Annotated in this window: 720 protein-coding genes, 9 tRNA genes, 1 other RNA gene, 9 pseudogenes, 9 riboswitches and 2 other annotated features (1 of these 750 cut by a window edge); of the genes and pseudogenes, 169 read left to right on the plus strand and 570 right to left on the minus strand. The window is 49.2% G+C overall.

The genetic code is table 11. From position 1 onward, the window contains the following. Positions 1–1,234, minus strand: the 5' portion of a protein-coding gene (locus ACLB09_RS08320) for a DHA2 family efflux MFS transporter permease subunit (RefSeq protein ID WP_410769339.1). It extends 221 nt beyond the left edge of the window; the window shows 1,234 of its 1,455 coding nt (coding positions 1–1,234); it begins with the start codon at positions 1,232–1,234; the stop codon falls past the left edge of the window. Positions 1,235–1,277: 43 nt separating this feature from the next. Next, entirely contained in the window at positions 1,278–1,736 is a 459-nt protein-coding gene (locus tag ACLB09_RS08325) for a MarR family winged helix-turn-helix transcriptional regulator (RefSeq protein WP_410769340.1), read from the minus strand. 288 nt (positions 1,737–2,024) lie between these two features. On the opposite strand from ACLB09_RS08325, the gene ACLB09_RS08330 reads away from it, so the two are divergent. From ACLB09_RS08330 to ACLB09_RS08340, 3 genes are all read left to right on the plus strand, one after another. Further along, the gene (locus tag ACLB09_RS08330) at positions 2,025–3,275 is read left to right on the plus strand and encodes a methyl-accepting chemotaxis protein (protein WP_410769341.1); all 1,251 of its coding nucleotides are present in this window, start codon (positions 2,025–2,027) and stop codon (positions 3,273–3,275) included. Positions 3,276–3,392: 117 nt separating this feature from the next. Further along, positions 3,393–4,277 carry a sigma-70 family RNA polymerase sigma factor gene (locus tag ACLB09_RS08335; RefSeq protein WP_410769342.1) on the plus strand — a complete coding sequence of 295 codons (885 nt, stop codon included), beginning with the start codon at positions 3,393–3,395 and terminating at the stop codon, positions 4,275–4,277. 112 nt (positions 4,278–4,389) lie between these two features. Continuing rightward, the gene (locus ACLB09_RS08340) at positions 4,390–4,842 is read left to right on the plus strand and encodes a carboxymuconolactone decarboxylase family protein (RefSeq protein ID WP_410769343.1); all 453 of its coding nucleotides are present in this window, start codon (positions 4,390–4,392) and stop codon (positions 4,840–4,842) included. 104 nt (positions 4,843–4,946) lie between these two features. On the opposite strand, the gene ACLB09_RS08345 is transcribed toward ACLB09_RS08340, so the two are convergent. The 7 genes from ACLB09_RS08345 to ACLB09_RS08375 all read right to left on the minus strand — a co-directional run bounded on the left by ACLB09_RS08345 (position 4,947) and on the right by ACLB09_RS08375 (position 17,920). After that, entirely contained in the window at positions 4,947–7,136 is a 2,190-nt protein-coding gene (locus ACLB09_RS08345) for an alpha-galactosidase (RefSeq protein ID WP_410769344.1), read from the minus strand. A 126-nt stretch (positions 7,137–7,262) separates the two neighbouring features. After that, positions 7,263–7,874: a GGDEF domain-containing protein gene (locus ACLB09_RS08350; protein WP_410769345.1), complete on the minus strand. Its 612-nt coding sequence runs from the start codon at positions 7,872–7,874 to the stop codon at positions 7,263–7,265. 19 nt (positions 7,875–7,893) lie between these two features. Next, on the minus strand, positions 7,894–11,037 hold the full coding sequence (locus ACLB09_RS08355) for a hybrid sensor histidine kinase/response regulator (protein ID WP_410769346.1): 3,144 nt from the start codon (positions 11,035–11,037) through the stop codon (positions 7,894–7,896). A 30-nt stretch (positions 11,038–11,067) separates the two neighbouring features. Beyond that, positions 11,068–11,724, minus strand: coding sequence for a sortase (locus tag ACLB09_RS08360; RefSeq protein ID WP_410769347.1), 657 nt, complete (start codon positions 11,722–11,724; stop codon positions 11,068–11,070). 149 nt (positions 11,725–11,873) lie between these two features. Then, positions 11,874–15,602, minus strand: coding sequence for a collagen binding domain-containing protein (locus tag ACLB09_RS08365; RefSeq protein WP_410769348.1), 3,729 nt, complete (start codon positions 15,600–15,602; stop codon positions 11,874–11,876). A 209-nt stretch (positions 15,603–15,811) separates the two neighbouring features. Next, positions 15,812–16,981 (minus strand): response regulator, encoded by a 1,170-nt coding sequence (locus ACLB09_RS08370; RefSeq protein WP_410769349.1) that lies wholly within the window; start codon positions 16,979–16,981, stop codon positions 15,812–15,814. Between the two features lie 129 nt (positions 16,982–17,110). Then, entirely contained in the window at positions 17,111–17,920 is an 810-nt protein-coding gene (locus tag ACLB09_RS08375; protein WP_410769350.1) for a transglutaminase-like domain-containing protein, read from the minus strand. 11 nt (positions 17,921–17,931) lie between these two features. Continuing rightward, positions 17,932–18,011: riboswitch (cyclic di-GMP riboswitch) on the minus strand. A gap of 198 nt (positions 18,012–18,209) precedes the next feature. Then, a riboswitch (cyclic di-GMP riboswitch) is annotated at positions 18,210–18,298 on the plus strand. A gap of 86 nt (positions 18,299–18,384) precedes the next feature. Further along, positions 18,385–18,472, plus strand: a riboswitch (cyclic di-GMP riboswitch). 90 nt (positions 18,473–18,562) lie between these two features. On the opposite strand from ACLB09_RS08375, the gene ACLB09_RS08380 reads away from it, so the two are divergent. Then, positions 18,563–19,216, plus strand: a complete 654-nt coding sequence (locus ACLB09_RS08380; protein ID WP_410769351.1) for an anthrax toxin lethal factor-related metalloendopeptidase — start codon at positions 18,563–18,565, stop codon at positions 19,214–19,216. Positions 19,217–19,271: 55 nt separating this feature from the next. Here the strand turns inward: ACLB09_RS08380 and ACLB09_RS08385 are convergent, their stop codons facing one another. The 4 genes from ACLB09_RS08385 to fabF form a co-directional block, all read right to left on the minus strand. Beyond that, positions 19,272–25,019: a MucBP domain-containing protein gene (locus tag ACLB09_RS08385; RefSeq protein ID WP_410769352.1), complete on the minus strand. Its 5,748-nt coding sequence runs from the start codon at positions 25,017–25,019 to the stop codon at positions 19,272–19,274. A gap of 151 nt (positions 25,020–25,170) precedes the next feature. Beyond that, a riboswitch (cyclic di-GMP riboswitch) is annotated at positions 25,171–25,261 on the minus strand. 325 nt (positions 25,262–25,586) lie between these two features. Then, complete coding sequence (locus tag ACLB09_RS08390; RefSeq protein ID WP_410769353.1) at positions 25,587–28,187, minus strand: LuxR C-terminal-related transcriptional regulator; 2,601 nt, start codon at positions 28,185–28,187, stop codon at positions 25,587–25,589. A 172-nt stretch (positions 28,188–28,359) separates the two neighbouring features. After that, on the minus strand, positions 28,360–29,454 hold the full coding sequence (locus ACLB09_RS08395; protein WP_410769354.1) for a DUF4349 domain-containing protein: 1,095 nt from the start codon (positions 29,452–29,454) through the stop codon (positions 28,360–28,362). 99 nt (positions 29,455–29,553) lie between these two features. Further along, positions 29,554–30,792, minus strand: a complete 1,239-nt coding sequence (fabF, locus tag ACLB09_RS08400) for a beta-ketoacyl-ACP synthase II (protein ID WP_410769355.1) — start codon at positions 30,790–30,792, stop codon at positions 29,554–29,556. 166 nt (positions 30,793–30,958) lie between these two features. Between fabF and ACLB09_RS08405 the strand changes: the two genes are divergently transcribed. After that, positions 30,959–31,804, plus strand: a complete 846-nt coding sequence (locus ACLB09_RS08405) for a helix-turn-helix transcriptional regulator (protein ID WP_410769356.1) — start codon at positions 30,959–30,961, stop codon at positions 31,802–31,804. A gap of 79 nt (positions 31,805–31,883) precedes the next feature. Here the strand turns inward: ACLB09_RS08405 and ACLB09_RS08410 are convergent, their stop codons facing one another. From ACLB09_RS08410 to ACLB09_RS08580, 35 genes are all read right to left on the minus strand, one after another. Continuing rightward, positions 31,884–32,432 (minus strand): GNAT family N-acetyltransferase, encoded by a 549-nt coding sequence (locus tag ACLB09_RS08410; RefSeq protein ID WP_410769357.1) that lies wholly within the window; start codon positions 32,430–32,432, stop codon positions 31,884–31,886. A gap of 27 nt (positions 32,433–32,459) precedes the next feature. Further along, positions 32,460–33,395: a cysteine synthase A gene (gene cysK, locus ACLB09_RS08415; RefSeq protein ID WP_410769358.1), complete on the minus strand. Its 936-nt coding sequence runs from the start codon at positions 33,393–33,395 to the stop codon at positions 32,460–32,462. A 133-nt stretch (positions 33,396–33,528) separates the two neighbouring features. After that, positions 33,529–34,623 carry a GNAT family N-acetyltransferase gene (locus tag ACLB09_RS08420; RefSeq protein ID WP_410769359.1) on the minus strand — a complete coding sequence of 365 codons (1,095 nt, stop codon included), beginning with the start codon at positions 34,621–34,623 and terminating at the stop codon, positions 33,529–33,531. A gap of 20 nt (positions 34,624–34,643) precedes the next feature. After that, a complete protein-coding gene (locus tag ACLB09_RS08425) occupies positions 34,644–35,510 on the minus strand; it encodes a P-loop NTPase family protein (RefSeq protein WP_410769360.1) in 867 nt (288 codons plus the stop codon). Between the two features lie 19 nt (positions 35,511–35,529). Next, positions 35,530–35,871 (minus strand): hypothetical protein, encoded by a 342-nt coding sequence (locus tag ACLB09_RS08430; RefSeq protein WP_410769361.1) that lies wholly within the window; start codon positions 35,869–35,871, stop codon positions 35,530–35,532. Between the two features lie 80 nt (positions 35,872–35,951). Continuing rightward, a complete protein-coding gene (locus ACLB09_RS08435; protein WP_410769362.1) occupies positions 35,952–36,566 on the minus strand; it encodes an NUDIX hydrolase in 615 nt (204 codons plus the stop codon). 85 nt (positions 36,567–36,651) lie between these two features. Continuing rightward, complete coding sequence (gene yqeK, locus ACLB09_RS08440) at positions 36,652–37,773, minus strand: bis(5'-nucleosyl)-tetraphosphatase (symmetrical) YqeK (RefSeq protein WP_410769363.1); 1,122 nt, start codon at positions 37,771–37,773, stop codon at positions 36,652–36,654. 22 nt (positions 37,774–37,795) lie between these two features. Next, positions 37,796–38,602, minus strand: coding sequence for a class I SAM-dependent methyltransferase (locus ACLB09_RS08445; protein ID WP_410769364.1), 807 nt, complete (start codon positions 38,600–38,602; stop codon positions 37,796–37,798). Positions 38,603–38,623: 21 nt separating this feature from the next. After that, a complete protein-coding gene (locus ACLB09_RS08450; RefSeq protein WP_410769365.1) occupies positions 38,624–39,205 on the minus strand; it encodes a DJ-1/PfpI family protein in 582 nt (193 codons plus the stop codon). A gap of 132 nt (positions 39,206–39,337) precedes the next feature. Further along, positions 39,338–39,898, minus strand: a complete 561-nt coding sequence (locus ACLB09_RS08455; protein WP_410769366.1) for a GNAT family N-acetyltransferase — start codon at positions 39,896–39,898, stop codon at positions 39,338–39,340. Between the two features lie 64 nt (positions 39,899–39,962). Then, positions 39,963–40,475: a GNAT family N-acetyltransferase gene (locus ACLB09_RS08460; RefSeq protein WP_410769367.1), complete on the minus strand. Its 513-nt coding sequence runs from the start codon at positions 40,473–40,475 to the stop codon at positions 39,963–39,965. A 72-nt stretch (positions 40,476–40,547) separates the two neighbouring features. Beyond that, a complete protein-coding gene (locus ACLB09_RS08465; RefSeq protein WP_410769368.1) occupies positions 40,548–41,069 on the minus strand; it encodes a GNAT family N-acetyltransferase in 522 nt (173 codons plus the stop codon). A gap of 67 nt (positions 41,070–41,136) precedes the next feature. Beyond that, a complete protein-coding gene (locus tag ACLB09_RS08470) occupies positions 41,137–41,478 on the minus strand; it encodes a hypothetical protein (RefSeq protein WP_410769369.1) in 342 nt (113 codons plus the stop codon). 237 nt (positions 41,479–41,715) lie between these two features. After that, positions 41,716–42,390 (minus strand): HAD family hydrolase, encoded by a 675-nt coding sequence (locus ACLB09_RS08475; protein ID WP_410769370.1) that lies wholly within the window; start codon positions 42,388–42,390, stop codon positions 41,716–41,718. A 12-nt stretch (positions 42,391–42,402) separates the two neighbouring features. After that, positions 42,403–42,921, minus strand: coding sequence for a hypothetical protein (locus ACLB09_RS08480; protein WP_410769371.1), 519 nt, complete (start codon positions 42,919–42,921; stop codon positions 42,403–42,405). Between the two features lie 37 nt (positions 42,922–42,958). Next, positions 42,959–43,429: a DinB family protein gene (locus tag ACLB09_RS08485; protein WP_410769372.1), complete on the minus strand. Its 471-nt coding sequence runs from the start codon at positions 43,427–43,429 to the stop codon at positions 42,959–42,961. 12 nt (positions 43,430–43,441) lie between these two features. Next, positions 43,442–43,969 (minus strand): YfiT family bacillithiol transferase, encoded by a 528-nt coding sequence (locus ACLB09_RS08490; protein WP_410769373.1) that lies wholly within the window; start codon positions 43,967–43,969, stop codon positions 43,442–43,444. Positions 43,970–44,074: 105 nt separating this feature from the next. Then, on the minus strand, positions 44,075–44,848 hold the full coding sequence (locus ACLB09_RS08495) for a class I SAM-dependent methyltransferase (protein WP_410769374.1): 774 nt from the start codon (positions 44,846–44,848) through the stop codon (positions 44,075–44,077). A gap of 53 nt (positions 44,849–44,901) precedes the next feature. Next, entirely contained in the window at positions 44,902–45,387 is a 486-nt protein-coding gene (locus ACLB09_RS08500; RefSeq protein ID WP_410769375.1) for a hypothetical protein, read from the minus strand. Positions 45,388–45,391: 4 nt separating this feature from the next. Beyond that, positions 45,392–46,087, minus strand: coding sequence for a class I SAM-dependent methyltransferase (locus tag ACLB09_RS08505; protein WP_410769377.1), 696 nt, complete (start codon positions 46,085–46,087; stop codon positions 45,392–45,394). A 36-nt stretch (positions 46,088–46,123) separates the two neighbouring features. Continuing rightward, positions 46,124–46,648 (minus strand): DinB family protein, encoded by a 525-nt coding sequence (locus ACLB09_RS08510; RefSeq protein ID WP_410769378.1) that lies wholly within the window; start codon positions 46,646–46,648, stop codon positions 46,124–46,126. A gap of 292 nt (positions 46,649–46,940) precedes the next feature. Continuing rightward, entirely contained in the window at positions 46,941–47,660 is a 720-nt protein-coding gene (locus ACLB09_RS08515) for a class I SAM-dependent methyltransferase (protein WP_410769379.1), read from the minus strand. Between the two features lie 227 nt (positions 47,661–47,887). Beyond that, complete coding sequence (gene murI / locus ACLB09_RS08520; RefSeq protein WP_410769380.1) at positions 47,888–48,670, minus strand: glutamate racemase; 783 nt, start codon at positions 48,668–48,670, stop codon at positions 47,888–47,890. A gap of 117 nt (positions 48,671–48,787) precedes the next feature. Continuing rightward, positions 48,788–49,372 carry a DJ-1/PfpI family protein gene (locus tag ACLB09_RS08525; protein WP_410769381.1) on the minus strand — a complete coding sequence of 195 codons (585 nt, stop codon included), beginning with the start codon at positions 49,370–49,372 and terminating at the stop codon, positions 48,788–48,790. Between the two features lie 24 nt (positions 49,373–49,396). Next, entirely contained in the window at positions 49,397–49,591 is a 195-nt protein-coding gene (locus ACLB09_RS08530; protein ID WP_410769382.1) for a hypothetical protein, read from the minus strand. A 159-nt stretch (positions 49,592–49,750) separates the two neighbouring features. Further along, on the minus strand, positions 49,751–50,284 hold the full coding sequence (locus tag ACLB09_RS08535) for a GNAT family N-acetyltransferase (RefSeq protein WP_410769384.1): 534 nt from the start codon (positions 50,282–50,284) through the stop codon (positions 49,751–49,753). 37 nt (positions 50,285–50,321) lie between these two features. Then, on the minus strand, positions 50,322–50,894 hold the full coding sequence (locus ACLB09_RS08540; protein ID WP_410769385.1) for a GNAT family N-acetyltransferase: 573 nt from the start codon (positions 50,892–50,894) through the stop codon (positions 50,322–50,324). A gap of 28 nt (positions 50,895–50,922) precedes the next feature. Continuing rightward, positions 50,923–51,714 carry a lipid II flippase Amj family protein gene (locus tag ACLB09_RS08545; protein WP_410769386.1) on the minus strand — a complete coding sequence of 264 codons (792 nt, stop codon included), beginning with the start codon at positions 51,712–51,714 and terminating at the stop codon, positions 50,923–50,925. Positions 51,715–51,773: 59 nt separating this feature from the next. Beyond that, positions 51,774–52,568 (minus strand): hypothetical protein, encoded by a 795-nt coding sequence (locus ACLB09_RS08550; RefSeq protein WP_410769388.1) that lies wholly within the window; start codon positions 52,566–52,568, stop codon positions 51,774–51,776. Positions 52,569–52,595: 27 nt separating this feature from the next. Next, positions 52,596–52,901 carry a DUF5316 domain-containing protein gene (locus tag ACLB09_RS08555; RefSeq protein WP_410769389.1) on the minus strand — a complete coding sequence of 102 codons (306 nt, stop codon included), beginning with the start codon at positions 52,899–52,901 and terminating at the stop codon, positions 52,596–52,598. Between the two features lie 203 nt (positions 52,902–53,104). After that, positions 53,105–55,210 (minus strand): alpha/beta hydrolase fold domain-containing protein, encoded by a 2,106-nt coding sequence (locus ACLB09_RS08560; RefSeq protein WP_410769390.1) that lies wholly within the window; start codon positions 55,208–55,210, stop codon positions 53,105–53,107. Between the two features lie 226 nt (positions 55,211–55,436). After that, positions 55,437–56,084, minus strand: a complete 648-nt coding sequence (locus ACLB09_RS08565) for a pentapeptide repeat-containing protein (RefSeq protein ID WP_410769391.1) — start codon at positions 56,082–56,084, stop codon at positions 55,437–55,439. Positions 56,085–56,136: 52 nt separating this feature from the next. Beyond that, positions 56,137–58,335, minus strand: coding sequence for a DEAD/DEAH box helicase (locus tag ACLB09_RS08570; protein ID WP_410769392.1), 2,199 nt, complete (start codon positions 58,333–58,335; stop codon positions 56,137–56,139). Continuing rightward, entirely contained in the window at positions 58,332–59,672 is a 1,341-nt protein-coding gene (locus ACLB09_RS08575) for an ATP-binding protein (protein WP_410769393.1), read from the minus strand. The genes ACLB09_RS08570 and ACLB09_RS08575 overlap by 4 nt, the downstream gene beginning before the upstream one ends. A gap of 10 nt (positions 59,673–59,682) precedes the next feature. Further along, the gene (locus ACLB09_RS08580) at positions 59,683–61,485 is read right to left on the minus strand and encodes a TerB N-terminal domain-containing protein (protein ID WP_410769394.1); all 1,803 of its coding nucleotides are present in this window, start codon (positions 61,483–61,485) and stop codon (positions 59,683–59,685) included. 124 nt (positions 61,486–61,609) lie between these two features. Here ACLB09_RS08580 and ACLB09_RS08585 point away from each other — a divergent pair, with 124 nt between their 5' ends. Continuing rightward, entirely contained in the window at positions 61,610–62,314 is a 705-nt protein-coding gene (locus tag ACLB09_RS08585; RefSeq protein WP_410769396.1) for a M50 family metallopeptidase, read from the plus strand. A gap of 513 nt (positions 62,315–62,827) precedes the next feature. On the opposite strand, the gene ACLB09_RS08590 is transcribed toward ACLB09_RS08585, so the two are convergent. The 29 genes and pseudogenes from ACLB09_RS08590 to ACLB09_RS08730 form a co-directional block, all read right to left on the minus strand. After that, positions 62,828–63,412, minus strand: coding sequence for an AAA family ATPase (locus ACLB09_RS08590; protein ID WP_410769397.1), 585 nt, complete (start codon positions 63,410–63,412; stop codon positions 62,828–62,830). A 36-nt stretch (positions 63,413–63,448) separates the two neighbouring features. Then, positions 63,449–64,402, minus strand: a complete 954-nt coding sequence (locus ACLB09_RS08595; RefSeq protein ID WP_410769398.1) for a peptidase U32 family protein — start codon at positions 64,400–64,402, stop codon at positions 63,449–63,451. 63 nt (positions 64,403–64,465) lie between these two features. After that, positions 64,466–65,326, minus strand: a complete 861-nt coding sequence (locus tag ACLB09_RS08600) for a hypothetical protein (protein ID WP_410769399.1) — start codon at positions 65,324–65,326, stop codon at positions 64,466–64,468. Between the two features lie 231 nt (positions 65,327–65,557). Further along, a complete protein-coding gene (locus tag ACLB09_RS08605; protein WP_410769400.1) occupies positions 65,558–65,890 on the minus strand; it encodes a YobA family protein in 333 nt (110 codons plus the stop codon). 67 nt (positions 65,891–65,957) lie between these two features. Next, positions 65,958–66,605 carry a nucleoside/nucleotide kinase family protein gene (locus ACLB09_RS08610; protein ID WP_410769401.1) on the minus strand — a complete coding sequence of 216 codons (648 nt, stop codon included), beginning with the start codon at positions 66,603–66,605 and terminating at the stop codon, positions 65,958–65,960. 71 nt (positions 66,606–66,676) lie between these two features. Continuing rightward, on the minus strand, positions 66,677–67,150 hold the full coding sequence (locus tag ACLB09_RS08615; protein ID WP_410769403.1) for a GNAT family N-acetyltransferase: 474 nt from the start codon (positions 67,148–67,150) through the stop codon (positions 66,677–66,679). A gap of 4 nt (positions 67,151–67,154) precedes the next feature. Continuing rightward, positions 67,155–67,790, minus strand: a complete 636-nt coding sequence (locus ACLB09_RS08620) for a class I SAM-dependent methyltransferase (protein ID WP_410769404.1) — start codon at positions 67,788–67,790, stop codon at positions 67,155–67,157. Positions 67,791–67,876: 86 nt separating this feature from the next. Beyond that, a complete protein-coding gene (locus ACLB09_RS08625) occupies positions 67,877–68,077 on the minus strand; it encodes a DUF4177 domain-containing protein (RefSeq protein WP_410769405.1) in 201 nt (66 codons plus the stop codon). A 38-nt stretch (positions 68,078–68,115) separates the two neighbouring features. Then, a complete protein-coding gene (locus tag ACLB09_RS08630) occupies positions 68,116–68,700 on the minus strand; it encodes a histidine phosphatase family protein (protein WP_410770059.1) in 585 nt (194 codons plus the stop codon). Between the two features lie 9 nt (positions 68,701–68,709). Then, a pseudogene (locus ACLB09_RS08635) lies at positions 68,710–69,144 on the minus strand (GNAT family N-acetyltransferase); the annotation flags it as partial. 138 nt (positions 69,145–69,282) lie between these two features. Continuing rightward, positions 69,283–69,612 (minus strand): DUF4180 domain-containing protein, encoded by a 330-nt coding sequence (locus tag ACLB09_RS08640; RefSeq protein WP_410770060.1) that lies wholly within the window; start codon positions 69,610–69,612, stop codon positions 69,283–69,285. A gap of 55 nt (positions 69,613–69,667) precedes the next feature. After that, a complete protein-coding gene (locus ACLB09_RS08645; protein WP_410769406.1) occupies positions 69,668–70,195 on the minus strand; it encodes a GNAT family N-acetyltransferase in 528 nt (175 codons plus the stop codon). Positions 70,196–70,230: 35 nt separating this feature from the next. Next, the gene (locus ACLB09_RS08650; protein WP_410769407.1) at positions 70,231–70,506 is read right to left on the minus strand and encodes a dienelactone hydrolase family protein; all 276 of its coding nucleotides are present in this window, start codon (positions 70,504–70,506) and stop codon (positions 70,231–70,233) included. 37 nt (positions 70,507–70,543) lie between these two features. Then, a complete protein-coding gene (locus ACLB09_RS08655) occupies positions 70,544–70,753 on the minus strand; it encodes a hypothetical protein (protein ID WP_410769408.1) in 210 nt (69 codons plus the stop codon). A 297-nt stretch (positions 70,754–71,050) separates the two neighbouring features. Then, entirely contained in the window at positions 71,051–71,527 is a 477-nt protein-coding gene (locus tag ACLB09_RS08660) for a GNAT family N-acetyltransferase (RefSeq protein WP_410769409.1), read from the minus strand. Then, positions 71,524–72,018, minus strand: coding sequence for a GNAT family N-acetyltransferase (locus ACLB09_RS08665; protein WP_410769410.1), 495 nt, complete (start codon positions 72,016–72,018; stop codon positions 71,524–71,526). The genes ACLB09_RS08660 and ACLB09_RS08665 overlap by 4 nt, the downstream gene beginning before the upstream one ends. Before the next feature lie 194 nt (positions 72,019–72,212). After that, positions 72,213–72,383, minus strand: coding sequence for a hypothetical protein (locus ACLB09_RS08670; protein WP_410769411.1), 171 nt, complete (start codon positions 72,381–72,383; stop codon positions 72,213–72,215). A gap of 304 nt (positions 72,384–72,687) precedes the next feature. Next, positions 72,688–73,191 (minus strand): GNAT family N-acetyltransferase, encoded by a 504-nt coding sequence (locus ACLB09_RS08675; protein ID WP_410769412.1) that lies wholly within the window; start codon positions 73,189–73,191, stop codon positions 72,688–72,690. 20 nt (positions 73,192–73,211) lie between these two features. Then, positions 73,212–73,670: a GNAT family N-acetyltransferase gene (locus ACLB09_RS08680; RefSeq protein ID WP_410769413.1), complete on the minus strand. Its 459-nt coding sequence runs from the start codon at positions 73,668–73,670 to the stop codon at positions 73,212–73,214. 21 nt (positions 73,671–73,691) lie between these two features. Beyond that, positions 73,692–74,186, minus strand: coding sequence for a hypothetical protein (locus ACLB09_RS08685; RefSeq protein ID WP_410769414.1), 495 nt, complete (start codon positions 74,184–74,186; stop codon positions 73,692–73,694). Between the two features lie 64 nt (positions 74,187–74,250). Then, positions 74,251–74,868 (minus strand): hypothetical protein, encoded by a 618-nt coding sequence (locus tag ACLB09_RS08690; RefSeq protein ID WP_410769415.1) that lies wholly within the window; start codon positions 74,866–74,868, stop codon positions 74,251–74,253. 28 nt (positions 74,869–74,896) lie between these two features. After that, entirely contained in the window at positions 74,897–75,208 is a 312-nt protein-coding gene (locus ACLB09_RS08695; protein WP_410769416.1) for a hypothetical protein, read from the minus strand. Between the two features lie 525 nt (positions 75,209–75,733). Then, positions 75,734–76,258, minus strand: coding sequence for a YfiT family bacillithiol transferase (locus ACLB09_RS08700; protein WP_410769417.1), 525 nt, complete (start codon positions 76,256–76,258; stop codon positions 75,734–75,736). 47 nt (positions 76,259–76,305) lie between these two features. Beyond that, positions 76,306–76,788 carry a GNAT family N-acetyltransferase gene (locus ACLB09_RS08705; RefSeq protein ID WP_410769418.1) on the minus strand — a complete coding sequence of 161 codons (483 nt, stop codon included), beginning with the start codon at positions 76,786–76,788 and terminating at the stop codon, positions 76,306–76,308. A gap of 26 nt (positions 76,789–76,814) precedes the next feature. Next, complete coding sequence (locus ACLB09_RS08710) at positions 76,815–77,237, minus strand: DUF6843 domain-containing protein (RefSeq protein ID WP_410769419.1); 423 nt, start codon at positions 77,235–77,237, stop codon at positions 76,815–76,817. 169 nt (positions 77,238–77,406) lie between these two features. Then, positions 77,407–77,544, minus strand: a pseudogene (locus ACLB09_RS08715) (ATP-binding protein); the annotation flags it as partial. Between the two features lie 145 nt (positions 77,545–77,689). After that, on the minus strand, positions 77,690–78,331 hold the full coding sequence (locus tag ACLB09_RS08720; RefSeq protein WP_410769420.1) for a FusB/FusC family EF-G-binding protein: 642 nt from the start codon (positions 78,329–78,331) through the stop codon (positions 77,690–77,692). A gap of 274 nt (positions 78,332–78,605) precedes the next feature. Beyond that, positions 78,606–79,130, minus strand: a complete 525-nt coding sequence (locus ACLB09_RS08725; RefSeq protein WP_410769421.1) for a GNAT family N-acetyltransferase — start codon at positions 79,128–79,130, stop codon at positions 78,606–78,608. A gap of 14 nt (positions 79,131–79,144) precedes the next feature. Continuing rightward, on the minus strand, positions 79,145–79,900 hold the full coding sequence (locus tag ACLB09_RS08730) for a hypothetical protein (protein WP_410769422.1): 756 nt from the start codon (positions 79,898–79,900) through the stop codon (positions 79,145–79,147). Positions 79,901–80,029: 129 nt separating this feature from the next. Between ACLB09_RS08730 and ACLB09_RS08735 the strand changes: the two genes are divergently transcribed. The 3 genes and pseudogenes from ACLB09_RS08735 (at position 80,030) to ACLB09_RS08745 (ending at position 81,470) form a co-directional block, all read left to right on the plus strand. Further along, the gene (locus ACLB09_RS08735) at positions 80,030–80,437 is read left to right on the plus strand and encodes a MerR family transcriptional regulator (protein WP_410769423.1); all 408 of its coding nucleotides are present in this window, start codon (positions 80,030–80,032) and stop codon (positions 80,435–80,437) included. 255 nt (positions 80,438–80,692) lie between these two features. Further along, positions 80,693–80,959: pseudogene (locus ACLB09_RS08740) on the plus strand (alpha/beta hydrolase fold domain-containing protein); the annotation flags it as partial. Next, a complete protein-coding gene (locus ACLB09_RS08745; protein WP_410769424.1) occupies positions 80,898–81,470 on the plus strand; it encodes an alpha/beta hydrolase fold domain-containing protein in 573 nt (190 codons plus the stop codon). The pseudogene ACLB09_RS08740 and the gene ACLB09_RS08745, both read left to right, overlap by 62 nt. A 245-nt stretch (positions 81,471–81,715) precedes the next feature. Here the strand turns inward: ACLB09_RS08745 and ACLB09_RS08750 are convergent, their stop codons facing one another. The 4 genes from ACLB09_RS08750 to ACLB09_RS08765 form a co-directional block, all read right to left on the minus strand. Beyond that, entirely contained in the window at positions 81,716–82,096 is a 381-nt protein-coding gene (locus ACLB09_RS08750) for a hypothetical protein (RefSeq protein WP_410769425.1), read from the minus strand. A gap of 66 nt (positions 82,097–82,162) precedes the next feature. Further along, positions 82,163–82,666 (minus strand): metallophosphoesterase family protein, encoded by a 504-nt coding sequence (locus ACLB09_RS08755; RefSeq protein WP_410769426.1) that lies wholly within the window; start codon positions 82,664–82,666, stop codon positions 82,163–82,165. A 134-nt stretch (positions 82,667–82,800) separates the two neighbouring features. Then, positions 82,801–83,049, minus strand: coding sequence for an NUDIX domain-containing protein (locus ACLB09_RS08760; RefSeq protein WP_410769427.1), 249 nt, complete (start codon positions 83,047–83,049; stop codon positions 82,801–82,803). 23 nt (positions 83,050–83,072) lie between these two features. Then, a complete protein-coding gene (locus tag ACLB09_RS08765) occupies positions 83,073–83,555 on the minus strand; it encodes a tetratricopeptide repeat protein (protein WP_410770061.1) in 483 nt (160 codons plus the stop codon). Between the two features lie 107 nt (positions 83,556–83,662). Between ACLB09_RS08765 and ACLB09_RS08770 the strand changes: the two genes are divergently transcribed. Next, the gene (locus tag ACLB09_RS08770; protein WP_410769428.1) at positions 83,663–83,944 is read left to right on the plus strand and encodes a toxin-antitoxin system YwqK family antitoxin; all 282 of its coding nucleotides are present in this window, start codon (positions 83,663–83,665) and stop codon (positions 83,942–83,944) included. A gap of 36 nt (positions 83,945–83,980) precedes the next feature. Here ACLB09_RS08770 and ACLB09_RS08775 read toward each other — a convergent pair whose 3' ends face one another. The 12 genes from ACLB09_RS08775 to ACLB09_RS08830 form a co-directional block, all read right to left on the minus strand. After that, complete coding sequence (locus tag ACLB09_RS08775; RefSeq protein WP_410769429.1) at positions 83,981–84,415, minus strand: VOC family protein; 435 nt, start codon at positions 84,413–84,415, stop codon at positions 83,981–83,983. Between the two features lie 46 nt (positions 84,416–84,461). After that, positions 84,462–85,487 (minus strand): serine hydrolase domain-containing protein, encoded by a 1,026-nt coding sequence (locus ACLB09_RS08780; protein WP_410769430.1) that lies wholly within the window; start codon positions 85,485–85,487, stop codon positions 84,462–84,464. Positions 85,488–85,526: 39 nt separating this feature from the next. Continuing rightward, positions 85,527–85,961, minus strand: a complete 435-nt coding sequence (locus tag ACLB09_RS08785; protein WP_410769431.1) for a GNAT family N-acetyltransferase — start codon at positions 85,959–85,961, stop codon at positions 85,527–85,529. 58 nt (positions 85,962–86,019) lie between these two features. Next, positions 86,020–86,490 carry a DinB family protein gene (locus ACLB09_RS08790; RefSeq protein WP_410769432.1) on the minus strand — a complete coding sequence of 157 codons (471 nt, stop codon included), beginning with the start codon at positions 86,488–86,490 and terminating at the stop codon, positions 86,020–86,022. A gap of 155 nt (positions 86,491–86,645) precedes the next feature. Beyond that, positions 86,646–87,203 carry an NUDIX hydrolase gene (locus tag ACLB09_RS08795; protein WP_410769433.1) on the minus strand — a complete coding sequence of 186 codons (558 nt, stop codon included), beginning with the start codon at positions 87,201–87,203 and terminating at the stop codon, positions 86,646–86,648. A 111-nt stretch (positions 87,204–87,314) separates the two neighbouring features. After that, the gene (locus ACLB09_RS08800) at positions 87,315–87,746 is read right to left on the minus strand and encodes a hypothetical protein (protein ID WP_410769435.1); all 432 of its coding nucleotides are present in this window, start codon (positions 87,744–87,746) and stop codon (positions 87,315–87,317) included. Between the two features lie 444 nt (positions 87,747–88,190). Beyond that, complete coding sequence (locus tag ACLB09_RS08805; protein WP_410769436.1) at positions 88,191–88,670, minus strand: DinB family protein; 480 nt, start codon at positions 88,668–88,670, stop codon at positions 88,191–88,193. 208 nt (positions 88,671–88,878) lie between these two features. Further along, entirely contained in the window at positions 88,879–89,307 is a 429-nt protein-coding gene (locus tag ACLB09_RS08810; protein ID WP_410769437.1) for a hypothetical protein, read from the minus strand. A gap of 205 nt (positions 89,308–89,512) precedes the next feature. Further along, complete coding sequence (locus tag ACLB09_RS08815; protein ID WP_410769438.1) at positions 89,513–90,361, minus strand: GNAT family N-acetyltransferase; 849 nt, start codon at positions 90,359–90,361, stop codon at positions 89,513–89,515. A 68-nt stretch (positions 90,362–90,429) separates the two neighbouring features. Next, positions 90,430–90,882 carry a GNAT family N-acetyltransferase gene (locus tag ACLB09_RS08820; protein WP_410769439.1) on the minus strand — a complete coding sequence of 151 codons (453 nt, stop codon included), beginning with the start codon at positions 90,880–90,882 and terminating at the stop codon, positions 90,430–90,432. 265 nt (positions 90,883–91,147) lie between these two features. After that, positions 91,148–91,675, minus strand: a complete 528-nt coding sequence (locus tag ACLB09_RS08825) for a hypothetical protein (protein ID WP_410769441.1) — start codon at positions 91,673–91,675, stop codon at positions 91,148–91,150. Between the two features lie 216 nt (positions 91,676–91,891). Beyond that, complete coding sequence (locus ACLB09_RS08830) at positions 91,892–92,221, minus strand: hypothetical protein (protein WP_410769442.1); 330 nt, start codon at positions 92,219–92,221, stop codon at positions 91,892–91,894. 734 nt (positions 92,222–92,955) lie between these two features. On the opposite strand from ACLB09_RS08830, the gene ACLB09_RS08835 reads away from it, so the two are divergent. Further along, positions 92,956–93,897, plus strand: coding sequence for a TraB/GumN family protein (locus ACLB09_RS08835; protein ID WP_410769443.1), 942 nt, complete (start codon positions 92,956–92,958; stop codon positions 93,895–93,897). 319 nt (positions 93,898–94,216) lie between these two features. On the opposite strand, the gene ACLB09_RS08840 is transcribed toward ACLB09_RS08835, so the two are convergent. Beyond that, positions 94,217–94,690 (minus strand): phosphotransferase, encoded by a 474-nt coding sequence (locus ACLB09_RS08840; protein ID WP_410769444.1) that lies wholly within the window; start codon positions 94,688–94,690, stop codon positions 94,217–94,219. Beyond that, positions 94,650–94,799, minus strand: coding sequence for a hypothetical protein (locus ACLB09_RS08845; protein ID WP_410770078.1), 150 nt, complete (start codon positions 94,797–94,799; stop codon positions 94,650–94,652). Before ACLB09_RS08845 ends, ACLB09_RS08840 begins: the two co-directional genes overlap by 41 nt. A gap of 261 nt (positions 94,800–95,060) precedes the next feature. Between ACLB09_RS08845 and ACLB09_RS08850 the strand changes: the two genes are divergently transcribed. Beyond that, the gene (locus tag ACLB09_RS08850) at positions 95,061–95,435 is read left to right on the plus strand and encodes a hypothetical protein (RefSeq protein WP_410769445.1); all 375 of its coding nucleotides are present in this window, start codon (positions 95,061–95,063) and stop codon (positions 95,433–95,435) included. A gap of 159 nt (positions 95,436–95,594) precedes the next feature. Here the strand turns inward: ACLB09_RS08850 and helD are convergent, their stop codons facing one another. The 11 genes and pseudogenes from helD to ACLB09_RS08905 all read right to left on the minus strand — a co-directional run bounded on the left by helD (position 95,595) and on the right by ACLB09_RS08905 (position 105,621). Continuing rightward, entirely contained in the window at positions 95,595–97,943 is a 2,349-nt protein-coding gene (helD, locus tag ACLB09_RS08855) for an RNA polymerase recycling motor HelD (RefSeq protein ID WP_410769446.1), read from the minus strand. A gap of 205 nt (positions 97,944–98,148) precedes the next feature. After that, positions 98,149–98,583, minus strand: a complete 435-nt coding sequence (locus ACLB09_RS08860; protein WP_410769447.1) for a hypothetical protein — start codon at positions 98,581–98,583, stop codon at positions 98,149–98,151. A gap of 368 nt (positions 98,584–98,951) precedes the next feature. Next, the gene (locus ACLB09_RS08865; RefSeq protein ID WP_410769448.1) at positions 98,952–99,731 is read right to left on the minus strand and encodes an alpha/beta fold hydrolase; all 780 of its coding nucleotides are present in this window, start codon (positions 99,729–99,731) and stop codon (positions 98,952–98,954) included. A 1-nt stretch (position 99,732) separates the two neighbouring features. Beyond that, positions 99,733–100,512 (minus strand): alpha/beta fold hydrolase, encoded by a 780-nt coding sequence (locus ACLB09_RS08870; protein ID WP_410769449.1) that lies wholly within the window; start codon positions 100,510–100,512, stop codon positions 99,733–99,735. Between the two features lie 88 nt (positions 100,513–100,600). Then, positions 100,601–101,038: a GNAT family N-acetyltransferase gene (locus tag ACLB09_RS08875; protein WP_410769451.1), complete on the minus strand. Its 438-nt coding sequence runs from the start codon at positions 101,036–101,038 to the stop codon at positions 100,601–100,603. 118 nt (positions 101,039–101,156) lie between these two features. Further along, entirely contained in the window at positions 101,157–102,074 is a 918-nt protein-coding gene (locus ACLB09_RS08880) for an AraC family transcriptional regulator (protein WP_410769452.1), read from the minus strand. Positions 102,075–102,266: 192 nt separating this feature from the next. Further along, positions 102,267–102,797: a hypothetical protein gene (locus ACLB09_RS08885; RefSeq protein ID WP_410769454.1), complete on the minus strand. Its 531-nt coding sequence runs from the start codon at positions 102,795–102,797 to the stop codon at positions 102,267–102,269. A gap of 326 nt (positions 102,798–103,123) precedes the next feature. Next, positions 103,124–103,768 carry a pyridoxamine 5'-phosphate oxidase family protein gene (locus ACLB09_RS08890; RefSeq protein ID WP_410770062.1) on the minus strand — a complete coding sequence of 215 codons (645 nt, stop codon included), beginning with the start codon at positions 103,766–103,768 and terminating at the stop codon, positions 103,124–103,126. A gap of 10 nt (positions 103,769–103,778) precedes the next feature. Then, a pseudogene (locus tag ACLB09_RS08895) lies at positions 103,779–103,988 on the minus strand (hypothetical protein); the annotation flags it as partial. A 183-nt stretch (positions 103,989–104,171) separates the two neighbouring features. Continuing rightward, on the minus strand, positions 104,172–104,315 hold the full coding sequence (locus ACLB09_RS08900) for a hypothetical protein (protein ID WP_410769455.1): 144 nt from the start codon (positions 104,313–104,315) through the stop codon (positions 104,172–104,174). Positions 104,316–104,499: 184 nt separating this feature from the next. Continuing rightward, positions 104,500–105,621 (minus strand): glycosyltransferase family 4 protein, encoded by a 1,122-nt coding sequence (locus ACLB09_RS08905; protein ID WP_410769456.1) that lies wholly within the window; start codon positions 105,619–105,621, stop codon positions 104,500–104,502. A 218-nt stretch (positions 105,622–105,839) separates the two neighbouring features. Between ACLB09_RS08905 and ACLB09_RS08910 the strand changes: the two genes are divergently transcribed. Continuing rightward, entirely contained in the window at positions 105,840–106,220 is a 381-nt protein-coding gene (locus ACLB09_RS08910) for a YmaF family protein (protein ID WP_410769457.1), read from the plus strand. Between the two features lie 26 nt (positions 106,221–106,246). Here ACLB09_RS08910 and ACLB09_RS08915 read toward each other — a convergent pair whose 3' ends face one another. The 20 genes and pseudogenes from ACLB09_RS08915 to ACLB09_RS09010 form a co-directional block, all read right to left on the minus strand. Beyond that, positions 106,247–106,816, minus strand: a complete 570-nt coding sequence (locus tag ACLB09_RS08915) for a GNAT family N-acetyltransferase (RefSeq protein WP_410769458.1) — start codon at positions 106,814–106,816, stop codon at positions 106,247–106,249. A gap of 145 nt (positions 106,817–106,961) precedes the next feature. After that, a complete protein-coding gene (locus ACLB09_RS08920) occupies positions 106,962–107,447 on the minus strand; it encodes a hypothetical protein (RefSeq protein WP_410769459.1) in 486 nt (161 codons plus the stop codon). 126 nt (positions 107,448–107,573) lie between these two features. Next, positions 107,574–107,777, minus strand: a complete 204-nt coding sequence (locus ACLB09_RS08925; RefSeq protein ID WP_410770063.1) for a zinc ribbon domain-containing protein — start codon at positions 107,775–107,777, stop codon at positions 107,574–107,576. A 260-nt stretch (positions 107,778–108,037) separates the two neighbouring features. After that, on the minus strand, positions 108,038–108,502 hold the full coding sequence (locus ACLB09_RS08930) for a hypothetical protein (protein ID WP_410769461.1): 465 nt from the start codon (positions 108,500–108,502) through the stop codon (positions 108,038–108,040). Between the two features lie 29 nt (positions 108,503–108,531). Beyond that, positions 108,532–110,466, minus strand: a complete 1,935-nt coding sequence (locus ACLB09_RS08935; protein WP_410769462.1) for an ABC transporter permease — start codon at positions 110,464–110,466, stop codon at positions 108,532–108,534. Continuing rightward, positions 110,441–111,211: an ABC transporter ATP-binding protein gene (locus ACLB09_RS08940; RefSeq protein WP_410769463.1), complete on the minus strand. Its 771-nt coding sequence runs from the start codon at positions 111,209–111,211 to the stop codon at positions 110,441–110,443. The genes ACLB09_RS08935 and ACLB09_RS08940 overlap by 26 nt, the downstream gene beginning before the upstream one ends. Before the next feature lie 380 nt (positions 111,212–111,591). Further along, positions 111,592–112,599 carry a sensor histidine kinase gene (locus ACLB09_RS08945; protein ID WP_410769464.1) on the minus strand — a complete coding sequence of 336 codons (1,008 nt, stop codon included), beginning with the start codon at positions 112,597–112,599 and terminating at the stop codon, positions 111,592–111,594. Continuing rightward, entirely contained in the window at positions 112,596–113,300 is a 705-nt protein-coding gene (locus ACLB09_RS08950; RefSeq protein WP_410769465.1) for a response regulator transcription factor, read from the minus strand. The genes ACLB09_RS08945 and ACLB09_RS08950 overlap by 4 nt, the downstream gene beginning before the upstream one ends. A 64-nt stretch (positions 113,301–113,364) precedes the next feature. Beyond that, positions 113,365–113,718 carry a VOC family protein gene (locus tag ACLB09_RS08955; protein ID WP_410769466.1) on the minus strand — a complete coding sequence of 118 codons (354 nt, stop codon included), beginning with the start codon at positions 113,716–113,718 and terminating at the stop codon, positions 113,365–113,367. A 32-nt stretch (positions 113,719–113,750) separates the two neighbouring features. After that, complete coding sequence (locus ACLB09_RS08960) at positions 113,751–114,200, minus strand: Imm6 family immunity protein (protein WP_410769467.1); 450 nt, start codon at positions 114,198–114,200, stop codon at positions 113,751–113,753. Positions 114,201–114,223: 23 nt separating this feature from the next. Continuing rightward, positions 114,224–114,619: a DUF6508 domain-containing protein gene (locus tag ACLB09_RS08965; RefSeq protein WP_410769468.1), complete on the minus strand. Its 396-nt coding sequence runs from the start codon at positions 114,617–114,619 to the stop codon at positions 114,224–114,226. 85 nt (positions 114,620–114,704) lie between these two features. Continuing rightward, positions 114,705–115,244 carry a histidine phosphatase family protein gene (locus tag ACLB09_RS08970; protein ID WP_410769469.1) on the minus strand — a complete coding sequence of 180 codons (540 nt, stop codon included), beginning with the start codon at positions 115,242–115,244 and terminating at the stop codon, positions 114,705–114,707. A gap of 49 nt (positions 115,245–115,293) precedes the next feature. After that, positions 115,294–115,914, minus strand: coding sequence for a hypothetical protein (locus ACLB09_RS08975; RefSeq protein WP_410769470.1), 621 nt, complete (start codon positions 115,912–115,914; stop codon positions 115,294–115,296). 133 nt (positions 115,915–116,047) lie between these two features. Next, positions 116,048–116,292 (minus strand): annotated as a pseudogene (locus ACLB09_RS08980) (macrolide family glycosyltransferase); the annotation flags it as partial. Positions 116,293–116,328: 36 nt separating this feature from the next. Continuing rightward, complete coding sequence (locus ACLB09_RS08985; protein WP_410769471.1) at positions 116,329–116,763, minus strand: GNAT family N-acetyltransferase; 435 nt, start codon at positions 116,761–116,763, stop codon at positions 116,329–116,331. 115 nt (positions 116,764–116,878) lie between these two features. Beyond that, entirely contained in the window at positions 116,879–117,268 is a 390-nt protein-coding gene (locus ACLB09_RS08990; RefSeq protein WP_410769472.1) for a hypothetical protein, read from the minus strand. Positions 117,269–117,602: 334 nt separating this feature from the next. Then, entirely contained in the window at positions 117,603–118,112 is a 510-nt protein-coding gene (locus tag ACLB09_RS08995) for a P-loop NTPase family protein (protein ID WP_410769473.1), read from the minus strand. 233 nt (positions 118,113–118,345) lie between these two features. Continuing rightward, positions 118,346–119,077, minus strand: a complete 732-nt coding sequence (locus tag ACLB09_RS09000; protein ID WP_410769474.1) for a creatininase family protein — start codon at positions 119,075–119,077, stop codon at positions 118,346–118,348. A 435-nt stretch (positions 119,078–119,512) separates the two neighbouring features. After that, positions 119,513–120,067: a DJ-1/PfpI family protein gene (locus ACLB09_RS09005; RefSeq protein ID WP_410769475.1), complete on the minus strand. Its 555-nt coding sequence runs from the start codon at positions 120,065–120,067 to the stop codon at positions 119,513–119,515. 507 nt (positions 120,068–120,574) lie between these two features. Continuing rightward, positions 120,575–120,892, minus strand: a complete 318-nt coding sequence (locus ACLB09_RS09010; RefSeq protein WP_410769476.1) for a hypothetical protein — start codon at positions 120,890–120,892, stop codon at positions 120,575–120,577. A gap of 595 nt (positions 120,893–121,487) precedes the next feature. On the opposite strand from ACLB09_RS09010, the gene ACLB09_RS09015 reads away from it, so the two are divergent. From ACLB09_RS09015 to ACLB09_RS09030, 4 genes are all read left to right on the plus strand, one after another. Continuing rightward, entirely contained in the window at positions 121,488–122,009 is a 522-nt protein-coding gene (locus ACLB09_RS09015; protein WP_410770064.1) for a MauE/DoxX family redox-associated membrane protein, read from the plus strand. Positions 122,010–122,020: 11 nt separating this feature from the next. Beyond that, positions 122,021–122,575, plus strand: a complete 555-nt coding sequence (locus ACLB09_RS09020) for a thioredoxin family protein (protein ID WP_410769477.1) — start codon at positions 122,021–122,023, stop codon at positions 122,573–122,575. Positions 122,576–122,815: 240 nt separating this feature from the next. Beyond that, complete coding sequence (locus ACLB09_RS09025; RefSeq protein WP_410769479.1) at positions 122,816–124,654, plus strand: ABC transporter ATP-binding protein; 1,839 nt, start codon at positions 122,816–122,818, stop codon at positions 124,652–124,654. After that, a complete protein-coding gene (locus tag ACLB09_RS09030; protein ID WP_410769480.1) occupies positions 124,639–126,000 on the plus strand; it encodes an ABC transporter substrate-binding protein in 1,362 nt (453 codons plus the stop codon). The genes ACLB09_RS09025 and ACLB09_RS09030 overlap by 16 nt, the downstream gene beginning before the upstream one ends. A 31-nt stretch (positions 126,001–126,031) precedes the next feature. Here the strand turns inward: ACLB09_RS09030 and ACLB09_RS09035 are convergent, their stop codons facing one another. The 22 genes from ACLB09_RS09035 to ACLB09_RS09140 all read right to left on the minus strand — a co-directional run bounded on the left by ACLB09_RS09035 (position 126,032) and on the right by ACLB09_RS09140 (position 146,065). Next, positions 126,032–126,673: a CPBP family intramembrane glutamic endopeptidase gene (locus ACLB09_RS09035; RefSeq protein ID WP_410769481.1), complete on the minus strand. Its 642-nt coding sequence runs from the start codon at positions 126,671–126,673 to the stop codon at positions 126,032–126,034. Between the two features lie 17 nt (positions 126,674–126,690). Continuing rightward, complete coding sequence (locus ACLB09_RS09040; protein ID WP_410769482.1) at positions 126,691–127,068, minus strand: class I SAM-dependent methyltransferase; 378 nt, start codon at positions 127,066–127,068, stop codon at positions 126,691–126,693. Between the two features lie 510 nt (positions 127,069–127,578). Continuing rightward, on the minus strand, positions 127,579–128,013 hold the full coding sequence (locus ACLB09_RS09045) for a GNAT family N-acetyltransferase (RefSeq protein ID WP_410769483.1): 435 nt from the start codon (positions 128,011–128,013) through the stop codon (positions 127,579–127,581). A gap of 198 nt (positions 128,014–128,211) precedes the next feature. Further along, positions 128,212–129,036: an alpha/beta hydrolase gene (locus ACLB09_RS09050; protein WP_410769484.1), complete on the minus strand. Its 825-nt coding sequence runs from the start codon at positions 129,034–129,036 to the stop codon at positions 128,212–128,214. A 46-nt stretch (positions 129,037–129,082) separates the two neighbouring features. After that, complete coding sequence (locus ACLB09_RS09055) at positions 129,083–129,499, minus strand: GNAT family N-acetyltransferase (RefSeq protein WP_410769485.1); 417 nt, start codon at positions 129,497–129,499, stop codon at positions 129,083–129,085. Between the two features lie 236 nt (positions 129,500–129,735). Further along, positions 129,736–130,239, minus strand: coding sequence for a hypothetical protein (locus ACLB09_RS09060; RefSeq protein WP_410769486.1), 504 nt, complete (start codon positions 130,237–130,239; stop codon positions 129,736–129,738). Positions 130,240–130,533: 294 nt separating this feature from the next. Further along, positions 130,534–132,177, minus strand: a complete 1,644-nt coding sequence (locus ACLB09_RS09065) for a hypothetical protein (protein ID WP_410769487.1) — start codon at positions 132,175–132,177, stop codon at positions 130,534–130,536. Positions 132,178–132,473: 296 nt separating this feature from the next. Beyond that, positions 132,474–132,830, minus strand: a complete 357-nt coding sequence (locus ACLB09_RS09070; RefSeq protein WP_410769488.1) for a hypothetical protein — start codon at positions 132,828–132,830, stop codon at positions 132,474–132,476. A 234-nt stretch (positions 132,831–133,064) separates the two neighbouring features. Beyond that, positions 133,065–133,850, minus strand: a complete 786-nt coding sequence (locus ACLB09_RS09075) for a YdcF family protein (protein WP_410769490.1) — start codon at positions 133,848–133,850, stop codon at positions 133,065–133,067. Positions 133,851–135,077: 1,227 nt separating this feature from the next. Then, positions 135,078–135,566, minus strand: a complete 489-nt coding sequence (locus ACLB09_RS09080) for a GNAT family N-acetyltransferase (protein WP_410769491.1) — start codon at positions 135,564–135,566, stop codon at positions 135,078–135,080. Positions 135,567–135,729: 163 nt separating this feature from the next. After that, entirely contained in the window at positions 135,730–136,230 is a 501-nt protein-coding gene (locus tag ACLB09_RS09085) for a hypothetical protein (RefSeq protein WP_410769492.1), read from the minus strand. 23 nt (positions 136,231–136,253) lie between these two features. Further along, the gene (locus ACLB09_RS09090) at positions 136,254–136,859 is read right to left on the minus strand and encodes a nucleotidyltransferase domain-containing protein (RefSeq protein WP_410769493.1); all 606 of its coding nucleotides are present in this window, start codon (positions 136,857–136,859) and stop codon (positions 136,254–136,256) included. A 198-nt stretch (positions 136,860–137,057) separates the two neighbouring features. Then, entirely contained in the window at positions 137,058–137,933 is an 876-nt protein-coding gene (locus tag ACLB09_RS09095; RefSeq protein ID WP_410769494.1) for an alpha/beta hydrolase fold domain-containing protein, read from the minus strand. A 201-nt stretch (positions 137,934–138,134) separates the two neighbouring features. Then, the gene (locus ACLB09_RS09100) at positions 138,135–138,956 is read right to left on the minus strand and encodes a hypothetical protein (protein WP_410769495.1); all 822 of its coding nucleotides are present in this window, start codon (positions 138,954–138,956) and stop codon (positions 138,135–138,137) included. A 231-nt stretch (positions 138,957–139,187) separates the two neighbouring features. Further along, positions 139,188–139,637, minus strand: a complete 450-nt coding sequence (locus ACLB09_RS09105; protein WP_410769496.1) for a hypothetical protein — start codon at positions 139,635–139,637, stop codon at positions 139,188–139,190. Between the two features lie 220 nt (positions 139,638–139,857). Continuing rightward, positions 139,858–140,388 carry a P-loop nucleotide/nucleoside kinase family protein gene (locus tag ACLB09_RS09110; RefSeq protein ID WP_410769497.1) on the minus strand — a complete coding sequence of 177 codons (531 nt, stop codon included), beginning with the start codon at positions 140,386–140,388 and terminating at the stop codon, positions 139,858–139,860. Positions 140,389–140,627: 239 nt separating this feature from the next. Continuing rightward, entirely contained in the window at positions 140,628–141,104 is a 477-nt protein-coding gene (locus tag ACLB09_RS09115; RefSeq protein ID WP_410769498.1) for a hypothetical protein, read from the minus strand. Between the two features lie 214 nt (positions 141,105–141,318). Next, the gene (locus tag ACLB09_RS09120; RefSeq protein ID WP_410769499.1) at positions 141,319–142,254 is read right to left on the minus strand and encodes an aminoglycoside phosphotransferase family protein; all 936 of its coding nucleotides are present in this window, start codon (positions 142,252–142,254) and stop codon (positions 141,319–141,321) included. Positions 142,255–142,486: 232 nt separating this feature from the next. Then, the gene (locus tag ACLB09_RS09125) at positions 142,487–142,954 is read right to left on the minus strand and encodes a DinB family protein (RefSeq protein WP_410769500.1); all 468 of its coding nucleotides are present in this window, start codon (positions 142,952–142,954) and stop codon (positions 142,487–142,489) included. Between the two features lie 413 nt (positions 142,955–143,367). Further along, the gene (locus ACLB09_RS09130; RefSeq protein WP_410769501.1) at positions 143,368–144,189 is read right to left on the minus strand and encodes a DUF2785 domain-containing protein; all 822 of its coding nucleotides are present in this window, start codon (positions 144,187–144,189) and stop codon (positions 143,368–143,370) included. A 659-nt stretch (positions 144,190–144,848) separates the two neighbouring features. Further along, on the minus strand, positions 144,849–145,313 hold the full coding sequence (locus ACLB09_RS09135; protein WP_410769502.1) for a DinB family protein: 465 nt from the start codon (positions 145,311–145,313) through the stop codon (positions 144,849–144,851). Positions 145,314–145,663: 350 nt separating this feature from the next. Next, the gene (locus tag ACLB09_RS09140) at positions 145,664–146,065 is read right to left on the minus strand and encodes a hypothetical protein (RefSeq protein WP_410769503.1); all 402 of its coding nucleotides are present in this window, start codon (positions 146,063–146,065) and stop codon (positions 145,664–145,666) included. Positions 146,066–146,429: 364 nt separating this feature from the next. On the opposite strand from ACLB09_RS09140, the gene ACLB09_RS09145 reads away from it, so the two are divergent. Beyond that, the gene (locus ACLB09_RS09145; RefSeq protein WP_410769504.1) at positions 146,430–146,873 is read left to right on the plus strand and encodes a very short patch repair endonuclease; all 444 of its coding nucleotides are present in this window, start codon (positions 146,430–146,432) and stop codon (positions 146,871–146,873) included. A gap of 197 nt (positions 146,874–147,070) precedes the next feature. On the opposite strand, the gene ACLB09_RS09150 is transcribed toward ACLB09_RS09145, so the two are convergent. The 8 genes from ACLB09_RS09150 to ACLB09_RS09185 all read right to left on the minus strand — a co-directional run bounded on the left by ACLB09_RS09150 (position 147,071) and on the right by ACLB09_RS09185 (position 153,355). Then, positions 147,071–147,610, minus strand: a complete 540-nt coding sequence (locus ACLB09_RS09150; protein ID WP_410769505.1) for a ribonuclease FAU-1 family protein — start codon at positions 147,608–147,610, stop codon at positions 147,071–147,073. A gap of 211 nt (positions 147,611–147,821) precedes the next feature. Beyond that, positions 147,822–148,277, minus strand: a complete 456-nt coding sequence (locus ACLB09_RS09155; protein ID WP_410769506.1) for an NUDIX domain-containing protein — start codon at positions 148,275–148,277, stop codon at positions 147,822–147,824. 212 nt (positions 148,278–148,489) lie between these two features. Then, positions 148,490–149,413: a hypothetical protein gene (locus ACLB09_RS09160; RefSeq protein ID WP_410769508.1), complete on the minus strand. Its 924-nt coding sequence runs from the start codon at positions 149,411–149,413 to the stop codon at positions 148,490–148,492. A gap of 205 nt (positions 149,414–149,618) precedes the next feature. Continuing rightward, positions 149,619–150,056, minus strand: a complete 438-nt coding sequence (locus ACLB09_RS09165) for a hypothetical protein (RefSeq protein ID WP_410769510.1) — start codon at positions 150,054–150,056, stop codon at positions 149,619–149,621. 219 nt (positions 150,057–150,275) lie between these two features. Next, a complete protein-coding gene (locus tag ACLB09_RS09170) occupies positions 150,276–151,205 on the minus strand; it encodes a hypothetical protein (RefSeq protein WP_410769511.1) in 930 nt (309 codons plus the stop codon). 12 nt (positions 151,206–151,217) lie between these two features. Beyond that, positions 151,218–151,946 (minus strand): hypothetical protein, encoded by a 729-nt coding sequence (locus ACLB09_RS09175; protein WP_334073140.1) that lies wholly within the window; start codon positions 151,944–151,946, stop codon positions 151,218–151,220. A 303-nt stretch (positions 151,947–152,249) separates the two neighbouring features. Continuing rightward, positions 152,250–152,894 carry a hypothetical protein gene (locus ACLB09_RS09180; RefSeq protein ID WP_410769512.1) on the minus strand — a complete coding sequence of 215 codons (645 nt, stop codon included), beginning with the start codon at positions 152,892–152,894 and terminating at the stop codon, positions 152,250–152,252. Between the two features lie 188 nt (positions 152,895–153,082). After that, the gene (locus ACLB09_RS09185; protein WP_410769514.1) at positions 153,083–153,355 is read right to left on the minus strand and encodes a DUF6809 family protein; all 273 of its coding nucleotides are present in this window, start codon (positions 153,353–153,355) and stop codon (positions 153,083–153,085) included. A 107-nt stretch (positions 153,356–153,462) separates the two neighbouring features. On the opposite strand from ACLB09_RS09185, the gene ACLB09_RS09190 reads away from it, so the two are divergent. After that, positions 153,463–153,681, plus strand: a complete 219-nt coding sequence (locus ACLB09_RS09190) for a helix-turn-helix domain-containing protein (RefSeq protein ID WP_036714644.1) — start codon at positions 153,463–153,465, stop codon at positions 153,679–153,681. Between the two features lie 444 nt (positions 153,682–154,125). Here ACLB09_RS09190 and comI read toward each other — a convergent pair whose 3' ends face one another. The 5 genes from comI to ACLB09_RS09215 all read right to left on the minus strand — a co-directional run bounded on the left by comI (position 154,126) and on the right by ACLB09_RS09215 (position 159,826). After that, the gene (gene comI, locus ACLB09_RS09195; protein ID WP_019639195.1) at positions 154,126–154,221 is read right to left on the minus strand and encodes a competence inhibitor ComI; all 96 of its coding nucleotides are present in this window, start codon (positions 154,219–154,221) and stop codon (positions 154,126–154,128) included. A gap of 325 nt (positions 154,222–154,546) precedes the next feature. Continuing rightward, positions 154,547–155,083 (minus strand): hypothetical protein, encoded by a 537-nt coding sequence (locus ACLB09_RS09200; protein WP_410769515.1) that lies wholly within the window; start codon positions 155,081–155,083, stop codon positions 154,547–154,549. Between the two features lie 240 nt (positions 155,084–155,323). Beyond that, positions 155,324–155,749, minus strand: a complete 426-nt coding sequence (locus ACLB09_RS09205; protein WP_410769516.1) for a hypothetical protein — start codon at positions 155,747–155,749, stop codon at positions 155,324–155,326. A gap of 136 nt (positions 155,750–155,885) precedes the next feature. After that, the gene (gene xerA, locus ACLB09_RS09210; RefSeq protein ID WP_410769517.1) at positions 155,886–157,010 is read right to left on the minus strand and encodes a site-specific tyrosine recombinase/integron integrase; all 1,125 of its coding nucleotides are present in this window, start codon (positions 157,008–157,010) and stop codon (positions 155,886–155,888) included. 188 nt (positions 157,011–157,198) lie between these two features. Beyond that, entirely contained in the window at positions 157,199–159,826 is a 2,628-nt protein-coding gene (locus tag ACLB09_RS09215) for an adenosylcobalamin-dependent ribonucleoside-diphosphate reductase (RefSeq protein WP_410769518.1), read from the minus strand. Positions 159,827–160,763: 937 nt separating this feature from the next. On the opposite strand from ACLB09_RS09215, the gene ACLB09_RS09220 reads away from it, so the two are divergent. The 3 genes from ACLB09_RS09220 (at position 160,764) to ACLB09_RS09230 (ending at position 164,650) form a co-directional block, all read left to right on the plus strand. Further along, complete coding sequence (locus tag ACLB09_RS09220; protein ID WP_410769519.1) at positions 160,764–162,545, plus strand: DEAD/DEAH box helicase; 1,782 nt, start codon at positions 160,764–160,766, stop codon at positions 162,543–162,545. Next, positions 162,542–163,480, plus strand: coding sequence for a YqhG family protein (locus ACLB09_RS09225; RefSeq protein WP_410769520.1), 939 nt, complete (start codon positions 162,542–162,544; stop codon positions 163,478–163,480). The genes ACLB09_RS09220 and ACLB09_RS09225 overlap by 4 nt, the downstream gene beginning before the upstream one ends. 180 nt (positions 163,481–163,660) lie before the next feature. Then, positions 163,661–164,650: a hypothetical protein gene (locus ACLB09_RS09230; RefSeq protein ID WP_410769521.1), complete on the plus strand. Its 990-nt coding sequence runs from the start codon at positions 163,661–163,663 to the stop codon at positions 164,648–164,650. Between the two features lie 37 nt (positions 164,651–164,687). Here the strand turns inward: ACLB09_RS09230 and ACLB09_RS09235 are convergent, their stop codons facing one another. Beyond that, positions 164,688–164,912, minus strand: coding sequence for a YqzE family protein (locus ACLB09_RS09235; RefSeq protein ID WP_410769522.1), 225 nt, complete (start codon positions 164,910–164,912; stop codon positions 164,688–164,690). Positions 164,913–165,079: 167 nt separating this feature from the next. Between ACLB09_RS09235 and ACLB09_RS09240 the strand changes: the two genes are divergently transcribed. Further along, the gene (locus tag ACLB09_RS09240; protein ID WP_410769524.1) at positions 165,080–165,784 is read left to right on the plus strand and encodes an N-acetylmuramoyl-L-alanine amidase family protein; all 705 of its coding nucleotides are present in this window, start codon (positions 165,080–165,082) and stop codon (positions 165,782–165,784) included. Here ACLB09_RS09240 and ACLB09_RS09245 read toward each other — a convergent pair. The 5 genes from ACLB09_RS09245 to ACLB09_RS09265 all read right to left on the minus strand — a co-directional run bounded on the left by ACLB09_RS09245 (position 165,771) and on the right by ACLB09_RS09265 (position 169,307). Beyond that, entirely contained in the window at positions 165,771–166,643 is an 873-nt protein-coding gene (locus tag ACLB09_RS09245; protein ID WP_410769526.1) for a divergent polysaccharide deacetylase family protein, read from the minus strand. The genes ACLB09_RS09240 and ACLB09_RS09245 overlap by 14 nt on opposite strands. Positions 166,644–166,680: 37 nt before the next feature. Then, the gene (locus ACLB09_RS09250) at positions 166,681–167,217 is read right to left on the minus strand and encodes a putative ABC transporter permease (protein ID WP_410769527.1); all 537 of its coding nucleotides are present in this window, start codon (positions 167,215–167,217) and stop codon (positions 166,681–166,683) included. Positions 167,218–167,550: 333 nt separating this feature from the next. Beyond that, the gene (locus ACLB09_RS09255; protein WP_410769528.1) at positions 167,551–168,351 is read right to left on the minus strand and encodes a CPBP family intramembrane glutamic endopeptidase; all 801 of its coding nucleotides are present in this window, start codon (positions 168,349–168,351) and stop codon (positions 167,551–167,553) included. A gap of 160 nt (positions 168,352–168,511) precedes the next feature. Then, positions 168,512–168,596: transfer RNA gene (locus tag ACLB09_RS09260), tRNA-Leu, on the minus strand. A gap of 114 nt (positions 168,597–168,710) precedes the next feature. Further along, complete coding sequence (locus tag ACLB09_RS09265; protein ID WP_410769529.1) at positions 168,711–169,307, minus strand: TetR/AcrR family transcriptional regulator; 597 nt, start codon at positions 169,305–169,307, stop codon at positions 168,711–168,713. Between the two features lie 105 nt (positions 169,308–169,412). Between ACLB09_RS09265 and ACLB09_RS09270 the strand changes: the two genes are divergently transcribed. Further along, positions 169,413–170,426 (plus strand): alpha/beta fold hydrolase, encoded by a 1,014-nt coding sequence (locus ACLB09_RS09270; protein ID WP_410769530.1) that lies wholly within the window; start codon positions 169,413–169,415, stop codon positions 170,424–170,426. 136 nt (positions 170,427–170,562) lie between these two features. Here the strand turns inward: ACLB09_RS09270 and ACLB09_RS09275 are convergent, their stop codons facing one another. After that, positions 170,563–172,371 carry a response regulator gene (locus ACLB09_RS09275; RefSeq protein WP_410769531.1) on the minus strand — a complete coding sequence of 603 codons (1,809 nt, stop codon included), beginning with the start codon at positions 172,369–172,371 and terminating at the stop codon, positions 170,563–170,565. A gap of 196 nt (positions 172,372–172,567) precedes the next feature. On the opposite strand from ACLB09_RS09275, the gene ACLB09_RS09280 reads away from it, so the two are divergent. The 3 genes from ACLB09_RS09280 to ACLB09_RS09290 are packed head-to-tail and all read left to right on the plus strand — an operon-like array spanning position 172,568 to position 175,163. Then, the gene (locus ACLB09_RS09280; RefSeq protein WP_410769532.1) at positions 172,568–173,497 is read left to right on the plus strand and encodes an ABC transporter ATP-binding protein; all 930 of its coding nucleotides are present in this window, start codon (positions 172,568–172,570) and stop codon (positions 173,495–173,497) included. Beyond that, complete coding sequence (locus ACLB09_RS09285; protein WP_410769534.1) at positions 173,478–174,413, plus strand: ABC transporter permease; 936 nt, start codon at positions 173,478–173,480, stop codon at positions 174,411–174,413. The genes ACLB09_RS09280 and ACLB09_RS09285 overlap by 20 nt, the downstream gene beginning before the upstream one ends. Before the next feature lie 42 nt (positions 174,414–174,455). Beyond that, on the plus strand, positions 174,456–175,163 hold the full coding sequence (locus ACLB09_RS09290) for a DUF4097 family beta strand repeat-containing protein (RefSeq protein ID WP_410769535.1): 708 nt from the start codon (positions 174,456–174,458) through the stop codon (positions 175,161–175,163). Positions 175,164–175,312: 149 nt separating this feature from the next. Here the strand turns inward: ACLB09_RS09290 and ACLB09_RS09295 are convergent, their stop codons facing one another. The 11 genes from ACLB09_RS09295 to ACLB09_RS09345 all read right to left on the minus strand — a co-directional run bounded on the left by ACLB09_RS09295 (position 175,313) and on the right by ACLB09_RS09345 (position 188,187). Next, on the minus strand, positions 175,313–176,458 hold the full coding sequence (locus tag ACLB09_RS09295) for a homocitrate synthase/isopropylmalate synthase family protein (RefSeq protein WP_410769537.1): 1,146 nt from the start codon (positions 176,456–176,458) through the stop codon (positions 175,313–175,315). Continuing rightward, a complete protein-coding gene (locus ACLB09_RS09300; RefSeq protein ID WP_410769538.1) occupies positions 176,455–177,210 on the minus strand; it encodes a HesA/MoeB/ThiF family protein in 756 nt (251 codons plus the stop codon). Before ACLB09_RS09300 ends, ACLB09_RS09295 begins: the two co-directional genes overlap by 4 nt. Positions 177,211–177,287: 77 nt before the next feature. Next, a complete protein-coding gene (locus ACLB09_RS09305; protein WP_410769539.1) occupies positions 177,288–177,830 on the minus strand; it encodes a DUF269 domain-containing protein in 543 nt (180 codons plus the stop codon). Further along, a complete protein-coding gene (gene nifX, locus ACLB09_RS09310) occupies positions 177,808–178,221 on the minus strand; it encodes a nitrogen fixation protein NifX (protein WP_410769540.1) in 414 nt (137 codons plus the stop codon). Before nifX ends, ACLB09_RS09305 begins: the two co-directional genes overlap by 23 nt. Further along, positions 178,199–179,524: a nitrogenase iron-molybdenum cofactor biosynthesis protein NifN gene (gene nifN, locus ACLB09_RS09315; RefSeq protein ID WP_410769541.1), complete on the minus strand. Its 1,326-nt coding sequence runs from the start codon at positions 179,522–179,524 to the stop codon at positions 178,199–178,201. The genes nifX and nifN overlap by 23 nt, the downstream gene beginning before the upstream one ends. Continuing rightward, the gene (nifE, locus tag ACLB09_RS09320; RefSeq protein ID WP_410769542.1) at positions 179,514–180,881 is read right to left on the minus strand and encodes a nitrogenase iron-molybdenum cofactor biosynthesis protein NifE; all 1,368 of its coding nucleotides are present in this window, start codon (positions 180,879–180,881) and stop codon (positions 179,514–179,516) included. Before nifE ends, nifN begins: the two co-directional genes overlap by 11 nt. A gap of 47 nt (positions 180,882–180,928) precedes the next feature. Next, a complete protein-coding gene (gene nifK / locus ACLB09_RS09325) occupies positions 180,929–182,464 on the minus strand; it encodes a nitrogenase molybdenum-iron protein subunit beta (RefSeq protein WP_410769543.1) in 1,536 nt (511 codons plus the stop codon). Beyond that, positions 182,461–183,909, minus strand: coding sequence for a nitrogenase molybdenum-iron protein alpha chain (gene nifD / locus ACLB09_RS09330; RefSeq protein ID WP_410769544.1), 1,449 nt, complete (start codon positions 183,907–183,909; stop codon positions 182,461–182,463). The genes nifK and nifD overlap by 4 nt, the downstream gene beginning before the upstream one ends. Positions 183,910–183,968: 59 nt before the next feature. Then, on the minus strand, positions 183,969–184,841 hold the full coding sequence (gene nifH, locus ACLB09_RS09335) for a nitrogenase iron protein (RefSeq protein WP_410769545.1): 873 nt from the start codon (positions 184,839–184,841) through the stop codon (positions 183,969–183,971). Continuing rightward, positions 184,838–186,238, minus strand: a complete 1,401-nt coding sequence (gene nifB / locus ACLB09_RS09340) for a nitrogenase cofactor biosynthesis protein NifB (protein WP_410769546.1) — start codon at positions 186,236–186,238, stop codon at positions 184,838–184,840. The genes nifH and nifB overlap by 4 nt, the downstream gene beginning before the upstream one ends. A gap of 329 nt (positions 186,239–186,567) precedes the next feature. Then, entirely contained in the window at positions 186,568–188,187 is a 1,620-nt protein-coding gene (locus tag ACLB09_RS09345; RefSeq protein WP_410769547.1) for a glycoside hydrolase family 5 protein, read from the minus strand. A gap of 194 nt (positions 188,188–188,381) precedes the next feature. On the opposite strand from ACLB09_RS09345, the gene ACLB09_RS09350 reads away from it, so the two are divergent. The 3 genes from ACLB09_RS09350 (at position 188,382) to ACLB09_RS09360 (ending at position 190,216) form a co-directional block, all read left to right on the plus strand. Further along, positions 188,382–188,963 (plus strand): PadR family transcriptional regulator, encoded by a 582-nt coding sequence (locus ACLB09_RS09350; protein WP_410769548.1) that lies wholly within the window; start codon positions 188,382–188,384, stop codon positions 188,961–188,963. Next, complete coding sequence (locus ACLB09_RS09355) at positions 188,956–189,744, plus strand: EFR1 family ferrodoxin (protein ID WP_410769549.1); 789 nt, start codon at positions 188,956–188,958, stop codon at positions 189,742–189,744. Before ACLB09_RS09350 ends, ACLB09_RS09355 begins: the two co-directional genes overlap by 8 nt. Before the next feature lie 97 nt (positions 189,745–189,841). Further along, on the plus strand, positions 189,842–190,216 hold the full coding sequence (locus ACLB09_RS09360) for a hypothetical protein (protein ID WP_410769550.1): 375 nt from the start codon (positions 189,842–189,844) through the stop codon (positions 190,214–190,216). Positions 190,217–190,295: 79 nt separating this feature from the next. On the opposite strand, the gene ACLB09_RS09365 is transcribed toward ACLB09_RS09360, so the two are convergent. The 9 genes from ACLB09_RS09365 to ACLB09_RS09405 form a co-directional block, all read right to left on the minus strand. Next, positions 190,296–190,380: transfer RNA gene (locus ACLB09_RS09365), tRNA-Leu, on the minus strand. A 115-nt stretch (positions 190,381–190,495) separates the two neighbouring features. After that, complete coding sequence (locus tag ACLB09_RS09370) at positions 190,496–191,410, minus strand: sugar kinase (protein ID WP_410770065.1); 915 nt, start codon at positions 191,408–191,410, stop codon at positions 190,496–190,498. Between the two features lie 96 nt (positions 191,411–191,506). Then, the gene (locus tag ACLB09_RS09375) at positions 191,507–192,469 is read right to left on the minus strand and encodes a pectinesterase family protein (RefSeq protein WP_410769551.1); all 963 of its coding nucleotides are present in this window, start codon (positions 192,467–192,469) and stop codon (positions 191,507–191,509) included. 22 nt (positions 192,470–192,491) lie between these two features. Next, on the minus strand, positions 192,492–193,838 hold the full coding sequence (locus tag ACLB09_RS09380) for a glycoside hydrolase family 28 protein (RefSeq protein WP_410769552.1): 1,347 nt from the start codon (positions 193,836–193,838) through the stop codon (positions 192,492–192,494). 12 nt (positions 193,839–193,850) lie between these two features. Continuing rightward, entirely contained in the window at positions 193,851–194,948 is a 1,098-nt protein-coding gene (locus ACLB09_RS09385) for a glycoside hydrolase family 88/105 protein (RefSeq protein ID WP_410769553.1), read from the minus strand. Positions 194,949–194,997: 49 nt separating this feature from the next. Then, the gene (locus tag ACLB09_RS09390; protein ID WP_410769554.1) at positions 194,998–195,873 is read right to left on the minus strand and encodes a carbohydrate ABC transporter permease; all 876 of its coding nucleotides are present in this window, start codon (positions 195,871–195,873) and stop codon (positions 194,998–195,000) included. 18 nt (positions 195,874–195,891) lie between these two features. After that, positions 195,892–196,860 carry an ABC transporter permease gene (locus tag ACLB09_RS09395; protein ID WP_410769555.1) on the minus strand — a complete coding sequence of 323 codons (969 nt, stop codon included), beginning with the start codon at positions 196,858–196,860 and terminating at the stop codon, positions 195,892–195,894. A gap of 118 nt (positions 196,861–196,978) precedes the next feature. Then, entirely contained in the window at positions 196,979–198,526 is a 1,548-nt protein-coding gene (locus ACLB09_RS09400) for an extracellular solute-binding protein (RefSeq protein ID WP_410769556.1), read from the minus strand. A gap of 221 nt (positions 198,527–198,747) precedes the next feature. Continuing rightward, a complete protein-coding gene (locus ACLB09_RS09405) occupies positions 198,748–200,262 on the minus strand; it encodes an extracellular solute-binding protein (RefSeq protein WP_410769557.1) in 1,515 nt (504 codons plus the stop codon). A 217-nt stretch (positions 200,263–200,479) separates the two neighbouring features. On the opposite strand from ACLB09_RS09405, the gene ACLB09_RS09410 reads away from it, so the two are divergent. The 4 genes from ACLB09_RS09410 (at position 200,480) to uxaC (ending at position 207,475) form a co-directional block, all read left to right on the plus strand. Further along, positions 200,480–202,831 carry a helix-turn-helix domain-containing protein gene (locus tag ACLB09_RS09410; protein WP_410769558.1) on the plus strand — a complete coding sequence of 784 codons (2,352 nt, stop codon included), beginning with the start codon at positions 200,480–200,482 and terminating at the stop codon, positions 202,829–202,831. 319 nt (positions 202,832–203,150) lie between these two features. Continuing rightward, a complete protein-coding gene (locus ACLB09_RS09415) occupies positions 203,151–204,563 on the plus strand; it encodes a tagaturonate reductase (RefSeq protein ID WP_410769559.1) in 1,413 nt (470 codons plus the stop codon). A gap of 11 nt (positions 204,564–204,574) precedes the next feature. After that, on the plus strand, positions 204,575–206,062 hold the full coding sequence (locus ACLB09_RS09420) for a UxaA family hydrolase (RefSeq protein ID WP_410769560.1): 1,488 nt from the start codon (positions 204,575–204,577) through the stop codon (positions 206,060–206,062). 12 nt (positions 206,063–206,074) lie between these two features. Beyond that, complete coding sequence (gene uxaC, locus ACLB09_RS09425) at positions 206,075–207,475, plus strand: glucuronate isomerase (RefSeq protein WP_410769561.1); 1,401 nt, start codon at positions 206,075–206,077, stop codon at positions 207,473–207,475. An 87-nt stretch (positions 207,476–207,562) separates the two neighbouring features. On the opposite strand, the gene ACLB09_RS09430 is transcribed toward uxaC, so the two are convergent. Together ACLB09_RS09430 and ACLB09_RS09435 are read right to left on the minus strand one after the other, a co-directional pair. Then, positions 207,563–208,588, minus strand: coding sequence for an L-rhamnose/proton symporter RhaT (locus ACLB09_RS09430; protein ID WP_410769562.1), 1,026 nt, complete (start codon positions 208,586–208,588; stop codon positions 207,563–207,565). Between the two features lie 202 nt (positions 208,589–208,790). Continuing rightward, on the minus strand, positions 208,791–209,186 hold the full coding sequence (locus tag ACLB09_RS09435) for a hypothetical protein (protein ID WP_410769563.1): 396 nt from the start codon (positions 209,184–209,186) through the stop codon (positions 208,791–208,793). A 174-nt stretch (positions 209,187–209,360) separates the two neighbouring features. On the opposite strand from ACLB09_RS09435, the gene ACLB09_RS09440 reads away from it, so the two are divergent. Both ACLB09_RS09440 and ACLB09_RS09445 read left to right on the plus strand, forming a co-directional pair. Next, positions 209,361–209,576 (plus strand): type II toxin-antitoxin system HicA family toxin, encoded by a 216-nt coding sequence (locus ACLB09_RS09440; protein WP_410769564.1) that lies wholly within the window; start codon positions 209,361–209,363, stop codon positions 209,574–209,576. 52 nt (positions 209,577–209,628) lie between these two features. Continuing rightward, positions 209,629–210,051: a type II toxin-antitoxin system HicB family antitoxin gene (locus ACLB09_RS09445; RefSeq protein WP_410769565.1), complete on the plus strand. Its 423-nt coding sequence runs from the start codon at positions 209,629–209,631 to the stop codon at positions 210,049–210,051. An 84-nt stretch (positions 210,052–210,135) separates the two neighbouring features. Here the strand turns inward: ACLB09_RS09445 and ACLB09_RS09450 are convergent, their stop codons facing one another. The 37 genes from ACLB09_RS09450 to ACLB09_RS09630 all read right to left on the minus strand — a co-directional run bounded on the left by ACLB09_RS09450 (position 210,136) and on the right by ACLB09_RS09630 (position 237,312). Next, positions 210,136–210,831, minus strand: a complete 696-nt coding sequence (locus tag ACLB09_RS09450) for a glycoside hydrolase family 73 protein (RefSeq protein ID WP_410769566.1) — start codon at positions 210,829–210,831, stop codon at positions 210,136–210,138. Further along, a complete protein-coding gene (locus ACLB09_RS09455) occupies positions 210,818–211,096 on the minus strand; it encodes a phage holin family protein (RefSeq protein WP_410769567.1) in 279 nt (92 codons plus the stop codon). The genes ACLB09_RS09450 and ACLB09_RS09455 overlap by 14 nt, the downstream gene beginning before the upstream one ends. Before the next feature lie 2 nt (positions 211,097–211,098). Continuing rightward, entirely contained in the window at positions 211,099–211,368 is a 270-nt protein-coding gene (locus ACLB09_RS09460) for a hypothetical protein (protein ID WP_410769568.1), read from the minus strand. 157 nt (positions 211,369–211,525) lie between these two features. Next, a complete protein-coding gene (locus tag ACLB09_RS09465; protein WP_410769569.1) occupies positions 211,526–212,542 on the minus strand; it encodes a phage tail protein in 1,017 nt (338 codons plus the stop codon). Between the two features lie 2 nt (positions 212,543–212,544). After that, positions 212,545–212,826 carry a ketopantoate hydroxymethyltransferase gene (locus ACLB09_RS09470; protein WP_410769570.1) on the minus strand — a complete coding sequence of 94 codons (282 nt, stop codon included), beginning with the start codon at positions 212,824–212,826 and terminating at the stop codon, positions 212,545–212,547. Next, entirely contained in the window at positions 212,823–213,407 is a 585-nt protein-coding gene (locus ACLB09_RS09475; RefSeq protein ID WP_410769571.1) for a putative phage tail protein, read from the minus strand. Before ACLB09_RS09475 ends, ACLB09_RS09470 begins: the two co-directional genes overlap by 4 nt. Continuing rightward, positions 213,400–214,479, minus strand: coding sequence for a baseplate J/gp47 family protein (locus ACLB09_RS09480; protein WP_410769572.1), 1,080 nt, complete (start codon positions 214,477–214,479; stop codon positions 213,400–213,402). The genes ACLB09_RS09475 and ACLB09_RS09480 overlap by 8 nt, the downstream gene beginning before the upstream one ends. Continuing rightward, positions 214,472–214,867 carry a DUF2634 domain-containing protein gene (locus tag ACLB09_RS09485; RefSeq protein ID WP_410769573.1) on the minus strand — a complete coding sequence of 132 codons (396 nt, stop codon included), beginning with the start codon at positions 214,865–214,867 and terminating at the stop codon, positions 214,472–214,474. The genes ACLB09_RS09480 and ACLB09_RS09485 overlap by 8 nt, the downstream gene beginning before the upstream one ends. Then, positions 214,864–215,205, minus strand: coding sequence for a DUF2577 domain-containing protein (locus ACLB09_RS09490; protein ID WP_410769574.1), 342 nt, complete (start codon positions 215,203–215,205; stop codon positions 214,864–214,866). Before ACLB09_RS09490 ends, ACLB09_RS09485 begins: the two co-directional genes overlap by 4 nt. Further along, positions 215,206–216,165, minus strand: a complete 960-nt coding sequence (locus ACLB09_RS09495; RefSeq protein ID WP_410769575.1) for an XkdQ/YqbQ family protein — start codon at positions 216,163–216,165, stop codon at positions 215,206–215,208. It lies immediately after the preceding gene. A 10-nt stretch (positions 216,166–216,175) separates the two neighbouring features. After that, positions 216,176–216,856, minus strand: coding sequence for a LysM peptidoglycan-binding domain-containing protein (locus ACLB09_RS09500; protein WP_410769576.1), 681 nt, complete (start codon positions 216,854–216,856; stop codon positions 216,176–216,178). Continuing rightward, positions 216,853–218,802 carry a tape measure protein gene (locus tag ACLB09_RS09505; RefSeq protein WP_410769577.1) on the minus strand — a complete coding sequence of 650 codons (1,950 nt, stop codon included), beginning with the start codon at positions 218,800–218,802 and terminating at the stop codon, positions 216,853–216,855. The genes ACLB09_RS09500 and ACLB09_RS09505 overlap by 4 nt, the downstream gene beginning before the upstream one ends. A gap of 63 nt (positions 218,803–218,865) precedes the next feature. Beyond that, positions 218,866–219,375, minus strand: coding sequence for a hypothetical protein (locus tag ACLB09_RS09510; RefSeq protein ID WP_410769578.1), 510 nt, complete (start codon positions 219,373–219,375; stop codon positions 218,866–218,868). A gap of 231 nt (positions 219,376–219,606) precedes the next feature. Continuing rightward, positions 219,607–220,026: a phage tail assembly chaperone gene (locus tag ACLB09_RS09515; RefSeq protein ID WP_410769579.1), complete on the minus strand. Its 420-nt coding sequence runs from the start codon at positions 220,024–220,026 to the stop codon at positions 219,607–219,609. Positions 220,027–220,057: 31 nt separating this feature from the next. After that, a complete protein-coding gene (locus tag ACLB09_RS09520; RefSeq protein ID WP_410769580.1) occupies positions 220,058–220,522 on the minus strand; it encodes a phage tail tube protein in 465 nt (154 codons plus the stop codon). A 2-nt stretch (positions 220,523–220,524) separates the two neighbouring features. After that, on the minus strand, positions 220,525–221,841 hold the full coding sequence (locus tag ACLB09_RS09525; protein WP_410769581.1) for a phage tail sheath family protein: 1,317 nt from the start codon (positions 221,839–221,841) through the stop codon (positions 220,525–220,527). 1 nt (position 221,842) lies between these two features. After that, entirely contained in the window at positions 221,843–222,025 is a 183-nt protein-coding gene (locus ACLB09_RS09530) for a hypothetical protein (RefSeq protein WP_410769582.1), read from the minus strand. Next, the gene (locus ACLB09_RS09535) at positions 222,000–222,455 is read right to left on the minus strand and encodes a phage tail terminator family protein (protein WP_410769583.1); all 456 of its coding nucleotides are present in this window, start codon (positions 222,453–222,455) and stop codon (positions 222,000–222,002) included. Before ACLB09_RS09535 ends, ACLB09_RS09530 begins: the two co-directional genes overlap by 26 nt. 4 nt (positions 222,456–222,459) lie before the next feature. Next, positions 222,460–222,882, minus strand: a complete 423-nt coding sequence (locus tag ACLB09_RS09540) for an HK97 gp10 family phage protein (protein ID WP_410769584.1) — start codon at positions 222,880–222,882, stop codon at positions 222,460–222,462. Then, a complete protein-coding gene (locus ACLB09_RS09545) occupies positions 222,882–223,265 on the minus strand; it encodes an ABC transporter ATP-binding protein (protein WP_410769585.1) in 384 nt (127 codons plus the stop codon). Before ACLB09_RS09545 ends, ACLB09_RS09540 begins: the two co-directional genes overlap by 1 nt. After that, positions 223,262–223,627: a hypothetical protein gene (locus ACLB09_RS09550; RefSeq protein ID WP_410769586.1), complete on the minus strand. Its 366-nt coding sequence runs from the start codon at positions 223,625–223,627 to the stop codon at positions 223,262–223,264. Before ACLB09_RS09550 ends, ACLB09_RS09545 begins: the two co-directional genes overlap by 4 nt. Before the next feature lie 30 nt (positions 223,628–223,657). Then, a complete protein-coding gene (locus tag ACLB09_RS09555) occupies positions 223,658–223,924 on the minus strand; it encodes a hypothetical protein (RefSeq protein WP_410769587.1) in 267 nt (88 codons plus the stop codon). 2 nt (positions 223,925–223,926) lie between these two features. Beyond that, positions 223,927–224,844 (minus strand): hypothetical protein, encoded by a 918-nt coding sequence (locus tag ACLB09_RS09560; protein WP_410769588.1) that lies wholly within the window; start codon positions 224,842–224,844, stop codon positions 223,927–223,929. Between the two features lie 24 nt (positions 224,845–224,868). Next, entirely contained in the window at positions 224,869–225,444 is a 576-nt protein-coding gene (locus tag ACLB09_RS09565) for a phage scaffolding protein (RefSeq protein WP_410769589.1), read from the minus strand. A 111-nt stretch (positions 225,445–225,555) separates the two neighbouring features. Beyond that, positions 225,556–225,822, minus strand: coding sequence for a hypothetical protein (locus ACLB09_RS09570; protein WP_410769590.1), 267 nt, complete (start codon positions 225,820–225,822; stop codon positions 225,556–225,558). Between the two features lie 58 nt (positions 225,823–225,880). After that, positions 225,881–226,084: a hypothetical protein gene (locus ACLB09_RS09575; protein WP_410769591.1), complete on the minus strand. Its 204-nt coding sequence runs from the start codon at positions 226,082–226,084 to the stop codon at positions 225,881–225,883. Further along, on the minus strand, positions 226,084–227,853 hold the full coding sequence (locus ACLB09_RS09580) for a minor capsid protein (RefSeq protein WP_410769592.1): 1,770 nt from the start codon (positions 227,851–227,853) through the stop codon (positions 226,084–226,086). Before ACLB09_RS09580 ends, ACLB09_RS09575 begins: the two co-directional genes overlap by 1 nt. Then, positions 227,850–229,295, minus strand: a complete 1,446-nt coding sequence (locus ACLB09_RS09585) for a phage portal protein (RefSeq protein ID WP_410769593.1) — start codon at positions 229,293–229,295, stop codon at positions 227,850–227,852. The genes ACLB09_RS09580 and ACLB09_RS09585 overlap by 4 nt, the downstream gene beginning before the upstream one ends. A gap of 9 nt (positions 229,296–229,304) precedes the next feature. Further along, positions 229,305–230,549, minus strand: a complete 1,245-nt coding sequence (locus ACLB09_RS09590; RefSeq protein ID WP_410769594.1) for a PBSX family phage terminase large subunit — start codon at positions 230,547–230,549, stop codon at positions 229,305–229,307. Beyond that, positions 230,546–231,049, minus strand: coding sequence for a terminase small subunit (locus tag ACLB09_RS09595; RefSeq protein ID WP_410769595.1), 504 nt, complete (start codon positions 231,047–231,049; stop codon positions 230,546–230,548). Before ACLB09_RS09595 ends, ACLB09_RS09590 begins: the two co-directional genes overlap by 4 nt. 58 nt (positions 231,050–231,107) lie before the next feature. Continuing rightward, positions 231,108–231,938 carry a hypothetical protein gene (locus ACLB09_RS09600; protein WP_410769596.1) on the minus strand — a complete coding sequence of 277 codons (831 nt, stop codon included), beginning with the start codon at positions 231,936–231,938 and terminating at the stop codon, positions 231,108–231,110. A 137-nt stretch (positions 231,939–232,075) separates the two neighbouring features. After that, positions 232,076–232,148: transfer RNA gene (locus ACLB09_RS09605), tRNA-Pro, on the minus strand. Between the two features lie 185 nt (positions 232,149–232,333). Next, positions 232,334–232,939, minus strand: a complete 606-nt coding sequence (locus ACLB09_RS09610) for a sigma-70 RNA polymerase sigma factor region 4 domain-containing protein (protein ID WP_410769597.1) — start codon at positions 232,937–232,939, stop codon at positions 232,334–232,336. Between the two features lie 105 nt (positions 232,940–233,044). Then, positions 233,045–234,421 (minus strand): SNF2-related protein, encoded by a 1,377-nt coding sequence (locus ACLB09_RS09615; protein ID WP_410769598.1) that lies wholly within the window; start codon positions 234,419–234,421, stop codon positions 233,045–233,047. Continuing rightward, positions 234,418–234,699 (minus strand): VRR-NUC domain-containing protein, encoded by a 282-nt coding sequence (locus ACLB09_RS09620; RefSeq protein WP_410769599.1) that lies wholly within the window; start codon positions 234,697–234,699, stop codon positions 234,418–234,420. The genes ACLB09_RS09615 and ACLB09_RS09620 overlap by 4 nt, the downstream gene beginning before the upstream one ends. A gap of 108 nt (positions 234,700–234,807) precedes the next feature. After that, positions 234,808–234,963 (minus strand): hypothetical protein, encoded by a 156-nt coding sequence (locus ACLB09_RS09625; RefSeq protein WP_410769600.1) that lies wholly within the window; start codon positions 234,961–234,963, stop codon positions 234,808–234,810. Continuing rightward, positions 234,964–237,312, minus strand: a complete 2,349-nt coding sequence (locus ACLB09_RS09630) for a virulence-associated E family protein (RefSeq protein ID WP_410769601.1) — start codon at positions 237,310–237,312, stop codon at positions 234,964–234,966. It lies immediately after the preceding gene. A gap of 104 nt (positions 237,313–237,416) precedes the next feature. Between ACLB09_RS09630 and ACLB09_RS09635 the strand changes: the two genes are divergently transcribed. Then, a complete protein-coding gene (locus ACLB09_RS09635) occupies positions 237,417–238,262 on the plus strand; it encodes a hypothetical protein (protein WP_410769602.1) in 846 nt (281 codons plus the stop codon). A gap of 2 nt (positions 238,263–238,264) precedes the next feature. On the opposite strand, the gene ACLB09_RS09640 is transcribed toward ACLB09_RS09635, so the two are convergent. From ACLB09_RS09640 to ACLB09_RS09685, 10 genes are all read right to left on the minus strand, one after another. Then, complete coding sequence (locus tag ACLB09_RS09640; protein WP_410769603.1) at positions 238,265–240,208, minus strand: DNA polymerase; 1,944 nt, start codon at positions 240,206–240,208, stop codon at positions 238,265–238,267. After that, positions 240,205–240,573 (minus strand): nucleoside triphosphate pyrophosphohydrolase family protein, encoded by a 369-nt coding sequence (locus ACLB09_RS09645; protein ID WP_410769604.1) that lies wholly within the window; start codon positions 240,571–240,573, stop codon positions 240,205–240,207. Before ACLB09_RS09645 ends, ACLB09_RS09640 begins: the two co-directional genes overlap by 4 nt. An 86-nt stretch (positions 240,574–240,659) precedes the next feature. After that, positions 240,660–241,265 carry a DUF2815 family protein gene (locus ACLB09_RS09650; RefSeq protein ID WP_410769605.1) on the minus strand — a complete coding sequence of 202 codons (606 nt, stop codon included), beginning with the start codon at positions 241,263–241,265 and terminating at the stop codon, positions 240,660–240,662. 2 nt (positions 241,266–241,267) lie between these two features. Beyond that, complete coding sequence (locus ACLB09_RS09655) at positions 241,268–242,479, minus strand: DUF2800 domain-containing protein (protein ID WP_410769606.1); 1,212 nt, start codon at positions 242,477–242,479, stop codon at positions 241,268–241,270. After that, positions 242,476–242,880 (minus strand): hypothetical protein, encoded by a 405-nt coding sequence (locus ACLB09_RS09660; protein WP_410769607.1) that lies wholly within the window; start codon positions 242,878–242,880, stop codon positions 242,476–242,478. The genes ACLB09_RS09655 and ACLB09_RS09660 overlap by 4 nt, the downstream gene beginning before the upstream one ends. 29 nt (positions 242,881–242,909) lie before the next feature. After that, positions 242,910–243,164, minus strand: a complete 255-nt coding sequence (locus tag ACLB09_RS09665; RefSeq protein ID WP_410769608.1) for an AbrB/MazE/SpoVT family DNA-binding domain-containing protein — start codon at positions 243,162–243,164, stop codon at positions 242,910–242,912. A 17-nt stretch (positions 243,165–243,181) separates the two neighbouring features. Then, complete coding sequence (locus ACLB09_RS09670; RefSeq protein WP_410769609.1) at positions 243,182–243,889, minus strand: hypothetical protein; 708 nt, start codon at positions 243,887–243,889, stop codon at positions 243,182–243,184. Positions 243,890–243,959: 70 nt separating this feature from the next. Continuing rightward, positions 243,960–244,127: a hypothetical protein gene (locus ACLB09_RS09675; RefSeq protein WP_410769610.1), complete on the minus strand. Its 168-nt coding sequence runs from the start codon at positions 244,125–244,127 to the stop codon at positions 243,960–243,962. Positions 244,128–244,164: 37 nt separating this feature from the next. Beyond that, positions 244,165–244,362, minus strand: coding sequence for a hypothetical protein (locus ACLB09_RS09680; protein WP_410769611.1), 198 nt, complete (start codon positions 244,360–244,362; stop codon positions 244,165–244,167). 58 nt (positions 244,363–244,420) lie between these two features. Next, positions 244,421–244,651 carry a hypothetical protein gene (locus ACLB09_RS09685; protein WP_410769612.1) on the minus strand — a complete coding sequence of 77 codons (231 nt, stop codon included), beginning with the start codon at positions 244,649–244,651 and terminating at the stop codon, positions 244,421–244,423. A 193-nt stretch (positions 244,652–244,844) separates the two neighbouring features. Here ACLB09_RS09685 and ACLB09_RS09690 point away from each other — a divergent pair, with 193 nt between their 5' ends. Continuing rightward, positions 244,845–245,321, plus strand: coding sequence for a ferritin-like domain-containing protein (locus tag ACLB09_RS09690; RefSeq protein ID WP_410769613.1), 477 nt, complete (start codon positions 244,845–244,847; stop codon positions 245,319–245,321). A gap of 329 nt (positions 245,322–245,650) precedes the next feature. Here the strand turns inward: ACLB09_RS09690 and ACLB09_RS09695 are convergent, their stop codons facing one another. Both ACLB09_RS09695 and ACLB09_RS09700 read right to left on the minus strand, forming a co-directional pair. Further along, positions 245,651–245,845, minus strand: a complete 195-nt coding sequence (locus tag ACLB09_RS09695; protein WP_410769614.1) for a hypothetical protein — start codon at positions 245,843–245,845, stop codon at positions 245,651–245,653. 308 nt (positions 245,846–246,153) lie between these two features. After that, entirely contained in the window at positions 246,154–246,396 is a 243-nt protein-coding gene (locus ACLB09_RS09700) for a hypothetical protein (protein WP_410769615.1), read from the minus strand. A 172-nt stretch (positions 246,397–246,568) separates the two neighbouring features. On the opposite strand from ACLB09_RS09700, the gene ACLB09_RS09705 reads away from it, so the two are divergent. From ACLB09_RS09705 to ACLB09_RS09715, 3 genes are all read left to right on the plus strand, one after another. Further along, positions 246,569–247,225 carry a helix-turn-helix domain-containing protein gene (locus tag ACLB09_RS09705; RefSeq protein WP_410769616.1) on the plus strand — a complete coding sequence of 219 codons (657 nt, stop codon included), beginning with the start codon at positions 246,569–246,571 and terminating at the stop codon, positions 247,223–247,225. A gap of 16 nt (positions 247,226–247,241) precedes the next feature. Next, positions 247,242–247,709 carry an ImmA/IrrE family metallo-endopeptidase gene (locus ACLB09_RS09710; protein WP_410769617.1) on the plus strand — a complete coding sequence of 156 codons (468 nt, stop codon included), beginning with the start codon at positions 247,242–247,244 and terminating at the stop codon, positions 247,707–247,709. A 92-nt stretch (positions 247,710–247,801) separates the two neighbouring features. Then, positions 247,802–249,079, plus strand: coding sequence for a tyrosine-type recombinase/integrase (locus ACLB09_RS09715; RefSeq protein ID WP_410769618.1), 1,278 nt, complete (start codon positions 247,802–247,804; stop codon positions 249,077–249,079). Positions 249,080–249,211: 132 nt separating this feature from the next. Here ACLB09_RS09715 and ACLB09_RS09720 read toward each other — a convergent pair whose 3' ends face one another. The 17 genes from ACLB09_RS09720 to ACLB09_RS09800 form a co-directional block, all read right to left on the minus strand. Continuing rightward, complete coding sequence (locus tag ACLB09_RS09720; protein WP_410769619.1) at positions 249,212–249,769, minus strand: aldo/keto reductase; 558 nt, start codon at positions 249,767–249,769, stop codon at positions 249,212–249,214. Positions 249,770–249,834: 65 nt separating this feature from the next. Further along, positions 249,835–250,218 (minus strand): MerR family transcriptional regulator, encoded by a 384-nt coding sequence (locus tag ACLB09_RS09725; RefSeq protein WP_410769620.1) that lies wholly within the window; start codon positions 250,216–250,218, stop codon positions 249,835–249,837. Between the two features lie 185 nt (positions 250,219–250,403). Beyond that, positions 250,404–251,543 (minus strand): amidohydrolase family protein, encoded by a 1,140-nt coding sequence (locus ACLB09_RS09730; RefSeq protein ID WP_410769621.1) that lies wholly within the window; start codon positions 251,541–251,543, stop codon positions 250,404–250,406. Beyond that, positions 251,533–252,603, minus strand: a complete 1,071-nt coding sequence (locus tag ACLB09_RS09735; RefSeq protein ID WP_410769622.1) for a pyridoxal-phosphate-dependent aminotransferase family protein — start codon at positions 252,601–252,603, stop codon at positions 251,533–251,535. The genes ACLB09_RS09730 and ACLB09_RS09735 overlap by 11 nt, the downstream gene beginning before the upstream one ends. Then, the gene (locus ACLB09_RS09740) at positions 252,600–253,376 is read right to left on the minus strand and encodes an ABC transporter ATP-binding protein (protein WP_410769623.1); all 777 of its coding nucleotides are present in this window, start codon (positions 253,374–253,376) and stop codon (positions 252,600–252,602) included. The genes ACLB09_RS09735 and ACLB09_RS09740 overlap by 4 nt, the downstream gene beginning before the upstream one ends. Continuing rightward, complete coding sequence (locus ACLB09_RS09745; RefSeq protein ID WP_410769624.1) at positions 253,367–254,131, minus strand: ABC transporter ATP-binding protein; 765 nt, start codon at positions 254,129–254,131, stop codon at positions 253,367–253,369. The genes ACLB09_RS09740 and ACLB09_RS09745 overlap by 10 nt, the downstream gene beginning before the upstream one ends. Next, entirely contained in the window at positions 254,131–254,997 is an 867-nt protein-coding gene (locus tag ACLB09_RS09750) for an ABC transporter permease (RefSeq protein ID WP_410769625.1), read from the minus strand. The genes ACLB09_RS09745 and ACLB09_RS09750 overlap by 1 nt, the downstream gene beginning before the upstream one ends. Then, a complete protein-coding gene (locus tag ACLB09_RS09755) occupies positions 254,994–255,989 on the minus strand; it encodes an ABC transporter permease (RefSeq protein ID WP_410769626.1) in 996 nt (331 codons plus the stop codon). The genes ACLB09_RS09750 and ACLB09_RS09755 overlap by 4 nt, the downstream gene beginning before the upstream one ends. Further along, positions 255,986–257,596: an ABC transporter substrate-binding protein gene (locus tag ACLB09_RS09760; RefSeq protein ID WP_410769627.1), complete on the minus strand. Its 1,611-nt coding sequence runs from the start codon at positions 257,594–257,596 to the stop codon at positions 255,986–255,988. Before ACLB09_RS09760 ends, ACLB09_RS09755 begins: the two co-directional genes overlap by 4 nt. A 266-nt stretch (positions 257,597–257,862) precedes the next feature. Continuing rightward, positions 257,863–259,629, minus strand: coding sequence for a glycoside hydrolase family 2 protein (locus ACLB09_RS09765; RefSeq protein WP_410769628.1), 1,767 nt, complete (start codon positions 259,627–259,629; stop codon positions 257,863–257,865). A gap of 17 nt (positions 259,630–259,646) precedes the next feature. After that, entirely contained in the window at positions 259,647–261,659 is a 2,013-nt protein-coding gene (locus ACLB09_RS09770) for an alpha-L-arabinofuranosidase C-terminal domain-containing protein (RefSeq protein WP_410769629.1), read from the minus strand. 26 nt (positions 261,660–261,685) lie between these two features. After that, positions 261,686–262,582: a carbohydrate ABC transporter permease gene (locus ACLB09_RS09775; RefSeq protein WP_410769630.1), complete on the minus strand. Its 897-nt coding sequence runs from the start codon at positions 262,580–262,582 to the stop codon at positions 261,686–261,688. An 18-nt stretch (positions 262,583–262,600) separates the two neighbouring features. Then, on the minus strand, positions 262,601–263,560 hold the full coding sequence (locus ACLB09_RS09780; protein WP_410769631.1) for an ABC transporter permease: 960 nt from the start codon (positions 263,558–263,560) through the stop codon (positions 262,601–262,603). 33 nt (positions 263,561–263,593) lie between these two features. Beyond that, a complete protein-coding gene (locus tag ACLB09_RS09785) occupies positions 263,594–265,180 on the minus strand; it encodes an extracellular solute-binding protein (protein ID WP_410769632.1) in 1,587 nt (528 codons plus the stop codon). Positions 265,181–265,302: 122 nt separating this feature from the next. Next, complete coding sequence (locus ACLB09_RS09790) at positions 265,303–266,910, minus strand: response regulator transcription factor (RefSeq protein WP_410769633.1); 1,608 nt, start codon at positions 266,908–266,910, stop codon at positions 265,303–265,305. Positions 266,911–266,913: 3 nt separating this feature from the next. Beyond that, the gene (locus tag ACLB09_RS09795) at positions 266,914–268,707 is read right to left on the minus strand and encodes a sensor histidine kinase (protein WP_410769634.1); all 1,794 of its coding nucleotides are present in this window, start codon (positions 268,705–268,707) and stop codon (positions 266,914–266,916) included. A 71-nt stretch (positions 268,708–268,778) separates the two neighbouring features. Further along, positions 268,779–269,657 (minus strand): AraC family transcriptional regulator, encoded by an 879-nt coding sequence (locus tag ACLB09_RS09800; RefSeq protein WP_410769635.1) that lies wholly within the window; start codon positions 269,655–269,657, stop codon positions 268,779–268,781. Between the two features lie 103 nt (positions 269,658–269,760). On the opposite strand from ACLB09_RS09800, the gene ACLB09_RS09805 reads away from it, so the two are divergent. Beyond that, the gene (locus ACLB09_RS09805) at positions 269,761–271,299 is read left to right on the plus strand and encodes a sulfatase family protein (RefSeq protein ID WP_410769636.1); all 1,539 of its coding nucleotides are present in this window, start codon (positions 269,761–269,763) and stop codon (positions 271,297–271,299) included. A gap of 96 nt (positions 271,300–271,395) precedes the next feature. On the opposite strand, the gene ACLB09_RS09810 is transcribed toward ACLB09_RS09805, so the two are convergent. Together ACLB09_RS09810 and ACLB09_RS09815 are read right to left on the minus strand one after the other, a co-directional pair. Then, positions 271,396–271,929, minus strand: coding sequence for a chromate transporter (locus ACLB09_RS09810; protein ID WP_410769637.1), 534 nt, complete (start codon positions 271,927–271,929; stop codon positions 271,396–271,398). Positions 271,930–271,943: 14 nt separating this feature from the next. Beyond that, entirely contained in the window at positions 271,944–272,579 is a 636-nt protein-coding gene (locus ACLB09_RS09815) for a chromate transporter (protein WP_211021115.1), read from the minus strand. Positions 272,580–272,854: 275 nt separating this feature from the next. Here ACLB09_RS09815 and ACLB09_RS09820 point away from each other — a divergent pair, with 275 nt between their 5' ends. Next, complete coding sequence (locus ACLB09_RS09820; RefSeq protein ID WP_410769638.1) at positions 272,855–274,045, plus strand: ROK family protein; 1,191 nt, start codon at positions 272,855–272,857, stop codon at positions 274,043–274,045. Positions 274,046–274,173: 128 nt separating this feature from the next. Continuing rightward, entirely contained in the window at positions 274,174–275,202 is a 1,029-nt protein-coding gene (locus ACLB09_RS09825) for a LacI family DNA-binding transcriptional regulator (protein ID WP_410769639.1), read from the plus strand. A gap of 32 nt (positions 275,203–275,234) precedes the next feature. Here the strand turns inward: ACLB09_RS09825 and ACLB09_RS25820 are convergent, their stop codons facing one another. The 3 genes and pseudogenes from ACLB09_RS25820 to ACLB09_RS09835 all read right to left on the minus strand — a co-directional run bounded on the left by ACLB09_RS25820 (position 275,235) and on the right by ACLB09_RS09835 (position 279,142). Continuing rightward, positions 275,235–277,358, minus strand: coding sequence for a carbohydrate binding domain-containing protein (locus ACLB09_RS25820; protein WP_461728999.1), 2,124 nt, complete (start codon positions 277,356–277,358; stop codon positions 275,235–275,237). A gap of 72 nt (positions 277,359–277,430) precedes the next feature. Beyond that, a pseudogene (locus ACLB09_RS25825) lies at positions 277,431–278,606 on the minus strand (alpha-amylase family glycosyl hydrolase); the annotation flags it as partial. Between the two features lie 448 nt (positions 278,607–279,054). After that, positions 279,055–279,142: transfer RNA gene (locus ACLB09_RS09835), tRNA-Leu, on the minus strand. Positions 279,143–279,323: 181 nt separating this feature from the next. Here ACLB09_RS09835 and ACLB09_RS09840 point away from each other — a divergent pair. Further along, the gene (locus tag ACLB09_RS09840; protein ID WP_410769641.1) at positions 279,324–279,722 is read left to right on the plus strand and encodes a hypothetical protein; all 399 of its coding nucleotides are present in this window, start codon (positions 279,324–279,326) and stop codon (positions 279,720–279,722) included. Between the two features lie 107 nt (positions 279,723–279,829). On the opposite strand, the gene ACLB09_RS09845 is transcribed toward ACLB09_RS09840, so the two are convergent. From ACLB09_RS09845 to ACLB09_RS09860, 4 genes are all read right to left on the minus strand, one after another. Beyond that, complete coding sequence (locus ACLB09_RS09845; protein ID WP_410769642.1) at positions 279,830–280,174, minus strand: carboxymuconolactone decarboxylase family protein; 345 nt, start codon at positions 280,172–280,174, stop codon at positions 279,830–279,832. Positions 280,175–280,247: 73 nt separating this feature from the next. After that, positions 280,248–280,463, minus strand: coding sequence for a hypothetical protein (locus ACLB09_RS09850; RefSeq protein WP_410769643.1), 216 nt, complete (start codon positions 280,461–280,463; stop codon positions 280,248–280,250). Between the two features lie 207 nt (positions 280,464–280,670). Beyond that, positions 280,671–281,003 (minus strand): hypothetical protein, encoded by a 333-nt coding sequence (locus ACLB09_RS09855; RefSeq protein ID WP_410769644.1) that lies wholly within the window; start codon positions 281,001–281,003, stop codon positions 280,671–280,673. A gap of 102 nt (positions 281,004–281,105) precedes the next feature. Further along, positions 281,106–281,678, minus strand: coding sequence for a xanthine phosphoribosyltransferase (locus ACLB09_RS09860; RefSeq protein ID WP_410769645.1), 573 nt, complete (start codon positions 281,676–281,678; stop codon positions 281,106–281,108). A 104-nt stretch (positions 281,679–281,782) separates the two neighbouring features. Here ACLB09_RS09860 and ACLB09_RS09865 point away from each other — a divergent pair, with 104 nt between their 5' ends. Beyond that, the gene (locus ACLB09_RS09865) at positions 281,783–282,823 is read left to right on the plus strand and encodes a YkvI family membrane protein (RefSeq protein ID WP_410769646.1); all 1,041 of its coding nucleotides are present in this window, start codon (positions 281,783–281,785) and stop codon (positions 282,821–282,823) included. Between the two features lie 20 nt (positions 282,824–282,843). Here ACLB09_RS09865 and ACLB09_RS09870 read toward each other — a convergent pair whose 3' ends face one another. From ACLB09_RS09870 to ACLB09_RS09880, 3 genes are read right to left on the minus strand one after another with little or no spacing between them, the layout of a single operon-like run. After that, positions 282,844–286,068: an AAA family ATPase gene (locus tag ACLB09_RS09870; RefSeq protein ID WP_410769647.1), complete on the minus strand. Its 3,225-nt coding sequence runs from the start codon at positions 286,066–286,068 to the stop codon at positions 282,844–282,846. Then, a complete protein-coding gene (locus ACLB09_RS09875; protein ID WP_410769648.1) occupies positions 286,065–287,384 on the minus strand; it encodes a metallophosphoesterase family protein in 1,320 nt (439 codons plus the stop codon). The genes ACLB09_RS09870 and ACLB09_RS09875 overlap by 4 nt, the downstream gene beginning before the upstream one ends. A 13-nt stretch (positions 287,385–287,397) precedes the next feature. Next, the gene (locus tag ACLB09_RS09880; RefSeq protein WP_410769649.1) at positions 287,398–288,522 is read right to left on the minus strand and encodes a glycosyltransferase family 4 protein; all 1,125 of its coding nucleotides are present in this window, start codon (positions 288,520–288,522) and stop codon (positions 287,398–287,400) included. A gap of 172 nt (positions 288,523–288,694) precedes the next feature. Between ACLB09_RS09880 and ACLB09_RS09885 the strand changes: the two genes are divergently transcribed. Beyond that, positions 288,695–290,101: an RsmB/NOP family class I SAM-dependent RNA methyltransferase gene (locus ACLB09_RS09885; protein WP_410769650.1), complete on the plus strand. Its 1,407-nt coding sequence runs from the start codon at positions 288,695–288,697 to the stop codon at positions 290,099–290,101. 133 nt (positions 290,102–290,234) lie between these two features. Here the strand turns inward: ACLB09_RS09885 and ACLB09_RS09890 are convergent, their stop codons facing one another. Then, a complete protein-coding gene (locus ACLB09_RS09890; protein ID WP_410769651.1) occupies positions 290,235–291,473 on the minus strand; it encodes a copper amine oxidase N-terminal domain-containing protein in 1,239 nt (412 codons plus the stop codon). A 245-nt stretch (positions 291,474–291,718) separates the two neighbouring features. Between ACLB09_RS09890 and ACLB09_RS09895 the strand changes: the two genes are divergently transcribed. Beyond that, complete coding sequence (locus ACLB09_RS09895) at positions 291,719–291,814, plus strand: YjcZ family sporulation protein (RefSeq protein WP_410769652.1); 96 nt, start codon at positions 291,719–291,721, stop codon at positions 291,812–291,814. A 55-nt stretch (positions 291,815–291,869) separates the two neighbouring features. Here ACLB09_RS09895 and ACLB09_RS09900 read toward each other — a convergent pair whose 3' ends face one another. The 6 genes from ACLB09_RS09900 to ACLB09_RS09925 form a co-directional block, all read right to left on the minus strand. Further along, positions 291,870–292,682: a Cof-type HAD-IIB family hydrolase gene (locus tag ACLB09_RS09900; protein WP_410769653.1), complete on the minus strand. Its 813-nt coding sequence runs from the start codon at positions 292,680–292,682 to the stop codon at positions 291,870–291,872. 19 nt (positions 292,683–292,701) lie between these two features. Next, positions 292,702–293,466 carry a pseudouridine synthase gene (locus ACLB09_RS09905; protein ID WP_410769654.1) on the minus strand — a complete coding sequence of 255 codons (765 nt, stop codon included), beginning with the start codon at positions 293,464–293,466 and terminating at the stop codon, positions 292,702–292,704. A 3-nt stretch (positions 293,467–293,469) separates the two neighbouring features. Then, a complete protein-coding gene (locus ACLB09_RS09910; RefSeq protein WP_410769655.1) occupies positions 293,470–295,029 on the minus strand; it encodes an RsmB/NOP family class I SAM-dependent RNA methyltransferase in 1,560 nt (519 codons plus the stop codon). A 151-nt stretch (positions 295,030–295,180) separates the two neighbouring features. Then, positions 295,181–295,654, minus strand: a complete 474-nt coding sequence (locus tag ACLB09_RS09915; protein ID WP_410769656.1) for a DUF309 domain-containing protein — start codon at positions 295,652–295,654, stop codon at positions 295,181–295,183. Then, the gene (locus ACLB09_RS09920; RefSeq protein WP_114496249.1) at positions 295,644–296,459 is read right to left on the minus strand and encodes a GTP pyrophosphokinase; all 816 of its coding nucleotides are present in this window, start codon (positions 296,457–296,459) and stop codon (positions 295,644–295,646) included. Before ACLB09_RS09920 ends, ACLB09_RS09915 begins: the two co-directional genes overlap by 11 nt. Before the next feature lie 28 nt (positions 296,460–296,487). Then, entirely contained in the window at positions 296,488–297,582 is a 1,095-nt protein-coding gene (locus ACLB09_RS09925; RefSeq protein ID WP_410769657.1) for a quinone-dependent dihydroorotate dehydrogenase, read from the minus strand. 181 nt (positions 297,583–297,763) lie between these two features. Here ACLB09_RS09925 and ACLB09_RS09930 point away from each other — a divergent pair, with 181 nt between their 5' ends. Next, entirely contained in the window at positions 297,764–297,901 is a 138-nt protein-coding gene (locus ACLB09_RS09930; RefSeq protein WP_410769658.1) for a hypothetical protein, read from the plus strand. On the opposite strand, the gene ACLB09_RS09935 is transcribed toward ACLB09_RS09930, so the two are convergent. The 3 genes from ACLB09_RS09935 to ACLB09_RS09945 form a co-directional block, all read right to left on the minus strand. After that, positions 297,898–299,352: a L,D-transpeptidase family protein gene (locus ACLB09_RS09935; protein WP_410769659.1), complete on the minus strand. Its 1,455-nt coding sequence runs from the start codon at positions 299,350–299,352 to the stop codon at positions 297,898–297,900. The genes ACLB09_RS09930 and ACLB09_RS09935 overlap by 4 nt on opposite strands. A 194-nt stretch (positions 299,353–299,546) precedes the next feature. Further along, the gene (locus ACLB09_RS09940) at positions 299,547–299,789 is read right to left on the minus strand and encodes a ferredoxin (protein ID WP_410769660.1); all 243 of its coding nucleotides are present in this window, start codon (positions 299,787–299,789) and stop codon (positions 299,547–299,549) included. A gap of 120 nt (positions 299,790–299,909) precedes the next feature. After that, positions 299,910–301,229 (minus strand): DNA polymerase IV, encoded by a 1,320-nt coding sequence (locus ACLB09_RS09945; RefSeq protein WP_410769661.1) that lies wholly within the window; start codon positions 301,227–301,229, stop codon positions 299,910–299,912. A 226-nt stretch (positions 301,230–301,455) separates the two neighbouring features. On the opposite strand from ACLB09_RS09945, the gene cimA reads away from it, so the two are divergent. Continuing rightward, positions 301,456–303,075: a citramalate synthase gene (gene cimA, locus ACLB09_RS09950; protein ID WP_410769662.1), complete on the plus strand. Its 1,620-nt coding sequence runs from the start codon at positions 301,456–301,458 to the stop codon at positions 303,073–303,075. Positions 303,076–303,145: 70 nt separating this feature from the next. Here the strand turns inward: cimA and ACLB09_RS09955 are convergent, their stop codons facing one another. Beyond that, complete coding sequence (locus ACLB09_RS09955; RefSeq protein WP_410769663.1) at positions 303,146–303,736, minus strand: TlpA family protein disulfide reductase; 591 nt, start codon at positions 303,734–303,736, stop codon at positions 303,146–303,148. 111 nt (positions 303,737–303,847) lie between these two features. On the opposite strand from ACLB09_RS09955, the gene ACLB09_RS09960 reads away from it, so the two are divergent. Next, positions 303,848–304,354 (plus strand): M67 family metallopeptidase, encoded by a 507-nt coding sequence (locus tag ACLB09_RS09960; protein ID WP_410769664.1) that lies wholly within the window; start codon positions 303,848–303,850, stop codon positions 304,352–304,354. Here ACLB09_RS09960 and ACLB09_RS09965 read toward each other — a convergent pair. The 3 genes from ACLB09_RS09965 to ACLB09_RS09975 are packed head-to-tail and all read right to left on the minus strand — an operon-like array spanning position 304,341 to position 307,661. Then, positions 304,341–305,075 carry an exonuclease domain-containing protein gene (locus ACLB09_RS09965; protein WP_410770066.1) on the minus strand — a complete coding sequence of 245 codons (735 nt, stop codon included), beginning with the start codon at positions 305,073–305,075 and terminating at the stop codon, positions 304,341–304,343. The two genes, ACLB09_RS09960 and ACLB09_RS09965, sit on opposite strands and share 14 nt — an antisense overlap. After that, positions 305,072–306,169 carry a DUF294 nucleotidyltransferase-like domain-containing protein gene (locus ACLB09_RS09970; protein WP_410769665.1) on the minus strand — a complete coding sequence of 366 codons (1,098 nt, stop codon included), beginning with the start codon at positions 306,167–306,169 and terminating at the stop codon, positions 305,072–305,074. Before ACLB09_RS09970 ends, ACLB09_RS09965 begins: the two co-directional genes overlap by 4 nt. A gap of 49 nt (positions 306,170–306,218) precedes the next feature. Next, complete coding sequence (locus ACLB09_RS09975; protein ID WP_410769666.1) at positions 306,219–307,661, minus strand: ammonium transporter; 1,443 nt, start codon at positions 307,659–307,661, stop codon at positions 306,219–306,221. Between the two features lie 295 nt (positions 307,662–307,956). Between ACLB09_RS09975 and ACLB09_RS09980 the strand changes: the two genes are divergently transcribed. Next, positions 307,957–308,418 carry a MerR family transcriptional regulator gene (locus ACLB09_RS09980; protein ID WP_410769667.1) on the plus strand — a complete coding sequence of 154 codons (462 nt, stop codon included), beginning with the start codon at positions 307,957–307,959 and terminating at the stop codon, positions 308,416–308,418. Positions 308,419–308,466: 48 nt separating this feature from the next. Next, positions 308,467–309,147 carry a zinc metallopeptidase gene (locus ACLB09_RS09985; protein ID WP_410769668.1) on the plus strand — a complete coding sequence of 227 codons (681 nt, stop codon included), beginning with the start codon at positions 308,467–308,469 and terminating at the stop codon, positions 309,145–309,147. Between the two features lie 91 nt (positions 309,148–309,238). Here the strand turns inward: ACLB09_RS09985 and ACLB09_RS09990 are convergent, their stop codons facing one another. Further along, positions 309,239–310,150, minus strand: a complete 912-nt coding sequence (locus ACLB09_RS09990; protein WP_410769669.1) for a LysR family transcriptional regulator — start codon at positions 310,148–310,150, stop codon at positions 309,239–309,241. A gap of 140 nt (positions 310,151–310,290) precedes the next feature. Further along, positions 310,291–310,905, minus strand: a complete 615-nt coding sequence (locus ACLB09_RS09995; protein WP_410769670.1) for a rhomboid family intramembrane serine protease — start codon at positions 310,903–310,905, stop codon at positions 310,291–310,293. A 109-nt stretch (positions 310,906–311,014) separates the two neighbouring features. On the opposite strand from ACLB09_RS09995, the gene tpx reads away from it, so the two are divergent. Continuing rightward, positions 311,015–311,536, plus strand: coding sequence for a thiol peroxidase (gene tpx / locus ACLB09_RS10000; protein WP_410769671.1), 522 nt, complete (start codon positions 311,015–311,017; stop codon positions 311,534–311,536). 124 nt (positions 311,537–311,660) lie between these two features. On the opposite strand, the gene ACLB09_RS10005 is transcribed toward tpx, so the two are convergent. The 3 genes from ACLB09_RS10005 to ACLB09_RS10015 form a co-directional block, all read right to left on the minus strand. Then, a complete protein-coding gene (locus ACLB09_RS10005) occupies positions 311,661–312,053 on the minus strand; it encodes a DUF1499 domain-containing protein (RefSeq protein WP_410769672.1) in 393 nt (130 codons plus the stop codon). Between the two features lie 172 nt (positions 312,054–312,225). Next, a non-coding RNA gene (ssrS, locus tag ACLB09_RS10010) (6S RNA) lies at positions 312,226–312,416 on the minus strand. Positions 312,417–312,490: 74 nt separating this feature from the next. Further along, complete coding sequence (locus tag ACLB09_RS10015; RefSeq protein ID WP_410769673.1) at positions 312,491–313,279, minus strand: YesL family protein; 789 nt, start codon at positions 313,277–313,279, stop codon at positions 312,491–312,493. A 179-nt stretch (positions 313,280–313,458) separates the two neighbouring features. On the opposite strand from ACLB09_RS10015, the gene ACLB09_RS10020 reads away from it, so the two are divergent. Next, positions 313,459–313,560: a sporulation protein YjcZ gene (locus ACLB09_RS10020; RefSeq protein WP_410769674.1), complete on the plus strand. Its 102-nt coding sequence runs from the start codon at positions 313,459–313,461 to the stop codon at positions 313,558–313,560. 68 nt (positions 313,561–313,628) lie between these two features. Here ACLB09_RS10020 and ACLB09_RS10025 read toward each other — a convergent pair whose 3' ends face one another. Continuing rightward, complete coding sequence (locus ACLB09_RS10025; protein ID WP_410769675.1) at positions 313,629–315,218, minus strand: DEAD/DEAH box helicase; 1,590 nt, start codon at positions 315,216–315,218, stop codon at positions 313,629–313,631. A 263-nt stretch (positions 315,219–315,481) separates the two neighbouring features. On the opposite strand from ACLB09_RS10025, the gene ACLB09_RS10030 reads away from it, so the two are divergent. From ACLB09_RS10030 to ACLB09_RS10045, 4 genes are all read left to right on the plus strand, one after another. Next, the gene (locus ACLB09_RS10030; protein WP_410769676.1) at positions 315,482–316,303 is read left to right on the plus strand and encodes a YitT family protein; all 822 of its coding nucleotides are present in this window, start codon (positions 315,482–315,484) and stop codon (positions 316,301–316,303) included. A gap of 175 nt (positions 316,304–316,478) precedes the next feature. Then, positions 316,479–316,679: a hypothetical protein gene (locus tag ACLB09_RS10035; RefSeq protein ID WP_181873087.1), complete on the plus strand. Its 201-nt coding sequence runs from the start codon at positions 316,479–316,481 to the stop codon at positions 316,677–316,679. 230 nt (positions 316,680–316,909) lie between these two features. Then, positions 316,910–318,094 carry a putative glycoside hydrolase gene (locus tag ACLB09_RS10040; RefSeq protein WP_410769677.1) on the plus strand — a complete coding sequence of 395 codons (1,185 nt, stop codon included), beginning with the start codon at positions 316,910–316,912 and terminating at the stop codon, positions 318,092–318,094. Positions 318,095–318,202: 108 nt separating this feature from the next. Beyond that, positions 318,203–319,582 carry an MATE family efflux transporter gene (locus ACLB09_RS10045; RefSeq protein WP_410769678.1) on the plus strand — a complete coding sequence of 460 codons (1,380 nt, stop codon included), beginning with the start codon at positions 318,203–318,205 and terminating at the stop codon, positions 319,580–319,582. Between the two features lie 292 nt (positions 319,583–319,874). Here ACLB09_RS10045 and pfkA read toward each other — a convergent pair whose 3' ends face one another. The 3 genes from pfkA to ACLB09_RS10060 all read right to left on the minus strand — a co-directional run bounded on the left by pfkA (position 319,875) and on the right by ACLB09_RS10060 (position 322,366). Further along, positions 319,875–320,846 (minus strand): 6-phosphofructokinase, encoded by a 972-nt coding sequence (gene pfkA, locus ACLB09_RS10050; RefSeq protein ID WP_114496271.1) that lies wholly within the window; start codon positions 320,844–320,846, stop codon positions 319,875–319,877. Positions 320,847–320,867: 21 nt separating this feature from the next. Then, positions 320,868–321,893 carry a tetraprenyl-beta-curcumene synthase family protein gene (locus ACLB09_RS10055; protein WP_410770067.1) on the minus strand — a complete coding sequence of 342 codons (1,026 nt, stop codon included), beginning with the start codon at positions 321,891–321,893 and terminating at the stop codon, positions 320,868–320,870. Between the two features lie 146 nt (positions 321,894–322,039). Continuing rightward, a complete protein-coding gene (locus tag ACLB09_RS10060; protein WP_410769679.1) occupies positions 322,040–322,366 on the minus strand; it encodes a hypothetical protein in 327 nt (108 codons plus the stop codon). 210 nt (positions 322,367–322,576) lie between these two features. Here ACLB09_RS10060 and ACLB09_RS10065 point away from each other — a divergent pair, with 210 nt between their 5' ends. Continuing rightward, on the plus strand, positions 322,577–323,824 hold the full coding sequence (locus tag ACLB09_RS10065) for an MFS transporter (RefSeq protein ID WP_410769680.1): 1,248 nt from the start codon (positions 322,577–322,579) through the stop codon (positions 323,822–323,824). 437 nt (positions 323,825–324,261) lie between these two features. Here the strand turns inward: ACLB09_RS10065 and ACLB09_RS10070 are convergent, their stop codons facing one another. The 10 genes from ACLB09_RS10070 to ACLB09_RS10115 form a co-directional block, all read right to left on the minus strand. Then, entirely contained in the window at positions 324,262–326,337 is a 2,076-nt protein-coding gene (locus ACLB09_RS10070; RefSeq protein WP_410769681.1) for a beta-galactosidase, read from the minus strand. Between the two features lie 14 nt (positions 326,338–326,351). After that, positions 326,352–327,503 carry a glycoside hydrolase family 53 protein gene (locus ACLB09_RS10075; protein WP_410769682.1) on the minus strand — a complete coding sequence of 384 codons (1,152 nt, stop codon included), beginning with the start codon at positions 327,501–327,503 and terminating at the stop codon, positions 326,352–326,354. A gap of 20 nt (positions 327,504–327,523) precedes the next feature. Then, positions 327,524–328,369 carry a sugar ABC transporter permease gene (locus ACLB09_RS10080; protein WP_410769683.1) on the minus strand — a complete coding sequence of 282 codons (846 nt, stop codon included), beginning with the start codon at positions 328,367–328,369 and terminating at the stop codon, positions 327,524–327,526. 4 nt (positions 328,370–328,373) lie between these two features. Then, on the minus strand, positions 328,374–329,576 hold the full coding sequence (locus tag ACLB09_RS10085; protein ID WP_410769684.1) for a carbohydrate ABC transporter permease: 1,203 nt from the start codon (positions 329,574–329,576) through the stop codon (positions 328,374–328,376). Positions 329,577–329,785: 209 nt separating this feature from the next. Continuing rightward, positions 329,786–331,120: an extracellular solute-binding protein gene (locus tag ACLB09_RS10090; protein ID WP_410769685.1), complete on the minus strand. Its 1,335-nt coding sequence runs from the start codon at positions 331,118–331,120 to the stop codon at positions 329,786–329,788. Positions 331,121–331,318: 198 nt separating this feature from the next. After that, positions 331,319–332,311 carry a LacI family DNA-binding transcriptional regulator gene (locus ACLB09_RS10095; RefSeq protein ID WP_410769686.1) on the minus strand — a complete coding sequence of 331 codons (993 nt, stop codon included), beginning with the start codon at positions 332,309–332,311 and terminating at the stop codon, positions 331,319–331,321. A gap of 554 nt (positions 332,312–332,865) precedes the next feature. Further along, complete coding sequence (locus tag ACLB09_RS10100; RefSeq protein ID WP_410769687.1) at positions 332,866–333,768, minus strand: prenyltransferase/squalene oxidase repeat-containing protein; 903 nt, start codon at positions 333,766–333,768, stop codon at positions 332,866–332,868. Between the two features lie 22 nt (positions 333,769–333,790). Beyond that, positions 333,791–334,879 (minus strand): DNA glycosylase AlkZ-like family protein, encoded by a 1,089-nt coding sequence (locus ACLB09_RS10105; RefSeq protein WP_410769688.1) that lies wholly within the window; start codon positions 334,877–334,879, stop codon positions 333,791–333,793. Between the two features lie 12 nt (positions 334,880–334,891). Next, positions 334,892–335,845 carry a helix-turn-helix transcriptional regulator gene (locus tag ACLB09_RS10110; protein ID WP_410769689.1) on the minus strand — a complete coding sequence of 318 codons (954 nt, stop codon included), beginning with the start codon at positions 335,843–335,845 and terminating at the stop codon, positions 334,892–334,894. Positions 335,846–336,443: 598 nt separating this feature from the next. Continuing rightward, entirely contained in the window at positions 336,444–336,641 is a 198-nt protein-coding gene (locus ACLB09_RS10115; RefSeq protein ID WP_018750471.1) for a cold shock domain-containing protein, read from the minus strand. Between the two features lie 232 nt (positions 336,642–336,873). Here ACLB09_RS10115 and ACLB09_RS10120 point away from each other — a divergent pair, with 232 nt between their 5' ends. The 7 genes from ACLB09_RS10120 (at position 336,874) to ACLB09_RS10150 (ending at position 346,519) form a co-directional block, all read left to right on the plus strand. Continuing rightward, positions 336,874–337,107 (plus strand): hypothetical protein, encoded by a 234-nt coding sequence (locus ACLB09_RS10120; RefSeq protein ID WP_410769690.1) that lies wholly within the window; start codon positions 336,874–336,876, stop codon positions 337,105–337,107. 487 nt (positions 337,108–337,594) lie between these two features. Further along, on the plus strand, positions 337,595–339,385 hold the full coding sequence (gene pepF, locus ACLB09_RS10125; RefSeq protein ID WP_410769691.1) for an oligoendopeptidase F: 1,791 nt from the start codon (positions 337,595–337,597) through the stop codon (positions 339,383–339,385). A 78-nt stretch (positions 339,386–339,463) separates the two neighbouring features. After that, positions 339,464–339,790, plus strand: a complete 327-nt coding sequence (locus ACLB09_RS10130; protein ID WP_410769692.1) for a LapA family protein — start codon at positions 339,464–339,466, stop codon at positions 339,788–339,790. A 32-nt stretch (positions 339,791–339,822) separates the two neighbouring features. Further along, the gene (locus tag ACLB09_RS10135; RefSeq protein ID WP_410769693.1) at positions 339,823–340,860 is read left to right on the plus strand and encodes a M42 family metallopeptidase; all 1,038 of its coding nucleotides are present in this window, start codon (positions 339,823–339,825) and stop codon (positions 340,858–340,860) included. Beyond that, the gene (locus ACLB09_RS10140; RefSeq protein ID WP_410769694.1) at positions 340,847–341,644 is read left to right on the plus strand and encodes a hypothetical protein; all 798 of its coding nucleotides are present in this window, start codon (positions 340,847–340,849) and stop codon (positions 341,642–341,644) included. The genes ACLB09_RS10135 and ACLB09_RS10140 overlap by 14 nt, the downstream gene beginning before the upstream one ends. A 171-nt stretch (positions 341,645–341,815) precedes the next feature. Beyond that, entirely contained in the window at positions 341,816–342,295 is a 480-nt protein-coding gene (locus ACLB09_RS10145; RefSeq protein ID WP_410769695.1) for a MarR family winged helix-turn-helix transcriptional regulator, read from the plus strand. A gap of 9 nt (positions 342,296–342,304) precedes the next feature. Further along, entirely contained in the window at positions 342,305–346,519 is a 4,215-nt protein-coding gene (locus ACLB09_RS10150; protein WP_410769696.1) for an acyl-CoA dehydratase activase-related protein, read from the plus strand. A gap of 130 nt (positions 346,520–346,649) precedes the next feature. On the opposite strand, the gene ACLB09_RS10155 is transcribed toward ACLB09_RS10150, so the two are convergent. The 7 genes from ACLB09_RS10155 to hemE form a co-directional block, all read right to left on the minus strand. Further along, on the minus strand, positions 346,650–348,635 hold the full coding sequence (locus tag ACLB09_RS10155) for an ABC-F family ATP-binding cassette domain-containing protein (RefSeq protein ID WP_410769697.1): 1,986 nt from the start codon (positions 348,633–348,635) through the stop codon (positions 346,650–346,652). Positions 348,636–348,681: 46 nt separating this feature from the next. Then, positions 348,682–349,521 (minus strand): DUF92 domain-containing protein, encoded by an 840-nt coding sequence (locus ACLB09_RS10160; protein ID WP_410769698.1) that lies wholly within the window; start codon positions 349,519–349,521, stop codon positions 348,682–348,684. Continuing rightward, positions 349,518–350,162, minus strand: a complete 645-nt coding sequence (locus ACLB09_RS10165; RefSeq protein ID WP_410769699.1) for a fumarylacetoacetate hydrolase family protein — start codon at positions 350,160–350,162, stop codon at positions 349,518–349,520. The genes ACLB09_RS10160 and ACLB09_RS10165 overlap by 4 nt, the downstream gene beginning before the upstream one ends. Before the next feature lie 46 nt (positions 350,163–350,208). Continuing rightward, positions 350,209–350,943, minus strand: coding sequence for a glycerophosphodiester phosphodiesterase (locus ACLB09_RS10170; RefSeq protein ID WP_410769700.1), 735 nt, complete (start codon positions 350,941–350,943; stop codon positions 350,209–350,211). 32 nt (positions 350,944–350,975) lie between these two features. Then, positions 350,976–352,367, minus strand: coding sequence for a CapA family protein (locus ACLB09_RS10175; RefSeq protein ID WP_410769701.1), 1,392 nt, complete (start codon positions 352,365–352,367; stop codon positions 350,976–350,978). A gap of 172 nt (positions 352,368–352,539) precedes the next feature. Next, on the minus strand, positions 352,540–353,481 hold the full coding sequence (gene hemH, locus ACLB09_RS10180) for a ferrochelatase (protein ID WP_410769702.1): 942 nt from the start codon (positions 353,479–353,481) through the stop codon (positions 352,540–352,542). 26 nt (positions 353,482–353,507) lie between these two features. Further along, entirely contained in the window at positions 353,508–354,575 is a 1,068-nt protein-coding gene (gene hemE, locus ACLB09_RS10185; protein WP_410769703.1) for a uroporphyrinogen decarboxylase, read from the minus strand. Between the two features lie 187 nt (positions 354,576–354,762). On the opposite strand from hemE, the gene ACLB09_RS10190 reads away from it, so the two are divergent. Next, positions 354,763–355,974: an MFS transporter gene (locus tag ACLB09_RS10190; RefSeq protein ID WP_410769704.1), complete on the plus strand. Its 1,212-nt coding sequence runs from the start codon at positions 354,763–354,765 to the stop codon at positions 355,972–355,974. Between the two features lie 1,283 nt (positions 355,975–357,257). On the opposite strand, the gene ACLB09_RS10195 is transcribed toward ACLB09_RS10190, so the two are convergent. Continuing rightward, positions 357,258–357,884, minus strand: a complete 627-nt coding sequence (locus tag ACLB09_RS10195; protein WP_410769705.1) for an O-methyltransferase — start codon at positions 357,882–357,884, stop codon at positions 357,258–357,260. Positions 357,885–358,080: 196 nt separating this feature from the next. On the opposite strand from ACLB09_RS10195, the gene ACLB09_RS10200 reads away from it, so the two are divergent. From ACLB09_RS10200 to ACLB09_RS10215, 4 genes are all read left to right on the plus strand, one after another. Further along, positions 358,081–359,235, plus strand: a complete 1,155-nt coding sequence (locus ACLB09_RS10200; RefSeq protein WP_410769706.1) for a THUMP domain-containing class I SAM-dependent RNA methyltransferase — start codon at positions 358,081–358,083, stop codon at positions 359,233–359,235. A 52-nt stretch (positions 359,236–359,287) separates the two neighbouring features. Further along, positions 359,288–361,300: an LTA synthase family protein gene (locus ACLB09_RS10205; protein ID WP_410769707.1), complete on the plus strand. Its 2,013-nt coding sequence runs from the start codon at positions 359,288–359,290 to the stop codon at positions 361,298–361,300. A 174-nt stretch (positions 361,301–361,474) separates the two neighbouring features. Beyond that, positions 361,475–361,777, plus strand: a complete 303-nt coding sequence (locus tag ACLB09_RS10210; RefSeq protein WP_410769708.1) for a putative quinol monooxygenase — start codon at positions 361,475–361,477, stop codon at positions 361,775–361,777. Between the two features lie 3 nt (positions 361,778–361,780). Next, entirely contained in the window at positions 361,781–362,449 is a 669-nt protein-coding gene (locus ACLB09_RS10215; RefSeq protein ID WP_410769709.1) for a YdeI/OmpD-associated family protein, read from the plus strand. Positions 362,450–362,528: 79 nt separating this feature from the next. On the opposite strand, the gene ACLB09_RS10220 is transcribed toward ACLB09_RS10215, so the two are convergent. The 5 genes from ACLB09_RS10220 to ACLB09_RS10240 form a co-directional block, all read right to left on the minus strand. Beyond that, entirely contained in the window at positions 362,529–362,762 is a 234-nt protein-coding gene (locus ACLB09_RS10220; protein WP_114496305.1) for a YuzB family protein, read from the minus strand. 27 nt (positions 362,763–362,789) lie between these two features. Beyond that, positions 362,790–363,092 carry a HesB/IscA family protein gene (locus ACLB09_RS10225; protein WP_410769710.1) on the minus strand — a complete coding sequence of 101 codons (303 nt, stop codon included), beginning with the start codon at positions 363,090–363,092 and terminating at the stop codon, positions 362,790–362,792. 136 nt (positions 363,093–363,228) lie between these two features. Then, a complete protein-coding gene (locus ACLB09_RS10230; RefSeq protein ID WP_410769711.1) occupies positions 363,229–363,483 on the minus strand; it encodes a hypothetical protein in 255 nt (84 codons plus the stop codon). A 703-nt stretch (positions 363,484–364,186) separates the two neighbouring features. Then, positions 364,187–365,161, minus strand: a complete 975-nt coding sequence (locus ACLB09_RS10235; RefSeq protein ID WP_410769712.1) for a M14 family metallopeptidase — start codon at positions 365,159–365,161, stop codon at positions 364,187–364,189. A 40-nt stretch (positions 365,162–365,201) separates the two neighbouring features. After that, a complete protein-coding gene (locus ACLB09_RS10240) occupies positions 365,202–365,837 on the minus strand; it encodes a TraX family protein (protein ID WP_410769713.1) in 636 nt (211 codons plus the stop codon). A 100-nt stretch (positions 365,838–365,937) separates the two neighbouring features. On the opposite strand from ACLB09_RS10240, the gene ACLB09_RS10245 reads away from it, so the two are divergent. Continuing rightward, the gene (locus tag ACLB09_RS10245) at positions 365,938–366,849 is read left to right on the plus strand and encodes a diacylglycerol/lipid kinase family protein (protein WP_410769714.1); all 912 of its coding nucleotides are present in this window, start codon (positions 365,938–365,940) and stop codon (positions 366,847–366,849) included. Positions 366,850–366,906: 57 nt separating this feature from the next. Here the strand turns inward: ACLB09_RS10245 and racE are convergent, their stop codons facing one another. From racE to ACLB09_RS10280, 7 genes are all read right to left on the minus strand, one after another. Continuing rightward, positions 366,907–367,725, minus strand: a complete 819-nt coding sequence (gene racE / locus ACLB09_RS10250) for a glutamate racemase (protein ID WP_410769715.1) — start codon at positions 367,723–367,725, stop codon at positions 366,907–366,909. A gap of 184 nt (positions 367,726–367,909) precedes the next feature. Further along, entirely contained in the window at positions 367,910–368,368 is a 459-nt protein-coding gene (locus ACLB09_RS10255) for a YtxH domain-containing protein (protein ID WP_410769716.1), read from the minus strand. A gap of 154 nt (positions 368,369–368,522) precedes the next feature. After that, on the minus strand, positions 368,523–368,951 hold the full coding sequence (locus ACLB09_RS10260; protein ID WP_410769717.1) for a DUF86 domain-containing protein: 429 nt from the start codon (positions 368,949–368,951) through the stop codon (positions 368,523–368,525). Between the two features lie 20 nt (positions 368,952–368,971). Beyond that, entirely contained in the window at positions 368,972–369,259 is a 288-nt protein-coding gene (locus tag ACLB09_RS10265) for a Dabb family protein (protein ID WP_410769718.1), read from the minus strand. A 219-nt stretch (positions 369,260–369,478) separates the two neighbouring features. Beyond that, entirely contained in the window at positions 369,479–370,786 is a 1,308-nt protein-coding gene (locus tag ACLB09_RS10270; protein WP_410769719.1) for a 6-phospho-beta-glucosidase, read from the minus strand. Next, positions 370,786–371,775 carry an N-acetylglucosamine kinase gene (locus ACLB09_RS10275; protein WP_410769720.1) on the minus strand — a complete coding sequence of 330 codons (990 nt, stop codon included), beginning with the start codon at positions 371,773–371,775 and terminating at the stop codon, positions 370,786–370,788. The genes ACLB09_RS10270 and ACLB09_RS10275 overlap by 1 nt, the downstream gene beginning before the upstream one ends. 75 nt (positions 371,776–371,850) lie before the next feature. Beyond that, complete coding sequence (locus ACLB09_RS10280; protein WP_410769721.1) at positions 371,851–372,762, minus strand: AraC family transcriptional regulator; 912 nt, start codon at positions 372,760–372,762, stop codon at positions 371,851–371,853. Between the two features lie 244 nt (positions 372,763–373,006). Here ACLB09_RS10280 and ACLB09_RS10285 point away from each other — a divergent pair, with 244 nt between their 5' ends. The 3 genes from ACLB09_RS10285 (at position 373,007) to ACLB09_RS10295 (ending at position 373,576) form a co-directional block, all read left to right on the plus strand. After that, positions 373,007–373,315, plus strand: a complete 309-nt coding sequence (locus ACLB09_RS10285) for a hypothetical protein (RefSeq protein WP_410769722.1) — start codon at positions 373,007–373,009, stop codon at positions 373,313–373,315. 99 nt (positions 373,316–373,414) lie between these two features. Continuing rightward, positions 373,415–373,490 (plus strand) — tRNA-Ala (locus ACLB09_RS10290). Between the two features lie 13 nt (positions 373,491–373,503). Then, positions 373,504–373,576, plus strand: a tRNA-Lys gene (locus ACLB09_RS10295). A gap of 133 nt (positions 373,577–373,709) precedes the next feature. Here the strand turns inward: ACLB09_RS10295 and ACLB09_RS10300 are convergent. Beyond that, entirely contained in the window at positions 373,710–374,693 is a 984-nt protein-coding gene (locus ACLB09_RS10300; RefSeq protein WP_410769723.1) for a glycoside hydrolase family 43 protein, read from the minus strand. Positions 374,694–374,922: 229 nt separating this feature from the next. On the opposite strand from ACLB09_RS10300, the pseudogene ACLB09_RS10305 reads away from it, so the two are divergent. Further along, a pseudogene (locus tag ACLB09_RS10305) lies at positions 374,923–375,264 on the plus strand (O-methyltransferase); the annotation flags it as partial. Between the two features lie 236 nt (positions 375,265–375,500). After that, entirely contained in the window at positions 375,501–376,571 is a 1,071-nt protein-coding gene (locus ACLB09_RS10310) for a winged helix DNA-binding domain-containing protein (RefSeq protein WP_410769724.1), read from the plus strand. A 23-nt stretch (positions 376,572–376,594) separates the two neighbouring features. Here the strand turns inward: ACLB09_RS10310 and pfkB are convergent, their stop codons facing one another. Further along, positions 376,595–377,509, minus strand: a complete 915-nt coding sequence (gene pfkB / locus ACLB09_RS10315; protein ID WP_410769725.1) for a 1-phosphofructokinase — start codon at positions 377,507–377,509, stop codon at positions 376,595–376,597. A gap of 265 nt (positions 377,510–377,774) precedes the next feature. Between pfkB and fabV the strand changes: the two genes are divergently transcribed. Both fabV and ACLB09_RS10325 read left to right on the plus strand, forming a co-directional pair. Next, positions 377,775–378,965, plus strand: coding sequence for an enoyl-ACP reductase FabV (fabV, locus tag ACLB09_RS10320; RefSeq protein ID WP_410769726.1), 1,191 nt, complete (start codon positions 377,775–377,777; stop codon positions 378,963–378,965). 598 nt (positions 378,966–379,563) lie between these two features. Then, complete coding sequence (locus tag ACLB09_RS10325) at positions 379,564–381,627, plus strand: HelD family protein (RefSeq protein ID WP_410769727.1); 2,064 nt, start codon at positions 379,564–379,566, stop codon at positions 381,625–381,627. A gap of 60 nt (positions 381,628–381,687) precedes the next feature. On the opposite strand, the gene ACLB09_RS10330 is transcribed toward ACLB09_RS10325, so the two are convergent. The 6 genes from ACLB09_RS10330 to ACLB09_RS10355 all read right to left on the minus strand — a co-directional run bounded on the left by ACLB09_RS10330 (position 381,688) and on the right by ACLB09_RS10355 (position 388,600). Continuing rightward, positions 381,688–382,671 carry a helix-turn-helix transcriptional regulator gene (locus ACLB09_RS10330; RefSeq protein WP_410769728.1) on the minus strand — a complete coding sequence of 328 codons (984 nt, stop codon included), beginning with the start codon at positions 382,669–382,671 and terminating at the stop codon, positions 381,688–381,690. A gap of 67 nt (positions 382,672–382,738) precedes the next feature. Next, positions 382,739–383,236: a DinB family protein gene (locus tag ACLB09_RS10335; protein ID WP_410769729.1), complete on the minus strand. Its 498-nt coding sequence runs from the start codon at positions 383,234–383,236 to the stop codon at positions 382,739–382,741. A 101-nt stretch (positions 383,237–383,337) separates the two neighbouring features. Further along, positions 383,338–385,311, minus strand: coding sequence for a stalk domain-containing protein (locus ACLB09_RS10340; RefSeq protein ID WP_410769730.1), 1,974 nt, complete (start codon positions 385,309–385,311; stop codon positions 383,338–383,340). A 161-nt stretch (positions 385,312–385,472) separates the two neighbouring features. Continuing rightward, on the minus strand, positions 385,473–386,822 hold the full coding sequence (locus tag ACLB09_RS10345) for a lytic polysaccharide monooxygenase (RefSeq protein WP_410769731.1): 1,350 nt from the start codon (positions 386,820–386,822) through the stop codon (positions 385,473–385,475). 661 nt (positions 386,823–387,483) lie between these two features. After that, positions 387,484–388,320, minus strand: a complete 837-nt coding sequence (locus ACLB09_RS10350; protein ID WP_410769732.1) for a patatin-like phospholipase family protein — start codon at positions 388,318–388,320, stop codon at positions 387,484–387,486. Between the two features lie 157 nt (positions 388,321–388,477). Further along, positions 388,478–388,600, minus strand: a complete 123-nt coding sequence (locus ACLB09_RS10355; protein WP_410769733.1) for a YjcZ family sporulation protein — start codon at positions 388,598–388,600, stop codon at positions 388,478–388,480. Positions 388,601–388,826: 226 nt separating this feature from the next. On the opposite strand from ACLB09_RS10355, the gene ACLB09_RS10360 reads away from it, so the two are divergent. Then, positions 388,827–389,015 (plus strand): hypothetical protein, encoded by a 189-nt coding sequence (locus tag ACLB09_RS10360; RefSeq protein WP_410769734.1) that lies wholly within the window; start codon positions 388,827–388,829, stop codon positions 389,013–389,015. A gap of 56 nt (positions 389,016–389,071) precedes the next feature. On the opposite strand, the gene ACLB09_RS10365 is transcribed toward ACLB09_RS10360, so the two are convergent. Both ACLB09_RS10365 and ACLB09_RS10370 read right to left on the minus strand, forming a co-directional pair. Further along, complete coding sequence (locus ACLB09_RS10365; protein ID WP_410769735.1) at positions 389,072–389,713, minus strand: DedA family protein; 642 nt, start codon at positions 389,711–389,713, stop codon at positions 389,072–389,074. 132 nt (positions 389,714–389,845) lie between these two features. After that, entirely contained in the window at positions 389,846–390,385 is a 540-nt protein-coding gene (locus ACLB09_RS10370; RefSeq protein WP_410769736.1) for a PadR family transcriptional regulator, read from the minus strand. A 200-nt stretch (positions 390,386–390,585) separates the two neighbouring features. On the opposite strand from ACLB09_RS10370, the gene baiCD reads away from it, so the two are divergent. Next, positions 390,586–392,511, plus strand: a complete 1,926-nt coding sequence (gene baiCD, locus ACLB09_RS10375; RefSeq protein ID WP_410769737.1) for a bile acid Fe-S flavoenzyme BaiCD — start codon at positions 390,586–390,588, stop codon at positions 392,509–392,511. An 80-nt stretch (positions 392,512–392,591) separates the two neighbouring features. Here baiCD and pstB (ACLB09_RS10380) read toward each other — a convergent pair whose 3' ends face one another. From pstB (ACLB09_RS10380) to nrdR, 6 genes are all read right to left on the minus strand, one after another. Continuing rightward, positions 392,592–393,350 carry a phosphate ABC transporter ATP-binding protein PstB gene (gene pstB, locus ACLB09_RS10380; protein WP_410769738.1) on the minus strand — a complete coding sequence of 253 codons (759 nt, stop codon included), beginning with the start codon at positions 393,348–393,350 and terminating at the stop codon, positions 392,592–392,594. A 10-nt stretch (positions 393,351–393,360) separates the two neighbouring features. Continuing rightward, the gene (pstA, locus tag ACLB09_RS10385) at positions 393,361–394,248 is read right to left on the minus strand and encodes a phosphate ABC transporter permease PstA (RefSeq protein WP_410769739.1); all 888 of its coding nucleotides are present in this window, start codon (positions 394,246–394,248) and stop codon (positions 393,361–393,363) included. Beyond that, complete coding sequence (gene pstC, locus ACLB09_RS10390; protein ID WP_410769740.1) at positions 394,245–395,147, minus strand: phosphate ABC transporter permease subunit PstC; 903 nt, start codon at positions 395,145–395,147, stop codon at positions 394,245–394,247. Before pstC ends, pstA begins: the two co-directional genes overlap by 4 nt. A 76-nt stretch (positions 395,148–395,223) precedes the next feature. Further along, entirely contained in the window at positions 395,224–396,165 is a 942-nt protein-coding gene (locus ACLB09_RS10395; RefSeq protein WP_410769741.1) for a phosphate ABC transporter substrate-binding protein, read from the minus strand. A gap of 217 nt (positions 396,166–396,382) precedes the next feature. Then, complete coding sequence (locus tag ACLB09_RS10400) at positions 396,383–396,571, minus strand: hypothetical protein (protein WP_410769742.1); 189 nt, start codon at positions 396,569–396,571, stop codon at positions 396,383–396,385. 42 nt (positions 396,572–396,613) lie between these two features. Then, entirely contained in the window at positions 396,614–397,084 is a 471-nt protein-coding gene (gene nrdR / locus ACLB09_RS10405) for a transcriptional regulator NrdR (protein WP_410769743.1), read from the minus strand. 132 nt (positions 397,085–397,216) lie between these two features. Between nrdR and ACLB09_RS10410 the strand changes: the two genes are divergently transcribed. Then, positions 397,217–397,441: a small, acid-soluble spore protein, alpha/beta type gene (locus ACLB09_RS10410; protein ID WP_410769744.1), complete on the plus strand. Its 225-nt coding sequence runs from the start codon at positions 397,217–397,219 to the stop codon at positions 397,439–397,441. Between the two features lie 87 nt (positions 397,442–397,528). On the opposite strand, the gene ACLB09_RS10415 is transcribed toward ACLB09_RS10410, so the two are convergent. From ACLB09_RS10415 to ACLB09_RS10460, 10 genes are all read right to left on the minus strand, one after another. Continuing rightward, entirely contained in the window at positions 397,529–398,092 is a 564-nt protein-coding gene (locus tag ACLB09_RS10415) for a lytic transglycosylase domain-containing protein (protein WP_410769745.1), read from the minus strand. Next, positions 398,089–398,685 carry a dephospho-CoA kinase gene (gene coaE / locus ACLB09_RS10420; RefSeq protein WP_410769746.1) on the minus strand — a complete coding sequence of 199 codons (597 nt, stop codon included), beginning with the start codon at positions 398,683–398,685 and terminating at the stop codon, positions 398,089–398,091. Before coaE ends, ACLB09_RS10415 begins: the two co-directional genes overlap by 4 nt. Continuing rightward, on the minus strand, positions 398,682–399,680 hold the full coding sequence (gene mutM / locus ACLB09_RS10425) for a DNA-formamidopyrimidine glycosylase (protein ID WP_410769747.1): 999 nt from the start codon (positions 399,678–399,680) through the stop codon (positions 398,682–398,684). The genes coaE and mutM overlap by 4 nt, the downstream gene beginning before the upstream one ends. Before the next feature lie 32 nt (positions 399,681–399,712). After that, positions 399,713–402,370 (minus strand): DNA polymerase I, encoded by a 2,658-nt coding sequence (polA, locus tag ACLB09_RS10430; RefSeq protein ID WP_410769748.1) that lies wholly within the window; start codon positions 402,368–402,370, stop codon positions 399,713–399,715. 199 nt (positions 402,371–402,569) lie between these two features. Continuing rightward, the gene (gene phoU / locus ACLB09_RS10435; RefSeq protein WP_410769749.1) at positions 402,570–403,229 is read right to left on the minus strand and encodes a phosphate signaling complex protein PhoU; all 660 of its coding nucleotides are present in this window, start codon (positions 403,227–403,229) and stop codon (positions 402,570–402,572) included. 21 nt (positions 403,230–403,250) lie between these two features. After that, positions 403,251–404,006, minus strand: coding sequence for a phosphate ABC transporter ATP-binding protein PstB (pstB, locus tag ACLB09_RS10440; protein WP_410769750.1), 756 nt, complete (start codon positions 404,004–404,006; stop codon positions 403,251–403,253). Positions 404,007–404,162: 156 nt separating this feature from the next. After that, the gene (locus ACLB09_RS10445; RefSeq protein WP_410769751.1) at positions 404,163–405,266 is read right to left on the minus strand and encodes a methyl-accepting chemotaxis protein; all 1,104 of its coding nucleotides are present in this window, start codon (positions 405,264–405,266) and stop codon (positions 404,163–404,165) included. Positions 405,267–405,388: 122 nt separating this feature from the next. Continuing rightward, entirely contained in the window at positions 405,389–406,114 is a 726-nt protein-coding gene (locus ACLB09_RS10450) for a response regulator transcription factor (protein ID WP_410769752.1), read from the minus strand. 140 nt (positions 406,115–406,254) lie between these two features. Next, on the minus strand, positions 406,255–408,057 hold the full coding sequence (gene pnpS, locus ACLB09_RS10455) for a two-component system histidine kinase PnpS (protein ID WP_410769753.1): 1,803 nt from the start codon (positions 408,055–408,057) through the stop codon (positions 406,255–406,257). A gap of 2 nt (positions 408,058–408,059) precedes the next feature. Beyond that, entirely contained in the window at positions 408,060–409,616 is a 1,557-nt protein-coding gene (locus tag ACLB09_RS10460; RefSeq protein ID WP_410769754.1) for a fumarate hydratase, read from the minus strand. A 117-nt stretch (positions 409,617–409,733) separates the two neighbouring features. Between ACLB09_RS10460 and yfbR the strand changes: the two genes are divergently transcribed. Next, a complete protein-coding gene (gene yfbR / locus ACLB09_RS10465) occupies positions 409,734–410,351 on the plus strand; it encodes a 5'-deoxynucleotidase (RefSeq protein ID WP_410769755.1) in 618 nt (205 codons plus the stop codon). An 872-nt stretch (positions 410,352–411,223) separates the two neighbouring features. Here the strand turns inward: yfbR and ACLB09_RS10470 are convergent. Together ACLB09_RS10470 and ACLB09_RS10475 are read right to left on the minus strand one after the other, a co-directional pair. Beyond that, the gene (locus ACLB09_RS10470; RefSeq protein ID WP_410769756.1) at positions 411,224–412,093 is read right to left on the minus strand and encodes an SDR family oxidoreductase; all 870 of its coding nucleotides are present in this window, start codon (positions 412,091–412,093) and stop codon (positions 411,224–411,226) included. Between the two features lie 212 nt (positions 412,094–412,305). Beyond that, positions 412,306–413,187: a glycosyltransferase family 2 protein gene (locus ACLB09_RS10475; RefSeq protein WP_410769757.1), complete on the minus strand. Its 882-nt coding sequence runs from the start codon at positions 413,185–413,187 to the stop codon at positions 412,306–412,308. Between the two features lie 177 nt (positions 413,188–413,364). Here ACLB09_RS10475 and ACLB09_RS10480 point away from each other — a divergent pair, with 177 nt between their 5' ends. Then, positions 413,365–413,703 (plus strand): helix-turn-helix domain-containing protein, encoded by a 339-nt coding sequence (locus ACLB09_RS10480; protein ID WP_114497930.1) that lies wholly within the window; start codon positions 413,365–413,367, stop codon positions 413,701–413,703. Positions 413,704–413,765: 62 nt separating this feature from the next. Here the strand turns inward: ACLB09_RS10480 and ACLB09_RS10485 are convergent, their stop codons facing one another. The 4 genes from ACLB09_RS10485 to ACLB09_RS10500 form a co-directional block, all read right to left on the minus strand. Next, the gene (locus ACLB09_RS10485) at positions 413,766–414,191 is read right to left on the minus strand and encodes a hypothetical protein (RefSeq protein WP_410769758.1); all 426 of its coding nucleotides are present in this window, start codon (positions 414,189–414,191) and stop codon (positions 413,766–413,768) included. 133 nt (positions 414,192–414,324) lie between these two features. Further along, positions 414,325–415,266 carry a malate dehydrogenase gene (gene mdh, locus ACLB09_RS10490; protein ID WP_410769759.1) on the minus strand — a complete coding sequence of 314 codons (942 nt, stop codon included), beginning with the start codon at positions 415,264–415,266 and terminating at the stop codon, positions 414,325–414,327. A 14-nt stretch (positions 415,267–415,280) separates the two neighbouring features. Next, entirely contained in the window at positions 415,281–416,576 is a 1,296-nt protein-coding gene (gene icd / locus ACLB09_RS10495; RefSeq protein ID WP_410769760.1) for an NADP-dependent isocitrate dehydrogenase, read from the minus strand. 103 nt (positions 416,577–416,679) lie between these two features. Next, positions 416,680–417,792, minus strand: a complete 1,113-nt coding sequence (locus ACLB09_RS10500; protein WP_410769761.1) for a citrate/2-methylcitrate synthase — start codon at positions 417,790–417,792, stop codon at positions 416,680–416,682. Between the two features lie 389 nt (positions 417,793–418,181). Here ACLB09_RS10500 and ytvI point away from each other — a divergent pair, with 389 nt between their 5' ends. Further along, entirely contained in the window at positions 418,182–419,300 is a 1,119-nt protein-coding gene (gene ytvI / locus ACLB09_RS10505; RefSeq protein WP_410769762.1) for a sporulation integral membrane protein YtvI, read from the plus strand. 39 nt (positions 419,301–419,339) lie between these two features. On the opposite strand, the gene argS is transcribed toward ytvI, so the two are convergent. The 9 genes from argS to ACLB09_RS10550 form a co-directional block, all read right to left on the minus strand. Next, complete coding sequence (gene argS / locus ACLB09_RS10510; protein ID WP_410769763.1) at positions 419,340–421,082, minus strand: arginine--tRNA ligase; 1,743 nt, start codon at positions 421,080–421,082, stop codon at positions 419,340–419,342. Between the two features lie 48 nt (positions 421,083–421,130). Beyond that, positions 421,131–421,368 (minus strand) — a binding site (T-box leader). Positions 421,369–421,423: 55 nt separating this feature from the next. Continuing rightward, positions 421,424–421,816, minus strand: a complete 393-nt coding sequence (locus ACLB09_RS10515; protein ID WP_410769764.1) for an FxsA family protein — start codon at positions 421,814–421,816, stop codon at positions 421,424–421,426. Between the two features lie 90 nt (positions 421,817–421,906). Then, entirely contained in the window at positions 421,907–422,329 is a 423-nt protein-coding gene (locus tag ACLB09_RS10520) for an acyl-CoA thioesterase (RefSeq protein ID WP_410769765.1), read from the minus strand. Between the two features lie 131 nt (positions 422,330–422,460). Next, entirely contained in the window at positions 422,461–423,882 is a 1,422-nt protein-coding gene (gene pyk / locus ACLB09_RS10525) for a pyruvate kinase (protein ID WP_410769766.1), read from the minus strand. Between the two features lie 110 nt (positions 423,883–423,992). Continuing rightward, positions 423,993–425,015, minus strand: coding sequence for an acetyl-CoA carboxylase carboxyltransferase subunit alpha (locus ACLB09_RS10530; RefSeq protein ID WP_410769767.1), 1,023 nt, complete (start codon positions 425,013–425,015; stop codon positions 423,993–423,995). Continuing rightward, positions 425,005–425,910: an acetyl-CoA carboxylase, carboxyltransferase subunit beta gene (accD, locus tag ACLB09_RS10535; protein ID WP_410769768.1), complete on the minus strand. Its 906-nt coding sequence runs from the start codon at positions 425,908–425,910 to the stop codon at positions 425,005–425,007. The genes ACLB09_RS10530 and accD overlap by 11 nt, the downstream gene beginning before the upstream one ends. 87 nt (positions 425,911–425,997) lie before the next feature. Beyond that, positions 425,998–426,186: a glutamate decarboxylase gene (locus tag ACLB09_RS10540; RefSeq protein ID WP_410769769.1), complete on the minus strand. Its 189-nt coding sequence runs from the start codon at positions 426,184–426,186 to the stop codon at positions 425,998–426,000. Between the two features lie 173 nt (positions 426,187–426,359). After that, the gene (locus ACLB09_RS10545; protein ID WP_410769770.1) at positions 426,360–426,848 is read right to left on the minus strand and encodes a phosphatidylglycerophosphatase A family protein; all 489 of its coding nucleotides are present in this window, start codon (positions 426,846–426,848) and stop codon (positions 426,360–426,362) included. A gap of 649 nt (positions 426,849–427,497) precedes the next feature. Further along, the gene (locus tag ACLB09_RS10550; RefSeq protein WP_410769771.1) at positions 427,498–431,226 is read right to left on the minus strand and encodes a DNA polymerase III subunit alpha; all 3,729 of its coding nucleotides are present in this window, start codon (positions 431,224–431,226) and stop codon (positions 427,498–427,500) included. A gap of 129 nt (positions 431,227–431,355) precedes the next feature. On the opposite strand from ACLB09_RS10550, the gene ACLB09_RS10555 reads away from it, so the two are divergent. The 3 genes from ACLB09_RS10555 to ACLB09_RS10565 all read left to right on the plus strand — a co-directional run bounded on the left by ACLB09_RS10555 (position 431,356) and on the right by ACLB09_RS10565 (position 432,649). Then, complete coding sequence (locus tag ACLB09_RS10555) at positions 431,356–431,685, plus strand: YtrH family sporulation protein (protein ID WP_410769772.1); 330 nt, start codon at positions 431,356–431,358, stop codon at positions 431,683–431,685. After that, positions 431,682–432,188 (plus strand): hypothetical protein, encoded by a 507-nt coding sequence (locus tag ACLB09_RS10560; protein WP_410769773.1) that lies wholly within the window; start codon positions 431,682–431,684, stop codon positions 432,186–432,188. Before ACLB09_RS10555 ends, ACLB09_RS10560 begins: the two co-directional genes overlap by 4 nt. 146 nt (positions 432,189–432,334) lie before the next feature. Next, positions 432,335–432,649 (plus strand): YtpI family protein, encoded by a 315-nt coding sequence (locus ACLB09_RS10565; protein WP_410769774.1) that lies wholly within the window; start codon positions 432,335–432,337, stop codon positions 432,647–432,649. Here the strand turns inward: ACLB09_RS10565 and ACLB09_RS10570 are convergent. After that, positions 432,646–433,983, minus strand: a complete 1,338-nt coding sequence (locus ACLB09_RS10570) for a DRTGG domain-containing protein (protein WP_410769775.1) — start codon at positions 433,981–433,983, stop codon at positions 432,646–432,648. The two genes, ACLB09_RS10565 and ACLB09_RS10570, sit on opposite strands and share 4 nt — an antisense overlap. A 1,097-nt stretch (positions 433,984–435,080) precedes the next feature. On the opposite strand from ACLB09_RS10570, the gene ACLB09_RS10575 reads away from it, so the two are divergent. Genes ACLB09_RS10575 through ACLB09_RS10585 form a run of 3 tightly spaced genes read left to right on the plus strand, consistent with a single transcriptional unit; the run spans position 435,081 to position 435,957 of the window. After that, entirely contained in the window at positions 435,081–435,320 is a 240-nt protein-coding gene (locus tag ACLB09_RS10575) for a DUF2249 domain-containing protein (RefSeq protein ID WP_410769776.1), read from the plus strand. A gap of 23 nt (positions 435,321–435,343) precedes the next feature. After that, the gene (locus tag ACLB09_RS10580) at positions 435,344–435,706 is read left to right on the plus strand and encodes a hypothetical protein (protein ID WP_410769777.1); all 363 of its coding nucleotides are present in this window, start codon (positions 435,344–435,346) and stop codon (positions 435,704–435,706) included. Then, positions 435,703–435,957: a DUF2249 domain-containing protein gene (locus tag ACLB09_RS10585; protein ID WP_410769778.1), complete on the plus strand. Its 255-nt coding sequence runs from the start codon at positions 435,703–435,705 to the stop codon at positions 435,955–435,957. The genes ACLB09_RS10580 and ACLB09_RS10585 overlap by 4 nt, the downstream gene beginning before the upstream one ends. 62 nt (positions 435,958–436,019) lie before the next feature. Here ACLB09_RS10585 and ACLB09_RS10590 read toward each other — a convergent pair whose 3' ends face one another. After that, positions 436,020–437,138 (minus strand): TIGR04053 family radical SAM/SPASM domain-containing protein, encoded by a 1,119-nt coding sequence (locus tag ACLB09_RS10590; RefSeq protein ID WP_410769779.1) that lies wholly within the window; start codon positions 437,136–437,138, stop codon positions 436,020–436,022. Beyond that, positions 437,135–438,571, minus strand: coding sequence for a protoporphyrinogen oxidase (gene hemG, locus ACLB09_RS10595; protein ID WP_410769780.1), 1,437 nt, complete (start codon positions 438,569–438,571; stop codon positions 437,135–437,137). The genes ACLB09_RS10590 and hemG overlap by 4 nt, the downstream gene beginning before the upstream one ends. Before the next feature lie 132 nt (positions 438,572–438,703). Here hemG and ilvB (ACLB09_RS10600) point away from each other — a divergent pair, with 132 nt between their 5' ends. After that, positions 438,704–440,395, plus strand: a complete 1,692-nt coding sequence (gene ilvB / locus ACLB09_RS10600) for a biosynthetic-type acetolactate synthase large subunit (RefSeq protein WP_410769781.1) — start codon at positions 438,704–438,706, stop codon at positions 440,393–440,395. Between the two features lie 93 nt (positions 440,396–440,488). On the opposite strand, the gene ACLB09_RS10605 is transcribed toward ilvB (ACLB09_RS10600), so the two are convergent. The 3 genes from ACLB09_RS10605 to ACLB09_RS10615 all read right to left on the minus strand — a co-directional run bounded on the left by ACLB09_RS10605 (position 440,489) and on the right by ACLB09_RS10615 (position 442,412). Continuing rightward, complete coding sequence (locus tag ACLB09_RS10605) at positions 440,489–440,782, minus strand: hypothetical protein (RefSeq protein WP_410769782.1); 294 nt, start codon at positions 440,780–440,782, stop codon at positions 440,489–440,491. Positions 440,783–440,864: 82 nt separating this feature from the next. Beyond that, positions 440,865–441,209, minus strand: a complete 345-nt coding sequence (locus tag ACLB09_RS10610) for a YlbF/YmcA family competence regulator (protein WP_410769783.1) — start codon at positions 441,207–441,209, stop codon at positions 440,865–440,867. Between the two features lie 39 nt (positions 441,210–441,248). Further along, positions 441,249–442,412, minus strand: coding sequence for a DUF445 family protein (locus ACLB09_RS10615; RefSeq protein ID WP_410769784.1), 1,164 nt, complete (start codon positions 442,410–442,412; stop codon positions 441,249–441,251). Positions 442,413–442,640: 228 nt separating this feature from the next. On the opposite strand from ACLB09_RS10615, the gene ACLB09_RS10620 reads away from it, so the two are divergent. The 6 genes from ACLB09_RS10620 to ACLB09_RS10645 are packed head-to-tail and all read left to right on the plus strand — an operon-like array spanning position 442,641 to position 449,378. Next, positions 442,641–444,008 (plus strand): YheC/YheD family endospore coat-associated protein, encoded by a 1,368-nt coding sequence (locus tag ACLB09_RS10620; protein ID WP_410769785.1) that lies wholly within the window; start codon positions 442,641–442,643, stop codon positions 444,006–444,008. Between the two features lie 11 nt (positions 444,009–444,019). Continuing rightward, a complete protein-coding gene (locus tag ACLB09_RS10625) occupies positions 444,020–445,132 on the plus strand; it encodes a YheC/YheD family endospore coat-associated protein (RefSeq protein ID WP_410769786.1) in 1,113 nt (370 codons plus the stop codon). A 36-nt stretch (positions 445,133–445,168) separates the two neighbouring features. Beyond that, a complete protein-coding gene (locus ACLB09_RS10630; protein ID WP_410769787.1) occupies positions 445,169–446,542 on the plus strand; it encodes a YheC/YheD family endospore coat-associated protein in 1,374 nt (457 codons plus the stop codon). Then, positions 446,542–447,657, plus strand: coding sequence for a YheC/YheD family endospore coat-associated protein (locus ACLB09_RS10635; protein WP_410769788.1), 1,116 nt, complete (start codon positions 446,542–446,544; stop codon positions 447,655–447,657). The genes ACLB09_RS10630 and ACLB09_RS10635 overlap by 1 nt, the downstream gene beginning before the upstream one ends. 23 nt (positions 447,658–447,680) lie before the next feature. Then, complete coding sequence (locus ACLB09_RS10640; RefSeq protein ID WP_410769789.1) at positions 447,681–448,205, plus strand: GNAT family N-acetyltransferase; 525 nt, start codon at positions 447,681–447,683, stop codon at positions 448,203–448,205. 6 nt (positions 448,206–448,211) lie between these two features. Further along, the gene (locus tag ACLB09_RS10645; RefSeq protein WP_410769790.1) at positions 448,212–449,378 is read left to right on the plus strand and encodes a YheC/YheD family endospore coat-associated protein; all 1,167 of its coding nucleotides are present in this window, start codon (positions 448,212–448,214) and stop codon (positions 449,376–449,378) included. Positions 449,379–449,409: 31 nt separating this feature from the next. Here ACLB09_RS10645 and ACLB09_RS10650 read toward each other — a convergent pair whose 3' ends face one another. Continuing rightward, the gene (locus ACLB09_RS10650) at positions 449,410–450,108 is read right to left on the minus strand and encodes an HAD family hydrolase (RefSeq protein ID WP_410769791.1); all 699 of its coding nucleotides are present in this window, start codon (positions 450,106–450,108) and stop codon (positions 449,410–449,412) included. Positions 450,109–450,268: 160 nt separating this feature from the next. Here ACLB09_RS10650 and ACLB09_RS10655 point away from each other — a divergent pair, with 160 nt between their 5' ends. Next, positions 450,269–450,817, plus strand: coding sequence for a 5' nucleotidase, NT5C type (locus tag ACLB09_RS10655; RefSeq protein ID WP_410769792.1), 549 nt, complete (start codon positions 450,269–450,271; stop codon positions 450,815–450,817). A 19-nt stretch (positions 450,818–450,836) separates the two neighbouring features. Here the strand turns inward: ACLB09_RS10655 and ACLB09_RS10660 are convergent, their stop codons facing one another. From ACLB09_RS10660 to ACLB09_RS10715, 12 genes are all read right to left on the minus strand, one after another. Then, positions 450,837–452,663: an APC family permease gene (locus ACLB09_RS10660; protein ID WP_410769793.1), complete on the minus strand. Its 1,827-nt coding sequence runs from the start codon at positions 452,661–452,663 to the stop codon at positions 450,837–450,839. 238 nt (positions 452,664–452,901) lie between these two features. After that, a riboswitch (cyclic di-AMP (ydaO/yuaA leader) is annotated at positions 452,902–453,092 on the minus strand. A gap of 250 nt (positions 453,093–453,342) precedes the next feature. Further along, positions 453,343–454,158 carry a pyridoxine/pyridoxal/pyridoxamine kinase gene (gene pdxK / locus ACLB09_RS10665; RefSeq protein ID WP_410769794.1) on the minus strand — a complete coding sequence of 272 codons (816 nt, stop codon included), beginning with the start codon at positions 454,156–454,158 and terminating at the stop codon, positions 453,343–453,345. Between the two features lie 116 nt (positions 454,159–454,274). Continuing rightward, the gene (locus tag ACLB09_RS10670; protein ID WP_410769795.1) at positions 454,275–454,817 is read right to left on the minus strand and encodes an acyl-CoA-like ligand-binding transcription factor; all 543 of its coding nucleotides are present in this window, start codon (positions 454,815–454,817) and stop codon (positions 454,275–454,277) included. Between the two features lie 123 nt (positions 454,818–454,940). Next, positions 454,941–457,304: a PEP/pyruvate-binding domain-containing protein gene (locus tag ACLB09_RS10675; RefSeq protein ID WP_410769796.1), complete on the minus strand. Its 2,364-nt coding sequence runs from the start codon at positions 457,302–457,304 to the stop codon at positions 454,941–454,943. Positions 457,305–457,516: 212 nt separating this feature from the next. Then, a complete protein-coding gene (locus ACLB09_RS10680) occupies positions 457,517–457,720 on the minus strand; it encodes a hypothetical protein (RefSeq protein WP_410769797.1) in 204 nt (67 codons plus the stop codon). A gap of 59 nt (positions 457,721–457,779) precedes the next feature. Further along, positions 457,780–458,349, minus strand: coding sequence for a manganese catalase family protein (locus tag ACLB09_RS10685; RefSeq protein WP_114497993.1), 570 nt, complete (start codon positions 458,347–458,349; stop codon positions 457,780–457,782). Positions 458,350–458,397: 48 nt separating this feature from the next. Next, positions 458,398–458,673: a spore coat protein CotJB gene (locus ACLB09_RS10690; protein WP_410769798.1), complete on the minus strand. Its 276-nt coding sequence runs from the start codon at positions 458,671–458,673 to the stop codon at positions 458,398–458,400. Positions 458,674–458,677: 4 nt separating this feature from the next. Next, a complete protein-coding gene (locus tag ACLB09_RS10695; protein ID WP_410769799.1) occupies positions 458,678–458,896 on the minus strand; it encodes a spore coat associated protein CotJA in 219 nt (72 codons plus the stop codon). Positions 458,897–459,080: 184 nt separating this feature from the next. After that, on the minus strand, positions 459,081–460,454 hold the full coding sequence (locus tag ACLB09_RS10700; RefSeq protein WP_410769800.1) for a hemolysin family protein: 1,374 nt from the start codon (positions 460,452–460,454) through the stop codon (positions 459,081–459,083). Between the two features lie 18 nt (positions 460,455–460,472). After that, entirely contained in the window at positions 460,473–461,609 is a 1,137-nt protein-coding gene (yfkAB, locus tag ACLB09_RS10705; protein ID WP_410769801.1) for a radical SAM/CxCxxxxC motif protein YfkAB, read from the minus strand. An 87-nt stretch (positions 461,610–461,696) separates the two neighbouring features. After that, a complete protein-coding gene (locus ACLB09_RS10710; RefSeq protein ID WP_410769802.1) occupies positions 461,697–462,806 on the minus strand; it encodes an HD-GYP domain-containing protein in 1,110 nt (369 codons plus the stop codon). A 104-nt stretch (positions 462,807–462,910) separates the two neighbouring features. Then, positions 462,911–464,347: a bifunctional metallophosphatase/5'-nucleotidase gene (locus ACLB09_RS10715; protein WP_410769803.1), complete on the minus strand. Its 1,437-nt coding sequence runs from the start codon at positions 464,345–464,347 to the stop codon at positions 462,911–462,913. Between the two features lie 151 nt (positions 464,348–464,498). Between ACLB09_RS10715 and ACLB09_RS10720 the strand changes: the two genes are divergently transcribed. The 3 genes from ACLB09_RS10720 (at position 464,499) to ACLB09_RS10730 (ending at position 466,766) form a co-directional block, all read left to right on the plus strand. Then, entirely contained in the window at positions 464,499–465,233 is a 735-nt protein-coding gene (locus tag ACLB09_RS10720; protein WP_410769804.1) for a molybdenum cofactor biosynthesis protein, read from the plus strand. Between the two features lie 92 nt (positions 465,234–465,325). Further along, positions 465,326–466,372: an HD-GYP domain-containing protein gene (locus tag ACLB09_RS10725; protein ID WP_410769805.1), complete on the plus strand. Its 1,047-nt coding sequence runs from the start codon at positions 465,326–465,328 to the stop codon at positions 466,370–466,372. A 190-nt stretch (positions 466,373–466,562) separates the two neighbouring features. Next, the gene (locus ACLB09_RS10730) at positions 466,563–466,766 is read left to right on the plus strand and encodes a hypothetical protein (protein WP_410769806.1); all 204 of its coding nucleotides are present in this window, start codon (positions 466,563–466,565) and stop codon (positions 466,764–466,766) included. Between the two features lie 88 nt (positions 466,767–466,854). Here the strand turns inward: ACLB09_RS10730 and sufB are convergent, their stop codons facing one another. From sufB to ACLB09_RS10760, 6 genes are all read right to left on the minus strand, one after another. Next, entirely contained in the window at positions 466,855–468,252 is a 1,398-nt protein-coding gene (gene sufB, locus ACLB09_RS10735; RefSeq protein WP_410769807.1) for a Fe-S cluster assembly protein SufB, read from the minus strand. 21 nt (positions 468,253–468,273) lie between these two features. Continuing rightward, a complete protein-coding gene (sufU, locus tag ACLB09_RS10740) occupies positions 468,274–468,696 on the minus strand; it encodes a Fe-S cluster assembly sulfur transfer protein SufU (RefSeq protein WP_410769808.1) in 423 nt (140 codons plus the stop codon). Beyond that, positions 468,696–469,910 carry a cysteine desulfurase gene (locus ACLB09_RS10745; RefSeq protein ID WP_410769809.1) on the minus strand — a complete coding sequence of 405 codons (1,215 nt, stop codon included), beginning with the start codon at positions 469,908–469,910 and terminating at the stop codon, positions 468,696–468,698. The genes sufU and ACLB09_RS10745 overlap by 1 nt, the downstream gene beginning before the upstream one ends. After that, positions 469,907–471,208, minus strand: coding sequence for a Fe-S cluster assembly protein SufD (gene sufD, locus ACLB09_RS10750; protein ID WP_410769810.1), 1,302 nt, complete (start codon positions 471,206–471,208; stop codon positions 469,907–469,909). The genes ACLB09_RS10745 and sufD overlap by 4 nt, the downstream gene beginning before the upstream one ends. A 19-nt stretch (positions 471,209–471,227) precedes the next feature. Then, complete coding sequence (gene sufC, locus ACLB09_RS10755; protein WP_410769811.1) at positions 471,228–472,010, minus strand: Fe-S cluster assembly ATPase SufC; 783 nt, start codon at positions 472,008–472,010, stop codon at positions 471,228–471,230. Positions 472,011–472,291: 281 nt separating this feature from the next. After that, complete coding sequence (locus ACLB09_RS10760; protein WP_410769812.1) at positions 472,292–472,765, minus strand: Dps family protein; 474 nt, start codon at positions 472,763–472,765, stop codon at positions 472,292–472,294. Positions 472,766–473,074: 309 nt separating this feature from the next. Between ACLB09_RS10760 and ACLB09_RS10765 the strand changes: the two genes are divergently transcribed. Then, positions 473,075–473,641 (plus strand): hypothetical protein, encoded by a 567-nt coding sequence (locus ACLB09_RS10765; RefSeq protein WP_410769813.1) that lies wholly within the window; start codon positions 473,075–473,077, stop codon positions 473,639–473,641. Between the two features lie 78 nt (positions 473,642–473,719). Here ACLB09_RS10765 and ACLB09_RS10770 read toward each other — a convergent pair whose 3' ends face one another. Continuing rightward, positions 473,720–474,097 carry a DUF423 domain-containing protein gene (locus ACLB09_RS10770; RefSeq protein WP_410769814.1) on the minus strand — a complete coding sequence of 126 codons (378 nt, stop codon included), beginning with the start codon at positions 474,095–474,097 and terminating at the stop codon, positions 473,720–473,722. Between the two features lie 235 nt (positions 474,098–474,332). Here ACLB09_RS10770 and ACLB09_RS10775 point away from each other — a divergent pair, with 235 nt between their 5' ends. From ACLB09_RS10775 to ACLB09_RS10785, 3 genes are all read left to right on the plus strand, one after another. Beyond that, a complete protein-coding gene (locus ACLB09_RS10775; protein ID WP_410769815.1) occupies positions 474,333–474,746 on the plus strand; it encodes a hypothetical protein in 414 nt (137 codons plus the stop codon). A gap of 218 nt (positions 474,747–474,964) precedes the next feature. Further along, positions 474,965–475,822, plus strand: a complete 858-nt coding sequence (locus tag ACLB09_RS10780) for a DegV family protein (RefSeq protein ID WP_410769816.1) — start codon at positions 474,965–474,967, stop codon at positions 475,820–475,822. Between the two features lie 38 nt (positions 475,823–475,860). Beyond that, entirely contained in the window at positions 475,861–476,715 is an 855-nt protein-coding gene (locus ACLB09_RS10785) for a DegV family protein (RefSeq protein ID WP_410769817.1), read from the plus strand. A 218-nt stretch (positions 476,716–476,933) separates the two neighbouring features. Here ACLB09_RS10785 and ACLB09_RS10790 read toward each other — a convergent pair whose 3' ends face one another. The 11 genes and pseudogenes from ACLB09_RS10790 to ACLB09_RS10840 all read right to left on the minus strand — a co-directional run bounded on the left by ACLB09_RS10790 (position 476,934) and on the right by ACLB09_RS10840 (position 490,302). Beyond that, positions 476,934–477,431: an AAA family ATPase gene (locus ACLB09_RS10790; protein ID WP_410769818.1), complete on the minus strand. Its 498-nt coding sequence runs from the start codon at positions 477,429–477,431 to the stop codon at positions 476,934–476,936. 213 nt (positions 477,432–477,644) lie between these two features. Then, positions 477,645–477,863: pseudogene (locus tag ACLB09_RS10795) on the minus strand (NAD(P)H:quinone oxidoreductase, type IV); the annotation flags it as partial. 258 nt (positions 477,864–478,121) lie between these two features. Beyond that, complete coding sequence (locus tag ACLB09_RS10800) at positions 478,122–480,932, minus strand: PAS domain S-box protein (protein WP_410769819.1); 2,811 nt, start codon at positions 480,930–480,932, stop codon at positions 478,122–478,124. 163 nt (positions 480,933–481,095) lie between these two features. Next, entirely contained in the window at positions 481,096–481,794 is a 699-nt protein-coding gene (narI, locus tag ACLB09_RS10805) for a respiratory nitrate reductase subunit gamma (RefSeq protein WP_410769820.1), read from the minus strand. A 19-nt stretch (positions 481,795–481,813) separates the two neighbouring features. Next, a complete protein-coding gene (gene narJ / locus ACLB09_RS10810) occupies positions 481,814–482,467 on the minus strand; it encodes a nitrate reductase molybdenum cofactor assembly chaperone (protein WP_410769821.1) in 654 nt (217 codons plus the stop codon). A 2-nt stretch (positions 482,468–482,469) separates the two neighbouring features. Continuing rightward, positions 482,470–483,969, minus strand: coding sequence for a nitrate reductase subunit beta (gene narH, locus ACLB09_RS10815; protein ID WP_410769822.1), 1,500 nt, complete (start codon positions 483,967–483,969; stop codon positions 482,470–482,472). Next, positions 483,959–487,642 carry a nitrate reductase subunit alpha gene (locus ACLB09_RS10820; RefSeq protein ID WP_410769823.1) on the minus strand — a complete coding sequence of 1,228 codons (3,684 nt, stop codon included), beginning with the start codon at positions 487,640–487,642 and terminating at the stop codon, positions 483,959–483,961. Before ACLB09_RS10820 ends, narH begins: the two co-directional genes overlap by 11 nt. Further along, on the minus strand, positions 487,639–487,962 hold the full coding sequence (locus ACLB09_RS10825) for a hypothetical protein (protein ID WP_410769824.1): 324 nt from the start codon (positions 487,960–487,962) through the stop codon (positions 487,639–487,641). Before ACLB09_RS10825 ends, ACLB09_RS10820 begins: the two co-directional genes overlap by 4 nt. A 3-nt stretch (positions 487,963–487,965) precedes the next feature. Next, positions 487,966–488,298: a hypothetical protein gene (locus tag ACLB09_RS10830; RefSeq protein WP_410769825.1), complete on the minus strand. Its 333-nt coding sequence runs from the start codon at positions 488,296–488,298 to the stop codon at positions 487,966–487,968. Further along, complete coding sequence (locus ACLB09_RS10835) at positions 488,285–488,728, minus strand: hypothetical protein (RefSeq protein WP_410769826.1); 444 nt, start codon at positions 488,726–488,728, stop codon at positions 488,285–488,287. Before ACLB09_RS10835 ends, ACLB09_RS10830 begins: the two co-directional genes overlap by 14 nt. 23 nt (positions 488,729–488,751) lie before the next feature. Next, positions 488,752–490,302: a nitrate/nitrite transporter gene (locus tag ACLB09_RS10840; protein ID WP_410769827.1), complete on the minus strand. Its 1,551-nt coding sequence runs from the start codon at positions 490,300–490,302 to the stop codon at positions 488,752–488,754. A 257-nt stretch (positions 490,303–490,559) separates the two neighbouring features. Here ACLB09_RS10840 and yhbH point away from each other — a divergent pair, with 257 nt between their 5' ends. The 3 genes from yhbH (at position 490,560) to ACLB09_RS10855 (ending at position 494,311) form a co-directional block, all read left to right on the plus strand. Next, a complete protein-coding gene (gene yhbH, locus ACLB09_RS10845) occupies positions 490,560–491,726 on the plus strand; it encodes a sporulation protein YhbH (protein ID WP_410769828.1) in 1,167 nt (388 codons plus the stop codon). Then, positions 491,723–493,171, plus strand: a complete 1,449-nt coding sequence (locus tag ACLB09_RS10850) for a SpoVR family protein (protein WP_410769829.1) — start codon at positions 491,723–491,725, stop codon at positions 493,169–493,171. The genes yhbH and ACLB09_RS10850 overlap by 4 nt, the downstream gene beginning before the upstream one ends. 165 nt (positions 493,172–493,336) lie before the next feature. Then, on the plus strand, positions 493,337–494,311 hold the full coding sequence (locus ACLB09_RS10855) for an aldo/keto reductase (RefSeq protein WP_410769830.1): 975 nt from the start codon (positions 493,337–493,339) through the stop codon (positions 494,309–494,311). 1,062 nt (positions 494,312–495,373) lie between these two features. On the opposite strand, the gene wrbA is transcribed toward ACLB09_RS10855, so the two are convergent. Continuing rightward, positions 495,374–495,988: an NAD(P)H:quinone oxidoreductase gene (wrbA, locus tag ACLB09_RS10860; RefSeq protein ID WP_410769831.1), complete on the minus strand. Its 615-nt coding sequence runs from the start codon at positions 495,986–495,988 to the stop codon at positions 495,374–495,376. A 243-nt stretch (positions 495,989–496,231) separates the two neighbouring features. After that, positions 496,232–498,127 carry a PrkA family serine protein kinase gene (locus tag ACLB09_RS10865; protein WP_410769832.1) on the minus strand — a complete coding sequence of 632 codons (1,896 nt, stop codon included), beginning with the start codon at positions 498,125–498,127 and terminating at the stop codon, positions 496,232–496,234. A gap of 248 nt (positions 498,128–498,375) precedes the next feature. Between ACLB09_RS10865 and ACLB09_RS10870 the strand changes: the two genes are divergently transcribed. After that, positions 498,376–499,131: a DUF2161 family putative PD-(D/E)XK-type phosphodiesterase gene (locus ACLB09_RS10870; RefSeq protein WP_410769833.1), complete on the plus strand. Its 756-nt coding sequence runs from the start codon at positions 498,376–498,378 to the stop codon at positions 499,129–499,131. Positions 499,132–499,149: 18 nt separating this feature from the next. On the opposite strand, the gene ACLB09_RS10875 is transcribed toward ACLB09_RS10870, so the two are convergent. Continuing rightward, on the minus strand, positions 499,150–499,659 hold the full coding sequence (locus ACLB09_RS10875; protein ID WP_410769834.1) for a hypothetical protein: 510 nt from the start codon (positions 499,657–499,659) through the stop codon (positions 499,150–499,152). A 173-nt stretch (positions 499,660–499,832) separates the two neighbouring features. Between ACLB09_RS10875 and ACLB09_RS10880 the strand changes: the two genes are divergently transcribed. Further along, positions 499,833–500,237 carry a hypothetical protein gene (locus tag ACLB09_RS10880; protein WP_410769835.1) on the plus strand — a complete coding sequence of 135 codons (405 nt, stop codon included), beginning with the start codon at positions 499,833–499,835 and terminating at the stop codon, positions 500,235–500,237. Next, the gene (locus ACLB09_RS10885; protein WP_410769836.1) at positions 500,234–501,301 is read left to right on the plus strand and encodes a phosphodiester glycosidase family protein; all 1,068 of its coding nucleotides are present in this window, start codon (positions 500,234–500,236) and stop codon (positions 501,299–501,301) included. Before ACLB09_RS10880 ends, ACLB09_RS10885 begins: the two co-directional genes overlap by 4 nt. 319 nt (positions 501,302–501,620) lie before the next feature. Here the strand turns inward: ACLB09_RS10885 and ACLB09_RS10890 are convergent, their stop codons facing one another. From ACLB09_RS10890 to ACLB09_RS10930, 9 genes are all read right to left on the minus strand, one after another. Then, on the minus strand, positions 501,621–501,866 hold the full coding sequence (locus ACLB09_RS10890) for an AbrB/MazE/SpoVT family DNA-binding domain-containing protein (RefSeq protein ID WP_410769837.1): 246 nt from the start codon (positions 501,864–501,866) through the stop codon (positions 501,621–501,623). Positions 501,867–501,964: 98 nt separating this feature from the next. Continuing rightward, the gene (locus ACLB09_RS10895) at positions 501,965–502,534 is read right to left on the minus strand and encodes a maltose acetyltransferase domain-containing protein (RefSeq protein WP_410769838.1); all 570 of its coding nucleotides are present in this window, start codon (positions 502,532–502,534) and stop codon (positions 501,965–501,967) included. A gap of 42 nt (positions 502,535–502,576) precedes the next feature. Next, positions 502,577–503,041 carry a tRNA (uridine(34)/cytosine(34)/5-carboxymethylaminomethyluridine(34)-2'-O)-methyltransferase TrmL gene (gene trmL / locus ACLB09_RS10900; RefSeq protein ID WP_410769839.1) on the minus strand — a complete coding sequence of 155 codons (465 nt, stop codon included), beginning with the start codon at positions 503,039–503,041 and terminating at the stop codon, positions 502,577–502,579. A 162-nt stretch (positions 503,042–503,203) separates the two neighbouring features. Then, positions 503,204–504,292, minus strand: a complete 1,089-nt coding sequence (gene serC, locus ACLB09_RS10905; RefSeq protein WP_410769840.1) for a 3-phosphoserine/phosphohydroxythreonine transaminase — start codon at positions 504,290–504,292, stop codon at positions 503,204–503,206. A 158-nt stretch (positions 504,293–504,450) separates the two neighbouring features. After that, on the minus strand, positions 504,451–505,335 hold the full coding sequence (locus ACLB09_RS10910) for a hypothetical protein (RefSeq protein ID WP_410769841.1): 885 nt from the start codon (positions 505,333–505,335) through the stop codon (positions 504,451–504,453). Between the two features lie 29 nt (positions 505,336–505,364). Continuing rightward, positions 505,365–508,091, minus strand: coding sequence for a GH36-type glycosyl hydrolase domain-containing protein (locus ACLB09_RS10915; protein WP_410769842.1), 2,727 nt, complete (start codon positions 508,089–508,091; stop codon positions 505,365–505,367). A 118-nt stretch (positions 508,092–508,209) separates the two neighbouring features. Next, positions 508,210–509,046, minus strand: coding sequence for a carbohydrate ABC transporter permease (locus ACLB09_RS10920; RefSeq protein ID WP_410769843.1), 837 nt, complete (start codon positions 509,044–509,046; stop codon positions 508,210–508,212). 2 nt (positions 509,047–509,048) lie between these two features. After that, on the minus strand, positions 509,049–509,942 hold the full coding sequence (locus ACLB09_RS10925) for a carbohydrate ABC transporter permease (RefSeq protein ID WP_410769844.1): 894 nt from the start codon (positions 509,940–509,942) through the stop codon (positions 509,049–509,051). Positions 509,943–510,036: 94 nt separating this feature from the next. Beyond that, positions 510,037–511,401 (minus strand): ABC transporter substrate-binding protein, encoded by a 1,365-nt coding sequence (locus tag ACLB09_RS10930; protein ID WP_410769845.1) that lies wholly within the window; start codon positions 511,399–511,401, stop codon positions 510,037–510,039. A gap of 404 nt (positions 511,402–511,805) precedes the next feature. Between ACLB09_RS10930 and ACLB09_RS10935 the strand changes: the two genes are divergently transcribed. Further along, positions 511,806–512,831, plus strand: a complete 1,026-nt coding sequence (locus tag ACLB09_RS10935; RefSeq protein WP_410770068.1) for a LacI family DNA-binding transcriptional regulator — start codon at positions 511,806–511,808, stop codon at positions 512,829–512,831. Between the two features lie 106 nt (positions 512,832–512,937). On the opposite strand, the gene glnA is transcribed toward ACLB09_RS10935, so the two are convergent. The 18 genes from glnA to metA form a co-directional block, all read right to left on the minus strand. Further along, positions 512,938–514,362, minus strand: a complete 1,425-nt coding sequence (gene glnA, locus ACLB09_RS10940) for a type I glutamate--ammonia ligase (protein WP_410769846.1) — start codon at positions 514,360–514,362, stop codon at positions 512,938–512,940. Positions 514,363–514,609: 247 nt separating this feature from the next. Continuing rightward, positions 514,610–515,650, minus strand: a complete 1,041-nt coding sequence (aroF, locus tag ACLB09_RS10945; RefSeq protein ID WP_410769847.1) for a 3-deoxy-7-phosphoheptulonate synthase — start codon at positions 515,648–515,650, stop codon at positions 514,610–514,612. Positions 515,651–516,131: 481 nt separating this feature from the next. Beyond that, positions 516,132–516,908, minus strand: a complete 777-nt coding sequence (locus ACLB09_RS10950; protein ID WP_410769848.1) for a CAP domain-containing protein — start codon at positions 516,906–516,908, stop codon at positions 516,132–516,134. A gap of 193 nt (positions 516,909–517,101) precedes the next feature. After that, entirely contained in the window at positions 517,102–518,076 is a 975-nt protein-coding gene (locus ACLB09_RS10955; protein ID WP_410769849.1) for a 4-hydroxy-3-methylbut-2-enyl diphosphate reductase, read from the minus strand. A gap of 62 nt (positions 518,077–518,138) precedes the next feature. Continuing rightward, the gene (locus ACLB09_RS10960; RefSeq protein WP_410769850.1) at positions 518,139–519,596 is read right to left on the minus strand and encodes a sensor histidine kinase; all 1,458 of its coding nucleotides are present in this window, start codon (positions 519,594–519,596) and stop codon (positions 518,139–518,141) included. A gap of 2 nt (positions 519,597–519,598) precedes the next feature. Then, positions 519,599–520,288 carry a response regulator transcription factor gene (locus ACLB09_RS10965; RefSeq protein ID WP_410769851.1) on the minus strand — a complete coding sequence of 230 codons (690 nt, stop codon included), beginning with the start codon at positions 520,286–520,288 and terminating at the stop codon, positions 519,599–519,601. A 320-nt stretch (positions 520,289–520,608) separates the two neighbouring features. Further along, positions 520,609–522,261: a S1C family serine protease gene (locus ACLB09_RS10970; protein WP_410769852.1), complete on the minus strand. Its 1,653-nt coding sequence runs from the start codon at positions 522,259–522,261 to the stop codon at positions 520,609–520,611. Between the two features lie 161 nt (positions 522,262–522,422). After that, positions 522,423–523,082 (minus strand): response regulator, encoded by a 660-nt coding sequence (locus ACLB09_RS10975; RefSeq protein WP_410769853.1) that lies wholly within the window; start codon positions 523,080–523,082, stop codon positions 522,423–522,425. Beyond that, the gene (locus ACLB09_RS10980; protein WP_410769854.1) at positions 523,079–524,122 is read right to left on the minus strand and encodes a sensor histidine kinase; all 1,044 of its coding nucleotides are present in this window, start codon (positions 524,120–524,122) and stop codon (positions 523,079–523,081) included. Before ACLB09_RS10980 ends, ACLB09_RS10975 begins: the two co-directional genes overlap by 4 nt. A 4-nt stretch (positions 524,123–524,126) precedes the next feature. Beyond that, positions 524,127–525,080 carry a cell wall-active antibiotics response protein LiaF gene (liaF, locus tag ACLB09_RS10985; protein WP_410769855.1) on the minus strand — a complete coding sequence of 318 codons (954 nt, stop codon included), beginning with the start codon at positions 525,078–525,080 and terminating at the stop codon, positions 524,127–524,129. Positions 525,081–525,451: 371 nt separating this feature from the next. Beyond that, positions 525,452–525,613 (minus strand): hypothetical protein, encoded by a 162-nt coding sequence (locus ACLB09_RS10990; protein WP_410769856.1) that lies wholly within the window; start codon positions 525,611–525,613, stop codon positions 525,452–525,454. Positions 525,614–525,724: 111 nt separating this feature from the next. Further along, a complete protein-coding gene (locus tag ACLB09_RS10995; protein WP_410769857.1) occupies positions 525,725–526,423 on the minus strand; it encodes a 3D domain-containing protein in 699 nt (232 codons plus the stop codon). A 91-nt stretch (positions 526,424–526,514) separates the two neighbouring features. Further along, entirely contained in the window at positions 526,515–528,452 is a 1,938-nt protein-coding gene (gene thrS / locus ACLB09_RS11000) for a threonine--tRNA ligase (RefSeq protein WP_410769858.1), read from the minus strand. 368 nt (positions 528,453–528,820) lie between these two features. After that, positions 528,821–529,732: a putative sporulation protein YtxC gene (locus ACLB09_RS11005; protein WP_410769859.1), complete on the minus strand. Its 912-nt coding sequence runs from the start codon at positions 529,730–529,732 to the stop codon at positions 528,821–528,823. Between the two features lie 231 nt (positions 529,733–529,963). Then, positions 529,964–531,100: a cyclic dehypoxanthinyl futalosine synthase gene (mqnC, locus tag ACLB09_RS11010; protein WP_410769860.1), complete on the minus strand. Its 1,137-nt coding sequence runs from the start codon at positions 531,098–531,100 to the stop codon at positions 529,964–529,966. Positions 531,101–531,233: 133 nt separating this feature from the next. Further along, entirely contained in the window at positions 531,234–532,391 is a 1,158-nt protein-coding gene (locus ACLB09_RS11015) for a trans-sulfuration enzyme family protein (protein ID WP_410769861.1), read from the minus strand. After that, a complete protein-coding gene (locus tag ACLB09_RS11020; protein WP_410769862.1) occupies positions 532,384–533,571 on the minus strand; it encodes a PLP-dependent transferase in 1,188 nt (395 codons plus the stop codon). The genes ACLB09_RS11015 and ACLB09_RS11020 overlap by 8 nt, the downstream gene beginning before the upstream one ends. A gap of 18 nt (positions 533,572–533,589) precedes the next feature. Then, complete coding sequence (gene metA / locus ACLB09_RS11025; protein ID WP_410769863.1) at positions 533,590–534,525, minus strand: homoserine O-acetyltransferase MetA; 936 nt, start codon at positions 534,523–534,525, stop codon at positions 533,590–533,592. A gap of 118 nt (positions 534,526–534,643) precedes the next feature. Continuing rightward, positions 534,644–534,772, minus strand: a riboswitch (SAM riboswitch). Between the two features lie 421 nt (positions 534,773–535,193). Between metA and corA the strand changes: the two genes are divergently transcribed. Continuing rightward, positions 535,194–536,129: a magnesium/cobalt transporter CorA gene (corA, locus tag ACLB09_RS11030; protein WP_410769864.1), complete on the plus strand. Its 936-nt coding sequence runs from the start codon at positions 535,194–535,196 to the stop codon at positions 536,127–536,129. A gap of 119 nt (positions 536,130–536,248) precedes the next feature. On the opposite strand, the gene ACLB09_RS11035 is transcribed toward corA, so the two are convergent. Then, entirely contained in the window at positions 536,249–537,259 is a 1,011-nt protein-coding gene (locus ACLB09_RS11035) for an HRDC domain-containing protein (RefSeq protein WP_410769865.1), read from the minus strand. 225 nt (positions 537,260–537,484) lie between these two features. Here ACLB09_RS11035 and ACLB09_RS11040 point away from each other — a divergent pair, with 225 nt between their 5' ends. Continuing rightward, the gene (locus ACLB09_RS11040) at positions 537,485–537,787 is read left to right on the plus strand and encodes a DUF3055 domain-containing protein (protein WP_410769866.1); all 303 of its coding nucleotides are present in this window, start codon (positions 537,485–537,487) and stop codon (positions 537,785–537,787) included. Positions 537,788–537,824: 37 nt separating this feature from the next. Here ACLB09_RS11040 and modB read toward each other — a convergent pair whose 3' ends face one another. Together modB and modA are read right to left on the minus strand one after the other, a co-directional pair. Next, positions 537,825–538,493: a molybdate ABC transporter permease subunit gene (gene modB / locus ACLB09_RS11045; protein ID WP_410769867.1), complete on the minus strand. Its 669-nt coding sequence runs from the start codon at positions 538,491–538,493 to the stop codon at positions 537,825–537,827. Positions 538,494–538,501: 8 nt separating this feature from the next. After that, positions 538,502–539,353 (minus strand): molybdate ABC transporter substrate-binding protein, encoded by an 852-nt coding sequence (gene modA / locus ACLB09_RS11050; RefSeq protein WP_410769868.1) that lies wholly within the window; start codon positions 539,351–539,353, stop codon positions 538,502–538,504. A 119-nt stretch (positions 539,354–539,472) separates the two neighbouring features. On the opposite strand from modA, the gene ACLB09_RS11055 reads away from it, so the two are divergent. Further along, positions 539,473–540,495, plus strand: a complete 1,023-nt coding sequence (locus ACLB09_RS11055; protein WP_410769869.1) for a substrate-binding domain-containing protein — start codon at positions 539,473–539,475, stop codon at positions 540,493–540,495. A gap of 99 nt (positions 540,496–540,594) precedes the next feature. Here ACLB09_RS11055 and ACLB09_RS11060 read toward each other — a convergent pair whose 3' ends face one another. The 9 genes from ACLB09_RS11060 to ACLB09_RS11100 form a co-directional block, all read right to left on the minus strand. Then, positions 540,595–541,491, minus strand: coding sequence for a 5'-3' exonuclease (locus ACLB09_RS11060; RefSeq protein WP_410769870.1), 897 nt, complete (start codon positions 541,489–541,491; stop codon positions 540,595–540,597). 52 nt (positions 541,492–541,543) lie between these two features. Further along, positions 541,544–541,909, minus strand: a complete 366-nt coding sequence (locus ACLB09_RS11065; protein WP_410769871.1) for an arsenate reductase family protein — start codon at positions 541,907–541,909, stop codon at positions 541,544–541,546. Then, positions 541,909–542,889: an RluA family pseudouridine synthase gene (locus ACLB09_RS11070; RefSeq protein WP_410769872.1), complete on the minus strand. Its 981-nt coding sequence runs from the start codon at positions 542,887–542,889 to the stop codon at positions 541,909–541,911. Before ACLB09_RS11070 ends, ACLB09_RS11065 begins: the two co-directional genes overlap by 1 nt. Continuing rightward, entirely contained in the window at positions 542,886–543,455 is a 570-nt protein-coding gene (locus ACLB09_RS11075; RefSeq protein ID WP_410769873.1) for a cob(I)yrinic acid a,c-diamide adenosyltransferase, read from the minus strand. The genes ACLB09_RS11070 and ACLB09_RS11075 overlap by 4 nt, the downstream gene beginning before the upstream one ends. 104 nt (positions 543,456–543,559) lie before the next feature. Then, positions 543,560–543,751: an aspartyl-phosphate phosphatase Spo0E family protein gene (locus ACLB09_RS11080; RefSeq protein ID WP_410770069.1), complete on the minus strand. Its 192-nt coding sequence runs from the start codon at positions 543,749–543,751 to the stop codon at positions 543,560–543,562. A gap of 207 nt (positions 543,752–543,958) precedes the next feature. Further along, complete coding sequence (locus ACLB09_RS11085) at positions 543,959–545,170, minus strand: aminotransferase class I/II-fold pyridoxal phosphate-dependent enzyme (protein ID WP_410769874.1); 1,212 nt, start codon at positions 545,168–545,170, stop codon at positions 543,959–543,961. A 13-nt stretch (positions 545,171–545,183) separates the two neighbouring features. Next, a complete protein-coding gene (locus ACLB09_RS11090; protein ID WP_410769875.1) occupies positions 545,184–545,684 on the minus strand; it encodes an Lrp/AsnC family transcriptional regulator in 501 nt (166 codons plus the stop codon). Positions 545,685–545,858: 174 nt separating this feature from the next. Further along, a complete protein-coding gene (locus tag ACLB09_RS11095; RefSeq protein WP_410769876.1) occupies positions 545,859–546,251 on the minus strand; it encodes a spore coat protein in 393 nt (130 codons plus the stop codon). A 36-nt stretch (positions 546,252–546,287) separates the two neighbouring features. Further along, entirely contained in the window at positions 546,288–546,521 is a 234-nt protein-coding gene (locus ACLB09_RS11100; RefSeq protein WP_410769877.1) for a hypothetical protein, read from the minus strand. Between the two features lie 138 nt (positions 546,522–546,659). Between ACLB09_RS11100 and ACLB09_RS11105 the strand changes: the two genes are divergently transcribed. Then, entirely contained in the window at positions 546,660–547,880 is a 1,221-nt protein-coding gene (locus tag ACLB09_RS11105; protein ID WP_410769878.1) for an NAD(P)/FAD-dependent oxidoreductase, read from the plus strand. 81 nt (positions 547,881–547,961) lie between these two features. Here the strand turns inward: ACLB09_RS11105 and ACLB09_RS11110 are convergent, their stop codons facing one another. The 4 genes from ACLB09_RS11110 to ACLB09_RS11125 all read right to left on the minus strand — a co-directional run bounded on the left by ACLB09_RS11110 (position 547,962) and on the right by ACLB09_RS11125 (position 552,786). Then, positions 547,962–549,173 carry an MFS transporter gene (locus tag ACLB09_RS11110; protein ID WP_410769879.1) on the minus strand — a complete coding sequence of 404 codons (1,212 nt, stop codon included), beginning with the start codon at positions 549,171–549,173 and terminating at the stop codon, positions 547,962–547,964. A gap of 143 nt (positions 549,174–549,316) precedes the next feature. After that, positions 549,317–549,841, minus strand: a complete 525-nt coding sequence (locus ACLB09_RS11115) for a hypothetical protein (RefSeq protein ID WP_410769880.1) — start codon at positions 549,839–549,841, stop codon at positions 549,317–549,319. 148 nt (positions 549,842–549,989) lie between these two features. Then, complete coding sequence (locus tag ACLB09_RS11120; protein ID WP_410769881.1) at positions 549,990–550,406, minus strand: DUF350 domain-containing protein; 417 nt, start codon at positions 550,404–550,406, stop codon at positions 549,990–549,992. Between the two features lie 16 nt (positions 550,407–550,422). Then, positions 550,423–552,786 carry an endonuclease MutS2 gene (locus ACLB09_RS11125; protein WP_410769882.1) on the minus strand — a complete coding sequence of 788 codons (2,364 nt, stop codon included), beginning with the start codon at positions 552,784–552,786 and terminating at the stop codon, positions 550,423–550,425. Between the two features lie 153 nt (positions 552,787–552,939). On the opposite strand from ACLB09_RS11125, the gene ACLB09_RS11130 reads away from it, so the two are divergent. Both ACLB09_RS11130 and ACLB09_RS11135 read left to right on the plus strand, forming a co-directional pair. Then, a complete protein-coding gene (locus tag ACLB09_RS11130) occupies positions 552,940–553,290 on the plus strand; it encodes a phage holin family protein (RefSeq protein ID WP_410769883.1) in 351 nt (116 codons plus the stop codon). Positions 553,291–553,479: 189 nt separating this feature from the next. After that, complete coding sequence (locus ACLB09_RS11135) at positions 553,480–553,854, plus strand: cupredoxin domain-containing protein (protein WP_410769884.1); 375 nt, start codon at positions 553,480–553,482, stop codon at positions 553,852–553,854. 73 nt (positions 553,855–553,927) lie between these two features. Here ACLB09_RS11135 and zapA read toward each other — a convergent pair whose 3' ends face one another. The 3 genes from zapA to pheS all read right to left on the minus strand — a co-directional run bounded on the left by zapA (position 553,928) and on the right by pheS (position 559,100). Then, positions 553,928–555,475, minus strand: coding sequence for a cell division protein ZapA (gene zapA, locus ACLB09_RS11140; protein ID WP_410769885.1), 1,548 nt, complete (start codon positions 555,473–555,475; stop codon positions 553,928–553,930). A 113-nt stretch (positions 555,476–555,588) separates the two neighbouring features. Continuing rightward, entirely contained in the window at positions 555,589–558,039 is a 2,451-nt protein-coding gene (gene pheT / locus ACLB09_RS11145; RefSeq protein ID WP_410769886.1) for a phenylalanine--tRNA ligase subunit beta, read from the minus strand. Between the two features lie 26 nt (positions 558,040–558,065). Next, a complete protein-coding gene (pheS, locus tag ACLB09_RS11150; RefSeq protein ID WP_410769887.1) occupies positions 558,066–559,100 on the minus strand; it encodes a phenylalanine--tRNA ligase subunit alpha in 1,035 nt (344 codons plus the stop codon). 67 nt (positions 559,101–559,167) lie between these two features. Beyond that, positions 559,168–559,456: a binding site (T-box leader), on the minus strand. 243 nt (positions 559,457–559,699) lie between these two features. Here pheS and ACLB09_RS11155 point away from each other — a divergent pair. Beyond that, positions 559,700–559,906, plus strand: a complete 207-nt coding sequence (locus ACLB09_RS11155; protein ID WP_410769888.1) for a YwbE family protein — start codon at positions 559,700–559,702, stop codon at positions 559,904–559,906. 106 nt (positions 559,907–560,012) lie between these two features. Here the strand turns inward: ACLB09_RS11155 and ACLB09_RS11160 are convergent, their stop codons facing one another. From ACLB09_RS11160 to ACLB09_RS11180, 5 genes are all read right to left on the minus strand, one after another. After that, a complete protein-coding gene (locus ACLB09_RS11160) occupies positions 560,013–561,035 on the minus strand; it encodes a YsnF/AvaK domain-containing protein (protein ID WP_410769889.1) in 1,023 nt (340 codons plus the stop codon). Between the two features lie 128 nt (positions 561,036–561,163). Then, positions 561,164–561,237: transfer RNA gene (locus tag ACLB09_RS11165), tRNA-Gly, on the minus strand. A gap of 17 nt (positions 561,238–561,254) precedes the next feature. After that, a tRNA-Pro gene (locus ACLB09_RS11170) sits at positions 561,255–561,331 on the minus strand. 98 nt (positions 561,332–561,429) lie between these two features. After that, complete coding sequence (locus ACLB09_RS11175) at positions 561,430–563,553, minus strand: putative bifunctional diguanylate cyclase/phosphodiesterase (RefSeq protein WP_410769890.1); 2,124 nt, start codon at positions 563,551–563,553, stop codon at positions 561,430–561,432. A 214-nt stretch (positions 563,554–563,767) separates the two neighbouring features. Beyond that, positions 563,768–564,727: an aldolase catalytic domain-containing protein gene (locus ACLB09_RS11180; RefSeq protein ID WP_410769891.1), complete on the minus strand. Its 960-nt coding sequence runs from the start codon at positions 564,725–564,727 to the stop codon at positions 563,768–563,770. 190 nt (positions 564,728–564,917) lie between these two features. Here ACLB09_RS11180 and ACLB09_RS11185 point away from each other — a divergent pair, with 190 nt between their 5' ends. From ACLB09_RS11185 to ACLB09_RS11195, 3 genes are read left to right on the plus strand one after another with little or no spacing between them, the layout of a single operon-like run. Next, positions 564,918–565,160: a FeoA family protein gene (locus ACLB09_RS11185; protein WP_410769892.1), complete on the plus strand. Its 243-nt coding sequence runs from the start codon at positions 564,918–564,920 to the stop codon at positions 565,158–565,160. Beyond that, positions 565,157–567,181, plus strand: a complete 2,025-nt coding sequence (gene feoB, locus ACLB09_RS11190; protein ID WP_410769893.1) for a ferrous iron transport protein B — start codon at positions 565,157–565,159, stop codon at positions 567,179–567,181. Before ACLB09_RS11185 ends, feoB begins: the two co-directional genes overlap by 4 nt. Before the next feature lie 56 nt (positions 567,182–567,237). Further along, the gene (locus ACLB09_RS11195; RefSeq protein WP_410769894.1) at positions 567,238–567,405 is read left to right on the plus strand and encodes a FeoB-associated Cys-rich membrane protein; all 168 of its coding nucleotides are present in this window, start codon (positions 567,238–567,240) and stop codon (positions 567,403–567,405) included. Between the two features lie 77 nt (positions 567,406–567,482). On the opposite strand, the gene ACLB09_RS11200 is transcribed toward ACLB09_RS11195, so the two are convergent. From ACLB09_RS11200 to ilvB (ACLB09_RS11240), 9 genes are all read right to left on the minus strand, one after another. Next, positions 567,483–568,592, minus strand: coding sequence for an ATP-binding protein (locus ACLB09_RS11200; RefSeq protein WP_410769895.1), 1,110 nt, complete (start codon positions 568,590–568,592; stop codon positions 567,483–567,485). 300 nt (positions 568,593–568,892) lie between these two features. After that, positions 568,893–569,315: a hypothetical protein gene (locus ACLB09_RS11205; RefSeq protein WP_410769896.1), complete on the minus strand. Its 423-nt coding sequence runs from the start codon at positions 569,313–569,315 to the stop codon at positions 568,893–568,895. 248 nt (positions 569,316–569,563) lie between these two features. Then, positions 569,564–570,103: a peroxiredoxin gene (locus ACLB09_RS11210; RefSeq protein ID WP_410769897.1), complete on the minus strand. Its 540-nt coding sequence runs from the start codon at positions 570,101–570,103 to the stop codon at positions 569,564–569,566. A gap of 193 nt (positions 570,104–570,296) precedes the next feature. Further along, complete coding sequence (gene leuB / locus ACLB09_RS11215) at positions 570,297–571,376, minus strand: 3-isopropylmalate dehydrogenase (protein WP_410769898.1); 1,080 nt, start codon at positions 571,374–571,376, stop codon at positions 570,297–570,299. A 205-nt stretch (positions 571,377–571,581) separates the two neighbouring features. After that, entirely contained in the window at positions 571,582–572,694 is a 1,113-nt protein-coding gene (locus tag ACLB09_RS11220; RefSeq protein WP_410769899.1) for a glycerol dehydrogenase, read from the minus strand. A 178-nt stretch (positions 572,695–572,872) separates the two neighbouring features. Further along, on the minus strand, positions 572,873–574,411 hold the full coding sequence (locus tag ACLB09_RS11225) for a 2-isopropylmalate synthase (RefSeq protein WP_410769900.1): 1,539 nt from the start codon (positions 574,409–574,411) through the stop codon (positions 572,873–572,875). A 186-nt stretch (positions 574,412–574,597) separates the two neighbouring features. Then, positions 574,598–575,590, minus strand: coding sequence for a ketol-acid reductoisomerase (ilvC, locus tag ACLB09_RS11230; RefSeq protein ID WP_410769901.1), 993 nt, complete (start codon positions 575,588–575,590; stop codon positions 574,598–574,600). A 191-nt stretch (positions 575,591–575,781) separates the two neighbouring features. Beyond that, on the minus strand, positions 575,782–576,267 hold the full coding sequence (gene ilvN / locus ACLB09_RS11235; protein WP_114496389.1) for an acetolactate synthase small subunit: 486 nt from the start codon (positions 576,265–576,267) through the stop codon (positions 575,782–575,784). Continuing rightward, positions 576,264–578,012 carry a biosynthetic-type acetolactate synthase large subunit gene (gene ilvB / locus ACLB09_RS11240; protein WP_410769902.1) on the minus strand — a complete coding sequence of 583 codons (1,749 nt, stop codon included), beginning with the start codon at positions 578,010–578,012 and terminating at the stop codon, positions 576,264–576,266. The genes ilvN and ilvB (ACLB09_RS11240) overlap by 4 nt, the downstream gene beginning before the upstream one ends. Before the next feature lie 650 nt (positions 578,013–578,662). Between ilvB (ACLB09_RS11240) and ACLB09_RS11245 the strand changes: the two genes are divergently transcribed. After that, a complete protein-coding gene (locus ACLB09_RS11245; RefSeq protein WP_410769903.1) occupies positions 578,663–579,118 on the plus strand; it encodes a GNAT family N-acetyltransferase in 456 nt (151 codons plus the stop codon). A 4-nt stretch (positions 579,119–579,122) separates the two neighbouring features. On the opposite strand, the gene ACLB09_RS11250 is transcribed toward ACLB09_RS11245, so the two are convergent. From ACLB09_RS11250 to ACLB09_RS11290, 9 genes are all read right to left on the minus strand, one after another. Beyond that, positions 579,123–579,419, minus strand: a complete 297-nt coding sequence (locus ACLB09_RS11250) for a hypothetical protein (protein ID WP_410769904.1) — start codon at positions 579,417–579,419, stop codon at positions 579,123–579,125. Positions 579,420–579,676: 257 nt separating this feature from the next. After that, a complete protein-coding gene (locus tag ACLB09_RS11255; protein ID WP_410769905.1) occupies positions 579,677–580,636 on the minus strand; it encodes an ABC transporter permease in 960 nt (319 codons plus the stop codon). 1 nt (position 580,637) lies between these two features. Then, entirely contained in the window at positions 580,638–581,711 is a 1,074-nt protein-coding gene (locus ACLB09_RS11260) for an ABC transporter permease (protein ID WP_410769906.1), read from the minus strand. Beyond that, positions 581,704–583,242, minus strand: a complete 1,539-nt coding sequence (locus ACLB09_RS11265) for an ABC transporter ATP-binding protein (protein ID WP_410769907.1) — start codon at positions 583,240–583,242, stop codon at positions 581,704–581,706. The genes ACLB09_RS11260 and ACLB09_RS11265 overlap by 8 nt, the downstream gene beginning before the upstream one ends. 123 nt (positions 583,243–583,365) lie before the next feature. Beyond that, positions 583,366–584,451, minus strand: a complete 1,086-nt coding sequence (locus tag ACLB09_RS11270; protein WP_410770070.1) for a BMP family lipoprotein — start codon at positions 584,449–584,451, stop codon at positions 583,366–583,368. A 419-nt stretch (positions 584,452–584,870) separates the two neighbouring features. Continuing rightward, positions 584,871–585,230, minus strand: coding sequence for a 50S ribosomal protein L20 (gene rplT, locus ACLB09_RS11275; RefSeq protein ID WP_108464861.1), 360 nt, complete (start codon positions 585,228–585,230; stop codon positions 584,871–584,873). Positions 585,231–585,264: 34 nt separating this feature from the next. Beyond that, positions 585,265–585,465 carry a 50S ribosomal protein L35 gene (gene rpmI / locus ACLB09_RS11280; RefSeq protein WP_044477582.1) on the minus strand — a complete coding sequence of 67 codons (201 nt, stop codon included), beginning with the start codon at positions 585,463–585,465 and terminating at the stop codon, positions 585,265–585,267. A gap of 74 nt (positions 585,466–585,539) precedes the next feature. After that, positions 585,540–586,034 (minus strand): translation initiation factor IF-3, encoded by a 495-nt coding sequence (infC, locus tag ACLB09_RS11285; RefSeq protein ID WP_410769908.1) that lies wholly within the window; start codon positions 586,032–586,034, stop codon positions 585,540–585,542. 658 nt (positions 586,035–586,692) lie between these two features. Further along, the gene (locus ACLB09_RS11290; protein ID WP_410769909.1) at positions 586,693–587,925 is read right to left on the minus strand and encodes a glycosyltransferase family 2 protein; all 1,233 of its coding nucleotides are present in this window, start codon (positions 587,923–587,925) and stop codon (positions 586,693–586,695) included. Positions 587,926–588,539: 614 nt separating this feature from the next. Between ACLB09_RS11290 and ACLB09_RS11295 the strand changes: the two genes are divergently transcribed. Together ACLB09_RS11295 and ACLB09_RS11300 are read left to right on the plus strand one after the other, a co-directional pair. Then, positions 588,540–589,067: a phosphatase PAP2 family protein gene (locus tag ACLB09_RS11295; protein ID WP_410769910.1), complete on the plus strand. Its 528-nt coding sequence runs from the start codon at positions 588,540–588,542 to the stop codon at positions 589,065–589,067. Positions 589,068–589,118: 51 nt separating this feature from the next. Beyond that, positions 589,119–590,255 (plus strand): MGDG synthase family glycosyltransferase, encoded by a 1,137-nt coding sequence (locus ACLB09_RS11300; RefSeq protein WP_410769911.1) that lies wholly within the window; start codon positions 589,119–589,121, stop codon positions 590,253–590,255. A gap of 68 nt (positions 590,256–590,323) precedes the next feature. On the opposite strand, the gene trmB is transcribed toward ACLB09_RS11300, so the two are convergent. Continuing rightward, the gene (gene trmB / locus ACLB09_RS11305; RefSeq protein WP_410769912.1) at positions 590,324–591,031 is read right to left on the minus strand and encodes a tRNA (guanosine(46)-N7)-methyltransferase TrmB; all 708 of its coding nucleotides are present in this window, start codon (positions 591,029–591,031) and stop codon (positions 590,324–590,326) included. A 398-nt stretch (positions 591,032–591,429) separates the two neighbouring features. Here trmB and mnmL point away from each other — a divergent pair, with 398 nt between their 5' ends. Genes mnmL through ACLB09_RS11320 form a run of 3 tightly spaced genes read left to right on the plus strand, consistent with a single transcriptional unit; the run spans position 591,430 to position 593,952 of the window. Then, entirely contained in the window at positions 591,430–592,380 is a 951-nt protein-coding gene (mnmL, locus tag ACLB09_RS11310) for a tRNA modification radical SAM protein MnmL/YtqA (protein WP_410769913.1), read from the plus strand. A 1-nt stretch (position 592,381) separates the two neighbouring features. Continuing rightward, complete coding sequence (gene mnmM / locus ACLB09_RS11315) at positions 592,382–592,963, plus strand: tRNA 5-(aminomethyl)-2-thiouridylate-methyltransferase MnmM (protein WP_410769914.1); 582 nt, start codon at positions 592,382–592,384, stop codon at positions 592,961–592,963. A 56-nt stretch (positions 592,964–593,019) separates the two neighbouring features. Continuing rightward, the gene (locus ACLB09_RS11320; RefSeq protein WP_410769915.1) at positions 593,020–593,952 is read left to right on the plus strand and encodes an alpha/beta fold hydrolase; all 933 of its coding nucleotides are present in this window, start codon (positions 593,020–593,022) and stop codon (positions 593,950–593,952) included. 118 nt (positions 593,953–594,070) lie between these two features. Here the strand turns inward: ACLB09_RS11320 and ACLB09_RS11325 are convergent, their stop codons facing one another. The 4 genes from ACLB09_RS11325 to recQ all read right to left on the minus strand — a co-directional run bounded on the left by ACLB09_RS11325 (position 594,071) and on the right by recQ (position 603,633). Continuing rightward, positions 594,071–599,569 (minus strand): HAMP domain-containing protein, encoded by a 5,499-nt coding sequence (locus ACLB09_RS11325; RefSeq protein WP_410769916.1) that lies wholly within the window; start codon positions 599,567–599,569, stop codon positions 594,071–594,073. Between the two features lie 184 nt (positions 599,570–599,753). Beyond that, positions 599,754–599,876: a YjcZ family sporulation protein gene (locus ACLB09_RS11330; RefSeq protein ID WP_410769917.1), complete on the minus strand. Its 123-nt coding sequence runs from the start codon at positions 599,874–599,876 to the stop codon at positions 599,754–599,756. Between the two features lie 110 nt (positions 599,877–599,986). Beyond that, positions 599,987–601,777 (minus strand): B12-binding domain-containing radical SAM protein, encoded by a 1,791-nt coding sequence (locus ACLB09_RS11335; protein WP_410769918.1) that lies wholly within the window; start codon positions 601,775–601,777, stop codon positions 599,987–599,989. An 11-nt stretch (positions 601,778–601,788) separates the two neighbouring features. Next, the gene (recQ, locus tag ACLB09_RS11340; protein ID WP_410769919.1) at positions 601,789–603,633 is read right to left on the minus strand and encodes a DNA helicase RecQ; all 1,845 of its coding nucleotides are present in this window, start codon (positions 603,631–603,633) and stop codon (positions 601,789–601,791) included. A 212-nt stretch (positions 603,634–603,845) separates the two neighbouring features. Here recQ and ACLB09_RS11345 point away from each other — a divergent pair, with 212 nt between their 5' ends. From ACLB09_RS11345 to ACLB09_RS11370, 6 genes are all read left to right on the plus strand, one after another. Continuing rightward, on the plus strand, positions 603,846–605,516 hold the full coding sequence (locus ACLB09_RS11345) for a spore germination protein (RefSeq protein WP_410769920.1): 1,671 nt from the start codon (positions 603,846–603,848) through the stop codon (positions 605,514–605,516). Beyond that, positions 605,464–606,561, plus strand: a complete 1,098-nt coding sequence (locus ACLB09_RS11350) for a GerAB/ArcD/ProY family transporter (protein WP_410769921.1) — start codon at positions 605,464–605,466, stop codon at positions 606,559–606,561. Before ACLB09_RS11345 ends, ACLB09_RS11350 begins: the two co-directional genes overlap by 53 nt. Beyond that, positions 606,554–607,771, plus strand: coding sequence for a Ger(x)C family spore germination protein (locus ACLB09_RS11355; RefSeq protein WP_410769922.1), 1,218 nt, complete (start codon positions 606,554–606,556; stop codon positions 607,769–607,771). The genes ACLB09_RS11350 and ACLB09_RS11355 overlap by 8 nt, the downstream gene beginning before the upstream one ends. 10 nt (positions 607,772–607,781) lie before the next feature. Beyond that, on the plus strand, positions 607,782–607,967 hold the full coding sequence (locus ACLB09_RS11360) for a CLC_0170 family protein (RefSeq protein WP_410769923.1): 186 nt from the start codon (positions 607,782–607,784) through the stop codon (positions 607,965–607,967). A 78-nt stretch (positions 607,968–608,045) separates the two neighbouring features. Beyond that, complete coding sequence (gene rlmD / locus ACLB09_RS11365; RefSeq protein WP_410769924.1) at positions 608,046–609,539, plus strand: 23S rRNA (uracil(1939)-C(5))-methyltransferase RlmD; 1,494 nt, start codon at positions 608,046–608,048, stop codon at positions 609,537–609,539. Between the two features lie 23 nt (positions 609,540–609,562). After that, a complete protein-coding gene (locus ACLB09_RS11370) occupies positions 609,563–610,141 on the plus strand; it encodes a DUF4256 domain-containing protein (protein ID WP_410770071.1) in 579 nt (192 codons plus the stop codon). A gap of 71 nt (positions 610,142–610,212) precedes the next feature. On the opposite strand, the gene ACLB09_RS11375 is transcribed toward ACLB09_RS11370, so the two are convergent. After that, positions 610,213–610,794 (minus strand): TetR/AcrR family transcriptional regulator, encoded by a 582-nt coding sequence (locus tag ACLB09_RS11375; protein WP_410769925.1) that lies wholly within the window; start codon positions 610,792–610,794, stop codon positions 610,213–610,215. A gap of 203 nt (positions 610,795–610,997) precedes the next feature. Here ACLB09_RS11375 and ACLB09_RS11380 point away from each other — a divergent pair, with 203 nt between their 5' ends. The 5 genes from ACLB09_RS11380 (at position 610,998) to ACLB09_RS11400 (ending at position 614,475) form a co-directional block, all read left to right on the plus strand. After that, positions 610,998–612,212, plus strand: coding sequence for an MFS transporter (locus ACLB09_RS11380; protein ID WP_410769926.1), 1,215 nt, complete (start codon positions 610,998–611,000; stop codon positions 612,210–612,212). 296 nt (positions 612,213–612,508) lie between these two features. Further along, positions 612,509–612,835, plus strand: a complete 327-nt coding sequence (locus tag ACLB09_RS11385) for an AraC family ligand binding domain-containing protein (protein WP_410769927.1) — start codon at positions 612,509–612,511, stop codon at positions 612,833–612,835. Between the two features lie 185 nt (positions 612,836–613,020). After that, positions 613,021–613,329, plus strand: a complete 309-nt coding sequence (locus ACLB09_RS11390) for a helix-turn-helix domain-containing protein (protein WP_410769928.1) — start codon at positions 613,021–613,023, stop codon at positions 613,327–613,329. Continuing rightward, positions 613,295–613,681, plus strand: a complete 387-nt coding sequence (locus ACLB09_RS11395; RefSeq protein WP_410770072.1) for an iron chaperone — start codon at positions 613,295–613,297, stop codon at positions 613,679–613,681. Before ACLB09_RS11390 ends, ACLB09_RS11395 begins: the two co-directional genes overlap by 35 nt. 38 nt (positions 613,682–613,719) lie before the next feature. Then, on the plus strand, positions 613,720–614,475 hold the full coding sequence (locus ACLB09_RS11400; RefSeq protein WP_410769929.1) for an arylamine N-acetyltransferase family protein: 756 nt from the start codon (positions 613,720–613,722) through the stop codon (positions 614,473–614,475). A 23-nt stretch (positions 614,476–614,498) separates the two neighbouring features. Here ACLB09_RS11400 and ACLB09_RS11405 read toward each other — a convergent pair whose 3' ends face one another. Further along, entirely contained in the window at positions 614,499–615,281 is a 783-nt protein-coding gene (locus tag ACLB09_RS11405) for a class I SAM-dependent methyltransferase (RefSeq protein WP_410769930.1), read from the minus strand. Positions 615,282–615,917: 636 nt separating this feature from the next. Between ACLB09_RS11405 and ACLB09_RS11410 the strand changes: the two genes are divergently transcribed. Beyond that, the gene (locus tag ACLB09_RS11410; protein ID WP_410769931.1) at positions 615,918–616,502 is read left to right on the plus strand and encodes an LOG family protein; all 585 of its coding nucleotides are present in this window, start codon (positions 615,918–615,920) and stop codon (positions 616,500–616,502) included. 252 nt (positions 616,503–616,754) lie between these two features. Next, positions 616,755–617,606, plus strand: a complete 852-nt coding sequence (gene erm / locus ACLB09_RS11415; protein ID WP_410769932.1) for a 23S ribosomal RNA methyltransferase Erm — start codon at positions 616,755–616,757, stop codon at positions 617,604–617,606. A 42-nt stretch (positions 617,607–617,648) separates the two neighbouring features. On the opposite strand, the gene sdaAA is transcribed toward erm, so the two are convergent. From sdaAA to ACLB09_RS11445, 6 genes are all read right to left on the minus strand, one after another. Next, on the minus strand, positions 617,649–618,530 hold the full coding sequence (gene sdaAA, locus ACLB09_RS11420; RefSeq protein ID WP_410769933.1) for an L-serine ammonia-lyase, iron-sulfur-dependent, subunit alpha: 882 nt from the start codon (positions 618,528–618,530) through the stop codon (positions 617,649–617,651). A gap of 60 nt (positions 618,531–618,590) precedes the next feature. Further along, the gene (gene sdaAB, locus ACLB09_RS11425; RefSeq protein WP_410769934.1) at positions 618,591–619,256 is read right to left on the minus strand and encodes an L-serine ammonia-lyase, iron-sulfur-dependent subunit beta; all 666 of its coding nucleotides are present in this window, start codon (positions 619,254–619,256) and stop codon (positions 618,591–618,593) included. A 184-nt stretch (positions 619,257–619,440) separates the two neighbouring features. Then, a riboswitch (glycine riboswitch) is annotated at positions 619,441–619,552 on the minus strand. An 83-nt stretch (positions 619,553–619,635) separates the two neighbouring features. After that, positions 619,636–620,625: an ABC transporter ATP-binding protein gene (locus ACLB09_RS11430; RefSeq protein WP_410769935.1), complete on the minus strand. Its 990-nt coding sequence runs from the start codon at positions 620,623–620,625 to the stop codon at positions 619,636–619,638. Between the two features lie 12 nt (positions 620,626–620,637). After that, entirely contained in the window at positions 620,638–621,438 is an 801-nt protein-coding gene (locus ACLB09_RS11435; protein ID WP_410769936.1) for an ABC transporter permease, read from the minus strand. Then, on the minus strand, positions 621,435–622,211 hold the full coding sequence (locus tag ACLB09_RS11440; RefSeq protein WP_410769937.1) for an ABC transporter permease: 777 nt from the start codon (positions 622,209–622,211) through the stop codon (positions 621,435–621,437). Before ACLB09_RS11440 ends, ACLB09_RS11435 begins: the two co-directional genes overlap by 4 nt. Positions 622,212–622,392: 181 nt before the next feature. After that, complete coding sequence (locus tag ACLB09_RS11445; protein ID WP_410769938.1) at positions 622,393–624,120, minus strand: cellulase family glycosylhydrolase; 1,728 nt, start codon at positions 624,118–624,120, stop codon at positions 622,393–622,395. Positions 624,121–624,398: 278 nt separating this feature from the next. Here ACLB09_RS11445 and ACLB09_RS11450 point away from each other — a divergent pair, with 278 nt between their 5' ends. The 6 genes from ACLB09_RS11450 to speD all read left to right on the plus strand — a co-directional run bounded on the left by ACLB09_RS11450 (position 624,399) and on the right by speD (position 633,014). Beyond that, a complete protein-coding gene (locus ACLB09_RS11450) occupies positions 624,399–624,743 on the plus strand; it encodes a DUF805 domain-containing protein (RefSeq protein WP_410769939.1) in 345 nt (114 codons plus the stop codon). Between the two features lie 176 nt (positions 624,744–624,919). Beyond that, positions 624,920–625,318 carry a large conductance mechanosensitive channel protein MscL gene (gene mscL, locus ACLB09_RS11455; protein ID WP_410769940.1) on the plus strand — a complete coding sequence of 133 codons (399 nt, stop codon included), beginning with the start codon at positions 624,920–624,922 and terminating at the stop codon, positions 625,316–625,318. 301 nt (positions 625,319–625,619) lie between these two features. Next, the gene (locus ACLB09_RS11460; protein ID WP_410769941.1) at positions 625,620–628,355 is read left to right on the plus strand and encodes a glycoside hydrolase family 9 protein; all 2,736 of its coding nucleotides are present in this window, start codon (positions 625,620–625,622) and stop codon (positions 628,353–628,355) included. Positions 628,356–628,522: 167 nt separating this feature from the next. Then, complete coding sequence (locus ACLB09_RS11465; protein ID WP_410770073.1) at positions 628,523–631,444, plus strand: glycoside hydrolase family 48 protein; 2,922 nt, start codon at positions 628,523–628,525, stop codon at positions 631,442–631,444. 278 nt (positions 631,445–631,722) lie between these two features. After that, positions 631,723–632,073: a DUF2087 domain-containing protein gene (locus tag ACLB09_RS11470; protein ID WP_410769942.1), complete on the plus strand. Its 351-nt coding sequence runs from the start codon at positions 631,723–631,725 to the stop codon at positions 632,071–632,073. Positions 632,074–632,207: 134 nt separating this feature from the next. Continuing rightward, a complete protein-coding gene (gene speD / locus ACLB09_RS11475; RefSeq protein WP_410769943.1) occupies positions 632,208–633,014 on the plus strand; it encodes an adenosylmethionine decarboxylase in 807 nt (268 codons plus the stop codon). A gap of 49 nt (positions 633,015–633,063) precedes the next feature. Here speD and rpmG read toward each other — a convergent pair whose 3' ends face one another. Both rpmG and ACLB09_RS11485 read right to left on the minus strand, forming a co-directional pair. Then, entirely contained in the window at positions 633,064–633,213 is a 150-nt protein-coding gene (rpmG, locus tag ACLB09_RS11480) for a 50S ribosomal protein L33 (RefSeq protein WP_059046469.1), read from the minus strand. 44 nt (positions 633,214–633,257) lie between these two features. Continuing rightward, positions 633,258–634,475, minus strand: a complete 1,218-nt coding sequence (locus ACLB09_RS11485; RefSeq protein WP_410770074.1) for a GTP-binding protein — start codon at positions 634,473–634,475, stop codon at positions 633,258–633,260. A 206-nt stretch (positions 634,476–634,681) separates the two neighbouring features. On the opposite strand from ACLB09_RS11485, the gene ACLB09_RS11490 reads away from it, so the two are divergent. Further along, positions 634,682–635,743, plus strand: coding sequence for a permease (locus tag ACLB09_RS11490; RefSeq protein ID WP_410769944.1), 1,062 nt, complete (start codon positions 634,682–634,684; stop codon positions 635,741–635,743). A 10-nt stretch (positions 635,744–635,753) separates the two neighbouring features. Continuing rightward, complete coding sequence (locus ACLB09_RS11495; protein ID WP_410769945.1) at positions 635,754–636,665, plus strand: TIGR03943 family putative permease subunit; 912 nt, start codon at positions 635,754–635,756, stop codon at positions 636,663–636,665. A 30-nt stretch (positions 636,666–636,695) separates the two neighbouring features. Here ACLB09_RS11495 and ACLB09_RS11500 read toward each other — a convergent pair whose 3' ends face one another. Next, positions 636,696–637,106, minus strand: coding sequence for a NusG domain II-containing protein (locus ACLB09_RS11500; protein ID WP_410769946.1), 411 nt, complete (start codon positions 637,104–637,106; stop codon positions 636,696–636,698). A 201-nt stretch (positions 637,107–637,307) separates the two neighbouring features. On the opposite strand from ACLB09_RS11500, the gene ACLB09_RS11505 reads away from it, so the two are divergent. Continuing rightward, on the plus strand, positions 637,308–637,796 hold the full coding sequence (locus tag ACLB09_RS11505) for a flavodoxin domain-containing protein (RefSeq protein ID WP_410769947.1): 489 nt from the start codon (positions 637,308–637,310) through the stop codon (positions 637,794–637,796). 63 nt (positions 637,797–637,859) lie between these two features. Here ACLB09_RS11505 and ACLB09_RS11510 read toward each other — a convergent pair whose 3' ends face one another. Beyond that, on the minus strand, positions 637,860–638,882 hold the full coding sequence (locus tag ACLB09_RS11510; RefSeq protein WP_410769948.1) for an ABC transporter substrate-binding protein: 1,023 nt from the start codon (positions 638,880–638,882) through the stop codon (positions 637,860–637,862). A gap of 148 nt (positions 638,883–639,030) precedes the next feature. Next, positions 639,031–640,545, minus strand: a complete 1,515-nt coding sequence (locus ACLB09_RS11515) for a copper amine oxidase N-terminal domain-containing protein (RefSeq protein WP_410769949.1) — start codon at positions 640,543–640,545, stop codon at positions 639,031–639,033. A 176-nt stretch (positions 640,546–640,721) separates the two neighbouring features. Next, positions 640,722–640,765: riboswitch (PreQ1 riboswitch) on the plus strand. A gap of 131 nt (positions 640,766–640,896) precedes the next feature. Between ACLB09_RS11515 and queC the strand changes: the two are divergent. The 5 genes and pseudogenes from queC to ACLB09_RS11540 form a co-directional block, all read left to right on the plus strand. After that, positions 640,897–641,559 (plus strand): annotated as a pseudogene (queC, locus tag ACLB09_RS11520) (7-cyano-7-deazaguanine synthase QueC); the annotation flags it as partial. Positions 641,560–641,633: 74 nt separating this feature from the next. After that, positions 641,634–642,131: a 6-carboxytetrahydropterin synthase QueD gene (queD, locus tag ACLB09_RS11525; RefSeq protein ID WP_410769950.1), complete on the plus strand. Its 498-nt coding sequence runs from the start codon at positions 641,634–641,636 to the stop codon at positions 642,129–642,131. Then, positions 642,124–642,924: a 7-carboxy-7-deazaguanine synthase QueE gene (queE, locus tag ACLB09_RS11530; RefSeq protein ID WP_410769951.1), complete on the plus strand. Its 801-nt coding sequence runs from the start codon at positions 642,124–642,126 to the stop codon at positions 642,922–642,924. The genes queD and queE overlap by 8 nt, the downstream gene beginning before the upstream one ends. Before the next feature lie 656 nt (positions 642,925–643,580). After that, positions 643,581–644,078 carry a preQ(1) synthase gene (gene queF, locus ACLB09_RS11535; RefSeq protein ID WP_410769952.1) on the plus strand — a complete coding sequence of 166 codons (498 nt, stop codon included), beginning with the start codon at positions 643,581–643,583 and terminating at the stop codon, positions 644,076–644,078. 73 nt (positions 644,079–644,151) lie between these two features. After that, the gene (locus ACLB09_RS11540) at positions 644,152–645,120 is read left to right on the plus strand and encodes a 2-hydroxyacid dehydrogenase (RefSeq protein ID WP_410769953.1); all 969 of its coding nucleotides are present in this window, start codon (positions 644,152–644,154) and stop codon (positions 645,118–645,120) included. A gap of 111 nt (positions 645,121–645,231) precedes the next feature. Here ACLB09_RS11540 and ACLB09_RS11545 read toward each other — a convergent pair whose 3' ends face one another. The 3 genes from ACLB09_RS11545 to ACLB09_RS11555 all read right to left on the minus strand — a co-directional run bounded on the left by ACLB09_RS11545 (position 645,232) and on the right by ACLB09_RS11555 (position 647,670). After that, entirely contained in the window at positions 645,232–645,477 is a 246-nt protein-coding gene (locus tag ACLB09_RS11545; RefSeq protein ID WP_410769954.1) for a hypothetical protein, read from the minus strand. 81 nt (positions 645,478–645,558) lie between these two features. Next, positions 645,559–646,137, minus strand: coding sequence for a PadR family transcriptional regulator (locus ACLB09_RS11550; protein WP_410769955.1), 579 nt, complete (start codon positions 646,135–646,137; stop codon positions 645,559–645,561). Between the two features lie 12 nt (positions 646,138–646,149). Next, positions 646,150–647,670 (minus strand): MDR family MFS transporter, encoded by a 1,521-nt coding sequence (locus ACLB09_RS11555; protein WP_410769956.1) that lies wholly within the window; start codon positions 647,668–647,670, stop codon positions 646,150–646,152. 241 nt (positions 647,671–647,911) lie between these two features. Here ACLB09_RS11555 and ACLB09_RS11560 point away from each other — a divergent pair, with 241 nt between their 5' ends. Further along, positions 647,912–648,997 (plus strand): M24 family metallopeptidase, encoded by a 1,086-nt coding sequence (locus tag ACLB09_RS11560; RefSeq protein WP_410769957.1) that lies wholly within the window; start codon positions 647,912–647,914, stop codon positions 648,995–648,997. 67 nt (positions 648,998–649,064) lie between these two features. Here the strand turns inward: ACLB09_RS11560 and ACLB09_RS11565 are convergent, their stop codons facing one another. After that, complete coding sequence (locus tag ACLB09_RS11565; RefSeq protein WP_410769958.1) at positions 649,065–649,766, minus strand: queuosine precursor transporter; 702 nt, start codon at positions 649,764–649,766, stop codon at positions 649,065–649,067. Positions 649,767–650,041: 275 nt separating this feature from the next. On the opposite strand from ACLB09_RS11565, the gene ACLB09_RS11570 reads away from it, so the two are divergent. Beyond that, positions 650,042–651,733, plus strand: a complete 1,692-nt coding sequence (locus ACLB09_RS11570) for a methyl-accepting chemotaxis protein (RefSeq protein WP_410769959.1) — start codon at positions 650,042–650,044, stop codon at positions 651,731–651,733. Positions 651,734–651,833: 100 nt separating this feature from the next. On the opposite strand, the gene ACLB09_RS11575 is transcribed toward ACLB09_RS11570, so the two are convergent. From ACLB09_RS11575 to ACLB09_RS11670, 20 genes are all read right to left on the minus strand, one after another. Continuing rightward, positions 651,834–653,444: a cobyric acid synthase gene (locus ACLB09_RS11575; RefSeq protein WP_410769960.1), complete on the minus strand. Its 1,611-nt coding sequence runs from the start codon at positions 653,442–653,444 to the stop codon at positions 651,834–651,836. 775 nt (positions 653,445–654,219) lie between these two features. Beyond that, positions 654,220–655,029, minus strand: coding sequence for an adenosylcobinamide-GDP ribazoletransferase (gene cobS, locus ACLB09_RS11580; protein ID WP_410769961.1), 810 nt, complete (start codon positions 655,027–655,029; stop codon positions 654,220–654,222). After that, the gene (locus tag ACLB09_RS11585) at positions 655,026–655,742 is read right to left on the minus strand and encodes a bifunctional adenosylcobinamide kinase/adenosylcobinamide-phosphate guanylyltransferase (RefSeq protein ID WP_410769962.1); all 717 of its coding nucleotides are present in this window, start codon (positions 655,740–655,742) and stop codon (positions 655,026–655,028) included. Before ACLB09_RS11585 ends, cobS begins: the two co-directional genes overlap by 4 nt. Then, on the minus strand, positions 655,739–656,839 hold the full coding sequence (gene cobT, locus ACLB09_RS11590) for a nicotinate-nucleotide--dimethylbenzimidazole phosphoribosyltransferase (protein ID WP_410769963.1): 1,101 nt from the start codon (positions 656,837–656,839) through the stop codon (positions 655,739–655,741). The genes ACLB09_RS11585 and cobT overlap by 4 nt, the downstream gene beginning before the upstream one ends. Before the next feature lie 96 nt (positions 656,840–656,935). Continuing rightward, the gene (locus ACLB09_RS11595) at positions 656,936–657,730 is read right to left on the minus strand and encodes an ABC transporter ATP-binding protein (RefSeq protein WP_410769964.1); all 795 of its coding nucleotides are present in this window, start codon (positions 657,728–657,730) and stop codon (positions 656,936–656,938) included. Then, positions 657,727–658,773 (minus strand): FecCD family ABC transporter permease, encoded by a 1,047-nt coding sequence (locus tag ACLB09_RS11600; protein WP_410769965.1) that lies wholly within the window; start codon positions 658,771–658,773, stop codon positions 657,727–657,729. Before ACLB09_RS11600 ends, ACLB09_RS11595 begins: the two co-directional genes overlap by 4 nt. Next, the gene (locus ACLB09_RS11605) at positions 658,770–659,780 is read right to left on the minus strand and encodes an ABC transporter substrate-binding protein (RefSeq protein ID WP_410769966.1); all 1,011 of its coding nucleotides are present in this window, start codon (positions 659,778–659,780) and stop codon (positions 658,770–658,772) included. The genes ACLB09_RS11600 and ACLB09_RS11605 overlap by 4 nt, the downstream gene beginning before the upstream one ends. 187 nt (positions 659,781–659,967) lie before the next feature. After that, positions 659,968–660,171, minus strand: a riboswitch (cobalamin riboswitch). A gap of 101 nt (positions 660,172–660,272) precedes the next feature. Then, a complete protein-coding gene (locus tag ACLB09_RS11610) occupies positions 660,273–661,862 on the minus strand; it encodes a methyl-accepting chemotaxis protein (RefSeq protein WP_410769967.1) in 1,590 nt (529 codons plus the stop codon). A 164-nt stretch (positions 661,863–662,026) separates the two neighbouring features. Continuing rightward, the gene (locus tag ACLB09_RS11615; RefSeq protein WP_410769968.1) at positions 662,027–662,806 is read right to left on the minus strand and encodes a TRM11 family SAM-dependent methyltransferase; all 780 of its coding nucleotides are present in this window, start codon (positions 662,804–662,806) and stop codon (positions 662,027–662,029) included. Positions 662,807–663,136: 330 nt separating this feature from the next. After that, on the minus strand, positions 663,137–663,898 hold the full coding sequence (locus ACLB09_RS11620; protein ID WP_410769969.1) for a TIGR03915 family putative DNA repair protein: 762 nt from the start codon (positions 663,896–663,898) through the stop codon (positions 663,137–663,139). After that, positions 663,886–665,202 carry a putative DNA modification/repair radical SAM protein gene (locus tag ACLB09_RS11625; RefSeq protein WP_410769970.1) on the minus strand — a complete coding sequence of 439 codons (1,317 nt, stop codon included), beginning with the start codon at positions 665,200–665,202 and terminating at the stop codon, positions 663,886–663,888. Before ACLB09_RS11625 ends, ACLB09_RS11620 begins: the two co-directional genes overlap by 13 nt. A 196-nt stretch (positions 665,203–665,398) precedes the next feature. Beyond that, entirely contained in the window at positions 665,399–666,178 is a 780-nt protein-coding gene (locus ACLB09_RS11630) for an ABC transporter permease (RefSeq protein ID WP_410769971.1), read from the minus strand. 11 nt (positions 666,179–666,189) lie between these two features. Then, on the minus strand, positions 666,190–666,993 hold the full coding sequence (locus tag ACLB09_RS11635) for an ABC transporter ATP-binding protein (protein WP_410769972.1): 804 nt from the start codon (positions 666,991–666,993) through the stop codon (positions 666,190–666,192). Between the two features lie 12 nt (positions 666,994–667,005). After that, the gene (locus tag ACLB09_RS11640) at positions 667,006–668,079 is read right to left on the minus strand and encodes an ABC transporter substrate-binding protein (protein ID WP_410769973.1); all 1,074 of its coding nucleotides are present in this window, start codon (positions 668,077–668,079) and stop codon (positions 667,006–667,008) included. A 22-nt stretch (positions 668,080–668,101) separates the two neighbouring features. Next, complete coding sequence (locus ACLB09_RS11645) at positions 668,102–669,559, minus strand: aryl-sulfate sulfotransferase (protein WP_410769974.1); 1,458 nt, start codon at positions 669,557–669,559, stop codon at positions 668,102–668,104. Between the two features lie 17 nt (positions 669,560–669,576). Continuing rightward, positions 669,577–670,125, minus strand: coding sequence for a MarR family winged helix-turn-helix transcriptional regulator (locus tag ACLB09_RS11650; protein WP_410769975.1), 549 nt, complete (start codon positions 670,123–670,125; stop codon positions 669,577–669,579). Positions 670,126–670,797: 672 nt separating this feature from the next. Beyond that, positions 670,798–671,397 (minus strand): histidine phosphatase family protein, encoded by a 600-nt coding sequence (locus ACLB09_RS11655; protein ID WP_410769976.1) that lies wholly within the window; start codon positions 671,395–671,397, stop codon positions 670,798–670,800. Between the two features lie 13 nt (positions 671,398–671,410). Next, entirely contained in the window at positions 671,411–672,364 is a 954-nt protein-coding gene (cbiB, locus tag ACLB09_RS11660; protein WP_410769977.1) for an adenosylcobinamide-phosphate synthase CbiB, read from the minus strand. Positions 672,365–672,378: 14 nt separating this feature from the next. Continuing rightward, positions 672,379–673,107, minus strand: a complete 729-nt coding sequence (locus ACLB09_RS11665) for an adenosylcobinamide amidohydrolase (protein WP_410769978.1) — start codon at positions 673,105–673,107, stop codon at positions 672,379–672,381. Next, positions 673,104–674,204: a pyridoxal phosphate-dependent aminotransferase gene (locus tag ACLB09_RS11670; RefSeq protein ID WP_410769979.1), complete on the minus strand. Its 1,101-nt coding sequence runs from the start codon at positions 674,202–674,204 to the stop codon at positions 673,104–673,106. Before ACLB09_RS11670 ends, ACLB09_RS11665 begins: the two co-directional genes overlap by 4 nt. A gap of 163 nt (positions 674,205–674,367) precedes the next feature. Between ACLB09_RS11670 and ACLB09_RS11675 the strand changes: the two genes are divergently transcribed. Together ACLB09_RS11675 and ACLB09_RS11680 are read left to right on the plus strand one after the other, a co-directional pair. After that, entirely contained in the window at positions 674,368–674,850 is a 483-nt protein-coding gene (locus ACLB09_RS11675) for a GNAT family N-acetyltransferase (protein ID WP_410769980.1), read from the plus strand. A gap of 227 nt (positions 674,851–675,077) precedes the next feature. Then, complete coding sequence (locus ACLB09_RS11680) at positions 675,078–676,082, plus strand: lipoate--protein ligase (protein ID WP_410769981.1); 1,005 nt, start codon at positions 675,078–675,080, stop codon at positions 676,080–676,082. Between the two features lie 76 nt (positions 676,083–676,158). Here the strand turns inward: ACLB09_RS11680 and ACLB09_RS11685 are convergent, their stop codons facing one another. The 6 genes from ACLB09_RS11685 to ACLB09_RS11710 all read right to left on the minus strand — a co-directional run bounded on the left by ACLB09_RS11685 (position 676,159) and on the right by ACLB09_RS11710 (position 682,440). Further along, positions 676,159–677,214, minus strand: a complete 1,056-nt coding sequence (locus ACLB09_RS11685; RefSeq protein WP_410769982.1) for a tellurite resistance/C4-dicarboxylate transporter family protein — start codon at positions 677,212–677,214, stop codon at positions 676,159–676,161. Positions 677,215–677,467: 253 nt separating this feature from the next. Further along, positions 677,468–678,442 carry an ABC transporter ATP-binding protein gene (locus ACLB09_RS11690; protein WP_410769983.1) on the minus strand — a complete coding sequence of 325 codons (975 nt, stop codon included), beginning with the start codon at positions 678,440–678,442 and terminating at the stop codon, positions 677,468–677,470. A gap of 3 nt (positions 678,443–678,445) precedes the next feature. Then, complete coding sequence (locus ACLB09_RS11695; RefSeq protein WP_410769984.1) at positions 678,446–679,204, minus strand: ABC transporter permease; 759 nt, start codon at positions 679,202–679,204, stop codon at positions 678,446–678,448. Positions 679,205–679,224: 20 nt separating this feature from the next. Then, positions 679,225–680,034 (minus strand): ABC transporter permease, encoded by an 810-nt coding sequence (locus ACLB09_RS11700; protein WP_410769985.1) that lies wholly within the window; start codon positions 680,032–680,034, stop codon positions 679,225–679,227. Continuing rightward, on the minus strand, positions 680,031–681,233 hold the full coding sequence (locus tag ACLB09_RS11705) for a serine hydrolase domain-containing protein (RefSeq protein ID WP_410769986.1): 1,203 nt from the start codon (positions 681,231–681,233) through the stop codon (positions 680,031–680,033). Before ACLB09_RS11705 ends, ACLB09_RS11700 begins: the two co-directional genes overlap by 4 nt. A 37-nt stretch (positions 681,234–681,270) precedes the next feature. Then, positions 681,271–682,440 (minus strand): serine hydrolase domain-containing protein, encoded by a 1,170-nt coding sequence (locus ACLB09_RS11710; protein WP_410769987.1) that lies wholly within the window; start codon positions 682,438–682,440, stop codon positions 681,271–681,273. 213 nt (positions 682,441–682,653) lie between these two features. Here ACLB09_RS11710 and ACLB09_RS11715 point away from each other — a divergent pair, with 213 nt between their 5' ends. After that, complete coding sequence (locus ACLB09_RS11715; RefSeq protein ID WP_410769988.1) at positions 682,654–683,457, plus strand: Cof-type HAD-IIB family hydrolase; 804 nt, start codon at positions 682,654–682,656, stop codon at positions 683,455–683,457. Positions 683,458–683,509: 52 nt separating this feature from the next. Here ACLB09_RS11715 and ACLB09_RS11720 read toward each other — a convergent pair whose 3' ends face one another. Continuing rightward, positions 683,510–684,316 carry an MBL fold metallo-hydrolase gene (locus ACLB09_RS11720; protein ID WP_410769989.1) on the minus strand — a complete coding sequence of 269 codons (807 nt, stop codon included), beginning with the start codon at positions 684,314–684,316 and terminating at the stop codon, positions 683,510–683,512. Between the two features lie 114 nt (positions 684,317–684,430). Continuing rightward, entirely contained in the window at positions 684,431–685,495 is a 1,065-nt protein-coding gene (locus tag ACLB09_RS11725) for a sulfate/molybdate ABC transporter ATP-binding protein (RefSeq protein ID WP_410769990.1), read from the minus strand. 217 nt (positions 685,496–685,712) lie between these two features. Between ACLB09_RS11725 and ACLB09_RS11730 the strand changes: the two genes are divergently transcribed. Continuing rightward, a complete protein-coding gene (locus tag ACLB09_RS11730; RefSeq protein ID WP_410769991.1) occupies positions 685,713–686,114 on the plus strand; it encodes a secondary thiamine-phosphate synthase enzyme YjbQ in 402 nt (133 codons plus the stop codon). Positions 686,115–686,297: 183 nt separating this feature from the next. Here ACLB09_RS11730 and ACLB09_RS11735 read toward each other — a convergent pair whose 3' ends face one another. From ACLB09_RS11735 to ACLB09_RS11745, 3 genes are all read right to left on the minus strand, one after another. Continuing rightward, a complete protein-coding gene (locus tag ACLB09_RS11735; protein WP_410769992.1) occupies positions 686,298–686,894 on the minus strand; it encodes a TetR/AcrR family transcriptional regulator in 597 nt (198 codons plus the stop codon). A 5-nt stretch (positions 686,895–686,899) separates the two neighbouring features. Beyond that, entirely contained in the window at positions 686,900–687,532 is a 633-nt protein-coding gene (locus ACLB09_RS11740) for a YigZ family protein (protein WP_410769993.1), read from the minus strand. A gap of 97 nt (positions 687,533–687,629) precedes the next feature. After that, positions 687,630–688,985, minus strand: a complete 1,356-nt coding sequence (locus ACLB09_RS11745) for a glucose-6-phosphate isomerase (RefSeq protein WP_410769994.1) — start codon at positions 688,983–688,985, stop codon at positions 687,630–687,632. 181 nt (positions 688,986–689,166) lie between these two features. On the opposite strand from ACLB09_RS11745, the gene ACLB09_RS11750 reads away from it, so the two are divergent. Beyond that, a complete protein-coding gene (locus tag ACLB09_RS11750) occupies positions 689,167–690,081 on the plus strand; it encodes an NAD(P)-dependent oxidoreductase (RefSeq protein WP_410769995.1) in 915 nt (304 codons plus the stop codon). A gap of 304 nt (positions 690,082–690,385) precedes the next feature. On the opposite strand, the gene ppnP is transcribed toward ACLB09_RS11750, so the two are convergent. The 17 genes from ppnP to ACLB09_RS11835 all read right to left on the minus strand — a co-directional run bounded on the left by ppnP (position 690,386) and on the right by ACLB09_RS11835 (position 714,859). After that, positions 690,386–690,715 (minus strand): pyrimidine/purine nucleoside phosphorylase, encoded by a 330-nt coding sequence (ppnP, locus tag ACLB09_RS11755; protein WP_410769996.1) that lies wholly within the window; start codon positions 690,713–690,715, stop codon positions 690,386–690,388. Positions 690,716–690,749: 34 nt separating this feature from the next. Beyond that, positions 690,750–692,774, minus strand: coding sequence for a transketolase (gene tkt / locus ACLB09_RS11760; RefSeq protein WP_410769997.1), 2,025 nt, complete (start codon positions 692,772–692,774; stop codon positions 690,750–690,752). Between the two features lie 157 nt (positions 692,775–692,931). Next, positions 692,932–694,137 carry a response regulator gene (locus tag ACLB09_RS11765; RefSeq protein WP_410769998.1) on the minus strand — a complete coding sequence of 402 codons (1,206 nt, stop codon included), beginning with the start codon at positions 694,135–694,137 and terminating at the stop codon, positions 692,932–692,934. Between the two features lie 2 nt (positions 694,138–694,139). After that, positions 694,140–695,897 (minus strand): sensor histidine kinase, encoded by a 1,758-nt coding sequence (locus ACLB09_RS11770; protein WP_410769999.1) that lies wholly within the window; start codon positions 695,895–695,897, stop codon positions 694,140–694,142. A gap of 79 nt (positions 695,898–695,976) precedes the next feature. Next, positions 695,977–696,801: a carbohydrate ABC transporter permease gene (locus tag ACLB09_RS11775; protein WP_410770000.1), complete on the minus strand. Its 825-nt coding sequence runs from the start codon at positions 696,799–696,801 to the stop codon at positions 695,977–695,979. A gap of 15 nt (positions 696,802–696,816) precedes the next feature. Continuing rightward, positions 696,817–697,707, minus strand: coding sequence for a carbohydrate ABC transporter permease (locus tag ACLB09_RS11780; protein ID WP_410770001.1), 891 nt, complete (start codon positions 697,705–697,707; stop codon positions 696,817–696,819). Between the two features lie 84 nt (positions 697,708–697,791). Then, entirely contained in the window at positions 697,792–699,141 is a 1,350-nt protein-coding gene (locus tag ACLB09_RS11785; RefSeq protein ID WP_410770002.1) for an extracellular solute-binding protein, read from the minus strand. A 492-nt stretch (positions 699,142–699,633) separates the two neighbouring features. Further along, the gene (locus ACLB09_RS11790) at positions 699,634–702,708 is read right to left on the minus strand and encodes a VWA domain-containing protein (RefSeq protein ID WP_410770003.1); all 3,075 of its coding nucleotides are present in this window, start codon (positions 702,706–702,708) and stop codon (positions 699,634–699,636) included. After that, entirely contained in the window at positions 702,692–704,680 is a 1,989-nt protein-coding gene (locus tag ACLB09_RS11795) for a vWA domain-containing protein (RefSeq protein ID WP_410770004.1), read from the minus strand. Before ACLB09_RS11795 ends, ACLB09_RS11790 begins: the two co-directional genes overlap by 17 nt. 57 nt (positions 704,681–704,737) lie before the next feature. Then, positions 704,738–705,667: a DUF58 domain-containing protein gene (locus ACLB09_RS11800; protein ID WP_410770005.1), complete on the minus strand. Its 930-nt coding sequence runs from the start codon at positions 705,665–705,667 to the stop codon at positions 704,738–704,740. Continuing rightward, positions 705,664–706,653, minus strand: a complete 990-nt coding sequence (locus ACLB09_RS11805) for an AAA family ATPase (RefSeq protein ID WP_410770006.1) — start codon at positions 706,651–706,653, stop codon at positions 705,664–705,666. The genes ACLB09_RS11800 and ACLB09_RS11805 overlap by 4 nt, the downstream gene beginning before the upstream one ends. A gap of 26 nt (positions 706,654–706,679) precedes the next feature. Next, positions 706,680–708,380 carry a coiled-coil domain-containing protein gene (locus ACLB09_RS11810; protein ID WP_410770007.1) on the minus strand — a complete coding sequence of 567 codons (1,701 nt, stop codon included), beginning with the start codon at positions 708,378–708,380 and terminating at the stop codon, positions 706,680–706,682. Positions 708,381–708,430: 50 nt separating this feature from the next. Beyond that, the gene (locus ACLB09_RS11815) at positions 708,431–709,369 is read right to left on the minus strand and encodes an ABC transporter permease (protein ID WP_410770008.1); all 939 of its coding nucleotides are present in this window, start codon (positions 709,367–709,369) and stop codon (positions 708,431–708,433) included. Then, the gene (locus tag ACLB09_RS11820) at positions 709,353–710,294 is read right to left on the minus strand and encodes an ABC transporter ATP-binding protein (protein ID WP_410770009.1); all 942 of its coding nucleotides are present in this window, start codon (positions 710,292–710,294) and stop codon (positions 709,353–709,355) included. The genes ACLB09_RS11815 and ACLB09_RS11820 overlap by 17 nt, the downstream gene beginning before the upstream one ends. Beyond that, positions 710,291–712,663: a DUF7408 domain-containing protein gene (locus ACLB09_RS11825; protein ID WP_410770010.1), complete on the minus strand. Its 2,373-nt coding sequence runs from the start codon at positions 712,661–712,663 to the stop codon at positions 710,291–710,293. The genes ACLB09_RS11820 and ACLB09_RS11825 overlap by 4 nt, the downstream gene beginning before the upstream one ends. Before the next feature lie 148 nt (positions 712,664–712,811). Then, positions 712,812–713,711, minus strand: coding sequence for a formyltetrahydrofolate deformylase (gene purU, locus ACLB09_RS11830; protein ID WP_410770011.1), 900 nt, complete (start codon positions 713,709–713,711; stop codon positions 712,812–712,814). Between the two features lie 35 nt (positions 713,712–713,746). After that, positions 713,747–714,859 carry a deoxyribonuclease IV gene (locus ACLB09_RS11835; protein WP_410770012.1) on the minus strand — a complete coding sequence of 371 codons (1,113 nt, stop codon included), beginning with the start codon at positions 714,857–714,859 and terminating at the stop codon, positions 713,747–713,749. A 221-nt stretch (positions 714,860–715,080) separates the two neighbouring features. Between ACLB09_RS11835 and ACLB09_RS11840 the strand changes: the two genes are divergently transcribed. Further along, a complete protein-coding gene (locus ACLB09_RS11840; RefSeq protein WP_410770013.1) occupies positions 715,081–715,551 on the plus strand; it encodes a DUF2621 domain-containing protein in 471 nt (156 codons plus the stop codon). A gap of 117 nt (positions 715,552–715,668) precedes the next feature. Next, entirely contained in the window at positions 715,669–716,592 is a 924-nt protein-coding gene (locus tag ACLB09_RS11845; RefSeq protein ID WP_410770014.1) for a TIGR01777 family oxidoreductase, read from the plus strand. 69 nt (positions 716,593–716,661) lie between these two features. Here the strand turns inward: ACLB09_RS11845 and ACLB09_RS11850 are convergent, their stop codons facing one another. From ACLB09_RS11850 to ACLB09_RS11920, 15 genes are all read right to left on the minus strand, one after another. Next, on the minus strand, positions 716,662–717,696 hold the full coding sequence (locus ACLB09_RS11850; RefSeq protein ID WP_410770015.1) for a FecCD family ABC transporter permease: 1,035 nt from the start codon (positions 717,694–717,696) through the stop codon (positions 716,662–716,664). Beyond that, the gene (locus tag ACLB09_RS11855; RefSeq protein ID WP_410770016.1) at positions 717,693–718,730 is read right to left on the minus strand and encodes a FecCD family ABC transporter permease; all 1,038 of its coding nucleotides are present in this window, start codon (positions 718,728–718,730) and stop codon (positions 717,693–717,695) included. The genes ACLB09_RS11850 and ACLB09_RS11855 overlap by 4 nt, the downstream gene beginning before the upstream one ends. 144 nt (positions 718,731–718,874) lie before the next feature. Next, positions 718,875–720,437, minus strand: coding sequence for a DUF6382 domain-containing protein (locus ACLB09_RS11860; RefSeq protein WP_410770017.1), 1,563 nt, complete (start codon positions 720,435–720,437; stop codon positions 718,875–718,877). Between the two features lie 21 nt (positions 720,438–720,458). Beyond that, positions 720,459–720,989: an A24 family peptidase gene (locus ACLB09_RS11865; RefSeq protein WP_410770018.1), complete on the minus strand. Its 531-nt coding sequence runs from the start codon at positions 720,987–720,989 to the stop codon at positions 720,459–720,461. A 32-nt stretch (positions 720,990–721,021) separates the two neighbouring features. Further along, positions 721,022–722,062, minus strand: a complete 1,041-nt coding sequence (locus ACLB09_RS11870) for a pilus assembly protein (protein ID WP_410770019.1) — start codon at positions 722,060–722,062, stop codon at positions 721,022–721,024. Continuing rightward, on the minus strand, positions 722,031–724,256 hold the full coding sequence (locus ACLB09_RS11875; protein WP_410770020.1) for a TadE/TadG family type IV pilus assembly protein: 2,226 nt from the start codon (positions 724,254–724,256) through the stop codon (positions 722,031–722,033). The genes ACLB09_RS11870 and ACLB09_RS11875 overlap by 32 nt, the downstream gene beginning before the upstream one ends. Positions 724,257–724,296: 40 nt before the next feature. After that, on the minus strand, positions 724,297–724,953 hold the full coding sequence (locus ACLB09_RS11880; RefSeq protein WP_410770021.1) for a TadE/TadG family type IV pilus assembly protein: 657 nt from the start codon (positions 724,951–724,953) through the stop codon (positions 724,297–724,299). Beyond that, positions 724,950–725,144 carry a Flp1 family type IVb pilin gene (locus ACLB09_RS11885; protein WP_410770022.1) on the minus strand — a complete coding sequence of 65 codons (195 nt, stop codon included), beginning with the start codon at positions 725,142–725,144 and terminating at the stop codon, positions 724,950–724,952. The genes ACLB09_RS11880 and ACLB09_RS11885 overlap by 4 nt, the downstream gene beginning before the upstream one ends. Before the next feature lie 42 nt (positions 725,145–725,186). Beyond that, entirely contained in the window at positions 725,187–726,059 is an 873-nt protein-coding gene (locus ACLB09_RS11890) for a type II secretion system F family protein (protein WP_410770075.1), read from the minus strand. A gap of 47 nt (positions 726,060–726,106) precedes the next feature. Further along, a complete protein-coding gene (locus tag ACLB09_RS11895; RefSeq protein WP_410770076.1) occupies positions 726,107–726,907 on the minus strand; it encodes a type II secretion system F family protein in 801 nt (266 codons plus the stop codon). 2 nt (positions 726,908–726,909) lie between these two features. Then, the gene (locus ACLB09_RS11900) at positions 726,910–728,157 is read right to left on the minus strand and encodes a CpaF family protein (protein WP_410770023.1); all 1,248 of its coding nucleotides are present in this window, start codon (positions 728,155–728,157) and stop codon (positions 726,910–726,912) included. Continuing rightward, complete coding sequence (locus ACLB09_RS11905) at positions 728,154–729,314, minus strand: P-loop NTPase family protein (RefSeq protein WP_410770024.1); 1,161 nt, start codon at positions 729,312–729,314, stop codon at positions 728,154–728,156. The genes ACLB09_RS11900 and ACLB09_RS11905 overlap by 4 nt, the downstream gene beginning before the upstream one ends. Before the next feature lie 159 nt (positions 729,315–729,473). Beyond that, entirely contained in the window at positions 729,474–729,893 is a 420-nt protein-coding gene (locus ACLB09_RS11910) for a thiol-disulfide oxidoreductase DCC family protein (RefSeq protein ID WP_410770025.1), read from the minus strand. Positions 729,894–729,975: 82 nt separating this feature from the next. Next, positions 729,976–730,251, minus strand: coding sequence for a hypothetical protein (locus ACLB09_RS11915; protein WP_410770026.1), 276 nt, complete (start codon positions 730,249–730,251; stop codon positions 729,976–729,978). A 182-nt stretch (positions 730,252–730,433) separates the two neighbouring features. Beyond that, positions 730,434–730,856: an organic hydroperoxide resistance protein gene (locus ACLB09_RS11920; protein ID WP_410770027.1), complete on the minus strand. Its 423-nt coding sequence runs from the start codon at positions 730,854–730,856 to the stop codon at positions 730,434–730,436. Positions 730,857–731,059: 203 nt separating this feature from the next. On the opposite strand from ACLB09_RS11920, the gene ACLB09_RS11925 reads away from it, so the two are divergent. Further along, positions 731,060–732,406, plus strand: a complete 1,347-nt coding sequence (locus ACLB09_RS11925) for an Nramp family divalent metal transporter (RefSeq protein ID WP_410770028.1) — start codon at positions 731,060–731,062, stop codon at positions 732,404–732,406. Positions 732,407–732,468: 62 nt separating this feature from the next. Here ACLB09_RS11925 and ACLB09_RS11930 read toward each other — a convergent pair whose 3' ends face one another. The 6 genes from ACLB09_RS11930 to ACLB09_RS11955 all read right to left on the minus strand — a co-directional run bounded on the left by ACLB09_RS11930 (position 732,469) and on the right by ACLB09_RS11955 (position 737,832). After that, on the minus strand, positions 732,469–733,476 hold the full coding sequence (locus ACLB09_RS11930; RefSeq protein ID WP_410770029.1) for a prolipoprotein diacylglyceryl transferase: 1,008 nt from the start codon (positions 733,474–733,476) through the stop codon (positions 732,469–732,471). Between the two features lie 12 nt (positions 733,477–733,488). Beyond that, positions 733,489–734,697 carry an ABC transporter permease gene (locus tag ACLB09_RS11935; RefSeq protein ID WP_410770030.1) on the minus strand — a complete coding sequence of 403 codons (1,209 nt, stop codon included), beginning with the start codon at positions 734,695–734,697 and terminating at the stop codon, positions 733,489–733,491. After that, positions 734,694–735,389 carry an ABC transporter ATP-binding protein gene (locus tag ACLB09_RS11940; RefSeq protein WP_410770031.1) on the minus strand — a complete coding sequence of 232 codons (696 nt, stop codon included), beginning with the start codon at positions 735,387–735,389 and terminating at the stop codon, positions 734,694–734,696. The genes ACLB09_RS11935 and ACLB09_RS11940 overlap by 4 nt, the downstream gene beginning before the upstream one ends. 73 nt (positions 735,390–735,462) lie before the next feature. After that, positions 735,463–737,175 carry an alkaline phosphatase gene (locus ACLB09_RS11945; RefSeq protein ID WP_410770032.1) on the minus strand — a complete coding sequence of 571 codons (1,713 nt, stop codon included), beginning with the start codon at positions 737,173–737,175 and terminating at the stop codon, positions 735,463–735,465. A 193-nt stretch (positions 737,176–737,368) separates the two neighbouring features. Next, positions 737,369–737,451 (minus strand) — tRNA-Leu (locus tag ACLB09_RS11950). Positions 737,452–737,514: 63 nt separating this feature from the next. Next, the gene (locus ACLB09_RS11955; protein WP_410770077.1) at positions 737,515–737,832 is read right to left on the minus strand and encodes a helix-turn-helix domain-containing protein; all 318 of its coding nucleotides are present in this window, start codon (positions 737,830–737,832) and stop codon (positions 737,515–737,517) included. Between the two features lie 251 nt (positions 737,833–738,083). Here ACLB09_RS11955 and ACLB09_RS11960 point away from each other — a divergent pair, with 251 nt between their 5' ends. Next, complete coding sequence (locus ACLB09_RS11960) at positions 738,084–738,719, plus strand: PAS domain-containing protein (protein WP_410770033.1); 636 nt, start codon at positions 738,084–738,086, stop codon at positions 738,717–738,719. Here the strand turns inward: ACLB09_RS11960 and ACLB09_RS11965 are convergent. Continuing rightward, positions 738,716–739,447 (minus strand): AzlC family ABC transporter permease, encoded by a 732-nt coding sequence (locus tag ACLB09_RS11965; protein WP_410770034.1) that lies wholly within the window; start codon positions 739,445–739,447, stop codon positions 738,716–738,718. The genes ACLB09_RS11960 and ACLB09_RS11965 overlap by 4 nt on opposite strands. 17 nt (positions 739,448–739,464) lie before the next feature. After that, entirely contained in the window at positions 739,465–739,782 is a 318-nt protein-coding gene (locus ACLB09_RS11970; RefSeq protein ID WP_410770035.1) for an AzlD domain-containing protein, read from the minus strand. 188 nt (positions 739,783–739,970) lie between these two features. Between ACLB09_RS11970 and ACLB09_RS11975 the strand changes: the two genes are divergently transcribed. Further along, positions 739,971–740,828, plus strand: coding sequence for a Cof-type HAD-IIB family hydrolase (locus tag ACLB09_RS11975; RefSeq protein WP_410770036.1), 858 nt, complete (start codon positions 739,971–739,973; stop codon positions 740,826–740,828). 48 nt (positions 740,829–740,876) lie between these two features. Here ACLB09_RS11975 and ACLB09_RS11980 read toward each other — a convergent pair whose 3' ends face one another. From ACLB09_RS11980 to ACLB09_RS12005, 6 genes are all read right to left on the minus strand, one after another. Next, the gene (locus ACLB09_RS11980; RefSeq protein WP_410770037.1) at positions 740,877–742,430 is read right to left on the minus strand and encodes an alpha/beta hydrolase; all 1,554 of its coding nucleotides are present in this window, start codon (positions 742,428–742,430) and stop codon (positions 740,877–740,879) included. Positions 742,431–742,461: 31 nt separating this feature from the next. Continuing rightward, entirely contained in the window at positions 742,462–743,484 is a 1,023-nt protein-coding gene (locus ACLB09_RS11985; protein WP_410770038.1) for a FecCD family ABC transporter permease, read from the minus strand. Further along, positions 743,477–744,484 (minus strand): FecCD family ABC transporter permease, encoded by a 1,008-nt coding sequence (locus tag ACLB09_RS11990; protein ID WP_410770039.1) that lies wholly within the window; start codon positions 744,482–744,484, stop codon positions 743,477–743,479. Before ACLB09_RS11990 ends, ACLB09_RS11985 begins: the two co-directional genes overlap by 8 nt. Before the next feature lie 22 nt (positions 744,485–744,506). Next, positions 744,507–745,538, minus strand: a complete 1,032-nt coding sequence (locus ACLB09_RS11995; RefSeq protein WP_410770040.1) for an ABC transporter substrate-binding protein — start codon at positions 745,536–745,538, stop codon at positions 744,507–744,509. A 109-nt stretch (positions 745,539–745,647) separates the two neighbouring features. After that, a complete protein-coding gene (locus tag ACLB09_RS12000) occupies positions 745,648–747,456 on the minus strand; it encodes a helix-turn-helix domain-containing protein (protein WP_410770041.1) in 1,809 nt (602 codons plus the stop codon). Positions 747,457–747,775: 319 nt separating this feature from the next. Further along, a partial coding sequence (locus tag ACLB09_RS12005) for an IS3 family transposase (protein ID WP_410770042.1) occupies positions 747,776–747,981 on the minus strand: 206 nt, incomplete at its 5' end.

Genomic DNA, 747,981 nt, shown 5'->3' on the forward strand with positions numbered 1-747,981 from the left:
CCGTAACCCGGCTTTTGGTCTGGGACGACATGATCGACACCAGCAGGGCTGTCCCAAGCGCTCCGGCGATCGTCCGCAGCGTATTGGACATGGCCGTGCCGTGAGCGTTCAGCCTTGCCGGAAGCTGGTTCAGACCGGCGGTTTGAATCGGCATCATCAGCATGGACATCCCGAACATCCGGGCGGTATATATGAAGATCAGATGAGTGTAAGTCGTACTGTCCGTTAGCTTGCTGAACTCCCAAGTCGTTACGATCGTAATGGCTAGTCCAATGACGGCCAGCCATCGGGCTCCGACTTTGTCAAAGATGATTCCCGTAATCGGCGACATGATCCCCATCAGAATCGCACCCGGCATAAGAAGAAGTCCAGATTCAAGAGGAGAAAAGCCGCGGATCGTCTGCAGGTAGATCGGAAGCAAAATCATGGCTGCATACATCGCCATCGTAACCACAACATTAATGATCGTTGTCAGGGAAAACATGTTGTACTTAAACACCCGAAATTCCAGCATCGGATGCTTGCTCGTCAACTGACGCCAGAGGAACAAGGCTAATGCGGCTACGCCAACGATCAGGCTGACGACAACCTCGGTCGCCCCCCATCCTTCACTTCCTGCTTCACTGAATCCGTAGAGGACTCCGCCAAAGCCGAGAGTCGACATTACAATGGACAGATAGTCAAGTTTAGGACGGGATACTTCGGTTACATTTTTCATAAAGATGAATCCTAAAATAATCGAAAGTACGGAAAACGGCAAAACGATCCAGAACAGCATATTCCAAGGATGATGCTCTATAATCCAACCGGATAATGTAGGACCTACCGCTGGAGCGAAAATCATTGCGATTCCCATCGTCCCCATTGCTTGGCCGCGTTTTTCTATCGGGAAGATGGTCAGGAACACCACGGTCATGAGCGGCATAAGCACCCCGGCTCCTGCTGCCTGTATCAGGCGTCCGATCAAAACCATTCCGAAACTGGAGCCGATACCGCAGACGAGCGTGCCTATGGCAAACAACGTAGTGGCCGCGATAAACAACTTTCGGGTTGAGAAGCGCTCCATGAGATAGGCGCTAACCGGAATTAAAACGCCGTTTACGAGCATAAATCCGGTAACCAGCCATTGAATGGTCGTTTCCGTAACGTTTAAGTCTATCATCATGTGTGGCAATGCCACGTTCATCAGGGTTTGGTTCAAGATCGAAACGAACGCCCCGATAAGAAGCGCCATAACGATTGGCCACCTTTTGAAGGAGACCGTTGCAGTATTTGATCTATTGTTGTTCACTCTGGTTTCCTTCTCTCACTTTAATGATTATATCTATAATTTTTTTATGAGTCTCCAGCATTTGAAAAATCTCTTCCTCAGGCAGTTCGAGTACCCTTGAAATGGATTCGGTATATTTTAAGTCTGTCTGGTGCTCAACCTCCCTTCCTTTCGCGGTAAGATGCAGCGTGATGGATCTGCGGTCGCTGACAAGCCGTCTTCGTTCCACCAATTCCGCTTTGACAAGGCGGTCGATCACCCCGCTTACCGTACTGTTTCCTAGCCGCATGGATTCCGCTAGTTCGCTCATGGCGATCCCCGGCTGCCTCAGTATCGTCTTGAGGGCCATATACTGGATACCGGTTATTCCAATACTGTCAGCCTGAAGTGACAACAATTGGTACGAAGCCTTTTTGATCTCCCGAAATGACTCCACGATTTCATGTATCAATTCTTTCTGATCCAAGCTCGTTCATCCTTTTGATTAAATTTTCTTATTTTACTTGTTTAATATTTCGTACACGAAATAATAACGTACGTTTTATATAACTATGTTTAATCCGGATTGTCAAGCCGTTTATTTGGGATCTGTAGGTAATCTCACCAATCCTAATCAGGCATATTCATTTTTTTACATAGTAAGCAAAATTCAGCATTATTCTTGTTTCTCCGCATTTTTTGTCCTATCCCCTTTGCCTTACCGATGTTATAATGATGGTATAAATATCCTATATACAAGGAGGGCATCATACCTATGTCATGGTTCAACAGACTTCCTTTAGCCAAGAAAATCCCTGCCGCCTGCTATCTTGTGGCCGCGCTTTTTGCGATTCCCGCACTCATTGTGTTCACGATTGTCGGTAAATTGCTTATAGGGATTGTTCTGATCGTAGTCTTGGGAGCGCTTACTTACCCTCTCACCAAGTATTTGCAGGGCGCTCTGACAGGGTCTTTTGACGACATCACCAATGCTTCCGCAAAAATTGCCAAAGGGGACTTTACCAGCCGAATCATGGAATCCGGAGGCATGGAGGATTTAAACCGTTCCTTCAACAGCATGGTTGACAAGCTCCGGAAAATCTTGCAGGAAACATCGGAAATAACCCGCAAAGTTATGGATTCCAGCCGAAGCATTTCTGACCGGAACCAGGAACTCATCAACGTCATGACCCAGGTAGGCCACTCCTCCAATGAGCTTGCTCTTGGTGCCAATGAGATTTCCGAAGACGTTAGCGGCATGAAGGATTCGATCGGCGAGATCGAGAACAAAGTAAGCAACTATACCGATTCTACACGGGAGATGAACAGCCGTTCCCGCGAAATGCTTAGTCTGGTTGAAAAGGGCCGGGACTCCGTATCCATGCAGGCAGACGGGATGCGGCGGAATATCGAAGCTACCGGAAAAGTGGCCGAATCGATAGAGGCTCTTGCAAAAAATGCACGCGGCATCACCAAGATTACAGCAACGATTTCCGAAATCGCCGAGCAAACCAATTTATTGTCATTAAACGCTTCCATCGAAGCGGCCCGTGCCGGTGAACATGGCGCCGGATTTGCCGTAGTCGCCCAGGAAGTGCGCAAACTGGCCGAGGAATCGACTTCGTCGACGAAGGAAGTTTTCAATCTTGTCCGCAGCATTGAACAAGACGTCAAGCTCGCCGGACAAAATATAAAGATTAATGAGGAAGTCGTAAACCAGCAAAATGCGATGATTCGCGAAGCGGAGCATATTTTCGAGCAAATCGTGCAGAGCGTTCAGTATATTACGGAACAGATTTCCGCCTTTTCCAAAGAAAGCGAGTCCATGTTGGAAAGCGCCCATAACATCTCTTCGTCCATCCAGAACATTTCCGCGATTACCCAACAATCCGCGGCCGGTACGGAACAGGTTTCCGCATCCATGAATGAACAAATTATTTCGATTCAAGCTATGGCTGATGAAACCGAAGCCATGAAAAATGCGGTGTTCCAACTGCATAAAACGATACATATTTTCAAGTTTTAATTGCGCCGAAAGAGCCTTGTCCTGATTCCGCAGGACAAGGCTCTTTTGCATTTGATATATTAGATAACAGACTGGATAATTCGTAACCTGTGAATCCAATGAAGGGGGTTCGTCGGAGTGACTACCGATTTGGAACAATATTACCACGAAAACAAGTTGCACCTGACCGCCCTGTCCTACCGTCTGACAGGATCGTGGGCCGAAGCCGAGGATATCGTTCAGGAGACGTTTTTGGCTCTGTTCGAAAACGCTCCCGGGCTCGAACACATCCGTAACCCCGGACCTTACTTTAGACGGGCGGTTGTAAACCGCAGTTTGAATGCTCTACAATCACCCAGATTATCGCGCGAAACTTATTTCGGTACTTGGCTTCCCGAGCCCGTTTTTCAATCGGCACCGAATGACGAAGCGGAACCTGTGCTCAGGGAGGAACAAATCTCTTATGCTTTTATGGCCATGCTTGAACATCTCTCTCCCGATGAAAGGACCGTTTTTGTGCTGAGAGAGTCATTTGGCGTGGAATATTATGAAATTGCGGCTATGCTGGGCAAAACCGAAGCTTCATGCCGCAAGCTGTTAAGCCGTGCCCGCCAGAAATTGAGACCGCAACAGACGGAGTTGCCTCAGAAGGATCATGCTGTCTCCGGCTGGGTCAGCGCCTTCCTGAAGGCTGCACGAACCGGGGATTTTGCTCCCCTGCTGAATTTGTTCCGCGAAGATGCCGTCATGTGGAGCGATGGCGGTGGCAAAGTCCGCTCGGCTATTAATCCGATCATCACCAGAAACCGGATCATCGCCTTCTGGTCCGGAATTACGAAAAAAGGCTCCATGGAAGGTGATTTGGTGCCTAGCTTGATTAACGGTCAAGAAGGGCTTGTCTTATTCCGGAACGGGATCGCTGTGAAAGTAATTCTTGTTGATGAAGATCACACAGGTCTTATTCGGAATGTCTATCTGATAACCAATCCGGACAAGCTCGTTCATGTGCCGGTACTGAGATGACTTTGCTTATTAATCCTTAATAACCTATTTTTGCGGCTTCGGTCACAAAATTCATCCTTCACCTGTCTATATATTTGGAAACAAGAAAAAATCCATGGTGGAGGAATGAATCATGAAAATGAGATTGAACCATTACAGCGCAAACCCGGAAGTGTACCGTGCGATGAGCCAACTGGAGCGCCATGTCCGTGAAAGCGGACTGGACCAGGTCATTTACGAGTTGATCAAAATCCGGGCTTCGCAAATCAACGGCTGCGCCTTTTGTCTTGATATGCATACGAATGAGCTGCGCAAGCTGGGTGAATCGGAGCAAAGAATCGCTCTGGTGAGCGTGTGGAGAGAATCACCGTGCTATACGGATAAGGAAAAGGCGGTACTGGAGTTGACGGAAGCCGTGACCTTGATTTCCAAAGAAGGAGTACCGGCGGAATTGTTTAATCGGATATTAACGTTTTTCAGCGAAAAAGAAACAGTGGATCTTATTTTCGCCATCAATTTGATTAACAGCTGGAACCGGATCGCCATTTCGACCGGGATGTTTCCCGGTTGTATGGACAAAGCCTGATAAGTCCGAGTTTTCTACTCCTGAAAATAAGAGCCCAGGGCGGTTGCCCCGGGCTCTTTCAGTTATGATTGATGAACCTTAGAACTATTAGAACTATGAACCGTTTAAACAGCCTTCAACCGTACCCACATGCTCGCAAAATCGCCGCGAAGCGAAGATACCGGCATTCCCAGGGTCATTAAGCGGTCACCGCCATAGATCTCGCCGCTCGTCTCCAGACGATAGTCCTTTTCAGGATCAAGTCCTTCCATTTTCACATTGCGGAGCGGGGCGTTCGGTTCCGCCAACACCTTGAAGTAAAACAGCAGCGCATCATTCTTGTCCGGACTGACAAACATCCAGGAAGTTTCATTGCCCTCAAATGGACTTAGAAGCCGGAACATTTCGCCCTGCTGAACCAAACCGCGATTCTCCTTGTAAGCGTTGACTTGCTGTTTGACGATCTCCTGTTCACCTTCGGTAAATTTGGTCAAATCCAGTTCGTACCCGAAATTCCCGGACATGGCGACATCGCCCCGGAATGACAGCGGGGTTGTCCGTTCCACTTGATGGTTCGGTACCGCCGACACATGCGCGCCCATCGTAGATACAGGATAAACGAGACTAGTTCCATACTGGATTTTCAGCCGTTCTACTGCATCGGTATCATCGCTCGTCCAGGTTTGCGGCATGTAATACAGCATCCCCGGATCAAACCGGCCGCCGCCGCCCGAACAGCTCTCGAACAAGATGTGCGGAAATTCGCCCGTAAGACTCTCCAACAATTCGTACAGACCAAGAATGTACCGGTGCGCGATTTCCTTCTGCCGTTCTCCCGGGATCCGTGCCGAACCGATTTCCGTCATGTTCCGGTTCATATCCCATTTCACATAGGAGATCGGAACCGTTCTGAAAATATCGCTTAAGCGCTCATATAAATAAGCCCTCACATCCGCTCTCGACATGTCAAGAACCAGTTGGTCTCTCGCCTCCGTCCGGCGGCGGTCCGGGACATGCAGACACCAGTCCGGATGACTGCGGTACAGATCGCTGTCCGGCGATACCATCTCCGGCTCGACCCAGAGACCGAACTGCAGCCCGGTTGCCTTCACCCTGCGCGCCAGATCCTCCAATCCGCCCGGCAGCTTGCGGCGGTCCTCAAACCAGTCTCCCAATGAGCTGTCGTCACGGTCGCGCCGTCCGAACCAGCCGTCATCCAGCACAAATAGTTCAATACCCAGCTCGCTGCCTGCTTTGGCAATAGCTTCGATTTTGTCCGCATTGAAATCGAAATAGGTAGCTTCCCAATTGTTCACTAAAATCGGACGCTCCCGATCCCGGTGTTGCCCCCGGCATAAACGGGTCCGGTACAGGCGATGGTAGGACCGGGACATACCGCCAAGCCCTTCATTCGAGTAGACCAGCACCACTTCCGGCGTCTGGAAAACCTCTCCCGGCTCCAAATGCCATGAGAAATCGAAGGGATTCAAGCCGATCTGCAGCCGGGTCATGCCGAACTGCTCAACCTCGGCTTCAGCGGTAAAGTTGCCGCTGTATACCAGACTCAAACCGTAAACTTCGCCCTGGCGTTCGTTCGCATCCGGGCGAAGCAAGGCGATAAAAGGATTTTGCTGGTGCGAGCTGGAGCCTCTACGGCTGCCGATGCCAGTAACTCCTGGAGCGAGTCTTCTTCTCTGAATATGACGTTCCCTGGCCCAGGCTCCCGACAAATACAAGGCATCGTAATTGGAATCGGCAAAATCCATAGAAGCGCTTAATGCACGTTCCAACTCCACCGGTTCCTTACCGCCGTTCAGGAATCGGGCCGATCTGGTGATGGCGTCGAAATCCGCAAACACCGTATAACTCAATATGACCGTCAATCCGGATATCTCGTCGAAGAGTTCCAGTTCCAGCGTTTCGGCTTCTCCCTCCTGCTCCGCATACACGGCCGGTAGCCCGCTCAACTCCGGTTTCCCTGGTGTGATTTTATGAGATTTATATACAAGTTCGGTTGCCCGCGTACCGTTAGCCAGCTTCACTTGATAAGCAGGACTGCGGAAATCGCTCGTTCCATATTGCGGATATTCCTGAGGCAGCGTGTCTAGTGAGATGGTTTTGTCATCAGAAAGCGGGTTTGGGCAAAATGAAGACCGCTCCTGCAATGTCAGCATTCCGGCCAAGTTGCTTCCTTGTCTTAGTTTGGGACCGTAATACACATGAGCGGCATATCCACGAACCAATTGAATGATGTAGCTGGAATTTTGAGATTGCAAATGGAACAGGTGATTATTTTCATCGAAAAAGATAGGCATGATAATCCTCCCGAAATGTTCTGAATAGTGGAATGATATCCTTCATTCTACTATGTTATCCAGAAGGAGTAACGATAATAAAGTGATTTTCTATATGGACTTTTGTGTGGTTATCTCGCCATATATTCAGCTCGCGGAATCATGTTTCCGGAAGACGTGATACCCGTTTTTGCCCAACCGCTTGGCATGATACATCGCGCTGTCGGCCTCCTCCATCATATGCGCCCGGTCCGCCTTGCACCCTTCGCACATGCTGATACCGATGCTTCCCGTTATGGATATGTCCCGATCCTGGATATAGTAAGGCCTGCTGATCTTTTTCAAAATCAACCCGGCCAAAATTTCTACCTGGTTCGGATCGCAATTTTTCATGATAAACAAAAATTCGTCCCCGCCCATGCGAAAGGCGAGCTGGTTTTTGTTCGTAATCTGTTTTAAATCCCGGCTTACTTCCTTAAGAAGTTCGTCACCGGCCGCATGACCGTAAGTGTCGTTGATTACCTTGAACCCGTCCAGATCCAAACTCAGCAGGGCAAGTTGGTCTTTAACCCGGTTCTGCGACCAGAACCGCTCTAACGCGACCCGGTTCATCAATCCGGTCACGGGATCGCGGTATACTAATTCTCTTAGAGCATTTCTTTCGGCGCGCAATGAACGGACATAGAGTGCTCCAACCAGGAATCCAACCAGGCAAATGCCATATATAAAGTAGTGCAAATTCGGTGCTGACATACTCATTTTTCATCACCAACCATAACTAATGTTGTTTATCATGCTGCTCTTTCCCCGCCCATTTGGGAATTCTGAAAGACACGGTCGTCCCTTGGCCCGGAATGCTGCTAATCTGCAATCCTTGACCGTAAGTTTGCTTAAGCCTCCGGTCCGTGTTGATCAGGCCTACTCCGCGGGACAGAGGTTCCTTTGATGAAAGCAGCCGCTCCAGCTTCTCCTTCCCGATGCCCACTCCGTCATCTTGGACCATTACGATCCACTCTTCCGCTCGATTGGAAATGATAATCTTAACCGTGCCGCCGCTGGATCTTGGAAAAATGCCGTGCCTTACCGCATTTTCGACCAGGGGCTGGAGCGAAAGCGGAGGAATTTCAGCGGTAATCGAGTCGGGGATCTCCCAGGAAATGCTCAATCTGTCGCCGAATCTTTCTTTTTCAATATACAGATAGGAACGCGTCAACTCCAACTCCTGTTCCAACGGAATCAAGCGCTGCAAATTTCTTGGATCGAAGCTCATTCTCAGGTAGGTTCCGAATTCCTCCAGCAACCCCGTCATTCGAGCAGGATCGCTGTCGCTTAAGGATGCGATCGAATTTAATGTATTGAATAAGAAATGGGGCCGAATTTGCGCTTGAAGCCATGCCGCCTCCATGCGCAATCGTTCGCCGACCGTATGCCGAAGATGGATCAATGCATGGACCCTGGCTTTGAGGTCAAGCGGCCCTACCGGTTTAGCCACATAATCGTTGGCCCCGGCGGAAAAACCGGCATATACGTCCTCTGGACGGCTTCTTGCCGTCAACAGCAGAACCGGAAGATCCGTAATCCCAAACTGGGTCCGAATGGTTCGAGTCAACTCGTATCCGGACATTTGCGGCATCATGACATCTGCAATGACCAGATCCCATTCCTCCCGTTCCAGCCATTTCAATGCTTCCGTTCCGCTCATAGCGTTAGAAATATCGAACTGATCCGGGGATAGAATATTGCTTATTATTTTCAAGTTAATAGGATCGTCATCAACCACCAGTATTCGCGGTTTAACGGAATGGTCCGAATGGTCCTCTTCCATCCGCAGCGATTTCTCGGCATCCGGGATTTCGTAATCCGCGGGGGCAGTTGCGGATGCGATTTGCGGTATTTCGACATATCCATAGTCTTCCCGCCCTTGCTCCTGGTTTGCTGAATGTTCGGCAATGTCAAGGGTGAAGATGAATTCCGACCCTTGCCCCGGGGAGGAAACTACCTCCAACGTTCCGCGATGAAGTTCCACCAGTTGCTTGCTGATGCTTAGTCCCAGACCAATCCCCCCCGCCCCTTTCAATCCGCTCTCTCCCTGTTCATAGGGCAGGAAAATCCGACGCCGTGTTTCCTCGTCCATTCCTATGCCAGAATCCTTGACAGAGATCGAAGCCACACCGTCCCGGACTTCGGCTTCCACTGCGATGATTCCATTTTCCGTATATTTTATCGCATTATGCAGCAGATTGAATATAATTTGGACGAGTCTGTTTTCATCGGCGATCACCCTTGGAAAAGATTTCGGCACATTCATAGCAAGCTCCACGGGTTTTCCTTCCGTTAAATAGCGAAGCATATCGAATACCCCGACAACCACGCCCTGAAGGTCTACGCTCCGTTTGTTCAAAAGGATGTCCCGTTCGCGAAGCAGGGTAGCATCCAGCAGATCATTAAGCAACAGGGACATCCTTTGCCCTACGGTTACGATAAGCTGCAAATTCCCGCGGCTGGACTCCTGCAATCCCTTCTTTTCATTTTCCAGTACGGTCTGGGCCATATTCATCATGGCGTGCAACGGATTCTTAAGTTCGTGGGACGTGTTCGCCAAAAAATCATCCTTCAGCTTGTCCGCTTTTCGAAGCTGATCCGCCATCCTTTGGGAAGAGAGCGTGATCTGGGAAAATCGGATAAACCAAAAAGAAGCAAGGCCAAGAAACGTAATAATGAGATCAAAGGGGTAATAAGGCATATCCGGCCAAAATCTAGATTTGAAGACACCGCTTATCAACATGTTGCTCGAAAGGGCAACCACCGATAAAAGAATGAAAATTGCGGTTTTTTCGCCCCGACGAATAATTTCAAGCACAAGGACCGGAACCATGAAGGCCGCACATAACATAATCACCAAAAGCAAATAGCGGCAGAGGATGATTTGCTGAACAGGCAGGCTGATAGCCAGCAGAGTGTTAACCGAGCAAAGGACCGTGAACACGGCGATGCCCCTGTTGAAGCTCCGGCTGCCAAGCAATGATTTCGTGCAGAGAATCAATAAAGCCGGGAGTGCGGAATAGACCCCTATTTTTATTTTTGTCGTCCAGTCGAAGTCAAAAGGAAACCAGACCAGCAGCAGTTTATCGTCGTCGACCAGTATCGAAATGATGGCGAAAAATAGGGTTGCGGCAAAATAGGCGAGTTCCTTGCCCCGATGTCCCAGAAAAAAAAGAATGCAGGCATATAAAACATGCAGCAACAGGACCACGCAAACGATAATCTGCATCGCTTCCGAAAAGGAGACCTCGCGGGTTACGGCTTCGGCCGTACCAAACTTGATTGATTGCGTAATTCCCCCTGTGCTATGCATTTGGTAATTGGACACATGGATAACGATATCGGTTACACCTGAATCGGACTTGAACAGAACGGTGTAAGGAATGTTCATGGCCCGATTCTGCCCGGGCGAATCGCCTGGTTCTCCGGTCGACTTCCTCATTTCACCATTCAAATAAATTTTGGAAGAGGTCTGCACATTTTGAACGCGAAGTCCTAACAGAGAATCGTTGTTCCCGGTAAGAACCCGAATCCGGTACGTTCCGTAGCCATATCCCGAATCACTGCCCAACTGCTTGTTCCATTTCCCCGGAACCTGTATCCACGTTTTTCCCGGTTCCTTCGCCAGATCCGATCCGTCTTTTACGTCCGGATCCAAAAAAAGGTTAGGGTAAAATTCCCACTCTCCGTTTAAATCGATCACTTGCTTGTCATTGAATTTCCAATTCCGTAAATCAATAACTCCATGTTGGGCTTTCGGATGAGCAGGAATCGCTCGAAATTGATACCAGAGCACCCTCAGGCTCAGGAGAATGACCAAAAACAGGCACAAATATAGCAATAGCTTTCTCTTCGATACAATGTTATTTGAATTGGACAACCGGACTCTATCCTCTCTAGGCTTTCAAATTCAAGATTCCAGCTTCGCTTGAACAATGAGCCGATGGGTTGATTTATTTAACGGATGGCAGGTGATCAAGGTGAGTATTCTATCGCTGCCGTTCCCGTCCAGGACTGACACATCGGTTGGTTCGACAATAAACTTTTTATACACCTTATATATGTAGTCACCCGATTTTGTCCTTATGGTGATCTTATCGTCAATCTCCACTTCATTCAAGCGGTTAAACAGTCTTCCGTCGGTGCGGGCCCTATGAGCTGCAATCACCGCATTGCCGGCATTTCCAAGTTTCGTTGTTTCCGTCATATGCACGGCCGCATGCTTCATGTTAGCTTTAGTTGCTCCTTCCAGCACGGGGAGCTTCAAGTCGATCGCATCCACTTCGATCGTCGCGATCGCGGCATCCTCATCGCCGGATTCCTCTACCGGCAAGACGGGGACCTCCTCACCGGACGCAGTCTCTTCTTCAAGCAGACGGGACACTTCGGCATAACCGTCATCGATTTCAAGGCTCGTACTTTCTGCAATCACGGCAGCCAATCCGTTGTTAGCTTCCCTAAGCAGCCTGGACTCTTCCCGGTCGGCCTGCCATTCCTGCCATCCCGGCGCGATCAGGACCACCAGGCCTGCGAAGATAAGCAAATACGACCACCATTTCCGCATCATTTCTTTCGCCTCCACCATTATCAAATCAGTACCGATTTCAATCCGACAAGTATAAACGATCCAACTCTACAAATTCTCGACTTTCTTAAACGTCAAAAAAAGAACGTTTCTCCGGAAATCTTCATCCTGAGAAACGCCCTATCTCAATTCTAATTTCTTCTAATACGCTTTATTCTTAACAGCAATCCCAGTGCGATCAGCGCCGCTCCGGACAGTTGTATCGGCAGAGCGCTTGATTCTCCGGTCTTTGGCAGTACCTTTACTCCATGACCGTCCTTTTCATCCTTATCGGACGGTTTATCTCCGCGGGTCCCGCCCAACGGATTTCCATCCTCGTCCAGATTGACATCTTCCGGCTGGTCATTATCCGAAGTCGGTTGCTCGCCCTCTGTTCCATCCCCGGGAAGAGGTTCATCCGGACTTTCAAGCACTTCGTCATCCTTCGGCACATCCGGCGGATTTACCGGATTCCCCGGGGTTCCCGGATTTTCCGGATTACCTGGCATTCCTGGGTTACCTGGGTTACCTGGGTTACCAGGATTACCGGGGTTACCTGGATTACCCGGCGTTTCAGGTTTTTTCTCATTCTCCACGGTAACGGTGAGCGTATCTTCCGTTGGAACGATACTCGAATCAAGAGTAACAGAGATTTCCGACCGAGTTGCGGCATATCCCGCAGGCGCCTGGGTCTCCTGCAAGATGTAATCACCATACGGCAATCCCGCAAACAAGGCAATGCCCGCTTTATCCGTCGTCAACGTCAAAGGCGCTCTCAATTTATCCGCATCCTGCAGAACAAAAGTTGCTCCTTCTAACGTTTTGGCGGGATCCAGTTTGTCGACCTTCACGATTCTCAATTGACCGATCGGTACTACCGGATCTCTTTCTTTTGCGTTCTCCACCGTAACCCGAAGTACTCCTCCGCTTTGCTGAACGTCGCTGTCTATGGTGATCTGGCGTCCAGCCGAATCTAGCACATAACCTTCAGGCGCTTCGGTCTCAAACAAGGTATAGGTATCGTAAAGCAATTTAGTAAACGTGATCTTGCCGTCGGCTCCCGTTACTTTTTCACCAAGCGTCTCGCCCTTGCTATTGATAAGCTTGAACTTGGCGCCGGACAGTTTAAGATCATGATTCTCTTTGTCCAGCTTGGTAATTTCCAACGATCCGCGTACCCCCGAGCCCGTACCCGAACCCGAAGAGATGCGGATTTCGATCGATTTTTCGGTTTCCCGGGCCCCGACCGTTACTCCTTCACCCTCGAAGCTCACTTCATTGGTAATTTTTTCCCGATCGACGGATACCGCGATCTCCGAATCATATTGGAGAATGTAGGCGGTGTCGATGACCGGAGGAAGCTCGACTTCAAAGCTCTCGCTTCCCGTCTCCGCATCGGTGAGGATCGTTAGCTTGTAATCCTTGCCTTGCTCCAAAAGCTCATCCGCCGATACGTTGCCGGAAGCATCTACCTTAGCTTTGTAAAGCTTGAATGAATCCGGTATCAGAATCTGGTTAGGGCTAGGCGTGTCCACGATTTTGCTTCGTTCCACATAAGACTGGCCTTCGTTGATTTTGATACTCCAGTGAATCTTGTCCCCGTCTCTGGATCCGTCTTTGCTGACATAAACCTCTCCGCGCGGAACGGTTACGCTTTTCTCCCAATTCCACTTTTTGCCGTCCGTCCCGGTCAGGTTCGCCTTATTTGCAATAACATCGGAGACCAGGGTCTTATCCAGCTTCGTCTTGAAGGTGATCCAGTATGGAGACGTGATGTCTCCCAGATCAATGCGCAGTTCATTGCCGACATAGCTGATCTTACCTTCATCAAGCGTCAGCTCCGCATCTGGATCCGGAGTTCCGTCCGGCTTGACGGTAATTGGGTAAACTTTCACGGTCCCGTCAATCAAAGTTTGACCGTCCTGGAGCAAATCCGTAATCACCGCGCCTTTAACCGGGTTGCTATTGTAATTGGCGATAATATCCCAAGTCAATTCTTTTACGCGCGGGTCGTATTTTCCGTTTTTGGCCCCGTTATTGTTGGTATAATCGTTAGGTTTAAACTCAGCCCCGAGTTCCACCCGGCTGCCGGGAACCTTTTCGACCCATTCCAGCTTCGCTACATTTTTGTAAAGCGATTTTTCCGGCGTAAATTTCGTCGTGTAAGTAATCGTATAGACATCGTCAAAAGTGCCGGTAATGCTGAGCTTAAATCCTTTGTCAGGTTCGGTATCGTCCAAATGATACGGCAAAACCGGGTCCCCGGACGAAACCACCTTCAAACTTGCCGGAATCAAGGTTAAGCCTCCGCCGGAAAACACATCCTCGATCACCAGATTGCTCATGGACCATTGATCTTTGTTGACGACGATTTTCCAACTGACTTCCTTGGAGCTGTAGTCGATGGCTTCCCTTGTTTTAACGCCGATGCCGCTTTTGAAGGTATGGGTCGCCGAACCTCCGTTTTCTTTGCCGTTCTGTACCGAATATACCGCATTGGTCACCGAAGTGTCTTTATAGACCCGCCCGGTGGCTTTTGTCTTGTATTCGATATTGTAAGCGGCTTGTATGTCGGATTTAAACTGCAGATCGAACCCGTTTTTGCCGCCTTCCGCAAAATCCGAAACCGGTGTAACCTCATAGGCGTTCTCGTCCAGCTCAGAACCATCCAGGTTTAAAACTTTTACAGGTCCGTCCAAGACTAAAAAGTTTCCGAAACGGTCTTCGATTTTGGCGTCGGTCTTGGCGATTTTCTTTTCCCCGTAATTGTATTTGATGCGCCACGATACCGACTGGTTAACCGCGTCGTAGGATCCGCCGATCGTTTCCTTCGTCAGCAACGGCTCTCTATGAATGGTTACCGTCTTGCTGGCTTCCGCGTTCTGCTGATTGTCGCTCTTCAATTCGGCCTGGTTGGTGAAGGCGGTTTCCTCTTCGTCCGTTACCAGCGTCGTATATTGAATGCGATAGGCCGACTTCAGCCCGGTTTCGTTGAACTGAATGCGGAATGTGGAACTGTCGCTGTCGACATCGATTTGATAGTTCCCCTCGGCCGGAGTTACTTCCGCTCCCCGATCCGGTTCCCGGTCCACATTCACATTCAGCTTGTAGACCTTGATGGATGCAGGGTCAAGGGTGAGCCCCTCCGGAATCCGGTCCGACACGACAGGCCGGTCGAGTTTGGCCAATACCGTATTTACGTCCAGACTCCAGTTGATTTTTTGGGCTTTGTCCGCGATTCCTTGCTTCGTCAGCAGTTCCCCGTCTTTCGGCGTGAACAACACCTTTGCAACTTGAGTTCCGCCCCGGACTGGAAAATAAATCGGCACTTCCACGCTGCCCTTGATCGTATCCTTACTGAACTCCGTATGAATCTCCATCATTCCCCGCACTTCGGAGTTATCGACATTAGCATTGAATTCCACGATCACATGACCGTCCGTCTTCACCGTAAACTTCCCGATACTACTGCCGTCATCGATGATTAACGGGCTTGTAAAATCGTTGTAGATCACGAATTCCCGGGGAATGTCAAACTCGAAGGTATCCCCTGCTTGATAACCGTGTCCGTTTTCCAAAGCCCATTCGTATTCAATGCTGACCGCGTCGCCGAAATTGGACATTTCGTTTCTGTCCGGATTGTAAACCGCGTCGATGACGGTTGAGTTTTGGTCCCGGAGGGTTACCTTGGTCAGAATAATATCCTGATTCAGCGCCTTCAGCGCAAAGGGACCATACGTATCCTCGGTAACGCTCGCAGCTTGTCCGGCCGTTTCGGAAGATGGCTCCGAATCAGCGCTTGCCGCAGCCGTTCCCGCTCCAATAACGCTCTGGATCAGAAGAATCCAGACCAACGCTACTGCGATCATTTTTTTCTTCATTGCTATAATTTCCCACCCTCTTCTTTGTTTTTCTGGATCGTATCGGCCGGGATTTTCATATGAATCTTCTCCCTTTTCCCTTCCGACAATATCCGCATTCCTACTTATTTATAATAATTCTTAAAACTCGACAAATTCTCTACAACACTGCTGCGGAAAATAAAAGAGGCACCCCTCAAGGCGCCCCATATCTTATCATCGTATGCTATTTACAACGAGCCGGGCTGGGCCTGCAAGCCTATTGTCGGCACACCTTTTTTCCAGTCTTCATACCAATCGGAAACAGGGGCTGACGGTGTCACATTCAGCTCTTCTCCTAATGCGTTTACCAGAGCGTTATAAAGCGTCTCTACCATAGCCGGATTATTCAGCGAGGCGTAAATGTTCATCTGCGCAAAATAAGCCGCCTCCTCATCGGGATACAACACGCACAGTTGCTGGTAGCTGTAAATGGCCTTCTCCCAAAGCTCCTGATCGCGATACCACTCCGCTATGACATACGACGTTTCAAGCCAAAGATTTTTGAGGCGCTGGCGTTCACTCTCGGCCCACCAATAATCATATTCCTGCAAATAATCTCCCGTGTACATTTGCATGACGTCTATGTAGTGTTCGATTGAGTCCTCCGAGACGGGCGGCAGCTCGCTCACCTTCGTCTCCCATTCATCGGTGTCCAGCAAAATTTGATCCAGGCTCATCATATATCCTTCGGTAGTATTGACGATTTGAATACGGCTGCCGAAAGGCTTTAACGTTTTCCGGATATGATAAACAGCGGTGTATAACTGCGAATATGCCTTGTCTTGCTCGTATTCCGGCCAGAACATTTCCGTTAAGGTCGACTTGCGAACCAATTGGCCCCGGTGTTGCAAAAGATACAAAAACAGCTCCTGTGCTCTCGTAGTCCGCCACTGCAACAGGCTTTGCCGCCCCTCCTTCATTTCGGCACTGACCTGCCGGAACAAGTTTATACGAGTGTACTCCAATTCATTTCCGGCGGCTTCGCCCGGCCGGGTATCCAGGCTCGCCTTGATCCGGTTCATCGTTTTCTCCAGCCGTTCCGCCTGGATTGGTTTTAAAATATAATCAAGAGCGTTCAGTTCGAACGCCTTGACCGCATATTCATCATAAGCCGTCACAAACACGACCTGGATATCCGGCTTTTGTTCCAGAATTTGCTCGGCTAATTCGATGCCGTTCAACTCGGGCAAGTTAATATCCAAAAACACGATATCGGCTTGCCGCGAAATGATCCCCCGTATTCCCTCCAGCGGGTCGGTATATTTACCTACAATATCTATATCCATGGCAAGCTTCGCCAGTTGTCGCTCCAAATAGTCCAAAGCCAGCCGTTCATCATCCACAAGGATTACTTTCATAGACTAGACTCCCCAATATTTTGAATTCCAAATTAATTCTACCTGATTAAAAGAATAGCATATTTGGCAAAAACAAAGAAGCCTGAGGCTAACTAGCCCCAGGCTTCCTTTTAGATAAAAACAACTCTCTTAATAGTATTTGTCGGTTTTATATTTGGCTGTATCCTTCAACATTTGAAAAGAAGTCGTGGTTCCTTTCCAGCCGGCGTCGACCGTAGTATCGATCGTTACCCATTCGCCGTCGATGAGCACTTCGTTCCAGGCATGATAAGTTTCCACATAATCCGTAGTTCCCATAACCAGCTTAGCCGGAATGTCGGAGCTGCGCAACATGGCGGCAAACAAAGCCGAATAACCGTAACAGATGTCTTTTTTTGTGGTCAAGGTACGATCAATTTGCGGCAAATAATCCGACGTTGCGCTGAAAGCCAATCCGTTGTCGTATTGGATATGACCGATGATATATTCATAGATGGCCTGAACCTTTTCCTTGTCGGTTGTTGCATTTTTGGTCAAATTCTTGGCCTGAGCTACAGCCAGGCTCGAAGGGCTCCATTTCACGTTTTGAACGGAATTCAAATATACCTTGTCGGGATCGGTCATGTTCAGGGAAAATTCGGCCTTGTGGACAACCCGGTAGGTAGTTCCCTTGACTTGCTCCAACAGACTGACGTTGTAATCCCCATTTCCCATTTGCAAAGGAAAGACTTCGTTCCGGACCCCTGCCTGCAAATTGTAGGAGTATTTACTATCCCCTTTTGCGACCAGCAGCTTCGTCTTGATACCGGACTTTGCTTCATAATTAAGGATAATGATGCCTTCGGAGAGGCGGTCGGTCTTAAGCCACTCCATCTTCTCGGCGGCATTTACCCCGGAACTTTCAGGCCAAAAAAACAGCACGCTGATAACCATGGCATAGAGCAGCATCTTTCTCATCATATAAAACTCCTTTCGGTAGCTGGCTGCCATCATCGCGGAAGGCCCTGTAGCTTTGCGTCCCTGCCTTTCGACAGGTTTGCCGTTATCGTTTAAAGTTTTATAGGACTTGTCGCCCCTGAAAAACTATAAATCTAGCTGTATAGTATCACATTTTGTCCCAAACGCAACAGTCCCAAACCGTTTGCCTCAAAACGCGACATACTTCGCGAAACAATGCTTGACTAACTAGTCTATTAGACTTATTCTAATGATAGCTAGATTCATATATTTACCTAATTTCATACTTCTTGATTGATAAGGGCAAACCCATCGAAAGATGGGGACGCAAAACTACAGGGGTTAAGGCGGAAGATTCCGCTAGACCAGCCAGTTGCCGATTTAAGGGGCTCAACTTTATGTTGACTACAACCTTCTTATTCGGTAAGAAGGTTTTTTGTTTTCGTAAACCAATTTCATAATTTTCATGTTGATAAAGGCAAATCCATCGAAAGATGGGGACGCAAAGCTATAGGGGCTACCACGGACAATCCGTAACGCCAGCCAGTTGCCGATATGGAAGCCAAACCGGAATACGCGTTATTTCGTTTCTTCCTGATTCGGTTAGTATGCATCAATCGTTGATGCAATTTGGGAGGAACTGAAATGAAACGTATTTTTTATTTGGCTATTGCTATTATTTTCACTATGAATCTAGCAGCGATTCCTGCCTTTGCAGAATCCAACAACAGTCTGGTAGACGAGATTGTAGTATTGCCGCAAGGCGATTACAGCAAGGCTGAAGCCGATAAAATGATGAATCGTCTGGCGCTAATCCCCTCCTCCCTGTTGCAAGGATTGAAAAACAACGGAGTCAAGATCAAACTGGTCAACGGCAAAATTACGGATGAACCGGAATTCGCTCAATACAAAGGCGTTACGCCTAGAGGCTGGGAAAACACAGGACTTACATGGGATGATGTTCCGGGCGTCAGCTCCAATGTCGTTATCGCAAGAATCGGATACAGCAACAAAGGCAAAGGACACAACGGTCAGAACCTGGAGCTCCATGAAACATTCCATGCGATTGACCGGATCGTTCTGAACAACGTAAGCTCCTCCTCCGATTTCATTGAGGTCTGGAAGCAAGAAGCGAACAACGATTATGAAGGTGACGGCTATGTGTCGGTGTATTCGACCGAGTATTTTGCGGAAACCGCAACACTGTACTTCTATAGTGACAAAACACGGAACCACCTGAAAGAGGACATGCCTTTAACCTATGAATTTTTGGACAAGCTGTTCTCGAGTGCCCAATAAATAAAAGACTCCCTTCCGGTTAAAGTTTCTAACCGAAAGAGAGCCTTTTTAGTTGTTAAGGATAGACACGGTTAGGAAGTACTTCTTCCCAAACTTCTACTTCAGATTCTTCTTCTCTGGAGTAGTCATGATGATTCGTGGCTTCAAGGATGTCGTAGTAATACCACTTACCGTAGACATTATCCGGCCACATCTTGGCATCCTCATGAATTCCGTCCTTATCGACTTTTCTGTTCAGCACGCTGTTGATGAACGCGGCGGCTTCAGCCCGAGTAATGTATTGATTCGGTTTGAAGGTTCCGTCCGTGTAGCCTTTGATCCAGCCTTTATTGGCTGCGGAGGCAATATACTTTTCTGCCCAGTGTCCTGTAATGTCCGTGAAACTATCGTTTACCCGCTCATCAAGCTTGTCAAAACGGGAAGCGATCGCCGCGAACTCGGCTCTGGTAATATATTGTCCGGGTTTAAAGGTACCGTCTGGATACCCGGTAATGACTCCGGCATTCTCCATCGTGGATATATGCTTGTTGGACCAACGCGTAGCCCCTACGTCGGAGAAGGAATTGCCGGTTTTCAGGTATTCGGAACGGCTTTCATCATCCAGCAACCGGTAGAAAATCGCGGCTACTTCTTCGCGGGTAATGTTGTTGAGCGGCTTCACCGAGCCGTCTGGATACCCGTTAATATAGTCGTAGTGATTCTCCATTTCAAGGGTTGGCGGAACGGCTGGCAGCGGCGGCAAGGCCGGCAGCGGAGTTACGGTCGATCCGCTCGAGGTGTTAGAACCTCCGGATCCACCCGGGTTGGACGAATTTCTAGTGTAGTAGAAAATATACTCTTGGCCTGCCTGCGTTGTAAACGTGTAGGCGTCGGTCGATTTCACCGGAGTGTAGCCGGAGATCGATACGGCCGTCAGAGTTTTCGTCTCGCCTGGTTTGCCTGTAAATACGCTTGGACTTGCAAGCTGCTCGTTCGTTCCGTTCAACAAATACTTGACGGTGAGTTGCTGATCGGCTGGTGCGTTTTTCGTGTAGTAGAACACATAATTTTGGTTCGGTTCGTCGCTATAATGATAGTCGTAACTTGGAATTTCAGGAGTATAACCCGGAACGTTTTTCGCATTCAACGTAAATTGGGTTCCTGCTTTCCCTTCGATGACTTCCTGTGAAGCAATTTCCCCATTTGTCTCTCTATCGAGATACGAAATAGTGAGCTGCACCACGTCACCAGAAGGCTCGCCAAGGTTATAGTAAATCGTAAATTCCTGCTCCAAGTCAAGGGTTAGCGTATAGTTATACGTTAACTCTTCCGGCATATAAACCGCATCAGCTACGGAAATCGGACCTGCTTTCAGCAGAATTGTTTCACCGACTTTTCCACTGGCCAGAGTTGGTTCCATAAGCGGCAGATTGGATTCCTTGTCTACATGATGAACGAGAACCGTCCGTTCCAAGCCTGTAACGTCTTGCGTGTAGTTGAAAGTGAATACGTCATGAAGCGGCTCGTTTTTGAATGTATACGGAACGCTGTAATCGTGTGGTTTATAAACCGCACCAGTTACCGAATCCGTGTAATCATTCGCGGTGAGCGTGATCTCTTCACCCACTTTACCCGCATGCTCGGTCGGATCTAACAAATCATTGCCCGTAATCAAATCAACATATCTTACGGTCAAGGTTCTGTTGTTATCAGGCTCGTTAGCCTTGTAGTAGAACACATGCGGTGCATTTTCAACGCCCAACGTGTAGCTGTAAGTAGGTTCTAGCGGGGTGTAGCCCGTGATATCCTTCGCTTTCAGCACGATCGTTTGACCTGTAACACCATTGGATGTTGTCGGATCGGAAAGTTCTTTATCCGTTCCTTCTTCCAGGTACTGCACTTCTACGCTTTGCTCGTCGGCTGTGTAGTAGAAAGTGTACTCAGGATTCTCGGCACCCAACGTGTACTCCCTCGTAGGTTCACCTACCACGGTATAGCCTGGGAACTCCTTGGCTTCCAGTGTCAGCTTCTCACCGGTTTTACCCGTTTGAGTTTCAGTATCCAGCACTTCATTTGTGCCTTCCACCACATGCTTCACGACCACGCTTTGTTCATTTGCCGTGTAGTAGAAAGTTTGTTCCGGATTCTCGGCACCCAACGTGTACTCCCTCGTAGGTTCGCCTACCACGGTGTACCCTGGGAACTCCTTGGCTTCCAGTGTCAGCTTCTCACCGGTTTTACCCGTTTGAGTTTCAGTATCCAGCACTTCATTTGTGCCTTCCACCACATGCTTCACGACCACGCTTTGTTCATTTGCCGTGTAGTAGAAAGTTTGTTCCGGATTCTCGGCACCCAACGTGTACTCCCTCGTAGGTTCGCCTACCACGGTGTACCCTGGGAACTCCTTGGCTTCCAGTGTCAGCTTCTCACCGGTTTTACCCGTTTGAGTTTCAGTATCCAGCACTTCATTTGTGCCTTCCACCACATGCTTCACGACCACGCTTTGTTCATTTGCCGTGTAGTAGAAAGTGTACTCGTTGTTGCCCTCGGCTTTAATCGTATAGTTGTCAGTGGCTTTCTCCGGCGTATAACCCGGAGCGTTCGCCGCTGTCAGTTCGATCGTTTCGCCGGTCAGGCCTTTCACTATCGTGCTTGGAGCAACTTCATCCGTTGTACCTTTCTTCAGGTACTTCACCGTTACGTTTTGTTCGCTGGCGGTGTAGTAGAAGATGTACTCGTTGTTGCCCTCGGCTTTAATCGTATAGTTGTCAGTGGCTTTCTCTGGGGTGTATCCCGGAGCATTCGCCGCTGTCAGTTCGATTGTTTCGCCAGTCAGGCCTTTCACTGTCGTGCTTGGAGCAACTTCATCCGTTGTACCTTTTTTCAGGTACTTTACCGTTACGTTTTGCTCGCTGGCGGTGTAGTAGAAGATATACTCGTTGTTGCCCTCGGCTTTAATCGTATAGTTGTCAGTGGCTTTCTCTGGGGTGTAGCCCGGAGCGTTCGCCGCTGTCAGTTCGATCGTTTCGCCGGTCAGACCTTTCACCGTCGTGCTTGGAGCAACTTCATCCGTTGTACCTTTTTTCAGGTACTTCACCGTTACGTTTTGTTCGCTGGCGGTGTAGTAGAAGATGTACTCGTTGTTGCCTTCGGCTTTAATCGTATAGTTGTCAGTGGCTTTCTCAGGCGTATAACCTGGTGCGTTCGCCGCTGTCAGTTCGATTGTTTCGCCAGTCAAGCCTTTCACTGTCGTGCTCGGAGCAACTTCATCGCTCGTACCTTTCTTCAGGTACTTCACCGTTACGTTTTGTTCGCTGGCGGTATAGTAGAAGATGTACTCGTTGTTGCCCTCGGCTTTAATCGTATAGTTGTCAGTGGCTTTCTCTGGGGTGTAGCCCGGAGCATTCGCCGCTGTCAGTTCGATCGTTTCGCCGGTCAGGCCTTTCACTATCGTGCTTGGAGCAACTTCATCCGTTGTACCTTTCTTCAGGTACTTCACCGTTACGTTTTGTTCGCTGGCGGTGTAGTAGAAGATGTACTCGTTGTTGCCCTCGGCTTTAATCGTATAGTTGTCAGTGGCTTTCTCTGGGGTGTAGCCCGGAGCATTCGCCGCTGTCAGTTCGATCGTTTCGCCGGTCAGGCCTTTCACTGTCGTGCTCGGAGCAACTTCATCCGTTGTACCTTTCTTCAGGTACTTCACCGTTACGTTTTGCTCGTTGGCGGTATAGTAGAAGATGTACTCGTTGTTGCCCTCGGCTTTAATCGTATAGTTGTCAGTGGCTTTCTCTGGGGTGTAGCCCGGAGCGTTCGCCGCTGTCAGTTCGATCGTTTCGCCAGTCAGACCTTTCACTGTCGTACTTGGAGCAACTTCATCCGTTGTACCTTTCTTCAGGTACTTCACCGTTACGTTTTGTTCGCTGGCGGTGTAGTAGAAGATGTACTCGTTGTTGCCCTCGGCTTTAATCGTATAGTTGTCAGTGGCTTTTTCTGGGGTGTAGCCCGGAGCATTCGCCGCTGTCAGTTCGATTGTTTCGCCAGTCAGGCCTTTCACTGTCGTGCTCGGAGCAACTTCATCCGTTGTACCTTTCTTCAGGTACTTCACCGTTACGTTTTGCTCGTTGGCGGTGTAGTAGAACGTATGGACCTGATTTGGTTCAGATGTAAACGTATAGACAACTTTTTCGGGTGCTACTACAGTATAGCCGTCTATCTTTTCAGCATTCAGCTCTACTTTCGAACCAGGCAGCCCTTTTTTCTCTGTCTGATTCAAAAGTGGTTTACCGGATTTATCAAGATATTTAACGGTTACTGTTTGTTCAACTGCTTTCGCATATCCAAACCATATAGTCGGATTGGGATTCGAAACAGTTAATATAACACTTCTTGGACTCTCACCTACTTTAAGCTGGTTCCCTAAAACTTCTTTTGCAGGAACCAAGTACGGACCGTAGCCTAAAGGCAGAGAATCTTTACCATTTTGATCTTTGTACTTCTCGCTATAAAGTTGTTGTGCTAACTCAGGACTGCTTACCTCAACACCGTTAGCGTTTACCGGCTTGCCTTGAGCATTAACTTGATAGCCCTTTATGAGGATGGAACCATTACCGATCTTATCCTTAGGAATAGGGAACTCCTTTGTAATAGGATTATTTTTAATATCCGTGTAATCTAAGGTAGTTTTCCCGTTCATCGGATACTCGACATTTGAAACCGGGTTTTTGGATTGATCTAGTTTTACTTTATAAGTAAGTGTTGCGGTATTGCCTTCGACGATATTACCTGCATCCCAGGAAATCGTTTCAGCTTGCTCATTCCAGGTATAAGTTCCTTGTGAAACTGAAATGCTCCCTGGAACCAGATCGAACATGGATCCCATCGGATCAGTTACAACAGCTGATTTCGCCGCATAAGCAATTTCACCGACCATGGCATTAAAAATTTGATTCAGATCTTCAGTTTTAGCGGAGTAATAACCTTCACTTTGGATATTTTTTAGGATTTTTTCCTCATTCCCATTTTGGGGAACCTCTAGTCCGACAGAGAAGATCTTATATCCAGTATCCTTAGCGATCTTTGCTTGAGAGATAGTAGCGATACTATGGTCATAAACTTTATACTTATAGTAACCACTAAAAATCCCAGTTCTAATCCACTTAAAACTGTAATTAATTGTGTAGTCGGATCCATTGCCGACCCGGCCACCAAATTCTGTGATAGCAAATTGGTGTGAGTTATCTGGCCAGTTGTAATCTATAGCATCCACTGCTTCATAGCTATAGGTTGGCTCACCGTCACTTAACAAAACAATATACTTGTTTTCAGCCGAGCTTTCCCCTAGAAGTTCTTGGGCGGCTCTCAAACCAGCTTGAATATTAGTACCTTGATTAGAAGCTGAAATCCCGTTAATAGCGGTTATCAAGCTGCTTTTGCTAGTGAAGCTCTTAAACCCATCCGAGACATCTTTATCAGCGCCTTTGTCAAAGGTAACTAGTGCGATCCGAGGATTAGTTCCCTCAAGAAGGAGATGATTCACAAAGGACTTTGCAGCATCCTTCGCTTTAGTCATCCGGGTCCCATCCATACTTCCGGAACGGTCAATAACTAGCACCACATCCGTTGTGGACTTACGGTTCTTACCGTCGACCGTAAGGTTGATCTCCCATTCCCCGAAATTCCCTGTCGGTTTGGCCTTCTTATCCAGGTTGGTAGCTCCAGGATTAGGCCAGGAGATATTCCCCGCACCAGCTCCATAAACAGGCAGTGCCCCAACTAAAAGTGAAAACAAACATAACCACGATACTACAATCTTTAACCCGCGTTTCATAGGTTCCTCCTCATTTTTTCATGGAATTCCTCCCTTTCAAGCACTAGTATTCTACCCTCCTCACTGTGGGGCATCTATATCTCACGGAACAAAATCCGCTGAGAACACAGGAAAATAAAAAACCGGCTACATAGACAATGTAATTACATTGTTATGCAGCCGGACGGTCATTAATCCCAAAAGAATTATTAGACTCCAAGGCTTTGCGACCTAATCTTTCGATTAGTGTGCCGAATATTCTATTAATAGTCATAAAGTCCCGGTTCTAGCAAATTCAAATTATGTAGATTAAATAATCCTATGATATTTTCAATATATTTCAAAAAAAAATGCTTGTCAACTTATTACAGTGATAAAAATGTCACAGACAAAACCCGACTAATTATCGACACGTTTCGCATCGATAGTTCAAAATGACCTTCTTATTTCACGATGACAAACCTTATAATTAACGTTCTATCAGTTTGATATTTGTATTATATTGGAATCAACCTAATTTTGCCTACTATCTAAAGTTAGTATTCACATAATTTCCAAATAAGGAAGTCAAGACCTTTCGGGATTAACCTACTCATTTTGTCCATTCTCCAACTCCTGGGTCTTTATTAAAGCTTGTACCCTGGATCCTACACCTAGTTTGCTATATATCCGATTTAAATACACTTTGATAGTTCCCAGCGTAAGCCCTAGCTCGTCCGCGATCCCTTGGTTTGTTGCTCCCCGGTGAAGCAAAGCAATAACCTGCTGTTCTTTTGGCGTAAGTCCGAACCGGGCAGCAAGGTCGCTTGACTCCATACTCGTTTTTGGTGCCAAAGCGGCTTTTTCCAGTAAACCCGAAGCATAGACCGTCCAAGATTCCTCACCGGTTCCGGCAAGGTTGCCGGCCGAATCCAGACCATATTTGATCAGTTTAATCAACCATTCGCCCTCATCCAAAAAAGTACGGCAATACCGGAACGGTTCTCCCATCCTTAAGGCTTGCTGGAGCAACACGGCTGCGCTCATCGGCCCGCTGCGTCCTAACTCCGCCTTGGCTTGCAACACAATGGAAGAGATGGCCAAATTCACGATTCCCGCCTCTTCCGCCTGGACCCGCAACGCTGTCAACAGGACCAAAGCTTGTTCATACGATTTCCGAGCAATTAAGAGCCGTGCCAGTGTCAATATTTCCAAAGAGTGATCCAGGGTAACGCGCTGATTCATCGAGATTTTCAATTCCTGCAAAATAGCTTCGGCCTCGTCAAAATTTCCTTCTTCCAAATCGAGGTAAGCCAAAAATACGCGCAGCGGTCTAAGCCATGATGCCTGGCTATTCTCCGCTTCCAGGATGGATTGAATCGTTTCCTGCACGATGGCCCGCGCGGCAAGCGGTTGATCTTCGCTTAATTTTAGCTTGGCTAGAGTAAGCCTGTAAGGAATTAACAGACCCGGTACTTCTCGATAACGGTTCCCGGCGATTACGCGATTCAGCCAATGCGCGCAAGCCTCTAGCTCCCCCCATTCGTAAAAGCCCTCCGCCAGTGACTGAACTACGTATTGGCAAATCAGAGAATCTCCCCAGCCATGCTGCTCCAGGATCGATACGATTTTCATGCCGATTGCCTTCGTCGTATCTGTGATGACGCCCTTTAACCCGAACGAAGTATTCCGCACAAACGGTTCTCTGAGATTATAATTGAAGTTGAAAAATACGGGATCCTCCGGAAGCCGGTCTTGAATACTATCCGCGAAGGCGAACCAATCCTCAAACTGTCCGGATGAGAAAGCCAGATTGGCTTTTACGAAAAATAAACCGCTCACCGATTCCAGCTTGGTTTCATCATCAGACAAACGATGAAGTCTTGATTCGCATTGATCTAATATAGTACCCGCATTAATAAAATCACCCGTTGCGGAGTGAACAAAAGCCTGCAAAAGCAGCAATCGGAACGGCAATTCGAAGTAACCCGGAAATTGTTTAAACCAGCTCAATAGGGTACCGAAATCTCCCTGGCTTATCACATCCCCCACATGGCGATTCAGGAAGTCGGAAGCCAATTCATAATCCTCGCCCAGTAGGGCATAGTCGATCGCTTCTTCCATCCAGCCTTCTTGAGCATAGGCAATACTGGCTTGAATATGAAGAGTCCTCCATTGGTCCGGCATTTGTTGTTGCAATGCCGACACCAGATACTCCGCAAATAAATGATGATACCTGTACCATCCTCCATGGGTATCCAACGGAATCAGGAACAACCCTTTATCTTTAATAAGCTCAAGTTTGATCCCGCTATCTTCCTGTCCCGTTATCATGCTGCAAATCGTCCCGTTAAGCCGCTTCAATATTGATGTCTGCAGTAAAAACTGCTGAAGCTCTTGATCCAGGCCCGCCATGACCTCATGAAACAGATAATCGGCCAAATGCCGTTGATTGCCCCGGATTTGCACGGAGTCCGATAAATTGTCTTTACCGCCCTGTTGCATGGATAACAGCGCCAGTTGCAACCCGGCTACCCATCCTTCGGTACGTTGCACCAACTTCTCCACCGAGCTCGCGATTAGCGGATAGCCAAGTAAATTTTCGCATAATTGTGCAGCTGAGGCCTTATCGAAGGCCAATTCCCGCGGCCCTATGGTCTGCACGTCTCCGTTCATTTTCCATCTCGCCATTCCGCTAAAGGGGAGTTCAGTTCTAGAGGCTATATATATACAAACCGATTCCGGCAAATTATCAATAAATAAATTCAAATACTCGTGGACTTCCCCTTTATGGATCAGATGGTAGTCATCCAAAACGATGGCCAGCGGATGATCCTCGTGATCCAGTTCATTTAGCAACTGATCCAAAAAAGAAGACATGGCCCCTTCCGAAAACTCGCTCAGGAGCGGCAACGTTCGTTCCTCCATCCCCGGTTGCGTATGTTGAGCGAGCGAATACACCACATACCGCCAAAATCTTCGGTGATCGTTCTCCCGCTCATCCAAGGTCAGCCAAGACACGGGTCTTGGCTCATGGAGCGTACATTCGAACAGTGCCGTCGTCTTTCCGCTGCCCGCAGGGGCAACTATCGAAATCAGGCGCCGTCTGCTCCCCGTTCCTTTAGATAATTCCCATAATGATCTATTGACATAGTGGCTGCGAAACGTAGGCGGCAGCAATTTAGTTTTGAGAATACCAGGCCGTTGCATAGCAGCACCTCCAGTGTCATGCCTATAATCTCAAACGACCGTTATCACGGGACCGTTTTGTACTTTTCCTAATTGATTTCGCTTTTTGAGCGGGAGATTCCTCTTTCATTAGCAAAAAGAAAACCGGAAAACAAGGCTTTAACGCCTTTTTTCCGGTTTCCGGTTCAGGACCTTATTTCTGATCCTCATCCTCTTGTTCGGTTGCAGCAGGCGATGTTGCCTGATCCGGGATCTCCTTAATAGGAGCAGATGCTTCCCGTTCGGCCGAACGCGCTGCGTTCCAGTCCGCAAAGCGGTTCCGTTTCTGTCTTCTCCGGCGTAGCGGCCAGACAACCGCCGCAATAACCGCGCCGATCGCAATCAATGGCAATGCACCGGACAAAACGACCACGAACCATTGCAGCACTAATGAGATCACATCGATACTTCCCGTAAGCGCGTCTTGAGCCCGCTTATATAAAGGCGGCTTTTCTTCGTTTAATTTCACGATAGAATTTTCAACCGGCTGATACAAACGGATTTCAATCGTGGAAAACGAAACATTGTTGTTTATATAGCGCATCCGGCCCTTGATCTGCTCAATCTCGGTCTGAATCCGTTCCAGTTCGTTCACGAATTCGACCAATTGCGAGGTTTGCGTGGCCTCATCCACAAATTTGAGATATCTGGCTTCCATAGCCTGCTTCACTTTAAGGCGCGATTCCAGGTCCACGTATTCTTCGGAAACGTCCTGTCCCTGAATGCTCTGCTGTATCGTCTCCGGTTTCAATTGTTCCAGCCGGTCCAGAAAAGATGAGAATCCGGCTGCCGGTATTTTGAGAATGAATGTGCCGCCGCGCTCATGCTGGGATTGATTCTCCGAAAATTCGACAATATATCCGCCTGTTAGCGTGACCAAATTACGGATTTCCGACTGTGCCTTCCCGTAATCTTTTACTTTCATGGCAACATTGGCACGGTAGATCAGCTTTTTGTTGAGTCCTGCGGCTGAGTCCGAACCCTGGAAACCCGAGGAAGCCCGGTCCGACTCGGCAGCGGATTCGGTTGACGGAAGGTTCGCATTTGCTCCAGCCCCGGACTCTGCCGCAGGTGCCTCTAACTCAGAGCTCATATCCGCTTTATCTTCGGACATGGCGGTATTGGCTGCGGAAGAGCTTTTATAGCTTCCGGAATCCGCGCTATTCATATTGCCGGCGCTGCCGCAGCCCCCCAGAAGCAGAGATAATGACAAGCAGAGCAAAAGTGCATAAAATCCACATTTTTTCATTTGAATCGCCCCCTGGTTCTTATCTATATTAGTTGCTTTAGAACTCATGACGTTTCCAGAGGCTGGAAAGTTGCGGGGCGATTCTTAATTTCTATGCTTTTATGCTCGGTACCGCCGTAACAGAATGGCGGCATTATGACCGCCGAACCCGAACGAGTTGGACAGGCCGACGCTTATGGAAGCTTCCCTGGGACGATTCGGGACATAGTCAAGGTCGCACTCGGGGTCCGGATGATCTAGGTTTATCGTTGGCGGAATGATGCCTTCGTTCATAGTTTGCAGCAACGCGATCGCTTCAACGCCTCCGGCGGCGCCGAACATGTGGCCGGTCATCGATTTGTTGGCCGTTACGGGAACCCGATAGGCCATCTCGCCGAACAGTCTTTTGAGCGCTTTCGTTTCCGCCAGATCTCCTACATGGGTGCCCGTCGCATGGGCGCTAACCACATCGACTTCATCCGGGGATATTCCCGCCGATTTCAGGGCGCGCTTCATCGCCAAGAAGGCGCCTTCTCCTTCCGGATGCGACGCCACAACATGATAGGCATCCGAACTTGCGCCATAACCGATCACTTCGCCATAGATCGCGGCCCCTCTACGCAGGGCATGTTCCAACGATTCCAGCACGAGGATGCCGGCGCCTTCGGCCATTACAAAGCCGTCACGGTCCGCATCGAACGGACGGCTGGCCCGCTCCGGATCCTCGTTACGCTTCGATAGCGCCGTTGCGTTTCCGAAGCTGGCGAGCGACAACGGGTGTATTGCCGCCTCCGTCCCTCCGGCGATCATCACATCGGCCTCCCCGCTCCGGATTAAACGAAATGCTTCGCCAATCGCGGTATTGCCGATCGAACATGCGGTCACCGGGGACATCGTCGGCCCCATCGCTCCAAAGCGGATGCTGATTTGCGCCGCCGCCATATTGGATATCATCATCGGCACCAGGCTAGGGCTGACCCGCCCGGGCCCGCGGCTTTGGTATGCCTCCATGTTATCCGTCAACGTTTGAATCCCGCCGATGCCGGTGCCGACATAGACGCCAAACCGCTCCCGATCGATGGTCGCCGGATCAAGACAGGCTTGCTTCATGGCTTGCTCTGCCGCGTATAGGCCATACTGGACGAAACGGTCCATCTTCCGCGCTTCCTTGCGTCCAAACAGGGCTTCAGGGTCGAATTCCGAAACCTGCCCCGCGATTTTTGTTCCGAAATCGGAAACATCGAACCTGTCGATCACGCTAATCCCTGATTTACCTTCTTTAAGCTTACTCCAAAACGCCCCGACCTCATTGCCGAGCGGCGAAACGATTCCCATCCCCGTAACGACGACTCTTTCCATAACAAAACCTCCTTCGATTCCATCCGGCCTTGTAATTGCCGTCTTTGTCCCTATTGTATCTCTTCTTTATCCTATTACAAGTTTTTAGTTATCCTAGTATAATGTATAATACAATAACAACTAATATCCGAAACCGTAACGATTATCTATGAATGGAGGCCAAGTGATGCAGACCGATCCCCGGCTTAAGGCTCTCTCCGAATTTTTAAGAATCCAACGTTCCAAACTGCATCCGACGACAGTCGGATTGCCCGCCGGTTCGCGCCGCCGGACGCCAGGGTTGCGGCGTGAGGAAGTCGCCCAATTGGCCGGCGTGAGCACAACGTGGTATACATGGCTGGAGCAGGGTCGTGACATCAAGGTATCCGCTTCGGTGCTGGATGCCATTTCAGGCGCACTTCGTCTTAATGGCGATGAGCGTAAATACTTGTTCGATCTGGCGCTGGAGAACGGCTTTCATCCGGAGCTGGCCGATGAGAAAGAAGCCGTAATCAGCCCGTCGCTTCATAAAATCCTGGAGGAGCTGAAGTACTGCCCCACCCTGATCTCAGATCGCCATTGCCATATCGTCGGCTGGAATCCGGCGGCCTCTCATGTGTTTCTGAATTTTCAGCAAATCCCCGAGCGTGATCGCAACCTGATTTCCTTATTATTCAGCAAAAAGGAGCTGCGCAGCCTAGCGGTGAATTGGGCCCATTTCGTCAAAGGATTTTTGTCCATCTTCCGAGCCTATTACGGTCAATATGTCGCGGATCCCTGGTACTCGGAGTTTATAGGATACATGTCCGCCAATTATCCCGATTTTACGGAACTCTGGAATCAAAGCGAGGTAAGCGCCGCACCGGAAGTCATGATCGAATTTCGCCACGCCAAAGCCGGAAAAATGCTGTTCAATCTATCCTCACTACAGGTACAGGGAGAGGCCGATTTGCGTCTAAGCATTTACACCCCTGCGCCGCAGACGGCCACCGAGACGAAGCTTAGGAAACTGCTCGAAGGCCATGAAGAGTAGTGCATCCTAATGTCCGGCCCCCTATCCCTTTGCAAAATAAAAAAGTGCGGCACCGTATTCATGGGTGCCGCACTTTTGATTAATTCGCCATCTCCCGGTACTCTTCCGCCAGAATGCTCATGAGGATCACATCGTGATACTTGCCTTGCTTAAATATCTTTTGCCGGGCCCTGCCTTCTTCCTTGAAGCCGCAGCTAAGATAACAGCGATAAGCACGCTCGTTGAAACCGTAAACCTCCAGCTCAAGCCGGTTCAGATTCAAGGTTTCGAAGGCAAAGCGTTGAAGCAGGCCGATCGCTTCCTGTCCGTAACCTTGGCCCAGCATCTCTTTGCGCCCGATCACGATGCCGAGGATGGCGGAACGGTTTTTCCAGTTAAGGCGATGAAGATCGATTTGGCCAATGTAGTCCAAGGTATCCTTTTCCGCGATAATAAAGCCTTGCGTATCCGTATTCCCCTCAACCATACTTTTCAAAAATGATTCCGTATTATGGTGGGTTTGCGGAAACATGAAAATTTCGCTTAAAGTGCCGACAATTTCTTCATCATTAACCCAGCTTCGGATGTGCGGCAAATCCTCCATCCGGTATTCACGCAATGTGATCCGCTTTCCTGTGATATGCGGCATAGTTTCACCTTCCCTATAACATAGTTCCTATTCTTCCGGGAACAAAGGCGTAGACAAGTATCGCTCCCCGGTATCCGGCAACAGAACGACGATGTTCTTCCCTACATTCTCTGGCCGCTTAGCTAGTTGAACGGCGGCATAGGCAGCGGCTCCGGAAGAAATCCCCACCAATAGCCCCTCTGTTCTTGCCAACAGGCGGGATGTACTAAAGGCGTCTTCATCCTTGACCGGGAAAATTTCATCAACGACCGCAGCATCGAAATTCCGCGGTACAAAGCCTGCGCCAATCCCCTGGATTTTATGAACGCCGCGTTTGCCTCCCGAAAGAACAGGCGATTCATGAGGCTCTACCGCCACGATTTGCACCGAAGGATTTCTCTCCTTCAGGACCGCCCCCACTCCGGAGATGGTGCCGCCGGTTCCGACCCCGGCCACGAAAATATCCACGTTTCCGTTCATGTCTCTCCAAATTTCTTCAGCGGTCGTAACTTTATGTACAGCCGGATTGGCCGGATTCTCAAACTGCTGGGGAATGAAGGAATTCGGCGTCTCCGCAGCCAATTCTTCGGCCTTGCGAATCGCGCCTCCCATGCCTTCGGCCGCTGGGGTCAGCACGAGCTCCGCACCCAATGCCACAAGCAGCTTACGCCGTTCGATCGTAAAGCTCTCCGGTAACGTGATTATGAGCCGGTAGCCCAGAGCCGCAGCCGCAAAAGCCAGCCCTACCCCGGTATTTCCGCTAGTTGGCTCAATAATGACCGAGCCGGGCTTCAGCAACCCTTTGGCTTCGGCATCCTTGATCATGGCATAGCCGATCCGATCTTTTACGCTGCCCGCAGGATTGAAATATTCCAGTTTGGCCACAAGTTTGGAATGCGCTCCCGTTGCCGCCGCAAAATTGTTGAGTTCCAGCATCGGAGTATTCCCGATTAGATCCGTTAGATTTTTCGCAATATTACCCAAGACAAATCCCTCGCTTTAATGAATTCCGACACTTTTGGTCGGCTTCTTCCACTGTATCACCGTCTGCACCGGAAGTAAAACGTATGATAACCGGGCACGGAAGCACCGGTATTATCAAAGGCCATCGCCATAATCACCCAAAAAATGCCGGCGGATATTGCAATTCGCCCCGGATCCGGCTTAATTCACCTGACTGCAGTTCACGGACCATGAATACCTCCGGCGGAACATCAAATTGATGAAGCTCCAGACCGTATTGACCTGCCGGGACAAAACCGAAATTCGGATAATACGCAGGGTGCCCGATCAGCAAGATGAGTCCATGGCCCCCTTGCTTCGCCCGGGAGATTCCTTCCCGCATCAACTGACCCCCGACCCCTTGCCGCTGCGCTGCCGGCTTGACGGCCAATGGAGCTAACACCAACACGTCATACGTTTCCGTTTCGTTCCGGACTTGCGCTTTGCTCAGCAATATATGGCCGAGTATCTCCGCGCTTCCTTGTTTCTCCGCAACCAGCGATAATTCAGGGATAAACCCGGCAGATTTCCGTATTCTGTCCACTAATTCCGCCTCATCCCGCCGCCCTTCAAAAGCGGAAACGAGCAGATCATCCACCGCTTTGTAATCTCCTTCGGCTTCCGTACGTATGTTCAATGACATGTCTCTTGCCCCCTTCCATAAAAACAATAATTCCCCGTCCGTCCGGTGTTCCCAAGCCAGCATTTGTTGATAAGGATCCCCTTCCAGATTAAGCAGCCTGGCAAAAGCCGGTTCGGTTTTGAGTCCGCTTTGTTTTAGCGAAATAATCTCCAGCTTAAAAGGTTCTCCGTACAGCTTGAGCATCCTCGCCTCCACCAACATATGCCGGTAGCCGTTCTGCTGCCGGGTTGGCATGGGTTGCCCGAACAATTCCACGGGCCATCCCTCGAAGATAAAATTGGCTTTGATCCTCTCGAGCCCCTCAACCAAGCGGCGCACAACCTTAAATTCCGGAAAATGCCCGAAGTGGAAGTTTACCTGCTCTTCAAATAACGCAAAATCATGAACCTCGCAAATGATATCCAAATCGCTCCCGGGCACCTGGATATCGAGGGGAACCGTCCCGACCAAAATCGGATCATAGTCCTTCAAAATCTCAAAAATCGAATGCTTATGCAATAGCTCATACACTTCCGTCTGCAGCCTAGTTCTGACCGCCGGAACATTGCAGTTGACTTCCTTCATCATAAGTCTATAACACCTGCCGATCATATATCGCAGATTTCCTTGGACACTACGAGCGATTCGAGAATATCTCTTAATTCCGCCTTGCTTTTGACCGGATCATACGCCGTATTGTTTAAAATTATTTTGCGGAGTCGCAACGACTCGAGTAATTCGAGCGTGAATTCCCTTTTATATCTCAATATTTCGATAGTTCCTTCCAATCCCGTCAAGCCGCGGTTTTTCCCAAATCCCTGGCCGGTATAATACTCGATGAAACCTTCACACCATTCGCGCGGTCTCTCATCAACCGCTTTCCGGAAACTCCGGTCCACGGCCTGTTGATCGATATAGATCACGACGGGATCGAGCTTGAGAATACTTTCCTCCAACCGTCTGACATACTGCCGGATATCTTGTTTCGGGACATCATATTTAATCAGGCCTACGGTAAGCGGATTTTGCAAAAAACAACACTCGAAAATATCCATCGTGTGCCGTCCCTCGGCCTCTTGCCCATATTCGCGCCATTTTTCCGTAAGGACTTCCGCGTGTCGGTCAAACGGAAGTTCATAAACATCATGTTGAAACATCTGACCCGCCAACAAATCGGGAAAATCAGCCCCGGCTTCTTCTCGCAGCTTGCGATACGGAATGAAGTAGCGGTCCCCGCGCCGTACCGAACTCTTTTCCAATAATGAAGACAAATCCTCCTGTTCCGTCAACAGCTGCCGGAATTCCTCGGATTCATAACAAGCCACGCCGTCATAATCCGCAGGATGTTCCAGATTCCCTTCCAAGTAAAGCCTGGTCTCCTGCCCCAATTCGGTCAATATTTCACGGGTCCATTGGGCATGCGTCGATTTGCCTGAACCGGGCAGGCCTTCGATCATCACTAATTTGCAAGTCATGTTGATAATTCCCTTTCATTCATAAAAAATTGGCGTACACGATCATTCCAAGAAAAGGTATCACCCAGATCAATGGAATCAGGTTCCAAAGCACCGCGGCTCTCCATTTCTTCTTGGCGAAAAAGAACCAGCCGAAACATAGGGCCAGTAAAAAACCGCCGGGATAAGCTTGAATGTAATAATACAAAATATTCAATCCGATGTTATTCTCCGATCCCGGGCTGTCAAACATCATGGCGGAGATACCCAATACGACGAGCCACACTGCCGAGAAAATCAAATAAAAAACCTGTGTAACAATCAGAAAGGCAAGTGTCTTCGGGGAACTGTCCTTTGGGGAACCGTCCTTAAGTGAAATCATCTTAAATGCTCCTTTATTCATAGATAAAAAGGAAACTGCCCATCCACGTTAATCCGGGAAGAACACTCATTTTCCCGGCTCTAATCCAGCCAAACCTCATGCTGGACATCCCTTGCCTTGAACAGCCACTGAATTTGTTTGAGCGTATTTCGTTCCGTGGAAAGCGGCGGTAATTCATCTTCGCCAAAATATCTCGCCTGAAGGGTTTCCATGCCCGCTTGCAGTTGTCCACCGGTTACTTCGCAAAGAATAAACATCTTGTAGACATGCCATGCCTCCGGAGGATGATCATGAAATTTCTTGTCCAAGACGCCAAGGAGTCTGACCGGACGCACTTCCAGTCCGGCTTCTTCCTTAACTTCCTTGGCTGCTACTTCTTTAGGCGACAGCCCGATATCGGCCCAGCCGCCCGGCAAGGCCCAGGCACCGTCCAACCGTTCACGGACGAGCAGTAGTTTGTCACCCTCGAACACGACGCCGCGGACATCCGCCTTCGGTGTTGCATAGCCGGTCTCGGACGCGAACAACGCCCGCACTTGTTCCCCCTCCACACCGGTATACTGGCTCATGATTTCCACGCTCAGATCCCGAAGCATTTCAAAACGTTCAATATCATAGATGTCCTTGGAATAAGCCAGTCCGGCTTGACTGATCGCCTGAATCTGCTTGGCCCATTCCAGCCATTTTAACTGCATTGCCAACTCCCCTTTCCGTCGCTTAAGTTAGTCTTATTGCCAGGAAGCCATCCTTCTTGTCGTCCGATGAATAAGAGTTGTCCCCTCAGGCTCTGACATACAGAATGTAATCGGTCACGGGAGGCGTCAATTGCTCCATCCGCAATCCGGAGGCGATTTGACCGCGATGATAACTTCCATGTAGCGTAATATGCGTCAAAATATCGATAATTGCAGTCGTGTACGGCATCCCTTTAATGCTCCGGTAAGATATAACCTTATACAAATCCTCATCCTTAATCTTAGTAAAATAGGATGCGAATCCTCCGGCGTTTTCCGTGGCCAAACGCTCGCACTGCTCGAGGCTCACGGTCTCGTCCGTCCACAGTTCTACCGCAGCCGTTCCTCCGGCTTCGTTCAGCCGGGACAGCCAAATCGCTTCGGCCGCCAAAATATGAGCAAACATTCGCAGCGTAGCCTGAGGCACACTTTGTTCCATTTGCAGCTGATGAATAATCTCCCGGTTAGCCCAGGCCATATGATCAAACATCCTAAGCAGATGCTGCTTCATGGGGCCGGCTTCTTGCTGTACTTGTTTCAGCAGCTCCTCCCTGGCGGTAATCAGCCAGGAATGAACGAGTTTCATTTGATCCCGCTGGCTATATACATGATCCAAATAAACGTATACCGCCTCATTGAGACGGCGGCCGTCGACAAGGCTTCGAATCTCGCTTAAATAGGGCTGATCTCCAGGCAGTTCCCAGGAAACCTTATCGGCGATGAACACCACTTTATCAAACAAAGTAGCCTGAGATCTAAGCGTGGTATGGCATTCGATTGCAGTCAAAATCTCTTCATCGTCGATGTTAAACAACTGCTTTGCCATAGCCCGCGACAATTTCTGATGCAGGATTCGAGCATATGAAACTTCCTCATCCAGGATTTCAATGCCGGCGTCTCTGGCTGCTTGGATCATTTGACTGACTGGAATGACATTGCTGATATCATGAAGAAGCGCAGCTTGTTCCGCTTTTAGCGGATCCGCGCCGTAGAGCCGGGCAATGCGTACGGCCTGGCTGGTCACCTTCAGCGTGTGATCCCACGTCTCGCTGTCCTGGTGAAGTTTGAAGAAAGTGCTGACATCCTGAAGCAGACTTCCTGTAAGACTGAACCCGACCGCATATTTTTCCAGTCCGGTTTCATTCGAGAACTTTTCCGTATCTTCCATAGTATCTACTCCTGTTCCGAAATCAGTTTTTTCTGGCGATAATCAACAGATGCTCCGTAGCCTCCCTGTATTGGGGAGCTTCGCTGGTTTCGCTGGCGGCTTGCACAAGATGATCGTAAACCTGCCGATCTTCATGAAAGAGCCGGGTCACTTCTGCGCTCATTCCCGCCAGGAAACTCTCCGCTCCGGCATAGGAGATGATGTCAAAACCGCCTTGCTTTACTTCCTCCAGCGCGATTCCCGGAATCGTAAAATAGCATTCGGTAAAACCTTCATTCTCATCTAACTGCTGCTCTTGCAAATACTTATAAATATTTTCGGCATCCCGGTAGGAATCGCTGAATTCCGTCACGCCGGCCTTTAAGCAACCCCATGAATTAATATAGGAAAATATGGCGGTTCCGCCCGGCTTCAAAACCCGCGAGGCATGAGCGATAATACCGTGACGATCCTGCGCATCCGGCACGTGATATAAGGGACCCAGAACGAGCACCCCGTCGTAGGTTTCACTTTCCAGAACACGCAAATTTCTCGCATCCTCGCATATGTAGGCTTCCGCCTGCAATCCAAGCTCAGTGATCCGGCTTTCCGCCAAAACAAGTTCCTGTGCGGACAGGTCGAACAGAGTTACCTGATACCCTTGCTGCAGAAGCTCAATCGAGTATCTTCCCGGCCCGGAGCCGATATCGCAAATATGTCCCGAGTCGGGCAAATACCTGTCCATTAACCGTAAGGTTGACAGCCACTCCACCGTACTATAAGGATTATTCAACCGATTCCATTCCTGCTCCGCATGGTTATCGTAATAACTTTTGACGACTAGACTCATTGCGCTCCGCTCCTTTATTCTTTAATATTCGACAATCCCTTCCATGTCATAAGGATAGTCGATCTGCTTTTTGACCTCCGAGACCGCTTCCTCCCCGGCGAACATATTCACTAGATATAAGGCCAGATCAATGGACGTAGAAACGCCTCCAGCCGTAATGAGATTCCCATCTTTAACGACCCGCTTCCGAATGACTTCTTTGCAGTAGGGTTCAAGCAAATCATATGCACCGGGATGCGTCGTCGCTTTCTTGTCTTTCAACAGTCCCGCGGCTCCCAGCAGTAAGGAACCTGTACAAACAGAAACGATATAACGGCAAGTTTCGGCTTTACGGAGCCAGGAAATAAACGACTCATCGAACCTTAATTGCCTTGTTCCCATCCCGCCGGGAACAAATACGAGATCATACTGTGATAAATTCGGATTCACAAGGTCTACTTTGATCGTCAGACCAAGTTCATCCCTGACTTCTTCACCGGGTCCGCAAAAGTCCCAGGCGACCCCTTTGGAGGATTCAAACCCGTTAAGCCGATAAATCACATCATAAAAGCCGATCAAGTCCAAAAAAGTTAGGCCGTTAAAAACAACAAAGGCAATTTTCAATTCTCGTCACCCCTTCGGCTCCATAAGATATTTCAATTTCTGATTACAGAACAACCCGGCCCGACAATACGTTGTCGCTTCAGGCCGGGTGCATGTTGTCTAATTCTGCTCAAATTTCAATTGCGCGCCAGATTACGACGGACTTAGCAGCAAGCCCATGCCGATTACGTCCACGTAGCTTCCATCCTGCAGTTTGATTTGTTTTCGCAAAAGGCTTTCCTGGACAAATCCCAATTTACGATATAATTGTATGGCCTTGCTGTTGTTTGCAAACACCTCGAGGCTGATTTTTTCTAGCTTGTGATGCTTAACAGCCCAGTCAATAAGAGCTTGAAGCAATGCTTTTCCGATGCCGCCCCCTTGATAATCGCTGCGAACGCTCATTCCGAAATAGCCGGTATGGGCAATTCTTCGTTTTTGTCCGCTATGAAAATCAAGGAGTCCGACTACCTTCCCTTGCTCTTCAGCCAGCAAGATGAGACTGCTCTCCTTGTTCAGCGTTTCTTCAATCCATTCGCGCTCCATTTCAACGGTCATGTCGAATTCCTCAGGAACGGTTAGTAAGAAGGATTCCGATGATATAATTTCTCGGTTATAGGCAAGAATTCTGTCGGCATCATTCCCAACCGCGGTTCTGATCTCAATGATTTGGTTATATTTGTCTACAATCCTGATCGGTTCAAACCAGCCCATACTCATCTTCCTTTCAGCGGAATTTGGATAGCGCTATTTCCTCCGATTAGCTTTCAAATCTAGTTTATGCCCCGGTCACGGTAAAGCGTTGGGATACAATTCCGTGCTCTCCGGAAAGTCCGTCGATCGTAACCGTAGTCCTTTCCTCAATAAAGCTAATATTCAAGTTCGCGTAAAGCTTCTTCCAAAATCCGACAGCTGCTAAATTGTTTTCCAACTGCTCTACATGATAGGTTCCGGGATGCAATTGAAACACTTGGCCTACCGCTTCGGATGCCAAGTTTTTCCCTCTGAACTTTTTCAACAAAAAGAGCTCCTGGATTGAATAGTCTTCTTCATTTGGCGTATACGGCGGCGAACATATCAGTATGAATCCCGCAATTTGTTCGTCGGCTCGGATCAAATACGGAACCAACGCCTGTTTTTCCAAATATAAGTGAGTATTGCCCAAATCAAATTTCCCGTCTTCCCTTACATCTTCACCCGTATAAGACGATAGTTCGTACAAATACAAATTATATAAATTGAAAAAGAGTTCTTTCTCACTCACGGATATTTCGGATAGTTGGAGATTCATATATTTTCCTTCTTTCAATAGATGTTTATCAAAGACGATATCGTTTATCGCGAATGAACTCAAGGAATTTTTTTATACACCGATATCATCCAAGCATTTCAGCGCTAAAAATTCGATCTTCCGATCCTCCACTTTGCTCGGAAAGCAATCTCCTCTTCTAAACCCGGCCCGCTCATATACTTTGATCGCTCGTTCATTAAAAGCAGCTACGACCAGTTGAAAGGATGTAGTGGCATACTTTACGCTTAGAAATCCCATGGCCTCAATTAGAAAGCTCTGTCCAATCCCTTTACCGGTAAGATCAGGTCTCAGTCCAAGTCCGATATCCAGGCAATCGCTTTGTTCATAAATACCGGCAGGATAACCTCCTGGGACTCGTGCCGAGTTTCCGCTGCATATATAACCGATGACTTCATTATTCCGCTGCGGGTCGACTCCCAAAAAATACTCCCCGTTCATCAGTTCGTTAATACACTCGTCGCTATCATCCATGCTGTAAATCGAATAGGTTCCTTCGTATGTCCAGCGGGCTAGGACAGCCGCCTGGTCCCGTGTCATCGGCTCGAAACTGATCGATAAATGAATTTTATTCATTCGCTAAACCTCCAAATCTACCCGGTCATTAATGGAAACTGGAGAAAATCCTCTCCTACGACTCCCGTCAAGGACGGTTAAGCAGAGACAGAATGCATACAACCGAAAAAATAATCACCAAACCTAAGAGAAACGCAAGGATATAACCTTTCAAAAGCACGCCGAACTTCGTCTTTTCCTTAGTTATCACGACGTACCGGGAAATCCAGGCTATAGCCATGGCAACCAGCGACAACAATGACGAGAACCTGAGCAATTTGAACAGGTACTGCCTTAATGGAAGCTGGATCCATTCCGTAACTCCAGAACCATCGTATTTCACCGCGGTCGTATCCTTAAAAAACAATAATCCTATTAACAAACCGATTAGAAAACTGTATATCCCCGTCTTTACGATGATCTTCTCCAAGGTGCCACCCCCGCTTCCTATTAAAGAACGATGATGCAAGAAAATGAAAATGCAACTCCCCAGTGTTAACGTTTTCTTTATTATATGGGGTTAAGCCGGGGATGAATAGCTTATCAAAGCTAGTATTCAGATTTTTTATAATATTTCTTTGATGGATAAACGAAAGCGGCCTGCCTCAGATTTCCCTCTCAGGCCAGGCCGCATCTTTGGTTTAACCGCCGATCCGTTGTTGCCAAATCACAGTATCCCGTCTAATTCTTCCAAGGATTCTACGGTTAAATCGGGTCTTATTTCATGCTCCCAGATCATCTTGTTTCGATTTAACCAACATGCCGTTATCCCTTCCCTCATTGCCCCCAATACATCCGATGACGAATCCCCGATATGAATAATACGGCTTGAATCCACTTGATAATGATTGATCAAATGCTTAAACATCGCATTCTGTTCATCGTTCTTGTACGATCTGTACTGTTCCGAGGTCAATAGGCGAATTCCATAGTCCCTATAGAACGGCGGCACCATAGCATCGTCCGCATCGCTTACAATACAAACCTCATACTTTTCCGTAATGCGGTTCAGAAAGGCCTCCGTATCCTCATAGAACTCCGATAGTGCATGTTGGCGGAATAAATGCCGGTTCGCTTCCACGCAATCATAGGAAATCTCTTTCGCAGAAAATATGTCGGCAAAACTGTGTTCGTATACTTTTGCTGTCAAAGTAAACTCTTCAAGCTTAGAAAACTGCTCCTTATACTTAAAGAAACCTTCCAATAGCAAACCGCCGTATTCATCGGCCAATTTATCGGTATATGTATTTAGCAAAATCGGCTTCCAGATATGAGGTCTTCTTGCGTCAATATTCACCAACGTTTGGAACAGATCGAGGCTAACGACTTCAAATGATCTCATGGAATATCCCCCTTAAGTGAGGTCGGAATCGATTTTGCTTCTCAGATAAGCCTCGTGAAGCCCCATTTTGTAAAATTCAAGCTTCTCTCCCGTAGCTCCTTGAACCCGGTCAATGACTTGGCCCAGATGATAACCGGCATGCTCGAGAAGATGATATAGCTGATGAATATGCTCTTCATTCAATGCCAGCTCCCCCTGAATATACCGGTTCATGAGGATACTCCACGCTCTCAATTGTTCTTCAAAAGCCTGTATCAGTTGTTGGGATGTAACCGGCTCGCTTGGAAAATATTCCTGAAATCCTTGCTTTAATTCCGGATCGGATTCCGATAATCTCAAGCAGTTTCTGGCGATGTGCTCGCACATATGCATGGTGATTCCCCCGATCGTATTGCTGCCCGGGTAATTTTCGGACCATAACGCTTCTTGCGAAAGCCCTTGAAGGGACTCTTTTAATTTTAAAAAGTACATGTCGTTCATCCGATGCAACGAAATCTTCAAAAAAACCTTCTCAAAAAATGCGGTCTCCATGCATCTCCATCCCTTCCCTTTTGAAGCTTATTCACCTTTACCCGACCCAATCTGCAGTCTCATAGCCTCGTGAACTTAAAATATGATTACAATAGCCGATATGATGCTGGATATGCCGGATCTGCATTAAAACAACGTCGGCCTTGGTAAACTTGTCGTAAACCGCGCACGGGTCCACTAAGGACGCCCCTCCCAGTCGCATGAAAAATGTCTCGGACTTTACTTTCATCTCATCTATATAACCAGTAAGCTCATGCTTCGTTGGATAGTCTAGGCCTTTCTTATCGAAATCCGGGGTAATATCTTTGTTGAAATCAGGTACGTGAAATTCTTCACCTTCCTCTCTAAACCAAAAAGCAATGCCGGTGATTGCATGTAAAATATGCTTCCAGTAATCCAATTCCGGATCCACCCATACTTCCTCCGGCCCTAATTCAACTAATTGATTCAGCATTTGAAGCGCCGGTTCAAGGTGTCTTTGCAAGACGGCAACCATTTGGCAACTCATCTGATTTCCTCCTCATCTAAAATCAATATTTTTTATAAATGACTCTATTTGTGCTATATGATGCCGATCATGCCATACAAACCGTTGAAGCGCTGCATCCAATGAGATCCTCCCAAGTACCTGGGTATGTATGTTCCTTTGAAAATCCTCAGGGCGCATAGCTTGGAGCAAGACCAAAAAACGATCATGAAGGGTTTCAATGAGCAAAAGCGAGTTTTCGACCGGTACGTCTTTATAATCGCTTAGTTCCGCCCATAAATCTTCGCGGAAGGTACTCGACATCGGTTCATCTTCGGTCAAGCCGCGCTTAAATCTTAAGTAGGCATTCATATCATTATCGGCCAAGTGATGGACGATTTGTTTGACGGTCCAGCCGCCTTCGCGGTAGGGAGTGCAAAGCCCGGATGGCTCAAGATTACTTACCAGATTCCGCAGTGTGGGGGCCATACTTGAAAGTTCTGCGATGAGGTTGTTCCGTTCTTCGTCTGACGGGTTATTGACGGGTTCGAATTTTCTCAGAGGAAAACGTAATGAATTCATTGGCAGGCCAACTCCTCATAGATAGGATTAAATAACAAAACACCCCTGCCCTAATTGACATTCGTGTGTCTTAGGCAGAGGTGTTTGTCGGTTTATTCTTTTCTACTACTTTTCTGCAACTACAATAAAGCTCTTGGGAATTCCCGCATCGAATACCTCGGAGGATAAATTAGGCAGTTCCTTCAATTCTTTGACCGTTAATCCCGAGCCGGCAATCGAAGTGATTACTTCGCCAAGAGTCCAGTATCTTTGATAAACTTTCATGGGCACGCCGTCATCGGAATATTTTGAATAGGCAACCTCACGTTCAACCACGGCGTCATCAAAATAGTTACCCGTAACCTTATGTTTTCTGATATTCGCGGTTGTGCCACGGGAAGAAATCAACTTGGTGGATACAGGATGGAAATCCTGCAAAACAAAGCGCCCTCCCGGTTTCAAAAGCGCAGCGACAACCTGAAAAAGCGGATTCAGGTCCAGAAAATAATGGAGCACGCCTTTCTCCATGAACACCAAATCATATTCGGCACTCAGCTCATGAGAAGGTAGCTGTAGGACATCGGATACAACATACCGGATTTCCGCCTGTGCGGCATGAGACAGTTCCTCCGCATACCGGGCGTTATCGGCGGAGAAGTCCACAACCGTAACTTTCGCCCCTAGCAAAGCTAAGGCAACAGCTTTCATGCCATTCGAGCCAAGTAAATTCATGACTTTCTTTTCGGCAACATCTCCAAAATAATCATAAATCTCGCCGATCTTCTTTTGCGGGTTTTGTTGCAGTTTGTGCGCAGCTTCCCCGGGGAAGCCGAATCGCTTAACCCATGCTTCAAAGGCACCTGTATTCCATGCTTCCTGATTCTTCTCGTTAGACTCCATTGATGCCCTCCATTTTGCTAGTAAAAGATGTGTCGGAAATGCAGCTCCTAATATTATGGCCTATATTGTTCTTCCATGGTCACCAGCGTATCCCCGGCAAAGCGGAGATTGAACAATCTTTCCTCTAATTCCGAAGATACAAATTCATTATAATCCACCGCTCTTGAGGTAGCACCATCCAATACATAAAGTAAGCAGTCTTTCTCTAATTTCACTTTTTCCAGTTCGTTCGTTTCATTGCGAATATAGAATCCGTTGCTTAATGATCCCGTCTCGGGGACGCCATCTTCCTTTGCTGCCTTCTCCGCTTCCTCATCCGAGAACCATTCCGCGTAATCCAGGACCAAGTAATATTGCCCTTCCTCGCTTACCAACTGCTTTATAAAGGCAAGTTTCTTAGTGATTGGCGACTCTTCGGATGTGTTGGATACAGCCGGGTTACTCTTATCGTCTTGCAATTTCGAGTACAGAAATACATTCCCCAGCAATGAGATTACGAATAAAAATATAATAACATAATTGAACCACCGTTTTTTCAACCTTTCACACTCCTTTCCACCAAACGCCGGTACATTCCGGCACAATGGTTAGTTGTTTCTCTTTAATCTTGTCACCCAACTCATCGCCGAAAAAATCGCGGCATAACTGTTCCGCTTGTTCCGCCGAATCAAATTCATAGTCGGTTCTTATAGCTTTATGTTTGAATCCGTACTGCCGTTCAAGTGCCTCGTAGTAATTCATTAAGAATTCGGGACCCGATGGTTCCGTATTGCCGGTTCCCAAAGTTTCCAGGATGATGACGGTTCCGCCGGGTCTCAAAATTCTGAATATTTCCGTCATGACTTGAGATAAATTTTGCTCCCATGCCTCATGATTGCTACTGCCTACATAGCAAATACTCCACCCGGCCATGATAATGTCCATACTTTGGTTTTGAAGGGGAATCTGCCTCAAATCGGCTACGCAGGTCTTCCAGTTGGTTAATCCCATCCGATCCAGCTTGCTTGCGGTAACCTTCAACATATCTGCCGCAAAATCAACGGCCACGATGCTTTGAGTTCGGGAAGCAACCATGGTTGTCAATCTCCCTGTCCCTGCCCCGAGATCGGCAACATCCTTATTACTAAAATCAACAATCTCCGCCAGCGTGGCAGGAATATTGTAACTATAATCCTCTTTGGATACGAGCAGATCGTAAGGCGTTGATATGTATCCATAAATATCGTCGTTTCTTAGCATGGCAATTGCTCCCTTTCTCCTAATGCGGATCTATGATTACTTTGATCTCTTTTTAATGAGTCGGATCTGGCCCCGATGATTGATTTCATCTTCAAAAACATGAAACCACATAAAATACCGATTCGCTTGTTTCCCGTGCCAGAATTCTTCCTCATGATATAACCAGTCATCGTTTATAGATTTAAACAATTCAAAGGTCCGGTTCCTGACCGTATCCAGCTTCTCCAAATAGTAATTCAGATCATTGCCTTTAATTTTGTCCCGGCCTTCGGCGCCAAGGTTTAACGCAGCCCCCCATTCCGCCATCTCTTCATCGTTTAAACCCCGATTCTCAAAAGTACCTACTTGATAGGCGTATTCAACAGCGGCAAAATGCATTAATAAAGCGCCAATAGAGTTGCTCCCGGCATCCAGCAAAAAGTCCAACTGATCTACACCTAAATTTTCAACGGACTTAATGGTCGTGTACCTAGCGTAATTCATCATGGATAACAGACGGCCAACTTGTGGCGAGTATCCGGGGATGTCGGTGATCAAATAAATATGGTCCATATTCAGCATATTATTTCCTCCAGATTGATTTAGATAATTAGTTGAATAATTAACTGGATTTCATACAGCTAATTTCATCGATTATAAGCTAAATGGCTAATTAACCGGATTTTCTACAGCTAATTTAGCCCTTTACCACTACATTGGTTAAAATCGGCCGAAATAACTGGAGGTTTTCCAGTTATTTGTCTATGAGGCCTGAGTTTACGAAATTAACTGGAGGTTTTCCAGTTAATTTCCTCCAGGTAACAGGCACGCTCGACAGATGGAGTCAGGAAAATCCCCTTCGCTCCGCCAAAGCCTACTCCACCTTCTTTCTCCACAGACTCGCCCATAAAAAGGACTTGCCGTAGGCGTTGCTCCCTTTATCGCAATCCTTCATAGGACGAATTTCGACCAGTTCAAAGTAGGGCGACAACAAATGTTCGAGATTTTCCTTACTATAAGCTGCTCCACCCTGCATGCTTAACACTTTATAAATGCTGGAATCGCTCTTTTCCGCTGCCCCGCCTTGATCTTCAAAGCCGGGTGCAAAACAAACCAGACCAAAATGACCGCCCGGCTTTAGCTTCTCATTGACCAATTCGATATATTGAAACCTTCTGTGAGGAAGAAGATGATGCAGCAAGCCGGAATCATAAATCAAGTCATAAGCCCCGTCCGCCAGATCCAAGCTGAATACATCTTGAACCATAAAAGTAATCTCCAAATCCTTTTCGCTGGCGCGTTCTTTCCCCCACTTAATTGCATTTGCTGAAAGATCCACCGCATCTACCTTGCAGCCTTGTTCCGCCATGTAAATGGCATTTCTACCCGGACCGGTTCCCAGCTCCAGTACATTCCCTGCCGTAACCATACTTCTTTCAAAATAGGAAACAAGATTTTCATCCGGCACATCGACAAAAAAGGGAATCTCTCTTTCCCTGTCCTCATAAAACTCGTCCCACCATTGTTCTTCGGAACGAAATAGCCGGTCAAGCAAATCAAGCAATTCATGGTTGCTCTTAATGGGTCTCTCCATACTTTCCACCCTTTTCGATTGACTTTTATGTATAAAAAATGACCCTACCTGAGATTACGGTTGTCTTAGGCTGGGTCATTTATGGTCTTAGCAGGTGCTATGAGATTGGATTCCAAAACATTTTGCAGATCCTAATATTAAACCATGTACCCTGCTTTTTAGATATAACATTTAACATATTGCCGGAATTTTTGAGCAGTCCCATATATTCAGCTTCAGCTCCACATTCAGGAGAAATCATCTTCTTTTCTAAACAAGCGGAGTGCTATCTCCATCTTTTGCAAGTATTCATCAGAGTTGCTTGAACAAAGAAATTTGATGTCATTCTGTCCTTGTCCATCGGATAAATGGTTATCTCTTAATACTTGAGATAGCCGGTTTATCGTTCCTTCTCGTCCATCGACGATTTGAATGTGCTTCGGCAAAAGATCCTCTAACATGTTTTTGTAAAATGGATAGTGCGTGCAGCCCAACACAACGGTACCATATTCATCGAGTTGAAATCTATTCAGCTTCTCGGCGAAATATGGGCGCAGGATCTCAGGATCAAAGTTTAGCGCTTCGCAATACTGCACCAATTCGGGCAGGGGCATTGAATCGACGATATTCATATTATCCACGCTTGTAACGAGATCCCGATATTTGGATTGACTCAGGGTCAATGGAGTGGCAAAAACCAGCACTCTTTTCCCAGTTGCCCGATTCATCTCCACGGCCGGCTTTACGGCCGGTTCCATGCCGATGATCGGGATATTATAGGAACTTCTAAGTTCCGCTACGGTCAAACTTGTCGCTGTATTGCAAGCAATAACGATGGCTTTAATGTCTTCTCTCATGATCGCCTCGATAGAATGACGGATATATTTCTTCACATCCTCTTTGGGCTTAGTTCCATAAGGGACATGCAGCGTATCGGCATAAAACAAAAAATCTTCCCTGGGCAGCTCTTTCAGAGCTGCTGACAGAACGGTCAATCCGCCTAGTCCGGAATCAAAAATGGCGATTCTCATTGCTTTCACCCACCTGTACTTGTTGTTCACACTGCTTAGATGATTATACATCGTGACAAACTAAGGGGGATAGCCCAATGAAAGAGGAGCTCACGTTATGAGTCTTTTTTCATAAAGTCATCTGTCCATAATATCCTTATATAATTGCTCTCTTTCCTCCGCCTTGTCATGATAAATTCCCAAAAAATCAAATACTTCAAAAGAAAAATCCACGAAGGCACGGCCTTTCGCGGTAATGATATGTCTATCCTTAACGACCCGCTGATCCATATAATTTTCCCGGGGAAACGGATCGTCGGCATTCAGTTTCTCGATTCTTTCAACCGAGCAAGAAGTGGTAAACTTGCATGAATTTAAAATGCCCGCTCGTCCCAAATATTGCGGACCGTTACATATAGCTGCCAGCATTTTCTGTTCCTGATCCAATTTGATTAACAGTTCGGTCAATTCCGGCAGTTGATTTCGAATCGGGCCGCCGGGGATTAGAAGACCTTCAATATCATCAAGCTCCATGGCTTCATGAATGGTCAAATGAGGCAGATAAAGCAATCCCGATTCACTTACGACCGCACCTTCATTATATCCCACGGACAGAACTTCTCTATTTCCTGCATTTCTGATTTTATGTAAGGCTAAGGTAATCTCAAAATCAGCAAAATCTTCGGATATAAAACAAAGTATTTTCCCCACAATGGATTCCACCCTGCTATTTCGAATTAAAGGCTTCTATTTCTTTGTACAGCTTATTAAACGACTCTCCTTTATTAAATCGATCAATCCCGATTTTTCTACAATACGGTACCATCGGTTAACTTCATTATTCGCCGCTTCATAATTTTGCATTAATCGTGTCGGTTCATAAAAAGCACTTCTACTGTTAAGTTCAGCAAGATTATCTGCCATGGATTTTTCATCTGGCATATATCGGTAGTCCACTAATGTTGCTAATCCTTCGTCAAACCAAACCGGAACCCGATCCTTATTCTTTATTCTCTTCCTCAACTCGGCATGCATCAGCTAATGGGCGATTACGTCATCGTTAAATCCGCGAGGACCGACAACAAATCGTAGACTTTGATGTTAACCGATGTCGCTAAACTCTTGCGCTAAAATGGAATACAAAAACGAATCATGAAACCTTTCCTTGCTCCATCTATGCTCTCTTAAATGGCCTTCCTTTAACATGCCGATCTTCTCCATAACTTTGGCTGATCCAACATTTTCCGGTCGACAAGTAGCATATATTCGATGCAAATTAAGCTCGTTAAAACCAAAACTCAGCATTCTTTTCGCGGCTTCTGATGCATAACCTTGTCCCCAGTAATTTTTATGGAAGCAATAGCCGAGTTCCCCGTTAATGCCATCTGTGTGAATGCCGCAACCGCCAATCAAAGATTGGGATGACTTCAAGATTACCGCAAGTTCGTAACCGGTTCTCGGTTGTTGTTGCTGCATCAAGTGTACATCCTTCATATATTGTTTAGTCTCGTCAAAGGAGTTCGGTCCCCAGAGCATGTGCTTGACCACGTCATCATCTGATGAATATTGATGGACCTGCTCCCAATCTTCCGGAGTAAAATCTCTAAGGATTAGCCGGTTGGTTTCGAGATACATAGTTATCCTCCATTAGCAAATGATTGTAATTTTTTTACTAATAAAGCTCATTTGGAAATTCTCTTCTAAGAATGGAATACAGCTTTTGGTTTTTATATTCATTTCTTATTTTGAGTTGTTCTCTAATTAAACCTTCAAATGTCATCCCTAGGTTCTGCATCACTTTTTCGGATCCTATATTTGCTTCATTACATCTTGCTTCAATTCTATTAAGTCCCAGTTCCATAAAGCCATACTTTATCAGTGCTTTACTTGCCTCCGTCGCGATCCCCTTGTTCCAACAGGCTCTTGAAACCGCATAACCAATCTCTGCACGATCATGATCCTCGTCAAATCCGAACAAACATATTCTGCCTATCACCTTATTGGCGGCCTTGTCTACAATTGCCCAGTTGAATGAATGTCTGGTCTCGAAATGATAATTCAATGAATCTAGGAATGCTTTCGTATCATCGATCGAGTCATGATAATCCCAGCGGACATGCTCCGTGAGCAAAGGATCACTCGCAAAATCGAAAAAATCTTCGGCATCCGAACGTTCCAATTTCCTTAGCAAGAGTCTGCTTGTTTCAAATACCGGCTTTGCTGAAAATAAAAGATCTGTATTCACTATTTCCCTCTTTTCTTAGACCGGGTGATTAAAGAAGTTTGATGACGAAAGATATAAAGTACGCCGCAGGTAACAGCAAAACCTGTGCCAATAAAGTACCCATCAACCTTGATCCCATTAACAGAACATAAATCTTGCCCAGCTGATCCCGGTACAGCTTGTTGTTGATCGCGCGATCCGTGATTAATCCTACTTGAGGATCTATGAAAATCGTTAACAATATCGTGGCAATACCATTGATCAAGCCCGAGGATTGGGATGCAGTCGTACTTAACTCGGGTACCAGATGGGCCGCATACAAAGAAGATAACACTCCGACGGTATAAATGGCTGTTACGAATATATTCAAAATAATAAATCTTTTGGAGATTCCCAATACTTTAAATTGGCTTAGCCGGAATGATGGTTTTCTGAGGTAATGCCGCGTATTTTTTAGTTGTCCGATTGTCACGCTGGATATAAGCCGCGGCAATGAACCCGCCACTTCAAGTTTGGATATGACTCTCTCCCACAAAATCACAAAAGTCGGGAACAGAAAAATGGCAATAAGCGTCCCCACAGAGGATGCAATTATTATGATTCTTAAATAACCTAAAACATTAAACGTCGGGTCCGTCTTGGCGAAATCGATAAACTTAGCCGTCATTGGCGCTTGAATCAGATTAGCCGTTCTCGAGACAAGCACAATAATTCCCGTTAAGGACAGGGCAACTGCGATTTTGTTGATTTTTACTCCGGCAAACCGGAGTGAGTACGACAGGGTCTCGGCAGTATGTATGATCAAGGTCAAAACAAATATAGAAATTAAGTAATTCGTCATTATTTAGTGGTCTCCAATGAATGCTCGAATTTTACGTTTGCGTTCGTTATGCTTATAGTCTAAGTCCAAATAATCGGGTTTCCCGTTTGCGAGGAAGCCTCAAACAGCTTTCGCAGCACTCCGGCGGAAGGAATATCTGAGCTTTTAAGTTCCCTCGTAACAACTTGAAGCGAGCTTGGATAATAAAGTTCTTCGACTCCCCAAATCTTTTTCCTGAAGGGGTGATCACTCTCATGTACCATTCCCGTCTCGGCGTCACGAAACCGCACACGGATATGTTCCCGGCCAGCACTCTCATCGTGAGTAACCTCCTGAGTGAAAGCTACCGACCGAAACAGTTCACTGTTATCCCCGTGGATGATGCAGAATCCCTGTTCATTTAACCGGTAAGTAAGTTGTCCTCCGGAAGCGTAGAACCAACTGTCTTCACCCGCCAGCGCCTTCTTGTATTCTTCCAGAGATTCAGGCTCCACCAGAAATGTCCCCTGAAGTTCACGAATCCTGGACTCCAGAATATCCAGTTCCTTCAACGCCTTATCCGCCAGATTCCCAGGTAGCGGTTCCCCCCCAATCGAGCTTAACAGCGGAAAATAGCCGATGCCGAGCCGATCCATGGCTCCATAAAAAAAGTTCCCTCCAGCGGTATTGGCGACCCGATCATAATAAAAATAAAAGTCCTCATGTTCACAAGCCTGTTCCCGCCAACGCATGAAGAGCCGGTAGGTTTCATCGTCCGCGGAGTCCGACAATTCGATCCCCTCTTCCGTCCATTCCAGCAACCCGGAATCAAAGGGAGGGGGCTTTATTTTTCCTTCTTTTACGCAATTGCATACCACATATGCATCAAGTCCCATGTACGCTCCTCTTTCTGCATGTCAGTTTCATTTCGATATCAAATACAATACTATTGCGGTTGCCAACCAGGGCAGGCCAAAGATAAAGAATAATGAAGAATACTTGCTTCTAAACTTCTTATCTCCCTCTGTTTCAATACTTTCATTCGCTCTTGTTCTATCCCCGCTAATAAAAGCACCGGAAAGTAATCCCGCTAACAACCAGGAAACCGCCCCGGCTCCGCCGGTTATTTTTATTGCCGTTTCTCCATTACTTAAAAGACTTGTAAATATTGCTGCAATGATACATGTAACTATTCCAATAAATAAAGTTCTCATTAACAAAGATCTCATATTCAATTACTCCTTTCCGCTGTCAACCGGTGAGCCGAATATTTCTACGGATGATAGATTAACTTATTGAAAAAAGCCCAAGCCTAGATTGCTCTTATCTTGGGCTTGGGCTTATCGTGGTCTGAGCTTCTTCCATGATTATACATCTGATCCCGCAAACGCGATAGATTGAGTTCTGAATATGACTAGTCGCTTTGCGCCTGTCAATCCGTCAGGTAAATATCGCCGAAGGCATTGATGTCCTTAGCCGTGCCGATTCCGCTGTTGATTTCCAGCCATCCCTTGCGTCCATCCCCGTCATTGTCGTTTACCAGCAATGAAAATTTTAATTTCATTCCGGGCTTCACCCTGGTGGTATCTAAAATCAGTTCGTTCCAAGGTATAGCAATTTCATAGACCGTTTTATGATCCTTACGACGGATGGCAAGCTCGGTCTCAAAGAAGTCTTCTATATTAAAACCTTCGGGTGTTAACCAGCGCCATTTGCTCAATTGTCCTTCATTGTCCATGGCCATGCCCAATTCATGGTATTCGGGCGGGTTGCCTCCATCCGCATTCGCTATGCCAATCGCGAACTGTATCCCATCCCCGTTCCAGATCCCGCTACCGCGTGACGGTTGGACATGCTTATCGTCGGTAACTTCCAAAGCAAGATACAAATTGGCGGAATCCCAGGTTAAAAAACCTGTCGCACTGGTATCGTCTTCCCCATTCCAATCCTTCATTTTAACGTCTTCCAGATCGAAGCGGGCGAAATCTTTCCATTCCTTCAGCTCCCCATCAATAAGGATATTGCTTTGGGTCTTGTTAATTTGCAGCGCATGAAGCAAGTCCTCGCTTATATGCAGCAATTTACCTGAAGCGTCATATCCTCGTACCCTTCGCTCTCCGCTAGCCAATTCAGGAATTATGATAACGGTACTTTTCCCAGGCTCCAATTGATCCACATCGGTGGTGAAGGCCCCCTGAGTCCCATGCTCCGCTTCGTAATTAACTTGAAGGGAACCGTTGAAATTATGCTTGGATTGGTTCGTAATGGTTATGTTAGTCATTATTTTTTGATCCGACGCATCAAAATACGTTTCAAAGTTCACTTTCAGAGGATTCAAAACTTTGACATTGATCACGAATCCAGTAGCCGAAGCAGCACGGTCATCCGGGTCCATACTGACGAAAATCGTATAATTTCCGGGTTCCAAACCTGCAGGAACTTGGAGGTAAATATTTTGGCTTTCTTCGCTATCAACCAGCGACCAATCCACCGGAGCGATGAGATGGAGTTCCCCTTCACCTGAACTAGGGATATAGTCGTTTGGCAATTTAAGCTCGACAAGATCACCGGAAGCAGCAGAAAGTCCCGCGTTCTCCGGGAGTCCCTCTGTCTTGGGACTATTTATCACATTCCACAAGAAATGCGTGATCGTCTCAACGACATCATCGATGAATCTTTCGTTTTTATAATCATGTCCGGCGCCATCCATCGTAAATAGGTTATGATAAATTCCATGTTGTTCCAAGGTGTCGTTTAAATCCAGGCTTTGCCGATAGGGTATCATCGCATCGGTTGTTCCATGAATAATCAGGACGGGAGGCAGGTTTTCATGAACGCTATTCTCCAGCAGCCCGCCGTAAATATCCACGATGGCAAATACCGGTTTAACGAGAGAAGGATCGCTCCGCAGATATTCGTTGGCAAAATTCATCGCCAAATAGCCTCCGGCGGAGTCCCCGCCGATCACGATCTTTTCGGAATCCAGCCCATAAGCGGCCGCGTTGTCATGGATCCAGCCGATCACATCGGATATATCCTCGTATGCATCGGAAAGGGTTAGCGCAAAGTTATCGAACGGGTCGGTTTTCAAGCGGTAATTCATTGACAATACAACGTACCCTCGTTTTGCCAGCTTCATGGATATGTCCGCCGCATCCTCCTTGCTCCCTTCCTTGTATCCTCCTCCATGAATGAAAATAAAGACCGGCCTCAGGTTGTTGTTATCGCCTGCCGGCTCATACAAATCCAGTTCCAGCGGTTCTTCGTTCTCCGACTCGTTTTTCTTGTTCGCATAAACGATACCGCTCTTCGTACTTACATCGAATACAGGAGACAAATACCTGACTTCACGCTGCTCGTGGCTTAAGATGATCTTCATTGGAACGTCATTATTTCCGTTCGAATTGCTGGCAATGTTTGGTTGCTTCGAATTCGCTTCAGAAATATCCAGATTCTCTTCTACCTGTCGATTTATGAACAGCCCGACTCCCAAAACAAGCAATAAACCCAGAAGAACATAAACCGGCCACCGTTTCACTCTAATTCCCCCATAAGAAATGAATTTTCCAATTATAAAAAATTTAAATCCATTTTATGGTCCCGGACCGGTATAAACAATAATGCATTCCATCGTTTTTTGAGTGTAATCATACGCAATACGCAAAATAAATAACACCGGGAAATCCCGGTGTTAAAATAATGATGCGAGTTTCTTTAATATGCCGGGCCAAAATTATATTCCCTGCCCGACCTGTATCTCTCTGCTATTCCTTTACCTTCAGTCCCAGCAGCTTGGCAAACCCGATCGCCTGCTGAGGCGATACCGTGCATCCGGGTAGTGCTTGTATTGGGATATCCACCCGCTCATAGGTGCAAGTGCTGATATCCATGCCTTTTAACGAGGTGTCGTTGAAGTCGGCCTCATTTAAATCGCATTCCTGAAGCTCGACATCCTTAAACTTGCAACCGTAAAAGTTAACATTCTGCATGGAACAGCCGGTAAATCTCACCTGCTTCAGGGAAGCCTCCACCAGATCGCTCAAATTCATCAAACAGTTTTCGAACGTCACGAATCCCAGATTGGCTTTGGACAGATTTACCCCGGTCAATTTGCAATCCTTAAAATGTACGCGATGAATGATCCCCTTTGGCAACACCGCATTGGACAGATCGCAGTTTTCCAGCACCGTGTCCGTCATGTCCATTCGATCGAATGTGGTGTGGGCGAAGGAGCAGCCCCGAAGAAGTACTTTGGACATGATGCATTTATCCAGGACCCCATGTTCAAAATGGGCACCGTTCATTAAACTGTTGACCAGTTCATGATCCTCATCCTCCAGCAAATCTTCCAAATATGCCTCGCCTAAATTTGCCGGAAGCTGAGGTAAAATCATTTTCGTTTTTGTCGCCATCCTTATCACCTGCTACTTGTTAATGAAAAACTCTATTATAGATCGTTTGTCCTTACGATTCCGCCTGCTTTGCCAGCACCTCTGCCAGGCCCTTTACATCCAGCCCGTCCACGGCAAAAACGCGCCGAACCAGATCCGGCGGCACAAACTCGTCATACTTGCCCAGGTACGGAGCTTCAGCGGCATCGAGCAGCAATTCTGCATCTGAAATCTCAGACAGCTCTGCTCGAATTGCTGCCAACAGTTCCTCCGCTCCCGTTCTTCCGGCAACGACCATGTAATACGGCTCCATCGGAACGACTTGCCGTATTCCCATCGGCTCCTTCAGGTTATGCTTCAGCAGGCGCTCCAGCGTACGGAACTGCTTGCTACCGCCCCAAGGCAAAATAAACACGGCATCGCCGCCCGCCGGAATTACCGTGCTGCCCAGCAGCCCGCTTTCCCGGGCGAGTCTACGCGCCCGTTCCAGGCGATTGACCGCACCGGGCGCCAGGTACGGGTATAGTGTCTGTTCCGCCAGCACCTGGCGCATTTTTTGCATCACCCGGGTATGGACATCGCCGCCGGCTCCAAGCCAAAGCGTATCCACCTTGCCTCTGGAGGATTTCACGTATACCGCTTTATGCTTATTGTCCACTTCCTCCACTTTCCAAAGCTTGCCGGCCAGCGTGAAGCAGTAGCCCGGCGGCGGTACGGTGGTGATGCTCCCGATTTCCTCGGAGCCGTCATACACCACATGCTCTTCATCGTCCTTAAACACCGCATAGAAACGGAAGTTATTCACTACCTTCTCCCCGCCGAGTCCGATGATCAGCGTGCCTTCCTCCGTCTGTTGGACGTGATCGGTCTGCAGCAAATATTGCAGCAGCTGCTTATACTCGTCCGGCTCAATCCCGCGAAAAGTTGGCAGCGTCAGCACCGCCCTTGCCAGATCGGCAGGCTCTGCCTCGCCGATGCTCTTGAGCGTGCTCATGGTCTGATGGTAGAGCACGCCGACCGGCTTCTTGCGCAGATCCAGCGGCTCCACCCAGCGCTCGCGGACGTACAGCTCGATGACCGCGATGGCCCGCAGCAGCGTCCACGGCATCCGCGCGGGCAGCTGCGCTTCCTCGTCCTCTTCCTCAGAGACGAGGAACATCATCTCCGACGCCTGGTCTCCCCGGCGTCCGGAGCGACCGAGCCGTTGCACAAAGCTGGAGCAGCTGTACGGCGCCCCGAGCTGGATGACCCGCTCCAGCTCGCCGAGGTCGATGCCGAGCTCCAGCGTCACCGTCGCTGCGGCTACCGCGGGTCCGGGGCCGGAGCGCAGCGCGGCTTCGGTCTCCTCCCGCAGCATCGCGGAAATGCTTCCGTGATGCACATGGAACACATCCCGCTCCTCCCGCTTCGCGGCGATCCGGCGCATTTCCAGGGTGGTCAATTCCGCGTCGGAGCGGCTGTTGGTGAAGACGAGCGCTTTTTTCCGGTGCGTGTGGTCGTATATGAAGTTGTGGTAATTCTGCTTGGCAAGCTCGAGATGCTCGGCCTCCCGTTCATTCCGGGCATCCGGAAACGAGAAGTGCTCCACCGACAGCTTCAGCTTCCGCCCGCCGTGCGGCGACACGACCTCGACGGGCTGCGGTGTGCCGGCCCCAAGCCATCGTGCCGCGGTGTCGTAATCGCTGAGCGTTGCCGACAGCCCGATCCTTCTTGGCGAACAGGACGCCATCCGCTCCAGCCTGGTGAGCTGGCTCAGCACCTGAATGCCCCGGTCCGCCCCCATAAAAGCGTGTACCTCGTCGATCATGATGTACCGCAGATCATGGAACAGGGCCGGAATCGCATTCGGCCGGTTCATCAGCAGCCCCTCCAGCGACTCCGGCGTAATCTGCAGAACGCCGCAGGGGCGCTGCATAAGCTTGGTCTTTTCAGCTTGCGAGACATCGCCATGCCAGTGCCAGACCGGCACTTCCCCTTCCCGAAGCAGTTCGGTAATCCGTTCGAACTGATCATTGATCAGCGCTTTCAGCGGCCCGATGTACAGGATGCCGACGGATTCGGAAGGCCGGTTATACAACTCCGTGAGTGCCGGAAAGAAAGCCGCCTCCGTCTTCCCCGATGCGGTGCCGGATGCGATCAGCAGGTGATGCGGCGTGTCGAACAGCACCCGGCAGGCTTCAACTTGAGCCTCGCGCAGGGCGTCCCATTTTTTGCGGTACATGTATTCCTGAATGAACGGCGCCAGCCGGGAAAACGGATTTGTCCCGCTCATAGCTCAAACTCCGCCAGGAAGTCGTCCAGTTCGTCAGCGCCCTCGCTTTTCTTGGCCGCGCCCTGGGCCGCATATTGCTGTTCACGCTCGCCCAGCAACTCGTCGAACGTGAGCTCCTCGTGCTGTTGCAGCATATGCAGCACATCCATGAAATCCCGCACGACCTCCCGGGTCGTGAGCAGTTCCGCGGCGCCAAGCCGTCCGACCGCCGCCTGCATAAAGGCAATTAGCTGTTCATCGCGCAGCCGCGGCTCATACCCGGCATGCATCGCGTGAATGTCCCGCAGCTTTTGCAGCAGGATCAGGATCTCCTCATGCGACAGCATGTCCAGCCTCAGGATCGGCGAGGTGTACGTCCGCCGCGTTCCGCTGCTATAACGCCCGTCCATGAGCCGCGTACGCAGGGCATCATAACTGAACAACCCGCGGCGCTCATCCTCCACAAACTGCGGCGTGCCGCCGAGATAGATGCCCAGGTACTGGGCTTTTCCCTGCATCGTATCGTTAAACATCGTCAGCAGCTTCTCGTAATTGCTTTGGCGGGAAATGCTGTTCGTAATTTTGTACAGGTTCACTCCCTCATCAATAAAGAGCAGAAGACCCTTATACCCGATCCGCACCGAGAACTCCGCCCATAGTTTCATATAGTCGTACCAGTTGTCGTCATCAATGATCACGCCGACCCCGAGCTCTTGGCGCGCTTCCGTTTTGGTGCCGAACTCCCCGCGCAGCCAGCGCAGCGCCGCCGCTTTCCGGTCATCGTCCCCAAGCTTATACCCCGACCAATAGGCAGCCAATACCTTGGCAAAATCAAACCCGTGCACCAGATTCTGCATTTCATTAGTGACCGCATAAATGCGGAGCTCCACTGCCTCATGCAGCCCCGGATCGCCGGGCCGCAGGCCGGTGGCCTGCATCTGTTCCTGCTGGAGGGCGGCAATCCATTTTTGCAGCATCGGCTCCAAGGCGCCTCCATCCGGTCTCGTCCGGGAGGATAGATGCATCATCAGTTCCCGGTACGTGGCCAGCCCTTGTCCCTTCGTTCCGACCAGGCGCCGCTCCGGCGACAAATCGGCATCCGCCACCACGAACTCGCGATCCATCGCATAATTGCGGATCATCTGCAGCAAGAAGCTTTTGCCGCTCCCGTACCGTCCGGTAATCAGCCGAAAAGCCGCTCCGCCTTCACCGATATTGTCCATATCCTGCAGAATCGAAGCGACCTCCGGTTTTCGTCCGACCGCGATATGCTCAAGTCCGACCCGCGGCACCACCCCGGCCGTCAAGGAATTCACCAACGCCGTGGTGAGCCGCTTCGGAATTTGCATCTGTTTCATCGTTATCACCTCATAGATCTTTATTGCCAATATGAGCGCAATGCATCATATTGCGGAGCTCTGTCTCGTATTCCTCCGTTATCCGATCTCCATCGATCAGCAAATCTCCGATCCATTCCATCGCCAGCTCGTTGATTTCATCTAGTAGTAGTTCCGGCATCGAGCCGGCCTGCTCGGCAATGCCGTAACGTACGTCGATGCTCTGATCTTCAACAATAGCATCCAGCATGGCCAGGTGAGCCCCGGATAACCGGTTTAACATCTCTTGCCACTCTTCCGCTAACTCGAGCTCACTCCGCTGTTCATTCTCATCGCCAGTGTTCTCCTTAATCTCGAACACCGGCTCAGAAGTGAATTTCTGTTCTGTAACGTTTGGAGTAATTACGAACTCCTCCTGCTTCGCGAATTCTTCGGGATCCGGAAACGCATCAGGTTCTTTGAACTCTTCCGCTACCGAATGCGCCAGCGGTTCTTCCTCAAACACTCGCCATCCCCGCTCAAAGTCCATTTCTGCCTGCTGAGGCTCATCCCTATTCTGATGCCGGGCTCTCTTTTGGCCTGATGATGAACCAGCAGGATGCCCGGACGGCTTTCGCTCAATCGCCACAAGCGGCAGGTCCTCGGTCAAAAGCATGTCCCGTACTTCATCAGACTCCTGCTGCAATTTACGCAGTTTGGCCGAGTTGATCTTGACCACGGGGATGTGTGCCTTGGCTTCTTCCTCCTGACGCTGATCAAATTCCTTTTGCAAAAAACGGGAAACAAGCTGCTCCACTTCCTGCTCTATGCTGATTCCCCGCAGTTTTCCTTTAAAGCCCGTCAGTTCCCGAAGCTTGTTCTCCGTATATCTGACCAATTGAGTCAAATAAGCACGGAAGGGAGGATGTTCGCTAATCGGCAGAACGGATACGGGAACTCCGTGTCCGTAGACTTCATGATCGTATACGGCGCTGCGAAACAGAAACCGGGTAACCTTTTTCTCAGGCGGCTTAAAACGCTCAATGAGTTTATTGCCCTTGGTTTTTGCCAAATACCCGTCAACCAGCGCGATTACTTTCGGGACGTAATTTCGCATTTCTTTTCGTCCTTGATCGCTGTAATAACGGCTCTTCTCTACTTCGTAATCGATAAGCGGCAACACCATTTCCCAGGTCAGCTCCAACGGTTCGGCCGAGAATCTGCGTCCCCATTCCAGTTCCTTCAGCACGTTGGACAGACTTCGCGGAAGCTTTACCAGCGGTTCTGCAGGCGGCATGTCCAGCCCGAACACCGTTCCAAGGTCATACATCCATTCCCGCACATACAGATCCAGCTTCGGGTACCGCTTCCGATATGCCTTCCAAACCCGGTCCATCAGTTCAAGCCCTTGTGCCGGGTCATCCCAGCCTATGCCGTGAATCAACTCATACAGGTACACGAACAGATAAGACAAATCCGTCTCGGGGTAACGTCCGAAGCGAACTTCTCCGCGCCAGTACAGATACCATCTCAATTGTCCGGGCTGCATTTGGTCATAGGTCGGCCAATAGGTTTGAAAAGGAACAAATTCAGCGCTTTCCACGCTCTTCCCTTCCAGTTCCCGCGCTGTCTGCACAAACTGCTGCTCCTTCGAGACGTAGCGAAAATCCTGCCGCCAATCCAGATTGCGCTCCAAGCTATCGCTCTCCGGTACAACGACCTTACTTACGGGTTCGGTCCCCGGCCGATCCGGTAGCCCAAGCTCAATTTCCGCAAATGTAAGCTGTCGATCCCTTACCGCGCGCTGTCTGTTATTTTCTATATAAATGTCGTGTTTGTCCGTTCTATCGTTCATCTTCCGTAAACCTCCATCACGACACCATTATACCATCAAAGCGAAAATTTGTTCGCTTTTTGAATACATTTTTGATCTCCTTTATAATGGAACTAGTAGATTTTTTGTCTGAAAGGGATACATTATGAATAAATGGCTTAAGGCCTTCCTGTTTATCATCGGGGCAGCGATATTGACGAGACTGATTCCGTTCTCCAACTGGTTTCGCATGCTCGATACTATGATTCATGAGCTCGGCCATGCCGTTGTGACGCTTCTGGTGTCCGGCCGCGTGCTCCGCATTGAACTGAATCCGGACCACAGCGGTGTCACCTATTCCTTGCTAATCTCGGACTGGAGCCAGATTGTAGTTTCGCTGGCCGGATATATAACGGCTTCATTGTTTGCGATTGCCCTGTTTTACGGCTATTACAGGCAAAAACAAGCAATCGGCCTTGTCATCATCAGTGTGCTGGCATTAATGACTATTGTCTTTTTTGTACGGTCGGGCTACGGCCTCTGGTGGCTAATCATCTTCGTTGCCGTGAATATGGCGTTTTATTTCTTCGGCGGGTGGGTTAGGAACTTCTATTATTTACTGCTGGCTTTTCTTTGTCTGGAGGAATCGTTGATGGGTCCGGTCACGCTGTTGTTGCGATCCTTAACCGCTCCGGCTCAAGCCGGGGATGCCGCAAACCTGGCAAATCTAACGATGGTCCCTGCATTGGTCTGGTCGTTGCTGTTTCTCGGCATCTCCCTGTTATGCGCCATGTCATCGCTGCAACTTTATTGGAAAAACGGGAAGCGGGAGAACCTGAAGAGTAAACAGCAGCATCTGAATCTCAGATAATTCGCGGGAGCTCTCTCTTCTCTCTTAGCTGCTCCGCTGGAATAGCGTCCTTTCAGGACGCTATTTCGCGTTTTTAGGACGCATTGCAAGGAATAGCGGATTTTGGGGACCTTATTTTCGGAGGAAAGAGCCATTTAGAGCTCTTCTAACCGATTTGGGTTAAAATAGAGCCCCAAAAGGCCGTTATTTTCTATAACCTCGCCCAATTGAGCAAATAAGGTCCGAAAAGGACGCTAATAGTGTTTCGGACATAGGAAATGCACAGTGTTCGCCGCTTTTACCATTTGCGAGGACAGCATCATGTCAGGAGACAAGCACGGACGACCGCGACCAGGCAATACATGAAGAAGACGGTGATCACCGGGCTCGCTCGGAGAGACGTGAGACGCGAGAGAGAATCCTCTGTTTCTCAATTACCTAAATCAAAGAGAAACCCTGTACTTTAATAGGTACGAGGTTTCTCGACAATCTGGGCGCTGCCTTTAACAGGGCAGGGCTGCTTTTGGTATGTTGTTAAACTTGACCTTTGTCTTTTCCGTCAAAACCAAAATGGTCTGTGATCATTTGTGCAACGATACCGGGCTCAAGATCAGTATTATTTATCTTCAGGTAATTGTCTTTCGCGATTTCCCCGGGACCGGAATTTAAGCGGTGAGCTTCAAGGGTTCTCATCAGGTCTCTTTCCGACTTCTCAACATTTCTTTTCGTCGGTTTATGTTCCAGCCGGTTTGCTGTTTTGTTTCTTCTTAATCTTTCATCCAGATCGGCTTCCAACTCAACGAAATAGACCGTACCGCCCCTGGATTCAAACATTTCCGAAATTCGGTTTACATAGTCCCAGTCATCTTGAAGATCAAATGCCCAAACGTAAGTGAAAATCAGGCCCGACAAATCGCTTTTTGAAACTTCTTCGAAAATCTCGTGCCGGATCAAGTTTACAAGCCGTTTACCGGACGGCGTTCCATAATCAAAGAACTGTGAAACCAAATCAATGGACATATGATTATGAAACAGTTTGAACTCCGTCAGTTCCGCCAAGCGTTGTCCCACAGTCATTTTCCCTACAGCCTGCGGGCCGAACAGAATAATAAACTTCATTTGGTCGTATACCCCCGTTTTTATCCATTTCCATCTTCACAAGTAAGAATTGGTAACGTTATTCTTGATATACTTGCATCTTTTCTTGGAGCACCATTTGTTCCAGAAATCTTTGCTTTCTTCAAATGCTAAATTTCTTGCGGTTCGCTCGTCCATGTTGTTTTCCAGATAACTAATGCACTTGGCATAGGTTTTCACGATGATTTCCGTTACGTTGGCCGGTGTTTCCCTGCCTGTTATTTTTAACGTGGTGACGCCCATTTCGTACAGCTTTCCAACACTACAAAGCGAGCAGTACAGGTTGCTGTCGTAGTAAGGAAAATCCTTTTCGACGGCGTCTTCCGTAATCACGTCATACTTGGATTTGCACGGAAACCCCAGGTCAAGAGATTCGCCCAAATTATGGTACAGGCTGCACCTTCCATTCAAAAAAGATCCTCCGAAATTCGCGAACACCTCGATCTCAATGCCCTCTACCGCACAAATTTCTTTGATTTCCTCCGTTAACATATGATACTCTAGCGTAATTCTTTTAAAGCCGAGATCTCTAAAAAATCTAACCTGCTCCGCGTTAATCGTGCCCATGTAAACGCTTGCGTAGCAAGGGACGTCAATATTTTTTTCCCGTAACAATAGATACTGGCCAATATCCGCTATAACTACATTATCAATACCACATTGTAAACCCATTTGTATATAATCTAGAAAGTTCTGTTCCATGCCGTCTCTTTCTTTGCTCGGTAAACTGAACTGCGGAAGATTGGCCAAAAAGCTAACTTTGACGTTATTTTGATGCGCTAGATCTACCGTTTCTTGCAATTCATTTTTGTCCATAGTAATCTGTGGATTGAATACATTGGAATTCCCCCGTGCGCTGTACGAAATATTTTTGAACGCCACGGAAGAAGCCCCAAGGTAAATCTCACCCGCACCGGCCTCCAACATGGTTCGCGCCGAGTCCAACGAAATTACAGGAGCTTTAACCTTCATAAAATAACCTCGCTTAGATTATTTGATTTCGTGAATTTTTTCACATAATATGCCATAAAAAAATCACCTCTCGGTGCATAAACGCTCCACGTGACAATCGAGAATCCCATAAGTGAATAAACTAGACCGGTTCATTAAAAACAATTGATCCGGGTTTCGGTAATACGTTATATTTCCTGAGACATAATATTCGGGTACGATCTGTCGGACTTCTTCGCTGGGATCAACATATCCACGCGCTTTAATGCTCCACAATTTAGATAATTTAAGTACGCTAGGTTGTTCGCACGCTTCCTTGCAATCCGGATAAAGCGTCGCAGAATATTGAGCCTGGCTGCAAATCCGGCTTGCTGAGCCTATGATCGTATTCATATGCACGATAACCTCGAGCCCGGTTTCAGTAATCTCATTCAAACCTTCGATGTTTTTTTTGCTTACACTTAGGTGAGCCCCTTTGATGCCCATACTTTTGAACATGTTTATTTTCCTTGGATCATTCAGCACAAAACCATTCATATATGCTTTGATTGAATCATCCTCTTCCCTGTTCAGATGATCAGACCAGGGACAATCCGAGAATGATTTCGTTAACAATCTCCCCAGATAATATTTAACATGGCCATTCGGGTATTTGTTTACCGTGTAGTAAAGCAGACCATAATCATTAAAAGTTAGAGAATGAATGAGATGGGTTGAAATAAGCTCGTCAATGACCTCTTTAGCGTATTGCAGGTTTTTTTGGGATACTAAAGGGGTAATGATATGGATTTCCGTATTCTTCAGGGCATTTTGCAACTGAACAATTTCAGCTTTATGCGGAAGTTTATACACACATCCCTCGTCTCCGAGAAAAACACACCCGCTTTCCTTCAGCTTTTGTAGATCAACTGCCTCAGCTTTGCGAACAAACAGACCTGTCTTCATCACATCACCGATCCTGTTCCCGTGGATTTAACTTGGTGCAGCTCCATCCTATCTGTATTAGCGTCTTGCCTAATTATGCGTGGCCGGGTCAAGAAAAGGACTTGATATGCAGAAAAAACCCCAGCCTTAGATAGCTCTTATCTTAGGCTGGAGCGTTTGTTGGTTGAGCTCTCTTCCATGATTATACATCTGTGGACCAAGTGGCGATAGCCCCCGACAGGGTTCCACAATCTATTTCTTAATTAATTCAATTTTCTTTGCGGATGCTTGACTCGGAAACGAATCATTGATGCCACCCTCGACCCAATACCTTACTTGTTGCCCAACCTGCAAATCGGGATTTTTTGTTCCCAACCAAATGGCACTGCCTTGATAGGTCTCAAATATTTCATTCCAAGATTTTTTTCCGATATCTTCAGGGTCAACGTTATCAAGTATAAGTACTCTTCCCTCGGACACTTCAAATACTATACCTTCTCCATCCGGTTTCTGATCGGCTAACGGACTGCAGCCCGCACCAATGAGTAAGAGAACAAGGAGCATTTGCATAATTTTCACATACATCTTTGCGCACCCCTCCCATTTAACCTTCCCGATTTATCTCAGCAAAATCATCTTCCTTAGTATACCATCAACATCCCTGCATTTTTCTAATCCATTCTGCGATTTCCAAGACGATATCATCGATATTTTTATTTGCATCCATAATTAAATCAGCATTTGCTTTTACCTTTTTTCCTGTTTCATAATACATGTCCCTGACCCCGCCATACAGGTAATCAAATAAAAAATGATCCAGCAAGTTTATTAAACTTTCCGAATCATTTCTTAAATGTTGAATTAGATCATGAACTCTTCTTGCTAACGCGATTTCAGGCTCCAGATCCAGGTAAATCACAAAATCGATAAGCCCCTGCAATTCCGTCCGTTCTCTTCCAAAGGGTTCTTCGACCATGATCAATGGTCCAGGCATCAAGGTATTTGCTTCTTTTCCAGAGTGACCAATTCCGTATTCTTTAGCCCAACCGTTCCCCTTGACCTGTTCAATCGGCTGTCCGCTCTTTAATTGAATCAGGTGGTTCCGGAGTAAAGGGGTAGATACGGCATCGGGATCTCCGCCCTCTTTTAACCAAGCGTTCAAATCAGTCGGAAAGTTCGTTCTTGATGCGTAGTCATCAAAAAACAGGGCCGGACAATTCAATACCCTGGACAGATGGGATACGACCGTGCTTTTACCCGCTCCGGAGTAGCCGCTTACTGCAATAACCATAGTTTTCATTTAACAACCATCTCCAAAATAAAAAATATGAGCCAGGCCTCTGTTGGAGAGTCCTGACTCATTTGCATTCATCATATCATGGATTTCTCTGATTTCAAGCTCCATATTTCTTCTTCGCCAAACCATTCTCCGGTTTCAATAAATCCGTGATTTCTATATAATTTCCTCGCAAAAACGTTATCCTTATGAACTGTAAGACGTATCTCTTGGCATTGCGGAAATCGGTTTTGGATCCATATAATCATTTCTTTGAGGGCAGTTCCGCCATACCCTTTACCCTGTTCCTCCGCATCGATTAGAAATCCGTTTATCCAATACATGTCGCTCGTTTTCTCTTCATAAGCGTGCATAATAAAACCGACCATTTTATCTTTGTCATATACGGCAAAAGGAAGATACTCCACTTCATCTCCGTCAGGCTTGATATAAATTTTGGCGAGCGATACCGCAACAGGAGGCACAAAACCTTGTTGACTATCCGAGACCTGAAGGGAGAGGGCCTCTTCCCAATTGTTCCGATTTACTGGTTTTAACTCAATGTGCATCTGCTTAGCCTCCCTTCTTTACAACAATATATCTGAGCATATATTCTTTGCTCTTGTTATCCTTGTAAGTTAGATTTTCATGGGTGGTTCCTGTTTCAATGACTTGCAAGCCGTCGAAATGCCGGATTAAATCTTCTTCCGTAAAGAAATGAGCATACTTTCCCTTAACATATTCAAAGGTTCCTGCTTCAATTTGACTTCCCACGCCGTTATTTACATCCTCATCGGAGAAGCAAGTAAAATACATCAATCCGTTATCCTTCAGGTACTGAACGCAATGCTGTATGAGCTTTTTTCTATCCTGTTTCAGGAATAGGTGCAAAACATCAAAACAATAGATGGCATCATATTTATTCAAAGTAACTTGGTCCAATACGGAGCCCAAAATAAAATGACTGTCCGGGTCCCAATTGTTTGCCATTTGAACGGCATCCTGCGATATCTCGATTCCATCAACTTGAAAATGCGCTGATAGCGCCTTTGTATTTCTTCCATATCCGGAGCCGGGTACTAACACCTTCTTCACATCATTGTCCTGAAAAAGTTGGATGGCACGGTATACCGTTTTGCTTGGCTCTTGCCCCCATATCATCCCTTCGTTGCTAAACCGATCATTCCAATAAGATCCCAAGCTCCTCATTCCTTAATCATGCCGTTTTTTTGAATCCGAATCTATGCTTTCCGGCGATACAAACAACTAATTCATGCATCCAAGGAGAGAACACATCAAAAACTCTTCTTTCTCTTGAAAATAACGATGACATCTCTGGATTGCCCTTGAGATAGGCTTGTATCGAAGCAGGAGACTAATTCCCAGCCATCCAAACCATACCGGTTTAACTCGAGTTCGAATTCTTCGGTATCTACTTTGCCTCCCAAAAAACCTCCGGTTTTATACTTCATAGTTTTGTATTCCCATTGTTCCATGTAAATCCGCTCCCTCGTTCAATGAGTTCTATAATTACTTAGTTCCATAATCTCTTTACTTCTATTAACTCTTCATCCTTGAATTCCAATCTGTATACATCCGGCTTCGATGTCCCCATTAAAAACTCAAACCCATATTGGTTATCAAAATACCCCATCATCAGCGTCATAACGACTCCATGCGTTCCCATAGCTATTTTCTGGCCTCTGTATGCCTGAAGTATTTCTTTCAAGATAGCTACGGCCCGTTTTTGGCATTGGGAAATCGATTCTCCGCCGGGCAACGAGAAATCGCGATCAGAAAACATCTTTTGCACGGCAGGATATATTTCCTGATCCGGTACGATTTTATCCTCACTTGAGAAAAGCAGTTCTTTAAGCTCTTCATATTCTATTACTTCTTTACCGGATAAATGAGCCAATTCCCGGATCGTCAACACGGCCCTGCTATATGGACTAGAAATGAAAGTATCCAGGCCCTCCTGCTTCAATAGTTCAGTTACCCGATGGGCATCCACTTTCCCCTTATCCGTTAATCCTCGGGTTCTTTCATTTTCTTCCGTTTTAGGCGATTCCCCGTGTCTGATCATGTAAATGTAGGTACTCGATTCTAAATTTTTCATCATAATAATATCTCTGCCATATTGTTCGGATTCAACCACATCAATTTCTTGATATCCAAGTTTCTTATAAAAACTTTGTGCCGTTAAACTGCTGGGCAGCTTTAACGAGGTGATCCCGGAATCCAGTGCTATGCGTTCAATATGACGAATCAAATTCCGGCCGATCCCTGAATTATGGTAGTCTTTTTCAACAAAAACCATATAAATAGTATCCGTATCCAGACTGGCGGTTCCAACAACTTTATCTTCTATTACGGCAACGAACATCTTCCTCGTTTCGGATAAACCCATAATATACTCCGGAGTAAAAATACTTAGCATATTATTAATGATCTTATCGCTGTAGTCTTTGCTATTCACATGGATCAGGTTGTCCTTAATGAGATTTGCGATTTGCAGACAATTTTCATTTTTAAACTCTCGAATTAATATATTTCGAGTCATGTTTACCCTCTCCACCTCTATTTCATTTATCTACTCTGTTTATTCCCAATAGCAATCCATCTTCCGTCAATGTCTTCAAATACAAATTCCTGATTGTCGTAATCGGTTGTTGCTCTAAATCCTCTTTCTTTCCGGCCTTTAAAGCCTACTCAATTTTGCAATGGCTTGTTCCTCGGTAGGCAGGAAAAATAAATCCCTTCCCTTATTGCTTTCATAAATGAAATCCTTAAGACTGTTGCTTGTATAAACTGAGAAATCGCCGATGATTGCAATTTTAGCTTGATAATTAATGAACTTTTGAATGATTTCACCGGCAAGACGCGTTTTCAGGTCAAAAAAATCTTCACATATGGACGACTTGTTTATAATAATCACATTGCATCCGGCTTCATAACTTACAGTTGCCATAAGATCCAAAGCGGACTGAACATCGGTAATCAATTCTACATCGCTTTCAACGATGGCCATTTCTACTCCATTTTCTTTAATTGTTTTAATGATCATGATCCTAACCTCCATAGTCTCAAAGTTCTTTTAACATATGTATATCGAGCGGTTCCTTCTGAAAAAGTTCTTCGTCGACCTCTTTGGTGATCCGACTGCCCATACTTTTATAAAACGAAACGGCCGATCTCGTCTCCGTAGACGAAATATACAGATACCTGGCTCCTCTTGTTCTTGCTTCTTCCTCTAATCGGGTCAATATTGATGTTCCTATTCCTTGTCTTCTGTAACTTCTTGAGACGTACATCAAATCGATCTGAAGGCGATCTTGCTTTTCCCCTCTAAATTGATGGGCAAGTACTCCGAATCCGATTAGCCTATTCCCGTCAAATGCTCCGAACGCCGTCCCGCCGTTTTGCAACTCGTACAAAAACCGGTCTTCCATCTCGCGTAGCAGTTCCTCGTTCCAACTCGGGCATTCATGTCCCGCCGAAGTTTCGACTAACTTCCCATCTTGCATTTGATATATGAGGTCAATGTATTCCGATCGATCAATCTCCTTTAATTTAGTTGCCTGGTCTGGATTCATAACTTGAAAATCAATCATGTTTTCTCAACCCTTCTTTATACATTAGAGCAATGCTACCGTAATTCCCCAAGCAATTGATGTTCTTTCAAGAAGCTTGTTGTGCAGGCAAGTGTTCTCATATAGGGAACATTTCCGTGGTTTCCATAGTTAAAAAAACCATGTCCCATCCCAGCAAAAACTTCCAATTTGCTCTCATTCCCATTTTGGACCATCATCTCTACGAAATGGTCTATTTTCCCTATCGGGATATTCTTATCCTCCGTCCCATGGAAAAAAATACTTGGAGGAAGTTTTGACGTAATCGCATCCATTGGGCTAGCCTTTGCCAAATCCGATGATTGCTCCGGAAATAGCTCAATTAGCGATTCAGAATCGACTCCGCCCTAAGGATGCAAAGTATTCCGCTTGATGCTGGAACTGAGCGGGGGTTACTTTGTTGTTTGAAAAGCCCGCGCCATGAAAGAACAAGATAGCAGGTTTTAATTGCCCCTCAAGTTGAGGCTGATCGAAAACATATAATTTTAATCCGTCATAATCAGATTTATAAATAAATTCCTTAACAGGATCCTCAAACATGCTCCACCTACCTAATCAAATATTTCGACAGCTTGTTTTGCCCGTTCTACTATGGGGCCTGTCTCAATGTTCACCAAAAGCAACGTTGCTGGATCTTATGCTTAACAAATGACTCCAGGGTTTGATTTGAAACTCTTTGAGTTGTTTAGGGCTAAAAATATAATCTTCCTTTTCCTGACCGTACAAAATTTGATCTTTTTTTAGATTCGCAGCATATGAGAATCGTATTTTTGCAGCAGTTCATTGGATAGAATACTAAAGCCTTTGGAGGTCTTGCTGCCGGACATAATAAACACTTTAAAAATGCTTTCTATATCCTTCAACGTTCTCTTCCTTAAATCCCAGTTTTTCATAAAAAATATGCGCTTCTTTTCGTTGTTCACCAGACACAAAGATCATGTAAGAGCAGTCTCTTGCTCTGGCAATCCATTCAATTTCTTGCATCAATTTCGTTCCAACCCCCTGTCTCCTCGCCCGATTCGAAACAATTACATTCTCAACAACCATAAAAGGCCTGCAGTCTCCCACAAGATCCTGACATATAATTCCCATGAGCGATCCCACTAGTTCGTCTTGATTAAAAGCGCCTAAAATTACATAGTTCTCGTTATTTGCGATTGATTGATAGGTCTGCATTAATTTATCGCTATTCGTCATTGTTCCCATAAGTTCGTCATACAGCTGTCCTAAACTCGAGAGATGGCCGGAGTTAACAGGTTTTATCGAAATCATTTCAAATCCCTCTTTAAACTTAGCGTATAATTGCTCTTTCACAAGATCTTCTGAAAGCTTCCGATATCCAACCTTTCGTTAAATTTAAATCCAATCTCCTTAAAAAAGGCGCATTGTTTATAACCATTTCTTTCAAACAGGGCCTTACTTCTCAAATTATCCATACAAATCGTTGCAATTAAGGTGTGGAACCCTTGTTCCTTAGCCTCTTTCTCGATGAAATTCAATGCAACCTTTCCCGCCCCTTTACCCGTGTTACCCGGAGCTAAGTAAATCGTTACTTCTGCACAAATGTCATATGCTTGTTTATTCTTATATTGCGTAATCAGGACATACCCAATAATTTCTGAGTCTTCTCTAATTACAAATGACTTAAATCTCTTATTCTTATGGATGACGGATTCCCTGATCTGATCATGGGTCAAAGATTCCGTGTGGAAAGAAATCGTTGTATTGAGAACGTAGTAATTATAAATATCCCTTATCATTTCAAGGTGAGAATCATTTATTTCTTCAAAAAGTAATGCTGCCATCGTAAGACATCCCCTATGTAAGATTTTTGAAAGAACAAGTTCGTTTCATGCTTGAATACAAAATGACCCAACCATAGATTGCTTCTATCCTGGGCTGGGTCACTGGGTTGTTTTTAGCATCTTTCATGATTATACATCCGGCGTCCTAAGAGCGAAAGTCTCCCGGGTGAACGGGGAACCAATTTTGCTAACAGCTAATACAACCGCTCTTCGCCAGTGATTGGATTCTTGAATGCCGATTTAATGTCGCTGCTAGTGAGCTCGTCCGCAAACTCGGAATCACTTTTTCCCGTACGGATCGTATTGTCCGATTTATTGTCTGTCTTTGCAGTTTGATCGGTTGTTCGCTTCGACTGTTTATCCATAGGTAGCGCATCTCCTTTGACGACAAATGTTTGCTCTATAGCATGCATTCATTTAATCGTTTTTATGCGAAGGAGTCGGGGTTTGAAGGATGCGTCTTTCTAAATAATGCTCCATAAGGATGTAAATAACCGCTGCCGGACAGAAAAGAATGATCGAGAACAGAAAGGAAATCGCAAGATAGGCCAACCCGATATTCTGCAAGCCATAATATTCAGTGGTACTTATTTTGTATCCTTCCATGAGTTCCATTCCAAGGCACGCCAGAGTAAACAAAGCCACCGAAGTAAACCACAGTATAGAACATTATAATCTCTTTGTTAAGTAAAGAACGATATCGTCATCTATGACAACGGAATCTCCGTATTTCACATAGCCTTGTCCGTCATGTATGCCTTTTCCGTCCGGAATATAACCCCTCTTCACATACAATACTTGAGCAATCCCATAATCGGAAAATACGCCTACCCCGATACCGGCAATCGGAGATCTTTCCCGTACGATTTCCTCTGCTGCATCCATCAATCTCGTTCCTATTCCAAGACCCCGATATTTCAATAAAACATTGAAATCATTGATTTCAGGAATATTCTTTTCCCGAAACGGAGGGTAATAAGAATCCCATACTACATTGACATAACCGGCAAACATGCCCTCCGATTCAGCTACTAAAGTTACTCTCTCTCCATTGGTTTGCTCCGTCAGATATTGGTCATACAAGGCCTTGGGTTTATCCCATGCTTGTTCTTGAAACGCATTTGAAATGAGAATAGAATCATTTTCGCTTATCTTCCGGATAAAAATGTTCATGCTCTTCCCCTTCACTTTGTTCATAAATCCATGCGTAAGCGGATCATATCCCGGCACCGGATCCCGTTCTCAAAAATTTCTTCATCATAATGTCTTACAAAAAAATCCGTATCCACCCCAACGATGCGAAAACCGCATTTCTGATATAAAGCTAGTTGTGAAATACTCGAATTTCCCGTTCCGATCTCGATCGCCTGGATGTTCATTTCTTTGGCTAAATGGATGGCGTTAAGCAGCAATTTCTTGCCTATTCCTTTACCTTGATCTGTCTCTCTCACCGCTATATTCATGATCTCAACCGTATCAGGCCTAGTCCTTAAAATAACGAATACTCCAACCGTTTCATGGTTATTTGAAGCCGTATAACAAGTACCTCTGGATAAGTAATCGTCAACGATAGCTTTAGAAGGATCTGCGAGCAGCAATAAATCATAAGGTGCAGCGGATTGATCCCGCAGCTTTTCTATAGTAAATTCCATGATAAGTCCCTCCCCTCAAATTTAGGAGATATCTTCTATAAAATCAGGTTTGTTGGCATTTATCCATTCGTTCATTCGCATAATTGTATGCTTCGAGTATTCGATATAGCTATCATATAGCCTGTTTACTTTATCAAACGTTTCTTGATCATGTTCCAAATCGCCCGGAGTTATTGGCCTTTCCGTTTTATTGCAATTCTCAATGAATTGCATGATTTCGTCCAGTAAGTCAGCCATTTTACCGTCCCCAAAATACAGAACCCCGCTCTTAATCCCGTTCCAAGATTGTAGCTCATTGATGTGATAGGCAGAAAACCAGTAAAACGCTGTAAGCTTATCGACATGATTATGAAAAGAATAAAACAGAAACAACCCCTTTTGGCCTTCGTTTAGTTGATTATACATTTCGGATTTTACGGATAGATCTTTCCCGCGAACGGCATGTAACATAGGACGTACGCATAACCAACTCAATTCAAAGCTTTGAAGATCTTCCCGTCCGATCTTTACCTTCATGTCATTCTCCCTTCGATCATTCTCCGTAACCAAAACAGGGGATCGTCATCCAACGGACCTCGAATTACCGAACTCTCTGTTCGAACAGCTCTTTATTGGTTTTCGATAAAGCTTTATTTAATAACGGCCGGTCATAACCATGAGTTAATAATGCATTCAAAATGGCATCGGCTCGGTCTTGTCTATTTCGTCTAATATTGGATTCCAATTGAATTTCTAAGGGAACTACCGGAACCCAATGATTCTCAAACTCCACCTTTTTCGTTAAATCCCATATGTACTTGCCGCCTTCCCATATTCCTTCGCCATCCACCGAGTCGGGGATTCCGGCCGGATTTGAGATTTGAACGACTTCCGCATGAAAATCATGGATCTTCCATTTTCCTTTGGTCCATGTAAATCCGGAAGGAAACGACTGAGTAAAATAAGGCTCTTCATCGGAAGAAAGCCATCCCGGATCGGAATAGGAAAGTCCGCTTTTAGACTCAAGATTGAACTCTTTCATAAGAGTTGCAAGTTGATCAACATCTTCCCTCCGACGGACATAAATATCCAAATCATTCGGCTCCATCATGGCCCGTTGCAAAACGGAGCCGACAGAACCGACGATGATCCACTCCGTTGTCAGGTTGGATTCCGAATATAGATCGCAAAAAGTTTTCAGGGCTTGGCTCCAAGTCATGATGCAGCTCCTTTTTATGACCAAAATGCTATTTTTCATTACTATTGCTTAATGATTCCAAGTTTCTTTTTATTGTTTTTAGTTCCAATTGAACGGAATTCAATTCCTCCACGGTATCGTAAGAAATGGCTCTCAAGGTTAAAGCGGCTAACAAAAAAATCAGTGAACAAACGAAAAACACAACTGTTAAAATAGCGCCTCTAATATCGTTTGTATAGTTATGAAACAAGACTTCATGAAACCCGCTAGTGAAAAAAAACAGGATACCTAAAAATAGAAAGACACCGAATAAACCAAAAAAGAACCGCTTAAAACTGGATACTCTCTCATATGAAATCATTGATTGTTCCTCCAACATCATCATCTAGCAGTGTTTCCGCATTCATTCATGGATGTCTATTTGACGAAGTTCGCAGAATAATTTTCCTTTATTTCCCAACTTCTGAATTGAACCAATCTAATCGCATTCATAGCTATGGAAAGAAGGATACCGGCTCCAAGCACCAGGAACAGCATTCCATTCTGATCCCCGGATGCAAATGAACTAAATATATTTATTACAACCGGGATGATCAAGATGAACCCCAAAACCAAATAGACGTATCTTCTAATTATGGATCCCTTGATTTTACTATAGAAATGATTATAGCAATCTTCGCATATCACAGTCTTCCTCTTACCCGCTAAAAGTAAACAATCTTGACAGTAATCTTTACTGCAGAAAGGACAACTTTTTTCAGCCGCCTTCTCGGTATGCTTAAAACAAGCCTGCATCGTTTTTTCTCCTTTTTATCAGCTTCTCCATACATGTGTCTTGTTTTTTCATTCCATGTATTGAAACAGCGTGTTGGGATTTTGTCAAATCTTAAATATTCAATAAATTTCGCAGTGCGGTGATATGAGCTGTATGATGCTTTCCATGCCATGCATAATAACCAAGATTATAATCCAGACGCACCGTTTGTTGTGACTCCGGATGGTAGAACTGTTTTTCAAAATCGGATTTCTCCATGGACTTCAACAAAATAGCCCATCTCTTATGCAAGCCTTCCAATAGCATGAAAGAAATCTGTATATCCGTTTCTTTAGAGTCCTGTAGTTCGGCCCAGCGATCCTCGAAGTAGGGTCTTATTGTCGGCGTGTCTTCGGTTAAAGCCAACTTGAATCTTATAAAACTAATCATATGGCTGTCAGCCAGATGATGAACCACCTGCCGGAGTGTCCATCCTCTCTCGCGATAAGGAAGGTTCAATTGATCCTCGGATAAACCTTTAACCGCTTCCTTCAGCCGGGCCGGTAATTCTTCAATCTCCCTGATCCACATCTCCCTTTGAGTAGCGGAAATATCGCGTTCACATCGAAAGGTGCCGATCGGATATCTTCTGTCCATAAAAACCGCTCCTTTCTCGAATTACTTGAATGTAACATATCATACCATCAATAAAAATCTTCTTTATTCATATTCACGATATATCCCGTTTTCTTGCCTTTCAGGAATCCGGCTTTTTCGTAAAAGCGATGTACTTCGTCCTTCAAGGAACTGGTCATTAGCATCACCTTATAGCAATTCCTTTGCTCGGCGATTTCTTTAGCTTTTTCTAAAACCATCAGTCCGAATCCGTTACGTCTATGTTCTCCATGGGTCACTACATTTTCAATCAAACCATAAGGTCTTGCGCCCCTGGTCAAATTCTTAATGATCACGAGGACACAAGATGCCACGATCTGCCTTTCATGTTCAACTACCAGAATATTCATACTCTGGTCCCCCAACATTTCACGCCATTGATCTGCTAACGTCTCATTGCGCTCCAATTCAGGGTCCTCGGGTTGTAAAAACTTGTAAAGAAATAAGAGCTCTTCTAATTCATTTTCGCGGATCGATCTGCAAAGGGCCATTTTCGTTGCACCGGCTTTCATAAAAATTCTGCAATCCCTTATCACAATTACCTGAATGACCCATTTAGCCTAAAATCTTCGCCGCAGGCCGATTGCGTGACTTCGATTTCTGTGTGATGCGTTTCAACACCATCGGAGCTGCTGGATCCGCCGGTTCCTCTTGTGTGCACGCATGACGAATCAATCGCTGTTCGCTTGCCCTCCTTATCAACATAATAATACTGGTCAATTACCGAACCATAATCATACATAGGGTTTGAAGTTTCATATTTTCCATTTGCGCTAACCGGAATGATATCGTACTTTCCTTCTCTTTCGAGTCGGGGAGCATCTTTAATGTTATACGTTACTCTAATTATTCCTTCATACCCTTCCGGTATCAGATAGAGATCATAGGTTCCTCGATTGTATTTGGAAGTACAACCGGCCAATAGGACTATCATAAAAATAATTATGATCAAGTGCTTCATAAATCACTCATTCCTTTAGGATCGTATGTGACATTAAGATATTAATTACTAATAGCTATTATACTTTGTATGACGGATTGAACTTCTTAGCGTCTTTAATAACGAATAAGTATTTTGCTTCTCCCTCTTGGGGGCCGGAAATGTGCCCGTGCAATGGCTGGAGTGATTAATAATAGGTGTTTATGATTTCCGAATGGTTATCTTGATCAATCACTACAGAATTCTTCAATTGTTGTTCTAATTCCTTGGCAAAGGTAGTTTTTCCGCTGTGGGTCTTCCCAACTGTCATAATGACAAGTCGTTTCAATTATAGCCCCCCAATAATCTACTTACCATTCCTATTTCTTTAGAAACCTTTAGAAACCTTTATATTCCTTCCATGTACTCAACTTTCAAATAGAACACAAACCAGAAACCGGCTGCCTTAGGGGCAGCCGGTTTCTGGTTTGAAGTTATTTGCTGGCGGAAAGAATGAATTTCTCCAGCGATCCTGTATCGGTAATACTTTGATTGCATCCTTGGTTATCCAGACAAACATAATGGCCATAGAAGGAAAGGTTATCTTCGTTAGTAGGCTTGGTCTTGATCGAGAAGAATGCAAGTTCTTGATGCCGATTACAGAACAAGCAATACCCTTTCTTGTTGGTCGGCGTAATTCTACCCTCAATGCCGATGAACTTCCCTTCAAACGGATATACAACAAATAATCTATTCGTGGCAATATCTGTCCAACTCAAATGCGTCACAAATCGAAAGTCGATCGCTTGCAGATCCGGTACTTTCAATTTTTTATTTTTAGGGAATAGCTTCTGAATCTGTTTTAGCGTTATCGGCGGAAAAGGCTCCAGGTATGATTCTAAAGTGCTAAGAAATGTCTGAAAATCGGATGCCGTTTCGAAGGTTGATATCTGCCCCAGCAGTTGCTTCTGATCCTCCCTCAAAACAGGAAATGCCTCAATAATGTTACTTGCGGCACCATATCTTACGGCTTCCAAGACGCTCCGATCCGCGACGGTCCGCAAAGTTTTCTGAAGGAATTCCGCTTGTTTTTTAATCACGTTAAATTGGTGGTTTCTAATAAATGGTGTACTCATAGCGCTTCAGCCCCTTATTATAATGAAAAATCATTAAGGTGCAAAGCCCGTTATTAGAAACGATAAAGTTAAGTATGGGCGATCGAATCCATTCTATCGCGCCCCACGCAAAGTATCGCCCCAGATCAGGCTTTGCATGAGGAAATCCTAGCTAATGAGCAATTCTGTATTGCCATCGGTATAACCCCCAATCAAATATCATACGCAAAGTATAGCAGCAAGTCCCGCAAGGCGCAATTGATTGACGATGGGATAGGCCCTTAGCAAAGCCTTCTTAATTATTTCTAATCCAGTACCTTTTGATTACATTTCCGTTTTCCTCAATGTAAACCGAATCCGGTTTGCCGCCATTGGCAATGATCGTTTTTTCCGAGCCAATATTATCAGCATCGCAAACAACCAGAGTATCCGAAATGCCTAGTTGCTTAGCCTCTAATAAAGCCAGTTTCAACAAAACGGAGGCGTATCCTTTATTTCTTTCGGACGGACGGATTCCGTACCCAATATGGCCGCCCGCATGAAGCAAAAAATCGGATAATCGATGCCTGATATTAACGGCTCCTAACACTCTACTTAGATCATTTACTAACCAAAACGTTGAATCCGGAACCCAGCCTTCGGGTATGCCGATACCCTTTTCATTGTTCGACAGAAAGTCCAACATGTCTTGAAAATCACCGGGATCTTTACCGATAACCCAAGGTACCATATCCTCGCCCGATTGTTTCCATTCCTGATAAAAATCCAAATACGCTGCTTTAAATTCGATTTGAGGTTTTACAAGTCTAAGCTGGTCCATTCCAATTTCTCCCCCTACATATCCTCCATATTAAACTCTCGCAAAGTCACCAATTCATTCTTTCCCCTGTTCCCCTTCTCCGTATGGACTTTTCCGTTTTCATCGGTGTATCTTACAATATAGTCCCCCGTTAACAGGTTATAGTCTTGTTCATCCGCGTTTTCGAGCGTGTTTGTTAAAGTGTGATATTCCCCGAAGGTTGCGCCGATCAGGTACCAGTCGTCATCTTGGTATCTAAATCGGTATTTATTATACCATCGCCAATTGCTTCCGCCGTATTCGCTTATCAGTACGGAACCCCGATGAATCGTCAGACTTTCAAATGGATCTCCCCACACCCCTCCCTCATCTGCAGTTAAAAGGACTTGATCCGCAATGATCGAGGGGGAGTACCCGTTATTTTCCGTACCAAATGCAATCATTAATGACCGTGGCGGGGCTTCATCTGCTGTGGTCGTATTTTTTTCAATGATAACTGCAATATCAGAAATTCCGTCCTTATTCAAATCCCCTTCAGCTTTAGCCGGCTCTCCTTCTCTAATCTGAAATAAACTCCACCCGGAAGGAATGAGGTTATCGATGTCCGGTTTTGTGTCTTCGCGGATCTCTTCGATAACCTCGGTAACTTCCTTCTGCGGTTCAGGTTGGTCCATCGACATTTGCGAATCCTGTGGAATCTGCGGATTTATCTCTTCGTCAACCTCTACACCACATGCAGCCAATAATACAAATATAAGAAGCGATAGTATGTAAAATAATTGCCGTCTCATATAATCACCGTCCAATCCGTAAGGTACTATGGCAAGACTGCCGCTTAACAAATAAGTCCAATCGCTCGCTTCCTCCAGCTTATTCCATGTTATTCTATCATTAATGAGTTTTACAAAGGAGATAAATTTATGGATGGATATTTGAGAGGGCAAGTAGCCAAGTTGGCGGATGTAAATATAGAAACCTTAAGGTACTACGAGAACTATGGACTGATTGCTGCCCCTACGCGTTCCGAATCCGGTTATCGGCTTTATTCGAAGGAAGTGCTGACCCGGCTTACTTTCATTAAAAACGCCAAGCTATGCGGGTTTACGTTGAAGGAAATCAAGAAGGCATTGACCAAGTCGAGCAATAAGGAGATTCATATCGAAGATTTCGTCTCTGTAATTGAGCGGAAAGTAGATCGTATCCACGCGGAAATTGCCGGACTAGAGCAAACAAAAGCGAGGTTAAACGATTTAAAGACCCACCTTGAAGCCGTAAAAAAGCATCCCGGAGTTACGGAAGTGCTCCAGATTCTAAACATGGAATCATAGCTTGACCTTGTACCTTACTACAGGATTTACAGTTACCTTATTCAAATTACGTAGTGAGGTGGAATTCCTATGAACATGAAAACAAGCACGGAACAACTTGCCGCAATCAAAAAGTATCTAAAAGAAATGAATATGTTCGGCAGTGCGACAGTGGAACAAATTCGTCAAGGTATAAGTGAAGCGGCAGCTAACCTGCCAACACTGGAGCATGCGAAGGTAGAGCCCGTTACGCTCGGGAATATCCATGGAGAATGGATGAGTGCCGGTGAAACCCCTGCCCGAGATAATCATGAACAAGTCATTCTATACTTTCATGGCGGCGGTTTTGTTGCGGGAAACTGTCTGTTTTATCGTGATTTGGTTGCGAGAATTTCGGAATCCAGCGGGGTACGGGTGTTGACGATCGAATATCGACTGGCTCCCGAGCACCCCTATCCCGCCGCCAATGTAGATTGCTTGAATGCATACCGTTTCCTTTTGGCAAACGAATATAAAGCCGGCAATATCATGCTCGGCGGGGATTCGGTCGGGGGCGAGCCTGGTGCTGATGACTCTCCTATCTTTGCGAGATGCCGGACAGGACCTCCCCGCAGGGGCGTTTCTCTTATCACCGCATACGGATCTGGTTCACCTGGATGGAGAATCGTATTACAGCCGGGCTCAATTAGACCCTACGGGTAGCCTGCAAAATAACCTAATGATCGGTGAAGCCTATTTCGGCCACCTGCCGGCAGACAAGCCGGCCCTATTGTCACCGCTCAGAATGGAATTACAGGGCTTACCGGATCTGCTGATTCAGGTAGGCGATCATGAAGTACTGCTAAGCGATGCTACACGATTCACGGACCGCGCCCGAAAAGCCGGAGTTCATGTTTCACTAGAAATATGGGAGAATATGTGGAGCGTATTTCAGAGTATGGCGTACATGCTCCCCGAAGCTCAGCAGGCCATCCGCAACATTGGTCAATTCGTTCGAAATACACTGGGACTCACTGGCCCGGAACTCGAATCCCCCTCTGAGCCGATAACCTAAGCTTTTCTCTATTCGAAAAGTTTAACCTTTTCGTTTAAGATGGAGACGTACAAAAAGCAGTATAGTTAATATCAATCCTGCTGTTCCCCAATTTATTTGTAAAGATGCAATCTCTTTAGATTCAACTGGCGCATCGAAGAAAATAATATAGCCAAAATATAGCATTACGAGAATCATGATAACTATAAATATATTAAGTATTCTTTTTAAAATTTGTCACCATTCCTTTTAACTCTAATGCATCACTATTTATCTTTTTTATAATGAATCTCAATGTTCTCATTCTTTATTACCATATTGCTTTTCTTCAACACAATCTCATATCGGTTATCATTTATTATAATTTGCTTATCTCCTTCCCATTCATAATTCATAAACTCGGACTTTTCATCAAATGTTCTTAGGGTTGCTTTGTCCTGAATCCGGTTAGTAAAATTCATTAATTTAATCTCAGACGGTGAGATTTGCAAGTAATTATAGTGACTTAGCTCTTCCTCGGTTTGCACTTTCTGATCAGCAAATTCGGCCACCCAATTGCCCTGGATTAATTGTATTTTGTCTTGAGAGCACCCAAGTAAGCTAATAATCATAATTGCCATTAACGATAGAGTAATTAGTCTCTTCATGTTTTACTCCTTTAAAAATTCAATACATTTACCACGAGGCGGACAAGTAATTTCTCACCATTATGATCACACCCTTTGTATGGCTCTCCCTGTCTTTATGGCAAATGCGTAATCTTTTCGCCCGTTATTTTCAGCAACGGAACTGGCATTATCCCAATCATAATGAATCATTACATGCTCAATACTCCATTTTTTTGATGCGGTCTTATAGGCAATGACATAATCTGCATAAGATGAGTTTGATTCCATCACATGCGGATAGGGCACTTCATCATTATAGGCAGGCAAACCTACACTCCCCGCATTTATAATCAACTTGCCATTCGGTAGATAAGTCGTTCTACACACATGACTGTGACCACAAAATATATAGTTTTGCGGGACTTCCCCCAGTTCCATCAAGAGTTGATCGGGGCTCTTATATCTAACTTCATTTTCGTGTATTTCTTCTAATAAATATTGATTATTTAAGAATGGGGTGCCGTGACAAAACAAAAGGTCTTCTATAACCAACGTGTTTTTAAACGATCTAATCCAATTTTCAATCTCATGATTTAGTTTTGGTTTCACAAATTTAAATGTTTCAGAATGGCTAACTGCAAAATTCCAACCTTCTATTCTTTAGTTCTTCAACTACAGGTCTTACTGGAGGACTGATCTTCTCCGGTAATTCATCAATATCAAAAAAGCGAACCTCTTTTCCTTCATAATTCAGCAAACAGATTCAGGTTATCTACAGCCAGTCCGGTTTCCTCAAAAGCTTCTCTTATAGCCGCTTCCTCAATCTTTTCACCGAGTTCGATTGCCCCTCCCGGAAAACACCAGCTATCATTATCTGTCCGATGTAACATTAACACTTGACCTGTCGAATTATATATAATGACACTAGCCCCGCACATCAAAATGGGACGACTACCCACTATGTTTCGCATATCTTTAATGTAGTCTTTCATAACTGTCACCTCTTCATAGGGGTCTAGTCCCATAATTGATCCAGCTTATCGGAATAATATAGAATTGCTTTTTTGTATGACTGAATGCCCTTATCATTACTTGTTTCCGCTAACTGTTTTAATAAAATTTCCATGGCATTGCTATATTCTTTCAGATTATACTCAACCATAGCCAAGAACACAGAATATTCTCTTTGCTCTGGAAACTCTTTTATCGCTTCTTCAAATACTGCCTTGGATTCTTTGAACATCCCCAATGTTCGATAAGTGCTTCCCAACCCTAATAATGCGCCTTGTTTTTCTTCCTCTGCCAGCCCCAATTCTAAAGCCCTCTTATAATAAGGGATTGCTTCTCTTTCCCGTCCCAAGACATCATGAACCCATGCATACTGATACCAAACCGATGAATTCTCAGGCTCTATTTGTAATATATCAAGCAATAAGAATTTGGCTTCTTCCAATTCCCCTGATTCTCTGAGTTCTATAGCCCTTTCTAATTCCTTCATCATGCTCATCCTTCTTGGTTTAAATCTGAGATATAATTATCCATCATAAACAACTTCATCATTGAATTGTGATATAGTTAAAAAAACTGATTCTAGGAGGTCATGTCATGGAAAATGAAAATTGTGATCTGATACACCCAAACGGTGTTAAGGAAAAGAAACTGGAAGTGATAGACGGCTACACGATTAAGTACCACGCAAACGGAAAAACCATATGGTCAAAGGGAAAAATGATTGATGATAAGCCAGACGGTTATTGGGAATGGTATCGCCAAGATGGAACAAAAAAGCGTTCAGGGTATTTTGAAATGGGGGAACCTGTTGGTGAATGGGTTACCTATGACAGCAAAGGCAATAAACACAAAACAACCAATCGTGATAAAGACTAGAAACGTTGTTGTACTTCTACTCTTTATCCTTCTGTTTTAAAAATCTTGTTTAATTTCATCTTTCGGATCCCATATTGACCAAGTTGCTTCTAACAGATTTCCTTCCTCATCCCTAAAATAAAAATACTTAGCTTCTCCTTCTCCAAGAGTTTGTAATTCATCTATTGATATCCCTTTGTCCTTTAATAAATTGTATGTGTATTCAATGTTAGGGCAATTGATAGCCATGATCGGAAATGGTTTCCCATTCCTTGTTATTTCCAATGGTTTTGTATCATTCGTTTCTATTAATACGAGTGCGATCGAATGTTTATGCGGGTGATGTAAGACCGCCATGAATGAACCTCTATCCTGGAACTTATTCATGAGCTTAAATTCCAAATTCTCCGTATACCAAGCAATGGACTTATCAATTTGGGTTGTAGGCACATAAACATAGCCAATTCGAGAAAATGAAAATTCATGATTCATTACAAGCACTCCTTTAATTGTATGGATTCTAACGCAATTGCTGAATTCAAACCATATAGATAACTTCATCGATTTTAGTTGCTATCATACCGGCACCCTTATTAATATTACCAATAATATGAGCATGTATCTTGCTTACCGGGTATACTGATGATTGCATAATTACTCCCGGGTCACTTCCCATAACATAGTATTTAAGAATAGTATTATCACGCATCGATATCCAAACACCGTATCCGTAATACGTCTGATCATTGTCCTGGATATGAGGAGTCAACAAAATATGGGTGTATTGTGGGGACAACAATTGGTGATTAAACAATGCATCCCAAAACCTTACTAAATCATGAACCGTCGTAAATGCTCCTCCGTCTGGTCCGCCTTTGATTGGAATAGAATAAACATTGCTCTTCCAAGTTTGATCATCATTATCAATATATCCGATAGCCGTTCTTTCAGGTAGCTGATCCATTCTATAATAACCCGATTCTAACATCCCGCAGCTTTGAAATATATTCTTCTCAACGTATTCTGAAAATTCCATCCCTGTTCTCTGCTCCACTACTAAACCTAGTAGAATATAACCTGCATTATTATATGAAAATCTTTCTCCTGGGGAGAATTTCATCATGCCATTCTGAAACATCGGCAGAAAGTCTCTGGGGGATTGAATGGAATACATCGGTATGTCCTTCCACAAATCCTCAAAATCATTCATGAACTCCTCGTCAAAATAATCCGGTATTCCCGAACTATGGGTTAATAAATGATGTATCGTAATTCCGGGGTCGAAATTAGGAAAGGAAATATCCAAACAATCCTTTAATAAACAGTCAAAAGACAATACGCCTTTTTGAACAAGTTGACAAATAGCAACCGAAGTAAAAATTTTGCAGCCGGATGCGATTCCAAATCTGGTATAAGAACTATTTGGTATTTTATCGGAACGATTGGCGTATCCATAACCTCGATCAAAAATCATACCCTTGTCCCGGATTAAAGCTGCCCCTGAAAAGGGCAGGACTTCATTATGTCTATTAATAATATCTTCGATGGATTGGAAGAGATTCATTTCTCTGCACTCCCCTCAAAATACGTCTCTTCTGAATGGTTAATACTCCAGTTTATAAACGATTTCCCCATCTATCACCCGGCCATCCACTTTAAAACCTAATTTTTCATACAGATGTTTTGCCCAAACATTTTCCGGTTCAAAGCTTATGTATATGATCCGATGTTTCTTATCTTCTTTAATTCTTTCAATAAGTTTTTCCATAGCAGCTTTTCCATAACCTTTTGATTGATGCTTAGTATCTATCATTAACCGATAAATCCAATATTCGTGATCCTCTTCATCGATACAATACATCGTAAATCCCACTAGAACATCATCGTAATAAACAGCCAAACAAACACACTCCGGGAATGCCTTGGCCTGTGCAAGCGAAAACAAATTTGACGCTACAAAATCCCTTTGTTCATCTGCCACGCCCAACTTAATGACATCAAAAAAATTGTGTCGATCTATTTCCTTCAATGTGATCATAAATGCTCTCCTATCATCATTATATCGATTTTGAATATAAAATTAATTTAATTTAAAACTATATGGACTTCATGAACCCTCTCCCTATATAGTTTACATCTACTGCTTTGAGTCCCATAGCGTTAGACCAAATAGATAATTGACCGATATGATGAATTTCGTGTGAGATTACATGTCTTAATACTTCTCCATAATAGTAAGTTTTTGACGACCATGGCACAGTTACAGACTTAAATTCATCATTTGAGGTCCATTTTGACAGGTGTTTAATTACTATATCTTGGCTTTCCCTTGATAATTCACGAATCAGCTCCAATGATTTATATTGTTCGTAATCCGGTTCCGAGACCACATCACCGTTTATGCCTTGAATCCAACTACACTCAACATCAATGATATGAAAGAAGGTTTTGAGTATTGAACCAAGTCCTCCTTGACGCTCCTGAACAAGTATGTCGTCCGGCAATTGTGAGCATAGACTAAACCAATCTTCTCTAACCGTCCAATTGTATTTAAAAAATTCCAACACCTTAAAGTCACCTACCCTATTCTCATATTTTTGCGGGGATTACGCATTAATATCAAATGGAGAACCCCGCCTTCGGCGTTCAACCTTGGGATGGGTTTTTACTTTCTCTTTTTGTTAATTATATTAATATATGTTAAAAGAGCAAGGATGAACGTTTATTTGATGCCATGGCCTTCTTCGTAATACATACTAAAAATCTCTTTTTCTAAAATCTTGTTATCGCTTATATATTCAATCGATTCATTTATTTCTCTTGTTTCAAACTTAATCAACTGATCATTTTCATAAATGCAACGGTATTCATTGCACTCTGGTTTATTAATTATCATCTCTATACTTCTTGGTATATTAGAAGCCACTCCCCTATTCTCTGGATCTAAAATCCAGTTTATATCTTTCCAATCCAGTATTCCCTCATCTGTTTTAATTGGGGTTTTGTAACAATAATTCTCTGGTAGTTCTGCCAAATACGTGTACATTCCCCCCACCCTAATTCGATCTATTGACCAAGTAACCAATCCTTTAAACTCTATTGATTCCAAAATAATTCCTGTTTCCTCTTCAATCTCTCTGAGTATTGATTCTCTTGGAGTCTCACAAGCTTCAATCTTACCCCCGACCCCATTCCACATTCCCATCCAGCTAGGCTTTTCTCTATTTAGTAATAAGATTTTATCTGCTCTTTTTATAAAACATATAGTAAATTTGAGCATTTGAACCCCCGGTTCTTTTATTGGTTTGCCATCAGACTTGGTTGGTTGAATATATCGCCTGAATCATCTTCTCTGAAGAGGTTGCGTATAACGAATGGTGTACTTAAACTTTTACTTCAAAATATATTTGTAGTTACGTGGTTCTTTTGAAGCTTCATAAATCATCTTATTTATTATCAAACTCCCTTGCATAAGTTCAATTCTATACCTTTCTAGATCTTTGTCTGTAGCCTTTAATTCGACCATATATTTAGGAACTTCGATCTCAATTTCCCGATTACTTCTTATTTTAACTTCAGATGTATAGTGGCCAATTACAGGAAGACCACTCCCATACATCATGAACAGACAATTTTTTTTATTGTTTTCCTCATAAAAATACATACCGGTGCCAGCAAAATTCTCATAATTCTCCCATTCCTGATTTTCAATGGATACCCATATATCATCAGATTCAGATTCATATTTATTCAAATTGTTTATACCAATGAGCATAAATATAGCCAAAATTATTAATAACGTAAGTATCCATCGTTTTTTCATAGTTTGCCTATCTCCTTTCTAAAAAAGATTAATATTTCTAAAGGGTTGCGTATAACGTTTGTGCATTCACAAATGCCCTAGCCTTAGTTAGCTCTTATCTTAGGCCGGGGCATTTGTTGTCTGAGCTACTTCTATTTCGGGACCGAGGGGGCTTGTCCTCCGAAGCGTATTACATCGTTAGATGAAGTACTCGACCCCGGAGCGATACATTCATAATATGTTATATGTATTAAAATCAATGTTGTTGATAATATCCTTAATAAGGAGTTGAAGACGGGCCATTAACAGAAGATGATCTTCAGGCAATAAGGGAAGCCAAAAAAGAATACCTTGAGGGGAAGACTATAAAGTTCGAGGATATTCTAAATGAATTACAAAATTAAGTTATCCAAGCGATCATACAAGTACTTGGAGAAACTCGACAAAAAGAGTAAAGAGCGAATTTCAATTAATTCGAATTTGTTTTTTTATTAGCATTATCTGACCTATATGATACGCATTATGAATGCATAAGTTTGACACTACTCCCCACCAGGGAGCATTGTAATATGTGGGTATTTCTATATTAAGCTTGGATTCTTCACTTTCTTCTAATACCTCAATCCAACTATTAAAAACTGTCTCAAGTTTGTTAAGGGTCTCCTTCCACTCTTCATCATTAATAGTATTTGGATTTACATAAAAAGTATCATCATTGTTTAACGTATTATTTAATTCAACTTGTTCAACATTAAATCTCTCAAGCCATTTCTCATTCCAGAAAATAAGATGATTTACGATCGACCAAATTGATTGGTTGCTTTCATTTTTCTTTGCAGCTTCTATTGCAGATATGTCAATTAAAATTTCTTGAAGTGGAATAAACCAGCTCTTGTCGTTGTAACAAGCTTTTATTTGGTCTATTAAAACAGATTTATTGTTCATCCATATACCTCACTTCTTCATTGATTTTACGGTTCTTTCGGATAACGTTCTTGTATTCACGACGTTGATCCCCCCAGATTGCTCTAATCTTAAGGGGATCGTTGTGTCCGCAGCTCCCGCTTCCTCGATGATGCTTCTGCGGACCGAGGGCCGTATGGCCCGATGCATGGATGCTGTGTTAAATGATGGCGACGACTTCCTTGAATAATTAAATTCCTAGAACTGAAACATAATCTTTAGTTTTCAATTGCTCTTTAATCCATGTTTCAAACTCTATTAGTATTTCTCGAAGTCTCTGAATATTATTATCATAATCTTGTAGAAACTCATCTTCAGAACTGCCAAAGATAAAATATACATGTTCTTTAAGTAATTCAATTGTTACATTCTTATCAAGAAGATTAACAATCGCGTTTATTTTCCCTAGGATCGCCAACCAAGTATCTCGGTTTATTTCGTTAAATGCGTAATGATCATATCCAGGAAATAATTCTTCTATTGATTTTTCTAAATAACCAAATACTTCTTCATCAAAAAAAATTGAGTTTTCATTCCAGCACTGACCAAGGTATTTTCCGGGTAAAACTTCGATATAACAAGTTCCTTCAAGTTCTTCCTGATCTCTTATTATCTTCATTGGCTTCACCCTCGTTTAACAATTTTATCGATTTCCCATTCCCCAGTAATTCGGAGACAAATCGAAAGCTTTCGGTTTCAGTACTCGGGTAAATCACTATAGGATACCGCCTTTTGTTTTAAGTTTATTGGTTCAGAACTTTATCAGACTTACGTGATTACGCATAACTAATATTTTTGTAATAACGACGCCTGGCTTCATTTCCTTATTTCCTTTGAAGAGCTTTTAAAAAAGCTTTCTCTGTCATTCTATGATATGCAATTAATTCCCCGTTATAAACTACATTAAATACTCCGTAAGGAGTAGGAGATAACTCCATCATCTGTGTCCGATCTTGAAAATGAATAATATTGGGATGAATATTTGCTGTATTAGCTGCTTTGATAAGATTTTCTGTAGCTACATCCAAATATGGACATTGATCTGTTCTTAATATAGTCAGCCCTTCAGCAAATCTTGCCACACGTTCATTCCAATTTGTGGGAAAATAAGGCAGCAACGTATATTCAAATGGATATACATATAGTTCAAATGAATGCGGTCCACTCTCAACAAAAGAAAAGCCATTTCTGATAAATATATCTTTACTAGGCGCCCATCCGGTGTCTGCATTCGTCAATACAGCTACTCCCTTCATTTTCCGTTGTCTGGCCTCTTCCAAACATAACTGAACTAGCTGAGAGCCTAATCCCATTCCTGGAGCACCGACCCATATGCAGTGAATCACCATATATTCGTCGGCATGAATTACCCTCCAGGAGTATTGGCCTGGGGCATACTCTATGAAACCCAACGACTTTTTTCCATCTTTGATTTGGATATATTCTAGTCCTCGATCAAAGTTCTCTTCAGTCCATCTGACCTTTTTTATGTAACCGGACTGATTTTGCATACTTCTCATACAATAGCAACCGTGTTGGTCAATATTATTCTTGATTATATCTAGACGTTGATTCATTAAATTATCTCCCTCTTCATACTTGTTTCTGCGATCATTTCTGATAAGGTCGTCAGACTTAGTCAGTGCATGGTTGTCCGGCTGAATCCACTTCATTGAAAATCCTCGGGCGGCCCGCAGCGTGAATACGTTGTTATGCGCTGTACCCTCTTCTTCGAGTATACTTACACATTCTTTATCCAGTATCTTCTTATTATATTGCCATCTTCCTCTATGTAATCTATATCCGATCTTCCACCATTTTTAACAATGGTTTTCTCCGATGCGACATTCCAGGCATCACAGACAACTAAAACATCCTCTATTCCAAGTATCTTCGCCTCAACTAATGAAAGCCTCAGTAAAGTTGTTGCATATCCTTTACCTCTTTCCGATGGCCGAATTCCATATCCTATATGGCCACCAGCGTTAATCAAATAGTCAGATACCCAGCCCTCCGGTAATCCGACTCCCTTCTCATGGTTCTCCAGAAAATTAAGCATTGCCTCGAAATCACTTGGGTCTACACTAATGACCCATGGTACCACGTCTTCGCCAGATTCTTTCCATTCTTGATAAAAAGATAGGTATTCATCTTTTAAATCACGGTGTGGTTTTACAAGTTTTAAGTCATTCATATCTTTCGTCCTTATAGAGATTAGTTTTGGGTATAGATGACTCTTATCTCAGGCTGGGTCATTTGTTGTCTGAACTTCATCCACGATTATACAACTGGACAACCGAGTGGCGATAGCCACGATGCGTGAATACGGTGTTATTTTTCTTTATTCGAATTTTCTAGTAATTTTGCTCTGTTAATAGTTATAGTTGATTAATAATAGTTTGCTAAGGCAGCTATTAAATTACCCTAAAAGGGAACACATCTCTGCTTTTTTCCAGTAACTAACTATCTAATTCTTCTATTGTCATAAAAATTTTCGAATAAACTTCTTCTATGTGTTCGTCAGTTTTTTTATCATTATACAAACCGAATCCCCAGCCTTTTAATGTATTATCTTCATTTGATTTAAGAACACCGACAGCATAGCTATTACCTGGAGACCAACCCCAAGTTTCCTCATATTCTATATCCTTTTTAGTGAAAGGTATATGACTTGTAGTTGAAATAAAAAAGAATGGTATTGGTGAATTTGAATAGATATCTGCATATTGGCTTTCTGCTGCTTGATTAAGATGTTCTCCCATAACAAAAACAGCATCAAAGTCTTCTAGTTCGACTTTATTCAAATCATCAAATGAGATTTTATTGAAGTTAACTTCCTCTTCTCTTACTTGTGGTGGTTCTCCAATAACTGCTATTTTTAAAGACTCCCCTTCGTATAAATCAAATTTGGTACTCGTACAAGCCGATAAGGCAAATAAAATAATTAAAAATACTAAAATGATATATCGCTTTTTTCTACTCGCCATATGCCCCCCCTAATATTGTATACCGTTTAGGCATTCAGGTAACCTCACCGACTTAAGGCCGTCAGGCCTGGCGCGCTTAGTAGTGTAGGGTTGTTAGCTGAATCAACTACTCTCACTCTTGCGACCATGGTCGGCGACTACCGGCCGATGCGTGAATACGGTGTTAGATGATGCCATGGCCTTCTTCGATTACAAATATTCATAATCATTCAGTCTCTAACACTCAAAGAATGGAAAATCAATTATTAACTCATTAAATTTTCCTTCCCAATCCTTCCAATCACTAGTCAGCAATTTCCCTGCAACTTGCAAACCTGAAGGCTCGACTGATGCGCACAAGTAATAATTTGATTTGCCTTCTTCCCCAATCCAAGCAGCTTGTCCAATATTATTAATTATTACTTGCGAAGGAAGTATTGAATAAATATCTCCGAGCTTGTTCCACATTTCTTTATTAAATTGATGAAAAGCTAAACAATATACTCGATCTATTAAGTTGATGGGTTCATCTGTGATTTTAGAATTGTCGTAAAAGCAAATAGACATTTATAAACAACTCCTTTAATAGCTCTTGGATGTATTTTTAAATGTGCTTCAGCAATGGTTTCATCTAATCGACTTCTTTGAACTACTTACTGTTGTTGTGATCTATTAAATTTCCTAAGAAGTTTTTTCGATTATTTCGTTTAACGTTTTCTGTATTCCTGACGTCGATTCCCTTTAGATAGTTCCTATCTTAGGCTAGGTCGTTTGTTGTCTGAGCCTCTTCCATGATTATACATCTGACAACCATGGGACGATAGTTCCGTAGCGTAAATACGGTGTTATACAAAGGACTTCAGCATTAACCTCCAAAATCAATTAACAATTGTAATTGGCACTTCACCACCGTTTTTCTGCCGAGCATTTTCTAACATTTCTTCTGGTTTGAGAATTCGAGAGCATGACATACTACTTCACTCCAATCACCTTTCACCTTTTTTATTCATTTTTCAGCTAGAATTTCAGCTGATTTAGTAATGATTGTCGATTTATCAATATCTTCCAAATAAGTATATTAGGCGAACATCTTCGCTACTCCTTCTTCTGGTTGGGTATTCTTCTCTGATACGATCCAAATATGATCCCCCTGAACTAATAGAATCCCTTCATAACCGGATTAAAATGAACCTTCTCATTAGTCCGAACAGATCATTCGGCAGGCATCATGGTTATGATAATCTAGTTTTTGATAGTTAATTCGGTTAGGAGGAAATTTACTAAGGTGGAGGAAACTTAAAATGAATGGAGCAGAAAAGCGAGTGAAAACCGTGGCACGCATAATATTTTTAGCGGTTTGTTTGTCGTTAATGAACGTAGTCCCTTCCCCGACTCATGCGGATAACGGCCCTACAAAAGCATTATGGGTTTGGGATTTTTATGAAGCAGCATCCGATTCTAACAAGATTACACAGTTACTGCAGTTTTTGAACGACCATGATATCAACTTATTGTTCATCGGAACAAGAAAGACATTGCCGGATCAACCCGCAACCTACGAGGAATTGATCACAAGAGCGCATGAAAACGGGATCCGCGTGTTTGCGCTTGTCGGAAGAGCCAATTGGGCACTGGAAGGCCATCATCGCGAAGCATTGGAGGAACTGCGCCAAGTGCTTTCCTTTAATAAGTCCCACCCGTCCAGCAAATTTGACGGAATCCAATATGACATTGAACCCCACACCTTGCTTGAATTTAAAACGAAAAGAGGTTCCGTTAGCTATCAATATATACAGGTTCTAAAGAGAATAGCGAATGAAATTTCTGCAAGTGATGAAAATTTGGAGTTTAATGCAGCGATTCCGTTCTGGTATGCATCCGGTGAAAATCCGGTCATTGTAGAAACCGGCGGGGAGAGAAAACCGCTGAGTTATTTTGTACTGGACATCGTGGACACCGCAACCATTATGGCCTATCGTGACACGGCCGAGAGACAGATCTCTTCATCCATGGCGGAGATCGACTATGCGGCGACAATTGGAAAGAAAGTTTATATCGGCGCAGAGACCAGTCCTCCCAACGACTACACCATACCGAACGAGATCACGTACTATCACAAAGGCTTTGATTATATGAATCAGCAATTGAATGCTGTCATCCATTTTTTTGAGAATCATACCGGGTTTAGCGGCATTGCCATCCACAACTACCCTACGCTAAAAGAAATGATGCAAAATAAATAAAAAAAGGCCCGTCTGCTATCCTTACGGAGAGGAGGCGGGCACTCCTAATTCTTTCCGCGATGTTAATCAAACTACCCTATCTATTCTTATCTTTTTCCTAAAGCTGAAGGCGACTAATTACGATATCGTCTTTAAACGTTGTCTAATATCCAGCACTAATTCGTCCCTCTCTTCTTGGGGGATCCATTCTACTAGTCTCGCAGCAGCCATCGGTAAGATCCATCTATCAATTTCGGAATAATCTTTATTGGATTGCTTTAAATAGCAGCTTACATATTCCTTCTTTATTTTTTTCTTATGAAATTAATCATGGTTTTAATTATTTTTTGAGTTCCTTCGGGCAGGGGCCATAAGTTAGTAAAATCACGATTCTAGCGCTATCCCCTGAAGGATTGCCCACCGTTCCGGTCATCCAATCAATGATCCAACTATCTTTACCAACCATCATATTATCAGGATGAAAATCTCCATGACAAAGCTTAGTATCATCAGGCAATTCTTCTATGTACTTCATGATCCTGCTCTTCTCCTCCTCAGTCAGGAGCGGAGCAGCTTGAATATTACGAATTAATACATCTTTTTGTTTTCTTCTCAAATCAACCGCTTCATGCGAATGCAAATGATGATGGAGCGTTGCTAAGGTCTTTGAATGCTTCTTAATTAACAAAGGATTCTTTGTCATCATAGTAAGCAAAGATAATCCTGGAACCCGTTGAAATTCTATCCCCTGCCTACTATCTTTCGAGATGAATTTAAAGGGTTGCGGTGTACAGATACCCAGCGAATAAAACAAATTTACTATTCAAAAATTCATCATGGATAGCTTCTTGAGGAAATTCCTTCTTATAGAGTTTTAGAATTTTATCCTCACCAGTTTCATAAATATTCTCGGTTGCTTCCATGATTATACATCTTGATACCCAATGTGCATATATTCTTTATGATGAGCGTTGTCATTTCCGCCCGGATACCATTATGAGATATACGTACCATTATTGAGAAAAATTGATATTGCAAAGACGAACAGTAGCATTTTTGGATGCAGAATTAGAGACACGTATCCTAGTATTCGTAAAATCAAACTATTACCATGCTCTATTTGTCTACACCGATTCTTAAAAACTGCAATACACTATATCAACCTCAAAAAAGGAGTGATATAGTTGGCAAACAGTGATGTACGTCTTGCACTTTGGTCAGGTACCAATTTTTCTGGTCGTCGGATTCTTTTTAGACGCGGTGGGGTCGCAGTTCGAGACCTTGGAGCGTTTCGGTTTAACAACGCGCTTTCAAGCTTCCGGCTCAGAAATGTTGTGCAAAGCTCTCAAGTAACACTGGTGCTGTTCTCGGGAACTAACTTTCAGGGTTCTTTCCGCGTGTTCCGGGGCAGCCAAAATGTGTCTAACTTGGGCAATTTCAATTTCAACAACGTCACATCTTCGTTCATTTTAGTTGGCCGCAATCTTACGAACTCGCAAATATCTCAAATCCAAAGCACTGGAAGACCACCTAGTGACATCCTTATTATTAGACAATAATTTCTAAACCAACGGCAGCCCAGGATTGTTCATCGTCCTAGGCTGCCGGTTTTCATTCTTATGACAAACCCCAGCTTTAGATCGTTCTTATCTAAGGCTGGGGTTTTTGTTGTCCCATACTCTTCTGTGATTATTCATCTAACTATACATGATCTTCATTCACACCTCCAGCTGTACTCTACCTTCGGCGATCGCTCGCTCCAACAACGGGCTTGGCGTTCCAACGCTGTACAGCTGCAAATGATGCATGGCCCGGGTGCAGGCGGTGTATAACAACCGTCGCAAACTTTCGTCTCCATAAATCCGTGCCGATGCATCAAACACGAGGACAGCGTCAAATTCGATGCCTTTAGCCAGATAAGCCGGGATAACCACTACACCCTGCTTGTATTCGATCGAGTCGCGCCTCACAAGCTTGAGTTCGTCGATTCCACCCAATGCCTCATATACGGCCGAGCTCTCCGCCGCGGATTTGCAGATGATCGCAATCGTGGTACACCCCTGAGACTTAAGGTCGGCAACTCGGTCCGTAATGCGTCGGCACAATACTTCGTGATCAGCCACCATCGTCAGCACCGGCTTATCTCCGCTCCGTTCGAACGGCTCGATCTGTTCACCGCCCGGAATAAGGCTTCGCGTAAACTCCACAATGGGTTTGGTCGACCGATAGCTTCGTTGCAAGATGATTGCTTCTGTTTGGTCCGGCCCGTAAAGGCCGGTTAGCACGTTGAAATCAACCGCTTCGGCGGCATGGGCAAACACCGCCTGGTGAAAGTCGCCTAGTACCGTTATTTTCGCCGCAGGAAACAATCTTTTGATGAACTCGAACTGGAGCGGCGAATAGTCCTGAGCTTCATCGATAAGGACGTGTCGAATCGAGTTATTACTCTGAAATCCGAGTATGAGTTCCGTCAGTAGCAAATACGGGGTCGCATCCTCATATAACAGCCTGCCTTCGTTCAGATTTTTCACCGTCAGCCGGCAAATGTCCGCCCACGCCTCCGGAACTTCCCTCTCCAGCCATGACTTGACATGCAGCGGTTCCTCAAATAGCTGCTTATAGACCTCTGCCAGATCAACGAACTGCAGCGAAGATATCTCTTCGCGGAGCGGTTTCATTTTCTTACGTACGATCATCCGCTCAAGCTCCGCGGTTAGGCGCTCTCCTTCAATATCTTCCTCCGCATCTTCACTCAAGCCGAGTTTTTTCCGGATCCGGGCATAGGCCTGCTCATATTGCTCATTGCTTAGGAGCTCGATCGCATCTTGTACCCACGGCTTGTGTCGCTCCAGCTTCTCGACTTCTTTGATCCGCTCGTTCAGCCAAGCCGTCAGTCGCTCAATTCTCCCGGAAAAACGAAGCGAAGCGTCGCCTCCGTAGAACTTTTCCGCCATTTCCTCAGCAGTGATCAGCGTCTCCCCTTGGAAATGCAAACTTTTGAACCGCATACCGCCTTGTTCCAGTGAAGACCGATAGGCCTGAATCATTTCGAAAAATGACACCGATGCCTTAATCCGGATCGCAGCCAGCCGGGTCCTGTACTCAGGGTCATCAGCTGCCGTAAGTACATACTCCAGCTGTCCGTAAGGATCCTCGACCTTATACATGCCGCTTAACCTGTGATCCAAATATTCCTGAAAGGTCACCTGCTGCATGTTCTCCTCCCCAAGCTCGGGCAGCACGTTGGAGACATAAGATTTAAACATCGCATTTGGTGAAAATAAAATGATCTGATCTGCGGTAAGCCGATCCCGGTACTTATACAGCAAATAGGCGATGCGTTGCATGGCGGCCGAGGTTTTGCCGCTGCCGGCGGCACCTTGGACGATGAGCAGGCGACCGCTGTCGTGCCGGATGATCCGGTTTTGCTCCTGCTGGATCGTAGCGACGATGCTGCGCATGTGTTTGTCCGCGGATTGGCCGAGTACCTGCTGCAAAACCTCGTCCCCGATCGTCAAAGAGGTATCGAACATCGATTTGATCTCTCCGCTGCGAATGAGATATTGCCATTTCTGCTTCAGTTCCCCGCGTATCTTGCCGCCGTGAGTGACATATTCGGCCGGGCCGGGGGCGTAATCGTAATACACGCTAGACACCGGTGCCCGCCAATCATAAATTAAAAAATCGTCCCCGCTGGGATTCATCAAGGAAGAGACGCCAATATAAATCCGTTCGATCCCAGGAACCCCGTCTTCGGCAAAATCAATCCGTCCGAAGTAAGGGTTCTCCTGCATGCGGCGCAGCGAAGTCAAACGCTTGGAAGATTGGCGATGGCTGCTTTGACTCAGCGACAGTACCTCAGCCTGTTGTCGCAAGCTGATAATCGTTTCAAGCAAGTCGTCGAAATTGTCCTGATTGACCGTAACGTCCTCCCAAAAATGCTTGCGGATATCTACAACCTCTTTCCGTTGCCGCGCGGCTTCTTCCTCCACCTTGCCGATTTGCTCGTAGAGAACCTCCATAACACGGTCCAAACGATCCTGCTCCTGACGAAGTTCCTTATCCATTACAAGCACTCCTTCTTTTCAAAAAATGGGGGTTGACTGAAGCTGATTTTTTTTGTACAATAAAATTAGGAAAGATATATTAAATTTCGGATTATTGGTGCGCATGCTATTTCACTATAGCACGCTTTTTTTCGTTTATCAATATCTTTAGACACACAAAAGCCCCGTCTCCGCCGCGATCCAGGGCGATTGACGGGGCTTATTACTACGGCACGTATTTCTCAATGATTGCTGATATCTTGTAGTCGATGATCTCAACATAAAATGGTTTTGATGAGAATGACGTAAAGTTATTACTGAAAAACTCGTAATCTACCTTTTTATACTTCGTTGTAAACTCATCAAATTCTATTACGTATATCTCCAGTTCATTTGATAAATTATATTCAATAAATTCTTTATCTATATGTTCTTTTACACGCATAATTGCTTTGTCGTCATATTCAAAAACAACTTCTTGAAAAAACACTTTATCATGGTCAATTTGTAAATATCCTGACTTTAAATTTTCGAACTTATTTTCAATGTCTTCAAAGGGTACTAAGGTTTCTTCATTGGTGTCCGCCCTGCTCTCTTCACTTCTGCCGCAACCACTAATCGTTGATAACACGATTGCTATAGTACAAATCAGTACTAACATCCTTCTCAGAGGGTAGCTCATCATAATCTTCGATTTCTTTTATCATCAATATATAGATCTAAAGCTTCTATTCCGCGAATTAGTAACTTAATTAATAAATATAAAGCATATAGACCAAGTAAGATAAATAATCCATAAACGATAAATATTATAATCGGTAGTATTGAGAACATTTCATAAACCTCCTGGCGAAAATAAGATATATTTGTATTTATTGCTCAATAAATTCTCATAATGTTGGTTTATTCACGAAACGCCCCAACCTTAGATAGCACATATCTTAGGCTGGGGCGTTTGTTGTCTGAGCTTCTTCCATGATTATACATCCGATAAGCGAGGGGCGGTAGCCCCGTAATGTAAATAGGCCATTATCTTTTTACAGGGGTAAGTCTGCTCGGTAGCTCTTTGTCATGAATCCAAGCATCAACCATCTTGTTAAATAACTCAGGTTCGGCGAGGGGCACCCCATGACCAACCTTGTCTATAATAAACCCTTTACCATTTGAGTTTTTGTCCAATAGAGCTAATACGGACTTCTTCATTATTCTTCTCTCTTTATCTCCAACCGTTATTAAAATTTTTGATTTGGAAATGCTGAATCCCGTCGGTATACTAAAAGACATATTTTCTTCTAGAATCTTGATAAGAGTGTTGAGCTCCATATTGCAGACTTCTTTATAGTATGTCTCAAAGATTTGATCTCCAATGTATAACTGTTTTGCTTGAAGCTTCGAAAAGGTTCGATTTTTTGTCAGTCTGTAAGTTAACCGGGTCATAGACTTAATTATTTTATTGGCCATTGGCATGGGTCTAACAAGTGCACTATTTATTATTGAATAATCAGCTATATCCGGGTTCATACTTAGTATTTGAATGGCTACTTGAGCACCTAAAGAAAACCCGATTAGAATAACTTTTTTATCCCGTGCCTTAGTCTGAATTAAACTCAATATTTCTTCAGCACAATCCTTAATTGCGAAATCCATACTAAAACTCAAGCCATGTCCAGGTAGGTCCGGAACCAAACAGTGATAATTATTAAAATACTCAATTTGTTTCTCCCACATCCAACTACTTACTCCTCCACCATGTAAGAAAACAATAAGGGACGCTTCTGTATTTCCCGACTCTTTATACCTAAGCATCACTTCAAATCCTTGCCAAAAAATCTTTCACAGCTTGATAAAGCTCTAAAGGTTCATCATCACGTATCGTATGCCCACTTTCAGGAAACTCAATCAATTCGGTATTTGGTCTTCGTAGAGTCATTTCTCTGGCATGTTCTGTAGTCATAACCCATGTTTTATGACCATGTAGTAGTAGTGCCGGACACTTAGAGGATAACCAATCATCCCAGTGATCGCCATTAAGTAGTTGTTGAGATAATACCATATCCTGATAATTAAACCTTAAGCCCCATCCATCCGAGAATTCTACTAAACTCTCCAAAAAATATGTATCATCCTTAAATCCTTTTACTTTAAGAAAATTTCTAAAAGAACGTACAGTCGGAAATCGCTCCGGCCAATCTAAAACAAAAGACAAATCATCATTTACAACGGCACCTATATCCTCAATGATTATGGCTTTTACTAACTTAGGATAAAGGGCAGCAATCTGATATGCATTAACTCCACCAAGAGAATGACCATATAAAACAACCGGCCCAATGCCTAACATGTTTATTAAATCAACTGTATCCTGAATATAGGTGGATCTATTGTAATCAACAGATCGATCGCTCCAACCATGTCCTTGTTGATCAATGGATATTACTCTCCATGCGGAACCAAGCGCTTCCGACAAACCACTAAACATAGTATCCCTTCCAAAATGACCGTGGAGGGCTACTACTGGGGATCCAGAACCTTGAAAATCCAAGTAAGAAATAGTTTTACCATTAATCTCATGAGAATGTCTTATATACATCTATTTCTCCTCCAGTTTGATACCTATGTATTTTTTGCCGATCTTTCATATAGCGTATAATTGTCTGAACTTCGTCCATAATGATTCATTATAAGTTCTTATTTAAAAATACCAATCTCTCTATCTCCGTAAACCCAAACTTCTTATAAAATGCTTCTGCGGGAATATCTCTATCCGTTAATAACGTTATGTTACTTATCCCAATGGATTCAAGTTCTTTTATTAAGAGTCTCATAAGTGCTGATCCTACTCCAGTTTTTTGCTTCACTGTACTTACACACATTTCATTTATAAAAAACTCGTTTCCACTCCACCAACGCCTAGAAACACCAAAGATAAATCCAACAATCTCTTCCCCTTCTGCGGCGGTAAATCCAATAAACCCAGGGGTATTTGTGAAATCACTTAAATATTGATATGCAGTTTCTGTAGTCCATTGATCATTCCATGGTTCTTGATTAAATACACCGATAAAAGTATCAGTACACTTCAAGAGGTCATTTCTGTCGTATGATTTAAGTTCCATAGCATCAACCATCTCTTTCGGATAAAAATTAATATGTTTATACTTTTCTATTCACGAAACGACCCAGCCCTTGATAGTTCTTATCTTATCTTAGGCTGGGCATCTGAAAAGCTCTCAATTACGTTCTAATCTTAATAGGAATGTATAGATCGACTTTGGCTTTTCCTTCCGGATCATCAGATGGGTTATTCATGCAAAATTCAAGACAATGTCTTTCATCCGGATCATATTCACTATTAGGTAACCATTGACCAAAAATGCTCTGATAGATTAAACCCAATTTATCTATGGTGTCGTAAAAAGAGTATAGTCCATAAAGGCCACCCGGTAATGTTCTAAATTCAATTCCCTGAGTAGTATCTCGTGAAAAACCCGGGGGAATAGTTACACAAGCATCATATCGACATTCGTATTCTTCCGTCGTTTCAGGATCGTCTATCGAAATTCCAATGAAGTATTGATCAGGCGGAAATAATCCGTTCTGCCCTGCCCAGGCCCCCAAAAGATCCCAAGCCTTATAGGTGTCCAAATAACTTCCGACATGCCTAACGAATCCAACCTCGAAATTAGGCAGTTCTTTAATAGTGATATTCATTTCCCATATCCTCCTTAAAAATTTGTTTTTACTACTTCCATGATACAAAGGAGGACTTTCGATCTCTTCCTGTTTATTGCTGACATATATTGAAATGTTGCTATTCGTCTTTAAAGCTTTTCTTATTTCGCTTGGTGTCTGGTTGAACCGTTTCTTAAAGGCGACATTGAAATTCGAGGCAGTTTCAAAACCGCATAAGTTCGAAATTTCCAGAATCGACTTGTCGGATTCAGCTAAGTATTTTATGGATCTATTCAATCGTACTTTAATTAAGTACGCTGACGGCGGCATACCAACAATCGAATTAAAGATTCTGGCAAAATGATATTTAGAAAAATGGGAGATTTCTGCCATTGCTTCTACTGTGATTTTCTCTTGAAGATTGTCTTGAATATAATTAATAACTTTATCAATACGATTAACATAATGATTCCTATTCATTATATGTCTTAAGTCCTTTCGCTGATATCATATAACCTTTCTTTGTTTTTTATTCCATCGCATCAATTACGCCTAAAGTTCTTGTAATAGCGAAACAACCCAGCCTTGAGATAGCTCTTATCTTAGGTGCTGATGGGTTGTTTGTTGTCTGAGCTTTTTTCCATGATTATAATTATTTCATATCTTTTAAAACTAACTTCCATTATTGCATAATATGCATCCATGACATGACAAGTAAATATCATGTTTCTCGCATTTTGGATAACCCTTAGGAATCGTAGGATAATTATCGCCTTCTTCAATTTCGGACCATTCTAAATAACTATCCATATTTATACTTTCTTTATCAAACGCATTAATCATTAACCGAAACTGCTTTAAGCATCCTATTACCCAATCTTTCCGTGGTTCGTAACTTAATCTTTCCCATCCCAAACCATCAACCGCGCCTGAAATAGTGCGCAAAAGAAATCCTTTTTCATTTTCGAAATGGTCTTCAGTCCAAGGCATTTCATCAATATCAAAGCCAACGGTCCCGATACCTACAACGGATTGATCTTGCTGCCCTAACCAAATAATCAATTCTTTTTCTCGGCTAGTCTCGGCTAATATGGAACCGCTAATCACTAGTACCTCAATAAAAACCGAAGTTAATCCATTAGACATTTTGAATGACTCAACTAAATGTTCTAAATTACTTGGCATCGATATTCTGTTTCCCATGCTCTTGTTCCTTTCTTTCCTCTCTAATCCCAGTCCATATAAAAATTCACCGCTAACTTTTCCTGTCCGCATTCTGGACAATCGAGTGAATAATTGTGAAGATGATCAATAGGCTTTGACGGCATTGAAGCTTTACAGCGAGGACACACATAACTGTTAGTATAGGTTCGGGTTTCTGATCTCATATGTAAATAAACTTCAAATAAACTCTCTGATTCGTTGTCGAACGTTATCCTCTTTATACCATTCCAGGATGGAACTCAAATTGATGTATCTGAATCCAATCCCCATAAACTCAACCGCCTCTCAAGACTCCTTCGAATCGCTTAATATAGCCTCTTTGTATAACTTTCATGTAATGAGCTAGATACTTCTTCTTCCGATAATCCTAATTGCTTGGCATGTACAGATATCATTTGAGGTATATTGGGCAGTTCCTTTTTATCTATCCAGGAATCCGGATCCCACAAGCTCGATCTTTTAAAGGCTTTAGCGCAATGAACATAACATTCTTCAATAATCACGCCTAATCCAAGCAAAGGTGTCTTCCCCCTAACTTGCATTTGATTTAATAACTCTTTTTCTTTTATTATCCGCGCTCTTCCATTGATTCTTAAGGTTTCTTCAAGTCCCGGTATAACAAATATCAATCCTACCCTTGGATTTTTCAATAGATTTCTCATCGTATCGATTCTTCTATTGCCGGGCCTTTCGGGAATGACCATTCTCTGATCATCCAAAATATGTACGAATCCCGGTTCATCTCCACGCGGAGAAACATCGCAAAATCCCTGGTCATCCGATGATGATATGAACAGTAAAGGAGAATGGGAAATAAACTCCTTACAATGAGAGTCCAAATAATGAATGACTTTATTTTTTGCAAGTTCACTCGGATATCCGATTAATTCCCTGATCTCGTCCTCCGATTTAACAATGTCATCAAAATCAAGCATCTGATTTGCTTCCATCATTTTCATTTCACTCCTGCACCGGTTTCCTATCACGTTTAGGTATTGTATAATGCCATATTAATTTGTCCGATTTCATCCTCACATTTAAAGCCAAATTTATTATATAATCTAATTGTATTGACATTTTGTTATCTACCGCAAGAAAACTCCGCTTGGCCCCATGGCTCCTACCCCAAATCATACTTTCTTCCATTAATTTAAAGCCGATCCCTCGGTTTTGGAGTTTCGGATTTCTTTATTGGTTTCAAATATAGAAATATCCTCATTCCAGAAGTCAACGAATTGGCTTACAACATTAAACCCTATACCCTCCAACAGAGGAACAATTTCCGGATCCAAGAACTCAATGTAGATTCTTCTCGGTTCATTAGCCAATAAAGAATCAACCTTACACTCTAACTCATGGAGTTGCATTAGAAAAAACCTCTATGCTTTTAGCAGCCCATAAAATATGTTCCCCACTGTTTATTTGAATTTCTTCAATATCTAAATATCTCATCGAAGTGTATTCATATGTTTGAGCATCTTTAAGTAACTCTTTCACATCATACCTCCAATTCAATTATTTTGAGCAGTTTCACCTAACGTCTACTATTCATAAAGAACCCAGCCTTAAGATAGCTCTTACTTAGGCTGGGTTCTTTGTTGTCTGAGCTTCTTTCCATGATTATACATCCGACAGACACGAGACGGTAGCCTCACTTTAAGCGGAAACGGGAGAGCGCCCCTTACTTCCTAGTCCTAAACACCTCTTCAATAACCCTCTTTAAAGAGTAACCTGCACGGTTCCAAGAATGGCTAAGCACATCTTTACGGCCTCGCTGTCCTTTCATCAGACATAGTTGAGGATTTTCATAAGCTCTCCTCATCTGTCGTCTTAAGCTTCCCTGATCCGCCTCCGCCCACAGCTGGCCTTTTTCCGAGAACAGGTTGCGAAATTTGCGCGATATGGAAGATTTACGATTCATGCTGGCAGCAGGAGGACGCAATTTATATTTTACTAGGAAAGAATTATGTTCTGTGAGATAGTCCATGTGTCCACCCCAACCCGTTGTAATGACTGGAACGCTACTGGCAAGCGATTCTAAAAACGGCAAGCCAACACCTTCACCTCGCGTGGGAAGAACAAAGGCATGCCCCTTGGCATAAATGCTTCTAAGAGACTTAGTAGCTAAATAACGGGTAGATATCTCGATTGGGGCTGTACTTTTGCTAAAGTTCAATCCCGCTTTATAAGCTTGTATTTTCCTGCGTATCCATTGTTCATTCTCGTTAGGCGAATATCCGTTTGTTTTGATGATTAGTCGGACATTATCCGCAGAGGAAAATTCCTCCCAATAAGCTCTCAATAGAGCTTCGGGATTTTTACGGTGCTGGAATCCGAATATTGAAATAAAAGTGAATTTCTCTTTTGCAATTTTAGAAGGCATCCTCTTCTTGGTGGGTGTATACATTTGCGAGCGCACACCATGCGGAACAATATAAATGGGAACTTTAATTCCGCTATTAAGCATGGCTTGCTTATTCTGAAGAGAGGGTACACATACGGCATCCACTTGATTGATTGGTCTGATCCACCTTCGCGGGATACGAGTCGTCTCCCAAACCGTGTTTATAATTATTTTCCCGTAACGTTGTCTTTCCTTCTTAATATTAAGCATACTGGGCGAGTGATGATAGATCAGAACCTTTCGATTCTTCGGGAAATGAGTGCTTTGTCCTCCCTGTTCACCGAGTGTAACATTGACCCCTAGTGCTCTCAACGCCCTCACATATTCCCTGCTTGCAATTCCAAGACCCGAACGCCTGTTAACAGGCCCTTTCCAAACGACCTGATAAGAGGATGTCACCTGCTGCTCACTCCTGTTTTTCCGCTTGATTCAGCCTTTACCTTGACAGACATACATTCAACTCCATTTACAAAAAGTGTTGCAATAGGATATGCGGGTGCACAGCAAAAGCTACGGGCACCCACCTGAATAAATGAGTCCAAATGGACGATTGCCCATAACAGAATACCGGCATATTCCATAATCTAAATTAACTTAGTTTAGTTAAGGAGATGCTTATGGAAATTCCAATTACGGGTTTTGTCCATTGTTCAGACGATTCTGACGGTCAGCATTCGCATAAACTGTATATCACCTCATGGAACGGCAGACCTGTTCATGTTCATTCATTTTCAGGCGTTACTTCCTTCGATGTTGGCCACGCACATAAATACGCAGGAGTTACCGAGCCGGCGCCAACCGGTGTGCCGCATGTTCACGAGTATGAAACTGAAACTACGTTCAATGACGGCCACACGCACCTAATAAGGGGTACGACTGGAAATGCGATACCTCTGCCTGGGGGAGGTCATTTTCACTATTTTGAAGGCATCACTACAGTAAACGGTAGAATTCCGCATGCACATGCATATCAGGGAAGAACCGGGAATGAGGATTAATAATGAATAAGGATGATTTTTTCCTGTTAGCCTTCCAATTGCTCATATTCTTCCTTGGTCATGCCAAAGAGAATTTCATCGTGATATCGGCCGTTGGTATAAACGATTTGTCGGCGAATTCCTTCTTGAACACAGCCTAATCTCTTCATCATCATCGCCGAAGCATCGTTTCCTTCAAGAACGGAGACATTAAACTTATTCAGTCTGCGTTCGAAATAGGCGTATCTTAATAGAATTTTCATAGCTCTGGTGCCATAACCTTTACCCCGCTGATCCTGATTAATCTGTATGCCAATGCCAAAGGTTCCGTTTCTCTCGTCAATACCGCAAAGATTAATTCCGCCCAGATTTTCGCCATTTAAAGTTTCAATGGTAAACATGATTCTCTCGTTACTCTTGGGAAAATCCGCAAATTGTTCCGCAAAACTTTTCGCTTCGGCGATCGTGGGAGGCAGTTCCACTGCATAATCAAGCAACCTGCGTGCGGGTGTGTCAAAACGATTGTTATAATGTTCTTCCCAGTCCTCGGGTTGCACAGCCCGCAACCGAACTACCCCGTCCTGCCAGAAATAATTATCGAGTTTAATTTCCTTCATGGACATCCCTCCGGTTAGATTCTCTAGGCATCTCCCACGGATTATACATCCGACTTTTAAAGGAGTATATGTCTTCCTCGGTTATAATTCTTTTTTCCCCGGACCACAGGTACCAAGGCGTTAAGATTAAGCTCCTTTGGCCGTATTAAAAGTTGCCGAACAATTCCTTTAAGATCTTCTCTTTTAGCTCCGGACTGCATTGCTCTAACATTTGATATAATTTTCCGGCATATAAAGAAACATAGGAAGGGTCGATCTTGGCGCTCTCCTCAAAAAAACCTTCCGGGTATTGATTGACTGCCAAATCCCTTTCATCCACTGCACCCAAATACTCGAATACGTATTGAAAAGATTGATTTTGAATCAGTTCATCAACAACCTGTTCAATTCTATCCCGGCTTACACGGTCGACGATAATTAAAGGGCTGCTCCCGCACCAGTACGCTCCGTTCAGGCAATGGCCCTTTTCACTGTAGTCCTGTCTTATAGACTCAATGCATTTGATCGTATAAAAATTTGAAATCCATTTCGTAGAATCCGGGAAAGTCACGGTAACATCAACCTGGGAATCCTCCGGATCTTCGATCCATGCCTCCGCCCCGATTTGAATATATCGTTTCAGTGTGAACATTAAATCCCCCCTTAAAATATTTAACGATTCGGATCTGGCCGCTGCTAAGGTTATAGATGACTCGTTACGCTTCCAAAATAAAAGAGCAGCCAAGTCCATAGGGTCAGTGGCTGCCTTTATTTGGGGTTATCCAAAGAATAAATCAAGAATGTTCGATCCCGCCGACGATTGTTTATTGTAGAACTCCGAGTATCCGCAATTCCCGCAGTACACAACGATAAATTGATTGTGCTGAATATCGAACATTTTGGAGAGGCCCGTGCCGGTCATGGCGACTTCTTTCGTCTTAGCCTCCCTGCTCCCGCATTTGATGCACCCTTTATTATTCATCATCTTTCACTCCCTGTATATAATGATTTCTAATACGTAAGAACCGTATGTTAAGTTGCATTAATGACAACTGAAAAGAAATATTCGTGTTGCGACGAAAAAAGGCAGGCCATTTGATTCAATGGGCTTGCCTTTTTGTATTGATGCTCAAACAAGATCGATTCAAATCAGCGTAGATACAACATAGGTCGTCGTCGTGTCCGTTTTCAGGAAAATGGACTGAATGCTTAGCAAAAGCAGGGTCTATCCGATATAATTGCTCAACGCCATTCGCCCGTAGGCTTGAAGCGGCAGAAGCAATCGTGCTCCGCACGGGTGCGGTTTAACAGCAGGAGTGAACTTAACACGATTGGCCCTATCGCGACACCGATATGCGATAGGTTGAAGGTAGCCTGCAACACCGGCGGGGTTTCCATTCCCTCTACCGCATACAGAAACGTCGGCATTGGCTCGGAAGGAGCAGCCCACCACATGGCTGCGATGCCGATCACCGTTCCGATCAAGCCGATACACAGATTTACCCTACGCGAAGCATAGTATAAAGGAAGCGCAAGCAGTCCGAAAGCGGCGTAGTAGAACAGAGCTTCACCGGATTGAAAGAACTGGTGAATCACGCCTACCGCAAGCAGAATAGTCAGCCGGCGGACATACAGTCGAAGCCGGGGCTTGCCGTTCTCGCTCTTTGCAGCGGACCGGGATAAGAACATAGCGGCAGACTGGTTCATTTCTATTTTCCTCTCACGAAAAGCGGGCTTTACACCATCGTTTTATTGACCGCTTTGATATAGCGGGCTCTTACAACCAGAAAATACACGGTCTGGATAGCGAGAAAGGCTGCCGAGGCGGTCAACACAGGGACATAGACGGGACTCATCGAATTCATCATCTCCATGACCGGCCCGAGCACCACCAGCGATTGAAGCGTCGCCACCGCGATCGGAATAAAGAACAAAACGGCTATCTGAATGGTCGCCGAGACGTTCATTTCCCGGCTGCTTAGCCCGATTTTCGACAAGGAGCGATACATCACCGCATCGGCGGAGAGCTCCGTATGCAATTTAAAATAGAGAAAGCTTGCCGAAGAGACCGAGAATATCAGAGCGATAAAAACACCGATAAAACTAAAGAGCGAGAAGGTTTGTTTAAAGGAATAGTAATTTTCCGCCCGGGATTGAAGGAAACCTCCATGATCTCCGCTTCGGTTCCACTCGGCCAGTTCAAGGCCCAGCTTCGTTTCCGGATCCTCTTTGCCTGGAAACTTGCCAGAATCGGGAGCCATAAAGACGGTGGTATTTTGAATGTAATCCCCCCAGGCCTCATGTTCCCGCTTCAGTCGCTCAAACTCCTCATCCTGGATGACCAGCAGCTTCCCCGTATAGGATAGAGAAGCGACTTTTTCCGTACGGGAAACAAACCGGAACGCATACGTCGAGTCAGCAATTCGAACATCCATGGTATTCCCTTGAGGGGGGTATTTACGTTCCCTTTCCGGAGTTTGTACCAGTACCGATTCGGTTTGCCCGAGTTGTTCCACCGGGTCGATTGTCATGACCGATGCCAAGTGGTTAAACTGACTTTGCGAGATCAGCACGGTCTTCTCTTTCCCCGCCGCGTAGCTGTTGTCTGAGATCAAATTCACCTTCGCCACACGATATTCCACGCCTTCTGAGCCGAGAGATTTCTCGATGTAGGCAAGGTCTTTCTCGGCCTTCTTTTGATCCCCATCGCTGTAAGTCGTGTATCTAAAATTGAACGGGTTGCTCATATAGGAATCCCTGATCGCTTGCTGGGAAGCCAAAACAAATCCGGTGCTCATGCATGCCAAAGCAACGACGACAGTCACGAGAAAAAGCATTCGTGCGTTATCCTTCAACTTATAGCTCATCTCGGAGATCCACAGCAGATTCGTGCCTTTCCAGGCGGCACTACGGCTGCGCTGCAGCTTTTTTACAATCCAGACGGATAGCTGGGAGTAGAAAAAATACGTTCCGGCGATCCCGGTGACGGCCGCGATCAAAAGTCCGAGCTCATCGAGTTTCTTCCCATGGAGAGCCCAATACCCGGTCGCGAGCAGGGCGATGCCGAGCAGGAAAGTAAAAACGTTCGCTTTCGGTTCTTTTTTCGGCTTGCTACTCCCCGTGAGCAAATCCAGCACTTGGCGTTTCCGGATAAACATTAATGTAAACAAGGAAATAAACAGAAACAGCAGAATAAATGCTCCGGCGGTCAGCAGGATCGCTTTTGCGGGCCAGTAAAAGGGCAAGTCGTCCAAATCGATTACTTTGGTACTAACGAGCAGAAACACTTTGGACAATATCAAGCCAGCCGCGATTCCCGTCACGATCGCCACGGCGCCGATCAGTATATTCTCAAGGAAGATCAACAGGTTGATTTGGCGGGATTCCGCACCCAGGATCGTCAGAATGCCGAATTCGCGGTTACGCGACTTCAGAAACACGCTGATGGAATACATCACGAAAAAGAAGGCAAATACATAGACGATGGCTGTCGCGATACTCATGCCAACCCGGGTCATGTTGCCCATTTCGGAGTTGGCGATTTTCGGGTGATACACGAATACGGCATAAGTGAAAAATATCATGACCATAAACGAGCTGCTCAGCAGATAGGCGACATAAGCTCGCGCATTGCGGCGGACGTTGTTAAACGCGAATTGAGGAAAGTTCACTCGTATTCCCTCCCCAGAACGACAGCATATCGATGATTTTTTGAAAAAAAGCCTGACGGTTCTCGCCGCGGTGAATTTCCGCCGCCAGTTTTCCATCCTTGATAAAAACGATGCGGTTGCAGTAGCTGGCCGCCACCGGGTCATGCGTGACCAGCATCAGCGTCGTTCCGTCCTTCTCATTGATCTCGGCCAGCGACTCCATGACCGCCCGCGAGGATTGGGAATCCAGCGCGCCGGTCGGCTCGTCCGCCAACAGCATCAGGGGCGATCCGATAATGGCACGGGCAATCGCCGTCCGCTGCCGCTGGCCTCCCGAAATTTCGTAGATGCGTTTGTTCAAAATACCGCCGATCCCAAGCTTGGATGCCGTTTGCTTAAGCAGGCCATCCATTTCTTTTAACGGACGTCTGTCCAGCGTAAGCGGAAGGACGATATTTTCGGCGACGGTAAGCGTATCGAGCAGATTGAAATCCTGAAAGACGAAGCCGAGCTGTTTACGGCGAAAATGGGCGAGCTCTCTTTTTTTCATGTGATACGGATTCTGTCCCCCGATTCTGACTTCGCCCGAGCTGGGACGGTCAATGGTAGATACCATGTTCAGCAGGGTGGTCTTCCCGCTACCCGAAGGCCCCATGATGCCGACAAATTCCCCTTTGCGGATTGTCAAATGAATATCGGTCAGGGCGTGCGTTGCGACTTTGCCCGTATAGACTTTGTTTAATGCTTTCACTTCGAGAATATCCAAAGCTTAAGCAGCTCCTTTCTGTTCTGTGTTCAAATTATATACTAACTTTACGACAGTTCATCATTGGGCTGCCATCGGTTTAGGTGAACCGAACCTTACATTTGCGATAAGGTTATGTTCGTATTTTTGTTCGCTTAGCGCCTAATGGCTGAAAAAATAAGAACCCTTTGTGCTTCTATTTCTGCGAATTTGCTTCTTTCCCGTAAAATAGCGACGTTTTTGGGTCTTATATGGAGACAAGCCCGGAAATAGGTGCCTTTTCACCCTCGGTATGCAATAATAACGGCTAAAATGGCCCTATTTTATGCACCTTTGTTTTTTCGAGCTCAATAAGGTCCTTTTTTGCCGTTATTTCCGAAGCTAAAAAAAACACACCCTCCTCAGGATGTGCCTTCATTGTTGTTCTGCGCTTTGCGCAAAGTTAAGCTGATCGTAGTTCCTTCACCGGGCGTGGATTCCAACTCGACATCATGGTCTAACATTCCGGCGATTTCCCGCACGAGATAAAGCCCCATGCCGGTCGATTCGCGGTACTGTCTTCCCCGCTCTCCCGTGAAATACGGATGAAACACCCGGTCGATGTCCTCCGGGGCAATCCCGATGCCCTCGTCGCGAATGCGGAGCCTGATGTACTCTCCGGCGTCCTCCGCGGACAGGACCACTGCTTTGCCGGGACCGCCGGAATAGTTCACCGCATTGGTTAAAATCTGGCCCAGCATGAAGCGAAACCATTTGGCATCCGTAAAGACGCGGACCTCATCGCTGATATCGAATTTTGGCGTGATTCCCTTGCGGATGAACAGCGTGCGGTTTTCCACGACGGCTTCCCTTGCCGCACCGAGCAGTCCGACGGCTTCGACCGCAAAATCCTGTTCGAAATGCTCCAGGCGGGCGGTATGGAGAACCATATCCAATCCTTTTCGGATCCGTTCAAGTTCTTCGCGGATGCTCTCGGCCGGCTCGTCCTCCACGTCCGAGAGCGTCAGTTGAATGACGGAGAGCGGCGTTTTCATCTGATGGACCCAGCGGTTCATGAAGGTAAAGTGTTGCTCGGTTCGGCTTTGGTGCCGATGAAGCTGTTCGCGGTACAGCTGCTCGTATTGAGCGAGCCGCTCATGAAAAGCCCCTGGCAGAGCAGCCTCTCCCAGTGGCGGATTAAACAATTCTTCCGGAGGCTCCTCCGCAGAAAGAGATTTATACATCGCCCTGTGCGTGAAATACCGATAAGCGAGATAGACCGCCAGCACCGAAACGCTCAACAGAATCCCGTACAGGATGATCCGCAACGGTCGTCCTTCACCCGTTAACCCGTAAACGAAAGGGACAAGCAGCATTTGAACGGTAAAAAACAGAATAAGCGGCAACTGCTCTTTCCAGAATAGCTTCATACCGGAGGATCCGCTTCCGCGACAATCCGGTAGCCGGCGCCACGGACCGTCTCGATATGTGCTCCCGCTGCCAGCTCTTTCAGCTTCCGGCGCACCCTCGTAATATAGACATTCAATGTATTGTCGTCGATAAAATGCTGATCCTCCCACATCATGTCCAGCAAACGTTCCCTGCTGACGACCCGACCGCCTTTTTCCATCAGCATCGCCAGCAGCTCGGCCTCTTTTTGCGTAAAATCGGTCGTTCTCCCTTCGCAAGACGCTATATAGCGCTCCGGATAGAGCACGATCCCCGCATATTCGATTCTCCGCTCCTGCTCCTGCCCGGATGCGTATGCGCCCACGGCGCGGCGGAGCTGGCTGCGGATTTTGGCCATCACAATCTCCATGTCAAACGGCTTTGTAATGTAATCGTCCGCCCCGTTCTCCAGGGCTAAGACCTGATCCATCTGACCGTCGCGCGCCGAGATAAAAATAATCGGACAGAGCGACTTCGCCCGAATTTGCCGGCACCAGTAGAATCCGTCAAACTTTGGAAGATTCACGTCAAGCAGTACCAAATCAGGCTTCGTTTCCAGAAATGTATCCAACACCAGGCTGAAATCCTCAACAAGCCGCACGTCGAAATCGTATTTCATCATGGATGAACGCAGTTTGTCAGCGATCTTTATGTCATCCTCCACAATGAGGATCCTATGCATCCTAAATCCATCTCCTTTCCGTGAAACACCCTGTCTTATTCACTATGAATTATTGATTTCATTACTATAGACCCTTTCCTCCGATTCCCAACTCGTTCCCGTCTAAATCTCGAATCGTGAATTTCCGGGTTCCCCATGGCGTATCAAACAAAGGTTCAACGATCTCAACCTTGTCCTTTAAGAAACCCCAGAGTTCATCCACATTATCAACCTCAAAGTTGAGTCTGCCAAGCGACTTTTCATTCTTTACTTCCATTATTGCAAATTTTGCGCCTTCTGCAGATTTAAAATCATAATAGGTAGGGCTTTCAACGGGCCAGCCGCCATCATTTTCAAAACCCAAAATCTCTTCGTACCATTTCAATGCCTTGGTTATATCAGATACATTTACTCTCACGTGATTAAGCCGTGTTTTCATTATGTCATCCATCTCCTTAGCTAAATTCCTATTCAATAACATACATTTTCAGCAAAATACTCTACGCACCCCATTACGTTTCCATGTACCTTCAAATTTCTATTAAGGAAAATAACGAAATCCTCGATTTTTTCAAATATAATACCTTCGATCACCTGTGGTACATATTTTTGATGTTCCATCCGATATGCCAAACTACATAGCGCACATACAATATCGGTAAATAAAACCCATATGGATGATTCTTCTTCAGATATCCCTTCCATACAACTAAATTCGACGATATCGTATCCATCCTCGGAATCAATAGTTCCGTAGATATCATCAGCGGTTATCTCTTTATTCGTTATCCATTCTTTACATAAATCAATAACGCGTTGTCCCTCATTATAAGACTCTTTATCGTTCATTTTGTCCTGATAAGCCTTTAATAGAAATTCCGCAGTAGTTAATAACTTATTATATTGTTCTGTTGAATTCATTATTTCAGTGCCTCTCTTGTTCTCTACGATTCATCTTCCAATTCCTGAAGTCTTAATATTATGTTTGTAACATGTCCCTTTAAAATCGCAGCAATAAACAGACCTTCATTAAACCGATCACCACGAATATAGCTAGTCATTAATTTCCTAAGCGTTTCTAAATCCGCGTTCATAATTATGTCTTTTATATGATTGTTTATATCTTTAAATTCACTATGGTCGTTAATCCATTGCACCCAGTCAAAAACTAATAGAAATTGGGTATCATTTAGCTCTTTTCTAAATTTGCTGACCTCTGGACTCTCTACCCTATAACCGTTTACTTCAGTAAAAAAAGTACTATCGGCATTCTGAAAGAACTCAAGGTAATTTATTAATTTATTTATCTCTTCATTTGTAACACTTTCATTGTATAACATGGCTTTCTCCATTCGAAAATCTTGGTTTTCTTATTTTATGTTGTACTTATTTTTATACGGTATTGTACTATTTCCTCTTCCTAAGCTACTTCCAAATTCGCTCTATATTGCTCTTTCCTTGATCTATTTTCAATACATATACATCGGGGTTACTCATTGCTTTCCAATCTTCAAATCCAAAATCCTTATGATAATTTCCTATCATTAAAGCTAGTAGATTTCCGTGTGTTACTAGAGCAACTGTTTCTTCTTGCTTTATTAGCGCTTCGTTTATTACTTCTAATCCTCGTTTTGCAGCCTCAATTGAGGATTCTCCGCCCTCAAACCACAAATTATGATCTTCAAATGTTGCCTTTAGTTTGTCCACCCAGTCAGGTAAATCCCATGAACTAAGGACCCTTTCCCTTAACCTTGAATCAATTCTTATCGGGATTTTATATAGATCTGAAAAAATTTGAACTGATTTAATGGCCCTTAAATAGGGACTTGCATAAATTTGGGTTATGCCTTTATCACTCAACCACTGAGACAGAATCTCCGATTGTTTATATCCTTCTGATGTCAAATCTGCATCGGTCTCTTGACCATAGGCTTTGCAATGTCTGATGAGATAAATCGTTCTCATAGTTATCACCTTTCGGTTTGCTGTGAATGAAAGTGTCCACTTTGCTGACTTATAAATAGGTTAGCCATGCCGGTTCTGCTCCGTAAAGGTCGTCGATCGCCGCAACGATCCGCTTCTCGATAGCATCATAAGCCGCAGCGATATTCTCATTCTGGTGATCAACGTCGATTTGACGAGTAACCCGGTACGGTCTCAGGTTGGAATGAGCAGCTGGGAGGTCAAAATCATGCCTCCACAATGGACCTTCGATACTGCCCACGCATGAGACCTCCGCGCTGAACTTACCACGAACAAAGGTTAGCTTTATGAGATGGTGATGGTTGGTCACCCTCGTTATTGTGTAAACTCCGCCATTGCTATATTTCGCATTGTAGCTGAATCCACGCTTCAAAAAATGGCGATGGATCGCCTTTTTTACCGATAATGATTCTACGGCGCAATCCTCTTTCACCAGTGGCTCCAGTTGATATGGATAGTCAACGCCGACCAGATTCCCCGCTTCGTAGCACGACTGCACGATCCGCTCCCCAACAATCATCTTTTCAAAAATAGCTGCAGCCTCCTCCTCATTCGAGGGGAAGCAAAATACGCGTTCGTGGTAAATCTCTCCGATAGACTCCAAAAATTGACGTTCGTTCTCTTTCAACTCCAGTTGTGAAGTACAGTCCACGATATCACCAAGCTCCACAATCGCATCCAGATAATTCGCTCTTCCCGATATACGCCAATCACTCTGAAACCGAATGCACGGCGATGGATAGTCGCTCCATCCTGGTATACATGGCGCAAACAACCTAGTATAGGATATCCACATCATATTTTTCTTTCACCATGTCCGTCAGGCTTTGAAATTTATCCTTTATAGGTTTAATCATTTCTGTAGGAACGTTTTATAAGGGGCAGGAAGCTTAAGAATTTAAGCAAGCAAAAAGCCGTTGATTCTTTCGAGCAAATAATCTCTGCCACCTGAGATGAAGGCTTTTATAGATTTTTGATCATCAAATGTTCGAACTACAGCTCCCGTCAACTCAATACGCTTCCGATAAGCTAAAACGCGGGTCACTCTCGCCACCCCTTCAAAGATTTATTCCAAGTCCTTATTGAATACCTGCTCTTCCTCTTGGTTATAGCCTGCTTTTTCATATGTTTTGATAGCCTTTGTATTCTCTAATCCTGTCAAAATTTTTATATGCTTTACTCCTGAATTCTTAAACAACTCTTCTAATAGTTCTATCATCATTACAGCCAAGCCATTCCTTCTTGCAGCTTCTTGTACGTACATTTCCGTAATTTCGGCTTGATGCTCTGCATAGCAAAATGATTTATAGATCTGTCCACAAGAAAATCCAACAATTTTCTCTTCCAGTACAGCCACCACAATAGTTTCTCTTTTATTTAATAGATCAGTTTCTACATCTTCTTCCCTTCGCTGAACCCCGTTAAATTGATAATTCAATTCTACCAAAGACGGTATATCCTCTTTCACTGCTACGCGAACGAATAATTTAGGATCTGACAACGATGCCCCTCCTTGATAGGTTTTATCGTTAATTCGCCTAACGTCTCTCGCATTCACGAACCCTCACCACACCTTAAAGGAGACCAGGAGGCTTAGTTAATCTTTTCAATTGTTTTTAAATAATTGTTGTCATAAGTACTTCGTATTTGATGTGGCCTGATCCCTTAAATATGACAATGTATTTCATATCTTTAGTAACTTCAAAACCAAGGCTTTCATTTTGATATATTCTTACTGCATATTCCTTTTGAGAGGAAAAGTCCCTAACCTTTTTCAACTCAATACTCGATAATTCATCAAATATATTTTCCATGATTTCCTTATCTGTAATGGATATTTTTGAATAGTCTGAATATCTTTCAATTGTAATCTTCAATATTTCGTCTTTGCGTAATTCATCTAAAATTTCTTTTTGAAATGAAGTGTATTTAGCTTTGTCTAAAAAATACAAGGTTCCAATAATCACAATCACAAAAGAAAGAAAAATTATTGCACTTCTTTTCAATATTGCACCACGTCTCCTCTAATTTTATTTATGAATAAGATATTTTAGATTAATTAAGCAAGAATTGAAAAAATGATTCCGTGTTCACGACGTCCCACCACCTTAAGCCAATATAGTGGGCGGCCGCGGTGTGGTTAGGTGGTTGAATGTGTCCTGTCTAGGAATCAACTTCCCTGACTTATCTTCCGGGACCGAGAGGCGGCTTGTCCGCCGATGCGTGAATACATTGTTGAGTGAACACATTGTTATGTGGAGATCAATCTCTTCTATGAATATGCCACCAAATACAGTTGTAAAGAGCAATTCATTTCGATATTCAAAGTTCATTATATCTTTACTTGGAAAAGTTTTTAAAATAGTTATTTACTTCCTTGGGCTTTCTGAATATAACAATATTCTTACTTCCCTTGTACTTCTCAAAAACTTTATTTATTCGCTTCCGTTGATTCTTCCTGAAATTCCATACGGATTTAATAAATTTATAATCAATACTTTCTAAACATTCCTTCCCCATGTATTCTCCAGTTTTACCATGATTTAAAATTGTCCTTTTTATTACCCTATAAAGACATAGATATCGTGGAAAATCAAAAAAGTAAACGGTGTCCGCAAAAGGTACTCTAAAATCCAATGTCCTTCCATAGTTTCCATCCATGATGTATGTTTCTTGAAGTAATAAATTTTCAAGTATTTCATCAAACTCCTGATTACTACAACTGATCCATCCTGGTTTCCAGTAAAATGAATCTAAATGAATTACAGGTAAGCCTGATTCTTTGCTAAGTCTTGATGAAAAAGTTGACTTACCGGATCCGGGACAACCAATGACTAACACTTTTTTCATTTCTTCCTCCAGAATAACTTTCATTAAAATATTGCTACGATTTTACCTAACGTTGTTGTATCCATGAACCCTCACCACCTTAAGATTTGAAGGGTCGGTCGCGACGCGGTTTGGTGGTGTAGTCTGTCGCCTGAGTTCACCTCTTTGAAATCCCTCTCGACAACCGAGGGTCTCGTTAGAGACCCGGTGCGTGAATATAGCGTTATGCGAAGGAACTTGACTTCCATGATTAACTATCTAAGTTCAGTAAATATTTTTATTACTCGATTTATTGTCTCTTTCCAAAGCTTCTCCCCAAGTTCTTTAGATGATCTAGTTGGGTCTCCAATAACACCGGTACTCGAATACTTTGTAAAATCTAGTTCCGGATCTCCCCAATCCGGCTCACTATTCATCGGATTTGAAATTAACTCATGTCTTATACTTTCTGGTCTTTTAAATAAACCAATAGATGTAGTAAAACTATCTGCATGACCACCTGGAATATTAGAATCTTCATATGTACACCAAACATCATAAAATGGATGTCTTGGATTGTAGATCTGAATACTCTTCTTGTAAGAAGTATGTAATTCATTAATTACATTGTCTAAATTATGACCTCCGCATCCTCTCCAAACAATGAATTTCTTAAAGTCTTGTTCTACCAGAGAAACTATTATTGATTTAATAACTTCTTCATATACTGATTGTGGAATGTTTATATAACCTGCTCTATAATTTCTATGTTCCGGTGTTGGTCCAAAAGGCATCGTAGGTAGCACTAATCCTTTAAAATTATGTATTCGGTTAGCTTCTTTTGTTGCCTCGACCATTAATGTCTCAGCAAACCATGTATCAAAGTCTACCGTTGTATGTGGTCCTTGCTGTTCAGTACATCCTGTTGGGATTATTACTATGTAATCCTGCTTTGCTTTTTCTTTAATTTCTAAATAAGTTAAGTTTCCATAACAAACTTCTGTCATCTTTATACACTCCATATTTTCTGATTTTTAAGTTCTTTTGCATAACGTTGTAACTCTCGCAAAGAAAGAGAAGAGGATAAAACAATGAAGATTATAATCTCACAACCAAATCATGAATCTGGAGTACCGATCTATATATCTAGGAATGATTTAAGAAGTTGGGCTATAGATCTAAAGACACAGGAATTTGAGATGATAGATTAATGTGTTACATTTCAGGAAGGCGCGAGCATCATATAACTTTATTTTCACGCTGCGGGCCGACTTACGTTCTTGTATTAACGACGTCGATCCCCTTTGATGGTTCTTATCTTAGGGATCGATGTTTCCGCCTGATCCAGCTTCTCAGCTATCACCTAAGGCTCCAATGCAATGCGTGAATATGATGTTATGTATGTTATGTGTAGTTATTGTCATCGTGTATATTCATTCAAATTATCTTCCAAGATACCAATTAGAATCGAATTCTAAATTTAATAATTCTCCAAAACTCTTCCCAAATTCAATAAACCCTCTTCCTCTTGCGGTTAGAATATTCCCATCTTGGACTACAAGATCATTACAATAATCCTCTTCTTTAAAAACCCCTGTTGCCCTTCTCTGTTCTTCATGCATTCCAACTGTGTATTTACGGTTTTCTAACAATCCTGCTTTTGCTAATAGATATGGTGAACTTGAGATTGCTGCAATAATGAGATCCGAATTAATCAAAGAACATCTTTTAATAAATTCTACCAAATCTCTATTATCATAAAGCGTTGAAATTTCCATGCATCCAGGAAGCAATAAACTATCTAGAGTCTTTATATCTACATCATAGATAGTTGTATCAGAAATGCATGTTAAATCCGATTCACCTGTTATTGGTTCAGAAGTGATCCCAATTGTCTTTATCGGGTGCTCCCCTTGCTTAAGTATGGATAGAGCAACAGTTAATTCATATTCACTGAACAAGGGGAACAATATCACACCAGTTATCTTTGTTTTCATTTCTTTCAATCCTTTCTTAAATTATTTGCTTTACAGTAATTACCCATAACGTTCTTGTATTCACGAAACGCACCAGCACTAGATAGCTCTTATCTTAGGCTGGTGCGTTGTTGTCTGGGCTTCTTCGATGATTATACATCTGGTTACGTAATCCATTAACATACTTATGTCATAAATGCAGTGAAAATGTCGAAAATTGAATTCTCCTCTGGATTACTTTCTAGGAGATACCCCATCTAATGTCTTAAGTATACAAATCAAATATTCTCTAGATTTATGGCTGCCTTACCAAAGCCTTGCACACCATCTACGTGGAAATGAATGTTGGATTTAGATTTAAGTAACTTCTCAATTTCATGACGGGCTGAATCGTTCCCGTCTCATTATTCACGTGCATAAAGCTCATGAGCACCGAATTTCTCTTGAAATTTTCTAATGCAGAGGTACTAACTATTATTGCACTGATACATCGAGCGACAGAATAGATATAATGCAAAAATACATCATTTATTTGTGCAGATGCCCGAATGAGCTCACTTGATGCAAAAGTACATCGTTTTTCATCGTATAAGCCAGATTTACTCCATATGCCCCGACAAATGATGCACTTTCGCAGTATTTGCCTGGAGCGCGATCGGTTTCGTTTAGAAAAGCTGCATTTTTGCACCATCTTGTCTCATCTACTCCTAAAAAGGTTAATTCAGCACCTTCAATCATCAATTGATTGCAGCAGTTATACACCGAAAAATGATTAACTTCAGATAGAATCACGTGGAAATAACTTCGGATGGTTTTAAATGGAGTAAAATTGATATCTTTTCTCATGATTCTTCAAGTATTCGGTTTTATTTCAAATTCCAGAACTGTCTATTAGATTGCGATGACCTTGTCCATACGATTTGCCTCCAAATTTATAAATTATATCCTTTTACTAAAAATCTTCAAAAACTTATTTCCCCGATGGTGGTGAATAAGCTCCATTAGTAAATCAATGCACCGCACACAATGCAGTGAAGTAAAAAGAAGAACTTCCCTTTTAATGAAAGCATGTAAATTCAATGTCGTATTATGTTGGTTTATGTATGATTTATCAAGGATCAATTCTCTGATATTCTGACCATTTTCTACATTTTTCACACTCAATTCCTCCCTTCAAACTAGCAATTAATACGTTACCTTTTTCGTTTTTGCGAGTCAATATTATCCATTTCAATCATTAATGCCCTGGAAGTTATAATTCTAAATGTTAAAAAATAGGGTGTTGACAAAATTTTGTATGCGTTTTATACTCGGTCCAAGTTTACAAATATGGTTTTATTTAGCACGCGAGACACAGGAGAATATGATGGATCGTATTCTTCATTTTTAATGCCATTTGCGCAAACGCTTGCGCAAAATAATGGGAGGGAATAGTTACTTGATGCAAATACTGGACTTAATCCGAATGGTACTGTTTACGTTGCTAATCATCGCCGCCATCTCTAAGTGGACAAGTATGAAGTCTTTTCGCAGAACCTTAAGCGGTCTGAATTTACCTTCCCCGTTTGTGCGTCTGGGAGCTTGGTTGATTCCTTTATTTGAACTGATTATCGGCATCGGGTATTTAAGCCAAACAACTCTGCTAGGATCGGTAACCGCTTTCATGTGCTTATCTATAGCCTTTCTATGGGCTAATTATACCGGACAAAAAACAGGTGTTCGCTGCCAGTGCTTCGGTAATTTAAGCAATGAACGATTCGGCATCATTTCATACATAAGAACCCTACTACTCATTACGCTCAATTTAGTTCTCTTGGTAAACAGCGCGGATATCAGTAATCACATAGCCTTTAACAACTTTCATGAATTAGCGGCAGTCGCTTTTCTCTCCCTAGGTTTCCTGCTTGTTTTAAGCCTTTTGAACATTCAGTTAGAGTATCATAAGCGCAAATCTGAAATGTAGGAGGAACAAACTTGATTAACGATACTATGATATTGACTGCCCTTTACACCCAATGGATCCTTATTCTCTTGCTTTCGATCGGTGTCATCACTCTGTTTAAGAAACATTTAGATATCAAGCTCGGCATGAGACATCATGGTATTGAAGCCGGCACCTTTTTTCCAATCTCAAGTATTCCCTCTCTATCTGAAAACAATCGCCAAATCGCCATTCAACAAGCGCAACCTACGATATTTATCATGACGGCCATCGGATGTGGAGCTTGTTCTACCCTATATCCATGTATAAATCGCGTAGCGGAAAGAAATCGTAACATTCAATTCGTGCTCATGGTCATGGGCGAACAACAAGAGGTGATTCAATTAGCTAAGAAATATGATCTATCCATTCCTGTAGGAGTGTTAACCGAGTCCATGATGGAAAGCTTGGAGACCACCATCTTTCCCTTTGCTTATGCCATATCAACGAATCATAAAGTCATCGCTAAAGGAACGATTAATACGGAAGAGCATCTTCAGTTGCTGCTGGAAAGCGATGATTTCTACGAGATCGGACAAACTGCGTAGTTCTAGTATTCAACCTACCTTATGAAAGGAGGTGATTCCTATGGGCAATTGCCAATATAGCTACTGCACTACAACCTACTGTCCGGGCTCCACAACGAAAAAGCTGCGCCACTACTACTGCGAAGGAACAATCTACTACAAATGCGAATGCTAGAATAGCACTTATACATGACAAGGGAGGAGGCCTCTCCTCCCGTTATATTCACTTATCCTATCGATATTACATAAGGAGCAAACCATATGACCGTCACAAAGACGACCATGGCAGAGAATCTCAACACCCTTATACGTATCATTCCGTTATTATGGCGAACGTCCCCAGGAAGATTAACCTTGTCCTGTGTTTGTTATGCTGTTCTTGCTTTCATTCCGCTCGCCCAAATTTGGATCGTCAAAGAAACCGTTAATTCGATAATGAAAATTATAGAAGGCCATAGTGAGCTCCGAATGGCTTATTTATTTTTATTCCTTCAATTCATCCTTATGATTGGATCGGATGCCATTCAGAGTCTTAATGAATATACGGTTGTTCAATTAAAGCAACGAGCCGCCTATTATATAGATGAACAAATCGCAATCAAAGCTTCTCGTCTACCTCTGGTATTCTTTGATAAACCTGAATACTATGACCAGCTCCAAAGAGTATCGCAAGGCATGGCCTTTCGGGGTCTAACGGTTATTAGCACGCTTATGCAATTACTCCAGCAAACGCTCACCCTTGTATGGTTCATCATTTACTTAGCACGGATTGATGTATGGTTTGCGATTGTCATGATCCTCTTGTTCCTTCCGTCATTGGTTGTTAATTTGAAGATCGGACAACGGCGTTATGCTCAGATGATGAGTCAAACCGTTGCAGAACGTAAATCTAATTATGTCATGGGATTAATGACCGGACGCTCGGCAGCAAAAGAAATGAAACTCTTTCGTCTCACCCCTTACCTGCTCCAAAAATGGAAGAGTCTCTATTGGAAAAATGCCGATGAGAAAGCCGCACTAACAAAACAATCGGAATCCAGTAGATTTTGGGCACAACTAATCATTATATTATCAAACATGATAGGCGTCGCTTATATCGTGTGGATGTGCAGTAAAGGATCTCTGTCATTAGGTGATTATGTTGCACTATCCCAAACCTTTATTACTATCCAGGCCGTCATCCATAGTGCCACTTATAATTTATCGCTCATGTATGAGGAATCCTTATTCCTGAAAGAACTTTTTCTATTTCTTGACTTCCCGGAAGAACAGCCGGAACCAGAGCAGCTTCTTGCTCCGTTCAAGTTAGACCATCAGATCGAAGTCCGTAATCTATGTTTCTCTTATCCCAACAGTGAATTAGAACGACTAAGAAACATCTCCTTCAACATTCAAGCAGGACAAACGATTGCCATCGTTGGTGAAAATGGTGCCGGCAAGAGCACCTTGGCTAAATGCCTGGTCGGACTTTATCAGCCTTGCGGCGGATCCGTTTTATTCGATGGCATCCCTATCGATGACATAGATAACGTTTCTATGAAATCCAACATTTCGGCAATCTTTCAAGATTTCGTGCAATATCAATTCTCTATTCGAGAGAATATTGGAATAAGCCATTATGAACAAATGGATAACAATCCTCTCATTTATTCGGCTGCTCACAAGGCTGATATCGAGCAGATTACCAGCGGTTCCATACATGGATTAGAAACGGAACTTGGTCCCATCTTTGAAGGCGGGCAAGAACTATCCTATGGTCAGTGGCAAAAAATAGCCCTTGCCAGGGCTTTCTTCAAAGACGCACCTATGATGCTGCTTGACGAACCAACCGCTGCGGTCGATCCGATCTCAGAGGCTTATTTTTACGAAAGGTTTGCCGAATTAGCCAGAGGAAAAACCACGCTCATGATCTCGCACCGACTTGCTTCCTGTAAGATCGCAGACCATATTCTTGTATTGAAGAATGGAGAATTGATCGAGCAAGGGGACCATGACACCCTCATCGCCTTAAATGGCGAATATGCCAACATGTTTGACCTGCAGGCGCAATGGTACGTGAATGAACATGAGGAGGAACAAAGGTTATGTTCAGAAGCTTAAGATTAAGAGGAGTGATCCTCGGCTTAGCACTGCTAATGACTTTTACAAGTGCTTGTTCGAACAAAACAGGTAACAGTACATTGGAAGGAAAATTGGAAGGCCCGCTGAAAGTCATGTATGTTCACGAAGGACTCTTTCTCCAAAAATACGGGAACCTATTTATGACCAAATACCCTAACGTAGAGCTTGAAGTAGTTAATTCGCAATGGATGTTTAATTATGCAGGCGATGATATTAATAAGGCACTGCAAAAATACATTGAGGAGCGAAAACCGGATGTCATTCTTCTGAATGAAAGTAATTTTTCGTACGCGGTAGAGAACGGCATGCTGTTTTCCTTGGATTCCGTGATCAAGCAGGATCAATTCGACCTCGAAGACATTCTTCCTTTCGTTACGGAATCGTTGAAGGAACAAGGGGCTGGAGAACTTTATGGTTTGGCTCCTACATTCTCCGGAAGTGCACTTTATTACAACATGGATTTGTTTCAGAAATATAGTATCGAATTGCCTCGAGATCGTATGTCTTGGCAGGAGATATTCACGCTGGCTGAACGTTTTCCGACGGATGAGGCTGGTGGGGAACGCATCTACGGTCTAACATCCAGCACGACATCGAGCAGCGCCATATTTGATTTATTCAACAATGTCGCTCGAACCGAAGGGCTATTCTATGCCAGTGCAGATGGAACAAGTATCACGATGGATTCGGAATCCTGGCGCACGATTTACGAGAGCATTATTAATGCCTACAAGTCAGGTGCGATTTTTGACCCGTCGAAGGATTTCTTTTCAGAGGATTTGTTTTTAAAAGGGCAAGCCGCGATGATCCTTGAAGGTTCTTATTACTTGAATCAGATCATGCAATCTGAAGATCAGAGCGGTTCAGGAATTAACTGGGGCCTTGTCACGATTCCCGTTGATCCTGCTGAACCTGATGCTACGATTGCTATGGGACTTACTGAGATTTTCGGAATTAATGCCAATTCTCCGAACAAAAAACTAGCATGGGAATTCATCAAATATATCAATGGACCCGAAGTCGCCAAGACGTTGTCACGGACAACCGATGGTTCGCTTTCCGTCAGATCTTCTTTTGTAAGCGAGATGGACGGCAGGTCATTAAGTCCTTTTTACGAATTGACCAAACCGCGTAATTTCAACAAACGTTACGAACACTTGCCTCAAGGCTTCGAGGACTCCTTCGCTGAAATTGTCTCTCAAGAGACAGTCTCTCTTCTTGAAGATAAACAAACCGTTGATGAGGCACTTCAACATATCAGAGAACGAGGTAACATGGCATTGCAGCAAGCCCATGAGAATGAAGCAGTTACCAGGAAAAAGTAAAGGGAATATCTATATCGGGCTTATTAAAGCACTAGATACTCATGTATCCAGTGCTTTTAATTTTAAACGATAAGACGAACAGCAATTGCAACAAGGTTATAATGCCATTTAACAGATTATGAGCAATCATGCATCCTACTATACTTTTTGTTTTAATAAACAAATACCCATAACATAAACCGGATGCCAAACAGGTTAGTTGTTGGAGGATGTCAAAGTGAGTGATCCTAAATGGAAATAAACTAAAATTAATATGAGCGATCATAAATATGAATGCAGATGCAGCTATAACTAGGATTGATAACCTCTTGCTATTGGAAAAGTACTTTCCCCATAAACTCAACATTAAAGTTATTGCTAATGATCTAAACATGATTTCTTCACTTGTTCCTGATAGTAGAACCTCAAACAAAAAATAGCCTATGTAATTTCTGAAGTTGAGCGGGAATGTGCAGCCAGGAGAAACTCCATGATCTTTTATTAAGCAAATGCCAACAACAGTTTGGATTAAGATCCATACGCCAAGGAATACAGAAACAAATACAATAGAATACCTAAATTTATTAATATTAAACCCAAAATCCTTAAACCGTATATTCAACAACTTGGAAATAACGACCATAGCCAACAACGTTATTAATGCCTGTAATATATGGTGAATGAATAGTACCATAAATACATTATCCGGATCTAGTCCATTAAAAAAAGGATAATATCTCTTCGCAACATCAAACGAGAACAGATAAATACTGGACAAATCTTATCTCTCACACTATATTGCTTACTATATTCATCCAATTTTGTAATGGCTGACTCTAATAAATCAACACAGATTACTTTTCCTTCTTTATGCTTCAATATCTCTGCTATTGGAATACTATTTCTCCCTATACCACTACCTAAATCAAGTACATTCACTTCAACCATTTCCTCAAAAGTTGCCATTAGATCCATTATTGTCTTCACTGGTTTATGTAGCCAAGAACCTGGTTTAAATAGCTCAAGACTTTCATAACATTCATCATGATATTCTTTTTCTTTTTGCCTTATCATTGGAAGACGATTCATTTCTTCAACTCTCTTTCAATTTTCTGCACTTGGATATTTTGCCTTTAGTTCCTTTAGCATATTATTCGATATATCTACTGCTATGTATCGTTGGAGAGATAAATCGAAACATTGGAGACATGAGAGAATTATTCAAGTGCCTGCTGCTACATCGAGTAATGAATGTTCAGCTGTAATATTAAGTCTCTTTATCAATTGGTCAGCATACATAATTGATTCTCCAGGAATTTTTTGATCCCAAGCGGATGCCATCAAGTCAAAGTGCTTAATTTCTTCTTCTTTTCTTTCTTTTATTTGTCATGATTTTCCTTGTTTTCAAATTTATCATGGTGTTTCACATAACGTTGCGCATCTACGACGAGACCCGACCTTAGATAACTCTTATCTTAGGTCGGGTCGTTTGTTGTCTGAATATTCTTCCATGCTTTCAAACCTGACAACCAAGGAGCGAACATACCCCTCAGCGTGAATATGGTGTTATGTGAAGTATCGTGCATCACTGAAAAGCAATCAAATCTGTTTCCTTAAAAAAATTCTCTTAAAACCTTCAGGAAATCCTTCTAATTCTCCAAATATTTCAAAGCCATGTTTCTTATAAAATTCTGGAGCTTGAAAATTCCAGGTATCTAGATGAATTAATTTGCACCCCTTTGCTCGCACAATAGATTCAATATTTTCTAATAATCTTGAACCATATCCTTGTCCTCTTAGTGTCTCACTAATCCATAACACATTTATATATAGAGCAAATCTGTACCTTCTACCTAATAATCCTCCAAATATCTTTCCATCTTGATCTTTGAGGATCAAATTTATTGTTTCAGAAGTTGGCTCTTGCGCAGTTGGGGCTGTTGACTGATTAAAAAAATCTATTTGGTTGATTATGAATTGAATTTCTGATTCTGTATACTCTTCAGTAAGAAATAATTCACTTTTACTTTCCATCTTTTATCGCTCCTTATGTATTTGTCCGATCTCACGATATTTCATATAACGTTCTTTTATTCACAAGACGACCCAGCCTTAGATAGCTCTTACCTTAAGCTGGGTCGTTTGTTGTCTGAGCTTCTTCCATATTATACATCTGGCAACCATGGGGCGGTAGCCCTGAAGCGTAAATACTGTGTTAGATGATGCTTATGCCTACTTTGATTTACTTTCAGCACCGAAAAACAAAGTGAAATTCTCTAAATTTTCTTGTATATATTTAGCTGTATGTCCACCTGAATTAGATAAAAATTGCACCTTATAACTAAATGTTTCAAGGATCTGTGATAATTCCTTATTCGCATTAAGAAAGGCATCATCCGTACCGCAATTTATGTAAATCTCAAGTTCACTTAAATCTTTATATTGGGCTAATTTTAAGGGGTCTCTATTTGATCGACTCTCTTCATCAGGATATAGCCAATTATATAACAATCTATTTGTTTCAGGCCTTTGCAATCCTGCTGCCATTCCGCCGACTTTTGAGTATAGTTCAGGATTACGAAAAGCAATATGAAAGGCCGCAAAACCTCCCATAGACCAACCGCCAATAAATCTCCCAAATCGGGATCGGTTTGTTGAAAAATTTCTTTCTATGTATTCAATTAATTCTTTAGCTAGATAGTCTTCATATTGTCCTTCGTATCTTTTATTAGATCCATCCTCTCTTTGATGCCAAATCCGCGAAACAGAAGATGAATTAATCCCGTAACTTCCTTCGTAATATGGTGCGACAACAATTAATGGATTAATAATTCCATCATTAATAAGCCGATCAAGTATTTCATCTAATCCGTGATTAACCAAAAGTGTATTACTGTTACCGGAAAAACCATGAAGTAAATATAATACGGAGTACCGGATCCCTTCTTGGTATCCTTTCGGCAGATATACTAATGATTTCATGTCTTTGCCAAGATATCTGCTGTAAAAACTGACTTTGACATTTTGAGAATTATTTTTTATAAAGTTTTCATACATCGACATCACTCCATAGGTTTAATAATATTTTTCACCTAAATGTTTTTTATTCAAACCACTTAGAAGGAATACTCAAAAAAACATTACCTTGTCTTTTGAAACCTATCTTTTCATAATAACCTGAGATCCTGTCTGTTGTTTGAACCAACCATTCCGAATTTGGAAAATGTTCAACACATCGCTTTATTAATTCACGTCCTATTCCTTGGTCTTGAAATTCCGGATCAATAGCCAAATCATAAATTATTGATCTAACAATTTTATCACTCAGCACTCTTACAACACCTATTAATCTATCATTGCTCCATGCCGAGATTACTAAAGTTGAATTTTTAAACGGTAAATTAAAATACTTCAGCATTTCACTAGTTTCCCTACCGTCTGACCAGCCGACTAACATGAATAGTTCATGCAACTGGTCGGATGGTAAATCTTTTTTTGAGTCGTCAAAAACAATACTCAAGGATTTCACCTTCCCTATTATCTATTTCTCGGCTTAATAATGGTTTATTGCACGAACAAAAGCAGAGAACCTTAAGGCAGCTTTAGCTGCCGGCCGCGATGCGGTTAGGTGGTACGGATGTGTCGCCTGAGTTTTCTTCCTCGACTTATCTCCTGGCGACCGAGGCGGCTTGTCCGCCGATGCGTGAACACATTGTTATGCGACATTTGCACCTCTTTTGGCATACCCTCAGATTTCTATGGATATTTTAATTTTGTAGTACCATAAACTATCGACTCAAATCTAATTCCATCATCTTCAAAGAATGTTTCATAAGGTGGATCTACAGGGACACGATCAAGTATGGCTCCAGATTCATCCCGTAATAAACAATCTAATTCACCGGTTTCTAAGATGTACCCATTGTTTAGTTGAGTGATATCCCAAAATAAATCGTGAGTAAAATCATCAGAAACACTGTGTTGTATGAGATCTATTACAAATGATTTTCTCTTCCCTGCAACTAAAAGCTTACGTGTGTCTTCTATATATTGGATTGTTATATCATTCAAACCAAATTGATAATCATTTGTATACATATAAATATCCAATTCTTCATTAACTCTAATTTTTACAATGATTTTTGAGTAGTCTTCATAATCAAATAAAATAACTGAAGCACTAGGAGGAGTATATTCGCTAGATCTGTAAGATTCGATACTTATTGGTAAGTCTGTTGAAGTATTTATCTTGCATTTCATCCTTCTAATGAGTCTCACCACCAAGGAGATTCTTATTTTGTCTCTCTGACAAATGTCGCATAACGTTCCGGTATTCATGAAACGACCCAGCCTTAGATAGCTCTTATCTCAGGCTGGGTCGTTTGTTGTCTGAGTTTCTTCCCTGATTATACATCTGACAACCGAGGGGCGATAGCACCGATGCGTGAATATGGTGTTAGGCGATGTTCGTTTCTCTTCGAAATACTGACCATCTCTAATACAAATAATAACTCGAAAATCGTACGCGAGAATCCAATAAATAATTCAATTTTTTTACTTCTTTTCTCTAAGACAGTTAAATTCCGTTATTTCATACACTCTTATCTTCATCTTACCAAAAGTCCACCCTATCTCATTTGGCTCTCCTGTACCAGTCATAAGGCAGAGATTTCCTGACTCATTGGCAAAAGTATACATACGCACTTCTCCCTTTAGCCTGTGATGAGAGATAGGATTTAACTGCGAGTCTAATAAAAAAACTCTACTGTTGCCAACTAATACAAGTAACCTTCCTAATGAATCAACAGTCATCATAGTTAAATCATAATCATCCCAATCTCTTCGAGAAATGATTTGTAAGGATAATCCGTCAATGACGATAAGTTCTTTATCGAGAACATGTAAGAATATTTTATGATTTTTGTTATCTATTAATAGACTAAAAAAGTGGTCTTCCAAATCTGTTTCTTTGATTTTTTCCAAATTTTCAGTGAAGCACATTATCCTTGTGAAGGGTCTGTGTTTGACATGCATAGTACAAAATAAATAGACCATACCTTCAGAACCAAATAGGTATCTAAAATTATTATAACCGTTGGTATCAAACTCCAATGTAACTTTCACTTCGATCTGCCCGGAATAGTTTGATTTGATTAGTTCTATACGATTATCTTCATCGATCCTCCAAAAATATAAGGATTGATTATAAACACAGGGAGAACAGGCGTAAAATGGAAGTTCCCATTTTACTTCTAAGCTCGGCCCATATTTTATTGTTTTATTCAATTCGTCATTAACAGTAAGGAAAGAACCATCATTAAATGTATAAGATATTGGATAGGTGACCGTAGTATTCATTGGTGTCTCAGAAATCAATTTTCCATCATAATCAAAAACAAAATATTTTTTTCTAATGGAGCAGTAAAATGTTATGTATTCACCTGTAGCAGTTAAGGAACTTAGTCCGTTATCATATTGAAAGGAAGTCACATCCATGATAGGATCTAAAGTTCCGTTTGGTAGAATTGTATAAATTATCTCTTTCTCATAACTAAGCTTACGATACGGCGGAATTCCAATTAATATCTTATTGTTACCTAGCCCTCTAATTAAAGCCCCTTCCAATTCCATAATTACGTTAGCTTTGGTTTGATTTTTAATATGATTTTTCTTTTTTTGCTTATTGATATACTCTTTTACAAAATCAACATTTCGTTTGTAGTAAAATTCTGACTCTGCACCATCAAGCAGCATTCTATCATCAATCCATAATGCAACTCCTAGAAAATGTTGAAGTAATTCAATCTTCTTACCTAAATCCTCATATTTGAGGACTTCTTTAAAATATTTACTCTCACTCAAATCAAACTCTAGTTCCTTAAGAAACGCATTATGGTTGCCCAGTTTTGAAGGAATATTATAACTATTTTTGTTAACATGACTTGTTAAAGTCTTTCCATCTCTGTAAATCGTCATTCTTAGTACATCATCATCGAAAAATTCTATAGACAAAACACTCTTATTAATTGCTTTTGATAACTTTCTTCCAACTTTGCTGATGTCACCTACCTGAAAATGCTCACTTACGATCGTAGTCCAGCCATCTGATAAATTTCTCACAATGCAGTGAGGTAATACTTTTTCAATTTCATCGATTGAATGCTCTCTAACTTGTAGATTAGTAAATGTAGTACCCATTTTTTCACCTCAAAATTTTTCGAAAAATTGTATCTAAGAATGGGTTTTAGCGAATTTCGCCTAACGTTTCCGTATTCACGACTTCCCACCACCTTAAGGCTCCGTAGGAGCCGGTCGCGATGCGGTTAGGTGGTGCGGATGTGTCCCGGCAATCCCTTCTCTGACATATCTTCCGGGACCGAGGCGGATTGTCCGCCGATGCGTGAACACATTCCTGGAGCGTGATATCAAAACTGAAGAATCTTGACTATTTATCTGACTATGATCCTAAAACTGACCCGGATATAGTAATTGAATTAGAAAAAATTAATAAATGTAAGTAGACTCAATGACGACGATGACATCATATAACCTAAATTACTCTCTTTACTTTCTTCATCGTAAGGCAACCTGCAATAAAGCAAAGCTATTATTTTGTTTTTTAATGTAATTGGTCTTCCATCTAATACTGCTCCCCAGAATACCTCACCAATAACTATCCAATCTTCAATTCGATAATTTTCATCTTGTAGTATATCAAGTAATATTTTTTCAGTATGTTTCCAATTATCTTCTGATATTAACTCTTCAATTAATTGGCACTTAGAGTTATCAAGTAATTCTTCATCTAGACTATCATTCTTCAAGATATTGACTACTTGAGAATAATCCATTTTTTTAATTTTCCTCACTGGAACACTCACATAGTGATCTTATAGCTTTTCGAGGATTTCAGTTAACGGTGTTGTATTCACGAACCCTCACTGGCTTAGGGGGTATAAGCCCCGGGTCCGACGGACTTAGCCAGTGCAGGGTTGTCTGCTGAATCCACTTCTCCGAAATGCCTCTTCAGACCAAGGGCGTCAGGCCCACAGCGTGAATACGGTGTTATACGATGGAACTTTGAATTAACCCTTAAAAATTCTTTCTATGTAGCTCTCTAAACCATTAACTATTCCCTTTACACATTCAATATCTCCTATATGACTATAGTATAGTATTCTTAAATATTCGCCGAAAATAAGTGATCTACTCTCCGGATAGAGCATCCAATTAAATTGATTGATATATATACCATTTATAATTGTTTCATATGTATAAGGACCCATCTCGATATGATGAGGTAAGTATTTCCTTAAAGTCCGGTATTGCCTACCTGCAGCGTGACTTTTCGAAACAAATAACAGACTAGATATATTCGAAAAATCAAAAATCTGTTTAGAATACAGCACATTCTCTTTACTATTAGTGGACCTATCCTCTATATTAATTATTTCTTCAGGCACTCCGTTCAATAGTAGCTTATCCTTTATTGATTGTGCTTCAGATTTACTTCCATCCATCCAACTTTCGTGTTTTTCCCCATGGGTGGCTCCTCCACCACTAATTAATATTTCTTTAATTATTCCTTTCTGATAAGCATCTAACGTTTTTTGAAACGCACCTGGATCAGTACTCCCAAAAACAAAGATTAGATCTGCTTTCTTTATCTCCTGATCATTACAAAATACTTCTTTTGTAAGCTCTTCAATTTGCTCGTTTGTTAAATCAGGAACGGCAGGAAATTTAGGGATCTTCGTCATATGCTTTTTATTTCCTTTCAAATTTATCTTCGTTCTGTCGTATAACGTTTCTGCATTTCTGACGTCCAAGCGGCTTAAGGCACAAAGTGCCGGGTCGTCAGACTTAGCCATTTGGATGTATCGCCCGATCCACTTCTCTGGCATACTTCTTCGCGACCAAGGAGCGTCAGCGACGAAGCAGATATGTAATGTTATAAGATGTTGGCGTCTTCTTGAAAATCTCATATAATGCTCTTAAAAAACAAAAAACAGCCCTAACTTTACTGCTAGGGCTCTGATGTCATTTGTATATGTCTCCTCTAGGTCCTATACGAAAAAACGATTAATTCATTATTAAGAACCTCATAGATTATTCGGTAATTCCCCACTCGTAATCTTCTTGCGATAGTTCGGTCTATTTTCCCTAGGCTCTCTTCTGCTTCACTTGAAAATGTGGCTTTATATTTCAAGATCACATTTTAGGTCCTCCAAGGATTTCGTGTGACCATTTTGAAACTCAAGGCGTCCCTGTTCTATGGCCTGAACACCTTCTGGTGTCAAACTGTCATCGTCCTCATCAAGCTGTTTCTCAAGTAACCATGATAAAAAACTCTTTGCGACAACCTTATTCTTATTAAACATTCTTATTATACGCCAATATGGATGCTCCTGACATTGCTTTTTAATACTACATTTAAGTATTAACCTTCACAAATCCGCTCTTACGCCAATATCTTATAACGTTCTTGTATTCACGAAACGCCTCCGCCCTAGATAGCTCGAATCTTGGGCTGGGGCGTTTTTTGCCTTGGCTTCTCCCATGATTATACACCTGACAACCCAACCGAGGGGCGATAGTCACGATGCGTGAATACGGTGTTAGACGAAGGATCTGTCTTCTTCGATTAAAATAACTACTCCATCCGGTAATCTTGAACTATTTCTTTCATTCTTTTTACTTTTTGTTCTATGTAATCTTTTAACGATTCAACAGATTTATCATAAAAAGTATGTATAAAATATTGTACCAGTAATAATCTTACTTCTATGATTGATAATAGATTGTATAATTATGTCCTCAAATTGTTCGTATTCAATAATAAATTTATCTTTTAACATTCTTCTCCTCTTTGAATAACAAAATTATATATTCATTTAAAGATCTTTCGTCTAACGTTGCGTTTCTGACGTCCAATTGGCTTAAGGCACGAAAGTGCCGGTTCGATAGACTTAGCCGATTGGATGTGTCGCCTGTTCCGCTTCCTGAAATTCCTCATGGCGACCAAGGAGCGAAAGCGACGCAGCAGAAATGCATTGTTAGACGATGCCACGATGAATTACCCTCTCATCTTCAAATCATTATAAGTTTACCATCATGGTTATGGAAGTTCCCTCCATTCCTACTTCTTTAAATCCAAAACGTTTATATAGTCTCATTGCCGAATTATTAGGATCTACACTTAATGATATTGCATTAATCCCTTTCTTTTTTGCTTGTTCTAATAGGGTTTTTAATAATTCTCTTCCAATCCCTCTTCCCCTATATTCAGATCGTATAGCCATTCCTAATTCTGGTGTTTCATCATTTACATATCCATAGCCTTTATTATCTTTATTAAAATATCGTATAGTTATTGATCCTACAGATTGCCCTGAGTCATTCACTGCAATATAACCAATATCTCCTTCACGTCCCCAACCCTCAACATATTTAGAGATAGAAGGTAGATTAATAATATCTCTACTCGCTGGTTTTTGACCTTCTGGTATATATATTGATTCATACAACATATCCCATAAAAACGTTATGTCTTGTTCAGTTATTGATCGTATAGTAAATGTAGTCATTATAAGACCCTCTTTTTCCTAAGGTTTATATATTTATTACCTTCAAGTGGTTTCGCATAACGGTGTTGTATTCACGAGCCCTCACCCGATGCGTGAACACGTTGTTATCGGATGTATATGCCCTCTTTGATAATCTCAGGAATCCTTAAAGTCTTGATTTATACTATGATTTTTGATTGGAATTATTTTCATTTCTTAGTTCTAACCCTTTTTGTAAAAATTCAACTAATAAATTTTCGTTTTCTTGACCATCTCCCGAGGCATGCGATATCATCCATGAAATAGCCGCAATTAAAAGACAAAACAACGCTGATATAATTATCTTCCACAAAAAACTAATTACACCAGTAGAAATATCAGCCAAACTCGTACTTATAAAACAAACAATGAACATAGTTATAATAGAAACTATATCCGTGTAGCCTCTATATGTTCGAAAATAAACATAAGTTTTATTGTTTTTTGTACTGATCTTTCCTAGCACCTTATTTCGAACTAAGTCACTCTTTAACATTCCCCTAGTAACAGAAATACTAAATAACCCCTTGTTAATCCACCCAACAAGTTCTCCCCCATCGAGTGTAATGGAATAAAAGTCAACATTATGTTTTATTACTGATTCACAGTGCGATTTTGAAAGTTCTGTAGAACATTTATACTCCAATGAACTCACCTACTTTGATTTTTTTATATGATGTCCCCGCCTTCTTCGAATTGCTTACTCAATTTTTCAACCCATCTCTTGTTTCCATTCATTTCTTTCAGACTTTGTAATAACCATAACTTGGATCTAATATCATTGGTCCGACTCATATATATTTCAAAGTCATGTTCATCTTCTGTTCTTGTACTAAGACCTTTGAATAGTAATTGCCACGCGGGGTTCACGTAAGGAATATTGCCGGACTTCTTATAAAATTCTTTCATACTCATCTTGATCTGATTGTTCTTTCGAAATATGACTTGGTCTTCATACCGGTCTGTCAGTAATAGTTCAATAAATTCCTGTTTTCTGAAAAGATGTAGACAATACCTTGGGAAAATAGTGTCGTTTATATGTATTACCTTCTCTAATCGATGTTCTCCAGGAATAGCAACATTGATATCCCAGTCACTAAAATATTCGATTGCATATCTTGCATCTTCTCGAAAAATACATATATCCATGTCTTTATGGTTTCGAGTTATGTCATTTACATCCAAATCGATCGTCCAGCCACCGGCAACAAACCATGGTTTATTATAATGTTTCATAAGGTCTAAAAGCGTTATGAACTCATCAATGTATATCATACACTCCTCCTGTTTTTATTGCGGGGATTTCTTATAACGTTCTTGCATTAACGACGGACGCCCACCTTAGATAGTCTCTTATCTTAGGTGGACGTCTGTGTTGGTGAGCTTACTTCTCTGCTATTTCTTCTTCCAACCGAGGAGCGTATGCGACGATGAGTTAATGAAGTGTTAGCTGAAGTACGGAGCTTCTTAGATTTATTCACACAAATGTTTTTTGAGAAATCCTACTGTTTTCTCAAACGCAATTCTAACCTGTACATCATTTATGTTTTGATCAAATACATGATCAGCACCATTAACTGTAATTAGGTCAGTTTCAATACCAACTTTTCGTAATTCTTCATACATTATCAAAGACTGTTCATAAGGTACATCAGTATCTTTGTCCCCATGCAAAAAGAGTGTTGGGGGAAAGTACTTAGAAATATTATCGATAGGGTTATACTTTCTTAATAACTCACTATCTATATCTCGATCAAAACCTGTTACCTTTTCAACCCAAGTTCCATGCTGACGGCACCAAAGATAGTAATTAAACCTTTCCCACGAGCCTTCTGATACTTCAGAGTCACTAAGATATTTTTCAGCTTCTACAAGATTAACAATTGGTCTTTTGCAGTAAAATTCGCTAGGCTCAGAATACCACTTTCCTAAGATATCACCGTAACCGTAAAAGGAAACTATTGCATTAGGTCTATATTCCATTGTTCCACTGACCAAACTAAGGTAAGCTCCCGCCGAACTTCCAATAAGAGCAATCTTATCCGTATTGAAATCGTACATTTTCGATGCAGTAGATCTAACCCAATTTAAGGCATCCTCTACGTCCTCAATAATTAATTGAAAATTCGTCTCTGGAGCAAGCCTATAATCAATGCTTATGATACTAAATCCAGCATTCTTGAATATCTCAACCTGCTCAATTGGCAACCACTTTCTTGTACCAAATATCAGTGCTCCACTATGTATATAGATAATAACCGGAGTTTGACTTCCATGATAATAGATATCAGCATAAATTGAAGATTGCTCAGTCCTTTTATAGACTTTAGTTTCACTTATCATTTTCATGATCTTACTCCCTTTCCGTATTTCAGCTAACGTTGTTGTATTCACGACGCTGAGAGGCTTAAGGCCACGAAGTGGCCGGCAACGCTTGCGCTGTTAGCCTCGCAGGTATGTCCGCCTGACTCCACTTCCCCGAAATGCCTCGAGCGGACCGAGGGCCGAATGGCCCAAAGCGTGAATACGTTGTTATACGCAGTGACCTCTTCATCGAGAAACGAACAAATCTCTATATTCATCATCTGTTATTTCTTTATTCTCGTACTGATTGTCATCAACTACTTTGAACCAATTACCATCATGCTCTAATCTATGGAGATAACCTACCAACGCACAACTAGGTATAATAAATTGCTTAACAAAAGGCCAATCTTCAGCTTCTTTCTTTATATAAAAGTCTCCTGGCATAGAAGGTATAAACCACGGTTGATTTCCTATACCAAATTGATTGGAAATTATCTCACTTAACAAATTTATTGCCTTAAACGCTAATTGCTTGTCTAACTTTTCTGTCTCCGGGTTAAAGTGAATTGAGTAATTTCTTAGCTCTTTAAGCTCAGTAAAATATTTAACAACATCCGGCAATAGAACATTCCAAGATTCAAGAATTCCAATTACTTTTTCCCAGTTATCGAATGACTTTTTTGAATAGACCTCTTTATATTGTGGAGTTGACTTATAATCCTCTCTCAGTACTAAGATTAAATGATTTAATATTCGTTCGCCTAAAGAACAAGCTGCTGTTAAAGCTGGATAGAAGGAGCCCATAACATATGAGTCTCTTATTTGATTGAAAAACTTATTATGATAAGAAATTACTGAAAACGGTAGTGGACCTAACTCTTTAAAATTTGCTAATTTATCTTTGAAATTGTAACCACCATATTGATGAAATAGCCCCTCTGTTATTGACTTCTTATTTTCATGCCATAATTCTTTAGTATCTTCTTCCCAATCATCTCCAATTTCAGTATTCAATAGTGTAGCACGTGTATCAAAGGACATATTTAAAATTCTGTAGCGCTTCATAGGTAGCTCCTTATTTTTAATAGGTCATTGCGTATAACGTTCTTGTATTCACGAACCCCTACCGACTTAAGGCCCGTAAGGGCCGGCCTCGATGCGGTTAGTCGGTGCAGGGTTGTCTGCTGATTCAGCTTCACAGAGTTGCCTCTTGCAGACCAAGGGCCACCAGGCCCGCAGCGTAGATACGGTGTTATCTGATGCCAGTGACATCCTGAGTTTCTTTCTTCGTTCTTTCTATATCCACCTTTTTATTCTACCCGCGGTTACATTTATTCCGTTCTTATCAGCCCATTCTTTTAAATCCTCAACATTCTTTTCTTCATCATACTTGAACCGAAAGTGCAGATCATTTGATATGTACTTTTTCCCGTACAGCTTGATACCAATACTCTGAATAAAATATCCTTGTATAATGATCTTCTCGATCATATGAATTTGAACCTCGGCATTATTCAGCTTTATTTTGTCATTCGTTATTTCAAATTTATTATCTTTCCTTAATATCTTAGTTAATAGCGCAAATATAACAATTGCTGTTATAAAAGAAATTATTATTGACATAACAAAGATTAATAATGATTTAACTCGCAATGCTAATATTAATTGGCTCAAAGCTAGTAATGTATAAACTAGCAACTGATAATACATGGATACAGGAATTTTTATTCTATATATCTTGTTCATTAGTTGTTGTATCACCTCTCACTGGTTACAGATAACGTTTTGTATTAACGAACCCGAAAGGCTTAAGGCGCATTGCGCCGGATCGGCAGACTAAGCCTTGCAGGGTTGTCAGCAGCATCCGCTTCTCTGCCAATAACTTCTGCTGACCGAGGGACGAACGCCCAGATGCGTTAATACGGTGTTATCCGATGGACTTGCCTTCCTGATTCTGCTTTTACTTTCATTCGTTTATGTATTCTAGAACTTTTGGCAAGTAATCTGCGATTGGCTTCGATGAATCTACCACTATAAACTTCTCTTCTTCTGGTTTTTTACTGTTTTTTATGGTCCAATAAAATCCTTCATCTGATGATGGAGCTTCGATTTGACTCAGGAGTATTTCTCGATTTTTTAATCGATATCTAATTAATTCAATGTCTTCTATGTAACATTCCACATACTTGTACTTCTTTTTGTGTTTTCTCGCTAATTCAAGTCCGGTTTCTAATAAATTGCTATACAAACATGGACTATCCATGATTACACTGTGTCCATTCGATAAATAATAATCTACCAACGACCAATCTACATCATAGGACAGTTGTCCTAGTACTTTACCCTCCATCGTGTAACCTTGTGATGATAACGATTTTAAGATTGCTGTTTTTGAAATGTCATGATCGACAATGACAGCTCCAGTTGTTTGGCTAATCTGTCTTGCTAAAGTCGACTTTCCTGACCCTGGGAATCCTGACATCTGTAAAAAAAACATACATACACCTCTATCTTTATAATAGTATTGCGAGTCTTTCGGATAACGTTCCCGTATTCACGACGTTGAGAGGCTTAAGGTCACGAAGTGACCGGCTGCGCTTGCGCAGTTAGCCTCGCAGATGTGCCCGTCTGATTCCGCTTCTCTGTCTATTTCCTCGGGCGGACCGAGGAACCGTCAGGTTCTGATGCGTGAATATGGTGTTATACGCAGTACCTGGCATCTCCGAGTATGCCTCATCATAGTTCCATATGTTTATAAATTCTTTCAATACATCTATAACTCTCTTTACTAAAGAACAATTTAGGCACCTTATCTAGCCATTCAACTCCAGTTTCTAAAAACATGTTCTTTTCAATTAACTCTCTTGGATTATTCTTATCGATCCCTAGCCGATTCCACTTTACGAACTTATTACTTGTTTCTACTTCTGCTACAATCACTGTACAAGACAGATCGCAATCATCAGGGCACATTAGAACAGGCATTATCTTAACTTCATCATTCATGTCACACGCTTGCTCAACTAATCTCCTCTCATCCATTAAACTAATCCAGTCCACTATTGTTGGAATCAATCCTAATAAAAAACCATCGGGGTATAGTTCATCCAACATAATGTCCAATGGTATTCCATCAATTAAAATTGAAGGGTGATTATTACTAACATATTTACTCTTCAAATTCTTAACTGATATTTGATTTATTATTTTCATTCTCCTTGAGGTCCTTTCAAAAAAATCTCAGGTATTGCGTATAACGTTTGTGTATCTACGAATCCTCACCACCTTAAAGGAGCAAAGCAACTGGCCGCGATGCGGTTAGGAGGTACAGGGTTGTCTGCTGAACCGCATCCTGGAAATCCCTCTTGCAGACCAAGGTTCGTAAGTAGATATGATGTTAGGCGATGCCGCTTCTTTTTCGAACAACTCACAAGTTTATTAATCTATTATTATATATTTGATTCATTAGATTCCTTCCATACTCTTTAACTCTTGGTGAGTTATTTTGGGTTCCCCAATAGATATCACTCATTGCCATCTTAATGCAGCAAATTTTTATTTGTATGTTCTTCTCCTTAATTACATCAAGACCATAACCTTTGAAAAAAGCTTTCATGGCTGATTCATTGCCCGTGAAATATCTCTCAAATAATATAGAGAAATTGTCCACATCAATGCCCCATAGCATATTTTCGAAGTCGATCATTCCGGTAAAATTTCCATCTTCATCAACTAACCAATTCCCAGGAGTTGAATCCCAACTAATAGGGACAGGTTTTGTATGTTCAAAAGTATCCACATTCTGAAGTGCCCATTCCAGTACTTCAACTTCCGAAGGTTCTAATAACCCTTCATGTATGCATTTACTTGCAATATCACTGATTGAGTTATTAACATAGTTAACGGGATCCCTATGATGAATCAACTCAATTGGATTTCCATCTTTATCGGGTCGTCCAAACCATTCCCCAGTTCGCGAGTTATGTATTGATCTCGTTAGTTCACCAGCCTTAAAATAAGCGACATCAACGGCATCAAGATCCAATTCCGTTTCTCTCATGATCGTACCAGCAATTGATGTTATTAATATTGCTTGCCAACTATCGCCCTCGAAAACTTTGATTAATTCCGGTACATATGGTTTCAAGTGGTAAACCCAGTTATTATAAGCATAAACTTCAGGGTGCCATCTCTGTTTTCTTGTATAGGTCTTCAAATAATAACATTTATTATCGATATTAGATCTGATCTTCCAAACCCCAGTCCTCGTGCTATTAGGTCTATAATTATTTATTAATTGAAATGGTCCAATAACGGATTGAACTAATCCATATAATTCAGGATATAATTCTAATTGCTCCATGAAATCCTCCTTAATAAACACTCCCGAGATATTACTACAAAATAATCTTAAGCGGTTTCGCCTAACGTTCCCGTATTCACGAACCCGAGAACCTTAAGCCCCCCACGGGGGCGGCCGCGACCGCGGTTAGGTTCACAGGGTTGTCCGTCTGACTCTACTTCTCGAAATGCCCCGGGGCGGACCAAGGGACGGCGCCAGCCGGCCCGCAGCGTGAATGCGGTGTTAGACGAAGTTATTGCCTTTCTAAGTTGCCTACAATTATTTGTTCTAAATGGTGTAGTAAATGTTCAACATAATCCTCAACCAACCATCCGTACGTTTCTACTTCTCCATTAACTTGAACAGTTCTATCTGTGAAATCTCGATCATTTGTATAACGGAGTACATTTATAATTTGCTTATTCTGAAGTGACCACAAGTTAATAACCTCTTCAAAGGTAAAGGATTTTTGGTAGTTGTTCGCTTCGACTAAAAGAACCTGGTTATAGGGATGAAGTATTTGAGACTCCTCTGATTGTAGAACATCTAAAAACCTCTTATGGTTATTTGCCGCAGAATCGCATAAATGTCCTAATATTTCTTTCTTAGACCATTTATTCGGGCCAGGTTTTACTTGTGAATTAAATTCTGAGATAGTTTTTAACTGCTTAGTCTTCTCTTCAATAATCAATTCTAAAAACTGAGCATAGTTCTTCTTCATTGACTCTCCATCTCCTTAAAATCTATTGCAATAATTTCGCCTAACGTTGCGAATTCCTGACGTTCAATCGGCTTAAGGACCGAAGGTCCGGGTGGCTCTGCCACTTAGCCGATTGAATGTGTCGCCTGAATTCACTTCTCCGAAATCCCCCTGGGCGACCGAAGGCGAATGCCCGCAGTAGGAATGCTGTGTTATCGGATGTCAGCGTCTTCTTTGAATATCCCTCAACTTTAGTTCTCTTTAACTATCGTGTCCCGTTAGTTCAGCGGAATCCGCCATGTGCTTTGTTAATCGTAATTCTAAGCAAGCTGCCCTTTGTGTGGAGGGAAATTCCCTGAGGGCTATTTTTGCCTGTACCGATTTGAAATTGAGACGGACAAGTGAGGGTGCTTTTTCCCTCACTTTTTTCATAATTAGGAATAGTATACTTTTTCTATTTTATATAATGTATGCTCGATAGTTGGGCAGAGATCGGCATCTGCTTTGTAAAATTTGACTCGAAAGTATAAACTTTTTAAAAAGTTCTTTATATTATTTTTTTGCTTAAAGGCAGGAAGAAATTCTGAACTTTTCTCCACAGCACCAAAACTTTGAATCCATTGCTCTACATAAGTCTGACTAAGTATTTTTCTATTTAAAACACTGATTATGGATGTTACCATTCGCTCATCTTCCCCATCGGAGTAAATACGGTCTGTTATGATCACCTTTTTGTAAACCAAATCGAGGATGGTTAAGAGGTCGTTGTTATCCAGTTCGGAACATTGAGCCAGATCGTCTAAAGTATCTGCTGCATGGGCTATCGCATGGGCCCAGCCTTTTTCTTCGTCATAACCACGGTAATCCCGCTCTTCTTGTACATTGTAAAATACTCTCTCTTTGATCTGATGAATTTGCTCTCTTGAGAGAAATGGTAATTCTCTATGCCTCATGAAGAGTAGCGGTATCACTAGCATAGAGAAGGATCGAGTGAAGACAGAGTCTGTATTTGTTTCACCAAGCTTAAAAAGCAAATGGTTATTGTCCAAAACAACGGGTAGAAGCTGTTCTAGTTCGTTTCCAGTTAGAGAATTACCAGGAATCCAATGTGATAAGGTTGTATAAATTAGCTCATCACGCAGCTCGGCATCCACAGAACCAATGTTAGTTATCATTTCTTGTATCAATTGAAAGGTATTGGGAGGTGCTTGGTAGCCATTTTCTTTTATTAATATCAATTTTTCTTTTAGCTTCATATTACACACTCCTACTAGAAATTTTCCGAACTGACTTTTTTAAGGGTTTCTACTGACTATGCGGCTTCTTCCGTACCCCTTCTTCCCTTACTATAAGGTACAGATAGGATCAGATACAATTCCACATATAGAAGCGAAAATGTATATTCCACTATTTATATAAGGGTATTTCTTGCCTTACTTTGGCTACAAAAATTTTAACTTGTAGGGCAATAGCGTGACATCTTATTATTATCATATAGGTCAACTTGGTTCATCTATTTTAATATCACGCCTGTTGATTAGCCAAATATAACCTATTCAAATAGAACAATAAAACCCTGCCTAAAAGATGTGCGATTCGGAACCCATGAAAAGCAGGTAACACCGCTATCCTGCCCGTTAGGTGAATAGCTTCTAATCAATGGATTATTGAGGGTTTTTATGTGTTCGCTGTTTTCCTATAACGTTCTTATGTTCACGACGTCCATTCCCCTTAGATAGCTCTTATCTTAGGGGGATGTATGTGTCCGCAGCTTATACTTCTCTGAATCCACTTCTGGGACCGAGGGCGATGCCCGATGCGTGAACACGGCGTTAGACGAAGATGTTGCCATCATTGAGAAACTATAACGTTTTTAGTTAAATTATTACGAGACATCGAATTAATTACGTCCTGCTTAACTGTCCAACTGCCGTTTAATTGCTTGGATCGCACTCAAATGCAGTCCTTCATGGAAAATTGTTCTGATGAGTACTTGCTCAATTGTATGGATCCCCATTTCTGTAGGGGCAAACTCCTCCTCCAAACGGTCCTGATACTTCTCCTGGATGGTAAACGGTTGCTGTTGTAACATCGGAATGAGCTGAGAAAATGTCGGTGTTTCATCATTAAACCGGGAAGGACTTGAACCATATCCAAACCATTCAATGAACTTCATAGGAATAGGCATTTCGTCTTTCGTAAGTACTCGTATCCATAAGTATTGATCCACAAAGATATGACCAAGATTCCACCGAATATTATTATTAAATCCTCTTGGTATAATCTCTGACTCCTCCTCAGATACCCCTGCCACCATTTCCAGTAATTCTCCCCGGTATGTATTCAATTGCTCAAACAAGACCTCATGCCTTCTTTCCATACTGGAACCCCCCTTTTTGAGTTTGTAATATTTTGAGTAAATGATGGTTTATATGATTTTTCAATAAATTACTCTCTACTATGCACTTGCAACAATTTCGTCTAACGTCTTTGTATTCACGAACCCTCACTGGCTTAAGGCAACCGGTCGATCCAGCGCAGCGATCGGCCCTGCCGGGTCGAAGACTTAGCCAGTGCAGGGTTGTCCGCTGAATCAACTTCATCGAAATCCCTCTAACGGACCGAGGGGTGTTAGCCCCGAAGCGTGAATGCGGTGTTATATGATAGTGCGACACTTCTTGTTCAGAGGATGCCATGGATGGAATCCTTTTACAATTTCTTTGAGGATTATTATGCTATGATTAACATGAATCTAACTTCTTCCTTTGATGCTTTAAGTAATACATATCTTAGTGAAGTTAATTCTTCTATTATTTCATCCTTATCTTCAATAATTTCTTCTTCTAATTTGCCATTATTTATTTCACATAAAAGTGCATTTACTGTATTCAAACCTTCCTTTGATTCAAACCAAGTCCATTCATTTTTCGATAACTCTAAATCTGATGGGTCACCATCAAAACCCTCTGGAACTTCCATATGAGCACCATCAAAGCTCGATAACGGTGTAACCTCTAGACTTATTGCCAATTCATCTAATATTTCAACATTATCTAATATTGCTCTTGCTTCTACACTATTCTCTACTCCAAAATCTTCATCTTCGAACAAAGGATATATCACTAATGACATCAAAGCACCTCCATTGATTTCTAGTTTTTTATAAAATTTTCAAGCTACTTCTAATTCACTATACTAATACTCCAGTTCTTTTTTGAAGCCATGAATGGCGATGTTTTTGTCGCATTTCGTATAACGTTCTTGTATTCACGAAACTCCCCAGCCTTAGATAGCTCTTATCTTAGGCTGGGGCGTTTGTTGTTTGAGACTTCTTCCATGATCATACAACTGACAACCGAGGGGCGATAGCCCCGATGCGTGAATACGGTGTTATGTGATGTTCGAGACATCTCTGCGTAGGCTTACAAAGATTGCCTTTTTAGTACCATTAAGCTATCATCAGAACAAATGTTCCTATATATAGGAGGGGTTTATTATGTCTCGCAAAAGAACCGAAAAAGAGAATTTCCTAGTCATGAGTTCAATTAGAGGAAAAAATACAAAACTTGAACAATCTGTTTCAAAAGCGATTTGGAGAAAAGGTATTCGATTCCGGAAAAATGTAACAGGCTTATTCGGCAAACCTGACATTGCAATCAAAAAATATAAAATTGTAATTTTCATTGATTCTTGCTTTTGGCATGGATGTTCACTTCACTATAAGCAACCCAGAAAAAATCCTGAATATTGGGAAAAGAAAATTACTCGAAACATCCAACGAGACATTGAGGTAACTCAATACTATCTAAAAAAAGAATGGACTCTTATTCGAGTCTGGGAACATGAACTTAAACGCGACTTTGACAATATAATCGATCAAATAGCTGATTGTATTAATACTAGTATTATTCATTACTCTTCAATGAGTCATGCTGCATAGTACCCGTATTTCACATAACGTTTCCGTGTTCACGACGTCCATTCACCTTAAGGACCTTTAGGTCCGGCCGCGATGCGGTTAGGTGAATGGATGTGTCTCGGCATCTACTTCCCCGACTTATCTTCCGGGACCGAGGCGGCTTGTCCGCCGAAGCGTGAACACATTGTTATCAGATGTCAGTGCCATCTTTGATCTTCCTACTTCAAATCCTTCAAAAACCGATAATACCTTTCGGTCGAATTCAATAGATAGTTTCTTCCTTCTTTTAGAGAAGTTACAAGTTCAGAGGCTATAAACTTTGCATATTCATGTTCCTCTTTAGTAATATCATTGTTACGAAGTGCATCGTCCAATTCATCTTCATCAAGTACAAATACCTCTCCGTTTGGTAATGCGACCACGTCAATATATAAGTCATCACAATATGGGATTCCCTCGATCGAAGCACCAACTGATTTCACAATGTCAAAATAACATTGTATTAAACGGCCTTCCTGATCATAGGTGGACGTTAAAACAAATTGACCATGAATCGGAAAATGCTGGAGCCAAACGTATCCATCATCAACAATACATAATCGATTTGCCTCGTATGTAACCCATAATGGTTCTCTTACTTTGTTCAACGACAAGTATGCAACGTGACCATAGTAATTCTGCTCATCAATGAAAATGCTCGTATACGATTTGTCTATTATTCTCGACCAGTTTGGCCGATCAGCATATTTCCTCTTCATCGATTTCTCCTTCAAAACCATATTGCACTGATTTCTGATAACGTCTTTGTATTTCACGAAACGCCCCAGCCTTAGATAGCTCTTATCTTAGGCTGGGGCGTTTGCTGTCTGAGCTTCTTCCATGATTATACATCTGGCAACCAAGGGGCGATAGCTCCGATGCGTGAATACTGTGTTATATGATGCTAGTGCCCCCTTGCTTATTCCAACATCACGTTCTTAATATTGTTTTTATATCGTTTTTCAAGTCTTCAAATACAGGTCTTTGTACTATACTTATTTCTTCAATATCTATTTCTTCAAGGGGTTTAAATTCAAGCCTTAAAGATTCATGGTTTTCATCATGATAAATAAGTGTATTATCCTCAAGAAGTACCCCTTCAATATCTGCTTTAACATTAAATATGAACATTACAAAAACAACTTCATTGCCATCGGGGTACCTATACTTCATGCGCGGGCCACTATAAACGGTATATAAATCATATTCCGTTACTTCTAATCCTGTCTCTTCAAACACTTCACGAATCATTGTTTCCTCAACGGATTCACCTGCGTTCATCCCACCACCAGGAAGTCCCCAATCACCATAATCCGATCTTCTCTGTAGCAATATTCTATTTTGGTGATCTCGTATGATAGCTCCACCCGTCACTATAATTCTCATCTTTGTATTCCCTCACTGGTTTAATAATTATTCTTGCGCTAGTTTCATATAACGTTCTTGTATTCACGAAACGCCCCAGCCCTAGATAGCTCTTATCTTAGGCTGGGTCGTTTGTTGTCTGAGCTTCTTCCACGATTATACATCTGACAACCAAGGGGCGGTAGCCCTGCAGCGTGAATACGGTGTTATATGCTGTCTATGCCATCTCCGTATTACTCCCATTGGCTTAAAAAATTGTTTTTGTTTGTTATACATAAATCCCTAATGACTAAGTAAGAAGCAAAAACTTTGTCCATTTCTTCCGCAAATTCATCAATTTTAGAAAAAAAACTTGGGGGGCGTTCCATTATGAAAAACAAAAGGAAATAACTGAAACTTTCCACCAAAAGAAATATTGAGATAATATGTTTGTTTGTTTCTGCACTGATACCTCCAAGAACAGCTTTTTCATACATTCTATTATGGTTTAACGATGGTAATAGTAGAGAATTACGAGAAGCAATAATTGAAGAGTGGACTGAACTAGAAAAAAGGCTCTTAAGTTCTTTTTTGTTCTTTAAATATGACTGTTTAAAGTTATGATCTAAGTTGCATTCTTCGAGTAATTCTTTTATCTTAGAATCAATTTTCCCATAAGCAATATTTTCTCTCCAAAATTTATCTTCAGAATAATTGTTATCCAATACTTCATAAAAGTGATTTGAAAAATCTTTATCAAACAAAGCTACAAGAATAATATCTATTGTTTCAATAATTGTTCTTGATATTATTCTTGCAGGCTCTTCAAATCCACTTAGAACTAGCCTTCTCATTGATACCAAAAGATTACATAATCGAGAAATATAAATGGTAAACACAACCGACTCTTTTTTATCATCCTCTTTGTTTACTTCTTCATTATTTACAAACGCTAGTTCATAAACATAATGTGTAAATTCAATTCCTTCATCTAAAATTTTCAGATAGTAATCGTGTTCATTTAATATTGAATTCTCTATATAGTCTTCTATAATAGAAATTTTTGATACGAGTGGTTCTCTCTCTATTTTCTTTTTTGTAAAAATCCCCATTGAATGCTTTTCCCAAAGTCTATTGATCTTATAATCAATTGAAATTTTCCTTCGGCTAAAATTCATAACATGTTCCTCCGCTTTGCATAGATTGCGTATAACGTTCTTGTATCTACGAACCCGAGAGGCTAAAAGGAGCGAAAGTGACTGGGTCCGACGTACTTAGCCTCGCAGGGTTGTTCGCTGATTCTACTTCCATGAAATCCCCTTCTTGCGAACCAAGGGCGTAGCCCGTAGCGTAGATACAGTGTTAGACGGAGTACCTGACTTCCTAGAAAATACCCTCATCCCATAATGTTAATCCCTTAATCTCGATCCTTACCCAATCATTCATTCTTATATTTGTAATATCGTAATCCTCGTTACTAATACTGAAATCCATGTCTTGAACTGAAATTATTATTAGCTCACCATCATCACTAATAAAACTAACATTACCATTTGCTATATATGAATTTAACTCAGCATTGTATTGAACTAAGTATTTCATACAATTCGAATTTGTTATATTGACTACTTCTTCTTGAGATGTCTCTACTGAATAATTCTTAAATAACTCTATTGGTTCGTCTTTATATGGAATGAAATAACATCTCCCTTCAACCAGAGGGTGTCGAAAATCAACCCAGTATCCAAGGGTACCATTACTATGTAGTATCTTAGTGTTTGATTGATCAGTGTTTATGATTTGAATTTCAATAATTTTCACATCCTTCAGGTATTTCGTCTAACGTTTCCGCATCTGCGACGCGACCCGGCCTTAGATAGCTCTTATCTTAGGCCGGGTCGTTTGTTGTCTGAATATTCTTCTATGCATTTAACTTCTGACAACCAAGGGGCGAATGCCCCGCAGCGTAGATGCATTGTTAAGTGATGTTACTGCCATCTTGAATACACTGAATAAAAAAACTTTGGATAGTTATCACTCTTAATTTGTAGGAGTAAAGTTATCAATATTATGTTGACCTACTATCCTTTCAGCCTCTTTGATTCCGCTAGACAATAGTTTGTGAAATGCCCTTTTCTTTTCTGTTTTTTTATCAAACATAGTGCCACCTTTATCAAATGAATACTGAACCTGTCTTTCAGTTGCAGGAAGCCTAAACTTATTTTTAAAAACTGCTACTATATCATCATATGAGAAATATTCAATTCCCTTCTCTCTTGAGTATATCAACATTACAACCAATAACTGATCGATAAACTTTTCTAAAGAAGAAACATCACAATACTTCTCCAAGTTAAGTTCATCCAAAGATATATTTAGTAAACTAGATTCCGAAGCAACCTTCCGGCTCTTTGGTGATTTCTTTACAGGTGTTGTGGCTTCTGAAGGAGTATAATCTTGACACCATTCAATTCCAGAGGTTAATACATAGAATGATTTAAGGCCATCCTTCTTTTCTTTTGATTCACCAAGATATCCTTTAGTTATATTTTTGTTGATAGCATCGCTTATATTTTTTGGTTTTGAAATTCTTGCTTCAGTATATTTAGCCTCAATATCTTTAACTGTAAAAGGACTGATGTCTTCTATTTGATCTAAAAAATAAGCAACACCCAACACTCTTTCCACTTCTTTGCTAAATGATTTAATTTTTAAAAAGGCGGCTATTGAATCATAGGAATTAATATTATTGTTCGACGAGATATTAGTCAAAGCAGGAGTACCAGATGCTTCTGTAATATCTTGTACCACCTCTAATATTTGGGGGCCAGTTGAAACAACAGGAGAAACAGCATTTATGGCAGTTGGCAATAAGCTAAAAAATTGCTCTCTTTCTCTTTCAATTAGTTCACTATCTCCTTCTACTTCAAATTCAATAGTGCCTAATTTAATGCGTAATTTATTTGTCAAGCTTATCTCCTCCTAGTGAATTAATCCTGCAATATAAAATAATTCTTCAAGACAGACACGGTAAGTTTGTTTTATGTCATCAATATCGCTTTTTCGCGTATTAAAATGTATTTTATGTGCGGCAAAATTCCCTAAATCTCTAATTGAATCGTATTCTTTACGTGACCTTGATATATTTAAAGTTCTATTCTGTATAGCGTTTGCTACAATTCTTTCAAGCATTACATAATCACCGTGTCCATCCTTAATTTGATCTTGGATTCCTTTACTTTCATACGCGAGAATTAAAGAAACTTCAAAAACTCGCCGCATAAGTACAGCGCAAGCATCATAACAATTATTCTTATAGCTGCTATTAATTTGCTTAATGAGTTTATCTATAAATCCTCGCTTTCCCAAAAACAAAGCTTCATCAAGTATTTCACTCGAAGATATAACTTCTTCGATATTATTAAATATAGGCCCAATTTCATCTTGTAGTTTTTGCTTAATGGTAGGTGTTATCATATATTCAGTTCCTTTGCCAATCTTTTTGAAATCTTTTGATTTAGAAAGGTAACTTTTGATTCGTGATACATTCGAGATAGGATGACCAATTTCTTTTAGCATTTGAACAATGTTATCAAGGGCGAAGGAAGTAGTCTTCTCAGTAATATTCAAAAAAAAGGCAAGTAATTGTACTTTCTCCAATTCTGTTTTTTCTGCTAGATTTACAGTCATTATATATTTGTTAAGATTCATAATACTCTCCCTAAATTTATATCTTGGGTACAATGTAATTTATTTACTCTTACACACCATTATACTTCATTTATATAACATATATAGATCCATTATTATTGAGGTGACTTATTGGAATTTTATTTGCAGTAATTTCACTTAACGTTCTTGTGTTCATGACGTCCATTCCCCTTAGATAGCTCTTATCTTAGGGGAATGGATGTGTCTGCAGCCCATACTTCTCTGGATGACTTCTGCAGACCGAGGGCGGCTGCCCGATGCGTGAACACTTTGTTATGCGCTGTTACTGCCATCTTGAAATGCTTAAGCGGTTTCCCTTTCATTAAGAAGATTATTCAAACTAGCCAATACACGGAACGACATATTAATAAATTCATTTGATTCACTAGGGCTCGCACTAAAATTATTACTATGAACTGCTTCATTCCTTATCTTTCGCAAAGTATCACAGATTTCAAAAACATCGTGAGTAATAATATTCTTCTGGAATAATTCTCTAAGTATTTGAACCGGGGCCATATTGATACTTCTTAGACTGTGTTGCTCAGCTAAATTACGAAGTGCTTCCTCAACAAGTAACCAAGAATCAATTATTCCACCGCGAGATGAATTCAAATTAAGATCTTTTATGTAGTTCATTCTCTCTAATGTATTGGGGTTATTTAACAATTCGGGATTTTTAATAACTTCAGTTGTTTGAGGGAGTTGCGCCTCATCTGCCTTCCTTTCAACCTCTTCTAATTCTTTATTAAAGTCTAATTCAAATTCTTTATATCTTAATTTCTTTAGCGCAGGAATTAAATCTTTAATGGGTTTCTTTAATAATATTACAATTACTAAAACAGCAACGGGCCAAGCCAAAGTTTTTAATACTAAAAGTAAGCCAATCCATGGTATCACTCCATTTTTTTGATCTGCAGTAATTGCGTATAACGGTCTTGTATTCACGAAACGCCCCAGCCTTAGATAGCTTTTATCTTAGGCTGGGGCGTTTGTTATCTGAGCTTCTTCCATGATTATACATCTGATAACCAAGGGGCGAAAGCCCCGATGCGTGAATACGGTGTTAACTGAAGTCAACGACTTCCTCGAGCTACTTTACTCTCTAATATATCACCCGTCTTTAAAATTCTTCTTTACTTTCCATCAGCATAAGCTTCCGTTACAATTTGAACACCCATTTTGAAACCATAGATGAATACTTCGGTTGAATATATCGAAGAAGACTTTCCTAATAGATCATATATTTTTTCAAGAAGCTCTACCTCATCCTCTGTCAGACTTGTTAGTAACTTCTCCTTGAAGTTTGAAATTTCGCTGTTCAACAATTTATACTCTGGATTTTTTGGTATAATCTTTTCTTCTGGTCTAATTTCTCCAAAATACAATTGCTCTAATAAGCTACTCATCCTACATTCCCTCCATTGTATTTCTCATAAGAACATTTTAGCGATTTTATCGCTAAATCTCAATAGCGAATTACTCGCTAGAGTATTTTTATGTTGGAGGTGTTTGTATGTACCCAAGAATTAGAAGCTTGCGTGAAGATAAGGATTTAACTCAATCTCAAATTGCTGCATATCTCAACTGTAGTCAACGTATATACAGTAATTATGAACGCGGTGAAGTTGATATTCCAACCGCCATACTCATTAAACTTGCCGACTTCCACCAAACCAGTACCGATTATCTTCTTAATAGAACTAACATTAAACAAGCTTATCCCAAAGATTGAAAAAATTTTTGGGGTTCTTATTTCACTATCGTTGATTTCAGTTAACGTTGTTGTATTCACGAACCCTCACTGGCTTAAGGCGCGTAAGCGCCGGGTCCAACGGACTTAGCCAGTGAGGGTTGTCTGCTGATTCCACTTCGCTGATAAACCTCTTGCAGACCACGGCCCCGCCAGGGGCCGCAGCGTGAATACGATGTTATAGGATGTTCAGGCCTTCATCGATTTGCTTACAAGTCTGCTTTAGATGGGTAGGGGTCTTATACAGGTCTTTATCATTTCTTTGCATTTAGAGTTTTCATTGCCTTTTTGATATGGTATCATTTGTATAAGAAAACCGAGTGCTGTGAACACTCGGCTATACAATTGGCTTGGATGGATTATTCCCCTCTAAGTCATATAAGGAAACAAAAACCCACCTTCGGCCGTTAACCTTGGGGTGGGTTTTTACTTTCTCTTGTTGTTATTATTGATGTATGTTAAAAGAGCAAGAATGAATGTTCCGAAGAGGAACATGATCGTTAATGCATCTTTCACTTCCATGGCTTCACCTCCTTTCGAAGGGAAACCATGCCCACCCAAGATTCAATTGTACTTCCTCATTCTACCACATATACCCATTTATTAATAGAATGTTTGTTCGTATTTTGTGTTTGGATATGTTTTGCCGGAATTTCCTATAACGTTCTTGTATTCACGAACCCGAGAGCCTTAAAGGAGCGCAGCGACTGGGTCGAAGACTTAGGCTTGCAGAGGTTATTCGCCTGATTTCACTTCCTTGGAATATCCCCTTCGGGCGAATCAAGGAGCGTCAGCGACGCAGCGTGAATACGGTGTTAGGCGATGTCTTCGACCCACAGATTTACTTTCATATGTACTTCTTTATTACTTCATCATCCCATACTTGTACTTCAATATATCTCTCTGGTCCGTTCGTTCCATCCTTATTCCATTCTTGAGGTAATCCGTACTTATTTATTAATTCAAATATTTCGTTCTTGGTATAGACTTGTCCTCGGTATTCTCGGTCATCTTTATATCTCATTGTGGGAAATAAATCACCGTAAGTAAAACTTATACTATCTTTATTAAATTCTTCTAAGTTAATTTCTATGTACCTTCCGTCTTTATACCAATTTCTTATCCACTCACAAGCCCCTAAAGTCATATAATGCGGGTAATCGTTTTGTGGTTTACCTCGCTTACTAGTAAATAACGTTTTTGCTTGATTCTCTAGGTCTCTCCTAATTTTCAAATAATCATTTGATCGTTTGCTTGCAAATGTGTCTCCTCTATTTCTAAGTTTATCTAATACCTCCTCTGCTTCATTGACACCCAGGGATGATAAGTTTTTAAAAGGTCCTTTATCCAATTCATAATAGTGGTAAAGTTTTAATACGATCATGTCTTTCTTCCTTTGAATTTTATATAAATAATATCTTTCGAAGATTTCGCCTAACGTTACTGTATCCACGACGTCCCACCGACTTAAGGCACCGTCAGGTGCCGGCTGCGCTTGCGCAGTTAGTCGGTGCGGATGTGTCCGCCTGATCCAACTTCCCTGTCAATCTCTTCGGGCGGACCGAGGAGCCGTCAGGCTCCGTTGCGTGGATATGATGTTATAAGATGTCCCCGCCTTCGAAGCTTAAGCTATACCATTTCTCTTTTTCCATCTTTCAATATGCTTTCGAAACTCCTTTGAACTAAATATACTTTCTAGTTTTTGAATTTGACTATCATTTATTTCATCTGATTTTATTGCACTTACTACTCTACTTTCTAATGCTAGGTAACGTTCCTCTTTATAAATTTTTATAAGTTGATCCAACATTTCGTCTGACCAAGTTAAGTTGTAAAAATGAAACCAAATGATATGCTCCTTTACACTTGAGGCAATATTGATTTCGTCCTTATTTTCAGTAATTACTTCAATAGTTGATTCATGCAATAAGCTATGTATTTCATGTTGGTCGCTGATGTCCATTAAGTTAATTTGCTTTTCAATTTCTTTATATTTCTTTTGAACTGCAGCCATATCAATCATTTTAATTAAAGTACTGATATCAGACATTCTGTTCACCTTCAATTATTAATAATGCGGGGATTTCTTATAACGTTCTTTCCCCGAATTCACCCACTACACAAATCCGACCATATCTACGATTTCGCAATATATCCCAATAATGTATATTAGACGCACATCTCCGCTACTCCTTCTTCTGCTTGGGTGAGTCTTCCATAATGCGATCCAAGGGGCTGCGAATATGAGCAAGATCTTTTTTGCTTACGTGAGTGTATATCTGCGTGGTTTTTACGTTGGCATGGCCGAGAAGTTCCTGGATATGCCTGAGATCGGTGCCTCCTTCTAACAAATGAGTTGCAAAAGAATGGCGCAAAGTGTGGATGGATGCTTTTTTCAAAATTCCTGCCTTGCGTTTTGCTTGGTCAAAGACGGCTTGCGCTGCCCGCTCGGACAAGTGGGAACCACAATTTGCGCCGGGAAAAAGGTAGTCGATCACCGCATGGGTCATCATATAAGTCCGCAATAATTGAATCACGGCATTGGAGAGTATGGTGTAACGATCTTTGCCGCCCTTGGCCTGCCGAATATGGATCAGGTTGCGTGAAAAATCGAGATCTTGCCTTCGCAACCGGACTACTTCACTGACGCGAAGACCGGAGGAGTAGGCCAAGGTGAGTATTAGTCGGTGTTTTGGATTGGATAGCGAATCCAACAATCTGAGCACTTCCTGTTCAGATAACACGGAAGGAAGTGTCTTGTTTCCTTTTGGGCGAATCCAGTTTTTTGGGAGATCGTAACGTCTCAACGTATCCGTAAACAAAAAACGCAGTGCGCTTATTGCTTGATTAATGTAAGAATGTGAATGCCCTGCCTCGATCAAATCCAATAAGTATTTATCCAAATGATCGCGGCTCACTTCATTTACAGCAACTGTAGTTTGTCGTAAAAATCGTTCTGCATGACCATGATAAGCTTTTCGCGTCTTAACGCTGTAGCCTTTTCGCAGCAATAACTGATTCAGCCATTGCATAGCCTGGTAATCCTCCGGCCCACACAGCGTGTTAAGTGAAGCAAACCGTTGGTACAACTTTGGATCGCAAATTTTGACAGGGATCTCACTTAAAACAGAACATAGAATAATCACCGTCTCCTCATCCGCAGAGATAACCCATGATTTCCTCGTCCCATCCCATTTCCGCCCGGGTACCTTACGAATCTGCACAATCCATTCTGAAATATAGGGCAATTGCACCCTAATCCTATCCTCACCATCAGAAAAAATAGCAACATAGTCCTCGCCTCTTTCCATAATTTCCACGCCCCCTCCCCGTATCTCTCCCTGAATAAAATAAAAAGAGACCACTGCCTAAGCAGTAGCCTCCAATTCTTTTGGATATAGCATTTTCTATTTTAACCCGTTATCTTGTACTAACCTTTTTCATTATCTTTCCTTATCTTTATCTGTCTCTGTCTATATCTTCATTATATGTCTTACGCTTACGAGCACTTGCTGTACCCGCAGTTGCTGCAGGTTTTGCAGCCCTCGATGTTGATCAGCGAGGCGGATCCGCAGGACGGGCACAGGTCTCGGGACGTGGCCACGGCGCCGCCATGGGAATGCGAATCCACGGCGGACGCGGAACCATGGTGATCTTCATGATGCGCCAGGGTAGCAGCTACCGGTGCGGGATCATGATCATCGTAAGGACCGTTTTGTACATGGGTTTCCAGTGCTTTGGCCACCGCGTCGGCAATGGATTCCACACGGTTCGGACCGAAGCCGATCGCTCCGGAGCCTCCGATGCCTTTGAGATGCTTGATGAGCAGCTCGACCTTTTGCCCGTGATCCCCGTAACGGAGGAACAAGGAGCAGACGCGGCCCAAAGCTTCCGCCATCGCGAATACGTCGGAGCCGGCTTTGCCCACATTCAGGAAGATCTCGCTCGGAATGCCGTTCAGATCATTGATAGTGATATAGGCCATGCCGAATGGCGTATTGATTTTATAAGTTGCCCCGTGAAGCACTTGCGGGCGCTTTTTGTATTGCTTGTCAACGACCGGATTGCTCTCTGTTTCAACGGTCTCTTCGGAAACCGCGAGGCTTTGGTTCAGTCCGTTCAGCGTTTCCAGTTCCGCTTCCGAAGCTGCTTCCTCAATCTCCGGTGCAGCCTCTTTAGCTTCAGCCTTGTCTTCTTTCTTCTCCGTTTGAAGCACTTGCACGTCGCGGCTGCCGTCGCGGTAAATCGTTACCCCTTTGCAACCGAGATCGAACGCCAGCTCATACAAGCGTTTCGTATCTTCAATCGTGAAATCCGAAGGGCAGTTGGCCGTTTTCGAAATTGAGCTGTCGACCCAGCGCTGGATCGCGGCTTGTACCCGGATATGATCCTCGGCTGACAAATCCATCGCCGTGATAAAGTAATCAGGCAGCTTCTCGCCCGGATGAGCATCCATCCAATCCTGCGCGATCGGAACGAATTGCTCGTCGAAGCCGAGGCGGCTTTGACGGTAATATTTGAAGGCGAAATAAGGCTCAATGCCTGTCGATGTGCCAACCATCGTCCCTGTGCTGCCGGTCGGCGCCTGAGTAATGATGGTTACATTGCGGACTCCTTTTTCACGGACGGCTTCCTCTACTTCAGGATACACCTCCGTCATTACCTTCATAAATCCGCTTTGCAGATATTTATCCGCATCGAATGCCGGGAACGAACCCTTCTCGGCCGCGATGTCCGCGGAAGCGAGATAAGCTTCCTTCGCGATGAAGCCGTACAATTTATCAAGGAATACGAGCGATTCCGGGCTACCGTAACGGATGTTCAATTTGATCATCAATTCGGCCAGGCCCATCGTGCCGAGACCTACGCGGCGCTCGTTTTTCTGGTTTTTCTCGTTTTCTTCAAAATGATATGGCGTCTTGTTGATGACGTTGTCCAGGAACCGCACCGAATAACGGGTCGTGGTGGCCAGTTCTTCCCAAGCGACGTCATGGTTGTCTTCATCATAGAACTTCGACAGGTTCATCGCCGACAGGTTGCAGACGCCCCAGCCCGGCAGACCTTGCTCACCGCACGGATTCGTACAAATGATCGGGTTAAAATACCAGCTGTTGGACATTTGATTGTAGTATTCCATGAATACGACGCCCGGCTCGGCCGATTTCCAGGCGGATTCCATAATCGTATGCCACACATCGCGGGCTTTAACCGTGCGGAAATGGACTACTTTACGTCCTTCCGCTTTCCATTTGTCCAGGTCGCCGTCCCAAATCTCGTTGTAATTCTCTTCCGTCGTGTCCGGGAATACCAGATCCCAATCAAGGTCTTCCTTAACGGCTTTCATGAAAGCGTTGCTGACGCAAACCGACAGGTTGGCATTGGTTACTTGTCCCATTGTCTGCTTCACGGTAATAAAATCAAGCAGATCCGGATGCCAGTCGTTGATCATCAGCATCAGCGCGCCGCGACGGCTGCCGCCTTGTTCGATCAAACCGGTCGTGTAACTGAACAGACCGCCCCAGGATACGGCGCCGCTCGACGAGCCGTTTACCCCTTTAACCACGGCACGGCGCGGACGCAGCGAGCTGAGGTTAATGCCGACCCCGCCGCCGCGGGCCATGATTTCCGTCATTTCCGACAGAGTTTCCATAATGCCGCCGCGGCTGTCTTTTGGCGAAGGAATTACGTAACAGTTGAAAAGAGTCAGTTCGTCGCTCGCACCGGCTCCGGCAGCGATCCGGCCGCCCGGCACCAGCTTCCAGTCATCCAGAATATAACGGAATTTCTCCGCCCACTCCGCTTGAAGCTCGGGAGTTTCTTCCACCGACGCCATTGCGCCGGCGAGGCGGTCCCACATTTCTTCCGGGGTTTTCTCGATATTCAGCGTCAGCTTCTCCACATCGGACTCCACCAGTTCACCCTTCCGCGTCTTGACCGTAACGGTCCGGCCTTCACGGGCAACGATTTCGCCGACTTCCTTGGTCGGGAATTTCGGATCATCTTTCGTCAGGACAAGGACCACGTCGCCGACTTTGGCATGACTCGGGTCGGCATCCTTCCACGCGTACCGGTCCAAAAAGATTTTCTCGCTTAGCCCTTCCAGGGTCTGTTTCTGCACGGTTTTCAAAGAAAACACCCTCCTAAAAAGTTTTGTTGAGCGTATGCTTCCGGAACAAGCTTCGAGACAAAACTCGCTTCGAAAGCATCCGCTTGAATTTATTCATGTTTCCCTCATAAACTTGAGCCGGCAAATGACAAGCATCATTCGGCAGATAAGGTTGCTTTCATGGCGGTGTAACGCAGATTCACAACCAAGCGTTAAAATAACGGCAATTTGAGGCGCTATTCCAGCCGCTTTTACCAATAACCACTTCCCAAAGGCGATTAACTTCGAAATAAGATCGTAAAAATCCGCTATTTTCCCGAAAACCCGCCCGATCACCAAAATAGCGACCCCAAAGGTACTTATTTCGTGATCACTGCTACATGCATCCAACTCTTAGTGTTCGCCATTTCCAGGCAAAACCACAAAAAAAATATCGGCCACCGGTTGACGGGCAACCTTCCAAAACGGCCATAATGACGCCGCTTCGTGGGCTTTTCCCTACCAACCTATAACCGGAGCGCACACATTAGAAACGGTATATAATATGTAAAAATCACAACATATTGTGTGCGAATACCATTATACTATACAATATCTCGTTGTCACAGCAACGAAGGATGAAATTTTAGCCATAAAAATGGGTCAAGCCCAACCGATCATCGAATTGCTCCAAATTGCTCTTTTTTTCGACAGCCGCCTATGAAATTACCGTGAAAAAAATTCCAAATCCCGTCCCCTGCGGCCACGACTGCATTTTATAACAAGGCGAACAGAATCGGGACTGTCCATCGTCCCATCGTCCCTTCGTCCACCCTCCATACCCCCGCAAACCTCTCCTGCCAAGTTATGAAGTTACTCTTTTTCGTCCATACTACACCTAACTCTGCAAGAGAACATCCATGCAGCAAGAAGAGGCTGATGGCCGCCAGGCTGTCACGCATAAGGGAGGTTTTACATCTTGAATCCGCATCCCCCAGGCTCCGCCGGTAATTCCGCCAAGCTCCCCGCCGTTTCGGTCCAATTTGACCGTAGCTGGTACGAAGACCTGGAAGGCCGATTGAACAAGGGCGGCCCATGGGACGATTGGAAACTGTTCAACCTCGCCGGTCAGGCCGAAGCGGCTTCGCTCGTTACGAGCTTTGAAGAAATGCAATGTCTGAAGCACCTGCCGCAAGAGCAGGTCACCCCGCTGCCACACCAGACGGAGACGGCCCGGAAGGTGCTGTTCGAGATGCGCGGGCGGGCCATTCTGGCCGATGAAGTCGGGCTGGGCAAAACGATCGAAGCCGGACTGATCCTGAAAGAATACATCATCCGCGGGCTTGTCCGTAAAGTGCTGATTCTGGTTCCCGCTTCCCTGGTCCTGCAATGGGTCCGTGAGCTGAACCAGAAGTTCGCCATCCCGGCCATTGCGCAAAAAAAAGAACACTCCTGGCAGAACGACGTGGTCGTCGCCTCAATGGATACCGCCAAGCGCGATCCGCATAGAGATATTTTGCTGAGCAATGAATACGATATGGTTATCGTGGATGAAGCGCACAAGCTGAAGAACAAGAAAACGACCAACTACCAGTTCATGCTGAAGCTGCGGAAAAAATACTGCCTGCTCCTCACCGCAACCCCGGTGCAAAACGACCTGAGCGAACTGTTTAACCTGATAACGCTGCTTAAGCCGGGTCAATTGGGCGGACAAAACGACTTTGCCTCCAATTTTGTGTTCGATAAAAGAGTTCCGAAAAATGAAGGCCAGCTCAAGACTGAACTAGCCAAAATCATGATCCGCAACCGGCGCGGCGACGGCGAACTGGAATTCACCAAACGTAACGTCAAGAACATCAATGTCGAGCTATCGCCCGAAGAAAAGAAATTATACGACGGGGTCACTTCCTTTGTCAAAGACCAATATAATGCAGCCGGCGGTGATCTCAACAGCATGCTTTCGCTCGTAACCCTGCAGCGGGAAGTATGCAGCAGCCGCGATGCGGTGTTCGTCACCCTGGTCAACTTGTCCAAGAAACTGGCGCCCGATTCCCCGCTGCGCGATAAAATCTGGGAGCTGGTCGGCATCATTAAGACGATCCAGGCGAACAGCAAGGCCGAGAAAACGATGGAGCTCATCCGCGGCATGGACGACAAGGTCATCGTGTTTACCGAATATCGAGCCACCCAGGAGTATCTGCTGAAATATTTCCGGGATCGGAACATGACGGCCGTGCCTTACCGCGGAGGCATGAACCGGGGCAAAAAAGACTGGATGATGGATCTGTTCCGAGGCCGGGCCCAGGTCATGATCGCTACCGAAGCCGGGGGAGAAGGCATCAACCTGCAATTTTGCCATCAGATGATCAACTTTGACCTTCCTTGGAATCCGATGCGGGTGGAACAGCGGATCGGCCGAGTTCACCGGTTGGGCCAGCAAAACGACGTCCAGATTTACAACCTGTCCACTAAAGGAACGATCGAAGAACATATCTTGAATCTTTTGCACGAAAAAATCAACATGTTCGAGATGGTCATCGGGCAGTTGGATGTGATCTTGGAACGATTCGAGAAAAACGACTCCTTGGAAAAAAGCATTTACAAAATCCTGCTCGAATCCGGCAGCGAAGAGGAAATCGCCACCAGGGTCGATTCCCTTGGCCGCTCGCTCCATTCGATCCGAGAAGAAATTGATTCTCAAGGGCCTGGCTGTGAAGAAACTGTCGGGCTGCAGCATCTGTTGGAGGTGGACGAAGCATGACTATGACTCAGAAGCAGATCCGAGAATATGTCATGACCTATCTGGAAACGACGGAGTGCCAATTTCTCGAAAAATCGCCCTATCACGTCACGGTCAAGCTGTCGCCCCGCGCGGACCGCGATCTGACGAACCGGCCATATTACTGGGGCTTCATCGAACGGACAGGCGCCGAACCGGAGACAATGACCTTCTCTTTCATTTTCGATGCCGAACGTCATCAGAAATTGCAGGATGCGGCATCTCCCAAAGCCGAGGCCCCGCCGCAGGAAGATGCCATTCTTGGACGGCATTTCGGTGCCGTGAGGCCGCTGCCGATCCTCGGACCGGGGCGGATTCAGCGCGAAGAGTTGCATTTTGGCAGCCCCCGCCTCAAACAGGTTTTTGCCGCTGCCAGACAGGGCGGACGCACGGTTTACCTGTTTGAGGATCCGGGCCCCCGGCAACGCTCCACTCTGATTCCCGCGGCTTACGAGCCTTGGCTCGGCGTGCGCTTCAAGATCGAATTCAGTTGCGACATGAAACGGGAGGAACTCCACTTCTTCGGCGTCTCCCTGCTAACCGGCCAAATCGACGAACATTTCGGCGAGAGTCTTAACGGCAAGACACTCATTCCGCGCATGCCGGAAAACATGCACATTACGCCGACCCGCCTAACGCTTGACCAGGGACGTCAATCCGTAGAGTCGCGGATCGGCGAGAAGCTGCAAGCCTGCGACCCTGCCTGGGCAGACCAAGCCAGAGAGCGGCTAAACGAGGAACTCGCATTGATCGATTCCTACTATAAAGATCTTCTCGAAGACCCCGATGAAGAACGCAAGCAGGCCGTCATGGAGCAGTACGAATCCAGACGGGGAGAAATCCGCTGGCAATACGAGCCGAGAATTGTCGTATCCGCTCTGGGTAGCGGCATCTTTCACCTGCGTTCGCCGCGATGAACAGACATTGACCGTTCTCGCTAAAAAAGAGCAAAAATAGAAGGAATCACAGACCTCGCCGCGCGACAGATTGCAGCATCCTTTTCAACACCGCTTAGCTACAATGGACAAGCACCCCTGTACAGTCATCAAGGAACGCGACATGTTCTCCAAAACCTAATGAAGTGCAGGTGATTGATAATGAAGATCGGAACCGTTACAAGAAGATCTGCCCAAATCCTGTTATGCGCCAGCCTTATTTGGCTTGGTGCCTTGCAGGCTCAGGGCTATCAGCTTCATTCCGGCTTTGCATCCGCCGCGACTGCTGAGGATCATGCCCTACCCCCCGCATCTGAGAAGCTGCGACAATTTGCTGCCGATGCGATACAAGAGCTGGCCAAGAACGAGCCGTTTACCGGCTGGACTCAAGCGAATCCGATTATCGAACCGCTTGGACCCGGAACGCACAGTTGGCTTGTCACCTTGAAGTCGGAAACGTCCGGTAACCCCGGACCATTAGGATATTTAATCATCTCCGCTACGCCTGAAGGATCATATAAGCTTGTCGAATACGGCTTAGGAGAGAATTCCCTGTATGCACAGCCCGCTCTGGAATCCGGTCTTGCCGAACTTGGACTTTCTTCGCTGAGCCAATCCAGGCCCGGCATCACCCCGGTTTACGCCGGGCCTGTCCTGGCGGAGTGGATGATTCGAACCACCTCCAAACCCGGCGCCGTTCACTTTCTGGACGCCGTTACCGGCGAGGTACTCCCCGAGAACGCGGACAGCTGGAACAGACAGGCGACGAAATATAGGCCGCCCGCTTCCGCAGTGGAAAGCGGCCAACATGCACTGAATCCGGAAGAAACCGTCAGGTTGGCCGACCTTTTTGACCCTTACGACAATATTCTGTGGATGACGGGAGATGCTGTCCGGACTGCCACCGACCGCATCAATCCTATACTTAAAGCGCTTGAAACCAGCCGCCGCCTTGTTTTTGTTGCTAACGGCCCCGAACGCACTTATTCCATTCCTTTACCTGTATACGGTTATCAAACCTGGAAGTCGGACCCGGAATCCTCGGGAGGAAATACCGCCGTTTATGTTCTTACGGGCACGGATTCCGCAGAGCGATGGATTTCCCTTGATGCACTGCTGGACAGCGGCAAATTTGTCGCATACAAAGATTAAGGAAATACAATAGTAAAAAGGCAGCCGGAGAAAATTTTTACCGGCTGCCTTTTGATATAAACCGTGAAGCCCCTTTGTCCCGCTTGCTTCTTCGCGGGAGCTGCTTCATCCACAGGGAGATCGAGAACGGAATCATGCCGAACCAGCGGTTCACCCAAGGCTCTCTCCCCCGCGAACGCTCCTTCCTTACATCCCTCGGCGTCTCCACATAATCGACGACACGTTCCGTGATGTATTTAACCAGTTCGTCGCCCTTTGCCATGCTGCCGCCACCTCCTTCTCAAGCATGCTTTTATTCCGTAGTGTGCACCTTTTCGTGTCATCATAAACAATCATCATGGAATGCATGTTTTGTGAAATAACGGCTCAACCTATGGACAAAGGATCAACGACAAACGGCAGCTTATGAAGCCACAAAAGGGTGAGACCATGACAATCAAGACATACCTCATACTGTTACTTTCCGCGCTCACTGCTTTCCATATATGGATCGCCCCCGTTGCCGCATCGGCCGATGGAAGAGATAATGACCTTCGTCACGCCTTTCCGGAACCGGTCATTTTGATCGACGTGGGTCATGGAGGCATAGACGGCGGAACTTCTTACGGCGATCTTCTGGAAAAGGACATCAATCTGGCGGTAGGCCGCAGATTATATATGATCCTGAGAAGCCACGGTTACAGAACGATCCTAAACCGTACCGGGGATTATGCGCTAAGCGACGACAATCGCTGGCTGAGCAGCCGTTCCCGGCATATGCGGGATTTAGCCCAGCGCAAAGAACTGAGCGAGCAGGTGCCCGCCTCCATCGTTGTCAGCGTGCACGTCAACTGGGGTCGGAACAAGGCCAAAAGAGGCCCGCTCGTCCTTCATCAGGAAGAAGGACGCAGCGCGGCACTGGCGGGCTCCATTCAGCACGCCCTCGACGATTTGTATGATTTGCCGCGGACTACGCTGCCTGAACTGGGTAAGCCTTTTTATTTGTTAAAACATATCGACTCGCCTGCGGTTATCGTGGAAACCGGATTCATCAGTAACAGCGAAGACCGCGCCATGCTGATCAGCACGCGCGGCCAACAGAAAATCGCGGAAGCGATTTATGCGGGTATCGCCGAATATTTCACGGTAATGTAACCCCCCGCCCCGGTCCAACGCCGGGGCCTTCGTATGCCAATTCCGAGATACCGATGAACTGGACTCCTTTGGCCTGGAACTCATGGAGCGACTGTTTCAGCGTCGCTGCGGTTAATTTCCCGTTGATTCCGACATGGCCGATCGCAACGCATTGGCCTTTCTTATCGAGCAGTTCCTGCACCTTGCGAAGTTGTCCGGCAATATGGCGCGAACTGTGGATATCATCCAAAAAGATATCGTTGTACAGATTCGGCATCCCTTTCTTTTCACTGATTTGTGCAGTAACGGACCGGTAGTTTGTTTTGCTGTCGACGAAAAACAGTCCCCGCTCGCGGCAAACGTCCAGGATCACGGCCATAATCCGCTCGTTCCCGGTTATCTTGGAGCCCATATGATTGTTGATCCCCTTGGCATAGGGCACATCATCAATAGCCTTCTCGACCGCCGTTCGCACTTCTTCATCGCTCATCCGGGACAGAATCGCGCCGGGGCCCAACCATTCGGGCTTGCCCTGCTTCGGCTCCATCGGAAGATGGAGCAGCACGTCGTGCCCTTGCTCATGCGCCTTTCTTGCGTCTTCCTTAGTAGTCGGCAAGAAAGGCATCACCGCAACCGTTAATTTAACCGGCATCTGCAGAATCTCCGCCGTCCCGCCCATCGAGTTGCCCAAATCGTCGATAATGATCGCGAGCCGTTGCTGCGCCTCCGCCTCCTGCTTGTCCGGAGCTTGATCCTCTTGCGGATTCGGCGTCAGCGCAGGCACCGCTTCCGCCTTCGCCAACCCGGCGACAGGATTCAACAACAATAAACCAAGCAGCAGACAGGCTAGCCATATCGCTTTCATTTTATTGCGCCGCATTTCATTCGCCTCTCTCCATTTAAATTCGCAATCTTCGTCAAATCGGACTTTGCTTCCAATCTCTGCGCCGGGTCTTGTAAGTCCAGGCCAAATCGGCAAGAAACAGCAATAGCAAAGCAGGGCCTGCAATGTTCCAAGACGGCTCCAACCCTGCATAAACCCGTTCCATAAGCGGATGTATGTAGCGGAGAAACGCTATGGAAAGGATGCCCCAATAGAGCGAAAATCGGAGGCAAATATGGCCGTGAAGCTGCCCGCGGTTATTGGAATAATCCCACCACTGCCGTCCGAACAGCGTCTGTAGCAAATACCCGCTGACATATTCCACCGCCGTCGGAACCGCCAGACATAACAATACAATTAGAAGCGGATTTCGGGACTCGCCCAACAAAAGCAGGAGCAGCAATGGCGCAAAGCCGTACATCGGTTTGTATGGCCCTTTCATGAACCCTTCTTTCCAAAACACTCCCGTCGTCGCAAAACTATATACATTTTCCAGAATCCAGCCGAACAGCGAATAAAGCAGAAAATAAAAAAGCGACTCCGCCACCAGCGTATCACCTTGCCTTTCCATCCAAATTATCCAGATTCGACCTTTTTATTATGACTGTCTTCGTGCCGATTATGCGCGTAAAGGAACCTGGACACCGAGAGCGGACGCTTTATTCCTTGGGACTGCTTTAAAATGAACTTCAACAACAAAAAAAGCTCCCGTATTGTCAGATGGACAAATATAGGAGCTTTTTCGTTTGTAAATCCAATGCGGTCGAGAGGACTCGAACCTCCACGGAGGGTTAGCCCATACGGACCTGATCCAAGCGTAGCAAGGGCTCCCGGCAATGCCGTAAAATGCGGCCGGTTTTGTTGTACTTTCACATTGTGGACTAAGGCATCATGAAGAAAATGCTTATACCATTCGCCTGCTCTTTTTGTCGTATATCACAACGGTTACAATCGAAACAAGAATTATCACAGCATTTGCGGCAATGGTTCCCGCCCAAGTCATAGTTATGGTTCCAAAGATAGGGGTTGCCGCATTGTACACGGTGTGGAATAGTACACACATGAACACACAGCCTTTTCCCGATATTTTGTAGATTGCCCCGTTGAAAAACCGAAATGCCATGAGTTGAACTGCAAACATCCAAAAGTTAATGAGTCCCTCTCCGTGATTCGTCCCCGGAATGAAGAAGAGAGGGATATGCCATAAAATCCAAACGATTCCAACAATAACGGAAGATAAAACAAAACCATATTTTTTGTCAAGCTCAGGCTGCAATATGTACATCCAACCGGCTTCCTCCAAGCCACCGATAATAAGATTACCGGGCAGGGCAAGGAAGAATGCATAAAATGGAAGAACCATTTCCGTGCGGCCTGAAACTGCCATATGTATCAAAAAATACAGTGAAAGCCCTGCAACAACGAACAAATAAAGAGATATGTTGTTTTTGGCGTAAAAAACAGTTTTCAACCATTCCTTAAAATCTGCTATTTTGTTATGTTTCTTCAGAACGATATATGAAGCAATAGCGGGCGACAAAATATAGATTGCAAAAGGAGTGTTCATCCCAAATTGCTGTAACGAATGAACCGAATTGTGAACCGAATATCCTAATGGCCCAAGAGCAATCAAAGCACCTGACACAAGATAGGCTATGCTAAATGTAAGAACCGTAAATTGAACTATGATTTTTTTGTCTATCACGATTTCTTCACCTCACATTTTGAAGTATACAAAAAATTTTACGGATGACACTTTGACTTTTATCACCTAATGTTTGCTTACCTTGCAGATTCCAAATATGCAAAAAGCTCCCGAATCGTCACAAGGACAAATTCGGGAGCTTTTTTGGTTGTAAAACAGATGCGGTCGAGAGGACTCGAACCTCCACGGGGGGTTAGCCCACACGGACCTGAACCGTGCGCGTCTGCCAATTCCGCCACGACCGCTTGACGTCTTCTTGCGGAAAGTTTTTCCGAAGCGACAAGATATAAAATATCACGCCAAGCAAAAAGAGTCAACCTTTTTTTAACCTATGGGACATCCTGCTGCATGAAACCGGATTAGATATCCGCACATAATGTCCGCAGATACTGCTCCACGATGGCTTCAATCCTTTCCGGGGCCAGCCGGTCGCGCTGCAATATCCCGTGTACGGCCAATCCGTCGATAAGCGCATACAGCTTCTCCGTCTCCAGTTCCACGTCCAGACCGGGCTTGGCCAGCTTGTTCGCGGCAAGCTCGTCCAGCACGAACCGCGACGCTTTATACAATCCGTCTTGCACGCTGGCGCTGAGCTTCCTTAATTCCGGATAAACCAGGGTCTTTGCGCTAAAGGAAAACCAAACCTCCATTTCCAGTGTTCTCTCTTGATCCACAGGCAAAAACTGCAGCAGCAATTCCTTCAAATCATGCAAAAGAGGCCCTTTGCATTGAAAATTCCCCAATCTCTCCTCAACCCGTTCCACAAACAGATTCATGCAAAACGAGAACAATTCCTCCTGCGTAGAGAAATAATGGCGCATTGAGCCGACGGACAGGCCCGCTTCCTCCGCAATCCTGCGGACGGTCGCCTGCTCCAGCCCCGAATGCCGGATTACTCTTAAAGCCGCTTCGGCAACGATACGTCTTTGTTTGTCATGATCAACGATTTTTGGCATGGCTTTATTATACTTGCTTTTATTTTTTAATACAACGTGCTAAAATAATTTTTATAGTACATTGTACTAAAATAATAAATAGAAATTTGGAGAGGAACCAGACTGATGAACACGCCGAAAGAAAAACACGAAAAACCATCACGTTGGAGAAAGTTGAAATGGGGGCTGGGGTTGATGGCCACCCTGCTCCTCCTGGCGATCGGGTCCGGATTCGCCTATGAAGCCATCGCCTCGAAACAAGCTCTCCGGGATTATCCCCCTCCGGGCAAATTGGCGGATGCAGGTGGCTACAATCTTCATCTTGTCAAAGCCGGTACCGGCTCCCCCACTATCCTGCTTGAAGCGGGGAGCGGCGAAACCAGCCTGTCCTGGCGTCAGATTCCTGACGAACTGGCCGAATTCGCTACGGTCGTGAGTTACGACCGCGCCGGATATGCGTGGAGCGAAGCGGCAAATACGGAACGGACCGGCGAGAATATCGTTCGTGAGCTTCATACCGCGCTGGAGAAGGAAGGAATTCAAGGTCCCTACCTTTTGGTCGGCCACTCTCTGGGAGGCATGTATGCCCGGCTCTTTGCCGAAACCTACCGGGACGAAGTTGCCGGGCTGGTTCTTATTGATGCGCGGCCCGAGGACGATGAACGGAACACCGCGAAAATTTTGACGCGGGAGAAGTTCGCGGGCAACCCCTCGGCCTCAACCCTTAAGCTGATCAAGCATTCGGGGCTGCTGCGTCTTTTTAAGGACGAACTGTTGAAAGGGCAAGTAGCCAAAGAAGACCGGGAGCGGTTTGTCAATGTGATTGCCAAGGACAGCTTTTTCGAGGCGAAAGAAGAAGAAGGAAATCTGGCGGGCACGACGGAAGATGCCATTAGAGGGCAACAATTGGGGGCTTTGCCTGTGCGGGTCATCGCCCGAGGGTTGGCGCAGGATTACGCCCAAGCCGGCATTTCCGAGGAGGGCGGCCGGGAACTGGAGTCCATCTGGCAGGCCGGCCAGCGAAAGATGCTGGAGATTTCCACGGACAGCCGGCTTATCGTTGCCGAGAAGAGCGGCCACATGGTGATTCACGATCAGCCGGGGCTGGTCGTGGAAACGATACGCAATTTATTGAAATAAATTATATAGCGCAAGACGAGGCGATTGTCTTTGCATCTTCACTATCTGCATCAAAAAGCTCTTAAGAAGCGAAAGTTCGCATCTTAAGAGCTTTGTTCTGTTTCCTCGTTCGACTTCGGAGATGAAGGATCCCGGGTTACCGGTTGCTTGAATTTACACACAGCTTTTCATTTTTGGCCTTTGCTATGGCCGCGTCCCGATCGCTCACTTGCAGTTTCAAATAAATCGATGAAATATAATTACGGATGGTGCCCTCGGATAAATGCAGTTTTTCGGAAATTGCTTTGTTTCTTTGTCCCTCCGTCAAGCACTGAAGAATGTCCAGTTCTCTCTCGGTTAAATCGTATGGATTAATCGCACTTTCCTCGGTTTGTTGAAAAAGCTGCTGTGCGACATGCGGCGAAATCATCGTCCCCCCGCTGTAAACAAGTCTTATCGTAGCCGCAAGTTCCTTCGGATGAATCGACTTCAACAGGTAGCCTTCCGCCCCCAGGCGCAGCGACTCTGCGGCATAATCGACTTCATCCAGCGTAGTCATCATAATTACCCGAACGTCCGGCCAGGCTTCCTTCACTTTCTTCGTCGCCTGGAGGCCGTCCATTTCAGGCATATGTATATCCATTAGAATGAGATCCGGCAACGCCCGCTCGCAGGATTCCACCGCCTGCTTCCCGTCTCCGGCAACGGTCACCTGCATATCCTTTTCTTCGCCAAGCAGCAATCTCAGGCTTTCCCGAACCAGCAGCTGATCATCTACGATTAGAACCTTGATTTGCTCGGTCCCCTCGTTACTCCGATTTGGAATCGTGCAGGTTACGAGCGTGCCCTGTTCCTTGTGTGAATGAACATAAAGATTTCCTTGTAACGCGGACAGACGATCACTCATCGCAGTGAGGCCAAAGCCGAATTGAATCTGCGAAGATCCTTCTCCGTTATCCTGAATCTGCAACATTAAATACGAAGCATCGTATTGAAGCGTTACCTCAATCCGGCTCGCTTGACCATGACGACTGGCATTGGTCATGGATTCCTGGAGGCAACGATATAGGACAAGCTTCGCCTGCTTCATCACGGGATAAGGGGTTCCCATCGTCCGAAAAAAAACCTGAACCCCCGTACTTGCCTTGAATTCCTCAAGCATATGCATCAAGGCCTGATCCAGCGGCAACGACTCCTCCAGCGGATCCATCCGGTGCACTTGACGACGAATATCGTCCAATCCGCTTCTGGCCAAGCTTAACAACCCGGCAAGCTTCTCTTCCCCCTCCCGGGATGAAATATGGGAATGCAACGTCTCCATGCCCAGAATCATTGAAGTATAACTATGCCCAATCGTGTCATGTAATTCCCTGGCCAAACGAAAACGTTCTTCCAGCAGCGTCATCCTCTCGATCTGGGATGAATACTGCTCCAAAATCGCGTATTGTTCTTTCACAATAAGAAGTTTGTTGCTGATGCGGTTTATGGCGGCTGCTCCTTTTTGCAGGGCATAACCGACTCCATAAAGCACGAGCGCGTCCGCGACGCTTTGTCCCCAGAAAGGTCGCTCTAGCGGGAGCGGGCTGCCGGGAGCCATGGCACTCATCACAAAAACGCCCACAGCAAGCGGTATGGCTGCTGCATGTGCTTTTCCCCGGCTGTAAAAACCCAGCAAAAGCAGAACAGGAAGGAATAAGCGAAGCAAACCAAACTGATAGGCTAATGCAACTGATATTCCCCCGGCTACTGCAAGTTCGGCCGCCAAATAAAACGGGTACCGGAAATGCACCAAGGCAAAAGGCAGCAAATGGCATACCAATAGTACGGGCAATATGAAACCAAGCGGAAAGTCAGGCTGATCTTGATACATAAATAATAAAACCGCAGTAACCCACAATCCGTGAATGCACAGCATAGTCCAATCTTGCCAGGACCATTTTTTATTCAATTGAAAAATTCCAAACATATATCTATTCCCCTGTCATGGTCGAATAAACCTATCTTCACGGTCCCGGAACTCCGCAGGGTGATGTCATAGCAAGTAGTGACAGTTTGTAACTGGTCAATATGACAGTCCGATCAGTAGGATGTACCCATGTAATGCGCGATTAACAATCAATTATAGCCGATTACATTCTGGAAAACAAAGGGAGTGTGTCAGAGTGCCAGTATTACAAATCGATCATCTTACCAAAAAAATCGGTAAAAAAACCATTGTTGACGATGTCAGTCTGAATCTGAACAAAGGGGAAATTCTCGGCTTGCTGGGTCCGAACGGGGCCGGAAAAACAACAACCATCCGCATGATCGTCGGACTGATGAGCAAGACGGCTGGAACAATCGTCATTAATGGAGTCGATCCGCAAAAGGATTATGAAAAAGCGATGAGCAACATCGGCGTCATTGTCGAGAACCCCGATTTATACAAGTATTTATCGGGATACGACAACCTGATCCATTTTTCAAGAATGAGTAAAGGGGTCTCGGATCAGCGACTCAAAGACATCATCGCTTTGGTCAGTCTGGAGCACAGTATTCATGAGAAGGTAAGTACTTACTCGCTGGGCATGCGTCAGCGCTTGGGCTTGGCTGTTGCCCTCGTACACGGCCCTTCCCTGCTCCTGCTGGATGAACCTACGAACGGTCTTGATCCGGCAGGGATTCGCGAACTGAGAGCGCATTTGATTCACTTGGCCCGTCATGAGGAAGTAGGCATAATGATATCCAGTCATCTCATGTCGGAAATGGAGCTGATGTGCGACCGGGTAGCCGTTCTGCAACAGGGTAAATTGATCGGCATCCGAGATTTGTCGGGGAAGAAGCAAGCAAGCGATCTTCAAGTGCAATTTGAAGTTGACCGGCCTGAACTGGCTGTCCAAATTCTTCAAACTTTAACGGTGGGTCAAGAAATCGGGAGAGACAACAATCACGTCATTCTGCGAATAGAAAAATCCAAGATACCGGAATTCACTCAAAAACTGATGGAGGCAGGTATCCAGGTCTATGGCGTCAATACGCTCAAGCCAACTTTAGAGGATACTTTTTTGGAGATGACAGAGGGGGGTAACAAAAATGATTCATCTAATTCGTAATGAAAATATGAAGATATACAAACGAACCCGTACATGGATACTAATAGGCATCGTCATGCTGTTCGTCATCCTTCAAATCATTAATCTGAAGTCTTCAGGAACTGCGATTGTGGAGGAAGACTGGCGCGGTCAATTGGAACAGGAAATCGCTTTTCTTAAACTTGATGTATCCAAACCCGACGCACTCCCCATTGAAATCAAACAGGCAGAGAAACGCATCCTCCTGAACCAATATCATCTGGATACGAATTTGCCTCCTTCAACAAACACTTGGAGCTTTGCTGTAGACCAGGCAGGGAATCTGATCGTCGCGATCTCTTTCATTGCCGTGATCATTGCCGGGGAGATCGTGTCCGCCGAGTTCATCAGCGGAACTATCAAGTTACTGCTGACCCGGTCGGCGAGCAGAACCAAAATTTACATTTCCAAATATATCGCCTCCATCCTTTTTGGACTGGCTCTGTTGTTGATCGGGGCGATCATCTCCGTTATTTTCGGAGGCGTTGTGCTCGGTTTTCAAGGCTTGGGCAGTTCGTACTTCTTTGTGCAAAACGGCTCCGTTGAACAAACGACCATTATTCAGGCCTTATTTCAATCTTATTTGCTGCATATCCCGTTTTTACTGCTGACCGTGACTTTAGCCTTTATGATATCCGCAGCCTTCAAAAGCTCAACCTTCTCCATCGTAATATCTTTGCTCGTAACCGTAGCGGGGTTTGTCATAGCCACCGCTATGAACGGCTGGGGTTGGACGAAATACTTCGTATTTTCGCATACGAATCTCACGCAATATTTTCTTGACGATCCTTCCGTACCGGGAATCACGTTAGGCTTTTCGGCCGTGTTTATTTTGCTCCATCTCTTGGTCATGCATCTGATCTCTTACCCTGCTTTTGTCAAGCGTGATGTGGTTTAGGTATAGCTTGGTCAAAAATAATCGATCCATCCGGAGGTAATTATGAAATATACTAAATATTTGTTTGTTATGATATTCACCGTCTTTCTGCTCTCTGCATGTCAATCCTCGACCGAAGCCGAGACCGAGAGCAAAGAGCTGAGTTTGAACGCGGCCACTCTGAAATCGCTGGTCGTCGACCATCGCAATGGCAGCATCGAAATCAGGGGAGATAAAAGTAGTGAAACCATTCAGGTTTCCGCCGAGATCAGCCATTCCGGGAATATTGATCCGGACAAACTTCAGTGGCAACTGGAAGAGCGCGATGGTGAGGCACATTTGAAGGCATTCCATAAAGGACAATTCTTAGTCAGCGGAAAAGGCTCGGTGAATTTAAAGGTGGTCATCCCCGAGGCGCTATCGGTTCAAGTCCGCTCGCATCAGGATGGGGCGATCGTTATTTCCGATCTTTTATCGGCCGTGAATCTCGAAAATGTAAACGGAAATATCGATATTAAAAATATTGGCGGCGACGTTCGTATCAACAATCGCGACGGGAACATAAATATACTCAATGCAGCGGCCGATCTGTATATCGATAACGTGAACGGGACAATCCTCGCGGAACAGATCGGCGGTTCGGCGATCATTGACGTGAGTGACGGCAAACTCGATATAGACGGTGTAGATGGCGATGTAACCGTCAAACGATCCAACCCTGCCGATGTCAAAGTCAGTAATGTAAAGGGAAGCATCAATCAAAAGAAGTAGTCCTACTGTTGCAAAAAGATATAACCCTCTGTTCCGGCATGCCTTAACTGCCCTGAACAGGGGGTTGTTCTGTGTCCGACTATGTTGTGCCGGACGCTGCCTTAACAGCGCCGACCCGCTCTCCGGAGATATGCCCCTATGCCCCTCAATCACGCTTGCCTCATTTCCTCGTTCAGCCCAAGTTCCCGCCATTCCAGCAGTTCCTCCGGCTCCACATTCCGTTTTTGTTCCCGGGCAAGACGGTGTACCCGGCGCAGCAGCTTTTCGGAGGTAAGGACATCGACGACGATCCCTTCCCTGGCCAGCACATGCCGGATCGCGCTTCTCCCCGAGTGGGTTCCAAGTACAATCCGGTGCTCCCGTCCCAGTTCAAGCGGATCAAAGCTTTGATAGCTTTCCCTGCACTTGGCCAACCCGTCGACATGGATGCCTGATTCATGGGAATAGACCATCGATCCCAGAATCGGCTTGGCCTCCGGCAGCCGGCGGCCGGCAGCCTGAGCCACGGTGTCACCCAGTGCTTGAAGGCCTTCAGGCTTCACGTCGCACTCTCCGCCGTAGAGATGGCGCCACGCCATCGCGACTTCCTCCAGCGGAGCGTTTCCGGCGCGCTCGCCCAGTCCCGTCACCGTCGTGCTAGCCCACGCGGCCCCCGCGCTTATGCCGCATAAGGTATTCGCCGTAGCCAGGCCGAAATCATTATGGCAGTGAACTTCCAGCTCGATATCTTGCGGAATTTCTCCTATCAGCGAAGATATCCCGTCGCTCATGCTTGCCGGATGATGCAAAGAGACCGTGTCCGCATACCGGAACCGGACAACTCCGAATTCCCTGTAGATCCGGTTTATCAGCCCTACCATAAAAACGGGATCTCCCCGGGAAGCATCCTCCATCCCGACCGACATCGTCATATTCCGGTTCATGCCGTATTCAACGGCTTGCAGTACCCGAAGCAAGGCCTGCTCCTTAGACCATCCCAGCTTGAACTGAAGCAGGATGGCGGACACCGGGATGGAAATATGGCACCAGGCGACCCCGGTTTCCCGCGCCTTATCGATGTCGCCGGGCAGGGCACGGTTCCAGGTCATCAATTCGATAGGGTGCCCGGACTCAGCCATGGCCGAAATATGCCGCTGCTCCTCTATCCCCATGGCGGGGATACCCACCTCGGCCTGATTCACGCCGCATTTCGCCAATTGCGAGAGGATGCTCAATTTTTCCTGAAGCGTAAATGACACGCCGGCGGATTGTTCGCCATCGCGCAGCGTCGTATCGCAAATCGACAGCTTTTTCACGTCTCCCTCTCCTTTCCGCAGCAAGCGCAACCGGGTCTTCGTTTCAAATTGAATCGAAAGCTCTGCATGTTCAGCGTATTCATCCGATGCATCACACCGAGGCTCGGCTTATCGATGCCGGTAATCCATTTTATCGCTTCCATGGCGGCCAGGCAGCCGGCGATTCCGGAAGTGGCCCCCAATACGGGAAAACCGAATGGTTCCCATTCCGGGGAATCATTCGGGTAAATGCAAGCCAGGCACGGCGTTTCCCCGGGCACGATCGTCGTCAGCGACAATTCAAACCCGTACATCGCCGCCTCCACCATCGGCTTGCCGCAGTCGACGCACAATCGGTTCAATTCGTAACGCTCCGGAAAATCATACCGGGCATCGATCACGATATCCGCCGCCTCCACCCACGGTTTGGCTGCTCCGTATTCGATCTTCATGGGGTAACCTTCCATCACCACATCCGGATTGATCCGCCGGAGCTGCTCCATCGCCGTTTCCATCCGCGGTTCGCCGATCCGGGAGCTATCCATTAAAATTTGCCGGTTCAGATCTGGGAGCTGAATGACGCCTTCATGTGCCAAAATCAGTCTCCCGACGCCGGCGGCGGCCAAGTAAACGGCCGCCGTCCCTCCGAGCCCGCCGATCCCGGCGATCATCACCGTCGCTTGCCTGAGTTTACGCTGGCCGTCTTCTCCCAACAGCCCGAGCTGCCGGGCAAACCGCTCATTTTCGGCACGGTTTATTATCTCTCCAATCATGGCGATGTCCCCCTCTTCGGCACTCTTCCCTCTTATAGAGGTTGTTCCAAAAAAGCCGGCATATTGAACATGCATGTTCAGGAAAAGGGAGTCAGTTGCATAAATCTTTCCCGGTTTTGCAATCCTTCGCGAATGCAAGAAACTCCGTATACCAACGCCTTCTCAGCTTCTGCGAACGGAAAAGGAACTCCGCCGCGAAAGCTGTCCGCTACCAAAACCGTTCGTCCGGAATACACGAGCGCGCGGCCGAACCCTTCATCATTCACTTCGATCATGCTCTGGATGACGTTGCCGCTCAACTGTTCAAGGGCGGCTGCGACGGCCTGAAAAAATAAAGGAACCTGCGTTTTCACGACCGGCGACACACGGCAGTCCGCGGCAATCTTTCTTTTCTGTTCCTGCGTACAGAGATACAACTGCTTCATTCTTTGTTCCCGGGTGCAATTCTCATACTTTCCCCATGGATCCAATAATTGAAGACAGCGGTCCAGGCTCGACATGAAGATTTCCCCTAACCGTTCCTCATCCCATTTTCCGGAACCTGCGTGTCCATCCTCCGTTGTATTTAAATCCGGCTCCACCGAAGCGTGCTCCAGCCTAAAGGCTTGTTCCGCCATCATGTTCCCCTCCTTGATCGCCGATTTCCTCTTCGCTCAAAATTTTGGCCAGCCATAACGGCGGCTTCCCCCGCAGCATCTCCTGCAATCGCTTGAGCTGCCCCTCGATACTGCTGCCCATCGGCACCTTGACGGGCATGATTTTTCTCCGGGTGATTCGGGCTGCCGCCGAAGCGCCGATCTGCATCAGAAACACCAGCGCGCAATCTTCTACCGCTGCGATTCGCGCTTCGATCCTCCCGTGCTCATCCTCCCCGCGATCGCCCGACACCCGGCGTATTTCCAGTAGCTCGGTTCCGCCTTCTTTACTAATCTTGTAGATCGCAAACTGCAAACTTTGGCCAAAATGGGCGTTCACCGTCAAGCCGTCATCACTGGCAAAAGCGATCTTCATGCCGCGTTTCCTCCCTTCGAATCAGCATATTGCCCGCCCGGTTAATGAGGTCCATCGCTCCCCTGTATCCAACGCTAACGCTCATATACGCCCCCAATTCGTCGCTGACCGGAAACCCGGCAGCCATAAAAGAAGCGTGAATCCGGGCCGCGCCTTTCCTTCCGTGGCAGTTGCTGATCCACAGGTCGGCCCCTTTGCCCAAGGTTTCGGCATCGTCCAGATCGCCGACCCATACTTCCTGTTCCACTTCCTTCAGCAGGGGAGTCTCACAGGGGGTGACCAGCCCTTTGATCATTACGCCCATCTCCTTGAGCCAGCCAGCCATGGACAGAACGTGGTCCGGTTCTAATGCCACAACAGCTGAAGACCCCGCATAATGAAAATGAGCGTCAAGCATGCTGTCGAGCAGATTTTCACGCTGCCACCTGTACCGCAGCGGGACCGAAACCCCGCTTAATTGCTGCAAGAAAGCAAGCAGTTTATCGGTGGCACTGAGCCCATGAATGCCGGTGAACACTTGATAAGGAATACGGGCCGCGTTCTGCAGTCTTCTTGCCGGACGCTCCATGCTCGCCCCTATGGCAATCGTATAACTGGAGCGGAGCATTTGCTTCAAATCATCCAGCGGGGTGCCGCCCCGGCTGAGCGGGGAAAATCCGGTCAGCAAATGTCCGGAGAGCGAGGTGGACAAATCGGGAATCGTAATGACTTCGAATCCGAAGTCGCTGATGATTTCCTTCAGTTCCATCACATCGCCCGGGGTCAGGCAAGATCCCGGGAGCAGGGTGATCTGCCCCGCAGCCGGTTTGCCGGGAGCCCGGCCGCCTTGGCTTTGTATGACCGCATCCACCATTCCCTCCACCACCGCGCCGTATCCCGACTCCAGCGAACCGCCAAAATCGGGCAGTGTGACCGGAATAATCAGGCAACCCCTGGAAGCTTGTTCGCGGGTATACTTTTTGATAAAAGCCGAATAGTCCGTGCCGGATACATCCGTAAGCTCCGTTCCGATGACAATGATCAAATCGGGGCGGTGTTTGGCGATAACGGTATTCAGAGCTTCCTCCAGATTGCGGTCGGCATCAAATATAACATCCATTTCCTGCAACGCCGACGTCTGAACGGCAATCGTATCGCGAAAATGCCGCGTAAGCAGCGATTTCGAAAAAGCCGCACAACCTTGCGCCCCATGCAGTAAAGCGATCGCCCGGTAACAGCCTTGCACCGCCAGCACGCCTCCCAGCGACGGACCGACGGACAACGGGTTTACCGAGACCGGTTTGGCCATACGTTTAACGGTCATATGCTTTTCCCGCCTCCTCCCACGGTGCCGGACGTTCAGCCAGTTCCCAAACCGGATGCTGCAGGGTATAGTGGATTTGCTCGGCCAGCCTTAGCAGCCCATCGTAGCCCGCATAAGCCGTATGCCGCTCCTGGTTAATATCAATGAACGGAATCCGCTCCTTCATCGCGACATACATGTTCCGGCCTCCAGCAATCATCAGATCCGCTTTCCGCTCCTTGACAGCTTTCAATATCCGCTTTGCGCCGCCTTCGGGGATATACTCGGCGTCCTCTCCGATCCGATCCACGATCCGGCTCACGTCTTCGGCCGTGCTTTTATTCGTTCCGACGCCGACGACCCGGATGCCGAGCTCGTTTAATGCGGAAATAACGGACCAGCTTTTTACGCCGCCCGTATACAGAATTGCTTTCTTTCCTTTAAAAAGCTTGCGATACGGCTTCAATGCCGCCGCTACCCTCGCTTCCTCCCGTTCGATCAGGCGGTCTACCTTGAACTCCGTATTCCGGTCGTTCAGCAAGTACGCCATTTGGCGCAAGGAATAACTGGTTTCCTTTGCGCCATAGAAAGAGCCTTCAAAGTATGGAATCCGGTAGGTTTGTTCCATTCGTTTCGCAAGGCCGAGCAAAGCCCGGCTGCAGACAACCATATTGACCTTGGCCCGGTGCGCCCAGCCGATTTCCTTGAACCGGCCGTCCCCGGTAATTCGGGAACTGACCGTAATTCCGGCCCGGTTCATCAATTTTTCGATCTCCCACATCTCGCCGGCGATGTTATACTCGCCAAGCAGATTCACGTCCGATCCCCTCGCGGTATCGTCCGGCTCGTTGCGGCCGATCACGTACTGCATTAACGCCTCGCCCGCAAGCCGGTTGCCAAGGTTTTTACTGCCGACAAATCCCGGACTTGTCACGGGAATGACCGGAAATCCGAGCCGGGCCGACGCTTCTCCGCAAACGGCATCGAGATCTTCGCCGATCAGGGCGGTAACGCATGTCGCATAGACGAAGATGGCGGGCGGAGCGAACCGCTCCGCGATATAATCGATGCTATCCCTCAGTTTTTTTTCCGCGCCGAATATAATGTCCCGCTCCCCCAGCGCCGTCCCGAAACCGTACTCCGACAACCGGGGTCCGCTGGACAAGCTTCCCCGGCTCTCCCAGCTGTTCCCGATGCAGGCTGCCGGTCCATGGACCAGATGCGCGGCATCGGCAATCGGGAGCAAAGTAATTTGCGCTCCGTCGAACGCGCATCCCCCGGCGGCTTCTCCCGGTTTCGGGCGCGGACAAGCTTTGGATTTCGGCTCCAGGTTCAAACAATCCGTATCGTGCACAGGTACTTTCGAGGTCGCCTCCATCCTTCCCACTCCCCTGTTTCCAAGTTGACGTAGCTTGCCTAAAGGATTTATCTCACCAGATCAAAGCCGTATTCCGGCGCTTGATCGTCCAATTGCTGAAGTACCGTATTTACGATCAAACTCAATACGTTAAGCGTGCCTTCATAGCCGATAATCGGATAGCGGTGCATATGATGCCGGTCGAAGATCGGAAAGCCGAGACGCACCAGCGGGATGTTTGCGTCCTTGGCCGCATATTTCAGATGCGAGCTTCCGATCGCCAGATCCACCGGATCGCTGATCAGCAGGGATCTCATATGCCATAGATCCCGGCCGATATGAACTTGCCCCTCCTCCCCGTACGGACTGGATGCCAGCAGTCCTTCCGCTTCCTGCTGGAATTCCTTATCCCCGTTGGTGCAGACGATGTGTACCGGTTCCATGCCCGTCTCCAGGCAGAACCCGATGAGCCCGAGCAGCAAATCGGGATCTCCGGCCATAGCCACCCGCTTTCCGTGCAGATAATTGTGCGAATCCGTTAAAGCATCGACGATCTTCCCCCGCTCCTCCGTCAGTTCCTTCGGCACATCGAGGCCGGTGATTTCGGAGATCGCCGCCAGCAACCGGTCCGTAGCGCGGATTCCGATCGGCGTCGGCATGGCGATGACTTGCTGGCTCCAACCGCTTTGAATATATTCCAGCGTTTTCTTCACCGCATATTTTTGCAGCGATATCGTACCCAAGGCACTTGCCGCTTTAGGCACGTCGGACAGTTTCGTTCCGCCATAATAGTAGCTGTATTCCCCCGCCGCCGGCGAATCGAAATTGCCGCTGTGATCGCCAAGGAACGTATACCCGCTTCCAAAGAGACTCAAGATTCGCTTTAACTCGGCGAAGTTGCCCGTATACGGCTCGAAGCCAAGGATCAGATTCAGTTTGGCGAAATCGGCTTTGGAGCTCGCTGCCCCTTCTCCGCCCCGCTCATACAAATAACTTAGAATCGATTTGAGCATCGCATCGTAACCGGTGATATGCGAGCCCACGAAACTTGGCGTATTCGCATAAGGAACGGGGACGTCTTTGCCGATCGCGCCTTCCTGGCGCGCCGTCTCGATAAAAGCGTTCAAATCGTCGCCGATGACTTCGGCCATGCACGTCGTGGAAACGGCGACCATCTCGGGCTTATACAAGGCCACGCTGTTTTCCAGGCCTTCGATCAAATTTCTCATGCCGCCGAATACCGCCCCATCCTCCGTCATGGAGGAGGAGACCGCCGGTACCGGCTCTTTGAAATGCCGGGATAAATGGCTGCGGAAGTAAGCCGTGCAGCCTTGGGATCCGTGCAGGAAAGGCAATGTCTTTTCAAACCCGAGCGCGGCCATCACGGAACCGAGCGGTTGGCACGCCTTGGCGGGATTCACGACCAGCGAGTTTCTCGCGAAGTTCTTCTCCTTATATGCCTCGGATTTTGAATAAGCGGTAGCTTCCTCCAACTCTGCCGCCGTGCAAGGCGCCTCGAAGGCTTTTTTGCGCTCAAGCAGCTCCTGATACTCTTCTCTCAGAAACAAATCATTGAAATCGGCTATCTCCGGTTTTACGCTCATACGCTCACCGCCTTTCTTTGCGGGTCTTCCAGCAGATTCCACACCGGACTGTTTACGGTCATATCCATGTCTCTCGCAAAAACTTTGAATCCGTCAAACCCGTGATACGGTCCGCTATAATCCCAGGAATGCATCTGACGGAACGGAATGCCCATTTTGTGATAAACATATTTCTCTTTGACCCCGGCCCCCATCAGATCGATGTCCAGCTTCTGAGCCAGCTCCTCCAATTCATAAGCGGAAGGATCATCATAAATGATCGTGCCTTCCTTCAGATCGGGAAAAGTACGCGTATAATCGTCCTTGTGGCCGAATTCATAACCTGCAGCCACGATCTCCATGCCAAGATCCTCGTAGGCGCCAATCGTATGGCGAGGGCGAAGCCCTCCGATCAGCAGCATCACTTTCTTGCCTTCCAGACGCGGACGGTATTTGCCGATGATGGCATCCATCTGAATCTGGTATTTTGCGATCATTTTCTCGCAATTGTTACGGATATGATCGTCAAAACGGTCCGCAATCGCCCGCAAACTCTCGATCGTTTTGGTCGGTCCGAAGAAATTGTATTCCATCCAAGGAACCCCGTACTCCCGCTCCATCGTCGTGCACATGTAGTTCATCGACCGGAAGCAATGAATCAGATTCAGCTTGGATTTATGGGCGATCGCCAGCTCGTTGATCGAGCCGTCGCCGGACCATTGGGCAATGACCCGCAGCCCCATCTCTTCCAGCAAAATCCGGGACGCCCAGGCGTCCCCGCCGATATTGTAATCTCCGATAATGCTGACATCATAAGGTCCGCATTCCTCAAGCTCGCGGCGGCCCATCAGGAAATCGCGGATCGCATCATTCGCGATATGATGGCCGAGCGACTGGCTCACCCCGCGGAAGCCTTCGCAGCGGACGGGTATGATCGGGATGCCGATTTCCGCGGACATTTTTTTCGCTACAGCCTCAATATCGTCGCCGATCAGCCCGACCGGGCATTCCGTCTGGATGGAGATCCCTTTCGCCAGCGGGAACAGCTCTTTAATCTCCCGGCAGATTTCCTCCAGCTTTTTATCCCCGCCGAAGACGATGTCCTTCTCCTGAAAATCGCTCGTAATTTGCATCGCCGTAAAATTGTCGATTCCAAGCGTCCCTGTGGCATAATTCCGACGGGTCCCCCAGCTGTATTGTCCGCAACCGACCGGTCCGTGACTGATATGAATCATATCTTTGATCGGCCCCCATACGACCCCTTTGGAACCTGCATAAGCGCAGCCACGGACCGTCATGACCCCCGGACGGGATTTCATATTGGATTTAATGGAACATTTCCCGCAGTTGATCAGATTCTCATCATTGATTTCATAATGCTTGCTTCGGTCTTTCCTGGCCTTATCGGGATACACTTCCAGCATTTCATCGATCAGGTTTTGCTTGCTGCCGAGGTCCGTACTCATGGTTTCCCCTCCTCCTTGCGATCACTATTGGTTTCGATCCGACCTGTTGCCTCCTGCGACTAGACCGCCTTTTGCTGACTTTGAGTCGCTTTGATATGCGCCTCTTCATCCTCAATTACGCCGAAGTTAATGAGCAGGTCCTCCAGTTCCTCCATGGAGATCGGCGTCGGGATCGTCAGCATATCGTTATGCAAAATTTTGTTTGCCAACATTTCGTATTCCTTGGCTTGTGCATGTTCCGGAGAATATTGGGCCACCGTCATTCTACGCAGCTCGGCATGCTGCACGACGTTGTTTCGCGGCAAGAAATGAATCATTTGCGTGTTCAGCCGCCGGGCAAGCTCGGTGATCAGTTCATCTTCCCGGTCGGTGTTCCGGCTGTTACAGATCAGACCTCCTAACCGCACTCCGCCGCTGTTCGCATATTTCAAAATCCCGCGGGCGATGTTATTCGCTGCGTACATAGCCATCATTTCACCGGAGCAAACGATGTAGATTTCCTGCGCCTTGTTCTCGCGGATCGGCATCGCAAACCCGCCGCATACGACGTCGCCAAGCACGTCATAGGAAACGAAATCCAGCCCGTCATACGCTCCTTGTTCTTCCAGGAAATTGATCGCCGTGATGATGCCCCTTCCTGCGCAACCAACGCCAGGCTCAGGCCCGCCGCATTCCACGCAAGAAATATCTCCGAACCCTTGTTGGACAACGTCTTCCAATTCCAAATCTTCCACGGTTCCCCGTTCCGCAGCCAGATGAAGCACCGTTTGCTGAGCTTTCGTGTTCAGAATCAACCGGGTCGAATCCGCCTTCGGATCACAGCCGACAATCATCGTCTTCTGGCCAAACTTCGTGGCAAGCTGGGCTAACGTGTTTTGCGAAGTCGTCGATTTTCCGATTCCGCCCTTTCCGTAAAAAGCGATTTGTCTCATGTTACATCATCCTTTCGAATTAAATGATTTTGAAAATAATGGTTATATCTGGAACTCTCGAGAATGAGATTTTCCGCGTCTCCTTTGCGAACAATCGGTACAATCCCGGCTCTTTGCAGCTGTTTGCGCGGATGGTCGCCGATCCCGGAACAGAGCAGAATCTGGCAGTCCCCCAGAATGGAGCATATTTCGCGCAGCGTAGCATCTTTATCGCCGTTACACTCCGCACGGCCGTGGCAGTAGGATTGGATTTTCCGAACTCCGAGCAACTTCACTGTAAAACCGTCGCTTTCGTAAATCAAGAACTCCTGGGCATGACCGAAATGCAGGTTCACTTTCCCCGAGCCTCTGGTCGCGACCGCAACCCTCGTTATAAACCGGGGGACTTCGGAAGATTCCGAAGCGATGATCTCGTGCTGCGGATCCCTTCGCCTGTGCAGCCGCTGCCTGATTTTTTCATCCAGACTGGCTTGAAGTTGTTCCCTGGCTTCCAAATTCAGGGGCGGCGCCTGTTCAATGCTCTCCCAAGTAAAATCCGCGCTACGGTCCTGGCCAAGGAGCCCGATGGCGTCGGCGCGACATTGGCGGCAGTGCCGCATGATCTTCATGCCTTCCTTGCCACAAATCTCCTGCAGGGCATGAAGCTCCTTCGGCCGGGGTGCCCGCTGTCCCTCTTGCTCGTATTGACTGCCCGGCGCGACGATGAGCGGCGTTACATTGTGAAGGGCCGCTCCAAGCGACTTCACGGTTTTGGACACCTCCGGCAGATGACCCTCGTTGACTCCCGGTATCAGTACGGAATTGACTTTGCATAGTACCCCCCGCTCGCTTAAGGCTTTCAGGCCGGCCAATTGACGCGAAATGAGCAGTTCGGCGGCCTCTTTTCCTTCATACCGGACGCCGTTATCGTACACCCAGGCATAAATCCGGCTGCCGATCTCGGGATCGATTGCATTGATCGTAATTGTCACGTGCCGGATCTCCAGTTCCTCAATGACGTCCAAATGCTCAAGCAGCGTCAGTCCATTGGTACTAAGGCAGAGGTTCACGTCAGGTACGCCGGACCTGACCTTCCGGAACGTTTCAAAAGTCCGGTCCGCATTGGCGAGAGGATCGCCGGGTCCGGCAATTCCCACGACGGACAACTGCATAAGTTGGGCGGCAACTCCCTTCACCTTCTTGTCGGCCTGATCCGGCGTGAGCACTTCGCTAACGACCCCTGGACGGCTTTCATTGACGCAATCGAATTTGCGGTTGCAGTACCGGCATTGAATGTTGCAAGCCGGGGCTACGGGAAGATGCATCCGGGCGAAATATCGGTGAGCTTCTTCGTTGTAGCAAGGGTGGCGGCTAATCTCTTCCATTAAGGCAGAACCGCTGCATCTTCCAGACTCCATTCTCCGTTTCCTCCCCTCTCCAGTTCCAGTCCCTTCGTTTTAAATGTCAGGTTTTACTTGCTGTAATCTCGATAAATTACTTTTATTTACATTCATCATATTTACATCCGAGCAATGCGTCAATTAACTTAACATTAAGTTTGCTCGTTTTCAGGGTGAGTTTGCTATTTCGTCAATTTACATGTTATATATGTTTACATTTATATAACATGTAAACGATTACCAATGACTTCACATCTTCTCTTGTCCTTCAAAGACCGATCCTTCATTGCAAAATCACGCAAAAAAAGTCCGGCAACTTTGCCGGACTCGAAACATAAATACCGCTATTAATATAAACTTACCGTGTGCAGTTCGATTCTGCCGCTATGCACTTTCACCGTAACAACTGTCTCCTTAGCACGGACAAGCGATGCTTGAATTGTCGCTGATCCTTCTTCATTCCTCGCCAATGCAGTTCGCGCCAGCTCTACCCCGTCCTGCAATAGACTCACTACCGCTTCTTCCCGGCAGACCAGCTCAAGCTCCACCGTATGGCCTTCTTCCGCTAAGCTGAAAGTGTAGCCCGCAAACTCATCCGAGGTCAATTCCAGTGCAAGCCAGTTCCAACCGCTATCAAAGCCGAATCTTCTGTTTTGCGGCTCACGGGTAATCGGAACAATGCCCATTTCGGTCTTAGCCCGGTACTTGTAAATATTCCCCTCCGAACGAAGGCCGCTGAACGATATCCCTTTGCCCGGCAGCTCATCAAAATCGGTTCCCCGGACGCGGCATCCCGGCTGACGAAAAGCCGATGCCGTGACAAGGGGGTGAGGAGTGCAGTTTTCCACTTTGATATTGTCCAGGTACTCGTTCAGAATCCCCTGTATCACTTCATAACCGGGACGCGGTCCTCCCTCGATATACGACAGTAATTTCTCCCAGCCCTCCGGCTTGTTCACGGCGAAAGGAGAATTATCCCTCTCCATCTTTTTCCACGGCCACAGGTTATAACCGATCCCAAGCGACACGGCTAGCGGATACATGGCGGCAAACCACTCTAGATCGTTTTCTCCGGTTTCCCCCAGCCATACTGGCTGATCCAGACGCTCGGAGAGTTCCAAATATTCGTCATATGCCTCTTTACCGGGCATACAGGCATAACGATGGAAATGAATGACCATATTGGGATCGTATCTTTTATAAAATACCGCCGTGTTCGTGGACCAGTGATGTCCTTCCACGGACAGCATGTGCCGGGAATCGATCTCCCGGATCGCGGAAATGACTTCGTCATAGAACGCCGCCAGCCGCTCCACGAGGAAAAACTCATGCTTCCCTTCCATCAACCCGGGGCACAGCGGCTCGTTCAGCAGATCGTAACCGCCGACGATCCAGCGGTCTCGGTAACGGCGGGCCAATTCCTTCCACAGCTCAATCCCTTTATGCCAGCTATCCTCGTCGGTGAATAAGCGGGGAAAGTCATCCACCGAATCGTCAATATTGGCTCCGGTTTGCCCCCCGGGTGCGCCGTGCAAATCAAGAAAAGCATAAAGCCCGAACTCCTCGCACCAGTCCAGACAACGGTCGATCAGTTCAAATCCGTCCTCTTTCCAGTATATCCCCGGCTCATCTTCCATCAATACCCGCCAGCCGATCGGGATACGCAATGAGTTGTATCCCTGCTCAGCCATAAGCCGAATGTCTTCCCGGGTGACATAATTTGCGCGGAAACGCTTCCAAAAACTCTCGGCATAATGACTGCCTGCCAGTTCCCGGATCACCGCCTCTATCCGCCGCGGGCGATCGAATCGACTGTTATGGGACAGCCACATATATCCTTCGCATAACAGCCAGTTGCCGAGGCCCCAGCCTGTGAGGATAATTTCCTCGCCGTCTTCGTTTACGACCTTGTTTCCCTCCGCGCGCAAAAAACCTTTGACCAGCGAACGGCTCGTTTTTTCAAACATTTCGCGTCCCTCCTGCTCCTGCTGCTGTCGAATTTGTCGCCATCATTATAGCATCCGCCTGTGATCGGAAAGGGTATTCCCGACATTTCGGCCCCAAATCCGAAAAATCGGGACATTTGTCATTGTTGACGATTTCCTTTTTCTGCCTTATTATATATATCTAAAAGATATATATTTTGATCGGAGATCCTGCCATGGCTGCAAATAAAAATAAGACCTCCTATGTCATCCTGGGCCTGCTTAACGAAGAGAATTTGTCGGGCTATGAAATCAAAAAGATCGTGGATATGCGGTTATCGTTTTTCTGGAATGAAAGTTTCGGCCAGATTTATCCGGAGCTAAAACGGCTTGCCTCCGCAGGACTGATCGCAGTTTTGGAGGAACCGAAGGGGGAAAACGGCAAGCAGAGCAAGAAATACGAAATTACGGAGCAGGGTAAGGCGGAATTGCAGGAATGGCTTAAAGCCCCGGTAGAAAAAGAACTTATCCGCTTCGAAATTTTGCTGAAACTTTATTTTTCCAACGCGTCCTCCTCCAAGATCATGTTGGAACATATCAAACAATTTCAGATCAATCACCAGCGGCAACAGCTGCTGTTCGATCAATTTGAAGCCCAGCTTAAGCAGGATATCGACGTACACAGCAATCACAGGCAAATTCTCATGGTTTTGTCTTTCGGGCAAAAATTGTGGAATTCGTATGCCGAGTGGTGTGAAGAAAGTATCAAGCTATTGGAAAATGCCGTCGCCGGACAGGAGGATGACGTCCTTGATTAAAGAGGTGGATTTTTACTATTTTTCGGGTACGGGAAATACGGAGGCAATCGTTAAACATGCCGTCAACATCCTGGAGCAGCACGGTCATCAAGTGACGTTAAGGCAGATTGAACACGGCTACATACCGAACGAATCGGTTCATGAATTATGGCTCGCCTTTCCCGTCAATTCGCAAGCGGTATCCCCGTTTATCTGGAAATTTTTCAATTCATTGCCCCACAGCCACGGAACTATCGTCCATGCGATCGTTACGCTGAACAATTCCGCCTATTTGTTGGAACCACTTCATGCCTTGCTAACAGACAAAGGGTATGTTCCCGCCTCCGCATGCGAAATAAGTATGCCTAACAATATGAGCGATCAGAAATATGACGCTGAACAGGACCGGCACACCCTTACGGCGGCTTTTGAGAAGGCGGACCAATTTATCCGCAATACGATGAGTGGCGAATTCAAATGGAAATCACAGTATAAAGGTTCCAAATTCGTGTCTTTTCTGTCCAGGCGGACAAGTCTGCCATGGATGTCCATGAGAATGATGATGAAGCTGCATACCGATCCGGCAAAATGCATGGGCTGCGGGTTGTGCGCAAAGCAATGTCCGGTAGGCAACATTACCATGATACATCAGTTTCCACAGCATGAACGCCATTGCAATTTCTGCATGAAATGCGCGGCTTATTGTCCCAAACAAGCGATAAATATAGCGCGCAGAGAGAATATCGTTTTCCGCCATGCGGTCATGGAACGAAAAATGATAAAACCTACGATTCCACAATAGAATGGAGATACCCATGGGACTGTCCTTGAAAGGAATTCTGATTCCCCTGCTAGTGTTGCTGCCGAACCTTCTTTTTGCGTTCATAGGACCTCAACATATGCCCAAAAACCTATTATCCACGCCTCTGATCTTTACCGTATTGGAACGGATCGGCCAAGTGGCGTGTTTTACGATGCCCATCCTGTTCGGCAAAAAGATAGCGGAGCAACAGGGTAACTTCCTTCCTATTCTTATGGCGATATGCCTGCTTGTTTACTATCTGTGCTGGATTCGCTATTTCGCCGGCGGCCGGGAGTTTGCGTTGTTGTTTAAACCTTTAGGATATATCCCCATACCAATGGCTTTGTTCCCGATCCTTTATTTCCTGCTTCTCGGACTATGGTTGAAATCCTATCTTTTCGTTACGCCTGCGCTTCTGTTTGCCGTCGGCCATTTCGTCAACAGCTGGAACGTATATGCTCAGATAAAATGAGGCTTTGGAGGATACACAAAAAAAACAGGTTCTTGACGGCTTAGCGGCCAATCAAGAACCTGTAACTGTTAAAGGAAGATGCGGTCGAGAGGACTCGAACCTCCACGGGGGGTTAGCCCACACGGACCTGAACCGTGCGCGTCTGCCAATTCCGCCACGACCGCATAATTTCGTCGATGCAAAGTTTGCAGCAACGAAATATATATTAACATGTATTTGAAAGCGAGTCAACAAGCAAAATGGATCCAAGCTGAATCGTTACTTCTACCGTAGAGAAGGTCATCTTTCAACGTGCTCCCGCCCTGCTAATGCAGCTTCCACCTCTCCCTTGGCCGGCACCCCCTCCCAATCCCCGGGGGCTTGAATGACCATCGAGCCGACCAGATTCCCCAGCCTCACCGCTTCTTCATGGGAATCTCCCGCAATCAGTCCGGCCAGGAATCCGGCGCAAAAGCCGTCGCCCGCACCAACCGGATCGACCACATTTCGGACCTGGAAGTAAGGCACTTCCGTAAGCTTTCCTTGCTCCAATAAGTAGGTCACATTCGGACCGCCCTTGATAATTTTCACGGCAGATAATTTGTTAAGTTCAGAAACGAGTTCATCCATACTTTCCAATTGATAGAGCAGCCGCAGTTCATCCAGACCGGGGAGATAATAATCGGCCTGCTCCGCCAGGGCCAGTAAAACCGGTCTGGCTTCATCCGCGCTCCATAGCTTCAAGCGAAGATTAGGGTCAAAGCTCACTTTGGTCCCATGCTTCTTAGCTAATTCCACTGCCCTGAACACCGTATCTCTGCATGTACTGCTTAAAGCAGCTGTAATGCCGGTAATGTGCAAGATCTCGGCATTCGCGATATAGCCTTCATTCAGATGTTCCGGCGTCATGCCGCTGGCCGCGGAATATTTCCGGTAATAATAGACCGAACTCCTGTCGCCAACCTTTTCCCGCATCATCAACCCGGTGGGGGCATCTTCAGCAAACGTCACGCCGGACATATCTACTCCCTCGCCCCGGATTGCCTTGTAAATACGGCGCCCTACAGGATCGTTGCCGAGCCTGCCGAACCAGCCCGAAGAAATCCCCAGCCTCGAAAGGCCGATGGCCACATTGCTCTCGGCTCCGCCGAAGGACATATCAAGCCCCGGGCTGTACTCCAGCCCTTTTAAACCCGCAGACATCAACAATCCCATACTTTCCCCGAACGTTATGACCTCCGGACCCTTTTTGAAACGAATATCCTCCACTCTCCTATGCAACACTATGCAACAACTCCTCGCAACCCTACATCAGATTCTCCAAAAATCACTGCCGGAAAAAATAATCTCCTTAGAAAAGCCCGTCTCCCCTTCCCCCGCTTCAAAACAATCTCCCCAAGGCACCCGTTGCAAACGTAAAGCGGCTGCGTCCCGGACCCCAAATTCCTGATAACAGACGCTGTCTTCGTTCGCAGGGTCGCCCCAATTGTCCCAGCCGAGAGGATGAATGTGTCCGCCCAAGTTGCAGTCCACGAACACGGTCTTGGCATACTCGCGCCATGGCCGTCCCAGAAATACCGAGGACACTCCGGGCTCCGCAGTCAGATAGCAGTTCTTGAACACATAACCGTACTCTTGTCCATAAGGAGTAGAAGACGCCGTAATATAGCTCTCCTTGTTTCCGCTATGAAGCAGACTGTGTATTTCACAGTGCTCGAACAAAGCCGTTGCCCCGCCGAAAATGAAATCGAGCGTTCCCTCAATACGACAATTCAGATAGTACTGCCGATAATGCGGATGATGATCCCGCAGGGGAATTCCGCCAAACTTCAGCCGCTCTTTAGGCGCGGGCGGCAACGGTCCCGTAAATAACGTGTCCTGATGACCTTTAAAAATACAATTTCTGAACAAGGTCTGATCGCAATGGGCATATACGGCAACCGCCTGGCCGATGTTCTCGCCTTGTCCGGCCGTGTTGGCTATCATGAGATTGTCCAAGACGAGATGGCTGCCGCCCAGAAATAAGGTCGGAGTCGCAAATGTTCCGATTTCCTCTCCGTTTTCATCTTTTTCCTTCGCGTACCGGTTCATCGTTATTTCTACATGTCCGATCCCGATCACATGCAGATGAGAACGATAAATTTGTACCGTTTCTTCATATACGCCGGACAAAATATACAAGGTCGCCGGTTCCATGGATGACGACTGTTCCAGGGCATCTACGGCTTCCTGAATACTTTGATAATCACAGAACGATTGTTTTCCTACCAACATCCTTGGGTCGTTCCTTTCTCTTTCATTCTGACGGAACCACCGTTACCTGCTCCACCAGCCGTTCAGACTTGGCCGTGTTCTTGGAACGGCAATTCATGACTTCCACGTCTTCCCCGTTTTCAATGTAAAAGGCAGGGCCTTCATGGTTCTCGATCGTCACCTGTCTGAACTGCACATCCCGCACATTCCCCAAATAGAAGCCGCGGTTATGCATGTCTTCGATCCCTGTCATCATCGCCGGACGGCCGGGAATCGCATTTTTCGCCATCGAAATCTCAATACCGTCGAACGTGATCTCCGAAATATACTGCTCCGCAAGCCCATATATGAACCCGGCCGCGGCGTGCACGTTGCGCGCGGTAATATTCGCGAAATGAATGCGCCGGAAATTCGGCGTCTCTTCGGTAACCGGATAAGGATTTTTATCCCATACGTACTTTTCCTTGCCGCGGGGGCCGCAGAAATAATAGAGGTTCATAATAAACGGACAGATCACGTCCTCCATTACCACGTTGCTGATGCGAATGTCTTCGACGATCCCTCCCCGGCCCCTCCGGGATTTCATACGAATGCCTCGGTCCGTCTGCTTGAAAATGCAATTGCTGATCGTCACGTTGGAGATATTTCCGCTCATTTCGCTGCCCAATACAACGCCGCCGTGCCCATGAACCATCGTACAGTTTGTGATCGTAATGTTTTCACACGGAATTCGCTCTGCCGTATCTTCGGTTCCCGCCTTGATCGCGATACAATCGTCGCCAACATCGATATTACAGTTGCTGATCCTTACATTCGTGCAGGATTCCGGATTAATGCCGTCCGTATTCGGCGAATCCGCCGGGTTATAAATGGAAAGATTGTCGATGGTCACGTCGTAGCAAAGAATCGGATTGACGGTCCAGCTTGGGGAATTCTTCAGCGACACATCTTTCAGCGTCACCCGCCGGCAGCGGTCAAAGCTGATCAGCTTCGGCCTTGGATACTCAAGTTGTTCCGGCGCGTTCTGTTGCTTCTCCCACCAAGGCTGCCCGTTTCCGTCCAGACAGCCGCTTCCGGTCACCGAAATATGTTCCAGATCGCTTCCGTAAATACAGGAAGCGTGGACCGGGCGCTTCACCCCCTCCCATCTGGACTCCACCACCGGATAATCTTCCGGATTACTGCTGAACGACAGGACTGCGCCGGGGCTTAGCCGGAGTTCAATATGGCTTTTCATCATAATCGCGCCCGTCAAGTAAGTCCCTGGCGGAACATAAACCGTCCCGCCCCCCGCCTGGCTTGCTGCTTCAATCGCTGCCGCGATCGCTTCCGTCGCAGGTACTCCGCTGTTCTTGAGCGCACCGAATTCGGCAATGTTAAACAGTTGCATAGTCATGTTCTCCTATCTGTTCATTAACGTTTGCATTTCAACGCATGCCATGACAAATGCCCCGACCCCGTGCAAATCGTTCTTCACCTTCGGCCGGGTTACGTAATTCTCGTAATCGCCTGCCGAGGTGCCGATGCAAATGTCGGGAAGCACAAACCTGCCCGTCTCATCCCATTCGATGACCGAAGTTAATCCATTGAACCCTTTTTGGGCTGCAGCCAGAGCATCTTCCTCCACCACCCCGTGCTTCACGGCTTTGGCGATCGTGTACACAAACAGGCAGGACCCGGAAGTTTCCAGCCAATTCTCCGGCCGGTCTCCCTTGTCGACCACCTGGTACCACAGCCCGCTCTCGATATCCTGATAACGGATGAGCGCGTAGACGAAATCATGCAACTCTTTGGCCAGGTCATCCCATCCCGGCGAATGAGCCGGCAGCAAATCAAGAAATTGGGATAAGGCAAGGCCGTACCAGCCCAGCGATCTGCTCCAGAATTCCGGGGAGCACCCCGTCTGCGGGTCGGACCACGGCATGCGGCGGCTTTCGTCCCAGGCGTGATACAACAGACCGGTGTTTTCATCCTTCATGTTTTTCCGCATAAGCCTTTCCTGATGCAGGACCGTTTCCCGTAACCCTTCGTCGCCGTAGACATTGGCATATTTCAGGGAAAATACCCCGGCCATATACAGCCCATCCAGCCACATCTGATTCGGGTACTTATCCTTGTGCCAATATCCGCCCTCGGATGTTTTATTCAAGGTTAGCAGCAGATTCCGAAGTTTTTCCGCAGCGATCCTGTACTTGGATTGGCCGCTCCGTTCATGCAGCCTGAAGAGGAGAAGTCCCGCCTGCATAGCATCCAGCTCATCCCTGGCAAAATAGAAATTTCCGTATTCATCTACCAGATCATCCACATATGCCTGGATGTATTCCATATAACGGTCTTCTTGAACGGCTTCCCAAAATAGCTCCATCCCGCAGAGAAAGACCCCTTGATGATAGTGCCAGCGGTGCGCGGGAGGAAGTCCGCCCGCCGTGTAAGTGTCCATTAAAGAATCGCAAGCCTTCTGGGCCCATTTCATCGGTGTGTCCGGCCGACCAACTGTCATCTCAAAGCTCCTTCCAAATATGAATACTCTCTACGTTCTCTTTCATTCCTTAGCCTTTCATCGATCCTAACATGGCGCCTTTGGCGAAATGCTTCTGCAAATATGGATACACCATAAGAATAGGAAGCGTAGCCACAACGATAACCGCCATCTTGATCGTCTGATCCGGCGGCGGAACGGTGCCGTCGAGCGTACTGCTGTGATCCATTCCGCTGGCAAGGACTACGATTTGTCTCAGCAATACCTGGATCGGCCATTTGGCGCTGTCATCCAGATAAAGAATGGCGCTCATATAGGTGTTCCAATACGTTACTGCATAGAACAGGGAAATCGTGGCGATCGCCGGCATCGATAACGGCAGCACAATCTTGAACAAAATGCCGAAGTCGTTACAACCATCGATCTTTGCCGATTCCTCCAGTCCCTCGGGAATATTCTGAAAAAAGTTTTTGAGAATGATCATATTGAACGCACTGATCGCCGACGGAAGAATAAGCGCCGCATACGAATCGATCAGCCCTAATTCCTTCACGACCAGAAAAGTGGGAATCATCCCGCCATTAAACAGCATGGTGAAGACGACCAGAAAGTTGAACACATTGCGTCCATCCAGATCTCTTCTGGAAAGTCCGTATGCCATTAATGCAGTTATAAACATACTGAACAGAGTACCTATAGCCGTGACACCGATGGAGACGCCCATCGCTCTAAAAATCGTATCCGTTGAAAAAATAAACTTGTATGCCTCCAGGCTCCATACCTTAGGAATCAGCACAAATTTATTCGCTGCCAGTTCCGCGCTTGTCGTGAAAGAGCCCGCAACAACGTGGACAAAAGGAAGCACCGTAATCAAAGCTATGATTGCCAGCAGCGTAAAGTTAATAGCCGCATAAATTCTGCCGCTGATAGATCTGTCTTCTACCATTCCAATTCCTCCCGCGTATCAATAAACGCCTTCTTCTCCCATTTTCTTGGATATCCGGTTTACGAGCATGACCATGATTAAGCCAATGATCGATTTAAAGAATCCAATCGCCGTACTGTAACTGAATTGGCCTTGCCTTAAGCCTGCCGTGAAGACATACGTATCGATAATTTCCGCTACTTCCCGGTTCATGGAGTTCAGCAGCAGATAAACATGTTCAAAGCCCAGATCCAGCACGTGGCCGATTTTCAAGATGAACAAGGTAACGATAACGCCCCGGATCGCCGGGAGCGTGATATGCCACACTTGCCGCAGCCTCCCGGCTCCGTCCATCCGCGCCGCCTCATAAAGTCCCGGGTCGATCGCCGCAATGGAAGCCAGGTAAATAATCGTACCCCAGCCCGCTTCTCTCCAAATGACCTGAAAAATATACATCGGCCTGAACCAGCCGGGACTAAGCAGAAAATTGACTTTTTCAAATCCGAAGTACACAAGCAACTCGTTAATAATGCCCCCGTCCATCGTGACCATAACAAATGAGATCGAGACGATGATGACCCAAGACATGAAATGCGGCAAATAAACCATGGTCTGGAATATCCGCTTAAAAAAGTTGCCCCGGAGTTCATTCAGCATTAGGGCCAAAATAATCGGAACCGGAAAATAAATAAACAGATTCAGTGCGAACAGGATTAGCGTATTTTTTAAGATCGTAAAAAACTCCGGCTCGGCGAACAGCCTTTTGAAATGCTCCAACCCGACCCATTCGCTGCCGGTTATTCCCTGGTAAGGCTTATAGTCTTGGAATGAAATGATCAATCCGTACATCGGAGCGTATTTAAAAATAAGGAAATAGAGCACTCCCGGCAATAACATGACATAGATCCATTTGTTTCTCCACAGCCGCTTTTTGAGATCCCCGGTCTTTTTAACCCTCTTGGGCTGAAATTTGGGGGCTGCGCTGGACGGAGCGGTGACTTCCTGCATGAGTCTCTTCCTCTCTGCTTCATAAATTCGAACAACATTCCGCTGAACCACAGCAAGGTGATAGAAAAGGCTATTGAAATTTCAATAGCCTTTTCGGTTTTTAAGTTCAGTCAACTGATTATTTTGCTGCAGCGTTGTACTCCTCGATGATTTTTGCGCCGCCCCGGCTCTTCCAATCCTCGACCGCCTTATCAAAACCGGCCTTATCGATCTGCCCGTACATGTATTTGTAAGTTGCATCCGTAATAATTTGTTGAAGCTCTACGCCTTTTTCCGTATAAGTCGCCGAATCGAGAGCTGCCGTAGGATCCGGAACGCCCACTTTGACATTTTCAAGGATCAGCTCTTCGGCATGAATCCGGCCCGGCAACGTATTGTAAGGTTCGTACATCCCGTTCGTTTCGGATTCTCCGATTACGCTGTCCTTGTAGCCCTTCACTTCGCGTTCGTTCAATTCCTTGTCGTCGCCTGCCTTGGCTTTACCCTCTACGACCGTATAGTGCGTGCCTTCAATCCCCCAGTACATCAGATTGGCAACTTCAGGGGTCATCATTTTATCAAAGAACCCAAGAATCTTTTTAAGTTCCGCTTCGTCCTTTACGGCTGATTTCGGGAACAATACTACGTTGTTATAGCCCGGAATCATCCATTGCGCGAACTTTCCGTCAGGACCGGCGACCATACTGTGAGTATCCAGCACCGCATCCGGGACATTTTTGATTAAATCCTTGTTCAAATTATCGATGTCCTGCATCGATCCGCCGATGTACATTCCTGCTTTGCCGCTGGTGAACATATTTACGGCATCCGTTTTACTGGTTGCAGCGAAGTCCTGGTTCATGTAGCCGGCATCGCGCAGCTTTTTGAAGAAATCCATCGTGTCGTAATATTGTTGGAACGTAAATTCCGGCTGCAGTTGTCCGTCCTTGGTTCCCCAGGTGTTCGGGGTTCCGAACCACGAGGAAATGGTTTTGAATGCGCCGTATACCAGTTCGTTCCGGTCGGCGATACCTGTCGTATCTTTAATGCCGTTTCCGTCCGGATCCTGTTCCGTAAACGCTTTCGCCATGGCGAACAGTTCATCCACGTTAGCCGGTGCGCTGAGACCCAGTTTGTCCGCCCAGTCTTTGCGGTAAATAATACCCTGGCGTGCAAGCGGTCTGCCGATATACAGCGTATACAGCTTGCCATCCACTTTGGTATTGTCAAGAATCTCAGGTTTCAATTTGCTCAAATTCGGGAATTCGCTCAGTAAAGGACCGATTTCCCAAAACTGTCCGTCTTTGATCGCTTCTTTCATTTGAACGAATGTGCTTTGATTCTTTAAATAAGTGACTTGAGGCAAAGATCCGGTTGCAAAAGACGTATTCAATTTCTCTTCATAGGAATCGGCCGGGAAAAATTGATAAGTTAATTTCGTGTTCGTCAATTTCTCTACTTCGTTCTTGATGGTGTCCGGCGGTGCCTCCGTCGTGTTCAAAGGAAGCATGATCGTAATTTCCATCGGTGCCTCAGGAGTCTCTGCTTCCTTTTCCGCATTTGCATTCGCGGAAGGAGCTGGATCACTCGATGATGCTTTACTGTTGTTATTGCCGCCTGAGCAAGCGGACAACATGAAACTGAAGGTTAGCAGTGCAGTCAACAACATGGTGAAAGATTTTTTCATACCATTTTGACCTCCATTTAACTTGAATTGGTTACATGCTCACAGTACACCCTCCGCATAAATTACGAATACAATCATTTACTCATATCCGGCCGACCCCGAGAGCCATCTGGACAAATGATTATCATGATAACAGACAGCCGCCGATTAAGTATTCGCACAAAAAAAGACCGCCCTTTAGTAGAAATAACTACTTCAGGACAGCCCGAAATTTCATTTGTTCATTTACCTCGCGCAATGTCTTCGTTATATTCTTCGATAATCTGATCTCCGCCGCTTCGCTTCCATCGCTCGATTTCCTGTTTAAATCCGCCCTCGTCCAATGTCCCGAGGATATATCTGTATGTCGCATCGGCAATGATCGCGGATAGCTCTAAGTTCTTCTCGTCGAAGGACGGGGAACTAAGCTGAACCGTCGGATCATCTACCAAGAACTGTTCATTATCCTTGCTCAGTTGATCCGCCAGGTCGGTTAGCTGCTCTTTTTTGGCCACTTCCAAAATGTTCTTGTTGCCGATATCGGCAATCATTAGCGAATATAGCGGATTGACTTCATTCACGCGCAGCTGGGAGGTTTCTTCGGGAAGAATGACCTTTCCGTTCTCGGTTCTATAATGGCGCCCTTCAAACCCGTACATCATCAGATTCGCTACATCTTTATCCATAGTCCGGTCAAAAAAGCCCAGCACCTGCTTTAGCTCGCTCTCCGTGGGAATCGCTTTTTTGGAGAAGAGAAACAGACCGTTGTAATTGGGGATGGACCATACCTTATACCCTGTCGGTCCCTCAATGCGATTCACCAGCGTGAAATCGACTTCCGGATTCAAAGCACGAGCCTCGATGTTTAAGCGCTGCACATCGGTCATGCTCCCGATAAATACGCCGGCTTCCCCCTGGATGAACTTATCTCGTTGAATTTCCTTGCTGGTAAGCGCGAAATCCTGATTAATAATTTTTTCATCATATAACTTCTTCATGAAATTCATCGTATTCATATACTCATCCGTCATGAAATCGGGAATCACGCGGCCGTTTTCAATTTTCCAATTGTTAGGCGTTCCAAAATAAGAACTCAGTGTTTTGAAAACCCCATAAACAAGATCATTCCGGTCAACCAAGCCGATGGTATCCTGTTTTCCGTTCCCGTCAGGATCGTTATAAGTAAATTGCTTCATGACTTCATACAGTTCATCCAAGGTTCCCGGCTTGGTCAGATGAAGATGATTCAGCCAATCGTTGCGGATGATGACTCCCTGCCTGGAAGAGGGGCGTTCGGTATACAGACCGTAGATTTTGTCATCCACGGCAGCCTGATTCAGAATGGAAGCATCAAGACTTTTTAAATTATCGTAATCCTTAAGGTAAGGCCCTATCTCCCAAAAAGCATCGGACCGGATCGCGTTCTTCACCAGATTGTAGTCCGAAAATTTGACGAAGGTCACTTTTGCCAGCGAATTGGTAGTCAATCCTGTAATCATTTTATCGGTATAGACGCCCTCGGGAACCCATCTGATATCGAGCTGCACCCCGGTTAAAGTTTCAATCTCCGTCATGATTTCTTTTGAGGGCTGTTGCGGGAAATGCAGCGGTGCCAGAATCGAGATGAACGGTCGGGGTTCACCGGAGCCGGACTTAAGGGGTTCCTGATTGCTGCACGCGCTTAGCAAAGAGAAACAAAGTACGATTAAAAAACAGATATTATGGCATACCTTGTTCCCTTTCGATTCTCTGGACATTCGTGTTTCCTCCCAAACTATTGTAGGTCCGCAACGTGACTTGACCTCGCGCACATCCACCTATATCATACATGTTGTTCCTTGAAGAATTAACCATTTGAAGCTATGATTTGATGAAATGATTATCGCATTACGAGATGATTATTGTTATGATCTTCCATATTGCATACACTTATATTGGATGACTACTTCTACATAAGGTAAGGTGCTGAGTTCATTGAAACCATTAAGTTTTTTGAGCAAACTGACGATATTTACCTTTGCCATTAGCACGCTCCCCGTGATTTTTATCGGTTCTTTTTCCTATTTAACTTCTTCCAGGGAAATTCAAAAAAACGTAAACCAAAGTAAAATGGAGCTTATTTCACAAATCAATTCCAATGTAGAGCGCAAGCTGACGACCGTGAACCAGACTATGAATCAGGTGGTTAATTCCAGCGTACTAAAAAAAGCTCTTGATAGCCCGTTAAATGAAAACGATTTCATTTTATACAACGATCTACGAAACGAAATCCGCAACATGCAGTCCTATGATACGAAGCTGGAAGATGTCATCCTGCTGAACAAACAGCAAAACTGGATGATCAAAAATTCCGGACTTTACCGTTTGGATGAATACAAAGACCACAAGCAGCTCTCGAATCTGTTAAATACATCCGACAATACTTCGTGGGTATTAAATCCGTCTTCGTGGTTTTATAGCGAGGAGAGCATCGATGCCGCCAAATGCAATTACAGTATTAGCCTGATCAAAAAGCTCCCTACCTCCAAGCTTCATAAATATGGTCTTGCGCTAGCCAATATTCCCGCCTGCAGTCTGCAGGACGTGATCAATTCGGATGCACAGCCTCTGGACAATATCATTGTCATTGATGAAAATAACCGGATCCTGCTGCATCCCGACCTCGCCTTGATTGGCATGCCCGTGGAAGAGAGCGGCTTTACGGAAGTGTCCCTGATTTCGGATGACGCCAAACCCTCGGGCCAATTTAAGACGCAAATGAATAAGAAAGAATATTCTATCACTTACTTGCGTTCCCAGTTAAACGGCTGGGTGTATTTGTCCGCGACTTCCATGGACAGTTTAACGAAGGAGTCCGATAAAATCGGCTTTTATACGGTAATGGTCTGTTTGGTCATGCTGCTGTTCTCCATATTGCTCGCTTGGGTCGGCTCCCGCCGTATGTACACTCCGATAGAACGGCTGCTCAATCTGATGGGGCAACGGAAAACCGACCTCCGATCCAAACGAACCAATGAATTTCAAATGATCGGAGAACATATGCACCATTTATTTCAATCCAAATCGCAGTTGGAGAAGGAGATCCGCCAGCACATCCGGCAGGTGCGCACCTTCTCCCTCAGCCAGGCTTTCCACGGAAACTACAAGAAGCGCGAACTGCTTGAAAACCTGGAGCAATTCGGCTACCGCACCCAGATTGAGGAATGGAAAACGATGGCCGTTTTAACTTTATCGATCGATTTCTCCGACGACACGGACTATGAGAAAAAGGACTTGAACTTGTTGTTATTTGCCGCGCACAATATGATCGAAGAGTTGGTAAGTTCGGAGAACCGGCTGGCTCCGGTCATTATGGATCAGGTCATCGTGACATTAATCGGAAGTACCGAAGGAGATCACGACTCTTTCCACAAGATTCTATATTCTTTAACGGAAAAGCTGCAGCAGGAAATCAACAAATGCTTAAAGCTGGAAGTGAGCATTGGCCTGAGCCTGCCGTTCCAATCCTTCCACAAAATACCGATTGCTTACAGGGAAGGACTTGAAGCGTTAAAATACCGCATCAAGCTGGGAAAAGGCGTCATTATCCAGTATGAAAACATTAACTCCGGCAATCATTATTTGAATTTGAACTACCCAAACCATAAAGAAAACGATCTGATGGATGCCATCAAGCTGGCTGAAACCGAAAAAGCGAAAGAACTGGTTTCCCTGCTGTTTGCGTCGATCTTCGCTCAAGAGCTTACGCCGCAGGAGTATCAGATCCCGCTGACCCGGCTGCTGAACAATTTGCTGGTCATGATGCAGGAATCCGGAATCTCCCTGAATCAGATTTATCACGCAAACGGCTCTTTATACGAGGAGTTGTTTGACCTTCATACAGTGACGGAAATTGAGGACTGGTTCTGGAGCGTCGTCATCTATCCGATGATCAAAATTTTCAACAGCAGGCAAAATGCCCAGTATCACAACATTTCCGAGAAAATCATCGACCTGGTGCAGCATGACTACGATACGGACCTGACGCTGGAAGAGTGCGCTTCCCGGCTGCATTACAACGCCAACTATATCAGCAGCATCTTCCGCAAGGAAACGGGGTATTATTTCAGCGAATATGTCACGATGTACCGGTTCAAGATGGCCAAAAAGTGGTTGGCGGAAAGCGATATGCCCGTCAAAGATATTGCGGCAAAGCTGCGTTATAATAACTCGCAAAACTTCATCCGATCTTTCCGCAAACAGGAAGGAATGACGCCGGGACAGTACCGCGAAAACAACGGGAATTCCAGGCAAAAACCAAGGAATGATGAATCGGCCGAGGGATAATTGAGGAAATAATTTTAACGTGTGCATGACGATAAATCTATTGACTAAAAAATCTTTAAGAATTAGAATGAACACGATAACATTATTTCCTTTATCATCAAATTTGACCTCAGTGAACTCATAAAGATAAGCCTGAACTGAGCCTTCTTTTTGGTGACGTTTTCCATGATGAAGACGTTCAGGCTTATTGAATTTATATCCATAGTAGGTCATTCGGTGACAAAAATTATATCTTAAAAAAAGAGTTCTCTCTTTTTTTAAATAAAAATGTTAACGTGTGCAAAGACGCGTTGACCAAAAAAGGAGTCAGAGATCACTTATGACACAGCCACTTTCCAGAACCGCTTTTTCCGATTTGCCCTCCTATCCTGAAGTCATTATCCAATTTGGGGAAGGAAATTTTATGCGTGCCTTTGTGGACTGGCAACTGCAGCAAATGAATAATCAAGGCCTGTTCCAGGGCAGTGCCGTATTGGTTCAGCCTATCGAACAAGGACTGGGCGAGCTTTTAGCGAAACAGGATTATCTTTACACCGTGCTTCTAAACGGGATTATGCAAGGAGAGCAAGTGAATTCCCGAGAAATTGTTACCAGCGTAAGCCGGGTGATTAATCCTTACACCGAGCATGAGAATTATCTGGCCTTGGCTGAAAACGACCGGTTGGAATTCATCACCTCCAACACGACCGAGGCGGGAATCGCTTATCACCCTGAGGACCGTCTCACCGATACGCCGCAGAAAAGCTTTCCAGGCAAACTCACCGCACTGTTATTCAAACGCTTTCAGTTAGGCAAAAAGGGCTTCGTGATTATTCCGTGCGAACTGATCGACCGCAACGGCGAGAAATTGAAACAAATCGTGCTCCAATACGCGCACGAATGGCAGTTGGGAGACGCCTTTCTGGAATGGCTCGAGCAGGAAAACACGTTTTGCTGCAGCTTGGTAGACCGCATTGTTCCCGGCTATCCGCGGGACAAAGCCGCCGAGTTGGAGCAGAAATTGGGATACAAGGACAATCTTATGGTCACCGCGGAGCCGTTTCTGTTCTGGGTCATTGAAGGGCCGGAATGGATCGAAGACCGGCTGCCGCTGGCAAAGGCAGGACTGAACGTAGTGGTGACCGAAGATATGACGCCTTACCGCGAACGGAAAGTCCACTTGTTGAACGGTCCCCACACGGCCATGGTTCCGTTGGGATTGCTGGCAGGTCTTGAAACGGTAGAAGACGTAATGCTTGACGCTGAAGCCTTCTCCCCATTCATTAAAAAATTGATGGAGCAAGAAATCATCCCTATGCTGGATCTTCCGGAGGATCAATTGCTTTCTTATGCCGATGCCGTGCAGGAACGGTTCAAAAATCCGTTCATCCGTCACGAATTGACGTCGATTTCCCTGAACAGCATCTCGAAGTTCAAAACCCGCCTGCTGCCGATTTTGCTTCGCTTTCAGCAGGAAACCGGGACGCTTCCGCCGCTCATTACGCTCTCCTTCGCGGCGTTGCTGCTTACCTACCGGGGAGATCGGGTGCCGCGGCAGGACAGCCCTGAAATTCTCGCTTTGTTTGATCAAACCTGGGGCGATCCCGCCGGCTTTGTTACATCCATCTTGAAGGAAGAAAGTCTGTGGGGAACCGATTTAACCAAGGTTCCGGGTCTCCGGGAAGCCATTGAAACTCATATACGGCAACTGGAGCAAGGGGGCAGCCGGTCCGCTCTACAACAACTGATTTAGGAGGTTAAGCCATGACCACTTTAATGAAAATGAACGTCAGGGACACGGTAGCCGTCGCTCTGCAACCGATTAAGTCCGGAGCGGAGCTGCATTTCGAAGGTCTCCAACTTCGGACGGCTGAAGATATACCTCAAGGCCATAAAATCGCCTTAAAAGATTTTGAGCAAGGAGACGTCATCACCAAATACGGTTACCCGATCGGCCATGCAACGGCAGCCATCAAACAAGGAGATTGGGTGCATACGCATAACATCAAAACCAATTTGGCCGGGGAAGAAGAATACGAATACGTTCCCGACCTGCATCCGGTCACCTATCCTAAACGCAATCTTACCTTCCAAGGATACCGCCGCAGCAACGGTAAAGTAGGCATCCGCAATGATCTGTACATTATCCCTACCGTCGGCTGCGTCAACGGCATCGCCGAGCATATGCTGCTGGAGTTTAAAGCGCAGCACCCCGATCTTGGAAGCTTCGATAATATTACGGTGCTCAAGCATCCGTACGGATGCTCGCAATTGGGCGATGATCACCGCATGACCCGCAGTATCCTGCTTGACGCGGTAAAGCATCCCAACGCAGGCGGCGTGCTCGTCTTCGGCCTCGGCTGCGAGAACAATATCGTCTCCGAGTTCCGCAGCTTGTTGGGGGAATACGACGAGGATCGCGTCAAATTTCTGGTGGCACAGGAAGTCGGCAATGAGGTCGAGGCAGGGCTGGAATTATTGGAAGAGCTTTACGTTGCCGCGCAAAACGATCATCGCGAGCCCATTCCTGTCAGCGAATTGAATGTAGGACTTAAATGCGGCGGATCCGACGGCTTTTCCGGCATTACCGCAAATCCGCTGCTTGGCGCTTTCTCCGATTTTCTGATCTCCCAAGGCGGAACATCCGTATTGACCGAAGTTCCGGAAATGTTCGGTGCGGAGAAAATGCTCATGGCGCGCGCAGAAAATCGCGAGGTATTCGAAGACATCGTATCCCTGATCAACAATTTCAAACAGTATTTCCTTTCCCATGGAGAATCGGTATACGAAAATCCTTCCCCCGGCAACAAAGCGGGCGGCATCAGTACGCTGGAGGACAAATCGCTCGGGTGTACCCAGAAAGCCGGGACTTCAACGGTTGTTGACGTATTGCAATACGGCGAAAAACTTCGCAAAAAAGGGCTCAGTCTGCTGCAAGCACCCGGCAACGATCTCGTTGCGGCATCAGCCTTGGCCGCCTCGGACTGCCATCTTGTCCTGTTCACGACCGGGCGCGGCACGCCGTTCGGCAGCTTCGTGCCGACGATGAAAATCGCCACCAACAACGATATTTTCAACAAAAAAGGTCACTGGATGGATTTCAATGCCGGTCCATTACTGGAAACGCCCATGTCGGAAGTGTTGGAGCAATTTATAGAATACGTGATTAACGTAGCCAGCGGCGAAAAAACCCGCAACGAACAAAATGAAGTCCGCGAGCTGGCCATCTTTAAAACCGGAGTGACATTATAAGGAGGCAATCCCGTGTTTTTAAACGACAACTTTCTATTAACGACGGATATCGCGCAAACCCTGTTCCACGATCATGCCAAATCCATGCCGATCATCGACTATCACTGTCATCTCGATCCGCAGGAGATTTATGAAAACAAACATTTTCCCAATTTAACTGCGGCCTGGCTCTATGGCGATCATTACAAATGGCGGCTGATGCGCGCGAACGGTATTCCCGAGTCCCATATTACGGGCGATGCCTCCGACTACGATAAATTCCTTGCCTGGGCACGCACCGTCCCCAAAGCGGTAGGCAATCCTTTATATAGCTGGACCCACCTGGAGCTTCGCCGTTTCTTCGGCGTTACCGAATTGCTTAACGAGGAGAGCGCGCCGCGGATTTGGGAAGAGGTCAACCGGAAGCTGGCTACTTCTCCGTTCCAGCGTCGAAATCTGATCAAGAACGCTAACGTAAAAGTCATTTGTACCACGGATGACCCTGCGGATTCCTTGCAATACCATCAACTGTTGAGAGAAGAGGAGAAAGATTTCCAAGTACTGCCCACCTTCCGTCCCGACAAGGCATTAAACATCGACGCCTCCGGCTTCAAAGATTGGCTGGGACGACTGGAGCAAGTCGTACAGAAACCGCTGAATTCCTATGCGTCGCTCGTAAGCGCTTTGAAGCAGCGGATCGGCTTTTTCCACGAGCAGGGATGCCGCCTGTCCGACCATGCGCTGGATGTACTGCGCTACCGGGCCGGCGACGAGGCCGAGCTGGAACGTATATTTGCCAAAAGACTGGCTGGAGAAGTCTTATCCCCGGATGAAGTTACGATGTACCGGAGCGAGCTTCTTACGTCACTGATCGGTTTCTACCATGAAAAAGACTGGACGATGCAGCTCCATATCCATGCCTACCGGAACAACAACACGCCGATGTTCCGGAAGCTGGGGCCTGACACCGGATATGACGCCCTGAACGACCTGCCGCTTACCGAAGCGTTGTCGCAATTGCTGGACCGGGCCGAGAGCGGGCAATTCCTGCCGAAGACGATCCTGTACTCTTTGAATCCGAAAGATTATCCGGCGTTATTGACCTTGATGGGCTGTTACCAAAAAGAGACCGTAGGCAAAATGCAGCTCGGATCGGGCTGGTGGTATAACGACACCCGCAACGGAATGCGCGAGCAGTTGACCCTGTTTGCCGATCATAGTCTGCTGTCCAACTTTGTGGGCATGCTGACGGACTCCCGCAGTTTTCTGTCGTACACGCGTCATGAGTATTTCCGCCGCGTGCTGTGCGGACTGATCGGGGAATGGGTGGAACGCGGCGAAGCGCCGGATGATCCTGTACTGCTGGGGCAAATGGTCGAGGACATTGCCTATGGCAATGCCTCGAAATACTTTGGCTTCAGCTCCGTTGGTTAAGTAAGCGGACAAAGCCGATAACATCAATATAAAGCAAAACAAGGCCATCCCCGAAAGGATGGCCTTGTCTTATTCATGGATCGCCGTTTAAGCCAATGCGTTCGATATGCCAACTACAATCCATGAGACGATCAGGATGACATTTCCCGCCAGCAGCCATTTTTTGGGTCCGGCAAACCCTTTCCATTCCCCGTCCTTCAATCCCCAGCCGTTGCTGACGATGAGGGCAAGACCGTTAAAAGCAAGCCAACCGACGCTAGAACCGATCGGTCCGAGCATGACGGTCGCTTTGGCGTAGAAGCCGAGGGCAAAGAACCACACAAAGGAAGTAATGATCGCTTTAACGTATGCTTTTCCCGAGCCCGGCGCTACAAAATCACGATAGGTCCGGTTTTTGATTAGCATGATGAGGGCATAAACAAAATTGGCTATGAAACCGCCGGACAAAGTGATCACCCATGGAATCAGGCTGGCATTGATCGCCGCAACGCCATGCTCCACCGCAATATCCAAGGTTTGGTTCGCATAAACAAACCCGATATTCATCGCGGCCGAGCCCAGCCCCGCGAACGAAGCCATTATGAGCCCTTTCGACAGCGGTTTTCCGGTCTTCTCAGTGCCGCTTCCTGACCCTGCCTGCTGACTGTTGAGGCTTTTTTCTTTATCCAAGCCGGCCTTCGTAATGACGATTACCCCGGCCAGCATAATCAGCATTCCGGCCAGTAACAAGATGAAAGCGCGGATCGGCGGAATATTTCCGAAAATAAGCAGCGGAATGAGCGAGCCTGCCGATGCGGAAATTCCCATATTCACGCCGTAGGTCAAGGACACCCCGATCGAATCGACCGCTTTGCCGAACAGAATCGAGCTAATTCCCCACAGCAAGCCGCAAATCGAAGCCAATCCAAGCACTTCCGCGGGCGTTTCCCGGATATAATCCAGAAAATCAGGAACCTCCAGCCAGGTCCAGCCGATCGGAATCAGCAGAATCCCGATGACCGAGAATAAAATCCAGAAGGCCTCCCATGAAAATGGCTGATACTTCTTCATCCCCAGTCCAAAACTGCCCTGGAATAAACAGCCTAGCAATAACAACAAAAAACCGTAAATCACTTTTCTCTCTCCTCATGGCCCTGATCCAAGGTACCGATACTTTGTAAGTGCAATAAACTAACGAAGTATACCTAAAATCGCGTAATGATGCGGATTTACCAACAGATTATACCCCATATTACCTGACATTGCCTAGTATGCTTGTGGGCAAGTTGTGGGCAAAAAAAAGCACTGCCTGATTAATGGCAGTGCTTTTATATTACTACTTCGATGCCTTAAGGATTTGTCCAACCTCGGAAATGTACTTTCCGAACTTAATACCTATCTCTGCCCTCATAACGTCCCTGGTCAGGCCGAAACGCTCTGAGTATCCCCGGCACGTATAATGGTAGTAAACCACAAAATCCGCATGTTCTTCTTTGTTGATCACTATCCCGCGATCCTTTAAATCTAACCGGAGTGATTTTGATTCCTGGAGTATTCTTTCCTCAATTATTTTCCCGCACATAATAAAAGCCTGCCGCAATAAATTGTCTGAGTACTTAAGATCCCTAATGCTCTTTTCTGCCATCACTTGCATGTGATTGAGTAATACATAATCTCGGATCATGGTGCGTTCTTCTGTTGTTATGATGTTGCTGCTTTTGACTTTGCCCACGTTTACACCCCACAAAATACGAACATTTGTTTGTATTATATCCAAAATCCTTGCATTTATTCAATGGAAGTTCCTTTCCACTATAATTATAACGCGCGTAATTTACACGCATAAACATATTGACGCGCGTTATTTACACGTGTTATAATAAATACATAGAGAGGAGGTCAAGCGGTGGGGAAACAACGGACGGTGAGAGAAGTAATTAAAGCCTTGAAAAAGGCAGGGTTTATCGAATCCCCGAATCACGGCAAAGGTACAAGCCATCGGCGATACATAAACCCGAATAACCCCAGCAAGTTTGCTGATATCGCAGTCCACAGCACGGGCGATACTTTAGCAAAGGGAACATTAAAAAGCATCGAACGACAATCCGGGCTGAAATTCTAGCCCGGGTGTTTCCCTACCCTTTACCACCTCATTTAGAAGGAGCGTGAAAAGCGTGAAGACCCATTATGTATATCCATTAGTCGTCGAACATACCGATACAAATTTGAGCATGTATTTCCCTGATTTTCCGGGGACGGCTGTAACTGCTGTCAAGTTGGTGGAGGGGATCCCCCGGGCAAAAGAATTACTAGCTGCCCGCGCTATTGAATTAGAGGAAGCAGGCCGGGAACTGCCAGAACCTTCCGAGCCAGATCAAATTGAATTGGAAGACGTAAGTGATCGGATCGTTTTTATTGATGTGTTTATGCCGCCATATCGTGATGCAGCAGCTAATAAGGCGGTAACAAAAAACTGCACACTACCCAAGTGGTTACGAGATGCTGCCGACGAAGCCGGTTTAAACTCATCGCAGATTCTGCAAAGTGGATTGAAAGAGGCTTTAGGAATAGATGGGAATTCTACGAATGCCAAATAAAGTACTAAATAAAAAAAATCCCGCCGGCCAATTAAGGTCAGCGGGATTTTTAACCGATTCTTTCGGATTTGTTTACATTGTATTCTATTTACTGGAAACTCGCAAGCCCGCAGCCAAGCAGCGCCAACCCTCTGCCGTGAGCTCTGGTTCGCTGAGAATATCCTCCATATCAATGCCATTAAACTCATCGGCAAACCACTTCGGCTCTGGCACGCGCGTTGCATCTTTCTCCAACTTCTCTACCCGGGCCATAAGCTTATCAAATGCCTCTTTTTCCGTTACTGTCATGGGTATATCCTCCTTGACCGGCTTCGTTGCCGATTCGTCATATTTGTATAGATTCCATTCATTCATTATACTGATCAACTTTTCGGCGTACTTAGGGTCCGTTGCGTAACCGGCCGCAGCGATCGCCCGGGCAGCGTCGGCTCCCCGCTTACCAATAACACCTCTGTAAAGATTCCGGTTCCAGCTGACCCCTTTAAGGATCAGTTCGGAATGATCGGAAATCGACTCGCCCCAGTTGCGATATGCACGGAACGCCGCATTTACCTTAATCGGCTTTCCCTTGACGTATTCTGTCGTTGGCATCGTGCAACTACCTGTCGTTCCTTTTCCCTTAATACCAAACAAGTTATTTGCTCTGGCCGTCAGCCCGCTACCGCCCCACGCCGACTCCAGCGCAGCCTGGGCGATGGTTAAGGAGGCTGCAATATTCGTCTTTTGCATGTCGGCCACGGCAAAAGGGGCGATCTTGGCAATGAATTCAGCTCTGGTCATTTTCGGCTGCTCCTTTCTTGGTCTGTTTAATGAGCTGATTTCCGTATACCGCCACAGCTCCGCACAAGATGCCTTGAATCACGCTCTCCACACTGAAGCCAAGCAGCAGGCTGGCAAAGATGACGGCTACCAGCGTAACGATATATACGATGGTCCAGTCCGGGATCCGCGGTGTCCGCTTAAGAAATCCCCCAATAATCCAGCAGGCTACAACAACGACAAACAACTCTGGTGTGATGAATTCTAATACAGCATTCCATTCCATAATTATTTCGCCTCCAATTTTTCGATTCTTTTATGTGCTTGCTTTGCCGACTCCTCGACCCTAGTAACACGTTCGGACAGTCCGTCTACCCGCTGCCCCTGCGCCCTGACATCCACCCGGATATCATCGACGCCGCGTTTGATATATTCCATATCCTGACGCATAGCGCCCTGGCTGCCCCCTTCTTGCTTGATTTGGATCATTCGGCCCGACCATCCTAATACGACCCCACTGATTGCGGCGATTAAAGCTACGATTGCGTTTACATCCACGGCGATTCCCATCCTCTCAATAAAATAGCCCCCGGATCGGCTCCGAGGGCAAAATAAAAACGCCTTAAGGCGCGAAAGTTTTAAATAAACAATTAATTAAAAAGTTCTGATCATGTTCAACACCCTTCAAATAAGAATTACTATCCATTCGGTTACCTTATGCTCCGATTATCGAGTAGTTCCACGTCCCGGTAAAAAGCGCTCTGAATTTAACGTAACCGGGGCTTTCCGAACTGTTCTGCGTATACCAGTAATAGTTGATATTATTAATCCCGTCAATTCTCGTAAAAGCGCGCCCTTGTGTTTGACCATCGATGATTCTCCCGATGGCAATGCCGTTATTAACATCACCACTACCATCACCCTTCCAAACAACAGCTATCTTGGGAGTAAACTGATTGAATGGAATGAGTAAATCGCCGGAGACATTAGCGGTTACCGTACCTTCCGCGTATTTTAAGCCAGTGGAAATTTGCCCGATTTTTTGAGCCAGTATCGTATTACTATCAGCCGCCGATGCCGCTACACCCTTACCGACTATCGCAGCAATAATAGCGTTTCTGTCTGCGGTGGTCAGGCGTTCAAGTATCCCTTGGATGCCAAACAGATTAACGTCTTTCGGAAAGTTGCCTGCTACAAGATCGGCGTCTCCAACAACATACCCGCTACCATTGTGGTACCCGGCCGGTATTGCTTTATTGGCCGTTCCTGGAGTAATAACTTGCGCTCCTTGATTTGGCATTGTCCCCGTACGGTTATTTCCAGTATCGTTGCTGAACGTCTTACCGACTAGTACATCACCCACAGCCGCATTTCCCGTAGCTCGAATAATTGCCGCCATTTTAGGGATTAATTGCGCCCAAGACTCCGAAGTGGATGCCGATACACCAATGGAATTGAGCGCGGCAACCACTTCCGCTTTACGATCAATCCCAGCTTGCTTTCCCGCTTGAGCCTCTTGCATAACCTCTCCGAGTGCCTTCTCAGTAGCTGCCCGATCCTCACGAGTACCGTTTGTTGCATTGGATAGCTGTACTATACCAGCCTTTGTTAGGGAGGCTGGCGGCACTTCAATATTATCCACATCTGAACGGAGCTGATTAATTTCATGTCCGATATTGTTCATATCCTGAGGTTGAACAGTATCGTTGATGGACCATGTTGTTTTCGCCATCCTTAAACCTCCTTGACCGTGATAGTTTGTAAAAGTAAAGTATCTGAAGCAATTGGAACATACACATTGTTTGTACTTACAAGGTTGTTCAACGCGTCTTTTAGATCGATTTTTGTAATCAATGAGACAAGGGAAGCAGGTACAATATATTGCATTCCCACCGTTGATTCAGTCACTTCTTTGATAGTAAAATTAGTGATCTCGATTGAGTCGTTCAAAACCACTTTTGCAATTTTACCGTTCGTGTAGTTTGCAACCCCATTTAAAAACGAACTTGCGATCATTTAACCATCGCCTCCGTTCCGAAGTCGGCAAATGGCTTTTCGCCAAGTTTCCAACTCCCATCAAGTTTGTAATTCCAGAATATTTGTTTCTTTCGGATCCGCTCTGTAAATCCAATTACATCCTCCAGGCTTGTTTGTTGCTGATAAATCATATTGGCCGGTTTAACCACTCGAACTGTACGCTCTACCTCTTTAAAGACAGCCGCATTATCAATGTTTGCGGTAACGGTTAAGATAAAAGTTTGTGGATCCGCACTCACGATGGTTAACCCGGTCCCGACAAGGAAATCCAACCGTTGTTGTAAATAACGCACCGTAAATGGAGGTTTGGTTGAGTATCGGTTTATAAGCCGCTTACGCCTGAATTCCAGCGTTTCTGTTGTCTGGTCTGCTTGGATACCCAGTATCTTCTCCCGGTGTTTTATGCCTTGTTCTGTCGCAGTGGTGACAAATTGACTATAAAACAAGGCGTTCACCGCTTGTTCTGCACTTATGATCTCGACTGACTCCGTTTCTATCAGTTCCACGAAATCAATTACATCGTGGTATATCTCCGGCAAGTACTCCAGTAATCTATTCACTCAGCGTCACCGTCCCTATTACAGGGATTTGTTCGTCAGCCAGTACCACATTAGCAGCCGATCCATTTAATTGTGTGTTAGCCACATCGACCACACCGGGAACAGTCAATATACGGGACTCTATTTGTGCTACTCGGATAATAAGTGCTGATTCACTTGCCCATGTCTGTCGAATTGATAACAGATATGCCCTTAATGCGTCCTCAACGTCTTGCTGTACTTGACCGATTGTTGTATCGGGGGCGAGCGTTAATGTCGCTGTGGCATTAATTGTGTGGCCCTGGGCGCCTGTAATGGTTACCTTATGACCGATAGGAGCTAAACCTATACCAAGCCCGCTATTTGCTTCTGGATCAATCAATGTCTGAACCACGTTTATTAAGGTCGTGGAAGGAGGATCGAAGTCCGCTGCAATTATTGTGGCTTTTACTGTACCGCCACCGTTCCAAACAGGAAATATTTTTGTACCTCCAACCCCGGGGATAGCATTAATTTTTTGCCTGTAGTCCGATATATTACCCCCAAATGGCTGCTCATTAATAGCATTCATATACCGTTGACGCAATGACTCGTCGTTTTCGGCATCTTCCCCAGGGATTAACACATCCGCCAACTCCGCGCGAACCAGACCGTCTATATAATCAATTGGCAGTAACGCTCCAAACTCTTGGTTCCCGATCACGCCAGCCGCTTCGCACTCCAGCACCCATTGTCCGGTACTGATTTTACTTATTGCAGTAAAATCCAAATCGTTGATTGAAAACCTACTACCGCCAGGCACATCAATAGGCACATCATTAGACGCATAAAACATCCCTTTACGTCTTGTCTTCGTTGCTGGCTCCCGGTTAATCCCAAACTCAGAAGTACGGCGTTCTAAATACTCTCCTGTCGCCGTGTCGGCATAAGAAAGATTAATATTCGTGTCCAATTCCATGTACAGTTGTGTCAGTTCAGCTGCTGCCGGAGCAAGGGCATCATAAATAATGCTTCCAGGCCTTTTATCCACATCATTTGTTACCCTATCCAACATTCGAGCAAGTATCGTCTCAAAGGTCTGATTCTCATACATTTGCATTCACCTCCTGTTTAAAGTCCCCATGGATCGATACCACCGTAAAATTCGCCGTTGCGGCATCCCCGATTATTGTTATTTGCATGTTTTCAATTGCAGAAATTCGGTCGTCCTGAAGCAAGGCTTCCCGTATCCGGCGTTCAATTTCGGCCCTGACATATCCTTGGCTCCGACCTTGAAGTCCGCTTATCTCGCTTCCATAATTGGTGTCATAGATAAGATGAGCGAAACGGTCTGTTTGGAGTATTTTATAAACTGCTTGTTTGACCGCTTCTAAGCCATCGGAAACGCCCGTAGCTTTCCCGGAAGTAAAGTCTATGCCGTAAGTTCGACTTGTCTCTTCCTGCACCACCGCATTCTCCAAGCTCCCGCCGATCGGTATCATAGTTTCGCCACCTTATCCCATATGACATATTTTTGCCCGCCTTGGACCCGAAGCAATAAAACCGGATCGCCGGCCTTAAGGCCCTCACGAATCACTATTTTTTCTTTCAATGCTTCTTTAGTATCTTCGCCGCTCGTGCCGTGCTTATGTTTCAGGTCAATTTCGTACCGGGTTAGCTGCTCCGGAACAATTAAAAAATCCTCATCAATCGTAAATCTTTGATCGATAAGGATTTCAACGGGTTTTATTTTTGTTACCGTACCAAATATGACAGCCAAAGGTTGAGTGGCGTTTACGGCATCCGCCCCAAGTTGCTTAATTTTCTCTCCCAGCGACATTTAAAACACCCTCAATTCAACTTGGATTGTGTACTCATCTCCACTAAACTTATGTGTACATTCTTCAATCAAATACAGATGAGCAATTGCCAGTTCTTCGATTTCGATATGCACATAACATCCAGCCCGGACGGACGGATCTCCGAGAGCGTCCAACTTTAATGTTTTCGTTTCCATATTCTTTGATTTGGCTAATTGATCTAACAATTGTCTGACTTGAGCATCGTTCAGGTTTTCATCGACTTTTTGGTAATATTGCAACCGCCCCCACTTACTCATGGATTCACTATCCTTGGCTGTGTGTACATCTCTTTTCAGGGTTTTCTTATTATCCCTTACCAGCTTGATGTAATTATAAGTGTTGGAATCGATGCTCTTTTCAAACTCGAATCCGGTCATTAAGCTTTCATCACCAATTGTAAGGTTCAGCCTCATATCCTTAACATTCTGCAAGGTGAGCTTTCCGTAATCATCATAAAAGGCGTAAGTGCTTCCCGTATTAATCGTTGTCAGGGCAATAGCTTTGTTGATGATATCAATGAGCTTGCTTCCGTCCTCCGACATTGTGGGGATGGCATACTTGGTATCAACGATATTCCCCCATTTCAACCCGAAGTCATTGGCTATGCGTTTTAAGATGGCCGCCGCCGTGGTGTTCTTGAAGACGTAGGTATCATTAGCCGTGAGGTATCGAAGCTGGTCATAAGCCTTGATTTTTATTGTTTCTTCTTCGCTACTGCCGATCGTAAACACATACCCATAAAAAAGGGGCTTATCGTCATATTTCATAGTTACGATATCCCCGTTATTGATTGTGAATTTACTATCCCGATCCAGGAGCATCGTGAAATCAAAACTTCCGGGTTTGCCGATCCGTGATGTTTTCCACGTTGCGTCCGTAATAAGGTCCGATATGTCATATACATTCCCCTGTTTATCGTCTGTTACGACCTGTAACATAGTCCACCTCCTACGGGAGTTTAATTACCTTCCCAACCTGTAGCTTTTTCAATTCGCTATCCTTGATGCCGTTTAACGTCTGGATTTGCTTGTATTTTGATCCGTCACCAAGCATTTTTTGAGCAACCTTCCACAAGTTATCCCCAGCGACAAGGGTATAAGTCTTTGGCTTGACTCTTGTATCCGGGCGTGGGGCGGCATTGTTTTTATTCATTACAACCGTTTTGGATCCACTGGAATCTGTTTGAACCTGCGCTTTCTTTGCTGCATAATAACGGTATTCCTTAAAAGATATCTGATACTGGATATCACCCACCGCCCCACCGCTTTCCGACCAGGTGAATTTATCAATAGTTACTAACATGTTTATATTCATTGAATTTCCGGTTAAAACCAGATGCATTTCCCTTTTTTTGCTCTGCCATTTTTGAATATCGTCAATGTAGTGGGAAGGCTGAAACAATTCTCTTTCTGTAACATTGCACCCAGGGAACCAACTTGCAGGAAAGAAACTCTCAAACTTAACCTCCTGTAGCTTAGTGCCTTTGGGAACATTGATTTCCCCAAGGTTCGAAATGTTATACGTCTTATCGTTGCCTGATTGTGAGACTTCAATATTTTCCGGTAAAACTGGGAATTCAATTGCTTCCGCCTCGTTGTTGAATGATAAAGTCAAAAAATAATCACTCATTCATATACCCCCGCAGCAGAGGAAGCTATTTCTTCCTCAAGTGTTTTTTCGATTCGGGAAACGATCTCGTCAATATCAGCATCCTTTGTTACCGGGCCTGTCGTTATGCTCACTGTTGGTGTCAATGTTACAAAGTTCTGGATCGACTTCATTTCGGCCAATTCCCGCATCGTCTTCAGGTCTTCGCTGCTAATATCCACCTTGTCCTCAATTTTGCCGACTTTGTTTACTTTATCGATTGTCCCGCCGGCTGGCACATTAGGCACCTTCGAAGTATTATCATTTTTCCTTGCGGCATCGTTAGCCGCTTTTGCAGCTTGTGCAGCAGAGATTTCGGCGCTTCGTGCGGCGGTTGCTAACTTAGCCTCTGATTTCATAGTTTTTAGCGCGGCGTCCCTATCAGCAATCTGTTTATCGATTTTATCCTTATACTGAGCTAGCTCGTTATTCCTGGCTTGTTTCGCGGCTTCGTTCTCAAGTTGCGCTGTCGTCCCAAAGGTCTTTTGTTCAATAAGATCGATGCTTACGCCTGGGATTTTGTTTAGGGTATCAATAAAGTCGTTTATGATGTCTATTGCTCCGTTGACCATCTTCTGCAAAAGCATCAGAACTCCAGCTTTCATATCACCCATAAAATTTTGAATATTCGTACTAACGGTCTTAAAGGATAGTTGCAGTTTATTAAAAAGATTCATGACCCAATACACGCCCGTCATAAATCCGATTTTAACCCAGTCCCAAGCAGTTAATAGCGCATTACATACAATCATCCATGCAATTTTTAATCCGCCCACAGACTGGATCCATTTATAAATCATACCGATTACAACACCAATCGCAAGAGCAATCCAGCCAATAGGATTTGTCAGCAACGATACGGCAAGCGCTCTATTTGCCGCTACCTGCAACCATGTCACCGCTGTCCATATAGCTGTGATTGCAACATAGGCACCTACAGCACTAACTAGCCCCCAGAATATTGGGGATATACTTGACCAATTGTCGTATATAAATTGTGCTCCGGCACCAATTGCTTGAATCAAGGGTTCGAACGCTTGAAGTAATGCATTTAACGCTACCGTCCACACTTGGGAGAATGTCATTGGCATCGATTCGAATTTTTTATTGATCTCATCGGTCGATGCCAACATTGCATTTTTAACAATTGCGGCCGTGATTTGACCATCAGAAGCCATATCACGGATTTTTCCAATGGGGACGTTCAGATAATCAGCAATGGTTTGAATAACGTTAGGAGCAGCTTCAAATACAGCATTTAATTCTTCACCGCGCAAAACACCCGAACCCAAAGCCTGGGTTAATTGCAGGGAAGCAGAAGCCATTTCCATTTGTGATGCACCAGCAATGACAAACTGTTTGTTCAGGTTTTCCGCAAACTGAATTGTTTCATCGTTGGATTTGAAAGCATCACGCGCCCTTTGCCCTAACTTTGCAACCACATCAGCAGTAAGTTGGTAAGATGCTCGGGAACGATTGGCGGAGTCTATGATTTTCTCCTGCAACTCGGCTGTCGTCTGTTGACCGTCATTCATCAAATCTAACCTAGCTTTCGTTGATGTCATAACATCTGCTAGATTTGTAGCTTTATTAAAAGCTCCCCATATTTTTTTTCCAAGTTCCAACCCCTGATTTAAGGTAATAACAGCCCCACCAACATCTTGTATTGATGACTTTGTTTTGTTGACAGATCTATTGAAGTTGTCTTGTGACTGTTTCGACATGTTAATTTGTTTATTAATTTCAGCTTCTGCGGATGCGATCTGTTGTTTTACTGCGTTTAGTGACTTATCAATGTCTGTATTCTTGTTTGTTGCATCCTGCATCTTATACATGGTAGAAACCATTATGTTCATGCCGTTTGTAATGCTCTTAATCGGACCGGTCATGGCATCAAACATTTTTAATGTCGAGGACACCGTTGTCATTAGTTCACCTTCTTTCAAGGCAAATAAAAAAAAAGCACCTAATACGCGGTGCTTTTTTGCTACTTACAATACAATTTCACTTGTTCCGCCCGAAGCCAAAAGGCTCTGTACTCCCGCGCTCTTTGGTACCGAACTATGTTTTTTGGTAAATAACTTATCAAATTTTTCGGTTACCCTAACCATCATTTTATTCATGCCAAAAGTGATATTTTTGACCTCACCATTTGACCCAACATAAGACACAATGTAAATTTTGGTGTACTCTGTCGCACTCTTTTTACCTATCCCCGACAACCCACCTAATAGTAATCCTGCGGGGCCAAAAAGCAATCCGCCTACTACACCACGCCCTATGACACTTTTATCTTTTTCCATTATTTCCTTTTGAGTGGTCAAAATGGTGTCTATTACGTTTTCAAGTGGTATTTTAAACAAATTATCTGTAATCGTTTTGAATCCTTGGGGCCTGGTCTCAGCGATCAGTAAATAATTATTGTCAAAAGTTAGTTCAATGTCAGCATCTGGATTTTTCAACGGTAAACCATCAATTAATTTTACAAATGCTTTTGTCATATAGTCCTCCGTTATTTCATCATTTTCCCAATTATACAATATGATTACGGGTATTGGACTATTTTTGTTTCATTTTCTTAGCTTGCTTTTCTTCAGCTTCGATTCTGGTTTGTATCATGGCGATCAGCGCCGCCTTCTTTCTAGGGTTCAATTCCGCGAAGTCCCAGGGCATGAGATGGAATTTATGGAGGGCGTAGTAGGCGACATTCGCCTCACTATCGCCCTCTTTAATTAGTTTTTTACTTCATCTACTAACTCATTGACGTCTTTGTCAAAACCGTTGATTTCCTGCACTTTTTGCAAGAGGGTTGCATATTCTCCCGGCAACATCATCTTACGGAGTAATTTGTCAGACCCCATTACTCCGTAAGACTTTTGTAGGTCGGCATCCTTAAGATTAGGAAATACAACACTGGCCACTACCATTTTAGCAAGATATTCCTCTGAGTTAGTGTCAATTGTAACTACCCCTCTGTCCCTTACCTTGCGTTGTGCCGATTTACGAATTGCTTCGTTTTCCTCCTCCGTCATGCTCCGCAGCTTCCAAGGAATCGGGTTGCCTTTTTCATCTTTGAAACGGGCGGAAATAACGACTTCCTCATTAATTTCTGAATTTGCATTTTGAGCGAAAAAAGCGCTAAGATTACTCATTTATTTATCCTTCTTTCGTATTAATTTTTATTTAGCCCAATACAGGCGTAGTAAAGTTATCAGGGATATCAACATCGTCAAACGTAAAGTCGATGTCTTCATCCAAAAACTCGGCGTCAACGTCCAATTTTGCCATAATCACGCTGTCCAGGTTGACATTCCGTAGGATAACTGTCTGCCGTCCGATAGTGCTGTTCGGATCCTCGTTCACAATTTGCAAATCAAAGTAAGTATCCTTGCCGGTCTTAATATAGTTGAGCATCATTTGTCGGAATACCGGAGTGGCATAATAAATGGTCATGCTCCCCGTTCCACTCCATCCAACTGCCTTTGTTTGTACACCGCGTCGGCCAAGCGCTTTGAACTCGGATTTGTTTTTTTCCGCCGTTGCTTCGATTGTTTTGGCATAAAACATTTCCTCGACTTGGCCGTTGATTGTTGCATATGCCCGACCCTCTTGGCCGCTAATTGCGTCCCCGGATTTAAAGAATCCCATTCCTAGTTCACCCGCACTTTCATGTAAATTTTTTCGATGCTATCCACTGGCTGTACGCCAATTTCCGCATAAACCGCATCTGATTCATTTCCGGCCACAAACAAAACATCATTTTGGCTATCGAAATTTTGGATAGCATTAATGCCTTGTAAAGTATTCAGATACGAAATTACTTCGCCTTTTAGAAGGTTTCGACCGTCGGCGTTGTTGTCCACTTTTCCGAGGTAGAATGTTTCAAAAATTCGCTTCACATCGTTCGCAATCCCATCCAGTACCCGGAGAACACGGTTTTTACTGAATTGCTTGCCTTTATCCGGTGTGAACCCGGTAAGCGAGTTAATGTCCTGCTCCACGATCGCGCGGCCATTGGAAGCTGTGAAAAGGAATTCTCCCGCTCGTAAAGCCGCCTCAATCTGTGTGTTGGTATAACGTGGCGCAACGTCCACAGCATCATCATATGCCGTGTATGTGAGTGCTTGGCTCACCGTGGCCGCTGCTGTCGCTCCAGATACCCAGGCCACTGCTTGCGCTGGTGTGAGTGTAGTCCCATCAGAAAGGATGACACCGTTCTTCACGCTTATCACGCCCTCATAGTCGGCTGCTGGGTAGTTTGGCAATACTGCTTGTACCTTTTTGCCTTCGCTCTCTCTCAGCCGCTTTACAAAGGCTGAATACACCACTTTTAGGCTGACATCATCTGATATCAGACCGACGGTGTTAAAATCTTGCAATTCAAGTGCTGAAAGAAATGCCGTATGATCAGCATTCGTCGCCGTACCGTTTGTCCCATTCGATAGATTGACTCCAGCGATCAAAGTAAGTGCGCCGGATCCCGAGAAATCGACCCAGGCATTAGACTTCAAGCCAGCGATATTACCCGCCGTCTGCACATCAACTTCCCGGCCATTGACAAGAGTCTTTACATCGAACTTTGTCGTGTCGTCAATGTTCGATTGAACCACAATAGCAATATCGTTACCGCGCTCCCCGGAGTATTTAGCCGTGATCGTCAAGTCGTCTTGTGTTGCGGTAGCTTTCACACCGTCATTTAAGCGGAACAAAAGCAAAGTTTTTGCCCGCTTTAAAGCTTCACGCACTAGCAACAACGGCGTATCACTTATATCAAAGCCCAATACATCCATCGTGTCCGCCCCGGCTTCGACCGTGACGATTTGTTTTGATGGACCCCACGGAAGAGACAAAGCCATAGCGGCGACGCCTCGATCGCCAACTGTACCGAGCGCTTTAGGCTCCGTATTAATATTGATATAGACACCGGGTCTAACCTTGTTTTGCGTTAGAAATGTACCTCCTGCCATCTTACTTCACCTCGCTCTTTTTAAATTCGTCTACAAGTCTTTTCGCTTCAGCGATAGAATAAGTACCTTCACCCAGGACAGCCGCAAGCACGTCATTGTCTGTCCCCGTCCATTGCCGGGACTGAAGGAATTGTTCCTTCGTAAAACCGGTAGTCACTTCAGGAATTTGTTTTTCTTTGCCCATTTTTCAATAATCCCTCCTGTTCGAGAGTCTTCATTTTTGGCTCCACTTCTTTCGCGGCGAGCACATGAAAGTTTAAGTCCATGTAAAAATGGAGAACGGCATCTATGATTTCATGATTCATGCCCGTGCCTTTATACCATGCACCGCCGATATTCACCCTTCTCAGCGCGTCATAAAGCTTCTCAGCCATTTCATGGGCTTTCCCGTTGTAATCCTCGTTCTCCGGGAAGAAGTGAATATCGAACGAATAGGAGCGTCTATAACGCCTATTCAATTCTTGATCCTGTGCATGGGTCAGCAGCTTCACAAAAAAACACGGCGCCTCAAAACCCTGTTTAATCTCTTCACCGTAAATATCCATGGTCGGAAAAAGGTTAGACAGGGCAAGGATAACGCCGCTGCGTATATTGTTTATGGTAATTTCGATCACGGCGTCACCCCTTTCTGCCGTTCATGAGTTGGTTTAATAACTCAACTTGTTTCTTTTCGATAAATTTAGGCAGTTCACGTTCAATCTCTTTCATCGAGATTGTCGCCATGAAGCGGCCATCAACCCATTTTGTGGAGTTTTGCCCGGCCCGGTGTCCGTGTTCCACGTAAGAGGCGTACTCCGTATTGTTGAATATCTCAATTACATAAGCATTCCCCTGCCTCTGAACTCGCCCCACTTGCCAATTCCGCCGCAGCTCCCCCGTGTCTACCGGGGTACGTTTCTTGATCTTTCGCACAGCCCGGTAAGCCATCTCAAGCAAAAATTCCCTTATCCATCGCTCGATAATGCGTTCATCGAGCGCTTTTTGGAATGTTTTCGCCATCCGTTCGAATTCGCTAAAATCAAAGCTCCCCCAGCGTGCCATTATGCTGTATCCTTCCGCTGTAAGCTGATTTCCTGATGAGTCTCATAAGGGAAGGGTTCGCCGGCTTTGTATTCTCGGCCCGGCGCAACAGCTTCCCAGCCTGCGGCTATATTCCGCCCCCGCGTCACCGTCAGCGTATCTCCCTGCTTGATCTCCAGTTCTGGAGCAATGAACAACTTGGTGTCGTAAGCTATCTGGTTCACGGTCTCGGTCTGGCCGTTGATCCCTAGTGCCTTCTGCGAGATCCGGCACGGCTGGCCCTCATACACAGTGACAAGCTGCTGCTTTGTCTCGCCGTTGACCTTTACCCTGCCCATCCGCTTTACCGTCACCCGGTCTGTGTACTTCCGCTCAAGCGCTAACCGGTACCGTCTTATGTTCATGGGTTCCACCTCATACGACGGTACCGGTTAAGATCAGTAGCGTAAAACATCAATAGCGTACCCGCGCCTGTGCCGCCCCCGGAAGATTCCTTAACCGATGTATCACCAATCTTCAGATCGACTCCCGAAGCAAGGATCACATCCATTTCAGGTAAATGGGACTGTTCAGCTCTAAAGGCTCCCATTGCGATATTGGCCCAGGTGTAAACCAGAGCCGTCGGGATCTCATCAACCCTATCTCGGCCGATGTAATTCGCAATATGGGCCCCGGCTTCATCAATATAAGACTTAACCAGGGCATCGAAGCTTTCCGGCAGGTTCCAGCGGCGCTTAATGATCGCAGCAACATCATCCTGGAGCATCGTAACCCCTCCCAACAAAAAAGAGAGCGGTTATTCGCCGCCCTCTTCCTTCGCTTTAATTGCTGCCAAGATATCATCCTTCTTGGTTACGCCGTCCAGGTCGATCTCCTTCAGCTTGGCATATGCCTTCAGTTCTGGAACCGTCATGTCGTCCACCGGCTTATCCAGGTCAATCCCCTTTTCTGGATCCGCAGGCTCAGCTTCAACAATCCGTTTGAAACCCCTACGCTCCCAAGCCTGCGCTTCGACTTCTTCCTCCACCAACTTCACTACGTTCAGCTTTTGCAGTTTGATCATAATTACGCCCCCAAGGAGACTTGCACGGTCGCCAGCTTGTTATCTGGTACGAGCAAGTCATGATATTTACGGTAATCCAACTTCCAGGCATCTGCCTTTTGGTTTTCATCCGGAGTAAAGATGCGTACTTTATCCGTTTTACTGATACCGATCGGCGTGTTACGCGCAGAGATAATCCAGTTGATGTTCTTAGCAGCAGCATCAGCCACAAAGCCACCCGTCGTCTGTCCGGAAGTCGTACCATCTCTAAATACATAAGCGGATTTCATTCGGTCGGAAGTCACCGGCTTAAGCGGAATACCGTCCAGGGCCTTAACCATCAGATTGACTCCACCTTGCGCAAATTGGACAACATCCAGTTTCTTCTGAATCTGAGAGTTGTTCGTAAGGATCTGATAAGTCGGGTAACCCAGTGTAATAACCATGTTGGCCAGATCCACGCCACGATCTGCGATAGCAAAGATATCGGCATAAAGCTTCTTCAAGATGTCAGCTTCCGCCGGAGTGTACTCGCCCGAGTTACCGGCAGCCGCCGCCAGTGCTGCAAGCTTGCTATAACGGTAAGCATCAATCTCAGGAATAACATGCAGCCGCTGGAACTCGGACATAACGTTAGCGGCAGACGCCCCGAAATTCGTTTCGTTAACGTCCATTGCGTCGAGCTGGAACGTCCGACCACGGTCTTGTGTCATGGTGTGAGTTTGATACTTGAATGTCACGCTGCCTTGATTAAAGCCGTTATCCCGATCGTAATCGGCCAAACCCTGTACAATGATTTCTGGGATCTTGATTTCATTACCGCCGTTATAAATAACTTGACCAGCATTGCTCTCCATCCATCCGGAAGTGGCTTGCTGCGCTACTTGCTTATCCAACTCGGTTTGAAATAGTTTTGCATACTCCAAAGTGTTAATCGGCATGTTCTTATTCCTCTTTTCTAAAGATTATTGTTGTGAAAAAATGCCACTAATTGTAGCGGCATCAGACAGAGAACTTGTGCTTGTTTGGGATGCCGGATCCGCAGGATTCGCTCCCTTGAAAGTGGGCTTATTTTCCGCAAATAAAAAACCCTTGCTCTCCCGCAGGGTTTTGATTTGATCTTCCAGGCCGGCTTTAATGCTGCCGTCCTCACCGAGTTCAATTTTCGTTTTGTCGATCAACCCGGTCAACAGATCCGCATCATGTACCTGGCCGGCTAACGCAAGCTTTAAGGCATTGCCCAGCTGCATCTCCTTCAGATCAGACTCGTACTTTTCCGCTGCCGTCTTGTTGTCTTCTTGAAGCTTCTGAATCTGCTGCTTCAGCTCCTCGGCGTTGCCACTGGACTTCTTCAAGTCCTCAAGCTGCTTGTCGCGGTCAGCTACGTCCTTCTCGGCCTTCTTCTTTGCCTCAGCTACCTCGTTGTACTGTAACTTTGGTACAAAGTGTTTCGGCAGTTCCTTGTTTACGTCACCGATCAGGCCGTCAAGCTTCGATTCATCGACTCCGGCATTCTTCAAAAGCTCTTTTAACCAATCCATTTATCATCAGCCTCCATAGATTTTTATAGCTGCTCTCCAGCTAGGGGAGCGGGCCGTTATGCTCCAGCCAAAGCACGCCTAGTTTTTTGCGCCATACGACAGGGCAAGTAATTACGCAGTTACTTCGTCATATTTGGCTTTCAGTTCTTCAGCACTGATAACGCCAAGCGTTCCATCTTCCGTTTTAACAACATAATCCCCCACCTTGACGATCACCACATTAAACGGACTTTTGACGATCCGCATCTGTATCCCGCTTGCGCCGTACTCAACATTTACAGTGATACCCGCAAATGAGATGACTTCCTGGATGCTTTCAAAGCTATTCTGGAACTGTACTGCGTCAATAAACTTCTTTTCCCGGTAACGCTTAATCATCCCCTACACCCCCTTTCTGAGCAAACAAAAAGCACCCTCATTGATTTGAGAGTGCTTGTTAATATACTTCGCTACCGTCAAACTTCCAGCCGTATTCCGCTGGCAAGAGGTCTTCACCAGCTGCAAGGCTTTTATTAATCTTATCGATTAAGCCTTCGGTTGTTTCGCTTCCCGGTACCATTTCTAAAGGCACACAAGAATCCGGGAACCTCTTTTCAAACTCCTGCATTTTCTGCCAAAGCTCATCAGTCATATTTACCATTAAATCTCCTCCAATATTTTATGGAAAAGTGCAAAGGATTTAGGAAGGTATTTCTGCATTAATTCTGCCCGTTTCCCCGTCGGATCAAAACTGGCCTCAAACATATGGGCAAATGCCTCTTTTTCAATAGCATTAGGCAGTTGCTGCCAGTATTTCGGGCTGTGCCCATATCTCCCTTGGATCCTTCTTTTGGTCACACCGCCGTAAATGTCAGAAACAGCAGACTGTAACGCGCCATTTCCTTCAGCAAGAGCTAGGGAAATTTCAAACTGGGCACTTCGCAAATCCAACCCTTTATCTTTAGAGTAATTCTGCATGTAATCTTGAACGTCTCGCAATATAGCCTTTTTGAAGTCCTTTGCCTCAATACCGCCAATATTAATATGTGAGACGCCATCATAAGTAGCCTTACCCGTTTTTTGAATTGCCGCCAAGTTGTCCACGTAATGGCCCATTTCATGAAAGAAGATCGCAGCCCGTCCCCTTGGGTTGTTCAGATCCTCATCAAAGTCCAATCTTATTACGCGATCGACTGGGCTATAATGTGCTCCGGCTTTGTAGCTGCTATCGGCAACGGCATTGTCCTTTACGTAATCAAGAAATACCCTCTGGGCAGTAGTGGACCCCGAACTAAACCGTTCAGTTAGAGCCTCTTTATATTCCGGTTTGATCCCTGGAGCCTTGTCTATAATCGATTCAAATGTTTTGTTAATACTTTCTGGCTTGATTATATCATCATCTGGAGAATCAACATACTGTTTTTTCCAGTCCAGATATGACATATTTCCGGGGACGTAATATGAACTCCCATCAGAGTTCCGGGCAATGCGTTCCCCGGGATCCTCATCATCTTCAAAGGCTGCCACTGTAGTCGTCCGACAACGAACGTGGAGCGGAGGGTAATTAACGCCGACCTGTGCCTCTGAAAGTGGAAATGTCTTGCCGTCCATCTCCCTACAGGTTTGCGACGTTTTGCTGTCCAAGGTCGCCAGCAGCTCATACTTCTGTACAACGCTACTAGCGGCATAACCGGCCATGGTAGCCTGACCAACAAAAAAAGAGCTTTCCGTCTGGATAAGCCTCTCGGCATTCGACCGGGACACATTCAGCCTTTCGGTAACATCCCGAATAGCACGATCAACGGTATCTCCCCTGATAAAAGCCTGGGATAATTTTGTTTGGATCTGCTGCCGAAGCTTCGACCGATCATCCCATATCCGCTGTGACCAATTCCGGCCGTCAAGCTTAGTACCCAGAATCTTTTCAAGCCCCTCGTCATCGATACGACCGAAGGATACTCCGACCCCCATTCCCCTCTGGAGTTCAAAGACATTTCGGTAATAGGTGTCTTGGTAAATATCGCTGAGCAGATCCCCCGTATCTCTCTGCCGTTTGCCTTCCAGCATTTCGATCCGGTGATTGATCTGTAGCTGCAAAGCCTCCAGGCGAGTAATGCGGGTTTTATAATAGGTGTTGTTGAGTTCTTGGGTCCATCGCCCGTCTGCATTGTCCTTGGCTTTCGCTGTGAACTCCTCAAGCGTCATTTTGAATTCTTTCAGCTCGCCCTTGGTCAGTATCTTCCGGGCTTCGGCCATATCAACGCCGTTTTCAATTGCGTACCGGGCATGGAACGTTTCAATATCCCGCTTTATCGCGGTTGCAGCTCGTGCGTATTCCTTCCGTTGCTCGACTTCGTAGGCATCTGCCTTATCAAACTGCCGCTTGGCTATCTGCTCAGACCGTTTTTCCCAGTACTCAGCAGGTTTCATTTCTCTTCACCTGTGGCCTTTTCTGGATCCTTCTTGGTTATGTCGTTCAGAGCTCCGTAATCGTACGGATCTGGCTCCCGCTCCTTCTCGATCTGCGCCTCCTCGTCCTCCACACTTGTAACCCATGGATGATTTGCCCGAATAGTTTTATCAGAGATAACACCGATACTATTTTTAGCATTGGTGACAGCCTCGGTTTCGTTGATCGTAATGTCCCGATTGAAGATAAACTCAACCGGCACGCTGGAGTAGTCCTTCTTGGCCGAGTTGTACAAGTGCTGATCGATAAACCACAGCAACTGTTCCAGGCTGGCCTGAAACTCCGACTCCATATCGTTTGCATCCAGATCAAGATCGGCGTAAAGGTGTTTAAGCGCGATGCCCGACGGACTATTGCCGAACCTCTCCGATTGCGTATCAACGCCGCGGCCAAACTCATAAATGTCCTTGCGGAGCTGCGCGATATGAGTCTTGTGCGCCTCAGTGTCGATTTCGATACTGACCGATTTAAGATCACCGGTACCATTCACAAAGGCTACACGGTAGACGCTCATGTTCTTTCTGAACTCTGAGGCGCTAGTCCCGTCATAGTCCTTCACGACGTACAGGCTGTTCGGTAGATCCTCCAAGTTGTTCGAGTTGTCGCTGATCTTACAATCATAGTCGTCAACTTGACGCTTAATGATTTCAATCAGCGGCTGCTCCTCGTTGTTGTACTTGAAGCAAATGAACGGTACCCGCTCCCAGTTGTACGGCTGCTCTTTATCATTCGAAACCAGCGAGAAGTGAGAGGTAAAATCGACGAACCGGAAATCTCCACTTTCGCCTTCGTAGCGGCGTACCCCGTCTTTACTCCAGAATTCAACCTTGGTAATGGTCTTCTTGGTCTTCGCCATATAGACTATTTGGTCGTAGACCCGGATAAAGGCATCGAGATCCGTATGGGCTGAGTCTCTCCACAATGGGATTCCTTCCTCGCTCGGGATGAGCTGGAACGCCAGATCGCCATCCTCGTCATAATAGACCTGCATCCAAGCCTTGCCGCTGTTTATTGCATTCTTGCCGGTGTTTTTGAGCATCCGGCGGAAATGCTGATCGAAATAATTATCGAGCTCCGCCTGATAGCCGGAATCTTTTGTTTGAGCCAGGAACGGTTTTGAGAGTAAATATCCAATCTTCTGATCGACCAGTTTCCGGATAAATCCGTGCGGGATCCGGTTGTCGGCCAGGTTATGGACCTGCGTCAGCTTGCCGTCTGGCCCGATTGCCTTCCGGATCCGGTTTAACACGTCGTTCTTCACCCGGTAGTACTCCTGACCGGTCAACATCAGTTTACGCGCATCTGAGCTCTGCCATTGTTGGACCTCTTCCCTGACGATCTCGTCGATGGTCATCGGCGCATTGTTGTCCAGGTTCTCCAGTATTTCATGTAATGTGTTCATAGGCTCCTCCTACTCGAATGTCACTGATTTACGTTTCATGTCGTCCTCCAGCGCATATCGGCTCATATCGATAGAGTGGTTGTCCTTATCCGGGAATCCGTCTTTAAACCCGCCATTCCCATCCGGCTCCAGCTCATATCCATAAAACTCCCGTTTGGTATTTGGGCAACGTTCCGGGTCTATGATGATTTGCTCCAGATCCTGCAAGAACTTAACACCATACTCCACGGAATCCGGTCCCTTCTTGGCCCCTTTGATCCTCACACCATAGCCCTTGATCTCGTCAATGGACTTTGGTTCCGCGCTGTCCGCTGTTACGGGGCTGTTGCCTTTGTTTTCCCCTTTTATGTGCTCCGCCAGCTTGCGGTTGCTGACCTGTACCTTGTGCAGCTCATGAAAGATATACAGCCGCCGACGCGTCTTATCAAAGTGCATAGCGCCATAGTGTACCGGGTCATTGGCATAGCCAAAGTCAACCCCGCGCCGTATATGATCGAAAACTCGGATCTCCTCGTCAGTAATTCTCCGGAACGTGAGATTAGTGAATACTTCACCGCCGGTCCCTACCACTTCGCCAAGGTATTCATGCTCGTAGCTTTTCGGTTTCGTCTTCTGCAGATGGTCGGCCTCAACAAAAAACTGCTCCCCGAGCCATTGGCGAGGAACAGTCAAATAGGTGCTATGGTGAACCAGCCGGTCTGGCCGTTTTTCGGTTACTTCGGCATTAACCCAGTTACGCTGTGACTTCGGCGGGTTGTATGAATAAAAGACAGTGAACGTGCTACCGCCCCGGAGGAACGTCTGGTTTATAGTCCGAATAGCTTCCATACCCTCAAATTCGTCTACTTCCTCGTACCACACGTACTTGATATAACCGCGGCGAAGCTTGCTGGACTTAACTTTCTTCGGCTTGTCAGCGCCTCGGAATATAATCTTCTGCCCGGTAGGAATATAAGTTAAGCTCATCGGGCTAACACTGTCATGCCACAAGTGAGAAACACCTAAAACCTCGATCGCCCATAGCAGCTGTTCATATACGCTTTCCCGCAGGTTCTCTTTTACCTTCCGAATCGCTACAGCATTGGCGTCTGGATCTCGCATCATGCCCAGTATGATCTCAATACTGATGAAAGAGGACTTAGTAGATCCGCGCCCGCCTTTCAGCCAGTAGTGTGTGAATTTATCCTCTTTCAGCGCATGGTGTACACCGTAGAAGCTTGGTGCGATAAGGCTTGTTAAAGGAACCCTGATCATGTGCTGTTGTTCCCCTTCGGCACATCATCCACAATCTGAACAGCTGCATTTACATCGACTTGCTGCTTGTCAATCCACATACCGAAACGTTTACCCAGCAATTCCAGGGCTTTGAGCTTATCCGCGAACTTGACCTCCCGCTCGATCATGTCAACCTCACCGCTCATTGTCTTAACCTTGACGCTAGCAATAGCTGCCCGATCATCCGCGCTGGCGTCATCTTCGATCTCGGCAGAATCCATATTGACAAGCTGTGTCGGATCCAAGAAGGCAACTCGGGCCAGCTCCCGGATTATCCGCTCCTGGTTGACGCCTGTTCTCGCGCTGTGCTGGGCCATGCGCTCGTCTATGTACGCGCGAATGTTAGGTTTCGTTAAGTTCTCTGCTCCTATTTCTTTTGCTGTTTTCGGACTATAGCCCGCTCGGATAGCTGCCTGCGTGGCATTGAGATCAATCAGGTATTCATCTGCAAATTTTTGCTGTTTGGCCGTCAATGCCATCACGTTCAGCTCCTTTCAGGATAAATAAAAGAAGTCGCCAAATGGCGACTAAATAAAATTATTTAATAGGAATCTCACTAATTAATTGATCTAACCTAATTTTTAGTTGATCACATTCAGGTGGAATCTTTTTTGAAAGTGCAGAAAGTTCAGAATTAGTGAAATAATAGATACTTCCTATATTCGATAATGCTTTCAGCAGCCGATTTAATAAAGTTTCAGGGCTCCTTCCAATACCTATGCATTCCTCAATAGCTTTGCAAATGAAACGAATTTCATTTTCTTTAGAACCACTAAGTCCATAAATACCGGCTGTGTTTTCAAAAACATCGATCTTGACTTCCTTAACTTCTTTTCTTAATTCATCCACAAGATTATTTAGATTCGAGTTAAATGACTTAGATTTTGCAAGGTTTTTCTCATCCAAGTCCCGTAATAAGGTATGCAGGATGTTTATCTTTTCGGTAAAAATATCAGTTTTCCCATCTATCCTTTGTATAATATCTTGGGAATTTTGTTCGCGTAAGTTATCAAATCTATCTTTAATTCGAGATAAGGAGTTATTAATATTCTCTTCGTTATTTATCAAAATTTCTTGTTTTATTGCCTCCAAACCGGCTTTATTTGATCGCTGACTACTAAATACATTAAGACCAACTACAGTAATGATTGCCGTTGCCAGTCCTCCCAGAGCCCAATATATTGTATTAAGAATTTTATCATTATAGTCCTTCTGATCCTCGTATAATTGACGGTAGTATTCCGTACCATCAACCACAGCAGCACTATTTGTATCTTTTTTATCAGGCACTAAAACCTCTGCGTCCACAGCATTCACATTTAATACCAAAAGCATTACGCTCAGCAGTATTATCGCTAACTTTTTCATTACTTCCTCCCATAAATCTTTAATTTATGAGAGTTTTCGACACTAACTTGGAATATCCTCCCTTTCCGGAGTTGAATAAAACAAAATACCGGCACCCGAAGGCACCGGTAAAGGAGGGGGATCAAAAAGGCGAATAATCCGAACGGCAGGATTTGAACCTGAACTACTTGCTCCCAAGGCAAGCGTGCTCCCAAGCTACACTACATCCGGTAAATGAGAGACGGGAGAAACACTGTTCAGGTAAAACTCCCGTCTTAGGCGTAGGAGACACCGCCGGACCGTATAAAAACGCTGGTAGGTGATCTCCTTACACTTTATCCACAATACCATAATAGCACGGAAATTCTGGCTGTTGTTCTCGTTCTGTTCTCATTTATTTCTCGTTTTTGTCTCATTTATTTCGCGAGTTTTTCGTACTCCTCAAGCGCCTTCTTACGCCATCGGTAAAATACAGGTCTTGAAACGTTCAATGCCTTCGCTGCTTCGTCCCACGGTATTTTGTCAATGAAGTGTAGCCATATCAGTTTTGCGTATTCTGGCTTATATCCCTCAAGCGCCTTTAGCACCGTATCGATCCGATTAACATCCGCCTGCAGGTCCTGGAGTTTAGTCAGCCTGTCTAGGATATCATCGATATCGCTTCGAACGTCGTACCCTCGTGCCGCGATCACTTTCTGGATTTTGTCCCGCAGCTCTTGCAGCAGTTTCCTGTCTTCGGGGTCCATCACGTCATCAGGTACGGCACGCTTCTGGGCTTTTACCCCTGCCGGATACCAGGTCATATAGGCGTTGGCCGTTTGCTCCAGACGCTGCTCTCTCTCTGACAGATACATATAGCTCGGCCGCCCTCTCAGCTGCCGGTGGAGCTCCTGCAACTGGTCATCCTCGTTAAGCCTGGAAACCGTGATTCCGGCACCGACGCTATACGTACTCAGCACCTGGATCCGGGCTTGCTTTTGGCGGTACTGACTCAGCTGCTCAATGGCGGTTTGCTCTGTCATCCGTTTTCACCCCGCACTTATGTTTTTGGAACCCCGCAAATGTGTACCGTCTCTGGCAATCCGGACAAACTTTAAACCTCATCTTGTAGGGCCGGCGATTTTTACTCATGCAGCTCTCACCTTCTCTATTCGTGCTTTGACCGCATTCATTAAGGCATCTTGACCGGCGGACTTACGCTCCAATGCAGCCACGGCTTCCTCGTCCATCGTCCCCTCTGCAACCAGACGAACCACGACGATGTTATGCCGCACTCCCTGCCGGTGCACCCGGGCATTGGCCTGCTGATCCTCTTCAAGGCTCCATATCTGGTCAAACCAGACGACTGTCCGACAGCTCGACTCCTGGAGATTAAGCCCATGACCAGCGGACTTAGGATGGACCAGAAGCAGCGGAATTTCGTCATTGTTCCAAGCCCGGATATCTTCATTGCCTTCTTTGCCTTTTCGCAGGATCCGGGCTTGGGGGAATCTCTCTTGGATCCGGGCTAGGGAATGCTTAAAGTTATAAAACACCATCACCGGCTTACCGTTCGCCGCCTCGATCACGTCCTCCATGGCGTCCAGCTTCGCATTATGAATCAGCTTTACTCCCTTATCTTCGTCGTACACAGCGCCGCTGGCCATCTGCAGAAGCTTATTCGACAAGACGGCAGCCGTGCTGGCCACGACATCGGAATCCAGGAATGGGAGAAGCAGCTCCTTTTCAAGCTTCTTGTATTGCTCCCGTGCTTTCGGGCTCAGCGGAATCGGAATTGTCCGATCGATCCGTTCAGGCAGCTCCAGCCAATCCACAGCTTTCATACTCACCGCGATATCTGAAATGGCTTCGTAGATCCGATCCTCAGCTTCCTTCTTCTCTTTCCACTCGTACACCACATGGCCGCTACGGCTCCCAGGGATAAAGTACCTGTCCCGGTATCCCGTAATCGTCTTACCCAGCCGCTCGCCCTGATCGATCAGGTACATTTGCGGCCAGAGATCCATCAAACCATTCGGGGCCGGTGTACCAGTGAGCCCAACAACTCTTTTCATCATCGGCCGGACCCGGCGAAGTGCCCGGAACCGTTTCGCCTGTGAGTTTTTAAAACTGGAAAGCTCATCGATCACCACGGTATCAAATGGCCACTTGCTGCCATATTCGTTCACCAACCATTCCACGTTCTCACGGTTAATCACGTAGATATCGGCATCGGCCTTTAAAGCCTTCCGGCGGATGGCTGCGCTCCCTAATACTTTGCTGATCCGAAGGTGCTGCAGGTGATCCCATTTCTCAATTTCACGGGCCCAAGTATCCTCTGCCACCCGAAGCGGTGCGATCACCAATACCTTGGCGGCGTCAAAATAATCATTCAGCAGTAGGTCAATGGCCGTCAAAGTTGAGACCGTTTTTCCTAAACCCATTTCCAGCAGCAAAGCAATATACGGAGTATCCAGGATCCGCTGTGTCGCATACTCTTGATACTGATGCGGATTAAATCTCACCGGGCTCTCACCTCTTGTATAAACTGGTCGATGTCCTCAACCGAATCGATTTTATAATGTCGATGCCCCATTTTTAACAGCTTCCGCTTCCAGTGCTCTTGTAAAGGTTCAAGCGGCTCGCCCGGTGCTTTCATTTCGACATAGATCGTTTGACCTTCAGGTAAGATAACCAACCTGTCCGGAACTCCTCGGTTTCCCGGGCTTACCCACTTCGGGGCCAGACCGCCAATCTTCTTGACCTCTCGGACCAGACGACGTTCCAGTAATGACTCTCGCATAATAGCTCCTTTCTTGGTTGCCGAATTGCCCGTTACACGCACGTACTCGTGTTTTACGCGTTTAAGTGGGTTTCCGTATTCCGTATATTAGTTAATTTATATTTTTACTTAAATAGTAGATTTTACGGCAACCTTGGAAACAACTCCATATAAAGCCTTGGTACTATTGGGTTTTCCTTGATTGCCGTAAATTTGATTCTTCGGCAAAAGTTCGGCAACAAGGGCAACCGCCCGCGGCAACACGGCAACATTCTTGGCAACCATTCACGGCAACCTATCAAATACCCTTTGAACACCATATCCGGGAACCCTTGCCTTGCCTTTCCGCTCAACCCATCCAGGTATGCGTCGAAGGATATCCATAATTTCTTTTGCTTCCCAAGCCCGCATTTGACCTCTCTTATTCCCAAGGCATTCCGCCCATATCTGCGCCGCACATACACGGTCTCGGAGGTCGTCGGTAGGTCGTCCCATCTCATCCTCCAGAGGCGTATCCAGCCACTCCTGAATAATGCCCTCACGCGGGTCACTTTCCATATGTGCAGCTTGCTGGCGTTCAGCCTCCTCGCGGGCTTCCCGATCAAGCTCCAAGGTTTCCCCAGCCTTAAACCAGCTCAATACCTCAGCCCAGATTTGGCTTACCTCGTAATCGGTTAAATCCTCCCAATGGCTCTTTTTCGCCCGATCCGGGAAAACCTCAATCGGCCAAAAGCGCCTGTTCCCGGTCGCATCCCGAAGGAAATCCCGGGTATTCGTTGTTCCAAAGAACACGCATTTCCTCGGAAACTCAGAAACCTGACGGTCATACGCTACCCGGTACCGATCTTCCGTCTTGGACAAAAACGCCTTAACCTCTTCAACCTCGGTCTTCTTCATGGCGCTTAATTCGCCGATCTCGAATATCCAGCCGCTCTGCAGGTGTTCTCCAGCTTCCTTGTTTTCAAACGTTCGAAGCGAATCCGAGAACCACTCCTTCCCCAATTTGGCCAACAGTGAACTTTTTCCGGCCCCCTGGGGCCCAATCAGTACCAGCATATAGTCGAATTTACAACCTGGCCGATATAATCGGGCCACAGCAGCTAAAAGCATCTTCCGTGTCACTTGGTGCGTGTAATGCGTATCAGCCGCCCCTAGGTATTCCACGAATAACTGTTCCGCACGCGGTACCCCGTCCCACACGGCGCTCTCGACATACGCCTTAATCGGATGAAATGTGTTCCGGTGGACGACCTCCGTAAAAGCATTCTGAATAGTCTTGGCTGAACTGATTCCGTGGACTTTGGCAAACCAATGTTGTAGCCGTTTGTCATCTGCCCCAAGCCACGGCTCATATGTCCGTCCTGGGCGCTCCGGCTCTCTCCATGGTAACGCCTTCCGGATAACCTCCGTATTGCCGAAGGCGTCATAGGCAAGCACGCCGCGCCATACACCATGGCCTAGGAAAAGCTCTACGTTCCCAGCCGTCGGCAGCGGCGCTCCCGTTTTATGATGAATCTCCAGCTTCGTTTCCCAGCCGGCTTCCGGATCCTCCTCGTCGTCCTCAAAGTCGTCGGCCATCTCGGCAAAGTCTGCCTGACGCTCCGCGAGAGCAAGCTTCTTGACTTCTGGGCGCTGAGCCGCCCACTGCTCCATGGCTAAATGACTTGGCTTCTTGGCGTCCGGTGTATGCTCTCTCACCCGTTCGTCTAAGTGCCCGAACTTGTGGACCCGTACAAGATCGAAAATGTTATAAGTGCGGCCATCGGCCACGGGGTCACTGTCCTGGTGCGAGAAGGCGAGATCCTGATCTGGATAAACTTCTAGCCCGTTGCCGCTGGTTCCCTTCGTGTAGGTGTACCGGTTCGGCATAGATCCTTGTTCGTAAACCTCAGATAGAAATGTGTCGATTCCCTCTTCGATCGTGAACGCCCTGCAAAAAAGTCCGATCGTGCCGAATTTCTCCCGGGGATCCTGTGCCCTCTTTGCTGCCAGTTGAGCGGGCGCCTTGTCTTCTGGGTGACGTGGCCAGATCATGACGTCCCGCCAGTCCTCGTATTCTGCCAGCAGCCGGTCAACGCCGAGCGGGTTCCCTTCATACACTTCTAGCACCGGATCCGCAGCGTCCTTGCTGCAGCTCGGCAAGAACATGAGCCGATGGACTTGGAAGGTCGTCTTATCGAAGTATTCCATGCCAATCTGTTCCGCCAGCTTCCGGCTGACTGCGGCATACTCGTCTGGATTCATGTTCCGGTCCGCGGGGATAATCAGGCGATACTTCGGCTTCTCCGGACGGTGACTGTGCGTGGAGTAGACGACATAAGCCGTCCCTCCCAGCACCAGCTCCACGGTGAATAGGAAATCGTCGTCTCCGCGATCGACGTCCAGGGTGACCAGGCTGCGACTGTCGACATTCTCCTTCTTCCGCCGGCCTGTGCGGACCAGGCCTCCGACGAATGCCGGCCCGTCCTTTGCCTTACCCCGGTCGGTCGTGTTCATTTTGTTATACTGGGCCATTGTCTCGTTCGTCCGCCGCACCTTGCGCAGCCGTTCGACGAACTCTTCCCAGGTCAAATATTCAGTTTTCCAGTTCGTATCGGCGCGGTGCTTGCCGAAGCTAATGTCCAGTTCTTGCATGGTTGCACCTCAATCTTGCCCTTTAGGTAATGGAATACTTTTGGTACTCTACTGAACTCAAATATTTGGTATAATATACCTATCATTTATTAGGAGGCTTTTAAATGTCTGATGAGATTAAAACTCTAGATGTAGGGTTAGTGATGCCTATTGCGCATATAGAAAATTGCCCTCCAGAACACTGGATAGATGTAAAAAATATTATTGAAGAAGCATTAAGCGCTATCCCAGGGTACAAATGCAACGTGAAAATTGTTAGTGAAGGAGACAGTAGTGGCTTAATACATAAAAGAATCGTACAGGGTCTTTATAATTCACATGTAGTTATCTGCGATGTTAGTTGTAAGAATCCAAACGTAATGTTTGAACTCGGTATGAGACTTGCTTTTGATAAACCGACCATCATTATTAAAGATGATCAAACTACTTATACTTTTGACCCAGGAGGAATTGAGCACATTAACTATCCAAGAGATTTACGCTTCAACAAAATAACAGAATTTAAAACCAGCCTTGCAAAAAAAGTTCAAGCTACTTATGAGGATTTTTTGTCGGATCCAAATCACTCGCCGTTTTTAAAAAGCTTTGGAGAATTTACCGTTGCCGCTATTGATCAGACCACTGTTTCTCCTGATGCTTTATTATTCCAAATAATGGAAGAATTACGATATGATGTAGCCAACATTAAAAGATCCCTATCTTCAAACCAGTCTCCTAAAGTACAGAAATTCAAGCTTAAGTCAGAAGTATACAAAAATTTAAATACGGCTGTGTCCGCTTTCTTTAATACCAACGAGGGAAAAAAAGGAATTAAAGTTGATGACATCTCTGATCTTACTGACTTCGTTGAGTTTTACTTAGATTTGAATGATCTTACCGGAAAAGACCTACCCAGAAACCAAAAAGTTGAATTAATTTTGGATCTGTTAAAATCAGAAAACGTAATCTAGTTTTAATCTTTCTGGTAGAAATCCGTCTCATAAGCTTCTGCCCGCAGGGGCAATCCCGGTGCCCAGTCAATCGGCTGGGCCATAATTTCTGTGATTTCTGTCAAGGCGTCCTCAATCCAAGGTGCATCGATGATTACCTCATCATGAACGTGCATCCGGATCTGGTGACTAGCCTCATCCAGACGCTGCATGCTAACCGCCAAGCAGTCCCGGCTGATCGCCTGAACGATGTTCTCAACCAATTTGGTGCCATAGGTGTCGATCTTGCCCCAGGTCTTTTTGGTCTGGTCCACACCGTCGTATGCTAACGCTGGCTTATCAAACTTCCCGTCAACGATCCGCGGGTTCACATACGACAGCTTCCGTCCAGACGGCAATCGGATGAATAAATACCCCTTCTCGCAGTATAATGTCAGGCCGTACTGAAGCTTGACTGTCCGGCGTTCCCGTACGGCCGTCATGGCTGCATTATCCACGTCCCACCACAGCTGGGTGATCTTCGGATTTGCCTTACGCCAGGTCTTTACCAGAGGCGGAAGTTCGTCCTCAGAAAGCCCCATTTTCAAAGCTCCCATCGTCTCCAATGCACCGACACCACCGCCGTATCCCAGAGCAAGCTCCGCGATCTTCCCCTTTTGCCGTAAATCCTTCGTAATCTCATCCAGAGACAGGTGAAACATCTGAGCAGCGGAGGCTTCATAGATTTTCCCGTGAGTCTTAAATACCTCCAACCTCCAGGCTTCTCCAGCCAGCCAGGCGATCACCCGGGCCTCGATCGCCGAGAAGTCGGCGACGATGAAGCGGCAGCCAGGCGAAGGGATAAACGCCGTTCGGATCAACTGAGAGAGAACAAAGGGAGGCGGTCCGAACAACATCTCCAACAACTCATAATCTCCGGAAAGGAGAACATCCCGCGCAAGCTCCAAGTCCTTCAGCTTGTTCTGCGGAAGGTTCTGCACTTGCACCAATCGGCCAGCCCAGCGTCCGGTACGGTTAGCTCCATAGAACTGAAGCAACCCCCTCACTCGGTCATCACTACACCGTGCCCGTTGCATGGCTTCGTACTTCTTGACCGATGTTTTGGCCATCTCTTGCCGTAACTGGAGAGCCCGAACAGCTTCCTCATCCCCTCCGGCCTGATCGATCAAGATCGGAACGGTCTCCTTCGTAATCCCGTTTATCACAAGCCCGCGATCACGCAACCAACCTGTGAGCTGCGCCACGCTGTTCGGATTTGCAAGCCCGGTCAACTCTCGGGCCTCTGCTTCCAATCTTGCTGCATATTGCTCATCACAGGCAATGGCATGCTTGACCAGTTCTAGCTCCAGCCTTACACCGCTGTCATTGATCCGCTGGTCCAGCGACCACAGTTGCCATTCATCATCTGCTACCGAGAAGGCCGTTAGATATTTGCGCACGTCCCGCTCCGTCTCTACGTCCTGCCGGTTATAGGCTTTGTACTGCTCCCATTTCTCCGGGGCATGGTATGGTAAATTTCGGGTCCGTCCGCCGTTTGCCTTGGTCGGCTTGCACGGAGTGGAGAAGTATTTAATCAGTGCCTTACCCGCGGTGTCCTTCTGTTCCTGAAGTTTTAGCACCTTGGCCACTTCGGCCAGGGAGCCGGGAAGCCCGAGCGTAAGAGCGTGAATCATTGTGCAGCGCCATTGTTCCGGCGGCATCGGCTTTCTGAGATACTTGGCCAGCGCTGTCCGTTCAAAGTTTGCATTGAATGCAGTTTTGATAACTCCAGGGTCAAAGAGATCGTGATGGATGAAATCAGGAAGCTCTTCGAAATCAGTCAGGTCGATAACCGTCACCGGATCGTCATCATAGGCATAAGCAAAGAGCAAGATTTCGAAGTCGGGCGCCTCTACGTAGGGGTAAACTCCCGACTTCTTGATATCGACGCTGCTGTACGTTTCAAGGTCGATCTGCAGAACGGTCATATCACTTTCCCACCGTGCTTGTGTGGCCGGGTGGAATTGTAAGCCATCTTCTCGGTAATCGCCTTCTCAAGATCGATATCATACCGTCCACAGGCGTCAAATACACGAATCACAATATCAGCCAACTCGGACGGAATGCCGCAAGGTTTGCAATTTGGGGTAATAGGGTCATTGAGTCTTGTTTTCAATTCTTTATTTTCATACCAAACTTCTGTAATATCGCGGCCATTTCGATAATCTTCCAGCGCCTCCGAAGCTTCCGAATGAATCAAGGCAATGATTTCCCCAAAGCTGCGATCTTCGTCCCACCAACCTTTATTTACTGCATTCCTGTGAGCTGCTTTCACCAAATCATTAATCCCCATGAATGTTCCTCCGTTCCCATAATTTCCGGTAAAAATTCGGTTATAAAAAGGGGCCCCATGTGGAAACCCCTAGATGTAAAAAGTGATTAGTTCAGGTAATCTTCGTCATCGCTGATATCAACGATATCGTCGTCGAAGTCCTCATTTGCGAAATCATCGTTCACACTGCTGCGGCCACCGAGGAAGTCACCGTCTTGTACCTTCACGATGTTATTCAAGCCTGCAGCAATACCTTTATTGCCCTTGTTATCGAAGAGATAGAAGTTTACAGAAACTTTTGCATAGCACCCGGAGTAAACTTCAGTTGTATCCGTGATTTCTTGGAATTTCGTCTTTCCGCCAGCATCTTTGCCAATCGGTTTAGCGATACCTGGCTTATTTTTGCTTTTCGCATTAAAGAAGTAGTGCCCTTCGTAGGCCTCCCCCTTATCTTCTGCCTCTTCGTCGCCGTCGCGCAGGGGAGTATGAAAATCTTTCGGAAGCTTTCCGCCATACTTGGCTTTTGCCTGCTCTTTGAGAGTTTCAACAATTGCCTTGTACTTAGCCAGCGTTGCCTTATCGTCTTTAGGGATCAAGATTGCCGTACTGTACCATAGATTTCCGAAATCATCGGCCTCTGCTTCCCACACCTTCGCATAGCTAAGACGAACCTTACCCGTTACCAGTTTCGTAGTTTGATTATCGATTGCCATGATTAATTAGCCTCCTCAAAATTTTCATATGCAAAATCATTCTCAACGCTATTCATTTCTGGACGTGGATCTGTTTCAGGAACGAGTGTAGGCTTTCCCTGTGGCTTGATGATAAGATCACCAGCCAATGCTGCGAATTCCTTCTTGCTCCCAACGACTTTTGTCTCCAGATCACCGATCCCAAGTAGCTCCTGCGGTTTAAGTAGCTTCGATTCTTCAAAGCCGGCCTCGATCAACTTGTCCTTGAGTGCTTCCTTGTCGGTGATGGCCCGGTTACTCCTGCCCTCGACCAGCTTCCACTCCGGGATCTTAGCCCCGGTCTTGGCCTGCTCGAAGGCGTAATCCTCCACATCCTTTGCCCAAGCCTTGAGCTGTTCGGCCACAAACAGCACCGAACCGATTTCCCCCAAGGATAGCAGCGCAGGATCCTGAAACTCATACGCCAGTGCCTTCATGTTCTCGTCTGCTCGAGCGCGGCAGTTCCCCTTAACCTTGCACCAGCGGCAATGATCCCCGGATTTGAAATCTCCTTCGCCGGCATCGGCCAGGGCGGCCGCAGGCTTAACCACTGTCTCGGCCCACTCGATCAGCTCACCGTGTGGAAGGGTATCGGTGCTGACACTATCAAGCCGTGGCTGCACAATTGTCATGTTGACCTCTTTGATCGAATAAAGGTAATTCCAGTTCGACCAAGCACCCAGGCCATACAGCCGGAGCTGCGGGTTACCGATCGCGCTGACTGGAACACCCTTGCCATATTTAAGGTCAATGACATCAAGTAGCCAGTCTGAGATGATGACCACATCACCAGTACCATATCCGTCTGGAACCCATTCCGAAAAATCCAGCCGGTCCTCAAAAAGAATCACCGCATCCTTTGACCGAGCCTTCGCGGCCATGAACCGCTCCTCGACCTCAGCAACGTAATAGCTGACTGCACCCTCCATCTCAGGCCCGTAATAAGGGTTACTTTTCCTAAAATCATCAACCGCTTTATCCAGACGCTTTCTTTCAGCCGCATTACACGGGGTAAGGCGGCGGCGCAGAATTAGCTCAGACAACTCATGTGCTGCGGTACCCTCGTCGGCGTACTCGCTGCGCTTATCTGGGATGTTCTCCTGCAGCCGGGCGCTCGGCGGGCAATTAATCCATCGACTCGCACCTGAAGCCCCTAACAGGGCATGAGCTCGTTCAGCGTGTGCTGGCTGCGTCATAGTTTCTCCAGCTTCGCCATGAAAGCGGCCCGCTTATCTTCCGGCACATCCGAGATCGACGCGCTTTCAAACTCATTGAGCAGAGCTTTGATCTTCGGTTTCTTCTTCGGGTCCTGACCGACTTCTTGGGCCCTAGTCCTAAGATCGACCACGCTCGGAATTTCAACGTCCTCCTGAGCGGCCCCGTTTTCTTCCTCGATTTCCTTTTCAATCTTATCGAGATCAATCACCTTTCCCTCTGGCTCTTTGGCCGGAGCGGATTTGCGCTGCTTCGGTTTCGTTTCTTCTACTACAGCCGATACAGGCGCCGAGGTCCGGCCCCCAAAAGCGGCGGAAAGTGTTGCGAATTCTTCGATGGCTTGCGTGGCGTTCTCGCCGTTAATCATGATTTGTACTGGCATAAATGAGTCCTCCTAATATAAAAATTGGATTATTGCTGATTGAGTCGAACGATATCGGAAATACAATTGGTACAGATTTGCCGACCATAGAACTCCCTCATTGTTACGTGAGGCTTACCGCAGGTATAGCAACCAGGTTGATACTTCCGGAGAATGATACGTTCCCCGTCCACAAAGATTTCAAGCGGATCCGCCTCGGCGATCCCGAGCGTCCGGCGGAGCTCCTTCGGTATAACTACACGACCAAGTTCATCGATACGACGAACGATTCCAGTACTTTTCATTAGATCCAGTCCCCCTTTTAGTTATCGAACCAGAAGACAATGCGTACGCTTTCCAGGTCTTCTCCAGCAAGTTCTTTTAACTTTGGAATGGACCAAGTATAAAAAGATGCTAGATGATCCTCGCATGACAATGTCCATTGAACTAGAGTGTATGGGCTTCTTCCAAAGCCATAGTACTCACCATTGTTAGCGATGAAATTCTCCATATCGTAATGTGTGACATGATCAACGCCACCACCACCGACGGAACGGCTCCATGTTGACGGTGAGCCATTTTCCTTGAACTCCTTATAACCCTCGACATTTACCCACCCTTCTAATTTAATGCTTTGACTCCAGTCAAAATTGAGAAGCTCCTTAGCTGTTAAATAGGAATGGCTATGTCCATCTCCGCCCCAATCATCTGAACTCTCTTTGACTTTATAAGAAATATCAGACGGCAGCCCTTTCGGTTCATGGATCGGATTAAGGCCATAAGAATTTCGTACTCCGGCAAGAAGGGAAAAGAGTGTATAGTTACGGCCACTGTGTAAGAAATCAAAGACCCCTGATTCTTCCTCCTGAATACGTTGCTCCCAATATGTTGTATCCTCCGCGCGCGTTTTGCACTTCTGTACTAGGGACTTTAAATCTAAAATCTCCGGCTCATTCACGCCCTTGATGGCTTCCCACTTCCCAGACAAAACATTTCGCTTTTCTACAAACAAATGAATATCGCACCCCATACTTGATTTCTCCTCTCAGCCAGTGCTACACTGGCCTTAGATTAATTTGTTTGTGCAGCTTCCCGGGCTCCTACCCCGCGAGAGGCTGTTTTTCATTTAAGGCGATAATTTCACGATCCAGCCACCACAACGCGCCGTCCTGTGTTTCTTCGTCGATGCAACGAGTGCGGCCATTCAATATTCTCCAGCGGATCCGCATCAGCTCAAACTTGCGGACCAATAAGTCCAAATCCTTCAAATCACCCTCACCTCCCCCTCAAGCGTGTTAAATTTGACTAACCGTGCCTACCGCTTTTCATCCAATAGGGCATTTTTCGATCCTGATGACTCGCTTTCACAGCATCAAACGTTATTTCTTTTTCGTCTCGTGCTTCCCGCTTCAAGGCTTCTAATGATCTTATGCGGTTATCGATCTCCTCCCGTTGTTTGCGCAAATCTTCAATCCGGTCGCTAACCGACTTTCTTGGCGGCAAATATGGCCCCCTTTGCATAACGAAACACCTTCCTGAGCTAAATTTTCGAACTGCGTAATTAATTTATCCGAATCACATGCGTAATGGTCACTTGTTGAAGTTCAATGCCTAAATACGCTTGTGCATCTGATACAAACAACCGACAGACTCCTTCCTCTGACTTATCCTTAGAAATTACAGAAACATCATCTGCGATATGTTGCATTTCTCTGACTTCTTCCTCTGTAAACCCGTTGTCAACAAAGTAAAAGCCTTTTCCGCGAATAGTTAGAAATATAATGCCTTTCATATACTCAACTCCCTTTCTTAATCGCATCAAATTTTCGAACTACTCATTAATCTCCTCTTCTTCCTGTGTACTTAATAGATCTCAGTACCTTTCCAATCCTTGAGCAAATTTTCTATCAACTGGCATAATCACACACTGGGCGTATGCGCATAAATTAAGGGTAAAACTACTTACAATACTGGAGGATACATTCATGAGTATGGTTTTTCCACACTGGTGTAGATCTCAATTTGTCCCCGTTTGGGCCACTTCAACACAAGACGCACTTGAATTAATAAGAAATTCGGTCCAAGGGGAGCGAAATGATGAACTTTTTTATGACCAACTCATTCAACTTGCTCCGAATCAAGAACAAGCTCAAGTAATTATCTCTATCCGAAATGACGAACGAGGGCATAATCAAATGTTCCGACAAATGTACAGGGAACTAACTGGATATGAAGTCACAGGAGTTAGCAACGAATTACCAGACCGTGTTTATTCGTATGTTGCTGGGTTACAAAAAGCCTTCCAAGGAGAATTATCTGCAGTTGAAAAATATCGAAAGATCTGGTTTGGGCTTCCATGCGGTATTTATAAGGATACATTGTATGGAATTATTCTCGATGAGCAAAAACATGCGGCGAAGTATAATAATCTATTACTGCAGAATTTAGCTGCACATCATTAGTAATTACTTGAACTCCCCTTTATAAATACTCGGATCTTCTAACCGTGGATAAACCTGTCACCTTCCTTCAGAGAGATCAGGAATACTATGAATTCACCGGCATTTCAGCCGGTTTTTTAATGCGCAATATGTGTCTACTCCGCACCTACTCCCGTGGCGGCCAGCTCCATCCACCTAAGTGGCGACCAGCTTCGACGCCAAACATGTGCTTAATCCCGCCGTTTGGGTAAAACACTTGAAGATCAAGCGTGCTACCTTCATTACGGACCTTGATGACCAGAGCGGCTGCTGGGCCGTCACCGCTGTTAAAATGCACGATGCGTCCGATACTAGGCTTCATTTGCTGCTTCCCTTCCCGCGATCACGGTCACCGCTCCAAGCTTTTTGACCAGACAGCCGCCGGAGCAAACCAGTTCATGGCCGATTTTGTAACAGGCTTGCCCGAAATGGATCTCGGTGCCGCATTCTGGGTTAGCGCAATGGTCGATTACTTCTGTGGATTGCAGATCCTGAACTTTACTCATGAGACTCTCCCCCGTTCATATTCATCGATCCAGTCCGCTCGGGTGTACCAGCGACCGTCATCGTTCTGAAAGCCTCTAATCTTACCAATGATTAGCCACTTCCTTGCTGTACGGACGTTTACTTCATACCGCTCGGCAAGCTCTTTATCTGAGTAGGCACGTGGTACGACTTCTTGAAAGCCGTAATCTTTACTTATCTGATGAATTACTAGTTGTCTGTCTGGTGTGTCGAGCATATCTAACACCGTTCGCATTATTCTTGTGGTTTGAGTCGGATTCAATATAAACGCCCCCATATGCAATTGTTTTTAGTTCTGAATGTCTTCCACAAAGAAAAAATCTTCGAATGTACTATCGAACGCTCCGAGCACGCCAGCTATGAACTGTACTCCTGGTGTGTTGTGTCGTTCGTCGTTCGGTGGTAACTTTGCTCTCCATACTTGGGATGGGGACACACCTATACACTTTGCGAGCGCCGAATCGGTCGGAATATCATTGTCAATTTGAGCCTTCATCAACTCTTTTACTTTTAAGCGAATGACCTTCTTCATATAAATCACCTCTCTCTGCCTGTAAATTCGTTGGCGCATTAAAAATATTCGTCCTCGCATATTCACAATATACACCTTAATATGCGGTCGCGCAATATTAAGGAATTAAATAATTGCGTGTGCGCAATGCATGGTGTATAATAATCCCAATTAATAGTCAGGAGTGATCGTTTTGTCCGGTAATAATTTTGGTGAGTTTTTAAAGGATCTAAGGAAGCGACACGGCTATAAGACTCAAAAACAATTAGCTGACATCTCAGGAATTTCTCAAACCACACTTTCAAGAATCGAAGCTGGTATTCAACGACCGCAACCCGAAACTCTAAGAATTTTAGCGGAGCACCTCAGACCTTATACTTATGGAGAGTTAATGGAACACGCGGGATATCTTGAGGGGTTAAATGCAGCTGACAAAGATTTTGTTTTAGGGCTATTTGATGAAAGCGAGATGGATGAGCTTGATCATCAAATTAGTAAAATTATCGATTCAATTTCCGATGATGGTAAATTTAATGACACCGTCCTCACTTATTTAGAAACCGAATTAGGCCCCCTATTGAAAGGTGAAAGCTGGGCAGATTTTGAATTCACTCCCTATGAAATCAAGCAATTGGCTAGAGAAATGAATATTGAAAATAAAAATTTTATTTGTAATGCTCTGAAAAGAGTAGTTAATCTTTCTAACAACCAATTTCACGATACTTTGTCTGAAAAGGACATTCTCACACTAGCAGCCCACCAAGTCGGCCATAATGGTCCATTGACTGAGGATCAAATCGCTCAAATTAAACTTGCTATGAAAATAGCATTAGCCAAAGACGATAAGTAAGCCGGAGGACGAATGGATGGTCAACTATGAGGAGCTTAGGAAAGAGGTTCCAATTACTTTAGATGATAAATCAGCGCTTCCGGCTTGGTTAAAGGGGATCTACATTGAATCGTGCGTAGGAGATATGATACTTCTAAACAAAAACCTTGAGACCGATCGAGAGCGTAAATGCATTTTAGTTGAAGAGCTTGGACACCATTACAAAACCGTTGGTGACATTACTGATCAATCAAAACTGGAGAATCAACAACAGGAGCTTAGAGCTCGGCAATGGGGATACGAGAGGCTTGTTCCGTTGTCTGCACTTGTACAGGCCTTTCACGCCCGTGTAAAAGGTAGATACGAAATTGCTGAATACCTTGATGTCACAGAAGAATTCCTTCAAGCAAGTATAGATAGATATCGTAATATATTTGGGCTTCTCACAATCTGGAATAATTACACTATTTATTTTGATCCACTAGGTGTTGCTGAGATGTTCTAGTGCTATAACCTTCGTGCTTCCCAGCCGAAAGGCTGTTCAATATACGCATTAAACCGAACATACATTCCCGATTTCTGAAAAGGAGGTGCAAAATGCCTAGAAAGAAGAAAGAAGACTTGCTGCCAAATGTCCGCAAACGCGGCAAGGGGTATACGTATCGATATGAAATTTCCGTCACACAGCCTGACGGATCCAAGAAACGAAGCCAGAGAGATACCATGCAGTATCCGACTCCGTTAGAAGCTTACCAAGCGGGGATACTTATCGAGGCAAAGTTGATAGACGGGACCTATGTAGATGAGAAAAATGTTCTTTTTATCGACTGGGCATATCAAGCTATAGAAATCTATGCAAGTGAAAAGAAACTAAAGCCTGGTACGATTGAAGGTAAGTATTCTCACTTAAAGCAAGCCAAAAAGACGTTTGCAGGTGTAAAGTTGAAAGATATAACTACCTTGCAGATACAGAATTTCTTTATATCTCTTAGAGACGAACACAAGCTTGGTCAAAGTGCGATCGGGAATATCTACTCCACAATTCGTATGATTTTCCGGGTAGCTAAACGGATGAATGTTATTGCAATTGATCCAACAGAAAATTCAGTTCGTCCCTCTGTAAAAAAAACCTTTAGTGATTTAGAACTGATCGCGGCGGCCGGTGAATTGCCGGAATATCTCGAAAAAGAGAGTGTAGTAGAATTACTCAAAACAATTAAACAGATGGCAGCCAAAGAGCCAGATCCGAAAATTGCTTTTGGGTTCCGGCAGCTTTATCGTATTGTTTTTATTTTAACTTACACAGGACTCAGGATAGGAGAGTTGTGCGCGCTCGAAGATGATCGAGTCGATACAAAGAAAAGAACGATACGAGTCATAGCTAGTCAATATATTCCAAAAGGAGGCATTAAGAATTATGAGCTTGTTACGCCAAAAAACATCTCATCAATACGAACAGTGGACTTTAGCGAAACAGTGGCTGCGGTAATTGAAAACCAAAAAACAGACTTAAAAGCATTCCGTTTGTTATGCGGTCCAAGTTATTATATACAACCAAAACGTAGTTTTTTATTTGTATGCTATCGTAAATTTCCCGGTTATCCGTTACTCGTTTCAACAGTTGAGTATGCTCTAAGACGTGCCTTGGAAGAAACTAATCTTTCAACAGCTATTACTCCACACAGTCTGCGGCACACATTTACGAGCCTAAGCGCCGAGGCAGGAGCGGCACTTGAAGATATACAAAAACAACTTGGCCACTCAACCGATGATATGACCAAGCGTGTATACTATCATGTAACGGAGGCACGAAGAAGAGCCAACGTCGATAAGCTAGACAACCTTATGCAAGATCTCATTTCCACAATAAAATAGCTTTTGTGGGCACATTGTGGGCAATACTTCGAAAGAACCGCGTCATTACAGCGATTATGATATATTATGTTTGTGCAATAAACTAACTATAATGAGGAAACGAGAAAATAACAACGTAAAAAATATCTGCGCTTATGCCTGATTTAACTTCTCTAACTGTTCCTGGCTTAAACTAATCTCCAACGCGCCCAGGTTTTCGCCAAGCTGCTCCGGGGTGCTGGCCGCAATGACCGGAATGACTGCCGGTGCGCTTTGCAGCATCCAGGCTAGAACGATTTGATTCAAAGTCCCTCCGGTTTCGGCGGCGATTTCTTCCAACATCTGCAATCTGGATAACGATTCCGATCTTGCGTACGATTCCGGGATGGACACATCTTTCCTGGTATAGGCGCTGTTTAGCGCTCCCGGATAAGAGGGCTTCGCCCCCGCCTTCGTCGCTATAAACATTTGATCACGGTTACCGCGGTCTTTCATCCACTGACCCAGCAAGGACTCGCTTTCCCCGCCGAGGCATCCTTCATTCCAAAAAGCGTAATTATTGGCCGTGTCCAGAAAGGCTCCTCCCGCATCCACATATTGATCCAACAGACGATAAGAGTCCCTCCGTCCGGTTCGGGATCCAAAATTCAAACATCCCAAAGCTAACGCACTGACTTTTAAACCTGTGGCACCGAGTTTCAACTGCAGCACTATAACATCCCCCCTAATATGTATTTGAATCTGGCTGTCTGAACGAACAATACACAGGCAGGAAACTAGCCTGAATGCTCTTCACTTTCCCAAGCCCGGTAATAAGCTATCTTGTCGCGCAAAACTTCCAGTGTATCCTCTAATTCCTTCGCCTGCAAAATCAACTTTTGTTCGTGCTCCTCCAGCAGCGCCCTCCGCTGGCTAATTCCCGCATCTCCCATTCGCATCATGTCCGCGAACCGCTGCATTTTAGCGATCGGCATTCCTGTTGAGCGCAAACGAACGATCAGCCTGATCCACTCCATATCATCCAGATGATAGGATCGATGCCCGTTTTTCGCCCGCCGGATCGGCTCCATCATGCCGATTTTTTCATAATAACGAAGCGTATGCGCAGTCAGTCCAGTCAGGTCTGCAACTTGTTGAATCGTCATATCCTTATCCGTCATCTATGGATCTCCTTTCCAAATCCTTCTAATGCACCTAATGTACAACTTAGAGTGTACTCCAAGTCAATAGCTTGACGCCGCATAAGGTCACTTCCATACTCAACTCAAAAAGAGCCAGAACTGAATTACTCAGTCCGGCTCTTATGCTCTACTTTTTTCCCCAATGCCATCTGTACATCTTCCTACTACTCCCGAGCCCCGGTAATGACGGAAACGATGTGCTTACGAAGGCTATCGGCATCGTCAGCCAAATACGGGTCAGCGTCGAAAATTACGGCATCCGCAATATATCCTTCCTCAATACGTCCCAATTGGTGACCCCAACCCAAAATTTCGGCCGCATTCCCGGTGGCTGCCAGCCAGGCTTCCGCACGGGTTAATCCATAGTCAATGAGGGTATCGAACTCCTGAAGGTTGTAACCATGGAGCGCAGGCGTCGCATAATCCGTTCCGAACCCGATTTGTACCCCGGCTCGCTTGGCATAGGCAATCGCCTTAGGATGTGCCTCGGCGGCGCGGGCGGCCCGTTCGCAAATAACCGGATTCAATGCCAGTACACCCTTGGGATCGGCCGCAATCCTGTATATCGACGTTGTCGGCACAAAGGCCACGCCGGATTCGGCAAGTCTTCCGGCTTGCTCCTCGGTCAGGAACATGCCATGTTCTATCGATGCCACGCCGGCATCAACGGACCAGTCCACAGTCACTCCGCCCCAGGTATGAACCAGCACCTTTTTGCCGTGTTCATGCGCATGGCGCACGATGAATGAGAACTCTTCCTCTGAAAACACCGGATCCAGCACCTTTTCCGTCGGAGCCCCAAGGCCGCCCGTTGCCATAATCTTGACCCAACCCGCACCGGTATCATAAATCTCTTTCAGGCGCAGCTCCAAGTGGCTAAGGCCCTTGGCATCCGCAGCCCCAAGCATAGCGCTGCTCGTATGAACCCTCAAGGGCACCTGATAAGTCTGAACTAGATGCTGAGCCGCACCGGGCAACAGCCCGCCCGCATCCCTTGCCGTTGTCACGCCGGTGCGAAGGGTGGCTTCAAAGGCTCGAGCCTGCATCTCTTCGATTTCCTGACCGTCGCGTTTCAATTGATCGGCATGATCGAAATCCGTCCAAGCCAAATGGGTATGGAGATCAATGATCCCCGGGCTAATCCACAAGTCTTTGCTTGGAGTAGATCCCTCGTCAGGAACCGGCTGCGATTCGGCAATCGAATTGAACCGTCCGTCCCGAATGGTAATATCGAAGCGTTTTCCATTGATGCCTGCAATACAAACTCGATTAAATGATTGAGCTTGGGGACCTTTATTGCTCATGCTTCTCCCCCCAAATCTGCGAAATTGCTTTTATAGCTTGATCCGGCTCCCGGTTCAACAATTGGGCGAGTGTCTTTATAGCCTCTTCTACGCTTTGGCGGCAAGCGTTCGCTCCGAAATGGTTGATTCGCAGCAGTTGCCCGAATAATTCGCCGTCTCCGGGTGCGACGATGCCGATGGGACGATCGATCAGCAAGCTCTTTTCCCCGGAAATCCGTACCGTCGTAGTAAGCGTTGAATAATGTCTTCCGTCCTTCTGCCAAGGCTCAATCCCCAAAGCTTGAATGCCCGCAAGGGTTGAGGCTGCGGCAAATTCATGACGCTTGATCACTTGCTCCAGCCCTTCCTCCTCGACAAGCGTCAAAGCAGAGATTAAAGCCCTCGCCTCAAGGGTCGGAATGTTGGGAGGAACCCGCAGCGGTGTCGCACTATCTTTACCTGGCTTTAAGTCCAGCAAGGACAAGATCGAATTACGCGGCGCGTTCCCGTTGGATTCAAGAAATTCCCAGCCTCGTGGCGACACACTTACGGCGCTAACGCCATTCGGACCGGCCAGCGCTTTTTGCGCCCCGACGGCTACGAAATCGACGGCCCATTCATCAACCGGCAGGGCCTCTCCCCCAACCGCCGAAACGGAGTCCATCACCGTTACGAGATCATATTCCCGGGCAAGCTTTAAGATCTCCCGGGCCGGATTGGATCCCCCCGTAACCACTTCCGCATGGACGAAGGAAATCGCGACCGGACGGAACCGGTCGATTGCTTCATGAATTTCTTTTACCGTCACCACTTCATCGAAAGGGACTCTTACCTCGGCGACCGTTGCCCCGCCGCGTTCCAGCCATGTTCCGAACAAGCTCCCGTAAGGGCCCGTCACTACATTCAAAATCGTACGACCCGGAGCCGAGATCCCGGCAGCCACTGCTTCTATACCCAGGATCGCCTCCCCGGGGATGATCACCGGAGCATGCTTTGTAGACAATAGCCGGGACAGCAAAACGTTAAGTATTTCATATTCGGATAAGGATAAGGGTACATATCCCGCATATTCTTGACTCATGTTGTTAAACCTCCTGGAGTGCTTGGTTTCGGCATTCTCGGCACTGCGGATAACAGTTCGAGAGAATACGCCGATTCAGGGTTGGCGAAGAACCGATCTTTGGGATTCAGCTCAACCAGCCGTCCCTGACGCATCACCGCAACCGTATCGCTAATTTCATGGATGACCCCCAAGTCGTGGGAAATGAATAGCATGGTCAGGTTTAATTCAGTCTTAAGCATGCTGAACAATTCCAGAACGCTCCGTTGCACCGAGACGTCAAGGGCGCTTGTCGGTTCGTCCGCAATCAGCAGGCTCGGCTCCACACTCAAAGCGCGCGCTATCGCAATCCGTTGCCGCTGGCCGCCTGAAAATTCATGGGGAAACCGGTCCAAGCCGCTTTCTTCGATATGAACCTTGGCTAGAAGCTCTTTGCATCTCTTTTCGACTTGGGCACGGTCCACGATTCGGTGAAATAATAACGCCTCGGACAGAATTTGCCGGACCGAATGCTTTGGATTCAGCGAAGCATCCGGGTTCTGGAAGATCATTTGAATTTGTTTGCGCTGAGCGCGGCTTCTCTTCTTCAACAAGGGCTCAGAACCCAGCGAAATTTGGCCTACATCGGGTATGATTAACCCGGCAATCACCCGGGCGAGGGTGGATTTGCCCGAGCCCGATTCTCCGACAAGCCCCAGCACTTTATGCTGCTGCAAATCCAAACTGATATCATCCAGGGCCGTAAACCCGCCATAATGGACCGAAACATTTTTCACCTGGAGAGCTAATTCCATATCCGCTCGCTCCCTTCCAGCTCAGGCACGGGAAGCACCGAGTTGATCAACATTTGCGTATAGGGATCCTGCGGGTTTTGCAGAAGTTCAAGGGTATCTCCCTGTTCCACAATCTCCCCGTTCTTCATTACGCACAGTTTGGAACACATCGCTGCGGCTACCGCAAGGTTATGCGTAACAAATACCATGGCAAAGCCCAGTTCCTTTTGCAAAGCTGAAATCGTCTCTATGATTTGTTTCTGGACGGTGACGTCAATCGCCGTCGTAGGCTCGTCGCAGAGCAGAATGCTCGGCTTGCACGCCAGCGCAATCGCGATGACCACGCGCTGGCATTGTCCGCCCGAAAGCTGGCTCGGATACCGGTCGGCCGTTTTTAAAGAATCCGGCAGCCCGAGTCTTTCGAGCAGCTCCAGCGCGATTTCGCGAGCCGCTTTTTTGCTTACCTGTTGCCTGAAACGAACAACTTCCGTAAGCTGCTTCACGACAGGACAAAGCGGGTCGAGCGCCCCTCGGGGATCCTGAAAGACCATAGCGGTGCGCTCATCGCTTTTGATGGTTCCGTCCACTTTCTCCACACCGCGCGGGAGAAGTCCGAGAATCGCACGCAGCGTCAGCGACTTCCCGGATCCCGATTCGCCCACCAAGCCTAAGGTCTCGCCTTTGCCCAGCGCGAAGCTGACCCGGTTCACCAATCTTTGATGTTGCTTTGTCTCCAGCGACAGATCCTCTACTTCCAGAATGATATTGTAAGTCATTATTTTTTCCTCCATAGATCCGCCAAACCGTCACCTACAAGAGACAACGCGATTCCCGTATACACCACCGCGAAACCCGGAACCGCAGAGAGCCACCAGGCCGTAGTGATAAAAGACTGCCCGTCGGAAATCATCGTTCCCCAATCCGGCGTTGGCGGCGTAATCCCGATGCCAAGATACCCTAGCGTCACAATCGCTACCAGCAGCCCGACCATATCGGTCATGAGGACCACGATCGCTTGCGGCAATACATTCGGCAGAATATGGCGCAAAATAATTCTTATGCCGGGCAGCCCCAGCGTTTGAGCGGACGCCACCCATTCCTGCTGGCGAAACGAAGCGGTAAGCCCGCGGGTTACCCGGGCAAACACGATCCAGCCTACGAGTATGAAAGTGATATAAATGCCGCGTTCCCCTGCCCCGCTGGCAAAAGCAACGATGATAACGATCAAATAAAAAGGAAACGCGATAAACGTGTCCGTGAGCAGCGTAATGACGGTATCAAGCCATTTCCCGTAATAACCCGCAACCATACCCAGAAAGAGGCCGGTACAAAACGGAATGATCTCGGCCAGAACCATGATTTTCAAATCCGTCCGGGCCGCATAAATCAGTCTCGTAAACAGATCGCGTCCCAATTGGTCCGTCCCCAGCCAATGTTCGGCGGAAGGGGGCTGCAAAAAAGCGCTCAGGTTTTGCTCGGAAGGCTGATAAGGACTTATAAACGGAATGAATACGGCCAGAAGGACAAGCACCGCAAACATGAGGGTTCCCACCAGCAGGGTCGGAGTGCTCCAAATTCTGCCGATGATACTTGTCCTATTCCCGTATGCGTTCAACCTGGGGTCTATTCTCATCTGTTTCATGATTTTCCTTTCGTTCTGGGATCAAGCCACCAGGAAATGATTTCAACGAGGAGGCTGATGATCACGACAGAGATCGCACAATAAAGCGCTATTCCTTGGATGACCGGGAAATCCCGCTTGGCAATGGAGGAGAACAGCAAGCTGCCGATTCCCTTGATGCCGAACACTTGTTCAACAACTAAGGTGCCGCCGATCAGGTACGACAGATTTACGCCGAACAGCATCAGCGTAGGAAGAGCCGCATTCCGCATCACATGCTTGAACAGAATGATCGCTCTTGGAATACGGGCCGCCTTCAACGTGACCACGAAATCGGATTCCAATACATCCAGCATTTGAGCTCGTAACGAACGAACCAGGGTGGGAATTTGCGAAAAAGCTACGGTGATCGCCGGAAGCGCGAGGCTATGCACGGTACCGACCCAGCCTTCTTTGACCCCTCCGACGGGAAACCAACCCAACCTGACGCTAAACAGTAAAATTAGAAGCAAACCAACCCAAAAAACGGGCATACCTAAAGTAATTGTAGGAAAAATACGGATCAAATGGTCCGGCAGCTTATCTTTGTTCGTAGCCGCAAGCGTAGCCAGCAAAAGGGCGATGATGATCGCAAAAACACTGGCCAATCCGATAAGCAGCAAGGTAACTGGCGCCCGGTCCGCAATCAGCTCCCTTGTGGAGGTTCCCGAGATGATGGAATTCCCCGTATCCCCTTGCGTAAACAGAATCTTGACGAATCGGAGGAACTGCTCCCCTAAAGAGAGGTCGAGCCCGAGAGCATGATGCATGCTCTCGAGCGCCTCGGGTGTACTGTATTCGCCCAGGATCATTTTCGCGGGGTCCCCAGGGACAATTCGGATCAAGAAAAACACAGCTGTAGTCACGCAGAGAATGACGACCAGCGCTCTTACCAGAACTATCGCCAGCCAAAGGGAGGATCCCCTGGATTTGATTCCGGCCGATGCATTTAATGTTTTGCTTAGTTTCATCATTTTTTAAATTGAACTTCTTCGAAGCGGATACTGCCGTTCGGCAAAACAACGATGCCATCCACGGAAGAAGACACGCCTTTCAAAATATCCGGATAGAAAAGCGGAATGTACGGCACTTCGTCCGCCAAGGTTTGCAGCAGTTTGGAGTAAATCTCGGCCCGTTCCGGTCCGTCCTGCGACTTCTGCCCTTCGCGCAGCAGCTTGGTCACTTCGTCATTGGTATAATGCGTCCAGTACGATTTGCTGAAGCCTTCCGGATCGGTTTGGAAAGCGATGATCGAATTCGCTTCCGGAGCATCGGCTTGGCCGCTGTTCAGCATGGCCGAGAAATCGTAAGCAAAGAATCTTTCGCGGAACGTAGCCAATTCAATCGATTCAATATCGATATTAATCCCGATCTCCTTGCCCGCTGCCTGAATAATTTGCGCCTCTTGAGCTCTTGTGCTGTTGCCGGAAGCAACCAGCAATTTGGTGCTGAAACCGTCTGGGAAGGCGGATTTGGCAAGCTCCTCCTTGGCGGCATCGACATTAAAATCAAGCGCTTTGACCTGATCGTGAGAGTTGTACGGGATTGCTGTCGGCAGCAAGGAAATTGCAGGCTTTGCATAACCGAAGGTCAGCGCATTGGTCAAACCTTCACGGTCGATAGCCAGCGCTAAAGCGCGGCGAACATGCACGTCGGAAAAATGCTTATCCAGGGTATTGAAGAACAGTTGCTCCGTCACCCAGCTTCCGTTGGTAACGACAGCCGTATCGGGACCTTGCTTGATCTCATTGGCGTTTTGCAGCGCCAGAGATTCAATCCCGTTCACTTCTCCCGCCTTGAGCTGGTTGATCGCCTGACTGTCATCTTCGATCAGCTTGTAAACAAGCTTGTCGATGTACGGCTTCCCTTCCTGCCAATAATTCGGATTCTTAACAAAAGTCAGATCGCCTGCCGGGTCCCACTTTTCAACCACGAACGGCCCTGTACCCACCGGATTTTTGAAAAATTCTTCTTCGGAAACTCCGCCGAAATCTTTAGGAATAATCCCGTTGGAGAAGTTCGACAGCTCGGAAATGAACGGCGTATACGGCTCCTGGAGAACAATTTCAAGCGTGCGGTTATCCGTAGCTTTGACGGAATCCACTTTTGCCGCAATCGCTAACGGTCCCCCTACCTTCAAATGCCGCTCCAGCGAGAATACGGCATCCTCCGCCGTAACTTCGTTACCGTTTGAAAATTTCAAGCCTTCACGCAGCACGAATGTATATTTCAAGCCATCCTCGCTGATGTTGTGAGACTCGGCCAGCCAATCTACGATTTCCCCTTCGCTGTTGAAAGAGACCAGAGATTCGAAAACTTTATCAATGGCAAAAGCGTTGTTTGCCGTGATCTGGTTATGTAGGTCGAGCGATGTTACCGCAGCAGGCCGCCCATAAACGAAGGTGCCTCCTACTGCAGGCTTGCCCGCTTCCGCGTTCTGATTAGTGCTTTGACTTTGAGCGCCGTTATTTTCAGCGGGTTTATTGTTGGAACCGGAGCAGCCGGCAACCAGAACCAAAATAAGAACTGATAATGCGCCAATCCAAGCCGATCTTTTAAAGGATCCTTTTAACTTCAACATGCTTACTCCCCCTATTCCAATAAAACGGATAAATTTAGTATGAATTGTATTATGGGTGAATTACTTAGATCTGTCAAACAAAAAATCGTTGCTGCATCAAGGATTAGACTAATTTTATCCAGCTCAGGAATTGTATTCGTTTTACTATTTCGGTGCTTAACTGATTCAAGCAGCTTAATGGTATAACGGTGATCATTCGGCGGTCAACAAAAAAAAAGAGCCACACCTGACATAGTCAGTTTCGGCTCTCTTGCTTCAATAGCGAGTTATCCCAAATTAATCTCTTTGATTTTGGCCAGCGGGAATTTCGGTTTGCGGTCCTCCGTCAGAAGGCCGTTGATTTCCTGCTGGACATCGGTAAGCTGGGTGTAGCAGAACCCGCAAATATAATCCACACTCTTGATCGCCTGTACTAAGCCGCCAAAGCGCTCAAGGAACTCTTCATCCGTCTGTACCTGATGCCCGTAGCCCCAGCCTTTATCCGACTGGAAGGCGATTCCGCCGAATTCGGTGATCATGATCGGCTGGCCTTTATACTCATAGCCGTCGGCGAGCGCGTACTTCCATTGATTGCAGGTGATCTCCTTGTTGACGATTGCATCCTTGTTGTCTGCATACCGCTTCAGGAATTTCTCTCCGGTCTCCACATAGTCGTGCAAGGTGATAATATCGGAGACCGTGTGCTCCCAACCGTCATTCGTAATGACCGGACGGTAAGGGTCATACGACTTGGTTAGATGGTAAATGCTCTCCGTAAATTTCTGCTGTCTTTGATCATGCAGAATGTACGGAATTCCCCAGGACTCATTGAACGGCACCCAGGTGATAATGCTCGGATGGTTATATTGCTGATGAAGTATTTCCAGCCATTCCTTGGTGAAGTTCTCCACCGCATCATCATGAAATTCGAACGTCGCTGCCATTTCCGACCATACCAGGAGGCCCTTAACGTCGCACCAGTACAGGAAGCGGGCATCTTCAATCTTCATGTGCTTGCGCACGCCGTTATAACCCATCTCCAGCATAAAGTCGATGTCGGCAATTAGCGCTTCTTCGCTCGGAGGGGTCAAATGGCTCTCTGTCCAGTAGCCCTGGTCCAGCATCAGTCTTTGATAGATTGGCACATTGTTGAGAAGTACCTTGCCTTTTTCGATGGATACCTTTCTCATGCCGAAATAGGATAGCACGCGGTCCACAACGATATCATCCCGGTACAGCACAAATTCTACATCATAGAGATTCGGCTGTTGCGGTGACCAGAAGATTCTTTTCCAAGGACCGTTCACTTCATGCACCAGGTCCACTTCCACGCTCAGGCGAGGCCGGTCGATCACCAGGCTTACCGTCTTTACATGGCGGTCCTTCATAGTCACGATGGCTTCCAGTCTTAAGGTTCCCTTTGCCGTCTCCAGGCCGTGTACCCGGTAATCGAAGGCTACTCTGGCATGATCGAGATCAGGCGTAATTTTCACCGTATCAAGCCGCTGCTCCTCCACATATTCCAGCCAGACCGTCTGCCAAATGCCGGTGGTCTGCACATAGAAGCATTCGAAATTGTCCTTCGTCCATCGCTGCTTACCCCGTGGCTGAGTGCAGTCGTCGCTGTCCTCCGCTTTTAACGTGATAATGTTATCCTCTCCGAATATCAGGTAAGGCGTAATATCGAAGGAAAATGCGGCATAGGCCCCTTGATGGCTGCCGGCAAGCACACCGTTTACCCAAACCTTGGCGATATAATCCACGGCCTGAAAATGCAGGATTACCCGTTTTCCTTCCGCTTCCTTCGGAATCGACACGTTCTTGCTGTACCATACCCGCGAATGAAATTCCTCGATGCCGATACCGCTGGCCTGGGTTTCATACGTAAACGGAACAGTAATCTTATGACTTCCTGCCAGCTGTTCCTGCCATTTTTCGATTTCCCCGACGTTTTCGTCGTCGAAGCGGAAGTCCCATTCGCCGTTCAGGTTCATCCATTTTTGGCGCACGAATTGGGGTCTTGGATAATCTTTGATATAGCCCTTGGTTGTCATCTTGCTCCTCCAGAAAGTTATTTAGTTCTAATCTCCAGTGCATAGACCGATGCCGGGCGCAATGGATAACCCGCTTTCCAGGCTTCGAACGGAATGGAAGTGGGCTTGCAGGAGATGCAATCCGGGGCAAAGACGGAATTGATATCCCACTCGGATTCTCCAGTGATTTCATAAAGCACGGTATCTTTGGCAGCATAGAGCTCTCCAAGATCCAAAGCAGCTCTTACCTCTTGCAGACTCCGGTTGACGATAAACAGAGTGATCGTGCTTCTGTCTTTATTCGTGCATGCGGCGACATCCAGATCCGGCAAGGCGTCCAATTCAATCGGTGCCGGTTTGTTGGATTGAACAGCGAAGGTGCCGCACTCTACCTTTGCCGGAAGCATGCTGGAAATATCACGTCCCGCGTACAGCTTCATAACTTCGTAAGTAGGCGTTCCGTATACCTTGAGCGGATGCCCGCTCCACCCGGGTGCTTTCCCGCAGTATTGATCGGCATAATAATCGCCTACCCGGATGCAGCCTCCGAGCCATCCGTTCACCAGATCGGAGAAGCTGCCGATGTGCACTAAATCGCTTGAACGCAGCATTTCGTTAAGGTTGGCGGCGTTAGCGACCGCCGCGCCCAATGTATGCTCGTCGGGCAGTCCTTTTCGGACATTATTTGGATAATACATCGTATTGTACTCGGTAATCGCCAGCTTCACATGGCTGTGCTTCGGGCTGGCGAGGATCTGTTCCCGTGTCTCTTCGATGTTGAGCCGCGTCCATTCCGGGAAGACGGTGATCGCTTTATAGCGCTCCTCTGCAGGCGTACCCCGGTCCATCGCAAACCGATTGTAGCCGTGATACAAATGCAGGGTTAGATAGTCAATCTTGTCCCCCGCGATGTCCAACACCGCCTTGTTCCAGTTTTGATCGGTATGTCCGCAGGCAAGAATAACAATCGAAGGGTCAGCCGTTTTCATCGCTTCGATGAAGGATAAGGTTCGCCGGGCGAACTGTTCCCCCGTACAAGTTCCTACCTGCCAGGCTCCCCATACCTCGTTGCCGATTTCCCAATACTTGACGCCGTACGGTTCAGGATGTCCGTTCGCGGCACGCTTCGCCCCCATCGGCGTATCGATGCCGCCGTTGCAATATTCAATCCACTGCGCGGCTTCCTCCGGAGTACCCGAGCCGTCGTTCACGCAAATCAGCGGTTCTACGTTCAACTCCCGGCAGAATTGGATGAATTCATCCGTTCCGAAGTATTTGCTGGTCCATCCTCCCCAAGCCTCATTGAACATGACGGGGCGCTCAAGCACAGGTCCGATGCCGTGCTCAAAGTGGTAGGCGCTGATATAGTTGCCGGCCAATCTCATCATACCGGCATTCAAATCTCTCGACATTTCAACGACTTCCCGCTTCACGAGTCCGATATGATCCTCGGGGAGCAAGGACACGTGATCGATCCACAGCATGCCGGTAGATACACTGTCCTGCCATCTCGGATGTTCAGCCGGCACATATACCCGGAACTCAGCATCGGCGCAATCCCGGCTAATCGCCAGCACCGCCTCATACTCTTGCCAATTGTGGCTGTGCAGCTCGATGCGCTCCAATCCCAGCCGCTCCTGGCTGAGCCGGTCCACAGCTTCAACGATCACATAGTTAAGCTCAATCGAGGCTCTGGCCACCAACTTGACCGAATATTTTTTCGGTCCTTTAAGCGCAATCCTCTGAGCGATGCCCGCATAGGCCTCATCATCGCTCAGAATACGGACCCGCTGGGCGCGTCCCGAATGCTTCGGTGCAGAAGCCTCCAGCGCGTACTTGGTATTCCGTCCGTTCGTATAGACATACCAGCTTCCCGACACGCCAGCCGCCTGTCCTGCTTCACTCTCAAAATCCATGTCTTTCAACGGAAAGGCCAGCATGGCCTCCATATGGTCGCGTATATCCTCCACGAAATGACCGAATAAGTAAGGATTGATCGTATGCTCGCTTACCCGGCTGCAATCGATTGTAATCTTCGCTTTATTGTTCAATTTTCACCCTCCATTGCCATTTGCCATTATCCTTTAATCGATCCGATCATGACGCCCTTAACAAAATGACGCTGCACGAAAGGATACATAATCAGTACCGGCAGACTGGATACGATAATTACCGCATACTTAATGCTCTCGGAAAGAAGAATCTTCTCCTCCATCCCGACGTTGCCGCCGTCCACGCCCGCAGACTGGCTGATCATCAGGATTTCGCGAAGCACCAATTGAAGCGGATAAAGATCTTCCGTCCGGATATAAATCAGCGCATTAAAGAAGGAATTCCAGTGGCCGACCGCGTAGAACAGAACCATGACCGCCAAAATCGGCTTCGACAGCGGCAGAATAATGCTGATCAGCAGCCGCCAATTGGAGCAGCCGTCGATATGGGCCGCCTCCTGCAGCTCCCAAGGGATGCTGGATTGAAAATAGGTTCTCATTACAATCAAGTTGTACGTGGAAATCGCCCCGGGAATGATGAGTGCCCACATTGTATCGACCATACCCAGGTTTTTGACGAGCAGGTAACTCGGAATCAAGCCACCGCTGAAGAACATGGTAAGCGTAATAATCAGCATGAGACCCTTGCGCCCCGGCAAATCCGGTCTTGATAAAGGGTAAGCCGCCAACAGCGTCATAGTAATATTGATCAGCGTACCGACGACGGTGTAAAAAATCGAATTACGGTAACCAATCCAGATCTTGTCGTTGTGCAAAATGTTATTGTAGGCTTCCAGTGTTATTCCCTTCGGAAGCAGCCACACCTCCCCGTTCAACACCCTCGCCGGGTCGCTGAACGAAGCGCTGACTACAAATACCAAAGGATAGAGCACGATGATAATAATCACCGCTGCGATCAAATATACGAGAACATCGAACCAGCGTTCATCCGATGGGCCTTTCACGATTGCTTCTTTAGGCATTATTCGTCTCCTCCTCCATCACCAAAGGCTCGTTTCCGACGTTTTCCGCGCAAACCGGTTCACCAGCAGCAGGAGCGTCAGGTTAATCAAGGAGTTGAAGAGCCCGATTGCGGCGGTATAGCTGTATTCTCCCTTCAAAATCCCGGTGGTGTACACGAAGGTGGAAATGACGTCGCTCGCTTCGAGGTTCAAGTTGTTTTGCATGAGCAGAATCTTCTCGAAGCCGATGTTCATGAATTGGCCGATGTCCAGAATGAGCAAAATGACGATGACAGGAACGATCCCCGGCAAGGAGACGTGCCAAATGCGCCGCATGCGGGAAGCGCCGTCCATCTTGGCCGCTTCGTACAGCTGCGGATTGATACCGCTAAGCCCCGCGATGTAAATGATCGATTGCCACCCCATGTTTTGCCAAATATTGGAGCCGATGAAAATCGTCTTGAACCAGCCCGCCGATTCCATGAAGCGGGTCGGCGATCCTCCCAAGGCCTGAATCAGTGTATTGATCGGGCCGGTCTGCGAAAGGAACACCGTTAAAATCCCCACGATAACTACAACCGAAATAAAGTGCGGAATGTAGGTAATGTTTTGCAATAATTTGCTGTAACTTTTGCTGCGAATCTCGTTAATGAGTAATGCAAGCATAATAGGGATCGGGAAAGCGACCAGTAAAGAAATCAGATTGATGGACAGCGTGTTCCAGAGCAACCGCCCAAAATAGTAAGACTCAAAAAAACGCTGAAAATGCTCGAAACCCACCCAGCTGCTGCCCATGATTCCTTTGCCCGGGGAGAAATTTTTAAATGCAATCTGAAGCCCGTAAAGCGGGCCGTAATGAAACAGCAAATACCATGCGATCGGCAAAAGCAGCATGAGATACAAATCGTATCTCTTGGCGATCTGCCGGATAAGGCGGCTGCCCCGTTCCGGTCGGAACTGGGCAGCCGCGGCAGTCTCATGGATTTCTGCGTTCTTCATGAACATCCACTCCTATCCCATAGAGGATCTGCCTTATTTAGCCATCTTGTCATATGCGTCTTGATAAATTTGCTGAAGCTCTTCAATGTTCATCTTTTTCAAAGTGGACTGGAATTCATCCCACTTGTCGAAGCTCAATGAACCTGCAATGAATTTCGTGCTTTGTTCTTCATAATACTTGTCGATATCATTGCGGAGCATATTCACCTTTTGAGCTGTTGCTTCATCAAACATCGGAGCCGCATAACGGATTTTCGGCATGTACGGATCCAGCGCCTTTTGCGCTTCCTGAACTTGCGGAGGATTGATGTACGAACCGACGTATTCACTGATCAGGTGAGGCGCGCCTCCGCCGGCATATGGCGTAAGTTTCGGTTGAGTCTCAGCCGTCGAGAACTCAGGCTTGTAGGTTGGAATTCCATCTACCAGCTCGTAGTGCTCGCCTTCCCGGCCGAATCTTAGCAGGGTCGAACCTTCGTCGCTAAAGAAATAGTCGATCCAACGCATGGATACTTCCGGATATTTATTGACTGAAGTGATGGCAAATGCACCTTGGTCGCGCGGAACCGGAGCGTTTTGGCTTTGCAGGCGATCGCCATGCGGTCCTTCAAACGGTGCGATACCGGTATATTGATCGGAAATCGGCAGGAAGTTATTATTCGTCTGATCAAAGAATATCCCTGTATTGCCGGAACCTTGTTTCGCCAAATATTGGGCTTCGGTTTGAGAGAATACTTCATGATCCAGCAGATTTTCCGCATACAGCTTGTTCAGGTACATGAGCAGTTCTTTGTTGCGCTCGCTTCCCATCCAGATTTCGACCTTGTCGTCTGCAATGTTGACGTTGTAGCCGAATTGAAGGTCGAGACCGAACGATCCGCTGAAAGCAGCCACAATAGGAAGTCCAACCACACGGGAGGTCATAGGAATTTCATCCTTCTGTCCGTTTCCGTTCGGATCCTGATCGCGGAATGCAACCAGCACATCATAGAGCTCATCAAGGGTTTCAGGCACCTTCAGGTTCAACTTCTCCAGCCAGGTCGTATTAATCCATCTCTTATCTGTCCGGGCCGAATCCAGCGTAACAATGCCGGGAATCGTATAAATGTGACCTTCCGGCGTAGTGATCGATGCGCGAATTTCCGGATACTCTTCCATCAGTTTGTTAAGATTCGGGGCATAGTCCTTAATCAAATCTTCCAGTGGAATCAGTTGCCCGCCGGCTCCGTAACGCACGGCTTCCAATGGAGTAATATTCGAGCGGTACATGATGTCAGGCAACTCATTGGATGCGAACAGCAAGTTTTTCTTCTCCGGGAATCCGTCTGTCGGCGCTTCAATGAATTCCATCTGGACGTTACTCATTTTTTCGTAATCCTGGAATACCGGCATCTCCTTGAAAGGTCCGTTGACCGGGGCGATCCGTGTGAACATTTTCAGCTTCACCGGCTCCTGTACAATCGGGAATCCTTCTTTACTTACCGTCTGTTCTCCCGTCCCCTTGGATGGCTCAGCAGCCTTGTTGCCATTGTTACCGTTGTTGCCCGAGCTGCAGCCCCCGAGCGCCAGAGCGGCAATAATCATCAAGCTCATCGCCGTTCTTCTCCATTGTCTTTGCATTACGAATACGACCTCCTTCATCTTGTTCCTTGCCTCGTGTTGTAAGCGTTTCCTTTGATGTGTTCCCATTATAGTTCAGTCGCTCGAACTGCAAATTCTACATATTTGACTATTTACTATACTTATTTTACGGATTTACTCACCCGGGCCGGCCGGCTCATATAAGCATGCGGCGTCATTCCGGTTGATTCCTTGAACACCTTGAAAAAGTAGTTATATGTGGTGAAGCCTACCTGACTGCTGATTTGTTTAACCGTAAACCGGCCGCTCTCCAGCAGCTTGCAGCTTGCGTCAATGCGAACCCGATTCACATATTCGGAGAAGGTCATCCGGGTCTCTTCCTTGAAAATCCGGCTCAAATAAGAAGTATTCAGCCCGATTGCCCCCGCTGCCAGCTCCAGCGTAATGTAGCTTTGATACCGTTCCAGAATGAGCATGATCGCTTGGGACACATGCCTTGAATATGGACCGGATGCCTGACGCTCACGAAGCCGGTCCAGCAAGCTCTCAAAGTAAGTAAGGAGCCACTGTTCGATTTCCGCCATGCTTCCGATATTCTCCAACTCTTCCCGGGAAGGTAATCCGACCGCCGCGGCATCGTCCATGGGCACGGTCTTCTCTCCGATCGAGAGTAATTCGCTGACGACCATCTGGACGCTTTGCGAATGAAGCGGCAGCTTCCGAATGGAAGTAAAGACGGCGGAGATCAACCGATGCACCTCCTCCTTATCGAGTCTTTCAATAGATAGGAGAAGCTGCTTCTGCTCCTCAATGGTCAACGATAGACGCGGACTGCTTGAGCCGCGGTCCTCCTCCTTCAAGGAGGAGGACGCATCGATGGACCGCTCCGCCCCGCGGTAACTGGCTTCGAGCTTGGATATGCTGCCACAAATATGCCCGACCGCATAAATACATTTCAAATTCAGGAACAGCTCCAGCGAATGGCTGACATTGCTCATGAGCCTGGCAGCTTCACTGGCGGCGGCTTGTTCGCTGCGCTCCTTGAAGGCAAACACCACGCCAAGGCGGCCGTTCTCCACATATACCGCCATCCGCTCCGCAGGATCGCCAAGACTCTGCTGTACGAGTTCCACGGCTTGGCGGACCAGACGGTTGATCTGCATATCGCTGCGCGATTCGGTCAGAAGCCGGAACGGGACGATTTGGACCGCGGCTGCCGCAAACCGCACCGAATTGGCAAATAGCCGACTCTGCCGGATGTCCTCCTCCAGTATTTGCGCTGCGCCCGGCACGCCGATAAGCATCTGAGCTACCGTTTCGCGCACAGATTCCATCCCTTTCCATTCGTTCGCTTCTCCGCCTGCCACCCTGGAACCGAACTGCTTGGCTTCTTCCTGCAGCTCCTGTTCCGCTTTTTTCAGAATGGTGATCAGCGACTGTTCATCCAGGCGGTGCTTGAGCAAATAATCGACAGCTCCGTTTCTTAGACATTCGCGCACATAATCATAGTCATCGTAGCTGCTGAGCATAATCGTCTTTACAGCCGGATAATGTTCCCGGATCGTCCGCTGAAGCTCTACTCCGTTCATGCCGGGCATGTTTACATCAATGATGGCAATATCCGGCTGCGATTGTTCTATAGCCTGAAGAGCCATAGACCCGCTGTACGCTTCACCGCTTAATTCAAAACCATGGCTCTTCCAATCCGACATCGCCCCCAAATGGTGATGCACCAGCGGTTCGTCATCTACTAACATTACTTGAAGCATCTGCTAGCTCACCTCCCTTGGAGATTGTTGGACCTGATCTATTTGCGGGAACCGGATTACAACCTTGGTGTACAGCCCCTCTTCACTGAAAAGCTGAATTCCGTAGGGCTCCCCGTACATGATCCGGATTCTTTCATGCACGTTGCGCACACCCATGCCGCTGAAGCGGGACGGGCTCTCATTCTTGCCGGCATCCCCCAGAATCGAATCGATTTTCTTCTTGGATATCCCCGGCCCGTTATCCATAATTTCAATCATTAAGTCCCCTCTTTCCCCGTACACCCGGATGAGAATGAATCCACCCTTCGCGGCCAAGCCTATTCCGTGCTGGATCGCATTTTCCACGATCGGCTGAAGCATCAGCTTCGATACCTGGCATTCCAGTAAAGCGTCATCCTCAACCTCGATATGGACAGGAATCGGTTCCATGTACTTATACTTCACGATGGAGACATAACAGTTCACATAATCCAGCTCCTCCCTGACGGTCAGGAACTCGTTGGAATTGCCAAGCACGCTTCGCATGAGTTCGATTAAGGAGCCAGATACCTCTTCGATATTCGGTACTCCGTTCAAATGGGCCAGGTACTTGATCGTATTAAGCGAATTATAGAGAAAATGGGGACGGATCTGCGCTTGCAATGCTGTCAGTTCCGCCTCGTGCTTCGCCTGCTCGCTGATCCGGATGTCCTGCATTAGCCGTTTTAAATCATCGATCATGCTGATGAACACCCGGTAGAGGTCACCGATTTCGTCTTTCGTTTTGATTTCCGTTTTCGGAAAAGAAAGATTTCCGTCCTTGACCCGCATCATCATCGTCTTTAACCGCCTGATTTGCAGGGTCGTACGCGAAGACATTTGCAGCGACCCGAGCAGAACCACGGCGAAGACAATGACCGAGACCTCGATCATCAGGTTACGGATTCGGACGGACTCGCTCAGCAGCGAGTCAAGGGGGACAAGCGCCCGGGTAACCCAGCCGGTATGCTCGGAGCGTTGGGTTACGACGATATAGGATTTGCCGTCGATCTTTTGCTCCTTAGCTCCTTGGAACGTTCCCGTATTTCCATCAATGACCTGTTGCATTTGCGGCGAGACCGAGGACGGGGCGGAATCGGACTGGTACACAAGCTCCCCTTGTTCGTCCAGGACATATAGAATGCTGTCGGCGGTCGGTTTCACCCCGTACGTATTGCGGATGAAATCATACTTCAAATCCACCATCACCACGCCGATCGTCTCCCGGTTATACCGAATGACCCGCCCGACGGAAATGGCATCCGAGGTGCCTTTTTGCTTGAAATAGGCATGGCGTTCCCCGTTATTCAACATGAATTCCATCGTCTTCGTGTCCAGAAAACTGCGGTCGATCCACGGACTGCCCGTAAAGAATACTTTGCCGTTTAATCCGATCACAGCTATTCGGGATATATAAGGCTTGTAAGAGAACAGTCCCGATAGAAACTCAGTAAGCCTCTTCTGCTCCTGAAACCATTCGTAGCTGATTTCTTCACTGGGGCTCAGCACCGTATCAATCACCGTGTTCTTGTTCGTGACTGCGACCGTGTTCAGACGATCGATCTCCTCCAGCATGAGATTGAGCGATTCATCGGCTTGGCGAATACTGTCCGCAACAGAAGTGACGGCGTTATGTTTGATCGTCTCGCGCATGTTCATGTAGACAATCGAGGCAATCGTCACGATGGAGAGAAGACTGAGCAAACCGAAGGCAAGAAATATTTTCCCCTGAATGCCAAGCTTCGGCGAAATTTTGCTGAATATAGATGTGAATTTCAAGTTGGCCCCTCCTTATCAAGTATCAGGGAAAATCACATGAAGTAAGCGCTGTCAAAAAAGCGATTCATTCTTCAGCCGCTGCTGGCCGAGCGAACGTATAGCGGGGGCTTCTTGTAGAAGGACTTGAACGCCCGCGTGAACGTATACAGGTTTGGATAACCGAGCGATAAAGCGATTTCCGTCACGCTCGCATCGGTTTCGACCAGCAGTCGTCTGGCCTTCTCCATGCGGATGTTCTGAATATATTTCTGCGGGGAGACGCCGACCTGATTGGTAAAAGCAGAGGAAAAATAAGAACGATGCACGCCGGCAAACGCCGCGACCTGCTGAACCGATATCCCCTCGGTAGCGTGAAGCTCCATAAATTCCATGCATTCGCGAATCCAGCCGGAAGGTTCCGAGGCGTATATAGTGGGCGATTCCGGCATCAGAACGGCCAACAATTCGCAGGCCATTCCCTGGAGCTCCAGGGAAACCGCCGGATTCCACCGCTCGAATCGCGCCATCGCGCCGAGTATGCGGTCCAATGCATCCTTTAGCGGCGGCGTCATTTTGTCGTTTGCAAACGGCCGCTCCGGTGTAATTCCGGCAAGCTTCAGCAGGGGCATGACCCGGCCTCCGTCCACGGCCAGCCAGCTCATTCGCAAAGGCTGTTCCGAAGGGAGCAAATAGTAATGGTAGGTCTGGCCCGGGAAAAGGCAGAACAGATCATCCTTCTGCAATTCCACCTGCTGATCCTCAAATTCGAAGCAGATCTTCCCTTCCAGTACAAAATGAAGGCTGTAGCATTCAATTCTTTTCGGCCCTACCTTGTAATTGGGCTTAGCGAGACTGCGGCCCGCTCGAACAGGCCATAGCTGTCCGTCCCGATCCAAATCTCCGGGCGTGTAATAGATAAACTCGGCGAATTCGTAATCGTATTCCTGCATATTCCATACCGCCTGAGACATAATCTCCCTCCTTCAATATAACAAAATGACAATTAAAACCTAACACTAAGCTATTTATAAATCGTTTACATTACAATATTATCATAATAGGAGGCGATTGAAATTGTCCAGTAGACCTAACATTTTACTAATAACAAGTGATCAACAGCATTGGAATACGATCGGTGCGTTCAATCCCGAAATATCCACACCGAACTTGGATCGGCTGGCCCGGCAAGGAACGACATTCGGACGGGCCTATTGCCCGAATCCGACATGTACCCCGAGCCGGTCCTCCATCGTTACAGGGATGTATCCGAGCCAGCACGGAGCCTGGACGCTGGGGACGAAGCTTCTGGAGGACCGCCATACGGTGGGAGAGGATTTCAGCGAAGCGGGGTACAAGACCTCACTGATCGGCAAAGCTCATTTCCAGCCATTAAAATCCACGCCTGAATATCCTTCAAATGAAGCTTATCCGATTTTGCAGGATTTGGAGTATTGGAAGGGATTCAATGAGCCTTTCTATGGCTTCGACCATGTGGAGCTTGCCCGTAACCATACGAATGAAGCCCATATCGGCCAGCATTACGCGCTATGGATGGAGGAACAGGGCTGCACCAATTGGAGGGATTATTTCCTTCCGCCAACCGGAACGATGGACCCGGCACAAACGTACAAATGGCCAATCCCCGAAAAATATCACTACAACACCTGGATTGCCGAGCGGAGCAATGCCCGACTTGAGGAGCATAAGAAATCCGGAGAGCCCTTCTTCTTATGGGCCAGTTTCTTCGACCCTCATCCCGAATATTTGGTGCCGGAGCCATGGGATACGATGTACGATCCGGATAAGCTGACAATTCCTGCCCTGGTGCCCGGGGAGCACGACAAGAATCCTCCGCATTTCGGCTTAACGCAGGAAGAGAATCCGGATTTCTCCCATCTGATGGAGACGGGGTTCGGTATTCACGGCTACCGTTCCCATCATTATTACGAATACGGAGAAAAGTTGCGATTAACCGAATATGACAAAAAGAAGCTGGTCGCCGTTTATTACGGGATGATCAGCATGATGGACAAATATATCGGCAAAATCCTCGATAAGCTGGATGAGCTAGGGCTGTCGGACAATACACTCGTCGTCTTCACAACCGATCATGGCCACTTCTTCGGTCAGCACGGTCTTCAGGCTAAGGGCGGTTTTCATTATGAGGACTTGATCAAGCTGCCGTTTATCGTCCGCTATCCTGACCAGGTCCCCGCCGGCAAATTCTCAAACGCGATCCAGTCCTTGGTGGATTTGGCGCCAACCTTCTTATCGTTTTGCAATCTGCCGATTCCGCCGTCCATGACCGGCGTTGACCAAACAGACGTGTGGCTAGGCAACAAGGAACTGGCGAGAGACCACGCAATTTGCGAATTCAGGCATGAGCCGTCGACAATTCATCAAAAGACGTACGTCGATGATCGTTATAAAATTACGGTTTACTACAATCAGACTTATGGGGAGATTTTCGATCTTCAGGAAGACCCGGCAGAGCTTCATAACTTGTGGAGCGAACCGGGATATGAATCCTTGAAAAGCGAACTGCTCCTTAAATACATTTGGGCCGAGCTCGGCAAAGAACCGTTACCTATGCCGAGAATCCATCATGCGTGATGTCACCGGCCGATTCGACCGAGTGGAAGCCGGGAAACCTAATTGAATGCAAAAAGCGTGAACGTAAGGGTGGAGACCCTACGCTCACGCTTTTTTTTAAAAAATAACGATACCTGCCACAGCGGCCAGCAAAATTACTCCAAAGGGATGGACCTTGTATTTGGTCACCAAGGTGAGACACCCGGCACAGATCAGCAGCGTCCCGGCCATAGACCAACTCAACAGAGACTCGCTCCGCCCGCTAAGACCGAAGTGGATCGCGGCGTAAATAATCAATCCCGTCACAACCGGACGCAATCCGTAAAACGACGATTTGACCAAATCATTGTTCTGCAGTCTTATGAAGGAAGCCGTTAAAATAATTACGATAATTAATGATGGCAAAATGATGCCGACCGTGGCCGCCACGGCCCCCATAAAACCGCTTTGCGAGTATCCGATCAACGTGGCGGTATTCGTTGCAATGGATCCGGGTGCCATCCCCGCCAAAGATACGATCTCCTGAAATTCTCCGGCCTCCACCCAACCTTTGCCTGCCACCTCCCGCTGAATTAGCGTCATTACCGCATAGCCGCCTCCGAACGAAATGAGCCCAACCTTGATAAAAACCAAAAACAACTGCCACAACATTCGATGATCACCCTTCAGATGTAGTATTCCGGGAAATGCAACTCCCGTTTCTCTTCGGTCTGCTCCTTTTCCGTTTTTACGAACATCCCTTTACTTCGCTTGAACAAGACGATAGCTATCCCGGCAATCGGACCGCCAAGGATTAGATAGAAAGAATGAATTCCCGTAAATAACAGAAGAATTACCGCAGAGGCCGCAATGATCAGCGTGGCGGTATCCAAAACGGATGATTTCCACATCTTGAAGGCTGCTAAAATAATTAAAGAAATTACCGCGGCATGAATGCCTTTCAGCGCGGCTTCCACCTTTGCGTTATCTTTAAAAATGACACTAAGAAAACTTAACAGAAAAACGATGAAAAAAGTAGGTAGCGTTATCGCCGTTACAGCAGCCACCGCCCCCAGTACACCTCCGAGACGATAGCCGATAAATGCGGCGCAATTCACCGCAACTCCGCCGGGAGCGGATCCCGAGACGGACACCATGTCGCCCATTTCCTTTTCATCCATCCATCGCCTCTTACAAACGATCTCCTGTTCGATCGTCGCGATCATCGCATATCCTCCCCCAAAAGTGGAAGGACCGATTTTCAGAAAGACACCAAAAATATTAAAGATTAGTTTCATTTGCCGGGTAACCGTATGGTTCATCCCATTTCACCCTCTATTGTCTCGTTATGCTCATCTATAAGAAGCTAATAGCATTATAGCACATTAATTTCATTTTGGATTAAAGTTTTAGCCTACAATTGTAAATTATCTAATAAATACTCATAATAAGGCTATATAATATAGATATTAGCCCAAGAAAATTCCAATTTGATATTATGTCGACTATTCTGATGATATTAGCTGGAAATAACTTAGTGATCCCGTTATACTTGTGGTATCCCGACTAATCAACTTGGAAATGGAGAAAAGTACATATGATGCCTCATTCCAATTCTTCGATAAAAAAGCAGGTTTACGATCGGATTTCCTATCTCGGGACCGTCTCCAAGGCCGATTTGTTGACTCATTTTTCTTTGACCAGCAGCAGCATGACCCGCCTGCTGGATGAAATGTCCTCACAAGGTTTGATCGTTGTCTCCGGACTGGGCAGTTCCACCGGCGGGAGAAAGCCGATTCTTTTCCAGACCAATCCGAAATACCGTTATATATTCGGTTTGGAAATATCACGCATTTATTCCACGCTCGGACTATATGACATGCACCTCAACACCATATCCATGACCCGCTGGAAAATGGACAGCACCATGACGCCCGAGCGGCTTGTTGCACATGTCACGAATGGAGCCCGGGGATTTCTCACAGAGCACGGGATTACGACTAGCGACGTTCTGGGCATAGGAATCGGCGCGGTTGGCCCGCTGGATCAAAAGAAAGGAATCATTCTTGAACCGGAATTGTTCCCCGCTCCATCCTGGACAAACGTCCCGATTTGCGAAATGCTGGGGGAGTCGCTGGGGATTCCAGCCAAACTCGACAATGGCGCAAACACGGCCCTAATCGGTGAACATTGGGCGCTCCGGACCGAAAACATCCAGCATGCCCTCTACGTCCACGCGGGGGTTACCATTCGTTCAGCCATGATGTCAGGCGGACAAATTCTTCAGGGCGCTGTTGATACTGAAGGGGCGGTCGGCCAAATGATCATTCAGGCTAACGGGCCAAGACTTAGAGGCAAGGGCAACTACGGGGCATTGGAAGCATTCGTGTCGGTACCGTCCCTTGAGGAGCGTGTCCGCACACAGTTGAAAATAGGACGCAGCAGCCTGCTGTCCGGCCTTTCTCCGGAACAGGTCAACTTTGCCACCCTGGTCGACGCCCTTTCGAAAGGCGATTCCCTGGTCACGGAACAATTTAAGGAAACGGCCGCTTATTTGGGGATTGGACTGGCTAACCTGATCAATGCCCTTCATCCCGAATACGTGATTTTGGGAGGGCCTCTCGTCAGTGCTCATCATCTGGTCTATGATATCTCGCTGGAGATCGCCAAGAAGAACACCTACCACTACCCGGAATACAGCCCGGTATTTACGCAGGGAGTGCTCACCGATGAGGCCGTTGCCACCGGAGCGGCCATTATGATGCTCCAGGAATGGGAAGGATACTGAAATAATCGTTCCATTCCTGCGAATGTTCATGGTCGTTCCCCGCAGGATATGGTATATTGTGGTTAAACGGGTTTAGTTTATGGTCTTGTGAAACCGGTTTCCCCAACTTTATGCCGGGAGGAATGCTCATGAAAGTTACGATCCAAGATATTGCCAAAGCGGCAAACGTAGCAAAATCCACCGTATCGAAAGTACTTAACGATTCTCCTAAGATCTCCAAGGAGACCAAAACCCGAGTACGGGAGATCATGGAGCAGATGAACTACACACCCAGCAGCATCGCGACCCGTCTGGCAAAACGGAGTAGTCATAATATCGGGATGCTCATTGACATGTCCAAAGAGAGCGAGTACATGAACCCGTTCTTCTTGAATATCATATCCGGAATCGAGAGCGTCATCGGTCCGTTGAAATACGAATTGACGATTGCCAATGTGCAACAGGACGATCCGGAGCGCAATGTTATAAACCGGCTCGTCCGAAGCGCCCGTATCGACGGGCTGATTGCGAACAACGCTATAATGAGCGATGAGATGGTCGAGACGCTGAACGGACTCGCCTTCCCGTTCGTGACGATCGGCGAATTTCATTCCCGACCGGTACCTTGGGCCGACTACGATAATGCCGAAGGAGGCCGGATGCTTACCGGCCATTTACTCGATCAAGGCTACTGCGATATCGCCTTCATCGGCGGGGAACCGCTGGAGAGACTCTTCACGAAACGCCACCAAGGATACAGGCAAGCCCTGTCGGAAGCGGGAATACCGTTTCGAGAGGACCGGACTATTCACGGCATAGCCGATGAAAATCACGGCTATCAATCCGTGCTCGAATTGCTAAAAAGCGATCATCCGCCGGACTCGCTCGTATGTATGAACAATTATTCCGCCTTTGGAGCGCTTAAGGCAACTCAACAAGCGGGCATTTCCATCCCCGGTGAAATCGGTATCGCGACGTTTGACGATTACCCGTTCTCGCCGCATACGAATCCGCCGCTTACAAGCCTTTTCATCGATACATTCCAGTTAGGCGCTACGGCAGGCAGAATGCTGATCGAAACGATGAACCAACCCGATCTTCCTTATCCTTCCTTACTTCTTCAACCAAAACTTAATGTACGGGAATCAACCCTCAAAAACAGAGCCGGACTGGAGTGAGACTCCTGTCCGGCTCTTTCTTTCCTTGTATACTATAAATCCTTCCAACGAGCGACGGTAACCGGGATGGTCTGCGCTCCGCCGGACGGGCTCAGCGTACGATTGCCAACGTCAGCCCCATTGGCTCCAACTTCTACGCTCGTCCAAGAGCCCCTTGTAAACTTGTATTGAACCGCCGTCCCCGTCGGCCAATTCAACGTAATGCTATAAGTCCCGTCGCTCTCCTTCGTCAACTGATATGCAGGATCGGCCGCATTCCAGCTGTTAAAGCTGCCGGAGATATACACCGGACTGTCAGCCGGCGTGTTCGTCGGTACCGATACCCGGAACGTCACACTGTCCGCTTGCGGTTCGCCCGGGTTCAAATTGCCGTTCACCAGGCTCGACGGTCCGGTGCCAAAGTGATAATTATTCCCTCCATTGTTGTCCCACGAGCCGGCTCCGTTATTGAACGCTGCCGTCAATCCCGTAGCTGAGCCAAGCTCGATCGTGGCGACGCTGTAGCCGGCGAACGACGAAGAACTCATTTGTACGCCAGGTACCGTCGTCCAGGTCGTAGATCCGTCCAGCTTGTAATGAATGTATTTGGAAGAGAACGAATCGTTCTTGTAATAGATCGTCGCCGTATTCCCCGCTTGAGTCGTGACGGTAGCAGCCGCGCTCTCAGCCGATACATTGCCCGCCGCATCGTAGGCCTTCACCGTGTAATTGAAAGTCGTGTTCGCAGCCAGGCCCGTATCACTGTAGCTTGTTGTAGCCGTAGTTCCGACCTTCGTGCCGTTGCGGTACACTTCATATCCGGTCACCGCCACGTCGTCCGTTGACGCCGTCCACGTTACGGTTGCCGAAGTCCCGGATGCCGTCGCGCTAACGTTTTGCGGCACGCTCGGAGCGTTCCCGTCGACGATTGGAGCTCCCGCCGTGATCTTGCCGGTCGGGGTATATGTCCAAGTCCCGACGCCGAAGAGATAGTTTTGCGAATTGTTGCTGTCCCACGTTCCGCTACCGTTGTTGAAGCAAGCTTCCAACTGCGTCGCCGTGCCGATATTAATCGTGATCTTGTTATAGCCGGCGTATTCCGAGGCCGGGATTGGAACGCCCGGAGCCGTCGTCCATGTTCCTCCAGCCGGACGATAGTGAATATACGGCGTCGTGAAGCCTTGCTTGTAATAGATGGTCACATTATTACCGGCTGCCGTCGTAACGAGAGCTGCGGCACTGAATGCCGACAGGTTGCCGGCTGCGTCATAAGCCTTCACGGTATAGGAGTAGGACGTACTTGCCGCGAGGCCCGTATCCGTGTATGAAGTAGTAGCCGTGGTGCCAACCTTGACCCCGTCCCTGTACACTTCATAGCCCGTGACAGCGACGTTGTCCGTAGACGCGCTCCACGAAACGCTTGCCGAAGATGACGAAGATGACGTAACGCTAACGTTCTGCGGCACGCTCGGCGCTTCCGTATCCGGAACCCCCGTTGTTGCCGTTGCCGGTGGCGAGCTCGCCGCGGACTTGTTGCCCGCCGCATCGTAAGCCCTCACCGTGTAGGAATAAGTCGTATTTGCCGAAAGGCCGCTATCGGTGTACGAAGTTCCGGTTGCCGTGCCGACCTTGACGCCGTCCCGGTACACTTCGTAGCCGGTAACCGCGACATTGTCGCTTGAAGCCGTCCAGGTTATCTTCACGCTAGTGGAACTTTGAACAGTCGCCGAGACGTTACTCGGCACTGATGGCGCCGTCGTGTCCGTCTGCGGCTTTGCATAGATTTTCGCCGAGTTGGCTCCTACGCTGACTGTGATCTGTTTGCCGGTTACGCCCCCGGAGGCCACGGTTATCTTGTCCGAAGTATTCAGTTGGTTCTCCAATACGGTTCCGACCGCAAGTGTGCTTTCGGTGCGAAGCGGGATGGTGACCGTCTGCGTACCGCTGGAAGCATTACTGAAGACGGAAATGACCTCTTGGCCCAAGTTGGCACCATTATCCATACGGCGGGAGAATGCATACAGGTTTTGAGCCGACCACATCTCACGCTGGGTACCTTTGCGCAACGCCTCGTAATTCTTACGAATCTGGTTCAGCTTCGCCACATATTGATAAGTGCTCGTATTCTCGTTGAAATAGTTTTGCACAACATTGCCGTTACCGTCGCGCTTCACCATCGACCAGCGGTTCCAGGTATCCGCTATGCCTCCGGTAATAATGGATCCGTTGCCGTTACCCTTGTTCTGCTCGGTGCCCTGGAAGACGACAGGCACGCCGCGCACCGTAAAGATAAAGGTCAAGGCGTTCTGCAACTTCTCGACGCTTCCTCCCGCTTCGGTCAAGAACCGGTTGCGGTCGTGGTTATCGATGAACGTCACCATATGATTGGCGTTGCCATTATATAATGAGTCCTGAGCCAGTGTGCTCTTAATATTGGAATCGAAAGACTGGCCGTAAGCGAAGCTGTTCAGAACCGAGAAGAACAGCGGGAAGTCGAGCATCCCCCATTCTTTGTTCTGGCCGACCCAGCGCGATACGAATTCCGCGTTCCCGTCGAAATTCTCTCCGAACGTGTTCACCCCGAGCAGGTTCTGCAGTTCGCCGATGTCCGTCGGCTTGATCAGCTTCGCCGCATCCACGCGGGCGCCGTCTGCTCCCGTGTAATCGAACCAACCCTTGATCGAATTAAAGATTGCGGATTTGGCGGCGGGCACGTCGAAGTCGATATCGTCGAGTCCCGCCAAGTCGTGATTCTCAATGTAATCCTGGGCCCATTGCGTGTAATTGCCGTCAACGAGCGACCAGTTGATATCCCCATTGTGATGATACCAGGAAGGATTATTGAAAGGAGCCGCCGGTTGCAGGCTCGGAATGTCGTAGTAGGCTTGGGTTCCGAGCATGTAGTCGCCGACATGGTTCGGTACGACGTCAATGATGACCTTGATCCCGAGCGCGTGGGCGCTGTCCACGAGCTCCTTCAGCTTTTCCTTCGTGCCGAAGTACGGATTCGCAGCGTTCGGATCCTTCACGTTGTACCCGTGATAAGCAGTGTTGCGGCCGGTTCCGTTGTTATCCCGGTTCGTCATCTGAGGCTCTGCGACGGGAGAAATCCAGATTGCCGTGTAGCCCATGTTGTGGATATACGGGAGCTTATCAATAACTCCCTGCCAGTCACCGCCCTTCATGTACCGGAAATCTTCCTCGCTGTTCTCCGCGTACCGAATGGCGGATCCGGTGGCATTGTTCGACGTATCCCCATCATGGAACCTGTCCACCATGATTTGGTAGATGGTGTCGTTCTCATCCACAGTGCCAATGCTTGCCGCATGCGCCTGCTGCGGCGAAACAAAGAATGTGTTTCCGACCATTGACAGGAACATGATGGCGACCATAAGGATTTGAGTTAAGCGACGCTTTTTGATCATCAATTTAATCCCTCCTTTGGTTTATAAAGCGCTTACAAATAGTAATCCGTCTTTCTTCCCTTTTCTCCCGTCTGCCAACTTGTCACTGCAATTGCGCCTGCGTTCAGCTCCTTCCTGAAACCATAATCTAATCATTTGGGGAAACCGGTTTTCCACCAAGAAAATATCATGGTTTTGTAATATTGTCAATATATGGATTATTAAAAACTATTTCCTGACTTCTTCTCTTTTCTTGTCGTCGAACGTTCCGACGCCATCGGATTTGTCAAAGTTCGTCGGCAGCTTTTTCCCTTGAATGTGAACTATACCGCTTGAGCATCAAAAAAAGCTTTGAGATTAACCTCAATACTTCCGATCCTTATAAGTAATTCAGTCCCCTTTTCCCACCACTCGTTCTGAAGAAAAAATAAAAAAACTCCAGATTTCTCTGGAGTTTGCATGTTATGTATGGTGCGGTCGAGAGGACTCGAACCTCCACGGGGGGTTAGCCCACACGGACCTGAACCGTGCGCGTCTGCCAATTCCGCCACGACCGCTTGATGTCTGACTTGCAAGAAAGTAACTTCCGCAGCGACAAGATTTATAATACCACGCAGGTAACTACGAGTCAACAAAAATTTTAAGACAAGTACTTTTATTCCAACGAAATTCAGGTTAAAATAAGAACATAAGTTCGCTTTAAAAGGGATATGATATATATAAAAAGGTGGTGTTCTTATGACGGTACCCGGCATGGCGGAAGGCGAATTCGCGCTGATCAGAAGCGTAATTCTGCTCCGATTCATCCTTCGCATTTTGCAACGTGATGCCCGGATTTTAAAGGAAAGCGGCGTGTTAAAGAGTCCCGAACTTTACACGGAGATGATCCATATCGCCGAACAACGCGCTTCCTTGGTCCAGGAAGAGATTATGGCGGAGTTCCAACAACGCGGAATCAAATTCATCGGACTCCGCCAAAACGATGACGGCGTTGAAGCCGAGTACGTCTGCAGAGGCTACCGTGGCCACATGAAAATATTGTGGCCGGTACTCCGGAGGGAAATGTCTTCACGCATACGCGCCTATTTGGGAAGCAGCGAGACATCCCCTTCCGATTTGATCGGCAAATCTCACTGACTACAAGAATACCCCTGCAGCCCGATCTTTATCGGCAGGGGCACCTTGTACCTGCTATTGTAGAATTCTGGTCACGCATCCCTGGGTGAACGAATCGTTGCCCTGCGCTAGTGAACCGGAGGTTCGCCCAAGGCTTCCTGAACCCGGATTACGCCCTGAGACAGAGCATTCCCGGCCAATGCAGCCGAGGCGACGGCTACCGTCTCCAGAAGCTCCGCTTCGGACGCACCTTTGGATCTGGCTTCTGAGGCGTGATAATACGTGCACACTTCATTGTTTGTGGACAACGCTATACCTAGTGCAATGAGTTGCTTGGTTTTCGCATCAAGCACTCCATCGCCAAAGCTCTCTCCGGTAAAGGCATGATAAGCCTCCGTTGCACCTGGAACCGCTTCTCCGTAATGGCTGATCTGATCTTTATAAGCATTGATTTTGTCGCTAACGAGTGACATAAGGTATTGGCTTCCTTTCTGCAAGGGATTGGCTTCCTACCTTACTACGTTGTCCCGCTGGGCCAAAAATATGCTATTCCTCCGGCAAAACCCTTGGCTCCCGGGAAGGACTGTAACTATAACCTCGATCCAGCTTAACTACATTCCGGTTCGGTTTGCGGATCAGCACATGGTTATCATCCCACGCGACGACGATGCCCCTCACATCATTCTCGGGAATAGAATCCCGCACGACACGAACCTTCTCACCGGACAGCCGGAATTCATTCAACCGCTCATCGGAAATCATCGTAATTCACCGCCTTTCATCTATTCTTTCGCTTGTAAGCCGTTTGGCTTCCGGTACACTTGTCACCATCACCATAGCACTCTGCCTATATCTTAATCCAAAAAAAGACCCCGCAGCAAACTGACGGAGTCCTTTGATTTTCTTTAACTTTCCGACAAAACCTCTTGTCTTGCAACAAAGCAATAACCGACCTGCCTGAGGCTGCCCTTAACGCTGCGCATGCTCCTTGCTGTCGTTCTTCTCAAACCAGAAATCAAGCACTTTGGCGGACATGACCCGTTGTTGCAAATAACCAACCTGCTGAGGACTGAACTCCTCTTCCCAGGCAACACCGAGCTCCTCGCACAGTCCTGCGATCGTCAGCAACTGTGACCAGGCCACATAGCGCTTATACCAGAAGAACTGGGGATGCTCAAGCATATAGGGATAAAGGTCGTCAAACTCCGTATGTTTGCAGTCCAGGGCACGTTCAAAAGTAACCTTGGCTTCGGACAATTTTGAAATGAAAAATTCCGGGTTTACTACAGATTCACTCCCCATTTTGTAAGCCTCCTCTCCCTAGTAATCCTCATTATAACGAAAAAAAAGAGGCCTGCAAAGAACTGTTGCAAAATTGGAACTAATTAATTTTCTGATGCGTTTTCATTCGGCGAAAATAATCTTTCCGTCCTCCAGCGAGGCAATTTTCACGAGCGACTCCAAACGGAGTCCTTGCTCCCGCAGCGCATTGGCACCCGGCTGAAAGCACTTTTCGACCACGATCCCGGCTCCGACCAGTTCCGCGCCCGAACGCTCGATGATTTTCACGAGCCCTCTGGCTGCGTCGCCGTTTGCGATAATATCGTCGATGAACAAGATCCGGTCCTCCGGCGAAATAAATTCACGGGAAATCAAAATATCCGTTACGATCCCTTTCGTAAAGGAAGGTACCCTTTCACAGAGCATATCCGGCTCGGCGAGCAGCGTTTTTTTGCGGCGGGCAAATACGAGCGGTACCCCCAACTCATAAGCCGTGGCAAAAGCGACGGCAATCCCGGACGATTCAACAGTGACGACCCGGGTTATTCCGGCATCCCGAAAGCGTGCGGCGAACTGTTTGCCCATTTCCATCGTAAGCCCCGGATCCACCTGATGGTTAAGCAGCGAATCAAGCTTTAATACCTGATCCGATACGACGACCCCCTGCTCGACGATTCTTTGTTTTAATGTTTCCATATCTATTTCCTCCCGGTCTTGATCTCATTTAGGGTTTGAGTCATGTCCCGTTCCCGGACAACATACCTTGTACTATATATAGCACATCAGCCGGGGGGAAAACCATGAAAAATGCCGTAAAAGTTATGCAAATCGCTTTCACTTATATCGGTACCGTCGTCGGCGCCGGCTTTGCGACAGGGCAGGAGATCCTTCAATTCTTTACCCGTTACGGGAAATGGGGAGCTCTGACCATCCTGCTGTCCACGGCTCTGTTTATCTGGCTCGGCACCAAAATGATGCTGCTCGCCAGGGAAATCAAGGCCGAATCCTACGAGGACCTCAATCGTAAACTTTTTGGCGATCGGATTGGACAGGGCCTGAGCCTGTTCACGCTAATCGTTCTGATCGGCGTCAACAGCGTGATGTTGGCCGGGGCCGGCTCGGTGTTTATGGAGCATTTCGGAATGCATTATCAAATCGGCCTGTGGATTACGCTCATCGGCACCTTCCTGCTGCTTGGACGAGGCATCGGCGGCGTCATGAAATTGAACTCCATCGTCGTTCCAATGATGATCACGCTCTCGCTCGCCGTCATCATGAATACGGCCGGATCGCCGGGGGCGGAACGATTTCTCACGTTAAGCACCGATACCGGGGTACTTGCCGCCTGGGCTTCCCCGTTTATGTATACCGCCTTTAACCTGTCCATGGCCCAGGCGGTTCTCGTCCCCATCGGCAGCCATACGGACAGCCGCAGGGCCATTGTTTGGGGCGGCGTGCTCGGCGGCGCTGGCGTCGGCTTTTTGCTGATGGCCGGCCATTTCGCATTATCCGCTTCCATGCCGGGCATCCAGCAATTCGAAATACCGATGGGGAGCATAGCGCAGCAACTCGGAACCACGATCCAGCTTATTTATATCGTGCTCATTTTTATGGAGATATTCAGCACGTTCGTTGCAGATATTTATGGAGTAACCCTGCAACTTAAACAGCGGTTGAAACTTTCCCCCAAACTGATTTCCATCGTCGTTTTGCTGATCTGTTATGTGACAAGCCAGTTCGGTTTCAGCGCACTGCTATCCGTCCTGTATCCCGTATTCGGCCTGTTCAGCCTGCTTTGGGCGGTCATGCTCGCCATGTACCGGAAGAGCAAGAGGCCATAGCAAGCAAACCAAAAACCAGGCTATGCCATGGCAATGATTTGTGCCTCCGGGAAAACGGATTTGACGCCTTCGATCACATGCGCGTGGCAAGTCATCATGATCAACTGATGCTTATCCGCAACATTCTTCAATACCGACATCGCGCCCGCCAAACGTCCGGCATCGAAATTGACGAACAGATCATCTAGCAGGATCGGCATGTTGGCCCGGCCGGAAACAGCGCCCGAAAGGGCAAGCCGCATCGACAGATAAAGCTGCTCCGCCGTTCCGCGGCTTAGGTAGGCGCTGCCGATCGGGCCGTGATCCCGATGCTCCGCCATCAATTCCTGGCTTCCCATCTTCATCAGAATCCGCCGGTAAGTTCCCCCGGTCATTTCGGCCAGATAGCCGGAGGCGGCTTGAAGTACCTCGGGCTGACGCTCCTCCTCGTAAATTTTGCGGACCCGTGAAATCAGCTCATGGCAAACAGCCATCACTGCATAACGGTCCAGCGTGCCTTCCAGCGCAGCCTGTTGTTCTGCAAGCTGCTGCTGCATATGATCCTGCAAGCCGCGCGCCTCCAGACTCTCCTGCTCCTGCAGCAGCCGGCCGCGTCGCTCCTGCAGTTGCTGACGTCCAAGCTCCGCTTCTTCCAGCTTGCGCTTAGCTTCTTCGGCGGACCGGAGCAAGGACTCCTCATCCAGGCCGCGCAACAATTTCTCGAATTCATGAATTTGTTCCTCATTCAACGAACCGAACAAAACCAGTTCTGCCTGTCTTATGTCGGATTGGAGCCTTTCTCTGGTCTCCGCTTCGGCTCCGTAACGCAAATAAGTTTCCCCATCTGAAGCGCCGCTTTCTTCAAGCAAGTGATGCTCGGCAGCCTGTACGGCAGCCAATCGGTCCTGATTCCGGCCAAGCTCTTCCTCCAGCGGAGTGCGTTTGTCCACAATCCGCTCCTGCCTGATCTTCAAGCCAAGCTGGAGTTCCAGTTCCGCCAAGGCTTTGCGGAAAGCGCCCGCCACTGACGTCCCTTGGGTAACGGCTTCACTTTCATCAGCATCTCCGATCTGTTCGCGCCAATCCCGCTCAAAGTCGGCGGTTTCAACCTGTAGGGCGGATATCCTCGCGTACAAAGCGTCCAGTCTGCTTAGCCAGTCTTTGCCCTGTTCGGCGAGACGGAACACGTCCATCGCCGCTTCCGGCGACAAGTCACCGGGCAAATGCCGCTCCTGCAGCCAGTTTTCCCATTCACGCGCCATTTCATTGAAAATGGTTTCCTTCCGTGATAGCTCCCGCTCCAGCCCTTCCAGCTCCTCGGCTTTTCCGGCAGCCTTGAAGCGACATTCGCGCGCCTGCGCCTCAAGTCCTTCATGGCGCTGATCCCATAACTGCCATTGCTCCATCAACCTCCGCAAAGTCCGTTCCTCCTCGTCCCAGCGCTCAGGTTCGAACGCAAAAGAAGGCCCACCGGGAGATGATATTCCCGCAGCCGTCTGGGCATGCCCGATCAATTGAGGCAAAAGTTCACGAAGTCCATTCTCTTCGGGCGTCGCGGTCGAGGCGGACCATCCGGCGCTGCCGGTGAAGCTGCGGCGACGGGGATCCCGTTTTTTCCGGCTGCCCGAGAACAATTCGAGCGCCAGGTAGCCGTCGAAGCAAAGAAGGAGTATGCCGGTAAGTAAGGCGCCCCAGCCGGATTTCGCCGTCAGCCACAGTACGGCGGGAAGCAGGATAGTAAGCACGGCCGTTCCACCGAGCAGTTTTTGGTAAAGGGAGCGAATCCGCGTTCGTGCAGCCGCTTCACTTTCCGCCGCTCTCTGACCTTCAAGCCGTGAAGCCGAAGCCGCCCGCCAGCGGTCAAGCAGAACGCTAATCTCCTGCCACAGCCGCCTGATCTCCGAACGATCCTGCGGCACTAGTCCGGTAAATTGCCGTCGTCCGTCCACAGCGCTCTCATCAAGCCGTTCCTTGGCTTGAATAAAGGATGATTCAAGCGCAGCCGCCTCGCGTTCCAGCTTGAATCGTTCGTTATACAACAAATCCATATCCTTGTCATAAGCATGGAAGCGGCCCATAAACTGGCGGACGGTTTCCCGTTCACCAACGGTCCCCGCAAAGCTGCGCAACACCCCGGCTGTCCAGCCGGGATGAATGCTCCGCAATGCCTGGGCCAGCTTGCCTTCCATCTGTTCCGCTTCCGCGCGCAGCCCGGCCAGTTCCTGAAACCCGCTCTCATATGACGGCAGCCGTCCGGCCAAGGCACGAACCCCTCCTTCGCGCTCCAGCACCGCCTGCTTCGGAGCTGCGGACTCCAGCTCCGCCTGCAAAGCGGCAATTCGCCGTGTCAGTTCGGCGGCCTCTAGCCGCAATCGCTCCTTCTCCTCCTGCAGCGTCTGCCAGCGGGCCAGCCCCTGCTCGGGAAAGGGGCTGCGTTCCGGAAGCCGCTCGAGCTCCACCCTCAGCGCCTCGAGCCGCAGCCAATCCGGTCGGCGCTCGACCGCCTTCCGCAGCCGGGAGTTTTCCCTGCCGCGCACGGTCAGTTCGCTTTCGCCAGCAGCGAGTCCGGCATTGGCTTCCTCGAGCTCCTTTACCACCTCCTGATAGCGCGGGAGCAGCGATTTGGCCGCTCCGGTCTGCCGTTCCAGCCGTTCCAGCCCCTGAAGGAGCTGAGCGATCTCCTGGTTTCTGCCGCGCGGCCGGTACAGCTTGTCCATGTCCTGGAGCAGTTTTTTCTCCCCGCGCAGCACGGCGGCTCCACCGCCTATGCCGGCGTGGAACAGAAAACGGCTCATCTCTTCCGACTGAAGCGCCGACACTTCCTGCAGCTCGTTCAGGGAAACGGCGAACAACTGGCGGAACATTTCCTTCGACATGCCGCCCAGCAGTTCCCGTTCCAAATCCTGCTGCGATAACTGGTATAACTGTCCGTCCTCCCCGGTCCGGGTAATCCGCAGCCGGTCGACCTTAGCACCGGAAGACGAGATTCCCTCCGGCGGCTGGGCGTAGCGCTCGATCAGCCACTTCGTTCCGTCATCGCCTTGGATTGCGAGACTTCCGCCATGCGAGCCGCCTCCGACCGGTTCATAACGCTGCGGTCCGTAAGTCCGGGAGGGAATCCCGAACAGCATGGCGCGTACGAAGCCCAGCAGTGTGCTTTTTCCGACTTCATTCGGCCCGTAAAGCACGGTTACCGGTCCCTCGAGCTCCATCTGGAGCCCGTGCAAATGGCCGAATCCGCTGACCTGCAATTTCTCCAATCTCATCGGCCGTTCCCTCCTCCGTACCCCTCTTCGCTCAGCAGGGAGGAGGCTAACTCCTGAGCCCGCTGCAGCAAATCCAGCTTTTCCGCCGAACTCATCGACTTCATCAACCCGCGTAAATGGCGATGCTCCATCAGGGGCGAGAGCGCCGACTCCACCAAGTCATCCCCCAGTTCCGGCTCCCGCTCCGCGCGATCGCCCAGCCTCAGCAGTTCGCCGAGGAAACTGTCTTCCTGCGCCAGCTCGGCCCGGTTAAAATCCATGCCCGTCTTCACTTTGAATCCGGCCGGCCACACCACGGCATGAAGCGGCAGCGATGGATCTTCCTCCATCCGCACGCTTTCCCGCCTTTGCAATTCCATCAGCAGCTCGTTGACCTCCCGTCCGTTCTGCAGCATCGGATGCAGCGGTCCCCGCCCGGTAAAGGTGAACCGGAGTATGCCGGTCTTTCCGGTCGTCAAGTCCCTTGCTTCCTCCAGCTTCTCCTCCACCCGTTCTTTCCAGGCTTCCTCGGTCGTAAGGTCCTCAATCGGAACATCCAGTTCGTTCCAACGGACATGATCCAGTTCTCGGAAGCTGAGCAGCGACTCTCCGTTTTCGGAAACGTCGACGAGATAACAGCCTTTCGGGCCGGTTTCTTTCAAACTGCGGCCCTGTAGATTGCCCGGATAAACCACCCACGGGGACTGGCTCAGAATCTGGCGCTTGTGGATGTGCCCCAGCGCCCAGTAATCGTAACCGGAACTCTGCAAATCTCTCAGCGAGCATGGGGAATAAGCATCATGGCCCTCCTGTCCGTCCACATTTCCATGCAGGATGGCGATATGGTAAAGCGGCGAATCGGGTTCACGTCGAAACAGCAACGATGTGTTTTCCGTGACCGAGGCCGTCGGATACGATATCCCGCTGACAACGGCGACAGGCAGCCCGTCGCTTCTGCGCACCGCCGTAACGCTCTCCGGCCGGGTTCCGCCGAAGACGGTCACATTATGCGGATAAGAAAGGCGAAGCCGGCTGCTGCTCAGCGGATCATGGTTGCCGTGGATTACATACACGGGTATTCCGTGCTGCGCCAGCTTGTCCCAAGCCGCCTTCAGCCGAAGCTGTGCCCGGAGCGATGAATCGGACGCATCGTAGACATCCCCGCTGATCACGAGAAAATCGGCGGACTCAGATACGGCAAGGTCCACCAAATCGCCGAGGGCGGCGAAGGTGGACTCCTGAAGGTGGCGGCGAAGCCGGTCCGGCAATCCGGACATGCCCGTGAACGGGGTGTCCAGATGCAGATCGGCGGCATGGATGAAACGAAATGCAGGCATAAGGTTCACTCTTTCATCGATCAAATTGCAAATACGTTTTTTTAAGTTCATGAACAACGCGGTTCAGGGAATAGTGATTTTTGGCGAAATCCGATCCGGATCTGGCCAGCTCATATCGATAAGAAGGATCGACGATCACTTTCTCCAGCGCTTCCGCCAGCGAGACGTGATCCTCGGGCGGAACAAGCAGGCCGTTCGATCCGTCGACGATCTGTTCGGCGATTCCGCCGACCTCCGAACCTACCAAAGCCAAACTGCAAAGTGCGGCTTCGGCAAACACCGAGCCGAACGCCTCCGCCCGGGAAGGAAGCACGAAAATATCAAAGAAAGGCATAAATTCTTCAGGATGAAGGGTATAACCGTAAAATATAGTCTCCTCATAAATGCCCAACCGCTGGGCCAGCTCTTCCAGATCCTTTCGGATCGGTCCGTCGCCGATAATATGCAGGACATAAGACAGACCGCGGGCTTTAAGCTCCGCGCAAGCTTTCAGCAAAATATCGAGCCCTTTCGCCGGAACGAGCCGGCACACCGTAACCAGTTGGGCTACTTCATTTTCATGCGGTACCGGTTTAAATCGTTTCTCGTCGAACCCGTTAGGAATGACGCCGATATTTTCGGGATGAATCACATGGGGGCTTAAATATTCGCGAAAAGACTGCGAGACCGTATACATCTTGTCGGTTCTGTGCTCCAGTTCTTTGTACAGGGAAGTAAGGAAACGGTGCTCCGGACCATTCTCCGCGATGCGGCCGTTTAAAATCAGTTCCCGTTCATAGCTGGAGTGAATGCTCTGAATCACCGGCGTATCCGGGAATGCCTCTTTCATCGCAAGGCCCGCGATGGGGTGATGGGCGTGAATCAGATCGAAGGACCGCTGTAGCCGCAGCCTCGTCCACCACAGATAATCCCGGTACGTTTGCACATATTTTTGCACGATCGGACTGTCTTCGAATTCATGCCAATCGAACGTATGAAATTCTACGGGCCCGCTCCCTTTAGAGCGAATCCGCTTGGGTAAAGAGAACAGTTCCATCTCCCAATGGGGAGGATTGAACCGGTCTTGCAGATACGGGATCATCGACGATACGCCTCCGGGCTGTTCCGGAGGGAAAAACAAGGCTTGCAGCAGCTTCATAAGGGTTCTCCTTTGCTCTTCTCTTTCTATTTTGCGGATGAACCGCCTGCCTCTCCATTATGCCATAGGCTGGACGGAACATCCATTCCCCTTTTGAGAATAAAAAAGGATATGATAAACTGCGAAAGGGACAACCAGGCCATAGTTATCGTCCAAAAAGGAGCAACCATTCATGACCAAACCAACTCTGCCGGAACATTTTCGCAGCGCAATTACCGCCATGCTGGGCACTGCCGAAGGGACACTATTTCTTCGCAGCTATGATCAGCCGCGGACTTACGGATTGCGTTTCAACACGTTGAAAATCATCCCGGATTCTACCGCATCGGGTACTATTTCGGATCTGTTCGGACTTCGCCCCGTTCCGTGGTGCAGCTCGGGCTTCTATTACGAGGACAAGAACCGTCCGGGCAAACATCCCTTTCATGCCGCCGGACTATATTATATTCAAGAACCCTCGGCCATGTCGGCCGTCGAACTGCTAAATCCGCAGCCCGGGGAAACCGTGCTGGATCTGGCGGCGGCCCCCGGCGGAAAAACGACGCAGATCGCCGCTAAAATGGGTGGCGAGGGCCTGCTGATCAGCAATGAAATCCATCCGCAGAGAGCGAAGATTCTTGCCGAAAATGTGGAACGCCTAGGCATCGCCAATGCCGTGGTAACCCAGGCGTCTCCGCCCGAGCTATCCGCCCGGTTTCCGCTGACGTTCGACCGTATCATGCTCGATGCCCCCTGCTCGGGTGAGGGCATGTTCCGCAAAGATCCTGACGCCGTATCGGAATGGTCGCCGGACTCGGTGGAACTGTGCGCCGCACGCCAATGGGACATTCTTCAGGACGCCGTCGCCATGTTAAAACCGGGCGGCCGACTCGCTTATTCCACCTGCACATTCAACCGGCGCGAAAACGAAGATACGATCCGAAGGCTGCTGGCGGAATATTCTTGCCTGAAGCTGGTGGATGAGAAGCGGATTTGGCCGCATCTGCAGGAAGGCGAAGGGCACTATGTAGCCCTGCTGGAGCGCGAACCCGCGGAAGCCGCTGCGGATGAGGCGGCGGGGAAGCGGAAGCGGCAGGGACGTCAGGGCGGACGCGGGGGCAAAGACAGTTCCGCCACCCGCGAAACCGCAGCCGCTATTGCCGCATTCCGCGAGTTTGCAGCAGAAACGCTGCCCGGCTTTCAAGCGGAAGGCGAACCGATCCTCTTCGGCGAAGCGCTATATCTTATGCCGCGCAGCGAGGGGCTGGTCCTGACGGCGGATCACCTGTCCGGGCTAAAGATTCCACGGGCCGGCCTCCAACTGGGCGAATACCGCAAAGGCCGGTTTGAGCCCGCCCATGCGCTGGCCATGGCTGTGAAGACCGAGCAGGCAGCCCGCGTCTGGACCTTGAACGACGCGGAATCCCCGGCCGTCAAAGCTTATCTGCACGGGGAAGCACTGCCCGTGCCGGACAGCCTGCGCGGCTGGTGCCTCGTCGCCGTCGACTGCGGCGGAGAAGGCTTCCCGCTCGGCTGGGGCAAGGCCAGTGGCGGTCAGCTCAAAAACCACCTGCCCAAAGGACTAAGGCAACCCGGCTAAAGCCGGTTCTCGCCAGGACCAGGATCTTCCTCCCCCCTCTGTTTGCCTGGGGGCCCAACTAAAACAGGGGCGTAAGCACACCGCGTGCTTACGCCCCTTCCTATGTCCTTACGATATTCAAACTCGCCCTGCTTTAGGGCTTCATGACTCCTGTTTCCCCGGTTTTCAGATTATACGTGAACAATTGAACCTCCTGTTTGCCGTCAAAAGGGCTTACGTAACTGAATCCAAGCAGACCTGTGGCCGTGTCCAAACCCAGGAACTTCAGTTCATCGCCATGGTAAGGGACGTCGTTCGTCCGCGCATACTCCAGATCATCACCGGTCAGCAGCTTTTCAGCCAGTTCCACCGTGGAATTGTCCTTCAGATTAATCACCGTCAGGAGTCCCGTCCGGTTCGGCCGGACGACGAGGTAATCCTTGCCGGCTCCCAGTACTGCATAGGTCTCGTCTTTGCCGACCAATTCAGGCAGGTCGTAAGTCTCAACCTCTTTTCCTTCGGCATCATAGACGCTCAGCGTCCGGCCGTCCGTCAACAAGGAGCGCTCGACGTTCCGGTTGCTGCCCTCATCCAGGTATTGATAATAGATTGCATTTTCCTCGTAACGCTGAAAATAGTTCGCCTTCTTCTGGGCGACGATTTTATTGTCACGGACTAGAATCCCGTAGGCTCCGAATTGGACATGCGGTTCCCCGTAATTATCCAGAATCGTCAAGATCATGCTTCCCGAACTTGTAAAGAATGAATTGATCGATACGTATTCCTGAAAATCGGCATCCACCTTTCCGACCCGTGCAGGGGATTGCTCGTAAGGATGGGCGATATACAAGTCGCCGTTCGCGCGGTTCACCCAGGCCGTGACATTGACTCCCCCTCCCTTGGCGAATTTCTCCGGCTTTTGAATGCTTACCGTTTTGGCCTTGGCATTCCAATTCACATCGGCCCCGGTCGCTTCCGACAAAAAGCGCAAAGGAACATAGATTCGTCCCTTAATGATCTCCGGATTTGCCGCCAAGCTTTGGGCCTTGCCGTTGATGGTCGCTTTCCCCGAGCCGTAATTGAGCGCGACCGTAAGTTCCGGATAAGTCATCGTCACCGTTTTGGAAGAGGAACTCCAAAATACGACGGTGCCGAGCAATTCCCCAATATCACGCAGTGGCAAAAATACGGTACCGTTCTTGACGTAAGGTGCCGACTGCGGCTGAAACTCTCCTCCGTTCAAGGTGACCTTAATTCCGCTTGAAGCCTGAGCCGAATTTGGACTCGCCGCTGCCGCGGTATTTGAGGAAGGAAGAGTCCCGGCGGTGATTGCCGTTACAACGGAGATGGAAACGACGATACATAAACGTGATAATCGTGATTTACTGATCATAGTTCATGACCTCCAACATAGTTATGGATAACCGAATATAAAAGCACTTAACTAAGACGTTATAAACCGATTGAAAGTTTCATGAAACCCGGCTCCCAACAAAACTATCGAGCCGGAAGCCGCAAGGCCTTTCCCTAAATCCGCAGCGACAGGGCCGATGACCATACCATTTTTCATCCCCTGCATACAATACGGTATCCCGCTAACAGCCGGGATCTTGATCAGTAAATAAGGGAGGAATAACCATGGGTGAAATTCATGGCGGTGGCTTCACATCGACAGGAGCCATTCTGGTGCTTTTCATTTTGCTTGTTATCATATCCCGCGCCTGGGTCCTGTAACGGTTAGGTAGGTACGGAAAAGCCGCCGGAGATACATCTCCGGCGGCTTTAACATTTATTTGACCGACTGTCCGAGGCAGTATTTTTCAAGCGCCGCTTTAACGCCCTCTTCGTTGTTGGATACCGTGACCGCATTCGCAGCCGCTTTGACCTCCACAGGCGAGTTGTCCATAGCTACACCTAGCCCGGCAAAAGTCAGCATCGTCAAATCATTATAGTAATTGCCGATCGCCATAACTTCCTCCGCCGGAATTCCCCGTTTGTCGGCGAGCTTTTTCAGGGCGGCTCCTTTCGAAGCTTCCTTATGCATAATATCGATAAAAAAGTCGCCGCTCCGTAATACATTGAACTCTTGAGGCCAAAGATTCCAGTCCGAATGAATGGCGTCCAGTTCTTTCATCTCGGCCGTGATCGTCATCTTTACGATCGGCTCGCTAAAGTCGGCCCAATTCGGAAGATCCTTCGGTTCCATCATATACAAATGGTACATATCCAACGCTTCCTTACTGAGACCGGACGCTCCCGGCACGTACAAAGCGAACGTCGTATTTATATCATAATGAACGCCTTTCTTCATGCAATAATCGATGTAACGGTCCAGTCCTTGGGGTTCCAATGCAAATTCATGCACGATCTCCTCCGTTTGCACATTCACCGTTGCCGCACCGTTATGCGTAATGACGTAACCGTTCAGACCCATTTCCCGCATAAAAGGAATCGAATTTACGGGTGCCCGTCCGGTACATAATACGAATTCCGTCCCTTGCTTCGCAATCCTTTTAATCGTTTCCGCCGTCCCCGGCGTAAGTACATGATCGTCATTCAGCAGAGTTCCGTCGACATCCAGGGCAATCAGTTTGTATTTCATCTCATAACTCCTTTGAAATTCACAGTTTAGTATTTTTATAGGAACGCAGCGACTCAAGTTCTGATAGGGTCAATTCGCGAAAAGAACCCATTGGCAGCTCTTCATCCAACAAGAGCGGCCCCATTGAGATGCGCTTCAAGTATGTCACTTTGGAGCCTACGGCCTCAAGCATCCGTTTGACCTGATGAAATTTCCCTTCCGAAATGGTCAATGAAATGACCGTTTTTACACTGCCATCTTCATAGGTTCCCTGCTCCAGCACCTCCATCAAGGCCGGCAAGGTGACATAACCGTCATCCAGCTCGACCCCTCGGGCAAACAAGGAAGCTTCCCGCTCTCCGATCTCGCCTACACAATCGGCTACATAGGTTTTAGGTACATGCTTCCTCGGAGAAAGCAGATCGTGAGCCAGTTGCCCGTCATTCGTCAGCAGCAGCAACCCTTCCGTGTCTTTATCCAGCCGCCCGACAGGGAACGGCGAAAAAACACGGAATTCATCAGTGAGCAAATCAACCACCGTTCGCTCGCGCATATCTTCGGTCGCCGAGATGACGCCCGGCGGCTTGTGCAGCATGATGTAAACAAATTCCCGGTAGAATATTTTCTCACCGTCAACTTCGATTAGGTCTACGTTCGGATTACTTTGAACCCCGCTGTCCTTAACGGATGATCCGTTTAGCGCAATCCTTCCCTGCTTCACCATTTTTTTGATGTCCGAGCGAGAGCCGTATCCCAGATTACCTAGTATTTTATCAATGCGCTGCGTCTTCTTGCCTTCACTCATCCTCTATGTCCACCTCCAACCGGCAGGATATTCATTTTTGAGCAGGCCGTCCTGCCATTTGCCCCAGCCAAGGGAATAACCGTCAACCGTAATTAGTACATATCCCTTCGGCTTTGTTTCCGGAGTACGGGAAACCCGCGATTCCGGGATCTCCAGCGTCTCTCCTTTTAAGTACCGCACGGCTTCCCCGTCCGCTAACGACAGGTTCAATACCCTCCGTGCCTCTGATGGATTCAGCGCGGCTGCCAGCGGATGACCAGGCTGGAACCGACCGTTCTTTACCGTGCCTACATACCAGCCGGGTCGAACAGTTTTCAATCCATGAAGCTGCTGTTTGCTCAGAGGAGATACATAGATATGACCGCCAAAAAGAAGCGCATCTCCCTCCGGTGCGGAACATAGCTGCTCCGCCGCAAAAGTATGCCAGCCCTCCAGCATCTCGCGCTCGTCCGGTTCTTTTTTGCCGGTGTTCCTTGCATTAACGATTTTCTCCTGCTTGCGCGCTTTACCGGACCGGCTATCAAGCCGTCGATGCGGCTGCTCCCGGACTGCGACCGGCTGCTCAAGTTGCTCGACAGAGCCCTTATGCCTTAATACGGCGATAAAGTGTCCTTCCCCCTCCACCTTATGCGGCCAGAGTCTTCCGCAGCCGGCGGTTTGCGCCATCGCCTCTTCCGATATTTCCGGCAGCGGAACCCCTTGCCCACCTAGGGTCAATCCGCTTCCGCCTTCCGCCAGCAAGGCAAGCCAATCCGGCCGCCCCGGAGAAAAACCGGCTTGCTCCGGCAACGGAACAACCTCAAAGTCGGGATGATGTTGTATAAATTCTGCGATGCTCGCCTCGTTTTCTTCCGGAGCGAACGTACAAGTGGAGTAAACGATTCTTCCGCCCGGCGACAGCAGATCGGCCGCTGTTTTTAAAATATCCCGCTGCATCAGCGTGCATTTCGCTACCGAATGCCGTTCCCACTGCCGGGCCATATCTTCATCCTTACGGAACATGCCTTCACCGGAACAGGGGGCATCGATCAGAATTTTGTTAAAAAACCGGGGGAGCGCCTCGGCTATTCTTTCCGGCGTTTCGTTGAGCACCACGGCATTGCGAACTCCATACAGTTCCATGTTTTTGGCCAGCGCCTTCGTCCTGTCCGCACTGATGTCATTCGTGACCAGCAGCCCTTCACCCTTCAGCTTGGCCGCAATCTGAGTGGATTTTCCGCCAGGAGCAGCGCACAGGTCAAGTACCCGATCCCCGGGCTCCACGTTCAGCACTTCGGCGGGAGCCATCGCGCTTGGCTCCTGAATATAATAAAGTCCGGCATGATAATAAGGGTGCTTGCCAGGCTTCAAGCCTTCGTCCACATAAAAGCCTGTACCGCACCAAGGGATCGGCCTCAGCTGAAACGGTGAAATCGCGCGGAAGTCATCCTCACTGATTTTCAATGTATTTACCCGGATGCCCGCATACCTCGGCTTGTCGTAGGAAGACAAAAATGAATTATATTCATCGCCCAGCAGGGCTTTCATTCGATTCAAAAAAGCAATTGGTAATTGTACCGCCATAATCTACCTTCCATTCTGCAGGTCTGGTGCCTTTTTCCGGCAAACCTATTGTAACATAAGACTTACGGTACCAAATAATCAAAGCATCGTACGACAAAATGCAGCCGCTCCTATCTGGGAGCAAGCTGCATTATCATTCACACGGCGGGCTTCATTCCCGTCTTTTATTGGCTTCCCGCGCCTCATGCTTTGCCCCGCGGCGCGGCCCGCGCTGCTGCGGAATATTCGGGGCGATATCCGGCGAGCTTATCTCGACGGCCGAGATAAGCTCGGGATCGATCAGTTTGATGTTTAAATCGTAATACTCGAACGGCACCTGTTCATAATTCTCGAGCCTGCTTGCATAAGCGGAAGTCTCATTGCGTAGCCGTTCCAGATCGATGCCGAGACTGTCCGGAGGATACGGTGCAAGTTTTTCCGCGGCGGAACGCAGCATTTTTCTTCCACCGGTGATGTTCCCGTTACGGAAATGGTACAATCCGACGGCCACCTGCAACAAGCCTTTATATAAAGGGGCTCTGCCTTGCTTAAGCCACAATTCCTCCAGCACTTCATGGCATTCGAAATAGTCCCGGTCCCGGTTAAAATAGATCAAATACGCCACATATAGCGGCTCATAATTCATCTCCGGGCTCCTCCACTTTTTTGGAGGCCTTGATCAGCCCTTTGACCCCGACCAGCAGATCTTTCATCCCTTCCATATCCCTGGCTTCCCACAGACGGTTAAACCGTTCCTGCGCATCGATCGCCTCGGAAACGAGATGATAGAAATAAAGCTGATGAATCGCCGCAAGCAAGAGCGACACTATGTTGGAGTCGTCTTCAAAGCTCTTTTGCGCAATCAGAATCTCCTGGCGGATACTGGACATTTCATTATCAAGCACGTTGGCCGCTTCGGCCGCTTTTTTCAACCGTTTCCGCATCTCGTCGGGCAGGCTCTCTTTATACTTATAATTCAGGGAGTGCTCGATCGTTGCCCAGAAATTCATGGCGAGCGTCCGGATCTGAATTTCGGCGAGTACGTTTTTTTGACCCAGTGCCGTTTGCACCGGGTATTCCACGATCATATGGAAGCTGCGGTATCCGCTTTCCTTGTAGTTCGTGATGTAATCTTTCTCGAATAACACGCTCAAATCCTTGCGCATCCGGATATATTGCGCCACGCGGCGGATATCTTCCACGAATTGGCACATGATGCGAATACCTGCGATATCCTCGATTCCCGTTTCCAGATCATCCATGGAGACGTCCAATCTTTTGGCTTTATCGAGAATGCTGGAAATTTTCTTGACCCTGCCGGTCACGAATTCAATCGGAGCGTATTCCTCACGCTTCTTTAACTCGGACCGCATTGTTTTGAATTTAACCTTTAATTCCTCAACCGTTTGTTCATACGGAAGCAAAAAAGTACTCCAATCCCTACTGTCCATGCGTGTGCCTCCTGTCTTCTCTAGCCGCTTAGCGATGGTCGGCCCCGACCGCCTCGGAAATATGGGCGAAGCCATCCCGTTTCAGTAGTTCCCGCAATCCGCGATGGAGCTTGCGGTTGATTTCCGGGCCTTCGTAAATCAAGGCCGTATATATCTCGACCAGGCTGGCACCGGCAGTAATCTTCTCATAGGCGTCGGCAGCACTAAAAATGCCGCCCGAACCGATAATCGGCAGCTTGCCGCCGGTCTGCCGGTAAACCCGCGAAATGATGTCCGTAGACCTTTCGCGCAGCGGCTTGCCGCTGAGGCCTCCGGTTTCTTTGGCATTAACGTGGGTCAGCCCGTCACGGGATATCGTGGTGTTGGTCGCGATCAAGCCGGAAACGCCGCTCTTTTGAATCGTATCGACCATATATTCCAGCTCATCAAAGCTGACATCCGGTGCGATCTTTACAAGCACCGCTTTGCCCGCTCCGTGGCGCTTGGCCTGGACCGCCATTTCTTCCTTTACCGCATCCAGAAGTACCGACAACTCGTTCCCATGCTGCAGATTACGTAAATCCGGCGTATTCGGTGAACTGATATTCACGACAAAAAAATCGGCGTACGGATACAGCACGGATATACATTTCTTATAATCCAAATGGGCGTCTTCATTCGGAGTAGCCTTGTTTTTTCCGATATTGACCGCGACCGGAATCGGACGCTTCTTCAGTGCGGCAAGCCGCTCCGCCATCTGTTCGGCACCGTGATTGTTAAATCCCATGCGGTTAATTAAAGCCTCTTCCGGGGGAAGCCGGAACAACCGCGGCAATTCATTGCCCGGCTGGGCTTTGGGCGTAACGGTACCCACTTCCATAAACCCGAATCCGATGGCGGAGAAACCTTCTACCGCTTCGGCATTTTTATCAAGTCCTGCCGCAAGTCCTATCGGGGAAGGAAAATGAACGCCGAATAAATCCGCGGACAATTCCTGCGCCTGTGAAGTTCCATACATGCCGCGCATCAGCGAAACCATGCCCGGGACTTTAGCCGCTGTATGTAGACCGCCGATCACAAGATGATGGGCTTTTTCCGGATCCAATTTAAAAAATACGGGTTTCCCCAAATGGCGATACAACACTGGTTACTTCACTCCGTTCGTCTCTGTGCTCACATAAAACTCCATATCCAGTTTAGCGGTTTCCGGCGCAAAAGAAAAGTTTATCTGTGCAGGAAATGCGTGATCGGGGATATAGTATTTTCTTATGAAAGCCATTACAATGGAGGAGTATACTCCTGTTATGAAGGAAGGGGAATAACCGATGTCAACCAAACGGAAACCGCCAACACTGCAGCAAAAAAAGGATGAAGTCAACAAAAAAGCACTTATATGGACAGGCTCGGTCGTGGCCGCTCTAATTATTATAGTTGCCGCCGTGATCGTAATTACGCAAATTTAATCCAGCCAGTGATATGTACGGTGGGGATTGCTCTGATCCTGACGGTCGCCCAAGGCAAACCGCTTTTCGGGAACCGATTCCAGCTTCGGAAGAATCCCCTTTCCTATCGTTACTTTCGTCCCTTTAGGAACCAAATCAAACAATTCCTCCACATCCTGCTTGGACATCCTGACACAACCCAGCGATTGATCCTTGCCGATACTATCCGGTTCATTCGTCCCGTGAATCGCATAATTCGTGTCCGATAGCTGCATGCCGCGACTGCCGAATTCCCCATCATCCCGTCCGTTCGGATTCACGACTTTATCCGTAATCCGGTACGTCCCTTCCGGAGTTTTATCCCCGCCTAGCCCGACCTTATAACTTCTAATTATGATGTTTCCGCTTACGACCGCAAGCGTATGATGCTTCGTATCCACGATCACTTCCAGCGGCTTGTCAAAAAAAGGATCTACCCCGGGAAGAAATGCAGCGTTTTTGCCATCTTCCTTAGCAACCTGCAATCCCGTAGCGCCTTCTCCCGCTTTTCCACCCTTAAGCTGCTTCAGCTTCTCAAGCATCGGTTTGAACGCTTCCTTCATGACCGGATTGCTGCCAGCGATCCAATTATCGGGAAACGATCCCGTCAAATCCTTCAAATCTGCCGGCCATTGGCCCTTCTGAAGCTTATATTGCTGCATCGCCGAAGAGAGCAGGGCCAACGACTCCTGACGCGCGGTCCATTCTGCTGCGCCCAGCTGCAGCTCCGACGCATCGGGCGGCGTACAGTCGCAAGCTTTAGCATCGTAGGACTGGATCGCCGCAGCCCCCGTTTCCGGGCTTTGTTTTACCCCGTAAACGACCGGCATGTCGTCCGACCAGAGCGCCCACTTTCCGGACCGCTTCATCCCGAGCACCGCGGTTTCCAATGCAGCGCGATCCTTCCCTTCGTCAAAAAGGCTGCCCAGTGCCTTCTGCCTGACCGTAGCGTCGCCGAAATAAGGTTTGGCCGTATAGGCCAGCTCGATCACCGGCGGTTTGTCCTGCAGTCCATCAGATTGCTTTGGAGGTTTGGCAGCGTCCTGAACAACCGGATTTTCATTTCCGGATCCGGGTTCATCCTTCTGATTGTTTTCGGCAGCGTTTGCAGGCATTTCCTTTCCTGGAGCGTGCGCGGACGGCAACCAAACTACCAAGAGCAACATTAGAGCAATCCCCGCTTTACGCAGATAATTGTGGCGCTTTTCCTTGCGTCTGGATTCCAGCAGCAGGTTTTCCTGATATTCCTTCCACAAATCGGCAGGCATTTTGCTCGATTCAAAGGCCTCAAATACGCTTCCCGCCTGAATGTAGCAATAGTGCGCTTTGCCTTCCTGCCCGTTTGCTTCATATTCTTTGCCCAGCAAATACCAGGCCATTTTATTTTTCGGGTGGTTTTCCACGTATTTCTTGAGGTAAGCCGAGTTACTCATCGAAATCCTCCACATGGACAAATTAGCATTCTGCTACTAATTATATCGGTAAACAAAACCCGGTTGCTAAGAATCATGAGCCGGTGGATAAAAATCACTACTTAGGACCTAAAACAATGTCGAAAGACATGAAAAAACACCCCCCGATATCAAAACGGAGAGTGCTTTGAGCAGTCATATCTGCCGATGTCGGACTAGCCTTCTTTATTAAAAGGAGCGTCCGCAATCTTGATGGAATCCGTTGGGCATCCATCACAAGCGTCCTGAAGATCATCGAACAAATCTTCCGGAATTTCGGTCACGCCACGGTTGGCGTCGCTGTTATAAATGACTTCGGCCAAGCCCTCATCATCGTAATCGTAAATATCCGGTGCCGTTGCGCCGCAAGCGCCGCAAGCGATGCAAGTGTCTTTTTCAACCCAAGTATATTTAGCCATCTTTTCTGCCTCCTGAATAAACGGTACAAGTCCGGTGCTAAGTTTAGTTTGTCACCAAGTTCAATATAATATAAAGTGAAGTCAATTTCAATTCAATTTCCGTATTATACCAATCGAAAATCAGGATTCATCTTCCGATTTCCGCAGAAAATCGGTCTGCAGGGAAGTCCCGCGAATTTTGTGATTCCGGATCAGCGCCGAAGGATCATCGGTCAGCATTCCTGCCGTCAAAACCGCATTCTCGCCAAATTTATCACGCAGCAAGTCCATTGTTTTGGTCAAGGATTCCTTCCGGGGTTGCTGCTCATAATCAAACAGATCGAGCTGCAAAGCGGACTCCTCTTTTGTCACCAGATTTTGCAGGGTAATGCCAAGCAGACGGACAGGTTTGTCTTCACTCCAGTGCTTTCGGTACAATTCGCACGCTTCCCGGTACACGTCTTCCGCCCGGTCGATGACCGTCTCCAGACTTTGTGAACGGGTTATCGTCTTCATATCCGGCGTACGGATCGTAATCTGCACCGTTTGTGCTACCAGCTTTTGCCGCCGCAACCGCCTTGTGACCTGGTCGGCCAAATTCAGAAATACCCGCTGAACCTTTTCCATCCGGCTAATATCCCGCGGCAAGGTCGTCGTGTGGCCGACAGACTTGTTCTTCTCATGATCCTCGCGGACAGGAGAATCATCCAGCCCGTGTGCGGCCTGCTTCATCCAGTGACCCGCCACGCCAAATTTCTCCGCCAGAAGTACCTCGTCTGCCGCAGCAAGTTGTCCGATCGTATAAATTCTCATCTTCTTCAGTTTTTCCGCCGTTTTGTTTCCGATCCCGAACATTTCATTGCACGGCTTATCCCACAACAGCGCAGGAACATCGCGGATTCGCAGCACCGTAATTCCGTTCGGCTTCTTCATATCGGAAGCCATCTTGGCCAGCAGCTTGTTCGGTGCAACCCCGATAGAACAAGGCAATCCAAGTTCATCGGAAATCCTGGATTGAATTTCATGGGCGATGTCCAGCGGAGTTCCGAATTGCTTCGAGCCGGTGATATCGAGATAGCATTCATCAATCGAAACCGCCTGGAGCAATGGCGTATAACCGTAAGCAATATCCATAAACGCTCTGGAATATTTCCGGTACAAGTGGAAGTCCGGTTTGATCACGATCAGCTCGGGACATTTCTTCAATCCCTGGCTAACGGTCATTCCGGTGGATATCCCCCGTTTCCGGGCCGCATAGGAACAAGTAACGATCACGCCCTTGCGCAGTTCAACGCTTCCCGCTACCGCCGTTGGCTGGTTCCGGTACTTCTCAGGCTCCTCCGCTTCGTGTACGGAGCAGTAAAATGCGTTCATATCGACATGCAGCACGACCCGGCCGCGGGCGGGATAGTATTCATCGATATTGCCTGACACGTTCAAGACCTTCCCCTCATCTATCATTCTGCATCCAGCATACCCCTTTGCCCGAGTACCGGTCAACATTGCTACTAGTCTTTCCTGACAGGGTTTTCATTAAGAATAACCTGCCGTATCCGGAATCGAGCACTCGACGTTTTTGAACTCCGCCAAAAACCGTGTTACATTTAAAAAAACAAATGTTATAATTAGAAATTATACCAAAACGGAGCTTGCTTCTGAGGACATCTAAAAGGGGGAGACATCCATCATGTCAAAGGCTTTATCCATCTTCGACACTACATTGCGAGACGGTACGCAGGGCGAGGGCATTAGCCTGTCCGCAGACGATAAGTTGAAGATAGCAAAGAAGCTGGATCAACTGGGTGTCCATTATATCGAAGGCGGAAACCCGGGAAGCAACAGTAAAGATATCGAATTTTTCAAACGCGTGCAGGAGTTTGGCCTATCCGCCAAAATTACGGCTTTCGGCAGTACGCGGCGCAAAGACAGCATAGCGGAACATGACGCCAATTTGAAGCGCGTGATCGAATCCGGTGTTCAGGCGGCGACGCTCGTCGGGAAATCCTGGGATTTCCATGTTCATACCGCCCTGCAAACTACGCTGGACGAGAACCTTGCGATGATCTACGATTCCGTTTCCTATTTGAAGCGTCATGGACTGGAAGTTATTTTTGATGCCGAGCATTTCTTCGACGGCTACAAGAACAATCCGGAATACGCGCTTGCGGTCATGCGCAAAGCGGAAGAAGCAGGCGCGGATTGGCTGACGATGTGCGACACGAACGGCGGCACCATGCCGCACGAAGTACATGACATCGTCAGCGTGCTTGCCGGCCGGGTTACCACCTCTCGCCTGGGCATTCATACGCACAACGACTGCGAACTTGCGGTCGCCAACTCCCTTAGCGCCGTTCGTGCCGGAGCGGAGCAAATCCAGGGGACGATGAACGGGTACGGCGAACGCTGCGGCAACGCCAATCTGTGTTCCATCATCCCGAACCTCCAGCTCAAGCTCGGGTACGAAGTGCTGGAGCCCGAGCGTTTGAAGCAACTGACCAACACGGCCCGCTACGTTAGCGAAATTGCCAATGTGTACATGCCGATCAATCAGCCGTATGTCGGCACATCCGCTTTTGCCCATAAGGGCGGCATTCACGTCTCGGCAATTCTGCGCGACTCCCGCACTTACGAGCACATCACCCCGGAAACGGTAGGCAACCGCCAGCGGGTGCTCGTCTCCGAACTCGCCGGACAGAGCAACATCCTGTCCAAAGCGCAGGAACTGGGAATTCCGTTCGATCCGGAGAACGAAGAAACGCGCGAAGTCATCTCGAAGATCAAAGACCTGGAGCACCAGGGCTACCAATTCGAAGGCGCGGACGCTTCGCTGGAACTGCTCCTTCGGGAAGCCAACGGAGATCTAAAAGAATTGTTCGTGTTCGAATCGTTCAAGATGCTGGTCGAGAAGTCCGCCGGCAAACCGGTTATTTCCGAAGCCTTCGTCAAGCTGAATATCGACGGAACAAGCATCTATACGGCCGCCGAAGGAAACGGACCGGTGAATGCGCTTGATAATGCGCTACGCAAAGCGCTTATCACATATTACCCCGGCCTGCAGGAAATACACTTGTCCGATTATAAAGTCCGCGTACTCGACGACAAGGATGCGACGGCTTCCAAAGTTCGAGTGCTTATCGAATCCCGGGATTTTGAAAACTCCTGGAGTACGGTCGGCGTTTCCGGCAACGTCATTGAAGCGAGCTGGGAAGCGCTGGTGGACAGCCTTCGTTACGCCCTGATCGGACAAACGAAACGCGAGGACTACACCGAAATTCCGTCGGCTGCACGGGGTTTGGTCAATCATTAAACACACCCAAAAAACGTCAGATGAAGGCTATCCCTTCTCTGACGTTTTTTAATGACTGCATCTACATCCGCTACACATTCAACAGCTTTTTGATTTTGGCCTCCAACTCTTCCTTCGATAGCGTGCCGACAATTACATCCTGTACCTTCCCGTTCTCGTCGATCAGAACATTCGTCGGAAAAGCAATGCCGTTAAACTTTCTGTATAACTCCTCTTTCTCATCCAGAAGAACCGGGAAAGTATACCCGTAATTTTCAACAAATTCCTTTGCATTGTCCAGTTTGTCGTAAAAGGTGACATTCACCGCATAGACATCAAGCTGGCTATCGTATTTTTTCGCCAGATTCACCAGGTCCGGGGCTTCTTCTTTGCACGGATCGCACCAGGAAGCCCAAAAATTGAGAAGTAACGGCTTATCCCGCTTCCCTCCAATCTCATAGGTTTTCCCGTCCAGCCCGGCGAGTGAAAATTCCGGCGCGGGCGTTCCCGGTTTCGGAGCGCTTTCGGCCACCAGGGCGCTTACCGATGTTCCCGATTCCGCCTCCGTCGCGGAAGTTTCGCCGCTTCCGAACCAAGACTTGATTTCCTGATCGTAATTTTCGTATAAGGCGGCTGCCAGCAAGACCAATAGACCGGCCAGAATCCATCCGTTTCGTTTCATATAACGACTTCCTTTATGTTATGTTGTATACAAAGCTTGAATTTGTGGTTCCTGTTCTATTGTACCCCGTTTCCTCGAATAGTTACAATTTAAGATGAAAGGAGACTTCCGATGACCGGATTCAATCACGCCGACTCATTCCCTACTCTGCTTCAGCTACCGGCACAAGTCCGGACCCTACTGGAAAAAGATTTCGATGACCGCTTTCCTATGGAAGCTTGCGGAGCGTTCTTTGGGCACCTGACCACGGAAACCGTGATCGCCGAAAATTACTTGCCGCTATCCAATATCGCAGAAAATCCCCGGCATGCCTTCGCCTTCGATCCCGTCGAATGGGTGCGATGCTGTTACGCCCCCGATTTGATCGGCATCTATCATTCGCATCCGACATCACTGCCGGTCCCGTCTGCGCTGGACATCCAGCAGCTTCAACATTTCGGCTCCCTTATTTCCGTGTATCTCATCGGGAGCCGGAGCACAACTCCCTGGGATATATGGAACGGTAACAAGGAAAAACCGTCCGGCGATATCCCGGACGGCTTCCATGTTCAAGCTTATTCGGTTGTCAGGCCAAACAACGAACCCTTCTCTCTTTATAACCTGCTCATGTCTTGCTGAGAAAGCTGTAAAGGTCTCCAAGCGTAATGACTCCCCGGTCTTTTAGCCGTCCGATCATGATCTTCCATAATCCGGCAGTCATTTTAGCATCTTCCAACGCATGATGACGCTGCAAAATCGGAAGATCATAGGCGTTAAGCCAGTCATCGAGCGAAGAGATCCTTCGTTCCGGCTCCAGTTTTTGCGCGATCATCATCGTATCGAGCACGCGATGTCCCAAATGGGCCTTCGTCGTCTTCCACAAAGCCACATCCAAAAACGCTTTATCATGCGCACTCCCGTGAGCAATTAATACCCGGTCATCGACAAATGCCATGAATTCACGCAGTGCCTGAAGCAGCGGCGGCGCATCCTGCACCATCTCCGGCGTAATACCAGTCAGCTCCACAATGCGTTCCGGAACCGAACAGGCTGGTTTGCATAACGAATAATAAACTTCTCCCGTAATCTCTTCTCCATCCACCTTGACGGTGCCGAAAGACAAAATCTCATCCCCGTAATGATAGTGAAATCCCGTCGTTTCCAGATCAAACACCGCAGTCTTCAATTGGCTGAGCGGAATATGAAGCGTCTCCGGCCGGCGTTGTCCCTTGGTCAGCGAGCGCACAAAAGCGATCTGCTGGGCGCTGGGCGCTCCGAGCATGGAAGCGATCCGTGGGGAGATCCCTCCGCCCTTGAGTGCATCCCAAAATCCGCCGTTTCCCTTCATCGGTTCCTTCATAGCCATTTCCTTTCCGCATATCTTTGCTGACGCTGCAAGGTACGGTACATCAGTTTAACCGTTCCAAGCGCTTCCCGCAGCTCGCGTCTGATTTCTTTCTGTTTCAATATAGCTTGAGGCAAATATCCGGTTCCCGACACCATTCCGCTTTCTTCTATATAAGAGGTCATCGATCTGAACCTCAATGCGGTATGAAACGCCTGCAGGCAAGATTCCAGCCACCGGAAGGGCGCGACTTCAAGCTGATTCAGCTGAGCCAGCCGTTCCTGAGTCGATGAGGCGTTAATGCCGTATTCCACAGCCAAATACCGGACCGCATTGACAATAGGAAGATATAGCCCGTATTTTACGTCAAAATCACCGGCATGTTCACCGGTCTGTTCCGTAATCACCTGCCCCAAAACATTCAACGCCGCTTTGTGACGAACGGTATTTCGCAGCACGGCTGCGGCAAGATTTTGTTCCGGAGAAGAGGTTTGTTCGAAGATTTCATGCATGGATTGGCGCACCTTGCGGGAAAGGCTTATGTCACCAGAGACATGTCGCAAATCCGCTGCGATCATTAGATACCTTACCTGTTCCCAGCCAAGCTGCTCTCTCCAGGTTTCAAGCTGCGCTTCCCATTCCAGGGCGGTCTTTCGCCATAACGGATTACTAACCATCACATTTCCCGGACAAGGCGGGTAACCTGCCTCTTCAAGAATTTGCGAAAGTCTGAGTCCGAATTGGTCAAAGTAGGTTTTAGTCCTTCCTTCCGGTTCTTCGCTTGTTCCGATAATCAGGCCGTTATCCTGATCGCTCCAAAGCGTTTGTTCTTCCCTGCCGGCACTGCCGAAGGCCACGAACGCATATGAAGCAGGAGGAGAGCCGAAGCCCTCCTCGATGAACTGCTCTTCACATAAATTCACTGCCCTCGACATCACGGCATCTTGAAGTTCTCCGGCTTCCCGGTTCCACTCTTCGATCTTTGTAGATGTAAACCTGTCATACAGACGTGTTTGCTCCTCTAATCGCGCCGACCTAAGCAGCTCTGGAGTGGAAGCCGACCGGATCGCTTGAAAACTGACATGGTTCATCGCCGTTTCGTATCTCATAGGCCGACTCCCTTTCTTTCATAGATGATTAGCCTTTGATGCGTAGCACTTACAATGCTGTATCGTTCTTCACGATTCGAGGTCCGTCTGCCACAGTCTTCGCGCCTGGAGTTGCAGAACCTTGATTCAACAAACTCATTTGTTCCGGATAACCGTAGGTTCCGTGTTCGCTGATATCCAGACCCATCATTTCTTCTTCTTCCGTAACGCGCAGTCCCATCACCCATTTCATGCCACCGAGCAGCAGGAACGAAATCGCGAGTACGAATGCGAATGTACCGATAACCCCCAGGAGCTGTACACCCAATTGTCCGAATCCGCCGCCGTAGAAGAGGCCTGCCGAACCTACTCCAGTCTTGTCGGCCAGTTCAGGCGTAGCGAACAATCCAGTAGAAATTGCACCCCAAACCCCGGCGATACCATGTACGGAGAATGCATAGATCGGATCGTCAAGTCCTGCACGTTCAAACCATCTTGCTGTAAAGAATGTCAATACGCCGGCCACAGCACCTATTACAATGGAAGCCCAAGCTTCGACAAAGGCACAAGAGCCTGTAATTGCAACAAGTGCGGCAAGCACCCCGTTAAGCATGCTTGGAATATCCGACTTACCCATGACAGCCCACGAAATGAGCAACGCCGCTACGGCACCTGCTGCTGCCGCAAGGTTTGTTGTGAGCAAGACATAACCGAAGAATCCATCATTCAACGGAGTTAAAGCACTACCCGGGTTAAAACCAAACCATCCAACCCAGAGAATAATTACACCTAGTACGGTCAACACTTGGTTATGACCCGGAATGCTGTTCGGTTTTCCATCTTTATTATACTTGCCAAGACGCGGTTTTAAGAGAATCGTAGCGGCCAATGCGGCCGTTGCACCTGTAAGATGGACAACCGTCGACCCTGCATAATCCTGCATACCCAATGCGCCGAGCCAACCGCCGCCCCACACCCAGTGAGCGACAACAGGATATATAATCGTAAGGAAAAGTGCACCGAAGATGATATAAACGCTAAGTTTTGCACGTTCCGCCATACCGCCGCAGGCAATCGCCAGAGATACAGCGGCAAAAGCCATTTGGAACAGAAACATCAGATTTAATGGAACTCCAATTTCGGAGAATACACTAAATGATCCGATAGCATCTTCCCCGCCGAACAAAAATCCTGTAGTTCCCAGGAAGCTGTTGCCATCCCCGAAAGCGAAACCGAATCCGACCGCCCACCAGACGACGACGGAAATACCCAGCGTGAGTACAGTCTTGCCGGCTACGTGCCCGGCGTTTTTCATTCGAACCGTCCCTGCTTCCAAGAGAGCAAAACCGGCTTGCATAAAGAACACCAGCATGGTTGCCAAGAATACGAACAGAGAATTCAATCCGATTTGGAGAACCGGTGCGGTTATTTCTCCCTCGGCGGCAAATGCCGATACAGGAAATGCAAATGCAGCTAACGCTCCTAATAAACCAAACAACCATTTCTTTTTCATGAGACCCTCTCCTCAATGTCATATTTCCTAACACAAATTAAAATGTTAAGGTGATTATAAGACTAAATATGTTGGTATGACAATAGTTTTTTTGAAAAATACTGAAAAATGCAAATTACATTACATATAGTGTAAACTAACTTACATCTTGTGTCATGTATTGCTGTTTTTTATAGTTTAGTTACTGATAAATATAAAGTATGACGTTTGACTGTACAGTTGTTGTTCGGGTATCATAAATAATGCAAAGATATTACATTCTATAGAATGCAATATCCGCTTCAAAATGGATAAAATGTTGGAGAGAGGTGATCCTATTGGAGTTATAAAACTTTATCGGATCGGAGAACTGGCGAAAGCCGCAGAAGTCAGCGAACGCACCATTGACTATTACACCAAGCTTGGGCTGATCTCAGCTGAGAAACGGACACAGAAAAATTACCGTTTATACAGTTCTGAAACCTTGTCGCGGCTGGAACGTATTAATCAGATGAAGCAGGAAAAATACTCGCTTGAGGAAATCCGTACGAAGTTGGAGCAATGGAATAACGTCACGAATGAAGAGCACGTGACCGAGAAATTAAGTTCGCTCGAACTTCATATGCAACAACTCGAACGTGAAGTGAAGGAACTTGAGCCGCTGATTTCAAGTCTGAAGCCGGGCCAGGCACGTCGGGCATTTTCCAATCTGATGCCGCAAAGTTTGGCTTGCATTGAAGCTCTCCGAATCATACTGAATCACGGCCCTTTCAGTTAAGACGATTTTTCCTGACCTACTTATCTGACTTTCATGGAGGAATAAATCATGTACTCTAATGTAATGCTTATCCCGATATTATTGGCCTTTGGATTGTCATTATGGGCCCAGTTCCGGGTCTCGGGCACGTTCAAGACTTGGGCAAAAGTGCCCAACATGTACGGATTGACGGGTCATGATGCCGCCAGACGCATGCTGGACTCTCATGGACTTTATGATGTACCGATCGAACCGGTTCGCGGCACTTTGTCGGACCACTACGATCCCATTAAGCGGGTGGTCCGTTTATCGGAACCTGTCTATTACGAAAGATCCATCTCGGCCGTCGCGGTGGCCTGCCACGAAGTCGGGCACGCCATCCAGCATAAGGAATCGTATCCGATGCTGGTAATGCGGCACAGAATGTTTCCGTTTGTGAACTTCGCCTCCGGCGTAGCGCCTTTCCTGATCTTGGCAGGCTTCTTGTTCGGAGCTTTCAATTTACTTGGGCTTGGCATTATCTTCTTCTCCGCAGCCGTGCTGTTTCAACTGGTTACACTGCCGGTCGAATTCAACGCCAGCAACCGGGCACGCAAGGTCATGCTGCAACAAGGTTTCGTCACCCATGAAGAAGAGCGCGGCGTAGCGAAAGTACTGAATTCGGCTGCTCTGACCTACGTAGCTGCCGCCTTGATTTCCTTGCTCGAGCTGATTCGTTACATTCTCATGTTCGTGGGAAACCGGGAATAAGAGTATTATATTGCCGATACGTTAACAAGCTCCCTCGCTGTTTTTCACAGCGTAGGAGCTTGTTTTTTGTGAATGCAAAAAAAACCGCCGGTTATTGACTCGGCGGCGTATCGATTTGAAGTCCGAAATATTCCAGCAAAAATACTCTGAACGATTGGGCGACAAGCGGCAGCTTTTCATCCGCACGGTGGATCAGCCCGATCGTGCGGGTCACTTTGGGATCCGAAATACGGACCCGGCTCGGCTGCAGCGAAAAACTTTGAAACAGCGCCATTTCCGGTAACAGGCTTACGCCCATTCCGGCGGCAACCAAACCGCGAATCGTATCGGTTTCCTCCCCTTCAAAAGCTATCTTCGGAGTAAACCCGGCCTCCAGGCATGCCTGCCATACGATCGGCCGAAGCGAATAACCTTTGCTGAACAGAATAAACTTATCGTCCTTAAGCTGGTTCAGTCTGATGCTCTGTTCGCTTGCCAACGGATGACTGGGCGGCATAATTGCAACCAAATCTTCCGTCAGAACCACATTCCCGACCACCTGATCATGATTTTCCGGAAAAGGCGAAATGAATGCCAAATCCACTTCTCCCGAAACCACATCGCGGATCAAGGTAGGATACGTCCCTTGCCTGAAACGGAATTTAACATTGGGATAAAGCTTGCGAAATTCTGCCACTACGCTGGGGATAATATGAATTCCCAGGCTGTTCGGAAAACCGAGACGAATCTCGCCTTGTTCGGGGTCCAAAAATTCATGTACTTCGTTAACCGCACGATCCAAATCTTTCAGAATGGTCTCGACCCGGCTGCAAAACAGCTGGCCAACGGCTGTCAGCTGCAAATTCCTTCCTTTTTGCATAAACAGGTTGACGCCAAGCTCTTGCTCCAATTGGTGTATTTGCCGGCTTACCGCGGATTGAGCCACATGCAGTTCTTCCGCCGCCTGGGTGACGTGTTCTTTCCTCGCCACTTTAAGAAAGTACTGTAATTGTCTTAATTCCACGAATCTGATCGCTCCGTTTCGCATCTGCTCTTAAATCCGAATTAGGGCCGATAAGTATAAAAGGGCTTACATACGAAAAAATAACTATTTCTAACTAAAGTGGTGGGTTATCTCTAATGTACCATGGACCTCCCCGAGGTTCAACGGCGTTTTAACAATCTGATGATGATTCCATAGAGGAAGAATCCCCCAACGAGTCCCCCGAAATGAGCCATCCAGTTCACCTGGGGTACAATGACGGAAAATACGACCCCGATGATCAACAGGCTGTAAAGCGTTTTGCGGGAGCTCTCATCCATCAACTGCCGCTGCAGCAGCGCTATGTACAGAAATGCTCCATAAACCCCATACACGGCCCCGGAAGCCCCTACGGAAAGATGAAGCTCCGTCGACTGGCGGTAGATTTCCAAACTGATCAAATTGCCTATAAGACCACTGCCGATATATAAGAGCGCATAACGCCAATGGCCCAGCAGCCTTTCCAGCGGCGGAGCAAACACCAGAATGGCGAAACAGTTGGAGAACAGGTGCCCGAAGTCATGATGCAAAAACATGGAAGCAAACAACCTCCATGATTCTCCCTCAAAATACGGATCATTGGTAAGAGCCCCGAATCTTAGCTGGGTGTAAGGATTATCTGACCCCCCGTTAAACATGACGAGCACAAACATAAACAGATTGGCGGCCAAGATCAAGCAGGTCACCGGATAGTAACGAAGATAGCTTTTCCAATTCTCATAACGGATAAAAATCATCTGAACCTTCCTTTTCGATCTTTATTTCCCAAAGTTGGACAATCGCTTTTTAAAACGACTATAATTAAGACTGGATAACCCATTATCTCATGTTTAGGAGGAGAATCAAATGACACAAGAACGCGCAAGCGTGGCAACATTCAAAGGCAATCCCATTACGCTAGTGGGGCCGGAATTAAAAGTCGGTGATACTGCACCCGATTTCCGGTTGAATAAAAACCTGCTCGAAGAAGTCACCCTGCAAGACTTTGCAGGCAAAATCAAGCTGATCAGTGTCGTACCCTCCCTGGATACAGGCGTATGCGATGCGCAAACCCGCCGCTTCAATCAGGAAGCCGCCGGCCTTGGCGAAGGCGTGGTCATTCTGACCGTCAGTGCGGACCTTCCATTCGCGCAAGCCCGCTGGTGCGGAGCCGCCGGCGTAGACCGCGTCGTAACCTTGTCCGATTACAAGGACAACGCCTTCGGCAAAGCCTATGGTGTTCTCATCAAGGAATTCGCGCTCGACCAACGCGCCGTTTTTGTCGTCGATCAAGACAACAAAATCCGTTACGTCGAAGTGCTTAAAGAAATGTCCGAGCATCCCGATTATGAGAAACCGGTAGCCGCTGTAAAAGAATTGCTGTCCTGATCCCGGTCTCGGCGTTCGGCAGAACAACAGCGTCTCCGTATGGAATACAACGGTAAACGAAAAGCGAGCGAGGAGGGAAACCCTCCCTGCTCGCTTTTATCATGCAGCGTCATCCTCTAGATGATCAGGACGATACTTTGTACGATGACAGCTTTTTATCCAACATGCCGAACAAATGCAGGATGTTGCGATAGTTAGCCCCCAGATCGCCAAACGATCCGCGAGTGGCAGAATAAATGTCCACCGCGCTGCGCATAGGACCGGTAGACACGATGGAAACCGTAATATCCATCGTACGTCCGAATCCGCTGCGCTTCTCCAGCGTAATTTCCCCAACGGAAGGCACCTCATGAAGCACTTTGTAGCCAGGCACTTTTTTTAGGGTCGAGGAAACTTCCTCCCAAATTTTGTCTTTGGATAATTGATAATATCTTGTTTTTAATTCGGGCATTTTCGCACGATCACTCGTTCCTTCCTGACTGCGAAATATGCCGGCAAGCGTTCTCTTTAGCGACAACCTGTTCTTCCTCCTTTATCCTACTAACACAATCAAGAATGCGATTTCACTTTAGATATAGTTTAACATTGTTGAGTAACAAACAAAAGTCAAGAGATCACTTCAAGCACACAAAAAAGCACTTCAAAGTTTCGGTAATCCGAATTCTTCAAAGTGCCGCATGTTTTAAAAGGAAAGACCCGCCTATGCCGTCCGGTTACATTGTCTCGAACCTGCGTTAGCAGGTGGGTGACCGCAGCGACATTTTTGAAGTCCCCACATCAACATGGATAGGGCCTTTCAGCTATGACGCGATATAGGTCTCCCGAGACTTTGTCATTGGTTCAAAACAACATAGAACCGAAACGTACATCGCAGGACGTAAATTTATTATAAAACTTCATCAGACAAATGTAAACTTGACGATTCAGGAAATTCCATCCAATTCCGAATTTCCGTTATTCTTTTTCCTTTTCTGTTCCCGAAGACAGTTCCAGAGGCGATTCATCGCCATTCTCGCCGTTATTCGAGTCTTCTTCGGCTGCGCGCATCTTTTCGACTTTTTCCTGGACTTTGTTATAAGCCGCATAGAAATTAAAGAAAGCCACAAGCGCGGTCAGACTCGCAAGTCCGAAAAAGATCAGCCAAGGAAAACGGATAGTCAGAAAAACGAGAACCCCGGTGCAAATAACCGTCGAAAGCATCCGGAACGGCTTGAGAATCGTCAGCAATATCGCATTTTTGATCAGCTGGGTGACCTTTAAATAATAGTGGGCCACCATCGAGAAAAAATGGAACAAGGATACCAACAATATCACCAGGAAAACCAGGATGATAATTCCGATAAACTGCAGATTGTTGTTGAACTCCTTCATGTACATCTGGTAATCGACTATCATGATTACAGTAAGCAAAGTGTAGAATATTCCGCCGAACATGCTTTGCTTATAGTTCTCTTTGTACCCTTTGAAGTAAGTCTTGATGATGCTTACATCCGCTTCTCCCATAACCCATTTGCGCGTCACAGAAAACAACGCGGACGTGGCCGGAAACAATGTAAACGGTGCCAAAATCGCCATAGCCCACAGGTTTTGTTTTGAAAAATCCCCTTCTGATAAAAAGAACGCGGTAAACCCAAAAAACAAAGTAGGCAGGGAACAAACCAGCCATAGCAGGTTGCTTCCCGATATTCTCATGATCCATTCCGTAATTTTATAAAATCCACCCATTAAACCTTTAGATTCCAAGTAAAGATCTCCCTCCGCAAGTGATAAGTTTGTCTATATATACTACTATAGCACGATTGCTTCATCACTATCCAGCGCCTATTTTGACGGTTCTAGGTTGCCGTCTAATCTGATACCCTCCCCCTGCATACAATATTACGTAATTTCAACCATTCACAACTTTCAAAGGAGGTAATCTCATGTCCCAGGTAGGAGGATATGGCGGTTTTATGACTTCCACTGGCACGATTCTGGTTTTGTTTATTCTGCTCGTCATCGTCAGCCGGACGATTCTGTATTAATTGAAATAAAACGCAAAGAAGACGAAGTAAGTACTTCGTCTTCTTTGCTTCTATGTCAGGCCCGGTTATTAATTGTCGAACGAGCTGTCGTCACGCTTGGCAGGTCTGCGTTCTCCGCCGTTATAGTTCGAAGTGCGCGGCTTACGGTCCGAGGAAGAGCGGTAGGAATCGCGATTCCCGTCTTTGTTGTAGCCGCCGCCTTTATTTCCATAACCGCCGCGGTTTCCGCCTTCGCGGTTGTCACGGCGCTGATAGCCGCCGCCACCGCCGCTGCGGTTGCCGTAACCGGATGGCTTACGTCCGCTGGAGCGGATATCCGGATTCCGGCGTTTCACGCGAATCGGTTCTTCCGGAGTAAGCTCGATGCTTGTTTTCTCATTCTTTTCGCCGGTGATCAGCTTGAACGCTGCTGCCAGCAGGTTGACCGAATCATATTGCTCCAGGAGCTGGATGGCGATTCCCTTGTATTCGTTCAGTTCAGCTGCTTCAACCAGTTCAAGGATCCGTTCCGCCGTAATGCGCTGTTTGCCTTCAATCGCTTCCGCGATGCTCGGCAACGGTTTGCGGGCGATTTTATGCCGGGTGATCCGCTCGATGAAGTGCAGATGATCGATTTCACGCGGAGTTACGAACGACCAGGCTGCGCCTTCCTTGCCTGCGCGGCCGGTTCTGCCGATCCGGTGAACATAGCTCTCCGGATCCTGCGGCAAGTCGAAGTTAACGACATGCGAAACGCCGGATACGTCGAGACCGCGTGCCGCTACGTCCGTAGCTACGAGCACGTCGATGCTGCCGTCGCGGAATTTTCGCATTACATTATCGCGCTGGTTCTGCGACAAATCCCCGTGCAGCCCGTCAGCGGAATAACCGCGTTTCTGCAGGGCTTCGGACAGTTCGTCTACCCGGCGTTTGGTCCGGCCGAAGACGATGGCCAATTCTGGGGATTCCATATCCAACAAACGGGTCAATGCGTCGAATTTTTGCCGTTCGTGCACTTCAATATAAGCTTGATCAATCAGCGGGGCGCTTACTTGTTTAGGGATAACGGATACATGCTCGGGATTTTTCAGGAACTGCTGAGCCAACTTCTGGATATTCGAAGGCATAGTGGCGGAAAATAACATCGTCTGACGCTCTTCGGGAACCAGCTTCAAAATGGATTGAATATCATCCATGAAGCCCATATCCAGCATTTCATCGGCTTCATCCAGCACTACCGTCTGAACATCGTCAAGTTTGATCGTTTTCCGGTTAATGTGGTCCAGCAGGCGGCCCGGAGTACCGATAATGATTTGAGGCTTCTTCTTCAATGCGCGAATTTGGCGAACGATATCTTGACCGCCGTAAATAGGAAGGGAACGCGTACCTTTGAATCGTGCCAGCTTACCGATTTCTTCGGCTACTTGAATGGCGAGCTCACGGGTTGGTGTCATAATTAGCGCAACGATGCGATCTTCTTCTTTAGGAATTCTGTTGATGAGCGGGAGACCGAAGGCTGCCGTTTTCCCGGTACCTGTCTGCGCTTGTCCGATCAGATCGCGCCCGGTGAGGGCAATGGGGATGGATTTGGATTGAATCGGCGTCGCTTCCTCAAAACCAAGTTCCGTAATTGCTTGTAAAACTTTAGGCTCTAGGCCGAAATCTGCAAATGTGTTCAAATTTTTCATACTCCTTCTATATAGTGGACATTCCACAAGCTTGACTGTATTCTTAAGTAGCATTCAAACGTTTATAGACTATCCAATCTCGCCATAAAATTTACATATGAGACTGGAACGCGAGAAAACTTCTGACGGTAAACACCGTTTTAAATGGAAATGGATCCCTACTCAAGAATATCTCAAACATTATAGCACAAAACAGTTTGAGAATACCAGCAAGCAGGTTGGGATACTTCCATATCAAATGTGAGGTGGATTTAGTGTTAAAGGAAATCAGGAACTGTATCGCCATCTTGATCGGAGCCGCGTGCATCGCCTCCGGATTCAACTTGTTCCTTGTTCCGCATCATTTGCTCAGCGGCGGCGTATCCGGACTTGCCATGCTGACCGGTTACTTTTCACCGTTAAGCATCAATACCATGTATTTGGCTTATAATGCACCGATCCTGATTGCCGGCTGGTTTTTGCTCGGCCGACGTTTTGTCGGATTAAGCATGCTTTCCGTTATCGCGGTGACATGGCTTATGGCACTCGTCCCGGAACGGCCGTTGGCCTCCGATACGCTGCTGTCGGCGGTTTTCGGCGGCGTACTCGTGGGCATCGGAAGCGGTCTCTCTTTTCGCGTAGGCGGATCTTCCGGCGGGTTCGATATCATCGGTTCGATCGTGACGCGCTATCGGGATTTTCCGATCGGAAATATCCTCGTCGGGATGAACGGGTTGGTTATATTGGCGATGGGCTATCTGGATGGAAACTGGAATCTTGCGCTGGCCTCCATGGTATCGATCTATCTGGCGGGCAAAGTGCTGGATTTTATCCATATCAATCACCTCAAAGTAACTTTGTTCATCATTACCGACCGGACGGACGAACTGCTTGAACGACTTCTTTGCCGTCCCCGCGGCGTGACGCTGATCAAGACGCAGGGCGCTTTCTCCCATAAGGAAAAAGATATGCTCATGACCGTAACCACCCGCTATGAACTTACGGAACTGAAGGATATCATCAAGTCCACCGATCCCGCGGCTTTCGTGAATATTGTGGAGACGGTCGGCGTGATGGGCTCGTTCCGCAGGCGCTGATCTTGTAGACGCGCGTTCGTCGGCCGTTCCATTTACGTTACTTTGTGGTATAATACTAACAAGCGGTTCCTTCAACAACTTTATAGTTATCAGCTTTACCTTTATTTCACAGGCTGTAATGCTTTTCCGAAGTAGGAATGATTCCGGTAACGAATGATTCTTGTAGGAAAGGGTGATGGATGTGGAAACGGAAACGGTAAAACTGGAGCAAATTGTCATGAAGTGGTTCCCGGATATGTTGCCTTTTTTGAATCAAAAGGAACTTAACTCCATGATCATCCTTCGCGATGGTCTGACAATTCTGGAACCGGAAGATGCGTTGGAAATTATCCAGCTCAGCATCTGCGAGCATCAAAATAGTCACTTCCTTCATTAAATAAGCTGTTCGTCAACATGACCGTTTCTTCTGCAAAAGCGGAAGAGGCGGTTTTTTTCTGAAATGAATCTACCGGATATTCTCTCAAAAATAAATAGGTTTAAGAAAGCGCTAATACGTTTAAAAAAACAAAAGCATCGATCTACATATCAATGGTGACAAAGATGTTCTTTCTGGAAATCTGACATCAGATATAATCAAAGCGAGCGCAAACAAGGGAGAGGAATATCATGAACATCCTATGGACACTTTTACTTCTGGCCTTGGGTACAGGCAGTGGGGAAACGCCGGCCGATCACGCCGACAGCGGAAGATTACCGGCCATCTTGCAATCTACCTATCAAACTTTCACGGCAAATATCGCACAGGGACGAAAAGAAGACCCTCTATCTCCGGCGGAGATGGTAAAACCGTTTCAGCAAGAAGAAGCGCCTAAAGTCAAAGGAATTTACGTCACCGCATACAGTGCGGGTGGATCGCGGCTTAACACGCTGATCGACTTGCTCGACAAGACCGAATTAAATTCCATGGTTATCGATATCAAGGATGACGCAGGGTATATCACCTACAAAACCGATAACCCCGAACTGCAGAAATTGGGCAAGCCACAACCGTTCATTTCCGATATCGACGGTTTGATGGCAAGGCTGGAAAAGCATAAAATTTATCCGATCGCCCGTGTGGTGGTGTTCAAGGATACGATTCTGGCCAAAAAGAATCCGGAGCTCTCCTTCCGGAACAGCGACGGAACGGTTTGGAGCAACGGAAAAGGCGACAGCTTCGTCAATCCGTATAGTAAAGAAGTTTGGGATTACAATATAGAGGTCGCCAAAGAAGCCGCCAAACACGGTTTTAAAGAAATTCAGTTCGATTATGTCCGTTTCCCGGAAGGCTTTGAGAAGCGGGCCGATTCTCTGAAGTATACGAAAACCGAGCAGAGCCGCAGCGACGCCGTCGCCGCTTTCGTGCAATATGCGCGCGAACAATTGGAACCCCTCGGCATCAAAGTGTCGGTCGATATTTTCGGATATGCGGCTTCGGTGCCTGCTGCCGAAGGCATCGGACAGGATTTCGTCAAGATTTCCAATCAGGTCGATATCATCTGCCCGATGATTTATCCAAGCCATTATACAACGGGCTGGTTCAATGCCAAGGATCCCGACAAAGCTCCTTACCAGACGATTAAGGGAGCCGTTACGGATACGCATAAAAAGCTCGATCCGCTTGGAGAGAACAAGCCGATTATCCGCCCTTGGATTCAGGACTTTACGGCAAGCTGGCTTGGAAAAGGCCACTACACGAAATACGGCAAACACGAAGTGGAAGAGCAAATTCGGGCGTTGAATGAAATGAAAATCGATGAATATCTGCTCTGGAACGCATCCAACCGGTATACGGAAGGCGTTGAGTATTAAGGAATAGTCATCAAACCGATATTATTCTGTTCATATTATAATAAGCTGAATTTTCCGAAGGCCCGGGCATCCGCCCGGGTCTTCGGACGGTGAAATGGAGTTTATGACATGAAAGAAACACAGACCCTGAAACAAAAGTACATTCAATTTTTGAAAATACTACTTCCAATTCTCGTCACCCAGGTGACGATGTCATTGATGACCTTTTTCGATACGATGATGTCCGGTCATGCAAGCCCTGCCGATCTGGCGGGTGCGGCGATCGGCTCCAGCATCTGGATCCCGGTGCAAACCGGACTCAGCGGAATTCTGATGGGAATTACACCGATTGTTTCCCAGTTGGTTGGGGGCGGGCAACAGAACAAAGTCGGATATCACGTCATGCAGGCGCTTTGGCTAGCCTTTGCCGTCAGTATTGTGGTTCTCGTTGTCGGCGGGCTGGCTATATCGCCCATGCTGGGAAGCATGCAACTTGAGCCGAAAGTCCACCACATAGCCTTCTATTTCCTGGTGTCTATTTCCACGGGAGTGCTCCCGCTTTTCGGCTATATCGTAATCAGGTCCTTTATCGACTCGCTCGGTCAAACCAGAATTTCCATGCTGATAACCCTGCTCTCCCTGCCGCTTAACGTCGGTGCGGGTTATCTGCTGATCTTCGGTAAACTCGGATTTCCCCGGCTCGGGGGCATCGGATCGGGTATTGCGACCGCATTTACTTATTGGTGCATATTCCTGTTGGCCCTGTGGATCGCGCATAAGGCCGAACCGTTTGCCGGTTATGGCATTTTCCGCAAATTCCACCGAGTTTCGTTTGCGAAGTGGAAGGAATTGATGAAGCTCGGCGTTCCGATCGGATTCGCCATCTTTTTTGAAACTGCCGTGTTCGCCGCCGTCACGCTGCTCATGAGCCGGTTCGACACCTTGACGATCGCGGCGCACCAAGCCGCGAACAATTTTGCTTCAACGCTCTACATGATTCCGCTCAGCATTTGCCTTGCGCTCACGATTCTCGTCGGATTTGAAGTCGGCGCAGGACGACAAAAGGATGCCAGACAATACGGCATCCTTGGCGTCAGCACCGCCGTTGCGCTATCCCTGCTTACAGCCATCATTCTGATGCTGTTCCGCCGGGGCGTGGCCGGGCTGTATTCCGGCGAAGAAGATGTCATTGCGCTGATTACCCACTTCCTGGTGTATGCCATCTTCTTTCAAATATCCGATGCCATCGCCACGCCGATTCAAGGCGTGCTGCGTGGTTACAAGGATGTCAATCCGGGATTCTGGATTTCCCTGCTGGCTTATTGGATCATAGGACTGCCACTGGGGTATGTTCTGGCCAATTTCACCGATCAGGGCCCCTACGGTTACTGGATCGGATTGATCACCGGGCTCGGCGTAGCGGCAATTCTGCTGTTGCGGCGTCTGTTCGTCATTCAAAAGCGGATGGAACGCGGCGGGCAAGTAGAGGTTGGCAAATCACAAACGTAAACAAAAAAAGGGCTGGCCTTAGTCATTCATCAGCAATGTGATGACTTTCGGGCCAGCCCTTACTTGTTCATATAAAGAATTAGCTGTAAAACCTGCAGTTAATTCAAGCTTATGTGAGCCTTGGCGTACAATTAACTGTAAAACCTACAGCAAATTGCACGCTTTTTCGGCTAGAGGGACCAGAACAGTTGAAATAACTGTAGTTTTTACAGCTATTCGGTCCCAAACTTGAAATACTAAAGATTTAACTGGAGGAAATCCAGTTAAACCGATTCCAATCTTGTCTTGCTTCTTATTGCGACAAACGCGAAGCGAGTTCATACAAATCCATATCGAACTCTTTCTTGGTGGCTACAACCTTCTCGATGTCGGTCAGAATCATTTCTCCGCCGATCATACCGCAAGCCTTGTTTGATTCGCCCGCGATCAGGCTGCGTACGGCAAAGTCGCCCAGACGGCTTGCCAGGTTGCGGTCAAACGGCGTTGGCGATCCGCCGCGTTGAATATGTCCAAGCACGGTAGCGCGCGGTTCAAGCGATGGTTGACGTTTCTTGATAGCTTCAACCACTTCCTCGCCCTTGCCTACGCCTTCGGCTACGATGACGATACTGTGTCTCTTGCCGTTGTCGAAGTTTTGTCTCATCCGGTCTGCCACTTCGTTCAAATCGAACGGCACTTCCGGAACCAGAATCGTTTCCGCTCCGGCAGCAAGACCCGCATGAAGCGCAATATCACCGGCATGGCGGCCCATCACCTCAACGACAGACGCGCGTTCATGGGAAGACATCGTATCCCGCAGTTTGTTGACTGCGTCCACCACAATGCCGACAGCCGTATCGAAGCCGATCGTATAATCCGTAAACGAAATGTCGTTATCGATCGTTCCCGGCAGCCCCATCGTTTTGATGCCCAATTTGCTCAGCTTCTCGGCCCCTTGATAGGAACCGTCCCCGCCGATTACGACCAGCCCGTCGATGCCGCGGTCACGCAAAATTTGCGCACCCTTTTGCTGGCCTTCCGGAGTCTTGAACTCCAGGCAGCGTGCCGATTGAAGAATCGTCCCGCCGCGTTGGATGATATCGCCTACGCTGCGGATATCCATGGAGAAAATATCGTTATTAAGCAGTCCTTGGTACCCCCGCTGGATACCGTATACTTCCAGGCCGTAAAACAAGCCGCTGCGCACAACGGCGCGTACTGCCGCGTTCATGCCTTGCGAATCTCCACCACTGGTAAGAACTGCGATTTTTTTAACTGCTGACATGATGATTCCTCCTAAATGTTATTAAAGATGTTTGCGGATCCAACGGCTATTTACAAAAAAGAACAACCGCATCAACGGGCTTCGCTTCATCAAGCGCCGTGAAACATCACGAATCTCCTGCTGTTCGCTCACCTTCGGATCCGACAAATAAAGCGCAAGCAATCCTTCGATGATCATTCTGTGGAACGAGGATGCAGGGAGCCGCTTAATATCCTGACGAGCTCCTCCTACAATGAAGGCGATACGGTTTAGCATCGTTTCCTTATTTTCGTAATAGCTGCAGAAATTCAAATCCCCGCCCACTTCATCCTCCGCCTGATCGATCAAGTAATCAAGCATAATATGTAGTCCGCAAACATGCGGGAAATAGGCGTTATGGATAATTTCCGCACTATTGTCGTCCAATTCGGGATTGCTGGCCGCCAGGAATAACATAAACACTCCCAGCGTGGAGCCCGTTGCTGCGGCAAATTCGTTCCAACGCAGTTGCGGGGTACGTTCCTTGTGCTGTTCCCACCAGGCTAGCAACGCCTGCTCACGAAGTTTCGGATCGATATGCTTGTACACCTGAAGATCAGTATACAGCCCCACCAAATCCAGAATAAACGGCTTAACCACGCGATAGGCAGGAAGCTTGTCGATGTTGTCCCGGCAAGTCTGCACCAAATGGTGGAGATATCCGCCATCATCATCTTCATCGCGCAACGCGTAATAGTCCCGGATGTCGCTGCAAGGATTGACCGCGTCCAGCATACTCCGGTGCAACAGGCGGAAATCCCGTTCGTCCATGGAAGTACTCCGGTCGCACAGGTTGTCCAAATAGTCGCTGATCGTCTGAAAAGCCACAATTAATGGGATGAGTACATCGCGCTTTGCTAAATTGGCGGCGGCATACACCGAACCGCCCTGGCAGTGAAATTCTTTTGCCTCGATGCTGGCAAGCGCCTGTTTTCTAAGCTCAGGGTCAGGGATTGCTGCCGCTTCCTGTCTCCAGCCGTCCAATTCCTTCCGGACATCAGGCAGAATGAACTTATAGACGCGGCTCATTAATCTGATCGGCTCTCTGGGAAACTGGTTTCGGCTTTGCTCAAGTTCAATCAATGGCCTGCCTCCGCTACGTTGTTAAAAATCGCATTATTAAAAAATCATTCTATATTATAATATGATCCAACTTTTTGCACAAATAAACAAAATCACAAGTGTCTTTTGACGGGAACCGAGTCTTCGTCCTGGCTGATGCGGTACCAAATGTGCAGATCATTAATCCGGCTGGCCAATTCCGCGATTTCGCCATTTAGATCGCAGCTGGCTTCAAAGTCGTCCTCTTCATGCATCTCCTGCAACTTCCGCTCGATTTCCCGTTCCAGTTTTTTCACTTTGGTAGGGATGCGGCCGCGGGTATCCTCCCAGGTTTCGATCATGGCCAGCCGTTCGTTGAGATGGTAGTCCTCAAAAGGTTGTTCCAGATGCGGAACATGAATATCCAGTCTTTCGTCGTAAACAAAGTACGAATGGTTCATTCTCAAAATGCCTCCAGCTATAAAGATTTACCGACAAAAGTGTCAGCACAACTACATGTATTGCTCAACAATCCTCCTGCCTCATATTATACACAGAAGCTGCGCAGTTTCTGAACTCTTTTTCCAAGGACTATGCTATACTTAACGTTATCTATCGGTAGGGCTTGCTTACCGCGAATACCACCTTCGGAACGGAGTCTGCGAAATCGTATGAAGCCTACTTCATCGGCCCGGCCTGAGCTTCCTTGGCTACGGGCTTTTACTTTTACCATATTCGGTACCAGCGTTCTTGTTTCTTCCTACTTCCCGCTTTTTTATGCCGGACTTGGCTTTTCCAGCAGCCAGATCGGGCTTCTTTATGCGCTCGGACCGATGATCTCCCTGGTTGCGAACCTCTTGTGGAGCGTAGCCAGCGACAAATACAGAACGATCAAAAAGATCATGCTCATCCTGTTGATCGGACAGATGATCATGAGTGCCGTGTTATCCGTATCCACCCAATTTTCGGTCATCATACTGGTGATCACGATCTTTTATTTTTTCTTTTACCCGGTATTTCCGTTGTCGGACACGATTGCCATCAATGCTGCCAAACGGCATAACAAGAACTTTATCACCGTGCGGATCTTCGGCTCGATCGGCTATGCGTTTTTCGCCCTATTCATAGGCTATATCCTCTCTATGATCGGTTCTTCGCGGACGATGTGGGTAACGATCGGAATCGCAGCCATCGCGCTGGTAATTACCCTGTTCATCAAAGATCAGGACAGCCCGGTTGCCAAAATGGACATGTCGGGGATCTGGGGGATTTTGAAGCAAAAAGAGCTGCTCTGGTTTTTCTGCTGCGTCTTCTGCCTGGCGATTGCCGTACGGATGAACGATGCCTTCTTGACCGTCACGTTGAACGACCTTGGCGCCAGCGAAAACATCATCGGTTGGGCACAACTCGCCTCCTCGATGTCGGAAATTCCGATCTTTCTTCTACTAAGTCTGTATGGAGAAAAAATCAAGGAACTTCCGCTGCTCGTCTTCGCCAGCCTGATGTTCGCCACCCGGTTCCTGTTGGTCGGCATCGCGGATTCGGCCGGCACAATCGTCGCGATTCAACTGCTGCACAGCGTTTCGTTCGGCGTGTTCTACGTCACCTCCATCCGGATGCTGACACGACTAATTCCGGACCATTACCGGGCAACGGGCATGGCCCTGTACACCATCGTCTGGTCGAGCGCCTCCGGCCTGCTCAGCGGCACGTTCGGCGGCGTCGTCTTCGAACAGTTCGGCCGCCATAACTTCTACCTCGTCGCCATGTCCTTCGCGCTCGTGGCCTGCCTTGGCTTTGCCAGCCGGTATTTCTACCCGGGACCGCGGTTACGGAGAACCCGTGGCGGAAGGGCTCAGCTGACTGCCGCACAAGCGGTTTCCTCCGTTTCTGCTGAGGAAGAGAGCGTGGGGAAGTAATTTGCTCCTGGCGGGCTGAGGCGGGTTATTGCGGCGGGCATTTGGAGGGCGGGTACTAAAGCGGGTAATGCGGCGGTTACTGCAACGGTTAATGCAGCGGCTAATGGGCGGTTACTACTGCTGCTAACTTGCCCAATCCGGCATGCATATCCCAAATTCTTACGGACACCACAGCCCTTAAGTGTCCGTATTTTACAGGTTTTCGTTTCTAACGGACACAGCGGCCGCTAGTTCGCAGAATTATAGGTGAAATTAGCTCATACCCTCCATATAAGGGCTCTGGTGTCCGTTAGATTTTATAATACTCGAAAAAGCAGACAATAACGGCTTCCATGTCCGTAGGGCTATCGGTTAAGTCAGGAAACGAATATAGGAGAGGCCACCCAAATCATCACAAATGATTGGGGCTTGCCTCTCCTTATTCATCTTATTCTCCGCTAAACCTCTTCATCCGACGCCTTCAGAATCAGTGCTCCGTACTGCGGTAATTCAACGGTGTGCTCCACCATTTCCCCGGAAATCATGTCGCGATAGCTTCGATCCAAGTCCACAACTTGCGATTCCTCGGTAAAATTCATCACGAAGATATAGTCGGTTTCTCCATCGGTTCTTGCCTGCACGGAAATTCCCTTTGGATATTTGAAGCAGTGAACCGGCGAGATCCCGAGCTCCTTTACCAGTTCACGGTAGAATGAATCCTGGAATCGGGACTCATTACGGGAAGCGATATAAAACGCTCGTCCCTGTTCACATCGGTTCATCGTGACGGCAGGGTGTCCCTCATAAAAGTCAGAGTCAAAACGCGCCAACACTTCGGCGGAATCGGCATGGATCAGTTCGCAATAATCACGGGCTTCATAGCGCATTCCGCCTGAAGTCGTGAATTCCCTGACTTCCTGCGGATACAGGTTATCCGATTCCTCAGACCAGATGCCGAGCACGGATTTTAGAGGTCCGGGAAACCCTTCCGCAAATGCAAGGTCTGTCTGATCGACGATCCCGCTCAGATACGTGGTCACGAAAGTGCCGCCTTGTCCGACATATTGTTCGACCTTTTCGCCGAATCCGTCGCGTATCATGTAAAGCATCGGCGCAATGACCAGCTTATATGAATCCAGCGGCTTATCCGGGGTTATTACATCAACGGATATGCCCGCTTCCCAGAAAAACCGGTAATGTTCCTGGCAGGTTTCCGCATACTTTTTGCTGTCCCGGCCGAAGCCCTGGGCATCATTCAAAGCCCATTCCGTCTCCCAATCGAACAGGATCGCCACCTCCGCCTTGACGGAAGTACCGGCAACCTCTGGCAGTTTCTCCAGCATACGCCCTACATCGGCGACATCGGCAAACACCCGGGTATGCTCATGACCGACATGGTCCACTACGGCCCCATGGAATTTCTCCGATGACCCCCTGCTCTTCCGCCATTGAAAATACAAAATGGAATCCGCGCCATGGGCGATCGATTGAACGGAAGAGAGCCTGTGCATCCCTGCCCGCTTCGCCTTATTGATCTCGTGCCAGTTTACCTGGCTTGGCGTGCTTTCCATGATCAAAAACGGCTGTCCGTCCTTCAAAGACCGGTATAGATCATTCACGAAGGCTACATTCATGGCGAGCGAAGCCGTGGATTCCCAATCGTTGTGCCAAGCAGGGTAACAATCCCAGCTAACCACATCCACCACTTTGGCGAATTTCTCGTAATTGAGTCCCATATCGGGCTTCATATGAGGGTAACTACCCATAAAGTTCGTAGTGACTCCAAGATCCGGCGTAATTTCCCGTAGCGGCAAAATCTCGTTCTTATAGAAATCGATCGTTTGATGCGTAACGAATCTTTTCCAATCCAAATTCAGTCCGTGAACCTGGTTTTCGCCATGCGGCGCCGGCGATTCGATCTGGCTCCAGTCGGTAAACGTATGACTCCAGAATCCCGTCCACCAGGCATGGTTTAACTTCTTCAAGTCATGATCATATTTCATCTTCAACCAGTTTCGGAACGCTTCCTGGCAAAGTTCGCAATGGCATTCCCCGCCATATTCGTTGGAAACATGCCAGAGAATCAGAGCCGGATGATTTTTATATCTTTCAGCCAGCACCGTGTTTAATTTCCGCGTTTTTTCTCGATAAACTGGCGAGGTATAGCAGTGATTATGCCTTTGTCCATGGAGATTTCTCACCCGGCCCGGGCTTACCCGCAATACTTCCGGATATTTCTCGCTTAGCCATGCCGGCCGCGCTCCGCTTGGGGTCGCCAATATGGCGTGACCTCCCTGCGCTTCGATCCGGTCCATGATCTCGTCCAGCCATTCGAAGGCGTATACGTCCTCCTCAGGCTCGATGGCGCTCCAACCGAAAATATTGATGGAGAAAGTATTGGCATGGGCCAATTTCATCAAGCGAAAATCTTCATCTATAACATGAGGGGTATTAAGCCATTGATCCGGGTTATAATCGCCTCCATGCAGCATCCCCTTCACGCGGGGGTGAACCGTCTTCCACCTTCTAGTCATGTTGAACTAACTCCTTACTTGGTTGTACTGGATTTGAACACATTCAAAGAGTCCAGGGCGTTGCCGTCAAAATCAAATAAGGCCTGATTGGACCAATGATTGCCCATATTGCCCATGTCGTTTCCGTACTTCATGCCGGCGTAGCTCGCCCAGCTTGTTTCTGGCACGGGTAACCATGCCGGTTCCCAATACACGATTCCAAGTCCGTGCCCGTCTGATACTCGCTTCACCGTTTCCATCAGATCTTGAAGAAACGCCGCTTGTCCTTCCACGGTCGGAGGATACCCGCCCGTTTCGGCTAGCTCCGCCGAGAAAATGCATTCTCCGCCCGGAGGCTTTTCCGCAGTAAAACCATAGGACGTCTCAACCACAAGCACGTCTTTGTTGTACCGCGAGACTATATCTTCCATATTCAAACGCAAATCTTCCAAAGTTCCGTGCCAGAACGGATAGTAGGATAAGCCGATAATGTCGTAGTCCACTTCGCGCGCGGCGATTTCGTCGAACCAGCCCCTGTAGAGATCGTTGGCTCCGCCAAAATCCAGGTGCAGAATCACTTTCCCCGCCGGTGCCGGCAGGGTTTCTCTGGTCGCGGACACGCCAGCCTTCAGCAACCGGGCAAGACGATCAAAACTGTCCTTCTTTTCCGCAGGATCCATATCCGTAAACTTCCGCTCTTCAAAAAGATACGACGGTGTCTTCCCGTCCGGCCACAGCATTCCGTTCGTAATCTCATTTCCGATTTGTACGAATTCCGGAATGACATCGTGCTTTTTACACAGCTCCAGCGTTTCCTTCGTATACTTATAAACCTCATCCTCAAGTTGTTTTCCGCTTAGTTCCCGCCAAGCCTTCGGCTTGTATTGCTTTTTGGGGTCTGCCCAAAAATCGCTGTAATGAAAATCGAGCATAAATTTCAATCCGTGCCGTTTAGCCCGTTTAGCCAATTCGATCGTCATTGGCAAATCATTGGTACCTCCCAAATAGGGCTGTTTATCCTCATCAAAGGGATCGACCCACAAACGCAACCGGACCGTATTCATTCCCTTTATACTCAAAATTTCAAACAGATCCTTTTCCTGACCATCCAGAAAAAATACGCCGCCGTTATCTTCGACTTCCTTCACCGTCGAGATGTCGGCACCTTTCATGAAAAATTGACCCATTCTCCCACTCCTCACCTTTTCTATCCTTTATCTCCGCCGGCCGTTAAACCATCGATCAGGTATTTCTGCAAAACGATATACAAGACGGCAATCGGAATGGCCACCAGCACCGCACCTGCCGCAAACAGCGTAAATTCGTTTCTCGTTTCGTCATTGATCATGGAAAACAACCCGATGGCGACCGTCTTTTTCTCTTCACTGGAAATCAGCAATTTAGGCAGAATAAAATCCATCCATGGAGCCGCAAACTGGGTAACGGCCACAAAGGCCAGCATCGGACTTGCCAAAGGCAAAATAATCCTTACGAAAATTTGCGTACGCGAGGCTCCGTCAATCAATGCCGCTTCATCAAAGCTTGCCGGCAAGTCGTCCAGATACCCTTTTAAAAGCCACAAATTATAAGGCAACGCCGCTGCAACCCCGACCACGATTAATCCTGTCAGGCTGTTTAGCAGGCCAAAATTCAAAAACAGCATGTACACCGCGATCGCGGTCAAAAAAGTTGGGAACATTTGCAGGATCAATATGGTGAGCAGACCCGCTTTTTTCCCTTTAAACTTAAATCGGGAGAAGGCGTACGCACCCAGCGTTGCGATCAACACTCCGCAAATCATGTTCGCCACGGCGACTTTCAAAGTATTCATATACCAGACGGGAAAATTCGTATGTGTCAGCAGATCCCGGTAGTTCTGCAATGTTGCGTTTTCCGGTATGGCCGAAGCATTGGCCAGCCCTTTGGAGGCACCGAATGAGGATCCGATAATCCAAACCACCGGATAAATAATAAGCAGCGCCATAACGATGAGCTCTATATAAATCAGCACCGTTTTCCATTTCCCCGTATGGCTGTTCCGTTTGTTGTTCATACCATCATAGCTCCTCGAAGGTTTTCGATTTCCTCAGATTCCACAAAGAGAACGTTCCGACAATGAAAAAGACGATAATAGACATGACGGCCCCCATATTGTAAAGCCTGTTATCCAGCGTCAATTTGTAAAGCCATGTAATCAACAAATCCGTGCTGCCGGCAAAATTATAATCGGGATTGGAAGGCCCGCCACCGGTCAGGAAGTAAATGACCCCGAAATTGTTGAAATTGCTCACGAATGACATCGTCAATAATGGAGCGGTCGCTTTGTAAACGATCGGAAACGTGATTTTCCAGAACATCTGACCGGATGTCGCTCCGTCAATTCGGGCGGCTTCATAATAACTGTCCGAAATGTTCGTGAGCGTCCCGCCGATCAAGGCCATAAAATAAGGAAAACCTAACCAGAGGTTGATCACCAGGGCCAATATCCGGGCAAGCGTCGTATTATTGGGATCCGTGAACCAGAATATTTTTTCGGAGGTCAGTCCGATATCGACCAGAAACTGGCTGATCGGACCGAACTGTCCGTTAAACATCGATTTGAATACCAGCGCGGAAACCATGCCGGGAATCGCCCAAGGAAGAATATAGATGCTTCGCCACAGCTTTTTGAATTTCACCCGCGGGTTGTTAATAATGACCGCCTGGAAGAATCCCAGGAAATAAGTAGATACCGTTGCGAGAAGGCCCCAGACGATCGTCCAGGTCAATACGCCCAGAAAAGTATGCATCCAGGAAAACACCTGAGTGACGGTGATAAAATTGTCCAGCCCGACCCAATGAATCAGCTTCGTGGGCGGGATATTATTGCGGCTATAATCCGTAAAGGCGATCAATACGCCAAAGACGATCGGAAGGAGGCTGACAAACAACAGCAACACAATGGAAGGAGACAGTACGATGTACGCATACATCGACTCCCAGAGCTTTTTAAAGTACTCGGTCGATTTCTCCCAAACTCCGCTTTCATTGATACTTTTTCTTACCTTTGCGGCATCCCGGATATTCCAGACATAAAAGAACATGAGAATGGCAAAGAACATGATCGCGATGATTCCGTTGACCATCAGCACGATGGAATGGTCGCCTGCGGTCAATCCGGTGATCCCCATCTTTCGGGGCTGGGTGCCCAATGTAATGAGCCCCCAAACCCCTTTCAGAAAGAAACCGCCATTCTCACGAAAGCGAAAACCATGCTCCATTGAGCCGTAATTTCCTGTTCCTATTTCAAGTGCAATGCTACCCACAAACATACAGAAGAAAATAAAACCTTTAAGAAACTGTCTGTTTATGGCTTGTCCCGCTCCCCAAATTACAGAGGAGAAGATACCAACAACCCAATGAGGCATGCCTCGTTCTGCCTTATCGTTCACTTCTCCACACCCTTATCCCGTGAAGGCTTATTTGCGAATTACTCCACCAGAGCCTTCAGTTCCGAATATTCTTTAGTAGCCTTTTGCTGTGCCTGTTCGACGTCCAGAAGGTTATCCCATACGTTTACCACCAGCGAGTCGCCCGACGAGTACAGGTACTCCGGCAGCTGCGGCATCAGGTCAGCGTTCTCCGATTGTGCGATAATTCCGGTAATATGTTCATTGCCTGAAATTCCTTCTACTTTATTGATATTCTCTTCGTTCAGAGCCGGGATAGCTCCGATGGATTGGTGCAGGGCAGCAGCGCCTTCGTCCGAAGCCATAAAATTCAAAAATACTCTTGCTGCCGCAGGATATTTCGTGTAACCGGATACCGCAGCTACGGTAATTCCGGAGAAGGAGGAAGCTTCTTCGCCGGCGGCTGCTTTCGGAAGCTTCGTTACCCCGTATTCGAACCCGTTTTCCGAGGCGGCTTTATCAAAATCTCCAAATACCCATGGTCCTGTGACAACGTATGGCGTCTTGCCTTTCACGAATTCATTCTCGATCGAATCGTAAGAAGCATCCGCAGAGTTGACGTTCCAAATGCTTCTTAAGCCTTTGTAATACTCCAAGCCCTCTTTCAGTTTTGGAGACTCGAAATTCGGGTTATTCAAATCACCGTCTTCGTAGAGGTGCCAGCCCATGGAGGACAGTACCGGATAAGCATAATAGATTTGACCCGCCATAAAACGGATGGTCCACTGGTTTTTTGCCGGATCGTTATAGGTTTTGGCCAGTTCCGAAATTTCTTCCCAAGTAGTCGCAGGCTCTTCACTCCCGGTCAATTCCTTGAGCAGAGTTTTGTTATAGAAAAGAGCGATCGACTCAGTGGAAATAGGAACTCCGTACATTTGGCCGTCTCTGCTTACTACATTGATAAAAGACTCGGAAATTCGTTCTTTCAGCTGAGATTCGTAATTCCCGATTGGAGCTGCTGTTGCATTATCTATAGCACTGCCAAACTCATCATGATTCGTCATAAACACATCGGCGCCCTTACCGGCTTCTCCGTCCAGCGCCATTCTCTCCACGCTTTCGACCTTCGGAACGATTTCGTACTCGATGTTTACGTCGGGATATTTCTTGGCAAACGCTTCTTGCAGGGCTTTACCGTAATCTTCATACTCCACCCATATTTTCAATGGAACTTGTCCGGACGCAATCGGCTCTTCCATGACGTATTCGTTACTTTCTGCATTCCACTCGATTCCCTCGCTTTCTCCGGTATTCGCGGCGTTGCCGGATCCGTTTCCGGAGCCGTTACCGCAACCGGCTAACGCAATCGAGCCTGCAAGCAACAACGATAAACTCAATAATCCCAACCTTTTCATCTCTTTGCCCCCTGTGTACATATTATGATTATGATCAGATAACGCTTACAGCAATTAATACTAGCATCATTTTAGTAAAACATCAACGATATTTAGATAAAATATTTAAGTTAAATTAGTAAAACTTATCTTTCATTATTTCCCTTTTCCGGACAAACAAAAAGAGCAGTAAATGAAACATTACCGCTCTTCTCTCCCTTAAATCGTGCTTTTTCTGACGATCAATTCGGCATTCAGATAAATGGTCTTAACTAAAGTTCTCTTGGCGATGACACGTTCCATTAGCAGCGATATCGCATCCTTGCATAATTCGTACGTATCGATATGAAAAGTAGTTAGCGGCGGAGAAACGTACTTCGCCACGCTGACATTGTTCATGCTTAAGATGCTCACCCTGGCCGGAATCGAGATTTCCTTCTCGTTCAAGGCTTGCAGGCAGCCAACGGCAATCGGATCCGCGGCCACGAAAAAGGCTGTCGGCAGGTTTGGTCCTAAGCCGTCTATAGCGCGAAGCATCAGCTCATATCCGTCATTGACCGAGAAATGTTTGCCTGTAAAAATATATTCCTCATTCAACAGATTCAGCTTGTCCATATAGTCCCGAAAAGATTCTTCCCGAACGTCCATCTTCTCGTATTTGGTATCGGGATCGATATCGATTCCGCCGACAAAACCGATATTACGGTGTCCTTTCGAGAGGTGAAAATCAATGGCCTTTCTGGTAATCCACCGCAAATCAGGCTTGACGGCATCATAATGATCTGGGTCCGGTACGCTATCGATAAAGACGCCATTGGGAGTCAGGGTATGCAAGTAATCCAGCTCTTTGGTGGAAAACCGTCCGACGGCGATAAACCCTTCGATATCCGGGTGGATCGCCTGAATTCCGTCCGAGATTTTATAAGTGGTGATTTCGATATTCCGCTCCGCGGCTTGATTCTCGATTTCAAGACGTATCGTTTTATAGTAAACATCCTCGAGCTCTTCCTTCTCGGAAAACCAGTAAAGAAACGCTACATTTTTGATACTCGGCTGAACGGTTTTCTTCCGATACCCGATCTGGTCCGCGATTTCAAAAATCCGCTCCCTCGTCTTTTCCGTAACCGATAGCTTGGGATCATTATTCAGCACTCTCGACACCGTCGCTATGGATACATTGGCTTTTTCCGCAATTTGTTTAATCGTAGCCACGCTATCCCTCCTAGTTCACGATTTCCATATTACACTATTTTACTTATCAAGTAAATGAAATAGTAAAAGTTTTACTTACATCTAGAATAATTACTTCGGCCTTTCCTCCGGCATCTGCCAAATCGCCGATTAAATTGGCCTCAGCCTCATTCATCCCGCCATAACCTTTTCATTTTCAAGGATATCACCGAGTTTGGAAGCCGGAATTCTTCGTTTTCTTGGCTCCACCCAGCTCGATCTTGGCCGTCTGGACGCAATTTACGGCTAACGGACATAAGGGACCTTAAATGAGCTGATTTCGCAGTTTTGTCATTCTAACGGACACTGGAGACGCTAACGGACAGATTTCTGGTCGAAAGGGAGCCATCGAAGGCTTTTAACGGCTCTGGTGTCCGTTAGATTTTGGGGATCCCCGTTTCGGTGAATTTAACGTCTCTCATGTCCGTTAAATTCAAAAGCCCCTCTGAGAAACTAACTCTCAGAGGGGCTTCGTAATTTCAGAGGATCAAGATTTAAGTCAAATCCGTCTCAAGCTAAGCATGAAAATGTACCAGCTAAATCCGCCCGTAAGCCCTTAGCGTCTTTAAGTTCTCTACGGTCAGCCAGCCCCGCCATTCCTGGTGCCCGGCGGTGCTGACGGCAGGGAAGGGAATGTCCCATCCGCCGTCTTCCTGCTGGTTGCCGGTCATCCAGTCGAGATGCCGATCAAGTTCTTCGGGCGTAATCAAGCGGGAGGCATAAGAACCGGGCGCCGGTGCATATTCAAGCACCTTGTGCACGTAGCCTTCGGCGTGAGGATTCTTTTCGATCCCGTTCGGTCCCGCCAGCCAATCATCGAGCACGGCCTTATACTTGGCGGCCCTTGGATCAGTCTCCAACGCCGCACTACCCAGGAAGGACATCCATTGTGCCGCATCATGATAATCGCCGGGGAGGGATTTCTCGAAACAATCCCATAAGAAGGTAACATTCTTCGCGAACCAATCCTCGTTAAAAAAGTCTTGTCGCATTTGTTGTCTAAACAGCATTCCGATAATGCTTCCCGTAGGGTTGAGTGAGGGAACGCCGTCCTGCTCCGTGGTCCACCATGGGGCATGGGGATAATCGTTCACCACGGTCGTAGCTCTGGGAAATCCGCCATTATCAAGCGTGATTCCTTTCAGATAAGAAAGAACTCCATCCAGTAAGTCGCTATCCCAGCCATCGACTTCCTTGATGACCATTAAAGCCGTCTCTGTCGTGACAGGCTGGCTCTGCGGACAGCGCATGTCCGGTTCTAACGCATTCCCGAAGCCGCCGTCGGCATTCTGATAAGGGCGCAGCGCATTCAGCACCTGCTCTTTGTTGCCATCCTCAAAATGATAGCTAAACCGCATCCGATCCAGCAGCCTCGCACTGCTATATATAAACTTACGGCCTTGTTCAAGTACTTCAGATTGTTTCTGAGTAGTCGTCATATCCCTGCACCTCTTTCATTTTTCAAAGTGGCAATCCGTTGTATTTCAATATGGCATGATGCTTCGAATCACAAACTTCCCTTACAGCAGAAATGGCTTCATCGCGGCGCGCTGCGGCTTCTTCTTCAGGCAAATCCAGAACGATGTCCTCGATATCGTAATCCCGAAACCCCCAATGACCGATTACCGCACCTTGAAACATGCCGTCCACCAACAAGTATTGCAGCACTTCCCGGCCTTCGTACCGCTTCTTAAGCTCATCCAACTCGGCGCGGACCAGAAAATCCGACTTATCCAGTACCCAGATCTTTTTCGGAACAGACGCGGCGTCACTTTCTCCAACAGATGAGTCCTCCAAAACAGGATCCCCCTCGCACATCACGCCCGGGCCCCATCCGTTCACTTCGGCTCTTTTGAGCTTGCCTTGCCCCACCAGCCCTTTCACAAGGCTTGCGATCTGCTTGCCGGTCCAACCGCTCCAGCTTTTTATTTGTGACTCCGTAGCAAATACCATCGCTTGCGTAAATCGCAGGACAACTTCTTCCATGGCTTGTGTGCGGCTCTCGGGATCATCCGGAATCTGAAACCATTCCTCGGCAAAAACCAGCCAGCCCGTATCCCAATCGGTATCGGTTTGCTGTTCGAAAAGGATGAAGGCTTTTTGAAATTCCTCAAGCGCTTTACCGATATCTCCGGGCCGATAGGGGAGTTCCTCTTTCAACTGGTCTTTGGATAGACCGCCGGATTCATGAATCAGCGCCAGAATTTCTTGATGAATAGTTCCGAACCGGGTCATCTCCTTCCGGAACGCCGTGGCGTATAGCTTCAAATCCTCCTCCAGCACATAAGCGATACGTCCGCCTTGGAACCGGCCTTTCACCAATTTCCCTTGCTCCCGGATGGCGGACGATACCCCGAAATCGGGGTAAATCGTGCGGTGTATAAGTCGTGGAGGATCTCCCGGACGCGTAAAATGGACCGGAGACATCGGCTGCAATCTGCGGAATAATTCGATATATGCCACCTCGTCCGTGCGGTCGATTAGCGGAAACGTAAGCCCTTGTCTTTTCAACCTTTCAGCCACGGTTACGCCTTGATTCCGTTCTTGCACACTGCTTCCTCCTCATGTATCGTATCTCTCCATCAAATCCGCCGCCCGCTGCCTTAACGAGTCCCGCAGCGACCGGGGTTCAAGCACCTCGGCATCCAAACCTAGACGGAAGAAAAAAGAGATCGCCCAATTCCATTCCGAAGGCGGACAATTAAAGTCAACCTCCCACTCTTCGTCCCCCGTTTGTCTGACAAGCTGCCCGATGTCAGGATCCTGCTCCGCCTGGAGCGCTCCCCGATAAGTAAGTTTGGACCGGATCCGGATTGTCTGTTCAGGGGATCCGTTATCGTCTTCCTCCGGTTTCGGGCGGGCTGCCGCCATCGCTTCGAAGCCCGCGGCCTCCTCCGGAGCCAATTCCTCCAGTTCCTCGATTCGATCCACCCGGAACGTCCGTGTCTCCTCATGCTGATGAGAATAAGCCTTACAATACCAGAAGCCGTGCGCTGCATAGATACGAGCGGGACGTACATCCAAATAGCGCCGGTAGTTTTGTGAACGGTACAGCACATGCAGCCAGCTCCCGTCGGCCGCGTATTTCATCAGCGCATTTAAGTGCGGTGTCCGGGTACGGTGATCCGGCACTTCCAACCCGATATGTTTGAGCCACGGGGATATTTCGCCCAGCGTCTGCTCCGGCAAAGCGGAGCGGATTTTGTCCGTCACCGTCCAACGCGCCTGCCGGAACGGGCCGTCGCTGTATTTCGTCATCCCGTCCAATGACATCAGCAACGTCAGCGCCTCGTCGGAGGTAAGCTGCAGCGGAGGAAGCTTGTAGCCCTCCATAAGCCGATAGCCACCCCCCGGGCCTGGGACCGCATAAAGCGGTACGCCCATTTCCGATAAGGCCTGCATATCGCGCAGCACAGTCCGCTTGGAAACCTCCAGCTTGTCTGCCAACGACTGCGCGGTTTCCGCACGTTGCTGGAGCGCCATTACAATCGCCATCATCCGGTCCATTCGCTTCATATCTGTCCATTTCCTCCCGGTCAAATTCACCTTACCATGACATTGGTGACAACGGACTGTCACTAATTTCGAAGGCTCTCCCCATACTTTTCTCCAAATATTTTTCGATTCCTTTTGAATACCGATGAAAGCCCCTAATTATAAAGGTACCATTCCCAGCTTCACTTTACCCCGACAACGCTATACTCTTATTGGAATTTTTCCAACGAAGAGCTTGCTTCTCAATGTCATCCTCGCTTTGATTGGATGATTTCCAACGGAAATCCCAGAAAGTCATCCTCAGCCGAAAACTTCAGTATGCTCATTGGAATTAATCCAATGATGACCGATAAGGCCGGGACTTAAGAGGATTTACACTGGAAATTTTCCAATCAGGACTGGCAACTTGCACCAACTCCGCCTCCACCGCCACTTCACCCGTAATATCTTTATTCCCCGCACTTTCATCCGGAATATCAACATCCCTCGCGGCACCACCGGCACCTTCGCCACTCACTCGTAACAAATACAAAAAAACACAGCCCGGAAAGAGCTGTGTTCTTCATTATCGTGCTTGGAACCAAACTTTATAAGTGATCCGATAGATTCGGAAGTGATCTTATAATTTGATTACGTTAGCAGCTTGAGGACCACGGTTGCCGTCAGTGATTTCGAACTCAACAGCTTGGCCTTCTTCTAGAGTTTTGAAACCGTCGCCTTGAATTGCGGAGAAATGAACGAATACGTCTTCGCCGCCTTCAACTTGGATAAAGCCATAGCCTTTTTCTGCGTTAAACCATTTAACTGTACCTTTCAAATGAACAACCTCCTAAAAATAATCGTCATCATTGACGAATACCCATATTATACTCTATGCCCCAAGACAATGCAACGTGTCATTTAGGGTGAAATTTCTCCGATTTATCTCGCGGGATGCCTATTATTATTTGCTTTCCTTCAGGGGGTGAGTTATCATTTTACATAAAAATATTTCATTAAAAAGTTGTAATCCTGACGATTTAAACACGCCAAAGATCGGAGCCGTTACCATGATCAAAAAACACGAAATATACAAAAAAGACAAGTGGAATATGATGACTGTAGAGGTACAGGGAAAATACATCATCCTCCGCGAAATTTCCGACCAATGGGGCGAAGAGTCCCATACATTTCTCAGCCGTCCGGCCTTGATGCAGTGGGCGCAGAACCGTTTTCCCAAAGAGGAATACGCCGGCAAGGAAGAAGAATGGCGCGACATCATGAGCGCCTTCAAGCAGGTCTGAACCCGGTTCTGCGGAACCGGCTCAGACCCACAATTCGATAGGAAACGGAGCCACGTGCATGGACAGTTCCAACCTGCTTATTTTTATTATTTGCGCCTTTGCCCTTGGGGTCGTACTTATTCTTACCAGAAATAACATCCCTCCTAAGCTGAGACGCAGTTTTGCAATCACCGCCCTCGTTATGGTAGTACTCGCGTTTGGTTTATTGGTATACAGCTTTTACAGTATGGGCCAGTGAAGTTAATAACGGGTGAAGACCAAGGGCATAATAGGACAATGTCTCTATAAAAAGCGAAAGTTCAAAAAATCACTCCGATGGATTGAACTTCCTCTTTATTTTAAGGGAGGTTTCCTATTTAATATGCGCAAGCCCCGTCTGCTTCCCCTTCTTCTGACTGTATCACTCATGGCTGCCGCCCTGCCGGGTGCAGCGGCCGGCGATCAAGCCGAAGACAATTCGATTTACCCAAATCAAAGGAGGATTCCGATGAGCACATTACCGAAACGTTCCGAAGTAGAAGTAGATAACACCTGGAAACTGGACGATATGTTCCGTGACCAGAAAGCCTGGGACGAGGCTCTCGACAGCCTGAAGCAGCTTAAGATAAAGGCTGCCGACTATGAAGGAAAGCTGGATAGCCCGCAAAATGTTAAAGCCGTTTTTGCTCTGGAGGACGAAATTTCGTTAAATCTGGAGCGACTCTATGTGTATGCCCATTTAAATCATGACCAGGACACCACTAACCCTACATATCAGGCGCTTTCCCAAAAAGCAAAAAAACTGAACGTGGAAATCGGCGAAGCGCTCTCCTTTATTACGCCGGAGATCCTATCCCTGCCGGAAAGTCAACTCGACGAATTAATCGAGAATCCGGAATTGGCCGATTACAAGTTTACCCTGCAGGAAATCAAACGGGAAAAAGCGCATATCCTGAGCAAAACCGAAGAGGCCTTGCTTGCCCAAGTCGGCAATCTGTCGCAGGCGCCGCAAAATATATTCGGCATGATCAACAATGCGGATATCAAGTTCCCTAAAATCAAGGACGAGAACGGGAACGAAGTGGAATTGACTCACGGCAGCTACATTCAATTTCTGGAAAATCCGAACCGCGACGTACGCCGCCGCGCTTTTAAAGCCGTTTATGAAACGTACGGCAAACAAAAAAACACGATTGCGGCGACACTAAGCGCTAATGTCAACAAAAACATGTTTTATTCCAAAGTACGCAAATACCCATCGGTGCTGGAAATGTCACTGTACGGCGACAATATTCCGAAGGAAGTTTACACCAACCTGATCGACACGGTTCATGAGAGCCTTCCGCTTCTGCACCGCTATATGAAACTCCGCAAAAAATTGCTCGGCGTCGACGAGCTTCACATGTACGATCTGTTCGCCCCGCTCGTGGAAGAGTACAAATGGGACATTACTTACGAAGAAGCAAAAAAAATGGTGGAAGACGGTCTGCAACCGCTTGGCGAAAACTATCTCAGCGTGCTGAAGGACGGTTTCGACAACCGTTGGATCGACGTGTACGAGAACGAAGGCAAACGGACCGGCGCTTACAGCTGGGGCGCATATGGAACGCATCCGTACGTACTGTTGAACCACAAGGACAATTTGAACAGCATGTTTACGCTGGCTCATGAAATGGGTCATGCGCTGCATTCTTATTTTTCAGATGAAGCCTTGAAATATCGTGACGCTCAATATACGATCTTCCTGGCCGAAGTCGCCTCCACGACGAATGAAGCGCTGCTGATGGATTACTTGCTGAAACATTCGACCGATCCGAAGCAAAAAATGTACCTGCTGACTTACTATGCCGACCAATTCCGGACTACCTTGTTCCGCCAGACGATGTTCGCCGAGTTCGAGAAGATCATTCACGAGCGAGCCGAAGCCGGCGAATCGCTGACTCCGCAAGAGTTGTCTTCCATCTACTACGATCTCAACCTGAAATATCACGGCAAAGAGATGGCGGTGGATCAGGATATCGAAATGGAATGGGCACGTATTCCCCATTTTTACACGAGCTTTTACGTATACAAATACGCTACCGGTTTCTCGGCGGCTACAAGCTTCTCCAAGCAGATTCTCGAGGAAGGACAACCGGCGGTCGACCGTTATCTGGGTTTCCTGAAGAGCGGCGGCAGCGACTATTCGATCAACATCCTGCGCAAAGCCGGCGTGGATATGTCAACGCCTCAACCGGTCCGCGAAGCGATGAGCGTATTTGAAAGCATCATTGAACAAATGGAGAATTTGACAAAATAAGTGCACGCTTTGCCAGTGAATCCCTTGCTCCTTTCGGGCAAGGGATTTTATACTGTCATAAGAAGGAGGTGTTTCCTCATGAAAATCCAATGGTCTTTAATTCTCGCCTTAATTTTTGCGCTGATCACTGCCGTATTTGCCGTAATCAATGTCGATCCCGTTCAGGTTAACCTGCTGTTCGGTTCGGTCAGCCTCCCGCTGATTTTGCTTATTCTCGGCTCCACGCTTCTCGGCGGCATTATCGTCGGCTCATTCGGCATCTACCGCGGATACCGTCTGCAAAGAGAAGTGAAAACCCTGAACGCGAAGCTCGTACATATCCAAGAGGCAACAGGCTATGTTTTTCCGGAATCCAAAGCGGACGCTGCCGAGCCTGCTGAAGATATCCTTCCCACCCAAGAATAAACACATCATCAGATCATTTAGGAGGCTTATCCATGACCATTCAACCGAATGAATCTTATATTCTGGAATTACTGAAAAAACTGCTCGATACCCCGAGCCCCAGCGGGTTCACCCGGGAAATCATGAACATGATCCGCACCGAAGCGGAAGCGCTCGGTATCGGCTTCTCCCAAAATGAAAAAGGCGGAGCGCTGCTGACGCTAAAAGGCAGCGATTCCTCGCGGAAGATCGCGATCAGCGCGCACGTGGACACGCTTGGAGCCATGGTCCGCGCGATCAACGCAAACGGAACGCTGGCGATCACGTCCGTCGGCGGGTTTATGATGAACAGTATCGAAAACGAATACTGCCAAATTCACACCCGCGAAGGCAAGGTTTATACGGGCACGATTCTGTCCTCTCATCCCTCCGTCCACGTCTACAGCGATGCCCGTGACTTTAAACGCGATGAAAAGAACATGGAGATCCGGATCGACGAACTCGTCGAAAACAAGGACGATGTTCTGAAGCTCGGCATCTCGGTCGGGGACTTCATTTCTTTTGACGCCCGGGCGGTGATTACGCCGAGCGGGTACGTGAAGTCCCGTCACCTGGACGATAAGGCCAGCGTCGCCGCGCTTTTCGGCCTCTTGGAATCCAGCAAGCGCGAAGGCTGGACGCCCCGGCATGATCTGGTCTTCCTCATTTCCAATTATGAGGAAGTCGGTCACGGCGCGTCCTGGATTCCGGACGGCGTGAACGAAATGATCGCCGTGGACATGGGCGCCATGGGCGATAACCTGAGCTGCAAGGAGACCGACGTCTCCATTTGCGCCAAAGACTCCACCGGTCCGTACGATTACGATATGACCGGCAAATTGATCGAGCTTGCGAAGCAGCTCGAAATTCCTTATGCGGTAGATATTTATCCGCATTACGGCTCGGACGCTTCCGCCGCGCTGCACGGCGGACATAACATCCGTGCCGCCCTAATCGGCCCGGGCGTGCATGCCTCGCATGCAATGGAAAGAACGCACACGCAAGCGATTATCAACACGACCAAGCTGCTTGTCGCTTATGTTACCGCCTAGAGCATCTAAGGCGGATCGGTCCAAGCTTCAAAGCCGCTGGATTATGGCGGTCGCAGCGTCGGCGCTGATCGCTCTATGCGTGATTGGCATGCTGTCCTGGGGAAGCATTTACTTGCTTCCTCACCCCTATACGTACTCGAAGACCGTGGCCGCTAGCGGTATTGAACTCCACGCGTTGACCGTGAAGCCGGAGCATATCGAACTTCGGGCCGCGGACCGGCCGCTTCGCGATTACCGCGTATACGGCATTAACGGCGGTTTCTTCTACCAGGACAGCGTATTGTCCATCGCGGTCAACGGAGATGTACCGGTCAAAGGTCAGGCAGGGGGATATGGCTCAGGCTGGTTCAACGCCAAATATCCACGCGGCACGCTGGTCTGGGACGAAGCCGCGAGCCGGTTTTCCGTGCAGGTCGCTTCCTCCGCTGCAGAATTGGACGTGCAAGACCGCAGCCGTTACTTCGCCCAGGGCGGCATCAGTATGAACCTGTGCGACGAAGCGGGCTGGGAAGAAGCCATGCTTCTTGAGCATCTGCCTTACCCGGAAGAGAAGCGTCTACGCTCCGGCCTCGTCTATGACGACACGGGCTTGCTGTGGCTGATCGTTACGCCGACCCGCTGTACGGCGGCCGAATTCCGTACCGCTATTCTGGAGAGGATTGCACCAGACTCCGCCAAGGAAGGAATTTTTCTGGACGGGGACGGCTCCTCGCAATTAAAATCCGCCGAAACTTCGCTGTATGGCGATTCCCGGGATCTCCGGCAGATCATCGCAATTCACTGAATCTTAGGATAAACCTGTTAAAACCGCTCGCATTTCGGGGCGGTTTTTTTGTCCCGCGTGCCCGTCCCCTGTTATAAATTACACAGCGCCGGAATCGAGGCCTTTGGTAAAGTTTGTATATAAAACTTTACGATAAAACTTCTCCGGACAAGTGAAAGGCGGTGCAAGCAGATGGAGGATCTACATGGTCAAGATGTCGTGGAAGAGATTTGCGAAACGACCTTAACCATTGCTTATCATTTGGGTAGATTGTTTTTTACCGATGGCGATTCGATATTACCGAGCAAATTTTTTATTCTTCTGGCAGTTTCCCGGAACGGCCCGTGCATGATTTCGCAAATTGCCGAGCAGGTCGGACTATCGTCCAGCGCCAATACGATCGCGGTCAACAAACTTGTTAAGGAAGGCTTGCTGAAAAGGGTGAAAGACAAGAACGACAAACGGATCTGCTGGATTCAAATCACCCCCGCCGGCCAATCGGTCCTTGATGAAATGATCGGCAAACGGAATCGCGTATTTCAAAGTATTCTTGAAGACTTCTCCGAAGCGCATTTATCGATTTTTCTGCGTTCGCTGGAATCCATTCAGGATAAATTTGCTCTGGAATCGCACTCAACGCCGGCTACAAATGCCATCTTTATACGGGAATAGGTGAACTCTATGCTATTGCAAATCGGACTGGATATTGGATCGACAACCGCAAAAATCATCGTCATGCATCAGTCGGAAATTGTGCATCAACATTATATCCGTCATTATTCGGATATAAAATCGGCGGTTCTCTCCCTCCTGGAACAGGTCATGGAGAAATACCCCGATGCGGAAGCGACCATCTGCATGAGCGGATCTTCCGGGCTCTCCTTGTCGGAGCTCGCCGATATTCCGTTTCTGCAGGAAGTGGTCGCCTGCACGAAAGCGGTCAAACAAGTCGTTCCGGAAAGTGATACTGCCATCGAACTGGGCGGCGAGGACGCCAAGATCATCTATTTCCGCGGCGGAATCGAGCAAAGAATGAACAACGCTTGCGCCGGAGGAACGGGAGCGTTCATCGATCAGATGGCTGCCTTGCTGGAAACTGATCCCGCCGGGCTGAATGAACTGGCGAGCCGACATGAGACGATCTATCCCATCGCCTCCCGCTGTGGAGTGTTCGCCAAAACCGATGTTCAGCCCCTGCTGAACGAAGGAGCCCGGCGGGAGGACATCGCGGCCTCCATCTTCCAAAGCATCGTCAACCAGACGATCAGCGGGCTGGCCTGCGGCCGCCCGATTCGCGGCAAGGTTGCCTTCCTGGGAGGGCCGCTGACGTTCCTGCCCGTCTTGCGGGAACGTTTTGCCGTAACCCTCGGCTTGAAAGAGGATGAAATCCTCTTCCCCGAGCGCAGCCAATACTTTGTCGCCCTTGGCTCGTGCCTGCACGGCTCGGGCGGCGAGTCCCTGCCGCTGGCAAGCTGGCGGCAAAGATTACGGGACGTCGACTTTGCCGCAGCCTCGCAGGGCAAGGACCCGCTGCTTCCGCCTCTGTTCAAGGATAAGCGGGACCTCGAGAATTTCCAGCAGCGCCATAACGCCGCTTCGGCCGCGCGAATGGATCTGGCCGGATACAGCGGTCCCTGCTTCCTTGGCATCGACGCCGGTTCCACGACGACTAAGCTCGTTCTGACCGGCAGCGAGGATCAAATCCTGCATACCTTCTATGCCGGGAATAAGGGCAACCCGCTGGCTTCTGTCCGCGAGGCGTTGAAAGAGGTTTACTCTCTTCTACCGAAGGGTTGTTTCATCGCCCATACTTACGTCACCGGTTACGGCGAAGGCCTGGTCAAGGCCGCATTCCGGGTGGACGGCGGCGAAGTGGAAACCGTCGCCCATTATAAAGCGGCTTCCTCCTTTTTGCCGGATGTCGATTTTATTCTCGACATCGGCGGTCAGGATATGAAGTGCATCAAAATCCGCGGCGGAGCCATCGACTCTTTGATGCTGAACGAAGCCTGCTCGGCCGGCTGCGGTTCGTTTCTGGAGAGCTTTGCCGGTACTCTCGGACTAAGCATTACGGACTTCGCTTCCAAGGCGATGCAATCGAAAGCCCCCGTAGACCTTGGTTCACGCTGTACAGTGTTTATGAACTCCAAGGTGAAGCAGGTACAGAAAGAAGGCGCGACGTTAGCCGATCTGTCCGCGGGGCTCGCCTATTCCGTGGTCAAAAACGCGCTGCAAAAAGTAATCAAAATCCGCAATCCCGAAGAGATGGGTCAGAAGATTATCGTCCAAGGCGGCACCTTCCTGAACGATGCCGTGCTGCGGGCGTTCGAGCAACTGACCGGCCGGGAGGTCGTTCGGCCGGACATCGCGGGAATTATGGGCGCCTATGGCTGCGCTCTGATCGCAAGAGCCAACTATTCCGGTTCGGGGGTTAGCACGATTCTCCCGCACGAAGAACTGGATGCCTTTACCTATGAGGTATCTCATGCCAGATGCTATCTCTGCAGCAATACCTGTGCCATGACCGTAAGCCGCTTTCCCGATAAAAGCTTCCATGTGACCGGCAACCGCTGCGAACGCGGGGCTACCCAGAAAAAAGAAAAAAACGGGCTACCGAATTTGACGGCCTACAAATATGAGCGGATGTTCAACTATCCGTCATTGGAGCCGGCTCAGGCCAGCCGGGGAACGGTCGGCATTCCGCGGGTGCTCAATCTGTTCGAAAATTATCCGTTCTGGCACACTTTCTTTACCCAACTCGGCTACCGGGTCGTATTATCGCCGAAATCATCCAAGAAGCTGTACGAGAGCGGCATGGAGACGATCCCCTCGGAATCGGTCTGCTACCCCGCCAAGCTGGCGCACGGCCATATTCAAAGTCTGATCCGGAGCGGGGTGGACTTTATCTTCTACCCGGCCGTCGTGTACGAAAAGAAAGAGGATGAAGCCGCCGACAATCATTTCAATTGTCCGGTAGTCGCTTCTTATCCGGAAGTCATCCGCACGAACGTGGACGCATTAAAAGAAGGCGGCGTTCCGCTCGTCAGCCCGTTCCTTAATTTCGACTCGGAGCCGGTGCTGCGTAAACGCCTGCTCGAGACGTTTCCTGATATCCCGAAGGAAGAACTTGGGGCTGCATTCGAAGCGGCCTGGGACGAGGCGGAAATGGCCAAGGAGGATGTCCGCAATAAAGGCGAGGAAACGCTCGCCTTCATGAAGAACACGGGAACGAAAGGACTCGTTCTTTGCGGACATCCGTATCATACCGACCCGGAAATCAATCACGGCATTTCCGAGTTGATCACCGGCATGGGCCTGGCCGTGCTGACCGAGGACTCCATTTGCCATCTCGGCACGGTGAAGCATCCGCTGCCGATCGTCAACCAGTGGACCTACCATGGCCGCATGTATCGGGCCGCTTACTACGTTACGGAGCGTGAAGATCTCGAGCTGGTGCAGCTTACTTCGTTCGGCTGCGGCATTGATGCGATTACCGCCGATGCGATTCAGGAAATTCTCGAACGGGAAAGCAAAACGTTTACGCTGATCAAAGTCGACGAAATCAGCAATCTCGGCGCAGCGCGCATTCGTCTGCGCTCCCTGCTGGCCGCGATGAAGGAGCGCGAAGCGGCGATGATGTCGCCGGGCGGCGGCCTTGCCCCTTCCAAGCCGGCCGCATTCACCAAGAAGATGAAAGAAGGATATACGATTCTTGCCCCGCAGGTATCGCCGATCCATTTCGAGCTGTTCGAAACGGTGTTCCGCGAAGCGGGATACCGGCTCAAGGTACTGAAAGCGGCCAGCAAGGAGACGACCGAAGAAGGGCTCAAATTCGTCAACAACGACGCCTGCTATCCGGCCATCGTAACGATCGGGCAAATCGTCGCGGCGCTGAAAAGCGGGGAATACGACCCGGACCGAACCGCGGTCATTTTGACGCAGACGGGCGGCGGATGCCGGGCGACCAACTATATCGGCCTGCTGCGCAAGGCGCTAAAGGAAGCCAAGATGGAGCAAATTCCGGTCATTTCGCTAAACGTCACCGGGCTGGAGAACCAACCGGGGTTCAAGTTGAACCTGAAGATCATCAACCGGCTGATCGCTGCCTCCTGTTGCGGCGATTTGCTAATGCGGCTCCTGTACCGCTTCCGTCCTTATGAGCTTCATCCAGGCGCGACCGAGCTTCTGTTCCGCAAATGGATGAGTATCTCACGGCACTCGCTGCAAAATTTCTCTTTTTCACAATATAAAGACAATATTCGGACGATGGTCGCCGAATTCGAGGCTCTGCCGCTAACCGGGGAGATCAAGCCGCGGGTAGGCATTGTCGGGGAGATTCTGATCAAATTCCACCCCGATGCCAACAACAAACTTGTCGAGGTCATCGAGGCCGAGGGCGGAGAAGCGGTTGTTCCCGATTTTCTCGATTTCATGTTCTACTGTCTATACAATCCGATCTACAAAGCCGATCAGCTTGGCAAAAGCAAAATGTTCGGGTTCGTGAATCCAATGGTGATCAGCTATTTGGAAATGTACCGCAAACCGGTGAAAAAAGCGCTGGAACACAGCCGTTTCCTCACCGCGCCAGAAAGCATTTACAGCCTCGCCGACAAAGCGAGCCGCCTGGTCTCCGTCGGCAACCAGATGGGAGAGGGCTGGTTCCTCACCGCAGAGATGATGGAACTGCTCGATCACGGGGTGAACAATATCGTCTGCATTCAGCCGTTCGCCTGCCTGCCAAATCATATAACAGGCAGGGGTATGGTCAAAGGCTTGAAGGAATTGTATCCGGACGCCAACATCGCGGCGATCGACTATGACGCCGGAGCCAGCGAGGTCAACCAGATCAACCGGATCAAGCTGATGATGTCCATTGCTAGCGGGGTGCTTTGCTAGATAAACCTGTCAAAAACAAAAATCCGTCCGGTGTATCCGGACGGATTTTGCTTTGTTGCTATCCAGGTATATTTCCATGCAGATTCACGGTTTCATCGATAGTTGCCATAAAGGCGTTCCTTTTTCGTTATTACCCGTTCCGCTGGCTTTCGATCTTCTCCGCCAGTTCGTTCAGATACGCCCAGCGCTCCATTAGTTGCTCCAGCTCCGCTTCACTCTTCTGTTGCTCCTGCATCAGCTCCTGGAGCTTGACGGCGTCGCTAGCGGCCGATGCCATTCCTTCGGTAATTGCAACCAAGCGTTGCTCAGCGGCTTCCACCCGCTCGTCGATCGTCTCATATTCACGCTGCTCATTATAGCTGAATTTGAGTTTTTCCCCACGCGCGGGATCCTTGCTTCCTCCGGCAACGGATGCAGGCGCTGTACCGGCGCTTCCGCTTGTGCCTTCCGTGCCCTTGGCTCCGCGCGAACCGCCGGAAACGCCGGTTGACTGAGCGGAGAGTGCAGGGTTCCTGCCCGCGGCTTGAAGGCGCTCCTCATAATCGCTATAATCGCCGACATGCACGGACACCACGCCGCCGCCTTCAAACGCCATAATCTTGTCCACGGTGCGGTCAAGGAAATAACGGTCATGCGAGACGACGAATACGGCGCCCGGAAACTCGTCCAAATAGGACTCCAACACCGTCAGCGTTTGAATATCCAGATCGTTCGTAGGTTCGTCCAGGAGAAGCACGTTTGGGGCGCCCATAAGCACGCGGAGCAGATATAGCCGCCGCTTCTCCCCGCCCGACAGCTTCGCGATCGGCGTCCACTGCATTGCAGGCGGGAAGAGAAACCGCTCCAGCATCTGCGCCGCCGTAATCCGCGATCCGTCCGCGGTCTCGACGACTTCGGCTTCCTCTTTGATATATTCGATCACCCGCTGTTTGCCGTCCATTTCCTGATGCTCCTGGGTGAAATACCCCAGCTTGACCGTTTGGCCGAGCTCGATTTCACCATTTTCAGGCGCAATCACTCCGGCAATCATATTGAGCAGTGTGGACTTGCCGCTGCCGTTCGGGCCGACGATGCCGACGCGGTCGCCTGGCACGGCCGTATAAGTTAAATCTCCGATCAGCAACCGGTCCCCTGCGGATTTGCGCAGCCCGGATATCTCCAGAATTTTGCGCCCCAGCCGGGTCGAAGCCACGGAGATATCGAGCGAATCGCTCTTGAAATCCGTTTTCATGTTTTGCAGTTTTTCAAACCGTTCAATCCGGGCTTTTTGCTTGGTGGAACGCGCTTGAGCCCCGCGCCGGATCCAGGCCAGCTCATTGCGCAGCAGGTTCTGCCGCTTCTGTTCCGAGGCTGCTTCCCGCTCCTCGCGCTCGCTTTTCAGCTCCAGAAACCGGCTGTAATTCGCTTCATAACGGAAAAGGCGACCATGATCCAGCTCCAGCATGACATTGCAGACACGGTCCAGGAAGTACCGGTCATGCGTAATGAGCAGTAGCGCGCCTCGGCGCTTCTGCAAATACGATTCGAGCCAGGCCACGGAATCGTTGTCGATATGGTTGGTAGGCTCGTCCATGATCAGCAGTTCCGATGGAACGATCAGAGCGGACGCCAAGGCGACCCGCTTCCGTTGCCCACCGGACAATTCGCCCATTTTCCGGCCGAAATCGTTAATCCCCAGTCTGGACAAAACGCTCTTGGCGTCGCTCTCCAGGCTCCAAGCCTGAAGCCGGTCCATTTCCTGGCCCAGCTTCGTCACTTTGGCCTGCAAAGCCGTGTCGGACGGCAGCAATTCCAATTCCTCCATGGCTTCCATGTAGGAGGAGACGACCTCCAGTTCGGGGCCTCCATTTTGAAATACGCCGCGCAGTACCGAAATATGGGGGTCGAACTCCGGATTTTGCGCCAAAAAAGTAACCCGGGTATCCCGGTTCACCGATACCTTGCCTTCATCCGCGGAATCCAGTCCGGCGATAACGCGAAGAAACGTTGATTTTCCCGTCCCGTTGACCCCGATCACACCGATCTTATCGTGCTCATCCATGCCGAACGAAACATCCTGAAACAGGATTTTTTCGCCATAGGTTTTCGTTACATGTTCCACCGTCAATATATTCATCAAAGTCTACCTACTTTCTAGAGCCATCTAAGCTTCAAGCAATCCTCTAAATCAGCAGCATGGCAAGTCCCCAGGCTATGAACCCCGCTGCCAGGGAGCTGAGCAAATTCACCGCATCGTTGTTCATCCAGCGGAATCCACGCGCAGGCAGCGTGCTGACCCCGCAGTGAACTTCCACCTCTACGCTTTTGCCGCATACCGGGCAGCGGTTCATCCGCTGTAGCGTCGCGCCAAGGAGAGAATCGGCAAACGCGCCGGCAAAGCCGGACAAACCGCCAACGATAAGCCATTGCCAAAATGTCAAAGTGGATTTGGCCGCCGATCCCGCTGCTTCGCTTTCTCCTCCCGTCCAGCCTAGCAGCACCCAGGCAGCTCCGCCGATCATCATTGCCCCAATCAGCGCCGCAAAGCTGCCGAGCAGCGAAACGCCGCCGGACGTACCGGCGGGAAGCGGCTTCCAGGTCAGCACCGAGCGCGGCGGTTTACGACTGAGCCCGCCCCATTCGGTGGCCCATGTATCGGCCGTTACGGCTCCCATCACGCCCACGAAAACATAAGCCCAGAGCGGATCGGGCCAAATCGCGTTTCCGATACAGGCGACCATGCCAAGCCCGCCATTCGCCAGCACTTGACCTGCGTCCCTACGGCCGGTTTTGGCATAGGACTTCTCCAGTTCCCGTTTCCGGTCCCCGCGGAATTTGGAAAACAACGTGGAAGTAATGAAGAATAGCAGCAATATGCCAAACCAGAAAAGATTGCCCGCTCCATAATATACGGTCCCCATCACGGCCGCAGCGATCATGCCCGAAGGCGACAAAGACCGCTTCCAATAAGCAGCCGCGGAGACCAAAAGGGCGCAGAGCGCCCCGATGATCCAATCACTCATTGTTTTGCCTTAGGACCCGACACAATTTCAAAGCTGCCCAGTTCATTGGAACCGTAAGCGATCTGCAGCCGATCTCCCTGATAGACAGGCCCTACTCCTTCCGGAGTTCCCGTAAATATAAGGTCCCCTTCATCCAGTCCGTATCTGTCGGCAAGGTATTCCACAATTTGCTGCAATGAAAAAATCATATTGCCGATGTTACCCCGTTGCACGAGCTCTCCGTTTTTCCGTAGCGTAAACTCTTCCTCCGCAGTTTCGGCGGCTCCAGGAAAAGCGATGTAAGGCGTAATCGGAGCAGAATTTTTGAAGCCTTTGGCCGGCGTCCACGGCTGTCCCTTTTTCTTCAATTCGTTCTGGACATCGCGCAATGTAAAATCGATCCCGAACGCCATGACGTCTACCAGCTCGTCCACAGTCATGCCGGGTTCGTAGCGTCTGCCGATGCGCAGCACCAGTTCGGTCTCGTAATGGATTTCACCGCGGTTCTCCGGGAGACTCAGCCCCGAACCATCCATCGGAACAACGGCATGGGACGGCTTCAAAAAAATCATCGGCTCGGAAGGCACCTCATTGCCCAATTCCTCGGCGTGGAGCCGGTAATTGCGGCCCACGCAATATACGTTGGAGATCAATTTATTCATTCTTTACGCCTCCTGGGTTCAATAGTTCAGTTAAACGATAGATGGATCAGTTCGGTTCTCTTATCGCTTTGCGCCAAATATCGGGCCGGTTCGTACAAAGGAGAATGTCACCGTGCATGGCGGCCACCCGCCGCATCCGGCGGACGTCATCCAGCGTCCAGGCCATGACTTCAATGCCGCGTCTTGCCGCTTTTCCTGCCAACTCCGCAGATAAATGCCTGTAGTTAATCGAGAGAAAGGAGCATTGCAGCAATTGCAGCCGGAGCAGAAGATCTTTAGGCTTGCCTTCAATAATCAATCCTGTCCGGATTCCCCGGCCGATTTCCTTGATTTTGGCCAACACCCGGGGTTCGAAGGAAGTAAGCACGACATCCTGCTCCATCCTGTGTTTCTTCACGGCGGAGATGATCTTTTCTTCAATACCGGGGTACAAATCCCCCTGGGTTTTGACTTCAATATTGGCCTTTAAACGTCCCTTGATTTTATCCAGAAATTCATCCAGGCAGATCAGCCGTTCCCCGGCATACTCCTTCGATTTCCAACTGCCGGCATCCAGACTACTAAGTTCTCCCCATGTCTTTTCCTTTACGGGTCCCCGTCCGTTCGTCGTCCGGTTTAAATTAAAGTCATGGATCAACAGGGGCACTCCGTCTTTGGAAAGCTGGACGTCAACTTCAATCCAATGAACATAGGGCTGCTCCATCGCGAGTGTGACTGCGGACATTGTATTTTCAGGAGCGATTCCGGAAAATCCCCGATGGGCTACACATAGATTGGACATATTCCAAGCTCCCTCCCTGCTGCAAAATCAAATCAGGTATTGCCCGCCATGTCAGACGATTCGGTCGATTCCACAGTCCCGCTGCTCTTCACCGCTACGGCTTTGACTTTACCGGACGCTTCAATCGTAATTCCCGGCGAGAAGCCTTCTACCTCTTTCAGCAGTTTGGCTCCTTCCTCGTCGGTCATCGGAACCGGCTGGCCCAGCTCCGTTCTGTAAGGAATCAGCTTCATATCGCAATCGCCTTTTCGCGTGCACTCCGCGGCAAAGACGGCTGTCTCCCATGTTTTCGGATCCTTCGATTTCGTAAAAATAAAATTGCCCGTGCTGTACGCGATCCATTTCCCTTTATATTCCTCGAGCCCCTGCAGTACATGCGGATGCCCGCCTACCACCAGATCCGCGCCGGCGTCAATGAAAGCATGAGCCAGCTCTGTCTGGTGCTTTTCGAGCTTTGTTGCCCGCTCCTTGCCCCAATGAACCATTACCAGCACCAGATCGGCATTTTTCCGGGCGTTTTGTATGGACTTCAGCGCCTGTTTCGGATCATAGGCCGCTGCGACTCCCGGATTTTTACCCGCTGTCCAGTGAGACTCGGGAATGACCCGGGTAAAACCGCACAAAGCGATCTTGATCCCTTTCCGCTCGATATATACGGGAGCGTAAGCATCGGTACTATTCTTTCCGGCACCGACATAGTGGAGCTTGCTCTTTTTCAAATGCTGAATCGTGTCCAGCAAACCTTCAACGCCTTGATCAAGCGTATGGTTATTCGCCAGATTAACCGCATCGATCCCTGCTTTGGCAAGTTCGGGTAATGCTTTGGGAGAAGATTTAAACACGAACGTCTTATTTTCTGCCGCCGTGCCTCCCTCCGTTACCGGCGTTTCCAAGTTCACGATGCTGAGATCATCGTTCTGGAACAAATCTTTCACATACCGGTACGGATAATCATAACCTTCCTTTTCAAGCTTCTCGGCCACTTTACTGGAAAAAATCGTATCCCCCGCAAAATGAATCAGAAGCCGGTCTGCAGAGTCGGTTTCCTCCACAGGATCCTTCTCCGGTACCTGTTGGTCATTTCCGCCGGTCAAATCGCCTTCCGGATCGCTCTCGGAAGAGTTGCCGGAATCCGCAGGCTTTTGTACTACAGGATCTCCGTCAGGCTTTTGATTCCCGGAGGCCGGATCTTGTTGGTTCCCGGAGCCGACACGATCGCTTTCTTCTTCATGAATTTCTGACGAAAGATTCCCGTTTTCCGAATCGGCACTGCCCTTCATCGTACGATCAGCCAAAAAAATATAAGCTCCCACGACAACGATGATTAAAATCAGGGATACGTTCAATCCAAGCCAAAAGCGGCTCTGCCGCCGCTGTTTTTCCTGTTTCTTGTTTTTGTGTTTCTCCGAACGTGGTGGATACATGTTTGACTCCTTTTTCCTCATACTCGACTTACTCTTGAACATGATTGATTTTATTATATCAGGTAACCCGAAATAAATAGAACCCCTCGCCTATTTTAAGCGAAGGGTACCTTTTGTCCTAGTCTATATAGCCCGAATGAGCTCATGCGAAACCGGGGTAAACGTAATAGTTTTATTCTTTCTCCTCGGCCTGGAAAATCAAATCGCTGAGCGCCTCCATATAAAGCGGGTCGGTATTCAGCGAATCGATCCGCTCAAGCCGCATATCCAGTTCTTTCGCGATCGCCTTGGCTTCGATATCGAGATCGTACAGCACTTCCAGGTGGTCCGACACAAATCCGACCGGAGCAACCAGCACATCTTCCACCTGCTCCTGACTCAAGCTGCGCAGCGTATCCAAAATGTCGGGGCCCAGCCACGGCTCGGCCGTCCGGCCCGCGCTCTGCCAGGTAAATTGCCAAGAGGTGACGCCTGTCGCTTCGGCAACCGCCCGGGAGGTCTCCATCAATTGATCCTGGTAAGGATCCCCCATTTCCAAAATCTTTTGCGGCAGGCTATGCGCGCTGAACAGAACTCTCACTTTGCTCCGCTCGGCACCCGCTTCCTCGAACAGGTCCAGTTTCTTCGACACTCTTGCGGCCAAAGCCCCAATCAGTTTCGGATGCAGATGATAGCTGCGGATGAATTTCATGGCGATGCCGGCTTCCGCCGCTTTCGCCTCCGCACGCTTGATATAACCGCCGATACTCATCACGGAGTAATGCGGGGCAAGTACAATTCCAACCGCCTTAGTGATGCCATCTCCTGCCATCGCCTCTACGCCGTCTTCAATAAACGGGCTCGCATGTTTTAATCCCTGGTAACATACGAACTCCTTGTCACCATAAGGATTCAACCGGTTCAACGTATCCTGCAGTGCAGCCACCTGATTATCGGTGTTGGCGCGCAGCGGAAATACGCCGCCGACGATCGCCTCATAGCGGTCTTTCAATTCTTTCAGTTGCTCCGCGGTAGGCGGATGACCCCGGCGGATATGCGTATAATAGGTTTCGACCTGATCCAAACTTTGCGGTGTGCCGTAGGACATCACCAAAACGCCGATTTTCGTTTTCATCCTGTTTTCACCTCAACAAGTTCATGTCATAAGTTCAGTTGATAATGACTCCGCTCCCGAATCGCTTTCTCCGAATATTCGTGTGCGAAATGGGTCAACTCCTCCAGCTTCTCGATCGAAGCTTCGGGAAACAATCCGTGGCCGAGATTAAATATGTATCCTGGCTCTTCCACACCCTGATCAATCAATTCCTTGGCATATTGTTTAATGATGTCCATAGGAGCGGTTAAAATATACGGATCTAGGTTGCCCTGAACGGCAAACTTTCCGCCGGTGCGGCGACGTCCCTCCGCAATGGATACGCGCCAGTCAAGGCCGATCACATCGGCCTTAAGCTCCGTCAGTGTCGGCAACAGTTCCCCCGAGCTCACGCCGGGAAAATAAATTTTCGGTACATCCAAATCGTCAAGTTCGGCAAAGATACGGGTAATCGTAGGCAAAACAAAGCGCTCGAAATCTTTAGGCGCTAACGCACCGACCCAGCTGTCGAACAGTTGGAATGCTTTTCCCCCGCTATTCACATGGGCGCGCAAATAGGTGATCACCATGTCGCCGAGTTTGCCCATGAGCTTGTCCCACAATTCCGGCTCTCCGTACATCAGGCTCTTCGTGCGGATATAGCTTTTCGAAGGCCGGCCTTCGATCAGATAACTCGCGATCGTAAACGGCGCGCCGGCAAAAGTGATCAGCGGCACGTCCAGTTCCCGGTCCAAAATAGCGATCGTTTCCAGGATATGCGATAAATCCTTCTCGACGTCGATCGGCTTCAGCCGCTCGATGTCTTCCCTGGATCGGATCGGATTATCGATGACGGGTCCGATATTTTTCACGATATCAAAGTCGATGCCTAATGAAGCAACGGGATTCATTATATCCGAATATAAAATAGCCGCATCCACGCCCAGTTTGCGCACCGGCATCAGCGTAATTTCCGCAGCCAGCTCAGGCTGCCGACAAATTTCGAGTAAACTGTATTTTTCTTTGATTTTCCGGTAATCCGGATCATATCTGCCAGCCTGACGCATGTACCATACAGGGAGACGATCGACTTCCTGTCTGCGGCAAGCCCGGATAAAGCGGTCGTTAAATGCCACGAACCCAGCCTCCAATCATAAATCTTTAATATATATTATGCCTTTTTTAAAAGTAAGTAACAACTGTCACACCGACTTGTCCGATGACAATCATATGACATTCCTCTGCCGGAGCGCCTGACAAATTGTGCTATACTGTAAAGACTTTGTTTTCCAACCAGATGACCTGAAAGGAAGTGAAAGCACATTGCAGACCTGGAAAGTCAATGTCATTGTGCTTTGGTTCGGACAGTTTCTGGTCAATGCCGGAATGACGATGATTACGCCATTTTTGTCGCTGTATCTGGCCAGAAACCTGCATGTGCAAGGCGAGCATGCCATCGGCATTTGGGCGGGGCTGATCTTCGCCGCCAATTTCGCCACATCCTTTATATTTCAGCCGCTGTGGGGCAAGCTTGCCGACAAATACGGCCGCAAAATCATGCTCCTGCGTTCGGGCTTCGGCATGGCCATTGTCATTACTCTCATGGGCTTTGCCACCCAGCCATGGCATTTGCTGGCCCTGCGCCTGCTGAACGGCACGATCTCCGGCTTTAATCCGGCCGCCGTCGCCCTGGTCTCCGGCACAGCTCCGAAGGAGCGGATGGGCTTTGCGATGGGCACCATCCAGTCGGGGACCGTGGCCGGTACCATCCTTGGACCGCTGATCGGCGGCCTGATGGCGGAATATGTCGGTTTTCGCCCTATTTTTTATATCACGGGCGCCCTGCTGTTTGTCGCCTCCATGCTCGCCTTACTGTTTGTTCGCGAGAAATTCGACCGGGAAGAAGCGGCCCACACGCCGCAAATCTCCGTATTGCAAGGATTCGTCGAGCTGAACAAAACGCCTCAACTGACCGCCTTGTTCGCGGTAACGTTCCTGCTTCAATTCGCCATGCTTAGCCCGATGTCCTTGCTCCCTCTCTATGTCGAGAAGCTGCACGGCGTTGCTACGGACGTCCCCTTTTGGGCCGGGTTCGTTACAGCCGTCACCGGCATTTCAAACATGGTCACCTCCCCTGTACTGGGACGGTTCAGCGATAAAGTCGGAGCGCACCGAATTTTAACGTTCTCATTGATTGGCGCCGCCGCTACCCTAATTCCGCAAGCATTCGTACAATCGGTGTGGCAGCTCATCCTCGTCCGTTTCCTGATGGGGATCTTCATGGGCGGACTCCTGCCGAGCGTGAACGCGCTGATCCGGTTCTACACCCCGGACGGCATGGAAAGCCGGGCCTTCGGTTTCAACAGCAGCACGCTTGCGCTCGGCAACATGCTCGGTTCCCTGGTCGGCGGGTTCCTCTCCGGCTTCATCGGAATCGAGGGCATCTTCATCATCTCCGGCATCCTGCTGTTCTTCAACACCGCCTGGGTAAGATGGAAACTCTACGCCAAGCCGAAAATGACCTCGTTCAGGTAAACTAACTTCTTCTTCGCAAACAAACCCGTCCGGTTGTTCCGGGCGGGTTTGTTTTGGTTAATTATGCACAGCTCCCGCCCGGCGCTCGGTCTTACCCTACATGACGGCGGCCGATCACATGCGGTCTTTCCATCAAACAATCGGATGAACGCTGGAGTGCAGAGGTTAAAATGGCGCACAAGTTACGAAGCTATGTGGTTGCTAATTGCTAAACTCGATGCGAATGATGGTTATAGGGCTTGTGGTTAGTTGTAGGGCTTGTGGTTAAAGGTTGATATAGAACGGGCGAGTGTGGTTTGTGAAGGTACAATGTTAGTCTATGGCTGTTTGCGGATACTCGGTTACTTATTTTCCGGTAGCGGTTTACCCACAAATGTATCACGAAACTCTAAAGTTACTTTATAAACAGGGTGCCATGTATCTGCCATAGCGTTCAATCTTAGTCGTACATCAAAACTAATATTCAACTGTAAGAAATCCAGTTAATTTCGCCCGCGCGCGGCAGGCTGCACCAAGGTCAGCTATAGCCGCCTGCTCTGGATCGAATTAACTGGATAATATACAGTTAATTCCGGACTTTGGCGCCGGTTTGGAGAAATAACTGGATAACATGCAGTTATTTTCTTCATTTCTGCGCCTCCGCTTGCAAAATGGCCCAATTAGCTGGAGGTTTTCCAGTTAATTCGGCCATTTTGCTCTTTCGAGCGAAATTAACTGTAGGAAATCCAGTTAATTTCTTCCGCGCGTTGCAGGCGGCGCCTTGGTCAGCTATAGCCGCCTGCTCTGGATCGAATTAACTGGATAAATACAGTTAATTCCGGACTTTGGCGCCGGTTTGGAGAAATAACTGGATAACATGCAGTTATTTTCTTCATTTCTGCGCCTCCGCTTGCAAAATGGCCCAATTAGCTGGAGGTTTTCCAGTTAATTCGGCCATTTTGCTCTTTCGAGCGAAATTAACTGTAGGAAATCCAGTTAATTTCGTCCGCGCGTTGCAGGCGGCGCCTTGGTCAGCTATAGCCGCCTGACCTGGATTGAATTAACTGGATAATATACAGTTAATTCCAGACTTTGGCGCCGGTTTGTAGAAATAACTGGATAACATGCAGTTATTTTCTTCATTTCTGCGCCCCCGCTTGCAAAATGGCCCAATTAGCTGGAGGTTTTCCAGTTAATTCGGCCAGTTTGCTCTTTCGAGCGAAATTAACTGTAAGAAATCCAGTTAATTTCGTCCGCGCGTTGCAGGCGGCGCCTTGGTCAGATTGAAGCAGCCGCTTACCCGGCTACTTCACGACCGCCAGCGCCAAGCCATCATAGGCTGGCAACATGCTGCTGATCAGCCGCTCATCGGTGGCGATCATTTCATTGAATTTCCGCATCGCAAGGACGGAAGGGCCGTTCTTGTCCGGATTCAGCGTTCGGCCGCGCAGCAAAGTATTGTCCCCGGCGATAATCGCGCCGGGCTTGGCAAGCCGGATCGCGTATTCCAGGTATACGGGATAGTTTTCTTTGTCGGCATCGATCAAGAAAAAGTCAAACTGTTCGCCCCGGCTCTCCAACTGCTTCAAGCTATCCAGCGCCGGGCCTACCATGTATTCGGTTACTCCGCCAAAGCCTGCGAGTTCCAGATTCCGACGAGCCAAAGCGGCATTTTCCTCTTTTAGCTCCAAGGAAATCAGACGGCCGCCTTCCTTCATCCCGCGCGCCAGGCAAACGCCGCTATAGCCGCCGAGAGCCCCGATTTCAAGAATGGAGCTGGCCCCGGAAACAGTCGCAAGCATCGTCAACAGCCTGCCGTAGCCCGGTGCGATCGACACGTCGTTCATACCGCTCTCTTTTATAGATAGGGTTACATTACTCAGGATTTCATCTTCCATATAGATAGCTTCACTATATTCTTCAGGGGTCATTGTCCCGCACACTCCTCTAGTTATCGTACCGGTCAAAATCATTCAAACCTTCAACGGGGAACTTGAGCCATTGAACCGAAGTCCTCGATATCCCCGTTTCAATTTCCCGTTTGTATCTTATTTAACATTGGCCTATACTGAATTGTATGGTTTTTACATACGAACCACAAGTATTTCACGGAGTTGATAGAATAGCATGTCAGAACAAACAAAACAATTGGAACTCATCGCTACCGCGCCGATGGGACTCGAGGCCGTCGTAGCCCGCGAGCTTAAAGATTTGGGCTACCAGGATACCTTGGTCGAAAACGGCCGGGTTACGTTCAAAGGAGACTTGTCCGATATTTGCCGGTGCAATTTGTGGCTGCGGACCTCCGACCGGATTCTGATCAAGATGGGCGAGTTTACCGCGCTCACCTTCGATGAACTGTTTGAAGGAACGAAGGCCTTGCCTTGGCAGGACTGGATTCCTGTCCATGGCGAGTTTCCCGTGGAGGGGCGGTCGCATAAATCGCAACTCAGCAGCGTTCCCGCCTGTCAAGGGATCGTCAAAAAAGCGGTCGTCGAGAAATTAAAGGAAAGTTACCACAACGAGTGGTTCGATGAAAACGGACCGCGTTACGTTATCGAAATCAACCTGCTGAACGACAAGGCGCTCTTGACGCTGGACACCACCGGCCCGGCGCTGCACAAGCGCGGCTATCGTAAAATCGCGACCGAAGCGCCGCTGAAGGAAACGATGGCCGCGGCCATGATTTTGCTCAGCCGCTGGAACCAGAACCCGTCGCGGCCGTTCTACGATCCGTGCTGCGGGTCGGGCACGCTGCCGATCGAGGCGGCGATGATCGCTTGGAACATCGCTCCGGGGCTGCGGCGGACGTTCAATTCGGAAGCCTGGCCGGTACTGCCGGAATCGATGTGGCAGGAAGCCCGCGATGAGGCGATCGATGCCGTAAAGGACGATATTCCGCTGAATATTGCCGGCAGCGACATCGACGCGCAGGCGATCGAAGTCGCCGAAGCAGCGGCCAAAGCCGCGGGTCTCTCCAAGGAAATCACCTTCCGCCAACTGCCGGCCGTCAAAATTCAGCCGGAAGGCGATTACGGCTGCATGATTACGAACCCGCCGTACGGCGAACGAATCGGCGAGGAAAAAGAGGTGCGCCGGCTGATTTCCCAGCTTGGCCGCGTTACCGCCGAGCTGCCGACCTGGTCGTTTTTCGCGCTGACACCGACAAAGCAGTTCGAGCACGATTTTCAGCGCAAGGCGGATAAACGCCGGAAGCTATTCAACGGCCGTATCGAATGTCAATATTTGCAGTTTCTCGGACCCCTTCCCCCGCGGCATTAATGCCCGGGAGGAGGGTTTCTCCGTTTTGGAATGGAAAGGAGGTAAGCCCAGCATGGCATCACTAGGCGATAAACCGAAAAGCTTTTTTAGGAAACTAACCCATTACCGCAATTTTGAGTATATTTTGTTCACGCTGATCATTTTTTTCAAACTGCATCTTCTCCACGACAATCTTCACGCCCGGTACATCGACATGAATCTGCTGGATGACGTGATCGCCATCGGCTCCATCCTGCTGGTCTCGTTCTGGACGCTCTGGCTGCCCCGTCGGGGCCGGGCCTTTGCTTTGATAATCCTGAATTTACTGCTGACGGCACTTATTTTTTCGGATCTGGTCTATTACCGCTACTTCGGCGACTTCATTACGGTTCCGGTACTGTTGCAAGCAGGCCAGGTCGGTGAGTTGGGTGACAGCATCCTGTCTTTGATCCATGCCAAGGACCTTTGGCTTATCTCAGACTGGATCATTTGGTTGGTGATCAAAACAGCTCTCTTCTTCTATCGGCGCAACACAAGCACAAAACACTACACCGGAAGCCGGCGCTCCCGCGCGTTCTACGGAACAACCCGTAACGGCCAAACGCTAACCTGCCGATCGCGCTGGTTGTCCCGTTTGGTCACGGGCCTCGCCGTCTTTGTACTCGGTTTTGTCATTACAATGGGGCCGATCCGTTTCTACGCCAAAACGTGGGCGGTCGGGCTTTTCGAGGGCGGCTGGTGGAACATTTCGCTATACAATGTCACCGGTCTGCTTGGATTCCATTACTATGACGCCTACCGTTACGCCAAAGAGCATCTCGGCGGCAAGCCGGAGCTGTCGGACCAGGAAAAGGAAACCGCTCGGCAATGGTTTGAAGACGCTGGCGACGCCCGTAACGAGAACAATGACACTTTTGGGGCTTACAAAGGAAGTAACGTCCTGGTCGTCCAGGTGGAAGCGTTCATGAACTTCATGATCGGAAAAGAGATCGGCGGGGAGGAAATCACCCCGAATTTCAACAAACTGATGCAGGAAAGCCTTTATTTTTCAAACTATTATCACCAAACGGGGCAGGGAAGAACTTCGGATGCGGACTTCTCCTCGCAGAGCTCCTTGCATCCCCTGCCAACCGGGTCGGTTTTTGTGCGGTATCCGGACCACTCGTATGATACGCTGCCGCAAATTCTTGGCCAGAACGGCTATGAAACCGGCGCTTTCCACGCTTACGAGGGCAGCTTCTGGAACCGGATCAATATGTACAAAGCTATGGGATACGACCATTTTTACAGTAAAAAAGATTACAAGATGGATGAATCGCTCGGCTGGTCGCTCGGGGACAAATCATTTTTCCGCCAGTCGCTTGGATTCATGACTAATGAACAACAGCCTTTTTATTCATTTTTGATTACGCTGTCCAGCCATCACCCCTACTCTCTTCCGGCCTCGGTCCGCCAGCTTGATACGGGGGAATTCAAAGATACGATCTTCGGCAAATATCTGGAGTCGATCCATTATGCGGATGCCGCTCTTGGCGAACTGGTAGAGGGTATGAAACAGGACGGAATCTGGGATAACACCATCCTTTATGTATACGGGGATCATGACAACTCGATCACGGACAAGGCCGATTATGAAAAATTCCTCGGCAAGCCGCTGAACGAGCTCGACATGCATCAAATCATGAATCAGGTACCGCTGCTGGTCCATCTGCCCGACGGCAAAAACAGCGGAATTTACGATCAGGCGGCTGGGCAGCTCGATATGGCTCCATCGCTTCTTCATCTGTTGGGGATTCCGAGTGATTCCTATTACATGATGGGCAATAACCTTTTCGCCTCCGGGGGCAAATTCGTCGTTTTGCGCTCCGGGGCTTTTACGGACGGAAAACTGTACTACATCCCTTCCCCGGACAATCTTTTTGAAAACGGGACCTGCTACGATCTGTCTACCCGAGAAAAGACGGATATCGAGAAATGCCGGGTTCCGCACGAAGAAGTCAAGAAACGGCTGCAGATTTCCGACGATCTGATCATGACCGATTTGATTCCGGAGCTGCGAAACAACCAAGACATTCAAAATCGCTAAATAAAACAAGGACCTGAATTCCGTTACCAAGGGAACAGGTCCTTTGTGCATCAGTTATCAATCACCTTCTAGGGGGCTTTAGTGCCTGCTAAAGGATGTAGCTTGGACAAAAGGATTGTTCTATACTGGTAGAAGTAGCAAAAGCAGCATCACTATTCTTAGGAGGCGTAAAGCATGGACAGATTCGGAATGAACGTCAAATTTACGACTAAAGCAGGACAAAGGGACACCTTGGTGCAAATCCTGCTGAGCGCCGCAGCCGCAATGGAAGCGATCCCTGAGTGCGAAAAATATATAGTCAGCGTATCGGATTCCGAGCCGGACACGATCTGGGTGAATGAGATCTGGAACGATGCCGGGGCTCATAAGGCTTCATTGGACCAGGAGGCCACTAAAGTCTCGATTCAGCAGGCAATGCCGCTCATCGCCGGAGTCGAGTCTTTTCAGATCAAGCCCGTTGGCGGCAAAGGATTGTAACCCATGACAAAATCCATCGTAGAAAAACTCAATTTGCACAAATACAAAAAAGCCGCTGTTTTAAATCTGCCTTCTGGGGCCGACTATCTGGCGGAATTGCCGACGTACGATCATGAACTTGCCGAAAGCAAGTACGACCTTATCTTTGCCTTTGTGCTGGATATGGAATCTTTGAAGCAGCTTACGAACCGAATTATCGCCGAAAACCGCCTTGAGAAAGACGGATATCTGTTCATGGCTTATCCGAAAAAGGGTAACAAAATATACCCTACTTTCATTCACCGCGATGATTTATTGGACGGGCTGGGTGCGGACGAAGACGGATACGTTGGAACGAGCGATATCAAATTTGCCCGTATGGTAGGACTAGATGACGTCTTTACGGTCGTGGGTTTGAAAGAGGCTGCTTCAAGCAAACATCAGGCCAAGACCGCAGCGAGTCAGCGCGTAGATGATTATGAAGCAATGATCCCGAAGGTGGAGCAAGATTTGCAGGAAAACGCGGAATTACTTACCTTTTATCGGTCATTGACACCGGGTTATCAAAAAGATTGGGCCAGATACGTTTACAGCGCCAAACAAGAGGAGACGAAAACCAAGCGCCGGGAAGAGATGAAAACCATCCTTGGTGCAGGTTATAAGAGCCGCGAACTATACCGAAAAGAACAATAAGTCCAGGTGTTCATTCACATATGAAATCCAGCAAAAAGCCGCCCTGATCCGAGGATCACGGCGGCTTTATTTTTCACGCTTATTCTTTAGGTTTCTTTACAAAGGGCGCGGCCTTCGCCAGCACTTCGTCCTCCGTCGGTCCGCTGACATAGCGGCCGTTAATATAGACGAAAGGTCTTTTGCCGCACGGTCCGCAATACGATTTGCAGCCGATTTTGATCTCGGCGTCCGGCGCCAATTTCTGCAGCTTCGGCACAAACGTCTTCATGCGGATATGATTGCACTTATCGCATATTCGTATATCGTTAGCCATGCTTTTCCCTTCTTTATCGTATGCTGATTAGTGATCTCCGTGGTTTCCTTTGGAAGGATTCGTAATGACAAAGCCCTCTTGCGGGAAATACAGATAATCGATCTTAACGCCATCCAGCAACGGCTCGTCCTTATCGATAATCACATCGATTTCCTTGTCGGTCGATACGATATGGTCGTTTTCTTTCGGCTTGACCAAATCCATGCCGTAGTGAGCGTGGTCTCCATGAGCATGCGTAATGAGCACCTTCAAAACCAGCCCTTTATTCTCTTCCTTGTCCAGCTCTTTCTTTATCACTTTCGCCGCATTGCGGGTAATCTTGACGCTCATATGATCTCTCCTGTCCTGTCCAAAATAACATCCTCAACATTCCTATTGTAAAGAATCATCGTCTATCGTGCAACATTACTTTGTATGCAGATCGGGCAAGGCCCGTCCTTTTCCAAGGCACAGAACTTCTAGTTCATTAATTCAGTCGTTTCACCTCGGGCCGGTCTTTCCGTTCCGCCCGTGACACGAACCAGTTCATTAACAGCATCGTTACTGCCATGTCATCGATCGGGATCAAGGGCAGTACGTCCGGCAACACCCAATATAATAAGGCGGGTACCACAAGAAGCAACTTGTCCGTGAAAGGAACCCGAGGAGAACGCAATAACCCGGGAAGCCGGCGAAATACATGCGACCAATGGCGCAATGACCAGATTTTTGACCATTTCATTGCCAATCCCCCCTTATATAAGTAACATACCCTTTTTTCATAGTAATCAACTTTAATTTTATTATTGCAAAAAGTAACTTTCTTGTCCAAATCCGGCAGCATGCTAATAACGAATTGAAATAATTATGAGGATGAAACCCGTTTGGTCGCCTATTGCACAACTTTCTTCGATGTCGAACTTAGAAAAGCGGTCCCGCCGGGCTAGGGAACTAGTAATATTCAAAAAAAGCTGCGCTCATCACACGAGCCCAATCCATAGTGCCGTCCCAGGCACGGTGCGACTCCGAAAAGAAGGAGAAGCCGTTCTTGATCGTGGGAGGCCAGATAAACTGTGTTATGTTGGGGAATAAACTACTAGATTGGATTTTTCCAGCGAGGCTTAATTGTACCGGGCGTTGAGTAGCTTGGTTGGAGATTTTCCAGCGAATTACGGGTAAAGGGCGCTTGTGTAGTGCTTGATTGGAGAATATCCATCTAAAATTGTTACTATACCTGCAAAAGGGTCCATTTCAGCATTTTACGTTGGAAATTTTCCAACGAAGCAGGTCACCTTCCTCTGAATTCTATTTCTCATTGGAAAATATCCAATGGGGCGAAGGAGAAATCAAAAGTATCGGTCTCTGGCTGAGACACATCTCTTCATAGACTACTCCTTGCCTGGATCCACCTCAGAAAGGACAGAAAAATCCGGAGGTAAGCCCATCTACCCCCGAATAAATTCCGCCAAAATCGGCGCCAAGCCCTTATAGATTTCGTCAAACTGCTCCACGGGCAGCGGGTTTACACCCTCCCCCGCCTCAACGGTAAAACCGGGTCTGCGGAACTCGTCGATGAACCAGTCCTTGTAGCCCGCATCGCTCCCGCTAAGCTTGACGGCGCGGTACCCGCCAACGCCACAGCCGTTGCTACTGCCGTCGCCGCCGGCCGCCGCTGCAAGCCGCGCGGCCATGGCTTCCGCTTCCCGCGGCTCGCGGTCGCGGTAGTTCCAATAAATCTCCTTGCCCTGCGTGTGCAAGGAGAGCACCCGGCTGAAGCGCTCCGCGCGCGTCAGCTCGGCCAGCGCGGCCGCCTCCGGCTCGCTGAGCGGATGCGGGCCGCCGTAGTCCTGCGGCGCCGGGGCCGTCAGCCCCCGGCGCTCCCGCTCCAGTTCCCAGCAGGCCGGGAACTGGTCGTTCAAATCGACGCCGCGGATATTGGCCTTCCAGCGGCGAAAATCCCCGCTGCCGCCGTTCCACGCGGCCAGTTCCTCCGCCCAGGTACAGCCGGGCGGGATGCCGTCCTGCGCCAGGTCGGCGCCGTCCGGGTTCGCCATCGGCACCGCCCAGAGCGTGACCGCGTCCAACTCGCAGGCATGCCCTGCACCGCGCCCCGCGGCCAGCTCTTCCACGAAGCGGAGCAGCAGCGGAGCCGTGATCCACTCATTCGCATGGACCGCGGCATTGATGTGCACCGGCTCGGGCCCTTTCCCCAGGATTAGCGCATATAACGGCTTTCCGAGCACGCTGCTTCCGATTTGACGGCAGCTCAAGCCTTCATAGATTTGCAGCAAAGCATTCATTTGAGCCATAAAGTCGGCATTGCGATATCCTCCACGCTCCATCGTGACAATGGGACGACGAATTTCATCTTCTGCGGCAGCCAGATTTTCCAAGCCCCCTCTCCAAATTACATCATCCAATTCGCGAGAACATCCTACACCGAAAATTTGCGGTACTCCCCTACCCGGCCCCAAGGCGCATTCCAAAAACAATCAACGCCAAGACAAACAGATGGACCGGATAAAAAGACCGCCACACCCAGGACGGCATACGCCAGGACTCCAATCTTCTCCAGATGCCTGGCCCGAAGGCGATAATCAGCGTCGGCAAGAGGCTGACCATTTGAATGACCCAGCCGTAAGACAAGAGATAAACGATATTCAGCAGCAAATGCATCAGCAGCATTTGCGTGGAACGCGCATATTTGAATATAAGCACCAGAAGCAGTCCATATGCCCCGTAATCAAACGGAAGCACCTCCATGACAATGCATGCGCCTGCTTTAACCAGAACCGACAGGGGCCCCGGCTTGATGCTGTCCAAAAGCCGCAGCACGAGCATAGCCGCCAGCAAGGTCGCGACCACGTTCAAACCGTCATTCAGTACCAATTGATAAGGGATTTGGGACACGACCGCAATCAACAGCAGCCTGATCGCATATCTTCTAAAATTCGAAGTGCGCGCGTAACCTTGAACAAGCGCATAGGCATAAATCGGAAACGCGATTCGGCCGATCACTCTCCATAACAAGTCGCCGGGAAAAAACAGCAGTCCGACATGGTCGATCAGCATCGTTATCATGGCAATCAGCTGCATAAGAATACTCCTTTTTACTTAAAAATGATTTCTTTTTAAAGCAAATTTGCTTACACTGAAATTACAGGTTGATGCTTGCTAAATTGATGGGGGAATAACCATGTATTTATTTATCGTGAACAGGAATTCCGGAAACGGAGGAGGCTACCGGGTTTGGAAAAAAATCCAGGAGATTCTGCACCACCGGAGCATACCTTATGATTATATATTTACCCAGAGCGCGGAGGAAGCGCATTCATATCTAAAAGACCAGCTAGCCAGCAAAACCGGCTGGAGCGCGGTGGGCGTCGTTGGCGGGGATGGAACGATCCACAGCCTGCTGCCGGCCATGCGTGATTCGGGTGTTCCACTCGCCGTCTTTCCGGCCGGTTCCGGCAATGATACAGCCCGAGGCTTCCGCATTCCGAGGAAAACGGCCGCCGCACTGGATATCATGCTGGAGGGGATGCCCCGGAACGCCGATCTTATCTCCATCTCCGGCGGAAGTACGCTTACCGCGCTAGCCGTCGGTTTTGACGCCGAAGTGGCGCATAATGTAAACCGCAGCCGTTACAAAAAAATATGCAACTGGTTCGGCATGGGCCGTCTTGCCTACGTTATCGGCGTCTTTCATACGCTGCTCACATTCCGCCCCGCTCCGCTGACCGTCGAATGCGACGGAAAAGAATACGCGTATACGTCGGCCTGGCTAGCAGCAGTCAACAACGTGACCACCTATGGGGGCGGACTTTCGATCTGCCCTGAGGCTAAACCCGATGACGGGTTGCTGGACATCTGCATCGTTCACGACTGCTCGCGCTTTAAGCTGATGCTGCTGTTTCCTACGCTGCTGTTCGGCAAGCATACCCGTTTTTCATTCGTAAGCATGCTCCGCGGGCAGAACGTCACCGTCCACAGCAGCCTGCCCAGGCTGGCTCTCGGAGACGGCGAACATGTTACTTCGACCCCGCTCACCGCATCGGCGGATCCAGGAGCCTTACGGGTCATGTGTCCGCATACCCTTGCCGTATAACTGACTCTGTACAAAAAAACCTTTGGCGGGAATACTCCTGTCCAAAGGTTTTTTGTTTCATCTGGAAGGATTCGAGACCTGCCAGACGATGGGCGTCAGTTCAATTTGCTTGCCCAGCCATTGTAGCGCGATTTTACGGAACATTTCCGGATCCCCGCTGCAGAAAAACTGGTGAACCGGAATGTCGCTTCCCCGTGCCAGCCGTCCTTTTTGATGCAGTACCGTGCTGATCTCCCTGGCGGTCTCATCTGCGGAACTGATGAGCTTGACCGCAGGACCCATCACCTGGTTCATCGTTGTTTTCAAAAATGGATAATGAGTACAACCCAATATCATACAATCGATCGGGTACTGTTTAATTTCGCGAAGCGCTTCCTGGACAACCTCCAGCGCTTCCGGCATTTCGTAACGTCCCTGTTCCACCAACGGAACCAGCGTGGGACAGGCCTCACTGACGATTTCAATCGCCGGATTCAGCTCTTTTAGCGCAGCGGTGTACGCGCCGCTCCGAATCGTGCCGATCGTCCCGATGACGCCGACTTTCCCCGTCTTGGTCGCGCTGATTGCTGCACGCGCCCCTGGATAAATGACGCCGATGACGGGAATCGAAACTTTGGCTTGGATATAATCCAAAGCCGCCGCTGTTGCGGTATTGCACGCGATTACGATCATTTTAGGGTCGAATTGAATCAAAAAATCTACAATTTGCTCGGTAAACAGGCGCACCTCTTCAGAGGAACGGGGTCCATAGGGGGTGCGCGCGGTATCCCCGAAATAAATAATTTTTTCTCTAGGCAACTGTCTCATAACTTCTTTGACGACAGTGAGGCCTCCCACGCCCGAGTCTAGTATTGCGATGGCTTGCTGCACGAACATACCGCTTCCTTTTGCCAAAATTTGAATTGCTTTTTCTCTTCTACTTTATGTTTTTTCGGCATAAAGCGTACCTAAATCTTAACTTAATTTATATTGCGGTACAACCAAAAGGGCTGCTGCCATTTTTATCCTTAACGCAACAAAAAGACCCTTTCGGGTCTCTTTGCATCTCAGGTTCCGAAATTTACAGTTTTTGTTCCGGGTCCGTATCCACTGCCAGAACGGTATCTTCAGCAAAAGGTTGAGTGGCATCGGATTCTCCAGTTGCCGCAGCTTCAATCGCCGTTTCCTCCGCTACTCCGATCAAGGCCGTTTCTTCGGGAGCGGATGTCTCTTCTTCCCCGAAGGAAGAAATCAGCACTTCCTTGTCATCGGCTTCCGCTGTCCCCTTGGCTCCACGCCATGCCTGGAAATCGCTCACCAGGCCCTCAGCCGTTTCCTTGACCTTGCTGGCCAGTTGACTGCTCTGTTCGCTGACTTTCCCGGCTACTTCCTGAGTTTTCTCCCCAACCTGACGTGCCCCATCGGCGATATCCTTACGCAGCTCGCGTCCGGGTTTCGGAGCAAACAACAACGCTGTCACCGAACCTACGATCGTACCGATGGCGGCACCCCAAATCCAACCTTTATTCCCTTTACCCACGTTTCATCTCTCCTTGTCAGGCACATGCCCCGGTTAACATGACGGGAAGTGATTCCCCTTCACTCAAATCAGGGCGAATGCCTATATCGTTAATGTATTATAAGCAAAACGGGCTTATCCCGTCACACTTCTTTACAAAAAAAATGGGCACCTGTTATGACGTGATTCCTTCCTTGTCCAAATACTCTCTCACACGACGGGAAAAATCATCCAAAACCTTCGGAAGACGTCCTGCAAGAGCATGACTTCCGCTCCGATCCCAGTCAAAATACTCCTGAACCAGCGGTTTCCGCAACCGGACCAGTTCGGTGAGCACCTGAAACAGCCCGTCATCGATTACTTTCTCGTCATGCATGATTTCTACGATATCCTCGTAGCTGCTGGCATCGCGCATAATAAACCCGTCGATCAAGTAACTCCCCACATCCGTTACGATTTCGATCGCCAAATGAAGCGCCCTTTCTTCGGCATAACGCTCAAGCAAGGCAGCACTACCAGTCGACCCGGCAGCCTCAAGGATTTGTACCAGCTCGGGAAGCACGTTCAGCCGGCGTTCGATTTGTTCCCGGTTTACATAGTACATCGCGTTCTCCCCCGCTCTTATTAAAATTCGAAGTCGACTGCAACCTGGCTTTCGCGTACTTGGGACATATGCTCGATCACTTTCTTATGCTCGGGATGGACCTGATACCCTTCAAGATCGTCGAGAGAATCGAAGGTTGCCACCAGGGCAATATCATAGGAACGGGCGGATTTGACGACGTCGATGCCTACTTCCAGCTCCCTGAGCTGCTCTACCTTGCCTTGCAATCCTCTCAGCACACCCGCCGTAATTTCAATGCTTTCCGGCGACGAGTCCTTCAATTTAAACAACACGATATGCTTAATCATTCCGCAATCTCTCCTTCAACGTTAGTGGCCTGCCCGGCCTTTGGCATGTCCAGATTCTCTAAACAAAATATATCATAACGGCATGACGCAAGAAAGGAAGCATTTGGAGATAAGCTCCTATTTATCATCGGAGCAGTTTATGCCCTGCCATAAAAAAAGCAGCCGGGGCGTTTCGGCCGCCGCGCTGCTTGGGTTAGCGAAGAAAATGGCTCCATGGGATCATGCAAAAAAATTAGGGAGGTATTTCCGGTGAGCTTCCAACATCTCGTCCAGCAGCACTTTCGCCACGGAAACCGAAGGTACCAGCGGGTGATGAACCATCGCTTGCAAGGCAAGCCCCCGGTCGCCGCTGACCGCGGCATCGATCGCCAGGCTTTCGTAAGTTTTAACCGCATGAAGCAGGCCCTTGATTTGCTGTGGAACATGTTTTGGAGCGAGCGGGATCGGACCTGCCGAAGTGACGACGCAGTTGATTTCGATGCTGGCATCTTCCGGGAGAAAATCATAGATGCCCCCATTCGGTACATTCAGGGTCTGAATATCGTTCCGTCCAAGATATAGCGACTGCATTAATTGAACCGCGGCCTCGGAGTAAAATGCGCCGCCCCGTTGTTCGAGCTGCTTCGGTTTCTCTTCCAGAGACTCGTCGGCATAAAGCTCGAACAGTTCTTTCTCCACGCGGCTGACGACATCGGCGCGGGTCCCGTCTTTTTCAAGCGACGCTATTTCCTCTTCAAGCATTTCCGACGTCATATAGTAGTATTTCAAATAGTAGGTCGGGATCGAAACCAGCGACTGCAAAAACTCGGGATCCCAACCCAAAGTGGGCACATTTTTGGCGGTGTATTCGCCTTTACCCATCAATAGCTCGGGCAATCGCTCTTTGCCGTCAACCAGCGCCGAGGTCACCCAGTGTAAGTGATTAATTCCTACGAATTCAGGCAGCACTTGGCTCTCCGGTGTCTGGTACGCTTCGGCCAAAAATTTCTTGAAATTGATAGGGGAATTGCACAGTCCGACGGTTTTCACCCGCGAATATTTGGTTACCGCCTCCGTAACCATCCCGGCCGGATTCGTAAAATTCAGCATCCAGGCGTTCGGTGCGAGCTCTTCGATATCGCGGCAAATATCCAGAATGACCGGAATGGTGCGCAGCGCTTTGAACATCCCGCCTGGGCCCGTCGTCTCCTGACCGATGACGCCATGGGAGACCGGAATATGCTCATCCAGCTTTCGGGCTTCCAATTGCCCCACGCGCATCTGGGTCGTAACGAAGTCCGCTCCCCGGATCGCCGTGCGCCGGTCCATCGTCAGATGAACCTCCATCGGCACCCCCGATTTTTTCACCATTCTTTTGGCCAGGTTCCCGACGGTTTCAAGCTTTTGCCTTCCTTCTTCGATGTCGACCAGCCAGAGCTCGGAAACCGGCATATCCCCGTAACCTTTGATCAAACCTTCAACCAGCTCGGGCGTATAAGAAGAGCCCCCGCCAATGACTGCTATTTTGATTCTCCGTTGCTCTTTCATCACTTCGCATCTCCTCTCAAATCTTCGAATGAAACCTGTTTCAGATTTTGCATGACCACGGGTCCCGCCTGAACTCCGGCTTGGTCCATGGCGCTAAGCACGGCCCCGGCCACCGGTTCCATGGCAATACGGGTAATCCTCGCAAAGGGAGCTGTCTGGAGCACTCTTTTCGCAAGCGCATCCTGCATGATGCCCGGTACGCTTTTTGCCAGCACGCTGCCGCCCAATACGACATCGAACTGTTCCTGCTCCATTCCGAGTCGTTTGATTAAAGCCGCCGCCGCATTACCGAGCTCCACCCCCTGTTCGGCAAGAATGCCTACGGCCACTTCGTCTCCCTGGCCTGCCGCCCGGAACATCAGCTCGGCCAAATGGAGCGGCGGGGCATAGCCTTCGTCCAGAGCCGCATTCAGCATATCGGGAACACTTGCGAATCCCGTCGCCTCCAACACCATGTCATGAAGCAAAGTAGGCCTTCCGCGGCCGTCCCAGGCACGAATCGCTGAGCGGAAAACGAAATTGGCCATATCCCGGCCCGATCCTTGCCCGTCTCCGAATAAATAGCCGAAGCCCCCGTACTGAACCTCTTCTCCCGCCCGGTTTCTTGCTGCCGCATTGAATCCGGTGCCGCTGATAACGACGGCTCCGTAAGAACGGTCAGTACCGGCACGCATGGCGATCATGGTGTCGCAGGCGATGGCGTGTCTGGGAAAACCGAGCCTGGCGATTATCGGACGCAGGACCCGGTAATCCGGTTCCCGGTCCGCCCCGGCAAGCCCGAAATAGGCTGATGTAACCTCGTCCCGTTTCAATTTCGCCTCCCGGAGCGCGCTTAAGCACGCTAATGCAATATTATTTTCCGCATCCAATGGATTGGTTTGATGATTTCCGTTGCCTGCCACTCCCCTACCGAGTGTTTCCCCCTTGGCGTTCACGATTAAGCAATAGGTTTTGCTTCCTCCTGCATCTACGCCCAAATAATATTCCATCCCGCATCACTCCTTCTTTACCAGCATACAAAAAGAGCTATCGCAAATCTTCTGCAATAGCCCTCAAAAGTGATACTATTTTACTGTTTTGTGACTTTCTCCTTCATTTCCTCCAAGCAGCCTCCTTCTTAAGGCACTTGGCGATATTCCTACATGATGAAGAAATAGACGGTTAAAGTTGGACAAATTTCGAAACCCGCTGGCTTCGGCAATTTCAAGGATGCTGAGTCCCTCCTGCTCCAACAATGAGACTGCATATTCGAGCCGAAGCTGCACCAAATAGTTCATAGGTGACGTTCCGGCGATTTGGCTGAACAAAGCGCTGAAACGCGAAGGGCTTAAATGGACGAGGCCGGCAAGCTGATTTAGCGTCCAAGGCTGGGCCAGACTCGAATCCATCTTTTGAATCACCTCGCGGATTTGCTCCAGGTGCTTCGCGCTAACCCGACCCGAATCGCTTTGTTCAGCCCGGAAACGACGATTAATCTCGGTCAGGAACAACAGCAAAAGGCCCCGAATCGCCGAGATGTAGGACGGCTGCCCCGATTCGAATTCCCGCAGCATGTCCTTGACGTAACCGCCCAACAAGGCGGCGGAAGGGTGATTATGGGAAATCCGGTTCGGAAATTCCGTCCCGGTATGGCGAAACGGCATTAAGATATCGTGATCGTATCTTTGTTCGGCCCCAAGCAGGGCTGGTTCAAACATCACGATCACCATTTCCAGGTTTTTTCCTTCATATGCACGGTGCAGGTCTTGGGAGTCGATCAGGAACAAATCCCCCTGCTCAAAGTGATATTCCTTACCGTTAATGACGTAAATACCGCTGCCGCCCGATATCCAGTTAATCTCAAGCGCCCGGTGCCAATGCAACCGCTGAAACGAAGGAGACACCCCTCGTGAGCTTGAAATCGAGAACGGAAATCGCGGGGGCAACATAATTTTGTCCGGCTGAATATGCAGCGAAGATGAATTTGAAGGTTTCACCTTATATCCCTCCCAAGATATAACCCATAAGCGAAAAATTGCAACGTATTCTTATACTCATATTCTTATTGAACCATACCGTCCAAGTCGGCACAATAGCGGCGCAAACCCGCTGGAAAACATCCCGCTCCGCCAGTGTCGCGCGGTTGTCCAATCTCTATGAAACTATCGAACATATCATATATTGTCTTCGGCTTATTAGAATACCGGAGATAGAATCTACAACAACGAGGAGGTGAAGATTATGAGAGTATTACAATTCCTGTTGAACACCCCTATCCGCAGGCGTATTAGAACTCTCCAGGCTAAATATGAACTCTTGGCCGACCAAGTGGAACAATTGGAACTTACCCTGGAAGCCTCCAGGTTTCCGGACTTGGAGACTAGAGAGAAACTGTACATGTCCATGGGTAAACCTTTGACCGTGCTGGCTGGTGATTCCGTCATTCAGGGAATTTTATTTTCGATCCAAGACGAGTCGCTCGAATTGCGCGATGATTCCGGACAGTTTGTCATGATCCCTTTCCCTAGAATCACTGCCATTCGCTTCTAACCGCAGGCCCTTTCTATCCGGTAAATGCTGCCGGATATTTTTTTTCACAAAACCCTTGACATCTAGCAAGCATTTTTATAAAATAAAATAGTCGCTCACGGGGCCTTAGCTCAGCTGGGAGAGCGCATCGCTGGCAGCGATGAGGTCAGGGGTTCGATCCCCCTAGGCTCCACCAAATTACTTTTTATGGATCGTTAGCTCAGTTGGTAGAGCATTCGACTCTTAATCGACAGGTCCAGGGTTCGAGCCCCTGACGATCCATAACCAAAACGGCAGAAATGCCGTTTTTTTGTTGTCTTTTTCCCCTGATCCCTTAGCGGGTAGCGGGCTGTACGGTAAAGAAAAGAGGAGAGCCTTCGCTCTCCTTCTCCACTTCCACCGATTCCGGCGGCTTCTATTTATCATATGGTTCGATCGTTTGAATCGTACCGTCCTCGTTGTATTTAAGTTCGGTATATTTTACGCTGCGTTTATTGTCCGCGCCGCCCGACAAGGAACTGTCATGGTAGAATAGATACCATTTCTCCTTGAATTGGACAATGGAGTGATGGGTCGTCCAGCCGATGACGGGGTTAAGAATCGTTCCTTGGTAGACGAAAGGTCCCAGCGGATTTTGGCTGGTGGCATAGACGATCTTATGCGTCGAACCGGTAGAATAGGATAAATAATAAGTTCCGTTATATTTATGAACCCATGGACCTTCGAAATATCTTCTCCCTTCGTCTCCCGCCAATATCGGATTGCCCTCTTTGTCCACGATCGAGATTTGTTTGGGTTGATCCTTGAAGGTTAGCATATCGTCGTTTAATTCAGCTACGATGGGGCCAAGTGCCGGTTCATTGGCGGCTGGGCCTTCCGCATCGGGCACAAAGCTACCCGTCTGCCACTTCTCGAGCTGACCTCCCCAGAGCCCGCCGAAATAGATGTAAGCCCTTTCGTCATGGTCCATGAAAACGGCCGGGTCGATACTAAAGCTGCCCGGGATGTAGTTCGGCTCTGGTTTGAAAGGTCCGGTAGGAGATGAGCCGGTGGCTACCCCAAGACGGAAAATATCGTCCTGATCCCTTGCCGGGAAGAACAGATAATATTTGTCGTTCTTGAATGCCGCATCCGGTGCCCACAATTGCTGCTTCGCCCACGGAATATCTCTCAAATGCAGGGCTTCTCCATGATCTACGCAAACCGCACCTTCATCATCCAGGGAGAGGATATGATAATCTTCCATATCGTATTGGTCGCCATTGTCGTTCGACTCCATCACATGATCAAGGTCATGGGAAGGATAAATATAAATTTTGCCTTCGAATACATGCGCGGAAGGATCTGCGGTATAGATATGAGTTACTAAAGGCTCATTGAACTTTGCGGGTTTTGTCACGTCATTTCCTCCTAATATTGTTGAAATGCCTCCATCTCCATCCTATCAAACAAAGCCGAGACAGTGAATGCTCGAAAGTATAGGTGATATCCCAAAAACTTTACATCTTTTCGCCCGATTTGCTGCGGATCATCTCGATAAAATTACGGACAGCGGCCGGAAGAGGTTCGTTTCTGCGCGTACAAACCGCTATCGTGTTTATTAACCGGACATCTTCGACATATACACGGCTCTGGAACAGCTGGATTGTATGATGGAAGAGGGAGTCGAACCATTTGACTTCATTTTTATCGATGCCGATAAACCTAACAATCCGAACTATTTGAAATGGGCGCTGCGCTTTTCCCGTCCAGGAACGGTCATCACGGGCGACAATGTCATCCGTGACGGTGAAATCGTGAATGATCAGGCAACCGATCCGCGCGTCATTGGAGTTAAGCAATTTTTCGACCTGATGGCAGGTGAGCCGAGTCTTTCCGCGACAGCGATTCAAACCGTGGGCAGCAAAGGCTATGACGGCTTCTTGATCGGGATTGTCACGGATCCCATTCATAACCCCGGCAAACCTTGACACTAGGTTGTCAGGGTGATTCATGTACAATATGAACTGAAAGAACCCTGAAACCTTCCGTTTCAGGGCTACCTTATCTTTTTGATGATATTGGATCAATATTACTTTCAGGAGGCTTGATCATGTCCGATTTGCCTGCCAATCTACCATTGCCAGCCGAAGACTTCGATTCCTGCGTCGTACCCGGCACTATCCTAGATATACGAACGCTAAACCGGTCGCTGCTAGCCAGGCAAATGCTACTACGGCGCGAACAGATTGCGCCTTTAGATGCCATCGAACAACTTGTCGGCATGCAAGCCCAAGCCCCGAACGCGCCATACTTCGGCTTGTGGGCACGGCTGGAAGGCTTTCGCCAGGATGAGCTGTCCCGGCTCCTCCGGGACAAGCAGGCCGTGCGACTAGCGCTTATGCGCTCCACGCTTCACCTGGTCTCCGCCCGCGATGCGCTACGGCTGCGCCCCTGGGTGCAGCCTGTCCTCGACCGCGGGCTCAAGGGCAGCTTCGGCCGGCAGCTTGCGGGCTTGAACGCCGACGCGGTCGCTGCGGCTGGCCGTACGCTCATCGAGCGGCAGCCGATGACCTTCAGCAAGCTTGGCGGAGAGCTGGCCGAACTCTGGCCCGAGCGCGATCCAGATGCGCTAGCGGCGCTCGTCCGCACCCGCCTGCCGCTGATCCAACTTCCGCCGCGCGGACTCTGGGGCGAGAGCGGCCAGGCCCGGCACACGACGGCGGAGGTGTGGTTTGGCGGACATCAGGCCGAAGTCGGAACGGCGACCGAAGATGAGGAGGACTCCTTCCTGCTTCGGTATTTGGCTGCGTTCGGCCCCGCTTCGATCAAGGACATACAAACCTGGTCCGGCCTGACCCGGCTTATCGGGAGCGTACAAAGGCTCCGCTCCCGCCTGGCCGTTTATCGCGATGAAAACGGCACCGAATTGTTCGATCTGCCCGATGCCCCGAGGCCGGATCCGGAAACTCCCGCTCCGGCGCGATTTCTAGGCGAATACGACAACATCCTGTTGTCGCATGCCGACCGGCGGAGGATCATCAGTGAGGCGAATTACCGGCATGTATTCACCAAGAACGGAATTATCCGGTCCACCGTTCTGCTTGACGGATTCGCTGCGGGAATCTGGAAACTGGAATCCAAACGAAGCATCACAACCTTAGTGATCGATCCCTTCGAAACGCTTACGGAAGATGAGTCGGAAGCGCTACACCGGGAGGGAACCCTGCTCTTAGATTTCGCCGCGCCAGAATGCATTTCCATCAATATCAGGATAAATCCGACACTCGATCGATAAGCCGATAAGCGTTGAAGATGCCGTTACGGCCAAGGAACAAGACTCACCTGCGGCAGCAAATCGCGGATCTTTTCTTCCGTAGCCAGATCGTCGGAGAAAGCAGTCGCGCTTCCCGACGCCACGCCGGTGCGGAACGATTCAAGCAAATCTCCGCCAAGCGCTAATCTGCCCAAAAAACCGGCGATCATCGAATCGCCGGCCCCGACGGAATTGCGCACTATTCCCGGGGGAACCTTTGCGTAAAACACGGTATCCGGAGTGATCAAGAACGCTCCGTCTCCCGCCATGGAAACAAGCACATGCTTCGCTCCCAATTCAAGCAGCTTCCGGCCATACAGGACGATCCGGTCTCTGGACTCCAGAGACACGCCAAACAGTTCGGACAATTCATGATGATTCGGTTTCACCAGCAGCGGCTGGTGTGCCAGGGCTCTCATTAGCGGCTCACCGGTCGTATCGATTACAAACTCGGCTCCCGCCTCCCGGCATACTTCTATGATTCTGTCGTAAAAATCGCCGCCAAGCGATGGCGGAACACTGCCCGAAAGCACGACTATGTCTTCTTTTTGAAGACAAGACAGTTTTTGCAGTAAGTTTTCGCGTTCAGCGGGTGTGATATTGGGTCCTTGCCCGTTTATTTCCGTTTCTTCCCCATGTTTAAGCTTAATATTAATCCGCGTTTCCCCGGCGATATGTACAAAATCGGTTTTTAGCGATTCCGCCCGCAAAAATTCCTCGATATGCCGCCCGGTAAATCCGCCGACAAATCCAAGTGCGGCATTATCGGCCCCTAACCTGTTCAGCATGCGCGATACGTTGATGCCTTTTCCTCCCGGAAGCTTGAGATCCCGGTTCATCCGGTTCAAACCGCCCAATTTCAGACCCGGAACTTCAACGATGTAATCAATCGACGGGTTTAGCGTTATGGTGTATATCATGAATAATCCCTCACTATATTTTTATCGAAATGATCGACCCGAAATCCGGTAAGGCTTTGTTAGCCAATCCAGAACGGATTGCCGTATCGGAGACGTCGACATAGTTAAGTTAAACTTAACACAAAGATTGCAGAATGGGGACGGATTTATTCATGATCTCTACCTCCTGCTCTTTTTCAAATCGATAAATACAGGTACAATAGATAAGATTAGTAAAAATTTAAGACAAGCACTATTTTCCGAAAGAAAGGAAAGACTCCAACCCATGATCATTAAACCTCGAACCCGCGGCTTTATTTGTACGACGGCTCATCCGGAAGGATGCGCCCGTCAGGTGGAGCAGCAGATTGATTACGTAGAAAAACAGCCTGCCATTAGCGGGCCAAAAAATGTGCTGGTGATCGGAGCCTCCACCGGATATGGCCTTGCTTCGCGCATTGTTGCCGCTTTTGGAGCCCGGGCAAACACGGTCGGCGTTTACCGGCCGAGCGCCGCAAGCGCAACCCGGACCGCGTCTGCAGGATGGTACAATTCCGCCGCGTTTGAACAAGCCGCCCAGGCAGCGGGACTCAAATCATTCAGTGTTACGGGAGACGCTCTTTCCGCCGAAACGAAGTCAAAAACCGCCGAATTGATATCCAGAGAGCTCGGGCAGGTCGATCTGGTCATCTATAGTGTGGCAACGGCACGGCGCACAGACCCGGCTACCGGCCAGAATCGCAACTCGGTGCTGAAACCGATCGGAAAACCCTACAGTAACAAGACGGTGAACTTCCATACGGGAGAAATCAGCATGGTGACCCTGGAGCCTGCGTCAGAGCAGGAAATTGCCGATACCGTTCACGTAATGGGCGGTGAGGATTGGCAGGATTGGATCCATGTACTTGAGAATGCGGGCGCGTTGGCCAAAAATGCCGTCACCGTCGCTTACTCTTATATCGGATCGCAAATAACGCTCCCCATTTATCGGGAGGGAACCATCGGTCAAGCCAAGGACCATCTGGAGCATACCGCTCAAGAACTGACCACGCAGCTGTCCGGGATCGGCGGCCGGGCGTACGTGGTCGTAAGTAAGGCCCTTGTGACTCAGTCCAGTTCCGCAATTCCGGTCGTTCCGCTTTATATGTCCGCGCTGTATAAAACGATGAAAGAGAAAGGTATTCATGAAGGCACGATTCAGCAAATGTACCGTTTGTTTGCCGACCGGCTTTACGGCCAGAATACCCCTCCGCTCGATGAAGCGGGCCGGATTCGGCTGGATGACTGGGAAATGCGCGATGACGTTCAGGCTGAAGTCACAAAGCTCTGGGATGAGCTGAACTCGGACAATATATATCAACTGTCCGACCTGGAAGGATTCCGGCGCGAGTTTTTCCAGCTGTTCGGGTTTGAAGTGGACGGCGTGGACTACGAGGCAGATACCGATCCTGTCGTCGAAGTGCCTAACGCCAACTAAATCTAAACTAAGGGAGCCTCTTCACAAGGCTCCCTTTTTTTGATTTTGATATTGACTTTAAGCAGTAACTGTATTTCCTCCATCTAATTTTTGAATTATTACCCTCGGATGAGAATTAACTGTATAACCTGCTGTTAATTTCTCCCGATCGGCTCTTCAAGACGCAAAAGTCTGATTTTAGATGGAGGTTTTACAGTTATATTGCGAAATCCAGTAACTTCCGTTTAATTAGCTGTAGGTTTTCCAGTTAAATTCAGGCGGCGGTTGGCTTGGTGAGCATGTCGGGTTTCATTGGCTCGGTTGGCTCAGTTTGCTCAGTTTGCTCGGTTGGCTCGGTTGGCTCGGTTGGCTCGGTTAGTTTCGTTAGCTTGGTAAGCCTGATTCGCAAATGTCGCCAAGTTAGGATCACTTCCATATAACCAAAAACGGCTGGGCAAGGACAAAATCTCCCTGTTCCAACCGTTATTTATATGCTCAATCGTATCGCTATTTTTGGACCCACGTGCAAAATATAATACTACAAGAGAAAGTATAAGTCTATACTTTTTTTAAGTTGCTTCTATACTTAGAGATATTCTTACTAGAGGAGGCAACGGGTATGGCAGTGATCAATGAAACCGAGGCTGAGGAAAGAGCCTATCTGGAGACCTTGCTGGGCAAGGTCCGTCAGGCGATAGAACAAATAAATGAAGGTATCTCCTCCTCCTACCGGGAAATCATCGAAGCAAAAAAATACGTCTGGGAAAACATCGGCCAGTTGGACCCGGCGGAACGGGCGGCAAACCGGATCGAGATCGGATGGAGTATCGATGCCGGCGAAAAATCGAAGGACAAACTAAGAAAGCTTTACAAGCTCGAGCAGTCTCCATTCTTCGGCAGAATCGATTTCCGGCGAGACGACGAGAGCAAGCCTGAGCCCTACTATATCGGAATTCACTCCTTTTCCGAAGGGGATAGCCAAACCAACCTGATTTACGATTGGCGTTCCCCCGTAGCCAGCCTATTTTACGATTTTGGCATAGAACGGGCAGCTTTTCAGGCACCTGAGGGCAGGATTGATGGTGAAATCACATTAAAACGGCAATACAAAATTAAAGATGAAATCCTCGATTATATGATCGAAACCTCGCTGAACATTAACGATGATGTTTTGCAAAAGGAACTCAGCGGCAATGCGGATGAAAAAATGAAAAACATTGTAGCGACGATCCAAAAAGAGCAAAACGCCATTATCCGTAACGAGACTTCGAAAGAACTTATCATCCAGGGAGTGGCCGGATCCGGGAAAACCTCGGTAGCTCTGCATAGAATCGCCTTTTTACTTTACAAATACAAAGGATCGTTAAGCTCAAAAAACATTCTGATCCTGTCCCCCAACAAAGTGTTCTCAGACTATATTTCAGGTGTGCTCCCGGAATTAGGCGAAGAAAATATGCTGGAAACCGGATTTCAGGACCTGGCGGCCGGGGAACTTACGGGCGTCTGCCCATTCCAGACGTTCAATCAACAGGTCGCGAAACTGACGGAGCATAACGATGACGGGACGAGAGAACGGATACGGTATAAGGCCACAGCCGATTTCGTTAAAGAAATGGAGGCGTTTATCGCCTACGCGGATCAGGCCTTCTTTTCGCCGGAAGATATCGCTGTCGATCCATTTTTTATCTCTAAAGAGGAAATAAAGAGCGGTTACGAATCATTAGGCAGGATGCCGCTCAAGCCAAGGCTGGACAAACTCGCCGCCCAGCTTGCAGCCCATTGCAGAAACTCGGACGGAGACAAGCCCGACCCTTCCAGCGCCAAAAAAATCAAAACAGCGGTGAAGAAAATGTTTCGCTATTCCGGTCTTCTTCCGCTCTACAGGGAGTTTTACAATTACTTAGGAAGACCCGAGCTTTTCAAATATTCGGTACCGAAAACAAAAACCGTCGAGTATTGCGACGTATTTCCTCTCGTTTACTTGAAACATTACTTTGAAGGATTAACGCCCTATGAGTTTGTAAAGCACTTGCTCGTGGATGAAATGCAGGATTATTCGCCGATTCAATATGCCGTTTTGTCGATTTTGTTTGCCTGCAAAAAGACGATTTTAGGCGATGCCAGCCAATCGGTTAACCCGTATTCCTCCTCTTCGCTTCCGGAAATCAGCGGCATGTTCCCCGGCGCGGAAACCGTGGAGTTGAACAAGAGCTATAGATCGACTCTGGAAATCACGAGCTTTGCCAAAAAAATCAAACCCAATGATGCCTTAATCCCGGTCGAACGGCACGGCAAGGAACCGCAAATCCTGAAATGCCTCGATGCTTCGGAGCAATTATTGCGGATCGGAGAGCTGATGGATGATTTTTTGACTTCGGAACATCATTCCATGGGGATCATATGCAAGACGATGAAGCAGGTCGAGGAACTTCACGCCCATTTGAAAAAAGACCGCAAGCCTGTCTTTCTGCTCGATTTTAACAGTGTACAATTCCATGAGGGAGTCATTATCACTACAGCGCATTTGGCCAAAGGTCTGGAATTCGACCGGGTACTCATTCCATTTGCCGATGCCGAAACCTACAATAACGAACTGGATCAAAGCCTTCTGTATATTGCCTGCACAAGGGCTATGCATCAATTAAAATTGACTTATTCCGGAAACCCGAGTCCTTTGATTTAATGGACATCCGAAAACAAATAGCCGCTGCATACCGGTTTCCCGTATGACAGCGGCTTACTGCTACATATCGTATCGCTTCGCCATTTCCTCGTAATGCGATGCAATCCCCGCGCTCACTTTGGCCATTGTTTCGATCAGCGACAACGGTTCAAGGATCTTCAAGGATCTGCCGTAAGTCAAAAGAAAGTAGGGGACATAGGACGACAAGGATGCTTGTCCAAGCCGAAATACCGCTTCGTCTGCCTGACGGGAAACCAGCGCATGGCCGAACAGCCAATGCCGGCTTAGTTCGTTGAGCGCCTGTTCATGTCCGGCGATCCTTACGATTACCATCGTTTCGCCATCCAGCGCTCCAGGGAGCAGGTTTCCCAGCAGATGGGCTTTGGCGGAAAACGTACCCGGGCGTTCAAACCGCAGCTCGCTCGGCCGCAGTTCCACGATTCGGTCCACCCGAAAGCTACGCATCGTTTGACGCAGCCGGCAAAACCCCACCGCATACCAGCATCCCTTCCAGTGGACGATGCCATAGGGATCGAATCCACGGGAGATCGGAGGTTCGCTTCGGCCTTTATCATAAACCATTTCAAGGGTTCTGCCTTGAGCGGCACCTTCCTCCAATTGCCGAAGAAAGCTTCTTTGCCGCTCTTCCAACGGCGGATAGATCACCGTTACCCCTTGATCATGAAGTTCCATTCGATGGAGCTGCTCTTCGTTCGTATAGAGCTTCAGCTTACCGACCGCGCGCTCCAGCGCTTCCGTATGAGGATAACCGGCTTCCCTGGCAAAAGTGGATGACTGCACCAGCGCCTTTTGTTCCTCCTGATCGAACAGGAGCGGCGAATCCGCAAAGCGTTCCAGAATCCGATAACCTCCTCCCGGACCGGAATCGGCGATAATCGGAGCCCCGCTGACACATAACGAATCAATGCAGCGGTAAACCGTTCGAATATGAATCTCCAGTTTGTCCGCCATCTCCCGGGCGGTCATTTTTCTTCCGGACCGGAGCAACCACAAGATAGAGAGCATGTGATCCGCTTTGGACATGTCGTTCCCCTTTCCGTTTAGAACGGGATACGTGAGGATCCCGACATTTTATCCCATTGTAACGCTTTTATTTGAGCGGTTCCATCCCCGCGTCGATCCAGGAATCATAGGTTTGTCCGTACACTTCCGGAATCCGCAGACCCGCTTGTCTCATCAGGACCGTCATCTGCCCCCGATGGTGCGCCTGATGCATGACTGTAAACCGCAAGGTTGCTCCGTTCTTCCAGGATTGGCCCATCATCTCCTGGCTTTCAAGCAGCTTGTCGTTATCCCACTGGGTCACTACCGCATCCAATAGCGCATGGCTGACTTTACCATATTCTTTGGCAATGACCGACGCGGACTCCGGAACTTGATCACCGCCCGCCGGCCCGTCAAAGACCAGACCTAATCCCGTCATGTAATGCGGAGAGAGCACCAAATGCCAGGCGATATCCCCCAATGTTCTACGCCCGGATACGACTTCCCGCGATAGCGACTCATCCGTGAGAGCCTCCATCACCTTTTCCGTCAGCTTAAGCTCCTCTTCCCATTCGTTTGCAAAGTCCTTGATTTGGTTGAACATGATCTATTCCTCCTTTGGTTGAGTCGGTTCACTTCGAAGTATAAACAAAAATCACTGACAGTTACGGTCAGTGATTTTTGCAAAATATAAATTCGACTATATTAATTTACAATGATCGACAGCTTGCCATCTATGAAAACAATGGTGTCAAAGTCGGCATACACCCATGTTTCAATGACCTTTCCCTTAGCGGTGGTCGCGTCTTTGCCCGCCGGAGCGCCCCAGGACAGCAGAACCTGCTCTTTTGTCATTCCAAGGGAAATATGGCCCGCCTTGATCTGGCTCCACACGGTAGACGACCATTTGTACTTTTTATAAGGATCATAGTTGAAGAAACTCGATCCATCCGCGAACAAGTCCGTTACGTAAGAAGAAGACATCGGGTAGCTCTCCAGCTTTTTACCAGAAGCGGACTTGAACACGACTACAAATTCACCTAATTCAACCGGTTGAATATCCGTAACCGTGACTTTGGAGAAGCGGTCCCATCCCTGAAAATAGTTAACCCAATAGCTTTTCCCCACGTACTTAGCCAGACTGCCCTGGGCCGCCTTCTTAACCAGCCCCGCCGTATCTGCGGATACAACGATCATTCCTGCCTGACCATAAGTAATTTCGGCCTGTTTCCACTGGCTGTTCCATTTGACCCCTGCTCCGGTAACGTCAATAAGCAGCGATGCCGGCATCATCATTCCTTGCTTGTCAACAATTGGTGCAGCTTTTAATTGAAACGGCTCTCCGTTCAAGTTTGCAGCTGTACTTTTTGCTTTCAGCGACAAGGAAATATCGCCTAATGCCACTTCAACTCCTCCGTCACTCGAAGCGACTGTTCCGCCTAAAGCTTGAACCACCGGTTTGACAGGGACGTAAACAACCCCTTCGATCAGTTTGGCATAATTCAAATTGTTGCGGAGGCTTGAAGATATCGTTACTGTTTTGGTCAAGCCGCCCGATGTCACTGTGGCCTCGATTTGTCCAACGCCAAGAACTTTGAAAGTTCCATCCGGCTGACTAGCAAGCAAGTGAGGTTTTTGAACCTTAATATCTGCTTGAGATGCCTGAACTTTTATTTTGGCTCCATTGGTGTAGGTCTCCTGAATACCGAGAGTGATTCCATCTCCAACAAACGGGTTTGGATCGGATACCGAGATATCCAGCTGTTTAACGCTCGGTACATCAACCGGGGTTATTTCCCCCTCATTGAAAAACACCCAACTGCCATCACTATGCATGGCATAAAAATGTTCGCAATCATCAAGAACCGAGGTTTTTACAATTTGACTCAGACCGGATACCTGTTCGGTTAATTTATTCCGGTCCTTGTAATTTCCCGTCATCCATACCGTGCCGTCTTTGCGGGTAACCAGCAACGCGTCCGTCGGATGATTGCCTGTACTTTTTGCAAAAGCGATATGAGCGGCATCCTGCGTAATCGTGAACGGGATAATTTTTCCGTTGTCGTCAAAATCGGAGGTTCTAAACACGATGACCTTGCCGTTGCCGTATAACACGGCCACTTGTCTGTCATAAGCCGCCAAAGCTATCACAGAAGCCGCATCGGCTACTGTCCCCACCTTATTGTATAAATACAGTTTATAAGGATCCGCAAGGAGCACATCACCGTTCGCGGTTAATGCCGCAAACTGCTCCCCGCCATAACCGATCAAGCTGATCCCTTGCAGATTTTTTATTTTTCCGCTGCCATTCCAAACCGTACCGTCGGTTTTCAGCCAAAAGTCGCCCTGCACCTGTTTCACGCCGGTTTCTCCCTCTATGACATGCGGAGCCATGCCCACGCTCCATTCAACCAACTTACCGTCTTCAGTAACGCCTGAACCGTTGAATACGCCGCTGCTTGAGATGGATGTGACATTTCCCGGCGTAAGGACATGCCGTTCGCCATCGATCATGGACCAAATGGATCCGTTATTCATCAATAACGTGTCCTCACCGATAATGTCCACGATTTTCAAGTTATCTTCCGCAGCATAAGCAGACGGAACTGCCGCCCCGCCGGAAAGACTGATACCGACAAGCAGGCTTGCCGATAGAATTGCTAATTTCAATCTACGCATTTCATGACCCCTTTTTCTGCCATTATTAAAATCTCTTAATAATTCGATAGCCAAAGATTCATTTCCTTCCAAATTCGCCCCCGAAAAAATCCCCCCCTTGAGAGATTCTCAAGGGGGGGATTGTCTAGCTTGTTCTAAAAGAGATGATTATATCATATCTATTATTTCAACAACCAAAGTGCAGGAACGTTGCTAGGTTCCCATCCTACAAGCGAAGTATGGGCTTGCCGGCATTCATACGTGCTCCCGTTATAGCTTACCAGCGTCCCGGCCGTATAAGCTACATTGGGTGCCCAAGGCTGAGCGGATGGAGCGCTTGCCGTCGTAGCGCTCACCGCATTGCTGGCGGCGGACTCATTGCCGGCCGCGTCGATAGCGCGAACGGTAAACGAATAAGCCGTGCTGGCGCTAAGACCCGTTGCGGTATAAGATGTGGTCGTGCCGGATACCGTTCCGGCCAAGGCGGTTCCACGGTAGATCCGGTAGCCGGTCACTCCGACGTTGTCGGTGGAGGCACTCCACGTGAGCGAAACGCTGGAGGAAGTCGGCGTTCCTTGTACGCTCAAGTTACCCGGAGCCGTTGGTGCCTGCGTGTCAGTCACGTTCGGGCTCGTTGTCACATTGACGGTATTGCTGGCAGCGGACAAGTTCCCGGCGGCATCTACCCCCTTCACCTGGAAGGAATAAGGAGTGTTGGCCGTCAGCCCGGAGACCGTATAATTCAAGGTTGTGCCCGAGACGGCTGCAACTTGGCTTGAGCCGCTGTAAATCCGGTAACCGGTCACGCCTACATTGTCCGATGAAGCGCTCCAGGACAAATTCACGCTCGTGGAAGTGACGGCAGATGAAGCAAGGGCTGCCGGTGCGGTTGGTGCCTGATTATCGACGGGATTACTGCCCCCGAAATTCACGTCGATGACATTGTAGAAGGCATTGGCCGTATCGGCGACTTCCCATACCGCCAGAATGACATGATAGCCGGTACGTGCCGGTACGTTACAAGTGTCCGAATACGTATAAGGCGGTTGTACGCCGCCGTAATCCACGGAGCAGAACGGAGTCAGGTCGAACGAATCCCGGGTCAGCGGAGCATCCGGGTTCCAATTCGGTTTCGTAATATAGTATTTCCAGCTTGCCGTTCTGTGAGGAGCGGTCAGCTTCCAAGTGAAGGTATTCGTCCCGGAAGAAATGTTGACTTTAGCCCAGCGGGTAGATGATTGTTCATCCAGTTTCGGGAAGATTCCGCCTGCGCTGGCGATTTTCCCGTCAGCAGGCCCTGCGGCCGGAAAACCCTTCGGAGCTTCCAGACTGTGAGGCTCATACACGACTGCGCCGCAGTCACTATTCTGGCCGGTTTTGCACAGATAACCCCGGCTGCCCGGCGAGTCGATATAACCGTGGGCGGATGCCTTTTCCGATAACAGGACCATACATAAAACAGCAATTAGCATAACTCCCAAAGAAGTAAGCGCCTTCATCAACCAAGAATTCGATAAACGAATAGAAGCCATTAACAATACCTCCTTAAGATTTGGATTTGGTCATTAAATTTGGCAATGCTGTATACTCTCCTGTTACACCAGACGAACGTAAATCCCGCCCCCTTCCATCCCGCAAATTGACCGGCAAACTTTTGCAAGCTCAAATAGACCTGACGCTGCACGCTCCTTCCATGAACAAATTTATATAAACCCTGAAAAGGCTTATATACAACAAACAAAGAGAAGCAACCGTGGACTAGTACTAGAGATAGGATAAGAAGTTAGCGAAGTAGAAAAAATCGAAATGAATGGAAGCGAGAAAAGAGGAAGAAAAAGGAAAACTTGTATCCTTGTCCAATTATATACCCGCCTGTGAACTTTGTGTGAATATTCTTTAAAAAACGGTGTTTTTTGACAGAAAGTGTAGTTTTTTATAATTGTCAGGATGACATGTCCGAGAGGGCTGTATTCCGATGGCTGCTTAAATTTGAAACTTCCAGGCAAGGTACAGATTATCGCCATTTGCAGCAATTTTGCCTAGAAATATCCAACGAAGACCTTCAAAGAATAATAATAAGACCAGTGAATCAAGTCCATACGACGATTTATACATGCCAAAAAAGCTTATCCCCCTTGAAATCCAAGCAGAAATAAGCTTTTATGGGTGCGCGTGAGATAGCAACCGGGGTGCTTACCCGAACAGACTGCGGATCTCGCTCATTCGCTCGGAAGCCAGTGAATAGCCATGCTGGCAACTCTCCCGGAGCTTGCCGATATCTTTCTCAAAGCTGTCCAGCGGTGCCGCCGGACGAATAATGACCGCTCGCCCTTCCCGCTCAAGCTGTTCACAAAACGCTACGGTTTCATTGTACCGCTCATGTCTCGTGAGGAGTACTTGCTCGAGTTTCGGATATTTGCGGCGAAGCAGCCGAGCCACTCTTGCATTGCTTTTGCCAAGCGTTTTTCGGTAGCCTTCCGGCTGGGTTAACACAATCAAATGCTTGTCGTTCCCGTCAGCGATCGCTTTTCGAATCGGAATCGGATCGGCCAACCCTCCGTCATAATACTTTTGCCCGTTCAATTCGATGGCCGGGAATACTAGCGGGATAGCGCATGTTGCCCGAAGCATGGTCCACTGCTCGTCCGCTTTCATCCCGTCCATATATTCCGGCATACCGGTACTCGCGTTTGTCACCCCGACCAGCAGTTGGCCGGAATAATTACGATAAGTTGCGGTATCAAACGGAATCAGCTTTGCCGGGATTTCGCCGAATACGAAATCGAGTCCAAACAAACTGCGGCTCTTCAAAAAGTTCCTGTAGCCTAAGTATCTGGGGTCATGCCGATACTTCTCCATAATTTCCAGGTTTCTTCGCTTCTGCCTGGAGATATAGGAGATCCCGTTGCTGATCCCGGCGGAAACTCCAATACAGTACGGAAACATCAGATCCTGGTCCAGCAGCGCATCCATCACGCCGGAACTGAAAATAGGACGAAGGGTTCCCCCTTCCAATACTAAACTCGGCACTCTAATCCTCCTTATTGCTTAAATCTTTTTCTAAATACAAAGTTAACCTTACTAAAATCATAGTTCACGGAAATAAATATGTAAATGACAAGCAATGCTTCCGCAAATTGATAAAAGGACCCCGCCGCAGGCGAAGTCCTAGAGGGATAATGTCTATCTAGATAAATGTTCTGGATACAATAACCAAGAGGATGAACAACACCAAAATGACTCCAGTAGAAGTAAAGAGCCCTCCAACGTATCCTCCGCCGTTATTTCCGTTTTCGTAGCAACCCGACATAGCTTTCCCTCCCTTTTTCAGTATACCGTATGATATTATGGCATCTGTTTAAGGGCCACGGCATTCGCACAGACCCAAGAAAAAAACAGTAATTCTCGTTGTAATATTTACTCCGATTTAATTTATGCCCATATTTATTCATGCGCCTATTCAAGTCCCTTCCGGCTGGCATACCATAAAGAAAGACGATTTGAAGCAGGTGGTACGTTTGCCCAACAGAGGAAGAATGGTCAGAACCAAGAATAAAAAAAACGGCAACGGCGGCGGCAATAACGAGATCGTCAGCACCGAACTTTCCTCGGATGATTTAGCCATTATCGGGGCAGGTCTTGCCGTCCTGGGGGATCTGTTCGCCTTTTTATCACTAATTAAAGTCCAGCAAGAAGAAAAAGAATCGGATAACGGGAAAGGGTAAATCAATAAAAAGCGCCGGGATACTTCTCTCCCGACGCTTTTTTGAATAGGTATGAACTAACCGAGTTCCTTCTTCGGATTAGCTTGCTTCAGTCTCCACTTTCTCCATCTACGCCATCTTAAGTACAATAATCCAAGCAAAAGCACGCCCAATCCGCTGAAAAAATAAACCAGATACTTCTCTACCAGCAAGATAACATGCTGCCATTGCTCCCCGAAAACGTACCCGATTCCCACAAAAACGACGACCCACAAAGCAGCCCCCGGATAGGCATACAATGCGAAGGTGCGGAAAGGAATCTGTATGATCCCGACGAAATAACCGAAAAATTGCCTTACGCCCGGAACAAAAAAACTGACCAGCAGCATTCGGTTTCCGTATTTTTCATAATTTTTTCTTGTTTTCTCCAGGTGGGACGGTTTCAGAAAAAACCACTTGCCATAGCGCTGAACCAACGGCGCGCCTACATGATGTCCAATCAAATAAGTAATCGTTATCCCGATCACCGAACCGGCGAATCCCACCAGGATGGCAGGCAGCAAATCAAGAACGCCTTTATATGCAAGATATCCGGTATAGGTTAATGTCGTTTGCCCGGGCGGAAGCGGCAATGCGATAAAATCTACCGGTAGTCCGAGCAGCAGTACGAAATAGCCGTATTCCCGGAACATCATTTCAATCCATTCCAGCACGTTCATAAATTATTAGTCTCCTCTTTCCCCTGTTCCAAAGGCCCGCTTCCTTTTGCGCCACCCGTGTGTAGTATGTTAATAGTATGCACGGCAATGGGCGAATTCAAAATAGACTCCGGTCGTGTCCTTTCCCAGTCTTTAGTCTAAGGCGGCAGGCTTGTCCTTGAGCTGCTCGATCATCCGGCAAATCAGTTCTTTTTCTTTCTCCAGCATGTTTTGAGTATAGAAATAAAGTTCAGGAGAGTACATCAGGTACGTGCTGTCGCCAACGGAATGAGACAATTTTTCCAACCGCTTCTCCTTGTCCAGCACAATCGTCATCCGGTAATCGAGCAGCCTAAACCGTGTTTCATTGTCCATAAGATTATAGTAGGCCAAGCGGATGCTCCACTCGTCATCCACCTCAATCAATTCCGGCGTAAAACGGTTAATCGTATCATGAAAGACTTGGCTGCCGATTGCTGTGATGGCATAAACATGCCGGTTCGGCCGTCCTTCTTGCTCTTCCATCGTTTTGCTGACCATTCCCCGCTCCTCAAATCGCTTCAATTTCGGATAGAGGGAGTTGTTGTTGATAATTTTTTTGTTATTCATGACGAACACGATATTTTTCTTGATTTCATAACCGTGCTTAGGGCCCTGCATTAACTGGGCCAGTATTAGTATCTCGATATCCATGTAGCTCCTCCGAACCTTGAAATCCAACTGCCTCGCTTAATATCCCTTTATTTTACTCCATCCTACATAACGTGCCAATGACTTGTTTAGAACGACAAAGATCGTGATTTATTTCACATAATTATCAATAAGCCCATTTTATAATAGGGTTAAAACTAACCTATGTTATTTTATTCTTAATACAGGAAGGAAGATGCAGTATGGCATTTTCAAACTTGTTCAGTCCGCAAAAAATCGGAAACATGGAGTTGAAGAACCGGGTCATTCTTCCCGCAATGGGAACGAAGATGAACGAACCGGGGGGATTCGTAAGCCAGCGGCTGATCGATTATCACGTCGCCCGGGCCAAAGGCGGTTGCGGCTTGAACACCGTTGAAGTTACCACCGTTCATCCGACGGCTTATACGGAAGATTCTCCCGCGTTATTTGACGATAAATTTATTCCAGGCATGAAAAAAATGGCGGACAGCATCCGCGAAGCCGGCGGGAAAAGCTGCCTTCAATTGTGGCACGGAGGCAAGGTCGCTTATAATCCGAACCAAGTATCCTCCTCACCCGTAGCTTTTGAAGGGTCAACGGTCATTCCGCGGGAGCTGGCTACCTCGGAAGTGCCTGAAATGGTGCAGGCCTACGCCGATGCCGCAGCCCGAGCCAAACTAGCCGGCTTTGACAGCGTGGAATTTCACGCCGGGCATGGCTACTTGCCGCAGCAATTCTTAAGCCCAGCCATGAACTTCCGGCAGGATGAATACGGCGGCTCCTGGGAAAACCGTACCCGTTTTCCGCTGGAATGCATCGCTGCCATCCGCCATGCGGTCGGTCCCGGCTATCCGATCCTGATGCGCATCTCAGCGATCGAGGATCTGCCGGGCGGACTTACTCTGGAGGATATGAAGGCGTTCAGCGCACTCGCGGAACAGGCCGGCATCGATGCAATCAACGTTTCCCGGGGCGTTCCGGCGGGGGCGGCGATCAAATATGAAGTGCCGCCCATCGATTTGCCGGTAGGCTTCAACGTCGATAATGCGGCGCAGATCAAATCCGCGGTCAGCATTCCGGTGATTGCCGTAGGCCGGATCAATGATCCCGCGGTCGCCGACCGGATCATCGCGGAAGGGCTGGCCGACTTTGTCGCTATCGGACGGGCCCAGCTGGCCGATCCGGAATTTTGCGCCAAATCGGAAAGCGGACGGGAAGACGAAATCATTAAATGCGTCGGCTGCGATCAGGGCTGCTTCGACGGCTTCGTGAATCCGAACGTCCCGTTTATCAGCTGCATGTTCAATCCCGCCACCGGCCGGGAAAAAGAATATGAACTCGTACCGGCTGAGCGGCCGAAGAGAGTGCTTATCGCCGGGGGCGGCCCGGCGGGCCTGGAAGCGGCCGTAATTTTGAAGCGGCGGGGACATGAACCGATCCTGTGCGAGAAGAGCGCGATGCTCGGCGGACAGCTATATATCGCGGGAGCGGCGCCGCGCAAGGAAGAGATGGCCGAAGCGGCGATCGGGATGGGCGAAGCGGCGAAGCGGGCAGGCGTAGAAATCCGCTTGGAAACGGAAGTCACGCCGGATTTGATCCGGGAAATCAAACCGGATCAAGTGATCCTCGCCACCGGCTCCGCACCAATGGTCCTGCCGGTTGAAGGCGCCGACCTTGCGCACGTAGTAGGCTCCCATGATGTCCTGTGGGGAACGGTTCGTCCGGTGGGCAACGTCGTCATCATCGGCGGCGGCCTGGTCGGCCTTGAAGTCGCCGAACTGCTTGTCGAACGCGGTGAGAAGGTAACCGTTGTGGAAATGCAGAACGAAGTGGCAGCAGACCTGGGACTGCTGCGTAAAATATGCGTCATGGAAAGCCTTTACGGCCACGGCGTAAAGCTCATGACGAACAGTAAATGCCTTTCCATCGGACCGGACAGCGTCATTGTCGATCAAGGCGGAGAAGAGCATACACTCCCTGCCGATTACGTCGTTCTGGCCGTCGGATCCAAAGCCTTGGACAACCAAAATCTGATCGATTGTCTGGAAGAGTGCAGCATTCCGTATCATATCGTGGGCGATGCGAAACAGGCCCGCCGGGCCCTGAACGCGATTTGGGAAGCCGCAAAAGTGGCCAGAACGATCTGACTTACCATGGCACCTCAGCTCCAAAGCCTTCATAATATCCTAAAACCCGGTTGGCAGTATGCCAGCCGGGTTTTATTGTTTTAACCGAAACGTCCGGAAATATAATCATCCGTCCGTTTGTCCGACGGATTCGTAAACATCTTACTTGTATCGTCATATTCCACCAACTCGCCCATCAGGAAAAACGCCGTTTTCTCGGATACGCGGGCTGCCTGATGCATATTGTGGGTAACGATAATGATACAGTATTCACGCTTCAAATCCGCAATCAGCTCTTCGATTTTCGCGCTCGACACCGGATCCAGCGCAGATGCAGGCTCATCCATTAAGATGATGCTCGGACTGACCGCAATCGACCTTGCGATGCAAAGCCGCTGCTGCTGGCCGCCGGATAATGAGAGCGCGGAACGGTTCAGCCTGTCCTTTGTCTCTTCCCATAATGCAGCTTTGGTCAGCGACTCTTCCACGATCTGATCCAGCTTCTTCTTGTCGCGGATTCCGTGGTAACGCGGGCCGAAAGCGATATTTTCATAAATCGATTTATGAAACGGATTGGGCCGTTGCCAGACCATTCCGATTTTTTGCCGCAAAAGCACGACATCCGTCTTGGGGTCATTAATATTCTCATCCCCGATCCAGATTTCGCCGGTAATCTGCGCGCCGTCGATCAGATCATTCATCCGGTTCAAGCTGCGCAAAAACGTGGATTTCCCGCAACCGGAAGGACCAATCAAAGCCGTTACCTGTTTTGCGGCAAAGTCTAGCGAAATTTCTTTGACAGCTTGCTTTTCCCCATAGAATACGCTCAAATCCTTGGTGGACAATTCAATATTTTGCATGGGAGTCCTCCTATTTCGTAGCCGTAAATTTCTTGTGCAGCAGACGACCGACCCATCGCGCCAGCAAGTTGAACAGCAGCACCGTGAGAATCAGCACTGCCGAAGCGCCGGCGGCGATCTCAGGCGCATCCGGAGCCAATCCCTCGGAATTGATTTTCCAGATATGCACGGCCAGCGTCTCGGCAGGACGGAACGGATTCAGCGGCGACATCGGACTGAGCGGATTCCAATCCGTAAAGTCCAGTCTCGGACTGCTCATGCCCGCGGTAAACAGCAATGCTGCCGCTTCACCGAAGACGCGGCCCGCGGCCAGGATCGTACCGGTCAGAATGATCGGTAAGGCGATCGGCAGCATAATCGATTTGATCGTTTTCCATTTGGATAAGCCCAGCGCCAGGCTCGCTTCTTTTTGCGCTTGAGGAACACTGGCCATGCCTTGTTCCGTGATCCGCACCATCAGCGGCAAGTTGAATACCGTCAAGGCAAGTGCACCCGAAAACAACGAGAAGCCGAAGCCGAATACATTTACGAAAACAAGCAAGCCGAACAAACCGACAACGATCGAAGGAAAGGACGATAACACTTCCACAATCAGGCGGATAAAATCGGTCACCTTCCCCGGTTTCGCGTATTCGCTCATATAAATACCCGCTCCCAAACCAAGCGGAATCGTAATAATCATAGTGAGAACGAGCAGGAACAGGGAGTTAAACAACTGTGGCCCAATCCCGCCTCCAGCCTTGATCGTTTGCGGGGCTGAAGTCAGGAAATCAAAGCTGATATGACCCACGCCGCGTACAAGAATAAATCCGAGCAAACCGGCCATGATCAGAATGATGATGCCTGCAAAAAAGATAATGACTGCCGTTGCGATTTTATCTGCGGTTTTTGCACTCATCGGTTTGCCCTCCTTTCAAGCCACCGGACAATAAAGACGAAGACAAAGGTCATCAGCATGAGAATCAGTGCCAGCGTCCAGAGCACGTTATTTTGTGTTGATCCCATTACCGTGTTCCCCATACTGAGCGTAATTGCGCTTGTCAATGTCGATGCGGATTCGAACAGGGAATGCGGAATATGCGGTGCATTCCCGATGACCATTTGCACGGCAAGTGCTTCCCCGAACGCCCGGGCCATGCCCAGTACGACACCGGTCATCAGCGCAGGCAGCGTCGTCGGAATCACCGTGCGGGCCAGCGTCTGCCAGCGCGTTGCGCCAAGCGCATAGGAGCCCTCTTTCAAACCCGGCGGGAGCGCTGCGAGCGCATCGGTCGCAATCGAGGTCATCGTCGGCAAAATCATAACCGACAACACGCTGGCCCCGGCCGCGATCCCGAGGCCTTGTCCCGGGAAGATGTCCCGGTAAAGCGGAACGATTACGCTAAGACCTACGAAACCGTAAACGACGGATGGAATGCCGGCAAGCAGTTCAATCGCCGGCTGCAAAAATTTCCGGCCCACCTTCGGCATGATTTCTACCATGAACAGGGCGGCGCAAATACTTAGCGGTGCGGAGATCAGAGCCGCCAGGATGGACGTACTGAAAGAACCGATAATAAACGGAAGCGCCCCGAACAGCGGAGGTTCTCCATCCGGTTTCCATTTGGTTCCCCCAAAAATCTCCCCAAAAGAAATCCCGTCTTTAATAAAGGAACTGAAGCCCTTAGTGGCGACAAAATAGACTAACGAAAAAATCGTCACTACCAAAAGCACAATACATAAGGAGGTAAAAACTTTACCAGTCCACTCTTCAATAATATGCTGTTTTATTTTACGTTTCTCTCTGGACTGAGCCATGAGACCTCTCCTTTTTACAGCACAGAAAGAGGCAGAATGATCCGCCTCTTGTCTTGCCGTATGATGTTATCGGGATTTATTTCGTGATATTGCCGTCAACGTCGCGCTTCACTTGCATCTTGTTGGCTGGAATGTATCCCAGTTCCACAACGTCTCCGTTTTGCACTTCGTCGGAAACCATGTAATCAAGGAAGGCTTTAACGACTTCGTTCGGCTCGCCTTTCGTGTACATGTGCTCGTATGCCCATACCGGATAAGTACCGTTAGCCACATTGTCTTCCGTAGCTTCCACGCCTTCATATTTCACGGTTTTAACGCTATCGTCCAGGTAGGAAAGAGCAAGGTAACCGATGGCTCCCGGCGTTTCGCCTACGAGCTTTTTAACCGTACCCGAGGAATCTTCTTGAATGGCTCCCGGAAGATCTTCCGTTTTGGTTCCGAGCGCATATTTTTCAAATGTGGCGCGCGTTCCGGAGCTCGATGGTCTGTTGACGATTTGGATGGCTTGATCCGGACCGCCCGCATCTTTCCAGTTCGTAATTTTACCCGTGAAAATTTGGACCAGTTGATCTTTTGTCAGGTTATCGATATTTACATCCGGATTAACTACTGCCGCCATAGCTACAACCGCAACTTGATGGTCGACCAGTTCACCGGCCGGACCTGCTTCCAGCTTCTCTTCGGCAAATACGTCCGAGTTACCGATATCCGCTTGTCCGCCCGATACTTGCGTCAATCCGGTACCGCTGCCCCCGCCTTGAACTTGAATGGAGACTTTAGGATTCTGGTCCATGAAATTTTTCGAAGCTTGATCAACCAAAGGTTGCAGAGCCGAAGAACCAACCGCCAAAATGGAACCGGACAACTCGGAAGCCGCATTGCCGTTTCCTCCGTTTGCCGCGCTGTTGGCGCCGCCTTCGTTCCCCGCCGTATTATTATTCGATTTGTCGCCTTGACCGCATGCAGCCAGAGCGAAAGTCAAGATCAGCGTCATTACCAATGTCAAACTCTTTTTCATTGTTTTATTTGCCCCCTCATTTGTTTGTACAAAATTGATTATAAAGAGCAAACATCAATCCCATGTTTTTGTTTTGTAAACGCAATGTAAAAAATATGGGCTATTTCGTCGGATTGTTAACGCGGGGTCAACTGCCGGATTCAGAAAAAAAAGACGACCGGACTATGGATATACCATCCATGGTCCGGTCGTCTTGATCGACTTATGTTCTAAGTTCTTACGAAGAAGCCCGTCGTCCGATCACCTTTCCCGCAAATACGCCAATGATGACGCCAGCCAGGCCGAAAATCGATACGGATACGATAAGTGGATACGACGGCCAGCGCATGATAAACGCCAGACCGCTACCGAAAGTCGTACCGGCCAAAAAGCCGAAAGCCGCCCCCATCAATGGTTCGATTTTCATATGAACGTCTCTCCTCTTTCGGGAAAGAAGTTGCATCATGAATCAGTCATCCTCTCCCGTATTTTTGGATAACAGGCCCTTCAATTCCTTCATAAACATGTTAATATCTTTAAATTGCCGGTAAACCGAAGCAAAGCGCACATAGGCCACTTCATCAACCGGATACAACTGCTCCATGACCAATTCGCCGATTTCCCGGCTCTCTACCTCGGCCGTGGCCGAATGGCGGAGCGAACGCTCCACCTCGGAAACGATGGATTCCAGTTGATCGACGGATACCGGTCTCTTCTCGCAAGCCCGGATCAAGCCGCGCAACATTTTCTCTCGGCTAAATTCTTCCCGGCTACCGTCCTTCTTAATCACGATCAGCGGCATTTCTTCCACCATTTCAAAGGTTGTGAAACGGCGGCTGCATTTCTCACACTCACGCCGGCGGCGGATGGAGCGGTTTTCATTGGCCGGTCTCGAATCCAGCACCTTGGTACCTAAAAAATCACAGTACGGACATTTCAAGCGTGATGCCCTCCCTTCTGGTAAGCTATAATCTCATTTTATAATAATTCCAATAAATAACTTTTAAAACGGGTAATGAACTTGCCCATCACCGAGCATAATACTGTTACCAACCACAAGGAGGTGAACATCATGGCCCAAAATAATAATTCTTCGTCGAATAACCTGGTGGTTAGACAAGCTACCGGAGCGCTGGAGCAAATGAAATACGAAGTTGCTCAGGAGCTTGGCATCTCTTTCCCACAAGACGGATATGCTGGTAACCTGACTTCCTACGAAAACGGTTCGATCGGTGGTTACATTACCAAACGTTTGGTAACATTGGCCGAGCAAAGCCTGGCAGGTCAATTTAAATAAGCACACCGATGAACACCGGGAAGCATAGACAGCGTTCGCTGTCTATGCTTCCTTTTCTATGTGAGCACTAAGCGATGGAAAGCATGCTTAGAAATCCTCATAAATATTGGAGTACTGCTCATAATAATGGGATACCCGCTGTACGTAATGGCGGGTTTCGCCAAACGGAATATTTTTGGTCGTTTCCAGTCTACCGTCCCAACGCCCGCTCTTGATCCAATTCTTCACATTGGTCGGACCGGCATTGTAGGCGGCAATTACGGCTACCATATTCCCGTCGAACTGGTTTGACAACGATTTCAGGTACCAGGTCCCGATGCGGATGTTCGTCCCGCTTTCATTTTTCACCTGATCCAACTCAACGTTCTCCAGCTTTGCTTTATCTATAACCCACTTTGCCGTATCGGGCATGATTTGCATAATGCCGAGTGCGCCTTTTTTCGACTCCGCCCCGGGTTTATAGTTCGTTTCCACCTTGATGATCGCGGCGACGATCAAAGGATCGATGTCGTTATTGTCGGCATGAACCCTAATTTCTTCTTTATAATAAATCGGATAAAAAAGCGATAACCAAGCGGAATTAAAAAATAAGACCAGGATAAAGCCCAGAAGCAGCAAAAGAAGCACTCTTTTTTTTCGCAGCCACCTCATGCCAGTCCCTTTTTCCGCCAGAAGTCGTCTATTTGAAGTTCCGTCTCTTCCCTGCCGAGACTGTTGTCAATCAAAATATCCGCCCTCTCTCTCTTTAATTCAATATCCATCTGGGCACGAAGTCTAGCCTCGGCCTCATTCCGGGTCATTCCGTCCCTTGCCAGCAAACGCTCCAGTTGAAGCTCCCGTGGAACGTAAACCACCATCACCTCATTATACAGGCTTTCCAATCCGGACTCATACAGGAGTGGAATATCCGCCACGACAAGCCGGCTAGGATTTTCCGCCTCCAACTCTGCCATTCTTTGCTTCATTTCAAGACGAATCGCCGGGTGCGTAATCGCCTCCAGAGCTTTTCGCTCGTCCGGATTGGAGAAAACAATGGAGCCCAGCCGTTTCCGGTCAAGCCCGCCGCCCGGTAGCAGCACAGCTTGTCCAAAGCGCCGCGCAACGGCTGCAAGAACAGGATGACCCGGCTCCATGATTTCTCTGGCGATAACATCGGCATCAATTAACGCAGCTCCACGCCGGACCAGCATTTGTGAAACCGTGCTTTTCCCGGTGGCGATTCCGCCGGTCAATCCGATATTCATCCTCTCACTCCATTTCCGGTTGCGGCGGTGGATGAAGCCGGCACTTCTGGACCAGACTTCGCGGCGAATTTCTTGGCAATTTGATTCACAGGCTTCTTGGCTGATTTGGTGCCTGGTTTTGTTCCCGGTTTCGTGCTTCTACCAGGCTTACCCGAGTATCCTTGCCCGCCCGGAGGCTGGCAGTTCGGACAGAAATGAGTACCCCGTCCGCCGACTACCGTTTTCTCAACGGGTTGTCCGCAATTATGGCAAGGTTCCCCCTGCCGCCCGTAAATCCGCAAAGAATGCTGGAACATCCCCATCTCGCCCTGCCCGTTTACATAGGACTTTATCGAGGAGCCCCCGGCATCAACCGCTTCGGTCAGTGTAGCCAGAATCGCTTCATACAGAAGATCCAATTCGACATCACTGAGCGTATTCGCCGGATGCTCCGGATGAATGCCTGCACGGAAGAGCGCCTCATCCACATAAATATTCCCCAAGCCTACCACATATTCCTGGTTCAGCAAGGCCGGCTTGATCTTCGTAGTCCGCTTGGCGATGGCTTTGCGGAAAGCTTCTCGCGTGAAGCTCTCATCCAGCGGCTCCAGTCCCAGTTTGACCAATGGCTTATGGTTAAATTCCTCGCCGGGAAGAAATAAATGCATCGTTCCGAATTGGCGTACATCCTTATATCTCAACTCGGTTCCGTCCGTAAAATGAAAAATGACATGCGTATGCTTCTCTACGGGTTCGTTGCTGTCATACAGGCCGTATCTGCCTTCCATCCGCAAATGGGAGACCAACACAAGGCCGTCCATGATAATCCGCAGAAATTTACCCCTGCGGCCGACATCCAGAATCTTGTGTCCTGCCAGCTCCGTTTCGAAACGCCGGATATCGTCCGGCCGCTGAATAATCCGCGGCAGCGATACCGTAACGGATTGTATCGTTTTGCCGACAATGAGGCCGGTCAATGTTCTTCTGACCGTTTCTACCTCAGGAAGTTCCGGCATGTGTATTTCACCTCGTTACGTAATTAATTCTTCTACTTCGCCTCGTACCAGTTAACTCCGCTGCTGACTTCAGCCTTAAGCGGCACGGACAGTTTAAGCGCCTTCTCCATCGTCTCCGGCACCAGCTTCGTCATCACTTCAACTTCTTCCGGCGGCACTTCGAATACAAGTTCGTCATGCACCTGTAGCAGCATTCGGCTCTTCAAGCCGTGGCTGTGCAGCGCTTCATCCATAAGCACCATCGCCAGCTTGATAATATCGGCGGCCGTACCCTGAATCGGCGTATTCATCGCCGTTCTTTCGGCGAAGGAACGGAGATTAAAATTGGAAGCGTTGATCTCCGGAAGATAGCGTCGGCGTTCCAACAGCGTCTTGACGTAACCATCGCGTTTGGCGTCTCGAACGATATCATCCATGTACTTACGTACCCCTTGGAAGGCGTCAAAATACTGGTCGATAAACCGGGCCGCTTCCTTCCGGGTAATATTCAGGTTCTGGGACAAGCCGTAATCGCTGATTCCGTATACGATCCCGAAATTGACGGCTTTGGCCGAGCGGCGCATGTTGGCGTCCACCTGATCCGCGGAAACGCCGAACACATCCATCGCGGTTTTGGTGTGGATATCCATGTCGTGCTGAAAGGCTTCCATCAGCCCTTTGTCTCCCGAAATATGAGCCAACACGCGCAGTTCGATTTGCGAGTAATCGGCCCCCAAAATCAGCCAGCCTTCCTCGGAAGGAACGAATACTTTCCGGATTTTTCGGCCTTCTTCCATACGGATCGGTATGTTCTGAAGGTTCGGAAACTGGCTGCTCAATCTGCCGGTAGCCGCCACGGTCTGCCGGAAATACGTATGCACCTTGCCCGTCTCGCTGCGGATTTCCTTCAACAGGCCCTCCACATATGTGGACTGCAGCTTCGCCAACTGGCGGTACTCCAAAATATATTGGACGATCTCGTTATATGGCGCCAGCTTCTCCAGCACTTCCGCGTCCGTGGAATACCCCGTTTTGGTCTTCTTGATGACAGGCAGTCCAAGCTTATCGAACAAAATTTCGCCAAGCTGCTTCGGTGAATTCAGATTGAATTCCACTCCGGCGATTTCATATATTTGCGAAACCAGCTTGCTGATCTGAGATTCGAATTCTTTGCCCAATTCCACCAGGTCATCGCGGTTTACGGCGACGCCCTGCTTCTCCATGTCAGCCAAAATGCGGGACAGCGGCATCTCCAGTTCGTAAAAAAGAGACTTCATTTCGTTCTTCTCCAATTCAGCCTGCTGGAGAGGAACGATCTTCATGATCGCATCGCTCTTGCGAGCCAAATGGGAGCTAAGCGTCGCTTCATCCGGAACTTTGAATTTAGCGCCTTTTCCGTATACCTCATCATCCGAAGCCAACCGGAAAAGTCCGTACTTCGCCGTCAACGCGCTTAAGGTCTGATCGTTTTCCGTCGGATCGAGCAGATAAGCGGCAAGTTGAATATCGAAGTAAGCGCCGGCAAAAGCAATCCCTTCCCAATGAAGAGCCAGGTCCATCCTGTGCAAATCATACCCTTGCTTCGGTATCTTTTCGTTTCCAAGCCAGGCTACAACGGACTCTGCCTCCCCGCTCTTTAAAAACTGGGGCGAAATGTAAAAATGGCGGTCAGGAGTCGATAGGACCATGCCCATAAGGTCGGCATGATGCGGATTCTCTCCGGCCGACTCGACGTATACGCTCCCGATTTCAGGAAGCAACTCCGTCAATTCCGGCAATACGGCGGAATCTACAATCGTGACGTCCAGTTCCGGCGCAGGTTCGGCCGGAGCGGCGCTGCCGTCGGCTTCGCCCGTAAAGGCCAAACGTTCCAGCAACGATTTGAATTCCAGCTTACGAAGCATCGGAACAGCCGTATCTTCCTGCAGGCCGTTAAATGTCATGTCGTCCCAGGAGCGCTCTACGGGCACTTCCCGGAAAATGGTGGCCAGCCGCTTGCTCATCCGGGCATCTTCGGCATGATTCACCAGGTTCTCCTTCATTTTCCCTTTCAATTCGTCCGTGTGCGAAAGCACATCTTCCACCGAACCGAACTGATGCAGCAATTTCAGCGCCGTCTTCTCCCCGATGCCGGGCACGCCGGGGATATTATCGGACGCATCTCCCATAAGACCTTTCAAATCAATAATTTGCAGCGGACGAAGTCCGTATTTGTCCTCGATCTCTTTCGGCCCGTAGGGCTCAACTTCGCTGATTCCCTTCCGGGTCAGGGCCACGGTGACTTTGTCGGTAACAACTTGCAGCATATCCTTGTCACCGGTAACTACAAGCACTTCACGTCCCGATTCTTCCCCTTGCTTGCTGATCGTACCGATAATGTCATCCGCCTCGTAACCGGGCAGCTCGAACCAGGCGATCCCGAAGCTTTCAAGCAGTTCGCGCATCAGCGGGAATTGCTCCGACAATTCGGACGGCGTCTTCTCGCGGCCGCCTTTATATTCCTGGTAACCTTCGTGACGGAACGTTTCTTTTCCCGCATCGAACGCCACCAGGATATGGGTCGGTTGTTGCTCCTGAATCAAACGCAGCAGCATATTCGTAAATCCGTATACGGCATTCGTGTGCAAGCCGCTTGAATTGGTCAGCGGCGGCATCGCGAAAAAAGCGCGATAAATAATGCTGTTACCGTCGATAAGAATCAATTTTTCCATATGACACCTCGTCCTTCAGCGTACTCCTTTACCTATTCTAACACATGCATCCCGTTAATAAAAAAGCAAAAACGCCGGGTTGTCCGGCGCTGGTTGCAAACATGGGAAAACTAGAATTACGACCGGGAATCATCTCGTCAAAAAGAAAGACGTTTCGGCCTTAAGTCGGCCAAGAAACGTCTTGTCTACACTTTGTGTTTTATTGATTTAAATCAGGGCGGTGGCCCGTCACCAGATAAACCGCGCTCTCCCCGATATTCGTGGCATGGTCGGCGATCCGTTCGATGTATCGGCCGACCAAGGTCAGAAGCATCGCTTGCTGAAGTTCACCGGCATGTTCCACCATGTGGGCATACAAGTCCCGGATGATCTGACTGTACAAATGGTCAACCTCATCGTCATCCTTTGCCATCTTATAAGCCAAATCCGTATTTTCATCCAAATAGGATTGCAGCGACTCTTGCACCATCGTTACGACCCGTTCAGCCATTTTCGGAATGTCGACGAGCGGTTTGATCAAGGTCTGGCCTTCAAGGCGTATAGTCACTTTAGCGATATCTATCGCAAGATCGCCCATCCGCTCCAGGTCGCTGGAAATTTTAAAAGCAACGATAATACGGCGCAAATCCTTGGCAACCGGCTGCTGGGTCACTATCAGCCTTGAACCCAGATCCATCACCTGTTCTTCCATTTGATTGAGAATAATATCCCGCTCTACGATCTGCTTTGCCTTTTTGGCATCGAAAGTTTGCAAAGCCGTAATCGAATCTGTTAGCGCATGTTCCACATGCTCCCCCATTTGTCTGAGCAATTGACGCAAATCCTCGAGATTCTGATCAAACTCTCTTCTTTGTATCATCTTAAGTTGCCTCCTCCTAAATTAACCGAACCGGCCCGAAATATAATCTTCTGTGCGGGAATCCCGCGGAGTGGAGAACAAGGTTCGCGTATCGTCAGCCTCCACGATCTCGCCGTTCAAGAAGAAAACGGTGCGGTCCGAAATCCGGGCAGCTTGATGCATGTTATGCGTAACCATGACGATCGTATACTTATCTTTCAGTTCCTGGACAAGTTCTTCAATTTTGAGCGTGGAGATCGGATCCAGGGCGGACGTGGCTTCGTCCATCAGGAGAATTTGCGGCTGCACCGCAATTGCGCGGGCTATGCAAAGCCGCTGCTGCTGCCCTCCGGACAAACTGAGTGCCGATCGCTTGAGGAAATCCTTGACCTCGTCCCACAATACGGCCTGCCGCAGGCTTTGCTCGACGATTTCGTCCAGTTCGGCCTTGCTTTTCGTTCCATGCAGTCTTGGTCCGTAAGCTACATTGTCATAAATCGATTTCGGAAAAGGATTCGGCTGCTGGAATACCATGCCGACCTGTTTGCGCAACATTTCCACTTGGACGTCATCGCCATAAACTTCGCTTCCCGCAATCCGAACCGAACCTTCGATCCTTGTCGCGGGAATCATGTCATTCATCCGGTTCAACGTACGAAGCAGGGTTGATTTCCCGCACCCCGAGGGGCCGATAAACGCCGTAATCGCTTTTTCCGGAATATCGAGCGATACATTTTTCAATGCGTGAAACTGGTCGTAGTACAAATTCAAACTTTCAATATGAATAATCGGTGTCATGACATGTCTCCCACAAAATGTATTATCAATACGAAACACGGACTTCGCCCTGGAGCGTGCCCGTGCCGAGAGCTTAGGTAAATAGGTACATGACGATTTTACCTTTCCTATGTAAAAAGGGATAAGCCGAATTGTAAACGCTATGTAAAATTTTCGTCATTCCGATTCCGTCAGTCTGGATAATTCTTTACGTACCAGTCCGGTAGTCCTTGCGGCGCTCTCCGAGGATTGAACCACTTCCCGACCGCGCAGTTCGGTCTGATGAGCGGATTCTACAAGCAGTCCGAACGTATCTTCAGCCTTTTCAACCCTGCCAAGGCTTTCGTCCATTTCTTTTGCCGTAGAAAATGCGGTTTTCGCCGTCTGATTTACCAGATCGCCGACCAATTCCAGCGTAGCGCCGATCTCCCCGGACAATTGCTTGGTCTGCATGGACAGCTTACGCACCTCGTTGGCCACAACCGCAAAGCCCCGCCCGTGCTCCCCGGCGCGAGCCGCCTCGATGGAAGCATTCATCGCCAGCATCCCGCTTTGATCCGCCAAATCCCGGATCCGTGCGGCAACCAGGGAAATTTCCCCTGCACGGGCGCTCAGCTCGGTGACTTGCCGCTCCTGCGATCGGGTCATTCCAGCTACCCTGGTAAACGAGGCTTTCACTTCTTCCAGCTCCAGCCTCCCTGCCGAAGCCAGAGCAGACATCCGCCCGGATTCCGTTAAGCTGCGTTTCGAAGCCTCCGATGCCTCATCTACGGCCTGTTCGATCTCCTCCACCCTGCTACGGCTCTTGCATACCGCTTCACGACGGGCTTCCTCCGCTTCGCGCTGCAAATCCCTCGACAGCATCATCAGATCCTGAACCGTCAAAATCCCTTTATATTTGCCCTGATGCGTTACGATCATACTGTCATAAAAGTGGTGGTCTTCCCGGCTCAATGCCGCATCCAGCAGTTCCCTCGCCGAGACAGTTAACTCACAGACAAGCGGGTTCCGTTCGGCAAACTCCTGGGCAGGCCGCTCATAGAAAAGGTCAGCCGCAAATCTCCCTGCCAGATGGCGGAAAAACACATCCCGCATCATCAGCCCGATTGGAAAGTTCCGTTCATCACAAACTACGATACAGGGAAGATCCGGCTGTTTTTGAAACATCCGCAGGACGTCGCGGCACAACTCCAGTGGATAGATCACCGGCACAATCCGGCAATAGTCTACCGCTTCCACCCGGCTTTCTTTTGTCAATTCCAGAACTGCCTGGTTGCTCAACTCTACCACTCCTTTTCCCTCGTAAAACATGAGTATGCCAGAATGATAGATCAACAGTGTTATGAGAGTATTCACAGGACTAAAGACCTATGTAAAAAAACAAACAGCCCATCATCACAATTTCAATGATGGACCGTTTTTTTCTTGTTCACAACAAGCTTGTACCCTACGCCGCGAATAGAATCGATGTGTACGGAACCGGGATCGAGTTCCAGCTTTTTGCGCAATGAACTGACATGGACGTCAACCGTTCGCTGTCCGCCGATATAATCGAATCCCCATACCGCGTTCATCAAGTCGTCCCGGGTCATCACAACCCCCGGTTTGCGCGCGAGGTACAGCAGAACTTCAAACTCCTTCGGTCTCAGCGTAATCTGCTCCCCGTTCAGCGTTACTTCGTACTTTTCCGGGTAAACGGTGAGCGCGCCGAGGGAAATTTGAGCTTCCGTCTGTACTGGCGTCGGTTCCCGATCTTCTTGCCCATTCGACCGGCGGAGAACGGCAGCCACTCGGGCCAAGAGCTCGGCAACGCCAAACGGTTTGGTGATATAGTCATCCGCGCCGGACTTCAAACCCTCGACAACTTCTTCCTCCGCATTTTTGGCCGTCAAAATAATGATTGGCGTTTTCACGCCTTCTCCCCGAAGCTTGGACATGATTTCGAATCCGTTCATCCCCGGAAGCATCAGGTCCAGCAAAATCAAATCGAATTCCTGCTGCATCGCCGTATCAAAGCCGGTCTGGCCATGTTCGGCCACGACTACCTGGTATCCTTCACTAGTCAAATTGTAAGACAGCAGTCTCGAAAGCGTCGGTTCATCTTCTATTACCAACAATCGCTGCGTCATGGTAACCCCCATTTTCTCCAAAAGTCTCGAAATTGCCGATATTTCTTATCAAACAAGCCAAGCATAACATGGATATGTTAACGGGGTGTAAAAATATAAAAATACGGAAAAGTCGAAGCGTTTCGGAAACTTTACTTATTTTAATTTTCATCCTCATGCTGCTGCATAAATGGAAGCTCCAGAATAAACGAAGATCCTTCGCCGACCTTGCTTTCCACACGGAGGATCCCGCGGTGCAGCTCGGACAAGTGTTTGACAATGGATAGTCCCAGTCCGGTACCGCCCGAACTGCGCGACCTTGCCTTGTCCACACGGTAGAAACGTTCGAATATCCGCGGCAAGTCCTTTTTCGGAATGCCGATACCCGTGTCGCTGACCGTAACACGGACCTTCTCTTCTTCTTCAGCTTCGCCTAATACTTCAACATCAACCCTTACCTTCCCGCCTTCCAGCGTATAGCTGATCGCATTGGAGAGCAAATTCATGAATATTTGTTTAAGCCGATCCTCATCCCCTTCAATAAAGAGATGCTCAGGAATGTTCTGCACCATCACGATCGATTTTTTGGTCGCGGCAGGCTGCAACATTTCAAAGATGCTATCGAATAATTCCTTAAGGTGAACCGGAGCATATTCCAGCGGCACCCGCTTCGATTCGATCTTGGACAACTCCAGGATATCCCCGATCAGCCGGTTAAGCCGCTCCCCTTCATCATGGATGATCTGCAGGAAGGATCGCTCCGTCTCCTCGTCCTTCACCCCGCCGGCCAGCAGCGTTTCCGCGAACCCTTTCACCGCTGCGATCGGGGTTTTCAATTCGTGGGATACGTTTGCGACAAATTCGCTGCGCATCACTTCCAGACGCCGGATGTCGGTAACGTCCTGTAGAAGAAACAGCATCCCCCGGTAACTTCCTTCATCTTCAAACATAGGAACTCCGTCAAACTGCAGGATCAGCTCCTCCGGATCGTAGACGTTCCGCTCCTCCCGGATTAACTCCTTTGCGGTTATTCCTTCCTCCACGAACTTCATAAACTCATAATTTCGTTTCAAGTCCTGATAAGGTTTGCCGAGAATCTGTTCGCCCCGAAGATGCAAAATACGCTCCGCCTCCCGGTTGATCAAGGCTACTTTACCGAAACAATCGACCATTAAAATCCCGCCGGTCATATTCGCTAGAACGCTTTGCATCAAGTCTTCATTATCATGAATGACTTTTAGCTGCTGCTGTAAACTGTCGGCCATTCCGTTGATGGCTTGACCCAGTTGACCGATCTCGTCCTTGCGGTTCAGATTCACCCTGGCATCATAATCAAGCCCCGATATCCGGTTGGCCACCTTGGTAATATGCTCTAGGGGTCTGGTCAGCCCTGCGGCTACCCGGTAACTGACTATGGCTGCGGCCAAAAACAACAGCAGCAGGCCACCCGCCATCAGGTACCAGCCTTTATTGAGCTCTTTGCCGACGGCTTCCAGGCTCATGGACAACCGGATGTATCCGTCAAACCCGGCGTCCGACTTGACATGACGGGCCACGTAGAGCATGTCTTGCCCAATGGTCTCGCTATGGCGAATCGCGCTGCCGACGGCAGATCCATCTGCCGACATGATCTCTTCGCGGTCTTGATGATTATCCATATCCTTAGGCAACATTTCCGAATCGCCGATCACCGTGCCGTCCAATTTTATAAATGTGATCCGCGAATCCGTCAGGTTATCAAGCTCCCGGGCTTTGGCCGTATAAAATTCAACCGCATTATCGCTATCGGGGGATATGAACGGGAACGTGCTTTCCAGCAAATTGATTTCCCGCGCCATGTTTTCCTCCAGTGCACGGATATGGGAATCCTTGAACAATTGCGCCATCGTCAATCCCGCCGCAAGCATGGAGATTCCAACAAGGCTCATTAGAATAATAGTAAGTCGAGTACGAAATGTTTTCATCTTTATTTGAACACCGCTTCTTTAAAAGTGGCCAGCTTCTCCAGCGACTCTTTTTCTACGCCTGCATGCAGGCTGTTGCCGTGCGAATCCATCGTTACGATGGCCTGGAAGTCCTCGGCTTGCAAATGCCACATCGCTTCCGGTATGCCGAACTCCATGAAATCCACGCCGTTCACTTTCTTTAAGCACTTGGCGTAATACTGGGCGGCTCCGCCGATCGCGTTCAGATAAACCCCTCCGTGTTCCTGAAGCGCGGCAAGCGTTTTCGGCCCCATTCCGCCCTTGCCGATGACTGCCCGGATGCCGAATTTCTTGATGATGTCGCCTTGATAAGGTTCCTCGCGGATGCTTGTCGTAGGTCCGGCTGCCATAACTCGCCAGCCCTGATCGTCCTTAAGCATGACCGGGCCGCAATGGTAAATGACGGCTCCATTAAGATCGACAGGTGCATCGTGATCCATCAGGTACTTATGCAACGCATCGCGGCCCGTATGAATTTCGCCCTTAATCGTTACGACATCGCCTACGCGAAGGCCGCGGATCTGTTCTTCCGAAATCGGCGTCTGGAGCACGATCTTCCGCCCCTTGGAAGGCTGATCTAGGGATTCACCAGTAGGGGCTGCTTCGTTCTCCTGCTTAAGCTCCACCATCGCTACCTCGCTGCCGGCCGGATAAAGCCAGCCGCCGATTTTCCCTGTAGCGGGATCCATTTTTATGCCTTGGCGGCGGAATGCCCAGCAGTTATAAGCTACCGAGACAAAAAAGCTCGCGGGCAGGCGGTTGGCGACGCCGATTTTGCAGCCCAACAGCGTCACTTCGCCGCCAAAGCCCATCGTGCCGATGCCAAGCTGGTTCCCGGCTTCCATAATATAGCGTTCAAGCCGGTCCAGATCGGCAATCGGGTTGACGTCATCCACTTCACGGAACAACTGTTGCTTGGCCAGCTCATACCCTGTCGTCCGGTCGCCGCCGATGCCGACGCCGATAAAGCCCGCGCTGCAGCCTTGCCCCTGCGCCTGATAAACCGCATGCAGAATGCATTTGCGGATTCCGTCCAGATCCCGCCCGGCGCGGCCCAGTCCTTCCAATTCAGCCGGCAGGCTGTATTGAATATTTTTATTTTCACATCCGCCGCCCTTCAAAATAAGCCGCATGTCGATGTAACTCTCTTCCCATTGCTCAAAATGGATCACCGGCGTGCCGGGACCCAAATTGTCCCCACTATTCTCACCGGTAAGCGAGTCAACCGAATTCGGACGCAGTTTGCCGTCCTTCGTCGCACGTTGAATCGCCGATTTGATGGCTTTCTTTAGCTCGATCTGGTTCGTACCGACCGGGGTATGCACGATAAAGGTCGGCATTCCGGTATCCTGGCAGATCGGGGAAATTTGCTCCTCGGCCATGTTTATGTTTTGCGTAATTGTCGATAGAGCCAGACCCGCACGAGTACCCTGATTCTCCAGCGCCCGTCCCGAGTTAACAGCGCGGCGAACGTCACCGGGCAAGTTGGTTGAAGTCTCCACAATCAATTGATAAATGCTTTCTTCAAACTGATGCATGATCCGAATTCCCCTCTCTTGTCTTCGAATTCTCAATAGCTTTATAATAACATAGTACCTAAATAGAGGTTGAAAATATATTCAAATTTATGTCATAAAAAGAGAGGTTTCTCACTGATGAGCTATCATTTTTCCGCTTATATGTACCGTCTAAGGTCCATCAAACGTTGGAGTCTGATGCGGAGCACCGCCGCCGAAAACGTGGCCGAACATTCCTTTCATGTGGCTTTGCTCGCTCATCTTCTGTGCGAAATCGGCAACGGGTTGTTCGGACGCCGGTTGAACGCGGAACGCGCGGCTACGCTTGCCTTGTTTCACGATGCGACGGAAGTGTTCACCGGGGATATCCCCACCCCCGTCAAACACCACAATCCAAGACTGCTGTCCAATTTCCGGGAGATGGAGGGAATCGCCGCCGAACGGCTTCTTTCCATGATCCCGCCTGCCTTGCAGCCGACCTATGCACCTCTGCTGGCACCGGGAACCCACAATGGTCCCGAAAGCGATGCCGAGTTGCTGAAGATTGTAAAAGCAGCCGACAGCCTGGACGCCTACCTGAAATGCGCATGGGAATTAACCGCCGGGAACCGGGAGTTCGCCGTCGCAAAACAGCAGCTGGCAGACAAATTGGAACGCCTAAACCTGCCAGAAGTGGCCTATTTCCTCGAGCACTTCGCGCCAAGCTTCGAAATGACGCTCGATGAACTGTCCGAGGATGAGGCGCCGGCCGAGTAGCTTATGGAATTGAGCGGTACTGGAGCGGATATTTCAGGGGATGGCGGAATGAGTTACCCTATCCCGTGGAAATTAACTGGATTTCCTACAGTTAATTTCTCCGATTTCGCTATATCTGGCAAAATAGCTGGAAAACCTACAGCTAATTCGCCGCTTTCCCTGCCAGTATGACGATTTCGTCCAATATAACTGTAGGTTTTCCAGTTAAATTGGCTGTAAGAGATGTTGGCAGAAAATTAACTGTAGTTTCTCCAGTTATTCAACGGATGCATGGGCAGTTGCCGTGGACATCTTGTTTCCTGTTGTGTTACCTAGTGTGTTACCTAGTGTGTTACCTAGTGTGTTACCTAGTGCGTTACCTTCAATGTTACCTAGAGTGTTACCTAGAGTGTTACTCGGAGTGTTACATAGAGTATTACCTAAAGTGTTGCTCGGGGAGTTACATAGAGTATTAATTACAGCGTTACCTACAGCGTTACCTACAGCGTTACCTACAGCGTTACCTACAGCGTTACCTACAGCGTTTCCTTCAATGTTTCCTTCAATGTTTCCTTCAATGTTACTTCCCTAGTTTATCCTCATTTTTGCTCATTTTACTCGATTTGCTCGATACGCAAGATTCACTCAACTTGCTCGATTTGCTTATTTTACTCAATATTCTCGATTTGCTCGATTTGCTCGGTTTGCTCAATTTGTCAATTTGCTCATTTGAGGTCCCCAAAAAAGCCCCTGCCTCCGAACTGACCGGAAGCAGAGGCTTTTATTATTAGTTACTCGGGCGTTCTTCCGCACTTTTCGTACGGAATTCACTTACGCCCTTTTCCTCCAGACTCTTCTAATACGCTTTTCTTCCTCTTCTTATTCCATTCAGCCTAACCGTTTACTATTTCGCCGCCGTTGATATGAAGCACCTGGCCGCTCATGTAAGAGGAATCGTCCGAACCCAGGTAAACATAGGCGGGAGCCAGTTCCTCCGGCTGGCCGGGGCGCTGCATCGGCGTGTCGCCGCCGAATTTGGAAACCTGCTCGGCATCGAACGTGGATGGGATCAACGGCGTCCAAATCGGGCCAGGAGCCACCGCATTCACGCGGATGCCGGTCTTGCCGACGATATTCATCGAAAGCGCGCGCGTAAAGCTTACGATCGCACCTTTGGTAGACGAGTAGTCGATTAGAGTCGGGTTCCCTCTATAAGCGGTAACGGAAGCCGTATTAATGATTGCGCTGCCCTTCTTCAAGTGAGGCAACGCCGCCTTCACAAAGTGGAACATCGCGAAAATATTCGTTCGGAACGTTCGCTCCAATTGCTCTGTTGTAATATCTTCAATGCCCTTCTGCGGATGCTGTTCAGCAGCATTATTAATCAGTATATCCAGCCCGCCCAGCGTATCGACCGTTTGCTTGACCGCTTGCCGGGCAAAATTCTCGTCCCCTACGTCACCGGGGATAAGCAGGCATTTACGTCCCTCCTGCTCAACCTCCGCTTTCGTTTTATTCGCATCATCATGTTCATTTAAATAAACGATCGCGACGTCCGCACCTTCCTTGGCATAGGCCACGGCAACCGCACGGCCGATTCCGCTGTCGGCCCCGGTGATCAAGGCTACTTTATTCCGCAGTTTACCCGCGGCTAAATAGGCGCCCTCGTACTCTGGGCGGGGATGCATTTCGGATTCGATCCCAGGCTGCTGGTTCTGATGCTGGGGAGGCATCGTTTGTTTTGACTGTCCGTTTCCTGACATGTTACATTCTCCTTCCATTGGCTAGTAGTTTCCTGTAATTACACGTCTAGGATAAGCCTATGCAGGAAAGTCTATGCCGAAACATAAACAACTCAGGATCATCCTGCAAGAAAAACCTGCAGAGGTAATGAGTGATCCTGCAGCCTGCATGAAGTTATCACGCTTCAAGAACTAACTTACCACCGGGAGGAATAACCCAAACACGCCAATGATTAGACCGGTATGCCAAAATGCTGAAAAAACCAGGAATCATCACGAATTCGTCGAATTGCATATTTTTCTCTGGATAATGTGGTCCGGTCCAAGATTGCGTTTTCATTTTGCAATATATTCTCTCCGAAAACCTGAGACACGAGCCTCCGGTTATTTACGATGCGCGCATCATTGAAGTGAAGATACGAGATACTCATCAAATCTTCTCCCCATTGATTGCCGCTGTCGTCATAAGGAAAGTTTTGCCTGAATACTACTTTCAGCGAAACTCCGGAAACGAGCCGGCAGCTTCCTCCCAGCAGCCACATTCTAAGCGAAAATTCGACCGCTTCGAGTTCTTTGCTGTGGAATCCTTCTTCCATCCCTCCGATTTCCTGAAACTTCGCCCGGCTGACGGCAAAGCACTCCCAGGAAAGCCATGATAATTCATCCCCATGACCGGTCCAAGGGAAGCTTTGCACGGAATGAAGAAATGCGCCTTCATAACTGCAATGCGGCTTCATTCTGGACGATTCGTGAATCGTCAATTGCGGTGATGCGCAATCCGCCTCTCCCGCCATGACCGGCATGAGCAGCAACTCCATCCAATCATCTTCGAAATACAAACGGGGACTGCAAAAGATCAAATATTTCCCGGAGGCATGAGCGGCTGCCAAATTGCGGGAGGGTAAGCCTTTTTGTCCTTTAAGCAGCTTTACCGGCTGTTGAAACTTATAATTCATCAGGAAATCGCAGCATCCGTCAATCGAGTCTTCATTTACGATAATCACTTCATAGGGTAGGCGGGTATGGGAAACCTTCAGCGACTCCATGGTCATGAAGAGATCCACACCGCTGTTTTTTACGGTAATAATGATGGATACAGGGGCTTGGCAAGGCATGATTATTCTCCTTAAGGTCGGAAATAATATCTTTACGCAGCACCATGATGACGACGACATTGGTCTTGTCCTAGGTTCCATAATAACCCAATTCATGCTTTCAGTAAATACAAACAAAACTGATAGTTTATTATCTTTGCCTCTCATTCTAACTATGGTAAATATAGGAGGGGTTATATGGACTACGATGCTTTAGGCAAAAGATTGCGGCAAGAGCGGCATAAAATGAATTGGACCCAGGAAAAACTCGCTGAAAAGGTCGAGGTTTCCGATGCATACATAGGACAAATCGAGCGCGGCGAACGCAGCCTGTCGTTGGAAACGCTCGTCAAATTGGCCAATCAGCTGGGTGTGACTGTCGATTATTTGCTGCATGATTCGATTGAAATTAGCGATGATCAGTTTATGAACCAGATCCGTCAAATTATGCTGGACCGTTCTCCCAAGGAAAAACAGCTTGCGCTTGATGTGATGAAGCTGATGTTCGCCCATTTGGACGATATGGAGACAAAATAAATTCAACAACAAAAGCCTGCCGGTTTCCCGGCAGGCTTTCATTATGTACTTCTAACAGTCGATTAAATAATGTCGCTGTATACCATAAAGAACGAGATCAATAGCACGCAAACGCTCAGCAAAGTGCTGAAGGTGCGGAGCTTTCCGGCCGCTTCCTGCGTTCCTTTATTGGAACGGATCCCTTCAAGCGTTTGCCGGAGAGGTTTACCCATAATGCCGCTGAACGCCCCGATCGCCAGGAACAAAATCACGATGACGATCATCCAGGGAACGGAATAATCCCCCTGACTCATTAAGTATCCGCCGGTCAGCAGTTGGATGACCAAACCGATTTGCGCATAAGTATTCAACGTCTTGACGGTCGCTACCGTCCCTTCCTGCGCCGCAGGTGCGAGCTTGCTCACTTTAGCGAACACCAAAGGTAGGATCAGATAAAATCCCAAGGATAAAGCCCCCACGATGTGGAGAAAGAGCATAACACCAAACATCTTTTATCACAACCGCCTTTCATCGTCAATTATATTTATTACAATCTATTATACCCATAGTTTACCTCAAAGGAAAGGAACCCTCCTGAACAGGAGGGTTCCTGATTTTCATATGTTCACACTTCAGACATGATTAACCCCGAACGACAGAAATCACATTGCGGACCGAAGCAGCCGATTTATCCAACGCGGCTTTTTCGTCTGCGGTAAGCTCTAACTCGAATACCTTCTCGATTCCTTCACCGCCCAGAATAGCGGGAACGCCCATAAACAGACCATCGTAGCCGTATTCGCCTTCCAACAGGGCTATAACCGGCAGAATCCGTTTTTTGTCTTTCAGAATCGCTTCCGTCATTTGAACCAGCGAAGCAGCCGGCGCATAATAAGCACTGCCGTTGCCAAGCAGGTTAACGATTTCGCCGCCGCCTACGCGCGTACGCTGCACGATCGCCTCGATGCGTTCCGCGGACAGGAGCGTGTCGATCGGAATGCCGCCGACACTGGAATACCGCACGAGCGGAACCATGTCGTCGCCGTGTCCGCCAAGCACGAAACCGCGCACGTCTTCAACTGAAACGTTCAATTCCTGTGCGATAAACGTGCAGTACCGCGCTGTATCGAGCACGCCGGATTGGCCGATGACACGGTTTTTCGGAAAACCGAGCGCCTGATAAGCCGCATAAGTCATAGCGTCAACCGGATTACTCAAGATAAGTACGGTAGAATCCGGACAATATTTCTTCACGTTTTCGCATACCGAGCGAACGATTCCCGCATTCGTGTTAACGAGATCATCGCGGCTCATGCCCGGCTTGCGGGCGATCCCGGCCGTAATGATGACGATGTCGGAACCCGCGGCATCTTCATAAGAAGACGTGCCGACGATATTGCTGTCAAATCCTTGAACGGGACTTGCTTCAAGCATGTCGAGCGCCTTGCCCTTCGTCGGATTTTCCAATGCCGGAATGTCCAGCAGAACGACATCCCCGAGTTCTTTTTGCGCAAGCATTAGAGCGGTCGTCGCACCGGTAAAACCGGCGCCGACAACCGTAATTTTTTTACGTTGAATACCCACGTGCTCAAGACCTCCTACATGTTTTTAATGACTTGATCCGCAAATTCGGAACATTTCACTTCGGTTGCGCCTTCCATCAGGCGGGCAAAGTCGTAGGTTACAGTCTTGTTGTTGATGGAGGTTTCCAGGCCTTTGTAGATGAGGTCGGCGGCTTCCTGCCAGCCGAGATGCTCAAGCAGCATCACGCCGGACAAAATAACCGAACCCGGATTTACCACATCCAGATCCGCGTATTTCGGCGCCGTGCCGTGCGTGGCTTCAAAAATCGCATGACCTGTCACATAGTTGATATTCGCCCCAGGGGCAATGCCGATGCCTCCGACTTGGGCAGCCAAAGCATCGGACAAATAGTCACCGTTCAAGTTCAATGTCGCGATGACGTCGAAATCGGTCGGACGCGTCAACACTTGTTGCAGCGCGATATCCGCAATCGCATCCTTAATGATGATTTTGCCGGCGTCCTGCGCATCCTTCTGCGCCTGATTAGCAGCGTCAGTACCGGACTCTTCCTTGATCCGGTCATATTGGGCCCAAGTGAATACTTTGTCGCCGAACTCGGCTTCGGCCACTTCGTAGCCCCAGTTTTTGAACGCGCCTTCCGTAAATTTCATGATATTGCCTTTATGAACAAGAGTTACGCTCTTCCGTTCATGCTTGATCGCATATTCAACCGCTGCGCGGACAAGGCGTTTGGAGCCTTCTTCGGACACCGGCTTGATACCGATTCCGGACGTTTCCGGGAAGCGGATCTTCTTGACGCCCATTTCGTTTTGAAGGAATTGGAGCACCTTTTTCACTTCTTCGGAGCCTTCTTTATATTCGATCCCCGCATAAATATCTTCCGTATTTTCCCGGAAAATGACCATGTCCACGAGTTCCGGACGTTTTACAGGGGATGGCACCCCATCGAAATAACGGACAGGACGAAGACATACGTACAAGTCGAGCTCTTGGCGCAGCGCCACGTTCAAGGAGCGGATTCCGCCGCCGATCGGCGTAGTCAGGGGTCCCTTGATCGCCACAATATACTCGCGGATGGCGGTCAGCGTATCGGCCGGAAGCCACTCTCCGTATGTATTGTAGGCCTTCTCTCCTGCGAATACCTCGTACCAGGCGATGCTCTTTTCGCCGCCATAAGCTTTTTCCACCGCGGCATCCAATACCCGTTTGGACGCTTTCCAAATGTCGCGGCCCGTTCCGTCACCCTCGATAAAAGGAATGATCGGATTGTTCGGCACTTGAAGCTTACCGCCTTCGATAACGATTTTTTCACCTTCGGTAGGAAGGCTAAACTTTTCCAATTGCAGCATGTGTATGTGTTCCTCCTCATAACAATTTGGTCTTGACGGGAATTTACGGTTACGACTTTCATTTTAACATAAATGGCAACCCGGTTTCCCGGGTTGCAATGTACTATCGCAAATCGATCGGAATGTATTGCTGATTGGTCACGCCCGTATACTCCGCACGCGGCCGGATAATACGATTGTCATCCAGTTGCTCCAAAATATGGGCGGTCCAGCCCGAAAGGCGGCTGATCGCGAAAATCGGAGTGAACAAATCCCTCGGGATGCCAAGCATCGTATATACGGAAGCGGAATAGAAGTCCACGTTCGGCTTCAGCCCTTTTTGACCGGTAACAAGCTCCTCCACTTTGACCGAAATGTCGTAAAGTGTGGAATCGCCCTTCATTAAGCCAAGCTGGCGCGACATCTTCTGCAGATGTTTCGCCCTCGGATCCCCGTTCTTGTAAACGCGATGTCCGAATCCCATAATTTTATCTTTATTGGCCAGCTTCTTCTGGATATAAGGCTCGGCATTGTCCAGGGTGCCGATTTCGCCAAGCATCTGGCTAACGGCTTCATTAGCCCCGCCGTGCAGCGGTCCTTTCAGCGTACCGATTGCGGAAGTCACGCCGGAGTAAATATCCGACAGCGTTGCAATCGTGACGCGAGCCGAGAAGGTGGAAGCGTTCAATTCGTGATCCGCATGCAATACCAGCGCCTGATCCAAAGCGCGTACCGCCACCGGATCCGGTTCTTCCCCGGATAGCATGTAAAGGAAATTATGCGCCAGTGACACGTCCTTCAATGGCGCGACAGGCTCCTTGCCGTCGCGGATCCGGGCGAAGGCGGCAATTAACGTGGGCAGTTGGGCTTGCAGCTTAATCGCCTTTTGCTGATTGCTTTCCCGGGTGTTCTCATTCGCATGTTCATCGTACAAAGCAAGAGCCGATACGGCCGTACGGAGGACAGCCATCGTATTGGCATTGCCGGGATACAGCTTCATTTGCTCCAGTACCGCTTCAGGAACGGAAGCCGATTCGCTTAGCTGCTTCTGAAGGGTAGCCAACTGGGTCTTGGTGGGCAGCTTGCCGTACCATAGCAAATAAGCAGTCTCTTCATAGCTCGCGCGTTCCGCCAAGTCGTCAATGTTGATCCCGCGATAAGCAAGAACCCCGTCATGGATGGAACTGATCGATGAAGTAGCTGCCACAATACCTTCCAGACCTTTGGTAGCTGTCATAGTACATCTCTCCTTTGGAAACGAAATATAAGCCAAACAAGCCAATGAAAACATTTTCAATTTAAAAGTTTAAAATTTTCAGAGCAATGCAAGAAGTGGCCTGTAATAATGTAACATCGATCTCTTGTGGCCTGTAAAATAATCATACTGGATTTTCGGAAGCAAAGGAACATGTTCAGCCCGCCCCTTTACATCAAATGATTTTATCACTGAGATAAAATATTTTTTGTAATCGCTTTCGTTGGCAACGACAAATGTCACAGATTTAACTTCTAATTGTGTTCAAAAAGTCGATTTTAATATACTCCTCTTCTTCCTTTGTTTCCGGTATACAAAATGAGACTAAGTAATAGGGTAGAAGAGGACCTGTCCGTAAAGGAGAATGCCGTTTGGATAATGTGATGACAAAGCGCCTGCTGCGCGGAGGCTGGGTTTGCATCGTACTGATCGCGCTGGCCGGTGCCTTCTACTGGCTGCTTCCGTTAATCTATCCGTTTCTGATCGCCTGGCTGATTGCCTTTGCCATGAATCCGCTTGTGCGTTGGCTGCAATTCAAAGTAAAATTACCGCGATGGCTGGCCGTTACCGCCGCGCTGATCATTTTTGTCGGAGGTGCCGGGATCGTTCTCTCCGCAGCCGTTACCCGGCTCGTAAAAGAGTTGATCGGATTGGCCGAATCCCTGGATTTTCATATCGAAGAATGGAGAAACTGGTTCGTCGAATGGAGCCAGAGCGAAGGAATCCAAAATATCATCAACGAAATCAACCGGTTTATCGCGAACAACCCCGGTTATGAGAATACGATAAACAAAAATATCGACAACACGACATCGACGATCAGCTCGGCCCTTTCCCGGCTGCTCAGCGGCTTCCTAAGCGGGATCGTCAATTTGCTGACCTCGCTTCCGAATTTCGGCGTCATTCTAATCGTCATCCTGTTGGCCGTCTTTTTTATTAGTAAAAACTGGGAAAGAAATATGCGCTTTCTTTCCGGGCTTGTACCCTCTCCATTTCGTAAAACCGGAAGCGAAGTCTGGAAAGACTTGCAAAAGGCTCTGTTCGGCTATCTGCGCGCCCAATTTATTATGATTTCGATTACTGCGGTCATCGTATTGATCGGACTGCTTATATTACAGGTGGATTCAGCTTTCACTTACGCGATCCTGATCGGATTCGTCGATTTGCTTCCTTATTTGGGCGTGGGAACCGTAATGGTTCCTTGGCTGCTATATGCTTATATGTCAGGAGACACGGGCCTTGGTATCGGTCTGTCCGTTTTGTACGGAGTCATCCTTGTAGCCAGACAATTAATCGAGCCGAAGGTGCTGGCAAGCAGCGTCGGACTCGATCCGTTGCCGACGCTGATCTCCATGTTCGTCGGCCTGAAGCTGTTCGGGGTGTTCGGACTGATCATCGGTCCGGTTTCTTTCGTCGTATTCGGGGCGATTGCGCGCGCGGGTGTCCTGAAGGATCTGCGAAATTATATCCTAAACGGAAGGCTGCGATAATGAAATGGAAAAAATTCATTATCACAGCCTCCGCCTTCCTTACATCCTTTCGGGCGCTTGTAATCCAATCAGCTTGAGCCCGTTGCTTAGCGTAATTTGCACCCCTTTTACCAAAGCCAGCCTCGCCTCGCGCAAATCCGGATCCCCGGTCAAAATCGGACAATGATGATAAAACCGGTTAAAAGCCTGTGCCGTATCCACCAGATAGCGCGTGACGATCGACGGCTCCATTTTGACGGCGGCCTGCTCGACTCGCTCGGTAAACAGGGACAATTGCTTAACCAGAGCAAATTCAGCCTCACCGTTTAACAATGCAGGATCAAGGATGCTGTCCGATTTTGCTTCAGTTGCCTCCTCTTCGCGCTCTCCATACCCTTTCCGCAGCACGCTGCAAGCCCGAGCATATGTGTACTGCACGTACGGCCCGGTTTCCCCTTCAAAGCTGAGCGCGTCCTCCCAAGAGAATACGATGTCCTTGATCCGGTTCCCGCTCAAATCGTTGAAAATCACCGCGCCGACACCAACCTGTCTCGCTACTTCTTCTTTATTTTCCAGCCCCGGATTTTTCGATTCGATAATGTTCTTGATCTTCAGAACAGCCTGCTCCAGCAGATCCTCCAGCTTGACGACGTTGCCTTTTCTAGTGGACAAGCTCGCCCCTTCCAGGCTTACGCGCCCAAACGGTACATGCACCAAATCCTCTGCCCAGTCATAGCCCATCAGCTCTACAACTTTAAACCACTGGCGGAAATGCAGGCTTTGCGAATAATCCGTCACATAGACGGCTTTATGAAATTGATAAGTGTTCTTCCGGTATAGGGCTGCCGCAACGTCACGGGTGTGATAAAGCGAGCTTCCGTCCTGCTTCAGCATTAATGCCGGGGCCATATCGTAGTCTTCAAGACGTACCAGCCAGGCACCCCCGTCTTTTTCCAGCAGTCCCTTCTGCTTTAATTCATGAATGACGGGTTCCATTTTGTCGTTATAAAAGCTTTCCCCGGTCATAAAATCGAACCGCACGCCAAGCAGCTTGTAGATTTTCTCGAATTCCGCCAGACTAAGATCCACAAATTCCCGCCAAAGCTGAAGCGCCTCCGGATCGCCCTGCTCCGTTTTGACGAACCAGGATCTCGCCTCGTCTTCCAGCCCGTTATCACGTTCCGCCTCCTCATGGAAACGCACGTACAGACTTAGCAGTTCGTCGATGGCCCCGGCTTCCAGCCTTTCCGGTTCTCCCCAATGACGGTAGGCCGTGATGAGCTTCCCAAACTGGGTGCCCCAGTCGCCAAGATGATTGACTCCGATGCAGGTATATCCCAGGTACGAATAAATTTGATAAAGAGCGTTTCCGATCACCGTGGAGCGCAAATGACCCACATGGAAAGGCTTCGCAATATTGGGAGAAGAAAAATCGATCACGATCGTTTTCCCCTGACCGATCGTTTGCGAACCGTAACTCTCCCCGGAAATTAAAATTTCATGGATGACTTGGCCGCTAATCACCGCCGGGTTCAGATGAAAATTCAAATAACCGGATACCGACGATGTCCGGGCGATATTCCCGGGTCCTTCGTTCTCTTTCCCGCGGAATCCCGCTTCCAGTTCGTCCGCGATGGCACCCGGAGACTTGCGGAGCCGCTTGCTCAGCTTGAAGCAGGGCAGCGAAATATCGCCCATGGAGTCATCCGGCGGATACTCCAGCATCGCCTGCACCTCCTCCTCCGAAATTCCGTCCAGCAAGGACGATACTTTTGCAGCAATCTGCTTTTTGAACTGTTCCATTGCAGCGATTCTCCTTTCAATCGATAAATAAAAAAGTCCCCCGTCTCAATAAGAGACGAGAGACTTAAGTTCCCGCGGTACCACTCTACGTGCTGAAGCAATATTCAGCCACTCTGCTGGGTAACGGCCAACCACCGGATTTACCTACATAGCAACTGAATATCGGCTGCTAATCGGCAAACCATCTCCAGGGCCCGATTCTTTTGCGGCTTCCATACCGGCTCCCACCCCTCCGGCTCGCTGTTATGGACCTTTCGCAAAATACTATCCCGTTCATGGATATTAACAAAATATTAGAATTGAATATATAGCAAAATCATCGAGACGTCAACGATAGCGAGTCAGCGCCGAAAAAAAGTAATCGAACCGTCCTTGATCTTCTTGCCGATCCACTTCATCAACAGCATACGGTATAGCGGACGCGTCAAAGGAAACACCATGGTGAATCCGATCAAGTCGGTTACAAATCCCGGAATCAACAATAAAATCCCGCCGCCGAAAACGCACATTCCTTCGATCATCAACTTGCCCGGTACCTGGCGGCCATTCATTTGCGCTTTGGCATCGGCGAGCACTTTGCGTCCTTCAAACTGCATCATTAAGCCGCCGATAATCGAGGTGGCCAAAGTAAGAAAAATCGTCTTCCCTACGCCCAGTCTTTCGGCGACTTCCACATAACCCCAAAATTCTATAATCGGGACTACAACAATCAAAACGGCAATCCATTTACGCATAATAATAACTCCTTTTTCTAGCAGCATGCCTTCTTTAAAGATGATGGCAATTCATTCTAAAGAGTATTGTACCGTTTTGATTCCGTATAATCAAAATTTGCTGGCTTGCTCAAAAGCTTCATACCAATCCGGAAATACTTTTTTAAATTGAACCGGCTTGAAATCCTCCCGCCGAACCACATAGTGTGTCGAGGAACCTTCTACGCATAATTCCCCTTCTCCGTTCAACACTTCATAACCGTATTCCGTTTTTACCCCGCCGTTGCTTCGAATCCAAGTTTTCAGCAATACATCTTCACCGTAACGGATTCCTTTCTTGTATTCAATCCGCATTTCCTGCACGGGCGAAATATATCCCGCTTGTTCCATATGGATATATTGAAAGCCTAAATCCTCGATCAGTTTGGTTCGGCCCGCCTCAAACCATCCCAAATAATGGGCGTGATAAATGATTCCCATCATATCGAACTCAAAATATTTAGGCTTAATTTCAAGCTCACTGACATATGACATAATTACTCCCCTTTTTGCTTGTATAATCGATCCCGAAACTCACAAATTCCAGTATATCAAAAAAGCAACGGGAAAGTCCGAATCCGGACGCCCATTGCTTTTGATTGTCATTACGATGCTTCTTGCAGCTATTATTTACGAACTTGACCGATTTTAACCAGGTTCGTCGAACCGGAACGGCCCAGCGGAATACCCGCAGTGATCACAACCAGGTCTCCTTCTTTAACGAGACCGGAGTTCAAGCCGCCCTTCATAGCGTTATCGAACATTTCATCCGTAGAAGTAGCCACTTCACCTTTAACAGGTGTCACGCCCCAGTTCAGGGCAAGACGGCGGCAAGTTTGTTCCACAGTCGTAACGGCGATAATCGGAGCTTTCGGACGGTATTTCGATACCATACGAGCTGTATAACCGGTTTCGGTCGAAGTAATGATCGCTTTGGCGTTCAATTCCAGAGCGGAGTTGGCAACCGCTTGGCTGATCGCTTCAGTAACCGTCGTTTGTTGTGCATTACTTTGTTTGATGAAAATTTCGCGATATTCCAGAGCGGATTCCGCTTTTTCCGCGATGCGGGACATCGTCAGAACGGATTCCACCGGATACTTCCCTGCAGCGGTTTCCCCGGACAGCATGATAGCGTCGGTGCCGTCAAAGATCGCGTTCGCCACGTCACTCGCTTCAGCGCGTGTAGGTCTTGGGTTGCGTTGCATGGAATCCAACATTTGTGTAGCCGTGATAACCGGTTTGCCGACGCGGTTACATTTTTCGATCATGCGTTTTTGAACCAAAGGTACATCTTCCGCAGGAATTTCCACGCCAAGGTCACCGCGGGCTACCATCAGACCGTCGGAAACTTCCAAAATCTCATCCAGGTTGTCGACACCTTGTTGGTTCTCGATTTTGGAGATGATTTGGATATGAGTAGCATTGCTGCCCTCGAGCAGTTCACGGATCTCGAGCACGTCGCTAGCTTTACGAACGAAGGAAGCCGCAATAAAATCGATGCCTTGTTCGATCCCGAATTTGATGTCGTTAGCATCTTTCTCTGTGATGCCTGGCAGGGAAATGTTCACGCCCGGTACGTTTACGCCCTTCTTGCTCTTGATCGTACCGCCGTTAACGATGCGACACTTGATTTCCGTTCCTTGAATGTCCACTACGGTCAAACCGATCAAACCGTCATCGATCAGAATCGTCGAACCGACTTCCACGTCTCCAGGCAGCTCTTTATAAGTAATGGAGATGCGGTCTTTGTCGCCAAGAATTTCTTCTGTGGTCAACGTGATGAACTCGTCTTGCTCAAGCTCGATCGGTTCTACCTTCAATTTGCCGGTGCGGATTTCAGGACCTTTAGTGTCCAGCAGTATGGCGATTGATTTCCCCAGCTCTTCGCTCGCTTGGCGGATCGTTTTGATCCGGTTGCCATGCTCCTCGAAATCTCCGTGGGAGAAGTTGAGGCGAGCGACGTTCATTCCAGCCATAATCAGTTTCTTGATGTTTTCTAACGATTCACTGGAAGGACCGATAGTACATACGATTTTTGTTTTGCGCATTTTGGGTTTCCTCCGTTTAATTAGTTCTCTCTATACTTCTTTTCCAACAATTAAATTTACTACAAAACTCCTCTTTTGTATAGGAAGTTTATCATATTGTAACAGTCTATCTAGTCATTACCGACTAGTGTGGGATCTATAATGGGTTCTTTTACTTTTTGAGGACTATCTTTTGCAGCCCCATCCTCAAATTCTCCGATTTTACGGAACTTCCGGTAGCGGTCTTCCACCAACTCGTCCGGATTCATATAAGACAATTCCTCCAGATGGCGGATCAGCCCGCCCTTTATCGCCGATGCGGTGGTCTCGTAATCACGATGAGCGCCGCCTTTCGGCTCCGGTATGATCTCTTCGATCACCTCCATATCCAGGAGATCCTGTGCGGTGATCTTCATCGCTTCAGCCGCTTGATCCGCTTTCGAAGCATCCTTCCAAAGAATCGAGGCTGCCCCGTTCGGTGAAATGACGGAGTAGATCGCATTCTCCAGCATCAGCACCCGATTGCCCACACCGAGCGCAAGAGCGCCGCCGCTGCCGCCTTCCCCGATGACAACGCAAATGACAGGCACATGCAGCTTGGCCATCTCCAGCAAATTGCGGGCGATCGCCTCGGATTGCCCTCTTTCCTCCGCTGTAATGCCCGGGTAGGCCCCCTTGGTATCGATAAAGGTGATGATCGGCCGGCCGAATTTGTCGGCCTGATGCATCAAACGCAGCGCTTTACGGAAGCCTTCCGGGTGCGCGCTGCCGAAAAAGCGGGCGATATTGTCCTTCGTATCTTTCCCGCGCTGCTGGCCGAGTACCGTGACAGGGGTGCCGTTTAACTTGGCCAATCCGCCGACAACGGCAAGATCGTCGCCAAAAACCCGATCGCCATGCAGCTCAACGAAATTCTCAAAAATAAGGGTAATCAAATCCAACGAAGTCGGACGCTGGTGATGCCGGGCCAAATGCATTTTTTGCGAAGGAGAGATATTGCTGTAGATCTCGTCCTCCAACTCCTTATAACGCTCTTCGAGCCTGGCGATTTCCTCGCTGAAATCGATCCCTTTCTCCATGCCGAACTGTTCAAGTTCCTGTATCTTCTCGCGGAGTTTTACGAGAGGCGATTCAAAAGGCAATTCACCCGCCATTGTTGACCCCTCCTTTCACTCCATGCAGGTCTAGCATTTGAGACAAAGTAGCCCTTAGCTCTTTGCGGTGAACGACCATATCCAGTTGTCCGTGCTGCAGATTGAATTCCGCTGTCTGGAAATCATCCGGCAGCTTCTGGCGTATCGTCTGTTCAATGACGATACGTCCGGCAAAGCCGAACACCGCGCCCGGTTCTGCGATAATCACGTCTCCGAGCATAGCAAAACTAGCCGAAACGCCCCCTGTAGTCGGGTCCGTAATGACCGAGATGTAAAGGCCGCCCTGCTCGTCCAAACGGGCCAAGGCCGCACTCGTTTTGGCCATCTGCATCAGACTTAAGATGCTCTCTTGCATCCGCGCCCCGCCCGAAGTTGAGAATATAATCAGCGGAAGCCGCTTTTCCGTGGCCGCTTCAATGGCGCGGGTAATTTTCTCACCGACGACGGAACCCATGCTGCCCGTGAAAAAATCAAAGCTCATCACGGCCACTACTGCCGAGAAGCCGCCGATCGTCCCCTCTCCGGTGACCACGGCTTCGCGTAGTCCGGATTTGAGTTTCTGCTGCTCCAGCTTGCTTGCATACCCCGGAAAGTTCAAGGGATCGACGGAAACCAGATCCTCGTCGTATTCCTGAAAACTCCCCTCATCCACAGTCATCCGGATGCGTTCCAGAGCATTCAGCCGCATATGGTGACCGCAAGAAGGACATACTTTCAGGTTCTTTTCCAATTCCTTGCTGTATTGTATCGTGCCACAGCGGCTGCACTTATTCATCAGACCTTCCGGTATTTCACGTTTCGGCCGATCTCCCTGTTGCGGACTTTGATCGCTCCCCAAACGTTCTGAAGGAATGGTCGCGTATTTTCTTTTTTTCTGAAACAAGTCTTTAAACACAACTACACCTCTTCAGCCGTTAATGTATTGGCCGCATCACAGTAAGACAAGGAAATATAGTCAGTTACCCAGCCTATTTCCTTGCCTCTAAGGATGCAATATCGAATTCAGAACTTCTTGAACTTCTTCCAGTTCACCAGACGGAACTAAAATTTCAAACTGCTGTTTGGATAAATTAACAGGACGTGTTTGGACAAGAAAGCCTTCTTCGGTGAGTTTCGTCTTGATCATTTCCGCAACCTTTGCGGTAGGCGCAATGTACATTACAGTCCACATGTCCTCTTCAAAGCCCCCTAACCTGATCTTTGAGCCCATATAATAGAGTAATGATAACATAATTTTCAAAAATACCGCAACAAAGGAGAAAGCGTCAGGGAAGCCCTGCTGTAATCGAACGGTGCGGACTTTAACATGATAAATTATGAGGCTTGGGGGCATCCGGGTCATCGTCAAGCCGAAGGATAGGTAGCGGCACTGCTACTCCTGTGGGCGATTCTGGCCGAAGCCGCTGCGGCGAGACCGGCTACCAGGTCATCGAGAAAAACATGAATGTTGGCACCCTTATTATTAAGTTTTCCAATTATTTCCGGCTTAACCTTGTCCAAATAACCGAAGCTGGTCAATCCGATCATGCCGAATACGCTCGTAATTCCAAGCGCCATCGTTTCATCCACGCCGTACAAAGGTTCATCCGCCTCAAGAATGGACTGGAGCGGTTCCGGAAGCAGCTTTTGCTCGGCCAATTCATCCAGTGCGATCCCGGTAAACAACGTATACTGAACCTCGCGTTTTTGCAATACCGCCTTGACGCTGTTTAAGCATTGCTCCATTACCAAATCTTCATGATAGGGAAGCTGCAGCGAATAAACGATTTCAGCGATCTCCTCTAGACGTACTCCCCGCTTCAGCAACTGCGCTTCAGCTACTTCATATGACATGGTCATCCCTCCCGGATTACGATAAACACCCATTCGGGATCCATACGGCACGGCATTCCTGCCACTTAAGCGTCAGTCTCTGCTCATTTAGTTCCAGCGTTTGCTCGTTAGCATCTGCTTGAATACGTCGGCCCGACTTGGGTGTTCTGTCCATCGTGTTCCTAAGTGTATGCGGAGAGACGAGAAAATGTTCGTTAAAAACTTTCCTCTTCACATCAGAATAATTGGATGGCTTTGTTAAACTAAAGCGGATTTCTACTATTATATAAACTACAAATTTCGGCGCCAGAACCGAATTTCCGTCGTGTGCTGAATTGTCCGTCGGTGGTGGAAAAAAGCGACTGAATTGTCTTCCAAAAGGTGGACACTTATCCGCAGGTATAATATTTTTACTCTTTTTCAAAATGTCTATATACAGTATTTAATAGAAGAAAGAAATCTAAATATAGACATTTTTTTGTGCTGGTGGAAAAAAAGCTCTTTGTCCGCTTTTAGATGGACATCCTTGCTTTTTGTCCGCCTGGAGAACACATTTAATCAACTATCTATTGAAATTCACAAATCGCTGCTTAAAATGCTGGCTAGTTTACTAGCATCCATCGGCCTTTAGCCGCAATTTCTGACAAGGAAACAAGCCATAATCTGCCGCTTACTTCACTTTCACCGTATCCGGGCCGAGCAATTGTTCCAATTCCCGGAACAGGTCCGGCGACGGCTTGATGCGATAGCGTTCGCTTAGCGCGAGCAATTTGCCGGTGCTTTCGTAAAACAGCACGGTCGGAACCGGACCGGGATGAAGCTCAAGCACCGCCTTGAGCTTCTCCAGCAGGCCGGCGCTCTCCGCCGCCGCCGTGATCTTGATGAAGACGCGCTGCTCCGCAGGCGTCTTCCGTTCGCGGCCGGCCGGAGCTCCGGCGACGGCCGCAGGCCGTGGCTTCGCCGCAGCCGCAGTGGGCGGCTTAGCGGCGGCGCTGCCGCTGCGGGCGCCCTTGGCGGCCCCCGGCGGCGATCCGGCCGCGGCGCGGCCAGAGCGCGAAGCCAGGCCGCGCTTCAACTGCGCGAGGCTCTGCGCGCTGAGCGGCGCCACCTCATCGGCCAGCAGCTTGAAGCCTTCGTCCTGCTGCTGGACGGTGGCGCGAAGCGCCAGCAGAGCCCCCTTGGCGACGTGCGGCGAGCAGCGCCGCCACACTTCGGGGAACAGCACGACCTCACAGCGCTCGATTTGATCCTCGAGCTCCATGAAGGCCATCGCCTTCCCCTGCTTGGTCGTGATCGCCTTCACAGATACCACCATCCCGGCGACGATCGCCTTGCTATCATCCGGCGCCTCCGCCAGATCCATCAGTTTGTCGATCCCCTCTTGTTCAAGCTGCTCGTCATAATCGTCCAGCGGATGGCCGGATAGATACAGTCCAAGTAGCTCCCGTTCCAGTTCCAGCTGTTGGGTCACCGTAAATTTCTGAATTTCGGGATACTCGATATCCCAATTCGGCGTCTCCACGAAATCGAACAGCTGAATCTGCAAATCTTCCCGTTCTTTGCGCCATTTCATCGCCGCTTCGACCGTCTCGTCCAGCATGGCCAGCAGTTGCGCCCGGTGTCCCGGAAGACTGTCAAAGGCGCCCCCCTGAATGAGCGATTCGATAACCCGCTTGTTGCAGACGCGCAAATCGACACGGCGGCAAAAATCGAGCAAACTGTCGAAAGGACGCTCTTTACGCTCCTGCAAAATACTTTCCATCGCCTGGGTTCCGACGTTCTTGATCGCCGCCAGACCGAAGCGGATCACGCCCAGGGATGCATCGGAAGGGCCGGGGCGATCGGCAGCACCGGAATTGCCGGAATTCTCCGAGTCTTGACCGTAAACATCGCCCTCTACGACTCCTCCGCTTGGCGGGAGCGCATGGCCGATGCCTGCTTTTGCCTGCGGCGTGAAGAGCACTCCGCTTTCGTTCACGTCGGGCGGCAGCACCGTTATGCCCATACGCCGGCATTCCACGATGTATTCCGCCACCTTGCGGTGGCTACCCATCACGGCCGTCAGCATCGACGCCATGAAGTACACCGGATAATGCGCTTTTAAATAGGCCGTTTGGAAGGCCAGCACCCCGTACGCCGCGGCATGGGCGCGCGGGAACCCGTAATTCGCGAACCGCACGATCATGTCGTAAACCGCATTCGCTTCCTCTTCCCGATATCCCTGCGCGATGCTGCCGGTCACGAAGTGCGCTCTTTCCTCATCCAGCACTTCGCGTTTTTTCTTGGATACCGCCCGCCGCAGCAAATCCGCTTCGCCGAGCGAGAAACCGGCCATAACCGAGGCTATTTGCATGATCTGTTCCTGATACACAATGATTCCGTACGTATCTTTCAGGATCGGTTCCAAGTCCGGATGCGGATACTCTACCTTCGTCTCGCCATGCTTGCTCGAAATAAATTTCGGAATAAATTCCATCGGACCTGGGCGGTACAGCGCCACGACCGAGATCACATCCTCAAACACCGACGGCTTAAGGTCGCGCAGCACCCGCCGGCATCCGGCGGACTCCAATTGGAACACGCCCGTCGTTTCCCCGTGTCCCAACATGTCATAGGTCAATGGGTCGTCATCGGAGATGAGCCGGAAATCAGGTGTCATGCCCGTTTGCTCGCCGATCCAGCGCATACACCGCTCAATGATGGACAGGGTACGCAGCCCAAGGAAGTCCATCTTCAGCAAGCCAACCGACTCCAGATTTTCCATGGAGTACTGGGTCAATGCAGTCCCCTCGCTGCCTGCCTGCAAAGGCACCGCGTCCGTCAGCGGATCGCGGGAAATGACTACGCCGGCGGCATGCGTGGAAGCGTGCCGGGGCATGCCCTCCACCTTTCTGGCCATGTCCAGCAAACCCTTGATCCGGGCATGCGATTCATACATCTGCTTGAGATCCGGGCTTTCATTCAATGCCCGTTCAATCGTCATGCCGATGAAGCCGGGAATCAGCTTGGCGACTTTGTCGACTTCGCCAAAGGGCACGTTCAGTGCCCGGCCCACATCGCGGACGGCCGCGCGGGCGGCCATCGTTCCGAAGGTAATGATCTGTGCAACATGCTCCGGGCCGTATTTATCCGCGACGTAAGCGATGACTTCGTCACGCCGTTCGTCGCTGAAGTCGATATCGATATCGGGCATCGTGATCCGTTCCGGATTCAGGAACCGTTCGAACAACAGCTTGTACTTCATCGGATCGACATCCGTAATGCGAAGTACGTAAGCGACCAGACTGCCCGCGGAAGATCCCCGCCCCGGACCCGTGGCGATGCCGTTGCGATGCGCATAGGCGATGAAATCCCAAACGATCAAAAAGTAATCGGAAAAGCCCATGTTTCCGATGACCGAAAGCTCGTAAAACAGGCGCTCCTTAAGTTTGGCCTTCTGCGCCTCGTCCCGCCACTCCTCCAGGTGTCCGTACCGCTCGTTTAGTCCTTGCTCGCACAAGAAAGCCAGGTAAGTCCCAGGCGTCATTCCTTCCGGAATCGGCCTGTAAGCCGGCAGGATATGGCGGCCGAATTCCAGCTCGAGCTCGCACTTCTCGGCGATTACGGAGGTATTGGCAATCGCGTCCGGAATATGCGGAAACAGCTCGGCCATTTGCTCCCCGTTTTTCAAATAAAGCTGGGAAGTATTTATTTTGAAGCGATCCTCGTCGTCTACCGTTTTGCCCGTCCCGATGCAGATTAGCACATCTTGCACTTCGGCGTCGTCCTGACCGAGATAATGCACGTCGTTGGTAGCTACAAGGGGGATGCCCGTTTCACGGGCCAGATCAACCAACAAAGGATTGACCTTCTTTTGTTCCGGAATGCCGTGATCCTGCAGTTCCAGATAAAAATCTTCCCCGAACGCCTCGCGGTAACGAAGAGCGGCGCGTTTCGCCTCCTCAAGCCGGCCATGAAGCAAATGCTGCGGCACTTCTCCGCCAAGGCATGCGCTAAGGCAGATCAGGCCTTCCTTATGACGCTCCAGCACTTCCCAATCGATCCGCGGCTTATAATGAAAGCCCTCCAGATGCCCGATCGAGCAGAGCCGCATCAGATTGCGGTACCCGGTTTCATTTTTGGCAAGCAAAATCAAATGGTGGATCGGCTGGTCCTTCCGGCTCCCCCGTTCCTTCCGCGAAGCCGCCGTAAAGTACATTTCGCACCCGATAATTGGCTTAATGCCGTGAGCCTTGCACAATTTATAAAAAGGAACCGCGCCGTACATTACGCCGTGATCGGTCAGCGCCAGCGATTTCATGCCAAAACCGGCCGCTGTGGCGACCAGATCCTCCAGGCGGGCCGCGCCGTCGAGGAGACTGTATTCACTATGTACGTGGAGATGAACGAAGCTGTCCATGCGTTTCCTTCCTTTCTATCAAAACATTTGTTCCCGTTTAAAAATATTTTATCATACATTGCTGAATTACGCCCATAGAATGGAATTGAGAAGGACAAGCGCAAAACCTGAAAGGGGAGTTACCCGAATATGAGCACATTTCTGACCAAGGCGGTCATGGACTTTTTCGTAGCTTTCGGCATTGTCGTGGGTGGAGCGATGGTGGGCGGTCTCGGCGCGATCGTCTCGCTGCAGCCGCCGACCCATACGATGCTGGATATCGCGGGACGGATCAAAATATGGGCGCTGGCCGCCGCCGTTGGCGGAACGATCGATCCGATGCGGGTCATTGAAAGCAATTTTTTTGACGGAAACCTGTCTCCGGCCATCAAGCAAATTTTATATCTCCTGTTCGCCTTTATGGGTGCGCATATGGGGTCCGAGCTGGTTAGATGGATGTGTGGAGGAAGTAGGGGATGAATGAGAGGAACCTGCCGGGCATGCCGACTTTGAAAGGTTTCAAACGGTTTATGCAGCTGGCCGCCGTGTTTCTGCTCGGCATGGTCGCAGGCAGCATCGCGTTCAATATTGTCTATCAGGAAAGCTATAACAAGCTCTGGGTCGAGAATAAGGACTTGCAAATTCAGCTTTACCAGGCGGAAGAAGACAATAAGACGCTGAAAAAATACCACAAACGCTCTACCGTCATCAAAGAGATTCAAGTTCGCGTGGAAGAGCGCGATCCTCCCCTCGATAGTCTTGCAGTCAAGGAAGTCGTGCAGCAATTGCACGAGGAGCTGGAGGTATTGCGCGGACGAAGCATTTTCGAAATCGATTCCGACGCCAAGATGGCCCGCACTCTGCTGAACCGGAAAATCTATGCCGTTAGGGATAAGGAATATGCGATTCAGGTAAAAACGATGCTCGTCAGCGAGGGCGTGCTGCAAGTGTGGGTCGATATCCGCCCCTATGTGCGGAGCTGATAATTCATGCTACAATGAAAAAGATCACATATTTCAGTTTTTGTTGCAACCGGGCCTTCCCTTTCCGGCAGGCTGTTTTGTTGAACGGTCGAACAATTGAGCTGCCGAAATGTGACTACCTCATCTAAAGGAGCAGTGACCTTTCCATGATCGAAGGTTTGTTGTATGTGTTATACGCCGCCCTAATCGTATCCAGCGTCTGTGCCATCTTTTTCAGCATAAAGTCCCGTCGTTCCCTGGATGCCCGGGTTCGTGGCATATCGCAGGCAAAGAGTAACATCAGCATGGGCTTCATGCTCATCGTCCTTGCGATCATTCAAATGTTTATGTTCAGCGGCTCCACAGTGCGCGTCGTTGTCGGTGCATTGTTCATGGTCCTTGGCGCCTTTAATATTTTTGCCGGCATCCGAAATCTTGGCATCTTCTCCCGCCGAACCCGGAATGAGAAGGTTCGGAGCTAGGAATGGTCGATCGATTGCAGCGTCATGACGGCTTTGGATATCAAATGATCCTGATACGTCATGACGATCTCCAGCTTGCAGGCTCTCCGGCTCATCTCCAGCAGTACCGGGGTGATAACGACCGGATTCTCGATTTGCACCGGACGCACGAAATAGGTCGTCAGGTTGTCCACAACATAATCTCCTCCGCCGCTGGCATCCTTCGCCGCGCTTAATCCCGCCTGGGTCATCAGCGACGTCAGCACGCCATGGGAAATCGTCCCAAGGTCGGTTGCCATCTGCGGCGTGATTACCCCATGAAAGAACAATTTTCCGCTCTCATCCCGCTCCTCGGCAAACCCGTTCCACATCAGATGTTCAAACGTTTCTCCGAGCTGCGGCTGATTCCGGGCATCGCGCATCGCCTGCAGCACTTCCCGGCGGGTGATCGACGATATCAGCTTCCGGTTACGGTCCACCACCGGCAGAAAATCGACCCCTTCCCACACCATGATCTGTGCCGCCGAGGCCAACGAGGTCTGTAGGCCGACGGTAATCGGATGGCGAGTCAGGCACTTTTCGATGCTCTGATCTCCGTTAAGGTCCTCTATGTCTTTACGGGTGACAATGCCGATTACCCGGTTCCACTCGTCAACGACCGGAAAATGCTGATACCCGGTTTCAATCGACAACTGGTCAAAATCAGAAATATTGCTTGTCACCTTAAGCATGTTCACTTTCGGTTTGCTCACCACAATATCCTCTACGAGCATGATCTTTTTCTTAATCAGGCGGTCGAAAATCGCCCGATTGATCATCGAGGCTACCGTGAACGTATCATGCCGGGAGGATATAATCGGCAGAGACAAGCGGTCCGCCTGCGTTTTAACGTCCCGGCTTGTCCCGAAACCGCCGGTGATCAGCACGCCTGCTCCTTGTTCCAGAGCCAAAGAATGCGCATTTTCGCGGTTACCGATCAGGAGCAGGCTCCCTGCGTCGATATATCTGGCCATGGCATCGATCTTCATCGCGCCAATGACATATTTGTGCAGCGTCTTGTTCAGACCGTCCGCCCCGCCCAGAACGTGACCTTCCACGATTTCTACGACATCCCCAAACGTTAATTGATCGGAAATGTTGCGCGGCTTTTTCTCCACGCGAACCGTCCCGATCCGCTCTTTGGTAATGACGATCCCCAGATTCTCAGCTTCCTTTACCGCACGATACGCAGTTCCTTCGCTCACACCCAAGCTTTTGGCCAATTTGCGCACCGATATTTTCGTTCCGATCTTGAGACTCTCGATGTGCTGAAGCAACTGTTCATGTTTGGTCACGCTCTCTTCATGTCCCTGCAACTGTTATACCTCCCGTCCCGATCTGTACTATTCTGTATCTATTATACACGTTCCGGATGCAAAAAAAAAACGGACATTCCGTGAGCAAATCCACTCCGGTGTCCGCTGAAAAGCCTTTGGTTACAAAGAGGTTAATTCTTCTTAGCTTGATCGTTTGGAGGCTGTTTCAGACTTTCGTCAACAGTCGCGAAAGAATCAAATTAATTAACTGTAAAAACTACAGTTAGTTTCGGGCAGTTCACCCTTATGAAGCAAACTAACTGTAAAAACTACAGTTAATTTATTGTGTTTGGCCTTGCATAGTGCAAAATAGCTAAATTAACTGGAGGTTTTCCAGCTAATTTAGCTGCACACTCAATTTCCGGAAAATTAACTGGAGGAAATCCAGTTAATTTTTTTGATTGTATGAACCGGTACTCGGGTGATTAGGTGGCTAGAGTTCACTATAGTGACCGGAGTGATGTGCGTTCTTGTGCGGCTTGTGTAACTTATGAGGCATGAGTAACTTGTGCGACGTGCGTTTTTTGTTATGCATTTTGTGCGGTTCGTAGACCTGTTTGACTGTGACTTGAGTGACTTTAGTGACATGAGTGGTTTGTGTGGTTTGTGTGGTTTGTGTGGTTTGTGTGGTTTGTGTGGTTTGTGTGGTTTATGCGGTCTTGTGCGACTCTAGATTTGTGTGGCTTATGCGACTTACGTTTCTTGTGCGGGTTGAATGTCTTGTACGACATATGCCACTTGTGCGACTTATGTGACTTATACAACTTATCTTACTTGAGTGACTTGTGCGACTTATGTAACTCATACAAACTTATCTTACTTGAGTGACTTGTGTGACATCTGCAGCTCGGGCCGCCACTTGAGTTACTTTATCTCTTAGTCCGCTTGCTCCCCTGAACGCCTTGTGGTACTTGGGCAGCTTATTTGGTTTGGCCCCTTTCTTGTGAGGCCCGTCACTCCATCCTTGACGGAATTTCGAAGCTGGCCGCGACATTTTTCCCGGGCTTCTTAATTTGTGACTAGTATCACAATCAATGTCAGGTGCATTGATATAATGATCGCGAAACGTTAAATTTTAAATAACAGGAGGACTTGTCATGAGTCAAAATATTAAAACCACCGTTAACGCCACGGAGTACCCGCCGCAATTAAAGCATAAAACGATTTTTGCAGCATTCAACGATTTGCAGCCGGGAGAAGCCATGCTGCTGGTAAACGATCACGATCCCGTGCCGTTGCGTTTTCAATTCGAAGCTATGCATGCCGGACAATTCACTTGGGAGTATCTTGAGCAAGGTCCCGAAACCTTCCAGGTCAAAATAGGCAAAAACGAATAAACCAAACCAAGGGGGCGTTGTTCATGGCAACCATTGCGGTAATTGATGAAAAAACCATCAAAATATCCGTGGATCTTGAAGATGCTCTAAGCATGATCGCAGAGGCTGAGAGCAATCTGGAACAGTATGCCGCTGAGATTCTCATGATCGCAGAAAAAATGCCGGAATTTCAATATACCTACTTCTGCTTCTATGCGTACGACACGGCGATGTTGTTCGAGAAAATGCTGGGGATCGATCCGAAACAGTACTTGTCATTTTCGTTGGATGCACCCGATTCGTTCTTTTATACGCTGTATGGAGGCATGAAAGGACTAAGCGGCATGGCCCGCCTGTCAAGCGTTCTGACGGCGGAGCATACCGGAATGGAGGTGAACCAGGGATGACCACTGACAATCATGCCGGAGCCGGTATTGTGGAGTTGGATGTGCGCCCGCAACTACGGTCGGGCGAGGAACCGTTCACCATTATCATGGATACGTTTAATGCATTGCAACCGGGCGAAACCTTCGTTTTGCATGCCATCATGAAGCCGGTCCCGCTGATCCCCAAACTCGAAGCCAGGGGTTACGAAAGCACCTGTGAGCAGGTGAGCGGAGACCATTGGATCGTAACGTTTGTTCCAAAAAACAACTAAGAAGAATATTAGCCTAATATAAACGACCGCTCCCTGGCTACACACAGGGAGCGGTCGTTTTTTTAGTTGCCTGATTGCTTCGCCAACGCCTTTGGCACATAGGCGCAGTATGGATCGCTCTGCAGGTAATCGCCGGTCACGGCATATGCTCTTGCCCTTGAGCCACCGCAAAGCTGTTTGAATTCGCAGACCCCGCATTTTCCTTTCAACAGCGACTTATTCCGCAGCTCCTGAAGCACCGGCGAGTTCCTGTATATTTGGGGCAGGGATGATTCCCTGACATTTCCGCAGCTAACCGGCAAAAAACCGCTCGGATAAACATCTCCGACATGGCTGATAAACACAAATCCGTCCCCGTCGTTTACTCCTTTAGGCGAGCGCCCGAGCACATCGGCCCTTTTCACCGGCTCGCTTACCTGCCCATGCACGGCGCTGGCGGCATCCCGCTTTTTCTGTTGCATAAAGACTCGGCGGTAATGCGGCGCCTCCGTCGCCTTGACGCCGTAAGGCATTTCCCCTTGCAATCGCGCCAGCCATTCCATGACCCGCTCATGCTCTTCCGGAGAAATCATATCGCCGACCATGCCTCTTCCCGTGGGTACGAGAAAAAATACGCTCCACAGGACGGCGCCCATGTCCTTCACTTTGTCAGCGATCCGCGGCAGGTCGTCCAGATTGTAGCGGGACACCGTCGTATTGATCTGGATTGGAATCTCCAGTTCATGCAAATAATCGATGCCCCGCATCGTCATTTGATAGGAACCCGGAGTGCCGCGGAAATGGTCGTGAATCTCCGCCGTCGAACCATCCAGGCTGAAGGCCCAGCGGGACAAGCCGACTTCCTTTGCCTTTTGCACGGCAGAGAACGTCACTCTAGGGGTTGCGCTCGGCGTCATGGATACCGGCAGCCCTTTCTCGTGAATCGCATACTTAGCCAACTCAAATAAATCCGGACGCATCAAGGGATCTCCGCCGGTAAAAACAAACAGGGGCCGATCCATGTCGGCGATATCGTCAATCAGCTTTTTGCCTTCTTCCAAGGTCAACTGGCGCGGGTCGGGATGATACTGCGCCTCGGCCCGGCAATGAAGGCATTTCAATGCGCAGGCCCGGGTAACCTCCCAAATGACGATAAACGGATTTTTATGATAATCGCGTTCCTGACTGAAATCAGGTTTCATTCCGATCCACTCCCCGCAATCGTATTTAATATATTTTCAGCGGCCTGTTGTCCCTGACGAATACAGTCCGGAATTCCAACGCCATCGTAACCGGCACCGCAGAGCTGTATTCCCGGTTTTGCCTTGTCCAGCTTCGCGCGCAGCTTCTGCATTTCACCCACATGGCCTACCGGATACTGCGGCATCGATTGCGGAAGCCGGGCCAACTCGCAAAACAGCGGTTTTGCCGTGATCCCCATCAAGTCGCGAAGCTCCCCGGCAACCTTCGCCTTCAGCTCCTCATCCGACATGGCGGTCCACCGTTGATCCCCCAGACGTCCGATGTAGGTCCGAAGGAGAACTTTCCCTTCGGGAGCCGTATGCAGCCATTTGGACGACGTCCAGGTACAGGCCGTTATTCCCCTTCCTTCGCTGCGGGGTATCAGGAAGCCTGAGCCTTTTAAGTCATGGGGCACTTCTTCCTTGCGGAAAGTAAATGCCGCATTGGCTACGGAGACATAATGTATTTGCTTCAAATAAGCGGCCTCGGGAACATCACACAGCAGATCCGCTGCCGCGAACGCAGGTGCTGCGATAATCACTCGATCGGCCTTCAGCCGCTCACCGTCTCCGAGCAGCAGCTCATAGCCTTTATGGCTTGGGGTTAAAGAGCGTACCGCGGTCCCCGTGATCAGTCTCTCGCTTTGCAGCGATTTGGTTAAAGCATCGATCAGTACGCTTAAGCCTCCTTTAAACGTAAGAAACATGCTTGTCTGCGCCGGATCCGGCAAACGGGCAGGCGCAGAAGGCTTAGGAGCAGACTTTTTGCTTGCGAGAAGACCTAAAATCAGACTGCGGTACTTATGTTCCATATCTTGAAATTGAGGAAATGTTGCCCTCAAACTAAGCTGCGCGGTATCGCCGGCATAAATTCCTGCAAGCAACGGCTCGGTCATGTGCTCAAGCACTTCCTTGCCCAAACGGCGCTGAATGAAGCCCCCGAGGGACTCGTCCTCCGTGCTCCGTCTGGCGGGAAGCAGCAAGTCCATGGCCGCCCGCGCTTTGCCGAGCGGAGACAGCAGTCCGGTCTTCATCATCGGCCACATTTGGGTGGGAATACCCAGCATCAATCCGGGCGGCATCGCGTGAAGCTTCCGCCGATGTAGAATGTAATTTTTCTTGGCCGCCGGGTTAGTTCCCGCAAGCAAATCCCGTAGCCCGAGATCGCTTGCCAATTCCAGGGCGGACATCTTGCGGGCAAGGAAGGAATCCGGCCCCTGTTCAATCGTAAAACCGTCCCGGACCAAGGACTGTACTTTTCCCCCGAGCCGGGGATTTTGTTCGATGACTGTTATCGAGACGTCGATCCCTCGCTCCCGGCATAATTTCCGGGTATAGTATGCCGCGCTTAAGCCGGAAATACCTCCTCCGATGACTGCAACAGATTTAGTCACACCGGGCGTCCTCCTCAACAAGTGGTTTCACGTTATCATATCCCCTTTTTTATTGCCCTCTTATGACTGGGGTCACTCCGAATTCGTCACATTTAAGATAGAATTGTCAAAAAAAAAAGCAGGGGGAACCATATGGCTAACGATCATTGTCAAATTAAAAACACATTAAACGGCGCGGAACTACTCATCGAATGTTTGCTTAAAGAACAGGTCGACACCATATTCGGTTATCCCGGAGGAGCGGTCATTCCGATTTACGACGCGCTCTATGATTGCTCCGATATCCGTCATATTTTAACCCGACACGAGCAGGCCGCCGTTCATGCAGCCGACGGCTATGCCCGGGTAACCGGGCGTCCGGGGGTTGCTCTGGTGACATCCGGACCGGGAGCCACCAATGCGGTAACGGGAATCGCCAACGCATTCATGGATTCGGTTCCGCTCGTAGTTTTGACCGGACAGGTTTCTACCGATTTGATCGGTCGCGACAGCTTTCAGGAAGTAAATATTTTTGGCATGACGATGGATGTGACCAAGCATAATTACGTCGTTATGGATGTGGAAGAATTGCCCCGGATCATCAAGGAGGCTTTCCATATCGCTTCGTCGGGAAGACCCGGACCGGTGCTGATCGATTTACCGAAAAATATCATGAACGCCAAAACGACGCTCGGACCTCTCCAGGAAATTTCAATTCGCGGCTATCAACCGGCTACGGAAATTGATGATGAGACGATCGCCCTGATTGCCAGCCGCCTTTCCGCCGCAGAACGTCCCGTCATTCTGGCCGGCGGGGGTGTCGTTTCTTCCGGTTCGGCCGAATGGCTCCGGACCCTGGCCGAAAGCGCGGGGATTCCGGTCGTCAGCACGCTGATGGGCATCGGGGGTTTTCCTTCCGATCATCCCCTCTATCTCGGCATGTTAGGCATGCACGGTACCTATGCGGCCAACCGGGCCGTTCATCATGCGGATGTGCTTCTGTCGCTCGGCGCCAGATTTAACGACCGTCTCTCCGGTAAAATCAAGTCATTCTCTCCGGAATCCTGGAAGGTCCATGTCGATATTGATGATGCGGAGCTCGGTAAAAACATTCCCGTCGACCTTGCTGTCCACGGAAACATTCAGGATTTATTGCAAAAATTAATTCCGCTTACCGGCAAGCTCACCGCTCAACCGTGGGCCATGGAAACGAGCCGTTGGCAAAGAAAAGTGCCTCACTTCACGGCGGAACCGGGCACCTTGTCCCCGCAGGAGGTCATCCAGCTGTTGAACAAATTCACGGAAGGGAACTCGGTCGTGGCAACCGATGTAGGCCAGCATCAAATCTGGACGGCCCACCATTACAAATTTAAGCATACCCGTTCTTTCCTGACCTCAGGCGGACTCGGAACGATGGGCTTCGGATTCCCGGCGGCTATAGGTGCCGCTATCGCGGGGAATGGCGATCCGGTCATCTGCGTTACGGGGGACGGTAGCTTTCAGATGAATTTACAAGAATTGATGACCGCGGTAGACTATCAGCTTCCTGTAAAAATAGTCATCTTGAATAACGGATATCTTGGGATGGTACGACAGTGGCAGCAATTATTTTATAAACGCCGCTACTCTTCCGTCCAGATTTCATCTCCCGATTATGTTGCTTTCGCTGCGTCCTACGGCGTAGCCGGTCTGCGGGCTTCGACACTCTCCGAGGCCGAATTCATTATCCGGCAGAGCCTGGAAATTCCGGGACCCGTCTTAATGGAGTTCAACGTTAAAGAAGAACAGAACGTCTATCCGATGGTCCCGCCGGGAGAAAGCAATGACCGGATGATTATGAACTGAAAAACAACCGGTATTCACGCATAAAAAGGCTGTCTCAATAGCCATTGTCCGGCTTTCGAGACAGCCTTTTTGCTGTTTCCCGCTATCTTTCTGCTACATGCTCTGGCCCTGCTTGCCTTCCTCGGACCACTTATTTTGCCATTCCCGCAGCTTCGCCCGGCGGACCGCGTCCAGCGACCGCTGTTTTTCTTCATTCACGCCCAGGATGAAATGCAAGTGAGCCCCGATCACCAGGAAAGCAAAGGCAGCCCAAACCATGCCAAACAGAGAGACCCATCCGGCCCCGGGTTCAAAAGAAATCATAGGCAGCGCGTACACCAGCATCGCCAGCGCCAAGATCAAATACACGACATGCTTTAATTTGCTCTTTTTTTTCACGGTCTTCATATATTCCGCAGCTCCTTCGTCTTCGAATCTATATTTCTATTCTATGAGGGCTGTCCGAAAAATATGAGACTATATCGTGAGATTACATCTGCGGGCCGTATAAATGCTGCAAACTGTCCGTAATGATTTTGTTCACGTCCTGAATAATGACGCTGAGCCGTCTTTCGGCATCAAACAAGCGGCGGATATTCAAGTTCATGCTGAGTACCTCGAACAGCTTTTCCATTTTCTCCATTTCTTCCGGCGAAGGCATTTCTCCGGTCATCATTTGCTGCTGCAGCTCGTTTTGACGGATGCGGAAATCGTCAAGCATCCGCTTGCTCTCGGGATCGGCGTCAACCAGCTTCATCGCCGCGGTAATTTCCGCAACCTCCGTGCTTTCCTTAAGCGCTTTTGCCAGTTCGTTTGCTTTATCGTAAATATTCAATAGGTTCATCCTCCAAATAAATTAGTTTGCAAAACCGTGTTATCCCATCCACAGCATCAGCAGCGACTGGAATAAACCGATAATTCCGCCGAGAAGCACCCCCAGCCAGGTAATGGCACGAAACTCCTTGCCGGATAAGCTCAAGATCACTTCTTCCAGCCGTTCGACCGGAAACTTCTGCACCTGTTCCTGCACCAGCTTCGGCAGTTGAAGGGCCTTCATCACCGTCGGAACTCCTTTGCTTACCACGGAGATAAGCCGTTCGGAGACAGCCGGAAGCGCCTCGACCGCCCGTGCCTTCCAAGGGTCGACCAGCGAGGAGACCCGAAGCCGTTCGGCTGCCCCGATCCATTGTTCCAACGGTAAGCCGTTCATTTTATCGGACAGCCACTCCGTTGCCGGAACTCCGGCCACCAGCTCAATCAGTTCGGAAGCCGGCTTTTCGCCGAACGTTTCCAGTCTGCCCTGAATCGCGTTCGTAATCTTGCGTTTGGCTTCCTCGCCTTGCAGCGCCCGTACCAAAGTCGGCGTCAGCTTGCGGACCAGTTTATCCTCGTCCATGAAGATCGCGGCCATCGTGCCAAGGAATCCGCCGGCTTTATCCGCCATATCCCCTGCCATCTTGGTCAGCATACGCTGTCCTTCAGCTGACAGGAGCTCCTCTTCAACCGCCCGCAGCACCGCATCCGCGGCCGCGCCGCTCCAGCGCAAGCGATTCTCTTCATTCCAGCCGGGAACCAGATCCTTCAATGACCGGTCCCCCCAGCCGAGGTCGTTCCACAGCAGGCTTAGCCCCCGGTCCGCCACTGATCTGCCAGTATTGGCGAGCCGTGATTTAACCTCTTCCCAGCGCTCCGGCTCCCAGATCATCAATGCTGCTTCTTTTAACGTCAGCTCGCTTTCTCCCAACCGGACAAGCAGGTTCTCCAAATATTGTTCCCCCTGCTTTTTAAAAGCCGGACGAGTCACTAACTCTTGGATTCCTTCCGTCGTGACCAGGTAGTCCGCCACAACCGTTCCTAGCGACTCAGCGATATCTTCCCGACGTTTCGGAATCAGCCCCGGCGTAAACGGAACGTGAAACTTTCCGATATACACCGGATTTCTGGGGTGGAACAGCATCTTAATCGCAAAATGATTCGTTACTCCGCCAACAAAGGCGGCCACAGACACGCTGACCAAAATATAAAGCCAATCGGCCACCTCGTAAACCCTCCTTTAAACCACGGCTAAAACCCTTAGGTCCAACTTAAAAAAGCTTTCTTTCAACGATGAAAACATCCGCCATAAAGTCCGCTTCCGTACAATCAAATTGGAAATGGGTTAATCACCAAGGATTCTATGTCCTCATATGATGCATTACATGCGCTTATGCAGATGACCTTTTGGCATCCAAGACATCAAGCTTAAGCTTGGAAGGAGATCCGCTTCATGCCCTCCAAAAAATTAAAAATTCAGATCATGAGCCCGAATTTGCTGGAAAAAGATGATCTCGTTATCGGAGAACAGCTGGTGAAACAGTGGAGAATTCCCGTGCACTATCCGCTGAAGCTCGTCTTCGGATCATTCCGGCAGACCGTGCGGGTCGTACCGTTGTCCAGATTCGACGGAATTCGGATCAGTCAGGAGCTTGCAGAAAAAATGGGCGTACTGCCACGCTCCATGCTGCGGCTCACCTTCCGTCCCCACTCAACCACCCTTCAGCTCGGGCCTCTGGTCGGCGTGCTGATCAGCCGGGATCTCCCGGGATCCTCGGAACGGCCCTTCGGGCCGATTACCCAGTTCTGCAAGGAGCTCGTAAACGCCTGTCAGCATCAAGGGGCGTACGTTTATTTTTTCACGCCGGATCATATCGGTTCAAGTTCAAGCAAGTTGTCGGCCTGGGTCTATGGCGAAGGATGGAAGCAGATCCAGGTACCGGCTGCAGATGTGTTCTACAACCGGCTGACTTCGCGCAAATTAGAGAACAAACCTAGCGTACAGCATTTCTTAAAGGAAGTAAAATCCCGGTACGGGAGCCACTTTTTCAATGAAAAATTTCTCGACAAAACGGAAGTGTTCGACGCTCTTGAACGCGATGCCGCCGTATCGAGGTATTTACCGGAATCCCACCCCTTCCGTAACTTTCTTACACTAAAAACGATGTGCGCCAAACATCCCGTCGTCTTTCTTAAACCGATCAAAGGAAGTCTGGGTAAAGGAATCATCCGGGTATCCAGATTGGAAGGAGGCACCTACCAGACCTTAACCGCCCAGGTGGGCGGAACGCGGCGGCAAACTTATCCGAGCCTCGCCAAGCTGTTCTCCTCCCTCTCCGGCAAAATGAAAACGACCCGGTTCCAGATCCAGCAAGGATTGACCTTGATTCAGGCGGATCGCAGGCCGGTCGATTTTCGCGCGCTTGTTCAAAAGAACCGGGCGGGAAACTGGAACGTAACCTCGATCGTCGCACGAACCGCCGGAAGCCAGCATTTCGTGTCTAATCTCGCCAGAGGAGGTTCGCTCAGTACCGTTAAGGAAGCTATCGGACGAAGCTCGCTGCCCGCGGGGATTAAAGGAAAAATCCCGCTGCGTCTCAGAAAAGCCGCACTCGATATCGCTGTGGGCGTAGACAGTCAAATTCCTTCCCATTTCGGAGAACTGGGCATCGATCTTGCCCTCGATACATCCGGGCGGATCTGGTTGCTGGAGGTCAATTCCAAACCGTCCAAGAATGACAACACCCCGATCGGAGGCGGAAAAATCCGTCCTTCCGTCAAACAGGTGATTGAATACGCCCGCTATTTGTCCGGCTTTTGAGGAGGGAAGTCATGATCAACAAAGGTTCAAAGGGTGTACTCGGCATTATGGTCGGCGAAAGCAGTGAACCCGTACCGTTTGCGGAGCCGGGATTTTGCCGCAAGTTGTGCCTGATCGGCAGCAAGCGGGGGTTGACCGTTTATGTATTTTGCCCGTCATATCTCCGACCGGGAAGGGACACCATCCCCGGCTACTGTTATGAAAACGGCGGTTGGCATCAGCGGCTGTTTCCTCCTCCGGATATTGTCTACGACCGCTGCTTCACTCATGACCGCAATAGGCAGCAGCGAAAAAAGCAAGCGCTAGCCCTTTTATCGGAAACTCATCCCTTCCTGTACTTGACCCGGGGTTTGACGGGAAAATGGCGCGTTTACCAGGTACTCCGGAAATTTCCGGAGATCGCGATTCATTTGCCGGAATCCGTGCCTTATGAAAGCCCCACCCAATTGGCAGATTGGCTGGAGTCGCACCAAGGCGAAGTCTTTCTTAAGCCGCAAAACGGAACGCACGGCAAGCGGACCTTGCACGTAAAAGTGCCGAGAACAGGGGACGGACTAAGGATCGCGGGCCGTGACAGCCGTAACGGCATGCTGAGGCATCGCTTCGCCACCCGCAAAGAAGGCCTCGAATGGATCGACAAGTTTACGGGAAATCGTCCTTTTCTAATGCAGCCATATCTGGAGCTCAGCACCTCTCAGGGCGAACCCTTCGACGTCCGGGTCCTGATGCAGAAGAACGAAACAGGGTCATGGGAATTAACCGGAATGGCGGTAAGGGTCGGTCCGAAACACGCACTCACCTCGAATCTGCATGGCGGCGGAGCCGCTCACAAGGCATTGCCTTTTCTGAGCCGGGAACTCGGGGTAACCGCAGCCGGAAACGCCCTGTCCATGATCACCAAATTGTCACTGGAAATCCCGGGCTCGCTGGAATCCCATTTTGGCCGCCTTGCCGAGCTCGGAATCGACTACGGAATCGACCGGCGGGGAAAGGTGTGGGTGCTGGAGGTGAACTCCAAGCCCGGCCGTTCGTCCTTTTTCCGGATCGGCGACTACAGAAGCGCCAGAAAATCATTGGAAAATCCGATCCTCTATGCGCGCTATTTGCTGCTGAGCAAACCTTGAATGAGGCATGGAAGACTTTTTTAGGAGGAAAAATTCATGAGTTTGACTTTTTGCAACGTTCATTTCACGCAGCAGCCCCAAAGGGTCGTCTACGTGTCCGGCTCTTTGATGAAGAATTTGAAGCTGTCGGGGAAAAAGTCGGTTCACCTCAGATTCGGCGGCGAACGCATTCCCGCCGCAGTCAAACCCATCAACAAAGCGGGAAAGCATCTCTATCTCGGCTCCGGCATCCGGAAAGAAATTAAAATTCCGAAAGCGGGCGGCGTCTTTTTACGCAGTCTCCAGGAAGGTGAAGTGCAGATCGGCCCGCTCATCGGCGTGCTGTCGGATGGACCGACCACTTCGGCCTCCAACCCCTTCGGCTCCCGGACCGGCTTTATCAAGCAATTGCTGAGATACGGCAGCAAACAATCCTATATTTTCGCCTTTACTCCCCGGGATATCCATTGGGAAAACGAGACCGTCAACGGCTACTTTCTTAATGAAGCAGGTAACTTTATGAGAAAGAAAGTCCCCCTGCCGGATGTGGTTTACAATCGTCTCCCCAGCCGGCGGGCAGAAACGACATCATCCATCACCCAGCTCAGAGAGCGGTTCATCCGGCGGAGAATTCCGTTCTTCAACTGGAGTTTTTTCAATAAATCCGATATTTACCGCATGCTTGAAAAAGACACTTTGGTAGGCAGGTACGTACCGGAATCGATCATGAGCCCGACGCCCGAACAAATCAAGGATTTGCTGGACCGGCATTCGCTGATCTATTACAAGCCGAACAGCGGCAGTCTGGGCAATGGCATTTACCGCCTGTCCCGCATTCCCAAAAGCGGATACTATGCCAGATACCGTAAAAGCGGCAAAAACGCACTGCTTCGATTCGGCACCTTTGCTAGCCTGATGCGGACGCTGCAAGCCAGACACGGCCGCTCTTTGCGGGGATACGTCGCCCAGCAGGGCATCCGGCTGATTGAAATCGACGGTTGCCCCATCGACTTCCGTTTTCATATGCACAAGAACGGAAGAAACCAATGGGTCGTTGTAGGAATCGGAGCTAAAAAGGCGGGAAAAGGCAGCGTCACAACCCATCTTAAAAACGGAGGATCGCTGTTGACGCCGGATCAAGCTCTGGCCCGGGCATTCGGCTCAAGGGCGGACGAAGTGCTGAAAAGCGCCAAAGGCGTCGCCATTACACTCGCCGAAGCCATCGAATCGCATCATCAGCATCTGATCGGCGAAATCGGCTTTGACATCGGTATCGACATGGATGAAAAAATCTGGATGTTTGAAGCCAACGCCAAGCCTGGCCGGTCCATTTTCAAGCATCCCTCGCTGCGTGCGGAAGGGAGAGCCTCCGTTGAGCACATTCTGGAGCACTGTTTATATTTGAGTAAATTCCGGAGGAGGGAGTCCTGATGAGCCAGATTTCAGGCGATCAGAAGCCCATCGTCGCCGTTCTGACCGTCGACGACGAATGGACGCAGTTCCGGGGAAATCGGGCTAACTTCCGGGATATCGTGAGGATGGGCAGAGAACTGGACTTTCCGGTCTATGTGGTCACCGCCAAAGATTTGAAGCTTTCCGCCAAAAAAATACAGGGCTATTTATATAACCCCGAAGAAAAGCTGTGGAAAAAGCAATGGTGCCCGCTGCCTCAAGTCATTTACAACCGGATCCCCCAGCGCGAGGATGAAAGAAGACCTTCCGTTCGGCGCAAAATCGACGAATGCATCAAGCATGGCAGCATTCAGTTGTTCAACCCCTACTTTTTCAATAAGTGGACCCTGTTTGACTGGCTCAAAAAAAATCGCACCACCAAAGCACTCGTTCCGGACACGAAAAGACTGCGCTCGGCGAAAACGCTTCTGCCCATGCTTCAGGAGTATGGGAGCCTGTATCTGAAACCGGAAAGTGGCAAGGCAGGGAAAGGCATCATGCTGCTCCAGTATGAAGAAGACGAGAAAAAACCTTTCCGCCTCACGATCCAGGGAACACGACGTAGGAATGTCGTCTATCGAACCGGCAATCCCCCTTTGCTCTGGAAACGGATCAGGGCCGAGACCGGCAACGTTCCTTACATTATGCAGGAAGGCATTAACCTTGCTTCATTTAAAGGCCGTCATTTTGACATCAGAATGCTTGTGCAGAAAACAGGCAAAGGGATTTGGACGGTAACCGGGGTCGGTGCGCGGCTGGCCGGATGGCGGAGGATCACCACCCACGTTCCGCAAGGTGGCAGTGTCGAAGATCCCGAAAAGCTGATGACTCCGGCGTTCGGGCAGGAAATGACGGCATTTTTGATGAGCAAGCTGAAATCTAGCGGCCTGTTAATCGCAAAGCAGATTGAAAAGGGCTCGGGTTATACCCTCGGCGAAATGTCGATGGATCTCGGAGTGGATACGGATGGGAAGATCTGGTTCTTCGAAGCAAACGCCAAGCCGATGAAATTCGATGAGCCTCATATCCGCAAAAAATCACTGGAACGCATTTTCCAGTTTAGTCAATATTTATACCGGCAGGGCAAGGAATAGCCCGGTAGAGAGGTGAGTCCTGCATGAAAATTACGGCATGGCAATCCTGCGACCCAGCAGCCTGGGCAATGCAGCATGCGGAAATCTTGGACTTTGTGCAGAGGTACGGCCGGAAGAAGATTTCCGCCGCGACATACCGGGCGCTGATGAAGCTTACCTGCAGGGAACTGATCATGCCCGGCTCCTCCCTCCTGCTCGCCACCCTCCAGGCGGAGGACGGCCCCCGGACCGCCGGGATTTCCTGCGTGAGTGACTATGGCCGCGGCATCAGTCTCGTTGTCGTTCATCCGTTGTACCGGGGCCAAGGCCTTGGCTCGGAACTGTTGAACCGGCAGTTTTCGTCTCTCGGAAAACTGACCTGCCGGGTATCTCCGAGCAATTTATCCAGTTTGCAGATGTGTTTTCGCGCGGGCTTCAGCGCAAGCCGGCTGCTGAAGCCGCACGGCGGCCGGGCCGAGCTTGTGCTGGAGAAATACCAAAGCGGGGCGCAGGAAGCTGCATCTCCACCGGATCACGATTTTGCCATCCATTCCTTGCAAAGAAGGTGAACCCTGTTGGCACAGCCAGTTCTGGGCATTCTGACTTTATATTTAAACGATAAAAAACAACTGGAAGAGCGGCATATTTATCAGAGAATGATTAAAGAGGGCCAGACTCTCGGTCTCGATGTTTTTGTGTTCACTCCGATGGATGTGGATGACAATAGAGGCCTGATACATGCTCTAATTTATGATCCGAAGCAAAAGAAATGGTCCCGCAAATGGCGCAAGTTTCCCCATCTTATTTTCGACCGCTGCCGAATTCAGCGCAGCAAGCGGTTCGAGCAGTTGCTACGATTCCGGTCCCGGTACAGCAATCTTACTTATTTAAATCGGCCGCTGCGCAACAAATGGACGATATATCAAACCTTGAACCGAAAAGCGGCGTTCCGTAAACATCAACCCGCAACGGTATTATTTCAGAATAGCGGCGATGTATTCCATCTATTGAAAAATTACCCTTCCGTCTACGTCAAACCGATTAACGGCACCGGGGGGCGGGGAATTCTCCGGGTAGAAAGACTGGGCGGCGACATGTTCCTCATTCAGGGACGAAAACAGAACCGGCAGATCATCCCCGCCCAAAAGCTGCATAAATCCCGGCTTGGCGCGTTTCTGTTAAGCTGGAAGGGAAGCGGCCGCTTCCTTGCGCAGCAAGGAATACAAATCAAGCTGCCGAGCGGCCGGGTGGCCGACTACCGGATGCTTGTGCAGAAAAACGGACACGGGCAGTGGGAAGTAACCGGCTGTGCCGGCCGGATCGGACCTGTTCGAAGCGTCACCTCCAATCTTCACGGCGGGGGCAAGGCCGTTACGATGAACGCGTTGCTTGCACAGGTTACTTCGAGCGAGGAGAAGCGCTCCGAAATCCGCCGTTCCGCCGAAAAACTGAGCTTGGAAATCGCCGCGTATCTCGAATCCACCTTCGGGGCCTTATGTGAGCTGGCACTGGATCTGGCGATCGAAAAAAACGGCCGGGTATACGTTCTGGAAGTTAACCCCAAGCCCGCCAGAGAGGTGTTTATCAAGACGGGAGATACGGAATCGTACCGTCGTGCGATCATCAAGCCTTTGGAATATGCCATGTGGATGTATAAACGCGATGCCAAACGCGAAAGCAAGCGAGAAGATAAACGAGAAGATAAACATGAAGATAAACGCGAAGCCGCCCCTTCCTCTTAGCGAGGAGGAGCGGCTTCAGTGATTCAAAGGCTTATTCGGCGCCTTGCGACTGGTCAAAGAGCCCGGGAAGCTCATTGAAAGAAGTGATCAATATATCTGAACCGGCCAGCTCTTTGCCTTGTCCAAAACCGGCATAAGCGCAGCCGACCACGGTCTGACCGTTCTTCTTGCCCGCTTCCACATCCGATGAGCGGTCCCCGACCATCCAGGCACTGGAAATGCCGTGGTTGTCCATCAGGAGACGGACAAGATCGACTTTGGAAGCAGTCAGATACTCGCCTGCACTGTAGATTTCTTCAAATAGCGGAGAGATCAAGTGGGTTTCGGCGACGCCTTTTACGTAATGCTCCAATCCGTTGCTTGCGACGAACAGCCTGACTCCCCGGTCTCTTAGTTGCTCCAGCGTTTCTTTGACGCCCGGATACAATTCCGTGGTGTATTGTTTAAGCCCGGCCAGTTCCAGCTCAAGGAGCAGTTCATCCGCCCGGCGGTGCACGGCTTCGCTAGAGTCAGGAATGACCTTTCTCCAGATATCTTCCAGCAGCATTCCGAGACAGCTCAGCATCAATTCTTCGGGTGGCGTATCCCCGACATACAATTTCTCTTCCCTGAGCCGGTCAAACAGCTCGTGATAAGCAGGGATGAGCAGCGTCTCTGTCTTGAAAAGGGTTCCGTCCATGTCGAATATCATCGCTTCCGGTTTTTTCAGCTTAGCCTGGGTAGTCTCCATCTCCACAATCCTTCCTGTCTGTATTTATAGCCCATGATATGCCAAACCAACCCCTTTGTAAACCAGTCAGCGGGTTGGACGGGTTTGCCATTTTTCAGAGTGTCCTTTACAATTACGTTGAATTAAACGCAAATGCAACCGTAGGGAGAAGGACGTAAACATGAGCAAAAAAATAGTAGCCATAGACATGGATGACACGATCTGCCATTTGATTCCGAAAGCGATCCAATATCACAATATGATGTATCCCGATCTTCCCTTGACTATGGAGCAGATTGTCAGCTTCGACCTAAGCGGCATTTGGCATCCAAGCTGCTCGGACGATATTTTTTTCGGAAGACCGGGATTATATGAAGAATTGGAGCTCTTTGATGAATACACGGTCGATGAGGTACAGAGAATGACTGCCGACTACGATGTCATTATCGTGACCGCGGCGCGTCCGTCATCGGTTCCGGAAAAGTGGAGATGGTTGCAAATGCACCTGCCGTTCATCCCCTTCGAGAACTTTTTTGTCGCCAAGCGCAAATATCTGCTTGATTTCGATCTTTTAATCGATGACGGACCGCACAATCTGATCGCCGCCAAAGAAGCGGGCAAGCAGACGATTATGATTCCCCGCCCGTGGAATGCGCCAGTCCAGCAGGACTTTATTCTGAAAGATTCCTGGAAGGGCATGAACGAACTGGTGCGGCAAATTCTGACTTGATTGCAAAAGTGCCTCACTTTTACTTTTTGAAATGATATGGAACCGTAGTTACGATCAAATCTCTCCGGTACAGCAAAAAGGCGCGAATCAGCAAACTGGATTGGTTATGCAGGGCATTATGCCATCGTTTCTTCGGAATGAATTGGGGAATCAGCACGGTCACCCGGAAATTCATTTCCTTGGCCTTATGCTCCACCGTATCGATAAACTTCGTCAGCGGCTGGATAATGCTCCGGTATTGGGAATACAGCGTGACCAGCCTGATTTCGGGGTGCCACTGGTTCCATTTTTCTTCAAATTGCTTCTCCGCTTCTTTATCGAACGCCACATATACCGCGATGATCTGATCGGGTGACAACGATTTCGCGTAGTTCAGCGTATTCTCCACTACATGCGTAATTCCCGCTACAGGGATCACCATTACATTCCCTTCGATCGCTAAAGGCGGCTCGCATGTAGTTATCCGCAATTGATCTCCTACAGCTTCATAATGACGGTTGATTTTGTGAAAAATGTATACGATCGCCGGCAAAAAGATTAGCGCAGGCCAGACTTGCGGAAATTTCGTAATAAAGAAAATCATCATGACGGTAAAGCTGATTAAAGCGCCGACCGCATTAATCGTTAATTTCAATCCCCAGCCTGACGGTTTTTCCCGAAACCATTTTACGAGCATACCGGTTTGCGCCAACGTAAACGGAATAAATACGCCAACCGCATAGAGAGGAATCAGATGCTCTGTCTGTCCTTTAAAAACGATGATAAGCAGAATGGAGGCCACCGCCAAAAAAACGATCCCGTTGGAATAACCGAGGCGGTCACCCCGAACGGTGAACATACGGGCTATATATTTGTCTTTCGCCAGGTTCACGGCCAAGAGCGGAAATGCCGAGTATCCCGTATTGGCAGCCAGCACCAGAATCATCGCGGTTATCCCCTGAATCGTATAGTACATAAAGCCCCGGCCGAATGTAGCTGAAGCGATTTGGGATACGACGGTTTCCTCCGCTTTAGGCGAAATCCCGTAATAATAGGCCAGCCATACGATTCCCGTAAATAAAAGCGCCAGCAGCACGCCCATCGCAGCTAATGTTTTGGAAGCATTCTTGGGGGCCGGGTCCTTGAAATTAGGAATCGCGTTGGAAATCGCCTCAACCCCGGTCAAGGCCGAACTCCCTGAGGCGAATGCCCGCAAGAGCAGGAACAGCGTAAGTCCTGTCACAGGCGTACCGATCGGGGAATGTAAGTTGGCCGGAACTTCACCCACCGCAATTTGATAAAGACCCGCTCCGATCGTAATAAATATGACAAGCACGAACAAGTAAACCGGATAAGCCAGAATAGAAGCCGATTCGGTGATTCCGCGCAAATTAAGAACCGTGATAACCACTACTAAAAGGCATGCAATGAGTACATTATAGGAATGCAACGACGGAAAAGCCGAGGTAATGGCATCCGTACCTGCGGAAATGCTGACCGCAACGGTTAAAATGTAATCCACCAGCAGCGCACCGCCTGCTAAAAGTCCGGAGTTTACTCCCAAATTTTCCTTGGAAACGACGTAAGCTCCTCCGCCGTGAGGATACGCATAAATCACTTGTCTGTAGGATAAGACCAGAGCCACCAGCAGCACCAGAATTCCCACGGCAATCGGAATGGAGTACCAGTAGGCTGCCGCGCCGATCGTCATCAAGACGAGCAGAATCTGCTCCGGTCCGTAGGCTACGGAGGACAAGGCATCCGATGAAAGGATGGCCAGGGCTTTCGTTTTGTTTAGTTTTTGTTCGCCAAGTGCGGTTGACTTCAGCGGCTGACCGATGAGCACTCTCTTGATTATCGAAAACATAGCTGCAACACCACCGTGCTTTATTTTTTGCAAATACAAAGGCTGTTTATGAATTAATAATATTGGCAATTCGTCATATTAAACCCGAATCGGCAAATAGCGGTAACGGGCTATTCGAATATGATTCAACAGAGCCAGTCATGCAGGAGTTTGGCAAACCCTGGGGCTTTTTGCACAGCAAAAAACCACAGAGGCACGACCCCCTGCGGTCCATGGTTACTTACATGGGCACAGTATCATCCTCTCTCGGACTACGCTTACGAGGTTAGCTGTCGGATTAGGGTGGCGAGAGTCACCCCTCCGCAGCATGTTCTGCAGGACATGCTGCGGATTCACCCCCTACCGTTCGTTTAGGCTGCTATTGCCTGGACGCCCGGCATTCGGTTCCCCCGCTTTCCCGCGATACGGGAAATTCAGCGAATCAAGAATATAAAATCCAAGAGTGAATATTACGCCTGCTCTCATTTTCTGTAAATCCCTGAATTTGCCTCAAAACGCGTTTTTCCGGGTTTGATAGGAGAATAAAACGCTTACTTTCATCACTTTCATTTATTATCATGGATTATTGAGTCCGGATAACTAATCTTATATAGGATTTATAGACAACAAAAAAAGCCGGCTTCCATTCATCGGAAACCGGCCTGTCCTTGCATTATTTTTTCAAACAATCTGCTTCAGCTTATTCACCGTTCAAGCGATACCCGCCATGAAATACCGGTCCCACATACTCGTTAAAGGCATAACCCGAAGAGATGGCAGCCGTGACGAATTTTTTCGCCTTGACCACGGCTTCTTTCACGGATAATCCGCCGGCCAAGCCACCGGTAACCGCCGCGGCAAACGTGCAGCCTGCCCCATGATTATAGGCCGGTTCGATCTTTTCCGTCTCCAGGATCACAAATTCCTCGCCGTCATAGAACAGGTCGATGGCTTTTTCGCCTTCCAAAGCTTTACCGCCTTTAATGACTACGTTTGCTGCACCGCGCTCATGGATGACTTTTGCGGCTTCCTTCATCTCGTCGACGGAAGTAAGGCGGCCCAAACCGGACAATACGCCGGCTTCAAACAGATTCGGCGTAACGACCTTGGCGAGTGGTACCAACAAATCGCGAATCGCATCGGCGCTCTCGGGATTCAACACTTCGTCTTCGCCTTTGCAGACCATAACGGGGTCGATTACCACATTTTTCTGGTCATGCTGACGAATGCATTTTTCAACGACTTCAATGATGGCTACGCTGCCCAGCATCCCCGTCTTCATCGCATCGACGGGACCGCCCGCAAATACGGTTTTCAGTTGCTCGGCAACCAGAGCGGCATCCACCGGATAAACGCTATGGTGCCATCCGCGGTCCGGGTCCATCGTTACAATGGTCGTCAGCGCGCTAAGCCCGTATGTACCGTATTCCTCAAAAGTTTTCAAATCCGCCTGGATCCCGGCGCCTCCGCTGGAATCGCTTCCGGCAATCGTTAATGTTTTTAGTATGGTTGGCATAGTTTATACTCCTTTGCAAAAAACTTAACAAGCTTCCGGCCTCTATTGTAGCATTATTTTCAGAAAGTCAGTGGATTATTTAACGGGATTTTTCATCGCCAAGTTTTGCTAGCGTTTTACAGCTCCAATCCATTCTCCAGCTTGCCTAGCGCTTCTTCAAGCAGCCTGGAAAAATCCGCGTCCGGATTTTCGGCGTAATGAAGCATCACCGAGATATTTACGCCAACAACGGCTCCGGCAAGCGTGCGAATCGTCAGATCGTCGGAATCGCGGCCGACTCGTTTGGCCACCATTTCCGCAATCAAATGCATCATCTGGGTCATCCCGTTCACCGTTGCCGACCAAAGCTCCGGAATTGCGATCACAAGCTGATTTCGTTCCCGCATGGTCCTCAGTTCGTCTTCCGACATTCTGGCAATTTCCGAAACCATGGCGTTTTTCAACGCTCGAAGCGGACTTAACCCGGAAGGCTGCTCTTCAAAAGCACGAATAAGCAGCGGGTCATAATTATCGCGCGTCAAAACATCTTCTTTCCCCGAAAAGTAACGAAAAAAAGTGCTGTAAGAGATTTCGGCCGCTTCGGCAATTTGCTCCACCGTAGTTGCTTTGTATCCCTGCTCACGGAACAGCCTCATCGCGTGTTTTTGTACTTCTGCCATCGCTTTTGCTTTTTTGCGTTCGCGTAACCCACCGCCTGGTTTGCTGTTTGTCGTTATGGCCCCCACCTCAATTCGGCTTAACTCTGATTCTGATCTCTCAAACCTTCTGTAATCTACAGATTATCACTCCGCAAGTATTTGGACAATGCCCCGCCCTCCGTCAACGAGAACCCGATCCCCGGTTTTCAGCATGGTGGTGGCGCTCCCGCATCCCACTACGGCAGGGATCCCGAGTTCTCTCGCCACGATGGCCGCATGTGACAGCGGTGCGCCGATATTGGTAACAATTGCCGCTGCTTTCGGAAACAACAGCGTCCACCCGATATTCAACGTGGAGGCCACCAATATTTCACCGGGCTGCAGTTGGCTTCCTTCATCCGGATGTTCTAGCACGCGAACATTGCCTTTAATCCGTCCCGCGGCGCCGGCAAACCCCTTCAGGCTGTCTCCTTGAACATGAGCCATCGGCAGCAAGGCATCGAAATAATCGCTTTTGCGAAGCGGTTCCTTCGCCCAGGCAAAAGGGTCAAACCTCCCGCGGATCACGGACGGAAATGCAGGCAATGTCCGGTACTTGGCATAAGCTTCCTTCCTGGCGGACAGATGTTTCTCCGCTATCAAAGACCCTCCCGACAGCCAAGCCAAAATTTCATCGATATACCAGAAGAAAATATCCTCGCCTATTCCCGCCATTTCTCCAACCTTCAAGGCGAACTGACGGTTGATCCGAAAGGTTCTCGTCCATTCCGATCGGACAGCCTCACGCAATTTCGGGCCTTCCGAGGCCGACGCCAATTTCCGGATCATCCGGTTTGCCGTTCGGGGATGGCTTTGCTCAAATCGCTCCCAAGCTTCTTGACTCTGAATATAACGACTCTTTAAAAGATGATCGCCATCTATCGGACTCGCCGTGGATTGAGCAATTTGCTCAGCCAGCCAAGCCGGGTGTTCTCCCGCTGCGGCGATCGACAATTCAAATTCATGCGGACCGCGATGACCGTATTTTTCCACATATTGCTCCGGGCTTAGTTCGCCTTTTATCACCTTGGAGATCCCAAGAAGCGGACCCAGGCTTTCCAGTTCGGATGACCCGCTCCCGTAAGAAAGAATATAACTCGCCTCTTCCTCACCCACAAGTTTGCCGAGCCTGACTTGAAGTTTTTCATATTTCTGCAATTGCCGTGACGGGGCTTCGAGAGCATACCACATCGCATTGACGTTGTATGGCCATAGCCTGCGATTCCACAGGTCAACCAATTGTGTCCGGGTTTTGACCCCCGAGATTTCCTCAATTACCCGCTCGCACCATGCCGGAGTTTCTTGCAAAAACTGCGGAGCATGCCGAACCGCTGCTTTGTTTTTTTTCAGTTGATTGAAAAACTTGGCCCCCAAGACCCTAATTAATTCCCGTCTTGAGAATGGAAACAAGGGAATCTCGATCTCCTCGGGAATGTTTCCGAATACCCGGCTCATTTTGCGCAACATCGTTCTCGGAGGAAATCCAAAAGCCGCAAACATAGAAAGCGGACGGCTAATATTGGAGTACACTCTGCCGCAAATATTACCCGACATCACATAGTGTCCCGGAAGCAAACTGTGTTCCTCATCCAGCAAACGAAGAAGGGACCAGCTTAATGGAGTTATGACATCGGAAATCGATTCTCCGACATTCGTATTGATCCAAAGGTCATCGCCCGCCAAAGAGTCGTTGATTTCGTAAGCATCACGGCTGCCGATGCCGAGCGTAGTAATCGGTCGCGCTTGCAAAATATGCAATTTTCCGTCTGTAACCGCCCATTCGATATCTTGGGGATTTCCCAATTCAGCTTCCAGCCTGGAGGCAAGTTTATATAACCGAAGGGCATATTTTTTGAATGCTCCAGGACCCGAATACTTCCCATTAGGCCGAATGAGCGAGAAGGTTTCGGCATTGCTTTCGCCGGATACCAACTGCTCCCCCGCTCCGTACACGAAATTCCCCTGCATCGTTTTTCTGCTGCCCGTAATGGCGTCAACGGTAAATAAAACGCCTGAAATTTCAGAATCGATCATGAGCTGCACTACTATAGCGATCTCGTGAGCGGAATTAACGCCTTGGACCGAACTGTAAATTTGAACCCTTTCGGACTGCGCGGAGAGATATACCGTGTGAATGGACTTTAAAATATCTTCATCTGTCTTGTTATTCAAAACAGTCTCAAATTCTCCGGCAAAAGAGGCTTCGGCCGAATCCTCGCTCAATCCTGAAGATCGGACGGCAAATCTGGCGCTTTTGTGTTTCTTCCTGAGCAAATTTAACCGGGACTGGATCCCGGCCCACGCCAGTTCATTCAACCTTCCTTCTTCAAACGCCGCAGGCAGAATGACGAACCCTTCAGGCACGGGATATCCCGCACAATACATCATGGAGAGCATACCTCCTTTCCCTCCTGCCGCAGTCCGAAACTCTGGGCTCATTTCCCCGAAACCGATAACCATTTCTTTCATCCCTCTCATTCCTCCCAATAGCAAAGTTTGTTCACTTTATTTCTTCTGGTTTCTCCAAAATAAGAAATTAAGTATATTTTGATACTCAATTTCAAATTATACATTATTCCAAATATTCAATTTCGTCAATCCGTTCCTTGGCAAAGGAAAAAGCATGGAGGCTATCCTCCATGCTTTTTAACAGAGCTTTTCCGTGCCGTTCACAAGCCGATCTATCGCTGTACGATTTGATTTGCCCCCGCATCGATTCGTTCCTGGGATGCGTTGAAGCATTTCTTGCAGACTTTCAAAGCCTGACCGGAACTGCTCATCTTCGTGTAAAGCAGTTTAATCCGCGTGCTTTTGCACACCGGGCATGTGCCGCGGCCCCTGGAGGGAAGGATCCACAATGCTTTTCCGCGTTTCGATTTTGACATAAGAGACCACCTTCATTTCAATATGGCGATAAAATGCTATCGCTTCTCAGCTCCGTACTCTAAAAGAACTTCTTATGTTCGCGGTCGTCCTTCAATATTTCCACCGATTCACGGAAGCGCAGGGAGTGAACGATTTCGCGCTCGCGCAGGAACTTGAGGCTATCCTGCAGGTCGACGTCGTCCGTCATGTCAATCAGCCACTGGTATGTAGCCCGCGCTTTTTCTTCCGCCGCGATGTCTTCATACAGATCGGCGATCGGATCGCCCTTGGCCTGGATGTAAGCGGCGGTGAAGGGAACTCCCGAAGCATTCTCATAGAAGAGCGCCCGGTCATGGGCCACATAATGGCTGTCCAGCCCGGCGGCCTTGAGTTCTTCCACAGTAGCGTCTTTTGTCAGTTTATAGACCATGGTTGCTATCATCTCAAGATGCGCCAATTCTTCGGTAGCAATATCATTAAGAACACCGATCACTTTATCCGGGATTGTGTACCGCTGATTCATATAACGAAGGGCAGCCGCCAATTCGCCGTCCGCACCACCGTACTGCTCCATTAACAGCTTCGCCATATGGATATCGCATTTGCCGACCCGAACCGGGTATTGCAGCTTTTTCTCATAGATCCACATTGCTTCGTAGTTACCTCCTTTAGCTCTTTAAGTGCAGACGGCAGGTTGTTATACCTGCCATGGCCATGGGGCTTGCGACCATTCCCATGGAAACTTGGAATAGGCGCGTCCGAAATTTTGCAGCGGTCCGTAGAGTTGCTGAAAATGATTTGCCAAATGCGTCCGTTCCTGGGTTAATTGGTTGAATTGCTGGATCGCAGCCAAATCGTCCGGATGGGTATCGAGAAAGAGGTTCAGCTCGACAAGCACGAAATCCAGCGCCTGAAGCTTCTCCAACAACGCGTAGTACTCCGGATCGCAATGCGGTTTGGATGTGGAACTCATTTCATCACCGTCCTTTTCCCCATCTGGATTCATAGGGACTGTACAAAGCGGGCCACAACGTGCCATGTCTCAAAGCTTCCTGCGGAGTGAACTGGGGCCAATTCGGCGGCTGAAAGCAAATAAACAACTGCGGAGGTGTGCTGAATGTTTTGCAAGTTATGGGAGGGCATGGATCGCATGGGCCGATAAATGGAGCATAAGATTGCTCATTCGGAAAATTCAATCTGGGTTCCTCCTTCTAAGGGATTCCATTGCTGCACGGGACAACTAGGTCCCCTGCATCCTCATCATTAACATATGACGTTCGCCCAGAATATGAACCCGATTTCTTGTGAACAAACCGAAAAAAACGTCAATCCTTGTGGGTACAAGGATTGACGTTTATATACTTCCTGCCTGTTTAATGGTTACACTCCCGGCTCAAATTCCTGGGTTTTGTTATCAGCGACATTCTCTTTGCTGATTTTTACCCGGGTAATCCGCAATCGGCCGGATTCGGCCACTTCGAAGATCACATTGCCGAAGGGCTTCTTCTTCCCTTTAGCCGGGGCCCCCTCCAGTTCCTTGAACAGCCAGCCGCCGACGGAATCGACCTCATCGTCTTCGATATCGATGCCCATCAGGTCATTCACATCTTCAAGCAGCATCCTGCCGTCTACGGAATATACGCCTTCGCCCAGTTTTTCGACTTCCGGGCGCTCATCTTCAAACTCGTCATGTAGGTCGCCGACGATCTCCTCGAGAATCACCTCGACCGTCAACAATCCCGCCGTACCGCCGTATTCATCGACTACGAGCGTCAGTTGGGAATGCTTCTTCTGCATCAGGCGAAGCACATGGCTGACTTCCATCGATTCCGGCACATTCAGGATCGGGCGGACCATGTCAGCCAGATTCAGCGGACGTCCGCCCTCCGGAAGCAGCAGGTCCGTGATGTGGACGAAACCGATAATCTGGTCCTTATCCTCCACCGCTACCGGGTAGCGGGAATGTTTTGTTTCCGCTACGATTTTCATATTTTCTTCCCAGGTCAAATTGGTGTACAGACAGTCCATATCCGTCCGCGGAAGCATGACTTCCCGGGCAAGCATGTCGGAGAAATCAAAAATATTGTCCATCAGCTTCATTTCATCTTTGTCGATGACCCCGCTCTTGGCGCTTTGATTCATCAGGATGCGTATTTCCTCCTCCGAGTGCGCCGCTTCCCCTTCACCTGCCGGCTCGATGCCGATCAAACGAAGCATGCCGTTCGCTGCCGAATTGAGCAGCCAGATCACCGGCAGAAACAACCTGTAAAAGAACAGAAGCGGAGCGGAAAGCCAAAGCGAAGTCGCTTCGGATTTCTGAATCGCCAAAGATTTTGGAGCGAGCTCGCCGATGACAATATGCAAAAACGTGATGATCGCAAATCCGATCGCTACGGATACCGTTGAGATCAACGTGGGGTCGGTCACGCCCATTTTAAGCATAAGCGGTTCTATGAGCAGTTCCGACACCGCCGGTTCCCCGACCCAACCGAGTCCAAGGGAGGCGAGTGTAATACCCAGCTGGGTCGCCGACAGATAGGCATCCAGCCGTTTGTTTACCCGCAATGCGTAAACGGCGCGTTTATTCCCTTCGCTGACGAGCTGGGTCAGCCTGGATTGCCGGACCTTGACGAGCGAAAACTCCGCGGCAACGAAGAAGCCGTTCAAGAAAACCAAAACGAATACGATGAATAAATTAATGGCCAATTTGCCAAATTCAAAGTCAGTATGAGCGTTGGCGATGGCGTAGTGCATGTAAAGTGCGCCTTCTTTCTATAGTGTGATCGCTTTCCGGGATTTGAAGTCGATGTCTTTGTAATACATATCGGCGACAAGCAAATTCGGCCCGCAGCAACCCGCCGCATCGCAATGGCAGTTTACTTTTTGATTGAGGGGATGATTATTCAGCCAACCGGCAAATATCTCGTCCAACCGCGCATCCCGTACATTCCCGAAAGCCGGGATTGCCGCAAAGTCGGTCACATATACATCCCCGGTAAACATATTAACATTTACCCGGTTTCTTCCGTCAGGATCGTTCCGCACCGTAACATTCGGCTCCTTGCGCAAGCGGCGGAGCAACTCGGCATCCTCCTTATTTCCGTTGCAGGCAAAGAAGGGCAGCGTGCCGAACAGCATCCAGAGATCCCGGTTCCGGGCATCCAGCAGCGAATGAATGGCACTCCGCATATCTTCCAAAGGAAGAACCGGCAGCCCTTCGGCAAAGTCGGCGGCATACATCGGATGAACTTCATGCCGCCGGCACCCCATGTCCTGAATCAGCCGGTGTATTTCCGGCAACTTGTCATGGGTACGATAATTGATCATCGACTCCGCCGAGATGAACATTCCGGCTTCGCTTAACTTTCGACAGTTTTCAATCATTTTATAATACATTCGGTAAGCGACGTCGGCATGAACAGGATGTCCGCTACGGGCGAATCCGACCTCATGAAAATCATGCTCACTGGTATAGTTGAATGAAATATGCATCACATCCAGAAAAGGAAGCAGCTTTTCATATCGTTCATAATCCAGCGTCAAATTGGAATTGATTTGCGAACGTACGCCTCTTGATTTCGCATACTTCAGCAATGGAACAATAACTTCGTCCACCGTTTGCCGACGAAAGGTCGGCTCCCCGCCCGTGATACTGATTGTGCGCAGATTTTCCACCCGGTCCAACGAATTCAGCATGACCTCCAACGGAATTTGCTCCGGCTCCCTCAGCATGAGACTGTCACCTACCGCACAGTGCTCACAGCGCATATTGCACAAATTGGTCACCGTCATTTCCACGCTGGTCAATACATGCCGTCCGAATTCGCGGAGCGAAACAATCGGGTCCCATGGATCGTAGCTCGGGCTGATGGCGGGATACCTATCCATATTAACATTCTCTAATTTCATCATTTACTCACCTTATTTCTTTTATTAACCTAAAAAAGAAGAAAATGCACCGGATCGGTGCAGAATCCTCATACGGAGTCATTACCGTCAAAGGACGGACTCCTCCGTTTTATTTTCCATCCCGTCCACTTTCGTAATAACTATGGACAATTGGAATCTTAAATCAATATCGAATGGGGATTTCAATTCCGCCCCCAGCGGATCACTCAGAACGCGTATTGTCGGACGATGCGGGATATCTTTATGTATCTTGACCACGACGCCCTTCTCGCCCGTATTAAGCGTAACCGTCATTCCTAACGGATAGATCGCTACATGATCCCTGAACACTTCCAGCTTGGATTTCTCGTACCATTCCCCGCAACCGGTATAAAGCACTTCCAGCGCTTGATGCGGCAACATGGCCGGACGGTACACCCGATGGGTAGTCATGGCGTCATAGGCGTCGGTAATGGCAATCCAACGTGCGAATTCGGAAATTTCATTCCCCTTTAGTCCACGTGGATAGCCGCCGCCGTTGATGCGTTCATGATGCTGAAAAGCGCAGTGCGCCGCTTTTAAAGGAATACCAGGCTCATCCTTGAGCATGTTGAACCCGATTTGCGTATGCTGCTTAATCTGATTGAATTCATCCTCGGATAATTTGGAGGGTTTGTTCAAGAGTTCAAGCGGTAGCTTGGTTTTCCCGATATCATGGAGCATCGCTCCAAGTCCGAGCAAGGTTAGATCCTCCTTGCTGTATCCATGAATTTGACCGAGCAGAATCGTGTAGATACACACATTAAGCGAATGCCGGTACAAATAATGATCCATGCTATTGATGTTCATCATCATAATCATGGCGTCTTCCCGTGAACTAAGATCGTCCATAATGGATTCCACCAAGTTGGTAAACGTCTTCCCCAGATAAGGATATACGATCCCCTTCACGGCCGGTCCCGTCATTTTACGGAAACTGGTCCGAATCTCCTGAAGCGCCCGGCGACGCGTCTCATCCTCGATCATATCGGGAATAACGACATCCTCGGTCCGCGAATCGGCTACATAGACGAAATCCAATCCATGCAAACGCAGCCGGCGAATAACCGCTTCGCTCAGCTCCGCATTTTCCGATAGCAGGATAATTCCGTCTTCATTATAAATCTTTTTTCCAAGCTTCATCCCGGGCTGTAAGGAACTCACTGGTATCAGGCGCAAAAAAACCACTTCCGTCTCTCATTGTTTGCTTAGCATATGATGTAATAGAACTAACCCTTATTATTATAGAATACAATGGAATTATCGGGAATACATCCTTCGTTTTACAATTCGTTTTCTTTCCATCTCGGAAGGAAACAGCTCTCCACGGCTCCCGCCGATTGAAGCTCCATCCTCAGCAGGTCGCGCAAAAAATCCGGCAGCATATACTGCCTTTCCGTACCGTTTTTTAACCGTTCATAGCCGATTCCAAACGTAAACATGTCCAGTGTACCTACTATATAATATTTATCGGGTAAGATCGGTACTCCTTGCACGCTGGCCTGTGTAATTTTGCGGAACGGTTCCCCGGAAGGGTCAACCAAAATATCCATGCCGTCCACGCAAATTCCTCCGAGAACCTTACCCCGAAAACCAAAACCATAGATGCTTTTATCTCTCATGTCCGGAAGCAACGATTGCTCCAGAGTATAAAGAATATCTTCCCCCCTAAGCTTTATCCGGCAGGGATTAATCGGAGAAGGACAGCGTTCATGCAGCATTCCCTCGCTAATTTCGCCCATAGGGAGCCCCATTAACAACTGACCGCTGTTGATGATCGACAGTTCGCTGCCGGTATATCTTTTGACCGCTTGGGCGAGCAGATTACCGAAGGGAGATTCTGATGCATAATCAATAGGGAGTTCCTTCTCCGTGACAGCTACGGTACGTTCCAAACGCCGCTTCGCACCTGCTTGATGGATTGCTATGGCCTTCAGCACGCTTTCGCTCTCTTCTCCATCCCCCACCGCTGTGCATTGGCCTTTCACGAGTACGGGCTTTCCGTCCGTTTTCCGGAATTCCAGACGGCCAAGATACATCCCGAATTTCCCTGCGGCGGTCACCGCCGTGTTTCCTATCATCAGCGGTTCTTCCAGCAGATGATGAGTATGACCGCCGATGATCAGGTCGATACCCGGAATACTTTCCGCCAGTGCCCGATCCATCGGCAGTCCCAAATGGGACATGACCACGATCAGATCCACCTGACTGCGCAGCTTTTCCACAGAATCGGCGATCATGACCATCGGATCAAGCGCCTCAAGTCCCAGCAAATCATAAAATTCGGGATAAGACGCCGTCGCTCCGATCAAACCGATCGTCATCCCGCCACGCCGGACAATCCAGTGCTCCTTCATCCATTTCGGAGGGGATCCCTTGCCCTTTTCGCGGATATTTCCGCAAATTACGGGGCAGGTCAACCCCGCATAGGCTTGTTCCAGTAATTCCGGCGTAAAAGTCAGACCTTCGTTGTTGCCTATCGTGATCGCGTCATAACCGGTAAGATTAAGCACATCGACATTGGCTTGTCCCATCGTCCCTTCCGTCTCGGGAGCCGCCCTGTCCATATGATCGCCGATGTCGAGCAGCAATACGGATGTATGGGGCCGGCCGCGAAGCTCGTCAACCATCGCCGCTATGCGTCCCATCGTGCCGAAATGGCTGTGCAAATCATTGGTGAATACGATCGTTAACGTTTCCTGGTCACTCTCCGGGAGCATGGCCCACCCTCCTTGTTGTCTAGAAACTACATTACACTGAGTTTGCACGAACTTTTCAGTTATAAAGAATATTATATACCTCAAATTTATATATTGTCTTCTTTATATGATATATTAAAATGGTTTCATATCCATTCCGAGGTGAATTAAAATGATAATTACAATATCGCTATTTGCAGGGCTCGCCGATCGAATCGGAACGTCATCCCTTGAATTTGCTTGCAACGAAAACGAACTGAACGCCGACCGGCTGAAAGAGCTTTTGTCACAGGCTTATCCGGCAGCCGCTTCCCTGATTTCCGTTTCTTTCGTCGCCGTTAATCAGGAGTACGCCGCAGGCAACTCCCCGATTTCAGAGAAAGATGAAGTCGCGCTCATTCCGCCCGTCTCCGGAGGCGAACCTGGCCCGGACCTCCAGCATCATGCCTCGGAGGACGGAATGTACGTCATTACGCATCAAGAGCTTTCTGTGAATGAGATTACCGCTAAAGTCATTACCGCAAACCACGGTGCAACCCTTACGTTCACCGGGACTACTCGCGAAATGACCGGAGAGCAGCGAACGATTCACCTGGAGTACGAAGCCTACGTTCCGATGGCACTAGCGAAACTGCAACAAATCGGCGACGAGATCAGTGAAAAATGGCCCGGTACTCTCTGCGCGATCAGCCACCGGATCGGCCTTGTGAGTATTGCCGAGGCCAGCGTCGTCATCGCCGTATCGTCTCCGCATCGGGCCGGCTGCTATGAAGCAAGCCGCTACTCGATCGAAAGATTGAAGCAAATCGTGCCCATCTGGAAGAAAGAATCCTGGGAAGACGGGACCGAATGGAAAGGACACGGACTGGGACCTTGGGACCCGTCGGCCCCGGGCAAACTTTCCTAGACATGCAAATTTCAAGTCCCATAAACATGCATTGTCAATCCATTTATTCCCTGTTATGATGAAAGAAAACTCATAACGAGGTGTCATCTTCCTTGAAAATACACATTATGGATCTCAGTCCCGGAGACCGACTCGAATCCGATGTTTTCAATCATTTTGGGGTACTGGTTCTTCAAAAGGAAAAAGAACTGACAAGCGATGCAATCGTCAAACTCATGCAGCACGGCATCGATTACGTGGATGTCGTCCCCCATACACCTGATGTTCAAATCCCTGTGGCGCCGCCGATTTCAGAGCATGTACAAAAAGTAAAGCCCTACTTCGACAATGCGGTGGACGGATTTGAATCGATTTTCTTGGAAGCGCTAACCAGCGGTACCTTTGACGAAAGACAAGTGGATGAACTGCTAGAGCCTATGGTGAATCAATTAGTGGCCCAGAAAGACGTAGTTTCCCTGCTGCTTTTGTTAAACGATAGCGATAATTATACATATAATCATTCTATGCAGGTTGGAATGCTCTCTTATTATATCGCCTCCTGGCTCGGCTATCCAACGGAGGAAGCTTACGCTGCGGGAAAAGCCGGCTATCTGATCGACATCGGCAAATGCATGGTTCCCCAGGATATTTTACATAAACCAGGCAAGCTTACGCCGGAAGAATTCGAAGAAGTCAAGCGCCACACGACATACGGACATGATATCGTTTTGAAATCTACAGGAGACAATCTGTCCGCACTGGTAGCCCTTCAGCATCACGAACGTGAGGACGGGAGCGGTTATCCTCATGGCCTTACTGAGAAAGACATCCACCCGTTCGCCAAAATTGCGGCCGTCGCCGACGTATATACCGCGATGACCTCCAACCGGGTCTATCAGTCGAAGCAGGAGCTGTTGTCCGTTTTGCGGGAATTGAACAGCCTTAGCTTCGGGAAACTGAGCCCGGAACCTACCCAAGCACTCATTAACCATCTACTTCCTAATTTTATCGGCAAAAGAGTACTGCTTAGCTCCGGAGAAGTCGGCTCCATCGTAATGACGAACCAATCCGATTTCTTCAGACCGCTTGTTCAGACGGATTCCCGGTTCGTCGATCTGTCCAAAGAGCGCGATACTGCGATTTCGGAAGTTTATCTATAATTACGGGCTCGCTGACTACAAAACAAACTCTCTTATTTTCAATAAAATAGGAGAGTTTTTCTTTTACCGTCTAATTCATAAGGTGTTTCCGGTTTGTTTGCCAAGCTACCGGCAGCTTTCCAAATCCAGGTTTACTTTCGCACCCGATCTTCCGATATAAAAAGAAGTGATACTTAGAGAGGTGGCTGAAATGAACAGCATGCATGAATTGAAAATGGCCGTTACATTGGAACACCAAGTTGTTCTGACCCTGGAAAACGGGAGTTCGGTAGTAGGGCTGCCCAAATGGGGTTCAAGACCGGAGAAGGTGCAAATCCGTACCATTGAGGGCGCCGTATGGGTGATGCTGGAAGAGATTAAGCATGTAACGCGGATCATTCCGTTTCAATATTAAAGCAAAAAAACGTGTCCGATCGGCTTATGCACAAAAGCACAAAGCCAACCGGACACGTTTTTGCTATTATGGGGTCCACATCCGGGTATTAACCGATGGAGCCTTCCATTTCGAATTTGATCAAACGGTTCATTTCCACCGCGTATTCCATCGGCAATTCCTTGGTGAACGGCTCGATGAAGCCCATGACGATCATTTGCGTCGCTTCGGCTTCGGAGAGACCGCGGCTCATCAGGTAGAAGAGCTGCTCCTCGGACACTTTCGAGACGGTAGCTTCATGCTCCAGAACGATGTTGTCGTTCATAATCTCGTTATATGGAATCGTATCGGACGTCGATTCATTGTCGAGAATCAGCGTATCGCATTTGATGTTGGATTTGGCGCCTTCCGCCTGGCGTCCGAAGGAAGCCAGACCGCGGTACGTTACTTTGCCGCCGTGCTTACTGATCGATTTGGAGACGATCGTCGACGTGGTGTCAGGCGCAAGATGGATCATTTTGGCCCCTGCGTCTTGATGCTGCCCTTTGCCCGCTACCGCGATCGACAGCACGCTGCCTTTCGCTCCACGGCCTTTCAGTACGACTGCCGGATATTTCATCGTCAGTTTGGAGCCGATGTTGCCGTCGACCCATTCCATCGTGGCGTTCTCTTCAGCAACCGCCCGTTTGGTAACGAGGTTGTAGATGTTCGGCGCCCAGTTCTGGATCGTCGTGTAACGAACGCGCGCGTTCTTTTTGCAGATGATTTCAACGACGGCGCTATGCAGGGAATTGGTGCTGTAGATCGGAGCCGTACAGCCTTCCACATAATGCACGAAGCTGTCCTCGTCGGCGATGATCAGCGTCCGTTCGAACTGCCCCATATTTTCCGAGTTGATCCGGAAATAGGCTTGCAGCGGAACTTCGCATTTAACGCCTTTCGGAACGTAGATGAAGCTGCCGCCGGACCATACGGCGCTGTTCAGTGCCGCAAACTTGTTGTCCGCCGGAGGGATCACCGTACCGAAATATTCACGGAAAATTTCCGGATGCTCTTTGAGCGCTGTATCCGTATCCGTGAAAATTACGCCTTGGTCTTCCAAGTCCTTTTGCATACTGTGATATACGACCTCGGATTCGTACTGCGCGGATACCCCCGCCAGGAACTTCTGTTCAGCTTCAGGGATACCGAGCTTATCAAAGGTTTCCTTGATTTCGGAAGGAACCTCTTCCCAAGTCTTCCCTTGCTTCTCGGAAGGGCGAACATAATATTGAATATCGTTAAAATCAAGTTCATCCAAATCTCCGCCCCAACGCGGGAGCGGCATTTTCTCAAACTGTTCAAGCGATTTAAGCCGGAAGTTCAGCATCCATTCCGGTTCATCCTTGATACGGGAAATTTCTGTGACGATTTCGCGGGTCAAGCCTTTGCCCGTTTGGAAAACCGCCTTGTGCTCGTCGCGGAAGCCATATTTATACTCTTCCATTTCAGGCGCTTTTTTTGCCATGGCTGCATTACCTCCTTAAAATTATGATTCCTCGTTGATGCCCTTCTTTAGCGCGTTCCACGCCAGCGTGGCGCATTTGATCCGGGCAGGAAATTTATTCACACCCGACAGGGCCTCAATATCTTCGTAATCCTCGAAGTCCGCATCCTCGCCCTTCATAAGGCAAGAGAATCGGTTCGCCAGATCCATGGCTTCCTCATAAGTCCGGCCTTTGACAGCCTCCGTCATCATCGATGCGGATGACATGCTGATCGAGCAGCCTTCCCCGGTAAACCGGGCATCCTTCACGATGCCGTCTTCGACTTTGAGCTGCAATGAAATGCGGTCTCCGCAGGTCGGATTGTTCAAGTCGACCGTAAGGCCACCGTCTTCAAACTTTCCGCGGTTGCGCGGGTTTTTATAATGATCCATAATGACGCGGCGGTATAAATCGTCCAATTGCATTAGGCAAAATACTCCTTTGTTTGGATTAGAGCTTCCGCCAATCGGTCGATGTCCTGTTCCGTATTGTACAGGTACAGGCTGGCTCTTGCCGTTGCGCTCGCCTGAAGCCAGCGCATCAGCGGTTGGCAGCAGTGATGGCCCGCCCGGATGGCGATGCCTTGCGCATCGAGTACGGTAGCCACATCATGAGGGTGAACATCCAGCAGATTAAAGGTAACCAGGCCGACCTCACGTTCGCGGGGACCGTACACGGTAATTCCTTCAATCTCCGACAGACGATTCATCGCATAAGCCGCGAGTTTCGTTTCATGCCGGTGAATTTCATCCAGCCCGATTTCTTCCAGGAAGTCGATCGCTGCCGCGAGACCGACGGCTCCGGCGATAATCGGCGTTCCGCCCTCGAATTTCCACGGAAGCTCCTTCCATGTCGATTCATACAGGCCGACATCGTCGATCATCTCGCCCCCGAACTCGACGGGTTCCATCGATTCCAACAGATGCTTCTTACCATATAGTACCCCAATCCCGGTCGGAGCGCACATTTTATGACCGGATAGCGCATAGAAATCACAATCCAGATCCTGCACGTTGACCTTCATGTGCGGCGTGCTTTGCGCCCCGTCAACAACCATGACAGCCCCATGCCGGTGGGCGATTTCAGCAATTTCCTTCACCGGATTCACTACGCCGAGAACGTTGGAGACATAAGCGGTGGAGACGATTTTCGTCTTGTCCGTCACCGTCTTCTCCACATCCTCCAGCGCGATGTTTCCGTCTTGCTGGAGCGGAATGAATTTAAGCACAGCCCCGGTCGCTTTGGCTAGTTGCTGCCAGGGAATCAGGTTGCTGTGATGCTCCATCTGGGTAATTACAATTTCGTCCCCTTCCGCCAAAACGGAAGGACCGTAAGATGAGGCCACCAGGTTCAACGCGGTCGTCGTTCCCCGGGTAAAAATGATCTCCTCGGTTCTCGATGCCCCGATAAACCGCGCGACTTTCTCGCGGGCGCCTTCATAGGCATCCGTCGCCCGGCTGCCCAGGGTATGGACACCGCGGTGTACGTTAGCGTTATCCCATTCGTAATAACGCTGCAACGCTTCAAGCACGGCGCGCGGCTTCTGGGAAGTCGCTGCGCTGTCGAGATAAACGAGCGGGTGCCCGTTGATCTCCTGATTTAATATAGGAAACTGCTCTTTGATCAGTTCCGCGTTCATTGGCCCAACTTCCTTTCCACCAGTCCCTGCAATTGCTGTTGCAGCTGCTCCAGTGGAATATCGGAAACGACCGGAGCGAGGAAACCGTAGATGATCAAACGCTCAGCCTGTTCGCGGGAAATACCGCGCGACATCAAATAATAAATTTGTTCTTGGTTGACCTGGCCGACGGAAGCGGCATGGCCGGCCTTCACATCGTCCTCGTCGATCAACAGAATCGGATTCGCATCTCCGCGGGCTTTCGGGCTGAGCATCAGCACTTTTTCGGTTTGCTCTCCGTTCGCCTTCGTCGCGCCCTTCTCGATTTTGGTAATGCCGTTAATGATGGCCGTTGCTTGCTCGCGCATTACGGCACGCGTAATCATTTGGCTTTCCGAGCTTTTGCCGAAATGAACCGCCTTGGTTGTATAGTTCAGTTTCTGCGAACCGGAACCAACCGCGATTACCTTCGCGTCGGATACCGATCCGTTACCTTTCAGGATGGACAACGTCTCGCTGACGGCATCCCCGGCGTTCATTTCGCCAACGATCCATTCGATGCTGCCGTCATTTTCCACAACAGAGCGGCGGTTGATCAAATCGGTCGTTTGCTCATTCAAATGATGAACCGAAGCGAATTGCACCTTGGCTCCCGCTTTGACGAAAACTTCAGCAGCGCCGTTATGCACGATTTTTCCTTCATATTGTCCTGAAATGTAATTGTCGACGTATGTCACGCGGCTATTAGCCTCAGCTACGATCAATACATGCGGAGCAAAAGATGCCGAAGCGTCATCAATCAGGAAAATACTTTGCAACGGAACATCCACTTCCACGTTTTTCGGTACGTACAAGAAAACGCCGCCGTTCCAAAGTGCCGCATGCAATGCCGTCAACCGGTTTTCTTCCGGTTTAACGACAGTATGCAGATACGTTTTCACCAAATCGCCATGCTCGCGGACCGCAGTCTCCAAGTCGGTAAAAATAACGCCTTTGGCCGCAAGGTCGGCGGACAGCCGGGCAAATACCGCTGAGCTGTTATGCTGCACGATCAGGTTGCTGTCTTCTTTCAGATCGACATAGGAAGCAACGCCTTCAGGCAGTTGCTGGGTCAGCCCCGGACGGTCTTGGCGGAGCGTTCCGAAGTTGCTCAAATCCCAACGGTCGATTCTCGTCTTTTCCAGCTTTGGCAAATCCAGTTCCGCGGCCAGCCGAATGCCGTTCAGACGGCTCTCGGTCAACCAGGCCGGTTCCCCGTTGCTCGCGGAGATGTTCTGGAGTGTATCGGGTTCTACCGGAAGAACGGTTTGTGTAGTCATTTTGTTTTCCTCCTTCCGTTTAGGCTTCTTGACCTACAGTTTCATCCACAATCCCGAGCTCTTCCTTAATCCAGTCATAGCCGTCGCGTTCCAGGCGTTCCGCCAGTTCCGGTCCGCCGGATTTCACGATGCGACCTTGCATCATGACATGGACGTAATCAGGTGTAATATAGTTCAGCAAACGCTGATAGTGGGTAATGATCAGGAAACCGCGCTCTTCGCTGCGCATGGCATTGACGCCGTTCGCCACGATCCGCAACGCGTCGATATCGAGACCCGAGTCGATTTCGTCAAGAATGACGATTTTCGGATCCAGAAGCAGCATTTGCAAGATTTCGTTCCGTTTCTTCTCCCCGCCGGAGAATCCTTCATTCAAATAACGGTGGGCAAATTCCGGATTCATTTCAAGCTCTTTCATTTTGCCTTCCATTTGGCGGATAAATTTGATCAGGGATACCTCATTGCCTTCACCGCGGCGCGCATTGATCGCACTGCGCAGGAAGTCCGAGTTCGTCACGCCGGCGATTTCGCTCGGATACTGCATAGCCAGGAACAAGCCGGCACGGGCGCGCTCATCTACGGCCATCTCCAACACGTCTTCACCATCCAGGCTTACGTTACCGTCAGTAACTTCATACTTGGGATGACCCATCAGTGCGGAAGCCAGCGTACTTTTCCCGGTTCCGTTCGGTCCCATAATGGCGTGGATTTCTCCACCCTTTATTTCAATGTCGATCCCTTTCAGAATCTCCTTGCCCTCAATTGTCGCTTTAAGTCCCTCAACAACGAAATGTGTAGCCATTTTTACTGCTCCCTCCATTGGTCGTTAAAATTTATCCTTTATTTTGTTGCCATTATACCATAATAATTATCACATTAGAATTATTCTAAGTGATTCTCATTGATTCTCATTTCATTCTAACTCACTTCTTAAGCTTAATCAACGTGTCGAAGCGGAGAATGGTCTCTTTCCATAAGCTTTGTCACAGACAATTAGCATTTGCGGAGTTTGTCGAAAACGGGAACGGGCCTGACCATGTCTGGTCAAGCCCGTTTAAAGCCCACTGTTTCTGTCCCGATATTTTATCCCAGGTAAGAACGCAGCATCCACATATGTTTTTCGAGTTCTCCCTTAAAGCCGGTCAACAAATCGCTGGTCGCCTCATCGCCTTCTTTATCGGCAAGCTCGATGCCTTCCTGGAAGGATTCGCTCAAGGTAGCAAAGTCTTCGATCAGATTCTGCACCATCGTTCGTTGGTCTTCCTTGCCGGTTGCCTCCTGGATCGTCGCGATTTCCAAATATTCCTTCAATGTTGCCGCAGGGCTACCCTTAATCGTAAGGAGTCGTTCCGCTACCGCATCCATTTTTTCGGAAACCTCATTATATAGTTCCTCGAATTTGACATGAAGGGTAAAAAAGTTTTCTCCCTTCACATACCAGTGATAATTGTGAATTTTTACATACAAAACATTAAGATTGGCAACCTGCTCATTGAGTACTTGCTCCAAACTGGATTTTTTCGTTTTGCCTGAAGTCTTAGAGTCCGCTTTCGCCATTGTAAACCCTCGCTTTCGATAAAGGTATAATACAACAATATTCTAAGTTTACCCGAGTCAAGTTGAGCCGAAACAAGCTGCTTGTCCTTATTATTATACCCGAATTCCAAAAAAAATGAAAAAGAGATTCTGCATCCCCTGATTTAATGTCAAACCAAACAAACCCTTAATTTTCCATTTAAATTTCATGAAAACAAAGAGGTTTAGGACTATGATTGTCTCCCTCACGGTGCTATGATGGTTAATGCAACGATGCGCAACCTAACAAAATAAGCAACATTAATTAATGAACGTGTTTTTGGGGGCTATATGGACAATCAGATTGAAAACAACAAGAAAGAGGATTTAGGTTATTTATTTAATGTAGAGATTCTCGTGAGGAACGACTCCAATGCCAAGGCGCTGCAATCTCTGCTGGCATTACTGAATTCCGGAGAAAATATTATCGATTACAGAGTAAACTCGGGGATCGAGTTGGGAGAAATTATCGAATCCTTGCTGACCGCCAAGAAACAGTCCATTATCTCCAAATCCTATAAAAGACTGACTGCAACCGAGCAATCGAAAAAGACTCCGGACGCCCAGCCGGCCAAAGCCAAAGCACCCGCACAAGAACCCGCGCCAAAAACACAGCAGGGAAAGGGAACTTTCGAAGAAATTGCCAAAAGCGGAGAATTTGAAAAGTGGATTAAAACTTATATCGCCGATAACCGGCTGGTCCGTCTGCTGATCAACCGCAACGGCGAGCGGACGAGCATTCCTTGCCGGGTCTTGAATTTTCTGCCTGAAACCTATACGCTCAGCGTGTATCATGTGGATGAGAAGCAAGTTTATACTTTCAATCTCAGCGAGATAATCGATTTTATCGATAAATAAGAACAGGATCGTTTTTAAAATCAAACGGCTGGACACGTCTCTTGCAGACGATCCAGCCGTATTTATGTAACGCCCCCGTTATTTGTCCTTTCTAAGCATAGCCAATGCAAACATCAACCACCCTGCGATAAATGACACGCCACCTAGCGGAGTGATAGGCCCGAACCATTTCCAACCGGTGACGGCGAGCAGATACAAACTTCCCGAAAAAAGGATAATCCCCAGCAAGAACAACCTGTTTACCCATAGAAGCCGTTTCCGATCACCGCCCAGTCCGGAAGCAAAAGCCGCCAATAGCATGCCTATCCCGTGAATCATATGATAATGAACTCCGGTTTCAAACGTCCCGACCGCCTTCTCGCCGATCTGCGGCTCCAGCACGTGAGCCCCGAAGGCTCCAAGCGCAACGGCAGTCAGCATCACAAACGCGCCTGTTCCGGCATATTTTCGGTGCATATGTTTTCCGCCTTTCAAATTGAATTTTTGGGATGACTTACAATCATGAAAGCAAGCACAACTTCTATTATCATAACCCAGCAAGGGTTCTCTTTCCAAATGACAGTGACCATTATATTGAAGTCGAAAAACAAAAGATTTTATCATATCTTCGAATCTCGTTATTGATTTTTTTTGAAATATGTGAAGAATTAAACAAAGAATATCAATTCCTTAAAAAGGAGACTTATCAAGTATGGACCAATATGAGCAAAATAATTTAAACGGGGCTCCCGTGCCGCCTTATCCGCAATACAGCACCGCAGCACCCGTACGGAAGCATTCCGGACCGGGCATCGCTTCATTCATCGTTATTCTGGTGGCCATTGTTGTCTACATTTTCTCCCTTACCTTGGTCACGGCCGCCATCATCGATATCGCGGACCAGCCTATCGATGCCATTACCGAAGACATGATGACACATTCCGGAGCCATTATCGGGATTCTGATGATGATGCTTGCCGGCGTGCTGCATTTGGTCGCCCTTATTTTATCGATAATCGGCTTGGTTCTGAAAAATCGCAAAAAGCTTTTCGCCATTCTGGGCCTTTCATTTTCAGCCGCTATCTTTATTCTGCTGATGATTTTGTTTGCTCTCGGCTCGGTATAATTATTTCCGGTAAGCTATGTAACGGTTCAAGTCAATCAATAACTTTTTTCCCGATCCCTTGCACCTGTGGTTTGCAGCCCGGTCCGAGGGATCTTTTCTTTTCGTAGCCAGACAGTGATCAAAAGATGATTTTTTATTCGGGCGCCTTAAAACGATGTTAAACCGACAAGGTTTTTGTTAAACTATAGATTGGACTAACTGAATTTAAGGAGAAACTTATGTCAAAGGTCAAAATTTTCGCGGACAGCACTTCGGATCTGCCAGCGGCTTGGATTAATGAATATCAAATCGGAATCATTCCCCTTTATGTCGTTTTTGATGACAAAACTTACAGAGACGGGCTGGATATCGTTCCGCTCGATATTTACCGTAAGGTGGACGCAGGCGGAAATTTGCCGAAAACAACGGCTCCTTCACCTAAAGATTTTATGGATCAATTTGCTCCTCATATTGAACGGGGCGAAGACATCGTGTATATCAGCCTGTCCTCGAAGCTCTCTTCGACCTACCAGAACGCACTGATCGCGGCGGCTGAATTTCCCGAAGGCCGAATCCATGTCGTCGACTCTCTTAACCTGTGCAGCGGAATCGGATTGCTTGTAATGAAAGCCGTAAGAGCCTCGCAACAAGGCGTGAAGGCCGAGCAAATCGTATCTTTGCTGGAAAGCTGCCGGCCGCGTGTCGAAACGGAGTTTGTGATCGATACGCTGGAATATTTATATAAGGGCGGACGATGCTCCGGCATGCAAAATTTCATAGGCAGCCTTTTGCAAATCCGGCCTGTCCTGAAAGTTGTGGACGGTAATATCATTCCCGCTTATAAGGTGCGCGGCAAGAAAGAAAAGGCGGTTCAACAAATGCTGGACAATGCGCTTTCGAATATATCGGAAATGGATAACGACTTAATTATCGTTGCCCATACGCTTGCCGAAGAGGAGGCGCGTCGTCTCGCCGCAATTCTCCGGGAACAGACCGGCGCACGCGAGGTGGCGATCGCCGAAGCGGGATGCGTTATTTCCAGCCATTGCGGTCCTCACACCGTTGCAATTATGTATACCAAGAAGATTCCAGATTAAGGCATCCGATTATCCGTATTTAAAGGAGGATCTCAATCATGGGCGCAATTAAAATTTTTGCGGACAGCACTTGTGACCTGCCGCCTGCATGGATTCAAAAATATGATATCGGCATCGTCCCGCTGTACGTTACGTTTGGAGAAACTAATTACCGCGATGGCGTTGACCTGAATACTCCCCAGCTCTATGAAAAAGTGGATGAATCAGGGCGGCTCCCGAAAACCGCAGCCCCGTCCCCGGCTGACTTTATGAAAGCTTTCTCCTCTTTCATCCAAGCGGGACGGCAAATTCTTTACATAAGCCTGTCTTCGGAGTTGTCTTCGACCTATCAAAATGCGCTCATAGCCGCAACGGAGTTTCCCGAAGGACAGGTGACGGTATTTGATTCGCTGAACCTGTCTACCGGAATAGGTCTCCAAGTCATGAAGGCGGTGCGGGCGGCAGCGGATGGAAAGAGCGTCCCGGAAATCGTAGCCTTGCTGGATGCTGTTCGCCCCCGGGTCGAGACGGAGTTCGTGATCGACTCGCTGGATTATTTGTACAAAGGCGGCCGATGCTCCGGCATGCAGAATCTTGTGGGAAGCTTGCTTCGTATCCGCCCGGTTATCAAGGTAATCGACGGCAAAATGACGCCGGCCTACAAAATCCGCGGCAGCCGGGAAAAAGCGCTGGACCAGCTTCTGGATAATGCGCTTAGCCGCATACCGGAAATGGATAACGACCTCATTTTCATCACCCATTCCCTGGCCGATGAGGATGCCGTCCACCTGCAAAAAGCGCTCCAGTCCAAGACAGGGGCGAGAGAAGTCGCTGTCTCTAACGCCGGCTGCGTCATTTCCAGCCACTGCGGCGCGAAGACGATCGGCATTCTTTACACCAAATCTTTGGACTGATATAATCCACAGGTTCAAGAAATATACTAAAACTATAAACCTCGCCCTGTGGGGCGAGGTTCTTTTATTGGTTTCTATTCTGAACCATTGGGAGCAGCGGTGAACGTATGAACTGCGAGGATCGGCAATCCCGGAACTCTAACGGACACAGGAGACGTTAAATGCTGGATTTTCCATGAAAGTAGGGCCAGCAGACCGAATTTATTATCCGCACTGGACTATGTGTTTGGCTTCTGCTTCAATAATATCCATTCCTTGATTTGATTAGCAACCTGTGCAGGTTGTTTATTCGTAGTGTCTATTATAGGTAAGCTTGCGGAAATGTAATTTTTATACAGTTGTTTTGCGTAAATATTCGTACCCTGTATCCCTTCTTCCGTCCATCCGCCGCGCTTCTGCAAACGTTCGGTTCTGCTGGCGCTATTGCAATGTAAGAGTAAATAGTGGATTGGATGAAAGAAATGAAAATGATCGCATATATTTACATTGTACGGATAAGGAACTGCTCCAAACAAAATAGTGGTATTCCCGCTTAATGCGTTTGCATATGCAATCCTGAGCCAGTGTTGGCAAGCCGTCTGGAAATTTTTATCGACAATGATACTGTCCATATCATATATATTGAAGCCAGAGCCCATCATTTTACGTACTTCCTTGGAAACTGTCGATTTTCCAGCGCCGCTAGTTCCTGCAACAATATAAAGAGGAATTGTCATATATTCATCTACCTTTCTATCAGTAAGAAGTTATAGAATAATAATATGCAATTCGAGTGGAGCAGGTACTTGATAAAAGTGGTTTTTTTCAAAATGGACATCCTGATCGCAATTTGGTAAACAGTTTGACCATGGATATTTGAAAATCTTTGAAAACAATAGCATGACGGTTTGCAACCAGAAACAGTGACAGTTCAGTTCGCTTGGCTTGGCCTAGTGTAAGACACCGTCATGCAAGTATTTCTGGATTTGGCCATTTTCGCCTACCGTGGCGCTTGTCCCATAAGGATTCCCGCCCGAAGCGAACTTAACCGGGTCCGTATAACCCGGAGCCGCGATAATCGCCCCCCATTAGCACATCGTCGGATAAAGCGACAGGAGGGGCGCCTCTTGGCCGCCATGCAGGCTGCTCGCGCTCGACATCGCGCTGATTCGCAATACGTTTACCCAAAGGTTAGCTATCGGTAGCCGAGTAGACGATTAGAGTAAAAAAAGCCTTTTATTGATTCTGAGCGGCTTTTTTTGGACTTTTTTGACCATAATATTTGCTATAATTCCATTTGCTCACTGCCCAGCCCCCTCCCCGCCATACACTAAACCCGCAGAAAAAAAAGACCTCGCCACGGGCGAGGTCTTTTGGCTGTTTGATGATTTAATGCGCTAGAAATAGGTCCTCCGGTTCAGCAAGCATTACTTGTTCAGCAACTCCGATCCCCAGGCATTCAGCAACTCCTCAATATCCTCCGGATTCAGCGGCTTGGTGATGATGCTTTCCATACCGCTCGCAAGACATCTTTCACGATTTTCGGGGCCGCCGCAGGCGCTTACGCCGATAATTATCGGCAATCTGTCCACCGGAAGCAGCCGGCGGAGAAGGCGCGTGGTTTTTATCCCGTCCATCACCGGCATCTCGATATCCATAAAAATGAGATCATACCTTTTTCCCATCAGCGCCTCGATTACGTCCATGCCATTATGAGCGATATCCGGCTCATATCCCAGATGCTCAAGTATCTGGACAAACGCCTGGCTATTAACGGGATGATCCTCCGCGATCAGTATCGATAAGGTCCCGGGTTTCCAGGCACCGTTCTGAAGAACCGTTTGTTCCTCAGCAGTACTGACCTCAATCATCAGTTCTGCCGCGTTTTCCGTCACAGCCTCCGGCACACTTTCCTTCGGCGCCTCTTTCTTTGAAAGCTCGTTGACCAAAGTGAAGCGGAACGCGGAGCCGACGCCTTCCACACTTTCCACCGTGATATGGCCTCCCAGAATTTCCACGATTTTTTTGCATATCGCCAGGCCAAGGCCTGTTCCTCCATACTTCCGGTTAATAATCGGATGGACCTGGGAGAAAGATTGAAAAAGGCGATTCAGCTTGTTGGTCGGAATGCCAATCCCGGTATCGGTAATCACGAATTCAATGAGATCCTGCGAATCATATGCGGGAGCCCGCCGGACCTCAATGGTGATTTCACCTTCTTCGGTAAATTTCAAAGCATTGCCGATCAGGTTGACCAGGATTTGCCTCAGCCGGGAAGGATCGCTGTAGAAATATTCCGGAACTTCGGGCGATATGGTATAGCTTAGCTCCAGTCCTTTTTTGGCCGCCTCCGGAAGAAATAAATCGACAGCTCCCATAACGCAGCTCTCCAAATGAAACGTTTCGTATTCCAACGCCATTTTTCCGGCTTCAATCTTACTAAAATCCAGGACATCGTTCAAAATGGAAAGTAACGCCCTGCTGCTGCTCGACAGCACCTCGGCATAGTACCGCTGGTCCTCGTTCAGATTCGTATCCTGAAGCAAATCGATCATACTGATTACGCCATTCATCGGCGTGCGAATTTCATGGCTCATCATCGCAAGGAATTCCGATTTGGCCTGGGTGGCGCGTTCCGCCGATTCCTTGGCCCGCATGATTTCACGTTCCCCGGTAATGTCGTTGAAGACGACGACCGCCCCGATGAGCTGCCCCCGCTCAATCATGGGGTTTACGCGGTATTCCACGAGAAAGCTTGAACCGTCCCTTCTCCAGAATACATCCTCGTTCACGATCCGGGGGACGCCGTCCCTCATCGTCCGGATGATCGGACATTCCTCCAGCGGGTAAGAAGCTCCATCAATTTTGGTATGATGAATAAGTTGATGATTGGAATGTCCGATAAAATCCTGAATTTCATACCCCAGCATTTCCGCCGCAGCGGAATTGATGAAAACAGTCTTTCCGTTCTCGTCCAACCCGTAAATCCCTTCGGAAACGGAGCCTAAAATAAGTGAATGAAGATAGCTTAGTTTCTCGATTTGCTCGACATATCTCTTTCTTTCGGTGATATCGCTGGCTATGCCGTAGACGCCGACCACCTGCTTGTCCACAATGATCGGCACATTCGTCACGGCGATTTCCAAATGGCTCCCATCCTTGCCGATTACCGTTGTCTCATAGTTTTGGGGGATTCCATTTTTAGCTTGTTCAAAATGATGGATCGTATGGAGCAGATCTTCGCGATCAATGATTTGCTGGAAGCTCATGCCGAGCAGTTCTTTTCGGGAATATCCCAGCAGCGTCTCCAGATTGGAATTCAAAGAGGTGTACTTACCGCTCAAATCCATGGAATACACGCTGGACGGGCTGTATTGGAACAAGGAACGGTATCGCTGCTGGCTTTCCTGAAGGCGCCGTTCACTCTCTTTGCGCTCTGTCACGTCGCGGGAGATCGTGATAATTTCACCGATTTCGCCGGAATACGCCAGATACCTGTACCTTCCCGTACTCTCGAACCAGATATATCTCCCGTCCTTGTGCCGGACCCGGTACGTCAGCGAAAAAACGCTTCTGGAATTCATCCGCATTTTCATGTCTTCTTTGACCATCTGCACGTCTTCCGGATGTATATAGTCAAATGCGCTGCTTCCGATCATTTCCTCGGGTTCGTATCCGAGCAGCGTAAGCGAAGAAGGCGAGACATAAAGATACGTATTGTCCTCGTCTGCGGCATGCCTGGAAATCAAATCCATGGAATACTCGGAAATCAGGCGGTACTGTCCTTCGCTTTCCCGGAGCGCTTCCTCGATCCGGGTTCTTTCCTTAATTCCGCGAGCCTGGTTTATTTTTTCAGCCGTAATGTCCTTCGTAATTGAAAATACGCCGACTACCCCGGTTTCATGAACTATTGGAATGTAGGTTGCGTAGGCATCCCGAAGTTCTCCATCCCGGCGTTTGAAAGTAATCTCAAAATTGCCGGTTTTTCCGCGCAGCGCTTTTTTAAAATAGGCGTCCCGTTTCTGCTGTCCTTTTTCGCAAAACAGCTGATCGAGATTTAATTGTACAAAATGAGAGGCCGGATATCCGGTCAGCTTTTCGGTCGCCGGATTCACTTCCACGTATCTGCCGTTAACATCAATGATGCAAATCGCATCAGGGAGATTCTCGTACAGTAACTTGTATGTGCTATCCTCGGAAATGAGCTGTTTCAGAAGTCCGCTTTTATCGTGTTCCACGGCCAAGGCTCCTTTTTATCAAAGGTAGTAATGGACAAGTTATGATCTATATCACCATACATTTTACCGATTCTCTGAAACTATGAATAGGGTCCATATGCCTAGAAGCTCCTGTACAAAAAAAAGCGCCCTGGCGGTTCCGGGGCGCTTCAGCATTAAAAGATCAGGTTCTTTCCCGTTTCTTGTAGTTCATCCGCGACCGGTATTGCTGTGGTGATCTTGCGGGATAACGTGCCGGAAGAGAGAACATGTGCACAAGATGGGTAAACGGAATGGACGCAAACAGCAGAAAAGCAAGCACAATATGGAGCTGAAACAGGAACGGGACGCCTTCCATCAAATGATACTGCGGATTCAACGTGAACAGGCTGCGGAACCAGGGACCGATCGTAGTCCGGTATTCATAGGCAACCACCGTAGTATTATAGACAAGCGTCATATAGGTTCCCATCGCCGCTACGATCAGCACCAGAATAACGGCGAAATAATCCCCGAATCCCGCATGGACGCGCACCCGCCGGTTCGTCAATTTCCGGATCAGGAGAAGTACCAGGCCGCCTACGACCATCAACCCGGCAAGGCCTCCCCCGGCGATCGCGAACACGTGATACGTCTCATCCGAAACGCCCAAAGAATGATAAACGCTTCTCGGAATCAACACGCCCATGATGTGGCCGATGAACGCGAATATAATCCCGTAGTGGAACACGGTCGAACCGACCTTAAGCCATTTTTTCTCGAAAATTTCCGTGGAAGGCGCAGTCCAGCTAACTTGACGAAAAGCGAAACGGTACAACAAGCCCACGATCATTACCGCCAACGTGATATACGGAAACACGACCCACCAGAAAATACCGGTCATCGATGTACCTCCATTTCTTTCAATTACACATTTTGTAAACCGGCAAACCGGTATCGCTTCGGGCCGTTCCATCCATCCCGTACAGGATCGGATATGGTAGTTCGTCCAGATCGGCGGTTTCCCGCTTACTTTCCAGCTTACGGATTTCTTCTTCCGTCGGCTCTTCGAACACCTCGGTCATAAGGATATGGAACAAGCCTCTATAGGGGCTGTCCTCGGGCAAATTGTCGCGAATCCGCTTGCTGGCTGCAGCAAGCCGAAGCTCCAACGCACGCACATGGACATGATCGGGCCGGAACGCCAGCAATTCGTACAGCATAGGCATGTAATCGCTCAGTTCCCCGTCAGCCAAGCTGAACCCGGCATCCCGGATCACATGCTGAAGCAAAATTAGCGCCGCTCCCCGCTCCCTGCTGTCTCCCAGCTCATGGGCGGTCAGATACAGCCCTGTTTTCTCCTTCCAGTCGAAGGTCCATACATAAGTCTCCTTTAGTTCCTTTAATGGAATGGAGCAAACCGGGAGGATCGATTGTTTAAAATGTTCCGACAAAACGGGATCTTCAACGCCGGCTTGTACGGTTATCAGCAGATCGGTTTGCATATCGTGAAACCCCTCATCAGGATACCCCAACATTCTCGCACACGCGGCTAAAAGAACATGCTTTGCTTCCATCCTTACTCCTCCTTTGCAAAAAGATGCGACATGACGGCGGAGGACGGCGTGATCGATTCTATGCTGCAAGCCCCCTGCTTGTAATGCAGCGCTTCCTCTCCATCCATTTCTCTTCGGCCTGTCGGAATCACGAACCGTTCATTATATTTGGCGACGGCAAACAACCTGGTCATGTCTTCAATTTCATCCACCGTTATTCCGGCCTCCTCCAGCAGCTTGCTGTGCCTTAATTCATCCATCCCGCCGACCGACTTGTCCCTCATGTGAACACGCATTGCCGTCATTTTCAGCAGCACGCGCCGGATAACCGAGGTGTCGCCCGCGGAAAGCAGCGAAGCCAGATATTCCATCGGGATCCGCATTTGATCCACGGCAGGAATATAGTGATCCGTTTGAAGATCATCTTCCTCGATATGATTCATAATCGGGCTTAGCGGAGGCACGTACCATACCATCGGAAGCGTTCGGTATTCCGGATGCAGAGGCAGGGCTACCTTCCACTTCATGGCGAGCTTATAAATGGGCGAGCGCTGGGCCGCATCGATCCAGGAATCGTTAATCCCCGCTTTTCTCGCCTCCTTGATGACATCAGGATCCGACGGGTCCAGAAACACGGAGAGCTGCGATTCATATAAATCTTGCGGATCTTCCACGGATGCGGCGGCTTTAACGCGGTCGGCATCGTAGAACACAACGCCGATATACCGGATTCTGCCGACGCAGGTTTCCGAACAGATAGTAGCCATTCCCGCCTCGGTCCGCGGATAGCAAAAGTTGCATTTTTCCGCTTTATGCGTATTCCAGTTATAGTACACCTTGTGGTAAGGACAGCCGTTCATGCAGAACCGCCATCCTCGGCAAGCCTCCTGATCCACCAGAACGATCCCGTCCTCCTCACGCTTGTACAGCGCTCCCGAAGGGCAGGAGGCTACGCAGGACGGATTCAGGCAATGCTCGCAAATTCGCGGCAGATACATCATGAACGTTTTCTCGTACTCCATGGCGATATGTTCCTGGAGCTTCTTGACGTTCGGGTCCAGCGGTACGATCTCGCTCCCGCCGGCAAGATCGTCATCCCAGTTGGGCCCCCACTCCGGCTTGTCCAAATATTCGCCGGTAATGAGCGATACGGGACGCCCGACCGGAAGATGCTTTCTTTTGGGACTATGAATCAAGCTATCGTAATCGTAGGTCCAGGGCTCATAGAAGCTATCGAGACTTGCCATATTCGGATTGTAGAAGATGTTGGCCAGCTTGGTTATCGGCCCGCCTGCGCGCAGCGTCAGCTTCCCGTTTCGCAGCACCCAGCCTCCCTTGAATTTCTTCTGGTCCTCCCATTCCTTCGGATACCCCGGCCCCGGTCTCGTCTCCACGTTGTTGTACCACATGTATTCCGTACCGGGGCGATTGGTCCACGTGTTTTTGCACGTCACGGAGCAAGTGTGGCAGCCGATACATTTATCAAGGTTCATCACCATCGCGACTTGCGCTTTAATCCTCAAGCCAATCTACCTCCTTCAGCGGACGGATAATGGTCATCGTATCTCTCTGGTTTCCTGTGGGCCCGTAATAATTGAATCCGTAGCTCAGTTGGGAGTAGCCGCCGATCATGTGAGTCGGCTTCAGAGTTATGCGCGTAACGCTGTTATGCGTGCCGCCCCGCTGCTTGGTGATGGAGGTGCCGGGAACGCCAAGCGTGCGGTCCTGCGCGTGATACATATACGCAATCCCTTGAGGAATCCGGTAAGTCAGCACCGCTCTGGCCGCTACCACCCCGTTGCGGTTATAGACTTCGATCCAATCGTTATCCTTGATTCCGATGGATGCCCCGTCCTTTTCGTTCATCCAGACGACCTGCCAGCCGCGGAACAACGTGGACATCTGGTTCGTGTCGGTGAACATCGTGTGGATCCCCCATTTTTGATGCGGGGTCAAATAACGGATCGTCAACGATTTGCCGTTGCTCGGGACTTCTTTTTCTCCTTTGAGAAAAGGAATATGAGCTAGCGGCGGCAAGTAAAGCGGCAGTCCTTCCCCAAAATCGAGCATCATCTCATGATCGAGATAGAAACTCTGCCTGCCGGTCAGGGTACGCCACGGGATGCCGTATTCCGTATTAAGCGTAAACGGCGAGTACCGGCGGTTATCCTTCTCGAGTCCGCTCCAGACCGGCGCAGAGATGGCCTGGCGAGGCTGAGCCGTAATATCCGGCAGCGTAAAGGCGTCCTCCTCGCGGGGCTCCGCGATTTCCGCAAGCTGTTTGCCCGTCTTGCCCTCCATGGATCGCCAGCCTTCCACCGCCCGCTCTCCGTTCGTCGCTCCCGACATCAAGAGGATCGCCTCGATCGCCTGCCGGTCATAATATAGCTCAGGCTGACCTTTGCCGATGCCCTCGCGTTTGGAAATCCCCAGCCGGTCCTCCAATTGCCCGTATACCTTTTCGCCGGGAATTTTTACCCCCTTAGCACCGTAGCCCTTTTTAATATTGGGCCCGACCGTAATCATCTTCCCGTAAACATTCGGGTAATCCCGTTCCACGAACTGAAAATGGGGCATGCTTTTCCCCGGGATGGCTTCCGTTTCCCCGCTCCGCCAGTCCTGTATCTTCCCGTAGACCTGAGCAATCTCATCAGGACTGTCATGCCCGAGCGGCGTCATGACGACATCCTCGCAAACAGGAAGATGCTTTTCAGCCAATTCGGAGAAATATTTGGCGATCTCGCGGAAGGCATCCCAGTCGCTCTTGCTTTGCCACGGGGGCTCGATGGCCGGATTAAACGGATGGACAAAAGGATGCATGTCCGTGCTGCTTAAATCATACTTTTCATACCAGGTCGCGGCCGGAAGCACGATATCCGAGAACAGCCCGGTACTGGTCATTCTAAAGTCCATGCTGACGAACAAATCCGTCTTGCCTTCCGGCGGAACCTCGTCCGTCTGTATCGTTTCCGGCTGCCAGGAATGGCTCGGGTCGGTGAGCACCTGATTATCCGCGCCGATCAAATGTTTGGCAAAATACTCATGTCCTTTACCGCTGTCACCCAACAGGTTCGACCGCCAATTAAAGAAAACGCGGGGGAAATTGCTCGGATCATTCGGATGCTCGATCGCCCAATCCATCTCCCCTTCTTTAAGCATTCTAGCGACCTCAATCTCCGCTTCCTTGTCATCCGTGAACCCCTTCTCCCGGACCTGCTTGGCCACATCGATGGAGTTCTGGCTAAACTGCGGGAAGGACGGCAGCCAGCCCAGTCTTGCCGCCATCGCATTCACGTCCGCGGGATGCATTTTGTTGAACCGCCCGCCCCAAGGCGTTTGTTGTTCTTCATTGACTCTTGTTTCATAACGGAACTGTTCCGTGGCAAAGTAAAAAAACGAGGTTCCGTTCTGCAGCCGGGGCGGTTTGATCCAGTCGCCGGCGAAGGCGATCTGCTGCCATCCCTCGAGCGGCCGGACCTTCTCTTGACCCACATAATGCGCCCAGCCTCCGCCATTTACCCCCTGCGACCCCGTAAGCAAAACGAGGTTCAAAATCGACCGGTAAATCTGATCGCTGTGGTACCAATGGTTCGTCCCGCCGCCCATCGCAATCATCGACTTGCCGCCCGTGCGGGCCGCATTATCGGCGAACTCTCTGGCTACCTGGATGCAATGGGATTTTTTCACCCCTGTTATGGCTTCCTGCCAGGCCGGCGTATACGGCTTCATATCGTCATAATCCACGGGATAGTCGCCCGGCAAATTCCGGGAAACGCCGGTATGGGCCATCATCAGGTCATATACCGTCGCAACCTTTATCAATTCGCCTGCGGCATCCCGCAAGTACTTGACCGGAACCCCGCGCTTAACCATAGCGCCTTCTTCTTCCGCAAAATAAGGAAAGTCAACGAGCGCCACTTCGTCCGCTTCATGGATAAAGGTCAATTGCGGATCAATGGTTGTTCCGTCCGGTTTCTCCAGATCCAGATTCCACTTGCTGTCTTGATCCCAGCGGAAGCCCTGGCTGCCGTTCGGAACTTCGGGGGCCCCGGCGGCTGCATCCCATAGCACGGTTTTCCATTCAGCCAGCTCTACCGAGGAGCCCAGATCCGATGCCCGCAAGAAACGCCCGGAACGGAAACCGCCTGCTTGCTCATCCAGTATGACGAGAAACGGCAAATCGGTAAATTTCTTCACATAATCCGTAAAATACGGGGTCTGCTGATCCACGTAAAATTCCTTCAGAATGACATGCGTCATCGCCATTGCCAGTGCGGCGTCGGTACCTACCCGGGCAGGTAGCCAAATGTCCGCGAATTTCTCGTATTCGGAATAATCGGGACTGACGCCGACCACCTTCGTTCCGTTGTATCTCGCCTCTACCATAAAGTGGGCGTCCGGAGATCGCGTCTGCGGGATGTTCGTGCCCCAGATGATAAAATATTTGGTGTTGTACCAGTCCCCGCTCTCCGGCACGTCGGTTTGCTCACCCCAAACTTGCGGCGAAGCCGGAGGAAGATCCGCATACCAGTCATAAAAGCTTAGAATCGTCCCGCCGATCAGGGACAAAAAGCGGGTACCCGCCGCATAACTGACCATGGACATGGCGGGAATCGGGCTGAAGCCCACCACCCGGTCGGGTCCGTATTTCCGGATCGTATGGATCGTGGCACCGGCGATGATTTGGCAGACCGTATCCCAGTCTGCCCGTACAAATCCGCCTTTCCCTCTTGCCTTGACATATCTCTCCCGCTTTTGCGGATCGCTTACAATATTGTCCCAGGCTATGACCGGATCTTCTACAGCAGCCATTTCCTGCTGCCACATCTCGTATAGATCGCCGCGGATATAAGGGTACTTCACGCGGATCGGGCTGTAAGTGTACCAGGAGAAGCTTGCGCCGCGTGGACAGCCCCGTGGTTCGTATTCCGGGAAGTTCGCTCCCGTCGTCGGATAATCCGTCTTCTGCGTTTCCCAGGTGATGATGCCGTCCTTAACGAACACATTCCAGCTGCACGATCCGGTACAGTTAACGCCGTGCGTAGATCTCACGACTTTGTCATGCTGCCAGCGTCCGCGGTACAATCCCTCCCAATCCCGGGACCTCGGACTCTCCTCGGTCCAACCGTCATTAATCGTTTCGCCGCGTTTCAAATATTTCAGGGTTTCGAAGAGCTTGTTTTTTATATCGCTCACAGAGATGCTCCTTTCCCGCTTGGATTTGCCACAGGATTGAATCTTTCGCCAGTCAGCTTGAAGCTGCCCTTTCCAGCGTTCAGTTCTTCCATGAAGACTTCCCATTCCGCAGCATTGCAGGCGGCAAGTATCAACCGCTGAAGCTCGTTCAGATCATCCATCCGTCCGATTTGTTCTCGTATGCTACCCGGAACAGATTCAAAACGCATCTCCAACAAGGTAAGCAAATCTTCCCGGTCATTCCGGACAAACCGTTCCATTTCCGCCTGATCCATCACGTCCACCTCTTCAGCAAAGGAATTGTTAACTGCAATCTTCAAACCTCAGGACTTCATGATCTTAAAATAGTCGGAGATCAGCGTTTTCCGCATTCTTTCCGCCGCCTCACGGAAAAACGCCACTACCTCTTCATCGCCTGCTTCAATGACCTCCCACGCAAATCTACGGCTGAGCAGCTGTCCCAAATCCTCGCCGAACCGCAAATTGAGAGTTATTCCCTGCTCATCCGCACGACCTCCCGCCTTAACGTCATAAGGATGAAGATGCAATGCCTGCAGTTCCCTCGCTAGTAATTGGTAAAGTCTCGGTTCCACCGCAAGCAAAGGCTTATCCGGCAACATAGCCGCAAGGGCATATGGATCATTAATGATGGTCATGGAGCACCCCCTCGATTTCCTTTTCCAGCATCTCCATCTCATCCCGGTTATGAAGCTGGTCAATGACAATCAGCGCTTGAAACCTGTAAAGAATTTCTTCGGACACCTCTCCGCCGGCCAGCAGTTGCCTGATCTCCTGAACGGTTTGCCGCAGCAGATCATGATCTCTGGTCAAGGAAATAATGACGGGCTGAAGCTCCGGTTTGAGGTTTAATGCTTCCACGTATAACCCTTCTTCTTCACTCAATGCATGCTGCAGGGTTCGCGTTTCCCAGTGCTCCAAAGTGATGTAGGCAAGCTCCAACGCTTTCTCCCGTTCTCCTTGTCTAACGGCCTTTCCGAAAAGTTCCGTCAGTTCTTTGGCTTCCTCCAGTGCAGCCTCATGAATGGATGTATGGCTGTCCACATTTTTCAGTGCAGGTCCTGACATAAATTCACTTCCCCTCTCCTCGATTATGGTTTTTTGTCCGGGTGTATTAACGGCATGGTGGTTATATCTGATGCAAGGACGGAATCGGCCTGCGACACATCGCTGAATATCGCAACATAATGCCTGACGCCGCCCTGATCATCTCTAAGCGCAGTAACCGAGAGCCATTCACGGAAGGTTTCTCCGTTCGCCCTGCGGTTAACGATCTCTCCTTGCCACTTTCCGGTATCCTTCAAGGTATTCCAGAAGGTGTCATAGAAAGCTTTATCATGATAACCGGAACTTAACAGGTTTGGATTTTTGCCGATTACCTCCTCCTTGGCGTACCCGGTAACTTTGGTAAATGCCGCATTTACCGTTTGAATGACCCCCTTCGTATCCGTGACCATCACAGCATCCGCGGTAGACCTGATAATGTCGGCGGCAAACTCCAGCTTGTTGTTGAAAAATACCCAAAGTACCAGAATCAGGCTGGCAAGCGAAGCTTCGGATAATGCCATAAATCCGATGGCATAATGACCCGTCCAATCGAACAGCAAGGTAAGCAACAGCGGGGGAAAGAAACCGCCTAACCCCCCGGCCGCAGACACAATCCCGCTCGCGATCCCGCCCTGCTTGGAGAAATAGAGCGGCACCAGCTTAAACACGGCACCGTTTCCGATTCCTGCACAAATGGCCACTACGAAGCAACCGGCCGTGAAAAGCGGCATCGTCAATCCGAAGGACAGCAACACTCCCGACAAGGTCAGCCCCGCGAACACGAACATGAGCACGATAAACGGATTGGTTTTATCGGACAAAATGCCGCCGACCGGGCGAAGAAATGTCGCCAAAGCAATAAAGCCCGCCGTCCTCAGACCCGCATCCACTTTATCCAGGTCGAAATAACTTACAAGGAAGCCGGGAAGGTAAATCGTAAAGGCCACGAATGAACCGAACGTAATAAAGTAGAAAACGCTGAAGAACCATAGTTTCTCGTTCCGGTAAACCTGCTTGAACTGGCTGACCCAGGAACTGTGAATCCTTTCTTCATGCCGGTCGCCAAACAGAATATTAAGCAATGCAAATAATGCCAGCAAAACAAGAAACCAGGCAACGGCCCGCTCCCATCCGAGCGCATCGGCCAGCAGAGGTGCTCCGAACGTGGAGATCGCGGTCCCTAGGTTACCGATTCCGTAAACCCCGTTGACGGTTCCCTGCTTTTCCTTGGGATAATATTTCGGCAAGGACGTTACCCCGATTGAAAAGGTCGCTCCGCCAATCCCGAGGAAAAAGCCGCTGATGGCCAGATCGAGAAAAGAATCGGCCCGGCTCAAATAAAACACGGGCACCAATAAAATGATGAAACTGAGGCTGTTCAGCATTCTGGCGCCATACCGGTTGGTTAGAAACCCTGCGGGAATTCTCAGCAAGGAGCCCAAAATAACGGGGATGGCCGTCGACCAGGCTCTTTGCCCCGAACTCAGCGGGATATCCAGGCTAATATACGTAATCAGCGAGGAGATCAATACCCAGGCCATGAAGGAAATAACAAGACTTAAGGTTTGAAGAGGCAATTGAATTTTTCTGACCATTTTATACCTCCAATGGTGAGGGTTTCTTTTATTACCATACCCGTTCCCTCAAATTTAAACCGTTTCCTGAAACTTAGGGGAAGACATACCTGGGATAATATCCCTATTCTTCGCAATTTGGCTGCAAATATACTACTTTGGGCACCCTTTTAGCTTTTATGTCCCATGCCCGCTCACATATCGGGAGTCCCCGTGAATATACTTTATTTACAACTACTCTCGCCGTTCAACCAAGCCAATTGGGGAGGTGCTTATCATTGTCATCGAATGATCCTAACAAAGTAAATTTCTTAGTATCGAAAGAGGACTGGTCGCTGCACCGCAAAGGCTATCAGGATCAGCAGCGCCACCAGGAGAAAGTACGGGAAGTCATCAAACAGAATCTTCCCGATCTTGTCACGGAAGAGAACATCATTATGTCGGATGGAAAACAGATCATTAAGGTACCCCTCCGGAATTTGGAGGAGTACCGGTTCATTCATAATTTTCAGAAGCAAAAGCATGTCGGTCAAGGCGACGGGGATAGCGAAGTGGGCGATGTGCTTGCGCAGGAAAGTCCCAAGGATCCGGGCAAAGGCGGAAAAGCGGGAGATCAACCGGGAAGCGATGTGGTCGAGGCGGAAATCAGTATCGAAGATTTGGAAGATCTGCTGTTCGATGAACTGGAGCTTCCTTTTATCGAAGAAAAAGACAAGGAAGAAATAGAAACCGTCTCCTTCCGATTCAACGATATCCGCAAAAAAGGACTGATGTCCAATATCGATAAAAAGCGTACTATCCTGGAAAATCTCAGACGCAACGCCACGACGGGCGTACCCGGCATCCACGGCATTTCCCCCGACGACCTCCGTTATAAAACCTGGGAGGATGTGCGAATACCGAAGTCCAATGCGGTCATCATCGCGATGATGGACACCTCAGGCTCGATGGGAGCCTTCGAAAAGTATTGTGCCCGCAGCTTTTTCTTCTGGATGACGCGGTTTTTGCGGCGGCAGTACGAGAAAGTGGAGATTGTTTTCCTCGCGCATCATACGGAGGCCAAGGAAGTCAGCGAGCAGGATTTCTTTACCCGAGGGGAAAGCGGAGGTACGATCTGTTCCTCGGTCTACCAGAAAGCACTTGAAATTATCGATTCCCGCTATCCTCCTGCCAACTACAATATTTATCCCTTCCATTTCTCTGACGGGGATAATTTGACTTCCGACAATGAGCGCTGCATCCGGCTGATCGGTGAACTGCTGAACCGCTGCAATTTATTCGGTTACGGGGAAGTGAACCAGTACAACCGGGGCAGCACGCTGATGTCCGCTTACCGGAATTTGAAGCAGGACCGGTTCATGTACTATGTCATTAAAGAAAAAGGCGAAGTGTACAACGCGTTGAAGAGATTTTTCCATAAACGGGAAAAGGGGGCGCTGTCGTGACGAGTGAACTTTCGCAGCTGGAATATGCCATCGCGGAAATCATGGAAATCGCGGACGGTTTTGGACTGGACTATTATCCGATGCGTTACGAAATATGCCCGGCCGACATTATCTACACGTTCGGGGCTTACGGCATGCCCACCCGTTTCTCGCATTGGAGCTTCGGCAAAATGTTCAACAAGATGAAAATGCAATACGACTTCGGGCTCAGTAAAATCTATGAGCTGGTCATCAACTCGAATCCGTGCTATGCGTTCCTTCTGGAGGGCAATTCACTGATCCAGAACAAGCTGATCGTGGCGCATGTGCTGGCCCATTGCGACTTTTTCAAAAATAATATGCGTTTCAGTAATACGAACCGCGATATGGTGGAAAGCATGTCCGCCACCGCCGAACGGATCAGCCATTATGAACTGTTGTACGGTGCCGATACCGTCGAAGCTTTTATCGACTCGGTGCTTGGAATTCAGGAGCATGTGGATCCGCAACTGATCAAACCTATGCGGTACGATAAACGAAGACAAACGGAGGAGAAGCTTCGCCGGGCGAAGGAATCGCGGCAGGGGCCTTCCCGGGGCGACGGACAATATGATGACTTGTGGTCGCTCGATGCAGCCGCCGAGGCCGGCAACACCAAAGATTCGAAACCGGATTCCCCGGGCCTCTTCCCGCCGGAGCCCGAAAAAGACGTCGTCTGGTTCATCCAGGAATATTCGGAAACCCTGGAAGACTGGCAGCGGGATATCATGAGCATGCTGCGCGAGGAAATGCTGTATTTCTGGCCCCAGATGGAGACGAAGATCATGAACGAGGGCTGGGCTTCGTACTGGCATCAACGCATCCTTCGCGAATTGGATTTGACCAGCGAGGAGACGATCGAGTTCGCCAAGCTGAACTCATCTGTCGTTCAACCGTCCCGGCAAAGCCTGAACCCGTATTATCTCGGGCTGAAAATCTTTGAGGATATCGAGCGGCGCTGGGATCATCCGACGGAAGAAGAGATAAGTCGGTTCGGACGGGAGCCGGGTAAGGGACGGGAGAAAATCTTCGAGGTCCGCGAACTCGACTCCGATATTTCCTTCCTCCGCAGTTATTTGACGAAAAATCTGGTCCGCGAACTGGATCTGTATATTTTCGAAAAGCAGGGTCCGGAATGGAAAATCACCGACAAAACCTGGGAAAACATCCGCGACCAGTTAGTCGCCTCCCGCGTCAACGGCGGCTCTCCTTATATCGTCGTCAAAGACGGAGATTACCAGCGGGGCGGGGAGCTGCTGTTGAGACATCAGTACGAAGGGATCGAGCTGGACCTCAAGTATCTGGAGCGCACGCTGCCTTACGTTTTCCGGCTTTGGGGCAGACCGGTCCACCTCGAGACCGTCGTGGAAGATAAAACCGCCCTGTTCAGCTATGACGGGGAAAAGCATTACCGGAAAATACTTTAGTCGTATTCTGGCTTCGAGAAGACTCTCCGGCGGCCAACGGCGTGGCGGGGAGTCTTTTTTTCCGGTAAGCCCCCTCAGAATAGCGTCCCAAAGGGTTGATATTTGTTATAATAAGCTCTGAGATCTGTGGTAAAACCTACTTTCATTGCACAGGAGGACTACATAATGAGAGCGATTCCATTACAACAGCGGGGTCTTGAAGTCAGTCAACTGGTTCTCGGATGCATGCGCATGGGCGGTGACTGGGATAAAAACAGCGGTATCACCGAAGAGCATTACCGCGAGGGACAGGCCGCGGTCGAAGCCGCACTTGAGATCGGCATCAATATGTTCGACCATGCCGATATTTATACCGCAGGCAAGGCGGAGAAGGTATTCGGACATATTTTGAAACAAACTCCGGGGTTACGCGAAAAAATAGTGATTCAGTCCAAATGCGGAATCCGCTTTGCGGAGGGGGCAAGCCCGCACCGGTTTGATTTTTCGGAAGGCCATATTTTGAACAGCGTTGATGGTATTTTGGAGCGCCTGGGTACGGAGTATCTGGACATTCTGCTGCTGCATCGCCCGGACGCTCTGGTTGAACCTGAAGAGGTGGCCAGTGCCATCCATCAGCTCAAAGCAGCCGGAAAGGTCCGCCATTTCGGCGTATCCAACATGAGCCAGGGGCAGATCAAGCTGCTTCAAGCCTACTGTGAGGAGCCGTTTATCGTTAACCAGCTCGAGATGAGCCTGAATAAGTTCGGCTTCCTGGAAACCGGTATCCACGTCAACCAGGAAGAATATAAGGATACCGTCTTCCCGGAAGGAACGCTGGAATTTTGCCGGCTGGAGAATATCCAGCTCCAATCCTGGGGGCCGCTGGCTCAAGGCCTGTATTCCGGACGTTCCCTGGACGGACAAAGCGACAGCGTCGTGAAAACGGCGGAGCTTGTCCGTATGATGGCCGCTGAAAAAGGAACGACGACCGAAGCGATCGTACTGGCCTGGCTGATGCGTCACCCGGCCGGCATCCAGCCCGTCATCGGCACCATCAACCCGGACCGCATCCGCGCCTGCCGCGATGCAGCTGAGCTGCGCCTCACCCGTGAAGAGTGGTACTCCCTTTACGTCAGCACCCGCGGCAGAAACATGCCTTAAGCTAAGGCATGAACGCAAACGAGCAGCCAGTGATTTCTGGCTGCTCGTTTTATGATGTTGATGCTAGGCTAAGTAGGCTAGGCTTCTTTGGCTGATTGCCGTGCTCTTGTACCATGTGAGGTGCGATTCGTAAGATTAACTGTATAACCTACAGTTAATCTTAAAAAATGTCCCCGATTTCAAAATTTAACTGTAAAACCTACAGCTAATATTTGAGATTCTCGCCTTTTCCGCCGAAATATCGCTTTCCGCGAAAAATTAACTGTAGAAAATCCAGCTAATTTTCCAAAACCCGTGAAATCCGGTAAATTACCTGTAGGAAATACAGTTATTTGTGAACCTTAGCCGACGTTTGCTTATTACAGTAGCCCACTGTGCTACCTCTACCCTTGCTCTTTGCTCAGCGTAAAGTATGGACGCAAAACGAGCAGTCAGAAACTCCCCGCTGCTCGTTTTATGGATGCTAGGCATCGTCGATTTACTATTACTCGTATGTCATGCGCGGGTGCGCCTCATAAGATTAACTGTAAAACCTACAGTTAATTTTCAAAAATGTGTCCGATTTAGAAATTTAACTGTAAAACCTACAGCTAATATTTGAGATTCTCGCTTTTTCCGCCGAAATATCGCTTTCCGCGAAAAATTAACTGTAGAAAATCCAGCTAATTTTCCAAAACCTGTGAAATCCGGTAAATTACCTGTAGGAAATACAGTTATCTGCGAACCTTAGCCGACGTTTGCTTATTCCAGTAGCTTATTTCCAGTAACTTAGTACAGTAGTCCTATTTGCGACCCCTAACCATACTTCAAACTTATTTCCTATTTGCGATACCCCTAACCATGCTTCAAGCTTATTTGCTCTTTGCCCCTATACTCTTTACTCTTTACTCTTTTATCCTTACTCTTTACTCTTTACTCTTTACTCTTTTACTCTTTTACTCTTTTACTCTTACTCTTTACTCTTTTACTCTTACTCTTTTACTCTTACTCTTTTACACTTATCTTGCTCCTTACTCCCAACTTTAACTTTACTCTTATTCCTTATTTTCTATATTGCTTCAATTATTGCGGCTTCCCGTTTTTCACCCATTGTGCGACGGAAACGGTGCGTTTAGCTTGGAAAATAACGCCGTCGCGCAAGTTTTCCTGAATTTTTCCGTCCTGACCCACTGTGGCGCTCATGCCGTATGGGTTTCCTCCGGATGCGAAGGTAACCGGATCCATGTAACCTGGAGCTGCGATAATCGCTCCCCAGTGGTACATCGTCGTATAAAGCGACAGAATCGTAGCTTCTTGACCGCCATGGGGGTTGCTGGCGCTGGACATCGCGCTTACTACTTTGTTGGCCAGCTTGCCTTGGGCCCAAAGCCCGCCGGTCGTATCCAAGAATTGCTTCATTTGAGACGGTACGTTACCGAATCGGGTAGGCACGCTGAAAATGATCGCATCCGCCCAAACCAGATCATCCAAAGTGGCAACCGGAATGTCTTTGGCCGCTTCCACATGATCCTTCCAGGCCGGATTGCTGCTAATGGCCGATTGCGGGGCAAGTTCCTCCACTTTCAGCAGTTTGACCTCTGCCCCAGCAGTCTTTGCTCCTTCGGCAGCCCAGCTTGCTAATTGATAGTTCGTTCCTGTAGAACTGTAATAAATAACAGCTAAATTTATGTTTGCCATATAGATTCCCTCCTGAGTGTACGTTCCTGGTATGATTCTTCATCTCAAGTCTCTGTCATTGTTCCCGTCTCGATCCAAGTTCTCATGGCGTTTCCCAGACGTTTTCCACCATAATTTAACCAATTCGCCGGCCCATGATTCTATTCAAGAGCAAGAAATAAAAATAGCCCGGCGACATAACCGTCGTCAGGCTCAAGAGGCACCAGGTTTTGAACGGTGAATAAAACAAAGCGTGTTACACTTCTAACGGTTCAACAGGCTCCCCACATAGCGAAGCAACTCATTGGCGCAAACCGGGCAGTATCCATGCTCGTCGATCAACCGCTTGCTGACCTCGTTGATGCGCTTCAACTGGCTCTCATCCGGCGTCTTGGTGGACGTCGTGATTTTGACGATATCCTTGAGATCGGCGAACAGTTTCTTTTCGATCGCCTCGCGCAGCCGGTCATGGTGATTGTATTCGAACTTTCTGCCTTTGCGGGAGTAGGCGGAAATGCGAATCAGGATTTCCTCGCGGAACGCTTTCTTGGCGTTCTCCGAAATGCCGATCTGCTCTTCAATCGACCGCATCAGCCGTTCATCCGGATCCATCTCCTCATCGGTGAGCGGATCGCGGATTTTCGTCCAATTGCAGAAGGCTTCGATATTGTCGAGATAGTTCTCGAACAGGGTTCTTGCCGATTCTTCAAAAGAGTAAACGAACGCTTTTTGCACTTCTTTTTTGGCCAGCTCATCATATTCCTTGCGGGCGATGCTGATAAAATTCAAATAGCGTTCGCGCTCTTCTTTCGTAATGGACGCATGCTGATCCAGACCGTCCTTGATCGCGCGCAGGATATCCAACGCTCCCATGCAGTGCAAATCCTGCTTGATCAGCGCGCTCGAAATCCGGTTGATGACATAGCGCGGGTCCACGCCGGACATGCCTTCTTCTAAATATTCGTTCTGAAGCTCCTTCAAATCGGCATCCTTGTAGCCTTCGACTTCTTCGCCATCGTACAGGCGCATCTTCTTCACGAGATCGACGCCCTGCTTCTTGGTTTCCTTGAGCCGGGTCAGAATAGAAAAAATAGCCGCGGAACGCAGGGCGTGCGGGGCAATGTGCACGTGGCTCATATCGCTCTGTCCGATCAGCTTGGCGTAAATTTTTTCCTCCTGAGATACCTTGAGGTTGTATGGAATCGGCATAACAATCATCCGTGACTGCAAGGCCTCATTTTTTTTGTTGGCAATAAACGCTTTATATTCCGATTCGTTCGTGTGAGCAACGATAAGCTCATCCGCACTAATTAACGCAAATCTCCCCGCTTTGAAATTGCCTTCCTGGGTCAGGGACAGCAAATTCCACAAAAACTTCTCGTCGCACTTCAGCATTTCCTGGAATTCCATCAAGCCGCGATTGGCTTTGTTCAGTTCCCCGTCAAACCGGTAAGCCCGCGGGTCCGATTCCGAGCCGTATTCCGTGATGGTGGAAAAATCGATGCTGCCCGTCAAGTCGGCGATATCCTGGGATTTCGGATCGGAGGGACTGAATGTGCCGATCCCGACACGACCATCTTCGGACAGCAGAACCCGTTCCACGGCTACCTTTTCGATGTCGCCTTCATACTCCGTCTTTAATCTCATCTGACATACGGGGCACAAGTTTCCTTCAATCCGTACGCCAAGTTCTTTCTCCACCTCCGGCCGGAGTTCATGCGGCACGAGATGGAGCGGGTCTTCATGCATCGGGCAGCCGGAGATCGCGTAAACGGCTCCTCTGTCGGTTCGCGAAAACTTCTCGAGGCCCCGCTTCAGCAGCGTCACCAGCGTCGATTTGCCGCCGCTGACCGGACCCATGAGCAGCAGTATCCGTTTACGGACATCAAGCCGCCTGGCCGCCGAATGAAAATATTCCTCCACAAGTTTTTCTACCGCGCGATCGAGTCCGAATATTTCCTGTTCAAAAAATTTATACCTTTTTCGGCCGTTCATTTCCTCCACGCCGTAAGACTCGATCATTTCATATACCCGGGCATGGGCCGTCATGGCAGGAGCAGGGTCCTTGGCGAGCAGCTGAATATATTGCTTGAATGTGCCATTCCACGCCAGGGAATCGCTCTCCGTCCGGTATGCAGCTATACGTTCAAAAATATCCATGTTCGGTACCTCCTGTACTCCGCTTGGTGTGTTCAGATTCCCCGTTAGTAATCCTGGTGATGAACTGGGCGCATGCCTTCGCTCTTTTGTCCCGCAAGCTTCTTACACATGATGTCAACGCTGCTCGATCGCTGCGTTTTTTTTGGAAAAAGTGTACTACATACCTATGCGAACGGAGCGGATAAGTTGACCTTCGGATATGATATAATTTTTCGGGTAAGGCAAATTTCTTGAAAAGGAAGATCACGATGGCTGTACAGCATGAAACGGAACTGTATGCGCCGCTGAAGGCATTTTTCGAGGAGCGGGGATATACGATAAAAAGCGAGGTTCGGCACTGCGATTTGGTCGGAATCTCTCCGGACAGTGAGCAACCGCTCATTGTGGAAATGAAAAAAACATTCAACCTTGCCCTGCTGCTGCAGGGATTGGAACGACAAAAATTGAGCAGCGAGGTTTATCTGGCCGTGGAGAGGAACCGGGCTAAACGAGGCGCCCACAATCAGCGCTGGAGCGATATCACCATCCTATGCCGCAGGCTGGGACTGGGCCTTCTTACCGTGACCCGGTACAAGACAAAGCCTGCTTTCGTGGAAATTCTTTGCTCCCCGGGGGACAAAGTGATCGTGCCGTCTCCGAAGGTAATCAAGGCGAGGGCCTCCAAACTGCTCTACGAGTTCAACGAACGGAGCGGAGACTACAATGTCGGCGGAAGCCACGGAACCAAGCTGGTGACCGCCTACCGGGAAAAAGCGCTGCGCGTCGCCCTTGCCCTTCAGGCAGGCGGGGAAATGGCGCCGCGCGAGGTTCGCGACCGTAGCGGCATCGGCAACGCAGCCGCATTCCTTCAGCGAAACTACTATGGCTGGTTCCGCCGGGTCGCGCGCGGCCGCTATACCTTGACGGCGGAAGGGATAGAAGGGATCGCGCTTTACCGGGGCGTAGCGGACGGTTGGAATCAGGCCGCTTCGGCAGCCGATGCCGTTCCTGAGCAAGACTTATAGGCTCTGGGACGGCATGCCTTAATTCTCATAACGTGCGGTAAACTCCGAAATCGCTTCGGAGATCCGGTCCAATCCCGCCGTGATCCTTTCCTTGCTCTGCCCGGTATAGTAAAGACGAATCTTCGCGGAGTCGGGACTTCGCCCCTCAGCCGGGTCTGCCTCACTATCTTCCGGGAAAGGGATGGAGCCGGGCCAAAACGCTGTTCCTTTTAGAAGAGAAGCCTTTAACAGCACTTCGGCATCCAGACCCTCAGGCAAGGTAACTGTCAGATACCCTTTATTCCCCGGGTCCAGTATCGCGGTCCCCGTCCATTCCGGGCCGTCCAGCAAATCAAGCATTAGCGAGCGTTGCGCGAAATCGCCTCCTTCTTCCTCCAACGCTGTCCCTTCTCGCCCCAAGCAATCTTGCCCATTCTTTTCCGGTCCCGTCAGAGAAATAAATGTTCCTTCATCTAAGTAACTGTCAACCCGGCATTTCAGCGCGGCAGGAAGATTCTCAATCCTTTTCTTGAGCCACGGTTGCATCATCACACCCCCCGATTTCGTCTCCTATGCCGATTGTACCCGAGGACAAATTGTCCCGGCAATTCCGTTAACAGACTATATGTTTTTCACGGATTTGTCGGAATCTAGTGGTTTTTGCGATAATAGAAACCTCATGATAGAATGTAGTCTGGAAATAACAACCCAGAGGTGATTTCATGTCTTACAATACTGAACTTGCTGGCGAGTCCCCGCGCAGTAGGAGAACGCGAAGGCCTTCCGCGAAATTGGTCGTTCTGGTCTGGATTTTACTTATAGGAGCTGGCGGAGCCTCCGCTTACTTATACAGCAATCATCTAAAAGAATCCATGATGCAACAGCTCAATGCCAATTGGCAGATTAAGGCGGATGAACTTAAAGCCGACTACACGGCCCAGTTATCCGCACTGAATACCGAAGTAAGCAACCTGCAGAGCAAAGTCGAAACTTTCAATGAATTGCTGGAATTCACCAAAGATAACACCACGAACAAAAGCGATAATAGCAACAAACTGTATACCCAATTGAGCGAAGTCAAAAAACAGTTGGCCGAACTGCAGAAGAAGATGGATTTGCTGAAATGATCACTCCAATCAAACAAATCAACCGTTTTTTCCTGCTGGCCACCGGCCCTTTGCTGGGATTATTGATCGCTCTTTTCATTGGCGGGGCCGGTATCGAATTTCACCACGGAACCCAAAGCTTTGTCCCGGATTCGCAAATTCCGCAAGTCACCGGAGCCATCGCCCAAAGGCTGGACGAAGCGGAGGGAGCCGCGAAACTGACTGCATCTTCTATCCAAGAAACCGCGGAGTTGTATCATAAAACTACCGCGACAATGTCCTCGATCGTGGAGACGGCGCAACAACAGGCAAAGCGGCCCGAAACCATCTATAACAAAAGAATTACCGCCCAACTGGGGTCGCCTTACCAAACCATTCAAAGCGACAAAATTCGAATAGAATTGTACAAAGTCAATCCGGGCACCTATAAAGGCTATGCGATGAAAGTCAAACTGAAGTCGCCGGATGCCATGAAAATGTCACTGGGCAAGGACAAGCTTGGAGGTTCGGAAACGACGCTGCGGGCAGTACAACGTCATGGCGCGGTAGCCGGAATCAACGCCGGAGGATTTGCCGATTCGCACGGAAAACGTTACCCGCTAAGCACGACTGTTCTGAACGGCGAATATTTGACCGGCTTTGAGCCGACTTTTAAAGATTTATTCTTTGTCGGCCTTAATAAATCCGGCCAGCTGATCGGCGGAAAATTCAAGAACAAAACCGATCTGGACAAGCTTCAGCCATCATTCGGTGCATCCTTCGTGCCGATCCTGCTCAATAACGGCGTGAAAACGACCATTCCAGCCAAATGGCTGAATTCTCCGCTGCGGGCTCCCCGTACGGTGATCGGCAACTACAAGGATGACCAGCTGCTCATCCTTGTCATTGACGGAAGAGATGAGAACGGAAGCTCCGGGGCCACGCTAACCGAGTTGCAAAACAAGCTGTTCAAGCTAGGCGTGCAGGACGCTTATAATCTGGACGGGGGAGGATCATCTTCCCTCATCGTCAACGGACGCGTCGTCAACAAGCCTTCGGACGGACAGCTACGCCCGGTTCCGACCCATTTTTTGTTTTTCAAATAATCGCTTGAGGCATAATTCTTTTACCATGTCTATGAAATAGTTCATAATTTGATTTATTTTTATGAAGGGGCCGGGTATAATAGGAGCAGGAGTTAAACGTGGAGGTGTTCCGCTATGAGTTTTTCGCTAACATTTTGGATTATAACTGTGGTGCTGGCCATGTTCCTGTGCGGTATTCTGACCTCATCCTACAACGATGACAAAACAAAAGGCCTGTAAATAAATGAGCTTCCCGACAAGGGAGGCTTATTTATTTCAGGCTGGAACGACAGCATCCCACATCGTAAGTTGCAAGGATACTCTGCTGCTTCGGAACAGGCTAGGATAGCCGATTCATTTCAACGAGACATTGGTTGCAAATGGAACGTTCCTTGAAGTCGCTGACCTGTTCCATGGAACCACAAAAAACACATTTCGGACGATATCTCTCTAAAATGATATGGTCGCCCTGAACTAAAATTTCTACGGGATCCCCTTCGTTCATTTGATATCTCTTACGCAGCGATTTGGGCAAAACGATTCTACCCAGCTGGTCCACTTTACGGACCACACCAGCAGGCTTCATAAATCGGACACCTCTCCTGAAAAATAATATGTAAAAATAGAACCAAATACCTATTCTATTTATAATTCGCTATTTTTTTCAGGATTCCTGCTGCTTCGCTAAATCTCGACGTATTTAATTATTTGGGCCGGATTACCGCCAACGACCGCTCCGTTTGGTACATCTTTTGTGACAACAGCCCCTGCCGCAATAACGACATTATCACCAATCGTCACTCCAGGGACAATAACAGCTCGTCCGCCGATCCATACATTGTTACCGATGTTGACGGGCTTGCCGAACTCGGCCCCGGAATTCCGGTCATCGGGATTTAAAGGATGCGCTGCCGTATAGATATGGACACCTGGAGCCATGAAACAATAGTCCCCTATATGCACCTCGCAAACATCCAGAATGACGCAGTCGAAGTTGGCGTAAAAATGATTCCCGACGTAAATATTCGAGCCGTAATCACAACGGAATGTCGGTTCAATATAAATATGCTCCCCGGACGCCCCCAGTAACTCCTTCATGATCGCCGTTCTCTGCTCTCTTTCGTCCTCCAGGGTCTGGTTGTACTGGCGCGTCAGTTTACGGGCCTTTAGCCGCTCCGCCACCAGTACCTCATCGCTGGCGTCATACCATTCGCCGCCCAGCATTTTTTCTTTTTCCGTTTTAAGTTGGGACATTTCTATAATTACCTCCAAAATTTCTATGTTGGATCCCCTGGTTTAATCCATTCCGGGAAAATCAAGCTGCCGCAACGCTTCATAAACAATAATCGCAGCGGAATTAGACAAATTCAGCGAGCGGACTTTATCGGTCATCGGCATCCGCATTAACGTCTCCGGGTGGGCTTCCAGGATGTCCGGCGCCAGTCCCTTCGTTTCTTTACCGAACACAAAGAAATCGCCGTCCTGGAACTCAAAATCCGTATACGATTTCTTCGCCTTTGTCGTCGCAAAGAAAAAACGGCTTCCGCTGTACTTCTCCTCTACGTCCCGGAACGAATCGTGATATTCGATATGAACGGCATACCAGTAGTCCAGGCCCGCCCTTTTCATAGTAGCGTCATCGGTACGAAACCCGAGCGGATGAACCAAATGAAGATGTATGCCGGTTGCCGCGCAGGTTCGCGCGATATTTCCGGTATTCGCCGGAATTTCCGGCTCCACGAGTACAATATGTAATGCCATGTTGATCAACACCTCGTATATCTATTTTATATTTATTATTATAACAGTTTATCCGAAAAAGCCGCATGAAAAAGAAAATCCGTTATGCGGCCGCACGCAAAAGCGGCAGGCGGAGGTTCACCTCCGCTGCCGCTTCAACTTTATCGGTTTTACTTCATAAACTTATCCGTTCGCTTTTTGAAACTCATTCATAAAGTCTACGAGCGCCTTGACGCTGTCATAAGGCACCGCATTATAAATGGAAGCGCGCAGACCGCCGACACTGCGGTGGCCTTTCAGTCCGACGAAGCCTTCCAGCTCCGACTGCTTGGCGAACTGTTTCTCCAGTTCCTCGGAAGCGAGACGGAACGTCACGTTCATGATCGAACGGTCCGCCGTGTTCGCGCAACCGCGGTAAAATCCGCCGCTTGAATCGATCGTTTGATAAAGAAGGTTCGCCTTCTCCCGGTTCTTTTGCTCGATTCCCGTCAGGGAGCCTTGCTCTTCGATCCATTTCAATACTTCGTTCACCATGTAAATCGAGAAGGATGGCGGTGTGTTATAAAGCGAATTGTTCTCCGTATGCGTATCATAACGGAAATAAGTCGGAAGATGCTTAGGCGAGTTTTGCAACAGTTCTTCACGCGCGATCACGACCGTTACGCCGGACGGCCCGAGATTTTTCTGTGCACCGGCATAAACGACGCCGAACTGAGTCAGATCGAACGGACGGCACAAAATGTCGCTCGACATATCCGCGATCAGCGGCACGCTGCCGGTATCCGGATAAGTCTGGAACTGGGTGCCTTCAATCGTTTCATTGGAGGTTATATGCAAGTAGGCTGTATTCTCAGGAAGTTCCAGCTTGCTGAGATCCGGAATCGACATATACTTATCTTCTTCCGAGGATGCCGCTACGAAAGTTTCGCCGATCAGCTTGGCTTCCTTAAGGGCTTTGTTGGCCCAGCTTCCCGTCTTGACATAACCTGCCTTTTTGCCTTCCGTCAAAAGATTCATCGGCAGCATGGCAAATTGCGTTGTAGCTCCGCCTTGCAAGAACAGCACTTTGTAGCCCTCCGGATTTCCGAGCAGCTTAAGCAAACGGCTGGCGGCTTCATTATGAACCTCTTCATATACTTTGCCGCGATGGGACATCTCCATGATGGACATTCCCGTCTCCTTAAAATCGACGAATTCCGCTTGGGCGCGTTCCAGCACTGCCAGTGGCAAGGCTGCCGGTCCGGCATTAAAGTTATAAGCTCTCTTACTCATTTCCCCCATCCTTTCTCTTCCGTGTCTAGTAAGGTTCGAAGTTTTGATAAGGACTATCATAGCAACTATTCTTTTTTCCATCAAGCTGTTATTTCGCTAAGAAGCAGCAGTTTGCAGAATTGACACATTAACGCTTCATTTCGTCAAAGGATTGGGGGTTATTTCGTAAAAAACTCGTACACTCTTGACCATGTTTTTCGTTCTCCCGGAGCCAGCCGCACTTCATAGAATATTTCCGGAGCCACCACGTGGCCGAGCCCCCAGACCGCCGCCGCGGATACCGGGAACCTGCTGATTTCCCGGACGCCGGCGCCGCTCGGGCAATGCAGAAGCTCCCACATCCAGGGGTACTTCTCTCCATCAAAGCCGGGGAGCCGGAAATAAAACGGTCTGTCAGGGGTATGTTCCCAATGGACTTCGCCCTGTTCGAAGGTCAGTCCCGCCAGCGTTTCCTCCTCATCCGCCCAAGGAGATAACTCGAAAGGAAACTTCAGCACATAGTCCGGACCCACGGGGTTGCCATCGATACCGAGAAAATTATGGCAGTATTCCTCTGTTGCTATAATTTTAGTGCCCGTATTGTGCACATCGTAATCCACCGTGAGGCGATTTTCGTCAACCGATACCGTCTTGACCAGGGAAACCGCATATCCCCGGCATTCCTGCGGAATATTCCGGAACGTAATCTTGCGGGTGCCTTCCATCTCGATTTCCGTTGCAAAAGGTTGTACCGGATAATTTCTCGAAAACTCGTAATTTCGGTCGTCAAGCCGGGTCAACAGCCCGACGCCAAGCTTGGGAAAAGGCTCTCCTACTCGCGTGTCCCCATAGCCGATCGCCCGTATAATCCCGAATTCATTGCATAAACCGGCGCCCCCGGTGCCCTGTCCGGGCACCAGGCTTTCCGGAACGCAGAATGAATGGCGGCCTTCGAGCAAGGTAACACCCGTTATAAATCCGCTCCAGTCAAACCGGGATCCCCGGTAATCTCCCGCCTCGGCGATTTCAATCTCCAGTTGTTCATTCTTAAGTTGATAAGCCATTACTGAAATGCCTCCAAACTACTTGCGGGTTATTCGCCCAACACAATTTCAAGCTCATGCAATCCGGTTTCCGGCAGACTTTCGATTGCGTTCCGGTGCAGCAGACAACCTTCTCCCGAAATCACGAATGGGATCGATTCCCCATTGAGCGTAACGGATTGGATGCGGTAGCCGCCGTAATCGGCACCTTGCGGATTGAGATATACGATACGCAGCATGCGTCCGGCGAACAGCGTTTCGACGGAAGCTTTTCCGGCCTCGTCAAACTGCGTCTTCATCAGCTTCGGTTCCAACTGCAAATCTCCGTAATACCCTTTGACCCCGAATACTTCCGTTAACTGGGTCAGCAGAAGCCAACTGGCCGATCCGGTCAAATACGTATACATGCCGCGGCCCTTTTCATTGATGTATTCCGCAATCCCCGGATACATCCGGCTCTTTTCAAAATCTGCGGACAATTTGTATATGGAGTCTAGAACGTCGAAGCCCTCTTTCACAAAACCCCGTTTATATAATGCGTTCGCATACATTACGGTCATATGACTGAACATCGCGCCGTTCTCCTTATGCCCGAAGGCGAATCCGAACGCCCGTCCCAGATCCTGCTGAATGCCTCCAAACCGGGTATTCAACCGGTATCCGATCTTGTCGTCTTTCAAATATTGGTTTACGGCCAAGGATATTTTTCCCACCTGTTCCCCGGTAGCGACACCGCCCATGATGGTGAACACCTGGCCCGTCAATGTCATCCGGACTCCGTTAGGATGGTCGCCTTCTACCCGCTCGGCATGGTCGTTGTAATATCCGTTAAACCACTCATAACCTTCCCGGTTTTTGATCCATTCGTTCCGGCGCAGATGTTCCATCGCCCATTCGCCTTTACGTTTCAAATCTTCGGCTGCCTGGGAGATATCCAGCTTCACCTTGACCCCGGAAACCGACGGGACAATGGAATCATAATAGCGCTGCAGCAAAGCCCGTTTATCGGCAATGCTGTCATAAGCTACCGGCTCCGCCAGAGTATCGAACAGAATCGCCATTTCTTCGGCGATCTCAATGGTGTTCTGACCGTTCTTGGCTTGCATCTCCAGCAGCAAATCGGAAAGTTCAAGCAGGTTGCTCGCATAGAAAGCTGTGAACGCCACGCTTTCGCCGCGGTTCGGCGCCAAGTCCAGGCCGTCGTTCCAATCGGCGCCCTCCAGCAGGATATTACCATGTTCTCCGACGTGGAAGAACGGGGTCATATTTTGCAGCAAAATATGTTCAAGAATGCTTCCTTCGTAGATTTGACCGTCCCGCGTCAGCAGTTTGTTCCCCTGCTCCGGAGTCCACGTCAAATCCCGGTCCTTGCAGCGTTTGACGAATACGTCGCGGAAATAGGTTTGCTGCTGAAGCAGCAGCTCCAAATCCCCGCTTTGATGAATGTACAACAGCGTCGTCAACAGCGGCCAGGCCCCGTGATCCATCCAGACGCGGGGAATGTTGTTGCGGTCGGCAACGAATTCTCCGGGCTTGGAGCCGATAATAGTAGCGTTGCTACCATCCATCCGGACGCCCGCATAGTTGTTAAGCAGCAAATTACGGACCTCCGCAGGCTCCATGACCATGAGGGCCAGGCAATCCTGCCATAAATCCCGCCAGCCCCGTCCCCCGCGGCCATAGTCATGGTACGGAAGGAAGGAGTTGCCGTAAAGCCGCCGCAGAATTGGCTGAAGGGTTACCCATTTCATCCACATATCCTGCTCGTTATCGCCTGTATGAAACGACACTGTATCGAGTTTTGCCCGCCAGTAAGTCTCATTTTCCCCGAGCAGTTGATCAAAACGGGCTTCCGACAGATATTCGGCAGCAATCCGGTCCAGATCCATACGGTCATCGGAGATGATCATCACGATGACGAAGGATACCGTTTGCCCCGGAGCGAGGGAAACCTTCTTAAAACGAAGAGCACCGGTAGCTTCATAGCCTTCAAGTACGGCACCGGACGTAACGGACGGCTCCAGATTCGCCACTACGGCTTCCGGCCAATCGAGAGCGCCGCCTTCACCCGTGAAAACCTCGGTTTCCGGGAAGAAGCCTGCAGGTGCTTCTCCGCCCGCTTCAGCTCCGAACACGCCGTAGGTCACCTTGTTGATCCGATGTCCCCGCTCGTCAAAGGAAAGCGCCGGTTGAACTTCTATACCGTGCTTAGAAGTAAATGTGCGGTGCAGCAAGGAAGTAACATGACGATGATCGCGAAGGTCGTCCGCCGAACGTCCGTAAATCGGGATTGCCGCGGTCGGAGTAATGCTGATCGGGATTTCCCCCGTATTGGTCAGTTTTACTTTCATCAATTCGACCTTGTCATCCGTGACCGGAACGAAATTGACCGTTTCCGCACGAAGGCCTGCGGTTCCATGCTCGCGAGTCACTTTATGCCACAGAAAGCCGCCTTCCAGCGTGCTCTCTTCTTCTTCCCCGGAAAATAACGACGCATTTTGCTTGGCTGAATTACCGCTCACGGACCAGGCGCCGATTCCTTCGATAAACACCCAAAAATTCCGCGAAGCCTTGGAATTGTGCAGGTCCAGTACCGATACCGGCTCCATCAAAAACGTGTTATGACCGGAAGTCATTTCACCGTGCAAATTAGGGGTGATTGCAGACATCATCCCCGCTTCGTTGACCAACGGAAAATACAAATAACTGCTCTTTTCCGGTTGGCCCAGCCTAAATTGCCCATGATCCCCTAGAAACTCCCACTTTTTGCTTTTCATTTGGTTCTCCTTCTCCTTTGGATATCGTAAATCAGCCTTCTCGGCCGGATTCCTGATTTCAGGCAAAAATGAATCCCGCTCTACGAAGGTATGCGGGATTCTGTTCCGTGAAACAGCTTCAGGATTTTACTGCTCCCGCAAGTGCGCCGTCCACGAGGTATTTTTGAATGAAGGTATACAGCACGATTAACGGGGCAGCCACAATGGTAATCCCACAGGCCAAGAGCGGCCAGTTGTTACCGTATTGACCTTTGAATTCCTTCAGACCGAAAGTGATCGGATAGTTGGCTTTGCTCGGCAGATACATGATCGGGCCGACAAAATCATTCCAGATACCGATTGCCGTCAGAATAACGCCGGTAGCAATGACCGGTTTCATCAGCGGAAGAATCATTTGGAACAAATAACGGAAATAACCCGATCCGTCCATCCCGGCCGCTTCATCCAGTTCCCGGCTGATCGATTTGATATAACCGACAAACATCATGAAGACGACGCCGGTGCCGGATGTTTTCAGAATGATGTAACCCAGCTTCGTGTCATATCCGAACATGTCCAGACTTTCGCGCATCGACAACATGAGCTTGTACTGAGCAACCATCGGGTTCGGCAGAAATTGGGACAATAGGAAGAACAAATAGATGAACCCAGCCCATTTGACATAACCGCGGGCTACCGGGAAAGCGCCCAATACGGACACGATGATGGTCAGTACGGTTGCCACACCAGTATAAAGTACGCTGTTCAGGAAATAGTTCGCAAAATTCCCCTCCGTCCATGCGGTAGCGTAATTGCTCCACTGGATTTCCTTGACGAGGCCGATCGGATTCATCAGATATTCGGGGTATGATTTAATGGAAACATTGAGTACGAGAATCAGCGGAACCACATATAAAACCAACAATATGGCAATTACGGCGTAGGACAGCACTGTAAACGATTTGGAATTTTTCATGATTAATATTCCACCTCTCTCTTACGCGTCTGTTTCACCGCAACTACGACGAAGACGAGAATGATCAGGAACTGCACGACAGACAAGGCGGATGGAAGGCCCATCTCCAGACTGCCTCGGAAGGTTTCCTTATAAACGTCATAAGCCATCGTTCTCGTGTTAAATCGTCCATCGGTCGTGGCCAGAATGATATCGAACGTAGACATCGCGCCGATAATTGAAAGCAGCATGTTCACGGTAAAGGACGGAGCGATCAACGGGAAGGTAATATGACGGAAAGATTGCCATTTGTTCGTACCGTCGATATAGCCGGCTTCATACAGATCCTTCGGCACCGATTGCAAGCCCGCCAGGAAAATGAGCATGGAGTAGCCCATGTACATCCAGATTTGAACGAAAATAATATAACCGAACGCATGCGTAAAGCTGGCAAAAAACATATCTTTATATCCGAAGAGCCACTCATACAGCATATTTACCGGACCGCTCATCGGGTCGAACATCATACTCCAGATCAGAGCGACAACGGCTACCCCGAGGACGACCGGCAAGAAGAATACGGCACGATAGAAGTAGTCGCCGCGGAGCCGTTGATTAATCAATACGGCAACGAATAAGGCGACCCCATTCTGAACGATGGTAACAATGAACATGAAGATTAATGTATTAATAATGGAGCGCCAGCGTTCTCCAGAGTTTCCGGAGTAGAAAAGATCGTAATAATTATCCAGGCCGACAAAATTCATGGAACTGCCGGGTATATTTTTAACGTCGGTAAAAGAATAAATCACTGTCATTACGGAGGGTCCAAAATAGAAGACAAGATACAATCCCATGGGGATCAGCAGTAATAAAAACGGTATATATTTCGCAAAGCCTTTGCCAAATGGATACATCTCTCTCACCTCGCAGGTCCATATCAAATAAATGATCGGGGTCTGCCTACGCAGACCCCGAGGGCAGTATGATCTTTATAATTGTCTCTCTACATTATCTTGGAGCTGCGGCTTCCCATTCTTTTTGTTGTACGTCAGCCAATTCCTTAGCGGTTTTAAATTCTCCGCCCGGTGCCAGATATTCTGTATGCACGCCTTCTGCAGCGAGATGTTCGCCCACGTTTTCGCGGTTGATCATCATGATTTCGTAAGCCAATTCAAAATCTCCGAGGTAAGGAGTCAGTTCGTTATCGATAAACTCGCTGTCCGTGGAAATGTTGTCTTGGGTAGGAATAAATCCTGCCGCTTTGACGAATTTCGTGTAGTTCTCAGGCTGCGAGAAGAATTCCAGCCATTTGATTCCGCCCTCTTTGTTCGGGCCTTTCTCGGCAACGTACCAGGTTACGTCGTATTTTCCGACGAAAGAAGCGTTTTTCGCCGCATCTTCGGTAGCCGGAACCGGGAAGTAACCGAATTTCAGATCCGGGTTCGCCGTAGCGATTGTAGGAGCATCCCACGATCCGTCAGCCAGCATAGCTACTTTTCCTGTAGCAAAGATCGCAGGAGCGGAAGCATAGTCGATTCCCATGAAACCGTCGATCATGTAGTTGTCCTGAATCGTTTTCATCTTGTCGAGTACTTCAACAGCTTCAGCGTCGTTAAATGCGGTTTCGCCTTTCCAAACGCCCTCGATCCATTTTTGCTGATCACCACCGCCCAGGATTTTCGCTTGAAGCGCAAATACCGGCAGTTTCAAAGGCCATACGTCTTTACCGGCCACCCCGATCGGAGTGATTCCTTTAGCCTTCAAATCCTCGCAAAGCTTAAGGAATTCGGACCAGGTTGTAGGCACTTTCAAACCGTTGTCTTCAAAAATCTGTTTATTGTAGAACAGGCCCGACATGGCCACTTTACCGGTAGGAACGGCATAAACCTTGCCATTGTATGTACCGGCTTTTTCGATATCGTTCGCGTTCCAGTTTTTCACCAGTGCCTGATCCGAAAGATCGGCAATCAGACCGGAATCGATCCATTGTTGCCAATCCGGTGTTTTCGCACCCGGTGTCCAATCTTGCGGCGAAAGTCTCATCCCCGACAAGTCGGCCAGGACGTCAACATCGTTTGCCGTGATTCTGGCTCTTTGGGCTTGTTTATATTCGTCGTCCGGACCTGTAGTGGTGTATTCGACTTTATATTCCGGATATTTCTCTTCGAATGCTTTGTTAATCTCATCCATCGCTTTGTTAATGTTTTCTTGCTTCCAGTGGAGAATCTTTACGACTTTCTTCTCGCCGGATGCTTTGTTGTTTCCGCCTTCATTTGCAGGCGCCGCGTTTCCGCCGTTATTTCCGCCGCCACAAGCCGCAAGGCTGAGCGTAAGAGCGCTTGCCAGTACCAAGGCTGATATTCTCTTTACCATGTTGTTACCCCCTAGTTTGATAAATAAGTAGACAACCCTTTTCGGATTGGACCGACCGTGAAGTTCCCTAAAATTTTCGTTGGATCTTCATCGAAATCGAAAAATTCATTAAATTCTCCGAAAGCGGTTTCGTCATGACACATTATTGCATCAATCCTCCTGTTTGTAAAGGTATTTTTTATAAAAATCTTCACGGAAGGAAAAACGCTTTCTTTTAAAAGCTAATACCATGGATATTCCCTTTAATACCAATGATTTTGACTTCATTAATTACAGAATCGGCCTATGACTTTTCGGATTGACTTGCTTGGAAGTAACATGTAAACTAAAATTACGAAAATGTTTCGTAACAGTATTCTCCCACGAAATGAACTCTTTCAACAGAAGGGGGCATCACCTTGCCGATCAATATTAAAACGATTGCGGAAATGGCGGGTGTTTCAGTATCGACCGTATCCAAAATCATTAACAACTATAGTGATATTTCTGAAGAAACTAAAGCGAAAGTTCACGAAATTATGAAACAGACCGGCTATGTACCTTCAAATTCCGCGAAAACGCTGGCCACCAAGAAATCCAGTTTAATCGGCGTGATCTTTGCCGGAAAACTGAACATTGACTTCACCCATCCTTTTTTCGTAGAAGTACTCAACTCCTTTAAGAAACAAATGGGTTTCCTCGGGTACGACCTCCTGTTCTTCTCCAATGAAAAATCCCATGCGGTAGACGGGGACTACTTGGCCCGATGCCGACACTTCCAAGTTGACGGCTGCATCATCGTTACGGGACAGCAGGTGGAACCCTCGATCAGCGAGCTTGATCATAGCGAAATCCCTTGCATCGGCGTGGATATCGAGCTGAAGGGGAATAGTTCCGGTTATATTATGTCCGACAACTACAAAATGTCTTACAAAGTGGTTGAACATTTCTATCTTCAGGGATATCGGGAGCTGGGATACATAGGAAGCACACTGGAATCCGATATTTCGAATATGCGGGAGAAAGGGTACAAGGACGCCATTGAAAGCTTCGGGCTTCCGGTAACCGAAACCTGGTTCGTTAACGGGGAGAACTTTTTCGAAGAAAGCGGCTATGAAGCGATCAACAAAATGATCGATACCGGCAGCCTGCCAAGGGCTATCTTTGCGGCTTCCGATTTAATTGCCATCGGTGCGATGCGCGCTTTGAAGGAGCATGGATTCAGCGTTCCCGAAGACGTAGCCATCATCGGCTGCGATGATATTGAAGCATGCAAATATACGAGTCCGGCCCTGTCGACCATCCGCCAAAACAAGGATAAGATCGGCAGACTCGCCGCTTCCTTATTATTCGACCTGATTAATACCCAATCGGTAACCAGCAATGTGGTCGTGGAACCGGAGCTTGTCATCCGGGAATCCTGCGGGAATACATTGAGAGTCCGGCTTTAATCCGAGGCCGCCGCGAGTTTCTGAGGGCGGCCTTTTTTATTTGGTCAAACAACAAAAAACGGCTGAACCCGGAGTTTCGGGTTCAGCCGTTTTTTGTTTGTCTTGCTTACAGATCGTAGTACAGTCCGAATTCGTAAGGATGAACGCGGATCGCTACCGATCTGGCTTCTGCGCGTTTCAGATCGATGAAATTATCGATGAATGCTTTAGTAAATACGCCACCTTCTGTGAGGAATTCATAGTCGGATTCCAAAGAATTCAAGGCCTCATCAAGAGATCCCGGAACGCTGCGGATACCCGCTTTTTCTTCATCAGACAGCTCGTAAATGTTTTTGTCGAACGGACCGTAACCTTCTTTGGTCGGATCGATCTTACGTTTGATTCCGTCCAGACCGGCCATCAGCATAGCCGAGAATGCGAGGTACGGGTTTGCCGTGGAGTCCGGCGTACGGAATTCGATCCGGCAGCCTTTAGGCGTAACCGCTGCGACCGGAATACGTACGGCTGCCGAACGGTTGCCCTTCGAATAAACCAGGTTCACCGGAGCTTCATAACCCGGTACCAGACGTTTGAACGAGTTCGTGCTCGGATTCGTGAACGCAATCAAAGCCGGAGCATGATACAAGATCCCACCGATATAGTGCAGCGCCGTTTCGCTCAGGTTTGCATAGGCTCCTTTTTCGTAAAACAAAGGAGTATCTCCGTTGAAAATCGATTGGTGAACGTGCATCCCGCTGCCGTTATCTCCGAACAATGGCTTCGGCATAAAGGTTGCCGTTTTCCCGAATTGAATGGCCGTATTGTGTACGATGTACTTATACACCATAAGGTTGTCTGCCGTTTTCAACAAGGTATCGAAACGGAAGTTAATTTCAGCCTGGCCCGAAGTCGCCACTTCGTGGTGATGGCGTTCCACGCGAATGCCTGCTTCATCCAAAAGACGGCACATTTCGCTGCGGATGTCCTGCTGTTTGTCAGCCGGAGCAACCGGTACATAACCGCCTTTCACCGGGATTTTGTAACCGAGGTTTCCGCCTTCCTCCGTACGTCCCGTATTCCAGATCGCTTCCTCCGAATCTACCGAATAGGAAGTTTTGTTCATTCCGCTCTCATAACGAACATCGTCAAAAATAAAGAACTCCGATTCCGGCGCGAAGAATGCCGCGGTACCAACGCCGCTTGCTTTCAGGTATTCTTCCGCACGAACCGCGATGCTGCGCGGGTCTCTCTCATATCTGTCCCCGTCCGGCGTAAAAATGTCGCAGAATACGTTCAGCGTCGGATGAGCCGTGAAAGGATCCACGAATACCGCGCCATGGTCCGGCATCATCACCATATCGGACTCTTCAATTCCGCGGAAGCCCGGGATCGAAGACCCGTCAAAAGCAACCCCGTTTACAAAAGTATCCTCATCTACCTCTTTAGCCGGAAGAGTAATGTGATGCGCGCGACCGGATAAGTCAACAAAACGAAAATCGACCCACTCAATTTGCTTTTCCTGAATTGTTTTCATAACCAACTCTGCTGACATAATGACTTCCTCCCCAAATCACGAACATTAAATCTCTAAATCTGGTTTAACGTTCATCCTTTATAATTATTCTGTCGTCATTATAGAACTGCACGATGAATATCGTCAATAGCTATGTAAGGTATTTTTATACGTCATGTAAGGTATTATTACACTAAGTACAAATTTGTCGACAAAAAGTGTAAAAGCCCTCCCGCTACTACATGCGGGAGGGCTCAATTTTGAAAGGAAATCACTGGATTTGCTTTTAAATTTGCACGGCCTTCGGCGTGTCAAACCGTTTGCCGACCAATGGAGCCAGCTTCTCCAGGTCCTGCAGCAAAGCCGCAAACTGGTCCGGGAAGAGAGATTGCACGCCGTCCCCTGTCATCGAATTGTCCGGATCGGTATGCATTTCGATAATGAGTCCGTCCGCGCCGGCGGCTACGGATGCTTTGGTCATAGGCTCGACAAGTTCCCGGCGACCCGTTCCGTGGCTAGGGTCGGAAATGACCGGCAAATGGCTCAGGTTTTGAAGTACAGGAATCGCCGACAAATCGAGCGTATTCCGGGTATAGGTTTCAAACGTGCGGATCCCCCGTTCGCAGAGCATCACGTTAGGGTTCCCGCCGGCCAAAATGTACTCGGCGGCATTCAGGAACTCATCATACGTAGCGCTGAACCCTCTTTTCAACAGCACGGGTTTACCGCAGGTTCCAAGCTTTCGCAGCAGATCAAAATTCTGCATGTTGCGGGTACCCACCTGCAAAATATCGGCGTATTCGGCGCAGACGTCGACATACTCCGGAGTCATAACTTCAGTAATGGTCAGCAGACCATGCTTTTTGCCTGCTTCGGCCATCATGACTAGACCTTCTACACCAATGCCCTGGAAGCTGTACGGGCCCGTACGCGGCTTAAAGGCACCGCCGCGCAGTACTTGCCCACCTGCCGCCTTCACCAGGCTTGCGATCTCGTCGATTTGCTCAGGTGACTCCACAGCGCAAGGACCGCCCATAACGACCAGATCTCCGCCCCCGATCTTCACGTCTCCGATGTTAATCACCGTATTTTCAGGGTGAAAGTCGCGGCTCGCCAATTTGTATGATTTAGATATTTTAATGACATTTTCTACATCCTTCATCTGCCGCAGATGTTCAGCCAGCTTCGGTTCGATTTGGCCGATCAGGCCGATAACCGTCCGGTCTTTCCCGCGGGACACATGGGTTTGCAGCCCTTCCTTTTCGATGACTGCGATAATTTCCTGAACGCGCTCCTCTGGCGTTTGATTGGAAGTAATAACGATCATGATTCCTTCATCCTCTCATTTGAACGGGTTACCCCTATTTAACTCGATGTAAAGCGTTCGTTCGCGGAATGCTATTTCGCTTGAACGCTTGTTCGCTTTTATGCTTTTATCCATTAAAGTAAATATAACGGTTTTTACCTCTCCCGTCAAGCCTTTTCGCCGAATTAGTTGCCTTCGGACTTACATGCTGACGGCTTGATTGGATAATATCCAACCATGCAGGGCGTAGTCCGACTCCTCCTGATCCCTGATTGGAACATTTCCAATCAAATTGTCCAATCCAGCATGATATCCGGTCTAATGGGCATTTTCATTGGATTTTGTCCAATGAAAGATCACAATCGCGGCCTCTCCCCGATCTTCATTGGAAAATCCCCAACGAAGACAGTCGTGCCTTGCCATAAATCCAAAAAAAACGGTGCGGAAATAAATATCCGCACCGCTCTTCTCTTAATCGCTATTGTCATGCATTGATCTTTACTTATCTGCCCACAAATTCTTGAGCCCAGTAGCCGTTATAATAGCCGACGCCGATCAAATTGTAATTGGCATTCAAAATATTGGCACGGTGCCCTGCGCTGTTCATCCAGGCATTAACGACTTCCGCAGGTGTTTTTTGTCCCATGGCAATGTTCTCACCGGCATAGCTGTAGCTGATACCGAACTTCTTCATCATGTCGAAGGGTGAACCGTAGGTTGGGGACGTATGATCGAAATAATTGTTCTGGCTCATGTCCTTCGCTTTTGCCAAAGCCATGTTGTTCAGTTCCGCATTTCCGGTGAGCGGCTTCAACCCCTGTTTAGCGCGTTCCTGGTTCACGAGCGTAATCACCTGGGTAGCGAACTGCGATTTGTCCGTGCTTGATCCGGTTTGGGAAGAAGAGCCCGAGTTAGTTGTGTTGCCTGTGTTGCCTGTGTTGCCTGTGTTGCCTGTGTTGCCTGTGTTGCCCGTATTACCTGTGTTGCCCGTGTTGCCTGTGTTGCTCGTATTCCCTGTGTTGCCGGTATTGCCCGAATTGCCGTTCTGAACCGTTCCGTTCGTTCCGCCAGTCGTACCTTGATTGCCGTTTTGCACCGGTTGCTGCTTATAGATTTGATTCCAAGGAATCGAATAGAAGTAGGTTTTCCAATAGGAAGTAGTATTTGTCGAAACATTATTGGACGCTGCCGAAGCCGATGCAGGCAAAACGAGACCTGCGGCCAGAATGGCGGTCAATCCTCCGGTAATCAAATGTTTTCTTATTTGGGTTGTTCTCATGCTGTCATCTCCTTGATAGCTAGTTTGATATAGTAACAATTTTGTAATCTTTCTATCAGGAGTATAACATGAATCTGGCCAAGAAGGACCCCGCAAAAGTTGGTAATAGAACAGAGAAATCTTTCCTTCATTAAAATAAAACCGCCCTTTGGGAGGCCATCCAAAGGGCGGTTATTGTAATGTCCGTGCTTGCTTATTGGCTGCGTACCTCGTCGGTTTTAGTCTTTGCTCCCGCCTTCACCGGAGGCAGCAGCTTCTGCATATTAACGGTCCTTACGATTTCCCAGGTCGCCGGATCTTCGGGCTCGTACTGCTCCAGGTAAGCGATGACCTCTTTCGTGATCGGCGTAGGCGTCGACGCGCCGGAGGTCACGGCTACCTTTTGAACGCCTTGCAGCCAGTCCCGATTCAATTCGCTTACGTCCGCGATCCGGTAAGCCTTAACCCCGGCAATCTCTTCGGATACCTGGGCAAGACGGTTCGAATTGTTGCTGCGCGGGTCTCCGACCACGATGACCAGATCGGCTTGACCCGCTTGTTCGGCCACGGCCTCCTGCCGGACCTGAGTCGCCAGGCAAATCTCGTTGTGCACCTCGGCGCCCGGGAACTTCTCCAGCAGTTTTTTCATAATATGCTTGATGTCCCATTGACTCATCGTCGTCTGGTTCGTAATCACGATCTTATCGGCCGTCACTTCCAGCGCCTCGATCTCTTCTTCCTTCTCGATCAGATGAACTTTGTCCGGCGCTACGCCGACGGCGCCTTCCGGTTCGGGGTGGCCTTTTTTACCGATATAGATGATTTCATAACCTTCCGCCACTTTTTCCCGAATCAGAACATGCGTCTTCGTGACGTCCGGGCAGGTTGCGTCCACGGTAGTAAGGCCTTTGTCCCGCGCCAGCTTCCGTACTTCCGGGGACACGCCATGAGCCGTAAAAATGACGGTTCCGCTCTCCACCTGCTCCAGAATTTCCATCCGGTTGGGACCGTCCAGCGTGATAATGCCTTCATCCTCAAAAGAATTCGTGACATGACTGTTATGAACGATCATCCCAAGTATATAAATCGGGCGCGGAAGATCGAGGTTTTTGGCTGCTTGTCTAGCCAGTACCATCGCATCGACAACCCCGTAGCAGTAACCGCGCGGCGAGATTTTAATAACTTCCATTCCTCTATCCCTGCTTTCTTGTTCCCGGTTTTCCTTCCGGAGGGAACCCCCTCTATTATAGCCTATTCCGGCAAGGCATTAAAGACGACTGGGAGCCAGATTACGAATGTCGTCCCCTCGCCGAACTTGGTCATGACTTCGACCGATCCTCCATGTTCGTCAATGATCCATTTGGCGATCGATAAGCCAAGCCCTGTTCCCGGCGTTACGCCGCGGGAGGGATCGGCCCGGTAAAACCGCTCGAAAATATGGGGAACCTCGCTGCGGTCCATGCCGATCCCGGAATCGGCGATGCGAATCCCGATCTGCTCGCCCGCCCGGATCGCATCCATCGTAACGCTGCCTTCGGGCGTATATTTAAAGGCATTTTCTATAAAAATAAAGAGCATTTGCTGCAAATAATCTTTGCTGCCAAAAACGCTGGCCCCGTTCAGCACCTCTAGATCGCCTTGCACCCATACCGAGTTACGTGGCAAAAACTGCGCCCTGCGGATCACTTCCTCCACCAGCGGGGCCATCGGCACCATTTCCCGTTGAATCGTCTGACCGGCATCCGCGCGGGCCAAGGACAGCATATCGTTTACCAGCCGGCTCATCCGCTGGGATTCGTCCGCAATATCATTCACGGCCTCCAGCGAAAAGTTCCGCAGCCGCTCCTCGTCCATTTCAGGACGAGTCCCCTCTTCGGCGGACCAGATTTTTTTAAGCAAATCGACATTCCCGCGAATTGTAGTTAAAGGGGTGCGCAGCTCATGGGAAGCGTCGGACACAAACCGCCGCTGCGTTGAATAGGCTTCGTCCAGCTCATTATAAAATCCTTCCGTCCGGGCCAGCATACTGTTGACCGTGCCGATTAAGCGGCCGATTTCATCATTCGGTCCATCATAGTCGATCCGTACGCTAAGATCGTTACCGGTCTGAATCCCGCTCGCCGCCTCGATCACCTTGCCGATCGGCGCCATCGATTTACGGGCAAGGAACAAACCGAAAGTGCTTGCCGCTAAAATCGTAATGAAAGAGCCGATAAGCAGAATCGTTTTCATCCGCTCCATAAGCCGGTCTTCGGCCCCGGTATAGGCTGCCAGTTGAACAAGCCCGATTACCTTCTCGTTCAAGCTAACCGGAACCTGGTACAACAAAAAAGAATAACCTTTCAACTGCGTATTTTGAAACCTGACAATCTCCGAAACCTCACTGGAATCCGGTACCGGAAATTGCAATTGGCGATCCAGCATATTCCGGGAAAATCTGGTGTAGCCGTTCGTATAATTATGAATTTGGACAAACAATTGCGCATCCTCAAGCCGCTCTGCCTGCATAGGATCAAGATACAGGTCAAGGCCTTGGGAAAGACTGAAATTTTGCGAGTTTTTGATTCTCTCCGCCTGCTCTTCGAGCCGATTTTTTACTTCCCCGTACGTATAATACCTGACAAATCCGTACATCGAAGCTCCGAACAAGATCAGGGTTACTGCCAAAATCCCCGTATACCAGGCGGTTAGCCGCCATCTCATCGACATCTCTAGGAGTCTCCTCTCAGTATGTAACCTGCGCCGCGGATCGTCTGGATAACTCTTTTGCCGCCATACTCCTCCGTTTTTTGTCTCAGCATCGCGATATAGACCTCCAGCACATTGGACTCTCCGCTGTAATCGTATCCCCAAATTTTATCCATAATCAGATCGCGGGTCAGCAGCCGCTTCGGATTTTGCATAAACAGGTGCAGCAAATCGAATTCCTTTGCCGTCAGTTCCAATCGTTGACCGGCCCGTAGCACCTCACGGGAATCCATGTCCATAAGGATGTCTTCAAAGGCAAGACGATGACTCTCGGCTTCGCCGGCCGGTTCTTTCCGTCTTAGCAAAGCGCGTACGCGTGCGAGCAGTTCCTCCAACGCAAATGGCTTGACCAGGTAATCGTCGGCCCCGGTGTCCAGGCCCTTTACTCGATTCTCTACTTCGTCTTTGGCCGTCAGCATCAGCACGGGAACCGTACTGCCCCCTTCACGCAGCCTGCGGCATACCTCAAACCCGTCGATTTGCGGCATCATTACGTCCAAAATAATCAAATCGGGGTCTTCCGATATTACACGCGATAACCCTTCTGCCCCATTACGCGCAGTATGTACGTCATAACCTTCAAAAGCCAATCCCCGCCGTAGCATGGAGGTGATTTTCTCATCGTCATCAATGACCAGAATCGTGGATCTCACTTACCATCACTCCTTTTATTCAGGCGTTCCCACACGCGTATGCATATGTCGACACTACAAACTGTCAGGCAGCAGCCCATAATTTCTTCTCACCATTTTATTTTAGCAAAAAGGACAGATTTTTTAGAGTCCCATTGGATATTTCCAATATAGTTGCCACAAGCGGGTCCTTTGGCGTTATTTGCTTGGAAAGATCCAATGGGGGTAATCTACCTCCCCTTAGATTAGAGCTTATGCCGTAAATCCCGGTTTAAAAAAAGCGGCAGGCCTCAGCCTGCCGCCACTCTTCCTCGGACATGGTTCCCGCCCGGTACTCCAGGTTACTCCAGATTGCTAAAATCGTTCTTATTGCCGATCGTGATTTTCAGATCCATCTTGCGGCCGTCGCGAACTACATTAAAGGTCACTTCGTCACCAACCTGCTGTGTCTGAATGTACTCGATCAGCGCTTCTTTAGTGGCAAAGGATTTCCCGTCCGCTCCGGTGATGATGTCGTACGGGCGAAGATCCGCATTATAAGCCGGGGATTTGAAGACGATATCCGATACGACGGAGCCTTCCTTCACGTCCGTTCCCATTTGCTTCGCCACTTCATCGGTCATCGTCATCAGCGTTGCGCCGATAAACGGAACCGGTTTTTGCGGGATTTTCTCATTATTTTTCAGCTTATCGAGCACTTCGCTAATCGTACTTGTCGGAATCGCAAAACCGATCCCTTGGGCGTCCGAACTTACCGCTACGTTAATTCCCACGACTTCCCCGTTCAGGTTCAACAGCGGACCGCCGGAGTTACCAGGGTTGATCGAAGCATCCGTTTGCAGCAGGTGTTCGTATTCACGGTTCTTTTCTCCGTTTTCGCCGGCAATCGTAATGCCGCGTTCCTTCGCACTGAGTACGCCGGCGGTTACCGTGTGGTCAAAACCTTGCGGGTTGCCGATCGCCACGAGCCATTCGCCGACTTCCGTGTTGTCGGAGTTGGCCAGCGGAATCGAAGGAAAGTTTCCGTCGCCTTCGATTTTAAGTACGGCCAAGTCCAGTTCATAGCTTGTGCCAAGCACTTTGGCTTCATACGGCTTATCCGTATCCTGAACCGTAACTTGAACAACGTCGGCGTTGTGCACCACGTGCTCATTCGTCAAAATATATCCGCTCTTATCGAAAATAAAGCCGGAGCCGATTCCCGTAGGGACAAGCTGAGCCGATCCCGAGGACGATCCGCCGTTATCTTCCGAATTGCTTCCGCCACCGAAATCATCTCCGAAGAAATAGCGGTAGAACGGATCGCTGCTGTAGGGATTGCTGCCCGACCCTTGCTTGCTCGAGCTGACCAGGGTTTCGATTTTCACAACCGCCGGTCCCGCTTGCTGCACGACATTAGTCACGTCGCCAGGATTCGTAATCGGGTAAAGCGCCTGCGTAGCTTTGGACGAAGAAGAACTGCTTTCGTTTCCTTTCGAGCTGCCGCTTTCGTTTAAAGTCGAAGGCGCTGGCGCTGCCACGCTTGCCGCCGGCTGATCTCCCGTGAATAAATTTTCCCTGTCCGCAAAAACCATCGCTCCGGTCATGATCAGCATCCCGGCCAATACGCCTGCCAATACCGACTTGAAAGACGATTTTTTCGGTGGTTTGTTAAACTGCCAGTTACCGGAATTTTTAGCCGGCGAAGAGGATCTTCCGTCTCCGTTGGCACCGCCTCCGATACCATCACCCGAAGAATGAATCTCGTAAGAAGCCGGAATCGGCCGAACCGGCTGCGGTCTGGTGATTTCCACTTCTTCCGGCTGCCGGCGCTCATACGGATATCCTCCGCCATCGTTGTTCTCGCCGTCTTTGCCATAGGACTGAAAGGGTCCGTACGAGTAATAATATGATGAGCCGGAACCTTCCGATTGCCGGGGTTTATCGTCGTTATTTCCGTTGCTGTTCATGTCCTCCCCGAAAGGCTGACCCGATTTGTTTCTTTCCTCATCCATGGTGATGTACCCTCCTTCCCCTGTTCCTTACAGGGGTTATCTTGTTTTCTTGTTCTTATTTTGTACTATAAACCTTAAGCGTACCTTAAAAACAATTAAAAAGGAGATAAAAGCGAATGAGTAAGGAATAAATTTAAAGAGAACGATATAAAGATGTAGGATTACTGTTTGGAGACCCATCCCTGTCTATGGGCATAAATGGCAAGCTGCGTCCGGTCTTCAAGCTCGCATTTCATCAATAGATTGCTGACATGCGTCTTCACAGTTTTAATGCTGATGTGCAGTTCCTCGCCGATATCCTTGTTGCTTTTTCCTTCCGCGATCAATAGCAGCACTTCTTTTTCCCGTTCCGTCATGCCGGAATCGTCACCCTGAACCGTCCGTTGGCGAAGTCCCCGAGTCAAAGCCTGAGCTACGTCCCCTGTCATCACAGGCATACCCCGGTAAGCCCCTTGCAGCGCATAGATCAACTCTTCCGCGGACACGGTCTTCAGCACATAGCTGACCGCTCCGGACTCCACCGCTTGCACGACCAGCTCATCCTCAAGGAAGCTTGTCAAAATTACGATTTTCATTCCGGGAAACCGGCTTAGCACCGCTTTCGTCGCTTCGGCGCCGTTCATGACCGGCATCATCAAGTCCATCAGAATGATATCCGGCGGTCCTTGCTCCACTCCTGCTTCCAAAACCTGCAGAGCTTCCTGGCCGTTTCCGGCTTCGGCGATCACCACAAACCCGGGATCCAGCATCAAATAAGTTTTAAGCCCCATCCGTACCATGTCATGGTCGTCCACGATCATCACCTTGATTTTTTCGCTCATTCCCGCTCTCCCCTTTTGCCGTCTTCAAACTTTGGAATATGTACCCTGATCGTCGTTCCCGCTCCGGGCTTACTGATAATTTCCACGTGTCCCCCAAGCTTCTCCGCACGTTCTCGCATCGTCGTCAAACCGTAAGACCCCTGTTTCTGAGATGTGCCGCTGAAACCTTGTCCATCATCACTAATGCTGAGCACGACCTGCCTCGGCCCTTCCCGAAGCGACAGACTGACCATTTGGGCCCCAGCATGCTTGACGATATTCGCCATCGCTTCCTGTGCAATCAGGAATAATTGATGTTCCTTCGCTTCCGACATGTCGCCTTGCAAATCCATGTCCTTGATTCCTTTAAGCCCATTTTGCCTGCAATAATCGGGAAACCACTGGTCAAGCGCTTCCGCGAGCGTCTTTCCGACCAGTTCCATCGGACGAAGCTGGGCAATTAACGCCCGCATTTGCTTCTGCGCCGTATTGGACATCAAGATGAGCTGATCCATGACCACATGCGCTTGGGCTTCATTATTTTCCAGTACCTTAGGAAGCGAGGAAGCCGCCATATGGATAGCAAACAACTGTTGGCTAACCGTATCGTGCAAATCACGGGCCAGTCTCCGCCGTTCCTCAAGAACGGCCTTCTCCGCGGCCTGCTCCTTCTCCACCACTTCCTGCTCGCCAAGTTGCTGCAGAAGCTGCATCTTTTTTTCTACAGCATCCGTCATATTGTTGAATTCCTGGTATACTCCGGCAAAAGTCTGATCCACCGTTTCCGGCATACGTACCGATAAATTGCCTTTAGCTACCTGGAGCATGTTCAGATGCATCAGATCTATCCGCCCCTGGATACGCCGTCCGGCGACATACCCGATAATGAGCGTCAAAACGACGACCCCCGCCATATCGTAGATCCATACCCGGGAATCATTGACCACAATGACCCCGGTTACGGTCCCGATATAGAGAGTAATCGCCGCCAAACCGCCTGTCAGCAAAAAGAAAAGCAGAAGCTCCCATTTCGTGTTTTTTAAAATCCGCTGCACCATCATAAGCTTAACCCACCATATTCACTTTAACGTCCCCGATAAAGACGCTTACCACCAGTTTTACCCGTTTACTGGCTTCGCCGTAGTGAGGGGACTGTGCCTGAACATTACTCATAAAACCGCCCTGTTTCTGGTTCAGCACCTTCAAATCGCCGATAAAAGCGCTCGAATTCGCGGTAATCCCAATATCCATATCCTCCGGTATAAACACTTTAACATCGCCGATAAAAGCCGACACATTAATCTTGGTTTCACCATAAGGGATTTGCGCTTTAGTCAAGTCGATGATCGTATCGCCGATAAAGTGGGAAATATTTGTAGGGTGTAGCTCAAAATAATCCTGCCCCAAATGAACGTCTCCGATAAAACCGGACTTGTTGATCGTTTCCGATCCGCCGGAGAATCCTCCGCCGATGCCATAACTTTTGCCGAATGCATCGTAATGGTGCGACTTCTCTTGTTTGAATTTCTGTTCTTTCTTCTTCTCTTCTTGTTCCAAACCGCCAAAAATGGAATCCAGCGGAGATTCCATCTCCGGAATATAAGTGTCGTTCAGCGGTGGCACTGGTGGTCTAGACTGTGGCGGAGGCGGAAAATCGTCGTTCCGGTATTTATTGCCGCGGCCCGGTTTGAACAACACGTACAAGCCACCGACAATGAGCGCAAGCGGGAAGAAGAACTTAAAGAAATCTCCCGGCGATAATGAAATCAGGTCCAGATTGTTTGCTAAAAAATAGCCCCCGATAATAATCAGTATCGCGCTGCCGATAAAGCTGGAGCCCTTCCAATTTCCGTTGCTGAGCTGGCTGAGGCCGCCAAGTATTAAAAATACAGGCCAATAGGTAGCGAAAAGATAACCCAGGCTAAGGTCGGTAATCCCCATCTGATTCAATAAAAATATGCCGCCGATGGAGATCAGCACCAGCCCGCCTATCAACCGTCCCATCATTCCGTTTTTCATTGCAGTTCCCTCCGTATTCATCATTCCTGAATGGTTAAACCCAGTTTACCGTATTCGGGGGACTTGCAACAGCGGCGCCGGATGGAAGTGTAGCTCGGTCTCCGGACGGAGGGGTTTACTTTTTTATCCAATTGTTTTTGCCTTCTGGCATTGGAAAATATCCAATATGAATAGTTGAATAGCACTGGAGTGGCATTTTGATTGGAACTTTTCCAATAAAATCAGCAAATTTAAGATCCTAGTGGACAATTTAAGCCATTTTCATTGGATAACTTCCAATCAGTGAGTATTTTAACAGCCCGAATTCAAAAAAAAAGGTGCCTCCTACCACGAAAATGAGTGGTCAGGAAGCACCTTGTCGTTGCTTTGTGTTATTGTTGTTGTTGTCCTGAACCTTGGTTGTTTACAGCATTACGGGATGCTTTCGCTTTTTGGGCGATCGTTGCTGTAGATTCTTCAGCAAATTCGGCATTATATTTCTCGTTTGGCGTTTTATAGCCTGGAGAAGCAGCCTTGTTTTTTTGATTAGGCATGATGTTTCACCTCCCTTTGCATAAAGCGCAGGCGTTGTACGACTTTGTGGGTCATGAGTTATGACCACGCCTCTTATTATGCTTACGGGTATCGTGAAATATTCAGCCCTCTCAAATGGCCAGATCCCATACTTTATCGGGAATGTCCTGCCCGACTTCCATCGCTTTGCCTAATTTGTTAAGCATCGCTTCCGTCAGCTTGCCGTTCCCTTTGCGGATTACCTGAACCTCCACTTCCTTCTTGCCCCATTCCTTAAACACCTGCTTGGTCGTTTTAAAATACAGGTCGATTTTGTTTCCTTTAATCGCCGAGCCTTTGTCCGCGACTACGCCATAGCCGTAACCGGGAATATAGAGAATGGTGCCGAGCGGGAATACTTTCAAATCCGCGGCAATCGTCGAAATCGTATCTTTATCCCGGCGAACCTTAACCCCTGAATACGTAATTCCGTACTGGGGATGATTCGGTTTCTTACCGGTGGATTCGTAACCGGCCGTATAACCGGTAGCCATCACTTTGACCGTTTTAACTTTCTTCTTGGCGGCCTCCGGCTTCACGTCACTGATCTTTTTGCCCTGAACAGGCGTATGAATCGAACTCAAAATTTTTTGGCTCTGCGGTTGGCTGGCTGAAGCTATTTCCAGCCTCAGGGCATTTTCCCGATATTCCCGAAGAACATACTGATGATACGTGTTCTTCGATAATTCTATAGTATTGGCATGAATTTTACTTTCTGCGGCGATCCCGTAAATGAGAAGAATCGTTAACAAACTTAGTCCGATTCTCCGCCACAATACAAATTGGCGCATATGAAAACCTCCCCCTTATTCCGAAGGTTTTCCACATGCGCCGCAGTTTATACATCAGTTAATCTTTTATTCGGATGTTTTTTTGAATTCCCTATATTACGTGATTGCGGATTTCATCCTGGAGCAATGCCAGTACCTCGTCCAGTGCTTTCGCTCCAAGATCCCCTTCGCCGCGTTTGCGGACGGAGACGCTTTCGCTGCTTTTCTCGCTTTCGCCGACTACGAACATGTAAGGAATTTTTTCCAGCTGGGCTTCCCGGATTTTATAACCGAGCTTCTCGTTGCGCAGATCGCTCTCTACCCGGATTCCACCGGCACGCATTTTATCTTCAACCGCACGGGCATACTCATCAAACGCCCCGGAAACCGGAATGATTTTGGCTTGTACCGGCGCCAGCCATAGCGGCAGATTTCCGGCAAAGTTCTCAAGCAGGAAGGCCGAGAAACGTTCCATCGTACCGAGGATGCCCCGGTGAAGCACGACCGGACGATGCTTCGCCCCGTCGTCGCCGACATATTCCAGCTCAAAGCGTTCTGGCAACAGGAAGTCGATTTGTACGGTGGACAAAGTTTCTTCTTTGCCGAGCGCCGTTTTCACCTGTACGTCCAGCTTAGGACCGTAGAACGCCGCTTCGCCTTCGGCCTCGAAGAACGGCAGACCGGCTTCCTCGACAACTTCGCGCAGCATGCGTTGGGCCGTATTCCACATTTCATCGTTCTGGAAATACTTCTCGGTATCCTGCGGATCCCGATAGGACAAGCGGAAACGGTACTCATGAATACCAAAGTCGCTGTACACCTGCTTGATGAGATCCAGTACGCGAGTAAATTCGCCCTTGATCTGATCCAGGCGGCAGAAAATATGCGCGTCGTTCAACGTCATGGAACGCACCCGGTGAAGCCCGGTCAGCGCACCCGACATTTCGTAACGGTGCTGCATGCCAAGCTCGGCAATCCGGATCGGCAGATCACGGTAGCTTCTCATATCGCTCTTGTATACCATCATATGATGCGGACAGTTCATCGGACGAAGCACGAATTCCTCCGTGTCGATCGTCATTTTCGGGAACATGTCCTCCTGGTAGTGCTCCCAGTGTCCGGACGTTTTATACAGATCCACGTTGCCAAGTACCGGTGTGTACACATGCTGGTAACCGAGCCGTTCTTCGATATCGACGATATACCGTTCCAATGTCCGGCGCAGAGTAGCGCCCTTAGGAAGCCAGATCGGCAACCCTTGACCCACGAGATTGTTGAACGTAAAAATGTTCAGCTCTTTGCCAAGCTTGCGGTGATCGCGCTTTTTGGCTTCTTCCAGCATCAGCAGATGGTGATCCAACTCGGCCTTCTTCACGAACGCCGTGCCGTAAATCCGCTGCAACATCTTATTGTTGCTGTTGCCCCGCCAGTAAGCGCCCGCTACGCTAAGCAGCTTGAAAACCTTGATTTTGCCGGTCGAAGGAACATGCGGCCCACGGCAAAGGTCGAAAAATTCGCCTTGATCGTAAATCGAAATGACGCTTTCTTCCGGCAGATCGCGGATCAGTTCCAGTTTGTACGGATCTCCAAGCTCGGTAAAGATCGCTACCGCTTCCTCCCGGCTGACTTCGCGACGGGTGATGGGCAGATTTTCGCCGATGATCCGTTCCATTTCTTTCTCGATTTTTTGCAGGTCTTCCGGATTCAGCGGATGCTCCAGATCCATATCGTAATAAAATCCGTCTTCAATGACCGGACCGATGCCTAGCTTCACTTCTTTTCCGCCAAATAGGCGTTTAACCGCCTGCGCCATCAAGTGGGCGGTACTGTGACGCATGATTTCCAGGCCGTCCTGGGAATCGAGGGTGATGATTTCCACCTTGTTCCCGTCTTCCAGCTTCGTATTCAAATCTACCGCTTTGCCGTCGATTTTGCCGGCTACGGCGTTTTTGCGCAACCCGCTGCTGATCGATGCCGCTACATCTTCCAAAGTACTTCCTTCCGCATATTCCCGGACCGAACCGTCCGGCAAAGATACTTTAATTGCCACTGTCTTTTCCTCCCGAAAATAATGATTGTCCCGGAAACGGACAACAAAAAAACCCGTCCCGGAAAGGGACGAGCGTTATTTACCCGTGGTTCCACCCTCATTCGGCCCACCTGCTTTTCGCAAGTACAGCCCTTATTGAGCATCCGATAACGGCAATGAACCGGCGATCCCTATTTTCATCCTGAACACCCGGACAGGTTCGGAATCACAGCTACAAAGGGGTAAACCAAAACCGGATCACAAGGGAATTTCAGCCAAGGTTCCCTCTCTCTGCACTGTCCGCTGCTTCTGGTTCATGTCTTTGTCAACGCTTTTTACTTGAATTATGTGTAATTATAAAGCTAACGCGAAAGCTCGTCAAGAACCCCTTAGGTTCCCTGATCCCTGTGAAGCCTCTCCTGATGAAACAATTGACAACGCGGGCAATGCAGGCAGAGCTCCACGCGGTCACCGAAAATACGCCGGATCGTCAAAATGATTTGCGCCTCGGGCTCGAGCGTATGGATCAAAATCCGGTCAGGGGATAAGGAAATCAGCGTGCTGACGATCATGTCCTCCATTTCCATCTCCTGGTCCGCAATTTGGGCCACGACGCCGCCGGAGGGAGGAACGCTGATCTTGGAAAACTGTTCGTTCAAAATATGGAATTCATGATCTTCTTTATGCATCAAATGGATCAGCGGGATGAGCGGCTCCTGGAAATGAACGAAATATTGCAGCAGGTGAATGAATTCCTCGTATTGCTGGTCCAGCAGGTATTCCTCCATAGCGATCTCCACTGTTTCACGCAGCTTGTCCCTGTAGTCCGGCAGCCGGAAAGCGATAAATCCGTCCAGGTCCAGATAGGCGTTATCCTGCAAATATTCTCTGAGCACGTTATATATTCCGGTTTTTCGCCGCTTCCTGGCCGCTTGATCCCCTTCTTCCGGACCGGCAAGCAGTTTATGGCAGCATTGTTCCGCGGCCAAACTTTCTTCACGTGAGGAAAATGAATACTGCTTGGAGGCGATGTTCATCGCTATGCTCTCTTCCCGGACTTCCACAATGTAACCGGCAATCCCGAGCGCGAGGTCTTCCATCAGCATTCGTCTTGATTCCGGGCTGAAGTTCGGCCCCGTAATAGAAATCGTCAACGTCAACACGGTTCCATCCAGGGAATGGCTGAAATGTGCCGGAGCAGCGCCGTTATGTACCGCACCGCCGGTATTGCCGATATGATCAAGGAGTTGCTGTTCCGAAAAAACGCCCTTTAAATCCGCGCGCAGCGTAAAAAAATCCATAAGCCCTCCCCCTTTCGTTTCCTTCCCAAAGTATATGGCGGGAAGGAAACGGATATACGAGGCGAGCCTATGGAAAGATAGCCAGTGTTTCCATAAAAGTGAGTGCAGGCAAGGGAGTAAATTGATTCCGAAGAAGCGGCAGCGGTCACCTTAGTGATCGGATTTCTACCTTGTTATTTAATCAAGAAATCCGGGAACAACAGCGATCGCGGGAACATTTTACGTATTTGCCTAATTTTGCATGATGAAATCGCGCTCAATGCTGGAATCCTGATCAAACACACGCAAAATGTCGTATTTCGTATTCCGCTGTGCCGGGGTTTTACCGGCAGACCGGATGATGGACAGGATGGATTCGATGTTTACTTTATAAGTTGCTCCGGCGGAGGATACGACATTCTCTTCGATCATGGTGCTGCCGAAGTCATTGCAGCCATATTGCAGCGACAGCCTGCCGATCTCAGGACCCATCGTTACCCAGGACGATTGCAGGTTTTTGATATTGTCGAGCACGATCCGGCTGATGGCCACTGTCTTAAGATAAGATTCCGGCGTCTGGCGCTCGACCTTCAGATTCGTGTTATCAGGCTGGAATGTCCAAGGAATAAAGGCCAGAAATCCTTCCGACGGGTAACCGTTTTGCAGGCATTCATCCTGCGCTTCGCGGACGCGAAGCAAGTGCAGGGCGCGCTCCTCCATCGACTCGCCGAATCCGATGACCATCGTTGCGGTCGTATTCATGCCGATCCGGTGCGCCGTCTGCATAACATCCATCCATTCCCGCCACGAACCTTTGGCCCGGCTGATTTTACGGCGAGTGCGGTCGTCCAGGATTTCCGCGCCTCCGCCCGGGAGCGAATCCAGACCAGCCGCATGAATTTCACGCAAAACTTCCTCAATGGAAAGTCCGTCCGATACTTCCTTCATCTTCATAATTTCCGCAGGGGAGAAAGAGTGCATCGTAATGTCCGGGAATCTTACTTTGATGGCTTTAAGCAGATCGGTATAGTAGCTGAACGGAAGATTCGGGTTCGTTCCACCCTGCATCAGAATTTCGGTTCCGCCGACATCGATTGTTTCCTGGATTTTTTGAAAAATCACTTCATCCGGCAGCACGTAGCCTTCCTCCGAGCCTGGACGGCGGTAAAAAGCGCAAAACCGGCAGTACACGTCGCAAACGTTCGTGTAATTCACATTCCGTCCGATCACGAACGTCGCCACCGGATCGGGATGTTTCCGTTCCATCAAAATATTGGCCACATGACCCATCTTTTCCACTTCGTCCGACTCGAAAAGCTTGATCGTATCTTCAAGATCGAGGCGCCCCCCTTGCAGCGCCTTGTCTAAAATATCGTTAATCGCAGTCATTTTGCTGCCTCCTTGCGTTTGTCTAATAATTAATCAATAAATTCCAACACCAATATGATAATCGTAACACAATCGTCACCAAAAAACAGCACCCGATCTGCTTCGGGTGCCGTTTCATCTCAATCACAATCTTCTAGTTATTCTGCAGCGCCTGCTCCAAATCGGCGATCAAATCGTCGATATCTTCGAGGCCGACGGAAAATCGTAATAAGCCGTCGGTTATTCCGCGTTCATGCCGGACTTCCTGTGGCATCGACGCATGCGACATCATGGCCGGATAAGACAGAATACTTTCAACGGCACCGAGGCTGACGGCTACCAACGGCAGCTTCACTTTGCTCAGCACTTGCTTCGCCCGCTCTCCCGAGCCGACATCGAAGGATACGACCGCGCCGTAACCGGTCGATTGTTTCTCCTGGACATCGCGGCCCGGATGATCCGCTAGACCGGGGTAGAAGACGGCGTCGATATCCTCACGCCGGCTAAGCCAGTCGGCCAGCTTGCGGGTACTGATTTCGCTGTGCGCCATCCGCGCGCCCAGCGTCTTCATGCCTCGCATCAGCAGCCAGGAATCCTGGGCACCAAGGACCGTGCCCAGACCGTTCTGCAGAAATTTCAGGCGCCGTCCGAGCGATTCGCTGCGGGCCACGGCCAGTCCTGCCAACACGTCGCTATGGCCGCCCAGAAACTTGGTGGCGCTGTGCAATACGATGTCTACGCCTAGTTCAATGGGTCGTTGATAATACGGCGTCATGAACGTATTGTCCACGATGCTGAGCAAATCGTGGTCACGGGCCCACGCCGCGATTAACGCCATATCCGTAATTTTCAGGGTCGGATTCGACGGCGTCTCCATATAAACGGCTTTCGTGTTCGGCTTCAGCGCCGCTTTGACATCTTCAAAGTTCGTCATATCGACGAACGTAGCTTCAATATTCAAACGGCTCAATATATTCGTAAGCAGCCGGTATGTACCTCCGTACACATCCTCCGTAACGATCAGATGATCGCCTGCCGAAAACAGCATAAACGTGGTCGAGATCGCGGCCATCCCGCTGGAAAAGGCAAAGCCGCGCTCGCCGCCTTCAAGTACGGCGATATAATCTTCCAGTGCCTGGCGTGTCGGATTTCCTGAACGGCTATAGTCATATTCAGGAGGATTGAAGATGTCGTGGTGATGAAAAGTGGAAGCCTGATAAATTGGAACGCTGGACGCTCCGGTAGCGGCGTCCACTTCATTACCGAAATGAATCAGCTTCGTATCGAACTTTTTGCGTCCCTTGTCACTCATGGCCTTGTCCCCCTTCGACCTCGATCCGCGCCGCTTCCAGCGCCTGTCCCAGATCCCTGATCAAATCTTCGGCATGCTCGATACCGACCGAGAAGCGGAGCAGCCGATCGTCCACGCCGACCGCCTCGCGGATTTCCACCGGAATGTCGGCATGCGTCTGAACCGCCGGATAAGTCATCAGCGACTCCACGCCGCCAAGGCTCTCCGCGAAAGCGATCAGTTCCAGATGGCGGAGCACCGGCTCAACATAACGGGCATCGGTTACTTTAAACGCGAATATTCCCGTATTCCCGCCGGACTGCTTCTTCTGTATATCGTAACCCGGATGATCAGGAAGGCCCGGATGGAACACTTCCGCAATCTGCGGATGCTTCAGCAGGTATTGCGCAACAGCCAATGCATTGCTCTCATGCCGCTCCATCCGGAGTGCCAGAGTCTTCATGCCGCGCATAAGCTGATAGGAGTCCGACGGGCTGAGCACCGCACCGATCGAATTGTGCAGGAAACCGATCTCCTTGGACAATTCCTCTCCCTTCGTGACGATTAAACCGGCAAGGACATCGTTATGTCCGCCCAAATATTTCGTCGCACTGTGCACGACGATATCCGCACCCAGTTCAAGCGGGCGCTGAAAATAAGGCGTCAGCAACGTATTATCCACGACGGTCAGCAACTGATGCCGCTTGGCCCAAAGACTTACCGCTTCTATGTCGGTAATCATCATGAGCGGGTTCGTCGGCGTCTCGATGAATACCGCTTTCGTGTTCGGTTGGCGCACTTGCTCAAGCGCATCCAGATCATTCGTATCTACATAGGAAGCGCTAATTCCGAATCTGGAAAGGATCTTTTCCAACAGGCGGTAAGTCCCGCCGTACAAATCCAGGGAAACGATCAGATGATCTCCTTGCGAAAACAGGCTGAATACCGTTTGCAGCGCAGCCATCCCGGAACTGCAGGCAAAGCCCGCGTCACCGCTCTCGAGCGCAGCGGAGGCTTCCTCGAGCACGGTTCTTGTCGGACTCTTGGTCCGGGAATAATCGAACCCCGTGCTTTGGCCGAGCCGCGGATGCCGAAACGCGGTCGACTGATAAATCGGGTAATTTACCGCACCCGTAACCGGCTCCTCCACCGAGCCGATCTGTGCCAATCTGCTTTCCAAATGCCATTTGTTCTCTTTCACTTGATTAACCCCTCCACATCAGATCTGATAAACGAATTCAGCCATTTGATCTATATCGTATGGTGTTTCCTGATACACATAGTAATTCAGCCAATTGGAGAATAATAAGTTAGCATGCGCTCTCCAAGTTGAAGCCGGAGTTTTGGAAGGGTCGTTATTTGGGTAATAGTTGACCGGCAACTCGATGTCGAGCCCTTTGGCGATATCGCGGTCATATTCCCATTTCAGGGAACAAGGATCGTATTCCGAATGGCCGGTGACGAAAATCTGCTTGCCGTCCTTGGAAGCAACGAGATAGATGCCGGCTTCTTCGGATTCCGCCAAAATCTCGAGCTGAGAGATAGCTTCGATATCTTCTCTCGACACATCCGTGTGTCGCGAATGCGGCACCTGGAACACTTCGTCGAATCCGCGCAGCAACTTTACATGCGGATTGTTGACGCCGTGACTGAACACGCCGAAGCATTTTTTCTCAAGCGGTACTTTCCGAACGCCGAAATGATAGTAAAGACCCGCCTGGGAAGCCCAGCAAATGTGCATGGTCGACGTTACATGGGTCTTGCTCCATTCGAAGATTTCCTGTAATTCGTCCCAATAATTCACTTCTTCGAATGCAAGCTGTTCGACAGGAGCCCCTGTGACGATCATGCCGTCAAAACGGCGACCTTTGATCTCGTCAAAGGTTTTATAGAACATTTCCAGATGCTCTGCGGATGTGTTCTTGGACGTATGCGACCGCGGGTGAAGCAAAACAATCTCCACCTGAAGCGGCGTATTGCCCAGCAGGCGCAGAATTTGCGATTCCGTTGTCTCTTTGGTCGGCATAAGATTAAGAATAGCAATTCTTAGGGGGCGGATATCCTGTTGATAGGCCCGGCTCTCATCCATGACAAAAATATTTTCGTTCGATAGCACTTCCTTGGCCGGCAAATGATCCGGTACTTTAATCGGCATAATGTTCACTCCTTTTGACGATTAGACTGGTATTTGTTTGCTGAAAGCGGGACTGCAACAAGAAAAAAAGACCTCACTCCATAAAGAGAAAGGTCATCATCTATTCCTGAATGCGCCTCTCTCATCTCTCAGAGACCGTTAAGCTTCGGATTGAAGCTCCACAGTTCCGCAAGAATTAGCACCGTGCGACGTATCGCCGGTTGCCGGGTATCATCGGGCCAGTCCCTCCACCTACTCTTGATAAGAAAATCGTCTTATTATTTTGTTGTTATGATTCAAATTTAAATATGCTGATTTTCATTATACATGAAATAGCTTTTTTAACAAGTCATGCGCCCTATTTTGTCCGCAACTTTTTGGCTTGAAACATTTCATACCCCGGCGTTATACTAGACAAGTGTTTGAGAGGTAAATTTCATGACCAAAAAGAGGTGAATCCGAGAATGGAAGGCGACCCGAGTCCGCAGTGTAGTGTCCTGAAGCAACAATCGCATAGGAAACCGATCAGCAGGCGCCCTGCGGGAAGTTATGGGCACTTTCTTTTCCCGGTGTTTTCATAAAACGCCTTTTTCGGCGTTCCCGCGCCGCCAGTCCTGATCCTCTTCCTATGCTCAGCCAAAACAGATATGAGCATAACCGGCCGTTCCGGCCGGAAAGGGAGTGAAGGTATGAAAATCCGTCATGTGGTCGCCGGTGTATTTACGCCGGTAGAGGACGTGGAATTGACAACAACATCACCTGAACAAGGGTTTTATTGGATCGACGCCGATGTCGACGATCTGGCGCTGCTGCAGCCGTTGTTTTCGCTGCATGATCTCGCGGTGGAAGACTGTCTGACCGAAGAAGAGCAGCGTCCAAAGATCGAAACTTACGATAATCATTATTTTATTGTGGTCAACAGCATCCGTTATGATGATGAGGAAATTTTTCTGCGGGCGCTTAATATTTTTCTAGGCCGGCATTATATCATTACGGTAACCAAGCAAAAGATCAACGAACTACGGGCCGTCAAACCGATCCTGTGGGAACAGGAAGTCAGCGAGCCCGACCGTTTCATGTATTATCTTATCGACTTGGTCGTTGACAATTACTTTATCGTCGGCGACCGGATCGAAGTCAAAATCGAGAAGTTGGAAGAAGACATCCTCATGCACACCAAACGTTCGCATTTGAATGAAATTATCGGACTGCGAAGCGAAATATTGTGGCTCAAGAAAGTACTGGGCCCGCAAAAAGAAGTCATCAATATTTTAAACAAAAAAGATCTGCGCCTGATCGATGATCAGTTGCAGAAATATTTCAGCGACATCTATGAGAATGCCGTTAAGATCTCCGAAAACTTCGATACGTTCCGGGAACTCGTAGGAAACTTACGAGAAGCATATCAGGCAGCCATCGCCAATCGGGCCAATGAAATCATGCGCGTGTTTACGGCCATTACGACGATCTTTATCCCGCTTACGTTAATTACCGGGATTTACGGCATGAACTTTGACAATATGCCGGAAATCCATTGGAAGTACAGTTACTATGTCGTCATTGGCATCATGATTGCCCTCGGGGCCGGAATGTTCTATCTTTTCCGGAAGCGCGACTGGATATAACGGCATCCATAGTAAAGTAACCTTAAGATTATAATACGGCAAGCGCCAGTTTCCGAGTAATCGCTTCAGGATTTCCCGGAAACCGGCGCTTTTCGTTTCATGACGCTGCCTCGACCGGCTTACCCCGCTTTTGGCGCGCTCTCCTTCTGCCGCCGGTAAGTAATGCGCATCAGACGCAGTTTTTCATAAAGTTGTTCCACCCCTCCGCCTTCGATTGTCTCCTGATCGTAAACGCGCTGTAGCACTGGCTTAAGGAAATGATCGCCGAGTTCCTCAAATGCTTTCCATACCGCACTTTGCTGTTCTTTCGGCATGTTCCGGATTTCTAACTGTACTACGGCATCTGTCGTATATCCGTCCTTCTCCAGCAATTCAAGCAATTCCACTGCCTCCCTGCGTTCAAGGCCCGTACGGTTGCAAATTCCTTCAAGATCGAGACCCTGGGCAAGCGACTCCAGCACCATGCGGCGCAAGCTGAACTTCTCCATTTCCATCCGGAACTTGACCTCCTTCTGCTTATACATCCAGGTGCGGAACACTTCCTCGTCGATATCCCGCTCCACCCAATCGAGCGGAAAGTCTCCCGGTCGTTCTTCACCTTGGGCTTGCACCATTTCAAGAAGATCGGGTCCGTATTCCGTAGCTTTGCTTTCCCCTAACCCGGGAAGCTGAAGCAACTCCTCTACGGTACGCGGGCGGAACACGCTAATCAGCTTCAGGAGCCTGTTGCTTGCGATCATGTACGGCGCTTTGCGGTCTGCGGCTGCTTTCTTTCGCCGCCAGACGCAGAGCTCGTTATACAACCCCTCATTCCCGTGCAGCTCGCTATAACAAATAAGCTTCTGTGCCGCCATTCCCCTCCCATGAAACTCCTCCCTCTCATCCCATATCCCTTCGATCACCGGCCGGTAGCCTTCTCCCATCTTGACGACAAGACGATGACGGTACACGTGCAGCATCTCAGACCAGGAACCGCCTTCATACCAAATGGTCTCCTGCTCCTCACTCCCGGCGATTTCGTTCCAGCCCATCCGCCACAGGCCTTCTTCTTCCCCGATCCATACCTGTGCCCCGCCGGAAACCGCCCCGTTCTCTTTCTTTTCCAAGCTGTTCAAAAAAACGATCCTCATTTCATTACCCTCCTTAATCACTGTCAGCAACGACCAGTTTATGGTTTCAGGCACGCAAAAAAGCACCCCTCCTGAATGTTTCAAGAGAGGTGCTTCCCCTAGTCGTATACTGTTATTCCTAATCATACCATTTTTATCCTCGCTGTCAATCGTTATCATTTCCCCGTTGCTCTCTTTTTCGGATATAATGACAGAAGACAACTAGTACCCGAGGAGGCCTTGCCCATGACCGGACCTAACCAGGACCTGGATTTTTTATCAGACAGTACGGAAAGTACTTCAACCCGCTTCGTTACGTTTATCGGAAACTCTTTAAAACGATTCGATCTTGCGGTTACGACCACCAACCGTTTCTACGGAAAAAAACTCGTTACCGATCTCCAAAACGGCAAAACCGCCATCCTGGGGACTGACGATTTGGAGGAAGAAGGCTATCTCGAGCATGTTTTCGGCCTGAATGAAGAGGAAAGCGGAGAACTCCGGACCTTCCTCTATCAAGTTGTGGGCGAAGCTTATTTTACGGACTAATCTTCAGAGAAATCACCGGATGATGAATATCAGCGTATCAAAGCTCTCGCTCAGTCCGGGATCCGCAAAACGCCAGCAAAAGAAACGAGATCAAAATCATCAGACCGGCCCAAGCCCAAGCGGACGACGTATCGCCTGATTCAACCGCCATATAAATCGCCGTCGGTAACGTCTGTGTTCTCCCTGGAATATTTCCGGCAAGCATCAATGTGGCGCCAAACTCGCCAAGCGCTCTCGTAAAGGACAGCACAAACGCGGTTACCAGCGTACGCTGGGCAAGCGGTATCGCGATCCACAGCAGGACCTGCCATTCGGATGCGCCCATGGACCGGCCGGCGGACAACAAGTCCCGGTCGATGGACAAGAACCCGGCCTTGGCCGATTGATACCCCAAAGGGAAGGCAACGATAGTTGCTGCCAGCACGGCGGCCCCCCATGAAAACACGATCGGCATGCCGGCCAGCGCTTCGAATATTTTTCCGATCGGGCTGCGGCGGCCGAACGCCATCAGGAGCAGAAAGCCGACAACGGTCGGGGGTAAAACCATAGGCAGCATGAACACCGTTTCCAGGATAATTTTGCCCCGGAATTTTTTACGGGACATGACCCAGGCTGCATAGCCCGATATCAAAAAAGCGATTATGCCCGCCAGCAGCGATACTTTCAGCGACAAACCGACGGGTGACCAAAAATCGCTCCACTCCATGGACAGCCTCACTCGGTAACGGTGAACCCGTGACTTGCGAATACGTCGCGAGCTTCCGCGGTTTGCAGAAACTTCAGAAACTGATCGGCTTCTTCAGGATGTTTCGTAGCCGTCACGATTCCGGCCGGATATACGATGGGCGCATGGCTTTTCTCGTCCACGACGAGCGCCGTGTTCACTTTGTCGGAAAGCTTGGCGTCGCTCTCGTAAACGAAACCCGCATCCGCATTCCCTGATTCCACATAGGTCAGTACCTGGGTCACATCCTTGGCAAATACCATTTTAGGTTGAAGCGCGTCCCATAATTGCGCGTTCTCCAGCGATTCCTTCGTATAGGAACCTGCCGGCACTACTTCAGGTTCGCCCATGGCGATTTTGCCAAAACCGTTATCTTGCAGGGCCGCCAAGTCTTTCGGAACTGCCGCGGCGTCGGACGGAACGATCAGGACCAGGCGATTTTTCAGCAAATCGATCTTGCTGTCGGCGTTTACGAACTTGCCGTCGATCAGCGCGTTCATTTGTTTTTGTCCCGCGGACAAGAACAAATCGGCTGGGGCGCCTTGCTCAATTTGCTTTTGGAGAGAGCCGGAAGCCCCAAAATTCATCGTAAGCGTTACATTCTCATGTTCATTTTTGTACAAGGAAGATATCTCTTCCATACTGTCTTTTAGACTGGCTGCTGCCGATATAGTCAACGTAACCGGGCTCTGCGGCTCTGCGCCCACCCGTTGATCGGTATTGCCGTTTGCTGCACTTGCCGAGTTATTTCCCGCACTGCCGCAAGCAGACAGGATTCCGACCAGCATCAGTAGTCCGAACAGGACCCGGCCGCTAGTCATCATTTTTTGATACATGGACATAAAAAAACCTCCGATCAACCAGATATGTAACGAATGTTATTTTACATTTTATTATATTTAGATATATTTGAATATAACTAATTATATTTAGACATAATTTTGTCAATTGGAGGATATCCATGAATGAAGTCTCTTATACCACCGAGGAAGTCGCCAAACTGCTGAAAGTCTCCAAATTAACCGTATACGACCTGATCAAAAAAGGGGAGCTTCCCGCATACCGGGTTGGCAAGCAGATGCGGGTGGATGCGGATGATCTTGAGATGTATAAGCAGAACGCCAAAAGCGGAAACGGAGCACATGGTGCAATTCGCGCCCAGGGTAAACCGCAAACGTCCGAACGGACCGTTTCGCATCCGCAGGAATTCCGCGGAGAGGTCCTCAACCTTCCCGGTCAAACTCAGATCCCCGGTACCCTGGTCATCACCGGTCAGGATCTTAGCCTCGATGTACTGGCCAAACATCTGGAACGCGCGAATCCGTCGCTCCGGCCGCTTCGCTCGCATGACGGAAGCCTGGATAGCCTGATCTCCATGTATCACGGCAAGAGCGACATCGTCAGTACCCATCTACTGGACGGCATCAGCGGTGAATATAACATCCCCTACATTACGAAAATACTTACCGGCCATTCTTACGTCGTCGTCAATTTGCTGCAGCGCCAAGCCGGACTGTACGTGCGGCAAGGAAACCCGAAGCAATTGAAAACATGGGCGGATTTAGGCACGCCGGGCATCCGGTTGATCAATCGCGAAATCGGCTCCGGGGCCCGAGTTCTGCTGGATGAGCAACTGCGTGCGCATGGCATTGACCGCTCCGGTATCGAAGGATATAATGACGTGGAAAATAGTCACCTGGCCGTCGCAGGCAAAGTCTCGTCGGGTCAGGCGGACGTGGGGGTCGGAATCGAAAATGCAGTATCCTTAATCAGCACCGTCGATTTCGTGCCTCTGATCAAGGAGCGTTATGACTTGGTTGTGCTAAAAAGCAAACACAATGCCGCCTGGATTCAACTGCTCCTCCAAACCTTGCAGTCTCCAGAGTTTCAACAGGAGCTGTCTTCGATTCGCGGCTATGATCTAACTTTGACCGGAACCATTTTGTACGATACCGAAGGAGAAAACGCTCCTATAAAGCGGTAAACAGCACGACAAAAAGAGGCCTCGTTGATTTAATTCCAACGAGGCCCCTTGATTTTTGTCCAGCCCTTGGCCATTTCTTGGCCGCCGGGCCTCTTCATTCTACGGCGTTGCCGCCAGTCCCATCAAAGCGCTGATGCTGGCCATTTCCAACTCTTCGAATTTGGACGCTACCACCGCGTGGTTCAGCTCCAGCCGACAGGAATCGGAAGAGCACAGAAGCTCGACGTCGCAGCGGATTTCCGCCAGTTTTCTCGACAGATGGAGCATCTCCAGATCACTTTCGATTTTCATGCGCACCGATTTGGACAAGCTGTCCAGATTGTCCAGGATACCTTGTACAGAACCGTATTCCTGGACAAGCTTCAACGCGGTTTTCTCGCCGATCCCTCGGACGCCAGGGTAGTTGTCGCTCGTGTCGCCCATCAGCCCCTTCAGGTCGATAATCTGGCCCGGAGTCAGCTGTTTTTCCTCCATCAGGCTTTCCGGCGTGTAGACCATGTAATTGCCATGCCCCTTTTTCATGATAATCACGCTCGTCCGCTCGCTGACCAACTGCAGCATATCATGATCTCCCGTCAGGATGAGCACGTCCATATCCCCGCTGAATTTTGACGCCAGCGTTCCGATGCAATCATCGGCTTCATATCCCGGACAGCTGATGTTCGGAATACCCAAGCTCTCCATCACATCGCGGATGACGGAAAACTGCGGAATCAAATCATCCGGCGCCTCGGAACGGTTGCCTTTGTAAGCCGCAAACTGCTCTGTCCGGAATGTTTTGCTGCCGAGGTCCCAGCAGCAGGCGATATGTGTCGGAGTAAATTTCTGTACCGCATCCCAGAAGTACCGCATAAACCCGTAAATCGCATTCGTCGGAAGACCGGCCTTGGTGCGCCGGATATACCCCGTAGCGGCAGATGCATAATAGGCGCGAAACATCAGCGCCATACCGTCGACCAGCAGAATGCTTTCTTTGTTGTTCTGCCCGAGAGTCATTGTTTTCGCTCCCCTTCCTGTGTGAAAATTAGCAGGCGTAATCATCGATAGACTAGTTATTTCCCCATACTTGCTCATATGTCTCTTCTTTGAAACCCACGGTTACTGTTTTTCCATCGGATACCAACGGCCGCTTTATCAGCATACCGTTGGAAGACAGCAGTTTAATTTGATCTTCCACTGGCATGGACGGCAACTTATCCTTAAGCGCCAATTCTTTGTATACCTCGCCGCTCGTGTTAAAAAACTTCTTTAACTCCAGCCCGCTAAGCTCTACCATTTCGGAAAGTTCGGACGGCCCGGGCGGGGTTTCCTTAATATTTCTCAAGTCCAGATGATGTCCCTGGGCTTCAAGCCACTTTACGGCCTTGCGGCAGGTGCCGCAGGGCGGGTATTGATACACGATCAAATCACTCATCAAAAATGCTCTCCTTCACTTACTGATTCTCCGCATTCCAGTTTCTGCAGCAATGCTTCCATATCCGCAGGAAGATGTGCCTGAAAAAGCAACGCTTCTCCCGTCAGAGGATGTTGAAAGCCGAGCTCCGAAGCATGAAGCGCTTGCCGGCCGATAACTTCATCCAGCACCGAAGCGGAGGTTGCTAAATGCTCCATTCCGCCTGCTTCACTCCAAGTATAGAGCTTGTCCCCAATCAACGGATGGCCGATCGAAGTCATATGGACGCGGATCTGATGGGTCCGGCCCGTCCCCAGGCGCAATTCCACCAGCGCTCCAAGCCCGTAACACGCGACGACTTTGTAATAAGTCAGCGCCGGATATCCGGTCGGGGTAACTATGCGCCGATGAGGCTCCTGCGGATCACGGTCAATCGGGCCGTCCAGAACGCCGTCACCAGGTTTTGGACAGCCGTGCACGAGTGCCGTGTATTTCTTGGTCACTTTGCCCGCGATCAGTTGCTCGGAGATATGCTGATGTACATATGCATTTTTGGCTATCGCAATCAGCCCGCTCGTTTCCTGATCCAGGCGGTGAACAGGCCGAAAACGAACCCTTTCGCCCTTTTCCTTCCAATAATGCACTACCCCGTTGGCCAAGGTGTCGGTATAATGTCCATGGGTCGGATGGACAATGATACCCGGCGCTTTGTTCACGATCAATAACGCAGCATCTTCGTATACAATTTCAAAGTGAATCGGCTGCGGTAGAATGTCCTCCGACGTTTCCTGCTCCAGCGAAATGGACACGATATCCCCCACCTTCACCGGAACGCTGATAAACACCCGTTCCCCGTTCAGCATGACGCCCCGGTCGGTCAACTTGATGCGGGACAACAACTTCCGTGATACCCCCAGCTTGCGCTGCAGTACGGTTTTTAACAGCCATCCGTGTTCTTGTTCGGTAACTTTATATGAAATCGGATCATAATAAACGGTCATGATTTTCTGCCAAACACCTTCGCACTGCGCACATATTCTACATCTGGGGTTTGCTGCCGGACATTGGCCGTCCTGGCTGCCGCGAAGAAGAAGTCGGACAGGCGGTTCAAATATTTTACAGCTTCCGCATTGATCTCCGACTGGCGGCTTAAAGTTACGGCCCGTCGTTCGGCACGGCGGCAAACGGTCCGACATACATGCAGCGTAGAAGCCAGCATCGTCCCGCCAGGCAGTATGAATTTTTCCAGCGCCGGATTTTCTTCTTCATACCGGTCAATCCAGGTTTCCAGGCGTTCGGCCATTTCGGCGCTAACCTTAAACCGGCGTTCATCGGCCTTGGCATAAGCCAGGTCGGAACCGCAATCAAACAGTTCCTGTTGGATCTGCTGCAAATCTTCTTTCAAGTCGGCAAACAAGGCTTGATCCGCATAGCTGCCGGCCAGCCCGACAAAACTGTTCAATTCGTCAATCGTTCCGTAAGCTTCAACCCGATCGTCATCCTTATATACTCTTCCGCCAATGACCGAAGTTTGCCCCTGATCACCGGTACGTGTATAAATACTCACAAACCTAACCCCCTTTTTCCTATTTTCAAATATACCATAAAAATAAAAAAGAAGATCCTTGAAGGATCTTCTTTGGGAAAATACGGTCTATTCCAAAACTGCAATTATTTATTCTTCCGGTTGTTTCTCATAAACTCATTAATTTTCAGATCCAGCAAGCTGCTGATTTCAATTACGATATCCGAAGTAAACGAATTTTCCTGCTGGAACAACTTTTCCATTTTACTGCGCAGCAAATGGATTTCATCTTCCAAGGAAACTGCTTGTGGTGAAGTTCCGCGACTGATTTCGTCTATCCATTGATTCGATTCATTGCCCGTTGCGCTCACAATACCAGCTAGTTCGTAAGGCAAATTGTACTCACCACAACCCAAAAGTGATCCCTCCCTGAGAAACTAAACCCTCTTCCAAAATAAAATTATACCATGTCAATTGGACAGTGATCAATTAATATATGAAAGAAATGTTAATTAGCCCCATTTTCCCGGTTAGGTACTATTGGCTCAGCCCTGTTTCAATTTATGAATGAATTGTCCCATCCGATGCAACGCTTCGCTAAGCTGAGTAACGGAAGTCGCATAGGAACAGCGGAGAAAACCTTCGCCTCCCGCTCCGAAAACATTGCCGGGTACGGCCGCGACTTTGGACTCCATCAACAATCGGGTAGCAAATTCATCCGAGCTTAGGCCGGTAGACTCGATACTCGGGAAGGCATAAAATGCGCCTTGTGGTTCATGGCAGGTCAGCCCGATATCACGCAATCCTTGAACGATCAATCTTCTCCGCTGATTGTAGGATTCAACCATATGGTCTTTCTCCTCCAATCCGTTCTTGAGCGCTTCAAGCGCGGCAACCTGGCCCATGACCGGAGCGCACATGACCGTGTATTGATGGATTTTCAACATCGCATAGATCAAATCCGGATGGCCGCAGGCATAACCCATCCGCCAACCCGTCATGGCAAAAGCCTTGGAAAATCCGTTGACCAGAATTGTCCGGTCTCTCATGCCGGGAATGGATGCAAAGCTGACATGCTTCTCACCATAGGTTAATTCCGAATAGATTTCATCGGAAATTACGATAAGATCATGCTCTTCCACGATTTTCGCGATCGGAAGCCAATCCTCGTAACTCATGATCCCGCCGGTCGGATTGCTCGGGTAGTTCAAGATCAGAACTTTGGATTTCGGCGTGATTTTAGCCTTAAGCTGATCGGCTTTCAATTTAAAGTTGTCTTTGGCGAAGGTTTCGATCTCCACGGGAATACCGCCGCCAACTTCGGTAATCGGCGAATACGATATATAGCATGGTGCGGGAACGAGAATCTCATCTCCCGGTACGATTAGTGCGCGCAACGCCAGATCAATGGCCTCACTTGCTCCTACGGTCACAAGGACTTCATCTTTCGGGTTATATTTAACGTCATAGCTGTTATACAAGTATTCCGCAATCGCTTCACGAAGCTCGGGCGTACCCGCGTTGCTCGTATAGCTTGTGAATCCCCGTTCCAGCGAATAAACGCATGCTTCCCGCACATGCCAAGGAGTAATGAAGTCAGGCTCCCCTACCCCAAGTGTAATAATATCCTTGTTTCCGCTGGCGAGGTCAAAAAAGCGGCGAATGCCCGAGGGTTGTATCTCTCTAACCCGTGGTGCCAAGTAAGAAGTCATGGATCTGCCCGTCTGCTCTGCCTGTCCTTGTGAATTTACACTCATAACATTACTTCCTTTACGGAGATATCATCAGGCGGCGGTCTTCTTCCGGATCTTCAAAGATGATGCCGTCCTGTTTATATTTTTTAAGAATAAAATGCGTTTTCGTCGAAAGCACGGACTCAAGCGGAGACAGCTTGTCGGAAACAAAGCTGGCCACTTCCTTTAGATTGCGCCCTTCCACTTCGACCAGTAAATCGTAAGCTCCGGACATTAGATAGACGGACATGACCTGGGGGAACAAATAAATCCGTTCCGCGATCGCCTCAAAGCCTCTGCCGCGTTCCGGCGTAATTTGCACCTCGATCAAGGCGGTCACTTTCTCGTCATCCAATTTGCTTGAATTGACCACGGTCGCGTATTTAACGATAACATGATCCTCTTCCAGCTCCGTAATGGCAGCCGCGACTTCTTCCGAAGATACGCCCAGCAAGGTTGCCAGCAATTTCGGATCCCGGCGGGCGTCCTCTTTCAGGAGATCCAGCACTTTCAGCTTCAGTTCGCTCAATTGTTTCATGCTTCACCCTCCAGCGCTGTTCCGGCGGGCCGTCATAACGACGGTCCACGGAATCTAAATTTAATATTAATATTACATGAATTTGTGCATCCTGCAAAGAAAAACGTCCGCTCATGGAAGATTCCCACGGAGCGGACGTTTCGGGTTAATCCCTTATATTACAATCAGGCTTGACTAAATGTAGCGTGGATTTTGTTGTTGCACATTGGTTTGGTGATATGCAACATTCGACGGATGGAGATAAGGGTTATTCTGGGCCGAACGCTGCTGCACAAACTGATGTACCTTTTGATGAGTTTGTTCCGACTCCTGAATCTTTTTATCGATTTCCTGACGGGAGGCGCTGGCGGGAGCGGAATATACCTTATTTTGCTCAAGCAGCATGTACAGATCGCCCTGAAGTCTTAAAGTACTGTCCGTCAATTCGGCAAAGGTGCGTCTGATCGAGGGGCAGGACGATTCCGTTGTTGCCGTTGTGTATTCCCTTACGGTGCGCCGGAGGTCGGCAAGGATAATTTTCAACAGGTCGTTCTCGGGCAATTGCTCCGTGCTGGATGGTAGGTTCACAAGATTTCCTCCTAAAGTAATTGTTATTGGATTTCGTTACTGAGCCTGAGTCGGAGCAAGATGCTGATGCTGTTTCATAGCATTGATCAGTGTGTGCATATGGTGTTCGTGGACATGCATATGCTCCGTAATGGCTTGTCCGAATTGGGGATTTGTCGAGACGGCAGCCGCGGCCGCACACATCTTGATCAGCATGTCTTCATTTGCTATGGAATCCGCAATATAATTGACTTCTTTGCCGGACAATGGCTTCATTTGCATATAGTTCATTTCATTCTCCTCCTGGTTGTGTGTTGCATTCGGGCATATTATGTCCTGCCAGTTTATTTTTATTAGGCGATCGATGATTATACTTATGGCGTCTCGGTGAATATTGGATTAGGGGAGAGAACAAGGAGGGACCATCCTATGAAATTACATACGGGCAAATATGCATGGAACAAAACGATGACTACGGTTCCCCGCTATCCGGCCTTGGAGGGAGATATCTCATGCGATTGCCTCGTCATCGGAGGCGGCGTCAGTGGAGCTCTATGCGCTTATCTACTAAGCGAACAGGGCATTGAGACCGTTTTAGCGGAAAGAGGAGACATCGCCTCAGGCAGTACACTCGTTAATACCGGCATTCTGCAATATGCAAACGATAAAACCTTGACCTCATTTATTCATACTTTCGGCGAAGAAAAGGCGGTTCATTTTTATCGGTTATGTCGGGATGCACTTGTCCATATGAAAGAAATTAACCGGAGCATGGGCCCGGACCTGCCGCTACAGGAGAGAAACAGTCTTTACCTCGCGAGTACAGATGAAGACGTAACATCATTGAGGGAAGAATATGAGAATTTGAAAAAGTACGGCTTTCACGTAGCATGGTGGGACGAGAACGAAATTGCCGACAAATTCCCGTTTCGCAAACCCGGGGCCATTTATACGCAGGGCGATGCCGAGATCAATCCGTTCGCCTTCGTTCACAGCCTGCTGAAACGCTCGGAATCCTTAGGCTTGCAAACCTTTGAGCATACCCCGGTTACCGGCTGGGAATTCGGAAGCGATGGGGTAACATGCCGTTCTGGGCGCTACACGATCCATACCAAACATGTCATTTTCGCGACGGGCTATGAAACGCAGTTGCTTAAAAAGGAACCCGGTGCGTCATTAACCAGCACTTATGTGGTGGTGACGGAGCCGGTGGACCATTTTGATGATTGGCATGAACGCTGCCTGATCTGGGAAACCGCCCGCCCTTACCTGTATATGAGGACGACGCCCGATGGACGGATTATGGCCGGAGGCCTTGACGAGCCTTTGCCCGGCGGAGTACTCAAGGAGGGCCGGGAAATCCACAAATCGCGCGAGATATTGAGTTTAATCCATAGCATGTTCCCGGAAAAGGCAGCGCTACGGGCCGATTACTCCTGGGGAGCCGTGTTCGGGGAGACACGGGACGGATTGCCTTATATCGGCACTCACCCGGACTATCCTCATTGCTTCTTCCTCGAAGGTTATGGAGGAAACGGCACCGTATGCAGCATGTTGGCCGCGGAAATGATTACCGATGTGCTGAGCGGCAAGTGCCGCAGCGATATGGAGCTGTTTGAGCTGACCAGAAGCACCAAGCCTTCGCCCTGATTGACCCTGAAAATTCTGTCTCCAGCTATTGCAGCGTGATAACATCTAGCACAACAAGCGGTTCCGGAGGCATAAGGCGCTTTAGGCGGTATCAGGCGTATCGGCATGAGGCTTGAACAATTTACGAATGGCAATCCAGCTTAAAATTGGCGATGCACCTAGTCCCAGCATCAGCCAAGTTACCGTCGTCATACGAGGAAACCAGCCGAATACGACGATGAACAGAAGCGTACCGGCCAACCTTCCGGACATAATGCTCAATTCCCGGAGCACGATCAACTCCACTCGCTGCTCCACCGTGTCTTCGCTTTTTCCGATCAAGTCGAAAACCGAGGAAATGACCGGGAGTAAATAGAGCGGCATAAACAGAGAGGTACCGATCCCGAAGAACATCAGCGAAAAATAATTTACGTTCCAAAGCAGCGGGACGATGACCGCGGTAATTAACATTGCTCCGATCAACATGCCGGCATACCTGTAACGGATATGGAGCCATTTGCCCACCGCCCAGAAGCTGACCAGGGATACGAGTGATGTAACAAATGAAAATTGTCCCACCTTCCTCTCAGCGGATGTGCTGATGAACACCAGCAAAGTACCCAAGAACGAAAAAACTCCCTCTCTCAGTCCATGCGCGGCCGAAGCCGGTACGGCGTGCCGCCAGGGACTATCTTTCTCAAAGTGACGAAAAGGCTCCAGCCAGTGGTACGGACCTCCTTTTTTTCTCTTTTTCAGCCAGAAGCTAAGCAGGATTCCGATCCCGTAAATAATGAGGGAAACCGTAAATATGACGCGATACCCGAGGTCGCCTTTCATCACCGAAATGATCCAGCCGGAAGTCCATGGACCCAAAATGCCGATCACCGATCCTAAAATTCCGATCCATCCGTTGAACAAATCCCGGGTATCGACATCGGTTACTTCAAAATAAACAACATTGAATGCCAGCCAAAACAGCCCCGATCCGATGCCGAACAAAAAACCAAGCGGCCAGATGTAATCGACCGTATGCGCTCCAGCCCAAAGCACGAGCAAATAAAATATTCCCGAAACGACGATGCCCAGCCGAAGGGAAACCATTTTGTCCCGCTCCTTCACCCATTTGCCGGCGATCCAGAACGTGAGTCCCAGTGCAAGCTGCTGGCTGAAAGTGAACCATCCGATCATCGCAAAATCTTGTTTTACCTTCCAAAGGTAGACGTTCAGGAATGTTCCCGACAACGCCCCTGCCAAAACAAATAAGCCATTGACGGCCAGTAGCAGCTTGGATTGGCCGTTAAGGTTGCTCTTCATGCATTTTGCCCCTCCAACGATTTAAGTGTACCTGTAAGATACCCAATCTGCGGGGAAGCATGAATTCCCTGGCAAAGCAATGAAAAAGGAGCCTCCCTGCTCGTCATGGTACATGACTACGGGAAAGCTCCATATTTTCGGAATCAATCTTTGCTAACGGTACGAATTAACGCATTCCGGTCTTCCTCCGACAGGAAGGAGCCTACATGGAAGCAGGCGGTGCATACATAAACATTAAGCTTTGCTGCTTGTTTTAGAAGCGGCTCTTTTAATCCTTCCGGAACGGCCGGGATATAATCAGGCCCCAGCGAACGGGTCCCCGCAAACATCATATATTCCCGGCAATGTGGGCATTCGGGAACTTCTTCCTGATGGTCCAGAATCTTCTCGACACCGGACTCATAAGCAAGCAGATCTCCACCAGCCGCCCCAAAAGCCTCCAGTCGCCGGATCGCGTTCAGATGGTTCTCATCATCCTCTTCCCAGATCCCGAGGCCATCTTCCTCCGGCTCATCGTCCTCCTCAATTTCCTCATCCGAACCAAGCGCAATATTCAATGTACGGTAGCCCTTAAGTTCATTGTGGCAGTAAGGACATTCCTCTTCGGGTCCCAGCTCCTCATCCCATACGATTTCCGTTTGACACCAGGGGCAAATCGTTGTATCCATGTCAGCCCTTCCTTCCTTTTTTATAAATTAAGACACGCCTTCTCGAACTTCATCAGGCATTCCACAAGAAGATAATCCCGGCAGCCAAAAACAACACGGCCGCCACAAATAAAACCCTGACCAGGTTTTTCAACATGCCAGATTCCTCCTAAGCGATACAGGCTCCGATCACATAGGATACCGAAACCGAGACGGCCATGGCAATAAAGCCCACCGCCACATTTCCCTCGGCGATCTCCTTGTCGATCCGAAAGACCGGAGTCACAAACTCAAACATAATGTAAGCCAGAAACAGCAGGAATGCTCCGACAAAAGACCAGGCCATGAACTCGTAGATGGTTGAACGTGCGGTCGCAAACCGTAAAATATTGCATAGGGCAAAAATTTTCCCGCCTGTGGCGAGCGAAGCAGCCAAGTTCCCCCGTTTGATCTCATGCCAGCAGCGATACCTCGTTACAAGCTCAAAGCAGGAAAGAAACACAATCAGTTCGACTACCGCTACGGAAAAATATCCGGCCATAAGTCCGATAGGCTGTTCCAATAGCGGATCAATGGTTCCTTTCAATCCGTTCTCCTCCCCGTCACTTCAGTTCGGCCACCGTTACTCCGGTACCGCCTTCCCCGTAATTTCCGAGACGATAACTCTTTATGTGCTTATGTTTGCGCAAATAATCGGAGATGCCGGTGCGCAATATCCCCGTGCCTTTGCCGTGAATAATATAAATCTGTCCCAGGTTGGCCAGATATGCCTCGTCGATGAAGCGGTCGACTTCAATGAGCGCTTCCTCCAGATTGGCTCCGCGCAAATCGAGTTCGCCCCGGACCTGGTCATCCCGGGTCCGTTTCACGTTCGCTACCGTCCGTTGAGCCGGTTTCGAAACCGGAGCGGAACCAATCAGTTCCAGGTCGTCTAATGTTACTTTCATCTTCATGATTCCCAGTTGTACGACAGCATCTTTGCTGCCGGCCAGCTCTACGACATGTCCCTTTTGATTGAGGCTGTATACCATAACCTCATCTCCAGGCTGTATTTGCCGCGGCGGTTTGGCCGTTTTTCGACCAGCCGTTTTCTTCCTTTGCTGCGGCTCGGCTTCATCCAACTGTTTGCGTGCGGCGATCAATTTATGCTCCTTCACAGAAGCGCCTTCCTCGAGCGCCAGCTTCCTCAAGTCTTCGATGATCTTCTCGGCCTCGCCCCGGGCTTTGACGATAATCGCCCTAGCCTCTTCTTCGGCTTTTTCCAGCCTGCGGTCTCTTTGCTGTTCGAGCTTTTCCAGCTCCGCCGCGTGCCGGCCGCGCAAAGCTTCCAGATCCTTGCGCAGCTTTTCTGCGGTTTCGCGCTCCTGCTCCGCGACGTTGCGGTTTTCCTCCAGCGAGGCGATCATATGCTCCACTCGCTGGTCTTCTTCCTTCACCTCACCGCGGGCATAATTCAAAATGGCGCCTGGGAGTCCAAGCCGCTCGGCGATCGCAAACGCGTTGCTTCGGCCCGGAACCCCGACCAGTAGCCGGTAAGTCGGACTCAGCGTCGCCACGTCGAACTCCATGCTCGCGTTGATGACGCCCTTGCGTTCATAAGCATAGGCCTTCAGCTCGCTGTAATGTGTGGTCGCTACCATACGGCAGCCTAAAGAATGAATATGTTCCAGAATCGCAATGGCGAGCGCGGAACCTTCCGCCGGATCCGTGCCTGCTCCAAGCTCATCAAGCAAAACGAGACTTTTCGTGGTCATTTTACTCAGGATCGAAATGATATTGGTCATATGGCTTGAAAAAGTACTGAGGCTCTGCTCGATACTCTGTTCATCCCCGATATCGGCATAAATGGCGTCAAAGACGCACAATTGGCTGCCTTCCTCCGCTGGGACGAACAAACCGGACATCGCCATCAGACTAAGCAGACCGATCGTTTTTAGCGTGACCGTCTTTCCGCCGGTGTTCGGCCCGGTCACGATGATGCTAGAATACTGGTTGCCCAACTCCACATCGATCGGAACAACCTGTTCCGCCGGGATCAAAGGATGGCGCCCGCGTCTTAGCTTCATGAATCCGCGGTCATTCATCCGGGGCAGTGTCGCTTTCATCTGCCGGGCTATACGCGCTTTCGCAAACATGAAATCAAGCTGGGCAAGCACATCGCTGTCGTATAACAGCAACTCTGCCTGCTCGCCGACCTGGGCGGTAAGCTTCTGCAGAATCACTTCAATTTCCCGTTCTTCCTTCAACCGTGTTTCCCGCAGTTTATTGTTCATGGCCACGATCGATTCAGGCTCGATAAACAGCGTCGCTCCGGAACCGGACTGATCGTGCACAATGCCGCCGAAATGTGATCTGTATTCCGCCTTCACGGGAATGACAAACCGGTCACCGCGAATCGTAATCAGCTGATCCTGCAGCATTTTCGAAATGCTGGAGGATCGGATCATCGCATCCAGCTTTTCCCGGATACGCACCTCTCCGCCCCGCAGCTCCCGGCGAATTTGCGCAAGCTCCGCACTGGCGGAATCCAGCACTTCCGCGCTGTCATCGATGCAGCGCTTGATCGCCTCTTCCAGCGTTTTCTGTTCGCTCAGCGCATCGCTAAGCGTAAACAGCAGCTCGATGGGATGATCTTCATGCATCGCCGACAAATAACGCTTAATCCGGCGCGATCCTTCAAGCGTGGTTGCCACGCCGAGCAATTCATGTGGATTCAGCGTACCCCCGATCCGTGCACGCTTAACGGCCGGAGTGATATCCACGATGCCTCCGAACGCCGGATATCCTTTTAACCGGTCCACGGTAAAGGCTTCTTCCGTCCCCTGCAGCAGTTGCTTGACTTCCTCAAGTCCGGTAACGGGGGACAACGCTTCGGCTGCCGCCCTGCCGAGCGGCGTCTGCGTATATTTGGTTAATTGCTCTATAATTTTTCGGTATTCCATCGTTTTTAAAATTTTGTCGTCCAAGTACGTTCACAACTCCCCTCGGGCTATGATCTCATTATAGCGAAACCGGCCATTTTTCGCCATTTCGCATGGTTTACACATAAAACGGGACTGCACGGAACATCATAAGTGGGAATTAGGACAATCATCTTTGTCAAAAGGAGGCCAAGTGCCATGAATTTTCTGGGACATGTAGTACGATTCATCGTCTCAGCCCTCGTATTGCTTGTTGTAGGCTGGCTTGTTCCGCAATTCAGTATCGGCGGCTTCGGCAGCGCCCTGATGCTTGCGCTCGTCATTGCCTTGCTGGGTTGGGCCATTGAAGGTATTTTCGGAAAAAAAGTTACCCCGTTCGGACGCGGCATCGTTGGTTTCATCACCAGCGCACTGGTGATTTGGCTGGCACAGTTTATCGTATCCGGTGTATCCGTCTCCATGATCGGAGCCCTTCTGGCCGCATTGGTTATCGGGATTATCGACCTGTTTATCCCGGTATCCACTCCCTTTGAAGCCGGGAAAGATTAATCCCTCTGCCTGGACTTTAAAGTTATAGATTCAAATCCGTGATCCGCCCGGCTTTCTGCGCTTGGCGGATCATCCGCTTGAAAAGAAGATGTTCACGAAATCTCCAAACCTTGCTTTCATCGATTTTGTTCATCTACGATATAATATTCTTGAAATTGTCATAAAAATTTTATATCGTGGGTGATTATCGTGAAAAAGACGGTTGCATTTCTGATATCCTCCGTTCTCTTGTTGGTTTTGGCAGCTTGTGGAAGCGGTTCTGGATCAAACAGCAGTGCTGAAGTAAGCAATGTTAAGCCGGAAGCTGAACTGGTGATCGAAGCTACCAACTATACATTCGACCAGAACGAGTACCATTTAAAGAAAGACGTACCCGTGAAGATTACTTTCAAAAGTTCGGAAGGAAATCACGGAATGCTGGTCCCTGGCCTAAAGCTTCAGCTTAAAGGCAAGGAAGATTCCGCCGTGATCATCCCTAAAGAGACAGGGGAATTCGAATTATCCTGCTCGGTAATGTGCGGAACCGGCCACAGCGCCATGATCTCAAAAATTATCGTAGAATAAGAGAATAGAGCCCCCGGCGAAAGACGCCAGGGGCTCTTTTATATGAATGGACTGGCAAAACCCGATGCGCGGATTAATTCTGGTCCTGCTCGATCAGTTCAATCCATTCATTATATTCGGTCTGCAGCTTTGCATAATCTTCCCGTAGACGCTTATATTCTTCCTCTTTATCCTGCACTTTCTCCCGCTCCAGTTCACGCTCCGCCTGAAGCAAGCGGTACTCGTGGGATACGATCTCAAAGCTTTCCGAAACTTGCCGCAATTCCTCGGCGATGCGATCCTTCTCTTGCTCAAGTTCGCGATAATCGGTAGACAGGTTCAATACCTGCTCGCCTCCGCTCGCGCACTCCTGCTGCCATTCCGCCAGTTGACGCTGCAGTTCGGCTTCGGTTTCGCGCCAGGAAGACAGTTCCTCTTCCGCCGACTTCAGTTGCTCTCTCCATTCGCGTTCACGACGCTCGGCAGCCTGACGGGAATCGTCCTGCTCTTCGGCCAATGCAGCATATTCCTGCAGCTCTTGCTCAAGTTCCTGCAATCGTCCATTTAACCTGCCGATTTCATCTTCCAGCCGTCGCTTGTCTTCGCCAGCGGATTGAGCGGTAAGCAGCGCAGACTCTTTTTCGCGCTCCATCTGCTCAAGTCTGGTGCGAAGGGAATCAAGTTCTCCCGCCATTTTTCCGGACTTGTCCTTTTCCAGAGAAGCTCTTTCTTTGGCCGATGACAGCTCGCCGCTCACGGCACTTAGCTGCTCTTCCAGCTTTTCCGTCCGGCTGATTGCCTCTAATTGGCTGATTTCCAAACGGCTGAGTTCTTCGTTCCGTTTATCCGCGAGCTTATGCCACGAAGTTTCGTTCTGAACGGCAGCCGCAAGCTCCGAACGCAGCTTATCTTCCCGCTCCTTACCTTCTTGAAGCAGACGGGCTTGTTTCTTGGCTTCGGCATCGGCAGCCTGCAGCGTTTGTTGCGCCAGCTTATACTGCTGCTCCAGCTTCAGGCTAGTCTCCTTAGCCCGCTGTTCCGCATTCTTTGAGGCTTCTTCACGCTGCTGCGACGCTTTGAGTTGGTCGGACAGCTTCAAGCGCTCTTCCTTCTCTTTACGTATATCCTGTTCCACGTTGCGCAATTTGGTCTGCAGTTGCGTATTACTGCCGCGTTGTTCCGATAACTGCCGCTCCAGCTCTTGAATCCGCTCGGTCAGTTTCTTGCACTCCGCGTCGCGTTCTTTCAGCGAATTCTCGCTTTGGGCGACCTGCTCGGTAAGCAGCTTCTTGTCGCTTTTCAGTTGGTGATGCTCCTCCTGAAGCCCTTTATGGTCATTCTCCTGCTTCGCATGGAGCGCCTGCATCACGGAAATCTCCTGTTTAAGATCACCTTTCTCTTGCTGAACCTGTTTCAACTCGCTCTGAAGCTGTTCCGTTCTTACGGCCTCCTCCGCCATACGGACAGCCGCCAGCACCGCCAGGCGCGGGGTGTCCAGATGGGAATACATCTTGGCGATGGAACGCATTTGCTCGTCAACTCGACGGGCAACCTGCTTCATGTAGTCGGTATTGCTGCCGACAATTTTATAAGAAGTGCCGTATATTTCCACATTTACACTAATACGGTCAGGGGTATTCACAGCCAAGTGCCTCCTTCAGTCCGGGTTTGATCTCAGATGTCTGTATTTGCACGAAAGTCACATCGAATCATTACTTACAAAGAAAGATTCGATGTGACTCCGTTCAATTCCTGCTATTTTCTCAATTCTGCAGCAAAAGTTTGCTCCAGCGCCGTAATAACGGATTCATGGACTCCGGTTACCTCTTCGTCGGTCAGTGTCCGTTCCATGTGACGGTATACCAGAGAGAGGGCTACGCTCTTCTTGCCTTCACCCAATTTGCTGCCGGTAAATAGGTCAAAAACCTCGACGGATTCAAGCCATTCTCCAGCGGTTTGAGTAATCTTGGAGATAAGGGCTCCTGCTTCTACATGGCTATCCACAACGACCGCAATATCACGCTGCATCGCCGGGAAGCGTGGCAGATCCCGGTACGCTACGGTCTCGCCGGCATACTTGTACAGAGGTTCAAGCAGCAGTTCCGCGACATACGTATCATCAAGGTCCATGTCCCGTTGCAGTTCCGGATGCAGTTGTCCAAGCGTACCGATTCTCAGCCCGCCTTCCGGAGTATTCAGGTAGAGAGAAGCTGAACGTCCAGGATGGAAACCTTGAGGTTTATCGGCCTGATAGGAAACGGCGTCGCTGAGTCCAAAATATTCAAACAGACTCTCCAGAGCGCCTTTAAGATCAAAGAAATCCACCTTCTCGGACGGAGCGTTCCAGCGTTTAACTCCACGGTTACCGGTGAGCAGCAGGCCCAACGCAGGCAATTCCCGCGGCTGCTCCTTCAGGTGCTCATCCTTACCATGGAACACAGTACCGATTTCGAACAAAGCAAGATCGTCGTGCTTACGGTTCCGGTTATACTGCGCCATATCGACCAATCCCGGCAAAAGACTGCCACGCAGTACGCTGCGGTCCTCGCTCATCGGCATCGCCAGTTTCACCTCATATCCGCCATCACCAAGCACAGGAAACTTGCCGCCGGCCCCTTCCCGGATAAAGGAATAACCCATTGTCTCCTGCCAACCGCCGTGTACAAGCAGACCGCGCAGTGCACGCCGCAAAGCTTGCGGCTTAGTATAGCCCCCGGCAGTCGACGGTCCCTCGATCATCGTAACCGGAATATTGTCATACCCGTATAGACGGGCGATTTCTTCAATCAGATCCACGTCGCGGGTAATGTCTCCACGGCGGCTCGGGACGCGAACTTCCAGCGCATTCCCTTCCAAATCGCCGCAGTCAAAGTGCAAACGAATTAAAAGAGCTTTCGTTTCCAGGGTCGAAATATCCGTGCCCAGATAGGCGTTCATTTTATCCAGCGATAAAGTAATCGTGCGGTCCTGAGGTTCAGCTGTAACTGACTGAACTACGCCCTCCAGCACTTTACCGCCGGCGAAATTCACCATCAGCGATGCCGCGCGGTCTAGTGCCGGAAGCACTCTGGCAGGGTCTACTTCCTTTTCGAACCGCAGCGATGCCTCGGAACGGAGACCGAGCTGACGCGACGTTTTACGTACGGAACCGCCGTCGAACTTGGCCGACTCCAGCACGATGTTCGTTGTGGTTTCCGTCACTTCAGAATCCAGTCCACCCATTACGCCGGCCAATCCTACGGGCCGGTCTTCGCCGTCCACGATTAACAGCGCTCCCGCCTCAAGCTTACGTTCCTGTCCGTCCAGCGTGACCAGGGTCTCGCCTTCTTTGGCTTCGCGTACGCCGATGGCGTTCCCGGCGATCTTATCGGCATCAAAAGCATGGAGTGGTTGCCCATACTCCAGCATTACATAATTCGTAATGTCCACGATGTTGTTAATCGGCCGGACGCCCGCCGCCATCAGGCGGCTTTGCATCCAGAGCGGCGAGACGCCGATCTTCACGCCCGAAATATACCGGACCGCATAACGGTTGCACAGATCCGGGGATTGTATACTTACCGAAATCCGGCTCTTCGCCGGTTCAGCCACTTCGATCAGTTCTTTCTCCGGATGAGGAAGCTTCACGTCCCGGCCCAAAATCGCGCCGACTTCATAAGCGGCCCCAAGCATGCTTAGGCAATCCGAGCGGTTCGGCGTCAGGTCGAAATCCAGTACCTGATCGTCCAGGTGCAGCAGTTTTGTGACCGGAGTGCCGATCTCGCTGTTTTCAGGGAGAACAAGAATGCCTTCCTGTTGTTCCTTCGGCAGCAATTTATCGTTGAGGCCAAGTTCTTTGGCCGAGCAAATCATACCTTGCGAAGGAATGCCGCGAAGCTTCGCCTTCTTGATTTCCAGCCCGCCCGGAAGCTTTGCCCCGACAAGGGCGACAGGCACCTTCTGCCCGGCGTCCACGTTTTTCGCGCCGCAAACGATTTGCAAGTCTTCCTCTTCGCCGGCATCGACGATGCAGACGTTCAATTTATCGGCATCCGGATGCTTTTCCTTGCTTTTCACGTAACCGACAACAACTTTAGTAACTCCTTTATTCCGTTCCTCGACCGAGTCGATTTCGATGCCGGAACGCGTAATCATCTCGGCAAGCTCCGGAATATTCACATTTTCCAGCGAAACATATTGTGATAACCATTCGGTTGATACTTTCATGTCAATTCCCCTTCCTTTTCCGTGGCCTAGACTCTGGCAAACTGCTGCAGGAAACGCAGATCGTTATTGTAGAAGTGGCGGATGTCGTCGACGCCGTATTTCAACATCGCGATCCGCTCAACGCCCATTCCGAACGCGAAGCCGCTGTATTGTTCCGGATCGTATCCGCTCATTTCCAGCACGCGCGGATGAACCATCCCGCTGCCCAAAATCTCCAGCCAGCCGGAGTGCTTGCATACCCGGCAGCCGTTTCCTCCGCATTTCACGCAGGTAACGTCAACCTCGACGCTTGGCTCGGTGAACGGGAAAAAGCTTGGGCGAAGGCGAATTTGCGTATTCGCTCCAAACATCTTGCGGGTGAATTCCAGCAGCGTCCCCTTGAGATCGCTCATCCGAATTCTTTTGCCGACCACGAGGCCTTCGATTTGATGGAACTGGAAGGAATGGGTCGCATCATCGTCATCGCGGCGGAATACGCGCCCCGGACAAATCACCTTGATCGGAACTTCGCCTTTCATGTCTTCCATCGTGCGGACCTGAACCGGAGAAGTCTGGGTACGCATCAGCAAATCTTCGGTCAAATAGAAAGAGTCTTGCATATCTCGGGCCGGATGGTTCTTCGGCAAATTCAGCGCCTCGAAGTTGTAATAGTCCGTTTCCACCTCAGGACCTTCCGCGATCTTGTATCCCATCCCGATAAAAATGTCTTCAATCTCCTGAATGACCTGGTTCAGCGGATGCACGGCACCCTGCTTAAGCGGTCGTCCGGGCAAGGTAACGTCAACCTTCTCGTCTGCGAGCCGGCTCTCGGTCTCTTTCCGCTGGAAATCGTTCTGCTTCTCTTCGATCAACGCTTCGATCACTCCGCGCACTTCATTGGCCACTTGGCCGATCACCGGCCGTTCCTCGGCGCTAAGCCCGCCCATACCGCGAAGAATCTCGGTGAGGGCGCCTTTTTTACCCAGATATTTGACCCGCAGGTCGTTGAGATGAATGGCATCGGCCGCTTTGCCAAGCTGCTCCATCGCCTCGTGTTTGAGTGCCTCCAAAGTTTCTTTCATCGACAAATCCCCCTTAAGCTTTATAAATCAGTGTTGGTCCAAAAAACAAAAAAGGCCCCTTCTCCCGGAAAGGGACGAAAAGACCGTGGTACCACCCTTGTTAGAGTCTCCATAACCCGCTGCCGGAAGCCTCAAAACAGACTTCCCAAAGGATAAGACTCTCACTTTATCGGCGTAACGGGCCGTAGCCGGTATCCTCTACTGCACCGCTGACTGCCGGTTAGCGGCTTAGCGGGGTTCAAGGAACTGCTCCGGAGCGAACTTCAGCAGCCTGATTCCGTAGAGACGCTCTCAATCACTGACGTCTCCTCCCTGTAAGGAGGCTTCTGCCTACTCTTCTCCATCATTGCATTAACTTTTTGACTTACCTGATATTATATGCAAAGTTTTGTACAATGGCAAGCTGTAACGGTCAACCGCGGCATCTGCGGAAAACCGCCGATTTATTGATTCCGACCAGCCGGTACCTGTACAGCTCCATCGCTCATCGCCAGTAACCGTCCATTCCGCGTATTTTGGATATCAATCTAGTTGTGGTATCGTATAGAATAATTCCGATTTGATTAATAAAAAATGCAACTTGAGGAGATATACCAACTATGAACGGAACTGTACGCAAAAATATTGCCCCGGGTCTCACCGTCGACATCGTGCTGAAAAAAGACCAGCCGACGGGACGACTTACGCGCGGCATCGTCAAAGATATTCTGACCAACTCGCCGAATCATCCCCACGGGATCAAGGTCCGGCTGCAAGACGGCCAGGTAGGGCGCGTCAAAGCCATCATCCCGGACGGAAGCAAATAAACCGGCCTCGCAAACGCCATATAAATGCTGAAAGGACAGCCCGCAGGCTGTCCTTTTTCTGAAAAATATATAAGCTGAATCTCATCCCTGGGCGCCTCGTCCGTTATTAGTCGAGCTCCGCATCCCCTTGTACTCGGGGATTACCGGTCTGATCCAGACGGGCTTCTTCCTTCTTCAATGTATCCCGTACCTGTTCCGTATCCTGGACCTCCCGTTTATGAATCTCCACCTCACCGGTCACGACCGGAGTCTTGTTGACTTCCACCCGCTCCTCCGTGACCGGGATGCGGATCGTTTCATCACGGCCTACCGGCTCGCCTGCCGCCTCGTCATGGATCGCTTTTTTCTCGATTACCACTTCCTCGCGGCTAACCGGCACATTGATCGTCCGCTGTTCTTCAACTACTTCTTTACGCAAATTTACTTCACCGGTAGTTTCCCGGGTTTTCGAAATGTCGAGTTGTTCCTCGTGCAGTCGCATCGTGCGATCCTCACTGTTGTAATCTCTATCCTGCCCCTGCGGGCGGTCCAGCGTCGCCATTTCCTGGTAAAAGGTACCTGCCGGTTCCCGGGTTTCCTGCATCTTTTCTTCAGACACGCTGCGATCCATCCCGTTATTATCGTATCCATCACGATAATTGTGGGCATTCAGGGAATGGTGGTCCCGGAATACGTTATAAACCTGTCTTTCCTGTGTATCGGTCGCATCTACCATAACAAGAATGCGCCCATGCTTGACGAAGTTGTTATATTCTTCCGCTTCATTCTCGGGAATACCGAGACCGACCAGACCGCCTACCAGTCCTCCGGCTCCGGCACCTACAGCCGCTCCCGTCAACGTTGCCGCGATCGGTCCTGCAGCGATGATAGGCCCGATCCCGGGAATAGCTAGCGCGCCCAGGCCCGCCAGCAAGCCTGTTACGCCGCCCAAAAGCCCGCCTGTGGCAGCCCCCGTGGCAATTCCTTCAGGCGCTTTCGTTCCTGTCTCGTCATGAATAGAATTGATATCGTCTTTATTTCGCCCGATGACGGAAATATCATCGGAATCGTAACCAAGGCCTTGCAAATCCCGAATCGCATTAGAAGCATCCTTCTCCGAAGCAAAAACACCAACTATTTTTTGAGCCATGTCAATTACCTCCTGATGTGGATTGGGTTCAGAAGATAATTAACCACTAGCTTCATATTCAAACTTCCAGAATTTGTGTCGGCGCAACAAAAAAAGCCGCCATCCGGCAGCTTTATCGTAAGTATGTATGGAGCGGGTGATGGGAATCGAACCCACGCTACCAGCTTGGAAGGCTGGAGTTCTACCATTGAACTACACCCGCGTAGTGAATAATGATCATGGTCGGGACGACACGATTTGAACATGCGACCCCCTGGTCCCAAACCAGGTGCTCTACCAAGCTGAGCTACGTCCCGAAGTCCTACTGTTGAAGAGTATCTCTCGTGAAGACAAAATATAATATATCACTTTCAAAAACTCATTGCAACTGTTTTTTTGCTTAAAAAGAAAAACCTTAGCCGGCAAGCCGACTAAGGAATTCACTTTCCAGTACTCGGGCCGGAACGGGCTTGCTGAACAAGTACCCTTGACCCTCGTGACAATTCTGTCCCTTGAGGAATTCAAGCTGCTCCTCGCTCTCCACCCCTTCAGCGGTAACTTTCAACTTCAAATGGTGCGCCATAGTCGTAATCGTGGAAACGATGGCAGCGTCATTTCCGTCCAGCATTACTTCCTTCACGAAAGAGCGGTCGATCTTCAGACGGTCGATCGGCAGGCTTTTCAAATAATTGAGCGAGCTGTATCCTGTTCCGAAATCATCGATGCTAATATGTATGCCCAAACGTTTCAAGCTTTGAAGCTGGTTTAGTGCGGTTTCGATATCGAAGGTCATGCTTTCCGTGATCTCGAGCTCCAGAAATTTAGCTTCCAGCCCAACTTCTTTCAGAATCGCGTCAACCTTGTCGGCCAAATTGTACTGCCGGAATTGGCGCATCGACAAATTCACCGAGACGCAGACAGGCTCATAACCATCGAGTTGCCACTTTTTAGTATGCTGACACGCCGTTTTCAGCACCCATTCACCAAGCGGAACAATTAGTCCGGAGTCCTCGGCAAGAGGAATGAATTCATTGGGCGGAAGCAAACCCCGTTTGGGGTGATTCCAGCGGACCAGCGCTTCCATACCGACCATCTTGCCGCTTTGAAGGCTGAATTGAGGCTGGTACTCCAGAAAAAACTCGTTCCGTTCCAACGCTTTGCGCATATCGTTCTCCAGTTCAACCCTGGATTGGGTGACCTTTTTCATGGCTTCCGTATAACGGATGAATACTTGGTCATGCTCTTTGGCATGGTGAACGGCCATGTCGGCGTATTGAATCAACTGATCTACCGAATTTCCGTCTTCGGGAAAAATGGAAAGCCCCATGCTTAACGAAATATGATATTCCGTGTCGTCGATCATCACGGAAGGATTCACCGATACGAGCAGCTGTTCAGCGCGTATTTCCATCCCGGATTCGTCTTGAGGACTTGTAAAGATAACGGCAAATTCATCATCGCCCATCCGGAACACTTTTTCCTCGGAAAGACAGAGCCCTTCCAAACGTCCCCCTACCTCCATCAAAAGCTTGTCTCCCGCACTGTAGCCCAAGGAATCGTTAATCGCTTTAAACCTGTCGATATTGATTACTGCTACCCCCGCACGGACGGTTTCGCTCTTTCCGCCTGTTTCGAGAAGCCCATTCAGCATCTCCTTCATCCGGCGAAGGTTAGGAAGTCCCGTCAAATCATCGTGATAAGCCATATGCTTCATCTGGGCTTCAATCGCACGCTGTCCTTTATACGGTTCATCAATGGTCAAATGGTAGACACCTTTAAGCACAAAATAATAGGAAATAACGGTATACCATTCCCCGAGGACATGTACCAACCCGGAATTCCCGGGATTGCCGGACATAAGCAACGTATATCCCATCATGAGGAACAGCATAGCCCGAATTACCGTTAAGGTTGCCTTAGGGCTTTCCTTGCGATGGCGATAAAGAATGGCAAAAATACCGGCGGCGTAAAGCGCCAAAATCCCTGACAATAAAACCATTTTCCCTGCAGGATGATCTTGAAATTCAAGTAATGCGGGGAGATCCGTACGATATGTATACAGCAAGATAATTCCCGTTGCACCGATCAATGCGGCACCCAAAAAAACGAATAGTTTATGTTTCCCGGAAATTTGCCGGTCAGATGTTGAAAATATGATCAGCATTCCAGCCGCGCATAACAGATGCGAAATGATTAAAAATGCATTAGATAAGCGAAACCCCGTCTCTAAGCCAAACAGTTTGATCCCGCTCGTTCCTGCGGCATGAAGAACATTTAGTACTCCCAGGATGGAGAATAGCACCGCAGAGTACAGCCGCTGTTTTGACAACTTTTCTGTGAACAAAATCCATCCTTGAGTAAAAATAGCGAAAGATACGGCACCGCAGACTAAACCGGCCATCAACTGCAAAGTTTGCAATGATTCCGCGGCATACGGCGCTTTTCCGGTGCCGGCAGAAAGCCAAATAGCACCGAGCATCACCGCCAAACCGAATCCTCCCTGGATGATTGTTGTTCTCTCCTCTGTCCTGATTCTCATTTGTGTTCAACCCCCGGAGGTAATTATCTGTGAAGCTGTTATTATGTACAATTCAACAAGAAACGACCTTTTCCTGCCTTTTCTTTTAAAGGAATCTAAAAACTGCATGAATATTCACAAAAGTTGTTCAAAATTCATTAATTTTCACAAAAAAATAGATCAAAAACAGACAAAAGTCCGGCACGTGATCGGCCGAACTTTTGCCTCATAACGATTACTTTTTGTCAAAGCTAACTTCAGGCGTTGTCAATTTGTCATAGAAATCGACCGCCTTATCTTTATCTTCTGAAGCCCGTAGCGCCATAGCCGAACGGGGATGCTCGTCCAGCGTCCCGGTAATCATGTACGGAATCAGATAACCCCACTCCTCTTTCTCCCGAAGCGGAATAAGCAGCTGTTCCAACACGTCCAGCACCGGACGGAGTTTGTAATTCGTGTTTTTCAGATGGGTGACCAGCAGTTCGGTCGGGCAATTACCAGCCGCGCGTCCCATTCCGTATACCGAGGCATCCAAAAATTCAACGCCAAGATCGGCGGCCACCAGCGTATTGGAGAAAGCTAACTGCATGTTATTATGCGTATGCACGCCCAGCCGTTTATTCGGCAGATGGGTTTTGAATTTATTGACCAGATATTCCATGTCCTTGTAATCGAGGCTTCCGTAAGAATCTACAATATATACGACGTCGACAACGCTTTCTCTAATCATCTCAAACGCTTCAAGCAATTCGTTCTCCATCACGTTCGAAAGCGCCATGATATTTAATGTAGTTTCATATCCGCGATCATGGAAAAGCTGAACCAATTTCAACGCCTTGTCCACATCTTTGACGTAGCAGGCCACCCGGATCAGATCCAGCAGACTTTCGCTGCGCGGCAGAATATCGTTCTCATCCACCCTTCCGATATCCACCAGCGCGGACAGTTTCGTATTCCCCTTTTGCGGAATGACCTTTTTGAGAAAATCATCGTTCAAAAACCGCCAAGGTCCAGCCTGATCGGCTCCCTTCAATAGCTTGGGCGAATTCTTATATCCGATTTCCATATAATCTACGCCTGCTTCGTTAAGACCGGCGTATAGTTTTTGAACAAATTCCACGCTGAAATCCCAGTTATTAACCAGTCCTCCGTCGCGTATCGTGCAATCGACAATTTTACTTTGATTTTCCTTCATCCCTACCGATCCCTTTCCCTGTATGTTTTACTATCCATCTTACTTGAAGCGAAAACAAAAAGTAAAGATGTAACGCTGCTTTTTGTTGTGATTATTATCACGGTTCTTCTTTTCCTTTCATGATATATTGAATTGAATTTAATTGAGACTGATTCTCAATATCGAATGAGCGCTAAAGGAGTGATGTCCGTTGACACCATGCCAATGCTGTTTATCAGGTTTACAACCCGGCAATTCCGGGTCCATCTGCCGCTTCGGCAACATAGATCCCATACTCAAACGCCGTCTTGCCGATTTGGGCGTAGCGGAAGGCTCCAACATTACCGTCAAGCGCCTTTGCCTATTTGGCGGCCCCATCCTGCTCGAATGCAGCGGACAGCTTCTCGGTATCCGACAAAAGGAAGCTGCGAAGATTGAGGTGTTGGTATCATGAGCGGTGCGGCCCTTATCGGAAATCCCAACACAGGTAAAACTTCACTGTTCAACACACTTACAAGCTCTTACGAATACGTGGGCAACTGGTCCGGTGTGACGGTCGAGAAAAAGGTCGGTCACCTGAAGGACAAAAGCGGCTCGCTTACCGATCTCCCCGGCATTTACTCACTCCATCCTCTCTCAAGGGATGAAGGCGTGGCCGCTGAATATCTGGTCACCGAATCCCCGTCTTTGCTAATCAACATCGTCGATGCTTCCCAACTGGAACGGAATTTATATCTCACCATTCAACTGCTTGAATACGGAAAACCGGTCATCATCGGGTTGAATATGGTCGATGTGGCTAAAGCCCGCGGCTTGTCCATCGATATCGAAAGGTTGTCCGCCAGCCTTCGCACCGAAATTGTTCCTCTTGTTGCACGAACCGGGTCAGGCACCAAAGATCTGCTTCTGAGCATGAGCAAAGCCAAAGATACCGCTCAAACGCCTCCATTTGAAATCCATTACGGGGACATCATTGAGGAAGCGATTGTTCTTATTTCCCGGGAAGTAAGTTCAAATCTGCCCTCCTCCCCATTGCTGCCACGATGGATTGCGCTGCAAATTCTGGAGAATAATCCTGCGGTAATGAACTCGTTATCATTTCCGCCTGATATACTTGCTCGCCTTCTGAAAATTGTGGAGAATACGCAGGAGCGACTTACAAACGACAGGATTTCAGCATCACTGCAAGAGCATATCCGCTCTGTTCGTCTGGAGATCATCCACGACATTTGCGAATCGGCTGTCGATCATTCGAACCAGAAGCCTCACAGTTTAACGGAAAGAATCGATGCGTTCGCTTCCCATCCGGTCTGGGGAATTCCGATCTTCCTGCTGTTTATGTTTCTCACTTTCAAGCTTACGTTCGATTGGCTCGGAAACCCGCTATCGGATCTGCTTGACGGCTTCATATCCGGACCTTTCAGCAGCCTGGTGGAACGCGGACTTTCTGCAGTCGGGGCCTCCGAGTTTACCTATGCACTTATTATCGACGGCATTATCGGCGGTGTTGGCGGGGTTTTGGTATTCATGCCACAGATTTTCATCATGTTCCTGATTATTTCCTTCATTGAAGATTCGGGTTACATGGCGCGGATTACCGTCATGATGGACAAATTGATGGAAATGGTCGGGTTGAACGGCAAGGCGCTGATTCCGTTTATTATCGGATTCGGCTGCAATGTTCCGGCTGTCATGGCTTCGAGAAGCATCGAACAACAGAAGGAACGTACCTTGACTATGCTTCTGGTCCCATTGATGTCCTGTTCCGCCCGGCTGCCCGTATATGCGCTGTTCGCCGGTATTTTCTTCGCAAAATCACAGGCTCTGGTCGTATTATCGCTATATGTAATGGGCATTGTGCTTACCTTGCTGCTTGCCAAGCTCTTCTCCATGTTCATGTTTAAAGACAGCAAGTCATTCTTTATGGTTGAGCTGCCTCCTTACCGGATGCCGCAAGCAGTCACCCTATTCCGCAGCACATGGGAAAAGGGCAAAGGTTTCCTGCGCAAGGCCGGAACCTTTATTCTTGGCGGCTCCGTCATGATCTGGTTGTTGACCTATCTTGGTCCAGGCGGTATCGCAGCCGATATGGACGACAGCTTCCTGGCATCCATCGGCGGTTTCTTCGCATCGCTGCTGGGGCCTATCGGCTTCGGCACCTGGCAATCGGGGGCCGCGCTGGTCACCGGATTTATGGCTAAAGAAGTCGTTGTCTCCACGATGAATATCATCTATCATGTGCCGGACATGGCCGGGCTTCAGGGCCAGATCTCGGCGGCGTTCACACCGCTGCAAGCTTACAGCTTTATGGCCTTCGTTCTCCTTTATACGCCTTGTCTGGCAACCGTCGGCGTACTGCGGAAAGAAACGGCATCATGGAAATGGACGCTATTTTCCATTGCTTACGCCCTTGTTCTCGCCTATGCGGTATCGCTGATTATTTATCAAGGCGGTAAATGGATCGGGCTGACTTAGTATTGCATTCCATCGACAAAGGCTAACTTTAACTTAGGGAAAGGAGTCAGATTCAGATGGCTGATATCGTCATTATTACCATCGTATTCTCCTACGCGGCTTTCGCCTTGTACCGGGGACTCCGAAAAAGCAAAAAAGGGGCCTGCGCGTCCTGCTCGCAGCAGAAATCCTGTTCGGCCGCTTGTAGTGATTCCCATGCACCTGCTTCCTCCAAATCAAAGTGAATGTTCACTTGCCACTAAATAACAAAGGGCTGTTCTTACGCACTATTTTGCGCAAGAACAGCCCTCTTTTTAACTTTTTATGATGAAACCAAGGGCAAGGATATGACAAATACGGTGCCTGTCCCTTTAATACTGTCTACTTGAATATTTCCCCTGTGATTCTTAATAATGCGATAACTGACGGATAACCCGAGCCCCGTGCCCTTTTCCTTTGTAGTAAAAAAGGGGTCGAATAAGCGGCCCAGCAACGCTTTGTCCATGCCGTTTCCGTTATCCCGGATCGAAATGTTTACGTACTTGCCGTCAGGTTTGGCGTCGATTTCAATGGCACCGGAATGATCCCCGCTAACTTCCTCGATCGCATCCATCGCATTCTTGATCATGTTGAGGAGCACCTGCTTGATCTGCTTTACGTCAATGGATACCTTCATATCGGGATCGGCTTGCTGCAAATTGATTTCACACCCCATCATGAGCGCTTCGCTCTCGGTTAGCAAAACGACCTCCTTTAAAAGGGATGCTATGCTAATCACCACTTTTTGCGGAGCCGAAGGTTTCGAAGAGTTCAAAAATTCATAAATGATGTCGTTGGCGCGGTCGATCTCATTTAAGATGATCCGGGCATACTCATCTCTTCCGAGTTGAACCAGATGAGGCCTGAGCAACTGAATAAATCCGCGGATCGCCGTAAGCGGATTACGTATTTCATGCGCGATTGCCGCCGAAATTTTACCTAGCATCGCCAGTTTATCATTTTGGTAAGCGGTTTGCTCGATTTGCTTGAATTCGGATACATCCTTGACGCTCAACAAATAATCGCCTTCCATTTGGTCTCCGTATGTAACCGTAGCTAACCAATACCTGCCGTATTCGTCGACAAATTCATGATTTTTTTTACGGTAAAAGATCGTTTCCCGGTAAAGTCGCAATATTTTTCTTTTCTTATAACGGCTTAAGTGCGGGTGACGCAGCAACTGGAGCAAATTGCAGCCGATCAGGGAATGGCGCGGAATTTCAAGCAGCCTGGCCATCTGCACGTTAATGAAAGTCAAAACGCCGTCGCTATCAAACAGCATAATGCCGCTGTCAAGCTGTTGAAGCACGTTTTCGTATTTGTTTTTAACAAGCTGGGTCGATTGATACGCTTTAACGGACTGGAGCAGTGTCTCCTGGAATTCGCTCAACAAGTCGGTTCCCCCTTATTCTCCGAATGATCTTCCAGCCTCTGACGACAACTAACGATCACTATACGGAAAGTCCATATCTTTGGTCAGATATGAAGCTTCACCTCTCCACCTTGTTTCCTATTCCATGAGCTTGTCCTATATATAATTTAGTAATAAGGCAATCACCGATTACGAAAAACGGCCTATATCAATCATAGTAAAGACTTCCAAATATCGTCAATCAGAGATACTGTCGAAAAAGCGGGGATACTCTCAGAAATGCAAATTTCATAAAAAAAGTAATAGCCCCCTGAACGGGAGCTATTTCATTTCCTTGCTATTCTTTTGCAACAATTTAGCTCTTCGCCGGCTCATGACGGCCAATCGCTTCTTAAGTTCATCTTCCCACTTGGAATCCTCGATTTGCTTGGCAACCGTCAAAAGATCCAGCGACATGTCAATCTGACTCTGCACAATATCTAACGGGTCTTCATCCTCGCGGTTCACGCAATTACCGAAGATGGAGTCTTCATCCTCCATAATGAAGTCTTGAAAATCGATCTCCGAAAGCCCGTCGCTATGCGCATATTCAGCCAGGACTTCATACTCGTTCTCCACTTTATAGTGAACCTCCACCCGATGGCATACCGGACAAAAAAGCAGGGGAACGTTATGAACCTGGGTACGGTAATGCTTTAACGTTCCTTTTGTTCCTACCATACTTGCTCCGCAGCAAAAACTCATTCCCCATCACCCTTTCCGTTCAAGCTTCGTACAACCTGGATGGCGTAAAATTGATTTGCATATATTTATTCGCGCACCCGTGTGCAAATTCCTTTTAACCTGAGATTGATTATTTCTTCTAGGATGGACCCGGTCTCGGTTGAACATACGATTGATTTTTTTCCTACATCTTGTATAAGCCGGGGCAAAAAGCCCCCTGTTCCGGCTTGCGCCTGACAGGGGGCCTTGAAAACTATTTATGATTAGGCTTAGAGGTTCTTGTCTCCAGGTCTCCAGTTCATCGGACACAGACCACCGGATTGAAGGGCTTGGAGCACACGCAAAGTTTCTTCAACGCTGCGGCCCACATCATTGTGGTTAACCACTTGATATTTAAGTTCGCCTTCCGGATCGATAATGAACAGTCCGCGAAGAGCTACACCTTCCTCTTCGATCAGGACGCCGTAATCACGGCCAACGCTCTTCGTAATGTCCGAAGCCAACGGGAAGTTCAATTGACCCAAGCCATTGCTGTCCTTTGGAGTATTGATCCATGCTTTATGGCTATGCTCGGAATCAATGCTGACGCCCAAGATTTCGGTGTCCAATTCCTTGAACTGGGTGTAAGCTTCGCTAAGCGCAGTGATTTCCGTAGGACAAACAAACGTGAAATCCAAAGGATAGAAGAAGAATACCAACCATTTACCTTGATAATCGGACAATTTCTTGCGTCCAAATTCCTTGCCGTCTCCGGTTACGATCGCCATATCAAAATCCGGTGCGGGTCTTCCCACCAAACGCTCTGCCATTTGAATAAGCCTCCTTTAGAAATATGTAAGAAACCGAAAAGTTTCTGTATCCACATCATTCATTTGCAAGTCATGACTACATTTCAAATGGTATCATTCGACAATTTCAAAGTCAAGATTGTAAAAGTTATCTATTTATAATTATTATAAATAGATAACTCACTTGATAAATATTACAATTTGATGTTACTCATTACTTTTGGATCGCTGCGACAATCAGATCTCCCATCTCCGTCGTACCGATCGCCTTGCTCTTGTCAACCGCGATGTCCCCTGTACGATGACCAGCATTTAGCACATCCGAGACTGCGCGCTCAATGGCATCTGCGGCATCCGCATAGCCGAATGTCATCCGGAACATTAAGGCCACCGAGAGAATCGTTGCAATCGGGTTAGCCAGGTTCTGTCCGGCAATATCCGGCGCTGAACCGTGTACAGGCTCATACAGGCCGAAGCTGCCTTCGCCAAGCGAAGCCGAGGACAACATGCCGATCGAACCGGTAAGCATCGCTGCTTCATCGCTCAGGATGTCGCCGAACATATTTTCCGTCACGATGACGTCGAAGCTCGAAGGACGGCGCAGCAGCTGCATCGCGCAGTTATCGACCAACACGTGCTCCAGCTCGACGTCCGGATATTCCGGGGCGACCTTGATCACGACCTCGCGCCATAAACGGGAGGTTTCGAGTACGTTGGCCTTGTCCACCGATGCCAGTTTTTTGCGGCGTTTTTGGGCGATTTCAAAAGCCTGGCGTACGATACGTTCCACTTCGCTGACATTGTAAGCGCAAGTATCGACCGCTTCTTGTCCGTTCTCCGTCTCGCGGCGGAATTTCTCGCCGAAGTAAATACCGCCGGTAAGCTCGCGGACGACCATGAGGTCGGTGCCTTCCAACACTTCCGGTTTCAATGTCGAAGCATCCTTCAGGCAGTCAAACACAACGGCCGGACGAAGATTGGAGAACAGGCCGAGCGCTTTACGGATCCCGAGCAATCCGGTTTCCGGACGCAACTCCTTCGGATTGTTGTCCCACTTCGGACCGCCTACGGCCCCGAGCAGGACGGCGTCCGCCTTTTGACAAATGTCCAGCGTTTCCTGCGGCAATGGCGTACCCTTCTCGTCGATGGCGATGCCCCCGAACAAAGCATGTTCCGTTTCAAATTTGTATCCGAACAGTTCTTCCGTACGTTTCAATACTTTTTCCGCTTCGGCAACCACTTCCGGTCCGATACCGTCACCGGCGATAACCGCGATTTTCTTTACTTCTGCCATAACCCTACAACTCCCTTTCTCTCAGTAGCTCACTCGAATAGACTCTAATTTAGTTGTAACATAATCACCAGTAAGAAGACCAAGATATAGAATCTATTAGATTTATAGGTTTTAACTATAGGCGATCTACTGCTCGGGGATTAGAAAAAGCCGCTAATCGTTAGCGGCTTCAGCCCATGAAGATATACCGTATTTTTAGTGGCATCTACACTTCGTCGTCATGGTAAGCTTCCGCAAGCGCATTGGCGGCAACAATCGCATTGTACACGTCATCCGGCGTTGCGGGAAATGGCATATTTCCCATCGTGTCGCCTTCCGCACAGGCATCTGCAGCCACCTGACGCCATTCCTCCTCAACAAATTTTTTGACTCCGAGATCTTGCAATGTCAGCGGTAGTCCCACTTGTTTCACCAGGGAGATGACCGTTTCGATTTCTTCATGCGGTGCGTTTTCCAAGACGAGCTGAGCCAACAATCCGAACGTCACCTTCTCCCCGTGCTGGGCATGATGCAGCGATTTGACGGCAGTCATTCCGTTATGAATGGCATGTGCTGCTGCCAACCCGCCGGATTCGGCTCCAACTCCGCTTAAATAAATCGTCGCTTCAATCGTATTTTCTACCGCTTTGGTTACAACCTTCTTATCCACGGCAATTTTAGCTTGTACTGCATTTTCCAACAGGGTGTCGTAGCAAAGTCTGGCGATCCCAAGTCCGGTCAGCGAAGGCTTCATTAATACCAGATTATCCCCCACCGAACGGTAACAGGCTCTTGCTTCAAAATACGTAGCCAGGGCGTCTCCGATGCCCGCCGCAAAGAAACGGGCCGGCGCCGCAGCCAGGATGCCGGTATCGGCCAACACCACATCGGGATTGCTGGGCAGAAACAGATATTCATCAAAAGAACCGTCAGGCTTGTAAATTACCGCCAGCGCCGTGCACGGCGCATCCGTGGAAGCAATGGTCGGAAAAATGACGACCGGCAGCTTTTCATAATAGGCAGTGGCCTTGGCCGTATCCAGCGTTTTCCCTCCGCCGATGCCGACGACGATATTGGCCCCCGCCTTATGCAGAAGATTGCGGTGCCGCTGAATTTCTTCCTTGGTGCATTCATAGTTGAATTTCTCGAATACGGATTTGCCCCCGCCTGCAGCAATGGATTGACCCGCTTCCTTGGAGGCTCGTTCCAGAATAAACTCGTCGCAGATCACGTACGCGCTGTCGCCGAAATGCTTCATATAGTCATAGATGGTCTCCAGCAGGTCGTGCCCGATAATAAACTTTTTGGGAGAGGTTACGGATTTAACGATTTTGGTCATGTTGTCTTCTCCTTTTCGCTTGTCAGTATTCATCTAGGATTCTGATTCCTCAATTTAAGTTGGACGATTTAGCTCCAAACTAAACATAGAGCCGGACTTTCTTTCATTCAAAAACGCAAAAAGACTGCGGAGCCTATGACTCCGCAGCCTTCCTATGTTCTCTTCTTTGCTTAATTTTCTAAGATTGAGCCTTAATGCCGCGATTACTTTCCTTTTTCTCGATCAGGCGGTTCAGGGCATCGACATAAGCGCGTGCGCTCGCTTCCAGAATGTCCGTGCTTACTCCGCGCCCTTGGACGGATAATTCGTCCTGCGTCAGAACGACATGAACTTCCCCTTGGGCATCTTTGCCGCGTCCCACCGATTTAATCAAATAATCGGAAAGCGTCACTTCCTCGCCCGAAGCCAAGTCAATCGCATTGTAAATCGCATCGACCGACCCGTTGCCTTCGGCTTCTTTCTCCACCGTATTGCCTTCCGCCGTCAGAAGGGTAACCTTCGCATTTGGCGTAGACTCGTTTCCGTAAGCAACGTAAATCGTCTCCAGATGGAAGGATTCCGGCGTATCGTCCAGCTTCTCTTCCAAAATGGCGAGCAAATCCTCGTTGGTCACATCTTTCTTCTTATCGGCAAGCGCCTTGAACTTGGCGAATGCTTCGTTCAGCTGCTCTTCCTCAAGCGTATAGCCCAAATCGATCAGCTTTTCCCGGAAAGCGTGGCGCCCGGAATGCTTGCCCAGCACCAGCTTGCTTTCCTTCAAACCGATCGTTTCCGGCGACATGATTTCATAGGTCGTCTTCTCTTTCAGCATGCCGTCCTGATGGATGCCCGATTCATGGGCAAATGCGTTCGCCCCGACAATCGCCTTGTTGCCGGGAACGACCATCCCGGTCAAACGGCTGACAAGTCGGCTGGTGCGCGAGATTTCCGTCAATTCAAGCGATGTCTTCGCATCGAAAAAGTCGCTTCGCGTTTCCAGAGCAAGCGCCACTTCTTCAAGCGCCGTATTTCCGGCACGCTCGCCGATCCCGTTGATCGTGCCTTCAATCTGATCCGCTCCGCCGAGAATCGCGGCGAGCGAATTCGCTGTCGCCATGCCGAGGTCGTCATGGCAGTGCGCGCTCAACTGGATTTTTTCAATTCCGGGAACACGTTCCTTAAGCGTCTTGAAGATGTTTCCGTATTCATGCGGATACAAGTAACCGACCGTGTCCGGAATGTTGACGACGGAAGCGCCTTCTTCTATGGCCATCGCAGTCATCTGGCATAAGAAATCGAGTTCCGTACGTCCGGCATCCTCGCAGGAAAACTCGATTTTGGAGAAATATTTGCGGGCATAGCGAAGCGCATCCCGTGCAGTTTCCAGTACCTGCTCCTTCTCCATCTTGAGCTTGTATTTCCGGTGGATCGGGCTTGTGGCCAAGAACAGATGGATGCAAGGGTCTTCGGCGCCTTGCAGCGCTTCCCGGACCGCGTCGATATCCTGCATGCGCGAGCGCGACAAGCCGATAATCGTCGACTTTTTGATGGCGCGTGCCACGGCGTTCACCGCTGCGAGATCGCCTGGTGAAGCCGCGGGAAATCCCGCTTCAATCCGGTCGACACCAAGCTTTTCAAGCTGGTATGCGATCTCCAGCTTTTCCCGGGTGTTCAGATTGACCCCCGGCGACTGCTCCCCATCCCTCAACGTTGTATCGAAAATATAAATCTTCCGCATTCCTGCACCCCCTGAATAAAAAAACGTCCAAATAAAAACCTCCAATGCGGCACACGCTGATGCACGGCCGCATTGGATAAGATAAACGGTTCATTCTTTTCTTTAGCTCCGCACCGCCTTAAAGCAACAGCTTATTAGGCAACCGGAATACTCATGCTACATACTTATGACGTACCTTTAAATGTATTACTTTTTGATCCAATGCATCAAACCGCGCAGCTCTTTCCCGACAACTTCGATCGGATGATTAGCTTCGTTGCGGCGTGTAGCTGTCAGGAAGGCACGATTCGACTGGTTTTCCAGGATGAAGTCGCGTGCGAACTTGCCTTGTTGGATATCGGACAGCACTTCTTTCATCGCTTTCTTCGTTTCTTCCGTAACGACGCGAGGACCGGTAACATAGTCGCCGTATTCCGCCGTGTTGGAAATGGAATCGCGCATCGTTGCCAGGCCACCTTCATAGATCAGATCTACGATCAGCTTCAGTTCATGCAAGCACTCGAAGTAAGCCATTTCAGGAGCGTAACCCGCTTCAGTCAGCGTTTCGAAGCCTGCTTTGATCAGGGCGCTTACACCGCCGCAAAGTACAGCTTGTTCACCGAACAAATCGGTTTCTGTTTCTTCGCGGAACGAAGTTTCGATAACTCCGGCACGTGTACAGCCGATCCCTTTGGCATAAGCAAGGCCGATTTCTTTGGCTTTACCGGTAGCATCTTGATGAATCGCGATCAGACCCGGAACCCCGAAGCCTTCAACATACGTACGGCGAACCATGTGACCCGGCGATTTTGGAGCAACGAGCAGAACATCATTGTCCGGGGACGGTACGATTTGACCAAAATGAACGTTGAAGCCGTGAGCAAACAGCAGTGCTGCTCCCTTTTTCAGGTTAGGAGCGATTTCGCTGTTGTATACAGCCGCTTGAGTTTCATCCGGCATCAAGATTTGCACGACATCCGCACGTTTTGTAGCTTCCGCTACGGAAAGAACTTCAAAACCGTCTTCTTTAGCTTTGTTGAAGGATTTCCCTTCACGAAGGCCGATAACGACTTGAAGCCCGCTTTCACGCAGGTTTTGGGCATGGGCATGACCTTGGCTGCCGTATCCGATAATTGCGATCGTTTTCCCTTTCAATACGCTAAGTTCTGCATCTTGTTCATAGTACAAAGTAACTGCCATTTCTAAAACCCTCCCATAATATGCGGGTATGCATAGCGCATGTCCCAATTTTATTTTGTACCCTCCGCCTGTTTGACGGGTGATTCAAAGGATCGGCTTCCCAGGACATTCTGGATGAACGATTCTTTCAATCCCCCGCCAACTTAGGCGGAAGGTGAAGCTGCTGCTAAATAATGTTGTATAAAAATCTATCAGGCATTGCCGCGAATCATAGCCGTAACCCCGGTTCGTGACAGCTCCCGGATTCCGTATGGATGCAGCAGTTCGATCATGGCGTCGATTTTCTCCGTATCGCCGACCACCTGAACGATCATGCTGTTCGTACCGATATCGACTACAGCCGCGCGGAACGTTTCAACGACACCCATAATCTCCGGACGTTCCGCCGGTTCGGACTTCACCTTGATCAACGCTAGTTCGCGCCCTACCATCGGCTTGGAACTGAGATTGACGACCTTGATTACATCGATTAGTTTGTATAATTGTTTTTCAATCTGTTCCAACGTTTTGTCATCACCCTGGGTCACAATGACCATCCGGGACAATCCTTCTTCCTCCGATTGTCCGACCGTGATGCTTTCAATGTTGAACCCGCGCCGGCCGAAAAGGCCGGACACGCGTTGCAAAACCCCAGGCTGGTCATTAACCAATACGGAAATTGCATGACTTTTTATCATTGTTCTTCGTCCCCCATCAACATTTGATCAATGGTGGAACCCTGTGTAACCATCGGATACACGTTTTCGCCTTTATCCACTACAAATTCCACCAATACCGGTCCCGGCGTTTCCATAGCTTCCTGCCAAATTTTCTTGGCTTCTTCTTTGTTCGTCGCGCGTAAACCTTTAACGCCGTAAGCTTCCGCTAACTTCACGAAATCCGGGCTGCCGGCAAGATCGATATGGCTGTAACGGTTCTCATAGATCAGCTCCTGCCATTGGCGAACCATACCAAGCACCTGATTGTTGATGACGACCACTTTGACCGGAATTTTGTTGATCGCGCAGATCGCCAGCTCCTGGGCACACATCTGCATGCCGCCGTCGCCGTTAATCGAAATAACCAGTCGTTCCGGATGGGCCATTTGCGCGCCGATCGCTGACGGGAATCCGAAGCCCATCGTTCCGAGTCCCCCGGAAGTGATCCAGGAGCGGGGCTGATTGAATTTGTAGTACTGAGCGGCCCACATTTGGTGCTGCCCTACGTCCGTCGTTACGATCGCTTCGCCGTGCGTCGTTTCGTTCAACAATTCAATAACCCACTGCGGCTTGAGTACGGAATCCGAATCTTTATACTTGAACGGTTTATCCAGTTTGGACTGCTTGATCTTGGCTCTCCACTCGTCCGCTTTGCCCGCGCGTCCAACCAATGGATTCAGCAGTTCAAGGACGGTTTTGATATCTCCGACGATCGGAATGTCTGTTTTCACATTCTTTCCGATTTCCGCCGGATCAATATCGATATGCACGATTTTAGCCTTCGGGGCAAAGCCGTCGAGCCGTCCGGTTACCCGGTCATCAAATCTGGAGCCGATGTTGATCAGCAGGTCTGCCTGCTGGATGGACTGGTTGGCAGTATAGGTACCGTGCATCCCCGGCATTCCCATCCAAAGGTCATGCCCGCTCGGGAATCCGCCGAGCCCCAGCAATGTTGTGGTGATTGGAATTTCCGTCTTGTTCACGAATTCCAGCAGCGCTTCGTGCCCGCCGGAATATACCACGCCTCCGCCGGCCAGGATGACCGGACGCTCCGCTTCCTGAATCGCAGAAGACAATTTGTCGAGTTGCAAGCGGTTCGGAACGACGGTAGGATGATAGCCGCGCAGGTTGATGGTTTGCACAGGTTCAAACAGCGCTTTGTTTGCCGAAACATCCTTCGGAATATCTATCAGTACTGGTCCTTTCCGTCCGGTATTAGCGATATGGAAAGCCTCATGGATAACTCGCGGAAGATCTTCTACGTCTCTTACCAGATAACTATGCTTAGTGATCGGCATCGTAATGCCGGTGATATCCGCTTCCTGGAAAGCGTCAGTACCGATAAGGCTGGAGACTACGTTCCCGGTGATGATGACGAGCGGAACCGAATCCATATAGGCTGTCGCGATTCCCGTTACCGTATTGGTTGCTCCCGGTCCGGAGGTGGCGATGCAGACACCGACTTTGCCGCTTGCACGAGCATAGCCGTCTGCCGCATGTATCGCTCCCTGCTCATGTCTTGTCAGCAGGTGATGGAAATCGGTGAATCCGTACAGCGCATCGTAAATATATAGCACCGCGCCCCCCGGGTAACCGAAGACGCATTCGACACCTTCCAAAAGCAAGCTGCGAAGCAGGATGTCCGAACCGGTAATCACTTCCGGTTTCATCCATTTCTCACGTAATTGTTCTGTAGACCGCACTGCAGGAATTTGCGCGCTCATCAGTCATCCTCCTTCCAAAACTTAAGGTTTTCTAAAATTTGAATTGTTATATTAACAAAAAAACCTTCCGTCCTCCGCAACAGTCTCCTGTTCCGAGGGACGAAAGGTTTAGCTTCCGTGGTACCACCCATTTTCACCCGGTTCTTCACAGTACCGGGCCTTAACGAGTAAAAGCCAAACTGACTCCTACCCGTGGTCTCTAACGCAGACCTGACGATTTTCCCTAATAGACTCATCGCAAGCGTTGCCTAGGATCGCTTGCAGTTTTTCAGGAAAACAGCTCCGAGGTGAGCTCGCATTTAAGGGGTAATGGCAGACGGTCTCAGCAAATCCGTCCACTCTCTGAGCAAAGAGCCCTTAAACCTTCGTCCTCATCATCGCCGATTGATATAATCGTTAAAATGTTTAGAAACATTATATGATTAGTTTACATCCAGAGTCAATACCCTTTTCGCGGCAGTTTTAAAGTTGCCTAAGAACGCGCTTCAAGTTAACGGGCGGAATCTTAGTCAGATCCTGGCATTCCCCGCTTAATATTCCACTTGGAACCCTTGGATACCCTCCTGTCATATGATAAAAGATAACGCCCACTTTTATGCATGATGTGAGGCCGAATTTTCATTCTCATCGTGAGGAGGATTACGAGTGAAATGATACGTTACAGAAGACCTAAACAGGATGATCCCGTTATTAATGATCTGATTCTTAAGGAGCTTGTCCCTTATTCCCACTTACCCCCGCATGAATTGAAAACGGTCATCAAGGAGCTTCCCAAACGTCTTGCCCGAGGCGTTACGTTGGTGGTGTCGCCTTACTATGAAGCCGATCCCGTGGCATTCATTCACTTCATGGTACATGGCGAACTTTTATATATCGATATGATGGCCGTTGCTCCCGCGCACCGGCGTAACCGCCATGGCAAAAGCCTGATCGCCCAGGCGGAAAATTTCGCCGGTTCGCGAGGGTGCACACGAGCCAAAGTCATGGTAGATCGGGACAACACCCGCGCCCAACAGTTTTATCGGAATCTAGGCTATCAGACAGTCCGATATGTTCAGCTTTCCCAATGTTTTGAGCTGGAAAAGAAGTTGCTGATCCGGGTTTAAACTATTACCAGAAACCGCCGTAGGGGTAACCGCCGTAAGGATATCCATACGGGCCGTAACCTCCCCCGTAAGGGTAACCTCCATAGCCGTAAGGAGCCGATCCGATAGCAAGCAGGTCAAACAGAACCAGCGGGATAATCGCCTTGGTCTTCACTTTTTTGCCCGAATTTTGAGTTACAATCAAACGGTTCCCGCTGATTTTTACCAGCTTACCGGTAACCACTCCGCCATCCTTTTTGTAAGCGACGATCGATTTGCCCAGCCACTTTTCGGCTTCCTTTTTCGTTACCGTTCTGCCCATGGTAACCCTCCTCCAATGTAGGATCAAATAGTCGTATTAACCGTTTCCTTTCGGAACCGAATGATCGGCTATTTCGTATTCAAATCACCATATTCATTTTCATCCGCCCCCGCTTGCACCATGGCCTTGTTTTCTCCAAAATAGGCTGTCCATTGGCAACTGAAAGACCGGGGACATTAAGCCCCCGGCCTTTTTTAGTACAGCACTACATACAAAAAAACGGCCCCGACAGGCATACGCCTTCGGGACCGCTCTCGTTATCTCTTGGATGGATCGTACGGAGTTCCTAGTGCGGACGGAGCCGAGGATCGGCCAACCGCGCTGACCAGTACAATTATCGTCAATACATACGGAATCATGAAAATGAATTCCTGCGGAATACTTCTGGACCATTCGAACAATTGAACATAGTTTCGAATCGCCTGGGAGAAGCCGAAAAACATAGCCGCCCCTAAGGCGCCAACAGGATTCCATTTGCCGAAGATCATGGCGGCGATCGCGATAAAGCCCTGCCCGGAAATCGTATTATGGGCAAAGGTACTTGTCGTAGTCAGCGTAATCGTCGCACCGCCTATGCCTGCGAGCGCGCCGCTGATCATTACGCCGATATAACGCATCCGCGAAACGTTTACGCCAAGCGTATCCGCTGCGCCAGGATATTCGCCTACAGAACGCAAGCGAAGGCCGAAAGGCGTTTTGAACAATACATAATACGCGACTCCAACCAGTATTAGCGCCAGGTAAGTCGTCGGATACGAATTGAATAGCCCTTCGCCAATGACCGGAATATCACGCAGGAACGGAATCGCGATCTTATGAAACACTTTAATCAACGGCGTTTCTGCGGAACCGTCAAACAACATCTTGACGATGTACACGGTCAAGCCGGCAGCCAAAAAGTTGATTACGATCCCGCTGATCGTTTGGTCCGCTTTGAATGTAATCGAAGCAACAGCATGAATAAGCGAGCCGAGGATGCCGACCACAATTGCAGCGATAACGCCGATCCATGGCGCCATGCCTCCGAGCCCCGCTTCCTGGGCATAGTAGGTTCCTACCCCAGCCGCGAACGCACCGAAGATCATCAACCCTTCCAGGCCGATGTTCACCACGCCGGAACGCTCCGAGAAAATTCCGCCCAGAGCCGTAAATATCAGCGCGGTCGAAAACACAAGGGTTGAATTGAGCAACTGACCTAGCAGCGTAAGAACGTCCATATTACAACACCTTCTCTTTCTTGCGCTTGAGGTAGAAAGGCTTCAGCACAAAGCGGACGATGCCTTGTGCGGCAATGAAGAAAATAATGGAACCGATGATGATTTTGATCAGTTCAGGCGGAACACCCGCCGCAAAGCTCATCCCCGCCGATCCGTAAGTCAGACCGCCGTACAGGATTGCAGCCAGAACGACCCCGAACGGATGATTCATCCCGAGAAGCGCGACCGCGATCCCGTCAAAACCATAGCCTGGAGACGCCGCGAAGACGGACTGATAATGAAACACTCCAAGCACCTCGAAAGTCCCCGCCAAGCCGGCGAACACCCCGCTGATGAACATGGCTTTCACCACATTGCGCCCCACGTTCATCCCGGCATATTCAGCAGCATTCTGGTTAAAACCGACCGCGCGCATCTCATAACCTTGCTTCGTTTTCCAGAGGTATACGTAGAAGAATAAGGCTGCCAGCAGTGCGATAACGATCCCCCAATGTACCCGGGCATTGTTGAATATTCCCGATAGGAACATCAGAGCTGCCGAAGCTCCGATATCCTCCGAACGGTTCTGTCCTTTGAGAAGGAAGAAATGGCGGATCACGTAGTTGGATAAATAAAGTGCGGTCCAGTTCAACATGATCGTTGTAATAACTTCATTAATGCCCCGTTTGGCTTTCAAGTAGCCGGCAATCGCAGCCCATAATCCACCTGCGACTCCCCCGGCTATTACGGCCACCGGCACGACAATCGAAGACGAAACACCTGACATGGACAGAGAAACGGACGTTGCCGCCGTCATCCCGATGAGAACCTGTCCATCCGCGCCGATATTAAACATCCCGGAACGGAAGGCAAATGCGACGGCTAATCCCGTAAAGATCAAAGGCGTGATCTGCCGAATCGTCTCGCCAAAGTCGTACGGGTTGCCCACAACCCGTTTAATCAAGGCACCATAAGCTTCAAACGGATTATATCCGCCCAAGAGCATGACGACCGCGCCGACAATCAAGCCCAGGAGAATGGCCACGAGCGGTACGATCAGGCTGTCCAGGGTAAAGATTTTGCGCAATCTATTCATCCGATTGTCCTCCCTTATCCATGAAGCCTGCCATCATCAGACCCAGCTCTTGGTCATTCGTATTTTGCGGAAGCACTTCACCGACAATCCTACCTTCGTAAATCACGGCAATCCGGTCGGATACATTCATAATTTCGTCCAGTTCGAATGAAATAAGCAGGACGGCCTTCCCTTGATCGCGCTGACCAATCAATTGCTTATGAACGAATTCGATAGCGCCTACATCGAGTCCGCGCGTCGGTTGGGCAGCGATCAACAGATCCGGATTCTTGTCTATTTCCCGAGCAATAATTGCCTTCTGCTGATTGCCTCCGGATAACGAGCGGGCTTTGGTTTCAATGCTCGGAGTACGAACATCGAATGCCTGCACTAACTTCTCGGCATTTTTATCCACAACCCGTCGATCAAGAAACCCGCTTTTACTGTAAGGAGATTTGTAATACGTCTCCAGCACCATATTCTCGCTGATGGAAAAATCCAAAACCAGCCCGTGCTTATGACGATCTTCAGGAATATGGGACATGCCGCTCTCGATGATTTTGCGCGTCGGCAAGTTGGCAATCTCTTTGCCGGACAGCACAATCGAGCCCGAATCAATCTTGCGAAGGCCGGTAATAGCCTCGATTAACTCCGATTGCCCGTTGCCGTCCACGCCGGCGATCCCGACGATTTCTCCCGCCTTAACTTCCAGATTCAGCCCGTTTAAAACAGAAACCCCGTGTTTGTCATTCATCTTCACTTGGTTTAGTTGCAAGACAGGTTGTCCGATGACCGGAGCGTCTTTGTCTATTTTAAAAGTAACGCCGCGACCGACCATTTTTTCGGCAAGCTCGTTCGGATTCGTCTTGTCCGTATCCACCGTATCGATTACCTTGCCTCGCCGAATGATTGTCACCCGGTCGGATATTTCCATGATTTCCTTCAACTTGTGAGTGATCAGAATAATAGACTTGCCTTCCGCCACCAACCGCCGCATAATCGCCATCAATTCTACGATTTCCTGCGGGGTCAATACCGCCGTCGGCTCATCAAATATAAGAATATCCGCGCCGCGGAACAAGGTCTTCATAATTTCCACGCGTTGCTGCATTCCGACCGAAATATCCTGGATTTTGGAGTTGGGATTGACGTGAAGACCATACTGTTCCGACAATTTCGCCACTTCGGCGGACGCCGATTTATAGTCGATGTTAAGCCCTTTCTTCGGTTCCATGCCGAGAATAATATTCTCCGTGACCGTGAAAGGTTGGACCAGCTTGAAATGCTGGTGAACCATACCGATACCTAATTTAATCGCTTTGTTCGGATTATCGATCGTTACCGTTTTCCCGTCGATCTCGATCGAACCTTCATCCGGTTGATAAAGTCCAAACAAAATATTCATCAAAGTTGACTTGCCCGCGCCATTTTCACCTAAGAGGGCATGAATTTCCCCTTTACGCAAGGTCAGGCTGATTGAATCGTTGGCAACTATACCGGGAAAACGCTTTGTGATTTGCTTCAACTCGACTACAGGAGCCGTAGTGCTCATGAAATCACCCTCACCATTCTGGGATTTACGCAAACAACAAGGCCAGTTCATACAACACTGGCCTTGCCTGCTTATGTCTTATTTTACTATTCGGCCGAAACCGTCGTAAAGGAAATATATTTGTTACTCGGCTGGTACTGTGATTTCACCATTAATAATTTTTTGTTTGTATTCTTCGACTTTGTCGAGAATCTCTTTGCTTACGTTTTTCGAAGAAGTATCGGCAATGCCTACGCCGTCGTCTTTCAACGTCAAGTTCGTGATTTGACCGCCTTTGAACGTGCCGTCAATAACTTGTTGAGTTACGTTTTTCACCGCTACATCAACCCGTTTGATCATCGATGTCAACGTTACTTCATCGCCAAATTCAAGCGATTGGTCCTTGTCCACGCCGATAACCCACAATTTTGTAGCTCCGCCTGCATTGTTACGTGCAGTCGCTTCGTTAAATACGCCGTTACCGGTTTGTCCAGCAGCAGGGAAAATAATATCCGCGCCGTTATCATACAATTGGCTGGCGAGCGATTTACCGATATCCGGCTTATCATATGCACCGGCATAAGTGATTTTAACTTCAGCATCCGGATTAACTGCCTCTACGCCTGCTTTGAAACCAACTTCAAAACGTTTGATAACCGGACTTTCGGCACCGCCGATAAAGCCGATTTGATTAGTTTTAGTAGTCAGACCTGCAACTACCCCAACCAGGAACGAACCTTCGTTTTCGGCAAAAGTAACGGATTCTACGTTAGGAGCATCAACAACGCTGTCGATGATCGCCAGTTTGGCGTCCTTGTTGGCGTCAGCCACTTGCTTCAACGCGTCGCCCAAATCAAAGCCGATCGCCCAAGTCAAGTCATAACCGCCTTGTACAAATTGATTCAGGTTCGGAATGTAGTCCGAGCTGCTTCCGCTTTGCAAATACTTGTGCTGAATTCCTTGTTCCTTGTTCAGGGCCTCAAGCGCTTCCCATGCCGATTCGTTAAAGGATTTGTCGTTTACGCCGCCAATGTCTGTAACAAGACCGACCTTGATGTCGGACGATTTACTTCCGCCGTTGTTACCACCATTGCTGGCTTCCGTGTTCCCCGCTCCCGTGTTGGAGGAAGCACCGTTGTTTGCCGCATTGTTCTTGTTGTTGCCGCATCCCGCCAAAATCATCATCACAGCGAGTACCATGACTAAAGAAAATTTGAAGGTTTTGTTCATTGACTTCATTGACGAATAATCCCCCTTAAAATTTTATGACCCTGTTATAGCGTCTGTACAGACAGATTATACCGTTAAAATTACTTAAAATCCATACTTTTAATGACCATAGGTTAAATAAGCTTCGTCTTTTTGTGAAATGAATCGCTTTCATTCGACACAATTCCCATACAATGTTCGCTATGTGTAAACTTAGCCCGAAATCAAAGCCTTCTGCCTTTTTATTTCAATCCTTATGTTTCCCCAAAAAAGAGTTTCCAACACAAAAGAAACCTCACAAAGTAACGGCGCGATCCTCAAGCAGATTCGATAACTTTGCAGTAAATTCCAAATAGGACGTTCCCATGCTAGGTTGACATCAAAAAACGTCGCCTCCGGTTGGATCGCAACCAGAGACGACGTTGTTACTACCGCGTTAATTAGGCGTTGATTTTTTCCTTAGCTACAGTCGCCAAAGAATTAAATGCATTGATGTCGTTAACAGCCAGATCCGCAAGCATCTTACGGTTGATATTAACTTCAGCCAGTTTCAGGCCGTGCATCAATTTGCTGTAAGACAAACCGTTCATGCGGGCAGCCGCATTGATACGAACGATCCACAGTCTGCGGAAATCGCGTTTTTTCGTACGACGGTCACGGTATGCGTACAGCAGGGATTTCATTACCTGCTCGTTAGCAGTTTTGAAGATGCGGTGTTTCGAACCAAAATAACCTTTAGCCAATTTCAATACTTTTTTATGACGACGACGAACCACGAATCCGCCTTTTACTCTTGCCATATCAATAAACCTCCCAATAAGTTGTGTTAATAAATTACTTCAAGTTTGCGAGTTGTTGTTTCAAACGGCTAACGTCACCGGAATAAGCCACAGGGCTGTTTGCCAATACACGTTTAGCGCGTTTGGACTTATGGGACAGCAAGTGATTGCGATTCGCTTTGTAACGTCTTACTTTACCGGATCCGGTAATTTTGAAGCGGTCTTTAAGACTGCTGTGGGTTTTCATTTTAGGCATTGTACTTCCCCCTCAAAATTTGTGAGTTGCTCACTCTCGCCGATCCGCTTTAGGCGAACCGCCGAAGTGTGCGATTAGTTTTTAGGTGCCAAAATCATAATCATGCTGCGACCTTCCAATTTAGGAAGACGTTCCACCGCTGAAATTTCCGCAACCTCTTCTTTAACGCGGTCGAGAATTTTCTTACCGATGTCGGCATGGGTAATTTCGCGGCCACGGAAGCGAACCGAGCATTTTACCTTGTCGCCGTCTTTTAAAAATTTGATCACATTGCGAAGCTTCGTCTGGAAATCATGTTCCTCAATATTGGCACGGAACCATACTTCCTTGATGTCCACTATCTTTTGATTCTTACGGGCTTCTTTTTCTTTCTTCTGCTGCTCGTAACGGAACTTGCCATAATCCATTATCCGGCATACCGGAGGCTTGGCCGTCGGCGCTACGTTAACCAGATCCAGATTCTGATCGATTGCCATTTGCAGTGCCTCACGGATCGGCGTAATACCGATTTGCTCGCCACCCGCACCTACCAAACGAACTTCCTTGGCCCGTATCTCATCATTGATCAAATGTTCCTTACTGATAATTCTCCACCTCCAAAGAGTTTGTTGTCCTTAGGACGGATATTGCTAAATAAAAAGGGATGCAGGTTATCGCCCGCATCCCAAATTGATCGTCAATTCATCATGAATTTTCCATTCATAAGTCATCGGATCAAAACCAGCCAACATCATTTGTCGGACAGGTGAGAAGCCAAGGCCTCTGCTTGCAATCCAAAATCATTCATTGCAACACTTGAATACTTTAACACATGCCGAAGGCCGTGTCAAGGCTTTAATTCAAAGCCGGTTTTTGAGCTTCCATTCCAAACATGGCTCAAAAACCGGGCTTTCAGCACCGAGAAGGTTGGAAGAAGCCGAGACCGAGGAGCGGAGCGTAGGAGAAACCTACGTGAGCACCGGAGGGCTCGGCTGAATTCAAGATTCGATGCCGAATCGACTTCCCGGTTTAAGCTTCGTGATCAAAGCCCTGTTTTTGAGCTTCCATTCCAAACATGGCTCAAAAACCGGGCTTTCAGCACCGAGAAGGTTGGAAGAAGCCGAGACCGAGGAGCGGAGCGTAGGAGAAACCTACGTGAGCACCGGAGGGCTCGGCTGAATTCAAGATTCGATGCCGAATCGACTTCCCGGTTTAAGCTTCGTGATCAAAGCCCTGTTTTTGAGCTTCCTATCCTTTTTGGACTTCTTCCAGGCGTACTACGCGCGTATGCTGCGTATGACTCCACTGCTTGTTGTTTTGGGTGAAGAACGCATAGAAGGTGATCGGCCACCAGGAAATCAGGTAGATCGGGAACAGCACGAGATAAGCGTAAACCTTCTTAGACTTGACCTTTTCCAGGAACATAGCCGCCAGGAAAATGAATACGTTAGCCGCGATCGCCACGAATGAGATCCACAGCGGAAATTTAGAATACAGCGTTTCAAAGTTCGGTCCGCCGAACAAGGACTGGTCCGCCCAGATAAAAGCGGTGAGCAGGAAAGTCAGCAACACGATATATACGTTGGCACCGTAAAGGGCCATATCCAGCTTGATCAGATTCCGCTCCTTGATACTTTTCCACAACAGCGGGAAGAAATATCTGCGAGCCACCGTAAAGTGCCCTTGCATCCAGCGAAGGCGCTGGCGGGCGGAAGCTTTAAAGGTAAGCGGCTTTTCGTCAAACAGCTTGGCGTCGTAGTTGAACACCGGGTAAACACCGCGTTCCACACAGCGCATCGTGAATTCCAAATCCTCCACGAGGCTTGTTGCTCCCCAGCCGATTTCTTTCAGAAGCTCGGTTTCAAAACACATCCCCGTTCCGCCGAGGAAGTTAGCCATATTTAAATTGTGGCGGGACAACTGCCACAAACGGTTGCAATACCAGTAGGATATCCCATAGGAAGCAGTGATCCAGGAATCTTCCGGATTCTTGGTATCAATGTAGCCTTGAATGACACGGGCGCCTGAACAGAGGTCATTGTTCATTTCGCTCAAAAAGTCCGGATGCGCCAAATTATCGGCATCGAACATCACGACCGCATCATACTGCCGCGGCATTTTCCATAGTTGTTTGAGCATCCATTCGATCGCGTAACCTTTCCCGCGCAAATTCGGATTGGAGCGCACGCAAGCTTTCATCCCGTGACTCCGTACGATGTCGGCTGTTCCGTCCGTACAGTTGTCGCAAATGACAAACACATCGTAAAGTTCTTTCGGGTAGTTCAGATGCTTCAAGTTCTCCATCAAAGCGCCGACCACTTTTTCCTCGTTATGCGCCGCTACCAGCACCGCAAAAGATTTAGTCGGAGCAAAACTTTCTTTTTTCTTTTTCTTGTACATGCCGAACAACGATAAACCGAATTGGTACACCCCGATCACTGCAAGCACTACCTGCAGCGAAATTAAAATGGCGTCCATCATGATCTCTAATACCCCCTTTTAACTCCCTTTAATTTTTAACTGCTTTTTTTCTCTAGATATTACGGAGTTTTTTTCATGACCCTTTGTAACAACGTTGTTTGAAAATCTTTTTTTTCATTTTCAACGCTTTTTCGATTTTCCATGACTTTGTATCATTTGTCAAACCGCTGTAAGAACTGCGTAACGCTTAAAATCCGACGGATGACACTCTATAGTCACACAAAGCACCACCGCAACCAGCAATCGGTGCGGTTAGTTCTTATTTTCATCAATTTTGACGCTTTTTATTTCTTTAGTCCCCCTTTTTTTTCAAATTATTAACGGTATATAAAATCAGTCGATAATACACAAACGAAAAAAATCGGAAAAAGTTTACTCAATAACTCATTTTTCTTTAAACTTTTTTGATATCATTTGAATCAATCTCAAGTGCAGATTCACAAGAACTTAAAAAAAGGGTATATTAACTCACAAAGTCCCCTGTTCTTGAAAAAGGCCACGGATTCAAAATATGATCATACTTACCTGAAAATGCCATCGCTGCGTGATAGTCTCGGCTTATGCGGCAGTTTTAGGCCGTATCTTGCGGCAAACCAAGCGCGGAGGAATTTTTTATGAATCGATTGTTTCAAAAATTGGTACAACTGGATCAACGGCTTTTTGTAGGGATCAACGGCCGCTTGCATCGGAGCTTTCTTAATTTTTGGGTGTATCACCTCACCCATCTCGGAGGAGCCTGGTTTACGATTTTGTCCACCCTGCTCATATGGATGGTCGCTCCCCAGCCCTGGAACAGAGTAGGTCTACAAGCCTGCGTCGCTCTGGCAATCAGCCATATTCCGGTCGCATTGGCAAAAAAAACATATCCCAGGGTTCGTCCGTACTTGACGCTTCCCGGGACCAATACTTTCCGTAATCCGCTTACGGACCACTCTTTTCCTTCGGGTCATACGACAGCCATTTTTTCGGTGACCATGCCGTTCATGGCAGCTCAACCGGCACTTGCCCTGATTCTCGGGCCCATTGCGCTGATCGTTGCCGTGTCCCGGATTTATTTGGGTTTGCACTACCCTTCCGACGTACTCGCAGGGGCTGTAATCGGTTCGTCCGTTGCCCTCGGAACGGTTGCATTATGGGCGTAAAGGGGATATTGTAAATGGTAGAAAAACCTTGCAGGAAAAGGTGAAACTAAAGTGCAAAAACAAAGAGTCTTGCTTTTATCTGAAGGGTTTGGAGCCGGACATACCCAGGCGGCATATGCGCTCTCCAGCAGTTTACGCAAAGTGGCACCACATGTGCAGACCAAAGTCCTAGAACTGGGCAGTTTTTTAAATCCGAGAGTGGCACCGCTCATTATCACTGCCTATAAGAAAACGGTATCCACCCAACCGCGCCTTGTACGCATGATGTATCGCAGCAATTATAAAAAATCACTGAACCGATTGACGACTCTGGCTCTCCATCGGATATTTTATACGCGCACGATCCAATTGATCCGGCAACTTCATCCGGATGTCATCGTTTGTACTCATCCCATACCTAGCGCCATTATTTCGCGGATCAAGCGGCTGGAAATGCTTGACGTGCCTCTCTGCACGGTTATCACCGATTATGACGCGCATGGCACTTGGATCAGCCGGGAAGTGAATAGCTACCTTGTATCCACTGAGCAAGTGAAGCAGAAATTGCTTGAACGAGGAGTCGAGGAGGACAAAATCCGGATCACGGGGATTCCGGTTCATCCGAATTTCTGGGAACGCCACCGGAAAGAAGATATCCGGGCCCAGTTTAACCTGAAGAATATTCCCACCGTGCTTGTCATGGGGGGCGGCTGGGGCTTTATGAAGGACGAGGCGGTTAATGCCCACTTAGCCTCTTACCGCGACGTAATCCAGATCATCTTCTGCTTCGGAAGCAACACCAAATCGCTGGAGAAGATGAAAAAGGATTCCCGATTCATTCATGAACATATCCACTTGCTGGGATTCACGCGGGAGATAGACAAGCTGATGGATGCATCCGATTTGCTGATAACGAAACCCGGCGGAATGACCTGCACGGAAGGCTTGGCCAAAGGCATTCCGATGCTGTTCCACAAACCGCTCCCGGGACAGGAAGAGGAAAATTCCCAGTACTTCGCTTCCCAGGGTTGGGGAACGCCTATCGGTTCCCTGGATGACATTAGCGCCTGGATTAACAGGCTCACGGACAAGTACGATGAAGTCGTACGAGCCAGGGAAGAAGTTCTCGACCACATCGCGAGTTACTATCCGCTACAAAGCGCACAAGCCATTATGGATCTTATTGAACGGAATACAGTGACGACATAATTCTACGAATATCGGCTTACAAGCAATAAAACAGACCTCCGGAACTTTGGAGGTCTGTTTTCTATTTGTTAAAATTGTTCCATTTTATGGTCGTGATAACGACGCAGGGCCGACTCGCCGACCTTGACTTCGCAACGGTAAATGGGCATCCCTTGTCCCACGAATTTACTCTCATACTCGGTCATGACATGGTTCTCGTTTATCCCGTCTCCATGCAGATTAAGCGAAATGTTGTCCATCTGCAAGCCGCTCGCGGCAAATGCATTTAGTGAAAACTCGAACAGTTCCCGCGAATCTGTCTTGAAATGAATTTCCCCTTCCTCATTCAGTAAAGCGCGGTATTTGTCGAGAAAACGCGGATGCGTAAGCCGTCTCCGTCCGTGCTTCTTCTTCGGCCACGGATCGCTGAAGTTCAAATAAACCCTCTCAACTTCACCTGGAGCGAAAAATTCCTCGATCGACTCGATGTTGCCCAGAGCAAGCCGAACATTCTCCGGATTTTCCACTTCATGTCCGCTCCAGATCGCCCGCACCTTCTCACTGCCCCGGCGGATCAGTTCATCGTACATATCCATTCCCACAAAGTTGCAGTCCGGATGCTTGAAACTCATTCCGCTGATAAATTGTCCCTTGCCCATGCCGAGCTCGATATGAATAGGGCGGTCATTTCCGAACAATTGATGCCATTTCCCTTTATATTCCCGGGGATCCAGAACGACAAGATCGTGCTGCTGCTCCAAATTTTCCCGGATTCCCTTTCTTCCGCGTAAACGCATCTCATTCCTCCGCTTTCATGTAAATGCCAATTTCAATATTCCATTACTGAAATATTGTGCCGAAGTTCGAACTAAAAGTAAAGAGATAAAAATGAACCATGATCCCCCGACAAAGGGAAAAGGAATCCTGACGGACCGCCGGGGAGACGGTACGGGGATTCCTTTTCCGATATATTTTGGAATTGGGGTCCAAACGTAGTTTAGGTACAATTAAAATAACATAATCTGTCATTCATCGCAAGAAAAGACCCCTTCGAACATTCCCCTTTTTTCGTAAAATTTGATACAATGATTCATGGGAAGCCGCTTGATCAAAGGCTTTACGCCCCCTAACAGACACAAAAACTTATTTTGTGACAATAAGTAACAAACATAGACACAAACATAAAGGAGCAAAAATGACCACTACTCTTTCAACAACGCCCAGACTTTGGAGCGACAAACGTTTTCATACCTGGAACACGGAAATGCGGGAACAATTCGGGGATAAAGTATTCAAAGTCATGCTCGATGCCGGCTTTACGTGTCCGAACCGGGACGGATCCATCGCCAAAGGCGGTTGTACATTTTGCAGCGCCCGTGGCTCGGGAGATTTCGCCGGCAGCCGCCGGGATGATCTGGTAACCCAATTCAATACGATCCGTGACAGGCAGCACCTGAAATGGCCGAACGCCAAATATATCGGCTATTTTCAGGCTTACACGAATACCTATGCGCCCGTGGAGGAATTGCGGGAATACTATGAGGCTATTTTGGAACAGCCGGGAGTAGTCGGACTCTCCATCGCGACGCGTCCCGACTGTCTCCCTGACGATGTCGTCGATTATTTGGCCGAACTGAACGAAAGAACCTACCTATGGGTGGAGATGGGGCTGCAAACTATTCATGAATCAACCTCGACGCTCATCAACCGGGCTCATGATACGAAGTGTTATCTCGATGCGGTGGAGAAACTGCGCAAGCGGAACATTCGGGTTTGCACGCATATCATTTACGGGCTCCCTCAAGAAACTCATGAAATGATGCTGGAGACCGGCCGTGCCGTGGGGCAAATGGATGTACAGGGCATCAAGATCCACCTGCTGCACCTGATGCGCAAAACACCGATGGTGAAGCAATACGAGGCCGGACTTCTCCGCTTTCTGGAAAAAGACGAATACGTGAAGCTCATCGTGGACACGCTGGAATTTCTGCCGCCTGAAATGATTGTACACCGCTTAACCGGCGACGCTCCGCGCGACCTGTTGGTCGGGCCGATGTGGAGTCTCAAAAAGTGGGAAGTACTGAATGCGATCGACGATGAACTGAAGCAGCGCGACACTTGGCAGGGTAAATACTGGAGGGGATGACATGGGGTTTCTCTCGGTACTGAGCTTTGCTCATAAATTGGCAGGCGAGCGATTGCAGCCGGGCGACATTGCCGTGGATGCCACGGCGGGAACCGGGGCCGACACCCTCTTTCTGGCAAAAGCGTGCGGACCGCGCGGCCGCGTGTACGCCTTTGACATCCAGTCCGAGGCGCTGGCACTTACCCGCGCTAGACTGGAGAAAGAGATCTCAGGAACGCTGTCCAACGTAACTTTACTGCAACGCAGCCATGCGGAAATGGAGTCGGCGTTACCCCTGAATATTCACGGCAAACTTGGAGCCGTCATGTTTAACTTGGGGTATTTACCGGCGGATGGAGTCGACAAGGCCGTGATTACGAATACGGAAAGCACGCTAAAGGCCCTGAATGAAGCGGTGGGGCTTCTTAAACCTCGAGGCATCCTGACGGTCGTCCTCTACCCCGGTCATCCGGGAGGAGACGAGGAGGCCGCTGCAGTCGAAGCCTGGGCTGCTTCCCTGCCGCAATCCGCAGGACAAAGTATTCTTTACCGCCAGCCGCAGAAGCCGGCATCCCCTTATCTTATCGCATTTGATAAAAAATAAAAGCCATCATGTTTTGCTGAAGGAATTTCCAAAATCTTAAAAGGAAGTGCTGCAGCATGCAGGAACAAACATTTACGTTTGAAAATGATGCGAGTCAACAGGTTTTCGTGTACGCTTGGTCCCCCGCAGATCTGGACACCCCACTCCGCGGAGTGATGCAAATTGCCCACGGTATGAGCGAGACGGCGGAACGGTACAGACGATTTGCGGAGACACTCACGAAGGAAGGTTTTCTGGTTTACGCCAATGATCACCGGGGCCACGGCCGAACCGCGGTCAGCCCGGATGAACTGGGCTGGCCTGGCCATGACGGCTTGAACGGGATGGTCCGGGATATCATTACGCTGGGCGAGCTTATTCATGACAGGCATTCCGGGATACCCCTATTTCTCATGGGACATAGCATGGGTTCCTTCTTAACCCAAAAAACGATGTACACCAGCCCGGAGAGATACAGAGGATTTATTCTTTCAGGAACCAACGGCCCCCGAGGCCTCCTCTCCTTCGGTCAAAACCTGGCGCGGTTTCAAGCCCGGATTCAAGGGCCTGAACATGCGAGTTTGCTAATGAACGCGCTATCGTTCGGCAGTTTCAACAAAAACTTTATTCCGATGCGGACGCCTTTCGACTGGCTGTCTAGAGACGAGCAGGAAGTGGATAAGTTCGTGCAGCATCCGCTATGCGGGTTTATTTGCAGTTCCGGATTTTTTCAGGGATTGTTCGGTTTGCTGCGCGAGATTCATCGTCCCGACCGGATGAGCCTCATCCCCAAAGACAAACCGGTTTATATTTTCGGGGGAGACCAAGACCCTGTAGGCCTTGAAGGCAAAGGTGTGCTTCGACTCCTGTCCCTTTACGAGCGCTTGGGACTCCATGATCTGGAATTCAAGCTTTACCCCGGCGGAAGGCATGAAATGCTGAACGAGCTCAACCGGGACGAAGTCACCTGCGATACAATTGATTGGCTGAAGCGGCACTTGCCTTCTTGACGTTAGCTTCGATATCTTACATAGGTCATAAAATGAGGCAAGGGGACTGTTCCTAAGCAATGTTTGCTTAAGAACAGTCCCCTTGCTTGTTTATTGTCCGATAAACGCGAGCCAGCCCTTACGGCGTGTCCGGGGCTGTCGCTTCCTCCTCCGGATGGTCAAGCCAACTACGGATCATGGAAAGCAATTGCGCACTGTTTACGGGTTTTGTAATATAGTCGGAAGCCCCTGCCTCAAGGCAAGCCTCCCGGTCACCGCTCATCGCCTTCGCCGTGAGCGCTATAATCGGCAGGTTCTGGAATTCCGGCTTGTTACGGATGGCCCGGGTCGTTTCATACCCGTCCATGATCGGCATCATGATGTCCATCAGCACGATTTCGATCGATGGCGTATTTTCCAGGATCTGAATCGCCTCCTGGCCATTCTCCGCAGGAATCACCTTCATATTGTGACGCTCCAGTATCGTCGTAAGCGCGAAGATATTCCGGATATCGTCATCCACCACAAGCACTTGCTTGGAAGTGATCATCTCATCGGACTCATGCAGCTTGACCAGCATTTGCCGTGATTCTTCCGAGAGATTTTCCGCTTTACGATGCAGGAACAAGCTGCTTTCATCCATCATTTGAACCGGTGTTTTGACCTCCTTGATCACGGAGTGCTTCATTAATTCCTCAAGCTGGGCCTCTTGTTCCGGAGTCCATTTCCGGTTACGGTTCAAGATGATCGGCACCGACTTGTTTTGAATGTTTTTGTGAATTTCATGAACCAGGCCGAGCACGTCGGTATTCCCCAGATCATTATCGATCAGAATGACGTCGAAGCTGTTCGACTTCAGTTGGTTGATCGCTTTCCGGCCGGTATCCACCGTGACGATTTCCAAGTCGTCATTGTCGAGAAGCTGCTCGAATTGTTCGCTGCGCTCGCTATCGCTGATGACGATGAGCACCCGGTGCACCAGCGTGGCCGAAAACTCTCTCAACTGGTCCAGCTTCGTTTCGAGTTCCTCATTCGTCACCGGCTTACCGATATACTCATACACGCCTTTTTGGCGCAGCGGAATTTCGTCCTCTTCCACCGTAATGACGCAAATCGGAATATGCCGGACGCTAAGGTCGTTTTTCAACTGGTCGATCACCAGCCAGCCGTCCATATCCTTCAACCGCAGATCCAGGGTAATCGCGTCCGGAGCGTATTTTTGGGCAAGTTCCAGCGCTCCGTTACCCCGGGTGGTGATAATTGCCTTAATTCCTTTTTTATGCAAAATATCGAGCAGAATTTCATTAAACTTCACGTCGTCTTCCACGATCAAAAATACGCTGTCGCCGGGCTCAATGGAATCCCGGTCGTCCTGGATGATCCGTTCTTCCCTCGGCGTGCCGCCCCGCTTCGATTCACGGGGCGTTACATCAATGATTTCCGGCACGTACTTCGGAGAGGACGGCACGGCCTCAAGCTGGGAAACCTCCTCCGTCTCGTGTCCCGGAATATCCGTATATAACGGCAGGAACAGATTAAAGACGCTGCCTTTATCCACCACGCTAAACAATGTAATTTCGCCGCCCAGCAAAACCGCAATCTCGCGTGAGATGGCCAGCCCCAAGCCGGTCCCTCCGTATTCCCGGCTCGTGCTTCCGTCAGCCTGTTGGAACGCTTCGAATATAATCGCCTGTTTATCGGTCGGTATACCGATCCCCGTATCGCTGACGGAGAAGCAAATCACTTCTTTCGCCCGGTTCAACCGGTCGCTTCCCGCGCTCCACCCATCATTCGCTTTATAGATATGGAGCAGGACCTGGCCCTCTTCCGTAAACTTGAAGGCATTGGACAACAGATTTTTCAGGACCTGTTGCAATCGTTTCGGATCCGTCACCATCTTCTCGGGAAGATCTTCTTCGAGCTTAATCGAAAAGTCCAGCTTCTTGTCGTCAACCATATGGCGGAAAGTCCGCTCCAGGCTGTCCGTGACTTCACTGATTTGAAGTTCGTTATATTCCGCGGTTACCGTGCCGGATTCGATTTTGGATAAGTCCAGAATATCGTTAATCAACTCAAGCAGTTCAATGCCCGCATCCTGAATCGTTTGGGCAAATTTCACCTGGTAATCGGTGAGGTTTGCATCCGGGTTTTCGGCCAACTGCTCGGCCAGAAGCAGCAGCGAGTTCAGCGGAGTACGAAGTTCATGCGACATATTGGCCAAAAATTCGGACTTATAGCGCGAGGTCAAAGCCAGCTGTTCCGCCTTTTCCTCAAGCACCCGTCTGGCAATTTCCACTTCATTGTTTTTGCTTTCTACTTCCGCCTTCTGGAGAACGAGCAACCTTGCTTTCTCCTCCAGTTCCTCATTCGTTTCCTGCAACTCCATCTGCTGGTTTTGCAGTTCCTCGGTAAGCGACTGGGACTGCATCAACAGTTCTTCGGTACGCCGGTTCGCCTGCATCGTATTAATTACGATCCCGATCGATTCCGTCAGTTGGTCAAGGAAATCGAGATCGATATCGGTAAAGCGGCGGAACGAAGCCAGCTCCAGAACGGCGAGCACCTGGTCTTCAAAAATGATCGGCAGCAGCACGATATTCAGCGGAACGGATTCGCCAAGGCCGGAAGAAATCATCACATAATCTCCGGGCACGTTCGTGAGCAGAATGCGCTGCTTCTCGATCAGGCACTGGCCGACAAGGCCTTCGCCGGAACGGAACTGATTGGATAAATGTTTTCGTTGCTGATAAGCGTAGCTGGCAAACAGGGCCAATGTCGGCTCGCCGTTTACCTGCTCGTTGATGTACATGACGCCGTGCTGCATGGAAACGAGCGGAGCCAGCTCCGACAAGATCATGCGGCACACGGCGTACAGGTCGCGCTGTCCTTGGAGCAGTCTGGAAAATTTGGCGAGATTCGTCTTCAACCAATCCTGCTCGGTGTTGATCCGGGTCGTCTCTTTCAAGTTCCGGATCATTTCATTTACATTATCCTTCAATTCGGCGACTTCGCCGACCGCGGCGACATCGATGCTTCGCGACAGATCGCCTTTGGTTACCGCAGTCGCGACCGTTGTAATGGCACGCACCTGGGTCGTCAGCGTACTGGCCATGTAGTTTACATTGTCGGTTAAGTCACGCCATGTACCGGCCGCACCAGGCACGCTGGCCTGTCCTCCCAGCTTGCCTTCCGCGCCAACCTCGCGGGCCACGGTCGTAACCTGATCCGCAAACGTGGCCAGCGTATCGATCATATTGTTGATCGTATCCGTCAGCTCCGCGATTTCGCCCTTGGCTTCCACCGTCAGCTTCTGGTTCAGGTTCCCGCCGGCGACCGCAGTAACGACCTTGGCGATTCCCCGGACCTGGTCGGTCAGGTTGGCAGCCATAATATTTACGTTGTCGGTCAAATCCTTCCAGATGCCGCCAACGCCGCGCACTTGCGCCTGGCCGCCGAGCTTGCCGTCGGTGCCGACCTCACGCGCTACCCGCGTTACTTCGGAGGCGAATGAATTGAGCTGATCCACCATCGTATTGATCGTATTCTTTAGCTCGAGCAACTCGCCTTTTACGTCTACGGTAATCTGCTTCGACAAATCCCCGTTTGCCACCGCGGTCGTAACCCCCGCGATGTTCCGCATCTGGATCGTCAGATTGCTGGTCATCGTATTCACCGTGTCCGTAAGGTCTTTCCATGTACCGGATACGTCCTTCACATCCGCCTGCGCACCAAGCTTGCCTTCGGTGCCGACTTCGCGAGCTACGCGGGTAACTTCGGAGGCAAACAGACTGAGCTGATCCACCATCGTGTTCATCGTATTTTTCAGTTCCAGAATTTCGCCTTTAGCGTCTACGGTAATTTTTTTCGACAAGTCGCCTTTCGCGACGGCCGTCGTTACTTCCGCAATGCCTCGAACCTGATCGGTCAGGTTCCGGGCCATGTTATTTACGCCTTCGGTCAAATCCTTCCAAGTACCGCCGACGCCTCTCACCTCGGCTTGTCCGCCGAGCTTGCCTTCGGTACCTACTTCCAATGCTACCCGCGTGACTTCGGAAGCAAAGGTGGACAATTGATCCACCATCGTATTGATCGTATTTTTCAGTTCCAGAATTTCGCCCTGTACATCGGCGGTAATCTTCTTGGAAAGATCGCCATTCGCCACGGCCGTCGTAACGACCGCAATGTTACGTACCTGGTTCGTCAAATTGGAGGCCATGTAGTTTACGCTTTCCGTCAAATCGCGCCACGTACCGGCCACCCCGCGGACCTGGGCTTGTCCGCCCAGCATCCCGAGCGTACCCACCTCGCGGGCCACCCGTGTAACCTCGGAGGCAAACGTAGACAATTGATCTACCATGATGTTAATGGTGTTCTTCAATTCCAGGATTTCGCCCTTGGCGTTAACCGTAATATGCTTGGACAAATCCCCCTTGGCGACCGCGGTTGTAACCTCGGCGATATTACGCACCTGATTCGTCAAATTCGACGCCATGTAGTTTACGCTTTCCGTCAGGTCGCGCCACGTACCGGCTACTCCGGTAACCTCGGCCTGACCACCGAGAATGCCCTCCGTACCGACCTCCCGCGCCATCCGCGTTACTTCGGAGGCAAAGGTAGACAATTGATCCACCATTGTATTGATCGTATTTTTGAGCTCAAGAATTTCGCCTTGCACGTTTGCCGTGATTTTCTTCGATAGGTCGCCGTTCGCGACCGCCGTCGTCACGACCGCAATGTTCCGCACCTGATCGGTCAGATTTGAAGCCATATCATTAACGCTATCAGTCAAATCTTTCCAGGTTCCCGATACTCCCTTAACCTCGGCCTGGCCGCCAAGCTTGCCCTCCGTGCCTACCTCCCGCGCAACCCGCGTCACTTCCGAGGCAAACATGGACAACTGGTCCACCATTGTATTAATCGTGTCCTTCAGTTCCAGAATTTCGCCCTTGGCATTGACCGTGATCTGCTTCGTCAAGTCCCCTGTCGCTACAGCCGTTGTAACGGCCGCGATATTACGTACCTGATTCGTCAAATTGGCGGCCATGTTGTTCACGCTATCCGTCAGGTCTTTCCAGGTCCCGGACACGCCTTTGACGTCCGCCTGTCCGCCCAGCTTGCCGTCGGTGCCGACCTCCCGGGCCACCCGCGTCACTTCCGAAGCGAATGTGCTGAGCTGGTTAACCATCATATTAATGTTATTTGCCGTTCTTAAGTATTCTCCGGTCAGAGGTCTTCCTTCGAACTCAACCTCCACCTTTTGCGTCAAATCCCCTTGCGCTACCGCGTTGATTACGCGGGCAACTTCGGCGGTGGGTTGAACCAAATCGCTCACAAGTCCGTTCAGCGATTCAACAACAAGTTCCCAGGATCCGCCCGTATTTTTATGATTAAATCGGCGAGTCAGTTTACCTTCCTTGCCAACTACTTCAGCCACGGTGCGGATTTCGCCCACCAGGCTTTCCTGCATGTCCATGATCTCATTAAACGTGTCTGCCACTTTGCCGGAGATACCGGTCCGGTCGTAAGGCATTCGAAAAGAAAAATCCCCTTTCTTCATAGCCATCAAAGCATTCAGCAACTCACCGGCATCGATATGATCATTCGACAGCTGGGGAAGCTGTTGTTCTTGATCCGACATCTTCAATCCTCTCCCGACATGTTGTATATTGACTTAACAACAACCTATGACAAATTCTTTACATTTATTATATTACTATGGAAAACGGCCCCCTGTCATTATTCCGGGAGGATCCAAGGAAATAATACCCATAAAGCAAATTCCCGCCGAGCCATAAGGCTCAGCGGGAAAATGAAGCTTATTTCTACAAGACGAAAGCTCTAGAGACAATCACGAGCAGAATGAAAAGTACCAAAATAGCCCCGGTAGACGTAAACATGCCGCCTCCATATCCTTTATCGCCATATCCGCCAACTACACCACTCACAGGGATTCCTCCTTCGGTTTAGAGTACATCCTATTCTATTCCAAACCCAGGGGAATGATTGGGCCTTTAACACACATAGGCTCAAGCCTGAAGTAACCGACCGAAGACGATTATTTCCGGCCGTGTATTCCCTCAGTCGTAAACGCCGACGTATTTACCGCATAATACAACGGCCGCTGTTCGCTTGAATCCTGCTGGTACAATACGACGAGCAACGTGCTTTCCCGCTGCCGTTCCGGGGACTCCTTGCCTGTCAGCACGTCTTCGAGCGAAAACGGCAACTCGTCCAGCACGGCATATTTCTGAAGGTCCCGCTCCGCCAGTCCGTGGGCCGCAAAGGCTGCGGACACCTCCGAGGACCGGTCGGCCAACGCCTTGAAATACCCGCTCCGCCGCTGCTTGTCCATCCGGTCTTCCCACCAGATTTTGCGCGGCTTGTATTTGTGTCCCAAAAAATAGTCCAGCTTCATCAGCCCCAGCACGGTCTCCGGTTGCTTCATTCCGCGCCATTCCAGGAACTCGTAAAGCCGTGTGAACAAGTCCTCCAGCTGATGGCCGATACGCTGCCACGATTGCTCTTCCCAGAAATCTCCCAGTTCCTGAAAAAAGTCAAACGGAGTATCGAATTCCCGGGTGATCAGATATTCCATCGTGTGATCCATCCGATGATCGTTCCAGTATTTTTCCAAGATGTCCTCCAACCGCTTCAGCCGGATGATATCCGAAAAAGGCATGATGTCGTTGCCCAAAATTTCATAAGGGGCATGATCCATATATGTGTAATTGTACTTGGCTGCTTCATTGCGAAGCCCCGTACCCCGAAGCATCTTCAGAAATCCGAGCTGCAGTTCCTCCGGGCGCATGGCAAATACGTCGTTGAATGTTTTTCGGAACGAAGCATAGTCCTCTTCGGGCAATCCGGCGATCAAATCAAGATGCTGATCGATTTTGCCGCTTTCCTTGATCTTCATTACGGTCCGGGTCAGTTTGGTAAAATTCTGGCGGCGCTTCACCAGTTCATTCGTGTTGTCGTTCGTCGACTGAACCCCGATCTCGAAGCGGAAGATGCCCGGCGGAGCGTTCTCCGCCAAATAATCGAGCACCTCGGGTCGCATAATATCCGCCGTAATCTCAAATTGGAACACGCAACCGCCGTGATTGTGAATCAAAAATTCAAACATTTCCATCGCGTAGCTGCGGTTGATGTTAAAGGTGCGATCCAGGAACTTGATCGTTTTCGCCCCATGGCTGATCAGGTACAGAATATCCGATTTTACTCGCTCGATATCATAGTAACGAACCCCCACCTCGATGCTGGAGAGGCAAAACTGGCAGTTGAACGGACACCCCCGGCTCGTTTCGAAATAAACGATGCGCTTGCCCAGATCCGGGATATCCTCCGGAAACCGGTGCGGCGATGGTAGCGTATTGAGGTCGGATTTCGGCCGGGGAGGATTGACCCTGATTTCTCCGTCCTTCCGGTAAGCGGCGCCGAACACGTAATGGAACTTTCGTTCCCCGCCCAGCTCTTGCAGCAAATGATGGAATGTTTCCTCTCCATCTCCCATGACGATGAAATCAACGCTGTCCGCCCGTTCCATCCAGTACGCCGTATCGTAGGAAACCTCGGGACCGCCCAGTACGATCGCCGTTTCCGGAAGCACCTTTTTCAGCATATTGGTCACCTTGATCGTTTCTTCGATGTTCCAGATATAACAGGAAAAGCCGATGACATCCGGCCGTTTCTTATATAAATCGGACACGATGTTCAGCACCGGGTCCTTGATCGTATATTCCGCCAAATCGATATCGAACTCATTCCCGCTGTAGGCTTTAAGCAGCCGAAGCGCCAGCGAGGTATGGATGTATTTTGCATTTAATGTGGCTAAAATGACTTTCATTCTTCACAACCCTATTCCATATTTTGAAAAAACTCGAGAAACGGCACGCCGTATTTGCGGTATTTCACTTCGCCGACGCCTTTAATCCGCAGCATTTCCGCTTCGCTTGTCGGGCATACCAAGCTCATTTCGCGCAAGGTGGCGTCGTTAAAAATAATATAGGAAGGCACGCGCTCTTTTTCGGCCAAATCCCTGCGGATCAGGCGCAATTGTTCGAATACCGTTTCGTTCACGGCCGAAGGCCCGTCATCATAGGAAGCACCTCTGCGGCGGGAACCGGAAGCCGTCCCGGCACTTTTCGCCGCAGGCGGTTCAGGCGCGCGCATCATCACCTGATGCTGTCCTCTCAGGACATCCGCTGCCAATGTTTGAAGCCGGACAACGGGGTACTGACCTTCCGAAAGGGCGAGATAGCCCTCGGCAATAAACACATTGATCAGCTCCGATATCTCTTTCTCGGTACGACGCCGCATCATGCCATAAGTCGGCAAACTGTCGAATCCGTACTGAAGTACTTTCTTGTTCTGCGAACCTTTGAGCACCGAAGATACCAGCGAAACGCCGAAACGCTCTCTCATCCTGTGGATACAGGAGAAGACGATTTGCGCATCCACCGTCATGTCGACAAGCTCACGCTCGTCGCGGCAGGAACTGCAAATGCCGCAAGCTTCCCGGCTATGGGCTTCACCGAAATAATCCAGCATCGCCCATCGCAAGCAGCTATTCGAGTAACAGTACTCTATCATCTGCTGGAGCTTCTTGTACTCATTGCGCTTCCGGTTCTCGTCTTGCGGATTCTGTTCGATCAGGAACTTCTGAGTCATGATGTCCTGCGGACTGAACAGCAGAATGCAATCGCTCGGCTCGCCGTCCCGGCCGGCACGTCCCGCCTCCTGAACGTAAGCCTCCATATTTTTCGGCATATTGTAGTGAATCACGTAACGCACATTCGATTTATCGATACCCATCCCGAAGGCATTGGTTGCAACCATTACCCGGATGTCGTCATAAAGAAACGCTTCCTGGCTTTCCTCCCGTTCACTATCGGACAACCCGGCATGGTAGCGTCCGGCCGGAATGCCGTTTTGCCGCAAACGGTTATACATATCATCAACCTCTTTGCGTGTCGCCGCGTAAATGATCCCCGGCTGATGGCCGTGCGTAGTTACGTAATTCATAATAAATTCCCGTTTGTTTTCGCCGCGCAGGACCGACATCGCCAAATTGTCCCGGCCCAGGCCCGTCACGAAGACGGACGGATCGTTAAGCCGCAGCAACCGGATCATGTCATCCATGACCTCCGGCGTTGCGGTCGCCGTAAAGGCCGCGAGAATCGGGCGTCTCGGCAGACTGTTCACGAACGGCGATACCGAGAGATAGCTTGTCCGGAAATCATGCCCCCACTGCGAGACGCAGTGAGCCTCGTCGACGGCGACGCAAGAAATTTCAAGCCCGCTCATTTCTTCGCGGAACCAATCCAGCTCCAGACGCTCCGGCGCCACGTATAGCAGCTTCAATTCGCCGCGTTTCGCGGCCCGGATGCGCTCGTTCACCTCTTTGCCGGAAAGAGTGCTGTTAATATAAGCGGCCGATATTCCCATCGTGATCAAGGCGTCGACCTGATCTTTCATCAACGAGATGAGCGGGGAGATGACCAGGGTCAATCCGGGGTGTAACAGCGCGGGAATCTGATAGCAGATCGACTTGCCGCCGCCTGTAGGCATAATGCCGAGTGTATCGGCTCCCTTCAGCATGCTGGAGACGATTTTGCGCTGCCCTTCGCGGAAATCGGGGTACCCGTAATATTTTTGCAGCAACTGCTGCGCTTGTTCCAGAGTGGGGATTTGCACATTCATTGAACCAAACTCCTTATATCGGTACATGTATTACCGGCCAATAAACCTTCTCTCCAGTTTACCGGGCCTTAAGCCAATGGGCAACATCCACCCTTGCCTGATTTTACGGAATACATTCCTTGGTACATAAAGTCCATTACTCTTACTAACACTTACTATTATATACTTTCATCCGGAAGAGAGGCCGGTTTATTAGATTGGAGGAACGGACCTTGCAAAAATGGAGCGAAAATTACAGGGCCTATGCGCAAAAAAAGAATCATTCCCCCGAGGAACCGGCTTCCGGCAAGAGCGGTCCATCCTTCCTCGGCACTTCGCTACATGAGAATTTGGCTCAATTCGAACAATCCATCGGCGCAAACGGCGATCTGGCCGTACGGGAATTCCAGATTGCGCGCCGATACCGGGCGGCTCTCGTCTTCCTGTCTTCCATGACGGACCAGAAAGGAATTCAAGAGAACATCTTAAAGCCGCTAATGCTGTGGCGGGAAAATGAATCCGGAGACTCGGAAAGCCCGCTTCCGAAGGGCGGCCTGATCGACCGGCTTTGGAACGAGACGATTTATATTAATGAAGGTCAAAAATGCTCTGACCTGTCCCTTCTTCTCCATTTATTAACGTCCGGTCATGTACTGCTTTTGCTGGACGATTGCGGTGAAGCGCTTGCCTTTGCCATGCGCGAGATTGAGAAAAGAGGCATCGAGCAGCCTCAGACGGAACAGGTGATCCGCGGCGCACGGGAGGGCTTCATCGAGCTGTTAGACACCAATTTATCGCTGATCCGATACCGGCTCCAAAGCCCTGATTTGAAAATCGAAACCGGTCCGATCGGACAGCGCACCAATTCCCGCGTTGCGGTTTGCTATATTAACGGAATTGCGGATCCCGAATTGGTCGAAGAAGCCATGATGCGAATTTCTAAGATTGATTTCGACGGGATTATCGATGCAGGTTACATCGAACAATTCATTGAAGATCAGCCCATTTCTCCTTTTCCGCAAGTTCAAAATACGGAACGGCCCGATAAAGCCGTAGCGGCATTGCTGGAAGGCAGAGTCGTCATCATGGTCGACGGCTCGTCCTTTGCCTTGATCGTCCCTGCGCTGTTCGACCAATTTTTGCAGACGATCGACGATTATTCCGAACGCTTTATTATTGGAAGCCTGATTCGTATCATCCGCCTGGTTGCCTTGTTATTTTCTCTGTTTTTTCCGTCGCTGTATGTCTCGGTCATCTCCTATAACCCCGAACTGCTGCCAACCGATTTCGCCGTAGCGATCTCGGGAGGGCGGGCCGGAGTCCCTTTCCCTGCCGTACTGGAAGTATTAATTATGGAGGTATCCATGGAAATTTTGCGGGAAGCGACCATTCGTTTGCCGCAGATGATCGGCGGCGCCCTCTCCATTGTCGGCGTGCTGGTCATCGGGCAAGCCGCGGTGTCCGCGGGTTTGGCCAGCCCGATTACCGTAGTGATCGTCGCTTTGACAACGATCGGTTCGTTCGCCACGCCTGCTTACAATGCCGCTATCGCCCTGCGTATGCTTCGTTTTCCGCTGATTTTATTGGCGGGATTATTCGGTTTATACGGCGTGATGATCGGTACTATTTTAATTATAAACCATCTGCTTTACCTGGAGTCGTTCGGCATTCCGTACCTCTTCAACTTGATTACCGGAATGCGGGAGCGCTTGACCGACACCATGATCAGAGCCCCCCTGTGGTGGATGAACCGGCGGCCGTCCCATTTGCATCCGGTTGACGCAACCCGCTTGCCTGATGGAGAAACGCAATCCTATATCAACGGAATATTCCGGAGAAAGGAGATCATCTATGAACAGGAAGCAGAAGATCTCAACGACCCAAACCGCCCTCGTCGTCGCTAGCACTACGTTCGGCGTTGGCGTTTTGAGTTTCCCGAGAGTAATGGCTCAAGCTGCCGGAAGCGGCGCTCCACTGATGGCATTGTTGGGCATGCTTCTGGCTTTGTTCGGACTGTGGCTCGTGACCGCATTAGGACAGCGCTTCAAGGGACAGACCATATTTGAATACGGACAGTCGCTGATCGGAAAGTGGCCGGCAATCGCAGCTAATCTGATCCTGTTCATCTTCTTCACCATTTCGGCCGCCTTGTCATCCCGCCAGTTCGGTGATGTGCTTTCTACCGTCGTTTTTCGTAGAACACCCATCGAAATCAGCATCATCCTGATCCTATTGACGACTGCGTTTTCCTGCAGACGGGACATTGTAAAATTCAGCTATATCCACATTTTCTATTTTCCCTTTATCTTCTTTCCTTATCTAATACTGATGTTGGTATCGCTGCAAAGAATCGATGTCCTGAACCTGCTGCCGCTGACCGGAAATAAATCCATGCAGTTCTTCCCGGGAATTTCGGAATCAGCATCTTTGTTTCTCGGCTCGTTTATCATTACGATTTTGCTCCCCCACATGCAAAAACCGAAATCGGCGATGAAATCATCCTTTTTCGGATTAGCGATCAGCGGAGGTGCTTATTTGATCATGATATTTTCGGTACTTGGCATATACGGGGCGGAAGAAACCAAGCTGCTGCTTTATCCCACCCTGGAACTTTCCCGGTCCATTTCGTTAGGAGGAGGGGTATTGGAGCGTTTTGACGCCCTTTTCATCGTCATTTGGTTTATTACTGTGTATACCACGCTTTATTCCAGTTACTATCTGGCTTCCCATGCCTTTAGCAAGCTTTTCCATTTTTCCGATCTGCGCCTTACCTCTTCTTTTCTGCTGCCGTTTATGTTGGCGATCGCTTTGCTGCCGCACAATGTTTTTCAAACGCGGAGCATCGTCCACCATACGGAGTTTACGGGCTTGCTTCTACTGACTTGCTACCCTCTGCTGCTGAGAATTGTCTCCTTATTCCGCCGGAAGGGTGCCATGACCCATGAATAAAAGAATTGTTATGAATCTGCTGCTCACGATGCTTTTCTTAAGTTCCGGGTTGCTCCTAACCGGTTGCTGGGACAGTCTGGAGATTGAGGACAGAGCGCTATTACTCGCTCTGGCTATTGATGAAGCCCCGCCCGGAAGCGAGGCCAAAGAGGACAGCGTAACGCATGAAAACAACGGAAAGTTACCCGACAAAATGATCCGTATCACCGCGCAAATCGCCGTCCCCGGGCGGGTACCCCTCGGCCCCAGCAGCGCCACGAGCGGAGAAGAAACCCAAAATTCAGTATGGGTCGTTCAGGTATTCGGCCATAGCCTGGATGACGCACTGAACAATTTGCAGCAGCAAATCGCCGATCCCAAGTACCTGATCCATCTTCGGGTTATCGTAGTAAGCGAAGCTATCGCCAAGCAGGGACTGGAAGATCTTAGCGACTATCTAAGACGTAATCCGGAAGTCCGTCGCAGAACCTGGTTGCTCGTATCCGATATGGAAGCGGCAAAAATCATGAATGCCGCGCCGCCGCTGGAACGGGTGCCCACCTTGTATCTGTTGTCCATGGTGGAAAAGGCGGTCCAAACCGGCAAATTCCCGCTGGACTATTTAGGGATTTTCTGGACGGCCGAATCCAGATGGGGACAAGACGGATATCTCCCCTATATTTCGATTCGAGGAAAAGAAAATATTCTGATCAAAGGAATGGCCTACTTTAGCGGAGGAAAGCTGGTGGGAACGACGACACCTATTGAAATCGGGGCCTTCATGGCTGCCAAAGGGATTGATCCCGGCGGATACTCCACCTTGCTCGACGTGCCCGGCATCGGCTTTGTAATGGTTCAAACCCAGGAGCGCCATACGAATATGAAAGTGGATATTCAGGATGGAGTACCTAAGGTTACCCTGAATATTAAACTGGAGGGAACGATCACGGAGCATAGTGAAGGCGATACAGACATCGGATCTATGCAAAATCTTGCCCTGATTGAAAAAACGTTCGTCAGCAATGCCTCGGAAATTGTTGAAGATTTCTTGAAAGCGACCCAATCGAAACGTTCAGACGTACTCGGTGTGGGCGAGTTGGTCCGCGCCCACCGTCCAGCTTATTGGAATAAGCATGTCCTTTCCAAACGGGACTGGGAAGACATTTATGCCAAAGTTCCCATGGATATCAAGCTTCATATGACGATCCGCCGCGTCGGTCTAAAAAACTAGGGGGGATTAAATGATACGGGTTATTTCCTTTGTCGCGATCATGTTCTTGTTTTCGGGTCTTTTAATACTCTTGGTTGACCGCAAAATATACAAAACGGGGCAAAAAAAGAAAGAAGCCAAAGCCGCCTCTTTTCTGGGCTGGATGAACCTGGCCTGCGCTCTCCTGCTATTCGGCGCCTTTCTTTGGCTGCATTGACGATTCTCCCTAACCTGCTGCGGTTTTATGGTACTTGCCTGTACGGCGTGGTATAGTTAAAACGGACAAAATTATCGGATGGAGAACAATCGTTTCATGAAAAATTCGAAGAATGCACAACCACACCAAGCTAGTCATAAATCAAAACATAAAAACAGAGGCCCCGCGCCGGACAAAAAGCCGGATCCCCGGATTACGAACCGGAATACGGCGGAAGAAGTCGCTCCCGGCGATGTCATCATCGTGACGATCAAACGGCTTGGCATCAACGGCGAAGGCGTCGGATATTACCGGCGAAAAGCGGTATTTATCGAAGGGGCACTGCCGGATGAGGTGATCAAGGCCGAAATCATTCGCGCGGAAGCCAAGTACATTTCCGCGAAAATCAAGGACATCGAGAAGCGCTCTCCCCACCGGATCGACGCCCCATGCCCTGTATTCGGCATTTGCGGCGGCTGCCAGATCCAGCATCTTTCATATGAGGGGCAGCTTGCCGGCAAAACGGACATCGTTCGCGAAGCCTTTTCCCGGTATGCCGGTATGCAGGACGTCCGAATGAAGCCGATCCTCGGCATGGAGCATCCGTGGGACTACCGCAACAAGGCCCAGCTTCAACTGGGAATGCAGGAAGAAGGTATGATCGCCGGGCTGTACGCGGTGGATTCGCACCGGTTGATCGACATTACCGGGTGTCCGATCCAGCATCCCAAGATCAACGAGGCCGTCGACCGGACGCGCAATGTCCTGGAGCACCTGAACATCCCTGTCTACCGGGAAAAGGGCAATCAAGGACTGGTGCGGACGATCGTGGTGCGCTGGGGCTTCCAGTCTGGGCAACTTCAGGTGACGCTCGTTACGGCGAGCGACAAGCTGCCGCGGCGCGAGCAGCTTGTCAAGGAGCTCCGGCTGGCGATGCCGGAGCTGACGAGCATCGCAATGAACGTCAATCCCAAGAACACGTCGCTCGTGTTCGGCCACAAGACGTTCATCCTGTGGGGCGAGGACAGCATCCAGGAGTCGCTTGGCGACCTGGAGTTCACGTTGTCCCCGCGCGCTTTTTTCCAGCTTAACCCGTTGCAGACGGTTAAGCTGTATGAGGCGGTGCGCAACGCCGCCGGTCTGACCGGCCGGGAGACGGTGGTCGACGCCTATTGCGGCACCGGCACGATCGGCCTGTGGCTTGCCCCTTACGCGCGCGAAGTCCGCGGGATCGAGTCGATCCCCGAAGCGGTAAGGGACGCGAAGGAGAATGCGGCGCGCAACGGGCGCACCAACGCGGCCTTCTTCGAGGGCCTGGCGGAAGAACTGCTTCCGCGCTGGGCCAAGGCCGGTTACTCGCCCGACGTTATCGTCGCCGACCCGCCGCGCACCGGCCTCGATCCCCGCTTCCTCGAAGCGGTGCTCCGCACGAAGCCGAAGCGCTTCGTATATGTGTCCTGCAATCCGTCCACCCTGGCCAAGGATTGCAAGATCCTGACGGATGGCGGCTACAAAATCGATTGGCTTCAGCCGGTCGATATGTTCCCGCAGACAAGCCATGTGGAGTGCTGTGTGTCGCTAACTAAGGAGTAACCTATTTGAAGGGAGAGATTTATATGACGACGAGTCCCGTCAACGGTAAAAAGGAGTTACCTCCGGAACAGCATGAAGAACTACTCAACATTTTGAAAGCACGTTTTGAGAAAAACATGAACCGCCATCAAGGTCTTGAATGGGCTGATATACATGCAAAGCTTGAAGCTCAACCGGAAAAATTATGGTCGCTCCACGAAATGGAGCGAACCGGCGGCGAACCCGATGTCGTAAATCATGACAATACGACGGACGAGTACATTTTTTATGATTGTTCGGCGGAAAGTCCCAAGGGTCGCAGGAGTATTTGTTACGACCGTGAAGCGCTCGACTCGCGGAAAGAACACAAGCCGCAAAATAGTGCCATAGAAATGGCATCTGACATGGGGATAGAGCTTTTAACGGAGGAGCAATACCGGGAGTTGCAGAAACTTGGAAACTTTGATTTGAAAACTTCGAGCTGGGTGAAGACACCCGCTAACATTAGAAAACTTGGCGGAGCCATCTTTTGCGATCGTCGCTATGACACTATCTTCATGTACCATAACGGAGCGGAATCCTATTATGGTGCCAGAGGGTTCCGCGGCTCGCTAAGGGTCTAAGGTATTGATCCATTCTGTTGAAGCTCAAGCAATTCATAGGCTTGAGCTTCTTTTTATGCCGGCCCTTAAAGTTAGTTTAGCAATGCAAGGACCGAATCCACGCTATTTTGGACATATAGCGCATCGGGACGCGATTTCATCATAACGGTAAGTCCTATCAAGAAAACGACGAGCGTTTGAGCCAGCGCCTTCGGGTTCAAGCTGTTTGCAAGCTCGCCCGATCGTATGCCTCGTTCGATCGTTTCCTGAAAAATTACGGTCAAATACATCTGATGTTCTCTAGTCAGTACCTCGAATTTCTCGTCGTGAGGGGCGAGTTCCACCATCGTATTAATGCAAAAGCATCCCCGGCTGAACCGTTCTCCGTATCCCTCATTGATCAAGCCTTCGAAAAATGCCCGGATCCCTTCTTTTACCGAAGATTTGTTTTGGAGTCTGGATCGGACGGAAGAGGCATGAAATTGATTATATTTACGCAATGCCGTTTCGAATAATGCTTTCTTATCCCCAAAGGCCGAGTAAATACTCGGCTTTTGAATCCCCATTCTGGATGTCAAGTCGCTCAAGGATGTAGCTTCGTATCCCTTTTCCCAAAAAACCTGCATTGCCGCAACTAAAGCTTGTTCCTCATCAAATTCGCGCGGTCGAACCATGTGCTGCTCCCCCTTTTCCATACCGTTTAGTACGTAAATATTTTATCGTTCAAATCTTGTTCTGTCAAAATGATGGCAGTCCCTTACCTAACCACACTTAATTTCTTGACATTCCTTAAGGCATAAACTATATTTATCCATGATCATTATGTACCGAACGGTATGTTATTATTTCGATAAAATAAAGAAACGAGTGATCGAAGATGGAGAATGTTAACGTAACGAAAGCAACCGCTGCCGAAGACGCCCGATCCGGCTCCTTCCCCTCCATATCCCGAAAAGTGGCCCTGCTGTTTGCCGTATCGTGCGGCATGGCGGTTGCCAACATTTACTATGCCCAGCCGCTTCTTGACGCCCTGTCGACCGAGTTCAGTATCGGGCATTCCGCGATCGGCGTCGTCACCACGGTAACCCAGATCTGCTATGCCCTGGGATTGCTCCTATTGGTGCCTCTCGGTGACTTGTTGAATCAGCGCCGCTTGATTGTCTATCAAATGCTATTATCCGTTGTAGCTTTGTTTGCCGTTGGCACCGCTTCCTCAGCCACGGTCCTGATGTTAGCCATTGCTGCAGTCGGACTGCTCGCCGCAATCGTACAAACCCTCGTGGCATTCGCCGCAATGCTGGCTGCGCCATCTCAACGCGGACGAGTAATCGGCGTGGTAACAAGCGGCGTCGTAATCGGTATTCTGTTGGCACGAACCGTTGCCGGTATATTAACGGACCTCGCCGGTTGGCGCTCGGTCTACCTCGTGTCCGCAGCCATGATGCTCCTGATGGCTGTACTTCTATTTCGGGCGTTACCGAACTATGAGCGAAAAAAAACAGATTTGACCTATAAAAATTTGATTCGTTCGGTCATCTTATTGTTTGTGCAAGAAAAAATTTTGCGTATTCGTGGAGTACTGGCACTGTTGATTTTTACCGCATTCAGTATTTTATGGACTTCCCTTGTTTTACCTCTCAGCGCACCTCCGCTATCTCTTTCGCACACCGAGATCGGAGCTTTCGGTCTTGCCGGAGTTGCCGGAGCTTTGGCGGCGGCAAAAGCAGGGCGTCTGGCCGATCAAGGTTTGGGGCAGCGGACAACGGGAATCTCGCTCTTCCTGCTGCTGGCCTCATGGTTGCCAATCGGTTTTACGGAACACACCTTGTGGGGATTGATCGTTGGGGTTATTTCCCTTGATTTTGCGGTACAGGCCGTGCATGTTACGAACCAGAGCATGATTATGAGCGTACGCCCTGAAGCTCGCAGCCGTCTCACTGCAGCCTACATGATGTTCTATTCCATAGGCAGCGCAACCGGTTCGATCCTTTCCACCTTGACTTATTCCTACTCGGGTTGGATAGGCGTATGCTGGCTTGGCGCCTCCGTAAGTGCCGTTGCTTTACTCTTTTGGGCACTTACCCGCCGTTGAGATTTTGATTGCCGAAGTAAACATCATCTTCCGTCTTCACTGCCGCATTGTAATCCCAAAGCTTGTTCAACCATTCCTGATTGTCCCTATCGATCATCACGCTTACCAATAACGGAGCGGAGAAGCTAATATCCTCTTACTGCTATTAATCATCCCAGAGGAATGTTGGTTTTGTAATCGAGCATCAAGCATGCCGTCATTAAAACCTAGTAAAACATTGCAAAATAATATTCATGCCGGATATTGCGTGATATGATCGGTGTAAGCGCACTTTGTTATTGCTGGAGGGTTTGACGGTGGAAACCAACTTTTACGAATCCGAACCTTTTCACATTAGCCGGGAAAGAAAAACGCATTCCAGCATTCCTTCCCTTCATTACCATGACGCTTACGAAATTTTGTATTTCGTTTCCGGCGAGCTTCACTATTTTATCGAAAACCGGACATATCAAGTCGTCGGAGGAATTCTGCTGCTGATCAACGCGAACGAGGCGCACAGGCTGGTCAATTCCAACGGTGCCGTGTACGAAAGGGTTACCCTATTGTTCAAAAAGGAATTCCTGCGCCCTTTTTTGCCGGATCCGGAAGCCTTCGATCTGTTCTCCTGTTTTATTGGCGGTTAGAGTGCCGTAAAACTGCGGGGACATGAGCAAAGTTATGTTGAAAGTAAATTCGATAAAATGATCGGCGAGCACGCGAAAAAAATCTGCTCAATCCGAGTTAAACGTGAAACTGCACCAAATAGTCATTTTTATTCATGAACAGCATGCCAAGCACCTGACTTTGGACGATATCCAAAACCTTCTACATGAGCCAGTCTCATTTAAGCAGGACCTTCAAGGAAACGACCGGGTTCACCTTTATTGAATACGTCAACAATATCCGCGTGAAAGAAGCTTGCACGCTGTTGAATAACCCCCGATTATCGGTATCGGAAATCACCGAGCGCGGTCGGATTCGAATGTTTGGCCCACTTCGGGCGGATTTTCAAAAAAATCATCGGGGTTTCCCCATTGAAGTACCGAAAAAACGAATCAAAGGAATTGAACCGAAATCCACCATACCTGAAAGGAATGTTTATGATGGAAAACAAACGTGCCTCTTTCGAGACCATTGACGAGTATATAACCAACTTCCCTGCTGAAGTTCAAGAAAAGCTTCAAACTTTGAGGGAAGTCATTCAAGCTGCAGCGCCAGAAGCAACCGAAAAAATCAGCTACCAGATGCCTACTTTTGCCCTGCACGGGAATCTGGTGCATTTTGCCGCCTTCCCGAAGCATATCGGATTTTATCCCGATCCTAGCGGAATTGAAGCCTTCAAAAAAGAATTATCGGCGTATAAAGGAGCTAAAGGTTCCGTCCAGTTTCCTCTGGAGATGCCTCTGCCCTATGAACTAATCAGTAAGATCGTAAAATTCAGAGTAGCTGAAAACCTGGAAAAAGCGGAAGCCAAAAAAAAGAAGAAGTGATCACTAGCTTCGAGCAATCCAGCCTGGGGGAATCATTCATGCGACAAGAAGAATTCGTGAATAAATACCTGAACAGATTGAAGCTGCAGCACCCTTTGCCTCCGGTTCTGGACACCCTGCAAAAAATTCAAAAACATCATTTGCTGAACATTCCTTTCGAGAACCTTGATATTATGAACGGCACCAGCATTGATTTACGGACCGATCAATTATGGGTGAAAGTCGTCGAGCACCACAGGGGCGGTATTTGCTATGAGTTGAACGGGTTGCTGTTTCATCTGCTCCGGGAAATCGGATTTGACGTAAGGTACATCTCGGCACAGGTACTTGAGGATGGAGATCGCTTTGACCATGTTTTATTGCTCGTATCATTGGAAGAGGATCGCTGGCTTGTGGATGTAGGGTTCGGCAACCATGCTTTTGAACCTTTAAAGTTAGTGGTTGGTGTTGTCCAAACAGACCTCAACGGGCAATTTCGGATCATGATGACGGGACAAGATACATACCAAATATTCAAACAGGCATCCGGCAAACAGGATTCCCTGGAGTATACTTTCAGTCTGGAGGAAAGAAAGCTGGAGGATTTCAGGGAAAGATGTTTATATTTTGAGACCTCTCCGGGATCCCGGTTTCGGAAAAACAGAGTGTGTTCGCTTGAAAGGGAAAACGGCAGAATATCGTTGACGGACGATAAACTTATCCTAACCGAAAACGGGATCAAGACAGATAAAGACATAACCACTGAGCAGGAATTTGACCGCCATTTAAGCGAGCTATTCGGGATCGTCCTGTAGCGTGCCAAGCAAGCATCATGCCTTCATTCCAAAGAGACCGCAAACCAAATAGTCCATGCATCGCTTTCTATGATCGGACCCTCATGAACCTTAAATTTTTCTGATATAAAAGAAACCAGCTCCTCAAGCTGTCCATCGTTCAGTTCATGAAGCAATGAGCGGCCGGTCCGGTGGAGCAAATCCTGCCGCAAAGCCTCCAGATCGGGGTGAACCACTCTCGTTTCCCAAAGCGAAGCGGTTTCCAACAGCTTGAATCCTGAATCTTGGAGTGCGCGCTGCACTTGTTCCGACTCATACCTGCGCGAGATCTCCGAACCGGCCAACTGAGGATATTTTTCAAAAAAATAGCCCCGAATGTTATGAATATCCCCAGGTAACAGGCAGTCAGCCGGCGTCCGGTCCTGAACAATGAGCACCCCGCCCTTTTTTAAAATCCGGTTCGCTTCAGTAAAGCAGGCGCTCAAGTCATCCAAATGATGGATCAAGGCCCTTTCCAGTACCAGGTCATATTCACGGGCAGGAAGACCGGTTCGATAAGCCTCTCCTTTTGCAAAACTAATCTCCTGCTGGCCTCTGCAGTTTAAGGCCGCCCCAGCCAGCATCTCATCCGAGAAATCGACTCCGATCACGCTGGAAGCTCCCAACTCCGTCAAAGCTTTAGTATAAATTCCCCCTCCACATCCTACATCCGCCGCGTTTTTGCCGCTAACAACCACCCTTGCGCGAATAAAATCACTCCAAGACTCATCCGCTGTTCTTGTGCTGTAGGTCCGGCGGTTTTGAGCATCATGAAAATCGATCGGCATATCATTCCCTCCCATTCATATCGTTTCGGTTTCATCTAATGAAACTAAGTTTCGTTTTATCATCGTTTTTTGTACTTATACTATCATATATTCCGGCTTCGGCAACAGATATTTTTCATGGCAATGAGATGGCAAGAAAATAAGGCATAATACTTGGCTTGGAGCGGATTGTTTGGAGTTTGGAGTTTGGATAATGGTGATATGCCGAACTAATTCAGTTTAGGGTGACTCTCTCGACTCAGCGCATTCTAACGGACACCAGAGACGTTATCTGCCGCAAAATGGCCGTTTTTGAATTCTAACGGACACCAGGGCCGTTAAAAGACTGCCAACCCCTTGTTTTTCCATCGAAAATGCAAAATAAGGTCCCCTGTGTCCGTTAGCCGTAACGGATGCCGTTTTCTGAGCATTTAAGGTCTCCTGTGTCCGTTAGGATTAATTGGCCACTGGCCAGGCCAGCCGGCTACATTCAAATCCGATTCCTGCTTCGATCGCTGCTTTGACCGCCGACTATACCATCACCCCAATCTTTTTAATCACATGAATTTATTCATGATTTACAAATGTACGGTATAGTTATTTAACAAGCCCGGGATGTGAGCTATAATTTATGGAGATCTACAAGGAGGCGATAGAATGGAAAGAATAGCCGTTTTTTGCGGGTCGAGTGCAGGAGCGTCCGATGTGTATAGACAAGGGGCGGTCGCTCTGGGGAAAGAGCTTGCGGCCAGAGGACTTACTTTGGTGTATGGCGGATCCAGCATTGGACTAATGGGTAGTGTTGCCGATTCCGTGCTGGAGCATGGCGGGCAAGCCATCGGGGTTCTTCCCGTATTTTTGGAAAACCGGGAAATAGCCCATAAAAACCTGTCCCAATTGGTTATTGTAGATTCCATGCATGAAAGAAAAGCAAAAATGGCGGAGCTGGCCGACGGATTCGTCGTTCTGCCCGGCGGTACCGGCACGATGGATGAATTTTTCGAAATATTCACTTGGGCTCAACTGGGGCTTCACAGCAAACCATGCGGACTTCTTAACATCAATCATTACTATGACCCTCTTATCGCGATGTTCAACCATATGGCCGACGAACAGTTTCTTCAGGAGAAATACCGGTCTATGGCTCTGGCCGACACGACGCCGAAAGGGCTGCTCGATCAGTTTCTTACCTATGAAGCGCCTGCGGTTAAAACCTTTATGACCACCGAACAACAAGTTTAAAACATGGCATCTATGGCATACCGACTGTACAGTTAAAGACGAATCTACTATACTTGTAAAGTACTACCATTCCAGAACAAGCAGCATAGCGAGGATTTTTACAATGATTATGAACGGCGGCATCCCATACATTCGTATTAGATAATGTGAGGTACAAGACAAATGCGTCCGATCCAATTTATTACAATTGATCGGATTATTTGTGTTGTACCTTTTTCATTCCTAAATTCGAATGAATGAGGTGCTTTTTTCATGTCTAAAAATAAACCGTTCACCACTGCTAACCGCAGGGGTTCTTCCAACTTTTCCGCACAGCATCTGCTTATCAGCAAAAACATCGTTCATGAACTAATCCGTCATGCGAAGATCGGCCCCGGCGACATGGTGCTGGATATCGGCGCGGGGGCAGGTGCCATCACACTGCCTTTAGCGGAGAAGGCGGCCCAGGTAGTGGCCATTGAGAGCGACCCCGGGTTCGCCAGCAAACTAATAAGCAAAACAGAAAATATGGCAAATATTAAAATCAGGCAGGCCGACTTCCTGCAATCCCCTCTTCCAATGCGTCCTTTTTCTGTGGTGGCCAATATTCCATATTCGATTACCACGCCGATCTTTGGGAAGCTTCTTGACGGACCGGGAATCCCTTTGCAGCGTGCCGCCATCATCGTGGAAAAAGGAGCCGCCAAACGCTTTACTTCCGACCCGATTACAGATCCACGGATTTTAAAATGGCGGATGTGGTTTGATCTGCAACTCGTGCGGACCGTGGAACCAAGTAACTTTTCGCCGCCGCCCAAAGTGGATTCGGCGATTCTGAGTATCAGCCGAAAGAAGAATCCGACAGTTCCCTTAAAACATCACGCGCGATTTATGGCGCTGGCCTTACACGGGCTAAGGTCCCCTCGGCTTCCTTTGTCCGCAGCATTTTCGGAAGTGTTCTCGCCGCCGCAAATTACGAAGCTGGCAAGAACCCTGAGCATCGACAGAAACATGCCCGTTTGCCAACTCAATGAGCAGCAATGGGGTCAACTGTTCATGGCCATGCTGCAGCATGTTCTGCCTGCCAGATGGCCCAGAATCCCGAAGCAAAAACGACGCAACTAAAACAAGCCGCCCGATGGGGCGGCTTTCTTTATCTCCGGGCATCTATTTTTTGCGCGCCCTCAGTTCTTTCATGATTTTGCGGCCGGTCGGCGTCTGGGCCAGGCCGCCCTGGGCGGTCTCCCGGTGTCGGCTCGGCATGGCCGTACCGACTTCCAGCATCACGTCGATGACTTCGTCGGACGGGATTGCGCTGCGAACGCCGGACAGCGCCATATCGGCGGCGGCCAGCGCATTGACTGCGCCGAATCCGTTACGGACGATGCAAGGAATTTCCACCAGGCCGCCCACGGGATCGCAAATGAGCCCGAGCGTATTTTTGAGCGCCAGGCCGACCGCATGAACGGCTTGCTCCGGCGTCCCCCCGCGCAATTCCACCATGGCTCCGGCCGCCATCCCGATCGCCGAGCCGATTTCGGCCTGGCACCCGCCTTCCGCGCCGGAAATGAAGGAATTGTTGGCAATGACGTAGCCGATGGCGCCGGCGCTAAACAAGCCGCGCACCAAGTAATCGTCATCCCAGCCGAAGCGCTCCTGTGCGCTGACGAAGACGCCGGGAATGATGCCGCAGGAACCCGCCGTCGGCGTGGCGACGATCCGGCCCATGGAAGCGTTGACCTCCGATACGGCCAATGCGTAAGCCATCGCCTGGCTGGCAATATCTCCGGCGGACGGCTGCCCGGACCTCCGGTATTCCTCCACTCTTTTCGCATCGCCCCCGGTTAATCCGCTGGTTGAAGTAATCTCCTCGGTTAACCCCTTATGAACCGCTGTTTTCATAATTTGATAATATTCAGCCATGACAGCCATGATTTCCCCTACCGATTGACCGCTCTCTTCGGCCTGGTCCTCCAGCATAATTTGAGAAATCGTCTTGGACTCTTTATTGCAAACTTCGATGAGCTCCTGCAAATTGCGAAAGCGCATGGTGTCCGCTCCTTCCTGTACTTACCTATACTTTCATTACATTGAGCTTCATACTCGGGTTTACGTTAAATGGATGTAAGAAATCCGGCTGACGTGAGGCAGCGCCGAGATCGCTTCGATCAGGGTCTCCGGAATGGCCGAATCCGCCTCGACCACCGTCAATGCTTCGGCGGTTCTACCCTTCCGGTCCGTAATAATATAACCGATATTTACGTTTTCCCGGCTGAACAGCGCGGTAATTCCGGCCAGTACGCCTTGACGGTCGGCGTGGGCGATTACAAGCGTAGGCAATTCACCGGAGCATTTCGCTTCGAATCCGTCGATATTCCGGATCACGATCGTTCCTCCGCCGATGGAAGCACCAATCACTTCACTTCGCTTCTCCCCGGCAGACAAAACAATCTTTACCGTATTCGGATGAGCCCCCGGCGCTACGCCGGTAGAGAAATGAAGCTCAATCCCCATGTCTTCGGCATTTTGCAAGGAGTGGCGGATACGCTCATCATCCGTGGGATAATCCAAAATCCCGCCGACCACGGCAAGATCCGTGCCATGGCCCTTAAAGGTTTCGGCGAACGAACCATAGAAGCAAATATTCGCCTCCGCCGGCAATTCCCCAAACAATTGCCGGGCGAAGCGTCCGATTCGTACCGCCCCGGCCGTATGCGAACTGGATGGGCCGATCATCGCCGGCCCGATAATTGAAAATACATTTTTAAATCGCATGGTTTTTCCCCCGACTGCTCATTTTTTCTATATAGCCATACGCTCAGCTTTCCCTTCTGCGCAAAAAAAGGGACAGGGAAAAGGCCTGCTGCCTTTTCTCTGTCCCGGTTACCAGAAAGTTTAATGTTCCGAATCCTTTAGGAACATGTACCCCGTTGGTGGCTGAACGCTCTCTCCAGAGTCGCGTCGGATCATGGTCCTGGTACCTGAGAGATTCATTGCCGTCATGCAGTGCCGGCCCTTTGCTCCTTCGGTGCCGCTTCCTCAGTGAAAGCGGGCTCTCCCATCATCTTCATCCGCATTTTTCAGTTTGTATAATCCAATGTAAGATGAGAAGCGGCAAATGTCAAGATAGCTAACACAAGTTTTTCCATATCGCCTATGAGGCGGAAAAACTGCGGATGACTTCCTCGAATTCCGGCTCTTCCATGGCGATATCGTCGATTTCGCCCCATCCCCCGACTACCCGAATGATATCGATCGTACTGATTTCCCGGCGATTCGCCTCAAGCGTAACGGTATCGCCTTCAACCCGTGTCACATTAAATGACAGGGACGGGCTGATGGTGATCCATTCCCCAGGAACCTGAAAATCCCCGCGAAATTTGACCCGGATCAGCGTCGGCAATCCGATCATCTCCCGCAGACGCCCAATCGTCCCGTCGTACTTTAATTCCCCGTGATTGATAACCATGACCCGGCTGCACAGCTGTTCTATGTCATCCATATCATGGGTCGTCAGCAAAATCGTTTTGCCGAAATCCTCGTTCAATTTACGCAGGAACCGCCTGATATTGAGCTTAGCATGCACGTCGAGGCCGATCGTAGGCTCGTCGAGAAACAGCAGCTCGGGATCATGCAGCATCGCGGCCGCAATATCGGCCCGCATCCGCTGACCGAGCGACAGCTTCCTTACCGGCGTGTCCCAAAATTCATGCAGATCCAGCAGTTCCGCAAACTGATTCAGCCTTTGCTTCTTATCCGCCGGAGTGACGTCATACATTTGAGCCAGAATGTCATAGGAATCCTTCACCGGGAGGTCCCACCAAAGCTGACTGCGCTGTCCAAAGACGACGCCCAGCTGCCGGACCGCTTTCTGGCGGTCCCGGTGCGGGTTCCATCCGCCTACCGTTACCTCACCGGAGGTTGGATGCAAAATCCCTGTCAGCATTTTGATCGTCGTCGACTTCCCCGCCCCGTTCGGGCCGATGTAGCCTACGAACTCGCCTTGTTTTACCTGGAAACTAATTCCGCGTACCGCTTCTTTCAGCCGGTATTCCCGTGAGAACAGCGCACGTAATCCGGAAAAGCGCCCTTCCGGCACTACCGGCGTTTTAAAATCCTTGCACAAATTTCGAGCTTCGATCATTTTCTTCCCTCCTTAACTCCCCGTACTCTGATATTTGGTAATACCGAACCGCCAGAAACGCAGGCTTGCCGCCAGACAAACGATCGCCACGCCTGCCAATGCCGGGAGCACCCACGCCCCCAGCTCCCCCTTCAGGATGTAAAGAGACGGAACATAATTCACGAATCCGACCGGAATCACGATCAGGAGCAGCGATTTCATCCACTTGGGATACAAGGTAAGCGGATACTGCGCAGCCGTACGTGCGGCATCCTCCGTAAAGTTCTGCAATTCTTCGATCCGGGTCGTCCAAAAGCCGATCGTTGCGGTGGCAAGACCTATCGAGAACAAAATGACCGCACCCGTAAATATGATAAACAGCGTACACGGCACGGCGGCCCAACCAACTTGTCCGCTGTGCATCATCCCGCCAAGAGACCAGCAGAGAATAAAGCCGCCCTGCAGCACTTCACCGAGCATAATTCTGAAATTTTGCGGCATCAGAGCTAGCAGTACCGGCATCGGCCGGGTCAGCAACTGATCGAAATCCCCACCCACCAGATATTTTTCCAAATGATGCACTTCATCGGCAAAGGTCCTGTACAACGTCTTGGACAACGTCATCACCGCGAACAAATATCCGATCTCATAGATGGACCATCCCTTGATCGCGCCGAATTTGGCCAGCACGATCGCAATCATCAGAAATTCGGAAATTTGGATCAACGCGGCGAGCACCGACGCGAGCATGAAATTAAATTTGTACTGCATTCGGCTTTTGATGCTGGTTTTGATCAGCAGGCGGTACATAGCCAAACAGGATCTAAGCTTCATCCTCCCTGCACCTCCAATTTCCGCCGTACGACGCGGGTGACCAGGAGACAAAGCACCGTCATAAACACGCCCCAAAACAAAGTCCCCCATAATCCGCGTCCGCTTCCGTGACCTAGATACACGGTCGTCGGCACATAAAGCAGATATGGATACGGAGACATCCAGGCGAGATTTTCAAGCCAGCGGGGCAACCATTCCAGCGGAATAAAAAAGCCGGCCAGCAGGTTGATCATCGCGTGATTGCCCCAATACAGCCAGGACGATTCCGTCGTCCACAAAGCGCTGACGCCGATAAGATAATTCATGCAAATGGATAAATAGGCGGCTCCGGTTAGTCCAAGAAAGGTGAACAAGTAAGTGATCCCATGATCGGGAAGCCGGAGTGAAAAAAGAAAAAAATACAGGAGGTAAATCGGAATGGATTTGTAAAGAAACTGGTAGGCGATTTGTCCCCATTCCCTGGCCATCAGATGGCTGAACAAATGAACGGGACGCATCAGATCGAGCGAGATTTGACCGGTCCTGACGGATTGAGGAATGCCGAGGCCGTTTGAGATGAAGCTGGTAACCCAGAGCGCTGCCTGGGTAAAAGCGATGTAGCCCACCATCCCCTGCGTTCCGTAATCCCCCAAAGAATGATCTTTGCCCAGCCCGATCCAGATACATGCGTACATGAATCCGAACATGGCACTTGCCAGATTGTGCACCATATGCGCACCGCGGTACTGCAGGTTTCGGGCATAGGCTTTGGAAGCCAGCGTGAAATAAAGCATTGAAGAACACCTCCGATAAGCATATTGGACGCAAGTTTTCGTCCACTTCAGACAAGGCGATTTTGCAAGAAGGACATTATCATACCTTAATATTCCAAACCGGGCAAGACTTTTTTGCCGTAAAGTAAAAAGCCCCGGTCCGCTAAATACACGCGGCTCGAGGCTTCCCATCCAGGGGTCCCTAATCCCGGAAAACTTGCCCGGTCACGCTGGTTCCCTTTTTCGTAATTTTGTAGTTTACGATCTCTCCGCTCCAGAAGTGGAATTTCAAGATCACGTCTCCATCCTTCACTTCCTTGAAAAATTCCGGTTTCAACTGAATTTCGTCGGTTGCGAACGAAGGAGCAAAGGTATATCCGAATTCTTTGAAGGACGTCCAATCCTGTGGTCCCGCATTGCCCCCGCCGGAATACAATGCTTCCATCGTGGCCAGCTGGTTTCCGTTAAAGGTAGTCGGAATTGCAAAATCCTCTGTGGAACCTGAAGCATTGCCCAACTCCGGAGTTTTATAAACAGTGATTTTAAAATTCCATTCCGGGCCTTGATTGAATTTGGCGGTCAAGATGGCGTTTTGCCCCAAATGGCCGGCAGAAATCAGTTTGCTGAGGCGCCCCGCCTTAAGAACGAGATCTTCACCATTCAATTCGTAATCTTCTCCTTGAGCAAGCTTCTCGCTTCCAGCAAACAAGCCGGTCAGTTGATTGCCGTTCAGATTCAGCTTGATTTTTGCATCCTGAATCTCGTCGCCTTGTTTCAGGTAAACCAAGTCACTCTCCGCAGTGGATGAACGTCCCGTCCATCCTGCTTTCATAATATTGAACAATTGCTCGTCAGACCATTTGAACGTGGTACGGCCAAAATGCTGCCCATTGTCCCACAGCATATGCGTAATTTTCTTTTCGTTCAGGTAGTTGGTCAAAATCTCGAAAAATTTCAACTTTTCGCCCTGCTCGATAACGCCGGTATTTTTATCGAAGCCAAGCAATCCGTATTCGCCAAGAATGACCGGAATCCCTTTCGACACTAAGGTATTGTAAACGTTATCAAAAGTCGTGGTCAAATCATTCAACGTATCTTTTTCAAGTTTATAGTAACCGGCGATATTGACGCTAAACGGCCAGAAACCATAAAAATGAACAGTAGCGATCAAGTTCGGATCGTCAAGCTTAAGGATCGTATTGTAAAGCTCGGTCAAATCCTCCTGCGCAGGCGAAGTTTCACGAGTCGGAATTACCAGCGGGCGTTCACCATTCAGACCCCCGGAGTTTCTTACGATCTTGTGGAAAGAGGTGATCAACTCGCTAAGCATCTCATATTGCTTGGCGCGGTCGGTCGTACCGCCGTCGGTGAACCGCGGTTCGTTGATCGCTTCAAAAATCAGCTTGTTGGAGTGATCCTTAAAACGGTCGGCAATTTGAGTCCACGCCGATTGATAACGCGCCAGCACCTCATCATGGTTTTTCTCCATATGGCTGATCCACTGCCACGAATCATGGTGCATGTTGATCATGACGTACAACTTGGCGTCCAGGGCCCAGTTCACAACTTCGTCAACCCGGTCAAGATAGGCAGGATCAATAGTGTAGTCCGGCGCTTCGCCCATGTGCTGTCCCCAAGTGACCGGAATGCGAATGCTCTTGTAGCCTTGGTCGGCGATTTGCTGAATCAACTCTTTCGTTACGCGAGGATTGCCCCACGAAGTCTCGTCGTCGCCTGTGGCATCAAGGGTATTTCCCAAATTCCATCCGGGCTGCATCGCTTCTACATAAGATTGCATACTGATTTTCCCGGTGTCTTTAGCGTTAGCGGTTTGTTTTGGATCGGCGGATGCGACGCTTGAAAACATCGAAACCAGCAACACAGCAGCCATGGCAAATGACCAGGCCGGACGAAAACTTTTTTTCTTCATACTCAACTTTTTCCTCCCTTGTAAATTGTTAAAAACATTTTTTGAAAGCGTTTTCCATTCTGCTTAATAACGTAACACATCACTTCTTCGCAAAAATACCGTATTAATTTATGGAAAAATCATGTACTAATCAGAGGTCTGTCAGGATTAATTAAAAAATCAGGAAAATGATTTAAAAAAAGGTTGTAAACTTCAGGGATTTTTTTCTATAACAGGGCATGGAGGAATATACATAGTTCACGGAAAAACAATACTTAATTTAGGAGGGAATTTTATTCATGGAGTGGTATCTCAAGGTTTTGCAAAATTATGTAGGGTTCCAAGGAAGAGCCCGGCGAAAAGAATATTGGATGTTCGTTCTGTTCAATTTCATCATCTCTTTTGTCCTGGGTTTTATAAGCGGATTGCTCAACCTACCTAACGTGCTTGGCTATCTCTATGCACTGGCCGTATTAATCCCTTCCATCGCCCTGGTCTTCCGCCGGCTGCATGATACCGGCAAAAGCGGCTGGTGGGCTCTGATCAGTTTCGTGCCGGTCGCCGGGGCAATTATCCTGCTTGTATTCATGTGTCTGGACAGCGACGAAGGCACCAATCAGTACGGACCGAATCCGAAATATTAAAGGAATTGCACCGGATAGGCACAAACGGGTTATCCCGGCCTTCCCTTCTCGGGAAGGTTTTTTTCTCGGACCCGGTTGGCACATCCCAATAATTCGGATAAAATAACTCTTAATGTAAGCTAAGTAACTATCCTAACGGTTACGGCAATTTTAGAACAAGGATGTGTCAACCACCTATGTGGAAAGAGTTTAAAGCCTTTGCTTTGAAAGGAAATATTCTTGATCTCGCCATCGGGGTCATCATCGGGGCCGCCTTCGGTAAAATCGTAGCTTCGCTGGTAAGCGATATTATCATGCCGCTGGTAGGACTGCTTCTCGGGGGCATCGATCTGTCCGGCCTGACATTTACGCTTGGGGACGCTGTATTGAAATATGGACTGTTTTTGCAAACCGTCGTCGATTTTCTGATCGTTTCCTTTTCTATCTTCCTCTTTATTAAGGGTATTTCCAGATTCAAACACAAGGAGGAAGCCAAACCGGAGGAAGCACCGGCACCTACCAACGAGGAAATCCTATTGGCCGAAATCCGGGATTTGTTGAAACAAAACGTCCGTTTAAACAAGCCTGATGCTTAAGATTTACAGGTGTAGCGCCCCCCGGTTGACATTTTACGCGTAATTACGAGAACCCCTCATGTCGAGAATGAGGGGTTTTTCACATTGATATGGAATTAATAGAAATTTTTTACTGTAAAAACTAGAAAATACTAGATTTACATGGTATATTATGGATGAGGCCAAAGGAGAAGGTGTCCCAATGACCAAGGCAGCGCGTCCTCTACTTTAACGAAAGTGAGGTGAACGGGCTATTTTTTTGTCGTTGCAGCCGAAAGTCGTTTGTTTAGTAGAATCACTCTAAGAGAGGATGAAATCTGCTATGGGCAAATGGTTCAGGAAAAGTAGTGCACTGTCCTTCAGTATTTTGTTAGCGCTTACAAGCTATTCGGGCTGGTCATCCCTTCCCGGCAAAGCAAGCGCAGCCCCTTCCGATTACAATTATGCCGAGGCGCTGCAAAAATCGATCTATTTCTATGAAGCGCAGCGTTCCGGAGAGCTTCCCGATAACAACCGCGTGGAATGGCGGGGAGATTCGGGAATGCAGGACGGTGCGGACGTAGGGCATGATTTGACCGGCGGGTGGTATGATGCCGGAGACCACGTCAAGTTCGGATTTCCGATGGCTTCTACGGCAACCCTGCTGGCCTGGTCGGTTTACGAATACCGGGAAGGTTATGAACAGTCCGGTCAACTGGATGAAGTTCTGGACAATATCCGCTGGGCAACGGACTATTTCATGAAAGCGCATACAGCGCCGAATGAGTTGTGGGGTCAAGTCGGCAACGGAACGGCGGACCACAACTGGTGGGGGCCGGCCGAGGTAATGCCGATGCAGCGCCCGGCATATAAAATCGACGCCACCCATCCCGGCTCCGATCTGGCCGGTGAGACGGCCGCCGCGCTGGCAGCCGCTTCGATCATTTTTAAAGACAGCGATCCCTCCTACTCCGCCGAACTGCTCCAGCATGCCAAGGAATTGTATAGCTTCGCGGATCAGTACCGCGGAAAATATTCCGACAGCATCACCGACGCCAAGCAGTTTTATAATTCCTGGAGCGGTTATGCGGATGAGCTCAGTTGGGGAGCTATCTGGCTTTACCTGGCGACCCAGGAGCAGAGTTACCTGGATAAAGCGATCGCGGCAAGCGATCTGTGGGGCACCAACCAGCAAGGACAATGGGATTACAAATGGACCCACGCTTGGGATGATAAACACTATGGAGCCCAGCTTCTGCTGGCCCGGATTACCGGAGACCCCCGTTTCGTTCAATCCACGGAACGGAATATGGAATTCTGGACAACCGGCGTTAGCGGCACGGGTGAAAAGGTAACATACACCCCCGGCGGCCTGGCCCATCTCGATCAATGGGGCGCCCTGCGGTATTCCGCCAACCAGGCATTTCTGGCCTTTGTGTATTCCGATTGGGTGAGCGATGCTACGAAGAAAATAAACGCGCGTTCATTCGCTGAACAGCAAATTTTGTACATGCTGGGCGACAATCCGCGTAACAGCAGCTATGTCATCGGCTTCGGCGATAATTCGCCACATCATCCGCATCATCGCACCTCTCACGGATCCTGGGCGGACAGCCAGTCCGTACCTTCAAATCACCGCCATGTGCTGTACGGCGCGCTTGTCGGCGGACCGTCAAAAACCGACGCCTACACCGACTCGATCGGCGATTACGTGTCCAACGAAGTTGCGACGGATTATAATGCCGGATTCACCGGCGCATTGGCCAAAATGATGTTGCTTCACGGCGCCGGCCAGCAGCCCCTCTCCTCGTTCCCTGCGCCGGAAACGCGCGAGGACGAAATGTTCTTAGAGGCTTCGGTCAATGCCAGCGGCAGCAACTTTATCGAAATCCGGGCCTTGCTAAACAATCGCTCCGGATGGCCCGCACGCGCCAGCGAGGACATGTCCTTCAAATATTATCTTGATCTTAGCGAAGCGGTCGCGGCCGGGTATGGACCGGAAGACATTACGGTAACTGCCGGAGGCTATAACCAGGGGGCTACCGTATCCCAGTTGCAGCCGCACGATGAAGCAAACAACATTTACTACACGAACGTCGATTTCAGCGGAACCCGCATCTATCCGGGCGGCCAATCGGCTTACCGTAAAGAAGTGCAATTCCGTATCGCCGGACCGCTGAACACGAATTTCTGGGATAACAGCAACGACTTTTCGTATCAGGGAATCGGGAGTAACAGCGGCGGCCCAATAAAAACGGCTAATATCCCGGTATTTGACGCCGGTGTCCGGGTATTCGGAGAATTGCCGGACGGAGGAGGAAATCCGGGAGAACCCAAGGTTCCTGCGGCGCCTAAAGGAGTGATTGCGACTCCGGGCAGCGGAAAGGTTGCCTTGTCCTGGAATGCGGTATCGGGAGCGGCCGATTATGTGATTCAACGTTCGGAAGCGAGCGGCGGTCCTTATACTTCCGTAGGCAACGTGACCGGAACCTCGTTCAGCGATAGCGGACTGAGTAACGGAACGACCTATTTCTATGTCATTACGGCGAGAAATCAGGTCGGCAGCAGCCTCCCATCCGCCCAAGTCAGCGCTACACCGCGAGAAATCCCCATTCCTACGGAAGGGGACATAAAAGTTCAATATCGCACCAACGACACCAATGCCGGAGATAATCAGATCCGGGCCCAGTTCAAGATCGCCAACACCGGAGACGAAAGCATTTCGCTAAGCAATGTGAAGCTGCGTTATTATTACACGATCGACGGAGACAAAGCGCAGGAGTTCCATTGCGATTACGCAGCCATTGGCAGCGGCAACGTCAGCGGCTCTTTCGTTAAACTGGAATCGCCTCTTCCCGGGGCCGATTATTATCTTGAAATTTCGTTTGGCCCAAGTGCGGGCACCCTGGCACCGGGTGCCGACACCGGGGAAATTCAAATCCGCTTCAACAAAGCCGATTGGACCAACTTTAGCGAAAGCGATGATTATTCTTATGACGGAACGCTGCAAAGTTATGCCGAGTGGAACAAAACTCCTTTATACCTGAACGGAACTCTTGTATGGGGAGCAGAGCCCTGAGCCACACCTTGAGCAAAGCCTAGATTGTACTGACTGCCGAGATCGATAAGCAAATCATTTAATCCTTACCCAAATCACATTGAAGGGATGATGGATTTATGAAAAGATCGAACGTGTTCAGGAAACCCCTCTCGCTTGCTTTGACCGCAGCATTATTATTTTCCCTGATGACCGGCGTGTTCGGGGCCGGGACTCCCAAAGCGATGGCCGCCTCCACGGAGGAAACCCGCTTTCTGCAGCTTTACGATCAGCTTAAAGATCCCGCTAGCGGATATTTTTCGCCCGAAGGCATCCCCTATCACGCTGTTGAAACCTTAATGAGCGAAGCCCCGGATTACGGGCATATGACGACCTCCGAAGCCTACAGCTACTGGATGTGGCTTGAAGTGTTGTATGGCCACTATACGGGAGACTGGAGCAAGCTTGAAGAAGCCTGGGATAACATGGAGAAATATATTATCCCGGTGAATGAAGGCGACGGCAAAGAAGAACAGCCGACCATGAGCTATTATAACCCTAACAGTCCGGCGACCTATGCCGCAGAATATGACCAGCCGGACAAGTATCCAAGCCAGCTAAGCGGACAATATGCCGCAGGCAAGGACCCGCTCGATGCCGAACTGAAGGCGACCTACGGCAATAACCAGACCTATCTTATGCACTGGCTCGTCGACGTGGACAACTGGTACGGTTTCGGAAACCTGCTCAACCCCAGCCATACCGCCGCTTACGTAAACACCTTCCAACGCGGCGAACAGGAATCGGTATGGGAAGCGGTTCCTCACCCCTCCCAGGACGACAAATCGTTCGGTAAACCCGGCGAAGGATTTATGACCCTCTTCACGAAAGAGAGCAACACGCCTGCTCCGCAATGGCGTTATACCAATGCCACGGATGCCGATGCGCGGGCGATTCAAGCCATGTATTGGGCCAAAGAACTCGGCTATGATAATGAAGTTTATTTGCAAAAGGCCGAAAAAATGGGCGACTATTTGCGCTACGGCATGTACGACAAGTACTTCCAGCAAATCGGAAGCGCCTCCGACGGCTCGCCTTCGGCCGGTACCGGTAAAGATGCCGCGCACTATCTGATGGCCTGGTATACCGCCTGGGGCGGCGGGCTTGGAAACACCGGCAACTGGGCTTGGCGCATCGGAGCCAGCCATGCGCATCAAGGCTATCAAAACGTGGTCGCTGCCTATGCCCTGTCCGACCCGGAAGGCGGCCTCATTCCTGCTTCGCCGACGGCGGGCACGGATTGGGCTACTTCGCTGAAACGTCAGCTTGAATTCTATTCCTGGCTGCAGTCCAGCGAAGGCGCCATTGCCGGCGGGGCGACCAACAGCTATGACGGGGCCTACAAAGCTTATCCGGCAGGAACCAGTACGTTCTACGGAATGGCCTATGACGACGCACCGGTCTATCATGATCCTCCTTCCAACAACTGGTTCGGCATGCAAGCCTGGCCGGTGGAACGGATCGCGGAGTTATACTATATTCTCGCTTCCAGCGGAGACACCTCGTCCGAAAACTTCCAAATGGCCAAGCAGGTCGTTGAAAGTTGGGTCGACTGGTCGATGGATTACGCCTTCGCCAACAACCGTCCGGTGACCGATTCGGAAGGCTATTACCTCGATCAGCAAGGAAACCGGGTACTCGGCGGCAACGATCCGCAAATCGCTACCGTGTCCGCTCCCGGGGAATTCTGGATTCCGAGCAATCTGGAATGGCAAGGCAAGCCGGACAGCTGGAACGGATTCAGCAATCATACCGGTAATCCGGGTCTTCATGTAGTCACCAAAAACCCGGGACAAGACGCCGGGGTCCTCGGAAGCTATATCAAGGCTTTAACTTTCTTTGCAGCCGCTACGAAGGCGGAAAACGGCAGCTACACCGCACTCGGCAGCCAAGCCGAACAATTGGCCAAATCGCTGCTGGATGCCGCCTGGGGCTATAATGACGGCGTCGGCATCACGACGGTTGAGCCCCGCGGCGATTATTACAGATATTTTATGAAGGAGATATACTTCCCTAACGGTTGGAACGGAACCTTCGGCCAAGGCAACGCCATTCCGGGCAGCAATGCCGTGCCTTCCGATCCTGCCAAAGGCGGAAACGGAGTGTACGCCAGCTATATCGACGTCCGTCAGGACATTACAAACGATCCGGACTGGTCTTATCTCGAAAACAAATTCAACACGTCCTGGAATCCGCAAACCAAACAATGGGATAACGGAGCTCCGGAATTCACGTACCACCGCTTCTGGTCCCAAGTCGACATGGCTACGGCCTATGCCGAATATGACCGGCTGATTAACGGCGGTGGCGGAGGCCCGGTGGAGCCTGTAGCTCCTAAAGCGCCTACGGGTCTTAAAGCGACCGCCGGTGATGCTCAAGTCGGTTTGACCTGGAACAAATCGACCGGCGCCGAGTCTTATACGGTCAAACGGGCCACGCTCAGCGGCGGACCTTACACCGACATAGCCACGATTTCCGAAATGGCTTACAACGATTTCGACGTGGTCAACGACACGACCTACTACTATGTGGTAAGCGCAAGCAATGCGGTAGGTTTCAGCCCGGATTCCGCAGAGGTCAGCGCGACACCGACAGAGGCGCCGATTCCGGCGGAAGGCGATTTGACCGTCCAGTACCGGACGAACGACAACAACGCGAACGACAACCAAATCCGGGCCCAATTCAAAATAATCAACAACGGTGACGAAGCTATTGCTTTAAGCGACGTGAAGCTACGCTACTATTACACCATCGATGGAGACAAAGCACAGCAGTTCCACAGTGACTATGCCGCGATCGGAAGCGGCAACGTCAGCGGCGCCTTCGTCAAGGTGGACCCTGCTCTTCCGGGAGGAGATTACTATATCGAGATTTCCTTTAGCGCCGGAGCGGGAAGCCTGGCACCAGGAGCCGACACTGGAGAAATTCAAGTCCGCATCAATAAAACCGATTGGAGTAACTATGCGGAAGCGGACGATTTCTCATATGACTCGACCAAATCGGCATACGCCGACTGGGAGCGCGTTCCTGCCTACCTGAACGGCAGCCTGGTTTGGGGACTCGAGCCTTAATCTTAATCCTTAATCATCGCAATGAAAGGCCCGGCGGGTTTCATCCGCCGGGCCTTCGATGTATTTACCCTAATTGAAGACTGTCTTAGCTGCCCCTGCTGATACCCTGCACTAAAAGAGACAGGTTACTGTATTAATGTCTATTTGTTATGGTCTGCTGAGCAAAGCATGGCATTGACTTCACAACCTAATTCGATTATTATCTAATTAAATAAATATCTAATTCGGTAAACTGTATATCTGTTCCAATTTGAACAGCATAAGGAGGACAGTCTTTCATGAACCGACAGGAAGATGAAAAGCAAAAAGTGAACCAGCGAACCATGGACCCGAAACAACAGGCGTTACAAACCAACGTCATCAAAAACTTTTTTACAACCGAAGGAAGATTGAAGGAGCTGCCTACCAAATATAAGAAGAAACTAATCGTACTCCACCATCTTGTCTCGGAACTGGAACCGGACCGTATTTATACGGAGAAAGAAATCAACGAGTATATCAAACCGCATCACGAGGATTATGCGACCATCCGCAGAGAGTTTATCATTCACGGGCTCATGAGCCGGGATAGAGAAATTTATAAACTGAACCCTAAGGAACAGTGGGACAGATGGGATAATTTAACCTGATTCTTCCTTTCATGGCGGCGATCTCTCCCCTTCTCTCTGGCTAAACGTTTTTTCCGGGACAGAATGGGTATAAAAGTAAGGTAATGCAAACAAACTTTACCATGAGACCAGCCACGAAAAAGGGGGATTCCCTCATGAAACTGACCCAGGAACAGCGGATCCAGTTGCACGAGTTTAACAACCTGACCAAATCGCTCAGCTTTAATATGTACGATATCTGCTATACGCGAACCAAGGAGGAACGCGAAGCCTATATCGCCTACATCGACGAGCAATATAATTCGGACCGGCTGACGAAAATCCTGACCACCGTCGCGGAAATCATCGGCGCCCATGTGCTGAATGTCGCCAAGCAGGATTACGTTCCCCAAGGGGCCAGCGTTACGGTACTCGTCTCGGAAGGTCCGGTCGTGGAGGTGCCGAACGAATCGTTTGAAGAATCACCCGGGCCGCTTCCCGATAATGTAGTCATCCAATTGGACAAAAGCCATATCACCGTCCATACGTATCCGGAATATGATCCGAATGAAGGCATCAGCACGTTTCGGGCGGATATCGACGTCTCCACCTGCGGCGAAATTTCGCCGCTCAAGGCGCTGAACTATTTAATTCACTCCTTCGATACCGATATTATGACGATCGATTTCAGGGTCAGAGGCTTCACCCGCGATATCAACGGCCAGAAGCTGTTTATCGACCATGATATCAGCTCCATTCAGAACTATATTCCGGACGAAGTACTGGACCAATATCAAATGATTGACGTCAATGTATACCAGGAGCATATTTTCCATACCAAATGCAAGCTGAAGGAATTTGATCTGAACAACTACCTGTTCGGTTACACCAAGGACACGCTTAGTCCCAAGGAACAACAGGAAATTACGGAGCGGCTGACGATTGAGATGGACGAAATTTTTTACGGAAAAAATATCATTTGACCGGCCGACGGCCGGTCTTATTCAGTTGAGGGCGTCCAGCAACCCCTGGCTATCTTGTTTCTCTGTGAATCGTATATTTTCTTAGCCGCGGCGAATATTTACGCAGCTCCAGACGTTCCGGATGAGTTTTCTTATTTTTGGTGGTCGTATAGTTTCTGTCCCCGCATTCCGTGCAAGCCAGAGTGACAACTACGCGCATTTACCTTCACCTCCTTCCTTTTCCGAACAACCCGTTAATCCGGTTCAGTTGCCCATGGCCGCTTCGTAGTCTTCATCGCTAATCCAGGGGAGCGGGTTGTTGAACCCGGACCAATCCAGCTCCATCTCCTCGGCAGTAAGCAGGCAATCGTCCAGGTCCCGCTCCAGCAAGTTTCGATCCATGTCGATGCCGATCAACACAATTTCGTTCATGCGGTCGCCCCAGACGGAATCCCATTTCATCAGTACTTCCGGTTCCATCCGAAACACCTCCTGCCGTTCTTCCTCAGTCAGAGCAGCCACCCACCGGCCGGCCGGACCGAACTGAATCGAGGGGCCGGCTTGGCTCAGGCTTGCCGCCAGGTCATGTTTCACCGCGAGCCATACGGTTCCTTTGGCTCTTACGACTTCAACCGGCCAATTTTCCAATACCTTACCGAGCCTTTCCGGATGAAAAGGTTTTGATCTCCGGTACACGAAAGAACCGATGCCATACTCTTCCGTCTCGGGCGTATGCTCGTCTTTCTGAAGCTCTTTGATCCAACCGGCGGACAAGCTGGCTTTTTCAAAATCAAACCGTCCCGTATTCAATATCTCCTTCGGGTCCACGACACCGTTGCTAGAAGTGAGCAGCTTGGCCGTCGGCTGCAGTTTGCGAAGCACTCCCTTAAGTTCTTCCAGCTCCTCTTCGCCCACCAGATCGCATTTATTCAAGATCAGCACATCGCAGGTTTCGATCTGGTCGATCAGTAAATCGACCACGTCCCGCGTATCCTCCTCCCCTGTCGCCTGGCCCCGGTCGAGCAGCGTTTCGCCCGAGCCGAAATCATGCCAGAACCGATAGGCATCCACCACGGTCACCATGGTGTCCAGTCTGGCAAGGGCGGTCAAGTCGATTCCCGTTTCGGGATCTTCATAAGTAAAGGTTTGAGCAATCGGAACCGGCTCGCTGATTCCGGTCGATTCGATCAGAATGTAATCAAACCGGCCTTCCGCCGCCAGCTTTTGGACTTCCCGCAGCAAATCGTCCCGGAGCGTACAGCAGATGCAGCCGTTGGACAGCTCCACCAGCTTCTCTTCCGTTCTGGACAACTGGGCCCCATTGCTCACCAGGCCTGCGTCGATATTAATTTCGCTCATGTCGTTCACGATCACGGCGACTTTCAGGCCGCCGCGCTGGTTCAGTATGTGGTTAAGCAGCGTGGTTTTCCCTGATCCCAAATAGCCGCAAAGCACGGTGACCGGTATTATTTTCGTATCCAAAGTCACTAAGTCATTTGCCCCTTTCAAGTTTAAGTAATTTGTTTCATTTCTTTATTCGTAATTATTACGATTAATAACATTTACTATATCCCCCGCTCTCCAAGTTGTCAACGGTTCACGAAAAGTTTTGCTTTTCTGTTCTGAACTCCTGTTTTGCTAAATAGTAATGATTATGATTAAGTATCCTGAAGAGGAGATTCCCGTCGATGAACAAACCGTTTCCGCTCCGCATCCTTCCCATTTTGGCGCCCGCAGCGTTCATTCTGGCTTGTCTGACCGTCCTATTGCCTCTTACTGCGGGCTCCATCAATTTGACCTACCTTTATACGTTCCGGACAAGCTTTCTCGGCATATTACTGGAGGCGTTGCCGTTTGTACTGCTAGGCTCGCTATTGTCCTCGCTGGTGCATTTATATGTATCCGAACAATTATTGAAAAAATGGATTCCGAAAAATCCTGCCGCCGGAATTTTGACCGCCTGTATTCTCGGACTTTTGTTCCCGGTTTGCGAATGCGGCATGATTCCGCTGATTCGCAGGCTCATCCAGAAAGGCATGCCTGTATACATTGCGACTGTCTTTATTCTATCGGGGCCGATTATTAATCCGGTCGTGTTCGGCGCGACCTACATGGCGTTCCGGCTGTATCCCGAGATGGTTTACGCCCGGATGGGACTGGCCTTCTTCGTAGCCGCCTCCATCGGGGTCATGATTTACGTCACCTGGAAAAATGATCCGCTTAAAACGGCTTCCATCTCCAAGGCGCACTCCCATTCCCATCATGACCATGACCATGACCACGACCATAATCACGCCTGCCACCATACCGCTCACCATACCCATTCAAATCAAGGTGAAAAGAAATGGACCTCCATCTTCGTCCACACGGCGGATGAATTTTTTGATATGGGCAAATATTTGTTGCTGGGCTGCATGCTTACCGCAGGAATTCAATCCTTTGTGGCAAAAGAAAGCCTAGAATCCATCGGCAACGGCCCGGTCAGCGCCTATGTGTTCATGATGGGTTTCGCATTTCTGCTGTCCCTTTGCTCCACTTCCGATGCTTTTGTCGCCCAAACGTTTCTCCATTCGTTCTCGTCCGGCTCCTTGCTCGCTTTTCTCGTCTTCGGCCCGATGCTCGATTTCAAAAATACGTTAATGCTGCTGTCCGTTTTCAAAACGAAATTCGTCATTTACTTGGCTTTTCTGATTTGCGCGGTAGTCTTTACGGGAGCGGTTGCTGTGGATGCTCTCTTTTTAAGTCAATAGGAGGGAAGTTATGATGAATGAAAGGCCATTCTTCCGAAGCCATGAACTGATCCGAAGTCTCATCTTACTCGGCTTTGCCTTATATATCGCACGTTTGTCCGCCACTGGATATCTTCAATATTACGTCGCACCGGAAATGTATCCTTGGCTCCGGCTGAGCGTCATTCCGCTCGTCGCGCTATCTCTCAATCTTGCTTACCGGGCTTTGTTCGGGACGAAGCACGGTGTGGATTGCCATTGCGAACACCCCGTCACCGGTTCCAAACTCAAACATTCGGCGATCTATGCCCTATTTATCCTTCCGCTACTGTTAGGAAGCCTGCTTCCCGACCAGGCTCTCGGGGTCACGGCCGCAACAAAAAAAGGCATGATTCTCGGATCGCCCGTGCTGACCAGAGAACAGCTGGACGGCAAATTCAAAGCACCGGACAAGTACAACGTGGAATTTGCCGAACTGGCCAAGCTGCTGTATGTGCAGGATCCGATCGAAGTCAAACCGGAAATTTATTCAGAAATCGTAGGGGCCATACAATTGTTCAAAGAAGAGTTTAAGGGGAAAAAGATCAAGTTGAGCGGTTTTGTGTACCGCGATGAGGGCATTTCACCGGATCAAGAATTTGTCCTGGGACGTTTTCTCGTGCAATGCTGCACGGCGGATGCATATCCATTCGGCGTTCCGGTCATTCTTCAGGCTGACGATCCGGAAGTCCGAAACGATGCATGGTTAGAAGTCGAAGGGAATCTGGTTACGGTAATCCGCGAAGGTAGAGAAGTTATTGCGGTTACTGCCGAGCGGGTGACCGAAATTCCACGACCGGATACCCCTTATATCTACCTCAACAGCAAAGCGGTGGAACAATGGATCCAAAAGGCAAAAGAGTCTTCCGGAGGTATTGAGCCTGGATCTGCGGGAGATTCGTAAAAACACAGACTCCAGGCTTGCCCTTCCCGCTTAACGGGCATAAGCATCCACTTCATCTTCCGGGGTCTCCTTGCTGCCCTTACTGCCGGCGATTTCCACATAGACCCGGTTCGGGACGCAGATGATGGTCTCATTCGGCCGGGATATGAATCCCATGGCCATGGAAATTTTTTTGGGACAATCCGCAAAAATCATCTGAATGCCCCCGTCAAACTTTTTAAGAATATTGTGTCCGAATTCGGTTTTAATCTCGATTTCTTCCGATGCTCCGTCCAAGGGAACGGTTTTGTACAATTGGCCGTCCACCGTGATGACCGCATTCAGGTCTGCCGGATTATAAGTATGACTCTGTTCGTTAAAATAGCGGATCCCCAGCCAGAGGATACCTACTACGACAAGCACGGCGATGAGCCACAGATCGCCCTTTTTTAACTTCAACATGTCCGTCTTCCCTTCGCAGATCCGGGCTCAATCCCGTTTAATAGTAAAATTTACGAATACAAAATAATACTAAATAAACTCAAAGTCATTTGTCAATGCGCATTGATATGGTTGCATGCTTGGCAGTATGATAAATCTCTTATCTATTAGAGACACCATCTTATATAATTTGGAAAATGAGGATTACACAGGAGGTTCGATATGAGTGTATTGATTGCTTATGCCGGTAAGTACGGCTGTACGGCAAAATGCGCGTCCATACTGGAATCCCAGTTAACGGGCCCGGTAAGTATCGTTAATTTGCATCATGACCCCCTTCCCGACCTCGCTGCTTTTGAAAAGATTATAATCGGTGGATCGATCTACTATGGACAACTGCAAAAGCCTTGCGTCAGGCTATTTCGTGAACATCTTAAGACGCTCTTGCAAAAAAAAGTCGGGGTATTCATTTGCTGTGGATCCCCGGATCAATCAGATCAATTTGTCACCCATGCGCTGCCGTCCGAATTACGAGATTCCGCACTAAAAATTTCATGCTTCGGAGGGGAATTGAAACCCGACGCCATGAGCTGGTGGGACCGGTTCGTTACGGCCATGGTAGCGAGGTCCGCCGCCAAAAAGAACGCGCCTCCCTCAACCATTCTGCACGAAGCTATTGCTGATTTTTCCGCTGCCATGAATAAGGCCTAAAGTCAAAAGGCTGCCGCATTCTTAAGAAATCTTAAGAGTACGGCAGCCTGCTCCATATAGGCCTTACTTTTGATTTTGACTCAGAATCATATCCGTAAGGATATCAACCTGCTTCTCCAAATTCAAGCCGTCAACCATCCAGAATTCCTTCATATCAAGGAAATACACATGATTGTTTTTCACGGCCGGAATGTTTTTCCAGATTGCCCCGTTCATGATTTCTTTGGCCCGCTCTGCCCCGCCATCAGGTTCATATACGGTAACAAACATATGATCGGCCGCATAATCACCCAGCACTTCAAGCGAGATATCCGCACCGGTTCCCGGGAACACCTCGGACTCGATTTTCGGCAACGGCTTCAGCCCGAACATTTCATACAAATTATATCCGGCGTCTCTTGTTTTCGGCCATACCCAAAAGTTTTTGGCCCAAATCGAGTAGGTCCCGATCGTTTCGTCCGGTCCGATGACTTCCTGCAACTTTTGTTTCGCTTCTTCCGCTTTTTGTTTGTAACGGGTGATGAATTCTTCCGCTTCCTTTTCGCGTCCAAGCAGATCGCCCATCGTTCTTACTTCATCAAGCGGGTCGATGCCTTCCCAGCCCGTAGTGGCAAGCGTAACGGTCGTAGCGATCTTTTTCAGCTGCTCCACGTTTTCCGCCGGTAAATACGACGGCACGATAATGAGGTCGGGATTTAGCTCCAGCACCTTTTCAACGGAGACGTCACCTACATTGGCTACGCCCTCCAGTTCTTTTTCCAAAAGCACGGAATTTTCCAGCGCCAGCGATCCTGCACCGACCGGCTTCACGCCAAGTGCCAGCAGATCGCCCAAATGAGTGACCGATACAATCCGCTCCGGATGGGTCGGTACTTCGATATCCCCTTTCAGATCTTTGAATATCTTAGTCTTCGCCTCTTCCGTATTCGAGCCTTGATTCCCGGCATTCTGACCCGCTTCATTGGTGGCCGCATTGCCGCCGTTAGCGCTGTTGTTAGCGCCGTTTTGGCCTCCGCAAGCGGAGAGAACGATAGACAGCAGCAATATCGCCGTCAGAGATAAAAGGCTGTGTTTCATGTAACGCATGATGGACCCTCCGTCTTCATTGATAATGATTATCATTTTCTTTATGTTCTCATATTATATCAGGAGGGCGTGCATTGTCCACAAAAAAAGATTGCCCCCTCCTTAATGATGGAAGGGACAACCTTTTCGGTTACCTCAAATGAAACCGTTATTGACGCTCAATCGTAATCCAGCCCTCTTCATCTACGGTCACCGTTGCACCCAAGGACTCAGCAATGAAGCGCAGCGGAACATACATCGTTCCATCCTGGTGAACGAACACCGGTTGAGCCAGCGTAACCGTTTTACCGTTCACGGAAGCTTCTTTGGAGCCTACAGACACCGTAATCTGCCCACCGGTAATGTCGTCGATGATGACGATTTGCTTGGAGCCCGGAGTCCATTTTACTTCGGCATCCAGTTGCTCGGACAGATAACGAAGCGGAACAAAGGAGGTGTTCTTTTTAGAGATCACGCCGTAGTATTCATTGTAAGGATCAAGAAAAATGGATTTATGCGTAATTTGCGCTTCGTCCTTCAATAAATTGTAAACTACGGAACCTTGTTCAAAATTGCGTAACACTTGCCCCGGCGTCAAGGTACCGTCCATAACGTCGATCACCCCGTTCGAGGTGTCCACTTTGTCGGCGGTCACCGTGCCGCCCACATTCCAGATATCGCTTGCCACTTTAACCTTGATGGCTTGGATTGGCAGATCTTCCGAAGCCGGCAGAGCCACAGACAGTTCCAGATATTGCTTGCGGATGTTGAGCTTGCTGTCAAAGCCAAGGTCCATTTTCAAGAAGGTATCCTTGCCCAATACCGTTGCGAGTTCCGGAGTGTCGGCCAACAAATCAGCCACTTGCTGATCGTAATCGGCCAGGAATTTGTTTAGTTCTTCCTGAATCGCAGCCGTTAAAGCCGCAACCGTCACAGCTTTGGATTCAGGCAGAGCATCCAAGTCATCGGAATCGATGAAGTCGCTGCCCGTTTCATAACTCATCAACGGATAGAACACGTCGTAAAATGTACCGATCAAATCTTTAATGCCTTGTTCATCCTTTACGGCACTCGTAAGGAATGGTTTGACCAGGCCGACCAGTTCGTCTCCCCTTACCTCAACCTGCAGGTTGGTCAGATTCACCGATTCCCCGTTTACCTTGTCGCTAACCTGCTTCACAGAGATCTTGCTCGGATTCGGCAAATGCTTCAGGAAAAACTCGGTTGCCTGAACCGACAATTGCTGAGTCTGTTCAGTGTAGGCAGCCATATCCGGCAAATCTGCGGCGGCGGAATCAAGCGATATGTATATCGGCTGCTTGGCTCCTTCTACCTCGATTACCAAGCCCTTCTCATCCATCGACAATTGGAATGGAAGATTTTTGCCGTCGAATCCGACCGTCCCTTTCAGCGAGGCCGTGCTGGCATCCTGCGTTTTGGCGCTATCTACTTTCAGCGAGAAGGAATTGATCAAATCTATGATTTTCTTGTCCTCTGCAGAGATCGTACCCGCTGCCGGTACAACTTCAACCGACATAGTTTGGCTCGATTCGCTCGATACCGGCGTAACGCTTTGCAAGAGTGCCTTGTTGATATCAAAGCCTGCAACCGCTTGGCAACCAGCAAGCACTACCAACAGCAGCGCTAGTGGAAGCGCCAGCCATTTGGTTTTTATTTTCTTCATCCGTTTCTTTCCCCCTTCATATAATATCTTCCATTATCATCCACAGGTTTACGGTTGTAAATAGACAAATAGGCGGAATTATGCCAACATTTCCATATGATCAAATAATAGAGCTATGATATAATAGCTGCGGGTGCAAACCCGTAACAATTGAAGAAGATCCGTGCGTTGTCCGCACGGGAGAGGTTCGCGAACTCCCTCTATAAAAAACTAATGGTGCCCTGCACGGATAGCATGGGCTTGTTTTTTTGCGGTGTCAGTTCAAGAACTCTCTTTCTTCTATTTCCTACTAAGGCGAAAACACGATCTATCGCCTTCGGAACAAATCCAAGAAGAATGAGAGGTTTTTTTATGCTTAAAAATGAAAAAGCGGTCGTTGTTTTCAGCGGCGGTCAGGACAGCACCACCTGCCTGTTCTGGGCGCTGAAGCAATTCAGGGAAGTCGAAGCGGTCACTTTCGACTACGGCCAGCGCCATTCCATGGAGATCGAATGCGCCAAAAGAATCGCCGCTGAGCTCGGCGTCAAATTGACCGTGCTGGACATGAGTCTGCTCGGCCAATTAACTCAAAATGCGCTTACCCGCACCGATATTCCGATCGTACATGAAGAAGGAGAGCTTCCCAGCACTTTCGTGGACGGAAGAAATCACTTGTTTCTTAGTTTCGCGGCTGTTTTGGCCAAGGGCGTCGGAGCCCGTCATCTGGTAACCGGCGTATGCGAGACCGATTTCAGCGGATATCCGGATTGCAGGGATGTCTTCGTCAAATCGCTCAACGTGACTTTGAATCTGGCGATGGACTACGAATTCGTCATTCATACGCCTTTAATGTGGATCGACAAAGCCCAAACCTGGCAATTGGCCGACGAGCTCGGAGCCTTCGACTTTGTCCGCGAAAACACGCTGACTTGCTATAACGGCATCATTGGCGACGGATGCGGCGAATGCCCCGCCTGCAAACTGAGAAGAGCCGGAATGGAGAGCTACCTGCGCTTGCGCCGTGAGGCTGGAAATCAAACGACTGTATCGCATAACTTCAGATTTATGGAGAACGGTCTCTCTCAGACCTCCGGGAAGGAGGAACAGGAATGACGAACCGGGAACCGGGAGCATTTCGCATCGTGGAACGGTTGCAAGTCTTCGGAGAGGATATCTCGAAAGATCAGCTTCGGTACCATCGGCGCCGCGTTCTTGTCAGCAAGGAATTTACCTTTGATGCGGCGCATCACCTGCATGCCTATGACGGAAAATGCAAAAATCTTCACGGCCATACGTACAAAGTCGTTTTCGGAATTAGCGGAAAGCCCGACGAACGGGGAATCACCATCGATTTTGGCACGGTAAAGCAGATTTGGAAAAACGAAATCGAGGGCTATCTCGATCACCGCTATTTGAATGAGACGCTACCGTCTATGAATACGACGGCGGAAAATATGGTCGTATGGCTATATGAAAAAATGGAGGCGGCACTGTTGTCGGAACATTACCGCTCCTCCTTGCCGGACGCACGAACCGAGTTCGTCCGCCTGTACGAAACGCCGACAAGCTTTGCCGAGGCGAGACGGGAGTGGATGCAGGATGAATAGCGGCAGCGGGATTAACACGAGCCCCGGGAGCCCCGGAAATGGGGATACTGGCCATATCGTTGGCCCGGCCCCGATTCCCGTGCTTGAAATCTTCGGTCCCACCGTCCAGGGCGAAGGCATGGTCATCGGCCAAAAGACGATGTTCGTCCGCACCGCAGGCTGCGACTATCGTTGCTCCTGGTGCGACTCCGCGTTTACCTGGGACGGCAGCGCCAAAGATTTGATCACCAAGATGACCCCTGCGGAAATCTGGGACGAGCTGCGGAGAATCGGAGGCGACCGGTTTTCCCATGTTACGCTGTCCGGCGGCAATCCCGCCCTTCTGCCCCAGTTGGAGGGTCTGGTATCGCTCCTCCGCGATGAAGGCATCACGATAGCCGTGGAAACCCAAGGCTCCCGGTGGCAGGATTGGCTGGCCGAGATTCATCAGGTGACGCTCTCTCCCAAGCCTCCAAGCTCCGGGATGGCTACGGATTGGCATGTACTGGACGACATGGTCGCCAGGCTCTCGGCCCGGCCCGCCCCATTTGCGGCGAGCCTCAAGGTCGTCGTCTTTGACGAAGCCGACCTGGCTTACGCCAGGAAGGTGCACGCCCGGTACCCGGGCGTTGCGATGTTCCTACAGGTCGGCAATCCCGACGTGCGGCGGATGGACATCGGCCATCATGCCGCGGATCTGCTGCATCGTTACGAAGCGCTTATTGACCGGGTCATGTCCATAAGCGATTTGAACGATGTACGCGTGCTGCCCCAGCTCCATGCCCTCGTGTGGGGCAACAAGCGGGGTGTTTGAAGCCGCTAGTTGCGGCAGGGAGAGTTGGCGGCGTGTGTTGGCGGCCGGTTTGTGGTTGGTTTGGTAATTAGTTCGCGGTTAGCTTCCGGTTGTTTTGTGGTAGGTTTGTGGTTGGTTTGTGGTTGGTTTGTGGTTGGTTTGTGGTTGGTTTGTGGTTGGTTTGTGGTTGGTTTGTGGTTGGTTTGGTAATTAGTTCGCGGTTAGCTTCCGGTTGGTTTGTGGTTGGTTTGTGGTTAATTCGTAATTAGTTCGCGGTTAGTTCGCGGTTAGATTAGCTCGTGGTTAGCTCGTGATTAGCTCGCGTTAACTCACGTTTATCTGACATTCTATCCGCTGAACGCGAACTAACCGGCGACTTAACTGGAAAACCTACAGTTAATTCGGCCGGTTAGGCGACCAATTGGAGAAATAACTGGAAAACCTACAGCTATTTCTCCCCATTTCCCGTATTCAGGCGTAAACACGCAAAATTAACTGGAGGTTATCCAGTTAATTACGCCGGGACAACTAAAATCCCAGAATTAACTGGAGAAAATCCAGTTAATCTTGCAGATGCGGATCAACACCCGGGGCATTTATTCAACTTTCGAGGTAAAATCCTAACTATTGATCTGCCAGTGATCTGAGAGAGTTTTTTATATTAAGGAGGAAATACGATGACAGGAAGACAGCAGCAAGAAATGCAGGATGTAACGCTTCTGGGCAATCAGGGCGTTAAATACCCTATGACCTATACCCCGGAAATCTTGGAGAGCTTTGATAACAAGCATCCTTATCGCGATTACTTCGTAAAATTCAATTGTCCGGAATTCACCAGTCTCTGTCCGATTACGGGGCAGCCGGACTTTGCTACCATTTATATCAGTTATATTCCGGATATCAAAATGGTGGAGAGTAAATCTCTCAAGCTTTATTTGTTCAGTTTCCGAAACCATGGTGATTTCCATGAAGATTGCGTTAATATAATTATGAACGATCTGATTAAACTGATGGACCCGAAATACATCGAAGTGTGGGGCAAGTTCACTCCGCGCGGCGGCATCTCCATCGATCCGTACTGCAACTACGGCCGTCCCGACACGAAATATGAAGCCATGGCGGAGCACCGTTTGATGAATCACGACATGTATCCCGAAAAAGGAGATAATCGTTAAAAGCATTTCTTGGTTACCGCTCAGGTAGCTGCGAAGACCCGGCACCAGACATAAAGAGAGGAGTCGCTAGCTTATGAAGCCGAAAGTATATATTACCAGAAAGGTTCCGCCGGAGGTGGAAGCCTATATCGGGGAACACTGCCGTTACAGCAAATGGGATCATCCGGAGCCCATCTCCCGTGCACGGCTGCTTGAAAGTCTGGGTGATGCCGATGGACTTCTGACTACCGGCGGAAAAATCAATGCGGAATTGCTGGAGCACGCTCCTCATTTACGCGTTGTCAGCAATATCAGCGTAGGCTATAACAACTTCGACCTTGAGGCCATGAAAAGCCGGGGAGTTCTGGGGACGAATACGCCCGATGTCCTGAACGAGACGGTGGCCGATTTGATTATGGGATTAATGCTGTCCACGGCCCGGCGGATCGCCGAAATGGACCGGTACGTCAAGGAAGGACAGTGGAAACGCGGGGACGACGAACTCTTATTCGGACTTGACGTTCATCATAAAAAGCTTGGGATCATCGGGTTGGGCAGCATCGGCGAAGCGGTCGCCCGCCGGGGCAAATTCGGGTTCGGCATGGACGTGCTCTATCACAACCGCCACCGGAAGCCGGAAGCCGAGACTGCCCTGCAAGCGGAATACCGCAGCCTTCCCGAGCTGCTTCGCGAAAGTGATTTCATCGTGCTGATGACGCCGTTGACGCCGGAAACCCGTGGATTGATCGGGCAGCGCGAGTTCTCGCTGATGAAACGTACAGCCGTATTCATCAATGCGTCGAGGGGCGCTACGGTCGACGAATCCGCACTCATTTACGCCCTGGAGAACAAACTGATTTATGGAGCAGGGCTGGATGTATTCGAACGGGAACCCGTGGCGGCCGACAATCCTTTGCTTGCCATGCCGAACGTGGTCGCTCTGCCGCATATCGGCTCCGCGACGGAGCATACGCGCCGGGAGATGGCGATGCTTGCCGCCGAAAATCTGGTGCTTGCATTGCAAGGACATACGCCCCCCAATATAGTCAAAGAGCTGCAATAGCGTCTCATCAACTCATATCAGCAAAAAACAACAAGCATGCATTCAAAAAAATCCTCCTGAAGTCCATGAATGATGGACCCCCGGAGGATTTTTGTTTGACTTCCTTATCTCTTACTTATCTTCGAATCCGGTACGATACTTCCGCTCGCTGGAGGACGACTGCTTCGTGGCTTCCTTGTCCTTTTCATCCCGGACCTGAAGATTCAAATCCTCGACCGGAATCGGATCCACGTTCCGCTCGCTCTCAAACCGATCAAAAAGACTGGGCTGTTCCGTAGGATACTGTTCGGGATGATCCCGATCAACAGAGACTTTTTCAAGAAGGTTACGATCCGTGTTCACTGTATCGTCTGACATGCTCTCACCTCGTTACGGCTTTGTACTTCCTTTATACCTCAAAACCATACGGGATAAACATGGCCCCCGCCCCTGTTCGGCTTAGTCTTCGTCCAGCAGCGGGGAGAATTCCTTCTCGCTGAGCCGTCCCGCCTCCGTATCCGCCAGCAGCCGGACGAGCCAAGCCAACTCGGTTTTTGCATGTTCATATCGCCCTGCCATTAAATGCAAGACGCTCCGGGGAACGATTCCCTGGTGCTCGCAATAGACCTGATAGCACAGATTCACCTGATGTTCGGCTTCACGCACCCGTTCTCTTAGAATGGCAGCGATCTTTTCACGGTCCCCTTTCCCGGCAAACACCAGGGCGATATGCATCGGATGAAATAACGGGACATCCTCCTTGAACCGATCCAGCAGCAGTTTTTGAAAATAGGCCCTTCCCTTGTCCGTGATCCGGAATACCGTTTTGTCCGGACGGGTGTCGCTATGAATGGTCTCCACAGCTTCGATATACGATTGTTTGGCCAACTGGTCGACAGCGTAATAAAGAGAGCCGATTTTGAATCTGCCCTGAAAATCCAGGAATCGATCCTTCATCCGGGTCCGTATTTCATAAGGATGCATATTTTCTTCCATCAGCAGGCCGAGAATACATAAACGGATCGATAAAGCTTGCATATCCCGCTTCCCCTACACGTGCTGCTTCTTGGCTTCGGGCTGCTTCGCCAACATGCGGTCATTAGGCATCACGATCACGACCACAACGGTCAGCACGGCCGGAATCAGGGCCCACATAAAGGTATGCGCGATCGATGAAGACATCGCATCCGTCAATTTATCCAGAATTTCCGGCGGAATCAAGGCCCGCTTTTCCGGTGACAAGGCCTCGCGGGTATCGCCGAAAGCCTGGCCCGCCTGACCCATGCCTTGGAAAGCCTCGGCCATATTGTCGGCCATCAGATTTCTTTGCACGATCCCGAAGATGGTGATCCCGAGCGTCATGCCTAGCGATCTCAGGAAAGAGTTTGTCGAGGTCGCCGCGCCGCGCTGATGCGTATCGAAGGGATGTACCGCGGCCATGCCGAGCACGGAAAAGGAAAATCCGACCCCGAACCCGGTAAGGATGCTATATAACGTCAACAGCGTCCGCGAGGAATCGCCGTTCAATGTACTTAGTGCAAATATGCCGGATACGAAGAAGACGACGGATATCGCCATAATCGAGCGATAGGACAGTTTCGACGCCAACATGCCGCCCATCATGCTGCCCACGACGGAACCGATCATCATCGGCATCAGAATGAGGCCGGAATTCGTGGCGCTTCCGCCAAAAACGCCCTGGACATAGATAGGTATGTACACCGTCGCAATGATAAAGACGCTCCCGTAAAACAAGGCCAACAGGCTGCTTGTCGCATAAAGCCGGTTCCGGAACATATCAAACGAAATAATCGGCTCTTTCGCTTTGGTTTCCACCACCAAAAACACCAAAAACAAAACGGCAAAACCGGCAAACAAACCAAGAATCACCGCCGAATCCCAGGCGTATTTCTCCCCGCCCAGCTCAAGCGCGAACATCAGGCAAACGACGGCTCCGACGAGCGAAAATGCCCCGCTCCAGTCAATCTGCTGTTTGGCATGGGAAAGCGATTCCTTGTAAAAAAGAATGATTAGGATCAACGCTACGAGACCGATCGGCACATTGATGTAGAACACCCAGTTCCACCCGAGCGAATCGGTAATGTAGGCTCCGAGCAACGGACCGAATATGCTGGAGGTTCCGAATACGGCCCCCATCAAACCCGTCATTTTACCCCGTTTCTCCACCGGAAAAATATCGTAAATAATCGTAAACGCAATCGGCATCAGCGCTCCGCCGCCGATCCCCTGGATCGCCCGGAAGATGCTGAGCTGTATTATGCTTCCCGCCATTCCGCAAAGTATCGATCCGATCAGGAACATGATGATCCCGAACAGGAAAAACTTCTTCCGTCCGTACATATCGGACAATTTGCCGAAGATCGGCGTACCGGCCATCACCGCCACCATATAAGCGGACGTAACCCAAACGAACTGTTCCATTCCCCCGAGTTCGGATACGATCGTTCCCATCGCGGTCGTCACGATGGTATTGTCCATCGCCGACATCAGAATGGAGAGCATCAAGCCGATCAATATAAATTTGGTATTATCTTTTTTTTCAACGCCCATCATCCGGCCCCCTATACCTATTCAAATTTGAATATCATTACACTATTTTAGTGGAAAAGAAGAAAATGTAAACCCTTTTGAGAAATAACTCATTTCCGCACCCCTTCCCTATGCAGCCCCTGCTAAAACACTTGCATGGTGGAACCGCGCTAAGGCTTATTTGAAGGTTTTCTTGAAGCAGTTTGTCAGAAGGTGTACCCTATACTATAGGAATAAAAGTCAGGAAAGGAAGTAGTTCACGATGAATGCACATTGGTCCGGATTGGTACAAAAAATGAAACAGCAAGGGATTCAGACCCTGCTGATCACCGATCCCAAACACGTATATTATTTGACGGGCTTTCTAAGCAACCCACACGAACGGTTTCTGGGGATTCTTTTCCAGCCCGGCAGCGAACCGGCCCTGGTTGTCCCCGCACTGGATGAAGAGGCTGCCCGTGCCGCAACCGGAGGCATGGACATCATCACCCATCTGGATACGGATAACCCTTATCATTTACTGCAAAACAGACTTCAAGGTTCGGTCGGCACGCTGGGCCTGGAAAAAGAAAATTTGACAATAGCCCGGTTTGAACAATTACAGGAGGCATTAGGCTTCACTACGTCCGTAGATATCGGTCCTTGGCTCCGGGATCTGCGGGTCCGCAAAACAGCCGACGAAGTCGAAAAAATGTCCCACGCCGTCCGGCTCATCGAACAGGTGCTGCAGGAATCGCTCAAACAGGTGAAAGAAGGCGTGTCCGAAAACGAACTCGTAGCCGAAGTGGAATATCAAATCCGTAAACTCGGCGCGGACGGACCTTCTTTCGATTCCATGGTGCTTTCCGGCGAAAAAACGGCATTGCCTCACGGTGTTCCGGGGGAAAGAAAGCTCCGCCGCGGCGATCTGCTGATGTTCGATATCGGCGTTTATGCGTCCGGATACGCTTCGGACATTACGCGGACCTTCGCCTTCGGCGAACTCTCCGAGGAACAGGTGCGGATCTATGAGACCGTGCTCGCGGCGAACGAAGCGGCAATTGCGGCCATTACTCCGGGCGTCACCTTCGCCTCCATCGACAAAGCCGCCAGAGACGTCATTGAGGCTGCCGGATATGGCCCTTACTTCATCCACCGTCTCGGTCACGGGCTTGGCATCGATGTTCATGAATTCCCTTCCGTTCACGGACAAAACGAATACCTGCTGAGCGCGGGTAATGTATTCACCGTGGAACCGGGCATTTACGTACCGGGCGTTGGCGGGGTTCGGATTGAAGATGACTGCCTGGTTACGGATACGGGCGTTCGGGTGCTGACCTCTTTTCCAAAGCAACTCACCTATTTGTAAATCACGAAACCGGCTGAAAATACAAACAAACCTCCAAATCGCCTTAGGCGGTCTGGAGGTTTGTCGTTTATGACGCCGCCTTTGCGGGCTCGTCTTCTTCATGACGGAAATTCCGGGCAATGTACAGGAACGGAGTTCCCGCCGCGGTAAGGATGAATTTAAAGATATACGTCGTAAACAGGATTTCAAGCCAAACTTGAAAGCTGTATTCGCCGATAAAGGCAATCGAGCAAAAGATAAGCGTGTCCACGAACGAACTCACCATGGTACTGCCGTTGTTCCTGATCCAGAGCTGATTTCGCTTCGGATAATGCTTGCGGATCCAGGAATACAGACGAACATCGAGAAATTGACTGATAAAATAAGCGGTCAGACTTCCCAATGCCAACCTCGGCATCAAACCGAAAATGGTTTCCAGCGAACCCTGAGCTATATCGCTTTCTTGCGGCTGAAAAACAAGTACCATCTGCATCAGGACCGTAGTCATGATCAGGGTGAAAAAGCCGAACCATACCGCCTTTTTCGCTTCCTGACGGCCAAACTTCTCATTCAACAGGTCACTGGTCAAATACAGGCTGACATACATCGTATTGCCTAGCGTCATGACAATGCCGAACATCTCCACCGTCTTGACAACCTGGATATTGGCGATGACCGTGGCTACCCCGATCCAGGCGTACAGGCCTTTTTTCCCAAACAGCTTATAACAGAGCAGGAAAAAGCAAAAATTGACGAGCATATAAAATATGCCCCATCCTATATTAAACACATAAATTCCTCCTAGTTTTGATTACGCGGGATGGTTACGAACCGCGGCTGAAAATAACAGCAAGTCCCAAGATACCACATCTCCGGCCAAGTTACTATCCCTTATTTCCATTCAGCACAATTTTGAAAATGAAAAAAATGAAAAACATCATTTTCAAAAGCCTTTTTTTTCTATAAAATAGCACTAATGAACACTGGTCAAATAGAACCAGAAGCAAGCCATACTGCCTAGAGAGAAAAATATCTAGAAATCAGGAGAAAATGGGGAGGATTTCCATGTCCAAAAGAAAGCATTCCATTAACCGCAAATTTATGCTCACATTTGCCGTCGTCATCATTCTTTCATCCGTCTTGTTTAGCTCCAGTTTCTTCATCGTCTCCATGGGAATCATCAACAAAAATGTTCTTCCTCAGTTCGATAAGGTGCTTCAAACCAGTTCTAAAGATATTTTTAAGAACCTGGATACGACCCGTGCTCTCCAATTGCTGACCGGAAATGATAATTCGCGGTTCGCTGTGGAATCCTATCTGTCGGAAAAAGTGGAAGAGTTTCAATTACATACAGCCTATCTTCTTGACTTGCAAGAGGATAAAGCCACGGTAATCGGCGTCAATGAGGGATCGAATATGAAAGTCGGCGATCAGCTAGAGGTCTTTCAGGCAATGAAAGACGCGGAGTCCAAGGGCAAAGCCAGCATCAGCGAGCTCTATTCCGACCAATTCGGCTCCCATAAAACCGCGTACATGGCACTGCCGGGCAGTTCCGCCCTGCTGGCCGTCGGTATGGATGCCACCTTCATTGAGCAAAAAAGGAGCGAAATCACCTGGATTTGCTTCGGCATCTTTGCCTTCGTAATCGCTGTGGGCATGGTGGTCGCCTTTATCAACAGCCGGAGAATCACGAACCCGCTCAAGAGACTGGCCGCCGTCACGGAAAAAATGGCCCAGGGCGATTTCCGCGAGCAGATCGAAATCACCTCCAAAGACGAGATCGGCCAACTGGCCGATAGCTTCCGGACAATGACCGCCCAGCTCAAGGAGATGATCGGCAAAGTGCTGGAAACGTCGAATTCCGTTGTCAGCGGTTCAGACCGGTTGCTTCATTCGGCAGAGACGTTTAAAGGCCTCACCGAACGATCCGGGGCGGCTACGCTCGAGATAGAAAAGGGCAGCTTCACCATCGCTTCCACCGCGGCGGAAAATGCCCGGGCCATGGAAGAAATCTCGCAAGGCGTGCAGCATATCGCCACCTCTTCCGCGGAAGTAACGGAGAAGATCGGCCAAGCCTCGGAAGAATCCAATTCGGGAAATGAGCTTGCCAAAACGGCCGTGGAACAAATGAGACAGGTAGAACAGGCGGCCATCAAATCGCGGGAATATATCTCCGTGTTGAACGACCGCTCCGAGTCCATTGCCGCCGTCGTTAGCGTCATTATGGATATTACGAAACAGATCAATATTTTGGCGCTGAACGCGGCCATTGAAGCGGCACGCGCAGGCGAGCACGGGAAAGGCTTTGCCGTGGTGGCCGAGGAAGTCCGCAAGCTGGCCGAACAATCAAGAACGGCTACCGATCAGATCAGTGAATACCTGCTGAGCATTCGCGAGGAGGCCATGAATTCCGTTAACGCGATGGAGCTTGTCAGCCAGGAAATTAAGTCCGGAACGGACCGCGTCAACCAGGCGGGTATCGCCTTCGGACAATTGACGGATTTGATCTATAACATCAATATGACGATCCAATCGGTTTCCGCATCCACCGAGGAAGTTTCCGCCGGTACCGAAGAAGTAACCGCATCGGTAGAAGAAGCCGCGAACATTACGGCAAAATCGCTTCAAAACATCGAAGAAATCGCCGAATATTCCAGCCAGCAAATCGATGAGATGGAGGTCCATTCCAGAACGGTTGAGGCATTGTACGAACAGGCCCGTTCCCTTCAGGGAGCGGTGGAGAAGTTCAAAATCTAGACTGCTGCAAAAAGACGCATCCTTGGGTTATCAAGGATGCGTCTTTTGATTTGGAAGACTGCTTTTGATTGGCTGATTGGCAAATTGGCTAATACATATACTACTCATTATTTATTATGCTGTAAATTCGCCCCATGTCCAAGTGATGGCTTACATGGTCCGCCAACCGGTCAAACGCAGCCTCTTTTCGGGAGGCCGCCGAAAGTTCCCCGGCAAGGGGAGGCAGACCTTTATCATGGCGCACGCTATTCAGCCAGGTCCTTCTCCAGGCATCATTCTGGAACACTCCGTGCAAATAAGTGCCGAAAACCCGACCGTCCGGTGTGGTACAGCCTTCGTCCCGCTCCGTTCCCCCTTCCTCAGTGATTCGGAAAACGGGAATCACCCGGTCATCACCTCCGCTTGCCAACGTCCGGCCGGAATGAATTTCATAGCCGCTAATCTCCAGGCTATCACCTTGCGAGTGGCTTGAGAAGGATGAAGCGGTGGGTGCGTTGGAGACGGCGGTCCCGGTGACGCGGACCGTCGTTTTACCGGGGATAAAGGTCGTAGCCACCGGGATCCAGCCTAGGCCTGCGGCCTGGCGAGGTGTCGCCGCTTCCACCGCATCGGGATCATGCAGTTCTTTCCCCAGCATCTGATATCCGCCGCAAATACCTACAAGCCGGGCGTGACGCCGCTGTTCGATGATCTTGCGTATTCCCTCGTCCAGTCCTTGATCCCGCACATATTCCAGATCGCCGATCGTATTCTTGGAACCGGGAAGAATGACAATGTCCGGATCACCTAGTTGGGACAGCTTCTGTACATAGCGCAGCGATACATCCGGTTCGGCGGACAATATATCAAAATCGGTAAAATTCGAAATCCTCGGGTAGCGGATCACGGCAATGTCGAGATTCGGCCCGGCGGATGACCGGGCTTGATTTGGGAACGTATCCAGCACGACCGAGTCTTCGGCCTCGATTTCCAGATCGGGCATAAAAGGCAGTACACCGAGGACCGGGATTCCCGTTCTCTGCTCCAGCCATTCCAGACCGGGCTGCAACAAGGACAGATCGCCTCTGAACTTATTGATCACGAATCCTTTAACCCGGGCCCGTTCTTTCGGTTCCAGCAGTTCCAACGTCCCGACAAGAAACGCGAACACGCCGCCTCGATCAATGTCGCCCACCAATATTACGGGCGCATCCGCCCATCCGGCCAGATTCATATTGACGATGTCGCGATGCTTCAAGTTGATTTCCGCCGGACTTCCGGCCCCTTCCATCACCACGATGTCGTATTTCTGCCGCAGCCGTCCCAACGCGTCCATAACCAGCGGCTTCGCAGTCGGAAGGAAATTTTCCCGGTAACTCACCGCGCTTAGATCTCGGTAAGGCTTTCCGTGAACGACAATCTGCGAGTGCATGTCCCCAGTTGGCTTCAGCAGGATCGGATTCATATCCGTAGTAGCCTCGATCCCGCAGGCATCCGCCTGGATGCCCTGCGCCCTACCGATCTCTTTGCCGTCCGGGGTCACATAGGAGTTCAAGGCCATATTTTGCGATTTAAACGGTGCGGTCCTGAACCCGTCCCGGGTAAAAATGCGGCACAGCGCCGTGACAATCACGCTCTTCCCCACGTCGGATGCCGTTCCCTGGACCATCAATACCCTGCCTCTGGCTTCCGTTGTCGTATCGATTGTGGTCTCTATTTCCGATTCTCTCATTCCGCCCGCCTCCATCCGATGAAAAAAAGACCTTACGGTCATACCGATCACTGATCAACGTGTTATGCCATTGATCATGTTCCCCAGCAGCACATCCATTGTTGCATAACTTGTACATTAGACTGTCCGCGTCTATGTCCGGGTTGGTTGCAACTTTAAGTTCTAACGGACACAGGAGACCTTAAAGGTCCCGATTTCGTGAATTTCAACTTCTAACGGACACAGGAGACCTTATTCGTCGAAAAAACCGCCGAATCTGAGCTTTTTCTTTCCATTAAGGGCTCTGGTGTCCGTTAAATTTCCAAATAGGCAAATTTACACCGGATAACGTCCCTCATGTCCGTTAGAATAGAACGAAGCCTGAGAGACATTCCGAGCGACATTCTCGGAAGACATTCCCAAGAGGCATTCCCCAAAGACATTCCTGAGACACATCCCTGAGACACATTCCCGAGACACATTCCCGAGATACATTCCCGAGATACATTCCCGAGATACATTCCTGAGGGACACTTCAGACTTACACAAGACCGCGAAAAGGAGTGTTTATTTTTATAAGTAACTGGAGTATAACTTTTGCATCCGTGGCGACAAGACCATCAGGGATCGAAGAAGTAATTTTGGCAAAACAGTGTTTTAGCCTTTAGCGCTTTCGAAGTAACTTTTCGCTAATGGTGACTCTAGCAAATCTAGTGTCCTCGGCTCGTCAGGAGCAACATTAGCGCATGATGACTACTGCGAATTTCGCTCCCCATTGAGCCCGTTTCGTTCTCTCTCAGTAAAAGAAAATAACCGCGAGCAAAAGCAGCATAGCCTCCAGCCCTTCGTTCAAAGCTCCATATATATCCCCCGTAAGTCCGCCGAGCCTTGAATTGATGTTGCCGGCGACCAGAGAACCCGCAGTTAAGGCAAGCAATGGTGCTGCGGCAAAATAACCTCCCAAGCGAAGCCAGGAGGCGGCGTCCGCGCCGCCAAGAACTCCGGCGGCTCCTAAGCATGCAGCCGTTAGCGCCAACGCAAGAACGGTGGCCAGAACCATGTCCTTCGCGCCAAGACCGCGAAAGCGCCCGGCCAGGCCCTCACCCTCGCGTGCGGTCGGCCACTTATGCATGGCCCTTGTCATAAACCAGCGGCTCCAAACCGGGGCCGTCAGCATCGCGGCCGCCAACGCCGCATTTCCGAGCTCCAAAAGCGAGAAAATGAGCGATAATTTAAGCAAAAGCAGCAATACGCAAGCCAATACCCCCATGGCTCCGACCCGGCTGTCCTTCATGATCTCCAGCATCCGCTCCCGGGAACGGTAGCTGAGCAATGCGTCGGCCGAATCCATCCAGCCGTCCAGATGCAGGCCGCCGGTCAGCCACACCCAAATGATGAGCGTCACGGCCGCCGCAGGCAAAGAAGGCAGCGCCCAGCCCGACAGTGCTCCCCCTAACCAAACGGAGGCCCCGATCGCCGTCCCGACCATCGGATAGTATTTGGCACTGCGCCGCAAAAGCTCCGGCGAGAAATCCAGCTCGGCCTTCACCGGAAACCGGGATAAAAATTGAAAAGCGGCCAAGATCGGCCGTCCTTTTTGCTTCATAGTTTATACTCCCTGCTTTTTAGCTCTATGGCGATGCCCGCGGTAACAAGAAAGACTTGATCCGAGATTGCGGCCATCCGCCGGTTTAGAATCCCGGCCCAGTCCCGGTATTTCCGACCAAGAGGGTATTCGGGCACAATCCCGCTCCCGACCTCATTCGTCACCATAACCAGTGTGCCGGGATAGGCCTCTACGGCAGCAACAAGAGTATCCACTTCCAGCTGTACCTCCCGCTCCGAAACCGTCCCGTCTCCGGCAACGTCGGCAGCAAGCATTACGTTCGACAGCCAAAGGGTCAAACAATCGATCAAAACAACCGGAGGCCGTTGCCCTGGTTGGAGATCGGGCTTGGTCACGAGTTCGGTCCCGAGATTGGTCCCGGGCTTGGACTTAGTCCCGGTATGAAACCCGGCCTGAAATCCGCCCACGGCCCCAGTTCTAGCCTCAGCTTCGGCGGCATTTTCCGTTACAGGCCCTTCCCCTCTTTGCACTTCGCTTAGCACGCCCGCCACATGCAGAGGCTCCTCCACGGTGAACCACCGGAAGCCGCTGTCGTCGCGCTGGGTTCGGTGCAATTTTATGCGCTGAGTCATCTCTTCATCGAAGGCTTGGGCGGTTGCGATGTACAACCCGGAGTCTGCATGTTTCATGCACCATTTTTCGGCAAAGCTGCTCTTTCCGCTGCGGGCTCCTCCCGTAACCGTCACGATCATCCCCGCGCCTCCCCGGCAGATTCCGCGCCCTCCGTATCTGCTGCTTCCCCCGTTGAAACCCCGGCGCTCTCGAACGTAGCCATCTCGGCCATAATCCGGCAAGCCGCGTCCACCAGGTGAAGCGCCAAGACGCCGCCCGTACCTTCGCCAAGACGCATGTCCAGTTGAAGCATGGGTTCGAGGCCAAGCGCTTTTAACAGATATACATGGCCCTGCTCCTGCGAAACATGGGAAGCAATCATATAATTCACCGACTCCGGTGCCAGCCGTTGAGCCGCAAGCGCCGCCGCTCCGGAAATGAACCCATCAAGCACAACCGGACAGTGATGGGACGCAGCGCCCAGAATAACTCCGGTTAATCCGGCAATCTCAAGCCCTCCAACCTTGGCGAGCACATCTACCGGATCGGACAGATCCGGACGGTTTAACTCCAATGCCCGCTCTACGACAAGGACTTTATGGCGCATCCGGTCATCATTGATTCCCGTTCCGCGACCAACTGTTTCCAAAGTCGAAATCCCCGTAAATGCGCTCATAAGTGCTGCACTGGCTGTCGTATTGCCGATACCCATTTCCCCGGTAACAAACAAGGAGACCCCTCTGCGGATCGCATCTTCTACGACTTCAACGCCAGCCATCAAAGCAGCTTCGGCTTCTTCCCGGCTCATAGCCGGCCCGGATACCATGTTGCCCGTACCATAACGAATCTTACGCGAGATGAGGCCCGGATGGTTAATCTCCGCATTGACCCCTACATCGACGCACATCACTTCCGCTCCCGCTTGGCGGGCGAGGACGTTCACAGCCGCGCCTCCGGAAAGAAAGTTAAGCACCATCTGAGGAGTAACTTCTGCAGGAAACGCGCTGATCCCCTCTTCGCACACCCCGTGATCGGCGGCCATGACGACCACCCCCCGATTCGGGAAGGACGGCTGCGTTTTTCCCGTGATTCCTGCCAGTTTCACCGCTAAGGATTCCAGCTTGCCGAGACTTCCGGGCGGTTTGGTCAAACGGTCCAAATGCTCTGCCGCCGCTGCTGAAGCAACCGGATCCAGGGCTTGTACCGATCCGGCGATATCCATTATGGAGCGACTCATCGGTTAACACCTCTCTTTTTTCGTCTATGATTCCATTGATACCATTCTACCATTATTATCTTGAACGGAAAAAGAACAGCATCATTAATTACTAGTCTAATCAGCCCGCTTTCCCGTCGCCTTCTGCAGCAGCAGTTGAGGAACACCGGTGTCGGGATGAGCCACGCTGTGGGATTTCACTTCAAATACCGATTCAATCATTCCCGGAACCAGAATTTCGGACGGAGTTCCTTGAGCCGCCAAACTGCCTTCGTTTAAAACAAGCAGGCGATCACAATAAAGCGAGGCCAGATTCAGATCGTGCATGACGGAGATGACGGTCAAACCTTCCTCGCGTTGCCAGCCTGCAACAAGCTCCATAAACTGCATCTGATAACGGATATCCAGATAGGTTGTCGGTTCATCAAGCAATACGACCTCAGGCTGTTGCGCCATTACCTTACCAAGCGCGGCCCGCTGCCTTTGGCCCCCACTGAGACTGCTTAGCGGGCGTTCTGCCAGACTTCCAAGTTCCAGCCTGTCCATAATATCCTGCATTAATCTCTCCGCTTGTCCGTCTTTTTCCCTTCCCCGCCAATCCTGAAAAGGGAACCTGCCCATTTCGATGACTTCCCGGACGGTAAAAGAAACGGGCGGAAGCCCGTCTTGCTGAAGTACCGCGAGCTTCCGGGATAACTCTTTACGGCTGTATGAGGACAGCGGATGACCAGCCAGTTTGATTTGGCCCCGGTCCGGTGACTCAATCCCGGAAATCAGACCAAGCAAAGTGCTTTTTCCGCTTCCGTTAGGCCCGATCACTCCCCAAAATTCCCCGGGCTCTATCTTCCAATCGATATCTCTTAACGCGTTCAGACGCCCATATGATTTTGCGGCATTCTTCACCTCGATCATGACATCTCCCTCTCCCGCGCTTTTTTCTTTTTATATAACAAAAAAGCGAAAAACGGAGCGCCGACAAAAGCCGTGATTACCCCGAGCGGGATTTCCGTTGGCGCAAGCAACGAGCGGGCCGCAAGGTCGCTCCACATCATGAAAATGCCGCCTCCGAGCGCGGAGAGCGGGATAATAAGCCGATAGTCCGGACCCGTGATGAGCCGGATCATGTGGGGAATCACAAGGCCGACAAACCCGATCACGCCGGAAACCGATACGGCCGCGGCAGTCATCAGCGTAGCCACGAGCAAAATGACCAACTTCGTCGACTCCACATTCAACCCGGAATGAGACGCCTGACGTTCACCCAATGCCAGCAGGTTCAGGGAACGGGCACGGCTCCACAGGAACAATCCTCCCAACGCCAAATATGGAAGCAGGATGGCCGTATACGACCATCCTCGCAGACTCAGGCTTCCCATCGTCCAATACAATATTTCATTTACCGTTCTTTTCGACATCGCCGTCAGAAAGGAGACGACCGCACCGAGAAAAGACTGCATAACCACACCCGATAATATCAAACTCTCGATCGGGATTTTTCCATTCTCCCTGGCCAGCCGCATTACGATCCACAGCGTAGCCGCCCCGGTCAGAAAAGCTACCACCGGAAGCGTGAATATGCCGAGCAGTGAAAATTGCCAGCCGAAAAAGATCAGCACGGCCGCGCCTAACGCCGAACCCGAGGAAACCCCCAAGGTGAAGGGATCTGCAAGCGGATTGCGGAGCACGCCTTGAAACGCGGCGCCTGCCACCGAAAGCGAAGCTCCTACCAACATGCCAAGCAACACGCGCGGCAGGCGTACCTGCATCACGATTTGTTCGGAAGCCACGCTCCAATCAGGCTCGATCCATTCTCCGAGACCCGGAATCCGATGCAGCAGAATCCCGACGATTTCACCTGCCGGCAAGTGAACGGAACCGAACCCGATGCAGATCAGCAGCGTAAAGAGAAGCAATCCCAGGCCGATCGTCCCGTAACCTGCCAGCTTTGACCTCATGGTTGGATCAAATCCGGGTAAATCGCTTTCGCTACTTCAATTAATCCCTGAGTCACGCGCGGACCCGGACGGCTCAATAAATTGTCATCCATTCCCACAATGCGGTCTTCCTTCACAGCCGTGATTTGATCCCAGCCGCCGCGGCCTTTGATAATTTCGGCCAATGTACGGTTATTCTCATCGATTACACTTTTCGCATATAAAATGACGTCCGGATTTGCTTTAATAATGTTTTCTTCGTTAATCTCGCTCCAACCGGTAATGTCGGAAGCCACGTTTTCCCCGCCGGCAAGTGTGATCATTTCATCCATAAACTCGCCTTTGCCTACGGTCCAACCGGGAGAAAACTCAATATACACTTTCTTCTTCTGATCGGCTGTCAAAGATTTAACGGCTTCGGTAACTTTGTCCAGCTCAGCTTTCATTTGTTCGGTTACTTCTTTTGCCTCGTTCTGATGGTCGGTGATCTCGCCGACCGTTTTAATATTGTCCATTACCCCGTCGATCGTTTTGGGATTGGAGCGAAACACTTTCATCCCGAGATCGGTCAAACTCTTGACCGTATCTTCGCCGATCAGACTTCCAGCCAGTACCAGATCCGGCTGCGCTGCTACTACCGCTTCAACATTCACCTGAAAACCGCCCATTTTCGGCTTATCTTTAGCCGCTTCAGGGTAGTCGTCGTTATCGGAAACCCCAACGATTTGTTCATCCAAACCAAGGGCGAACAAGCCTTCCGTCTCCGAAGGTGCCAGCGAGACGATCCGCTGCGGTGCGGATTCAAACGTAAATTCACTTCCGTAAGCATCCTTTACGGTAAGCGGGTAAGTCGTATGAAGTTCTTCCTGCTCCGGTGCGTTTGCACCGTTTGTTTGCTGTTCTTGAGTCTGACCCGCGTTGTTGCTATTGTCCGCCGTGCTGTTTGTGTTATTCGCTCCGCAACCGGCGGTAACGAGCAGCAAAAGCGCCAGCAGCCAAATCCCCCAAACCTTAGTCCACTTCTTCATTAGTCCCTCTCCTTCGGGTTTCTTGTTTTAAGAAACGCCTGAGCCAAAGCGAAGCCCTATTCCACAAGAAAAACCCATCCTGAGCGGATGGGTTACGTCTACAAAGTCATTTACGGAAACTTCAAGTCAATCACGCAAGACCGGTTTCCGTCTTCATTAGCAGAACGTTATCCTTTCCTCGAAGGACCGTCTAAAACTCCCGTTGGCAGGTCTCCTGACTATCAGGCCGCGACGAAAACTCGCCTTCCCATCATACTTTTCCGTACGACAGTGGCAAAATGAGTTTCGTCCCTGTACACAGTGGCGGGACCGTGCCGGATTTACACCGGCTTCCCTTTTAACCCGAAGCTTGCGGCAAGCATGCTCCAGGACCTACGGGCACTTTCTATTCGCTTGAATCTAGGCTTTCTTTCTCTATGGATTATAGGGGATAAGCTTAAAATTTACAATATGCGATACGGGCTATCGGCCAGCATAACGGTCATTCTAACTTTAATGATCTACGGACAAATCGGCCCCCAATACCCCGATAACATCTCCTTCTTTTAAAATGGGAACAGACAAAGTGATGCAACGCCGCTTGGTGATTGCCGATACATAAACCTCCGAAATGACCGTTTCCCCGTTCATGGCACCTCGGAACCAATCGCGACCCTTGGCATTGAGCAGTCCCGCCTCTGGAATCGATACGACAAAAGAACCGTCGGACCGGTTTGTCCATGCGGCTTCCAGTCCCGTCTCCCCTTCCAGGAGCCGCTCCAAAACGACGCGGTGCTCAAATTCCCGCATCAAGAGCATTGTGCTGTTGTTCGCCGTTTCCTGAAGTCTTCTGGCATAAACCAGGCCCAGTTCCCGTACCGCAGCTTTTTGTTCCTCCGTTTCCTCCGAGGCCGAACTTCCCCGGACCGCCTCCAACGAAGATAGCAGTTCCTCTTGCGCCCGGTGCAGGCCGCCGGCAACACTTTGAAGCTTGCCGATATGCCCCCTCTGGGATTCCATCCGGGACAAGGCACCCTCCACATGGGAGATACTCCGGTTAAGGCCCGCATGAACTTCCTTCATCATGCTTTCCATATTCCGCGTCATCTCCGATTGTTCCCGGCTTCGCCGTCCAGTCTCGGCCACCAGCCCGTTCACTTCGGCCACCTCGTCGGAAATGAACAGGATGTCCTTCCCCATCGATTTCAGCAATTCGATGCCGTCCATCGCCGATTTTCTTCCATCCCGGAGCGTATCCTTAACCCGGTCCACCTCATCCGTGATTTGCCGGAACAGAGGGGCGGAACTGCCGATCGCCTTGCTGCTCTGCTCGGCAAGTTGGCGCATTCTCATGGCCACTACGTCAAAACCTTTACCCTGTTCCCCCAGTCTTGCCGCCTCAATGGATGCATTCAGGGCGAGCAGCAATACTTCGCCGGATATCCCTTCAAGCTCCCGATATAAGGCTCCAAGTTGTCTCGTATTGCGCTCCAGATCGTTCATCGGTCCGTTGATCGACTGCTGGGACTCCGCCAGCGAGCGAATCGTCCCGTCTGCCTCTGCGAGGGCTTCCGTGATCCGCGAAGCTTCGGACAGCGTCTTCTCGCTGCGGATATGCAGTTGATCCGCCGCCTCCTGAATCCGAAATGCGGAGGTAGCAACTTCCTGCATGGCAGCCAAACTTTCCTGCACCTGTTCCAAAGAACGTTCACTGCTGTGCTTCAGCTTCAGATCCTCCACAGAGGAAATATCGGATAAATGCTGGAGTTGCTCCATGCTCTCGTTCACTTCTCCCACGGCAGCCTGCAGCCTGTCCGCCGCAACCAGAGATTCATTGGCCATCACGATCCAATCGGTTTCGGAATGCCCTTTATCATCATGTTCCGGCGGAGCTGCCGAAGGAAGCGAGGAGGAAGTCTCTTGTCCTTCGCGTCGAAATTTTAGGAAACTCCATGAGAGCGTTGCAAAACATATAAAGGCTATCAGGGCCACGAAAGGCATATACCAGGATAACTTTTGCCATAAAGCCATGATAAACAATAAAAAGGCCGCCCCCATACCCAGTACGGATGCATTTCTTTCGATCCCGCGGAGTTGATTCATTTGTTCCCACTCCTCTTATGTAAGTTTATCTTACATTATAGAATAGGACTTAAGACATAAAAAGAGTTTTTTCGGAAATTTAATACATTTTTCTTCAAATTTCTATGTCTATTTTATAGATATAACACGTTATGTTATATTTTGTTGTGATATATAGATGTTTCTTAACTCTGACATACCCAAACATTACGGACAAAAGAACCCTTCACTACCTGACCGTAGTCCTTAATTTGAAAACCGCAAGCCTGCAAATCGAACTCTAACTCTTCGCTCGACACCACCACAGCAGTCTCGCAGAACCGGCGCAGGCTCGATAGCATGGCTCTTTTTTCGTCCTGCGGCAACACCGAGCACAAATTGTAAGGCATATCCAGAATGGCTGCATCATAATGCCCGCTCACATGATTCATATCTCCAATCGAAAGTAGCCCCGGGTCATCATACCCGAAATGCGCCAGGTTCTCCCGGGCTCCCCGGATGGCCAGCGGATTCAAATCCCTGCCGAAGATATCGACACCCATGGACAGCGCCTCGATCAGCACATTGCCCATCCCGCAGCACGGATCGATCGCCCTGATCCCTTTCGGATCAGGGATGCCGATATTCACGAGCGCCCGAGCCATCGCAACAGGCAGTCCTGTGGAGTAATTCCTTGGCTTATGCTTATGTTGCTGCCAGACCGGGTCTGCCTGACGGCAGATGCCGAACATCCAGCCGCCATTATACGAAAGCAGCCCAAACGTTATGTCCGGATGGCGCATTTTCGCCGTCCCCCTGATATGCGCGCCAATTCGCCGTTCCAGTTGCCTCTGCTCCTCATAACTTCGCTTCAAACCGTTTTTTAGATACAGTACTTTGAAGGTGCTTCCCTCCAGCTTTATTCCCGCTGCATACGTGATGATCTCTTCAAGCGAATGACCGGTGAACAGAACATCTACCCGCATGGAAACAAACGGGCTCCTGTTCGGTTCGATCCTCAAAGGACTCTCTATATATGATAATGATCCCGGTTCTTCTCCAAACAAAGCGCGAAGCTCCATCCGGCACAGTTCTCTATCATTTTCGTGGCATGCAAAAAGAAAGATAAACCGTTCACGGTTATGATTTAGATTCGGTTGCACTTTACCTTGTTCCTCCCGATAGATTTGGGCACAATGGTTCCAAATTCCATACTTCATATCCCATATCTCGTACCACATTCCATATTTTCAAAATTCTAATTTCAACTTTCATTGTCCATTGTATCAAAAATTTGAAAGTTTTATTGAATCCCGTCACTGCATCTCCGTGAGCTGCGCCCAGTATCTTTTGGGCATATGGGACATCTGCGCGCGCGGATTAACCCGCTCCCGGATCGCTACCGTATTATAAAACTGCTTCCACAAACTGCGGTAAGCTTTCTCTTGTTCGCTGACATCCGGCAGAGTCAACTCATCCACATTCACAATTGACACCTTATCGTTCTGCGTCTCATCCGGCCGGTGTATCAGCGCCTGTCCATGAGTTTTATCGTAAATCATAAACGACTCTTGACGGTAACGATCGCAAAAATGGGGAGCCAAAACAGGTAACACAATATTTTTGGGCTCAATCACGGATACCAGAGCATCGCCGTAGACCGAAAAACGCACAAATCCCGTGAACGCATGGCTCTCGGAATTCAAATGCCTCACTGCTTTATTAAGCTGATGAACGGTATTCTCCGTCAGCATATTCATCACAACGCCCCCATGCTTGAAACCAAGACGCAGAAAGCGGTAAATCAGCATTTCTTTTTGAGAGTCACATGTGAGAAAGCCTAACCGGACCAATTCCTGGGCTGCCGGCGATATTTTATTTCCGATTGCATCATATACCCGTGCAGCCTTCCCCGAATCGGTTTCAACGTAACGGTTGCCGAAAAGCACATACTGCGGATCTGCGTCAGAAGTAATATCCAGCAGTTCCTCCTTGCGCTCATAACTCTCGAATACGCAGCTCAGCAAACCGTCAAAACTTCCATCATAGACATAAGCAACATCGTTCACCCAAGGCATGGGATCAAGTCCTTTCTTCCGGTACCCATCGCCAATTCCTCATCCGTAAACAGCGATAACTGCTCCACCTGAGGTTGGGGCAGAAACATGCCCAGTTCTTTGGTTGACAATAGCGATCTCAAGATTGTGCTTTCGTTCACTTTCAATCCCTCAAGACGTCTGCCGGAGCAGGTGATAAAATATTGGGCGCGTTTCAATACGACGCCCAGCTTCTTAAGCCCGGGAAAGTCCAGCCTGGACGCCCGGCGGGCCTTCACAATCCTTTTTGCGCTTCTGACCCCGATCCCCGGTACCCGCAGTAATGTCTCATAAGGCGCCGTACTGATCTCCACGGGAAACCGATCGATATGATTCATCGCCCAATTACATTTCGGATCCATGAACGGATTGAAATTCGGAGTGCGTTCATCCAGCAGCTCCTTCGCTTCAAATCCGTAAAACCGCAGCAGCCAATCCGCCTGATACAACCTGTGCTCCCGCAGCAGCGGCGGCTTGGTGTCCAGGGACGGCAACAGGGAATGCTCCATCACCGGAGTATAAGCGGAATAATATACTCTCTTCAGCTTGTACTTGTGATACAGCGCCTCCGTCAAAGTCAATATCTTCAAATCGCTGTCCGGCGTCGCTCCTATGATCATCTGGGTGCTTTGCCCGGCAGGGACGAATTTGGGGGCATGACGGTATTTGACAAGGTCCGTAACGTTCTCTTGAATACCTTGCCGGATAAGAGACATCGGCTTCAAAATCGCCTCCTTGGTCTTATCCGGGGCTAGCTGACTCAGACTATCCTGTGAGGGCAGCTCGATATTGACGCTCATCCGGTCGGCCAACAGGCCGAGCCGGGAAATCAGCGCGGGATCGGCACCGGGTATCCCTTTGACATGAATATATCCGCCAAACTTATACTCATTCCGAAGCAATTCCAGCACACGAATCAACTGCTCGGTCGTATAATCAGGGTTCCGCATGATCCCCGAGCTTAAGAATAATCCCTCTATGTAATTGCGCCGATAAAAGTTCATCGTAAGGTTCGCCAGTTCCTCCGGCGTGAACATAGCCCGCCGCGTGTCGTTGGAACGCCGGTTTACGCAATATTTGCAATCAAAGATACAAACGTTGCTCATCAACACTTTCAACAACGAGATACAGCGTCCGTCTGCGGCAAAACTGTGGCAGATACCTGAGCTGACCGCGCTGCCAGCCGCCCCCGCTTGGCCGTTCTTACGTTCCACACCGCTGGAAGAACAAGATACATCATATTTGGCCGAATCCGTCAAAATCGTCAGTTTATCATACACATCCATACGCCGATCCTCCCTTTTGATTCCTATTATAATACGAACATTTGTTCCTGTAAATAACAGGAACAAGCCGCTCTTCAGTAAAAAAGAGCGACTCGTTGTATGAACGTTTATGGAGTTGAATTACTGCTTCGGATGATTTCGGCGGTGGCGGCTTCCGCCAACGGGTGAAAAGACCTGCGTCTCGCTTCGAATTCGGCTATCTTCGGACCGGAGCGGAGCTGATAACCCCGTAACGCCACAATACTTTGCGGCCGAACCAGCCGAACAGGCGATCCGTGGCAAAGCCCATTAAACCGAGACTGATGAGGCCGACAAAAATCCAGTCCGTGCGGAAGAACAGCCGCGAGTTCCAGATCAGGAAACCGACGCCTTCATTGGAGGCGATCATTTCCGCCCCGACGATCGCCATATATGAAGTACCCATAGCTAACCGGACCCCGGTGAACATATACGGGGCGGTCGCCGGAATAATGACGTGCAGGACAATCTGCCATTCCGAGGCGCCCATGCTGCGGGCTGCCCGGATTTTATCCTCCTCGACGGACAGCACGCCGGTCAGCGTGTTCATCATCACGATAAACAGCGTGGCATAAAGGATCAGAGCGATCTTCGACTGTTCCCCGATGCCAAACCAGACAAGAAATAACGTAATGAAGGCAATAGGAGGAATAAACCGGATAAAATTAAGCAGCGGTTCCGCGAAATGGCGGATTATATCCACTCTGCCGATGAGGACGCCGAGCGGTATCGCCAGCAGGCTGCCGAGCGCCCAACCGCTGAACACCCGGTAAAAGCTGATTCCTATATATTTCGGGAGCGATCCGTCTTTGAGCAGCTCTATCGCCCCTTTAACGGTATCCACAGGGCCGGGGATCACCTCGGGACCATAAAGGAGAGCACCAGCTTGCCAGGCCACTAGAAGAAATATCCAAAGCAGAAGCAAGCCCGCCCATTTCTTTTTCAACCATCCTGTCATCCGTCTTCCTCCTATTCGTCAAAATGGGCCTGAATCCGGCCGTGATACTCGTAAAACTCCGCCCCGGAAACTTCCCGGGGGTAAGAGAGCGGAATATCGTAAATATGCGATATTTTCGAGGAGGGGCCCGGGGACATGATGCCGATTCGTCCGCCCAGCAAGATGGCTTCCTGAATATCATGCGTCACAAACACGACGGTCTTGCCTGTCTGCCGCCAGACCCGCACCAGTTCCTTTTGCATCGTCCTGCGGGTCATTGCATCCAGCGCGCCGAACGGCTCATCCATAAGCAAAATTTCGGGATCGTTGGCCAGAACCCGAGCCAATTGTACCCGCTGCTTCATCCCGCCGGATAGCTCTCTCGGAAATTTGTCTCCGTGCCCTGTCAGTCCGACCAGATCGATATATTGCTCCGAGATTGCTCTCCGGTCGCGCTTCGGGACTTTTTTCATCTTCAGCCCGAACTCTACGTTCTGCCTCACCGTAAGCCAGGGAAAGAGCGAGGAATCGGCCTGCTGAAAAACGACCGCCCGGTCCCGTCCGGGCTTATCGATATCGGCGCCTCCGACTCGCAAATTCCCGCTGGTTTTGGAGATGAAACCCGCGATCATGTTCAACAGGGTTGATTTCCCGCAGCCGCTCGGACCAAGCAGGATGAAAAACTCGCCCCCTTTAATCACCAGATCCACGTCCTTGATGATGTAGTGAAGTTCGCCGCTTCCGGCCCCGGTTTGTTCACTGTAGCTCTTATTCAAACCCTCGATCGTGATCGTATGTTTCAGTGCAGCCCCCTGCTTCGGCAACGCTAGAGACATTTAAATCCCCTCCTATGGTGTGATGGTCACGCGGTCAGGCAAAATTTCCCGCAAGGCATCCAGCTTGATTTTGTCTTCCAACTCAAAGTCCTGCTGTATGATTCCATTTTCCACCATATAATTTTTCTGGCGGGACAAACTGTCGAGCGCGGCCTGATCGAAATCGATATTCCAATTGACCACCGACAAATCCTTCAACGTAGCTTCCTTCGGCTGTTTGACTTCTTTATACAAAATCTCCGCCACCTTTTCCGGGTTCTCCTTGATAAAGGCGGAGGATTCGTCCAGTGCGCGGAGGAAACCCGACACGGCTTCCGGATGTTCCTTGATCAGCGACTCCGGCGCGACGATCTGGCTGCCGATCCGTACCTTCGTTTGCGACATGTCCGTCAGCTGGTGCACCCCTTCAATGGCTGCGAACTTCTCCACCATGACCGCACCGGTGGCCCAAACGGCGTCCACCTCTCCTTTTTTCAAAGCGATATACGCTTCGTCAAATCCCCCTTGACCGATCAATTTGGCATCTTCGGGTTTAAGGCCGTATTCGGCAAGGTACTCATCCCACAGATAGGTAATAAATGTACCCCGCATAAAGCTCAGGTTCTTCCCTTTCAAATCTTCCGGCTGCTTGATGTCGTCCCTTACAAACAACTTCCATTGCTTCGCACTCAGATCCGTGGAAGTCCCGGTCGAAGCGATGATCGCAAACTCCCCTTTGCTGACGGCGTTTAAAATCGGAAAATCGGCTCCCCAGGCGATATCCGCCTGCTTGATGAAGAGCGAATTGATCCCTTCCGCAGGCGTAGCGAATGTCACCAACTTCGCATCGATTCCGTGTTTTTCAAAGAGTCCTTGATTTACCGCAACGCGCAGTACGGGATTGGATGAAATATCGGCGATATTCAGCTTCACCTTCGATTGTTGTCCGTTCCCGCCTCCCGAATTTCCCGCAGCCTGGGCCTTGGATGACGATTCGTCACCGGACGAGCCGCACCCGGTTAGAACCATCAGGAATGTAAGAAATAACAATAATGACGATATAGCCGTTCTTTTCAAATGAGTGTTGTTTCTCTTGGATCTTGGCATGGTCTCTTCTCCTTTCTTTCTCCTATTCTTCTTCAACCGGCTTGGCCGGCCGGGTCCCCTCATCGATCCGGGCGACGCATAGCGCACCTTCACCATATGAAACCGTGCCGTTCACAAGCACGATGGATTCAGCTCCCGTTCCCGCAGCTCCCGGAACTCTGAAGCTGGCCACGTCCAGCGGCTCGATCGCCGTTTCGACCGGTTGCGAAAGCTGGGGCACCCACTCATAAGGCACGCGATAAGCGCGGTACACCATATTCGAGTTTCTCTTATTTTTGTAAGGGGAAATATATTCCCAAACCAGTTCATGCTCCCGGGTAACTTCAAAAATCCGGCCGTCCGCGCCTTCCGTAATCAGTGTGTTGCCGTTCGGCAAGCGCTGGGCGGAGCTGATATAAGGACTGTAAAAATGGTAAGAGTCCAGCGGCGCCATGAATCCGGCTTCCGTCGGAGTGTATTTCCATACGATCTCCAGCGTGACCGGATCGATCTCCAAAATGCGGGAATGGTCGCGGGCGGCGTTTTTTTGACCGAACGCGGAAGCCGGATTCGGAGCTCCATAACCGGCCCAGCCCCCGTTATCGAACAGAAGCAGATTGCCTTCGCCGGGCAGCCCCTTAGGAATCAGGTGAGCATGGTGCTGACCGATGATCCAGCCCAAATGCTTGACCTCGGGGGCGGAATAATCCGGACCGAGCTTCCAGACGATCTTCCCGGATTTTTTGTCCGTAATCGCAATAATGTTGCTCTCTCTGGCGTCCCAAATAATGTTATCCGGGTGGAACCGCTCGTCTCCGTCGTCATACCAGCGGTTAGGCCCAAGCGCGGAGACGGAATTGATATGCATCCAGTCCCCCGAATGGTCGCCGAAAAACCGGGTATTGGGATCACGGAACAGAACGTTTTTGGCCTGCTCGTCAAAACCCAGTTCGTCAAAATGCTCATGCAAATTCCATTCCCAGACGATGTTTCCTTCCCAGTCCACTTCAAGGATCGAATCATCAAGCAGCAATTTATCCGAAATTTTGGGGTTGCGGACGTTTTTATGCACGAGAATCAGCGTGTTCCCCCCATCAATTCTGGGCTCCGCACCGGGAACGTAATAACCGACCGGGTTGCCTTCCCGCTGGTAATCGTGATGGGCTCTGGCCATCCACTGCGGATCATGGCCCGGATCCTCGATCAACTCATGCCGGTTGAACCGCCATACGATATTTCCGTCCCAATCGACCTGCACCAGGTCGACCTCATCCTGGAATCCGTACTTCGGATCCCGTTCGGCCGTACTGCCGAGTACATTGCCTCCGGGAAACAATTTGTTGGGGAAGCCGCGAAGCCCCTGCCACAAATGCACCTCTTTGCCGTTCATGTCGATCAGCAGCGCACCCAGATCGGCCGCCTGATAGATCGTATAACCGCTCCACGCTTTCTCCGGTTTATACACCGTCGCTCCTGTAGGGTATATTGTCGGGTGTCCCATGTTCATCCGCTCCTCTATTAGTAAGATAGAAATTTTCCTTGCCGGTTCATGTCCTCGGCCGTCGGCCCGTCGATTTTTTTCTGCTGCTCCCGCCGGGAAACACGCCGCGCGTCCTCCGAATTCCGCTTCGCCAAATCGTTCAGCGTTTCGGAAAAATGCTCGAGCCGGCCAGTGAGCACTTTGAAAAGATGATGAATCGACGTAAGCTCTTCCTCCGATAATTCCGCAAACAGAATCGAAATGCATACTCTGCCGATGTTCCGGTTGCGGTCCAGCATATCCTTGCCCTGCTCCGTAATCTCGAGCCATACCGTCCGACGGTCGCTGTCTTGCCGGATTCTTCTGGCGAACCCTTTCTGTTCCAGCTTGTCGCACAGGCCCGTCACGGCACCTGACGTAAAATCAAGCTCCTCGGCCAGATCGCCCAGACGCTGCGGTCCTTCCCGGATCATTTTTTGCATGACGAGCAAACCGGGAAGCGTAACCCCCTCAACCTCGACTTTGTCCCGTTCCTTCACGAATCGCCGGACCATCTTTCTGAACAGCCAATCCGCCTCCTCGATCAACTCCCACTCCGCTTCGCTTCTGCTAATGACGGCCTCAACCCCTTGAAGAATAGTAAAAAGGCCCCCGAAAAACATCCCTTGATCGGGAGGTCTTTCAGGAGCCTTTGGCGGTCCAATCGGCTGCTACTATCCATTCTCTTAGCACTAAGAAAATGACTGATAAAGTATTTTTCATCATATTAAACCCATTAATCACACCTGTCAAGTATGAATTATGAAAAAGAGGTTGTCAGCAGTTTTTAATGCCGCATCGGGTGAATATTTTCTTTTTTGGAATGTCTTTGAATCGTGGACAATAAACAAAATATGTCCACCTAAAAGTGGACATGAAGACAATAAAGACTGCTTTTAGTATACATCTATACTTCGTGCATTTTTGCGCATTTCATCCCACATTTAGTGTTGTACAAAAGAAGCAGGCTATCTTTTCCGCAAATTCCTGTCCACCTTTTGAAAGACAAATTCATGTTTTATCCACCGTTGAAGGACAAAGAGAGACAAGAATGCCGGCTCTGACTTTCATGACGCTTCGTAACAGGTTCTCAACAAGGATCTCTCCAAAAGATCACTGTATAGTCGTTCTGAGAACTTACACTATGTGAGGCACTCTTTAAAAGTCACTCAGCAAAGGCGTTCTGCGCAGGAGCCGCTGTCCAAAATCTGCCGATCCAGCTACTTACGCTGTGTATACCCTTCCCCGATCTTATAGGTCACCTTAAGCACCTTTCCCGGTTCCGTTTTCCATTTGGCATTCCAGAAGCCGTCACTGTCCGGCTCCAATAATGTACCCAGCATGGAAATGACGCCGCCATGGGTAACGATCAGAATAGGTTCTTCCACGTTATCGAGCACGAGCCTACGCGAAAATGAATCCAGTTCGGCGAATATTTCCTTGATGCGGCCTGCGAATTCCGGCCATGCTTCGCCTCCCGGAGGGGTTACCTCCTGCGGATTGTCGATCCAGTTGCGGTAGTGGGAAATATGTTTTAACATCTCATAAGTCCGACCTTCCCACGCACCGAAATTCATCTCTCTCAGCCGGGAGTCATAGGAGGCAGCGGCGGCCAACTCCGGAGAAATATACTCCAGCGTGCTCCGGCAGCGCCTAAGATCGCTGCAGAATACAGCCGAAAAAGCGGTCTCCCCCAGCTCGGCCCGCAACGGAGACAACCCGCAAGCTTCACCGGGAAGAAGCTCCGGGTCGCTGTGTCCCTGGTATCTGCGCTCTATATTCCATTCGGTCCACCCGTGGCGAATCAACCACCACTCCATGTCTTGTCCTCCTTCAAATCCAGTGCGCCCCGCCGGCCATCCAGATCCGGATTCCGGTTGCAATCAATACGAATGCTCCGGATACAACAAACATTAACCGGGCGGTCCTCGGAATGTCATCGGGCTCTAATTCGCGCGTCTTCTCCCCCATGTATGCGCGAAACGATTTCACGCCATGGTACCAGTTTTCCCCGCCGAGCCGGATGCCGAGTGCTCCCGCCACCGCGGCTTCAGGATAACCGCTGTTGGGGCTGGGATGACTGGAAGCATCCCGGCGCACAGCACGCCAGGCGCCAGCGGCATCCCATCTCAGGCACCAGGAAGCGGCGATGAGCAGGAGCGCGGTCAAGCGGGCCGGAATATAATTGGCGATATCGTCCAGACGGGCGGAGGCCCAGCCGAGATGAATGTATTTGTCGTTCTTGTAGCCTACCATCGAATCGAGGGTGTTCACGGCCCGGTAAGCCATCGCCAAGGGGGCGCCGCCCAGCAAAGCGAAGAACAGCGGCGACACGACGGCGTCGACGATGTTCTCCGCTACCGTCTCGACCGCGCCGCGTGCTATCTCCGGCGGTTCAAGCCGCTCGGTGTCGCGGCCCACGATCATGCCGAGCGAACGGCGCGCAGCCGGCAGATCGCCGCGCAACAAATGGCCGCACACCTCCATGCCGGCGTCCCGCAATCCTTTCGCGGCGATGGTCGTCCAGATCAGCAAGGCCTCGCACGCTGCGGCGAGCCAGGGGCTGATCCCGGCCAGCAGGCACAGCGCGGCCCAGGTCAGGGCAAAGCTGCCGCCCGCGACGATGAGCGGCAGCAGCAACCCCGCGGCCCGGTAGGCGCGGGGCTTCACCAGGCGGCGGATGCCCGCCTCGACCCGCTGGATCGCCTTCCCCATCCCGATGACGGGATGAGGAAGCCAGCGCGGGTCGCCGAGCAGCCGGTCCAGCGCGTACGCGACCGGCAGCATCCACCACGCCGCCGTCACGTGCGACCCTTCGCCGCTGCCCGCAGCGACTCGCTTACGGCGGCGTATACCAGGCGGCCCACCATGCCGCCAAGGTCCGTTGCGGTGCCGGCGTAGCTGTGCAGCAGCGGCCATTCGGCGCGCTGACTCACGCCGATCACGACCGCATCGGTCGTGGTGCCGGTGGCCGCTAACCCCGTCTCGGCGTCAAGCACGCCGAGATCGCCGAGCGCAGCGGTCTTCGCCTCGGTTGCCGTAATGACGGCATTCACCATCGCCCCGGGCGTCAAACGCCCGTCGACCGCCAGCATCAAATTAATCGTCCCCGGCGTCCACGATGCCGGGAACGTCGTCCGCTTCACGCCCGCGCGCGCCGCATTGGATACCCCTGCCGTGGCGCAGCAGAACACGGCGAAATCGCCGCACCGTTCCTCCGCGACAGCGGCGTGACGCAATCGGACGGCGGTAAGCAGACCCGCCGTTTCCTCCGAAGGGTATCCCCACGCTTTCAAGCTATCCGCGATGTCCCGCTCCGGATCATCGCACCGGTAGAACCGGTCGACATAAATATTAACCATCCGTTGTAACGGCGACATTCCCCCGCCGTATACCGAACTCCCCAAGCCATCCATGACCGTCGGCGCCTCCAGCAAAAGATGCCGCTCCCCGCGCGTCAATTTCAATCCGGGCCATGCGGACGATTCGTAAATCCCGCTCTCGCCGCTATTCAAAAAAGGCGTCGTCATTTCTTCATTCCCCCCGCAAGCACTTGTTTCATTTCATCAAGCAATTTCGCACAGGCTGCCGGGTCTTTAACGGCGATCCGGATATCCCGCTCTCCGAGTCCCGGATACATAGCACAGCTACGCACCAGTACCCCCTTCGCCCCCAAAGCTTCCTGTATGCCGGCGGCCGTACAGATCTCGGGCAGGCGCACCAGCAAAAAGTTTGCCTCCCCGGGCCAGGTGCGGCAGCCCAGCCTATCCAATTCCTGACGCAGCACCTCCCGCTGCCGGATAATCAGCGAAATCGTCTCCTGCTCATAGGATGATCCCGCCGCCAGGCAAGCCTCTCCCGCCAGCAAGGCCAGCGCGTTAACGCTCCAGGTCACCTGCTTGCCCCGCATCGCCGCCGCCGTCTCGGGATGCGACACGGCATAGCCTAGCCGCAGCCCGGGAATCGCATAAAACTTCGTCATCGACCGGATCAGAATCAGCCGGGGATAACGCTCGATTTCCGCCAGCAACGATTGCCTCCGCGGCACCGGGATAAAATCGATAAACGCCTCATCCACTACGATATATGTACGATAACGCTCCCCCGCTTCAGCGAAGCCTCGCAGCTCGTCCAGTTCATACTGCACGCCGTTCGGATTGTTCGGCTGTCCGACGAACACCAGGTCGCATGCCGAAATGAGCCGCTCCACTTCCTCCGGCGGCGCCTTAAAATCCCTCTCTTCCGTTCCTAGCACGGAAAGGACCTCCGCACCGAACTGCTCCGACAATGCCCTGTATTCCGAGAAACAGGGCTCAATCACGCCCACTTTCGACGGCGCCAGCGCGAGCAGGGCCAGGGCCATGTTTTCCGCGGCTCCGTTGCCGACGACGATGCCGGCGGCATCGGTATTCAGCGTTTCGGCCAACCGCCGGACCAAAGCCCTATGCCCGGGATCGGGATAGCTCGCGATCCGGGGAAGCGAATCTCTCAACAACTCCAACAATCCCGGCGGTGGCCCCAGCGGATTAATATTGGCGCTGAAATCGGCAAACCGCTCCGCGGGGATTCCGTATCTGGCGGAAGCCGTCCGCAAGTCCCCGCCATGTCCGTATACTTCCAGAATCATAAAGCTTCTCCTTCTTTCTGAACCAATGAGACTTTCAGGTGAAGTCTACCACACCTTCAAGTTAAATCAAGACCCAGGATTGGCCATATCGCTTCTCCTTCCGGGATGACGAAGGCACGTTCTTATTATATGATGGTTAGAGAACAAAAAGGAGGTGCCGACAATGGGAAAAGAACACACCGTCGAGCTGGTCCATTTCTCGGAGGAGCGGCATTCGTCGGCGCTTGACGGCTTCGAGCTTCCGGAAGATCAGATTCGATTCACCGCTTTGCCGAAAGAAATCCAAAGCGTGACTGAGGGGCAGTACCGCATCGTCATAGCAAGCGACGGCGTCCCCGTCGGATTTTTTATGCTTCATGCTACGGAAAGAGTCAAAGCTTACTCCGATAATCCGAACGCCATGCTGTTGACCGCATTGTCCATCGACCATAAGCAGCAGCGCCAAGGATACGCCAAAAAAGCCATGATCGCCTTGAAGGCGTTCGTCATGAATGAATTTGCGGCTTGCGATGAAGTGGTTCTGGTCGTGAATTGCAAAAATACGCCGGCCCGCCAGTTGTATTCGGCATCCGGGTTTACGGATACCGGAGGACGCAGGATGGGCCCGATCGGCGAGCAATACGTAATGAAATTATTTCTTAAATAACTTACTACAAAGAAATCCGTTCCGAAAGAGCACAGCTACTCTCACAGGAACGGCTTTAAGATCCTCTTCTTGCTTCATGCCGAGCAACGCATACGCGTCAAAAGCGATTAGGGTCCCGGTTCCCCCGATCCGTCAAACTTTGATTCCCTTCATTTCGCGGATGGTTTGGTTTACAATAGTATGGAGAGTTTACATACCAAATCATAGTAATGGGGGACTAGAGAACCATGCTGTTTATCGACAATCAGGGAATTACCGATGCGTCGCTCAATTTGGCCATCGAAGAATACGCGCTCAGACATTTGCCGCTGGAGGACGACAGTTATTTGCTGTTCTATATTAACGCCCCGTCCATCATTATCGGCAAGCACCAGAACACGATCGAAGAAATCAACCCCGAATACGTCAAAGAGAAAGGAATCCAGGTCGTTCGCCGCCTTTCCGGCGGAGGCGCAGTTTACCACGACCTCGGCAACCTCAACTTCAGCTTTATTACCAAGGATGACGGCCAATCGTTCCACAATTTCCGCAAGTTCACCGAGCCGGTGGTTCAGGCTTTGCACTCCTTGGGCGTCAATGCCGAAATGACCGGACGAAATGACTTGCAGGTCGGCGAACAAAAAATTTCGGGCAATGCCCAATTCGCGACCCGGGGCCGGATGTTCAGCCACGGTACCTTAATGTTCAACCTCAACCTGGAGGATGTACAAGCCTCGCTGCATGCCAATCCCGAAAAATTCAAATCCAAGAGCACCAAGTCCGTGCGCAGCCGCGTCGCCAATATCGTCGATTTCCTGGATCGAGGCATGACGATCGAAGAATTCCGTTCCGAGCTGTTGCAGCACATTTTCGGCATGGATGCGGCTTCCGTTCCCCAGTACAAGCTGACGGAAGAGGATTGGACCAAAATCCGCGAAATTTCGAATCAGCGCTATAAAAACTGGGACTGGAACTACGGCCTGTCTCCGGAGAGCAATGTGAAGCACGCCAAGAAGTTCCCGGTCGGCATTATCGATTTGCGCATGGACATTAAGGATGGTCATATCCAAGGTATTAAAATTTACGGCGACTTCTTCGGCGTAGGCGACGTGACCGATATCGAAGACAAGCTAAGAGGCGTACGTTATGAAGAAAACGACGTACGTGCAGCGTTATCCGATATTAATGTTAAACATTATTTCGGCAATCTCGAAATGGACGACTTTATCGGGCTTGTTTTCTTGGAAGAATAGATTGAAGCAAAAAATCCGAAGCAGGAGCGCCATTCGCCCACAGCTTCGGATTTTTGATTTTTACAACACCGAGGGTTCACGATTTTTCTGCAGTTGAGAACATACTCCGGATTGAAACCGTTTGATGATGAATGAATCCGGCAAGCACCGCGAGCCAAGCCACGGCCGCAATCACCACCATAAAGCGGGGAATCCCGACCAGGAAGTGCAACCCCAGCGCTTTGGACAGCTGATAGGTACTGGTCGTATACATCGCGAGCGGAAACGCCATTCCCCAAAACTGCGGATCATAAGTGAGCGGATAACGGTGTACGACATGGCGCCAGATCATCAGGACAAACAACAGCGGTATCCACCAGGTGCCCGTAATCCAGAAAAACAAGGTGAATCCTTTCAAAAAGGGAGTAATTTCAACCAGAAGCTGAAAATGTTGCGTATTCAGAATCAAGGTTGACCCTGCCAAAGTAGCAATCGCCACAGCCCCCATGTTAATCCAGTAAGGTGGTGTCAGTGCTGCATATTTGAGTTCAACAAAGGTAAACCGATAAAAAATTAATGTGATAATGCTGAGATACAGCATGCAGCCCAACAAAAACATGCACAAGGTAAAGAACAAGACCATTTCTCGGCCGCTTCCCATATGAGGAGACAGCAAAGTCCCCAACACGGATACCGACTGGGTCGCAACGGCCGCGATCAACCACGCACCATTAATGCCTTCCGCGAGGCTGGGCTTTTTCTTTCTGACCGTTACCGCGGTAAAAAAGGTATACATAATGATCACCCACATTGCGATCCCAATCAACCACAGCACGAACGGAATGGCGTAATATTGGCCAACCACGATAAATTGGCTGCCGAGGACGCATGTTGCGGCAACCCATGTAAAGAAACCGGGTCCCATGGAATGGCTCGTTAAGTCTTTAACGACACGGGGAAGAAATTTTCCGAGACGACTCAGGTTCAATATCCATAATGCAATGTAGACGACCGCATTAAAATACAACAAGACGCGCGGAAACAGCGGGATTCCAAGCAGATGCATTGCAATAGACAAAGCTCCGGTTGCCATCACCATCGAAAAATATCCCGGAAAAAGATTCAAAATCTTGTCGCGGATCCAGCGCCTCATGATTTTCCGCCTCCCAGGCCACTCAATTTTTTTACTGGAATGATGAATTAATATAGCATATTTTAATCATTAAAATTGTGATTTAAACGACATTTCTCCCGGGAGGTTCGTCCCTTTCTATAGGGGATTATGTACGGATCAGAATCAACTTCTTGAATATCGAAGAGATCGACCTGGATTAACTCCCTCCCGGTTAGGCTCCCTCCCTTTAGTAAAAAAATGCCCCCGGACCCGTGTCCGGAGGCATTACGCATTAGCTTACCTGGTACAATTCCTTAATGATGACATCGATCGGAAGTGCATCAATAGCCATATCAAGAATCGTATGGCGTTCGTTGACGAGCCTTATGAACTCCTTCAACGGGAGTCTGTCCGTATCAAGTTCCAGCTCGGCCTCAATTTCCGATTCTCGCTTCAACACCCTGACGCCGTCGATACCGTCCCAGTCCGCTTCGCTTTCCGTAGTGATGCGGACGGTTTTCTTCGCCCCAAGGAAACCGCGCAGCGCCGAAATCGAGTCGTCAAATACGATTTCCCCGTGATTGACGACGATGACCCGCCGGGCCAATTGATCAACATCTTCAAGATCGTGTGTGGTCAAAATGAAAGTGACGCCCTGGCGGTTCATCTCCTGGATAAATGCGCGGATTTTCTCCTTGGCGATCACATCTAGCCCGATGGTCGGCTCGTCGAGAAACACGACGGAAGGACGGTGCAGCATCGCCATGATGAATTCGCATTTCATGCGTTCCCCAAGGGACAGCTGCCGGGTCGGTTTCCGGATAATTTCCCCGACATCCAGCAGCTCGACCAGTTGATCCAGGCTTTCCCGGAAGGCAGGCTCTTCCAATCCGTAGATTTCCTTGTTCATGTAAAACGCGTCGATCGGCGGAATATCCCAAAGCAGCTGCGATTTTTGCCCGAATACCGCTCCGATGTTGCGTACATATTTTTTTCGCTGCTTCCAGGGGGTATAGCCGAGGATGTTCACCTCGCCGGAAGTAGGATACAGCACTCCGGTGAGCATCTTGAGCGTAGTTGATTTCCCTGCTCCGTTCGGACCGAGGAAGCCGACGATCTCGCCTTTCTCCACCTCGAAGGATAATCCCTTGACCGCTTCCACCGTAATCGGTTTCCGCCTGAACACGCTCATGACCGTCTCCCGGAAGGAAGCTCCCCGCTGATACGTCATATAATTCTTTCGCAGTTCCGTAACCTGTATGATCAAGATTTAACCCCCCGCACTAGTATAATTCCGCAGCATGTAATGCCAGAAAGCCAGACCCGCACCCAAAAAAAGGACGCAAACCCCGCCCCCGATCCAGGAGCCTGCGACCGGTCTTCCGAGCAAAGCCGCGGCCGGCAGAAAGCCGATCATCGTTATCGGAATGACGTAAGTCAGTAGGTTTTGAAAGGTTTTAGAGAAAATCGTTCCCGGATACATGCCGAATACGGATACCGAGTCGAAAATCTCATAAACCCGGCTGCTCCCTACCCATTTGAACAACATACCCGACAGGAATAGCGAAAACGCGAACAGTACCAGCATCGAACACAGGAACAGGATCGCGAATTGCAGCCATTCCGTCCCTCCCGGCCAGCTTATTGCCGTCAACGCCCAACCTGTCAGCAGGCCGCCGCTGATCAGTCTGCCGAAGTCATCGATATCAAATGAGCTGACCATGGTGACAAACAGAACGGACCTAGGCTTTAGCAGAAAAATATCATAGGATCCTTCCCGCACATGATAGAGCGTCGTCGACACGATTCCGAAAAAGAACGGGAAGGCGATCCCCTTTGCCAAGGTAAAAATCCCCTGAATCAGGATCGCTTCCTGTAACGACCAGCCCGGAAAAAAAGCCCCTGAGCTATAGAGCAGCAGCGTGACGAGCGGGAGCATAAGATCTCCGATCAACATCATCAGAATGCTGATCAAGAAATCGGCGCGGTAAGCCATCCGCTCGGCCAGCTTCGTTTTCATAATCGCCATGTAACACATCCAGACCGACCTCATACGCCCACCCCCGTAAATTTACGGTTGCCCAGCGTGATCAACACGGCCGTGATCCCCCACATCAGGAGCAAGGCGAGTGCTTGAAGTCCGACGATCTGGGGAATCGACATCGAGAAACCAGCCAATTCATATTCCCCGACAAACACTCGGGCAGGGACGTATTGCATGAATTGAAACGGAAGAAAGAATAGCACCCGCTGGATGATTTCAGGAAAAAACGTTAGCGGGACAAACACCCCAGCCGATATATTGCGGAGCAAATGGAACATACTGCGCACTCCGTCGGCGTTAGTCAGCCAAAAGGCGGTCAAACCGATGCAGTAATTCACAAGAAACGTCATCAGAAAGCCTAGGATGACCGAAAGTACGGCCCACCCCGGGCGGGAAGGAAGCAAATCGATCTCGAAAATGAACAGATAAATCAGAAACACCGGCAAAAACTCCATCCAGAATCCCAGCGAGCGATGGCCGATTTTTTGACACAGGGCAAAATAAACATGCGATACGGGGCGTAATGCAAAGGTGACGTATTTTCCGGTCCGGATCAGCATTTGCAAATTCCAGTCCGCAAAATCGAAAGTAAGGTAATTAATGCATGACATAATTCCGTAATAGGCAAGCATTTGAGACAAAGTAAATCCGTTTAACGTATCTCTGGCAGAAAAGACGGCGCTCCAAATGAAATACTGCACCAGAAAATAAATGGGTCCGATGACGATGGAGACCGCCATATGGGAGCGGAAGGCCGCCCACTCTTTATAAGTGGCCCAGCCTACCGCTTTGATGATGCCCAGCGAACGTTTCATTTTAAACCCGACCAGATCACATTTTTGACATTGATCATGGATTCCGGCACCCAGCCCACGGTGGAGGGCACAAAAAAGGCAACCACCAGTTCCTCGTCGGGATCTACCATCAAGGCGCACCGTCCAGCACCCTCATGATAAATCGTGTTCGGCTTAAATGGATCGGACATGCGTCCCAAAGAGCTGCTGAGCCCAAACTCGCTGTTCTTTATGTCTTCGCCCCAGTTGAATGCCGGAAGGCCGCCCGGGACCTGAACCCGGGACAGCATTTCCACCGTTTTGCGGCTTAAGATGCGCGCTCCATTATACGTCCCCTTGTTCAGCAGCATTTGGCCGAATTTATTCAAATCTTCGAGCGTGGAGGATAATCCCCCGCCGGATCTTGGCGCAGCCCACGCCGGTTCCTTCTCTCGCGTTAATCGCTTCAGTTCCCAGTCGTTCGTAATACATACTTCAGAGTGCATGGATTCCGGTACGGCAAAAAAAGTTCGGTTCATCCCCAGCGGTTGAAGAATGATATCTTGAACATAAGATTCATAGCTTTGCCCGGTGATCACGCTAATAATTTCGCCCAGCAACGCGAATCCGTTACTGCAGTAATTCCACTGCTCGCCTGGCGGACAAACGGGCGGCCCGGCGAGCATCGCCTTGATCCATTGCGATTTACGCGCTTTGATCTCCTCGTCCGGGCTGAGCTCTGGCGTTTTCCCCTCCTCGTCATAGGGAGCAAAGGCAAATTCCATGTCCCACCAGCCAACCGGATAAGGCTCGAGAAAATAACCTGGGTCCGGGGCCAGGCCGGACGTATGGGTCAGCAAATGAAACACGTTGATTCGTTCGTAAACCGGGTGATCGAATTCCGGAAACCAGTCTTTGACCGGCTGGGTCAAATAGAGATGTCCTTCTTCCAGCAATCGCAGCACGGCGGCCATCGTGAACCATTTGGTAATGGAGGCGATCACGCGAATGGAATCCGGCATGAAATCGCCGGAAGGCTCGGTATGGCGAAGGGCTCCCATCGACGAATGAGCGAAGGTTTTGCCTCCTCTGGCCAGCAAATAGGAGGCCCCTTGTATTTTTTTATGATGAATAAGTTCTTCGAACAGCGCGTTAAGCCGATTCAATGCTTCCCGTCTATAGCCGACCTGTTCAGGCGTTGCATCTAGCCGTCCATGGTGTATGCTCATGGTTCTATTCATGAAAACCATCCTTTCCATATATGTGGCTTCAAAAAAGCTAAAGCAGCGCCGACCAGACGATAGCTCTCGGATTAATCACGGCTTCGGGTACCCATCCGGCTTGGCTTGGAACGAAGAATACATATACCAGCCTTTCTCGGGGATCCACATAAAGCCCGCTATGCCCAAACCCTTCATGGGAAAAGGTTCCGGGTGAGCAGATATCGTTATGATTCAGATTGAAGCCGAGGGACATCGGATAATCCTGCATTTTCTCGCCCCAGCAAGTCGAAGGTATGTTTTTCAATTGATTCGATACCATGTTCTGCACCATTCTTCGGCCCAGCAAGGTGTGTCCGTTGAAGCTTCCGCCGTCAAGCAGACATTGTCCGAATTTCCACAAATCCTCCAACGTGGAAAACAAACCGTTTCCCGCCGCCGGAGGGGTTCCCGTCCCGTCATGGGCCGGCCGGAATTCTTTTTCCTGCCACGGGTTGACGTAACACACTTCGGGATGAAGGCTCTGGGGCACGCTGTTCATAAAAGTGCGGTCCAAGCCTAGCGGAGTAATGATCTGTTCTTGTATGTATCGGTCATAATGCTGTCCGCTCGCTCTAGAGATAACTTCCCCCAACAAAGAATATCCTGCGGTACTGTAGCTCCACTGCTCTCCCGGTTTGCACCACATCCGTCCGCCAAGAATCGTCCGGATCCAATCCCCTTCCTGCAGACGGCCGGATGGATCCCGTTCCTGCTTCTCATGAACCCACCATTCATACCAGGGAATCTGGTAAGGCTCGTTCCGGCAGCCAGGGTCGGCCATCAGTCCGGAGGTATGACTCAGCAGATGCTGAATTGTTATATCGCGGTGCAGCACCGTATCGAACTCCGGAAGCCAAGCGCTGACCGGTTGTTGATAGAACAATTTCCCTTCCTCCACCAATTTGGCTATGGCCACCGCTGTAAACGCTTTCGTTATGGAAAATACTTTCCGGATGGAATCCGGCTGCAATTCGGCACTATCTTCATGATAAGTAAGGCTTCCGATGGCGTTATTGACGGCAATTTCCCCGTCCCGGGCCACCAGATAGCTCGCCCCCTGGAGTTTCCCTCTTTCGATCAAGCCCGCAAAATGGCGCTCCAATTCTTGCAGCCGATGCGGGTCAAGACCCAGTTTCTCCGGTGCGGTATGGATTCGGCCCCGGACGACGGGTAACGTCTTTGGCATGTTTGTTCCCCCTTATACATAGGATTGGTACATTCTGGAACTGGAAATCTAATTCATTCTATCGCAGAACATACATTCCCGTAAAGGGAATAAATCATTTAAAATGATAAATGCTGAATTGAAATCTGAGCCTTGTGAGGTACAATAGAAACAGTTGCAATTTAGAGACAAAAGGACGAACATCGACATCCGTCCCGAAAAGGAGAGAACCCATTGTATAAACTGATTGCGATCGACATCGATGATACTCTGATCAACGACGACAAGGAGGTAACCCCCGCCACTCAGCAGGCGCTGGAGCAAGCCGTGGCCAAAGGCGCCGTCGTTACCCTGGCGACCGGACGGGCTTATGCTTCCGCCCAAGCCATCGCCCGCCAAACCGGACTTAATGTTCCTATCATCACTTACCAGGGGGCGCTGGTAAAAAATCTGTTGGACGAGCAAGTGTTGTATGAACGTTACATGCCTAAGGATGCCGCGCATAAACTGTTCGAATATTGCATCGAAAACAACCTGCATCTGCAAACCTACATCGATGATAAACTGTATGCCCGGGAAGAAAACCAGAAAATCATCGATTATACGATTCTTAACAAGACCAAATACTATATCGAACCGGATTTCTCCAAGCTGGTGGCGCAGCCGACGCCGAAAATGCTCATCATCGACGAGCCGGATTACCTGGACGAAATCGCTCCGGTGCTTCGCGAATTGCTTGGCGACGGCGTTCACATCACCAAATCGAAGCCGCATTTCCTTGAGATTATGCACCACGAGGGGACCAAGGGCCATGCCTTGAAATTCCTTGCCGCCCATTTCGGCTGCGAGCTTTCGGAATGCATCGCCATCGGCGACTCCTGGAACGACCATGAAATGCTGGAAGCCGCAGGCCTCGGCGTCGCCATGGGCAACGCCATCCCGGCATTGAAGGAAATCGCCGACTACGTCACCGCAAGCAACAACGAAGACGGAGTCAAACACGTCATCGACAAGTTCGTGCTTGGAGCGGAAGAATAAACTAAAACTTCATTGCATGCAAAAGCACCGGAGCTGGGCTCCGGTGCTTTTTTTAGCATAAAGTGATATTCAGCCCCGTTTCGGCAAATTCCACGCCTTCCGGTAAAGGATAGTCACGGCGCAAGTCGATGTCATGCGACATATGCGTAAAAACCGTCCGTTTCGGCTTTATTTCCCGCAGAAGCTCAAGCGCCTCCCTAACGTCATACACCGAACGGGTGGAAAATTCCGCTGTCTCATGATAAAAGCTCGTACCCAGAACCAGCAGATCCAGTCCGGTCAACAAACGCCGCTGTTCGGGAGGAAGATCGATCGAATCCGGGCAGTAAACCCAAGCAAAGCCGTTTTTCTCCAAACGATACGCATAGGAGTAGCCGTTTTTACCGTGGTTTACTTTCCATCCGCGGATGCCCCAACCGGCCAAACTCACTCCTTGATCCACGGCATGCAGATCCAGATTCCGGTCCAGCCAGGGATACTGCCGCAATATCGTATCCAGCACTTCCTGCGGGGCGTACAGCTGCCCTTTTCGGCCCAGCCAGCGGCAAGCGTCCGCCCATTCCGGCAAACCGCCGATATGGTCGAAATGCGGATGAGTCACCAGCACTACACCGGCGAAGCGCTGCCCTCGCTTTTCCATAGTACCCCGCCAATCCGGGCCGCAGTCGATCAGGAACCCCTCTACTCCATCGGCCGGGTTTTCCTGACTCTCCCGAAACCTCTCCCCTTCAACCGATACCAATGAACGGTACCGCCGGTTTACCCCGCCGGTCCTGGCTTCTTCGCAAATTGCGCATTCGCAATAGACTCTCGGCACTCCCATGGCGTCTCCCGTCCCCAGAAAAACAAGCTGTTCCATGACTCCAACCCCTTTTGTCCATCTCCGGTCATAACAATATGCAACAATAAACATATCATAACAAAAATGAAGCGGCTCCTGCTATCCGTCAGCAGGAGCCGCCTCTTTTCGAATTTAAATCATTACGGTGATCGGTCCGCCCTTCAGCGGATTTTCAACGATCCAGCTCTTCTCGTCGTTAAACAAATACGCCCGGTGCACCAGCACGCGAACCTCCTGTCCGGACTTCAGCGTTTCCTTTTCCAGCGACCGGAACGTAGTCAGCGTATGTCCCCCGACCTCCACTTCAACCAGCCATTCGCTGCCGCGGAAATGCAGATGCTTAACGATCCCCGGCTCGGTGGCGGATAAAAGCGTGAATTCATGATCGCTTCCAACCTCAATGTACTCGGGACGGATCAGCGCCTGCGTTCCTCCATCCCCGCCCTCGGTTTCGAATCCTTTCAGATCGGCCGCTCTGCCAACCAGCGTGGATTGCCCGACAAACGAAGCGACAAACGGAGTATTCGGTTCCTTGTAAATGTCCCAAGGCGATCCCTTTTGCTCCAGGCGCCCCTCATTGATGATCATGATTTCATCCGCCACTTCGATCGCTTCATCCTGGTCATGCGTTACGAAGATCGACGTGATCCCCACCCGCTCGATCAGCTCGCGCAGCCAGGACCGGAGCTCCTGCCGGATTTTCGCGTCGATCGCCGCAAACGGCTCGTCGAGCAGCAGCAACTGCGGCTCCGGGGCCAACGCCCGGGCGAAAGCGACCCGCTGCCGTTGTCCGCCGGACAACTGATGCGGATAGCGCTTCTCGAATCCCTTCAGCCCGGTCAATTCTACCAGTTCCATGACACGTTCCTGGATGCGGCTTTTCGACGCCTTCTTGACCTGAAGGCCGAAGGCGATATTATCGAACACGGTCATATGCTTGAACAATGCATAGCTTTGGAAGACAAAGCCAATCCCCCGGTCCTGAGGCGCAAGGGCGTTTACGCGCTGACCATGGAACAGAATTTCGCCGGAATCCGGTTGTTCGAGGCCGGCCAGCATGCGGAGAATGGAGGTCTTCCCGCCGCCGCTCGGTCCCAGAAGCCCGATCAACTGCCCTTTTTCAATGCCGAAGCTGACGTCTTTTACCGCGTGAAAACTGCCGAAATGCTTATCCAAATTCCGTACTTCCACATGCATGGGAGAAGCCACTTCCTTTCGATTATTCATCGCCTATAATTAAATTATTTATTCTTATATATTTACTTGGTTTTATTATATAAGGACACTTTACCAAACCCGCACGACGGCGTCAATAAATTTAAATCCTCCCTGAAGTTGGCGGTTCTTCCGGCAATGGGTAAAATACAAATTAGTAGACCATAGTTAATCAAAATAAAAAGGAGTGCAATCCGCCATGTTACATACCCTGGAATTGTCAACCGCCAAACGGGACGAAATGCGCGACATCACGCGAGAAATCACTTCGCTTGTTCATAAAAGCGGAATCGCGAACGGCATCGCCGTCATCTATAGTCCGCATACGACAGCGGGAATTACGATTAACGAAAACGCCGATCCGGATGTGAAGCATGACGTCCTGCTTAGACTTGACGAGGTATATCCTTGGACCCATCCAAAATACCGTCATGCGGAAGGAAACACGGCCTCCCATCTCAAGGCAATCACGACCGGTTCATCCCAAACCGTGGTCATTCATGAGGGAGAATTAATGCTCGGCCGCTGGCAGGGAATTTATTTCTGCGAGTTTGACGGCCCAAGACAACGCCAGTGCCTGGTCAAATTCATTGAAGGATGAACCCAATAAAAAGACGCGGATCTCCCTGGAGAACCGCGTCTTTATTTTTGTTCATTGGGGCAAGAATCCTGCATTAGAGCATCGTACTTAATGGAAGTATGTTACGTTATTAAAGTAATGTAATAAAGGAGTACAGCTATGATAGTGTGAACGGGTAAAGTATGCGTGGAAAACAAAAACGTCTCATGACGTTAATCGGTAACTGCTTTGACTTAACATTTTGACGTGGGCCACTGCGGCGGGCAATATTTCTTCGAAGGTCAGTCGATCCTGGATGTAGAACGAGATGAATCCGTGGATTCCCAAAAACATACTTAGCGGAAGAGACGGATTACTCTCAAGCGGATGCCTCTCCTCTTTTAAAAAACCGCGTACGATCTTGTCGAACATATCGAAACACTTCGCCTGCTCGGACCGGCAGTAAGCCAGTATTTCCTCATCCCTGAGCATGAACATGATCTCGTATTGATGCGGATGTTCCAACCCGAATTTAATGAATTCCAGCATCAGCTGTTCCGTCTTCGTCAGCCCCTCGGTCGGCAGGCGTTTCGTTACCGTCTCGCACAGACGGGCCAAATGGTTGAAGTCTTGAACAACGATGGCATAGAACAATTCCGCTTTTTCCTTGAAATGATAGTACAGAGAACCGTGGCTATAGCCCAAATGCTGCCCGATGCTCCTCATGGAGATTCCGCGATATCCTTTAGTAATAAACAAGTGCCTCGCAGCATCCATAATTCTTTCCCTCGACAACTCCTGCTCTACTGCTCTTCTAGCCATAGGCATTATTCCCCTTCAATAAAGTAAACCTTGTCACCTTCCGTCATTACAGCCTGCCCTTGCGTCATATCGGTCATCCAGTCTTTAAAGGCTTGCGCCTCACCATCCAGCGGCAGACACAGCAATGTAACCTTGTCGGCAAACGTGGTCTCCCCAGTCCGTATCCCACGGTTTCTGAGCTCATTCTCGGCTTTTCCCAGCCAGGTATAATCCAGTTCCACGAATACTTCGCGATGAAGGATCCGTGTGATGGCTTCACCCGCTTCAATGGCTGCGACCGCCCCGTCCGTGTAAGCGCGAATCAGTCCGCCTGCTCCAAGCATGATGCCTCCGAAATACCTGGTTACGACAATAGCTATGTTTTTGAGACCCTGATTCCGGATCACTTCCAAAATCGGCTTGCCGGCCGTCCCGCTCGGTTCCCCGTCGTCCGACTGCTTCTGGATCTCGTCTCTTTCACCGATCATATAAGCTGAACAATTGTGGGTAGCGTTCCAATGCCGCTTCTTGATCTCCTCGATGAAGCTGACGGCTTCTTCCTCGCTCTCCACCGGCTTAACGTGCCCGATAAATCTCGATTTCTTGATGACGATTTCCTTATCTCCGGCTCCGCGAACCGTTTTGTAACGTTCCAGCATATGACTCCATCCTTATGAATGTGCCAAGAAGCAGCCCATCCGGAGATTCCCGGCGAACTGCTTCCTGGCGGCTTTATTCCTGCCCTTGTAAAATAGATTATTCGGAAAGTCTTGACTCGAGTTCCGCTTTTTCTTTCTCGTAACCCGGTTTGCCCAGCAATGCGAACATGTTCTTCTTGTAAGCCTCTACGCCCGGTTGGTCGAACGGATTGACGCCCATCAGGTAACCGCTGATCCCGCAGGCCTTTTCAAAGAAGTATACCAGATAACCGAAAGAATATGGAGTCAAATCTGGTACATTGACCACCAAATTTGGTACTTGGCCGTCAGTATGCGCCAGCAAAGTGCCTTGGAACGCCTTTTTATTAACGAAATCCAATGTTTTGCCTTCCAGGAAGTTCAGTCCGTCAAGGTCGGCCGGATCGGATTCGATCGTAATATGGCTAGGTACTTCCGTCACTTGGATGACGGTTTCAAAGATATTACGGTTTCCTTCTTGAATGAATTGACCCATGGAGTGCAAGTCGGTCGAGAAGTCGACGGCCGCCGGGAAAATCCCCTTGAAGTCTTTGCCTTCGCTCTCGCCGTAAAGTTGTTTCCACCATTCCGATACATAGTGCAGGGAAGGTTCGTAATTGACCAGAATTTCCGTCACTTTCCCTTTACGGTACAACGCGTTGCGGACAGCCGCATACTGATAGCTGGCATTCTCGGCAAGGTTAGGGTTGCTGAATTCTTTGGACGCGTCAGCCGCGCCTTGCATCATATCTTCAATGCTGATGCCTGCGGTTGCGATCGGCAAAAGACCTACAGCCGTCAATACGGAGTAACGTCCGCCCACGTCGTCCGGAATAACGAACGTTTCGTAGCCTTCTTCATTCGAAAGCTTCTTCAGAGCGCCCTTTTCGCGGTCCGTCGTTGCATAGATCCGTTTACGTGCCTCTTCCTTGCCGTATTTCTTCTCCAAAGCTGCGCGGAAAATACGGAAAGCGATCGCCGGTTCCGTGGTCGTTCCCGATTTGGAGATAACATTAACGGAGAAATCCTTGCCTTCGATAAGATCAAGAAGATGATTCACGTAAGTGGAGCTGATGTTGTTCCCTGCAAAATAAATTTCCGGAGTTTTGCGTTTATCCTTCGGAAGAACGTTATAGAAAGAATGGGAGAGAGATTCGATCGCCGCGCGGGCACCGAGATAAGAACCGCCGATACCGATGACGATCAACACGTCGGAATCGCTTTGAATTTTTGAAGCCGCTTTCTGAATGCGGGCGAACTCTTCCTTATCATAAGCCGTAGGCAAGTCGATCCACCCCAGGTAATCGGAGCCGGCGCCTGTGCCGTTATGTAATTGCTCGTGAGCCGCACGAATTTGGACTTCCAAATTATCGACTTCGTGCTGACCGACAAACTGCAAAGCTTTGCTGTAATCGAAACTTACTTTTTTAGACATGTTGAAGAATACCTCCATCTATTTATTTGTCTCACTACCTACCCGTTGGACAACCGTTTGTAGCAACTTGTAATTAGGATACTGTAAATTACCAGTGAAAACAAGGGCACAATATACAGGTTTCCGGCCCGCGTGGTAAAATATTTAAATGCTGTTCAATTCTTTTTAGAAGGTGACTACATTGAAAAAAATCGGATTTATCGGTCTCGGCACGATGGGGGCTCCCATGGCTGCGAATTTGCTCAAACAAGGTTACGAAGTTACCGTATATAACCGCACGGCCTCGAAATGCGAGCCGCTGGCTGCGTTAGGCGCGGCAGTCGCCGCAACCCCAAGCGAGGCTGCGTCGGGCGCCGACACGGTAATTACGATGGTCAGCGACGACGCTTCCATCGCGGCCGTGTACGAAGGCCCGGACGGCCTGCTGGACGGCCTGAAACCCGGCACGGCGGTGATCGACTGCAGCACCATCTCGCCCGCCCTTGTGAAGAAGCTGGCCGGTCTGGTCGGCAATCTGGGTGGCGTCTTCCTCGATGCGCCCGTGACCGGCAGCTCTCCGGCGGCCATCGACGGCACTCTCGTCTTTATGGTCGGCGGCGGAGCGGATGTCCTCGCCAAAGAGATGGACATCTTTGAATGCCTCGGCAAAAAAGTGCTGCACATGGGCGAGAACGGCACCAGTGCCGTCGCCAAGCTCGCGCACAATACGATCGTCGGCATCAACAATCTGGCGTTGGCCGAAGGCTTCTCCATCGCGGCCAAATCCGGACTGCCGGCCGACCGCTTCCTGGAGCTGGTCCAGCTCGGATCCGCCGGCAGCAAAGCCGCCGAGCTCAAAGGGAGAAAAATCATCGAGCACGATTTCACCAACCAATTTTCGCTCGCGCTGATGCTCAAGGACCTGAAGCTCGCCTCCTCGCTTACGGACGGAGCCAGCATCCCTTCCCCGATGCTGAACCTGGCCAAGAGCCTGTTCCAGGCCGGCCAGACCGAAGGCTTCGGGGACGAAGACCTCTCCTCGGTCGTAAAAATCTACGAGGCATGGATCGGGCAAAAGATCGGCGACCGCCCGAACTTGAATTCAAGCGGAAAGTGACCCGCGGTCCTTAGCCCGCTACGTGATGAAATTAACTGGATTACCTCCAGTTAATTTCAGTCAAATTGCCTTCCAAGCCGAAATTAACTGGAAAACCTCCAGCTAATTTCGGCTTTTTGCTCTATTGGTCGCTGAAGCGTCCAAAATAACTGGAGGTTTTCCAGCTATTCCACCCGCCAGCTCCAATATGGGCTAGAATAACTGGAGATTTTCCAGTTATTTTGAAACACAATTAAAAAAGGCAGGTACAGCGCTCGGCTTGTACCTGCCTTTTGATGTGTTTTGCCGAGAAGTCGTGATCTAACTAAGCTCCCGAACCCGAACCGTAAGAGCAGCAGTAATCCGTTACACTGCGGACTTCCAGCTTGAAAGAAGCGTTGGCAGGCACGGTAAACGTACCGCGGCCGCTGATCTCTCTCCAGAGCGTTTCGCCCGGAAGCAGGACCTTCAGGTCTCCGGACAAAATGTCCATCACTTCAAGCGAATCCGTCCCGAATTCATACTCTCCGGGAAGCATGATCCCGAGCGTGATTTTGTTGCCGTCCGGCAGCCATACGCTCCGGCTAGTTACTTTGCCGTCAAAATAAATGTTGGCGGCTTTGTCTACAGTTACATTTTTAAGTTGCTGCTCCACGTTTCCCGCTCCCCTCAACGGTAAATCAAATCCATTATTTCAATTGATCCTTCACGTGCTTCACTACATTTTCAACGGTAAATCCGTATTCTTCGATCACTTTGTCCCCAGGCGCGGAAGCCCCGAAGATGTCGATGCCGATGACGGAACCCTTCTCGCCTGCATAACGCTCCCAACCGAACGGATGCGCCATTTCCACAGCAACGCGGGCTTTAACGTCCGGCAAGATAACGGAATCTTTGTAAGCCTGATCCTGTTTATCGAACAGATCCCAGCTTGGCAAGCTGATGACGCGGACTTGAATGCCTTCTTCAGCCAAGGCGGCTTGAGCTTTCACCGCGAGTTGTACTTCAGAGCCTGTAGCGATGATTTGCGCTACCGGTTTGCCGTCCTTCGCATCGGATACCACGTAGCCGCCGCGTTTAATGCCTTCGCGTGCAAGCTCAGCGGTTTTCTCCAGGATCGGCAGGTTTTGGCGAGTCAGCACCAACGCAACCGGATTGGATTGGTTCTCAACGGCATAAGCCCAGGCAGCCGAAGTCTCGTTGCCGTCGGCAGGACGAATGACAGTCAGGCCTGGAATAATGCGCAGGGAAGCAAGCTGCTCGATCGGTTCGTGAGTCGGACCGTCTTCGCCTACGGCGATACTGTCATGCGTGAGCACGTAAGTTACCGGCAGCTTCATGATCGAAGCCAGGCGAATGGCCGGACGCAGGTAATCCGTGAACACGAAGAACGTGCCGCCGAAAATTTTCAATCCGCTATGCAGGGCAATCCCGTTCATAGCCGCAGCCATGCCGAATTCGCGAACGCCAAAGTACAGGTTGCGTCCTTCGCGGTTTTGCGGCGTGTATACCGATAGGCCCTTCAGGTGCGTCATCGTGGAGCTTTCCAGGTCGGCCGAACCGCCCAAAAGCTGAGGCACGCCGCCGGTCAAACCGTTAAGCGCGTTACCGGAAGCAACGCGGGTCGAAACGGCTTTGTCTTCCGCGCTGTACTTCGGAAGATCCTTGTCCCAGCCAGCTGGAAGCTCGCCAGCAATAGCCTGTTCAAACCGAGCCGCAAGCTCAGGGTATTCCGCTTTATATTTTTTGAATGTTTCGTCCCAAGCCTTGTTCGCAGCAATGCCGCGTTCTTTCACTTTGGCAAAGTGTTCGCGTACTTCTTCAGGCACATAGAAGTCTTCTTCGTAGACCCATTTGTAGAATTCCTTCGTCAGTTTCGCTTCGTCCGCGCCGAGCGGGGAACCGTGCGTACCGCCGTGGCCGCCTTTACCTTGCTTGTTCGGGCTACCGTATCCGATGACCGTCTTCACTTCAATCAAAGTAGGACGCTCGGTGTCGCGTTTGCCTTCTTCGATCGCCGCCTGGATCGCGTTCAGATCGTTGCCGTCTTCTACGCGCAGCGTTTGCCAGCCGTAAGCTTCAAAACGTTGTCTTACGTTCTCGGAGAAGCTGAGGTTAAGTTCACCGTCCAGCGAAATGTCGTTGGAATCATATAGGAAAATCAGCTTGCCAAGCTTGAGATGACCCGCCAGCGAAGCCGCTTCGCTCGCAACGCCTTCCATCAAGTCGCCGTCGCCGCAAATGCCGTAAGTATAATGGTCGATCACTTTCAGGTCGCCTTTGTTGTAGGTCGCAGCAAGCTGGGTTTCAGCCAGCGCCATACCGACAGCCATAGCGATCCCTTGGCCGAGCGGACCTGTCGTAGCGTCAACGCCTGCCGTATGTCCGAATTCCGGATGACCCGGCGTTAAGCTGCCCCATTGGCGGAACTGTTTGAGTTCTTCCATCGGGAGATCGTAACCCGACAAATGAAGCAGGCTGTATAGCAGCATGGAGCCGTGTCCTGCGGAAAGAACAAAACGGTCGCGGTTAATCCATGTCGGATGGTCGGGGTTGTGGTTCATCGTCTTGGCGAACAGTTGATACCCCATCGGAGCCGAACCCATCGGCATGCCGGGATGGCCTGATTTCGCTTTTTCGATCGCATCGATCGCCAGTGTACGGATCGTGGTGATCGACAAATTTTCAATGGTGTTGTTGTCTGACAATGGCATTTCTTTTCCTCCTTGGTCATGGAAAAATACTTGTGCACAAAGAAAGGCTTGAGCTTGCTAAGTAAAACATTCAAATTGAAATGATCATTTTGACTTTATCTATTGTACCACTTCATGCATCCGTTTTCCATACCCATTCTTTGATGGTTACAACCGCTTATAGCTTTCCCTCTCTTGGCACAAGAATATTTATGTTTTGCTGCTGACGGTATTCGGTAGGCGTCATCTGATACTTTTTCCTGAAGACCTGGGTAAAGTGGCGCATATCCTGATATCCTACATGCTCGGCGATTTCCGCCAGTTTCAGCTTCGGATTCATGAGCAATAGCTTGGCCTGCTCAAGCCGCAGGGAGGTTACATATTCCTTATACCCCTGCCCCGTGATTTGTTTGAACAGTTGGCTGAAATAAGCCGGATTCAAAAAGACCGCCGCAGCGGTTTTTTCCAACGACAAATCCTCGCAAAAATGCTTCTTGATATACTCCAGAGCAACGTCAATCGCTTTCTCGCCACTGCCCTTTAACGGCTCCAATTCAGAAACCTGGGCCTCGCAAGCCTGTCTCATCCGGATTACGAGCTTGGAAATCGCCGCAATATCGTTATTTGGTCCGGACACGACGATCTGAAAAGGCACTTTCAGATAATGGGTTAAATGCGCCTTGACCTTCTCCTGAAACACCTCAATTCCCGCCCGGCCTTCGAGCGTGAACAAACCCAACAAACTTTTTTGGTCATAGCTGATTACAAATCCGCGGCCGTGCCCGTCGATCAACTCCGATAACACATTTTCCACGATAAAATGCTCCAGCCTGACGCTCCGATCCCGGGCGTTCATCTGGACGAGCAGCAGATAGAAATCATTGTATTCCTGGATAAAAGCGCCCATATCCAGATTGCCGACATCCAGGCCGAAGGCAAGCCGCTGAAATACGCCTTCCCGCAAATATTTCAGATTGGCGATCAGCCGCGCCCGTTCCTTCGACTCTTCGCTCTCATGGGCGATCTCCTGATTCAGGCTATGAATGACTTCATAGAGTCGGTTCTTGCCGATCGGCTTCAGCAAATAATCCCTGGCTCCCAGCCGGACCGCTTCCTGGGCATAGGAAAACTCGCTATGCGCTGATATCACGACCCATTTCACATGGGGGAATTTGCGCTTCATCATTTTCATGAATTCCAGTCCATTGATTCCGGGCATCAAAATATCGGTCAAAACGATGTCGATCCGCTGCTCGGCCATTAACCTGATCGCTTCCTCCGTCGATGCCGCCATATATACGCCGCAATCCGGCCAATTCCTCCGGATGCTCCGCCGGACGCCTTCCCGGATCGCCCGTTCGTCGTCCGCTATTAATATGTTCAAGATCAAAACTCCTTTCTTGAAAGCGGCATAACGATAGCAACCCTCGTTCCTTTTTCCGGAGCGCTTTCGATTTGCAGACCCCCGGCTTCTCCAAACATGTATTTAAGCCTGCGATGCAGATTCTGCAAGCCAATGCCCGCCCTGCCCGTCTCTTTCGGTCCGGATTGATTTATAGACAGCTTCAACCGGTTCAGTTGCTCCGGCTCCATCCCGTTTCCGTTGTCTTCTACGACGATTTTCAAAACATTGTCCTCTTCCAGCGTATATACCTTCAAAGTACCGTGCCGGCCTATCGGTTCCAAGCCATGTTTCACCGCATTTTCGATAACAGGCTGTACCGTCATTTTCGGCAGGCGGAAATCCAGCCACCGCTCTTCGAGCTCCGTTTCGATCTGAAGGCGGCCCTCGAACCGGATCGTAATGATTTTCAGGTAATGGCCGGTCTGCTCCAGTTCCTCGCGCAGCGTGACCTCCGCGCCTTCCTCCCACTGGCTGCTGTAGCGGAACATCGAGGATAAGGACAAGACAAGTTCCCCGAGCGGGTCTTCCCCTTTCTCATCAAGCATCCAGTAAATCATGTCGAGCGTATTGTACAAAAAATGCGGGTTGACCTGGGATTGCAACGCATGGATCTCGGCGTTCTTTTCGCTGACCGATGAAATTTTCACCCGCTCAATGAGCTCCTCAATCCGGTTGACCATCCTGTTGAAGGAAGCTACGAGAATATTAATTTCCTGATAGGAAGATACTTTCAACATGCCCCGGAAATTACCGATCTCCACCATCTTCATCTCCCGAATCAGCTTTTTGAGCGGGGAACTGAAAGTTCGTGAGATGATGGAAGCGATCAAGGTAGACACCAGGATAAGGATCGAAATGACAATCAGCAGATACCGCTTCATTTCCACCAGTTCCACATTGAGATCGCGGTTCGGCGTCATGCTGGCAACCGACCAGCCCGAGAACGGCAATCGCGAAGCAACGATCAGATGCTTTGAATCCTGCTGCACAAGAACATTGCCCGAAGGGTCACTCATGGGCAGTTGTTCGAGTTCCGACGGCAACTCCTCTCCCGAAGACACGACACGACCATCCTGGGATACCAGAAAAACTTCGCTATGAGCCCCAAGTTTCAAATTATCAAGGGCATTCAAAATGGGCTGTGGATTCATTTCGTATAGCACGATGCCGATCGGCTTATGCTCGTTCAAATCATAGATTTGCCGTCCGAACGCAAAAACGGGGCTATCCTCCACCTGATCGATCAATGAATGCGGATACACGCCGAGCCAGACCATTTTCCCCGAAGAATCCTTTAACTGTCGGTACCATTCTTCGTCCAGATAGTTCGGCTTTACAACATTCATGTAATTCCCGTAATTGTACACCTTTCCTTTATTGGTTATCACATGAATCCCGACGAGATCGTCCCGCGAATAAAATATCGCTCCGATAATACTCGTAATCCTTTGCTCGTTGATATATTGTACCGCTGGCTCATCGCTGGTTTCGTTCAGCAGCCGGATCATCTCGAAATTGTTGCTCAGTGATTTGGAAAGGCTGTCGTAGCCTTGATACATCAGACTGAACAACCCCGCGGTTTGAGCCACGTTTTTTTGCGACAAATCGCTGATTTTTTCGTGAAACTGATCCGTTGTCCGATTGTAATAAAGCAAGCTCACAATGAGCAAACTGCCGGACATGCAAAAAAGAAACAGCAAAAACAGGCGATGGTGTATGGAACGAAAACCGGTAGGCATGGATAACCTCCTTCCATCGATGTTTTGCTGCTCTTCTATTATAAATTGATGCAATGTATTTGTAACGATTTTCAATTTCTCAGCCCTTTACTGCGCCCGCAACCATCCCTTTCGTAATTTGTCCGGACAGGAAGAAATAGATCAGAATAACGGGCAAGGCTCCCATCACCAGAAACGCGCCGATGTTGCCGTAATTGACCGAATACTGGCTGACGAAGGTATAAACCCCGAAAGGCAAGGTTTTTAATTTCTCGGAGGAGATGAAGGTCGCCGCCAAAATGTATTCATTCCAGATCGAGATAAAGGTCAAAATGCAAACCGTCATCATCGGAGGGATGGACACCGGGATAATAATACTGCGGAAAATGCGGTATACGCTCGCTCCGTCAATATAAGCCGATTCCTCGATTTCGTGGGGAATACCCTTCATGAATCCGCTAAGGATAAAGACGGCGATCGGCGTCGAGAAAGCTATATATGGCAGGATCAGCGACAAATGCGTATTCAAAATGTCCACGTTTTTGAAAATCACCATCAGCGGGAGCAGCGTTGCCTGCATCGGGATCATCATCCCCATCAAAAAGACGGTCATTACCACCGTGCCGTACTTCCAGCGAAACCGGGAGATGGCGTAAGCCGCCATGGAGCTCAGGAGCAATACGCAAACCATCGTAACCCCGGTCACCAAAACGCTGTTGGACAAGTATTTCAGATAATTCCCCGCTTCGTAAGCTTCTTTGTAGTTATGCCATTGAGGCGCATTCGGCAATGAAAAAAAGCTTCCGTCCAGGATTTCCTCATTGGTTTTCAAAGAATAGAACAGCAACCAGAGTAGGGGATAAAGCTGGGTTATAACAGGGATTGCAAACAGGAGATACACGACTCCCTTTTTGAATTTTGACATATCGCGCACTCCTTCCTAGCTGTATCTTTTTTCGAGCTTGTTAAAAAAGAAATTGATAATGACCGTGAACAACAGGCATACCGCTACCAGGAAGGTCGCAATCGCACTGCCGTATCCGTATTTCAGGGACAGGAACGAACTGTTGTACATATGCGTTGAAATGACGTCGGTCGCATGGGCCGGTCCCCCGCCTGTCATGACCATGACCATGTCGAAGGCCTGCAACGAACCGATGAACGCGAGAACAATCGATATTTTAAAGATCGGAACGATGAGCGGCATGGTAATGTAGCGGTCCGCTTTGAAACCTTCCGCTCCGTCGATTTTGGCGGCTTCATAAATCTCTTCCGGAATATGGGTCACCCCGGTATATTGAATCAGGAGATGGTAACCGAAGTACTGCCACAGCGAAACGAGATAAATGCTGTACATGGCGATTTTGGGTTCCGTCAGCCAGTTGTGCGTCCAACTGTCCAAACCCAAGGCGACCAGCACGCCGTTTATCATCCCACCCATGGAGGTAGGGTTATAGATGGTCTTCCACAACTGACCGATAATGACGACCGATAAAATGACGGGCGTGAAGTAAACGGACGCCAATCTGCTGCCATTTTTCAAATAACGGTGTAGAAGAATCGCCATCCATAAACAGAGGGGGATTTCCAGCATGGAGGCCAGCGCGTACAGCAGCGTTCGTCTGACCGACGGCCAGAAAACGGGATCATTCACAAACATATCCCGGAAGTTGGCAAGGCCGATAAATTGCGCATTAGTGATGCCGTCCCATTTCAGCAAGCCGCTATAAAACGAAACCAGGATCGGAACAAATACAAGGCACACATAAAGCAGCAGACACGGCAATACGAAGACGGCTATTGTTCTGGCGGGTACCTTGAGAACTTTCATCTTATTTCGCCCCTTCATATAAATTCGATGCGAAGAAGCACGAAGCTACTTCGCATCGAGGGTTAACGCTTATTCCAATCGGGATTATTCCTTGTTGGCTTCAAAAGCCGCTTGATGCTCTTTCGCCACTTGAGCGGAGTCAACCTTTTGTACGAAGAGGTTTTGAATGCTGCTGAGATGCACTTGTGCCGTAGCCGGATTCATCGTATTGTCAAACGCCAGGTCGCCGCCTTTGACGTTATTGAACAGTTCCGCGACTTCTATCGCCAGATCGGAATAACCGGCCGCTTTCAGGTCACCGTCCACTTTTTGGCCAAGACCTACCGCATTTTTGAATTCAAATTGTTTTTTCGGGAAATTTAGTGTGAAATAATTAAGGAAATCTTTCGTTTCTTGCAGATGTTCGCTATTTGCGGAAATTGCGAACGCACTGCCCGGTGCCAACATAAATTCATTAGGATCCCCTTTGCCGTTAACGGTCGGAAATTGGAATGCACCGACTTTGCCCGCTACGGAAGATGCATCGATCGCTCCGGTTTCCCAGGAACCGATCACCCACATGGCCGCTTTGCCCGATTTAAAAATATTGCCGCCGACATTAGCATCGATCGAGGTCGCTCCATCCGGGAATGCGCCGGCTTGCACCAGCTCCTGGAAACTATCGACCGCTTCAATAAAGACGGGGTCTTCGAAGATTTTCTTGCCGTCCATCACGTCTTGCAGGAATCCGGGTCCCCCATTTGTACGAAGCAGAATATTCATGAACAGGAACGAACCGGTCCAGGAGTCCTTCTCCCCGATCGCGAGCGGCGTGATTCCTTTGGCTTTGAGCGTTTTTACCGTGTCCAGGAATTCGTCAAAAGTCTCGGGAGTCTTGGCGATCCCGGCTAACTCGAACAAATCCTTGTTGTAATACACAACTTCAATATTGTTGCCGTCCGGCAGCGCGTACACATTGCCGTCGAAGCTGTAGTAATCAAGCAATCCGCTTTGGTACGTATCCTTTAGTCCGTTTTGATCGAGCATATCGTTCAGCGGTGCAAACAATTTCGCATCCACAAACGGCTTCATTTGCGCCGCCGGGTTGACGATCGTAATGTCCGGCACTTCTTTGGAAGCGGCCTGCGTTTTCAACTTCACTTTTTGCTGATCCGTATTGAGCGTATCCAGCTCGATATGGATATTCGGGTGATCCGCTTCATACTGTTTGACCAGTTCATTTAATGTCTTATGCGAAGGAGTCGTCGGGTCCGGATAAATGTTTTGGAAAGTAATCGTAATGTTCTTGTCGCTGCTGCCTTGCACAGCCGCCCCGTTGTTTTTCTCGGGTGCGGCTGTGTTGGTTTTGCTATCATTCCCGCAAGCCGCAAGACCCAGCGCCATCACCGCGGCCAAGATCACCGCCAATGGCTTCCATGCTTTTCTTTTTCCCATTCATTCATGCCCCCTAGATTCAAGATATGTCAATTATTGCTTCCTAAAGCGCTTTCAACAAGGCGTGAAATTTGGGATTCAGGTTTGTTTTTTTCAGGTATAGGGGATGAAGCAAAAAACAGCCCCGATGGATGGGGCTGCTTTTTAAAAAGCGTATTCAGGTTGTTCGCGTTGAATTGCAGGTCGGATTCGGAAGAATGTCCACCAGCCGTGGAATAATCCCCAAATTGTCTTTCAAAAGGTGGACACTTTTCTGTGAAAGGGATATAGGTTCCCTTTCACTCTTTACGCTATATATAGTATCGATTAGATTGAATGTTAGCTACATATTGATTTTGTCGCTTTCCAGACCAAAACACCTTCGTGTCCGCTTTTGAAAAGACATTTTTAAGGTTTTTGTCCGTTTGGAGCGAACAAACAAGCATTATAAATGCGATATTGCGGCAAGTCTATATACTTCCATTCGTTAGCATAAACCTGAACCCTGCGGCTCTAGCGCCGGCTTCGCCGCTTTGCATCCAGCAGACGGCCAAGCCGATCGTTCCCCGGCCCGGCATCGGCTGTTGTTCCGCTTCGGTCCTTCCCAGCCTTCTCCTTGTCAAGAGAAAGCGGCGAAGAAGGGGCAGCAGCCTGAGGACCGGCCTGTGGCGGAGAGGACTTGGCTGCCGGCGACATCGTAGGCGGCGATGCGGCTGACGAAGATTTGGCTGTTGGAGCCATGGTGGGCGGTGATGAGTTACCCGATGGCGATGAATTCGGCGCCGACGGTGATGCAGCTGTCGGCGATGACGCTTGCGGCTGGGGGGCGGGTCCGGAGGCGGCGGTCACGCCGCCGCGTTCCTTGCCGTCGCCGCCCGCGCCGTAAAAGGCGGCCGCGCGCGATTTTCGCGCGGCGAGCCGGGCGAGCCCGGCATCCGCGGCCGTGCCTGCGGATGCTCCGGGCTGCGCCGCAGCCGCCGCAAGCGCGCGGGCGCGGCGGCGCCAAGGCATGGCGGCGGCGATGAGCGCCGCCATGCGGCCCCAAGGCAGCGCCAGACGCCGCACGGCGACGTCGGCGAGCCACAGCAGGAGCGCCGCGGCCAGCAGCGGGCGCTCCCAGCCGCGCATCGACCGCGTCGGCTGCGCGGTGAACTGGAACGCCGCCTCCGGCTTGTTCCAGTCCAGTATGCGGCCGCCGGTCAGTTCGGCGACGGCCTGCAGCGTATCCTCCGGCTCGGCCGGAGGCAGCCGGTATTCCGGCGAATACGGGATGACGAAGCCGGTTCCCTGCATCCCCGCCGTTTCGCCGCCATTCCCGTCCGCTCCATTTTTATCCCGGAGTTGAAGCAGAAAAGATCCCGAAGACCTTACCGTCATGTCTCCTTCATAAACGCCCGGTGAAACCTGGGCGAGCGGGACGGTCTCTTCGTTTCCGTCTTCCCCGCTGACGAGCGCTTCAAGTTCCTCCGGAGACTCGGCACCCTCTGCCGTCACTTCGAAAGTCACCTCATTGCCGATGACGGTCGTGTTGACTTCATAAGGCGAAGCCGCAAACTGCGGAAACGTCCACTTCACCATGTCGGCGAACAATGCGGGAAAGCTGTCCCATTTCACGAAATCGCGCGACCATTTGCCCGTCAGATCGCTGGTCCAGGCCACGGTCCGGCCCGATCCGTACTGCCATCTTGCCAGCAGCGGGTCCGGTTCCGGACTGGACAATACCGTTTGGGCCGTCATTTTCGGCGTTGCGGCGACATAACCGTAAATGCTCGGCACCCCGTCCTGGAACCATCCGCTCCAGTCCCCGGGCTGTACGAGCGCCGGAACGAACGGCTTGTCCACAATATAGGTTCTGGCAATCAGGGCCGCCTCCCGGCTAAAAATGGCCGGAAGCGTCGTCGCGTCCTTCACCAGGTAATACCGCCCCTTTGCCCCGTTGGCCAGACTTTGCAGGAGATTGACGTCGGCATCGTCTCCCACGGCCACGGTGGACATCGTGATTTTCCCGTCCGTCATCGTTTTCAGCAGGTCATCATATCCCGAATTCACGGCGGATTGTCCGTCCGTCAGCAGAATAATATGCTTTCGCTGGGCCTGAACGTTCATTATTTCCTCCGCAGCTGCCGATACCGCCGGAAAAATATTCGTTCCGCCCGCGCTTGGAATGCTGTTTATTTTTGCGATAACGCCGTCTTTGTCATCCAGCTTCTGCGGCTCAACCACCCACCAGGGCTGATCGTCAAAAGCCACCACGCCCACCGTATCCTTGGGCCTTAGCAGCTCCACGGTGCGTATAGCCGACTCTTGAGCCAGCTTCAGCTTGTCCCCTCCCATACTGCCAGAGCGGTCGATCACGAGGATCAAGCCCAGTGAAGGGATTTCCCGCTTGCCTTCCAATTCCATGGATACGGGAAGCAGCTTCTCAATCGGGGTTTTGAAATAACCGCCCATTCCGAAACTTTCTTCCCCGCCGATCATCATGAATCCGACGCCATAAGAACGAACGGTCTGTTCGATCAATTCCATCTGTTTGCCGCCGACCTGCTCGCCGGAGACGTTATTGAACAGAATGCTATCGTAACCCGCATACTTAACCAGCTCCGACGGCAGCATGCCCGGTCCGATCACGGTATGGTCGATCAAGCCGGAAGCCAGCGCATTTTCAAGGTTGGAGGAGGTTCCTTGCTTTCCTTCTACAATTAACACCTTCGGGCTCCCCGTAACCCGGGTGATTGCATAACTGGCATTGTTCGCCGATTGCTCGTCTCCGTCCACAAATAATTCCGCGCGATAACGATGTAGTCCCGGCTCTTTGGCTAAACCCTGCAGCGCAAAAAGGTTCTCCCCGCGTTCCAGCGTGACGTTTTGCCTTCCGATCTCCCGGTTGTCTTCGTACAAACGAAGCTCTCCGGCTCCAGAGAACGTACTGCGGATAAGCACTTCAAAAGCAAACGCCTCCGCACGATACAGCTTTTCAGGTACATGAAAAGCTTCAACGGCTGCATCCTTCAACTCCGGCGGCACCGCCTTCAGTACGTCTACGGCTATTCCGCGTTCTTTAAGCATGGCGGCTTCCGAAAGAACATTTCCTACGTTGTCTTCCCCATCGGAGATCAGCACGATCCGCCGGTTTTCCCCGCCGCCGAACTGGCTGCCCGCAAGCTGCAAGCCCTTTGCCAGGTTGGTGAAGCCGGAATTCACCGCCGCTTCGGAGCTTCCCCCGGATAAAGCGGCGGTATCCAGATTTTTCTCAACGGCCGCATCCAGCCCTACGGCTACCATACTCACGCGATCATCCGGGCCTTTTTCGGCACCGGCCTTGTTGATCCAATCCCGTACGGGATCCTGGTCCATCATGCTGGCGGAACGGTCAGCCAAAAAGACGATTTCTTTGTCCTTCACCAACGTAAAGGTGTGAAACCCCGCCAGTAGGAACACCAGCAGTGCAATGATCGTCGTCCGTAAACCGACGGCCCACTTCCTGCGGACTCCCTTCAGTCTGAAGTCGCTCCGGTAGGCATAGACCGCCACGACCGCAAGGGGAAGTAACAGCAGCAATACCCAAGGATGATCAAATTGAACGCCCACGCTGATACACCCCCCATTCCGCTAAAATAACGAGTAGCGCCAAAAGCGCGGCGGGATAAACCAAAGATTTCCGGCTTTTGGAGATGAGGCTGTCGGACTGCCCCGCTTGGCTTCCGCTCTCCGTCTGATCAGATCCCTCCGCAGGCTTGTCTGAATGGACCCCTGCCACCGGGAGCGGCATCATGCCTTCGAAAGATGACTCCGCCGGATCGGCCGTTACTTGCACCAGAAAGGTCCGTTGCTTCACATCTTCCGATCCCTTGATTTCAAGGCGCCACAATCCCGGAATGCCGGGTGACGTTTGCCGGGAAGAGACCACGCCTTGATTCCGCTCCGCCGGAACATGCTCCGCTCCGGTCTGCAAAGCAAAACCTTCCTGGGGAATCCAGGTCCCCTCAACATTATCCGCAGCAACGGGAAGATCCAATTTTGCTCCGGCCATGATCCGTCCCAGGCCGGTTGCCTGTCCGGTTTGCAGCCATTCCACCGCATTGTTCACCAGAATCGGAAATTCCGGCCGCAGCGGCAGGTCGCTATCCTCCAGCGCAAACAGAAAAACCAGCCGGGCTACCCCCTGATCCTTTCCCGCATAAGCAGCAGGCAAGCCGCCGATTTTCAGGACAGGTTCTCCCCATGCGGGAACCTCCCGCTTCAGAAACTGCCCTGTCGGTGCCTCCGATAGCGACAAATAACGGGTTACGGGATGATTTAACGTTTCCGTTTCCCCGCTTTCCGGCCGCGCCTTATCTCCTTCGCCTCCCCATGTCCATAACGGGGTTTCTTTCAACAAATCCCCCCACGCGCCCTCCCGTACGAAATCAGGCTCCACGCCATCGATCACGATGATGTCGGGCTTGGCGCCAGGTATTGCCGGAACCCCGGAACCGCCATTCGTGCCGGTAGCGGCGCCCGGATCCATGCGCGTAACCCGGGCACCGGTCAGTTGGAGCGCTTTTTCCAGAAATAAGTTTCCGGAAGAAAGCAGCAGAATATCTCCCGAATCCGCCTTCTCGCGAAAAGCGTACGCCTCGTTATCCGGTGCGTAGGCATCCTCGCCGCTTAACGACAGCCGATATACCTCGGCCGAGTCAAGCAGCCCGAAGGAAACCGTTGCGCTTTTCCCGCCTTCAACTACCACCGGTTTGGAGGCCAATAAATGTCCGTCCCCGTACAAATCCAGCGAAGTCTCCATTTTGTCCTTCCGGTAGTTCTTAACGACGGCGACGCCCGAAACTCCGCTTTCCTCCCCGTCTTGCCTAACCCCGAATTGAACAATGGAGGTATTGCCCGCCTCCTCATCTTGAACGGAGTTCACTTGGACCGGAACATCAAATGCGACGTTCCCGGAGCCGGAAACTCCGGGCCACTGGCCGTCCGTATAGATCGCGACGCTTGCCTCCGGGTCGTTCCGGGTCAGCGCCGAAGCCAGGGACAGCGTCTCACGATAGGCCGCTTTTCCATAATCCGCAGACAATTCGGAGACGGCTTTCTTAAGCGCATCCCGGTTCTTTTCCCTGGATAACAGCACCTGAGGCTGACTTCCAAGCTTCAGCAACGTCACCTCTTGTCCCGAAGACATCCCATCAATATCCTCTTGGAGTTGCTCTTTCATTCGTTCCAAATTCGTCTCATGCATGTCCTTATCCCGCTCTGCCGTACCCAAAACCGCGCTCATGCTGGCCGACGTATCGGCAATAATCACCGTATGTCCAGGGCGTCCGCCCTGGACCCATACGAAAGGCAGCATCAGCGCAACTACGAGCAGGGCTGCAGCAAGCAGCTGGAGCCAGAGAAGCAGCCGGTTTTGAAGTTTCTGCCACGGCCGGTTAGCTTCTATATTCCGGAGAACCCGGTTCCACAGCAAATGGCTCGGAACGATCGTATCGAGATATTTTCGCTTGAATAAATACATGATGACGATGGCCGGCAAAGCCAAGCCGAACCATAAACCCGCCCAAGAAGCAATCCCCATTACGCTTCCCCTCCATCTCCGCAGTCCTGTTATCAAAAAAATTCTTTTCTGCCGTTACTAAAAAGCTATGGCCCCCGCCCCGCGAAGCGCCTCAAAAATCCCCTTCTCCAGCGGCCAATGGGTCGGCGTCTGTACATAACGAACGCCCCGCTCACTGCAGTATCTGGAAATTTCCCCGGTATATCTTTGCAGCTCATTCCGGTAGGCATCGAGCACCTTGCCTGTGATCGCAATCTCTTTACCGGTCCCCAGCTCACTATCCACCAGGCGCAAGTCTCCGATAACCTCCGGCTGAAGCTCATCCTGTGAAACGACATGCACAAGTACAACCTCCTGGCCCGCTGCCAAAAAGTAGGAAAGTGTAGTCTCTAAAGCTTCGGTTCCGCCCTCAAACCATAAATCGGAGAAAATCCAGGTCATTCCGGGTCTGGCCGGTAATGAAGACGGAGTATGCAGCGCCCGGGACATATCCCCGGTACCCGACGCCGCCGCTTCTTGCAAGAAAGCAAATAGTCTGGAAGCCGAGGCTTTCCCGCGAATATTGGAGAGCCTGTTTTCAATTTCGGCCGCAAATAAAGAGGCTTGAACCCGGTCTTCGGAGGCCAGCGCCATATAACCTACGGCAGCTGCGAGCATTTTGGCATATTGCAGCTTGTTCTCCGGCCCAGGGACTCCACTATGATCTAATGCCTGCCGACCACCAAAATCCATGGATGCAGAAATGTCCAAGTAAAGACTTATGTACATTTCCTGCTCATCCCAGTACTGGCGGACAAAAGGCCTGCCCGTACGCCGGTAGACGCTCCAGTCAAAACGCCGGATATCGTCTCCCGGCGTATACTCGCGGTAGTCGGCGAATTCCAGAGAGGCCCCGAATTGCCCCGACCGCCGCTTACCCTGCACGGTTCCCCGCACTCGCCGGCCGGAATTCACCGATAACCTCTCCAGCTTGGGGAGCAGGCCGGGCGGAAGAAGCGGGCTCCTCATCTTGATCCCTCCAATGCGGAGAGTATTTCTTCAACAATCCGGTCCGGGGAAATCCCCATCGCCTGGCCTTCAAAATTGAGAAACAACCTGTGCCGCAACGCTGGCACAGCGACCGCGGCGATGTCTCCGGTAGAAACATGCAACCGCCCCTTGGAGATCGCCCTCACTTTGGCTGCCAAAACGATCGACTGGATCCCGCGCGGTCCTGAGCCAAAGCGGACATAGCTCCGCACGGCTGCCGGTGCCTCCTTCTCTTCCGGGTGAGTCATCATCAGCAGCCGCACTCCATAATCCAGCACTTCGTCAGCCAGCAGCACTTCTTTTGAAGCCTTACGGATTTCCAACAATTCGGACGCCGTTATCTTCTTTTCCGGGGCCGGCTGATTCCCCGAGGTAGTCCGGCGGACGATTTCCTTGAGTTCCTCGGGAGACGGGTAACCAACATGGATTTTGAGCATGAACCGGTCCAGTTGCGCTTCCGGCAGCGGATAGGTTCCCTCCTGCTCCAGCGGATTTTGAGTCGCTAATACAAAAAAAGGCTGTGGCAGCTTCCGGGTTTCCCCGCCGACGGTCACCGTCTGCTCCTGCATCGCTTCCAAAAGCGCACTCTGGGTTTTCGGGGATGCCCGGTTAATCTCATCGGCCAGCACAATGCTGCTGAATACCGGGCCTGCCTGAAAGACCATATCTGCCGCGCCCTGCGGACCGAAGCTGATGACATTCGTACCGGTGATATCGCTTGGCATTAAGTCAGGCGTAAACTGGATCCGCGAAAAAGACAGGTCCAGCGTATCGGCAATCGTCTTCACCAGCACGGTTTTTCCCAGTCCCGGAATCCCTTCAAGCAAGACATGTCCGCCCGCAAAAATGCACCAAAGCATCTGTTCCACTACCTCCTGCTGTCCGACAATGACGCGAGAAATCTGTTCGCGTACCTGTTCGATCGCACTGCTCCACGATTTCACCTGGGCTGACGTGTCCAACATCACAAATCTCCTCCTCTTGTTTCGGCTTACGGACCGGGATCTATCTCCGTAAAATAGTTCTCCACCAGGCTCTGCATGCTTTGCGGAAGATCTTTCCGCTCCAGGGAACGTTTTGCCTCTGCCGCATAGTCGCTGTATACCTCTTCATAAGGCCGGCTTACCCCATCGAATACGGGAGATTCCCCGCCTTTTTGCACGCTGCCTCCCGTGCTTGGTCCCCCGTCGACCTGTACATTGCCATTCCCTTCCGGATCGCGCGGGGTAGTCACCAGAGTCCGTCCACCGCTGCCCAACCCCGCACCGGCTCCCTGTCCTTGGCCTTGCCCTTGTCCCGTGCCTTGGCCTTGACCTTGGCCGGATCCGCTGCCGCTGCCGTTTCCATTGCCGTTACCGGTTCCCGAGCCGGCGCCAGGATTCGAACCGGCTCCCTCCGGTCCGCCCGAACCCGGTCCGGTTCCGGGTTCGCTGTCGGCCTCGCCAACAGCTTCGCCTCCACTGGCATACGCATCCCCGGCGGCAAGCTGCTCGGCGCTGCCTCCCATGCTCCACGTGTCCGACACGGCCAGCCCCGAGGCTGCCATGTCCTCCGCCAGGCTCATCCCCTGCTTCGCCAAAGCCGAAGCCAGGGCAGCTGCAGCTTCGGACTGTCCGGACTCCGCCTCGGACGCCCGGAGCTGCTGCTTTAATGCTTCAGCCAGTTTTTCCAGCGCCTGATCGCTCTTGACCTGGTCTCCGCTGTCAATGGCTGAAGCCGCCTGCTTCAACGCTTCCGCCAGTCGCTTGGCATCGGCATCCCCTTCCGGAGCGGATTTTGCAATCTGCTCAAGAGCATCCGCCAGGCTCTGCCGTTCTTCTTGGGTCATGCCCGGCAACTTCTGTCTAAGCTCGTCCATCTTTTTATCCAGATCACCGGCATTTTTTTGCTCCAATGCGGCGGCGAGCCCTTCGGTTGCCTGATGATTTTTCCAATTCGCGAACCATTCATTTCTCTGCTGCTGTTTCAAGTCCAGCTTATCCTGCATCTCCTTCAGCCGCTGCATCGCTTCTTCAACATTATCCAGCGCTTCGGCAGGCTCACTGCTCCGATCCAAAGCTTGCTGCAAATCCGCCAGTTCCTTGGAAAGAGCATCCTTGGCCAAAGGTTCCAGCTCTTTGGTCTGTAGTTCCTGGATCCGCTTGCCGGTCTCCTCTTGTTGGGCGTGAATCCATTCCCTTTCCTTTCGTTGCTGGTCGAGCACCTGATCCATCGGATTCGGGAGAACAGCGAGCAGGATGACCGCCAGCGCACCCGCTGCGAAAGGAATCCACCATCTGCGGCGGCGAGGCAGCGGCAGACGCCGTTTAAGTTCCAAAACATAGGCCGCTCCGTGCTCTTCCGCCTGTTTGCGCTGCAAACGGGCCGGAAGTGAATCCTCTTCAGCGAAGGCGAGCGCCGTCGCCATAAAATCCTGTCTTTCATCTCCCGCTTCCGGGTTATCCATTTCGCGGGCAGCCTCAGCGTGCTGGATTTTGCGCAAACGTCCTCGTAGCCAGCCCGCCGAAGTCAGCAAGGCTAGGCTCCCCATGGCATAAAACAATGCACCATCCAGGGGCCAAAGCCTGCTTGCCGCTAACAAAAGGGAGGCGGCAACGAGCCCGGCCAGAATACCATACCTGATTCCGTCCAATTCCCGAAACCATTGCAGCCGCCGGCGCACCATGTTTAATTGACGGTTCAACTGCTCCACTTTTGCCGCCTCCTCTCCTAATTTTAGTACTCCAAATTATCTTAACAAGGTCAGGTTCCCTCGCCCGGATCTACCGGCTGCACCTGAACATTCTTTTGTTGCTTTTGCTTCTTCCCTCTCACCGGCCGAATGCGGCGGATGGCGATCCACAAAAATAACAGGATCAACAAACTGTAAACAATAATAAATTCCTGCCACAATTCTATAGGCGCCGAGGACTGGAGGTTGCTCCGCTGTACCATAAACGCCGATTCCGAAAACGACGGTTCGAAAATGCTGATCAGCGCCCCGGCCGGGTTAAGTCCAAGCAGGTAACCCACCCATGAATAGGCCCGCAAAGGTGCGCCGGAATTGTAATAACTCGCTCGGTCTATACTCATCGCAAACAGATAGGCCAACCCGGTCACCAGGAAGATCACAAGGCCCACGCCGTAGGTCATGATCACCGACAAGATCGTTCTCTTTAACAGCGTCGAGAAAAAGACGCCGATCGACCCGAGCAGCAGCATTACAAACAGATAGAACAGAAATACGGAGACCAGTTGGCTCGGCGATACTCCGCCATATAAAAATACGATGCTATACACCGGCAAAGTTGAGAGGATGATCAGCGTCATGAAGCTCAACGAAGATACCAGCTTGCTTAAAACAATCGTAGCCGAGCTTTGCTGCGTCGTCAGCAGCATGTTCAAGGTTTGTTTTTCCCGTTCTCCGCTGATCACCCCGGCCGTTAGCGCCGGAGTCATGAACGCAATCAATACTAGCTGCGCGATGCTCAGCGCGTAAAACATCATCCTGCTCACTCCGGAATCGACTCTGCCGCCTTGAATCCCCCCGCTGGATGTCATCACGAAAATAATGCCCATTGCAAGGAGCCCCATAACCAGCACGTAAGCAAATATAGAAAAAGCAGATTTGGGAGTTCGCATCCGTAGGGTAATTTCCTTGCCGAGCACGGGATTAATGAGCACTTTACGCCAGTTGTTCATGGTCTGCTCCCCCTTTCGTGATCTCAAGGAACACGTCCTCCAGATTGCTTTGCGCCTCATGAAAAGATACGACCTGATACCCGGCCGAAATCATGCCGCCAAGCAATTGCGACTGCTCTGCATCTCCGCCGCCGAAATGAACGTGCACGCCGGTCTCGTCATGGAACACCTGACTGACATGCGCCTCGTCCCGAAGCCGCTCCGCAAGCTCTTCGGACCGGTCCAGCACGCGGATATGCAGCACTCTTTTCACCCTCAACCGGTTCTGTATATCGCTCACTTTGCCCTGGGCGACCATGACTCCGTGCTCGATTACGCCGATCTCATCCACCATTTCCGCAAGCTCCGGTAAAATATGCGAAGAAATGATGATCGTTTTGCCCATCAGCTTCAATTCCTTCAAGATTTCCCGCATTTCGATCCGGGCGCGGGGATCCAATCCCGAAGCCGGCTCATCCAAAATGAGCACATCGGGATCATGAACGAGACAACGGGCCAGGCACAAGCGCTGCTTCATCCCGCGCGACAAGCTGTCCACATAGGCATCCTTTTTGTCGCTTAAATTGACGAGCTCCAGCAATTGCGGGATCAATTGGTCCCGCTCCGCCCGGGGAATCCCATAGCTTGCGCCATAGAAATGCAGGTATTCCGTCGTCTTGAACTGATCGTATACCCCGAAGAAGTCCGGCATGTAGCCGATTCTTTTGCGTACCTCATGCGGTTGTTCCGTCACTTCGAATCCCCCGACCTTGGCACTTCCCGAGGTAGGAGCGAGCAAGGTGGCCAAAATGGACATCGTGGTTGTCTTCCCCGCCCCGTTCGGGCCCACGAAGCCAAACACCGTTCCTTTAGAAATCGACAGATTGACATTTTTCAAGGCATCAAACCCGCCGTAAGTCTTCGTCAAATTTTGAATTTCGATCATTTGCCGGTCCTTCCTTTCAAAGCGATTTCGGGGAGATCGAAGGAATCCCACTCTCCGGCCGTGATTTTGATTTTCAGGTATCCGTTCATTAAATAGGAATTTGCGGTTGTCGTAAACTTGGCCTGAAACTTGTTGAACGGACCCAGATCCTCCCAAGTCCCGCTTTCCTGGTTCCATATCATGACGGTAGTTTGCTGTCCCTGATATGTCCAACGGAGTTCCAACTGAGAATACTGAATATCCTCGTTTTTCGGCAACTCGTACTCCACTGTCGCTTCTCCCGGTGACAAATTGACCCGTCCCGCTCCATCGACACTCCATTCTTTGGAAGTCGTTTCGGTGATCCTTGCTCCGATCAGACCAAACGGAATCGTCATTTCCCCATTATGGGTGAAGCTTGGCGCAAAAGACTGCACGAACATGTTCAACTGCTCGGAGGCGACTACTTTACCGTTGACTTTATAATCATTCAGTTCCGCCTTATTCCAGGCTATAAATACGGGGTTGTCGGAGGTTAAACCCTGAACCATATATTGATTGATCATTCCGCGTTGACGTTCGAGCAAATAATCGTCGCTTCCGCCCGCGGTTTGGGGGAACAAAACGGAACCGTAATCTTGATATGCGGCGGAAGAAGTGGAAACGGGAACCTGGACCGATTTACCTTGCGGAAGCTCTCCGAACCGATACACCTTTCCGCCGACCAGTAAAGCGCCATCGCTCAACTCGCCGTTGGTCCCGTTCGTAACCGTCCCCTGCAGATTTCCTTTGGCATCGTAGGAGACATCGATCTTCATCGCTCCGGATTTGATCGGTTCCGGTTTGCTCAACCACAACTTGGCGATCGAGCGGTGCGTCATGTCTCTCAGCTTGACATCCGTCCCCTCCGGGTTTACCCGGATTAACTGCCGGTTGGAACCCCCGGATTGCCCGCCTCCCAATAGCCCGCCTTCGCGCGTAACGGAAACGTAGGTGCCGGCCGGGAACGACATATGATAGGTGCCGCCGCGAGGCACAAACAAGGCGGTAGCCGTAGATTGTATGGCTTGTCCTCGTCCGTCCAGTTCCACAATGTTGAGCGTATGCATGCGCACGCTTGATTTGCCGGATGTGCCGGCAAAATAAATGCCGACGCTGGCAATGACCGCAATGAGCGGAATAAGCCCCCAGGCCCATTCCCTCTTGTCGAATTTCTTAAGCACGTAATATAAAACGGGAGCTACAAGGATCGCATATCCCAGCAACAACCAAAGCAGCAGGGAAAACGGCGGCAGCGTCAAAGACGGAAACAGGTCCAGCAAATAACTCACGCTCGACATGAAATTGCCTCTGGAGACCCAGCCTCCCATCGTAGCCGAATTCTCCGAAATTTCTTCTCTCAGTACCGTGTTCCATACCTCGGCATGTCCGCCCCAACCATGAAGCGGCTCCATCGCCATATCATAGGCGGCGTAAATCACTCTGCCTTTCCCGGCAGTCCAGGAAGCAAATAGGGGTAGATTGCCGGACGAAATTTCCGGCCGGGCGCCGTCCTTTACTACCGCAGAAGATAATGGAAAGGATTCGCTTAAAGTGAGCGGCTTGCCTCCAACTTGTACGAGTTCCGGTAAGGAACTGGCATCCGCTCCGCCTTTGAACTCCACAGGCGACAGATCCTCGAAGCCTTGGGCCGTTTTCGCGTAACCTTGACCCCCGCCAAGCACTAGCGTCCCCCCCAGGTTTACCCAAGAGCGGACGGCTTTAATTTGCTTGTCTGCCAGGGTGTCTGTCGGGTAATTGTTTAGAACGAGTATATCGAGGGTGGAAAGCAATACCCCGTCTTCGGGGATTTCCTCGCCTTTTAACGGAATGATAATCGCATTGTTCCCCGTTCCGTTCGTGGCCGCCAAAAAATTCATGCTGTCCGGATCGGCCGCCAAAACGCCAATCAAAGTTCTTGAAGAGTCGGAGCTCTGCAGATAAGGTTTGCCGGAGGAAAAAGGGATATATTTTCCCGATTCTGCCGAGCCTTCGTAAAAACGGATTTCATTGTTCTTATTGTTAAAACTGTTGCCCAAAATCCCGAACGTAATGGCCTTCGTCGTGCCGGCCGGTAAATCCACTTTTTTAACATGGGATACGCTGGTACCGCTATAAGGTTCCTCGGCCTGGACCACCAACTCCCCGGACACATCCGCGTCGCTGGTAAGCGTAATGGTCACCGGGCTCCATTCGTTCGATTTCACATAGCCGCCAAAGCCGATGTCGCTTTGAATGCTGATCGACGGTCCAGCCGCATAGGCGGACTGCGGAACCCAAGTACCCATCCCGATCATGACCGCAAGGACGAACAGTACAATGGCTGAGCATCGTTTTATTGAAAAAAGCACAGAACGTTCCCCTCTCCTGATATGTATTTACCTAAATCCCTTCATAACATTAACGGTAACCGGGATAAAAAAGTTACCCGAAAACAAAAACCGCGCGGCATATGAACTGCTGTCTGCCGCGCGGTTGAAAGATCTGGATCATGAATTTTCAGTTAAATACAACGGTTTTGTTCTGATGAACGAGAATCCGGTCCTCAATATGCCATTTAACAGCTCTCGCCAGAACAACCCGCTCGATGGTCCGGCCGATCCGTTTCAGTTCGCTGACGTTGTCGCGGTGGCTTACCCGCTGAACGTCCTGCTCAATGATCGGTCCTCCATCAAGTTCCTCCGTAACGTAGTGGGCGGTTGCGCCGATGATTTTCACGCCACGGTCGTAGGCCTGGGCATACGGTTTGCCGCCAACAAAAGCCGGCAGGAAGGAATGGTGAATGTTGATGATCCGGTTCCGGTACGGCTGAATCAGCGCCGGAGATACGATTTGCATGTATCTTGCCAGCACGATCAAATCGACCTTCCCGTTGACGATGTCAAGCTGCTTCTGCTCGGCTTCCGCCTTCGTCTCCGGCGTAACCGGGATATGATAGTAAGGAATGCCGAAGGATTCCACATACTCCTTCATATCGGGATGGTTGCTGACGACCATGGAAATTTCAGCGTCCAGGTCCCCGGCCTGCCATTGCCACAAAAGCTCAACCAGGCAGTGGTCTTCTTTGGATACGAAGATGGCCAGTTTCTTTTTCTTACTGAGCTGATACAAATTCCACTGCATTTCGAACTTGTCCGCGATCGACTTAAAGTCGTCCTTCAGACCGCCCACCCGGTCTTCGAGCTGCTCCAGATCAAATTCTACGCGCATGAAGAACATGCCGCCCTCCGGATCCATCGTATACTGATCCGATTGGACGATATTCGCACCGTGCTGGTGCAGAAAATGCGAAACCGCGGCTACGATGCCCGGGCCGTCCGGACAGGAAATCAACATCCGGGCCCGGTTGTTTTCATAAGGTTTGACAGGGCGTGCACCTGTCTTGACATGAGTTTCCATCGTTCTCCTAATCCCCCTGTGTATCTTTGTATAAATTAATGCCCCGTGGACAGCCAGGCCAGCAGGCGCTGATTGACCTGCTCCTCGGTATAATCCGGGAACAAATTCGCTGCGGTTACGAGGTCATACAATCGTTCCATCGGCTCGCGCGGATCCGCTTTTTTCGCCTTGGCGTCATTCTTGAGCAGGTTCCAGGTATCCAGAACAAAAGCCCGCGGATGGATATCTTGTCCGGCAAAAAAGGCTCCGAGCTGCTCTACCTCAGTCAGCACGTTTTCTCCAAACCGCGCAGCAAGTTCTCCGCGGAGCAAGGCGATTTCCATTTCGTACATCGGGCGCTGGGTTTTGGCATCTTTACCTACCCAAGGCGTCTCGAGAATGAAAGGTCGCCCTTGCAGCGCCTCATGGTGAACGACCCGGTTGATCGCTTCGAAGCCGATCCACCCGGTACCGATTGGAGTGTGGCGGTCTTTATGGGCTCCGATCGGGTTTTTGCTGTCATTGATATGAACGACCGCAAGCCGGTTTAGTCCGATGAGATCGTCAAACTGGCGGAGCACGCCGTCGAGATCGTTCACGATATCGTAGCCGGCATCGTGAATGTGGCAGGTGTCCATGCAAATCGTCAAGCGCTCATTGTGCTGCACTTTATCGATGATCGCCGCGATTTCTTCGAAGCTGCGCCCGACTTCCGTCCCTTTTCCGGCCATGGTTTCAAGGGCGATGTTAACGTCCGTTTCATTTGTGCCGTTCAGCACCTCGTTCAGGCCTTCCGCAATCCGTGCAACGCCGTATTCCGCATCCTTATCGGTAAAAGCCCCCGGATGCAGCACGATATTGCGTACGCCGATCGCATGGGTCCGCCGGATTTCCTCCTGCAAAAAATCAACCGCAAGCTGGTACGTATTCGATTTGTAAGATCCGAGGTTAATGATGTATGGAGCATGAACGACGATTTCGTCGATTCCCGCTGCGGCCATCGCCGCTTTTCCCTCTTCGATGTTCATCGATTCGATCGGTTTACGCCGCGTATTCTGCGGTGCACCGGTATATATCATAAACGAGCTGGAGCCGTAGGAAGCGGCCTCCGAAGTTGCGCTTAACAGCCCTTTGTCGGAAAACGAGACATGGGAGCCTATTTTAAGCATTTTCTTTTCCCCCTTTTGGACAGTAAATCGCTAAACAACCCTATTTTATCTTGAAAGCCGAAATAAAGCTAGCCGCGCCGTAGAGATTGGGACATTCATAGCTTTCTCGTAAATAGGATGCAAGATTCAACGGAAGGCTCGAAATAAAACCGAAAATACGATATAATTCTTATCAATTAAAAATGTCACATAATCCAATAAAGTTTTGAGGTGTGAACTCCATGCTGAACAAAGCTTTGCTGCTCCCGTTGTCTTCCGGGGGACCCAGCAACTTATTTTTAAACAGTATCGTTTTCTGGGGATTTCTGCTGCTTGGCATGATGGTCATCGGCGGGTTCTTTATGTTCAGGAAATTTTTAAAAGTGCTGCCCAAGGCGGACGGCAAGTCCAAACTGGACTGGCAAAATCACTGGGTCGAAGCCAGCCGGCATTTATGGAGCGATGATGCCAAAGCTTTTTTGAATATGCTGGTGCAGCCGGTGCCCGGACCGTTTCGCGATATCGCCAAACACTCGATTGCCGCCGAAATCGGCAAAATTGCCCTTGAAGAGAAGGCTTCCGAGGTGACTAGGGATCATTGCATTAAAGGGTATATATCGGCTACCCCTAAAAGGGACAATAAGTTCCTGATCCATTTTCTTGAGAAGAACCAGATCGATTATCAGCCTTACCGGCACTTAATGAACAAATAGCGCGGTGCAAAGCGACATCCGGCCCTGACAATCCAAGGTTTCGGATGTTTTTTGTTTCTATAGGGAAATAAGGGAAAACGATGCGTGCGGATTTAACGAACAAGGGAGGCATGCCGGATGAAGTATGTCATTTTCGGAGGAACCGGGTTTATCGGGCAGGCCCTGACGGGATATTGGATGAAGGAAGGCCATGAGGTAATCATCGTTTCCAGAAACAAAGACAAGGCTGCTGCGGGAGCAGCCGGGAGCGCTCCTGCGCCGGCCTATCGGACTTGGGACGAGCTTGGGGAAGATCCAACTCCGCTTGAGGGTGCGAATGCCTTTGTGAATCTCGCCGGAGCGACTCTGAGTCAGCGCTGGAGCCGCCGGGCCAAACAAAACATCCTGGAATCCCGGCTACATACAACCCGTGAGGTGGCACGGCTGAGCAAGGCAATCACTCCCGGACCTGATGTCATCTTGCAAGCATCCGCCGTGGGAATTTACGGGACCTCCCTTATGCATGAATTTACTGAAAAATCACAACGCGAGCCGGAGCACAACGACTTTCTCTCCGGGGTGACGGAGCAGTGGGAAGCAGCCGCCGATGAGGGGTTCGCGGGGCGGCGACTCGTAAAGCTGCGGACCGGCGTCGTCCTCGGAAACGGAGGAGGGGCTTTCCCGCTGATGCGTCTCCCCTTTCTTCTCGGAGTCGGCGGGAGGATCGGCAGCGGACGACAATGGGTGCCCTGGATCCATCTTAATGATCTGGTCCGGTTAATAGACTTTTGCATTCAACATTCCGGCATTTCCGGTCCGGTGAATGCGGTCAGTCCCTACCCTGTTTCCAATCAACAATTCGGCTCTTGTATCGCCCGTGTCTATCGTCGACCGGACCGGATCCCTTTGCCGGGATCTATTTTAAAGCTTTTGCTCGGAGAAATGTCTTCATTGCTGTTGGAAGGGCAAAAGGTAGTCCCCGAAGCAGCGCTCCAAGCCGGCTTTACTTTCGCTTACCCCGGACTGGAGGAAGCTATGACGGAATTGAAATCAAAGAAATAACCCCGAAATCAAAACAGCATCGATCAGAACAGGTCCTACCTCTGATTCGATGCTGTTTGATTATTGATGCTAGATTCTCGACTTTGTGAGCAAATACAGGAAGTACGGTGCCCCGATGATAGCAACCACGATACCCGTCGGAATCTCGGCCGGCTGCAGAACCCATCTGCCCAGCGTATCGCCGACGATGACCAGAAGACCTCCGGCAAGCGCAGAAGCCGGAATCAGGTATTCGTGCTTCGGCCCTACCAAACGTCTTGCCAAATGCGGCGCGATCAGGCCGACAAACGAAATGCCTCCCCCGATAGCGACCGATGCCCCGGTCAACCCGACGGCTGCGGCCAGTAATCCAAGCCGGGAACGCTCGATTTGCGTGCCGAGTCCCGTTGCGGTCTGGTCACCCAGACTAAGCACATTCAGAGCCCGTGACCGGATGAAAACATACGGCAGCAGAATCACGATCCACGGCAACAGGGCCCATACGTATTTCCAGGAAGCCCCCCAGATGCTTCCTACAAGCCACACTTGGAGCAATTGGAAGTCTTCCGGTCGCAATCGAAGCTGCAATATGATCATCGCGGCATTGATTCCCGCAGCCAGCGCGATACCTACCAGTACCATGCGAATCGGCTGCAATCCGTAATGTTTCTTATAAGAAAGCACATAAATCAAGGTCGCGGCAATACTCGAACCCAAGAGTGCCAGAAAAGGCATTAAAAATACAGGTGCCGCGGCCGTCGTCGGATAAAACGAAATGAACAACGTAACGGCTAGTCCGGCGCCCGCGTTGATGCCCAGTACCCCCGGATCAGCCAGCGGGTTGCGGGAAATCCCTTGAAAAATACAACCGGATACCGCCATGCCCATCCCGATCAATACGGAAATAATGATCCTAGGCAGCCTGAATTGATATAAGATAAGTTCCTGTTTGTCCGTTCCCATTCCAAAGAGAGTCCGAAACACGTCGCCTGGGGATAGCCTGATGTATCCCGTATTCATGCTGATTATGAAGACAATAAGAATTAAAACGGCAAACAAAAGTATAACGGTATAAGCCCTCGCCGCTTTCTTCCGCAAATGGGCCGAGTAATCAGGTCCGTTCATTCCAGTCCTCCTTTCTGCTTTAACGCCAGATAGAGGAAGAACGGAACCCCGATCACCGCGATTAGCGCGCCGATCGGAACTTCATGGGGCGGATTGACCATCCGAGCCGAAATGTCGGCAAACACCATAAGCAAACTGCCCAGTACCGCCGAAGACGGAATGACCCAGCGGTAATCGACCCCAACCAGGAATTTGGCCACATGCGGAATCATCAGCCCGACAAATCCGATCGCCCCGACGAGCGACACCGCGCTCCCGGCAAGAATCAGGACAAAAATCATACTGACCGCTTTAATTAGGCCTGTTCTTTGGCCCAGGCCCGTGGCAATCTCATCGCCAAGACTGAGCAAGGTGATCGATTTGGAAAGGGCCAAAGCGCCGAGCAGGCCGACGGCCACCCATGGAGACACAAATTTAAGTTGAGTCCAGGTCGTCCCGGATACCGCGCCCGCATACCAGAAGGCGAGATCCTGGCCTACCTTGAAGTAGATCGCGATTCCTTCGCTGATAGCCACCAACAGCAAACTGACCGCCGCTCCGGCCAAAGTCAGCCGGACAGGTGTCATGCCGCCCTTGGATAAGAAGCCTATTCCAAAAACGAGACCGGCACCAACCGCGGCGCCAGCAAACGAATAGAGCATCATCATCAGAAAGGAAGTTCCGGGAAAAAGCGCAAAACAAATCGCCAAAGCGAGACCCGCACCGGAATTCAGGCCCAGCAGGCCGGAATCGGCCATCGGATTGCGCGTCATTCCTTGCATGATGGCCCCGGCAACCGCCAGCGCGGCTCCGATTAATGCCGCGGCAACCGCGCGCGGGAGCCGCAAATCCAGGATGATCTGATGCTGCGTCAATTCCCCGTTAAAATGAAACAACGCATTCCATACCGTTGCCAGTTTGATGTCCGCCGCTCCCACGGAAATGGAAAGCCCGATCGCGAAAACCAGCAAAATGACGCCGCCGAATATAATCAGGGTTGCCGCTATCGGCCGGGACCGATAATGGGATTTCGTAGACTGAGTTGAGACTGTCATAAGTTCAAACCATCCTTTTGACGTGTTACGATGATTATTTATGTAGGCCAGAGTACTAAGCTATATCCCTCTCAATTGAGAATAATTCTCGCCTATTATACTCTCTTTCGTCCGGATAATCTACGGAAAATCCAAATTCCTCGGTTAACTGCTCTTCCGCAATATATAGGTTCCTTCGGCAATCATGAATGCATCATCGGGATTCAGAGCATATTCTTTATAGGGGGCGATCATTTCCCCGCGCAGTCTCGTCCCGTTCCTGGAACCCAGGTCCTTCAGGCTGCATTCCCCGGAACGGACCATCAATTCCACATGGGCTCTGGACACTCCCGCCGTACCATCCACATATTGCGCCATTTCCTCGGAACGTCCGATCACAAAACTACCCGACTTCAGCGGTATGAACTCGGGCGGAGTCCGGTCCGAAGCAATCCGCTCAAGTACAAACGTCGCGGCAGCAGGCATCGATTGGCCGGTTCCAGGGACCGCACGCCTGCCCAGAAGCACCGTTTGCGGTTGTGGGGCAAGCACGGTATTTACATCTTGCTCCGCTTTCAAGGACCACTCTTCCGTCTTGGGGAGAGCATGAGAATGGCGATCACTCTTGTCTGCAAAGTCATCGGGCAACTTCTTCACCGAGTCTTCTTGCCATCTCCACTCATTGGCATGGGACTCCTGCTCCTTTCCCCAAAACGATTCGGAATAAGATGGTATTTCTACCTGTTTGGAGTTTCCCGGAAAATGCAGTTTACCTCTTAAATATAACAGGGAAATTATCGCCAGAATCACGGTCATAGCCAGACAAACGAAAAGAGTAATCATTGAAGGATGATCCAAATAAACAAATTTCCAAATTACAGCGATGACAAGCAATGTCCCAAGCAAAATGTAGGTTCTTTTGGAAGACGATTGTACTGTTTCTTCCTCACTTCGATCCCCTGCAGGTTCCGAGGACTTTACTGGCTGATCATGCCCGAAAGCAAAGGAACGCGGGGTGTCGGCAACAGCCGGATCCGGCATTGATATCGGCAAATATTCTTTAACTATGACAGGAGAAGGCGATGAGGATTGGAATTTGGGAGTCTTTGTAACCTGAGGCCTGCTACCCGACGCAACGGAGCCGGCAGGCTGATCATCTACCAGCAAGCCCAGCAGCATCTTTTTCATTTCAGCCAGGGAAAACATCTCATCCGAACAAAAGCGGAGCAGTTGCTGAATTCCGCCCCCTTCAATAAGAGTAACGCTGGTCATCATCCTGGTGATCAGGGAGAGCAGCATTTTTGGCAGCGGCTCCTCCGCAAGCGGAGCCAAAATCGGAACATAAACAAAATGCAAAATTCCCGAAGCCAGACCATCCTCCACGAAAATATGATCTTCATTCATAATATATTTATCCGGAGAGAGCAAATACTGCTTGGATTCATCCAACGCTGTCACTACTTGAAGCAGAAGGCTATACAGCTCCGCCATGCCGATTTTTTCTTGTTTGAGGCATTGGGACAGCATTCGTTTCCCCGTTATTTCATAATGCAGGCTTACCGCAAAATCCACTTCTCTGACGTCAAGCCGCAATAAATTCGGTACGGTTACCGAACTCAACATATTCCGCTGAACCCGGTTAATATGACTTGAATCCAGCCCCTCTTTGGCGGTCATAACCATGTATGTCCCGCCGTTCCTGACAAAATCGGTGACCAGTTCCAACATAGTAGCGCCACTCCCTCATCGCTAGGCAAAATAGTAAACCGCCAGAATCGCACCCGGCAGGACCGCGAGCATAAACGGAATTTGCAACTGTTTTTTCGCTCCTGTCACAACGGGCTTCCAGCTTTGCAGAATAAATGCACCCAGCACTTGGCCGAGCACTCCCCTCATCCGAGAAAACACTTCTCGCCGCACTATTAATACAACGATACCTATCAGGCCGGCAACTAAAATGGAATACATCATGACGTATAAAGTCAGCAAGGTCCCTATCCATGCCCCAATTCCGCCGAACAACTTCACGTCTCCCCCGCCTACCGCGCCAAGCAAGTAAAGTATCAGCATCAGCCCGAAGCCGGCAACGGCCCCTTTCAAAGCAAACAGCCCGCCGGTCCATCCACCGGATATAAAATGCCAGGCTATGCCCGTGACCATGCCGCTAACTGTAATCGCATTCGGTATTTTCATTGATTTAATATCCGTTATGAATGCAACACCTAACATAATGAAGCACCCCAGCAAACTCCCCGTCATCACTACAAAAACACTCCCCATTTCAATAGAGTATCCGGCAATACTGAGCCGGCCTATTTTGAAGCTCTCGGACTTTCAACGTTGAATTGCGCTGTTGTTTTTAGCCCCTCTTCCGTTTCGATGACAAAGATCCATGTTCCGGGCGTCGTATTCCCTCCTACCAGCCACTCCCACGTTATGGTACCGTCTTCGTTAGCCGTGGCTTCACCCAAGTACTTTGCTTGACTGACCCCGCTTTTGTAATGCACCGTCAATTTCGCGGTCGTTCCCGGTTCAATCTTGGCTGTTATCTTGGCGCGGCGACCGGCGTAGGCTGGTTCAGGTTTTGTAAGAATGACGGCGGGCTGCCCTTTCGTCCCTTCTTCATCTCCACCTTGGTCTCCATTCACAAGTTCTCCCGTATCGCCTATCCACAATCTTTCCTCGGCCCTTGACTGAAGTACAATAGACCGTCCGGTAAAAGGAATTTTAATCGGCAACTCATAGCTGAGCTCGAGACCGAAATAAGGATTTTTTCCGCTTTTCAAGTCAGGAACAGTGACCCTACTCACATGAAGGCGCTCCTCATTCAGCCAGGTGCCTTTCAGAAACGGCTTGATCATCGGCTTCACCACCGGATCCAGCACGCTTTCCGAAATGCTGTTCTTGATATCCTGCAGAGGTTCTTCGCCTTTCCCGGCCGCTGAAGAAATCCAGTGGGACAACGGGGACGGAAGTTCTGAAGCATATTGATCACTCCACTCCGACAATGAGAGCTCCGGCATGCTCCAGGTCGAGGCCGAAGCGCCGCTACCTTCCGGCGAAAGTCCGTCGCCACCCGTTGTACCTCCTTCTGTCCGCTTCGAAACCGCCAGGGCGACAGGGTACATATGAGCCGATACTTGCCTGACAGCATTGGATGCGACAGAATGCATTTGAGTGGACAGCAAGGTCATTTGGACTATGTAGATGAAGAAGAATATAACTATTACAAACACCGGCATAACCAGGGAAGCCTCCAGCACGATGCTACCGTCTGACTGCCCATCGCCTTTTAACGCACTGCCTTTATGTCCGTTACCTTCAATAGGAGAAGTCCGCTTGTTTAGCCGCATAATACTTGCTTCCTTCCACTCTGCCTTCTAGGACACCAGCCGCCCCCATCGTCTTGGCAACCCCGGGAATAAACCAAAGCGGGATCCCCGCCGTAACCGTACCCTTCAAATACGTCGCCCGCTCCTCCGTCTGGATCCCTGTGTTCATCCGGATCACTGCCAGCATTCGAGATAGTCTTCGCTCATTTCGTCCATGGAGCAACAAGAAAATACGCAGATGATCCCGATATGTAAGCTTCACCTTCAAATAATCGCTGAGTACGACGGAACCTTTTTTCGTCAACTCGATCATATCCTTTACGGCATGCTCGACACCGTACAGTAAGGCGGCCGCCAGAACCAGAAGCGGATTTCCCTTGGCTCCGTTCTTGATGAGCCCCTCCATCGTCCGAATCGCCAGGCGCATTGTAAAAATCTCTCCGTAAGCCGCTGCTATATTCCCGGCCGGATTATGAAATCCGTAAAGAATATACTCCACTTCCTGTTTCTCGGCCGCAAAGGAATCAGCCAAGACATCCAACTTTTCCGGTCCGCTGCCTTCCAAAAGCTCATCCAGGGTGCTGAGATCGAGAAATTGAAAATAATTCACGATATATTCGGTTTGAAAGCAGCTGTCCGACATGCCTTTCATGAAGCCCGAAAGTCCTCCGTAAAGAGAATCCATTCCGGCCATGGCTTCACTTCCGGTATCGTAGGGATCTTCGTTATCCTTGCGCTTGTCTTCTTCCCCTTCCAAACCGCTCTGATTTATTTCCCGGTTAGCCTTGTAAAATGACTCCAGCTGATCAAACTGTTTCTGTTGTTCCTTCAAATTGTCTTTTATTTCCGAAATCCCTTTGATCAAGTTATTCGCTTCCTTCAGCTTGCCTTGGGCTTCGCGCTCTGTCTGCTTTCGCTCCGCGTCGGAACCCCGGCGCGCTTCCAGCACTTTTTTGTTTTGCCCTAAAATGTTCCCGGCACCGGAATCGCCATAAGCGAGCATGTACTTATCCGCTTCCCGATTCATACCGCTCACGGCCGACTCAAGCTCCCCGGTCGAGGTTGAGGCCGAAATGATCGGCCCCTCCAGGGAAAGGAAGGAATTTACGGAACCGTAGAGAGCAGAAAAAAGAGCTGCCTGCGCGTCTATATCATTTTCGAAATCCGCAAACAAGGATTCCGGCAAAAGCAGATTGGCGCTCTGCTGTCGAATCTTGGCAATTTCATCTCCGCCTGTCACCGTTCCGTCCCCTCCCGTGCTCTTCATGGCCGATACTTCGTTGTAGCCATTCTGGGCCGAACGCTGCTCCGCTTCCTTTATGGTAAGTCTCATTTGCTCATTGATTTCTCTGGCTTCGTTCAATAATTCCTTAGCCTGCGGAAGCAATGAACCGTGTTGTTCCTGCGCATTCCGGTTAGCATCTTCAAGTTTGCCGAACAAGCGGGAAGCCGCATACTGATAACGGCTGATTTCCAGCGTATACATTCGCTCAAGAGGTTCACGGGCCCGGTCCTCCTCCACTCTCCAGGCATAATCTGTGTACTGTGAAGCAACATCCGCAGCTGTGGAGATTCCGTCTCCAAAAGAATCTCCGTCAGAAAAACCGGAACCTCCGGAGCGTGGAATAAGCGGCACGATTTTCCCGGCTGCATGCGCCACCTGGTTTTGTTTCTGAAGCAGTTCATCCAGCTTCGCCTCCCGCCGGTCGTAAAGCTTTTGCAACTTGCCCAACAGATCCACCGTGTTGGACGCCTCCTTCATGACCTGTGACATCGGTTTAAACCGGTTGACCACCTCAATCGTAAAATCAATGGGGGCCTTGTACTTCATCTGTTCCCGGATTTGCTGTTCAAATACCGCGTAAGTGCCGAGTGGACGCTGGAGCTCTACAGTAGATGAGTCAAGACGTGCCCGGGCAACCGGCAAATCGTCGCTGCGATTCATTAGCTCAAACTGGTCTTGAAGCACCTTGGACATAATATAGTTCGCATCCGTCTCCCCAAAGGCGAACAAGCCGTATTGCTGTACAAGTTCCGGATCGTATGCGGACATAACCGATCGTGATGCGGCATGTGCCAGCATTTCTGTTTTCGCCTGCAAAGCGGCAATGCGGGCAAAATCTATGAATATGGTAACAAAGGCGAACACTGCCGCAAAAATCATGATCAGAAAAACCGAAACGGCCCCCCGTTCTGAACGACGCCGATGAAACATCCTGCCCCTCCTTCCCATTTCCGGTTAAGTCATGCACCATTTACTTCCCAAACAGTTCCAACGCTTTTCCGGCTTCCTGCTTGTCCATAGCTTCCCCACCGTTACCTTTGAATTTGGCTCCATAGTATCTGGCCAGTTCTACCGTCCTTATCCACTCCACAGGCTCCACCACATAGGATTCCCCTTGACCTTCTTGGGTCAGATCACCAATCACGCGCTCCAAAGGTGCAAGAGGTATCAGGCGGCTCAAAGATACCTCGACTTTGCGCAGTAACAGCTTATTTTCGTATTTCATAGTTCCGGTCATCCCGGAGGGAAGATCTTTCCCTGTACGATACAGCTTGTACTGCGGTAATGGATCCTCCGGTATCCCATCGGAGGGGAGCGGAAGAACATCGGAAGGCGATTGCTTGGAGATACCAAAGATGGTTTGCAGCATGCCGTCGTCGGTAAGCCGCCAATACAGCGCATCATATTGACTTTCGGCAAAAGCTCCGGTCCGGGATTCCCGCTTGCTGTTATCCCAAACGTAAGCACTTCGTTCGGCCGCCACAACGGCAGCTTGACCAAGTAAGACCCTTTGATACAGAAACAGGCAAAAGAACAACAGTATAAAAATCGTTGTAAAGATAACGGGAAAAACCAGCGAAGCCTCCAGTGTGAAGCTTCCTTCACGGTTTCTTAGCAGGCGTATCATTGTCCGTCCATGAAATTTTCCGTCTTGGACTTGGCCTTTCCGAGCAGGCTTGTGACGATTTCCTTCAGTTGCGTCCTGAAGATGACGGCGATAATTACGATTACTGCGATAATCAAGATCATTTCCAGCATCCCCAGCCCGTTTTCATTCCGCCAAAATCTTTTCACTTTTCCATGAATCAATGCCACCATTGCTCTCATCCCTCCCAATTTGTTTACCGCTGACAATCAAAGTTACAAATCCATGATCATAAATGCCGGTGCCCCGACTAAAACGACTACCACCAAAAATAGCAGCACCATAGGAAACACGAGCTTAGAAGAAGCCTGTTCTCCCAGCGTTTTGCTTACGGCTTTCCGCCTTTCCCATAATGAACGCGACAGATCGCGAAGCGCCAGTACAAAATCATTCCCGCCGCGGCGAAAATTCAACAGTACGGCGGTCGTAAAAGCAGACACTTCCTGAATACCGCATCGCTTGCTAAACCCTTCCATCGCCTGCTGGAAAGAGTAGCCGCTTTCCCATTCCCTCTGCATCTGCAACAGCTCACGGTACAATGGATGTTCGGCCTTTTCTTTAGCGCGTTCCAGACAATGCTTGATCGCCTGCTGTACCGTTGATCCGGCCCCCACAAGGAGGATGATTCGGTTCAGAAATTCCGGCAATTCCAGCAGCACCTCGCGCTCGCGCCGTACAACCTTGCGGTGCAGATCATTGATCAAAGCTGCCGGTAACAGTACCGCCAACACCGCCCCCATAACGATCCCGCTGTAATCCCCATTCATAAGCAAAGACAACAAGCTGCCCAGAACCAGCAGAAGCCAGCTGTAGGAAAGCATCTCCGCCAGGAACAACAGCGTGTACTCGCCTCCCCGGCGATCTCCGCAAATCTTTTGCACCGAGCGTTGAATTTTAAAGAAAAAAAACGGGAGCCTCTGCGATATTTTCAGCTTATCTAGCAGATACAGCATGGCGGGAGCCAACCGCTGCAGCCGGATGCCAGCCATCTCCATTTCCGAACAACCGCTGTATTTGCCTGAAGCCCTGTAGAACAGCCAACCCCAACCGGATAGCAGGAGCAACAGCAAACCGCTCCAGATCAGCAACAAACAAATCTCCTCCTAATAAATGAGAATCTTTGAACATGAAATCATTAGACGGCGATGTTTACGATTTTCAAAATCAGCCAGGAGCAGCCTGCGAACAGCAAGAGTGCAAAGGCTGATATGATCAGACCGACTCCGCTGTGCAGCGGTTCCATATAATCCGGGGAAGACAGATCCATAAACACCAGAAAAAGCACGGGAGCAGCGAGCATTGCTTTCGCCTCGAAGCGTTTTTGGGCAATCATAACCCCGATCTCCTGGCTGATCTCCAACTTCTCGCTAATGATCGCGGAGGTCCGCCTGACAATCTCCACCAAATCTCCGCCGGACCGTTTACAGGTCGTGAATACATCGGCGAAATTGCTGATATCCTCCATGGCCGCCCGGCGACTGAAATCCTGGAGCGCTTCTTCGATCGGCTGCCCGTACTCCATCCGGGTACATATGATGCCGAGTTCCACCATCAAATCATTATTCCCGTCAGGATAAAGCAGCCTTAAATCGGCAATCGCTTCGCGAAATCCGTTTTCAACCGAACGGCCTGCTGCCAGTGAAGAAGAGAGAGAATAGAGCGCCTGCTTGAAGTGCAAGCCAAGGGCCTCTCTTCTTCGGCGCAGCAGGTACCGGCTCCAGTATTTCGGCACCGCGCATGCACCGCACATCATGGCAAAGGAGAGCAGCAGCGAATGAAAAAAGACATAGCCAACGCCGTACAACCCTAAGCCGCCAACCAGCAGGCAAGCCAGTTTTTGGCCGCCGGAGAGGACGTACACGCGATAATCTCTTAATCCTGTCTGTCCTTCCGTTGCCGAAGTCGGCAGCGTATTCCCGGAGCCTCGTTTCCTGATTATCACGGACGATCACCTTCCTGATCCCCGAATTCCAAAGAAATTCCCGCCATTCGCAGTTTCTCCGTGTGCAGCAATGGATTTCCTGTGCTCTCCAATTGGCCGATAATTTTGCCCGATACCTCCTCTTTCTCCTGAAATTGATACAACCGGTTTAACACCACCTCCCCCTCCTTCATTCCTGCGACTTCCGAAATTTCGATCACTCTGCGCGAACGGTCGCGGAGTCTCGACAGATGAATAATAATATCGATAGCAGAAGCTATTTGCTGCCTGACCACCCCGATCGGTAGATCGGCCCCGCTCAGTACCATCGTCTCCAGCCGGCTGATCATATCTCCCGTACTGTTCGCATGGCCGGTGGAAAGCGAGCCGTCATGGCCGGTATTCATCGCCTGAAGCATATCCAGGGCTTCACCGCCCCGAACTTCGCCGACGATAATCCGGTTGGGCCTCATCCGGAGAGAGGAGCGGATCAGGTTCCTGACCGTGATTTCTCCCCTGCCTTCCGTATTGGCATTCCGGGTTTCCAATGAGACGAGATTAGGGACCGTCACGATTTTCAGCTCCGCCGAATCTTCAATGGTGATTACCCGCTCGTCGGCCGGGATGTATTGAGACAGTGCGTTAAGAAAAGTCGTTTTACCGGACCCGGTTCCCCCACTGATAAAAATGTTGTACTTGCTCCGTACCATCATCTGCAGCCAATTTGCACTCTCCTTACTCAGCGAACCTTTCTGAACCATAACATCCATCGTCATCGGCTGTTCCGGAAATTTCCGGATCGTCATAGTCGGCCCTTTCAGCGCGATCGGCGGAAGTACGATATTTACCCGCGAACCGTTCTTAAGCCGGGCATCCACGATGGGAGAGGATTCGTTCACGACCCGGTTAACCCCGGATACAACACTCTGAATAATGTCTTCAAGCCGCTCCCTGGATTCAAAAGAAACCGGCAAGCGCGTCACGACTCCGTCCCGCTCGACAAAAATGTCATCAGGGCCGTTGATCATGATCTCGGTTACGGTCATATCATCAACGAGCGGCTGCAAAACATCCAGGCCGCGGAACGAGTCATACAAACGACGGACCCACCTGCGCTTTTCTGTAGCCGTAAGGTTAGCAAGACGCTGTTCTTCAAGTACCCGGCGCTCGATATAATCCATCAATTGATCGTCCTGCATGGAAGAAGTCACATCAAGACCGGAACGAATTTCTCCTCGCAACAAAGCAAAAATATCTTCCTTCATCTTGCTGCACTTCCCGACTCATTCGATCCATTCATGCTAAGTTTTAATTCACGGCACAGCTTCATTACATCGCGCTGGTAAATCGGGGAATGCATGAGACCGCTGCTCTGTGGGCTCCCTTGGCTCCAAGCGGGGATAAAAGACAGTGTAGCCTCAATGGTCATATCCCTTTTGGGCAGCGAAACCGTAAGTTCGCCGGAAACCCGGTTAGCCGCAAAAAGCGTTTTCCCAATTACGGAGTTATATATAGTAGGACGGGAGCGCTCCAGGTGGCTCAGCCAAACTCCGGTCTTTCGCATGACATCCCAGTCGTCCGTTACCAGCCAGACCAGTTTGTCCGATCTTTCAAGAACCATTTCCGTCCGACCGTTTGGATATGAATCCGTATCGATAATTACCGCGTCATAAAGTCCGCTGCCCGCAATATAATCGATAAGCTCCGCGGTTTCTTTCCGCTCCATCTCCAGCAATTCATTCAGATTGTCCAATGGCCCGAAAGTATCTCCTTGCAGTACCGGATGTCTGTATGCATAGACGGAAACCGGAAATTTAAGAGGCTCCCTTCGGTCTTCGGCCGCCTTCAGATCATACAGCAGCCTCGCCAATCCCGTGCGATTCCCTTCCTTCCTTGCCTCTTGACCCTCAAGCCAAATTCCGCTTTGCACCGTCTCCAAATTCAAATAAAAGACCTTTCCTCCCTCAGCAGCCAATTGCCTGGCTACATTCAGGGCAACCGTCGTTTTTCCGCAGCCGCCTACCGTGGATGTCACTCCTATAACCATTGCCCTGCCTTCAAGCGGAGTTGTTCCTTCCCTGGCGGTTCCGCGGACTATTTCCAGCAGGGCGCTTAGCAAAAGATGCAGCGGCTGATATTTCGATAACTGCTTCCAGGGACCGGATTGACAGCCCCCTTCGCTTAAACAGACCAAAGAAACTCTTCCTTGAATTTCTGAATCAACGGACTCAAGAAAAGAGTATTCGCCCAGCACGGCATCCACCATCTCTTCGCATTCTGCCAGAAATTTCAAAAACGCATCCTTGCGGCTGAAAGCCGTTATAATCAGTCGCCGGTCGAATTCGCTGCAGCGTACGTAATGCAAGAAAGGTTCGATATACTGCTCATCCTGAACGGCCAATACAAGCCTGACGGGTAACACGGTCCACCACCTCTCAGGGAACACAAAAAAGCACCGCCCAAAAACCGATGTCTCGGTCATTTGGACGGTGCTTCCGTTCCCGTATTCCTGAAATTTACAGTTAGAATAACATAGATGTGCTATTCAGACAAGACCTATTTCTTTCCCTGCTCTATTATTCTAATCCTCCAAAAACCTATTTCTTATCTCCTGGGTAGGCACCATGCACGCTTCATCCCTGCCGAACCAGCGGTAACGGCGGGCAGCGACCCAATCGTATACCGCGTTGCGGATGATCGGAGGAATCCAAATAAAAATATATAGTATAGGCCAAGGAAAACGTAATTTTCTGGCGATGCGAAGCGCTGCCGTCGAGCGGGTATAATAGGAACCGTCCTCCACAAGCACAATCGTACTTAACCGCCCGGACTCCGGAATTTTATCGCCAAGTAAGCGTTTCGCCGCTGCAGATTGCAGGGAGGCAAAATGAAATACTCCCCGCGGATCGCGCGCTATCATAAACTTCACCGCTCCCTGGCAAAGATGGCAGACTCCGTCAAATAACACCACTGCCTGTGCCTCGCTTTTTTCGGAACCCATTCCCTTTCCTCCCGCCTTGCATCTATAGAAAAAAGCACGGGGTCTGCAACCCCGCGCCTACTATCCAAACCTCAGGCCGTTACTACGCCAAAGCCTTGTCAATCCATTGTCCGTCTTCAATTTGACGCCCGATATCTCCCGAAAAACTATCCATGCATTTGCATATGAAATCTTTGCGGCAGACCGGACAAGGTGTTTTCTGCAAACGGCTGATATTCGTTAGACGCCATTCCGGAAAACGATGGTAAAATACACGGCACTCCGTTCCATCGGCCAGCTTAACGATAAATTCGTACAATCCCTCTTTGTCGTTGCTTCCTGCCTTGGTCACGTTCTCAACATTCGGTCTGTAAGACATGGTCATCACCCGTATTATCAAATTATAATCCTGTTTTAGTACTTAGACATATTAAATAATTTTGGGCGGCGTGTCAACTTGGAAGGGGATGACAACGGCTTCCGGTACATGCATTTATCATAAAAAAAGACTTCCCTTACATTATATCCAAGGGAAGTCTTTTTTATTGAAAAGCCCGAAACCTATTCCACAAGGTTCAATTTCACTTCAATGTTCCCCCGCGTTGCCTTGGAATACGGGCAAAAATCGTGAGCTTGATGCAACAGTTCCTGGGCCTTGGAGCGCTCCACGCCAGGCAACTTGACGTCGATCTCCACAGCCAATTGGAACCCCCCGTCGGAATCGTCTTTCCCGATGCTTACATGATGGGTCACTTCCGCTTGGTCCGCTTGAACCCCGGCTTTTTCCGCCACATTCGCCAGTGCGCTCGCAAAGCAAGCTCCATATCCGGCGGCAAACAACTGCTCCGGATTGGTGCCGCTCCCCCCTTTTCCCCCTAATGATTCGGGCATACTAAGGTCAAGTTTCAAAACACCGTCCGAGGTAGCTACCGTACCCGTCCGTCCGCCTTTCACCGTGGCCGTGGCCGTATATAGTTTCTCCATAGGTAATGCCTCCTTGGGTAAAATAAAGTTGAGGTCACAGTCCATTTAAAGCAAAATGCTATTTTTGAAACGGCCTTGGACCGAAAAAGTTTCCCTAGACAAAAATTTTTGTAGGTGTACAATATAGAAAAAGTAACGCCTCGGTCCTTCGTTTTCTTTTGATTTTGACCTACATTTTTCTCAATAGAATAGGGTGAGATACCATGAATGAAACTCAAGATAAGACAGGAACCAGTATCCCAGGCTGGAAAATGAACGGCGCGCAGCCGTCATTGCCTGAAGCCCATCGCTCCATGCGCATTCCGGCTACCGGTTCTTGGTTTCGAAAATTTCTCGCATTTGCCGGCCCGGGTTATATGGTTGCAGTCGGTTATATGGATCCCGGCAACTGGGCAACCGACATCGAAGGCGGTTCCCGCTTCGGCTACACGCTGTTATCCGTTATCTTGTTATCCAATCTGATGGCAGTCCTGCTTCAGTCCCTTTCCGGCAAGCTGGGCATTGTGACTGGCCGGGACCTTGCACAAGCCTGCCGGGATCATTATTCCAAACCCGTCGTAATCGCGCTGTGGCTGCTCTGCGAGCTGGCGATCGCCGCTACGGATCTTGCCGAAGTAATCGGGGCGGCTATCGCTCTCAACTTGTTGTTTGGCCTGCCGATCATTTACGGGGTTATGATTACCGCCGTGGACGTGCTGCTGATTTTACTGCTGCAGAATAAAGGATTCCGCACGCTTGAAATTTTCGTCGTCGTGCTTATTGCCACCATCGGGATCTGCTTCGGTATCGATCTGTTTCTTGCCAAACCGGATATGGGGCAAGTAGCTATGGGGTACGTGCCCAACGCGGACATCCTCCGCCGGCCGGAAATGCTCTACATCGCCATCGGTATTTTAGGTGCAACCGTCATGCCGCACAATCTTTACCTGCACTCTTCCATCGTGCAGACCAGACAATATAATCGGTCTTCCGCCGGGAAACGGCAGGCGATCAAATTCGCAACCTGGGACTCGACCATCGCGCTTACCTTCGCCCTGTTTATCAATTCAGCCATCTTGATCGTCTCGGCCGCAACGTTCCATTCGGCGGGAATGACCCAAGTCGCCGACATCAGCGAAGCGTATCATCTGCTCACCCCGATTGTCGGTACCACGCTGGCGAGCGTAATGTTTGCGATTGCGCTGCTGGCGTCCGGACAAAACTCGACTTTAACGGGAACGCTGGCCGGACAGATCGTCATGGAGGGCTTCGTGAACATTCGTCTGACACCATGGCTTCGGCGCCTGATTACGCGTCTGATCGCCATTATTCCGGCGGTGATCGTCACCGCCATATACGGCGAGAGAGGCACTCAGGATTTGCTCATCTTCAGTCAGGTCATTCTGTCCCTGCAGCTCCCGTTCGCGGTGATCCCGCTGGTCAAATTTACTTCCAGCAAGACCAAAATGGGCGAGTTCGCCAACAAGCTGTGGCTGAACATCCTCGCCTGGCTAATTGCAGGCATCATCGTTGTGCTTAATGTTTATTTGTTGGTTCAAACGATCTTCTAATAAAAGTAGTAACCCCCGCAGGCTGCTTGAATAAAGCGCGGCGGGGGTTTTCGTTTCTTATGCTATTCCTTGATTTCTTTAAAAGAAGCGTCATATAACCGGAACATCGTCTTATAGCCGGATTCGTCAATCTTAATGCCGACATCAAGACGGCCGGTGATCTCGAGCGGCTCCGACTTGTATCTCAACTTGACGTCCTCGGGCACAAACACAATCATAATCTTGTTCCAATAGGTTTCATCCCCGTTATCGAAAGGGCACTCAGCTCCAGGTTCCGGAATAAGCAGAAACCAGTTTTTTTCAAAGGATAACACTTCGCCCATAAATCCTTTAATGGTCACGGTTGAACCGCTAAGATCCCAAAACGCTTCGGACGGAGTGGTCTGATCATCCCCGTCAAAAAACTGCGACCAGCCGATCGGCTGAATCGACTTTTTCTCCTTCGCCGTGGTCTTCCCGGCGCCTGATGTAGACGATGCAACCTTCGCCTCCGTTTTGCCCGAGCTTGCTCCTGCAGCTTCTCCGGAACCGGCTTTCGTCTTAAGCTCCGGCTTTCCTGTTGCGGTACTTATGGAGCCGGACGTTTTGTCGGATTTTTGCGGCTCCGTCTTTTTGAGGTTTGCCTCGCTGCCTGATTTTGTTCCCGCGGTGGTCTTCATTTCTGTGGATTGCTTTGTTTGTGACATCGGCGAAGCTGGCTCATCGGCCTTCTTCGTTTTTCGGCTCTCCTCAAGCTTCCCTGTTGTCTCACCATTTGCCGACTCCTTGGATGCTTCAGTTTCACCTGATCCGGGAGATGGTGAAGTTTCGTTTGATTCGATTGATTCGTTTGATTCGATTGACTCGATAGTTCCGTTTGAAGCCTTTATCTGATCGTCCGCCCCCGTTACTTCGGTCTCTTCCGCTGAATCCACCGCTCCGGCCAAGCCGGTTGACGTAGAGAGGCTTCCCCCAGCTTCGGCAAAAGAGCCCGCAACCTCGCTGACCTGCTTATCCTGACCGCATGCTTGCAAAAGAATAGCGAGAATGATCAAGATTGCTAAAGGCCGCATCCTCCAACTTTTCTTCATATAAACACCTCCTTAAGCTTTAAACAAGGCCAGCGGATCCAGCCGATACATCCTTAAAGCCGGAAGCAATGATGCGGCAAGTCCTGTCGCGAGGGTACCTGCGGCAATCACAACATGATCTCCCGTAATCCGCAGCGGTTGGATTTGAATTCCGGCATAATGAAACAAGGCATCCTGCAGGAAATACCCGCCGAGATGACCGGCCGCAACGCCCAGAATAAGTCCCGTTCCCGTCAGGATCAAACCTTCTCCCAGCATGGCCGCGACAATGTAGGTCCGCGATTTTCCCAGCAGACGCAGCAGTCCGGCATCCTTACTTCGCTCTCCCGCAGCAGCAATCAAAGATAACAGGATCGAAACCGCGGCCAACAATACGCACAGCAGTGTAACGATCCCGAGCAGTTCCGAGCCTTTGTCCACGAGATTGACGACATCCGCAACCGCTTTGCTCGTATAAACCACCTGTATCCGGCCCTCTTCTTCAAGAGAGGTTCGCAGTTCCTGTCCGGCCTGCAGCCCGGCCGGTTTTACGAGGATGGCCGTAATGTCCCTCTCCTCAGCGGCTTCTCCGTGAACGGCCCAGGCGTAATCTACCGTCGTAAAAATTGCGCGATCATCCGGGGTATTCAGCTTTGGTAAAATTCCCTTTACGGTATAGGTAAAACTTTCGTGTTCATCATGTTCATCGTGTTCCTGGCCCTCTTCTTCAAGATGAACTTCTTCCACCAGCCCGTGGGCCCCGAAGAAAGTATCCCCGACCCGGATGTTCAGCATCTCGGCCGCGTACGCTCCGATCACGACTTCCCCTGTCTCCGCATACAAACTTCCCTCGCTCAGGCGTTGATCGCCATATCGGGTCAAAAAATACCCCGGATCGATGCCGACGATCGGATATTCATTGTAATGGTCGCCCGTCGTCAATGCGAATGCCTGATCCACCTCTGGATTACCCTGCACCTTTTCCAGCGTTTCACCCGGAATATTTCCCGTCGGGGCTCCCACATGATAGAAAGTGTTCAACACCAGTTGGGTTTCGCTCCCCGATGCGCCGATAACCAGATCGAACGGGCCGTAACCTTTCTCCGCCCCTTGTTCGACGCTAGCCTTGGACATCGATAGCAAAAGAATAAAAGCGACGGTTGCCGTCACGGACAATATCGTCAGCAGAGACAAAAACTTGCGGTGCAGCACATTTCTCAGCAAATAATGCAGCAGGTTCATATCGCAAGTCCTCCCGGCTCCCGCATTCTACGGTGCACATCGTTGATCTGATGGATATGCAGGCGCTCCGGAAAACGCTCAGCCATTCTTAAATCGTGGGTTACAACCAGCAGAGTATGGCGGTCGCTTCGGCATAACTCGAGCAACAGCTCTGCGATCTCGTCTGCGGTTTCCCAGTCCAGACTCCCCGTCGGTTCATCCGCCAGAATCAGCTTGGGCTCCCCGATTAACGCCCGTATGATCGCCACGCGCTGCTGTTGTCCCCTGGACAGTTCCCCAGGCTTGTGATCCTTGCGTTCCTGAAGACCGACCCGCTCAAACCAGTCGTCTATTCTGTCGCGCCGTTCGGCTGCACTGTATTTGCCGTTCATTGCGATCTCCACATTCTGCTTCGCCGTCAAAGAAGGGATCAAATGAAAATCCTGTAAAATGTAGCCGATATGATCGGCCCTAAAGCGGTCACGACCCGACTCGCTCATGGCCGATAGCCGGGTGTCACCGATGGAGATTTCCCCTTCATCCAATGACATGATCCCGCTGATCATGTGCAGCAGCGTACTTTTGCCGGAGCCGCTCGGTCCTGTGATCGCGATTTTCTCGCCCGCCTTAACGTTCCATTCCGGAATATCCAGAATAGGTATCTCCTTGCCCGCCACATGAAACTGTTTTTTTAATCCCCGGATTTGCAGCATCGGTTCTCCCTCCAGCAGAGAATAAAAGGAAAACAGGAGAAGTGGCTTCTCCTGTTTCGCTTCGCCCTGCTCCTTAGTTCAATTGAATCCGTTCCGACAAGGTGTCCCATTTCAGCGTTTTCCCGCTAAGCTGGCTGAATGCCGAAAGCGGCAAATACAAGGTTCCGTTATCGACTTCTACGGTAAAGGAGACTGCTTTACCATCAGCTTTAGCCGTTCCTGCGGTCAGGTCAACCGTTAAGGTTGCGGCCTTCCCGGTCAATACGGCAGCATTCCCGTTGACCTGATAGGTCCCGCCGAGCGCTTCCGTTAATGCTTTGGCCGGATACAATACTTCCTTGTCGCGGTTAATTTTGAACTTCGGATACAAATGCTTGGATTGAAGGCCGGCCGTGGCCTTCGGCAAGTCGAGGCCCAATACTTCCGCTCCGGCTACCGCGATTTGCGTGTTATCGACCTGCCCTTTTAGCTTCTCGGCAATCGGCCCGTAAGCCCACACCCCGACATCCACCGCCGAGTGTCCGTGACCGGACCAGCCGATCAGGAGCCGCTTGGAAACAACCGCGTTATATCCGCCCTCCCGCTTGTAGGAAGAACCGTCCCCATCCAAAATGAGCTGAGCTTCTTCATCACTCAAATCGGTAATCCACGTATTGTCCGACACGATTTTTTTGATATCAGCCACCGTTTTGGCTTCGTTCAGAGAATTGATCAGATACTCCGAGGAATGCTTCTGCTTATCCCACAGATCGATATTGATTTCATAAATGTTATCCCGGGACAGCGACAGACCGCCAGTCTCATGGTCCGCCGTTACTACAACGGAAGTATTCCCGTTCTTTTTGGCAAAATCGATCGCCACCTTGAATGCAGCGTCGAAGTCGAGCGCTTCCTGTACCATGGTCGGAAGATCGTTGGCATGTCCGGCATGGTCGACCCGGCCACCTTCAATCATGATCGCGAACCCGTCCTGATCGGCAGACAAAATCTCCAGCGCCTTTGAAGTCATCTCTGCAAGACTAGGCGTTTCAGCCGTTCTGTCCGGCACATAGTTCACATGAGAGCTGCCGAACAGCCCCAACACTTTGGCGTCTTTCGAATTCAAAGCCTTCAGGCTTTGCGCGTTCTCGACGACTTTATATCCCTTGGCTTCAAAATCGGGGAGCAAGCTCTTGTCGGTCCGTTTGCCCTTCTCCTCTTTCGTCACAAAAAATGATTTCCCGCCGCCGAAAAGCACATCCACGCCGCTGTCCAAATATTGGGAAGCAATCGCGCTTTCGTTGTCGCGGCTCCGGACATGCGAAGCATATACGGCAGGTGTTGCGTGGGTGATACGTGCGGTTGTTACAAGCCCTGTGGATTTCCCGTTGATTTCTGCCGCTTCAATAATGGAAGCGAACGGTTTGGATACATCTTCATTGGATACGCTGATGCCCGCATTATAGGTTTTGTGACCGGTCGCAAAAGCGGTACCCGCCGACGCCGAATCCGTTACGATCCCCGAAACGATCGTGCCGCCGTCTTCGCCACGGTCGGCGTATGTAGTAGCCTGGCCGACATAGTAAGGGTCAAGATTCAGCTTTTGAATCCCCTTTTCATACTGTTGATAATAACGTGCCGCCGAAACCTGGGCCGGCCCCATGCCGTCTCCGATCAGCACGATTAAATTTTTCGATGCTCCATTTCCCGCAGCCGTACCGTTTTCTTTAGCGATGGCTGCCGGTCCCGCGGCTATGACGGATAGCGCCAATCCGCTGGCCGCAAGCCCTCTCCAGAACTTATTCATTCAATTCCCTCCCATTTTTATTAACTAAGTAGAGTTTAATGGGCGATTATTAGCGGAATGTCAGAACTGTGTTCCCGGCAAGTAAAAATTTCCAGCCATCTCGGGATTTGATTAAATCCGGCTCCAGTCTAAAAAAACATGAACAAAAAAAAGCCCCCGGACCATGTCCAGGGACTTTTTCTTGTTCTTGTGATGCGGTCGAGAGGACTCGAACCTCCACGGGCGTACGCCCACTACCCCCTCAAGATAGCGTGTCTGCCATTCCACCACGACCGCTCGGCAGTTTTAGAAACGAACATTTTTTATTATATAGCGATGCTTGCTAAATGTAAAGTGGAATTAATTCCCTTCACTTTCTTTACGCTTTCGGTATCTTGCAAATTCCAGATATTCTTGAATAAAAACCGCCTCACGCGGCGTTAATTGATCCGTCACTTTGTCCCAATCAATGGCGAGGTTAGCACCATAGAAACCGGGACTCTCATTTACTTGAAGCGAATTTCTTTCCTGTCCGGTCAACAGCCAGTCGAGGCTGACATCAAAAAAAGCGGAAATCTCGATCAGCTTATTCGTGCTCGGCGTTGACTTCCCCCGCTTCCAATCCCCCAAATTTCCCGTGCTGATGCCCAGCTTCAGACAAAATTCCTTCTTCGTCATCCCTTTTGTCTTGATCAAAATTTCAATCCTGTCGTAGATAGACAATCTCTTTCGACCTTCCTTCAAAATACGTCAAATTACGCATTTAAGTATTTGTTGTTGTTGAATTACGCATTTGCGTATATAATGAACTAAATACTCCTTTGCGCTTCTATTATCGGCCAATTATAACATATAATTTCCATTAAATAATAGGACGAGCAGCCTATGTTTCTTTCCGTTTACTTTATTATGGACTAGGAGCGTAAACCGTGACCGATACATTTACCATATGGAAGGAAGCCGCACACTTGCTTCCCAAAGGGTTGGCCGTTGTTGATCCCGAAGGAACGATACAATTCGTCAACCGGACCTGGGCCCGGGAGGCCGCCATGCACGGGCTATCGCCGCTCTGGGACCGCCCCGGAATCAATCTGATTCGTCATTTCAAGGATTCCATCTATGATCATAAACCGTTCATCCGCAAACTATGGCGTGATTTGAAATGTATTTTGGACGGTAGCAGCACCTATTACTCGGCCGAGCTTCACTCCCATGATCTTGTCACGCGCTGGTATCTCATGGAAGCGGTTCCTATAAACGCTGAAGAGATCATGCCGGTCGGCGGCATGCTGCTTGTTTCCTCCGACATCACAGTCTATAAGGAACTCGAAGTTCGGTTACAGGCAGCCCTTGCCCAAGTCCGAACGCTGCACGGGCTGCTTCCGATCTGTGCCGTATGCAAGAAAATTAAAGACGAGGAAGAGCAGTGGAGCCCCATCGAAGAATATTTAATAAAACACACCCATGCCGAATTTACCCACGATATCTGTCCCGATTGTATCCGATTGTTGTACCCGAAATACTCCTCCATCCTGGATCGACTGGACAAGCCTTCCGGGGACTAAAGCGAGTCGCCGGCCGGCGTTTGCTGTTCTAAATCGCGGCTTCTCCCCATTCTGGAATGCACCATTTTCCCCGCGGTAGCACCGACTATGCCGCCAAGCACAATGCCGATCCCGCCCCAATGCATCATAGCCGCCAATGTCGCCAATGCCGCGCCGGTACTTGCCGAGACCAGAGACGGGACATTCCATGTGCCGCCAAACAACAAAGCGATAAACAGTGCCGGCAGCGCAAAGCTCAACACTTCCGCGACATCTTGAGTCACCATGCCTCCCAGACCTGAACCGACGAGCGTCCCGGCAATCCATGATCCGTATCCCATAAATGCAAAGGTTAAGTAATAAGAAGGAAACAGCCTATCCCCTTTTGCCGCCCGGCTTGAAATTACCGCGAAACCCTCATCCGTCATCCCGAAAGCGGCCGCCCATTTCAGCGGTTCTTTCCAATCTTTTAAATAAGGTCCGACAGTAGCTCCATAAAGAACATGACGAAGATTCACAAGCAAAATGGTTGAAATAATACTGACTGACGCCGACGTTGAGGCGACCATTCCGAGCAGCATAAACTGCGCCCCGCCGGAGTATATCCAAACCGAACTGAACACGGTATTAAAAGTAGGCCATCCGCCTGCAGCGGCCAGCACGCCAAAGGTCACCGATAATGGAAAATAAGCAATAACAATCGGAAGTCCGTCGCGCAGCGCCATCATCATTCTCTCACGGCGATTCATCTCATTCTCTCCTTTAGTTACAAGATGTGATAAACAACGGCGTATATAATCACACCCGAGGCGACCGTAAGCAGCAAGCGCCGTGACCACCAGGCAATTACCATCGTAGGAATGGCAGCTATCAGCAGTTTATTGTCACTTATCGGCACCCACTGTTCCTTCTGCAGCAACAGCAAAGGACCCAGTAAGGCTCCAAGCACCGCCGGAGATACAAACGACAACCATTCCTTGGTTCTCTCCGACCACTTTATCCTGCTGCCCAAAATCAGCGAACCTGCGCGGAATAAATAAGTACCTAAGCCGATCAGTAAAATGATCCACAGTGTTGAGTTCATCTTTTATTTCTCATCCTATCGCTCTCGTTGTATTAAAACCGAAACTAACTCTATAAAAAAACGCAGCTAAGTCGGCTGCATACCGTTCATTGTAACACATACAATAAGGGTTGACCTGAAATGCATTTCATGTTTTATACTCTTTCCAGTGCACCAAGACCATATTGTCAGACAGGGAGGAACCAATCATGAAATTAATTGCCATAGATTTGGACGGGACATTGTTAACCGCGGAAAGCAAACCAAGCGCGGAAGGTATAGCCGCCATCGGCAAGGTGCTGCAACAACAGAATCACAAAATAGCGATTTGTACAGGCAGAGCGAGCTATGATGTTCGGCATCTGATCGGGAAAGGACTGAAACTGCCCATCATTTCTTTTAACGGAGCGGCTGTTTACGGCGAGGATGAGCAACTCTTGAATGAAACGCCGATTAAACGTGAAATTGCCCGTGAGGCAATCTCATTTTTAGGAGATCAGGACGTCTATTTTGAAATTTTCAGCCCGGACGCCATCTACTCTCCATCCAAGGGAGAGGACAAACTACGTGCGGAAATGGATGTGCTGAAGAGCGCCAACCCGGAGATCGACTACGACCAGTTATGGAAAAGCGCGCTTATCCAGTTCGTGCAATTCGGCATCGTGCCCATCGATCGTCCTATGGAAGTCATCGATCGCGGAGCATCCGTTTATAAGCTGCTTGTTTTTACTTATAACGAGGAAAAGCTGGATCTGATCCGCCGTCATTTCGACAGCCTGCCATCCGTGCATACTACCTCCTCGGCCGACCATACGCTGGAAATCATTTCAACCGAAACGGATAAGGGACATGCCCTGCAATTTTTGGCGGATTACTACGGCATTGCCATGGAAGATACCGTGGTGATCGGGGACAGCTACAACGATATTTCCATGTTCCGGATCGCCGGAACCCGAATTGCGATGGGGAACGCCGTGGATGAGATCAAACAGCTCAGCACTGCCGTGACCCGCGATAACAATGAACACGGAGTCGCTTACGCGCTGAATCGCCTGATCCCGGAATAAGTATAAATAACCGCCAAGACCTATAGTCTTGGCGGTTATTTCATTCCTTCATTTTGTCACGAAACGAAGTAGAGGACTTATCAAGGAGGGGATCACCGAAACATGTCCTTCCCCTTCGATTTTCCTAAACTCGGCAAAAAGGGACGTGTCGGTCTGCCGGAGTTTTCCGATAAATTCCCCGGCATCCGTGATCATGGACTCCTTCTCCTCTGTCCCCACAATGACTAGAAGCTCCGCGATTCTCCCGTTATTTCGGAACTCTTCCATTACCTCATCCCACAATTGAAAGAGCATCTTGTTTTTCCACCAGATAGACGGGCTTGCAGCTATAAACCGTTGAAAGGTGCCTTTGCGGGAAAGCATGGCATATAAGGACAAAAAGCCGCCAAGCGAGTGGCCAAACAGCGCCTGTTTAGAGCGGTTAATAGCAACCCGTTGCTCTACGGCCGGTTTGAGTTGAAGCTCGATAAAGTCGAGAAAATCATCGGCACCGCCCGTGTCCGGCCAAGCCGATCCTCCCGGGCGATCCGGAAGTTCGCTTGTTTCGGCAAACACCGTATAATCACGGAACCGCTCCCCTGTAACGAAGAAATCGGGGGAATCATATCCGATACCGACGATTACCGCGGCGGGAATTCCGTGCGGCCCCCGCGATTGCATTCTCATGGACTCCGCCAGGATCCCAAAGGAAGCATTGGCATCCAGCGAATAAAGCACGGGATAACCCTCCACGGGCGGTGGCCCCTGGGGCACGGACACGTGAATCCGGTATTCGCGGCCCGTGTTTCGCGCAACCATGCGCCAGGATTCCGTTCCCGGCACATGAAATCCGCCCGAGTCGGATTTTACGGGCACCGGGATTTCAGGAACGGGATCGAACAACCGTTGCAGCGCTTCGGGAAACCTTTTGATCATAAACAAATCATCATGGGTCGCATCCGGCTCCAGGACGAACGTCAGCCGATCAGCCGGAAAGCCCTGCTCCTTCATATGCGCATACAGTTCCTCATTATACCGGACCATGCCGCTTTGCGCATTGCTCTTGTATTTACCCTCGCAGCCGCCAACGGACAGATATACCCGAAAGTCTTTCTTCAAGCCTTCCGAATGCTTCATATATTCCATTACGCCTTCATACCACAAGGAAGCCGACAACATTCCGATCCGGCCGAAAACTTCCGGCCTCCAATGGCCGGCGAACCAGGAGATCAGTCCCCCGAGCGATCCGCCGATCATCGCGGTATGTTTTGCTTCTTTTCGCGTTCGGTAATGCTTGTCGATGTAAGGCTTGAGCACATCGGCAATTTCATCCACATATTGCCTTCCATTTCCCCCGAAACCTTTCCCTTCTTTTGCCACGGAATCGGCAGGCCATGGGGTATACTCGTCATTCCGGTGCTCGGTCTGAATTCCCACCAAAATCAGCTCGCTTAATTGCCGTGTCGCAAACAGATGCTCCAGATATCTGATACATCCCGTAAACTGGAATCCTCCGTCTTGAACATAAGCGACGGGATACTGACGATCTCCTTGCTCATATGAGGGCGGCAAATACAGCAGCACTTCTCTTGTGCCGATCAGCAGCTCTTGGAAAAGCTTCATCTTGACCTCCCGTTAAAATCCTGTTGTGTTTTTATTTTCTGCTTCGGATCAGCAAATAGACGAAATAAGGCACGCCCAGGATGGATACCACGATGCCTACCGCCAATTCGGCCGGAGCAAACAAGGTTTTGCCGATAAAATCGCTGATCACCACGATAGCCATTCCGATCACGCCGCTCACCGGAAGGACATGCTTATGCTGCAGGCCGACAAGCTGCCGAGCCAGATGAGGGGCGATCAACCCGACGAACCCGATCGCTCCCGAAACGGACACGCTCGCGCTAACGAGTCCGATGCCCAGCAGCAATAATAGCTTTTTCTCGCGTTCCACGGCTACACCCAGTCCTTTTACGCTATCCTCGTTCATTTGAAACAGGTCCAGTACATGGGAACGAAACCAGATTAACAGCGGGACCACTAGCAACCAGGGCAGTAGAGCAGCAACGAATTTCCAGTTTGCGCCGTGAAGGCTTCCGGAAAGCCATACCGCCGCCATTTCAAAATCCTGCGGATTCATTTTAAGCGAAACATACAGGGTCACCGCTCCAAATCCGGAGCTCATGGCGATACCGACCAGAATCAATCGCTGGGGATCCAGCTTGCCGCCTTGCCTTGCAAACATGAAAATGATCACCGTTGCCGCGACGCCGCCAGCCAGGCCAAAAAGCGGCATCGTCATGACTCCCAGCCAGCCGGTCAATTGCACGGTCCCTTGAAACAGGAACATAAACAGCACGACCGACATGCCGGCTCCCGCATTGATTCCGAGGATTCCCGGATCGGCAAGACCATTTCGAGTTATTCCCTGCAGGACGCAACCCGCTATGCCCAGAGCAAATCCAACACATGCTCCGAGGACGATTCTGGGAAGGCGAAAATCAAACACAACGAGATCATAATCGGTTTGAGGATCGATACGCAAAATTGTCTTTACAATATTTTTCACGGAGATATCAAAGGTTCCATTGGTCAAACTGAAATACACGGCAACAAATACGATCAGGACGCCGCACGCCAGCACGGCTGCTGTCCTGCCGCCCGAGGATTTACGCACGCTGCTCCCCTCCTTTGGTCTTGATCAGATAAAGGAAGAAAGGAACGCCGAATAGGGCCGTGACCACGCCAACCGGGGTTTCGAACGGGAAGTTGATGAACCTTGCGATGAGATCGCAAGCCGTCAGGAACAAACCGCCCAGTACGCCGGATACGGGTATGATCCACCGGTAATCGGAGCCGGAGATGAACCTTGCGATATGAGGGATAATCAAGCCGACGAATGCGATTTTCCCGGCCAGTGCCACGGACACCCCGGTCAAAATAACGACAGCGAGCATGGCTAAACCTTTCACTAGCCAGATCCGGATCCCCAATCCCGCCGCCGTCTCTTCCCCGAGCGACAGCGCTGAGACCGATTTCGTCAAAATCAGGCTTAAAGCAAGACCAGCGATAGCAAACGGAATGCAGAGCTTGATCAGTTCCGGATCGAGCTGATGCAACCGGGAACTGTACCAAAAGCTCAATTTTTGCGATACCTGAAAATAGGTCTGAATGGCATTAGCCGTCCCGCTTAGAAAACTCCCGATCACCGTACCTAGAATCGCTAGCCTCACGGGTGACATGCCTTGAGGAATCAACCAGGCAAGCCCGAACACAAGGGCTGCTCCCATCGCCGATCCCAGCAGCGAACTCAGAATATAGAATTCCGAATGCGCATTCGGCATCAAGACCATAAACAGTGTGACGGCAAACACGGATCCGTCCGAAACGCCCATAATCGAGGGTGACGCCAGGTAGTTTCTCGTTATCCCTTGCATCAGTGCGCCCGACACAGCAAGAAACGCACCGATTAACAGCGATCCCACGGCTCTCGGAAGCCTTGAAGTCATGACGATCTGATGATCGACACTATTCTCGTCAAAGGCGAAGACCGCATTCCAGACGATGTCCAGCGTCATATTTTTTGCGCCATACCGAATAGAAAGTAATATCAATAAAAGAGCGGCTGCCGGGGCCATCACAAGGATGAACGCCGGCAGCATTTTTTTGTGCCTCATTTTCAACACGCCTTATATTAAGCTATTTTACCAGTTCGCCTACTGCAGCTTTCAGAAATTGAATCTTGCTGTAAGCCGTGCCGCCTTGTGCAAGCGGATCGACCGCATTGACAAAGAGCTTGCCGTTCTTGACTGCGGCGATATTTTTGATGATCGGATCGTTTTTGAACTCTTCGAGCGCATTCGGCGCATCCTTATTCTCGTCCGGCGAGAATTGAAGGAACAGATAGTCCGGATTCATTTCGGCAAATTTCTCTTTGGAGATCAGTTCTTGGGCCTTAGCCGCTTTCACCTCGGCAGGTGCCGTTAGTCCAAGATCCTCATAAAGCACAGGATTAAAGAATACTTTCTCAGGATACAGATACAGTTCGCCGGCACGAATACGGACGGCAATCACTTTCGCATTTTTGACGGAGTCATTAAGTTGCGACTTTGCGCTTTCCAGATCGGCCTTATATTTTTCGATTTCCTGTTCCGCTTGCTCCTGCTTTCCGCTCAATTCACCAAGCAGCCGCAAATTGCTTTCCCAGTCGGTAGAAATGTGGGAGTAAGGAATGGTCGGCGCAATTTTGCTCAACTGCTCCATTACTTCCGGTTTGAATTTCGTGCTTCCCAAAATCACATCCGGCTTCAAGGACAAAATCGTCTCGAAGTTCGGTTCGGTCTTCTCGCCGACCGATTGGGCATCCGTTGTAATCGATTGGAACATTTCAGGGAATTGCCCGGCGACCGTAATGGCACCGATCGGCTTTACGTCCAACACGATCGAGTCCTCCATGGCTTCAACCGCGCCGGTGATTACGATACGCTCGGTTTTTGCCGGAAGAATGTATTCTTTATCCAGATATTTCACGGTTTTGGTATCCGATGGAGCGGCAGAATCTCCGCCATTTTCCTTCGAAGCGGAATTTTCAGAAGTTTCATTCCCCGCTACCACAGAGTTGGAAGTTTCATTGCCGGATGCGGCTCCGTTTGTCTCTTTCTTTTCCCCGCAAGCCGTTAAAACTACCATAAATACTAACAGTAACCCCACTGCCCATTTGATTTGCTTCATCTTTACTTGCTGCTCCCTTCCTGCTACCGATATATTGATAATGAGAATTATTATCATTTATATCTTAAAGACCAGCTCCAATTCCCGCCATGGAATATTGTCGGAACTTTCATGGATTATTTCCGGAAAAGAAAGAAGGAATCTCCTCCAGCATGCGGGATATCGCTATCGGCGAATATTCCCTCCAAGGGTAGGAAGGCAACACATGAATGTTCCCGGCACGTAAAGCCCGGATTCTCAGCCATTCCGGAGAAGCTTGCAGCTCTCTCCAGTATTCCAGGGTTTCCGTGTCCTGACGGACAAGCAATAAAATATGATCCGCTTCGCAATCCGCCAACTGCGTTATCTTAAGTGAAACACCGGAAGGTGTATTTTTCATAAGGGATACCGGAGTGAGTCCCAAAATCGTAAACAACACCTCTTCTACGCCCCGACCTTCGTTGATATGTAGCTTATCGGAATAAAGCCGCAGCGGCAAAATGCGTGGGGATCCGGTCTTTTCATTCAATAATTCAGGAATGTTTTGGACCGCCGAATGCACTTTCCGTTCAAAGCCCATAAGCCAGCTTTTGGCCTCGGTTGGCTTATCGAGAAGCTCGGCCAGTTCCATTAGCTGGTTCTTCCACCCCAAGGTTTCTTCCTTCATTTGATATACAGGGGCGATCTCCTGCAGCCGCTCCCTCTCCCAGGCTTCGATTCCCGAAGCGCAGATGATCAACTCCGGTTCGGAAGCGGCAAGTTTCCGAAGATTTTCATGCTTATTATGATTTTGCCGGAAAGCGCTAAGATGAACCGGAACGACCGACGCCAAGGCATGGTGATATTCACGGGACCATTTCGGGTGAAGCGGCGCGGCGTAAGGAGTGATCTGGAGCGGAATCAGAAATCCGAGAACCGATGAGGAGCCGTATACGGCGAGCTTGTTTTTTTGCGTCTTCAAATAAGCTGAAGGAGACATCCCGAACACCTTTTTAAACTTCCGGCTAAAATAAAATTCGTCCCGGTATCCGACCCTATGCGCCACTTCTCTTAGAAGGCGGTCCGAGCCCAGCATAAGCTGTTTGGCCTTGTTCATGCGGATTTCAGTCAGGTAATCCATGGCGCTGGAGCCATAGGTTTTCTTGAATAACTCGGCATAGTATTTCGGACTAAGCTCGGCGATACCGGCAAGCTGGTCAACAGATAAATCTTCACCATAGTGCTCTTCCATATACTTTTTTGATTGCTCCAGCGCCTGGGTTTTGCTATTGCCAACCCCGCGGTTCCATGTAGTCAGAATGCTGTAAAGCATTTCCTGAAAATCGATCTGTGCCCTCCATGTCTTCAACCCATCAGGATGACGGGAATTTTCATAAATAGAGCGGCATAAAGAAGCAATCCGATCCTCCGATCCGGTCATGCTAACAATCCCCTGGGGAAGTATCCCTTCCATTGCCGCCTCTAAAAAGGCATGTCCATATAAATTATCTGCTTGAAATAAGCTGAAATAGAGGACGGCGACGCTCACCGCACCTTGCGTAGTACAGGGGGTAATGCCGAACGTGCTTTCCCCCGCGCAAAAGCAGGCCGACCCTCTGCTCATCCGAGTCACCAGTTCGCCTCTCTCAATGTCGGCTTCTCCTGCAAGCACCACGATCAGGGTCGTATGCAGGGTCAGCCGCTGATCGGTAACCACCTGCTGTCCGCTCCAAAGTTCAGTGTCCCATAACCGGATCGTCCAGGCGCTAGCGTTAATTGCTTGATGGTGTGTTAGTTTGTCCTTCTTGAAACGATTTTCCGGTTTATTGGGCTTATTGGGCTTATTGGGCTTATTGGGCTTATCTCGCAAAATCTGTCTATTTCTATTGGATTCAATATGATGATCAGGGTTGCTGAACTTATATTGTATATCTTGTTGGTCGGGTTTATTGTACAGCAATGTTGATTCCACCTTCGCTGATAATGGTTATCATTATCATATAGAATCCCTGCCAATGTGTCCAGAAAAGATAGCGGGCTAAACTACCGTTATAGCGTAATCTCATTAGCAGAGATCAAAACAGAGATCTCGTTCATTGGATTTTATCCAATGAACGAGTCTATGCGAGATAACGCCAGGATGCTTGATTGGATAAAATCCAATGAAATCGCAAAAAAATCCAGCTCTATCCCAACATTGGAGCTTTTGATTGGATGTTTTCCAATCAAACCCGGAACAAGGGCAAATTTGGACTTACGTCAATAAAGTAGACACTCCGTTATGAAATCTGGAGTTTCTCGTAATAGGCTTTTTCAAACCAGTATGGGGATTTGTAGTTTAATGTGGAGTGTATGCGGATTCGATTGTACTCCAGTTCAATATAGGTTTGAATGGCCTCGTAGGCTTGTTTGCGTGTATGAAATTTTGTTTGGTACACAAGTTCTTTCTTTAAAATGCTGTGAAACGACTCAATGCAGGCATTAT

The sequence above is a fragment of the Fontibacillus forbon genome (assembly GCF_046559655.1).
GTDB lineage: Bacteria > Bacillota > Bacilli > Paenibacillales > Paenibacillaceae > Fontibacillus.

Coding starts and splice junctions, on each gene's coding strand:
- ACLB09_RS08330 (WP_410769341.1), top strand. CDS start 2,025: ATGTCATGGTTCAACAGACTTCCTTTAGCCAAGAAAATCCCTGCCGCC.
- ACLB09_RS08340 (WP_410769343.1), top strand. CDS start 4,390: ATGAAAATGAGATTGAACCATTACAGCGCAAACCCGGAAGTGTACCGT.
- ACLB09_RS08345 (WP_410769344.1), bottom strand. CDS start 7,136: ATGCCTATCTTTTTCGATGAAAATAATCACCTGTTCCATTTGCAATCT.
- ACLB09_RS08350 (WP_410769345.1), bottom strand. CDS start 7,874: ATGAGTATGTCAGCACCGAATTTGCACTACTTTATATATGGCATTTGC.
- ACLB09_RS08360 (WP_410769347.1), bottom strand. CDS start 11,724: ATGATGCGGAAATGGTGGTCGTATTTGCTTATCTTCGCAGGCCTGGTG.
- ACLB09_RS08365 (WP_410769348.1), bottom strand. CDS start 15,602: ATGAAGAAAAAAATGATCGCAGTAGCGTTGGTCTGGATTCTTCTGATC.
- ACLB09_RS08370 (WP_410769349.1), bottom strand. CDS start 16,981: ATGAAAGTAATCCTTGTGGATGATGAACGGCTGGCTTTGGACTATTTG.
- ACLB09_RS08375 (WP_410769350.1), bottom strand. CDS start 17,920: ATGATGAGAAAGATGCTGCTCTATGCCATGGTTATCAGCGTGCTGTTT.
- ACLB09_RS08380 (WP_410769351.1), top strand. CDS start 18,563: ATGAAACGTATTTTTTATTTGGCTATTGCTATTATTTTCACTATGAAT.
- ACLB09_RS08385 (WP_410769352.1), bottom strand. CDS start 25,019: ATGAAACGCGGGTTAAAGATTGTAGTATCGTGGTTATGTTTGTTTTCA.
- ACLB09_RS08390 (WP_410769353.1), bottom strand. CDS start 28,187: ATGCAACGGCCTGGTATTCTCAAAACTAAATTGCTGCCGCCTACGTTT.
- ACLB09_RS08395 (WP_410769354.1), bottom strand. CDS start 29,454: ATGAAAAAATGTGGATTTTATGCACTTTTGCTCTGCTTGTCATTATCT.
- fabF (WP_410769355.1), bottom strand. CDS start 30,792: ATGGAAAGAGTCGTCGTTACGGGGATGGGAATCGTTTCGCCGCTCGGC.
- ACLB09_RS08405 (WP_410769356.1), top strand. CDS start 30,959: ATGCAGACCGATCCCCGGCTTAAGGCTCTCTCCGAATTTTTAAGAATC.
- ACLB09_RS08410 (WP_410769357.1), bottom strand. CDS start 32,432: ATGCCGCATATCACAGGAAAGCGGATCACATTGCGTGAATACCGGATG.
- ACLB09_RS08420 (WP_410769359.1), bottom strand. CDS start 34,623: ATGATGAAGGAAGTCAACTGCAATGTTCCGGCGGTCAGAACTAGGCTG.
- ACLB09_RS08425 (WP_410769360.1), bottom strand. CDS start 35,510: ATGACTTGCAAATTAGTGATGATCGAAGGCCTGCCCGGTTCAGGCAAA.
- ACLB09_RS08430 (WP_410769361.1), bottom strand. CDS start 35,871: ATGATTTCACTTAAGGACGGTTCCCCAAAGGACAGTTCCCCGAAGACA.
- ACLB09_RS08435 (WP_410769362.1), bottom strand. CDS start 36,566: ATGCAGTTAAAATGGCTGGAATGGGCCAAGCAGATTCAGGCGATCAGT.
- yqeK (WP_410769363.1), bottom strand. CDS start 37,773: ATGGAAGATACGGAAAAGTTCTCGAATGAAACCGGACTGGAAAAATAT.
- ACLB09_RS08445 (WP_410769364.1), bottom strand. CDS start 38,602: ATGAGTCTAGTCGTCAAAAGTTATTACGATAACCATGCGGAGCAGGAA.
- ACLB09_RS08455 (WP_410769366.1), bottom strand. CDS start 39,898: ATGGGCTGGTTTGAACCGATCAGGATTGTAGACAAATATAACCAAATC.
- ACLB09_RS08460 (WP_410769367.1), bottom strand. CDS start 40,475: ATGAATCTCCAACTATCCGAAATATCCGTGAGTGAGAAAGAACTCTTT.
- ACLB09_RS08465 (WP_410769368.1), bottom strand. CDS start 41,069: ATGAATAAAATTCATTTATCGATCAGTTTCGAGCCGATGACACGGGAC.
- ACLB09_RS08475 (WP_410769370.1), bottom strand. CDS start 42,390: ATGAGATCATTTGAAGTCGTTAGCCTCGATCTGTTCCAAACGTTGGTG.
- ACLB09_RS08480 (WP_410769371.1), bottom strand. CDS start 42,921: ATGGAGACCGCATTTTTTGAGAAGGTTTTTTTGAAGATTTCGTTGCAT.
- ACLB09_RS08485 (WP_410769372.1), bottom strand. CDS start 43,429: ATGAGTTGCCAAATGGTTGCCGTCTTGCAAAGACACCTTGAACCGGCG.
- ACLB09_RS08490 (WP_410769373.1), bottom strand. CDS start 43,969: ATGAATTCATTACGTTTTCCTCTGAGAAAATTCGAACCCGTCAATAAC.
- ACLB09_RS08495 (WP_410769374.1), bottom strand. CDS start 44,848: ATGGAGTCTAACGAGAAGAATCAGGAAGCATGGAATACAGGTGCCTTT.
- ACLB09_RS08505 (WP_410769377.1), bottom strand. CDS start 46,087: ATGCTAAGAAACGACGATATTTATGGATACATATCAACGCCTTACGAT.
- ACLB09_RS08510 (WP_410769378.1), bottom strand. CDS start 46,648: ATGCTGAATATGGACCATATTTATTTGATCACCGACATCCCCGGATAC.
- ACLB09_RS08515 (WP_410769379.1), bottom strand. CDS start 47,660: ATGGAGAGACCCATTAAGAGCAACCATGAATTGCTTGATTTGCTTGAC.
- murI (WP_410769380.1), bottom strand. CDS start 48,670: ATGAGAATCGCCATTTTTGATTCCGGACTAGGCGGATTGACCGTTCTG.
- ACLB09_RS08530 (WP_410769382.1), bottom strand. CDS start 49,591: ATGCCAGATGAAAAATCCATGGCAGATAATCTTGCTGAACTTAACAGT.
- ACLB09_RS08535 (WP_410769384.1), bottom strand. CDS start 50,284: ATGTATCTCGAAACCAACCGGCTAATCCTTAGAGATTTTACTCCGGAA.
- ACLB09_RS08545 (WP_410769386.1), bottom strand. CDS start 51,714: ATGACGAATTACTTAATTTCTATATTTGTTTTGACCTTGATCATACAT.
- ACLB09_RS08550 (WP_410769388.1), bottom strand. CDS start 52,568: ATGGGACTTGATGCATATGTGGTATGCAATTGCGTAAAAGAAGGAAAA.
- ACLB09_RS08555 (WP_410769389.1), bottom strand. CDS start 52,901: ATGAGATCTTTGTTAATGAGAACTTTATTTATTGGAATAGTTACATGT.
- ACLB09_RS08565 (WP_410769391.1), bottom strand. CDS start 56,084: ATGGCGACAAAAACGAAAATGATTTTACCTCAGCTTCCGGCAAATTTA.
- ACLB09_RS08570 (WP_410769392.1), bottom strand. CDS start 58,335: ATGAGCGGGACAAATCCGTTTTCCCGGCTGGCGCCGTTCATTCAGGAA.
- ACLB09_RS08575 (WP_410769393.1), bottom strand. CDS start 59,672: ATGAAACAGATGCAAATTCCGAAGCGGCTCACCACGGCGTTGGTGAAT.
- ACLB09_RS08580 (WP_410769394.1), bottom strand. CDS start 61,485: ATGAACGATAGAACGGACAAACACGACATTTATATAGAAAATAACAGA.
- ACLB09_RS08585 (WP_410769396.1), top strand. CDS start 61,610: ATGAATAAATGGCTTAAGGCCTTCCTGTTTATCATCGGGGCAGCGATA.
- ACLB09_RS08590 (WP_410769397.1), bottom strand. CDS start 63,412: ATGAAGTTTATTATTCTGTTCGGCCCGCAGGCTGTAGGGAAAATGACT.
- ACLB09_RS08595 (WP_410769398.1), bottom strand. CDS start 64,402: ATGAAGGTTAAAGCTCCTGTAATTTCGTTGGACTCGGCGCGAACCATG.
- ACLB09_RS08600 (WP_410769399.1), bottom strand. CDS start 65,326: ATGAAGACAGGTCTGTTTGTTCGCAAAGCTGAGGCAGTTGATCTACAA.
- ACLB09_RS08605 (WP_410769400.1), bottom strand. CDS start 65,890: ATGTATGTGAAAATTATGCAAATGCTCCTTGTTCTCTTACTCATTGGT.
- ACLB09_RS08610 (WP_410769401.1), bottom strand. CDS start 66,605: ATGAAAACTATGGTTATTGCAGTAAGCGGCTACTCCGGAGCGGGTAAA.
- ACLB09_RS08615 (WP_410769403.1), bottom strand. CDS start 67,150: ATGCACATTGAGTTAAAACCAGTAAATCGGAACAATTGGGAAGAGGCC.
- ACLB09_RS08620 (WP_410769404.1), bottom strand. CDS start 67,790: ATGAGGAGCTTGGGATCTTATTGGAATGATCGGTTTAGCAACGAAGGG.
- ACLB09_RS08625 (WP_410769405.1), bottom strand. CDS start 68,077: ATGGAACAATGGGAATACAAAACTATGAAGTATAAAACCGGAGGTTTT.
- ACLB09_RS08630 (WP_410770059.1), bottom strand. CDS start 68,700: ATGAAAAATTTAGAATCGAGTACCTACATTTACATGATCAGACACGGG.
- ACLB09_RS08640 (WP_410770060.1), bottom strand. CDS start 69,612: ATGGCCATCGTTGAAAGCGATGTAGAATTGATTACCGATGTTCAGTCC.
- ACLB09_RS08645 (WP_410769406.1), bottom strand. CDS start 70,195: ATGATTGATTTTCAAGTTATGAATCCAGACCAGGCAACTAAATTAAAG.
- ACLB09_RS08655 (WP_410769408.1), bottom strand. CDS start 70,753: ATGTTTGAGGATCCTGTTAAGGAATTTATTTATAAATCTGATTATGAC.
- ACLB09_RS08665 (WP_410769410.1), bottom strand. CDS start 72,018: ATGGCAGCATTACTTTTTGAAGAAATAAATGATTCTCACCTTGAAATG.
- ACLB09_RS08670 (WP_410769411.1), bottom strand. CDS start 72,383: ATGGATAAACAGTCGAAGCGAACAACCGATCAAACTGCAAAGACAGAC.
- ACLB09_RS08675 (WP_410769412.1), bottom strand. CDS start 73,191: ATGAACATTTTTATCCGGAAGATAAGCGAAAATGATTCTATTCTCATT.
- ACLB09_RS08680 (WP_410769413.1), bottom strand. CDS start 73,670: ATGGAATTTACTATAGAAAAGCTGCGGGATCAATCCGCTGCACCTTAT.
- ACLB09_RS08685 (WP_410769414.1), bottom strand. CDS start 74,186: ATGAAGGTAAAGATCGGACGGGAAGATCTTCAAAGCTTTGAATTGAGT.
- ACLB09_RS08690 (WP_410769415.1), bottom strand. CDS start 74,868: ATGACTTGGAGCCAAGCCCTGAAAACTTTTTGCGATCTATATTCGGAA.
- ACLB09_RS08695 (WP_410769416.1), bottom strand. CDS start 75,208: ATGATTTCATATGAGAGAGTATCCAGTTTTAAGCGGTTCTTTTTTGGT.
- ACLB09_RS08700 (WP_410769417.1), bottom strand. CDS start 76,258: ATGGACAGAAGATATCCGATCGGCACCTTTCGATGTGAACGCGATATT.
- ACLB09_RS08705 (WP_410769418.1), bottom strand. CDS start 76,788: ATGAAAGCCGGTGCAACGAAAATGGCCCTTTGCAGATCGATCCGCGAA.
- ACLB09_RS08710 (WP_410769419.1), bottom strand. CDS start 77,237: ATGAAGCACTTGATCATAATTATTTTTATGATAGTCCTATTGGCCGGT.
- ACLB09_RS08720 (WP_410769420.1), bottom strand. CDS start 78,331: ATGAGTACACCATTTATTAGAAACCACCAATTTAACGTGATTAAAAAA.
- ACLB09_RS08725 (WP_410769421.1), bottom strand. CDS start 79,130: ATGGACCAGCTTAGACTTGTAAAACCTCAAATCGAATTTAAAGCAGCG.
- ACLB09_RS08730 (WP_410769422.1), bottom strand. CDS start 79,900: ATGAGACGGCAATTATTTTACATACTATCGCTTCTTATATTTGTATTA.
- ACLB09_RS08735 (WP_410769423.1), top strand. CDS start 80,030: ATGGATGGATATTTGAGAGGGCAAGTAGCCAAGTTGGCGGATGTAAAT.
- ACLB09_RS08745 (WP_410769424.1), top strand. CDS start 80,898: ATGCATACCGTTTCCTTTTGGCAAACGAATATAAAGCCGGCAATATCA.
- ACLB09_RS08750 (WP_410769425.1), bottom strand. CDS start 82,096: ATGAAGAGACTAATTACTCTATCGTTAATGGCAATTATGATTATTAGC.
- ACLB09_RS08760 (WP_410769427.1), bottom strand. CDS start 83,049: ATGAAAGACTACATTAAAGATATGCGAAACATAGTGGGTAGTCGTCCC.
- ACLB09_RS08765 (WP_410770061.1), bottom strand. CDS start 83,555: ATGAAGGAATTAGAAAGGGCTATAGAACTCAGAGAATCAGGGGAATTG.
- ACLB09_RS08770 (WP_410769428.1), top strand. CDS start 83,663: ATGGAAAATGAAAATTGTGATCTGATACACCCAAACGGTGTTAAGGAA.
- ACLB09_RS08775 (WP_410769429.1), bottom strand. CDS start 84,415: ATGAATCATGAATTTTCATTTTCTCGAATTGGCTATGTTTATGTGCCT.
- ACLB09_RS08780 (WP_410769430.1), bottom strand. CDS start 85,487: ATGAATCTCTTCCAATCCATCGAAGATATTATTAATAGACATAATGAA.
- ACLB09_RS08785 (WP_410769431.1), bottom strand. CDS start 85,961: ATGATCACATTGAAGGAAATAGATCGACACAATTTTTTTGATGTCATT.
- ACLB09_RS08795 (WP_410769433.1), bottom strand. CDS start 87,203: ATGCTCAAATTTACTATATGTTTTATAAAAAGAGCAGATAAAATCTTA.
- ACLB09_RS08800 (WP_410769435.1), bottom strand. CDS start 87,746: ATGAAAAAACGATGGATACTTACGTTATTAATAATTTTGGCTATATTT.
- ACLB09_RS08805 (WP_410769436.1), bottom strand. CDS start 88,670: ATGAACAATAAATCTGTTTTAATAGACCAAATAAAAGCTTGTTACAAC.
- ACLB09_RS08810 (WP_410769437.1), bottom strand. CDS start 89,307: ATGAAGATAATAAGAGATCAGGAAGAACTTGAAGGAACTTGTTATATC.
- ACLB09_RS08815 (WP_410769438.1), bottom strand. CDS start 90,361: ATGAAGTGGATTCAGCCGGACAACCATGCACTGACTAAGTCTGACGAC.
- ACLB09_RS08820 (WP_410769439.1), bottom strand. CDS start 90,882: ATGAATGACTTAAAACTTGTAAAACCACACCGTGATTTAAAAGATGAA.
- ACLB09_RS08825 (WP_410769441.1), bottom strand. CDS start 91,675: ATGGCGAGTAGAAAAAAGCGATATATCATTTTAGTATTTTTAATTATT.
- ACLB09_RS08830 (WP_410769442.1), bottom strand. CDS start 92,221: ATGTCTATTTGCTTTTACGACAATTCTAAAATCACAGATGAACCCATC.
- ACLB09_RS08835 (WP_410769443.1), top strand. CDS start 92,956: ATGAATGGAGCAGAAAAGCGAGTGAAAACCGTGGCACGCATAATATTT.
- ACLB09_RS08845 (WP_410770078.1), bottom strand. CDS start 94,799: ATGGAAGCAACCGAGAATATTTATGAAACTGGTGAGGATAAAATTCTA.
- helD (WP_410769446.1), bottom strand. CDS start 97,943: ATGGATAAGGAACTTCGTCAGGAGCAGGATCGTTTGGACCGTGTTATG.
- ACLB09_RS08860 (WP_410769447.1), bottom strand. CDS start 98,583: ATGTTAGTACTGATTTGTACTATAGCAATCGTGTTATCAACGATTAGT.
- ACLB09_RS08870 (WP_410769449.1), bottom strand. CDS start 100,512: ATGTATATAAGACATTCTCATGAGATTAATGGTAAAACTATTTCTTAC.
- ACLB09_RS08875 (WP_410769451.1), bottom strand. CDS start 101,038: ATGGAACTTAAATCATACGACAGAAATGACCTCTTGAAGTGTACTGAT.
- ACLB09_RS08880 (WP_410769452.1), bottom strand. CDS start 102,074: ATGAATAGGAATCATTATGTTAATCGTATTGATAAAGTTATTAATTAT.
- ACLB09_RS08885 (WP_410769454.1), bottom strand. CDS start 102,797: ATGGGAAACAGAATATCGATGCCAAGTAATTTAGAACATTTAGTTGAG.
- ACLB09_RS08890 (WP_410770062.1), bottom strand. CDS start 103,768: ATGGAAGCAAATCAGATGCTTGATTTTGATGACATTGTTAAATCGGAG.
- ACLB09_RS08910 (WP_410769457.1), top strand. CDS start 105,840: ATGGAAATTCCAATTACGGGTTTTGTCCATTGTTCAGACGATTCTGAC.
- ACLB09_RS08915 (WP_410769458.1), bottom strand. CDS start 106,816: ATGAAGGAAATTAAACTCGATAATTATTTCTGGCAGGACGGGGTAGTT.
- ACLB09_RS08920 (WP_410769459.1), bottom strand. CDS start 107,447: ATGTTCACACTGAAACGATATATTCAAATCGGGGCGGAGGCATGGATC.
- ACLB09_RS08925 (WP_410770063.1), bottom strand. CDS start 107,777: ATGAATAATAAAGGGTGCATCAAATGCGGGAGCAGGGAGGCTAAGACG.
- ACLB09_RS08930 (WP_410769461.1), bottom strand. CDS start 108,502: ATGAACCAGTCTGCCGCTATGTTCTTATCCCGGTCCGCTGCAAAGAGC.
- ACLB09_RS08945 (WP_410769464.1), bottom strand. CDS start 112,599: ATGAAGCTATTCTGGAAAGAGCAGTTGCCGCTTATTCTGTTTTTTACC.
- ACLB09_RS08950 (WP_410769465.1), bottom strand. CDS start 113,300: ATGCATAGGATCCTCATTGTGGAGGATGACATAAAGATCGCTGACAAA.
- ACLB09_RS08955 (WP_410769466.1), bottom strand. CDS start 113,718: ATGAAAACACGGCTTAATCACGTGAGAGTAAATGTATCTGATATAACC.
- ACLB09_RS08960 (WP_410769467.1), bottom strand. CDS start 114,200: ATGAATTCAACAGAACAATATAATAAGTTATTAACTACTGCGGAATTT.
- ACLB09_RS08965 (WP_410769468.1), bottom strand. CDS start 114,619: ATGTTATACAATGAAAGTGTTACAAATGAAGAGATAAATAAATTAATA.
- ACLB09_RS08970 (WP_410769469.1), bottom strand. CDS start 115,244: ATGAGAACGATTTATCTCATCAGACATTGCAAAGCCTATGGTCAAGAG.
- ACLB09_RS08995 (WP_410769473.1), bottom strand. CDS start 118,112: ATGAAAAAAGTGTTAGTCATTGGTTGTCCCGGATCCGGTAAGTCAACT.
- ACLB09_RS09000 (WP_410769474.1), bottom strand. CDS start 119,077: ATGACAGAAGTTTGTTATGGAAACTTAACTTATTTAGAAATTAAAGAA.
- ACLB09_RS09005 (WP_410769475.1), bottom strand. CDS start 120,067: ATGAAAACAAAGATAACTGGTGTGATATTGTTCCCCTTGTTCAGTGAA.
- ACLB09_RS09010 (WP_410769476.1), bottom strand. CDS start 120,892: ATGAGAAAAGATATCAATTTTACTCCATTTAAAACCATCCGAAGTTAT.
- ACLB09_RS09015 (WP_410770064.1), top strand. CDS start 121,488: ATGCAAATACTGGACTTAATCCGAATGGTACTGTTTACGTTGCTAATC.
- ACLB09_RS09025 (WP_410769479.1), top strand. CDS start 122,816: ATGACCGTCACAAAGACGACCATGGCAGAGAATCTCAACACCCTTATA.
- ACLB09_RS09030 (WP_410769480.1), top strand. CDS start 124,639: ATGTTCAGAAGCTTAAGATTAAGAGGAGTGATCCTCGGCTTAGCACTG.
- ACLB09_RS09035 (WP_410769481.1), bottom strand. CDS start 126,673: ATGGTACTATTCATTCACCATATATTACAGGCATTAATAACGTTGTTG.
- ACLB09_RS09040 (WP_410769482.1), bottom strand. CDS start 127,068: ATGAATCGTCTTCCAATGATAAGGCAAAAAGAAAAAGAATATCATGAT.
- ACLB09_RS09045 (WP_410769483.1), bottom strand. CDS start 128,013: ATGGAAAGTAAAAGTGAATTATTTCTTACTGAAGAGTATACAGAATCA.
- ACLB09_RS09050 (WP_410769484.1), bottom strand. CDS start 129,036: ATGTATGAAAACTTTATAAAAAATAATTCTCAAAATGTCAAAGTCAGT.
- ACLB09_RS09060 (WP_410769486.1), bottom strand. CDS start 130,239: ATGAAATGCAAGATAAATACTTCAACAGACTTACCAATAAGTATCGAA.
- ACLB09_RS09065 (WP_410769487.1), bottom strand. CDS start 132,177: ATGGGTACTACATTTACTAATCTACAAGTTAGAGAGCATTCAATCGAT.
- ACLB09_RS09070 (WP_410769488.1), bottom strand. CDS start 132,830: ATGGATTATTCTCAAGTAGTCAATATCTTGAAGAATGATAGTCTAGAT.
- ACLB09_RS09075 (WP_410769490.1), bottom strand. CDS start 133,850: ATGGCTAAGTCTGACGACCCGGCACTTTGTGCCTTAAGCCGCTTGGAC.
- ACLB09_RS09080 (WP_410769491.1), bottom strand. CDS start 135,566: ATGACTACATTTACTATACGATCAATAACTGAACAAGACATAACGTTT.
- ACLB09_RS09090 (WP_410769493.1), bottom strand. CDS start 136,859: ATGATATACATTGATGAGTTCATAACGCTTTTAGACCTTATGAAACAT.
- ACLB09_RS09095 (WP_410769494.1), bottom strand. CDS start 137,933: ATGAAAATGATAAGTGAAACTAAAGTCTATAAAAGGACTGAGCAATCT.
- ACLB09_RS09100 (WP_410769495.1), bottom strand. CDS start 138,956: ATGAAGCGCTACAGAATTTTAAATATGTCCTTTGATACACGTGCTACA.
- ACLB09_RS09105 (WP_410769496.1), bottom strand. CDS start 139,637: ATGAACAAGATATATAGAATAAAAATTCCTGTATCCATGTATTATCAG.
- ACLB09_RS09110 (WP_410769497.1), bottom strand. CDS start 140,388: ATGTTTTTTTTACAGATGTCAGGATTCCCAGGGTCAGGAAAGTCGACT.
- ACLB09_RS09115 (WP_410769498.1), bottom strand. CDS start 141,104: ATGAAAATAATAAATCAAATATCAGTTAAGAATTTGAAGAGTAAATAT.
- ACLB09_RS09120 (WP_410769499.1), bottom strand. CDS start 142,254: ATGGAGCAATTAGAATTATATCCTGAATTATATGGATTAGTTCAATCC.
- ACLB09_RS09125 (WP_410769500.1), bottom strand. CDS start 142,954: ATGAAGAAGAACTATGCTCAGTTTTTAGAATTGATTATTGAAGAGAAG.
- ACLB09_RS09130 (WP_410769501.1), bottom strand. CDS start 144,189: ATGAAGCTAAAAGAAAAATTGATATTAATAAAAGAAAATGGCTACCAA.
- ACLB09_RS09135 (WP_410769502.1), bottom strand. CDS start 145,313: ATGGAAAGAAGGCATGAGGTCTTGTTTGAGCAATTGAATACATACCGG.
- ACLB09_RS09140 (WP_410769503.1), bottom strand. CDS start 146,065: ATGTCATTAGTGATATATCCTTTGTTCGAAGATGAAGATTTTGGAGTA.
- ACLB09_RS09145 (WP_410769504.1), top strand. CDS start 146,430: ATGTCTCGCAAAAGAACCGAAAAAGAGAATTTCCTAGTCATGAGTTCA.
- ACLB09_RS09150 (WP_410769505.1), bottom strand. CDS start 147,610: ATGAAGAGGAAATATGCTGATCGGCCAAACTGGTCGAGAATAATAGAC.
- ACLB09_RS09155 (WP_410769506.1), bottom strand. CDS start 148,277: ATGAGAATTATAGTGACGGGTGGAGCTATCATACGAGATCACCAAAAT.
- ACLB09_RS09160 (WP_410769508.1), bottom strand. CDS start 149,413: ATGAATTTTAGCCGAAGGAAAATTTCAATTGATTATAAGATCAATAGA.
- ACLB09_RS09175 (WP_334073140.1), bottom strand. CDS start 151,946: ATGAATCTTAACAAATATATAATGACTGTAAATCTAGCAGAAAAAACA.
- ACLB09_RS09185 (WP_410769514.1), bottom strand. CDS start 153,355: ATGAGTAGCTTATTAGAGCAATTGTATTTTGGAGAAATTAGACCAGAA.
- ACLB09_RS09190 (WP_036714644.1), top strand. CDS start 153,463: ATGTACCCAAGAATTAGAAGCTTGCGTGAAGATAAGGATTTAACTCAA.
- comI (WP_019639195.1), bottom strand. CDS start 154,221: ATGGAAGTGAAAGATGCATTAACGATCATGTTCCTCTTCGGAACATTC.
- ACLB09_RS09200 (WP_410769515.1), bottom strand. CDS start 155,083: ATGATCGTATTAAAACTTTACCACTATTATGAATTGGATAAAGGACCT.
- ACLB09_RS09205 (WP_410769516.1), bottom strand. CDS start 155,749: ATGTCTGATATCAGTACTTTAATTAAAATGATTGATATGGCTGCAGTT.
- xerA (WP_410769517.1), bottom strand. CDS start 157,010: ATGGAAAGAGGCGAGGACTATGTTGCTATTTTTTCTGATGGTGAGGAT.
- ACLB09_RS09225 (WP_410769520.1), top strand. CDS start 162,542: ATGACTATGACTCAGAAGCAGATCCGAGAATATGTCATGACCTATCTG.
- ACLB09_RS09230 (WP_410769521.1), top strand. CDS start 163,661: ATGAAGATCGGAACCGTTACAAGAAGATCTGCCCAAATCCTGTTATGC.
- ACLB09_RS09235 (WP_410769522.1), bottom strand. CDS start 164,912: ATGGCAAAGGGCGACGAACTGGTTAAATACATCACGGAACGTGTCGTC.
- ACLB09_RS09240 (WP_410769524.1), top strand. CDS start 165,080: ATGACAATCAAGACATACCTCATACTGTTACTTTCCGCGCTCACTGCT.
- ACLB09_RS09245 (WP_410769526.1), bottom strand. CDS start 166,643: ATGCGGCGCAATAAAATGAAAGCGATATGGCTAGCCTGTCTGCTGCTT.
- ACLB09_RS09250 (WP_410769527.1), bottom strand. CDS start 167,217: ATGGAAAGGCAAGGTGATACGCTGGTGGCGGAGTCGCTTTTTTATTTT.
- ACLB09_RS09265 (WP_410769529.1), bottom strand. CDS start 169,307: ATGCCAAAAATCGTTGATCATGACAAACAAAGACGTATCGTTGCCGAA.
- ACLB09_RS09270 (WP_410769530.1), top strand. CDS start 169,413: ATGAACACGCCGAAAGAAAAACACGAAAAACCATCACGTTGGAGAAAG.
- ACLB09_RS09275 (WP_410769531.1), bottom strand. CDS start 172,371: ATGTTTGGAATTTTTCAATTGAATAAAAAATGGTCCTGGCAAGATTGG.
- ACLB09_RS09285 (WP_410769534.1), top strand. CDS start 173,478: ATGATTCATCTAATTCGTAATGAAAATATGAAGATATACAAACGAACC.
- ACLB09_RS09290 (WP_410769535.1), top strand. CDS start 174,456: ATGAAATATACTAAATATTTGTTTGTTATGATATTCACCGTCTTTCTG.
- ACLB09_RS09300 (WP_410769538.1), bottom strand. CDS start 177,210: ATGATTGGAGAGATAATAAACCGTGCCGAAAATGAGCGGTTTGCCCGG.
- ACLB09_RS09305 (WP_410769539.1), bottom strand. CDS start 177,830: ATGATGGCGGAACAAGCCTTTAGGCTGGAGCACGCTTCGGTGGAGCCG.
- nifX (WP_410769540.1), bottom strand. CDS start 178,221: ATGAAGATCGCTTTTGCCAGTGATGACGGCTTGACGGTGAACGCCCAT.
- nifN (WP_410769541.1), bottom strand. CDS start 179,524: ATGACCGTTAAACGTATGGCCAAACCGGTCTCGGTAAACCCGTTGTCC.
- nifE (WP_410769542.1), bottom strand. CDS start 180,881: ATGGAGGCGACCTCGAAAGTACCTGTGCACGATACGGATTGTTTGAAC.
- nifK (WP_410769543.1), bottom strand. CDS start 182,464: ATGAGCGTAAAACCGGAGATAGCCGATTTCAATGATTTGTTTCTGAGA.
- nifD (WP_410769544.1), bottom strand. CDS start 183,909: ATGAGTACGGACCTCGGCAGCAAGCAAAACCTGATCGATGAAATGCTG.
- nifH (WP_410769545.1), bottom strand. CDS start 184,841: ATGAGACAAATCGCTTTTTACGGAAAGGGCGGAATCGGAAAATCGACG.
- nifB (WP_410769546.1), bottom strand. CDS start 186,238: ATGGAGTCTGGAAGATGCAGCGGTTCTGCCTTAATGGAAGAGATTAGC.
- ACLB09_RS09345 (WP_410769547.1), bottom strand. CDS start 188,187: ATGTTTGAAAAAACGAGCCGTTCGCTGGTCAAAGGTTTTTTGCGCGCG.
- ACLB09_RS09350 (WP_410769548.1), top strand. CDS start 188,382: ATGGCTGCAAATAAAAATAAGACCTCCTATGTCATCCTGGGCCTGCTT.
- ACLB09_RS09360 (WP_410769550.1), top strand. CDS start 189,842: ATGCCCAAAAACCTATTATCCACGCCTCTGATCTTTACCGTATTGGAA.
- ACLB09_RS09370 (WP_410770065.1), bottom strand. CDS start 191,410: ATGGGATTGTTGATGTCTGCGGGTTTAAAAGGGCTGGAGTACAGCCCG.
- ACLB09_RS09375 (WP_410769551.1), bottom strand. CDS start 192,469: ATGTTGGTAGGAAAACAATCGTTCTGTGATTATCAAAGTATTCAGGAA.
- ACLB09_RS09380 (WP_410769552.1), bottom strand. CDS start 193,838: ATGCAACTGTTTAACATTGCCGAATTCGGTGCGCTCAAGAACAGCGGA.
- ACLB09_RS09385 (WP_410769553.1), bottom strand. CDS start 194,948: ATGACAGTTGGTCGGCCGGACACACCGATGAAATGGGCCCAGAAGGCT.
- ACLB09_RS09390 (WP_410769554.1), bottom strand. CDS start 195,873: ATGGTAGAAGACAGATCTATCAGCGGCAGAATTTATGCGGCTATTAAC.
- ACLB09_RS09395 (WP_410769555.1), bottom strand. CDS start 196,860: ATGCAGGAAGTCACCGCTCCGTCCAGCGCAGCCCCCAAATTTCAGCCC.
- ACLB09_RS09400 (WP_410769556.1), bottom strand. CDS start 198,526: ATGAAAAAATCTTTCACCATGTTGTTGACTGCACTGCTAACCTTCAGT.
- ACLB09_RS09405 (WP_410769557.1), bottom strand. CDS start 200,262: ATGTCCAGAGAATCGAAAGGGAACAAGGTATGCCATAATATCTGTTTT.
- ACLB09_RS09415 (WP_410769559.1), top strand. CDS start 203,151: ATGACACAGCCACTTTCCAGAACCGCTTTTTCCGATTTGCCCTCCTAT.
- ACLB09_RS09420 (WP_410769560.1), top strand. CDS start 204,575: ATGACCACTTTAATGAAAATGAACGTCAGGGACACGGTAGCCGTCGCT.
- ACLB09_RS09450 (WP_410769566.1), bottom strand. CDS start 210,831: ATGACCAGAGCTGAATTCATTGCCAAGATCGCCCCTTTTGCCGTGGCC.
- ACLB09_RS09455 (WP_410769567.1), bottom strand. CDS start 211,096: ATGGAATGGAATGCTGTATTAGAATTCATCACACCAGAGTTGTTTGTC.
- ACLB09_RS09465 (WP_410769569.1), bottom strand. CDS start 212,542: ATGGCGAAAACAACATGGTCCATCAACGATACTGTTCAACCTCAGGAT.
- ACLB09_RS09470 (WP_410769570.1), bottom strand. CDS start 212,826: ATGATCGCAAGTTCGTTTTTAAATGGGGTTGCAAACTACACGAACGGT.
- ACLB09_RS09480 (WP_410769572.1), bottom strand. CDS start 214,479: ATGTATGAGAATCAGACCTTTGAGACGATACTTGCTCGAATGTTGGAT.
- ACLB09_RS09485 (WP_410769573.1), bottom strand. CDS start 214,867: ATGATACCGATCGGCGGGAGCTTGGAGAATGCGGTGGTGCAGGAAGAG.
- ACLB09_RS09490 (WP_410769574.1), bottom strand. CDS start 215,205: ATGTCGCTGGGAGAGAAAATTAAGCAACTTGGGGCGGATGCCGTAAAC.
- ACLB09_RS09495 (WP_410769575.1), bottom strand. CDS start 216,165: ATGTTACAGGTCGTAACAGACGATAAACAGGGGAATGTATATGACATA.
- ACLB09_RS09500 (WP_410769576.1), bottom strand. CDS start 216,856: ATGAGTGATTATTTTTTGACTTTATCATTCAACAACGAGGCGGAAGCA.
- ACLB09_RS09505 (WP_410769577.1), bottom strand. CDS start 218,802: ATGACAACGGTGTCCTCGACATTAAAAATGTTTGATGCCATGACCGGT.
- ACLB09_RS09510 (WP_410769578.1), bottom strand. CDS start 219,375: ATGACAAAAGCATTTGTAAAATTAATTGATGGTTTACCGTTGAAAAAT.
- ACLB09_RS09515 (WP_410769579.1), bottom strand. CDS start 220,026: ATGAGTAATCTTAGCGCTTTTTTCGCTCAAAATGCAAATTCAGAAATT.
- ACLB09_RS09520 (WP_410769580.1), bottom strand. CDS start 220,522: ATGGGATTCTTTAAATCCGGGGACGCAATTAGCGGCCAAGAGGGTCGG.
- ACLB09_RS09525 (WP_410769581.1), bottom strand. CDS start 221,841: ATGGCAGGAGGTACATTTCTAACGCAAAACAAGGTTAGACCCGGTGTC.
- ACLB09_RS09530 (WP_410769582.1), bottom strand. CDS start 222,025: ATGGGCAAAGAAAAACAAATTCCTGAAGTGACTACCGGTTTTACGAAG.
- ACLB09_RS09540 (WP_410769584.1), bottom strand. CDS start 222,882: ATGGCACGCTGGGGGAGCTTTGATTTTAGCGAATTCGAACGGATGGCG.
- ACLB09_RS09545 (WP_410769585.1), bottom strand. CDS start 223,265: ATGAACATAAGACGGTACCGGTTAGCGCTTGAGCGGAAGTACACAGAC.
- ACLB09_RS09550 (WP_410769586.1), bottom strand. CDS start 223,627: ATGCTCCAGGATGATGTTGCTGCGATCATTAAGCGCCGCTGGAACCTG.
- ACLB09_RS09555 (WP_410769587.1), bottom strand. CDS start 223,924: ATGATCAAACTGCAAAAGCTGAACGTAGTGAAGTTGGTGGAGGAAGAA.
- ACLB09_RS09560 (WP_410769588.1), bottom strand. CDS start 224,844: ATGCCGATTAACACTTTGGAGTATGCAAAACTATTTCAAACCGAGTTG.
- ACLB09_RS09565 (WP_410769589.1), bottom strand. CDS start 225,444: ATGGATTGGTTAAAAGAGCTTTTGAAGAATGCCGGAGTCGATGAATCG.
- ACLB09_RS09570 (WP_410769590.1), bottom strand. CDS start 225,822: ATGATTAAGCGTTACCGGGAAAAGAAGTTTATTGACGCAGTACAGTTC.
- ACLB09_RS09575 (WP_410769591.1), bottom strand. CDS start 226,084: ATGGTAAATATGACTGATGAGCTTTGGCAGAAAATGCAGGAGTTTGAA.
- ACLB09_RS09580 (WP_410769592.1), bottom strand. CDS start 227,853: ATGAAACCTGCTGAGTACTGGGAAAAACGGTCTGAGCAGATAGCCAAG.
- ACLB09_RS09585 (WP_410769593.1), bottom strand. CDS start 229,295: ATGAACACATTACATGAAATACTGGAGAACCTGGACAACAATGCGCCG.
- ACLB09_RS09590 (WP_410769594.1), bottom strand. CDS start 230,549: ATGATCAGGGTTCCTTTAACAAGCCTTATCGCACCAAGCTTCTACGGT.
- ACLB09_RS09595 (WP_410769595.1), bottom strand. CDS start 231,049: ATGGCATTGACGGCCAAACAGCAAAAATTTGCAGATGAATACCTGATT.
- ACLB09_RS09600 (WP_410769596.1), bottom strand. CDS start 231,938: ATGAAAAAGTTAGCGATAATACTGCTGAGCGTAATGCTTTTGGTATTA.
- ACLB09_RS09610 (WP_410769597.1), bottom strand. CDS start 232,939: ATGACAGAGCAAACCGCCATTGAGCAGCTGAGTCAGTACCGCCAAAAG.
- ACLB09_RS09620 (WP_410769599.1), bottom strand. CDS start 234,699: ATGCGAGAGTCATTACTGGAACGTCGTCTGGTCCGAGAGGTCAAGAAG.
- ACLB09_RS09625 (WP_410769600.1), bottom strand. CDS start 234,963: ATGGTTGCCAAGAATGTTGCCGTGTTGCCGCGGGCGGTTGCCCTTGTT.
- ACLB09_RS09630 (WP_410769601.1), bottom strand. CDS start 237,312: ATGCAAGAACTGGACATTAGCTTCGGCAAGCACCGCGCCGATACGAAC.
- ACLB09_RS09635 (WP_410769602.1), top strand. CDS start 237,417: ATGTCTGATGAGATTAAAACTCTAGATGTAGGGTTAGTGATGCCTATT.
- ACLB09_RS09640 (WP_410769603.1), bottom strand. CDS start 240,208: ATGACCGTTCTGCAGATCGACCTTGAAACGTACAGCAGCGTCGATATC.
- ACLB09_RS09645 (WP_410769604.1), bottom strand. CDS start 240,573: ATGGGGATTAATGATTTGGTGAAAGCAGCTCACAGGAATGCAGTAAAT.
- ACLB09_RS09650 (WP_410769605.1), bottom strand. CDS start 241,265: ATGGCAATCGATAATCAAACTACGAAACTGGTAACGGGTAAGGTTCGT.
- ACLB09_RS09655 (WP_410769606.1), bottom strand. CDS start 242,479: ATGACGCAGCCAGCACACGCTGAACGAGCTCATGCCCTGTTAGGGGCT.
- ACLB09_RS09660 (WP_410769607.1), bottom strand. CDS start 242,880: ATGCCAGTACAAATCATGATTAACGGCGAGAACGCCACGCAAGCCATC.
- ACLB09_RS09665 (WP_410769608.1), bottom strand. CDS start 243,164: ATGAAAAGTACTGGAATCGTTCGTCGTATCGATGAACTTGGTCGTGTA.
- ACLB09_RS09670 (WP_410769609.1), bottom strand. CDS start 243,889: ATGGGGTGCGATATTCATTTGTTTGTAGAAAAGCGAAATGTTTTGTCT.
- ACLB09_RS09685 (WP_410769612.1), bottom strand. CDS start 244,651: ATGAAAGGCATTATATTTCTAACTATTCGCGGAAAAGGCTTTTACTTT.
- ACLB09_RS09690 (WP_410769613.1), top strand. CDS start 244,845: ATGAGTATGGTTTTTCCACACTGGTGTAGATCTCAATTTGTCCCCGTT.
- ACLB09_RS09695 (WP_410769614.1), bottom strand. CDS start 245,845: ATGAGTAAAGTTCAGGATCTGCAATCCACAGAAGTAATCGACCATTGC.
- ACLB09_RS09700 (WP_410769615.1), bottom strand. CDS start 246,396: ATGAAGAAGGTCATTCGCTTAAAAGTAAAAGAGTTGATGAAGGCTCAA.
- ACLB09_RS09710 (WP_410769617.1), top strand. CDS start 247,242: ATGGTCAACTATGAGGAGCTTAGGAAAGAGGTTCCAATTACTTTAGAT.
- ACLB09_RS09715 (WP_410769618.1), top strand. CDS start 247,802: ATGCCTAGAAAGAAGAAAGAAGACTTGCTGCCAAATGTCCGCAAACGC.
- ACLB09_RS09725 (WP_410769620.1), bottom strand. CDS start 250,218: ATGACGGATAAGGATATGACGATTCAACAAGTTGCAGACCTGACTGGA.
- ACLB09_RS09730 (WP_410769621.1), bottom strand. CDS start 251,543: ATGAGCAATAAAGGTCCCCAAGCTCAATCATTTAATCGAGTTTGTATT.
- ACLB09_RS09735 (WP_410769622.1), bottom strand. CDS start 252,603: ATGAGTCAAGAATATGCGGGATATGTACCCTTATCCTTATCCGAATAT.
- ACLB09_RS09740 (WP_410769623.1), bottom strand. CDS start 253,376: ATGGAATTAGCTCTCCAGGTGAAAAATGTTTCGGTCCATTATGGCGGG.
- ACLB09_RS09745 (WP_410769624.1), bottom strand. CDS start 254,131: ATGACTTACAATATCATTCTGGAAGTAGAGGATCTGTCGCTGGAGACA.
- ACLB09_RS09750 (WP_410769625.1), bottom strand. CDS start 254,997: ATGAAACAGATGAGAATAGACCCCAGGTTGAACGCATACGGGAATAGG.
- ACLB09_RS09755 (WP_410769626.1), bottom strand. CDS start 255,989: ATGATGAAACTAAGCAAAACATTAAATGCATCGGCCGGAATCAAATCC.
- ACLB09_RS09760 (WP_410769627.1), bottom strand. CDS start 257,596: ATGTTGAAGTTAAAAGGATCCTTTAAAAGATCGGCTTGGATTGGCGCA.
- ACLB09_RS09765 (WP_410769628.1), bottom strand. CDS start 259,629: ATGACAACCAAGGGCTATATCAAAGATTATCCAAGACCCCAATTCGTG.
- ACLB09_RS09775 (WP_410769630.1), bottom strand. CDS start 262,582: ATGCCTAAAGAAGCAATCGTGAAAGGCCCATCGGATGAACGCTGGTTC.
- ACLB09_RS09780 (WP_410769631.1), bottom strand. CDS start 263,560: ATGAAGAACGCAGAAATCCATGAGACTGCCGCGGCTGCCCAGTTCCGA.
- ACLB09_RS09785 (WP_410769632.1), bottom strand. CDS start 265,180: ATGCAAAGACAATGGAGAAGAACGGCGATGAGCTTGATGATTATTGCC.
- ACLB09_RS09790 (WP_410769633.1), bottom strand. CDS start 266,910: ATGCTTCAAGTAATGTTAGTAGATGACGAACCGCTGGTGCATCACCAT.
- ACLB09_RS09800 (WP_410769635.1), bottom strand. CDS start 269,657: ATGTCTCAGGCGGTATGGAATATGCAGGAATACGATTACGAATTCGCC.
- ACLB09_RS09810 (WP_410769637.1), bottom strand. CDS start 271,929: ATGTTGTGGCAGTTGTTTTTGGTTTTTATCAAGGTTGGGCTCATTTCG.
- ACLB09_RS09815 (WP_211021115.1), bottom strand. CDS start 272,579: ATGAACCATACGGTTACCCGGCAAATGAAACTAATCTTTAATATTTTT.
- ACLB09_RS09820 (WP_410769638.1), top strand. CDS start 272,855: ATGATGCCTCATTCCAATTCTTCGATAAAAAAGCAGGTTTACGATCGG.
- ACLB09_RS09825 (WP_410769639.1), top strand. CDS start 274,174: ATGAAAGTTACGATCCAAGATATTGCCAAAGCGGCAAACGTAGCAAAA.
- ACLB09_RS25820 (WP_461728999.1), bottom strand. CDS start 277,358: ATGGTGAAGCGCGACGGTAACGGCAATGTTGTGCAAAACTATTTCAAC.
- ACLB09_RS09840 (WP_410769641.1), top strand. CDS start 279,324: ATGACGGTACCCGGCATGGCGGAAGGCGAATTCGCGCTGATCAGAAGC.
- ACLB09_RS09845 (WP_410769642.1), bottom strand. CDS start 280,174: ATGTCACTCGTTAGCGACAAAATCAATGCTTATAAAGATCAGATCAGC.
- ACLB09_RS09850 (WP_410769643.1), bottom strand. CDS start 280,463: ATGATTTCCGATGAGCGGTTGAATGAATTCCGGCTGTCCGGTGAGAAG.
- ACLB09_RS09855 (WP_410769644.1), bottom strand. CDS start 281,003: ATGGGGAGTGAATCTGTAGTAAACCCGGAATTTTTCATTTCAAAATTG.
- ACLB09_RS09860 (WP_410769645.1), bottom strand. CDS start 281,678: ATGGAAACATTAAAACAAAGAATCGTCGAGCAGGGGGTCGTCGTATCG.
- ACLB09_RS09865 (WP_410769646.1), top strand. CDS start 281,783: ATGAAAAATGCCGTAAAAGTTATGCAAATCGCTTTCACTTATATCGGT.
- ACLB09_RS09870 (WP_410769647.1), bottom strand. CDS start 286,068: ATGAGATTGGAGAAATTGCAGGTCAGCGGATTCGGCCATTTGCACGGG.
- ACLB09_RS09875 (WP_410769648.1), bottom strand. CDS start 287,384: ATGCCTGCATTTCGTTTCATCCATGCCGCCGATCTGCATCTGGACACC.
- ACLB09_RS09880 (WP_410769649.1), bottom strand. CDS start 288,522: ATGAAGCTGCTGCAAGCCTTGTTTTTCCCTCCGGAACAGCCCGGAGGC.
- ACLB09_RS09885 (WP_410769650.1), top strand. CDS start 288,695: ATGACCAAACCAACTCTGCCGGAACATTTTCGCAGCGCAATTACCGCC.
- ACLB09_RS09890 (WP_410769651.1), bottom strand. CDS start 291,473: ATGATCAGTAAATCACGATTATCACGTTTATGTATCGTCGTTTCCATC.
- ACLB09_RS09895 (WP_410769652.1), top strand. CDS start 291,719: ATGGGTGAAATTCATGGCGGTGGCTTCACATCGACAGGAGCCATTCTG.
- ACLB09_RS09900 (WP_410769653.1), bottom strand. CDS start 292,682: ATGAAATACAAACTGATTGCCCTGGATGTCGACGGAACTCTGCTGAAT.
- ACLB09_RS09905 (WP_410769654.1), bottom strand. CDS start 293,466: ATGAGTGAAGGCAAGAAGACGCAGCGCATTGATAAAATACTAGGTAAT.
- ACLB09_RS09910 (WP_410769655.1), bottom strand. CDS start 295,029: ATGGCGGTACAATTACCAATTGCTTTTTTGAATCGAATGAAAGCCCTG.
- ACLB09_RS09915 (WP_410769656.1), bottom strand. CDS start 295,654: ATGAATTATGAGCCGCTATATGTGGCGTATTTGATCTATTTTAACCGG.
- ACLB09_RS09920 (WP_114496249.1), bottom strand. CDS start 296,459: ATGGACAGTAGGGATTGGAGTACTTTTTTGCTTCCGTATGAACAAACG.
- ACLB09_RS09930 (WP_410769658.1), top strand. CDS start 297,764: ATGTCAACCAAACGGAAACCGCCAACACTGCAGCAAAAAAAGGATGAA.
- ACLB09_RS09935 (WP_410769659.1), bottom strand. CDS start 299,352: ATGAGTAACTCGGCTTACCTCAAGAAATACGTGGAAAACCACCCGAAA.
- ACLB09_RS09940 (WP_410769660.1), bottom strand. CDS start 299,789: ATGGCTAAATATACTTGGGTTGAAAAAGACACTTGCATCGCTTGCGGC.
- ACLB09_RS09945 (WP_410769661.1), bottom strand. CDS start 301,229: ATGATAGATGAGGGGAAGGTCTTGAACGTGTCAGGCAATATCGATGAA.
- cimA (WP_410769662.1), top strand. CDS start 301,456: ATGTCAAAGGCTTTATCCATCTTCGACACTACATTGCGAGACGGTACG.
- ACLB09_RS09955 (WP_410769663.1), bottom strand. CDS start 303,736: ATGAAACGAAACGGATGGATTCTGGCCGGTCTATTGGTCTTGCTGGCA.
- ACLB09_RS09960 (WP_410769664.1), top strand. CDS start 303,848: ATGACCGGATTCAATCACGCCGACTCATTCCCTACTCTGCTTCAGCTA.
- ACLB09_RS09965 (WP_410770066.1), bottom strand. CDS start 305,075: ATGAAGGAACCGATGAAGGGAAACGGCGGATTTTGGGATGCACTCAAG.
- ACLB09_RS09970 (WP_410769665.1), bottom strand. CDS start 306,169: ATGAGATACGAAACGGCGATGAACCATGTCAGTTTTCAAGCGATCCGG.
- ACLB09_RS09975 (WP_410769666.1), bottom strand. CDS start 307,661: ATGAAAAAGAAATGGTTGTTTGGTTTATTAGGAGCGTTAGCTGCATTT.
- ACLB09_RS09980 (WP_410769667.1), top strand. CDS start 307,957: ATGTTGGAGAGAGGTGATCCTATTGGAGTTATAAAACTTTATCGGATC.
- ACLB09_RS09985 (WP_410769668.1), top strand. CDS start 308,467: ATGTACTCTAATGTAATGCTTATCCCGATATTATTGGCCTTTGGATTG.
- ACLB09_RS09995 (WP_410769670.1), bottom strand. CDS start 310,905: ATGATTTTTATCCGTTATGAGAATTGGAAAAGCTATCTTCGTTACTAT.
- tpx (WP_410769671.1), top strand. CDS start 311,015: ATGACACAAGAACGCGCAAGCGTGGCAACATTCAAAGGCAATCCCATT.
- ACLB09_RS10020 (WP_410769674.1), top strand. CDS start 313,459: ATGTCCCAGGTAGGAGGATATGGCGGTTTTATGACTTCCACTGGCACG.
- ACLB09_RS10035 (WP_181873087.1), top strand. CDS start 316,479: ATGGATGTGGAAACGGAAACGGTAAAACTGGAGCAAATTGTCATGAAG.
- ACLB09_RS10040 (WP_410769677.1), top strand. CDS start 316,910: ATGAACATCCTATGGACACTTTTACTTCTGGCCTTGGGTACAGGCAGT.
- ACLB09_RS10045 (WP_410769678.1), top strand. CDS start 318,203: ATGAAAGAAACACAGACCCTGAAACAAAAGTACATTCAATTTTTGAAA.
- pfkA (WP_114496271.1), bottom strand. CDS start 320,846: ATGTCAGCAGTTAAAAAAATCGCAGTTCTTACCAGTGGTGGAGATTCG.
- ACLB09_RS10055 (WP_410770067.1), bottom strand. CDS start 321,893: ATGAGCCGCGTCTATAAGTTCATTCTGCCTGATGTCCGGAAGGAATTG.
- ACLB09_RS10060 (WP_410769679.1), bottom strand. CDS start 322,366: ATGAACCATTCGTACTTTGTTTACGACGAAAGACTGGATATTCATGTT.
- ACLB09_RS10065 (WP_410769680.1), top strand. CDS start 322,577: ATGAAGCCTACTTCATCGGCCCGGCCTGAGCTTCCTTGGCTACGGGCT.
- ACLB09_RS10070 (WP_410769681.1), bottom strand. CDS start 326,337: ATGACTAGAAGGTGGAAGACGGTTCACCCCCGCGTGAAGGGGATGCTG.
- ACLB09_RS10075 (WP_410769682.1), bottom strand. CDS start 327,503: ATGGGTCAATTTTTCATGAAAGGTGCCGACATCTCGACGGTGAAGGAA.
- ACLB09_RS10080 (WP_410769683.1), bottom strand. CDS start 328,369: ATGAACAACAAACGGAACAGCCATACGGGGAAATGGAAAACGGTGCTG.
- ACLB09_RS10085 (WP_410769684.1), bottom strand. CDS start 329,576: ATGGAGCATGGTTTTCGCTTTCGTGAGAATGGCGGTTTCTTTCTGAAA.
- ACLB09_RS10090 (WP_410769685.1), bottom strand. CDS start 331,120: ATGAAAAGGTTGGGATTATTGAGTTTATCGTTGTTGCTTGCAGGCTCG.
- ACLB09_RS10100 (WP_410769687.1), bottom strand. CDS start 333,768: ATGACGACTACTCAGAAACAATCTGAAGTACTTGAACAAGGCCGTAAG.
- ACLB09_RS10110 (WP_410769689.1), bottom strand. CDS start 335,845: ATGAAGCGAATGGACCGGATGATGGCGATTGTAATGGCGCTCCAGCAA.
- ACLB09_RS10120 (WP_410769690.1), top strand. CDS start 336,874: ATGATCAAAAAACACGAAATATACAAAAAAGACAAGTGGAATATGATG.
- pepF (WP_410769691.1), top strand. CDS start 337,595: ATGAGCACATTACCGAAACGTTCCGAAGTAGAAGTAGATAACACCTGG.
- ACLB09_RS10130 (WP_410769692.1), top strand. CDS start 339,464: ATGAAAATCCAATGGTCTTTAATTCTCGCCTTAATTTTTGCGCTGATC.
- ACLB09_RS10135 (WP_410769693.1), top strand. CDS start 339,823: ATGACCATTCAACCGAATGAATCTTATATTCTGGAATTACTGAAAAAA.
- ACLB09_RS10140 (WP_410769694.1), top strand. CDS start 340,847: ATGTTACCGCCTAGAGCATCTAAGGCGGATCGGTCCAAGCTTCAAAGC.
- ACLB09_RS10145 (WP_410769695.1), top strand. CDS start 341,816: ATGGAGGATCTACATGGTCAAGATGTCGTGGAAGAGATTTGCGAAACG.
- ACLB09_RS10150 (WP_410769696.1), top strand. CDS start 342,305: ATGCTATTGCAAATCGGACTGGATATTGGATCGACAACCGCAAAAATC.
- ACLB09_RS10155 (WP_410769697.1), bottom strand. CDS start 348,635: ATGAATATATTGACGGTGGAACATGTAACGAAAACCTATGGCGAAAAA.
- ACLB09_RS10160 (WP_410769698.1), bottom strand. CDS start 349,521: ATGAGTGATTGGATCATCGGGGCGCTCTGCGCCCTTTTGGTCTCCGCG.
- ACLB09_RS10165 (WP_410769699.1), bottom strand. CDS start 350,162: ATGAATAAATTGATCTCCAACGTATATTGCGTGGGCCGCAATTACCGG.
- ACLB09_RS10170 (WP_410769700.1), bottom strand. CDS start 350,943: ATGTCCAATCTATGTGTAGCCCATCGGGGATTTTCCGGAATCGCTCCT.
- ACLB09_RS10175 (WP_410769701.1), bottom strand. CDS start 352,367: ATGTATCCACCACGTTCGGAGAAACACAAAAACAAGAAACAGGAAAAA.
- hemH (WP_410769702.1), bottom strand. CDS start 353,481: ATGAAAACGAAAATCGGCGTTTTGGTGATGTCCTACGGCACACCGCAA.
- ACLB09_RS10195 (WP_410769705.1), bottom strand. CDS start 357,884: ATGACCCCTGAAGAATATAGTGAAGCTATCTATATGGAAGATGAAATC.
- ACLB09_RS10200 (WP_410769706.1), top strand. CDS start 358,081: ATGTCAGAACAAACAAAACAATTGGAACTCATCGCTACCGCGCCGATG.
- ACLB09_RS10205 (WP_410769707.1), top strand. CDS start 359,288: ATGGCATCACTAGGCGATAAACCGAAAAGCTTTTTTAGGAAACTAACC.
- ACLB09_RS10210 (WP_410769708.1), top strand. CDS start 361,475: ATGGACAGATTCGGAATGAACGTCAAATTTACGACTAAAGCAGGACAA.
- ACLB09_RS10215 (WP_410769709.1), top strand. CDS start 361,781: ATGACAAAATCCATCGTAGAAAAACTCAATTTGCACAAATACAAAAAA.
- ACLB09_RS10220 (WP_114496305.1), bottom strand. CDS start 362,762: ATGGCTAACGATATACGAATATGCGATAAGTGCAATCATATCCGCATG.
- ACLB09_RS10225 (WP_410769710.1), bottom strand. CDS start 363,092: ATGAGCGTCAAGATTACCCGCAATGCGGCGAAAGTGATAAAGAAAGAG.
- ACLB09_RS10230 (WP_410769711.1), bottom strand. CDS start 363,483: ATGAAATGGTCAAAAATCTGGTCATTGCGCCATTGGTCGCATGTATTT.
- ACLB09_RS10240 (WP_410769713.1), bottom strand. CDS start 365,837: ATGCAGCTGATTGCCATGATAACGATGCTGATCGACCATGTCGGACTG.
- ACLB09_RS10245 (WP_410769714.1), top strand. CDS start 365,938: ATGTATTTATTTATCGTGAACAGGAATTCCGGAAACGGAGGAGGCTAC.
- racE (WP_410769715.1), bottom strand. CDS start 367,725: ATGTTCGTGCAGCAAGCCATCGCAATACTAGACTCGGGCGTGGGAGGC.
- ACLB09_RS10260 (WP_410769717.1), bottom strand. CDS start 368,951: ATGTACTATGTAAACCGGGAACAAATCGAACGCCGGCTGAACGTGCTT.
- ACLB09_RS10265 (WP_410769718.1), bottom strand. CDS start 369,259: ATGATTAAGCATATCGTGTTGTTTAAATTGAAGGACTCGTCGCCGGAA.
- ACLB09_RS10270 (WP_410769719.1), bottom strand. CDS start 370,786: ATGAAAGAGCAACGGAGAATCAAAATAGCAGTCATTGGCGGGGGCTCT.
- ACLB09_RS10275 (WP_410769720.1), bottom strand. CDS start 371,775: ATGGAATATTATTTGGGCGTAGATGCAGGAGGAAGCAAAACCTATTGC.
- ACLB09_RS10285 (WP_410769722.1), top strand. CDS start 373,007: ATGAGAGTATTACAATTCCTGTTGAACACCCCTATCCGCAGGCGTATT.
- ACLB09_RS10310 (WP_410769724.1), top strand. CDS start 375,501: ATGCTACTACGGCGCGAACAGATTGCGCCTTTAGATGCCATCGAACAA.
- pfkB (WP_410769725.1), bottom strand. CDS start 377,509: ATGATATACACCATAACGCTAAACCCGTCGATTGATTACATCGTTGAA.
- fabV (WP_410769726.1), top strand. CDS start 377,775: ATGATCATTAAACCTCGAACCCGCGGCTTTATTTGTACGACGGCTCAT.
- ACLB09_RS10325 (WP_410769727.1), top strand. CDS start 379,564: ATGGCAGTGATCAATGAAACCGAGGCTGAGGAAAGAGCCTATCTGGAG.
- ACLB09_RS10330 (WP_410769728.1), bottom strand. CDS start 382,671: ATGTCCAAAGCGGATCACATGCTCTCTATCTTGTGGTTGCTCCGGTCC.
- ACLB09_RS10335 (WP_410769729.1), bottom strand. CDS start 383,236: ATGTTCAACCAAATCAAGGACTTTGCAAACGAATGGGAAGAGGAGCTT.
- ACLB09_RS10340 (WP_410769730.1), bottom strand. CDS start 385,311: ATGCGTAGATTGAAATTAGCAATTCTATCGGCAAGCCTGCTTGTCGGT.
- ACLB09_RS10345 (WP_410769731.1), bottom strand. CDS start 386,822: ATGGCTTCTATTCGTTTATCGAATTCTTGGTTGATGAAGGCGCTTACT.
- ACLB09_RS10355 (WP_410769733.1), bottom strand. CDS start 388,600: ATGTCGGGTTGCTACGAAAACGGAAATAACGGCGGAGGATACGTTGGA.
- ACLB09_RS10360 (WP_410769734.1), top strand. CDS start 388,827: ATGGTCAGAACCAAGAATAAAAAAAACGGCAACGGCGGCGGCAATAAC.
- ACLB09_RS10365 (WP_410769735.1), bottom strand. CDS start 389,713: ATGAACGTGCTGGAATGGATTGAAATGATGTTCCGGGAATACGGCTAT.
- ACLB09_RS10370 (WP_410769736.1), bottom strand. CDS start 390,385: ATGGATATCGAGATACTAATACTGGCCCAGTTAATGCAGGGCCCTAAG.
- baiCD (WP_410769737.1), top strand. CDS start 390,586: ATGGCATTTTCAAACTTGTTCAGTCCGCAAAAAATCGGAAACATGGAG.
- pstB (WP_410769738.1), bottom strand. CDS start 393,350: ATGCAAAATATTGAATTGTCCACCAAGGATTTGAGCGTATTCTATGGG.
- pstA (WP_410769739.1), bottom strand. CDS start 394,248: ATGAGTGCAAAAACCGCAGATAAAATCGCAACGGCAGTCATTATCTTT.
- pstC (WP_410769740.1), bottom strand. CDS start 395,147: ATGGCTCAGTCCAGAGAGAAACGTAAAATAAAACAGCATATTATTGAA.
- ACLB09_RS10395 (WP_410769741.1), bottom strand. CDS start 396,165: ATGAAAAAGAGTTTGACATTGGTAATGACGCTGATCTTGACTTTCGCT.
- ACLB09_RS10400 (WP_410769742.1), bottom strand. CDS start 396,571: ATGAAAATCGAACCATTGATGGGGGCGGCTTTCGGCTTTTTGGCCGGT.
- ACLB09_RS10410 (WP_410769744.1), top strand. CDS start 397,217: ATGGCCCAAAATAATAATTCTTCGTCGAATAACCTGGTGGTTAGACAA.
- ACLB09_RS10415 (WP_410769745.1), bottom strand. CDS start 398,092: ATGAGGTGGCTGCGAAAAAAAAGAGTGCTTCTTTTGCTGCTTCTGGGC.
- coaE (WP_410769746.1), bottom strand. CDS start 398,685: ATGAATATCGGATTGACCGGCGGAATCGCCACCGGGAAAAGCACGGTT.
- mutM (WP_410769747.1), bottom strand. CDS start 399,680: ATGCCGGAACTTCCTGAGGTAGAAACGGTCAGAAGAACATTGACCGGC.
- polA (WP_410769748.1), bottom strand. CDS start 402,370: ATGGAAAAATTGATTCTTATCGACGGTAACAGCATTATTTATCGCGCT.
- phoU (WP_410769749.1), bottom strand. CDS start 403,229: ATGATACAAAGAAGAGAGTTTGATCAGAATCTCGAGGATTTGCGTCAA.
- pstB (WP_410769750.1), bottom strand. CDS start 404,006: ATGACACCGATTATTCATATTGAAAGTTTGAATTTGTACTACGACCAG.
- ACLB09_RS10450 (WP_410769752.1), bottom strand. CDS start 406,114: ATGACGCAGCGATTGTTGGTAATAGAAGATGAACCGACGCTTTCGAGA.
- pnpS (WP_410769753.1), bottom strand. CDS start 408,057: ATGAAAACATTTCGTACTCGACTTACTATTATTCTAATGAGCCTTGTT.
- ACLB09_RS10460 (WP_410769754.1), bottom strand. CDS start 409,616: ATGCATCAGTTTGAAGAAAGCATTTATCAATTGATTGTGGAGACTTCA.
- yfbR (WP_410769755.1), top strand. CDS start 409,734: ATGAGCTATCATTTTTCCGCTTATATGTACCGTCTAAGGTCCATCAAA.
- ACLB09_RS10470 (WP_410769756.1), bottom strand. CDS start 412,093: ATGTCAGGAAACGGACAGTCAAAACAAACGATGCCTCCCCAGCATCAG.
- ACLB09_RS10475 (WP_410769757.1), bottom strand. CDS start 413,187: ATGCCTTGCCAAGCCCCTGTATCCATCATTATTACCGTAAAAAACAGC.
- ACLB09_RS10480 (WP_114497930.1), top strand. CDS start 413,365: ATGGACTACGATGCTTTAGGCAAAAGATTGCGGCAAGAGCGGCATAAA.
- ACLB09_RS10485 (WP_410769758.1), bottom strand. CDS start 414,191: ATGTTTGGTGTTATGCTCTTTCTCCACATCGTGGGGGCTTTATCCTTG.
- icd (WP_410769760.1), bottom strand. CDS start 416,576: ATGCTGCAATTGGAAAAGTTTAGCCTTCCTACCGAAGGTGAAAAAATC.
- ACLB09_RS10500 (WP_410769761.1), bottom strand. CDS start 417,792: ATGACAGCTACCAAAGGTCTGGAAGGTATTGTGGCAGCTACTTCATCG.
- argS (WP_410769763.1), bottom strand. CDS start 421,082: ATGGAACAGTTCAAAAAGCAGATTGCTGCAAAAGTATCGTCCTTGCTG.
- ACLB09_RS10515 (WP_410769764.1), bottom strand. CDS start 421,816: ATGCGTAAATGGATTGCCGTTTTGATTGTTGTAGTCCCGATTATAGAA.
- ACLB09_RS10520 (WP_410769765.1), bottom strand. CDS start 422,329: ATGTCATATGTCAGTGAGCTTGAAATTAAGCCTAAATATTTTGAGTTC.
- pyk (WP_410769766.1), bottom strand. CDS start 423,882: ATGCGCAAAACAAAAATCGTATGTACTATCGGTCCTTCCAGTGAATCG.
- ACLB09_RS10530 (WP_410769767.1), bottom strand. CDS start 425,015: ATGGCGGGTGAATTGCCTTTTGAATCGCCTCTCGTAAAACTCCGCGAG.
- ACLB09_RS10540 (WP_410769769.1), bottom strand. CDS start 426,186: ATGTGGACTGTAATGTACATTGCGCCTACCGCAAAGGTTGCGGAAATG.
- ACLB09_RS10545 (WP_410769770.1), bottom strand. CDS start 426,848: ATGTCATATGAAGTAGCTGAAGCGCAGTTGCTGAAGCGGGGAGTACGT.
- ACLB09_RS10550 (WP_410769771.1), bottom strand. CDS start 431,226: ATGGACAGCTTCGTTCATCTCCACGTACATAGTGAATACAGTCTCCTC.
- ACLB09_RS10555 (WP_410769772.1), top strand. CDS start 431,356: ATGAGCACATTTCTGACCAAGGCGGTCATGGACTTTTTCGTAGCTTTC.
- ACLB09_RS10560 (WP_410769773.1), top strand. CDS start 431,682: ATGAATGAGAGGAACCTGCCGGGCATGCCGACTTTGAAAGGTTTCAAA.
- ACLB09_RS10565 (WP_410769774.1), top strand. CDS start 432,335: ATGATCGAAGGTTTGTTGTATGTGTTATACGCCGCCCTAATCGTATCC.
- ACLB09_RS10575 (WP_410769776.1), top strand. CDS start 435,081: ATGAGTCAAAATATTAAAACCACCGTTAACGCCACGGAGTACCCGCCG.
- ACLB09_RS10580 (WP_410769777.1), top strand. CDS start 435,344: ATGGCAACCATTGCGGTAATTGATGAAAAAACCATCAAAATATCCGTG.
- ACLB09_RS10585 (WP_410769778.1), top strand. CDS start 435,703: ATGACCACTGACAATCATGCCGGAGCCGGTATTGTGGAGTTGGATGTG.
- ACLB09_RS10590 (WP_410769779.1), bottom strand. CDS start 437,138: ATGAAACCTGATTTCAGTCAGGAACGCGATTATCATAAAAATCCGTTT.
- ilvB (WP_410769781.1), top strand. CDS start 438,704: ATGGCTAACGATCATTGTCAAATTAAAAACACATTAAACGGCGCGGAA.
- ACLB09_RS10605 (WP_410769782.1), bottom strand. CDS start 440,782: ATGAAGACCGTGAAAAAAAAGAGCAAATTAAAGCATGTCGTGTATTTG.
- ACLB09_RS10620 (WP_410769785.1), top strand. CDS start 442,641: ATGCCCTCCAAAAAATTAAAAATTCAGATCATGAGCCCGAATTTGCTG.
- ACLB09_RS10625 (WP_410769786.1), top strand. CDS start 444,020: ATGATCAACAAAGGTTCAAAGGGTGTACTCGGCATTATGGTCGGCGAA.
- ACLB09_RS10630 (WP_410769787.1), top strand. CDS start 445,169: ATGAGTTTGACTTTTTGCAACGTTCATTTCACGCAGCAGCCCCAAAGG.
- ACLB09_RS10635 (WP_410769788.1), top strand. CDS start 446,542: ATGAGCCAGATTTCAGGCGATCAGAAGCCCATCGTCGCCGTTCTGACC.
- ACLB09_RS10640 (WP_410769789.1), top strand. CDS start 447,681: ATGAAAATTACGGCATGGCAATCCTGCGACCCAGCAGCCTGGGCAATG.
- ACLB09_RS10650 (WP_410769791.1), bottom strand. CDS start 450,108: ATGGAGACTACCCAGGCTAAGCTGAAAAAACCGGAAGCGATGATATTC.
- ACLB09_RS10655 (WP_410769792.1), top strand. CDS start 450,269: ATGAGCAAAAAAATAGTAGCCATAGACATGGATGACACGATCTGCCAT.
- ACLB09_RS10660 (WP_410769793.1), bottom strand. CDS start 452,663: ATGTTTTCGATAATCAAGAGAGTGCTCATCGGTCAGCCGCTGAAGTCA.
- pdxK (WP_410769794.1), bottom strand. CDS start 454,158: ATGCCAACCATACTAAAAACATTAACGATTGCCGGAAGCGATTCCAGC.
- ACLB09_RS10670 (WP_410769795.1), bottom strand. CDS start 454,817: ATGGCAGAAGTACAAAAACACGCGATGAGGCTGTTCCGTGAGCAGGGA.
- ACLB09_RS10675 (WP_410769796.1), bottom strand. CDS start 457,304: ATGAAAGAAATGGTTATCGGTTTCGGGGAAATGAGCCCAGAGTTTCGG.
- ACLB09_RS10680 (WP_410769797.1), bottom strand. CDS start 457,720: ATGTCAAAATCGAAACGCGGAAAAGCATTGTGGATCCTTCCCTCCAGG.
- ACLB09_RS10685 (WP_114497993.1), bottom strand. CDS start 458,349: ATGTGGATCTATGAGAAAAAGCTGCAATACCCGGTTCGGGTCGGCAAA.
- ACLB09_RS10690 (WP_410769798.1), bottom strand. CDS start 458,673: ATGAGTTCCACATCCAAACCGCATTGCGATCCGGAGTACTACGCGTTG.
- ACLB09_RS10700 (WP_410769800.1), bottom strand. CDS start 460,454: ATGCACTACGCCATCGCCAACGCTCATACTGACTTTGAATTTGGCAAA.
- yfkAB (WP_410769801.1), bottom strand. CDS start 461,609: ATGAAATTAGAGAATGTTAATATGGATAGGTATCCCGCCATCAGCCCG.
- ACLB09_RS10715 (WP_410769803.1), bottom strand. CDS start 464,347: ATGCTCCCGGAGAGTGACCAGGAAACGTTAACGATCGTATTCACCAAT.
- ACLB09_RS10720 (WP_410769804.1), top strand. CDS start 464,499: ATGATAATTACAATATCGCTATTTGCAGGGCTCGCCGATCGAATCGGA.
- ACLB09_RS10730 (WP_410769806.1), top strand. CDS start 466,563: ATGAACAGCATGCATGAATTGAAAATGGCCGTTACATTGGAACACCAA.
- sufB (WP_410769807.1), bottom strand. CDS start 468,252: ATGGCAAAAAAAGCGCCTGAAATGGAAGAGTATAAATATGGCTTCCGC.
- sufU (WP_410769808.1), bottom strand. CDS start 468,696: ATGCAATTGGACGATTTATACCGCCGCGTCATTATGGATCATTATAAA.
- ACLB09_RS10745 (WP_410769809.1), bottom strand. CDS start 469,910: ATGAACGCGGAACTGATCAAAGAGCAGTTTCCTATATTAAATCAGGAG.
- sufD (WP_410769810.1), bottom strand. CDS start 471,208: ATGACTACACAAACCGTTCTTCCGGTAGAACCCGATACACTCCAGAAC.
- sufC (WP_410769811.1), bottom strand. CDS start 472,010: ATGGCTACACATTTCGTTGTTGAGGGACTTAAAGCGACAATTGAGGGC.
- ACLB09_RS10760 (WP_410769812.1), bottom strand. CDS start 472,765: ATGGCGAAAGCGGACTCTAAGACTTCAGGCAAAACGAAAAAATCCAGT.
- ACLB09_RS10765 (WP_410769813.1), top strand. CDS start 473,075: ATGGACAATCAGATTGAAAACAACAAGAAAGAGGATTTAGGTTATTTA.
- ACLB09_RS10770 (WP_410769814.1), bottom strand. CDS start 474,097: ATGCACCGAAAATATGCCGGAACAGGCGCGTTTGTGATGCTGACTGCC.
- ACLB09_RS10775 (WP_410769815.1), top strand. CDS start 474,333: ATGGACCAATATGAGCAAAATAATTTAAACGGGGCTCCCGTGCCGCCT.
- ACLB09_RS10780 (WP_410769816.1), top strand. CDS start 474,965: ATGTCAAAGGTCAAAATTTTCGCGGACAGCACTTCGGATCTGCCAGCG.
- ACLB09_RS10785 (WP_410769817.1), top strand. CDS start 475,861: ATGGGCGCAATTAAAATTTTTGCGGACAGCACTTGTGACCTGCCGCCT.
- ACLB09_RS10790 (WP_410769818.1), bottom strand. CDS start 477,431: ATGACAATTCCTCTTTATATTGTTGCAGGAACTAGCGGCGCTGGAAAA.
- narI (WP_410769820.1), bottom strand. CDS start 481,794: ATGACCGGTATTTTCTGGTGGGTCGTGTTTCCGTATATCACGTTGGCG.
- narJ (WP_410769821.1), bottom strand. CDS start 482,467: ATGGAAGCAAAGCATGTTCTTTTAGCCGCGTGTGCGAGAATGTTGGGG.
- ACLB09_RS10830 (WP_410769825.1), bottom strand. CDS start 488,298: ATGACCATCATTAATGATCCATATGCCCTTGCGGCTATGTTGCCGGAT.
- ACLB09_RS10835 (WP_410769826.1), bottom strand. CDS start 488,728: ATGTCAGGACCTGCACTGAAAAATGTGGACAGCCATACATCCATTCAT.
- ACLB09_RS10840 (WP_410769827.1), bottom strand. CDS start 490,302: ATGGTCAGAAAAATTCAATTGCCTCTTCAAACCTTAAGTCTTGTTATT.
- ACLB09_RS10855 (WP_410769830.1), top strand. CDS start 493,337: ATGAGAGCGATTCCATTACAACAGCGGGGTCTTGAAGTCAGTCAACTG.
- wrbA (WP_410769831.1), bottom strand. CDS start 495,988: ATGGCAAACATAAATTTAGCTGTTATTTATTACAGTTCTACAGGAACG.
- ACLB09_RS10865 (WP_410769832.1), bottom strand. CDS start 498,127: ATGGATATTTTTGAACGTATAGCTGCATACCGGACGGAGAGCGATTCC.
- ACLB09_RS10870 (WP_410769833.1), top strand. CDS start 498,376: ATGGCTGTACAGCATGAAACGGAACTGTATGCGCCGCTGAAGGCATTT.
- ACLB09_RS10875 (WP_410769834.1), bottom strand. CDS start 499,659: ATGATGCAACCGTGGCTCAAGAAAAGGATTGAGAATCTTCCTGCCGCG.
- ACLB09_RS10880 (WP_410769835.1), top strand. CDS start 499,833: ATGTCTTACAATACTGAACTTGCTGGCGAGTCCCCGCGCAGTAGGAGA.
- ACLB09_RS10885 (WP_410769836.1), top strand. CDS start 500,234: ATGATCACTCCAATCAAACAAATCAACCGTTTTTTCCTGCTGGCCACC.
- ACLB09_RS10890 (WP_410769837.1), bottom strand. CDS start 501,866: ATGAAGCCTGCTGGTGTGGTCCGTAAAGTGGACCAGCTGGGTAGAATC.
- ACLB09_RS10895 (WP_410769838.1), bottom strand. CDS start 502,534: ATGTCCCAACTTAAAACGGAAAAAGAAAAAATGCTGGGCGGCGAATGG.
- trmL (WP_410769839.1), bottom strand. CDS start 503,041: ATGGCATTACATATTGTACTCGTGGAGCCGGAAATTCCGGCGAATACC.
- serC (WP_410769840.1), bottom strand. CDS start 504,292: ATGAGTAAGAGAGCTTATAACTTTAATGCCGGACCGGCAGCCTTGCCA.
- ACLB09_RS10910 (WP_410769841.1), bottom strand. CDS start 505,335: ATGGCTTATCAACTTAAGAATGAACAACTGGAGATTGAAATCGCCGAG.
- ACLB09_RS10915 (WP_410769842.1), bottom strand. CDS start 508,091: ATGAAAAGCAAAAAGTGGGAGTTTCTAGGGGATCATGGGCAATTTAGG.
- ACLB09_RS10920 (WP_410769843.1), bottom strand. CDS start 509,046: ATGAAAAATTCCAAATCGTTTACAGTGCTGTCCTACGCCGTAATTGCC.
- ACLB09_RS10925 (WP_410769844.1), bottom strand. CDS start 509,942: ATGTATCCATTTGGCAAAGGCTTTGCGAAATATATACCGTTTTTATTA.
- ACLB09_RS10930 (WP_410769845.1), bottom strand. CDS start 511,401: ATGGTAAAGAGAATATCAGCCTTGGTACTGGCAAGCGCTCTTACGCTC.
- glnA (WP_410769846.1), bottom strand. CDS start 514,362: ATGTCAGCAGAGTTGGTTATGAAAACAATTCAGGAAAAGCAAATTGAG.
- aroF (WP_410769847.1), bottom strand. CDS start 515,650: ATGATCGTTATTACTTCCAATCAAACGCCAGAGGAGCGCGTTCAGGAA.
- ACLB09_RS10950 (WP_410769848.1), bottom strand. CDS start 516,908: ATGAGAACAACCCAAATAAGAAAACATTTGATTACCGGAGGATTGACC.
- ACLB09_RS10955 (WP_410769849.1), bottom strand. CDS start 518,076: ATGGAAGTTATTAAAATCTCGCCGCGCGGTTACTGCTACGGGGTTGTC.
- ACLB09_RS10960 (WP_410769850.1), bottom strand. CDS start 519,596: ATGTCGATGAGATGGCGGCTAACCGCCTGGTATACGGGGATTTTGGCA.
- ACLB09_RS10970 (WP_410769852.1), bottom strand. CDS start 522,261: ATGGATGAGGAAAGAAACAAATCGGGTCAGCCTTTCGGGGAGGACATG.
- ACLB09_RS10975 (WP_410769853.1), bottom strand. CDS start 523,082: ATGAGCGAAAAAATCAAGGTGATGATCGTGGACGACCATGACATGGTA.
- ACLB09_RS10980 (WP_410769854.1), bottom strand. CDS start 524,122: ATGATGGTGCAGCGGATTTTAAAAAACACGAAATGGGAGCTTCTGCTT.
- liaF (WP_410769855.1), bottom strand. CDS start 525,080: ATGAAAAACGGAATGATGGGACGGTTGATAGGCGGGCTGGTGCTGATC.
- ACLB09_RS10990 (WP_410769856.1), bottom strand. CDS start 525,613: ATGCCTAATCAAAAAAACAAGGCTGCTTCTCCAGGCTATAAAACGCCA.
- ACLB09_RS10995 (WP_410769857.1), bottom strand. CDS start 526,423: ATGCGCCAATTTGTATTGTGGCGGAGAATCGGACTAAGTTTGTTAACG.
- ACLB09_RS11005 (WP_410769859.1), bottom strand. CDS start 529,732: ATGGATTTTTTTACGCTGCGCGCGGATTTAAAGGGCGTTTTTTCGGAA.
- mqnC (WP_410769860.1), bottom strand. CDS start 531,100: ATGACTGCGATTAACGATATTTTAGACAAGGCGCTGCAAGGGGGGCGC.
- ACLB09_RS11015 (WP_410769861.1), bottom strand. CDS start 532,391: ATGAGTGACAAGGGACGCAAAAAGTTCGATACGAAGCTGATTCATTTC.
- metA (WP_410769863.1), bottom strand. CDS start 534,525: ATGCCGATTAAAGTACCGGATCATTTGCCGGCCAAGGAAGTGCTATCG.
- corA (WP_410769864.1), top strand. CDS start 535,194: ATGAAAATCCGTCATGTGGTCGCCGGTGTATTTACGCCGGTAGAGGAC.
- ACLB09_RS11035 (WP_410769865.1), bottom strand. CDS start 537,259: ATGAGGATCGTTTTTTTGAACAGCTTGGAAAAGAAAGAGAACGGGGCG.
- ACLB09_RS11040 (WP_410769866.1), top strand. CDS start 537,485: ATGACCGGACCTAACCAGGACCTGGATTTTTTATCAGACAGTACGGAA.
- modB (WP_410769867.1), bottom strand. CDS start 538,493: ATGGAGTGGAGCGATTTTTGGTCACCCGTCGGTTTGTCGCTGAAAGTA.
- modA (WP_410769868.1), bottom strand. CDS start 539,353: ATGTCCATGTATCAAAAAATGATGACTAGCGGCCGGGTCCTGTTCGGA.
- ACLB09_RS11055 (WP_410769869.1), top strand. CDS start 539,473: ATGAATGAAGTCTCTTATACCACCGAGGAAGTCGCCAAACTGCTGAAA.
- ACLB09_RS11060 (WP_410769870.1), bottom strand. CDS start 541,491: ATGACTCTCGGGCAGAACAACAAAGAAAGCATTCTGCTGGTCGACGGT.
- ACLB09_RS11065 (WP_410769871.1), bottom strand. CDS start 541,909: ATGAGTGATTTGATCGTGTATCAATACCCGCCCTGCGGCACCTGCCGC.
- ACLB09_RS11070 (WP_410769872.1), bottom strand. CDS start 542,889: ATGACCGTTTATTATGATCCGATTTCATATAAAGTTACCGAACAAGAA.
- ACLB09_RS11085 (WP_410769874.1), bottom strand. CDS start 545,170: ATGAGTGTAAATTCACAAGGACAGGCAGAGCAGACGGGCAGATCCATG.
- ACLB09_RS11090 (WP_410769875.1), bottom strand. CDS start 545,684: ATGAAACAATTGAGCGAACTGAAGCTGAAAGTGCTGGATCTCCTGAAA.
- ACLB09_RS11100 (WP_410769877.1), bottom strand. CDS start 546,521: ATGAACTATATGCAAATGAAGCCATTGTCCGGCAAAGAAGTCAATTAT.
- ACLB09_RS11105 (WP_410769878.1), top strand. CDS start 546,660: ATGAAATTACATACGGGCAAATATGCATGGAACAAAACGATGACTACG.
- ACLB09_RS11110 (WP_410769879.1), bottom strand. CDS start 549,173: ATGAAGAGCAACCTTAACGGCCAATCCAAGCTGCTACTGGCCGTCAAT.
- ACLB09_RS11115 (WP_410769880.1), bottom strand. CDS start 549,841: ATGGATACAACGATTTGCCCCTGGTGTCAAACGGAAATCGTATGGGAT.
- ACLB09_RS11130 (WP_410769883.1), top strand. CDS start 552,940: ATGAATTTTCTGGGACATGTAGTACGATTCATCGTCTCAGCCCTCGTA.
- pheT (WP_410769886.1), bottom strand. CDS start 558,039: ATGAAAGTATCAACCGAATGGTTATCACAATATGTTTCGCTGGAAAAT.
- pheS (WP_410769887.1), bottom strand. CDS start 559,100: ATGAAAGAAACTTTGGAGGCACTCAAACACGAGGCGATGGAGCAGCTT.
- ACLB09_RS11155 (WP_410769888.1), top strand. CDS start 559,700: ATGAACGGAACTGTACGCAAAAATATTGCCCCGGGTCTCACCGTCGAC.
- ACLB09_RS11160 (WP_410769889.1), bottom strand. CDS start 561,035: ATGGCTCAAAAAATAGTTGGTGTTTTTGCTTCGGAGAAGGATGCTTCT.
- ACLB09_RS11175 (WP_410769890.1), bottom strand. CDS start 563,553: ATGAGAATCAGGACAGAGGAGAGAACAACAATCATCCAGGGAGGATTC.
- ACLB09_RS11180 (WP_410769891.1), bottom strand. CDS start 564,727: ATGAAGGAAAATCAAAGTAAAATTGTCGATTGCACGATACGCGACGGA.
- feoB (WP_410769893.1), top strand. CDS start 565,157: ATGAGCGGTGCGGCCCTTATCGGAAATCCCAACACAGGTAAAACTTCA.
- ACLB09_RS11195 (WP_410769894.1), top strand. CDS start 567,238: ATGGCTGATATCGTCATTATTACCATCGTATTCTCCTACGCGGCTTTC.
- ACLB09_RS11205 (WP_410769896.1), bottom strand. CDS start 569,315: ATGAGTTTTTGCTGCGGAGCAAGTATGGTAGGAACAAAAGGAACGTTA.
- ACLB09_RS11210 (WP_410769897.1), bottom strand. CDS start 570,103: ATGGCAGAGCGTTTGGTGGGAAGACCCGCACCGGATTTTGATATGGCG.
- leuB (WP_410769898.1), bottom strand. CDS start 571,376: ATGGCAGAAGTAAAGAAAATCGCGGTTATCGCCGGTGACGGTATCGGA.
- ACLB09_RS11220 (WP_410769899.1), bottom strand. CDS start 572,694: ATGACCAAAATCGTTAAATCCGTAACCTCTCCCAAAAAGTTTATTATC.
- ACLB09_RS11225 (WP_410769900.1), bottom strand. CDS start 574,411: ATGCGGAAGATTTATATTTTCGATACAACGTTGAGGGATGGGGAGCAG.
- ilvC (WP_410769901.1), bottom strand. CDS start 575,590: ATGGCAGTTACTTTGTACTATGAACAAGATGCAGAACTTAGCGTATTG.
- ilvN (WP_114496389.1), bottom strand. CDS start 576,267: ATGATAAAAAGTCATGCAATTTCCGTATTGGTTAATGACCAGCCTGGG.
- ilvB (WP_410769902.1), bottom strand. CDS start 578,012: ATGAGCGCGCAAATTCCTGCAGTGCGGTCTACAGAACAATTACGTGAG.
- ACLB09_RS11245 (WP_410769903.1), top strand. CDS start 578,663: ATGATACGTTACAGAAGACCTAAACAGGATGATCCCGTTATTAATGAT.
- ACLB09_RS11250 (WP_410769904.1), bottom strand. CDS start 579,419: ATGGGCAGAACGGTAACGAAAAAGGAAGCCGAAAAGTGGCTGGGCAAA.
- ACLB09_RS11255 (WP_410769905.1), bottom strand. CDS start 580,636: ATGGACGTTCTTACGCTGCTAGGTCAGTTGCTCAATTCAACCCTTGTG.
- ACLB09_RS11260 (WP_410769906.1), bottom strand. CDS start 581,711: ATGAATAGATTGCGCAAAATCTTTACCCTGGACAGCCTGATCGTACCG.
- ACLB09_RS11265 (WP_410769907.1), bottom strand. CDS start 583,242: ATGAGCACTACGGCTCCTGTAGTCGAGTTGAAGCAAATCACAAAGCGT.
- ACLB09_RS11270 (WP_410770070.1), bottom strand. CDS start 584,451: ATGAACAAAACCTTCAAATTTTCTTTAGTCATGGTACTCGCTGTGATG.
- rplT (WP_108464861.1), bottom strand. CDS start 585,230: ATGGCAAGAGTAAAAGGCGGATTCGTGGTTCGTCGTCGTCATAAAAAA.
- rpmI (WP_044477582.1), bottom strand. CDS start 585,465: ATGCCTAAAATGAAAACCCACAGCAGTCTTAAAGACCGCTTCAAAATT.
- ACLB09_RS11290 (WP_410769909.1), bottom strand. CDS start 587,925: ATGATGGACGCCATTTTAATTTCGCTGCAGGTAGTGCTTGCAGTGATC.
- ACLB09_RS11295 (WP_410769910.1), top strand. CDS start 588,540: ATGAATCGATTGTTTCAAAAATTGGTACAACTGGATCAACGGCTTTTT.
- trmB (WP_410769912.1), bottom strand. CDS start 591,031: ATGCGTTTACGCGGAAGAAAGGGAATCCGGGAAAATTTGGAGCAGCAG.
- mnmL (WP_410769913.1), top strand. CDS start 591,430: ATGACCACTACTCTTTCAACAACGCCCAGACTTTGGAGCGACAAACGT.
- mnmM (WP_410769914.1), top strand. CDS start 592,382: ATGGGGTTTCTCTCGGTACTGAGCTTTGCTCATAAATTGGCAGGCGAG.
- ACLB09_RS11320 (WP_410769915.1), top strand. CDS start 593,020: ATGCAGGAACAAACATTTACGTTTGAAAATGATGCGAGTCAACAGGTT.
- ACLB09_RS11325 (WP_410769916.1), bottom strand. CDS start 599,569: ATGTCGGATCAAGAACAACAGCTTCCCCAGCTGTCGAATGATCATATC.
- ACLB09_RS11335 (WP_410769918.1), bottom strand. CDS start 601,777: ATGAAAGTCATTTTAGCCACATTAAATGCAAAATACATCCATACCTCG.
- recQ (WP_410769919.1), bottom strand. CDS start 603,633: ATGAATGTGCAAATCCCCACTCTGGAACAAGCGCAGCAGTTGCTGCAA.
- ACLB09_RS11350 (WP_410769921.1), top strand. CDS start 605,464: ATGAACAGGAAGCAGAAGATCTCAACGACCCAAACCGCCCTCGTCGTC.
- ACLB09_RS11355 (WP_410769922.1), top strand. CDS start 606,554: ATGAATAAAAGAATTGTTATGAATCTGCTGCTCACGATGCTTTTCTTA.
- ACLB09_RS11360 (WP_410769923.1), top strand. CDS start 607,782: ATGATACGGGTTATTTCCTTTGTCGCGATCATGTTCTTGTTTTCGGGT.
- rlmD (WP_410769924.1), top strand. CDS start 608,046: ATGGAGAACAATCGTTTCATGAAAAATTCGAAGAATGCACAACCACAC.
- ACLB09_RS11370 (WP_410770071.1), top strand. CDS start 609,563: ATGACGACGAGTCCCGTCAACGGTAAAAAGGAGTTACCTCCGGAACAG.
- ACLB09_RS11375 (WP_410769925.1), bottom strand. CDS start 610,794: ATGGTTCGACCGCGCGAATTTGATGAGGAACAAGCTTTAGTTGCGGCA.
- ACLB09_RS11380 (WP_410769926.1), top strand. CDS start 610,998: ATGGAGAATGTTAACGTAACGAAAGCAACCGCTGCCGAAGACGCCCGA.
- ACLB09_RS11390 (WP_410769928.1), top strand. CDS start 613,021: ATGAGCCAGTCTCATTTAAGCAGGACCTTCAAGGAAACGACCGGGTTC.
- ACLB09_RS11395 (WP_410770072.1), top strand. CDS start 613,295: ATGGAAAACAAACGTGCCTCTTTCGAGACCATTGACGAGTATATAACC.
- ACLB09_RS11400 (WP_410769929.1), top strand. CDS start 613,720: ATGCGACAAGAAGAATTCGTGAATAAATACCTGAACAGATTGAAGCTG.
- ACLB09_RS11405 (WP_410769930.1), bottom strand. CDS start 615,281: ATGCCGATCGATTTTCATGATGCTCAAAACCGCCGGACCTACAGCACA.
- ACLB09_RS11410 (WP_410769931.1), top strand. CDS start 615,918: ATGGAAAGAATAGCCGTTTTTTGCGGGTCGAGTGCAGGAGCGTCCGAT.
- erm (WP_410769932.1), top strand. CDS start 616,755: ATGTCTAAAAATAAACCGTTCACCACTGCTAACCGCAGGGGTTCTTCC.
- sdaAA (WP_410769933.1), bottom strand. CDS start 618,530: ATGCGCTTTCGCAATTTGCAGGAGCTCATCGAAGTTTGCAATAAAGAG.
- sdaAB (WP_410769934.1), bottom strand. CDS start 619,256: ATGCGATTTAAAAATGTATTTTCAATTATCGGGCCGGCGATGATCGGC.
- ACLB09_RS11430 (WP_410769935.1), bottom strand. CDS start 620,625: ATGATCGAAGCTCGAAATTTGTGCAAGGATTTTAAAACGCCGGTAGTG.
- ACLB09_RS11435 (WP_410769936.1), bottom strand. CDS start 621,438: ATGAAGCTTAGATCCTGTTTGGCTATGTACCGCCTGCTGATCAAAACC.
- ACLB09_RS11440 (WP_410769937.1), bottom strand. CDS start 622,211: ATGCTTTATTTCACGCTGGCTTCCAAAGCCTATGCCCGAAACCTGCAG.
- ACLB09_RS11445 (WP_410769938.1), bottom strand. CDS start 624,120: ATGAAGAAAAAAAGTTTTCGTCCGGCCTGGTCATTTGCCATGGCTGCT.
- ACLB09_RS11450 (WP_410769939.1), top strand. CDS start 624,399: ATGGAGTGGTATCTCAAGGTTTTGCAAAATTATGTAGGGTTCCAAGGA.
- mscL (WP_410769940.1), top strand. CDS start 624,920: ATGTGGAAAGAGTTTAAAGCCTTTGCTTTGAAAGGAAATATTCTTGAT.
- ACLB09_RS11460 (WP_410769941.1), top strand. CDS start 625,620: ATGGGCAAATGGTTCAGGAAAAGTAGTGCACTGTCCTTCAGTATTTTG.
- ACLB09_RS11465 (WP_410770073.1), top strand. CDS start 628,523: ATGACCGGCGTGTTCGGGGCCGGGACTCCCAAAGCGATGGCCGCCTCC.
- ACLB09_RS11470 (WP_410769942.1), top strand. CDS start 631,723: ATGAACCGACAGGAAGATGAAAAGCAAAAAGTGAACCAGCGAACCATG.
- speD (WP_410769943.1), top strand. CDS start 632,208: ATGAAACTGACCCAGGAACAGCGGATCCAGTTGCACGAGTTTAACAAC.
- rpmG (WP_059046469.1), bottom strand. CDS start 633,213: ATGCGCGTAGTTGTCACTCTGGCTTGCACGGAATGCGGGGACAGAAAC.
- ACLB09_RS11490 (WP_410769944.1), top strand. CDS start 634,682: ATGAACAAACCGTTTCCGCTCCGCATCCTTCCCATTTTGGCGCCCGCA.
- ACLB09_RS11495 (WP_410769945.1), top strand. CDS start 635,754: ATGATGAATGAAAGGCCATTCTTCCGAAGCCATGAACTGATCCGAAGT.
- ACLB09_RS11500 (WP_410769946.1), bottom strand. CDS start 637,106: ATGTTGAAGTTAAAAAAGGGCGATCTGTGGCTCATCGCCGTGCTTGTC.
- ACLB09_RS11505 (WP_410769947.1), top strand. CDS start 637,308: ATGAGTGTATTGATTGCTTATGCCGGTAAGTACGGCTGTACGGCAAAA.
- ACLB09_RS11510 (WP_410769948.1), bottom strand. CDS start 638,882: ATGCGTTACATGAAACACAGCCTTTTATCTCTGACGGCGATATTGCTG.
- ACLB09_RS11515 (WP_410769949.1), bottom strand. CDS start 640,545: ATGAAGAAAATAAAAACCAAATGGCTGGCGCTTCCACTAGCGCTGCTG.
- queD (WP_410769950.1), top strand. CDS start 641,634: ATGACGAACCGGGAACCGGGAGCATTTCGCATCGTGGAACGGTTGCAA.
- queE (WP_410769951.1), top strand. CDS start 642,124: ATGAATAGCGGCAGCGGGATTAACACGAGCCCCGGGAGCCCCGGAAAT.
- queF (WP_410769952.1), top strand. CDS start 643,581: ATGACAGGAAGACAGCAGCAAGAAATGCAGGATGTAACGCTTCTGGGC.
- ACLB09_RS11540 (WP_410769953.1), top strand. CDS start 644,152: ATGAAGCCGAAAGTATATATTACCAGAAAGGTTCCGCCGGAGGTGGAA.
- ACLB09_RS11545 (WP_410769954.1), bottom strand. CDS start 645,477: ATGTCAGACGATACAGTGAACACGGATCGTAACCTTCTTGAAAAAGTC.
- ACLB09_RS11550 (WP_410769955.1), bottom strand. CDS start 646,137: ATGCAAGCTTTATCGATCCGTTTATGTATTCTCGGCCTGCTGATGGAA.
- ACLB09_RS11555 (WP_410769956.1), bottom strand. CDS start 647,670: ATGGGCGTTGAAAAAAAAGATAATACCAAATTTATATTGATCGGCTTG.
- ACLB09_RS11560 (WP_410769957.1), top strand. CDS start 647,912: ATGAATGCACATTGGTCCGGATTGGTACAAAAAATGAAACAGCAAGGG.
- ACLB09_RS11570 (WP_410769959.1), top strand. CDS start 650,042: ATGTCCAAAAGAAAGCATTCCATTAACCGCAAATTTATGCTCACATTT.
- ACLB09_RS11575 (WP_410769960.1), bottom strand. CDS start 653,444: ATGAGAGAATCGGAAATAGAGACCACAATCGATACGACAACGGAAGCC.
- cobS (WP_410769961.1), bottom strand. CDS start 655,029: ATGAAGCAAAAAGGACGGCCGATCTTGGCCGCTTTTCAATTTTTATCC.
- ACLB09_RS11585 (WP_410769962.1), bottom strand. CDS start 655,742: ATGATCGTGACGGTTACGGGAGGAGCCCGCAGCGGAAAGAGCAGCTTT.
- cobT (WP_410769963.1), bottom strand. CDS start 656,839: ATGAGTCGCTCCATAATGGATATCGCCGGATCGGTACAAGCCCTGGAT.
- ACLB09_RS11595 (WP_410769964.1), bottom strand. CDS start 657,730: ATGATCGAGGTGAAGAATGCCGCAAAATCATATGGGCGTCTGAACGCG.
- ACLB09_RS11600 (WP_410769965.1), bottom strand. CDS start 658,773: ATGAGGTCAAAGCTGGCAGGTTACGGGACGATCGGCCTGGGATTGCTT.
- ACLB09_RS11605 (WP_410769966.1), bottom strand. CDS start 659,780: ATGAAGAAGTGGACTAAGGTTTGGGGGATTTGGCTGCTGGCGCTTTTG.
- ACLB09_RS11610 (WP_410769967.1), bottom strand. CDS start 661,862: ATGAATCAACTCCGCGGGATCGAAAGAAATGCATCCGTACTGGGTATG.
- ACLB09_RS11615 (WP_410769968.1), bottom strand. CDS start 662,806: ATGCGGGTAGATGTTCTGTTCACCGGTCATTCGCTTGAAGAGATCATC.
- ACLB09_RS11620 (WP_410769969.1), bottom strand. CDS start 663,898: ATGCCTTGGGTGAACGATGTTGCTTATGTCTATGATGGAAGTTTTGAC.
- ACLB09_RS11625 (WP_410769970.1), bottom strand. CDS start 665,202: ATGGATGTGTATGATAAACTGACGATTTTGACGGATTCGGCCAAATAT.
- ACLB09_RS11630 (WP_410769971.1), bottom strand. CDS start 666,178: ATGACAGGATGGTTGAAAAAGAAATGGGCGGGCTTGCTTCTGCTTTGG.
- ACLB09_RS11635 (WP_410769972.1), bottom strand. CDS start 666,993: ATGTCTCTAGCGTTGCCGAAGCAGGGGGCTGCACTGAAACATACGATC.
- ACLB09_RS11640 (WP_410769973.1), bottom strand. CDS start 668,079: ATGCCAAGATCCAAGAGAAACAACACTCATTTGAAAAGAACGGCTATA.
- ACLB09_RS11645 (WP_410769974.1), bottom strand. CDS start 669,559: ATGGGACACCCGACAATATACCCTACAGGAGCGACGGTGTATAAACCG.
- ACLB09_RS11655 (WP_410769976.1), bottom strand. CDS start 671,397: ATGGAGTGGTGGTTGATTCGCCACGGGTGGACCGAATGGAATATAGAG.
- cbiB (WP_410769977.1), bottom strand. CDS start 672,364: ATGCTGCCGGTCGCGTACGCGCTGGACCGGCTGCTCGGCGACCCGCGC.
- ACLB09_RS11665 (WP_410769978.1), bottom strand. CDS start 673,107: ATGACGACGCCTTTTTTGAATAGCGGCGAGAGCGGGATTTACGAATCG.
- ACLB09_RS11670 (WP_410769979.1), bottom strand. CDS start 674,204: ATGATTCTGGAAGTATACGGACATGGCGGGGACTTGCGGACGGCTTCC.
- ACLB09_RS11675 (WP_410769980.1), top strand. CDS start 674,368: ATGGGAAAAGAACACACCGTCGAGCTGGTCCATTTCTCGGAGGAGCGG.
- ACLB09_RS11680 (WP_410769981.1), top strand. CDS start 675,078: ATGCTGTTTATCGACAATCAGGGAATTACCGATGCGTCGCTCAATTTG.
- ACLB09_RS11685 (WP_410769982.1), bottom strand. CDS start 677,214: ATGAGGCGCTGGATCCGCGACAAGATTTTGAATCTTTTTCCGGGATAT.
- ACLB09_RS11695 (WP_410769984.1), bottom strand. CDS start 679,204: ATGGCGATTATGAAAACGAAGCTGGCCGAGCGGATGGCTTACCGCGCC.
- ACLB09_RS11700 (WP_410769985.1), bottom strand. CDS start 680,034: ATGAAACGTTCGCTGGGCATCATCAAAGCGGTAGGCTGGGCCACTTAT.
- ACLB09_RS11705 (WP_410769986.1), bottom strand. CDS start 681,233: ATGAATAGAACCATGAGCATACACCATGGACGGCTAGATGCAACGCCT.
- ACLB09_RS11710 (WP_410769987.1), bottom strand. CDS start 682,440: ATGCCAAAGACGTTACCCGTCGTCCGGGGCCGAATCCATACCGCACCG.
- ACLB09_RS11720 (WP_410769989.1), bottom strand. CDS start 684,316: ATGGAACAGCTTGTTTTTCTGGGGACGGGAGACGCCATGGGAGTGCCG.
- ACLB09_RS11725 (WP_410769990.1), bottom strand. CDS start 685,495: ATGCATGTGGAAGTACGGAATTTGGATAAGCATTTCGGCAGTTTTCAC.
- ACLB09_RS11730 (WP_410769991.1), top strand. CDS start 685,713: ATGTTACATACCCTGGAATTGTCAACCGCCAAACGGGACGAAATGCGC.
- ACLB09_RS11735 (WP_410769992.1), bottom strand. CDS start 686,894: ATGGCTAGAAGAGCAGTAGAGCAGGAGTTGTCGAGGGAAAGAATTATG.
- ACLB09_RS11740 (WP_410769993.1), bottom strand. CDS start 687,532: ATGCTGGAACGTTACAAAACGGTTCGCGGAGCCGGAGATAAGGAAATC.
- ACLB09_RS11745 (WP_410769994.1), bottom strand. CDS start 688,985: ATGTCTAAAAAAGTAAGTTTCGATTACAGCAAAGCTTTGCAGTTTGTC.
- tkt (WP_410769997.1), bottom strand. CDS start 692,774: ATGCCATTGTCAGACAACAACACCATTGAAAATTTGTCGATCACCACG.
- ACLB09_RS11770 (WP_410769999.1), bottom strand. CDS start 695,897: ATGCCTACCGGTTTTCGTTCCATACACCATCGCCTGTTTTTGCTGTTT.
- ACLB09_RS11775 (WP_410770000.1), bottom strand. CDS start 696,801: ATGTCAAAATTCAAAAAGGGAGTCGTGTATCTCCTGTTTGCAATCCCT.
- ACLB09_RS11780 (WP_410770001.1), bottom strand. CDS start 697,707: ATGAAAGTTCTCAAGGTACCCGCCAGAACAATAGCCGTCTTCGTATTG.
- ACLB09_RS11785 (WP_410770002.1), bottom strand. CDS start 699,141: ATGGGAAAAAGAAAAGCATGGAAGCCATTGGCGGTGATCTTGGCCGCG.
- ACLB09_RS11795 (WP_410770004.1), bottom strand. CDS start 704,680: ATGGGGATTGCTTCTTGGGCGGGTTTATGGTTCGGCTTGGCTTTGCCG.
- ACLB09_RS11800 (WP_410770005.1), bottom strand. CDS start 705,667: ATGAGGAGCCCGCTTCTTCCGCCCGGCCTGCTCCCCAAGCTGGAGAGG.
- ACLB09_RS11805 (WP_410770006.1), bottom strand. CDS start 706,653: ATGTTGGACACGTCAGCCCAGGTGAAATCGTGGAGCAGTGCGATCGAA.
- ACLB09_RS11815 (WP_410770008.1), bottom strand. CDS start 709,369: ATGAACAACTGGCGTAAAGTGCTCATTAATCCCGTGCTCGGCAAGGAA.
- ACLB09_RS11820 (WP_410770009.1), bottom strand. CDS start 710,294: ATGATCGAAATTCAAAATTTGACGAAGACTTACGGCGGGTTTGATGCC.
- purU (WP_410770011.1), bottom strand. CDS start 713,711: ATGGAAACTCATGTCAAGACAGGTGCACGCCCTGTCAAACCTTATGAA.
- ACLB09_RS11835 (WP_410770012.1), bottom strand. CDS start 714,859: ATGCTTAAAATAGGCTCCCATGTCTCGTTTTCCGACAAAGGGCTGTTA.
- ACLB09_RS11840 (WP_410770013.1), top strand. CDS start 715,081: ATGCTGAACAAAGCTTTGCTGCTCCCGTTGTCTTCCGGGGGACCCAGC.
- ACLB09_RS11845 (WP_410770014.1), top strand. CDS start 715,669: ATGAAGTATGTCATTTTCGGAGGAACCGGGTTTATCGGGCAGGCCCTG.
- ACLB09_RS11850 (WP_410770015.1), bottom strand. CDS start 717,696: ATGAACGGACCTGATTACTCGGCCCATTTGCGGAAGAAAGCGGCGAGG.
- ACLB09_RS11855 (WP_410770016.1), bottom strand. CDS start 718,730: ATGACAGTCTCAACTCAGTCTACGAAATCCCATTATCGGTCCCGGCCG.
- ACLB09_RS11860 (WP_410770017.1), bottom strand. CDS start 720,437: ATGTTGGAACTGGTCACCGATTTTGTCAGGAACGGCGGGACATACATG.
- ACLB09_RS11865 (WP_410770018.1), bottom strand. CDS start 720,989: ATGGGGAGTGTTTTTGTAGTGATGACGGGGAGTTTGCTGGGGTGCTTC.
- ACLB09_RS11870 (WP_410770019.1), bottom strand. CDS start 722,062: ATGCGGCTAAACAAGCGGACTTCTCCTATTGAAGGTAACGGACATAAA.
- ACLB09_RS11875 (WP_410770020.1), bottom strand. CDS start 724,256: ATGTTTCATCGGCGTCGTTCAGAACGGGGGGCCGTTTCGGTTTTTCTG.
- ACLB09_RS11880 (WP_410770021.1), bottom strand. CDS start 724,953: ATGATACGCCTGCTAAGAAACCGTGAAGGAAGCTTCACACTGGAGGCT.
- ACLB09_RS11885 (WP_410770022.1), bottom strand. CDS start 725,144: ATGGTGGCATTGATTCATGGAAAAGTGAAAAGATTTTGGCGGAATGAA.
- ACLB09_RS11900 (WP_410770023.1), bottom strand. CDS start 728,157: ATGAAGGAAGATATTTTTGCTTTGTTGCGAGGAGAAATTCGTTCCGGT.
- ACLB09_RS11910 (WP_410770025.1), bottom strand. CDS start 729,893: ATGGGTTCCGAAAAAAGCGAGGCACAGGCAGTGGTGTTATTTGACGGA.
- ACLB09_RS11915 (WP_410770026.1), bottom strand. CDS start 730,251: ATGTCTTACAGACCGAATGTTGAGAACGTGACCAAGGCAGGAAGCAAC.
- ACLB09_RS11920 (WP_410770027.1), bottom strand. CDS start 730,856: ATGGAGAAACTATATACGGCCACGGCCACGGTGAAAGGCGGACGGACG.
- ACLB09_RS11925 (WP_410770028.1), top strand. CDS start 731,060: ATGAATGAAACTCAAGATAAGACAGGAACCAGTATCCCAGGCTGGAAA.
- ACLB09_RS11930 (WP_410770029.1), bottom strand. CDS start 733,476: ATGAAGAAAAGTTGGAGGATGCGGCCTTTAGCAATCTTGATCATTCTC.
- ACLB09_RS11935 (WP_410770030.1), bottom strand. CDS start 734,697: ATGAACCTGCTGCATTATTTGCTGAGAAATGTGCTGCACCGCAAGTTT.
- ACLB09_RS11940 (WP_410770031.1), bottom strand. CDS start 735,389: ATGCTGCAAATCCGGGGATTAAAAAAACAGTTTCATGTGGCGGGCAAG.
- ACLB09_RS11945 (WP_410770032.1), bottom strand. CDS start 737,175: ATGAATAAGTTCTGGAGAGGGCTTGCGGCCAGCGGATTGGCGCTATCC.
- ACLB09_RS11955 (WP_410770077.1), bottom strand. CDS start 737,832: ATGACGAAGAAGGAATTTTGTCTGAAGCTGGGCATCAGCACGGGAAAT.
- ACLB09_RS11965 (WP_410770034.1), bottom strand. CDS start 739,447: ATGAATCGCCGTGAGAGAATGATGATGGCGCTGCGCGACGGACTTCCG.
- ACLB09_RS11970 (WP_410770035.1), bottom strand. CDS start 739,782: ATGAACTCAACACTGTGGATCATTTTACTGATCGGCTTAGGTACTTAT.
- ACLB09_RS11975 (WP_410770036.1), top strand. CDS start 739,971: ATGAAATTAATTGCCATAGATTTGGACGGGACATTGTTAACCGCGGAA.
- ACLB09_RS11980 (WP_410770037.1), bottom strand. CDS start 742,430: ATGAAGCTTTTCCAAGAGCTGCTGATCGGCACAAGAGAAGTGCTGCTG.
- ACLB09_RS11990 (WP_410770039.1), bottom strand. CDS start 744,484: ATGAGGCACAAAAAAATGCTGCCGGCGTTCATCCTTGTGATGGCCCCG.
- ACLB09_RS11995 (WP_410770040.1), bottom strand. CDS start 745,538: ATGAAGCAAATCAAATGGGCAGTGGGGTTACTGTTAGTATTTATGGTA.